This is a genomic window from Nocardioides sp. TF02-7 (genome assembly GCF_022437945.1).
GTDB lineage: Bacteria > Actinomycetota > Actinomycetes > Propionibacteriales > Nocardioidaceae > Nocardioides.
Genome location: NZ_CP092535.1, coordinates 1,547,707 through 2,455,847, shown reverse-complemented (window position 1 = coordinate 2,455,847; position 908,141 = coordinate 1,547,707). Strand labels below are relative to the sequence as shown.

Here is a 908,141-nt window from a genome sequence, read left to right as displayed (position 1 = left end):
GACCGCGGCGGTACGACGGTCAGCGTCAGCACTCCGCCGGTCGTCACCGAGCCGGCCGGGGACGGCGTGTACCAGACGTAGTTGCCGAGGCCGTAGGCCACGTAGCCGGGTCCGACCCGCCCGTCGCCCTGCAGCCCGTGGGTGTGGCTGCCGACGACGACGTCGGCGCCGGCCTCGACGAGCCTGGGGGCGAGGGACCGCTGCAGCGGGTCGGGGCACTGCTCGCCCTGGGTCCCCCAGTGCATGTAGACGACGACGATGTCTGCTCCTCGGTCCGCCGTGCGGACGGCGCGCAGCAGCCGCGCCGGGTCCGTGCCGTCGGCCGTCCCGGGACGGGTGCGGGTGGCGGCCCAGTGTCCGGTCGGGTCGGCGGTCGGGTCGCTGCCGGCGACGGTGGCGCCGATGACCGCCACCCTCGTGCCGTCGACGCGACGGTGAGCCGGCCGGAACGCACCCTCCGCGTCGCGGCCGATGCCGACGACCGAGAGCGGCGGCCGGCCGGCCTCGGCTGCGCGGATCGCCGCGAACGTCGAGCCGAGCGACGCGCGTCCGAAGTCGAGGACGTGGTTGTTGGCCATGGTCGCCACGTCGATGCCGCCCGCGGCAAGAGCCGCGAACGCCGCCGGCGGCGCCTGGAACGTGAACCGCTTGCCCGGCTCGGGGCGGCCGCCGGACCCCACGGCCGTCTCGAGGTTCACGATCGCGAGGTCGGCCGCGGCGAGCGTGCGCGTCGCGGGTGCCACGGCCGTCGCCGGGTCGCCCAACCTGTCCCGCAGCACCCCCTCGAAGTGGAGGTCGCCGGCGAACGCCAGCGTGATCGGTCGCGGCGGTGGCGCCGCCGGCTCGCCGGCGCCCGTCGAGCCCTCCCCCGTCGCCGTGGCCGACGAGGACGGGACCGAGGAGGACGGCTCCGACGACGGGGACGACGGTGACGGTCCGGTCGAGCAGGCGGCGAGTGCGGCCAGCGCGACCGCTCCGCCCGCCCGCCGCGCCCACCGCGCCGCCCGGGACCGGCGCGACGTCATGGGCAGGAGGGTAACGGGCAGGTACCCGCCGGCGAGGTCAGGCGAACGCCGGCATCACCTGGTCGTGGACCAGCTGGAGTTGGGCGTTGATGTCGGGCACGCCCTCGAGCTCGCGGCCCATCAGCGCCTTCACCAGCGCGGCATCGGTGATCGCGAGGATCATGTGGTTGACCCCGGTCGGCTCGATCTGCTCCTTGATCTTGGCCACGACCTCCTCCGGCGTCCCGGCGATCGAGAGCCGCTCGGCGATGTCGGGGGGTGGTGAGCTCGATCCCGCGGGCCATGTCGCCGGCGCCGATCGCGTCGATGATCGGCGCCATCTCCTCGGGGAGGACGCCGTTGCGCTTCAGCTGCTCGTGCGGCATCGAGGAGGCGTAGAGGCCGACCATGCTGCGGGCGGCGTCCTTGGCGATCGCGGAGTCCTCGGCGATCGAGAACACCACCCAGGAGCCCATGTCGAGGTCCTCGATGTTCTTGCCGGCCCGCTCGGCGCCGATCGCGCAGTGCTCCATCATGAACTCGTAGGCCTCGCGGGTGTAGCTCAGCGCGTGGTGGCAGCCGTCGGAGAACTCGGCGGAGGCCTCGAACGACTTCGGTCCCCGCATCGCGCCCATCTTCACCGGCAGGTGGTCCTGCACCGGCCGGGCGAACGTGAACAGGCCGTTGTACTTGAAGAACTCGCCGTCGTAGGTGATCACCCCGTCGTCGAGCAGGGTGCGGATGACGTGGACGGCCTCCTTGACCCGCGAGAGCGGCTTGGTCTTGGCCCAGTCGATGCCGTACTGCGCGAGCAGGCCGAAGTTGCCGCTGGAGACGGCGACCTCGGCGCGTCCCCCGGTCAGCTCGTCGAGGGTGGCCGCGGCCTGGGCGATCAGCGTCGGCTCGCGCAGGCAGATCCCGGAGATGCTGGGTCCGAGCCGGATCCGGCTGGTGGACGCGGCCGCCGCGGCGAACAGCAGCCACAGGTCCTTGTGCCAGGTCTCGTCGGCGGCGTAGACGGCGTGGAAGCCGAGCTCGTCGGCCTTCTGGATGGATGCCAGGGACTCGGTGAGCGGGTAGTCCGGGAGCATCGCGTAGCTGAATCTCATCCTCGACTCCTTGTGGGTGCGGCGGTTTCGGCGGGCCCCGGTGGACCCGGTCGACGAGGGATGGCGTCACCCGCCGGCGCGTTGCTGCGCTCGTAGGGACGCACGAGGAGCATGTAGGCCAGGCCGACGGCGGCGCCGATGGCGGCCGACAGGGCGACCAGCCAGTTGTCGTACCACGGCAGGTCCGGGGTGCGCGGCCACGCCATGTTGACCATTGCGAGCACGCCGTAGGCCAGCGCCGCGACGTTGACGAGCATCCCCCAGCGGCCGAGCGTGAACGCGCCGCTCGGCACCCAGCCCTTGAGCCGGGCGCGCAGCGCCGCTGCCGTCACCATGTGGAAGCCGAGGTAGATGCCGAGGGTGGCGAAGGAGATGATCGACGTGAGCGCCTTGGTGGAGAACACCGAGCCGAGCACGATCACCGCCGGCACGATCGCGGCGACGACCATGGCGTACGGCGGCACGTGGCGGTGCGGCAGGAACGTCCGGAACAGCCGCGAGCCGAAGATCATGTCGTCGCGCGCGTAGGAGTACATCAGCCGGCTGGCGGCGGCCATGAGGCTCAACGCGCAGGACAGGAACGAGAGCATCACGACGACGAGGACCACCTTGGTGCCGCCCTCGCCGAACGCGTTGTGCAGCACCGTGGTGACCGGGTCGGCGTCGGTGCCGTCGATGACCGCGGCGTAGTCGGCGACCGCGAGCAGCAGGGAGAGGCACACGAAGATCGCCGCCGCGCCGCCGACGTAGATCGTCATCCGCATCGCCTTGGGGATCTGCCGCGCCGGGTTCGGCACCTCCTCGGCGACGTCGCCGCAGGCCTCGAAGCCGTAGTACTGGTAGATGCCGATCAGCGCGGCGGCGAGGAACGCCGACAGGTAGCCGCCGCTGTGGCCGACCACGCCTTCAGTGTCGAAGAGCACCGACAGGTTGTGGTGCCGCTCGGTCAGCAGCAGCCACGCGCCGACCGCGATCGCACCCAGCAGCTCGGCGCTGAAGCCGATGATCGCGGCGGTCGCGAGCCACCGGGTGCCCATCAGGTTGATGGCCAGCGCCACGGCGAGCAGGATCAGCGCACAGGTGATCGTGGAGGCCTCGCCGGGGGTGAAGCCGACGAGCTGCGCCAGGAACGGCCCGGAGCCGTAGACGACGCCCGCGATCGTCGTCAGCAGCGCGACCAGGTAGACCCAGCCGGTCATCCAGGCCCACTTGCGCCCCCAGAGCCGGCGCGCCCACGGGTAGACGCCGCCCGCGACCGGGTACTGGGAGACGATCTCGCCGAAGACGAGCGCGACGAGGAGCTGGCCGACGCCGACGATCACGAGCCACCAGATCATCGCCGGGCCGCCCGTGATCAGCCCGACGGCGAACAGCGTGTAGATGCCGACGACCGGCGAGAGGTAGGTGAACCCGAGGGCGAAGTTGGCCCACAGGCTCATGTCGCGCTTGAACTCCGACTGGTAACCGAGCGACGCCAGGGCCGCCGCGTCGGCGTCGTGCTCGTGGTGCTGGTGCGACGCCGCGTCGTCCTCGAGGCGGTGGCTCATCGTGGGTCCTCCTGCTCGACCTCGGCGAGCAGCTCCGAGCCGGTCACGACCACGTCGGCGAAGTGGCGGTGCATCCAGTCGAGGTGCTCGTGGCGGCTGTTCATGATCCGGAGGCTGTCCCAGTTGGGGAACTCCTGCTGGAGCACCCAGCGCTCCATCAGGCGCGGGTCGACCTCGTAGACGTGCTCGAACGTCGCGACCGCGACGTCGCTGACCCGCTCCGGCCGCGGCGGGTCGTGCTGCTCGGCGTACCGGTAGCCGATCCGGCTCCCCCGTCTTCGCGGCGCCGTCCGCGCTTCCGACGTCCTCGGTGCCCTCGGGCTCCTGCGGGCTCATCCGCGGCCTCCCTTCTCGTGGGCCTGCTCGTAGGCCCGGTCGAGGTGGTACTTCCCCGGGTTCATGATGTTGTGGGGGTCGAGGGCGCGCTTGATGTCGAGCATCACGTCGAAGCCGCGCCCGAGCTCGTCGGGCACGAGGTCGACCTCGCCGTCGCGGCAGGACCCGTGGCAGGCGCTGATCGACCCGTGGTGGGCGAGGGCGACCGCGGCGATGTCGCGCTTGGCCCGGACCCACAGCTCCCACGCCCGGTCGTCGAGCTGCTGCTCCCAGATCCCGACGTCGATCTCGGTGAGGTAGTCGACCCCGGTGTCGGCGGAGGTGTAGGCGAACATCCCCCAGTCGTCGAACACGTCGGTCTTACGGCGCAGGTCGGCGACGATCTCGTGCCAGGCCCGGGTGACCGACGGGAGGTGGGTGTAGCTGATCGCCGCGTCCTCGCAGTGCCAGCTCATCGGCACGACCTGGCCGTCCTTGGTGCGGCCGTGCAGCGGGGTGGCGTAGCGGTCGTGCCGCGCCGCCCAGTCGCCCTCGGAGATCTCGTCGCCGAGGTAGCGGGCGCCGTGCTCCTTCGCGATCCGGAACAGCCGCTTGCCCGCCGGGCGGACCTCGTCCTCGTAGCCGTACATCACCGCGCAGACCAGCGCACGGACGTCGCCGGGCTGGGGGATGTAGGCCTCGTCGTCACGGCGCAGGTAGGCGACCTTCCACTCGTCGAAGAGCACGGCGCCGGCGAACGTCGCGACCCCCGCGCGGGCCAGGGCGCCGACGCAGCGGTAGGCGTCGTCGTAGTTGTCGAAGGCCCAGAACGGCGAGAGCTCGGCCTCCGGCTTGGGGTAGAGCTTGAGGGTCGCCTCGGTGGCGATGCCGAGCGTGCCCTGGTGGCCCATGAACAGGTGCTTGAGCTGGTAGCCGCTCGAGGACTTGCTGACCTTGTGGCCGATGCCGTCGCCGACGTGCATGACCTCGCCCGTGGGCAGCACGTGGTCGAAGCTGAGGACGAGATCGCGGGTGTGGCCGTAGCGCGACCCGATCAGCGACCACCCACTGGTGCCGATCCGGCCGCCGACCAACGAGCACGGGTACGACGCGGGGTCGTCGGGGGTAGAACAGCTCGTGCCGCGCCAGCTCCTCGTTGAGCTTGAGCATGTTGATGCCGGTGCCGACCGTGGCGGTGCGGTTGTCGAGGTCGATCTCCTTGACCTGGTTCATCCGCTTGACGTCGATCACGATCCCGCCGCGCAGCTGCACGGCGCCGTCGGTGAGGCCGGTGCCGCCGTCGCGCGGCACCACCGGCACCCGGAGGTCGTTGGCGATGCGGACCACGCCGGCGACCTGCTCGGTGCTGGTCGGCAGCACCGCCAGGTCGGGCATCCGCTCCGCCCAGCGGTGGACGGGGAACGGCGCCGGCACCCGGGCCCGGTTGAGGCGGTCGGCCTTCGAGGTGAGGATCTGGTCGTCGGCAAGGACCGTGCGCAGCGCCGTCACGACCTCGTCGATGCGCTCGAGCTGGATGGTCACGACGCACCGCCGTGGGTCGTGCCCCCGACCTCGATGCCGAGCGAGGCCGCCAGCAGCTCGTGGATGTCGACGACGTCGATCGACCGGCTCTCCCCCGCCGCCGACAGCGGCCGCTCCGACCACGGGCACGCGCTCACCAGCGTGTCGACCTCGAGGGCGGCCGCCTTCTCCAGCCGGTTGGCGGAGATCCGCTCGGTCAGCTCCGGCTTCTCGATCGGCAGCCCGCCGCCGCCTCCCGAGCAGTAGGACCACTGGGTCACCCGGTCGACGTCGTTGAAGGTCAGTCCCGGGATCGCCCGGAGGATCTCGCGCGGCTCCTTCCAGATGCCCTTGCGCTTGTTGAGCCGGCACGGGTCGTGGTAGGTGATCGTCCGCTCGACGGGCACCGACGGCGTCAGCCTCCCCTCGCGGATCAGCTCCGCGAACAGCTCGACGACGAGCACGACCTCGATGTCGTACTCCGCGCCGAAGTACCGCGGGTAGTCCTCGGTGAAGGAGATGTAGTCGTGCGGGTCGAGCACCAGCACCCGCTTGGTGCCGGTCGAGCGCCAGTTGTCGAGGTTGTGCCGGGCGAACCGCCGCGCCTGGTCGACGTACCCCATCTCGGCGGCCGGCCCGCCGCAGCACCACTGCTCGCCCATCAGCCCGAACTCGACGCCGGCCATCGTCAGCACCTGGGCGACCGCCCGCGGCACCGAGGTGCGGTAGAACGCCGCCTCGCAGTCGACGAACAGGACCGTCTCGCCGCCGATCGGCAGGTCGAGACCGGCGCTCCAGTCGCGCACGTGCTCCTGGCTGACCGGGGTCTCGCCCAGCACCGGCTCGTGGGTGAGCTCGTCGGTGCGCGCGTTCCAGGTGCGCCAGCCCTCCTGGTGGACGCCCTGCTCGACGGCGAGCGCCCGGACCGCCTTGACGACGTCGACGGTGCGGGTGCGGAACCGGTAGAAGTCGCCGGTGAACAGCGTGTTGGGGGCACCGCAGCTCGCAGGCGCCGCACTGGGTGCAGTTGACGTAGTCGGCCGCGACGTCGGCGACGGAGACCTCGCCCTTCTCCATCGCCACGACGTTGGCGTGGAAGGCGGTCGGCGTCCACGACTCGTTGCGGGTCACCTGCATCACCGGGCACACCTCGCGGCAGAACTTGTGCCCGGAGGAGAAGCAGTTGTACGCCGCGTTGCGCCACTGCGCCGCGAACTCCTGCTCCGGTGTCGTGGCCGCGGCGGCGCCGTCGGCCGGCGGGCCGCCGTTGGTCGGCGGCGACCCGTCGGCCAGGGGCAGCGGCTGCCCGACGATCGTGTCGACGTACTGCGCGAGCTCCTCGGGGTTGTCGCGCATCCCGGGCGTGAACGGCCCGGCCAAGGCGTCGGGGCTGTCGGGGCCGCCCGGGTGGCCGCTCCCGCTCTCGGTCTGGGTCATCCGCCTGCTCCCACCTGTGAGACAGATCACGTGCGCGGGCTAAACCTATGGGAGTGCATGTTTACTGGCAAGCCCCTTCGTGACCACCTCCGGCGGCAGCCGGACTGCACTACGATCGGCACCCCCGGCGCGCCCGCACCGGGCCCGGCGAGCGCGAGGAGGCGGCCGTGCGACTGCTCTCCGGCGACGCCCGCGACGCGCTGCTCACCCCGCTCGGCGGCGCAGGCCGGAGCGAGGAGGTCGCGCGCCGCCTGGGCAGCGCGATCGCGCTCGGGCTGATCGAGGACGGCGAGCAGCTGCCGTCGGAGTCGCAGCTGGCCGCGACCCTCAACGTCTCGACGGTGACCCCTGCGCGACGCCCTGGCCGACCTGCGGCAACGGGGCCTGGTGGAGACCCGCCGCGGCCGCGGCGGGGGCAGCTCGTGCGGATGTCGCAGGCGGCCCTGGCCGCCCTGTCGCAGGAGCGTCTCGGCGAGATCGGCGTCAGCGACCTGCGCGAGCTCGGCGACCTGCACGCGATGGCGGCGGGTACGGCGGCCCGGCTGGCGGCCGAGCGGGCCTCGGCCACCGAGCTGGCCCGGCTCCGCGAGCTGGCCGCGCGGATGGCGGAGGCGCGCGACGGCACCGCCCTCCACCGGCTGGAGGGGCGGTACTACATCGAGATGGCCGCGGCCGCGCAGTCCGCCCGCCTGACCAGGCTCGAGATCGAGATCCAGGGCGACCTGGCGCAGGTGATGTGGCGGCTGCGCCCCCGACCGGTCGGCGGCCGTGGTGGCGACCGCCCGGGCGGCCGTGGTCGAGGCGGTGGCCCGGCACGACGGCGACCGCGCCCGGGCGCTGACCGAGGCCCAGGTCGCCGACGACACCCGGCTCCTGATCGAGGACCACATCACGATGACCCGGTCGACCGCGAGCTGAGGAGTGCGCATGACGACGACGCAGGCACCCGACCCCGCCCTCGTCATCAGCGAGGCGATCGAGGGGATCTTCGCCACCGTGGCCGAGGTCCGGCGGGTCACGCTCGCGCGGCACGCGGCGGCGACCGCCGCCGGCCGCCGGTTCGCCGACGAGGACGTGCGCGCGCTCGCACCGGCGTTCCGCGACCTGCTCCAGAGGCCGGGGGAGGTCGCCGTCGGGCTCGGGATCATCCTGGAGCCCGGCACCCTGGCCGACCACCCGCTGCGGCTCGAGTGGTGGCAGTGGTCGCCGCAGCGCGACGTGCCGGTCCCGCTCGAGGTGGACCTGCACCCCGACAGCCTCGGGTTCTACGACTACGCGGCGGCGGAGTGGTTCGCCGTCCCCCGGCGCACCGGCAGCCGCCACGTCGCCGGCCCGTACGTCGACGTGCACGGCACCGACGGCTACATGCTCACGTTCACCGTGCCGATGGAGGTCGACGGCCGGTTCCTCGGCGTCGCCGGTGCCGACGTCCTGGTCACCCGGTTCGAGTCGGTCGTCCTCGGCCGGCTCGGCAGGCACGCCGTCCTCGCCAACGAGGAGGGGCCGGGTGGTCGTCTCGACCTCGAGCCGCTGGATCACCGGCTGCCTGCTGCCGGACGAGGGCCGACCGCCCGCCGTGCCGCTCCCCCGGTTGCCGTGGGCACTGGTCGAGGCGCCCGCCTGACGCGACGCCGCGCTCAGCCCTCGGTGTGCGGCAGCCGGCCCTCCATCGCGTCCTGCGGCTCACCGTCGACGGCGGTCTCGGGCGGTCCCTCGGTCTCGGCCTCCGCCTCGTCGGCGGCCGCCATGATCCGGGCGATCGCGGCGCGGTCGGCGGCCGATGGCTGGCCCCAGCCCGGCTCGTAGCCGTAGACGTCCTGCAGCAGCCGGCCGTCCGCGAGCGTGTCGAGCACCTCGACGGACTCCGGCCCGATCAGGCCGGGGTGCGGCACGCCGCAGGTCTCGGCGACCTTGAGCAGGTCGCGCCGCAGAGTGCGCACGTAGCTGGCGACCCGGTCACCCTTGCTCACCGGGTCGAGGCCGCGGGTGAGCCAGGGGGTTCTGGGTGGCGACGCCGGTCGGGCAGCCGCCGGTGTGGCACCGCTGGGCCTGGATGCAGCCCGCGGCGAGCATCGCCTCCCGTCCCACGTTGACCAGGTCGGCGCCCAACGCGAAAGCCACCACCGCGTTGTCGGGCAGGCCGAGCTTGCCGGCCCCGACGAACACCACGTCCTCGGCGAGCCCGCGCCGCGCGAACTCGGCGTACACCCGGGCGAAGCCGAGGCGGAACGGCAGCGAGACGGCGTCGGTGAAGATCAGCGGCGAGGCCCCCGTGCCGCCCTCGCCGCCGTCGATGTCGACGAAGTCCACGCCGCGGTCGCCCCCGCGCCATCAGGTCGGTGAGCTCGTGCCAGAAGCCGAGGTCGCCGACCGCCGACTTGATGCCGACGGGGAGACCGGTCTCGGCCGCCAGCAGCTCGACGAAGTCGAGGAGCGAGTCGACGTCGCCGAACTCCGCGTGCCGCGACGGGCTGAGACAGTCCTGCCCCATCGGGACGCCCCGGGTCTCGGCGATCTCGCGCGACACCTTCGCCGCCGGGAGCACGCCGCCGAGCCCGGGCTTCGCACCCTGGCTGAGCTTGATCTCGAGCGCCCGCACCGGTTCCCGCTCCACCAGCTCCTTCAGCCGCGGGAGGCTGAACCGGCCGCCCTCGTCGCGGCAGCCGAAGTAGGCGGTGCCGATCTGGAACACCAGCTCGCCGCCGGAGCGGTGGTACGGCGACACCGCGCCCTCGCCGGTGTTGTGCAGGCACCCGGCGGCGGCAGCGCCGCGGTTGAGCGCCTCGATCGCGGGGCCTGACAGCGAGCCGAAGCTCATGCCGGAGATGTTGACGACCGACGCCGGTCGGAACGCGTGCCGGCGCCCGCGCGAGCCGCCGAGCACCTTGGCCGCCGGCAGCCGGGCCTCCTGCCCCACGGCGCCGTGGGTCGGGCGCTCCTCGCCGAAGGTCCGGTGGTGCACGACGACGTGGCCGGAGGAGTGCTCGAGGTCGTTGTCGGTGCCGAAGCCGAAGTAGTTGTTCTGCAGCTTCGCCGACGCGTAGACCCACCGCCGCTGGTCGCGGCTGAACGGCCGCTCCTCGTCGTTGCCGGCGACGATGTACTGGCGCAGCTCCGGCCCCACCGCCTCCAGCAGGAAGCGGGCGTGGCCGAGCACGGGGAAGTTGCGCAGGATCGCGTGGTCGCGCTGCACCAGGTCGCGCACGGCGACCGCACCCACGGCGGCCAGCGGCCCCAGCACCCAACGCCTCTTCATGCCGGAGCCGGTACCCAGCCGGACCGGCCGCGAACCGGCCGCTGCTCTCCTCCGGGCCGGTTGACGCGGACCGGCAGGGGTACCGACCCCGCAACGTCCGCTCGACCGGAAGGAGCGCTGCCATGGGCGGTTCCGCCCTCGCCCTCATCCCGGTGCTGGTCATCGTCGTGATCGCGCTGTGGCTGCTGTTCAGCGGTGTCATCTTCGCCGGCGGCGGCCGGGCGGGTCGCACCGGGAAGGTGCGGCGGCCCGACCCCGCCCACGAGCTGCGCTACCAGGTGCCCGAGGGCCAGGACCCCGTCGTCGTGCTGACGGCCCTCCACCAGCGCGGCTACGACGCGGTCCTCGAGGAGCCCGAGGGGCGCCGGATCATCGACGTCACCTGCCCCGAGGACAAGGACCACGACCGCGAGCAGGTGCGCCACGTCATCGCGGCGGCCGGGACCACCCTCGAGGAGAAGGACCGGACGGCGCTGCCCCCAGCAGCAGGTGCGGTTCCTCGACGAGCAGGCCGCCTGACCACCCGCCCGGACGAGGCCACGCGCCTCGCACCCGGGCGCCCCGTCCCGATCGGAGACCCCCATGCACGCACCGGAGAACCGGACCCGACGCCTCGTGACGAGGCTCGGCTGGACCAGCGCCGCCCTCGGCGTGGCGCCGCTGCTCGCCCCCCCAGGCCGTCGCCCGGGCGGTGGGCGTCGACGACGACCCCCGGTCGACGCTCGTCGTCCGTGCGGTCGGCGCCCGCGAGCTGCTGCACGCCGTCACGCTGCTCGGCGGGCCCACCGGGGCGGTGTGGACCCGCGTCGGCGGCGACGCCCTCGACCTCGCCCTGCTCGCCTCGGCCGCCCGTTCCCGCAGCGGCACCCGCCGTACGCGTGTGCTGACCGCGCTCGGCGTCGTCGGTGGGATCACCGCGGTCGACCTGTACGCCGCGGCGCGCACGCGCCGCATGCAGCACGGTCGTGGCCGCCCCGGCCCGCTCGAGCTGCAGGCGTCGGTCACCGTCAACCGGAGCCCGGAGGACGTCTACGCGTTCTGGCGGTCGCTGGAGAACCTGCCGCGGTTCATGCTCCACCTGCAGACCGTCGAGGACCTGGGCGGCGGCCGCTCCCGGTGGCGCGCCAACGCACCCCTGCGCCGGCGCAGCGTCGGGTGGGAGGCCGAGATCACCAGCGAGGAGCCCGGCCGGCGCCTCGCCTGGAAGTCGCTCCCGGGCGCCGACGTCGACAACGCGGGCACCGTCCACTTCGGCCCGACACCCGACGGCCGGGGCACCGAGGTGAAGGTCGTGCTGCACTACGACGTCCCGGGCGGTCGGGTCGGCCGCGCCGTCGCCCGGCTGCTGGGCGAGAACCCGGTCCAGCAGGTGCGCGACGACCTGCGGCGGTTCAAGCAGGTGATGGAGACCGGTGATGTCGTGCGCACCGAGGCGCTGCCCGAGGGCACCGACGCCCGGCACCAGGTGCTCCAGCGACCCGGCCGGGCGCTGAAGGGAGGCGTGCGGTGAAGGCGGTCTGCTTCGAGGGGCCCACGAAGGTCGGCGTCCACGACGTGCCCGACCCGCAGATCCTCAACGACCGGGACGCGATCGTCCGGGTCACCAGCACGGCGATCTGCGGCTCCGACCTCCACCTCTACGACGGCTACGTGCCGATGGTCGAGCCCGGCGACATCTTCGGCCACGAGTTCATGGGCGAGGTCGTCGAGCTCGGCCCCGCCGTCACCAACCTGCGGGTCGGCGACCGGGTCGTCGTACCGTTCCCGATCGCCTGCGGCGGCTGCCGCTCGTGCGAGCGCGGTCTCTGGTCGCTGTGCGAGAACTCCAACCCCAACGCCGGCCTCGCCGAGAAGCTCATGGGCCACTCGCCGGCCGGGCTGTTCGGCTACTCCCACCTGCTGGGCGGCTACCCCGGCGGGCAGGCGGAGTACGTCCGCGTCCCGTTCGCCGACGTCGGGCCGATGCGGATCGACGACGACCTGACCGACGAGCAGGTGCTGTTCCTGACCGACGTGTTCCCGACCGGCTACATGGCCGCCGAGATGTGCGGGATCGAGCCCGGCGACGTCGTCGCGGTGTGGGGTGCCGGCCCGGTCGGGCAGTTCGCCGCCGCCAGCGCGCGGCTGCTCGGCGCGTCCGAGGTGATCGTCGTCGACCGGGTGCCGGAGCGGCTGGCGATGGCGGAGGAGAAGGCCGGCGCGACCACCGTCAACTTCGAGGAGACCAACGTCCTCCTCGAGCTGCGCGAGCTCACCGCCGGCCGCGGCCCCGACCACTGCATCGAGGCGGTCGGCATGGAGGCCCACGGCGACTTCACCGCCGTGCACGCCTACGACAAGGCCAAGCAGCTGATGAAGCTGCAGACCGAGCGGCCGCAGGCCATCCGCGAGGCGATCCTCGCCTGCGGCAACGGCGGCACGGTCTCGATGGTCGGCGTCTACGGCGGGATGGTCGACAAGTTCCCGCTCGGCTCGGTGATGAACCGGTCGCTGACCATCCGCACCGGCCAGACCCACGTGCACCGCTACCTGCGGCCGCTGCTGGAGCACATCCGCAACGGCGACATCGACCCGACGTACATCATCAGCCACCGGATGCCGCTGACCGAGGCGCCCGAGGCCTACGACATGTTCAAGCACAAGAACGACGAGTGCACGAAGGTGGTCCTCACCCCCTGACCGCCGACCTGCTCGTCCTGGTGCCCGGGCTGGGGGCTCGGACCGGAGGCCTGGGAGCCGACGGTCCGCCGGCTGACGTACGACGGCCGGGTGCGGGTCGCGGCCCTGCCCGGCTACGGCCGGCCCGCGGCCGGGCAGGACCTGCGGCCCCGGGCCCTCGCCGAGCGGGTGCTCGCGTGCTCCGGCGACGCGGCGCGGGTGGTGCTCGCCGGGCACTCGGCGAGCTGCCAGGTGGTCGCCCACGCGGCGGCGCTCGCGCCCGGGCGGGTGCGGGGCCTGGTCCTCGTCGGGCCGACCACCGACCCCCGGGCTGCGTCGTGGCCGCGGCTCGCCGGCCGCTGGCTGCGGACCGCAGCGCACGAGACCCCGCGGCAGGCGCCGGCGCTCGCGCGGCAGTACCACCGGACGACGCTGCGCACGATGGCGCGGGCGATGGACGCCGCCCGCCACGACCGGATCGACCGCACGCTCACCGGCGTCGACGGCCGGTTGCTCGTGGTCCGCGGCCGGCACGACCGGATCTGCCGCGCCGACTGGGGCGGTTCGCTGGTGGACCCGGCGGCGGGTGGCCGGCTGGTGACGCTGCCGGCCGGCGGCCACATGGTGCCGCACACGCACGGGGGGCTGGTCGCTCCGGTGGTCGACGCGCTCGTCGGTGAGGCCGGTGCGTGAGGCCGGTGCGTGCTGTCAGACGTGACCGGCCAGCTGCGACATCCGCGCCTCGAGCGCGGCGAGGTAGGCGTCGCGCTGCTTCGGCGTGACCGGGCTGCCGTCGGCGAGGTGGCTGCAGACCGGCAGCACGTCGACGGAGAGCTTGGCGCCGCCGGCGAGGGCGCGGAGCTCGTCGAGCCGGTCGCCGAACGGCGTGCCGCTGCCCGGTGAGTAGGAGCGCACCACCTCGTCGACCTCGTCGGGGTAGAGGTCGACCTTCGTCACGACGACCACCAGCCAGGTCGGGGTGCCGCGGCGCACCGCCATCGAGGCGATCCGGTGGGAGGTGACCGTCCAGTCCTCCAGCTCGCGGGCGAGCTGCTCCTCACGAGCGACCTCGACCGTGCCCGTCGTACCGGCCGGCCGGCGGCCCGTCGCGTACCCGTTGGCGACCACGTGGAGCACGCCGTCGACCGGGTCGTCGTGGAACACCTCGTCGAGGGCGCCGAGCCGGGTGGCGGCGTTCTCGCCCGGCACGACGCGGAACCGGAAGCCGCGCAACCGGCGGCTGCGCCGGGTGCGCCGCTCCATCACCGCCGAGCCGGCGTCGGGGACGCCGTCGCCCTGCGCCCGCCCGCTGAGGTGGTCGACGAGCTCGCTCTTGCCGACCCCGGTCATGCCGGTGACGGCGACCGTCGGGTAGCGGTGCTGGAAGACGCCGGTGAGCCGCTCGCGGCCGCGGCCGAACGCAGCGGGCACGGCGCGCAGGCCGGTACGCCGTGGTCGCAGGTCGGTCATGCACGCTCCCGTGGTCCGCGGTCGGCTTGCTGCGCCGAACGTGCCCGACCGCCGCCCGCCCCGCCGCCCGGCGGCGTCTGCGGCGGCTCGGCCGTGGGTACCGGCTGCGGCGAGGAGGACGTGACGCAGGTCACGGCGCCCGCCGTCGACCCCGTGCGGCGTCACGCAGCAGCATGACCACCACCCGTGACCCACGACCGTCGCCGGGCGGCCGCACCGACGTCGACAAGGCGTTCCTCGACAACGCGACCTACCGCTCCCTCGGCGAGCAGCGGCTCAGCCCGCAGGAGGAGCGGTTCGAGAAGGCACGCCGCACGAGCGGGCTGGTGCTCGCCCCGCTGGTCACCGTCACCGCGCTGCTGGTGCCGCTCGACCTCCCCGACGACCAGCACGCGCTGGCGGCGGTGCTGCTCGGCGTGGTCGTGCTCTGGGTGACCGAGCCGGTGCCGATCCCGATCGGCGGCTTCATCGGCGTCGGCGCGGTCGTGCTGCTCGGGGTGGTGAGCGCCGACGAGGCGCTGGCGCCGTTCGGGTCGTCGACCGTCTTCACGTTCATCGGCGCGTTCATCCTCGCCCAGGCGATGCTCAAGCACGGGCTGGCGAAGCGGTTCGCGATGTTCATCCTCGGCCTGCCCGGCGTCGGCCGCTCGACCTTCCGCGTCGTCATCGCGTTCGGCGCGATCACCTGCCTGCTGTCCGCATTCGTCTCCAACACCGCCACCGTGGCGATGCTGCTGCCGACCGCCATCGGCCTGCTGGCGGTGATCGCCAAGCTGATGCAGGCCCGGGGCGTCGTCGAGGAGGACTTCGACCCCCTGCGGCTGCGCGTCGGCGTCGCGCTGATGCTGATGCTGGCCTACGGCGCCAGCGTCGGCGGCCTGCTGACGCCGGTCGGGAGCCCGCCCAACCTGATCGGCCGGGAGCTGATCGAGGAGGCCACCGGCGAGACGATCACGTTCCTCGACTGGATGCTGATGGCGGCGCCGATCTGCGCCCTGATGTTCGTCACGCTCGCGGTCGTGCTGCTCGCCCTCAACCGGCCGGAGATCCGGTGGCTCGAGGGCGTCGAGAAGTGGGTCGCCGACGAGCGCCGCGAGCTCGGCTCCTTCTCGGTCGCCGAGCGCAACACGCTGCTCGCCTTCGTCGTGACGGTCACGCTGTGGATCACCCCCGGCGTCGTCGCGCTCGTCGCGGGCCCCGAGTCGTCGACGTACACCACCGTCAGCGGGCGGCTCGACGAGGGCGTGGTCGCCGTGCTCGGCGCCTCGCTCCTCTTCCTGCTCCCGACCGACTGGGGCAGCCGGGAGTTCACCCTCCGCTGGAGCGACGCGGCCCGGATCGACTGGGGGACCGTGGTGCTCTTCGGCACCGGCATCATCTTCGGCTCGCTGCTGGAGAGCACCGGGCTCGCCGAGACGATCGGCAACGGCTCCTACGACGCGCTCGGGCTCGCCAGCACGTTCGCGATCACGGTGTTCGCGGTCGTCCTGGCGATCGTGATCTCGGAGACGACGAGCAACACCGCGTCGGCGTCCGTCGTGGTGCCGATCATCATCCCGATCGCGGTGGCGGCGGGGGGTGGACCCGTTCGTGCCCGCGCTCGCCGCGACGTTCGCCGCGTCGTTCGGGTTCATGCTGCCGGTGTCGACGCCGCAGAACGCCGTCGTCTACGGCTCGGGCGTCGTGCCGATCACCAAGATGATCCGCTCGGGGATCTCCTTCGACGTGCTCGGCGCGATCCTGATCGTCCTGCTGCTGCCGCTGCTCGTGTCGGTCGTCGGCATCGGGTGACCGACTGGCGCCCGACCGCGTCGGGTACCGCCCCGCCATGACCGGTCACCACCCCCCGCAAGGCCGTCGTCACCGGCAGCGACTCCGGGATCGGCGCCGCGACCGCGCTCCTGCTCGCCACGGAGGGGTACGACGTCGGGCTGACCTGCCACGAGGACAGCGACGGGGTCCGGGCGACCGCCGCAGCCGTCGAGGAGCGCGGGCAGCGGGCCGTGGTCGAGGTGTTCGACGCGGCCCGGCCCGACGCGGGCGCCGCGGTGGACCGGCTCGCCGAGCAGCTGGGCGGGCTCGGCGTGCTCGTCAACGTCGCCGGCACCGGCCACGCCGACCGCGTGGTCGACCTGCCCTACGAACGGTGGCGGCACGTGCTCGCCACCGACCTCGACGGCCCGTTCCTCTGCGCGCAGCGCGCCGCGCGGATCATGGTCGCCGCCGGCCACCCCGGCCGGATCGTCAACGTCACCAGCGTCCACGAGCACCTCCCCCGGCTCGGCACCGCCGCCTACTGCGCGGCCAAGGCGGGCCTCGGGATGCTGACCAAGGTGCTGGCGCTCGAGCTGGCCGAGCACGGGATCACGGTCAACGCGGTCGCACCCGGCGAGATCGCGACGCCGATGACCGGGATCGCCGAGGAGGACGCGCACCGCGAGGAGCGGCCGGGCAACCCGGTCGGCCACGTGGGGCACGTCAACGAGGTGGCGTCGGTGATCGGCTTCCTGGTGTCGCCGCGCGCGTCGTACGTCACGGGCGCGTCGTACGTCGTCGACGGCGGGCTGTCGCTGATGGCCGCCCACGGCCACGACTCCGCTACGGGGGTGGCGGAGCCCGTCCTGACGTCGGGCTCGAGCACCGCGCCGGGGCCGTTCTCGACGGTCTCGCCGCGGTCGGTGACCGCGGCGGCGAGCACGACCTTGCCGACGGCGTCGTAGACCCGGGCGGGCAGCACGGTGCACCCGACCCGCGCGGCGAGGTGGAACGCCCGCGGCAGCGTGGTCGCCGAACGCGCGCCGCCGGCGGCCGTCGAGGAAGTCGAGGACGTCGCGGGCCACGGTGCCCACGTCGCTCGCCGGCTCCGGCGGGCTCAGCGGGTGGCCGACGTAGTTGGCCGCGCGCTGGTAGATCGGGGTGTCCACGCCGGCGGGTGCGGCGTAGCCGACCCGGATGCCCGGCCGGTCGCGGTTCTCCGCCTGGAGGACGCGGACCAGGGCGCGGACGCCCCACTTGCTGACGACGTACGGCGCGGCGTAGGGAGAGACGATGTGGCCGAGCAGGGATCCGAACAGGACCAGCGACCCCTCGCCGCGCGCCCGCAGCACCGGGAGCGTGGCCCGGGCGACGTACGCCGACCCGAGCAGGTTGGTGCGCACCACCCGTTCGAACACCTCCACCGGGACGTCCGTCAGCCGCCCGAACGCGAACACGCCGGCGGCGTTGACGACCGCGTCGAGGCGCCCGTGGCGGCCGACGACGTCGGCCACCGCGGCGGCGACCTGCTCGTGGTCGCCGACGTCGCACGGGTGCACCTCCGCCGAGGCGGCGCCCGCCTCGGTGCAGCGGGCCGCAGCCTCGTCGAGGCCGTGCCGGCCGCGGGCCAGGAGCTCCACGTGCGCGCCTCGCTCGGCCGCCCGCCGCGCGACCTCGAGCCCGATGCCGCTGGAGGCGCCGGTGACCAGGACCACGTCGTCGGAGGAGATCACGGGTCGGCGGTACCCACGGCCGACCCGCGCACACGAAGGCGGGCGCCCGGGCGACCACCGCGCGCCGCGGCCACCGCGGCGGCTCGTATGCCGCGTCTGCGCGCCGGGTACCGGCCCACCGCCATGACCCGCACCCGAGCCGACCGACACCCGACCGAGGAGCCCCGCATGCAGTCGCCGGAGCACACCCAGCGATGAGCGTCTACCGGCGCACCATCCACGCCAGCGTCGACCGCGTCTGGAGCGTCCTCGCCGACGGCTGGCTCTACCCGCTGTTCGTGGTCGGCGCGACCCGGATGCGCGACGTCGACGACGACTGGCCCGCCCCGGGCAGCGCCCTGCACCACTCGGTGGGCAGCTGGCCGCTCGTCATCAACGACAGCACCTCGGTCATCGACAGCGACCCGCCGACCATGCTCCGGCTCCGGGCCCGTGCCTGGCCGGCCGGCGAGGCGGAGGTGACCTTCCGGCTGCTGCCCCGGGGCGAGGACACCGAGGTCGTCATCGAGGAGGACGCCGCCTCGGGCCCGGCGGTCCTCCTGCCGAAGCCGGTGCGGGCACCGTTGCTCAACTGGCGCAACAGCGAGACGCTGCACCGGCTCTCCTACGTCGCGGAGGGTCGCACCGACTGATGCCCACCAGCCCGGACGTGGTCGTCGTCGGCGCGGGACCCAACGGCCTCGTGGCCGCCAACTGGCTCGCCGACCGGGGCTGGTCCGTGCTCGTGCTCGAGGCGCAGCCTGAGGTCGGCGGCGCGGTGCGCAGCGACCGCGAGCTCGACCCGGCCTTCGTCCACGACACCTTCAGCGCCTTCTACCCGCTCGGCGCGGCGTCGCCCGTGCTGCGCTCCCTCGAGCTGGAGCGCCACGGCCTGCGGTGGCGGCACGCGCCGGCCGTGCTGGGCCACCGCTGGGCGGACGGGTGGGCGCTGCTCCACCGCGACCGCGAGCGCACCGCCGCCGGCCTCGACGCCGCCCACCCGGGCGACGGCGAGGCGTGGCTCGACCTTGCGCGCTCGTGGGACGCGTACGGCGACCGGGTGACCGACGCCCTGTTGTCGCCGTTCCCGCCGCTGCGGGCCGGCGTCCGTGCCCCTGCCCGGGGTGGCCCGCACCGGCGGCCTCGACCTGGTGCGCACGCTGCTCGGCCCGGTGCTCGACCTGGGCCGTGAACGGTTCGGCGGCGAGGGCCCGCAGCTGCTGCTGGCGGGCAACGCCGCACACTCCGACATCCCGCTCGGCTCCCCCGGCTCCGGGCTGCTCGGCCTCATGCTGACCATGCTCGGCCAGACGGTCGGCTTCCCCGTGCCCGAGGGCGGCGCGGGACGGCTGAGCGAGGCCCTCGCCCGCCGCCTCAGCGAGCGCGGCGGCGAGATCCGCTGCGGCTGCGAGGTCGTCGGGATCGACGTGACCGACGGCCGGGCCACCGGGGTGCGGACCGCGGACGGCGAGCGGGTCGCCGTACGCCGTGCGGTCCTGGCCGACGTGGCGGCGCCGGCGCTGTTCGGGCGGCTGCTGGCCCCGGCGGACGTCCCCCGGCGGGTGCGCCGGCAGATGCGGGGGTTCAAGACCGACCCGGCCACCGTGAAGGTCGACTGGGCGCTCTCCGGGCCGGTGCCGTGGGCCGACCAGCCGGCCGCACCGCCCGGCACCGTCCACCTCGCCGACTCGGTGGCCGAGCTCAACCGCACGCAGGACCAGCTCAACGCCGGCGTCGTCCCGGACCGGCCGTTCGTGCTCATCGGGCAGATGTCGACCGCCGACCCGTCCCGCTCCCCGTCGGCACCGAGTCGATGTGGGCCTACACCCACGTGCCGCAGCCCGAGGCGCTGGTCGACGACGCCGGCGGCACCGTCGCGGGGCGGTGGGACCACGACGACCTCGAGCGGTACGCCGACCGGATGCAGGAGCGGATCGAGCGGCACGCCCCGGGCTTCGGGTCGCTCGTCACCGCCCGCCGGGTGCTCGGGCCGGTCGAGCTGGAGGCCCGCAACGCCAACCTCGTCGGCGGCGCCCTCAACGGCGGCACCGCCCAGCTCCAGCAGCAGCTGGTCTTCCGGCCGGTCCCGGCGCTGCGCGGCCGCCCGGAGACCGGCATCCGCGGCCTCTACCTCGCCTCCGCCTCCGCCCACCCCGGCGGCGGCGTGCACGGCGCCTGCGGCCGCAACGCCGCCCGCGCCGCCCTGTTCCACGCCCGCGTCCACGACACCGTCGCCACCGGGAAGTCCCTGCTGCGCCGCTGACCGTCGAATCGGGTGTCGTGGTGGGTTGAATCGGGTGTCGTGGTGGATTGAATCGGGCCCCGTGGTGGGTTGAATCGGCCCCCGTGGCGCGTTGAATCGGGCCTCGTGGTGGGTCGAATCGGCCCCCGTGGCTCGTCGAATCGGGCCTCGTGGTGTGTTGAATCGGCCCCCGTGGCGCGTCGAGTCGGCCCTGGTGGTCCCCGACCGGCTCAGGCCCGGGTCGCGACCTTCCGCCCGCGGGCGCGCCGCCACACACCGACGCCGATCGCGCCGACGATGAGCACCGCCGCGGCGCCCGCCACCACGGCGAGCAGCTCGTCCTCGTCCTCGCCGCCCGCCGGGCCGTCGGCACCCGGACCGGTGACCCCGTCGGTCCCGCCGTCGGCCTCGGCGTCGTCGACAGGCGACGTGCCGTCCCCGAGCGCCGCGCGGACCCGGTCGACGTAGGCGTCCGTTGCGGCGCAGGTGCCGCTGCAGCCCGTGGTGGTCAGCCCGTCCCGGGCACCCTGGGCGAAGACGACGTACGTGCCGCCCTCCTCGAGCAACGGGGTCGCGCAGTCGGGTGCGCCGCGGGTGGTGACGTCGGTGGACGCCGCCGCCGCGCCGTCGTAGACCTCGACCACCCGGAAGGAGTGCTGCACGACGTCGCCGTCCGCGACCGAGGCGAGCAGCTCGCCGGTGAACACGACGTCGGCCCACCTGGCCTGTTCCTCGATGCCGCTCGTCGTGCAGTCGCAGTCGGCGGTCGGGGTCGCGCCGGCGGTGCCCACGCCGAGGCACGACAGCAGGACGGCCAGGGCGCCGACGACGAGAGCGGCGACTGGGCGGAGGAGACGCATGTCCGTACGACGCGGCGACCCGCGCCGCTGGTTGCGTACGGCGTCGGCCCGCCCGGGATCGGCCTGCACTCCGTCACTCCTCCGCGGGTCGTCGTCCTGGTGTGCCCGGTGGTGGCGCACGTCACTCGGTCCTAGGGTGGACCCACCCGGCCGCACCACCCCCCGCGGCCGGCGAACCCATCGCCACCCACCCCGTGGCCGGAAGGAAGTGACACCACCATGTCCGACAGCACCAGTACCCCGCCCGTACCGTCGGTATCCACGACCGACCTGCTCGACCAGGGGCTCGAGCACGAGCAGGTCGTCGTCGCCAACGACCCCGCCAGCGGTCTCCGCGCGATCATCGCGATCCACTCCACCGCCCTCGGACCGGCACTCGGCGGCACCCGCTTCTACCCCTACGCCTCGACGGCCGACGCGCTCGCCGACGTGCTCGCGCTGTCCCGCGGGATGACCTACAAGGCGGCCGTCGCAGGCCTCGACCTCGGCGGCGGCAAGGCCGTCATCATCGGGGACCCGGCCGGCCTCAAGTCAGAGGCGCTGCTCCGCGCCTACGGCCGGTTCGTCGAGTCCCTCGGCGGCCGCTACATCACCGCGTGCGACGTCGGCACCTTCAGCGACGACATGGACCTCATCGCACGCGAGTCGCGCCACGTCACCGGCCGCACCGAGGCCCACGGCGGGGCCGGCGACAGCAGCGTGCTGACGGCGTACGGCGTGTTCCGGGGGATGCTGGCCGCCGCGGAGTTCGCGTGGGGGCGCCAACGCCTCCGCCGTGCTGGAGGGCCGCACCGTCGGTGTGGCCGGCGTGGGCAAGGTCGGCCGCCACCTCGTGGGCCACCTGGTCGAGGCCGGGGCCGACGTGGTCGTGACCGACGTCAACCCGGCGGCGGTCGCCCGGGTGGCCGACGAGCACCCGTCGGTGGGGGTCGTCGGGTCCACCGCCGACCTGGTCGCTGCCGAGCTCGACGTCTACGCCCCGTGCGCGCTCGGCGGTGCGCTCGACGACGCGGTCGTGCGGACGCTGGGCGCCCGCGTCGTCTGCGGCGCGGCCAACAACCAGCTGGCCCACCCGGGCGTGGAGAAGCTGGTCGAGGAGCGCGGGATCGTCTACGCGCCGGACTACGTCGTCAACGCGGGCGGCCTGATCCAGGTCGCCGACGAGTTCGAGGGCTTCAGCTTCGAGCGCGCCCGCCAGCGTGCGGCGGGCATCTACGACACCACCCGCGCGGTCCTCGAGCGGGCGCGGTCGGAGGGTGTCCCGACCGCTACCGCTGCCGACCGGATCGCCGAGCAGCGGATCCGTGAGGGTCGGGCGCCTGCGCGGCATCTGGCTCGGCTGACTCCGTCGGCCCGCCACGAGGTCGAATCGGGCCTCGTGGCGGGTCGAGTCGGGCCTCGTGGCGGGTCGAGTCGGGCCTCATGGCGGGTCGAGTCGGGCCTCATGGCGACGCGAACGCGCCACGACACCCGACTCACCGCGCCACGAGGCCGGATTCGACGCGCCACAACACCCGATTCAACACCGAGGCGCGCGGGAGAGTGTCAGTCGCGCGGGGGCTCGGCGTAGCCCGACCACTGGTCGAACTCGTCGACCGGGTCGGGCTCGGCGGAGGTCTCGCCGTGGAGCTCTCGCGCCAGCGCACTGAGGTCAGTCTCGTGCGTGCGGTACTTGAGGTCGCGCGCGACCTTCGTCTGCTTGGCTTTCGCTCGGCCGCGGCCCATAGGGTCCAGCCCCTCGCACACTTGGCCGGGGCTCGTGGCCCCGGACGGCTTATTCAAGGTCTCGTGAGGACAACGCTACCTGCTCGGTGGGTGTTCCCGCACACCGAGATGCGTTCGGCGATTCCGAGTGTCGAGTTGGTCACCTCGCGCGCGAGGCGCAGGCGTCACCAGCCGGGGTGCTGTCCCACCAGCCGCACGGTCCCCGCCTGCTCCGGGTCGGCGTCGACCTCGCCGGCCACCCAGGCGGTGATCCCGTGGTCGCGCAGCCGCCCGAGCGCGTCGTCGACGGCGTCGGGGGCGGTCAGCGCGACCATGCCGACACCGCAGTTGAGGGTGGCCTCCAGGTCGGCCTGCTCGACGGCGCCGACCTTCCGGACGACGTCGAAGACCGGCGGCGGCGCCCAGGTGGTGCGGTCGAGGGTCGCCCGCAGCTCCTTCGGCATCACCCGGGCCAGGTTGGCGGCGAGCCCGCCGCCGGTGACGTGGGCCATCGCGTGGGTGTCGGTCTCGCGGGCGAGCGCAAGACCGGCCTTCGCGTAGATGACGGTCGGCTCGAGCAGCTCCTCGCCGAGCGTCCTCCCGAGCTCGTCGACCTGCCGGTCGAGGGCCCAGCCGGCCTCGGTGAGCAGCACGTGCCGCGCGAGCGAGTAGCCGTTGGAGTGCAGGCCGCTCGACGCCATCGCGATCACCACGTCGCCGGTCTGCACCCGCGCGGCACCGAGCAGCTCGTCGGCCTCGACCACGCCGGTCGTGGCGCCGGCGACGTCGTACTCGTCCTCCCCCAGGAGCCCGGGGTGCTCGGCGGTCTCGCCGCCGACCAGCGCGCAGCCGGCCTCGACGCACGCCTCGGCGATGCCCTTGACGATCGCGGCGATCCGCTCCGGGACCACCTTGCCGGTGGCGATGTAGTCGGTCATGAACAGCGGCTCGGCACCGCACACGACCAGGTCGTCGACGACCATCCCGACCAGGTCGAACCCGATCGTGTCGTGCTTGTCCATCGCCTGCGCGATCGCGACCTTGGTGCCCACACCGTCGGTCGAGGTGGCCAGCAGGGGGCCGGCGGTACGCCGTCAGCGCGGTCGCGTCGAACAGCCCGGCGAAGCCTCCGAGCCCGCCCACCATCTCGGGTCGGCGCGCCTTCTCGACCCACTCCTTCATCAGGTCGACCGCACGGTCCGCGGCCTCGATGTCGACACCGGCGCGGGCGTAGGCGTTGGGGCGCACGGGGGCTCCTCAGGGGTTGTTGTAGACGGGCAGCGACTCGCCGTGGGTGTTCGGCACGAGCGTCGCCTCGAGCAGGTGCTTGCCGAGCCGGCTCTCGTCGGGGAGCGGGATGGGGTACTCACCCGTGAAGCACGCCGTGCACAGACTGCCGGCCGGCTGGCCGGTCGCGTCGATCATGCCGTCGAGGGAGATGTAGCCGAGGCTGTCGGCGCCCACGCTCGCGGCGATCTCGTCGACGTCGAGGCCGTTGGCGATCAGCTCGGCCCGCGTCGCGAAGTCGATGCCGTAGAAGCAGGGCCACTTGACGGGCGGGGACGAGATCCGGACGTGCACCTCGGTGGCGCCGGCCTCGCGAAGCATCCGGACCTGGGCGCGCTGGGTGTTGCCGCGCACGATCGAGTCGTCGACGACGACGACTCGCTTGCCGCGGATCATGTGCTCGAGCGCGTTGAGCTTGAGCCGGATGCCGAGCTGGCGCAGCGACTGGCTGGGCTGGATGAAGGTGCGGCCGACGTAGGCGTTCTTGACGAAGCCCTGGCCGAACGGGATGCCGCTCTCCTGGGCGTAGCCGGACGCGGCCGGCGTACCCGACTCGGGGACGGGGATCACCAGGTCGGCCTCGACCGGGAACTCCCGTGCCAGCCGCCGGCCCATCTCGACCCGCGCCTCGTGGACGCTGCGGCCGGCGATCGTGGCGTCCGGCCGGGCGAGGTAGACGTACTCGAAGACGCAGCCACGGCGGCGCGGCTCGGCGAACTTGTAGGAGCGCAGGCCACCCTCGTCGATGACGAGCAGCTCGCCGGGCTCGACCTCGCGGACGGCGCTGGCGCCGATGGTGGCGAGCGCGGAGTCCTCGCTCGCGACGACCCAGCCGCGCTCGAGCCGGCCGAGCACCAACGGGCGGACGCCCTCGGGGTCGCGGGCGGCGTAGAGCGTGTCCTCGTTCATGAAGACGAAGGAGAAGGCGCCGCTGACCTGCGGCAGCACCTCGAGCGCCCGGCTCTCGAGCGACTGGTCGGGGTGGTGGGCGAGCAGCGCCGTGACGATGCTCGTGTCGTTGGTGGCGGCCTCGAGGTCGCGGATCGGCAGCTCGAGCTCGCCCTCGTCGCTCGGCAGCCCGCGCACCAGCTCGGCGAGGTCGGCGGTGTTGATGAGGTTGCCGTTGTGGCCGAGGGCGATCGAGCCGGCGCCGGTGGGGCGGAACGTCGGCTGCGCGTTCTCCCAGGTGCTGGCCCCGGTCGTGGAGTAGCGGCAGTGGCCGACCGCGAGGTGGCCGCCGAAGGACTCCAGGGTGTTCTCGTCGAACACCTGCGAGACCAGCCCCATGTCCTTGTAGACCAGGATCTGCCGACCGTTGCTGACCGAGATGCCCGCGGACTCCTGCCCGCGGTGCTGGAGGGCGTAGAGCCCGAAGTAGGTCAGCTTCGCGACGTCCTCACCGGGCGCCCAGACGCCGAATACGCCGCACACGTGAGTGAGTCTAACGGCCGGGGTCGATGGCGAAGAATCCTCGGTCCGACGGCCGGAAGGCCCTACTCGACGGCGAGGAAATGCCCACTCGACCTCGCGGAAGTGCCGACTCGACCCCGAGAAAGGCCCTACTCGGCCGGCAGGTTGCCGAGGAGGAGCGCCTCGGCGACCAGCACCCGCTCGAACTCGGCGAGGTGGAGGCCCTCGTTGGGGCCGTGGGCGCGGGTGTCCGGGTCTTCGACGCCGGTGACGAGCACGCTGGCGTCGGGGAAGGTCTCGAGGAACTCGGCGATGAACGGGATCGAGCCGCCGACGCCCATGTCGACGGGGGTGGTGCCGTCCCAGGCGTCGGTGAACGCCGCGCGGGCGGCGTCGTACGCCGGCCCGCTGGTCTCCAGCGCGATCGGCTCGCCCGTGTCGACCAGGGTGGTCGAGAGCTGCGCGCCCCAGGGGACGTGCTTCTCGAGGTGCTCCTGGAGGCAGCGCACGGCGTTGGCGCTGGTGTCGCCGGGGGGCGATGCGCACGGTGACCCGGGCCCGCGCCGACGGCACCAGCGTGTTGGAGGCGCCGGCCACCTTGGGCGCGTCGAAGCCGGTGACGGTGATCGCGGGCCGGGTCCAGAGCCGCTCGACCGCGGAGCCCTGGCCGACCCAGCTCAGGCCCTCGACGGCACCGGACTCGGCACGGAGGCGCTCCTCCGGGTAGTCGACGTCGGCGGCCGGCCCGCTGACCAGACCGGCGACGGCGGGGGTGCCGTCGTCGTCCCACAGCGTGCTCAGCAGCCGGGTCATCGCCATGATCGCGTCGGGGGCCAGGCCGCCCCACATCCCGGAGTGGACGGCGTGGGTCAGCGTGCGCACCTCGACGTCGACGCGCACCAGGCCGCGCAGGCTGGTGGTGAGGGCGGGCACGCCGATGTCCCAGTTGCCGGAGTCGGCGATCACGATGACGTCGGCGCGCAGGTCGTCCTGGTACTTCTCGAGCAGCTGCGGAAGCGTCGCGCTGGCGACCTCCTCCTCGCCCTCGACGAACACCCGCACCGTGACCGGCAGGTCGTCGCCCCAGACCCGCAGGGCCGCGACGTGGGCCATGATCCCGGCCTTGTCGTCGGCGGCGCCGCGGCCGTAGAGCCGGCCGTCGCGTTCGGTGGGCTCCCACGGGGGCTGTCCCAGTCGGCCGGGTCGTTCTCGGGCTGCACGTCGTGGTGCGCGTAGAGCAGCACCGTCGGGGCGCCCTCGGGGCCGCGCTTCTCGCCCACCACTGCGGGCGGCGCGCCGTCGAAGGCGCGGACGATGCGCGCGTCGACGCCCTCGGCGCGGAACAGCGCGGCGGTGAGCTCGGCGCTGCGCTCCACCTCGCCGAGCCGTTCGGGGTCGGCGCTCACGGACTGGATCCGGACCAGGTCCTCCAGGTCGCTGCGGACGCCGGGCAGCAGTGCCTGGACCCGGGCGCGGACTTCGTCGGTCGAGAGTGTCATAGCCGCCAACCTAGCCGCCCCGTCACGACGCCTCCTACGGTGGGAGCGTGACCGATCTCGTGCTCGTCCTGAACGCGGGGTCGTCCTCGCTGAAGTTCCAGGTCGTCGACCCGGCGTCGGGCGACGTGCGGGTCGCCGACCACCTCGAGCGCGTCGACGAGTCCGGCGGGTTCGACGCGGCGCTCGCCGCGATGCAGGAGTCCGTCGAGAGCGCGGGCATCGGCCGCGACGACCTGGTCGCCGTCGGCCACCGCGTCGTCCACGGCGGCGACCGGCTCCGCGAGCCGACGGTGGTCGACGACGACGTGGTGGCGACGATCGAGCACCTGGTGCGCCTCGCCCCGCTCCACAACCCGCCCGCGCTGGCCGGCATCCGCGCCGCGCTCGCGACGTACGACGACCTGCCGCAGGTCGCCGTGTTCGACACCGGGTTCTTCGCCGACCTGCCGCCGGCCGCTGCCACCTACGCGATCGACCGCGAGGTGGCGGCTGAGGAAGGGATCCGCCGCTACGGTGCCCACGGCATCAGCCACGCCTACGTCGCCGGCGAGGTCGCCCGGGCGCTCGGCCGGGACGTCGAGGAGCTCGACCAGGTCGTGCTCCACCTCGGCAACGGGGCGTCGGCCGCGGCGATCAGCGGCGGCCGGGCGGTCGACACGTCGATGGGGCTGACGCCGCTCGAGGGGCTGGTGATGGGCACCCGCCCGGGCGACGTCGACGCGGGGGGTGCTCCTCCACCTGCTGCGCCACGGCGGGCTCGACGTCGACGGCCTCGAGGACCTCCTGCACCACCGCAGCGGCCTCGAGGGGCTGGCCGGCGGCCACGACGTCCGCGACCTGGTCCGCCGGCTCGGGGAGGGCGACCCCGACGCGGGCCTCGCGTGGGACGTCTACTGCCGGCGGATCCGGAAGTACGTCGGCGCCTACCTCGCCGTCCTCGGCGGCGCCGACGCCGTCGCCTTCACCGCCGGGGTCGGCGAGCACGTGCCGGCCGTGCGGCGCGACGCCCTCGCCGGCCTCGAGCCGCTCGGCGTGGTGCTGGACCCGGAGCGCAACGAGGCGTGCGCGGGGCCCCGGCGGACCGGTCGTGGTGTCCGCCGACCGGTCCGCCGTCACCGTGCTGGTGGTGCCGACCAACGAGGAGCTCGCCATCGCCCGCGACGTGGTGGCGCTGCTCGCGGAGCGGTGAGCGCTCAGAAGTCCGCGCTGGTGTCGGAGCCGACGTTGGCCGCGTTGGCCCGCGCCGCGTCGGTGGAGTCGTCGGTGGAGTCGGCGTTGGACCCCGGCCACGTCCACCCGGTGACGACCGGGTGGTCGTCGCCGTGCCTCCGGGTGTGGGCGCGGGCGGTGTAGCGGAGGTCGACCATCTCCTGGCGCAGCAGTGCCCCGCGCTGCCCCAACCCGGGCACCCGGTCGACGACGTCCATCACCAGGTGGAAGCGGTCGAGGTCGTTGAGCATCACCATGTCGAACGGCGTCGTGGTGGTGCCCTCCTCCTTGTAGCCCCGCACGTGGATGTTGCCGTGGTTGGTGCGCCGATAGGTCAGCCGGTGGATCAGCCAGGGGTAGCCGTGGTAGGCGAAGATCACCGGCTTGTCGGTAGTGAACAGCGCGTCGAACTCGCGGTGCCCCAGCCCGTGCGGGTGCTCGGTGTCGTCCTGCAGCCGCATCAGGTCGACGACGTTGACGAAGCGCACCTTCAGGTCCGGCAGCCGCTCGCGCAGGATCGACGTGGCGGCGAGCGCCTCCAGCGTGGGGGATGTCGCCGGCGCAGGCGATCACGACGTCGGGGTCGCCGCCGTCGTCGCTGCTCGCCCACTCCCAGATGCCGAGGCCCCGCGCGCAGTGGCGGTCGGCGGCGTCGACGTCGAGCCAGTCGAACGACGGCTGCTTCCCGGCCACGACCACGTTGATGTAGTGCTCGCTCGCCAGGCAGTGGTGCATCGTCGACAGCAGCGTGTTGGTGTCCGGCGGCAGGTAGACCCGCACGATCTCGGCCTTCTTGTTGACGACGTGGTCGATGAAACCCGGGTCCTGGTGGGAGAAGCCGTTGTGGTCCTGCCGCCACACGTGGGAGGAGAGCAGGTAGTTGAGGCTCGGCACCCGCGGCCGCCAGTCGAGCCCGCGGGTGACCTTGAGCCACTTGGCGTGCTGGTTGACCATCGAGTCGACGATGTGGATGAACGCCTCGTAGCAGCTGAACAGCGCGTGCCGGCCGGTGAGGTTGTAGCCCTCCGCCCAGCCCTGGCAGGTGTGCTCGGAGAGGATCTCGACGACCCGGCCGCTGGAGGCGAGGTTCTCGTCGACGTCGCGGATCTCGCCGGCGAACACCTTGTCGGTGACCTCGTAGACGGCGTCGAGCCGGTTGGACGCCGTCTCGTCCGGGCCGAAGATGCGGAAGTTGTCGGGGTTGTCGCGCACGACGTCGACCAGGAACTGCCCGAGCACGCGGGTCGCCTCGTGCGTCCCCTCCCCCGGGCCGTCGACCTGGACCGCGTGGTCGCGCCAGTCGCCCATCCGCAGCGGCCGCACCAGCCGGCCGCCGTTCGCGTGCGGGTTGGCGCTCATCCGCCGGTCGCCGACCGGCGCGAGGTCGCGGAGCGCGGCCACCGGCGAACCGTCGTCGTCGAACAGCTCGGCGGGCCGGTAGGACTCCAGCCACTGCTGGAGCTGGGCCCGGTGCTCGTCGTTGTCGCGGGTGCCGGCGAGCGGCACCTGGTGGGAGCGCCAGGTGCCCTCCACCTGCTTGCCGTCGACGGTCCGCGGGCCGGTCCAGCCCTTCGGGGTGACGAGCAGGATCATCGGCCACGGCCGCCACCCCCGGGACCCGCCGTTGCGTGCCGCGTCCTGGATCTCGCGGATCCGGTCGTGCGCGGTGTCCATCGCGGCGGCGAGCTGGCGGTGCACGTCGGCGGGGTCGTCGCCCTCGACGGTCAGCACCTCGTGGCCGTAGCCGCGGAGCAGGCTCAGCAGCTCCTCGCGCGGGATCCGGGCCGGCACGGTCGGGTTGGCGATCTTGTAGCCGTTGAGGTGCAGGATCGGCAGCACCGCCCCGTCCCGCGCCGGGTCGACGAACTTGTTGGAGTGCCACGACGCCGCCAGCGGGCCGGTCTCGAACTCCCCGTCGCCGACGACCGCGGCCACCAACAGGTCCGGGTTGTCGAACGCCGCCCCGTAGGCGTGGGAGAGGACGTAGCCCAGCTCGCCGCCCTCGTGGATCGACCCCGGCGTCTCGGGGGCGACGTGGCTCGGCACGCCGCCGGGGAAGGAGAACTGCCGGAACAGCCGCCGCATCCCGGCCCCGTCGTAGGACACGTCGGGATAGACCTCGGAGTAGGTGCCCTCCAGCCACGCGTTGGCCACCGCCGCCGGGCCGCCGTGCCCGGGACCGGCGAGGAAGATCGCGTCGACGTCGCGCTCGCGGACCAGCCGGTTGAGGTGCGTGTAGACGAGGTTGAGGCCCGGGGTGGTGCCCCAGTGCCCCAGCAGCCGTGGCTTGATGTCCTCGGGCTCGAGGTCCCGCTCGAGCAGCGGGTTGTCGAGCAGGTAGATCTGCCCGACCGACAGGTAGTTGGTGGCCCGGAACCACAGGTCCAGGCGGGCGACCTCGGCATCGTCCAGCGCGTTCATGCCTCCACGGTCCCCCGATCCGCGCCGGGATATCACCCCCTGTCGGCAAGGTCAGGGGTCCTCGGGCTCCTCAGGGTCCTCGGGCGGGGCGGGCAGCGCGATCGAGGCGGTGACCGCGAGCTCGTCCACGTCCACGGTGACCGTGCGGGTGCGGCCGTCGGTGGTCGTGGCGGTGATCCGCCACTCCCCCGAGGGCAGGGTCAGGTCGTGCTCGCCGTCGCTGTCGACGCCGTCGGCGTACGCCGCCGGGACCGCGGCGCCCTGCCCCGTGCCGGGCTCCAGGGTGAGCTCGGCCGGTACCGCGGTGCTGGTGCCCTGGAGGACGGTGGAGACCGTGACCTCGCCGGGAACCTCCTCCAGGTCCAGCGTGACCTCCTCCGGCTCGTCCTCGACCTCGACCTCGACGGTCGCGCTCGGCGGCCAGAACGGTGCCGCCGCACCGAGCCCGGTCGCGGTGGCGCGGACGTCGTAGTCGCCGGGAGCGAGGTAGACCACCAGGTCGTCGTTGCCGACCATGACCTCGTCGTCGGCCAGGGTCACCCCCGAGACCGTCACCGTGGCGGAGGGCGGTCCGGTGTGGCCGGTGAGCGGTTGCGCCGTGACCCGCAGCGTCACCTTCGTCTCGGCGACGCGGACCGCGGCGGCGAGCCGGTTGCCGTTGATGGCGCCACCGGTCGGGGTCGCGATGACGACGTCGCCGCTGCAGGTCTCGGCGGGGTGGTCCGCCGGATCGGCCGGGACGGACACGTCGCCGTGGTGCCCGGCGGGCAGCGTGACCTCGACGTCCCAGCAGCCGTAGGGCACCTGAACGAAGGACGTGGTGCCGGCCGCGACCGTCTGCGGGCCGAGAGCGCTCCCGTCCGGCTCGGCCGGGACCAGCCGAACCTGGGCGCCGTCGAGGCTGGTGCCGGCCGGTTGCGACGTCAGCGTCACCTGGACGTTGCGCAGGATGCGGGCGAGGTTGACCGACAACGAGGGCAGCGCGCCGACGGTGTGGTCGAGCGTGTAGCGCCCGCCGGTCGCGGCGACGTACCCCCGCTTGCTGAAGCGCACCTCGTAGACCCCGTCGGGGACCGTGCGGAAGTCGAAGGCCCCGTTGCCCCCCGTCGTCCGCCGCAGCTCGTCGCCGGTCGTGCCCGTCGCCACGGCATCCGAGCAGTCGCCGCCCTCCGCGGGACAGGCGTGGATCGTGACGGCGACCCCGGCGACGCCCGAGGGCGCGTCGGCCGACACCACGGTGCCGCTCACGGTGTTGACCGCCCGACTGACCGGCATGAGGTAGTCCTGCTCGGCGTCGCCGACCAGGATCGTCACCTGCGCGGTGGACCGGACCGTCCCGTTGCCGGTGACCTCGAGGGTGTAGGTGCCGGGGATGGCGTCCGCGAAGCGGTAGACACCTTCACGCTCCTCATCCTCCTCGGCCGTCGCCGCCGTCGTGGTCCCGCGCAGGAGCCGCACCGTCACGCCGCCGAGCGGCTCGGCGTACTGGTCCTCCACCGTGACCTCGTAGTCGACCGGGACGACGTGCAGCCGCGGGTCGGCGTCGACGACCCCGCCGAGGTCCGACTCCTCGATGACGACCACGGTCCCTGCCCGCGCCCCGGTCGGAGCACCCGCGGGCAGCCTGGCGCTCCACCCCTGCTGCTCGGCGCTCACCAGCCACACGCCGGCGTTGATGCCCTCCGCCTGCGCCGTCCCGGTGAGCTCGAACTCGCCGTTCGGCCCGGACGTCGTGGTGAAGCGCCGAGGGGAGAGGGCGGTGCAGTACGTCGGGGTGCCGGCCTCCTCGGACCAGCCCGTGCACTGGGTGATCGTGACCCTGGCGTTCGCCAGCAGCTGGACCGGTCCGGTCTCGGACGGCGCGGCGAGCACTCCCCCGACCGTGCCCCCGACGGTCGCCAGCCGCTGGAGCCGGGCGTCGCACACCGTCTCCACGCCCGGGGCGACCTCGATCGACTCCTGGTCGGGCTCGTCGGGCACGGAGCAGACCAGCGTCACCGCGTCGAAGTCGTAGCCGGCCGCCTGGACTCGGAGGGTGTAGTCCTCCGCGCCCGGGAGCAAGGAGGGGAAGGTGACGCTGTTGCCGTCGGTCGCCGAGCTGCGGGTCTCGACGACCTGCCCGCCCTTGCGGAGGGTGACGATGACGCCGTCGACGTCGGTCTGGGTGCTGCCGGCAGCGTCGACCGCGTTGACGGTCAGCGACCCGAGCTGGCGGAGGACCGGCCCCGGTGGGGAGCACGGGGCGTCCACGACGCAGGTGAATGCCACGGGTTCGCTGACGTAGCCGTCGGCGCTGGCCGTCATCGTGTAGCTGCCGGGCCGGATCATGCCGGCCGGGTAGCGGCTGTCGTTCCACAGCAGGTTGCCGTCGTCGTCGGCGGTGACCTTGATCGTGGTCGTGGTGGTCGTCGTCGAGGTGACGGCGACCTCGACGTCCCGGTACGGCGGCGGCGTCCCCTCCGCGCTGAGGGTCGAGGTGAGCTCCACCGCCGTCGGCGCCAGCGTGAGCGTCGCGACCGATCGCATCCGCTGGTCGTCGAGGACGAGGTCGTCGTAGCCCGGTGCGGTGACGTGGATCCGCCGTGCCCACGGTGACGCGAAGTCCGCGGGGGGTCGCCGAGCCGGGTGCGAACGACGCGTCGCAGGCGCCCTCGCCGAAGACCGGGCTGCCCGGTGCGTGGAACACCACGCACCCGTCGGTGCCGTCGCCCGCCTCGGTGGTCGCCGCGACGGTGACCTGCTCTGGCGACGTGCCGGCGAAGCCGCCGGGGGCGGTGACCTCGACCCGGGCCTCCCCGACCGCCTGGTTGCCGTCGGTGACGACCCTGGCGGTGAACTGGTCCGGGGTGGTCCCGAGGGTGACGTAGGCGACGACGACCTGGTTGTCGGCCACGACGATGTCGGTGGTGTCGTCGCGCAGACCGCTCGCCCGGGCGTGGATCCGGTAGCTGCCGGCCGTCAGCCCGACGAAGTGGACCTCGTCCCCGCGCACCTCGCCGGTGACCGGGTCACCGACCGAGCCGCCCTGCAGAGGTGCGATCGTGACGTCGGCGCCGTCGTAGGGCTGCGGCCTCCCCGTCGCGTCGAGCGCCTGGGGCAGGACGTGCACCTGCCCGAGCCGCACGAACTCGAGGTTCTGCACGGCCGTGGCGCCGGGCGCGATGTTGACCGGGATCCCCAGGATCGGTGCGAACGCCCGGTCCGTGGTGCGGGCCGTGACCGTGTAGGACCCTGCCTCCGGCACCTCGAGCTCGAAGGGGTCGAGGTCCTCGACCCACTCGCACACCGTCCCCGGGACGAGGACGCCGCGCGGCTCGCCCGGCCCGAGGCAGGCGTCGGCCGCGATCGCCTCCGCGCACCCCGCGGTCGGTTGGGGGTCGCCGACGGGGTAGCCCAGATGCAGGTTCGGTTGCCGGCCTCCGGGGAGCCGCTGGCCACGCGCAAGGTGCCGGCGATCACCGGCAGCTTGGTCAGCTCGGCCGGTGGTGCCACGACGGTGGCGCCGAGCGGCACCTGGACCCGGACGGAGGCGCTCTCGTAGCCGGGCGCGGACACCTGCACCGTGTAGAGGCCCGGCTCGAGACCCGGCTCGCCGGTCGCCGGGAGGATGTACTCCTCGTCCCCGGAGAACGGGACGGTGACGACGTCGCCGGCCTGGGTCTCGGTCGACGCCAGGCAGGGGTCGGCCTCGGTGCACTCCAGCGGGTCACCGCTGTACATGTCGACCGCGGTGCCCCGGATCGTCGACGTCGCGGGCAGCACGCCGTCGTCGAGCCGCTCGATCCGCGGGTGGACCTCGGAGAGCCGTCCGGCGCGCACCCGGACGGTCAGCACGTCGGTCTCGAACTCGAAGTACTCCGTGGTGAGCTGGTACACCCCGGGGGAACCCCGTCGAAGGTGAACGCGCCGGCGCGCCGGCCGCTCGCGCCGCTCCCGCCGGTCGAGGTGGTCTTGTAGGTGTTGGTGCCGTCGCTCAGCACCAGTCCCGCGCCGGCCACCCGGTCGCGCGTCCCCCGTCTCCCGCACCACCCCGGCGACCACGCCGGTGCTGGTGGAGAGCTCGGCGTCGAGCCGGGCGCGCGATTGGCGCGGCTTCAGGACCAGCCTGCTGGTCTGGGACTGGTAGCCGTCGGCGGTGAACGTGACGGTGTAGGTGCCCGGGGACGGGAGGTCGGGCAGGTGGTAGGCACCGGCGAGGCCGCGGGTGGTGATCGTCGTGACCGTGCGTTGCTCGCCCTCCTCGTCGGTCGCGGTGACCGTGACCCCGCCGATCCCGCCGAAGTCGCCGCGGGGCAGCGAGCCCTCGACCTTGCCCGAGAGCGTCGCCACCCCGGGGTGCAGCCGGACGTCGGCGACCGCCCGGCCGCCGGCGTCGAGCTCCACGAGGCGGGACTCGGTGCCCAGGCCGAAGCTGCTCACCTGCACCAGGTAGTTGCCCGGCGTGTGCAGCCCGGCGACCGACCAGCTGCCGACGGCGCCCCGGGAGGAGCTGCTGGTGGTCAGGGTGCTCGTGCCGTCGCTGATCGTGACCGTGGCGGCGCCGACCGGCCGGCCGTTCGCGCGCCGCACCATCCCGGACAGGCTGCCGTCCCCCGGCTCGAGCTCCACCTCGAGCGGCTCGCCGGAGTCGGCGCTGGCCGAGTCGACGACGTAGCTCTGCCGGGCGTAGCCCGGCTTGCTGAAGGTCACCAGGTAGTAGCCGGGCGCGGTCACGTCGGGGATCGACCACGTGCCGTCGGCGGTGGTGGTGACGGTCCGGGTGCGCGGCACCTCGTCGGGGACCCGCACGAGCAGCGCGGACTGCGGGGGTCTTCCCGTGGCTCGCGAGCACGACCTCGTCGACGTTCTCGGCGTCGGGGACCTCCTCGTCGACCAGCGAGGTCGGCTCGAGCGTCACCGTCACCCCGCCGGGGTCGTCGGCGGCCACCGTCCCGTTGAGCTGCAGCCCCTTGGGCGTCGCGGGCGAGCCGGCCTGCGTCACGGTCACCTTGCTCTGGTCGCCGCCCGCTCCCTCCCCGTCGTCGGGGCCACCGGCGCCGTCGGAGCCGTCGTCGCCGGAGCCGTCGTCGCCGTCGCGGTCGCCGGTCACCGTCGCGGTGACCGGGTCGTCGCCGCCGCCGATCCGGTCGGCCAGCGCGGGGAGGAACACGACCGCGGCGGTGATCCACACCGCCACGACGGCGAGGACCGCGACCGCGCGGAGCCCGGCGCCGCCGACGGCGGCCCGCTGCTGGGCGACGCCGCGGCGCCGTCCCACGACCTCGGGCGTGGTGGCGGTCAGCGTCCACGAGTGCTGCCGGCCCGCTCCCAGGAGGCGGGGCCGGGTCACGACGAGGCGGCCCTTGACCCGGGCCTCGCCGCCGGCCGGCACCACGACCTCGCGTCGGCGTACCCGCACCTCGAGCCCGTTGGTCGCCTCGCCCTCCAGCCGGACGGCGACCTCGGCGGGTCCCTCGTTGCGCAGGACCGCGTGCAGCCGCCGCCTGCGGAAGAGCGTGGTCCGCTCGGGCGCGACGTCGAGGCGGAGCTCGGCGCGGGGGTTGACGACCAGCGTCGTCTCCCCGACACCGGTCGGACCGGTGGCGGCCTGGGCGGTGCCGGGCAGGACCGCCTGCACGGTCACCGCGACGGGGTAGCGGGCGGGAAGGGTCCCGGCGGTGGGGGCCAGCGGCAACCCGACGGTCGCCGACGCCCCCGGGGCGAGCACACCGGTGCGGACCGGGCCGGGCAGCCACGCCTGGTCGACCCCCACCGCGAGCAGCACGAGCTCGCGGGCGTCGTCGGCGCGGTTGGTCACCGTCACCGGCACCGACGTGGTCGAGCCCGCCGCCACCCGGACGGTCCCGGGGAGGGCGACCCCGGGCGCGGGGTCGGGCGGGAGCGGGGGTCGCGTCGTCACGGCGACACCCGTACGTCGCGCCCGGCCTGCTCGCTCGCACTGACCGTGACGTTGGCCGAGCCGATCGGGGCGCTGCCCTGGGTCCTCCGGACCTGCACGACGTAGACCTCCGGTGCGTCGACGTCGTCAAAGGTGTAGGAGCCGCGGTCGTCGGTGCGGGTCGTCCGGTAGACGACCGACGGGTAGTCGGACGCCCGGAACAGCTCGACGAGGTAGTCCTCCGCCACGCCGGCACCGGACCCGCGCACGGAGACCGTGCCGCTCAGCGACGCGGCCTTGGCGAGGGTCGGGCTGTAGGGGACGTCGTCGCCCGCGGCGAGCTCGAGGATGGTCGACGTGGGCCGGACCCCGGCCCGGCCCACGCTGACGGTGTAGGTGCCCGGCGGCAGTCCGGCGACGACGTACTCGCCGCGGCGGCCGGCGGGGTCGGAGGCGGTCGTCACCGCGTACGTGCTGCCACCGGAGCTGAGCTCCACGGTGACCTCACCGACCGGCCGCACCACCCCGTCCCGGCCGGGCTGCTTCACCGTGCCCCGGAGCACGGCGGTGGCCGACTCCAGCACGGTCTGGATGCCGCCGGACGTCACCGCCGAGGAGGAGGTGGTGACGCTGCCGGTGGAGTCGAGGGACACCGAGACGGTCTGGCTCGCCAGGTCGGCCCGCGACAGCGTCACCGTGTAGGTACCGGGCAGGTTGAGGCCCGACACCCGCCACGACCCCACCTCGCCGCCGCTCTGGGTGGCGGTCTGCACGGTCTGCACGCCGTCGGTCACGGTCACGGTGACGCCTCCGGCCGGCCGGCCACCGGCGAGCAGCGCCGTCCCGTGCAGCGACCCGGAGGACGCGCCCAGGGACAACGACACACCGGTCAGCTCCTGGCCGTCGGCGAGGGTGACGCTGAGCGTCTGGGACGCCAGGCCCTCCTTGCTGGCGACGAGCGTGTACGTCGCGGGCGTGGGGCAGCCTGCGCAGGGTGAAGCTGCCGTCCTCGCTGACCGACATCGTCGTCGCCGACGACTCCCCGGCCGTGGCCGTGATCGTGACGCCGCCGACTGGTGCGCCGCCGGAGCTGACCTCGCCGGTGATGATGCCGTTGCCACGGACCAGGTTGATCTCGATGCCGTCGCGCTCCTCGCCGGCCCCCGACATCGACCCGCTGGGTCGCGGTCGTGTAGCCCTCCTTGGTCACGACCACCTCGTACACGCTCGGCGACGGCACGTTGCCGAAGGAGAAGCTGCCGTCGGCGGCGACCGGCATGGTCTGCAGGGTGGCCCCGTCCTCCGGGGCGGTGGGCGTCGCACCTCCCACGGTCGTCACCGTTGTCGCGGCCGGGGTGCGCAGGGCGACGACGGCGTCGCTGATGTCCTCGCCCTCGACGACACCGCTGACGGTCGCCGGCGTGCCGCCGAGGGCGACGTCGACGCCGGTCATCCGGTGGCTCGCCTCCAGGGCGACCGGCTCGGCGTTGTCGGGGACGAGCGCCTGCGGGTACCACAGGGGCTCGAAGCCGGCGCCCCGGAACGACAGGAGGTACTCCCCCGCGGGCAGGCCGTCGACCCGGTACCGCCCCCGGTCGGTGGTGGCCTTCGTCGCCAGCGGGGGAGGACACGTCACCGACGGCGAAGACGCTCACCGTCACACCGTCGAGGGGACGGCCGGTCGTCAGCAGGCGGACGGTCCCGGTGACCGCGGAGTTGCCCGCGCTGGCCGCGGAGCCGTCGTCCGCCGCGATCTCGAGGGCGAGGTTGCGGTCGGCCACCGACTGGCCGACGATCCGCGACAGCGCGATCGTGATCACCAGTGCGAAGACCGTCAGCGCGGCGAGGAGACCGACGAGCCCGATCGGGCCGCGGGAGACGACGGCCGACTGCACCATCGCCGCGGTCGCGGCCGGCTGGCTCTCGGGATCCGGCGGTGGCGGCGCGTCCCGACCGGAAGCCTGTTCCGGGGAGCGGTCCGTCCACCAGGTGCAGGCTCAGGCTCCGCAGCGCCGGCTGGCCCACGAACGGCCGCCGCCCGCGCACGCGCATGTCGACGACCGCACTCTCCCCGGGGGCGAGCTCGACCGTGGGCGGGTCGAACCGGTAGCGCAGCTTGCGCTCGGCGTCGTCGCCGGCGAGCCAACCGCGGGCCGGCGTGTTGCCGTTGTTGTCGATCAGCAGGCTGAAGCGACCGGTCCGGCCGACCGACTGGGTGGGCGGGTCGACGCGGACCTGCGTGCTCGGCGCCTCGGGCACGACGAGCACCAACTCCTCGACCGTGCTGCGCTCGGGAGGCGTGAGCTCCCGCACCTGCACCGCCATCCGCCGCTCGCCGGCGGCGAGGCCCTCGGGGAGGGTGATCGTCGCGGTGAGCGTCCGCGACTCGTCGGGGAACAACGAGATCCGCTCGTCGTCGAGCTCCACCCAGGTCGGGTCGGCACCGAGCAGCCGCACCTGGTAGCCGCCGATCACGCTCCCGACGTTGGTGATGGTGATCGCCACCGGCTGCGGCGCCCGGGGCGAGGCCTCGAGCCGCTCGGGGCTGACGGTGACCCGCACGTCAGTCCCCCTTCCTGAGCGCGAGGTCGCGCGAGGTGGGGGTGCCGGGGCCGACGCGCACCAGTGCCGTCCGCTGCCGGTGGCCGGGCAGCGTGGCGGTGACGCTGTACCAGCCGGGACTGAGGCCGGGGATCAGATAGCCGCCGCCCGGGAGCGCCCCGCCGCGGCCGCTCGAGGTGGTCCGGAACGTCTCGATGCCGTTGCTCGCCACGACCGTCGCGCCGACCAGCAACCTCCCGTCACCCCGGGTGATCCTGCCGGTGAGACCGCCGAGCCGGGTGGTCAGCACCGGGTCCAGGGGTCTCGGACGGGTCCTCGGCCGTGAGGCTGAACGGACGGGTCTCCGGTGCGAAGCCGGGGGCCGTGAAGGTCAGCGTGTAGTCGCCGGGCACCGGGAGGTCGTTCAGCGCGTAGCTGCCGACGCTGCCGGTGGTGAGGGTCGTCGAGGTCGGCGCGGTGCCCTCGGTGGTGACGGCGCCGCCGACCACGACCTCCACGTTGCCGAGCGGCTTGCCGCCGGGGCCGCGGACGACACCGGTCACGCTGCCGGAGCCGGCCTCGAGCCGCTGGTCGAAGCCGGTGCGGCTCTCGCCCGGACCGAGGTCGATGATCTCGACGTGCTCGCCGTAGCCCTCGGCGGAGAACGTGACGACGTAGGTGCCCGGGGTCGGGAGGTCCTGCAACGAGAAGGCGCCGACCGTGCCCGCGGTCGGGGTGACGACGGAGACCGGCTGGCCGCCGACGTCGGTCGTCACGGTGACCCCTCCGAGCGGGCCGTCCTCGCCGCGGACGGTGCCGCTGACCTCGCCGCCGCCGGCGCTGAGCACCACTGCCGGCTGGATGCGGTCCTCGCCGCCCGCGAGCCGCTGCACCACGGACGCGGCCCGGTAGCCGTCGGCGACGAAGCTGATCTCGTACGTGCCGGGGGCACGGAGGCCGGTGAGCTCGTAGCCGCCGTCGGCGTCGGTCACCGTCCGCGCGGCCGGCGTCGTCCCCTCCGACCCGTCGAGCAGGCGTGCGGTCACCTGGGTGGGGACCGGCTGGGTGTCGCCCTGCTCGACGACGCCGGAGATGCTCCCCTGCTGCCCGTCGATGGTGACGTCCACGGGCCCGACCGACGTCTGCGCCTCGGCCGTCACGGGTTCCGCGCCGCCGGCGCGCCGCGCGTCCGGGTACCAGACCTCGTCGTAGCCCTTGGCCGAGAACTTCAGGCGGTAGTCGGTCGGGAACAGGCCCGCCAGCGTGTAGGAGCCGTCGCTCTGGGTGGCACCGGAGCTGACGGGGACCAGCCGGCCGCCGCGTCCCTCGCGGTAGGCGATGACGAGGATCCGCCCGACCGGCGAGTCGTCGCTCGCGGCGTGGACGGTCCCCGCGATCTGACCCCCGACCCCGGGCGGGAGGAGGCCGGTCTTGGGCAGCGCCGACGCCGGCCCGGTGCCGCCGTCGGCGCCGTCCGCGCCGTCCCCGGCGTCGTCCGCGCCGTCGGTGCTGGCGCTCGCTAGGTTGAAGTACGACGGCGGTGCGGTCTTGGTGAGCGGGTCGCCGGCGAAGACGTTGACCAGGCCGAAGAGGAACACCGCCGCCCAGAGCGCGACGATCGCGGCGAGGACGAGGAACGTCAGCAGCCCCCCGGCTCACCAGCGGACGCTGGCGCAGCTGGAGGGAGGTCGACTCGACGAGCACCGGATCCGCCTCGACCCCGGGGACCGTCCCCTCGGGCACGGCGCCGTGGGCCTCCCGGGCGACCAGGTCGACACCGACGGTCCGGTCCACCTCGGAGCCGGTGAACATCCGCGGCCCCCCGCACCTTCGCCATCACCGACCGGGTCGTGCCGGGCGCGACCCGCACCAGCGTCGACGACAAGGTCACGGTCGTGCCGGCATCGTTGGCGACGCCGGCGAGCGAGACGTCGAGCGGGACGTTCCCCTCGTTGACGACCGCCAGCACGAACCGGCCGGTACGGCGCGCACGGGCCATCCGCGGCTCACGGACGACCCGCATGCCGGGGCGCGCCGACACGTCGAGGTCGACGTCGGCGTGGTGGACGGCGCCGGTGGTGTGGGAGCGCACCTCGACCGTGAGCGGGTGCCGTCCGGCAGGCTGGTCGCCGGGGACCGCGAACGCGAGCGCGAACTCGCCCTCGCTGTCGGGGAACAGCGGGAGCATCGCGGGCTCGGAGCGGACCTCCGACTGTCCGACCCCCGATCAGCCGGGCGGTCAGCCCGTCGATGATCGTCGTCGTGTTGACGACCCTCACCAGGACCCGTGACTCCGCGCCCGGGGCAGCAGCGATCTCGCGCTGCGGGGTGGAAACCTGCATGGGGTCACCTGGGGAGGACGACGCACGCTCGTGCACGGCCCGTCGGCGCACGGCTTGTTGGCTCTCGGATCGTAGGGACGGCCACGTGGCCGCGCAGCAAAATTGATGAAAAACCGACTCCCGCCGCGACCGGCGACCCATTTCCCCGAACCACCTCCGAGCCTCGTCGGCCGGGGCTAGATTGCCCGCGGAGCCGGGCGAGGATCCGGCCGACCGGCCGAGCAAGAGGCGACCCGATCGTGTTCATCAGCCACACCGACACGGCACTCGAGCGGTTGGTGCGTGTCCGGCTCGGGCTGAGCGAGGACATCGGCGACGTCTCCCTTCGCGGCGCCCGACAAGGAGTGGGCGGCCCGCCAGACCCGGATCACGGTCAACCTGTTCCTCTACGACGTCCAGCGCAGCACCGACCCCCTCCCGGTCGCCGGTCGTCCCGGTCGCCGACGACGCCACCCGCCGGATGCGGCGGCCGCAGCCGATGGTGCAGCTGAGCTACCTGGTCAGCACCTGGGCGGGCGGACCACGGGACGAGCACCAGCTGCTCGGCGACCTGGTGAGCGTGGTCGCGGGGGATCGACGTGCTTCCCCCCGAGCTGACGCCCTCCGAGCTCTCCTCCAGCGTGCGGCTCGCCCTCGGCGACGACCGCCACCCGACGCGCGAGCTCTGGCAGGCGCTCGGCGGCACCCTCCGGCCGGCGGTCCAGCTGCGGGCGACCGTGGCTGCCGACACCTTCGACTGGGAGACGCAGGCGCCGGCGGTCGAGCGGATCGCGCCCCTCGCGAGGCGGAAGGACCGCGATGGCTGACCGACGGTCCGGGGCCCGGCTGTCCGCACTCGCCGGGGCGGTCGCCGCCGTGGCGCCGCTGCTCGCGGGCTGCGGCCTGTTCGGCGGCGACGACGACGGCGGGACCTCGGTCTTCGACGCCGAGCCCGGGATGTGCTTCCTCGCCCCGGAGGAGGTCCAGGCGCAGGTCGACGAGATGGAGTCGGTGCCCTGCTCCGAGCCGCACGACCAGGAGGCGTACGCGGTGGTGCCGTTCACCGGCGGGGACGACGCCTTCCCCGGCGACGACGCGCTCTCGGCGTTCGCCGACGGCCACTGCGCGCAGGAGTTCCGCGACTACGTCGGTGTCGACTACCTCGACTCCGCGCTGTACTTCACCTACCTCCTGCCGTCGCCGCGCAGCTGGGAGCAGGACGACCGCGACGTGCTGTGCCTCGTGACCGCCGCGGGCGAGCCGATCGAGGGATCCGTGAAGGGCACTGCCCGATGACCGGGAAGTCGGTGGAGTGATGGGGCAGGTCGTGGTGCACGGCGCCCAGCTGAGCTGCAGCTTCGGGCTCGCACCGAGCAGCCTCACCGTGCTGCCCGTCAAGCGCTGCACCCTCGGCGGGATGCCGATCGGCACGATCACCGACACCGTGCCGATGGTCAACATCAAGCCATTCGGCATGTGCACGTCGCTCGCCAACCCCTCGGTGGCCAGCGCGACCGCCGCCGCGCTGGGGGTGCTGACACCGATGCCCTGCGTCCCGGCGACGTCGGTTCCTGGACGCCGGCAGCCCCGACCACCACCGTGAGCGGGCTCCCCGTCCTGGCGACCGGGTGCACCACGACCTGCGCCTGGGGCGGCGTGGTCCAGGTGGTGGCGCCCGGCCAGTTCAACGCCACCGCGACCTGATCTCCGGGCCGGTCGCGGGCTGTGCGCCGGAAGCGCTCCGGTCAGGCCGGGAAAATCCAGCAAATTTGTGGTTTCGCTCACCCCCCGTCCCGTGGCAGTGCACGATGCAGGGCAGCGAGCCATCCCCCGAGCCCCCTCTCACCGAGAGCGAGTTGCCATGCCTACTTACACCGCGCCGGGCGTCTACGTCGAAGAAGTCGTCTCTTCGCAGAAGGTGCTCTCGGCAGCACCCACCGCCGTCGCCGCGTTCGTGGGGTTCACCGAGCGAGCCCCTGCCGACGACCCCGACGACCCGCAGGGCCTCGCGCCCCGCCTGGTCACCAGCTGGAGCCAGTTCGAGTCGCTCTACGGCGGCTTCGCCCCCGGCTGCGTCCTGCCCCTCTCCGTCTACGGATACTTCGCCAACGGCGGGAGCGTGGCCTACATCTGCCGGGTCCCCAACACCGAGCCTGCCGGCCAGCCGGCGCGCGTCGAGCTTCCTGCCAGCGACCGCGCCCTCGGCCTCCCGGTCGCCGTCGAGAGCCTGGAGCCCGACGCCGACATCTCCGTGGAGATCAGCACCGACGACACCGGGGACGATGAGTCCGCTCCGACCACCTTCACCATGACCGTCCTCGAGGGCGGCGAGCCGGTCGAGTCCTTCCCCGGCCTCGACCTCTCCGGCGGGAAGGGCGGCGTCGCCGCCGCCGTCAACGGGACCTCGACCCGGGTGAAGGTCGACCTGCTCGTCCAGGACGACGTCGACCTGTCCGGGCAGCTCGAGCTGATCCGCCCCGGCGTGTACGAGCTCGCGAAGGCCGCGCCGGTGCCGGTTCCCGTGACGGGCCGCAAGTTCGCAGGCTCCGAGTCCGCCCGAGCCGGCATCAACGGCCTCGCGGTCGCCGACGACGTCACGATGGTGATCGTCCCGGACCTGGTCACGGCCGCCACCCGTGAGGACGGCGTGATCGACCTCGGGATGTGGAAGTCGGTCCAGACCGCGCTGATCTCCCACTGCGAGCAGCACGGCAACCGGATGGCCGTCCTCGACGCGCCTCCGGGCATGTCCCCCCAGCAGGTCAAGGAGTGGCGCAGCGAGGTCGCGATGTACGACTCCGCCTACGCCGCGCTCTACTACCCGTGGATCAAGGTCGACAACCCGATCGGCGTCAACGGCGACCGCGAGGTGCTGATCCCGCCGTCCGGCCACGTCGCCGGCGTCTGGGCGCGCACCGACGAGACCCGCGGGGTCTGGAAGGCCCCCGCCAACGACACCATGCGCGGCGTGCTCGACATCGAGCGCAACGTGACCCAGAACGAGCAGTCGTTGCTCAACCCGATCGGCATCAACTGCATCCGGCCGTTCGGCACCCGCGGCATCCGGATCTGGGGCGCCCGCACGCTGGCGTCCGACACCGACTGGCAGTACATCAACGTCCGCCGGCTGTTCAACATGGTCGAGGCGTCGATCCTCGAGGGCACCCAGTGGGCCGTGTTCGAGCCCAACGACATCACGCTCTGGGAGGGCGTCAAGCGCACCCTGGACGGCTTCCTGCGCGGTCTCTGGTCCGCCGGCGCACTGTTCGGAGCGAGTGCCGACGAGGCGTACTACGTCAAGTGCGACGCCGAGACCAACCCGCCGGAGTCGGTCGACGCCGGCCTGCTGGTCGTCGAGGTGGGCATCGCGCCGGTCAAGCCCGCCGAGTTCGTGGTGTTCCGCATCAGCCAGAAGAAGCAGTCCGCGGCCTGACGCCCGGCGACCAGCAACCAGCCCACGAGAGAACTAGTACGGAGCGGACATGCCGAACTCTTTGATCAACACCGACCCGATGGTCTCCCAAAACTTCTTCCTCGAGGTCGACGGCGGCGCCATCACGATCCTCAGCAGTGTCTCCGGCCTCGACCTCGAGGTCGACGTCGTCTCGACCGAGCAGGTCGGGCCCGGCGGCAAGGTCCAGGTCGTCAAGACCGTGGGGACGGCCACGAAGGCGCCCGACCTGCAGCTCGTCCGGATGGCGCCGCCGGACATGTCGCAGGACCAGGTCTGGAGCTGGTTCAACACGATCCGCGACAAGGGCATCAAGCTCGGTGACCGGAGCGACCAGCGCAAGAACGGCTCCATCGTGCTCTACGACTCGACCAACACCGAGATCTCGCGGTTCAACTTCACCAACGGTTGGCCGAGCAAGATCGCCACCGACCAGCTGTCCGTCGAGTCCAACGACGTCGTCAAGGGAGACGATCACGCTCGTCGTCGAGACGCTCGCCCGGGTCAAGTGAGCGGTTTGCGCACCGCTTACGAGTTCACGCTCCCGCGGGGGTACGTGGACGACGACGGGCGCGTGCACCGGACCGGCACGATGCGGTTGGCGACGGCTCGCGACGAGCTCGAGCCGCTCCGCGACCCCCGCATCTCCGGTCCGGACGACCCCCGGCTGACCGTGCTCGTGCTGAGTCGGGTGATCACCGGTCTGGGCGACCTCCCGATGGTGACGATGCACGAGGTCGAGGGGGCTCTTCGCCGTCGACCTCGCCTACCTGCAGGACTTCTACGGCGTCATCAACTTCGGCAACCAGGAGGAGTTCGACGCACTCGTGCAGGCGCAGGCCACGACCCGGCTCGTCGGTGACCAGCCACAGCCGGCCGAGCCGACCGCCGAGCACACCCCTGCCGAGGAGGAGCCGCCGGCGCCGGAGGGGCCGCCCCCCCCGCCGGCGGCCGGCGCCCGTCCCGGCCTGCGCCACGCCGTCGAGGAGCTTCCCCGAAAGAGCGGCTGACCGATGCTCCGCTACCCGACCGACGCCCTGTGGCAGGAGATCGCCTACCTCGCCTACCACCTGCACTGGCGGATGGACGACATCCTCGACCTCGAGCACATGGACCGGGTGCGGATGGTGCGTGCCGTGGCGGCGTTGAACGAGCGGGCGTGGGAGGCGGTGCGCGAGAGTGTCCAGTAGCAGCCTGGAGCTGCTCGGGGGTGACCTCCCGTCGGCCAATCGGTTCCTCTTCGAGCTCGACGGGGCCGAGATCGGCGTGTTCCGCGAGGTCTACGGCCTCGAGGTGACCGTCGCCGTCCACGAGTTCGCGGAGGGCGGTCAGAACTCCTTCTCCCACCGGGTGCCGGGTCGGATGACGTGGCCCCCACGTCGTGTTCCGGCGGGGCCTCACCGACAGCAACGCGCTGTTCGAGTGGCTCAACCGCAGCTCCGGCGAGGGCTTCGCGGCGGCCGACAACAAGCTGACCCGCTCGACCGGGGCGGTCACGGCCCTCGACACGACCGGCGCCCGGCTCCGGTCGTGGGAGCTCATCGACGTCTTCCCGGTGCGGTGGCGGGGGCCCGACTTCTCGGTCGCCCGTCCGGATCCGCTCGAGGAGGAGCTCGAGATCACCCACCACGGGTTCCGGGCCCGGGAGGCGCGGTGAGCGACGACCCGACCCGGCTCGGCCGCGAGGCGGCGAACCGGCTGCGCCTGCCCGGCCCCCCCGCCCGGCAGGCCCCTCCCCCGGCCGGTCGGCAGCCTGGCGCGCTCCGTCGAGCGGTTCGCCGGCTCGATCGGGCGGCCCGTCGACATCCGCCGCGCGCTCCGCGGGCCCGGGGAGACCGGCGGGGGCGACGTGGCCCCGCCACGCTGGTGGGTCCCGCCGACCCGGAGCCCGTCGACCGGACGGGAGGACGCGGGTCGTCCCGAGGGGGCACCGTCCCGCTCCGCCTGGCTCGCCGGGACGAGGAGCGTCGACGTCGACGACCTCCCCGGCGCGCGGTCTGCCGCGGGCGGCGCGTGCGGTCGAGGACGAGCAGAGCTACACACCCGGCGGCATGCTCTCCACCCTGACCTCGGTGGAGGCCAGGGTCCGCCGGCACGCCGAGGTCAGCGCCTCCGGTTCGCTCGTCACCGAGCGCGACCGGCAACGGCTGGTGGCGGCCCGGCCCCGACCGGCCGAGCCGGGGAGACCGGCGCCGGTCTCGTCGTCGTCCTCGTCGTCCCCGTCACCCTCGCTGTCCCCGTCGACCAGCTCGAGCCCGTCGCGGCCGGCGTCGCAGGGCAGTCCGAGGCCGCCCGTCACCCCTGCCACCGCGCCGTCGGTCCCCGCGCGGACGCCGGCCCCCGAGCAGCCCTCGTCCCCGGCACCTCCGGCCGGCCCCGCCGTCGGACCGGCGTCGAGCGCGAGCAGGGGGCCGACGGCGAGCACCGGCCGTGCGCCCGGCGCCCCCGGCGCCCCCGGCGCCCCCGGCGCCCCCGTCGCCCCGGTCACCTCCGGCAGCGCGGCTCCCACCGTCCGACGGTCCGTCGTGGGCGCTCGGTCGACCGGCGGGGCCGCCTCCTCCGCCGCACCGGCGACGCCCGCAGGGACGTCACCCGCCTCGCCGCTCGCCGTCGCGTCGGCGGCGACCGCACCGCCCGCACCGTGGCGGCTCCCGACCCCACCCACCCGGTTCGCCCGCGCGCTCCGCCGCAGCCCCTCCGTCCTGCCGGGGACGAGCGGCTCGGTCCCGCGCCGCGCGCTGGGGGAGCGCGACGGCGGTCCACGCGGCGACGGTCGGCCTCCTCGACCGGGCCCCGGCCCTCCCGGGGAACCGCCCCCCTGCTGCCCGACCCCCCGCAGCAGCCGGCCGGGAGCAAGCACGGTGTCGGTCGCCGCCGTGACCGAGGTGGCCTCAGCGGTCCCGGCGGCTGCAGCGACGCCGTCGCCGAGCGCCCCCCGCGGCCCCGGGCGCCACCACGGTCCCGAGCGTCGGGCCCACCGCCGCGGCGGAGGGCTCCGTCGTCCCGTCCGGCACCGCCGACACCCCACCCCGCACGGGACCCGTCGGTGCGGGTGCCCTCGCTGGGGGTGGTGCCCTCGCAGCGGCGGACGAGCCCGGGTCGCGCACCGCCCGTTCCCCCGCCGGCCCCGGGGCGACGACGACCGCCCCTCCGCAGAGGCAGACCGTGCGCCGGCGCGCCCGCGCCGAGCCACGCTCGAGCGGCGCCGCCGCTCGTACCACCACGACGCCGATCGCGATGCCCGACCAGATGGTGGTCCGGCGTCACTCCCGCCACGGCCGACGGCAGGCGTCCCTGGCGACCGGGTTCGGCCCCGCCGCACCCATCCGTCCGGCGACGCTCAGCCCGATGACCGGGGCAGCAGCCACCCGGGTCCCCTCGCCGTCGTCGCTCGCGGCGTCCGCAGCGGACCCCGCGGTCCCCGGTGACCCGGCCTCCTCGACCGCCTCGGCTGGAGCTCCGGTCCCCGGCACTCCGCAGCCGGGCAGGGCCCCTGGTCCGCTCGCCGAGGTCCGCCGGCGCGCCGCGGAGGGAACCGCGCCGTGGGCTGCTGCTCTCCCGCCGTCCGCCCCGACGGCGCCGGGACGCCCCGCCTCCGGGTCCGCGCGCACCGACGGCGACCCGGAGCCGTCCGCGACGGCGGGCCCCCAGGCCTCCGCCGTCGGCGTCGGTGGGCCCCCGCCGGCCACGGTCCGCCGGCGCCGCCGCGGCCGCCGGCGGCGGCCGGCGGGCCGACCGCGCGCTCCTCGCCGGCAAGCGGCTCCGGCGCCCGGTCCGGTCGCAGGCACGCTGCCGGCCGCGGGCCAGCCGACGGCCGCCGGCTTCGGGGGCGTCTGGGCGCCGCTGACCCCAGGGGGTTCGACGATTGCGCCGGGCTCGCCCGTTGCTCCGGCCGGACCGGTCGGCCCAGGCCTCTCGGTCGCTCCGGGCCTCGTCGCCGCCGACCCAGCCGGCTCACCGGCCGCCTCGGTGCTTCGTCAACTGCCGGTCGCCCCGCCCCGCTCCGGCCCGATCGGCGTCTCCCCGAGCCAGCCCGTCCCGGCAGGCCTCGGTCGTCCGGCCGCGCCGGCCGCCGCGCGGGAGGTCGACCGGCTCCGCAGCGGAGCCGGCCCCCTCGTCGACCGCACCGCCCACCTGTTCGCCGGCGGCCCTGGGACACCCCCGGGCCGCGCCTCCGATCCCGCCGCGGGAGGTCCCCCGATGTTCCACGAGACCCCGACCGGTGGCCTGGTCCCCGCCACCGGCGGAGTGCCCGAGCGCCGCTCCCCCCTGCCCGGCCAACCACCCACACCGCCGGCCGACCCGTGGGGGGCGGGAGGTGCCGGACCCCTGGACGACGGCGGGGCTGGACGAGGACCCCGCTGCACCGCCCGTCGAGCGGGAGTCCCACGGCGCCGTGCTCGACCGGCTGGTCGACGCCGTCGTCGAGCGGATCGAGCAGCGGGTGGTCGACGAGCTCGAGCGCCGCGGACGGCACGACTGGCGGGTGGTCTAGTGCCCGAGCTGGAGAAGGCCTACCTGGAGCTGGAGGGCGGCGAGCGGGTGCCGTGCCTCTACAACCCCGAGTCGCTCAGCGTCGGTCGGCGCAACAGCTGGGTCGCCAACCCGATGCCTGGCAAGGGCGTCTCCCGCCTGCAGTACGCCGGCGCGGCCGGCGGCTGGATGCGGATGCACCTCTGGTTCGACACCACGGCCGACGGCTCGCCCGTCACCAGGCACACCGGCAAGATCATGAAGCTGATGGACGTCGACCCCGACCTCCCGGGTGCCGACCCCGACCGCAACAACGCCCGTCCGCCGACCGTCGTGTTCCACTGGGGCGACCTGCACTCGTTCCGTGCGGTCGTCTCCGACCTGCGGCTGAGCTTCACCTACTTCTCCTCCGGCGGTGTCCCGTTGCGCGCGGAGATCGACCTCGAGCTGAGGCAGTACGAGAGCTCGACCGCGCTCGGTCCGCAGAACCCGACGTCGGGCACCCCCGCCCGAGCCGCGTGCACCGGGTCCAGCCCGGCGAGACGCTCGACCGGATCAGCGCGCGCTACTACGGCGACGCGACGCAGTGGCGCCGCCTGGCCGCCGCCAACGGGGTCGAGGACCCGCTCGCCCTGCGTCCCGGTTCGCTGCTGGACATCCCGCGGGAGGCGCTGTGAAGCGCGAGGACTTCCTGGTCTCGCTCGACATCGCCGTCAACGGCCAGCCGCTGACCCGCCAGCAGCTCGACCTGCTCTCCTCGATGCGCGTCGAGGTCGCCCTCAACCTGGTGGGCCGGCTCACCCTGCGCTTCGCCGATGACGGCTACCAGCTGTCCACGCCGGAGCTGTTCAAGATCGAGAACCAGGTCACGGTCAGCATCGACCGGGTGACGCTGTTCCACGGCGAGGTCGGCGCGGTGAGCCTCGACCACTCCCACGAACACGTCCCCGAGCTGGTCGTGACGGTGGACGAGCCCACGGCCAAGCTGGCCCGCACCGGCGGGACCCGGACCTTCGAGATGCAGACCACCACCGACGTGCTCACCAAGGTGGTGCACGAGAACGGTCTGCGGCTGCGGTGCAGCGCCTCCGGGTTCACCAGCACCCCGGACGTCTACCGTCTGCAGCTCGGCTCGAACCTCGCCTTCCTCGACGAGGTGGTCCGTGCCGCCAACGCCGTCTGGCGGTACGAGCACCCCAACGTGGTGCGGATCGACGACGTCGGCCCGGACGACGGGCAGCCCGTCCGAGTCGGGCCGGGTGGGGACGGGTCGGTCGTCGTCCCGCTGCTGACGTTCTCGATCCGCGCGACCCGCGGCCAGCCGAAGCACGTCCAAGTGCGGGGCTGGGACCCGCACCGTGGCACCCACCTCGAGGCGAGGAGCGACAAGCACCCGAGCCCCGAGTCCGAGTTCGTACGGCCGGCCAGGGCCACGCTCGCAGGCCCGGTGGTGACCAACGCCGGTGGCGCGGAGTCCCACGCGGAGGCGGAGCTGCTCGCGAAGGCGGTCGCCGTCTCGGCCCAGGCCGACGCCGTCACCGCGCGCGGCACCACGCCGGTCGAACCGCGGATCCGGCCCGGTGTGCTCGTCGAGGCCGAGGGGGTCGGGCCGTCGTCCGGGCGGTACCTGGTGACCCGGGTCGAGCACGTCTACGACCGCCGCGGCTTCCACACCGTCTTCCAGACCGGTAGTCACCGTCCCCGGGGCCTGGTCGACACGATGGCCGCGGGTGAGGGCCGCTCCGACGCGCGGGTCGACGGGGTGCTGGTCGGCGTCGTCACCGACCTCAACGACCCCGACGGCTACGGACGGGTGCGCGTCAAGCTGCCGGTGCTCGAGCACACCTCCGGCGAGATCCAGACCGCGTGGGCCCGGGTCGCCACGTTCGACGCCGGGCAGCAGCGCGGTGCCACCTTCCTGCCCGAGGTCGACGACGAGGTGCTGGTCGCGTTCGAGGGCGGCTCCGTCCGCCGCCCCGTCGTGATCGGCGCTCTCTTCAGCGGCAAGAGGCAACAGCCCGAGCTGGGGCGGCTGCTGTCTCCCAACAAGGCCAAGGTGAACGTCCGCCGGTTGACGTCGCGGACCGGCCACACGCTGGAGATGGTCGACGAGGACGGCAACGACCAGCTCCTGCTGCGGCACGGCAAGGGCGAGATGAAGGTCGCGCTCCACGGGCCGACGAAGAAGCTCACGGTGGAGTCGCACGGTGGCGACATCGAGCTCACGACCGGCCAGGCGTCGATCAGCCTCTTCAAGAACGGCGACATCAAGATCAAGGGCGTCCGGATCGAGGTCGACGCGATGATGCTGTCGGTGGCGGCCAAGGGGACCGCGACGGTCAAGGCGGAGGGACCGGTGTCGGTCGAGGGGGCCACCGCGACGGTGAAGGGCAACGGCTCGGTCGTCGTGCAGGCCGGCGGCATCGCGGCGGTCAAGGGCGCGTCGGTGGCGATCAACTGATGAGCAGCCTGCCCCGCCCCCAGCGCCCCCCGGCCGAGGACTACTCCTTCGTCGGGCGCGGCTTCCGGTGGCCGCTCCGCGTCGACCAGACCGGTGCCATCGAGATGGCCGAGGGTCCGGACTCGCTGGACCGGGCGATCGTCCTGGTGCTGATGACCGCACCGGGTGAGCGGCTGATGCGGCCGGAGTTCGGGTGCCGGATCTGGGAGCTGCTCTTCGAGCCGGTCACCGGCAACCTGCTGGGCCTGATCGCCCAGTACGTCCGCGACGCGCTGGCCAGGTGGGAACCCCGGGTCGAGGTGGACGACGTCGTGCCGACCCCGGACCCGGACAACGGATCGCTGGTGCGGATCGCCGTCACCTACCGGGTGCGCTCGACCAACGACCGTCGCAACCTGGTCTACCCGTTCTACGTCATCCCGCACGACGCCGAGTGAGCCGAGGACGCCCGATGCCGCTACCCGCCCCCAACCTCGACGACCGGACGTTCCAGGACATCGTCGACGAGGCCAAGCGCTTGATCCCGCTGTACTGCCCCGAGTGGACCAACCACAACGTCTCCGACCCCGGGGTGGCGCTCATCGAGCTCTTCGCCTGGATGAGCGAGATGGTGCTCTACCGGGTCAACCAGGTGCCCGACCGGCTCTACACCCACTTCCTCAACCTGGTGGGCATCGAGCCGTTCCCGCCCTCGGTCGCGCGCACCGACCTCACCTTCTGGCTCTCGACCGTGCTCGACGTGCCGATCACCGTCCCCGTCGGCACCGAGGTCTCCACCGCCGCGACGTCCGGCGCCGACACCGTGGTGTTCAGCACGACCGAGGAGCTGGTGATCGCACCGCCCCGACTCGACGCCGCGATGACCGTCAGCGACGGTGGGCGGAACGTCGTGGACGTGTGGGACGACGTCCGGTTCGACCCCGAAGGGGTCCGCTGCTTCGCGTCGCCGGAGCTGACGCCCGGCGACACCTTCTGCCTCGGCTTCCGCGACAGCCTCGCCGGCGTCGTGCTGCAGGTCGACGTCGACGCCGAGGCCGAGGGCATCGGCGTCGACCCGACCAGCCCGCCCATCGCGTGGGAGGTCTGGAACGGCGACGGCTGGATCCCCTGCCGGGTCTTCGAGGACTCCACGGGCGGCCTCAACCGCGCCGGCGCCCTCTCGCTGATGGTGCCGGTCGAGCACCAGCCGAGCGCCATCGGCAACCTGGCGGCGTACTGGCTTTCGGGCCCGCCTGCTCGCCCCGCGCGCCGGACAGCCCACCTACCGGGCCTCGCCCCGGGTTCGCGCCGTGACCGCCTCGGCCCTCGGCGGGACCGTCGGGGCCGAGCACGCCGAGCGGCTGCCCGGGGAGCAGCTCGGCCGCAGCGACGGGTCGCCCGGCCAGGCGTTCACCGTCGGCCACGCCCCCGTGCTGCCCCGGCAGGCGGGGGAGGTGGTGGAGGTCGACGACGGGCGGACGACGACCTGGACCGAGGTCGAGGACTTCTCGGGCTCCGGGCCCGAGGACCGGCACGTCGTGTGGGACAGCAGCACCGGCACCGTCCGGTTCGGTCCGCGGATCCGCTACCCCGACGGCTCGGTGCGGCAGCACGGGGCGATCCCGCGCGACGGTGCCTGGGTCAAGGTCACCGGCTACCGCACCGGCGGTGGCCGGGCGGCCAACGTCGGGCCCGAGACCCTGACCGTGCTGCGCACCTCGCTGCCGTACGTGACCGGGGTGGTCAACCTGTCCCCCGCTCGGGGCGGGGTCGACGCGGAGTCGGTGGAGGAGGCCAAGCAGCGCGCGCCGCTGACCCTGCGCACCGGTCGCCGCGCGGTCACCGCGGACGACTACGAGCGGCTCACCCTGGAGGCGTCCACCGAGGTCGCGCGCGCCCGCTGCCGGAGCGCCGACCGGGGCAACGGCGCGGTCCGCGTGCTCGTCGTACCGCGGGTCCGCGGGGAGGTCGTCGGCCACACGCTCGACGACTACGCGCTGACCCCGACGCTCTCCGACGCCATCACCCGCCACCTCGACGTGCACCGCATCGTCGGGACCGCCGTCGAGATCGGGACGCCGTACTACCAGGGGGTCTCCGTCGTGGCTCTCGTCCACGCCGAGCCCGGGCGCCCGCCGGCGCTGGTGCAGCAGCGCGCGGTCGAGGCGATCAGCCGGTTCGTGAACCCCCTCGTCGGTGGCCCGGACGGAACGGGGTGGCCCTTCGAGGCCGACCTCAACGGCGCCGCGGTGACCCAGCTGCTGGAGGCGGTGGAGGGCGTCGCCCGGGTCGAGGAGACGCTGCTCTTCGAGTACGACCTGCGCAGTGGACGCCGGCTCGGCACGGCCAAGGAGGTCGTGCGGCTCGACCGGCAGTCGCTGTTCCTGTCCGCCGCGCCCCAGGTGGTCGTGCGATGACCTCCCCGCAGCTCGTGGCCCGCGTCTCCGACGCGCGCGCCCGTCCGCGCCGGAGCCCCACCTGGATGGTCGACCAGCTCCCCGTGTCGATGAGCAGCGAGGACTTCTTCGTCCGGTTCGTCTCGATCTTCCAGGACGTCGGCACCACCCTCCTCGAGGACGCCGACCTGATCGAGCACCTGCCCGACCTGGGCGTGGCACCGCCCGAGACGGTGCGCTGGCTGGGCTCCTGGATCGGGCTCGGCTCGCTCGACCACTCGCTGCCCGAGACGCTGCAACGGCGGATCGTGGCCAGTGCGGCGCAGACCCTCGCCTGGCGGGGCACCGCCCACGGCCTGCGCACCTTCCTGCGACTGGTCACCGGGGGCGAGGTGCACCTGGAGGAGGGCGGCGGTGTCTGGCGGGACGGCGAGGCGCCCGCGGACACCGCCTGGGTGCGGGTCACGGTGGCGGACGCGGGCCTCCTGTCGGAGCCGGAGCTGGTGGAGGTCGTCCGCGACGAGGTGCCCGCCCACGTGCGCAGCGAGCTCTACCTGGGCGACCGGCTGCTCTGGACGTCCGACCGCAGCGACCGGACCGACCGGACCGACGGGGACGTGCGATGACCGAGGCGCTCCGACGGGGACCGGACCCCGATCCGTTGACCGACCCGCTGCCGGAGCCGGCGCCCGAGCCCCCGGGACCCCCGGGTGGACCCGACGCGGCGAGCACCGGGACCCTCCCCCCCACCACCGCCCCCGGCGAGCAGACGCACGGGCCGCGCACCGAGGCGGTCACCTGCCCCGAGTGCGGCACCCGGGCCGAGGCCACCCTCACCCGTCGCGAGGCCCGCGACTTCTGCGTGCGCTGCGACTACCCGCTGTTCTGGACGCCCTCGACGATCCAGCTCGGCGACCGCGACACCGCCGCCGAGACCCTCCGCCGGCTCCCCCGGCACCGCCGGCCGGGTCACCGTCGCATCGGTCCCCTGTCCCCACTGCAGCGAGGCCAACCCGCTCGCGGCGACGACCTGCGTGCGGTGCGGGCTGCCGATGGTGGTCGAGGCACCGCCCCCGCCGCAGGCCCCGGCTCCGCCGCCCCCGGCCCCCGAGCCGCCGCCCGCGGAGCGGTCTCTGCTGTGGCTGTGGCTGCTGCTCGGTGCGACCGCCGTCGTCGCCGGGCTGCTGGTCTGGTGGTGGGTCGCCCAGGGCTGAGCGCGCTCGTGCCCTACTCGTCCTCGTCGGGAGCCTCGATCTCGGCGACCACCGGCGCCGGGTCGGCGCCGAGGGCGACCGCCACGACCGCTGGCAGGTAGCGGTCGAAGAGCTCGACGTTGGCGGCGGAGAGGTCCTGCACGATCGCGCGGAGCAGCTCCTCGTCGTCGAGCAGCGACCGCGGCAGGGTGATCAGCTCGATGCCGGTGCGCAGCCGCACCTCGCCGCTGTCCGCGTCGAGCTCGAACGTCCCGGCCACCAGGCCGCGGTTGATCCGGTGCAGCAGCTCCGCCATCGCCGGGACCCGTTCCGGCGCCGCGTTGACCGGCGACAGCGAGTAGAAGACGAACCGGTCGTGGTCGTCGTCGGTGATCGCCAGCCCCGACCAGGCACTGTCGGTGCCCTCGATGGTGGCGGTGAACCCGCTGCCGTCCTCCATCGCGGTCACCGGCCAGCCGCCATCGGCGTACACCTGGGCGGCGGCCCGCTGGATCGGTCCGCCCCGCGGTGCGTCGGCCTGGGTCGCGTCCGCGGTCACCTGCCGACCCCGGCCAGGCGCCGCGCCGCCGCGTAGGCGTACTCCAGGTTGCCCTCGTAGAACGGCTCGCCCTTCGTCAACGCAGCGACCAGCTCGTGGATCTCCGGCAGCGACGCCTGGTCGACCCCGCTTCGCGAACGCCGGGTCGAACTGCTGACCGCGCTTCTGCTCAGGACCCTCTTCCAGCTCCTCACGCGCCTTCCTGCGTGCCTTGACGTCCGCACTCGTCCGGAACCCATCCGCTTGCGGAAACCTCTGACCAGCGGCTCCTGCACCTATGGCGGCGCCGGTCACCGCGGTCGCCGCGACCGACGCGGCGGACTGCCGGTTGGCACCGATCCTGATCCGCGACGTGCCCCACTCCTGGGACGGCCCGTCGCCGTGCTCGCGCACCACCATCTCGTGACGGACCTTGGCGTACGACTTCTCGGACTTGTCCTGGCCGCGCAGGAAGTGCTTCAGCACCGACCCCTTCCCGCGGTCCGACTCGCCCCTTGTAGCCCAGCTCGTTCTTCTTGTTGACCAGGTTCACCGCGTCGGTGTGCTGCGCCCGGAGGTCGTCGACCGTGTCGGTGACCTTCCCCCACACCTTCCCGGGCGCTTCCGCCACCTTCTCGCCGACCTTGCCGATCTTGCCGATCTTCTCCCGGACCTTCTGCCCGGTGCTCTTCGGGACCTTCTTCCACTCGGGCACCGGGTTCTTGTCGGGCTTCTTGCCGAGGGCCTCGGAGATGCTGGCGGCCTTCTCCTCCACCTTCTCCTTGACGGTCTTGGGGTCGCCCTCCGCGTCGAGCCGGTCGAGGACCCGCTCGCGCAGCTCGTGGTACCGCATGCCGTCGATCTCCTCCTCGTGCACGCCGTAGTCGAGGAGCATGGTGCGCGCGTACTTCATCTTGTGCTTCTTGGCGGCCACGAGCAGCACGTCGATCGAGGACCCGATGTCGTGCTTGAGGACGTCGCGCGACGCGCCTTCCTCGTGCAGGACCCCGAACGCCTTCTTCGCCGTCGCGGCTCGGCTCTCGTCGGCCAGGTCGTAGACCTTGTGGCCCAACGTGTGGGCGAGGTCGACGACCTTGGTCCCGACCTTGGCGGCCTCGAAGAAGCCGAGGCCGCCGGCGGTCACGATCGTCCCGATGTTGGCGGTGGCCATGGTGACGTTCTTGGCCAGGGCGAAGCAGGCCTTCTCCATCAGCTGGGCGTTGCGCGAGTTGATCCTGCTGATGGCGGCGACCAACGGCCCCTTCCTCTCCAGCAGGGCGTTGTCGCGCGAAAGACGACCGGCCGTCAGCCGGTCGGTCACCTGCACCATCTCGAGCGCGTTGTCGATCGCCCCGAGCACCGCGGTCACGATCCCGACGACGGGGAGCCCGTCCTGGGCCATCGTCGCGAAGTGGGCGTTGCCCGCGTTGCCGAACTGCTCGATCCCCTTGCGGGTGGCCTTCAGCCCGGTCCGGGTGACGGAGCTCCCGGAGGACAGCGCCCCGAGGGTGGTCCGGGCGGCCTCGACCTTCGCACCCGGGTCGGCCACGCCCTTCTTGATGTCCTTCAGCTGCTCGATGAGCGACAGCACGTTCGAGACGAAGCCGAGGACGCCACCCAGGCCGGTCGCCGTGCGCTCGGCGAGCTCGCCGCCGACGGTGCCGTCTCCCTCGCTGATGCCGGCGGTGCCGACGACCGCCTTCTGTGCCCCCTTCTCGGCCTTGCCGATCATCTTGAACGCCTTGCCGGCGTCCTTGAAGCCGCTCTTGGCGTCCGCGAGCCTCTCGCTGGGGCCGTGCTCGTCCTTGAGTGCCTTGTGGACGACCTCAGGCTGCTGGTCCGTCGGCCTGGCAGGGGGAGCCTTCCTGGCCGCCAACCACTGAGGAGGCTGCGCCTCCTGCACCGCCGGCCCCTGAGCCTCCTGGCGGCCGAGCCCCGCAGCCCGTGCCCGCCGTCGTTCGAGCTCACGTTGCTCCTGGACCTTCTTCGCGGCGTCCTTCGGCTTCGTCGTGACACCCAGGGTCGCCTCGTTCGCCGTCAACCAGGCGGCCACGTCGCTGTGCTCGCGTGCCCGGTCCTCGAGCGCCTCCTGCCGTGCCTCGCTGAGCGCCTGGTCGAAGTCGTCGTAGCGCAACGGCCGGAACGGGCGGACGTCCATCCACATCGGGTGCGCCCAGAGCTCCTCCACCTCCTGGTCCGCTGCCGGCTTGTCGTCCTTGAGGCGTTCGCGGATCGCCTTCTCCTGCCCGAGGACGTCCTCCAGCTTCTTGGAGAGCCGCTTGAGGTCGGCGGGCATGAAGTTCGGGTCGGCGTTCATCGGCACGCCGTCCGGCCCCACCGTCAGGTTCCCCTTGTACTCCTCCTTGATGGAGTCGCCGACGTGCCGGTTCAAGGCGTTGATCGTCGCCGCACCCGAGCGGGCGCTCTTGTCCTTCGCCTTGAGGTCGGCCTTCGCCTCCTTCAGCTGCCGCTCGCGCTCCTTCTTCGCCTGCCGCTCCGCGTCGGGCTTCCCCGGACCTTGTCCGTCAGCCTCCCGAACACGGTGCGCCGGACGAGGCCGTCGCCGCGCTGGCCGAGGCCGTTCGCAGTCCCCAGCAGCCCGGCCTGGGAGTCGGCCGCGGGCCGGATCCGACCACTGCCGCCACCGGCGACCGAGACCCGCGGCCCGCGGGCGAGCTGTGCCAGGTCGACCGCCACGGAGACCCCGGTGACGTGCTGACCGTCGTCGACGGTGACCGACGTCCGCTGTCGCTCCTCCTCGACCGGCTGGCGGAGCGGGGAACCGGTCCTCCGGCGCCGGCGCTCAGTCGCCACCCGGTTCTCCCCCTCCGTCACGCAGGAACGCCTCGTACGCGTCGCGCAGGAGAGCCGCGTAGGCCAGGTAGGACGCCGCCGCCTCGGGGTCGTCGGTGCCGGCGGCCCGCAGCTCCTCGACCCGCTTGGTGAAGCGGTCGAGCTCGCCGAGGACGTCGGGCACCGCCGGCGTCCACTCGCCGCCGTCGGCGTAGGGCAGCACCGACTCCGCGACCCAGCTGTCGTAGAGGGCGAGGTCGGAGTGGGCGTCGTCCAGGTCGTCGTCCACCGTCCCGCGCGGGAACGACGCCTCGCGCCAGGCTCGGACGGCTTCGTCGAAGGTGGTCATCGGTCAGTCGTCTCCGTACCAGAACGTGATGATGCGGCCGTTGGCGTCGAGGATCGCCCCGGGGCCGCCCGGGGTGCGGTACTTCGTGCCGACGCTGCCGTCGGCGAGCGTCACCTGCTTCGACTTGCCCGTCGGGTTCTTCGCGAACGCCCGCGCGTCCGCGGCGTACTGCTGCCGGCTGTTCCCGGCGCCGTGCTTCCCGTGGTGGTAGGCGAGGCTGTCGGCCACGCTCTTCATGTTCGGCGTTCGCCAGCCCTGCGTGTCGCCGGACGTGCCGATCTTCGGGTCCTTGGCCGGTGCGGCCTTGGCCGGCGCCGCCTGGACGGGTGCGGCCTGGACCGGGACCGCGTGAGCGGGTCCCGTGGAATCGGGGAAGAGGACGTTCACGGCGCCTCCGGGAGTCGACCACGCCTTCGGTCCTGCGGCGGCGGCCGAAGCGGGCGCGGCCGGGGCCGGGGCCGGAGCCGGAGCCGGAGCCGGTTCGTTGACCACCTCCGCCTCGACGGCCTCGGAGCCCTCGGCCTCCGCGACTTCCTCCTCCTCCGCCGCCGCTGCCCGGGCCCGCGCCGCCTTCCGACGCTGGTTCCGGCTCTTCTTCTTGCGCCGGACGCCGTCGGCGCCGGCGACGACGTGGCCGAGCTCGTGGGCCAGCACGTGCCGGCCGTCCTCGGTGGCGGGGTCGAACACACCCTCGCCGAAGAAGATGTCGGTGCCGAGCGTGAACGCGTCCGCCGAGATCGACCGGGAGATCCGCGCGGCACCGGCGTCGCGGTGCACCCGCACGTCGCCGAACGACCGCCCGAACGCCGACTCCATCGACGACCGCACGCCACCTGGCAGCGGCTGCCCGCCGCCACGCCGGCTCTCGATCTCGGCCTGGGTGCCGCCGTCGAGGACGCCGCCGGCGTCGCCGATGGCGCCGGACGGGCTGGTGCTGGCGCGCCTGATCCGGCCGTCACCGCCGTCCCCGCCGCCGGGTGGGGAGACCGGGACCCCCGGCCCCCGGGCGAGCCGCGCCAGCGCGGCGTCCGCCAGGGCGTCCGCGACGTGCTCGGCGCGGTCGTCGGCCGCCCCGACGCGCATCTCCTCGTCCCGCACCGCCCGGGTGGGCGCGGACCGTTCCTTCGCCTGGTGCTCAGCCGGCATCGAAGTCCTCCGTCTTCACCATCCGGCTCAGCTTGCGCATCTCGCCGGCGATCGCCCCGTGGATGTGGGCGGTCGAGACGGGGACCCCGTCCTCGACCGCCCGGAACGCCGCGCTGAGCACGACGTTGCGGATTTGTCCCCCGGTCAGCTCGAACCTGGACGCCAGCGTCGCGACGTCGACGTCGCCCACCGGCATCCGCCCGTCGTCGAGGTGCCGCTGCCAGATGGCGCGACGCTCCTCGACGCTGGGCTGCGTGAAGTGGACGACCTCGTGGATCCGGCGCAGGAACGCCTCGTCGATGTTGCCCGGCAGGTTGGTCGCGAGCACGACCACTCCGTCGTAGGCCTCGAGGCGCTGGAGCAGGTAGGAGACCTCGAGGTTCGCGTAGCGGTCGCGGGCGTCGCGGACCTCGGCCCGCTTCCCGAACACCGAGTCCGCCTCGTCGAAGAACAGCACCGCGTTGCCGGCCGAGGCCGCCGCGAAGAGCCGGTCCAGGTTCTGCTCGGTCTCGCCGATGTACTTGCTGACGACGGTCGACAGGTCGATCCGGTACAGGTCGAGCTCGAGGCTGTGCGCGACCACCTCGGCCGCCAGCGTCTTCCCGGTGCCGGACGGACCGGTGAAGAGCGCGACGACGCCCCGGCCGGAGGCCGTGGTGACCCCCCACTCGTCGTAGACCGTCGTGCCGTGGCGGTAGCGCCCGACCACTGACCGCAGCTGCGCGGTCTTGGCCTCGGTCAGCACCAGGTCGGACCAGCCCTTTCGCGGCCGGACCCGGTGGGCGAGCCGACCCAGCGGCCCCCCGAGCAGACGGCGCACCGCGGCGTCGACATCGCCGTCGACCGCCGGGAGGGTCGTCCGCACCAGCTCCAGCTGCGCGGCGTGGATCCGGTGGGTGTGCGGCACGTCCCCGAGCGCGGCGCGCCACTCGTCCTCGTCGACCGGGTCGTCCGCCGCGACCAGCTCGACCCGCTCGGTGGCGGGCAGCCCTGCAAGGGGAAGCTCGTCGCGGCTGGTCAGCACCCAGCGCAGGTGGGTCGCACGCTCGACCCACCGACGACCGTCGGGGGACAGGCCGCCGTCGCCGAGCTCGACCACGAGCGCGGCCCCGGTGATGGTCGCCTCCCGCACCAGCGCCGCCCAGCCAGCGTCGTCGGCCGGGGCGGTGCCGACCAGCAGCGAGGACGCCGGGCAGTGCCGGACGCCCAGGTCACGGCGGCGCACCTGGTCGGGACCACTCACCAGCACCAGCGGCGGCGCGGCGACCGCGTCGGGGTCGCCGGGGACGGCCCGGGTGCCGAGCGGCAGGTCGGGGTCCGGAGCCGGGTCACCGGCGAGCGCCCAGACAACGCCCGGCGCGAGCTGCACCTCGCTCGCCGCCCAGGTCGGGCCGCGTCGCACGTCCACGAGAGCCGCTCGGACCAGCGGTGAGGCCGGGCCGACCGCGGCGGCGCACCGGGACACGCCGCCCAGCAGTCGAGCGGCCGCGCCGAGGGTGACCGGCCCCGGTCGGCCGGAGCCGCTCAGCACGCCGACCTGTGCCGACAGCGCCGTGTCGACCTCGGCCGCCACGAGCAGCGCCAGCATCTCGGCGGCGGCACCGCCCGCCCGTGCGTTCGCGCACAGCGCGGCGAACGGTGACCGGTCGGTGAGCAGTCCCTCGCGGGCGGCGTCGAGCTGGTCGGCGGTGTCCTCCGGGTCGCCGCCCTCGAGCAGGGCGAGCGCGTGGGCGACGGCTGCGTCGGCGAAGCCGAGCACCCGGTCGGGCGCACCCTCACCGGCCGTCGCGGACTCCTCGTCCGACGGCTCGATCGGCATCCTCGGTGAGATGGAGGTGACCACGGTCCTGTTCCCTGGTTGGGGCCGCCTGCGGGTCATGCTCCCGTGACCGGGCGGTGCTCGCAGCAGAACCGTGAAATTCCCCGCCCGGTCACCGGCGTGCCCGGCACGGGGTACGCCGCTCAGGTCAGCGGCAGGTAGGGCGTGAGGTCGGTGCGCTCGCCGCTGGCGTGCACCCGCCCAGAGGCGACGGCCTCGGCCCAGGTCAGCCCGCCGGTGGCGAGGGCCAGCCAGGTGCCGGCGTCGGTCTCGACGACCGCCGGCGGCGTGCCCCGGGTGTGCCGGACCCCCTCGACCACCTGCACCGCGGCGTACGGCGGCACCCGCACCTCCACGGAGCGGCCGGGCGCCCGCTCCTCGAGGACGGCCAGGAAGTGCTTGGTCAACAGCTTGAGGTCGGAGCGGGAGCCGGCGCCCTCGGCGGCGAGCCGGTCGAGCGCGGCTGCGACGTCGGCGGGGTCGGCGGGTCGGAGTCGGGCGGGCACGACGGCGAGCCTACAAAGCGGCCCGGCGCGGCAACCCGTCACAATGTCCGCCATGCGACGCTCCCCTCCGGCCCCTGCTCGGGTCCGCGCTGCTCCTCCTCGCGCCGCTGCTGGCTGCGTGCGGCGAGGACGAGAACCCCGTCCGGGTCGGCGAGGTGGTGCCTGCCCGCCACGACGACCAGTTCGAGGGGGGACGGGCGGAAGGCGTCGGTCGTCGTGCCGGTCGGCGAGCTCGTGGTGCACAGCGGCGAGCCGCTCGACACCGCGGCCGCCGAGGACACGCGCGACCTGGTGGAGCTGGCGGCCCCCGAGGGCGCCACGCTGGTGCCGATCACCTGGCAGTACGACCAGCTCTCCAAGGGCCGGTTCGACGCCTACCTCGGCACCGGCGCGACGCCGGTGGTGACGCTGGTGACCGAGGGGTCGGAGCAGCGGCTGCCGACGCCCGACCAGGACGCCGACGCCGAGTCGTTCTACGTGGTGGTCGACGGGGACGCCGACGAGCGGCGGCTCGAGGTCGAGTTCGACGGGGTCACCCAGACCGTCGACCTGCGCACCGGCAAGCGGAAGGTCGGCGCCGCGGCGCCGCTCTACGACGTGCCGGCGGGAGGGCTGCGGCACCGGTCGTGCGACGACGACCAGGTGTTCGGCGCCGGGGTGCTCGCGCAGTTCACGTGCGACGTCGACGGCCCCGCGCTCCTGCCCTACGCCGGCGGCGTGTGGGCCCCGAAGGGCAAGTCGTGGCTGGTCGTCTCGGTGACCACGCGGCTGCGCGGCTACTCGGTGGCCACCGGCCCGGCCGGCGCCGCCAACTACGTCGCCGACTCGCTCAAGGGCTCCGTCTGGCTCGACGGCCGCGCCCCCGCCCAGGTGACCGGCGGCGGCGAGGCCGACCGGTGCCCGGGCGACGTCGGCACCTGCGGCTTCAGCAAGCACCTGGTGTTCCAGGTCGACGACGACGACCGCAGGCTCGGCAAGCTGCGGATCCGCCAGACCTACCGGCTGTCGCTGCTCGGGCGGTGGGGCGCCGGGGAGGACCCCGGCGACCGGATCACCCGGACCGCGGAGAAGGAGCTCGCGCTGGGCACCCGCAAGGCGCTCCGGCGGCGCTAGCGCCCCGCGAGCAGGTCGCGGACGGCGGCCAGCCCCGTCGCCACCTCCGCGAACGACGTGCTCAGCGGCGACAGCCCGACCCGCAGGCCGTCCGGCGGGCGGAAGTCGGGGATCACGCCGCGCTCCCAGAGGTCGGCGGTCACCTGCCGGAACGCCGGGTGGTCGAGCGTGACGTGGCTGCCGCGGACCGCGGGGTCGCGCGGCGACGCCAGCCGGACGTCGTACGCCGCCAGCAGCTCGTCGGCGACGTCGACCGCGAAGGTCGTGAGCGCCACCGACTTCTCCCGCACCGCCGCGACGCCGACCTCCTCGACGAGGGCGAGCATGTCGCGCACCGGCAGCATGCCGACGATCGGCGGCGTGCCGCTCACCAGCTGCCGCACGCCGGGTGCGGGGTGGTAGCGGTCGCCCATCGCGAACGGGTCGGCCGCGCCCATCCAGCCCTGGACCGGCTGGAGCAGCCGGCCGTGGTGGCGGGCGGCGAGGTAGGCGAACGCGGGCGCGCCGGGGCCGCCGTTGAGGTACTTGTAGGTGCACCCGACGGCGAGGTCGACGCCGTGCTCGTCGAGGCCGGGGTCCAGCACGCCGACGGAGTGGCAGAGGTCCCAGAGCACGAGGGCGCCGGCGTCGTGGGCGGCCCGGGTGATCGCGGGCAGGTCCGCGATGCGGCCGGAGCGGTAGGCGACGTGGCTGAGCAGCACCAGGGCGGTGCGCTCGGAGACGGCGCCGGCGACCTGCTCGGCGGTGACCCCGGCCTCCGGGTCGGGCCGGACCCAGCGGACGTCGAGCCCCGCTCCGCAGCGACGCCCTCCACCACGAACCGGTCGGTCGGGAAGTTGTCGGTGTCGACCACGACCTCGGTGCGGCCCTCGCCCTCCTGCGCCGCGACCGCGGCGCGGACCAGCTTGTAGAGCAGCACGGTCGTCGAGTCGGCCACGACCGTCTGGCCCGGCGCCGCCCCGAGGCAGACCCGGGCGATCGCGTCGCCGAGCTCGGTGGGCGCGTCCATCCACCCCTCGTCCCACGCGCGGATCAGCCGGTCCCCCCAGTCGTGGTCGACGAACCGGGCGAGCCGGTCGCGGGTGGCGCGCAGGGGCCGGCCGAGGGAGTTGCCGTCGAGGTAGGCCACGACCCCGTCGGTGGCGACGAACCGGTCCCGGTGGTGCGCCAGCGGGTCGGCGGCGTCGAGCTCGGCGGCGCGACGAGCGATCAACGCTGCTCCCGGATCTCGGTCCGCACCGCGATCAGCTCGGGGAAGAAGGTCAGGTCGAGGGCCCGCCTGAGGAACGCGACGCCGGAGGAGCCGCCGGTGCCGGGCTTGAAGCCGATCGTGCGCTGGACGGTGCGCAGGTGGCGGAACCGCCACAGCTGGAAGGCGTCCTCGACGTCGACCAGGTCCTCCGACGTCTCGTAGAGGTCCCAGTGGCGGGTGGTGTCCTCGTAGACCTCGCGGAAAAACGGTCACCAGCTCCGGCTGCTCCACCCAGGCCCTGCTGACGTCGCGCTCGAGGACCGCGGCCGGCACCGGGAGGCCGCGGCGGGCGACGAGGCGGAGGAAGGCGTCGTAGACCGTGGGGCGTTCGAGGGCGTCCCTCAGGAACTCGTGGGCGGCCGGGTTGCCCTCGAACACCTTGAGCATCTGCGGGTTCTTGTTGCCGAGGAGGAACTCGACGGCGCGGTACTGGACCGACTGGAACCCCGACGCCGGGCCGAGCACGTGCCGGAACTCGGCGTACTCGCTCGGCGTCAGCGTCGCCAGCACCGACCACTGCTCGGTGATCGTGCGCAGGATGTGCTTGACCCGGGCGATGCTCTTGCGGGCTCGCGGCAGGTCGTCGGCGTCGAGGTAGCGGCGCGCGCCGACCAGCTCGTGCACCATCAGCTTCAGCCACAGCTCGGTCGTCTGGTGCTGCACGACGAACAACAGCTCGTCGGGGTGCGGCGGGTCGCTCAGCGGGTGCTGGGCCGACAGCAGCGTGTCCAGGTGGAGGTAGCCCGCGTAGTCCAGCGCTCCGCTGAAGTCGGTGCGTACGCCGGGCTCGAGCGGTCGGTACCCCTCCTCGGTCGACATCCGGCCACCGTATCCCGCTGCGTCAGCCGATGCCGTCGACGATGCCCCGGATCGCCGCCCAGGCGGGGCTGGCCTTCTCCACGACACCGAAGTGCCCGCCGGGCACCTCGACCAGCTCGGCGGTGGCGCCGGCGGCGACCGCCTTCGCGACGTACCCGGCGGACTGCGAGAACGGCACGACCTCGTCGTCCCGGGCGTGGACGCACCAGACGGGTACGTCGAGCGGCAGCTGCTGTGCGGGGTCGTAACGGGCGTCGTCCGGTCCGGGCGGGTGGCCGAGGAACGCCTCGACCGCGCCGTCGCCCAGGCCGTCCTCCCAGGCCGCGACCAGGTCGAGGGCCCCGGCCTGCGAGACGACGTGGGTGACCTCCACGCGGGGATCGGGACGGCCGGCCGCCCAAGTCGCGAGGTGCCCGCCCGCGGGTGGCCGAGCGCGACGACCCGGTCCAGCGCCGCCGGCGGAAGAGTGCCCCCTGCGGCGAGCTCGGCGAGGAGGTCGATCCCCGCGTCGACGTCGTCGAACGTCTCCGGTGCTCCTCCCCCGTTGCCGACGCGGCGGTACTCCAGGTTCCACGTCGCCCAGCCGCGCGCGGTGAGGTCGCGGGCCAGGGGGCGGCCGAGCAGCAGGCCGTAGCGCGCCCGCCAGAAGCCGCCGTGCACCACCACGACCGTGCCGCGCGGCGGTCCCTCCGGCAGCCGCAGCTCGCCGTACTGGCTGGCGTCGGCGCCGTAGGCGTGCAGCTCGGCGTCGCGGACCGCCGGCCGCGCCGCGCTCACTCGCCGAGGGCCGCGGGCAGGGTCGCCGTCCACGCCGCGCGCAGGTCGGTGAGCGGGACCGAGAACTGCCCGTCGACCGCGAGCTCGTCGCCGCCGGTGGTGCCGAGCTCGGCCATCGGCACGTCGTGGCGGGCGCAGAGGGCGCGCAGCTCCTCGACCTCCTCGGCCGGCACGGTGACGAGCGCGCGGGCCGTGGACTCGGAGAACAGCGCGACGAACGGGTCGTCGGCCACCGGGCCGAGGTCGACGGTCGCGCCGACGCCGCCGACGACGGCGGCCTCGACCAGCGCCTGGGCGAGCCCGCCGTCGGAGAGGTCGTGAGCGCTCGTCGCGACGCCGGCCAGGTCGGCGAGCAGCCGGGCGAGGCCGCGCTCGGCGGCGAGGTCGACCTCCGGCGGCCGGCCGCCGAGGTGGCCGTGGACCACGTGCGCCCACTCCGAGCCCGACAGCTCGTCGCGGGTCGTCCCGAGCAGGACCACCCGGTCGCCGGCGCCCTGGAAGGACGACGGCGTGCGGCGGCGTACGTCGTCGATGACGCCGAGCACCGCGACCACCGGTGTCGGCAGGATCGCCGTCTCGCCGGTCTGGTTGTAGAGACTGACGTTGCCGCCGGTCACCGGGACGCCCAGCTCGAGGCAGGCGTCCTTGAGGCCACGGCAGGCCTCGGCGAACTGCCACATCACGGCGGGGTCCTCGGGCGAGCCGAAGTTGAGGCAGTCGCTGACGGCGAGCGGCTTCGCGCCACCGGTGGCGACGTTGCGGTAGGCCTCGGCCAGGGCCAGCTGGGCGCCGGCGTAGGGGTCGAGCTTGGCGAACCGGCCGTTGCAGTCGGTGGCGACGGAGACGCCGAGGTGGGTCTCCTCGTCGACGCGGACCATGCCGCTGTCGGCGGGCTGGGCGAGCACGGTGTTGCCGAGGACGTAGCGGTCGTACTGGTCGGTGATCCACGACTTGTCGCACAGGTTGGGGCTGGCCACCAGCCGGAGCAGCGTCTCCCGCAGCTCGTCCGCCGAGCCCGGCCGCGGCAGCGCCTCGGCGGCGTCGGCCTGGAGCGCGTCCTGCCAGTCGGGACGGGCGAACGGGCGCTCGTAGACGGGGCCGTCGTGGGCGACCGTGCGGGGCGGCACGTCGACCACCTTCTCGCCGTGCCACGTGATCTCGAGCCGGCCGGTGTCGGTGACCTCGCCGATGTCGACGGCCTCGACGTCCCACTTCGCGCAGATCGCGAGGAACTCCTCGACGTCACCGGGCTCGACGATCGCCATCATCCGCTCCTGGCTCTCGCTCATGAGGATCTCCTCGGGCGACAGCGTGGAGTCGCGCAGCGGCACCCGGTCGAGCTCGACCGTCATGCCGCCGTCGCCGGCGGAGGCGAGCTCGGAGGTGGCGCACGAGAGACCGGCGCCGCCGAGGTCCTGGATGCCGGCCACGACGCCGGCGCAGAACAGCTCGAGCGTGCACTCGATGAGCAGCTTCTCCATGAACGGGTCGCCGACCTGGACGCTCGGCCGCTTGGCCGGCCCGTCGGCGTCGAACGTCTCCGAGGCCAGCACGGAGACGCCGCCGATGCCGTCGCCGCCGGTGCGGGCGCCGTAGAGGATCACCCGGTTGCCCTGCCCGGACGCCTTCGCGAGGTGCAGGTCCTCGTGGCGGAGCACGCCGACGCAGAGCGCGTTGACGAGCGGGTTGCCGAGGTAGGTCTCGTCGAAGACCGCCTCCCCGCCGATGTTGGGCAGGCCGAGGCAGTTTCCGTAGCCACCGACACCGGCCACGATCCCCGGCAGCACGCGGTGGGTGTCGTCGGCGTCGAGCGGGCCGAACCGCAGCGGGTCCATGACCGCCACCGGCCGGGCACCCATCGCGAGGATGTCGCGGACGATGCCGCCGACGCCGGTCGCGGCGCCCTGGTAGGGCTCGACGTACGACGGGTGGTTGTGGCTCTCGATCTTGAACGTGACCGCGTAGCCCTGGCCGATGTCGATGACGCCGGCGTTCTCGCCGATGCCGGCGAGCATCTTGCCCACCGGCGTCTCCTGGGGGATTTCCCCGAACTGCTTCAGGTGGACCTTGCTCGACTTGTAGGAGCAGTGCTCGCTCCACATCACCGAGTACATCGCCAGCTCCGAGCTGGTCGGCCGGCGGCCGAGGATCTCGCGGATCCGCTGGTACTCGTCCTCCTTCAGCCCCAGCTCCGCCCACGGCTGCTCGCGGCCGGGGTCCGCGGCCGCGGCCGCGACGGTGTCGGGGCCGGGCCGCGGGACCACCTGCTCCGGGGTCGGCTGGTCGGTGCCGGCGAGGTCGGGACGGGCGTTCGTTGCGGTGTCGGCCACGGGCCCCAATCTATCGAGGCGGCGCCGGACCGGCCGCATCGCGGCGGCTACAGGTCGTCGTTGACCACGACCGTGTCGAGGGGCTGGTCCGGGACCAGCGACCGCTGCCCGACGGGGAGGTCTGCGTCACCGGGCGCCAACCGGGGGCCGCCGACGAGCCGGCCGCGGTCGTCGTACTGCAGCACCGTGGCGAGCTCGTCCGGCTCGGGGCCGGCGAGCTCGAACGCGACGAACCCGTCGACGGCGTCGGCGGCGTAGGTCCGCCCGGACTCGAAGACCAGGCGGACCTCGGCGACGTTGCGGGGGAACCGGTCGGCCCAGGAGAACGTCATCGGCCCCTCCGTCGAGGCGGTGTAGCCGTTCATCTCGACCACGCCCGGGCGCGCCGGCTCGATGGGATAGGTGGAGACGACGCCCCTGCCCGGCGGCCAGCAGCTGGCAGTCCGCCCACTGGCGGCCGTCGGCGGAGAGCAGCACCGCCCGGGCGCGCTCGCCCGCGCTGTCGGAGGTCAGCACCCGGCTGCCGGCCCCCCAGTGCTCCGGCGCCAGGGCGTCGCCGGCGAGCGCGGTGCAGCGCTCCAGGACGCCCGCCGCCGGCGGCGACGGGGTGTCGGCGGCCCCGGTCGTCGTGGAGGGCGTGAGCCACCCGGCCGCGGTGACGGCGGCGGCCGCGCTCGCGGCGACGGCGCCCACGGACGCCGCGACCAGGCTGCGCCGCCGGCCGCGCGGGCGGCCCGCCTGCTGGACGACCCGAGCGGTGACGCGTGCGGCGTGCGGGGCCTCGTCGGCGCGCTCGGCGAGCGTGCCGCGGAGGAGCCGGTCGAGCTGGTCCGGCTGGCCAGGCTGGTCAGGGTGGTGGCGGTGGTCGAGGTCGGTCATCGGTGCTCCTCGGTGGTGGCGGGCGCGGTCACGGCGACGAGGGGAGGTGGCGCGTACGACGACAGCGCGGGCAGCCCGCGGAGCTGCGCGAAGGCGCGCGAGGCGAGGCTGCGCACCGTCCCGACGGCGACCCCGAGCACCACGGCGATCTCGGCGTCCGGCAGGTCCTCGTAGTAGCGGAGCACGAGGACCGCACGCTGCCGGGCCGGCAGGCCGGCGAGCGCACGCCAGGCGGCGTCCCGCTCCACGACCCCGCCGGAGGCGTCGCCCGTCGACGTCTCCGGCACCGATCCGGGCGCGAGCGGCAGCTCCCCGGCGGCCCGCCGCCGGCGCCAGCCGATGTGCTGGGTGACGACGATCCGCCGCACGTAGGCGTGCGGGTTGTCGGCCGCCTGCACCCGGTCCCACCGCTGGTACGCCTTGGTCAGCGCCTCCTGCACCAGGTCCTCGGCCAGGTGGCCGTCCCCGGTCAGCAGGTAGGCCAGCCGCAGCAGCGCCGGCGTGCGCGCCTCGACGTACGCCACGAAGTCCTCGTCCACGTCACTTCCCTCCGGTCTCCTACCTCCTTGATGCGCCGGGAGGCGGGATCCGCTGCACCGGGGGACGGCGACGCGGACGCCGGTGTCTCAGACCTCGTCCTCGAGCTCCCCCACGAGCTCGTCGAACAGCGCGCCCGTGAGGTTGTCGACGACGACCGCGCCGTACTCGATCGCGGTCGCGGCGGGGTCGAGCTGGTAGCCGCCGTCGGCCTGGGACAGCACGAAGAAGATCTCGTCGACGCCGAGCTCGTCGGCGACCCCGGACTCCGAGAGGCACCCCGTGTCGCCGTCGTGGCCGTCCTCCTCGACGGTGACACAGTCGCCGTCGACGGTCAGCGACCCCGAGCTCCCGCCGTACTCGTCGGTCGCCTCGGCGGAGAACCGGCCGCCCTCGACGACCACCTTGACCCGGCCGTCGTCGAGGTCCTCGGTGGTGAGCTCGAGGTCCTCGGCCGCCACCTCGAGGTCGACCTCCTCGCCGAAGCCCTCGTCCTCCAGCACGTCCTCGAGCACCGGCACGTAGGGTCGCAGCGGGCGGCCGAGGTCCTCGGGGAAGTTGGCGAGCAGCTGGTCGAGGTCGCCGGAGTTCACCGCCTCGACGAGGTTGGCGACGACCTCCTCCGGGTCCTCGCCGACCACCGGCTCGACGTCGTCGGCGACGGCGTCGTAGTCGGGCTCCTCGAGCTCGACGCCGTCGAGGCCGGCCTCGCGCTCGGCGTCCTCGTAGACGTAGTGGGCGACGGTGCCGAGGATCGTGACGTACCAGCGACCGTCGAGCTCGACGGACGTGAGCACCGGCTCCTCACCGTCGAACAGGTCGGCGAGGTCGCCCGACTCCGTCTGGCGGCTGCCGTCCTCGGCGAGGGAGTCGAGCCGCTCGGGCAGCTTCTCCGGGTCCCAGGTCACCTCGTAGCGACCGTCCTCGACGGTGACCCGGGCGATGCCGTCACCGATCACCTCGGTGTCGAGCTGGAGGTCGCTCAGCTCGAGCGTGATCGCCTCGGTGACGCCGTCGCCCTCGAGCAGCCCCCCTCCTCCTCGGCCCGCTCGCGGGCGGTGTCGTAGAGGTCGTCGAGGCCGTCGACCTCCGCCGGGCTCAGCATGTCGAGGACCGCCACCGGGTCCTGCTCGGCGCTGGCGAGGACCAGCTGCTCGACCGCCTCCTCCGGCGAACCCGCGCCGCCGCGCGGCCACACGAACTGCCAGATCACCACGCCGGCCGCGATCAGCGCGACCACCACGCCGCCGACGGCGAGCACCTTGGCCGTCGAGCCCCGGGCGGCGGGCGGACCGGCCGGAGGACCGGGCGGGTACGGCGGCGGGCCGGCGGGCGGGTACGGCGGCGGGCCGGCGGACGGCATCGCCGGCGCGGCCGGCGGTGGGCCGGCCGGCGGTGGGCCGGCCGGCGTGCCGGGCAGCGGCCAGGCAGGAGCCGCACCCGCCGACGGGGGCGGGGGCGGCGGGGGCGGTGGGTCGAACGGACGACCACAGGACCGGCAGGCGACGTCTCCGGCTGACCGCGGCGTGCCGCAGCTGGTGCAGAACCCCATCTCGGCTCCAACTCCTCAGGCTCGACGGATCGCGGGGCCTCAGCACCCCCGAGCGCGACGGACGCGCAGCCTAGCCATTCCCCGTCCGCGTGTCCGCGAACCTCGCGAGACCGACGATCGTCCCGACCGCGGCGGCCACCGCCGCGACCACGCCGGCCAGCGCCACCCACGCACCGGGGCCCGCCGCGGCCGGAGCGGCGCTCGTCAGCCGCAGGACGAGCGCGAGCACCGCGACCGCGCCGACGAGGGCGCTCACCAGCCGGGCGGCGCCGACCGCACGCCCCTGGAAGCCGCCCAGCCCGATCAGCACGATGCCGGCGACGGCCGGGAGCAGCAGCACCACCGCGGCCGACTGCGGAACGACGGCGTCGACGGCGCCGCGGCGTACGAGCCGGACCGCCTCGACGAGCGTCGACCGCGACAGCGCGCCGTCGGCCGTCCACGGCAGGAACAGTGCGCCGAGCCAGCACGCTCCCGCCACGACCCAGGCGAGCAGCACGACGAGGCGGGGCACCGGCCGACCGTATCCCACCGCGGCCGGCGGACGCCTTCCGTCGCCCGGCGAACTACACCGCTGTAGTTATCGCCGAACCCTGTTACTGCTGTGATTCCTGTGGTTATCGTGACTCGGCTCCCGCTTCTTCCCCCACCGAGCCCGCCCTGGAGTTGTGATGCCTGCCCGGCCAGCCGAGACGCCGACCCGCCCCGCCGACCTCCGCGCCCTCGCCCGCCGCGGCCTGCTGACGGCGGTGGTCGCGACCGTGGTGGTCGCGCTGCTGGCGGCGTTCGACCCCGGCGGCTCCCCGCCCCGCTCCGCGACGACGTCCGGCAGGTCAAGGCGCGACCCAACCCGGTGACGCCGGGCGACTTCCGCGGCTACGGCTTCGACCAGTGCCTCGCACCGACCCAGAAGGCGATGGACACCTGGCTCTTCCACTCGCCGTTCCTCGCCGTCGGCATCTACATCTCCGGCAACTCCCGCTGGTGCCGCGACCAGCCCAACCTCACTCCCCGCCTGGGTGAGCACCCAGCTTCGCAGGGGCTGGCGGCTGCTGCCGATCACCCTCGGTCCGCAGGCCTCCTGCCACCCCGGCTTCCCCCGCTACGACGACGACCCGCGGATCAACAACCGGCCTGGCGCCGACGGGATCTACCGCCCCGCCCGCCGGCAGGCTGCGCACCGAGGCCGACAAGGCCGTCGCCGAGGCGAAGCGGCTCGGCATCGTGCCGCGGAGCACGCTCTGGTACGACCTCGAGGGCTTCGACCAGACCAAGAAGCGGTGCCGCGAGTCCGCGCTCGCGTTCCTCAGCGCCTGGACCGTGCGGCTGCACGAGCGCGGCTACCGGTCGGGCGTCTACTCCAGCGCCGGCTCCGGCATCAAGGTGCTCGACGACGCCCGGGTGCGGCGTACTCCTGGGGTCACCCTCCCCGACATGATCTGGATCGCCCGCTGGGACGGGAGGGCCAACACCTCGACGTCCTACATCCGCAACGACGGGTGGCGGCCCGGCGGCCGGGTCAAGCAGTACCAGGGCGGCCACGACGAGACCTGGGGCGGCGTCACCATCAACATCGACCGCAACTACCTCGACGTCGGCCGCGGCAGCCGCGCGCCCGCCGAGCCGCACTGCGGGGGGCGTGCCGGTCGACTTCACCAACTACCCGCCGCTGCGCCCCGGCCGGAACCCGTCGGCCCGGGCGGTCACGGCGCTGCAGTGCCTGCTGTCCGAGCGCGGCCACTACCGCGGCAAGCTGCACGGGAGGTACGACGACGCGACGATCACCGCGGTCCGCGCGTGGAAGACCCGACGCGGGCTGCCCACGACCGCCCGGTTCACGCGGGCGCACTGGGTCGCGTTCCACGCCGAGGGCTGGGCGCTCGCGGCCAAGCTGGGCTCGACCGGGGCACACGTGCGCCGGGCGCAGCGGGCGCTGAACGCGGCGGACCCGGAGCTGAAGCGCCGGGTCGACGGCGTCTTCTCCGCGACCACGGCCGCCGACGTGCGCGCCTACCAGAAGCGGACCGGCCTGCGGCAGACCGGCATCGTCAACAAGCCCACCTGGGCCAAGCTGCGGGCCGGCGTGCGCTGACCGGGCTCAGGCCGGCGGGCCGGCCAGCAGCGCCAGGCCGAACAGGCCCGCCACGACGCCGAGCCCGGTCGCCATGCCGAGCAGCGGGTGCCGCACGGCCAGGTGGACCGGGCGCTCGACGCCGGTCGCCGACGCGACGGCCCGCAGCCGCCAGCGGTCGCTGAGGCCGCGCCGGCGCTCGACCCACCAGTCGAACGGGAGGGTGGCGAGCGGCGGCACCGCCGCGAGCAGCCCGACCACCGTGCGGCGCCAGCCCCACGCCTGGTCGACGGAGACCAGCACCGTGACGACGACGTAGGCCAGGAACGCCGCGCCGTGCAACGGCCCGAACACCGTGACGCCGGCGTCGGTGGTCTTCGTCGCGTACTTGAGGAACATGCCGACCAGAAGACCGGTCCAGGTGATCGCCTCGACGACCGACACGGTGCGGAACAGTGTCCGCGGCCCGAGCGCTCCGCTCACGCGAGCACCCGCTCGGCGAGCGAGGTGAAGAACCCGAGGCCGTCGGTGCCCGCCCCGGTCAGCTCCTCGACCGCGTGCTCGGGGTGGGGCATCAGGCCGACGACGTTGCCGCGCTCGTTGGCGATCCCGGCGATGTCGTTGAGCGAGCCGTTGGGGTTGCCGTCGAGGTAGCGCACCACGACCTGCCCCCTCCCCCTCGATGCGCTCGAGGGTCGCGGCGTCGGCGACGAAGCCGCCCTCGCCGTTCTTGAGGGCGATGGTGATCTCGGCGCCCTCGTCGTAGGCGGCGGTCCACGCGGTGCGGTTGTTCTCCACCCGCAGCCGCTGGTCGCGGCACACGAACTTGCGGTGGTCGTTGCGGATCAGCGCGCCCGGCAGCAGGTGGGACTCGCAGAGGATCTGGAACCCGTTGCAGATGCCGAGCACCGGCATCCCGTTCCGGGCGGCCTCGACGACCTCGGTCATCACCGGGGCGAACCGGCTGATCGCGCCGCAGCGCAGGTAGTCGCCGTAGGAGAAGCCGCCCGGCAGCACCACGGCGTCGACCCCCTTGAGGTCGGCGTCGGCGTGCCAGAGCGCGACCGCGTCGTGGCCGCCGATCCGGACGGCGCGGCGGGCGTCGACGTCGTCGAGCGAGCCCGGGAAGGTGACGACCCCGACCTTCACCTGACCGGCTCCTCGACGGAGACGGTGAAGTTCTCGATCACCGGGTTGGACAGCAGCGTCTCGGCCATCTCGTGGACCCGGGCGAGCACCTCGTCGGTGACCTCGCCCTCGACGTCGAGCTCGAACCGCTTGCCCTGGCGGACGTCGGTCACGCCGGAGAAGCCGAGCCGCGGCAGCGCGCCGAGCACCGCCTTCCCCTGCGGGTCGAGGATCTCGGGCTTCGGCATGACGGCTACGACGACTCGAGGCACGGCAGGAGTCTAGTGAGCGTCGGCCCCGGGACCGGCATCGCCGGCGGTGTGAGATCAGGCGAACGGGTCGGGCAGCGCGCCGGGGGAGGCCGGCGAGCAGCTCGCGGGCCCGGGCGGCGCTCTTGTGCTCGACGAGCACCTCGTACTTCGTCGCTACGACCTGGGTCACCGAGGAGAAGTCGCGCTGCCCCCGGGTCATCGCGTAGCCGACCAGCGCCATGACCACACCGAAGCCGGCGCCGATCACCATCGTCGACAGGATCGTCACCAGCGCCCCCTCCTCGGCGAAGATCGACAGCACGAGGCCGACGAAGAGGCCGATCCAGAGCCCGGACATCACGCCGCCCGCGGCGACCCGGCCCGTCGTCAGCCGACCGGTGATCCGCTCCACCCGCTTGAGGTCGGTGCCCACGATCATGCACTGCTCGACCGGGAACTTCTGGTCGGCGAGGTGGTCGACGGTCCGCTGCGCCGCCGCGTAGTCGTCGTAGACCGCCAGCGACTGCGGGAACTCCAGCTTGAGCGGCGACGCGCCGCCCCCCGGACGGCGAGGACAGGCTCATGCCTCCAGTGTGCCTCAGAACCGTTCGCCGGTCAGCAGCTCGTACGCCTCGACGTACCGGCTGCGGGTGCGTTCGACGACCTCCGGCGGCAGCGGCGGCGGGGCCGCCCCGGACGAGCGGTCCCAGCCGGACTCCGGCGACAGCGCCCAGTTGCGCACGATCTGCTTGTCGTACGACGGCTGGGCGCGGCCCGGCTCCCACTCCGCGGCCGGCCAGTAGCGCGAGGAGTCGGGGGTGAGCACCTCGTCGGCGAGCACGATCACGCCGTCGCGCTCGCCGAACTCGAGCTTGGTGTCGGCGAGGATGATGCCGCGCTCGCGCGCGACCTCCTCGGCTCGGGCGTAGACGGCGAGGGTGAGCGCGCGGAGCGCCTCCGCCGTGTCGGGGCCGACGGCGCGGACGACCGCGTCGAAGTCGACGTTCTCGTCGTGGTCGCCGAGGTCGGCCTTGGTGGCGGGGGGTGAAGACCGGCTCCGGGAGCCGGCTGCCGTCGACCAGCCCCGGCGGCAGCGGGATGCCGCACACCTCGCCGGTGGCGGCGTAGTCGACCAGCCCGGACCCGGTGAGGTAGCCGCGCGCGACGCACTCGACCGGGTACATCGCGAGGCGGTCGCAGACCACCGCCCGGCCCCTGACCTGCTCGGGCACGTCGGTGCTCACGACGTGGTGGGGCACCAGGTCGGCGAGCTGGTCGAACCACCACAGCGACATCCGGGTGAGGATCTCCCCCTTGTCGGGGATCGTCGTCTCCAGCACGAAGTCGAAGATCGACAGCCGGTCGCTGGCCACCATCAGCAGCTTGCCGGCGTGCGGCCCCTCGGTCAGCTCGTAGAGGTCCCGCACCTTCCCCGAGTGGACGTGGCGGGCGCCCGGCAGCGCCGGGGCGGGCGGGATGTTGGCGAGCGGCACGCGCCCAGCCTATTGAGGCGCGGCGAGGCCGGGAACGGTGCGTCCGGAGGTCAGCCGTCCGTCGCGCACCCCAGGCCCTGCCGGTAACCACGGGGGAACCGGCCGGCCACCACTGCGTCGGCGACCTCTCGCACGAGGTCGGGATAGCCGCCCTCGGCTGCCATCTCCCGCAGGACCGGCCACTCCTCGACGGTGCCCAGGGCGGCCTGGGCCTCGTCGACGGCCGCGTCGTCGCCGTCGCGCATGGCGTCGACGAACTGCGCCACCCACGCGCACGCCACGGCGCCGGCGACATCGACGCCCAGCTGGTAGCGGGTGACCTCGACCGTGCTCACGGCGGAGGCGTCGAAGTCCTGCGGCACCGGGAGCGGATCGAGCATCTCGGCCACCACGCCGGCCCGCTCGTCGTCGGTGACGAAGCCCTCGGGGAGATGGGCGTCCAGCTCGGCCGGCGCGACCGGGGTGAGCCGGGCGAGGAGCTCGCGGAACTCCGACCGCCCCATGCCGGTGCCGCGGACCTCGACCCAGAAGTCGCCGACCGCCTCGACCAGGACGGTGTGGTCGTCGCGGGAGTAGGCGAACAGCAGGGCGTCGCGGCCCAGCACCTGCAGCCGCCTGCCCTGGGCCGGGCCCTCGGCGACCTGCCCCCGGGACCCGACGTAGTCGTCGTACAGGTCGGTCGGCCGCCACACCACGTTGACCTCCGAGCCCGCAGCGCAGCCCTCCTCGCCGGCCGAGCAGACCCGCACGTACTCCAGCTCGCCGCCGTGCTCGTCCACCTCGGCGTCCTCGAGCGTCCAGCCGTCGACGTCGAGCACCGCCAGCGCGCGGTCTTCCGGAGCCACCGCGACGTCGTCCGGCCCGTTCTCCTCGCCGCCGCGCTGCTGGTCGACCCAGACCGTGCCGGCGGCGACCGCCACGACGGCGGCGGCGACGAGCGCCGACGCCCACCGCCTGCGGGGGGAAAGCGGGTCGTCCGACCGGGGCGGGCGGGTCTCGAGCGGGGCGGTGGCCATGATCTCCTCCAGGAGCTCGGCGCGACCCTCGTGGATCGGGAGCCCGGCGACGCCCGCGTCGGTGATCTTCCGGTCGCTGCTCATCGCTGGTCCTCCTTCGACGTCGCGGTGGTGGTGACACCCCGGAGGTGTCCGCCCGGCCCGGGATCGTTGCCGAGCGCCTCCCGCAACCTCGCTCTCGCCCGCGACAGCCGCGGTCGTACGACGGCGCCGGGCAGGCCGAGCACCTCGCCGATCTCCCGCGGCTCGAGCCCCTCCCACAGGTGCAGCTGCAGCACCTCCTCGTCACGGGCGCTCAATCGCGCCATGGCGGCCGTGACGTCGGCGCGGTGGACCACCTCCTCGGACAGGTCCGCGACCGCCTGCGAGAGCTGGACCCGCAGCCGCTCACCCAGCGCGGCGCGCCGTCCCTCGCCCCGGCGGTGGTTGGCGAGCACCCGTCGGGCGACGCCGTAGAGCCAGGGCCTGGTCTCCGGGCCCCTCGGCACGTGCCGCAGCCGTCGCCAGGCGACGAGGAAGGTCTCGGCAGCGACGTCGGCGGCGTCCTCGGGCCGGTCGGTGCGGCGGAGGGCGAAGCCGAGGACGGCGTCGAAGTGCTCCGCGTAGAGGCGACGGAACGTCTCCTCGCCCGCTTCAGGCTGGCTCATGACTCCCCCATGTCCGCACCGGGCCCGATCGTTGCACGGGGGTCGCCGGATCCTCCGCTCGCGGCTGGTGGCACCCTGTTGCCATGCCGGAGTCAGTGGGTGAGGTCTACCACCGGATCGTGAGGGCCACGCGGCGCGCGGCCGAGGGACAATGCCCGGAGTGCGCGAACGTCGCAGCCGAGCGGATCGTGTGGGAGGACGAGAACTGGATCCTCTCCCGCGCCGCCGACGCCGACGAGCTCGCGGCCGCCCTGCTGCTCCAGACCCGCGAGCACAGCAAGGTGGGCCAGCTCGACGACGAGCTGGCGTCGCAGTTCGGGCGGATCGCCAACCGGCTGGTGCGGATCATCGAGAACCTGCCCGAGTCGGAGTACGTCGACGTCAGCCGCTACGGCGAGTACCGCGGCCACTTCCACGTGTGGTTCCACGCGCCGTTCGCCGACGGCACCGACCGCCCGGTCGACCTCCACCAGGTCGCCACCAAGCTCGCGAACTGGGGCGGCGACGCCCGCGCCTGAACGGGCCCGCCGGCACGGCCGGCGTACGGACTGACTAGAGGATCGCGCCCGGCGCGTACGCCGCCGCGGCGGGGTGACGCTCGACGACCTCGGCGACCCGGCGGCAGACCGCCTGGGTCTGCGCGACCGCGGCGCCGGTGAACGTGATCGGCTCGGCGACCAGGGAGCCGAGCTGCTCGGCGGTGAGGCCGAGCCGGTCGTCGGCGGCCAGCTTGGCGAGCACGTCGTTGTCGGCCTGGCCCTGCCGCATCGCGAGGGCGGTGCCGACGGCCGCCTCCTTGATCGCCTCGTGCGCGGTCTCGCGGCCGACGCCGTTGCGCACCGCGGCCATCAGCACCTTCGTGGTGGCGAGGAACGGGAGGTAGCGGTCGAGCTCGCGCTGGATCACCGCCGGGAAGGCGCCGAACTCGTCGAGCACGGTGAGGAAGGTCTGGAAGAGGCCGTCGACGGCGAAGAACGCGTCGGGCAGCGCCACCCGGCGCACCACCGAGCACGACACGTCGCCCTCGTTCCACTGGTCGCCGGCGAGCTCACCGACCATCGAGAGGTAGCCGCGGGTGACCACCGCGAGGCCGTTGACCCGCTCGCAGGAGCGGGTGTTCATCTTGTGGGGCATCGCGGACGACCCGACCTGGCCCTCCTTGAAGCCCTCGGTGACCAGCTCGTTGCCGGCCATCAGCCGGATCGTGGTTGCCAGGTTGGAGGGGGCGGCCACCAGCTGCACGAGCGCCGACAGCACGTCGAAGTCCAGCGACCGCGGGTAGACCTGGCCGACGCTGGTGAGCACCCGGTCGAAGCCGAGGTGGGCGGCGACGCGGCGCTCGAGCTCGGCGTACCGCTCCTCGTCGCCGAGCAGGTCGAGCATGTCCTGGCCGGTGCCGACCGGGCCCTTGATCCCGCGCAGCGGGTAGCGGACCAGCAGCTCCTCGACCCGCTCGAGGGCGACGAGCAGCTCGTCGGCGATCGTCGCGAACCGCTTGCCGAGCGTCGTCGCCTGCGCCGCCACGTTGTGCGAGCGGCCGGCCATCACCGTCGTCTCGTGCTCGGCGGCGAGCCGGGCGAGGCGGGCCAGGGCGGCCACGGCGCGGTCGCGGACGAGCTCGAGCGACTGGCGGACCTGGAGCTGCTCGACGTTCTCGGTGAGGTCGCGCGACGTCATCCCCTTGTGGATGTGCTCGTGGCCGGCGAGCGCGCTGAACTCCTCGATCCGCGCCTTCACGTCGTGACGGGTGACCCGCTCGCGCGCGGCGATCGACGCGAGGTCGACCTTCTCGACGACGTCCTCGTAGGCCTCGACCACGCCGTCGGGCACGGCGACGCCGAGGTCGCGCTGCGCCTTCAGCACCGCGATCCAGAGCCGCCGCTCGAGCACGATCTTGTGCTCCGGCGACCAGATCCGGGCCAGGTCGGCGGCGGCGTAGCGGGTGGCGAGGACGTTGGGGACGGTCACGGGGCACGATTCTCCCACGACCGCCACGAGGCCGGACTCGGGCGACCACGAGGGCAGACTCGACGCACCACGAGGGCCGACTCAACCCACCACGAGGGCCGATTCGACGCGCCACGGGGGCCGATTCGACGCGCCACGGGGGCCCATTCAACCCACCACGAGGGCCGATTCAACCCACCACGACACCCGACTCAACCGCGGACGGCGGCACCCTCGACGACGCCGAGGGGCTCGGCGGCGATGTCGGAGCGGCGCTGGAGGCCGGGGAAGGAGATCAGGTCGGCGGCGGCGTAGGCGCGGGCGCGGGCGTCGGCGACGTCGGTGCCGACGGCGCGGACGGCGAGCACCCGGCCGCCGGCGGTCACCAGCCGGCCGTCCTCCGTCAGGGCGGTGCCGGCGTGGATGACGTCGACGCCGGGCAGGGCGTCGGCGTCCGCGACGCCGGTGATGACGTCGCCCTTCGACGACGATGCCGGGTAGCCGGCCGAGGCGAGCACGACGCTGACGGCGGCGCCGGCGCCGAACCGCGGCGGCGACACGTCGGCCAGCCGGCCGCGGGCGGCGGCGTGCAGCAGCACGCCGAGCGGCGAGTCGAGCAGCGCCAGCACGGGCTGGACGTCGGGGTCGCCGAAACGACAGTTGTACTCGATCACCCGCGGGCCGTCCGCGGTGAGCGCGAGGCCGACGTAGAGGCAGCCGACGAACGGCGCACCCCGGCGCGCCATCTCGCGGAGCGTCGGCTCCACGACCGCCTCGACCACCCGCTCGGCGAGGTCCGGCTGCGCCCACCCGAGCGGCGTGTAGGACCCCATCCCGCCGGTGTTGGGGCCGCGGCCGCCGTCGTGGATCCGCTTGAAGTCCTGTGCGGGCTGCAGGGCGCGGGCGGTCGTGCCGTCGCAGACCGCGAACAGCGACACCTCCGGCCCGTCGAGGAACTCCTCGACGACCACCCGGCCGCACGCCGCGGCGTGCGCGAGCGCCTCGTCGCGGTCGCGGGTCACCACGACCCCCTTGCCCGCGGCCAGCGCGTCGTGCTTGACGACGTACGGCGAGCCGAGCTCGTCGAGCGCGGCCGCCACCTCCTCCGGCGTGGTGCACGTGCGCGCCCGGGCGGTCGGCACGCCGGCGGCGGCCATCACCTCCTTCGAGAACGCCTTCGAGCCCTCGAGCCGGGCCGCCGCCGCGGACGGGCCGAAGCAGGCGATGCCGGCGTCGGCGAGCGCGTCGGCCACGCCGGCGACCAGCGGCGCCTCGGGCCCGACGACGACCAGGTCGACGCCGGTGCGGCGGGCCAGGTCGGTCACCGCGGCGGCGGACATCGGGTCGACCTCGTGCAGGGTCGCGACCGCCGCCATCCCGGGGTTGCCGGGAGCGGCGTGCACGGCGGCGACCGCCGGGTCCCGCGCCAGGGCGAGCGCGAGCGCGTGCTCGCGCCCGCCGCTGCCGACCACCAGGACGCTCAGTTCGCTGGACACGAACGCCGATCCTACGGGCCGGCGCCCCGCGCGCCCGCGGTCGCCGGCTCCCCCGCGGCGGTCCGGTGCGTCCCTGGTGCGTCCCTGGTGCGTACGAGTCGGCGCCCGCGCCCCCGGCGAGGTTCGAGAACCGGACGGTCGGGCAGACTGACCCCCGTTCGAGTCGCGTTGAGAGTCCGGGGGTTAGACGCATGGGGGCACCTCGTCCTGGCGACCACGTCGGTCGCTACCGCATCGAGCGGGTCGTCGGGCAGGACGCCGTCGGGCTGGTCTGCGCCGCCACCGACCCCAGGTTGCAGCGCACGGTGACGCTGACCGTGGTCCACCCCGAGCTGGCCGGCCGGCCCGGGTTCGCCGACTCCCTGCGCGCGGCCGCCACCCGGCTCTCGACCCTGTCCTCGCCCTACGTCGCCTCGCTGCACGACCACGACGCGGACGCCACTCCTCCCTACCTGGTGAGCCAGCACGTCGACGGGGGCGACCTCGGCTCCTGGCTCGCGCAGCACGGCCCGCTGCCGCGGCGCGCGGCGCTGCTCCTGGCCGAGCAGGTGGCGGCCGGCCTGGCCGACGCCCACCGCCACGGCCTGGTCCACGGCGACCTGCGGCCGGAGAACGTGCTGGTGCGCGACGCCGGCACCGAGCGGTCCCACGCGTGGCTCACCGGCTTCCCGCTGCTCGACGGCGACCGCCCGACCGGTGCCGACGCCGACCTCCGCGGTGTCGGCCGCGTGCTGGTCGCCGCCCTCACCGGCTCCGACCCTGGCCCCGACCCGGCCCCCGCCCGCGCCGGGCACCTTCGGGTCCGGCATCGACGAGGTGCTCGGCGGCCTGCTCGGCCCCGACCCGGCCGCCCGCCCCGCGGACGCGGGCGCGCTGCGCGCCCGGCTCGCGGACCTCGCGGCCCGGGCCACGCCGCCGGTCGAGCCGACCCGCATCCGCCCCCGCCGTACCACCGCCGCCCGCTCCCGCGCCGCCGCCGGCCGCTCCGACGGCGGTCACCCCCCGCCGGGACCCCGCCTCCCCCGTTCCTCCCGCCTCCGCCCCCTCCGCCTGCCGCCCCGCCACGCCGGCGCGGGCTCGTCGTCGGCCTGGTCGCCGTCGCGGTCGCCCTGGTCGTCGTCGGCGGCGGGGTGGCCTGGACCCTGCTGTCCGGTGACGACGAGGGCGGCGGAGCCGACGGCGACAGCCCGGCGGCGGCCCCGGAGCGGGTCACCGGCGACGTCGACGGCGACGGGCGCGGCGACGTGGTGCTTGACGGCTTCGACCCCGAGGCCTGGACCGCGACCGGCGAGATCGTGACCCTCCCCTCCGGCGACGAGGGCGTCGGGGAGCCGGTCCGCGAGACCTACCCCGACCAGGTCCTCGTCGACAGCAACCCGGACCTCCACCTCGCCGACGTCGACGGCGACGGCGCCCTCGACCGGGTCTTCACCACCGCGTTCGCCGAGATCGACGACACGCTGGTCATCGACGTGGTGCCGGCCGAGGGCGAGCCCTGGCACCAGGAGATCCAGTACCAGGACACGCGCTGGGGCGCGGGCGACAACGTCACGGTGCTCTTCGGCGACCTGGACCAGGACGACCGCGCCGACCTGGTCGTCCACGACGGCTACATCACCGACGGCGTGATCCGGGTCTTCGTGGGGCTCGCCGAGGAGGGCGCGTTCGCCGAGCCCGAGGAGTGGTACGCCGGCGACCACGAGGCCGACATCGTCCAGCTCGACGTCGCCGACTTCGACGGCGACGGCCACCACGACCTGCTCGCGGCGATCGAGGGCGACGGCCCCGGTGACGGCCAGCAGCCGTGGACCATCTCCCTCCAGCTGATCACCTCCGACGGCACCGCGCTCGCCGACCAGGGCGACCTCCGGCCGCTCCCGGCCGACCGCTACCCCCCAGGGCGTCCGGCTCTACGGCGACCTCGACGGCGACGGCGACGACGACCCGCTGCTCGTCGGCCCCGACGGCTTCGCCACCGTGGACCTCGCCGACCCGTCGTCGGCCGACGTCGAGGTCATCTGGCCGGCCGGCGCCGACAACCGCGCCTGGCAGCGCCGCTACCAGAGCTACACGCAGGCCGCGACCGCCGACTGGGTGATGTCCGACGTCGACGGCGACGGCGACGACGACCTCGTCTTCCTGCGGTTCGGCGACTTCGAGGGGGTCGACGCCGACAGCCGTCCGGTGACGGTCCGGCTCGCGCAGGACGGCGAGCTCGCCCCGCCGGCCCCGTGGGGACGGTTCGAGTGCGGCGCCGACTGCAGCAAGGACTACAGCCCGGTCACCCCGGCGTACTAGCCCGACCCGACGAAGCAGAGGTCACGGATGCACGTCCCGCAGCCCGGGAGCACGCTCGGCCGCTACCGCATCGACCGCGTGATCGGTCAGGGCGGCATGGGTGTCGTCTACGCCGCGACCGACCTCCGGCTCGGACGGGAGGTGGCGCTGAAGGTGATCACGGGGCCGCTCGCCGCCACCGAGGAGTACCGCCGGCGCTTCCAGCACGAGGCGCTCGCCATGTCGCGGGTGCAGTCGCCCTGGATCGTGCAGATCCACGACCACGACGAGGTCGACGGGCTGCCCTACATCGTCACCCAGCTCGTCCCCGGCACCGACCTCGGGTCGCTGGTGGCGGCGGAGGGCCGGTTGCCCGTACGACGGGCGCTGCGGCTGTGCGCCCAGCTCGCCCGGGGCCTCGACGACGCCCACCGTGCGGGGGTGCTGCACCGCGACGTGAAGCCGGGCAACGTGCTCCTCGCCGGGACGGGCGACGACGAGCACGCCTACCTGTGCGACTTCGGCATCGCGCTCTCCGACGCCGCGAGCCACCGGACCCAGACCGGGATGGTCGCCGGCACGTGGGCCTACCTCGCCCCGGAGCGGACCCTCGGCGACCCCGCGGTGCCGGCGAGCGACCTCTACGCGGTGGGCTGCGTGCTGTGGACCTGCCTGACCGGGCGCGAGCCCTACACCGGCAGCCAGGTCGAGATGGCGATCGCCCACGCCAGCGCGCCGGTCCCGCAGCTGCCCGGCGACGACGAGCCGGTCACCGCGCTCAACCGGGTCCTCGCCCGGGCGCTGGCGAAGGACCCCGCCGACCGGCACCCCGACGGCGCCGCGCTGGCCGCCGACCTCGAGCGGCTCGCGGCCACGGCGCCCGACGCCGTGGTCGAGGGCCCCGTCGGCGGGGCGGCGAGCACGGCCGTCCGGTCCGCGCCGACGGCGCCTCCTCCCGCCGCCCACGGCGCCGCCGCCCGCCCCGGGCGGCGCCGCGCCGCTCCCCGCCACCGAGCCCCGGGAGGCCGACCCGCCCGCGGCGCGGCGTCGCCGCCGTTGGCCGCTGCTCGTCGGCGTCGTCGTGGCCGTCGCGCTCCTCGGGGGCGCGGCGACCTGGGCGGGGCTGGTCGCCCTCGACGGAGACGACGCTGACGATCCTGCCGGTGGGAGCGGCGGGGACGGCGGGGACGAGGTGCCGGCGCTGGTCACCGGCGACGTCGACGGCGACGGGCTGGGCGACCTCGCGGCGCAGGTCCGCACGTTCGACACGAACGGCCAGCTGTTCCAGGCGCTCTCGACCGGCACCGGTCTCGAGCCGGCGACCGCCGCGGGCAGCGAGACCGGTCGCGCCCTGCTCGGCGACGTCGACGGTGACGGCCGGACCGACCAGGTCTGGTTCGCGGCCGGCGACAACGCCGGCAGCTTCCTGGTCCGCGTGGTCACCGCCGGGCGCGAGCAGATCTGGGGAGCACACCCAGCAGCTCTCCGCCCTCCGGAAGTGGGACAACCTGGTGCCCTACCTCGCCGACGTCGACGGCGACGGGCGGCACGACCTCCTGGTCGGGAGCCGCACCCTCGAGGACACCGACGACGAACGCTTCACCATCACCGTCCACGTCGCGCGGTCGGTGGAGCGCGAGGGCGAGGACACGTTCGCCGAGGTCGAGCAGGTGCTCGACCTCGGGCGGAGCGAGCACCCCGTCACCGGCGTCGGCGACTTCGACGGCGACGGCGACGACGACCTGTTCCGGGCCACCAACACGCTGCGCGGCAACGGGGTCACCCAGGTGCGGGTCGAGGCGATCATCAACGACGACGGCACCTTCACGGCGCACGAGCCGACGGAGCTCGACGTGGACGTCTGGGGCGTCGGCTGGTTCGTCGCCGGCGACCCCGACGGCGACGGACAGGACGAGGTGGTCGTCACCAACGGGCGGCGCGGCTCGATCGGCGTCCTGGAGCAGGCCGACGGGGCCTTCGGCGAGCCGGCCGAGTGGTGGGCCGGCTCCGTCGGCGAGAAGGACTGGGAGCGGACCGTCTTCAGGGAGGGGGCGCCGTGGTTCCGCCAGGCCCTCTCCGACGTCGACGGCGACGGCGACGACGACCTCGTCGCGCTCGCGCGGGTGGCCGACGACAACGGCATCGCGGTCGGGGTGGCGACCTCCGACGGCAGCGGCTTCGCCGAGTACGAGGAGTGGGGCTCCCTCCCGTGCGCCACCGACCCCTGCCCCGCCTACGAGCTCGTCGCCAACGTCGAGCCGTCCATCCTGTGACCCCGGAGGAGACCTCCATGCGCGTGCCGCAACCCGGCGAGCAGCTCGGCCGCTACCGACTGGAGTCGGTGGTCGGGCAGGGCGGCATGGGCGTCGTCTACGCCGCCACCGACACCCGCCTCGACCGCACGGTCGCGGTCAAGGTGATCACCGGCCCCCCTCGCCACGGACCGGGAGTTCCTGGCGCGGTTCCACGACGAGGCCACCGTCCTCACCCGGCTGGACTCACCGCACGTCGTGCAGATCCTCGACCACGACGAGGTGGACGGCGTGCCGTTCATCGTCACCCAGTACGTCGACGGCACCGACCTCGCCGCCGTCCTGGCCCGCGGGCCGCTGGGGCTGCGCAGCGCGCTGGTCCTGTGCGCCCAGGTGGCGCGCGGGCTCGGCGACGCCCACCGGCGCGGCGTCGTGCACCGCGACGTCAAGCCCGCCAACGTGCTGGTCCGCGACCTCAACACGCCCGACGTGCACGCCTTCGTGTGCGACTTCGGCATCGCCCGGTCCGACGCCACCGACGGCCGCACCGCCACGGGGGTCGTCGCCGGCACCTGGGCCTACCTCGCGCCCGAGCGCACCGAGGGTGCGCCGGCGACCCCGGCGAGCGACCTCTACGCCCTCGGCTGCCTGCTGTGGGCCTGCCTCACCGGCCGGCCGCCGTACGAGGGCAGCGACGTGCAGGTCGCCCTGGCCCACGTGCAGGCGCCGGTGCCGCAGCTGCCCGGTCCCGGTCCGCTGGTGGCCGAGGTCAACGCCGTGCTCGCCCGGCTGCTGGCCAAGGACCCGGCCGACCGCCACCCCGACGCCGCAGCGGTGCGCGCCGAGCTGGAGCAGCTGGCCCAGCGCGCTCCCGAGGAGACCGTCGAGCGCGGACCGGTCGACGCCGCACCCGCGCCGGCCGGCACGACCGCGCCGCGCGCCGCCGCCACCCAGGCCCGGCGCCGGCGCCGGCTGCCCGCGGCGGTGGCCGCCGTGACCGGCGTGGTGCTGGTCGGCGGCGCGGTCGCCACCGCCGCCCTCGTCTCCCGCGACGACCCGGACCCCGCGCCGGACCCGGTCGAGGCGGAGGTGCCGGTCTCGGGCGACGTCGACGGCAACGGGTACGGCGACGTCGTCGTGCAGCAGGACCGGTTCGAGCACCTGAGCCCGCTGCCCACCTGGACGCTCCCGTCCAACGGGAGCTTCTTCGACGCAGCCGTCCGCGGCGACGGCGAGGACGGCTTCGCCCGCGCCGGCGACGTCGACGGCGACGGAGTGCCGGACGTCGTCTGGACCGACCACCGGTCCGGCGACCCGATGACGGTCGTCGTGGTGCCGGGCGACGGCGAGCGGTGGACCCAGCAGCTCGACCTCGACCGCACGCTCGACATCTCGAACGCGGCGACGCTCGTCGCCGACGTGACCGGCGACGGCCTCGACGACCTGCTGCTCGGCGGCCGCCCCGACGGCGGCGACACCTTCCACGTCGCGGTCTCCGACGGCGCCGGGTTCGCCGAGCCGGAGCGGTGGTACGCCTCCGACCTCGCCGACGGCTTCCAGTGGAGCGGCGACTTCGACGGCGACGGCACCGACGAGGTCGTGCACTGGGCCGACGACGGGGTGCACACCTCCGGCGTGGTGCGGGTCCTCGCCGCGGACGACGGCCGGCTGGTCGAGTGGGCGCACCGCGACCTCGACGGCACGTCGGTCAACCCGTTCATCGCCCCGTGGCTGGTCGGCGACCCCGACGGCGACGGCGCCGACGAGCTCGTCGTCGTCAACGCCACCACCCGGCGCACGTTCGTCTACGAGGTCGCCGGCGGCCCGATCGAGGACCCCCGGTCGTGGATCGTCAACCGGATGCCGCGGGCGGAGGCGCGCGAGCACCTCTACGGCGACGGCGTGCTGACCCGGGCTCTCTCCGACGTCGACGGCGACGGCGACGACGACCTCGTCGAGCTCCTCGACCCCGCGGACGAGGAGATCGAGGTGCAGGTGCGGCTCTCCGACGGGTCGTCGTTCACCGCGCCCGAGGCGTGGGGCGGGTTCCGCTGCGGCAGCGAGTGCGAGGACGCGTTCCGGGCGGTGGACTGACGGGTCAGCGCAGCGGGGTGCAGCACGACCGCCTGCTCGCGCTCCGGGCCGACCCCGACCACCGAGATCCGGGCGCCCGACATCTCCTCCAGCGCCTCGACGTAAGCCCTCGCGTTGGCAGGCAGGTCGGCCAGCGTCCGCGCCCCGCTGATGTCCTCGGTCCAGCCGGGGGAAGTACTCGTAGACCGGCACGGCGTGGTGGAAGTCGGTCTGGTTGGCCGGCATCTCGTCGTGCCGCCGGCCCTCGACGTCGTAGGCCACGCAGACCGGGATCTGCTCGAGGCCGGTGAGCACGTCGAGCTTGGTGAGCACGAAGTCGGTGACGCCGTTGACCCGCGCCGCGTAGCGCGCGATCACCGCGTCGTACCAGCCGCAGCGCCGCGGCCGGCCGGTCGTCGTACCGAACTCGGCGCCGGCGTCGCGCAGGAAGTCGCCGGCCTCGTCGTGGAGCTCGGTCGGGAAGGGTCCCTCGCCCACGCGCGTCGTGTAGGCCTTGACGATCCCGATCACCTGGTCGATCCGGGTCGGCGGGATGCCCGAGCCGGTGCAGGCGCCGCCGGCGGTCGCGCTGGAGGACGTCACGAACGGGTAGGTGCCGTGGTCGACGTCGAGCAGGGTCGCCTGGCCGGCCTCGAGCAGCACCACCTCGTCGCGGTCGAGCGCCTCGCCGAGCAGCAGCGTCGTGTCGCAGACGTACGGCGCCAACCGGTCGGCGTGCGCCAGCAGGCCCTCGACGGTTTGCTCCACCGAGGGTGCGCGGCGGTTGTAGATCTTGGTGAGGATCTGGCTCTTGAGCTCGAGCGCCCCCTCGACCTTCTGGGTGAGGATCTTCTCGTCGAAGAGGTCCTGGACGCGGATGCCGATCCGGTTCATCTTGTCGGCGTACGTCGGCCCGATGCCGCGGCCGGTGGTGCCGATCCGGCGCGAGCCGAGAAACCGCTCGTTGACCTTGTCGAGCGTGCGGTTGTAGTCGGCGATGACGTGGGCGTTGGAGCTCACCTTGAGCCGGCCGGTGTCGATGCCGCGGGCCTCCAGGCCGTCGACCTCGTGGAACAGCACGTCGAGGTCGACGACCACGCCGTTGCCGATGACCGGCGTGCAGCCGGGGGTGAGGATGCCGCTGGGCAGCAGGTGGAGGGCGTACTTCTCGTCGCCGATGACCACGGTGTGCCCGGCGTTGTTGCCGCCGTTGAACTTCACCACGTAGTCGACCCGGTCGCCGAGGTGGTCGGTCGCCTTGCCCTTGCCCTCGTCGCCCCACTGGGCGCCGACGATCACGATCGCGGGCATCGCTCGCTCCTCAAAGTCGAAAGACCCGGTGCAATCGCACCGGGCTCTTTGCGACCCAACGGTAGGGGGTGGGGTGACCGGGTCGCAAACCAGGCGCCGCGTGAGGTTTCCCCGGCCGACCGGGGAAACCTCAACTTGTCGGGCAAAAGCAATGCCGGACAAGTGGAGGTTTTGCCCGTCACGTCACCCCCCGGCTCCGACCCGGCCCGACCCGAGCCCGCCCGCGGCGCGCCCCGGCCGGCTACGACGCGCCGCGCAGCCGCGCCCCGACCTCCGCCGCGACCGCGCGGGCCAGGTCGGCGGGCGGCTCCCCGTCGACCTCGGGGACCACCGCGTGGACGATCCCGTCGGCGAGCAGGTCGAGGGCCCGCACCCGCTGCGCCGCCGCCACCTCCGGCGCCCGGTCGACGACTCCGTGGACGATGGCGCTGGCGCCCTCCGGCGGCAGCGGCGAGAGCCAGGCGTGCTGGGCGGCGAGCACGGTGCGGGCTGGCATCAGCGCGAGCGCCCCGCCGCCGCAGCCCTGGCCGAGGATGACCGAGAGCGTCGGCACCGTCATCGTCACCAGGGTGCCGATGCAGCGGGCGATCTCGCCGGCGATCGCACCCTCCTCGGCCTCGGGCGACAGCTCGGCGCCGGGGGTGTCGACCACCGTGACCAGCGGGAGCCGCAGCTCCTCGGCCAGCCGCATCGCCCGCCGCGCCTCCCGGAGGGCGCCCGGGCCCAGGGGCGTGGCGGGCGTCTGGCGGCTGCGGTCCTGCCCGACCAGCACGCAGGGCACGCCGTCGATCCGGGTGAGCGCGATCAGCACCGAGTCGTCCCGCTCGCCCTCGTCGGTGCCGCGCAGCCGCAGCGTGTCCGAGGCGCCGTGGCGGAGCAGGTCGCGGACACCCGCACGGCCGTCGGCGCGGGTGCGCTCGACCGACTCCCACGCCGGCACGCCCGCGGCGTCCGCGGCGAGCGGCGTACGACGACTGCCCTCCGCCGGCCCCGGCGGGTCGACCAGCACCCGCAGCGCCGCGTCGACCAGCGCCGGGAGCTCCTCGCTCGGCACGACGGCGTCGATCACCCCCTTGGCGGCGAGGTTCTCGGCCTCCTGGACCCCGGCCGGGAACGGCTGCCCGTGGAGCGCCTCGAACACCTTCGGTCCGAGGAAGCCCACCAGGGCGCCGGGCTCGGCGACCGTGACGTGGCCGAGCGAGCCCCACGACGCGAACACCCCACCGGTCGTGGGGGTGCCGCAGGTGGACGAGGTAGGGCAGGCCGGCCGCGCGGTGCTCCATGACGGCCCGGGAGATCTCCACCATCCGCACGAACGCCGGGGTGCCCTCCTGCATCCGGGTGCCGCCCGACGCGGTGCTCGCCAGGACCGGCAGCCCCTCCGCCGTCGCGCGGCGCACGGCGCCGGCGATCCGCTCCGCCGCGGCGACGCCGATCGAGCCGGCGAGGAAGCGGAACTCGTTGACCACGAACGCCACGGGCCGGCCCCCGCACCGTGCCCCGGCCGGTCAGCACCGACTCGTCGGTGCCCGCCTTCGCGGCCGCCGCCCGGAGCTCGGCCCGGTAGCCGTCCGGGTGGTGCTCGGTGCCGACCGGGCCGTCCCACGAGACGTAGGAACCCGGGTCGAGCACCAGGTCGATCAGCTCCCGGGCGGTCAGCCGCCGGCTCGTCCCCATGGCCCGGCATCCAACCACGCCCCGGGACCCGGCCCACGCGACCGGGGCCGCCCGGCCGGCGGCGGCAGGGGGCCCCGCCTAAGGTGGACGGGTGCCCACCACCGAGCCGCTCCTCGTGATCACCAACGCCGAGGCCGGCACCGCCGACGACCGGGCGCTCGACGCGGCGCTGGACGTGCTCCGCGCCCACACCTCGGTCGAGGTGTGCCAGACCTCCGCCCCCGGCGAGCTCGACGGCGCGCTGCACCGGGCGGGCACCCGGCGGATCGTGGTGGCGGGCGGCGACGGCAGCCTGCACGCGGTGGTCGCCGCGCTGCACCGGCGCCGCGAGCTGGCCGACCACGTGCTCGGCCTGCTGCCGCTCGGCACCGGCAACGACTTCGCCCGCACCGTGGAGATCCCGCTCGACCCGGCGGAGGCCGCCGAGGCGATGGTGAAGGGCACCATCGAGGAGATGGACCTCCTCGTCGACGAGGTCGGCGAGGTCGTCGTCAACAACGTGCACCTCGGCGCCGGCGCCGACGCGAGCAAGCACGGCGCCCGCTGGAAGGAGCGGCTCGGCCGGGTCGGCGTCGGCCGGGTCAACCTCGGCCGCCTCGGCTACCCCCATCGGCGCGGTCCGCACCGCCCTGAACCCACCAACCCTCCGGCTCCGCGTCGAGGTCGACGGCGAGGTGGTCGCCGACGTCGACGAGCCGGTGCTCATGGTCGCGCTCGGCAACGGCGCCTCGGTCGGCGGCGGCACCCGCCTCACCCCCGACGCCGACCCGAGCGACGGGCTCATCGACGTGCTGGTCGCCACGCCCGCCGGCCTGGCCGCCCGGGCGGCGTACGCCGTCCGGCTCCCGTTCGGCAGCCACGACCAGCGCGAGGACGTCCGCACCTACCGCGGCGCCACCGTCTCGGTGAGCGGCAGCGGCTTCTGGTGCAGCGCCGACGGCGAGGTCTACGGCCCCGAGCGGCACCGCACCTGGCACCTCGAGCGCGCGGCGTACCGGATGGTGCTGCCGCGGCGGGACGAGTCGGGCGACGACGCCCGGGCGCACTAGGGTTGCCCGACGTGGCACGACGAGGAGACAACGCAGCAGACCCGGTCGACTGGGTGACCCGCACCGCCGACCAGGCGCTCCGGCACGCCGCGTCGACCACCCCCGACGGCGAGCTGCCCGACCTCGTGACCTGCGCGTCGGGCATCAGCCCCTCCGGGCCGATCCACCTCGGCAACCTGCGGGAGTTCCTGACCGTCCACTTCGTCGCCGAGGAGATCCGGCGCCGCGGCATCGCCGTGCGGCACCTGCACAGCTGGGACGACTTCGACCGGTTCCGCAAGGTGCCCGCCGGCGTCGACGAGTCGTGGAACGAGCACATCGGCCGACCGCTCTCCGCCGTGCCGGACCCGACCGGCGAGTTCGAGAGCTGGGCCGAGCGGTTCAAGGAGCCGCTGCGCCGCGCGCTGGCCGAGATGGGCTGCGAGATGGTCGAGGTCGACCAGACCCGGATGTACCGCTCCGGCGCCTACCGCGAGCAGGTCCTGACCGCCATCCGCAAGCGCGAGGAGATCGAGGCGGTCATGGCGCGCTACCGCACCAAGAAGCCCTCGGGCGAGGAGGTGCCGGCCGACGAGGACGACGACGAGGGGTCCTCGCGCGGCAACCTCGCCCGCTTCCCCTACAAGCCCTACTGCCGCGGCTGCGGCCGCGACACCGTGACGCTGACGTCGTACGACGACGAGACGACCGACCTGGCCTACACCTGCGACGTCTGTGGCGACTCCTACGTCACGAACGTCGCCACCCAGGACGAGGGCAAGCTGGTGTGGAAGGTCGACTGGCCGATGCGGTGGGCCTACGAGCAGGTGCACTTCGAGCCCGGCGGCGTCGACCACGCCAGCCCCGGCTCGTCGTACACCGTCGGCAAGGACCTCGTCGGCCCGGTCTTCGGCTGGACCGCACCGTCGTTCGTCGGCTACTCGTTCGTCGGCGTCGCCGGCATGCCGAAGATGTCGTCGTCGCGGGGCGGCGTGCCGACCGCCGCCGAGGCGCTGCGGATCCTCGAGGCGCCGATCCTGCGCTGGCTCTACGTCCGCCGGCAGCCCAAGCAGGCGTTCAACGTCGACTTCGGGCAGGAGGTGCTGCGGCTCTACGACGAGTGGGACGCGCTCACCCGCAAGGCCGCCGACCCCGCGAAGCGGGACGCCGCGGTGCTCGCCTGGGAGCGGGCGTCCGCCACTGCCGCCGCCGGCCGCCTGCCCTCCCCCGAGGTGGTCGTGCCGTTCCGGATGCTGTCGTCGGTCGCCGATGTCACCGCCGGCTCCGCCGAGCTGATCTCCGCGACGATCGGGAAGGTCGGCCACGAGCACTCCACCGTCGCCGAGCTCGAGCCGCGGCTGTCGAAGGCGATGACCTGGGTGCGGGAGTACGTGCCCGCCGAGGACCGCACGAACGTGCGCGAGACCCCCGACGCCGAGCGGCTCTCCGCGCTCACGGAGCAGGAGCGCGGCTGGCTCGACACCCTCCTCGCCCGGTTGCCCGCGACGTTCGACGACGCCGCCGACCTCACCGCACTGATCTACGGCGTCCCCAAGCTCGGCCGCGGCCTCGGCCTCGACGACGCGCCGACCGACGAGGTCAAGGCCGACCAGAAGGCGTTCTTCCGGCTGCTCTACCAGCTCCTCGTCGCCGCCGACCGCGGCCCGCGGCTCCCCACCCTGTTCGCCGCGCTCGGCCCCGAGCGGGTGCGGGCGCTGCTCACGCCGGCGGGGTAAGTGCAGTAACTCAGTGTTACGGCGACTACCCGGGCGCTGGGACACGTCAGAGCACGGCGGGAGCAGCACGAACACCCGGGTAGTGCGCAGCGGCCGACGTCACGCGCCCCTGCGGCGGTCGCCGTACTGCTTCCTGATCGCCTCCGCCTCGCGGGCGAGCCGCTCGTCGAGGTCCGGCCCGAACCGGGCGACGGCGTCGGCGTGGTCCGCCCGCACCCGGCGGACTGCCTCAACCCGCCGGTGGCCCCAGTAGTCCTCCCAGTACAGCCGGGTGACGACCAGGCCCTCGTCGCGGACGAGGCGCTCGCGTTTCCGCTCCTCCCACGCGACGTCGTCCGCCGTGGTGCGGGCGAAGCCGCCGTCGGCCTCCGCGAGGTACTTGACCCGCCCGTCGACCTCGATGACGTGGTTGCCGACCCGGATGTCGCACCACCTGATGCCCTGCGCGGTCCTGACCGGGAACTGCGTCTCCGGCTCACCGATCGCCGCCTCTATCACCAGCTCACGGCCGAGCGACTCGTTGACGTTCTCGGCCCCCGGGTCGGCGAGGTCCACGCTCGCGTTGACCGCCCGCGCGCCGGGCCACTGCGCCATCGGCTCCGCGGCCGCCTCGAGCGCCTCCTTCGTCACTCCCATCCGCATCGCGGAGTCACACGCGGCCAGGCCGTCCCGGTTGCCGCGTTCACGAGCGATGTCCACGGCGGTCCGTGCTAGGTCTAGGACCCGCAGGCCGGCGACCTCGACCACCTGGTGCGACCCGAACCGCGCAAGGTGGTGCTTGACCCCGTTCTCCGGTCCAGGCGTTCGTCCAACCGGGTCGGGTGAGGTGCACATAGGGGTCACGCGGGTCGAGGATCGCCATGCCCAGCGCGTGGGCGGCCGAGTCGTGGCTCAGCACCCAGGCCCGGCGCGTCAGCGCGACGGCCGCACGAGCGAGGAGCAGCGGCCTCGCGACGTACCGATCGGCCGCGTCCCAGATCTCACGCGTCGTGTAGGCACCGCGCCGCAGGAGCACGAGCGCGCCTGACCGCAGCAGGCGGCGGATCTCGGTCGGCGGCATGCCGAGGTCGAGCAGCTGTGTCCGTCGGAGCACACCGTGGTGGCTGGCGAAGGCGGCGAGGATCCGGGGGTCCATGACGGGCACGATGCGCCCGACCTGCCGGCCACGCCAGCCCCGTCGGTCCCGCCTGTGGACGACGGCGGAGCGGCGCGCGGGCGGCGAGGCGTCGTACGCCGCACTCCCTCGGTGTTGCGGCCGCTCCCTCGGTGCTGTGACTGGTAACAGCGCCCGGGAAGTCAACCGAACACTGAGTTACACCACCTCCGCGCCGTTGCTTTCAGCCCAGCAGCTCCTCGGCAGCCGCGGGGCTCGAGTCGCGGAGGAACGTCGAGCAGCGCTCCCACTCGTCGGTCTCGCCGATCGCGCGGGCGGTGGTGGCGAGGCGGGCGAGGCAGCGCAGGAAGCCGCGGTTGGGCTCGTGCTCCCAGGGCACCGGGCCGTGCCCCTTCCAGCCGTTGCGGCGCAGCAGGTCGAGGGAGCGGTGGTAGCCGACCCGGGCGTAGGCGTAGGCCGTCACGTCGTCGGCGCCCTGCGCGACCGCCGCGTCGGCGAGGGTCGCCCACGCGAGCGGCGAGGCCGGGAACCGGCGTACGACGTCCTCGGGCTGCTCGCCCGCCGCGACCGCCGCGGTGGCGGGGTCCTCGGGCAGGAGGGGTCGGCGGCGGACCGGCCATCAGGTCCTGGCCGAGGCTCATCGGCCGACGCTCTTCCCGGCCGAGCGGAGGTTCTCGCAGGCCTCGACCACGCGGGCGGCCATGCCGGCCTCGGCGGCCTTGCCCCAGGCGCGCGGGTCGTAGGCCTTCTTGTTGCCGACCTCGCCGTCGACCTTGAGCACGCCGTCGTAGTTCTGGAACATGTGCGTCGCCACCGGCCGGGTGAACGCGTACTGGGTGTCGGTGTCGACGTTCATCTTCACCACGCCGTAGTCGACGGCGGCGGCGATCTCCTCCGCGGTCGACCCGGAGCCGCCGTGGAAGACCAGGTCGAACGGGCGGGCGTCGGCGGCCAGGCCGAGCTCCTTGACGACCGCCTCCTGTGCGGCCTTGAGGATCTCCGGACGGAGCTTGACGTTGCCCGGCTTGTAGACGCCGTGGACGTTGCCGAACGTCAACGCGGTGAGGTAGCGGCCCTTCTCGCCAGTGCCGAGCGCACGCACGGTCGCGAGCGCGTCGTCGGGGGTCGTGTAGAGCTTCTCGTCGATGGCGCCGACGATGCCGTCCTCCTCGCCGCCGACGACACCGACCTCGATCTCCAGCACCACCTTCGCCTCGGCGCACTTGGCGAGCAGCTCCTCGGCGATCTGCAGGTTCTCGTCGAGCGGCACGGCGGACCCGTCCCACATGTGCGACTGGAAGAGCGGCGCCTGGCCGCCCTTGACCCGCTCGACGGACAGCTCGAGCAGCGGCCGGACGAAGCCGTCGAGCTTGTCCTTCGGGCAGTGGTCGGTGTGGAGCGCGACGTTGACCGGATAGCTCTTGGCCACCTCGGCGGCGTAGGCCGCGAACGCCACGGAGCCGGTCACCATGTCCTTCACCGAGGGGCCGGAGAGGTACTCCGCGCCACCGGTGGAGATCTGGATGATGCCGTCGGAGCCGGCGTCGGCGAACCCCTTGAGGGCCGCGTTGAGGGTCTGGGAGGACGAGACGTTGATGGCGGGGTAGGCGAAGGATCCGGCCTTCGCGGCGTCCAGCATCTCGGCGTACTTCTCGGGGGTGGCGATGGGCATGGCTGCGCTGCTCCTGCTCACGGGTCGGGTACGACGAGCCCACCCTAGTCGGCCGTACGCCGCAACCGATCCGGCGTCGGCCGCGTATCCCATCCACACCGCCCTGGGCGCCGCGCCGCGCGCACCGACGTGACCCCGACGGGCTGACGCCGTTCTGGAAGGAGGGCGGTCCTCCCGAGCGGTCGTCGCCCAGGTCCTGCGCACCCGACCAGGAGGAACCTCGATGCTGCGTCTCAGTGCGGTCGTCACCCTCGTCGCGGCCGTCGTCACTGCCGTTCCCACCCTCGCGGGCGTGCCCGCCCATGCCGCCGCCGGCGTGGACATCACCCCCCGCCGCGGTCGGCAGCTGCCACGACCTCACCAAGCGCGAGGCCTGGGCCGTGTCGGAGCCGGACCCGGCGGTCCCGTGCAGCGAGCGGCACACGACGGTGACGACGGCGATCGTCCAGCTCACCCGGACCCCGGACTGGGACGACGTCCGCGCGCTGTCCCGACGCATGTGGGTCGAGTGCGTGCGCAGCGTCGACGCGCTGCTGCCGGGCTCCACCGCCGCCCGGGTCCGGTCGGCGTACACGATCTACTGGTTCATCCCGACCGAGGCGCAGCGCGCCGCCGGTGCGAGGTGGATCCGCTGCGACCTCGGTCTTCCCGACGGCAAGCGGCTGCGCCCGCTGCCGGCGTCCGGGCCCGAGCTCGGCCGGCTCCCGCTGCCCGACCGGATCGCCCGGTGCCGGCTCGGCAGGGCGGCGTACTACGAGGTCGTCCGGTGCGCGCACCGGCACGCGTTCCGTGCGACGCACCACGTGCGCCGGACGGGCAGCTTCCCCGGAGCACGGGTGATGCGGCGGTGGGCGGAGCGCGTGTGCCGGGCGCGGATCCCGAGGGCCGGGATCTACCTCGAGTACCCCACGACTAAGCAGAGCTGGAAGGCCGGGTTCCGGTTCGCGGTCTGCCTGAAGCAGACACGGCGCTGACGAGCCCGGGGCCGTCCGCTCAGCCCCGCCAGGCCTCGTCGCTCGACAGGTCGGCGTGCGTGCGCACCCAGGCGTGCATGGCGATCGCGGCCGCCGCGGAGGCGTTGATCGAGCGGGTGGAGCCGAACTGCGCGATCGAGAAGGTGCCGTCGCAGGCTGTGCGCGCGGCGGCGGAGAGGCCGGGGCCCTCCTGGCCGAAGAGGAAGCAGACCCGCCGCGGGACCTCCATCGTCTCCAGGTGCGCCGACCCGGGCAGGTTGTCGACGCCGAGGAGCGGCACCGGGCCGCCGTCGAGCCCCTGCAGGTGCTCGCGGAGGTCGGCGACCGTGGGGTGGTGCCGCACGTGCTGGTAGCGGTCGGTCACCATCGCGCCGCGGCGGTTCCACCGCCGGTTGCCGACGATGTGCACCTCCTTGGCGAGGAACGCGTTGGCCGAGCGCACGATGGTGCCGATGTTGAAGTCGTGCTGCCAGTTCTCGATCGCCACGTGGAAGTCGTGCCGCCGGCGGTCGAGGTCGGCGACGATCGCCTCGACCGTCCAGTAGCGGTAGCGGTCGACGACGTTGCGCCGGTCGCCCTCGGCGAGGAGGCGGGCGTCGTAGTGCTCGCCGTCGGGCCACGGGCCCTCCCACGGACCCACCCCCACCTCGGCCGGGCCGTGGGGCATCGGGTCGTACGGCGCCCTCGGCTCGGTCGGGTCCTCCACGCGGCTCAGGGTAATTCCCGATGTCGGCCGCGAGGGCGCCCGGTACGGTGAGGGGGTGCCGGCCGCGCTCGACCTCTCCTCATTCGCCTCCGTTCTCCACGGCCAGCTGACGCCGTTGTTCCTCGGCATCGACTGGCTCGACCCGGAGACGCTGATCAACGAGTTCGGCACCGAGTTCCTGTGGATCAGCCTCCTCATCGTGTTCGTCGAGTGCGGGTTGTTCTTCCCGTTCCTGCCCGGCGACGCGCTGCTCTTCGCGATCGGCATCTTCCTCGCGACCGGGCAGCTCGACGTGTTCCCCGGCAGCCGCGAGGTCGAGCTGCTGATCGGCATGGCGCTGCTCGTCGTCGCCGCGTTCGCCGGCAACGTCGCGGGCTACGAGATCGGCCGCAAGATCGGGCCGCCGCTCTATGCGCGCGACGGCCGGATCCTGAAGCGGAAGTACTTCGAGGAGACCGAGGCGTTCTTCGACAAGCACGGCAGCAAGGCGCTGGTGATCGGCCGGTTCGTGGCGTTCGTGCGCACCTACATCACCGTCGTCGCCGGCGTCACCCGGATGGACCGCCGTCGGTTCTACCTGTGGAGCCTGGTCGGCGCCCTGCTGTGGGTGCTGTCGATCACGGTGCTGGGCTACGTCCTCGGCGAGCGGGTGCCGTGGCTGAGGGACAACCTCGACTACGTGATCATCGCGATCTTCGGCTTCGGGGCGGTGCTGATGGTGGGCGAGGCGGTGCGCCGGCGGCGCACCAACGCGCCGGAGGCCGAGGACCTCGACCACGACGGCCGGCCCGACCGCGACATCACCGGGCTGCGGGTCCCGCCGCGCGAGACCACGCGCTGAGCGGTCGGCGTCAGCCGTCCGAGCCGGCGGACGGAGGCCCCGGCCGAGGGCTGCGGCGCAGCGAGCGCACCCGCAGCAGCACCCAGACGCAGACCGCGAGCACCACGGTCACGATGACGGTCCACTGCAGCACGCCGACGACGGGCTCGACCCGGTGCCACTGCTCGCCGAGCTGGTAGCCGGCCACGACGAACGTGGTGTTCCAGATCGCGCTCCCCGCCGCGGTGAGGCCGAGGAACTGGAGCATCGGCATCCGCTCCACCCCCCGCCGGCACCGAGATCAGGCTCCGGAAGATCGGCACCATCCGGCCGAAGAACACCGCCTTCCGGCCGTGCCGGGCGAACCACGCCTCGGTGCGCTCGAGGTCGCTGGTCTTGGTCAGCGGCAGCCGGTCCCACAGCCAGTACATCCGCTGCCGGCCCACCAGCATGCCGAGGTAGTAGAGGACGACCGCACCGGCGATCGAGCCGGCGGTGGTCCACAGCAGCGCCTCGGCGAGGGTGAAGTCGCCCTGGCTGGCGGTGAACCCGGCGAGGGGCAGCACGACCTCGCTGGGCATCGGCGGGAACAGGTTCTCGAGGGCGATCGCGGCTCCGGCGCCGGCCGGGCCGACCGCCTCCATCACGTCGACGACCCATCCGGCGAGGCCGTCGAGCTCGGCGGGATCCTCGGGTGCGGCGAGCAGGCGGGTCACGCCGATCAGGCTAGAGGGGTGCCGGTGGACCCCCGTACGCCGCCACAGCGGCGGGCGGGCCCGCACCTGCCCTCTGTCGGGTCCATCGACCATGATGAGCGCACCATGACCCGATGGACCCCGGCCGCCGTCGAGAAGGCGGCTCCCGACGCGTCCTCGCTCGCGGCCGCGCGCCGGCTCGCCACGCCGGGGCCCTGGTCGGGCACCGGGAGCACCGACAGTCTCGTGTGGGGCCGGTGCCAGGGGTCGGGGAAGACGCCCTACCAGGTGTCGGTCGACCTCACCGGTCCCGCCTACCGGTGCTCCTGCCCGAGCCGGAAGCACCCCTGCAAGCACGCCCTGGCGCTGCTCCTCCTGTGGGTGCGCTCCGACGGGCCCGACGGCGTGGTGAGCGACGTGGCGGAGCCGGCCGGCTTCGCCGGCGACTGGGCGGCGCAGCGGGCCGAGCGCGCCGCGGCCCGGGCGACCCAGGCGGCCGCGCGGGCGCCGGACCCCGAGGCGCGGGCGCGGCGGGTCGAGCAGCGGGTCGCCACGATGTCGGCGGGGATCGAGGACTTCGCGCAGTGGCTGGCCGACGTCGCCCGCACCGGCGCCGCGGCCGCGCGGCGCCAGCCGTGGGGGGTGGTGGGACGCGACCGCGGCCCGGTTGGTCGACGCCCAGCTGCCCGGCCTGGCCGAGCGGGTGCGCGCGATGTCGTCGGCGGTCCATGGGCGCGACGACTGGCTCGACCACCTCCTGGCCGAGCTCGGCCGCTGGTGGACCGCCGTCCAGGCCTGGCGGAGCTGGCCGGACCTCGACGACGCCACCCGCGGCGACCTCCGCGCCTACCTCGGCTGGGCCACCGCCTCCGACGACGTCCGCACGGGCGACGCGGAGGCGACGACGCCTGCGGCCTGGCAGGTGCTCGGCGCGCACCGCAGCGACGACGGCCGGCTCCTGGAGCAGCGCACCTGGCTGCGGTCGGCGGCGTCGGGCGAGGTCGTGCAGGTCCTCGACTTCGCCGCCGGCGGCGCGCCGCTCCCGGTGGCGCACCTGACCGGCTCGGTGCTGGAGGTCGCGGTCGCCCGCTACCCGGGGAGCGCACCGCAGCGGGCGTTGTTCGCCGAGCCGCCGGTGCCGGTCGCGCAGGGGGCGGCCCTGCCCGGCGGCGGCACGGTGGCGCACGCGCTCGACGACCTGGCCTCTGTCTGGAGCCACAACCCGTGGGCGGTGCGCGCGCCCGTCGTCGTCCGGGGCGCGGTGGTCGCACGCGCCGACGGCCCGCCGGTGCTCGTCGACGGCACGGGCGCCGCGCTCCCGCTGCTCCTCGACGAGCCGTGGGACCTGCTCGCCCGCACCGGCGGCCACGCCTCCGACGTCTTCGGCGAGCTCGAGGAGTCGGGGCTGCGGCCGCTCACCGTGACGGAGGTCGCGTGACCGGCCCGGCCGCGGCGTCCGGAGCCACGGCGCCGGACGAGGCAGCCACGCCCGCCGGGTGGTGGCACGAGGTGGCCGCCGCCGGCCTGCTCGGCACCGGCCGCCGCCGACCGCCCGCCCTCCTGGCCGCAGCCGGGGTGGCCGGACGCCCCGGCGCCGACGCCGCGACGGCGCTGCTCGACGCCGTCGCCGTCGGCGGCGCGCTCCCGCCGCGCCGGCCGTGCCGCCGGGTCCGCGACCGCCCCGCCACCGGCCCCGGCCGACGTGCTCCCACCCGCCCCGCCCGCCGCCGTCCAGCTGCTCGAGCTGCTGCTCCACCAGCCGCCGGTCCGGGCGGAGCTGGTGCCGGTGGCGCTCGGCGCCTGGCTGGCGGCGGCGCAGCGACGCGGCGTCCGGGTGCCGCACCCGGTGCTGCCGGCGTTGCTCGCGCTCGCCACCCGCCGCCGCGAGCTCCGGGAGCCGGTGGCCGCGGTCGTCGACGCCCGCGGCCGGTGGCTGGCCCGCCTCGATCCCGACTGGGCCTGGGCGGCCACGCCCGACGGGGCTGACGGGGCCGACGGGGCCGGTGACGCCGAGGCCCCCGTCGACGCCCCCGACCCGCTCGCCTGGGGTCGGTTGCCGACGCCGGCGCGGGTCGCGACCGTCGCCCGGCTGCGCGCGAGCGACCCCGACGTCGCCCGGGAGCTCGTCGAGTCCGCCTGGCGCGACGACCCGGCCGCCACCCGGCTGGCGCTCCTGGAGACCCTCGAGACCAGCCTCGGTCCCGCCGACGAGGAGCTCCTCGAGCGGGCGCTCGACGACCGCGCCCGCAGCGTGCGCGAGCGGGCGCAGCAGCTGCTCGACGGCCTGCCCGGCTCGGCCCGGGCCCAGCGGATGGCCGACCGGCTCCGACCGCTGCTCCGGACCACCGGCCGGGTCCGCCGGAGCCTGGAGGTCGAGCTGCCCGCCGACCCCGGTCCGGCCGGTGTCCGCGACGGGCTCGGCACGGCCCCGCGACACCGCTCGCGCCGCGGGTTCCACCTCGAGCGGATCGCCGCCGCAGCCCCGCTCGCGGTGTGGACCGAGGTCACCGGTCGCGACGCCGCCGGCACCTGGCCGATGGTCCGCGACGCCGACGCCCGGCGCGGGATCGCCGCCGCGGTGCGCGCCCAGCGCGACCTGGCCTGGGCCCGCGCGGTCGTCGCCGACGTCCCGGCGCTGCTCGACGTGCTCCCGGCCGACGAGCGCGAGCGGGTCGCCGTGTCGCTGCTACGCCCGGGGTCGACGTACGACCCGCTCGCCCTGGCCCGCGTGGTGCCGCCGCCCTGGGGCGCCGACCTCAGCCGGCTGCTCGTCGAGCGGCTGATGGACCGCAAGGGCACCCCCGACGCGCCCACCCTCGCCCTCGCCCGGGGCCTGCACCCCGACGTCCTCCCGCTGCTGCGCGCGTGGGAGGCGCGCAAGCACGGGTGGCACGACCTGCCCCGCGACCTCGTCCGCCACCTCGCCCTCGTCACCGCCATCCCGGAGGCCTTCCGATGAACAGCCCGACTAGCCCCACCGGCCCCACCGCCGGGGTCCTGCGCGCGCACGCCGAGGACGAGTACGCCGCGGAGCTGGCGGCGCTCGAGGCCGCCGACGACCGGCCGCGGCCGCCGCGATGGCGGCTCTCACCGTGGGCGGTGGCGACCTACCTCCTCGGCGGCACCCTCGACGACGGCACCGTCATCACCCCGAAGTACGTCGGCGCCCGCCGCCTCGTCGAGATCGCGGTCGCCTCGTTGGCCACCGACCGCGCCCTCCTCCTGCTCGGCGTCCCCGGCACCGCCAAGACCTGGATGAGCGAGCACCTCGCCGCCGCGATCAGCGGCGACTCGACGCTCCTCGTCCAGGGGCACCGCCGGCACGCCGGAGGAGTCGCTGCGCTACGGCTGGGACTACGCGCGGCTGCTCGCGGAGGGCCCCTTCCCGTGACGCGCTGGTCGCCAGCCCGGTGATGCGGGCGATGGAGAGCGGGTCGCTGGTGCGGGTGGAGGAGCTGACCCGGATCCCCCGCCGACGTGCAGGACGCCCTGATCTCGATCCTCTCCGAGAAGACGCTGCCCGTGCCGGAGCTCGACACGGAGGTGCAGGCGCAGCGCGGCTTCAACGTCATCGCCACCGCCAACAACCGCGACAAGGGCGTCAACGAGCTGTCGTCGGCGCTCAAGCGCCGCTTCAACACCGTCGTGCTGCCGCTGCCGGACTCCCTCGAGGAGGAGGTCGGGATCGTCCGCGACCGGGTGGCGGCGATCGGCCGCAGCCTCGAGCTGCCGCCCGACCTGGCCGCCACCCCGCAGATCGAGCGGGTCGTCACGATCTTCCGCGAGCTGCGCGGCGGGATGACGCTCAACCAGCGCACCACCGTGAAGTCGCCGACCGCCACCCTGTCCACGGCGGAGGCGATCTCGGTGATGACCAACGGCATCGCGCTGGCCGCCCACTTCGGCGACGGCCGGGTCACGGCGCACGACATCGCCGCCGGCGTGACCGGCGCCGTCGTGAAGGACCCGGTGCAGGACCGGATCGTGTGGCAGGAGTACCTCGAGACCGTCGTCAAGGACCGGCCGGAGTGGGCCGACCTCTACCGCGCGTGCCGGGAGCTGTCCTGACCGCCACCACGGACTCCGCGGCCGGTGAGCCGCGGGTCGAGGTGCTCGGGATCCGGCACCACGGCCCGGGCTCGGCCCGGTCGGTCGCGGCGGCGCTCGCCGAGCTCGAGCCGACGCTGGTGGTGATCGAGGGGCCGCCCGAGCTCGACGCGGTCGCAGGGCACGCGGCCGACCCCGGCCTGGTGCCGCCGGTGGCCGGCCTGGTCTACGCGACCGACGAGCCGCGCCGCGCCGCCTTCTACCCGATGGCGGCCTTCTCCCCGGAGTGGGTGGCGCTGCGGTGGGCCGCCGACCACGACGTACCCGTCCGGTTCGCCGACCTCCCCGCGGCGCACGCGCTGGCCGGTGGACCGGACGAGCGCGTCGACCGCGACGAGGGCGGCGACGAGGACGAGGGCGGTGCCGACGCCGACGCTCCGCCACGGCGACCCGCGCCCGCCGTCGACCCGATCGGCACCCTCGCCCGCGCGGCCGGCTACGACGACGCCGAGCGGTGGTGGGAGGACGCGGTCGAGCACCGCGCCGACTCCACGCTGGAGCGGTTCGCGCTCCTGCGCGAGGCGATGACCTCGGCCCGCGCCGCCGCCCCCGTCCGCGACGACGACCTGCGCCGCGAGGCCGCCATGCGGCGGGTGATCCGCGCCGCCCGGAAGGAGGGCCACCCGCGGGTCGCCGTGGTCTGCGGCGCCTACCACGCACCGGTGCTCGACCCGGCGACGTTCCCGAGCGCCGCCGCCGACAACCGGCTGCTGACCCGGCTGCCGCGGGTCAAGGTCACCGCCACCTGGGCGCCGTGGACGGCCGGCCGGCTCGCGCTGAGCAGCGGCTACGGCGCCGGCGTGACGTCGCCGGGGGTGGTACCAGCACCTGTTCGCGACCTGGGCGGACGGTCGGCCCGACGACGTCGTGCCGGGCTGGCTGAGCCGCGTCGCGCGGACACTGCGCGACGACGGGCTCGAGGCGGCGCCGGCCAGCGTGGTCGAGAGCGTGCTGCTCGCCGAGGCGCTGGCCGCGGTCCGGGGTCGCCCGTCGGTCGGGCTCCCCGAGCTGACCGACGCCGCGCAGGCGGTGCTGTGCGGCGGCTCCGCGGTGCCGCTGGCCCTCGTCGAGCGCCGGCTGGTCATCGGCGAGGACCTCGGCCGGGTGCCCGACGGGGTGCCGCTGGTGCCGCTGGCCGAGGACGTGGCGCGCCAGCAGCGACGGCTCCGGATGAAGCCGGCCGCGTCGCCGACGACCGTCGAGCTCGACCTCCGCAAGGACACCCACCTCGCCCGCTCGCTGCTGCTGCACCGGCTGGCGCTGCTCGACGTCCCGTGGGGCCGCGAGGTCGACGCGGGCCGCTCGACCGGCACCTTCAAGGAGGCGTGGGTGCTCGAGTGGGGAGCCGGAGCTGGCGGTGGCGCTGGTCGAGGCCGGTCTCCACGGCACGACCGTCGTCGACGCCGCCGAGGCCAAGGTCGCCGAGGCCGCCGCCCGGGCCACCGACCTCGGCACGCTCGGCTCGCTGATCGAGCAGGCGCTGGTGGCCGAGCTGCCGAGGGCGCTGGCCGCGGTGGTGTCCCGCGCTCGCGGCGGCGACCGCCCACCAGCACGACACCCGGTCGCTGCTCGAGGCGGTCGAGCCGCTGGCCCGCACCCAGCGCTACGGCGACGTCCGCCGCGCCGACGTCTCGCGGGTCAGGGAGGTGCTCGACACCGTCGTCGTGCGGGCGTCGGTGGAGCTGCGCTCCGCGTGCGCCGCCCTCGACGACGACGCGGCCACGGCGATGCGCCGGGCGGTCGACGCGGCCGACCGCGGGGTGATGCTGGTCGGGGCCGAGGTCGAGCGGTGGCGGGCGGCGCTGGCCGCGGTCGCCGCCGACGACCGGGTCCACGGCCTGGTCGCGGGCCGCGCCAACCGGATCCTGCTCGACGCCGACCGGCTGCCTCCCGACGAGGCCGCCCGCCGGCTCAGCCGCCAGCTCTCCGCCGGCACGCCCGCCGCCCACGGTGCGGCCTGGCTCGACGGGTTCCTCGACGGCGAGGCGGTGCTGCTGCTCCACGAGCCGACCCTGCTCGGCATCGTCGACGAGTGGCTCGGGCGCGTCGACGAGGCGACGTACGACGACCTCCTGCCGCTGCTGCGCCGCACGTTCTCCCGGTTCCAGCCCGCCGAGCGGCGTCAGCTGGCGACCCGGGTGCGCAACCTCAGCGCCCGGCTCGGGCCGGCCGCGCCCGCCGACGTCGACCTCGACCGCGCCCGCGGCGCCGCCCACCGGGTCGCCGCGCTGCTCCGCCTGGAGGTGACCCGGTGACCGATCCCACCGGCCCGGCCGAGCCCCGCGACCGGCTCACCCGCTGGCGGCTGGTCCTCGGTGGCGGCGAGGCCGATCCCGACGACGTGCCGCTGTCGGCGGAGGACCTGGTCCGCGACCGGGCGCTCGCCCAGCTCTACGACGAGGGGCGACCAGCGCAGCGGCCCGGCGCAGCCCGGTGCTGCGCCCGACCGGCGCCGCGCGGGCGGTCTCGGGCGGTCGGCGCCCGCGGTCAACCGATGGCTCGGCGACATCCGCACCTACTTCCCGTCGTCGGTCGTGCAGGTCATGCAGGCCGACGCGATGACCCGCCTCGGGCTCCACGAGCTGCTGCTCGAGCCGGAGACGATGGCGGCCGTGCAGCCCGACCTCGGGCTGGTCACGACCCTGGTCGGCCTCAACGACGTGATCCCCGAGCACAGCCGCGCCACCGCCCGGGCCGTGGTGCGCCAGGTGACCGACGAGCTCGAGCAGCGGCTGCGCGACCGCACCGTGCAGGCGGTCACCGGCGCGGTCGACCGGGCAGCCCGCACCCGGCGGCCCCGGCACCACGAGATCGACTGGCGGCGCACGATCGGCGCCAACCTGCGCCACTACCTCCCCCGAGCACCGCACGGTCGTGCCCGAGCGGCTGGTCGGGCACGCGCGCCGGTCGAAGCAGAGCCAGCGCCACATCATCCTGTGCATCGACCAGTCCGGCTCGATGGCGGAGTCGGTCGTCTACTCCAGCGTCTTCGGGGCGGTGCTGGCGTCGCTGCGCACCGTCTCGACCCGGCTGGTCGCGTTCGACACCGAGGTCGTCGACCTCACCGACCAGGTCGACGACCCCGTCGACGTCCTCTTCGGCGTCCAGCTCGGCGGCGGCACCGACATCAACCGCGCCCTCGCCTACTGCCAGGACCTCATCGAGCGGCCCGAGGAGACGGTGCTGGTGCTGATCAGCGACCTCTACGAGGGCGGCATCGCCGAGGAGATGCTCCGCCGGGCGCAGCAGGTCACGTCCAGCGGCGCGGTGATGGTGGCGCTGCTCGCGCTCAGCGACTCCGGCGCGCCGTCCTACGACACCGAGCACGCCGCGGCGCTGGCCGCGATCGGCGTACCGGCGTTCGCGTGCACGCCCGACCTGTTCCCGGACCTGATGGCCGCGGCCATCGACCGGCAGGACATCGCGCAGTGGGCGGCGACCAACGACATCGCGGTCGCCTCGCCCGTCGCAGACGAGGAGGAGTGACCCCGCGGGGTCGTCAGGCGGAGGCGGCCGCCCGGGCCGCGTCGAGGTCGGCCTTGGTCAGCACGGCGCGGACCTCGAGGCCCACGTCGGCGAGCGGGTTCTCCCCCGCCGGGCTGCGGTCGATCGCGCAGACGACCGTGTCGACGACCGCGCCGCCCTCGCGCAGCGCCCGGGTGGCGTCGCGCACCGCGCCGCCGGTGGTGATCACGTCCTCGACCAGCGTCACCCGCTTGCCCGCGAACGGGGGGCCCTCGGCGAGCTTGCAGGTGCCGTACTTCTTCGCCTCCTTGCGGACGAAGAGCGCGGGCAGGCCGACCAGCTGGCTGATCGTCGTGGCGATCGGGATGCCGCCCATCTCCAGGCCGCCGAGGAGGTCGGTGCCGGCCGGCAGCAGCTGCGCCATCTCCCGCGCGACCCGGGCCAGCAGCAGCGGGTCGGCCTCGAAGAGGTACTTGTCGAAGTACTCGTTGCTCACCTGCCCCGAGCGGAGCGTGAACTCGCCGGTGAGCCGGCAGGTCGCGTCGATGTCGGCCGCGAGCGCGGTGTCGGTCGTGGTCACGGCCTCAGGCTAGTGGGGGCGTCGCTAGGGTCGGAGACGTGCCTCCCAGCCGAGCCCGGCGCCTCGACGGCGTCGTCACGACAATCTTCACCGAGATGACGGCGCTCGCGGCCCGCACCGGCTCGGTCAACCTCGGCCAGGGCTTCCCCGACCGCGACGGCCCGCCCGAGGTCATCGCCCGCGCCGTCGCCGCGCTCGAGGGCGGCGCCAACCAGTACGCACCCGGCCCGGGGGTGCCCGCCCTCCGCGCGGCGGTCGCCCGGCACCAGGAGCGGCACTACGGGCTCGCGGTCGACCCCGACACCGAGGTGGTCGTCACCACCGGCTGCACCGAGGGCATCGCGGCGGCGGTCCTCGGCCTGGTCGACCCCGGCGACGAGGTCGTCGTGCTGGAGCCCTACTACGACTCCTACCCGGCGATGATCGCCTTCGCCGGCGGCGTACGCCGTGCGGTGCCGCTGCGGGCACCGGACTTCCGGCTCGACGCCGACGAGCTCCGCGCGGCGGTCGGGCCGCGGACCCGGATGATCCTCCTCAACACCCCGCACAACCCCACCGGGACCGTGCTCACCCGGGCGGAGCTGGAGGCGGTCGCCGCGATCGCCGTCGAGCACGACCTGGTGGTCGTCACCGACGAGGTCTACGAGCACCTGACGTTCGACGGCCACCGGCACCTGCCGATCGCGACCCTGCCGGGGATGGCGGAGCGCACGCTCACCCTGTCCAGCGCCGGCAAGTCCTACTCGTTCACCGGCTGGAAGGTCGGCTGGGCCACCGGACCCGCACCGCTCGTCCAGGCGCTGTTCGCCGCGAAGCAGTGGCTGACGTTCACCTCCGGCGCACCGCTGCAACCCGCCGTCGCCACGGCCCTCGACGACTTCCCCGACTTCCCCGCCGGGCTCGCACGCAGCCTCCAGGAGCGGCGCGACCGGCTCTGCGCCGGCCTCCGCGCGGCCGGGCTGGAGCCCCACGTCCCCGAGGCCACCTACTTCGCCGCCACCGACATCTCCCACCTCGGGTGGCGCAGCAGCCTCGACTTCTGCCGGGCGCTCCCCGAGCGGGCCGGGGTGGTCGCGATCCCGATGGAGGTCTTCTACGACGACCCCGACGCCCCGGGCGCCGGGCGACAGCTGGTGCGGTGGGCGTTCTGCAAGGAGGAGTCGGTCATCGACGAGGCGGTCGAGCGGCTGGGCAGGGCCGACCTCGGCGCCTGAGCCCCGGGCGGCCGGGCCCGGAGCCCGAGGCTCTCCTGGACCAAGCCCGCGGGCCGCGGGTCAGCGGCGGAACCAGGCGGCGACGTCGGAGCGCAGCAGCAGCCAGAACGTCATCGACGCCGCCGCCACGAGCACCACGACCAGCGGGCTCACCACGGCCGCCGCGAGGGCCACCACGCCGCTGGCGCCGGTGCAGATCACGAGCGCCATCCGCGCCCACGGCACCCGGCGGAAGGCCAGCACCGCGAGCACCACGGCGACCGTGCACCACAGCACGGTGAGCGCGGTGGTCGCGTAGACGCCGGCGGCGATCTCACCGTGGCTGAGGCCGCCCAGGTCGAGGCCGGGCTGCTGCCGCTCGAGCTCGGTGAACAGCTCGTCTCGGGCCACCGCCATCACCAGCGAGCTGAGCAGCATCAGCCCGCTGAGCAGCGCGCAGGTGACCCACACCGTCACGCAGGCGGCGATGAGGGCGCCCGGCCGGCGGGCCGGCGTCGCGGCCGACGTGCCGGTCGCCGGCGGCGGGGCGTACGGCGCGCCGTACGCGCCGCCGTACGGTCCGGGCTGCGCCGGGGGCTGCTCCGGCTCGCGGTCCTCAGGACGGGCGGGCTCGCCCGGGCCGGGCGGCCGCGCCTGCTGGGCGGTCGGCGGCGCGAAGGGGTCGGGCCGCTGCTGACGGTGCGGGGCCAGCGGGTCGGGCCGGGTCGCGCCGGCGGGCGACCGCCAGGGCCGGCCGGCGAACCAGTCGCGGGTGGGCTGCAGCCAGAGCATCACGACGCCGACCACGACCAGCGGCGCGAAGAACCCGGCGGTCGCGAACCCGCCGACCAGCACCAGCGGGGCCAGCAGCGTGAGCGCCAGCCGGGCGCTGGTGGAGCGGCGGAGCGCCTGGAACCCGAGGATGGCCGAGGCCGTCGCGGCGCCCGCGGCGACCATGCAGAGGATGCGGATCGTGGTCTTGAGCGACTCCAGGGTGAGGCCGGTTCCCGAGACCGGCGGCTCGGAGAGCACCCGCTGGAGCTCGTCCTGCACCTCGAGGGTGTGGAGGCCCGAGATCCGCTGCCAGGCGGTGATCACGAGGATCACCGAGCCACCGATGATCATCCACGCGGCGAACGTGGTCTGACCCGGTCGGGGCGCTGCCTGGCTCATGCCTCCATTCCACCAGACGCCTCTCAGACGCGGGCGACCACTCCGTGCGTCCCCTTGACCGCGCCGGCGCCCGGGCCGCCGCTCGCGGGGTGCGCGGCCATGCTCGCGCAGCGGCGGCAGTGGGCCTGGGCACCGACGAAGCCGCTGGTGTAGGCCGCGACGACCAGCTGGAGCCGGTCGCGCTTGTCCAGCTTGGTGAGCAGCCGGCGGACGTGGCTCTTGACGGTGGCGAGGCTGATCCAGAGCTCCTCGGCGATCTCGGCGTTGGACCGGCCCAGGGCGAGCAGGGTCAGCACCTCCGCCTCGCGGGGGCTGAGGGTCACCTCGCGGCGACCACGGGGGCCGGGGGCGTCGACGGCCCGGTCGTGGGGGCGGTCGTGGGTGCGGTCCTGGGTGCGACCGCCCGGGACCACCATGAGCTCCGGGTGACGCACGACCGGGGTGGGGTGTGCGTGGTGCGGTGCGACGGTCATTTGCGGATCCTCTTTCGAACACTCGGGGGGTGATGTAACGAGGATCCGGCTTCCGGGGCTCCTTTCTCATCGTGCAAATGCGCCACGCTTCCGCCGGAGGGTCCCATCGGTTCATCCCCCGAGGAGGTAGCGCTCGCCCGTCATCCGTGCATTTCGCATGCCGGCACCCGGATCGCTGGGTACGGTTCGCGCGTGGCTGAGATGCTGGTCGGCAGGTCCGCGCAGGTGCGCGAGCTGCGGTCGCACTTCGCCGCCGGGCCCGGGCCGGTGCTCGTCTACGGCGAGGCGGGCGTCGGCAAGACCGTGCTGATCCGCACCGCGCTCGCCGGTGGCGGGGTGCGCGAGGGCGGGGTGCCTCGCGACCCTGGCGTGGTCGCCGTACCTCCCGCTCCGCCGGGCGTTCGGCGCCGACCTCGCCGCGAGCACGTGGACCGGTGACGCGGAGTACGCCGCCGACGCGGTCGTCGCCGCGCTCGACGACGACCTGCTCTTCCTCGACGACGTGCAGTGGGCCGACCCGGCCAGCCTGCGGGTGGTCGACCTGCTCGCCGGCCGGGTGCCGCTGGTGCTGGCGCTGCGCCGCGGCGACCCCGCGTCCGGCGCGGTGCTGGAGCGGCTGGGCCCGCTGTGCACGACCCGGGTCGACGTCGACCCGCTGCCCCCCGGACGAGGCCGGCGAGCTGGTGCGCCGCCTGCACCCCCGGATGTCGGACCACGAGGTGAGCACCCTCGTCGCCCGCGCCGGCGGCAACCCGCTGCTCATCGAGGAGCTCGCCGACGCCGACGGCGACGCCGCGAGCCTCCAGCTCGCCGTGCTCGCCCGCTGTCGTGAGCTGCCCGAGGACCAGCTCGAGGGCCTCGCGATGCTGGTGACGGCGGGCCGGCCGCTCCCGACGGAGCACGTCCCGGGGCTGGCGGGCCTGGTCGAGTCGGGGCTCGTCGGTGCCGACGAGCGGGTGGCGTCGGTGCGGCACGCCCTGATCGGCGAGGTGCTCGGCCAGACGGTGTCGCAGGAGCGTCGTACGCGGTGCCACCAGCGGCTGGCCACGGTGCTGACCCACCCCGGCGAGGTGGCCCGGCACCTGCTGGCGGCGGGGCGGCCCGGGGAGGCGTACGCCTTCGCGATGCGCGCCGTCGAGGAGGCGCACACCCCCGGCGAGCGGGTGCCGCACCTGGAGACCGCCGCGCGCTGCGTCGACCCCGCCCAGGGGGCCGAGTTCCGCCTGCAGGCGGTCGAGGCGGCCAACGAGGTCGACGAGTGCGACATCGCCGCCAGCCTGCTCGAGGAGGTGCCCGACCGCCCCGACCTGCGGTTCCGGATCGCCCGCGCCCGCGGGATCATCGCCTACTTCCGCGGCGACTCCGAGGGCCACCGGGCCGCCGTCGAGGAGGAGCAGCGGCTGGCCCGGCCCGGCACCGAGGAGGAGGTGCTCGCACTCTCGGAGGCCAGCTTCGTCAAGCTCGTGCTCGACGGCGCCTACGAGGAGGCGACGCCGATGGCGGAGCGCGCCGCCGACCTCGCGCAGCGGATCGGGGCCGGCCGGGTCGCGGCGCTCAAGGCGGTCGCCGACACCTACTACCTCTCCGCCGACCCCCGCTGGGCCGAGGCCTACCCGGCCGCCCTCGAGCAGGCCCGCGCCGAGGACGACTTCGCCCGCGAGTGGCGGATCGCCAACAACTACATCTCCGCCACCGAGACGTTCGGTCCGCACGAGAGCTCACGCCGGCTGGCGCGGGAGATGGTGGAGCGGTGCCGCGAGCTCCGCGTGCTGGGGCTGCAGCGCAACTTCGAGTTCCGTGAGCTCAACCTCGCCGGCCACGCCGCGCAGTACGACGTCGTGCTCGCGAAGGCTCCTGCCCTGGCCAGCCTGTCGAGCGGCATGGCCGTGCAATTCGCCAACGACCTGCTCTTCACCCTCGCCTGCGCCCAGGCCGACGTCGGCGACGTCGAGCAGGGTCTGGAGACCGCGGAGCAGATCCTCGAGCGCGACAACGAGCGCGGGCGCAGCAACTACCACCTGCTGCGGTCGTGGGCGTTCCTCGACGACGGCCGTCCCGACCAGGTGCTGATCGAGGAGAAGGCGTTCCGCGAGGTCGACGTCGACCCGGCCCGGATCGCCCTCGCCACCCCGGTCTTCGCGTGGGCCGCCTACGAGACCGGTGCGCCGCACCCCGACATGGCACCCGACGCCCCCGACTACGGGATGCTCGCCGGCGCCTGCCTCGAGACCCGGGCGATCGCCTCGCTCCGGGCGGAGGAGCACGCGACGGCCGCCGCCGGGTTCGCGGAGGCCGCCGCGGCGTACGACGGCCTGCACCAGCGCGCGGCGACCCGCTGCCGCTGGGCCCACGGCGAGGCGCTGCGGCTGGCGGGCGACCCCGGCGCGCAGGCGGCGCTCGAGGCGGCCGAGGACCACGCGCGACAGCTGCGGATGGTGGCCGTGGTGCGCCGCTGCCAGCGGTCGCTGCGCGCCCTCGGCGTACGCCGCTCGGCCGGCGTCTCCCGGTCGGCCGGCTCGCCGCTGACCGCACGCGAGCGCGAGGTCGTCCTGCTCGCCGCGGACGGCCTCACCGACAAGGCGATCGCCGCGCGGCTCGGCGTCGCCCACCGCACCGTGCAGACCCAGGTCGCCAACGCCCGCCGCAAGCTCGGCGCCGAGAACCGGCGCCACCTGATCAGCCTGGTCACCGGGGCCGATTGATGGCCCTCCCCTACGTCGTCGTCGAGGCCGGCCCCGACGTCCTGGCCGACGCGCGCGCCGAGCTCCGCTCCCTCGGCTGGGAGGTCGTCGACCGCCTGGCCGAGGAGCGGGCCGGCGGGCTGGTGCTGGCGCTCGCGGTCCGCGACGCCGACGAGGCCGCGGTCGCCCTGTTCACCGCCATCGAAGGGGTCGGGCTCCTCGTCGACGCCCGCGCCGAGCGCCCCGTCATCGACCGGCTCTGCGACGACCTGCGCCGGCTCGGCCACCTCGAGCACCGCGTGGCCGCCCCCGGCCCCCTCCTCACCGACGACGAACGCGCCCTCCTCGACCTCCTCGCCTCCGGCAGCACCCTCGGCGCCGCCGCCACCCACCTCCACCTCTCCCGCCGCTCCGCCGACCGCCGCCTCGCCGCCGCCCGCACCAAGCTCGCCGCCGACACCACCGGCCAGGCCATCGCCGCCTACCGCCGCCGGCTGGACCGGCTGCCGCGGCCGGGGGCGGGGTGAGGGGTCGGGGGTCTGGGGACTGGGTGGTTTCGGGGGTCCGGCGACGTGAGGTTTTCCCCCGGTCGACCGGGGAAACCTCAACATGTCGGGCAAAGCAATGCCGGACAAGTGGAGGGATTGCCCGTCACGTCAGCCCCGAGGGCGACGACGAGGCGCGCCGACGCGGAGGAGCGGTGGGCGACGCACCGCCTGCGCGTCCCGCCGCTCCTGCGTCTTCACGCCACGATCATCGCCGAGCTCCGCTCGGGACGCCAGCTCCGGTCGGGACGCCACCTCCGCTCGGGACGCCAGCGACCCGGAGGCTGCGCTGATCGGGCTGGCGCGGCCGGTGGGCCGGTGCCAGCATGGGAGGGCACCACTCGGAGATGGAGCATCCCGATGAGCTCTTCCGTCGCCCTGCGCCGCACGCGCGACCTCGCGTTGCTGGGCGCCGTGCTGTGGGGAGCGGGCCTCGTGGCAGCAGGGCTCACCGTGCCGATCTACACCATGGAGACGCGTGAGTTCACGCCCGGTGGGCGGACGAGCACGTCCACGACGTCGAGCACGTTGGTCGAGGCGAACGGACCGGACGCCCTCATCCCGTTGGCGGTCCCCCTGGTGGGCGCCGTGGTCGTGGCGATCTCGCTGCTCGTCCTCCCCCGCCTGCTCGGACACGCGATCGCCTGGACGACGACCTTCCTGCTCGCCGCGCTCGCGGCGCTCGCGGCGCTGTCGATCGGGACCTACCTCGCCCCCGTCGTCGCGGCCCTGCTGGTCGCGTGCGTCGTCGACGCGGTCCGGACCTACGAGGAGGAGCGCAGTACGCCGGCCGCCGGGGCCGCCGGCAGGTGACGGCGCGCCCGCCCGCCGGCTCGAGGTCGTCTGACTCTCACAGCGGCACGATCCGCGGCCGCTCCCCCGGCTCCCCCGGCTCGCCCGGCTGCCCCGACTCCGCGCCCCTCGCCCAGGCGTCGGCGCAGGCCCGGCAGAGGTCATACCCGAACGCGTCCTCGACCACGGCGCGGAACACTGCGGGCTCACCGCAGCGGAACGCGTCGAACGGGCCGCCGCCGTGGTTGCACTGACAGCGCGGACCAGCCAGCACCAGCGGCGGCACAGGAGGCGGCACGGGAACCATCGGCGCTCCTCGGGTGCGGTCGGACAGACGCACCCACCGTGCGCCCACCGGCCGCGGAGCACCGGCCCCCCTCCACAGGCCACGGCTACGGCGACGCCGCCACCCGACCTGTGGACACCAGCCGGGCCGCTACTCCTCCACCCAGGGCGCCGTGTCGCCCATCTTCTCGTAGTACTTCGCGAGGTGGCTCTTCACGCGCTCGACGTCGCGCTCCGGGATGTCGATGCCGCCGCGCGCGCCCTGCATGATGCCGCCGGCCGCCCGCACGCCGCGGGGCACCGCCTTCAGCTTCCCGCCGACGACGTCGGCGACGAGCAGCTTGTACGCCGTGAAGTTGTCCTTGTTGTCGGCGTCGTACCAGACGTGGGCGTCGCGGTACTTCTGGTTGGGCTCGTCCTCGGCGTCGGCCCAGGCGCGGACCCGTTTCTCCGCGGCGGCGCCGTCCCACTCCCGGTCGGCGTCGGCGAGCGGCAGGTCCTGGAACGAGGTGACGGCCATGCGGGACCTCCTGTGCTCGTGGGCGGTGGGCTCGTCCCCGGCGCAGTACCCCGCGCGTCCACCGGAAGTCACGGGAGCGGGCTCCGACCGGTCGTCCACTATGCTTGACCCGAACGGCTCAGGACGTGGGCTGTCCGTGCACGGGGGCGACCCCAGCTCTCTCCCACGAGGACCCCCATTGCGTCCCCAGCAACAGGTTGCCGTCATGCTCGACGGCACCGCCGTCCCCGGCCTGCTCCTCAAGTGGCGTTCCGACCGGACGGAGGCCTTCGTCACCTACGAGGTCGACGGCCGCGTCGCGACGGCCTGGGTGCGGGCCGAGCAGATCGCCCCGGCCGACGGCGTCGGCACCGTCGACCCGGCCGGTACGCCGCTCCCGGACTGACCCCAGGCCGTCAACCGGACCGTCAGCCGGGCCGTCACCCGAGCCGCAGCTCGAGGCCGTCGCCGCCACGGTCGACGACCACCGTGCCGCCGTCGACGACGGTGCCGGCGAGGATCGCCTTCGCGAGCCGGTCGCCGATGGCGGTCTGCACCAGCCGCCGCAGCGGCCGGGCGCCGTACGCCGGGTCGTAGCCGGTCTCGGCCAGCCACCGCTTCGCGTCGTCGGTGACGTCGATCGTGATCCGCCGCACCGCGAGCCGCTTCTCCAGCGCCGCGAGCTGCAGGTCGACGATCCGCGACAGGTCGGCGAGCGTCAGGGCCTCGAAGGTCACGATCTCGTCGAGCCGGTTGAGGAACTCCGGCTTGAAGCTCTGCCGCACCAGCGCCAGCACCGACTCCCGCTGCTTCTCGGGCTCGAGCGTCGGGTCGACGAGGAAGTGGGAGCCGAGGTTGGAGGTGAGGACCAGGATCGTGTTGCGGAAGTCCACGGTCCGTCCCTGCCCGTCGGTGAGCCGCCCGTCGTCGAGCACCTGCAGCAGCACGTCGAAGATCTCCGGGTGCGCCTTCTCGACCTCGTCGAGGAGCACGACCGAGTACGGGCGGCGCCGCACGGCCTCGGTGAGCTGGCCGCCCTCCTCGTAGCCGACGTAGCCGGGAGGCGCCCCGACCAGCCGCGCGACCGAGTGCTTCTCGGCGTACTCGCTCATGTCGATCCGCACGATCGCGCGCTCGTCGTCGAACAGGAAGTCGGCCAGCGCCTTCGCCAGCTCGGTCTTGCCGACGCCGGTGGGGCCGAGGAACAGGAAGGAGCCGGTCGGGCGGTTGGGGTCGGAGATCCCGGCCCGGGCCCGGCGTACGGCGTCGCTCACGGCACGCACCGGCTCGGCCTGGCCGATCAGTCGGGCGCCGATGACCTGCTCCATCTCGAGCAGCTTGGCGGTCTCGCCCTGCAGCAGCCGGCCGGTCGGGATGCCGGTCCAGGCCTCGACCACCTCGGCCACCTGCTCGGCGCCGACCTGCTCGCCGACCAGCGGCTCCAGCTCGGTGGCGTCGGCGGCCTCCTCGGCCTCGACGCTCTTCAGCTGGGCCTCGAGCTCGGGGATCCGGCCGTAGAGGATCTCGCTCGCCTTGCCGAGCTCGCCCTCGCGCTGCAGCCGGTCGGCCTCGATGCGCAGCTGGTCGAGCTGGCGCCGCAGCTCGCCCTCGCCCTCGAGCGAGGACTTCTCCCGCTCCCAGCGGGCCTCGAGCGCGCGGAGCTCCTCCTCCTTGTCGGCGAGGTCGTGGCGCAGCGCGTCGAGCCGCTCCTGCGACGCCGGGTCGCTCTCCTTCGCGAGCGCGAACTCCTCCATCTTCAGCCGGTCGACCTGGCGGCGCATCTGGTCGATCTCCTCCGGCGACGACTCGATCTCCATCCGCAGCCGGGACGCGGCCTCGTCGACGAGGTCGATCGCCTTGTCCGGCAGCTGGCGGCCGGTGATGTAGCGGTCGGAGAGGGTGGCGGCCGCGACCAGCGCGGCGTCGGTGATCCGCACGCCGTGGTGGGCCTCGTACTTCTCCTGGATGCCGCGCAGGATCTGGATGGTGTCCTCGACCGACGGCTCGCCGACGTAGACCTGCTGGAACCGCCGCTCGAGCGCGGGGTCCTTCTCGATCCGCTCGCGGTACTCGTCGAGCGTGGTCGCGCCGATCATGTGCAGCTCGCCGCGCGCGAGCATCGGCTTGAGCATGTTGCCGGCGTCCATCGCGGAGTCGCCGCCGGCGCCCGCGCCGACGACGGTGTGCAGCTCGTCGATGAACGTGATCACGCGACCCTCGGCCTCACGGATCTCGTCGAGGACGGCCTTGAGCCGCTCCTCGAACTCGCCGCGGTACTTCGCCCCGGCCACCATCCCGGCCAGGTCGAGCGCGAGCAGCCGCTTGCCCTTCAGCGAGTCCGGCACGTCGCCGGCGACGATCCGCTGGGCGAGACCCTCGACGACGGCGGTCTTGCCGACGCCGGGCTCGCCGATGAGCACCGGGTTGTTCTTGGTGCGGCGGCTCAGCACCTGCACCACCCGCCGGATCTCCTGGTCCCGGCCGATGACCGGGTCGAGCTTCCCCTCCTCGGCGGAGGAGGTCAGGTCGACGGAGTACTTCGCGAGCGCCTCGTACGTCGCCTCCGCCTCCTGCGAGGTCACCCTGCGGTTGCCGCGGACGGCGGTCATCCCCTCGCGCAGCCCCTGCTCGGTGAGCCCGGCGTCGGCGAGCACCTGCCGGGCGCTGCTCTCCACGGTGGCGAGCGCGATCAGGAGGTGCTCGGACGCGACGTAGTCGTCCTTCATCGACGCGGCGAGGTCGAGCGCCTGGGCGAGCACCCGGGTCAGCGCCGGCGAGGCCGCCGGCTGCTTCACCGTGGCGCCGGAGGCGCTCGGCAGGGGCGTCGCGCTGCGCGGCGGCGGCCCGTACGACGGCGGCCGGGTCCGCGCCGGCGCGGGTGACCATCGTGGCGGCGGTGCCGCCCTCCTGGAGGAGCAGGGCGACCAGCAGGTGCACCGGCTCGACGGCGGAGTGGCCCGCGGTGGTCGCGGACAGCTGCGCGGCCTCGATCGCCTCGCGGCTGCGGGTGGTGAACTTCTCGGCACCGAACTGGCTCATGCTCAGGCTCCTCGGACGTGCGTGGGTCGATCGTGGACCGCGGGGGGCCGGCCTGACCAGCACCGGCACCGTCACGCGGTCATCCGGATCAACGCTCCCAAAGTTGAGTCTGTTCCACTCAAGTTCAGGAATTTTTCAGCCGGCGGGCGGGTCCTCCGGCGGGGCCGCGTGCTCGGGGAGGTCGGGACTGGCGGCCTCCTCCTCGTCGACGAGGGCGAGCTTGACGAACTGCTCGCCGAACGGCGTGAGGTGGATGCTGCGCCGCACCACCTTCGCGAACTTCACCGAGTGCAGCGCCGCGAGCACGTCGGGCTGCGCCTCGAGCACCTGGTACTCCTGGTGGTCGGGCAGCGGCTCCCGGGAGAGCCACACCAGGCCGAGCCGGAAGATGTTGTTGACGTACGCCGGCACCTGGTCGAGGTAGCGCACGCCCGCGCGGGGCCCGAGCATGTTGAGGCCGGGCGCGATGAGCTGGCTGCTGACCATGCCGATCGGCCCCCCGGTGCGCACGTCGACGCTCGGCTGCGGCCCGTCGCGGAGCAGCATCACGAGGATCCGTGCCTCGTCGGGCGCGAGCTCGTCGAGGATCCGGTCGTAGGCCGGGTGCCGGTCGTCGGTGCTCCAGACGTCGCGGGACCGCTCGAGCAGCTCGGCGCCGCGCTCGCGGAGCGTGACCGGTCGCGAGCTCGTCACGTGCCCGCCGACGACGTCGTGTCCGTCGGGCGCCGGGTGGCGCGACCGGCCACCGAGCGCCTCGCCGGCCTCGAGCAGGACGCTGCCCACCGGCCTGCCGTCGACGACCTGGCGGGCCGCCTCGCCGACCGCACCGACGACCGTGCCCACGTCGCGGGCCAGGTCGCGCGCCTCGTCGCGGTCGGTGACCGCCCGGCCGACGCGCAGCCAGCCGCGGGCGGTGGCCCGCAGCCCCCACTGGCCGGTGTGCCACGCGGCGGACGCGGCGACCCGGGCGAGCCCGGGCACCGAGTCGACCGCCGAGTCGACCGCGTGGTCGGGCAGCGCGGGCAGCGCCGGCAGCCGCTGCGGCGGGGCGGCGGGGTCGCGCGGTCCGCGCGCGGCGTCGTCGGTCATAGGGGCAGTCCGAACAGGTTCCAGGTGAACACGGCCAAGTGTAGGAACCCGCCGCCGGCACCCATGATCGCGCCGTGGGCGTAGAGCATCCACTCGTCCTCGCGGATCGCCGAGCGCATCATCTCCACGAAGTCGCGGGGCGGGAGGTCCTTGGTCCGCCGCGCGAGCAGGGTGCGGATCCGGTCGGACTGGCGGCGGCTGAACACGGGGTCGCGGAACGGCGAGATCGTGTGCCCGACGGCCTCCCGGGCCACGGAGTCGCGGATGCTGTCGAATCGCTCGGGTCCCAGCGCGACCCGGACCGCGCCGCGCAGCGGGACCCGCGGCCCGGTCGATGGCGGGCCGCAGCGCGGTCGCGAGCATCTGCCGGGTCCGGTCGCCGCGCGGCCCGTCCATGAGGAAGTCGCCGATCCGCTCGAGCGTGATCACGTCGTCGGCGATGATCCGAGCGTAGACCTCGGCGCACTCGTCCTGCCGCCGCAGGAACAGTCCCTGCACCTTGATGCCGAGGATCCGTCGAGGCTCCGGCGGCTCGAAGATCAGCCACATGCCGAGGGCGTTGGTGACCCAGCCGACGACGACGCCGAGGATCGGCAGCAGCCACCACTGGTGGAACGCGACGTCGACGTACGCCACCGGTACGCCGAGCAGGAAGCCGAACACGAACCCGAACCGCACCATCAGGTCCAGCTCCCGCTGGCCCACGTCGCGGAACACGCGGACGACCAGCTGCGGGTTCTTGCGGAAGTGGTCGATGACCATCATCTTCGGGTCGAGCAGCTGGTCGATGTGGACGCCGATCTCGTCGGTGATCCGGCCGACGACCGCCGGCAGCTGGGCGTCCACCCGCGCGACCACGGCCTCGCGCACGGGCCGCGGCAGGTCGCGCCACAGCCGGGGGTGCTCGCGCCGCATCACCTGGTCGACGAGCGCCGGCAGCTCGGGCCGGAAGACGGTCACGATGTGCTCGGCGATCTGGTCCGGGTCGAGCTGGCGGTAGAACTCCGCGGGCGTGCCGAGCTTGGCGATCACCTTGTCGACCGCGATGCTGCCCATCTTGGCCGCGCGGGCCGGGATGATGCCCTGCCACCCGAGCCGGCCGTCCGGCCAGCCCGGCACCTCCTGCAGCTGGCGCGGCAGCACGGTCGTGAGCTCCCGCAGGCCGGGGACCCGGAACCCGTGGAACCTGATCGGGCCGAACAGCATCCACAGGCCCGACCAGTTGATGAGCCAGCCGACGACGCCGGTGAACAGCGGGATGGTCGCGAACGTGATCCACTGGCGCGCGTCCCAGGCGGTGACGTCGAAGCCCTGCAGCCACTCCCAGTCCACGCGATCCCCTCGCTCCCGGGCCGTCGCCCCATGTCACCTCGCCGGGTACCGGCAGAGGCTAGCCCGAAGCGTCCGCCAGGTAGCTCCGGGCCAGCCCGACCGCCGTGGGCAGTGCCCGGCCGCCGGCCCGGCCGGCGAAGGACACCTGCACGACGAGGACCAGGTTGTCGGACCGGACGGCCAGGCGCCACGCGTCGCGGTGGTAGCCGTCGTCCGCGCCGCTCAGGGCGGCCTCGTCCCAGGGGCCGCCGAGGCCTCGGTCGGCTCCGGGCCGCCGGCCGGCCGCCATGACCGCCTCGGCCTCCGACTCCGCGTCGGCCCCGGAGATCCCGTTCGGCCCGACGGCGTACGCCGTCACCTCGACCAGCTCGCCGTACGGCCGGGGCTGCCACCGGCACCCGCGGAGCCGGTTCTCGCCGGGCGCCGTGCGGTCGAGGGGCTCGGCGGCCGGCAGCAGTGCCCGGACGTCCGCGGCGAGCACGCGGCACGGCGAGGGCAGAGCGGTCACGGGCCCGTCCGTCCCTTCCGGCGGGCCGGCCCGGCCGGTCGGCGTCGGCCCGTCCCACGCGGCCAGCGTCTCCTCCACGGCGGCGCGCAGACCGGACTGGACGTCGGTGCCGGCGATCGGCAGCCGTCCGTCGCCGGCCCGCAGCGGGTCGCTGTCGGCCAGGGCCGCGTGGACGACGACGTTCGCCCGTCGCACCAGCAGCCGGGCGGCGGTGGACGTCGTCCCGGGGAGGTCCTCGTGCTCGGTCGTGCCGACCGTGGCGGTGCTCCACTGCCAGGCCGCGTCGCCGATCGGCGGCCTCAGCTCCTCGTACGTCGCGGCGGCGAGGCCGTCGGCCACGGCCTGCTCGGCCGACCGGACGGCGGTGGTGCCATCGCCGGGCCGGTGCACGTCGACGCGCACGGTCAGCACCCGGGCGCCCTCGACCCACGTGCAGCCCAGCGGCGGCGGGAGGCCGGCGGCGCGTTCGAAGCCGAGCGTGCGCAGCGTCGTCGCGGTGATCCGGGCGCACGGGTCGACCAGCGGGTCCGGTCGCAGGTCGCCCTCGGCCCACGCCGGCTCCACGATCCCGGTCCGTGCCTCGGGGACCGGGAGGGCCTCGGCGTCGCCCGGCAGCCGGTAGGCGGTCGTCGGTGCGCCGCCCAGCGGCCCGCCGCTCGTGATCAGCAGGTCCCCCGACCCGGACGGCGTCCAGCACGAGTTCGTCGATCCAGCCCAGGGGTCCGGGGCTCGGGGTCACCGGCCGCCAGCCGCATCACCCAGTAGCCGAGGCCATCGCCGTCCTCCGAGCCGGCGACGGTGCGGCCGAGGTAGGCGCCGCGGGCGTCGGCGCCGAGGTAGTCGTCGCCGGTCGACACCCGGGCCCAGCGCTGCTCGCCGGTGCCGAGGTCCCAGCCCCGGAGGACCGAGCCGTACGTCGCGGCGAACCCGCCCGCGGGATCCTCGAAGGCACCGACGACGGTGTCGCCGACCGGGTCGGCGATCGCCGGGCTCGCCCCGATCGCCGGCAGCGGCCGCGCGAGGACCGGTCCGAGCCGCCCGGTCGCCGGGTCGACCGGCCGCACGGCGCGCACGCCCCCGAGCGCGACGTCGGCGACCAGCGGGTCCGTCGCGTAGACCCGGTGGACCGCGGCGCCACGACCCGGCCGGCGCCAGAGCCGCGCACCGGTGTCGGCGTCGAACCCGAGGAGCCCGGAGCGGTCGGCGACGACCGCGAGGCCGCCGGCGGCGGCCGAGGGACGGCAGTAGCCGGGGTTCCCGCGTTCACCGCGGGCGGTCAGGCGGCCGAGCGGCGCCCCCGTCCGTCAGCGACCAGCGCTCGAGACCACAGCGGCCGGCCACCGTCACGGTCCGCTCGGTGACCGCGATGCTCAGGCCGTTGCCGCCGGGATAGGTGTCGCCCGGGTCGCGGAGGTCGTCGGCCCAGACCTCCTCACCGGTCGCGGTGTCGACGACGGACACGGACGCGCAGCCGGCCCCCGTCTGCACGGCGACCAGGCCTGCCCGGTTGATCGCGGAGAGTGCACACACCTCGGCGACCGGCAGGGTCCACGCCAGGTTGCCGTCGTCGAGGTCGACCGCCCGGAGGGCGCCTCGGCTCCAGCCCGGGGTGGATCCAGAGCTCCTCGTTGGCCGCCCACGGAGTGCGGTCCGAGCTCCAGCCCTCGACGTCGGAGGTCCAGGCCACCTCGAGCACCCGCGCGTCGTCCCGGGGGTCGTCGCTGCTGCAGGACGACAGCGTCGCGGCGACCGCGCCCGCGACGACGGCGGCGGACGCACGGACGAGCAGGCGGGACGGCACGGCGCGAGACCTACCCGCTGCGGGCGCCGTGCCAAACCGGCGGGCCGGTGCTCAGCGTTGGCGGCGCCACACCACGATCGACTGCGCGGTGGTCGGCGGTCGCAGCGCGGGCAGCCGGCTGCCGCCGCCGGAGCGGGCGGCAGCGGCCTGGCGCAGCGCCTCCCGGGTGGCCTCCAGCTCGGCGAGCAGCTCCTCGTTGCGGGCCCGCAGCGCGTCCACCTGGTGCTCGAGCTCGAGGATCCGGCGCACACCCTCGATGCCGATCCCCGACGACGTGAGCTCGGCGATCACCCGCAGCAGCTCGATGTCGCGGTAGGAGTAGCGACGGCCGCCGCCGGCCGTCCGGCCCGGGGTGATCAGCCCCATCCGCTCGTAGGTGCGCAGCGTCTGCGGGTGCAGGCCGCTGAGCTCGGCGGCGACGCTGATCACGAACACGGCAGCGTCGGGCGCGGGCGGCTCGGCGAACGAAGGCTGGCGAGCAGGCACGGTGATCACCCCTCGGACTCGGAGAAGAGGTTAGCCCGCAGCGGCACGTGCGCGGTCGCGGCGGCGTAGGCCTCCAGCGCCTGCCGCGCCTCGTCGCCGAGGCTCCCCGGCACCTGCACCTCCACCGTGGCGAGCAGGTCGCCGCGGCTGCCGTCGGCCCGCGGTGCGCCCTTGCCCCGCACCCGGAACGTGCGACCGGTCGGCGTACCGGCCGGAACCCGCAGGGTGACCGGCGGGCCGCCGAGCGTGGGGATCTTGACCTCGGCACCGAGGGCGGCCTCGGCGATCGAGATCGGTACGTCGATCGTCAGGTGGTCGCCCTTGCGCCCGAAGACGCGGTGCGGGGCGACCTTAACCGTGACGTAGAGGTCGCCGGCCGGTCCGCCGCGCTCGCCGGGGGCGCCCTTGCCGCGCAGCCGGATCCGCTGCCCGTCCTTGACGCCGGCCGGGACCTTCGCCTGGATGGTGCGGCTCGATCGGCCACGGCCGCTGCCGTGGCAGGTGGGGCACGCCTCGTCGTAGACCAGCTGCCGGCCGCCGCAGGCGGGGCAGGTCTGGTTCATCGAGAACGCGCCGCCGACCGTCGACTCCACGAAGCCGGTGCCCTCGCAGGTCGGGCAGCGGTGCGGGCTGGTGCCCGGCTTCCCGCCGGTGCCGGAGCAGGTCGGGCAGGCGCTGTCGGAGGTGGTGCGCAGCGACACCGTGACGCCCTCGAGCGCCTCGACGAAGCCGACGGTGGCGGTCGTCTCGAGGTCGCTGCCGCGCGCGGGCCGCGGCGACCGCTGTCGGGCTCCCGCCCCGAACCCGAGGAAGTCGCCGAACAGGTCGCCGAACCCGCCGCCTCCGCCGGCCCGGTCGCGCAGCAGGTCCTCCAGGTTGATCCCGCCGCCGCCGAAGCCGCCGCCGGCCGGGAACCCGCCGGAGGCGAACAGCTCGCGGGCCTGGTCGTAGCGCTTGCGCTTCTCGGCGTCGCCGAGGACGTCGTAGGCCTCGGCGACCCGCTTGAACTTCTCGTGCTTGGCCGGGTCGTCGGGGTGGGAGTCGGGGTGGTTGGCGCGCGCGAGCTTGCGGTAGGCCTTCTTGACCTCCTCGGCCGTGGCTCCCTTGCCGACGCCGAGCTCGGCGTAGAAGTCCTTGTTCGCCCAGTCCGCGCGGATGCCGTTGCCGGCTTCACTCATCGCACACCTCCCCTGTCGTTGAATGGGTACTTCTCCAGGGTCGAATGGTGACTTCTGCACGCCCGAGTGGGGGGATTTCCGTCGATCGACTCGAGCAGAAACCCCCACTCGGCGCTGCAGAAGTGCCCACTCAACCCTCCGCCGACTGCTCCTCGGCCTGCTCTTCCGACCCGGCAGGCCCTGTGGGCTCCGTGGGCTCCGTGGGCTCGGCGGGCTCGGCGGGCTCGGCGGGATCGACGACGAGCACCTGCGCCGCGCGCACGACACGGTCGCCGATCTTGTAGCCGGCCTTCGCGACCACCTTGCAGGTGGTCACCTGCACGTCCGGGTCGGTGCCGATGTGCGAGAGCGCCTCGTGCACCGTCGGGTCGAAGGCGTCGCCGACCTCGCCGAACTTGGCCAGGCCGAGGTTGGCCACCACCCGCTCGAGCTGCTCGGCCACGGCCCGGAAGCCGCCCTCGAGCGGCTCGTGCTCGCGGGCCCGGTCGATGGTGTCGAGGACCTCGATGATCGGCACGAGCGCGGCGTACGTCGCGTTCTCGCGGACCAGCTCCCGGTCGCGCTCGACCCGTCGCTTGTAGTTGAGGTACTCGGCCTGGAGCCGCTGCAGGTCCAGCGTGCGCTCCTCCAGCTCGATCCGGGTGACGGTCAGCTCGTCGGCCTCCGGCGAGGCGCCGGCGGCCGCGTCGGCCGCCGGCTCCTCGGCCGGCTGCTGGTCGGGCGCCGCGTCCGCCGGCGTCGCCTCGGGCTGCCCCGTCTGCCCACCCTGCTCGGACTTGGTGTGGTCGTCGGTCACTTGGACCCGCCCTCACCCGGCTCCTCGTCGACGATCTCGGCCTCCACGACGTCCTCGTCGGCCTCGCCCGTCGCACCGGTGGTGCCGCCGGCGGCCGACGCGTCGGCCTCCGCGGCGGCGTACATCGCCGCGCCCATCTTCTGGCTGGACTCGCCGACCTTGCTGATCGCGGCGGAGAGCCGGTCCTTGTCGACCTCGGTCTCCTCGAGGACCTTCTTCAGCTCCTCGACGTCGGCGGTGACCTCGTCGCGGACCTCCTCGGGGATCTTCTCGCCGTTGTCGGTGAGGAACTTCTCGGTCGTGTAGACGAGCTGGTCGCCCTGGTTGCGCAGCTCGATGAGCTCGCGACGGCGGGCGTCCTCCTCGGCGTACTGCTCGGCCTCGCGCACCATCCGGTCGATGTCGTCCTTCGACAGCGCGCTGCCGCCGGAGATCGTCATCGACTGCTCGCGGCCGGACGCCTGGTCCTTCGCCGACACGTGGACGATGCCGTTGGCGTCGATGTCGAAGGTGACCTCGATCTTCGGCACGCCGCGGGGCGCCGGCGGGAGGCCGGTCAGCTCGAAGTTGCCGAGCGGCTGGTTCTCCGCCCACATCGGCCGCTCCCCCTGGGCGACCTTGATCTCCACCGACGGCTGGTTGTCGTCGGCGGTCGTGAAGATCTCGCTGCGCTTGGTCGGGATCGTGGTGTTGCGCTCGATGAGCGTGGTGAACACGCCGCCCTTGGTCTCGATGCCGAGGCTCAGCGGGGGTCACGTCGAGCAGCAGGACGTCCTTGACCTCGCCCGCGAGCACGCCGGCCTGCAGGGCCGCGCCCACCGCGACGACCTCGTCGGGGTTGACGCCCTTGTTGGGCTCCTTGCCGCCGAGCATCTCCTTGACCAGGTCGGTCACCGCGGGCATCCGGGTGGAGCCGCCGACGAGCACGACGTGGTGGATGTCGGAGAGGCTGACGCCGGCGTCCTTGAGGACGCTCTTGAACGGCGCCTTCGTGCGCTCGAGCAGGTCGGCGGTCATCTTCTGGAACTCCGACCGGGTGAGCCGCTCCTCGAAGTGGAGCGGGCCGTTCTCGCCGTGCGTGATGTAGGGCAGGTGGATCGTGGTCTCGCTCGACGACGACAGCTCGATCTTCGCCTTCTCGGCGGCCTCCTGGAGGCGCTGCGCGGCGATCTTGTCGGCGGCCAGGTCGACGCCGTTGGCGTCCTTGAACTTCTTGACCATCCACTCGACGACCCGGTTGTCCCAGTCGTCGCCGCCGAGCGCGTTGTCACCGCTGGTGGCCTTCACCTCGACGACGCCCTCGCCGATCTCCAGCAGCGACACGTCGAAGGTGCCGCCACCGAGGTCGTAGACGAGGATCGTCTGGTCCTCGCCCTTGTCGAGGCCGTAGGCCAGCGCCGCCGCGGTCGGCTCGTTGACGATCCGGTCGACCTTCAGGCCGGCGATCTCGCCGGCCTCCTTGGTGGCCTGCCGCTGCGCGTCGGAGAAGTACGCCGGCACGGTGATCACCGCGTTGGTGACGGTCTCGCCGAGGTAGGCCTCGGCGTCGCGCTTGAGCTTCTGCAGGACGAACGCGCTGATCTGCTGCGGCGTGAATTCCTTGTCGTCGATGCTGGTCTTCCAGTCGGTGCCCATGTGGCGCTTGACCGAGCGGATCGTGCGGTCGACGTTGGTCACCGCCTGCCGCTTCGCGACCTCGCCGACGAGCACCTCGCCGTTCTTGGCGAACGCGACCACGGAGGGCGTCGTGCGGGCGCCCTCGGCGTTGGCGATGACGGTGGGCTCGCCGCCCTCGAGGACGGAGACGACGCTGTTGGTCGTCCCCAGGTCGATGCCGACGGCACGTGCCATGGTGGTTCCTCCCCTTGCTCTCGGAGCCGAAGCAACTTAGTTGAGTCGATCTGGCTCAAGTTTGTCACACGGTCCAACGCGCCCGGCGCCCGGGGTTGTTCCCGTGTGGGACGTTGATCCCGTGCGCAGGTCGGACCGGGCTCCCCGGGCTCCCAGGGCTCGACGGGTCGCCGCCGCGACGGCCCTGGTCGTCGCGCTCGCGGCGGCCGCGGCCTGCACCGCCGACGACGGGCCCGCGACCGCTCCCTCCTCCCCGGGCAGCCCGACCGCCACCACCAGCCCGACCGGCACGGCCCGCCCGACCGACCCGACCAGCACCGGTGAGCCCCCGTCGTCCTCCCCCGCCCCACCCCGGCCGCCGCGGGTCTCGCCCGGGGACGCCCGGGTCCGCACCGCGGTCGAGGCCGTCACGACGCTGGCCGGCCGGATCGGCCCCCGGCACGGCACCTCGCGGGCCTACCTGCGAGCCGCCGCATGGGTCGAGGCGCGGCTCCGCGAGCACGGCTGGCAGGTGGCGCGGCAACGGTTCCCGGTGCCGGGCGGCGTCTCGTGGGGCGTGCCGGTCGACGCCGGCCGCTCGGTCAACCTGGTCGCGACGCGCGGCACGGCCCGGCCGGGACGGCCGTGGCTGGCGGTCGGCGCCCACCTCGACACGGTGCCCCAGGCCCCGGGCGCGGAGGACAACGCCTCCGGGATCGGGGTGCTCCTCGCCGTGGCCGAGGCGCTCGCGGAGCGCCGCACCCGGCTGCCGGTCGTCCTCGTCGCGTTCGGCGCCGAGGAGCCTCGCGGGCCGGGCGACGACGACCACCACTACGGCTCGCGGGCCTACGTCGACGCGCTGTCGCCCGCGCAGCGGCGGTCGCTGCGCGGGATGGTGTCGCTGGACCGGGTCGGCGTCGGGCCGGCCGTCGTGATCGGCAGCCCCGACGACGGCGACCCGCTCCGCGCCGAGCTGGTCCGTGCGGCGGAGCGCGCCGGGGCGCCGTACGTCGTCGAGGGCGGCCAGCGCTCCAGCGACCACTGGTCCTTCGTCCGTGCCGGGCTCCCCGGCGTCCGGCTGGGCAGCACGCCCTACGCCGGCTACCACTCCGCCGGCGACGTGCCCTCCGTCGTCAGCCGGGCGCAGCTGGAGCGGACCGCGCGGGTGGTGCTGGCCTGGCTGCGGTGACGCGGCCGGGCGTCAGCCGACGCGGATGCGGACCTGGTTGGACGCCTCGCCGCTGGTGTTGTCGACGACCCGGAACCGGTTGACGCCGGTCTGGGCCGACTGCACGTAGGTGCTGAAGGTCTCGCCGCTGACCGGGACGGTCGCGGCGAAGTCGGCCCACCGGCCGCCCTCGAACCGCTGCACCTGCAGCGTCGCTCCTCACCGCCGGGGTAGACCCCGGTGAGGTCGATCCGCTCGAAGCTGCCGACGGCGGTCTGGCCGGCCTGGAGCACGATCTCCGTCTTCGGCTTCTTGGTCGCCTTCTCCGACTTCTCGTCGTCGGCGTCGCCGTCCTCGTCGCCCCTCGTCGTCCGTGTCGTCGGTCTCGTCGCCGGGCGCCTCGGTGTTGAGGGTGACGACCGGGCCGGCGGCCGTGGTCTTGGCCGGCGGCGGCAGGTAGAGGCTCTCCCTCTCACCGGTGCCGTCGGCCGAGGCCTCGCCGTCGTCGCCGAGGCCGAGCATCCGGGTGGCGACGAGCGCGACGCCGGCCAGCACCAGCCCCACGGACAGCCCGACCGCGAGCAGCGCGACCAAGCCCGACACCACGGGGTTGTCGCGCTTCTCCTGCTGCTCGGTCACCGCGCCATTGTGGTCGACGCGGCCAAGCCGGGCCAAACCGTCCCGCGCGGGGGCTCAGAAGCCGCGGGTCCAGACCAGCTGCTCGTGCAGGCGCCGGGAGCGCCACCCGGCCTCGGTGCGGACGAAGGTGTGGTGGTAGAGGCCGCCCACCTCGACCAGCCGCTCGGCGTCGTCGCCGCCGGACCCGGCGACGACCATCGGGTTGTGGAAGTACGCCGTCACCCGCGCCTCGTCGCGGGTGTTGGCGAACGAGATCGCGACCTGGCCGAGCGTGTGCATCCGCTTGGCGGAGAACGCCGGCAGGTTCTCGGCCAGCCAGGCCTTGACCTCGGGGTAGCCGCCGCTGGTGCCGCCGGTCTCGGAGTAGTCGATCCGCGCGTCCGGCGTGAAGACGGTGTCGAGCCGGTCCCACTCCCCGGTGTCGACCGCGATCGTGTAGCGCACCAGGGCGTCGTTGATCTCCGCGCGGTCGCTCAGCTCTGCGATGTCCATGTCTCATCCATGTCGTCGGCCCGCCGGTTTCTTCCCGGCGGTCAGCCTCGGGGGTCGAGGACGACGACCGGGATCTCCCGGTCGGTCCAGGCCTGGTAGCTCTCGAAGTCGGCGTACAGCTCCACGAGCCGCGGCCACAGCGCGGCGCGCTCCGCCGGGTCCGCGACCCGCGCCCGGACCCGACGCGACCGCTCGCCGCGCAGCGCGACCGTCGTGTCGGGGTGCGCCTCGAGGTTGTGGAACCACTGCGGGTGGCGGGGGAGTCCGCCCTGGGACGCGACGACCGCCAGCCGGTCGCCGTCGCGGAGGTAGAGCAGCGGCGTGGTGAACCGCCTGCCGCTGCGCCGTCCGGACGTGGTCGAGGAGCAGGGTCGGCACCGGCTTGCGCCAGCCCGCTCCGATCCGCCACCGGCTGCCGATCCGGCCGTTGGTCAGCCGGAAGACCGGCACGTGGAGGCGGGCGCCGTACTTGATGACCCGCGCGGTGACCGGGGAGTCCAGGCCCGGCGGCCTCTCCTTCGTCGCTGCCATGCCGACACCCTGGCAGACCTTCCCGAAAACTGGAACACGTTCTAACGTGGCGGCATGCGCTTCTCCTTCGCCGAGGGCATGACCCACGCCGACTACTACGCGCCGCTGGCCCAGGCCTGCGAGGCGGCGGGCTACACCTCGATGACCGTCGCCGACAGCCTGATCTACCCGCAGGAGTCCGACGCGCGCTACCCCTACACCGACACCGGCGACCGCGAGTTCCTCCGGGGCAAGGAGTTCATCGAGACGATGGTGCTCTGCGCCCACCTGTTCGCGGTGACGACCACCCTGCGGCTGACTCCGTTCGTGCTCAAGCTCCCCGTGCGTCCCCCGGTCCTCGTCGCCAAGCAGGCGTCGTCCCTGGCGTTCCTGTCCGGCAACCGGCTCGGGCTCGGGGTCGGGCTGTCGCCCTGGCCGGAGGACTTCGCGGCCCTCGGGGTGCCGTGGGAGAAGCGCGGCAAGCGGATGGACGAGTGCATCGACATCCTGCGCGGGCTGACGCAGCCCGGCGAGGAGCCGGCGTTCTTCGGCTACTCCGGGGAGCTCTACGAGCTCGAGCCGCTGCAGCAGTGCCCGGCCCCGACCGAGAGGATCCCGATCCTCGTCGGCGGGCACTCCGACGCCGCGCTGCGGCGCGCGGTCCGCAAGGGCGACGGGTGGATGCACGCCGGCGGTGACGGCGAGGAGCTCGACCGGCTGCTGGCCCGGCTCGCCGAGATCCGGCGGGAGGAGGGGGACACCCGCGACGACTTCGAGGTGCACGTGATCTCCTACGACGCCTACACCCCCGACGGGGTGAAGCGGCTCGCGGACAAGGGCGTCACCGACTGCATCGTCGGCTTCCGGGTGCCCTACGTCGAGGGCCCCGACACCGAGCCGCTCGAGACGAAGGTCAAGCACCTCGAGCAGTACGCCGAGAACGTGATCGCGAAGGTCGCCGGATGAGCGAGGCCCTCGGTCTCACCAAGGTCCTGCAGGACGCGATCGCGGAGGCGGAGGAGCTGGTCGCGAACGCGCCGTTCATCCGCACCGAGGCCGACCGGCTCGAGGGCTACGACTACCTGGCCGGCCGGATCCGGATGGCGGTGCAGACCGCGTTCGACTACGACCTCGAGCACCCGCTGTTCATCAACCCCACCCACCAGTTCTCCCGCCAGGGCCTCGACAACCCGGACGCCGTCTACCTCCACGCCTACCTGAAGGAGGGCGTGGAGTACGTCGTCCGCGGCCGGCGCGGGACGTCGGCCGACCTGTCGTTCCAGGTCATGGGCGGCAGCTACTCCGCCGACGCGGCGGCCACCAGCATGCTGGCCTTCGACGACCGCGAGCTCGACCTCGCCGACGACGGCTCGTTCGAGCTCACCTACACCGCCGAGCCCGGCGCGAGGACGATGATCGTCCGCGAGGTCTTCAACGACTGGGACACCGAGGAGCGCGGGACGCTCTGGATCGAGCGCCCCGACACGCTGGGCCGGCCGCGCCGGCCGCCGAACCGGGAGCTGCTGGCGAAGAAGTACGACGTGGCCGCGCGGTCGCTGGTCGGGTCGATCCGGACCTGGTTCGCGTTCCCGCACTTCTTCCAGTACCAGGAGCCCGCCAACACGCTGACCGTCCCCGCCCGGACCCCGGGCGGGCTGTCGTCGCAGTTCTCCTCGATCGGCCACTACGACCTCGCCGAGGACGAGGCGCTCGTCGTCAGCGTGCCGCGCTGCGACGACTGCACCTACCAGGCGATCCAGGTCGGCTCGGACTGGTACGCCTCGACCGACTACGAGACGCACCAGACCTCGCTGACCAAGGCCCAGGCGGTCACCGACCCCGACGGCGTCCTGCGGTTCGTCGTCTCGGAGCGGCCGCCGGGTGGCGCGCCGATCGCCAACTGGCTCGAGACCACCGGCCACCGCACCGGTCCGATGATGCTGCGCTGGCAGCGGCTCGAACGCGACCTGACGGCGGCCGACGGCCCGACGGTGGAGAAGGTGAGGGCCGACGACGTCGCGTCGGCCCTCCCCCACTACGCGCCGCTGACGGCGGAGCAGTACGCCGCCCGGATCACCGCCCGGCAGCGGGCGGTGGCCCGGCGGATGATCAGCTAGGGATCCAGTCGAAGGTCGACGGGTTCGGGCCCTGGCGCCCTGCCTCGCCCTTGTCGAGGCCGGCGATCGCGGCGACCTCGTCGGCGCTCAGCTCGAAGTCGAAGACGTCGAAGTTCTCCACCAGCCGCTGCTTGCGCAGCGACCGCGGGAAGACGATGTCACCGCGGTCGACCGCCCAGCGCAGCAGCACCTGGGCCGGGGTCTTGCCGTGCCGCTGCGCGACCTCGGCGACGACCGGGTCGTCGAGCTCGCCGCCGCCCTGTCCGAGGGGCGACCAGACCTGCACCTCCGCCCCGTGCCGGCGGGTGGCCGCGCGGGCCGCCTCGTTGCCGAAGTAGGGGTGCACCTCGATCTGGTTCACGACGGGCGCGACTCCGGTCGCCTCGACGATCCGGTCGAGGTGGTCGGGCTGGAAGTTCGAGACGCCGACGGAGGTCGTGAGCCCCTCCTCGCGCAGCTCGAGGAGCGCCTCCCAGGTGGAGACGTAGTCGCCGTCGTAGCGCGTGGGCAGCGGCCAGTGGATGAGGAACAGGTCGACCCGGTCGAGGCCCAGCCGGTCGAGCGACGCGCGGAGCGAGTCCTTCGCGACCTGCTTCTCGTGCCGGTTGTTGTTGAGCTTGGTCGTCACGTAGACGTCGTCGCGCGCGAGGCCGGACTTCGCGAGCGCGGCGCCGACGCCCTCCTCGTTGCCGTACATCTGCGCGGTGTCGACGTGGCGGTAGCCGACCTCGAGCGCGTCGGACACCACGCGCTCGGTCTCCGGGGGGCGGCACCATCCAGACGCCGAGGCCGAACTGCGGAATGGACGTGTCGTCGTTGAGCTTGATGGCAGGAGTGGTCACGAGGGGATGCAATCACAGCCGGACCGGCCGTATTCCGTGCGTCACCCCTCGACCAGAAATGGAACACGTTCTAGTGTGACCGCGTGATCCCGCTCCTCCAGGACAAGGTGGTCGTGCTCTCCGGCGTGGGGCCCGGCCTGGGCCGCGCCCTCGGCGAGCAGGCGGCGGTGATGGGCGCCGACCTGGTGCTCGCGAGCCGCACCGAGCGCCGGCTCGAGAAGATGGCCGCGGTCGTGCGCGAGCACGGCCGGCGTGCCCTCGTCGTACCGACCGACATCACCGACGAGGCGGCCCGCGAGCGCCTCGTCGACGCCGCCCTCGACGAGTACGGCCGGGTGGACTGCCTGGTCAACAACGCGTTCGGGATCCCGCCGATGGACCCGATCACCACCGTCGGCCTCGACGCGCTGCGGGCGGCCAACGAGACCAACGTGTTCGCGCCGCTGCGGCTCTCGGCGCTGTTCGCCGACGCCCTCGCCGCCAGCGGCGGGTCGGTGGTCATGGTCAACTCCTGCGTGGTGCACAGCAGCCAGCCCGAGTACAGCGGCTACAAGCTGTCGAAGGGCGCGCTGGCGCACCTCGCGTCCTCGCTCGCCACCGAGCTCGGACCGCGCGGCATCCGCGTCAACAGCGTCGCGCCGTCGTACATCTACGAGGACGTCAACAAGGCCTACTTCGACTGGATCGCGTCGGAGACCGGCCGCACCCACGAGCAGGTCTACGCCGAGAAGGCGGCCCCGACCGACCTCAAGCGGCTCGCGACCCCCGACGAGGTCGCCCGCGCGACCCTGTTCCTCGCCAGCGACCTCGCCTCGGCGGTGACCGGGCAGCTGCTCAACGTCGACTGCGGCGAGTTCCATGGCGGCTGAGGCCGCGCCGCGGCAGCGCCCCGACGTCGGGTCGTACGACGACATCGCGGCCGCCGCGGTGCGCACCACCGGCCTCTCCGACTTCGGCGGCACCGACCACGAGGAGGGCCTGCGGCTCCTCGTCGACGACCTCGCCTCGCCGGAGGCCGGGCTGACGCCGGTCGGCAACTACTTCCACCGCGCCCAGGTGAAGAGCGCGCTCGTCGGCCGGCTGCTGACCGAGGCGCGGTTCGCGGAGTTCCCCGAGCACGCGCAGGTGCCGGTCGAGCGGCCGATCTTCGTCGTCGGCCTCCCGCGCACCGGCACCACCGCGCTGCACCGGCTGCTCTGCGCCGACCCCGCCCACCAGGGCCTCGAGCTCTGGCTCACCGAGTTCCCCCAGCCGCGGCCGCCGCGCTACACCTGGGCCGACGACCCGGTGTTCACGGCGATGCAGGACGCCTTCCGGCGCCACCACGTCGCCAACCCGGAGTTCCTCGGTATCCACTACATGGACGCCACCTCGCCGGAGGAGTGCTGGCGGCTGCTGCGCCAGACCGGCCGGTCGATCTCGTTCGAGTCGCTCGCCGACGTGCCGAGGTACTCCGCGTGGCTGGCCGAGCAGGACTGGACCGGCGCCTACGAGCGGCACCGCCGCAACCTCCAGCTGATCGGCCTGCACGACCACGACCGGCGCTGGGTGCTCAAGAACCCCTCGCACCTGGTCGCGCTCGACGCACTGATGAAGGTCTACCCCGACGCCCTGGTCGTGGTGACCCACCGCGACCCGGTCACCTCGTTCGCATCGGCGTGCTCCCTCTCGGCGGAGGCCACGGCGGGGACGTCGACCACCTTCGTCCGCGACGGCATCGGCCGCACCCAGCTCGACCTGCTGTCGCGCTCGTGGCACCGGTTCCACGACGCGCGGCCGGCGTACGACCCCGGCCAGTTCGTCGACGTCGACTACCGGGCGTTCGTCGCCGACCCGGTGGGCACGGTCGCGAAGGTCTACGACGCCTTCGGCATCCCGTGGAGCGACGCCGCCCGGGCCGCGGTGGAGCGGATCGACCGCGAGTCGCGGACCGGTCGGGCGCGGCCCGCGCACCGCTACGACCTCGCCGACTACGGCCTCGACGAGGCGCAGGTCAGGGAGGCGTTCGCCCGGTAGGTGGGTGGGGCTCAGCCGGCGAGGCAGAGGCAGAACGGGTGGCCGGCGGGGTCGAGGAACACGCGGAACGTCTCGCCCGGCTGGTGGGGGTGCCTGGTGGCGCCGAGCTCGAGCGTCTGCTGCTCGGCCCGGTCGAGGTTGTCGACGTCGACGTCGAGGTGCACCTGCTGGGGAACGTCCTGGCCGGGCCAAGCCGGTGCCCGGTAGTCCTCGACCTTCTGGAAGAAGAACGCCCGGTCGCCGCTCTCGACCGACGCCCAGCCGTTGTCGTCGTCGGCCGAGGCCGTCCAGCCGAGGAGGGCGGCGTAGAAGCGGGCGAGCGCTGCCGGGTCGGGACAGTCGATGACGAAGGAGGGATCACGTGCGATGGTCATGGCGCGACGCTACGACGCGCCACCGACACTCGGCTGCCGCTGCCGTCCACAGCGCCCAGGGACTGCCCTTCCGCTTCGCGGCCTCCCGGCACACCCTGCCGCCATGGACCTCGACGCGTCGCCCTCGGTCACCCCTCACCCTGCCGCCCGGCTGGCACACCCGCCGCGACCTCGGCCACGGCATCGTCCTCGCCGCCCGGCCCGCGGTGGGGCCGGCGTACGGACGGGCGGGGCCGGTGCACGCGCAGGTGCCCGGCCAGGTGGGTGTCAGCCCCGAGATCGTGCTGCGGACCACCCCGGTCGACACCGACCTCCTCGCCTGGCGCAGCCAGGCCCTCGACGACCTGCGCGTCCAGCTGCCCGGCTTCACCCTGCTCAGCGCCGGGTGGAGCGACGCCGGCGGCCGCCGCGCAACGCGGTGCCGCTTCAGCCACCGGCTCGGCACCGCGGTCGTCGTCACCGACCAGTGGGCCTGGCGGCTGGGCGGGGGCGGCGGGGTCGGCGTGACCCTCACCTGCTCCGCCGCCGAGGACGACCACCCGTCGTACGCCGCCACCTTCGCCCGCGTCGCCGCCGGCCTGGAGGTGGTGGAGCGGGCGGCGTGAGGTCGGGGCGGTCGGGGCGGCCCGGCGGCGGCTGTTCGGGTGCGGATGGTCGTGCACCGCAGCGGCTCCCGCGGTCCCCTTGCGGTTTGGGACCAAACCGCACCTCTCCCGGCCACGCTCCGACCCTTTGCCCACGATTGGTCACGAACCGCAGCCCATCACCCCGCCCAGCTGCGGTTTGGGACCAAACCGCACCACCCGCCCGCCGCGCTCCGACCCTTTACCCACGAATGGTCACGAACCGCAGCCCGACGCCCCGCCCAGCTGCGGTTTGGGACCAAACCGCACCACCCCGGCCGCGCTCCGACCCTTTACCCACGAATGGTCACGAACCGCAGCCCATCACCCCAGCCCAGCTGCGGTTTGGGACCAAACCGCACCACCCGCCCACCGCGCTCTGACCCTTTACCCACGAATGGTCACGAACCGCAGCCCGACGCCCTGCCCAGCTGCGGTTTGGGACCAAACCGCACTTCCGGCCCCCCGACCACCCTCACCGCCGCGCCGTGACCCGCACCCGAGCACCGCGCCGCGGGACGCTCGTGATGTTGCGGACCTTCGGCACGTCGGAGCCGACGGCGCGGACGTCGTAGCGGCGGAAGACCTCGCGGAGCACCTCGGTGCCCTCCATCAGCGAGAAGCCGGCGCCGATGCAGCGGCGGACGCCGCCGCCGAACGGGATCCACGTGTTGGGGGCGGGCTGCTCCCCGACACCGGGCAGGAAGCGCTCGGGGCGGAAGACCTCGGGGTCGGGGAAGTTGCTCTCGCTCTCGTGGCTGACCAGGATCGACGGTCCGACCGTGGCGCCGGCGGGGAGGTCGCGGCCGCCGATCGTCACCGGCTGCTGCAGCGTGCGCACCACCATCGGGATCACCGGGTGCAGCCGCATCGACTCCTTGAGGACCGCCTCGAGCCAGGCGTCGCCGGCGGCGTCCTCGGCGTCGGCGGCCTGCTGGGTGCGCGCAAGGAGGTCGGGGCTGCGGCCGACCTCGTGCAACGCCCACGACAGGGCACTCGCGGTCGTCTCGTGGCCGGCGAGCAGGAGCGTCACCAGCTGGTCGCGCAGCTCGGTGTCGTCGAGGCTGTCGCCGTCGTCGTCGCGCCCGGTGAGCAGGAGCCGGGACAGTACGTCGGCCCGCGACCCGAGGTCGGTGGCCCGGCGGCGGTCCCGGATCTCGGCGTACATCAGCCGGTCGAGCTCCATCTGGTTGTCGACCGTGCGCCGCCACGGGCCGAAGCGCTGCAGCTGCGGGTAGGCCCAGCCGAGCAGCACGACCGGCGGCACCTCGACCGTGGCGGTCACCCGGGGCCGCAGCTGCGCGAGCCGCTCCTCGTCACTGACGCCGAACACGACCCGCAGGATCACCTCGAGCGTGAGCGCGTTCATCCGCTCCAGCGCCCGGAACTCCTCGCCGTCGCGCCAGCCGCCGACCGCCGCGCCGGCCACCTCGGCGACCAGGCCCCGGTAGCCGCGCAGGGCCTGGCCGTTGAACGCCGGCATCAACAGCTTGCGGGCCCGGTGGTGCTCACGGGAGTCCTGGAGCAGCAGCGAGTGCTCGCCCATGATCGGGCCGAGGATCGCGTTGCCCTTGCCGGCGTGGAACACCTCCGGGTCGCCCGCGAAGATCTCGCGGGTGTCCTCGGGCCTCGTGAACAGCACTAGCGGCCGGCCGCCGGGGACCATCCGGATCGTGAACGCGTCGCCGTAGCGCCGGTGCAGGTAGGTGTGGAACCGGTGCCGGAACCGCAGCAGCACGGCCGTCTGCACCAGCGGCGGCCAGGTCGGTCCGGGCGGCAGGCCGTCGGTCGGCACCGGCCTCGAGCCGCCTCCGGTGGTCGAGCCGCTCATCCGCCGCAGCCGGGCGGCGGTGAGGTCGGCGGTGTCGGGGAGCTGGGGGGCCGGCGCCTCGGTCGTCACCCGGCAGAACCTACGCCGGGCTGCGGCTTCTCCGCCGGACGGTGCTCGTGGCCCGTCCGGCCGTGGGTACGCCGGTCCTCCTTCATCTCCGACTCGTAGAGGTGGCGGCGGCCGCCGACCAGCTCGTCGCGGGCCGCGCGCTCGAGCTCGCGGAAGGTGGCGTAGTAGTCGTCGTCGTACTCCTCGACGATCTGGAACGTCCACCGGCCGGCCAGCACGTTGCGCCCCACCAGGTCGCGCTCGATGCGGTCGGCCAGCTCGGTGTGGCCGGCCTCGCGCAGTTGGTCGACCGCCTTGCCGAGGGTGAGGTCGGCGGTGCCGGTGATGCGGTGGAAGGAGTAGAGGTGGCCCCGCGCGATCTCGGTCGCCTCGAGGGCCTCGGACAGGTTGCCGAGCGCCTCGACGGTGAGGTCGTCGACGCCGTCGGGCCGCTGGTGCTCGTGGTCGGTCACCTCGCCCATGCTGACAGACCGCCGAAGCCGGGGGCCGGAGCCCGCTGCGCCGCCCTCCCGGTCGTGGGACGTCATGCGGACAGGGCCACCGGTGGCCCCCTCCGTATGACCTCCTGGGCGAGCCTCAGCCGAGGAGGCCCTCCCGACGGGCGATCGCTGCCGCCTCGGTGCGGCCGCCGGCGCCGAGCTTGCCGAGGATGTTGGAGACGTGGACGCTCACCGTCTTGGTGCTGATGAACAGCTGCCGCCCGATCTCGCCGTTGCTGCGGCCGTCGGCCACGAGGGCGAGGATCTCCAGCTCGCGCGCGGTCAGCCGCTGGTGCGCGGGCTCGGCGGACCTCGTGGGCGTGCTGCCGATGGCGCGCAGCTCGTCGAGCAGCACGGTCGCCCCGAGCCGGTGGGCCGCCTCGCGGGCGAGGTCGCCGTGGTGGCGGGCCGCGGCGGTGTCGCCGAGGGTGCGGAGGATCGCGGAGTACGACGTCCGCACCCGCGTGAGCTCCGGGACGTGGCCGAGCGCGGCGAACCCGTCGACCGCCGCGTCCCACGCCTCGACCAGCTGCTCCCGCTCGGGCTGCTCGACACCGGCCAGCCAGCGCACCCGCAGGTGCTCGGCGCGGAGCCGGGCGGCCCACGCCCGGCCCTCGACCTGCCACTGGCCGGGCTCGTCGTAGCGGTCGAGGACGGCGGTGCCGTCGGCGAGCAGCTGATCGGCGCGCTCGACCAGGACGCCACGCCGGGCGGCGGGGGTGGCGGGGAGGCCGCGGCCGACCGCGGCGAGCACCTGGGCCGCCATCCGCACGCGGGCACCGAAGTGCGGGGTCCAGATGCGGGAGAGGACGGTGACGGCGTCGTCGTAGACCGCCAGCGCCGCCTCGGGGTCGGTGCGGCCGACGACCTCGATCTCGAACCCGGCGGACTGCACGGCGACGGCTCCCTCGTCGGGCCAGACCTTGCGCAGCTCGCGCAGCTGGTCGAGCACGTCGTGGCCGCGGGCGTCGAGGATCGCCAGCCGGTAGGGGCTCGATGACGGCGCGTGGGATCACGGGGGCCGCGTCGTCGACGACGGCGAGCAGCTGGAGCGCCTCGTCCCAGCGGCCGAGGGTGTAGAGCACCGACCCGAGCTGCCAGCGGGCGTCGAGGACGTAGGGGGCCCAGGTCCGGCCGCTCCGGCTGCCCTGCTCCATCAACGAGCGGAACCACCGCTCCGCGCCGTCCCACTCGGCGGCGTCCTGGTAGGAGCGGGCGAGCAGCCAGCGGCCGCGCAGCTCCGCACCCGTCGCACCGGTGGCCTCGGCGCGCCGGACCGCCTCCTCGAGCGCACCGCGCACGTCGGACTCGGACCCGCCGGTGCGCAACCCACCGAGCGTCGTGACGATCTCGGAGACCAGCCGGGGCAGGTCGAGACGCTCGGCGAGCTCCAGCGCCTCGGCGGCGACCGCCTGCGCCTCCGCGGTCCGCTTGCAGTCGGCCAGCACCCGGGCGTGGGTCGCCAGCACCCGGGCGCGCAGCCGGCTCTCGCCCGCGGGCACGAGGTCGACCGCCTCCTTCGAGACGGCGACGGGGTCGAGGTCGGTCTCGATGTAGCCGAGCAGGTCGGCGTAGAGCCCCAGCATCGTGGGCCGCCAGGTCGGCGGCGCGTCCGGCGGCAGCCGGTCGAGGTGCTCGGCGAGCAGCTGGACGCCGCGCTGCGCGTCGCCGCAGTCGGCGATCGCGTCCGCGGCCTTGACCACCAGCTTGCCGAGGTCGACCTCGAGCCGCGCCAGCCGGTCGGCGTCGGTCAGCAGCTCGAGCGCCCGCTCGTAGTGACGTGCGGCCTCGTCGGGGCCGCCGACCGACGCGGCCTCGTCGCCCGCCTCGATGCTCGCGACGGCGGCGCGGTCGAGGTCCATCGCCCTCCGGGCGTGACGAGCCAGCTCGGCGGCGGTGCCCCGGGCGCTGCGCGAGGTGAGCGCGTCGACGTACTGCTGGTGGAGGCGCACCCGCTCACCGGGGAGCAGGTCGTCGTAGACGGCTTCGCCGAGGAGCGCGTGCCGGAAGGAGTAGTGACGGCTGCCGGCGACGAGGACGTTCATCTCGACGGCCTGGCGGATGCCGGCGTCGAGGTCGGTGCCGGGCATGCCGGAGACCGCCGCGAGCTGCTCGTGGGTGACCTTGCGGCCGGCGACGCTCGCGATCCGCACCACCTGCCGCGCCTCGTCGGAGAGCCGGTCGAGCCGCACCAGCAGGAGGTCGGCGAGGTCGTCGGGCACCCAGCCGCCACCGGAGGCCACCAGCTCCTCGACGAAGAAGGCGTTGCCCTCGGCGCGGTCGACGATGCCGGCCAGGTCACGCTCGTCGAGCCTGTGCGGGGACAGCTCGCGGATCAGGGCACGGACGGCGTCCTCGGTCAGCGGCGACAGGGCCAGCCGGTCGACGCTGGGGATCCGGCTCCACTCCGCGACCTGCCGCCGGAGCGGGTGGCGGCGGTGGAGGTCGTCGGAGCGGTAGGACGCCACGATCGAGACCGGGCGCTCGAAGCTGCGGGTGAACAGGAAGCCGAGCAGGTCGCGGGTCGACTGGTCGGCCCAGTGGGCGTCCTCGACGACGAGCAGGAGCGGGGCCGTCTCGGCCGCGGCCTCGAGCAGCGTGTGGACCGCGGCGAACAGCTGGGAGCGGTCGGTGCTCGGCCCGTCGCCGCTCTCGGCGCCGGCGAGGACCCGGCGCCCCGGTCGGAGCCGGGCGAGCGCAGGGTGGGCGGCGGCGACCCGCTCGACCACGTCGGGGAGGTCGGCGTCGAACCGGTCGAGCACCTCGCTGAACGGCAGGTAGGGCAGCGCGCTCTCGCCGAAGTCGAGGCAGTGGCCCGCGAGCACCCGCCACCCCTCGGCACGGGCCAGGTCGCGCAGCTCGATGAGCAGCCGGGTCTTGCCGACCCCGGCGTCGCCGGAGAGCAGGACGGCACCCGGCCGCCCCTGCCACCGGCGGTCGTCGGCGCCGATCCCGACGAGCTCGGCGAGCTGGGCGAGCTCCTGGTCGCGCCCGACCATCGTCCGGCTGGTGTGCGTTGCCACGGGCACCATCATCGTGCCCGCCACCGACACTGCGCCTCCCGGTTTCGTCGGCTCCCCGGCGGTCAGCGGACGGTCCGGTCGGCCGCGGCGGCCCGGCGCGCCCACGAGGCGCGCGAGCGACCGGAGCGGCCGGAGGCCAGGCCCTGCGGATCTTGGAGCGCCGGTAGTCCAGCTCGGACCGGACGTACTGGCTGCTGTCGTACTGGTTGCTGTCGAACATCGTCGTCTCCTCGGTGGGTGCCCCTGCACCCGGACGCTTCCCTGGCTGGTACGACGACACTGGCGCCCTGAGGTAGGCGACCACATCGGGAAAGTGCCTTAGATCCACCCGACGGCGCCGCGGGTGGCTACCTCAGGCCGCCCCCTCACCGGCCATGAGGTGGGATGGACCAAGCGGCAGTCCAGCCAGCGTGAGGAGGTGTCGATGGAATTCGCGGAGGTCGTGCGCCGTCGCCGGATGGTGCGCAGCTACACCGACGAGCCGGTCGACCCGGCGGTGGTCGAACGCGCCCTGGAGCACGCCACCCGGGCGCCGAGCGCGGGGTTCTCCCAGGGCTGGGCGTTCGTCGTCCTCGACCGGCCCGAGGACGTCCGTCGGTTCTGGGCCGCCTCCACCGACGACGTCGACCGGCCCGACCGGTGGCTGGCCGGGATGATGCGCGCCCCGGTGGTGGTCGTGCCGTGCAGCGTCCGCGCGGCCTACCTCGACCGCTACGCCGAGGCGGACAAGGGGTGGACCGACAGGGACGAGCGGCGGTGGCCGATGCCGTACTGGCACCTCGACACCGCGATGGCGTCGCTGCTGGTCCTCCAGACCGTGACCGATGCCGGGCTCGGGGCCTGCTTCTTCGGCATCGTGCCCGACCGGGAGGTGCAGGTACGGCGGGCGCTCGGCCTCTCCGACGAGGGCGACCCCCACCCGATCGGGGCGATCACGATCGGCCACCCCGCTCCCCGCGGCTCGGGTGCGGCGGGCTCGGCGACCCGCCGGCGGCGTACGCCGTGGACCGAGGTCGCCCACCGCGGCCGGTTCGGGGCGGGCTGGTCCTGATGCCGCGCCCCAGCCCGGTCGTCACCCACCTCTCGCCCGACGAGCTCCACGGGCGGGAGCCGGTGCTGCCGCGGGTGGCGCGTCTGCTGCGGCCCTACCGCGGCAAGATCGCGCTGGTGCTGGTGGCCGTGGTGGCCGCCGCCGCGCTGACGGCGCTGGTGCCGTTCCTGACCCGCGCCGTGTTCGACGACGCCCTGTTCCCGGTCGACGGCGGCGCACCGGACCTCGGGCTGCTCGGCTGGCTGGTGGCGGGCATGTGCGCCATCCCCGTGCTGACCGCGCTGATCGGCATCGGCCAGAACTGGCTGACCTCGACGGTCGGGAACTCCGCGATGGCCGACCTGCGCGGCGACCTGTTCGAGCACCTGCAGAAGATGGAGCTGGCGTTCTTCACCGCCACCAAGACCGGCGCCATCCAGTCGCGGCTGGCCAACGACGTGGCCGGCGTGCGGACCGTGCTCACCGACACGGCGACCACGATCGTGCAGAACTCGGTCACCGTCGCCGCGGCGTTCGCGTCGATGGTCGTGCTGTCGTGGCAGCTGACCGTCCTCACCCTGGTGCTGATGCCGCTCTTCGTGTGGCTGCAGCTGCGCGTCGGCCGGCGCCGGCAGCGGCTGGCGCGCCGCACCCAGGAGTCGCTGTCGGAGATGACGGCGATCACCGAGGAGGCGCTCAGCGTCTCCGGCATCCTGCTGGCCAAGGTCTTCAACCGGTCGCCGCAGGAGGTCGAGCGCTACCGCGAGGCCAACCGCCGCCAGACCCGGCTGCAGGTCGAGCAGGCGATGACCGGCCGCACGTTCTTCGCCGTGGTGCAGACGTTCTTCGCGATCACGCCGGCGCTGATCTACCTCGTCGCCGGCCTGATCATCACCGGCGACCTGCCGGTGGGCGCGGGACGCGCTGACGGCCGGCACCGTCGTCGCGTTCACCACGTTGCAGGGGCGGCTGCAGATGCCGCTCATGCAGCTGATGCGGGTGTCGCTCGACGTGCAGACCTCGCTGGCCCTGTTCCGCCGGATCTTCGAGTACCTCGACCTCGAGCCGGCGATCACCGAGCGGCCGGACGCGGTCGCGCTCGACCCGGCGCGGCTGCGGGGGCGGGTCGAGCTCCGCGGGGTGTGGTTCCGCTACCCCGAGCCGCGCGCGCTGTCGGGTGCGGTCGACCGCGACCGGTTCGGCGACTCCGGCGTCCGGATCGAGGCGGACGGCGACCGGCCGACCGGTCCGGGGTGGGCGCTGCAGGACGTCTCGCTGGTCGTGGAGCCCGGGCAGCTGGCGGCGATCGTGGGTCCTTCGGGCTCCGGCAAGACCACGGCGACCTACCTGGTCCCGCGGTTCTACGACGTCACCGAGGGCGCGGTGCTCATCGACGGGCACGACGTGCGCGACCTGACCCTGTCGTCCCTCGCCGACGCGGTCGGCATGGTGACCCAGGAGCCCTACCTCTTCCACGGCACGATCCGCGACAACATCGCCTACGCCCGCCCGGGCGCGACCGCCGAGGAGATCGAGCGGGCCGCGCGGGACGCCAACATCCACGACCGGATCATGAGCTTCCCCGAGGGCTACGAGACGATCACCGGCGAGCGCGGCTACCGCCTCTCCGGCGGGGAGAAGCAGCGGCTGGCCATCGCCCGGGTGCTGCTGAAGGACCCCCGGATCCTGGTGCTCGACGAGGCCACCTCGGCGCTCGACACCGAGACCGAGCGGCTGGTGCAGGAGGCGCTCGAGCGCGCCACCCGCTCGCGGACGACGATCGCGATCGCCCACCGGCTGTCCACGATCCGCTCCGCCGACGTCATCTTCGGCCTGCAGGACGGTCGGGTCGTCGAGCGCGGCACCCACGACGAACTGCTCGCCGACCCGACGGGGCTCTACGCCCGGCTCTACGTCGAGCAGTTCTCCCGTCCCGGCGGCCGCGCCGACGACGGGCGCCGGGCGGACGTGCCGATCTGAGGGTCAGGCCCGCCGGCCGAAGGTGAGGTGCGTGACGCCGGTCGGCGACGACACCGTGGCGACGTCGTACTGCTCCTCCAGCGCCTCGAGCCCGTCCCAGAGCCGCACCCCGCGGCCGAGCACGATCGGCACCACCACCACGTGGAAGTGGTCGACCAGCCCGGCGGCGAGGAAGTCGCGGACCACGGTCGGTCCGCCGCCGAGGCGGACGTCCCGCCCGCCGGCGGCCTCCCGCGCCACCGCGAGCGCCTCCGCGGGCGGGGCGTCGAGGAAGTGGAAGGTGGTGCCGCCCTCCATCTCGATCGGGGGCCGCGGCCGGTGGGTGAGGACGTACGTCGGGGTGTGGAACGGCGGGTTCGGGCCCCACCAGCCTCGCCAGTCCGGGTCGTCCTGCCAGCCGGGTGGCCCGAACTTGCCGGCGCCCATCACCTCCGCACCGATGCCCGGCTCGTGCCGCTCGGCGAAGGCGTCGTCGACGCCCTCCGTCCCGCCCGGGCGCCCACTCATGGCACGACCGAAGCGGGTGGCGAACATCCACTCGTGGAGCCGCTCACCGGCGTGGCCGAACGGCTCCTCGGCCGAGAGCCCCTCCCCGGTGGCGAAGCCGTCGAGCGAGATCGAGAAGTTGTGGACGCGGACGCGGGACATTCACGGCCTCCTGCTGGGCGGTGGTGGCTGACAGGAAGTCCGACCGGCGCCGCGGCCGGTCCTCATCGCCGGCTCACGGCTCGATCAGCCCGGCCCGGATGGCGTACCGGGTCAGCTCGGTGCGGTCCCGCATCCCCAGCCGGGCGAGGATGTTGGCGCGGTGCCGCTCCACGGTCTTGATGCTGATGGAGAGGATCCGGGCGATCTCCTTCGACGAGCGGCCCTCGGCGATCAGCTTGAGCACCTCGTCCTCCCGCGGCGTCAGCACCGTCTCGGGCACCCGCTCGCCGCGGGCCAGGCGGTCGAGGTAGTCGCGCACGAGCGCCCCCATCGCCCCGGGGTAGACGAACGCCTCGCCCCGCATCGCCGCCCGGCAGGCCTCGACGAGGTCCTCGTCGACGACCGACTTGAGCACGTAGCCGCTCGCGCCGAGCTTGAGCGCCTCGAAGAAGTACTGCTCGTTGTCGTGCATCGACAGCATCAGGATCCGCGGCGGCTCCCGCCGGCGGGCGATCTCGCGGGCCGCCTGCAGCCCGGTCATGGTGGGCATCGCGATGTCGAGGACGACCAGGTCGACCTCGGTCTCACGCAGCGCGGCGACGGCCTCGGCGCCGTCGGCGGCCTCCGCCACCACCCGGAGGTCGGGCTGCTGCTCGAGGATCAGCCGGACGCCGCGACGCACCAGCGCGTGGTCGTCGGCCAGCAGGATCCGGATCACTGCTCGACCACCGGCACCCGCAGCCGCACGGTGGTGCCGCGTCCCGGCGCGGACTCGACCTCCACGACCGCGTCGACGAGCGCGGCGCGGTCCCTCATGCCGAGCAACCCGGTGCCGGTGCGGTCGCCGTCGTCGGCGAGCCCGCGGCCGTCGTCGGTGACCTCCAGCACGACGTCGGGACCGACGTGGAGCAGCGAGAGGTCGACCCGGGTCGCCGCGGCGTGCCGCACCACGTTCGTCAGCGCCTCCTGGGCCACCCGGTAGACCACGACCTCCGCCTCCCCGCGACAGCGGGGGCAACCCGGGTCCGAACGTCCGGCGCACTGGTCGGTCCGCCGTGCGCGGCCACGTCGGTGGCCAGGGCCGACAGCGCGGGCAGCAGGCCCAGGTCGTCGAGCACCCCGGGCCGCAGCTCGCGCGCCACCCGGCGTACGTCGTCCAGGCCGGCCCGCGCGGTCTCCCGGATCAGCTCCAGCTCCTCCTGCAGCTCGGCCGGAGCCCGGGCGGCCACCTGCTTGAGGCCGAGCAGCACCACGGTGAGGCTCTGGCCCACCTGGTCGTGCAGCTCCTGGGCGATCCGGTGCCGTTCGGCCTCCTGCGCGGCCAGCGCCCGGGCGCTGCTGCTCGCGCGCTCTGCCTCGAGCCGCTCGAGCATGGCGTGGTAGCTCTCGGCCAGCCGGGCGCCGGCGCCACTGCCGGTGGCCTCCACCCGGCGACCGGCGCCACCGAGCTGCGCGGTCGCCATCTCGCGGATCACCCGGTCGACCGGCCCCAGGGCCGAGCGCAGCAGCACCGCGTTGGCGGCGAGCACGACCGACAGCCCGACCACCAGCACGACGACCTCCGACACGACGACGTCGGTCGACACCCGCGCCGGCGACACGACCAGGACCAGCGTGCCGACGGTGAGGACCGCACCGTTGATGAGGCAGACCAGCCAGTAGAGCGAGGAGTTCGCGAGCCGCACGGCCCCAGCCTCGCCGACGCGCGGGCGGACGTCATCCCGGAGGCGGCGGCGACCCGCCGAGGAGAGCCGGAAAAATGGGTGGAGGACCCCATTCGGTGGGGCGCGCGGACCGGGTTGACTCGAAGCATGTCCCGCTCGCAGGCACCGCCCCGACTCCGCCTCCTCGTGGGGCGGCTGCTGGCGGGGCGGGACGATGACGCCGGCGGCACCGTGACCGTGCTGGACCCCGCGGTCACGGTGCCGCTGACCGTCCGCGAGACGACCGCCGACCAGAAGGACGTCCGGCTGCTGCTGGAGGTGGTCGTCCGCCCGGTGGGCGCATCCGCCGCGCACGACGTCGAGCCCCTCGTCTGCGGGGTCGTCCCCCTCGTCTCCCGGTGGGTGCGCCGCCACCGGCTCGCCGACCTCACGCCCGACCTCCACCACGTCTGGCACGACCCGGTCGCCGAGCTCCTGGAGTCGCTCGGCGCCGACCTTCTCTCCCTGCGGGTGGTCGCGATCGAGCACCTGATCCTGTCGCCGTCCGGGTATGCCCACCACCGGGACGCCGATGGACCCAGGTGATCTCTACCTGGTGCTGCTCGGCGGCTGCGCCGTGCTCCTCGCGGCCGTGGCCGCCGTACGTCTCTCCACCCGCGCCGGACTGCCGACGCTCCTGATCTACCTCGCGCTCGGTGTCGTGCTCGGCGAGGCCGGTCTCGGGCTCCAGTTCGAGGACGCCGACCTCGTCCAGCTGCTCGGCAACCTGGCGCTCGCGATCATCCTCGTCGAGGGCGGCTTCACGACCGACTGGAAGGTGGTCCGGCCGACCGCACCGCTGGCCGCCGTCCTGGCGACGCTCGGGGTCGCGATCTCCGTCGGCGTCACGACGGCGCTGGTGCTGCTGGCTCTGGACGTCGACCTGCGCACCGCGATCCTCCTCGGCGCCGTCGCATCGTCCACCGACGCCGCCGCCGTCTTCGCCGTGCTGCGCAAGATGCCGATCCGCGGCGGGCTGCGGGCGACCGTCGAGGCCGAGTCGGGGTTCAACGACCCGCCGGTGATCATCCTGGTCACGGTGGTCACCTCGTCGGCCTGGCACGACGCCAGCGGCCCGCTGATCGTCGCTCAGGTCGGCTACCAGCTCGTCGGGGGTCTCCTCGTCGGCCTGGCCGTGGCGACCGGCGGGCGCTGGCTGCTCGCCCACAGCGCGCTGCCGGCGTCCGGCCTCTACCCGATCGCCACCCTGGCGATCGCGTTCGCCGCGTTCGCCGGCGCCGGGCTGGTCGGTGCGAGTGCGTTGATGGCGATCTACGTCGCCGGCCTGGCCCTGGGCAACATGGACCTGCCCCACCGGGCCACGACCGGCAGCTTCGTCGAGGGGCTGGCCTGGATGGCCCAGATCGGCCTGTTCGTGATGCTCGGCCTCCTCGCCAGCCCGAACCGGCTCTGGGACGCCCTGCCCTACGCCCTGGTCGTCGGCTGCGCGCTGACCCTGGTGGCCCGGCCGCTGTCGGTGCTGATCTGCGCCACCCCGTTCCACGTGCCGTGGCGCGACCAGGCGTTCATCAGCTGGGCGGGGCTCCGCGGGGCGGTGCCGATCGTGCTCGCGACCATCCCGATGAGCGTCGGCCTGCCCGGCGCGACCCGGATCTTCGACGTGGTGTTCCTGCTGGTCGTGCTGTTCACCCTCCTGCAGGGGCCGACCCTGCCGTGGGTCGCCCGGCGGCTCGGCGCCACCGCCGAGGAGTCGCCACGGGAGCTGGCCATCGAGTCGGCCCCGCTCGAGGCGCTCTCCGCGACCCTGCTCCAGTTCACGGTCCCCGCCCGCTCCCGCCTGGCCGGGGTCGAGGTCTCCGAGCTCCGCCTCCCCCGCGGCTCGACGGTCGCCCTGCTCCTGCGCGACGGCGAGATCTGGGCCCCCACCCCCGGCACCGTGCTGCGCCGCGGCGACCACGTGCTCGTCGCCGCCGCCCGCGAGCACCGCCGCGAGATCGAGCGCAGGCTCCACGAGATCAGCGACCACGGCCGACTCGCCCGCTGGTACGCCGCCCTCACCCCCCACCGCGCCTCGTCACGATCCCGAGCACGCCGCCTCCTGAGCTTTCGGTGGGCGGTGGCCGTGGTGAGCCGGGAGGTGAGGTTTGGTCCCAAACCGCAGATCCGCGGCCCCGAAACATGAGGTTTGGTCCCAAACCGCACACCCGCCGCCCCGAACCATGAGGTTTGGTCCCAAACCGCAGATCCGCCGCCCCGAACCATGAGGTTTGGTCCCAAACCGCACACCCGCCACCCCGAACCATGAGGTTTGGTCCCAAACCGCACCTCACCGCCCCCTCGATACCGTGAGGATCGAGGTGATCGCGATGTCCGAGGACGAGGCGCGCAGCGACCCCGTGCGTGACCGTGACCGGCGCGGGGCCGAGAAGGCCGCGGCCCGGGCCCGGATGGCGCAGCAGAACACCTGGGTCGACCTGCAGGTGCAGCGGGCGATCGAGCGGGGCGACTTCGACGACCTCCCCGGTGCCGGCAAGCCGATCCGCGGCATCGGCGACCAGCACGACCCGGAGTGGTGGGTCAAGCAGCTCGTCGAGCGCGAGCGGATCACCGTCCTCCCCGCCGTCGCTCCAGCTGCGCAAGGACGACGCCGAGCTCGACGCCCGGCTCGACCGGCTTGCTGCCGAGGCCGAGGTGCGCCGCGAGGTCGAGGACTTCAACGCCCGGGTGATGCACACCCGGTACACCCCGTCCGACGGGCCGCCGCTGATCACGATGCCGCGCGACGTGGCGGAGACGGTGGCCGCCTGGCGCGAGCGGCGGGCGGCGCGGCGAGCTGCCGCCCCGCCCCGCGCCGTCGCCGCCACCGAGGCGGCGGTGGTGGCGCCGCCGCTCCTGAGGCCCCGAGTCTCAGCCGTCGGCCGCGAGCGTGCGCCAGTGGCTGACGACCCGGCCCCCGTCGTCCGCGAGATGAACGGCGAACGTCGGCCCGAGCTGCTCGGTGATCACCGGCAGCTCCTCTGCGTCGAGGGTGACGGTGGAGGCGGTCCCGCCGCCGATCAGCAGCGGCCGTCCGGCGAACGTCGTCGCGCCCGCTGTGTGCGCGTGACCCACGAGCACCGCAACGACGTCGCGGTGGCGGCGCAGCACCGCCTCCAGCCGCTCGGCGTCGCGGAGCCGGATCGGGTCCATCAGCGCGACGTGGATCGGCACCGGCGGGTGGTGGAGGCACACGACCGCCGGCTCCCCGGGTGCCCGCGCCGCGAGCTGCTCGTCCAGCCAGGTCAGCGACGCCGCCTCGAGCTCGCCGTGGTCGACCCGTTGCCCGGCCCGTGCCGGGACGAGCGAGTCGAGCATCAGGAACAGGTGGCCGCCCACCCGGTGCGCCGTGTCGGCCGGGCGGTCCGCCGGCAGGCCCCGCCAGGCGGCGTACGTCGACCGGACGTCGTGGTTGCCCGGGCACACGAGCACCGGGGCGGTGCCCAGCGACGAACCGAGCAGCCGCTCCGCTGCGGCGTACTCCTCCGGCAACCCGTGGTCCGCGACGTCGCCGGTCACCACGACGACGTCGACCTCGGGCCGCATCGCCGCCACGTGGTCGAGCACGCGCTGCGCCCGCCGCTCGGCCTCCGGGGAGCCGCCGAGGTGGAGGTCGGACACGTGGGCGATCACCAGCATGGTGGCCCCAGCCTACGGAGGAGACCGTCGCGGTGCCGGTAGGGCTCGGGGGCACCGGCGAGCCGCCATCCCGCCCACCGCGGCACCCGCCAGCGACGGCATCCCAGGCGGGTTCGTGCGCCGCCCCGCCCGCCGGGCACGTCGCGCCTCCGCACGAGCGAGGTCGCGCAGCTCGCGTGCCAGCCCCTCGAAGACCTCTGCCAGCTCGGCGGTCGTCAGGCCGGAGAGGTCGAAGTTGCGTTCCCCTCGCGGTTCGCGCCACTCCTCGGGCTGGTCGTGGTCGCGGAGCCAGCCGTGGTCGCGGAGCCAGTCGTCGGCCCAGTCGTCGTCCGAGTCGTCGTCCGAGTCGTCGGCCCAGTCGTCGTCCCAGTCGTTCGAGTCCTCCTCTCCGTCGTCGGGGTCGTCGGTCGCGGGCAACAGGTGTGTCATGCCGGGACGCTAGGACCGCCGGCCGACCCCGGCCTGCTCGTGCGGCACTGCCTGTGGACGACGGCCGGCTGGTGCGGCCCTGTGGACAGTTGCCGGGCCGTCGCGCACGTTCCCCTGGGACGTCATACGAGCCGTGGGCGATCGCCCTCGCGACGTATGACGTCCGCGCCCGGCCCGGTCCGCGCCCGGCCCGAGCCGCGTCCGCACCCGGCCCGCGCGGCGAGACCTGCGTCATACCGCCGGCCGTGACCCGCCGGTAACGTCGCCCGGCGTGAGCCACAAGAGCCCCAAGGACTTCTTCCGCCCCCTGGCCGTCGGTGCGCCGGCGCCGCTGCACGAGATCCCGGCCCGGCCGAGCCGGGCGATCCACTTCTTCGACCCGAGCAACGAGAAGATGGCGGCGAAGGTCCCGGGCATGGTCGGCACGGTCGACGTGCTGCTCGGCAACCTCGAGGACGCGGTCAAGGCCGACAACAAGGTCGCGGCCCGGGAGGGCCTGGTGCGGATCGCCCGCGAGACCGACTTCGGCCCGACCCAGCTGTGGACCCGGATCAACGCGCTCGACAGCCCGTGGGTGCTCGACGACCTGACGACGCTGGTGCCGGCGATCGGCGACAAGCTCGACGTGATCATGGTGCCGAAGGTCCAGGGGCCGGAGGACATCCACTACGTCGACCGCCTGCTCGCCCAGCTCGAGGCGAAGGCGGGTCTCGAGCGGCCGATCCTCGTCCACGCGATCCTCGAGACCGCGCGGGGCATGGCCAACGTCGAGGAGATCTGCGGCGCGAGCCCGCGGATGCAGGGGCTGAGCCTCGGTCCGGCCGACCTCGCCGCGGACCGGAAGATGAAGACCACCCCGCGTCGGCGGCGGCCACCCGGGCTACCTCGTGCGCCAGGACCCGCCGCGCGGCGACGACGGCACCGCGCAGGTGGAGGCGCAGCGCAGCGTCTTCCAGCAGGACCTCTGGCACTACACGATCGCGAAGATGGTCGACGCCTGCGCGACCCACGGGATCTACCCCTACTACGGGCCCTTCGGCGACATCGCCGACGTGGTGGCCTGCGAGGACCAGTTCCGCAACGCGTTCCTCCTCGGCTGCGTCGGCACCTGGACCCTCCACCCGAAGCAGGTGGCGATCGCCAACCGGGTCTTCTCCCCCAGCGTCGAGGACGTCACGCACGCCCGCCGGGTGGTCGCGGCGATGGGCGACGGCACCGGCGCGGTGATGATCGACGGCAAGATGGAGGACGACGCCTCCCTCAAGCAGTGCCTGGTGATGGTCGAGCTGGCCGAGCGGCTGGCCGCCGTCGACCCCGAGCTCGCGGAGCGCTACGCCGGCATCGGCTCGGACGCGGAGGCCTGAGCCGATGACCACCGAGCTCCGTCCGCGCCGCTCCGTCCTCTACATGCCGAGCTCCAACGGGCGGGCGCTGGAGAAGGCGAAGTCGATCCCGGCCGACGGCATCATCTTCGACCTCGAGGACGCCGTCGCGCCCGACGCCAAACCTGCCGCCCGGGAGGCCGCGGCCGCCGCGGTCGCGAGCGGTGAGTACGGCCGTCGCGAGCTGACCATCCGCGTCAACGGCACCGGCACCGAGTGGCACGAGGCGGACCTCGCGGCCGCTGCGCAGGCCGGCCCGCACGGGGTCGTCGTACCGAAGGTCGGCAGCGCCGACGAGGTACGCCGGCTGGCCGCAGCCCTCGAGCGCGCCGGCGCACCCGACCACACCCGGCTCTGGGCGATGATCGAGACCCCGGTGGCGATCCTCGACGCGCTCGCGATCGCGACCGCCGACGAGCGGCTCGCGGTGCTGGTGATGGGCACCAACGACCTCGTAAAGGAGCTGTACGCCGAGCACGTCCCGGGCCGCGCCCCGATCCTCCCCAGCCTCCACACGGCGCTGCTCGCGGCGCGGGCGGCCGGGATCGCGATCGTCGACGGCGTCTACAACGACGTGAAGGACCTCGACGGCTTCCTCGCCGAGTGCGAGCAGGGTCGCCAGATGGGCTTCGACGGCAAGACCCTCATCCACCCCGGCCAGGTCGACGGCGCCAACCAGGCGTTCGCGCCGAGCGAGCGCGCCGTCGACGAGGCCCGCGGCCTGATCGCCGCGTGGGAGGACGGCGCGGGCAGCGGCGTGGTCACCTACCGGGGCCGGATGGTCGAGAACCTCCACGTCGAGTCCGCCCGCCGCACCCTCGCCGTGCACGAGGCGATCCAGGCGCTGGACGGCTGAGCCCGGATCCGTCGCCGTCGCCCGTGGGTGCCCGCGGGGCGACGTGACGGGCAAAACCTCCACTTGTCCGGCAAAGCAATGCCCGACAAGTTGAGGTTTCCCCGGTCGGCCGGGGAAACCTCACGCCGCGTCCCCGCGAAAACCCCACCCCGCCAAACCCCACCCCCGCACCCACCCCGCCACCGGCGCCGCGGGAGGCCAACTACCGTCCTCCCATGACCGCCCTGCTCATCCGCCGCGCCCGGTTGGTGCCGGTGCGTCCCGGCGACGAGGCGCCTCCGCACCCGGTCGACGTGCTGGTCGAGGACGGCGTGGTCACGCGGGTCGCGGAGGACGTCGGGCGGCCGCCGGGGGCGGAGGTGGTGGACGCCGGCGGGCGCTGGGTGTCGCCCGGCCTGTGGGACGCCCACGTCCACCTCGGGCAGTGGACGCTGGCCAGCCACCGGCTCGACACGTCGGCGCTCCGCTCGCCCGAGGAGGCGGTGCACGCGGTGGCGCAGCGGGTGGCCGCCGAGCCGGGCCGACCGGTCGTCGGCTGGGGCCACCGCCCCGGCTCGTGGGAGCGGGAGGGCACGGCGACCGAGCTCGACGAGATCACGGGCGTCACCCCGGTGGTGCTGATCGCCGGCGACGGCCACCACGCGTGGCTCAACAGCGCGGCCCAGGCCGCGCTCGGCCTCGAGCTCCGCGACGACGTCGTGCGGGAGGCGGAGTGGTTCGCCGCCTACGAGCGGCTGGCGGCGCTGGTGCCCGACGACCTCGGGTCGCCGGCCGCCTACCGCGAGACGCTGCGCCGCGCCGCCGCGCTCGGGGTGGTGGGCATCGTCGACTTCGAGTTCGGCGGCGACGTCGAGGCGTGGCGCCGGCGCTGGCCGGCGGGCGCCGACCTGCTGCGGGTGCGCACGGCCGTCTACGCCGAGACGCTCGACGACGTGGTCGCCGAGGGATTGCGCACCGGCGACCTGCTGCTGCCCGGCGACGACCGGCTCACGATGGGCCCGCTCAAGATCATCAGCGACGGGTCGCTCAACACCCGCACCGCGTGGTGCCACGAGCCGTACGTCGAGGGCGACCACCCGCAGCCGGCCGGCGCGCCGAACGTCGACCCGGCCGGGCTCACCGAGCTGCTCGCCCGTGCCCACCGCGCGGGCCTCGAGGTCGCGACCCACGCGATCGGTGACGCGGCGGTCGACGCCGCGCTCGCGGCGTACGAGACGACCGGCGCACGCGGCTCGGTCGAGCACGTCCAGCTCGTCGCCCGCGAGGCGGTCGGACGGCTGGCCCGGCTCGGCCTGCGCGCCAGCGTGCAGCCGCACCACCTCGTCGACGACCGCGACCTCACCGAGCAGGTCTGGGGCGACCGCGCCCACCGCGCCTACGCCTTCCGCTGGCTGCTCGACGCCGGCGTCACCACCACCCTCGGGTCCGACGCCCCGGTGTCGCCGCTCGACCCGTGGCTGGCGATCGACGCCGCCGTCCGCCGCACCGGCGACGACCGGCCGGCCTGGCACCCCGAGCACGCGCTGACCCGGCAGGAGGCGCTCGCCTGCTCCGTCGACGGGCAGCCGACCGTGGGCCCCGGCTCCCGCGGCGACCTGGTCGTGCTCGACGACGACCCGCTCACCGCCACCCGTCCCCCGGTCGTGGTCACCGTCGTGGCGGGCCGGGTCGTCCACCGCGCCTGACCACCCCTCACTGGTGGACGTTAGGCGCAGACAGGAGTAGGTCTCTTGTCTGCACCCCGGGTCTGCCGGGTCACTGCCGGGCTGACCGAGTCGCCCTTCGTGGACGACCTGGCTGAGAGTTGCAGGGCCCGGTGGCCCGGGACGTGCAGATCGGCCATAGGGCTTTGCGCCAAGGCTTGCCGGCCTGGAGCGCCTCAGTGAGCGACCGACCGTCACGTCCCGGACCGGAGTGCTGAATCCGTGGGCTAACGGAAGGAGAGCACTCACATGCAGGCTACGCCCACTTTCGCCGGGATCGACTGGTCTTGGCAGCACCACGCGCTGTGCATCGTCGACGACACCGGGCAGCGCATCGAAGAGGCCACCGTGCCGCACTCGCGGCCGGGGCTGGCGAAAATCACCACCCTGTTGCGACGACACGGTGTCGCGCAGGTGGGGATCGAACGTGGCGACGGTCCGGTGGTCGAGCACCTGATCCGCGACGGGTTCGAGGTCGTGGTGATCTCAGCCCGGCAGGTGAAGTCGCTGCGGGCCCGCTACGGCACTGCGGGCAACAAGGACGACCGGTTCGATGCGTTCGTCCTCGCCGACGCGCTGCGCACCGACGCCGGCCGATGGGCGGTCGTTCGACCCGACTCTGCCGAGACGATCGCGTTGCGGATGCTGGTCCGTGCCCGCCAAGACCTGGTCGGGCACCGCATCGCGGTTCACAACCAGCTGCTGGCGGTGCTGCAGCACAACTTCCCCGGCGCGATCGGCCTGTTCAGCCAGCTCGACATCCCGATCAGCCTCGCCTTCCTGCGCCGATTTCCCTCTGAAGCGAAGGCCGCGTGGCTGACCGCCGGAGGTGGTGAACTGCGAATGGCGCACTGGCTCAAGGCCAACAGCTACTGCGGGCGCCACACCCCACGCCAGCTGGTCGACCACCTCGGCAAGGCCGCTGAAGGGCGCACCACCGGTGCTGCCGCCGAAGCGTCCGAGCTGATCGTCACGACCTTGGTCGAGGTCCTTATGGGCCTGCGCGCCAGTCAGGACGAGCTCGAGACCCGGATCCGCGAAGCGCTCCTCGCCCATCCCGACGGGCCGCTCTTCCAGTCCTTGCCCCGGGCCGGGGTCGTCCGCGCAGCAACCCTCCTGGCTGAGATCGGCGACTGCCGCGCACGATTCCCCGACGCCCAGTCCCTGGCCGCCGCCGCCGGCGTCGCACCCTCGACCCGCCAGTCCGGCAAGCACCGCAACGTCGCCTACCGCCGCGGCTGCAACAAGCAGCTACGAGCCGCGCTCATCGACTGGGCCCAGGACACCCCACGCGCCAACGCCTGGGCCCGCGACACCTACGACCGGGCCCGGGCTCGCGGCTGCCGCCACCCCCACGCAGCAAGGATCCTCGCCCAAGGCTGGACCAGGATCCTGTGGCGCTGCTGGCAAGAACGCGTGCCCTACGACACCGACCGCCACGGCCGCCTCAACGACCTCCTCCAGGAGGCCGCTTGACATAGGGCTCTCAGCCGCCGACCGGCCCGCCCAGGCCGTCCTCGTGCCCCAGCGCGATCGTCAGCGCGAGCACCGTCTCGGGGTCCTCCAGCCGGTCGCCGTAGAGGTCCCGCAGCTGCGTCATGCGGTAGCGCACGGTCTGTGGGTGCACGAACAGAGCCTCGGCCACCTCGTCGCGCCGCCCCTGGTGGAGCAGCCACGCGCGCAGCGTCTCGGTCAGCTTGGCGGCCGACGCCGGCCGCAGCCCCGCCAGCGGCTCGAGCGCCTGCGCCCGGAGGTCGGCGAGGGCGAGCGGGTCGGCGGTCAGCACCAGCGCGGGGAGGTGGGCCTCGGTGTCGGCGCCCAGCCCGAGCTGGCGCACCCGCAGCGCGCGGAGGTACGACGACCGGGCGTCCAGCCAGGGCCGGCCGGGCCCGACGACGCAGCCGAGCGGCTCGGCGACCCGGAGCAGCGCCGACCGCGCCCACCGGTGCACGTCGGGTGCGAACAGCAGCACCGCCTCGTCGAGGTCGGGCAGCTCCGCGGCCTGGAGGGTGCCGGCCGGGAGCGACTGGAGCACGGTGCCGGCGTGGGCGTCGGGGGCGATCACCGCGGTCAGCGTCTCCGGCGGCGTCCACTCCGCCCGCTCGGCGTGCCGCACGACCGCCGGTTCGGGCTCGCCCTCGAGCAGCGCCCTGACGATCCGTTCGAGGAGGCGGTGCCGCGCCCGGCCGGTGCTGGCCGACTCGTCGGCGTGCCCGGCGGCGCTGGCCGCGGAGAGCTGGTCGATGTAGGCGAACACCCGCTCGGCGAACTCCGCGAGCATCGGCGCGCCCGAGTCGTGGGCCACCGCGTGGCCCGACAGCTGGCGCCAGGCGACCCGGGCCCCGATCCGGTACGCCGCGAGCAGGGCGTCGATGGTCCGCCCGCTGCGGGCCTCGCCCCGGCCGAGCTGGTAGGCGCCGTCGATCGCGGGCCGGAGCAGCCGGTCGGGATCGGGGTCGCGCCGGTGGCTCACCAGCGAGAGGAAGGTGCGCAGCGCCAGCTGCACGGCGTTGCGGATGACCTCGCCCATCTGGTCGACGAAGGCGTTCTCATAGCTCGGCACCTCGGCGACGATCGTCTCGACGATGTCGTCGGCGACCTGCGGCAGCTGCATCCGGATCGCCGCCTCGACCTCCGCGGGCAGCGTGAACGGCCGCAACGCGGGGGGAAGAATCCATCACTACCCACCCCAACTTGTTCGCAAGCGTCAAAAAACCCGGCTCGATTCACCGTTCCCGGTCAGGACTTTAGTCGCCCCAACGAGCACTCTGGAAGAGTGACGACACCAGGCATCCCGACCACGCTGCTCCGCACCGGCAGCCGCCGTCCGCTGCGGACGGCGCTGCGCACGCGGCTCAAGGCCGTCGCCGACGCCGCCGTCACACCGCTGTCGGTCGACGACGTGCTCGACACCTTTCCACCCGCTCCGCGCCGGCACCGACCTGCGCGGCCGGATCGAGTCGATCCAGCCCGAGACCGCCGACGCCGCCACGATCGTGATCAAGCCCGGCCGCGACTGGCTGGGCCACACGCCCGGGCAGTACGTCCAGGTGGGCGTCGACGTCGACGGCGTCCGCCTGTGGCGGTGCTACTCCCTGACCCACGGCCCGCGGCCCGACGGCTGCATCAGCATCACCGTGAAGGCGATCCCCGACGGCACCGTCTCCAACCACCTGGTGCGCCGCGCGCGGCGCGGCCAGCTCGTCCACCTCCAGCAGGCCGCCGGCGAGTTCGTGCTGCCCAGCCCGCTCCCCGGTCGGTGCTGATGGTGACCGCCGGCTCCGGGATCACCCCGGTGATCGGCATGCTGCGGAACCTGTTCTCCAAGGCGCAGCCGCCGCGCACCGACATCACGCTGCTCCACGTCAACCAGCGCGAGCCCGACTCCATCTTCAAGCGCGAGCTGCGGGCGCTCGCCGCCGCCGGGCGGATCCGGCTGATCGAGCACTTCGACGACCGCGACGGGCTGCTCGACCCGGCCGCGCTCGACCGGCTGGTGCCCGACCTCGCCGGCCGGACGGCGTACGCCTGCGGGCCGAGCGGTCTCCTCGACGCCCTCGAGGAGCTGTACGCCGACCGCGGGCTGACCCTGCACACCGAGCGGTTCCGGCCGCCCGCGCTGGCCGGCGGCGAGGGCGAGGGCGGCACCGTCACCTTCGCCGACGGCACCGTCGTCGAGGCCGACGGCGCCACGCCGATCCTCGACGCCGCCGAGGACGCCGGCGTCCTGATGCCGAGCGGCTGCCGGATGGGCATCTGCATGGCGTGCGTGCTGCCGATGCGGGAGGGCGCGGTGCGCGACCTGCGCAACGGCGAGGTCACCGTCGCCGTGCCCGGGGAGACCGGACCGGGTGGCGTGAAGATCCAGACCTGCATCAGCTCGCCCGCCGGCGGCTGCCACCTCGACCACTAGACCCGGCGGTCGGCAGGTCGCAGCGCGACCGCCTCGAGACCCCGGACCTCACCCCCTCGACCGAGAGAGACCGATGACCTCCATCACCAACAAGCCGCAGAACCCGATCGCCCACCTCACCCCCGAGGACGTCGAGGCCATCGGCGCCGAGCTCGACGCGATCCGCCAGGAGGTGCTCGACACCCGCGGCGAGCGCGACGCGCGCTACATCCGCCGCGTCGTCGACGTGCAGCGCAAGCTGGAGCTCGGCTCGCGCGCCGTGCTGCTGTTCAGCGCCCTGCCGCCGGCCTGGCTGGTCGGCACCGCCGGGCTCTCGGTGGCCAAGATCCTCGAGAACATGGAGATCGGCCACAACGTCATGCACGGCCAGTGGGACTGGATGCGCGACCCCAAGATCCACTCGACCAGCTGGGAGTGGGACAACGCCTCGCCGTCGGAGGGCTGGAAGCACTCCCACAACCAGGTGCACCACACCTACACGAACATCATCGGCAAGGACAACGACCTCGGCTACGGCATCATGCGCGTCGACGAGGAGCAGAAGTGGCACCCCCGCTACCTCGTCCAGCCGCTGTGGAACTTCCTCAACGCCTGCATCTTCGAGTACGGCATCGCGGCCTACGACATGGACCTCGGCCACTACGCCCGCAAGGGCGGCGTCCGCAAGGCCTGGCGGACCAACGCGGAGTTCCGCCGCCGCGCCCAGGGGACGCTGCGCAAGATCCGCCGGCAGTTCACCAAGGACTACGTCGTGCACCCGCTGCTGTCGGCGCCGACCGGCTCGTTCGTCAGCACGCTGATGGCCAACGCGGTCGCCAACGTGGTGCGCAACCTGTGGTCGCACTCGGTGATCATGTGCGGCCACTTCCCCGAGGGCGTGGAGACCTTCGAGCTCGCCGCGATCCCCGAGAAGGAGACCCGCGGTGAGTGGTACCTCCGGCAGATGCTCGGCTCGGCCAACATCTCCGGCTCCAAGGCGATGCACATCATGACCGGCAACCTCAGCCACCAGATCGAGCACCACCTCTTCCCCGACCTGCCGAGCAACCGCTACGCCGAGATCGCGCCGAAGGTGCGCGCGATCTTCGCGAAGTACGACCTCAACTACCACACCGCGCCGCTGCCGCAGCAGGTCGGCAGCGCCTGGCACAAGGTGTTCCGCCTGTCGCTGCCCAACGGCTGGCTGGCGACGACCAACCGGCGCAACCTGACGAGCCAGCTGCAGCTGCTCTACAAGCTCGCCCGGTCCGACCGCCGTACCCGCCGGGTGCTCACCCGGCAGCTCGAGGCGGCGGCCCGGGAGCAGCAGGGGGAGTACGCCGCGGCGGCCTGAGCCGCGCGGGGGCGGGGCGGCCGCGCGGCGGGTCGGAGGGGGTGCCGGGCGGGGTGATCGCCCCGTCGGCCCCGGCAGCCGCAGATTCATCACGGTATGCAGCCGAACCTGCGCCTCCCACGGTGGGTACGCCGTGGGAAGTGCCAGCTCGGCGACATACCGTGATGAACCTGCGGCGCCCGTGACCTGAGCGACCCGCTCGCCCGACCGCGCCCCCTCCGCCCTCCGGACGACCCCGTTCGTCCCTGCGGACGAATTTGCGCACCCGCCGGGCATGGCCGGCGCCGGGCGGGGTCACGCTGGCGGCATGCCGAAACGACCCCTGACCCTGCTGACCGCCCTCCCGGCCGCCGTGCTGGTCCTCGCGACCGCCGCGTGCGACGGCTCCGACGCCGCCGGCCGTGACGACGGCGGCGACGCCGGGTCGTCCCTCGTCCCGGAGGACGCGTCGGTCGCGTGGACCGTCACGCTCGAGGAGGACTGGTCGCCGGTCCAGGCCGTCGCCGCCGGCGACGTCACCGTGGTGTCCACCTCGTGGGAGATCGACGAGGGCTCCGAGGTGACGGCCTACCGCCACGACGGCTCGGTGGCGTGGGTCTACGAACGCGTCTACGGCGGTGCGCTGCTCGCGCCGGTCGGCGACGACGCGGTCCTCGTGTGCGACGACGACGAGGCGGTCACGCTCGCCGCCGACGACGGCTCGGTGGTGGAGGAGGGCCCGGCCGACGACGAGCGGTGCCCGGGCGCCGACGACGAGGAGGGCATCCCGGTGCCGCGCGATGACGAGGCCTACACGGTCGCCGGCGAGGAGCTGGTCGTCGACGGCCCCGACGGCGGCTACACGATCGCGCTCGAGGACACCGGCCCCGAGATCTGGGGCGTCGAGGGCGGTGTGGTGACCTTCGACGACGCCACCGACCAGGTGCGGCTCTACCGCTGAGCCCGTTTCACCGGCCCGGGCCGAGGGCAGGACCCCCGACGTGCCCGAGCCGCCGCCCCGCCGTCCGGCCGCGCCAAGCCCCCGCACCGGGCCCTGCACCGACCACCCCGAGCCCCCGGACGCTGGCGTTCCTCACCGTCGGTCTCGCGCTCGTCCTCGCCGTGCTCCTGGTCGCCGCGCTTGCCTGGCGCGACGGGGGGGAGCGCCACGCCCGGCGTCGCCGGCGACGCCGTCGCTGGGCGGGCGGACGAGCGCTGGTCGACCGACCTGGACGTGGACGGGAACGCCGAGCTGGCCCACCGCGTCGGCGACGTGGTGGTGGTGTTCCACCAGGGCGAGTACGCCCCGGACGACTTCGCCGAGGACTCCTCGCTCGTCGGCTACGACGACCACACCGGCGAGGTGGTGTGGCGCAGCGTCTCCACGAGCGGGCCGATGGAGCCGCCGACGGTGACCGCCGCCGGCGATGCGTTGATCGTCCCGGGCACCGACCGGGTCCGCGCGCTCGACGCCCGGTCGGGCGAGGAGCGGTGGGCGGTCGACGGGTTCTGGGAGGTGCTCGGCGAGCACGACGGCGTCCTCGTCCTCGCTCCCGACCACGACGCCTTCTTCGACCCGCCGCCACCCGGCCGGACGCTGCTCGTCGAGGCCGGGTCGGGCGACGTGGTGGCCGACCTGCCGGGGACGCCGTTCGCCGTCGGCACCGCCGGCGTCTCCGTGCTCGACGGCGACACCGTGCGCCAGCTCGACCTCGACGGCGAGGAGCGCTGGGCGACGACGCTCGACCGCGCGGGACCGGACGCCGGCGTCGTCGACGGCGCCGCCGGCGACGGGCTGGTGCTGCTCTCCGTCCCCCAGCCCGAGCAACCAGACCGGCCAGACCGGCCCGACCGTTTGGTCGCCCTCGACGCCGACGGCGGCGCCGTCCTGTGGCAGGAGGAGGCGTACGACGCCGACGTGCTCGAGCGCGGCCCGGACGGCCGGGTCGCGGCGCTCCGGCTGCCGTCCGGCTCCTCCTCGTACGACGACGGGACGGCCGAGCTGGTGCTCTACGGGCGCTCCGGCGAGGTCGCGGCGACCGAGGTCCCGCTGGCCGCGGGGAGGTATGGCGTGACGCCGTTCCTCGCGGTCCCCGGCACCGGCGACTTCCTGGTGAGCGGACCCGCCGGCGTGGTGATCGACGCCGATCTCGACGTCGCGCGGCACGACGGGATCGTGGTCGGCGCCGTCGACGAGGGGGTCTACGTCCTCGACGGCACGACCCTCCGCCTGGCGGCGTGGGACTCCACCGAGGAGCGGGAGGTCGCCACGGGCGTCGAGGGCGACGTGCTGCCGGTGGACGGCGCGCTGCTGGTGGCCCACGACGACCGGCTCACGCTCCTCCGCTGACTGCGCCGGCGCCGCGCGCCGTACGCTGTGGCCATGGGCCACGTCACGTGCACGATCGAGGACGGCGTCGCGCACGTCCGGCTGGACCGGCCGGAGAAGCTCAACGCACTCACGCTCGACATCCTCGACGACCTGGTGGCGACGGCCCGCCGGCTGCGCCGTGACAAGACCCCTGCGGGCGGTGGTGCTCGCGGGCGAGGGCGACGCGTTCTGCGCGGGCCTCGACTTCGGCACCGTGCTCCGCGACCCGGCGGGGATCGCGAAGGCGTTCGCGCCGCGGCCGTGGCGCCGCGGCGGCACCAACACCTTCCAGGAGGCGCCCTGGGCGTTCCGCCGGATCCCGGTGCCGGTGATCGCGGCGGTGCACGGCCACTGCCTGGGCGGCGGGCTGCAGATCGCGCTGGCCGCCGACTTCCGCGTCGCCACCCCGGACTCCCGCTGGTCGGTGCTCGAGGGCAAGTGGGGCCTGATCCCCGACATGTCGGGCATCCGCAGCCTCTCCGAGCTGGTCGGCATCGACCAGGCCAAGCTGCTGACGATGACCGCCGAGGTCTTCGACGGCAGCCGGGCGCACGAGCTGGGTCTGGTCACCCGGCTCGACCACGACCCGGTGGCCGGTGCCGAGCGGCTCGCGCGGCAGCTGGCGACGCGGTCCCCGGACGCGCTGGCCGCGGCCAAGCGGCTCTTCGACGGCACCTGGACGGCGAGCCCGCGGCGTACCTTCGCCCGTGAGCGGGTCGAGCAGGCCTTCCTGCTCGCCGCGCGCAACACGAAGGCGGCCCGCGAGGCCGCGTTCGGCAAGTCCGAGCCGGTCTACGGTCCGCGCGGCCGCTGACCCTCACTCCTCGGACGCCGCGGCCTCCCGCCGCTCCGCCTCCCGCCGGCGGCGCCGGATCTCGCCACGGGCGACCACGAACGCCAGCACCACCGGCCACACGTACTTAAGGTACGACAGCACCTCCCGGACCCAGCCCGGCACCGACCAGTCCGGCCACGGCACCGACGGCAGGTCCGGCCAGGGCACGGCGGGAAGGTCCGGCCACGGGATCCGCGGCAGGTCGGGCCACGGCAGGTCGGGCAGGTCGATGGAGAACGCGAGCCGCGCCAGCAGCGCGGCGAGGAGGATCGGTACGGCGACCGCGGCGACCGCCGTGGCGGTGCTCAGCAGGGTGTAGCGGGTCGGGTGGGCGAGCATCCGCTGCTCGTGCCGCTCCGCGGCCGAGCCCGGCTCCGGGTCCAGGTCGGTGCCGCCGGCGCCGGTGCCGAGCTGCACCTCGAGCGTGTCACCGGGCGCGAAGAGCGTGGCCCGCCGCGGAGCGCCCAGGCCGCTGAACCGCACCAGCACCCCGCCGAGGTCGTCGCGGTCCGCCGCCCGCAGCCGGATCTTGTCCTCGAGCGCGGCCCGCTCGGCGACCAGCTCGTCGTCGACGTACCACCGCACGCGGTGCCGGGCGGAGCCCTCGGCCTCCACCCGGTGGGCGCGGCCTTCCACGGTGCGGTGCCAGCGCTGGGCGGTCACACAGCCACCGTAGGGAGCGGCCCGGGCCGCGCACATCGGCCACCGGTCGGCAGCCGGCCACGACTTTGGTCGGGTGCCGCGCCCGTCCCCCGGCAGCGCTGCCGGGTCAGGGGTACTGCAGCCCGACCGTCTGCTCGCTGAGCTCCCACAGCCGCCGGGCGGCGGCCCGGTCGCGGGCGAGCCGGCTGCGGCCGACGGTGCGGGGCCGGCCGGAGAGCTGCCGGAAGCCGCCGGGGCCGCAGTAGGAGTCGCCCGGGAGGTCAGCGGTGGCCGCCATCAGCGGCGGCCACGCCCCGGCGGCAGCCGACTGCGACACGGCCCGGATCGTCGCGTCGAGCACCGAGGCGACGCCGCCCGCCGAGCGGCCGTACTGGCCGTTCGCAGCGAGGTGGGTGCCCGCGAAGCCCGGGTGCGCCGCGACCGCGGTGATCGGCAGCCCGGCGGCGCGGCAGCGGCGGTCGAGCTCGCTGGTGAAGAGCAGGTTCGCCAGCTTGGACCGGCTGTAGACCGCCCACCGCGAGTAGCGGCCCGACGGGAGCCGCGGGTTCTCGAGCGGCGGCCGGCGGGCCGCGGTGTGCATCAGCGACGACACGGTCACGACGCGGGCGTCGCCGGCGGCGACGAGCTGCGGCAGCAGCAGGCCGGTCAGCAGGAACGGCCCGAAGTGGTTGGTCGCCATCTGCAGCTCGAGCCCGTCGGGGGTCCGGCGGAACGGCGTCCCCATGACGCCGGCGTTGTTGACGAGCACGTCGACCGGGCCGAGCCGGGCGGCCGTGGCCGCGGCGCGCCGCACCGAGCCGAGGTCGGCGAGGTCGAGGCGCAGCGTCTCGAGCTCGGCGTCCGGGACGTCCGTGCGGACCGCGGCCGCCGTCTGGTCGAGCTTCGCCTCCGTGCGGCCGGCGAGCACCACGCGGGCTCCCCGCCGGGCGAGCTCGAGCGCGGTGTGGTGGCCCAGGCCGCCGAGCGTGGGACCGGTGACGAGGACCGTGCGCCCCGACTGGTCGGGGATGTCGGAGACGTCCCAGGTGGTTGCGGGCGCCGTCACGGCGTGGTCCCGAGGTTGGCGACGACGCGGCGGCCGAGCTCCGCGTCGCCCTCGACCTTCACCGCGCCCTCCTCGGCGGGGCGCCGGCCGCCGGCGAGCACGACGAACGTCGCCCGGTCCATCGCCAGCCGCACGGTCGGCGTCGCCGGCTCCTCGGCGAGCCGCTGGGCGCGGCCGGTGTCGTCGACCTCGACGGCGACGACCGGGCTGCCGTCGACGGCGAGCACCGCGGTGGTGCCGGACGGCGGGGCGACCCGCTTGCCGACGACGTACCCGAAGCCCTCGGCGAGGTAGTCGGCGGTGTGCTGCGCCGCCGCGGTGTCCATGCCGCCGGGCCGGTCGACGGCGCGGCGCACGTCCTGCTCGTGCATCCAGACGTCGAGCGGGCGGTTGCGCAGCAGCGTCCGCTGGTTCCAGCCGATCAGCCCGAACATCCCGGGCGCGGGCGCGGCCGCGTCGTCGGGCGGGGCGGCCAGCAGGGCCGCGCGGCGCTCGGCCGACCGGGCGCGGATCTCGTCGACGATCTCTGCCGGGGCGCGGTCGCGGCGGGTGACGACGCCGATCTCGGTGAACTGCCCCATCGGACCGGTGACGTGGGGGACGTCGCCGATGTCGGCCGTCTCCTCGGGGCCGCCCGCGAGGAGGCTCTCGAGGTGCGCGACGTGCGAGGCGACCGCCTTGACGTCCCAGCCGGGCAGGTCGGTGGGCCGCGCCCAGTCGTCCGCGCCGAGCTGCTCGAGGAGGGCGAGGAGGTCGCCGACCGCCTGCCACCAGGTCTCGACGTAGCCGGCCAGGAGCTCGCGGTCGCTCATGCGCGCGATGGTAGCGAGCCGGCGCCTTGCTACGGCCGCTGCCGGGGCACCCGCACGTCGACGGTGACGAGCAGGCCGTCGTAGGCGTCCTCGATGGCCGAGCGCACGGCCGACGCACCGCGGTCGCTGGTGCCGCGGGGCAACCGGACGAGGAACAGCGACTCCACGTACGGCTCGCGCGCCACGTCCTGGGTGGTGACGTGGACGTAGACCCGGCGGTAGTCACGGGCCTGCCGGGCGCCGACCAGCGCGGCCTCGGCCACGTCGTCGGCGGCCGCCTCGGGCTCGAACACGCGCAGCTCGAGCCGGTCGTCGCCGTGGCGGACGTCGAGGTTGCCCTCCTCGCCGTGGTGCTCGTTGACGAGACCCTCGTAGGCGGCCTCGAACACCGCCGCGACGTCCTCCGGCGTGGCGGCGTCGGCCATCCGCACTCTGAGATTGACGTCGGCCGGGTCGAGGGTCACCGGTTCGACGTAGTCGAGGGTCACCTTCGCCACGCCGCTCAGGTCGCCGAGCGTCTGCTCGAGGTCCTCGGCCTCGGCGGAGCGGTCCGGCCCGGCGAGGCCGCAGCCGCCGAGGAGGAGGGCGGCGCAGGCGACGAGACCGGCGACGGCACGGGCGGTGGTGGTCATGCGTCGATCGTCCGCCGGGGGCGGCGCGGGCGCCTGAGCACGGGTACTCGACCTCCGGCCGTCAACGACCGAGGAACCGGGCGATGGCCGGCCGCCCGTCGGGGAACGCCAGGCGGGCGGCGTAGAGCGCCCGGTGGGCGGCGGGGCCGCGGTGCCCGAGCCAGAACGGCGGGCGCGGCGGCACCGTCGTGCGCCGGCGGACCCAGCCGTGGAAGAACATCAGCGTCCGCCCGCCCTCGACCAGGACGTCGGCGCCGCCGGGGCCGCACAGCCCGCGGGTCGACCGCCGGGTGAGCAGCGGGACCGGCCGGGCGGCGGACCAGTCGGTCAGCGTGGTCGAGGTCCGCACCATGGTGCGGTAGCTGCAGCGCGACCAGTCCTCCTCCGAGGTCAGGAGGTGGTAGGTGTCGCCGCGCCGCAGCACCACCGGGTTCTCGGTGACGCCGTCGTAGCGGAACAGCTCGGTGCTGACCGCACCCGGCGCCGGCGCCAGCCCGGACCGGCCGAGCGGGAGCAGCCGGATCGACGACGGGATCCCGTCGGTCTTGTAGAGCAGGTGCCGCCGCCCGCCGCGGTCGACGAACAGCGACGGGTCGATCACGCCGCGGCGCGGCAGGCCGCGGGTGCCGGGCACGGTGTCGGCCGCGCGCGGCGTACGGGCGCCGGCGTGGCACACCAGCGGCCGCCGGTCGACCGGGCGGAAGGCGGCGTACGCCGTGGGCGCGGTCGCCACCCCGATGCACCGGCGCCCCTCGCCGAGCCCGCGGACCGGCGCGGCGAAGTAGAGCACCCACCGGCGGCCGACCCGGGCGATGTCGGCCGCCCAGACCTCACCGGCGCGCGCCCAGCGGGGCAGCCGGCGCAGGGCCGGGCGGGTCCACCGCCAGCCGCGACCCGGCTCCCAGCGGGCGCGCCGCACGAGCGGGCCGGTCGCCACCAGCACCCGCCCCGACGCGGTCCGTGCGACGCTCGGGTCGCCGGTGCGGTCGGCGGCGAACACCGGCCGCGGGTACGGCGCGGCGCGGTCGACGGTCTCCGCCCGCACCGGGGCGACCAGCGCCACCACGGCGGCCAGCACCACCACGCACCCGAGCAGCCGCCACGTCCCCATGGGGCCGAACCCTAAGGGCAGGACGACGACGGCCGCCCCGGTGTCCCGGGACGGCCGTCGTCAGTGCGTCTGGCCGATCGGTCAGAAGGCCGATTCGTCGAGGTCCATCAGCGAGAGGTCGGTGGCCTCGGCGATCGCGCGCTCGGCGGAGATCCGCGGCAGGTTGGTCTGCGCGAAGAACTGGGCCGCCGCCACCTTGCCCTCGTAGAAGGCCTGGTCGGAGCCCGGGTCGCCCGCGAGCCGCTCCAGCGCCACCTCGGCGCCGCGGAGCAGCAGCCAGCCGCAGACCACGTCGCCCAGCGCCATCAGCAGGCGGGTGGTGTTGAGCCCCACCTTGTAGATGTTGCGCAGGTCGCCGCCGGAGCTGACGTCGGCCGACATCAGGTCGTTGATCATCAGGCTGACCAGCGCCTGGGCGTCGTCGAGGGCGGTCGCGAGCAGCGCCCGCTCGTTCTTCAGCCGCCCGTTGCCGGCCTCGGACTCCAGGAACGCCTTGATCTCGCCGGCCAGGTGGCCCAGCGCCCGGCCCTGGTCCTTGACGATCTTGCGGAAGAAGAAGTCCTGGCCCTGGATCGCGGTCGTGCCCTCGTAGAGGGTGTCGATCTTGGCGTCGCGGACGTACTGCTCGATCGGGTACTCCTGCAGGAAGCCCGAGCCGCCGAAGGTCTGCAGCGACTCGGTGCCGAGCAGCACCCACGACCGCTCCGAGCCGTAGCCCTTCACGATCGGCAGCAGCAGGTCGTTGACGGCCTCGGCCAGCTCGTCCTGCTCCCCCGCGGCGGCAGCCGCCATCACCTTGTCCTGCCAGGTGGCGGTGTAGAGCACCAGCGAGCGCATCGCCTCGGCGAACGCCTTCTGCGTCATCAGCGACCGGCGTACGTCGGGGTGGTGGGTGATCGTCACCCGCGGGGCGGTCTTGTCGGCCGCCTGGGTGAGGTCGGCGCCCTGCACCCGCTCCTTGGCGTACTCCAGCGCGTTGAGGTAGCCCGTCGACAGCGTGGCGATCGCCTTCGTGCCGACCATCATCCGGGCGTTCTCGATGACCTGGAACATCTGGGCGATGCCGTTGTGCACCTCGCCCAGCAGCCAGCCGCGGGCGGGCTCGCCGCCGCCGACCTGCGGGTCGCCGAAGGTGAGCTCGCAGGTGTTGGAGACCTTGATGCCCATCTTGTGCTCGACGTTGGTGACGTAGACGCCGTTGCGCTCACCCGTCAGCTCGCCGGTCTCGTGGTCGAAGTGGTGCTTGGGGACGATGAACAGGCTCAGCCCCTTGGTGCCCGGGCCGCCGACGCCCTCGACGCCCTCGGGCCGCGCGAGCACCAGGTGGATGATGTTGTCCTGCAGGTCGGACTCAGCGCTGGTGATGAAGCGCTTGACGCCCTGGATGTTCCACGAGCCGTCGTCGTTGGGGGGTGGCCTTCGTGCGGCCGGCGCCCACGTCGGAGCCGGCGTCGGGCTCGGTCAGCACCATCGTCGCGCCCCAGCCCCGCTCCACCATGATCTGCGCGATCCGCTTGTCGCGGTCGGTGCCGTTGCGGTGCACGACGCTGCCCATCGACGGGCCGGTCGCATACATCCAGATCGGCGCGTTGGCGCCCAGCACCATCTCCGCCAGCGCCCAGTTGAGCGACGCCGGGGCCGGCTGCCCGCCGATCTCCTCGGGGATCTGCAGCCGCCAGAACTCCGCCGCCATCCACGTGTCGTAGCTCTTCTTGAACGACTCCGGCAGCGGCGCGGTGTTGGTCGCCGGGTCGAACACCGGCGGGTTGCGGTCGCTGTCGACGAACGACGCGGCCAGGTCCTCCCGGGCGATCCGCGCGACCTCGGCGAGGATCTCCCGCGCGGTGTCGGCGTCGTACTCCTCGAACGGACCGGCACCGTAGACCTCCTTGCGACCGAGGAGCTCGAAGAGGTTGAACTCGATGTCGCGGAGGTTGCTCTTGTAGTGGCTCACTGTTCCACCGTTTCTTCGCAGATCGGATGCAGGACCGCGAGCAGGCCTGCGACCTACTCGCCAGTAACTTAATCATACGAGGGGTCACGACCACGGACAAGCACGGGGCCATCTGCAGTGATCCGATCGACATATCTGCGAGACTGGGCCCATGCGAGTCTCCGCCAAGTCCGACTACGCGCTCCGCGCACTGATCGAGATGGCGGGGCGCGCGGACGGCCGCCCCATCAGCGCCGAAGAGCTCGGCCGGCTCCAGGACATCCCCCACGGCTTCCTCCAAGCCATCCTCGCCGACCTCCGCCGCGCCGGCATCGTCATGTCCCAACGCGGCCAGTCAGGCGGCTGGCGGATGGGCCGACCCGCCACCGACGTCTCCGTCGCCGACGTCATCCGCGCCGTCGACGGCCCCCTCGTCTCCGTCTACGGCCTCCGCCCCGAAGCAGTCAGCTACAACGAGTCCGCCAGCGTGCTCCAGCACGTCTGGATCGCCGCCCGCCGCTCCCTGCGCGAGGTCTTCGAAGAAGTCTCGATCCAACAGCTCTCCGACGCCGCCCTCCCCGACGCCGTCACCGCACGCACCGCCGACGAGGACGCCTGGCAGCCGCATTGAATGGCGCTCGCTTCGCTCGCGCGTGTCGCGCAGCGCTGCAACGCCGCGTCTTCCCCTCCCTCCGCTCGGTCGCTCGTTCCTCGCTCCCTCGCTCCAGTCAGTCCAGACGCGGCGGCGCTGCGCGACCTTCGGGTCAATGGGGGTCCCGCGGGGCGAGGCGGCTTGGCGGCCGGACGCGGCGGCGCTGCGCGACCTTCGGGTGATCGGGGTCAGGCGACGGGGGTGAGGCGCCGCCTGAGGCCGCGGCGCCGGCGGTCGGTCTGGGCGACCTGCTGCTCGAGGCAGTCGTTGCGACGGGCGAGGCGCTCGATCTCGCGAAGCGCGTCGTGGAGGGCGCGGTCGAGGTCGGCGGCGCGGTCGGCCGGGTCGGCGACCGGCGGGTCGCCGAGGACGGCGGCGACGTCGCCGTGGACGTCGTACCCGCCCGCCTCGATCCGGTCGGCCCAGGTGCGGGCGATGGTGCGGACCACGGCCGCCCGCTCGGGAGGTACGGCGCGCGCCAGCGCCAACGGGCGGGCCGTGGCCGACTGGGGGACAGCGTCGAGGCGGAGCGACGCGGTGCCGAACCCGGCGACCCTGCCGACGCCCCGCCACGCCGACTGCCGGGCCCGGGCCGGCTGCCCGGGCTCGGTCTCGACGAGAACCACGTGCAGCCGCTCCGGCTTCCGCACCGCGGCACCCCACCGGTCCAGCACCTGGCACAGGTCGGTCTCCGGCTCACCCGGCGCGGTCCACGCGTGCGGGGAGGTCACCGTGACGACGACGTGGACCTCGAACCCGGCCAGCCCGTCGAGCAGCAGCGCGATCTCGGGCCGGGTGGCGCGGCACAGCAACGGCTGGCTCACCACCACCGTCTGTCGGCCCTTCCACGCCCGGCGGCACATCCGCGCCCACACACCCTCGACCTCCGACCGGGCGAAGCCCCCACGCCTCGTGCTCGCGCAGCACCTCGACCGCGGCGCGGAACGAGTCCTGCGGCGACTCGGCCGGCACGTCGACACCGAGCTCGGCGAGCGCGCGCCGGTGGTGCACCAACGCCGCCTCGACCACGTCCCCGACCCCCGGCATCCCGACGTGCACGAACGCCTTGCGCTTCCTGGCCATGCCGGCAGCGTGACCCGCGAGGGTGAGCGGGGGGTGAACGTCGGGCGACGTCGGCGCAGGTTCATCAAGGTATGTCGGTGAACCCGCGCCTCCCACGGCGTACCCACCATGGGAAGCGCTGGTTCGGCGACATCCCGTGATGAACCTGCGACCAGCCGACCACCACTAGAACGTGTTCCAGTTCCCGCCGTACGATCCCGCCATGATCACCTCGGACGCCATCACCTGGAACGCACCGGACGACCCGCACCCCGCCCGGGCCGCCTCGCAGCGGTCGTACTCCGCGGTCGCGAAGGGCGACCTGGAGGAGTGGCTGACCGTCTACGCCGACGACTGCGTGCTGGAGGACCCGGTCGGCCGCTCGATGTTCGACCCCGAGGGCACCGGCCACCGCGGCCACGCCGGCATCGCGGCGTTCTGGGAGAAGGCGATCGCGCCGGTCGCGCGGTTCGCGTTCGAGATCGACGACTCCTTCGCCAACCCGGAGAGCAACACCTGCGCCAACGTCGGCCGGATCCGCACCTGGTTCGCCGACGGCAGCCACACGGTCACCGAGCTGGTGATGGTCTACGTCGTCGGCGACGACGGCCGGGTGCGGTCGATGAAGGCGTTCTGGGAGCCGGAGCGGACGATGGCGAGCTTCACGAGCGCGTGAGCCGTCACGACCCGTGCTCGGCCAGCCAGCTGACGAGCGGGCGCAGCCGGCGCCAGTCGTCGCGGACCCGGTCGAGCAGCTCGGCGGTGTGGACGAACGGCTCGAACCCGTAGCGCTTCGAGCCCAGCACGGTCCGCATCCTCAGCAGCTCGATCCGCGGGTGGTCCTTCTCGAACCCGCGCGGCGTGGTCTTGAGCCGCTCGCCGCCGATCTCGAACCCGCCCGTGCGCAGGTCGCGGAGGATCCGCTCGAGCACCGCCCCCGTCCGGGCGTCGGCCATCGCCTGCCGGATCGCCGCCAGCTGCGGCCCGGACGCGTGGTACGTCCCGCCCCCGACCCGTACGCCGGGCGCGGCCACCTCGACGTACCACCCCGTCGCGGGCGCCACCCCGACGAACGCCCCCTGGTGCGTCTTGTACGGCGTCTTGTCGCGCGCGAAGCGCACGTCGCGGTAGGGGCGGAACACCTTCGCCTCGCCGAACTCCTGCGCCAGCGCGTCGGTCAGCGCGACGACCGGGGCCCGCACCTGCTCCAGGTACACCGACTTGTGGGCCTCCCAGAACGACCTCGTGTTGTCGACCTCGAGGTCGTCGTAGAAGTCGAGGGCCGCGACGGGGATGCCGGTGAACTCCACGGCGGCGAGGCTACGTGGGCTGTAGGGCGGTGGTGGAGGAGGGCTGGCGAGGGGTGCGGTTTGGGACCAAACCTCACGTCTCGCGGGCCGGAACTTGCGGTTTGGGACCAAACCTCACGCTTCACGGCCCGAACCTGCGGTTTGGGACCAAACCTCACGCCTCGCGGACCGGGAGCTGCGGTTTGGGACCAAACCGCACCACACCGCTCGTCGTCAGCCTCGCGCACGACGATTGGTCACGAACCGCACCGTCACGAAGCTCAGGCCTGCGGTTTGGGACCAAACCTCACGCCTCACGAGCCTGAACCTGCGGTTTGGGACCAAACCTCACGCCTCACGAGCCGACCACAGCCCGGCCCCGGCCGCCAGCCGGAGCCACCCACGAGGAGAAACGGAGCGGATGACGAGGCTCGAACTCGCGACATTCAGCTTGGGAAGCTGACGCTCTACCAACTGAGCTACATCCGCAGCGCCCGCACCAGGTGCGGGCGAGGATGGATGTTACCTGATGGGCGACAGCTGCGGTCGCTTCGGCTCCACCCCGTCGCCGGAGGAGCGGCCGGTGAGGCGCCGCTGCACCCACGGGGCGAGGTGGGTGCGGGCCCACTGCAGGTCGGCGTGGCGCTGGGCGCGGCGGTCGAGCAGGGGGACCTCGGGCACCGGCAGCGGGGCGAGCGGGTGCTGGACGCCGAGGGCGTCGAGCACCTCGATGGCGATCGCCTGGTGGCCGACGGGGTTGAGGTGGAGCCGGTCGTCGTCCATCACCTCGGCGACCTTCCAGCCGCGCATCCGCCACATGTCCACGACGGTGGCGCCGTGGCGGTCGGCGATCTCGCGGACCCACTCGTTGAAGATCGCGGTGCGGCCGCGGATCATCCGGATCACCGGGTTGAGGCCCGGGTCGGCGATGGTGAACACGACGACGTGAGCGCCGCCGGCGGCCAGCCGCCCGACGGCGTCGTCGTACGCCGCGGCGAGCGCGTCGAGGTCGACCTTGGGCCGGAGCACGTCGTTGCCGCCGCCGTGGATCGTGACCAGGTCGGGCTGGAGGGCGACGGCCGGCTCGACCTGCTCGGCGATGATCGCGGGGAGCTTGCGGCCGCGGATGGCGAGGTTGGCGTAGCCGAAGTCGGTGGTCGTGGCGGCGAGTACCTCGGCGACCCGGTCGGCCCAGCCGCGCCAGCCGTTGGGTCGCGCCGGGTCGGGGTCGCCGACGCCCTCGGTGAACGAGTCGCCGAGCGCGACGTAGCGGTGGAACGTCATGCCGACATTGTGGACCGCCGCTCCGACGCCCTGACCGGCCGCCTCCCCGCGCCGGTAGGGTGCGTGCGTGCTGCTGAGCGACCGCGACATCCTGGCCGAGATCGAGGGCGGCCGGGTGGCCATGGACCCGTGGGAGCCGGCGATGCTGCAGCCGTCGTCGATCGACGTGCGCCTCGACCGGTTCTTCCGGGTGTTCGAGAACCACAAGTACCCCCCACATCGACCCCGCCGCCGACCAGTCCGACCTCACCCGGATGGTCGAGCCGGACGGCGACGAGCCGTTCATCCTCCACCCGGGCGAGTTCGTGCTGGGGTCGACGTACGAGGTGGTCTCGCTGCCCGACGACATCGCGGCCCGGGTGGAGGGCAAGTCGTCGTTGGGACGGCTCGGCCTGCTCACCCACGCCACCGCCGGCTTCGTCGACCCGGGGTTCTCCGGCCACGTCACGCTCGAGCTCGCCAACGTCGCGACGCTGCCGATCAAGCTCTACCCGGGCATGAAGATCGGGCAGTTCTGCTTCTTCCGGCTCTCCTCGCCCTCCGACCACCCCTACGGGTCCGCGAAGTACGGCTCCCGCTACCAGGGCCAGCGCGGCCCGACGCCGTCGCGGTCCTACCTCGGCTTCCACCGCACGACGATCTGACGCGCGGCCACCACCTCGCCGGCACATCGGTTAGGCTGCCCTAAGTAGGGCCGGAGCGTCCGGCACCGCACCCAGGGAAGCGAGCCGATGACCGCCACCAACGAGTACGTCGCCAGCCTGCCGATGATCCTCGACGAGGTCGAGGTCCGCGGCGTCGAGCGGGTGTCGCCGTCGTTCGTCCGGGTCGAGCTCGGCGGTGACTGCCTCGCCGAGTGCGGTGTCGACGGTCACCTCTACGACCAGCGCCTCAAGATCGTGTTCCCCAACGCGGCGGGCGACCTGCCGTCGTTCGCCGACATGGACGACTCGTGGTGGTCGACGTGGCTGCAGATCCCCGAGGAGGAGCGCGGCTCGATCCGCACCTACACGATCCGCGACCTGGTCGGCTCCGGCACCGACACCCGGCTCGTCGTCGACATCGTCGTGCACGAGCCGACGCACGATGAGTCCGGCCCCGGCAACGACTGGGCGCTCCGCGCCCGGCCCGGGGACCGGGTGATCGTGCTGACGCCGCGCCGGGGCCACCAGTTCGGCGGCATCGAGTGGGCGCCGGGCGACGCGTCGCGGCTGCTGCTCGTGGGCGACGAGACCGCGGTGCCGGCGATCCGCGGCGTGCTGCGCGACCTCCCGGGCGACGCTCGCGGCGCCGCGTTCGTGGAGGTGCCCGTCGACGGCGACGTGCTCGACGACCTCGTCGCGCCTGCCGGGGTCCAGGTCACCTGGCTGCCCCGCAACGGCGCCCGCGGGGGTCGACCTGCACACCGCGGTGATGGCGCACCTCACCGGCACCCCGGCCGACCCGGTCGACGTCGCCGACGAGGAGATCGACCCCGACCTGTGGGAGACGCCGGTCTACTCCTCCTCCGGCGAGGAGGTCGTCGAGACCACCCGGGTGCCCGCCGACGGCACCCCGTTCCCCGGCCTCTACGCCTGGATCGCGGGCGAGTCGAAGGTCGTCACCGGCCTGCGCCGCCGGCTGGTCAAGGAGCTCGGCATCGACCGCGGCCAGGTCGCGTTCATGGGCTACTGGCGCGAGGGCGTCGCGATGCGCTCCTGACCCTCATCGCACCGGCAGTGTCACCACCGACCGGTGCCCCGGACCGGTGTGGAGCGTGATCGGGACGGTGTGGTCGAGCACGTCGCCGAGGTGCGGCAGCAGGTGCGGCACGTCGTAGCCCTGGATGCTCAGCCGGAGCCGGTGTCCCGGCCGGATCACCGCTCCGGTCGGGAAGATCTCGACGTCGACCGGCGCGACCTGCCCCGGCCGCAGCCGCTTCTTCGCCGCCTTCGTGTGCGGGTGGTAGGGCTGGACGAGCCGTCCGTCGAGGAAGCGCGAGCGCCCCTTGGCCAGCTTGCGGTGGGAGATCACCTGCCAGCCGCCGGTGATCCGGCTGACCTTCCCGTTGGGCGCGACGTCCTCCACGACCACCGACAACATGCCGTCGCCGCTCGGTGACGAGACGTGCAGCCGGGCGTTGATCGGCCCCTGGAACCGCACCGCCCTCTTCACCGGCGCGGTCTGGAAGGTGAGCCCGGACAGGTCGTTGAGGGCGTGGTCGTCGAGACACGGGCTGTCGGGCCAGACGGCGTTGAGGATGCCGGCGGTCCACTGGTTGGCCGAGCGGCTGCACAGCCCGGAGACCGGCAGCGGCAGCAGCGTGGAGCGGCCGGCCGCGGGCGACGTACGCCGCAGCGCGCCGGCCTTGCCGCCCATCCGGGCGGTGCCGCTCAGGGCGTAGGTGCGGGCGTCGAGGTCGCGGGCGAGCCAGCGGTTCTTGCGGACCCAGCGGCCGGAGCCCTGCTCGTAGTAGGTGAGCGGGGCGATCTCGCCGAGCCGGCCGTTGCGGCCCTTGATCCAGTGGTCGAACCAGCGCAGCTGCAGCTCGGCCAGCGAGCCGTAGCCGGCCCGACCGACCTCGGCGCCGGAGGAGCCCTGCAGGTGGTCCCAGGGTCCGAAGATCATCTTCACCGGCGCGCCATTGCGCTGGAGCCGCTCGAACACGAGCGGCGTGCCGCGCTGGAACAGGTCGAACTGCCCGCCGACGAGGAACGTCGGGACGCGCACGTCGTCGAGCACCTCGATCGGCGACCGCTCGCGGTAGAACGCGCTGTCGTAGGCGGCGTTGCCGCCGAGGACCGCGTCGAGCAGCAGCGGCCCCGTGAACGTGGTCGCCGTGGTGAGCCGGTCGAGCAGCCACCGCAGCCCGGCGTCGGGGGTGGTGGCGGCGTACGCCGGCGGCACCAGGCCGGTGACCGTCACCAGGCCCATCCAGAGCGGGATGAAGCCGACGTCGACCTGGCCGCCGGACGCGACGACGTCGCGGTAGACGTCGGCCGCCGGGACCTGCGGGAAGATCCCCTTCAGGCCCTTGGGGTGCCGGCCGGCGGCGAAGAGCTGGCTGATGCCCATGTAGGAGGCGCCGGTCATGCCGACCTTGCCGTTGCTCCACGGCTGGCGGTGCGCCCAGGTGACGATCGCGCCGGCGTCCTTGTTCTCCCGGGCGCTGAAGGCCTTCCAGACACCGCCGGACGCGCCGGTGCCGCGGGCGTCGACCGTGAGCTGGGCGTAGCCGCGCTTGACGAGGTAGTCGGGGTCGGCGCCGGCGAGCACCGACCCGGCGCCGCCACTGATCACCGACTTGTTGTAGGCGGTGATGGTGACGATGACCGGCAGCCGGCGGTCGACGGCCCGGCCGTTCGCGCCGGCCGGGAGCTCGAGGTCGGCACGCAGGACCACGCCGTCGTCCATCCGGATCGGGATGTCGGTGCGGGTGACGGTCGCGGCGTACCGGGCCGGCCGCGGCTTCCAGGCACTCGGGCGGCGGGCTGCCGTGCTCGCGGGTGCCGGCGCCCTCGTGGAGGTGGTGGCGGTGGTGGCGGTGGTGCCGACGGCTGCAGCGGCGCCGCCGGACGGGGCGACCAGGCCGGCGCCGAGCAGGGCGCCGACCGCGGACAGCGCCGCCGTGGCGACCAGCCGGCGGCGGGGACGGTGGTGGGGCATGGGGACTCCCTCGCTAGCTCGGAAGGGGCCAACGAGGGGAGTCGTGGCTGCGGTCACGCCGACCGCCGGGGTCGGGCGCGTCGCGCAGGTCACACGTCGAGGCCGGCGCGCCGCGCCCGGCGGCGGTCGCGCTGGCGCGATGCGACGCGGCGCTGGCTGGCCTGGCGCACCCGTTCGCCGATCTCGTGGCGAACGCGGATCTCGTTCATCGGGTCGATCATGAGGCCCTCCTCCTCTCGTCGCTCGTCACTCTTGCAGGGGCCACCGACACCGCTCGCGGCACGATGGAGGGGGTCGGTCAGGCGGGCACCAGGGTCACGTCGCCCGACACCGTGATCGCGCGGACCTCGAGGTGGTCGGCACCGGGCTCGGGCTGCCCGACGCCCTCGACCGAGGAGCTGAGCCGGCCGGTGACGGTCTTGACGTCGGTCCACACCGGCGTCCCCGGAGGGATGCCGATCCGAACGTCGCCCGAGGCGCCCTTGCTGGAGATCCGGCCGCGGCGGGCCGCACGGACCACGGTGTCGCCGGAGCCGGTGGTCATCGTGACGTCGGCATGCGCGTCGGCGACGTCGAGGTCGCCGGAGCCGGTCTTGACCGCGAGCGGCCCGTCGGCGCGGCCGATCTTGACGTCGCCGGAGCCGGTCGACACCGCCGCGGTGGCGGCGGCCCGGTCGACGACGACGTCGCCGGAGCCGCTGCGCACCCGGACCTCGGCGCGCGCCTCGGCGATCCGCACGTCGCCCGAGCCGGTGTCGACGACCGCGGTGTCGCCGAGGAGGTCGAGCAGCACGTCGCCGGACCCGCACTTCACCTTGGTCGCGCCGAGCAGCCCGCTGGCCGACACGTCGGCGCTGCCCGCCCTGGCGACCAGCCGGCTGCTGCCCGGCACGACCATCACCATGTCGAGCTTGTTGTCGCCGAAGAGTCCTCGCGTGCGACGGGGCGGGACGATGCTGACGACGTCGCCGTCGCGGCGTACGTCGACCTCCTCGGCGTCGCGGCCGGTGATGCGGACCGTCGTGGTCGAGGTGTCGGTGGCGGTCACGGTGATGCTGCCGCTGCCGTTCTCGACGTGGAGCTCGATCGCGGTCGGGGTCTCGAAGACGTGCTCGACGGGGGTCGTGGTGGTCATGCGGGTCTCCTGTCTGGGGCTGTCGGGCGGCTCGGCGGTCAGAGCCAGCCGGTCATGTGGCGCTTGCCGCGCTTGTCGCCGAAGGGGAAGTCGCCGCCGAACGGGATGCTGGAGAGGTCGACGTCGACGTGGATCGCCTGGTCGCTGGTCGCCCGGCGGACCAGGTTGACCAGCCAGGTGTTGAGCGACTGCCCGGCCTCGGCGGCGGCCTCCTCGGCCTTCGCCTTCACCGACTCCGGCATCCGCAGGGTGATCCGGGCCAGGCCCTCGTCCTCGGGAGCGGTGGGCGGCGCCGGCGGCGCGGGCGGCGCCGGGGGCGGGGGTGGCACCGGCGGGACCGGGCCGGCCGGGGCGTCGACGACGAAGTCGAGGTCGCGTCCGTTGAGCCGGACGTCGACGCCGCCGGCGGGCATCGCCGCGGTGATCTCCGCCGCCGCCTGGCTGATCGCCTCCATCAGGGCCAGCCGGGCGGAGGGGTCGAGGGCGTAGCCGAGCCGCTCGGCGGTCTGCCGTGCCTCCTCACCGGCGCTCTCCGCGGCGGCGAGCAGGTCGCGACGGAGGCTGTCGATGTACGGCGTGATGTCCATGCGCATCACTATGACGTCATGATGACGTCATGTCAAGGGGTGGTGATGTCAAACGAGGCGTCAGGTGACGCCACCGATCTGGTTGAGGCCGTAGATCGCGCCGTCGTCGCCGATCCAGAGCTCGACCGCCCAGCCGTCGCAGGAGGGCGCGTCGGCGGACGCGAGGGTGACCACGTCGTCGCCGGACTCCGCGAACGAGGGCGGGACGTCCCCGCCGGCCGGGCACCCGGCGCGGCCGGCCGTCGTACCGACCGGGCCGTCGTGGCGCAGGACCGAGGCGAACGGGTCGAGGCCGCAGTCGGGGAAGCCGAGGCCGGAGCACCCCACGAAGCCGCTCCTCGCGTACGGCGGCTCCAGCCAGGCCTCGTTGCCGAACGCCTGCTCCCCGTCGAACATCAGCCGCACCTGGTCGGCGAACGCCGGCGGCGGCCTGTCGCCGCGGGCCCAGCGCACGAAGGCGTCGGCGGTGGCGGCGCGCCTGGGGGTCGGCCGGGTCGTCGCACCCATCTCGACGGGCAGTCGGAGCCGTACGCCGGCGATCCGCCGGTCCTCCGACCACTCGACCTGCACCACGGGCGGTCGGGGGCAGGGCCGGTCGGTCGTGGGGTCGTCCATGAAGACGTACGTCGCGAGGTGGACCTTCAGGGCGAGCTCGTACGGGTCGGGGGTGACGCAGTCCCAGGTCATCCCGGGGCCGAGGTCGTGGGTCGCCTGCAGCCCGAGGGAGACGGGGATGTCGTCGGTCCCCGCGCGGTCGGTGACCATCTCCGCCAGCGCGGCGAGCGCGGAGTGGCACTCGCCGTCTGCGCAGAGCACCCAGCTGTCGGGGTCGGCTGCCTCCTCGGCCGTCAGCGTCACGTGCCGGCCGGTGCCCACGGCGATCGCGACCTCGTCGGAGAAGTCGGGCGTCGGACCGAGCCCGCGTGCGAACCGCACCAGCTCGAGAACCCGGGGCCAGCGCACCGTGCTGCGGGCGCACCGCACCGCAGGCGAGGGACCCGCGGTCACCTCGACCCGGACCCGGTCGCCAGCAGCCAGGGCGGTGCCGGGCCCGGGCTCCGCGCCGACGACGTACCCCCGCCGGCCGGTCGCAGTCGTGGGTCGCGACCACCTCGACCGCGTACCCCCGCGCGTCCAGCAGCTCGGTCGCCTCGGCCTCGGTGTAGCCGATCAGCGCCGGCATCTCGTCGTCGCCGTAGACGTGCTCCTGCTCCACCGGTTCGCGGTCGGGCTGCCGGTCGTCGACGGTGGCGGGCTGCGGCCGCTCCTCACCGTCGAGCTGCTGGGCGGCGACATACCCGCCGGCGACGACGAGCACCACCGCCGCGGCGGCCGCGAGCAGCGGCCACCGGCGCGGCCGCGGCTCCGGCAGCCCGGTCAGGGTCATCGGCGCCTCCTCGGCGACGTCGACCGTCGCGGCGGCGCGGGCGAGCAGGCCGCGGGCCTGCTCCTCGGTCGGGGTCCGGTCAGTGGGCATCGGGGGCCTCCACGAGGGGGAGCGAGCGCCTTGAGGGCGCGGGACGTGCGGGACTTGACCGTGCCGGGCGCCACCCCCGAGGGCGGCGGCCGTGTCGCGCTCGGACAGGTCGGCGTAGAACCGCAGCACCAGGACCTCCCGGTGCTCCGGCGACATCTGCGCGAGCGATCGGCGTACGGCGACCCCGCTGGCCCAGGCGCTGTCGTCGGTCGGGTCGGGCTCGGGAAGCTCATCGGTGGGGAGCTCCCCGTGCCAGCGGCGGGCGCGGAAGTCGGCGAGCGTCGTCACCAGCACCCGGTGCACGTAGGCATCGGGATGGTCGGCGCGGCTCACCCGCCGCCACGACCGGTAGCACCTCAGCAGCGCCGCCTGGACGACGTCCTCCGCGTCGGCCCGCGGGCATCCCAGCAGCACCGCGGTCCGCACCAGTCGGGTGCGGCGGTCGGCGACGTACGTGCTGAAGTCCATTGGGCTCCTGTCGGGGTCACCCTAGGGACCGGTGAGGGGTGCCGATCGGTTCCCCGGGAGGTGCTGCGGTTTGGGACCAAACCGCAGATCGACGGGCCGGAGTGCTGCGGATTGGTCACAAACCGCAGATCCAGAGGCTCCGGATATGCGGTTTGGTCCCAAACCGCAAGCCCTCACCCCAGCCGCTGCGCCACGTGCCGCGCGAGCAGCCCGAGCGGCAACGCGCCGGAGTCGAGCACCGCGTCGTGGAACGCCTTGATGTCGAACCGGGCCCCCTGGCGCAGCTCGGCGTCGGCGCGGATCCGCTGGATCTCGAGCCGGCCGACCATGTAGGAGAGCGCCTGCCCGGGGGGTGACGGCGTACCGGTCGATCTCGGCGGTGGCGTGGCCGAGCGTCTTCTCGCTGTTGGCGAGCAGGTAGTCGATCGCCTGCTGGCGGCTCCAGCCGAGGGCGTGCATGCCGGTGTCGACGACCAGCCGGCAGGCGCGCATCGAGTCGGCGGCGCGCATGCCCATCCGGTCCAGCGGCGAGCCGTAGAGGCCCATCTCGTCGGCGAGCCGCTCGGTGTAGAGGCCCCAGCCCTCGGAGTACGCCGTCACGAACGCGGTCTTGCGGAAGTCCGGGACGCCCTCGAGCTCCTGGGCGATCGCGATCTGCAGGTGGTGGCCGGGGATCCCCTCGTGGAACGACGTCGACTCGATCTCGTAGCGGCCCCAGCCCTCCGGCTCGGAGACGTTCATGAAGAACACCCCGCCGCGGCTGCCGTCGAGGGCCGGCCGGAAGTAGTAGGCGATCGCGCCGCTGGTCGTCGGCTCGACGTCGCAGTCGGACCTCGGCAGCCGCCCGAACCACTCCCCCATCGCCGCCCGCGCCTTCGCCATCGCCGCCTTCGACGCCGCCACGATCGCGTCGCCGTCGCCCGCCCCGAAGTGCAGTGCCGGGTCGTCGCGGAGCGCGGCGAGCACGGTCGGCACGTCGTCGGTGCCCACGACGGCGGGCCCGAGCGCGGCGTACTCCCGCTCCAGCGACGCCACCTGCTCCAGCCCGATCTCGTGGATCTCCTGCGGGCTGAGGTCGGTGGTCGTGTAGTAGCGGACCAGCGTCGCGTAGGCCTCCTCGCCGCCCGGCACGTGCCGCAGCCCCACCTGGTCGTCGGGTCGCGCGGCGGTCATCACCTCGTCGGCCAGGACGGCGCGGTACGTCGCCAGCGCGGGCCGCACGGCGTCGTCCACGACGTCGCGCATCGCGGCGAGCAGCGCGTCGCGGTCGACGTCGGACGGCGTGGGGGCGATCTGCAGGAGGCGGTCGTCGGCGACGGGCGAGGCGAGCCAGTCGTCGAGCTGCCGGATGGTGTCGGCGACGGCGAACGCGGCCGGCGTACGTCCCGCCGCCACGCCGGCCCGGTGCCGCTCGGCGAGGTCGGTGAAGTAGGTCGCGATGCCGCGCAGCTTGTCGGGCATCGCGTCCGCGACGTCGCGGGTCGGGAGCGAGAGCTTGGGGAAGTAGGTGCCGAGCGACGCCTGCGCGCCGAAGATCGGGTTCGCGGAGAACTCGGCCGTCCGCAGGGAGGTCACCTCGGCGGTCGACGTCGCGTCCCAGGCGAGCATCGCGCGGGAGAGCCGGTCCTGCTCCTCGAGCGGCTCCTCGGCGATCTCCTCGGCACGAGCGGCGAACCGGCGCGCCTCCGCGACGGCGGCGTCCTCGGCCTCCTCGCTGACGTCGGTGTAGGAGCCGGCGACGGCGTACTCCCCCGTCATGTGCGCCCACAGCGGGTTCTGGCGGTAGCGGAAGGCCTGGTACTCCTCGGCCAGGTCGGCGATCTGCTCGGCGGTCACCCGCCCCATCCTCACCGACCCGGCTCGTCTCCGCACTCCAGAACCGCCGACCCGGCGCATCTCCGCACCCACAACCCGCCGACCCGGCTCATCTCCGCACCCCAGAACCGTCGACCCGGCTCATCTCCGCACCCACAACCCGCCGACCCGGCTCATCTCCGCAGGTGCGTCGTGCGGAGATGCGCCGGGTGGACGCGATTCAGGTGCCGGGATGAGCCGGGTCGACGCTATCCAGGTGCCGAGATGAGCCGGGTCGACCCGATTCAGGTGCCGGAATGAGCCGGGTCGACGCGAATCAGGTGCCGAGATGAGCCGGGTCGACGCGAATCAGGTGCCGGGACGCGCCGGGTCGGCCGGTTGTCAGAGGTCGAAGAGCGAGCCGGACTCGTTGATGTCGACGTCGGTGCGCGGCTGGTTGGCGGCGCTCGGCGACCGGGGCTTCTCCTGAGACTTCTCCGGGGTCTCCGGCTCCGGGGTCTCCGGCTCCGGGGTCTCCGGCTCCGGGGTCTCCGGTTCCTCGGCCGACGGCTCCTCGTGCGACGCCGCCTCCGCCGGGTCCTCGTCCTCGGGCGGGGCCTCGGCGGTCTCGTCGATCACGTCGGGGTCGGGGGCGGTGACGGAGCCGGTCGCGGTCGGCACGTCCGTCGGCGCGGTCGACGGGGCCGCGGCGCGGGGCGCCGGCTCGGGGGCGGCGATGTCGAACAGCGAGCCGCCGGCGGGGATCTCCGTCGCGGGCGAGGATGCGGTCGGCTCCTCGGCCGCCGGCGCGGCGCTCGACTCCTCGGCTGGTGCGGTCACCGCGGCCGCCTCCTCGGCGCGGGCATCGGCCTCGACCGCCTCCGCCTCGGGGGTGGGGCCCGGTGCCGGGGCGGACGTCGCGCCCGCCGGCTCCGGGGCGGGGATGTCGAACAGCGACCCGCCCGAGGGGATCTCCTCGCTCGGCCGCGGAGCCGCGGCGGCGACACCGCCCTCGGCCTCCGCGTCGACGACCTGCTCCTCGACCGGCTTCGGCGCGGGCTCCGGAGCCGGCTGCTCCTTCGCCTGCTCGGCCTGCTTCGGCTCCGCCGCCGTCGGCTCCGGGGCGGCGATGTCGAACAGCGACCCGCCCGACGGCACCTCGGGGGCCGGGGCAGCAGCCGGCTCCGCCGGTGCGGCCTCGGCCGCGGGCGCGGCCGGAGTCTCCTTCTTCGCCGGAGCAGGCTGCGCCGGGGTGTCGAACAACGAGCCGCCCTCGTCGAAGAGCGAGCCCGACTCCTGCTTCGCCGACTCCTGCTTCGCCGACTCCTGCTTCGCCGGCTCGTCCTTCGCCGGCTCCTCCGCCGCCTCGGCCGGGGTGTCGAACAGCGACCCGCCACCCTCGTCGAACAGCGAACCACTAGACGACGGCGCGGACGACGGCGCGGCCGGCGCGGCAGCCGGAGCGTCCTCGGTCGCGGCGCCGGGATCGTCGAACAGGGAGGTGCCGCCGCTGGCCTTGGCGAGCGGGCCGGCGTCCTCGGTGGCGACGACGGTGTCCTCGGTGACGGTCACGTCGCCGGCGGAGGGCTCGGCCTTGGTCTCGACCGAGCGGGCAGCGGGAGCGGCCGTGCTCTGGCCGGGCTTGAGCTTGGTGGCGACCTCGCCCTTGACCGAGGCGAGCAGCATCTGGGCGACGTCGAGGACCTCGACCTCCTCGCGCGCGCTGCCGTTGGCCTGCGCCGCGGTGAGCCCGTCGGAGAGCATCACCCGGCAGAACGGGCAACCGACCGCGATCTGGTCGGCACCGGTGCCGACTGCCTCGTTGGTGCGGTTGAGGTTGATCCGCTCACCGATCGTCTCCTCCATCCACATCCGGGCGCCGCCGGCGCCGCAGCAGAAGGAGCGCTCGGAGTTCCGCTCCATCTCGGCGTACTCCGCTCCCGGCATGATCTGCAGCAGCTCACGCGGCGGGGAGTAGACCTGGTTGTGGCGGCCGAGGTAGCAGGGGTCGTGGTAGGTGATCCGGCGCTGGTGCGCGCCCTCGCCGCCGGCCACCGGGGTGAGCTTGCCGTCGCGCACGAGCCGGTTGAGGAGCTGCGTGTGGTGCACGACCTCGAGCTCGATGCCCATGCTCTTGTACTCGTTCTTGAGCGTGTTCATGCAGTGCGGACAGGTGGTGACGACCTGCTTGGCCTTGGCCTCGGTCAGCACCTCGACGTTCTGCTGGGCCAGGCCCTGGAACACGAACTCGTTGCCGGCCCGGCGGGCGGGGTCGCCGCTGCAGGTCTCGCCGTTGCCGAGCACGCCGAACGAGACGCCGGCCCGGTCGAGCAGCTCGGCGACGGCGCGGGTGGTCTTCTTCGCCCGGTCCTCGTAGGCGCCGGCGCAGCCGACCCAGAACAGCCAGTCGACCTCGTCGAGCGACTCGATCGTGTCGCCGACGACCTTGACCTCGAAGTCGAGGCCCTTGGCCCAGTCGAGCCGTGCGCTGGGCGACATGTTCCACGGGTTGCCCTTGTTCTCCAGGCCCTTGAAGAGCTGGTTGAGCTCGGCCGGGAAGTTCGCCTCCACCAGCACCTGGAACCGCCGCATGTCCATGATGTGGTCGACGTGCTCGATGTCGACCGGGCACTGCTGGACGCAGGCGCCGCAGCTCGTGCACGACCAGAGCACGTCGGAGTCGATGACGAAGTCGCCGCCGGGCGGGTTGTAGAACCACTCGTCGACCTCGTTGCCGGTGCCGTCGGCGTCGGCCTTGCCGATGAGCGCCGGCCGGCCCGGGTCCTCGCCCTGCACGCCGGCCGAGGCGTAGGCGTGGTCGCGCAGCGCGGTCACGAGCAGCTTGGGTGAGAGCGGCTTCTCGGTGTTCCACGCCGGGCACTGCGACTGGCAGCGTCCGCACTCGGTGCAGGTGGTGAAGTCGAGGATGCCCTTCCACGAGAAGTCCTCGATCGACCCGGCGCCGAGGGTCGCGTCCTCGTCGAGGTCGTCGATGTCGTCGAGCGTGACCGGCTTGCCGCCGGAGGTGAGCGGCTTCATCGCCCCGAGGGCGGTGCGCCCGGAGGCCTCGCGCTTGAACCAGATGTTGAACCACGCGGTGAACCGGTGCCACGCGATGCCCATGGTGAGGTTGCGGGCGACGACGATCAGCCAGACCATCGCGAGCACGATCTTGAACAGCGCGATCGCGTAGATGAGGTTCTCCAGCGCCCCGGTGCCGTCGGGGAAGATCGCGTCGCCGATCCACGACGACAGCGGGTAGTGGGCGCGGCCGGCGTGCTCGTCGAGCTTCCACTCGGCGGCGCGGACGAACAGGATGGCCGAGCCCTCGAACAGCGCGAGCAGCTCGACGAAGTAGGCCTGCCAGAAGTTCGAGCCGAAGAACCGCGACCGGCGTCCGAGGTTCCGCGGGTGGTTGCGCTGCCGGTAGACGATCAGCCAGATGATGCCGATCGTGCTGAGCGCACCGATGATCTCGCTGAACCACTCGTAGGGGTACCAGTGGCCGATGACCGGCCAGGCGAAGTCGGGCCGGAAGAGCTGGAAGTACGCCGCGGCGACGGCGGTGCTGAGGAAGAGGAACGCCGCGAAGACGAACCAGTGCATGACGCCGACCCAGGTCCACTGGAGCATCCGGGTGTGGCCGAACGTCTCCCTTCAGCATGGTGAGCGTACGGCGACCGGGCTGGTCGGAGCGGCCGGGCGCGGCCTGGCCCTGGCGGAGCACCCCGAGCATCGAGCGCACGGCCTGGGCGACCAGCACCACCGTGACGGCGGTCAGCGCCAGTGAGACCACGATCGCGAACGTCTGGAACATCGGGCTTCGGCTCCTCGTCGTCGGGTGCGCGCCGGGCGCGCACGGCGAGAGCCTATTGGCCGGGCAACCGCCGGCCGGGCTCAGGCCTGCCTTACCGGTCGTCCCGCCAACGGGCGTGCGGCGATCCTACCGGCAGGTAACTTGGCGCCGGGCGTGAGGATCGCCACCCGCGACGTCGCGCCGACGGCCCCCGGCAGCGACGAGGGCCGCCCCGGACGGGACGGCCCTCGTGCTGTGCGGATCTGGTGCAGCGAGCTGCTACCTCAGATGTTCTTCGGCTTCGGCACGCCTCGGATGTTGGCCTTGGCGATGCCGAGGTCGATCACCGCGGCCGAGCCGTCGAGCAGCGACAGCCGCAGGCCGACCACCTCGATGCCCCTCTTGGTGCGGGTGGTGACCCCTTCCTCGATCTTCACGACGCCGGGGATCTCCAGCCCACCGAGCGGGACGTCGTACGCCGTCCCGTTGACGGTGATCTTCAGGGCCGCGGACCCGCGGTTGTTGCGGACGATCTTGCCGGGCCGGCGGGCGACGTTGGCGCGAGCCTTGACGCCCTCGATCACGATCGTGCCGCCGAGGATGTTGATGTCGGCGAGCTCGGCCTCGGTCCAGCCGCGGGCGCGGCGACCGGCCTGGCGACCCCAGACCGACACCTTCGCGGCGCCGACCTCGAGCAGGCCCGGCACGTTGACGCCGACGAGGAGTCGCGCAGCGCCTTGCCGTCGGTGCCCTGGCAGGGCAGCGACTTGACCGGGGTGCGGCCCGCGCCCACCAGCGGCGGGAGGACCTGGGCCCGCAGGCCGGCGGCGAAGCCGCCCATCGCGGAGTTGACGATGCCGTCGGTGATCCGGGCGCGGGAGAGACCGACGCGGATCGTGGTGTTGGTCGCCAGGACCTTGATCTGGAGGACCTGGGCGCGGGCGAACGCCGACCGCTTCTTCTCGACCGTGACGGCCTCACCGGCGTTGATCTGCAGCACGCCCGGGAGGGTGATGGGCTGGTTGAGCGACGGCAGGGAGAGCTCGATCGGGTCGATGCCCGGGGCAGTGAGCTTCAGCGACAGGATCTTGGTGTCGGCCTTGGCGTGGTAGCCGGAGGGGTTCTTCCAGACCCGCACGCGGGACTGGAGCCCGCTGATGGAGAGCGAGAAGACACCCGCGTCGAGCAGCTTGATGTCGGCGATGTCGTGCTGGGCGTACGACGACACCGTGCGGTTCTTCTTCTTCGTCCACACGCGGGTGCGGACGCCGTTGATGCGGCCGAGGCCCGGCACGTCGACGCCGGCGACCCGGTTGGACCGGGTGACACCGGCGATCGTGGTGCACGCGATCTGCGCCTGACCCGTGGCGCCGCTGGTGAGGGGCAGGTCGCCGCCGTTGATGTAGGTGCCGTGGCCCACGGCCCGCAGGGCGTAGGGGGTGGCCACCTGCTTGGCCTTCTTCTTGGCCGCCTTCACCACGGCCACGTCGGCGGGCGCGGGCGCCGCCTGGGCCGGCGTACCGGCTTGGAACAACGTGCTGCAGGTGAGTGCCGCCACGGCACTCAGCAGCGCGATTCGTCGCATGGGGTCTCCTTCGGAGGAAGCATGTTCGCCGGCCGACGGCCGGCGCCGAGTGCCGGAATGCTATCGGCTGGTCTAGCCCTCCGGAGCCAGATCCGACAATCTGAGGCTTGACAAAAGGTAAAGAAATACTCCCGCGCGGTCTGTCGACGCCTCCGGGCATGATGGCGACGTGCTCCGGCGTACCCCTCTCCTCCTCTCCGCCGCCCTGCTGTCGGCCCTCCTCGGCGCGTGCGGCGCGGACGGCGCGGACGCCGATCGGGCCGGCGTCCGCAGCGACCCGCCGAGCGGCTCGGCCTCGCCGGCCGACAGCGCCGGCGTGCCCGAGGACCTGGCCGTCGCCGTGAGCGAGACGCGGGAGGACTCGGTCTACCCCGAGGTCGGCGACCCGCTCGTCGACGCGCTGCACTACGACCTCGCCCTGGCCTGGACCCCCGAGGCCGACCGGCTCGAGGCCGAGGAGCGGCTGACGTTCCGGGCGACCGCCGACGCCGAGGAGGTCCGGCTCGACCTCGCCGACGCCCTGGAGGTCGAGCGGATCACCGTCGACGGCGCGGAGGTCGACCACGACCACGCGGGCAAGGACCTCGTGGTCCACCACCCGGTGCGAGCCGACCGGCGCTACCGGCTCGAGCTCACCTACGGCGGCACGCCCGAGCCCTACCCGGCGCCCACGATGCGCTCGGACTTCGAGGAGGGCGTCGGCTGGAACGTGACGGCCGACCACGAGGTGTGGACGCTGCAGGAGCCCTACGGCGCGTTCACCTGGTACGCCGTCAACGACCAGCCCGCCGACAAGGCGCTCTACGACTTCACCCTCACCGTCCCCGCGCCGTGGACCGGCATCGCCAACGGCGAGCTGACCGACACGACCGAGGCCGGCGGGCTGCGCACGACGACGTGGCACCTCGCCGAGCCGGCGTCGTCCTACCTGGTCACCGTCGCGTTCGGCGACTACACGCCGACCCGGTCGCGGTCGGCGAGCGGCGTGCCCGTGACGATCTGGGGCCCGACCGACGAGCCCCACGCCCTCGGCGAGACCGGCTACGCGGCCGAGGCGATCGACTGGCTGGAGGAGTACCTCGGCCCCTACCCGTTCGACACGTTCCGGGATCCTCGTCTACGACGGCGAGAGCGGCATGGAGACCCAGACCATGGTCACCCTCGGCGACACCGAGTACACGACGTCGCGGCCGGTCGTGGTGCACGAGCTCGCGCACCACTGGTACGGCGACACCGTCAGCCCGGCGGACTGGAGCGACGTCTGGATGAACGAGGGCATGACGATGTACCTCCAGGGCATGTGGGAGGCCGAGGACGAGGGCATCACGGTCGCGGAGAAGATGGACCAGTGGGCCGCCACGGAGAGCAGCGAGCGCGCCTACGCCGGACCGCCGGCCCGCTACGACGAGGACAAGTTCGGCGCCGGCAACATCTACTACGGCCCGGCGCTGATGTGGCACGAGCTGCGGGGAGCGCATCGGCGACGAGGAGTTCCTCGCCATGCTGCGCGCCTGGCCGGCCGAGCAGGAGAACGGCACCGCCGACCGCAGCGAGTACCTCGCCTGGGTGGAGGAGTTCACCGGCGAGGAGCTCAGCGCGTTCTTCGACGCCTGGCTGCTCGGAGAGGGAGACGCCGGCGCGGGACTGACCCCGCGCCGGGCGCCCCCTCGCCGCTCAGAACAGCAGCGCCGTGCCGGGGTCGGCCACGATCCCGGCGACGTCGGCGAGGAACTGCGAGCCGGTGGCGCCGTCGATGTGCCGGTGGTCGAAGGACAGCCCGAGCGTCATCACCTGCCGCGGCACGACCTGGTCGTCGACGACCCACGGCTGCGGCCGGATGGCGCCCATGCACAGGATCGCGGACTCGCCGGGGTTGATGATCGGCGTGCCGCCGTCGATGCCGAACACGCCGACGTTGGTGATGGTGAACGTCCCGCCCGCCATCTCGGCCGGCTGGGTGCGGCCCTCGCGGGCGGTGGCGATCACCGCGTCGAGCTCGCGGGCGAGGTCGGGCAGCGTCATCGCCTGCGCGTCCTTGACGTTGGGCACGACGAGCCCGCGCGGCGTGGCGGCCGCGATGCCGAGGTTGACGTAGTGCTTGACCACGACCTCGCCGGCCTGCTCGTCCCACGTCGAGTTGATCATCGGCGTACGCCGGGCGGCGAGCAGCACCGCCTTGGCGACCACCAGCAGCGGCGACACCTTGAGCCCGCGGAACTCCCGGTGGTCGCGCAGCCGCGCCACCAGCTCGACGGTCGGGGGTGGCGTCGACGGTGACCCACTCGGTGACGTGCGGCGCCGAGTACGCCGACTCGACCATCGCCGCCGCCATCATCTTGCGCACGCCCTTGATCGGCTCGCGGGTCTCCCGCTCGCCCGCGCCCGGGACACCGTTCCGCACGGCCGGACCCATGCCCAGGCCCGCGGACGGCGCCGCGCCGCCCGCCGCCGCCTGCTCGACGTCGTCGCGGGTGATCGTCCCGCCGGGCCCGGTGGGGGTGACCTCGCGCAGGTCGATTCCGCGGTCCTTCGCGAGCTTGCGCACCGGCGGCTTCGCCAGCACCCGCACGTCGGCCGTCGCGGTCGCCCCACCCGCGGGTGCCGCGGCGACCGCCGCGGGCGCGGGCTCGGCCTCGGCCTCCACCATCGGCGACGCGGCGGCCGGGATGAACGAGGCCTGCGCCTGCGCCCGGGTCGCGGTCTCGGGCGTCGGGAACCGGCGGGGACGTCGCTTCAGCGACGCCTCCTTCGGCCCGTAGCCGACGAGGGTCGCGTTGCCCTCGGGCGGCACGTTGGTGTCGATCGGCGCGCCGCTCGGCGATGGGGCGGGCGCGGCCTCCGGCGCGGTGGCCGGGGCCTCGGCGCCGATCGCGATGATCGGGGTGCCGACCGGCACCGTCTCCCCCCTCGGGAACGAGGATCGCCGAGACCGGGCCGGCGTACGGCGACGGCAGCTCGACGATCGACTTCGCGGTCTCGATCTCGACGATCACGTCGTTGACCGCGACCTCGTCGCCGACCTCGACCTTCCACGACACGATCTCGGCCTCGGTGAGGCCCTCGCCGACGTCGGGCAGCTTGTACTCGGGCATCGCTCCTCCTCAGTAGCCCAGCGACCGGTCGACGGCGTCGAGCACGCGGTCGAGGTCGGGCAGGAACGACTCCTCGACCCGGGCGGGCGGGTACGGCGTGTCGAAGCCGCCCACACGCAGCACCGGCGCCTCGAGGGAGTAGAAGCACTCCTCGCTGACCCGTGCGGCGACCTCCGCACCCATGCCCAGGTTGGCGTGCGCCTCGTGCACGACCACGGCCCGGCCGGTGCGGCGTACGGACTCGTGGACGGGCGCCATGTCGAGCGGCGAGAGGGTGCGCAGGTCGATCACCTCGACCGAGCGCCCCTCCTCCGCCGCCACGGTCGCGGCGTCGAGGCAGGTGGCGACGGTCGGTCCGTAGCCGACGAGGGTGAGGTCGCCGCCGGGCCGCACGGTGCGCGAGGCGAAGAGCGGGTACGGCGTCGCCGCCTCGTCGACGTCGACCTTGGCCGCGTGGTACTGCCGCTTCGGCTCGAGGAACACGACCGGGTCGTCGCTTGCGATGGCCTGCTGGATCATCCAGTAGCCGTCGACGGGGTTGGAGCAAGTGACGACCTTCAGCCCCGGCGTGTGGGCGAACTGCGCCTCCGGGGACTCGCTGTGGTGCTCCACCGCGCCGATGCCGCCGCCGTAGGGGATGCGGATCACCATCGGCATCGGGACCCGGCCCTGGCTGCGGAAGTGCAGCTTGGCGACCTGGCAGACGATCTGGTCGTAGGCGGGGTAGACGAAGCCGTCGAACTGGATCTCCACCACCGGCCGGTAGCCGCGCATCGCCAGGCCGACGGCGGTGCCGACGATGCCGGACTCGGCGAGCGGGGTGTCGATCACCCGGTCCTCGCCGAAGTCCTTCTGCAGGCCGTCGGTGATCCGGAAGACGCCGCCGAGCTTGCCGACGTCCTCGCCCATCACCAGGACCTTGGGGTCGCTCTCCATCGCCCGCCGGAGCCCGGCGTTGAGCGCCTTCGCGAGGGTCATCGTGGTCATGCCTGCACCTCCTCGAACGAGGCGAGGTAGGCGGCGTAGCCGTCGCGCTGAGCCGCGAGCTCCTCGGTCTGCTCGGCATAGACCTGGTCGAACATCGCCAGCGGCTCCGGGTCCGGCAGCGCCTGGCACTCGCGCCGCAGCCGCAGCCCGAGTCCGTCGGCCTCGGCGGCGACGCCCTCGAAGAACTCGTCGCTGGCGAGGCCGTTGCGCCGCAGGTAGGCCTCGACCCGGGCGATCGGGTCCTTGAGCTTCCAGTGCTCGACGTCCTCGATGAGGCGGTAGCGGGTCGGGTCGTCGGTCGTGGTGTGGGCGCCCATCCGGTAGGTGTAGGCCTCCACGAAGGTCGGGCCCCTGTCCCTCCCGGGCGCGCTGGAGCGCGGCCCGCATCACCGAGTACGTCGCCAGGACGTCGTTGCCGTCGACGCGGACGCCGGGGAAGCCGAACCCGAGCGCCCGCTGGTAGAGCGGGATCCGGCTCTGCCGCTCGATCGGCTCGGAGATCGCCCACTGGTTGTTCTGGCAGAAGAACACGACCGGCGCGTTGTAGGACGCCGCGAACACGAACGCCTCGTTGACGTCGCCCTGCGAGGAGGCGCCGTCACCGAAGTGCGCGACGACGGCGGCGTCCCGCGCGGGGTCGCCGGTGCCGACGAGGCCGTCGCGCTGCACGCCCATCGCGTAGCCGGTGGCGTGGAGCGTCTGGGCGCCGATCACGATCGTGTAGAGACCGAAGTTGTGCTCGGAGGGGTCCCACGAGCCCTGGTCGACGCCGCGGAAGAGCGCGAGCAGCCGCACCGGGTCGACGCCGCGGCACCAGGCCACCCCGTGCTCCCGGTAGGTCGGGAACACGAAGTCCTGCGGCGCCAGCGCCCGCCCGGCGCCGATCTGCGCGGCCTCCCTGGCCGAGCAGCTGGGCCCACAGGCCGAGCTCGCCGTGCCGCTGGAGCGCGGTGGCCTCCACGTCGAGCCGGCGGACGAGCACCATGTCGCGGAAGAAGCCCGCGCAGCTGCTCGGGGTCGGGCTCGAAGTCGAACTCCGGGTGGTGCACCCGCTCGCCCTCGGGGTGAGCAGCTGCACCAGCTCGGGTCGGCCGTCGGCGTGCGCCGGGCCGAACACGTCGGCCAGGTCGGGTCCGAAGTCGGGGGACGGGGGGACGACGCCGGGGTCGCTCATGGGAAACCACTCCTTGCCACCGGGGACGCGGGATTGCCGCAGGTCCGGTTGTCGGGGTCGGCGTGGTCCGACGGCCGCAGGGGTGGCGCAGCGTGATCCGGACCACAACGGTCAGGGTGGGCCCCAAGGTATCGCCCCGGCGTCGTGGGGCCAATCCGCGGTCCCTACCGGGTGAGCACCACTCCCGTCTTCGTGGTGCCGCCGCCGGCGAGCCGGACGACGAGGGTCACCCGGTCGCGCGCCTGCTGGCGGAGGACCTTGCGGGCCTTCGGCGTGAGGGCGACCCGCACCGTGGCCGTGCGCCCACCGGCGACGGAGACCCGGCCGGTGCCGAGGACCTTGCGGCCGTCCCGGAGCTGGACCGTGCCCTGGCAGCGGATCCCTGCCGGGCGGCAGGTGACCCGCACCGCGGCCCGCTTGCGCGAGCGGTCGGCGTCGGCCCGGTTGCCCTTCAGCCGCAGCACCGGCCGGTGCACGCGGAGCCGGTACGTCGCCTGGCCCGCGGCCACCTCGTCGTCGCCGGCGTACGACGCCGTCAGCGTGCGCGCCCCGGCCGACCGGAACGGGCCGACCGCGAACGTCGCGCGGCCGCCGGCGAGCGACTCGGTGCCGAGCACGGTGCCGCCGGACCGGAGGATGACCTCGCCCGTCGGGTCCGCCCCGTCGGCCTGCACCGTCACCGTCACCGTGCCCTTCTGGCCGATCCGCAGCGCACCCGGCTTGGAGCGCACGGAGACGGTCGGCTCGACCGGCTCCGGCAGCGGCTCCTCGAGGTTGCGGATCTGGACGTTGCGGAAGAACACGTCGTCGCCGTCACCGTGGGTCTGCAGGCCCACGTGGGAGGGCAGGTTCATCCGGTTGGGGTCGGTGTCGGTGTAGTCGTTGATCAGCGTCCCATTGAGGTAGACGCGGATCCGGTCGCCCTCGACCACGATCTCGTAGCTGTTCCACTCCCCCCGCCGGCCGGAGCACCGCGTCGCGGGCCTCGGCGTCGGCGGCCTGGAAGTTGTAGATCGCGCCGGTGGTGCTGTCCGCGTCGTCGCTCGGGTCGATCTGGATCTCGTGCCCGTGGTCCACGGCGCTCCACGCGGAGCCCTGCGGGTCGGGGAAGCCCACGAAGACACCGGAGTTGTCGTCACCGGGCATCATCCAGTCGAGCTTGAGCGAGTAGTCGTGGTCGATCGGCTCGGTGTGCCAGAGCAGGCCGAACGCGCCCACCGACTTGATGGAGCAGTCGTCCTGGCGGGCGAACGAGCCGCCCTCGGCCATCTCCCAGTCCGCGAGGCTGGCCCGGGTGCCGTCGAACAGCATCTCGTAGCCCGGGTCCGGCGCTTCCGGATCGCAGGTCTCCGGCTGCTCGGGCGGCTCCGCGACGCTGAAGTCGTCGAACCGCGCGGTCTCGGTGCCGGCGCCGTTGTAGGCGGAGACGCCGATCAGCGGGGTCGAGAGGCCGTTGAGGCCGTAGCCCTGGCCGACCTCGGTCCAGGTCTCGCCGTCGTCGAGCGAGTACGCGCCACGCAGCTGACCCTCGTCGGCCCACATCCGCAGCCGGATGTCCTTCTGGGCGTCGGCCGGCAGCGCCGCCGAGTTGACGTAGGCGAGGTTGCCGCCGGTCACCTTCGCCAGCTCGACCTTCCACTCGCCCTGCGGCGTGCGCATCACGACCGCCTTGCCGTAGTGGGCGTTGTCGCCCCACACCACCAGGCCGCCCTGGAGGTAGTCGTCGGTGCCGTCGATCGAGACCGTGGTCTCGGCCATCCAGCGGCCGCCCGCGGGCGCCGGCTGCAGCACGACGTTCTTGGCGGTCGTGGTGGCGCCGCTCAGGTCGCCGGGCTGGGCGTCGATCTCGAGCTGGCCGTCCGCGAGGCGGTAGCCGCCGGCGTCCTCGTTGAGGACCGTCGTCCACCGGCACGGGTCGAGCCGCTCGCCGTCGAAGGTGTCGTTCGGGTCGACCTCGTCGTCGCACTCCACCGGCTCGGGGAGCCCGACGTCGAGGTAGTCGAGGTTGACGTTGCCGTGGTCCTCGGGGCCGTGCCGGAGGACGACCTCGTTCTCGCCGACCTGGAGCGGCACGGTGCCGGTCCAGGTGCCGTACTGGTTCCACTCCCCGGTGCTGGGCAGGGTGATCTGCCGCGCGGACCCGTTGACCTCGAGCGTGATGGTCTTGGGGCCGGGCGCCGGGTGCGGGCCGTTGGCGTAGCCGAGCTCGACCGGGTGCTCCCCCGCCCGCCGAGGCGTGGACGGTGAGCTCGGTGCTCGCGCCCTCGTTCTCGTAGCCGCCGACGTAGCCGGCGCCGGAGAACCCGGCGTGCTCGGTCTGCACGTTGGCGCCGCCGGCCAGCGTCCCGTCCTCCGCCTCGTAGCGGAGGCCGTCCTGGGGCACCAGCTTGAGGAAGTCGAGGTTGACGTTGCCGTCGTCGCCCTCGTCGTGGCGGATCTCGACGACGTTCTCCCCGGCCTCGAGCTCGACCGTGTGCCGGAACGTCGAGTAGTTCTGCCACGTGGTCGTCGACGGCAGCGTGATCTGCTCGCTCTCGCCGTTGACCTCGAGGGTGACGGTCTTCGGGCCCTGGAACGGGTGCGGGCCGTTGGTGTAGCGCAGGCTCAGGTCGAAGGTGCCGCCGGACTCGACGGTCACCCGGGTCCGCACGCCCGCGCCCGGGTCCTGGAACCCGCCGACGTAGGCGCTGCCGCTGTAGCCGGCGTGCTCGGTCTGCGGGTTGGCGCCGCCGAGCAGCTCCTGGTCCTCCAGCTCGTAGAGGCCGTCGGGGGCCGGCGGCGGGACGTAGCCGGGGTAGCTGTTGAGCGTGTACCACGCCTCGGTGCTCCACAGCGTCTCCCCGGCCTCGGAGGAGAACGGCCGCGGCGAGCGGAGGTGGACGACGCGGTCCGGGCGCAGGCCGTCGATCTGCAGGGTGACCGTCGTGCCGTCCTCGGAGGCCGTGGCCGAGGTGACGTCGAGCGTCTCCTCGCCGATCTTCGGGCCGCCGTACTGGACGGTCGGGCGGTAGCCCCACTGCTTGACGACGTACTTGTCGGCGAGGTCGGTGAGCGTCTCCTCCGAGAGCGGCTCGGTGTAGGTGACCTCGAAGCCGCCCTCGACGACCTCCATCGACTTCATCTCGAACGTCGTCGACCCGTTGGGCGTCAGCTTCTGCAGGCCGTGGCTGAGCTTGCCGGCCTGGCCCCAGTTGCCGCCGGCGCCGAGGCCGCCCGCGTAGATGGAGCCGTCGGGGCCGAGCAGGAGCCGGTTGACGCCGGCCTCGAGGCCCTGGGTCATCCGGAACACCGCGCCCTGGTACTCGCCGTCGACCTTCTCGAGGAAGGCGCGCTGGATGCCGCCGTAGGTGACGTCGCTGATCCACAGCTGCCCCTGGAACGGGCCGTCCGGGATCATCACCGGGGTGCTCGGCGAGTTGGCGATCTCGTTCTGCGGCAGCCACAGCACCGGCTTGGTGACCGGCTCGTCGTCGAACGGGCCGGCCGGGTTGGTGTAGTGGTTGAAGAACCGGCCCGGCTTGACGTGCACCAGCTTGGACGCCGGGAGCCAGCCGCCCTGGTTGTCGGTGATGAAGACGTCGCCCTCGGGGCCGAAGGTCAGCCCGTTGGGGGTGCGCAGGCCGCCCGCGACGTAGTCGACCTGACCGGTCTCGGGGTCGACGGTCACATGGGTGCCGCGGTCCTCGGCCGGCTGCGGGTTGGTCGTGTTGCCGCCGTAGTCGATGGCGACGGACAGGTTGAGCAGGAACTTGCCGTCGCGGTAGAGCAGGCCGAACGCGAACTCGTGGAAGTTCCCGCCGTAAGGCCAGGTGGCGACGGCCTCCTGCTGGTCGGGGCCGTCGCCCGTGTAGTCGAGGTAGTCGCCGTCGCCGTTGCCGTCGACGAGCCGGGTCAGCTGGTCCTTCTCGGAGATGTAGATCTCGGTCTCGTCGTTGCCGTCGGTGTCGACGGCGAGCACGCCCATCGGCTCCCGGAGGTCACCGGTGAGCCGGGTGACCGTCACGTCGTCGGGGCTCTCGGCCTCCTGGACGCCGGAGAGCCGGTAGAGCTCGCCGGTCGCGGTCTGGTCGACGGGGTCGCCGGTGCCGCCCCAGGTGAGGACTAGCAGGTCCTCGCCCTCCCAGGCGAGACCGGTCACCTGCGGCTCGAAGCCGGCGGGCCGCAGGTCGGTGAGGTCGTACGCCGGGTTGACGGCGTCGAGCTGGAGGCCGTCGCCGGGCGAGTCGAGCTCGCCCTCGCACTCCTTGTTGCCGGGCGCGACGACCCGGGTGACGTCGGCCTCGGTCGAGAGCACGCTGGTGGGGACCAGGCTGAACGCCGCGTCGCCCGGCTTCCTCCACTGCAGCGTGAGCTGCTGGCCGCCGCCCGCCTCGAAGTGCTCGACGAACAGCTCGTGGACGCCGGCGGTGAGGTCGACCGTGCCGTCCTTGGGGTCGGCGCCGTGCAGGCCGTCGTGGTCGATGACGACCTCGCCGTCGATCGAGAGCCGGGAGCCGTCGTCGCTGATCAGGCGGAACTCGTAGGTGCCGCCCTGCTCGATGCTGAGGTTGGCCAGCGCCTGGCTGATGAACTTGTCCTCGAAGCCGCCGAAGTCCGCCGCCGTGCTCCAGTCGATCGTCGGCTTCAGCACGTCGACGTTGGGCGTCTGACCGGCCTTGAGGACGCACAGCGCCTCGAGGTCGTAGGGCACCTGGAAGACGCGCTGGGTGACGCCCGGCTCGTCGCCCGGCGGCACCGCCGCCGTGGCCGGTGCCGCGCCGACCATCGCCAGGGCGGTGCCTCCCAGGGCGGCGGCGAGAACACCGACCATGCCGATCTTGTGGCGGGAACGACCTCGGGACATCGGGACTCCTTCCGACGGGTGACGCGTGTCACACCGGAGGCGATTGTGTCGCCAAGTCGCCGACTTTTGTCGAGTCCTCGTCAAAAGTGTTCACATGCTGGACTCGGTTCGTGCACCTGGACAACCGGGTCAGTGCATCTCGCCGAGGTCCTCGTGGGCCAGGTGGCTCTCCGGCTCGACCTGGAAGGTGGTGTGCCGGACGTCGAAGTGCGTGGCCACGCAGTCGCCGAGCGCGTCGAGGACGGCGCCGACCCCGCGCTCGGCGAGCACCGCGTCCTCGACGGTCACGTGCGCGGAGAGGCTGGTCAGGCCGCTGGTGATCGTCCACGCGTGCAGGTCGTGCACGCCCACGACGCCCGGGGCGTGCGAGAGGTGGTGGCGCACGTCGTCGAGGTCGAGCTCGGCGGGCGCGTGCTCGAGCAGCACCCGGCCGGCGTCGCGCACGAGCAGCAGCGCGCGGGGCACCACCATGGCGGCGATCACCAGCGAGGCGACCGCGTCCGCCCGCTCCCAGCCCCACACCCAGATCACCGCGCCCGCGGCCACGGCGAGCACCGACCCGAGCAGGTCGGCGAACACCTCGTTGAGCGCGCCGCGCAGGTTGAGCGAGGAGGTGTCGCCCCCGCGAGAGCAGCACGAGCGACACGGCGTTGGCCAGCAAGCCGACGACGGCGAACCCGACCATCGCGCGCCCGTCGACCGTCCCCGGCTCGGCGAGCCGGCGGACCCCGGCGACCGCGAGGTAGCCGCACACGCCGAGCAGCACGACCCCGTTCGCGAGCGCGGCGACGACCTCGACGCGGTGGTTGCCGAACGTCGACCGGGCGCCGCCCGGCCGGGACGCGACGTACGACGCGCTCAGCGCGAGCACCACCGCGCCCGCGTCGGTCGCCATGTGGCCGGCGTCGGCGAGCAGCGCGAGCGAGCCGGTCACCCACCACCCGACGACCTCGACGACCAGCACGGTGCCGGTGACGACCAGCACCCAGCGCAGCCGGCGCCGGTCGGCCGAGCGGGCCGCCCCGTGCCCGTGCCCGTGGCCGGCACCCACGCCGCTACCCCCGGCCGTGCGGCTCGTCCCAGGCGGCCGGGTCCGGGCCCTTCGGGACGATCCGGGTCGGGTTGATGTCGGCGTGCACGACGTAGTAGTGCGCCTTGATCTGGTCGAAGTCGATCGTCTCTCCGAACCCGGGCGTCTGGTAGAGGTCGCGGGCGTAGGCCCACAGGTTCGGCAGCTCGGTGAGCTTCTGCCGGTTGCACTTGAAGTGGCCGTGGTAGACGGCGTCGAAGCGGGCCAGCGTCGTGAACAGCCGGACGTCGGCCTCGGTGAGCCGGTCACCCATCAGGTAGCGCCGGTCGGCGAGCCGCTCCTCGAGCCAGTCCAGCGCCGCGAACAGCCGGTCGTAGGACCGGTCGTAGGCGCGCTGCGAGCCGGCGAACCCGCACCGGTAGACGCCGTTGTTGACCTCGGTGAAGACCCGCTCCATCACCTCCTCCATCTCCTCGCGGAGGTCGGCCGGCCACAGGTCGGGGGCGTCGGGGCGGTGGAACTCGCGCCACTCGTGGAAGAAGTCGTGGGTGATCCACGGGAAGTCATTGGTCACCAGCTTGCCGGTGGCGACCTCGACGACGGCGGGGACGGTGATCCCCCGCGGGTAGCCGGGGAACCGCCGGAAGTAGGCCTCCTGCAGCCGCTCCATCCCGAGCACGGGGTCCTTGCCGCCGGGATCGAGGTCGAACGTCCAGCTGCGCTCGTCGTGCGTGGGCCCGCACAGGCCGAGGGAGATGACGTCCTCGAGCCCGAGCAGGCCGCGCACGATGATCGCGCGGTTGGCCCAGGGGGCAGGCCTTGGCCGCGACCAGCCGGTAGCGGCCGGGCTCGACCGGCCACAGCTCGCCCGCGACCGGGCCGTGCTCGGGTCGGCGACCGTCCTTGGTGATCCGGTCGGGGACGTAGTTCATGTCCCGCTCGAAGGACTTGCCCTCGGTGACGTAGGTCCCCTGCTTGCCGCCCGTCTCGCCCATGGGCCCAGCCTACGGTCGGCCGGGACGGCCTAGCTCTCGAGGAAGGTGAACCCGTCGACCAGCCAGGTGTCGCCGGAGGCGACCAGCTCCCAGGTGGCGGTGCCACCCGCACCGGTCTCGGTGTTGGTGACGACGGCCGCCACGTCGGCGCGGCCCTCGCCGACGATCGGCTCCTCGAAGTCGTAGGTGACCTCGGTCATCGAGGGCAGGCCCGCCGCCTCCTCGCAGCCGGCCTGGTCGCCGAACTCGCGCGCGAAGAACTCGGGGGTCGACAGGCCCTCGAGGGCCAGGCAGTCGCTGGAGATGATCGAGCTGAAGAACGCCTGCGCGGTGATCGTCGGGTCCTCCGTCGGCGCGTCCACGTCGGGGGTGTCGTCCGGGGTGTCCTCCGGCGGGTCCTCGGGCGCGTCGGGCTCCGTCGGCGACGCGGTGACCGTCGCGGTCACGGTCCGCTTGGTCTTCGGGTCCTCGTCGGCCAGCCCGAACCAGTCGGTCACCAGGCCGGTGACCACCACCGCGCCCACGACGATCGCGAGCACGGCGAGCAGCACGCCGACGACCACCCCGGTGCGCTTCCCGCCACCACCGGTCGGCGGGGCGGGGAACCCGGGACCACCCGGACCACCCGCACCAGGCGGCGGGAAGCCGCCGCCCGAGCCCCCGCCGTACGGCGCGCCGCCCTGCTGCGGGTAGCCACCCTGCTGGGGGTAGCCGCCCTGCTGCGGGTAGCCCGGCTGCTGCGGATAGCCACCCTGCTGGGGGTAGCCCGGCTGCTGCGGGGGCTGCCCCGGCTGGGGCGGCACGCCGCCACCGGCGATCTGGGTCGGGGGCTGCTCCCCGGGCTGGCCGGGACGGGGGTACTGGTCGCTCACGGAGGTGAGCGTAGGTCCGGGCGGCCCGTCGCAAACCGGGATTGCGCGGAAACCCGCCCTAGGGATGAAAGTTCTCAGCCGGCCGGCTGCGCCGGCCGCCACGGGCGGGGACGACCAGCGAGACGACCAGGAGGACGGCGGCCGTCACCCCGCCTCCGACCGCGACCCAGCGCGCGGTGTCGTCGAGCGTGCCCGCCACGACCTCCACGACGAGCCGCACCAGGTCGCGCTGGTCGGCGCCCGCCCGGTCGACGACCAGGTCGGCGCCGACGTCGGTGAGCGGCAGCAGCAGCGCGGCGCCCAGCGCCGCGCCGGCCGCCGCGGCCGCTGCCGTGCGGAGCCGACCGCGCATCCCACGGGCGACGACCACGGCGAGGGCGACCAGGGCGGCCCAGCCGAGCGGCAGCCAGAACGCCAGGCCCTCCAGCGCCCGGTAGCCGCCCCGCGCCTCGACCAGCCTCGACTCCGGCAGCACGGGCACCCGCAGCTCCGGAGCACGCACCAGGCCCTCGGGAAGGCCGTTGTCGGCGGCATAGGTGCGGAGCACCTGCTCGACCAGCGGGCGCAGGTCCACGGTCACCCAGCCGCCGGTGTCGGCGGTGTCGGTGTCGGTGTCGATGTCCGTGTCGGTGTCAGGGCGCTCGTGCACGACGGCGAGGAACTGCTCGTGCACGTCGGCGTTCGCCTGCCGCCAGAACTCCGGGAAGGCGGGGCTCTCGACCACCGACGCGGTGGTCGAACGGACCATCGCCTCCAGGGAGCCGGCGAGCCCGGGCGGGACCGCCGACCGCAGCCGGCCGACCGCCGCCTCGGTGACCCGGTCGCCGAGCTCGCGGCGCAGCACCGGGTCGTCGGCCAGTGGCGCGACGGTGTCGACGTAGGCGTCGGTGTCCTCGACCCGCAGCGACAGCCAGGACGCCGTGACCGCCGCCGGCACCAGCAGCGTCGCCAGCACGACCGCCAACGCCGCCAGCGCCGAGCGGGTCACCGGGCGTCGTCCGGAGTCGACGTGGCGTGCCGGCCGGTCCGGGCCGTCAGAAGGCGTCCGTCGTCTTGTCGAGGTCGACCTTCCAGTCGCCGTCCTCCTTGACGAGGTGGACCTCGCCCTCGCTCTCCTCGGAGTCGCCGAAGGCCTCGGCGATCGACTCGTCGTCACCGGTGTACTCGACGGTCTGGGTGAACGACACGACCGCGGTCTCCTCCTTCTCGTCGACGTCGCCGAGCTCGTGGCTGACGTCGAAGTCCTCCTGCAGTTGCTCGAGCTCGTCACGGTCGAAGCCGGAGTCGGAGTCCTCCTCGAGCGCGTCGAAGTAGTCGCCGCAGTTGTCGACGTCGTACTCCTCGAAGTCCTCCTCCAGGCTCTTCTCCGAGGCGAGGTCGCACACCTCCTCGTAGTCGCCGTCGGCCGACGCGTCGAGGTAGTCCTGCGCGACGTCCTCCGGGCTGCCGCCTCCGAGGAACCCCGGCCACACGAACGCACCGATGAGGAGCAGCACGACCAGCAGCACCGCGGCGCCGCCGCCGAGGAGGGCGATCAGCTTCCCTTGCCGCCGCTGCCGCCGCTACCGCCGGGCTGGCCGGGGTGACCGGGATATCCGCCGCCGCCGAACGGCGGCTGACCAGGCTGACCGGGCTGACCGGGCTGGCCGTAGGGCGACTGGCCCTGCTGCCCGAACGGCGGCTGGCCGGGCTGGCCGGGCTGATGGGGCTGGCCCGGCTGGCCGGCGCCCGGGGCGCCGTACGGCGACTGCTGGGGCTGGGCGGGGTAGTCCGCCGCGCGGTTGGGGGCGACCTGCGTCGGCAGGTCGGCACCCGGGACACCCGGGGCGGAGGGCCCGGACGGCGCCGCGGGCGAGCCGCCCGGCGCCGGCTGGGTGTGCTCGGTCCACTGGTTGCCGTCCCACCAGCGCTGGCCGCCCTGGCCGTCGGGGTACCAGCCGGGAGGGGTCGTGGACATGGGCGCTCCGTTCCTCGGGGTTCTCGGGCCGCCGGGTCAGGCGGCAAGCGCCGGAATCATCGCACGCGACGGCGCCCGGCAAACACCGATCCGGGAGCGGGTCGTCAGGGACTGGGGCTCAGCAGGCTGCTGACGTAGTCGGAGGCCCAGCTCTCCCAGTCCTCGGGATCGGTGGGGAAGTCGGTCGGGAACGACGGCAGGTCGGTGAGGTCGGTCGGGAAGTCGGTGGGGAAGTCCGTCGGGATGTCGGTCGGGAGGTCGGTGGGAGGCACCACGCTCGTGGGGTCGAGCGGCGAGGACTCCGCGCTCGGCTGGGCGCCGTCGTCCTCGTCCGCGACGTCGTCGATCTTCCACCGGTCGTCCTCGACGACCATCTGCAGGACGACGGTGGACGTCGTGCCGACGACGCTGACGTCGACCGGCACCCGCGCCGTCTCCTCGTCCTCGTCGATCTCGGCCTCCTGGACCTCGTAGTCGAGGTCCGGCGGCATCTCCTCACCGAAGTCGCAGTCGCCCTCCTCCTCGAGCACCCGGTCGGTCACCAGCTCGAGAGCGGCGTCGCAGTCCTGCGCGTTGGTGGCCTCGAAGAACTGCTCGGCGACCTCCTCGGGCGTCTCGTCCGGCAGCGAGCTGTCGCTCCCGCTGCCGCCACCGCCGTCGTCACCGTCGTCGCGCGTGAGGGCCCAGGCGCCGACCGCGACCAGCGCGATGAGCACCACGGCACCAACGACGGCCAGGACGACGAGCAGCCCCTTGCGGTTGCCGCCGCCCGCCGGCGGCTGCCACGGCTGACCCGGCTGACCCGGCTGGCCGGGCTGCCACGGCGGCGGACCGCCGGGGGTGCCCGGCGCGCCGGCGCCCGGCCCACCGGGGGCGCCCGGTGCGCCGGGGTAGGGCGGCGGGGGCGGCACCGCGCCGTACGGCTGCTGCTGCCCGCCGCCGTACTGCCCCGGCCCCTGCTGGGCGAGCGGCGCGGTCGGGGGCCCGGGGTCGGCACCCGGCGCCCGGGTCGGCTCCTCGGGCGACCCGGCTCCCGTCTGCACGTGGTCGGTCCAGGACGAGCCGTCGAACCACCGGACGACGCCGTTCTGGTCGGGGTACCAGCCGGGCTGGTGGGGCGTGGTGCCGGACAACTTCATCCTCGGCGGGGCGGGCTTAGGGACACAAGGTAGTGGCTCAGAGGTCTCGGAGCAGCGCGACCAGCCGGTCGTTGGCCTCCGGCTCGCCGATGGTGACCCGCACGCCCTCGCCCGCGAACGGCCGCACGGTCAGGCCGGCCTCCTCGGCGGCGGCGACGAACGCCGGCGTCCGCTCGCCGGTGGCGAACCAGACGAAGTTGCCCTGCGGCTCCGGCACGCTCCAGCCCGCGTCGGCGATGCCGGCGACCACCCGGTCACGCTCGGCGACCAGCGCCTCGACGCGCTTCATCAGCTCGTCCTCCGCCGCCAGCGACGCCACGGCCGCGGCCTGCGCCACGGCGGACACGCCGAACGGCAACGAGACGGCGCGCAGGGCACCGGCGACCTCCGGCGCGGCGACGGCGTACCCGACCCGCAGCCCGGCGAGGCCGTACGCCTTCGACAACGTGCGGAACAGCACCACGTTGGGGTGCCGCCGCAGCAGGGCCGGCGCGTCGAGGGCGTCGTCCATCCGCACGAACTCGTGGTAGGCCTCGTCGAGGACCACCAGCACGTGCTCGGGCACCGAGGCGACGAGCTCCGCGACCTCGCTGTGCCGCAGCGCCGGCCCGGTCGGGTTGTTGGGGGTGCACAGCATCAGCACCCGCGTCCGCTCGGTGATCGCCGCCCGCATCGCGGGCAGGTCGTGCCGACCGTCCTCGGTCACCGGCACCGTCACCCCGGTGGCGCCGGCAGCGGTGACCGCGATCGGGTACGCCTCGAACGACCGCCAGGCGTGGACCACCTCGTCGCCGGGCCCGCAGTAGGCCGTCAGCAGGTGGTAGATCAGCGCCACCGACCCCGTCGCCGCCGCGATCTGCTCGACCGGGAACCCGAGCCGCTCGGCCAGCGCGTCGTAGAGGTCGGCACAGCCCATGTCGGGGTAGCGGTTCATCTGCGCCACCGCCCGCTCCGCCGCCTCGACCACCCCGGGCAACGGCGGGTACGGGTTCTCGTTCGACGACAGCTTGAAGACCGTCACACCCGGCCGCGGCGCCGGCGGCTTCCCCGGGACGTACGGCGGGATCTCACGCACATGGGGAAGCGGCTCGACCATGGGCTGCAGCCTAGGGGGTGGGGTCGCGGGGGGTGCGGGGGCTGCGGTTTGGGACCAAACCTCACGTTTCCGGGTCGGCGGCTTGCGGTTTGGGACCAAACCTCACGTTTCCGGGTCGGCGACCTGCGGTTTGGGACCAAACCTCACCCATCCGGGCCGCCCACCTGCGGTTTGGGACCAAACCTCACCCTCCCGAGCCGCCGACCTGCGGTTTGGGACCAAACCTCACCCTCCCGAGCCGCCGACCTGCGGTTTGGGACCAAACCTCACCCTCCCGCTCAGCCAACCCCCCACCGGCGGCAGCACCACCCGACCGCCGGTCACCGGTTCGAGGTCGCGGCCGAGCGTGATGTCGAGGGGATTGGTCAGGCACCGCACCGAGCCGCCGCCGAGGTGGAACTCCGCGACGTCGACCACGACGACCTCGAAGCCCCACCGCTCCAGCTGGGTCCGCACGTGCGACGGGCAACCGGGCATGACGACCGTGCGGCCGACGACGACGGAGTTGGCGCACAGGGTCGTGACCGCCTCGTCCTCGGTCACGACCAGCGGCTCGGGGACCAGGTCGAGCAGCGTCTGCGCCGACTCGGCGTCGAACGCGCCCGGGCAGACGATCGCCCGCCGCTCGTCGAGCGGGCAGAAGGCCAGGTCGAGGTGGTACATCCCGGGGTGGGTGATCCGCAGGCCCCCGCACCTGCGCGCCGAGGTCGGCTGCCAGGTGCTTGAGCGCGAGCTCCTCCGTGCGCGGCCCGTAGCCCACCACCAGCTCGCCCGCCCACGGGAAGGCGTCGCCGGCCTCGAAGTGGGCGCCGACGCCGTCACGGCCGACGTACGTCGCCGCGAACCCGTGCGTCTCGAACCACCGCCGGGCCCCCTGGGTCTCCGCCCGGCGCTCGGCGTACCGCATGTGCGACAGGACGACGGAGCGCCGGCCCGGGCCCTGCCACCCGGGCCGGCGCACCGCCAGTCCGAGGTTCATCGCGTAGACCATGTCGGGGCTGTCGGCGCGCGCCGGGATCACGTCGACCGCCGCCCCGGCGGCGCGGAGCGCATCGACCATCGCCCGCCACTGCGCGGTCGCGCGGCCGCGATCGGGCTGGACCGCCGGGTCCATGTAGGGGTTGATCGCGTACGCGATCCGGAACTGCGACGGCTCGACCACCGCGTAGTGACGTCCCCAGCTCAGCACGGACCCTCCCCTTCGACGTCCCGAGATTGTCTGACACTCTGACAATGCCGCACCCTAGCGTGGTCGAGCGGAGAGTGCGAGACAATGGCTGACATGACGTCTCGGCGACCGTTCGCGTCCCTGAGCGTGGAGCAGGCCTCCACCGTCGAGCGGGTGACCGCCGAACTGCGGCGCGCGGTGTTCGAGGGCGAGGTGGAGAGCGGTACGCCGCTGCGCGAGGTCGCGCTCGCCGAGTCGCTCGGGGTCTCACGGCCGACCGTCCGCGAGGCGTTGATGGCGCTGGTCGCGGAGGGCCTCGCGGTCCGCGAGCCCTACCGCGGGGTGAGTGTGGTGACGCCCCGGGCGGAGTCGGTGCGCGACGTCTGCGTCGCGCGATGGGTCCTCGAGGGGGCGGGCGTGCAGGCGTGGCGGACCGCGACCGACGACCGGCGCAAGCGGGTGCGCACCACTCTCGAGGCCTACACCGCAGCGGTGCGGTCCGGCCGCGCGTCGTACGAGGAGCTCAACGAGCGCCACCTCGCGTTCCACGTGTCCCTCGTGGAGCTCACCGGCAGCCCGCGGCTGGTGCACATGGCGGAGAGCCTCATGGACGAGCTCAAGCTGGCGCTCGCGCAGGTCGACCGGGTACGCCGCAACGCGCACGACCAGGCCGAGTCGCACGAGCGCCTCGTCCAGCTGCTCGAGGGTGACGACCTCGAGCCGGCGTACGAGTTCCTCCCGCCGCCACATCGACGACGCCGCCGACGAGATCGTCGAGGCGCTCGCGCTCACCTGACCTCGCCCGATCCTGGAAGACTGTCGCCATGGTCGCGTTCCTCGCCCGCTGGACGGTCACCAGCATCGCGCTCGCCGTCGCCGCCCAGCTGCTCGACGGCATCGGCTTCGACGGGCCGTCGTCGGGTCAGGCCGAGCTGGAGGAGAAGCTGCTGCCGCTCCTCGGCGTGGCGCTGATCTCGACGCTGGTCACGATGTTCGCCAAGCCGGTGCTGACCGTGCTGTCGATCCCGTTCATCCTCATCACGCTGGGCCTGTTCCTGCTGGTGCTCAACGCGCTGCTGCTGCTCTTCACCGAGTGGCTGGCCGACCTGTTCGACGTCGGCTTCCACGTCGACGGCTTCTGGGCGGCGTTCTGGGGCTCGATCATCATCAGCATCACGACCTGGGTGCTCGACGCCCTCCTGGGAGTCGATGACTGAATGACGCCCGACCTGCCCGCCCCGCGCACCGCCGGGCGCTACCGCATCGCGGTCGTCTGCCTCGGCAACATCTGCCGCTCGCCGATGGCCGACGTCGTGCTCCGCGACCGGATCGCCGCGGCTGGCCTCGCCGACGCCGTCGAGGTGGTGAGCGCCGGCACCGGCGACTGGCACGTCGGCCGGCCGATGGACCAGCGCGCGGCGGCGGTGCTCACCGAGGTGGGGGTACGACGCGTCGGCCCACCGGGCGCAGCAGATCCCCGCCTCCTGGCTGGACGACTGCGACGTCGTGCTCGCCATGGACGGCCAGAACCTCCGCGACATCGCCGAGCTCGGACCCGCCGAGACCGGCCGGCTGCTGATGTTCCGCGCATTCGACCCCGAGGAGCCGGACGCCGACGTGCCCGACCCCTACTACGGCGGCGACGAAGGCTTCCACGAGGTGCTCGCCATGGTCGAGCGCACCTGCGACGGCATCGTCGACGCGCTGCGGCGGCTGCGGCTCGGGTGAGAGGTGCCGCTGGCGACGGCGGTGCGGTTTGGTCCCAAACCGCAGATCCGGGGGCCTGAGGGCTGCGGTTTGGTCCCAAACCGCAAGTCGCGGTGACTCAGCGCTGCGGATTGGTCCCAAACCGCAAGTCGCGGCGGCTCAGCGCTGCGGTTTGGGACCAAACCGCACCACCACCGAGCGGCACAACTCGACTTGGACCAGATACTTGGATGTCCTACTATCTTTCCTAGGACGTCCTAGTACCTGCCGAAGGAGCCCGCGTGCCCGACCTCCACACCCCGCAGCACCCGGTCCGCCTGGTCACGGCCTCGAGCCTGTTCGACGGGCACGACGCGGCGATCAACATCATGCGGCGGATCTTCCAGAGCCAGGGCTGCGAGGTCATCCACCTCGGCCACAACCGGTCGGTGGCCGAGGTCGTCGAGGCGGCGCTCGAGGAGGACGTGCAGGGCGTGGCCGTGTCGTCCTACCAGGGCGGGCACGTCGAATTCTTCGAGTACCTCGTCGACCAGCTGCGGGCGCGCGGCGCCGGCCACGTCCGCGTGGTCGGGGGCGGCGGCGGCGTGATCGTCAAGGACGAGATCGACCGGCTCCGCGAGGCGGGGGGTCACGATCTTCTCCCCCGAGGACGGGCAGCGGCTGGGCCTGCCCGGGATGGTCAACACGGTCGTGCGCGACTGCGACGTCGACCTGTGGTCGGTGCGCGGCGTGGGCGCCGACGAGGTGCTCGCGGGCGAGCGGCCGGCGGTGGCACGCGCGATCACCGGCGCCGAGACCGGCCGGCTCGGCGACGACGCGATGACGCGGCTGCGCGAGGCGGCCGCACAGCGCCAGGTGCCGGTGCTCGGCATCACCGGCACGGGCGGGTCCGGCAAGTCCAGCCTGACCGACGAGCTCGTACGACGGCTCCGGATCGACCAGCAGGACAAGCTGCGGGTCGCGGTGCTCGCCGTCGACCCGACCCGCCGCCGCGGCGGGGGCGCGCTCCTCGGCGACCGGATCCGGATGAACAGCCTCGACCTGCACGGGCCGGGCCTCGACCGCGACCGGGTGTTCTTCCGGAGCCTGGCCACCCGCGGCGCCCACGAGCTGCCCGAGCACCTCACCGACGTGATCGACGTCTGCAAGGCGGCCGGGTTCGACCTGGTCGTCGTGGAGACGCCCGGCATCGGCCAGGGCGACGCGGCGGTCGTGCCGTTCGTCGACACCAGCCTCTACGTGATGACGCCCGAGTACGGCGCCGCCTCCCAGCTGGAGAAGATCGACATGCTCGACTTCGCCGACGCGGTGGCGATCAACAAGTTCGAGCGGCGCGGCGCCGAGGACGCGCTGCGCGACGTCGCCCGCCAGCTGGTGCGCAACCGGGAGGCGTTCGGCCAGCAGCCCGACGCCATGCCGGTGTTCGGCACGTCCGCCGCGACCTTCGACGACGACGGCGTCACCGCGCTCTACCAGTTCCTCCGCGGGCTGCTCGTCGACCACGGTCTCCCGGCAGGCAGCGGCACGCTGACCCCGGTGACCGGCAAGCGGTCGACCCGCATCCAGCAGGTCCTGCCGCCCGAGCGGAGCCGCTACCTCTCCGAGATCGCCGCCACCGTCCGCGACTACCACGCCCGCACCGACGAGCTGGTCGAGCAGGCCCGGCGCGCCCAGCGGCTCGCCGAGGTCGCCGACGAGCTGCCGGAGGCGGAGACCCTCGCCGTGGAGGCGCGCGACGCGCTCCCGGCCGACGTACGCGACCAGCTCGAGCGGTGGCCCGCGGTCGTCGAGTCCTACGCCGGCGAGGAGCAGGTCGTGAAGGTCCGCGACCGGGAGATCCGGACCCGGCTCACCAGGGGAGTCGCTCAGCGGCAACCGGATCCCGCGCGTCGCCCTCCCCCGCTACCGCGACCACGGCGAGCTGGTGCGGTTCTGGCGCGAGGAGAACCTGCCCGGCTCCTTCCCGTTCACCGCGGGCGTCTTCCCGTTCAAGCGCGACAACGAGGACCCGGCCCGGATGTTCGCCGGGGGAGGGTGACCCGTTCCGCACCAACCGCAGGTTCAAGCTCCTCTCGGAGGGCCAGCCGGCCACCCGGCTCTCCACGGCGTTCGACTCCGTCACGCTCTACGGCCGCGACCCCGCCGAGCGGCCCGACATCTACGGCAAGGTCGGCACCTCCGGGGTCAGCGTCGCCACTCTCGACGACATGAAGGCGCTCTACGACGGCTTCGACCTGTGCGCCCCGACCACGTCGGTGTCGATGACGATCAACGGCCCGGCGCCCACGGTGCTCGCGTTCTTCCTCAACACCGCGATCGACCAGCAGGTCGACCGGTTCCGCGACCGCGAGGGACGCGAACCGTCGGCCGAGGAGCGCGCCGAGCTCGCGGCGTACGCCGTCTCCACCGTCCGCGGCACCGTGCAGGCCGACATCCTCAAGGAGGACCAGGGGCAGAACACCTGCCTGTTCTCCACCGAGTTCAGCCTGCGCTGCATGGCCGACATCCAGGAGTGGTTCATCGAGCACGGGGTGCGGAACTTCTACTCCGTCTCGATCTCCGGCTACCACATCGCCGAGGCCGGCGCGAACCCGATCAGCCAGCTCGCGTTCACCCTCGCCAACGGGTTCACCTACGTCGAGTCCTACCTCGCCCGCGGGATGAAGATCGACGACTTCGCACCGAACCTGTCGTTCTTCTTCAGCAACGGCATGGACCCCGAGTACACCGTGATCGGCCGCGTCGCCCGCCGGATCTGGGCGGTCGCGATGAAGGAGCGGTACGGCGCCGGCGAGCGGTCGCAGAAGCTGAAGTACCACGTGCAGACATCGGGCCGGTCGCTGCACGCGCAGGAGATGGCGTTCAACGACATCCGCACCACGCTGCAGGCCCTCTGCGCGGTCTACGACAACGCCAACAGCCTCCACACCAACGCCTACGACGAAGCGGTCACCACCCCCACCGACGAGTCGGTGCGGCGGGCGCTGGCGATCCAGATGGTCATCAACCGCGAGTGGGGCCTCGCGATGAACGAGAACCCGCTGCAGGGCTCGTACGTCGTCGACGAGCTCACCGACCTCGTCGAGGAGGCGGTGCTGGCGGAGTTCGACCGGATCAGCGAGCGCGGCGGCGTGCTCGGCGCGATGGAGACCGGCTACCAGCGCGGCCGGATCCAGGACGAGTCGATGCTCTACGAGCACCGCAAGCACGACGGCACGCTGCCGATCGTCGGCGTCAACACCTTCCGCGTCCCCGAGAGCGACGACGCCGACGGCACGCCGCAGCACGTCGAACTCGCCCGCGCCACCGAGGAGGAGAAGCAGTCCCAGCTGCGCCGGGTCGGCGAGTTCCGGGCCGCCCACGCCGAGGAGGCGCAGGTCGCGCTCGCCCGGCTCAAGGAGGCGGCGACCAGCGGCGAGAACGTGTTCGCCGCCCTCATGGACGCCGCCCGCGTCTGCACCCTCGGCCAGGTCACCGAGGCTTTTTCGAGGTGGGCGGTCAGTACCGGCGGAACGTCTGAGGGGCCGGTGGGGTCTGCGGATTGGTCCCAAACCGCAGATCGGGGCCGGTCTTAACCGCGGATTGGTCCCAAACCGCAGACCCGGACCGGTCTTTACCGCGGTTTGGTCCCAAACCGCAGATCCGGACCGGTCTTTACCGCGGTTTGGTCCCAAACCGCAGATCCGGGCCGCTCTTTACCGCGGTTTGGTCCCAAACCGCAGATCCGGGCCGCTCTTCACTGCGGTTTGGTCCCAAACCGCAGACCAGTCCCCCGACCTCACCCAGCGTTCGGGTCCGAACCCCCGCTGACATCCCCCTGCGGGCTGGTGTTGTCGGTGCCGCCGAGGCGGCGGAGGAACTCGTGGCAGCGCTGGGCGCGCTGGGAGTCCTGCTCCATGACCTCCTTGAAGAAGGCGGCGATGTCGTCCTCGCCGGCGTTCTCGGCGTCGCGGACGTACTGGCCGTAGTCGTGGCCGGCCTTGAGGGCGTGGTACTGCACGGAGATCAGGTCGTAGGTGACGTCGTCGAATCCGGTCTCACCGGTGGCCATCGCGGGGCTCCTCTCGTCGAAGGTCGTCGTGGTCGGGAGCGGTACCCGACCGGCCGCGTCTAGACCCCCGACCGGCCCCACCAGTCCCCCGAACCGCATCCGTGGCGCGGCCGCGCCACCTCGGGGACGATGGGCGGCATGCGGGCGGGACGGGTCGGAGTGGTCGGGGCGGGTCTGGCCGGCTTGGCGTGTGCGTGGACGCTGCACTGCCGCGGGTACGAGGTGGTGGTGCTGGAGGCGCGCGAGCGGGTCGGCGGCCGGGCGTGGTCGACCACGCTGGCCAACGGGGCGGTGGTCGAGCGCGGCGGGGAATGGATCGACGCCGACCAGCACGCGATCCGCCGGCTCTGCGCCGAGCTGCGGCTGCCGCTCGCCCCGCACGGCGTGCGCTTCCACCGCCGCCGGGTGCGCGGCGCGGTGCCGACCCTGGCGGCGCTGGAGGAGACGCTGACCCGGGTCGCCGCGGCAGTGCCTCCCGGGGACTGCGGGCTGGCGGCCGCGTTCGAGGCCGCGCTCGGCGCCGACGGGGCGGCCGACCCCACCTACCTGCGGGTCGCGACGTCGACGGCGGGCGACCCGGCGGTGGCGAGCGCCCGGTTCCACGTCGCGCGCGCGGAGTCCGGGCGGGTCGAGGGGGCGGGCCGCGTCGTCGGCGGCAACCAGCGGATCGCCACGGCGCTGGCCGCCGCGCTCGGCGACCGGGTCCGCACCGGTACGCCGGTCGGCGAGGTCGAGGTCACCGCCGACGGCGCGGCGCTGACGACGACGCGGGGCGAGCGGATCCAGGTCGACCGCGCCGTGGTCGCCGTACCGCTCGCTCTCCTCGGCGAGCTGGCCTGGGGAGCCGGCGCTCCCCGCCCCGTGGCGCGCCGCGCTCCCGTCGCTAGCGACCGGCACCGCGGCGAAGCTGTCCGTCCCGACCACGCGTACGGCGGCACCGGACGGCGTGCAGCACCCGACCGCGACCTGGTGGGCGTGGAACTCGCTCGACCCCGCGGGCGACGGCGACAGCGCCGCGGTGTCGTGCTTCGCCGGCGGCCCGGACGCCCGGGCCGCCCTCCGGGTGGGCGACGGTGTCGACGAGTGGCTCCGGGCGCTGGCCGCGCTCCGGCCCGACCTCGACCTGCGGGCGGCGGACGCCGTGCTCACCGACTGGTCCCGCGACCCGTGGACCCGCGGCGGCTACTCCTACGTCGTCGCCGGGACGCCGCCCGAGGCGTGGGCGGCGCTGCAGGAGCCCGTCGGGCCGCTCGTCCTCGCGGGTGAGTACACGGCCGGGCCGGACTCGGGCACCATGGAGGGCGCCGTCATCAGCGGCGTGCGCGCGGCGCGCACCATCTCGGGCTGACCGGCCGAGCCCGAGGAGCCGACATGCGCTACCTGGTGACCCTGGCCCTGCTCGTCGTCGTCGCGCTGATGGCGCTGCCGAGCGCCGCTGCCGTCCTCGACTCCTCCGCGACGACGGAGAACCTGATCCTCCCGGTCTTCGTCGTCGTCACGCTGGTCGCCGGCGCCGGGGCCGGCGCCGTGCTGCTCCCGGGTGGGCGGTCGGTCGCCCGGCGGGTCGCGACGGGCGTGGCCCTCGGCGCGGCTGCCGTCGTGCTCGCGGTCGGCGTCTTCTTCATCCTGATCAGCGGCTTCGAGGGTGCCTGAGGTCCGCCCCGAGCCCGGGTCAGGCGTGGGTGTGCGTCCCCGGACCGGTCAGCCTCGCGCCGGCCGGGTCGTCGAGGCTCCAGCTGAGCTCGAAGGTGCGCTCGTAGCCGGTGTGCGCGATCCGCCACCCGTCGGCGGTGCGCACGTAGCGGTCGGCGTAGATCGCGGCGCCCTCGAGCGCGAACCGGAAGGCGTCGACGAGGACCTTGTCGTGGAGGTACCACCGGCCGGTCGCGGTGTCGCCGTCGACGTCGATCTCCGGGTGGTGGACCGTGTGCATGGTGATGACGCCCTCGCCCACGTTGGCGCGCATGTAATCGACGAGGGCGACCGGGTCGTCGAAGGCGAGCCCGGCGTAGTCGGCGGTCGCCCCCGGCGCGAAGCACCTGCCGAACTCGTCCCACTGCTTGGTGTCGAGGAGCCGCAGGTAGCGGTACTTGAGGCGGCAGATCGCGTCCACGTCGGCGCGGACGACGGGTCGGCGGGGCTCCGGCGGGCAGGGCATGGAGCGAATGTAACCGCAATCACCGGGCCGGACATCGAGGCGTAACCGCTCGTCAACCTCGCCGCGACGTCGACCGGCCACGCTGCTGCCCATGGACATGACGACCTCACCTGAGACCCAGTACGCCGGCCGTCGCACCCGCAACCAGGACGTCGACGAGACCTCGATCGACCGCCGCCTGGAGCGCCGCGTCGCCCTCCGCAGCCGCCACGCCCAAGGCCTCACCCGGCTCATGGAGGAGCGCCGCGACCTCCGCGGCGTGCACGCCCCTCGCCGACTTCGTCGACGACGCCGTGCGCTGGACCGCCTAGATGAGCAAGTCCAAGGGGTCGTGCAGGCGAGCGTCGCGCAGCGTGCGAACCCTTGGACTTTCTCATCTAGGCCGCGAGGGACCGGTCGGGCGCCCCACACGCTGCGGGCGTCCGACCGGCACACCTAGACTCGCGAGTCGTGATCTTCAAGCGCGTCGGCCAGGGGCGGCCCTACCCCGACCACGGCCTCACGGCGAAGCAGTGGGCCGCGGTGCCGCCGCGCCAGGTCCGGCTCGACCAGCTGGTCACGACCAAGGACACCCTCCAGCTCGCCGCCCTGCTCGACGAGGACTCCACCTTCTTCGGCGACCTGTTCGCCCACGTCGTGCTGTGGCGCGGCGACTACTACCTCGAGGACGGGCTGCACCGGGCGCTGCGGGCCGCCCTCCAGCAGCGCAACGTCCTGCACGCGCGCGTCATCCGGATGGAAGACTGACGGCGTGGACATCAAGGCGCACACCCGGTCGGCCGCGACGCTCGGCGTCCTCGCCGTGGTGTTCCTCGCCGGCGTGGCCTGGGCGTGGTCGGCGGTGACCGAGCCGTTCCCGGAGCCCGAGCCGGCGCCGGCGTGCTCCGAGACCGCTGTCGCCGCGGGCGAGCGCGTGCAGCCGGAGGACGTCCTCGTCAACGTCTACAACGCCAGCAGGACGTCCGGCCTCGCCCGGGACACGATGGACGCCCTGATCGGCAAGGGGTTCGGGGAGGGCGTGCGCGGCAACCTGACCGCCGACACCGGACGGGGCGGCGCGGTCGTCTGGACGAGCGACGCCGACGGCCCGGCCGCGGCGCTGGTGCGCTCCTACCTCGGGAAGAACGCCCGGATCGTGGAGCAGACCACGGCCGAGCCGGGCATCACGGTGGTCGTGGGCGACGACTTCCCGGGCGTGACCGACGGCCGCAAGCGGGTCAAGGCGGCCGAGGACACCTACGTGTGCACGCCGCCGGAGCCGGAGCCCTGAGCCAGCACGTCGGAGGCCCTGGTGATCCGCAGCATCATCGCCGCGGAGGGGGGTGACCAGGCCGTTGACGTACGTCGACAGTCGTGACGGCGAGGTGCCGATGTACTGCGCGAACTGCCGCTGGCTGCAGCCGCTGACCGCGACCAGCCGCCGGATCTCCTTCGCGACGTCGAGCCGCTCGGCCTCCTCCGACCGCCGCCGGTAGACCTTCGCGCACCACTCGATCGCCTGGGCCGGCGCCGGCAGGTCCGCTGCCACCGCCAGCGCGTGCAGCTGCGTCGCCGCCGGGCCCCACGGGTTCACGGCGATGTTGGCCAGCAGCCGCCGCCACTCCGGGACACCGTGCTTGTCGATGGCCTGCAGCAGGTCGTCGGGGTGCTGTGGGATCGGCGTCGCGTCGGCGGGATCGATCCCGGCGATCAGCAGCCAGAACGCGGCGTTGTAGCACTTCTCCGCCACGCGGAGCGCCTCTGCCTCCGAGCGACCGGCGCGGCGCAGCGCGTGCTCGATGTGGGAGGAGCGCGCGAGCTCGCGGATGGCGGCGGTGGCGATCGGCAGCTCGGTGCCGGTGTTGAGGAGCTCGTCGAGCCGGGCCTGCAGCCGGGCGACCCGTTGGCTGCCCTCACGGCGGACCAGCGCCGCGGTCGCCAGGTGGTCCTCCGGGTCCCCGAGCGCCACGACGCCCACGAGGTTGCTGAAGACGGCGGCCTCCAGGGCCGCCCCCGGGCCTGCGGGGCCGGGTCTGCAGCAGTGCCAGCAGCCGCTGCCACAGCGCGCGGTGGTCGCCGGCGACGAGCCGGTCGACCCGTTCGAAGAGGTCGAGGACGACCGCGTGCAGGGCGACGTGGTCCGGGTCGTCGTCGGCCCGCACCGCCGCGAGGGACGGCCGGAGCGCACTGGGGCCGCCTTCGAGCGCGGCGACGCGCGCGAGCACGGCGGCTCGTGTGGTCGTGTCGATCGGTCCGTTCCCCCCTTCGGCCGCCACGGAGGGTGGACCCCATGACCGCCTCGCAGCTCCCTGCGGCAGGTCGTGCCAGGAGCCGGTCGGAGCCTACTGGCTGGTAGACCGGGCGTCGACCGTCGTACCGGTCACACCGGCGCGTCGTCGCCCGGACCGAGCCACTGCGCGAGCCGCCCCCCGGCGCTGACCTGCCGCAACCGGCCCTCCGTCGCCTCCCGCAGCCGGCGCGGGGTGACCACCACCAGGTCGTCACCGTGCCGGAGCACCGTCCGCCGCTCCGGCACCAGCGCCTGGCCGTCGCGGACCACCATCGACACCGACGCGCCGGGTGGCAGCCGGAGCTCGCCCACCTCCACGCCATGCATCCTGGACCGGGGGCTGATCGTCACCTGGAGCAGGTCGGCGGCGACCCGGTCCAGCGGTGCCGCCTCGACCTCCAGGTCACGAGGCTCCGAACGCCGTGCGACCTGCAGCACCCGGGCCGCGAGCGGCAGCGTCGGGCCGGTCAGCAGCGTGTAGATCACCACCATCACGAAGACGATGTCGAACAGCTGGGTGGCGTCCTCGACGCCCTCGGCGAGCGGGATCGTGGTGAAGACGATCGGCACGGCACCTCGCAGGCCCGCCCAGGAGAGGAACGCCAGCTCGCGCCACGGCATCGGCTGGACCACCGAGCTGATCAGCACCGAGAGGGGGCGGGCGACCAGGGTGAGCACCAGGCCGGCGGCGACCGCGGTGACGAGGGTGCCGACCGAGAGCCGGCCCGGCGACAGCAGCAGCCCGAGCATCACGAACAGGCCGATCTGGGCCAGCCAGGCCAGGCCCTCGGCGAAGGAGCGGCTGGCCGCGCGGTGGGGCAGGTCGGAGTTGCCGAGCACCAGCGCGGCGACGTAGACCGCGGCGAAGCCGCTCGCGTGGACGGCCGGCCCGGCGCCGTACGCCAGCAGCGTCAGGCAGAGCACGGCGATCGGGTAGAGACCGGACGACGGCAGGGCGACGCGGCGCATCACCCAGGCGCCGCCGAAGCCGACGCCGAGGCCGATTGCCACGCCGATGACGAGCTCGTAGGCCACGATGCCGGCGACCACCCAGGACGGGTGCTCGGTGACGGCCCCGCTGGAGATCAGCGTGACCAGGACGACCGTGGGAGCGTCGTTGAGGCCGGACTCCGCCTCGAGGGCGCCGGTCAGCCGCTTGGGCAGCGGCACCACGCGGAGCACCGAGAACACGGCGGCCGCGTCGGTGGCCGACGTGACCGCGCCGAGCAGCACGGAGAGCTGCCACGGCAGGCCGAGCAGGAAGTGGCTCACCACCGCCACCAGCGTGACCGAGACCGCCATGCCGACCGTGGCGAGGGAGAACCCGAGCCGCATCGAGTGCCGCGCCTCGCGCCAGTTGGTCGTCAGGCCGCCCTCGGCGAGGATCACCGCCAGTGCCCCGAAGCCGATCGCGTGCGCCATCTCGGCGTCCTCGAACGGGATGCCGATCACCGACTCCCCGAGGACGACCCCCATCAGCAGGTAGACCAGCAGGCTCGGCAGGCCGGCGCGCGAGGAGATGCGCACCGCGAGCACCGCGAGCAGGGTGACGAGGGAACCCACCAGCAAGAAGTTGTCGAGCTGGTGGACGTCGAACATTTCACCTCGGCGGGGGTCGGGGCGCGGACCCGAAGTCTATCGGTACGACGGGGTGCGACCGCGGTCGCCGGAAACTGAAACGTGTTCTAGATTGGGGCCATGACCGAGCGCTCCGGCCTGGCGGTGCCCGCCACCGTCCCCGCGACCGAGATCCCCGCCGACGCCGAGTCCTTCGACGTGGTCGTCGTCGGGTTCGGCATCGCCGGCGGCTGCGCGGCGCTGGAGGCGGCGCGGTCGGGCGCGCGGGTGCTGCTCCTGGAGCGGGCCGCCGTGCACGGCGGCACGTCGAGCATGTCGGGTGGGCACTTCTACCTCGGCGGCGGCACCGCCGTGCAGCGCGCCACCGGGCACGACGACTCCGTCGACGACATGGTCCGCTACCTGATGGCGAGCACCAAGGAGCCCGACGAGCCGAAGATCCGCGCCTACTGCGAAGGGTCGGTCGAGCACTTCACGTGGCTGGAGGCGCTGGGGTTCGAGTTCGAGCGCTCCTACTACCCCGCCAAGGCCGTCATCCAGCCCGGCACCGAGGGCCTGATGTTCACCGGCAACGAGAAGGTCTGGCCGTTCCGCGAGGCGGTCCGGCCGGCGCCGCGCGGCCACAAGGTGCCGGTGCCGGGCGACACCGAGGGCACCAAGGTCCTGATGGACCTGCTGCGCGACCGGGTCGAGGAGGCCGGCGTCGAGGTGCGCTACGAGACCGGCGCGACCAACCTCGTGGTCACCGCGGCCGGCGCCGTTGCGGGCGTCGCGTGGCGGCGGTACGACGAGACCGGCGCGGTGCGCGCCGCGGCCGTGGTGGTCGCCGCCGGCGGGTTCGTGATGAACCCCGACATGGTGGCCGGGCACACCCCTGCCCTCGGCTCCAAGCTGTTCACCCTCGGCAGCAGCTACGACGACGGGCTCGGCATCCGGCTCGGCCAGTCGGTCGGCGCCGCGCTCGAGCACATGGACGAGCCGTTCATCACCGCGCCGTTCTACCCGCCCTCGTCGCGGTGCAAGGGGATCATCGTCAACAACCGCGGCCACCGCTTCGTCGCCGAGGACAGCTACCACGCGCGGACGTCGTACCACGTCCTCCGGCAACCGGACGCCGTCGCCTACCTGATCGTCGACAGCGAGCACCTCGGCGAGGACCACATGCCGCTGGTGCCGCTCAAGGACGGCTACGAGACCGTCGAGGAGATGGCCGCGGGCGTCGGCGTCCCGCTCGACGCCCTCCGGGCGACCATCGACCGCTACAACCAACACGCCGCCCGCGGCGAGGACCCCGACTTCCACAAGCACCCCGACTGGCTCGCCCCCCAGGTCGCCGCGCCCTGGGCCGTGCTCGACCTGTCCCTCGGGACCGCGCTCTACGCCGGCTTCACGCTCGGCGGGATGGCGACGACCGTCGACGGCGAGGTCCGCCGCGAGGACGGGTCCGTCATCCCCGGCCTCTACGCCGCCGGCGCCTGCGCCTCCAACATCGCCCAGGACGGTGCCGGCTACTGCTCCGGCACCCAGCTCGGCGAAGGCTCGTTCTTCGGACGCCGCGCCGGACGCCACGCCGCCCGGGTTGCTCGGGTTGCTCGGTCGGCCGCGGGGCGGGGGAAGGGGTGGCGGGGTAGGGGTTCGGGGCGGCGGTCGGTGGGTCGCAGGGCCGGAGGGGTGAGGATTGGTCCCAAACCGCAGATCGCGGCATCCATGAGGCGAGGTTTGGTCCCAAACCGCACACACCCAGGCCGATCAGGCGAGGATTGGTCCCAAACCGCAGACCCCGGGGTCGATCAGGCGAGGATTGGTCCCAAACCGCAGACCCCCGCGCCGATCAGACGAGGTTTGGTCCCAAACCGCACACCTCAGCCACACCCCCACCCCCTGTCACAATCGACCCCATGACCCGCCTCGCCGCCGCCCAGCGTGCGAACGTCCCGCCGTTCCACGTGATGGACCTGCTCGCCCTGTCGGCCGAGCGGCAGCGGACGCACGGCGACGTGGTCAACCTGCTGGCGGGGCAGCCGAGCTCGGGCGCGCCGGCGCCGGTCAACGCGGAGGCGGTGCGGCTGCTGGGCTCGGGTGATCCGCTCGGCTACACGCCGGCGACGGGGATCGTGGAGCTGCGGGCGGCGATCGCCGATCACCACCGGCGGCGCTACGGGGTCGACGTGGCCGCCGACGACGTCGTCGTCACGACCGGGTCGAGCGGGGGTTTCCTGCTGGCGTTCCTCGCGGCGTTCGAGGCGGGCGACCGGGTGGCGATCGCGCGGCCGGGCTACCCGTGCTACCGCAACGTGCTCGCCGCCCTGGGTTGCGAGGTCGTCGAGATCCCGACCGGGCCCGAGACGCGGTTCCAGCCGACGGTCGAGCAGCTGGCCGAGCTGCACGCCGCCGGTCCGGTCGCGGGCCTGGTGGTGGCGAGCCCGGCGAACCCGACCGGCACGATGCTGCTGCCCGACGAGCTGGCGGCGATCGCCCGCTGGTGCGAGGAGTCGGGCGTGCAGCTGGTGAGCGACGAGATCTATCACGGCATCGAGTACGCCGGCCTCGGCTCCGCCGCCGACCGGCTGTCGCGCTGCGCCTGGGAGACCAGCCGCGAGGCGGTCGTCTTCGGCTCGTTCTCGAAGTACTTCTCGATGACCGGCTGGCGCCTGGGCTGGATGCTCGCGCCGGCCCGGCTGCTGCGCGCGGTCGACGTGCTGGCGGGCAACTTCAGCATCTGCCCCCCGGTGCTCGCCCAGCGGGCCGCGCTCGCCGCGTTCGACGAGGCGTCGTACGCCGAGCTCGACGGCCACGTGCAGCGCTACGCCCACAACCGCGAGCTGCTGCTGTCCGGGCTGCGCCGGCTGGGCATCGAGCGGCTGGCGCCCGCCGACGGCGCCTTCTACGCCTACGCCGACGTCGGCCACCTCACCGACGACTCGATGGCGTTCGCCCGGGAACTGCTCGCCCGCACGGGGGTGGCGGTGGCGACCGGCATCGACTTCGACACCGCCGACGGCGGACGCTTCCTGCGGTTCAGCTTCGCCGGCGCCGCCGCCGAGATCGAGGAGGCGCTCGACCGGCTGTCCGGTGTCCTATGAGCCGCTGAGGGCGGCGTCGATCGCGTCGAACACCTCGTCGGCGCGGGCGTGGTCGCCGAGTCCGCGGGTGACGTAGCCGGCCGAGTAGCCGTGCTCGGACGACGTCCATCCGACGGCGCCGCCCGCGCCGCCCATGCCGATGCCGTCGCTGTCGAGCTGGAAGCCGAGCGTCCAGGTCACGTCGCGGTCGAGGACGAGGTCGTGCCCGGTGACCGCGGGGCCGACGTAGGCGGCGTGGAGGTCGGGCCCGAGCAGCCGGGCCACCGGCCCGTCGGGTGTCGTCGCGTCGGCCTGGAACCGGGCGATGCCTTCCGCGGTCGCGTGCAGGCTGATCGCCTCGAACGGCGTGCGCCGCCACCGGGCGCTGTTGAGCACCGTCGGGTCGAGCAGGCCGGGCGGGCGGCCGATCGCCGGCCCCCACCGCGGGTCATCGAGGAGGTCGCGCGGCCACACGGCGTCGGCGGCGACGACGTCGGCCACCCGGTGCTGCTGGGCCGGCGCGACGGCGAGGTGCAGGTCCCACCCGAACCGGGCGGCCAGGTCGTCGAACCGCTCCTCCAGCCGCTCCGCGGTCGCCGCCTCGACGACGGCGCCGCAGAGGTGCCCGTAGGTCAGGGCGTGCTCGGCGACGGCGGCACCGGGCGCGAACTCCGGCTCCGCGCCGGCCAGCATCGTCAGCAGCGCCGACCGGTCGTCGTACTCCACCCCCCTCAGCCTCCGGCGGGAAGCTGGGGAGCCCGGCCTGGTGCGCGAGCACCTGCCGCACCGTCGTCGGCTCCTTGCCGCGGCAGCCGTACGCCGGCCACAGGTCGGCGACGCGGTCGTCGAGGCCGAGCCGCCCCTCGGCGACGACCGAGAGCACGGCGAGAGCGGCCATCGGCTTGGCCACCGAGTAGCACAGGACGAGGGTGTCGGTGCGCCACGGGCGCACGCCGTCCACCGTGCCCACCGTCGCGTGCGCGACCACCCGACCGTCGCGGACGACGCACACCGCGCCGCCCGGCTCCCCGCCCGGCGCGCAGCTGGCGGCCGAGCACCTCCTCCAACCGATACTGGAGGTCGTCGTCGGTCATCCCGCCATCCAACCCGATCCGCGGACCGGCGGACAGGCTGGAGGCGGACAGGCCGAAGGCGGACAGGCCGAAGGCGGACAGGCCGTCAGCGGCGCCGGGCGGTGAAGGTCTCCTTCGCGAAGCACCGGTTGGGCCCGGAGTACCAGAACTCCCCCCTTGGTGACGCTGCCGCCGCTGACCCGCATCCGCAGCCCGGCGTCGTAGAGCCGGCCGTCGTCGATCCGGTCGACGATGCCGTTGCGGGGGATCGCGACCGTCGGGAAGTCGTAGTAGCTCCACGAGTACGTCGGCAGGTCGGGGTAGCCGCCGCACCGGGTGTAGAGACGGGCCGAGAACCCGACGACCCTGCCGTTGCGGATCCGGAACCTGATCGAGCCGTCCGTGCTCACGTAGACCCCGGCCCGCGGCCGCGCCGGCGCCGCGGCCGGGCGCACCCGGACGGTCCGCGAGGCCCGGGTGTGCGGCGCCTTCACCGTGAGCCGCACCCGCGCCGCGCGCCGGCCGCGGAGCCGGATGCTGACCCGCTCGGTCGTCGACGACTCGCCCCAGACCTTGCCGACCCGCGTGCGGCGCACCTGGACGCCCTTGCCGGCGCCGGTGACCACCACGCCCGCCGCGTCGGCCCGGCTGGTGTTGCGGACCACGACCTCGACCGTGGTCCACACCCCGGGCACGAGGCGGACCTTCGTCGAGCCGAGCAGCCGCACCGCGCCGAGCCGCAGCGCCGGGCGGAGGGGGACGTCGGTCAGGCGGTCGACGCGGGCGTCGTACTCCGGGGTCTGGCCCGGCCCAGCGACGACGGCGAAGGCGCAGTCCCAGTCCTGCCAGCCGGCGTCCTCCGACGCCTGGTCGAGGGTGATCGTCCGGCCCGCGCGGGCCCACCCGGGCGCCGGGTCGAGGGTCGGCGTGGTGAGCTGCACGTCTCCCTGGCAGGTGGAGCCGTCGGCGTGCCCGAACCCGACGGTGAGGTGGGCCGCGGTCGCCGCCGTCGGCGCCGCCGCGAGGACGAACCGCCCCGACACCCGCTCGGCGAGCAGGTCCTGACGCACCTCGGCGGAGGCGAGGGTGCGCGCCGGCGCGCCCGTCGGGAAGCCGGACGGCCGGTTCCGCAGCCGCCCCACCCGGGCGGCGACGATGTCGGAGGCGCCGGCCCGGTCCGCGGCCGGGGCGTGCGGCAGGCCTCCGACCGAGAGCGGGCGCGGATCGTCGGCGGCTGCCGGTGTCACCGCAGCGAGCGTGCCGACCAGGACGATGACCAGCGCCGCCGCACACCGACGTGCCTGCAAGGTGCCTCCTCGGGGTCGTGGGCGGCGTCCGCCGTCCCGCGCCGGGACGCTTCCCCGCCCGCGCCCGGATCATGCCAGCGGCGCGGTGTCACCGTGCGAGGTCGTGCACGAACTCGCCGAGCTGGGTGAGGTTGCGGCACTCCACCATCGGCACGATCGCCGAGTACGCCGGCGCCGCGGAGTCCCCCGGTCCCCCACTGGCGCTGGTGCTCGGGGTTGAGCCAGTGCGCGCGCCGCACCGAGCCGACCAGCCGTCGGAGCGCGTCCTCGTGCAGGTCGCTGTAGTTGCTGCGGGCGTCGCCGAGGACCAGCAGGGTGGTGCGGGGGCCGAGGGCGTCGGCGTGGAGCTCCTCGAACTTCTGGAACGCGCGGCCGTAGTTCGTGCGTCCCCACAGCGCGGCCTGGCTGGTGGCGGCGGCCAGGTCGGCGAGCACGTCGACCGGGTCGGCGCCGGGCCGGAAGTGGCCGGTCACCTCGTGGACGTGGTCGACGAACGTGAACGCCCGCATGCTCTGGAAGACCTCGCGCAGCGCGAAGACGAAGAGCAGGGTGAACTGGGCGAAGCTCGCGACCGACCCGCTCACGTCGCAGAGCACCACCAGGTCGGTGCGGTGCGGGCGCTTGGGGCGGTGGTGCGTGGTCAGCGGGACGCCGCCGGTCGCGACGGAGGCCCGGACCGTGCGGCGGAAGTCCAGCGGCCCGCGCCGACGCGCGTGGTGCTCCTTGGTGAGCCGGGTCGCCAGACGCCGCGCGAGCGGGTAGATCTCGCGGCGCATCTCCTCCAGGTCGCTGCGCCGGGCCGCGGTGAAGGCGAGCTTGTCGATGCTCGGCCGCACGGTGACGTCGGCGATGTGGTCCGGGCCCTTCTCCTCCGCGACCCGGCGCCGCGCGTCGCCCTGCACCTCGGCGGTGAAGGCGCCGACGCGGCGCGCGACCGCGCGGCGTACGTCGTCCTCGCGGGCCGCGTCGTCGGCCTCCGCGAGCAGCCCGCGCACGACCTGGTCGACCAGCTCCTCCGGCGCCACCCGCCGCAGCGCGGTGTAGGCCGACCACGACGACATCCCCGGGCCGCGGCCGGGCAGCGCGCCGAACCGGCCGACCGCCTCGACCGCCATCCGTCGCAGCCGCTGCTCGTCACCGTCGGCGAGGGTCTCCGCGAGCTGGTCGCGGAACCCGCGGAGCGCGCGGGCCTCCGGGGTGGAGCCGGTCGCGGCGTCCTCGCCGCCGGTCTCCTCCCGGTCGCGGCCCGCCACGCCGTCGCCGACGAGCGCGGGGGAAGTAGACGTCGAAGAGGGCGTCGAAGGTGGTGCGCTGGGCCTGCTTCTTCACCAGGGTGGCGGCCAGCACGTCGCGGACCTGCGCCCGGTCGCCCCAGCCGACGGCGCCGAGCGCGGCGACGGAGTCGAGGTCCTCGGCCAGCGACACCGACAGCCCCGCCCCCCGGAGCGCCTCGATGAAGGCGAGGTGCCGGTCGAGCAGGCCGGAGGCGTCGCGGGTCACGGCCGACCCAGCCGCAGCTCCCGGACGGCGCGCTGGTGGTCGGAGGCGTGCTTGAGGACGACGCCGAGGGTGTCGGCGATCGCCTTCTCGTCGAGGTCGCGGATCTCGAGCGCGATCAGGGTGCGCGCCCAGTCGACGGACTCGGCGATCGACGGCGCCTTCTTCAGCTCCAGGTCGCGCAACCGGCCGACGGCGGCGACGACCTGGCCGGCGATCCGGTCGTCGAGGTCGGGGACGTTGGCGTGCAGGATCTCCCGCTCCCGCTCGGCGTCGGGGTAGTCGAGGTGGAGGTAGAGGCAGCGCCGCTTCACCGCCTCCGAGAGCTCTCGGCTGGCGTTGGACGTCAGCACCACGAACGGCCGGCGGCTGGCCGCGACCGTCCCGAGCTCGGGGATCGTGACCTGGAAGTCCGACAGCACCTCGAGCAGCAGCCCCTCGACCTCGACGTCGGTCTTGTCGACCTCGTCGACCAGGAGCACGGTCGGCTCGGTGCGCCGGATCGCCGTCAGCAGCGGCCGGGTGAGGAGGAACTCCTCGGTGAACACGTCGTCGTGGGTGCGGCTCCAGTCGAGCTCGTCGGCGGTGGTGGCCTGGATGCGGAGCAGCTGCTTCTTGTAGTTCCACTCGTAGAGGGCGCGCGCCTCGTCGAGACCCTCGTAGCACTGGAGCCGCACCAGCTCGGCACCCGTCGCCCGCGACACCGCCTTCGCGAGCTCGGTCTTGCCCACGCCGGCCGGTCCCTCGAGCAGCAGCGGCTTCTCCAGGGCACCCGCGAGGAAGGCGGTGGTGGCGGTGGCGGCGTCGGCCAGGTAGCCCGCGGCGGCCAGCCGGTCGGCGGCCTGCGCGGGGGACTCGAACCAGGTCATGCGTCCCATCCTGCCGCCCCGCCCGGCGGTGCGTCTGCAGCGGACTGCGGCGGTCTGCGTCGTGACCCGCTGGCCTGCGGCTCGTTGGAGAGGCATCGAACGGTCGGAGCCGGCGCCGTGGGGAGCGCGGGGCGGACGACCCGGTTCGCACGGGGTTTCGCACGCGGTTCGCATGGGGTCTTGGAGGACGACGTGGTTGGTGGCGACGGCTGGCTCCGCCATGCCGCGACGTCGGTCCGTACGGCGCTCACGTCGGCGGCGCTGACGCTGCTGCTCGGCCTGGGCGCGATGAGCGTCCTGTCGTCCCCGCAGCCGCCCGCCGACCACCTCGGCCTCTCGGGCGACGAGCGCGCGCTCAGCCGGATGCTCGAGCGCCACCGCTGCTCGACGACCGGGTTCGGGGCGGACGTGATCCCGGAGAGCGCCCTGGTCCGCGACGAGCGGGGCCACACCCGGCTGGTGTCCTTCGACGATGGCTGGGCGGTCTTCCAGCGCGAGCAACCGGGCGTCCTGGTGGCGGTCTGCCTGGGCAGGCTGCAGCCGAGCAAGGGCGTCGGGCGCCGCTGACGGCCCCTGCTGACCGGTCGGTCAGCGCGTCTTGCGGCCCCGCGACCTCACCTTCTCGACCGCGGACCGGATCCGCGCCTGGTTCTCGGGCTTGCGGGCCTCGCCGTACACCTTCTTCGCGACCCCTGCGACGGCCGCTGCCTTCATCAGCTTCATGGGGCGAAGGTACCCAGGGGCGCGGAGGTCGATGCAGGGAGCCGGTCGGAATAGATACCCATGGGGGGTATGTTGGGCTGGCGACCCCGACCAGGAGGAAGAGCGATGGATCACGAGCACCATGCCGGTCACGCCGGTCATGCCGATCATGCCGGTCACACCGGTCACGCGGACGCCCACGGCGGCGCGGTCGGGGCCATGGCCCTGAGCGCGACGCTCCACTGCCTCACCGGGTGCGCCATCGGCGAGATCGCCGGCCTGATGATCGGCACCGCCCTCGGGCTCCCCACCGGGTGGACGATCGTGCTGGCGGTCGGCCTGGCGTTCGTGTTCGGCTACACCCTCTCGACGTTCCCCCTGGTGCGTGCCGGGCTCGGCGTCGGCGCCGCCCTCGGTGTCGTCGTCGCTGCCGACACCCTGTCGATCGCGACGATGGAGGTGGTGGACAACCTCGTCATGGCCCTCATCCCCGGCGCCATGGACGCGGGCCTGGTCAACACGGTCTTCTGGGTCTCGATGACCGTCGCCCTCGCGGCGGCCTTCGCGGCGGCGTACCCCGTCAACCGCTACCTGCTGCGCCGCGGCAAGGGTCACGCGTTGACCCACGAGTACCACGGCGCACCCGCGCCCACCGGGGCCCGGCGGTTCGTCCCCGACCTCGCCACCTCGACCCTCGTGGCCGCCCTCCTCGCCTTCCTGCTCGGCGGCTTCACCGTCTCACTCGCCGACGAGCTCGGCGACGACGACGGCGACCCGCACGCGGCGGTCGTTGCGGGATGACCAGCCGCGGCGGGAACGTGGCGTCCGTCCGATGCAGCGAGATCCCGCCCGGGGACACCTGGACGGGATCTCGCGTCACCCCGACTCGCTCGGGGGCTGATGGCGGTGGCGGAGGGATTTGAACCCTCGGTGGGCTTGCACCCACAAACGCTTTCGAGGCGTTCTCCTTAGGCCGCTCGGACACGCCACCGCCGGAGAGGCTACCGGAGCACCGGGAGTGGCTGGAAATCGGGCTCGGGGTGGGGCGGGGTGATGAGGTTTGGTCCCAAACCGCAGGTCGGGGCGGCTCCTGGACGCGGTTTGGTCCCAAACCGCAGCTCACCGAGCCTCAGCCGGACGGTTTGGTCCCAAACCGCAGCTCCGTGAGCCTCAGGCAGACGGTTTGGTCCCAAACCGCAGCACCGTGAGCCTCAGGCAGACGGTTTGGTCCCAAACCGCACGTCCCAGCCCTCCTCACGACTCCGTGGCGTCCCCGATCCGGTGCAGCCGCAGGAAGTTGGTGGAGCCGGGGATGCCGGGTGGGCTGCCGGCCACGATGACGACCAGGTCGTCCTCCGCGACCCGACCCAGCCGCAGCAGCTCCTCGTCGACCTGGCGCACCATGTCGTCGGTGGTCTGCACCGGGTCGGTGAGGAATGCCTCGACGCCCCAGGTCAGGGAGAGCTGGGCGCGCGCCTTGGGCACCGGCGTGAACGCCAGGACCGGGATGCCGCTGCGGAGCCGCGCGACGCGGCGGGCGGAGTCGCCGGACTGCGTGAACGCGACGACGTACCGCGCCCCCCGCCCGAACGGCGACCTCCTCGGCCGCCTTCGTGATGATCCCGGACCGGGTGTGGGGGTCCCACTCGATGGACCCGAACTGCCGGCCGACCGCGGTCCGCTCCAGCGCGTGCGCCTCGGTGGCGGCCACGATCCGCGCCATCGTCTCGACGGTGTGCACGGGGTGCTCCCCCACGCTGGTCTCGCCGGAGAGCATCACCGCGTCGGCGCCGTCGAGCACGGCGTTGGCCACGTCGCTGGCCTCGGCGCGGGTCGGCGCGGGGTTGGTGACCATCGACTCGAGCATCTGGGTCGCGACGATGACCGGCTTGGCCTGCCTCCGGGCCTTCTCCACGACCTTCTTCTGGAGGAATGGCACCTCCTCGAGCGGGCACTCCACGCCGAGGTCGCCGCGCGCGACCATGAACCCGTCGAACGCGTCGACGATCTCGTCGAGAGCCGCCACCGCCTGGGGCTTCTCGATCTTCGCGATGACGGGAACCCGGATGCCCTCCTCGTCCATGATCCGGCGCACGTCGGCCGCGTCGGCCGCGCTGCGGACGAAGCTCAGCGCGACGAAGTCGACACCCAGCCGCAGCGCGAACCGCAGGTCCTCGGCATCCTTCTCCGACAGCGCCGGCACCGAGACCGCCACCCCCGGCAGGTTGATGCCCTTGTTGTTGCTCACCGGGCCGCCGACGAGCACCTCGGTGGTGACGTCGGTGTCCTCCACACCCACGACGCGGAGCTTGACCTTGCCGTCGTCGATCAGGATCGGGTCACCGGGCGAGACGTCACCGGGAAGCCCCTTGTACGTCGTCCCGCAGACCTTTGCGTCGCCGACGACGTCGCGGGTGGTGATCGTCCACTCCTGCCCCCGCTCGAGCCGCACCGGCCCGCCGGCGAACCGCTCGAGCCGGATCTTCGGCCCCTGCAGGTCCGCGAGGACGGCGACGCCGTGCCCCGTCGCCTCCGACGCCGCACGGACCTGGCGGTAGGCCTCGGCGTGGTCGGTGTGGCTGCCGTGGCTCATGTTGAGCCGCGCGACGTCCATCCCGGCCGCGACCAGGGCCTCGAGCCGGCCGGGCGCGGCGGTCGCCGGCCCGAGGGTGCAGACGATCTTGCTGCGCCGGCCGCGCGGGGAGCGCACAGGTGGGTGCCGCGGGCGAGGTCGCCCCTGCCAGCGCCGTCACCGCGCCGCGCCCCGTCGTACGGCGCTCCGGTGGTGCGGTCCTGACCTCATGCGGTGCCTCTTCCTCTCGTCCGTCGTGCGCTCTCACCTCCTGAGGCTAGTTGGCTCCGGCGCCACGGTCGCGCACGGCGCCCCACCGCGGACGCCGACGAGGGTCAGCGCGCAGCGGAGAACCGCCAGGCGATGCGCGCGCGGTAGGTCTCGCCCGGCCGCAGCACCGCCGACGGCCACTCGGGGTGGTGCGGGGTGTCGGGGGCGAGCTGCGGCTCGAGCGCGATGCCGTCGCCCTGACGGAGCAACCGGCCGTCGCGGGAGACCGCCGTACCGTCCAGGAAGTTGCCCGTGTAGACCTGCAGGCACGGCTGGTCGCTCCACAGCTCCGCACGGGTCGACGTGCGCGGCGACGTCAACGCGGCGACGCGGCGCCAACCGTCGCCGTCGACGACCAGGTTGTGGTCGACGCCCTGCGCGTCGACCAGCTGGGGGTGCGGGGTGCGGACCACGTCACCGACGCGCACCGGCGTGCGGAGGTCGAACGGCGTACCGTCCACCGGCTCGTGCCCACCGAGCGGGATGCCGGTCTCGTCGACGGGGGTGTAGGTCGACGCGGGCACCTGGAGGAGGTGGTCGTCGGCGGTGCCGCCACCGTCGAGGTTGAGGTAGGCGTGGCTGGTCAGGTTGACCACCGTCGGCCGGGTCGTGACCGCGGTGAGCTCGATCTCCACCGCGTCGTCGGTCACCGCGAACGCCGCGTCGGCGGTCACCTCGCCGGGAAACCCCTGGTCGCCGTCCGGACTGACCAGCCGCAGCCGGGCCGAGCGTGCCGACCGGTCGACGACGTCCCACACCCGCCGGTCGAACCCGTCCGGCCCGCCGTGGAGGTGGTTGCCGCGATCGTGCACCCCGACCTCGACCGGCTCCCCGTCGATCTCGAACCGCCCGCCGGCGATCCGGTTCGCGTAGCGCCCGATCGTCCCGCCCAGGTAGGCCGTGGACGCGAGCAGCTCCTCAGGCCCCGGCAGCCCGACGGCCACGTCTCGTCGTACGCCGTCACCGCCGGTCACCACCAGCCGGTGCACGGTGGCCCCGAGGGTCAGCAGGTGCAGCTCGGGCCCGGGAGCGCCGCCCAGGACCAGGGTCTCGACCGGGTTCGACGTCACGCGGAGAACGGTAGCCAGCGGGATGGTGTCGGGGGAGAAGGCGGGGGCGACGTTTGCGGTTTGGGACCAAACCGCACCTGAGGGAGCTGCCGGGCTGCGGTTTGGGACCAAACCGCAGCGCGAGCAGCTCAGCGGCTGAGGTTTGGTCCCAAACCGCATGTCCCAGTGCTCGGTCCTGCGGTTTGGTCCCAAACCGCAGCACCGCTCACCCACCCCGCAGCCGCGCATCCACCGCCGACGGCCGCAGCACCTCGTCGAGCGCGGTGACCGCGCAGCCGACCAGGCCGGCCCGGTCGCCGTAGGTCGCCGGCAGGACCTGCAGCTCCCGGGTCGCGAGGGCGGTGGAGAGGGCGTAGACGCTCTCCCGTACGCCGGCGGCGTACACGTCGAAGGCCGCTGGCATGTCGCCGCCGAGGACGACGGCCTGCGGGTTGAGGAGGTTGATGGCGACGGCCATGACCTCGCCGAGCCGGCGACCGCTCTCACGGAGCAGCTGCTTGGCGCCGGCGTCGCCGTCGACCGCGACCGAGACGAGGTCGCGGATGTGCTCGACCGGTCGGCCCTGGTGCTGCAGCTCGGCGACGAGCGCCCAACCGCCGGCGACGGTCTCGAGGCAGCCGGTGGCGCCGCAGCGGCACGGCCGGTCGGCAGCGGCCGGGACCTTGGTGTGCCCGATGTCGCCCGCCCCGCCGCGTGAGCCCGAGACGATCCGGCCGTCGGCGATGATGCCGAGCCCGAGGCCCGTCGAGGCCTTCACGACCAGCAGGTCCGCGAACCGCAGCGCGTGCCCCTCGCTGCGCTCGGAGCGGGCGAGGGGCGTCGGCGTCGCCGGCGACGAACAACGGGGCGTCGGTGACGTCGGCGAGGTACGGCGCCAGCTCGACGCCGTCCCACCCCGCCATCACCGGCGTGTCGACGCTGACACCCCGCACCGGGTCGACGGTCCCCGGCAGGCTGATCCCGACACCGAGCACCGGCGGCAGCGAGTCGTCGAGCAGCGTGCGGAGCTGCTCGGCCACGCCGGGCATCACAGCGTCCGGCCCGGCGCCGACCTCGTGGTCGACGGCGGAGGAGGCCAGCTCCTCACCACCCAGGTCGAAGACCGCCACTTGGGAGCGGGAGCGACCGATCGCCGCCGCGAGCACCGTGCCGGCGTCGGTGTTGAACACCAGATTGCCCGCCGGTCGGCCCCCGGTCTGCGCCAGCGTCACCCCTGGGACCAGCAGCCCGGCGTCGACGAGGGTCGCGACCCGGCTGGCCACCGCCGTCCGCGAGAGACCGGTGATCCGCCGCAGCTCCGACCTGGTCGCCGCCCGGCCGGCGCGCACCAGCTCCAGCAGCTCGCCTGCGGTCGCACCGCTGCGCAGCGCCGCGGGGGACACCACCTCTGACATGGGGACAACCTAAGCCACGGCCACTTTGTCCTGAAAAAGGCCTAAGTATGGCTTACATCGGACCTCATTCGGCACTACGCTCGCCACTCGTGAGCACCGAACCCGACCTCGTCCTCCCCGCCTGCGACTTCGTGATCTTCGGCGGCACCGGCGACCTCGCCCGGCGCAAGCTGCTCCCCGGCCTCTACCAGCGCGAGCGTGAGGGGCAGCTTCCTGCCACGACGCGGATCATCGGTGCGTCCCGGCAGGGGCTCGACGACGCGGACTACCGGGCGATCGTCGCGGAGGCGGTCGAGCAGCACGTCGCCGCCGACGACCTCGACCCGGCCGTCGTACGCCGCCTCCTCGACCGCGTGCACCACCTCACGCTGGACGCCGACCGTCCCGAGGACTGGCACACGCTGCACGCCCTGCTCAAGGACCGCTCCGACCCGGAGCACGCGATCCGCGTGTACTACCTCGCGGTCGCGCCCCAGCTCTTCGACCCGATCTGCACCCGCCTCGACGAGCTCGGCGTCGTGACCCCCACCTGCCGGCTGGTGATGGAGAAGCCGCTCGGCCACGACCTCGAGTCCTCCCGTCGGATCAACGACGCCGTCGGGCGGGTCTTCGAGGAGCAGCAGATCTACCGGATCGACCACTACCTGGGGAAGGAGAGCGTCCAGAACCTCCTGGTCACCCGGTTCGCCAACACCTTCCTCGAGCCGCTGTGGAACTCCCGCTGGGTCGACCACGTGCAGATCACCGTCTCCGAGACCCTCGGTGTCGCGGACCGGGCCGGCTACTACGACCGCTCCGGCGCCCTCCGCGACATGGTGCAGAACCACCTGCTGCAGCTGCTGTGCCTCGTCGCGATGGAGCCTCCGACGTACGTCGGTCCCGACACGGTGCGCGACGAGAAGCTCAAGGTCCTCCAGGCGCTCAAGCCGATGCAGCGCGAGGACGTCGACCGCGACACGGTCCGCGGACGCTACGGGCGCGGGCACGTCGAGGGCGAGGCGGTGACGTCGTACGCCGACGACCTCGGCCGCGACAGCACCACCGAGACCTTCGTCGCGGTCCGCGCCGAGGTGCAGAACTGGCGCTGGGCCGGCGTGCCGTTCTACCTGCGGACCGGGAAGCGACTGGGTCGCCGCCACTCGACGATCGAGGTGGTCTTCAAGGAGCCGCCGCACGCCATGTTCCCCGGCAGCCAGGGCACTACGGTGCCGAACCGGCTGACGATCTGCCTGCAGCCCGACGAGGGCATGCAGCTGCACCTCACCGCCAAGGTCCCGGGACCGGGCGGGATCCGGCTGCGGCCGGTCTCGCTCGACCTCAGCTATGCGACCACCTTCCGGGAGCGCTGCCCGGAGCCCTACGAGCGGCTGCTGATGGACGTGATCCGCGGCAACCCCACGCTGTTCATGCGCCGCGACGAGGTCGAGGCGGCCTGGCAATGGGTGGAGCCGATCCTGCGACGGTGGTCGGATCGCGACGAGGTGCCCACGACGTACGCCGCCGGATCGACCGGCCCGGTCGAAGCCGCGATCCTGTTGGCCCGCGACGGGCGTGCGTGGCAGGAGTCGGTGGCGTGAGGCCGGAGGTCCCGCGCGGTGCGGTTTGGTCCCAAACCGCACCCTCGAGCGGCTCGGAGGCGCGGTTTGGTCCCAAACCGCAGGTCCCCCCGCTCTGCACCCGACCGTCGCGGCGGTCACCGAGCGGATCGTGGAGCGGAGCGCGCGCACCCGGGCGGCGTACCTGGAGCGGATCCGGTCCGCTGCCGAGCGGGTGCCGGCACGGACGCGCCTCGGCTGCGCCAACCTCGCCCACGGCTTCGCCGCCGCGGAGCCGGAGGAGAAGGCGGTGCTGCGCCGCGGCGGGAAGCCCAACCTCGCCATCGTCACCAGCTACAACGACATGCTCTCGGCGCACCAGCCGTACGTCGACTACCCGCCGGTCCTCAAGGACGCGATCATCCGCGCCGGTGGGATCGCCCAGGTCGCCGGCGGCGTACCGGCGATGTGCGACGGCATCACCCAGGGCCGCGACGGCATGCAGTTGTCGCTGTACAGCCGCGACGTGATTGCGATGGCGACCGCGATCGCGCTGTCGCACGACATGTTCGACGGCGCGCTGATGCTCGGCGTCTGCGACAAGATCGTGCCCGGGCTGCTGATCGGCGCGTTGTCCTTCGGGCACCTCCCGACGGTCTTCGTGCCGGCCGGTCCGATGACGTCGGGCCTGCCCAACAAGGAGAAGGCCAGGGTGCGGCAGCAGTACGCCGAGGGCCTGGTCGGCCGCGAGGAGCTGCTCGAGGCCGAGGCGGCGTCGTACCACTCCCGCGGGACCTGCACCTTCTACGGCACCGCCAACTCCAACCAGCTGCTGATGGAGGTGCTGGGGCTCCACCTGCCCGGCTCCTCGTTCGTCAACCCGGGGACTCCGCTGCGCGACGCGCTCACGCGGGCCGCCGCGGAGACCGCGGTCGGGATCACGGCGCAGAGCGGTGGACCGGTCCCGGTGGGCGAGCTGGTGGACGAGAAGGCCGTCGTCAACGCCTGTGTCGCCCTGCTCGCGAGCGGCGGCTCCACCAACCACACCCTGCACCTGGTCGCGATCGCCCGCGCCGCGTGGCGTCCTGCTCACCTGGCAGGACCTCTCCGACCTCTCGGCGGTCGTCCCGCTCCTCGCGCGGGTCTACCCCAACGGATCGGCGGACGTGAACCACTTCCACGCCGCCGGGGGCGTGGGCTACCTGGTGCGGACCCTGCTGGAGCACGGCCTCCTGCACGAGGACGTGCACACCGTCGTCGGACGCGGGCTCTCGCGCTACACCTGTGAGCCGCGGCTGCTGAGGGACGGGAAGGGTGCGGGACTGACCTGGGTCGACGGGCCGGAGACCAGCCTTGACCCCACCGTGCTCCGGCCGACCTCCGACCCGTTCGCCACCGACGGCGGGGTCAAGATGCTCACGGGCCCGCTCGGCACCGCGGTGGTCAAGACCTCGGCCGTCGCGCCCGAGCACCGCGTGGTGCGCGCACCGGCGATGGTGTTCGACGACCAGGCCGACTTCCTCGCGGCGTTCGGCCGTGGAGAGCTCGACGGACGGGATCTCGTCGCGGTGATCCGCTACCAGGGGCCGGCGGCGAACGGCATGCCCGAGCTGCACAAGCTGACCCCGGCGCTCGGCGTGCTGCAGGACCGCGGGCAACGGGTGGCGATCGTGACCGACGGACGGATGTCAGGGGCCTCGGGCAAGGTGCCCGCCGCCATCCATGTCACCCCCGAAGCGGCCGTCGGCGGGCCGCTCGCGCGGGTACGCGACGGCGACATTGTCACGGTCGACGCCTCGACCGGCCGGTTGGAGGTCGCGGCCGACCTGTCCGCGCGGGAGGCGACCGGCAGACCCGCGCTCGACAACGAGTGGGTGGGCACCGGGCGCGAGCTGTTCGCGGTGTTCCGCGCCGGTATCGGGCCGGCCGACGAGGGTGCCAGCGTCTTCGGACGCTGGGCGATGACGGAGGAGAGTGCAGTTGTCGACGCGTGAGTCCGTGCTGGACGTCGTACCGGTCATGCCGGTGGTGGTGATCGACGACGCCACCCGCGCCGTGCCCCTCGCCCGCGCCCTGGTCGCCGGCGGACTGCCCGCGATCGAGCTCACCCTGCGCACCCCCGCCGCGCTCGACGCGATCCGGGCGATCGCGGCCGAGGTGCCCGAGATCCTCGTCGGCGCCGGCACCGTGGTGCGCCCGGAGCAGGCGAAGCTGGCGCAGGAGGCGGGAGCCAGGTTCCTCGTCTCCCCCGGCGCGACCCCCGCACTGCTGGACGCCATGGCCGGGACCGGCCTGCCGTTCCTCCCCGGCACGTCGACGGTCTCGGAGGTGCTGGCGGTCCTCGAGGCCGGGTTCACCGAGATGAAGTTCTTCCCCGCCGAGGCCGCCGGCGGGGCGGCCTACCTGAAGGCGATCGCCTCGCCGGTGCCGGACGCCCGGTTCTGCCCCACCGGCGGGATCACCGCGGCGACGGCGGCGGCGTACCTCGCCCTCCCGAACGTCGGATGCGTCGGCGGCTCGTGGCTCGCTCCCGCCGATGTCGTCGAGGCCGCTGACTGGGGGCGGATCGAGGGGTTGGCGGGGGAGGCGGCGGGGCTGCGGGGGTGAGTGCGATGCGGTTTGGTCCCAATCCGCTGAGATCACCCGCCCCGACCAGCGGACCTTGACCATTCCACCACCCCCATCTGTCGCTTCCAGCGGTTCATGACCCGCGTCCGGCCGGTCTCGGAGTAGAGCGACTCCTCGACCAGGGAGTGCCAACGCGCGAGGCGCGCCGGTCGGTGCGGACGGTCCAGCAGCCGGTCCAGCTCGTGCATCACCACGGCGGCGTGGTTCAGCAGGTCGTCCAGGGTGAACCCGTTGCGCCGGTAGGCCGTCGTCGACCATGCGCGTTCCCGGCGCAGGTCGGTGCGATGCTGTCCCTTCCCGCGGTGGCCCGCTCCGTCGTACTCGTGGATCAGGTTGGTGCCGACCACGCGCAGGTCGCCTCGTCCCAGGAAGCGGCCTTCGTCGTCGTGGATCTCGTACTGGCTCTCGACCGACACGTCCATCACATCGTGGAAGACACGGAGCAGGGTCTCGCCGGCCGATTGAGCTTTCGGGTCCGCCAGCTTCCATGCCCGCCGTAGTCGGACGACACCCGGGCGGCCGGTGGCAAGGATCTCCTCCATCTTCTGGGGATCCAGGTGTCCTCGCTCCAGCGCGGCGTCGATCAGGATGGTCAGGTCGAGGACCCCGAGGTCCCGCGCGCACCGGAGGAGGATCTCCTCGGGCGCCTCGACAGGCAGGCCCGCCACGCTGCTCCCGTCGGAGTCGTGTGTGAGCCGGGAGCAGATCAGCCCTGGGCGGCGCGGTCGTCGGTCAGCCCTCGTGGCGGCGAAGTACGGCGTCTGCTCGGGCAGCGCCGGCAGCCGCCAGCCGAGCAGCTTCGCGCCGGTCACGTGGGTGAACACCGCATCGGGCGGCAGTACCAGCAGCATCGCGCGCAGCTCCCGGTGGAACTCCTGCGTCGAGTCCAGGTCGTCCCGGACGGTCAGGCCCACGCCGTGGCTGACGCGCCGGACGCCGGAGCCGCGTATCTCACCGCGAATGGGCAGATCGGAATCGAGGTCCATGCCGGCAGGTTGCACCGGCGAACCGGCAGCAAGGTCTGGGCGGCGGATCGGCTGTGGAGAACTGGGTGGTTCGGGCGGGTTGTGGACGCCAGCGGGCCCGGTGGGTGCGGTTTGGGACCAATCCGCAGGTTCAGCGGCCTGATCCCGGCGGTTTGGTCCCAAACCGCAAGCTCCGCCTCACCGCCGCCCCCCGAAGAACCCCTCCACCAACCCCGCCGCCTCGTCGGCCAGCACGCCGGACACCACTTCCGGCCGGTGGTTGAGCCGGCGGTCGCGCACCACGTCCCACAGGGAGCCGACCGCACCTGCCTTGGCGTCCCAGGCGCCGAACACCACCCGCTCGACGCGGGCGAGCACGGCGGCTCCGGCGCACATGGTGCACGGCTCGATCGTCACCACAAGCGTGCAACCGTCGAGCCGCCACTCCCCCGCGCTTCTGTGCGGCCGCCCGCAGCGCGACGACCTCGGCGTGACCCGTCGGGTCGGCGGCGGCCTCGCGCAGGTTGCGCCCGGCGCCGAGCAGCACCCCGTCGGTGTCGAGCACGACGGCACCGATCGGCACGTCACCGGTGGCGAGGGCGGCGCGGGCCTCCTCGAGGGCGGCGAGCATCGGCTCCCGCCAACGGTCCTGCGCGCTCACGCCGAGGTGAGGCCGATCGCGTCGTCGAACAGCCGGCCGAAGCCCAGTCGTTGCGCGACGTCGCTGAGCAGCTCGTCCGGGTGGAGCTCTTCGTCGTCGAGGAGCACCGCGAGGTCGATCGCTCGTACGCCGAGGTCGCGGAGCAGGCCGAGGTCGCCGGCGGCCTCCCGCTCGTCGCCGTACTCGGGCTGCGGCAGGTGGAGGAAGTCGACGGCCGATGCGGCGAGCTCGAAGTCGGTCGCGGCGGTGATGTCCGAGAGCAGCACGCGCGTCCGCGGCCCGGCGACACGCACGAGGACGAAGAAGTCCTCCGCCACGGCGACCATCCCGAGCGCCCCGTGGTCGCTGGGGAACCTGCGCAGTGCCGCAGCGAGGCCTTCGATGTCGGCGGCGTGGTCGTGGGCGAGCTCGGCCACCTGCCAGACGCCTCCCTCATGGAAGGCGGCGACGGCGTAGTCGACGTCATCGTCGGGAACCACGACGTCCTCCTCGCTCTGCGCCGAGCCGTGCACCCGGCCTCCGACGTCCAGAGTGGCACGCCGGTCCGGACAGGGCCAGGGGTTTGCCGGGCTACTCGCACCCCGAGGCGGCCAATAGGGTGCAGGCATGCGCACCCAGGTCGTCGACCACCCGCTCGTCGCCCACAAGCTGACCGTGCTCCGCAACCGCGACACCGACTCCCCGACGTTCCGCAGCCTGGCCGACGAGCTCGTCACCCTGCTCGCCTACGAGGCCACTCGCGACGTGCGGGTCGAGCAGTGCGACATCGTCACGCCGGTCTCGCCGACCACGGGCGTGCGCCTCGCCAGCCCGCGGCCGCTGGTGGTGCCGATCCTGCGTGCCGGTCTCGGGATGCTCGACGGGATGATGCGGCTGCTCCCGACGGCCGAGGTCGGCTTCCTCGGGATGGTCCGCAACGAGGAGACCCTGGAGGCGACGACGTACGCCGAGCGGCTCCCGGAGGACCTCTCCGGGCGCCAGTGCTACGTGCTGGACCCGATGCTCGCGACCGGCGGCACGCTGGCAGCTGCGGTCCGGTTCCTCACCGACCGGGGAGCCGACCACATCACCGCGATCTGCCTATTGGCCGCACCCGAGGGCTGCGACCGGCTCGAGCAGGACCTCGCCGGCCTCGACGTCCCCGTCACCGTGGTGACCGCCGCCATGGACGAACGGCTCAACGAGAAGGGCTACATCGTCCCCGGCCTCGGCGACGCCGGCGACCGGTTGTACGGCGTCGTCGGCGGCTGACGCAGGTCACCCGACGAGGGCGTGGCCTCGCGCCGGATGCGCTCCCCGAGCGGCCGCCCGGTTCCCCATCGGCGGCATCAGGTCCCGACACCGATAGTCGGCACCGAGGCGTCGCACGTCTGCGACAGCGGCCCTGCGGATGCCTTCGACCAACGCGACCTCCTCCCGCTCATCGGACGTCCGCAGTACGCCGGCAGCGACCCGGCTCTGGCGCAGCCCATGTGCCAGTTGCGGTTTGGGACCAAACCGCAACTGACGGTGCCGAATCCACGCGGTTTGGTCCCAAACCGCAATCCTCCCCGCCCCCAGTCTCACTCTTGATCGATCCAATTCCCCCCGCCACCGGCCTGTGTAGGTTGACGACCGCCGCACCCCCCGGATCCCCAGGAGGCTCCCTCGTGCTGATCGGTGTCCCGCGTGAGTCGAAGGCGGGCGAGTCGCTCGTGGCCGCGACGGCGAAGACGGCTGCCCAGCTGGTGGGGCTGGGGTACGAGGTCGTGGTCGAGAGCGGGGCGGGTGCGGGGGCCGACCAGGCCGACGAGGCGTACGCCGGCGCCGGCGCCCGGATCGGCGACGCCGCCGAGGTGTGGGCGGCCGACGTCGTGGTGAAGGTGAACGCCCCGACCGTGGAGGAGGTCGGGCGGCTCCGCCGTGGTGCCACGGTCGTCGCGATGATGGCTCCGGCGCGCAGCCCCGAGCTCGTCGAGCGCCTTGCGGGCCAAGGAGTGACGGCGCTGGCGATGGACGCGGTGCCGCGGATCTCCCGCGCCCAGTCGATGGACGTCCTCTCGTCGATGGCGAACGTCGCGGGCTACCGCGCGGTCGTCGAGGCGGCGCACGAGTTCGGCCGGATGTTCACCGGCCAGGTCACGGCCGCCGGCAAGATCGCGCCGGCCCGGGTGTTCGTCGTCGGCGCGGGCGTCGCCGGTCTGGCGGCGATCGGCGCCGCCAGCGCGATGGGCGCCGTGGTGCGGGCGTTCGACGTGCGGCCGGAGGTGGCCGAGCAGGTGGAGTCGATGGGCGCCCAGTTCGTTGAGGTCGACTACGAGGCGGAGGTCAGCGCCGACGGCTACGCCAAGGAGATGACCGCCGAGCAGCAGGCCGCCACGGCGGCGATGTACGACGAGGAGGCCCGCGCCGCCGACATCGTCATCACCACCGCCCTCATCCCGGGCCGGCCCGCGCCCGCGCTGATCACCGCCGAGACGGTCGCCGGCATGCGCAACGGCAGCGTGATCGTCGACATGGCGGCCGCCAACGGCGGCAACTGCGCCGGCACCGTCGCCGACGAGCGGGTCGTCACCGACAACGGCGTGACGATCCTCGGCTACACCGACCTCGCCGGCCGGCTCGCCGCCCAGACCTCCCAGCTCTACGGCACCAACGTCGTCAACCTGCTCAAGCTGCTCACCCCCGCCAAGGACGGGCAGCTCACCCTCGACCTCGACGACGTCGTGCAGCGTGGCATCACCGTCGTCAAGGACGGCGAGAGCATGTGGCCCCCGCCGCCGGTGCAGGTCTCGGCCACGCCGCAGCAGGCCCCCGCGGCGCCCGCGGAGCCGGCGGCACCGAAGCCACCGCCCGATCCCCGGCGGCGGCTCTTCGCCGCGGGCCTCGCGGCGGTCCTGTTCGCGCTCGCCGCGGCGTACTCGCCGGCGGAGTTCCTCAACCACTTCACGGTGTTCGCGCTCGCGGTGTTCGTCGGCTACTACGTGATCTCCAACGTCGCGCACGCCCTGCACACCCCGCTGATGGCCGAGACCAACGCGATCTCCGGGATCATCCTCGTCGGCGGCATCCTGCAGGTCGGCAGCGACGACCCGCTCGTCACGGCGCTGGCGGCGGTGGCGGTGCTGGTGGCCAGCATCAACATCTTCGGCGGCTTCCTCGTCACCCTGCGCATGCTGCAGATGTTCCAGAAGGGCTGAGCGACACCGATGAGCGACCTCCTCACCAGCGACCGCCTGCCCGGACTCATCCAGGCCGGCTACATCGTCGCCGCGATCTGCTTCATCGCCGCCCTCGCCGGCCTGTCCAAGCACGAGACCGCCAAGCGCGGCAACATCGCCGGCATGGTCGGCATGGGCATCGCCCTGCTGGCGACGTTCGCGCTCGCGGCCCGCAACGCCGAGCTCGGCGACGGCCGCGCGCTCGGCGTCACCCTGGCCATCATCCTGGTCGCGATGGCCGTCGGAGCCGTCATCGGCGCCTGGCGGGCCCGCACCGTCGAGATGACCGGCATGCCCGAGCTGATCGCGATGCTGCACAGCTTCGTGGGTCTCGCCGCCGTGCTGGTCGGGTTCAACTCCTACCTCGAGCACGGCCCCGGCCACGGCTCGCTCGGCACCATCCACGACGTCGAGGTCTACCTCGGCGTGTTCATCGGCGCGGTCACCTTCACCGGCTCGATCGTGGCCAACCTCAAGCTCAGCGCGAAGATGAAGTCGGCCCCGCTGACGCTGCCCGGGCGGCACCTGCTCAACCTCGCCGTCCTCCTCGTCTCGGCCGGCCTCGCGGTCTGGTTCGTCGCCGACGAGTCGCTGCTCGACGGCGGCGACCTCGGCACCGGGATCGTGCCGCTCGTCGCGATGACCGTCCTGGCGCTGTTCCTCGGCTTCCACCTGGTCGCCGCCATCGGCGGCGGCGACATGCCGGTGGTCGTCTCGATGCTCAACAGCTACTCCGGCTGGGCCGCGGCCGCCGCCGGGTTCATGCTCGGCAACGACCTGCTCATCGTCACCGGCGCCCTCGTCGGCTCCTCCGGTGCGATCCTCAGCTACATCATGTGCAAGGCGATGAACCGCTCGTTCGTCTCCGTCATCGCCGGCGGCTTCGGCCAGGAGGCCCCGGTCTCCGACGACACCGACTACGGCGAGCACCGCGAGATCACCGCCGCCGACGCCGCCGACCTCCTCGCCCACGCCGGCTCGGTCGTGATCACCCCCGGCTACGGCATGGCGGTCGCGCAGGCTCAGTACCCCGTCGCCGACCTCACCGCCAAGCTCCGCGCCCGCGGCGTCACCGTCCGGTTCGGGATCCACCCCGTCGCCGGCCGGCTCCCCGGCCACATGAACGTGCTGCTCGCCGAGGCGAAGGTCCCCTACGACATCGTGCTCGAGATGGACGAGATCAACGGCGACCTCCCCGAGACCGACGTCGTCCTCGTCATCGGCGCCAACGACACCGTCAACCCCGCCGCCGCCGAGGACCCGACCAGCCCGATCGCCGGCATGCCGGTCCTCGAGGTCTGGAACGCCCGCGAGGTGATCGTCTTCAAGCGGTCCATGGCCACCGGCTACGCGGGCGTGCAGAACCCGCTGTTCTTCCGCGACAACACCTCGATGCTTTTCGGTGACGCGAAGGCGAAGGTGGAGGAGATCATCCACGACCTGCCGGAGTGACCGGCGTACGTCGACCGGTCGCTCCTCGCGGCGGGCGCGAGGCAGTCCGACGAGGGGCGAACGGCGCGGGTCACCGGCCGACGGCGACCGCGGCGACCGTCTCGTAGCGCGGTGCCCGCCGCGGTCCCTCGCCCAGGTGGGAGGAGACCACCTCGACCTCGGTCACCGGCCAGGCGGGGCCGACGTACGTCTCGAGCAGGCGGACCCAGTTGCTGACCTCGGTCGGCCGGGTGCGGGCCAGGGTGACGTGCGGCCGGAACCGTTGGCCGTCGACCTCGATCCCGGTGCGGACCGCCGCGGACCGCGCCTTGCCGGCGATCCGGTCGAGCAGCGCGTCGGCGTCCTCGGACTCGGCGACGACGCCGGTGGCGAGCACCTTCGCGTGCGCCACGTTGGGGAAGGCGACCGGACCGGCGAGCCGCACCACCGGCACGGGGACGCCGGTGAGCGCCTCGGCGAGCCGCTCGACGTACTCCTCCAACCGCCATTCGTCCGCACGTGCCATGAACGCGAGGGTGGCGTGCAGGTGGTCGCGGGCGGTCCACCGGAAGTCGGCGGCGGCGCGGCGCGGGGCGAGGAACGCGTCGAGGTGGTCGACCGCCTCCGGGGGCGGGACGATCGCGGCGAACAGGCGCAACGTCATCAGACCTGGGTGCCGACGGCCTGGCCGACCAGGTGGGTGACCGTCATCGCGAGCAGGCCGCCGACGACGTTGCGCAGCACCGCGCGTCGAGCCGAGCCGTAGCCGAACCGGGCGCTCAGCCACCCGGTGAGCGCCAGGGCCGCCGTCACCGCGGCCACCGTCACCCACACCCGCAGGTCCGCCGGGACGAGCAGGATCGTCAGCAACGGGAGCAGGGCGCCGACGGTGAACGCCGCCATCGACGCGAACGCGGCGTTCCAGCCGCTGGTGAGGTCGTCGGGGTCGATCCCGAGCTCCGCCTCGGCGTGGGCGCCGAGCGCGTCGTGGGCGGTCAGCTGCCGGGCGACCTCGAGCGCCAGGTCCTCGTCGAGCCCCTTGTCGACGTAGAGGCCCGCCAGCTCGGCGAGCTCGTCGAGCGGCTCCTCGGCGAGCTCACGCCGCTCGGTCTCCAGCAGCGCCTCCTCGGGTCGCGCTGCGTGGAGACCGACACGTACTCGCCGGCACCCATGCTCATCGCCCCCGCCACCACGCCCGCCACCCCGGCGACGAGGATCGTGGTGCGGTCGGCGGTGGCGCCGGCGACACCGAGCACGATCCCCGCCGTGCTCACGATGCCGTCGTTGGCGCCGAGCACGCCGGCGCGCAGCCAGTTGAGGCGGTCGTTGAGCCCGCCGCCGTGCGGCTCACCCCCGTGCTCCCCGATCAGCGGCAGCACGACCTCGTCCGGCACGTCGAGCGGAGTGTCCTGCGGCTGCGCGGGCCGCTCGGGCCGAGCAGCCGGGTCGCCCTGCGGCCCCCTGCCCGGCAGTCGCGTTGGCCATGGGTCGATCATCGCTGATCGGTGAGGTTTGGTCCCAAACCGCAAGCCGAGGCGCCGGATCTCCACGGTTTGGTCCCAAACCGCAAGCCGACGCCCCCGACTCCTGCGGATTGGTCACAAACCGCAAGCCGACGCCCTCGAGCGGCGCGGTTTGGTCCCAAACCGCAGGTCCAGGGCCCGGGCGGATGCGGTTTGGTCCCAAACCGCACCCACCCGACCCCCGACCACCTACCGCGCCCTGACCACCGTCACCGCCGACTTCGACGGAGCGACGGTGCCGGAGCCGAGGTAGCGCACCACGATCCGGTGCTTGCCCTTGCCCTTGATCCGGACCTTGACGGCAGCCTTGGCGGCCTGGCCGACCTTGCCGGCCTTGAGGCGGAGGGTGCGGGCGGTCTTGCCGTCGACCAGCACCCGCACCTTGCCCGCGACCTTCACCCCGGTCGCGCTGACCAAGGCGGTGACCCGGACCTGCTTGCCCGGCCGCACCTGCGTCGAGCTCACCGTCACCCTCACCGACGACGCCGCCTTGCGCACCGGCGCGGTCGCGGCGGAGGTGGCCTCGCCGGGCTCGAGCCCGGCCTTGGTGGCGGTGACCCGGACGGAGAGCCGCTTGCCGAGGTCGGCCTTCACCGGGCGGTACGACGCCCCGGTCGCGCCGCCGATCGGCGTCCCGTTGCGCAGCCACTGGAAGGAGTGGTCGAGCCCCTTGGTGTTCCACGACCCGGGGGTCGCCTGGAGCGTCGCGCCGAGCACCGGCGTGCCGGACACCTGCGGCTGCACGACCGCGGCGACGGACTCCACGTCGCTGAGCGACACCGTGGTGCGCCGCACCGGCTCGGCGTTGCCGGCCACGTCGGTCGAGGCGAACTCCACGACGTGGTCGCCGTAGCCCTCCACGGTCACCGGGCCGTCACCGACCGTCGACCACGATCCGCCGTCGACGCGGTAGACCGTCGTCGCCACGCCGCTCAGGGCGTCGGTCGCGGCGAACGCGAGGGTCGCCCGGTCGGAGCCGTCGACCCCGCTGCCGCGGGTGACCCGCACCTCGGTGACGGGCGCCGTCCGGTCGATCCGCACCGGCAGGGTGCCCACCGACGAGCGGTTGCCCGCGGCGTCGGTCGCCCGGAACGACAGCTCGTGCTCGCCCTCGGCGTCGAACGTCACCGGTCCGACGTACTCGAGCCAGCCGGCGTCCTCGCCGTACTCGATCCGCGGCGCTCCGTCCCGGCTGTCCACGGCGGACAGCGCGACGCGCACCGGGGAGCGGTACCAGCCCTCGTCGCCAGCGGTGCCGTCGACCACGGTCGCCGAGACGTCGGGCGCCGAGGCGTCCGCACCGAAGGGCAGCACCCAGATGTCGGCGAGCGACGGGTCGCCGAACCCACCGGCGTCGGTCGGGAACTCGAACCTCACCCGCACGCGCCCGTCGTTGTCCGCCAGCGACGGGTGGTCGATCACCGTGTCGTACACCTTGATGCCCAGTCCGCCCTCGGTGCGCGGGACGAGGTGGGTCTTCACGAGCACGTCGTCGACGTAGACGTTGTACTTCTTGGTGATCGCCTTGTCGAACGTCTCCACACCCCGCAGCACGAACGGCTCGCCGGCCGGGACGTCGAGCTCGACGGAGTACCACGAGCCCGGGAACGCCGAGTGCGAGTACCGGCGCGTGTAACCGGCCTCGACGCTGGTCCCGCTGTTCGGCGACGCCTGCAGCGCGTGTGCCTGCTCGGAGGTGGCGTCACCGAAGTCGACGTGGTCGACGACGTTGGCGGCGGGCGGGAACGGCACCTCGAGGTCGAGCTCCGTCGTGCTGCTCGCGAGCGTGCTGCCGGAGCGGACGACGTCGAGGCGTACGGCGACCGGTCCGCCGATCCGGTCGACCGGAACGGCGACCGGGACCTCGGCAGTGGCCTCTCCGCCGGCCGGGACGACGACCTCCGCAGACGGGACCGCGGCCCACCCGCTCGGGAGCGCGGCCGTGACCGACACCCGCACGTCACGCGTGCCGTCGTTGGTGAGCGGCACCTCGATCGTGGCCCGCTCGGCCGGGTCCTCCCCGACGAGGTGGGCGTCCGGCTCGCCCACCTCGATGCCGGAGGTGACCTGCACCCAGCCGGTGGTGGTGTCGTCGAAGGTGTAGGTGTCGCCGCCGACGGTGAACGACACCGACAGGGCGGCGTCGTGGCTGCCGGGCTCGGCGTCCGCCGGCACCTGCGCGGCGACGGGGAGCTGCACGCTCTCCCCGGCCCCCAGCTCGGCCAGCTCCACGGTCACCGGCTCCCAGCCGTCGACGGTCACCTCTGCCGTCAGCTCGGTGACCGGCTGGTCGCCGTCGTTGACGAGGTCGAGGGTGCCTGCGACCTCGCTGTCGGGCAGCACCTCGCCCGCCACCGGGGGCAGGCTCACGGCGACGCCGACCGCCTCGGTGGCCGACCGGGAGAGCCGCGACTCGATCCGCTGCAGCCGGGCGTCGACGGACCCGCGGACCGGCCGGTCCACCGAGGAGCCGGCGAGCCACTCGCGCAGGTCACGGACCTCCGCCAGGGCGTCACCGACGAGCCCGGCGGCGGTCTCCCGCGTCGTCGTCGACCAGGGCCATCACCGCGGCGACCAGGTCGTCGCGGGTGGCACCGAGGCCGGCGGTCAGGTGGTCGGCGTCGTCGGTGGTCAGGTCGCCCGCGGCGCCCGCGCCCTCGACGTGGTCGACCGCCTCGTCGACCAGGCCGAGCACCTCGCCGAGGTCGCCGGTCTCGAGTGCGACGACGAAGTCGTAGGCACCGGAGCCCACGGTCACCGTGACGGTGCCGTCCTCCACCGTGACGTCGTGCACGCCCTCGGCGTCGGACGCGAAGCCGTCGCCCTCGAGGACCGCCCACTCGTTCGGGGCGGGCAGCACGACCTCGGCGGTCGTGTTGACCGGGACCTCGACGCTCAGCGTGAAGTCGTCGCCCTCGGCGTTCCAGTCGGTGCGCAGGTCGCCGTACACGGTGCGCAGCTCGCCCTTGGCGTGGGTGAGCCCGCCGCCGACCTTCGGCGCGATCCGGGCGACCTTGTAGCCCGGCTCCGCCGCGCTGATGCCGCCGACGTTCTCGTACATCCAGTCGCCCACCGCGCCGTACGCGTAGTGGTTGAAGGAGTTCATGCTGGCGTCGCCGAAGCTGCCGTCGGGGTTGATCGAGTTCCAGCGCTCCCACATCGTGGTGGCGCCCATGGCGACCTCGTAGCCCCACGAGGGGTAGTCCTCGTGCATCAGCAGCGTGAAGGCGAGGTCGTCACGGCCGATCGAGCTCAGTGCCGGCAGCAGCCAGGGCGTGCCGAGGAAGCCGGTCGTGAGGTGGTTGTTGCTCGCGGCCAGCTTGGCGACGAACTTCGCGGCCACCGCAGACCGGAGCTGGTCGTCGGTGACCAGGTCCATGCCGAGCGCCATCGCGTAGGCGGTCTGGCTGCCGCCGCTGACGGTGCCGTCGGGCGACACGAACGTCTCGGTGAACGCCGCGCGGACGTCCTCGGACAGCTGCGCGTACTCCGCCGCGTCGGCGTCCTTCCCGAGCGCGGCCGCCATCTCCGCCATCATCCGGGCGTCCTCGGCCAGGTAGGCGGTGCCCATCACCGCGGTCGGCGTCGGGTCGTCCAGGTGGAGCCAGTCCCCCCAGCCGCCGCGGCCCTCGTCGATCAGGTCCGCGCCGGTGTGGGTGATCAGGTAGTCCATGAACGCGGTCATCACCGGGTAGAACTCCCGGGCGATCGACGCGTCGCCGTAGGCGTCCCAGAGCGCGTACGGCACCGTGATGCCGGCGTCGGACCAGCCGGTGCCGCTGCCGCAGCAGCCGACGCCCGGCGGCTCCGGCGCGATGCCCGGCAGGTCGCCGTTCGGGGAACTGGGTGTCGCTCATGTCCTGCATCCACTTGCGCAGGAACGCACGGGTGTCGCGCAGGTAGCTGGCGGTGGGGGCGAAGACGTTGATGTCACCGCTCCACCCGAGCCGCTCGTCGCGGGCCGGGGTGTCGGTCGGGATCGACAGGAAGTTGCCGCGCTGGCCCCACGAGATGTTGCTGGCCAGCTGGTTGAGCATCGGGCTGGACGTCTCGATGGTGCCGGTCGCCGGCAGGTCGGAGCCCCAGACCACGCCGGTGAGGTCATCAGCGGCCGGCGGCTCGTCGACGCCGACGATCTCGACGTACCGGAACCCGTGCTGGGTGAACTTCGGCTCGTACGTCGCGGTGCCGTCGTCGGCGAAGGTGTAGTAGTCGGTCACCTTGGCCGCACGCATGTTGGCGGTGTAGAGCGTGCCGTCGGGGTTGAGCTCCTCGCCGTAGCGGATCCGGACGGTGTCGCCGGCCTCGCCCTGGAGCGCGACCCGGATGACGCCGACCATGTTCTGCCCGAGGTCGTAGATGTAGGTGTCCGGCGTCGGCTCGGTGCGCTCGACGGCGACGAGCTCCTCGGTCACGCGGACCGGCTCGTCGCCCTGCGGCACGAGCAGCTCGGTCGCGGACGGCGCGACCTCGACCGGCTGCCAGTCGGCGTCGTCGTAGCCGGGCTGGTCCCAGCCGGTCTGCTCGTAGCGGGCGTCGTACGTCTCACCGTCGATGTTGTCGGTGAACACGTAGGGACCCTGGTGGCTGGTCCAGGTGTCGTCGGTGTCGACCCACTGGCTGGTGCCGTCGGTGTAGTCGATCCGGAGCCGGGCGACCACGGAGAGCTGCTGGCCGTAGACGCGGGGACCCCACATGCCGACCTTGCCGGCCCACCAGCCGTCGCCGAGCTCGGCGCCGAAGGAGTTCTGGCCGGAGTCGACGAGGTCGGTGACGTCGTAGGTCTGGGACTGGATGCGGTCGGCGTAGTCGGTCCAACCCGGGGCGAGGAACTGGTCGCCGACCTTGTCGCCGTTGATGTTGAGCTCGTAGATGCCGCGGGCGGAGGCGTAGACGCGAGCGCGCTCGACGGTCTTGCCGCCCTCGGTCGCGAACTCGGTGCGCAGCAGCGGGCGGTGGGAGTCGGTGGAGCGGTAGAGCACGTCGGTGGGCCGGTCGAGGACGAGGCTGCCCGGGGTCCAGGTGCCGCCGTCGAACGGGTTGCTCTCCTGCAGGTCGGTGTCGAGCAGCGTCTCCCCGGACTCCGCCTCCACGGAGACGCTGTGGACGGTGAACTCCTCGAACGTCCCGTTGGCGTGGTCGGAACGGAAGCCGACGAAGCCCTTCGCGTGCTGGGTGAGGGTACGGCTGTCGATCTGGTCACCGTCGAGGCTGGTGGTGACCGTGTCACCGTCGACCTGCACGGTCATCGTGTGCTGGCCGGTCGTCAGCTCCTGGACGGAGATGAACGAGGAGATGTCGATGCTGCCGAGAAGCTGGTAGTTGCCGTTGACGCGCACGTGGGGGGCGGAACCGGGGGGTGCCGTCGGCGACGCTGACCTGCCACATGTACGCGTTGCCGGCGTTGGCCGCGCGGACGAACGCCGCGAAGGCATGCCGCTGGATCGAGAAGTCGAAGTCGGCGGTGTAGTCGGTCCAGCGGTTGACCTCGTTGCCCGAGGGGGCGGCGATCCAGTCCGCGTCGCCCCAGTCGGCGACGCTGAGCATCCCGGTCTCGAACCAGGCCGGCTCGCTCCAGGCCGACGCCTCATCGGCGCCGTCCCACACCCGGACCTGCCAGTGGTAGCGGGTCTGCGCCTCGAGCGCGGGCCCGCCGTACTGCACGTCGACCTGGCGGTCGGACTCCACCTTGCCGGAGTCCCACACGTCGGCGTCGCCGAGCGCGCCCTCGCTGGTGGCGACCCGCACCTGGTAGGCCGACTGGACGACGTCCCGCTCCGTCGCCGTCGACGCCCACCCGAAGGTCGGCGGGTCGCCCGGGATGCCGAGCGGATCGGTGCGGCCGTTGGTCGTCAGGCCCTCCACGGCGATCCCGCTCGCCGCAGCGGCAGCGCCGGGCGCCACCGCGACCTGCGCCGTGCCGAGGAGACCGAGGACGAGGGCGAGGAACGCGACGACGGAGGTGAGGGTGCGGGTGCTGCGGGCAGGCATGCGGGCTCCTAGGTTGAAACGATGCAACGGCAACCTAGGGGCCCGTGACCGTTGTCACAACCGGGTTGGCCGGATCCGGCCAGGGGGTGAGACGAGGCGGAGGGCTGCGGTTTGGGACCAAACCGCAGATCGAGAGGGCCGACGGACGCGGTTTGGTCCCAAACCGCACACCTCTGACAGCTTGCCGAGCGACACTCACTCGCGGCTCACGTTTGGTCACAAACCGCACACCTCTCGACAGCCCGCCGAGCGCGCCGCTCACCCCGGCCCACGATTGGTCACAAACCGCATCCGGCGACCCCCGAACCCTGCGGATTGGTCCCAAACCGCAGACCGAGAGGGCCGGCCGACACGGTTTGGTCCCAAACCGCACACCCGCCCGGTACCACCGACTCCCCGCTGGGTACTAGCCCCCAGCCACAGGAGAGGGAGGGCGGATGGAGCGGCGGACCGTCGGCATGGAGGAGGAGCTGCTCCTCGTCGACCCGGGGACGCGGGGAGGTGGCGCCGCGGTCGCACGAGGTGTTGCGGCGGCTGGCGCAGGACGACCGTGGGCGGCCGGAGGACGACGACCTCGACCAGGAGCTGTTCCGGCACCAGCTCGAGACCCGCACGCCGCCGGCGGACGGGCTCGACGAGCTGCGGGAGCACCTGGTCCGGGCGCGGCGGGCGGCGGTGGAGGCGGCGCAGGCGGCCGGCCTCGTGGTGGCCGCGTCGGGCACGGTGCCGCTGGACAGTGGCGAGCCGCGCGTGACCAACGAGGACCGGTACCTCGACATGATGGCGAGGTACGGCGAGGTCGCCCGGCCCACGGGCACCTGCGGCATGCACGTCCACGTCCACGTCACCTCCGACGAGGAGGGGGGTGGCGGTCATCGACCGGATCGCGCCCTGGCTGCCGGTGCTGCTGGCGGTCAGTGCCAACTCCCCGTTCTACCTCGGCCGCGACACCGCCTACGCGTCGTGGCGGTCGCAGGTCTGGGCGCGGTGGCCGAGTGCGGGGCCGACCGAGCGGTTCGGGTCGGTCGAGGGCTACCGCGAGGTCGGCCGCCGGTTGATCGCGACCGGGGCGGCCCGCGACGCCGGGATGCTCTACTTCGACGCCCGGCTCTCCGCCGACCACCCCACGGTCGAGGTGCGGGTCGCCGACGTCTGCACCTCGGTCGACGACGGCGTCCTCGTCGCCGCCCTCGTCCGCGCCCTCGTCGCCCACGCCGCCGAGCAGGGGTCCGGCCCCCAGGGGACGGCCGACGACCCGCCGTGGCGCTCGGAGCTGCTGCGGGCCGCGCACTGGCGGGCGGCCCGCCAGGGCCTCACCGGCGCCCTGGTCTCGCCGCTCACCGGCGAGCTGGCACCGGCCCGGGAGGTCCTCGACAGCCTCGTCACCGAGGTCCGCGACCAACTGGAGGCGTACCGCGACCTGGCGCTCGCCGAGGACGGCGTCCAGCGGGTGCTCGCCGGCGGCGGCGCCACCCGGCAGCGGGCGGCGTACGAGCGCAGCGGCGGTGAGCTGACGGCCGTCGTCGACGACCTCGTCGAGCGTACCGACCCCCGCTGACGCCGCTCCGGCACTCAGCCTCCGCCCGACCGCACACCCGCGCCGGGCGCGTGCGGCCCGGACGGTCAGCCCTGCCGTCGGTCGCCGGAGCGGCGGTCGAAGTCGGGCCACCGGTCGCCGCGCCGCGGGCCGTGGAACACGTCGCCCGACGGTCCGCCGAACACCCGGTCCGCGCCGGGCCCGCCGGCGAGGTGGTCGACCCCGCCGCCGCCGCGCAGCACGTCGCGGCCGCCGCCGCCTGCGAGGAGGTCCGCACCGGCACCGCCGACCAGCCGGTCCGCGCCCGGACCGCCGACGAGCAGGTCGCGCCCGCGGGTGCCGGTGATCCGGTCGGCGCGCCCGCCGCCGCGGACCACCGTGACCACCTTGGTGACGCGGCGGTCGCCGAGGGTCACGGTCACCCGCACGACGCTCGTGCCCTTGCCGCGGGGCCGGATCTCGACCCGCCGCTGGGCGCCCTTGCCGGTGACGACGACGTCGCGCGGTGCGACGACCCGCGGACGGGTGGAGGTCACGGTGACGTCGGCCCGCGCCGGGCGGTTCGCGTCGATCCCGAGCCGGTAGACGCCGGTGGTGCCGCGCAGCCGCAGCGGCGTGAGCGAGGCCGCGAGCCGGTCGTCGGGGCCGTCGGCGTTGCTGAACGTCCACCTGCCCGAGCCGATCCGGTAGGAGGTGACACCGTCGTCGGTGCCGAGCTCCTCGGCCTCCGCGCCGTCCGGGCCGGTGACGTCGTAGGCACGGTCGGCGCTGGCCGGCAGCTCGACCACCGCGGAGACGTTGACCGGGACCTCCGTGGTGAGGGTGACGCCACCGTCGGCGCGCCGCCACTGCGAGGAGACGGGACCGCGCTGGGTGACCTGGGTGCCGGAGGCACGGCGCAGCCCGGTGTCGGGGACGCCGATCCGCAGCTCGGCGGCGCCGGGAGCGGTGATCTCGATGCCGAGCACCGAGTCGAGGATGTCGACGATGCCCATCGCGCCCCAGCCGTGCGAGGCGCTGTTGGCCGAGCCGCTCAGCTCCCACGCCTCGGGGGTGAACGTGCCGCCCTGCGCCAGCCAGCCGGCCCAGCCGTAGTCGTCCTCGTTGGTGAGCAGCCGCAGCAGGCCCTCGCCGGCGCCCGAGGCGGCCAGCGCCTCGAGCAGGAAGTGCGCGGTCATCGGGCCCTGCCGCATGCCGAGCGAGGCGAGGTACTGCCCCAGCTCCGGCAGGTCCTCGGCCGGCGCGATGCCGAACGCCACGGCGTACGACGTCGCGTGCTGGCCCGCGTGCGGCGACTGGGTGCCGTCCTCGAGCAGGCCGTCGACGTAGGTGCCGTCGGGCCGCCGCAGGGTCTCGTTCATCCGGTCGGCCAGGGCGTCGGCGTCGTCGCGGTAGCCCTGCACCTCGGTGTCGGGCCGGCCCAGCGCCTCGGCGACGAGCGCCACCTTGCGGAGCACGTCGACGCCGAGCGCGTTGACGGTGGTGCGGGCGGCCGCGCTCATGTCGTAGCCGAACCGTCCGTGCTCGGGCCAGTCGACGATGCCGTAGAGGTAGGCGCCGCCGCCACCGGTGAGCCGGGTGACCAGCCCCTCCGTGGGGCCGTCGGACGCGATGTGACGGCGGATGTAGCCGGCGGTCGCGGCGAGCTCTTCGTGGACGTCGGCGAGCACCTCGCGGTCGCCCGTCTCGAGGTAGTAGCGCCAGATCCAGTCGGGCACCACCTCGGTGAAGTCGGGGATGTCGCGCTTGCCGTCGCCGTTGGGGTAGACCGCGTTGTAGCGGCCCTCGTCCTCAGGCGTCGAGCTCCACCAGCGCTCCTGGCTGAACATGAACTCCCGGATCGCCTGCCGGGTCGCCACCCGCTCCCGCTGGGTGGCCATCAGGCCGTAGGAGATGTTGACCGTGTCGTGGAGGAACTGGCCCTGCTCACGGGTCGGCGTGTCGACGAACGTCTCCTGCACCGAGTAGACCAGCGAGCGCTGCATCAGGTCCCAGACGGCGTCGAGCGTCGGGTCGGAGCTGTCGAACGTCGCCGCCCCGCCGTCGGGGTAGTCCACGTGCACCACGGTGGCCGTGACGTCCTCGACGGTGATCTCCTCGCCCGCGTCCGGGATCTCGAGGTAGCGGAAGGCCAGGTGGCCGAACGCCTGGTAGTCCTGGGCGCCGGCGGCCTGCGTGTAGGGCCAGGACATGTTGGTGCCCTGGGTCGAGGTGCCGGCGGTGGAGACCCGGCCGTCGTCGGCGAGCTCGAGGCTCGCGCGCATCGGGACCACCCGGCCGGCGACCCCGTCCTCGAAGTGGACGCCCGGCCGGCCGGGGATGACCTTGCCGAAGTCGGCGACGGGCGTGCCATCGTCGGCGACGAGGATCCGCTCGGGGTGGACGACCGTCTCCTGCATGTCGGTCTGCTGCGCCACGATGCGGGTGAACGGCGGCACGGGGTGCTCACCGAGCACGACGGCGTCGGCCCAGGCGGAGTCGTCGTAACCGACGGCCTTCCAGTCCCCGATCGCGCGCGCGACGTCGCCCTCGAGGTGCTCGACGTAGAGGCCCTCGCCGTTGCGGGTCCCGACCAGCCGGTAGGGCCCGCGGCGGACCTTCCACGAGCCGTCGCTCACGACGACGTGCTCGGTGCCGTCGGCGTACTGGAGCTCGAGCCGCAGCAGGAGGCCAGGCTCGGCGCCGACCCGGCCCTGGCCGCTGCTGAACCAGTGCAGCATCGCGCCCACGGCGAGCGTCTCGCCCGGCTCGACCAGGTCGGTGACGTCGGCGGTCTGGTAGTAGCCCTCGGTGGGGTGGCCGTAGTTGCTCATCCGGTCGGCGCGCTCGCCGTCGAGGTAGAGCTCGGCGGTGTGGCTGGCGGCGAGGTAGCTGCGGGCGCGGACGATCTCGCCCTCGGGGACGTCCACCTCGGTGCGGGCGAGGGTGTACTCGTCGGCCTCGCGGGTCGGCGCCCCGCTGTCCCAGCCGGCGAGGTCGCCGGAGAAGTCGTCCTCGAGGAGCACCGTGGCGCCGTCGAGGGAGGTGACGAGCACGTCGTCGACCTCGGCGACCTCGGCGCCGCGAGAGCCGGTCGCCTGCCGGAACCCGATCGTGCCGGCGGTGGAGCCGGTGGCGTCCGGGTCGGTCCAGGTGTCGACGACCTCGCCGTCGATGCTGGTGGTGAAGGTCTGGCCCTCGACCCGGATGCTGAGGTCGTACGTCGTGCCGGCGGTCACCTCGAACGGCACGGTCCGCCGGGCGTCGCGCGGGAAGCCGCCGTCGATCATCCGGTGGGTCTTCAGCGCGTCGTCGGCGTCGTGCAGCTGCCACATGTAGCCGGTGCGGTGGTCCCTGGCGCGGAACACGACGGCGGCGGCGTTCTCGACGACGGTGACCTTCGCGGAGAAGACGTAGTCCTCCCACCCGCTGCCGGTGCGGGCGATCGTGACCTGCTGGCCGGCGCTGCCGGTGACCCGCAGCCGCTCGTCGACCAGCGAGAGCGGTCCGGTGCTGTCCGGGTCGCCCGGTGGCCGGCGGATCCAGGCCGCGCCGCCCCAGTCCTCGTCGCCGAGCCCGGTCTCGAACGTCGCCGGCTCCGACCAGGGCGACTCCTGGCCGTCCTTGTCCCAGGTGCGGACGGTCCACCGGTAGGCGGTGCCCGGCTCGAGCGCGGCGCCGTCGTAGTCGACGTAGGCCTGCTGGTCCGAGTCGACCTTGCCGGAGTCCCAGACCTGCTCGCCGTCGGCGTCCTCGACCCGCAGCTGGTAGCCGGTCTGCACCTCGTTGCCGTCGGCGTCCTGCGGCAGCCACCCGAACCGCGGGGTCAGGTCGGTGTCGAGCGGGCGCACCTGGTCCTCGACGGTCAGGCCGGTCGGCGCGCCCGGCGCCGTCCCGCCCGGCGCCGCGGCGACCGGTGCCGGTGCGGCCGGCGCCGGTCCGGCGGGGAGGCCCACGGCGAGCACGGCGAGCGTCGCGGCGCCGACGACGGCGCGGCAGGACAACTTGGGCACGAGACCTCCCGAGAAGAGTGAAACGATTCAGGACTCACGCTAGACATCCGGTGAGGGCCGTCACAACCCCTGTGGCCGGATCCGGCCAGGGTTGGTGCGAGAGGGCATGTAACTCAGTGTTCGGGGCACTACCGCGGCGCTCTGACCGGTCACACCACGGCGGTAGTGCACCGAACGCCGAGGGAGCACGGATCACCCGGGGAGTGCACCGAACACTGAGTTACACCACCCGCCGCGGCAGCCCTGGCACCCCGAGCCACCGCCACCCGCGAACGCCTCAGATGACGCCCGTCCGCACCGCATGCACGACGGCCTCGATCGAGGAGTCGACGCCGATCTCGTCGGCGACCGTGCGGAGCCGGCGGCGCACGGTCCGCTCCGACAGGCCGACGCGGCGGGCGACGGCCTCGGTGGTGTGGCCCTCCGAGAGCAGGCGCAGGATCTCCACGTCGAGGTCGCTGGGCTGCCAGGCGGCCCCCCGGCGCGCGCGGTTCGCTGTCGGCTCGCCGGTCACCGTCAACCCGACTCCTCCACGATCACCACGTGCAGGTGGCGGGGCCCGTGGACGCCCTCGACCCGGTCGAGCTCGATGTCGCTCGTCGCGCTGGGGCCGCTGATCCAGGTGAGCGGACGGCGGGGGTCGAGCAGCGCGACCGCCTCCGGCACGTCGGCGACCACCTGGTCGGCGCGGACGACGCAGACGTGCCGGTCGGGGACGAGGGTGAGAGCGCGCCGGCCCTGGTCGGGCTCGTGGTCGAGCACGATGGTGCCGGTCTCGGCGATGCCGACCCGGCACGCGGTGACCACGGCGTCGAAGGAGTCGAGCTCGGCCGCCGCCAGCCCGTCGTCGGCGACCGGGTCGGGCAGCGCGGAGACGAGCGAGCCGGGCAGGCCCGGGGGCACGACGACCCGCCCGCCGGCCGGCAGCGCGGCCGCCACGGTCGCGGCGGCGTCGGCAGCGGAGCAGCGGACGACGACCGCGCGGTAGTCGGCCACCCGTTCGGCGAAGTGGGCCACCAGGTCGGCCGCCCGGGCGCCGGGCGGCGCGGGCACCGGCGCGGGGTCGGGGTCGACCCCGGCCAGCGCGGCGCGCACCCGGCCGAACACCTCGTCGCGGGCGCTCACCGGCCGGCTCCGTCGTCGTCGAGCCGGCCGCGGGTACGCCGCCACCGCGCGCGGAACGACTCCCGCGGCGGCACCGGGAGGTCACGGGCGCCGGTCCAGGCCGCTGCGGGCCCGGGCAGCTGCGGAGCCGTCGCCCGGCCGCCCGGGGAGCGTCGCCGGCCGAACCGGCCGAGCACGCGGCCGGCGAGGCCCGAGGCCTGCTCGGCCCGGCCCAGCCGACGGGCGTCGGAGAACGCCCAGGACGCGGCGCGCATGGCCACCGCCTCCGCCTTGGGCACCCGGTCGGCGCGGTGGCCGTCGACCACCTTCGCCCGCAGGTCGACGAGCACCTCGGGGATGTCGATCCGCACCGGGCACGCCTCGAAGCAGGCACCGCACAACGACGACGCGTAGGGCAGGGGTCGGTCTGCGGGTCGCCGGTGCCCTTCAGCAGCGGGTTGAGGATCGCGCCGATCGGGCCGGGGTAGACCGACCCGTAGGCGTGGCCGCCGGTGCGCTCGTAGACCGGGCACACGTTGAGGCAGGCCGAGCACCGGATGCAGCGCAGCGCCTGCCGGCCCACCTCGTCGGCCAGCGCGCGGGTGCGGCCGTTGTCGAGGAGCACGACGTGCACCTCCTGCGGCCCGTCGCCGGGCGTCACGCCGGTCCAGGTCGAGGTGTAGGGGTTCATCCGCTCCCCCGTCGACGACCGCGGCAGCAGCCGGAGCAGCGGGTCGAGCTCGGCCCAGGTCGGCACCACCTTCTCGATGCCGACGACGCTGACCAGCACGTCGGGCAGGGTCAGGCACATCCGGCCGTTGCCCTCCGACTCCACCACGACGAGGGTGCCGGTGTCGGCGACGGCGAAGTTGGCGCCGGAGACCGCCATCCGTGCTCGCAGGAACTTCTCCCGCAGGTGCTCGCGCGCGGCCGCGGCGAGCACGGCGGGCTCGTCGGCGAGGTCGGCGGGCGCCGGCTTGCCGGCCTCGCCCATCCGGCGCAGGAAGATCTCGCGGATCTCCGCACGGTTGCGGTGGATCGCCGGCACCAGGATGTGGCTCGGCAGGTCGCCGCCGAGCTGGACGATCAGCTCGGCGAGGTCGGTCTCCCACGCGGCCACCCCGGCCTCGGCCAGCGCCTCGTTGAGGCCGATCTCCTGGGTCACCATCGACTTCACCTTGACCACCTCGTCCACCTGGTGGCGACGGGCGACGTCGACGACGATCCGGTTCGCCTCGGCGGCGTCGCGCGCCCAGTGCACGGTCGCGCCGTTGGCGGTGAGGGCTTCCTCCAGCCGCACCAGCTGGTCGTCGAGGGAGCGCAGCGCTCGGTCCTTCACCGCCGCACCGGCGAGCCGCAGCTCCTCCCAGTTGTCGACCTCGCCCACGACCGCGGACCGCTTGCCGCGGATCGTCGACGTCGCGTGGGCGAGGTTGTGCCGCAGCTGCGTGTCGGCGAGCGCGTCCCGCGCGGCCGAGGGGAACGGCGGCATGCCGACGAACGTCCCGGTCACGGCTGCTCCTCGACGTTGGTGGCGGAGAGCTCCACGGACGCGTGCTCGCGGGCGTCGGCCTCGGTGGAGGCGAGCACCTCGGCGAGGTGCATCACCCGCACGCCCGATCGCTGCCGCGACAGAAGCCCGCCGACGTGCATCAGGCAGGAGTTGTCGCCCGCGACCAGCACCTCGGCGCCGGTGTCACGCACGTGCCGGGCCTTGTCGGAGCCCATGGCGACCGACGTGTCGGCGTTCTTCAGCGCGAAGGTGCCGCCGAAGCCGCAGCACTCCTCCGCGTGCGGCAGGTCGACCAGGCGCAGCCCGCGCACCGCCTCAAGCAGCCGGCGCGGCCGGTCGCCGACGCCGAGCATCCGCAGCGAGTGGCAGGTCGGGTGGTAGGTGACCCGGTGCGGGAAGTAGGCCCCGACGTCGGTCACGCCCAGCACGTCGACCAGGAACTCGGAGAGCTCGTAGGTGCGCGGCGACACCTCCGCGACCGCCCGCTCGAGGCCCGGGTCGCCCGACCGGCGCGCGACCAGCGCGTGCTGGTGGCGCGCCGAGCCGGCGCACGACCCCGACGGCGTGACCACGGCGTCGTAGCCGGCGAACGCGTCGACGTACGTCCGCACCACCGGCACCGCCTCGTCCAGGTAGCCGGTGTTGACCATCGGCTGCCCGCAGCAGGTCTGCGCCTCCGGGAAGTCGACGTCGACGCCGAGCCGGCGCAGCAGGCGGACGACGGCCGCCCCGGTGTCGGGGGAACATCGCGTCGTTGACGCAGGTGACCATCAGGGCGACTCGCACTGCCCGCTCCCTCTCCGCTCGTGGCCCGCTCGGGCCGTTCGTCGATCATGCCTCCCGTCGTCGGCTCAGCCCGGCACCACCTTCTCGACGTAGGGCACCAGGCGCACCGGGCCGGCCAGCCCGTAGGTCTGGCGGGCGGCGACGCCGTAGACCTCCGGCGTCACGACGCGCAGCCGGTTGAGCAGGGTGGAGGCGACCTCCACCTCGATCACGTTGCGTCCGCGGCGCAGGCGGCGACCGAGGTCGACGGTGCTGGTCAGCGGGTCGCAGGGCGGCAGCAGCTCGCCGTTGACCCGCACCCGGAACGTGTCGTTGACCTCGCCGAGCTCGAGCAGGGCGCCGTCGTCGTCACCCCAGTCGCGGCCCAGGTCGACGGTGGTGCGGTAGCGGCCGATGCCGGACACGTCCTCGAGGCCGGGCACCTTCGACCAGGCCTGCGGCTCGGTGAGCTGCACCCGGTGCTTGGTCTTGCGCGTGCGGAGGTCGGTCGGGTCCCCGGCGTCGCGCGGGCTCCAGTCCTCCACCTCCAGCGTCCAGCCGGTCGGCACGAGCGGCTCCCGGACCCGGTCGACCCGGACGCTCGAGGTCCGGCCGTCGGTCCACCGGACGGTGGTCCGTCCGGCGGTCGTGGTGCGCAGGGCCGGCCGGGCGCCGCGGCGGACGAACGTGAGCCCGTCGGCCGGCTCCACGGCGCGGGTGGACGCGCCCCCGCCCCGGGGCGGCGAGCACGACGATCGTCGACTGACCCGGCACCAGGTCGACGCGGACGCGCACCTGGTCGCCCGAGCGCTCGTACGCCGCGACGGGCGTCGCCTCACCGGTCCAGGCGTCCAGCAGCCACGGCACCGCCCGCCGGTCGGTCGCGGTCAGGAGGACGTCCTGGGTGACCCGGTTGAGCCGGCGGTTCTCGGCGTGGCGGGCGTTGGCCAGGTAGTAGAGGTCGACGTCGCCGACGACGCGGCGCACGTGCATCACCGTGGAGTCGGCGTGCTCGACGTCGCGGGTGACGCCGAGCTCGGCGAGCGCGGCGCCCACCCCGCTTCTCCACGGTCGTGCGGGTCGTCGGCAGCGCCGCGATCCGGGTCATCAGCTCGCGCACCTCCGCGACCGCCGCGTCGTCGGTGCGCCCGATCGGGGTCGCCTCGGTGGTCCAGTCCCGGCCGGCGTCGTGCACCAGCACGACCGGCAGCCCGGCCCGCCCGAGCTTCAGGACCTTCCGGGCCGCGTCGAGGTCGATGGTCATCTCCCGGCTCCGCAGCTTGTCCGGGCCGATCACCAGCACCTTGTACGCCGGTCCGTCCGGCACCAGCCGGCCGCGGCGGAACGTGACGTCGGGCCGGTTGAGCAGCGCGGCGGTGATGAACGAGTGCGACCACCCGAGCTTGGTGCCGTCGTTGGTCACCCAGAACGGGCCGACGCCGGCGCCGGCGCCGCTCTTCTGCCGGAGGAAGACGATGTCGTACTTCGGCGTGCCGGTCTGCAGCACCAGCTGGGTGCGGGCGAGGTACGCCGCGATCCCGGGCATGTGCTCCCACTGCGGGGTCCGCGGGCCCCAGGCCTCGCCGAAGCCGATCGCGCCGTTGTAGTACGGCGAGAACGCGGCGAAGCCGGGCCAGGTGACGCCCGGCGCCTCGGCGTACGGGAACCCGTGGATGATCGCCTGGTTCACGCCGGCCGCGAAGATGCTGTTGAGGGTGAACAGCGCCTGGTTCTGCGCGGTCGGGCTGGTGCCGTTGGCGCCCCAGGTGGTGTTGTAGGCGGCGCCGTTGTAGCAGATCGCCTCGCACGACAGGATCGTGTGCCCGGCGATGTCGCGGCCGCCGGCCATCAGCCGGTAGTCGTCGAGGTTCTTGAAGCCCAGCGACTCGGTCTCGGCAACGTCGAGGACGGCGGCGTGCTGCGTCGAGTCGGTCTCCAGGCCGTAGGCCTGGACGCGGAGGCCCATGCCGAGCGAACGCGCGAAGTCCTGGAGCGGGCGGAGGTGGTGGTCGAGGTAGAGGTCGGACAGCACCTGGTTGAAGTCGTCGCGGACCTGGTTGGTGCGCAGCGCGTCGGTGGCGGCCGGGTCTGCCGCCGAGCCGAGCGAGAACTGGTAGTCCTCCTCGACCTCGAGGACGAGCGGCAGCCACGGCCGCAGGTCGTAGCCCTGCCGCCGCTCGAACTCCACGAGCATCCGCGGCGTCCAGATCGTGGCCTCGGTCTCGATCTCGAGGGAGTCCTCGAAGAGGTAGCCGCCGGCCTTCTTCAGCAGGCGGCGCATCTCCCGGTCGAGGACCCGGTCCTGCCACAGGTCGACCACGGCGTCGGTGCCGGCGGCGCTGAAGTGGTCGACCACGTAGGACCGCGGCGAGGTGTGCGGCCCGGCCTCGGGCTCCTGGCCGGAGCCGCGCCGGTAGGTGGCGAGGAGCACCCAGGTGGCGTCGGCCGGCTCGGCCGGCGCGGTCCACGAGATCCGGTCGCCGTCGACACGGTCGCCCAGGTCGACGTACGACGCCGGGTCGAGGGTGGTCGTCGACGACGTGCGGGCCGTGACCCGGTGCGCCTGCACGGTCACGAGCTCGCGGCGGGTCACGCCGTCGGCGGCGTGGACGACCGGCTCCGGCAGGGTGCCGTCGTAGGTCTCCCCCGCCGCCACGTCGACCTGGCCGTGGACGAGCTCGGAGCAGGCCGCCTCGTCGTCCGGCGTGATGGTCGGCACGGCGGCCGGCCACGACGGCCCGACGGTGATGTCGATCCGGACGTCGCGCTTCGCGCCCCGCTCGAGCGCGGCCTTGACGCCGGCGACCCAGGACCGGGTGCCCCAGCCGTGCTTGGCGACGTCGATCTCGATGTCGCGCGCCCGGAGGCTGTGGGTGACGTCGGCGACCTCGAGGACGCCGAAGCCGGCGTCGGCCACCAGGTCGACCTCCCGGGCGACCTGTCGCGGGTCGACGAGGCCGTGCGGCCACCACCAGCGAAAGCCCGCGGCGGTCGCCGTGCCGGGCTTGCGGAAGGCCTTCTCGAGCGACTTCGGCACGCCTCCCGGACCCGGGCGACCCGGCCGTCCCGGTCCGCCCGGCCGGCCGGGCCGGCCGCCGGGCGCGGCAGCAGCGCCGGCGGCGCCGCTGACGGCCGCGACTCCGATCGTGGCGGCGGCCGCTCCAAACAGCGAGCGGCGGTTGATCCGGGTGGGACGGTCGGTCACGGACTGCTCCTTGGGATGGGGATGGATGGGTCGTGCGTCAGCTGGTGGGGAGCCGCGCCTCGGCGGCGGCCCAGTCGAGGTCGGTGCGCGGCTCGTGCCGCCGCACGTCGTGGGAGCGACGGACCAGGTCGCGCATCGCGGCGAGGTCGGGGAGGTCGGCGCCGAGGGTGCGGGCCTGGACGAGCACGTTGCCCAGGGCCGCGGCCTCGACCGGTCCGGCGAGGACGGGCAGCCCGCAGGCGTCCGCGGTGAGCTGGCACAGCAGCTCGTTCTGGGAGCCGCCGCCGACGACGTGGACGACCTCGACCTGCTTGCCGGCGATCTCGGCGGCCGTGCGGACCTGCCGGCGGTAGGCGACGGCGAGGCTGTCGAGGATGCACCGGGTGATCGCGACCGGCGAGTGCGGCACCGGCTCGCCGGCCTCGGCCGCCAGGGCGGCGACCCGCTCGGGCATCGGGTCCGCCGCCGAGCCCGGGACCAGCAGCCGGGGGTCGTTGATGTCGACGACGGTTCGCAGCGGCTCGAACGTCGCCGCGGCGGCGAGCAGCGTCCGCAGCTCGACGTCGCGGAACCGGCGGTCGCTCCACGACCGGAGCGACTCCGACAGCACCCACAGGCCCATCACGTTCTTGAGGAACCGGACGGTGCCGTCGACGCCGAGCTCGTTGGTGAAGTCCGCCAGCCGGGCGGCCTCGCTGAGCACCGGCTTGTCGAGCTCGAGCCCGACCAGCGACCAGGTGCCGGAGGAGATGTAGGCGAACGACGACGACTCGGCCGGCACGGCGACGACCGCCGAGGCGGTGTCGTGGGATCCGACGGCCACCACCGGCACCTCGCCGTCCGCCCCCGACCTCCTGGGCGACGTGCGGGGAGCAGCGGGCCGACCACGGCGCCCGGGTCCCGCAGGGGAGGGAGGATCCCCCACGGGAGGCCCAGGCGCCGAGCCAGGTCGACGGCCCACTCGCCGGTGCGGACGTCGTAGAGCTGGGTGGTGGAGGCGTTGGTGCGCTCCGCGCCGATGCTGCCGGTCAGCCAGTAGCCGAGCAGGTCCGGCAGCAGCAGGAGGTGCTCGGCCGCCTCCAGCGCCGCCGTGCCGCGGGCCGCGTGCAGCTGGTAGATCGTGTTGAACGGCAGCTGCTGGATGCCGGTCGTGCCGTAGAGCTCGGCCGCGCCGACCTCCTCGACCACGCGGGCGGCGACGCCGTCGGTGCGGGGGTCGCGGTGGCTGAACGGGTTGCCGAGCAGCTGGCCGTCCCGGTCGAGCAGCCCGTAGTCGATCGCCCAGGAGTCGATGCCGACCCCGTGCAGCGGTCCGGTGCGCACGACCTCGCGGACGCCGGCGAGCACCTCGCGGTGGATGCCGAGGACGTCCCAGAAGTACGACTGCCCGACCCGGACCGCGCCGTTGGGGAACCGGTGCCGCTCGTCGACCTCGACCCGGCCGGGGGTGACCCGGCCGGACATCACGCGACCGCTGGTCGCGCCGAGGTCGACGGCGGCGACGCGCAGGGAGGGACCGAGCACGCTCATCGCAGGAACGCGGCAGCCACCCCGGCGTCGACCGGCACGTGGAGACCGGTCGTGTGGGTGAGGTCGGGACCGCAGAGCACGAACACCGCGTTGGCGATGTGGTCGGGCAGCACCTCGCGCTTGAGGATCGTCCGCTGGGCGTAGAACTTGCCCAGGTCCTTCTCCTCCACGCCGTAGACCGCGGCGCGGCTGGCGCCCCAGCCGCCGGCGAAGATGCCGGAGCCCTGGACGACGCCGTCGGGGTTGATGCCGTTGACCTTGATCCCGTGCTCGCCGAGCTCGGCCGCGAGCAGCCGCACCTGGTGGGCCTGGTCGGCCTTCGCCGCGCCGTAGGCCACGTTGTTGGGGCCGGCGAAGATCGAGTTCTTCGAGGAGATGTAGACGATGTCGCCGCCCATCCCCTGCTCGATCATCGCCTTCGCGGCGGCCTGCGCGACCAGGAACGAGCCCTTGGCCATCACGTCGTGCTGGAGGTCCCAGTCGCGCTCGGTGGTCTCGAGCAGCGGCTTGGAGAGGGACAGGCCGGCGTTGTTGACGACGAGGTCGACGCCGCCGAACGCGAGCACCGCCGCGTCGACCATCGCGCGCACCGCGTCGGCGTCGGACACGTCGCCGGCCACGCCGACGGCCACGTCGGGCCCGCCGATCTCGGCGGCCGTCGCCGCCGCCTTCTCGCCGTCGAGGTCGGCGATCACGACGCAGGCGCCCTCGGCGGCGAGCCGCTGGGCGGTGGCCTTGCCGATGCCGCTCGCCGCGCCCGTGACCAGCGCGATCCGGGTCGCCAGCGGCTTCGGCTTCGGCATCCGCTGGAGCTTGGCCTCCTCGAGCGCCCAGTACTCGATGCGGAACTTCTCCGCCTCGTCGATGGGCTGGTACGTCGACAGGCCCTCGGCGCCGCGCATCACGTTGATCGCGTTGACGTAGAACTCACCCGCGACGCGCGCGGTCTGCTTGTCCTTGCCGAAGGAGAACATGCCGACGCCCGGCACCAGGACGATCAGCGGGTCCTTGCCGCGGATGGCCGGCGAGTCGGCGGTGGCGTGGCGGTCGTAGTAGGCCTGGTAGTCCTCGCGGTAGGCGACCGCGAGCTCCTTGAGCCGCTCGATCGACTCCTCCACGGTCGCGGTCGCGGGCAGGTCGAGGACGAGCGGCTTGACCTTGGTGCGGAGGAAGTGGTCGGGGCACGACGTGCCGAGCGCGGCCAGCCGCGGGTGCTCGGCGTGCGCGAGGAACTCGAGGACGGCCTCGGAGTCGTTGAAGTGGCCGACCATCGGCCGGTCCGCCGACGCGATGCCGCGGATCGTCGGCGCCAGCGCGGCTGCCCTGGCCCGCCGCTCGGCGTCCGGCAGCGCGGCGTACCCCTCGAGCGCCGCGCCGAACGGCTCCGCCTTGGGTGCTCGGCGATGTAGGCCGCCGCGGTGTCGATGATCCACAGCGAGCTCTTCTCGGCCTCCTCGCTGGTGTCGCCCCACGCGGTGATCCCGTGGCCGCCGAGGATGCAGCCGACCGCCTGCGGGTTGCGCTCCTTGATCGCCGCGATGTCGAGACCGAGCTGGAAGCCCGGCCGGCGCCACGGCACCCACACGACCTTGTCGCCGAAGATCTCCTTGGTCAGCGCCTCCCCGTCGGCCGCCGTCGCGATCGCGATGCCGGAGTCGGGGTGGAGGTGGTCGACGTGCGCGGCGTCGACGAGCCCGTGCATCGCGGTGTCGATCGACGGCGCGGCGCCGCCGCGGCCGTGCAGGCAGTAGTCGAACGCCGCGACCATCTCGTCCTCGCGCTCGACGCCGGGGTAGACGCCGACGAGGCTGCGGAGCCGGTCGAGGCGGAGCACGGCGAGACCGGACTCCTTGAGCGTGCCGAGGTCGCCACCGGACCCCTTCACCCAGAGCAGCTCGACGGGCTCACCGGTGACCGGGTCGGTCTCGGTGCCCTTGGCCGAGGTGTTGCCGCCCGCGTAGTTGGTGTTCTTGGGGTCGGCGCCGAGGCGGTTCGACCGCGCGATCAGCGCGGAGACTGCGGGGTTGGTCATGATGCCTTTCTCGGAAACGGGTCTCGAACGGGTCGGTGGGGTGGTGGCGGTCAGGTCCAGGACATCTGGGTGCCGCCGACGCGGGCGGACTCGATCTCGGCCTGGTAGCCGGACTCGGCGTAGGCCCGCATCGGGTCGGCCGGCAGGCCGCGCTCCTCGCGCCAGGCGGCGAGGTCGGCGCGCACGTCGGTGTAGAACGCGTCCATGAACACGGCGTGGCCGGCCAGGACGTCACCGGCCTCCTGCGCCTGGGCGAGGGCGTCGCGGTCGACGAGCAGCGCCCGGGCCGTCATCTCCTGCACGTTGAGGACCGACCGGATCTGCCCCGGGATCTTGTCCTCGATGTTGTGGCACTGGTCGAGCATGAACGCGACGTCGCTGTCGGGCCCGTAGCCGCCGCCGCGGATCACCTCGAAGATGATCCGGAACAGCTGGAACGGGTCCGCGGCGCCGACGATCAGGTCGTCGTCGGCGTAGAAGCGGCTGTTGAAGTCGAACGAGCCCAGCTTCCCGAGCCGCAGCAGCTGCACGGACGATGAACTCGATGTTGGTGCTCGGCGCGTGGTGGCCGGTGTCGAGGCACACCACGGCGTTGTCGCCGAGGGCGGCGACCTGCGTGTACGCCGTGCCCCAGTCGGGCACGTCGGTGTGGTAGAACGCCGGCTCGAAGAGCTTGTACTCCAGCACCAGCCGCTGCTCGTCGGTCAGCCGCTCGTGGATGATCGCCAGCGACTCCGCGAGCCGGTCCTGCCGGCCCCGAAGGTCGGCCTGGCCGGGGTAGTTCGACCCCTCGGCAAGCCAGATCTTCAGGTCGCGCGAGCCGGTCGCGTTCATGACGTCGATGCACTCGAAGTGGTGATCGATCGCCTTCTGGCGGATCTTGCGGTCCACGTGGGTGAGCGCGCCGAGCTTGTAGTCGTCGTCCTGGAACGTGTTGGAGTTGATCGTCCCCAGGCGGACGCCGTGCTCCTCCGCGTGGCGGGCGAGGGCCTCGTAGTCGTCGACCTTGTCCCACGGGATGTGGAGCGCCACCGCCGGGGCCAGGCCGGTGAGCCGGTGCACGGTGGCGGCGTCGGCGATCTTCTCCTCCACCGACCGGGGGTGCCCGGGGTGGAGAAGACCTTGAAGCGGGTGCCGGAGTTGCCGAACGCCCAGGACGGGAGCTCGATCGCCTGGTGGTCGAGCTGGGCCGCGATCGCGGCGAAGTCGGTCATGATCACTTGCCTTCGAGATGGGAGATCTGGTCGTCGAGGTTGAACACCTCGCGGAGGAGCACGAACCCCTGGTCAGGGGCCCGGGTGGAGGGCTGGTCGGAGGACGGCTCCGCGGTGCCCTCCGGCCAGGAGAAGAACGGCGCCATCTCGAACTGCCACCGGGCGTTGACCTCGGTGGCGTCCATGGCGGCCTGGGCTGCCGAGAGGTCGTCGGCCTCGACGTAGCCGACGAGCAGCCCGTCCTCCCGCAGGAACAGGGAGTAGTTCCGCCAGCCGCTCTCCGCGAGCGCTGCGAGCATCTCGGGCCACACGGCCCGGTGCCGCTCGACGTACTCATCCATCCGGTCGGGACGGACCTGGAGGGTGAAGGCGTAGCGGGGCATCCCTGCTCCTGCGGGTCTAGGAGGGTGACTTCGGGTCAGCGGGTGCTGATCAGAAGTCGAAGTCGTCGATGTTGTCGGCGTTGAAGACGAACGGGTCGCCGAGCAGGACGGTGTTGTCCGCGCCGACGGTGTACTCGCCGAGGCGGCCGGCCTCGAACGAGTCGCCCTCGCCCTCGATGTCGCCGTCGACGAGCGCCTTGGCGGTCCAGGCAGCCAGGTAGCCGAGGTCCTCGGGGTTCCACAGCGCGAACGCCTCGACGGTGCCGTCCTTGACGTACTCGCGCATCTGGTTCGGCGTGCCGAGGCCGGTCAGCATGACCTTGCCCTTGGCGTCCGACGTGGAGAGGTAGCGCGCCGCGGCCGCGATGCCGACGGTGGTCGGCGAGACGATGCCCTTGAGGTCCGGGTGGCTCTGCAGCAGAGCGGCGGTGGCGTCGAACGACTTCTGGTCGTCGTCGTCACCGTAGACCACGTCGACGAGCTCGATGTCGGGGTAGTTGGCCTCGAGCTCCTCCTCCATCAGCTCGATCCAGGCGTTCTGGTTGGTGGCGTTGGCGGCCGCCGACAGGATGGCGATCTCGCCCGAGCCGCCGATCTGGTCGGCGATCAGCTCGACCTGGACCCGCGCGATGCCCTCGGCGTCGGCCTGGTTGACGAAGATGTCGCGGCAGTCGGGGTTGGTGTCGGCGTCGTAGGTGACGACCTTGATGTCGGCGTCCTGCGCCTCGCCGATGGCGTCGCAGAGCGCGTCGGGGTCGTTGGCCGAGATGACCAGCGCGTCCCGGCCCTGCTGCGTGGCGGTGTTGATGTACTGCACCTGGCCGTCGGGCGAGGCCTCGGCCGGGCCGACCTCCTCGTAGGTGCCGTCGAACTCCTCGACGGCCGTCTCGCCACCGGCGTTGCTGGTGTCGAAGTAGGGGTTGCCGAGGTTCTTCGGGATGAAGGTGACGGTCATGCCGTCACCGCCGCCCGAGCCGCTCCCGCCGTCGTCGTCGCTGCCGCAAGCGGTCAGGGCCAGGCTGGAGACCAGCGCTGCGACCGCCAGGCCCGCGAAGCGTCGGTTCTGGATCTTCATGTGTTTCCCTTTCGGATTCCATCCGGCAGCGCTGCCGGATTCGTCAGCTCAGCGACCGCTTGCCGGCGCCGTCTGTGGAGCGCCCCGAGCCGCGCGCTCCCTTGCCCGCCTCGACCAGACGACGGCCGAGCGCGAGAAGACTGGTGGACATCACCGAGAGCACGAGCAGCACTCCGATGACGATGTTGATGATGTTGATGGTCTCACCGCTGAGGAGCATCGCCCGCTGGATGACGCCGATCAGCAGGACACCGGCGATGACGCCGTGCAGGGCGCCCTTGCCGCCGAAGATCGACACGCCACCCAGGAGCACGGCGGCGATCACCGACAGCTCCAGGCCCTGCGAGTTCTCGGCCCGCGCGACGCCGGTGACCAGCGTCGTGTAGATCCCGACGAACCCGGCGACCGCGCCGGACAGGACGAACAGGATCGCCTTCGTGCGGGCCACGTCGACGCCCGTGAAGTGGGCCGCCTCGTCGTTGAGCCCGATCTCGTAGATGCCGCGCCCGAACGACGAGAAGTGCAGCAGCAGGACGAACGCGATCGCCAGCAGGAGGAACGGGATCAGGATCATCGGGTACGGCTGGTCCTCGACGATCCGCTGCTTGGCGAGGTCGGTCCACGACTCGGGGAAGTCGGTGCGCGACTCGGTGCCGAGCAGGCCGGCCGCGATCCCGCGGAACAGGGCCAGGGTGCCGATCGTCACCGCGATCGACGGCAGCCCGACGTAGGCGACGAGGAACCCGTTGAAGGCTCCGCACACGACGCCGATCCCGATCGCGATCAGCGCCGCGACCGTCGCCGACAGGCCGGCGTCGGCGTGGAGCATGCCGAACGCGACGCTGGTGAGGCCGACCGTGCTCGCCACCGACAGGTCGATCTCGCCGGTGATGATGATCGCCGTCATCGGCAGCGCGAGCATGAGGATCGAGGCCGAGTCGCGGAACAGGTAGTAGAACGTCTGCGGGCCGTCGAAGTACTGGACCTCGGAGCGCGAGTAGACGATCGCCGCGATCAGCAGGGCGATCACCGCGAACTCGCGGCTGAAGACCACCCGCTGCCAGAACGGGCGGGAGTACGCCGGGTAGCTGCGGGTCGCCGCCGCGTCGGGGGCGCTGGGCGTCAGGGTGCTCATCGCGCGGCCTCCTGCGGGTCGTGGGCGCCACCGGGCACGACCGGGTCGAGGGTCGAGCCTCCGGGCGGGGATGACGGTGGTTCGGTGTCGCGGGCGGCGACGAGCGCCTTCTCCTGGCGCAGGACCAGCACCCGGTCGAGCACGATCGCGCCCACGATCAGCGCACCGACCACGGCCTGCTGCCAGAAGTCGGAGATGCCGAGGACGGGCAGCGCCCGGTTGATGGTGACCAGCAGGAACGCGCCGATGGCCGCGCCCCCACACGGTGCCGCTGCCGCCGAAGATGGCGACGCCGCCGATGACCGCGGCGCCGACCGCCTCGAACTCGACGCCGGTGCCGACGCTGGAGCTGACCGTGCCGAACCGGGCCGCGGACACGACGCCGGCGAGGCCGGCCAGCGCGCCGCTGAGGACGAACGCCGAGAGCACCCGGCGACGGATCCGCAGGCCGTAGAGCTCGGCGGCGTCCGGGTCGGAGCCGATCGCGTAGAGCTCGCGGCCGCCGCGGGCCGTGCTCAGGTAGTAGCCGACGAGCACGAGCACGACGAGCGCCACGATCGTCAGCACCGGGATGCCGAGGACCGACTCGGTGCCGAGGTCGCGGAACGACGACGGCATGTCGTCGGCGTTGATCCGGTCGCTGCCGGCCCAGGTGAGGAACGCGCCGCGGTAGATATACATCGTGCCGAGCGTGATCACCAGCGCGGGCACCCGGCCCCAGGCCACGAGGATGCCGTTGACGGCGCCGAGCGCGGCGCCCATCAGGATGCCGGCCAGCACGACCGCGATGATCGGCAGCTCGGTGTCGATGAACAGCCGGCCGGTCAGGTACGCCGTCAGGCCGAGCGTCGAGCCGACCGAGAGGTCGACGTTGCGGGTGATGATCACCGCGGTCTGGCCGACGGCGAGCAGGATCAGCATCGACGGGGTGAGCAGCAGGTCGCGCCACCCGGTCGAGGCGAACAGGAATGCGTCGCTCTTGATCGTGGTGACCGCGATCAGCGCCACCAGCACGATGGCGACGGCGAGCTCGCGGGAGCGCAGCAGGTCCTTGAGGAGCCGGTGGGCCGGCGTGGCGGCGCTCGGCCGGGTCAGGTCGCTCATGCCGTCACCTCCGCACCGGTGGCGTCGTTCCTCGAGTCGGTGGCGGCGTTGGTGGCGGCACGCATGACGTTCTCCGGGGTGGCGTCGGCGCGGTCGATGTCGGCGGTGATCCGGCCCTCGTGGACGACCAGCACCCGGTCGGCCATGCCCAGCACCTCGGGCAGCTCGGAGGAGATCATGAGGATCGCCAGGCCCTGACCGGCGAGGTCGGACAGGAGGCGGTGGACCTCGGCCTTGGTGCCGACGTCGATGCCGCGGGTGGGCTCGTCGATGATCAGCAGCCGCGGCTCGGTGGCGAGCCACTTGGCGATGACGACCTTCTGCTGGTTGCCGCCGCTCATCGTGGCGGCGTGCATGTCCAGGGCGCTGGTCTTGACCTCGAGCCGCCCGGCCCACGGGCCGGCGGCGCGGTTCTCCCGCCGGGTGGTCAGCAACCCCGCGGTGGTCAGGCCGCGCCGGATGACGGCGGCGACGTTGCGCGCGACGGACCCCTCGGTGACCAGCCCCTGGTTGCGCCGGTCCTCGGGGACGAACGCCATGCCGGCGCGGATCGCGGCCCGCGGGTTGCGCTGCGGGACCCGCCGGCCGAGCAGCTCGACCTCGCCCTCGTCGTACGCGTCGACCCCGAAGACCGCGCGGGCGATCTCGGAGCGGCCGGCGCCGACCAGGCCCGCGAGGCCGACGATCTCGCCGGCGCGGACCTGGAACGAGACGTCGTGGAAGACGCCGGCGGTGGTGAGGCCCCGCACGTCGAGGACGACCTCGCCGATCTCGGCGGGGGTCTTGGGGAACAGGTCGCTGACCTCGCGACCGACCATCTCGGCGACCAGCTGGTCGACCGTGGTCTCCGCGATCTCCTTGGTCGAGACGTAGCTGCCGTCGCGCATCACGGTGACGGTGTCGCAGAGGTCGAAGACCTCCTCGAACCGGTGGGAGATGAAAACCAGCGCCCGGCCCTCGTCGCGAAGGCTGCGGGCGACGGCGAACAGCCGCTCGACCTCGACGCCGCTGAGCGCGGCGGTCGGCTCGTCCATGATCAGCAGCGCCGCGTCGAGCGAGATCGCCTTGGCGATCTCGATGATCTGCTGGTCGGCGATCGACAGCCCGCGCGCGGGGCGGCGCGGGTCGAGCTGGACGCCGAGGCGCTCGAACAGCTGCGCCGACTCCTCGTGCATCCGGCGCTTGTCGATCCGGCGTCCGGCGCCGACCGGCTGGCGGCCCATGAAGATGTTCTCCGCGACCGACAGGTCGGGGAACAGCGTCGGCTCCTGGTAGATCACGGCGATGCCGGCGTTCTTCGACTCCGCCGTCGACCCGAAGTCGACGTCCTCGCCCTTGAACCGGAACACGCCCGCGTCGCGGCGGTGCACGCCGGCGACGATCTTGATGAGCGTGGACTTGCCGGCGCCGTTCTCGCCCACCAGCGCGTGGATCGACCCGGGGTGGACCACGAGGGTCCCCGAGCGCAGGGCCGCGACCGCGCCGAACGACTTCGCGACGTCGCGCAGCTCGAGTGTCGCCGCGGTTCCGGCGGTGCTCGCTGACATGCAACTCCTCGACATTGAAAGGTTTCAACGCACGCTAGGTGACTACGGTCACAGACGTCAAGAACTTCTGCAAGAATGACTGAAACGAATCAATCACATGTGCTCCCCCGCCGGCTGCGACCGGGGGTCCGGTCAGGAGGTCAGGTGAGCACTCGAAGCGACGGGCTGCGCCCGGACGGAGCGGCGCGCCACGTGTCGGTCAAGGACGTGGCGGCGGCCGCCGGCGTCTCCGTCGGCACGGTGTCCAACGTGCTCAACCGGCCCGAGAAGGTGCTCCCCGCCACCCTCCAGCACGTGCTCGGCGTCATCGACGAGCTCGGCTTCGTCCGCAACGACGCCGCCCGCCAGCTTCGGGCGGGTCGCAACCGGGCGGTCGGGATGATCGTGCTCGACGTCCGCAACCCGTTCTTCACCGACGTCGCCCAGGGCGTCGAGGAGAGCCTCGGCCGCGAGCGGCGCCCGCTCATCCTGGGCAACTCCGGTCAGGACTCCGCCCGGGAGTCGACGTACCTCGACCTCTTCGAGGAGCAGCGGGTCAGCGGCCTGCTGATCACGCCGGTCGGGCAGGTGCTGCCGCGGCTGCGCCGGATCCGCGACCGGGGCACCGCTGTGGTCGTCGTCGACCGCAAGGTCGGCTCGCGCGAGTTCTCCTCGGTGTCGGTCGACGACCGGCTGGGCGGCCGGCTCGCGGCCCAGCACCTCGTCGACGGCGGCCGGCGGCGGATCGCGTTCGTCGGCGGCCCCCGCGGCCTCAACCAGGTCAAGCACCGCCTCGCCGCCACCGAGGAGGTCGCCGCCGCCTCCACCGGGGTGCAGGTGCGGTTCGTCGAGACCGCCACGATGGACGCCGACGCCGGCCGCCGCGCCGTCGACGAGCTGCTCGCGCTCGGCAAGCGGGAGCGGCCCGACGCCATCTTCGCCGCCAACGACCTGGTCGCCCTCGGCGCCCTCCAGGGCCTCACCCTCGCCGGCGCCCGGGTGCCCGAGGACGTCGCCATCATCGGCTACGACGACATCGGCTTCGCCGCCAGCGCCGCCATCCCGCTCAGCTCCGTCCGGCAGCCCCGCGAGGAGCTCGGCGCCGCCGCCGCCCGCATCCTCCTCGACGTCATCGCCGACCCGGCGACCAAGATCCGCCACGACGTCCTCGAGCCCGAGCTCGTCGTCAGGCGGTCGACGGCGGGCTGAGGGGGCGGGCGGGCCCCGGGCGCGTGGTGTAACTCAGTGTTACGTCGCCCACCCGGGTGCTGTTGCCGGCCACAGCGCGGCGGGAGCGGTCGGAACACCGAGGGAGCGGCGTACGCGCCACCCGGTGTGACATGTCCCGCTCGGTGTGACCGTTGACACTCCTCAAGGGCCCGGCCTAGCGTGCGCACGTCTCGGATCGAAACGATTCAATCGCGGCGCCGCGGCGCCCGAGAGGTGGTCCCCCCATGCCCTCAGACCGGTTCGACCGGCTCCTCACCCGTGCCCTCGTGGCCGTCACCGGCGGCGCCCTGGTCGCCTCCGCCGCAGCGGTTCCCGCGACCGCCGCGCCGGCACCGCTGCCCGGCGCGCGCCTCGCGGCGGCCGCCCCCGCCGCCGACCAGCCGACCGCGCTGACCGTCAACGGCATCGACACCCCGGTCGACGTCGAGGGCGCGCCGCACTTCGGCTGGCACGTCGGAAGCGACCGGCAGACGGCGTACGAGGTCGTCGTCGCCACGAGCGCCGCCGGCGCCGCCGACGGCGCCGGCGACGTCTGGTCGAGCGGCAAGGTGGACTCCACCCGGCAGAACGCGATCCGCTACGACGGGCCGGCGCTGGCGCCGTCGGAGCGCTACCACTGGGCGGTTCGCACCTGGGACGGCGCCGGTACGTCGTCGGCGTGGTCGGAGCCCGCGAGCTTCGGGACGGGCCCCGGGGAGACCTGGTCCGACTCCACCCCCGTGTGGGCGCACGTCGAGCAGGACAACTGGACCGACTACGTCTTCGAGACCGACTTCACCGTGGTGCAGAACGCGGCGTCGGTGACCCTGCGGGCGACGTCGACGTCGAGCTTCTACCTCTGGCAGTTCCGCGCCGACACCAACACGCTCAAGGCGCACGTCGGCACCACCCTCCTCGAGGAGGTGCCGCTCGCCCCCGCGGGCGTCGAGCTCGGCACCGGCACCCGGCACCACCTCGAGGTCCGGGTCGAGGGCGACACGATCACCACCTGGGTGGACGACAAGCTGGTCGACGAGCGGACCGACACGACGTACCCGGCCGGCGGGTTCGGGTTCCGCACCGGCGGCAGCGAGCAGGCGACGTTCGACGACGTCACCGTCACCTCGCTCGACGGCCAGGTGCTCTACAGCAACGACTTCTCCTCCGCCGAGCTGCCCGAGCTCCCGTCGCTGACGGTCTCCGACGGCGCGCTGGTCGTCGGCCGCAGCAAGAACGACCTCGTCGCGGGCTCCTGGACCAGCTACACCGTCGACACGACGCTCCGCATCGACGAGGTGGCGGGCAGCATCCGGTTCCGCGGCGCCGACGCCAACAACGGCTACCTGTGGCAGTTCCGCGCCGACAACACCCTGAAGCTGCACAGCCAGGTCGACGGCAACTACAACAACGTCCTCAAGACGGTGACCCTCCCCGCAGGCACCCTGGCCGCCGGCGAGACCGTGCCGATCCGGCTCGAGGCCGTCGGGCCGCGGGTCCGCACGTGGATCGACGACGAGCTGGTCGACACGACGGACACCTCGGTCGGCGCGCCCTCCGGCCGGGTCCACCGCCGGGGCGGCATCGGCTTCCGCAGCGGCGGCTCGGAGTCGGCCACCTGGGGGCCGGTGACCGTCACCGACGCCAACCCCGGCAACGACGCGGTGCTGCTCGAGACCGACTTCCCCGCCGGCGACCGCAGCTTCACCTGCGGCACGCTCGGCGACGGCACCATCACCATCGGCCGCGGCCAGACCTGCCTGCAGCCCACGCTGTCGGCCGACTGGGCCTTCCTGCGCGGTGAGACCACGCTCGCCGACAAGGAGATCGCGTGGGCCACCGTCCACGCGACCGGCAGCAGCGCCAAGGCCGCCAAGCAGTACGTCTACAAGCTCTACCTCAACGGCGAGTTCGTCGGCCTCGGCCCCACGATCCCGATCGCGGGCGAGACCCGCTACGACGGGTTCGACGTGACGGAGCTGGTCGAGCCGGGCGGCGACGTCGCCCTCGCGGCCCTGGCCTACACCACCGCCGAGCAGAAGTTCCAGGCCCAGCTGACCGTCGAGTATGCCGACGGCACGCGCGACGTGTTCGGCACCGGTGACGGCTGGACCGGCCGCTCCGGAGCCGACGTGCTGCCCGACGCCGGCAGCATCGGCACCAGCTACTACCGCGCACCGAAGGAGAACCTCGACGCCCGCGCCTACCCGTGGGGATGGGACCGGCCCGGGTTCGACGACGCCGACTGGGCCGCCGCGGTCGAGAAGTCGCCGTTCGCGACGCTCGCGGCGACGCCGACCGACAAGGTCGAGGAGCAGCTGCACGCCCCCGTCTCGATCGTGGACAAGGGCGACGGCAACTACTTCGTCGACTTCGGCCGCAGCTGGATCGGCGGCGTCCGCTACACCGTCGCCGACGGCACCGCCGGCGACGAGGTGGACATCCGGTTCGGTGAGACCACGGCCGGCGAGAACACGGTCCGCTACAACCTGCACACCGGGAACTCCTACCGCGACGTCGTCACCCTGACCGACGGCGAGCAGACGCTCGAGACCTGGGGTGCGCGGGTGTTCCGGTACGTCGAGATCATCGGCGCCCCCGAGCCCGTGACCGAGGAGAACCTGCAGGCGCTCGCCCTCGTGTACCCGTTCGACGCCGACGCCTCCGCCTTCACCGCGTCCGACGACGACCTGGAGGCGGTCTACGAGCTGTCGAAGAACTCCATCGAGTCGCTGAACCTCAACTTCTACACCGACTCCTGGACCCGCGAGCGGATCAACTACGAGGCCGATGCCTACCTGCAGCAGATGTCGAGTATGTACCTCATGGACGACCTGTCCCTGGCGCGCTACTCGATGAACTACTTCCGCGGCAACCGGACCTGGCCGACCGAGTGGCCGATCTACGTCATCCTCGCGGTCCGCGACGCCTGGCAGCAGACCGGCGACACCACCGAGCTCGCCGACTACTACCCCAACCTGCAGCAGAAGCTGGAGCGCGGGTGGCTCGAGGAGTCGACCGGCCTCATCCGGAAGACGACCGGCTCCAACGGCTGCAACAGCCAGACCGACTGCGACATCGTCGACTGGCCCACGACGGAGCGGGACGGCTACGAGTTCCGCCAGTACAACACCGTCATCAACGCGATCTACTACCGCGCCTTCCGCGACATGGCGGCGATCGCGGACGAGATCGGTCGTGCCGACGACGCGGCCCGCTACACCGAGGCCGCCGACCGGCTGCGCGAGGCCGTGAACGAGCGGCTCTACGACGAGGCCACCGGTTCCTACGACGACGGGATGGACGCCGACGGCAACCGGACCGGGCACCGGTCGGTCCACGCGAGCGCCTTCGCCCTCGCGTTCGGGCTGCCGGAGGCCGACCAGGCGCCGCGGGTGGCGGCGTACATCGCGTCGCGTGGGATGGCCTGCAGCGTCTACTGCGCGGCGTTCCTGGTGAAGGCGCTGCACGACGGCGGCGAGAGCCAGGCGGCGCTCAACATGCTCACCGACGGCACCGGCGTGCGGAGCTGGCTCAACATGATCCGGCTCGGAGCCGGGTCGACGATGGAGGCCTGGGACCCCTCGCTGAAGTCCAACCTCACCTTCTCCCACCCGTGGGCGGCGTCGCCGGCGTTCAACGTGCCGGCCGGGGTGTTCGGCATCCAGCCGACCGAGCCCGGCTACGCGACCCTGCAGGTGCGGCCGCAGCCCGGCGACCTGGACTGGGCGACCATCCGCACGCCCACCGTCCGGGGCAGCGTCGGCGTGGCGTTCGAGACCGGCGACGGCATCACGATGACGGCCTCGGTGCCGGGCAACAGCGTGGCGACGGTCTCGGTGCCGACGACGGCCACCGGCGAGACGACGATCTACGTCGACGGCCGGGCCCGCCAGGTGGAGCCGGTCGACGGCTACGCCGTGGTCGAGGGCGTCGGCGCCGGTTGCCACGTGTTCGCGACCACCGCCGACGCGGAGGTCTCCGACCGGCTGCTCTCGGTGTGCGACGAGGACCCGGCCGACCCGGCGGTGACCGCGACGGTCACCGGCGCCGAGGTCGACGGCTGGTACGGCGCCGACGCGAGGCTGTCGCTCGCGGCGGTCGACGCTCCCCCGGCCGCCGAGCTGGAGTACCGGGTCGGCGACGGCGCGTGGACCGGGTGGACCGCGCCGGTGGCGCTGCCCGACGGCGAGCTGACCGTCTCCTACCGCCTGTGGGAGGACGACGTCGTGTGGGACGAGGGCAGCATCGAGGTCGCCGTCGACGCCACCGCCCCGGAGGTCACCGCCACCGTCGAGGGCCGCACGGTCACGCTCGCGGCCGACGACGCCGGGGCCGGTGTCGCCGAGGTCGAGTACCTCGTCGACGACGGCGAGTGGACGGCGTACGACGAGCCGGTGACGCTGGACGGCTTCGACCCGCGCGCGGTCTCCTACCGCGCGACCGACCGGGTGGGCAACGAGTCGCCCGTCGCGGTGGCGACGGTCGCCGCGGTGGACGGCCCCGCTGCGACCGAGCCGCCGTCGGTGACCGGCCGGCCGGTGGTCGGCGAGCGCCTGGCCGCCGACCCGGGCACCTGGGACACCGACGGGCTGAGCTTCGGCTACCAGTGGTTCCGCGACGGGATCGCCGTCGACGGCGCCCGGCACCCGGCGTACCGGGTCCGTGGCGGCGACGTCGGCGCCCGCCTCACCGTGGTGGTGACCGCCGCGGTCGCCGGCCGCCCCCGACGGCGCCGCGAGCAGCGCGCCGACGGCGGTGGTGCGCAAGCGGCCGACCACGACGACCGCCCGGCTGTCGCGGACCGCGCTGCGGAAGGGGCAGCAGGTCCGGCTGGTGATCCGGGTCGACGCCGGCCCGGTCCCGGCGAACGGCACCATCCGGGTGCGTCGCACCGGCCGGCCGGTGGTCGAACGGCGGCTCACCGACGGGCGCCGGGTGCTCACCTACCGGGTGCGCCACCGCGGACCCGGCAAGGTGCGCGTCGTCTACGTCGGCTCCGGCACCACCCAGCGCAGCACCTCCCGCGTGGTGCGCTACACCGTGCGCTGACCCTCGCTCCGCGCGTGGGCGACCCGGGTCCCGGCAGTGCCGGGCCCGGGTCGTCGGGTTTTTCGGGGGCGGTCGGCGCCGGTCGGCGGGCGGGCGGGGTAACTCAGTGTTCGGTGCACTACCCGGGTGCTGTGACTGGCCAGAGCGCGGCGGTAGTGCTCCGAAGACCGAGGGAGCGGCGCGGGACAGCGGGGTCCGGGTCGGGTCGGTGCGGATTGGTCCCAAACCGCAGCCCCAGCACCCCGAGACTCGCGGTTTGGTCCCCAAACCGCAACCCCCGCCAGCCCAGCCCCACCGATTGGTCACAAACCGCAGCTCCACCACCCCGAGACTCGCGGTTTGGTCCCAAACCGCAACCCCCCGCCAGCCCAGCCCCACCGATTGGTCACAAACGGAGCCTGACCCGGTTCTCCGGACACGGTTGGTTGGGTGATCATGCCGCCGGGGTGGCGGTGGTGTGAAGGGCTTCGAACTCGACGGGGCTGAGCATGCCGAGGGAGGTGTGCCGGCGGCGCGGGTTGTACCAGGCCTCGATCCACTCAAAGATCGCTCCGCCGAGCTCGTCGATGGTCTGCCAGGACTGCTGGTCGAGCAGCTCGCGCTGCATGGTCGACCAAAACGACTCGATCATCGCGTTGTCCACCGAGGAGGCGACCCGGCCCATGGATCCGAGCAGTCCGGCGTCGCGGAGCCGGTGCCCAAAGACCCACGATGTGTACTGACTGCCCCGGTCGGAGTGGACGATGGTGCCCTCCGGACGGCGGCGCCAGGTCGCCATCTGCAGGGCATCGACGACCAGGTCAGATCGCATGTGGTCAGCGATCGACCAGCCCACCACGACGCGGCTGAACACGTCCAGGACCGCGCAGCAGTAGACCTTCCCGCCCCGGGTCGGGTGCTCGGTGATGTCGGTGCACCACAAACGATCCGGCCCCTCGGCAACGAACTTTCGTTGCACGAGGTCCTCATGGACCGCCGCAGCCGGCCGGTGCCGCTTCTTCGGCCGGTGGCTGATCCCGGCCACTCCTAGCATCCGCATCAGCCGCGCGACCCGCTTGCGGCCGACCTTGAGACCCATCCCGAGCCGTAGCTCGGCGTGGACCCGTGGCGAGCCATAAGAGCGGCGTGAGTCGGCGTGGATCGCCACGATCGTGTTCGCCAGGTAGGCGTCGGCGAGGTCACGCTCTGACGGCGGCCGCTTGACCCATTCGTAATAGCCCGACCTGGACACCCCGAGAACCCGGCAGGTCACCGCGACGTCGAACCCGTCGCCGGCGAGCTCACAGACCAGCCGGTACTTCATTTTGGGAGCACGTTCTCCTTGGCGAACAACGCTGCGGCGCGCTTGGTGATCTCCAGCTCCATCTCCAAGCGCCGGTTCTCCCGACGCAGACGAACCAGTTCCTCACGCTCGTGGGTCGACAACCCTTCCTTGCGGCCGGCGTCGACATCGGCTTGGGCCATCCAACGACGCAAGCCGGACTCGCTGATCCCGAGATCCTTGGCGACCTGGGCAACCGACGCGCCCGGCTTGCGGGCCTGGTCGACCGCTCTGCGGCGGAACTCCGGTGGGTATGGTGCAGGCATCTACAGACTCCTCTCCTGCATCGCTACAGATCAGGTGTCCGGGCTACCGGGTCAGGCTCCAACCGCAGCCCCAGCACCCCGAAACCTGCGGTTTGGTCCCAAACCGCAAGCCCGGCCTCAGAGCCCCAGGTCGCGCCCGATGAGCTCCTTCATGATCTCGTTCGAGCCGGCCCAGATCTTGGTGACCCGGGCGTCGCGCCAGGCACGGGCGACGCGGTACTCGTTCATGAAGCCGTAGCCGCCGTGGAGCTGGACGCAGTGGTCGAGCACCTCCGACTGCACCTGCGAGGACCACCACTTGGCCTTGGCGGCGTCGATGGCGGTGAGCTCCTTCTGCGCGTGGGCGAGCACGCACTTGTCGACGTAGGCCTCGGCGACCTCGATCTTGGTGAAGAGCTCGGCGAGGAGGAACTTGTTGTGCTGGAAGGTGCCGATCGGGGCACCGAAGGCGTGGCGCTCCTTGGCGTACTCGAGCGTCTCGACCAGGATCTGCTTGGCGTGCGCGATGTTGGCGACCGCGCAGCCGAGCCGCTCCTGCGGGAGCTTCTGCATCATGTGGATGAAGCCCATGTCGCGCTCGCCGATGATCTCGGCGTCGGTCACCCGCACGTTCTCGAAGAACAGCTCGGCGGTGTCGGACTCCTCCTGGCCAACCTTGTCGAGCTTGCGGCCGCGGGAGAAGCCCTCCTTCGACGCCTCGATGCCGAAGAGGGTGATGCCCTTGGGGCCCTTCTCCGGGTCGGTGCGGACGGCGGCGACGACGAGGTCGCAGCTGTAGCCGTTGGTGATGAAGGTCTTGGAGCCGTTGATGACCCACTCGTCGCCGTCGCGGACGGCGGTGGTCTTGAGCGCGGCGAGGTCGGAGCCCCCGGACGGCTCGGTCATGCCGATGGCGAGCAGGATCTCGCCCGACGCGACGCCGGGCAGCCAGCGCTGCTTCTGCTCCTCGGTGCCGAGCTCGACGATGTACGGCGCGGTGATGTCGGCGTGGATGCCGTGGCAGGTGGGGTACGCCGCGCCCGCCTTGGCGAGCTCCTCCTGCAGGACCGCGTTGAAGCGGAAGTCGCCGGCCTCCGAGCCGCCGTACTGCTCAGGGATCTCCAAACCCAGCAGCCCCTGCTTGCCGGCCTCGAGCCAGAACTCGCGCGGCAGCGCCTTGTCGGCGATGTGCTGCTCGGTGTGGGGCAGGATGTGGCGGTCGACGAACTCCTTGACCGAGCCGCGGAACGCCTCGTGGTCCTCGTCGTAGATCTCGCGCTTCATGCCGCGGACTGTACTCGCTGGTAGCTCCAGGTCGTGCCCGGGCGGACACCGGCTGGCAGGTCCGGTGTCCGCCCGGGAGCTGGGGCGGCGCGATCAGCGCAGGCGGCGGATGATCACCCCCAGGTCGCCGCGGACCACCTTGCGGTGGGCGGCCACCTTGATGCCGCCCGCGGCCTTGCGCGCGCCGCGGAGCGCGGCCACGGCCTGCCGGTCACGGTCGCGCCGGGCGTGGTTGGCGGCCTGCCGCAGCTTGGCGAGCACCCGCACCTCCACCTTGCGCGGCACCGACCCGGCGTCGGCGAACCGCTGCACCAGCGTCCGCACCGCGGCGAGCGACGTCCGCACCCGGAAGACCCGCCGCACGGTGGTGGTGTTGCCGGCCTCGTCGGTCGCGGTCACGACCAGCACCGCCCGGCCGAGGTCGACCCGCCACAGCGGGACCCGCCCCGGGGTGACCTTGCGGCCGTCGATCCGCGCCACCACGGACGCGACCGGCGAGCCGGTCGGCGTCACCGTCCAGGCCAGCCGCGGCTGAGCCGCGTGGCTGTAGGCCCGGCCGGCCGCGATCCCCGGACCTCCAGCACCGGCCCGGTCGTGTCCGGCTCCTCGACGGTGACCTCGACGCTGCCGGCCTCCTCGACGTGACCGGCGTGGTCGGTCGACCGGAACGAGACCACGTGGTCGCCCGGCTCGTCGATCCGCACCGGCTGGTCGTACGTCGTCCAGTCGCCGTCGCCGACCTTGACCTCGGTCGACGCGACACCGGAGGTGGCGTCCTCGGCGGTGAGCGTCACCACCTTGGCCGTGCCGTCGTCGGTGACCTCCGCGGTCGTCGTCGGTCCGGCGCGGTCCAGCTTGACCGTGCTGGAGCGCACCTCCTCGACGTTGCCGTCGGCGTCGGTCGAGCGGTACTCGACCACGATCTCGCCGTCGGCCAGGTCGCCGAGCGCGACCGGCTCGCCGTCGTAAGCGGTCCACTCGCCGCCGTCGATCCGGTACTCCGTCGACGCGACGTCGGAGCCCTCGCCGGCGTCCGCGGCGAGCGTGAAGCTCGGCGCGGTGACGTACCAGCCGTTCTCACCGTCGGCCGCCGCCGGGTCGAGCGTCAGCTCGGTGACCGGCGCCTCGGTGTCCGGCTCCTCGACCGTCACCTCGACGCTGCCGGCCTCCTCGACGTGACCGGCGTTGTCGGTCGACCGGAACGAGACGACGTGGTCGCCCGGCTCGTCGATCCGCACCGGCTGGTCGTACGCCGTCCATTCGCCGTCGCCGACCTTGATCTCGGTCGACGCGACACCGGACGCGGCGTCTTCGGCCAGGAGCGTGACCACCTTCGCGACACCGTCGTCGGTGACCTCCGCCGTCGTCTCCGGAGCCGCGCGGTCCAGCTTCACCGTGGTCGACCCGGCGTCCTCGACGTTGCCGGCGACGTCGGTCGAGCGGTACTCGACCTCCCGCTCGCCGTCGGTGAGGTCGCCGAGCCCGACCGTGCCGTCGTACTCGGTCCACTCGCCGCCGTCGACGCGGTACTCGGTGGTGTCCACACCGGAGCCGTCGCCGTCGTCCGCGCTCAGCGTGAAGCTCGGCGCGGTGACGTACCAGCCGTTCTCACCGTCGGCGGCCGCCGGGTCGAGCGTCAGCTCGGTGGTCGGCGCCTCGGTGTCCTCCGGCTCCTCACCGTCGGTCTCGAGGTGGAAGTAGTCGAACTCGACGGTGACCGGCTCCTCCTGCTCCGGGCCGATCGCCATCAGGCCGAGCGCGGTGATCGGCTTGTCGAACGCGATGCCGTTGCCGACCGGCTCCCACTGGGCGCCGTCGTCGCTGACCTCGGCGGTGTACTGGCTGCCGGCCTTGGTGACCCGGACGTACCAGTAGCCGCTCTCGGTCGTGTCGGCGATGTCGACCTGGTCGCCGCCGGACACGCCGGACCCGTTGGACTCCGCGGCGAGCTCGGCCCGCAGGTCGAGCGCGGCGCCCGGGGTGTTGTAGGCGACGACGTCGGCCTTCACGTAGTTGTCGTCGTCGGCGTACATCAGCAGCCCGGCGAGCTGCCACCGGTGCACCAGCGGCGCCTTGAACCGCGTGGTCGCCACCCAGTCGCCCTCGGGGGCGGCCTGGAGCACGAAGTTCCGCGGGTTCACGGGGTTGTTGCCGTTGATGTCGCCCGGCTGGGTCTCGACCTTCAGGTGGCCGTCCGCGACCTCGACGGTCTCGGAGTCGTAGCGCACCGTGTGCGCCCACCGGCAGCCGTCGAGCTCGTCACCGTCGAACTCGTCGTCCGGGGTGAACTCCGGGGCGTCACGGTCCGGGGTCACCCGGAACCAGTCGACGCTGGCCGTCACCGGGGTGGTGCCGAGGTCGCCGGCCCCCCATCAGCCCGATCCGCGCGTCGGGCTTGAGCGCGGTCGACCCGTTGAGCTGGACCCACGAGCCGTCGGCGCCGCTGCTGGAGTACGCAGCGGTCAGCGTGCCACCGGTGTTGACGAGCCGCAGGTAGATCGTCGTCGGGAAGTCCGTCGGGACGGTCGGCGCGTGCGGGGTGGTGCGCGAGCCGTTGGTCTCGGACTGGAACTCGACGATCCGGCCGCCGTTCTGGTGCCGGACGAACGCCAGCTTGTTGTAGTTGTCGTCGTCCTGGTGCACGACCAGGCCGGCCCACTGCCAGTGCGAGCTGTGCGGCACCGTGAGCTTCGTGGTGGCCGTCCAGTCGCCCTCGGGCGTCGGCTGGCCGACGAAGCTCACCGGACCGGGGCTGGCCTCGTTGATGTCACCGCCGGTGATCGGCAGCTGCAGCTGGCCGCCCGTCGCGCGGACCGGGACACCCGTCGCCTGGCGGACGCTCCACTTGCCGTTGAGGCCGCCGGTGAACTCGTCGGAGAGCGGCCCCACGCAGGTCAGCGGCTCGTAGGTCTCCTCCGGGTCGACCGGCTCCACCTCCGAGTCGACGGAGAAGGCCGAGAACGACGCGGTGCCCGTCGCGGCCGAGTGGGCCGTGGTGGCGATGCCGACGTCCTGCACGTTCGCCGCTCCGCCGAGCGTGGCCGCGGTGCCCACCTGGTTCCAGGTCGAGCCGTTGCGCGAGTAGTACGCCGAGTACTGGTCGCCGCTGCGGACCACCTTGAGCCAGGTCGGGTACGCCGTGCTCCCACCCGCCGTGGAGGCGTCCAGCTGGCCGTTGCCGTCGGTGTCGCGGAGGAACTCCACGCCGTTCGCCGGGCGGATGCCGAGGAACAGGTAGCCGGGCGACTGACCGGGCTGGGTCATGTCGTTGCGGACCATGATCCCCGTCTTGGCGCTGTTGTTGGCGTGGGTCTGGCCGTCGACCCTGACCACGGCCTCCCAGCTGTCGTCGTCACCGCCGCCGGGCAGGTACAACGCGCTGTACTGGTCGACGCCCTGCCAGGTGTTGTTGCCGGCCCCGGTGATCTCGAAGGCGTCGGCGCCGGCCTTCTCGAAGGAGCCGCCGGCGTTGCTGAACTGGACCAGGTCGCCGAAGAGCTCGCCGACCTGCGCCACGACGACCCGCGAGGTGCGCTGGTTGCCCTCGTCGTCGGTGGCCTCGGCGGTGAGGTGGTAGAGGTTCTCCTCCTCCGGGGTGGTCCAGGTGACCTCGAACGGCGCGGTGTCGTCGACGCCGATCGACTCGCCGTCGACGAAGAACTCGACCTGGGTGACCTCGCCGCCCTCGTCGGAGGCGTCGGCCGTCACCGGCACGTCGGTGCCGGGGTCGAGCTGCTCGTCCTCGTCGGGGAGGTGATCGTCACCGACGGGCGCTCCGTGGGGGGAGGCGCCGCGGCCGAGGGCCTCGAGGAAGTTGAGCCGGACCGGGCCGTCGGCGAACACGACGTATAGGTCCCTCGTCTCGGCGCCCAGGGCGCTGGTGTCGACGACGACGTCGCGGAACCCGGCACCGGTGGCCGGGACCTCGGCGGTCGCCAGCAGCTCGCCGTCCGGCGCGTCCTGGCGGATCTCGAGCGTGCCCCCGGTGGTGGCCGACGCTCGCAGCGCGAGCCGGTTGACCCGGTAGAAGCTCACGGTGTCGAACTGGATCCAGGCACCGTCGTCACCGACGACGACCTGACCGCCACCGGCCGCGTCGCGGCCCGGCTGGACGACGGCGTCGTCGGACTTCGCGTCGAAGAACTCCGCCTGCCGCAGCTTGGGGTAGAGCACCGAGGTCGCGGAGCCGGTGAGCGCGTTCTCGCCGGACTCGTCGCCCGAGTCGGTGTAGCGGGCGTCGAGCGCGAAGAAGATGTTCTCGTCCGGTGCGTGCCCGCCGAGGCTGGTCACCACGCTGCCGGTCAGACCGGTGTAGGGCTCGGTCGGGTGCGAGTGGGCGTCGTGGCCGAGCGCGGGCTGGACGATGACGTCGTCACCCGAGATCGTCTCGTCCTCGGGGTCGGTCACCTCCACGTCCCACGAGATCTCGTCGCCGAACTCGAAGAACGCCCCGTCCGGCGGCAGGTTGAACCGGACCGACGGCTCGGTGTTGCCCACCGTGATCGAGACGGTCGTCGTGCCCTCCTTGCCGTCCGGGTCGGAGACGGTCAGCCGGGCGCGGTGCACGCCCTCGTTGGTGTAGGTGTGGCTGGCGGTCGCACCGGTGGCGTCGACCGTGCCGTCGTCCTCGAAGTCCCACTCGTAGGTGAGCTCGGCACCCTCCGGGTCGGTGGAGCCCGAGCCGTCGAACTCGACGGTCAGCGGCGCCTGGCCGGACGACGGGTCGGCCGCGAGCCGGGCGATCGGCGAGCGGGAGCCCTGGATGTAGTCGATCCGGTGCAGGCCCGAGTTGGGGTTGTCACGGCCGTAGCCGCCGCCCCAGTCGAGGACGTAGAGCGACCCGTCGGGACCGAACTTGGAGTCGATCGGCGCGAGGAACTGCTCCTGCGGCAGGAACGGGTTCACCTTCTCGACGGCGTCGCCCGGGTCGGCGGTGCCGGCGTCCTCCGCGAGCTGGATGTTGTACATCTTGTTGCGCGCCCAGTCGTAGAAGAACGGCTTGGCGTCGAAGGAGGCGGGGAACTTGGTGTCGGACTCCAGCTCCTCGTCGTAGTGGTAGAACGGGCCGCCCATCGGGGCGAGACCGCCGCCTTGCGCGATGACCTGCGGCACCGAGCTGCGCCGGTAGCCGTAGAACATGTCCGCGGGCCGCACGGGCGGCAGCTCGGTCAGGCCGGTGTTGTGGACGCTGTCGTTGACCGGGTTGGCGCAGTCGAAGTAGTCACCGACGACCGGCGGGTTCTGCGGCGTGGTGTGGCCGTAGTCGACGTCGCGGAACGGCTCGTTGTCGCCCATGCACAGCGGCCAGCCGTAGTTGCCCGGCGACTTGATCAGGTTCCACTCCGCGATGCCGGCCGGCCCGCGGGTGGCCGGGGCGTCGTTGTTGTTGTCCGGCGAGTAGTCGGCGAGGCTGATCCAGCCGGTCTCGGGGTCGACGGAGAACCGGAACGGGTTGCGGAAGCCCATCGCGTAGATCTCGGGCCGGGTCTTGTCCTCGGCGTCCTCGGCCTCGGGGAAGAGGTTGCCCTCGGGGATGGTGTAGCCCGAGCCGTCGGGGTTCGGGGTGATCCGGAGCAGCTTGCCGCGCAGGTCGTTGGTGTTGGCCGAGGTGGCGCGGGCGTCGTGGAAGGTGCCCTGGCGCTCCGAGATCGGGGCGTAGCCGCCGGAGGGCTCGGAGTGCGGGTTCACGTCGTCACCGACGCCGAGGTAGAGGTTGCCCTCGGGGTCCATGTCGAGGCCGCCGCCCGTGTGGCCGGGCTCGTCGGGGGAGCCGGCGGGCGGGCACCTCCAGCAGCACCTTCTCGGTGGCGCGGTCGATGGTGCCGGTCTGGTGGTCGTAGGTCAGGCGCGAGAGGACGTTGAAGAAGTTCTCGGGGTCGGTGTCGTCGTCGCTCGCCGGCGAGTAGTAGACGTAGAGGTGGCCGGACTCCTCGAAGTCGTTGGCCAGCGTGATGCCGAGCAGGCCGTCCTCGCCGCCGGAGTAGACCGGGATGGTGACGGCGGTGCTGGTGGTCTGGGTCTGCGGGTCGAAGACGCGGATCTGGCCGCGGACCAGCTCGGTGAAGAAGACCTTGCCGTCGGGCGCGACGTCCATGGCGTACGGCGCGGACGTGTTCTGGTCGAGCGGCACCCGCTCGTAGCTCTCCCACACGGTGCCGCCGCAGTCGCCGGGCTCGAGGCCGGCGACGTACTCCACGCCGCCCACGAGGTGCTCCATGAACTTCGGCTCGTCGTAGTGCGACGGGAAGTGGCCGAGCGCCGTGGCCCAGAACCGGCCGCCCTCGTAGGGCTTGCACCAGCTGATCGGGTGGTCGTAGCCCATGTTGCCGCCGGAGTACGTCGACTCGTCCATCGTGGCGAGGACGTGGGCGGTGCCGCGCACGTTGTTGGAGAAGTTGTACCACTCGTCGCTGCGCTGCCAGCGGGTCTCGGTGAAGTGGTCGGTCGAGGGGTGGTGGTGGTCCTCGACCCGGACGACGCCGGGCTGGCCCGGGTCGGTGCCGGTCGGCGCGTGGCCCGGCATCAGGGAGCCGACCATCTCGTCCCACCACGCGTAGTTGCCGCGCATGTCGGTGGCGTTGTGGACGGCGGCGATGCCGTGGCCGGCCGCCATCCAGCGCTCCATGGCGTCCTTCTCGTCGGCGGTCCAGGGGTCGCCGTTGGTCTGGAACGCGACGATCGCGTCGTACTCCGCGAGCCCCTCGTCGGTGAACACCCCTTCGGAGTCGTCGACGATGGTCGCGTCCATGCCCTCGGCCTCCAGGGCCGCCTCCAGCTTGGGCGCACCCTCGGCGATCGCGTCGTCGTGCCAGGGACCCGGCCGGGGCCTCGGTGAAGATCAGGACGTGCCCGTGGCCCTCGTGGGCCGAGGCCGGCGCGGGCAGCGCTGCCGCGAGGGCTCCGGCCACCGCGGCGGCGATCGAGGCGGAGAGGAACCGGAACCCGGCTCGGCGATGGACAGTCATGACGCTCCTAGGGTCGACAGGGCAGCGGGTGACGTGCGCCACACCGGAACCTAGGGAAGACTTATGTCGAACGTCAAGCAAAAGTTGCTGCGCAGGCGAACGAAAGCCGCCAGACGCACGTCGGAAGTCGTCGAATCGGCCCTCGTGGCGCGTCGAATCGGCCCTCGTGGCGCGTCGAATCCGGTCCCGTGGTGGCCCGCTCAGCCGCGGGCCGACCTCGACCGCTCCCTACTCGACCGGGTCGGGACCGCGGCGGGGCATGAGCAGCCCGGCGGCCACCAGGAGCAGCGCGGAGCAGGCGACGGCAAGGAAGACGGCCTGCAGCGCAGGGTCGAGCACCGAGACCGGCAGCTCGTCGAGGTCGACCGCCCCGGCGTGGCCGCCACCGTCGAGGCGGCTCGCGACGGCCGCGTTGGCGATCGCGCCGAACGCCGCCACGCCCACCGCGCTGCCGACCGACCGGCCGAACATGTTGGCGCCGGTGGCCACGCCGCGCTCCTGGAACCCGACCGCCGACTGCAGCGCGACGACGCTGGGGCTGACGACGTAGCCGAGCCCGAGGCCGAGCACCAGGCAGGCGACCGCGGGGAGCCAGACACCGCTGCCAGGACCGACCAGCACCAGGAGCCAGGCGCCGAGCGCGCCGAAACCGCCGCCGAGCAGCAGGCACGCGCGGAAGCCCCACCGCAGGTAGATCCGGCCGGAGCTGCTGGCCGCGATCGGCCAGCCGATGGCGAGGGCCGCGACGGCGAAGCCGGCGACGGTCGCGCCGGAGCCGAGGACCTGCTGGGCATACACCGGGACGTACGACGTCACGCCCATCATCACGACGCCGGCGACGAAGCTGCCCACGAGCGCCGCGTTGAGGACCCTCCGGCGGAACAGCCAGCCCGGCAGCACCGGGTCGGCTGCGCGGCTCTCGACCAGGACGAACAGTGCGACGAGCACCGCTGACCCGACGAGGAGGCCCACGCTGGCGAACGACCACCACGGCCACCGGATGCCGCCCTCGAGCAGCGCGAGCAGCAGCAGCGCCGAGGCGCCGGCGACCAGCACCGAGCCGGTCACGTCGATCGGCCGCCGTTCGCGCGGCTCCCGCTCCTCGTGGAACCGCACCAGCAGCACGGCGGCCGCGAGCAACCCCAGCGGCAGGTTGATCCAGAAGATCCACCGCCAGGAGAGGTGGTCGGAGAACAGGCCGCCGAGCGCCGGGCCGACGACGGCGGACATCGCCCACACGCTCGCGATGTAGCCCTGGGCGACCGCCCGCTCAGCGACGGAGTAGATGTCGCCCATGATCGTCATCCCGGACGGCTGGATCGCACCAGCACCGAGGCCCTGCAGCGCACGGAACGCGATCAACGCGCCCATGCTCCACGCGACCGCGCACAGCACCGATCCGAGCACGAACAGGCCGATGCCGAACAGCATCATCGGCTTGCGGCCGAACACGTCGGCGAGCTTGCCGTAGACGGGCGTGGTGATGGCCTGGGCCAGAAGGTACGCCGAGAACAGCCACGGGAACTGGGTGAACCCGCCGAGGTCGCGCACGATCGCCGGCACCGCGGTCGCCAGGATCGTCGAGTCGATGGCGATCAGCGCGATGCTCAGCATCACCGAGCCGAGGATCGGCCCCCGCTCGCTGCGCAGGCCGACCGAGGCGCGGGTCGGGGCGGAGGTCTCGGCGGGCACGTCAGGCGGCAACCTACCGCCGCGGCGCCGCATTCCCGCCCGGGCCCCGCCCTCCTGCTCCTCGCCGCCGCCGCTACCGGTCGTCGGCGCCCAGCACGAGCCGGGCCAGCTCGACCAGCTCGGGGGTGAGGTCCTGCTCGCCGAGCCGGGCGGTCACCGGGCCGCAGGCGAAGGTGTAGACGAACGCGTCGGGGTGCTGCCCGGCCGGGCGGAGCGCCTCGAGGTCGACCGCCTCGAACAGGCGCCGCGCCCGGGCGGCCACCTCGTCGTCGCCGTCGAGGTCGACGGTCCGCTCGCTGACCAGGCCGGCGTAGCCGCCGGACCGGCGGACGGTGAGCGGCCAGCCGGGGCCCGCGGCGCCCGCTCCTCCGACCGTGCGGGTGCGCCCGCCCCGCCCGGCGACGACCCCGACCTGCTGCCACGCCTCCGCCACGGCAGTGGCGTGCTGCCCCGCAGCCGCCACGCACGCCTCGGCGAACCCGGCGAAGTCGGTCTGCGGGCCGATGCCGGAGGTGAGGGCCGTGAACCAGATCCGCCCGGCTCCCTCCCAGGCGGTGCCGCCGATCGCCGTGGCAGCGAGGTGGAACGCCTTGTTGGGGATGCCCGAGTTGATGTGCACGCCGCCGTTGTCGTCGTCGGTGTCGACGTAGTCGTCCATGTGGCCCGGTTGCGGGTCGCGGCCGAGCACCGGGTCGTCGTACGCCGTGCCGGGCTCGGCCATCGACCGCAGCGCCCGCGCCTGCACGCCGGGGAGGAAGAGGCCCACACCGACCAGCCAGTCGGCCTCGGAGACGTCCTGGCCGAGGTGACGCTGCCGGACGCAGGCGCCGACGACGTCGGAGACCGACTCGTTGAGCGCCCCGGCCTGACCGGCGTAGGCGAGGTCGGCGGTGTGCTGGGTGAGTGCGTGGCCGAGCTCGTGGCCGAGGACGTCGATCGGCTTGGTGAACCGGTCGAACACCCGCCCGTCCCCGTCGCCGAACACCAGCTGGGTGCCGTTCCAGAAGGCGTTGTCGTAGTCGCGCTCGTAGTGCACGGTCGCGACCACCGTCGCCCCGCGGCCGTCGTACGACGACCGCCCGAGGTCGGCGAGGAGCGCCAGCGACTCGGTGAGCCCGAGCGCGGCCTCGTCGACCGCGGCGTCGCCGCTCTCCGGCCCGCCGGCCGGACGCACCAGGTCGCCGGGGAGCCGGGCGGTGCCGCCGGCCGTGTGCACCTGCCAGGCCGGCGCCGCGTCGCCGGGCACTGCGCTGGTGGGCAGCGACACCTGCGCCCGCCGCGGGTCGGCGAGCGACGCCCGCCGGGCGCGCAGCCGGGCGTCGACCTCCACCGTGCGGCCGGGGCCCCCGGCGCCGTGGCCGGCCGCCGCGAGCCGTTCGAGCAGGTAGGCCGGGACGAACGGGCAGTGCATGCGGTCCAGCCAACAGCGCGGCGGCGGTCGCTGTCGAGGGGATCGGGTCGACAGGAAGGAGCGGCCGCGCTCAGCCGCCGGCGAGCTCGGTGTCGGTGACGATCCGCGACTCCGCCGGCAGCCGCGGATCGAACTCCTCGTCGAAGCGGGAGTAGGTGAACGACGCGTCCGCCGACTCGTCGATCCGCAGCAGGTAGTGCGGCTCGGCCACCATCACGTAGTAGGTCTCCTCCTGGCTCCCCTGCTCCAGCCGGATCCGGACGGCGTCCTGCTGCTGTTCGGTGACGACGCCCTCGTTGGTCAGGGTGGCGCCGCCGCGGTTGTCGCGCTCGAGGAGCTCGTCGAGGTCGCACACCGACGCGAACTGGTCCTCCTGCTCGGTGAGCTCCAGCCAGCGGCCGCCCACCTTGTCGAGGAACGCCTGCGCCTCCGCCCGGTCGAGGCCGGGGAGGAACTCGGCGTCCGGCTTGACCAGCTCGCGGCCGCCGACCCGCAGCACCTGCGCCGAGCCGCCGTCCGCGTAGCCCATCGTCCCGCGGCACTCGCCGTCGGCGGTCATCGTCAGGTCGACCACGACGTCGCGACCGCTGTCGCCGTCCTCGCGGAACTGGCCGGTCACGCGGACACTGTCGAGGACCTTCATCTCCCGCTCCGAGGCCTTCAGGATGTCCGCGGGGTCCTGGGCGGTGAAGTCGCCGGCGGGGCTGGTGGGCGACGGACCCGGCGCGGGGTCCGGGTCGTCGCGGCCGAGCCAGGCCGCGGCCCCGCCCACGCCGACCGCGACGACCGCTGCCGCCGCGGCGGTCGCCGTCCAGAACACGCGGGACCGGCCGCCGCGCGCGGGCGGCGGCAGGGGGGTCGGCGGCGGGTCGGGGGCCGGCGGGTCCTGGGCCGGCGACTGCGGCGGGGCGGCCGGTGGTCGTGCGGCCGGTGGTCGTGCGGCCGGTGGTTGCGGGGAGGGCGGCTGCGGGGAGCGCGGCGGGCCGGTCGGCGTACTCCCCTGCGGGCGGTCGCCGCCGGTCGGCGGGCGCGGCACGGTGCCCTCGGCCACGGGACTCGCGACGACCGGCCGGATGACCGTGCCGGTGCGGGCCGCCGGCACCGCCGCCCCCGGCGTGCTCGGCAGCCGCAGCGCCGCCTGCAGGTCGTCGCGCATCGCCCCGGCGTCGCGGTAGCGGCCCTCCGGCTCCTTGGCCATCGCGATCCGCAGGATCCGGTTGGCGGCGCGGATCATCGGGGTGTCGCCGGCCAGCTGCGGCACCGGGTCGTTCATGTGGCCGGCGATGACCTGGTAGTCGGTGGTGCCGGAGTACGGCGGCACGCCGGTGAGGGCGACCCACAGCAGGCAGCCCAGCGAGTAGACGTCGGTGACGAACCCGGCCTCGGCGCCGCTGTGCAGCTCGGGCGCCATGTAGGTCGGCGTCCCCGGCACCGCCGCTCCGATCCGGGTCGCCTGCGCATCCATCCGGCGGGCGATGCCGAAGTCGGCGAGGTAGGCGCGCACCGCGCCGCCCCGCAACCGCACCAGCACGTTGCCCGGCTTGATGTCGCGGTGGACGAGCCCCGCGTCGTGGGCGTCGGCCAGCCCGGTCGCCACCTGCTGCATCACGTCGAGCGCATCGGCCAGCGGCGGCACCCCGGCGGTGCGGATCAGCCGGCCGAGGTCACCGTCGGCGATCAGCTGGCTGGCGATGTAGAGATAGCCGTCCTCCTCGCCGTGGGCGTAGACCGCGACGACGTGCGACGACTCCAGCGACGCCTGGGCGCGCGCCTCCCGGGTGAACCGCTCCCCGGAACTCCGGGTCGTGCGCGAGGTGCGGCGCCACGATCTTGAGCGCCACCTCCCGGCCGAGGTTCTCCTCCACCGCCCGGTAGACGACACCCATCCCACCCTGACCGAGCTGCTCCACCACCCGGAACCGCCCGATCCGGGCACCAGGGGCCGGGTAGCCGGAAGTCGGGACGGAGGGCACGACACGTTTCTACCCGAACGGGTGCGGGGGGTGGGGTGGGCAGGCGGGTGGGCGGGGGGTCTTTACCGAGGTTTGGTCCCAAACCGCATCAGGAACGGCCCGGGATCTGCGGTTTGGTCCCAAACCGCACCCCTCGAGGCCCGCCAGCTGCGGTTTGGTCCCAAACCGCAGCCATCCGACCGGCCCGCCTCACACCCCCGCCGCGACCCGGTCGTCGGCCCCATCAGCCCCGTCGACCCCACCAGCACCATCCCCGCCGAGCCGGCCGTCCGCGCCCGCCGGCACCTCGTCGCGGAAGCCGTGCCGCTCCCACCAGCGGGCGAGCGGCGCGGGGGCCCACCAGTTCCAGCGGCCGAGCAGCTTCATCGCCGCCGGCACCATGAGCGCCCGCACGATGGTGGCGTCGACGAGGAGGGCGACGAGCATGCCGATGCCGAGCATCTTCATGAACACGATGCCGCTCGTGGAGAACGCGCCGATCACCACGGCGAGCAGCACGGCGGCGCTCGTGATGATCCGGCCGGTCTTCTGCACGCCCGTCGCGACGGCGAGGTCGTTGTCGCCGGTGCGGTCCCACTGCTCGCGGACCCGGCTGAGGAGGAACACCTCGTAGTCCATCGACAGGCCGAAGAGGATGGCCAGCATCAGGATCGGGTTGGTCGCGTCGAGGAAGCCCTGCGGCGTGAAGCCGAGCAGGTCGGCGAGGTGGCCGTCGCTGAAGATCCAGGTGATGACGCCGAAGGACGCGGTGATCGAGAAGGCGTTCATCACAACCGCCTTCAGCGGCAGCACCAGCGAGCCGAACGCGACGAACAGCAGCACGAGCATCACGCCGACGACGATCAGCCCCATCCACGGCAGGTGCGCACCGACCGAGTCGAGCAGGTCGACGGTGTCGGCGGTCAGGCCGCCGACCATCGCCGTGCCACCCTCGGGGTCGATCTCGCGCAGGTCGCGCACCAGGTCCTGCGACGCCTCGCTCTGGCTGTTGCCGCGCCACGCCACCCGCACCAGCGTGGCGTCGCCCTGCTGGTCGACGACCTCGGCCGTCGGGTCGCCGGCGATGCCGCGCGCCTGCTGGAGGTAGGAGTCGACCGCGGCGGCGTCGGCACCCTCGAGGAGCACGCTGGCCGTCGACGTCTCGGGCCCGAACGCGGCGAGCTTCTCGGCGGCGACGTGGGCCGGCGCGTCGTCGGGGAGCACGCGGTGGTCGACGCTGCCCCAGCGCACGCCGAGGAACGGCGCGGCCACGGCGAGCAGTACGACGACCGTGAGCGCGAGCACGGCCACCGGGCGGCGCATCACGGCGCGGGCGAGCGCCGCCCACCGGCCGTGGGCGTCGCCGACCTCGACCGCACGACCGCGCCGCCACGGCAGCCGGCCGGCGTCGACCCGCCGTCCGAGCAGGACGAGGATCGCGGGGAGCACGGTGAGCGCGGCCAGCATGGCGATCACGACCGCCGCGATGCCGCCGTACGCCATGCTCCGCAGGAACATCTGGGGGAAGATCAGCAGGCTGGCCAGCGCCGCGGCGACGGTGAGGCCGGAGAACAGCACGGTGCGTCCGGCGGTGGTCATCGTCCGGCGGATCGCCAGCCGGGGTGCTGCGGGGTCGCCGTCCGGCAGCGCCGCGAGCTCCTCCCGGAACCGGCTGATGACGAACAGCGCGTAGTCGATCGCGAGCCCGATGCCGAGCAGCGAGATCACGTTCACCGCGAACACCGACACGTCGGTGAACCCCGTCAGCAGCCGCACCGTCGCGAGGCCGCCGACCATCGCGACCACGCCGACGACCGCCGGCATCGACGCCGCGACCAGGCTGCCGAAGATCAGGAGTGCCAGCAGCACGACCAGGGGGAGCGAGATGAGCTCGGCGCGCTCGAGATCCTCGGAGGTGATCTCGTTGACGTTCTCGTAGACGGCGTAGGTGCCGGCGACGTCGGTGTGCAGACCGTCGGCCTCGAGCAGCGGGTGGACCTCGTCGTAGGAGTCGAGGAAGTCGTCCTGCGTCTCGCCGTCGAGCGAGATCACCACCTGCGCGGTGTGGCCGTCGGGGCTGACCAGGCCGGCCTCCGGGGGGCGCCTCGAAGTAGGGGACCACCCGAGCGACGGCGTCCTGGGGGAGGTCCGCCACGACGTCGGCGACCGCGTCCCGGAACCGCGGGTCCGTGGCGACCAGGTCGTCACTGGAGTAGATCGCCACCACGTCCGGCGACTGGTTGCCGAAGACGTCGCGCTCGGCCGCGAGCTGCCGGGCGCCCTCGGCGTCGGGGTCGTCGAACCCCCCGCGGGAGAGCGAGTCGAAGACGCCGACGCCGTAGACGCCGGCGGCGATCACGACGAGGACGCCGACCGCGAGGACGGCTCGGGCTCGGCGGGCGACGAACGCGCCCCAGCGGTCGATCATGAGGGTTCCTCCTCCGCGGGCGCGGGATGAGAGACTTGGTGAACAGCCGTCCGTTCAGTAACGGTCGATCAGTTCAGTGAACGCCGTTAACCGTAAATGGTGTAAACTGCGGTGTCAACCATTAACGAGGAGTGCCGTGGCTCACGTCCACCAGCCGCCGTCGCGCCGCGAGCGTCAGCGCGAGGCGACGTACGACGAGATCGTCCGGGTCTCCGCGGAGCTCCTGGCCGAGGGCGCCGAGCTGTCCCTGCGCGCGGTGGCGACCCGGATGGGCATGACGCCGCCGGCGCTCTACCGGTACGTCGGCAGCTACCAGGAGCTGGTCGACCTGGTGGCGTTCGAGCTCGACAAGGCGGCGACCGCCGATTTCGCGGCCCGGGCGGAGAAGTACCCCGCGGACGACCCGGCGGCCCGGCTCACCGCGGCGGCGGTCGGCTTCCGGCAGTGGGCCGTCGCGCGGCCCCGCGAGTTCGCCACCGTGTTCGCCAACCCGGTCACCGAGGGAGGCACCGAGCGCCGCGAGCTGCTGACGCTGGCGACCTCCGGCCACTACTTCACCGACCTGCTCTACGCCATCCAGCAGAAGTACCGCTTCCCCTACCCCCGCCCTCGACGAGCTCGACCCCGCGGTCCGCGAGGCCGTGCTCGAGCCGCTGATCCCGGCGAAGGCCGAGCACATCGCCACCGAGGATCGCGGCCTGCTCTGGGTCTACATGCGCGCCTGGTCGGCGCTCTACGGCGTGGTCACCCTGGAGTCGACCGGCCACTGCGACCCGCGGCTGATCGCGACCGCCGCGCTCTTCCGCGCGACGGTCCTGGAGTGGCTGGGGCCGCTCAACCTCGACGGCGAGCGGGAGCGGCTGGTCCGGGTCCTCGACGAGGAGCTGGCGGCGGGCCCGGCGCCGACCGGCTAGCGGGCGGGGTCGACGTACGCCGGGATCGCGGCGCGCACCGCCGCGGCGTCGTCCAGCGCGGCCAGCAGCGCGAGGACGAGCACCCGGCCCTGCCCGGCGCGGAGCGTGCCGAGCGGCACCGCACCCGCGGCCACCAGGTCGGCACCGCCACCGCCACCGCCGTAGACGCCGGCGACCGCCCCCTGGTCGACGCGCGTGGTGAGGGCGACCACGACGCCGCGCCGGGTGAGGTCGGCGACCGCTGCGACGATGCCGGGCGACGCGTTGCCCGCCCCGGTCGCCTGCAGCACCACGCCGCGGGCGCCCGCCGCGGCGAACGCGCGGAGCGCGACGTCGTCGGCGCCGGGGTACGTCGCGGCGATGTCGACCCGGACCCGCTCGAGGCCGAGCGCGGCCCGGGGCAGGTGCTCGCGGTGTGCAGGAGTGCCCTCGACGAACAGCCGCCCGTCGACGACCCGCCCGAGCGCCCGCCCGTCGTGCTGCGCGAACGCCGCCGCAGCGACCGTGTGCACCTTCCGCGTGCCACGCGCGGCGTGCACCCGGCCGTCGAAGACGACGAGCACGCCGAGGCCCCGGGCGGCGGGGTCGGCGGCGACACGGACGGCGTCGGCGAGGTTGCGCGGACCGTCGGCGTCCGGGGCGTCGGCCGGCCGCTGCGCGCCGGTCACCACCACCGGCCGGTCGCCGGCGTGGACCAGGTCGAGGAGGTAGGCGGTCTCCTCCATCGTGTCGGTGCCGTGGGTCACCACCACGCCCGCGAACCGGTCGTCCGCGTCGAGCACCGCCCTGGCGACCGCGACCTGGTCGGCGGGCGTCAGCGCCGAGCTGTCCTTGACGAACAGGTCGTGGGCCTCCACGTCGAGGTCGGGGACGAGGCCCCGCACGAGCCGGTCGACGCTGTCGACCGGCGCCGCCACCCCGCCGGAAGTGCGGCTGGCGATCGTGCCGCCGGTGCCGAGCACCAGCACCGCGGGACGGGTGCGGCTCACCCGGCCAGGACCTCGCGCACCCAGACCGGCACCAGGTCGCCCGCCCGGCCCTGCCGGGACTCGTGGAAGAACGGGCTGCCCTCGCTCGGCACCAGGTTGAGCTCGAGCGTCCGCGCGCCGAACGCCCGCGCCTGCTGCACGAACCCGGCGGCCGGGTAGACCGCACCCGAGGTCCCGACGGAGACGAACAGGTCGCAGGCCACGAGGGACTCGATGATCGCGTCGAGGTGGTAGGGCACCTCGCCGAACCAGACGACGTCGGGGCGCAGCGTGCCGAGGCCGCAGCCGGGGCACGGGTCGGCGTCGACCAGGTCGTCGTCCCAGCGGTGCCGCCCGCCGCAGTAGGAGCAGAGCGCCGAGCGCAGCTCCCCGTGCATGTGGACGACCCGGGTCGAGCCGGCCCGCTCGTGGAGGTCGTCGATGTTCTGCGTCACGACCAGCAGGTCGTCGCCGATCGCCCGCTCCAGCTCCGCGAGCGCGACGTGGGCGGCGTTCGGCCCGACCGCCGCCAGCGACGCGCGGCGGGCGTCGTAGAACCGCTGCACGGTGTGCGGGTCGGCCGCGAACGCCTCGGGCGTCGCCACCTCCTCGACCCGGTGGCCCTCCCACAGGCCGTCGGCGTCCCGGAACGTCGGCACCCCGCTCTCGGCGGAGATGCCTGCCCCGGTCAGGACTACGATGCGCACGACCGCCACCGTACTCAGCCGCGGTCACCCGGACGGACGAAGGAGGCGGGCGCGCGTGCGACGCTGGTCACGGTCGGCGGCCACGGCGGTCGCTCTCATGGTGGCGGCGGCGCTGCCGGTCGTCGCGGCGCCGGGCGCCACCGAGGCGGGCACCGTGACGAGGCACGAGACCCGGACCAAGGTGCGGCCGCTGCCCGACCGGGTGCTCCGGTACGGCGAGAAGGTGCGGATCAGCGGCTGGGTCGAGGTCCGCGACGAGAACGACCCCCGACTGCGATCCGGGCGGCTGGTGCCTGAGCCCCGACACCGAGGACGGCCACGTCGCGGTGCGGCGCACCCCTGCGGGGAAGGGCGGGCAGAAGACGGTCGCGACGCTGCCGAACGAGAGCTCGTTCACGACGCGCATCCGGATGACCGGCAGCGCCCGCTACCAGGTGCTCTACACCGGCGGTTCCTTCGACGCCCACTGGTTCGAGCCCAGCCGGACCACGGTGCGGGTGCGGGTCTCGCGCAACCTCCGCGGGCAGATCGTGGAGCGCGACGGCGGGGCCCGTTACATCGGCCGGGTCACCCCCGGCTGGACCCGGAAGCCGGTCACCATCCAGCGCAAGACCTGCCGCACCTGCGCCTGGCGCACGTACGCGACGGTGCGCACCGACGGCAAGGGGCGGTACGCCGTCGCGGTCACCGCACCCGACAAGGGCAGCTGGTTCTGGCGCTCGGCGGTCCGGGCGACCCGGCCGCGGTTCGTCGCCGGCCACGGCAACGTGTGGCGGACCTTCCGGCCGCCGGCCGCGTAGGCGCTCAGCCGAAGACCGACCAGCAGAGGTCGTTGCGGCGCTGCTGGTCCTCCAGCACGAGCGCCCGGACCTCCGCGGGCAGCCGGTCGCGCTGCCAGGCGCACTCGGCCCGCCCGGCCTCCTCCGCGGCGACATCATCCGGACGCGCCGCCCGCACCGCCTTGATCGCGTACGCCGCCGCGCCCAGGTCGTGCTCCGCGACGTGCGGCACGCACGCGGCCTGCCCGGCGGCGTACGCAGCGAACCTGGCCGCTCCCCGCAGCGGCCGCGCCGCCCCCATCGCGTGCCCTCCGGCCGCGCGCGACTCCATCATCCGCACCTCGCCCCGCACCCAGGCGCGGACGGCCGCGATCGCGGCGCGGGGCCGGCCGTCCTCCGGCACCTGCGCCTCGAACAGGTGCAGCACGTGCTCCGCGCACTCCGCCGCCCACAGCGCGAGCAGCCGGTGGTCGTCGTCGGTGAGGGTCCCGCCGCGGCGGACGGTGATCATCCGCGCGTCGCGGACCTCGGGGAGGATCACCGGTCGGTCCCCGGGGTCGCCGACGCGGACGCCGCTGCGGCCGGCGTGCCGCCGTACCGCGTCGTGAGCTCCTCGCCGATGCGCGCCAGCACGCGACGTACCTCCGGCGGGTCCTGCACGTCGACCAGGCCGCCCCACCCGGCGAGGTTGCGGGCCAGGTCGAGCGGGGTCGGGGCTGCGACCCGCACGAGTGCCCGGCCGTCGGCGCGCTCCTCCTCGACGTGGCAGTGCCGGCCGAAGTGGTCGCGCAGCACCGGCACGAACCGCTGCTCGAGGACGACCGTCGCCCAGGTGCGTGAGCGCCGCTCCTCCATCTCCGCCACGACCTCGGCCCAGGCCTCGTCGAGCGGCACGTCCGCCGGTTCGAACACCTCGTCGGTGACGTCGATCGAGGAGATCCGGTCGACGCGGAACGTGCGCCGGCCCCGGTCGGTGCCGGCGACCAGGTAGGACGCGTCCCCCTTGTCGACGACGCCCCACGGCTCGACCAGCCGCTCGGAGCGGCTCCCGCGGGCGTCGGCGTAGGTCAGCCGCACGCGGCGGCGGCGGACCACGGCGTCCTGGAGCGCCTGGACCAGCGGCGGCCGGGGGCGGACCTGCTCGCCCCACCGCGCCGGGTCGCTCACGGTCGCCGCCGCAGCCGCCTCGGCGTCGGCGCGGAACGTCCGGGGCAGCGCCCGCGCGAGCTTGCGCAGCGCTGCCCTCGCCTCGTCGGAGGTCGCCGCCGCCGGCCCCAGCAGCAAGAACAGCGCCTGGGCCTCCGACGCCGACAGCCCGGTGAGGTCCGTCCGCGCGCCGCCCACGAGCTGCCACCCACCACCGCGACCGGGCTGGGGGGTAGACCGGGACCCCCGCGGCCGCCAGCGCCTCGAGGTCGCGGCGAGCGGTCGCGACCGACACGTCGAGCTCGTCGGCGAGCGCAGCAGCGGTCACCCGGCCCTTCGACTGCAGCACCAGGAGGGTCGCGACGAGACGGTCTGCCCGCATTCAACGAATCTTTCACGGAAAGTGCTCAGGAGGTGAGCACTTCAGCGAGGAGGGTGGCTCTCACACGGCTCACGAGGAGCCGACCGAGAAGGGGACCACCCATGCTGCGCGGACTGACCACCACCAACTTCTACGCCGACGACGTCGCCGAGGCCGGCCGCTGGTACACCCACGTGCTCGGGGTCGAGCCGTACTTCGTCCGCGAGGTCGGCGGCCGGCCGGCGTACATCGAGTTCCGCGTCGGCGACCTCCAGCACGAGCTCGGCTTCATCGACCGCCGGTTCGCGCCGCCGGGCGCCGGCGGCGACGGCACCATGACCTACTGGGCGGTCGACGACGTCCACGCCGCCCACCAGCGGCTCCTCGACCTCGGCGCCACCGAGCACCAGCCCCCCGCGCGAGTACGGCCCGGGCTTCGTCACCGCCTCGGTGGTCGACCCGTTCGGCAACGTCCTCGGCGTCATGTACAACCAGCACTACCTCGACGTCGTCGAGGGGCGGAAGGCCGTCTGAGGCGGGGTGGTCAGTAGTACCAGGGGAAACGCGGCACGCTCAGCGGGTGTTGATGGTCGGTGACGGAACTATGCGGCTGACCTGCGAAAAACGTGATTGGCGGGGTTGGTCGTCGACGGGCTCTGATGATTCTCCTGCCACGTTCTTGCCACCCATCGGGTCAGTCGTTGGCCCGCTCTCGCCAGTAGCCGGGCAGTCGCTTGTCGTGGGCAAGCGCGAGTACGACGAGCTCGGCGGGCTGGACGAGATAGACGAGCCGGTAGGGGAAGCCGACCAAGAGACGTCGGCACGAAGCTCGGCGAGAGCCTCTGGGTGATATCGAACGTCGAGGGTCACTACTGCTGCCGCGCGGCGCGGTCCGCCGCGAGCTGAGCCTTGACCTCGTCATGGGAGACGGTCTGCACCCGACCACTGGTGATGTCGTCGACACGAGACTTGATCTCAGCCGTCCACGCCTCGTGGACCTCGGCCGAATCGGCCGGATCATCAAGACTGGCGAGCAGCGCGTTGGCAACCTGCGCGCGCTGATCCACCGGGAGCGTCAACGCCAACTGCGTGATCTCGTCCATTCCGGCGGTCATGGGTGAAGTCTACGCCCGGCTGGCGTCAGTCCGGCAGGAACAAGAGGTGCAGCTCATCGTTCCTTCCCGGCGCGGGTGCTCAGTCGTCCTCGGCGTAGGCGAGGAACTCGCTGTGGCATGTCCGGCGTTCGTCCCAACGTCCGGAGTGCTGAGAGGGCCGTGGGCGGATCGTGGCGTGGGTCAGCACGACGTGGTTCTTGGCGCGAGAGATTGCGACGAAGAACTCTGAGTGGCTGCGCGGGGGTCGCCCCCAAGAGAACTCGTGCTCGACTCCGAGCACGACGACCTTCTCGAACTCGAGGCCCTTGGACTTGTGGGTCGTCAGGATCCGCATGGCGTCGTCGTCGGAGAGGCGTTCGAGGGCTCCGACGGTGGTCATCCACGCCCAGCTGGCGCCACCCGATGACGACGGTCGGCACGAGCACCCAGTGGGAGGCGAGCCGCCACCGAACGATCGGTTCGCGTCTCGCTTCGCGATCGTCGATCGCCATTCTTGCCACGCACCTGCCATGCAAGAGGCCCTAACAGGCCTCTGACCTAGGCAAACGCACCAGATCAGTAGTACCAGGGGTAGGGCGACCAGTCCGGCTCGCGCTTCTCGAGGAACTGGTCGCGGCCCTCCTGCGCCTCGTCGGTCATGTAGGCCAGGCGCGTGGTCTCGCCGGCGAAGAGCTGCTGGCCGACGAGGCCGTCGTCGAGCAGGTTGAAGGAGTACTTCAGCATCCGCTGCGCGGTCGGGCTCTTGCCGTTGACGAGCCGACCCCCACTCCAGCGCGGTGGCCTCGAGCTCGGCGTGCGGGACGGCGCGGTTGACGGTGCCCATCCGGACGCCGTCCTCGGCGGAGTACTCCTGGCCGAGGAAGAAGATCTCGCGGGCGATCTTCTGGCCGACCTGGCGGGCGAGGTACGCCGAGCCGAAGCCGCCGTCGAAGGACCCGACGTCGGCGTCGGTCTGCTTGAACCGCGCATGCTCGGCGCTCGCGAGCGTGAGGTCGCAGACGACGTGGAGGCTGTGGCCGCCGCCGGCCGCCCAGCCGGGCACCACGCAGATGACGACCTTCGGCATGAACCGGATCAACCGCTGGCACTCCAGGATGTGCAGCCGGGCCAGCTTCGCCTTGTCGATCACCGAGGGCTCCTCGGCGCCCGTGCGGCTGCCGTCGTACGCACCCTCGGACTCGTACTGGTAGCCGGCCTTGCCGCGGATCCGCTGGTCGCCGCCGGTGCAGAAGCTGCGCTTGCCGCTCTTGTGGCTCGGCCCGTTGCCGGTGAGCAGGACGCAGCCGACGTCGGCGCTGGTGCGGGCGTGCTCGAGCGTGCGGAGCAGCTCGTCGACGGTGTGCGGCCGGAACGCGTTGAGGACGTCGGGCCGGTCGAACGCGATCCGCACGGTGCCGTGCGCCTTCGCGCGGTGGTAGGTGAGGTCGGTCAGGTCCTCGAACCCCGGCACCTCGTCCCACGCCTCCGGGTCGAACGTCTCCGACACGCCCTCGATCGCGCTCATGGAGGGGAGGCTATCCGGCGGCGCGGTCGGGTCGCGGGGCGGGACCTGACGGGCAAAACCTCCACATGTCCGGCATTGCTTTGCCCGACAAGTTGAGGTTTCCCCGGTCGACCGGGGAAACCTCACGTCGCCGAACCTCACGCTTGACCTTGCCCCCAGGGTCAAGGTCTACCGTCGGTGCGTGCAGATCAAGGAGCTGGCCGAGCGGTCCGGCGTCACGGTCAAGGCGGTGCGCTACTACGAGTCCCGCGGCCTGCTCAGCCCGGGCCGGGCGGCCAACGGCTACCGGGAGGTACGACGCCGCGGACGTGCAGGTGGTGCGTGAGATCCGCGGGCTGCTGTCGGTCGGGCTCACCGCCGACGAGACGCTGCCGTTCGTCGAGTGCCTGCGGGCCGGCAACGACCGGGCCGACGTGTGCCCGGCGTCGCTGGCCGCCTACCGGCTGCGGATCGCCGAGATCGAGCGCCGGATCGGCGAGCTCTCCACCTTGCGCGACGAGCTCACCGACCTGCTGCACGACGCCGAGAGCTACCGACCCCAGGAGACCCCGTGACCAGCCAGCCCAGCCAGACCGCCACGACCAGCGTCCGCCGCACCACCGACGTGACCGACGCCGACTTCGAGCGCGAGGTGCTCGGCTCCGACCTCCCGGTGCTCGTCGACTTCTGGGCGCCCTGGTGCCCGCCCTGCCACCAGGTCGCGCCGGTGCTCGAGCAGGTCGCGGCCGAGCGGTCGGGGCGGCTGCGGGTCGTGAAGGTCAACAGCGACGAGCACCCCGTCACGACGGCTGCACACCGGGTGCTCGGCCTGCCGACGCTGATCCTGTTCGTCGGTGGCAGTCCGGTCCTCGAGCTCCGCGGGGCGCGCAGCAAGTCGGCCCTCGACCGCGAGCTCGACAAGGTGCTGGCCCCGCAGGGTGGGTAGCCGGGTCGGGGGCGGGCGGCGCCGCGTGAGGCCTGCGGGGCGCGACGTGACGGGCAAAACCTCCACATGTCAGGCATTGCTTTGCCCGACAAGTTGAGGTTTCCCCGGTCGGCCGGGGAAACCTCACGTCGCGGCCCCGCCCCGGCCGCCCCAGCCCGGCCGCCTCAGCCGTCCACCGGCTCCAGCAGGAACACCGGGATCTCTCGGTCGGTCTTCTCCTGGTACGACGCGTAGGGGCGGTACTGCGCGACCGCGCGCTCCCACCACTCCGCGCGCTCCTCGCCCTCCGCGACCCGGGCGCGGTAGAGCGCGGGCTCGGGTCCGTCCTGGAGCTGGACGACCGGGTCGGCGAGGAAGTTGTGGTACCACTCCGGGTGCTCGGGCGCGCCGCCCTTCGACGCTACGGCGGCGTACACGCCGTCCTTCTCGACCCGCATCACCGGGTTCTTCCGGAGCTTCCCGGACTTGGCGCCGCGGGAGGTGATCACGACGATCGGCCACTCCGCGCGGCCCTGGAGGACGTTGGCCTCCCTGGCCGCCGGACGCCTCGTAGGCGGCCACCTGGTCGCGGACCCACTGCTGCTTGTTCGGCTCGTACTCGCCGTCGAGGAGATCGGTCATACCGGGTCAATGCCCGCAGCGGTCGAGGGCATTCCTGGGGGGTCGCTGGGTGTACGTCGACCGGCGCGCGGGCGCTCCCTCGGTGGTGCAGCTGCTCCCTCGGCGCTGTTGCCGGTCACACCGCCCGGGAAGTGGACGTAACACTGAGTTACCCCACCTCACCGGCCGCCGCCGGCGGCAGCCCGTCGTACGACGCCGGCGCGGCGAGCGGGTCCTCGGGGAGGGCGAGCAGCTGCTCGCGGCACCACTGGCTGACGTCGCGCCGGCCCTCGAGCACGTCGGCGCGGAAACCGGCCCAGTCGACCCACTCGTGGTCGGCCACCTCGGTGGGGTCGGGCGCGACGGCGTCGGGGTCGGAGCATCGGGCGGTCCAGACCGGGCACATCTCGTTCTCGACGGTGCCGTCGTCCATCACCGCGCGGTAGCGGAACGCCGGCAGCACGAGGGTGAGCTGCTCCGGGACCACGCCGAGCTCCTGGGCCACCCGGCGGCTCACGGCCTCGCCCATCGGCTCGCCGGGCGCGGGGTGGCCGCAACAGCTGTTGGTCCACAGGCCCGGGAAGGTGCGCTTGTCGAGCGCGCGGCGGGTGAGCAGCAGCCGGCCGTGGTCGTCGAAGAGGTAGCAGGAGAACGCCAGGTGCAGGGGCGTGTCGCTGTGGTGCACCTCGGCCTTGTCGGCGGCGCCGATCGCGGCGCCGGACTCGTCGAGGAGCACCACCTGCTCGCGGCCGCCGGCCGCTGCGGCGGTCACGCGGGCCTCGCGAGCTGGTCGACGGCGGCGCCGAACACGGCCGGCAGCGCCGCCGCCGCCGGCACGATCCGGTTCCGCACCGGCCGCACCCGGCTGGCCGTCAGCAGCGCCCGGGTGAGCAGGACGTGGCGCCGGCCGAGCCGCCGGTAGGCCGCCTCGTACTCCTCCGGAGCGCCGCCGCGGACCGCCTCCACGGCCGCCTCGGCCTGGGCGAGGCCGAGGGCGATCCCCTCGCCGGTCAGGGCGTCGACGTAACCCGCGGCATCACCCACGAGAAGCACCCCTACCCGCGACCCGGCAGCGCGAGCGCTGTCGCAGCGGCCCCCGCCCCGAGCACCGACGACCGGGGACCGCGGTCGCCGATCCGGCGCCGCAGCTCGGGGAAGTCGGTGAGCAGCTCGCGCAGCGTCACCCGGTCGTGGCTGAGCACCGCCACGCCCACCTGCTCCTCCCCCACCGGCGTCACGTACGCCTCGGCCCGGCGCGACCAGTGCACCTCCACCCACGGGCCCCACGGCGGCACCTCCGCGTGCACCCGTTGGCCGTAGCGCCGCCGGCCGGTCACCGGGCGGTCGAGGCCGAGCATCCGGCGCACCGGCGAGTGCAGGCCGTCGGCGGCGACGAGGTAGCGGGTGGGCTCGCCGTCGACGAGCAGGTGGTCGCCGCGGTCGTCGATCCGCCGCACCGGCCGCACCTCGGGGACGACGCCGGCCGCGACCACCGCGTCGAGCAGCGCCGCGTGGAGCGTCGTCCGGCGTACGCCGAGCCCGGTGCCGGAGGTGAACCGCGCCTCGGCCCGCCGGTCGCCGCCGAGGTAGCGGATGCCGAGGATCGGGTGCCCCGCGGGGTGCACGCCCAGGTCGGCCAACGCCTGCACCGCGCCCGGCATCAGCCCCTCGCCGCAGGCCTTGTCGATGACCCCGGCCCGGCGCTCGCGGACGCCGACGTCGAGGCCGGCGCGGACGGCGTACAGGGCGGTCGCGAGGCCGGCCGGGCCGCCGCCCGCCACGATCAGGTCACGCACCGACGGCCTCCCCGGACGAGCCGCGGAGGGCGGTCAGCGCCTGCTCCTCGGTGCGGATCCGCACGACCAGCAGCGCCGCGTTCGCGACGGTGAAGACGAGCGCCGTCACCCAGCACGCGTGCACCAGCGGCAGCGCGACGCCCTCGACGACGACGGCGACGTAGTTGGGGTGGGACATCAGCCGGTAGGGCCCCGAGCGCACCGCCGGGGAGGCCCGGTACGACGATCACCCGGGTGTTCCACTGCCGGCCGAGCGTCGCGATGCACCACCACCGCAGCCCCTGCGCGGCGACGACGAGCACCAGCATCGACCACGCCAGGGCGGGCGCGACGTCGGGGCGGCGCAGGTAGGCCTCGACCAGCATCGCCACCAGGAACCCGGAGTGCAGCAGCACCATCACCCGGTAGTGGCCCTGGCCGGTCTCGCGGCCGCCGCGGGCAAAGCTCCACGCGGCGTTGCGCTTCGACACGACCAGCTCGGCCAGCCGCTCGAGCGCCACCAGCCCGACGACGACGGTGAAGGCGACCAGCCCGGTCATGGCTGCGGCTCCGTCGCCCGCAGGAGCACCAGCTCGGAGCAGAAGCCCGGGCCCATCGCGAGCAGCACGCCGTAGGTGCCGGGCACGGGCGGGCGCGTGCGGAGCGTGTCGTCGAGCACGTGCAGCACCGAGGCCGAGGAGAGGTTGCCGATCCGGCGCAGGGGAGTCGCGGGTGAGCGCGACGTCGTGCTCGTCGAGCCCGAGCGCCTCGCGCACGGCGTCGATCACCTTCGGCCCGCCCGGGTGGCACACCCACCAGCCGACGTCGGCCCGGGTGAGCCCGTGGTCGGCGAGGAACCCGTCGACGTCCTCGCCCAGGTAGCGGCCGACGATCGCCGGCACCTGGGCGTCGAGCACGATCCGCAGCCCCTGGTGGCTGACGTCGAAGCCCATCGTCCGCTCGGAGTCGGGGTAGAGCCGGCTCCGGCTGTCGAGCACCTCCACCGGGCCGCCGTGACCGCGGCCGCCCCGGGCCAGCACGGCGGCGGCGCCGTCGCCGAACAGCCCGCTCGCGACCAGGTTGGGCATCGAGGTGTCGTCGCGCTGCACGGTCAGCGAGCACAGCTCGACGGTGACCAGCGCGGCGACGTGCTCGGGGTGCCCGAGCAGGTGGTCGTGCAGCCGGGCGACACCCGCCGCGCCCGCCACGCAGCCGAGGCCGACGAGCGGGACCCGGCGTACGTCGGGCCGCAGGCCGAGCACGGCGGCGATCCGGGCGTCCAGGGTCGGGATGGCGACGCCGGTCACGGTCGCGCACGCGATCAGGTCGACGTCGCTGGGGGTCAGCTCGGCGCTCTTCAGCGCCGTCGCCAGCGCCTCCGCGCCCAGGGCGACCGCGTGCTCGAGGAACAGGTCGTTGGCCTGCCCGAAGTCCTCGAGCTCGCCGTACTGCTCGATCGGCAGCACGAGGTTGCGGTGTTCCACGCCGGCGTTGCCGTGCAGCCGGCGGAGCACCTTCTCGTCCAACCCGCCGCGGCTGATCACCCGCGCGAACGCGTCGGTGATCTCGGCCTGCTCGTGGCGGTGCTCCGGGAGCACGCCGCTGGTGGCGATGATCTCCATGCCGCCCCTCTCTCCTCGTCGGTGCCGTGGGTGCTCAGTCAGTTCTGCGTCAGCGCCCCGCGAGCCGGGTCGCCAGCCCGGCCGCCACGCGCGGGGTGATCCGGCCGTCGCCGAGACCGAGCTCGACGAGGGCGTCGAAGACGCGGCGGTCGGCCGCGGCCGCCGCGATGCCGGCACGGACGACGTGCGGGCGGTGGACGAGCTTGCTGGCCGCCCACGTGTGGTGCAGGTGCCGGCCGAGCAGCCGCCGGGTCGCGGCCCGGTGCCGCGCCCCGGCGTCGCCGGGGCGGTGGTCGCCGACCGCCGCGGCCGCGGCCCGACCGGCCAGGGCTCCGGTGGCGACGGCGTAGTAGATGCCCTCGCCGGTCATCGGGTTGACCAGGCCGGCCGCGTCGCCCGCGAAGAGCACCTGCCCGTCCGGCTGCTCCGTGGCGGAGCGCCAGCCGGAGAGCGGCAGGTGGTGGCCCCGCCACCGGCTGCCGCCGTCGACGGTGCCGGGCAGCAGCCGCTCGAGCCGCTCCAGCATCTCCGCGCGGGACGGCCCCGACGCCGCCCCGGCGAAGACGCCGTAGCCGACGTTGGCGTGGCCGTCGCCACGGTCGAAGGACCACGCGTAGGACGGTGGCCCGTCCTCGCCGAACCGGATCACCTGCCGCTCGCGGTAGGCCGCCGGTGTGGGCACGTAGCCGCGGATCGCCAGCGCCCCGCCGGGCGGTCGGTGGCGAACCGACCGCCGCGCGCACCGCCGAGTGGACGCCGTCGGCGGCGACCACCACCCGGGCCCGCAGCGCCCCGTCGAGCACGACCTCGTCGCCGTCCCGGTCGAGGTCGCGGACCCGGTGGCACGCGAACGCGGCCCCCGCCCGCCGCGCCCGGTCGAGCAGGCGGGCGTCGAAGACCTCCCGCGGCACCACCCAGACCGGTCGGGCGAGCCGGCCGTCGACCCGGCTCCGCCCGTGGGAGAGGACCAGGCGGCGCAACGGCGTCCAGCCCTCCACCACGTCGGCCGCCCCGAGCGGCCGCAGCACGTCGAGCACGTGCGGCGCGATGCCGTCGCCACAGGACTTGTCGCGCGGGAACTCCTCCCGGTCGACCACGAGCACCCGGGTCCCCGGCCGCTCGGTGAGGGCGCCCAGCGCTGCCCCGGCCCCCGCGGGCCGCCGCCGACCACGACCACGTCCCACACCTCGGCGGCCATCAGACGAGCACCACCAGGAAGACGTCGACGAGGGCGATGCCGACCGCGGCCCGGAACGGCGTCCGGCCGTGGCTGACCAGCGCGAGGCCCGCCAGGAGCGCCACCACGGCCAGCACCGCCACGACGACCGCCGTCGGCACCGCTCCGGCGCCGAGCACCATCGCGACGCTGGCGCAGACGAGGACCGCGACCGCGGTCCACGCCGAGGGCCGCTCGCCGAGCCGGTGCGGCAGCCCGCGGACGCCCGCGGCCTCGTCGTCGCGGAGGTCGGGCAGGGCGTTGACCAGGTGGGCACCGACCCCGAGCAGCGCCGCGGCGACGACCAGCCAGGGCCCGGGCAACGGCACGTCGGGACCGGCCAGGGTGACGAAGACCGGCAGCGCCCCGAACGCCGCGGCGTACGGCACGAACGACACGACGGTCGCCTTGAGGCCGAGGTTGTAGGCCCACGCCGCCGCCACGCAGCCCAGGTGCACCAGCCCCGCGACCAGTCCGCACGACACCGAGAGCACGACGGTGAGGAGCACCGCGGCGCCGCACGCACCGCGGCCGACGCCGAGCGGCACCTCACCGGTGGCGAACGGCTTGTCGGTGCGGCCGGCGGCCCGGTCGCGGGCCACGTCGACCAGGTCGTTGGACCACCCGACCGAGAGCTGACCGGTGAGCACGGCGGCGGCCACCAGGACCACGCTGGAGGCGGGCAGGCCGACCGAGACGCCGTACGCCGCGGCGATCGTCGTCACGGCGAGCGTCGGCCCGAGGTGCGCGGCGCGCAGCAGGGCGGGGAGCCGGCTCACGCGCCAGCGGTACCCAGCACCCCCCACCGTGAACCGCGCCAAGATGCCGGACGCCCCGGGGTCGGCGGGCCGCGGTCAGGACTGGCGGATGGAGACCGCGAGGCTGGAGAGGTGGCCGAGGCGGGCGATCTCGGAGTCGGCGAACTCCGGTCCGCCGTGCCGGCCGATGATCACGATCTCGTTGCCGTCGAGCCGCGCGGCGGCGTAGAGCGTCACCTCGTCGCCGTCGGGCTCCAGCCGCACCGGCCCCTCCAGCTCGACGAACGCGAGTTCGTCGGGCGCGGCGCTGGTGCCGTAGACGATGCCCTTCGCGCGGTGGACGCGGGCGCCCCAGTCGGCGCGGAACGTCGCGGGCAGCAGGTCGACCAGCCGGTCGAGCGCCGCCTCGGGCGCCGCGGTCAGCTCCTCGACGGCCTCCAGGTCGAGGACCAGGTTGCCGCCGGCGGCGTAGCGGCTGATCCACACCACCCGTACGCCGTCGAGCGCGCTGCAGGCGGAGACGATCGAGTCGGGCATGGTGCCCTCGGCCATCTCGAGGAGCACGTCGTCGAGCGCGGTCCCGTCGGCGCGCTTCTCGACGATCTCGATCGCCTCGATGTCGCCGCCCGCCATGCCGATCGCGGTCGCGACGCGGCCGAGGGAGCCGGGCACGTCGGGCAGCTCGATGCGCAGCAGGAACGGCATGCGGTGAATCTAACGTCCCGAGGCCCCCTGCACCGGTGACGACCGGCCGACGGTACGTCGTCGCGTCGACGGGAGCGGCGGGTTCCGGCCGGGACCGCGCCCGGTTGTCGGGCGGTGCGCCTAAGGTGCGGCCGTGCTCACCCTCCACCGCGGACCCGGCACCGCCGCCCTCGCCGACGCCCTCGGCGAGCTCCTGGCGGCGCCGCTGGCCGACCCCTTCGCCAAGGAGGTCGTGGTGGTGCCCGCCAAGGGAGTGGAGCGGTGGCTCGCGCAGCGCCTGTCCCACCGGCTCGGCACCGGCCCTCGCGGCGGCGACGGGGTCTGCGCCGGCGTGGAGTTCCTCCGCCCGCGGTCGCTGGTGGCGATGCTCACCGGCACCGAGCACTCCGACCCGTGGCGGCCCGACCGGCTCGCCTGGACGGTGCTCGCGGTGCTCGACGCGTCGCTCGCGGAGCCGTGGGCCGAGCCGGTCGCCCGTCACCTGGGCGAGCGGCTCAGCGGTGTCGAGCGCGACCTGCGCCGTGGCCGGCGCTACGGGCTGGCCCGCCGGCTGGCCGGCCTGTTCGCGTCGTACGCCGTGCAGCGGCCGGCGCTGCTCACCGCCTGGCGCGAGGGGCGCGACGAGGAGTCCGGGGTCCCCGACGACCTCGCCTGGCAGCCGGAGCTGTGGCGCCGGGTGGTCGCCGCCGTCGACGCGCCCCCGCCCGACGTCCGCCACCGGGAGACCTGCGCCGAGCTCCGCGACCGGCCCGACCGGTGGCCGCTGCCCGACCGGCTGAGCCTCTTCGGCCACACCCGGCTGCCCGCGACCGAGGTCGAGCTGCTCGCCGCGGTCGCCGCGAGCCGCGAGGTCCACCTGTTCCTCCCCCAGGTCTCCACCACCCTGTGGGAGGCGCTGCGACCCGTGGTGGCCGACGGCCAGGTCGACCGGGCCGCCGACCCCTCGGCCCGGCTCGCCCGGCACCCGCTGCTCGCCACGCTCGGCCGCGACGCCCGGGAGGTGCAGCGCCAGCTGGCCGGCGTCGAGGCGGTCGAACGGGTGGCCGAGGGCGACCCGCCCGGCGACCACCTGCTCGGCTGGCTGCAGGCCGACCTGCGCGCCAACGAGGTGCCGGCCGACCGCGGCCGGCGGCGGCTGCGCGCCGACGACCGCTCCGTGCAGGTGCACGCCTGCCACGGGGCGGTCCGGCAGGTCGAGGTGCTCCGCGACACGCTGCTCGGGCTGCTCCAGGACGACCCGACGATCGAGCCCCGTGACGTGCTCGTCATGTGCCCCGACGTCGAGGCCTTCGCGCCCCTGCTCCACGCCGCGTTCGGCGCCGTCCCCGACGACCACCCGGCCCGCCGGCTGCGGGTGGCGATGGCCGACCGCGGTCTCGCCAGCACCAACCCGCTGCTCGCGATCGCCGGCTCGTTGGTCGGGCTGGTCGAGGGCCGCGCCCGGGCGACCGACGTCCTCGACCTGCTCGGCGCGCCCCCGGTCCGACGCCGGTTCGGGCTGACCGACGACGACGTCGAGACGGTCACCCGGTGGGTCGTGACGTCGGGCGTGCGGTGGGGCCTCGACGCCGACCACCGGCGCCACCACGGGCTGCGCATCCCCGACAACACCTGGCGGTCCGGCCTCGACCGGGTCGTCGCCGGCGTCGCGATGCCCGAGGAGCAGGTCCTGCTCGGCGACACGCTCCCCCTCGACGACGTGGGCTCCTCCGACCTCGAGCTCGCCGGCCGGCTCGCGGAGGTGCTGGGCCGGGTCGACGCCGCGGTCGCGGCGCTCGCCGCGGCCGGCACGGCGACCGAGTGGAGCGACGCGCTCCGCGCCCACGTCGCGGCGCTGACCGCGACGCCGTACGACGACGCCTGGCAGGCGTCGCAGCTGGAGCACGAGCTGGCCCGGCTGGCCGCGGACTCCGGCTCGACGACCCTCACCGTCGCCGAGGTCCGCCGCCTCCTCGAGGACCTCACCGCTCCGCGCCCCACCCGCTCCAGCTTCCGCACCGGGGCGCTCACCGTGTCGACCCTCGTGCCGATGCGCTCGGTGCCCCACCGCGTGGTCTGCCTGCTCGGCATGGACGCCGACACGTTCCCACGGTCGATCACCGTCGACGGGGACGACGCGCTCGCCCGCGCCCCGCGCACCGGCGAGCGCGACCCCCGGGCGGAGGACCGCCAGCTGCTCCTCGACGCGGTGATGTCGGCCCGCGACGCCCTCGTCGTCACCTTCGCCGGGATGTCCGAGCACTCCGGTCAGGACCGGCCACCGGCGATCCCCGTCGGCGAACTGCTCGACGCGCTCGACGCGACCGCCGCCGAGCCGGTGCGCGACCGGGTCCTCGTCCGGCAGCCGCTGCAGCCCCACGACGAGCGGCTGCTCGCCGCCGCGGCGCCGGCGACGTTCGACCCGGTCGCGCTGGCCGCCGCCCGCTCCGCCCGCTCCCCCCGGCCGGCCACGCCGTTCCTCCCCGGGCCGGTCTCACCGCCGGGTCCCGACCTCACCCTCGACGACCTGCGCCGCTTCCTGGCCAACCCGGCGCGCGCGCTGCTCGACCACCTCGACGTGGCACTGCCCTACGACGTCGACCCGCCCACCAACGACATCCCGATCACGCTCGGCGGCCTGGAGAAGTGGGCGGTCGGCGAGCAGGTCGTCACCGCCGTCCTCGGCGGCGGCTCGCCGGACGCGGTCGTGGCCGCCGAGCGGCGCCGCGGCAGCCTGCCCCCGGGCGACCTGGGCGTGGCGGCGCTGCGCGAGATCTGCACGTCCGCGCAGCAGGTGGTCGAGCAGGCGCTCGCCCTGCGCACCGACGACCCGGTGACCACCGACGTCACGCTCGACCTCGGCGACGGGCGGCGGCTGACCGGCCGGGTCCCCGACCTGCACGGCGACACGCTGCTGCGGGTGACCTACTCCCGGCTCAGCGCCAAGCACGCCCTCGGCCTGTGGCTCGACCTGCTCGCCCTCCAGGCGGCCGAGCCCGGCCTCGAGGTGCGGGGCGCGGTCGTCGCCAAGGACCGCGTCGGCAGGATCCGCCCCGTCGACGCCGAGCTGGCACGCGCGACGCTCGCCGCCTGGGCGCGGGTGCGGCACGACGGGCTGCAGCGGCTGTGCCACCTGCCGCTCGAGACCGGCCGTGGCTGGGCGCTGGCCCGCGGCAACCGGTCGGTGGCGTGGAAGAACGCCATGAAGAAGTGGCAGTGGGACAAGTTCCGCCCCCGAGCGCGACGACCCGGCCTGGTGCCACTTCCTCGGCCGGCAGGCCGAGCTCGACCGGCTGCCGGACCTGGCGGCACTCGCCGAGACCGTCTGGCGCGACCTGGTGCCCTTCGAGCAGGGATGGTTCGTCCGATGACCGCGCTGCCGCCGTTCGACGTCGCCGCGCCGCTCCCGGGCGCGTCCGGGCCGGCGGCCTCGGGCCTGGAGCCCACGACGACGCTGCTCGAGGCCAGCGCCGGCACCGGCAAGACCTGGACCATCGCCGCGCTGGTCACGCGCTACGTCGCCGAGGGCCTGGCCACGATCGACCAGGTGCTCGCCGTCACCTTCACCAACGCGGCGACCAGCGAGCTGCGCGACCGGGTGCGGAGCCGGCTGGCCGAGGTCGCCCGGTGCCTCGACGGCGCTCTCGCCGGGCGCCCGCCCGCCGACCCCGACGAGCTGGTCGCCCACCTGCTGCACGGCACCGCTGCCGAGCTCGCCGAGCGCCGCGACCGCCTGCGCGCCGCGGTGGCGTCCTTCGACACCTCCACGATCGTCACCATCCACCAGTTCTGCCAGCTGGTGCTCAAGGGCCTCGGCATCGCCGGCGACACCGACCCCCGGGCGACGCTGGTCGAGGACCTCTCCGACCTGCGCAAGGAGGTCGTCGACGACCTCTGGCTGCGCGACCGGGCGACCGACGACCGGCTCGGCCACACCGATGCCGGGCTGATCGCGAAGGCGGTCTTCGACAACCCGGGTGCCCGCCTCGAGCCCGAGCACCCCGAGCCCGGCTCGGTCGACGAGGCGCGGGTGACGTTCGCGCGGGTGGTCGCCGAGGAGTTCGACCACCGCAAGCGGCGGCTCGGTGTGCTGTCCTTCGACGACCTGCTCGTCCAGCTCCGCGACGTGCTCGTCGACGCCGACGCCGTCGCCGGCCGGCGGATGCGCGGCCGGTGGCGGGTGGTGCTCATCGACGAGTTCCAGGACACCGACCCGGTCCAGTGGGAGGTCTTCGAGCGGGCGTTCCACGGCCATGCGGTGCTGGTGCTCATCGGCGACCCCAAGCAGGCGATCTACGCCTTCCGCGGCGGCGACGTGTTCACCTACCTCCGCGCGGCCGGGCTCGCCGACACCAAGCAGACGCTCGCCACCAACCAGCGCAGCGACCACGCGCTGGTCGCGTCGGTCCACAACCTGCTCAACCACGCTGAGCTGGGCGACCCCGCGATCGCCGTCCACCCCATCGAGGCCGCGCGGTCCGCCGACGACGACTGCGTGCGCGGCCTGCCCGGGGCGCCGTTCCAGCTGCGGGCGCTGCTGCGCGCCGACCTCGGCGCGGCGCCCGACGCCCTCGCCCGCGTCGACGCCGTCCGCAGCCGGATCGCCGCCGACGTGGCCGTCCAGGTACGCCGCCTCCTCGGCGCCGGCGCCCAGGTCCGCGACAAGGACACCGGGGCGTGGGGGCGACCTCACCGCCGGCCACATCGCGGTGCTGGCCCACACCCGGCGCGACCTCGAGCAGGTGCGGACCGCTCTGCGCGAGGCCGGCGTGCCGGCGGTGATCACCGGCGGGCAGAGCGTGTTCTCCACCGACGCCGGCGCCGACTGGCGGGCGCTGCTCGAGGCGATGGCCCAGCCGCACCGGTCGCGGCTGGCCCGGGCGGCGGGCATCACCGCGTTCTTCGGCCTCGACGGCTCCGACCTCGACGTCGGCGGCGACCCGCTCACCGACCGGCTCTCCGAGGAGCTGCGCGACCTGGCGCTGACGTTCGCCGGCCGCGGCATCGCGGCGGTGTTCGAGACACTGGTCTCGCGCGGGCTGTCCGAGCGGGTGCTCGGCACGGTCGGCGGCGAACGGCACCTCACCGACCTGCGCCACCTCTCCGAGCTGCTGCACGACGCGGCGACCCGGGAGCGGCTCGGGCTGTCGGGCCTGATCGCCTGGTTCCTCGACCGGCAGCGCGAGGCCACCGACGCCACCACCGAGCGCACCCGCCGGATCGACTCCGACGCCCACGCCGTGCAGCTGGTGACGATCCACGGCAGCAAGGGGCTGGAGTACCCCGTCGTGCTCGCGCCGTCGCTCGCCGACCGGTTCGTCGGCCGGCAGGCGCCGGCGGTGCTCGTCTACCACGACGACGACCGCGAACGGGTGCTGCACGTCGGCGATCCCGACGCGCGGCCGGCCGCGCTGGTGGCGCGCCACCACCAGGAGGACGCCGGCGAGTCCCTGCGGATGCTCTACGTCGCGATGACGAGGGCCCGGTCGCGGCTCGTCGTGTGGTGGGCCGCGGGCAACAACGTGCCGCACTCGGCGCTGCACCGGGTGCTGCTCGGCCGGGTCCCCGGCGCCGCCGGGGTGCCCGACCGGCTCGAGCCACCGTCCGACGAGGACACCGTGCGCTGGCTGCGTCGGTGGGCCGACCCCGACATCGGCGGGCCCGACCTGGCGCGCGCCGAGCCGGGCGAGCCGCCGCCGCTGCCCACCCGCCCCGACCCCGGCCCGCTGGCCGTGCGGACGTTCACCCGGCCCGTCGACCTGCTCTGGCGGCGCACGTCCTACTCCGCGCTGACCGCGGTGGCCGAGGACCCGCCCGCGGTGGGCAGCGAGCCGGAGGTCGTCGAGAAGGACGACGAGCCGGAGATCGCGGTGCCCGCCCCCGAGGCCGCGGCGGTGACGCCGGTGCCGTCGCCGCTGGCACCGTTCGCGAGCGGTGCCCGCTTCGGCTCGCTGGTCCACGCCGTGCTCGAGCACGCCGACCCCGCCGCCGACGACTGGTACGCCGAGCTGCTGCGCCACGTGACCGAGCAGCTGGTCGCGTGGCCGGTCGCGCTCGACCCCGAGGCGCTCGCCGACGCGCTGGTGACGGTGTGCGACTCGCCGCTCGGCCCGTTGGCCGGTGGGCGGACCCTGCGGCAGCTGCCGCTCGCCGACCGGCTCCGCGAGCTCGACTTCGAGCTGCCGATCGGCGGGGGCGACACCCCCGTGCCCGACCCGCGGGTGCTGGGCGACGTGGCGGGCCTGCTCCGGCAGCACCTGCCGCCCGGCGACCCGGTGCTGCCCTACGCCGCCGCGCTGGCCGACCCGGCACTCGGCGACCAGGTGCTCCGAGGGTTCCTGACCGGCTCGGTCGACGTGGTCTTCCGGGTGCGCGACGGCGACGACGAGCGCTACCTGATCTGCGACTACAAGACCAACTGGCTCGGCCCGGCCGACGAGCCGCTCACCGCGGCCGCCTACACGCCCGACCGGCTCGCCGCGGCGATGGGGCACTCGTCGTACCCGCTGCAGGCGCTGCTCTACGCCGTCGTGCTCCACCGGTTCCTGCGCTGGCGGGTGCCCGGCTACGACCCCGAGCGTCACCTCGGCGGGGTCGTCTACCTCTACCTGCGCGGGATGTGCGGGCCGGAGACGCCGGTCGTCGACGGCGTGCCGTGCGGCGTGTTCTCCTGGCGGCCGCCGGCGGCGCTGGTGGTCGAGCTGTCCGACCTGCTCGACGGCGCGCGGGTGGGAGGTGCGTCGTGACCGAGCTTTTCGAGGCGACCGACCCGGCCGACCACCGGCTGCTGCAGGGCCCCGACGGACCGCTGGCCCCGCTCAACCGGGCGGGCCTGCTGACCGCCGGCGACGTCCGGACCGCCGAGACCCTGTGCCGCCTCGGCGGGGAGCGGTCGGCCGAGGTGCGGACGGCCGTGTCGCTCCTGGTGCGCGCGGCGCGCAGCGGCTCGGTGTGCATCGACCTGCGCGAGGTCGGCGAGCTGCTGCCCGACCACCCGTGGCCCGAGCCCGCCGGGTGGCTCGCGGCGGTCGAGGCCAGCCCGCTCACCGGCGTCGCGCTCCGGGTCGAGCACGGACTGGTCTACCTCCACCGCTACTGGGCCGAGGAGGGCGCGGTGGTCACCGACCTCCACGAGCGGCTCGCCCGCCCGCAGCCGGAGGTCGACGAGGCCCGGCTGGCGGCCGCCCTCGACCGGCTGTTCCCGGCGGCGTCGTACGCCGAGCAGCGCGCGGCCGCCGAGGAGTGCGCCCGCCGCTGGACGTCGGTCGTCACCGGCGGGCCGGGCACCGGCAAGACCACGACCCTCGCCCGGCTGCTCGCCGTGCTCGCCGACCAGTCCGCGGCGCCGCTGCGGGTGGCGCTCGCCGCCCCGACCGGCAAGGCGGCCGCGCGGATGTCGCAGGCGCTCGCGGCCGCTGCCGAGCGCGACGACTTCCCCGCCGCCGACCGGGCCGCCGTGGCCGGCCTCACCGCCTCGACCCTGCACCGGCTGCTCGGCTTCCGGCCCGACAACCACAGCCGGTTCCGCCACCACCGGGGCAACCGGCTGCCCCACGACGTGGTGGTGGTCGACGAGACGTCGATGGTGTCGCTCAGCCTGATGGCGCGGCTGGTCGAGGCGATCCGCCCCGACGCCCGGCTGCTGCTGCTCGGCGACCCCGACCAGCTGGCCTCGGTCGAGGCCGGCGCCGTGCTCCACGACGTCGTCGGCGGGTTCCGCGGCCGGTCGCCGTCGCCGGTCAGCCACCTCGAGACCTCGCACCGGTTCGGTGCGGCGATCGGAGCGCTGGCCGCCGCCGTCCGCGACGGCCGCGACGACGAGGCGTGGGCGCTGCTCTCGACGGGTGCCGCGGGCGTCGAGCTGGTCGCGCCGGGCGACACGGCTCGCATCCGGGAGGTCGTCGTACCCGGTCCGCTCGAGCTGCGCCGCGCGGCCGTCGCGGGCGACCACGCGGCGGTGGTCGCCGCGCTCAACCGGCACCGCCTGCTCTGCGCGCACCGCGAGGGGACCCCACGGCGTCGGCGCCTGGAACACGCGGGTCGAGCAGTGGCTCCGCGCCGCCGAGGGCACCGACTGGCTGCCCGACCGCTACCCCGGCCAGCCGCTGATCCAGACCAGCAACGACTACGGCCTGCGGCTGTGGAACGGCGACACGGGCGCCGTGCTCGGCGGCGACGAGCGGCAGGCGCTGTTCGACGACGGCGCCGGCGGCCGGGTGCTGTCATTGGCCCGGCTCTCCGACGTGGAGGTCGCCCACGCGCTCACCGTCCACCGCAGCCAAGGCAGCGAGTTCCGCGAGGTCACCGTCGTCCTCCCCGACCCCGACTCCCGGCTGCTCAGCCGCGAGCTGCTCTACACCGCGGTCACCCGCGCGGTCGACGTCGTCCGGGTCGTCGGCACCGAGGAGTCGGTGCGCGAGGCGGTGCGCCGCCACGCCCGCCGCGCGTCCGGTCTCGCCGACCGCCTCGCCGCCCAGCAGCCGACGGTCACCTGAGGGACGGTTCGTCGACACCTGCGCCGCCTACGATGCGCAGCCATGGACGCCCGCACGGAGCACCCGGGCTCACCGGGCGAGGTGTTCCGGGTGTTCCTCCTGCTCGGGCTGACCAGCTTCGGCGGCCCGGTCGCGCACCTCGGCTACTTCCGTGACGCGTTCGTCGTGCGGCGCCAGTGGCTGACCGAGCAGGCGTACGGCGACCTGGTGGCGCTGTGCCAGTTCCTCCCCGGGCCGGCGTCGAGCCAGGTCGGGATGGCGATCGGCCTCCGTCGCGCGGGGTACGCCGGCCTCGCGGCGGCGTTCGTCGGGTTCACCCTGCCGTCGGCGCTGCTGATGCTGGGCTTCGCGCTCGGCGTCGAGGCGCTCGGTCCCGAGGCGGACGCGGGTTGGCTGCTCGGGCTGAAGGCCGCGGCCGTCGGTGTCGTCGCGCACGCGGTGCTCGGGATGGCGCGCTCGCTCGCCGCCGGCACCCGCCGGGCGGCGATCGCGGTCGGCGCGATGGCGGTGGTGCTGCTCAGCGCCAACGCCGTGAGCCAGGTGGCGGCGATCGCGCTCGGAACCCTGCTCGGCCTGGCGCTGCTCCGTGCCGAGGGCCCCGCCGACGCCCGGGACGACGGCGAGGTGCCCGTCGGCCGCCGTGGGGCGGTCTCGGCCTTCGCGCTGTTCGTCCTGCTGCTCGTCGGTCTGCCGCTGCTGGCGCGCCTGGTCGCCGACCCGGCCCTCGACCTCGTGGACTCCTTCTACCGGGCCGGGTCCCTCGTGTTCGGCGGCGGCCACGTCGTGCTGCCGCTGCTCGAGGCCGAGGCGGTCGGCCCCGGTGGGATCGACCAGGAGTCGTTCCTCGCCGGCTACGGGGCGGCGCAGGCGGTGCCCGGTCCGCTGTTCTCGTTCTCGGCCTACCTCGGCGCCGTGCTGCCCGGCACCGGCGCCGTCGCCGGCGCGGCGATCGCGCTGGGCGCGATCTTCCTGCCCTCGGTGCTGCTGGTCGTCGCCGGCCTGCCGTTCTGGGAGCGGCTTCGCGGCGCCCCGCGGGCGCGGAGCGCGATGGCGGGCGCCGGAGCGGCCGTCGTCGGGCTCCTCGCCGCCGCGCTCTACGACCCGGTGTTCCTCGCCGGTGTCACCTCGCCGGGGACGATGACCGTCGCGGCGATGTCGTTCGTCGCCCTCGCCGCGTGGCGGGCACCGGCCTGGACGGTGGTGCTCGCGGCGACCGGCGTCGGCATCGTGCTCCTCTGACGGCGCGCGGGGCGGTCGGGCCGGACGCGGGCCTTGCGTTCGACCGACTCCAGGACACCGCGCACGACCAGCCTGGTCTCGGTGTGGAACAGCTCCGCGCAGGTGATCAGGGTGATCATCGGCTCCACCGGCATCGTCGCGGCCGGCACCCGGGGGTAGGGGGACCGGCTGCATCGGCCACACGTCGTCCGCCGCCACCTCGACGGCGTCACCGTCGTCGACGGTGCGATAGCGGTACACGGCGCGCCGGGTCTCCACGACGACGGTGTCGCCGACACGCACGTCCGGCAGGTCGCCGAACGGGTCGCCGTGCGTGATCCGGTGCCCGGCCAGCACCACGTTGCCGACCTCGCCGGGCTCCGCACTGCGGCGGTACCAGCCGATGCCCCGGGTGAAGGCCTCCTCGTCGAACGCTGCGACGATCGGCATCTCGTACGACGCCCCGAGCCGCGGGACCCGGAGCAGCCCGACGACGCTGCCGGTCGGGCTGGATCCCCAGTCGTCCCCACGCACGTCGTGGGCCCACGCGGTCCGCACCTCGGCGCGCAGGGCGTCGTGGGTGCGCCGGGCGGTGACGTCGGTGCCGAACAGCTGCCACGCGACGTATCCGCCACCCGCCAGGCCGGTGCCGAGGAGCAGGACCGCCAGCGCCAGCGCGATCGGGCGGCGCCGGGCGCGACGGAAGGCACTCACCGGACCGGCCGTCCGTCCCGGCCGGTGTCGGTGACCAGCACCAGGTCGTCGTGCTCCTCGAGGAGCCGCAGTCCCTCGGCGTAGGACTGCTCCGCCGCCTCCAGGCTGTTCGTGGCGGCGCGAGGCTTCCCGTCGACGTCCACCGTCCCCAGCGCGTGCCCGATCAGCACCGTCTCGGCGTCCAGGTCGTTGACGGCATGGTCCTCCTCGGTCGCCCCGGTCGCCCCGGTCGCCCCGGTCACCTCGGTCGCCGCCACGGCGCCGTCGACGTCGCCCTCTGCGAGGAGCGGCTGCCCGCACCCCGCGACCACCAGCGCCGTCGCGCCGAGCGCGAGCGCCTGCCACCTCACGACGCCACCGTCCGTGCGGCGGTCCGCTCCACCAGCTGACGGGTCTCCGCGACGATCCGCGCGGCCGCCGTCGCGGTCCCGTACGGCGACGCGGTACGGCGCAGCCGGCGACTGAGCCCCGCGTCGGCGAGCAGCTCGCCGGCCAGCCGCCCGATCTCGGGGCCGGGCCGGACGAGGTGGGCGAACCCCGCCTCGATCGACTCCGGACGCTCGGTCGAGTTCCGCACCACGATCAGCGGCTTCTTCAGCACGGTGCACTCCTCCTGCACGCCGCCGGAGTCGGACACCAGCAGCACGGCCCGGTCCGCCAGGCCGAGGAACTCCTCGTGGTCGACCGGTCCGATCGTCACGAGCCGGTCGAGCAGCTCGGCGAGGCCGAACTCGGCGACCCTCGCGCGGGTGCGCGGGTGGACGGGCATCACGACCGGCACCGGCAGCTCCGCGAGCTCGGCGAGGATGCAGCGCAGCCGCGCGGCGTCGTCGGTGTTCTCCGGGCGGTGGATCGTGGCCAGGGCGAACGGGCCGCGGTCGCCCGGTCCCGGCCACCGGGCGCGTGCCTGCCGCACGGCGAGTGCCGTGGCCTCCACGATGGTGTTGCCGGTGAGCCGGATCCGCTCCGCTGCCACCCCCTCCCGCAGCAGGTTGTCGACGTTGCGCTGGGTCGCGGCGCAGTGGAGGTCCGCGAGCACTCCGACGACCAGCCGGTTCAGCTCCTCCGGCATCGTCCGGTCGTAGGAGCGCAGACCGGCCTCGACGTGCACGAGCGGGAACCCCCGTAGCTGGCGGCCTGCGCTGCCGCCGAGGTCGTGTTGGTGTCGCCCTGCACCACGACCGCCGCCGGCTCGAGGCAGGCGAACACGTCACCGAGCTGGGCGACCATCGACGCGATCTGCTCGGTCCGCGATCCGCCGCCGACGCCCTGCAGCGTGACGTCGGGCGGCTCCAGCCCTGCGCCGGCGAAGAACGCATCGGTCAGGTCCGGGTCCCAGTGCTGACCGGAGTGGACGACGACGGCGTCCTCCGCCAGCCGGCGGATCACCGGCGCCAGCTTGATGATCTCGGGCCGCGTGCCCACCACGACGGCGATCCGCGACGCCCGGATCGGTGCACCGTCCATCGCTCCTACCATCTCTCCCTCGTCCGTGCGGGCACCGGCTCCCGTTGCCCGCTGGCCTCCTGCCCCCGGTGCCGTCCTGGACGACGGCACCGGGGAGCAGGCATTGCTGCTTCCTCCGAAGAGGTACGGGGGGCGCGCAAGGTCACGCCGGCGTCACGTCGGACGCGCCCCTGAGGGATGACGCCGTGGCGGCCGGGCGGTGCGCGGGCCGGATCCAGGAGACGGCGGGGGAGCTCGACGAGGTCCCTCCAGTGCAACGGCCGGTCGGTACGCAGCTGCACGGTCAGGGACGGCTCGGGACGCCACTCGGGTGCCGGGCCTGCCCCGACCAGCCCACGCCAGCGCCGCCACACGACGACCGGCGGTTGCGGGCGTCGTACCGCCGGCAGACGGGCGGCGGACCCGCCACCCGCGGCGATCACCGGGGCGGGCAGGGTCTGGCCCTCGGCCAGCCGGGCCGTCTTCGCCCAACCGTGCTTGCCGGTGAGGATCCGGTAGAGGGCGCGCCAGGCGCAGGTGAAGGACAGGTAGTTCGACACGACGACGAAGTGGCCCATGAGCAGGGCATGGCCCCAGGTGTGGGAGGGCACCCGGCGCTTGCTGAGGACCGCGGTCAGGAGCGCTGGCCAGAAGCTGAGCAGGTACCACGCGAAGATCTGCAGCACCAGCAGCCAGCCGCCGCCACCGGTGAAGAACCCGCCGTCGGCGACGAGCAGGACGGTCTGGAGGATGACGAGGTGGCTGAGGACCGACCAGGGCAGGTCGAAGATCCAGGGCACGCAGAGGTACAGCACCATCTCGATCGCTGAGCGGGTGCTCATCTTGTTCGACCGCAGCACCTCGGGCACGCGCGCCGCCGCCATCATGTGGCCCTGGTACCAGCGGGTCCGCTGCCGGATCAGGGCACGCAGGTTGGCGACGCCCTGCTGGTCGACTGCTGCCCGCGGCGTGGAGGTCGTGTGCCAGCCACGCACCGACAGGCTGACGGACAGGTCGAGGTCCTCGGTCAACGAGGTCGACCACGGCTCTGGGCCGAGCTCGAGCAGCGCGGTCAGCCGGGTGAACTGCCCGTTGCCGCCGAGGCTGACGGTGTCGGTGGAGATGCGGCCGAACTGGCTCAGGGCCGACAGGGTCCAGAACTGGTGGTCCTGGAGCCGGAGCAGGAGGTTCGTGGACCGGTTCCGGATGCGTACGGCGAGCATCGCGCCGCCGACGCGCGCTCGGTCGAACAGCGGCAGCACCTCGTGCATCGCGCCGTCGGAGAGCCGCCCGTCGGCGTCCATGACCGCGATCACGACGCGTTCCGGGTCGATCCGGCGCGCCGCGATGTCACCGAGCACGTAAGCCAGGCCCGCGTTGAGTGCGGCGCCCTTGCCCTTCCTGGCCTCGGGCAGCCGTCGGCGGACGACGCGGACCTGGTCGCCGCCCGCAGCCAGCGCGCGTTGGGTGGTGGCGTCGTCGGACCCGTCGTCGATGACCACGATCTGCGTCCGCCAACCCCGCGGTGCGACGAGGGAGGAGACGGTCCGCCCGATCACCTCCTCCTCGTTGAGGCACGGGATCAGGAAGTAGACGACCCACGCGCCCGGCGCGACAGGCCTGGCGTCCCGCAGCCGCCGGAACGGCTTGCCGAACCCGATGTCGGCCTGGAAGCCGATCGGTGTGCGGTGCCGGCGCATCTGGTGGACCCCGAGACCGACGGCGAGGAAGAAGTACGCCGCCGTCATCGACATCACGAAGAGCGCGGCGATGTTCACCACGTCGAACCAGGCCGAGAGCGTGTCCTGGTCGCGCACGTCAGGTCGCTCCGCGGTCGACCATCGCCCAGCGCAGGAGCAGGAGCCCGCCGAGGACGAGGAGCGCGGCGCCCAGCGCGATCCCGAGGTCGCTGAACCCGGTCATCGGGATGGTGGTCAGCCCACCGCCGCAGCAGGTGATGCCGCCGTACCCGTTCACCGATCGGCCTTCCGGTGCCGTCCGCGGACGCCGCCGAGGACGACGAGGTAGACGATCGCGGCGATCATCGCCCCGATGATGGTGACGAAGGTGCCGGCCCACTGGTGCGACCACTCGTAGCCCGCGAGGTCGTAGATCGCCGTCACCATCCCGATGCCGGTGAGGCGCGCGAGGTTGACGACCCCGAACGTGGCCGCAGCGGCCAGGGCGGCGCACAGCACGCGTAGCCACCCGATGCGGGTGCCCAGCAGGACCACGATCGAGAACGCGAGGATGACGAGGAGGACCGGCGTCGAGGTGCACTCACCGGTGACCTCGAGACCGATCGACCGGAAGTCGCCGAGGTCGACGTAGAAGACCCCGTCGGCCGACGACAGCGGCGACGCCCGGTCGAACCAGTGCCGCAGGACGTGGTCGGCGAGCCGGGCCTCGACCTCGCGGACCTCCATCCGCAGCCGCCACAGCACCGCCGCGGCCAGACCGAGGCCGGCCGCGATGGCGAGCCGGACGGCCAGCACGGGCCAACGGGTCCAGGGCGCCGTGGCCGGCTCGACGCTGATCGCGCTCATCCCTGGTCCTCCGTCGTGGGCGCCGGGATCGAGCCCGCCTCACCATCGACGAGGATCGTCGGCAGGCCGGTGACGCCCTCGTCGTGGGCGCGGTCCGCACTGCGGCGTACGAATCCCTCGTAGGTGCCCTCGCCCACGCAGTCGGCGAAGCTCTCGGCAGCGGCGCCGTCGATGCCCGCTGCCGTGCCTGCCGCAACGAGCTCGTCGTCGGACGTGCCCGCGCTCGGGTCGGTGGTGTCGGCAAGTGACTTGAGGTACTCGCGGAGGAAGCCCGCGTCGTGGGCGCAGTAGGCGGCGTTGGCCGCGCGGGTGGCGTAGTCGTCGGGCGTGGAGCCGTCGAGGAGCCCCACGACGTGGTAGCGGACCCGGAAGTCGCCGCTGTCGGCCAGCTGCGCGAGCTGATCGCCCTGGTGGAGCTCGAGGGCGCGGCAGGCCGGGCACGCGGGGTCGAGGTAGAGGTCGATCGTGCGGTCACCGTCGCCGAAGACGACGCCGGCCTCGACCGTCACTCCGTCGGGGGCCGGGCCGGACCGCTGCCACCAGTACCACGCCAGCGTCCCGGCGGCGATGACCCCGACGAGGGTCACCAGGACGAGCACGGTGGTGAGGACCGGGGTCGGTCGCCGCGCCGTCATCGGACCTCCCGGACGACGGGGCGGACCGCAGGCCGGAACAGCGGGCGGAGCAGGAACCACAGGCCCGCTCCGACGGCGAGCAGCATGAGCAGGGTGCCGACCAGGCGATGGCCCACCCAGTAGCCGTCGTCGGGGCCGAGCAGGCCGACCGCGACCACGATCCCGGCGATCCGCAGGGTGTTGGCGGCGAGCAGGCCCACCACGACCAGCAGCGCTCGTCGTACGACGAGGGCGGGGGCCAGCTCGCGGGCGGCGACCAGCATCGTCGCGGCGACGAGCAGGGCGGCCGCGACGAACGGGACGACCGTGCACGCCGCGTGGACGTAGTAGGGACGGGCGTCGTGGGTGCCGGCCCACAGGATGAAGGTCGGCCCGGAGATCTCCACGTCCCCCACCGACGGCGAGGCCAGGCCGCCGAGTCCGGCACCGAGCAGCGCCTCGAGCGAGCGGAACGGGACGTGCGCCAGCACGACCACGGCGCCGGCGACCACGAGCGCGCCGACCGCACCGGACCGGGAGGTCGTACGCGGGCCGGTGGACAGCTCGACGGTCTGCGTCATCGGTCGACTCCCTTCGTGTCGTGGGGGCGGACGTGGCGGCGGGGTGCGCTCCGGTCGGCGGGAGATACCCGCCGACCGGAGCGATGGCGTCAGGACGCCGGGACGTGCCGGGTCAGGCGAGGACGGCGCGACGACGACGCAGCAGCAGGACCGCTGCGCCGGCGAAGGCGGCGAGGGCGAGAGCCGCACCCGCGACCTTTGCGTCGAACATCGGGATCGGGGTGGTGCAGGTGACCACGTCGGACGTCAAGCTGATGTCGGTCAGGCCGGGCGCGCTCCCCCACGATGTCGCCGCTGCCGGCGGACTGGCCGACAGGGAACCAGATGCCCATGCCGCCGCCGGGCTCCTGGAAGTAGGGAGAAGTTCGGCGAGCACGTGACTTCCCGGCCGCCGCCGACGGGCCACGAGCAGGTCCAGGCCCCGTTGTCGTAGGCCTGGGGGTAGACGCTGCTGGACATGTTCAGGTGCGACGGCAACGTGTAGGTGACGACGTCGCTCGGCTCGGGGTTGCAGCCCTCGGTCGAGCCGTTGATCCCGGCCCTCACGAGCTCGAACTGACCGACGTAACCCTCCACGGGCGACCCGGTCAGGATGCAGCCGCTGAGGTCTGCCCTGGCCGCCGGCGCCGTGCTGAAGCCGAGGCCGAGGGCCCCGACCAGCAAACCGGCGAGTATCGCCAGTCGAAGTGCGATTCTCCTCATGATGACTTCCTCTGGTTGTTGGATTCTCCGGCTCGGTGTCCAGCCCGGATCCGGTGGCTTCGGCGCCAACGCTCGGACATCGGTCGCGAGCGCCGGTCACGCTGCGGTCACGGGCGACAGCTGCTCGTGGCGGTGCGGGCGTGGGGGCGCCGGAGGAAGGAGCCGGTGACGGCTCAGGGCAGCTCGCCGTCGGCCAGCAGCGGGTCCTGCTGCAGGATCGCGGTCTGCAGGCGCCCGTAACCGGGCAGGTCGCCGTGCTCCCGGCGCGCTTGGGCCAGGGCGTCGAGCGCCTCGATCTGGCGACCGGTCCGGTACAACGCCGTGGCCAGCTGGGTCCGCAGGCGCGGACGCTCTGCGTGCCGGATGACCAACGAGCGCAGCTCCGCCACGAGCGGGTAGTCGACCCGGCGACGCAGCGCGATCCCGACCAGCTCCTCGTGGGCGACGAGCCGCTGCTCGACCAGGGCGTCGATGGTCGCCATCGCGGGCAGGACGCGCTCCAGCTCCGGGTAGGGCTCCCCGCGCCAGAGGTCCAGCGCAGCGGAGAGGTGGGCCTGGGCGAGCTCCAGGTCGCCCCCGGCGATCTGTCGCAGGCCGTCCGCCACGAGCGCGCGGAACCGGAACGCGTCCACCGTCTCCTCCGGCGTCCGCAGGGTGACGTGGCCGCCCACCTCCAAGCGATCGGCCCCCAGGACGGGGACCAGGCCCCGAGCCAGGGCCGCCGCCTTCGCGGGGCCGTCGGGCGTCGGGTCGGGTGAGAGCACGGCCGCCAGCGCCGACGTCGAGACCGGCTGGTTCAGGTTGGCGAGGAGCCAGCACACGACCTTCGCCGACCCGCCACTCGGCACCCGGACCTGTCCCGCAGGCGCGGTCACCCGCAGCGGACCGAGGACGTCGAAGCGCATAGCGGGACCCTAGGCCCGCGACGTCGTACCGGTCTCCCGCACGGGACCCGGGCAGCGATTTGCTGTCACGGCACGGTCACACGGACGCCCGAGGCTGGCCGCCGGTGCCGCGAAATCGACTCACGGCCCCGCCGGTTTGCGGCACGCTTGCGTTTCGTGGCGATGCTCCCGCGACACCTCCCCCACGTCACCGCTGCCCAAGAGGCCGACCGGTCCGTGGTGCACGTCGACGTCCTCGGACCGCTCGAGATCCGCACGGCCGACACCGTGCAGCGCCCCGGCGCCGCGCGGCAGCGCCGGATCCTGACCATCCTCGCGATGTCCGCGGCCGAGGGCCGGACCATCAGCTCCGACGAGCTGATCGATGCGACCTACGGCGCCGACCCGCCGCCGCGGGTGCGCCGGTCGCTCTCGACCGAGCTGTGGCGGTGCCGCCAGCTGCTCGGCGGTGACGCGATCCAGGGCGAGGCGGACGGCTACCACCTCGACACCACCCAGGTTGAGGTGGACGTCCTCCGGTTCATCCGCGAGCTCGAGCAGGGCCGGGCCCTGGTCGAGTGCGGCGAGTTCGCCGATGCCGCGGAGCTGCTCTCGCTCGCCCTGGACCGCTGGCGTGGCGCGCCGCTGCCGGACTGGCGCGACCACCCGGACGGGCTGGCGAGCGTCGCCCGGCTCGAGGAGCTGCGGATCGGTGGCAGCGAGGACCTCTGCGAGGCACTCGCCGGGACCGGACGCCACGCCGAGGCCGCGGCCACGCTACAGACGATCACCCGTGCCCACCCCGCACGCGAGCACGCCTGGGCGCTGCTCATCGAGTGCTACCTGGCGCTCGGCGATCGCCGTCGCGCCCGCACGGCCCTCGACTCGGCCCGCCGGACGCTCGCCGAGCACGGCGTCGACCTCGGCGTGGAGCTGCGCGCCGTACGCGACCTGCTGCGCGTCGCCTCCGGTCCGGCGCAGCCCGCGTCACGGGCGGCGGCCGTCGCCGATGCGCCGAGCCTCGCCGGCCGACGGGAACCACTCACCGCGCTCGTCCAGGTCCTCGGCGGAGCGCTGCGCGAGCGCCAGACGGCGGCGGTCGTCGTGACGGGCGAGGCCGGCATCGGCAAGAGCGCGCTGCTCGAGCACGCGGTGGCCGAGCTGGCCGGCAGCGCAGGCGGGGAGCAGCCGACGGTGGGCACCGTCAACTGTGACCGCCGGCTCACGCTGCCCCTACGGCGCGCTGACGGGGTTGTTCTCCCTGCTCGAGACGAGAGCCGGCACGCCCGCCGACGGACTGGCCACGCTGCACGCGGGCGGCTCCGACCCGGACACCCTCCGCGAGGTCCTCGTCGACCTGATCGAGAAGGCCGCCAAGGAGCTGGGCGGCCTGGTGCTGGTGGTCGAGGACGTCCACTGGGCGACCCCAGAGCTGATCGACCTGCTCATCTCGCTTCTCGCCCGCCGGGCGGCGGTCCCGCTCGCCATCGCCGTCTCGCACCGGCACCCGCACGGCGCCTCAGCCGTCCAGGACCGAGGCCTGGCCGAGCTCCGCCGGCGCGCCCTGCTCGTCGTACCCCTCACCGGGCTCGACGAGGAGCACACCCACGCGCTGCTGGGCTCCGACGCCGATCTCGAGCTGGTGCGTGACGCGCACGGGCTCACGGGCGGCAACCCGCTCTACCTGCGCCACCTCACCGTCGGCGCGGACGGTCAGCTGGTGCGCTCGGCCACCGTGCGCGAGGCGCTCGACGAGCACATCGACTCCCTTCCCGCGGACACCCTGACCGTGGTTGAGCTCGCCGCGACGATGGGCACCCGGTTCGACGCGCGAGCGCTCGCCGGCGCGGGCGCGCGCTCGTCGCTCGACCTGGACCCGGCGGCGATCGAGCACGCGCTGCGCGTGGCGCACGAGGCCGGGCTGGTCAGGGTGGTCGGCCAGGACCACGAGCTGTCCTTCGTGCACAAGCTGGTGCGCGACCGCCTGTACGAGCGGACTCCGGCCCGGGTCCGGACGACGGCCCATGCCCTCATCGCCCGGGCGCTCGACCGGATCCGCAGCACCGAGGAGGTCCCCGCCGACCTGATCGCGTTCCACGCCCGGCGGGGGTGGCCGGTCTGCCCGACCGCCGAGGTGGTCGCGCACGCGATCACGGCCGGCGAGACGGCCATCGCCCAGCTGGGCTTCGCGGACGCACAGCGCCACTTCCGCAGCGGTCTCGACGTGATCGCGATGGACGAGGAGTACGCCGACCACGAAGCCCTGGCCCGACTCCTGGCGGCGAGCGGGCAGGTCACGTTCGCCCTCGCGGACACTGCCGGTGCCCGCACTGCCTACCGCGCTCTCACCGACCACGGCGCCCGCCTCGGGTCCCCCGCGACACGGGTCCGCGGCGCGCTGGGCTACGTGCAGACCTACGCGAACGAGCGCGTGGGGGAGGCCGCCCTCGACACCCTCCACGAAGCGCTCGGGGAGCTCCTCGACTCGCCACCGCCGACGTCGGACGACGAGCGCGACCTCGTCGCGGAGGCGATCAGCGCCCTGCACGTGTACCGCCCCGAGACCGCGAGGGCCCTGCGTGGCCGGGCGACCGAGCGGGACCCCGCCGGCCGCGCGACGCTGCTGACCAGGCTCTGGGAGCAGGAGGCGGTCCCGCAGGCACTGGCGCTGTCCGAGGAGCTCACGGCCGATCCCGATGCCGAGCCGCTGGCGGTCGCCGTACGACGGTGGGCGAGCCAGGTGGCCAGCGGCGAACGCGCTCTGACCGACGAGCCGGCGGGCATCTGGGCGATGCCGGGCAGCGAGGCGGCTCGGTGGGACGCCCGGATCTGGCAGATCACCGTCGCGATGGGGGCCGGGCGCTTCTCCCACGCCCTGCGGCTGCTCGACGAGGCCGAGCACCACGTGGCGCGGGTCGGGAGCGCCCTTCAGACGGCCGGCCGCACGTCGCTGCTGCTCGGGCAGCGGATGTGGCTCGCCTTCATGCGTGAGGACGCCGCAGAGCTCGCCCGTCTCGCCGAGCTCAACCGGCCCTCGTTCTCCGTGCGGCGGCCGATCATGCGCACCGCAGGGGCGATCCGGCAGCTGGCGCTCGGGGCCCGCGACGACGCCTATCGGTACCTCGACGAGCTGCACGACGAGTTCATCATGGGCGTCGTGCCCGCCCGCGACCTGCACGCCTCGGTGGTCGGCTTCTCCAACGCCTGCCTGTGGCTGGGCCACGACCGGGGCGTCGAGCTGTCCCGCAAGCTGCTGGCAGGCTCCGAGGGCGAGCACGTCCTGTTCTACCTGACCCAGTACTGGGGGAGCGTGAACTACAACCTCGGCAAGCTCGCCGCCTATGCGCTCGACCTGGACGAGGCCGAGGACCGGCTCCGCCTGGGCGTCGAGGAGCACGCTCGGGTCGGGGCACGGGTGCTCGAGATGCAGGCCCGCCGGATCCGCGCCGGCGTGCTCCACCACCGCAACCGCGGCCGAGACCGGACGGAGGCCGAGCGCGAGATCGCGAAGGCGATCGCGTCGGCCGAGCAGCTCGGCCTCACCGCCGTCGCGACCCGGGGTGGCCGCCGGCGCGGCCCGCGGACGCCTGGATCTGAGCACTCCCGGCACTTCCGGTCCGCTCAGCTCCCGACGCCACCGCCGCTCACAGACCCGCAGGTCCTCATTGCGAGTCCTCCCGTGGAGGGAGCGACTCGACGTAGGAGTCGGAGAGCTCCATCAGGTCCAGGACGTAGTCGTAATCGCCGGCGTGGGCGTCGCTGGCGGTCGGCTCCAGGTCGGGGAGCGACCGTGCCGTGCCGTCGTCGAACCCGCTGTCCGGGACGAACCACACCTCGTCGTTGTAGAAGCTGCCCGTGGGCTGGGAGAACCGCACCCCGAACGCGTGCGTCGGCGTGTTGAGCAGGTCGCTGCCGAAGGCGACGAACCGCTCGGCGGCGAGGTCCACGCCGAGCAGGTTCGCCAGGGTCGGCATGACGTCGACCTGCCCGCCGACCTTGTCGACGACCTCGCTGGTCGTGCCCGGGACGTGGAGGACCAGCGGCACGTTGAACCGGTCGCCCCGCCGGTATCCCGGGTCGACGGTGCGGATGGCGTCGACGACCTCCTCGTCGTCCGGCACGCCGGAGTGGTCGCCGTACAACGCGATCATCGTGTCGTCGTGGACACCGGCGTCCTCCAGGCCCTCGACCAGCTCGCCCAGCGCCCGGTCGGCATCGTGCACGGCCTGGAGGTAGTCGCCGACGAACGTGCCCTCCAGGTCGGCGGGCAGCTCCAACAGCCGGTGCTTCTTCGGCACCCGGAACGGGTGGCGGCTGCCGGCCGTGGCGAGGTGGAAGTAGAACGGGACACCCCGCTGGTGCAGCTCCGCGGCCCGCTCGACGGCAGTGGCGTAGAGCGTGCGGTCGGAGCCTCGCCGCTGCTCGGACACGTCGTCCTCGAGGTCGCCACTCCGGTGCCAGGCGTCGAAGCCGAGTGCCGAGGACAGCTGCTTCCCGTCCGAGGACGACACCTCGTCGACGTCGAAGGCCTCCGACCGGTAGCCACGCTCGGCCAGCAGGCGCGGGAGAGAGGGCACCTGCCGGTCGCCGTACGCGGTCGACGTCGCGGTGTCGCCCACGGGGTAGAGCGAGGTGTTGGTCACCAGCTCCGCGTCGGAGTCGGCGCCCTGCCCGACCTGCTGGAAGACGTTCGGGAAGTAGTAGCCGGACCTTGCGAGCCGATCGACGACCGGTGTCAACGGCTGACCGTCGAGGCTCCTGCCGACGGGGAAGTCCTGGAAGGCACCCAGCTGGACCACGACCAGGTTCCTGTCCTTCATCGCTCCGAACCCCACGGCGTCCTCCGGTCCGGGCACGCGTCCGGTCCGCGACGTCTTCAGCGCGGTGACCTGGTCGTAGGCGGACCCGGGCTCGACCTGCTCAGCCGAGCTCCGGCGCTCGAGGAGGGCGTGGGCCTGGTAGGTGAGCGGCCCGAGCGTCTCGGCCAGGTGGGTCTCGCTGCGGACACCGGACTGCCCCGAGACGACGAGGGAGCTGACCACGACGCCCGCCGTCGCCAGCACGCTGAAGCCGACGGCACGGTCACCGGCGGAGCGTCGCCGCGCCGGCAGGCGACCTCGGCGCCTGCCCCACCACCACACCGCCGGGACGACGAGAGCGTCCGCGAAGTACAGGAAGAACCGCGGCTGGAGGACGGCGACCACGGCCCCGCTCCCGTCCGCCTGTCCCGCCGACCTCAACGCGGCGTACGTCGGGACCGCCTGGAAGTGAGCGACGTAGAGGGTCGCCGCGAACAGGAAGGCCGTCACCACGGCGTCGAGCGCCCAGAGTGCGTAACGGGTCGCGCGTCCGGGCGCGACCAGGCCGACCAGGCCGACGAGGACGGCCACGGAGGCGGCGTCGGCGACCACCATCATCGGCATCGGCGCACCGAAGACGAGCAGCCGGAACAGGAGCAGCTTCGCCCAGAGGAGCAGGAACACCACGAGCGCGGTGGGCCTGCGTCGTCGTACGGCGGCGGGGTCGGTGCCGTCCTCCCGTGGCGTCTCCGGGTCCGCGGGTGCACCGTCGGGCGCCGGTGCCTGCACGGATGTCGCGTCGCGCGCGGTGTCGGCCGACCGCGCGGGGACAGGCTCGTCGTCCCGCTCCGCGATCGCGAGGCCCCCCAGGCCTCGCGTCTCGAGCAGGTCGGGGTGTCGGCGCGCGGCCTCCTCGATCGCCCGCTGGCGGGCGGCGCGGATCTGGGCGGCCCGGGCGGCACGCGCCGCGCGGTACTGGTTGCTCCGGGGCTTCGCCACGACAGAGATCGTCGCGGGAGCGCCGGCCGCGGGCGTCACCACGCGGTCACGGCAGGTCACGGGCCGCCCGGGGCGGCGGGCGGGCCGGCGCTGGACCATGCGGTACGGCGGTGGGTGAGAAATCCTCCGCACGCAGTCGATCCCTGCCACCATGTCCTGCGACCCCAGGGTCCCTCATCGCCTGCTGGGGAGCTGCACCTGCTCCCGCCCCCCAAGGGAGACAGTGTGGACAGCACGACGATCGATCCCCCTCAGCGCCCGGCACCCGGCGCTGTGTCCGGCCTCGCCGGGCTGATCTTCTTCCTGGCCTGCGTGGAGGTCGCCAGCGGCGCCATCCAGGGCTACTACACGCCGTTGTTCAAGGACATCGGTGCCCACCTGTCCGTGCACGACGCGGACCTGAACTGGCTGGAGGCGGCCCAGCTCGCGTTCGCGGCGCTGGTCGTCCCGCCCCTCGCCCGGCTCGGCGACCTCGTCGGGCACCGCCGGGTCCTGCTCGCGTCGACCGCGGTGACGGCGGCTGCCTCCTGGGGGATCGCCTTCGCCCCTGGCTTCAGCACCATGCTCGTCGCGTGGGCGATCCAGGGCGCGTACGTGATCTGGCTGCCCCTCGAGGTCGCGCTGATCCACCGTCGTACTCAGGGGAACCCGGAGCAGGCGCGGCTCACCCGCCGCACCGCGGCGATCCTGGTGGCAGTCCTGGACGTCTCGATCATCGCCAGCGCGCTGGTCGCAGGCGCCCTCGTCGACCACCTGTCGATGACGACGATCCTCTGCATCCCCGCCGTCGTGGTCACCCTCGCCCTTCCGGTGATCGCGCTCGGTGTCCCGCACGTCCCCGGCGCGGCGTCCGGCGGCTTCGGCTGGGCCTCGTTCGGGATGCTCCTCGTGATGGTCGGCCTGGTGATGGGCGGGCTGATCTCGCTCCGGGTGGCCGGCCCCGGCTCCCTGCTCGGGTGGGTCCTGGTCGTCGCCGGACTCGTGGCCGCCGTACCGTGGTCGCGCCTCGAGCTCGCGTCAGCAGCTCCGCTCGTCGACCTCCGGGTGATCCGCCACCCGGGGCAGTGGCCGATCCAGGTCGCTGCGTTCCTGCTCGGCATCACGATCCTCGGCGCGCAGGTGCCGCTGTCGGTCTACGCCCGCACCGACCCGGACGTCGCCGGCTTCGGACTCGGGCTCACCGCCGCCGAGGGGTCGGGACGGATCGCCGGCTACGTCCTCTGCCTCGCGATCGGGGCGCTCCTGCTGCCGCTCGTGGCCAGGGCCGTCGGCCTCTGGATCGCGATGGCCGCGTCATTCGCCGCCTCGGCAGCCGGCTACGCCGCCTGGTTCGCCGTCCACGACTCCGCGCCGGTGACCCTGCTCTGGCTGGTCCTCACGGGCCTCGGCTCCGGCGGGCTGGTGGCGGCGATCCCGGCCGGCGCCGTGGCCGCCGCACCGCCGGCGAGCGTCGGCATAGCCGCGGGCGCCAGCAACGCGTCGAAGCTGATGGGGGGCGCGCTCGCCGCAGCGGTCTTCGCGATCTGCCTCACGCCCCACGGCTCGATCTCTATCCGCGCCGGGGAGGCCACGCTGGGCGGCTACCACGCCGTCTGGGGCATCTGCGCGGTGGCGGGGCTCGTGGGTGCGGTGCTGATGCTCGCGGCCCGGCGGTCGGCGGCCGCCGTGTCGGTGGGCCGGACGTGACGACCCCGAGCGGCCCGGGCGCGCACCCCGCCCGCCGCACCCAACCCGCCGACCGGATCGGACCTGTCTACGACCTCCGCCGCTCCTCCTCGCGGTCCCAGCCGGCCTCCTCGTCGGCGTCGTCGATCTCCGCCTCCAGTGCAGCGACGGCCTCCGGCCGGCCGTGGAAGCGCCGGTAGGAGTAGGCGAGCAGCACCAGCGCGAGGATGCCGGACGCCACCTGGGTGACGCCGGTCCAGATCCCGCCGGGCAGCCACCAGAAGTCGCTGACCGGCCACCAGGACGGCACGTCGGGCTTGACGATCCACAGCACGCCGCAGGCGACGAGCAGCAGCGCGAACGTCGTCGACGCCACGATCCGCGGCCAGGTCTCGACTCCCTCGGCGGCCGCCTTCAGGGCGCGGAGCCGGACCGGTTCGAGCCGGCGCTCGGCCCACTCGTACTGCTGCGACAGCACGGCCAGCCCCAGCGCGATCAGGATCAAGCCCGGGCCGGGGGAGCACCAGCGCCGCGATGCCGATCACCAGCAGTCCCCAGCCGACGACCTCGAGCACGATCCGTTTGGCCGCCGCGGTCATGGCGCCCATCCTCCCGCACTTCCCCAAGGACGCCGACACGACCTCCTGGGAAACCCGCGGGAGCCGCTCGGGCGTGCGAACGGATCCGAGCGACAGGCGGAAGTTGCATCCCTCCAGGCAAATCTCTAATCTTGACTAATCCACTCTGTTTAAACACGCGGCCATTCCCGGCTGCCAACGGAAAGAGACGACGTGCGGAAGCTCCTGGTGCTCGGGTTCGTCGGCCTGCTGGCCCAGCTCATCGACGGCTCGCTCGGCATGGCGTACGGCGTCACCTCCTCGACGCTGCTGCTGGCAGCGGGGGTCGCCCCCGCCGCCGCGTCGGCGGCCGTGCACTTCTCCGAGATCGGCACGTCGCTGGTCTCGGGGTTCTCCCACCACAAGCTCGGCAACGTCGACTGGCGCACGGTCTCGATCCTGGCGGTGCCCGGGTTCGTCGGGGCTTTCGCCGGAGCGACGTTCCTCGCCAGCCTCGACGGCGACGCGGCCAAGCCGTGGGTGGCCGCGATCCTGCTCGGCCTGGGCGGCTACGTGATCTGGCGGTTCCTCGTGCTCGGCGGCCGGCGCCCGACGTTCAAGAGCCGCCCCTCGGCGGCGTTCCTCGCCCCGATGGGCCTCGCCGGCGGCGCGCTCGACGCGATCGGCGGCGGCGGGTGGGGCCCCGTCGGCACGACCACCCTGCTCTCGTCGGGCCGGCTCGAGCCGCGCAAGGTGATCGGGTCGATCGACACCTCCGAGTTCGTCGTCGCGGTCGGCGGCTCGCTCGGCTTCCTGCTCGCCCTCGCCCACTCCGACATCCCGTGGGACTACGCCGTCGCGCTCCTCGCGGGCGGCGTGGTGGCCGCGCCGATCGCCGCCTGGCTGGTCCGCCGGCTCGCCGCGCGGGTCCTGGGTGTCGCCGCCGGCGGTCTCATCGTCGTCACCAACTCCAAGACGCTGGCCGAGGCCACCGGTGTGACCGGCGGGTCGGTGGGAGCGGTCGTCGGCGGTCTCGCCGTCCTGTGGGTCGCCGGCATCGTCTGGGCGGTGCGGCAGGAGCGTCGGGTCCGGCTCACCGAGGAGCTCGACCGGGAGCTCGAGCTCGCGGGCGCCTGACGGTCGGCGCGCCCGCCCGGCGCTAGTCTCCGGGCATGACCCGTCGCGTGCGCATCGTCCGCGCGCGGCGGCGGCACAACCCCTTCGGGGCGCGGATCCTCGGCGACGCCGACCAGAGCCCGCGGGCGCTGCGGGTGCGGGTCCAGCTGCTGCTCACCGGTGTCCTCCTGCTCACCAACCTGATCGGCGCGGTGACGGTGGTCGTGGTCTCCGCGTTCGTCGTCCCCTCCCCGGCCCCCGACCACCGCACCTGGGTCGGGCTGGCGATCGCGGTGCCGACGTACGTCGCGTTCGCCGTGGTCGTCGGCGTGCTCTGGGGTACGGCGACGACCCTGCGGGCGCTGCGCTGGGCGCAGGAGGGCGCGACACCCGACGCCGACGACCGCGCCCGGGCGCTGCGCGCGCCGATCCGGCTGACCGCCATGCAGCTCGCGCTGTGGGGCCTCGCGACCGTCGTGTTCACCGTGCTCTCGGTGGTGCTCCAGGCCGACCGGGCGATCGGCACCGGGCTCACCGTCGGGCTGGCGAGCGTCGTGGTGTGCGGCATCGCCTACCTCCTGACCGAGTTCGCCCTCCGGCCGATCGCGGCGCGGGCCCCTGGCCGGCGAGCCGATGACCGGCCGGCCGCGGGGGCGCAGGCGTCGGCGCGCGGATGGTGATCTTCTGGGGGGCTCGGCACCGCGGCGCCGGTGATCGGCGTCGTGCTCGCCGCGCTGCTCGTGCTGACCCCGGCGGGCGACGAGACGTCGCGGACCCAGCTGGCGTTCGTCACGATGGTGATCGGCGGCCTCGCGCTCTGGTTCGGCCTGCTGGTGACGGTGCTCAACGCTCGCGCGGTGGTGGCGCCGATCGTCGCTGTGCGCGACGCGATGCTCGCGGTGGAGCGCGGCGACCTCGACGTCGACGTCCAGGTGTGGGACGGCACCGAGCTCGGCCAGCTCCAGGCGGGCTTCAACCGGATGGTGCAGGGGCTGCGGGAGCGGGAGAACATCCGCGACCTGTTCGGCCGCCACGTGGGCCGGGAGGTCGCGCTCGCCGCCGCCGACCTCGGCGAGGTGGAGCTCGGCGGCGAGACCCGCACCGTCTCGGTGCTCTTCGTCGACCTCGTCGGGTCGACGCGGTACGCCACCGAGCACACACCCGCCGAGGTGGTCGCGGTGCTCAACCGCTTCTTCGCGGTCGTCGTCGACGAGGTGGACCGCCGCCGGGGCCTGGTCAACAAGTTCATCGGCGACGCCGTGCTGGCGGTCTTCGGCGCCCCGGTCGAGCACGACGACCACGCCGGCGCGGCGCTCGCGGCCGCCCGGGCCATGGCGGCCCGGCTCGCCGACGAGGTGCCCGAGATCGGCGCCGGCATCGGCGTCGCCACCGGCACCGTCGTCGCCGGGAACGTCGGCCACGAGCGGCGCTTCGAGTACACCGTCATCGGGGACGCGGTCAACACCGCCGCCCGGCTGACCGAGCTCGCGAAGGAGGTTCCCGGCCGGGTCCTCGCCTCGTGGGAGGCAGTCGCCACCGCGAACGCCGAGGAGGCGTCCTGCTGGCAACGGCACCGGTCGCTGGTCCTGCGCGGGCGGAGCCAGGAGACGGTGCTCGCCGTCCCCCGCACCGACGGGTAGTCGCTGCTGGGACGACCGGGGCTACTCGGCGCCGGCGCGCGCCGGGTCGGCCCGCCAGGCGGCGCCGAGCGCGAACATCCCCTCGACGCCGTAGTGCTCCATGGCCTCTGCCAGACGACGGCGCGCCGTGCGGGGTGAGATCCCGAGCGCCCGGGCCGCGGCCTCGACCGTCGCACCCGCCGCGAGCATCGCCAGCACGCTGTCCCACCCGCGCGGCTCGGCCCGCCACGGCCAGGCCTGTGCCCAGAGGTGGTCGTAGACCACCCGCGCGAGGCCCGCCACCGCCGGGCTGCTCACCGCCATCACGCTCGTGGGCCACGCCTCGCCCCAGGTGAGCGGCAGACCGACGGTCTCGTCGTCGTTGACCCAGAACCACGACGGCAGCTTGGGGTGCAGGCGGAAGTGGAAGCCGTACGCCGCCAGGGTCGCGATCCGTTCCTGCGCCTCCGGATGCGTCCCGTCCTCCACTGACAACAGGACCCGGGCCCGCCGCCCCTCGGCGGCGATCTCGCGGACCTTGGCCTCCTCGAACCGCGGGTTGGGCCGAAAGCTGCGACGGACGTCGGGCAGCGCGGCGTCGGCCCGCACCGGTGCACCCCGCTCGGCGTCCGCCTGCCACAGGTCCTCCGGCGCGTCGGGACCGTGGCGCATCACGATCCGCACCGGCACGGCGCCGCCGCCCACCGACCAGCTGCGCAGCACTCCGGCAGCGCCTGGAGCAGCGCCTGGGCATCGGCGAGCTCCTCGGTCAGCGCCCGGGCGCCGCGGTCGAGCACCGCGCCGACCCGCTCGGTGAGGCGGGCCTCGGGGAAGGGCGGGTAGTCCAGCTCCTCACCCACCCGGCCGATCAGCCGCTGCGCCACCAGGTCGTCGACGAGCGCCGACGTCTGCGGCACGGTCAGCTTGGCGTGCCGCGCCAGCTCGGTGACCGTGGGCGGGCGCGCCCGGAGCGCCACGTTGAGCAGGTCCAGTGGTGTCGACGGCATCGCCCAGCCTCTCGTGGCCCACGCTCCCCGACCGAGTATGCCCGTGGGCCCGGTCCCGCGTCACGGCCCGTGTCCCCCGACGGGACGCCCGCGGGACCGGGAGCTCACCGGAGGACGCGCAGAGTGCCCCGCCACGTGCGGTTCCTGGTCGCCCCGTCGATCCTCAACACCTTCGGGCCGGGGCGGGTCCGTGGCGGGACCCGGAACGTGGACCGCGCCCGGCCGTCGGCCCGGGCGTGGCCGCGTGCCACGACCTTGCCGGCCAGCCGGACGACGTACCGCTCTCGCGGCAGCAGGCCGGCCACCCGCAGCCGTACCCGCTGACGCGGCTCGGCCGCCGCGCGGTTGCGCACCACCCGCAACCGCGCCGGTGGGGTCGCGACGCGCCACCGCACGGTCCGGGTCGCGACCACGCCGTCGACGGCGCGGACCCGCACGGTGAGCGTGTGCGGGCCGGGGGTACGCAGCAGCCGCTCCCGGCCGTCGTCGAGGCAGCGCCGGAACCGGCCGCCGTCGAGGGAGCAGGTCACGACGACGCCGGAGCCGGAGAACGGCGGCGTCACCCAGCCCAGGCCGCGCGAGGAGGGCAGGTCGTAGACCTCCAGGGTCGCGGTCGCGTACCTCCCGCCCCGCTTCGGCTGGGCGACGGCGAGCCCGGGCCGCACCAGGGCGAACATCGTCCGCGCCGTGTGCGGGGCGCCGACGGGCTCCCCGTCCGGGTCGAAGGCCTGAACCGTGACCTCGTAGGAGCCGTCGGTGACGTCTCGCGGCCAGGGGAACGGCGCCCCTTGCCGGCACACCTCGTCGAGGTAGGTCCGGCCGTCGATGACGCCCGTGACCCGGCAGCGCACCGTCCCCTCGAAGGGAGCCAGCGTGCCGGAGTCCGGATCGACCTCGGGGTTCGCCACCTCCACCCAGAGCGGCGGCAACGTGCGGTGCTGGACGATCTCGGTGGTGCTGCCCCGCACCAGTGCCCGCGGCTCGTCGTCGGCGCTGGCGACCACCTCGACCGACACCGTCTCCGCGGCGGTCAGCAGCCCGCGGCCCCGTGGCTCCTGCTCGAGCTGGAAGGTGAACCCGTAGGCCCCGATCTGCTCGGCCTGGGCGAACCCGGCGACGCCGACCTCCCAGGTGCCGTCGCCCCGCTCCCGCGTCTCCAGCCGGAGGCCGACCGGCAGCGCCTCGTCGGCGTCGGTGGGCTCGGGCCAGAACAGGGCGGGTACGCCGGCCGGTGGCGGCTCCGCGTCCGGAGCCGGCTGCACCTCGGCGATCGGGTAGAACCCGGGTCCGTCGTCGCCGATCGGCACGACGACCCGTTCGCGGACGTCGCGCAGCAGCGGCCGGTTCTCGCCGGTGACCGGGACCGTGCGGAAGGTGGTGGTGCCACGGCTGTCACTGATGGCTATCGACGCCCAGGGCAGGGTGACGGTGTCGGCGGGCAGCGCGAGCACCGGCACCCGGCTCCATGCCGGGTTCTGCGGATCGGTGTCGGGGCCGGTGAAGGCGCCGGTGTCGCACCCGGCCCCTGCCGGACGGCACTCGACGACGAAGCTCTCGGTGCGGCGGGCGCCCGAGTCGACCGAGCGCGCCCAGGTGACGTCGACGCGGAACTCGTCCTCGGCGGCCTCCGACCCGACGCGCAGGTCGAGGAACATCCGCCCGTCGTGCTGGGTGCCGTGCTCCAGGTGCGCCCAGATCACCTGGGGCGGCGGGCTGGTGATGTGGAACGGCACGACCGCGCTCAGGGTGACCGGGTCGCCGACGTCGTCGGTGCCTGTGTAGGCGACGGTGGCGCGGTAGTCGCCCGGCGCCACGGGCGTCGTCGTGAGCTCCTGCCCGGCCCCGGCTGCGACCTCCTCCCACTCGCCGTCAGGGGACAGGTGCTCCACCGTCCACCGGTAGGTGGCGTCGAAGGTCCGCAGCTGGACGGAGGGGTTGGCCCGCAGCTCCACCTCGTGGTGCGGGACCATCCGGCCGATCGCCGCCGGCAGCATGCTCAGCTGCGGCTGCGCCGGTGGGTTCGGCACCCTGGTGACCCGCATCGTGCTCCCGTTCGGGCGGCGGAACGCCCAGAGGTCGTCGTACCGCGTCGTCATGCCCTCGAGGAACTCCACGTCGTCGTCGACCAGGGGCGCCTCGGTCAGGCCGAAGACGTGCGCCAGTTGCCCGTCGCGCACCACCCGGACGGCGGACATCGTCCCCGGCCGGCCGTCGGGCGCCACGTAGTCGACGCTCAGCTGTCGCCGCGGCACGCTCCAGCTGCCGTCGGGACGCCGGCTGCGCACGACCAGCCAGTTGTCGTGCAGGTGCACCTGCCGCGCGACGACCCGGCGACCGGCGTGGTCCACGCTCTCCGGCGGGGCCTGCAGGTCGAGGGTCGCGACCTCGGTGCCGCCGGGAGCCGTGCGGAACAGGCCGTCGACACCGGGCCGGTACGCCGGCCCGTCGGGCACCGGGTCGGGCCGGTAGCCGTCCGGCCCGACGGTCGACCACCGCACCAGGTCGGCCTGGAGCCGCGCCCGGGCGCCGGCCTGCCGCGAGAACGGCTCGAGGAGACGCTTCTCGTCCAACCACCAGTAGCCCCTCAACCCGTCCGGCAGCGACGGCTCCTCCCGCGACTCGAAGTCGAGGCCGGCGTACAGCGGCTGCCAGGCGGCCATCTCGAACGGGTCGTCCTCGGCGAGGGCACGGTCGACGACCCGGGTGATCCGGCGGATGTTGTCCTGGTCGTCGGCGAGCTCGATCGCTCCCATCACCAGGTCGACGATCGACGACAGGACGCCGAACGCCGCCAGCGCGACCGACGCTCCGCGGGTGACGCCGACGACGCCCCGGAACGACTTCGCGTGCTGCTGGGCCTCGAACAGCTGGGTGGCGAGGTTCGAGATGTCGTCGCTGTCGACGGCGATCTCGAGGCTGGCCTTGAGGGCCCGGATCTCCGACGCCACGCCCGACGGGCCCGAGAAGGACCCGACGATCTTCTGCGCGAGCGACGTCCCCGCCGTCGACGTGGAGAGACCGACCGTCACTCCACCGGCGACCCCGGTGGCGGCCAGCAGGAGGTAGAGGCGGGTCGCCTCGCTGCTCACGGCGGCCGCGGACTCGCCCAGCGTCGCCGCGTCGATGCCGCCGAAGAGCTCATCGGCCTCGCGGAACGCCCCCCAGGTCTCGAAGGTCCTCAGCGGCGGGGTGTCGGTCAGGTAGGAGTAGACCAGCCACCGCGGGTCCCGGCAGTAGTTGCTGAGGCGGTAGTCGTTGGGCACCGGTTCGATCCCGGATCCGGGCGGCGGAGGGGGCGGCACGTAGCCGCACTTGTCGACGCGCCAGGCGTGGTACTCCCGCAGCACCCGCCGCGCCGCCTCCACCCGCTCGTGGTGGTACGCCGTGCGCACGGACTCGTAGACCAGCTCCTCCAGCTCCGTCATCGGCTGTCCGTAGAGCTTCCGGTCGAGGATCTCGATGATCCGGTCGGCCATGTAGGCGCGGATGGTGGGCGCGGCGTACGCCCGGATCGCCTGTCGGTCCGTGATGCCGTGCAGCCCGGCGACCAGGTCGACCGCCTCCTCCTCCAGGGCGTAGAGCCCCTCGGCGCCGGGCACGCCGTGGAAGGTGGCGTTGCGGACCTCGACCGGGTTCGCCGGGTCGCCCATCACGCCCGTGCACACGCGGGTGGTGCCGGGTGTCTCGGCGAGCGCCAGGCAGTGCGGTGGGATCGCCGGCGAGCCACCAGGGTTGTCGATCACGATCTCACCGGAGCCGTCGACGAGGACGCTCGCCTGCTGGCCGCCGACCACCCAGGGGTCGTCGGGCGTGACGATCAGGACCTCCCCCTCGGGTGGGACCGGGTCGTCTGCTGCTGCCGGCGGTGGGGTGAGGAGTGGGACGACGACCACCAGGGCCGTCGTCGCGATCGTGACCCGACCGGACGCGCGCATGACCATTCCTCCGAGCGACGGCGCCGGCCCCGAACCGGCGCGACCTCCGGCAGTCTCGACGGGCGCTCGGTGCGGTGACCAGCGATCTCGTGGCCGGTCCGTGCCATTGGCACGGACCGGCCAGGTGCGGCTACAGCTGCCCGGCCGCGCCGGTCAGGCTCGGGTCGACGAGGACCTTGGCGTGCTTCCCGGGGTCGGCGAGGTCGGCGAAGGCGCCGGCCACCCCGTCGAGGCCGACGGTGCCGGTGACGAGCGGCGCGACGTCGACCTTGCCCTTCGCGATCCACTGGAGCGTCTGGTGGAACTCCGAGGGGTCGTAGGCGAAGGCGAACCGGAGCTCGATTTCCTTGTTGATGGCGATCGAGGGGCGGAAGGAGTCGGTGCCCATGCAGACGCCGACGACGACGATCCGTGACAGCAGCGGGGCGGCGGTGACGATCTGCTCGATCATGCCGGGCACCCCGACGCACTCGAAGACGACCGGTCCGCGGGGCGTCGCGCCGGCCTTCTCGGCGGCGCGGAGCACGTGCCACCACGGCAGGCCGGGCACCGCCCGCAGCTTGTCCATCGCGTCGACGCCGACCTCGGCGAGCGCGACGGCCTCGGTGAGGTAGCGGCTCGACTCCGCGAACGACGACCACGGCGAACCGGCGGCGGGGTCGACGACCACGTCGGCCCCGCACCGCTCGGCCAGGGCGCGCCGGCCCGCGGAGTAGTCGCTCGCGACGACGTGCCGCACCCCGCTCGCCTTGAGCATCGCGACCACCGCCAGTCCGATCGGCCCGCAGCCGATCACGACCGCCGTGTCCCGGGCGCCGACCCGCCCCTTCCGCACCGCGTGCCAGGCCACGGCCATCGGCTCGGTCAGGGCGGCTGCCTCGACCGGTACGTCGTCGGGCACCGGCATCGTCATCGACTCGGTGACCAGCACCTGCTCGGCGTACCCGCCCGGCGCCTTCTCGCTCAACCCGGTCAGGTGCACCTGCCCCCCGGCGCGCAGCACCGGCAGCGACACCACGCGGGTGCCGACCGGCCACCGGCGGCGGGTGCCCGGCCCGTAGCCCGCGACGGTGCCGACGAACTCGTGCCCCATCACCACCGTGTGCGAGGACCGCATGAAGTCGTCGTAGCCCAGCTCGGCCGCGCCGTCCGCCGTCTCGTCGCTGTGGGTCCGCGCATGCAGGTCGGAACCGCAGATCCCGCACCGCTCGACGTCGAGCAGCACCTGCCCCTCCCCGGGCACCGGGTCCGGCACCTGCTCGACCCTCAGCTGGCCCTGGTGGCAGGTGACCGCGCGCATGGGGGGAGGGTACGGGGCGACGGGTTCTTCACCGAGGTTTGGTCCCAAACCGCAGGCTGCTGGTCGCTTCCCTTGCGGTTTGCGACCAAACCGCAACTCGAAGGCGGTCCTCTGCCCGCCCACCTGACGATTGGTCACGAACCGCGGCCTGATCGCCCCTCGGCTTGCGGTTTGGGACCAAACCGCAACTCGAAGGCCGACCTCCGCCGAACCACCCGACGATTGGTCACAAACCGCAGCCCGATCGCCCCACACCTTGCGGTTTGGGACCAAACCGCAACTCGAACACCGGCCCCCGCCCGACCACCCGACGATTGGTCACAAACCGCAGCCCGATCGCCCCACACCTTGCGGTTTGGGACCAAACCGCAACTCGAACACCGGCCCCCCGCCCGACCACCCGACGATTGGTCACAAACCGCAGCCCGACGACCCCTCAGCTTGCGGTTTGGGACCAAACCGCACCAGAACGACCGCGACGGCCCGCACCCCCAGGGGCGCGGGCCGTCGCAGGCAGCGGCTGAGGAGTGCGGTCAGCGCTCGTCGAGGGCCTTCTCGACCCGGCGGTGGGCCTCCCAGATCTCCTCGGGGAGGCGGTCGAACTGGGCGAGGTGCTTCTCGCGGTGGCCGATCTCCTCCTGCCAGCGCTCGACGTCGATCGTGAGCACCGTGTCGAGGTCGGCGAGGGCCTGCTCGTCGAGGCCGTCGAGGAGCAGCTCCTCCTTCTTCGGCAGCACGCCGACGGGGGTGCGGACGCCCTCGACCTCGCCGGTCTTGTACTGCATCAGCCACACCAGCGGGCGGAGGTTCTCGCGGTAGCCGGGCCACAGGAAGCGGTTGTCGTCGCCGCGCTGGAACCAGTTGACGTGGGCGAACACCGGCTTCTCGGTGACGGCGCCGATGACCTTGAGCCAGTGGGCGGCGTAGTCGCCCTCGGGGTAGGACATGAACGGCCGCATCGACATCGGGTCGTAGCGGAGCACGCCCTCGAGGCCGTCGGCGGCGGCGGTCGCCTCCGCACCGAGGGTGAGGCCGTCGTAGACGCCCTCGGCGACGTCGTCGATCGCGCGGATCAGCGGCTCACGGTCGCGGGTGCGGCCGCCGAAGATGATGCCGTGGATCTCGACGCCGGCCGGGTCCTCGAAGGCCTCCGCGACGTTGGGGACGTTGGCGAGCTGGGTGGTGAACCGGCTGTTGGGGTGCGCCCACGGAGCGTCCGCGTCCTCCGCGGACCGGTCGGCGATCCGCTCGCCCTTCCAGTCGAGCCAGCCGTCGAAGTCGGCGTCGGCCTCGGTCGGCTTGGGACCGCGGCCCTCCCACCAGACCTCCTGGGTCTTCTCGTTGTAGGCGACGTTGGTGAAGATCGCGCCGGTGCCCGGCGCGATCGAGTCGATCGCCGTCGGGTTGGTCTTCTCGTTGGTGTCCTTCGCGACGCCGAAGACGCCGTACTCCGGGTTCATCCCGTAGAGCTTGCCGTCGTCGCCGACCCACAGCCACGCGATGTCGTCGCCGTAGAACTCGACGTGGTAGCGGTCGCCCAGGGCGTCGGGGGCGAGCGTCATCGCGAGGTTGGTCTTGCCGGAGGCGGAGGGGAAGCCGCCGCAGATGTTGTACTTCTCGCCGGTCTGCTTGTCGGTGATGCCGAGCAGCATGAACTGCTCGACGAGGAAGCCGTTCTTCCACCCGTCGTAGGAGCCCTGGCGGAGGCCGTGGGCGATCTTGCCGAGCAGCGCGTTGCCGCCGTACGACGACCCGAAGTGCAGGATCGTGCGCTCGTCGGCGACCGTGACGAAGTAGCGCTTGTCGTCCGGGGTGCCCTGGCCGAGGTTCTCGAGGTCGCCGGTCACGTGCACGGCGCGGACGAACGAGTCGCCCACGTCGTTGATGCACTTCGGGTCGACCCGGGCCATCCGGATCATCTGCAGCACGACGTTGCGGTTGTCGGTCAGCTCCACGCCCGCGGCGAACCGCTCCAGCGGCGAGCCCTTCGGCGACATCAGGTAGGGGATGACGTACATCGTCTTGCCCGCCGAGGCGCCGGTCATCAGGTCGATGAGCAGCGGCTTCATCTCCGAGGCCGGCTTCCAGTTGTTGTAGACGCCCGCGTCGGCCTCGTCGCTGGTCGCGACGATCGTGCGCTCCTCGGCGCGGGCGGTGTCCTTGTGATAGCTGCGCGAGTAGTACCGGCCCTCGCCCGCCGGCAGCAGCTCCCCGGCGTCGAGCGCCTCCTGGACCAGCCGCGCGTCGTCAGCGGCGGAGACGACCTCGATCCGCTCGGCGCCGGTGATCCCGGCCCAGTGCTCGACGTACTCCCGCACGTGCGGGTTGGTGAGTCCTGCGTCGTCGAGAACCCGCTCCACATCCACCATTGCCTGCCAGCCTTTCGGTCAAATATGGGTGCGGGCACGCTACCTCACGGTCGGCGGCCCCCGGCCCCACAGCATTTCTGCGAATTCCTGCCCATTCACGGACGCCGTCGTCCAGCACGGAAGGTCACCATGGCACCCCCTCGGGGGGCGCTCCACACCCAGGTGCCCGGATGTGGGCGATGCCACACGGGACCGCGAATTGGATCGTTCGAAGCGGTCCGACTTAGGTCCGCAGGAGGCGGAACTGCTGCCTTTTCCCGCGCACTTTCGGGGAATTCGCGACGAGCCCGTGCCGAGACGGCGACAAAGCGGCGTCGCCGGTGCCGAGCCCTCCCGGCCCGGCACCGGCGCTCTCCCCACTCCCCCCAGCAGTCCTCAGCAGCCCTCGAGAGCTCCGACTCAGTCGCCGAAGTAGGACATCACGTGCTTGACCCGGGTGTAGTCCTCGAGGCTGTACGCCGACAGGTCCTTGCCGTAGCCGGAGTGCTTGAAGCCGCCGTGCGGCATCTCCGACACGAACGGGATGTGGGTGTTGATCCACACCACGCCGAAGTCGAGCTTGCGGCTCATCCGCAGGGCACGCCCGTGGTCCTTGGTCCACACCGAGGAGGAGAGGCCGTACTGCACGCCGTTGGCCCAGCGCAGTGCCTCGGCCTCGTCGGTGAACCGCTGCACGGTGATCACCGGGCCGAAGATCTCGGTCTGGATCTGCTCGTCGTCCTGCTGCAGGCCGGACAGGACGGTCGGCTCGTAGAAGTAGCCGGCGTCGCCGCCGTCGACCGCCGCCGTGCTGCCGCCGGCCTCCACGTTGGCGTGGTCGGGGAGCCGGTCGACCATGCCCCTTGACCCGGGCCAGCTGGTCGGCGTTGTTGAGAGCGCCGTAGAGGATGTCCTCGTCGTCGGGCATGCCGGTGCGGGTGCCGCGGGCCTGCTCGGCGATGGCGGCGACGAAGTCGTCGTACACCCCGGGCCCCGCGAGCACGCGGGTGGCGGCGGTGCAGTCCTGGCCGGCGTTGAAGTAGCCGGCGGTCGCGATCGCCTCGGCGGCCTTGGCGACGTCGGCGTCGTCGAAGACGACGACCGGGGCCTTGCCCCCGAGCTCGAGGTGCACGCGCTTCAGGTCCGTGGCGGCGGACCCTGCCACCTCCATGCCGGCCCGCACCGACCCGGTGATCGACACCATCTGCGGCGTCGGGTGCGCCACCAGGGCGCGCCCGGTGTCGCGGTCGCCGCAGACGACGTTGAGGACGCCGGGCGGCAGGAACTCCTGGCAGATCTCCGCGAGCAGGGTCGAGGAGGCGGGCGTGGTGTCGCTCGGCTTCAGCACGACGGTGTTGCCGGCCGCCAGCGCAGGAGCGATCTTCCAGACCATCATCATCAGCGGGTAGTTCCACGGGGTGACCTGGCCGATGACACCGACCGGCTCGCGGCGGATCCAGCTGGTGTGGTCGGGGAGGTACTCCCCGGCCGACTTGCCCTCCAGCAGCCGGGCCGCGCCGGCGAAGAAGCGGAAGTGGTCGGAGCTGGGCGGCAGCTCCTCCTCCATGGTCAGCCCGAACGGCTTGCCGGTGTCGCGCACCTCGACCCGGCCGATCTCCTCGGCGCGCACGTCGATCGCGTCGGCGATCCGGAGCAGTGCGGTCGCCCGGTCCTTGGGCGTCGCCTCGGCCCACCCCTCGAAGGCGGCGTCGGCGGCGGCGTAGGCCCGGTCGACGTCCTCCTGCTCCGACATCGGGGCCTGCGCGTAGACCTCCCCGGTGGCGGGGTCGACGACGTCGTAGGTCCGGCCGCTGGCGGCCGGCACGAGCTCGCCGTTGATCACGTTGTGGAAAGTCTGGTCAGCCATGGCGTGACTTTAGCCACGATCCGACGAAATCAGGAGGGGCAAATCACACGAACCCACGAATCCGTGGCGAGATGGCGCTCGGACGACGGATTCACTTGCGTCAGGGCGTCGGATCGCCGACGATGGACAGCATGCACGACGACGCCCGGCTGCAGCAGTCCGCCAAGGACCACCTCTGGATGCACTTCACCCGCCACGGCCACTACGCCGACCACGACGTGCCGGTCATCGTGCGGGGCGAGGGCGCCTACCTCTACGACAGCCACGGGCGCCGCTACCTCGACGGTCTCGCCGGGCTGTTCGTCTCCCAGCTCGGCCACGGCCGCACCGACCTCGCCGAGGCCGCGGCGGCGCAGGCGTCGACGCTGGCGTTCATGCCGCTGTGGTCCTACGCCCACCCGGCCGCGATCGAGCTGGCGGAGAAGGTGGCGTCGTACGCCCCTGGCGACCTCGACCGCGTGTTCTTCACCAACAGCGGCAGCGAGGCCGTGGAGACGGCGTGGAAGCTGGCCAAGAACTACTTCAAGCTCGTCGGCAAGCCGCTCAAGCACAAGGTCATCAGCCGGGCCATCGCCTACCACGGCACCACCCAGGGCGCCCTGTCGATCACCAGCCTGCCCGGGCTCAAGCAGCAGTTCGAGCCGCTGGTGCCGTCGACCTTCCGGGTGCCCAACACCAACCTCTACCGGGCGCCCGAGCACCTGGCGGGGCCGGACGGCGTCGTGGCGCCCGAGGTGTTCGGGCGGTGGGCGGCCGACCAGGTGGAGGTCGCGATCCTCAACGAGGGTCCCGACACCGTCGCCGCCGTGTTCCTCGAGCCGGTGCAGAACGCCGGCGGCTGCTTCCCCGCCCCCGCCGGGCTACTTCGAGCGGGTGCGCGAGATCTGCGACGAGTACGACGTCCTGCTCGTCTCCGACGAGGTGATCTGCGCGTTCGGCCGGCTGGGCACGATGTTCGGCGCCGACCGCTACGGCTACCAGCCCGACATCATCACCTGCGCCAAGGGCATCACCTCCGGCTACGCCCCGCTCGGCGCGATGATCGCCTCCGCCCGGCTGTTCGAGCCGTTCGGCTCCGGCGACGGGATGTTCGCGCACGGCTACACGTTCGGCGGCCACCCGGTCTCGACGGCGGTCGGCCTGCGCAACCTCCAGGTCTTCGAGGAGGAGGGCGTGCTCGACAACGTGCAGTCCAACGCCCCCGGCTTCCGGGCCACCCTCGAGCGCCTCCGCGACCTGCCGATCGTCGGCGACGTCCGCGGCGAGGGCTACTTCTACGGGATCGAGCTGGTCAAGGACAAGGCGACCAAGGAGACCTTCACCGCGGAGGAGTCGGAGCGGATCCTCTACGGCTTCGTCTCCAAGGCGCTCTTCGACGAGGGCCTCTACTGCCGCGCCGACGACCGCGGCGACCCGGTCATCCAGCTCTCCCCGCCCCTGATCTGCACCCAGGAGCACTTCGACGAGATGGAGCAGATCCTGCGCAGCGTGCTCGACAAGGCCTACGCGCTGATCTGACGCGCGGGGCCGGCCGCGGGCGAGAGATGTAACTCAGTGTTCGGTGCACTACCTGGGGTGCTGTGGCCGGTCACAGCACCGAGGTGGCGTTACGAACACTGAGTTACACCACCTCAGCGGCCCGGAGCCCCGCTACTTCGTCAGCGCGGCGGCCCGCCGCCGGTTGTTGGCCTCGCCGACCACCACGACGACGAGGGCGACGACGAGCATCAGCGTGCCGACGACGTTGACCTGCATCGGTACGCCGACGCGCGCCTGGCCCCAGACGTACATGGGGAAGGTGGTCTCGCTGCCGGAGTTGAGGTTGGTGATGATGAAGTCGTCGAAGGAGAGGGCGAAGCTCAGCAGGGCGGCGCCGAAGATGCCGGGCAGCACGAGCGGGAAGGTCACCCGCCAGAACGTCTGGGCGGGCGTCGCGTAGAGGTCCTGCGCGGCCTGCTCGAGGGTGTCGTTCATGCCGGCGAGCCGGGCACGCACGGTCACCACGACGAACGACAGGCAGAACATCACGTGGGCGATGAAGATCGTCCAGAACCCCAGCTGTCCCGCGAACCCGGCCTGCACGAACAGCGCGAGCAGCGACGAGCCGAGGACGATCTCGGGCGCGGCCATCGGCAGGAAGATCAGCAGGTTCGACGACGACCGGCCCGGGAAGTCCCACCGGACCAGCGCGAACGCGGCGAGGGTCCCGATCGCAGTGGCGACGACCGTGGCGAGCAGGCCGATCCGCACGCTCAGCCACAGCGACTCGCACATGCCCTCGGTCTCGGGGCCGCACATGTTGATCCAGTTGTCGAGGGTGAACCCGTCGAACCGGTAGACGTTGCGGGTCGCCGGGTCGTTGAAGCTCATGAGCACGACGACCGCGATGGGCACGAACGTGTAGAGCAGCACCAGCATCCCGAGGATGAGCACCAGGTGCTCGCGCAGCCACCGCATCACAGCAGCTCCTCCGTCCCGGCGCGGCGCACGTAGACCAGCACCATCCCGACGATCACCACCATCAGCGTCATCGACAGCGCGCCGGCGACGTAGGGCTGGTTGGCGTCGGTGAACTGCGCCTCGATCACCGACCCGACCACGCGGGTGTTGGTGTTGCCGAGCAGCTGGGCGTTGATGTAGTCACCGGCGGCGGGGATGAACGTCAGCAGCGTCCCCGACACGACGCCCGGCAGCGAGAGCGGCCAGGTCACCTTGAAGAACCCGACCACCGGGTTGGAGTAGAGGTCGCTCGACGCCTCGATCAGCCGGTGGTCGATCTTGTCGAGGCTGGCGAACAGCGGCAGCACCATGAACGGCAGGAAGTTGTAGGCGAGCCCGGTGACGACGGCGACGTCGGTGGCGAGCAACCGTCCGTCGTCGTCGAGCAGCTGCAGGAACCGCAGCACGTCGACCACCCAGCCGTCGTCGGCGAGGATCAGCTGCCACGACAGCGTGCGGACCAGGAAGCTGGTGAAGAACGGGGCGATCACCAGCACCAGGACCAGGGTCTTCCACCGGCCGGTCTTGAACGCGATGGCGTAGGCGAGCACGTAGCCGAGCACCAGGCAGATCACCGTCGCGATGCCGCCGTAGGCGATCGACCGGACGAACGGCTGCCAGTAGTCCTGCCACGCGTCGACGTAGTTGCCGAACGCGTAGGCCATCCGCCAACCGTCCTCGTCGGACCCGCTCGGGTCGTAGAGGCTGGCAGCGATCAGCGAGTAGAACGGGATGACGAAGAACAGGGCGAGCCAGAGCACCGCCGGGGCCATCAGCAGGTACGCCGTGCGGCCGCGCCGCCGCCCGCTCGCGGCGACGTCGACGAGCGCGTCCGGCTCCCCCGGTGCGCCCGGGTCGCCGGGGTCGACGACGGGGACGGTGCCCGCGGTCGACGTCATCAGCCGTCCTCCTGCGCGCCCGCCCGCACGTCCTGGGAGTGGTCGAGGAGGAAGGCGTACTCCGGTCGCCACGACAGCTCGACCGGGTCGCCGTGCCGGAAGATCTTGTCGCGGCCGGTGTTCTGGGCGAACACCATCAGCTCCTGGCCCCACGGCATCCGCACCAGGTACTGGGTGCTGACCCCGACGAAGCTGACGTCGGACACCACGCCGCCGGGGATGGTGTTGCCGGGCGCGTCGAGCTTGCTGCCGGCGTCGCCGATGAGGACCTTCTCGGGCCGGATGCCGACCCAGCCCTGCTGGCCGTCGGTGTGCGCCCGGCCGACCGGCACCGAGACCCCGATCCCGTGCATGTCGACGGTGACCTCGTCGGCGGAGCGGCCGGTGACGCGGCCCTCGATCAGGTTCGACTGGCCGAGGAAGTTGGCGACGAAGGTGCTGCGCGGGTTCTCGTAGAGCTCGGCCGGCGACCCCATCTGCTCGATCAGGCCGCCGTTCATCACCGCGACCGTGTCGGCCATGGTCATGGCCTCCTCCTGGTCGTGGGTGACGTGGACGAAGGTGAGCCCGACGTCCATCTGGATGCGCTTGAGCTCGATCTGCATCGAGCGCCGCAGCTTGAGGTCGAGGGCGCCGAGCGGCTCGTCGAGGAGCAGCACCTCCGGCTCGTTGATGAGGGCGCGGGCGAGCGCGACCCGCTGCTGCTGGCCGCCGGAGAGCTGGGCGGGCTTCTTGCGGGCCTGGGCGTCGAGCTCGACCAGCGCGAGCATCTCGGCGACCTTCTTGTCCACCCCGTCGACCTTGCGCCGACGGAGGCCGAAGGCGACGTTCTCGAAGATGTCGAGGTGCGGGAACAGCGCGTAGTTCTGGAACACCGTGTTGACCGGTCGCCGGTAGGGCTTGGCGCCGGTGATGTCCTTGCCCGCCAGCTCGATCGTGCCGGAGGTAGGGGCGTCGAGCCCCGCCACCATCCGCAGCGTCGTGGTCTTGCCGCAGCCCGAGGGCCCCAGCAGCGCGAAGAACGACCCGCGCGGCACGTCGAGGTCGATCCCGCGCACGGCCGTGAACGACGCGAACCGCTTGGTCAGCGCCCGCAGCCGCAGGCCGTCGTACGCCGTGCCGTCGGCGGCCTCGACGCCGGCCTCAACCCGCAGTGACATCCGCCCACTCCCCCTCGTATCGCTGCTGCTGCTCGTCGCTGAGCGCCATGAAGTCCCAGGTGTTGGCGAGCATGTCGTCGTCCGGGAAGATCAGCGGGTTGTCGACGAGGCTCGGGTCGATCGCCTCCATCTCCTCACGCGCGCCCTGGACCGGACAGATGAAGTTGACCCACGCGGCGAGCTTCGCCGCGATGTCGGGCCGGTAGTAGAAGTCGATCCAGGCCTCCGCGTTGGCCTGGTGGGTCGCCTGGTTGGGCACCATCATGTTGTCGCTCCAGAGGGCGAGGCCCTCCTCCGGGGCGACGAACTTGAGGTCGGGGTTCTCGAACTGGGCCTGGATGACGTCGCCCGACCACGCCTCGCACGCGACGATGCTGCCCTGGGAGAGCTGCTGGAGGTAGTTGTTGCCGGCGAACTGCCGCAGCTGCCCGTCGGCGACCACCTGGCGCAGCCGGTCCATGGCGTTGGCCCAGTCGTCGTCGTCGAACTCCTCCGGGTCGGCGCCGACGACCTTGAGCATGAACCCCATGGTGTCGGCCATCTCGGAGAGGAGGGTGATCCGGCCCTTGAGGTCGGAGCGGGTGAGCAGCTCCTCGAAGCTGCCGACCTCGCCGACCTCGGCGGCGTTGTAGGCGATGCCGGTCAGGCCGCTCTGCCACGGCGCGTGGTAGTCGAGCTCGGGGTCCCAGTTGACCCCGCGCAGCGCCGGGATCAGGTTGGCGTGGAGGTTGGGCACGTTGGCGCGGTCGAGCGGCTGGATCCAGCCGAGGTTGATCATCCGCGCCGCCATCCAGTCGGTGAGGATGATCATGTCGCGGTCGATCGGCTCGCAGGCGCCGAGCTGGTTGCGGACCTTCGCGTAGAACTCCGCGTTGTCGTTGACGTCGACGTTGTAGGTGACCGAGATGCCGGTCTCGTCCTGGAACCGGGACATCGTGCTGTCCTCGGCCCGCCGGGGGTCGATGTAGCCGGTCCAGTTGGAGATGATCAGCTCGCGCTGGCTCTCCGAGACGTCGGGCGCGACGCACTCGGCGGCCTCCACGGCGACGCCGTCGATGGAGAAGAACGGCAGCTTCAACGCGGCCGCGCTGAGACCCGCGAACGCCACCGCCCCGCCACCTCGCAGCAGGCCGCGGCGCGAGAGCGTCGAGCGGCGGGCCGGCTGGTGCGGCTGGATCACGGGCGTCCCCTCTCACCTCCGTGGCACTCGGATCCTGCCACCGGACCCGGATCGCTGACAAGCGATCCGGTTGGACCGAAACACAAGCGCAACGGAATCCGCAGTCCGGCGCGTCGTTGAGCACGGAAGCAGGATCGTGGGAGCATCCGTGCATGCCGCCGCCGTCCGCCCGCCCGCCCCTCGACGAGGTCTCCAAGGCGATCATCGAGCAGCTGCAGGAGGACGGCCGGCGCTCCTACGCCGCGATCGGCAAGGTCGTGGGGGCTCTCCGAGGCCGCCGTCCGGCAGCGGGTGCAGCGGCTCGTCGACGCGGGTGTCATGCAGATCGTCGCGGTGACCGACCCGCTCGAGCTGGGGTTCGCTCGGGAGGCGATGGTCGGCATCCGGGTGACCGGGCCGGTCCTGGAGGTCGCCGAGGCGCTCGCCGCGCTGCAGGAGGTCACCTACCTGGTCGTCACCGCGGGCACCTTCGACATCCTCGCGGAGGTCGTCGCGGAGTCCGACGAGGAGCTGCTGTCGGTCGTCTCCGAGCGGATCCGAGGGGTCCCCGGCGTCGTCTCCACCGAGACGTTCGTCTACCTGAGCCTGCGCAAGCAGGTCTACTCGTGGGGCGTGCGCTGACCGGCTGACAGCAGGTCGCGGGCCCGGCGGAGCCGCCGGAAGTACGTCGCCCTGCTGGTGTACGTCGCCCGCATCACCCCCTCGTGGGTCGCGCCCGGCGCGACGTACCTCCGGGTGACGAGGTCGAGGAGCGCGGGCTCGTCGGCGAGCAGCCGCTCGACCGACTCCCTCACCCAGGAGCGCACCCGCTCGGCCGCACGGCGCGGCGCGACGTCGGGCGGGGCGACCGCGAGGGCGGCCAGGACCGTGTCGTCGTGGAACCCCTCGAGGGCCGCGAGCAGCGCCTCGCCCGGGCCGGGCCCCTCGTGCGGCGGGTGGCCGTGCTCGGTCCGGACCGCGTCGTGCAGCAGCCCGGCCAGCCCCCCGGGGCCGGCGTCGGCGACCCACACCGCGACCGGGACGCCGCGCGCGGTGCGCCGCAGCGACGCCACCTCCCGGTAGCCGTAGGCGGCCAGCACGGCCTGCTCCGACCCGCTCCCGTCGAGGTCGACGACCAGGTCCACCCGCGGGTTGGACACGCCGCACCGCTGCAGTGCCGCCGCGTTCCGCACCCGGACGACGTCCGGCTCGGGCTCGCCGGGCGCCAGCACCAGCTGGAACGGCGTCAGCACGGCCCGGTCGGCGAGGTCGTGCTCCCTGGCGTGGGCGACGACCGGCGCCACCAGCCGGCGGCACGCCGCGTCCAGGGTCGCGGCACGACCGAGGGGCAGCGCGGCCACAACGGCCACCGGCGCGCCGTGCGCCCGGCGCACGACGTGCACGAAGCCGGTCGGCAGCCACGGCTCGACCAGCTCCCAGACACCGGGCCGGAGGTCGGCCAGCCGCGCCCGGACCTCCGGGGGCGTCCTCCGGCCGGAACCGGTCGGCGTAGAGGTGCGGCGTGACCGGGGGTGCGAGCCCGGCGCGGAGGGCGGGGTGGCGCACGAGCCCGGCCAGCCAGGCCAGCGCGGCCTGCTCGCCGTCGACCGCGCGGTCGCGCAGGTGGCCGGCGATGCGGAGCGTCAGCACCTCCGCCCGGTCGGGGTCGGCGCGGCGCGCCTGCTCGGCGACCACCTCGGCGAGCCGGGAGTGGAGGACCAACCGTCCGGCGGCGGGCTCGACGAGCTCGCAGGCGCGGAGGCGGGCGAGCGCGCCGGGGTCGTGGTCGGGAAGGACGGCGGCCAGCAGCGCGGCGTCGACGCCGCCGGCCAGCGCCGTGACGTCGCGGAGGTCGGGGTGGAGCTCGTCGAGCGCGGGACCCGCGAGGTGGTCGAGCAGCGCCGGCTCGGTCTCGTGGGCGAGCACGGCCGCGAACCGCTCGCGGTCGTCGGACGCGGTCCAGGCGCCGGCGCCGAGCACCAGCGCGAGCGGGAGCCCGCCTGCCCAGTCGGCGATCGTGCGACGGGCGCCGGGGTCGGTGACGCCGTGGCGGTCCAGCACCGCGTCGGCCTCGTCGCGGCCGAGGGCCGACAGGCGGCACTGCTCGACCACCGGCCGGAGGTGGTCGGGCACCCAGCGGGCGGGCAGGCGGCGCGCGGCGAGGACCACCCGGCTGGCGTCGGGCAGGTCGCCGATCGAGGTCCCCAACGCGTGCACCGCCGCCCCCAGGGCGTCCACCTCGTCGACCAGGACGACCGCCGGCCCGCCGGGGAGGCCGGAGAGCTCCGCGGCGACGGCGTCGACCGAGGTCTGCCGGCCGTCGACCCGGACGACCGTCCATCCCGAGCCCTCCGCGCGACGCCCGGCCTCCCGGAGGGCGGCACTCTTGCCGGCGCCGGCCGGGCCGGTCACGGCGAGGACCCGAACCCGGCCCTCCGGGTCCAGCACCCGGCCGAGACCGCGGTCAAGGGCCGGCGGGCAGACGTACCGCTGCTCGTCGAGGCAGTGCGCGGCGTCGGAGATCGTCGGCCCGCGCGCCGTGCCGCGCGCACGGACGGCGTCGAGACGGACCGTTCCCATGGCGACCTCCGGCGAGAGCGTCGCCACGGTAGCCACCCGTGCGGCGTACGGTCCAGGAATCGGTGGGAGCCGCCGGCCCGCCGGTCTCACCCGGGTCTCAACATCGCCGCACCTCGCCCTGCGGGGGCGCTGCCGCTTCCTAGCGTCTCGCGCGTGAGAGCACCGCGTCCCACCTACGCCAACGTGATGGCGACCCTGGCCGTCGTCGTCGCCCTGACCGTCGGCACCGCCCACGCCGCCTCGCTGGCGCGGAACAGCGTGAAGGCCAAGCACATCGCGGGCGGGGCCGTCGGCCAGCGACACCTGGCGCCGCCGGTCGGGCAGCGGCTCGCCACCGGCGTGCGCAGCGGCGAGCTGGTGATGGCGTCGACCGCCCCCGCGTTCCGGGTCACCAACGCGGCGTGGCCGGCGCTCGCGTCGCCGCAGGTACGCCGGTCGTGGCGGCAGCCCGGTCGCAGCGTCGACCAGGTGCTGCTCACGATGCGGCTGGTCTACCCACGCGAGTGCAACCGCGGCAGCCAGTCGTCCCGCGGCGTCCGGGTGCTGGTGACCGACGAGGCGGGCCGGTCGCTGCTCCTCAACGCGTGGGTCCGCGGGACGACCGGGCAGGCGGTCTACCCGCACGCGGCCGCCGACGGGGTGCACTTCCCGCCGCCGGCGCTCAACGACGCGCTCCAGTTCCCGAGCTGGACGCTCGCCAGCAGGCGCGTCGTCGTCCCGCTGGAGCAGCCGCTCGTCAACGCCGGCGGCAGCACGCAGCGCCGCGAGGTCCGGGTGTTCTTCCGCGCGACCCCGTGCGACTCACGGCCGCCGGAGCACGGCACCTCGCCGCTGGCGGACCGGCAGCCGCAGGTGACCGACCTGCGCGTCGTCGTGACCAGGTTCCACCGATGAGGCGCGGCGGCCGGCACGCGGGCGCGGCGCTCGCCTCGGCGCTCGTCGTCACCGCGCTGCTCGGCCCGGTCCCGGGGGACGCCGCCGCCGTCTCCACGAAGCCGACCGTGAGCCCGGCCCGGCCGACGGCCGGGCAGCGGGTGGTCGTCACCGGCAAGGTGCCGACCACGGTCCGGCGGCCGGTGGTGGTGCAGCGCCGCGCGGGGTCGGGGTGGAAGGTCGTCGGCCGGGCACGCACGTCGCGGCTCGGCGTCTACCGGGTGCGCGGCCGGCTCCCGGCGACGACGACGGTCCGCACCGTCGCCCGGCGGGTGCGGGTCCGCGGCACGACCTACCGCGCGTGGGTGAGCCCGGGCCGCCGGGTGACCGTCCGGAGGCCGAGCCCGCCTCCTCCGCCGCCTCCCCCTCCGCCGGACCCCGACGGGATGCGGCTGGTGTCCCCGTGGTCACGACGGCAGCCCGGCCGACGCCTACAGCCAGTACCCCCCGGGTCTCGGGCGACGGCCGGTTCGTCGTGTTCGACTCCCCCGCCACCAACCTGGTGCCCGGCGACGCCAACGGCCGCAGCGACGTGTTCCTCCACGACCTGCACACCGGCGTGACCGAGCGCGTCAGCCAGACCCCGGCGGGCGTCGGGGGCGACGGCCACAGCACGCGGGCCGACATCTCCGACGACGGCCAGTGGGTGGTCTTCACCTCGTCGTCGACCAACCTCGGCTGGAACGGCGGCAACGCCCAGGACGTGCTGGTGTGGAACCGGCTCACGAAGCAGATCACCCCGGTCTCGTGGCCGCGCGGTGACGACGAGGACTTCGTGGGCGTGCAGTCACCGCCGCGGATCTCCGGCGACGGGTCGACCGTCGTCTGGGTCAGCGACGACGACTCCCTGCCCGGCGACAACGAGGACGGCGTACGCGACGCGTTCACCTGGGACCGGCAGAGCGGCGTGATCGAGCTGGTCTCCCGCGGCCCGGCGGACGCCGGCGGGACGCCGCGGCAGGCCGACTACCACACCGACGGCATCGCCGCGGTGTCCGCCGACGGCTCCGAGGTCGCGTTCGAGTCGCGAGCGTCCAACCTCGTCGACGGCGTGCCCGGTCGCCCCTGCTGCCTCCTCAGCTCCGACGTGTTCCTGTGGAGCCGGTTCGGCGACGAGACCACGGTGGAGCTCGTCGGCCGCACCCACGACGGCCGCCAGGACTCCGGCGCCTCCGACCCGGCGGTCTCACCGGGAGGAGACGAGGTCGTCTTCGTCGCCGGCGTCTCGCCGATCGAGGGCGTGGGCGGGTCGGGCGACGTGTTCCGCTGGGACGCGGACGCTCCGCCGGGCGAGGAGTACTCCTGGGTCTCCCGCCCGCCGCTCGGCAGCACCCACGGCAACGCCTCCCACCCCGAGATCACCGGCGGCGCGATCGTCTTCGTCTCCGACGACCCGCAGCTCTCGGCCACGACCGTCGACGACAACGACGCCACCGACGTCTTCCGTGTCGCCCACGGCGCGGTGGAGCTGGTGAGCACGGCCCGGGACGGGACGTCGGGCGACGACGACAGCGGGCGGGTCGACGTGTCGCTCGACGGCGACGTGGTCGCGTTCGCCTCCCGGGCGTCGGACCTGGTGGCGGGCGACGGCAACGCGACGCAGGACGTCTTCGTCCGCACCTACGAGTGACGGCTGCACCGGGCCGGTCAGCCGCCCGGCGCTCCCGCTGCGAGGTGGTCGTCGAGCCACGCCGGGAAGTCGTGGAGCGAGTCGAGCACCACGTGGGTGCCGGCCTCGACCAGCTGCTCGCGGCTGCAGCCGCCCGTGAGGACGGAGACGCTCAGCGCGTCGGCGGCGAGGGCGCCCTCGACGTCGTGGACGTGGTCGCCGACGTAGATGCTCGCGCCCTCGCGGCGCAGCACGTCGCCCTTGCCGACGCCCCACACCTTGCCCTCGAGGTGGTCGATGTCGAAGCCGACGTGGTCGACGTGGAGCTGCGCGTTGGGCGTGAACTTGCCGGTCACCACGACGACCCGGCCGCCGTGGCGGCGGACCCCGGCGATCGCCTCGTGCGCGCCGGCCATCGCGGCGACGGTCTCGATCGCGTGGTCGGGGTACAGCGCGCGGAACCGGTCGACCGCCGGCGCGATCGCGTCCTCGGCGAGGTGCGGCCGGAGGATCAGGTCGAGCGGCGGGCCGAGGGCGGAGGTCATCTCCTCGATCGGCAGCTCGACGCCCAGCTCGCTGCCCAGGGCGAGCAGCACCCGCCGGAAGCCGGGCACGGTGTCGATCAGCGTCATGTCGAGGTCGAACCCGACGACCAGCCGGGAGGCCGCGGGACCGGCGTCAGCTGTCATAGCCGAGCCCCAGGCGGTCGAGCGTGCGCAGCCACCGGCCGCGGCGGCCGGTGACGTCCTCGCGGGCGAGCGCCCGCCGGGTGAGCTGGATGCCCGCCCAGGCGAGCGGCTCCGGGGGGAACGGCACCGCCGGCCGGCGCACCATCTGCAGGCGGGTCCGGCCGGTCTTCTCCCCCGACAGCAGGTCGAGCATCACGTCGGCGGCGAACCGGGTGGCGCCCACGCCCAGGCCGGTGAAGCCGAGCGCGTACGCCGCCCGGCCGTCGTACGCCGACCCGAACGAGGCCGAGAACCGGGTGCTGGTGTCGATCACACCTGCCCAACGATGGCTGAACCGGATCCCTTCCAGCTGGGGGAACGTCGCGAGGAAGTGCTCCGCCAGCGTCGTGTAGGTGGCGTCGCGCTCCTCGAGGTCGGGGCCCACCGAGCGGCCGAAGTGGTAGATCGCGTCGTAGCCGCCCCAGAGGACGCGCCGGTCGGGGGTGACCCGGTAGTAGTGGAACTGGTTGCCGGCGTCGCTGACGCCGAGCGCCGGGTCCCAGTGCAGGTCGGCCAGCTGCTCGAGGGTGAGCGGCTCGGTCGCGAGCACGTAGTCGTAGACCGGGACGGTCGTCCAGCGCAGCCGCCGCAGCAGCGGGCGGAAGGCGTTGGTCGCGAGCGCCACCCGGCGGGCGCGGACCGTGCCGTGGGTGGTGAGCACCTCCACGCCCCCGTCGACGCTGCGCAGGCCGGTGACCCGGGTGCGCTCGGCGATCCGGACGCCCTGCCGCTCCGCGGCGTCGGCGAGCCCCCAGGCGAGGCGCGCCGGGTCGAGCACGGCGCACTCCTCGGGCGGCTCCCGCCGCCCGGCGAGGTAGGTCGGCGAGTCGACCACCGCGCGCACGGCGTCGCGGTCGAGGAAGCCCGGCCGGTCGGGCTCCAGCCACGCCACCTCGTGCGGCCGGGTCGCGACAGTCAGCGAGCCGCCGCGGAGGAACCCGCAGTCGATGCCATAACGGTCGACGGTCGCCTCGATCGCGTCGAGGTTCTCGATGCCGAGCCGGTGGAGCTCGTCGTACTCCTCCGGCCAGCGGGTGCGGCCGTTGACCTCGCCGTGGGTGAGCGACGCCTCGCAGAAGCCGCCGTTGCGGCCAGTGGCGTGCTCGGCGAGCCGGTCGCCCTCGAGCAGCAGCACGTCGGTGCCGGGCTCCCGCTCGACCGCTCGGAGCGCCGTCCACAACCCGCAGAAGCCGCCGCCGACGACGACCAGGTCGGCGGTCGCGCTGTCTGCCGGCCGCGGCCGCGGCTCCGGACGGTCGGGGGTGTCGAGCCACAGCGGCCTGAGGACGGAGCCGGCCAGCGAGGGGTGCACGAGGGCGATGCTAGGCGCCGGGGCCGACGGCGGTCAGGGGGTCAGGAGTGCAGACGGGCGCCCTTGGTGACCTTGTCGACCGGGTTGCGCTCCCCGGCGACACCGATCCCCACCAGGTCGAGGTCGGCGGTCCCGACGGCGCGCACCTGCGCCCGGTTGGCGACGTCGTTGCCGGTCTTGAACAGCTCGGCGGTGTAGATGCTGATCGGCATCCCGCGACCGAGCGCCCGGTCGCGCACGGCCGCGAGCGTCGCGGCGTCGGCCGTCAGCACTGCCACCGGGTGGCCGAACATCGGCAGGTAGCGCCGACCGTCGGCGTCCTCGTAGGGCTCCCCCGACCAGCTCCGGGTGGGCCGCCGCGAGACCGCTGACGAGGAACGACGTCACGTTGAGCTCCTGCCAGCCGAGCAGGTCGTCGCGCACGACGACGGCGATCTTGGGTCTCTCGAAGTCCATGCGCCTCACGATCGGCGGTGGGCGACCGGCGCGTCTTGTACGTTCCTGTCATGGCGGCTCCCGACCGGGTCGCGGCCTGGCGACCGCGGCTGCCGGGCGTGGCGGAGGTGCTGCACGCCGCGTGGCACGACCACGCCTACCCCGCCCACACCCACGACACGTGGACCGTGCTCATCGTCGACGACGGCCTGATCGGCTACGGGCTCGACCGCCACGAGCACGCCGCCGCCGGCCGGGCGGTCACCGTGCTGCCGCCGCACGTGCCGCACGACGGCCGGACGGTCACCGCCGACGGGTTCCGCAAGCGGGTCGTCTACCTCGACGAGGACGTGCTCGGCGAGCGGCTGGTCGGCCCCGCCGTCGACGGGCCGCTCGTCCCGGACCGGTCGCTGTGGCGCCAGGTGTCGCTGCTCGACGGGGCACTCGTCGCGGGCGACGACCTCGAGGCCGAGGCGCGCCTGGCGCTCGTGGTGGAGCGGCTGCGCTGGCACCTGCAGGGCCGCCCGGACGCCCGGCCGGCCGTCGTACGCCCCTCGGTCGCCGGGGAGCTGCGCGACATCCTCGACGCCGACCCCGTCGCCGCGCCGTCGCTGGCCGAGGCCGCGCGGCGCCTCGGCGTCGGCGAGACCCACCTGGTGCGGGCCTTCACCCGCACCTACGGCCTCCCGCCGCACCGCTACGTCGTCGGGCGGCGGCTCGACCTCGCCCGCCGCCTGCTCCTCGACGGCCACCCGCCGGCCGAGGTCGCCACCGTGACCGGCTTCTACGACCAGGCGCACCTGACCCGTCACTTCCGGCGGCTGCTGCGCACGACGCCGGGTCGGTACCAGCGCAGCGGCTCCTGACGAGCCGGGGGCTCACTCGGACCCGCGTCGCTCCACCACCAGGATGCGCGCCGCCCCGACGGGGTGCGCGACGTGCTCGTCGCCGGCCTCGGCGTGGAAGATCGTGCCGGGTTCGAGCGTGTGCGTCTCCACCCGGCCGTCCACCCGCACCGACATGTCGACGCGGCCGTCGAGCACGACGAACACCTCCGGCCCGTCGTTGACGTGCCAGTGGTAGGGCTGGTCGGTCCAGTGCACGCGCACCGTCGCGTCGTCGATCGCCTCCACGTCGACGGCCTGCCACGGCCGGTCTCCGGTGAACGTCCTCACGTCGATGATGCGCACGCCACCATGGTCGGAGCCGGGCGATCCCGCCGCCACGGCGGATCCCGCCACGAAGCGGCGACTTCCGGCCAACCGGCGCGGCTCAGGTCGGCCTCGCCCCCGGGCGCTCCGGCTCGGTGCGCCCGTCCTGGAGGGTCCGGTGCTTCTCGTCGGCGCTCGCCACGATCTCGGCGGCGATGTCGCGGAGCTTGATGTTGCTCGTCGACGACGCGCGCACGAGGAAGGCGAAGGCACGCTCCTCGGTGAGCTGGTAGCGCGCCATGACCAGACCGATCGCCGTGCCGATCAGGCTGCGCGTCCCGAGGGCGTCGTTGAGCTGCCCCTCCCGACGTACCCTGCCGAGCGCGAGGGCCGCATGGGCCGCGAACAGCTCCGCGATCAGCAACGCGTCACGGCCGAGCGAGTCGCGCGACGTGGAGTACAGGTTCAACCCGCCGATCGTCTCGTCCTCCAAGTACAGCCGGAGGCCCAGCTGCGCGCGGACGCCGGCCGCCGCCGCCTTGGGCACGTAGCGCGGCCAGCGGTCGTCACGGGGAAGGTGCTCGGCCAGCACCACCGGCTGGTCGCGCAGCGTAGCGAAGCACGGCCCCTCCTCCAGCTCGTACTGGATGCCGTCCAGCTCCCGGACGAGCGGACCGGTGGCCGCCTTCGTCTCGACCCGCCCCTTGGCGTGGACGATGCTGATGCCGACCTCGTCGAAGGTGGGGATGGACGTGCACGCGGCGTGGACGATCGCGTCGAGCGTCTCCTCGAGCGTGCGGGCGTCGTTGATGGTGCGGGCGGCCTCGACGAGGGCTTCGGTGAACGGCGGGTGGGTGTGGTCCATGGCGGGCCTGGTTCCTGCGAGCGGGTGGCAGCAGGAAGGGCCATCCGAAGTGTCAGGACGAAGAGTCGGACCCGCTTGGTCGTCACCCACCCTACGCCCTGCCGGATCGCATGTCGCCCACCGCGTCCGGAAGGGGGACCGGGCGCCCTCGGGCGGCGCCGGGATGCTGGAATGGGCCCGCGTGTCCACCACCCTCCGAGGAAGCAGATGCCTGACACCTCCCCCACGTCCGACAGCCGCGGGTCCCGGCGCCTGGCGCTGCTCCTGACGGTGATCGGCCTGGTGGCCGTGGCCGTGCTGGTCGCCGTGCTCGTCATCCCGGGTGACGACGACACGTCCGCCGACGGCGACCCGGATCGCGGCACCTCCTCGACATCGCCCTCCGCGTCGGCCTCTCCCACCGACGGCCCGACCGACGGCCCGACCGACAGCACCGACGGCACCGCGGGGACCAGCCCGTCGCCGTCGCTCTCGACGGCGCCGGAGGACCTGACGGACCTCAACGTGCGGCGGCAGCCGGACGACCCGATGGCCAAGGGCGACGTCGACGCCCCGGTGGTGATGGTCGTCTACTCCGACTTCCAGTGCCCCCACTGCGCGACGTTCGCCGAGGAGACGGTGCCCGTGCTGGAGCGGAGGTACGTCGAGTCCGGCGTGCTCCGCATCGAGTGGCGCGACTTCCCCTACCTCGGCCAGGGGTCCCTGACCGCTGCGCTGGCCGGCCGCGCTGCCGCCGCCCAGGGCCGGTTCTGGGAGTTCCACGACGCCGTCTACGCCGCGCAGCCGCGCGACGACGAGCTCAGCGGGCCCCGGCTCGAGCGGATCGCCCGCGACCTCGGGCTCGACATGGCCGAGTTCCGGACCGCAGCCGCGGCTCCCGAGACCCTGACCGCGGTCGAGACCGACGTCCGCGAGGGGCAGTCGATCGGCGTGCAGGGCACGCCGTCGTTCCTCGTCAACGGCATCCCGATGATCGGCGCCCAGCCCGCGCGCGAGTTCTCGCGGGTGATCGAGGAGGCTGCCGCCGCCGCGTCGTGACGGGCCGAGGCGTTCAGCCGGGCTTCAGCACCGGTCGGCGACAATGGCGTCGTCAACCGTCAGGAGGAACCGGTGCGGGTGCTCGTCGTCGACGATGAGCGGCGTCTCGCGCGCTCGCTGCGCATGGGCCTGGAGGCCGAGGGGTTCGCGGTCGACGTCGCGCACGACGGGACCGACGGCCTTTGGCTGGCGCGGGAGAACCCCTACGACGCCATCGTGCTCGACCTGATGCTGCCCGGGATCAACGGCTACAAGGTCTGCGAGACGCTCCGCGCCGAGGGCAACTGGACGCCGGTGCTGATGCTCACCGCCAAGGACGGCGAGTGGGACCAGGTGGAGGGGCTCGACACCGGTGCCGACGACTACCTGACCAAGCCGTTCTCCTTTCCCGTCCTCGTCGCCCGGTTGCGGGCGGTCGCGCGACGCGGCGCCCGGGAACGGCCGACGGTGCTGGAGGCCGGCGACCTGAGGGTCGATCCTGCCGCCCGGCGGGCCTGGCGAGGCGAGGAGGAGATCGCCCTCACCGCCCGCGAGTTCTCGCTGCTGGCCTTCCTCGCCCGCCACCGTGGCGACGTCGTCTCCAAGCGGCAGATCATCGACGCGGTGTGGGACGTCGACTTCGACGGCGACCCCAACATCGTCGAGGTCTACGTGCGCCACCTGCGCAACAAGCTCGACCGGCCGTTCGGCCGGGAGGCGATCCAGACCGTGCGCGGGGCCGGCTACCGGTTGGCGAGCAATGGCGGCTGAGCCGCGCGCGTGGAGCCGCGCCTCGGTGCGGTTGCGCACCACGGTCGCCGCCGTGCTCGTGGTGGCGGTCGTGCTGACGGTCGCGGCCGTCGCGCTCGTCGCACTGGTCCGCTCGTCGCTGCGCGACGGGCTCGAGACCACCGCGGAGGAGCGGGCCTCTGCCCTCGCCGACCAGGTCGAGGCAGCCGGTCCGGCCGGGGTCGCGCCTGGCGGCACCGGCGACGCGGACGAGGAGCCGGACGACGAGCCAGACGACGAGCCGGACGAGGACCTCGACGAGATCGTGTGGCAGGTGACCGACGCCTCGGGCGCGGTCGTCGCCTCCTCCCAGCCGCTCCGCCGCGCCCTTCCCACCGACGACACCGACGAGGTGGGCCTGGGCGACCAGGGCTACCTCGTGGTCACCGACGACGCCGAGCACGACGGCGGCGAGTACGTCGTCTCCGTCGCGGCGTCGACGGAGGACGTCGAGGAGTCGACGCAGGCGCTCGTCGGCCCGCTGGCGCTCGGGGTCCCCCTGGTGCTGCTCCTCGTGGGGGTGACGACGTGGCTGGTCGCCACCCGCGCGCTGGCGCCGGTGGAGCGGATCCGGCAGGAGGTCGACCGGATCACCGGCGACCGCCTCGACCGACGTGTCCCCGAGCCGCCGTCGCGCGACGAGGTGCACCGGCTGGCGCGGACGATGAACGCGATGCTGGGTCGGCTGGAGACCGCGAGCGAACGTCAGCGGCGGTTCGTCGCCGATGCCTCCCACGAGCTGCGATCGCCGCTCGCGAGCATCCGGCAGACCGCCGAGGTCGCGCAGACGCACCCGGACGCCCTCCCGGAGGGCGAGCTGGCCGAGGCCGTGCTGGAGGAGTCGGCGCGGATGCAGCGGCTGGTCGACCAGCTGCTGCTGCTCACCCGCACCGACGAGGGCGTCCTCGCCCGCGACCACGACGTCGACCTCGACGACCTCGCGCTCGACGCGGCCGCGCGGGCCCGGCGTACCGGCCTCGACGTGGACACCTCCGGCGTGACGGCCTGCCGGGTCCGCGGCGACGCGACCGCCCTGGCGCAGGTCGTCCGCAACCTGGTCGACAACGCCGCCCGCCATGCCGACCGACGTCTGGCGCTCGCGGTGCGGGAGACGGGCGGCCACGCCGAGCTGGTCGTCGAGGACGACGGACCCGGCGTCCCGGAGCCCGACCGGGACCGGGTCTTCGAGCGGTTCGTGCGCCTCGACGAGGCCCGGGCCCGCGACGCCGGCGGCACCGGGCTGGGCCTGGCCATCGTGCGCGAGATCGTGGCGGCGCACGGCGGCTCCGTGGCCGTGCTCGACAGCGGGCCGGGCGGGCTCGGCGGCGCCCGGTTCGTCGTCAGGCTGCCGCTGGCCGGTGCCGAGCCGCTCCGTTGAACGGCCGTTCGGGCGGGTCTCAGGAGAGGTTCAGCCTCCTCCCCGTGCGCACGACCCTCGACGACGGGCGACGTCCGCGGCCCGTCCGCGTCGATCAGCGGCGCGACGGGTCCGCCTCGGAGCCCCCGGTCGCGTGGTCCCGAACCTCGGCGGCTGCTCCGACGCGTGCAGCCAGCGTCCGCGCGGCGGCGACCAGCGGCTCGGGTCCGACGACGGTGAACGGCGCGTCCCAGCGGACGACCATGGCGAGGAGCCCGGTCCACGACCAGGACCCGATCACCAGGCGGCTGGAGGTCGGGGGTCAGCTCCTCGACCACGCCGTCACCGATCCACGGAGCGACGTCCCGGACGGGAAGGTCGATGACGACCTCGCCGGTGCACGGCCAGCCACCCGCCTCGCCAGTGACGTCGGCACCTCGCAGCCGAGCCGCGAGGAACGTGCCGGCGTCGGCGGCCGGCAGCGGACGCGGGTTGAACCGCGGACCTGTCGGCACCCGCGGAGCGATCCTGTCCAGCCGGAAGATGCGCCAGTCGTCGCGGTCGAGGTCCCACCCGACCAAGTACCACCGGCCGTTCCTGGCGACCACGGCGCTGGGCTCCACCCGCCGCGGCCGACCATCGCTGCCGTCGTGGTCGAACCGCAGGACGTGCCGGTGCCGGACTGCTCCGCTGACGGCCTCGAGCACGTCCGGGTCCACCCGGGGACCGGTGTCGGTGCCGGTGAAGGTGATGCCGTCGAGCCGGTGCCGCAGCCGCGACGGCATCACCTGCCGCACCGTCGCGAGCGCCCGCAGCGCCGCCTCCTCAACGTCCACACCGACCGCAGGTGCGCTCTGCAGCGCCACTGCGACCGCCACGGCCTGCGCCTCGTCGAACAGCAGCGGCGGGAGTTCCGCGCCGGCTCCGAGGCGGTAGCCGCCGTCCGGGCCCTTGACCGCGTCGATCCGGTAGCCGAGCCGACGGAGCCGCTCCACGTCGCGTCGGACCGTCCGCGGCGTGACCCCCCAGGCGCTCCGCGAGGACGCTGCCCGGCCAGTCCCTGCGAGCCTGCAGCAGCGACAAGAGCGCGAGCGTCCGTGACGTGCTTTCGACCATGGTGCCCATCTTCCTCGAGAAGAGGACCGGATCTGTCCTCTTCTGACGAGAGTCTCGGGTCGCGGCGGCAGAGGCCGCCCACCGACACAGGAAGAGGAAGCATGACCATCGCGACCACCACCCACCTGAACCTCCCCGGCACCGCCCGGCCGGCGCTCGAGCTCTACCGGAGCGTGTTCGGCGGCGACCTGACCACGGTCACCTACGGCGACGCCGGCATGCCGGCGGACGCCCCTGGTGCCGACCGGATCGTCTTCGGCCACCTCGAGAGCTCCGAGGGCTTCCGCGTGATGGCCTACGACGTCCCCGGCCAGGACGGCGGCGACCTGACCGCCGGGTCGACCCGTCGCGAGAACGGTCTGACGATCACCGACCGGCCGTTCTTCCTGTCCATCCGCGCGGAGAGCCTCGACGAGGCGACCCGCTACTGGGACGGCCTGGCCGACGGCGCCACCGTCATCGAGCCGCTCGCGGCATCGCCGTGGTCGCCGGGCTTCGGCATGCTCACCGACCGGTTCGGCGTCACCTGGGTCGTCGACGTCGCGGCCCCGCGGGCCTGACAGGGGGAACGGACCGGCCGGGCGCCGGCGGCATGGGGCGACCCAAGGCTGCCGCCGGCCGGTGCCGGACCACTCCGCTGAACGGCCGTTCAGGCAGCTTCAGGAGAGGTTCAGCCACCTCCCCGCAGGCTGGTGCCTGTCCGGTCCCGGACCAGGGACCGAAGCCGAAGAACGTCAGGAAGGCCTGCTCATGAACCTCTCCCCGCTCCGCCGCAAGCGCGTGATCATCCCCGCCGTGGCCACCGTCGCCGTGCTCGCCGTCGGCGGCACCGTCTGGACCTCCACCGCCGCCGACGACGTCGACGGCGAGGAGCGCGACCGGGTGGCCGCCGCAGCGACCGAGGCCGCCGGCGGCGGCACCGCGGTCGACGTCGAGACCAGCGACGACCAGGGCGAGGCCTACGAGGTCGAGGTGCGGCTCGAGGACGGCTCCGAGGTCGACGTGACCCTCGACGACGACCTCCAGGTGGTCACCCGGGAGACCGAGGACGTCGACGACACGGACGACGACGAGGACGGCGACCGCGACGACGACGACGACGCCGACGACCGCCGCCTGGGCGACACCGAGCGCGCGTCGGCCGAGGAGGCCGCCCTCGCCGCCGTCGGCGGCGGGACCGTCACCGACGTTGAGGCGAGCGACGACCGCGGCGTCGCCTACGACGTCGAGGTCCGCGCCGACGACGGCGCCGAGTGGGACGTCGACCTCGACGCCGACTTCGGCGTGGTGCGCAAGACCCTCGACGACTGAGGAGGTCGCGGGCCGAGCGCAACGTGAACCGCTGCATCGGGCCCGCCGGTAGTGATCGGCCCGTCGCGTTCAGCCGGTCGGGGCGCCGTCCGCACGATCCTCCCGAGGGTCACCCGGGCTCGACCACCAGGCACGGACGAGGGCCGCGATGACCGCGGCCAGCAGGAGCGGGACCCACAAGGCGCCGAACCGGACGACCTGCTCGGCCAGGTTCCAGTCCCGGGGCGGCACTGCCAACCACGCTGCCGCGACGACGACGAAGCCGACCAGCGCACCGGCGGCGGCCGCGGCGAGAGCGAACGCGACAGCGTTGGGGTCGCCCGTCCCGCGGCGGGCGACCACGGTGGCCGGGTACGTGACGAGAAGGCCGGGGATGCTCACCCAGAGCGCCACCAACCAGCCCGACCTGCTGATGCCCAGCGGTTCCGGGTCGGGGGTGGCGTCGGTGATCTCGCCGGCGTAGCCGACTTCGTGCGCGAGGCCGATGTCGAGCACGTTGACGCGGACGATGTCGTAGAAGTGCGCCGCCCAGGCGCCTGCCAGCAGGCCGACGACCGCGAGCGCCACCGCGGCGACCACCGTCGGGGGGCGGGTGCCGGCGCAACGTCGGGTTGCGCCTCCGGCGCGGTGCCTGCTTCGTTCCGCCCATGCCCGACCCCCTCGGCCCTGAACCGCGGCTGCCTTCGTCGCCAGCCTTTTCCTCACCCGACCGGCATGCGACCGGGCTGGACGGGCACTACCCGTGCACAGGGCCACCCTATGCCGCGAGCTCGGGCGCTGAGGGAGCGCCGGCGGCCTGGGCGGACCCTGGGGGAGGCGACATGTCGAAGTTGTCACTGCTCGTCGGGCTCGGCGCCGGCTACGTGCTGGGGGCCCGGTCCGGGCGACAGCGGTACGAGCAGATCGCGGGCAAGGCGCGCCAGGTGTGGAGCGACCCGCGGGTGCAGGAGAAGGCCGGCCAGGCCCAGCAGGTTGCGAAGGAGAAGGCCGGCCAGGCCCAGCAGGCGATCAAGGCGAGGGCGAGCTCGACCCCCACCGCCGGCGACAGCACGCACTGAGCAGGGGAGGACGAGAGCTCCGATGGCCCGCACGGAGGACTCCCGCCGGGCGCAGGTGGACCCCGACGCCGAGGTGAAGCCGGACTCGCCGACCGACCTGACGAAGCCGTCGTGGTGGTACGTCGCCCGCAAGACCGTCCGGGAGTTCTCCGACGACCAGTGCACCGACATCGCGGCGGCGCTGACCTACTACGCCGTCCTCGCCCTGTTCCCGGCGGCCATCGCGATCCTGTCGCTGGTCGGTCTGGTCGGACAGGGCCAGCAAACCGTCGACACCCTCGTGCAGATCCTGCGCGACGTCGGCGCCTCGAGCGCGGCCGACACCCTCGAGCCGACCTTGACCGAGCTGAGCAACAGCCAGAGCAGCGGGTTCGCGTTCGTCCTGGGCCTCGCCGCCGCGTTGTGGTCGGCGTCGGGGTACGTCGGCGCGTTCGCGCGGGGGCATGAACCGGATCTACGAGATCGACGAGGGCCGGCCGATCTGGAAGCTGCGGCCGGTGATGCTGCTCATCACGCTCGTGACCGTCGTCCTCACCGCCGTGGTGGCGATCGGCCTGGTGCTCACCGGGCCGGCCGCCCAGGCGGTCGGCGACGCCCTCGGGGTCGGCTCGTCGGTGGTGACGGTGTGGAACATTGCGAAGTGGCCGGTGCTGCTCGCCGTGGTGGTGCTCATCGTCGCGCTGCTCTACCACGCCACCCCGAACGTGAAGCAGCCGAAGTTCCGCTGGATCAGCGTCGGTGCGGTCGTCGCCATCCTCACCTGGGTCGTCGCCTCGGCCCTGTTCGGGTTCTACGTCGCGAACTTCTCCAGCTACAACCGGACCTACGGCTCCCTGGCCGGTGTGGTCGTGTTCCTGCTGTGGCTGTGGATCACCAACCTCGCCCTGCTGTTCGGCGCCGAGCTCGACGCCGAGCTCGAGCGCGGCCGCCAGCTGCAGGCCGGCCTGCCCGCCGAGGAGGTCATCCAGCTCCCGCCCCGCGACACCAGCAAGTCCGACAAGGCCGCCGCCAAGGAGCGCGAGGACGTCGAGCGGGGGCGCCGGCTCCGGCTCTCCCGCGGTGAGGACACCGAGACCGGCTCCCAGGACGACCACGCCGGCGCCGGTCGGCGCAAGGAGGATCGGTGACGGGGGCCGGAGCCGACGGGCCCGCATCAGGGCTCTGAGCGGCGCTCCTCGGCGTACAGCGTGGTCGCCGACGCAGCCCCACTGTCGATGAGCAGGTCGACGATCCGGCGGCGGGTCGGGTCCGCCAGCACGGCCCACGGGGCCGGAGTCACCGCCCGACCTGCTCCTCGATACGGAGCCGGCGACGACCTCCAGGAACGGGCGCTGGCCGCAGAGCGGTGCCGGAGGGCGGCTCGCCCGCCCCCCGGCGACGCCGTGGTCCTCAGGCGACGGGCCCGAGGAGGTCTCCGCCGTCTGCTACGAACTCCGCCCCGGTCGAGAAGCTCGCCTCGTCCGAGGCGAGGAAGAGAACCTGCCGGGTGATCTCCTCTGGTTCGGCCTTCCGGGGGATGGCGAGCTGTTCGACCATCCTGGAGATGTCGAGCCTGGTGACCGGGTTCGAGTCGTCGTCTGCGAGGAGCGAGCTCTCCGACCGGTCGGGCTCGGTCATGGGGGTCCGGACGGATCCCGGGTGGACGGAGTTCACGCGGATGCCGTCTCGGCTCAGCTCCAGGGCAGCCGTCCTGGTGAGGCCACGCAGACCCCACTTGCTCGCGACGTAGGCACCGATGCCGGCCACGCCCTTCAGACCGGTCACCGAGGACACGTTGACGATCGAGCCACCCTCCGCCCTGCGCATGGACGGCACCACGGCGCGGATGCCGAGGAACTGGCCAGTGAGGTTGACGTCGAGCACGCGTCGCCAGGTGTCCGGCGGCGTGTGCTCGATGACGCCCGGTGCGAGGACACCCGCGTTGTTGACCAGCACCGAGACGGGCCCGAAGGCTCGCTCGGCGTTCTCGACCGTGGCGGCCCACTGGTCCTCCTCCGTCACGTCGAGGTGCTGATAGAGGGCCCGCTCGCCGATCTCATCGGCCAGGCGCCGGCCTTCGTCCTCCAACACGTCGGCGACGACGAGCGAGGCTCCCTCGTCCGCGAAGCCGCGCACATGACTGGCCCCCATGCCGCGTGCCCCGCCCGTGACGATGACCGTGCGCCCTTCGAACCGGCGCATCGTCATCGGACGCTGCCTGCCTTCAGGGCAGAAGCGATCTCGACGACCCGCTCGGCCTGATGGCGGGCGGCGTCGCGGGTCTGGTCGCCGATCGGGTTGGAGCCCTGGGCGTCGATGTGGGAGGTGCCGTAGGGGTTGCCGTCGACGAACTTCACGGGGTCGGTGTAGCCGGGCGGGACGAGGATGCCGCCGAAGTGGTGAATCGAGTTGTAGAGCGCCAGGAGGGTCGTCTCCTGTCCTCCGTGGTTGGTGGCCGTGGTCACGAAGCCGCTGTAGACCTTGTCGGCCAGCCTGCCCTGGGCCCACATCCCGCCGAGGGTGTCGAAGAACTGCTTGAGCTGGGAGGAGATGTTGCCGAAGCGGGTGGGCGTCCCGAAGATGACGGCGTCGGCCCACTCCAGGTCGTCGGGAGTCGCCTCCGGGACGTGGGCGGTCTCCTCGACGTGCGCGGCCCAGGCCGGGTTGGAGGCGATGGCGGCCTCCGGAGCGAGCTCGCCGACCTTGCGCAGGCGGACGTCGGCGCCGGCCTTCTCGGCGGCGGTGCCGATCTCACGCGCGATCTCGGCCGAGAAGCCGGTCGCGGAGTAGTAGATGATCGAGAGGTTGATGGTCATTGCGCTTTGCTTTCTAGGAGAGAGGGTGGCTACTGCGGGAGGCCCGAGTAGTCGGCCTGGCCGGCGAGCTGGCCGCCGTCGACGACGAGGTCGCTGCCGGTGATGAACCGGGAGTGGTCGGAGGCGAGGAACAGCACCGCGTGGGCGATGTCCTCGGGTTCGCCGACGCGGCCCAGCGCCACGGCACTGGTGTCGAAGACGACCCCTTCGGTCATCGGGGTACGGGTCTGGCCCGGGTGCACCGCGTTGACGCGGATCCCGTGGGCGCCGAGCTCGAGGGCGGCGGACTTGGTGAGGCCGCGCACCGCCCACTTGGTGGCGACGTAGCCGGACATGCGCGGGACGCCGTTGAACGCGCCGACCGAACCGATGTTGACGATGGACCCGCCGCCGGCGCGTCTCATCGCCGGGGTGACGGCCTGGATCCCGTTGAGGACGCCGACGAGGTTGACGTCGATCGTCCGCTGCAGACGCGCTCCCTTCCAGTCCTCGAGCAGGGCCGGATCCGCGATGCCCGCGTTGTTGACCAGGACGTCGACGCTGCCGAAGCGTGCCTCGACCTCGCTGACGAGGTCGGCCCACTGGTCCTCGGACCGGACGTCGACCCTGACGGGCCAGGACGCTGTCGCCGAGCTGGTCGGCGATGGCCTGCGCGGCGTCGAGGTCGACGTCCACCGCCACGACCGCCGCACCTTCGGCGGCCAGGAGCCGGACCGTCGCCGCACCCATGCCCTTGCCGCCGCCGGTGACGATCGCCGTCCGTCCGACGAGCGATCCGTCACGACGCGCCGGTTCAGTCGAAGTCGGTGCCACGAGAGATCCCCTCCCACTCGATCCGGTCCTTCAGGGTCTGCTCCGCCGCCGCGTTGAGCCGGTCGAGCGCGTCGTTGCCGAAGGCCAGCCGCAGGGGCGGGTTCTCGGCCCGCAGCACCTCCAGCAACGCGGCCGCGATCTTCTTCGGGTCGCCCGGCTGCCGGCCGGTGACCTCCTCGACGTGCTTGCGGAGCTCGCCGACGGTCGCCTCGTAGTCAGGGAGGTGTGCGGACTCGCTGATCGCGGGGCCGGCGAAATGGTCCGCATCGCGCCGGGCTGCGCGATGACCACCTTGATCCCCAGGGGACCGACCTCCTGCGCGAGCGCGATCGAGAAGCCCTCCAAGGCGAACTTGCCGGCGGAGTACGCCGACATGCCCGGCACGGAGATCTGACCGCCCAGGCTGCTCACCTGGACGATCGCGCCGCTGCGGGCCGCGCGCATGTGCGGCAGCACCGCACGGGTGAGCGCAGCCGGCCCGAAGAAGTGAAGGTCCATCAAGCGCCGCAGCTCCGCGTCACCGGTCTCCTCGACCGCACCGATGTGGCCTCGGCCGGCGGCGTTGACCAGGACGTCGATCCGGCCGTGGCGGCGGGCCACGTCGGCGACGACCTCCTCGATGCGGTCGGTGTCGGTGACGTCGAGCCGGACGACCTCCACGGCGTCGCCGTGGGCGTCGGACAGGATCGCCGCCCCTGACGTGTCGCGATCGGCGGCGACGACCGTGGCGCCTTCGCTCAGGGCCGCGTGGGCGACCTCCCGCCCGAGGCCGGAGGCGGCCCCGGTCACGATCCAGGTTCCTTCCATGGGGAACTCCTTCTATCTAGATGATGTATCACCCCGACAACTGGATGATCCGTCACCCCTATTCCCGGATTCCACGGGAACTTCAACGAAGGTCGCGAACCGCCGCGTCACCAGCCAGACAGTGACGCATCACCATGCCGTTACGATCGAGAGCGTGGGCGAGCCCGAGCCGTTGAACGAACGCGAGCAGCGCGCGTGGTACGGGTTCCTGCGGATGCAGGAGGACCTCCGGCGCCACATGAACCGGCAGCTGCTCGACGACGCCGGCCTCTCGCTCGCCGACTTCTCCGTCCTCAGCGGCCTCTCCCCTGCAGCCGGGCGGATCACTGCGGCAGGTCGAGCTGAGGGACCTCCTGCGGTGGGAGAAGAGCCGACTCATCCACCAGGTGTCGAGGATGGCCTCGCGCGGACTGGTCGAGCGGCGCTCCCCCGCCGGAGACGCTCGCGGGAGCGAGGTCGCCCTCACCGAGAAGGGGTGGGCGGCCGTCCGCAAGGCCGCACCGCAGCACCTCGCCGACGTGCGGCGCACGTTCTTCGACGCATTGAGCGCCCGGCACGTCGACGCCCTCGCCGCGCTGTCGGCTGCGGTGCTCGAGAGCATCGAGGAGCAGGAGACCGGGCGGGACTCCTCCTAGGCACGGCGCCGCTACGCTCGCGGCATGGCCGTCAAGGCATCCACACGGGACCGGCTGCTCTTCGCCGGCGCCGAGCTGCTCCAGGCTGCCAAGGGCGGCGACGTCTCGACCCGCGCGATCACCGACGCGGCCGGGGTCCAGGCGCCCACGCTCTACCACCACTTCGGGAGCAAGCAGGGCCTCCTCGACGAGGTGGTGAGCCACGGCTTCCGCCGCTTCCTCGAGGAGAACGAGCCGGCCCTCACCGGCGACCCCGTCGCCGCCGTCGCCCGGGCCTGGGACACCCACGTCCGGTTCGGCGTCGAGCACCCCGCGTTCTACGCCCACCTGTACGCGCGCGTGGAACCCGGCTACAGGTGCGGCGTCGTCTCACAGGTCGAGCTCATGCTGCTCTCCGCCCTCGAGCGCGTCGCCGACCGGCTGAGCGCACCACCGGCCGAGGCGGCGAAGGCGATCCTGGCGGCCAGCAGCGGGGTGGTCATCACGATGATCGGCGAGCTCGACGGCGAGCCCGACTGGGGACTCTCGGACCGCGTCAGGGGACGCCGTACTCGGGTCCCTGATCCCGTCTGCGGCCGCCAGCGAAGGGTGACACCGTCCCGCCTCCTGTAGCATTGCTATACAGCAATCCAGGCGGAGAGACGGAAGCGCCTCAGACATGACGAACCAGTACGACCCGCAGCAGCTCCCGGCGCCGGTCCGGGACTACGCAGAGGGTCACCACCGCCACGACTTCGATCTCGCGATGACCGCGATCACCGACGACACCGTCGTCACCGACGACGGCAAGGTCTACACCGGCCGGTCCGCCATCCGGGCATGGCTCGAACGCGCGACAGCGGAGTGGACCTACACCCAGGAGTACGTCGCCCAGCAGCAGGTCAGCCCCACCGAGTGGGTCGTCACCAACCACCTCGAGGGCAACTTCCCCGGCGGGGTCGTCGACCTGCAGTTCCGGTTCGTGGTGGCCGACGACAAGCTCGCGTCCCTCCCGATCGCACCCTGATCCAGGCCGAGCCGGCCGTCGAGGTTCACCATGACGCCCGGCTGCGGCCTCCTCACCACCACAGCGTGGCGACGGACAGCACCGCCAGGACCGCCATCCCTCGCATCGCACGCCGCCACGGACCCGGGGCCAGCCGGGCGCGGAGGGCGGCACCGAACAGCGTCCACAGGCTCGCCGACATCCAGACCACGACGAGGAAGCACGCCGCGCCGACCAGGTCCCCCGCCGGCCCGCCGGGGCTGGCCGGCCCGAGCTTGCCGGTGACGAACGCCAGCACCGCCAGCCAGGTCTTGGGGTTGGCCACCTGGAACAGCGCCATCTGCCACCAGGTCATCAGGGTCGTCGGGGTCGTCGGGCCGGGACCCTGCGGTCCGGGGTCGTCGGTCGGCGGGCTGGCACGCCACAGCCGGACGGCGAGATAGGCCAGGTACGCCGACGCAGCGGCCCGCATCGCCGGCCCGCTGCCGGGCACCGCGTCCACGAGCCCGCCGACACCGGCCACACCGGCACCGATCAAGGCGACGAAGCCGCCGATCATCCCCCGCGAGCATCGGCACGGTCCGCAGGTAGCCCTGCGCGGCACCGGCCGCGGCGAAGAGCACGTTGTTCGGCCCCGGTGTCGCGGCCATCACGAAGGCGAGCATGGCGACCGAGCCGAGCCACCCCGTCACCCGGGCCGCCCGGACCCGCCGACGCCGGTCGCGCTCACGCGACGACGGTGCAGGTGGGTGCTGACCGGTCGCTGACAGAGCCCGCCGACCAGCGGCACGACGGTCGCGGTCGTCGCCCGCACCGGACAGGGTGGCACCCGTGGTCGGTCCTCGCCCGCCGTTCTGGCCGTCGGTGCTGACGTGCGGGTTCGTCGAGCTGTTCAGCTGGGCGGCGCTCTACTACGCGGTGCCGGTGCTGATGGACCTCGCCGCCCGCGACACCGGGTGGTCGCTGGCAGCGATGACGGCGGCGTACTCCGGGTCGCTGGTGCTCTCGGCCCTGCTGAGCCCCCGGATCGGCCGCCTGATCGACCGGCGCGGTCCACGCCTCCTGGTGGTGCTCGGCGCCCTGGCTGGTGCGACCGGACTGGCCGGTGTCGCGGCCGCGCCGCACCCGGTGGTCGCACTGTTGGCGATGGCGCTGGTCGGTCTGGGGCAGGCGACGACGCTCTACCCGCCGGTCTTCGCGGCGCTGACGATCTGGCACGGCCGACGGGCTGCCACGGCCCTCACCGTGGTGTCGCTGTTCGGCGGTGCCTCGTCGGCGGTCCTCGCACCGGTGCTCGCGCCGGTCGCGGAGGTGCTGGGCTGGCGGGAGGCGCTGCTCGGCGTGGCGGTCGGCTACGCCGTCCTCACCGCTCCGCTGGCGTGGTGGGGACTCGCGGTGCCGTGGACCGCGCACGCCCCGGCACCGCCCGGGCACGACGTCCGGCGCATCGTCCGTTCGAGGCGGTTCCGTGCCACGCAGCTGAGCATGGTGATCGCGGGTTCGTCGCTCTACGCGGTGACGCTGAACCTGGTGCCGCTCGCGCGGGAGCTCGGCCACTCCTATGCGACGGCCGCTCTGGCGTTCGGACTCGTCGGGGCCGGGCAGGTGGTCGGGCGGCTCGCCTACCTGCCACTGGCCGGGATCAGCGACGCGCGTCAGCGCACCACGGCACTGGTCGTGGCGGCCGCGCTGGTCGTCGCGGCGCTGGCGCTGGCGCCCGGCGTCGTCGGGCTCGTGGTCGCGGCGCTGCTGGCCGGCGCCGTCCGCGGCGCCCACACGCTCACCACCACGCTCGGCGTCGCGGACCGCTGGGGCCGTACGGCGTTCGGGGAGGTCAGCGGCGCGTTCCAGCGACCGGTCGGGCTGGGGATCGCGGTCGCACCCTTCGCCGGCGCGCTGCTGGCCTCTGCGACCGGCGGGTTCCGGGCCGCGGGCCTGGTGGCAGCCGCCCTGACCCTGCTCGCCGTGCTCTCCGCCCGCGCGTCGTAGCGACGGCGCCGTCGTACCGATCCCACCACCAGAGTCGAGGAGCGAGATGTCTGAACGACCCCAGGAGCAACGATTTCACCGCACCGACCGGCCGGACTGGCTCTACGGCACCGGCGCCGCCCCGGCCGAGAAGGCCGTCGTGTGGCTGACCGTCGCCGCCGCACTGCCGGTGGTCGTCCTCGCACAGCAGCGGTCGGACCCCGGGTGGCAGTGGTGGCACTGGCTGCTCGTCGTGGTCCTGGCCGCCGACGTGGTCGGCGGGTGGTCGCCAACAGCCTCGAGCCGGCGAAGCGGCTCTACCACCAGCGGGCAGCGAGCGGGGCCTCCGTCGTGGAGCGGGTCGTCCGCAACCACGTCGCGTTCTCGGCGCTGCACCTGCACCCGTTCCTGGTCGCCGCGCTGTTCCCTGGCGCGGGCTGGGCATGGGCAGCCGGCTGGTACGTCGCCGCCGTGCTCGGCGTGGGCCTGGTGGTCGTCCTGCCGCTGCACCTGAAGCGACCCGCGGCCATGGGGCTGGCGACGCTCGCGGTGCTGGTCGCGGCGGTGCCCGGCGGCCTCGGCCCCGAGGCGATCGGTTGGCTCGGACCGGTGCTGGTGCTGAAGCTCGTCGTCGCGCACGCCGTGCCGGAGCGGGCGCCTGCCGGTCGGCCGGACGCCGGCCGTTAGGTCGCGGTCAGGAGAGCAGCGGCAGGGCCGGGTCGTCGGTCGCCGTACGTCCGGTGGCGGCGCGGACCAGGTCGAGACCGGTCCACCCTGCGGGGCGCCCGGTGGCCTGCTGGTAGGCGTCGGCCAGGACCGCGGCGACCCGGTCGACCGCTGCCGGCAGCAGCGGCGAGGTGCGGTCGGGGCCGAGCAGCCGGTGGAGGTCGTCGCCGTGGGCGACCAGCTCGAGCAGGCGGGTCAGCAGGAAGTCGTCGCTGCGCAACGGGCCACGGCGGCCGAGCACGACCGGCGGCAGGCCGACCTCGAGCGCCTGCCAGGCCTGCGCCGCGAGTGCGTCGATGCCGGCCAGCTCCTCACCCTGCAGCGAGGTCGCGAGCACGGAGGTGTCCGTCGCGATCTGCTCTTGCGCCGGGACGTAGCCGGCCACGTAGCGGCCGACGTCGATGGGATGCTGGTCGGTCGCCGGCGTGACCTCGGCGACCATCCGGAGGCCGTAGCCGAGGTGGACGACCAGGTCGGCGACGGTCCAGCCGCCGAGGCCCGACGGCTCGGCGGCACGGTCGAGGACGCGCTCGGTCTCGAGCCAGGCGCGCAGCACGTCCCACTGCCTCCGCAGGAGCAGCGCGGTCTCGGTCATCGGCGTTCCTCACGGGTCGGCGGCAGGCCGGGCGGGGTGGTCACGGTCGACACCCTAGGCAGCCCGCTGACAGGCGGCTGACCGCGCGGACCGTCCGGCGGTGGCGTCGGTCGGGCTCGGCGGCTGGGGGCCGGCTGTCAGCCGGTCGTCAGCGCGGGCGACGACGCTGGCCGTGCTCGTGATGCCCGTCGGCACCGGGTGCGATCCGGCGGCGACGAGGCGGACGGGCGGCTACTCTTCGACCGGGTCCGCTGCGGCGGGTCCCCGCAGTGAGGCAGGTGTCGTCATGAGCCATCCCGCCGGCTCCCCCGAGGGTCGGTCCCGTCGCAGCGCCGAGCGCGCCCTGTGGCGGCTGGTCGAGGCCTACCACGCGCTCGTCTACTACGCCCCCGAGCGGCCGCAGGTCTACACCGCGCTCGGCCTCAAGGGCGGCTGGATGGGCTACTTCGCGACCCGGTCCGCCGCGCTCGGCGTGGTGCCCGCGGACGTGGTGACCGCATGCTTCCACGGCTTCGCTCCGCGGATGGTCGAGCGCGCCCTGCCGGATGCGTGGCGGTGGACGACGCCCGAGCAGGCCGCGGCCGCGCGGCTGACCGTCTTCGACCGTGCGGTACGGCGCCACCTCGGCGAGCGCGTCGACGCACCGGTGGTCGCCGAGCTGGCGTCACGGCTGGCCGGCGTCGTCGACGTACTGCCCTCCGCCGGAGCGCCGCTGTTCGCCGCCCACCGCAGCCTGCCGCGGCCCGTCGAGCCGCACCTCACGCTGTTCTGGGCGACGACCGCGCTGCGCGAGTTCCGCGGCGACGCCCACGTCGCCGCGCTCCGCACCGCGGGCCTCGGTCCGGCCGAGAGCAACCTGCTGATGGCCGCGCTCGGGCTGGTCCCCCACGACCAGCGCACCTACCGCGGGTGGACCGAGGACGAGTGGGCCGCGGCGGCCGCCACGCTGACCGCGCGGGGTTGGCTCGCCGACGACGGTTCGGTGACGGAGACCGGCCGGCGCGAGCGGGCCGCGATCGAGGACCGGACCGACGCGATGACGGCGCCGGCGTGGAGCCGGCTGGGCGACGACGAGCTCGCCGCGCTCACCGCCGACCTCGTCGCCGTCGCCGAGCCGATCGTCACCTCCGGTGGGGTGCCCTACCCCAACGGCATGGGCATGGCGCCGGCGGCCGAGGTGGCGGTGGCGGGGTGAGTGACGAGCCGCTGGTCCGCCTGCTCGGAGCGGTCACCGTCCGCCAGGACGGTGGACCGGACGTGGCGCCGGCGCGGCTGGACCGGGTGGTGCTCGCCCATCTCGTGCTCGCCGAGGGGCGGGCGGTGCCGGCAACCGCCCTCGTCGACGCGGTGTGGGGACCCGAGGCACCCGCCGGCGCGCGCAACGCGCTGCAGGTCAAGGTGTCCCGGCTCCGGCGACACCTCGGGCCGCACGGCGACGCGCTCCGGCACCACCAGGGCAGCTACCGCCTCGACCTCCCCGACGAGGAGGTCGACCTCCGCCTGTTCGCCGCGCTCGCCCGCACGGCGTCCGACGCACTCACCGCCGGCCGTGCGGAGGACGCGGCCGCGACCGCGGAGCGGGCGCTGGCGCTGTGGCAGGGGCCGCCGTTGGCCGAGCTCGACGAGCACCCCCGGCTCGTCGGCGCCCGCGCGCGGGCGGCCGAGCAGCGGGCGGCGCTCATGGAGCTCGCCGCGGAGGCCGGGCTCGCGTCGGGGACCGGCGCCACAGGTCCGATCGAGGTGCTCCGCGAGCTGCTGGCGGAGGACCCGCTGCGACCGCGGTCCCGGCTCCTCCTGATGCGGGCCCTGGACAGGGCGGGGCGCCGAGCGGAGGCGCTCGCCGTCTACGACGTCGGCCGCCGGGTGCTCGCCGAGCAGACGGGACTCGCTCCTCCGGTGGAGCTGCAGGAGGAGTTCGAGGAGCTCCTGGCAGCCGAACGCGGCGCCGCCCGACGCGAACGGGCCCACGTCCGCGTGCACACCGTGCCGGCCGGAGCGATGGACACCGCGCGCTGGCTCGCCAGGGACGGTGCGGTCGACGCCGCCGTCGAGCTGGCCCTGCGCGGGTCGTGGTGGTGGTGGCTGGGCGGACGCCGCTCCGAGGGCCGCGACCTGCTGGAGGAGCTCGTCGGCATCACCGCCGCCGACGGCGGCGACCGGCCGTCGGTGCTCGGCGCGATCGCGTGGCTCGCCGTGTTCGACTCGGTGACCGCCGGCGCGGAGCAGGCCATCGCGGCCGGCGAGTCAGCGCTGCGGGAGGCGAGGGACCTCGGCTGGGGCAGGCACGAGGCGGTGGCTGCCGTGCTGCTCGCCGAGCGGCTGCTCCAACGCGGGGAGCCGCGGCGCGGACAGCTGCTGCTGGAGACCGGACGGGCCACGTTCGCCCGGGCGCAGGACCGGTGGGGCCTGGCGCTCGTCGGCCTGACCGCGGCGAAGGCCGACCTCCAGCGGGGCGCCGTCGCGCCGGCCGCTGCCGGGGGACGAGCGGCCCAGCGGGCGTTCGAAGAGCTCGACGACGCGGCCGGGCAGATGATGGCGATGGACCTGCTCGGCTACTGCGCCGAGGTCGTCGGCGACCTGCCGGCCGCGGCGCGGACCCACCGGCGGGCGCTGGCGCTCGCCCGCGACGTGGGCGCACCGGAGTGGCAGGCGACGCAGCTGACCCGGCTCGGTTCGGTGCAGGCGCTCCTGGGCGCCGAGCAAAGCCTCACCACGCTCCGGGCGGCGGTGCAGCTGGCGCGCACGATTGGCTCGGCCGCCGGGACCGCCCTGGCCGAGAACGGGCTGGGCCTGGCCAGCGGCCTGGTCGGTGACCACGACAGGGCGGCCGAGATCCACGCCGGCACCCTCGCCTGGTACGAGCAGCAGGGCTCGCCCGCGGGCGTCAGCTACACCGCCGGACGGCTCGCCCTCGAGCTCGCCGCCACCGGGTCCGAGGATGCGTCACGCCTCGCGACCCGGTCGGTGGACCTCGCCGGCCGCACCGGCGACCCCCCGCGCGATCGCGCACGGCCTCGAGGCCTGGGCGCTCACCCACGACGAGGCGCCCGCCCGCGCCCGCGCCCTCGGCGGCGCCCGGGCGCTGCGACAGTGGACCAGCTCACCCCTGCCGGCGGTGATCGCCGCGTCGCTGGCAACGGCGCAGCGCCGGCTCGCCGCGGAGCTGGGTGACGAGCTCCTCCCCCGGCTCCGCGAGGGCGCGCGGGAGGCGCGGGCCCTGGCCGCGTTGGGCGGCTCGTCCTGACGCTCACCGAGGCCGGCGGTCAGCAGACCTCGACGAGGAGCGCGGCGCCGACAGCCGTGCGGCCCAGCCGGCTGACGAGCCGGAGCGCCCGCCCGTTCGCGGCCTCGACGACAGCGACCGGGGTGACCCCGGCGACCGATGCCTCCGCAAGGACGAGGTCCAGGAGGCGGGCGCCGACTCCGCGGCCCTGCCAGTCGTCGCGCACCAGCACGCCCAGCTCCCACGTCCTGCCGGCACGATCGGGCAGCGCGACGGCCACCGCCACCAGGGACGGCTCCCGGCGACCGTCGACAAACGCTCCCGCGGCGCAGCCCTCCCACACCGCCTCCCGCACCAGGCCCACCAGCACCGCCGCCGGGTCGGCGACGTGGCCGAAGAACCGGTCCCGTAGGCACCGCTCCGAGCAGCCGGCGACCAGGTCCGCGACAGCCCCATCGTCGCCCGGCCAGAGGTGCCTGACGGTGGGCGTCTGGCTCGGGCTGGTCGAGGTGGCCGGCGGTGCGACGCGGTCGACGGTCGTTCGCATGCAGCGAGCGTGCGCGACGCCGCTGACCCACCGCTGACGTCGGCCCTCCGGCACGCGCGGGAGAGGCCCGGAGTACGCCGCGACGGGCGCGTCGGACCGCGCTGGAGCGATGACGGCCGCGATTGCGAACCTCGCCTGCGGCACCCTCGCCGAATGAAGCCGGGGGCCGGCCCCGCCCCTAGGCTGGGCGCATGGGACGACCCCCGCGTTCCGCCGTCGACGTCACCCGTCGCGCCGTGCACCTCTTGGAGCTCCATCACGAGCGCACGTTGGACCGGTCCGACGTCGAAGCGGTGCTCGTGGCGCACGGAGAGGGTCCGGAGATCAGCCTCGGCCCTCGAGACGTGGCCGGTGTCGCCGAGGTGTGCGAAGAGCTGCGCGCGCTGTTCGCGTTGGACTCGGTGGACGACTGGGCCGCAGCGGTGAACCGGATGCTGGAGCGCTGGGCGGTGACCCCGCGCCTGGAGCACGAAGGCGTCGGCTGGCACCTGCACGCCGACCCCCGGATCGGGGATGGGCGCAGTGGTTCGCCTCCTCGACCGCGCTCGCGTTGGCGATCCGGATCGCCGAGACCAACCGCCGGGTCGGCGGGCTGTGTGCCGCGCAGGATTGCCGCCGGCCCTTCCTGGACCCCGGACGGGGCGCGCCTCGCCGGTTCTGCTCGACCCGGTGCTCGAATCGGGCTCGTGTCGCCGACCACCGGTCCCGACAAGGCGAGTGAGCAGCATCTTGTAACGTATATCCGTGGATATCCGTTACCGCGAGGTGCCACTCCCGTGGCTGGCCGGCGCGTCCCTCGCCCGGCTCGGTGACGAGATGGCGGCGCCGGCCCTGCTGCTGGGCGTCGCCGGCACCGGGGGCGGCCATGCCCAGGCCGCCGCTGCTGTCTCAGTCCTCACCCTGGGTTGCGCGCTCTCCGGTCCGGTCGTAGGGCTCGGGCTGGACCGCGCCCGCCGGCCGACGTACCTCATCGCTGCGGCCATGACGTGGGTGGCTTTGCTGCTGGTGGTCGTCGCCACCATTCCCGCTCCGACTTGGCTGCTGCTGGTGACCGCCTTCGCCGCTGGCTGCGGGACCCCGGCAGTGCTCGGCGGCTGGACTGCCCAGCTGCCGACACTCGTCCCCCCGGACCGCCTGGACAAGGCAGCGGCCGTCGATGCGGCCACCTACAACGTCGCCGGCATCATCGGGCCGCTCCTCGTGGCCGGCGTCGTCTCCGCCACCTCGGCGGGTGCGGCGTTGCCGGCAGCGGTCGCCGCCCTGGCCGCCGGGATCCCGGCCGCTCTCTGGGCAGCGCGGACGGCGCCGGTGCCGGGCGCTGGGGAGGCAGCGGGCAGAGCCGGCCTCGGAGCCGACACCCTGGCCGGCCTCCGCACGCTCCTGCTGCTGCCACGGCTGCGGACAGCCACCTTCTCGACGACCGCCGGCTACCTCGGGCTGGGCATGGCCTTCGTCGCCACACCCCTCGTCGCGGTGGAGGAAGGCGCCTCCGAGGACGCGGCCGGTGTCCTCCTGGCCTGCTTGTCCGTGGGCGCGCTGCTCGGCGTCGCCGCGATGACCCGCGTCCAACGCGCCGCCCGGTCAGCGCTGCGCACCGTGGTCGTCGGCACCGCGGCGACGGGAGTGCTCCTGCTGGCCGCGGCGACGACTCCCGGCTGGCCGGTCCTCTGCGCCCTGCTGGTCGCTGCCGGCGCCGCCGAAGGGATGGTCTTCACCGCCACCCTGCTCGTTCGCCATCGGGAGGCGCCCAGCGGCGCACGCAGCAACGTGCACACCACCGCTGCCAGCCTCAAGCTCGCCGCGTTCGCGGCCGGCGCCGCCTCCGGCGCGTTCCTCACCGGCGGCGCCAGCCTCCTGCTCGCGGCCGGAGTCGTCCACGTCGGAGCCGCGGCGGCGGTCGCGGCACCGACGTTCAGGCGCACGATGCGGGTCGAACGGCACTGAGCAGCCCGACCGACCTTCGCGTACTGCCCCCGTCGCGACAGGGCAGGGCGCCCAGATTCGCGCCCGCACAACGGAAAGAGCCCCGGACCGTTGGGCCCAGGGCTCTTCGGGAGGCTGTCGCTATCGCCCACCTGCTGCGCGCCTGTAGGGATTCGAACCCCAAACCTTCTGATCCGTAGCTAGGCCCGGGTAGGTCAGTAGCCGTCTCGGCGCGCCCTCAGACGACCCGTCAGTTGATGCAAAGTACCAGGTCAGCGGCCCCTCGGGTCCGATGTCGGAGTCAGTCGGCTCTATGCGGACCCGGTCGGCTCGACACCCCATTTCAAGAGTTTTTCAGCCGTTGATGGGCCGGACGAGAGGCCCGGGGATGGGAGGACCGAGCATCCGCCAGGGGGAAGCCAAATCCGCCCGCTCATAGCCGATGTGGGCGTGTGCGGCCCCGTCAGCCGGGATCCTCGCTGAGGCTCACATCGATCCTTGCACCCGCTCGGGCACTGTGCAACGACACCGACCCGCCGTGGGCTCGGACGATCGCTTCGACAAGGGCGAGCCCGAGGCCGGCGCCACCCTCCTCCCGGGTGCGTGCGGAGTCGCCGCGTGTGAAGCGTTCGAAAGCTGCACCGGCCAGTTCTGGTGGGAAGCCGGGACCGTCGTCGGAGACAGTGAATCCGTCTGCGCGGCCGGTCACGGTGACGGTGGTTCCGGCCGGGGTGTGCTTGCGCGCGTTGGTGAGCAGGTTGGTGACAACCTGGTGCAGCCGCTGCTCGTCGCCGGTGACCTCGATCGCCTGCTCGGGTAGCTCGAGTCGCCAGTGGTGCTGCGGTGCGACGACGCGTGCGTCCGCGACCGCCTCGAGGAGGAGGCGGGTGAGGTCGACCGTGTCTCGGCGCAGCGGTCTTCCGGCGTCGAGGCGGGCCAGCAGCAGCAGGTCCTCGACTAGGTGAGTCATCCGCGCCGACTCCTCCTCGACCTTGGCCAGGGCCGCGACCGAGGTCACTGGGTCGTCCGGCCTGCGTCGGGCCAGTTCGGTGTAGCCGGTGATCGTGGCGAGGGGGGTGCGTAGCTCGTGGGACGCGTCGGCGACGGATTGGCGCACCTGCTGCTCGCTGCGGTGCCGCGCATCCAGCGACGTCTCTACGTGGGCCAGGAGGGTGTTGAGCGCTGCGCCCACCCGGCCGACCTCGGTCTGCTCGTCGGTGAGGTGGTCGGGGACCCTCTCCGTGGGACCGACCTCGCCGCTGGAGAGCGGCGTCGCGGCAACCGCGCGCGCGGTCGCGGCCACCTCTCGAAGGGGACCGAGCTGGCGGCGTACGACGACGGTGGCGGCTCCGCCTGCGACCATGACCGCGAGCAGTCCGAGGAGGACCTCGGTCCACACCAGAGCGGCCACTGCGTCGTCCACGTCTGCGGTGGGCAGCCCGACCACCCGATCTTGACCGTCGTCGGTCCCGAGCACTCGGTAGCTCCCCAAGCCTTCCAGCTGGACGTCGTGCGGGCGCCCGTCGAGCGGGACGTCGGCGAGCTCGTCGAGAACGTTCTCGTCGAGGACCTTCACCGTGAACCTGTCCTCAGAGTCCACGGTCAGGTAGAAGCCCTCATAGACGCCGGAGGCAGAGATGTAGACGTTCAGCGTGCCGAGGTCTTGGGGCGGGCGCCGATCGGCGCCAAGCCCGATGTCATCGGGGGTACCGGCCGGCAAAGGGGCGCCGGGGAACTGGCCTGCGCGGTCGGCGGCCTCGACGAGGTCGCGGTCGAGTTGTTGGGTCAGAGAGTGCCGCATCATGAGGGTGGTCGCCAGGCCGAGTCCCAGTGCCACCACTGCCACGAGTGCGACCGCGGTGACCGTCAGCCGCGAGGTCAGGGAGCGGAACCGCCTCACGGCGCAGGCTTCAGCACGTAGCCGGCACCACGCATGGTGTGGATCATGGGCTCGCGGCCCGCGTCGATCTTCTTGCGCAGGTACGAGATGTAGAGCTCAACGACGTTGGCCTGGCCGCCGAAGTCGTAGTTCCAGACGCGGTCGAGTATCTGGGCCTTGCTGAGCACGCGGCGCGGGTTGCGCATGAGGAAGCGCAACAGCTCGAACTCGGTTGCCGTCAGGGTGACTTCCTCGTCTCCGCGGAAAACTCTCTCGGCTGTCCTCGTCGAGGGTCAGGTCGCCAACGACGAGAACGGAGGACCTGGCGGTCGGCCGCGCGCCTGCGCGCCGGACGAGCGCTCGCAGCCGTGCGACGACTTCCTCGAGCGAGAACGGCTTGGTGACGTAGTCGTCACCGCCCGCGGTCAATCCGGCCACTCGGTCCTCGACGGCGTCCCGGGCGGTCAGGAACAGCACCGGGATGTCGGGGTCAGTCGTGCGCAGCCGACGTAGCACCTCGAGTCCGTCGAAGTCGGGAAGCATCCAGTCGAGCACGATCACGTCGGGTCTGTGCTCCTTGGCGGCCGTCACAGCACGGACGCCTGTGTGGGCCATGATCGCGTCCCAGCCCTCGTAGCGCAGCGCCATCACGACCAGCTCGGCGATGTTGACCTCGTCATCGACGACGAGCACGCGCAAGGGCGTACCGTCAGGCCTCGTCAGTTCCACAGGCACATCCTCATCCCTCGGACTGTGCGTTCCCTGTGAAACCACTGTGGATCGACACACTCACGCGTCGCCGCCATCACCGAGCGCGGCAAGCTTCGCCGGGGTTGTGGGATCGCGCTCGGTGCTGGACGGTCATCGGTCCGGCTGCGACGAGCCGCCCACCTGGACAACGACAATGCTGGCCGTGCCCTTGACGGCCCGAGATTGCGCGCGGTCCTACGGTAGACGAGGTTGGCCATCCGGCGGCGCGTCCGCTCAGGGTCCACCCACGCCCGGCCAGTCTCTGAGGGTCCACACGAACACCGCCGACAGGGAGAGCAGATGCCCACGGCCAGCCAGAGCGTCGAGACCGTCCAGAAGTTTCTCGAGACCGCCTTCGGACAGGGCCGACCGCAGGACGCGGTGGACGCCTACGTCGGGGACCACTACATCCAGCACAGCCCGCAGGTCAGGGACGGCAAGGAGGGCTTCATCGAGATGGCCACCGAAATGGCTAAGTCGGCGGGCACCTTCTACCCGGAGACCAAGCTGGTCGTCGCCAACGAGCAGTACGTCGTGATGCTGACCCACTTCGTGATGACCGACGGATCGACTCCCGGTCGAGCCTTCGTCGACATCATGCGTCTGGATGACAACGGCAAGATCGTCGAGCACTGGGACGTCTCCGAGGGCATTCCGCCCGCCGAGGACTTCGCCCACGGCAACGGGATGTTCTGACCCGTCACGTGGCACCGTCGAGGGGGCGTCTCCGTGCTGCCGGCGACGCCCCTCCGGACGCCTGGTGAGCCCGGCCTACGCGACCGGTGCCCTGCCGAGGGTCACCGTCGCCGAGTGCGCGGAGCCGTCGGCGTCCTGCCACGAGACGGTCACCTCTTCGCCAGGCGAGTGGCTCGTGACGGCCCGGCGGAGCTCCGCCTGAGTGGAGACGCGCCGGGATCCCAGAGCCGTGAGGGTGTCGCCCGCAGAGAGACCGGCGCTCTCGGCCGCAGATCCGTCGACGACATCTACCAGCTGCAAGCCCGTTCCCATCGTGACGCCCAGGAAGGCGTCGTACCCGATGCTCACTCCGCCGGCGGCGTCACCGGAGAGCACCTGGTCGAGGACGCGCAGCACACGCACTATCGGGATCGCGTAGCCCGCGATGTCGGCTCCGCCACTCGAGGCGGCGACGGTCATGCCCACGACCTGCCCTGAGTCGTTCGTCAGGGCGCCACCGGAGTCCCCGGACACGACGTCGGCGTCGACCTCGATGAGCCGGCGCAGGCGCGACCGCTGCCCGGTCTGTTCGTCCGTGACGGTGATCGACGTGCGCTCGTCGGTGACCGTTCCGGAGGCCGAGGTGAGCGTGCCGCCGTCGCCGCCGGCGTCTCCGACGGCGGTGACGGTGTCGCCGGCCTCGACCGGCGAGTCGGCGAGCTCTACGGTCTGCAGTCCACTGGCTCCGCCCAACTGCAGGACCGCGACGTCCCCTCCGCGCGTCCGAGCCCACGATTTCAGCGCGGTAGGTCTCACCCGTGTCAGGGATGGTGACTTCGAGGTCGGTCGCGTGCTCGACGACATGGTGGTTCGTCACGACGATGCCCTCGCCGTCTACGACCATGCCGGTTCCAGCCGCCTCGCCCTGGCCGAAGTTCACTTCACTGGTGATCGTCACCAGACCTGCGGACTGGTCGGCGGTCGCGACGGACGTGTCGAGGGTCGAGGTCGTGGGCCGCCTGGGCGTGCCCCAGGGCCCGGGCGCCCAGGGGGCGCGCCCGGCCAGGGGTCCGCTACGAGCTCGACGTCTGTCGTCGACGGGCCGTCGGCGACGGCCGGCGTCACTGGGACGAGAGAGAGGGAGAGACCAAGAGCGGTGGCAGTCAGAATGGTGAGTGGTCGATTCATGCGCCCGATGCTGGCCGTCGACCTTGTGTGTCCCCTGTGCCGTGAATGAGTGCCTGGTATGCCTTCGATGCGGCGGAGGACAGTCATGGACGTCGAGCGTCCGAAGACGCGCTGGCGCGGTGAATCTCGGAATGCAATGCCTGCATGCTGGCGTCCAGGGCGGCTGCGGTGGCAGCGGCCCCTCTCAGTTCACGGAGCATCTGGTCCGGCACCTCGCCCTGGAACTTGTAGTAGATCTTGTGCTCCATGCTCGCCCAGAAGTCCATCGCCACGGTGCGGAACTGGATCTCCACCGGCACACGGATCTGACCCGTGGAAAGGAACACCGGGACTTCGACGATCGCGTGGAGACTCTGGTACCCGTTGGCTTTCGGCGCCGCGATGTAGTCCTTGACCCGGCGGATGGAGACGTCCTCCTGACGGGTGAGGAGGTCGAAGAGCCTGTAGACGTCCTCGACGAAGCTACAGGTGACACGGATCCCGGCAATGTCGGTGATGTGCTCTCGGAGCGCCTCGAGCGTCGGAGGTCCGTCCTGGGAGACCAGTCCGCGTCGCTGCACCTTGGCCACGATGCTCTCGGCGGTCTTGACCCGGCTCGAGACGTGCTCGATGGGGTTGTAGTCGTGCAGGTAGAGGAATTCGTCTCGCAGGATCGACAGTTTGGTCTCCAACGCGCGCAGACCGAACTCGTACTCCAGCACGAACCGCTGGAGCCTGCCCTGACTGGCCAGCCACCCCGCGCTCGGAGCCTCGACGGGCGAAGGTCTACCGGAGTGCTGCTCGGCTGTCACCACGCCGTCTCCATCAGGACGTCCCACCCTGCTGGGCGGAGTCGTCGACCGCGCGGCCGTCGAAGTAGGACGCGATCTGGTCTGCCTCCTCCTCGATCGTGTCGGCCGCGACGAGGTCGGATGCTCCCTCCTGGAGCACCTCCGTCCACTGGTCAAGGATCTCCTGCGCCGTACCGCTGTCGTACAGCTCCTGCTGGAGGCGTGCGACAGCGTCGTCGTACAGAGCGGCGAACTCGGGGGTCTCGCGGAAACGCTCCGAGAGGACGTTGCCGCCGCCCATCATGCCGGGGCCGTCGCCGCGTCCGTCGAACCCACCCTCGGGAGGCTCCATGCCCTCCGGAAGCTCCATGCCCTCGGGCGGCTCCATGCCCTCGGGAGGCTCGAAGCCCTCCGGCGGGTCGAAGCCCTCGGGGGAGCATCGTCCCCGTCCATGCCGGGGAAGCCGCCGCGGCCCATCCCCATGCCGCCGAACGCGAGGTTGTGGTCCCACGCCACGACAGTCATCCGTCCGGATTCCTCGTCCCAGCGCAGGTAGGAGTTGTTGCCGGGCCCGTCGATGTCGTCGAAGTTGCCCACCAGGTCCTCGAAGGCCAGATAGTTGGCGAAGGCCTCGACGTCGAGCCTCTGGTCCAACCCGTCGGCGAACTCCTCGTCCGAGGACTCCTCGAGCCATTGGAGGAACTCGGTGAGCGGTGCGTAGTCCTCGGCGCCGGCTTCGATGTCGAAGATGTCGGTGTATGCCTCGGCGTCCTCCCCTCGGTAGGACCAGTCGCCGCCTGCCTCGGACTTGTAGAGCGTCCCGTCGGTGCCGAAGGTCGCCTCGTCCCACTTGTTGTCGAGGTCCTGGACCACCAAACGGAGCTGCTCATCCTCGCCGTTGACCGAGAAGCGGGTGGCGACGGCCTCTTGGGACGCCAGTCCTGCTTCTGTCAGCAGGTCCAGTGCGACCGCCTCGTTGAGAGCCGTTTCGCTGTTGCTGGACCGCACGACGAACGACTCCCACCCCTCAAGGCTCTGCCCGTCGACGAACTGGTCCAGGTCGATGAGCCAAGGAAGGTCCGTGGCGGAGGCGTCCGCGTCGACCCCCCGGAGCGAGCTGTTGCCCTTCAACCGCATCCCGACGTCCCTGAACGTGGTGCCATCGATGGTGACGTCGGCTCGAATCCACTCCTTCTCCTCGCTCGACTCATACGTCTCGACCATCGCCCGGAACGCGTCGTCGTCGACGTTGATCGAGATGACGTGCACAACGTCGGCGTCCCAGACCGACTCGGCAGCAGCCGCTGACTCGACAGCCGCGCTGTCTTCGTCCTCGAAGGCAGCCTGGATCGACGTGCACCCGGCCAGTCCGGCCGACATCAACCCCAAGACGCTCATGGTCGCCACCCCACGCCTGAAGCGTCCGGGGCGGTGGTCACGGGAGATCATGGTGGGTCCTCTCGGTGATGGGCTCGTGCTGCAGATAGGGCTGGATCTCGGACCGGATGCGGTTCCATCGGTGGGCAGGGAGGTAGGGCATGAGCATCGACAGCCCGGTGCCGTACTTGGAGAAGCGCGTGGGGCGATGTCCGTGGCGCCACAGCACGCGGTCCACGCCCGTCGCCGCCCCGGCGGTCTTGGTCTCGACGACGGCGTGGGTGGGCAGACGGACCTGCTGGGACATCCAGGGGAGGGACCAGGTGAGATCGGTGTCGACCGTGAGCCGCGCGCCGCGGAGCGGCAGCCAGAGCGTCGTCCGGCGGTAGCCCGTGCGCAGGGTGGGGGACGAGGCCCGTCACGTCGACCTGGGCGAGCCGTGCGCATGCCAGCTCGTGGTGGACGAACCGGAGCTGCGCCTCGGAGAGCATGTCTAGCGGTCCGGAGAGCTGCCGCACGTCCACCGGCGTCCGGGTCTTGATCGTCTGCCCTCGTGCTCCGCGGAGCTTGACCTCGGTGAAGGCGAGACCGCTGTCGACGTAGGTGCGTGACCTGACCTTGAACCGACGCCGTCGTCGACGTGCAGCCATCCAGTAGCTGGTGAGCTCAGCCGTGTCCAGATAGGTGGAGGAGTACCGGTGCCGCCTCAGGCCGTCCACCTCGAGCACGCGGGCCTCCGGGTCCAGCTCAGCGACTCGTGCCACGAGGTTCGGTACGGCGCTCGCAGGGACGACGTACTTGCGGTCGGTGCGGGTCATCAGCGCCCCGGACGCCGCCAGGTCGTCGAGCGAGGCGGCCGGCAGGCCCGCGAGCGTTGCGTCCTCCTCGTTCAGCACCGCGCTCAAGGGGTGCCTCGCAGGACCGCGACGTCGGCGTCGTTCGAGCTTTGACCAGTGCGGGCGACGACGGGCTCTGGTCCTGTCGGCGTGGTGTCCGTCCACCGCACATCGACGAGCGTGGTGTCGTTCACGAGATCGACACGGGACACGACGACCTTGCGAACCGTGCCTCCGACGGCCGCCTCCAACGCCGCGACGAGTTCCCGCTGCCGGGTGTAGGCGCCATCCACCAGGACGGTCTGCTGATGGTCCCGCTTGAACAGCCTGGGGCTGTCCGCGACCGCGATGACCCCGACGATCAGCCCCATCAGCAGCACGGTCACAGGCAGCGAGACCGATCCGAGCCCGCCGAGCAGCCCCAGCGCCAGGGCTCCGAAGTAGTAGGCAACCTCGTGCTGTCCGAGCTCGAACGAGCGCAGACGGATGATCGACAGGACACCGAAGAGCCCGAGACCCAGACCGATGGTCGCGTCGCTCGAGATCAGCGCGGTCGTGACAGCCAGCACGCCGACGTTGACGCCGAGAAAGGCGACGAGTAGCTCCCGCCTCCGGTGTCGTGGGTAGTAGACGAGGAAGCCGAGAACGGCGATGGCTGCGGCATCGGCGATCGCGCTATACAGAACGTTCACGCGGGGACCTTTCGGTGTCTGGGTTGCGTCTTGCTGGTGAACGATGGCTACAGAGTCGGTGAAGACCCTCGGTTCCTCCTGTGAGCAACCTGTGTGTCACGTCCGTCGGGGTGGGGACCGGCCGAGGCTCCTCGCCGGAGCGGGTTGAGGTCGAGGCCGGAGCAACTGTTGGGCGACCTGTGGCAGTCCATCCATCAGTACGCCGCACCGGCCGATCGCACGGTGTGAAGTTCCGCCCTCAACTCGGCATGGGCGGCGCATCTCTTCGCTCGGCCGGCTTCACTCGGTGACGACGAGCTGCCGACGGGACCTCTCGCGATCTTGATCCGGTTAGGACGATCCAGACTCGTGCGAAATGGCCGGAGACACCGACGCCTACGCGTGTCCCCCGGATCTCGATCACGAAACGGAGTGCCACACACCTCTTGCATTCTCGGTCGGTATCCGTCCGACGTAATAGTGGAGTCCAGCAGAGTGGTGTACGACGGACCTGAGTGAGCGCGTGCCTCCAACGAAGGCGCGGCCACCGGGTGGATCCTTCGAGTGATCTCTCACAACCGACTCGAAGAAGGACACCAACGATGACCGCTGTGCCCAGTATTGACCTGCCCAGTTCCTGAACGAGCAGCTGCCCAGGCGAGCCCTGATCTGATGCGGGATCTGCTCACCACGTTCGTCAACGCGCTGTTGTCGGCGCAGGCCGACGCGGTGTGCGGCGCCGGCTACGGCGAACGGACCCCGGAGCGGGTCAACTCCCGCAACGGCTACCGCCACCGCGACCTCGACACCCGCGTCGGGACCCTCGATGTCGCCGTCCCGAAGCTCCGGCAGGGCTCGCTCTACCCTGACTGGCTGCTGGAGCGCCGCAAGCGTGCCGAGCGGGCGCTGACCTCGGTGGTGGCGACCTGCTACCTGCTGGGCGTCTCGACGCGGCGGATGGACAAGCTGGTCCAGACCCTCGGCATCAGTGGCCTGTCGAAGTCCCAGGTCTCGGTGATGGCCAAGGAACTGGACGAACATGTCGAGCAGTTCCGCACCCGCCGGCTCGAGGACGCCGGGCCGTTCACGTTCGTGGCCGCCGACGCCCGTTGAAGGTCCGCGAAGGCGGCCGCGTGGTGCCGGTCCATGTCCTCGTCGCGACCGGTGTCAACGCTGACGGACACCGCGAGATCCTCGGCGTCCAGGTCACCTCCGCCGAGGACGGTGCCGGGTGGTTGGCGTTCTTCCGCGACCTCACGGCCCGCGGCCTGTCCGGGGTCAAGCTCGTCACCTCCGATGCCCACGCCGGGCTGGTGTCCGCGATCGGCGCCACGTTGCCGGGTGCGGCGTGGCAGCGCTGCCGCACCCACTACGCAGCGAACCTGATGAGCCAGACCCCCGAAGTCGTCGTGGGGATGGGTCAAAGCGCTGCTGCACTCCATCTACGACCAGCCCGACGCCGAAGCGGTGCACGCCCAGTTCGACCGGGTCGTCGACGCCCTGGCCGAGAAGCTCCCAGCGGTGGCCGAGCACCTCGAGGAAGCCCGTGCCGACATCCTGGCATTCACCAGCTTCCCGAAGGAGATCTGGCGCCAGATCTGGTCCAACAACCCCAACGAGCGGCTCAACCGCGAGATCCGCCGCCGCACCGACGTGGTCGGCATCTTCCCCAACCGCGAATCCATCATCCGGCTCGTCGGCGCCGTCCTGGCCGAGCAGCACGACGAATGGGCCGAAGGCCGCCGCTACCTCGGACTCGACGTCCTCGCTCGCGCCCAAGCCGTCGACAACTCCACCGTCGTTGAGGAGGTGACCGCCGACCTTCAGGCCCTCACAGCCTGACCGACACGCCCAACCGAGGGATCAACCTCGTACACCACCCCAACGGACTTGACCGACGTAATCCCGCTCTGGGCTTGCGAGCCCGGCGTCCCCCTAGTGATCGAGGCCGGACGCGATCAGGTGTGACTCGCATCGCTACCGATTGAGACCGCCCGGGTGATCGCCGCCGGACCGCGTCTCCACATAGGTGACTGACCGGAATTCTCCGGGACTGACCCGAGGAGGAGAGCAGGGATGAATCGTGATGAGAACCAATCGGACCAGCCAGGACTCTGGGGCGAGTCCACCGAGAAGCAGCCCGCAAGTCGGCGCCGCCCTCGACGACGGCCGTCGGCCTCGTCGGAGGCGCCGAACACACCTGTCACCCAGGCCGCTCAGGCGCCGGTCGAGCTGGAGCAACTGTGGAGCGTGGACGACGTCGCAGCGTTCCTCGGCGTGCCGAAGAAGACCATCTACTCCTGGCGCACCGCCGGCAAGGGACCCAAAGGGTTCCGGGTCGGCAAGTACCTGCGCTGGCACCCACGTACCGTCCACGAGTGGTCTCTGCGCCAAGAGGACGACCAGTGATCAGGACATGCCCTCGGTGCGGCAAACAGTTCCCCCGTTGCCACCCAACCCACAGCTGGACGGCCTCGACGCTGGTGCAGCCCAACCTGCCGACGGCTTGCCTCGGAGGAACGACGAGCGGCCGAGCGGGGACAACAGCCGATCACCTACATCAAAGAAGCGACCGGCCTCGACGAGCGCGTACGGACAGTGCTCGGCTCCCCCAGCGCCTGCAGACGCATCCTTCGCGAGCTCGCCGACCGCGACGCCCGAGGCGGCCTCGACGACGCCAAGTGGAGCTCTGTCGCCGATGAGCTCGCCCGCCTCCGGCGCGCCGGCCAACCACCTCGTTGGCGGCGGTGAGCAATACGCCGGACAATTCACGACCGACAATGCACCAGGTGTGTTGCACTCGAAGTCCGGTCGCGCATCCCGGACCGGGAATGGTCCCATCGAGCCGCTGTCACGGATCGGCATTGAGCACCCAAAGCGATCTTTAGAGGATCTAGAGATGATGAAAGGGGCGCGCCGGTCCGGCCGTGGCCAACTCCGGCCAGCCCATGATCGACACGACGGTGCGAATGTCGAGATTCTGGAGCGGCAGAAGTTTCGCGGCAGCGTGCCGCGCGTCGTGTAGGCGAACGTGCCAGCGGCTGCGCCTTCAATGGAGGTTCCACAGTGTGGTCGCGCCCCGGATCGACTCGTTCTCCGTCTGCGGCCGGGAAGACGAGGTCGTAGGTGGCGTCCCGCCCTCCCCACGAGGACGAGACGCCAACGGAGCAGACGGCCGATACCCAGCAGCTGGGAGGGCGTCGCTGGGAGACGACCACCGCCACCGACGCTGGTACTACCTGCCGTAGCTATCTGCTGAGCCACGTCCGGGGACACCCCGGGTTCTCCGGCGATTCGGCACGCTCTCGAGTCAGCAACCTTCTCGGTAGCCCTCGATACGCACGACAGGGGATCCGGGTGGTCCGAAGCGGCCGTCTGGCGCGCTCCGCGCAGCCATCCGGCGGACGATCGCTTCGTCGGCGGTGCCCGCTCGGACCCTCACGAGCACGCCGCCAGCGCCTCGAGAGGCCGGCGCTGCGCGGAAACCACGCCGTGTCAGTCGCGCTTGCAGTCCTCGAAGCTGCTTGTCAGGTCCCAGGACATGTATGAACGTCTGCTGCACATCCGCCCCTGCAACCGGCACGCCAAGCACGGCGGAACGCGCCCGCCGCCATCTCACGACTGAGCTCCCGATGAGCATGTCGAGCCGATTCGCCGCCGCTCTCACGCGCTCTTCGATCGTTCTTGGTGCTCGGTGTTCACTGAGCGATTCGAGCGCTGAACTCTGGCGCTGCTGCTCGCGCACGATCCTGTCGGCCGCGGCCTTCACTTCCTTGGCGATGTCGCGGAGCGAACCATCGTGACGCGCGACCGACTCTCGGAAGCTCTCGAAGTCAATCGTGAACTGCGATCGCGCGGTCGGGCCGGATGGACCCTCGCAATCGATGGTCACAGTGTGCGCCATCGGTCCTGGTCGATTCACCAAGTCAGCCGAAGGACCCAACGTCCACGTGAACTCGCGACCGGGAGCCACCGACGGTAACCCGCGTTCGAGTCGCTCGTGCATGGCGCGCACGAACGGAGCCTCCCTCGAGTCGATGTCCGGAAAGGGAGGGGCGACCTTGATGACTACGTTGCGGGCGACAGTAGGTCCGGAGTTGCCGATGGCGAACTCCAGGTTCCACCCATTGGCCGATTGCACCCCTTACGTCTGCCCAGACGTAAGGCGCCGCGGCAGCTTCCGCAATCTCTCGCTGCAGGGCGGTCTGCCTCTTCATCTCCCGCACCTGGAACAAGACGAAGAGCGCTGAAGCAAGGGCGGCCGCCGCCGCGGCAGCGGCAATCGTGGTTCCCATTGTCGCAACGTAGCGTGCGTCATTACTGCGCCGGAGCACCTTCGCCCTTATGCCGGACCGCCCGGAGGCGAGCTCGGGATGATGCAGCGAGGCCGCTGTCGACACGGGCGGAACGCCTTTGCGTTGGCTCGCAATGGCTACATGCCGGTCCGTTCCTCCCACAACAGGGCGCCCATCTGACGAGCTGCCCTCCGGCGCAGTTCGTCGACGGCGTGTGTGTAGCGCTGGGCTGTGGCCATCTCGGTCCACCCCATGATGGACATGACGGTTCGGATGTCGACGTTCTGGAGCAGCAGCAGTGTAGCGGCAGTGTGCCGGGCGTCATGAAGACGGACGTCCCGCAGACCGGCCGCTCTGAGGAGTGCCTTCCACTCGGCGTGGTCGCGCGCCGGATCGATGAGGCCACCGTCGACTGCCGGGAAGACGAGGTCGTAGGTGGCGTCCCAGGCTTTGCCGGCGGCGAGGCGTCGGCGATTGACCTGGGCGCGGTGCGCGCGGAGCTCCTCAACCAAAGGGGCGGGCAGGACGATGGTGCGCTTGGACGCCTTGGTCTTCGGCTCGACCAGAACCAGGCCTCCGCCCCCGCGGCGGGGGCACTCGGCGCCGCGCTTCCGGTCGCACGAAGGTGAACCGTCGACAAGCGAGCACCCGTGCTTCCAGGTGTGGCGCTGGACCGAGCGGCGCACGCGGAGGACGCCGTCGTCGAGGTCGACATCGCTCCACAGGAGTCCGAGCGCCTCGCCCTGGCGCAGGCCGAGGGAGAGCGCGATAGACCAGCGGGCCGGATGAAGCGTGTCCTGCGCGGCGGCGATGACGCGCCGGCTCTCCTCGACCGAGAGCGGTTCGACCTCGACGTCCTCGGCACGCGGCGCCCGTGCCACCAGGGCCGGGTTGAGAGCGAGCCGTCGACGGCGGACCGCCTCGTTCAATGCGGAGCGCAGGACACGGTGGACGGCCCGGACGACATGTGTCGAGTGTCCGTCAGCCTGGAGGAGCCGGTAGTGGGCTTCGAGGTGCTCGGGGCGAAGCTCGCTGAGCCTCCAGTGGCCGAGGTGAGGGATGACGTGGCACTTCATCTGGCTGCGGTAGGTCGACAGCGTCTTCCAGCGAGCGGTCATGGGCAGCACGGTCTCGAGCCAGTGCTCGAGCCACTCGGCGAGGGTGAGGTCGTCGCGGGTCCACACGTAGGTGCCGGCGTCCCTGCTGCGCTCGAGCTCACGCACGGCTTCGCGCAGCTCGTTCTTGGTACGTCGCTGCAGGTGCTTGCGCTCTGTGGTGCCGTCGGGTCGCCGGCCCATCGTCACGCGGGCGTGCCAGTGACCGTCGGCACCGCGGTACAGCGTGGAGGTGGTTTGCTCGGCAGGCTTGCGGGGTCTACTCATCGCGGACCTCGCCGTCGGGATCGCGCATCTGGGCGATGAACCGCTCGAGCTCGCGGCGCTCGACGCGGACCGAGCGGCCCAGGTGGACGACGCGGAGCCGGTGGCTGGCGACGTGGCGCTCGACGCTTCGCCGCGCGCAACGCAACTGGCGGGCGGCCTCGTCGAGGGTGAGCAGCAGGGTGTCGGCTGCGGTCGCGGACAGGGTGCTGGGGTGGGTAGTGGTCTCCATGTGACACCTAGGTGCGGAGACCGTCGCCGGGCGATCACCGGTCCGGGGGGACGTGGGGGGACGCTGCCCGATCTCGGGGGGACGCAGCGGGGGGACGCGACACGCCGCGACCCGGGCCGACACGAGGACGCCGCAGAGTTTTTGGGCCGGTTTTGAGACGGTGAAGGCCCGCTCCCCTGTCGGGGAAGCGGGCCTCTGAACCTGTTTGCGCAGGTCATGCGGTGAATCCGATCTGCGCGCCTGTAGGGATTCGAACCCCAAACCTTCTGATCCGTAGTCAGATGCTCTATCCGTTGAGCTACAGGCGCCCGCCGCCCGTATCGGGCGACCGCACGAGGATAGCCGAGGCGTCGGCGCGATGCCGAATCGGCCCGTTGTGGGATCATGACGGAGGGGCACGGGAGAGCAGGAGGGTGGGGTGGCCGGCTACGAGCCCGGAGACCGCGAGCTGTTCGAGCGCGAGGCGATCGAGCTGTACGACGCGATCGTGCAGGAGGGCGGCGTCGCGCCGACGGACGAGCGGCTGGCCGACGGCAGCCAGGCGAAGACCGCGCTCGACCTGCTCGCCGAGCTCAACCTGGTGCAGCTCGACCGGCAGGACGGCGTGTGGCGGGCGCTCGAGCCGGCCAATGTGCAGTCGCGGGTGGTGACGCCGCTCAGCTCCGAGGGGGCGCGGCTGCTCGACGAGTCGGCGCGGTGGGCGCGGGCGTTCCAGTCGATCACGACCAGCTGGCGCCGGTCACCGGCCGCGCAGAGCTCAGGGCCGTTCACCTACCTGCACAACGAGGCGATCAACCCCTACCTCACCACGCTCGTCGCCGAGGCGGAGGAGGAGCTGCTCACCGCGCAGCCGCAGACCGGCCGCGACGCACAGTCGATCGCCACCGCTGCCCTGCGCGACACCGAGGCGCTCGAGCGCGGCATCCGGATGCGCACGCTCTACCAGCACAGCGCGCGCCGCAGCACGACCACGCAGAAGTACGTCGCCGCCGTCACCGCCCGCGGCGCGGAGGTGCGCACGCTCGACGAGTTCTTCAACCGGATGATCGTCGTCGACCGCCGGGCCGCGGTGATCCCGGCCGCCGACACGCTCGCCACGGCGGTCGTCGTACGGGAGCCCGCCGTCGTCGCCTACCTCATCGACGTCTTCGAGCGGGCGTGGGCGCGCGGCCGGCCGTTCGTCAACGCCGAGGAGACCACGGTCCGCGAGATCGCTGCCGAGCAGCGGGCGATGACGATCCGGATGCTCATCGCCGGTCACTCCGACGCGGTGAGCGCGAAGCGGCTCGGGGTCAGCCCCCCGCACCTACGCCGGCTACGTGGCCGACCTGAAGGCGGAGTACGACGCCGAGACCCGGTTCCAGCTCGGCTACACGATGGGCAAGCTCGGCATCTCGGGCAACGAGCTCGCCGAGGACGGTCGCGGCTCGGGAGAGCCGGCGAACGGGGGACGACTAGGGCCGACCGCCCGGGGCGCCTCCCCGGGCGGCCGGCCCTCAGCTGGTCTGCGGCGTCGAGCCGCTCAGCGCCCGGCGACGCGGCACGCGCCGCCGCAGCCCCAGCCGGTGTCCATCGCCTGCGCCGGCGCGGCGACCGCGCCGAGGCCGACCACGGCGGTCACCGCCGCCACGACCAGCGCGGCCCTACGTGCGATCTCCCCTCATGGAACCCTCCAGGTGTGCGGGGGTCGTGCCCGGCCCCCGGCCGACATGTCATGCCGCTACTACCCAAACACCCCGCGGCCGAAACGTCCATCCGCAGGCGGGAGAATTATCGGTCCCGACTCCGTCCGTACGCCGACCGGGCCGGGTACGACGACGCCCCCCGGCGAGCGGGCTCACCGGGGGCCGACGCGGAGGCGGCGGGATTTGAACCCGCGAGAGGGTTTGAGCCCTCAACCCGCTTAGCAGGCGGGCGCCATAGACCGGACTAGGCGACGCCTCCCCACCGACCGGAGCACCGGTCGGCGGAGACAGGCTACAAGGGCCCGCCTGCCCGAGCCGAATCGGCCCACGGGACCGCCCGCCGGCTCGCTGCCGACCCGGCCGCGCCCGGTCGGCTCCGCCGTCAGCGCGACGCGCGGCGCAGGTGGTCGCGGACGTCGCGCGCGAAGTCGTCCTTGTCGGCGGCGAGCAGCGCCACCGGCACGGTCGTCGAGCGGCCGTCGCGGAGACGGAGCACGACGGCCTGGACGCCCCCGGCTGCGCCGCCACCGCGGTCTCGACCTCGCTCCAGCGGGCCTCGGTCACCCCGGCGCCGCGCACCATCCGCACCCGGTAGCCCCCGGGGTCAGGCGCACGACCGCCACCCTGGTCCGCAGCCACCAGGCGAGGACGCCGAGGCCGACCACGCCGACGACGAGCAGCACCACCAGCACGTCGGGCGTGATCCCGACGGCCGCGACCACCAAGGTCGCGGTGAGGATCACGATCGCGAACGACACCAGGTAGAGCCCGACGAACCGGGCCACCACGACCGGAGCCATCCGGTAGTCGACGGGCGCTGTGCTGCTCACGGGTCGATTCAACACGCCCGGCCGGCCGGCCCCGGAGCCGACCCCACAGCCGGCCTCGGAGCCGACCGCGCCCGGGCGTGCCGACGTACCGCCGGTGCCGCGACGTCTCTACACTCGACGCCCCGGGGACGCTGTCCCCTCGGGAGAGGTGCCGGAGTGGCCTATCGGAACCGCCTTGAAAGCGGTCGTAGGGGAGACCTACCGCGGGTTCGAATCCCGCCCTCTCCGCCAGCCGGGCGCTCAGCCCAGCTCGACCAGCAGGTCGCCCTCCTGCACGACGTCGCCGGCGGAGACCTTCACCGCCCGCACCACGCCGTCGACCTCGGCGATCACCGGGATCTCCATCTTCATCGACTCCAGGAGGAGCACCGTGTCGCCGACGGCGACGCTGTCACCGACCGCGACGTCGACCGACAGGACGTTCGCGACCATCTCGGCGCGGATCTCAGCCGTAGCAGTGCCCATGGGACGCGACGCTAAGGGTTACCGCGCGGTACGGCGAAGTCACAGCAGCGGCGCGGTGCGCCGCGGCTCCGGTCGCACGGCCGCGGCCTGCTCGGCGACCCGGCTCCGCCGGCCGCGGTTGCCGGTCAGCGCGAGGTCGAGCCGGATGATCACGAACGCCAGCACCAGGCCCACCACGAGCGCGTAGAGCGGCGAGAGCACGACCTCGCGCAGCTCCACCGCCGGGTTGCCGAGCGACGTCGCCACCGGCGCCGTCGCCGCGACGCCGAACGCGCACACCCACCAGCCCTGCCGGCGCCGGGCGCGCATGTGGCAGCCGTAAGCCAGGGCCGGTACGCCGAGCACGGCGATGATCGGGCGCGGGAACGCGCCCAGCTCCTGACGGCTCCACTGCACCCGCGCGACCAGCGAGTCGACGAGCCCGGTCGAGCCGTAGCGGCGCAGCAGCTCGGCGTAGAGCAGGCTCGCCGCCAGCAGCACCGCGCCCACCGCGACGACGATCAGCCCGCGGCGACCCAGCCCGTGGAGGCCGGCGCCGAGCCGGAAGACCAGCACGACGGCGCCGAGCAGCGCCAGCCCGAGGCCGGCGTACTCGAAGCGGAGCACGTCGATCGTCGGCTCGTAGCCGACCGCGGCCATCGCGCCGACCGCGGCGATCACGAGCGCGACCAGGCACTCGCGGACAGCCGCGGGGAAGCCCTTGGCCGGCACCGTGGACATCACCCCGAGCACGCCGGCGACCGCCGCCGTCAGCACCGCCGCACCGGTCTCGAGCACCTGCTGGTCGGTCAGCACCGTGGCCAGCCCGAGGGCGAGGGCGAGCGTGCCGAACACAACCGGCCGCCCGCCCGTCCGCGCCGCCAGCGCCCACGCGTAAGTGCCGGTCACCGTCACCGCACCCGCCGGGCCGAGCCACGCCGGGCCGACGGGCAGCATCGCGCAGACCAGGCACGCGGTCGCGGCAGCGACCAGGACCAGCCACGTGACGACCGGCAGCGGGGACGCGGCGATCCGCGCGACGCGTCGCTCCACGCCCGCCACTCGCCGCTCGGCGCGGGTCGGGCTGCGGCGGGACACGGGCGGTCAGCCTACAGACGGCGGTTGGCGAGCGAGGGGTTGGTACGACGGGCCTCGGCGAGGACCGCACGGTCCAGCTCGGCGGCCACGACGACCGGCTGGTCGGGTGCTCCCCCGTCCGCGTCGGCCACCACGTCGCCGAGCGGGTCGACGACCATCGAGTGGCCGGTGTAGCGCGGCGCCGGCTGGCCGACCGCGGCGACGTAGACGGTGTTCTCCACCGCCCGCGCCGTGACCAGCGTCTGCCAGTGCCGCACCTTCCGCGGCCCCGCCACCCACGCGGCCGGCACCACGATCAGCTCCGCACCGGCGTCGACGAGACGGCGGGCGAGCTCGGGGAAGCGCAGGTCGTAGCAGGTCATCAGGCCGACCCGCCAGCCGCTCACCTCGACCACGCACGGCTCGACCGGACCGGGCGTGAGCCGGTCGGACTCGCGGTAGCCGAACGAGTCGTAGAGATGCACCTTGCGGTAGTCGGCCTCGGCGGCACCGCGGACGACGAGCGTGTTGAACGGCCGCTGCGGGTCGGCGCTCCGCTCGAACATCCCGGCGACGACCGTGCAGCCGCGGTCGCCCGCCACCCGCGCCACCTCGGTCGCGAACGGGCCGTCGACCGGTTCGGCGTACGCACTGACGTCGGAGCCGGCCTCGCCGAAGTCGCGCGCGAACGCCTCGGGGAACGCGACTAGGTCGGCGTCGCGCGGCGCCAGCCGGTCGAGGGCGGCGCGGTTGGCGTCCGGCTCGAGGCCGGAGGCGGCCTGGACGAGGGCCACGCGGAGACGGCCGGTGTCGGCGGTGGTGTCGGCGGTGGTGTCGGTCACCCCTCCAGCGTGCCAGCCCGGCCGGTGCCGGCGGGAGCCGCCGGGCCCTGCGGAGACTCGCGACGTGATCGAGCCCGGCCTCACCCCCTTCGCCGCCGTCGTGCTGGCCGGCGGCCGGGGCTCCCGGCTCGGCGGCTTCGACAAGGCAGGCATCGAGGTCCGCGGCCGCACCCTCCTCGAGCACGCGCTCGACGCCGTGGTCGACGCCGCCGAGGTCGTCGTCGTCGGCCCCGCAGGTGCCGACCGACCGCCCGGTGACGTTCGTCGTCGAGGACCCCCCGGTTCGGCGGGCCGGTCGCCGGCCTGCTGACCGGGCGCGCGGCGCTGCTGCGGTCGGTGCCCTGGCTCGCGGTGGTCGCCGTCGACATGCCGAACCTCTCGGCGGGCACGATCCGCAGGCTCAAGGACGCCGGCACCGGCCACGACGGCGCCGTGCTGGTCGATGACGACGGCCGGAGGCAGCTGGCGTTCGTCGTCGACACCGGTCGTCTCGACGCGGTGGCCCCGGGGCTCGAGGAGCGGCACGGCGCCTCCCTGCGCTCCCTCCTCGAACGGCTCGACCTCGTCGACGTCGCCGCCGTCGGCGGGGAGCACCGCGACGTCGACTCGTGGGCCGACCTGCGCGAGCTGGCAGAGGAATCGCCCGACGACGGGTGACCGGGAGGATCTGGGTCTTGTCAGAGAGGCCGGTGCGTGGTCACTCTGGGACGGTGAACCTCCACGACTGGATCGACGAGCTGTGCGACCTCCTCGACGTCGACTCCGAGGCCGACGAGGGCCTGCTGGGGGACCTCGCGCAGGTGGCGCACGACAACGTGCACCCGGTGGCCGGACCGGTCACCACGTTCCTGCTGGGGGTGGCCGCCGGGGCCCGCGACGCGGGACCCGACACCATCGAGCGGCTCGCCGCCCAGGTGCAGGAGGCTCGCGGAGGCCTGGGACCGCCCGCCCGGCGCCACGGCCGATGACGACGACGACCTCGAGATCGAGGAGATCGACGAGCTCGACCTCAGCGAGGAGGAAGAGGAGGACGCGGTCGTCTGAGACCCGTCCGCCGGTAGCCCCGGCACACCCCGACGACCGGCACCGGCACACTGGGCCCATGCGTGCCGTCACCGTCAGCGGTCCTGGTGGGCCCGAGGTCCTGTCCATCGCCGAGCTGCCCGACCCCGAGCCGGGTCCGGGCGAGGTCCTGGTCGACGTGGCGGCGACCGCCGTCAACCGGGCCGACCTGCTCCAGCGGCAGGGGTTCTACCCGCCGCCCCCGGGTGCCTCCGACGTCCTCGGGCTCGAGTGCAGCGGCACGGTGGCCGCGGTCGGCGAGGGCGTCACCACCTGGGAGGTCGGTACGCCGGTCTGCGCGCTGCTCGCGGGCGGCGGCTACGCCACCCGGGTCGTCGTACCGGAGGGCCAGCTGATGCCGCTGCCGGACGGCGTCGACCTGGTGACCGCGGCCGCGCTCCCCCGAGGTGGCCTGCACCGTGTGGTCCAACGTCTTCATGGTCGCCGGGCTGCGCCCGGGCGACGTGTTCCTCGTGCACGGCGGCGCCGGCGGGATCGGCACGATGGCCATCCAGCTGGCCGCCGCGACCGGCGCCCGGGTGTTCACGACCGCCGGCACCGCCGAGAAGCGGCAGCTCTGCGTCGACCTGGGGGCGGAGGTGGCGATCGACTACCGCGAGGACGACTTCGTCGAGGTCGTCCGCTCGCGCACCGACGGCCACGGCGCCGACGTGGTGCTCGACAACATGGGCGCGAAGTACCTCGCCCGCAACGTGGCCGCGCTGGCGGACGAGGGGCCGGCTGGTGATCATCGGCATGCAGGGCGGCGTGAAGGCCGAGCTCGACATCAGCAAGCTGCTGGCCAAGCGCGGCGCCGTCATCGCGACCGCGCTGCGCTCCCGCCCCGTGGACGGCAAGGCCGCGATCTGCCGCTCGGTCGTCGAGCACGTCTGGCCGCTCGTCGCCGAGGGCCGGGTGCGGCCGGTCGTGCACGAGCGGCTGCCCCTTGAGCGGGTCGCCGACGCCCACCGGCTGGTCGAGGAGAGCGGCCACACCGGGAAGGTGCTGCTCACCACCTGAGCGCGGCTGCGGCCCCCTGACTAGAGTCGGAACCATGACCCAGCCTCCCGAGCAGTCCGGCCCCCGAGGGCGAGCAGCGCATCATCGTCATCGGCCCCGACGGCCAGCCGGTCGCCGCGGTGCCGTCCCAGGTCGCGGCCGCGGGCGCGGCCGGCCAGGAGGGCGACGGCGACGAGGAGAGCGAGCGCGCGCTCACCGACCTGGTCGAGCAGCCCGCCAAGGTGATGCGGATCGGCAGCATGATCCGCCAGCTCCTCGAGGAGGTGAAGTCCGCGCCGCTCGACGAGGCGAGCCGTCAGCGGCTGCGCGAGATCCACCAGTCCTCGATCAAGGAGCTCGAGGCCGGCCTCGCACCCGAGCTGGTCGAGGAGCTCGAGCGGCTGTCGCTGCCGTTCGAGGAGAGCGCGCCGTCCGAGGCCGAGCTGCGGATCGCGCAGGCCCAGCTGGTGGGTTGGCTCGAGGGCCTGTTCCACGGCATCCAGACCGCGATCTACGCCCAGCAGATGGCGGCCCGTGCCCAGTTCGAGCAGATCCGGCGGGCGCTGCCGCAGGGGATGCAGCCCGGCGTACCCGGTCAGCAGCCGCCCCAGCAGCAGCCGGGGCAGGGCGAGGAAGGCCCGTCGAGCACCGGGGGGCATGTACCTCTGAGCACCCGCCCCCCGCCGGGCCGGCGGGACCGGCTAGACGCCCCGGCGTCCGACCCGGGCGAGCAGCGCCAGGCCGAGCACGCCGACGATCACCGCGGCGAGACCGGGCGCGGCGAGCCGGGTCAACGACGGCGCCTCATCCGCGCCCTCCGGCTCGCTCAGCTCCACGTCGGGTGCCGCGTCCGACGCCGGCTGCTCCCGCAGCGCCTCGGCGAGGACGTTGCGCAACCGCGACGTGAGACCGCCGCCGAGGCGGGTGGCGCCGCCGCAGGCGCCCACGGTCACCGGCCCGGTGGCCGGGTCGCCCTCGGCGAAGAAGAGGTACGTCGCGCCGCGGCGCAGCCGCCCCACCGCGTCCTGGCCGGCGTCGGTGGTGACCACCTCGACCGGGCGGCGCCGGTCGACGTCGCCGCGGAAGACGACGCCCACCCGCACGGAGTGGCGCCAGGTGGTGTCGCCGGCCCGGTCGTCACCCGGCGCGGACGAACCCGGTGCGTCCGGGGACGCACCCGGGGTGTCGCGGTCGCGGGACGTGACGGCCGCGACCTCGCCCGCGAACACGACGGTCGCCGCCTCGGCCCGGGCCCGGACCTCCTCGACGTCGACGGTGCGCGGGTCGTCGAGGTCGAGCGGTCGGCAGCTGTCGGCCGCCGCGACCGACGACCCGACCTCGGTCGCCGTGGCGCCCGGTGTCGACGTCACGCCGATCGTGGCCGTCGCGGCGAGCAGCAGCAGCGGCAGGAGGCCGAGCGGCCGGGACATCGAGGACATCGGGGACATCTCAACAGATCGCCCGGCCCGCTGCCAGCGGCCGCGGGTCACGCGACCGCCTCCGGGGCGGGGAACCACCGCGACAGCTCCACCGCGGCGCCGTCCTCGTCGACCGTGCCGGCGACGTCGTCGGCGGCGTCGATGACCTCCTGCACCGCCTGGCCCATCGCCACCCCGCGGCCGGCCCAGGCGAGCATCTCGACGTCGTTGCGGCCGTCGCCGATCGCGAGCACGTCGTCGGCGGTGAGCCCGAGCCGCTCGACGACGTACTGGAGGCCCGACGCCTTCGACACGCCCTTGGCCGCCAGGTCGAGCCAGGCGGTCCAGCCGACGACGTAGTCGGTGCCGTGGAGGCCGAGCTCCTCGGCCATCTGCACGAAGTCCTCCGCCGTCGCCTGCGGGTCGCGGATGATCACCCGGCTGACCGGCGCCGAGACCAGGTCCTCGAGCTCGGTGACGATCAGCTCGCCGCCCAGCTCACCCTCGGGGAACGGAGCCGAGACCCGGTAGCCGATCCCGCGCTCCTCGATCGCCACCAGGGCATCGGGGGTGCCGCTGCAGGACGGCGTGCACGGCGGGGGCCGCGTCGAATGTCTCCTCGTGCACGATCTCCAGCGGCGGGTAGCGCACCAGCACCGAGCCGTTGGAGGCGACGATCCACAGCCGGTCGCCGTGGCCGTGGAGGTCGAGCAGGTCGGCGATCGGGGTCATGCTGTGCGGCGCGCGGCCCGAGGCGAGGACCACGTGGGCGCCGGCGTCGAGGACCCGCTGGACGGCGTCGTAGACCGCCGGCGGCACCTCCTCGTGGGTGGCGCCGGCGCCGTCGACCCACTTGAGGAGGGTGCCGTCGATGTCGAGCGCGACCACCTGCGGCCGCCAGTCGGCGTCAGGCATCGACCGGCTTGATGAGGTCGAGGCCGCCGAGGTAGGGGCGCAGCGCCTCCGGCACGCGCACCGACCCGTCGGCCTGCTGGTGGGTCTCGAGGATCGCGACGATCGCCCGAGGCACCGCCGTCAGGGTGCCGTTGAGCGTGGCGATCGGCTTCGTCTGCCCGTCCTCGCGGACCCGGATGTCGAGGCGGCGGGACTGGAAGTCGGTGCAGTTGGACGTCGACGTCAGCTCGCGGTAGCGGCCCTGGGTCGGGATCCACGCCTCGCAGTCGAACTTCCGGATCGCCGACAGGCCGAGGTCGCCCGCTGCGGTGTCGATCACCCGGTAGGCCAGCTCGAGCTTGTCGAGGAACTCCCGCTCCCACGCCAGCAACCGCTGGTGCTCGGCGTACGACTCCTCGATCGTCGTGTAGACGAACATCTCGACCTTGTCGAACCAGTGCACCCGGATGATGCCGCGGGTGTCCTTGCCGTGGGAGCCCGCCTCCCTTGCGGAAGCACGGGCTGAAGGCGGCGTAGCGGCGCGGCAGCGTGGCGGCGTCGAGGATCTCGTCGGAGTGGTACGCCGCCATCGCGACCTCCGACGTGCCGACGAGGTAGAGGTCGTCGCCCTCGATCCGGTAGACGTCGTCGGCGGCCTGGCCGAGGAACCCGGTGCCGTCCATCGCCCGCGGCCGCACCAGCGACGGGGCGACGACCTGGGTGAAGCCGGCCGCCCGGGCCTGGTCGAACGCCATGTTGACCAGCGCGAACTCGAGCTGGGCGCCGATGCCGGTGAGGTAGTAGAAGCGGCTGCCGCTGACCTTCGCGCCCCGCTCGATGTCGATCGCCCCGAGCATCTGGCCCAGCTCGACGTGGTCGCGCGGCTCGAACCCCTCGGCGGCGAAGTCGCGGGGGGTGCCGACGTGCTCGAGCACGACGTAGTCGTCCTCGCCGCCGGCGGGTGCCTCGTCGGCCGCGAGGTTGGGGATCGCCTTGAGGATGTCGGTCCACTCCTCCTCGGCCGCCGCCCGCGCGGCCTCGGCCTCCTTCACCTCGGCCGCGAGGGCCTTGGTCCGTGCGAGCAGCTCCTGCTTCTCCTCGCCCTGCGCCTTCGGGATCTTCGCCCCGAGCGCCTTCTGCTCCGCGCGCCTGGCCTCGAACGTGCTGATCGCGGACCTTCGCGCCGCGTCCGCCGCCAGCGCCCGGTCGACCACGTCACCGGACAGCCCACGCTTGGCCTGCGCGGCGCGCACGCGGTCGGGCTCGTCACGGATGATGCGCGGGTCGATCATGCGTCCGAGGCTATCCGGATCGTCGAATCGTGCCTCGTGGCGGGTTGAATCGGGTGTCGTGGTGTGTTGAATCCGGGGTTGTGGTGTGTTGATTCCGGGGTCGTGGAGGGTCGAGTCGGGTGTGGTGGTGACAGGCGCGCGCCACGGGGCCCGATTCGAGACACCAGGGGGCCGACTCGACACACCACGAGGCCCGATTCAACACACCACGAGGCCCGATTCGACGTCAGAACAGGGGCGATGGGCTCGGGCGGGGGGAAGAGGGCGTCGAGCTCGGCGAGGTCGTCGGGGGTGGGGACCCAGGAGCCGGAGCGGGCGTTGGCGGTGACCTGCTCGGGGCTGGTGGCGCCGGCGATCACGCTGGCGACGGGTTCCTGCGCGAGCAGCCAGCCGATGGCGACGGTCACCTCGGAGACGCCGCGGTCGGCGGCGAAGGCGGAGTAGCGGCCGAGCTCGGGGGAGGTGGCCACGTCGAGCAGGTGCTGCCGGCTGCGGGAGAGGCGACTGCCGGGAGGCGCAGTGCCGTCGGCGTACTTGCCGGTGAGCAGGCCGTTGGCGAGCGGGAAGTACGGCAGCACGCCGAGGCCGAACTGCCGGCAGGCAGGCAGCACCTCGAGCTCGGCCCGCCGGTCGACGAGGTTGTAGTGGTTCTGGCTCGACACGAACCGCTCGACACCGAGCTCGCGGGCGACCAGCTCGGCCTCGGCGATCTGCCAGCCCGCCCGGTTGGAGTGGCCTACGTAGCGCACCTTGCCCGCGCGCACCAGGTCGTCGAGCGCCCGCAGCGTCTCCTCGATCGGCGTCAGCGGGTCGGGGGTGTGGAACTGGTAGAGGTCGATCCGGTCGGTGCCGAGCCGGCGCAGCGACGCCTCGACCGCGGCGACGACGTACCTCCGGCCGCCCCGGGCCCCGAAGTCCGGCCCGTTGACGCCCTTCATGTCCATGCCGAACTTGGTCGCGACCACGACCTCGTCGCGCCGGCGCCCGAGCGCCGCACCGAGCCGCTCCTCGGCGAGGCCCGGCCGGCCGCCGTAGGTGTCGGCGACGTCGAAGAACGTGATGCCCGCGTCGAGCGCCGCACCGACGACGCGGTCGGCGCCGTCCTGCGACTCCGTCGTCGTGTCCGGCCGGCCGAGGTTGTTGCACCCGAGGCCGACGGCGGAGACGACGAGTCCGGAGCGGCCGAGGCGGCGCAGGGGCGGAGGGCCGTCGGGGGGCGGTGGACGCGGTCACGGGTACGACGTTAGCGGGCCTTCGGGATAGCCTCCGGACGACCGTTCCCGTCCACCCACCGAGACCCCCGAGGAGCCTGCCGGTGCTCGACAGCCCCCGTCGCACCCTGCTGCTCTGGTCGGCGCTCTGCCTCGGCGTGTTCGCCCCTCGTCGGCGTCGGCGTCGGGCTCGAGTGGGGCGTGCTCGGCGACGTCGACGACAGCGGGCGCGACCTGCGCGGCTGGGCCGCCGACGAGGGCTGGCTCCGCCGGCCGCTGCGCTGGGTCGAGCTGCTCTTCGGGACCGTCGGCATCGCCGTCATGACCGGGCTGCTCGCAGGCGGGATGCTCACCCGCGGCCACCGCCGGGCCGCCGTCCTCATCGTCGCGGTGACCCTCGCCACCTGGGGCGCCACGCAGGGCGCGAAGCTCCTCGTCGACCGCGACCGGCCCGAGTGGGAGTACGAGGAGTTCCTCCACGGCACCGCGGCCTATCCCTCCGGCCACGCCTCCCAGGTGACGGCGCTGGCCGGGCTCTGCCTCGTGCTCGTCGTGATGCTCGTACGACGCGGCACCATCCGGCGCCTCGTCGGCACCGGCCTCGGGCTGGTCGTCGTGCTCGTGTGCCTCGACCGGCTGCTGCTCGGGCGGCACTTCTGGACCGACGTCACCGGCGGCGCGGCCCTCGGCGCCGGGCTGCTGCTGCTCGGTGTCGCGCTCTACAGCCCGCTGCCCCGCAGCGTCGCCCTCAAGGCGGCGCCGCTCCCGCAGGCGCTGCCGTCGAAGAACGACCTCGCAGTGGTGCTCAACCCGAGCAAGGTCGAGGACGTCTCCCAGTTCCAGGCGATCGTGACCCAGCTCGCCGAGGAGTCGGGCTGGAAGGCGCCACGGTGGCACTTCACCACCCGCGAGGACTCGGGCACCGGCCAGGCCGAGCAGGCGGCGGTCGAGGGCGCCGACCTGGTGATCGTCTGCGGCGGCGACGGCACCGTGCGCGAGGTGTGCGCCGAGCTCGCCGGCACCGGCATCCCGGTCGGCATCATCCCCGCCGGCACCGGCAACCTGCTCGCCCGCAACCTCGACATCCCGCTCTTCATCCGCGCCGCCATCGACATCGCGCTCAACGGCCAGGACCGGGCGATCGACATGGTCAAGGTCGCGGGCGACGGCATCGACGACACCCACTTCATGGTCATGGCCGGCATGGGCTTCGACGCGGCGATCATGGAGGGCGTCAACGAGGACATCAAGAAGCGGGTCGGCTGGCTGGCCTACGTCTGGTCGGCCCTGAAGTCGCTGATGTTCCCGCCCGCGCGGGTCGAGGTCTCCGTCGACGGCGGCGAGTGGACCAAGCACCGGGCGCGCACGGTGGTCGTCGGCAACGTCGGCTACCTCCAGGCCGGCATGCCGCTGCTCCCGGACGCCACCATCGACGACGGCCGGCTCGACGTCGTCCTGCTCTACCCGCGCCGGTTCCTCTCGTGGCTGCCGCTGGCGTTCCGGGTGCTGACGAAGCAGCCGCGCACCGACGAGACGATCACCCGGATGACCGGCCGCACCGTCTCGATCCGCGCGGCCGCGGCGACGCCGCGCCAGCTCGACGGCGACACGATCGGCCCCGGTCACGAGCTGCACATGGAGTGCATCCACGGCCGGCTGCTGGTGCGGGTGCCCCGCTAGGAGCCCCGTCAGCGTGCGGCGCGGGCGTGCTCGACCGCCTCGGTCTCCTCGGGCGACAGCTCCTGGTCGCTGCTCCAGCCGGTGACGCTCTTGGCGTAGGTGCGGGCCTCGCTGCGGCCGCGGATCGAGGTCAGCACCACCCCGTCGCCGCTGTCGTCGAGCAGCGCGAGCGACCACGACAGCCGGCCGCCCATCTCGTCGAACGCGTCGTAGCGGACCACGGCGAGGTGCCGCAGCGCCCCGGTGGCCTCCGCCCGCAGCGCGGCGACCTCGCGCCGCAGCCCGGGCAGGTCGGCCGGTATGTCGTCACCGACGCGCCGCGCCCGGCGGCCGCCGAGCGACACCGCCAGGGCAGCGGCCGCCAGCACCACGGCCACGCCGGCCAGCACGATCGCCATGGGCGCATGCTAGGCGGCGCGGGCCGTGGGCCGGCGCAGCCGCGCGGGCTACTCGACCGGCTCGGAGCCGGCGAGCGCGTCGGCCATCTCCTGGAAGACCTCGCCGTAGGCCCGGTAGGAGTAGGGCGCCGCGGCGTACCACGGGAAGACCTGCCCCGCCTCGACCGCGGGGTGGCTGGTCCAGGTGTCGATCGAGTCGAGCTTGTCGCGGACCAGGTCGTAGACCCGGGCGTCGAAGAACAGCACGTCGGCCTCGGAGTAGTCGGCGACCTGCTCCCAGCTGTAGGCGTGGAAGTGGATCGGGTCGCCGCTCTTGGGCTCGACGATGTCGAGGCCGGTCTCGCCGAGGGTGCCGAGCTCGGGGAAGAAGCCGGGGTTGGCGACGTAGAACGTGCCGGCGTCGACGTCGGCGCTCACGAAGGCGACCTGCAGCCCCGACTCCTCGGCGGTGGCGCCGAGCTGCTCGAGCGCGCTGCGGTAGGCCTCCTCGTCGGCGACGAGGTCGTCGCTGCCGGTGTCGGCACCGAGCTCGCCGGCGAGGTCGAGGAACGTCTGGATCGCCTCGTCGGTGGTGGTGTACTGGCCGCCGATGCCGAGGGTCTGGGTGAGGTTCTCGACCTGCTTCGCCGAGCGGGACGGCACGTACCACAGCGTCTCGTCGTCGAAGGTGTAGTCGACCAGCAGCTCGGGGGCGAGGACGCCGAGCTGCTGCACGTCGAGCTCGCCGTAGGTCCGTCCGACGACCTCGACCTGGGAGAGGTCGATGTCGCCGGCCTGGTAGTCGAGCTCGCCGTCGGTCTCGGTCAGCTCGCCGTAGACGACGTCGACCTGGTAGCCGTTGTCCCACAGCGCCGCAGCGATGCTGCTCTGCGCGGCCACCGTCGCGGGCACCTCGTCGAGCCGGACGGTTCCGCCGCGCTGGTCGGGGGAACTCGAACGGCCCGGCCGGGGCGCTCGCGCCCGTCGACGCCGGGTCGTCGGCCTCGGTGACCGGGTCGGTGTCGCCGCTGCACGCGGCCAGCGCGAGCGTCGCGGCGAGGGTGCCGGCGGCGAGCTGCGCCCGGCGGGTCCTGCGGGTCATCGGTTCTCCTTCTGGTGGTGGTGCCGCGGGATGACCAGCGGCGTGTGGGACTCGGGATCGGTGATCACCCGGCACGGCAGGCCGAACACCTCGGCGACGAGGTCGGCGGTCACGACGTCGGTGGGGTCGCCCTCGGCGACGACCGCGCCGTCCTTCATCGCGACCAGGTGGGTGGCGTAGCGGCAGGCGAGGTTGAGGTCGTGGAGCACCGCGACCAGCGTGTAGCCGCGCTCGGTGCGCAGCCCGGCGCACAGGTCGAGCACCTCGACCTGGTGGGCGATGTCGAGGTACGTCGTCGGCTCGTCGAGCAGCAGGATCTCGGTGCGCTGGGCGAGCGCCATCGCCAGCCACACCCGCTGCCGCTGACCCCCGGACAGCTCGTCGACCAGCCGGTCGGAGAGGCCCAGGGTGTCGGTGGCGACCATCGCCTCACGCACCGCCTCCTCGTCCTCGGCCGACCACTGGCGCAGCAGCCGCTGGTGGGGGTACCTGCCGCGCGAGACCAGGTCGGCCACCGTGATCCCGTCGGGCGCGACCTGGGCCTGCGGCAGCAGGCCGAGGCGCCGGGCCACCTCCTTGGACGGGTAGCGGTGGATGTCCTTGCCGTCGAGGTGCACCGTGCCGCCGCTGGGGGCGAGCAGCCGGGCCAGGCCCCGCAGCAGCGTGGACTTGCCGCAGCCGTTGGCGCCGACGACCACGGTGAACGAGCCCGCCGGAACCGCGAGGTCGAGGTCGGTGGTGATCTGCCGGGCGCCGTAGCCGAGGGTCACCCGGTCGGCGACGAGCGGGCTGCCGGACGGCGGGACCTCCGGCCCGGCCGGTTCGTCGGCACCGACGCCCGGCGCCCGGGTCGGGATGGTGCGAGGGATGGTCACAGGCGCCCCTTCCGCCATTCGAGGGTGAGCAGCCACGCCAGGTAGAGGCCGCCGACCAGCCCGGTCATCACGCCGACGGCGACCAAGCGGGGCTGGAACAGCTCGCGGGCGGCGTGGTCGGCGAGCACGAGGAGCAGGGCGCCGGTCAGCGCCGACGCGACCAGGTTGGGTCCGCCGGCGCGGGTGAGCCGGCGCGCCACCTGCGGGGCCGACAGCGCGATGAAGGCGACCGGCCCCGCGGCCGCGACGGCCACCGCCGAGAGCAGTACGCCGACCGCCACGGCGAGGAACCGGACCCGGCCGGTCGCGAGCCCGAGCCCCGCGGCGGAGTCGTCGGTGAGCTCGGCCATCCGCAGCGGCCGCGACAGCAGCAGCGCTGCCGCACCGCCCGCGACCACGGCCACGGCCAGCAGCCGCACGGCCGACCAGTCGGAGCCCTCGAGGCTGCCGACCAGCCACACCGAGGCCGCCTGGGCGTCGTAGACCGTCGAGCTGGTGATCATCAGCGCGTTGAGCGACAGCAGCATCGCCCCGACCCCGATGCCGACGAGCACCAGCCGCAACGGGTCGACCCCGCCCCGCATCGCCAGCAGGTAGACCAGCCCGGCCGTCAGCGCACCGGCCACGACGGCGCCGACGGCGGCGCCGCGCAGCCCGGTGTCGAGCGCCAGCAGGGCCACCAGCCCACCGCTGGCGGCGCCGGCCTCGAAGCCGATCACGTCGGGACTGCCGAGCGGGTTGCGGGTGATCGTCTGGAACAGCGCACCCGACATGGCGAGCGCGGCGCCGACCAGCACGCCGAGGAACACCCGCGGCAGCCGGTAGTCCTGGACGATCAGCTCCTCGATCGGCAGCCCTTCGCCGGTGAGCGTGAGCCACACCCGCGGCAGGCCGACCTGGACCTCGCCCAGCACCAACGACGCGGTGCCGGCGCCCACGACCGCCACCACGAGCCCGAGGCACACGACCAGCGGGCGCAGCGGCACGGCGACGGAGAGCCGGCCGACCCGCAGCACGCCGACGGGGTAGCGAGGAGTGGACAGCAGCGTGGTCACAGGTGCACCAGCCGTCGACGTCGGACGAGCGCGATGAACACGGGGGCACCGATGAACGCCGTCATCACGCCGGCCTCGATCTCGCGGTGGCCGGTCACCACCCGGCCGACGGTGTCGGCGGCCACCAGCAGGGTCGCCGCGAGGCCCATCGAGAGCGGGACCACCCACCGCTGGTCCGGCCCGGCGAGGAACCGCGCGACGTGCGGGACGGTGAGGCCGAGGAAGCCGATCGGGCCGGCGACGGCGGTCGCGGCGCCGCAGAGCAGGGTGATCGCGACCGCGGTGAGCACCCGGGTGCGCCCGAGCCGGGCGCCGAGCGCCCTTCCGGTGTCCTCGCCGAGGGCGATCGCGTTGAGGCTCGGGGCCACGCACAGGGCGAGGACGGCTCCGGCCACCAGGAACGGGAGCACGTCGACGAGCACCGAGATCTCCCGGCTCACCACCGAGCCGACGACCCAGAACCGCATGGTGTCGAAGCTGCGCTGGTCGCTCAGCGCGACGCCGTTGACGTACGCCGTCAGCACCGCGGTCAGCGCCGCGCCCGCGAGCGCCAGCCGCATCGGCGTGGCGGCGGCACGGCCGCCCGAGCCGAGGACGTAGACCACGACCGACGCCAGCGCCGCACCCACCAGGGCGAACCCGATCTGCGCCCGCGGCTCGGTGACGTCGAGGAACGCGATGCCGGTGACCACGGCGGCCGCCGCACCGGCGTTGACACCGAGCAGGCCGGGGTCGGCGAGCGGGTTGCGGGTCAGCGCCTGCATCAGGGCGCCAGCGGCACCCAGGGCCAGGCCCACCGTCAGCGCGACCAGCGTCCGGTCGAGACGCAGGCCGCGCACGATGTCGCGGGCGGCGTGGTCGTCGCCGGCCAGCCCCGCGAGGACCCGGCCGACCGACAGCGGCTCGCGGCCGACCATCAGGCTCACCAGCACCGCGACCAGCAGCACGCCGAGCACCACGAGCGCCGCCACCACTCGCGTCGAGCGCGCGCGCCGTGGCACGCGTCCGCGGCCGGGCGCCGTACGGACCTCGGCGGACGCTCCGACGTCGCTCGTCGTCGCGGTCACAAGGGAAGGCTAGCCTAACTTCGCCTCGCCGTCGCTGCCGGACCGTCGCCGCCGCCGTGGGCCCGATTACAGTGCCCGCATGGTGGCGAACCCTCCGTCCCCCGGCGCCGACAGCGAGGTCGGGCAGCTGCGCACCGTCGTGCTGCACCGCCCCGGCGACGAGCTGCGCCGGCTGACCCCGCGCAACAACGACCGGCTGCTCTTCGACGGCATCCCGTGGGTCTCCCGGGCCCAGGAGGAGCACGACGCGTTCGCGCAGGCGCTGCGCGACCGTGACGTCGAGGTGCTCTACCTGACCGAGCTGCTCGCCGAGACGCTCGGCGACGTCGAGGCGCGGCAGGTTGCCGTCGACACGACCCTCGCCAACCTCGACCTCGGCGACACGATGCGCCGCTACCTGCAGGGGTTCCTCGACGACGCCACTCCCGAGGAGCTGACCGGCCACCTCACCGCCGGCATCCGCAACGACGAGGTGCGCGGCGGGTTCGGGCTGGTGACCAAGCTGCTCGCGTTCGACGCGTTCCTCGTCGACCCGCTGCCCAACCTGCTCTTCACCCGCGACTCCTCGGTGTGGGTGCGCGACCGGGTCGCGATCACCTCCCTCGCCATGCCGGCCCGCAAGCGCGAGACGCAGCTCACCGAGCTGATCTACCGCCACCACCCGCGGTTCTCCGCGACCGAGCGGATCCTCGGCCACCACTTCGAGCACGTCGAGGGCGGCGACGTGCTGCTCCTCGCCCCCGGCGTGATCGCGGTCGGCGTCGGCGAGCGCACCACCCCCGCGGGCGCCGAGCGGTTCGCCCGGCAGGTCTTCGACACCGGCCTCGCCGAGACCGTGCTGGTCGTGCCGATCGCCCAGGAGCGGGCGACCATGCACCTCGACACGGTCTGCACGATGGTCGACGTCGACAAGGTCGTGATGTACCCCAACATCGCGCACACCCTGACGGCGTACGCCGTCACGCCGCAGCCCGGCAGCGACCCGGCGGCCCCTGACCTCGCCGTCGCGGAGCCCGAGCCGTTCCTCGTTGCGGCCGCGAAGGCGATGCAGCTCGACACGCTGCACCAGATCGACACCGGCCTCGACCCGGTCACCGCCGAGCGGGAGCAGTGGGACGACGGCAACAACACGCTCGCCCTCGCACCACGGCTGGCCGTGGCCTACGAGCGCAACGACGGCACCAACAGCCGGCTCGAGGACGCCGGCATCGAGGTGATCAGGATCGCCGGCTCCGAGCTGGGCTCCGGGCGCGGCGGCCCGCGGTGCATGAGCTGCCCCGTCGCCCGTGACCCTCTGGGCTGAACGGAGTTGTCGATAGGGGTCGCGGCAGCGCGCGGCCGCGCTCATGGGGGAGACCGGCGAAAAGGGTCAGGCATGGCAACGTTCTTCGAGCACTTCACCCCGCAGGAGGTGGCGCGGATCAGCGGCGCCGGCCGCCGCGTGAAGCTCCCGGAGGGCTGGTCCCCGATCTGGGAGGACACCCCCGCCGACAAGGCCTACATCATCCTCGACGGCACCGTCTCCGTCCGGCGCGACGGCGCCGAGGTCGCGCAGCTCGGCCCCGGCGACATCGTCGGCGAGGCCGCGATCGTCGGCCACAAGCTGCGCAACGCGACCGTGGTCGCGCTCACGCCCCTCGACACGATCCACCTGACCGACGCCACCGTGCGCCAGCTCGACGCCGAGATGCCCAGCTTCCACCAGGCGCTCGTCGAGGTCGCGCAGGCCCGGATGGGCGGCTGACCGGCGCTCAGGAACTCCAGCAGCCGCGGACGTCATACGTCCCGAGGGCGATCGCCCTCCGTCCGTATGACGTCCCCGCGCGGCCCGACGTAGAGCGCACCGGCAGAAGCGACCGGGGCGTCCGACCTCAGCCGACGTCAGCGGATGGTGACCTGCCGGTTGGCGAGGCCGGCGCGGGCCGAGCGCTCCTCGGTGGTGAGGTCGGCGTCGGCGGCGAGGGCCCGGTCGAGGCGACTGCGGATCTCGGCGGCGCCGTCCTCGACGCCCTCGACGCCGGTGCCGTCGGGGAGCTCCCAGACGGGGGCGAGCAGGCCGTGGGCGCGGAACATGCCGATCAGGCGGGCTCCCTCGACGACCCGGTCGTCACCGGCGACGTGCAGGCGGGCGAAGGCGTCGAGTAGGTCGTCCTCCGGCTCGGGCATCACCCAGCGGAGGAACTCCTTCTCGCCCATCCGGGTCCAGTACGCCGACGGCACCGAGGCGAGCTTGGCGGTCGGCGAGGCCGCTCCCTGCGCCTGCTCCAGCGCGGCGGCGACCTCGCCCGACTCGTCGTCGTCGACGTCGGAGACCCAGAAGTCGAAGCCCTCGTGGACGGTGACGTCGAGCGGCTCGTCGACGAGGAGGTCCTGCAGACGGGGGCCCGCGGCGGGAGGCTCGGTCAGGCCGACCATCGGCGTGCCCGGCTCGGCGTCGAGCGCGGCGAGCAGCACGGCGGCGAGGTCGCGGGACGGGTCGCCGAAGTTGTGCTGCACCTGCAGGCCCAGCCAGACCTCGCCGCTGTCGCGCACCATCGCGGGTGCGGCCATCGGGAGCAGGGGTGCAGAGCCGCACCTCGCGGTCCGCGTGCTCGCCCTGCAGCCGCAGCGGCGCGGTGGCGGCGGGCACCAGCTCGCGCAGCGCGACCAGGTCGCACTCGGCGGCGAGGCCGTCGAACGGGCGCTTGACGAACACCGTGCCGCCGCCCGGCGCCCCGTGGCAGGCCTTGTAGCGCTTGCCCGACCCGCACGGGCAGGGCTGCCGCGGCCCGACCTCCCCGGGGGTCGTCTCGTCACCGGCGGCCCGGGTCCTGGTGCGGTTCTTCTTGCCCATGGGGCCGAACCTATCCGGCCGGGCGCTCGCGTCGCTCGAGCAGGTCGAGGATGTGCGACGGGCGGTCGGTGATCACCGCGCGGACGCCGAGCCGGAGGCACAGCTCGAGGTCCGACTCGTGGTTGACCACCCACACGTGCAGCTGCCGGTCGCGGCGGGCCATGCTCTCCACGACCCGGTGGTGGTCGCGCAGCAGCGAGATCCCGGGTCCTAGCACCCAGTCGCGGCCGACGACCCGGCGCAGCATCGGCCAGTACGACGGCTTGTCGACGAGCTGCACCAGCTGCACCTCCGGCGCCAGCCGCTCCACCCGCTGCAGCGCGGTGAACGAGAAGCTCATCACCCGCACCGGCGCGCCGGCGTGGTGCCAGCCGAAGTCGCGGAGCATCTCCACCAACCGCTTCTCGACGAGGCCGCCGTACCGCGTCGGGTGCTTGGTCTCGATCGCCACCTCGATCCGGCGGCCGTAGTCGGCCACCGTCTCGAGCAGCTTGCGGAGCGTCAGCACGCCGTCGAGCGACTCGTCGCGGTCGGGCGCCTCGTCGTCGAGGTCGGCCCACGGGTTCTTCCAGGTGGCGAAGTCGAGCTCGTTGAGCTCGGCCAGGTCCATGGTCGACACCAGGCCCCTGCTCGCGGCCGTACGCCGCAGCGTGCGGTCGTGCACGCACACCAGGTGCCCGTCGGCGGTGAGCCGGATGTCGCACTCGAGCGCGTCGGCGCCGTTGTCGAGAGCGGCGACGTACGCCGCCAGGGTGTGCTCGGCGATCTCGTGACTGGCGCCGCGGTGGGCGACGACCTGCGGCCGCATGTGCCCCAGTCTGGCCCAGCGGCCGTTCCGCCGGGAGCGAACACGCTGTTGCGCAGGTCACCCCTGGTCCTAGGTTCGGTCCATGGGCGAGGTGATCAGGTTTCCCGAGAAGGCACGGCCCGCTCCCCGAGGTGGAGCCGTTGTGGCGTGAGGCCGCCGGCGAGACGTTGCGCGAGGAGCGGCACGCTCGCGGCCGGACGCTGTCCGACGTGGCCGAGCGGGCCGGCATCTCCGTCCAGTACCTCTCCGAGGTGGAGCGGGGCCGCAAGGAGCCCAGCTCGGAGGTGCTCTCGGCGGTCGCCGGGGCGCTCGGGCTACGGCTGGCCGAGCTGACCCTGCGGGTGTCGCGCCGCCTCGACGGTCCGGTCTGCCTCGCCGCCTGACCGCGCAGGCCCGCCCCGGGTCGGGGCACGGTCAGGGGGCGGCCAGGGTCGTTCCCGATGTCCCGGCGCGCCGCGGCGACGCACGATGGAGCCATGAGCAGCTACGAGCCCTACCACCCGTCCAGCGCCCCTCGGCGCCTCGTCCGTACCCGCGCCGACAAGATGGTCGGCGGTGTCTGCGGCGGCTTCGCCGCCTACCTCGGCATCGACTCCAACCTGTTGCGCATCCTCCTCGTCGCCGCCGTGGTCCTCGGCTTCGGCACCCCTGCGATCGCCTACCTCGTCGCGTGGGCGCTCATGCCCCAGGCGTGAGTCCGGCGCCGACCACAGCCTTGCGCGACAGGAGCACCTCGTCGGCGAGCCCGTAGGCCACTGCCGCGTCGGCGTCGAGGATCAGGTCGCGGTCGGTGTCGGCGCGCAACCGGTCGACCGACTGGCCGGTGTGCCGGGCGAGGACCTGCTCCATCTGGCTGCGCAGCCGGACGATCTCCTTCGCCTGCACGGCCAGGTCCGGCAGCGTCCCCTGCCCGCCGCCCGACGGCTGGTGCAGGATCACGCGCGACCGCGGCAGCACCGACCTCCGGCCCGGCTCGCCCGCGGCCAGCAGCACGGCGGCCGACGACGCGGCCTGGCCGATGCAGGTGGTCGCGATCGGCGAGCGCACGAACTGCATCGTGTCGTAGATGCCGAGCATCGCGGTGACCGAGCCGCCCGGTGAGTTCAGGTAGAGGTTGATCGGGCTGTCCGGCTGCTCCGCCTCCAGGAAGAGCAGCTGCGCGATCACCACGTTGGCGACGCCGTCGTCGATCTCGGTGCCGATGTAGACGATCCGGTCGCTCAGCAGCCGGGAGTAGATGTCGACCGCCCGCTCGCCGTGCAGGGTCTTCTCCACGACGCTGGGGATCGTGTACTGGCTCATGACGGCCGCCCGAACGCCACGGTGGGCCGGGTCGGCCCGACCGCACGCACCTCGGTCACGATCTCGTCGACGAAGCCGTAGTCCTTCGCCTCCTGGGCGGTGAACCAGCGGTCGCGGCGGGCGTCGCGCTCGATCTTGTCCACCGGCTGGCCGGTGTGCTCGGCGATCAGCCCGAGCACGACGTTCTTGGTGTGCTCGAGGTTCTCGGCCTGGATCTCGATGTCGATGGCGGTGCCGCCGATCCCCGCCGACCCCTGGTGCATCAGCACCCGGGCGTGCGGGAGCGCGTACCGCTTGCCGGGCGTGCCGGCCGAGAGCAGGAACTGCCCCATGCTGAGGGCGTTGCCCATCGCGAGGGTGCTGACGTCGTTGGGGATCATCCGCATCGTGTCGTAGATCGCCAGCCCCGCGGACACCGAGCCGCCGGGGCTGTTGATGTAGAGGCTGATGTCGCGGTGGGGGTCCTCGGCCGACAGGAGCAGCAGGGCGGCGCAGATCCGGTTGGCGATCGGGTCGTCGACCTCCTGGCCGAGCACGATGATGCGTTGCTGCAGGAGGCGCGACGTGAGCTGGTCGTCGATGGGTCCGAGCGGTCGCTCGGGTGCGTTGCTGGTCATGCCCTCCACGGTCGTCGGCGGTCGGGGCCGAGCCAAGCGGTTCTGCCGTGGGCGGATCAGCCTGCGGCGGATCAGTCGACCGGAGGCTCAGGGCGCCGGCTGCCCGTCGTACCGGTCGAGCGCCTCGCCCCAGCGCCGCAGGGCGTCGGCGAGCAACCGGCGGTCGGTGGCCGACAGCAGGCCGACCAGGCGGTGCTCGTTGGCGAGGTGGGCGGTGAAGGCGTCGTCGATGAGCCGGCGGCCGGCGGGGGGTCAGGGCGACGAGCCGGCCGCGGCCGTCGTGGGCGTCGGCCTCGCGCACCACCCAGCCCTGCCGCTCGCAGCGGTCGACCCGCTTCGAGACGGCCCCGGAGGTCACCATCGTCGAGGCGGCCAGCTCGGTGGGGCTCAACGCGTACGGCGACCCGCTCCGGCGCAGCGTCGCCAGGACGTCGAACTCGCCCTCGCCCAGCCCGAACTCGGCGTAGACCGCCACCAGCTCCTCGGTGAGCCGCGCCGCCAGCCGGTGCAGTCGGCCGATCACGCCCTGCGGGCTCGGGTCGAGGTCGGGTCGCTCCCGCTCCCACTGCTCCATGATCCGGCCGACGTGGTCCATGGACTGGAATATATCTGACGCGGAAGCTATTTTATCTTCCATGGAAGACAAGTTGGCCGGACGGACGTCGGTGCTCGCCGCGGCCGCCATCGCGCCGGTGGCCTGGGGCTCGACCTACTACGTGACCGCCACCTACCTGCCCGAGGACCGGCCGCTGTTCTCGGCGGCGGTCCGCGCGCTGCCGTTCGGGCTGCTCCTCCTGGCCTTCCGGCCCCGGCTGCCGCGAGGCAGCTGGTGGTGGCGCTCCCTCCTGCTCGGAACCATCAACATCGCCGCGTTCTTCCCGCTGATCTTCCTCGCGGCCTACCGCCTCCCCGGCGGCCTGGCCGCGACCCTCACCGCGACCTCGCCGGTCGTGGTCGCGTTCGTCGCGTGGGCGCTCGTCGCCGAGCGGCCGCGCGCCAACGCCCTCGTCGGTGCGGCGCTCGGCGCGGCCGGCGTGGCGCTGCTCGTGCTCCGGGCCGGCTTCGCGGTCGACGCGCTCGGCGTCGCCGCGTCGCTCAGCGCGGTCACCCTGTTCTCGGTCGGGAGCGTGCTGGTCAAGCGGTGGCAGCCGCCGGTCGACCTCGTCACGTTCACCGCCTGGCAGCTGGTGGCAGGCGGCCTGGTGCTCGCGCCGGTGGCGTTGCTCGTCGAGGGCGGGCCGCCCGAGATCGACGCCCCCGCCGTCGGCGGCTACCTGTTCATCGGGCTGGTCGGCACCGCGCTCGCCTACGCCGTCTGGTTCCGCGGCATGCGCCGCCTGCCCGCGGCGGCGGTCAGCCTGGTCGGGCTCCTCAACCCGGTCGCGGGCACGGTCGTGGGCGTGGTGCTCGCCGGCGAGGCTTTCGGCGCGGTGCAGGTGGCGGGCACGGCCCTCGTGCTCGGTGGGATCGTGATCGGCCAGCCGGCCGTAGGCTCCCGGCTGTGGCCGACCCGACGACCGACGCCCGCGACGAGCCCGACCGGCTCGTCGCCCGGCTCGTCGATCAGCTCGTCGATCAGCTCGTCGAACGGCTCCGCGGAGCCGGTTGCGTCTTCGCCGAGGACGAAGCCCGTCTCCTGCTGAGCGCGGCGAGCGGCGCCGAGCTCGCAGCGCTCGTCGACCGCCGGGTCGCGGGCGAGCCGCTGGAGCACCTCCTCGGCTGGGCCGAGCTGTGCGGCGTCCGGGTGGCGGTCGACCCCGGCGTGTTCGTGCCGCGGCAGCGGACGGCGTACCTCCTCGACCTGGCGACCGAGCGCCTGCGCCCCGGCGGCGTCGTCGTCGACCTGTGCTGCGGGTCGGGCGCGCTCGGGCTGGTGCTCGCGCGGCGGCGCCCCGGCACCGAGCTGCACGCGGCCGACGTGGACCCGGCGGCGGTCGCCTGCGCGCGCCGCAACCTCGCGCCGGTCGGCGGCCGCGTGCACCTCGGCGACCTCGACGCGCCGCTCCCCCGCCGGCTGCGCGGGCGGGTCGACGTCCTGGTCGCCAACGTGCCCCTACGTCCCGACCGACGCGGTCGCGCTGATGCCGCCGGAGTCGCGCGAGCACGAGCCGCGCGCCACGGTCGACGGCGGCGCCGACGGGCTCGACGTCGTACGCCGGCTCGCGGCCGCCGCTCCCGGCTGGCTGGCACCCGGCGGCGAGGTGCTCGTCGAGACGGGGACCGACCAGGCCTCCGCGGCGGTCGCGGCGTTCGAGGCCGCCGGCCTGGCCGGCGAGGCGCACCGCCGCGAGGAGGTCGGCGCGACGGTGGTGTCCGCGCGCCGGCCGGGCTGACCTTGCGGACCCGCCTTATCCGGATATACGTTGTCCGGGTTAGGAGGTGGAGCATGCGGATGAGCGAGGGCGTCGAGTGGGCGGCCCACGTCGTGCTGCTGCTCCACTGGCTGCAGGAGGACGACCCGGCGCCGGTCTCCGTCGCACGGCTGGCGGAGAGCTATGACCTGCCGGCGCCCTACCTCGGCAAGCAGGTCCAGGCGCTCTCCCGCGCCGGCATCACCGAGTCGGTGGCGGGCAAGCACGGCGGCATCCGGCTCGCCCGACCGGCCGACCAGATCACGCTGATGGACCTGGTGGCCGCGATCGAGGGGACCACCGAGGCGTTCGTCTGCACCGAGATCCGGCAGCAGGGCATGAACGCCGACCGGCCCGCTCGCGACTTCCGCAGGCCCTGCTCCATCGCGCACGCGATGCGGCAGGCCGAGCTCGCGTGGCGCCGCGAGCTGGCGGCGACCACCGTGGCCGACCTCTCCGCCGACGTCGCGCACTCGATCCGCCAGGACGCCCGGCGCCACTTCCAGCGGGCCTGACCCGTTCGCGGCACCCGCCGAGGACGGCTCTGCGCACCACCAAATCCGGACATTGAACATCCAGTTAACGAAGGGACCGCCCATGCACCGCACCCCCGTCCGCCAGGCCTCCCCGGAGTCCTACCGGCACCTCGTCGCGCTCGACCGCCGGCTGAGGGACTCCCTCGGCCCGGTGCTCCACGACCTCGTCAACCTGCGCGCCTCGCAGCTCAACGGCTGCGCCTACTGCGTCGACCTGCACTCCGCCCACCTCGAGCAGCAGGGACTCCCGGCCCGCACCGTCCACGGCGTCGCCGCATGGCAGGAGAGTCCGCTCTTCGACGAGGAGCAGCGCGTGGCGCTGGCGTTCACCGAGATCCTCACGGGCGGTGTCGGTGCCGTCCCCGACGATCTCTGGGAGACGGCCGGGCGACTGCTCGGCGACGAACGCCGCGCCGACCTGCTGCTGGCCGTCGGCACGATCAACACCTGGAACATCGCCGGCATCACGACCCAGCTCCGGCCGACCGCCTGAGCCCCGGGAGGAGACCCATGAACGACCTCGACCAGCTCCGCGCCGCCACCACCGCCCCGGTGCTCACCGCGGACGACGCCGACTTCCCGGTCCGCAGCCGGGCGTGGAACCTGGCTGTCCGCCAGTCACCGCTCGCCGTCGTGGAGCCCACCGGGCCCGACGACGTCGTCGCCCTCGTCCGGGCGGCACGCGACGCCGGCCTGACCCTCGCGCCGCAGGCCAGCGGTCACGGCGCCTCCGGCAACACCGCCGACACCGTGCTCGTGCGCACCCACCGGATGCGGAGCCTCGAGGTCGACCCGGGACGCCGGCGTGCCCGGGTGGGCGCCGGCGTGGCCTGGGGCGAGCTGCAGGCCGCGGTGGCGCCGTACGGCCTGACCGGGCTGGCGGGCAGCTCACCGGTCGTCACCGTCACCGGCTACACGCTCGGGGGCGGCCTGAGCTGGTTCGGCCGCAGGCACGGCTGGGCCGCCGACGCGGTGGTCGCCCTCGACGTCGTCGACGCCGAGGGCGTCGCCCGCCGGGTCACGCGCGACGACGACCCCGACCTGTACTGGGCGTTGCGGGGAGGTGGCGGCGACTTCGCGTTCGTGACCGGCCTCGAGCTGGAGCTGCACCCGGCGCCCGCACTCTACGGCGGCCGGATGACCTGGCCGGCGGCCGCTGCCGCCGACCTGCTCGGCACGTTCCGCGAGGTCGTCGCGACCGCGCCCGACGAGCTGACGCTGTGGTGGGAGCTGCTGCACTTCCCCGGCGCCGAGCCGATGGTCGCCGTCGACGCGACGTACCTCGGCGACAAGGCGGGAGGCGAGGCGCTGCTGGCACCGTTCGACCGGGTGGCCGGGCGGCTCGGCGACGGCCGCCGGCCCCTCGCGGTCGACGAGCTCGGGTCGGTCACGGCGGAGCCGACCGACCCCTCGCCGGGGGCGTCCCGCGCCGAGCTGCTGCGGGTCCTCGACGACGACACCGCCGCGGCGCTGCTGGCCGAGCCGCTCGCCCCGCTGCTCGCGCTGCAGGTGCGCCAGCTCGGCGGTGCCCTCGCCCGCCCGTCCGACTCCCCCGCACGGAGCGCTCGAGGAGCCGTTCGCGGTCTACCTGCTCGGCATCCCCACGACCCCCGCGGTGGCCACGGAGGTCCGTGCCCGCCAGGCAGCGGTCGTCGACGCCCTGGGGGCAGCGGTGAGCGGGCGGAAGCCGTTCACCTTCCTCACGCCGGGCGAGGGCGTGGAGGCGGCGTTCGGCCCGGCGGCGCTCGACCGGCTGCGTGCGGTCAAGCGGCGCCACGACCCCGAGGGCAGGTTCCGCAGCAACTACCCGGTCGGCTGAGGGCGCACCGGGTCGCGGGTCAGCGTGAGCTCCGCCCCCTCCCACCGCCGGCGCAGCCACCGGTCGTGCGAGGCGACGACGACGGTGCCGGGGCTGGCCGCCAGCGCCTTCCTCCAGCTCGCCGACCAGGCTCAGCGAGATGTGGTTGGTCGGCTCGTCGAGCAGCAGCAGGTCAGGACCGGTGGCGACGGCCGCCGCCAGCGCCAGCCGGCGTCGCTGCCCCACCGAGAGGAGGCCGACCGGCCGCTGGTGGTCGCGGGGGTGCAGCAGGCCGAGGCCGCGCAGCGGGTGCTGCTCGGCGACGACCTCCCCGACCAGGTCGCGGTAGGTCGCCAGCGCCGAGCGTCCGGGGCTGGGGAAGACCGGGTCCTGCTCCAGCTCCACGCAGTGGGCCGCGGCGACGTCGAGGCGGCCACCGGTCGGCCGCAGCCGTCCGGAGAGGACGCCGAGCAGCGTGGACTTGCCGACACCGTTCTCGCCGGTGACGAGCAGGTGCTCGCCGCCCGCCACGTCGAGCCGCGGCACCCGCAGCCGACCCGCGACCTCGAGGTCGCGGGCCACGACGACGCGACCGCCCGAGGCGGCGGCGGTCAGGGTCACCCGCAGCCGCAACCGCTCGGGCGGCTTGCGCACCTGGTCCTGCTCGGCCGCCTCCAGGCGACGCTGGGCGTCCTTCTTGCGGCGGGCGACAGCCCGGTCGACGTTGGCGCCCTTGAACGCGTGGATGAACTTGTCGTTGTCGCGCGGCCCGCGGCCGGGTGCGACCGCGCCGGTCCCGATCGCCGTCGCCGCGCGCAGCCGGTCGAGCTCCTCCTGCTGGGCGGCGTAGGCCTCCTCCCACCGGCGCCGGGCGTCGCGGCGCGCCTGCTCGTACGCCGTCCACCCGCCGCCGAACCGGCGGCCGCCGCGGCCGTCGGTGCCGAACGCCGTCGGGTCGAGGTCGAACAGGTCCGTGGCGACCTCGTCGAGGAACACCCGGTCGTGGCTGGCGAGCACCACCACGCCCGGGAGGTCGCGGAGGAACCCGACGAGGACGCCGATCGCCTCGTCGTCGAGGTGGTTGGTCGGCTCGTCGAGCAGGAGGCAGCGCGGTCGGCGGGTCATCAGGGTGGCCAACGCCAGCCGGGTGCGCTGCCCGCCGGAGAGGCTGCCGACCCGTCGCCCGTGGTCGAGCGCTCCGAGCCCCAGTCGCTCGGCCGCGGCGAGCGCCCGCCGGTCGGCGTCCCAGGCGTCGTGGTCGAGGGCGAAGTCGAGCGCGGCGGCGTACTCCTCCGCCACGGCGGGATCCGCCACCTGCCCGGCCAGCCGCTCGACCGCGGCCACGGCCTCGCGCAGCGGGCGGAGGGTCAGCGCCAGCACGTCACCGACCGTGTCGTCGTCGCGAAACGGGGGCTCCTGGCTGAGCAGCACGAGGTCGTCGGGCCGGGCGACCTCGCCGGTCACCTGGGCGCGGGGCGGCAGCGTGCCGGCCAGCGCCCGCAGCAGGGTCGACTTGCCGGCGCCGTTCTCGCCGACGAGGGCGATCCGGCGGCCCGGCTGGGCGACGAGGTCGATGCCCTGCAGGACCGGCCGGTCGGGGAAGCCGACACCGAGGTCGCGGGCGATGAGGGCAGCAGGGCCGGTGTGGGCGGGGTGGGCGGGGTGGCCGGTGGGGGCTGACATGCGGGTCCTTCGCGACGGTGGAGGACTCGCCGGGCGGTGCCGCGGACGCGAGTCGGAGTCAGCCGTGGATCCACATGATGGGGCGAGTCTACGGATCGTCGACGCCGCCACCAACCGGTTATCGCCGCGCGGAGGCGAACCGCTCCGGCGCGCTCCGCCGGTGTCGGTGCCGCCTCCTAGCGTCCCCGGCCATGGCACTCTCGAACACGGAAAGACAGCAGCTCCTCGCCGAGCCCCAGGTCGCCACCATCTCGGTCGCCGAGCCGGGCCGCGGCCCGCTGGCGGTGCCGATCTGTTACCACTACGAGCCCGGCGGCGAGCCATGGGTCCTTACCGGCGCCGGGTCGCGCAAGGCCGCCCGCATCGCCGAGGCCGGCCGGTTCACGCTCCTCGTCCACCGCCTCCAGCCGACCGTGCGCTACGTGTCCGTCGAAGGGCCGGTCAGCGCCACCCGACCGGCCACCGACGACGACCTGCGCACGATCGCCGCGCGGTACCTCTCCGGCGAGGCGTTGGAGCGGTACGTCGGGTTCGCGGCGTCCGACCTCGGCGCCCAGGTCGTCATCACGATGCGTCCCGAGCACTGGCTGTCCACCGACATGGGCGCGTGGTGAGCGGCGCCCGCACGGGGACAGACCGTCAGCCGTGGCTGCGCAGGTAGCGGCCGAAGTGGGGGGACGGTGAAGGCGATCCGGCCGCGCTCGCCGGAGTAGATGAGCCCCTTCTTCAGCAGGCTGTCGCGAGCGGGCGAGAGCGACTGCGGCTTCTTGCCGAGCACGGCGGCCACGTCGGCGGTCGCGACCGCGCCGACCGGGTCGTGGCCCAGGTCCGCCGCGGCGTCGGCCATCGCCCGCAGGTAGTCGCGCTCGGCCGGCGTGGCCCGCTCGAAGCGGGAGCCGAAGAACCCGACGGCGAGCTCGCGCTCCGCCTCCGGGGCGGCGACGGCGACGTCGGCGGCGGTGATCGGGGAGCGCGGCGCCAGGTCCCACACCGTCTTGCCGTAGGCCTGGATGAAGTACGGGTAGCCGCCGGTGGCGTCGTACATCGCGGCGAGGGCGGCGTCGTCGTAGGCGGCGTCCTCCTCGGCGGCGGGGGCGGCGAGCGCCCGGTCCGCCGCCTCCCGCGGCAGCCGGTCGATCCGCTGGTAGGAGAACAGCCGCTCCGAGTAGGACTTGCTCGCCGACAGCACCGCGGGCAGGTGGGGCAGCCCCGCGCCGACGACGATCACCGGCAGCCCCGTCTGGCTCAGCTCGTGGCAGGCGGCGCAGAGCGCGGAGACGTCGGCCGGGCCGACGTCCTGCATCTCGTCGACGAACACGGCGACCCCGAGCCCTTGTCGGCGGCGAGGCCGCCGACGTCGGTGAGCAGCTCGACCAGGTCGATCTCGACGTCGCCGGAGTCGGCGCGTCCGCGCACCGCCGGCGCGTCGATGCCGGGGCTCCACCGGTCCTTCAGCTTCGCGTCGGCTCCCGCCTCGCGCTGCGCGAACGACCGGATGACGCCGAGCACGTGGTCGGCCTCCTCCTGGCTCGGGTGCCCGAGCTCGCGGACGGCCTGGTGCAGCGCGCTCGCGAGCGGGCGGCGCAGCGACTGGTCGGGCCGCGCCTCGAGCTTGCCCGTGCCCCACCCCTTGCGCACCGCCGCCGAGCGGAGCGCGTTGAGCAGCACCGTCTTGCCGACGCCGCGCAGCCCGGTGAGCACCAGGCTGCGCTCCGGGCGGCCGCGGGCGACCCGCTCGAGCACGACGTCGAACGCCGCGAGCTGCTCGTCGCGGCCGGCCAGCTCGGGCGGCCGCTGGCCGGCGCCGGGCGCGTAGGGGTTCCGGATCGGGTCCACGCTCGGACAGTATCGGCCTCTCTAGCGCTTCCCCTAGACATGGCTAGCGTGTCGGAGATCCGGGGGTCGCACCGTTCCCCCGGCGGCGAACCGGGTACGGGACCGGCATGGACCCGCTGTTCTTCGCCTGGGTCGTGGCGCTGGCCGTCACGATCGGCGGCCTGTTCCCCGGAGCCATCCGGGTGCTCGCCTCCCGCGCCGGCGGCGCGGTGCCCGACCCGGCGCTGCGGCCGGCCGCCCGGTTCGCGATCGGCCTGGGCCTGGTGGGCCTCGTCTGCTGGATCGTGCTCAGCGTGCTGCTGGTCGCGCGGTGAGCCGGGTCGTCGGCCCCGTCGGCCGGTCGTCAGCCCGCGTCGGCGACCGTCCGCACGCGGTGACGCAGCGCGTCGACGAGGGTGTCGACCAGGTCGGGCACGTCGGCCGCCGCGAGCCGGAACGTCGCCGTGCACACGTTGCCGTGCCACAGGGACACGACCACCAGGTCGGCCTCGTCGTGCCAGGCCACCCGGAGCGCACGGTCGTCACCACGGGCGTCGAGGAAGACCGACCCCGTCCGCGGCAGCGGTCGTACGGCGGGCACGTCCTCATTCTCCGCCGTCGGCGGCTCCGGCGCCAGACCCGTCAGCCGAGCGGGAGCTCGTAGCGCTGGGCGGTGGTCTCGAGGTCGGCGTAGCGGTAGGGCACCGGGTCGCCGACGGGGCGGTAGCCCAGCGCCAGCCAGAACGGCTCGGCGACGTCGCGGTTGGTGGCGACCACCGCGAGCCGGAGCGTGCGGATCCCGGGCCAGCCCCGGACCACGGCGAGCAGCGCGTCGTGGGCCGCCCGGCCGATCCCCTCCCCTGGCGGTCGCCGCGGACCTGGAGCAGGCCGACGTACGCCGTGGCCTCGTCGGGGTGCCCGCGGAGCACGTCGACCAGCCCGAGCAGCGTCCCCGGCTCCCGGGCGTCGCGGACGCCGTAGACGGTCTTGCGGTCCGCGGGCAGGTCCGGCGGGCGCATCAGCAGCAGGCTCTGGGCGTCGGCCGGGCCCGGCGGCAGCCCGGTGACCCGCTCGACGTACGCCGGGTCGGACTCGATCACCTGCTGGACGGCGGCGACCTCGTGCTCCTCGACCGGTCGCAGCGTCACCGCCATGGTCGTCAGCGTAGGGCTGCGGGGGGTGGCGCCTCCTAGACTGGCCGCGTGCCCGAGCTGCCCGAGGTCGAGGCGCTGGCCCTGGACCTGCGGGGCCGGCTGGCCGGCCGCGCCATCACCAAGGTCCACGTGGCGGCGTTCAGCGCGCTCAAGACCTACGACCCGCCGCTGGCGGCGATCGAGGGCGCCCTCGTCGACGACGTCCGGCGCCACGGCAAGTTCCTCGACATCGAGGCCTCCGGCCTCCACCTGGTGCTGCACCTCGCCCGGGCCGGCTGGGTGCGCTGGAAGGACGAGGTGCCGGCCCTGCCACCCCGGCCGAGCTCGAAGTCCACCCTCGCCGTGCGGGTCGTGCTCGACGAGCAGGACGGCCTCACGCCCGGTCTCGACGTCACCGAGGCCGGCACCAAGAAGTCGCTCGCCCTCTACCTCGTCCGCTCCCCCGCCGACGTCGAGGGCATCGCCCGGCTGGGGCCCGACCCGCTCGACGACGGGTTCACCCAGGACTCCCTGGCCCAGATCCTGCAGGTCGAGGGCCGCAAGCAGATCAAGGGCGTGCTGCGCCACCAGGGCACCATCGCCGGCATCGGCAACGCCTACTCCGACGAGATCCTGCACGCCGCGCGGATGAGCCCCTTCAAGCCGGCCAACAGCCTCACCGACGACGAGCTCACCACGCTGTTCCGCGCGATCAAGGACACCGTCGGCGACGCCGTCGAACGCTCCCGCGGCCTGGCCGCCAGCGAGCTCAAGGCGGAGAAGAAGTCACACCTCGCCGTCCACGGCCGCACCGGCCAGCCGTGCCCGGTCTGCGGCGACACCGTCCGCGAGGTGTCGTTCGCCGACTCCAGCCTGCAGTACTGCCCGACCTGCCAGACCGGCGGCAAGCCGCTCGCCGACCGCCGGCTGAGCAAGCTCCTCAAGTGAGACGAGACCCCTGATGCACCACGTTCCCACCGTCACCGTCGACGGCGTCCCCCACCCGCTGCCCGAGGGCCTGACCGTGCTCGACGTGCGCGAGCCCGACGAGTGGCAGGCCGGCCACATCGACGGCGCCCTCCACATCCCGCTCGGCGAGCTGCCCGCCCGATCGGCGGAGGTGCCCGAGGGCCAGACCCTCGTCGTGTGCAAGGCCGGCGGGCGCTCCGCTCAGGCGGTCGCCTGGCTGGGCGGGCAGGGGCACGACGTGGTCAACCTGGCCGGCGGCATGCTCGACTGGCAGGCCGCCGGACGGCCGATGGTGAGCGAGACCGGCGCGCCGCCGTACGTCGGCTAGCCCGCCCGGGCGGCTCCGCCCGAGCGGTCAGGAGATCCCGCAGGTCGTGCTGAACCAGCTGCTCGCGTCGGCGACGGCGGCCCGCTCCTCGCGGCTCAGGCCGCTCTCGACGTCCTCCAGCTCCGCCATCGTCGGCTCGTCGGGGGAGGGCGCGGATGCGCTCCGCGAGCGTCCCGATGCCGCGCCAGGTCGCGGCGCTCATGTCCTGCGGCCGCTCGAGCCCGGGCACCTTCGCGGCCCACTGCTTCATCACCCCGGTCATCTCGACCGCGAGGGCGTCGAGGTCCTGGCCGCCGTCGATGGCGTCGACCCCGTCGACCATCTCGGCGTAGGCCACGCACATGCCGTGCAGCCCGGTCGGCAGGTCCGTGCGCAGGTCGCGCTCGGCCGGGCCCGGGTCGTCGTCGGACGAACCGTCGGTCGCCCCCTCGGTGGTCTCTGCGGTCGCTTCCCCGGAGGCTGCGTCACTGGGGTCGCCCGGGTCGGTGGCGTCGGAGGTGGGGTTGGAGCCGGTCTCGGTCCTGTCGGTGGGCGCCGGGCTCGACGTGGAGCCGGCGTCGCGCGCGGGGGGCTCGTCGTCGGACCTGCAGCCGGTCGCGAGCAGCGCGGCGAGCAGCAGGCCCGGGAGGAGCAGGGCGCGGCGGGTGGCGGACATCCCGGCCATGATGGCACGGGCCTGTCCGTCGTACCCCCGGGACGGCGACGGCCGGCCCCGACGTACGGGGCCGGCCGTGCGAGCCGGGTGCAGCGAGCGGAGCTCAGGTCACTCGATGCCTTCCTCGGTGCCCTCGTCGGCGCACGTCTCGGTCTCGTACTCGGTGAAGGCCTCGACCTTGTCCTTCTCGTCGTCGGACAGCTGGTCGGCCAGCGGGTCCTCGTCGGACTCGAAGTCGATGTCGTCGGCGTCGAGGTCGTTGATCGCCTCGAGCTGGATCTCGAAGCCCTCGCGCGCGTCGTCGGGGATGTCCTCCGGCGTGCCGACCTCCTCGATCTTCTCCGCCTGCTCCTTGATCGCGTCGACGAACGCCTCCTCGTCGGGGTTCTCGAAGTCGAGGTCACCCAGCGCCGAGTCGTCGTTGATCACCTCGCAGAACTCGGACTTCGAGGCGTCGGTCGGCGCGCCGCCGCACGCGCTCAGCGAGAGCGCGAGGAGGACGGCGGCGCCGGCCGCGGCGAAGGGACGCTTGATGCGGGTCATGCAGCTTCCTTTCATGTCACCCGGGGGCCCGGGTGCTCGGGGAGGGCTCGTGGGAGCCGGACCGGACGCTCCTACCCGCCCGGGCGGCGAACTATGCACGACCACCCTCCCCCGTCCGCGCATCAGCCGTCGGACCGCAGGAGTCCCTCGGGCGTCGGGACGGTGAACAGTGCGGGCAGGCGGTCGACGTAGGCCCGCCGCGGGAGCTCCTCGACGCCGAGGCTCGCCAGGTGCGGGGTCGACCACTGCACGTCGATCAGCCGCTGTGCCGCGTGCGCGTCGGAGAGCAGCTCGACCAGGCCGACGAGAGCGACCTTGGAGGCGTCGCGCACGCGGTGGAACATCGACTCGCCGGCGAACAGGCCGCCGATGGCGACGCCGTAGAGCCCCCCGGCGAGCCGGCCGTCCTGCCAGGCCTCGACCGAGTGCGCCCAGCCGAGCCGGTGGAGCTCGGCGTACGCCGCGCGGATGCCGTCGTCGATCCAGCCGCCGGGCCGGCGCGGGTCGGCGCAGCCGGCGACCACCTCGTCGAACGCGGTGTCGACGCGGATCTCGAAGTCGCGCACCGAGCGCCGCAGCGACCGCGAGACGTGCAGGCCGTCGAGGCGCAGGACGCCGCGGCGGGCCGGGCTCCACCAGCCGATGGTCGGCGGTGCAGCCCTCCCCGGGAGCCGGAACCGGGCCGGCTCGGGCATCGGGAACAGGCCGCGGCGGTAGGCGGCCAGGACGGTGCCCGGCGCGAGGTCGGCGCCCACGGCGACCAGGTCGTCGTCGCCGTCGAACGCGGCGACCTGCTCGCGGGAGGGCAGGTCCCACGGCGTCGGCGGCGGCTCGACCGGCCCAGGGTGGCTCATCGGGGAGACCCTACGATCAAGGTATGCGCAGCAACGTCAAGCGGGGCCTCGCCGTCGAGGCGGTCCGCCGGGCCGTTCCCCGGCTCACCGAGCTCGCGCCCGGGATGACCTCCTCCTTCGTGCGGGAGGCGCTCAACCGCGCGATCGCCGGCGTCGGTCCGCTGCCGCCGGCGGCGCGCGCCGCCGAGGCCCAGCTGCGGGAGCAGGACGGCGACGTCGACCGCGGCGTCCGGGAGCTGATCGAGAACCACGTGCGGTACGCCGGGCTCGGCGGGTTCGTCACCAACCTCGGCGGGCTGGTGACGGCGGCGGTCGTCGCGCCCGCCAACATCACCGGGCTGGCGCTGATCCAATGCCGGATGGTCGCAGGGATCGCCCACCTGCGCGGCTACGACCTCGACGACCCTCGCGTGCGCAACGCGATCCTCGTGACCGTGCTCGGCGAGGAGTCGGTGCGCCGGATGGTGAAGAAGCTCGAGCTGCCCGCGCCGCCGATGGCGCTGGCCACCGCACCCCAGCACGACCCCGGGCTCGACCGGACGATCACCAACGCGGTGGCGAGCGACCTCGTCAGCCGCGTGGTCGGGCGGCGGCTCGCCACCACGGTCGGCCGGCGGGTGCCGCTGGTCGGCGGCGTGGTCGGGGCAGGCTCCGACGGCTACAGCACCTGGAAGGTCGGGAGGTACGCCGACCGGGAGTTCCTGCCCCGGTCGGCCGCCCGCGAGACCGCCTGACTGCGGGGCCCAGCCGGGCCCAGCCGCGACCGTCAGTGCGTCATCCGGCGGTGCATCTCCCGCCGCGCCCGCTTGACCATGCCCTCCGGGTCGGGCCGGCGCGCCGCCTCCGCGGTCATGCTGCTGAGCGCGGCGACCGCGGCGCGCAGCACCTGCCCCTTGCGCACCCGATCGGGGTTGACCCACACCTCGTCCGGCTCCGGCCGCCGTGGCCGCAGCTCGTCGAGGTCGCCGATCACGTCGATCCCGCTCGCCACCACCCACTCCAGCGAGCGCTCGGTGACCTCCTCGACCCAGTCGTAGTCCTGCGGCCGGAGCCGCACGGGGGTCGGAACGGCCGTGGAACAGCGAGCCCTCGGCCACCATCCGCCGCAACAGCTCGTCGTACTCACCCTCGCGGGCGACCCGGCGGCCGAGCGCGTGGTTGAGGTGGCGCAGGACCTGGGTCTCGGCGACGCCGAGCGACTCGTTGGTCGCCTCGCTGTCGATCGGTGCCCAGGCCGGGTCGATGCCCAGCGCCTGGCACATCCGCGTCCACAACGTGTCCTCCCGGCCCTCGCCGCTCTCGCGCCGGGTCGGCGCCACGACGAGGTGGATCCGCTCCGGCGGCACGCCGACGCCCCACGCCGAGAGCACGTCGGGGATGTCGAAGGCCTGCATCATGAACGGCTTGCCCTGCTTGGAGCGCCGGATGAACTTGCGGAAGGTCCACGCGCGGCCCTGCTTGACGCTCTCCTGCCACGCGGCCGCGAGCTGGCGCGCGAGGTCGCGGGCGGAGTAGACGACGTGCACCTCGCTGCCGGCGAGGTCGGCCATCGCCCGCTGGATCGCCTTCGCGGACGCCGGCGCGAGGATCTCGTGGCTGATGACCACGTTGCCGTCGAGCCGGCGGGTGCGCTTCATCAGCGCGTCCCACGCGCCGTCGGCGTGCCCCGGCGGGCCGCCCCAGTCCTGCTCGGTGAGGTCGAGCGCGGCCCGGAACTGCGAGAGCTCCGGCCGCGCCAGCCGCGACGTCGACGGGAAGTGGACACCGTGGTCGGCGAGGGTGCGGGCGTTGAGGCCGAGCCGGGTCTGGATGTAGGTCGTCCCCGTCTTCGGCGCACCGATGTGGAGGCGGACGACCCTGGTCATGGGCGCGATTCTGTCAGCCCCGGGATCGGGTCACCCGAGCGCCCTGACCACCGCCGACGGGCTCGGCCGCCCCAGGTGCCCCGCCATCCACGTGCTCGCGCCGACCACCGCGGACAGGTCGACGCCGTGCTCGATCCCCAGGCCGGTCAGGAACCACACCAGGTCCTCCGTGGCGAGGTTGCCGGTCGCGCTCTTCGCGTACGGGCAGCCGCCCAGACCGCCGGCGGAGGCGTCGTACGTCGTCACGCCGGCCTGGAGCCCCGCGTGCACGTTGGTGAGCGCCTGTCCGTAGGTGTCGTGGAAGTGGAGGGCGAGCCGCTCCGGACCGACGCCCGCCTCGCCGAACGCGGCGACCAGCGCGCGGACGTGGCCGGCGGTCGCGACGCCGATGGTGTCGCCGAGGCTGAGCTGGCCGGCGCCGAGGTCGAGCAGCCGGCGGCCGACGGTGACGACCTGCTCGACGGGCACCGGCCCCTCCCACGGGTCGCCGAAGCACATCGAGACGTAGCCGCGGACCTCGACGCCGGCGTCGCGGGCGCGCGCCATCATCGGCCCGAACATCTCGAACTGCGTCTCCAGGCCGCGGTTGAGGTTCTTGCTCGCGAACGTCTCGGTGGCCGACGCGAAGACCGCCACGTGCCGCAGGCCGAGCTCGAGGGCACGGTCGAGGCCCCGCTCGTTGGGCACCAGGACCGGCAGCGCGCGGGCCCGGTCACCGAGCTCGGCGACCAGCCCGCTCATCAGGTCCGCGGCGTCGGCGAGCTGGGGCACCCATCGCGGGTGCACGAAGCTGGTCGCCTCCACGGCCGGCAGACCCGCCGCGACCAGCCGTCGTACGAACTCGGCCTTGACCTCGGTCGGCACCGACGACGCCTCGTTCTGCAGCCCGTCGCGCGGCCCGACCTCGTAGATCGTCACCCGCTCCGGCAGCCCCGGCTCCGGGACCACCATCGGCAACTCGCTCATCTCGCTCCTACCGGTCGAATCGGGTGTCGTGGTGGGTTGAATCGGGCCTCGTGGTTGGTCGAATCGTGTCTCGTGGTGGGTTGAGTCGTGCCTCGTGGTTGCTCGAATCCGGCGTCGTGGTGACACCCGTGCGCCACGACGCCGGAATCGGCGCGCCACGACACCTGATTCGACACACCACGAGGCCCGATTCGACACACCACGAGGCCCGATTCAACCCTGCTCGGGGGTGACGTGGAACAGGGTGGCGCCGAGGGCGACCTGCTGGCCGACGGTGGGGGTCGCGGAGGTGACGGTGCCGGCGAAGGGGGCCTTGAGGGCGAGCTCCATCTTCATCGCCTCGACCACGCCGAGGACGTCGCCCTCGGCGACCGCCTGGCCCTCGGTCACCCGGACGTCGAGGACGGTGCCGGGCATCGGGGCGACGACGGTGCCGTCGCCGGTGGCAACGGCGTGGTCGGCGGCCGGGTCGGGGCGCTCGAAGACGTGGCGCTGGCCGCGCCAGGCGAGCTCCACGCCGTGGATGGTCACCAGGGACGTCAGACGATTCGTGGGCGCCCGCCCACGGTCCGCATGACGTCCGGGCAGCGTGACCGAGCCGTCCTCGAACTCCACGACGACCGGCGCCGGCGGTCCCCCCATCCGGAACCCGTCGGCGGCGAACGGCCCGCCCCGCTCGGTGTTCGCGTCGAGCCACAGCCGGGCGGCCAGCTCGCGGGCCGGCGCGGGGTCCGGCTCCGGCACCTGGTTGCGGTCGAGCCACGCCGTGTCGATCTCACCGTCGCGGAACGCGTCGCTCGCCACCAGCTCCCGGAGGAACCCGGTGTTGGTGGTCAGCCCGAGGACCGCCGTGTCGTCGAGAGCGGCCACCAACGCCCGCCGTGCCGACTCGCGGTCACGGCCGCGGGCCACGACCTTCCCCAGCATCGGGTCGTACGCCGTGCTCACCACCTGTCCCGACTCGAGGGCGTGGTCGACCCGCGCGCCCGTGTCCGGCCACCGCACCGCGGTCGCGCGACCGGCCTGCGGGAGGAAGCCGTGGTAGGCGTCCTCGGCGTAGACCCGGGCCTCGATCGCGTGCCCGTGCGGCGCGACCTCCTCCTGGGTCAGCGGGAGCGGCTCCCCCGCCGCCACCGAGAGCTGGAGCGCCACCAGGTCGACGCCGGCGACCTCCTCGGTCACCGGGTGCTCGACCTGGAGCCGCGTGTTCATCTCGAGGAAGTAGAAGTCGCCGGTCGTCGCGTCGAGCAGCAGCTCGACGGTGCCGGCTCCGGTGTAGCCGACCGCCGACGCCAGGGCGACCGCCGCGGCGTGCATCCGGTGCCGCAGGTGCGGGTCGAGGTCGGGCGCCGGCGCCTCCTCCAGCACCTTCTGGTGCCGCCGCTGCGCCGAGCACTCCCGGGTGAGCAGGTGGAGGACGGTGCCGTGCGCGTCACCGACCACCTGCACCTCAACGTGCCGGCCGCGCTCGACGTACTTCTCCACGAGCAGCGTCCCGTCGCCGAACGCCGCGACCGCCTCGCGGCGCGCGGCGCCGACCGCGTCGGCGTACTCCTCCGGCCCGCGCACGACCCGCATCCCCTTGCCGCCGCCGCCCGCGGCCGCCTTGACCAGGACGGGGTAGGCGAACGACGCAGGGTCGCCGTCGAGGTCGTACGACGGCACCACCGGCACCCCCGCGGCGAGCGCGACCTCGCGGGCGGCGTCCTTGCGGCCCATCCGCTCGATCACCTCGGGCGTGGGGCCGACCCAGGTCAGCCCCGCCTCCGCGACGGCGCGGGCGAACCCTGCGTTCTCCGACAGGAAGCCGTAGCCGGGGTGCACCGCGTCGGCTCCCGCCGAGGTCGCGGCGGCGACGACCGCCTCCGCGTCGAGGTACGACGGCACCAGCACCGCCGCGTCCGCCTCCCGGACGTGCAGCGCGTCGGCGTCGACCTCGGTGTGCACGGCGACGGTGCGCACGCCGAGCGCTCGGCAGGTGCGGAAGACGCGGCGGGCGATCTCGCCGCGGTTGGCGACGAGCACGGTCTGGATCGTCATCGGCTCACATCCGGAAGATGCCGTAGGACGGCTCGGGAACGGGGGCACCGGCGGTGACGGCGAGCGCCATGCCGAGCACCCGGCGGGTGTCGGCGGGGTCGATCACGCCGTCGTCCCAGAGCCGGGCGGTGGCGTAGTAGGGCGAGCCCTGCCGCTCGTACTGGTCGCGGATCGGCGCCTTGAACTCGTCGTCGTCCTCGCGCCCGGCGACGGTGGCGAGCACGTTGGCGGCCTGCTCGCCGCCCATCACCGAGATCCGCGCGTTGGGCCACATCCACAGGAACCGCGGGTCGTAGGCCCGTCCGCACATGCCGTAGTTGCCGGCACCGTAGGAGCCGCCGATGACCACGGTCACCTTGGGCACGACCGAGCACGCCACGGCCGTCACCAGCTTGGCGCCGTCGCGGGCGATGCCCCGGTTCTCGTAGTCCTTGCCGACCATGAAGCCGCTGATGTTCTGCAGGAAGAGCAGCGGGATGCCCCGCTGGTTGCACAGCTCCACGAAGTGCGCGCCCTTCAGCGCCGACTCGCTGAACAGGATCCCGTTGTTGGCCACGATGCCGACCTGGTAGCCGTGGATCCGCGCGAACCCGCACACCAGCGTCTCGCCGTAGAGCTGCTTGAACTCCTGCAGCCGCGACCCGTCGACGATCCGGCGGATCACCTCGCGGACGTCGTACGGCGTCCGGACGCTCGCCGGCACCACGTCGTAGATGCTCTCGGGGGGCTCGTGGGGCTCCTCGACGGGGGCGGGAGGGGTGCGGTTTGGTCCCAAACCGCGGTCCGCGGCGCCGGATTCGTGCGGATTGGTCCCAAACCGCAACGTCCCGACGATCCCCCGCAGGATCTGCAGCGCATGGGCGTCGTCGTCGGCGAGGTGGTCGACGACGCCCGACCGGCGGGCGTGGACGTCGCCGCCGCCGAGCTCCTCGGGGGTGACGACCTCGCCGGTCGCTGCCTTCACCAGCGGCGGGCCGCCGAGGAAGATCGTGCCCTGGTTGCGCACGATCACGGTCTCGTCCGACATCGCCGGGACGTAGGCGCCGCCCGCGGTGCACGAGCCCATCACCGCGGCCAGCTGCGGGATGCCACGGGCCGACATGTTCGCCTGGTTGAAGAAGATCCGGCCGAAGTGCTCGCGGTCGGGGGAACACCTCGTCCTGCATCGGCAGGAAGGCGCCGCCGGAGTCGACGAGGTAGACGCACGGCAGCCGGTTCTCAGCGGCGATCGTCTGCGCCCGGAGGTGCTTCTTCACGGTCACCGGGTAGTAGGTGCCGCCCTTCACCGTGGCGTCGTTGGCCACGACCATGCACTCCCGGCCCTGGATCCGGCCGATGCCCGCGACGACGCCCGCCGACGGCACGGCGTAGTCCTCGCCGGGCCCGCCGTACATCCCGTACGCCGCGAGCGGCGCCACCTCCAGGAACGGGCTGCCGGGGTCGAGGAGCCGGTCGACCCGGTCGCGGACGAGGAGCTTGCCGCGGTCGGTGTGCCGCCGGCGGGCGGTCTCGCTGCCTCCCTGCCGCACCCGGGCGAGCCGCTCGTGCAGCTCGGCCGTGAGCTCGCGGAGCGTCGTCATGCCCCGAGGTTAACGATCGTTAACCACCAGGGTCAACGCTCGTCCGCCGGCGGAGCCGTCCGAGCCCTGCCGGACCCGGCCGATGAGGACGGCCGGTGGCTGGACCCGGCACCGGCGGGTACCGCCCTGGAGCACCCGCCCACGAGAGGAGCACCACGCCATGTCGGTCGTCCGGACCATCACCGATCTCGCCGGCACCGTCGTCGGACGGTCCGTCCACGCCGTCAAGCACCCGCGGGAGACGGCGACCCAGGCGGTGGACCTGGCGCGGGGCGTCGGAGGCTCCGTCCTCGGCGGTCGCCGGCACGGGGCCGGGCAGCACCCCGACCCCGCCGAACCCGAGGGCCGCAGCGACGCCGGCCCGGCCGACGTCGAGGCCGCGCCCGAGCGTCCGGCGACGTCGACGCCGGAGCCCTCGTCGACCGAGCCGAAGTCGCCCTCGCGCAACGCCGCGCACGGCGGGCCGGGCGACGACACGATCGACGACTGGCGGGAGGGAGGTCGAGGAGGGTCCCGACGTGACGACCCCGGCCGGCACGACCGGCGCCGGGTTCGGCTCCAACCCCCACACCGGCCGCACCGACCTCGAGCAGCCCGGCACCGAGCCGCTCATGGACCCCTCGCTGACCAAGGCGGTCAAGTCCGAGAGCGACACGCTGCGCAAGGCCGCCCAGACCCCCGACGAGCGCGACGAGGGCGACGACGACTCGACCAGCGGCTGACCCCCGCAGAGCCGGCCCCCGAGGCGCGGCCGACCGGCTACTTCTTCAGCCGGAACGTGATCGTGCCGTCGATGTCGTCCCAGTTGGAGGTCCCGCTGTACTCGGCCTCCCACGACTCCGCGCGGTAGGTCACCGACGAAGCGGTGCGCGACACCTCCTCGAACTCGATCGACACCACGTTGAGCCCCCGCCCGCTCTCGGTGCGGGTGCCGTTGCAGGTCGTGATCGTGTCGCTGTGGTCGAAGTACATGAACAGCCCGATCCGCAGCGAGCCGCGCGAGGTGTGGGTCCAGTGGCCGTGGATGTCGTCGGTGTAGGGGGTCGCCGGTGTACTTGAACCCGCCGCCGCCCTCCTCCACCGAGACCTCGGTCCAACAGTCGCGCTGGTCGGTCTGGCCGCCCGACCAGCTGTAGCGGCTGCCCCGGTCGGCGAAGCTCGTCCGGAGCCCGGGCTGGGTGACCGCCAGGTTGATGCCGACGGTGGCGGTGCGGTCCCACTCCGACTGCGAGGTCTGGCCGGCGTCGGTGAGGGTGAGGTCGCCGGTGATCCGACCCCTTGCCCTGCAGGCCGACGACCTTCGTCCGGTTCCGCGCCGCGCGACAGTCGTTGCGCGCCGGGCCGGCGTCGCGCGCCACGCAGGCGATCAGGTAGTAGTGGCCGGGCGCGGTGCCGTTGGGCACCTTGACCCTCGCCGAGCCGTCCCACGAGACGCCGCCGATCAGCGACTTCACCCGGGTGCTGCCCGCCAGCCTCCGGTCGCCCCGGCCCTTCCGGGCGTCCTTGGAGAGGTAGACCTCCACGGTCGTGGCGGCCGCGCGCCGGGTGCCGTCGTTGCGCACCTTGGTGCGCACCGTGACGGCCTTGCCGGGCATCGCGGTCGCCGGGGCGCTGGTGCGGACCACGGCGAGGTCCGGCCGCGCCGCCGCCGAGGCGGGCACGACGAGACCGATGCAGGCGGTCACGACGGCCGCGGCGACAGCCGTGATCCGGGCGGGTCGGTCGAGCATGGTCGTCCTCCGTTCTGCGGGCAGGCGCCCGCGTCACAGGTGCGACTCGCGAGCCGCCCCGCAGGATTCATCCCTCCGGAGGAATCTGCCGGTGTCGGACCGCCGCCCCGCAGGGGTGAGCGAGCACTAACCTGAGCGGGTGACCGCGACCCAGGAGCCGACCCGGCGCGAGCAGATCCTGGCCACCGCGGCCGACCTGTTCGCCGCCCGCGGCTTCCACGGCGTCTCCGTCGCGGAGCTCGGCGCGGCATGCGGGATCTCCGGGCCGGCGCTCTACAAGCACTTCCCGAGCAAGCAGGCCATGCTCGCCGAGATGCTGGTGTCGATCAGCGAGCGGCTGCTCGCCGTCGGCCGCGAGCGGGTCGCCGCCGCGCCGGAGCCCGCCGCCGCGGTCCGCGCCCTCGTCGACTGGCACGTCGACTTCGCGCTCGGCCACCGCTCGCTGATCGTGGTGCAGGACCGCGACTGGGAGTCCCCTGCCGGCCGACGCCCGCGACCAGGTACGCCGGCTCCAGCGGCAGTACGTCGACGTCTGGGCCGCCCAGCTCCAGGCCCACCGCCCGGGCCTGGACACCGCCTCCGCACGGGCTGCCGCCCACGCGGCCTTCGGCCTGCTCAACTCCACCCCCGCGCTGGCCACGCCCTCGGGGACGCGGGGGCTGCGCGAGCTGCTGGCGTCGATGGCCCTGGCGGCGCTGGGGGTGGAACCGGTCGGCTGACGCTGCCGAGATCCGGTCCGCGCGAGCTCCGGTACGTGTTTGGGATCACACGATCGGGTTACTGCCGTGTGCGGAGGAGGCAGCCGCCCACGTCCTTGGGAGGGGACGAAGGGCCGGCTGAAACGACTATGTCCACAACAACGGCGAAGATCGCCACTGCCGTGGCAGGCGGGTACCTGCTGGGCCGGACCAAGAAGCTGAGGCTGGCCATCACGATCGCGGGGCTGCTCGCGGGCCGCAAGCTCTCGGCCGACCCGAAGTCCATCGCCAACAAGATCGTCGGCGACAACCCCGAGCTGCAGAACCTGCGCGGCCAGCTCACCGAGGGGCTCACCAGTGCCGCCAAGGAGCTGGCGATGGCGACCGCGGCCTCGCGCATCGAGTCGATGACCGAGTCGCTCCAGGGCACCGGCAAGGACGGCGACGGCTCGGACGACGAGGAGGCGCCGGACCAGGAGGCGCCCGAGGACGAGGCACCGGACGACGAGGCACCGGACGACGAGGCACCCGAGGACGAGGCACCCGAGGACGAGCCGGAGGACGAGGACGCCGGCGCGGAGGACGAGGCTGCGGACGAGCCGGAGGACGAGCCGGAGGAGGAGCCCGAGCAGAAGCCCCGCAAGAGCGCTGCCAAGAAGAGCAGCCCCCGCAAGCGGGCGTCGAAGTCGAGCTCGTCGAGCAAGTCCGGGGGAAGTGAGCCATGGCCACCGCGAGCAAGTCGCAGGAGCGGCTCAAGGAGGCCTCCCAGGGCCTCGTCGGCGCGCTGAGCAACCGGGCGCTGGGGGCGGCCGAGGACAAGGTCGGCAACCTCACGTCGAAGATGGAGTCGATGGCCCAGGAGGGCGGCCTGTCGATGCCCAAGCTGGCCAAGCCGGTCGTCAAGAGCGCCGTCGGCAGCGGAGCCTCCGCGGTCAAGGACAAGGTCGGCGACGCGGCCAGCGGCCTCGGCGAGAAGGTCAAGGACGCGGTGACCGGGGGCTCCAAGAAGTCCGGGAGCAACATCAAGGTCACCACCATCCTGGAGACGATCGACGTCGGTGTGCCGATCGAGCTGGCCTACAACCAGTGGACCGAGTTCGGGTCGTTCCCGTCCTTCATGAAGAAGGTCGAGGTCGTCGACGCCGTCGAGGACCAGAAGCTGAAGTGGAAGGCCCAGATCTTCTGGTCCCACCGCGAGTGGGAGTCCACGATCCTCGACCAGCGGCCGGAGGAGCGGATCATCTGGCGCTCCAAGGGCAAGAAGGGGCTCGGTCGACGGCGCGGTGACCTTCCACGAGCTCGCGCCCGAGCTGACCCGGATCATCGTGGTGCTGGAGTACCACCCCCAGGGGCTCTTCGAGCGCACCGCCAACCTGTGGCGCGCCCAGGGCCGCCGGGTCCGCGCCGAGCTGCTCCACTTCCGGCGCCACGTGATGTCCCACGCCCTGCTCGATCCCGACTCCGTCAACGGCTGGCGCGGCGTGATCGAGGACGGCGAGGTCGTCCAGTCCGACGAGGAGCGGCGCGAGGAGGAGGAGCGCGACCAGGAGTCGGGCGACGACCGGTCGGCGGACGAGCCCACCGATGAGGAGGGCGACGAGCAGGACGACGAGCAGGGCGACGAGGACGACGAGCCCACCGATGAGGAGGGCGGCGAGCAGGGCGACGAGGACGAGGCGGACGACGGCCCGCAGGACGAGGCGGACGAGCCCGACGACGAGCCCCGCGACGAGACCGAGGAGACCGACGAGGCCGACGAGCCCGACGAGGCCGGCGACGAGCCGGAGCCCGACGAGTACGCCGACGACGACGAGACCGCCGAGGTCGACGAGGAGTACAGCGACGAGGAGGGAGAACCGATGACCGTCCAGACCACCAGCCAACGCCGCTCCGGCGGCGGCTACCTCGACCGGCCGGCGCCGAGCGGCCTCGCCGACGTCATCGAGATCATCCTCGACAAGGGCATCGTGATCGACGCCTACGTGCGGGTCTCGCTGGTCGGCATCGAGCTGTTGACCATCGACGCCCGGATCGTGATCGCGAGCGTCGACACCTACCTCCCGGTTCGCCGAGGCGACCAACCGGCTCGACCTCGGCAAGGCGGAGGGCAAGGACCTCGGGGACCTCCTCGACGACTTCCGTGAGGGCGGCGCACGCAAGAAGACCAAGGGTGCGCTCGGGGGCGTGAAGGGAGGCGCTCACCCCGAGCCGTGACGACAAGGACGACGACGACACCGACGACACCGACGACGGGGAGGCCGGCGAGGAGAGCAAGCGCCGCCGCTCGTCGTCCAGGAGCCGGTCGTGACGGTGACCCGCGACGGCACCGAGCCCCGCACGGAGGCGCTGCTCGTCTACGGCGTGGTCCGGGCCGGCTCGGAGCTGCCCGAGATCACCGGCGTGGGCGGCAGCGCCCTCCGCGCGGTCGCGCACGGCCCGGTCGCGGCCGTGGTCGGCGCGGTCGAGGAGGGCCGTTCGCTGGCCCACAAGGCCGACCTGACGGCGTACCACCAGGTCGTGGACGCGTTGGCCGGCCGGGGGCCGGTCGTGCCGGTGCGGTTCGGGTCGGCGCTGGCCGACGACGCCGGGGTCGTCGACGACCTGCTCGCGCCGCAGGAGGACCGGCTGGCCCAGCTGCTCGACGCCCTCGAGGGGCGCAGCCAGCTGGTGCTGCGGGCCCGGTACGTCGAGGAGGCGGTGCTCGCCGAGGTGGTCGCGGCCGACCCCCGGATCCGCGAGCTCAACGACCGCACCCGCGGCGTGCCGGAGCAGATGTCGTGGGCCGACCGCGTGCGGCTGGGCGAGCTGGTCGCCCACGCCGTCGACCAGCGACGGCAGCACGACGCGGACGACCTGCTCGACCGGGTGCTGCCGCACGTCGTCGAGCACCAGGTCCGCCGCGGCGCCGGCCTCGACCACGTCGTCGAGGCGGCACTGCTGGTCGACGACGACCAGGTGCCGGCGCTGGAGCAGGTGCTGGAGACCTACGCGGAGGCGGTGCACGAGCGGGTGCGGCTGAGCCTGATGGGGCCGCTCGCGCCGTACGACTTCGTCGGGGAGGCGTGATGGGACTGTTGACCGGGCTGCTCGGCCTGCCGCTCGCGCAGCTGCGCGGCACCGTCGCGATCGGCGAGCAGGTGCTGCGCCAGGCGGAGGAGACCTACTACGACCCCGCCATCATCAGGCGGCAGCTGGAGACCGTCGCCCACCTCCACGAGGAGGGCGCACTCAGCGACGCCGAGGCCGCCTGGTGGGAGGAGGAGCTCCTCCAGCGGCTGATCGAGGGAGCCGAACGTGAAGGGCCCTGAGGCGGTGAAGCTCGCCCGGCACCACGTGCAGGGACTGACCGGCAAGGAGGCCGAGGCGGTCGTCGGCCTGGAGAAGGGCGACGACGGGTGGACGGTGCTGGTCGACGTCCTCGAGCTGCACCGGGTGCCCGAGACGACCGACGTCCTGGCGACGTACGAGGTCAAGCTCGACGGCGACGGCGACCTCACCAGCTGCCGCCGGATGCACCGCTACACCCGCGGGAGCACCGAGGAGGACCGATGACGGAGCGCCGCACCGAGTCGGTGGTCGCCGACGACGCCACAACCGACACCGGGTCCGGCACCGGTTCCGGCGCCGGGGACCTGCCGGCGCGCCGGCCGGGCCCGTCGTCGGTCTCCCCGGCCTACGGCACGCCCCACGACCCGCGCCAGCCGCGCCCCCAGCAGCTGGCCGACGTGCTCGAGCGGGTGCTCGACAAGGGCATCGTCATCGCCGGCGACATCCAGGTGAACCTGCTCGACATCGAGCTGCTCACGATCAAGATCCGGCTGCTCGTCGCGTCGGTCGACAAGGCCGAGCAGATGGGGATCGACTGGTGGAAGCACGACCCGATGCTGTCGGGCAAGCAGGACCGGCTGGAGCAGGAGAACCGCGAGCTCCGCGAGCGGCTGGAGGCGCTGGAGGCGCGGCATGGGTGATCGGGCCCGCTATCTCTACGCCGTCTGCCGCGGCCTCGACCCCGCGGTCGTGACCGAGGTCCCCGCGCTGGCCGAGGCTCCGCTCGAGGTGGTCGAGGTGCTCGACCTGCAGGCCGTCGTGAGCACCGTCGACCTCGACGACTACGGCGAGGACGCGCTGCGCCGCAACCTCGAGCGGCTCGACTGGGTCGAGCACACCGCCCCGCGGCCACAACGCGGTGGTGCACGCCTGCGCCGAGGCCGCGCCCACCGCACCGATGCGGCTGGCGACGATCTGCCTCGACGACCCGAGCGTCCGGCGGCGGCTCGAGGAGCAGTACGACGCGCTGGCCGCGGCGCTCGACCGGGTCGAGGGCCGCGCCGAGTGGAGCGTGAAGGTCTACGCCCACCCGACGCCCCGCGGCGCAGAGGCCGCCGAGCCGGCGGTGAGCAGCGGCGCCGCCTACCTGCGCCGCAAGAAGGCCGCCGCGACCGAGAAGCGAGCGGCGGCGGAGCAGTCGGCCGCCACCGCCCAGGAGGTGGACCTCGCGCTGCGCGAGCTCTGCGTCGCCAGCCGCCGGCTGCGACCGCAGGACCCGCGGCTGTCGGGTGTCGAGGGCACGATGCTGCTCAACGGCGCCTACCTCGTGGACGCGCGCGCCCGCGACGCGTTCACGCAGCGGGTCGCCGAGCTCGCCGCGGCCCACCCGGAGGTGTCGGTCGCCTGTGCCGGCCCGTGGCCGCCGTACTCCTTCGCGACGCTGGAGCCGGTGTGAGCGTCCTGGCCGAGGAGCAGGGCTACGGCGACATCGCGCTGGTCGACCTCCTCGACCGGCTGCTCGGCACCGGCGTGGTCATCGCCGGCGACGTCGTGATCAGCCTGGCGGGGATCGACCTGGTGGAGGTGCGGCTGCACGCGTTCATCTCCTCGGTCCGGGAGGAGATGGCGCGATGACCGGACCCGCGACCTCGGCCTCCTCCGGCCCGGCCCCGGAGCCGAGGGGCCGGCACGCCCTCGCGCAGCGGATGGAGACCGACCCCGACTCCGTCGAGCGCGACCTGTTCAAGCTCGTCCTCACGATCATCGAGCTGGTGCGGCAGCTGATGGAGAAGCAGGCGCTCCGCCGTGTCGACGAGGGCGACCTGACCGACGACCAGGTCGAGGCGCTCGGTCTCGGGCTGATGAAGCTGGAGCAGGCGATGGAGGACCTGAAGTCGCGCTACGACCTCACCACCGCCGACCTCGACATCGACCTCGGCCCGCTCGGCACCCTGCTGTCGACGGACTGACCGGCTCTCCCTGACCGGCCCTGACCGGCACTGACCTGACCGGCACCGACCCGCACCGGGACGACCGGCTCAGGTGACCAGGTCGTCGGGGACCTCGCCCCCCGCCCTCCATCAGCTCGACGAGGCGCCGGGCCCGCAGGACGGCGTCGGCGGCGACCTCGACGTCGTCGGCGAGCCGGCCCACGCCGCCGGGGTCGTCGGCGGCGCCGGTCGCGCGGTCGTGGAGAGCGGCGAGCAGCGCCTCGCGGTCGAGCCCCCGCACCGCGAACAGCACGAGCGGGTCGGCGTCGACGAGCCAGCCCACCTGGACCAGGACGGCGAGGGCGTGCGCACACGGGTCGAGGTAGTGGTCGCAGGTGCAGGTGGCGACCAGCTCGCCCCCGAAGGGGAGCAGCTCGACGCCGACCTCCTCGGCGTGCTCGACGAGGTCGTGCGGCAGGTCGCCGGCCAGCAGCGCGGCGACCCGGCCGGACTCGGCGGCGACGACGTCGACCAGCGCCGACCGCTCCGGCTCGTCGAGCACCGGCACCGCCACCTCGACCGTCCACGCGTCGTCGTCCTCGCGGACCGCGGCGAGCAGCGAGCCGGCGGCGACGCTGATGCCGCCGACGTCGCCGCGCCGGGCGGCCCGGCGGCCGGCGCGGAGGTCGGCCTCGGCGTACGCCGCTTCCTCGACCGCCCGCTGCCACGCCTTGCCCCCACCAGGAGCGCAGGCCGCGGCGGGGCTGGTCGAACCGGGCGTGGGTGACCCGCTGCGTCGCCACGCTCACTCCTCGTCCCCGTCGCGCAGCAGCGCCTCGCGACGGGCCTCCGCGCGCAGGGTCACCAGGTCGCGGAGGTCCTCGTTGCTCAGCTCGGTCAGCGCCGCGTCGCCGCGGGCCAGGACCGCGTCGGCGAGCGCCCGCTTGCGCTCGAGCAGCGCAGCGACCCGCTCCTCGATCGTGCCGCGCACGACCATCCGGTGCACCTGCACCGGCTTGGTCTGCCCGATCCGGTAGGCACGGTCGGTCGCCTGCTCCTCGACCGCGGGGTTCCACCAGCGGTCGACGTGGACGACGTGGTCGGCGCGGGTCAGGTTGAGGCCCGTGCCGCCGGCCTTGAGGCTGAGCAGGAAGATCGGGACCTCGCCGTCCTGGAACCGGCGCACCATCGCCTCCCGCTCGGCCACCGGCGTGCCGCCGTGGAGGAGCTGGTGCCGCACGCCGGTCGCACTCAGGTGCTGCTCGAGGAGCCGCGCCATCGCGACGTACTGGGTGAAGACGAGCACCGCGCCGTCCTCGGCCAGCACCGTGGCGAGCAGCTCGTCGAGCAGGTCGAGCTTCTCCGAGCGGCCCGGCAGCCGCACCCCGCCGGCGGTGAGCGACTGCTTGAGGAACTGGGCCGGGTGGTTGCAGATCTGCTTGAGCCCGGTGAGCAGCGAGAGCACCATCCCGCGGCGCTGCGGGTCGTCGGCGGGGAGCCGCTCGATCCGGGCCATCGTGTCGCGGACGAACGCCTCGTAGAGCACGACCTGCTCGCGGGTCAGGCCGAGCAGGTGGTCGGTCTCGGTCTTGGGCGGGAGCTCCGGTGCGATGCCGGGGGTCGGACTTGCGGCGGCGCAGCAGGAACGGCCCGATCAGGTCGGCGAACTGGCGGGCCTTGGTCGGCTCCGCACCCGACTCGATCGGCGCCGCCCACACCCGTCGGAACGCCTGGCGGCTGCCGAGCAGCCCCGGCACCAGCCAGTCGAGGATCGACCAGAGCTCGGTGAGCTCGTTCTCCACCGGTGTGCCGGTGAGCGCGACGCGGGCGCGGCTCGGGATGCGGCGCAGCGCCCGCGCGGTGGCCGAGCGGGCGTTCTTGACGTGCTGCGCCTCGTCGGCGACGACCAGGTCCCAGCCGGCGTCGGCGAGCGCCGCGTGGTCGCGCCGCATCGTGCCGTACGTCGTCAGCACGAAGCCGCCGTCGAGGTCGCCGAGGTCGCGGGCCGAGCCGTGGTGGCGCCGCACCGGCAGGCCGGGCGCGAACCGCCGGATCTCGGCCTCCCAGTTGCCGAGCAGGCTGGCGGGGCAGACCACGAGCGTCGACCGGCCGTCGGAGAGGCCCTGCTCGAGGCGGTGGAGGTGGAGCGCGATCAGGGTGATCGTCTTGCCCAGCCCCATGTCGTCGGCCAGGCACGCACCGAGGCCGAGGCCGGTGAGGTCGGCGAGCCAGGTCAGCCCGTGGCGCTGGTAGTCGCGCAGCTCGGCCCGGAGCCCGGCCGGCGCCGGGAGCGGGTCGCGGGTGGGGGGCCGCGAGCAGCCGGTCGCGCACCTGCAGCAGGCTGGCGCCGACGACCACCTGCTCGGTGCTGCCCGGCTCGGTGGCGTCGGGCAGCTCGGTCACACCGGTGAGTGCGGCCGCGAGCGCCTGGGACCCGGTGGCCTTGCGGATCAGCCGCTTGCGCGCCCGGCGCGCGGTCGAGGGGTCGACGACGGTCCAGGAGCCGCGCAGCTGCAGGAGGGGGCTCGCGGCGGTCGCGAGCTGCTCCATCTCCTCCTCGGTCAGCGGGTCGCCGTGCAGCGCGACCTGCCAGGAGAAGGCGAACAGCCCCTCGGCCGAGAACGGGCTGTCCTGCACGGGGAGGTCGCCGTCCCAGGAGCCGTCGCGTCGCTCGAGCACCGCCCGGGTGGTGAGCTCACGGCCGAGCGAGCGCGGCCAGTGCACGTCGACCCGCGCGTCGCGCAGGGTGCCGACGTGGTCGAGGAGGCTCGCGATCTCGTCGCGGTCGAGGGTGAGCTGGTCGGGCACGGAGAGGCCGAGCAGCCGGTCGAGCACCGGCCACACCTCCGCGGCCGCGCGGAGCGCGATGCTCGCGTGGACCCGCGCGCGGGGCCCGAACCCGTGGCCGGCCGCGCCCGCCGCACCCGCCGCGCCGGCGGGGTCAACGGTGTCGGCGAAGAGCACCGCCGCGTCGCAGACGTGGAGCGGGTCGCGCTCGTCGTGCACCTGCACGACCACCCGCACCGACCCGGCGACCAGCTCCTCCTCGTCGGCCTCCACCCGCAACGAGACCCGCACCAGCTCGGGGAGCGCCTCGACCCCCGTCCGGCCCTCCCGCTCCGCGCGCTCGGCGACCCGGCGCCGCAGCCGCTCGGCGAAGCCGCCGGGCGCCGGCGCGGCGGCCCGCTCCGCAGCGGGGCGGGGCGGGGCGGTCGCTGCCGGGGCGGCCCGGGGCAGCGCGTCGACGACCGCGTCGAGCACCTGCTCGACGAGGGCCGTCGCGGCGGCCGGCTCCAGGTCGTCGTAGGCCCGTGCCTGCGCGAGCCGGGCGAGGCTGTCGCGGTCGCGCTCGTCGAGGCCCTCGACCTGCCACCGCGGCGCCCGGCCCTCCGGCGTCGCCGGTGCGAGCTTGCCGGCCGCGACGATCCGGCTCGCCAGCAGCGCGGCGCCGCCGAGGAGCGCGACGCTGGGATGGACGTCGTCGCGGCCGCGTGCCTTGCTCAGCACGGGCAGCGCCGCCCGGACCGGGAGCGCGATCGTGCGCCGGTCGTCGCTGAACTCGATCGTGCCGTCGCGCGGCGGGTCGGCGGGCCGGAAGGTCGCCGGACCGGTCACGGGCACGAAGCTCACCCGGGAGACGGTAACCGGCGACCCCGACACAGCCGTCCGGTCCGTCACTCCGGCGTCGACACCCACTGCACGAGCTGCCAGACCAGCCCGTTGCCGTCGCGGAACTGGCAGTAGCGCTCCCCCCAGGGCTCGGTCTCCGGCGGCGTGACGACGGTCGCGCCGGCCGCCGCGATCCGGTCGAACTCCGCGTCCAGGTCGTCGACGACGAACACGAGCAGGATCCCCCTGCCCGGCCGGGCCGGCGATCTCCGCGGGTCGGAACGTCGGCAGGCCGACCTGCAGGAAGATCACGTTGACGCCGGCGGTCGGGTGGGTGAGCGAGACGAAGCCCTCGGCGCTCATGGCGTCGGTGAAGCCGAGGTGGTCGCGCGCGAACCGGGCGGAGGCCTCGACGTCGGGCACGTTGAGGGAGATGGCGGTGGAGGTGATCTGCACGGGTTCCTTCCGTCGCAATACGTTGTACGACGTACACCGTACTACGTTATGCGATGATGCGCCAATGGAGATGCCATGCCCCGACCACTGATCGATCTCCTGTGGCGCGACCACCCCGCGGCCGCCGTCGCCGGCCGACGGGGGCCGCCGGCCCGCGTCTCGACTGGCACGGTGGTCGGCACCGCCGTCCGGCTCGCCGACGGCCACGGCCTGGCGGCCGTCACCGTCCGTCGGCTCGCGGCCGAGCTCGAGGTCTCGACGATGTCGGTCTACACCCACGTCAACAGCCGGGACGACCTGCTCGTGCTGATGGCCGACGCGGCGCACGCCCTGGCCGAGCTGCCGGCGTACGGGCGGCTCGGGTGGCGCTCGCGGGTGCGGCTCGTCGCCGAGGCCAACCTGGCGCTCCCTGCGCGCGCACCCGTGGCTGCTCGACGTGGCCGACGAGCGGACGGCGCTCGGCCCGGGCACGATCGCGAAGTACGACCACGAGCTCGCGGCGCTCGCACCGCTCGGCCTCGACGACGTGACCTGTGACGCGGCCCTGACGTTCGTGCTCGACTTCGTGCGCGCGAGCGCCCGGGCGCTGCTCCCGCGTCCGCACGCCGACGAGCTGGCGGAGCAGTGGCCCGTCTGGGGTGCCCGGCTCGCGACGTACGTCGGCGACGACTTCCCGCTCGCCCGGCGCGTCGGCGCGGCCGCGGGCGAGGCGATGGGGGCCGCGCACAGCCCGGCGCTCGCGTGGGAGTTCGGCCTCGCCCGCGTGCTCGACGGGCTCGCGGCCCTCGCGTGAGCGGCCGGGTCAGCCGGAGACGGCGAGGGTGACGGGCAGCACGGCACCGGCGCCGGCCCCGTGGAGCCCCGCGGCGGCGAGGGTGACCGACCAGCCGGTCACGACCAGGTCGTCGACGAGGAGCACCCGCCGCCCCTCCACGGCCGCCGGGTCGTCGAGCCGGAGCGCGCACCGGCGGCCGACGGCCGCCACCCGCTGGGCCGAGTTGGTGGCCCCGCGGTCGGGTCCGACGGACGGGTCGACGACCGCCCACCGGCCGACCACGGGGACGCGGAGGAAGCGCGAGAGTCCCTGGGCGAGGTCGGTCGTCAGCGTGGGCCGCCGCTCCGACTCGGCCACCACGATCGCGTCGACCTCCGGCCGCCAGTCCTGCAGCACCCGGACCATCGCCCGGGCCAGCCCCTCCGGGACCGGACCGTCGGCCACCCTTCCGTCGTCGTCGCCCGAGCCCGCGCGGAACAGCTCGCGGAGCGCCGGCCCGTGGCCGAGGTCGGTGAGCCGCGCGATCGCGCGGCCCTCCTCGGCCGGCGGCTTGATCCGGCCGCTCAGCTGCACGCCGATCGTCGGGAGGCCGGTCGGCCACAGCTTGCGCGGCTCGATCGCGACGCCGGGGCGGGCGAGCCGCTCGGCCGCCTCCCCCACCGCGGCCTCGGAGACCTCCGTGGAGAGCGCCAGGCCGCCGCACCGGTCGCACCGGCCGCACCGCCACCCGGGGTCGGCCGCCAGCTCCGGGTCGTCCAGCTGGCTGCGGAGGAACGCCATCCGGCAGCGGTCGGTCGCGAGGTAGTCGAGCATCGCCTGCTGCTCGCGCTCCCGGGCCTCGGCGACCCGCCGGTAGCGCGCGGCGTCGTAGGTCCACTCCCTGCCGGTCGCCTCCCAGCCGCCGCGGACGCGGCGTACGGCGCCGTCGACGTCGAGCACCTTGAGCATCGTCTCCAGCCGGTTGCGGCTGAGGTCGACCCGGGTCTCGAGGGCTGCCGTGCTCATCGGGGCGCCGGCCTCGGCGAGCGCGGCCAGCGTGGCCCGCACCTGCTCCTCCCGCGGGAACGCCAACGAGGCGAAGTAGGCCCAGATGTCGCGGTCCTCGGTGGCGGGCAGCAGCACGACCGACGCGCCCTCCGCCGGCAGGTCGCGGCCACGGCCGGCCCGCCCGACCTGCTGGTAGTAGGCGACCGGCGAGCTCGGGGCGCCGAGGTTGACCACGAACCCGAGCGACGCGTCGAAGCCCATCCCCAGGGCACTGGTGGCGACCAGCGCCTTGACCTGCCCCCTGGAGCAGCTGCTGCTCGAGCGCCAGCCGCTCGGTCGGCTCGGTCTGGCCGGAGTAGGCCTCGACCCGGTGGCCGCGGCTGCGCAGGTAGTCGGCCACCTCCTGCGTGGCCGCGACGGTCAGGCAGTAGACGATGCCGCTGCCCGGCTGCTCGGCGAGGTGGTCGGCCAGCCATGCGAGCCGCTGCTCGGCCGTGGTCAGCCGCACCACCCCGAGCCGCAGCGTCGCCCGGTCGAGCGACCCGCGGAGCACCAGCGTGTCGCGGCCCAGCTGCTCGGCCACGTCGTCGGTGACCCGCTGGTTGGCGGTCGCCGTGGTCGCCAGGACCGGGATCCCGGCGGGCAGCTCGTCGAGCAGCGTCCGGATCCGGCGGTAGTCGGGCCGGAAGTCGTGGCCCCAGTCGGAGATGCAGTGGGCCTCGTCGACGACGAGCAGGCCGCAGGTGGCGGCCAGCCGCGGCAGCACCTCGTCACGGAAGCCGGGGTTGTTGAGCCGCTCGGGGCTGACCAGCAGCACGTCGACCTCGCCGCGCTGGATCGCGGCGTTCGTCTCGTCCCACTCCTCCACGTTGGTGGAGTTGATCGTCACCGCCCGGATCCCGGCCCGCTCCGCCGCCCCGATCTGGTTGCGCATCAGCGCCAGCAGCGGACTGATGATCACCGTCGGGCCGCTCCCCTGCTCGCGCAGCAGCTGCGTGGCCACGAAGTAGACCGCCGACTTCCCCCACCCGGTGCGCTGCACTACCAACGCCCGACGACGGCCGACCACCAGCGCCTCGATCGCCGCCCACTGGTCGTCGTACAGCGTCGCGTCGTCGCGCCCCACCAGCGCACGCAGGTGCTCCTCGGCGCGGTCGCGGATGTCGCTCCGGGTCGCTGCGGTCATGCGACGTGTCTACCAGCGGGGTGTCGGTGGGGGGTGGGTCGGCGTCCACAGGTGGTGCGGCGGGGGTGGTGCTCGCGGAGGTGGCGCAGCACAGGAGGCGCAGGTTCATCAAGGTATGTCGCCGAGCTGGCACTTCCCACGGTGTGCCCGCCGTGGGGAGCGCAGGTTGGTCGACATACCTTGATGAACCTGCGGCCCCTGGGACCCCGCTCCACAACGGGCCGACCACCGCCGGCGGCGGGACACGGGACGACCCCGAGAAAGTGGAAGCCGCCGCAGGTGTCTCGGGTCACCTGCGGCGGCGAGCACCAGCCTACGACGGCGGCGCCGGGGCTGTCCTGGGAATCGGCGAAATCGCCGCGACGATCCCGGCCGCGCCAGCGCCGGCTGCCGGTCACCAGATGCGCACGCGGTCGGCGGGCTCGACCCAGGGGCCGTCGCCGGGGCCGGTGCCGAACACCTCGTGGAACTCGTCGAGGTTGCGCACGATGTTGGCGCGGAACTCGGCCGGCGAGTGCGGGTCCATGGTGAGGTACTGCAGCTGCTGCTCCCGGCGGCGCTTGGTGCGCCACACGTAGGCCCAGTTGAGGAACACCTTCCGGCGGTCGTCGACCGACGCCTCCCGACCGGCCTTGCCCTCGGCGATTACGAACGCGCGGTGGGCGATGGTGAGGCCGCCGAGGTCGCCGATGTTCTCGCCGACGGTGAGCGCGCCGTTGACCCGCTCGCCGGGGAGGTCGCGCGGCTCGAACGCGTCGTACTGCTCCACCAGGGTCTTCGACTTCACCTCGAACGCCGCCTTGTCGTCCGGCGTCCACCAGTCGTTGAGGTTGCCGCGGCCGTCGAACTGGGCGCCCTGGTCGTCGAAGCCGTGGCCGATCTCGTGGCCGATCACGGCGCCGATGCCGCCGTAGTTCTCCGCCGGGTGCGCGTCGGGGCTGAAGAACGGCTTCTGCAGGATGCCGGCGGGGAAGCAGATCTCGTTGGTGCCGGGGTTGTAGTAGGCGTTGACGGTCTGCGGCAGCATGAACCACTCGTCGCGGTCGACCGGCGAGCCGATCTTGGCCAGGTGGCGGTCGGTCTCGAACGCCGCCGACGCCTGGGCGTTGGCGACGAGGTCGTGCGGGGTGACCGGCAGCCGGGAGTAGTCGCGGAACCGGTCGGGATAGCCGATCTTGGGCCGGAACGTCTCGAGCTTCTCGTAGGCGCGCTGCTTGGTCTCCTCGGTCATCCAGTCCAGCTGGGAGATCGACTCGCGGTAGGCGGCGAGGAGGTTGCCGACCAGCTCGTCCATCATCGCCTTCGACGACGGCGGGAAGTGGCGGGCGACGTACTCCTTCCCGACCGCCTCACCCATCGCGCCCTCGACGAACGACACCGCCCGCTTCCACCGCGCCCGCAGCTCGGGGGTGCCGGAGAGGGTGCGGCCGTAGAAGTCGAAGTTGGTCTCGACGAACGGGTCGGGGAGGTAGGGCGCCGCCGAGCGGAGCACGCGGCTGAACATCCACTCCCGCCACACCTCGATCGGGGTGTCGGTGAGGACGCTCGACAGGTGCTCGAGGTACGACGGCTGGCGCACGCACAGCTCGGCGACGGTGGCGTGCGGGCCGGAGAGCTGGCCGCCCAGGTTGGTGACGTAGGCGTCCCAGTCGAACGCCGGGCACATCGCCTTGAGCTCGGTCTCGGTGCGCAGGTTGTAGGTCTTCTGCACGTCGCGGGTCTCGGCGCGCTCCCAGTGGCCGCGGGCCAGCTCGGTGTCGAGCGCGAGGATCCGCTGCGCCGCGCCCTCGGGGTCGGGGTGCTCGCCGAGGGTGAGCATCCGGGTGAGGTAGCCGACGTACTTCTCCCGCACGCCCGCGAACTTGTCCTCGCGGTAGTAGCTCTCGTCGGGGAGCCCGAGGCCGCCCTGCACGACGTGGAACAGGTAGCGGTCGGAGTCGCGGTCGTCGGTGTCGACGTAGGAGCCGAACAGGCCGTAGCCGCCGATCCGCTCGAACTCGCCGAGGAACGCCGCCAGGTCACGTACGTCGCGCAGCCCGCTCGCCGCCTCCAGCAGCGCCCGGACCGGGCCCAGGCCGAGGGTCTGGATGCGGTCGGTGTCCATGAAGGAGTTGAAGAGGTCACCGATCTTGCGGGCGTCCTCCGCCTGCTCGTCCGAGGGCTGGGCGGCGAGCTCGGTGATGATCTCGCGGACCTGCTCCTCCGCGACGTCGGCGAAGCTGGACGAAGGGGGCCCCACGCCGACCGGTCGGCAGGGATCTCGGTCTCCTCCAGCCACCGGCCGTTGACGTGGCCGAAGAGGTCGTCCTGCGGCCGGATGTCGGGGTCCATGCCCGGTCGGGCGTCGTCGAGGATGCTCACGACAGCGAGCCTAAGCGCACCCGGCAACAGCGGCGACGCGCACCCGGTTGGGTCCGGAGAACCGACGCGCCACACTGGACGGATGCGTACGACGCTCACCCTGCTCCTCTCGACCGCCCTCCTGCTGGTCGCGCCGACCGGCGCCGCCCCCGGGGCCGCGGCCGCCGCGCCGGCCACGGCCGCCGAGCGCGCCGAGGCGCCGGCCGAGCGCGCCGCGCAACGCGCGGGGCTCGCGGACCGCAGGCGCCAGGTGGTCCGGTTCACCAACCGGGCCCGCCGGGCCAACGGCTGCGCCCCGCTGCGGCAGGTCGCCACGCTCAACCTCGCAGCGCAGCGGCACACCAAGCGGATGGCGCGGGCGCGCCGCCTCGACCACCAGCTGCCCGGCGAGCCGGCGCTGGGCCGGCGGGTGACCCAGGCGGGGTACGACTGGACGCGACTCGGGGAGAACATCGCCTATGGCTATCCCACCGCCCGCAGCGTGGTCCGCGCCTGGCTGCGCAGCCCCGGCCACCGGCGCAACATCCTCGACTGCCGGTTCCGCCACATCGGCGTCGGCTTCGTGATGCGCGGCGGCACGCCGTGGTGGACCCAGGACTTCGGCCGCCGCTGACGGTTCACGGCCGGCTCGGGAGCGGGTCGGGATCAGCAGCCGTCGGGTGAGGCGGCGGCGAACCCGTCGTCGGTGAGCAGCGGCACCACGGTGTCGGCGTCGACCGCCGCAGCGGCCGCCACGTCGTCGGCGTAGCCCATCGCGGCGAGCTCGCGCCCGCCCGCACAGGCGGCGAGCAGGTCGGGGAGCCGGTCGGCGACCCGGCGGTACGACGCCGCCGCGTGCTCGGCCTCCGGGCTCGGCCGCGGCGCAGCACCCCGCCGCTCCAGCGCGTCGAGGACCGCGCCGGCGCCCCACAGGTCCTCCAGCGACGGCCGCAGCGACCCGTCGGGCCAGCGCTCCCCCGCCGGCACCACGGCGACTGCAGCGCCGCGCTGGAGCCGCGGCACGAGCCAGTCGGCGACTGCGGCACGGGTGCGCAGCGAGGCTCCGACGACGGTCGGTCCGGCCGGCGCGGCGAGGGCGGCGCAGATCGAGGAGCCGTTGGGCGAGGGCAGCACCAGCCGCGGCACGGGGTCGCTCGCCAGCATCCCGGCCGGGGGACAGGCTCGGCGGCGGGTCGGCGAGCCGGGCGGCCTCGAGCCGGCCGACGGCCAGCACCGCGTCCCGCTCGGCCGCGAACGCCGCGGCCCGCTCGTCCTTCCACGGGAACGGGTGCACCCGGGCGCCGCGCGCCACGGCGATGCCGAGCGTGGTGGTGAACGACAGCACGTCGACGACGACCACGAGGTCGGCGCCCTCGGCGACAGCGGCCCCGCCGGTCGGTCCCCACTCGAGCCGGACGGCGTACGACGCCTGCCCGTGGGCCGCCCGGACGTCAGTCACGGACCCGGACGACCAGCTTGCCGAGCGCGGCCCGGGCGTCCATGTCGGCCAGGGCCTGCCCGAACTCGTCGAGGTCGTAGACCCGGCCCACGGGCGGCCGCACGACACCGGACTCGATCATCGGGGTGAGGGCACGCCACTGCTCCTGCATGTAGCCGGGGCGCCCCATCGCGTAGGCGCCCCACCCGACGCCGCGGACGTCGACGTTGTTGAGCAGCAACCGGTTGACCTTGACCTCCGGGATGCCCTGCCCGGCGGCGAAGCCGACGACGAGCAGCCGCCCGAGCGGCGCCAGCGAGCGCAGCGAGTCGGTGAACAGGTCGCCGCCGACGACGTCGACCACGACGTCGACTCCCCGCCCGCCCGTGAGTGCGACGACCGCCTCGCGGAAGCCGTCGACGAGGACGGCGTCGTCCGCGCCGGCCTCGCGGGCGAACGCCGCCTTCTCCTCGGTGCTGACCACGGCGATCGTCCGGGCCCCGAGCCCCCCTCGCCACCTGCAGGGCGGCGGTGCCGACGCCGCCGGCCGCCCCGTGCACGAGCACCGTCTCGCCCTCGCGCACCTGGCCCCGCTCGGTCAGCGCGAAGAGCGCGGTGAGGTAGTTCATCGGCAGCGCGACCGCCTCGTCGAACCCGATCCCGTCGGGCAGCGCGAACGTCGCGTCGGCGGGCCCCGCGACCAGCTCGGCGGCGCCGCCGTACGGCAGCACCCCGACCACCCGCTGCCCCGGCTCGAAGCCCGGCCCCGACACCACGACCCCCGCGTAGTCGACGCCGAGCGTGAACGGCGGCTCCGGACGCAGCTGGTACTGCCCGCGGCTGAGCAGCAGGTCGGGGAACGACACGCCCACCCGGTGCACCCGCACCAGCACCTGGTCGGCGGAGGGTGCCGGCTCCGGCACCTCCCCGACGACGACGTCGGCCGGCCCGGTCGTGGTCACCACCCGCACTGCGCGCATGGCGGGGAGGGTAGCGGGGGCGGGGGGTCGGCGGGGCGGTGGTCGGGCGGGGTGGGTGGCGTGGGGCGGGTGGCGCGGGGTGGGTGGCGTGGGTGGGGGCCGGGGGCCCGGGGCGGCGGCCCTCGCGCCTATGCGTGCGGGCCCACTTGACGGGCAGAACCTCCACTTGTCGGGCATTGCTTTGCCCGACATGTTGAGGTTTCCCCGGTCGGCCGGGGAAACCTCACGTCGCCGACCCCCTCAGACCCACCAGCCCGCGCCCCACCCCCCTCACCCCGGCAGCACCCGCCTCAGGAACTCCCGGGTCCGCTCCTCGCGGGGCTCGACGAGCACCTGCGCCGGCGGGCCGTGCTCGACGATCCGGCCGCCGTCGAGGAAGCAGACGCGCGACGCGACCTCGCGGGCGAACCCCATCTCGTGGGTGGCGATCACCATCGTGGTGCCGGTCCCGGCGAGGCCGCGGACGATGTCGAGGACCTCGCCGACGAGCTCGGGGTCGAGGGCGGCGGTGATCTCGTCGAGGAGCAGCAGCTTGGGCTCGGTGCAGAGGGCGCGCACGAGGGCGACCCGCTGCTGCTGGCCGCCGGAGAGCCGGTCGGGGTGCTTGTGGACGTGGTCGCCGAGCCCGAACCGGTGCAGCAGGTCGGTCGCCCGCCGCTCGGCGTCCCGGGCCGACATGCCGTGCACCTTGCGCGGGGCGAGCGTGCAGTTGGCGAGCACCGACAGGTGCGGGAAGAGGTTGTAGGCCTGGAACACCATGCCGATGTCGCGGCGCACGTCGCGCGGGTCGACGCGGGGGTCGGTGATCTCCCGGCCCTCCATCTCGATGACGCCGTCGTCGACGTCCTCGAGCAGGTCGAGGCAGCGCAGCAACGTCGACTTGCCCGACCCCGACGAGCCGATCAGGCACACCACGTCGCCGGCGTGCACCGTCAGCGACACGTCGTCGAGGACCACCCGGTCGCCGTAGGTCTTGCGGAGGCCCCGGCCCTCCATCAGCGGCGCGGTCACAGCGCGCCCGCCCGCTCGCGGCGCGCCACCCGGCGCGCGAGCCAGTCGCACAGCCGGGCGAGCGGCACCGTCATCGCGACGAAGAAGCAGGCGACGACGACGTACGGCGTGTAGTCGAAGTTGTAGTTGGCGTAGTCGCGGGCGGTGAACAGCGCGTCGAAGATCGACACCGACGCCACCAGGGCCGTGTCCTTCTGCAGCGACACGAAGTCGTTGAGGAGCGGAGGTACGACGCGGCGCGTGGCCTGCGGGACCACGACGTGCCGCATCGTCTGGGCGCGGGTCAGGGCCAGGGCGTCCGCGCTCGCCAGCTGGGAGGGGTGCACCGACTCGATGCCGGCGCGGAACACCTCGGCGACGTAGGCGGAGTAGGACACGACGAGCGCGACGGTCGCCCAGGTGAACGGGTCGTTGGTCAGCCCCTGCAGCTCGAGTCCGGGGATGCCGAATACGAACAGGAACACCAGCAGCAGGGTCGGCACGCCGCGGACCACGTCGGTGTAGACGACGGCCAGCCCGCGCAGGGGCACCAGCCACGGCGAGCGGGCCTGGCGCACCAGGGCCAGGGCGAGGCCGAGCACGAGGATGATCGGCTCGGCGATGAGGAACATCTTCACGTTGACCCAGAAGCCGTCGACGATCGCCGGCAGCACGGCGCGGGCGTGGTCGGCGTCGAGGAACGACTCGCGCACCCGCGGCCACCCCGGCGACACCAGCACGGCGGTCGTCAGGCCGCCGAGCACGACGACGGTGGCGATCGACGCGACCAGCACCCGCTGTCGCTGCATGTCCTGCCGCACGCGGCGGCGTTCGAGCTCCCGCTTGCTGGGAGTCCAGCTCGTCACGGTGGGGGGACTACTGGAGCTCGGGCACGCTCACGACGTCCGAGAGCCACTCCTGCTCGAGGTCGTCGAGGGTGCCGTCGTCCTCGAGCGCGGCGAGCGCCCGGTTGACGCACGGGAGCAGCTCGCTGCCCTGCTCGAAGAGCATGCCGAACTCCTCGGTGTCGCCGCCCTCGACCTGGAACTGGCCGATCAGCCTGCTGCCGGGGGATCTCGGCCGCGCTGATGTAGAACGCGGTCGGCAGGTCGGCGAGGATCGCGTCGACCTGGCCGTTCTCCATCGCCTGCTTCGCGGCGTTGGTGTCCTCGAAGACCGCCGGGTCCTCGTCGGGCTGGATCACCTCGCGGATCGCGGTCAGCGACGTGGTGCCGGTCTGCGCCCCCCAGCTTGTGCTGCTTGAGGTCCTCGAGGCTGGTCGCGCCGGCGGCCGGGCTGTCCTCGAGCGTGATCACCGCCTGCGCGGCCTGGTAGTAGCCCTCGGAGAAGTCGACGACCTCGTCCCGCTCCTCGGTGATCGAGATCTGGTTGATGTCGAAGTCGAAGTCGGTGCCGCCGGGCTTGAACAGGTTGTTGAAGCCGACCGTCACCCACCGCACCTGGTCGCGCGCGAAGCCGAGCTCCTCGGCCACGGCGTAGGCGACCGCGGACTCGAAGCCCTTGCCGTTGCTGGGGTCGTTGTCGACGAACCAGGGCTCGTACGCCGGGGAGTCGGTGCCCACGGTCAGCACGCCGTCCTCGCGGAGCGGAGGTCCTCGACCGCGCACTCGTCGGACTCGGCGACCTCGCCGGTGCGGTCCTCCGCCTCGTCCTCGGGCGCGCAGGCCGCGAAGGCGACGGCCAGGGGAGACGGCCGAGAGGGAGGTGAGCAGGCGGCGGTGGCGGAGCAGGTGCATGGCGGGATCGTAAGCCGTGGCCCGCCGGCCCGCGGACGCCGTCCGGGTCAGCGGGCGAGCCAGGGCTCCACCAGCTCCTCCCAGAGGTCGGCGTGGGCGGAGCGGAAGAAGCCGTGGTGACCCATCCGGCGACCGTCGAGCTGGTGCGGCCCGAAGCGCTGCCGGACCTGCTCGGCACCGGTGTAGCGGTCGTGCAGGCGCTCGATGCTCGCGGCGCTCATCAGCTCGTCGTCGGTGAACGACAACGACATCAGCGGCGCCTTCACCTCGGCGTACAGCGCCGGCGCCTCGGGGTGGTCGACCTCGAGGTAGCCGTCGTGGAGGCACCAGCGGCCCCACTGCCGCACCACCCCGGCCGGCAGGTCGCCGATCACCCGCAGGCGGGACCCCGGGTAGTAGCCGGCCACCCGGGTCGCGACCGGCGCCAGCGCCAGCCAGATCAGCGGCGCCAGCCACCGAACCCGGGGCGCGTTGCGGCGCCAGTAGCCGTCGCCCGCGGCGACGGTGACGACCGACGCGAGCCGGGTGTGGTCCACGAACGGCAGCATCTGCCCGCCCAGGCTGTGGCCGACCCAGGTCACCGGCAGGTCGCCGGCCTCGTCGGCGACGGCGTCGAGGAGCACGCGGACGTCGGCGAACCAGCGATCGACGTCGGCGGTGGACGCCTTCATCGCCGCCCGGCTCTCCGTCCCGCGGTAGTCGAAGGTGACCACCCGCCAGCCGCGCCCGGCGAGGTGGCGGGCGAACGGGGCGTAGTACGTCGAGGGCGTGGCCATCGCCGGCACGACGAGCACCACGCCGCGCGGCGTCCCGGCCGGCTCGAGCGTGACGTAGGCGAGCGCCCGCCCGTCGTCCGCCACCGCGCTGCTATGACGAGTGTCATATTCCATGGCCGGAGTCTATGACGACTGTCATAGCCAGGGCAATAGGATGGGCTCCGTGGCCCGTGACACCCGTTCCCGGATGATCGCCGGCGCCGCGCGGCTGGTCGGCACCCGCGGCGCGGCGTCGATGAGCCTGCGCGAGCTGGCGCGGGCGGCCGGCGTGCCGATCGGCTCGACCTACCACCACTTCCCCGGCGGGAAGCAGCAGCTGGTCGAGGAGGCGGTGCGCTCCGTCGGCGCCCACGTGACCCGGCGGATCGAGGCGGGCCGCGACGACGGGCCGGCCGCGGCGCTCGAGGCGCTCGCCGACGAGTGGCGCGACGTGCTCGAGCGCACCGGGTTCGGCTCCGGGTGCCCGGTGCTCGCCGTCGCCACCGAGGACGACCCCGCGCTCGGCGCGCTCGCGACCCAGGTCTTCGAGGCCTGGCAGGAGTCGCTGACGGCGGTGCTCGTCGACGCCGGGGTCGACGAGCAGCGGGCGCCCCGGCTGGCGATGCTCGTCGTCGCCGCGATCGAGGGGGCGGTCGCGCTGTGCCGCGCCGAGCGGTCGCTGCGACCGCTGGAGGACTCCGTCGTCGAGCTGCGGGGGCTGCTCGACAGCGCGCTCGGCTGAAGCCGGTCCGTCAGTCGTTGGCGGCGCGGTGGCGCGCCACCAGCTCGGCGTACCAGTGGAACGACCGCTTCGGCGTGCGGCGCTGCGTCTCGTAGTCGACGTGGACGAGGCCGAACCGGGGGCGTAGCCCTCGGCCCACTCGAAGTTGTCCATCAACGACCACGTGTAGTAGCCGCGGACGTCGACGCCCGTCCGCACCGCGTCGGCGACCGCCCCGAGGTGGGCGGCGAGGTAGTCGATCCGCGCCTGGTCGTCGACGACGCCGTCCGGCCCCGGGCCGGTGTCGAACGCGCAGCCGGACTCGGTGACGTAGATCGGCGGGACCGCCGCACGGAACCGGGCGCGGAACATGATCAGCCACTCGCGCAGCGCGTCGGGCACGATCGGCCAGCCCAGGTCGGTCGTCGGGTAGCCGACCACCTCGAGCATCTCGAACGGCAGCTCGCTGTCGACCCGCCGCGGCGCCGATGCGGAACGGGTTGTAGTAGTTGACGCCGTAGAAGTCGAGCGGCTGGCGGATGGTCGCGAGGTCGCCGTCGCGGATGACGTCCTCGACGAGCGGCTCGAGGTCGCGGGGGTAGCGCCCGAGCAGCATCGGCTCGGCGTACATGCCGTTCCACAGGGCGTCGAAGATCTTGGTGGCGCCGACGTCGGCGTCGTCGTCGGAGGCCGGCCACATGGGCGCGTGGTTGTTGGCGCAGCCGACGCTGGTCGCCCCGGCCGCGCGCAGGGCGATCGCGGCGCGCCCGTGGGCCACGAGGAGATGGTGCGCGACGGGGAGGGCGTCGAACATCAGCGTCCGGCCCGGCGCGTGCAGGCCGGTGGCGTAGCCGAGCGTCGTGACGACGTTGGGCTCGTTGACCGGCACCCAGTGCTCCACCCGGTCGGCGAGCCGCTCGCCGACGACCGCGGCGTACTCCGCGAACCGCTCGACGGTCGCCCGGTTGAGCCACCCGCCGTCGTCCTCGAGCGCCTGCGGCAGGTCCCAGTGGAAGAGGGTGACCATCGGCTGCACGCCGGCAGCGAGCAGCTTGTCGACGAGCCGGTCGTAGAAGTCGAGGCCGGCCGGGTTGACCTTCCCGGCGCCGGTCGGCTGCACACGGGGCCAGGCGACGGAGAAGCGGTAGCCGGGCGCGCCCAGCCGCTCCATCAGCGCGACGTCCTCGTCGACCCGGTGGTAGTGGTCGCAGGCGACGGCGCCGCTCGAGCCGTCGGCGACCCGGCCGGGCTGGTCGCAGAACGTGTCCCAGACGCTCGGGCCGCGGCCGTCCTCGGCCACGGCTCCCTCGATCTGGTACGCCTGCAGTGCTCGTCCCGAACCGGAACCCTCCCGGCAGCCTGGGGAACTCCTCCGACGCCGCCACGGCACAATCCTGCCTGTGAGCGTGGAGATCCGCAGGAGTTCGGCCCGGTACGTCGAGCGGGAGCCGGGCCGGCTGACCCAGCACGCCTTCTCCTTCGGCCCCCACTACGACCCGCAGCGGTTGGCGTTCGGCCCGATGGTCTGCCACGACGACCACGTCCTCGGCGCCGGACGCGGGTTCGACGACCATCCGCACTCGGCGCTGGAGATCGTGACCTACGTCGTCTCCGGCACGCTGCTGCACACCGACTCGCTCGGCACCTCGACCGAGCTGGGGGCCGGCGAGTGCGCCCTGCTCTCGGCCGGCGCCGGCGTGCGGCACAGCGAGGTGGCCGGCGCCGGCGGGCCGGCCCGGTTCGTGCAGGTCTGGCTCACCCCGGACGACCCCGACGCCGCTCCTCACTACGCGCGCCCGGACGCCGCCGGCGCACCGGGACCGGCGCTGGTGCCGCTCCTCGGCGACGGCGCCGACATCGGCCTCGGGGTCGCCGGCGCGTCGTTCGCCGTGGCGCGGCTCGCGGCCGGCGACACGCTGCGCCTCCCGACCGCCCCGCGGCTGCACGCCTACGTCGCGACCGGCGCCCTGCTGCGGTCGTCGCTGGCCGAGCCGCTGCAGGCAGGCGACGCGTTCCTGTTCGTGGACGAGCCCGCCCACGAGGTCACCGCCGGCGTCGCGACCGAGCTGCTGGTCTGGACCTTCGGCGGCTGACCTGCCTCCGGCCCCGGGACGGGCCGGGCGGGGTTTATCGGAGCGGCCAGCGCTCAGCCCGGGCCGCCGATGGAGAAGTCGACCGTGGTGACCGGGTTCTCGAACTCGTCGATCCGGAGCGACACCTGCAGCGTCCACTCGCCGGGCGACGGGAACACGACCTCGGCGGAGTACGTGCCCGGCGCGATCGACTGGAGCGGCACGACGCCGAGGTCGACCTGGTCGGAGGAGAGGCTATCCTGCGGCGCCTCGTAGCCCTCGTACGACGCGCCGTTGGCGTCGCGCATCTCGAGGGTGACGGTGGCGGGGCCGCTGGTCGGCGGCGAGACGGTGGCGACCACCTCCGCCTCGCCGAGGGTGGTGGTGCGGCTCTGCGGGCGGGCCTGCTGGGCGGCCGCGGCGGAGGTGTCGGGCTCGGGGCTGCGGTCGACGAGTAGGCCGGTCAGGAGCAGCACGCCGACCAGCACGCCGGCCTCGGCCGCCGTCGCCCGGCTGACCAGGCGCGCGCCGGCGCGCCGGTCGCGGCGGCGTACGGTCGCCTGCATCTCGGGGAGCAGCCGGAACCGGTTCCACGCGGCGATGCCGGCGGCGACGCCCGCCGCGGCGATCTTGGCGAGGAGCAGCCGGCCGTAGCCGGTGCCGGTGAGGACGTCCCACGAGCCGGCGATCCGCCAGGCGAGGACGACGCCGGACACGACGAGCGCGGCGAGGACGCCGGCCGCGATGCCGGAGAACCGCGCCAGCACCTCGGCGCCGACCACACCGCGCGCGGCGAGGTCGGGGAGCACCAGTGCGAGGGCGGTGAGACCCCCGAGCCAGACGCTGCCGGCCAGGAGGTGCAGCACGTCGGTGGCGACGGCGAGCGCCTCCGGCGTCGCCGCGCGGGTGTGGCCGGACAGCGCGGGGGCGCAGCAGGCGATCCCGGCGGCGACGAGGGCCGCCACCCGGCGTGGTCGCTCCGGCGCACCGGAGCCGAGCGCCCCGACGGCGACGACCGTGCCGAGCACGACGGCGGCGGTCACGACGTACTCCGTCGTCGCCAGCGCCGACCAGGTGGCGCCGTCGCCGAGGGAGCCGAGGTCGCCGCCGAGCTGGTAGACGGCCACGAGCGGCAGGGCGACCAGCCAGCCGAGAACCGCGGCGACCGCACCGGCGCGGGCGGCGACGACGAGCCGGCGGCGGGCGCGGTCGGTCTCAGGGGCGACGGGCAGCAGCAGGAGGGTGAACGCGGTGAGTCCGACGGCGAGGAAGAGCCCGGCGTAGGCGATCCAGCGGACGATGCTGAGCTCGAGCGGGGCGCCGGACGGGCCCTCGGCCTGCGTCGGTGGCGCCGCGACGGTGGCGCTGGGCGCGCCGACGGCGAAGGTCAGCGACCCGCTGACGGGGTGGCCGTCCTCGGAGACCACCCGCCACACGACCACGAGGGTCCCGACCGCGACCTCCTCCTCGAGGCTGATCTCGAGGTCGGGACCGCTGACGCCGGACTCGGACTCGACCTCGGTGCCGGAGGCGTCGAAGACCTGCACGCCGTCGGGGACGCCGGCGATCGTCTCGTTGAAGGTCAGCCGGATCGACTCGGGCGCCTCGGCCAGCACCGCACCCTCGGCGGGGTCGGACTCGACGAGCGAGGCGTGGGCGTCGGCCGGGCCGGCGGAGCCGAGCAGGAGGGAGGACGGCGATCGCCGCGACGGCGAGCCAGGCGGCGGGGCGCCGCCCGTGGCGGCCGAGCACCAGCATCCGTCGAGCCCCTCGTCCTCGCCTGTCGCGGAGTTCACCATCGCGAACTCGGTGCGGCCCAATGAACCAGGGCACCGAACCGATGTCAAGCATGTGAACGGCTCGCTGGACGGGCCGTTGTGGCGCCCGCCACGGACAGCGTATCCTGTTCAGGATACCGAACCAGGGTCGCCTACGTGGACGGTCCTGCAGTCCCCGCCTGAGGAGAGAACCATGCCCAACATCACCGTCGAGCTGCTCCGCGGCCGCACCGTCGAGCAGCGGCGCGCCTTCGCGCAGGCCGTCACCGAGAGCGCCGTCGAGATCCTCGGCGCCCGCCGCCAGGACGTCCGGATGGTCTTCTCCGAGATCACCCCGGACATCGTCGCCAACGGCGGCGTGCTCGCCAGCGAGGACGACAGCCGCGCCGGCGTCGTCGCCTCCCCTCGCCGACGGCTCCTGACCCAGCCGCCGTACGCCCTCTCGTAGGGCGCCGCCCGCTCCCCGGGCCCGCCGCCCACCCGCCGATCCTCGGATCGACGTGGTGGGGGGCGGGTGGCCGGGGAGTCGGTGTTTTTCTGGCGGGTGGGTTGGGTTGCGCGCGTGGGACGTCATACGGCCCGTGGGCGATCGCCCTCGCGACGTATGACGTCCGCGCCCGGCCCCGACCTCACCGCACCCGGAACCGCCAGGTGACGACCCGCCGGTTGCCGACGGCGTCGACGGCGACGAGCCGGACCTTGTGGACGCCGCGGGTGAGGGTGCGGCGGGGGTCCAGGTCACCTTGCCGAGGCGGGCGTTGTAGCGGCGGGCGACCTTGCGGCCGTCGACCTTGAGCACGACCGAGGCGGGGCGCACCCGGGTGAGCCGGTCGACGACCTTCGCCCGGATGGTGGGGGTGCGGTCGCGCACGACGCCGCGGGGGTTGGCGCGCACCACGGGAGCGGTGCGGTCGACGGTCCACCGGCGGACGGCGACGGGGCCGGTCTGGCCGACGGCGTCGGTGGAGCGGACACGGAGCACGTGCCGGCCCTCGCGCACGCCGGTGAGCCGCACCGGGGAGGTGCAGGGCTTCCAGCTGGCACGGTCGAGACGGCACTCCACGGTGCTGTCCGCCTCGGTGCTGTCGAACCCGAACGTCGCGGCCCGGGACCGCACGGCACCGGCCGGGCCGCGGGTGAAGCTGGTCCGCGGGGCGGTGTGGTCGCCGACGAGGACCTCGACGGTCTCGGTCGCCACCGGCCCGCCCTCGGCGCGGCCGACGGTGAGGGTCGCGGTGTAGGCGCCGCGCTCGGTGTAGGTGTGGTCGGGGTCCGGACCCTCACCGGTCGTCCCGTCACCGAAGTCCCACGCATAGGTCAGGCCCGCGGTGTCCGGACCCAGGTCCACGCACCCGATCCGCTTCGCCGAGTTGTCCGGGTCGTGGATCACGATCGAGACCGCCTTCGCCCCCGCCCGCTGCGGCTGGGTCACCTCCACCAGACCGCTCGCACCCGAGGCGTCGGAGGTGAACGGCAACCAGATCTCGTTCTCCTCCGCGAACGGCCCGCTCTCGTCGAACCGGAAGTGCGCCCCCGCGTTCCCCACCGCACACGCCTGCTCGTGCACGTGCACCATGTGCTCGGCGCCCGGCTTCAGCCCGGTCACGTCCAACGACGCGTACGTCGCCCCCCGCGACCGCACCATCCGCGCCGTCCCGCTCAGCTCGGGGTAGGTCGACAGCCCGTCGGCGAACGCCACGAACTCACCACCCGTCGCCACCTCCGCCGAGAACTCCACCGACGCCGGCACGGCCTCGCCCGGCACGTCCACCGTCGCCTCGACCGACGGCAGCGCCGGCGCCGCACCGACGACGACCTCCACCGTGTCGGTGACGGTCGGTCCGCCGTGGCCGGCGTGAGGACCGCCGACGGTCACGGTCGCCGTGTAGGTGCCCGGCTCGGTGTAGGTGTGGTCGGGGTCCGGACCCTCACCGGTCGTCCCGTCACCGAAGTCCCACGCATAGGTCAGGCCCGCGGTGTCCGGACCCAGGTCCACGCAGCCGATCCGCTTCGCCGGGTTGTCCGGGTCGTGGATCACGATCGAGACCGCCTTCGCCCCCGCCCGCTGCGGCTGGGTCACCTCGACCAGACCGCTCGCACCCGCGGCGTCGGAGGTGAACGGCAACCAGATCTCGTTCTCCTCCGCGAACGGCTTGCTCTCGTCGAACCGGAAGTGCGCCCCGGCGTTCCCCACGGCACACGCCTGCTCGTGCACGTGCACCATGTGCTCGGCTCCCGGCTTCAGCCCGGTCACGTCCAACGACGCGTACGTCGCCCCCCGCGACCGCACCATCCGCGCCGTCCCCGTCAGCTCCGGGTACGTCGACAGCCCGTCGGCGAACGCCACGAACTCACCACCCGTCGCCACCTCCGCCGAGAACTCCACCGGCGCCGGCGCCACCGGCGAGAGCGGCGTCGCGGCCGCCTCGACCGTGGGCAGCGACGAGGCCCCCGCCACGTCGACGGCGACGATGTCGGTGCCGACCTCGCCCGCGTCGTCGGAGACGGTGAGCGTGGCGAGGTGGCTGCCCGGCTCGGCGTACGTGTAGGTCACGTCCTCGCCCTCGGCGGTGGCGCCGCCCGGCACGCCGAAGTCCCAGGAGTAGGTGAGCGAGCCAGCGTCCTCGTGTCCCGCGACGTCGCCGGAGAACGCGACGGTCAGCGGCGCGGAGCCGCTCGTCGGCTCGGCCGACGCGGTCACGGTGGGCTCCTGCCCGCTGCCGGGCTCCTCGACGTAGATCCAGCCGCGCATCACGGTGCTGTGGGTGGAGCAGATGTACTCGTACATCCCCGGCTCGGTGAAGGTCCGGCGGATCGGCTCACCGCCGGGCCGTCGGCCCTCCAGCACCGGCTCCTCCCACACGCTGCGGGAGTCCACCGAGGTGAGGTCGTGGTCGAGCAGGGCCCGGTCGAACTGCCACTCCACCGTGTCGCCGACCGCGATCGTGACGTCGGCGGTGCCGGTGTCGGCCGACACCCAGTAGTTCCCCGTCTCGTCGTCCACCGCGTCGACGACCCAGGTGCGGCCCTCGGCCGCGGGGGCGGCCTGGCGGTCGGCACCGTGCGACGCGTGCCCTGCGTGGTCCGCGTGCGCCGCGTGTCCAGCATGCCCGGCGTGGGCGTCCTGGGTCGCCGGCGGAGCGGCGACGGCGCCCGCGACCGGGGTGAGGGCGGTGGCGCCGACGAACGCGACGACGAGGCCGCGCAGGGCGAGGAAGGCTCGGTGCCGGGAGCGGGACGCTGCCGAGCGGAGGGACATCGAGGGGACCAGCCTTTCGGGAGGGATCGGGGGTACGGCGGCCGTGCCGCCACGCCGTCGGGACGCGCGGCCCCAACGGCCGCGGGCCCGGGCGACTGCTCGCCCGGGCCCGCGTCCTTGCACTGTCCGGCAGTGCTCGGTGGTGCTAGCGCTTGACCTTGATCACCACCGTCTTGCTCGCCTTCTTGACGTGCTTGCTGCCGGTGTAGACGACCTTGACCCGGATCTTCCCGGCCTTGGCCTTGGGCAGCTTGACCGTCACCTTGCCCGCCTTGAGCACGCGGACGGCCTTCTTGCCGTTGACGGTGATCCGCACCTTGCCGGCCACGCGCACCTGGTTGGGTGCGGTGAGCGCGACCTTGACGGTGGCCTTCTTGCCGCGCTTGATCGCCTTGGGTGCCTGCACCCGCAGCTTCGGCGCGACCTTCTGGACCGTCAGGGCGACCGTCGTCGACGACGCCTCGTGCGAGTCGTCACCGGCGTAGCTCACGGTCAGCTGGCGCTTGCCCGGCGCGAACGGCTTGGCGGGCAGCTTGACCCGCGCCGTGCCGTTCACCAGGTCCGCGGAGCCGAGCTCCTTGGCACCCAGCGAGACCGTGACCTCGCCACCAGCGGCGTCCGGCGAGACGGTCGCGACGACCGTTGCGCGCTTGCCGTAGGTGACCGCCTTCACCGACGCCGTGATCGTGGTCTCGACGGGCTCGGGAGCCGCCTCGACCGTGATCGTCACCGTCGCCGGCGCCGAGTCCGCGGACCCGTCGTTGGCGGTGTAGGTGAAGGTGTCGGTGCCGGAGAACCCGGCGTCCGGCGTGTAGGTGAACGAGCCGTCCTCGTCGAGCGTCACGTCGCCGTTGTCGGGCTGGGTGACGTTCGTCGCGGTGAGGTCGTCGCCGTCCGCGTCGGTGTCGTTGTCGAGCACACCGGGCGCCGGCACCTCGAGGGGGTTGCCCTCGGTGGTGTCGTAGGCGTCGTCCGCGGCCTCGGGGGCCACGTTCGGCGGAGGCGCGTTGAACAGCTCCTCGACCTGCTCGTCCGACAGCTCGTAGCCGTACAGCCGGAAGTCGTCGATGAGACCGTTGTAACGCTGGTCCGGCCAGCTGGTGCCGCCGAGCAGGTTCATCGTGGTCTCGCCGCCGACGCCGACGTCACCGATGCTGACGGTGAAGTCCTCCCGGGTGCCCACCAGCTCGCCGTTGAAGTACAGCTTGCCGGTCGAGCCGCTCATGGTGAACACGACATGGGTCCACTCGTTGAGCGGGATGTCGTTGCCCGGGCCGAGGATGAGTCGCTCCTGCGCAGAGCCCGGGGTCCCCGGGGCCTTGAACGTCGCAGCGAACCCGGTCGGACCGCTGGCGTTGGTGTTCGACTGCAGCAGGAAGAACGTGTCCGTGCTGCTGCCGATCTGCAGGTGCGCCACCCACTGGGGCAGCTGGTTCGGCCGGAGCCAGAGCGAGGTGGAGAACTCCTCGTCGAGGCCGGCTTCGATGTTGTCCGGCAGCCGCACGTGGTTCCCGGTGCCGGCGTCGCCGCCGGGGAACGAGAGCGCGGAGCCGTACTTGCCGTCCGGCGACCAACCCACGGCGCCCTGCAGCTGGGCCTCGCCGATCGACGAGTCCAGACCGGTGTTGTCGGCGGTGGTCCCCGCACCCTCGTCGAAGGTGTAGTGGACCGGAACGCCCTCACCGACCGGCGGCCGCTCGACCGTGTGGGTCAGCGTGCCGACCGAGTCACGCCAGCCGTCGGCCGCCGTGAACCGGACCTCGATGGCGTGGTCGCCCGAGGAGAGCGCGACCTCCGGGAACGTCACCGTCCCGTCGACCACCTCCACCGGGGTGCCCACACGGCTGCCCTTGATCCAGAGCTCGGCCGAGCCCTCGACCGGGGCGTCACCGTCCGCGTCGACCGTCGCCGAGACCGTCACCGGCTCGCCGAACGGCGACGGGGAGGCCGGGTCGACCGACACCGTCGTGGTGGTGCGCAGCGCCGAGCCCTCGTCGTACATCGCCGCCACGTCGTCACTCGTCAGGGCGGAGGTGTAGACACGCACGTCGTCCATCAGGCCGTCGTACGCCGGGTCCGGGTAGCCGTTGCGACCCAGCCAGTTGTTGGCGGTCGGACCGACATCGGTCATGTCGATCGTCAGGTCGTCCCGGCTCGCGATCTCGACACCGTTGAGGAACAGCGTGCCGGTCGCACCGTCACGGACGAACACCACGTGGTTCCACTGGCCCTCGGTCACGTCCTGCGTCGGCGTGGCGTAGACGCGCTCCTGCACGTTGCTGCCCTTGGCCTTGAAGGTCGCCGCGAGACCGGAGTTGCCCGGGTTGCGGGCCTGGGTCTGCATCTGGATCTGGAAGAAGCTCCCGTCGTCCCCGAGGCCGTCACCGATGTGGAACAGGTTGATCCAGTTCCCCTTGGTGTCGGGCCGCACCCAGAACGAGGTCGTGAAGGCGTCCTCGCCCTGCAGCAGGTTGTCCGGCAGGTCGACGGTGTTGGTGTTCTCGCCACCGACCAGGTCGAGCGCCGAGCCGAACACGCCGTTCTCCGACCAGCCCGTGTCACCCACCAGCGTGGCCGCGTCGACCGAGGTGTCGGTGCCGGTGTTGGCGGCCGTCGACCCCTCGCCCTCCTCGAACTCGTAGTGGACGGGGATGTCGGACGTCTCCGGGTCCTCGGCGATGACGACCAGGTCGTCGATCATGAGGCCGGCGCCTTCACCCGAGCCCTTCAGGCGGAGCACCTCCGACCGCTGGTCGGCCGTGAACGTGCCGACGTAGTAGTCGTAGGCGGTCTGCGAGGAGAACTCCGACGTCGCGGTGAGCGTCGCCGTCAGCGAGCCGACGGTCAGGTCCGCCACGGCGTCGCCGAGGCCGGCTGCCGAGCGGTTGTCGCGAGCCATCCGGAACGAGACCCGGTAGTCGCGGCCCGTGCTCAGACCCTTGATCGTCCGCTCGACGTCACCCGAGCTGCCCAGCGCGAGCTGGTAGCCGGTCAGCCCGAGACCGCCCTGCCCGGTGGACGCACCGCGCACGAGCTGCACCTGGCTGGTGACCTCCCACGGAGCCATCCGGCCGTTGCCGGGGGCCACGTCGATGACCATCGGCGGGTTCGCGCCCCGCCACTCCGTGGGGAGCTTGGGGTACTCGAACTGGTCGACGATCTTCGGCGTCCGCTGGTCCATCCGGACCTCGGGGTCGATGTCGACGATCTTCGCGACCGACGGCGTGCCGTCGGCGTCGAAGACGAACAGCATGTACGAGCCCGGGGGCGCGTAGGTGGAGTCGACCGGGGAGTCGATCGAGACCGTGTTGCCGTTCTGGCTGAACTCCAGGTCCTGGAAGTTCTGGTCGTTGTTGAACCCGTGGGTCACCGAGCCGTTGCGGACCAGGGTGACCCGCTCGATCGGACCGTCGGTCTGGATCTCGAAGGTGCCGTCGTAGCCGAGCTTCTTCGGCGCCTTGGTGATCTCGGGCCGGACAGCCGGCTCGTCACCGTCGAACAGGTAGGCGGGCGAGTAGTACTCGACGTCGCGGTAGTTCCGCGGGCCGGGCACGCCGCCGCCACCGATCATGACCCGACCGTCGGGCAGGAGCAGCGCGGCCGAGTGGTAGAGCCGGGCGTGCTCGTAGGGCACCTCGATGGTGGTCCAGGTGTCGGTGTCGGGGTTCCAGATCTCGGCGTTGGTGACGTAGCCACCGTTGCCGTTGTTGTCGCGGCTGCCGCCGGAGACCATCACGTCGCCGTTGGGCAGGACCGTCGCGGTCGGCCAGTGGCGCTGGTACTCCATCGGCGAGGTGGCCTCGATGATCGGGTCCTCGACGCCGCCGGGGCCGGTCAGGTCGACGGTGAAGCCGGCGCGGGCGCCGGCGGGGCCGCCGCCGTTGACCCAGTGGCCGCCACCGACCTGCAGGATCTTGCCGGGCCGGTACATCGCGGCCGTCGACGTGGCGCCGACCGGCCGGCCCAGCGGGCCCTGGTCGGCGATGTCCGTCGGGAGCCGGTCGAAGTGGGTGATCTCACCCTCGCCGTCGGTGTCCAGCTCGAACATCGCGGTGCCGCTGATGTTGAAGACGGTGCCCCTTGCCGGGGACCACGAAGGCCCGGGGGTACCACCAGCGGTTCTCGTCGGGCTGGCCGTTGCCGCCGTCGCCGTACGCGTCCTGGCTGGTCGCGCCGGTCAGCAGCTTCCAGCCGGAGCCCTCGTCGGGGTTGTAGACCTCCGGCGTGATGACGCCGGGGCCACCCGGGCCGCCCTTGGAGCTGCCGCCCTGCACGACGATGCGGCCGTCGGGCAGCGTGGTGCCGGTCGGGTACCACCGCGGGAAGTGCATCGGCGCCTCGTCGGTGATGCCCGTGTTGGTGGTGTAGTTGGTGACACCGATCGCCGCGTCGTTGGGCGCGTTGGCGCCGAGGCTGTCGTCACCGCCGACCGTCATGATCGACTTGCGGTGCGGGTTCTGCACCTGCATCGAGCAGAACAGGTCGGTGTACGTCGTGTTGGCGATGACGCCGTCGTAGAGGTTGTCGAGCGTCCGCTCCTCGCTCGGGTCCCAGACGTCGATCTCGGTCTGGCCGCCCTGCGAGATGCAGCCGTCACCGGAGAAGTCGAACGGGGTCGAGTCGTTGCAGCCGGTCGAGACGCTGCCGAAGGACTGCACCTTGCCGTCGGAGGTGAGCGCCATGTTGATCGGCATCAGCGGCCACGGCGTCACGCCGCTCCACTCGCCCTGCTCGTCCTTCGCCGGCGGCGTGCAGTCGGCGTCCACGAGGCCGGCCGAGTAGGCGAGGCCGTTGCGCATCTGGGTGCGCATGAACGGCTCCGCGTACGCCGAGCCCTCGTGACCGAGCGCGGTGTACCAGGATCGGCCCGAGTCGATCTGCTGGCACCACGTGATCGGGTGCGTCGTGCCCTGGCGGCCGAGGCTGCTGTAGGAGCTCTCGTCGGTCTCGAGCAGCGTGCGCACGTTGCCGGCCGGGTTGAACGTCCAGTCGTACCACTCGTCGTTGCGGGTGATGTCGGCCGGCAGGTTCGCGGTCAGCGGGTGCGACGGGTCGGTGTTGACCACGCGGCCCGAGCGCACGCCCGGGTTCTCCGGGTGGCCCTCCGACATCGCACCGACCAGCTCGAGGTAGAACGGGTTGACGTCGTGCTCGCTCTGGCCCACGGACCAACCGGTGTAGTGGAGGCCCATGAAGCCGCCACCGCCGCGGATGTAGTCCTCCAGCGCGGCGCGCTGGGCGTCGTTGAAGAGCACGCCGCCGGTCTGCGCGAAGACGAGGACGTCCTTGTCAGCGAGGTTCTCCTCGGTGAACGCCGCGGCGTCGTCGGTCTCCTCGATCTCCAGGACCTGCTCGTGCTCGGTGGCGAGCTCCTGGGCGAGGTCCCTGACGGCCTGGCGGGCCTGGACGTGGGAGGCGTGGAACTGGGTCTTGTAGAAGAGCAGGACTTTGAGGTTGCCGTCGGTGGGGTCCGCGGAGGCTGGGGGACACGGACCCGGCGAGGACCGGGAGCGCGACCGCCAGCGCCGCGGTCACCGCGACGAGGTGCGCCAGTGAGCGGCGACACCGCTCGACTGTGCGCAGACGGGGCCTGCGAAGCACGTTCATTCGGAGATTTCCTTTGACTCGGCTCGACTCGAGATACGCCTCGGGCAGGCGTACTCGGGGCTGACGTTATGAGGGCCGTCACACAGAGTCAAGAACCCTGTCCAAGATCGTGAACGAAATCCCCATCTAGTTCAGATACATGAACTCCGGCCCACCCCGCGGAGGATGCGGGGTGGGCCGGAGGAGGTAGTGCGCCACAGTGGCAGGGCTGGGCACACTGAGGGCCCCGCGTCGTGGCGGGCCCAGCATAGGAAGGAAAGCGGGTCTGCGAGGTCGTTTCGGCGAAGGTCAGCGGCGCACGCGCGCGCTACCGCCCGAAGCGAGGGCGTAGACCTCCTCCCGGGTCACCATCGACGTGTCGCCCGGCGTCGTCATCGCGAGCGCTCCGTGCGCGGCGCCGAGCTCCAGGCACTGCTGGAGCTCCTCGCCCGCCAGGAGGCCGTAGACGAGACCGGAGGCGAAGCCGTCGCCGCCGCCCACCCGGTCGTAGATCGCCAGGTGGTCACGCGGCGTCGACGACAGCACGCCGGTCTCCGGCGACCACGCGATCGCCTGCCAGTCGTTGTCGCTCGCCGTGTGCACGGTGCGCAGCGTCGTCCCGACGACCGACAGCCACGGCATCTTCTCCGCCACGGTGCCGACCATCGCCGCGAAGCTGTCGATCGGCAGCGTGCGGAGGTGCTCGTCGACGTGCTCGACGCTGAAGCCGAGCGCGGCGGTGAAGTCCTCCTCGTTGCCGATCATGACGTCGACGTGGCTCGCGAGCCGGGTGTTGACGTCGCGGGCGACCTCGGTGCCCCCGATGCCCGCCCACAGGCTCGGCCGGTAGTTGAGGTCGAAGGAGACGATCGTGCCGTGCTTCTGCGCGGCCGCCATCGCCTCCTCGGCCACCGCGGCCGACGACTCCGACAACCCGGCGAAGATGCCGCCGGTGTGGAGCCAGCGCACGCCGCGCCGGCCGAACAGGTCGTCCCAGTCGACGTCGCCGGGCTTCATCTGGCTGATCGCGGTGTTGGCCCGGTCGGACACACCGACCGCGCCGCGCACCCCGAACCCGCGCTCGGTGAAGTTGAGCCCGTTGCGCGTGGTGCGGCCGATGCCGTCGTACTTCTCCCACCGGATCAGCGAGGTGTCGACACCACCCTGCATGATCAGGTTCTCGACCAGGTGGCCGACCTCGTTGTCCGCCAGGGCGGTCACGACCCCGGCCCGCAGGCCGAACACCTTGCGCATGCCCCGGGCGACGTTGTACTCACCTCCGCCCTCCCAGGCCTCGAACCGGCGCGCCGTGCGCACCCGGGTGTCGCCCGGGTCCAGCCGCAGCATCACCTCGCCGAGCGCGACGATGTCGAACTCGCACTCCTCGGCGGGACGGACGTTGATCATGCAGATGCTCCTTCAAGGGTGGGGGAGGCCGGCTGGCAGGCGGCGACGGTCGCCGCGCAGCGCGGTGACCTCGTCCCACTGCCCGGCGGCGAGGAGGCCGGGTGCGACCATCCAGCTGCCGCCCACGGCCGAGACCGCCGGGTGCGCCAGGTACGACGGCGCGCTGTCGGCGGTGATGCCGCCGGTCGGCACGAACCGCACCTGGGGGAACGCGGCGGCGAGCGCCTTGATGGTCGGCAGCCCGCCGTTGGCCTCCGCGGGGAAGAACTTCACGGTGTCGAGACCCAGGTCGAGCGCGGCGATGATCTCGGTCGCCGAGCTCACCCCGGGGAAGACCGGCAGGTCGAGCTCCTGGGCACGGCGGACGACCGCCGTGCTCAGGCCGGGCGACACGATGAAGCGGGCACCCGCGTCGTGCGCCTGGTCGACCTGGTCGGCCGTGATGACGGTGCCGGCACCGACCAGCAGGTCGGAGCGCTCGGCCAGCCGCCGCAGGACGGCGGCGGCCTCCGGCGTGCGGAAGGTAGCCTCGGCGACCGGCAGGCCGCCGGCGACCAGGGCGGCGCCGAGGTCATCGGCGCGGCCCGGGTCGTCGAGCACCACCACGGGGACCACCTGGTGGCCCCCCAGCACACCGGCCATCAGCGCAGCTCGGCGATGACGGTCTTGAGCTCGGTGTAGTCGTCGAGACCGAACGAACCGAGCTCGCGGCCCCAGCCGGACTGCTTGTAGCCGCCACGGGGCAGGGTGACGTCGTCGGCGTGCCAGGTGTTGAGCCACACCGTGCCCGCGCGCAGCTTGGAGCCGACGCGGTGCGCCGTGCCGAGGTCGCGCGACCAGACACCGGCGGCGAGGCCGTAGACGGTGTTGTTGGCCGCGGCGACGACCTCGTCCTCGGTGTCGAACGGGATCGCGGTCACGACCGGACCGAAGATCTCGTCGGTCTGGACGGCCATGTCCTCGGTGACGTCCTTGATCAGCGTCGGCTGGAAGAAGTAGCCACGGTCGGCGGCCGGGTCGCCGCTGCCGGCGACGACGGTCGCACCGTCGGCGATGGCGCCCCGGACGTAGCCCATGACCTTCTCGTGCTGCTCCTGGGAGACCAGCGGACCCATGTCGGTGCTCGGGTCGAACGCGTCGCCGACCTTGATCGCGCGCGCCGCCGCGGCGACGCCCTCGATCACCTCGTCGAAGACCGCCCGCTGCACGTAGAGGCGCGAGCCGTTGACGCAGCACTGGCCCTCGTTGAAGTAGCCCGCCAGGGCGGCACCGGCCACCGCGGCGTCGAGGTCGGCGTCGGCGAAGATGATGTTCGGCGCCTTGCCGCCGAGCTCCAGCGACACCTTCTTCAGGTTCTTGGAGGCACCCGCGGCGATCTTCTTGCCGACCTCGGTGCTGCCGGTGAAGGCGACCTTGTCGACGCCCGGGTGGTCGACCAGCGCGGCACCGGCGTCACCGAAGCCGGGGACGACGTTGACGACACCGGCGGGGACGCCGGCCTCGAGGAGCAGCTCGCCGAGGCGCAGGGCGCTCAGCGGGGTCTGCTCGGCGGGCTTGAGCACCACGGTGTTGCCGGCGGTGATCGCCGGGATGACCTTGAAGCAGGCCATCGTGAGCGGGAAGTTCCACGGCACGATGCCGGCGACGACGCCGATCGGCTCGCGGCGGGTGTAGGCGTGGAACTCACGGCCCGGCACCGACATCGGGATGGTGGTGCCCTCGATCTTGGTCGCCCACCCGGCGAAGTAGCGGAACAGCTCGGCGGCGACGCCCACGTCGCCGAGGGCGGCCTCGAGGCGCTTGCCGTTGTCGAGCGACTCGAGCTGGGCGAACTCCTGCGCCCGCTCGTCGATCATGTCGCCGATGCGCCACAGCAGGTGCGAGCGCTCGCGGGGGCTCATCCGGGCCCACGGCGAGCCGGCCTCGAACGCGCGACGCGCGGCACGGACCGCGCGGTCGACGTCGGCGGCGGCGCCCTGGGCGACCTGGGTCAGCTCCTCCTCGGTCGCCGGGTTGATCGTCGCGAACGTGCGGCCGTCCTGGGCGTCGACCCACTCGCCGTCGATGAGCAGCTGCTTGGGCTTGGCCAGGAAGTCGCGCACGGCGGGAAGGAGCTCGGAGTGGTCACTGGTGACGGTGGTCATGTTGCCTTTCCTTGGCAGTCGGATCGTTGGGTGTGTCGATCGTTGACAGGGATGTTGGATCGGGTGGGATCGCTGCTTACTTGATGATCAGCACCTTCGAGCGGTCGAGGGTCAACGCGACGGCCGCGACGATGATCGCGCCGTACAGGATCTGCTCGTACGCCGACGGCACGCCGACGATCGGGAGGCCCACGCGGAGCAGGCTCACGACGAGCGCACCGGCGAGGCTGCGCCACACGCTGCCGTGGCCGCCGGTGATCGCGGTGCCGCCGACGACGATCGCCGCGACGGCGGGGAGCAGCAGGTTGTCGGCCATGGTCGGGCTGCCGCTGAAGTTGCGCGACACGAGCATGATCGCCGCGAGTCCGGCGCACGCGCCGGAGACGCAGAACGCGCCGATCTTGACCAGGTCGACCGGGGTGCCGGCCAGCCGGGCGGCCGACTCGGAGTAGCCCGTGGCGGTGATCCAGCTCTGCAGCGGGGTCAGCCGGAGCACCAGCGAGATGGCGGCGACCACGACCACCGCGACGACGACCGACACGGGGATGTAGCCGCCGACGTACATGTTGAGCCACGAGGTGGCGTCGCGGTCGACGATCCGGATCGGCCCGGCGTCGGAGACGACCAGGGCGATGGCGGAGAAGATGCTCATCCCGCCGAGCGTCACGATGAACGACGGTATCCGCAGGAAGACGTGCGCGATGCCCTGCACCGCGCCGATCGCGGCCGCCACGCCGATCACCGCGAAGGTGGTGAGGCCGCCCAGGTCGGGCAGCCACATGGCGAAGAATACCGTCGACAGCGACGCCAACGCAGCGATCGACAGGTCGATGCCGCCGCAGAGGACGACCAGCGTCGCCCCGGCCGCCAGCACGATCAGCGGTGACGCGGTGCGGGCGGCGGCGGTCAGGCTCCGCTGGGTGAAGAAGTCCGGGTCGGCGATGGTGAGCGCTCCGAGGAGCGCCACCAGCGCGATGACCGGCATCAAGGAGGTGAGCCGCTGCCCGAGGGTCGGGCCACCCTTGGCGGCGGCAGCGGCCGCCGCCGGCTCGGCGATGACGGGGGTGGACACGGCTAGACCATCTCCTTGACGAGGTCGAGGGGGGTCGGCTTCGCGCCCGACGGGCAGCCCACCTCGGTGGTCACCCGGCCGTCGCTCATCACGACGATCCGGTCGGACATGCCGATGGCCTCCTCGAGGCTGTCGGCGAGCAGCACGGTGGCGACGCCGCTGTTGGCGAGCTCGCGCATCAGGCGGTAGACCTCCGACCGGGCCCCGATGTCGAGGCCGCGGGTCGGGTGGTCGAGCAGCAGCAGGCGTACGTCGCCCGAGACCAGCCACCGGGCGAGGACGACCTTCTGCTGGTTGCCGCCGGAGAGCCGCTGGATGGCGGTGCCGCGGTGCGGCGTCCGGATGGAGAGCCGCTCGATCCAGCGGTCGACGAGCGTGGCCTGCTTCTTCGGCGAGACCAGCGGGCCCGTGCACCGCGCCTTCTGCTTGGTGAGCGTCATGTTCTCCGCCACCGACATCGGACCGACCATGCCCTCGGTCTTGCGCTCGGCCGGCACGTAGCCGATGCCGGCCGCACACGCGGCGCGGGTGCCGCTGAGCTCGAGCTTCTTGCCGTCGAGGGTGATCTCGCCGGCCGTCGTCGGCTCGGCGCCGAACAGCGCCCGGCAGAGGTCCTCGCGGCCCGAGCCGTGGACACCCACGACGCCCACGATCTCGCCGGCATGGACGTCGAGGTCGACGTCGCGGAACGTCTTGGCGGTCAGGCCGCGGACGCTGAGCATCGGCTTGGGCTCCGCGGGCCGCTCGGCCAGGTTCTCGTGGTAGTGGTCGTCGGACCCGGTGGAGCCGATCATCATCCGGTGCAGCTCGGCCGGCGCGGCGCCGGCCGTCTGCACCTCGCCGACCGACTGGCCGCTGCGCAGGACCGCGACCCGGTCGCAGACGTCGAGCACCTCGTCGAGCCGGTGCGACACGAAGACCACCGAGGCGAACTCGCGCAGCCGCCGGATCTGGGTGAAGAGGGTCTCGATCTCCTTCGACTCCAGCACCGAGGTGGGCTCGTCGAGGATGATCACCGGCGGGTGCTGGCTGCGCTGCTCGATGCGCAGCACCTTGGCGATCTCGACCATCTGCCGGTCGGCGAAGTTGAGCGTGTCGGTGCGCGCGAGCGGGTCGATGTGCGACCCGAGCTTGTCGAGCTGCTCCTGGGCCAGCTTGCGCATCCGGTCCCAGCGGTAGACGCCGCCCCGGACGCCCGGCCCCTCGCAGCCGAGCACGATGTTCTCGGCGGCGGTGAGGTTGGGCACCAGCGACTGCTCCTGGAAGACCATGCCGATGCCGTGGCTGGCCGCGTCGTCGACGCTGCGGAGCCGCACCTTCTCGCCGCGGACGTAGATGTCGCCGCGGTCGGGCTTCACCAGGCCGACCAGCGCCTTGAGGAGGGTGGACTTGCCGGCGCCGTTCTCGCCGGCCAGGCCGAGCACCTCGTGCTGCTTGACGACGAGGTCGACACCGTCGAGCGCCTTGACGCCCGGGTAGTGCTTGACGAGACCGCGGACCTCGAGCGCCGGCACGGGGGCCGGCGTCGTGGTCTCGGCCTGCGGCTGCTGGTCGATGCTCACTTGACCACCTGGTTCCTTCGACGCTGCGGGATGACCGCGGCGGCGACCGCGGCGACGACGATCAGGCCCTGCACGCCGCCCTGCCAGTAGGGGCTGACGCCGACCTGCACCAGGCCGTTGGTCAGCACCATGATGAGGAGGACGCCGACGGCCGAGTGGAGGATGCCGCCCCGGCCACCGGTCAGGAGGGTGCCGCCCACGACGGCCGCGGTGATGGCGGAGAAGTCGTAGCCGTCGCCGGCCTGGACGAGGCCGGCGCCGAGCTGGCTGGTGACCATCACGCCACCGAGGCCGTAGAAGGCGCCGGCCAGGGTGAAGACGACCACCTTGTAGGGCGCGACCTTCACGCCCGAGAGGGGACAGCACCTCCTCGGCACCGCCGATCGCGAACGCGTAGCGGCCGAGGCGGGTGTAGCGCTGGATCAGGTAGCCGACGAGCACGCAGCCCGCGGCGATCCAGGTCAGGTAGGAGAAGCCGAGGAACCGGTCGACGGCCCAGCTCTCCAGGGTTGCGTCGCTGATGTTGGGCTGGACCCCGTTGAACATCAGCGTCGCGAGGCCGAGCCCCACGGCGGACACACCGAGGGTCGTCATGAACGACGGCACCTTGAGCATCACCAGGGCCAGGCCGCTGAGGCAGCCGAGGCCGGCCGCGAGCAGGACCGCGATCGCCACCCCCAGCAGCCCCAGGTCGTTGCCGTTGCGGTTGTTCTCCACGAGCAGTGCGACGGCGAGGGCCGAGGCCCCCATCACGCCCGGTGCCGAGAGGTCGATCGACCCCATCATCAGCACGAACGTGATGCCGCACGTGACGACGCCCAGCACTGCGGCGGCGTCCATGATGTTCTGGACGTTGCTGAAGCTGCGGAACTCGGGGCTCAGGGCCGCGAACACGCAGAAGATGACGACCAGCGCGATCGGAGGACCGGCGTCCCGGAGCGACACCCCCGCCGAGGCTGGGGGCGCGCCGTCACGACGTCGACGTCCTCGGCGGGGGGATGTCAGGGTCATTACAGGGAACCCGCCACCCGGTTGAAGACGTTGCCGCACTCGAAGTCGGCCGGGTCGGTCTCCGGCGACTGGAACTCGGCGACGTTCTCCTCGGTGATGAGGAACTGCTCGGCGAAGAACGCGCGGTTCTCGTCGGCGATGTCGTCGACCGAGAGCTCGCCGGTGGCGACGCAGTAGCCGATGGCCAGACCCACGGCACCCCTGCCACGGACCGTCGCTGGAGACGGTGGCGGTCATGCTGCCGTTCTCGATCGCGGTGAGCGCGTCCGGGACGGCGTCGATGCCGACGACGGCCACGTCGCCCTCACGGCCGGCCTGCTGGAGCGCCTCGAGCGCGCCGAGCGCCATGTCGTCGTTGGCGGCCCAGATGCCCTTGACGTCGTCGCCGTGCTTGGTCAGCAGGGTCTTGGTGACCTCGAGCGCCTCGGCACGGGAGAAGTTGGCGGTCTGGTCGTCGAGCAGCTCGACGTCCGGGTTGGCGGCCAGCGACTCCTCGAGGCCGGCGAACCGGTCCTTCGCAGCCGCGGTGTCGAGGACACCCTGGAGGGCGATGATGCCGCCCTCGCCGCCGATGGCCTCGGCCAGCGCGTCACCGATCTGCTTGCCGGACTCCACACCGTTGTAGGTGATGTGGGACAGCCAGTAGTCGTACTCGGTCGGGTCCATGTCGGCCGGCTTGTTCCACTGCGTGACGACGTAGACGCCGGCCTCCTCGGCACCCTCGACGATCGGCGGGGTGTCGGAGTCGCCGTTGGGCAGGACGTTCATGACCAGGCACTCGGTGTCGCCCGCGAGGCGCTGCGCGATCTGGTCCTGCTGCTTGGTGGAGTCGCCGTCGTAGGTGAGCCGCTCCTGGGTGAGGCCGACGGACTCGGCGAACGCGTCGCCACCGTCGAGCCACGACGCCTCGTAGGGGTTGGACTCGTTCCGGACCTGGCCGAGGAGCTGGACCTCGGAGGGCTCGCAGTTGCCGGCGCTGGCGGAGCTGTCGTTGTCGGCGCTCGACTCCTCGCTGCAGCCCGCGAGGGCGATCGCCGCGACCGACAGGCTGAGCAGCGCGGCAGCGGGGCGTGACTTGAACTTCATCATCGTTCCTCTGTTTTCTGTGATGACGCCGGGAGATCCGGGTTGGTTAGTCCCGAGATGTCAATCGGGCCGCAGGTGCGGCGGAGGTGGTTCAGACGGAATGACCGGTGAGCGGTCGGGTCAGCGAGCCATCCACCCCCCGTCGACGACGAGGACGTGACCGTTGACGTAGTTGGCGGCCGGGGAGGCGAGGAACACGGCGGCACCGGCGATGTCGTCGGGGCGGCCCCAGCGGCCGGCCGGGATCCGCTCGAGGATCGAGCGCGAGCGCTCCGGGTCCTCGCGCAGGGCCGTGGTGTTGTCGGTGGCCATGTAGCCCGGCGCGATCGCGTTGACCTGCACGCCGTGCGGGCCCCACTCGTTGGCCAGCGCCTTGGTGATGCCCGCGACGCCGTGCTTGCTGGCGGCGTAGGACACGACCCGGAAGCCGCCCTGGAACGCGAGCAGGCTGGCGATGCTGACGATCTTGCCGTAGCCGCGCTCGACCATCGGCCGGCCGAACTCCTGGGTGAGGTAGAAGAGGCCCGACAGGTTGATGTCGAGCACCTTCTCCCACGACTCGCGGGGGACGTCGACCGTGTCGACCCGGTCGATGATCCCCGCGTTGTTGACGAGGATGTCGACCTGGTGGCTGGCGAGCACCTCGGACGCGACGCCCGCGATGGCGTCGTGGTCGGAGACGTCGAGGTCGACGACCTCCACCCCCCGGCCGAGGTCGCGGATCATCTTCTCGGTGTTCGTCTGGCTCCCCGGGAGGCCGAGGAGGACCAGGTCGGCGCCGGCCTGGGCCAGCCCGAGGGCCACCCCTGGCCGAGGCCGCGCCCGGCACCGGTGACGACCGCCGAGCAGCCGCTCAGGTCGAAGGGAGAGCGACTCTCGGCCGCGAGCAGCCCGGTCACAGGTCCTCCAGCGCGACGGCGGAGAGGTCGGTGTAGGCGTTGTTCTCACCGGTCATCGCCCAGATGAAGGCGTAGGACCCGGTGCCGGCGCCGGCGTGCACCGACCACGGCGGGGAGATGACGGCCTGCCGGTCGGAGACGACCAGGTGGCGGGTCGCGCCGGGCTGACCGAGGAAGTGGAAGACGCGGGCCTCCGGGTCGAGGTCGACGTACATGTAGACCTCGGTGCGCCGGTCGTGCAGGTGCGGCGGCATCGTGTTCCACACCGAGCCGTCGGAGATCACGGTCACGCCGAACTGCAGCGCGGCGGTCTGCAGGTCCGAGCCCCAGGCGTACTTGAACAGCCTGCGCTGGCTGGCGCCGGCGGCGGTGCCGATCTCCATCGGCTCGACCTCGTCGTGCTTCACGACGGTGGTCGGGTACGCCGCGTGGGCGATCGCGGACACGAAGTAGAAGGCGGCGTCGGCGCCGGCGAAGGTCACCTCGCTGCCGCGGCCGACGTAGAGGCCGTCGAGGTGGCTCAGCTCGAACTTCTCGCCGTCGACGAGCACGTGACCCGCGCCGCCGACGTTGATGATGCCCAGCTCACGGTTGGCGAGGTGCTGCTCGGTGCCGAGCACGTCGGTCCAGGCGGGCAGCTCGAGCTGGCCCTCGGCCGGGACGGCCCCGCCGACGACGAGGCGGTCGTCGTGGGTGTAGACGCCGCGCACCTCGCCCGCGTGGAACAGGTCCTCGACCAGGTAGTTGTCCCGCAGCTCGGCCGTGGTGGCCGTCTCCGCGCTGGACGGCGCTGTGGAATATCGGACCTGGATCACTGGTACTCCTCGTCTTTGTGAACTACGTTCGTCTATGTGAACTAGCGAGGACCGTACACGTGACCGCAGTCACGGTCAAGAGGATGAAACCTGTCCATATATGTGGACAACGCGTAGAGTGGCATCATCTAACACGGCGCACCGGGCGTCACTCGGAACGGGGTAATGCGATGCAACTACAGACGGAGAAGCCCGCCAACGGCACGGCGGGGACCGGTGAAGTCGGCCGCACGCGCCCTCGACCTCCTCGACGAGATCGCCGCCAACGGCCCCGGCACCCAGCTGCAGCTGTCGACGCGGCTCAACATCCCCAAGAGCAGCCTCCACGCGCTGCTGCGGACGATGACCGAGCGCGGCTGGCTGCAGACCGACCCCACCGGCAGCGTCTACCGGCTCGGCCTCCGTTCGCTCGTCGTCAGCTCCGCCTACCTCGCCGGCGACCCGGTCCTCTCCCCGCGCGCAGGCGGCGATGGACGAGATCTCCGCGGCCACCGAGGAGACGGTCAACCTCGGCCGGCTCGACGGGCTGAGCATCATCTACACCGGCAAGCGCGAGTCGGTGCACCCGCTCCGGATGCACCTCCCCGTCGGCCGGCGGCTCCCCGCCTACGCCACCGCGCTCGGGCGGGCGGTCCTGGCCGAGATGCCCGCCGAGTCCCGCTCCGCCCTCGTGCCCGACCAGATCGAGGCGCTCACCCCGCACACGGTGGTCGAGAAGGACAAGGTGCTCGGGATCATCGAGGACGCCGAGCGTCTCGGCTACGCCACCGAGAGCGACGAGTCGTGCGTGGGCGTGCGGTGCTTCGGCGTCGCGCTGCCCTTCTCCCGGCCCGCCGTCGACGGGCTCAGCGTCGCCGTGCCGATCAGCCGCCTCGACAACGGTCGTCAGGACCTCATCATCGAGACGCTGCTGAGCGTCAAGGCCCGGCTCACCCTGGAGCAGGCCAACAGCATGGCCCGCTGACCCGGCGGGTTCAGCGCAGGAACCGCACGGCACCCGGCCGCAGCTCGACCTCGAGCGGCTCGGCACCCCGTCCGGGCAGGTCGCCCAGCGGCTCGCCGTCCGCACCGGCCGGCACCGGCGCGCCGCTGCGCTCGTAGGTGCCCGTGAGCGCGACCCGGGTGCCCCGCAGCACCGTCACCTGCGGCAGCGCCACGTGCCCGCCGTCGTAGACCTTGGGCAGCCGGCGGATCAGCTCGGGCCGGGAGCCCGCCTCGACCACCACCACGTCGAGCTCGCCGTCGTCGACGGCAGCCCCGGGAGCGATGGCCATCCCGTTGCCGTAGTAGCGGGAGTTGGCGACCACGACGCACGCCGCCCGGTGCTCCGACTCGCGGATGCGTCCGTCGGGTGCGGTCACCCGCACCGCGAGGTCGACCGGGCGGTAGGAGGCGAGGGCACGGACGGCGGCCACCGGGTACTGCAGACGCGAGGGCAGCCACCGCGAGCGGTCGACGATCTGGGCGGCCCGGGCGTCGACACCGGCGTACGCCGACCCGGCGACGAGGACGGCCGGCCGGCCCGGCACCGCGACCGCGAGGAGGTCGACCGGCGTCGGCGTGCCGCCGAGCAGCAGGCCGGCCTGGGCGTCCGGCTCCTCCGGGACACCGAGCATCCGTGCGAAGTCGTTGCCGCGCCCGGCCGGGACGACGGCGAGCACCGCGCCCTCGTCGGCCGCGGCACCTGCCACCGACGACAGCATCCCGTCGCCGCCGACCGACACGACCACCCGTCCGTCGGCCGCCGCGGCCTTCACCAGGTCGCGGGCGTCGCCCGGCCCGGAGGTGTAGGCGACCTCGACGTCGGCACCGGCCTCCCGCAGCCGGCGGGCGAGCGGCACGGCCACCCGGGGTGCGGCGCCGCCGCCGGCGACGGGATTGACGAGGAGCGCGAACCGCCGGGCGGGAGCCGTCGGCCGGCTCACGGGACCAGCACCCCGGGGTTGAGGATGCCCGCCGGGTCGAGCGTGGCCTTGACCGCGCGGAGGACGTCGACGCCCAGCGGCCCGATGCCGGCGGGCAGCCAGTCACGGTGGTCGGTGCCGACCGCGTGGTGGTGGGTGATCGACGCGCCGCAGGCGACGATCGCGTCGTTGGCGGCCGCTTTGGCCCGGCGCCACCGCTCGAGCGGGTCGTCGCCGCCCGCCGCGACGACGGTGAAGTAGAGGGAGCAGCCGGTCGCGTAGACGTGGGAGACGTGGCAGAGCACCATCGTCCCCTCCCCCAGCGCGTCCACCAGCGCCTCGGTCACCGCGGCGCGGAGGCGCTCGCGGCCGGACCAGAAGGTCGCCGTCTCGAGGGTCTCGACGAGGACCCCGACGTCGAGCAGCGAGTCGCGGAGGTAGGGCGCGGCGTACCGGCCCTGCACCCACGCCTCTCCTGGTCCCGGTCCGAGCGGCGTGCCGCCCGCACCGCGCAGGACCTCGGCGACCGCGGCTTCCTGCCGGTCGACCGCGGCCGCCGTGCCCTCGTGGCCGACCACCATCAGGCAGCCACCCTCCACCACACCCTCTGCTGTGTCCTGGCCGCCGCCGATGGCGTCGGGCCGCGCCAGGTTGACGGCGGTCTCGGCCTCGTCGGAGAGCCGGAGCACCGTCGGCAGGAGGTCGGCCTGCGCCAGCAGGCGCATCGCGTCGGCGCCCGCGGCGAACGACGGCCAGCGCCACCCCTCGTAGCGGCGCACCTCGGGGAGCGGCCGCACCCGCACCGTCACCTCGGTGATCACCCCGAACGCGCCCTCCGAGCCGAGGAAGAGCTGGCGCAGGTCGGGGCCCGCGGCGTCGGCCGGGGCGGTGCCGAGCCGCACCTCTCCTCGCGGCGTCGCCACGCGGAGGCCGACGACCATCGCGTCGAACCGCCCGCGGCCGGCACTCGACTGGCCGCTCGAGCGGGTGGCGGCGAACCCGCCGATCGAGGCGAACTCGAACGACTGCGGCTGGTGGCCCAGCATCAGCCCGTGACCGGCGAGCAGCGCCTCGGCCTCGGGTCCTCGCAACCCGGGCTCGAGGGTGGCGGTCGCCGAGACCGGGTCGACCGCGAGCAGCCGTCGCATCCGGGCGAGGTCGAGCGAGAGCACACCGGCGAGCCCGGCGCGCCGCGCGACCAGGCCGCCCGTCACCGAGGTGCCGCCGCCGAACGGGACGACGGCGACCCGATGCCGCTCGGCCAGGCCGAGCACCGCCGCCACCTCCTCGTGCGAGCCGGGCCGGACGACCAGGTCCGGTGCGTCGCCGAGGTCGCCGGCACGCTGCCGGAGCAGGTCGGGGGTCGAGCGGCCGCGGGTGCGCTGCCGCCGCAGGGTGTCGTCGAGGCGGACGTGCTCGCTCCCGAGCAGCCCGCGCAGCTCGTCGACGACAGCGACGGGGAGCCGCGACGGAGGCACCGCCACGCCGTCCTCCGCCGGGCGCTCCGCGAGCGGGAACACCAGGCCGACCAGGTCGCGGACCGCGTCGGGCAGCGGGGCGGCGTGGGCCGGGTCGCCCCACCGGGTCGGCGGCATCTCGGGCTGGCGCTGGTCGGGAGGGAGCTCGGTCACGTGTTACAGTGTGACATATGTCGTCACTCCGTCACAACGACGCGGGCGAGCCCATCCCGGCCCCGCAGTCGTCGGCCCGGGACGCCTACCTCGACGCGGCGCGCGCCTGCATCCTCGACGTCGGCTGGCGGCGTACGACGCTCACGGAGGTGGCCCGCCGGGCCGGGGTGTCCCGGATGACGATCTACCGCACCTGGCCGGACATGCCCGCGCTGCTCGGCGACCTGATGACCCGGGAGTGGGGCGGACTGGTCGCGGCTGCCCAGCCGGACCCGCGGCCGGACGGTGCGCCCACCCCCGAGCGGATCGCCGACGGCGTGCTGCGCGCGGTGCGGGCGCTGCGCGACAACGAGCTGTTCGTGCGGATCGTGGAGCTCGACCCCGAGCTGATCCTCCCCTACCTGCTGGCGCGGCGCGGTCGCTCGCAGGAGCTGGTGCTCGGGATCCTCGAGGAGCTGGTCGCGACCGGCCAGCGGGCCGGCACCGTGCGCGCCGGCGAGCCGGTGACCGTCGCCCGCGCCCTCGTGCTCGCCGCCCACGGGTTCGTGCTGAGCGCGCACACGATGACCGACGACGACGTCACCGCCGCCGCCCTCGACGACGAGCTGCGGCTGCTGCTCGCGCGGATGCTGCGGCCGGAGCCGGCGCCGTGAGCGGCCGGCGGATCACGGCCGGCCTCGCGGGCGCGCCGGAGTCGGTGGACCTGGTCGTGGTCGGCCTCGGCGTGACCGGGGCGGGGGTGGCCCTCGACGCGGCCGCCCGTGGTCTCCGCGTGCTCGCCGTCGACGCCTGGGACCTGGCCTGGGGCACCTCCCGGTTCTCCTCCAAGCTGGTCCACGGCGGCCTGCGCTACCTCGCCAGCGGCCAGGTCGGGGTCGCCCACGAGAGCGCGGTGGAGCGCGGGGTCCTGATGGAGACCACCGCTCCGCACCTCACCCGGCCGGTGCCCACCGTCGTCCCGCTCGCCGCAGGGGTGAGCCGGTCGGTGGGCGCCCTCGCCCGCGGCGGGCTGCTCGCGGGCGACCTGCTCCGCCGCGCCGCCGGCACCAGCGCCGACACGCTGCCGGGTCCGCGCCGGCTCACCGCGGCCGAGACCCGGCGGCTCGTGCCCGGCCTCCGCGCCGAGGCGCTGCGCGGGTCGCTCCTCGGCTGGGACGGCCAGCTCGAGGACGACGCCCGGCTGGTCACCACCCTCGCCCGCACCGCCGCCGGTCTCGGCGCCGCCGTGCACACCCGGGCGCGGGTGCTGTCGGCGAGCGCCACGGAGGTGGCGCTGCGCGACGAGCTCACCGGTGCGACGACCACCGTGCGCACCCGCGCGGTCGTCAACGCCGCCGGCGTCTGGGCCGGCTCCGTGGCGGACGAGGTGCGGCTGCGGCCCTCGCGCGGCACCCACCTCGTGCTCCGCGGCGACGCCCTGCCCGGGCTCGACGTGGTCGTCTACGCGCCGGTCCCGGGCGGCGCCAACCGGTTCGTGCTGGTGCTGCCGCAGCCCGACGGCCGGGTCTACGTCGGGCTCACCGACGAGCCGGTCGACGGACCCGTTCCCGACGTGGCGACGCCCACGGAGGTCGAGATCGGCTTCCTCCTCGACGTGGTGGCCGCGTCGTTCTCCCGGCCGGTCCGGCGCTCCGACGTGGTCGGGGCGTACGCCGGGCTCCGGCCGCTCCTCGACGGCGGCGACCCCGGCGACCCGACCGCGGACCTGTCGCGCCGGCACGCGGTGCTCACCGGCCGGTCGGGCGTCGTGACCATCGTCGGCGGCAAGCTCACGACCTACCGCCGGATGGCCGAGGACGCGGTCGACGCGGCGGTGGCGGGCGCCGGCCTGGCCGCGGGGCCCTGCGTCACCCGGACCCTGCCGCTGGCCGGCGCCCTGCCCCGCCCCGAGCTCGCCGCCCGGATCTCCCGCGCCGCCACTCCCGGCCACGCCCGGCTGCTGCGCCGGTTCGGCGCCGACGCCGACCTGGTGCTCGACACCGCCGCGACCGCGACCGGCCTGCCTGAGCCCGACCTGGTCGCCCCCGTCGACCCGGCGGTCCCCGTCACGCTCGCCGAGCTGGTCTTCGGCGTCACCCACGAGGGCGCCGCCGACGCCGACGACCTGCTGGACCGTCGTACCCGCGTCGGTCTGGTGCCGGCCGACCGGGTCCTCGCCGAGCCCGCCGCCGAGCGCGCCCTCACCCTCACTGCCGCCCGGTCCTGAGCGCCGCGATGAGTTTCCGGGTCGACCCGGGTCCGACTGTCAGGCAGAGTGGCAACCAGGAGTCGGGAGCAGTGATCGGGAGCATGGCAGTGGTGGACCAGGTGACGACCGGGACGGGCGAGATGACGGTTCGGTCCGCGGAGGCGGGCGCCGAGCTCGCCGACTTCGAGGCGCTGACGGGGCGCTACCAGCGGGAGCTGATGGCGCACTGCTACCGGATGAGCGGCTCGGTGCACGAGGCCGAGGACCTCGTGCAGGAGACGTTCCTGCGAGCGTGGAAGGCGTCGGCGGGCTTCCAGGGCCGCTCCTCGGTGCGGACCTGGCTCTACCGGATCGCGACCAACGTGTGCCTCACCAACCTGGAGGGGCGGCCCCGCCGGCCGCTGCCCGCCGGGCTCGGCACCGCCGACTCCCAGGCGGGTGACGCCCTCGAGCAGGACCACGAGATCCCGTGGCTGGAGCCGGTGCCGGACGCGGCGGTCGAGGTGGCCGAGCGCGACACGATCCGCCTCGCCTTCGTCGCGGCGCTGCAGCACCTGCCGGCGCGGCAGCGGGCGGTGCTGATCCTGCGCGACGTGCTCCGGTGGTCCGCCGCCGAGACGGCCGCGGCGCTCGACACGACCACCGCCGCGGTCAACTCCGCGCTGCAGCGCGCGCACGCCCAGCTCGGCGACCGGGCGCTGACTCCCGACGACGTCGCGCCCGACCTCGACGCCGCGCAGCAGCGGCTGCTCGACGCCTACCTCGACGCGTTCTGGCGCAAGGACGTCGACCGGATCGTCCAGCTCCTGCAGTACGACGCGACCTGGGACATGCCGCCGTTCCTCAACCACTACCGCGGCGCGGAGAACATCGCCCGGCTCATCGACTCCAAGTGCCCGGGCGGCGTCCACGACATGCCGATGCTGCGGACCAGCGCCAACGGCCAGCCCGCCTTCGGGCTCTACATGCGGCAGCCCGAGGGCCACTTCGAGCCGTTCCACGTGCAGGTGCTCGACCTCGACGGCGCGAAGGTCCGGCACGTCACGGCGTTCTTCGGCGCGGAGCACTTCGCCCGGCTCGGCCTGCCCGACCGGCTGCCGGCCGACTACGAGCCGGCCGCGACGAGCTGATGTCCGCCCTGCCCGGGCCCGACCCGAGCGGGCCCGAACCGAAGCGACCCGTCGCGATCGTCGAGCCGGGGGTCGAGCTGCTGGAGCGCGCCCTCTCCTACACCCGGGGCACGCTGGCGACGGTCCGCACCGAGCACCTGTGCTCGCCCACCCCCTGCACCCGGTGGCGGCTCGCCGACCTGCTCGCCCACATGGAGGACGCGCTCGACGCCTTCTCCGAGGGGGCGACCGGGGCGATCGACCTGCGCAGCACCGCGCCGACGCCGGTCGAGGAGCGGATCGGCTCGCTCCAAGTGAAGGCCTGCGGCCTGCTCGGCGCCTGGGCGGCCGCGACCACACCACTCGTCGACGTGGGCGGACGCCCGATGCCGGTCGCCAGCGTCTCGCGGCTGGCCGCGGTCGAGATCGCCGTCCACGGCTGGGACGTCGGTACGACGACCGGTTGCGGCGACCCGCTGCCCGACCCGCTGGCCGAGGCGCTGATGCCGACGGCCCTCGCGCTGGCCCTCGAGCAGCCCGATCAGCCCGATCAGCACCGTGAGTTCGGCGACCCGGTGCGGGTGCCCGCCGACGCCGGCCCGGCCCGCCGACTGCTCGGCCTCCTCGGGCGCGTCGCCCGCTGAGGCCGCGCCGTCGCCGGCCCGACCTGACGCCGGCCTGGCGGGCTCAGCCGGTCGGCACCGCCACCGGCTCGGCGGCGCCCGGCTCCTCGGCCTCCGGCTCCTCGCGGAGCGGGTGGGCCAGCTCGTCGGCGGGCAGCCGGGCCCACCAGATGGCCAGGGCCGCCGCGACACCCGGGACGACCGCGGCGATCGTGAACGTCACCCGCAGGCCGAGCCACTCCGAGACGGGGCCGGCCAACGCCATCGACACCGGCATCAGGCTGATCGAGACGAAGAAGTCGAGGGACGCCACCCGGCCGAGCAGGTGGGGCGGGACCCGGCGCTGCAGCAGCGTGCCCCAGATGACCATCGGTGCGGAGAACAGCACGCCGATCACGAACGCCGACGCCGCGACCACCCACACCGCGTCGGCCACGCCGATGACGAGGAACGGCAGGCAGCCGACGCCCCACATCAGGTTCATCACCGTGAGGTAGCGGCGCGGCATCCGGAAGGAGGCCATGACGAGCGAGCCGACGGCGCCGCCGATGCCGAAGCAGGCGAGCACGATGGCGTGGTCGCCCGGGCCGCCGCCGAGCCGGTCCTTGACCAGGAACGGGATGAGCACCTCGAGCGGACCCATCATCACCAGGATCATGATCGACGCGAACAGCAGCGTCGCGAGCAGCCAGGGGGTGCGGACCATGTAGACGAACCCCTCGCGGATGTCGGCGAGCGCGGTCGAGACCGCGCTGCCGGCACCGGCCGGCGCGCCGTCCGCGGGCAGCTCGCGCCGCACCGGGGTCAGCGGCACCGTGGTGAGGGCGAGCAACCCGAGCAGGCTGAACGTCGCCGCGAGGCCGAGCGCCGCCGCGGGCGACACGGCACCGACGACGACGCCGGCGACGCCGGGCCCGACGGCCTGACCGATGGTCGGGCGGACCATCCCCTCGAACCCGTTGACGGCCATCAGGTCGCGCTCGGGCACCAGCGCGGGGAGCCAGGCGGAGTAGGCCGGGTAGTAGAACGCCATGCCCGCGCCCGTGGCGAAGGAGACGGCGGCCAGGTGCCACAGCTGGGTGACGTCGGTCCACGACAGCAGCGCCACGACGCCCATGCCGGTGAGCTCGACGGCGGCGACGACGAGGAGGATCAGCTTCTGCGGCACCCGGTCGGCCACGACGCCGCCCAGCAGGGCGGGCAGCAGCACGCCGACCGCGCCGGCGGTCGAGACGAACGACAGCTGACCGGGACCGCCGCCGATCCGGATGACCTCCCACACCAGGGCGACCACCCAGATGCCGCTGGCGAACGTGCTCAGCACGAGCGCCGACCCGAGCCGCCGGTAGGAGGCGTGCCGGAACGGGGTCAGGGCGCGCGGCAGCCGCCGCGGCCCCGGGTCGAGGGGTGGCGCGGCCGCTTCGGGCGGGTCGGGCGTCGTGGTCAGCTGCTCGGTCATCGGTGTCCTCCAGTCTGGAGGTCGGGACCGACAGTCGCGACCGGATTCGTCGCCGGCCGGGTCGTCGCGGCCGGCTCCGGCACCAGCACGACCTTGCCCAGGGCGCGGCGGCCCTCCAGGTCGGCGTGCGCCCGGGCGGCCTCGGCGAGCGGGTACGTCGACACCAGCGGCCGCCAGCGGCCCGCGGCGAGGCGGTCGAGGGATCGCCGCGCCAACCCCGGGATCCCGCCGGGAAGGGCAGCCATCCGCGGGCCGAGGAGCCAGCCGGCGGTGATGCCGCGGTCGACCAGGTCGTCGGTGTCGAGCCGGGTCGGCCCGCCCGAGGAGTAGCCGAACATCGCCAGCCGCCCGCCCGGGGCGAGCAGCTCCAGCGCAGCGCGGCCCACGACGCCGCCGACGCCGTCGTGGACCAGGGTGACGCCGTCGTACCGCTCCCGCACCGTCGCGGCCCAGTCACGCTCGCCGTAGTCGACGACCAGCTGCGCGCCGAGCTCGGCGAGCCGAGCGGTCCGCTCCGGCCCCCGGGCGGCGGCGACGACCTCGGCGCCCGCCTCGAGCGCCGCCTGGGCCAGCAGCCAGCCGAGCCCGCCGGCGGCGGAGGGGGACGAGGACGACGTCGCCGGCCGCGGGCGGCTCGAGCTCGAGGACGCCGACGGCGGTCCGGCCGGTGCCGACCGCGGCCACCGCGGCGGGCAGGTCGACGTGGTCGGGCACCGCGAACAGCAGGCTGACCTCGCAGACCGCCTGCTCGGCGTACCCGCCCGGGACCGGTCCCAGGTGGGCCACGACCCGGCGACCGAGCCACGACTCCTCGACGCCAGGACCCACGAGGTCGACCGTGCCCGCGACCTCGCGCCCCGGCACCGTCGGCAGCGGCGCGGGGCGGGAGCGGACCCGCCTCGCCGCGCCGCAGGGTGGTGTCGAGGAGGTGGACGCCGGCGGCCGCGACCGCGATGCGCACCTCGCCGGGACCGGGCCGCAGGTCCGGCAGCTCCTCGAGGACCAGGTTGTCGGCAGGGCCGTGCTCGTGCAGTCGGATCGCGTGCATGACGCAAGGAAACGAATTGAAGTTGAGTTGAAGTCAAGGGCCCGTGGTGGGCGTCACCACCAGGTGAGGGACCGGCCGTGCCCGTGGGTGTGCCCGACGGAGCGACCGTCGAGCCCGAGCACGAACCGCCCGCCCGGCGGCTCCGGGCCGGTCGCCGTCACGGTGGGGAGGACGTGGCGGCCCTCGTTGCTCACCCAGCGGCAGCGGCCGTCCGCGACCAGCCCCCCGCATCGTCCGGTCGAACCGCGCGCGGTCGGCCTCCTCGAGGTAGGCCACGACCGCCGAGTGGAAGACGACGACCACGCCGTCGCTGCCGACGGCGGCGCGGGCCTCCTCCAGCCGGGCCGGGAGCAGCTCGAACAGGTCGCCGCGGCGGACGTCGGGCGGATCGCTGCGCGCCACGTCGATCGCGCGGGCGAGCTGCTCGCGGCGGTCGTCGTGCTCCGGCCACACCAGCGTCAGCAGCCAGCGCCGGTCGTCCTCGGCCGTGACGTCGAGCGGGTTCAGGTCGATCCCGCCGCGCCACACGACGGTCGGCAGCTCCTCCGGCAGCGGCACCGGGCCGGTGACCGCGCACTCCAGCACCGGGCCGACGCCGTCCGGCGGGCCGGCGGCACGCACGCCCTCCGCGGTGTGCCAGCGGTAGCGCCACCGGTCGGGGTAGAGGCAGAGGCCGGCACTCGCGCCCACCTCGAGCAGCGCCACCGGGCGGCCGGCCGCCGCCAGCGCGAACACCGGCGTCAGGGTCGCCAGCCGCCCCGCCTCGTTGGTCTGCGTCGCCCGGGTGAGGATCGTCCCGCGCACCGCGCCGTCGTCGCCGAGCAGCACCGACCGGAGCGCCTCGTACGGCGCGGGGGCGGCGAGCCCGTGCCACCGGGCGGCCGCGAACACCAGGTTGGGCTGCTGCTTCGCGTCCGGCAGCGTCTCGAGCCAGGCCTGCACCTCCGGGTCGTCGACCACCCCCCTCGGCCCACGCACGGAAGCACGGCGAGTCGTCGGCGTAGGCCGCGAACTCGGCGTACTTCTCCGCCACCGGCCCGTGCACGCGCATGGGGCGAGTGTCGCAGGGCGGGTGTGGCCGGGGGTCGGGGGCGCGGTCGGGGCGCGGTCGGGGCGGGTCGCCGCAGATTCATCACGGTATGTCGACGAACCTGCCCTTCCCACGGCGTACCCGCCATGGGAGGCGCCGACTCGCCTGCATACCTTGATGAATCTGCGCCAGCCGGGACCGGTGCGACCCCGCCGCCCGCGGCCAAGCCGCCGACTCCCGCCCCCGCCCCCGTCAGCCCGCCGGGATCGACACGTACGTCGTGTCGAGGTACTCCTCGATGCCCTCGAAGCCGCCCTCGCGGCCGAAGCCGCTGGCCTTCACGCCGCCGAAGGGGGCGGCGGCGTTGGAGACCAGGCCGGAGTTGACGCCGACCATGCCGAAGGCGAGCGACTCGGCGAGCCGCACGGTGCGGGGAGAGGTCGCGGGTGAAGACGTAGGCGACGAGGCCGTACTCGGTGTCGTTGGCGCGGGCGACGGCCTCGTCCTCGCTGCTGAACGTGGTGATCGGCGCGACCGGGCCGAAGATCTCCTGCCGGTTGACCTCGGCGTCCGGAGGTACGTCGAGCAGCACGGTCGGCGAGAAGAAGTAGCCGGGGCCGTCGGGGGCGGAGCCGCCGGTGACGACGGTCGCCCCCGCGGAGACCGCCTGGTCGACCAGCTCGCCGACGCTCTCGACGGCGCCCTCGTCGATCAGCGGGCCGACGTCGACGCCCTCGTCCTGGCCGCGGCCGACGGTGAGGGCGGCCATCCGCTCGCCGAGGCGCCGGGCGAACTCGGCGGCGACCGGCTCCTCGACGAGGAACCGGTTGGCGGCGGTGCACGCCTCCCCATGTTGCGCATCTTCGCGACCATCGCCCCCTCGACCGCGGCGTCGAGGTCGGCGTCGGCGAAGACGAGGAACGGGGCGTTGCCGCCGAGCTCCATGCTGACCCGCTGCAGCTGGTCGGCCGACTGGCGCACGATCACCTTCCCGACCCCCGTCGAGCCGGTGAAGCTGACCTTGCGCAGCCGCGGGTCGGCCATCAGGGTCTCGCTCAGCGCCCCCGACTGCTTGGTGGTGACGACGTTGAGGACGCCGGGCGGCAGCCCCGCCTCGGTGAGGAGGTCGGCGAGCAGGAGCATGGTCAGCGGCGTCTGGGCGGCCGGCTTGACCACCATCGTGCACCCGGCGGCGACGGCGGGGGCGATCTTGCGGGTCCCCATCGCGAGCGGGAAGTTCCAGGGCGTGATGAACAGGCACGGCCCGACCGGCTTCTTCATCGTCAGCAGCCGCGACCCGCCGGCCGGGTTGTGCATCCAGCGGCCGTGCACGCGCACCGCCTCCTCGGAGAACCAGCGGAGGAACTCCGCGCCGTAGGCGACCTCCCCCTTGGCCTCGGCGACGGTCTTGCCCATCTCCAGGCTCATCAGCCGCGCCAGGTCGTCGGCGCGACCGGTCGTGAGCTCGAACGCCCGGCGCAGGATCTCGCCCCGCTCGCGGGGGGCGGTGGCCGCCCAGGCCGCCTGCGCGGCCACCGCGGCGTCGAGGGCGGCCCGGGCGTCGTCGAGGGTGCCGTCGGCGGCGTCGGTCAGCACGGACCCGTCGGCCGGGTCGACGACGTCGAAACGACCGCCGTCGGAGGCGGCACGCCACTCACCGCCGATGAGGAGCTGGCGGCGGTCGGGCGGGAGCAGGTCGAAGTCGCTGGTCATGGCACCACTGTGGCACCGGTCCCGACCGGCGTCGCCGTCCGGAGCGGGTCGAACCACACTTTTCCGACGAACGAAGTCGACCCGCTCCCCTTCCCCGCCGCCGGCCGCGCGCTAGAGTTGGGGGCGTCGTACTTCGGAGGGAGCATCTCGTGAAGACGACCGGGCCCCGTCGTTGACCCCATGCAGCGCGGGGCCCGCCTTATTTTCGGTGACGCCGGGCCGGGCGGCAGACCCCCCGAGCCGTCCGGTCCGGTCCCGGAGACCCGGGCAGCGGCGGAGACCCGCGGCCGGCGGGTCAGCGGGCGGCCCGCAGGAAGGCCTCGACCAGCGGCCCGGCGGTCCGGGGAGCCGGAGGCGCCGACCTCCACGAACGCCGCCACCGCGAGATCGCCCTGCGCGGCCACCATCCAGGCGTGGGTCTCGACGCCGCGCTCCCCCTCGAACTCCGCGGTGCCGGTCTTGGCGACCACCGGCGCACCCGGCACGTCGGCGAGGCCGCGGCCGCTGGCCTCGGTGACGACCTGCCGCAGCATCGCGCGCAGCTGCTCGGCCTCCTCGTCGGTCAGCGGCGTGTGGTCGTGGTCGGCGACGTCGACCTGCTCGACGAGCCGCGGCACGACCAGCCCACCCTGCTGCACCGAGGCGACCACCGCGGCCATCGCCATCGGTGACGCCAGCACGGTGCCCTGCCCGATCAGGTCGGCCGCGGCGCCGGTCTCGGTGCTCGGCGGCTCCACGCTCCCGAAGTACGCCGGGAAGCCGAGGTCGTGGTCGACGCCGAGGCCGAGGCTGGCCGCGGCGTCGGCCAGGTCGTCGCCGTCGACGCGGTCGCGCTCGGAGATGAAGGCGGTGTTGCACGACTGCGCGACGGCCGTGCGCAGCGGGATCCGTCCCAGCGCCGAGGACGGGTAGTCGGAGTAGTTGCCGAACTCCTTGCCGTCGACGACGAGGGTCGGCGGGCAGGTGACGGTGGAGTCGGGCGTCAGCCCGGCCCGCAGCAGCGCGAGCGTGCTGACGATCTTGAACGTCGAGCCGGGTGGGGGAATTGGCCGAACGTCGCGTGGTTGAGACCGCCGGTGCCCGGCCCGTTGGCCGCGGCGAGGACCGCGCCGTCGCTCGGCCGGAGGGCGACCAGCGCGCTGGCGGGACCGACGTCGGCGAGCACCCGCTCGGCCTCGGCCTGGAGCCGGGCGTCGAGGGTGAGGGCGAGCGGCTCGCCGTCGACCGGGTCGACGCGGAACAGCTCGCGCTGCTCCGGCTCGTCCTCGGCGACCGCCTCGACCAGCCGGCCGGGCGTGCCGCCCAGCTGCTCGTCGTACCGGGCCTGGAGACCGGAGACCCCGGCGACGTCGCCCACCTGGTAGCGGTCGGGCTGCTCCTCGACCATCTCCGCGGTCACCGGCCCGACCCGGCCCAGGAGCGGCGCCGCGAACTCCCTGGTCGGCGCCAGCGCCATCTCGTCGGCGTAGGCGAGCGCGCCCTCGATGCCGTCGATGCCCGCGAGCACCCCGCGCGGCACCTCGCCCTTGCGGAACGTGATCGCCTCGACGAAGGCCCGGTCGCCGGCCGCCCGCACGGCCCGGACGTACGGCGCCACGTCGACGCCGACCAGCCGCGCCAGCTCGTCGGCGGCCCGGGCGGCCCGGCCGGCCGGCACCCGCACCCGGTCGATCCCGATCCGCACGACGGGGCGCTCGGTGACCAGCACCTCGCCGTCCGCCCCGGTCACGTCGCCGCGGCGGGCGGGGAGCGTGGTCGCGTCGAGCACCTCGTCGTCCGCGAGGCTCGGCTCCACCACCGACCGCTGCCACACGACCTGCCAGTCGTCGTCGCGCCGCACCAGCTCGGCCGTCGCCTCGTAGGTCCAGGTGGCCCCGGGCGCGTCGCCCGCACCGACGGGCCACGACCACTGCAGCGGGGCGGTGTAGCGCCCGCCGTCCTCCTCGACGTCGCCGGCGACGACCGTCGGCTCGAGGCCGTCCATCCCGGCCACGACGTCGGTGTAGGCGTCCGCGACCGCCGCCGGGTCCTCGTCGAGGTAGGCCAGCTCGGCGAGCGGACCGGCGTCGGGCGCGGTGCCGGCGCCCGCCTCGAGCGCGGCCGCGAGCCGGTCGGCGAGCTCGGCCACCTCGGCCCCGCCGGCCCCGGCCCCGCCGGCGTCCGGCGAGCCGTCGTCGTCGCTGCACCCGGCCAGGACGACCGCGAGCGCCAGGACAGCCACCGAGATCCGCCGCATGCGTCGGTTCTACCAGCCGCCCCCGACCCACCTCGCGGCCTCCGGCCGGAGCCGCCCGCCGGGAGGCGGCCGCGCCCCTGGGAGGCTGGGCCTCGGAAGAAACCCGGTCCGGCGGGGCAACCGATCCGGGAGCCCGCCCGGTCAGGACGAGCATGACCGCCATCGCACCGGTTCGAGGAGGGCCCGTGGACGCCCGCGTCGACTTCGACGACTTCGTCGCCGCCCGCTCGCAGGCCCTGCTCCGCACGGCGTACCTCCTCACGCGTGACCACGGGCTCGCCGAGGACCTCCTGCAGACGGCCCTGAGCAAGGCCTGGTTCGCCTGGAGCCGGGTCGACGGGCAGCCGGAGGCCTACGTCCGCAAGATCCTCGTCAACACCTACGCGAGCTGGTGGCGGCGACGGTGGAACGGCGAACGGCCGACCGACGAGCTGCCCGAGCCCGCCGCCGCCGACAGCACCGACTCGGCGGGCCTGCGGCACGACCTGTCGGAGGCGGTCGGACGGCTGCCGCGCCGGCAGCGCGCGGTCGTGGTCCTCCGCTACTTCGAGGACCTGTCCGAGGCCGAGACCGCGGAGCTGCTGGGCTGCTCCCGCGGCACGGTCAAGAGCCAGCTGAGCAAGGCCCTGGCCAAGCTGCGGATCGACCCCGCGCTGGCCGAGGAGCAGACGGGAGAGCTGCGATGAGCACCATCGACGACCTGCGAGCCGCGCTCGCGGCCGACGCCGCGAGCGTCGACACCCACACCGACCCGGCGCGCGGCGCCGCGGTCCACCAGCGGGTCCGCGGCATCCGGCGCCGCCGCCGGGCCGGTGCCGTCGGGGCCGCGGCGCTGGCCGCCGTCGTCGCGTTCGGCGTCGTGCCGCAGCTGGCCGACGGACCGGGCGGGGAGCGCGACGAGCGGCCCCTCGTCGCCGGGCACCGGCTGCCGGGGGACGTCGAGGTGCTGGGCTTCGACTACCGCTTCGCCACCAGCGTCCAGAGCCGGCCGGGAGACGAGCGGCTCGCGCTCGAGGTCGACGCGGCCGACCGGCGCCGGGTCGCCGTGCTCGCCGCCGACGACCTCCCGGCGGGCGGGACCGCGTCGCTCCTCGACGTCGACGGCGAGCTGATCACCCGGGTGGTCGGCCCGAGCCGGGTCGAGCTCCCCGTCCCTGTCTGGACCGAGCCCGGCCGGCTCTCCGTGCGCGTCGACGGCGGCTCGGAGGACACCGTCGTCGGGGTCGCGCTCTACGAGCGCACCGACGAGCTGCCTGCCGGGCTCGCCTCGGACGGCGTGGTGTTCCGCGAGCGCGTCGGCGACGCCGACCTCGTGGGCGGCGCGTTCGTCGACCCGGCGACCGGTGCGGCGACGTTCACCGTCGACGGGCCGCTCTCCGAGATCACCTTCGCGCAGCACTGCGACAGCAACGGCCACCGCGTGTTCACGGCTCTCGAGCTCGACGGCGAGGTCGTGTCGAGCGGTCGCTGCGACGACCCGGCCGCCGGGCTCGCCGAGGACGCCTTCGGGGGCGACCTGTTCGGCTGGCCGGAGCGGGTCGGCGACGAGACCCACCAGGTGCGGATCTACACGACCGGCGGCGAAGTTTTTCCGACGAGGTGGTGCCGGTCGAGGACGTGGTCCTCGGGGTCGCCGCCTACCGGTCGCCCGCCGGCCCGGAGGTCCGTGGCACCCGGGTCGACCGCACCACCGAGGCCGCCGGCCGGCTGTGGGAGCTCGACCGGGTGGCCGGCCGGCAGCTGCGGGTCGACGACGACCTGCCGGTCCTGGTCGGGGTCGCCACCCGCAGGGGCGAGGGCCCCGCCTGGCTCGAGGTCGACCCGACCGACGGGCCGGTCGAACCCGGCGCCGGGCAGGAGGGCGGCGTGAGCCTCCACGGCGTGCTGTGGCCGGGCGACACCTACGACCTCGCGGTCGTCGACGGGCAGGGCCGGCCCGCCGACGGGCGGATCCTCGTCTACCGGCCGGTGCGGTGACCGGTCACGGGGCGAGCAGCGGGCTCACCAGCGGCGTGTAGCCGGAGGACTGGCCGGCCCGGTTGGGGTGATAGCTCTCGGCGACCGGGTTGGACAGGCCGTTGACCCACTCGACGTCGTCGCACACCGCGTGGCCGGCGAAGCGGCCGGTCGGGTCGGCGAACCGGAACCCTCGCGCCGCCGCGGCCGCCGCCAGCCGGGCGTTGAGAAGGTCGGCGGTCGCGTTGAGACGGCTCTGCTCGGCGGGCGAGAAGAAGGTGCCCGCGTTGCAGTCCTCGCCCATGAACAGCCGCGGGTAGCCGGTCACCACGACCACCGCGCCGGGCGCGCGGGACCGGATCGCGGCGTACAGCGTGGACAGCCGGCCCGGCAGCGTTCCGGTGATGAACGCCTGCGCCCGGTCGACCGCCCGGTTGCAGCTCGACATCCACCCCGGGAGCGCGCACTCGACGATCACGTCGGTGAAGCCGGCGTCGTTGCCGCCCACCGAGACCGTCACGTAGTCGGTCGCCGCCGTGAGCGCGGCGAGCTGACCGCTGGTGACGCTCGCGACGGTCGCGCCGGAGCAGGCCTGGAAGCTGAGCTCGTAGCCGCGCTGCGCCGCGACGAGCGAGGGGTAGGCGTGCGCCGAGCGCTTGCAGCCGCTGCCGTCGGCGAGGTAGCTGCGGGTGCCGACGCCGGAGGCGTAGGAGTCGCCGAGCGCGACGTACGACGCGTCCGCGGCGTGCGCGGAAGCCTGCGGCGCGAACGGCAGGAGGACGGCGAGGAGCAGGGTGGCGACGAGCGACCCGGCCCGGCGCGGCGCGGTCGGAGGGAGGGACATGCGGGCGACCTTTCCCGAGTGATCGGTCGTGACGCAGGTCACTCAAGCAGAGGCGGGCGCCTCGTGGCCAGGGTGCGCGCCGACCGCCGGTCGGTCCGGCGCGGCGAAGGCGCGCCGGGTCCCGGCGACGACGTCGGCGACGTGGGAGCGGAAGTTGGGGCAGTTGGCGATGTCGTGCGCCCGGCACTCGAGGGCGTGCTCGGTGAGGTGGCGGGAGCGCTCCATCTCGGCCATCCGCGCCTCGAGGTCGGTGAGGTGCTCGCGCAGGATGTCGCGCCGGCCGTCGGCCTCGGCGTCGAGCAGCGCCCGGATCTGGTCGAGGCTCATGCCCGCCGCCTTGCTCGACACGATGACCGCCACGCGGTAGACGTCCGGCTCGGAGTAGACCCGCCGGCCCGCCGGGTCGCGCTCGGGCGTGAGCAGCCCGACGTCCTCCCAGTGCCGGAGCACGTGGGTCGCCAGGCCGAACCGCTCGCCGAGCTCGCCGACGCTCCACCGCACCGCTGTGTGCGTGTTCATGTCGACATGAACTCACACCGCTTGACTTCAGGTCAACCTGAAGGCGCACACTCGAGGCATGGACACAGACGAGATCTACGACGCCGCCGTGGTCGGCGCCGGGTCGGCCGGGCTCCAGGCGGCACTGACGATCGGCCGGATGCGCCGGTCGGTGCTGGTGCTCGGCACCGACCGCTACCGCAACGACCGCGCCGGCCACATGCACAACTTCCTCGGGCACGACGGCGCCGCGCCCGCCGAGCTCCGCGACGCGGCCCGCCGCGACCTCGAGCGCTACGACACCGTCGAGCTGGCCGACCGGGAGGTCACCCGGGTCGAGGGCGAGGTCGGCGGGTTCACGCTCACCTTCGCCGACGGCACGCGCGCGCGGGCCGCCCGTGTGGTCCTCGCCACCGGGGGTGGTCGACACGCTGCCCGAGGTCCCCGGCCTGGAGCCGCTCTTCGGCGACGTGGTCGCCCACTGCCCGTTCTGCCACGGGTTCGAGTTCTCGGGGACGCCCGTCGCGATCCTCGGGGCCGGGCCGCACGCGGCGATGCTCGCCGGGATGGTCGGGCCGATCGCCTCGGCGGTCACCGTCCTCACCGGCGGCGAGGACCTCGACGACGACCTGACCAAGCAGCTCGACCGGCTCGACGTCGCCGTGCGCACCGAGCCGGTGCGGGCGGTGGGCCGCAGCTCGCTCGGCCTCGACCTCACCCTGGAGGGCGGCGACACCCTCGATCTCGGCGGGCTGTTCGTCGCGCCGACGTGGCAGCAGGCGACGCCGTTCGCCGAGCAGCTGGAGCTCGAGATGGCCGAGTCCGGCGCCGTCGCGGTCGACGGGATGGGCCGCACCAACCTGCCCGGCGTCTACGCCGCCGGCGACATGTCGCAGGGTCCCGGGCTCCAGATGCCGCTCTCCTCGGTGCTCACCGCCGCCGCGAGCGGGCTGGTCGCCGGCGCCACCGTCATCCACGACTCCGTCAGCGCCGGCTGACCCCCGCCCCGGCACGTCGGCGCCCGGTTGGGCGCGCCTGACAGGCTGACCGGGTGGCCACACCGCTCCGGCGCACCGTCCTGCTCCTCGGCGGCTGCGTCGTCCTCGGCACCGGCGTGGGCCTGCTGCTGGCTGCCGACCTCGGCTCCGACGGCTACTCCACCCTCGTCAACGGGGTCTCCATCGCGCTCGGCCTGGGTTCTGGATCGCCAACCTGGCGATCGGCGTCCTGTTCGTCGCGCTGGCCGCGGCCCGGAAGGTGCGCCCCGGCGTCGGCACCGTCGTGCAGGTCGGCCTCGTGGGCGTCACCGTGTCCGTCGTGCTGGCGGTGGTCGGCTCCCCCGACGCCTGGCCGGTGCGCATCGGCTGCCTGGTCGCCGCGTTCCCGGTGATCGCGCTCGGGATCGCCGCCTACCTCGGCAGCCGCACCGGCGCCGGCCCCGCCGAGGGCGCCGCGCTCGCCTGGGACCCGCCGGTGCCGTTCCGCTGGGGCTACGGCCTGGTCCAGGGCGGCGGTGCGCTGCTCGGCTGGGCGCTCGGCGGCACGATCGGCGTCGGCACGGTCGCCGTGATCGTGCTGCTGGGGCCGCTGGTCGACCGGTTCGCCCGGTGGCTGCACGTCGACGTGCACCAGGGCGCCGCGGCGGAGCAGCCCGACCCCGCCTGATCGACGCCCCCTGACCGCTCCGCTAGTACCAGCCGGTGCGCTCGGAGTGCGCCCACGCCTGCTCGGGCGTGCCGTACCGCGCGGCGATGTAGGCCAGCCCCCACCGGATCTGGGTCTCGGGGTTGGTGCGCCAGTCCGGCCCGACGACGGCCATCTTGCTCGCCGGCAGCGACTGCGGGATGCCGTAGGCGCCCGAGCTGGGGTTCTCGGCCAGGTGGTTCCAGCCCGACTCCCGGTGCCAGAGGGCGTCGAGGTAGCGCCACTGCGCCTCGGCGAACCCGAACTGCAGCATCAGCCGGTAGCCGAGGCCGCGGTTGGTCTCCGGGTCGATGTCGGCCGGCGGGGGCGATGGCGGGGGCGGTGTAGTCGCGGGCGATCCGCTCGGCGGCACGGCGCAGCTGCTCGAGGATGACCGCGTCCGGGACCTCGAACCGGGCGCCGCCACGCTCGGTGCGCTCGGCGCGCGGGGGACGCCGTCCGCTCCGGGCCGTCGGTCGACGGGCCGGCGGTCGACGGGCCGGCGGTGGTCGCGGCGGGGTCCGGCTCCGCGACCGGGTCGGCGGTCGGCGTACAGGCGGCCGCCGCGCCCAGGACCACCAGCGCCCCCAGGGCCGCGAGCCCGCGGCGCCGGCCGCCCGGCCGCGCGCCGGCCGGGCCGCTCGTCCGTGGCACCGGGGCCTGCTACTTCGCGGGCTTCTTGCGCTTCGGCGGCCCGTAGTCGCGCTGGAGCTCGATGAGCTTGCCGCTGATCCGGGTCTCCTTCAGCTTCTCCCACACGTGCTGGGGCAGCTTGGCGGGCAGCTCGACGATCGAGTAGTCGCCACGGATGGTGATCGCCCCGAAGTCGTTGCGGCCGAGGCCGCCCTCGTTGGCGATCGCGCCGACGATCTGCCGCGGCTCGACGCGGTGGCGCTTGCCGACCTGGATCTTGTACGACGCCATCGGCTGGTCGGACCCGCGGCGCCCGCGCCGCTCGCCCCGCTCGCCGTCGCGGCGGGGGCGGTCGTCGCGGTCGCGGCGCGGCGGGCGCACCGGCTCCGGCTCCTCCTCCAGCAGCAGCGGGGTGTCGCCGTGGAGCACCTGGGCCAGCGCCGCCGCCACGTCGAGCTCGGGCACGTCGTGCTCGCGGACGTAGTGGCTGACCACGTCACGGAAGAACCCGACCTGCGGCGACGAGAGCGCCTCGGTGATCCGGTCGTCGAAGCGCGCCAGCCGGGTCTCGTTGACGTCCTCGACGCTCGGCAGCTGCATCTGCGTCAGCGGCTGCCGGGTGGCCTTCTCGATGTGCTTGAGCAGGTACCGCTCGCGGGGCGTGACGAACGAGATCGCGTCGCCGCTGCGCCCGGCCCGGCCGGTGCGGCCGATCCGGTGGACGTAGGACTCGGTGTCGGTGGGGATGTCGTAGTTGACGACGTGGGTGATCCGCTCGACGTCGAGGCCGCGCGCGGCGACGTCGGTGGCGACGAGGATGTCGAGCTTGCCGTCCTTGAGCTGGTTGACCGTGCGCTCGCGCACCGCCTGCGGCACGTCGCCGTTGATGGCGGCGGCCGCGAACCCGCGGGCGCGCAGCTTCTCCGCGAGCGTCTCGGTCTCGTTCTTGGTGCGGACGAAGACGATCATCCCCTCGAAGTTCTCGACCTCGAGGATCCGGGTGAGCGCGTCGACCTTCTGCGGGTAGCTGACGATCAGGTAGCGCTGGGCGATGTTCTCGGCGGTGCGGGTCTTCCGCTCGATGGTGACCTCGACCGGGTCCTTGAGGTACTTCGCCGAGAGCGCGCGGATCTGCCGCGGCATCGTGGCGGAGAACAGCGCGACCTGCTTGTCCTCCGGGGTGTCGGCGAGGATCGTCTCCACGTCCTCCGCGAAGCCCATGTTGAGCATCTCGTCCGCCTCGTCGAGCACGAGGAACCGCAGCTCGGAGAGGTCGAGCGTGCCCTTGTCGAGGTGGTCCATGATCCGCCCCGGCGTGCCGACCACGACGTGGACGCCGCGCCGCAGCGCCGACAGCTGCACGCCGTAGCCCTGGCCGCCGTAGACCGGCAGCACGTGGACGCCGCGGGTGTGGGCGGCGTACTTCTCGAACGCCTCGCACACCTGCAGGGCCAGCTCGCGGGTCGGCGCCAGCACCAGCGCCTGCGGCGTCTTCTGCCCGGGGTCGAGGCGGTCGAGGATCGGCAGCGCGAACGCCGCCGTCTTGCCGGTGCCGGTCTGGGCGAGACCCATCACGTCGCGACCCGCCAGCAGGTGCGGGATCGTCTGCGCCTGGATCGCCGACGGCGACTCGTAGCCGACGTCGGCGAGGGACTTCAGCACCTTCGCGCCGAGGCCGAGCTCGGCGAAGCCGGGGGCGGACGGGGTGTCGTCGGAGGTCACGTCGTCAGCGGTGGAGGGGTCGGGTGCAGCGTCACTCACCCGTCAACGGTAGTCGGGTGCGCTGCCTGCGCCCATTTTCCCGGCGCTCGGGAGGCGGGTCGGAGGACGTCCGCAGCACGACGGCGAGCGGCCGCGGCAGCGTCCAGTTGGCGCGGCCGAGCACCGACACGAGCGCCGGCGCCAGCAGCCCGCGCACGACGACCGCGTCGAGCAGGATCCCGAGCGCCAGCGTGGTGGCGAGGATCTTCACGTCGATCGACGGCACCGTCGCCAGCGCGACGAAGGAGAGGAACAGGATCAGCGCGGCGGAGGTGACCAGCCGGCCCGTGTGCGCGATGCCGTCGACGACGGCGTCGTCGGTGCGGCCGTGGTCGTCGTACGCCTCGCGCATCCGGGACAGGATGAACACCTCGTAGTCCATGGAGAGCCCGAACAGGAAGGCGAACGCCGCGATCGGCACCCAGGTCGTCACCGCACCCGTGGCCTGCTGGTCGAACAGCAGGTCCGACCCATGGCCGTCCTGCCAGATCAGCACGGTGATGCCGTACGCCGCGGCGATCGACACCACGTTGAGCACCAGCGCCTTGACCGGCAGCCAGAGCGACCGCAGCGCGCGGGCGAGCAGCAGGAACGTGACCACGACGACCGCCAGCACGACCCACACCACGTCGTCGTAGACGGCGGCGACGAAAGTCGACGTCCTCCGCGGCCGTGCCGCCGACCTCGGCGCCCTCGGGCACCGCGTCGCGGACCCGGTCGAGCGCCGCGCGGCCCTCGTCGGAGGCGGGGTCGTCGGCGAGGTAGACCTGCACCAGCCGGTCGTCACCGGCCGCCCACGACTCACCGCCGGGCGCCACCGCGCCGGCGACGCCGTCGACACCGGCCAGCTCGTCGGCGACCGCCGGCGCGTCGGACCCGGCCGTCAGCACCTCGACCGGCCGGACGGCACCGACCGGCACCCCGTCGTCGACGGCCCCGGTCAGCGCCCGCGACTCCGGCGCCGAGGACGAGACTCCGGTCAGCTGCGGCGCGCCGAGGGCCAGCCCGAGCACCGGCAGCGCCAGCAGGACCAGCGCCGCGGAGGTGACGACGATCGTCGCCCACCGCCGGGCCACCACGAACCGCGCGAGCCGGGCCCAGACCCGCGAGCGCGCCATGCCGGCCCCGCGGCGCGGCCACTGCAGGCGCGACCCCCAGGCGCTGAGCAGGGCAGGGACGAGGGTGAGCACGGTCGCGACGCTGAACAGCGGGATCAGCAGGCCGCCGAACCCGATGCTGCGCAAGAACGGCAACGGCACGAGGACCAGCGCCGCGAGCGAGATCGCGACCGTCAGGCCGCTGAACAGCACGCTGCGGCCGGCGGTCGACATCGCGGTGCGCACCGCTGTGTCGTTGTCGGCACCCGCGGCCCGCTCCTCGCGCCACCGGGTGACGACGAGCAGGGGAGTAGTCGATGGCGACACCGAGCCCGATCAGCGCGACCAGGTACTGCACGACGAACACCACGTCGGTGACGCCGGTGAGGCCGAGGAGCGCGAGGAAGGTGCCGAGGATGGCGACGGCCGCGACGAGCAGCGGCACGCCCGCCAGGAGCGAGCCGAAGACCAGCGCGAGCACGACGAGTGCCCCGAGCCCGCCGAGCAGCACCTCGACCAGGACGCCGCGGTCCTCGGACGCCTCGCCGCCTTCGGAGAGCAGGGGCGAACCCGGTGAGCTGCACCTCGGGCCCGTCGGCGGACGCCCGCTCGACCAGCTTCTCGAGGGCCGGGAGCGCGGCGGCGTACGGCTCGGCGCCGGGGGTGACCGGCGGGTAGACGACGGCGACCGCTGACGTGCCGGCGGCGAGCACGTCGGTGTCGTCGGGCGTCACCACGCGGGTGCCGCGCACCTCCTGCTCGGCGCGCTCGGCCGTCTCGGTCACCGCCGCGACCGCGCCGTCGCCGCGCGCCACCAGCAGCAGCGGGTCCTCGGTGCCGCTGCCGAACTCCTCGAGGATCCGCTCGTTGGCCTCGTACGCCGGCTGGCCCGGCAGCGCGAAGTCGTAGCCGAGCCGGTCGACGGTGGTGGGCGCGGTGGCAGCACCGGCCACCGTGACGACCAACCAGAACCCGGCGACGAGCAACCGGTGCCCGAGCACCCAGTCGGTGAGCCGTTCCATCCCCGTAACCTACGGGGCGGCCCGCAAGGGCCTATTCGACCGTCACCGACTTCGCCAGGTTGCGCGGCTTGTCGATGTCGTGGCCCAGGTGCAGGGCCGCGTGGTAGGCCAGCAGCTGGAGCGGCACGGTGAGCAGGATCGGGTCGAGCTCCCGCTCGGAGCGCGGAACGACCACGCGGTCGCACTCGAGCCCGCGCATCGCGACGTCCTCGTGGGTGACGACGACCAGCGGGCCGCCGCGGGCGGCGATCTCGTGCAGCGCGCCGACGTTGCGCTCGACCAGCTCGTCGCCGGGGACGATCGCCACGGTCGGCACGTCGGGGCTGATGAGCGCCAGCGGGCCGTGCTTGAGCTCGGAGGTCTGGTAGGCCTCGGCGTGGCGGTAGCTGATCTCCTTGAACTTCTGAGCGCCCTCCCGGGCGACCGGGAAGCCGCGGACGCGGCCGACGAAGAACAGGCTCGGCGCGTCGGCCAGCTTGCGCGCGAGCGCCTCGAGGCGCTCCTCGCCGGCCAGCACCTCCTCGATCTGGCGCGGCAGGGCCTCCAGGCCGGCGATCAGCCGCCGCCCGTCGGCGATCGAGAGGTCCCGCACGCGGCCGAGCTGCAGCGCGAGCATCGCGAACCCGAGGAACATGTTCGTCAGCGCCTTCGTCGACGCCACCGCGACCTCCGGGCCCGCGTGCAGGTAGATGCCGCCGTCGACCTCCCGGGCGATCGCCGACCCCACGACGTTGACCAGCCCGATCACCCGACCGCCCTTGCGGCGGATCTCCTGCACGGCGAGCAGGGTGTCGACCGTCTCGCCGGACTGGCTGACGGCGACGTAGAGGGTGTCCGGCTCGATGATCGGGTTGCGGTAGCGGAACTCCGAGGCCGCCTCGGCGTCCGCCGGCACCCGCGCCAGCTCCTCGACCAGCATCGCGCCCATCTGGCCGACGTAGTAGGCCGACCCGCAGCCGAGGATCTTCACCCGCCGGATCGCCCGCAGCTCGCGGGCGTCGAGGTTGAGGCCGCCGAGGTGGCTGGTGCCGAAGCGCTCGTCGAGCCGTCCGCGGAGCACCCGCTCGGCAGCGGCCGGCTGCTCCGCGATCTCCTTGTGCATGTACGACGCGTGCTCGCCGGCGTCGTAGGCCTCCGGGTCGATGTCGACCGGGGCCGCCCGCCGGTCGGTCGCGGCGATCCCGCCGGCGCCGATCCGGTAGGTCGTGAACCCGGTCGGCGTCAGGGTGGCCATTTCGCCGTCGTCGAGGTGCGCGACCGTGGTGGTGTAGCGGACCAGCGCCGCGAGGTCGGAGGCGACGTGCATCTCCTTGTCGCCGACGCCGATGATCAGCGGGCTTCCGTTGCGCGCCACGACCAGCCGGTCGGGGAAGTCGACGTGCAGGACCGCGACGCCGTACGTGCCCTCGACCCTGCCCAGCGCCTCCGCCACCTTGGCCTCGAGGGTCTCGGCCTCCGAGGCGGCGACCAGGTGGGCGAGCACCTCGGTGTCGGTGTCGGAGGCGAGGTCGACGCCCGTGTCCGCGAGCTCGTCGCGCAGCGCCGCCGCGTTGTCGATGATCCCGTTGTGGACGACGGCGACCAGGCCCTTGGCGTCGGTGTGGGGGTGGGCGTTGACGTCGTTGGCCGGGCCGTGGGTCGCCCACCGGGTGTGGCCGATCCCGACCTTGCCGGCGAACCGCCGGGGCAGCCCGTCGGCGAGGTCGCGGACCCGGCCCGCGCGCTTGGCCACCCGGATGCCGGTCCCGGCGAGCACGGCGACCCCGGCGGAGTCGTAGCCGCGGTGCTCGAGCCGGCCGAGGCCCTCGAGGAGGAGCGGGGCAGCACGCTGGGTGCCGAGGTAGCCGACGATTCCGCACATGGGGGTTCCTTTCGGAGGGACGGGTGGGGGCCGGGTCAGCCGTAGACGATCCGGCGCAGCTGGCGCTCGGAGAGCTCGGGAGCGGCGACCAGGCGGCCGGACAGCTCCCTGCTCAGGACCCCGAAGATCTCGGCGTTCCTGGCGCCACGCGCCTTGAGCTCGGCGTGGCGCCGGCGTACGTAGGCCTCGACCGACTCGTGGTGGAAGGCCAGCACGTCCTCGACCACCCGTGCCGCCTCCGCCACGCCGAGGCCGGTGCTGGCCACCACGTGGTGGAGGAGTCGGGGGTCGACGGCCACCCGAAGATGATCCGGCCAGGGAGGGGCCTTTCGCAAGTTCCTGCCCGGAATCGGGCAGGAAATGATCACTGATGGCTCCACGGCGCCCCGCGCGGCCGGTCTGGCCGGCCGCCTCGTTGCTAGGATGGTGAACACCAGGTGAACAGGAGGTGTCACATGAGCGACGCGACGACGATGCCGGTCGCCTCGGCCGGCCGACTCGAGATGCGTTGGGTGACCGTGGTGGACGCTGCCGGCGCCACCCGCCTCGAAGCGCGGTGGGCGGAGAACGCCCGACCCGCGACGGTGGGCCGGCCCGCTGCCTGAGGCAGCCGGTTCAGGCCCGCCGGTGGGTCCTGCGGGTCTCCGCTCCGGGTTCCTCGCGCTCGCGCGCTCCGGCGCGCGCTGGGTCGCGGCGGGCGACGTGACGGGCAAAACCTCCACTTGTCCGGCATTGCTTTGCCCGACATGTTGAGGTTTCCCCGGTCGGCCGGGGAAACCTCACGTCGCCCTGCCCGGATCGACGCCCGCCGGAATAACCCGGACCCCGGCCCGCTTCTATTGGTTGAGAGTTCAACCAACCGTCCGACGAGGACGCCCGAACGAGGAGAAGCACATGACCGAGACCCCCACCACCGCCGCCCTCACCGACATCGCCGGCGAGTACACCCTCGACACCAGCCACAGCCGGCTCGGCTTCGTCGCCCGGCACGCCGTCGTGACCAAGGTCCGCGGCCACTTCGGCGACTGGAACGCGACCGCCAAGGTCGACACCGCAAACCCGAGCGCCTCGTCGGTCACCGTGACCATCAACCCGGCCAGCGTCGACACCGGCAGCGCCGACCGCGACGGCCACCTCAAGTCCGCCGACTTCTTCGACGTCGAGCAGTTCCCCACCTGGACGTTCACCTCCACCGACGTGCGCCGCGACGGCGACGTCTGGCTCGTCACCGGCGACTTCACCATCAAGGACGTCACGAAGCCCGTGACCATCGAGTTCGAGCAGACCGGCTCCGCCAAGGACCCGTTCGGCAACATCCGCGTCGGCTTCGAGGGCGAGGTCACCGTCAACCGCAAGGACTGGGGCCTCACCTGGAACGCCGCGCTCGAGACCGGCGGCGTCCTCGTCTCCGACAAGATCAAGCTCGAGTTCGACATCTCCGCAATCAAGAGCGCCTGACGACCGACGCCCCCGGGCACCGCTCGTCCCCGACGGCCCGCACCGCTGCGCGCGGTGCGGGCCGTCGTACGTCCTCGGGGATGAACTTCCGCGGCCTCTCCCGGGGCGGCGGCCGAAAAGCAGGGGACAGGTGCCCGGCGGGAGCCGCACACTCCCGTCATGACCACCACCTGCTCCCCCGCCCTGCCCGCGGGCCTGACCACCCGGCCGCTCACGAAGGCCGACTCACGTGCGGTCTACGAGCTGATGGCCGACTCCGAGCGGCACGACATCGGCTCGGTCGAGATCGAGGAGGAGGACCTGGTCGCGGAGTGGCAGCGCCCGTCGTACGACCTCGGCGGCAGCTCCGTCGGCGTCCTCGCCGGCGACCGCCTCGTCGCGTACGCCGAGCTCGCCGGCGCCGATCGCTACGACGCGTCCGTGCACCCCGAGTTCCGCGGCCGCGGCATCGGCACCTGGCTCGCCGCCTGGGTGCGCGACCTCGCCCGGTCCCGCGGCGGCAGCGTGGTCGGGATGCCGGTGCCCGAGGGCTCCGACGGCGACCGGCTGCTGACCGCGCTCGGCTACCACGTGCGGTGGACGAGCTGGGTGCTCCGGCTCCCCGAGGGGCGCACCATCGCCGAGCGTCCGCTGCCCGAGGGCTACGCAGTGCGCGAGGCCACCGAGGCCGACCGCGAGCAGGTCTGGCACGTCGTCGAGGACGCGTTCCTCGAGTGGTCGGTGCGGGAGAAGCAGAGCTTCGACGACTTCGCCGCCGAGGTCTGGCAGCGCCCCGGCTTCGAGCCGTGGAACCTGCTCGTCGTCACTGCCCCGGACGGATCGGTGGCAGGCTCGGTGTTCAGCACCTACAGCGTGCTCGAGGACAAGCCGGAGACCTACGTCTCCCCGGCTGGCGGTGCACCGCGATCACCGCCACCGCGGTCTCGCGCAGGCGCTCCTGGTGGCGGCGTTCGCCGCCGGGCGGGCGCACGGCGCGACCGCGTCCTGCCTGTCGACCGACTCCCGCACCGGCGCCCTCGCGCTCTACGAGAAGGTCGGCATGGTCGTCGACTCGACCTGGGTCAACCGCGCGATCGACCTCTGACCTCGCGTCGGCTCACGCGCCGGCGGGCGGGTCCTCCGGGGCCGGCTCGTCCGGGGGCGGGTCCGTCGGCGAGGATGCCGTAGAGCTGGCGGCGCGCCTCGACCAGGACCTCGACGGCGGCTCGCCGCTGCGTGTCGTCGCCGGAGGTCACGATCTGCCAGACAGCGCTCGTGACCTGCGGGATCTCCGCCTTGATGTCGGCGTGCTCGCCGGGGCCCTCCGACCCCGCCGTCGCGCGCTCGAACGGCCGCCACACGTCGGCGAGCTCCTCGGCGCTGTCGGCGCAGTAGGCCGCGCCCGCCTCGGTCAGGCGCAGCGCGCGGCGCCCGCGCTCGTCGTCGGTCTCGACGAGCCCCTCGTCCTCGAGCTGCTGGATCGTGGGGTAGACCGAGCCGGGGCTCGGCCGCCAGGCCCCGCCGCTGCGCTCGGTGATCTGCTGGATGACCTGGTAGCCGTTGGGCGACTCCTCGCGCTCTCCCGCCGCCCGGAGGACGTCGAGGATCGCCGACCGCACGTCGCCCCGTCGTACCCGCGGCCCCCGCTCGGGGCGGCCGGTGCCGAAGAGCCCCGCGAGCCACGGCGGCGGACCGCCCGGGCCGCCACCGCGCCGGTGGTGGTGACCGCCCTCCCAGGTGGCACCCCACGGCCCGGGCCGGTGCTGGTGCTGCTGGTGATGGTGCGGGCCGCAGTCGCCGGAGCCGGCGAGCCCGGCGAGGTTGGCCAGGCCGGCGAGCCAGGGCGGCCCGTCGAAGCGTCCGTGGTGCGTCATGTCCGTTCTCCCTTCCGCGACACTTCGAGACGTGTCGCGATATATCGCGACAGTAGCGCGACGAGGAGTCGCGGACAAGCGGGACCGACGTGACGGGCAAAACCTCCACTTGTCGGGCAAAGCAATGCCGGACATGTTGAGGTTTCCCCGGTCGACCGGGGAAACCTCACCCGGTCACAGCCGGCTCACCCCGACGGCCCGGCCCGGCCCGCCCGCCGCCGCCGAACCAGCCGACCGCCCTCAGCTCACCAGGAGAGCTCGATCTCGAGCTCGTTCTCCTCGCCGATCTCGACCTCCACCTTCAGCTCCACCTCGTCGGGGACGCTGACGGTGATCCGGCGGCCGCCCCGCTCGAACTCCACGGAGTTGTGCCGCGCCAGCGCGTCGGCCAGGGCCCGCAGCTTGGCCGCGGCGGCCTCACGGGACAGGCGCTGGGTCTCGTCGATCTCGAACAGGTCCACGGCGGTCTCCTCGGTCGGGTCGTCGGTCGCTCGCGCCGACCGCGGTCATCACCCAGGTCATCACCCAGGGCATCAACAGGGCATCACCCAGGGCAACACCACGGACGGCTCGCCGCCACCGTAGCCCTCACCGCCGCAGCCACGCCGCGTAGGCGTCGAAGGAGTAGGGCCGGCCGAGGAAGTCGGCGACCAGGTCGGCAGCGTCGGCGACGCCGCCGCGGGCGAGCACCCGGTCGCGGTAGCGGGTCGCCACCTCCGGGGCGAACAGGTCGTCGGGGTCGAACGCGCTGAACATGTCCTTCGCGATCACCAGCGACCACATGTAGGTGTAGTAGGCCGAGCTGTAGCCGCCGAGGTGGCCGAACGAGGCGAACATGTGGGTGCCGGGCAGGTAGGGCAGCGCGGCGTACCGCTCCTGCAGCTCGACCATCCGGTCGGTCAGCGACGCGATCTCCTCGCCGGCCGCCCGGCGCGCCCGGTCGGCGTGGAACCAGTAGGACATCGACGCGTAGAACATCTGGGTCCTCGCGTAGATCCCCTTGCCGAAGTCGTCGGAGCGCCGCATCGCCGCGACCAGCTCGACGGGGATCGGCTCGCCGTCCTCGTCGGTGGCGAAGCCGCGGAGCACGTCGGCGTCCCACGCCCACTCCTCGAGCATCTGGCTGGGCGCCTCGACGAAGTCCCACTCGGTGGCGACGCCGGCGAACCGGAACCACGCGCCGTGGCCGGCGAGCACGTGGTGGAGCAGGTGGCCGAACTCGTGGAAGAGGGTCACGACGTGGTCGTGCTCCATCAGGCCGCGGGAGAAGTTGCAGACCAGCACCCCCTCCGGCGGCTGCACCCCGGCGACGCCGTCGGTGAGGGTGAACTGCGCCGCGTGCTTGTACTTGCCGTCCCGGGGGTGCAGGTCGAGGAAGATCCGGCCGAGGGGCTCCTCACCGTCCGCCGTGAGGACGTCGTACGCCGTGACGTCCTCGTGCCACACCGGCACGTCGACCTGCTCGTAGCGGAGCCCGAACAGGCGGCCGGTGACGTCGAGCAGCCCCTGGCGGACCTTGCGGAAGTCGAAGTAGCGCCGCACCTGCTGGGCGTCGACGCTGAACTGCTCCTCGCGCACGAGCTCCTGGTAGTGGAAGGAGTCGTGGAGCGGGATCTCCGTCGCGTCGGGGACGTCCTGGCGGTAGCGCTCGAGCAGCGTGGCGAGGTCGGAGCGCATCGGGCCGTCGGCGGCGTCGACGATCTTGTCGATGAACGCGGGGATGGCGTCGCCGGAGCCGATCATCTTCACGTCGGCGTCGTACGACGGCCAGTCGGGGTAGCCGACCAGCGTGGCCAGCTCGTGGCGCAGGTCGAAGAGCTCCTCGAGCAGCGGCTCGGTCGTCGGCCAGCCCCGCTGAAGGAACGCGGTGACGATGTCGCGCCGCACCTCCCGGTCGCGGGCGAACATCCGCACCGGGATCGAGTCGGGGTAGTCGGTGGTGACGGTGACCAGGCCGTCGGGGTCGGCGGGGTGGGCGTCGAGCCAGTCCTGCGGCAGGCCGGCGAGCCGGGCGGGGTCGACCCGGACGGTGCGGACGTCGTCGCGCACGACCTTGCCGAACTCCTGGTCGAGCTCGGTGATCCGCTGCCGGACGGCCGTGATCCGGGCCCGGGTCTCCTCGTCGCGGTCGACGCCGGAGCGCCGGAAGTCCTTGCGCACCTTGGCCAGCAGCCGCGTCGCCTCCTCGTCCAGGCCGGCCGGGTCGAGCCCGTCGAAGACCTCGAACAGCCGGCGGTCGAGGCTCCACTCGGTGGAGAGCCGCTGCGCGTCCTGCTCGGCGGCGTCCGCCAGGTCGCGCACGGCCTGGTCGGGGTGGACGTTGCCGAGCAGGGAGCCGAGCGCGGCGACGTTGCCGAGGTGGCCGGTCGCCCGGTCCCAGGTGCGCAGGACGTGGAGGGCGTCGGCGGGCGGGTCGGTGCGCAACCGGTCGACGAGGGCGCGGGCGGCGTCGAGCTCCCCGGCGGCGCGGTCGCGCAGCCACCCCTCGTAGGCGTCGGCGGCGGGCAGGGAGAGCGGGGCGAGCGCGGGAACCGTCACGCCGTCACCCTAGTCGGGCGATCCGGTGGAGAACCGTTCCGGATCGTGGCGAGGCGTGAACCTCCCGTGGAGGTCGTGGGGGCCGCCCGTGGTGTCGGAATTGAGAGCGTTTTTCCCATCAGCTCGACACCAACCGAAACCACCAGGAGCACCACCGTGAAGTCGTCCAAGAAGATCCTCGTCCCGCTCGCCACCCTCGCCGCCGCCGGCGCGATCGCCGTCGGATCGGGTGCGACCTTCTCCTCCGAGACCGGCAACACCATCAGCGCCGTCACCGCCGGCTCGCTCGAGCACACGAACTCCAAGGACGGGCAGGCGATCTTCACGCTGAAGGACATGAAGCCCGGCGACACCGTGACCGGCAGCCTGACGCTGACCAACACCGGCAGCCTCCCGGCGGCGTTCGCGCTGGTCGAGAAGGAGTCGACCAACACCTTCACCGGCTCCAACCTGACGCTCACCATCACCGACACCGCCAGCGGCACCGACGTCTACGACGGCACCTTCGGCGGCCTGGTCGACGGGGCGCGGACCGAGCTCGGCGAGTGGGCCCCCGAGGAGGCGCACACCTACGAGTTCACCGTGCGGCTCGACGAGGCCACCACGAACGTCGACCAGCGCAAGACCGCCGGCGCCACCTACACCTGGACGTCGGTCCAGCTGGACGGCGAGGACTTCCCGAAGTGACCACGGCCTGACCGCACACGCTGACCAGCACCAGGGGAGGACGACCACGATGACCGGGAACCGCGCGACCGCCGGCCCAGCCGGCACCGCCCGCCGGCTCGGCGGTCACCTGGTCAACGTCGTGCTGGTGCTGTTCACGTTGCTGGGCCTGGCCTACCTTGCTCCGTCGGTGATGGGGTACGAGCGGTACGTCATCACCGGCGGCTCCATGTCGGGCACCTTCGAGCGGGGGTCGCTGGTCCTCGAGCGCAAGGTCCCCGTCGAGGACCTCGAGGTGGGTGACGTCATCACCTACCTGCCGCCGCAGGACAGCGGCGTACGCACGCTGGTGACGCACCGGATCACCAAGATCCGCGTCGACGAGGAGGGGCGGCGGGTCTTCCGCACCCAGGGCGACGCCAACCCCGACCCCGACCCGTGGCGGTTCTCGCTGACCGACACCGAGCAGCCGGTGGTCGAGGTCGCCGTCCCGTACGCCGGCTACGTGTTCATCGCGCTGGCCGACCGCGACACCCGGATCCTCCTGGTCGGCGGCCCGGCTGCCCTGATCGCGCTCGGCAGCCTGGTCCAGCTGGTCGGTGCGCTCCGGTCCCGCCTGCGGGAGCGCCGCAGGGACGAGACCGACGAGACCGTTCCTAGCCGTGGAGGTCCTGTGGAGCTCGCGTCGACCTCCCGTGGCACGCCGCTCCGTAGCGTCGACCACGACACGAAGACACCCGCCCTCACCCACTGAGACCGGCCGCACCCGGCTGAAGGAGCCCCCATGACCCGCCGTACCGCCGTCGTCCTCCTGGTCCTCGTGGCCACGGTGGCGGCGTTCGGCGCGACCGGGTTCTCCTCGGCGACCTTCTCCGCCACCAGCACCTCCGGCTCGACCGTCGCCGCCGCCGCGGACTGGACGCCCCCGACGGTCGCCGTCACGGCGCCGGCCGCGGCCGCCGGCACCGTCGAGGTCTCCGTCGCCGCTCACGACGCCGACTCGGCCGTCGCGACCGTCGAGGTGCAGCGCCGCACCGCCGCCGGCTGGGTCACGATCTGCACCGACACCGAGGCGCCGTACACCTGCTCGTGGGACACCACGCAGGTCGCCGACGGCGCCCGCGACCTGCGCGCACGGGCCACCGACACCGCCGGCAACACCGCGACCTCGGCGGTCGTGAGCACCACCGTCGTCAACGCGGCCGGCGTCGCGCTGGCGCGGCCCGGCGGCCCCGACGGCGTGCTGCGCGGCACGGTCCCGCTCACCGCGACCATCACCGCCGGCGCCGGCCTCGACTGGCGGGTGACGATCCAGCGGGCCGCGGCCGGCTCCGGCGCGTGGACCGACGTCTGCGCGGGCCTCGCCGCTCCCTACGAGTGCGCCTGGGCGACCACCGCCGCGACCACCGGCCGCCACGACCTGCGCGCGGTCGCCACCGCCGGCGGCGTCACCCTCACCTCCCCGGTCGTGAGGGACGTCCTCGTCGACAACGTCGCACCGACCGTGACGATGACCGACCCCGGCGCCCCGCTGACCGGTACGGTCACGCTCGCCGCGACCGCCGCCGACGCCCACTCCGGCGTCGCCTCGGTGGTCTTCCAGGTCGGCCCGTCGGCCACCGGCACCTTCCGGGACCTGTGCACCGCTCGCTCGCAGCCGTTCAACTGCCAGGCCGACACGACCGGGCTGCCCTACGGCTCCACCTTCTTCCGTGCGGTCGTCACCGACCGGGCCGGCAACACCACGACCTCCGCGCCCGTCGGCCCCCGGCTGGTCGACAACACCACCCGCTCGGTGACGCTGGCCGACCCGGGCATGTTCCTGGAGGGCACCGTCACGCTCACCGCGAGCCCGGCCGCCAGCGCCGGCATCACCTCGGTGTCCTTCCAGCAGCGCCGCACCGGCACCACGGCCTGGACCGTGATCTGCACGCCGACCGCGGCGCCGTGGACCTGCGACTGGGACACCCGCACGGTGGCCGACGGCCGGTACGACGTGCGCGCGGTGCTCGTCGACGCCAACGGCAACGAGGCGGTGTCCGAGGTCGCGACCTCGCGGCTCGTCGACAACGTCACGACGCCGTTCCGCGGTGTCGACGTCCAGACCACGAACGGCGGTCGGGCCGGCGAGGTCGACAGGGGCGACACGCTCGTCCACACCTTCAGCCGCCGCGTCGACCTCGGCACGATCACCCCGGGTTGGGACGGCACCCCGCTGCCGGTCCGGCTCGAGGTCCGCGACTCCGGTGCCTTCACCGACGACGTCGTCATCACCCGGCCCGGCCCCACCGTCAACCTCGGCCACGTCCGGGTCACCGCGGGGCTGATCGGCCTCTTCCACTCCCACGCGACGTTCGAGGCCACCCTCGTCGCGAGCACGGAGACGGTCGACGGCCTCCCCCGGACGGTGGTGACGGTCCGGGTCGGCAGCCTGGTCTCGGGCGGCACCCGCGACATGACCTTCAGCTCCGACATGACCTGGCACCCCGTCGCGGCCGTCCGCTCGCTCGGCAGCCAGGCCCTGGACACCTCGGCCGTCGCCGAGAGCGGCTCGAAGGACAGGGACTTCTGATGCGCACGCCGCACACCTGGGCGTCGCGTGTCGCAGCCGTCGTCACCGGGGGCCTCACGGTGCTGCTCGTCGTGTCGACGGCGCTCGCCTCGGGCACCCCGACGACCATCGCGACGGGTGTGCTCACCCTGCTGACCGGCCTGGCCACGGCCAAGCTCGTCCGCGACAACTGCTTCGAGTCCCGGCTCGCGGCGGTCGTCCTCGCCGCCGTGCAGCTCGGGGGCGCCCTGCTGGCGGTCACCGTCGGGCTCCCCGGCCAGGAGCCCCAGCGCACCGACCCGATGGCGCTGACCGCCCTCGTGCTCGGAGCGGCGGTGCTCGTGCTGGTCGGCCTCGACCACCGGACCCGCCGTCGCGGCTCCTCCGGCGCGGCGACCGGTCGTGGCTATGCTCTCTGAGGTGCCAGCGCGCCTGTTGATCGTCGAGGACGACGACGCCATCGCCGCACCTCTCGGACGAGCCCTCGACCGCGAGGGCTACGCCGTCACCCGGGTGGCCACCGGAGGCGACGCACTCACCGCGATGGGCGGCGCGGAGCCGGCCGACCTGGTGCTGCTCGACCTCGGCCTGCCCGACATGGACGGCCTCGACGTGTGTCGCCGGCTGCGCACCGACGGCTACGACGGCGGCATCATGATCCTCACCGCGCGCGGCGGCGAGCTCGACCGGGTGGTCGGCCTCGACGTCGGCGCCGACGACTACCTCGCCAAGCCGTTCAGCCTCTCCGAGCTGCTGGCCCGTGCCCGCGCGCTGCTGCGCCGCTCGGGCCGCGGCGGGGGCGACCAGCCGTCGCCCGCGGAAGGGCAGGCGGCCATGGCCGGGGCGTCCACGGCACCGGCCTCGGCCGACGCCGCCGCACCTGCCGGGCTCCGCGTCGACGCGGCCGCTCGCCGGGCGTGGGTGGGCCCGACGGAGCTGCTGCTGACCGCGAAGGAGTTCGACGTCCTGGTCCGGCTCGACGGCCACCGCGGCGCGGTGGTCACCCGCGAGACGCTGATGGCCGAGGTCTGGGACGAGAATTGGTTCGGCTCGACCAAGACCCTCGACACCACCGTCGGCCGGCTGCGGCAGAAGCTGCACGACCACGACGCCCCCGTCGTGCTCGCGACGGTCCGCGGCGTCGGGTTCCGGCTCGAGGACACCGCTCCCGATGCGTGAAGCGCTTCATCGCGATCCTCGTCGTCATGACGATCGCGGTGATCGTCCTCTACGGCGTCCCCCGGGCCTACTTCATCGCCGACCTGGTGGAGGACCAGGAGACCGAGGAGATCGAGGACGCCGCCACGATCCTCGTCGAGCGCGCCGAGTCGCGCGAGCGCGCCGGCGTGGCCGTGGACGAGGCGATGCTCGCCTCGGTCCTCGAGCCCCACGACGGCGCCCGGTACGTCACGCGCGACGGCCGGACGGTGACGGCCGGCCGGCTCGACACGGACCCCGAGTCCGCGATGATCGCCGTCCACCCGATGCAGGACGGGCGGCAGGTGATCGTGACCCGCAACCGCGACGTCGTCGGCGAACGGGTCGAGGAGGCGGTGCTCCCGCTGCTGTTCCTCGGCCTCGGCCTCGCCGCCGCGGCCGCGGTGGCGGCGTACGTCCTCGCCGGCCGTGCCACCCGCCCGTTCCGGCAGCTGGTGGACGCCGCGCGGGCGCTGGGGCGCGGCCGGTTCGACGTCGAGGTGCCGCGCAAGGGCGTGCCCGAGGCGCTGGCGATCGGCGACGCCCTCCGGGAGGCCGGCACGTACCTCGACGAGCTGGTGCGCCGCGAGCGCGAGTTCGCCGTCAACGCGTCCCACCAGCTGCGCACCCCGATCACCGCGCTGCGCCTCGAGCTCGAGGACCTCACCTACTGGGAGCAGACCCATCCCGACGTCGCCGACCAGATCCGCGGCTCGCTCGGCGAGCTCGACCGGCTCAGTGCGGTCATCGACGACCTGCTCGCCCTGGCCCGGCGCCGGCAGGAGGGCGAGCACCAGCAGGTCGACCTGGGTGCGTTCGTCGCCGACGCCGTGCACCGCTGGCGGTCGCGGGTCGAGGCCGGGGGCCGCACCTTGCAGCTGCGCGCCGACGACCAGGTGCCGGCCACGATCCCGACCGGCCCGGTCGCCCAGGTCCTCGATGTGCTGATCGAGAACGCACGGCTGCACGGCTCCGGGACGATCACGGTGACGACACGGGAGCACGGCGACCACGTCGAGGTGTGCGTCGCCGACCAGGGCACCCGGACGTTCGGCCGGGAGGTGTTCCGGCGCGGTTACAGCTCCCGGCGCGGCGACGGCCGCAGCAGCGGCGTCGGCCTCGCCGTGGCCTCGGAGCTGGCCGAGGCCGCCGGCGGCCACCTCACGATCGACGAGCAGGCGCCGACCACGACGTTCGTGCTCCTGCTGCCGGCGCACGTGGAGGAGGCCGTGCGCTCTTAGCGCTCCGGACGTCGCTAGGGGCCGCCGAGGCCTCAGCGGTGGGCGAGCCGGCTCGTGACCCGGCCGACCAGCCGGGTGCGCCCGGGCGCGACCCGGGCGGCCAGGTCGAGCAGCCGGGCGTCGGGGCCTACGACCGCGCGGGCGCGGTCGTGCTCGACGGCCTTGACGATGCGGCGGGCGACCAGCGACGGCGGTGGCATCAGCACCGAGAGCCGGGAGCTCCCCAACCGGGCGATCCGCTCGCCCTCCGCGCCGCGGGCGGCGGCGGTGATGCCGGTGCGGTGGGTGCCCGGGAAGACCACGCTCACGCCCACGGGAGTCGTCACCAGCTCGCCGCGCAACGCCTCGGAGAACGCCCGCACCGCGCCCCTTGGTCAGGGCGTACGACGCGTTGTGCGGCAGGCCGAGCAGCCCGGTCATGCTCGAGACGTTGACGATGTGGGCCTCGTCCTGGGCCTTCAGCACCGGCAGGAACGCGTGGCAGCCGTGCACCACGCCCCACACGTTGACGTCCACCAGCCACCGCACGTCCTCGAGCCGCTCCTTCTCGAACGCGCCGGCCGACGTGACGCCGGCGTTGTTGACGAGCACGTGCACGGCGTCGTGGGCGGCGAGCACCTCGTCGCGCAGCGCCAGCACCCGGTCGGCGTCGGCGACGTCGGCGACGTGCGTGGTGGCGCGGCGCCCGGCCGCGGCCACCAGGCCGGCGGTGCCGGCCAGCCCGTCGGCGCGGACGTCGACGAGCGCGACGTCGCAGCCCTTGGCGGCCAGCCGCTGCGCGGTCACCCGGCCGATGCCACTGCCGGCACCGGTCACGACCGCCACCCGTCCCTCGAGCCGTCGCATCCCGTCCTCCTCGCTCGAAAATTAGAACCTGTTATAGCGGTTCCGGCGGACGGGCGCGACGGCCGGTCACCCGGGGCGCTCGTCGACGACGAGCTCGCCGCGCCGGCGGGTGAGGTAGGCGCGCTCGGCGGTGTTGTCGGTCGCGGCGAGCGCCGCGTCGTACGCCTCGCGCGCCTCGGCGCTCCGGGCGAGGCGGCGCAGCAGCTCGGCCCGGGTGACGTGGAACGCGTGGTACGACGCCAGCGCGGGCGTCGCCGCCACCAACCGGTCGACCTCGGCGAGCGCGACCTCCGCACCGTCGAGCTCCGCGACCGCGACGGCCCGGTTGAGGCGGACGATCGGGGACGGATCGATCGTCAGCAGCCGGTCGTAGAGCGCGACGACCTGCGACCAGTCGGTGTCGGCCGCCGTCGGGGCGTCGGTGTGGACCGCGTTGATCGCGGCGAGCAGCTGGTAGCGCCCGGGACGGTTGCGGGCCAGGCACTCGCGAACGAGCGCGTGGCCCTCGGCGACCAGCCGGCGGTCCCAGCCGCCGCGGTCCTGCTCGGCCAGCGACACCAGCACGCCGTCGCGCACCCGTGCCTCGCGCCGGGCCTCGGTGAGGACCAGCAGCGCGAGCAGGCCGGTGACCTCGGGCTCGTCGGGCAGCAGCCGGTGGAGCACCCGGGCCAGCCGGATCGCCTCGCCGGTGAGCTCGGCGCGCACCGCGTCGCCGGGGCCGGTGGACAGGTAGCCCTCGTTGAAGACCAGGAACAGCACGGCCAGCACGGCGTCGAGCCGGTCGGGGAGGTCCTCGGCCGACGGCACCCGGTAGGGGATCCGTGCGCCCGCGATCTTCTTCTTCGCCCGGGTCATCCGCTGCGCCATCGTCGTCTCGGGGACGAGGAACGCCTGGGCGATCTCGGCCACGGTCAGCCCGCCCAGCAACCGCAGGGTGAGCGCGATCCGCGCCTCCGGCGCCAGCGCCGGGTGGCAGCAGGTGAAGATCAGCCGCAGCCGGTCGTCCTCGACCGGTCCGGTCGGCTCGTGGGGTGTGTCGTCGTGCAGCATGGCGGCCGCCCGGTGCTTGGCGTCCCGCTGGTTCTCCCGGCGCAGGCGGTCGATCGCGCGGTTGCCCGCGGTAGTCGTCAGCCAGCCGCCCGGGTTGGGCGGCACGCCGGACCCCGGCCACTTCTCGAGCGCCGCGACCAGGGCCTCCCCGGCGGCCTCCTCGGCGATGTCGATGTCGCCGAACCGACGCACGAGCGAGGCGATCAGCCGTCCGTACTCCTCACGGAAGACCCGTTCGACCTCGGCGGTCGTCGAGGAGGCCGCACCAGCGGTCGGCATCGCCCGCTCAGGCCTCGGGCTCGGCCTGGAACGGGCGGACCTCGACCCGACCCTGGCAGGCCTTCGAGCCGGCGGCGGCGTACTCCAGCGCCTTGTCGAGGTCGGGCACGTCGATGATCCAGAAGCCGCCGATGTGCTCCTTGGTCTCCAGGTAGGGGCCGTCGGTCACGACCGGCCGGTCACCGGCTCCGTCCACGACGGTGGCCGTCGTCGCCGACTCCAGACCTCCCCCGAACACCCACACACCGTCGGACTGGAGCCGCTCGTTGAAAGCGCCGACCGCGGCGAACATCTCCTGCATCGTCTCGGGCGGGACCGCGGCGTACTGCTCGTCGTTGCCGTGGACCGAAAGCAGGTACTGAGCCATGTCGTCCTCCTCGCTTCGCGGCGGTCCCGGCGACCGCCTCTTGCCCCCTCCACGAACGGGGTGCGCTCGACACGACACCCTCGCAGAAAATCCCTCCCCCGTGGTTCGTAGCATCGCCGGGTGAGGATGCGGGGGTTCCTGGCCGACACCCGGCCGCTCGGCAACCCGCACTTCCGGCGGCTGTGGACGGCCAACATCATCACGGTCGTCGGGGCGCAGCTCACCGTGGTCGCGGTGCCCGCCCAGATCTACGCCGAGACCGGCTCGTCGGCGTACGTCGGGCTCACCGGCGTGTTCGGCCTGGTGCCGCTCGTGGTCTTCGGGCTGTGGGGCGGGGCGCTCGCCGACGTGTTCGACCGGCGCACGCTCCTCGTGATCACCACCTCCGGCCTGATCGGCACGAGCGCCCTGTTCTGGCTGCAGGCCGCGCTCGGCGGCGCGAACGTGTGGCTGCTGCTGACGCTCTTCGCCGTCCAGCAGGCGTTCTTCGCCGTCAACCAGCCCACCCGCAGCGCGGTGCTGCCGCGGCTGCTGCCCGACCACCTGCTCCCGGCGGCGAACTCGCTCAACGCCACGGTGTTCCAGGCCGGTGCGATCGCCGGCCCGCTGGTCGGCGGGATCCTCATCCCGGTGCTCGGCTACTCCTGGCTCTACCTCGTCGACACCATCACCCTGTTCGCCACGTTGGGTGCGGTGGTGCGGCTGCCGGCGCTGCCCGTCGAGGGCGCCGCGCGCGGCACGCCGGGGCTGCGGTCGGTCATCGAGGGCGTCGCCTACCTGCGCGGCCACCCCGTGCTGATGATGTCGTTCGTCGTCGACATCATCGCGATGGTCTTCGGGATGCCGCGCGCCCTCTTCCCCGAGATCGCGCACGAGGGCTTCGGCGGGCCGTCGGAGGGCGGGTTGGAGTTCGCGCTGCTCTTCGCGGGCATCCCGGCGGGGGGCGGTGGTCGGCGGCGTGTTCTCCGGCTGGGTGTCGCGGATCGTGCACCAGGGCCGCGCCGTCGTGGTGAGCATCCTCGTGTGGGGCGTCGCGATGGTCGGCTTCGGTCTCGCGGTGGCCGGCGCGGCCGCGTGGCCAGCGCTCGCCGCCGGCTTCCTCGGCGCCGCGGTCGCGATGCTGGTCGTCGGGGGTGCGGCCGACATGGCCTCGGCCGCCTTCCGCAGCAGCATGCTGCAGAGCGCCGCCGCCGACGAGGTGCGCGGCCGGCTGCAGGGGATCTTCATCGTGGTCGTCGCCGGCGGCCCGCGCGTCGCCGACGTCGCCCACGGGGCCGCGGCGGCCACCGTGGGCACCGCCGCCGCGGCGGCGGGCGGGGGGGCGTGCTCGTCGTCGTGGGCACCGTCGTCGCGGCGCTCGCCGCGCCGGTGTTCTGGCGCTACCGGGTCGCGCGCTCGAGCAACCCCTTGACGTAGGCCGCCTGCCCCACGTGCTGGGTGCAGTCGTTGACCACGCTCACCAGCCGGACCCCCAGCGTCACCGGCGGGTCCCACCGGGTGTCGACCACGCGGTCGAGGTCGTCGGGCCCCACCGTCCGCACGAACGCGAGCGTCGCCTCGTGCGTGGCGCGGTGGTAGTCGCGCAGCAGCTCCGCCGGGGCACGCACGGCCGCCACCTGCTCGGCGGTGTGCCCGAACCCGATGTCGCCCGGCTCGAGCGGCAGCCCGAACCGGTCGGCGTACCCGCCGGAGTGCCACACCTGCTCGGTGCCCGCGACGTCGGCGACGTGGTCGTCCTGCACGCGGGTCAGGTGCCACACCAGCCAGGCGACCGGGTTGGCGCCGGGGGCTGGAGGTGCGGCCAGCGTGCCCTCGTCGAGCCCGTCGAGCACCGCTTCGACGTCGTCGAGCACCCGCCCGAAGGCGTCGGTCAGGAGATCTGCGGGAGTCATGCCGCGACAGTACGACGGCGGGGGGCCGGGTGGGCAGGGCGCAGGCCGGCAGAGGGGTGTAACTCAGTGTTCCGTCGACTACCCGGGTGCTCGGACCGGTCACAGCACCCGAGGTAGTGCACCGAACACTGAGTTACACCACTCGCGGCGCCCCTCAGACGACCGTCGGCTCCCCCCCGGCACCAGCCAGCGCAGCCTGTCCCGCACGTGCCCGGCCGCTGCGGCGACCGCGCGTTCGACGCCGGCCCGGCCGTCGACGAAGTGGCTCCACCCGTCGACGTGCACCGGCACCGCCGTCCGGGCGCCGGTCAGCGCGACCAGCTCGACGGCCCGGCGACCGGTCATCGTGTAGCGGAGCGGCCCGGTCACCGGGAACCGGACGCCTCCGGCGTGCACGACGACCACGTCGATCGGGTCGACCGGGTCCGCCGCGAGCGCGCGGGCGGTGCGGCGGACCGCCCGGCTGAGGACGGTGTCGCCGGTGATCCACAGCGACTCGGTGCCGGAGCGCACCTCGAAGCCGACCACCTCACCGACCACCGGCCGCGACAGCGGCGGGCCGTGCCGGGCCGGGGTCGCCGTGACGGTCACCGGCGGCCGTCCGGCCGCCTCGAGCGCGGTGGTCGCTCCGGGTCGGAGGCCACGGACGTCCGGCAGCCGCAGCCGCCGGGCGCCGCTGCGGGTGGTGACCACCGTCGGCACCCGGGCCAGCAGCTCCCGGCCGGTCCGGTCGAGGTTGTCGGCGTGGTGGTCGTGGGTGAGCAGCACCGCGTCGAGCGGCGGCAGCTCGTCCACGTCGAGGGCGGGACCGGCCAGCTTGTCCGAGGACGTGCCCCAGCCGAAGTCGTAGTGGCCGCCGGGCCGGTCGAACGTCGGGTCCGTGAGCAGCCGTCGGCCGGCGATCTCGACCAGGAGGGTCGGCCCGCCGACGTGGGTGAGGATCATGCGGCGTGGGCGAGCGCCCACTCGAGCACCTCGTCGGCGACCCGCTGCCAGCCGGCCTGGGCGGGGAGGAGGTGGCAGAAGCCGTCGTACTGCCGGACCTCGGTGACGGTGTCGGACTTGTAGTGCTTCGCGTTCGACCGCTGCACCGCGGGCGGCATGATGTGGTCGTCCGACGCCGACACGAAGAGCAGCGGGGCGCGCTTGTCGTTCTCGTAGTCGACCCAGGTGTCCTGGTGGCCCGGCTGGAAGTTGGCGAGCACGCTGCCCCAGAGGATGCCGCCGTTGGCCGGGACGTGGTAGCGCTCGTACGCCGCGCGCGCCTCGTCCTCGGGGAAGGTGTTGGTGAAGGCGTAGCGCCACTGCTCGTAGGTGAGGCCGACCGCCCGCTTGCGGTTGGCGGGGTTCTTGAGCACCGGGAACGTCGACCGCACCTGCGAGGCCGGCACGACCCGCACGCCCTCGGTCGGCGCGGAGCAGATCGCCGCGCCGGCGGCGCCGTAGCCGTGGTCGAGCAGGATCTGGGTGAACGCTCCGCCCGCGGAGTGGCCGATGATGACCGGCGGCCGGTCGAGCCCGCTGACGACCCCCTCGAGGGCGGCGATGATGTCCGGGACGGTGAGGTCGAGGATGGCCTGCGGGTCGGACCGCAGTCCCTCGACCTCGACCTCGAAGCCCGGGTAGCCGGGTGCGAGCACGCGGTAGCCGCGGTTCTCGTAGTGGGTGATCCAGTGTTCCCAGCTGCGGGGGAGTGACCCAGAAGCCGTGCACCAGGACGATCGTGTCGGGGGGCCATGACGTGTCCTCTCGCGTCGGGTGGGACCAAGTCTGGGAACGATCGGGTTCCCCGACACCTCGCTGACCGCCATACTTCGGACAGATCGGGACAGGAGGTGTCCGGTGCGCCGACATCGCGTCGCCGTCCTCGCCCTGCCCGGCACCTTCGTGCTCGACCTGGCCGTCGCCGCTCAGGTGTTCGGGCGCCGGCCGTCGGTGTTCACGAAGATCCGCGACGAGCCGGACCCGCCGTACGACGTGCGGGTCTGCGGTCCTGCGGGGGTGGAGACGTCGCTGGGGTTCTCGCTCGGCGAGCTCTGCCCGGTGTCGGACGTCGAGGAGGCCGACACGGTCGTCGTCCCGGGGCTGGAGGCGCCGTGGGAGCCGCAGGACCCCGGCGTGCTCGACGCCGTCCGCCGCGCCGCCGCGCGCGGGGCGCGGCTGGTGTCGCTGTGTGCCGGTGCGTTCGTGCTCGGCCAGGCGGGGGGTCGTGGACGGTCGTCGGGTCGCGACCCACTGGGCCCTCGCCGAGGAGTTCCGTGCGGCCTTCCCGCGGGCAGAGCTGGTCGAGCACGCGTTGTACGTCGACGACGGCCAGGTGCTCTCCTCGGGCGGGATGCTCGCGTCGACCGACCTGTGCCTCTACATCCTCACCGCCGACCACGGGCAGGCCTACGCCAACGACGTCTCGCGGGTGCTGATCAGCCCCCCGCACCGGGTCGGCGGGCAGGCCCTCTACGCGAAGCTGCTCGCGCGGCCGGCGGCGGGCTCGCTGGCGCCGGTCATGTCGTGGCTGCTGGAGAACCTCGCCGAGTCGCTGTCCCTGGAGCGGGTCGCGGCCCGGGCGCACATGAGCCCCCGCACGCTCGAGCGGCGGTTCCGCTCCGAGACCGGCGACAGCCTGCAGGCCTGGATCACCCCGCCGCCGGGTCGAGCGCGCGCGGGCGATGCTGGAGGACTCGGCGCTGACGGTCACCGAGATCGCCTACGCCACCGGCTTCGGCTCACCGGAGTCGATGCGGCGGCACTTCGTGGTGCACACCGGCGCGAGCCCGCGCGCCTACCGGTCGGCGTTCCGCGCGCCGGCGGCGGCGCCGGCGACGAGCTAGCGGCGGTCGGGCGACGCGCCCTCAGACGACGATCGACTCCGGCACGCTCCGGCCGGCGACCCGGTTCTCGGCGCTGACCATCCAGGCGAGCTGCTCGAGGCGCTCGATGACGGTGTGCAGCAGGTCGGCGGTCGTCGGGTCGGCGCGGTCGACGTCGTCGTGGATCCGGCGGGCGGTGCTGACCACGGCGTAGAGGGAGGCGGTGATCTTGTCGACGACCTCGGCGCTGTCGACCTCGCCGCGGGGGAACGGCGGCAGGCTGGTCTGGGCGGCGACCCGGGCCGCGCTGCCGTCGGGGACGACGTAGACCGCGCGCATCCGCTCGGCGACCTCGTCGCCGAACTCGCGGGCGGCGTCGACGACCTCGTCGAGCTGGAGGTGGAGGTCGCGGAAGTTGGGGCCGATGACGTTCCAGTGCGCCTGCTTGCCCTGGAGGGCCAGGTCGCTCAGGTCGACGAGCAGCTGCTGGAGGTGCTCGGCGACCTGCTGGTCGGCCTGGTACGCCGGGTGGGTGACGTGCTTCTCGCGGTGCAGGGTGGCCACGGTGATGTCTCCTTCGCTGGGCTCTGTCCTCGGGGACCGGTCCGGCCCCCGTCGCTGAACCCAGTCTCCCACCTTTTTCTTGAACGGTTCCAGACAAGCGAGCCTTGCCTAACTCGTGGCGCCAAGCCCGGTCGTCAGCGATGAAAACCGGTGTCGGTGCCTGTCCCTACCGTGGCAACGTCGGCAGGAGCGACGCTTGCGATCCGTGCGTACCGGAGGGTGGAGAAGGACGAGATGACCGAGATGATCCGCGCGAGCGGACTGGTGAAGCGCTACAAGGCGGTCGAGGCGCTGGGGGGTCTCGACCTCGCGGTGCCCGAGGGGAAGGTGCTCGCGCTGCTGGGCCCCAACGGCGCCGGCAAGACGACGGCCGTGCGGTGCCTGACGACGCTGCTGCGGCCCGACGAGGGCACGGCGACCGTCGCCGGCGTCGACGTGCTCGCCGACCCGGTGGGCGTCCGCGCCCGGATCGGCCTGTCGGGGCAGTACGCCGCGGTCGACGAGCACCTGACGGCCTACGAGAACCTGGTGATGATCGGGCGGCTCTACCACCTGGGGCGGGCGCGCGCCCAGGAGCGGGCGAAGGAGCTGCTGGAGCGGTTCGACCTCACCGAGTTCGCCGACCGGCCGACCAAGACCTACTCCGGCGGCCAGCGTCGCCGGCTCGACCTGGCCGGCGCGCTGGTCGCCGAGCCGCCCGTGATCGTGCTCGACGAGCCGACCACCGGTCTCGACGTGCGCAGCCGCCAGCAGATGTGGGACGTGATCCGCGAGCTGGTCGGCTCCGGCACCACGCTGCTGCTGACCACGCAGTACCTCGAGGAGGCCGACCGGCTGGCCGACGACATCGTCGTGATCGACCACGGCCGCGCCATCGCGCAGGGCACGGCCGACGAGCTGAAGGCCCGCACCGGGGGGCGAGCGGATCGAGGTCGTGCTCGCCGACGCCGAGGACCGCGACGCCGCGGCCCGGGTGCTGGCCGAGGTCGCCGTGGGCGAGGTGCGGGTCGGCGACAACGGCCGCGAGCTCACCGCCGCCGTGCAGGGCACGGGCACCGCCGACCTGCTGCGGGTGCTGCAGGGCTTCGAGCGCGAGACCGTCACCGTGCTCGACGTCGGGCTCCGCCGCCCCACCCTCGACGACGTCTTCCTCGCCCTCACCGGCCGCGCCGCCGAGGAGGACGGCGCCGGCACCACCGGTGCGAGCACCGACGAGACCGAGAAGGAGCTGGCCCGATGAGCGCCACGCAGGCCCTGTCCGACGGCTGGGTGGTCGCCCAGCGCAACCTGATCAAGATCAAGCGGGTGCCCGAGGTGCTCGTCTTCGTGCTGATCAGCCCGATCATGTTCGTGCTGCTCTTCGCGTTCGTCTTCGGCGGCGCGATCAGCACCGGCAGCGACGTCAGCTATCGCGAGTTCCTCATCGCCGGCATCTTCGCCCAGACGGTGGTGTTCGGAGCCACGTTCACCGGCGCCGGGCTGGCCGAGGACATGCAGAAGGGCATCATCGACCGGTTCCGGTCGCTGCCGATGTCACGGTCGGCCGTCCTCGTCGGCCGCACCACCTCCGACGTGGTCTACAACGTGCTGTCGCTGATCATCATGGCGCTCACCGGCCTGCTCGTCGGGTGGCGCATCCGGGAAGGTGTCCTCGACGCCATCCTCGGGTTCGCGCTGCTGCTCGTCTTCGCCTACGCGATCAGCTGGGTGATGGCCTTCGTCGGCCTGCTCGTCCCGAGCGTCGAGGTGATCAACAACGCCTCGTTCATCGTGATCATGCCGCTGACGTTCCTGTCCAACGCGTTCGTCCCGCTCAAGGACTTCGACGGCGTGCTGCACACGATCGTCGCGTGGAACCCGGTCTCGGCGCTCACCGAGGCATCTCGCCAGTTGTTCGGCAACGCCGACCCTCGCATGCTCGACGGCACCGACGCCTGGTCGATGCAGCACCCGGTCCTCTACACGCTCATCTGGGTGGTGCTGATCCTTGCGGTCTTCATGCCCCTGTCGGTCCGGCAGTACCGGCTGTCGTCCAGCAAGTGAGGCACGCGTCGGCGCCTGGCCCGGCGACGGGTCAGGCGCTGACGTCCTCGAGGCTCATCCCGTACAGGGCGACCGGCAGCGCCTCCACGCCGTAGACCGCCGACAGCTTCCGGAACCCCAGCTGGTCGTCGTCCGCGGCGACCGCGAGGTCGGGGAACCGCTCGGCGAGCATCCGCAGCGCGGTGCGCAGCTCCATCCGGGCCAGCTCCGCACCGACGCAACGGTGCATCCCCCAGCCGAAGGACAGGTGCCGCACCGGCTCCCGAGTGGGGTCGAACCGGTCGAGGTCGGGCCCGAGCCGCGGGTCGCGGTTGGCCGCCATCAGCGAGACGCCGACCGCGTCGCCGGCCTTGATCGTCACGCCGCCCACGGTGGCGTCGCGCTTCGCGAACCGCAGGAACGCGAGCTGCACGACGCACAGGTGGCGCAGCAGCTCCTCGACGACCCGCTCGACGGACTCCGGGTCCGAGCGCAGCATCCGCCCCGCCTCGGGCGTGGTGGCGATCAGGTAGGCACCGAGCGCCAGCATCGACGCCGAGGTCTCGTAGCCCCCGAGGAAGACGCCGTCGGCGATGCCGCCGAGGGTGACGTCGTCGAGGTCGTCGCCGTGCTCGACGAGCAGCGCCCCGATCAGGCCGTCGCCGGGGTTGCTGCGCTGCTCGCGCACCGCGTTGATGAGGAACTCCCGCGTGTGCGCGGCCGCGCCGAACGCACCGGCGCCACCCTCGCTGAGGTCGAACCGCGCCACGCCCAGCTCGAGGAACCGGGCGCGGTCCTCGACCGGCAGGCCGAGCAGGTCGCAGATCACGTCGAACGGCACCGCGAACGCGAACTCCTGCACCAGGTCGACGTCGGGCCCGGCGGCCGCCATCGCGTCGAGCCGGGCCTCCACGATCGCCTCGATGCCCGGCTGGAGCCGTTGGAGGCGGCGCATCGTGAACTCCGGCGTGAGGTACTTCCGCAGCTGGGTGTGCAGCGGCGGGTCGGTCATGCCCAGCCCGCCGATCTGCTCCTCCGGGGAGCGGCCGTCCTGGGAGACGAACTGCCCCAGGTCGTTGGACCACGTGTCGGGGTCGCCGGCCAGCACCTCGCGCGCCTCGTCGTACCCGCTGACCAGCCAGACCCCCTTGCCGAACATGTCCGCCAGCTTCGTCACCGGCTCGGTGTCGCGGACCTCCGCGAGCGCGGGCAGCGGGTCGAGACCGTCGCGCCGCAGGGGCAGCGTCACGGAGTCGGGGAGGAAGCGCAGCTTCCGCAGGTCGATGCCGTCGCGCATCGTCCGCTCGAGCAGCCACTTGCCGACCCGCTTCTTGATCGGCCTCAGGAGCACCATGCCCGGTATTCCACCAGACCTACCCATCGAAGGCGTGAGTATCCGCACCCATTTCACCCCGAACCGGCCCTGAGGCATCCCCTACGCTGGCCGCGTGGCCGCAGTGACCTGGGACCAGTACGACGCCGTCCTCTTCGACCTCGACGGGGTGGTGACGCCGACCGCCGAGGTGCACATGCGGGCGTGGTCGGCGATGTTCAACGACTACCTGTCGACCGCGCACCCCGACCAGCCGCCGTACACAGAGCAGGACTACTACGACCACGTCGACGGCAAGCCCCGCTACGACGGCGTGCGCACCTTCCTACTGTCCCGGGGGATCGACCTGCCGGAGGGCGACCCCTCCGACGGACCCGACGCCGAGACCGTGTGCGGCCTCGGCAACCGCAAGAACTCCTTCTTCGCCCAGGTGCTCAGCGACGAGGGCGTCGAGGCCCTACCCCGGCTCGGTGCGGCTGCTCGAGGCCCTCGAGCAGCGCGGGATCCCCATGGCGATCGTGTCGTCGTCGCGCAACGCCCCCGCCGTGCTCGAGGCGGCCGGCATGACCCGGTTCTTCGGCGAGGTGATGCACGGCGGCGTGGCCGCCGAGCGCAACCTGCAGGGCAAGCCGGCGCCGGACACGTTCCTCGCCGCCGCCTCCGACCTGGGCGCCGGCCCCGAGCGGTCGGTCGTGCTCGAGGACGCGATCAGCGGCGTGCAGGCCGGCGCCGCCGGGCGGTTCGGCCTGGTGGTCGGCGTCGACCGCGGCGCCGGGGTGGAGGCGCTCACCGAGGCCGGCGCCGACGTCGTGGTCGCCGACCTGGCGGAGCTGCTCCCGTGACCCCGGGGTACGACGGCCCGTCCCACGTCGCCCCGCCGGTCGCCGACCCGCTCGACCGGAGCCGGTTCCCCGTCGACGAGTGGCGGTTGGTCGAGAAGCGGTTCTCCGCCGACGACCACGGCGTCACCGAGGCGCTGTTCGCCGTCGGCAACGGCTACCTCGGGCTGCGCGGCAACTACTCCGAGAGCCGCGACGCCCACGTCGAGGGCACCTACATCAACGGCTTCCACGAGACCTGGCCGATCCTCCACGCCGAGGAGGCCTACGGCTTCGCGCGCGTCGGGCAGACGATCGTCAACGCACCGGACCCCAAGGTGATCCGGCTCTACGTCGACGACGAGCCGCTGCAGATCTCCGTCGCCGACATGCTCGACTACGAGCGGGCCCTCGACTTCCGGTCGGGCGTGCTGTCGCGCGAGCTGATCTGGCGCACGCCCGGCGGCAAGCGGGTGCGGGTGCGGTCGACGCGGATGGTGCCGCTCGCGCAGCGCCACCTGGCGGTGCTCACCTTCGAGGTCGAGCTCCTCGACCAGAAGGCGTCGATCGCGATCTCCTCCCAGATGCTCAACCGGCAGGACATCCGGCCCGAGTTCGGCGACCCCGGCGCCCCGGAGCACGCCGACCCGCGCAAGGCCGACCGGTTCGACCGCCGCGTGCTGCTCCCGGTGATCAGCTCCGCCGACGCCGAGACCGGCCGGCTGCGGCTGGGCTACCGCACCGCCGAGAGCGGGATGACCATCGGCGTGGTCGCCGACCACGACCTCGACACGGACTCGGCGTACTCCATGGGCGTCCAGGCCGAGGACGACATGGCGAAGGTGATCTACCGGATCGCCGGCGAGCCCGGCGTACCGGTCCGGTTGACCAAGCTGGTGTCGTTCCACACCGCCAGCTCGGTGCCGCCGCGGGAGCTGATCGACCGCTGCGAGCGCACCCTCGACCGCACCCACGAGCAGGGCCTGCAGCACCAGTACGACGAGCAGCGGCAGTGGCTCGACGACTTCTGGGCCCGCTGCGACGTGGAGATCCCCGGCCACCCCGACCTGCAGCAGGCCGTGCGGTGGAACCTCTTCTCGATCTGCCAGGCGTCGGCTCGCGCCGAGGACCAGGGCATCGCCGCGAAGGGGGTGACCGGGTCGGGCTACGGCGGCCACTACTTCTGGGACACCGAGATCTACGTGATGCCGTTCCTGACCTACACGATGCCGTGGGCCGCCCGCAACGCCCTGCGGTTCCGCTACCGGCTGCTCGACTCCGCGCGGTCGCGGGCCCGCGAGCTGGCGCAGCGCGGCGCCCTGTTCCCCTGGCGGACGATCAACGGCCACGAGGCGTCGGCGTACTACGCCGCCGGCACCGCGCAGTACCACATCGACGCCGACATCGCCTACGCCCTCAGCCAGTACGTCGGCGCCACCGGTGACGACGACTTCCTCTGCCGCGAGGCGATCGACATCTTCGTGGAGACCGCGCGGCTGTGGGCCGACCTCGGGTTCTGGCGCGACGAGAACCGGCGGACGTTCCACATCCACGGTGTCACCGGGCCCGACGAGTACACGACCGTCGTCAACGACAACCTGTACACCAACGTCCTCGCGCGTTTCAACCTGCGCCGGGCCGCCCAGGCCGTGTGGCAGCTGGAGCGCGAGGACCCCGAGGCCTACGAGGAGATGGCGCGCCGCACCGGCCTCGACCCCGACGAACCGCACGAGTGGGCCGAGTGCGCCAAGGGGATGCAGATCCCCTACGACGAGCACCTCGGCATCCACCCGCAGGACCTGCACTTCCTCGAGCGCGAGATGTGGGACCTCGAGCGGACGCCGCTGGAGAAGCGGCCCCTGCTGCTGCACTACCACCCGCTGGTGATCTACCGGTTCCAGGTGCTCAAGCAGGCCGACGTGGTGCTCGCGCTCTACCTGCAGGGCGAGGAGTTCACCCCCGAGCAGAAGCGCGCCAACTTCGAGTACTACGACCCGATCACCACCGGCGACTCGACGCTGTCGGCGGTCGTGCAGTCGATCATCGCCGCGGAGGTCGGGTACGCCGACCTGGCGCTGCGCTACTTCCACGCCGCCCTCTTCGTCGACCTCGACAACCGGCACGGCAACACCTCCGACGGCGTCCACGTCGCCTCCACCGGCGGCGTGTGGGGCGCGCTGGTCGCCGGCTTCGGCGGGTTCCGCGACCTCGGCGCCGCGAAGGGCGACGACCAGTGGTGCATCGACCCCCGGCTCCCCGCCAGCTGGGGAGTCCCTCACCTACCGGCTGACCCTGCGCGGCACCCGGGTGCGGGTGACGGTGCGCGCCACCGAGCTCGAGCTCGCCGTCGAGAGCGGCACCGGCCCCCCTCACCTTCAACGTCCGCGACGAGCACGTCACCGTCAAGCAGGGCGCGCCGGTCGTCGTACCCCCTCACCCACCAGGGCCCCCGCCTCGCCGGCGAACCGCCGCACCCCGCCGGCATCCAACGCGCCGACGGCACCGTGATCACCGCGATCGTGCCCTCCGGCGACGACCCGCCGGACGCGTTGTCGACCAGCTGAGGGGTTGGGCGGCGGGGGGCGGGGGGCGGCCGGCCGACGGCGGCAGCGGCCGCGCCGTGCGGCCCACCCCACGTGAGGTTTCCCCGGCCGACCGGGGAAACCTCAACATGTCGGGCAAAGCAATGCCGGACAAGTGGAGGTTTTGCCCGTCACGTCCCCCCCGCAGCCCACCCGGCGACGTACGCCGCCCGGCCGCGCGGACCGGCCGGATCGCGGTCCGGGAGACCAACGTCACCGACCCCATCCTGAGATGCGGCGCGGGTGGGCGGGCGCCCCGGCGTTGACTGGCGCCGTGGTGTCGAGCCGGCCTGCGGAGCTGCCCGCGCACGACCGCGTCAGCGGGGCGCGGCGGTGGGGCATGCTCGCGGTCGGCACGGCGGCGCAGGCGGCGTCGGCGACGATGGTGCACGGGCCGGCGTTCCTCATCCCCGTCCTCCACGACCGGCTGGGCCTGAGCCTCGCGGAGGCGGGGCTGGTCGCTGCCGCGCCGATGGCCGGCCTGATGTGCACCCTCGTCCTGTGGGGCGTCGTCGTCGACCGGCGGGGTGAGCGGTTCGCCCTGCTCGCCGGGCTGCTCGGCACGACCGCGGCCGGGGCGGGCGCGGCCGCGGCCGAAGGGGTGTGGTGGACGGCGGCGGCGCTGTTCGGCGCCGGGGCCGCCGCGGCGGCGACCAACTCGGCGTCCGGCCGGGTCGTCGTCGGGTGGTTCCCGCCGGAGCGGCGCGGGCTGGCGATGGGCATCCGGCAGTGCGCCCAGCCGCTCGGCGTCGGTGTCGCGGCGCTGACGATGGCGGTGCTCGCCGACCGGCACGGACCGCACGCGGCGCTCTGGCTCCCGGTCGCCGCGACGGCCGTCGCCGCGGTGCTCGTCGCCGTCGCCGTCATCGACCCGCCCCGGCCCGCCGCGGAGGAGGCGGTCGCCGCGCCCAACCCCTACCGCGGCGACGGCTACCTCGCCCGGATCCACGCGGCCTCCGTGCTGCTCGTCGTGCCCCAGTTCGTGGTGTGGACCTTCGGCCTCACCTGGCTCGTCGACGACCTCGGCTGGTCGGCGGGCCTCGCGGGCGCCGTCGTCGCCGGCAGCCAGCTCGGCGGCGCGCTCGGCCGGATCGGCGCCGGCCACCTCTCCGACCTGGTCGGCGGCCGGATGCGGCCGATGCGCTGGATCGCCTGGGCGGCGGTCGCCACGATGCTCGCCCTCGGCGCCGCAGCCGCGGTGCCGGGCGAGGCGGCCGCCGCAGCGGCGGTCGTGCTGCTCGTCGTCGCGTCGGCGGTCACCGTCGCCGACAACGGCCTCGCCTACACCGCCGTCGCCGAGCGGTCCGGCCCGTTCTGGTCGGGCCGGGCGCTCGGCGTGCAGAACTACGGCGCAGAACGTCGTCGCCGCCGCCGTCCCGCCGGTGGCGGGCGTCGTGATCACGCAGTGGGGGTACGGCGCCGCGTTCGCGCTCTCCGCCCTGCTCCCGCTCGCCGCGTCCCGGGTGGTCCCGGTCGCCCAGGAGCGCGGCGTCGGCTGAGCGTCCCGCCGGGTCGCCTCACCGGGACCGCAGCGCGTGCGCCCGCTCGGCGAGCAGGTGGACCACCGCCGTCGCGACCACCAGACCGGCCGCGAGCTCCGCCGCGTGGACGAGGCTCATCGTCGCCGTGGGTCGGGCATCGGGCTCGCCCGCGCCCAGCGAGGTGAACAGCCACCACGCCCCCCATCCGGTCAAGGTGCCGGAGCCGGTCCAGGCCAGGGCGAGCGGGAGCCGGAGGCCGCCCCCCGGGCGGAAGGCCAGGAGCAGCACGCCGGCCACCGCGGCCACGGCGAAGGGCACGAACGCCGCGCTGGCGAGGAGGCTGTCGCGGCTGCGCTCGTCGACGATCGCCTGGCTGAGCCCGACCGTCGCTCCGAGCGCCCACGCGGTCTGCAGGACCACGGGCACCGAGCCGACGAGGGCGGCGACGACGGCGCTGACGCGCAGCGCGGGCAGCGTGGGCGAGAGCCGGCGCTCGACCGACCCGTCCCGCAAGAGCGTCGCCCAGCGGCGGCGAGCGTGGACGACGAAGAGCGTGCCGAGCGCCACGGCCTGGATCCCGAACCCGGTGTAGACGACGGTGAACACCCACGGCTGGAGGAACGTCGGGGCGTCGGGGCTGGACGCACCCCCGGGGTCGAGCAGGTTCGCGGCGACCTGCAGCGGGAAGCCGACCAGGATCGGTCCCAGCAGCCCGCAGGCCAGCCAGGTCGGAGCGAGGAGCAGCCACGCCGGGACGCGGCGGCCCCACGGGCGGGTCAGCATGCAGGCGAGCACGACCACGGCCGAGTCCATCCCGACCGTGAGGGCGTTGACGAGGCGCATCGTGGTCGCGTGGTCGGTGTCGAGCAGCTCGCTGCCCGCGGGGGATGCCCACGGTGCTGCCGCTGATCCACGCCAGCTTGAGCACCAGGTAGGGGACGCAGGACACGACCGCGACGACGAAGGCCACCCGCTGCACGGAGCTGACCTGCTCCCGAGCGGTGACGTCCGGTCCGGCGACGAGGGTGGGTGTCTGGCTCATGCCGCCGACGATGCCGCGACGCAGGCCGGCGTACGTCGGCCGCAGGGCCCGCCGTGGTCATCCTCGAGGATGACGACGGCCGGGCGGCACGCTCAGCCTCCTGGGCGGACCAGGCCGCACTCGTAGGCGAGCACCACCAGCTGGACGCGGTCGCGCAGACCGAGCTTGGACAGCAGCCGGCCGACGTGGGTCTTGACGGTCGCCTCGGAGAGGTAGAGCCGCTGGGCGATCTCCGCGTTCGAGGCGCCGGTGGCGACCTCGAGGAGCACCTCGTGCTCACGCTCGGTGAGGCGCGACATCTCGGGAGGCAGGCGGGACGGCCCCGGCAGCGCCGGGACCACGTGGTCGAGCATCCGCCGGGTGGTGGTCGGCGCGATGACCGCGTCCCCGCGGTGGACGGTGCGGATCGCCGCGACCAGGTCCTCCGCCCGCGTGCTCTTGAGCAGGAACCCGCTGGCTCCGGCGCGCAGCGCGGCGAACGCGCTCTCGTCGAGGTCGAAGGTCGTCAGCACGACGACTCGGGGCGGGTCGGGGAGCGCGAGGATCCGCTCGGTGGCCTCGATGCCGTCCATCTCCGGCATCCGGACGTCCATCAGCACCACGTCGACCGGCGTCGTCCGGACCAGCGACAGCGCCTCACGACCCGTGCCCGCCTCCCCGGCGACCGTCAGGTCGTCCTGGGAGCCGATGATCATCGCGGTTCCCGACCTGACCAGCTCCTGGTCGTCGGCGACCAGCACACGGATGCTCACGGGGACTCCGATCCGAGGGGGTAGGGGATCCGGGCCTCGACGCGGAACCCGTCGTCGGCGGGACCGGCCGCCAGGCTGCCGCCCAGCAGCTCCAGCCGGGTGCGCATGCCGACCAGTCCCCGTCCCGACGGCTCCGCGCCGGGTCCGGTGGGTCGGGTGGGCCGGCCGTCGTCGCGGACGTCGATGCGCAGCGCGTCCTGCTCCCACCGGACGCCGAGCTCGGCCGTCGCCGCGGGGCCGGCGTGCTTGAGCACGTTGGTCAGCGACTCCTGCACCACCCGGTAGGCGGCCAGCTCCCCCGCACCGCCGAGCGACCGCGGCTCGCCGTGCACGCGACAGTGGACCGTGGCGCCCGCCGCCCTGACGCCGTCGACGAGCGCGGGGAGGTCGGCCAGTGTCGGCTGCGGCGGTGCGTGGGGCTCGGCGCCGTCCGGGTCCAGCGCGTCGAGCATCCCGCGCATCCCCCGCATCGCGTCCTGACCGGTGCGGGCGATCGTCTCCAGGACGACCGCCGTCACCGCGGGGTCGCGCCGCGCCATCATCCGTCCGCCCTCGGCCTGGCTCACCATCACCGAGAGCGAGTGGGACACGATGTCGTGCAGCTCCCGCGCGATCCGCTCCCGCTCCCCGCGCAGCACGTCCTCGGCGTGGCGGCGGCGGTCCTCCTCCTCGCGCGCCGCCCGCTCCTCGAGGGCGAGGACGTACTGCGTCCGGACCCGGCGGAACCGGCCCAGCGCCCAGGGTGCGAGCACCGCCGACACGGCCGAGGCGAGCACCAGCAGCGGCCAGCTCGCCGCCGCGCTGGCCGGCTGCTGGTCGCCGGTGAGCCCGATGCCCGCCTCGGAGGCCCAGAGCCGGCCGAGGGCGAGGACGGTGCCGACGACCGCGACGCCGAGCGCCCGTGTCGACGTCGTCGAGGGGCACCGGGCGGCGACGGTGTAGAGCGCGACGGGGAACACCACCATGGTGGGCAGCACGATCGGCGGCAACGGGCCGTCGTAGGCGCGAGCAGTGGCGCCGCCGAGGTCGGGGAGCAGGACGAGCAGCAGCGCCAGGGCGCTGACCACGCCGAACACCAGTCGCGGCGACTGCCGGCGCACCACGACGGCGAGGTGCCCGACGACGAGGGCGGCGACGACCGCGGCCTGGGCCGCCGCCGGCCATCCCCCGTCGAGCACCGCCTCCACGCCCACCGGCAGGAGCAACGCGGCGAGCACCGCCGCGAGCACGCCGTCGGCGAGCCAGGGTCGCCGGCGGGACCACTCATCCACCGTGGCCAGGCCCCGAGCGCCGTCCATCGCGCCATCGTAGGACGGAGCGGCCGGGCTCCCGCGTCGTCAGCAGCACCGGTGCCGACGGCGGTAGTCGATCGTCACCGCGGCGAGCAGCGGGGCCCACGCCACCATCGGCAGGTAGAGGAGCCCGACCACGGTGGTCCCGGTGGGGGTCAGGTCGTCGTGCGGCACGTGCCACCAGAACGCGAGCTGCGTCCAGAGCAGAGCCAGCACCACGACGCCGGCCCAGCCGGCACGCACCACCCACCGCGGCGGCACCCGGCGCGGCATCCCCTCCCGCCACGGCCGCACCAGGACGAGCGTGAGCAGCGCGGCACCCTCGGTGACCGCGCTCAGCCCGAGGAGCCACAGCGTGCCCACCAGGTCGAGGTCCAGCTCCTCCAGGCCGGCCTCGGTGTATCCCGCGGAGAAGCCGAGCGCGAGCGCCACCCGCCACAGGGCGGAGGGCAGCGGCGTCAGCGCGGCGACGTGGGCGGCCGTGCGCGCCCAGCGCGGGGCGGGCGGCGCGGGCCGGGCGACCGGGCCGGCGGCGGGGCGGGGACGCGAGGTCGTCACGGGGTTCATCGGGTCCTCCGGAGGTAGTAGGCACAGGTGAGCCACAGCAGCAGCGGCCCCCACAGGAGGGTCGGGAGGTAGGCGCCGACCATCAGCGCGTGCCAACCAGCGCCGTCGATCCCTCGACGGAGAGCAGGCCGACCACGGTGAAGGTCCACAGGAGGACCGAGGCCAGTGCGCCGAGGGCGGCGGGGACGACGACCGCGACGGTGGGGATCCGCCGACCACGCAGCACCGGGACCCACCGGGGCACGACCTCCCCCAGGGCCTGACCATCCCGAGGGCCAGCAGGGCGAGGCCCTCGGTGAGGACCGTGAGGAGGGACGACGTACGCCGTCCCCCAGCCGGGCATGCCGTCGGCCTCGAGGTGGGCGCGGTCGAAGCCGAGGGTCAGCCCGGCGCCGAGGAGCAGCCGCCACAAGCCGGCGGGCACGACGCACCATGCGACGGCGTGGGCGGCCACCACGTGCCGGCGAGCCGGCGCCGTCGCGGTGCGGCCTGGTTGCGCCGCGGGTGGCGCGGGAGCGGTGGTCATGCGGGCCTCCTGTTCCGGACGCCGGTCGACGTCCCACCCCTGCACCGTCGCGCGCGACGGACGAGCCCCACGTCGTCCTGAGGTCGCGACCGCGTCCTCCTCGGGGATGGCGGCCGGGCTCGGCGGGACGCGCACGGGAGACTGTCGTCGTGCGACCGCTGCTGCCCGTCCTGCTCCTGGTGCTCGCCCTGACCGGGTGTGCGTCGGACGACGAACCCCCGTCGCAGAGCGGACCGTCGGCGTCGGACGGCTCACCGAGCGCAGCCACGTCGTCGACGGCGCGGCCCTCGTCCGATCCTCCAGAGCCGACCCGCACGCCGCGCCCCCGCCGGGTCCGCGGCATCGACGTCTCCCACCACCAGGGGGAGATCGACTGGCGTGCGGTCGCCGGCGACGGGGTGCGGTTCGCCTACCTCAAGGCGACCGAGGGAACGACGTTCACCGATCCGCGGTACGCCGCCAACCGGGCGGAGGCGCTCGACGCGGGGCTCCGCGTCGGTGGCTACCACTACTACTCGCTGTGCACCGCCGGCGCCGACCAGGCGGCGCACTTCGCCGACGTCCTCGGCGACGTGGCGGGGCGCCGGCACCTGCCGCCCGTCGTCGACCTCGAGCTCGCGGGCAGCTGCTCGACCCCGCCGCCGCGGGAGGAGCTGCTGGAGGAGGTGCGGGCGTTCGTCGACGTGGTCGAGCGCCGCACCGGGCGCCGCGTGGTCGTCTACGCGTTCCCCCGACTTCGAGGCGACGTACGGGTTCTCCCGGGAGATCGACCGGCGGCAGTGGGTGCGGCGGCTCGGCGACCGGCCCCCCGCCCGCGAGTGGTGGATCTGGCAGCACAGCCAGACCGGCACCGTCGCCGGCATCGCCGGCCCGGTCGACCTCGACGTCATGCTCGTGGAATAGCAGGCGTCCGGGGCAGGTTCTGAAGACATGACCACGATCGACCTCACCGCCCAGGACTTCGAGAGCACCGTGCTCGACAACGAGATCGTGCTCGTGGACTTCTGGGCCTCGTGGTGCGGCCCGTGCCGGATGTTCGCACCGATCTACGAGGAGGCCTCGGAGGCCAACCCCGACCTGGTCTTCGCCTCGATCAACACCGAGGAGGAGCAGCAGCTCTCCGCGGCTGCGCAGGTCACCTCGATCCCGACCCTCATGGCGTTCAAGAAGGGTCAGCTCGTCTTCCGGCAGGCCGGCGCGCTGCCCGCGCCCGCCCTCGCCGAGCTGATCACCGCGGTCCGCGACCTCGACGTCGAGGCGGCGATGGCCGCCGCGGCGGAGGAGAAGCCGCAGGACGAGGAGTGACGCTCCAGCTGGGGCTCGACACGTTCGGCGACGTCACCGTCGACGCCGACGGCAGGCCGGTCCCCCACCCGCAGGTGGTGCGCGACGTCGTCGAGCAGGGGCGTGCTCGCCGACCAGGTCGGCGTCGACGCGTTCGGCATCGGTGAGCACCACCGCCGCGACTTCGCGATCAGCGCCCCCGAGCTGCCGCTCGCCGCGATCGCCGCCCGCACCGAGCGGATCGTCCTCGGCACCGCGGTCACCGTGCTCAGCAGCGACGACCCGGTCCGGGTCTACGAGAAGTTCGCGACCCTCGACGCGATCTCCGGCGGCCGGGCGGAGGTGACACTGGGCCGCGGGTCGTTCACCGAGTCGTTCCCCCTGTTCGGCTTCGACCTCGCCGACTACGAGCGGCTCTTCAGCGAGAAGCTCGACCTGTTCGCGCGGCTGCAGGGCGAGGGCCGGGTCAGCTGGCAGGGCACGGTCCGCGGACCGCTCACCGACGCCCGGGTCTTCCCCACGACCGCACGCGGGTCGATCCCCACCTGGGTCGGCGTCGGCGGGTCGCCGGAGTCGGTCGTGCGGGCCGCGTCGTACGGCTTCCCCCTGATGCTCGCGATCATCGGCGGCGACCCGGCCCGGTTCGCGCCGTTCACCGACCTCTACCGTCGCGCCCTCACCGAGGTCGGCGACGGCGACACCACTCCCGACCTGCCGATCGGGGTGCACTCCCCCGGCTTCGTCGCCGAGACCGACGACGAGGCGCGCGAGCTGCTCTTCCCCCATTACCAGGCCATGCGCGACCGGATCGGCCGCGAGCGCGGCTGGCCGCGCGGCACCCGGGCGCAGTACGACGCCGAGGTCGACCACGGGGCGTTGTTCGTCGGCTCGCCCGAGACCGTCGCGCAGAAGATCGCGACGACCGTGCGGACGCTCGGCATCCAGCGGTTCGACCTCAAGTACAGCAACGGCGCCCTCCCCACGAGCACCTGATGCGGGCGATCGAGCTCTACGGCACGAAGGTCGCGCCCCGGGTGCGCGAGCTGCTCGCCGACTGACACCCCGCCGCGGCGCCGGACGGGTGCCCGGTCCGGAACCCGCGCGCAGGCTGTCGGCGGCGGGGAGCAGGATGGTCGTCGTGCTCGGGATCCGCTCGTTCTGGTCGGAGCTGCCCACCGCGGGTCGCTGGCTGCTGTCGACCGTCGCCGTCCAGACCCTCGGCCGCGGGTTGACGCTGCCGTTCACGCTCATCTACCTGCACGAGGTGCGCGGGTTCGGGCTCGGGCTCGCGGGCGCCCTGATGAGCCTGATCGCGATCGCCGGCCTGGTGGTCACCGGTCCTGGCGGCTCGCTGACCGACCGCTACGGCGCCCGCAACGTGCTGCTCGTCGGGTGCGCGGCGATGTTCGTCGGCAACGTGCTCCTCGCGTTCGCCACCACCCCCGGTCTGGCTGCCTTCGCGCTGGTCCTGGTGGGGATCAACTTCGGCGTCTCCTGGCCGGCGTTCAACGCGCTGATCGCCGCCGTCGTCGAGGGCGAGCTCCGGCAGAAGTACTTCGGGGTCAACTTCGCGCTGGTCAACCTCGGCATCGGCGTCGGCGGCATCGTCGGCGGGCTCTACGTCGACGTCGCGGAGCCGGCCACGTTCACCACGATCTACCTCGCCGACGCGGTCTGCGCGCTGATCCCGGCCGCGCTGCTGCTCGGCCCGCTGCGCCACGTGCACGGCCGCGCGGCGCAGCCCGACGACCCGGCGGCGGGCGCGGGCGCGACGTACCGCTCGATCCTCCGCGAGCCCGCCGTCCGCTGGCTGACCGCGCTGACGTTCGTGGGTGTCTTCGTCGGCTACGGACAGCTCGAGGCCGGCTTCCCCGGCTTCGGCCGGCAGGTCGCGGAGGTGTCGACGACGACCATCGGCGTGGCGTTCGCGGTCAACACCGCGGTGATCGTGCTGCTGCAGTTCCTCGTGCTGGCCCGGATCAGCGGCCGGCGCCGCACCCGCGCGATGCTGGTGATGGCGGCGATCTGGGTGGTCTCCTGGCTGCTGCTCGGCGCCACCGGGCTGGCGCCCGGCAGTGCGCTCGCGGTGACCGGCGTGCTCGCGTTCACCGGGGTGTTCGCGCTCGGCGAGACGCTGCTCCAGCCCACCGTGCCGGCGATCAACAACGACCTCGCCTCCGACCACACCCGCGGCCGCTACAACGCGATCAACGCCGCGGCGTTCCAGGGCGGCGCGATCGCCGGCCCCGCCGTGGCCGGCGTGCTGCTCGACCACGACCTGGCCGCCGCCTACGTCGCGCTGATGGTCGCCGGCTGCCTGGCGATCGGCGTGATGGCGCTCGCGCTCGAGCGCCGGATCCCGGCGGCGGTCAACGGCGTGCGCCCGGACCAGCCGGCCCGCACCTGACGCCTCCGCGCGGACCCGCCGACGTCACCGGGCCGGGTCGTGGCCCCAATTCATCAGCGACTGGCGCCAGGCGGTGTCGGTGACGTCGCCGGAGGGCCGCTGGGCGAGGTGGCGGTGCACGTAGCCCACGACCTTGCGCATGTGGGCGACGTCGTCGTCGTCGAGGTCGCCCTTCCTCGTGCGCAGGATCGCGACGATCCGCCGGCCGGACTCGTGGCCGACCGACTCACCGCCGCCGCTCTTCTGGCCCACCGCCTGCGACTCGTCGGTGCCGAGCCAGTCCTCCAGCTCCGACGCCGTCATGTTGACAGCGTCCTGCCAGTCGTCCCAGACCTCGTCGAGGCCCCCGGCCGCCACGCCTCAGGAGCCCTTCTTCTTCAGCGCACCCGGCTTGTGCACGGCCCGGCCGCCGCTCTTCTCGCTCTCGACGAGGTACTGCGGCTCCTCCTCCGAGGCCTTCACCTTGCGTCCCACGGCCTCGGTCTCGCTCGTGATCTTCCCGACGACCTCTCCCTCGGCGGTCCCGCCGTGGCTCTTCCAGGAGACCTTGTCGCCCTTCGCGAAGCTCTTCTCGCCCATCTCGTCCTCCAGGTGTCGATCCGGAGGGCGGTACCCGGCGGTCGCTGCCCGATCCGGGCGCGCCTTGCCCCGTCCGACATGCTGGGGAGCAACGCGCCGAGAGGAGCCACGTGAGCACCACCGAGCAGCCCACCCCGGCCGATGCCGACGTGTCGGAGGTCCTCGGCGACCTGTTCGCCCGCCTCATGGCGGGCTCCGACGTCGTCAGCGCCGACGAGGAGCGCCTCGCGCAGCGGTTGCAGCGCCTCCAGCGGGAGCTGACCCGGTTCCGGCTGCGCTACAAGTTCGCGATCGACGAGGTCACCACCAAGATCTCGATCCTGCGGGAGGAGTTCGAGGAGACCCACGAGCACAGCCCGATCGAGCACGTCCGGTCGCGGCTGAAGTCGCAGGAGAGCCTGTTCGCCAAGATGGGCCGGATCGGCTGCCCCCCGAACCTCGACGCGATCGCCGAGCAGGTGCGCGACATCGCCGGGGTCCGGGTGGTCTGCCCGTTCGTCTCCGACGTCTACTGGATCAGCGACATGCTGACCCGGCAGAGCGACGTCACCGTGCTCGAGGTCGAGGACTACATCGCGACCCCGAAACCCAACGGTTACCGGAGCCTGCACCTGATCGTCGCGATCCCGGTGTTCCTCTCCGACCGCACCGAGCACGTGCCGGTCGAGCTGCAGATCCGCACGATCGCAATGGACTTCTGGGCCAGCGTCGAGCACACGATCTACTACAAGTACGAGGGGATCGTGCCCACCACGCTGCTCGACGAGCTGCACCACGCCGCCCACACGGCCGCGGAGCTCGACGTCACGATGGGCCGGCTCCGCAACGAGGTCCGCGACCTGGGCCACGGGTCGTGACGGTCCCCGGGGTCGTGAGGGTCGGGGGCTAGAGCCGCAGCCAGGCCAGCACCGCGCGCACGCGTCGGTGGTCGTCGGTGTCGGCGGGCAGGTCGAGCTTGGTGAAGATGCTGTTGATGTGCTTGGCGACGGCCTTCTCGGTGACCACGAGCGTCGCGGCGATCGCGGCGTTACCGCGTCCCTCGGCCATCAGCGCGAGCACCTCCTTCTCGCGGGCGGTGAGCCGGTCGACCGGCTCGTCGGCGCGCCGGGCGAGGACGGTCGCGATCACCTCGGGGTCGAGGACGGTGCCACCGGCGGCGACCCGGCGTACGGCGTCGACGAACTCGGCGACGTCGGACACCCGGTCCTTGAGCAGGTAGCCGACCGCGCCCTCGCCGCTCGCGAGCAGCTCGCGGGCGTAGAGCTGCTCGACGTACTGCGACAGCACCAGCACCGGGAACCCCGGTCGCCGGCCGCGGACGCCGATCGCCGCCCGCAGCCCCTCGTCGGTGAACGTCGGCGGCATCCGCACGTCGACCACGGCGGCCTCGACCGTGGGGTCCTCCAGCGCCCGCTCGAGCCCGGGCAGGTTGTCGACCGCGGCGGCGATCTCGAAGCCCTTGCTCGTCAGCAGCTGGGTCAGCCCGGCGCGGAGGAGGGCGTTGTCTTCGGCGAGGACGATGCGCACTGGGACCTCCCAGGAGACGACGGTCGGGCCGCCGGGCGGGCTCGACACCCGCATCCTGCCGTCGAACGCCGCCAGCCGCCCGGCGACACCGCGGAGCCCGGTGCCGGAACGCGGGTCGGCGCCGCCGCGGCCGTCGTCACCCACCTCGCCCGACAGCACGTCGTCGGCCCAGCGGATCCGCACCCACGCGCTGGTCGCGCCGGCGTGCTTGACGGCGTTGGCGAGGCACTCGGCGACCGTGAAGTAGACGGCCGACTCCAGCGGCGGCGGCAACCGGCTCGGCACGTCGACCCCGACGTCGACCGGCCGGGCCATGTCGAGGGCCAACGCCTCGACCGCGCCGGCCAGGCCGCGGTCGGCCAGCACCGGCGGGTGGATCCCGCGCACGACGTCGCGGAGCTCCGACAGCGCCGTCGTCGAGGACGACCGGGCGTCGTCGACCAGCCGGCGGGCGGCGGCAGGGTCGGAGTCGAACAGGTCGTCGGCCATGCCGAGGCTCAGCGACAGCGCCGCGAGCCGGGCCTGCGGACCGTCGTGGAGGTCGCGCTCGATCCGGCGCAGCTCGGCGGCGGAGTGGTCGACGAAATCGGCCCGCGACTCGGCGAGCGCGCGCACCCGCCGCTCGAGCTTCTCGGTGCGCCCGACGGTGAGCAGCGCCCGGTCGACGTTGGCCCGGGCCCGCATGACCGGGCCGGCGACGTACCACCACACCGGGGTCGTGACGACGCCGTGCAGCAGCAGCACGACGAGCAGCGACAGGACGAAGCCGGCCGTCATCGCCCACAGCATCCACAGCAGGTCGCGCCAGCTCATCGGGTCGGTGAGGAGGGTGCGCAGCTGCTGCCACCAGCCGCCGTGCAGAGGGCGGTACGGCGGCGGCACCGGCTCGCCGAGGATCCGCGCGGCGGTCCAGCGGTGGACCTCGGCCAGGGCCCGGCTGAGCGGAAGCGTCACGGCGAGCAGCGCGACGCCCACCCACACCGCCACGAGCACCGTGCTGACGACGACGAGCACGAACGACACGACGACGGGCGCGTGCAGCAGCACGTGCAGGAAGGCGAGGCCGGTCGCCTCGAAGCGACCGGCGCGCGGTCGGTCGGGAACGGCGGGCACGAGGCCATCCTCCCTGGTGCGGACCGTCCGGACAGTGGTGCAGGCACCACCGCGCGCCGGGACGACGTACCCCCTGACGTCGTCCGCCGGCGGCCCGAGGCTGGAGGCATCTCGCTTCAGCCCCTTCACGTCTCAGGAGCACCGATGTCCCACCGGTCACCGCTCACCGGGTTGCCCACGCGGGCCGCCCGGTGGAGCGCCACCCATCCCGGCCGCGCGATCGCGGCCTGGTTCGCCTTCGTCGTCGTCGCCGTCGGCCTCGCGGTCGCGGTGTCGACCGAGCAGCCGGACGACGCCGACTACCGGGTCGGCGAGTCCGGCCGCGCCGACGCCCTCGTCCACGACGCCGGGCTCGACCGGCCGCCCACCGAGAACGTCCTGATCACCGCCCGCAGCGGCGGTCTCGACGCCGCCGCTGCCGACGCCGCTGCCGCCGACCTCGCCGAGGCGATGTCCGGGATCGACGGGGTCGACGCCGTCGGCGACCCGGTCGAGAGCCCCCGACGGCTCCGCGGTGCTGGTGCCGGTCACGCTCGCCTCCGACGAGGTCGATGCGGCGCCGCTGCTGTCGGCCACCGCGTCGGTGCAGGACGACCACCCCGACCTCCGGGTCGAGCAGGCCGGCGACGTCACCATCGACGACGCGATCAACGAGCGGGTGGCCGACGACCTGCACCAGGCCGAGTTCACCAGCCTGCCGGTCACCCTGCTGCTGATGCTGCTCGCCTTCGGCGCCCTGATCGCCGCCGGGCTGCCGGTGCTGCTCGCCGCCACGAGCGTCGCAGCGACGATCGGGATCTCCGCGCCGATCTCGCACCTGCTGCCGGCCGAGCCCACCGTCAACAGCATGATCGTGCTGATCGGCATGGCCGTCGGCGTCGACTACTCGCTGTTCTACCTCAAGCGCGAGCGGCAGGAGCGGGAGGCCGGCCGGTCCACCCTCGACGCCGTCGAGATCGCCGCGCAGACGTCCGGCCACGCCATTCTCGTGTCCGGCGGCGCGGTGGTCGCCTCGCTCGCCGGGCTGTTCGTCCTCACCGACGTGACGTTCAACTCGCTGGCGGTCGGCTCGATCATCGTCGTCGCGGTCGCCGTGCTCGGCTCGATCACGGTGCTCCCCGCGCTGCTGGTCAAGCTGGGCCGGTGGGTCGACCGCCCGCGGGTGCCGCTGCTCTGGCGGCTCAACCGCCGGATCGGCCGCGGCGGCATCAGCTCGCGGCTGCTCGGTCCCGTGGTCCGGCACCCGGTGGCCGCCCTCGTCGCCGCGGCCGTGGTGGTCGGCGCCCTCGCCGTGCCGGCCCTGGGCCTCAAGACCCACACGGCGAACCTGGAGACGCTGCCGCAGGACCTCCCCGTGGTGGGCACGTTGCAGCGGGTCGCCGCGGCGTTCCCGACCGAGGGCAGCTCGGCGACGGTCGTCGTTCGATCCTCGGCCGACGACGGCGGCGCCGCGGCCCTCGAGGAGCTGGCCGCCCTCGCCGCACGCGACGGCGCGTTCGCCGCCGAGACCGCGCCGGTGACGACCTCCGAGGACGGGCGGACGTCCCGGATCGACCTGGGCCTCGTCCACGACGAGTCCGACGACCGGTCCGCCGAGGCGATCGAGCGGCTCCGGAACGAGATCGCGCCGCAGGTGCTCGACGACCCGCGGCGCGATGACGGGGCGGTCAGCGACTGGGCGGTCGGCGGCGACGTCGCCGAGGCGCTCGACTTCCGGGACAAGCAGGCCGACCGGATGCCGCTGCTGATCGGCTTCGTGCTGCTGCTGACGATGCTGATGATGGCCGGGGCGTTCCGCAGCGTCACCCTCGGCCTGGTGTCCACCGTGCTCAACCTCGCCTCGGTCGGCGTGGCGTTCGGCGTGCTCGGCCTGGTGTTCCAGCACGGGGTCGGCGAGTCGTGGCTGGGCTTCACCAGCCCCGGCTTCGTCATCGACTGGATCCCGGTCTTCGTGCTCGTCGTGCTCGTCGGCCTGTCGATGGACTACCACGTGTTCGTGCTGAGCCGGGTCCGCGAGCTGGTCGCCGGGGGCATGCCGACGCGGGCCGCGGTCCGGCGCGGTGTCGCCGACACCGCGGGCGTGGTGACCAGCGCCGCGGCCGTCATGGTGTCGGTGTTCTCGATCTTCGCGACGCTGTCGATGCTGGAGATGAAGATGATGGGCGTCGGGCTGGCCGCGGCGATCCTCATCGACGCCACCCTGATCCGGCTGGTCGTGCTCCCCGCGCTGCTGGTGCTGCTCGGCGACCGCGCCTGGTGGCCGGTGCGGCCGGGCGGACCGGGGCGTGGTGGGCGGTCCCGCGGGGACGGCCGGGACGGTCGTGCGGGCGCCGCCGGCGAACCGGTCGAGCCGCTCCCGGTGCCCGCCGGGCAGGGGGTAGGGCTCGGGGCAGGGCGCTGGGCGTCGGGCCGGGTCAGCCCGGCTCGACGCCCAGCTCGGCGGCGGCCTCCGAGATCTCCCGGGCCAGCGCGACGTCGCGGGCCGTGAGCCCGCCGACCTCGTGGGTCAGCATCCGCACCTCGACGGTCGGATAGGTGAGCGTCACGTCGGGGTGGTGGTTGGCGGTGTCGGCGAGGGCGCCGATCCGCACCACCAGGTCCACGCCGCGGGCGAAGCTGCCGGTGCGGAACGTGGTGCCGACCTCACCGGTGTCGAGCACCTGCCAGTCCTCGACCCCGTCGGCGGCACGGAACTGCTCGGGCGTGATCTGGTCCACCATGCCGCGAGCGTACGCCGCCCGCGTGCGCCGCGGCGTACGGTCAGGCCCTCCGGTCCTCCGGCCCGGCGGGCAGGAAGGTCGCGGCGATGTCGTCCCAGGTGCCGTCGAGCAGCCGCTCCATGTCGATGTGGGTGGCGCGGCGGACGTAGGGCTTGGCGAGCTCGGTGGCGACGACGCGGACGATGAACCGGCGCAGGTCGGCCTCGATGCCCGCCACCCGTTGCAGCACGCTGCCGCGGCGGGTCTCGGCGGCGAGGGTCAGCGCCACCTCGTCGTCGCCGGGGACGTCGATCTCCCAGCGGAGGGTGAGCGGCGGGTCGACGTGGACGGTGAGGGTCAGCGGCACGACGACGTCGGCGGTGAAGCGCTGCTTGTCCATCCGCAGGTCGAGGTCGAACACGACGTCGATCGGCAGCAGCACCCGGTAGGTGAGCAGGGCACCCGGCACCTCCTCGCCGGTCGTCGGCCGGTAATGGCCCACGATGCGCACCGTGAACGTCCGCCCCGGCCCGGCGCCGATCGGCCCGAGCTCGATCCGGTCGCCCAGCAGCCGGTCGACGGTGCGCAGCACCCGCTCCCGGTGGAGCACGCGGCGGACGAACTCGTTGCCGAACCGCTCGTAGGCCGCCACCGACGGGGCCGGTGCGGGCGTCGCGCTCCCCCGGCTGCTGCGCTGCCTCGGTCACCCGCCCCCCGCTCTGGTCAGGTCGGCGAGTGTAGCGGTGCGGGTGGGGGTGGTGGGGTTGGTGGGGCGGAGCCCGGGCGGGGCCGGGCGGGGTGAGTTTTCCCCGGTCGGCCGGGGGAAACCTCAACATGTCCGGCATTGCTTTGCCCGACAAGTGGAGGTTTTGCCCGTCACGTCGGGCCCGGCGTGAGGTTTCCCCGGTCGACCGGGGAAACCTCAACGTGTCGGGCAAAACCTCACCCGTCACACCTCCCCGAACACCCCGACCAGCACGTCGAGCGCCTCGGTGAGCAGGTGGTCGGGCATGGCGAGCGGGGGGAGGAGGCGGAGGACGTTGCCCCAGGTGCCGCAGGTGAGGACCACGAGGCCCTGGGCGGAGGCCGCCCGCACCACGCGCTGGGTGAGCTCGGGGTCGGGGTCGGTGGTGCCGGGGTGGACCAGCTCGACGGCGACCATCGCGCCGCGGCCGCGGACGTCGCCGATGCGGGGGTCCTGGGCCTGCAGGGCGGTGAGCCGGTCGAGCAGGGTCTTGCCCAGCTGCCGCGCCCGGTCGACGTACCCCTCGGTCTCGATCTCCTCGATCACCGCCAGCGCGGCGGCGCAGGCGAGGGGGTTGCCGCCGTAGGTGCCGCCGAGGCCGCCGACGTGGGGGGCGTCCATGATCTCGGCGCGGCCGGTGACCGCGGCGAGCGGGAGGCCGCCGGCGATGCCCTTGGCGGTGGCGATCAGGTCGGGTACGACGCCCTCGTGGTCGCAGGCGAACAGGTCGCCGGTGCGCGCGAACCCGGTCTGCACCTCGTCGGCGACGAACACGACCCCCTGGGCGCGGCACCACTCGGCGAGGGCGGGCAGGAAGCCCGGCGCCGGCACGACGAAGCCGCCCTCGCCCTGGATCGGCTCGATGACGACCGCGGCCAGGTTGGCGGCGCCGACCTGCTTGTCGATCACGTCGATCGCGCGGCGGGCGGCGGCCGGGCCGTCCACCCCGGCGTCGCGGAACGGGTACGACATCGGCGCGCGGTAGACCTCCGCGGCGAACGGGCCGAAGCCGTGCTTGTACGGCATGTTCTTGGCCGTCATCGCCATCGTCAGGTTCGTGCGGCCGTGGTAGGCGTGGTCGAACGCGACCACCGCCTGCCGGCCGGTGGCGGCGCGGGCGATCTTGACGGCGTTCTCGACCGCCTCGGCGCCGCTGTTGAACAGCGCGGTGCGCTTCTCGTGGCTGCCGGGCGTGATCCGGTTGAGCGCCTCCGCCACCCGCACGTAGCCGTCGTAGGGGGTCACCATGAAGCAGGTGTGGGTGAACGCCGCCACCTGCGCCGCCACCGCCTCGGCCACCCGCGGGTTGGCGTTGCCGACGGTGGTGACCGCGATGCCGGAGCCGAGGTCGATGAGGGAGTTGCCGTCGACGTCGACGACCACGCCGCCGCCGGCGGCGGTGACGTAGACCGGCAGGCCGGTGCCGACGCCGCGGCTGACGGCCGCGTCCTTGCGGGCGGCGAGCTCGCGCGAGCGCGGGCCGGGGATCTCGGTGACCAGACGGCGCTCCTGGGCGAGCGCGGGACCGCCGGTGACGGGCTCGGACATGGGCTGCTCCTCGCGGTGCCGGGTCGACACGGGGCCGACGGGGGTCGGCGGGTCGACGGTGGGGCCCACGCTAGGCCCCGGCCGGTCCGCCGTCGACCGTTGTCGACCGTCGTCGCGGCGCCGCCCGGCTCCGCTCAGGTCCCCGTCGCGGGGCGCACCCGCCCGGTGACCTCGCCGAGGTCGACGACCGAGCCGTCGGGTCCCGGTGCGGTGGCGCCGATCACCACCTCGTCGCCGTCCTCGAGGAAGCCCCGCCCCAGCTCGATCAGCGAGCCCCACTGGTCGGGCTCCGGGCCGCTCACGGTGCCGGACGCGTAGAGGTCGCCGGTGCGCAGCGAGGCGCCGTTGACCGTGAGGTGGGCGAGCATCTGCGCGGGGGTCCAGTACGTCGTGGCGAACGGCGGCCGCGACAACACCTCGCCGTTGAGCCGCACCTCCAGCCGCAGGTCGAGGCCCCAGGGCTCGTCGTCGGTGTCGTCGAGGTAGGGCAGCGGGCGCGGGTCGCGCGGCGGCGGGGGGACCCGCGCGTGCTGCAGCAGGCCGAGCGGCACCACCCAGGGCGACACCGAGGTGGCGAACGACTTGCCGAGGAACGGACCCAGCGGCACGTACTCCCAGGCCTGGATGTCGCGTGCCGACCAGTCGTTGACCAGGCAGACGCCGAAGACGTGGTCGGCGAAGTCGCGCCGCGGCACCGGCGTGCCGAGCCGCGATGGCACGCCGACGACGAACCCCACCTCGGCCTCGATGTCGAGCCGGGTCGCCGGCCCGAAGACGATGTCGCCCTCGGGGGTGCGCCGCTGGCCGGTCGGTCGCGCGACGTCGGTGCCGGACACGACCACGGTGCCCGACCGGCCGTGGTAGCCGATCGGGAGGTGCTTCCAGTTCGGGGTCAGCGGCTCCTGGTCGGGCCGGAACTTGCGGCCCAGGTTGGTGGCGTGGTGCTCGGAGGCGTAGAAGTCGACGTAGTCGGCCACCGTCCACGGCAGGTGCAGCGTCACGTCGGCGAGCGGCACCCGGTCGGCGTCGGCCACCCAGGCGGTCACCGCGGCCAGCACGTCGTGCCACACCGCCGGCCCGGCGGCCAGCAGCGGGTCGAGCGAGCCCGCGCCGAGGTACGCCGCGAGGTCGGGCCGGTCGCGCCGCGCGAGCGCCCCGAGGTCGAGCACGGCGTCGTCGACCCGCCAGCCCAGCCGCCGGTCGCCGTCGGGGCCGGCGAAGACGCCGTACCCCCGTCACCGGCGTCCGCCCGCCCAGGTCCAGGCGTAGGCGCCGTCGTCGCTCGCCGTGCCGGCCTCGCCGAGCTCGAGCGGGCGGAAGGTGTCGACCATGACCGCCAGCTCGTCGAACCGCTCGACGCCGAGGCTGGCCTCGATCGCGCTCGGCTGCGGGCCGTGCGGGTGGCCGCCCGGGTGCAGCGTGATCGAGCCGATGCCGATGCCCGAGCCCTTGCGGGCCTCGTAGTCGCCGGCGACGTAGAACATGACCTCGTCGCTGTCGACGTTGGAGTGGTAGTAGGGCACCGGCACCGCCAGCGGGTGGTAGTCGACCTTGCGCGGCACGAAGTTGCAGACCACGAAGTTGTGCCCCTCGAACACCTGGTGCACCGGCGGTGGCTGGTGCACCCGCCCGGTGATCGGCTCGAAGTCGCTGACGTTGAACGCGTAGGGGGTAGAGGCAGCCGTCCCAGCCGACCACGTCGAACGGGTGGTGCGGCAGCACGTGCACCGACCCGGCGAGCCCGCCGGGGCCGGCGCCGCGGTGCTTGACGTAGACCTCGACCCCGTCGCTGCCGCCCTCGGCCTGCTGCGGCCCGGTCGGCGGGCGGAGGTCGCGCTCGCAGTACGGCGCGTGCTCGAGCAGCTGCCCGTAGCGGGAGAGGTACCGCTTCGGCGGGGCGATGTGGCTGTTGGCCTCGATCGCGTAGAGCCGCAGCGGGCCGCCGCCCGGCCCCGTGGCGTCGAGGTCGGAGGGCACCCACCGGTGCGTCGTGGCGCGCGGGATGACGACGTAGTCGCCCGACGTGACCTCCAGGTGGCCGAAGACGGTCTCGACCGTCGCCGAGCCGGCCTCGACGAAGACGCACTCGTCGCCGACCGCGTTGCGGTAGAACGGCGAGGTCTCGCCGACGACCGCATAGCTGATCCGCACGTCGGCGTTGCCGAGCACGAGCCGGCGCCCGGTCACCGCGTCGAGCGCCTTCCACTCCTCGCCCGGGAACAGGTCGTGCAGCTTGAGGTGCCGCGGCGTCAGCGGCGCGTTGGGCCTCGTCGCCTGGTCGGGCAGGTCCCACGGCCGGGCGTCGACCATCGCCGACGGCACGTGCCGGTGGTAGAGCAGCGAGGAGTCGGAGGAGAAGCCCTCCTCCCCCATCAGCTCCTCGTAGTAGAGGTTGCCGGCGGCGTCACGGTGCTGCGTGTGCCGCTTGGGTGGTACGTCGCCCATCCGTTGGTAGTGCGCCATGAGTGCTCCTCGAGCTCGCCCCGCTCGTCCAGGCTAGAGGTTGCCGCGCTTGGCCTGCTCGCGCTCGATCGCCTCGAACAGGGCCTTGAAGTTGCCCTTGCCGAAGCCGAGCGAGCCGTGCCGCTCGATCAGCTCGAAGAACACCGTGGGCCGGTCGCCGATCGGCTTCGTGAAGATCTGCAGGAGGTAGCCGTCCTCGTCGCGGTCGACGAGGATCCGCCGCTTCTGCAGCTCCTCGATCGGCACCCGCACCTCGCCGATCCGGGCCCGCAGCTCGGGGTCCTCGTAGTAGGAGTCCGGCGTTGCGAGGAACTCCACGCCCGCGGCCCGCAGGTGGTCGACCGCGGCCAGGATGTCGTTGGTCGCCAGCGCGACGTGCTGGGCGCCGGGACCCTGGTAGAACTCGAGGTACTCGTCGATCTGGCTCTTCTTCTTCGCGATCGCCGGCTCGTTGAGGGGGGAACTTGACCCGGTGGTTGCCGCTCGCGACGACCTTGCTCATCAGCGCGCTGTAGTCGGTGGCGATGTCGTCGCCGATGAACTCCGCCATGTTGGTGAAGCCCATGACCCGGCGGTAGAAGTCGACCCACTCGTCCATCCGGCCGAGCTCGACGTTGCCGACGACGTGGTCGACGGCCTGGAACACCCGCCGGCCCCGCTCGTTGCGGTGCATCGGGTCCTCCCGGGCGACGTAGCCCGGCAGGTAGGGGCCGTCGTAGCGGCTGCGGTCGACCAGCGTGTGGCGGGTCTCGCCGTACGTCGCGATCGCGGCGGTGCGGATCGTGCCGTGCTCGTCGCTGACCTCGTGCGGCTCCTCGAGGACGGTGGCGCCCTGGGCGCGGGCGTGCTCGACGCAGCGGTCGACGTCGGGCACCTCGAGCGCGATGTCGACGATGCCGTCGCCGTGCCGGGCGTGGTGCCCGACGAGCGGGCTCTGCGGGCTCACCGCGCCCTTGACCACGAACCGGGTCGCCCCGCTGACCAGCACGAACGCCTGATGGTCGGTGTTGCCGGTCTCGGGGCCGGAGTAGGCCACCAGCTCCATGCCGTAGGCGGAGCGGAAGTAGTGGGCGGACTGGACGGCGTTGCCGACGACCCAGACGAGGGCGTCCCAGCCGGTGACGGGGAACGGGTCGCGGCTGGCGTCGTACTCCACCAGCCCGACCAGCTCGCGGAGCTGGTCGAGGTCGAGCCGGGCGAGCTTCTCGGTGTCGGTCAGGGAGGTGGCGAGCTCGGTCATGGGGCTAGTTGAGCGGCTGGCCGTGACCTGGACAACTGGTACAGCAGCTGGTGGTCCCAGCGGCCACTACCGTGCAGCTTCCTGCCTTGTGACTAGGCGCTGCGACCAGCATGCTGGTCGTCATGGAGCTCGACCGCCTCGACATCGCGCTGCTGACCGCGCTCCGGGAGAGCCCGCGGGCGGGCCCGCTCGAGCTGTCGCGCCGGACCCGGGTCGCGCGGGCCACGGTGCAGGCGCGGATCCAGCGGCTCGAGTCGGCCGGGGTGATCACCGGCTACGGGCCCGACATCGACCTCGAGGCCGCCGGCCAGTTGCTGTCGGCGTTCGTGACGCTCGAGATCGCCCAGGGGGCGCTCGACGAGGTGGCGGCCGAGCTCGCGGCGATCCCCAACATCCTGGAGGCCTACATGACGACCGGCGCCGCCGACGTCGTCTGCAAGGTGGCAGCGGCCTCCCACGCCGACCTCCAGGAGACGCTCCTCGAGCTCAACCGGTCGTCGTCGGTGGTGCGCTCGACCAGCGTCGTCGTGCTCGGCACGGTGGTGCCGCCGCGGGTGCTGCCGCTGCTCGAGCGCTCGGCCGAGCAGCGCGATGCCCGGGCGCCTGCCTACCGGGGGCGGTGACGGGGCTCGCCGGTCACCGCGGCGGACCTAGGCTCGGCCCATGCCGCCGTTCCGCCAGGTCGACGTCTTCAGTCCCGAGCCGCTGCGCGGCAACCCGGTCGCCGTGGTGCACGACGCCGACGGGATCGACGAGGAGCGGATGCAGGCGTTCGCGCGGTGGACGAACCTGTCGGAGACGACGTTCCTCCTCCGACCCACCACGACGGAGGCCGACTACCGGGTCCGGATCTTCACGCCGGGCGGCGAGCTGCCGTTCGCCGGCCACCCGACGCTCGGGACGGCGCACGCGTGGCTCGAGGCGGGCGGCACCCCGCGCGGCGCGCGGCTGGTCCAGGAGTGCGGGGTCGGGCTGGTCGAGCTGCGGCGCGACGAGCGGCTCGCGTTCGCGGCGCCGCCGCTGACCCGCTCGGAACCGGCCGACCCGTCGGTCGTGGCGACCGTGGCGCGGGCGCTGCGGATCGACGTCGTCGACGTCGTCGCTGCGCGCTGGCTCGTCAACGGCCCGCGCTTCGTCGGCGTGCTGCTCCGCGACGCCGCCCGGGTGCTGGCGCTCCGGCCCGACCTGACCGCGTTCCAAGGGCTCGAGGTCGGGGTGGTCGGCCCGCAGCCCGCCGGCACCGGGACCGCGATCGAGGTGCGGGTCTTCGGGCCCGACCTCGGGTTCGCCGAGGACCCGGTCACCGGCAGCTTCAACGCGGCCGTCGCCCAGTGGCTGACCGCCGACGGCACCCTGCCGCCGTCGTACGTCGCCTCCCAGGGCACCGCGCTCGGCCGCCGGGGTCGCGTCCACGTCGACACCGACGCCGACGGCACGACCTGGGTGGGCGGCGCGACCGTGACGACCGTCAGCGGTTCCGTGTCCCTGTGACCGGCGGGCCGGGCTCGGGGGCCGTCTGCTGGGTGACCTGCTCGCAGTGACGGACCCGGTCGTCGGCGTCGACCGTCGCCCGGTCGCGCCCGCCGGCGCAGGACACGACGTCGCGGCCCTCGCCGCCCGAGAGGACGTCGGCGCCCGGACCGCCCTCGACCCGGTCGGTGCCCGCCTCGCCGTGGAGCCGGTCGCGACCGCCCACGCCGACCAGCCGGTCGTCGCCGTCGCCGCCCCACAGCCGGTCGTTGCCCTTGCCGGTGCGCAGCCAGTCGTCGCCGCCCCCGCCGTGGCCGATGTCGTGGCCCTGCGCGCCGTTGAGGAAGTCGTCGCCCGCGCCGCCGTACATCGTGTCGTCGCCGGCGTCGGCGAGCACCCACAGCCGCAACTGCGCCGGCAGCGTCGACCCGTCGACCACGTCGTCACCGAGGCGCGGCCAGACCTGCAGGTACATGCCGTCGGCGAACCGCGCCGGCACCCGGCACTCCGCGGCCACGCCGACCGGCACCTCGAGCTCCGTGCACTGCTTCGGCAGCCGCCGCAGCACCCGGGTCCCGGTGTCCTCGAACCGGACCCTGCCCTCGACCACGCTCACCGTCAGGTGGGAGTCCTGCTGGCCCGCGACGTAGCGCCAGCCCTGCGGCGTCATCTCGACCAGCGCGGCGTCCTTGAGCGGCCGCACCGACGTCCCGTCGCCCAGCAGCGCCAGCGGCGGCTCGCCGGGGGCCGCGGGGCCGGCGGCCGCGGTCGTGACCACCGGGCCGGTGCCGGTGACCAGGCAGGCGGCGAGCGCGACGAGCGCGGCGAGGAGGGTCAAGGTCGGGCGGAGCACGAGGGGGGAAAGGTAGGGGCCGGGCACCGGCCCGTCCACGGGTCCGCCGCGGACCGGACGCAGGTCCGGCCGATCGGACGGACCGGGTATGGCCCCGTCCGGGCCAGGCGGCCCGGGACCGCCCGGGACTGCGGGACTGGACTGCTCGGGACGGGACGGCTCGGGGACGGGACTGGTCGAGAGAGGGGCACCGGTACGGTGCCCGCATGCAGGTGCTCCGTGGCGCAGGCGTGCACACCCCGTCCGCATCGGCGCACTGGGCCGACCACCTCACCGTCCCCGACCTCAGCGTCGGCACCTACTCCATCCCCCGCCGGCGGCTCCGACGCCCAGCAGCCGCACACCGAGGACGAGATCTACGTCTGCACCACCGGCCGGGCGACGCTCTGGACGCCCGACGGGTCCGCGCCGGTGGAGCCGGGCAGCGTGCTGTTCGTGCCCGCCGGCGAGGAGCACCGGTTCGTCGACGTCACCGAGGACCTCACCGTGATCGTGGTGTTCGGGCCGGCCGAGCACAGCCGGAAGCCTGGGCGGTAGGGCGGGGCGCGTCGGCAGGCGGCGGGTCGCGTGCGGGTCGCGGGTGCAGGGGCCGCAGCAGGCGCAGATTCATCACGGTATGTCGGCGAGCTCGCGCTTCCCACGGTGGGTACGCCGTGGGAAGCGCAGGTCCGGCGACATACCGTGATGAATCTGCGGCGGCCGGGGCCCGATTCACCCCGCGACGAGCAGCACCGCGATCGCGAGCATCGTCAACCCGATCACCACGTCGAGCACCTGCCAGGCCCGCACCGTGGAGAGCAGCCGGTGACCGGCGCGGGCGCCGAAGCCGAGCCCGGTGAACCACAGCACGCTGGCCGCGGTCGCGCCGCCGGCGAACCACCACCGTCCGTCGGTGCCGTGCTGGTTGGCGATCGAGCCGAGGAGGAGCACGGTGTCGAGGTAGACGTGCGGGTTGAGGAAGGTCAGGGCGAGCGCCGTGGCCACGGCCGCCCGACGGCTCCGCGCCCCGGCGCGCGCGGCCTCGAGCGAACCGGCCCGGCGCGCGCCCAGCAGCGAGCGGACGCCGTACGCCGCCAGGAACGCGGCCCCCAGCCAGCGCACCGTGTCCACCGCCCACGGCACCTCCTCGACCACCGTGCCGATCCCGGCGACGCCGGCGAGGATCAGCAGCAGGTCGGCGACGGCGCAGATCGCGACCACGGGCACGACGTACTGCCGGGCCAGGCCCTGCCGCAGCACGAACGCGTTCTGGGCGCCGATCGCGACGATCAGCGACAGCCCGGTCGCGAGGCCGGCGGCGGCAGGTCCGAGGGTGGTCACGCGGCGACGCTACGGCCGGCTCGTGCTTCAGGCCAGCGAAAGAATCTGCGGATCCCTTAGCGTTGCTTCATGACCCCGCAGCCGGCCCAGCTCGCCGCGCTCGCTGCCGTGACCGACCACGGCACGTTCGAGGCCGCGGCCCGCCACCTCCACGTCACCCCGAGCGCGGTCAGCCAGCGGATCCGCGCCCTCGAGTCCGCGGCCGGCCAGGTGCTGGTGCGGCGGACGACCCCCTGTCGGCCGACCGACGCCGGGCGCACGCTGCTCCGGCTGGCCCGGCAGACCCAGCTGCTCTACGACGAGGCCGCACGGTCGCTCGGCCCCGCGCCCGAGCAGGTGGTGACGCTGCCGGTCGCGGTCAACGCCGACTCGCTGGCCACCTGGTTCCGCGACGTCCTCGCCGACGCGGCCCGCTGGGACCGGACGGCGCTCCGGCTGCACGTGGAGGACCAGGCTTGGTCGGCGGACCTGCTGCGCGGTGGAGACGTGCTCGCCGCGGTCACCAGCGACCCGACGCCGGTGCAGGGCTGCGCGGTGGAGCCGCTGGGCGTGCTGCGCTACCTGCCGGCCGCGACGCCGGCCCTGGCCGAGCGCTGGCGCCGCGGCCGCTCGGTGGACTGGGCCCGGATGCCCGTCGTGGTGTTCAACGACAAGGACGAGCTGCAGTACGACGTGCTCCGCGACCGCGGCGTCGACCGGCCGCCGGTCGTGCACCAGGTGCCGACCTCCCACGACTTCCACGAGGCGGTGCGCCGCGGCCTCGGCTGGGCGGTGCTGCCCGAGCCGCAGCTTCTCCCCGACCTCGCCGCGGGCCGGCTGGTGCGGCTGCCCGGGCGGACCCATCTCGACGTCGCGCTGCACTGGCAGCGGTGGCGGATCGACTCCCCGGCCCTCGGCCGGCTCACCGACGCCGTCCACGGCGCCGCCCGGCAGCACCTCAGAAGCGCCGGAGGTCCGCGCAGCTGACGCAGGTGGTGGTCCAGGGCAGCGCCTCGGCCGCTCCGCGGCGATCGCGAGGTCGCAGCGGACGCATCGGCCGTAGCGACCTTCCGCCACCCGGCGGCGGGCGGTGCGGATGTCCTCGAGGATCCGGACCACCGACTCCCGGTGTGCCCGGGCGACCAGGTCGCGGTCGTCGGGGTCGAGCGCGGCGAGCTGCTCGACCCGCGCGGCCTCGTGGCGGGCCAGGTCGGCGTCGATCTCGCCGATCGGGAGGGAGGTGGTCGGTGCGGAGCCGTGCTCGTTGGTGCGTGCGGTCATGCCCAGTCCTTCGTCGGTCCCCGCGCGTGCCGGCGCCGGGGGAAGAGGGAAGGGGGGCGGTCCCCTGCGGGACGCCCCCTGGTGTCGGTCGGTCAGGGCCGGACCGGCGGCGCGCGGTCGACGCTGCGCCGCAGCACGTCGAGACCGCTGGCGCCGCGCGCCTCCTCGCCGAGCTCGATCGCGAGGAGGACGGCACCGCAGGGCACGTGCGACGGCATGGCGGAGGAGCGGGCCGCGCCTCGCTCCTGCGTCGTCGTCACCGTGCCGCTCTGCATGCCTCGGACCATAGGCGATCCGCCCGAGGAAGGCGACCCGCGGCCGGGGCCGAGCGGTGGCCGGTCAGTGCGAGGGCAGCTCGCCGCTCAGCCGGCCGTGCCGCGCAGCGCTCGACTCGTTGAGGCCGGTGATCCGGACCGTCTTGCCCTTGCGCTCGTACTTCGTGGTGATCGCGTCGAGGGCGGCGACGGTGGACGCGTCCCAGATGTGGGACTCGCTGAGGTCGATGACGACCCGGTCGGGGTCGTCGGCGTACTCGAACTGCGTGTAGAGGTCGTTGCTGGAGGCGAAGAACAGCTCACCGGTGACCCGGTAGACGGCGGTCGGGCCGGCCTCGTCCTCCACGAGCTCGCGGTGGGTGTCCGTGAGGTGCGCGACCCGGCGGGCGAAGAGGGTCATGGCGACGAGGACACCGACGACGACACCGATGGCCAGGTTGTGGGTGGTGACGGTGACGACGACCGTCGCCAGCATCACGGTCGTCTCCGACTTCGGCATCCGGCGCAGCGTCCCCGGGCGCACCGAGTGCCAGTCGAACGTGCCGACCGACACCATGATCATCACCGCCACCAGGGCGGCCATCGGGATCACCGCGACGACGTCGCCGAAACCGACGACGAGCACCAGGAGCAGGACGCCGGCGAGGAAGGTGGAGATCCGGGTGCGGGCACCCGAGACCTTCACGTTGATCATCGTCTGGCCGATCATCGCGCAGCCGCCCATGCCGCCGAAGAAGCCGGTGATCACGTTGGCCGCGCCCCTGGCCCATCGCCTCCCGGGTCTTGTCGGAGTGGGTGTCGGTGATGTCGTCGACGAGCTTGGCGGTGAGCAGCGACTCCAGCAGCCCGACCAGCGCCATCGCGACGGCGTAGGGCGCGATGATCTCGAGCGTCTCCAGAGTGAACGGGACGTCGGGGACGAACCACGAGGGCAGGCTGTCGGGCAGCTCGCCCTCGTCGCCGACCTCCGGTACGTCGACCGCGGCGACGAGCGTGAACGCCGTCAGCGCGACGATCGCGACCAGCGGCGCCGGGACCACCCGCGTGACGCGGGGCAGCGCGACGATGACGGCGATGCCGACCGCGATCATCGGGTAGACCGCCCACGGCACGTCGATCAGGTGGTCGACCTGGGCCTGGAAGATGAGGATCGCGAGCGCGTTGACGAAGCCCACCATCACCGAGCGGGGGATGAACCGCATCAGCCGCGCCACCCCTGCGACGGCCAGCGCGACCTGGATCAGCCCGCCGAGGAGGACGGTGGCGATGAGGTAGTCGTAGCCGTGGTCGCGGACCACCGGCGCGATCACCAGCGCGATCGCACCGGTCGCGGCGGAGATCATCGCGGGCCGGCCGCCGAGGAACGAGATCGCCACCGCCATCGTGAACGACGCGAACAGCCCGACCCGCGGGTCGACGCCGGCGATGATCGAGAAGGAGATCGCCTCGGGGATCAGCGCGAGCGCCACGACCAGGCCCGCGAGGACCTCGGTACGCAGCAGTCGCGGCGACCGCAGGGCGGCGCGCACGGTGGGCTCGGGGGCGTGCGTGGTGGTGCTCATCGGCGGCTCATCCAACCCCACCGGCCGGGAGCAGCCGCAATCGCGGGCGCGGTGAGACCGGCCACGGTCGGCGGCGCGGTGGCAGGATCGGTCCATGACCGACGCCGCCGACGACGCCGTCAGGAGGGCGGGGCCCGACGACGCCGAGGTCGTCGGGAGGCTGCTCTTCGACTTCAACACCGAGTTCGAGTCGCCGACGCCCTCCGCGGACGAGTTCTCCGCGCGGTTCCGTCGACTGCTCGACCTGCCCGACGTACTGGTGCTGCTGTCCGGCCCGGCCGACCCGACGGGGTTCGCCTACCTGACGCTCCGGCCGACGCCGTACGGCGACGGGCCGCTCGCCCAGCTCGAGGAGCTCTACGTCCGCCCCCACCTGCGGGACCGTGGCATCGGGACGGCGCTGCTCACCGCCGCTCTCACCGAGGTGCGGTCGCGCGGGGCGATCGAGATGCACATCAACGTCGACGAGGTCGACGTCGACACCCGCCGGTTCTACGAGCGGCACGGGTTCGTCAACATCGAGCCCGGCGAGGACTACCGGATGCTCTGCTACATCCAGGACCTGTGACCGGCCCGGGTCAGGTGAGGCAGCCGCCGGCCGCGCCGATCCGCACCATGCCGGTGAGGTCGCCGGCGCCGAACCGGTGGTTGAGCCCGCTGACCGACGGATACATGACCTGCTCCCGGCCGGAGGCGTGGGCGAGGCCGAGCCCGTGCAGCACCTCGTGGGTGATCACCTGTCCCCACGACGGAGATCCGCTGTCGAAGTGCCCCTGGCGCAGCGCGTGGCCGCGGTCGAGAACCACGGTCGAGCCGGTGATCCGGCGGAGCACCTCGGCGCCGGTCGTGGCCGTCGCCCGCGTCCGCGCCACGCCGACGACACCACCGCGCAGCGCCTCGTCCCGCGCCTCGTCCGACCACATCAGTCGCAGCGGCGCGTCCGCCGCGCCGGTCTCGGTGAACGTCAGCCCCGTCCGCTCGGCGATCGCGTCGACAGCGGTGCGCACGTCGTCGATCGCGCCGGCGTAGCCACCCGCGGGGTCGTAGGACCAGGCGATCGGCCGGCACGGGTTCCAGCGGGCGCCGCCCGCGAAGGTGTAGCCCCAGTCGCCGGGGAGGCCGAGCGGCGCCGGGGGTCCGCGGGGGCGTCGTCCGCCTGCCACGGGCCCGGCGCCTCCGGCTGCGGCGGCGCCTGCGGCACCGTCGTGGCGACGACGGCCACCCGCACCCGCACGCGCACGGCGCGCAGCCCGGACGACCGTGGCGCGCGGACCTCCAGCACGCGGGTTCCGGCCGTCGCACTGCCGGGCAGCACGACCCGGAAGTCACCCAGCCGGCGCGACATCGCCCGCCGGACCACCCGCCAGGAGCCGTCACGGCGCTCCGCGAACACCAACGGCCGCTTCCGCGCCCGCGCACCGGCGCGCACCTCCACCGTTCCGCGCACCACGACCGCCCGCCCGACCCGGACCCGTTCGGGCGCGGTGGCGACCAGCGCCGTACGGCGGTCGACGCGCACCACGTGGGTCTCGGTGACGTCGGTCGCCGGGGCGGCCGGGGCGCCGGCGGCCGGGGCACCGGTGCTCGCGTCGCCGGGCGGGACCGGTGTGCTCGAGACCGCGGGGACGGCCGCGAGGAGGGCGGCGGGGAGGGCGAGGGTGACGGCGAGCAGTCGGCCGGACGCGAGGGCGCGTCCGAGGCGGGCGGTGACGGCGGGCATGGTGACTCCGAGAACCGGGGGAGGGAGCTCGTGGAAAGTAAAGGAATGGGGCCCTGGTACCCGTCGGCGCCCCCGGTATGACCCGGACGCCGGCCGGCGCGGGCGCCAACCCGGCCGCGCCCCGGCGCGTGTGAGGGGCATGACCCGAGCCGCACACGCCGTCCGCCGCTCCTGGGCCGGTGTCGCCCTCCTGACGTCGGTCGCCCTGACCCTCGTCGGCTGCGGGGACCAGGGCGGCGCGGGCGAGGACCCGGTCGCGCGGCCGGCCACCGCCCGGGCACCGGTCACGCCGACCGGCCCCGCCACGACCGACGCCGCCACGACCGGTGCCGCCGACCCGGTCGTGATGCCCGACCTGACCGGGCTGCCGAGCGCCGTGGCCGGACGCCGGCTCGGCCGGCTCGAGGCCAGGGCCCGGATCGGCCTCTCCTCCGACTGGGGGGCGCCGGTCGCCGTCCGCTGCGGGACCCGGCCGGACACCGTCGTACGCCAGGACCCGCCGCCCGGGACGCCGCTGACCGGGCGGGTGGTCGTCGCCATCCGCACCGCCGCCATCGACCTCGACGAGTTCCGGGGCCCGTGCGCGCCGCCCGACGGCGACCTGGGCCCGGTCACCGGGGCGGACGCCGTCGTCGCCCGCCAGTTCTACCGGTTCGCCGCCGACCCGTCCCTCGGTGCGCCGTTCGCGCCGGAGGACACCTGGGTCGGGATCGAGGCCGGACCGACCTCGGTGCGGCTCGGGGCGGAGGAGCGCGGCCACCTGCCTGCCTGGGAGCTCGACGCCGCCTATGCCGAGTCGCTCGGCCCGTTCTCGGCACCCGACCTCCTGGCCCGCACCGGCGGCTACTTCGAGCTGCACCGCGGCGTGGTCGGCACCTGCCCGACCGGCGACGACCGGGCACCCGCCGAGCTCGCCGGCCTGCGGGCGATCACCCTGACCGCGCCGGCCGACACCGTCGCGGCGTGCATGGAGTGGTGGGGCGTGACCCTCTTCCTCGACGCCGCCGACCGGATCCGCGGCGTCGCGCTGCGGCAGGGGGCGCCGTAGGGGGCGGGCGGGTTGGCCTGGCGGGTGGGCCGGGCGAGGCCGGGCGGGCGCTCGGTGCCCGTCGGCCCCAGCAGGCGCAGATTCATCACGGTATGCAGCCGAACCCGCACCTCCCATGGTGGGTACGCCGTGGGAGGCGTCAGTTCACCGACATACCTTGATGAATCTGCGCCTGGCGGGACCCAGCGGCAGCCGCCTCGCCGCCACCCATCCGCCGCCCACCCCCTCAGGCAGCCGGCCGGTAGTGCTCGATCCGCGGCCGATCGGCCTCCCGGCGCTCCTCCTGCTGGTCGCGGACGCACTTGGCGAGGGTGAAGGTGGAGGTGACGAGGTAGAGCGCGCCGAGGCAGAGGAAGGAGCGGATCCAGCCGTCGACCGGGAGGAAGTAGATCCCGCCGACGACGAAGAGGAGAGCGGCGCCGAAGGAGATCGCGGCCTGGACGTAGAAGGCGTAGGTCGTCTTGTTCATGCGGTCCAGCCTCGGCGAGCGGCACCGGTCGGCGCATGAGCCGCCGTACTCATCCTCACCGCATGCCGAGCAGGAACCGGGTCGGCGCGGTGCGCCGCACGAGCAGGTCGTAGGCCGCCACCGTGAGCGCGAGCGAGCCGGCCACGATCACGGCGTACTTCAGCGGCCCGGGCAGCTCCCACCCCACCACGACGTAGGCGACCGCCACCACGACCGGCTGGTGGAGGACGTAGAGCGGGAGCACGGCCGGGGAGAGGTACGCCGCGACCCGGCCGGTGCGGCCGGGTCGCCGCCCCGCGGGGCGGTCGGGCCCGCCGGCTGCACCACGGGACCGGTCGAGCAGGCCGAGGATCGCGACGACGGCGCACCAGCCGCTGGCGCCGAAGCACGCGCGGCCCGCGATGGCCAGGGGCGTCAGGTCGGTGAACGGGTCGTCGGCGAGCACGAACGCCGGGCCGGACAGCGCGAACAGCGCCACCGCCAGCCACGCCGCGGTGGGGGCGACCCGCCGGACCGCGGCACGGATCCGACGGTCGCCGAGGACGAAGCCGTAGCAGAAGAACACCAGGTAGGCCCAGCGGTGCCAGGCGCCGAACTGCTCCTCCAGCCCGAGCACGGCGGAGACCAGTGCGGGCGGCACGGCCGCGAGCAGGACCAGGGCGGGTCGCGACTCCACGGCCGCGGCCACCCGGCCGGCCCCGTCCCGCCACCGCCGCGACAGCAGCGCCGCCGGCAGGGCGACCAGCAGCGCGAACGTCAGCAGCAGCACCAGGAACCAGAGGTGCCCGGTCTCGAAGTGCTCGCCGTCCAGGACGAACGGGAAGTCGGCGAGGTCGAGGCCGACCTCCCAGAACCGCGGGTAGAACCGCAGGTAGGACTCGTCGTAGCCGGGATCGGCCGCGCGGGCGCGCAGCCACTGGGGGAACGGCACCAGCACCACGAGGCCGAGGACGAGCGGCACCCCGAGCCGCCGCACACGCTCCGCGGCGAAGCCGCCCGGCCCGCGGCCCCGCAGCGACTGCCGGGCACCGAACCCGGCGATGAGGAACAGCAGCGGCATCGCCCAGACCACGACCGGGCCGGCGGCGACGGCAAGCGGGACGGTGCCGTCGTTCTTGACGTAGAAGTCGTCCTCGGTGTCGAAGACCAGCGCGGAGTGGAAGAACACCAGGCCGACGACGACCAGCGCGCGCAGCGCGTCCAGCTCCGCGCGGCGCCCCGGGGGCGCAGCGGTGCCGGGCCCGTCGGCGGGCGCCGTGGTCATGGCCGACAGCCTAGGGACGCGTGCGCTCCCGGGGTACGCCGTCGCGTGCGGTGGTCAGGCCGGGTGGCCGGCGTCGGCCTCCCGCAGCACGACCTCGTGCCGGGTGCGCTCGAGGAACCCGCGGATGGTGTCGCGGCTGCGGGTGAGGCAGGCGATCCGCTCCTCGATCGGGCCGAGCTCGGCGGCGAGCTGCTCGGCGACCTCCTTCGGGCAGGTCGGCTCGTCGCGGGCCGCGCGGTCCTCCGCGTCGAGCAGCACCTTGACCAGCCGGGTGGGGATGCCGGCCTGGACCAGCCCGGCGATCCGCCCGACCCGCTCGACGTGGTCGTCGGTGTAGGTGCGGTAGCCGTTGTCGGCACGGGCCGCGACCAGCAGCCCCTGCTGCTCGTAGTAGCGGATCAGGCGGGGCGCGACCCGGGTCCGCGCGGCCAGCTCACCGATCTTCACGCCGCCTCCCGACCAAGGCTTGACATTGACATTAATGTGAGAGTTTAGCGTCGCCGCATGGCGACCACCACCTCCTCCCACGACCCACGGCTCCGCACCGCTCTCCCCTGGCCCGCCCTCCTCGCCCTCGGCGCGGCCACCCTGGTCATGGTGACCGCGGAGATGCTCCCGACCGCGGTGCTCGGGCCGATGAGCGAGGGCCTCGGCGTCCCCGACACCCACACCGGGCAGCTGGTCGCGGTGTGGGCGCTGACCGTCGTGCTGGCCAGCCTGCCGCTCACCCGGGCCACCCGCCGGGTCGACCGCCGCTCCCTCGTGGCGGCCGGCCTGGTCGCGCTGGCCGGCTCGTCGCTGCTCACCGCGATCGCGCCGTCGTACGCCGTCGTCGTCGGTGCCCGCCTGCTCGGCGCGGCCGCCGTGGGCCTGCTGTGGGCGACCGCCAACGCGCACGTGGCCGACCTGGTGCCCGAGGAGCTGCTCGGCCGGGCGGTCGCGGTGGTGCTCGGCGGCGCGACCCTCGGCATGGTGCTCGGCACGCCGGTCGCCCGCCTGGTCGCCGACGTCTCGGGGTGGCGGGCGGCCTTCGCGGTGCTCGCGGCCGCCGCGCTGGTCGTCGCCGTGCTGGTCGTCGCACTCGTCCCACGCCGGCCGCGCGCGGGCGGGTCCGGGAGCACGACGACGAGCGGCCGCGGGCCGCTGCGGCCGGTGCTCGCCGTCACCGGGCTGGTCGGCCTGCTGCTGGTGGGCTACTACGGCGCCTACACGTTCCTCACCCGGCTCGGCGAGCCCGCCGCCGACCTGGTGCCGGGCGGCATGGGCGGCCTGCTGCTGCTCTTCGGGCTGGCATCGGCCACCGGTGTCGTGCTCGCTGGCCGGGTCACCGGACCCACCGGCCGTGCGCTCGTCGGAGCGGCGGCGGTGACCGCGGTCGCGCTGCTGGCCCTCACCGGGGCCGAGGACGCGGTGGCGGGGCTCGTCGCGATCCTCCTGCTGGGCATCGGCAGCGGCGCACTGCCGCCGCTCGCGCAGACGGAGATCCTGCGCCGGGCCGGCGTCGGCCACCGCGACCTCGCGTCGGCCCTGATCCCGGTCGTCTTCAACGGCGGCATCGCGGTCGGGGCGGCGGGCGCGTCGCTGGTCGTCGGCGAGGCCGGCGTCGACGCCCTGCCGGTGCCGGCCGCGGCCCTGGTGGCCGGCGCCGCGGCGGGGCTGGCGCTCGCGACCCGGACCCGCGCGACCCGCGCTGCGGCCGATCGGCGCGGGCGCCCGCGCCTATAGTGCGGACGACCCGGAGGAGCCGAGCTCGTCGAGGAGGTGCCGTGGCGCGTCGCCCGCCCGCCGCCCTGGCGGTCGCGCTGGCCGGGCTGCTCGGGGGTGCTGCTCGCCCTCGGCGCGTGCGATGCCGACGGCGAGGAGCGGTCGGAGCCCGGGTCGCCGACGACCAGCGACGACCCTTCGGCCGCCTTGGTGCCGACGGTCCCGGACGCGCCGCCGGACGACCCGTTCGTCGGCAACGGCAGCTTCACGATCCCGCTGGGTGATGGTCGCGACGGGCTCGTCCTCCTCCACGCCCCGCCGGCGATCGAGGAGCGGGGCCGGCTGCCCCTGGTGCTGGCCTTCCACGGCTTCCCCGGCGACGCGGCCGGCATGGCCGAGATGACCCGCCTCGACCGGCTCGCCGACAGCGAGGGCTTCCTCGTCGCCTACCCCGACTCCTTCGTCGACCCCGCCGACGTCGTCGCGCTGGTCGACCACCTCGTCGACCACTGGCGGGTCGACCCGCGGCGCGTCCACGCGACCGGCTTCTCCCGCGGAGCGGCGTTCGTCTACACCCTGGCCGCGGAGGTACCCGACCGGATCGCGTCGTTCGCCGCCGTCAGCGGCGTCAAGGAAGACCTCCTGGAGGCGCGGCGCCCCACGGCGCTGCTGACCGTGCAGGGCGGCCGCGACCGGTTGAGCCGGTTCTTCGACGTCACCAACCGCTCCTGGGCCGGCGACCAGCGGTGCGCCCGGCCGACGACCGAGCGGGCGCGGCTCGGCGGCCGCGAGGCGCGGCGTACGACGGCGGCGTGCCGCGGCGGCGGCGAGCACGTCGTCTGGTCGGTGCCGTCGATGAGCCACGTCTGGCCGCGCGGTGCCGACGCGCTGGTGTGGGAGTTCTTCGCCGCACACCCGCTCGCGCGCCGGTTCACCCCGTGAGCACGACGAGCTGCCGGGTCGCGCGGGTCATCGCGACGTAGCGGTCGACGGCCCCGGTGGTGCCGCTGCCGAGACGCTCGGGGTCGACGAGCACGACGAGGTCGAACTCGAGGCCCTTGACCTCCTCCGCGCCCAGCGACCGCACCCGCGCTGGCGGCTCGTACGACGAGGCGCCGACGACGCACGCGGTGCCCTCGGGGTGCTCGGCCAGCCAGCCGTCGACGACCGTCCCGAGCTCGGCGGTGCGGCCCCTGCCCGACGGGGATGCCGCTGCTGCGGACCGAGGTCGGCACGTTGGCGTCCGGCAGAGCCGCCCGGATGACCGGCTCCGCCTCCGCCATCACCTCCTCCGGCGTGCGGTAGTTGACGGTCAGCGTCATCAGGCGGACGTCGTCGAACCCCACGCGGCGCAGCCGCTCCTCCCAGCTCTCCGGGAAGCCGTGCCTGGCCTGCGCGCGGTCGCCGACGATCGTGAAGCTGCCGGACGGGCAGCGACGCAGGAGGACCTGCCACTCGGCGTCGGTCAGCTCCTGCGCCTCGTCGACGACGACGTGCGCGAACGGGCCGGCGAGCAGGTCCGGGTCGGCGGCCGGCACCGGGCCGGTGCCGGCGAGCGCTCCCTGCAGGTCCTCGACGCGGAGCATCGACATCACCTGCATCTCGGTGTCGTCGGTGGCCACCAGGTGGTCGACCACGCGGTCCATCTCCCTCGCGCTCGGCAGCGGCGGCAGCCTCCGCCCGCCGCCTCCGCGCGGCGGCCCCCCGGGTCGCCGACCCGCTGCCGGGCGGCGTCGAGCAGCGGCAGGTCGGCGAGGGTCCAGGTGTGCGGCGGGCGGCGCCGGAGCCGGGCGACGTCGTCGGGCCCGAGCCAGGGGGCGCAGCGGCGCAGGTAGGCCGGCACCTCCCACAGGTCGCCGACGAGCTCGGTCGGGTCGAGCGCCGGCCATGCCCGGTCGAAGGTGTCGACGAGGTCGGCGTTGTTCCGCAGGGCACGGCGCAGCAGGTCGGTCGGCACCTCGTCGTCGGGGCACGCGTCGACGAGGATGTCGAGCAGCGCCTCCCAGATCTCCTCGCGCGCCTGGTTGTGCGGCGTACCGGGATCGGGGGTGGCGAACGCCTCGGCCCAGTCGGCCGCCGTCAGCGGCAGGTCCGCCCACGGTGTCTCGACCAGCACGTCGCCGGTGGGCACCTCCTCGTAGAGCCCGACGGCCGGCTCGATCGCCTCGACCATCCGCGACGACGACTTCAGCCGGGCGACCTCCGGGTCGCGCTCGGGCACCGCCGCCGCCCCCTCGGGCACCAGGTCCCGCAGGGTGCAGGTCCGCACGCCCTCCTCACCGAGGCTGGGCAGGACGTCGGCGACGTAGGCCAGGTAGGGCTGGTGCGGCCCGACGAAGAGGATCCCCCGCGGCGCTGGTCGAGCCGCGGGTCCGCGTGGAGGAGGTACGCCGCGCGGTGCAGCGCCACGACCGTCTTGCCGGTGCCCGGGCCGCCGTCGACGACGGTGGCGCCGCGCGAGGGGGCGCGGACGATGGCGTCCTGGTCGGCCTGGATCGTGGCGAGGACGTCGCGCATCCGGGGCGACCGGCTGGCGCCGAGGCTGGCGATGAACGCCGACTGGTCGTCGAGGGCGGCGTGCCCCTCGAGGCCGTCGGGCGTGAACACCTCGTCCCAGTAGTCGGTGATCCGGCCCCGGGTCCAGCGGTAGCGGCGGCGGCTGACCAGCCCCCGCGGGTCGGCGTGGGTGGCGGCGAAGAACGGCTCGGCCGCGGGCGAGCGCCAGTCGACGAGCAGCCGCCCGCCGTCGGCGTCGGTGAGGCCGAGGCGGCCGACGTAGACCGGCTCGGGCTCGCCGTCGAGGACGACCCGGCCCAGGCAGAGCTCGAGGCTGAACCGGCGCAGCGCCCGCAGCCGGGCGGTGAGCCGGTGCACCTCCAGGTCGCGGTCCATCGCCTCCTGGCCGGTGCCCGCCGGGGCCCTGCGGGCCGCGTCGAGGCGCGCGGTCAGGTCCTCCAGCGTCTGCTGGAGGCTGTCGGCCATCCGGGTGAAGTGGCGCTCGTCCGCCGCCACGAGGGCCGGGTCGGCCTTGGCGGCGAGGTGCTCGGGGAGGTCGAAGACGGTGGTCGGCTGGGCGGTCGGCTGGGCGGTCGGGCGGGTGGGCACGGAGTGGGCTCCCAGGGGGTCGGCGGCGCGGGGGAGCGGGGATTCTGCCGCGCTCCAGGGGTCTTGCCGCAAGCCCCCTCCTGCGCTATACGTTGAGAGTGGAGGGGCCGGTCGGCTCCTCCGCGGACGCATCCGACAGCCAGCCCCGCGCCCCGAGCGCGCGCAGTGCGGCGTCGGCCTCCGCCAGCAGCTCCGCCGCCTCCTCGGCACGGCCCTGCCCGCGGAGCCAGCGTCCGAGGTCGCGCCGGGCCAGGGCCAGCGCCGGCCGGGCGTGCCACCGCTCGAGCTCGTCGATCGCGGTGCGCAGCTCGGCCTCGACGTCGACGTCCGCGTCACCGGAGCGGACGGCGAGGAGGGCCCGGAAGCGGGCGAGCTGACCCCGCAGCCCGCACCCGGGCCGGGTCTCCACGTGGTCGGTGACCAGGGTGAGCAGCCGGCGCACGAGCGCCAGGTCGTCGTGCGCGAACGCCACGTCGACGGCGGCCGGCCAGATCACCGGGAAGTCGTCGCCGAGGGCGACCGTCGTGTAGCAGCGGTCCGCCGCCTCCCACGCGGCCGCCAGCGCCGCCTCGGCGTCGCCGGCCCGGCTGGCGGAGACCGCGCGGAGGCACGCGTTCCAGGCGAGGACGAGCACGTCGTCGGACGCCGGCAGCAGCGGCCGCGCCGGCTCGGGGGCGGCGCCGCGGGCGCCGAGGACCAACGCCCTGATCGACGCGACCATGCTGGCGCCGGCGGGGTCGACGTCCTCGGCCTCGCTGAGGGCGAGCGCATCGTCCCACTCGCCGCTGACCCACTGCGCGATGAGGAGGTTGCAGGTCGCGTAGGTCACCCAGATCCGGTAGCCGGTGCGCCGCGCGACGTCCACCGCCTCCCGGCCGAACCGGACGGCGCGCGCCACGTCGTCCTGGTTCCACCCGGCGTTGAGGTTGACCAGGGCGCGGGCGAGGTTGAGCGGCTGGTGGGACTCCCGGGCGAGCGCCGCCGCCGCCTCGAGCAGGATCCGGCTCGGCCCGTGGACCCCGATCTGGAGGTAGTGCAGGGCCAGGCCGGTGTAGCTGTCGGCGATCGCCTCGGCGTCGCCGAGGAGCTCGGCGATCCGCGCGCCGCACTCGGCGACCTCGCCGAAGTCGAGGTGCAGGCGCATCCGCGCCGACGACAGCGCCCGCGCCAGCTCGAGCACCACCGCCGCTGCGTCCGGCTGGTCGCGCAGCGCGTCGTAGTGCGGTTGCAGCAGCCGCATCGCGCCCTCGTTGTCGCCCAGCCCCGCGCGCGCCGACCCGAGCACGACCGCCGCCCCCGCCGCCGCGACCGGGTCCCCCCTCCTGCTCGAACGCCGACGCCGCCTCTCCCGCGTGCTCCAGCGCCTCGTCGTACCGTCCGGCCTGCAGCAGCGCCCGGCCCAGCTCGACCCGGACCGACGACCGCGTCCGCGGGTCGCCGGCACGGTCGAGCGCCGTCCGCAGGTGCCCGGCGGCCTCGGTCGGCGAGCCGAGCGCCGCCGCGCGGTCGGCCGCCTCCCGGAGCCGCTCGACCGCCCGCGCGGTCAGCTCGGCGGCGTCCGGGGCGTCGGGGAGCGCGTCGACGGCGTCGAGGTAGTGCTGCGCGACCACCGCGGCGAGCCCGTCGCCGTCGTGCTCCTCCAGCTCACGGACCACCGCCAGGTGCGCGGCCCGGCGGTCGCGGCGGGCGAGGCTCCCGTACGCCACCTGCCGCATCGCCAGCTGGACGAACTGGAACCGGCCCCGCTCGGCGCTGAACGGGTCGCTCTCCTGGCGGAACAGCTGCACCCGCACCAGGCTGTCGAGGACCGAGTCGACGTCGTCGACGCCGCGGCAGAGCCGTGCCAGCGACTCCCGCGAGAACGACGAGCCGACGACGCTCGCCTGGTTGACCACCAGCCGCTCCGCCTCCGACAGGGTGTCCAGGCGGGCGGCGAGGAGCGCCTGGAGCGTGGCGGGCGCACCGACCGAGCCCAGGTCGAGCGAGCCGGGGTCGGCGAGGACGTACTGGCCGCCCCGCGGGATGACCAGGTCGCGATCGATCAGCGACCGCACCGTCTCCACCGCGAACAGCGGCACGCCCTCGGCCCGCTGCACGAGCGCGTCCCGCACCGGGTCGGGGAGGCCGGCGACCAGGCCGGAGATCAGCCGCCCCCATGTCGGCGGGCGCCAGCGTGTCGAGGTGGAGCACGGTGGCCCGCCGGTTGGTGGCGAGGTCGGGGGTGCCGTTCGAGCAGGCCCGGCCGGGTGAGCAGCATGACGAAGCAGGGGAACCAGCCGGCGGTCAGCAGGTGCTCGAGGTAGGCGATCAGTCCGTCGTCGGCGTGCTGGGCGTCGTCGACGACGAGGACGACCGGGTCGCCCGGCTCGCTGACCCGGGCGAAGAAGGTGGTCCACGCGGCGAACAGGTCCTCGCGTGGGAAGGTGCCGGCCACGCCGGTGCCGAGGAGGAAGCCGAGCCGCGGCTCCAGCCAGGCCCGCTCGTCGGGGTCGGTCACGAACCGGTCGAGGCCGTTGGCGAGCAGCAGCCCCAGGTCGTCGGTGTCGCCGTCGTACTCGTTCTGCAGGCGGCCGCGGATCGCCTCGGCCAGGGCGAAGAACGCGACCCCCTCGCCGTAGGCCAGGCAGCGACCGTTGTGCCACCGCACGGTCCGGGTGAGGCCGTCGACGTACTTGGACAGCTCCCACCCGAGCCGGGTCTTGCCGACGCCGGCGTCGCCGTCAACGACCAGCAGCGCCGGCCGTCCCGTCTCCTCCACGGCGTGGAACAGCTCCTTGACCAGGCGCAGCTCCCGGTCGCGGCCCGTGCAGGGCGCCTCGAGGCCGTCGGCCCGCTGGTTGCCGCCGACGTTGGCCACCACCGCCCGGACCGACCAGAGCGGCACCGGGTCGGCCTTGCCCTTGAGCGCGTGCGCCCCGGCGTCGGCGTAGGTGATGGCGGAGGTCGTCAGCAGCCGGGTCGTCTCGTCGACCCACACCTGTCCCGGCCGGGCCACCGACTGCACGCGGGCCGCCGTGTTGACGGCGTCGCCGGCCACCATGCCCTGGTCGAGTGCACCGAGGGTGACGGCGACCTCGCCGGTCACGATCCCGACGCGCATCGCGAGCTCCGGGAGCCCGATCTCCTCGCCCAGCGCCTCCACGGCACCGACGAGCTCGAGGCCCGCGCGCACGGCGCGCTCGGCGTCGTCCTCGTGGGCGGTCGGCACGCCCCACACGGCCATCACGGCGTCGCCGATGAACTTCTCCACCGTGCCGCCGTAGCGGTCGATCACCCGGCGGCACTCGTCGAAGTACCGGGAGAGCAGCTCGCGGACCTCCTCCTGGTCCCGCGACTCCGAGTAGGTGGTGAACGCCACGAGGTCGCCGAAGAGCACGCTGGTGGTGCGGCGTGCGGCCACCGGCACGGCGCCTGGCAGGTCGGTCCCGCCACTGCCGACGGTCCGGCCCGTGACCTGGCCGCTGGTCTGGCCGACCTGGGCCGCCCCGCAGCTGCCGCAGAACCGGGCGCCGGGCACCAGCTCGGCCGAGCAGGCGACGCAGGTCGGCGCGGTCAGCGCGGCGCCGCAGGTGTAGCAGAAGCGGGCACCGTCCGGCTGGCCGCCCGTCGCACAGCTGGCACAGGACCGCATGGTTGCTCCGTCCGTCGGCGCGCCCCGCGGTCCGGCCGCGGCGCCGGTCCCAGGCTAGGCGGGTCCCCCGGCCATCTCGGCACGGCCGAGGACGAATCGAGGACCGCGCGTTACCGCAAGTGCGAACCGTCGGCGGTGTCGCCGTCGAAGCGGCGTCCGGGCCCGCGCCGCCGTACTACGCTGCCCGGGACGTCGAGGAGGAGCCCATGGCCGATGCCCGTCGGTATGACGCGGAGCTCGCACGCGTGCCGCTGTTCGCCGGCCTCTCCGGCCGCCAGCGCAGCCGGCTCCTCGACAAGTGCAAGGTCGTCGAGCACCAGCCGGGCACGCCGGTCACCACCGAGGGCGCCGGCTCCCTCGCGATGCACCTCGTGCTGAGCGGGGCGGCGGAGGTCGACGTGCGCGGGCGGAAGGTCCGCGACCTCGGTCCCGGCGACTACTTCGGCGAGATCAGCATGATCGACGGCAAGCCGCGGTCGGCGACCGTGACCGCGCAGGACGGCCTCACGACGCTGGCCGTGCCGCACCTGGCGTTCACCGACCTGGTCGAGCACGACCCGTCGGCCGCGAAGGTGCTCCTCGTCGCGCTCTGCGCGCGGCTGCGGGAGGCGGAGGCGGCCGCGGACCGCTGACGCACCCGCGCCGGCGCCGGCCGTCGATGTGCCGGTCACGGATGTGCCAGCCGCGTGTCGCTCGGCTAGCCTCTTTCTCGTCAGTCGGAGACCGACTGCCGGACGAGGGAGCCGTACCCGGAGCGCGACAAGACGGCCGTGAGGGAGCACGTCATGGCCTGGTTCGTCCTCATCGTCTCCGGAGCCCTCGAGGCCGTCTGGGCGCTCGCGCTCGACCGCACGCAGGGCTTCACCCGCCTGGTGCCGACGGTGGTGTTCGCCGTCAGCGTCTCGGCCAGCATGGCCGGCCTCGCCTTCGCGATGCGGACGCTGCCGGTCGGGACGGCGTACGCCGTGTGGGTCGGCATCGGCGCCGCGCTCACGGTGGCGGTCAGCATGGTCACCGGCGAGGAGTCGGTCAGCCTCGTCAAGATCCTGCTGCTCGGCGGGCTGGTCGGCTGCGTCGTCGGGCTCAAGCTCGCCCACTGAGGTCGCCGGCGCGGTCGTCATGGTCAGAGTGAGCCATGGGTCACTCTCACCCTGACGACCCAGCTGCCGTCGACTGAGTATCCGTACCGATGCCGCCCGCGCCCCGGAGGCGCAGCCTGGAGGCATGAGCACGCCATCGACCCCCGGACCGTCGTCCTGCTCGCCGTCGCGACCGCCTGCTGCGCGCTGCCGCTGCTCGGCCTCGGTGCCTTCGCGTGGGCCGCCACCGCCCAGAGCACCAGCGACGACCCGCTCGTCGGCCTCGGCTACGTGATGGCGGTCGTCAGCGGCGCCCCGGGCGTCCTCGCCGTGCTGCTGGCGCTCGTCGGGGTCGCCGTACGCCGTCGCAACCCGGTCGCGGGGGTCGTCCTGGCCGCCGTCGGCCTGGGCGTCGCCGCGCTGCCGCTGCTCCTCGTCGTGACCTGGCTGGCGCCGCTGCCGATGTTCTGACCGGCTCGGGCGGGCCGACGGGCCCGCGCCGGGCGGCCGCTATCTTCCGCCCATGCAGGAGACCACCGCATCCACCCCCACGTCACCGAGGCCCGACCGCGAGACGCTCGTGCACCGCGCACACCGCCACCCGGTGGCGGCGGAGGTCTACCGGATCGGCTCGATCATGCTCGGCGCGGTCGTGTTCGCGGTGGGGCTGGAGGGCTTCCTCATCCCCCAACGAGTTCCTCGACGGCGGCATCGTCGGCGTCTCGATCATCGCCACCAACTTCGTCGACGTGCCGATGGGCGTGTTCATCGGGCTGCTCAACATCCCGTTCGTGCTGCTCGCGTGGGCGCTGATCGGTCACCGCAGCGCGGTCCGGTCGGGCGTCGGCATCGCCACCCTGTCGGCGGCGACCATCTACCTCCACCACATGCACGCGTTCACCGACGAGTCATGGCTGGCGTTGATCTGCGGCGGCGCGATGATCGCCGTCGGCATCGGCATCGCGCTGCGCCACGGCGGCGCGCTCGACGGCACCGAGGTGCTGGCGACCATCCTCGCCAGCCGGACGCCGTACACCGTCGGCCAGCTGATCCTCTACATCAACCTCGGCATCTTCACCGTCGCCGGCTTCGTCATCTCCTGGGAGTCCGCGCTGCTGTCGGCGGTGCTCTTCTACATCGTGGTCAAGGACCTCGTCGACCAGATCGCCCACGGCGAGGCCGGCGCCCGCCGCGCCCGGGTCACCACGGCGCGGCACGAGGACGTGGCCACGATGATCGCCGGCCGCACCGGGCGCCCGGTGCTCGTCGACGTCCACACCCGGTGGTACGCCGACGGGCCGGGCGAGGACGTGTGGGTCGTCAACTTCACGTGCTCGCGGATGGAGGAGGCGACCCTCGTCGAGGACATCGAGGCGGTCGACCCCGACGCGAACGTGACGTTCAGCGACATCACCACGCTGCACGGGCCGATGTTCGAGTCGCTCGCGACCGGCCACTGACCGGCCCGGTCAGCGCGTGAACCCGTCGGTGGGTGTCCAACTGAGGTGCGTCTCCCCTCGGTCGGTCCAGCGGACCTGCTCGTCGTCGATGGCGACCTTCGTCCAGCCCACGGCGCCGTCGACGTCCTCGACCTCCACCCGCCAGTCCGTGAGGTCGCCGTACGACACCGCCGCGACGGCGTCCTCCGGCGGCTCGCCGTCGTAGCACCAGAGCGCGAAGTCGGCGATCGCGGCGACCAGGTCGCCCCGGGCGACGAGCTCGATGCCCTGGCAGGGGTCGGGCTCCGTCGACCGGAACAGCTCCCGCGGCTCGGTCCACGAGCGCTCCCGCGGCGAGAAGTGCTGCTCCTTCAGCGCACCCCCGTCCTCCGAGTACCACAGGCGCACGCGGCGGCCGTCGGCCAGCGTCACCTCTTCTTCGAAGTACCGCCGCCAGCGGCGGGTCGGGTCGAACGCCTCGGTGGAGCGGCGGTGGCCGTAGGTCGAGGTGTCGGCGGCCGGGTCGTAGGCGACGGAGGGCACCGGCTCGTGCTCGGCTGCCTCGTCGCGCTCGGTGGCGTCGCTCCCGCACGCCGCCGCGGCGAGCGCAGCAGCCAGCGCGACGGCGGCGACCACCGTGTCCCTGGTTCGCATGGACGCACGGTAGTGGCACCCCTGCTCGTCCAGGACGGGATGATTGGACCGCGCCGAGCCGGGAAGGGTCGCGACGTACCGAGGAAGGAGGCAGGAGATTGGGGCTCGACGACGGCGGCTACACGACGCCGTACATCGACGTCGACGTGGACTCCATGCGGGACGCGGCCGAGGAGCTGACCCGCACGGCGAACAGGCTCGTCGGCGACATCGACACGCTCATGGAGAAGGCGGCCCTGCCGCTGGCGGTGTTCGCCCCGGACGCCGACGTCTACCGTGCGTACGCGTTCTGGTGGGGCCGCTGGTCGGCGCTCGTCGAGACCGCCGAACCCGCGATCCGGGGCGCGGCGAGCACGACCGCGAAGGCCGCTGACGGCTTCACCACCGTCGACACCGACGGGCGCATCGAGCTGACCCTGCCCGAGGGCGGCTGAGCGTGGACGACGAGACCGCGGAGATCGTCCTCGCCCGCATGAACCACGCGGACGGCGACGACCTGATCCGCGCCGCGAACGGCATGGACACCGCCTACGAGCGGTTCTGGAACGTGCGCGGCCGGATCGCCGGCGTCCGCACCGACCTCGTCGACCAGTGGGACAGCGACAGCGGCCGCACCATGCTCGACTACCTCGAGACCGTCGAGCAGGCGCTGGCGGAGGTGGGCGGTGCGCTCACGATCATGGCCGACAAGCTGCGCGCCCACGGCAAGGTGATCAACACCGCGCGCGACACCGTCCGCGACCTCGTCATCCAGGGCTACCAGGACCCGCTGTCCGTCACCGACTCCGACCTGGACGCCCCGTTGCAGGACTTCCTCGACTCCGAGCGGGCCCTCACCACCGACCTGTGGACCTACGGCGCCCTCGCCCCGGGCGGCATTCCCCTGCCGGAGCCGCCGCCCCGGCCGCCGGGGGATTGGAAGACCTTCATCTTCGGCGACGGCTACCCGGCCGGGTGGTACTGGCTCGGCGCGGACGGGAAGTACCCCGACCTCGACGACTACGACTTCGGCGACGACTACGACCCGGGGACCTACGACCCCGACAACCCGCTCTACGGGTACGACGAGTGGGGGCAACCTGGTGCCGGCGTACCAGGCAGCGATGCCGGTGCCGGTGGAGATCCAGGAGGCCGGCGTCGGGAGCGGGCTGCTCAAGCTCCTCGGCAAGGCGGTCAAGGGCGCGAAGGTCAGCCCCAGCGGCGCCCGCGTCATCGCGGAGAGCGCCGACGACCTCGCGGCGCTGGTCCGCGGCAGCTACGGGTGGCGCCCCGGCCACATCGACCGCCACATCCGCGAGTGGTACCGGCTCGGCAAGGACGCTCCGGTGCAGCCGTGGATGCGCGACGAGTTCCTCGAGATGGTCGTCCAGTCCGGCATCCGCCAGGGCAAGGTGTTCCAGTGGAGCCTCCGCGGCGAGGCCGGGATGCAGCCGACGTATTCCGTGCTGCGCTACCAGAACGGCCGGTGGCTGGTCTCGCAGTACTACGCCAACGGCTCCCGGGCCGGTGAGTTCGCCACGGCCTTCGAGCCGACCGCGCAGCAGCTGGCGCGGATGCTGCAGCAGGCCGCGATCCGGTGAGGCGCGGACCGACCCTGACGGCCGTGCTGTGGGATCCCGCCCGGGGCACGGCTGCGCTCCGCGCTGCCGCCGACGACGCGGCCGACCGCTCGGGTCTCCCGACGACGGTCGAGGGCGGCGCCGAGGAGGGGCTCGTGCAGCTGCACGTGTGGGTGGGCGGCCTCGGCCTCGGGCTGCCCGAGGACCGGCCCGAGGCGTGGGACGAGCTGGGGCTCGCGCTCGGCGCCACGGTCGCCGCCGTCGACCCGGCCCTCGCGCTCGCGGCCCCGGAGTGGGGCGCCGACTCCCCTCGCCGTCCCCGAGTACGACGAGCTGGCGCCGGGCCTGCGCTCGGGCCGCGCGCGGCGCCGCGACCTGGACCCCGCGCGCGCCGAGCGGTTCTCCCACCTCGCCGACCGAGGCGTCGTGGCGGCCGACGAGGACGGCTGGGTGTGGGCCGCGGCCGGCGCCGTGCCGCTGCGGACCGCGCCGCGCGCCGACGGCGACCGGCTGGCACCGGCGGTGTTCCACGCCTGGTGGGGCCGCCGCCCCGACCAGGCGGCGCCGGCGGGTCCGCGCCTGCGGCTCGCCGCGCGGCAGCCCGACCCGGGGCTGGCCACCGCGCTCGCCGCCGCGCTCCCGGCCGGCTGGTCGACCGACCCCACCGCGCCGGACACGGCCGCCGCCAGCGCTGCCGACTGGGTGACAGGAGCGGCCGTGCGGGAGGCGCTCGCCGACGTCGTCGTGCTCCTCGAGCCGCGGTGGGTGCTGCTGCGCGACCCGGACCTGCTGTGGCTGCCCGACGCCCCGGCGTCGGCCGACGCCGTCGACGGCCTGCGGATCACGCCCCTGGCGGGGCCCGGAGTCGTCGTGGAGGGCCCGTACCCTCGGCTCGAGCGACTGACCGACGCACCGCCCAGGAGGACCTGACCATGCGCGGACCCGTCGCGTCGGTGACCTGCCACGACGCCGACCGCCCCGACCTCGCCCCCCGGTTGCGGGCGGCCGTGTCCGACGCTGGGCTCGCCGGCTGGGTGACCGAGGCCGCCGGCACCGGCGGCACCGTCGCCGTCCTCGAGGTCCCCGTCGGCGAGCTCGGTCTCGGCCCGGTCGACCGCGGGGAGGGCTGGGCGGCGCTGTCGCGTCGGCTCGGAGACGTGCTCGACGCGGTGGTGCCGACGATCGCGCTCGGCGGCTTCAGCGCCGTGCTCGACCTCGACCAGCCGGCCTGGCGGGTCGACCGGCTGCAGTGGTGCAGCGGTCGCGTCGACGTCGCCCGGCTCGACCACGACCGGGTCGCCGCCTTCAACGCACTCGCCGGAGAGCGGCTCGTGGAGGTCCGCGACGGCGCGGTCCGGTGGGCTACGCCGCCGGGCGTGCCGCTCGGCGTCGACCTGCTCGACGTCGCGCCGCTCGGCCTCGCCGCCGCGGCGTACGAGGCCTGGACCGGCGAGGCCGCCGACCTCGACCCGCTCGTCAGCGACGTCGACGACGCGAACGACCCGGTGCTCTGGTTGTGGACCGACGAGGACCCCCGCCCGGCTGGCCGCCGCGGTGGGCGCCGCGCTGCCCGGCCACGAGGTCGAGACCGAGCAGGAGTACGGCGCGTTGTCGCCGGTCGTCGTCCGGCCGCCCGCGGGCCGGGTCGCCCAGGCCGACCTGCTGGCCGACCTGCGGACGGCCGTCGCCGCCGGTACGCCGGCCTGGGCGGGCCTGCTGCCCCGCGGCGGCTTCCTGCCCCCCGGCGTCGCGCCGGAGCTGCCGGAGTCGGGTGCCGTCGACCACCTGTGGCTGCGCCGCGACTGGGCCGGCGACCTGCTCGACGCCGTCACCGACGCGCTCGCCGGTGCCCCGGTCGAGGACGTCGCGGACGGCGTCCTGCTCGTCACCGGGCCCGATCCGCGCGGCCCCCGCGACGCCGACCTCGTCTGGACGCCGATGGTGCGCTATCAGCGGCTGGCCCTGGTGGCCTCGCTGCTCGGCGACCGGCTGCGCGGCGACACCGCGGGGCCGGAGATCGTCATCTGACCCGCCGACGTCGGCCAGACCCACCAGCAGATCCACCAAGCCGACCCACCAACACGAGAGAACGGGATGATGAGAGACAACGACGCGGCGATGGTCGCCGAGCTGGACCGCCTCGACGAGGCGGTCAAGGCGGCGCCGGCCGGGGACACCACGGCGCAGGTGGCCCTGTGGCGGCAGGTCAGCCGGATGGAGACCTGGTTCTTCATCGCGCGCGGGTCCACCGAGCAGCCGCGGCCCTACGGGGTCGCCTTCGCCCAGGGTCCGGTGGTCTGCCTCTACAGCAGTGCCGCGCGGGCGAACGAGGCGGCTCGCGGCTTCGGCCTCGTCGACGGCGAGGGTGACGCGGTGCCGGTGTTCGGCGTACCGATGCCGGCCGCGATCGACTACGTCGCGTCGTTCGCCCGGGCCGGCGTGTTCGGCGTGGCGCTGGACCACCCGATGATCGGGCACTACATCCCGCTGGCGAACCTCGACCTGCTCAAGAGCTGGGTCGGAGCTGCGTCGTGAGCGGCGCGGAGCCGGACGGCGACTTCGTCGAGGTGATCGCCCGTGAGGTCGCGGCCGACCCCGGCAACCTGGCGCTGCGCGAGGACTTCGTCACGCTGCTGCTGGAGGCCGACCCCGGCCGCGCCGCCACCGAGCTCGACGCGTTCGAGGCGCGGGGCGGCGACCCCGCGCGGGTCCGCCTGCTGCGGGCCCGCCTGATGGCGGCCCGGCTGCGCGCCTCAGGCCCGCCGCCCCCGGTCGAGACGTCCGGCCACCCGGTGCCGGCCCCGGCCGATGCCGATCGTGAGGACACCGGCACCGACGGGTCGACGGCGCTGTGGGACGCCGAGCGGCCGGCGGTGACGCTGGCCGACGTGGCAGGGCTCGCCGAGGTCAAGCAACACCTGGAGACGACGTTCCTGGCTCCCCTGCGCGCGCCCGAGATCGCGGCGGCGTTCGGGCAGAGGCCGGGAGGGTCGCTGCTGACGTACGGCCCTCCGGGCTGCGGCAAGACCTTCATCGCGAAGGCGATCGCCGGCGACCTCGGGGCCTCGTTCATCCACGTCACCCTCGCCGACCTGCTCAGCAAGTGGATCGGCGAGAGCGAGAAGGCGATCCAGAGCGTGTTCCGCGACGCGCGCGCGGCAGCGCCGTGCGTCATCTTCTTCGACGAGTTCGACGCCCTCGGCGGTCGGCGTACGTCCGGTGGCGGCGGGTCGCAGTCGATGCGGATGCTCGTCACTCAGCTCCTGGAGGAGCTCGACGGGGTGGCCAGCGCCAACGACGGCGTCTACTTCCTCGCGGCGACGAACCGGCCGTGGGACATCGACCCTGCCCTACGCCGACCGGGCCGGATCGACAAGACGGTCCTGGTGCTCCCACCCGACGCGGTCGCGCGGGCGGCGATCGTGCAGCGTGCGCTGGAGGGCAAGCCGACCGACGACCTCGACGTGGTGGCGGTCGCGGCGGCGACCGAGGGCTTCTCCGGTGCCGACCTCACGCACCTGACGACCACGGTGCTGCAGCAGGCCGTGGCCGAGTCGATGCGCAGCGGCGCGCTGGTGCCGGTGACGACCGGTGCGCTGCTCGCGGCAGCCGCGAGCATCGTCCCGTCGACGACGTCCTGGTTCGACCAGGTGGCGCCGGTGCTGGAGTACGGCGTCGACGACGGCACCTTCGACCAGCTCCGGGCCTACCGGGTCAAGCGAGGCATGCGATGAGCGGCGCGGGACACGCGACCGACGACGCGGACGCGGTCGAGCGGAACCTCGACCTCGCCTGGGAGCTGTTCGCCGCACAGCCCACCCATCCCCAGGTCGCCGTGCTCGCGTCGTCGGTGCTGGCCGCCCAACCGTCCCGGAGCAGCGCGACGCTGCTGCTCGGCAAGCACCACGAGCTGTCCGAGCGGGTCGACGAGGCGCGGCGTCTCTACCTGCAGGTGGCCGGACGCCGCGACGGCCAGTTCGTCAACGCCGCCCGCTCGCTGCGGCACCTGGCGTTCGCCGACAACGACCACGCCGAGGCGCTGCGGTGGGCGGAGACCGTGCTGGCCGAGGAGCAGGAGGACTGGGACGACTGGATGGAGCTGGGGTCGGCCGTGGCGCTCTCCGGTGAGCTCGACGAGGGCTGGCGCCTGCTCGACGAGGCGGTGGCCCTGTGCTCCCGGACGGCACCCGACGGGCTGCCCTCCGCCCTGGGCAAGCGTGCGGTCTACCTGCTGGGCAGCTTCGCCCCGCCCGACCGGTTCGTCCCGGCGGCCGAGGAGGCGATCCGGGCCGACGCGGCGAGCTCGTGGATCGCACTGATGCTGGGCTGGGCCTACCTGGTGCAGTACCGGTTCGCCGACGCCGAGCAGGTCGGGCTGCGGTTGCTGCGCGAGGACCCGACCGAGGGGCAGTTCCAGAACCTGGTGGGCACGGCCCGGACGATGCTGGGGATCGTCGAGAACGCCGAGGCCCAGGACATCACGATGGACGACGTCCGACGCTCAGGCGTGATCGAGACGGGGTGGCAGCAGCTGCGCGACCGGTTGCTCGGCACCGACCTCGCCTCCGCCCTCGCCGCACTGGACGACGTGATGCCGGACGAGCTGCGCGCGACGCTCCGACCGGCCGCCTCCGCTGAGGAGGGCGCCGAGGTGGGCGCGTTGGTCGCGGAGGACCTGGTCACCTGGCACGACGGCCAGCAACCCGGCTCCGGAGCCGCGTGGGGCCTGGCCGAGCCGTTCCGCCTGATGTCGGCGGCCGAGTCGACCGCCCTGGACGCCGAGATCGAGGCCGACCCGCCAGCGCACCCGGAGTGGCCGGAGAACGGCGTCTGGGAGAACGTCATGACCGACGATGCCGGCGCCTACCTGGTCGCGGTCGAGTTCGGGGCGCTGGTCAAGCGTCGTCGCGGGCACCCCGACGAGCCCGTCGCCCCGTCGATGGCCGACTGGGTGTGGGACCGGGTGGTCGCCTTCGGCGGCCGCGACCCGCGGCCGGCGCGGCCGAAGTCCGGGGCGGACGGGTAGGCGGCGCGTAGCCCCACGTTTGGCACGCTGGGCGCGTGCTCCCCTTCCCGATCGAGACCGACCGCCTGACGCTCCGCCCCTTCCGCGCCGACGACCTGGACGCCGTCCTCGGCTACTACAGCCTGCCCGAGGTCGCCCGCTACCTGCTCGACGAGCCGTGGACGCGGGCGGTCGCCGAGGAGCAGATCGCCAAGAGGGTGACCCGCACCGGGCTCGACGGCGAGCACCGCGCGCTGGCGCTGGTCGTCGAGCAGGGTGGCCGGGTCATCGGCGACGTCGCGCTCTGGCTCGTCGACGACACCGGGTCGCGCGCCGAGGTCGGCTGGTCGTTCCACCCCGACTCCGGTGGGCAGGGCTACGCCACCGAGGCGGTGCGGGCCCTGCTCGACCTGGCCTTCGACGGCTACGGCCTCCATCGCGTGCTTGCCAACCTCGATCCGCGCAACGAGGCCTCCGCCCGGCTGTGCGAGCGGGTCGGCATGACCAGGGAGGCGCACCTGCGCGAGGACTGGTTCAGCAAGGGCGAGTGGACCGACAACGCGATCTACGGGCTGCTGGCCGGGGAGTGGCGCGCGAGCTCCTGAGCACGCGAGCGTGGTCGACTGGTCCCATGCGCATCGAGCGGATCGTGCCCGACCTGACCGTGACCGACCTGGCGGCCGCGGTCCGCGAGCACACCGAGGTCCTGGGCCTGCGGGTGGTGATGCACCACGGCTGGATCGTCACCCTCGCCGACGACGCGGGTCACCAGCTGAGCCTGATGACGGAGGACGCCACCGCCCCCGTCAACCCCGACGTGTCCGTCTTCGTCGACGACGTGCACGCCGCCCACCAGGCCGCGGTCGCCCGCGGCGTCGAGATCGTGCACCCGCTGACCGTCGAGGAGTGGGGTGTCTGCCGGTTCTTCTACCGCGACTCGTCCGGACGCGTCGTCAACGTCGGGTCCCACTGCTGACGCCTCCGCTGCGTCAGGACCCTCCTCCGATCGCGGCGCGGACGATCTCGCTGATCCGCTGCTCCGTGGCGTCGTCGAGCGACTCGAAGTACCACGCCGCCGGCATCAGCAGTCCTTCCGAGCCGCCGGCAGGTCGGAAGGCGGCCTTCTCGGTGAGCCCGAGGTTCATCCTCTCGTCGTTGCGGAGCGACAGCAGCGCCGGAGCACCCGCCGACATCGCGTAGGCGGGCATGCCGTACCAGATCCGCGGCTTCAGCTCCGGTCCGGCGGCCACGATCACGTCGTGCACCCGCTGCATGACCGAGCGGCGGGGCTCGTCCATCGACGCGAGCTTGTCGACGACCTGCTGGAGGTTCTTCTCGTCCTTGGCAGTCATGAGGCCATGTCCTTCCGTCAGCCGGTGTGATGCACCGGCACGATGAGTAGCGCACCTGACGGTGCCGCACCCCATCCGGACGTGTCCCGCAGCAGCAGGCCTCTCCGCGATGATTCAGGCGGTCGTCCCACCTGGAAGCGCAGGTCGCGACGAACGGCGTCGCGACGGTGCTCACGCTAGCACCGTCGGGGTCGTCCTGCCCGGCGTACGGCGCGCGGCGCGGCGTACCTGCTCTACCGGAAGGTGTGGGCGGGCCTCGTGCGGGTCTGCCGGTCCGCGCGGTTCCTCCGTGATCCCGCGACCCTGCCCGCCGATGCGCAGGCGGTCATCGACGCGCGCTGCGGCCGCGGCTGACCGCGCCGTCGGTGTCGACGGGGGCCGTGGTCCTCGGCGCGCCGCCCGTGCCGAGCAACGCCTGCACGCGCTTGTCCCGTGCGAGCGCCTGGCGGGCCCGGTGGAGGCGGACCCGCGCTGCTCCGGGACGGACGCCGAGGGCGACGGCGAGCTCGGCATGGGTGAGGCGCTCCCACTCCACGAGCTGGAGCACCTCGCGGTCGTTGGCCGAGAGGTCGGCCATCGCCGCTCTCACGACCGCTGCCGCGTCCGACTCCTCGCCCACAGGCGCTGACGCGGCCGGCAGGCTCGCCGCTCCCTCGTGCGCGGCTCCCTCCTGCGCCCGGTGCCGGGCGTCGGTCGCGACCAGGGTGCGCGCGACCCCGAACAGCCATGCCCGCCGGAGCACCGGAGCGGGCAGGTCCGCCCGCCGCCGCCACGCCACTGCGTAGACCTCGGCGACCAGGTCCTCCACGTCTCCGCGGGAGCGCCGCCCCACGTAGGCGAAGAGGTCGCGGACCGTGCTGCGGTAGAGCTCCTCGAACTCGGCCGTGCTGATCTGGCGGCTCACGTCAGCGCTGCCCCTCGACCGCAGGAGCCGACTGCCGGGGCAGAGCCGGAACCAGCTCCTCCCAGCAGTCCTCCAGGAGCGTCCCCATCACGGCCAGGTCGCGACCGTCCGCCGCCGCCACCACCCGCGGCAGGTAGGCGAACTCCGTCTCGTGCGGGTGGAAGACGCGCGTGCGACCGCTGTCGGGATCGGTCCACGTCTCGCTGGGTCCGTAGGTCTGCTCGGCGTCGATGTCGGTGACGGCGGACCAGGACACGGAGAGCTGCAGCGCGGCGATCGCCTGCTCGCGGCCGGCGGTGTCTCCGGAAGCAGTCGCTTCGGCCCACTCGTTGCCCCAGGAGCAGATGGCGTCGCGGGCGGCCTGGGCGCGGATGCCGCCGCTGACCTCCCCGATAATGTCGCCGGACCGACGGGCGTCGGCGACGTCCCGGTCGTGGATCTCCAGCTCGATCTCGCGGGAGACCGCACGACTCCGTGCGTCGGGGAAGTCGATGTCGGCGGTCAGCTCGTCGTAGACCTCCACGTAGTCCGGAGCCATCGGGTCGATGTGCTCACCGGGTCCGCTGAGCTCCTCGACCTCCGGGTCGGTCACCGGCCGACCGGTGTGGGCGCTCCACATGTCCGCGGCCGCGACCCCACCGGCCCCGAGGACCAGCGCGGCGACGCCCGTACCGGCGACCAACCGGCCGCGGCGGCGCCGCCGCGGGGCCACGTCGTACACGACCGCCGCCACCCGGTTCCACACCCGGTCGACGGCAGGTTCGGCCGGCGCCTCGACGGCGGGAGCCGCGGCGCGCACCAGTCGGCCGACGTCGTCATCTGTGGTCTCGGGGTGCACGGGTCCTCCTCTGGACGGGATGAGTCTCACCCCTACCTGTCGAGGCGTTACACACCCGCTGCTGCGGCTACGGCACGAGGTTGGAGCGGAGGGCGCGTCCGAGCCGGTCCACTGCGGAGTCGTCGCTGGTCAGACCGAGATAGCCGCCGGCCTCCGCCAGGAAGAGGTCGGCGCCCTGGTCGACCTGGTCGAGGAGCCCGGGGAAGGCGGCTTGCTTGTGGCGGTAGAGCGTCACGCGCACTCCCTTGCGCGCCAGGGCGACGACGAGATCGGCGTTGTCCTTCCGGGCCGCCTCCACGGACAGCAGCAGCCGCTCGAGGTTCGGCATGTCGAGGAGGAGCGACCCGTCGGCGCCGTCGAGGTCGAGCCGGAGCCGCCGTACGCCGACCTCGGCGAGCGGGGTCAGGTCGGCGTTGCGGGTGGTCCGGGTCAGGTGCAGCTCGGTGAGGTCGGTGAGGCCCAGCAGCGGCTCCACGCCGAGCAGGCCGGGGTCGCCCTCAGCGCCGACCCGCAGGGTGCATGTCGTCCAGGATGCCGATGGCGAGGTCCACGAGGTCTGGGCCTAGTTCGATTTGCCGGTCTCGATTCGGGATTCGGTGCCCCCTGTGAAGAGGGTTCTGGCATGGCGGCAAGGGCATCGACGCGGTGTCGCCGTCCTACTGACAACTGCTGTCGCGACTACTGACATTAAGATGTCGGCGGCTCATATCAGTGCGCCATGTCGACGAACCGGCTGTAGTGACCCTGGAACGCGACGACGATGTCGCGGGTCGCGCCGTTGCGGTGCTTGGCGACGATCAGGTCGGCCTCGCCTGGACGGGTCGACTCCTTCTCGAAGACATCGTCGCGGTGGAGCAGGATCACCATGTCGGCGTCCTGTTCTATGGAGTTGTGCAGGGCAATCCCCTCCGCAACGAAGTTGTGGACCCCGAGCACGGTCGCGTCGTACACCGGCATCTCGCCGATCAGCTCCACAGACTTGACCGTGTCCCAATGGACGTCATTGGTGGCCATGAGCGCGAGGTCGTTGTCGCCGAGGATCGCAGCCACTCGGAACAGCCGCTGGCGACTAGGAGCCGCTTTCTCCAGGGTGCTCATCCGCCCCACTGACGTGGTGATCTCGCGGAGAGCGCGCTCGTCGGTCCTGACGGCATCACGGACCCTGTCCCAGACCTCGATGGGGACAGTGTCCGCGCCCGGCCGACTTGTCACGTCGCGGAGGAACTCGGCCAACGCGTCGGCCTTCGCCTCCCTGGCGCCCGAGACTCCTACGTCGTCCAAGAACCGCATCTGGTTCTCGGCACCGCTCACGTGAACCTGATACCCAGGTCGATAACCCGACTTCTGGTGCATCGTGATACTGGTGAAGACGTTGAACCGAAGGAGCAGCCGCGCGACGTCATCTGCGAGACGCCTGCTGGACGTGGCGTAGAAAAACGGTCCCCTTGCCGACCTTGCGGTCGAGGTGGACGCAACCGTCGGTCGCCCACAAACTCCGCAGGAACAGTGCGAGCTGCTCCTTGGGGAGACCGAACACCCAGTCAGGGACGAACTTCTCATGACTCCTCAGCCCGAACAGGCCCATTTCGTCTAGCCACGCGGCTATCGGGTTTCGCTTGCCATGAGTGAGTCGGTACGGCGCCGGGAGGCGGAGCGACGTGACCTTGGCTGCTGGATAGTCATCGCGCACCGCCGTGATCCCGAACAGCTGTCGCGCTGCCCAGGCCACGGTCTGCAGGTTGTGCTCGTCGGTGCTGGCGTAGCGGATGGGCTGCCGCTTCACGAATGACCCATCGCCGATCATGTGGCCCAGGAGAACGATCTCGTTGGGATCTCGCGGCGTGATTCGAAGCGGGGGCGGGACATGGCGGATAACACCGACGCGGCTTCCGGGCGTCAGTTCAGCGAGCGGGATCCAGCCGTCGTGAGTGAGGAACGGGTGGTTCGCGGTCGCCTTCACGCGGCGACCCGAGGCGAGGGCTACTTCATAGACCGGCTTCGTCCCGCTCGGGAAGGCGTGCGTCAGCGTGCGTGGCACCAGCTTGAGCCGGTCGTCGAGCGCCCAGACGGGGACGTCCTTGACACCGGTCTCCATCAGCTCGCCGAGCGTGATCTCGGCGTTGGTGTCGGCGCGCATCAGCCGGGTGTCGGCCGTCAGGCAGCCCGACTCGCGCAGGTCGCTCATCATCGGCCGCTTGTCGGCACGCTGCTCCGGGCCACGGTTGAGCTGCGACAGCGCGATGATCGGGACCTCGAGCTCCTTGGCGAGGAGCTTGATCTGGCGGGGAGAACTCCGAGACCTCGAGCTGGCGGGACTCGACCTTCTTGCCCGACGTCATCAGCTGCAGATAGTCGATGACGACGAGCTTGAGGTCGTGGCGCTGCTTGAGCCGCCGCGCCTTCGCCCGGATCTCCATCATCGTCATGTTGGGCGAGTCGTCGATGAACATCGGCGCCGACGAGACCTTGGAGACGTGGCGGGCCAGCCGGTCCCACTCCTCCTGCGACATCTTGCCGTTGCGGATGTGGTTGAGGGGGATCCGCGCCTCCGCCGACAGCAGACGCATCGTGATCTCCGAGCGCGTCATCTCCAGGCTGAAGAAGCAGCTGGTCAGGTTGTTGTGGATCGACGCGGCCCGGCACAGGTCGAGAGCCAGCGTCGATTTCCCCATCGCGGGCCTCGCCGCGACGACGATCATCTGGCCGGAGTGGAGGCCGTTGGTGAGCTCGTCGAGGTCGGCGAAGCCGGTGGGGACGCCGTAGATGCCGGCTTCGCGGTTCTCGATCGCCTCGATCTCGTCGAGGACGCTGTCCATGATGTCGCTGAGGGGCGAGTAGTCCTCGGCCTTGCGGCGGTCGGTGACCTGGTAGACCTCGGCCTGCGCCTGGTCGACGATGTGGTCGACCTCGCCCTCGCCGGCGTAGCCGATCTGGACGATCTTGGTGCCGGCGTCGACGAGGCGGCGCAGGATCGCCTTCTCCCCGGACGATCGCGGCGTAGTAGCCGGCGTTGGCGGCGATCGGGACGTTGGCGGCGAGGGTGTGGAGGTACGGCGCGCCGCCGATCTTCTGCAGCTCCCCGCGGCGCTGCAGCTCGCTGGCCACGGTCACCATGTCGGCCGGCTCGCCGCGGCCGTAGAGGTCGATGATCGCGTCGTGGATCGACTCGTGCGCCGGGCGGTAGTAGTCGGCGCCCCGGACCGCCTCGAGCACGTCGGCGATGGCGTCCTTGGAGATCATCATCGCGCCGAGCACGGACTGCTCGGCGGCGAGGTCCTGCGGCGGCGTGCGCCCGCCGGTGGGGGCCTCACCCGGGGCGTAGGGCGCCGGCCCGTCGCCCCACTCGTCCTCCGGCGGAGGGACCTCGGCGAGGCTCACGCGCGTCACTTCCCTTCCCCCGGAGGTCGGCCACCGACCGACCCGAGAACCACCAGAACCACACACCAGTTCGAGTCGTGGACCCGACCCGCGCGAGGTTAGCGGGGGGTGCCGACAGCACCCCCGGCGACCACGCCCGACGGCCGTCCGCGAGAGACTCGACCCGCGAAACTACGCACCGAGGGCCGTCGATGGAACCCCGTTGCTCACAGGCGGCTGGGGATAACCAGGCAAATGCGTGGACGACACGCGACAGCGGTGTGCACGGGTTGGGGAGGAGGCTGTGGACGTGAGGGCTAGTAGCGCGACCACAGGCCGTCTGACCTGCGGAAACGATGCTTCCACGGCTGTGGAGGGGAAATAGTCGGCGAGCGATCTCGTTCACGCAGCGGCCACCGGGGCGTTCCCGGTGCGTTAGCACGGGCGCCGCCGCAGGGGAACGGTTTCCACAAGATTTCGGGGGTTTTCCACCGGCTTCTGCGGTTCGGCCGGGGAGGCGCCGGTGAAGGTCCTCCGCCTCACCGCCGACGACCGGCGGATCGCCCGGCTGGCGGTGCCGGCGTTCCTCGCGCTGGTGGCCGAGCCGCTGTTCCTGCTCGGGGACGCCGCCGTCGTCGGCCATCTCGGCACACCCGAGCTCGCGGGGCTCGGGATCGCCGCCACGGTGCTCCAGACGCTGGTCGGCCTCTGCGTCTTCCTCGCCTACGGCACCACCGCCGGCGTGGCCCGTCAGCTGGGGGCCGGCCACCGCGACGCGGCCCTCGCCCAGGGGATCGACGGACTCTGGCTCGCCGTCGTCATCGGCGTCCCCGTCACCGTCGCCGGCATCGCGCTGACCGACCCGATGGTGGCGCTGCTGGGCCCGGGACCGGGCGTGACCGAGCACGCGACGACGTACCTGCGGATCTCGCTGCTCGGCGTGACCCCGCTCCTGCTCATGCTGGCCGCCACGGGCGTGCTCCGCGGCCTCCAGGACACCCGCACCCCGCTAGTTGTCGCCGTCGCCGGCAACGTCGTCAACCTGCTGCTCAACGTGGTGCTGGTCTTCGGCGTCGGTCCGCTTCCGCACCTCGGGATCGCCGGCTCCGCGCTCGGGTCGGTCATCGCCCAGGTCGGCTCCGCCGCGGCGCTCGTGGCCGTCGTCGTGCGCGCGGCCCGACGCGAGGGTGCGCCGCTGCGCCCGCACCTGCCCGGCATCCGCACCGCCGCGCGCGCCGGCGTCCCCCTCCTCGTGCGGACCCTGACGCTCCGCGCGTCGCTGCTGGTCACGACGTACGCCGTCGTCGTCACCGCCGGCAGCGGCGCCGAGGAAGCGGTGCCGATCGCCACCCACCAGCTGGCGATGACGATCTGGACCTTCCTCGCGTTCGTCCTCGACGCGATCGCGATCGCCGCGCAGGCGATCACCGGCAGCTACCTCGGCGCCGGCGACGTGGCCGGCACCCGGGCGGTGACCCGGCGGATGGTGCGGTGGGGGCGTGGCCGCGGGCGTCGTCACCGGCCTCCTGCTCGCGGCCGCCAGCCCGGTGCTGGGCATGCTGTTCACCCCGGACGACGACGTACGACGCGCGCTGGTGCCGGTGCTGCTCGTGGCCGCGCTCGCGCAGCCGGTCGCTGGCGTGGTGTTCGTGCTCGACGGCGTGCTGATCGGGGCCGGCGACGGCGGCTACCTGGCGTGGGCCGGGCTCGTCGTGCTCGCGGGCTACGCTCCGCTCGTGCTGGCAGCAGCGGTCGTCGCCGACGACTGGGTCGGCGGCGGGCTGCCGTGGCTGTGGGTGGTCTTCGGCCTGGTGTTCATGGGCGGCCGGATGCTGACCCTCACCCGGCGCGCCGCGGGCGACCGGTGGCTCGTGACCGGGGTGCCGGCGTGAGGCCGCTGGTCGCCGTCGCGCTCGGCCTCGTGGTCGTGGCGCTCTATGCCCGGTCCGGTTCCTTCGACCTGCTGGTCGACCCGCTCGGCTGGCTGCTCGTGCTGCTCGGCGTCCGCGTGCTCGCCGACCGCACCGGGCTGCGTCACCGGGCGTGGCTCGGCCTGCTCGGCTGGCTCGCCCTGCTGGTGTCCGCGGTGCTCGTCGTCCCCGACGCCCGCGCCTGGCTCGAGGACGCCGAACCGGCGCTCGGCTGGGTCGCCGACCTCCCCGCCCTCGCGTTCTGCGGCCTGCTCTGCCACGCGCTCGCCGGCCGGGCCAAGGCGGCCGGCCAGACCGGCGCGGCCGCCTGGGCGGAGTGGACCGCGGTCGGCTTCGCCTTCACCGCGCTCGCGCCCGCCCTGGTGATCGGCGGCGGCCTGCAGGGGGCTGCGCGAACCGGCCGAGGTGGTCACCGGCCTCGCCCAGCTCTCGCTGTTCGTGCTGTGCCTCGCCTGCTCGGGACGCGCCTGGGCCGGCGCCCCTCAGACGGACGCGTCGGCCGCGTAGGGCCCGGGTCGCCCGGCCGGTGCCGCCCGGCCGGTGCCGCCCGGCCGGTGTCGCCGTGGCCGGTCGGTTCCGGGGCGACGTGACGGGCAAAACCTCCACTTGTCCGGCCTTGCTTTGCCCGACAAGTTGAGGTTTCCCCGGTCGGCCGGGGAAACCTCACGTCGCGGCGCACCCCGGAATCTCGCCCCCCGCGGACGACCTCACCCGCCGAGAGCGGCGAGCGCGGTCTTGGCGAGCCCGATGCTCTGCTGCCGCGGGTCGCCCTCGTGCTCGGCGCCGTCCTCGTACTCCAGCTCGATGTCGAAGACGAACGCGTCGGTGCACACCCGCAGCACCGCCTCCAGCGGCGGGGAGTCATCGACGTCCCAGAACGCGCGGGTGGCGCCGGGGACCTCGACCGGCTCGACCTGCGAGGCGATCGCCAGCGGCTCGGGGCAGGTGAATCCGGCCGGGAAGTCGTCCGGGCCGCTCAGCGCGAAGTCGACCTCCACCAGGTCGTCGGCCTCCCACGAGCAGTTGTCGCTCTGCCACTCGACGTCCTGCTCGGAGTGGCCGCCGCCGCCGATGCTGCCGGGGCCCACGGTGACGCCGTACGCCGCCGCGATGTCGTCGGCGGTCAGCACGTCGCAGGCCGCGGGCAGGGCGCCGGCCGTCGTCCCGCCCCCGTCGGGGTCGTCGGTGCTCTCGGGCCCCGCAGTGCCGGACGGCTCGGGGGTGTCGGGGTCGCTGGGGCTGCTGGACTCCTCGGTCGCCTCGCTGGTCTCCGCCGCCTCCTCCCCGTCGTCGCCACCGTCGTCGTCGCTGCACGCGGCGAGCAGCGACGTGGCCAGCAGCGCGGCGGCGAGCACGGTCAACCGGGACAGCCCGGACGGTGGGGACGGGGGAACGCAGGGACCTCATGAGACCTCCCGGGAAGCGGACCGGACGCCGCCGATTGTGCCCCACGCGACGCGGAACCCCCGGGAACCGCGAGCGGCCGGCCCCCGGAGGGGACCGGCCGCTCGGCAGTGGACGTGCGTCAGGCGGGGGATCACGTTGAGCGCGACCGCCGCGGAGACCTCGTCGTGCAGCTTGACCGAGACCTGGTGGGCACCGAGGGTCTTGATCGGGTTGCCGAGGACGATGGTCCGCTTGTCGACGGTCTCGCCGGTGACCTCGCCGATCGCGTCGGCGACGTCGCCGACGGTGACGGCGCCGAAGAGGCGGCCGCCCTGGCCGGCCTTCACCTTGACGTCGACCGGGGCCTGCTCGAGCTTGGTCTTGATCTCGGCGGCGTGCGCCTCGTCGCGGACGGCACGAGCCTTGCGGGCCGTCTTGATCGCGTCGGCCTGGCTCTGGGCGCCCCGGGTCCACCGGATCGCCTCGCCGCGCGGCAGCAGGTAGTTGCGCGCGTAGCCGTCCTTGACCTCGACCACGTCGCCGGCGGCGCCGAGGCCCTCGACCTCCTGGGTCAGGATGATCTTCATGTCAGCGTCTCTCCTTCGGGGGTCTCAGCGGCCGCTGGACGTGTAGGGCAGCAGCGCCAGCTCGCGGGCGTTCTTGACCGCGATCGCGACGTCGCGCTGGTGCTGGACGCAGTTGCCGGTGACCCGCCGGGCGCGGATCTTGCCGCGGTCGGAGATGAACTTGCGGAGCAGCGCGGTGTCCTTGTAGTCGACACCGGTCGCCTTCTCCTTGCAGAACTGGCAAACCTTCTTCTTCGGCTTGCGGATGACTGCCTTCGCCATTGTGGTGCTCCTCCTCAGAGCCCGGCCATGCGTTCAGAGGGCCGGAATGGTGTTGGTTGATGTTGCAGTGGTCAGAACGGGGGCTCGTCGTTGCTGACGCCGGGGGCCGCCCACGGGTCGCTGGCGGGTGCACCGCCGCCGCCCTGGGGACCGCCGCCGCCCGCCGGGGCCGACGAGGCCCACGGGTCGTTGGCCGGAGCGCCGCCGCCCTGAGGTGCGCCGCCCCCGGAGGAGCCGTAGCCGCCGCCCCCGCCGGAGCGGCCGGCCCGGGCGACCTTCGCGGTGGCGTACCGCAGCGCGGGACCGACCTCGTCGACGTCGATCTCGAACGCCGTGCGCTTCTCACCCTCGCGGGTCTCGTACTGGCGCGACTTCAGCCGCCCCTGCACGATCACCCGCATGCCCTTCTGGAGGGACTCGGCGACGTTCTCGGCGTACTGCCGCCACACGGCGCAGGAGAGGAACAGCGCCTCCCCGTCCTTCCACTCGTTGGTGGTGCGGTCGAACGTGCGCGGCGTCGACGCGATCCGGAAGTTCGCCACGGCCGCACCCGAGGGGGTGAAGCGCAGCTCCGGGTCGTCGACGAGGTTGCCGACGACGGTGATGACGGTCTCGCCTGCCATGTCAGGTCTCCCTAGATGAGTGAGGGCGTTGGGGTACGTCGGCGCTCATCGTGTCGTGACCCACCGACATTCCGGTAGGTCCCGTCCACAGGCGCGCCGGCGCCGCGGCTCAGTGAGCGGCGGGGCGCAGCACCTTCGTGCGGAGCACGGCCTCGTTGAGGCCCAGCTGACGGTCGAACTCCTTGACCGTGGCCGGCTCGGCGGTCAGGTTGATGACCGCGTAGATGCCCTCGGCGTTCTTCTTGATCTCGTACGCGAGACGACGGCGACCCCACACGTCGACGGTCTCGACGCTGCCGCCGTCCTTGCGGATGACGTTGAGGTACTTGTCCAGCGACGGCTCGACGGTGCGCTCGTCGAGGCTCGGGTCGAGGATGACCATGACTTCGTATGCACGCAAAGCGGTCTCCACCTCCTCTGGGCTCAGCGGCCACGGTCTCTCCGTGGCAGGAGGGGCTCTGCATCGTCCGCCGCCCCGGTGGGTGGCGGACGGCACAGGCTACCAACGGCGTACGACCCCCGCCGAATCGTCGTCGGGACGCAGCCGCTGGGTGCCGACGACCCGGAGCAGGGCCAGACCGTCCTCGGCGGCGCTGCCGGCCGCGGCGGAGTAGACGATCACCTGCTGGTCGTCGTCGGGCACCTCGAGCACGTCGCAGTCGAGCAGGAGCGCGCCGACCTCCGGGTGCACCACGGTCTTGGTCTGCGACCGCCAGCCACCGGTGGCGCCCGACTCCCACAACCGCCGGAACTCCGGCGACCCCGACCGGAGGTCGGCGAGGAGCGCGGCCAGCCCGGCGTCGTCCGGGTAGCGCGCGGCCGCCGCGCGCAGGCACGCGACGGTGTTGGCGGCGGTGTCGACGCTCTCGGAGTCGGTCGCACCGACCGGACTGCGGGGCGGCTCGGCCGGGTCGGGCAGGAACCGCAGCCGCACCAGGTTGCGGCGCTCGGGACGCAGCGCCGACCAGTCGCCGTGCAGGGCGGAGGACATCGCGTTCCAGGCGAGCACGTCGCCCTTGGCGCTCAGCACGATCGCCGGCAGGTCGGCGAACCGGTCGATGAGCCGCAGCACGCTCGGCCGCACGTGCATCGGGATCGTCCCCGGCCCCGGCGGCGGGGTCCCGGCCAGGTGGAAGAGCTCGTCGCGCTCCGCGGGCGCCAGCCGGAGCGCCCGGGCCAGCGAGCCGAGCACCTGCGCCGACGGCACCGGCCCGCGCCCCTGCTCGAGCCGGACGACGTAGTCGACGCTGACGCCGGCGAGCAGCGCGACCTCCTCCCGTCGCAGCCCGGGCGTACGGCGGCGCGGACCGGCCGGCAGCCCGACGTCGGCGGGGCGCACCCGCTCGCGGGCCCGGCGCAGGACCCGCGCCAGCTCCGGCCGGTTGATGCTCACCGCTCCAGGATGCCCGGCTCCGCCATGCCGAGGGTAGGACCGCCGGTCCCACGATCCGCTCGTCCTGTCACGCGGGTCCCGGGGCGGGGACCGTGGCCTGCATGACCGACACGAACAGCACCACGAACACGACCAGCACGAGCAGCACCACGACCCCCACCGCCCTCGTCACCGGCGCCACCCGCGGCATCGGCCGCGAGACCGCCGCCCGCCTCGCCGCGCTCGGCTGGACGGTCTGGGTGGGCGCCCGGGACTCCGAGGCCGGGGAGAAGACGGCCGCCGAGATCGCCGCCGAGCACCCGTCCGCCGACGTCCGCAGCGTCCTCCTCGACGTGACCGACGACGGCTCGGTGGCCGCCGCTGCCGACACCGTCCGCGCCGCCGGCACCGGCCTCGACGCCCTCGTCAACAACGCCGGCGTGGCCGGTCGCCTCGTCGCACCCGAGGAGACGACCGCCGCCGACTTCGTGCAGGTCTACGGCACCAACGTGCTCGGGCCGGTGCGGGTCACCAACGCGTTCCTCCCGCTCCTGCGCGACTCCGCCGCACCCCGCCTGGTGATGGTCTCGAGCGGGGTGGGGTCCTTCGCCGTCACCACCGACCCCGACCGCGTCGAGTCCACCCTGGTCGGGCTCCCCTACCCGTCGTCCAAGGCGGCGCTCAACATGATCACCACGATGTACGCCAAGGCGCTCCCCGGCGTGCGAGTCTCCGCCGTCGACCCCGGCTACACGGCGACCGACCTCAACGGCCACTCCGGTCCGCAGTCCGTCGCGGAGGGCGCCGAGGCGATCGTGACCGCCTGCTCCGCCGAGACGGTGCCGGGCCCGTTCTTCGACCGCCACGGCGTGCTGCCCCTGGTGACCCGCCCCCTCCGGCCCCGGCCGACGGGCCGGGGGCCGGGGGGCCGGGGGCCGGGGGGCACCGCGCGGTCGTTCAAGCCCGCCCACCAGTCGAGACGACCCAAACTGTAGTCGTTTGGTCTACTTTAGGCTCGGAGGTTCCGGAATCTTCCAGCACCTCACCAGGAGCAGCGCATGACCTACCGCCCCGAGACCCTTGCGGTCCACGCCGGCCAGGAGGAGGCGGATCCGGCCACCAACGCCCGGGCCGTGCCGATCTACCAGACCACGTCGTACGTCTTCAACGACACCGAGCACGCCGCGAACCTGTTCTCGCTCGCCGAGCCGGGCAACATCTACACCCGGATCATGAACCCGACCCAGTCGGTGTTCGAGGAGCGGATGGCCCAGCTCGAGGGCGGCGTCGGCGCGCTCGCGACCGCGTCCGGCTCGTCGGCGGTGACCTACGCCGTCCTCAACCTCACCTACTCCGGCGACAACATCGTCGCGCTGTCCACGCTGTACGGCGGCACGTACGCGCTGTTCGCGCACACGCTGCCACAGTTCGGCATCGAGGTCCGCTTCGTCGACCCCGACAAGCCGGAGGAGCTGGCGAAGCACGTCGACGAGAAGACCAAGCTGGTCTTCGCCGAGACCGTCGGCAACCCGAAGATCAACGTGGTCGACGTCCGCGCCTGGGCCGACGCCGCCCACGCCCAGGGCCTGCCGCTGATCGTCGACAACACCGCGCCGACGCCGTACCTCGCGAAGGTCTTCGACCTCGGCGCCGACGTCGCCGTGCACGCGGCGACGAAGTACATCGGCGGCCACGGCACCTCGATCGGCGGCGTGATCGTCGACGCGGGCAGCTTCGACTGGGCGGCGCACGCCGACCGGTTCCCCGGCCTGACCAAGCCCGACAGCGCCTACCACGGCGTCGTGTGGACAGAGGCCGTCGGCAACCTGGCCTACGTCATCCGGGCCCGCACGGTGCTGCTGCGCAACACCGGCGCCGCGTCGACGCCGCTCAACAACTGGCTGTTCCTGCAGGGCCTGGAGACCCTCCACCTGCGGATGGAGCGGCACTCGGAGAACGCGCTCGCGGTGGCGAAGTTCCTGCAGGGCCACGACGCCGTGTCGTGGGTCAGCTACCCCGGCCTCGACGGCGACCCCTACAAGGAGGTCGCCGACCGCACCTTCACCGGTCGCGGCTACGGCGGGCTGGTCAGCTTCGGCGTCAAGTCCGGCCGCGACGGCGGCAAGCGGTTCATCGAGGCGCTGCAGCTGTTCAGCCACCTCGCCAACATCGGCGACGCCAAGTCGCTGGCGATCCACAACGCGACCACGACCCACAGCCAGCTCACCGCCGAGGAGCTCGAGGCCGCCGGCGTGCCGGAGGACATGGTCCGGCTGTCGATCGGCATCGAGCACGTGGAGGACCTGGTCGCCGACCTCGAGCAGGCACTGAACGCCAGCAAGTGACCGGAGCGCTCGGGTACGTCGAGACGCAGCGGGTCGTCCTCGCCACCGAGGACGACCCGCTGCTCTTGCGTGGGGGCGGCCGGCTCGGGCACGTGGAGGTCGCCTACGAGACGTACGGCGAGCTGACGCCCGCCCGCGACAACGCGGTGTTCGTCTGCCACGCCCTCACCGGCGACGCCCACGCCGCCGGGCTGCACCTCGGCGCGAAGCGGCGGGGCTGGTGGGACAACCTGATCGGCCCCGGCAAGCCGCTCGACACCGACCGGTTCTTCGTCGTCTGCGCCAACCTCCTGGGCGGGTGCTCCGGCACGACCGGCCCGCTGTCGACCGACCCGGCCACCGGGTCGCCGTACTTCCTCGACTTCCCGATGCTGCACATGACCGACCTGGTCGCCGTGCACCGCCGGCTGCTGGCGCACCTCGGCGTCGAGCGGCTGCACGCCGCCGTCGGCGGGTCGCTCGGCGGCATGCAGGTGCTGCAGTGGGTGATCGACGACCCCGGCCAGGTGGAGCGCGCGGTGCTCGTCGCGGCGACCTCGCGGCTCAGCCCGGAGGCGATCGCGTTCTCCTCCGTCGCCCGCGAGGCGATCCTCGGCGACCCCGACTTCCACGACGGGCGGTACGCCGAGCACGGCACGGTCCCCCGGCACGGGCTCAAGGTCGCCCGGATGATGGCCCACATCACCTACGTCTCCGACCGCGCGCTCGAAGCGAAGTTCGGCCACCGCCGGCGCCCGCCCGCCGACCGCTGGACGCTCGGTCCCGACTACGAGGTCGAGCACTACCTGCAGCACCAGGGCACGTCGTTCCTCGACCGGTTCGACGCGCTGTCCTACCTCTACCTGAGCCGGCTGCTCGACTACTTCGACCCGTTCTCCGAGCCGGCGACCGACGACCGGCTGCGCTCGGCCGTCACCCGGTTCCAGGTCACGTCCTTCGACAGCGACTGGCGCTTCGACACCCGCCAGTCGGTGGTGCTGGCCGACCGGCTGGCCGGGCTCGGGCTCGAGGTCGACCGCGCCGAGCTGGGCTCGCCGTACGGCCACGACTCCTTCCTGCTCGAGCCGCCCGGCTACCACGACCGGATCCGCGGGTTCCTCGCGAGCTGACCCTCCCGAGCCCCACCCCGGGCTGGACGGGTCGCCGTCGGCGGCGGTGCCTACAGTGACGGCCATGAGCACGATCGCCATCGGCGCCCACGTCGACCAGACCGACCCGATCGCGGAGGCGACGGCGCGCGACGCGCCGCTGGTGCAGTTCTTCCTCGGCAACCCGCAGAGCTACAAGGGCCCGGTCGTGGCCTACGAGGGCGGCGCCGAGCGGCTCCGCGCCGACGCTGAGGCGGCGGGTGTCGACCTCTACGTCCACGCGCCGTACCTGATCAACGTCGCGACCACCAACAACCGCCAGCGGATCCCCAGCCGCAAGCTGCTCCAGCAGCACATGGACGCCGCCGCCGAGCTCGGCGCCAAGGGGCTGATCGTGCACGGCGGGCACGTCACCGACGACGACGACCCGGCCAAGGGGTTCGACAACTGGCGCAAGGCGGTCGAGGCCACCGACATCAAGGTGCCGCTGCTCATCGAGAACACCGCGGGCGGCACCAACGCGATGACCCGCTACCTCGACCGGATCGCCGGCGTGTGGGAGGCGATCAGCAAGGCGGACGGGTTCGAGATGGTCGGGTTCTGCCTCGACACCTGCCACGCCCACGCCGGCGGCAACCCGCTCGAGACGGTGGTCGAGGAGGTCCGGGCGATCACCGGCCGGATCGACCTCGTGCACTGCAACGACAGCCGCGACGACTTCGACTCCGGCGCCGACCGCCACACCAACTTCGGGCACGGCCGGATCGACCCCGCCCTCCTCGCCGGGGTGGTGCGCGACGCCGGCGCGCCGGTGATCGTCGAGACCCCCGGGCCCGCCGACGCGCACGTCGCCGACTTCGCGTGGCTGCGCGAGCGGATCTGATCCGACCGGGGCGCGCGGTGCCGGCCCCGAGGACGGCTCCGGTGTCGCGCTACAGCGGCGACCAGCCCAGCTTGCGGGCCACCCGCTCGAGGGTGTCGACCAGCTGTTGGTAGCCGTCCTCGCCGAGGTCCTCGACCGCGCGCTCCCGGACCCGGCGCACGGCGACCTCCTGCACGTCCTCGACCCGCCGGACCCCCTCGTCGGTGAGCCGGTACTCCGGCCCCTGGTGCACCAGCAGCCCGTCGTCGACGAGCCGGCGCACCGGGTCGTCCAGGTCGTCGCCGGTGTCGTGCGGCAGCGCCGCCGGCAGCGAGTCGTCGGCCACCGCGCCCACCCGGAGCCGGTTGATCAGGTGCCACTCCTGGGCCGTCAGCCCCGCCTCGCCCGCCGCCTCGACGTACTGGTGGTCGAGGAGCTCGTCGACGGCCCTCACCCAGTAGCTGAGGGGTCGTGGTGCGGTCATCTCGCCTCCTAGCGCTGTTCCGCCTCGTCGGTACCCGCGCCCGGGCGGCGTACTCGACCGGGACGCGGCGGGCGGATGAACCTGCGCCGCCCGGTGCGGGATAGCCTCGGCCCCATGCCGACCCTGCGGGTGATCTCCGCCGACGAGCACCGCGACTACCTCGCGACGCTGCCGTCGGCGAGCTTCCTGCAGACGCCCGGGTGGGCACGGGTGAAGGGCGAGTGGCGCCCGGAGCACCTCGCCTGGGTCGACGACACCGGAGCCACGGTCGGCGCGGCGCTCGTGCTCCACCGCCGGCTGCCGCGGCTGCGCCGCTCCCCTCGCCTACCTGCCCGAGGGGCCGGTGATCGACTGGTCGTCGGAGTGCCTGCGCGACTGGCTCGACCCGATGGTGCGCCACCTGCGCAAGCAGGGGGCGTTCGCCATGCGGATCGGGCCGCCCGTGGTCACCCGCCGCTGGACCGCCGCGCAGGTCAAGGAGGGCGTCGCCGACCCCGGCGTACGCCGCCTCGGCCAGCTCCCGCCCACCGACCGGTCCCCGGCCGGCGCGAAGGTGGTGGCCCAGCTGCACGAGCTCGGCTGGCGCCCGCAGGTCGCCGAGGGGCGGGTTCGCCGCGGGGCAGCCGCAGTTCGTCTTCCAGGTGCCGCTGCGCACCCCGGTCGACCCGGCCGACCCGGCCGCCGGCTGGCGGCAGCGCACCGAGGACGAGGTCCTCAAGGGCATGAACCAGCTGTGGCGCCGCAATATCAAGCGCGCCGCCAAGGAGGGCGTCGAGGTCACCGCCGGCGACCGCACCGACCTCAAGGCCTTCCACGACCTCTACGTCCACACCGCCGAGCGCGACGGCTTCACGCCGCGGCCGCTGTCCTACTTCGAGACGATGCACGACGCGCTCACCGCCGACGCCCCCGAGCGGTTCACGCTGTGGCTGGCGCGGCACGAGACCGACCTGGTCGCCGCCACCATCGCGATCCGCGTCGGCGAGCACGCGTGGTACTCCTACGGCGCGTCCTCCACCGAGAAGCGGGAGGTCCGCGGCTCCAACGCCGTGCAGTGGGCGATGCTGCGCGACGCGATCGCCGCCGGCGCCGCGGTCTACGACCTGCGCGGCATCACCGACACCCTCGACGCCGACGACCCGCACGTCGGGCTGATCCAGTTCAAGGTCGGCACCGGCGGCGAGGCGGTGGAGTACGCCGGCGAGTGGGACCTGCCGGTCAACCGGCCGCTCTACAAGGCCTTCCAGCTCTACCTGAAGCGCAGGTAGCGCCGATGAGCCTGACCCTCACCGTCGACGGCCCCCGCTGGCGGGGCCACCTCGAGGCCGTCGCGGAGCAGCACCCCCGGCCTGGTGCCCGTCGCGAAGGGCAACGGCTACGGGTTCACCCTCGGCCGGCTGGCCCGCAAGGCGCAGTGGCTGCGCGACCGCGGCCACGACGTGACGACGCTCGCGGTCGGCACGTACGACGAGATCGCCGAGGTCGCCACCCGGTGGCAGGGCGACATCCTCGTGCTCACCCCGTGGCGTCCGTTCATCCCGGCGACCACCGCGCCGCTGCCCGACAGCGTGGCGAAGCGGGTCGTCCACACCGTCAGCCGGCTGGCCGACCTCGAGCAGCTGCTGACCCTCGCCCCGCACTCGCGGCTGGTGCTCGAGCGCACCACCAGCATGCAGCGCCACGGCATGTCCGGCCGCGAGCTGTGGGAGGCGGGCGAGGTGCTGCGCCGGCACCCCGCCGGCCGGCTCGAAGGCGTCGCGCTGCACCTCCCGCTCGCGCAGGGCAGCCACCTCGGCGAGGTGTCGCGGCTCCTCGTCGACTACGTCGCCGCCGCGGTGCCGAAGCGGGGCGCCGACACCGTCTGGATCAGCCACCTCACCGACGCCGAGCTGGCGACGCTGCGGGAGCAGTACGGCGACTTCTCGATCCGGCCCCGGATCGGCACCCAGCTGTGGCTCGGCGACCGCGGCGCGCTGCGGGTGACGGCGACCGTCCTCGACGTCCACCCCGTCGAGCGGGGCGACTCCTTCGGCTACCGCGGCCGCACCGCCCCGAAGTCCGGCCACCTGCTCGTCGTCAGCGGCGGCACCGCCCACGGCATCGGCCTCGAGGCGCCCACCGGCGACTCGTCGATGAAGGCGCGGGCCGCGACCCTCGCGCGCGGCGGCCTCGACGCCGTCGGCTTCGTGCGGTCGCCGTACTCCATCGACGGCAAGCAGCGGCTGTTCGCCGAGCCGCCCCACATGCAGGCCTCGATGCTGTTCCTCCCCCACGGCGCCCGGGTGCCCGCCGTCGGCGACCGGATCGACGTACGGGTGCGCTACACCGCGACCTCGTTCGACCGGGTCGTCATCGAGGGCTGAGCCGGCGCTCGTCCACAGGCGGCGACGGGAGCTGGCCCGCGTCCACGAGGGCGTCTACGTCGACCACACCGGTCCGCTGTCCTGGCTCCAACGGGCCTGGGCGGGCGTGCTCGCGTGCGAACCTGGCCGCGTTGGAGGCCTCTGTGCTGTGGAACGCATCGCCACCGAGGCAGCGCACGGAGCAAGCCGTCCTCGACCTCGCCGCGGTGGCTGTGCGCGACATCGATGCTGTCGCGCTCCTTGCTGACGCCGTCGGTTCGCGGCGTACGACGGCAGCGCGGCTCGCCGAGACGCTGAGCGGACGCGCCCGTATCGGCCGCCGGCAGCTCCTCGAAGCGGTGATCTCCGATCTGGCGTGTGGCACGTGCTCGGCTCTGGAGCACGGCTACCTCACGCGGGTCGAGCGACCGCACGGCCTGCCGGTTGCTCAGCGCCAGTTCCGGGAGTCGCTCAAGGGCCCGCTCTACCGGGACGCCTACTACGCCGAGATCGGCACCGTGGTCGAGCTGGACGGGCGGCTCTTCCACAGCCGGGCGACCGACCGCGATCGCGACCTCGAACGCGACCTCGACGTCTTCACCTCGGCACGGACGACGGCGCGCCTCGGCTGGGGCCAGGTGTTCGACCGGCCCTGTCTCACTGCCGCCAAGCTGGGTGAGGGGTTCAGGCGGAGGGGCTGGCGAGGGCAGGCCCGGCGTTGTCCGCGCTGCCCACCGGGACCGGGGCCGCCGTTGTGTGGTTGATCGCAGTCACCTGGTGACCAGGATCCACCGCAGAAGGCGCCTTGCCCGGCACCGCCCGTGCCGGGTCGCGGCCCGGGCGGAACATGTCGCGGACGACGAGCACGACCAGGTAGAGCTCGCAGGCGACGCGGACGGCGATGCCGACCCAGTAGAACCCGACCTCGCCGCCGCCGGCGGGGTTGAGGAAGCCGCCGAGGTACCACCACACCGTGCAGAAGTAGAAGACCTCGCCGGCCTGCCAGATCAGCTGGTCGCGCCAGCGCGGCCGGGCCAGCACCGCCAGCGGCAGCAGCCACAGCACGTACTGCGGCGAGTAGACCTTGTTGACGAGCAGGAAGCCGACGACGACGAGGAACCCGAGCTGCGCCAGCCGGGGGTGACGCCGGCCCGCCGGCCCGCGAGCAGGCCGAGGACGAGCACGCCGAGGCACCAGCCGCCGAAGACCACCCACGACCAGGTGTTGATCGTGGCGGCCGTGATGCCGAGGTCGCCGGCCTGGTCGACGACCAGCCACACCGAGCCGAGGTCGGCGCCCCGGTCGGCGTTGAACGTCCAGAACACCTTCCACTGGTCGGGGCCGGAGAGCACCGCGGGCAGGTTGGTGACCGCCCACGCCAGCGCCGCGGCGAGCGTGGCCGCGCCGAACGCGGCGTACCTCCGTTGCCGCAGGCAGATCACGAGGATCCCGCCGAGCAGGAACAGCGGGTAGAGCTTGGCGGCCGTGCCGAGGCCGATCAGCACGCCGGTGAGCACCGGCCGGTCGCGCGACCACGCCCACAGCGCGCCGGCGACGAGCGCGACCGCGAGCAGGTCCCAGTTGATGAGGCCGGTGAGGGCGAGCGCCGGCGAGAGGGCGAACGCCGCGGCGTCCCACGGCCGGCCGGGGTTGACCCGGGCCAGGAGCCACGTGGCGAGCAGCGCCAGCAGCGCGAACCCCACCGCGTTCACCAGGACGAAGATCGAGTGCTCCCGCTGCACGTCGCGGTCGGCGTGCAGCTCGTCGACCGGCTGCCGGTAGCGCTCCTCCAGGTCCGGGCTCCCGTTGAGCAGCTGGGTCAGCCACGAGGCGCCGTAGGCCCAGTAGGCGATGCCGACCGGATACTCCATCACCTCGTAGCGGTCACGGGTCTGCTCGTCGGCGGAGTACGGCCAGGCCCGCTCGGCCAGCCCGCGGCCGACGTACAGCGGCCGCAGGTCGGTGTAGCACATGTGGGAGTAGACCCACTCCTGGTCCGGCGCACCGCCGACCGAGCACGGCGCCTTCTGCAGCATCCCGAGGGAGAACACCACCGCGGTCAGCGCGAGCAGCACCCGGGTGGGCGTCCACCAGCGGTGCCGGGTGGCGTGCTCCCCGACCGGCCCGCCGACGACCTCGCTGACGGCCGCGACCACCCGGTCGTCCCGGGTCGGGTGGACGTGCGTCATCCGCGGGTACGACGTCCGGCGCGGCGCCCCGCGCGGTGCTGGCCGCCGCTGTCGTGGCGGCCGACCAGGTCGTTGCCGCCCTTGCCGCCACCGCCGCCAGGGCCGCCGCCGCCGGGGCCACCGCCGCCCGGCCCGCCGCCCCCCTCCGGGACCGCCGCCGGGCTGTTCCGGGTCCCCGTCGCCGGGCGGGGTCGTGGTGGGGGGCGTGGTCGTCGGCGGCTCGCTGGTCGGCGGCTCGCTCGTCGGCGGCTCGCTCGTGGGCGGCTCGCTCGTCGGGGGCTCCCCGGTCGGCTCGTTGTCATCGGTCTTGTCCGGCTTCGGCTTCTTCGTCGGCTTCGGTGGCGGCGTGTAGGGGCTCGTGGCCCTCCTCGGGCGCCTCGCCGTCGACGTAGACCGGCTCCGCGAGCGGCACCGGGTCCTTGCCGTCCATCGCGCGGTCCATCACCGCACGCCAGGTCTGGGCCGGGTAGGTGCCGCCGAAGAACTCCGGCAGCCAACCGTCGAGCGGGCCGTTGCCCTTGCCGCGCACCAGCATCACGGCCGTGGACAGCTGCGCGGTGAAGCCGGCGTACCAGGACGAGGAGACCGCGCCGTCGTCGCGCGTCGCCGTGCCGGTTTTGCCGGCGGCGGGCCAGGCGAAGCCGCTCATGGCCGACGCACCGGAGCCGGCCTCGACGACCTGCTGCATCGCGTAGGACACGTCGGCGGCGATGTCCTCGGGGATCGCGCGGTGGGTGTTGACCTTGTGGTTGTAGCGGACGTCGCCGTTGGTGTCGACGACCTTCTCGATGATGTACGGCTCGGCCGCGACGCCGCCGTTGGCGATGGTCGCGTAGCCGTTGGCCATGTTGATCGGGCTGACCGTCTGGGAGCCGAGGGCGACGCCGGTCACGGGCTCGAGGGCGGGGCTCCGCGTCGGGAAGCCCCACGGGTCGTTCGGCGTCTCCGCCGGCGGGATGCCCATGTCGACCGCGGTGTCGATGATCTTCTGCGGCCCGTCCTCCATCGAGACGGTGAGGTCGATGAACGCGGTGTTGACGGAGTCGGCGGTCGCCTGGATCAGGTTGACCCGGCCGTAGTCGGAGTCGCCCTGGTTCTCGACCGGCCGGGAGCTGCCCTCGAAGTAGTAGGGCGAGTTGCCCTCGAAGGTGTCCTTGAGGGAGTAGCCCTCCTTGATGCCGGCGGCGAGGGCGAACGGCTTGAACGTCGACCCGGCCTGGCCGCCGGCGACCGCCCAGTTGATCTGCGAGTCGAGGTAGTCCTGCCCGGCGAAGATGCCGCGGAGGGCGCCGGTGCCCGGCTCGACGGTGGCGACGCCGACGTGCAGCTGCTTGTAGCCGAAGCCGTCGGGCCGCGCCTGCTTCATGCCCTCCACGGCGGCGTCCATCGCCTCCGGGGTGAACGTCGTGGTCACCTCCAGGCCGCCGCCGTCGATCTCCTGCTCGCTGAACCCGAGCCGGAGCAGCTCCTTCTTCACCATGGTGAGGACGTGGCCCTTCTGGCCGCCGTAGGTGCTGTCCTCGTCCTGCTTCGGGAACTTCGGCAGCCGGCTCTTCGCCTTCTCGGCCTGCTCGGCGGAGATCGCGTCGACGTCGGCCATGCTGCCGAGCACGTACTCGTAGCGGCCGCGGAGGTCCTCCTTCGAGTCCTTGCCGTTGGCCGGGTCGAGGTAGTTGGGGTCGTTGAGCACCGCGGCCAGGACCGCGCTCTGCCGCAGGTTGAGCTTCTTCGCGTCGACGCCGAAGTAGGCCTGCGCCGCGGCCTGCACGCCGTACGCCCCGCGCCCGAAGTAGATGGTGTTGAGGTAGCCCTCGAGCACCTCCTCCTTCGTGAACTGGTTCTGCACCTTCAGCGAGAGGATCGCTTCCTTGGCCTTGCGCGACCAGGAGCGCTCCTGGCTGAGGTAGAGGATCTTGACGTACTGCTGGGTGATGGTGGAGGCGCCCTGCGTGACGTTGCCGCGAGCGTTGCTGAACGCCGCGCGGACGATGCCCTTGGGGTCGATCCCCTCGTTGGTCCAGAAGGTCTGGTCCTCCGCCGCCACGACGGCGTCCTTGAGCGTCTCGGGCATCTCGTCGAGCTCGACGGAGTCGCGTTCCTGGATGGCGAACTTGCCGAGGTCGGTCTTGCCGTCGGCGTAGTAGACGTGCGTGGTCTCGGTGAGGAAGTCCGCGTTGGGGTCCGGGATGTCGATCGACCGGTAGGCGACGAAGAACACGCCGCAGCCGATCAGCACCATCACCAACGCGCCGATCGTGCCCCACTTCGCGACCCGGCGCAGCCGCTGCTTCCAGGTGCGCGGCTCCTTCGGGGTCGCCCCCGAGCGGGCGCTCGTCGCCGCCGCCTTCCGCTTCCCGTTGGCCAACGTCCTCACTCACTCACAACCCCGGGGGTCGGGTCGACCCCGCCGTGCCGCCGTTCAGGGTACGCACCGGCGCACACGTCCACCGATTTCGCGCCGGCGATCCATCGGGAGTTCAGATTCGGCGGATATATCGTTACGATAGATCGCATGGCACGGCGTGGTGAAACCATCGAGCTGGCGGTCCTCGGGCTGCTGCACGAGGGACCCATGCACGGATACGAGCTGCGCAAGCGGCTCAACCTGATGCTCGGGTGGGGGCGGCTGCTCTCCTACGGCTCGCTCTACCCGGCGTTGAAGAAGATGCTCCGCAACAACCTCATCGAGGAGGTCACGTCGGCGCCGAGCACCGCCTCGCGCCGGCAGCGGATCACCTACCAGGTGACCGACAAGGGCACCGACGAGTTCCACCGCCTGATGTCGGAGGTGGGTCCTGCAGCGTGGGAGGACGACAACTTCGACATCCGCTTCCGGTTCTTCTCCTCCACCGACATGGAGATCCGGCTGCGCGTCCTGGAGGGCCGCCGCTCGCGACTGCAGGAGCGGCTCGACCGGGTCCAGCGGGAGCTCGCGATGACCCAGCGGGAGGTCGACCGGTACGCCGCCGAGCTCCAGCGGCACGGCGTCGAGTCCGTCGAGCGTGAGGTGCGGTGGCTCTCCGACCTCATCAACGCAGAGCGCGGCGGCGAGCGCACCACCACGGAGGAGCAGCCGCCCGCCCCGGCGACCTGACACCCCGATCACTTGGCACGACTGATTCAGCAATCCGCGCGAGACACCCCCTCGCAGCACCCGGCCGCTCAGGCCAACGACCAAGGAAGGACTCTCATGGGTTCGGTTCGAGTAGCGATCGCCGGCGTGGGCAACTGCGCCACGTCCCTGATCCAGGGCGTGCACTACTACCGGGACGCCGACCCTGCCGGCTCGGTCCCCGGCCTGATGCACGTGAAGTTCGGCGACTACCACGTCGGTGACGTCGAGTTCGTCGCCGCGTTCGACGTCGACGACAAGAAGGTCGGCAAGGACCTGTCCGAGGCGATCAACGCGTCGGAGAACAACACCATCAAGATCACCGACGTGCCGACCCTCGGTGTCGAGGTGCAGCGCGGCCCGACGCTCGACGGCCTCGGCAAGTACTACCGGGCCACCATCGAGGAGTCCGCGGCCGAGCCGGTCGACGTCGTCCAGGTCCTCAAGGACTCCGGCGCCGACGTCCTCGTGTCCTACCTGCCGGTGGGCTCGGAGGAGGCCGACAAGTTCTACGCCCAGGCCGCGATCGACGCCGGCGTCGCGTTCGTCAACGCGCTGCCCGTCTTCATCGCCTCCGACCCGGTGTGGGCGAAGAAGTTCGAGGACGCGGGCGTCCCGATCGTCGGCGACGACATCAAGTCGCAGGTCGGCGCCACCATCACCCACCGCGTGATGGCGAAGCTGTTCGAGGACCGCGGCGTCGTGCTCGACCGCACCTACCAGCTCAACGTCGGCGGCAACATGGACTTCAAGAACATGCTCGAGCGTGACCGCCTCGAGTCGAAGAAGGTCTCGAAGACCCAGGCCGTCACGTCGAACCTCACCGGCGAGCTCGCCGGCAAGGTCGAGGACCGCAACGTCCACATCGGCCCGTCCGACTACGTCGCGTGGCTCGACGACCGCAAGTGGGCCTACGTCCGGCTCGAGGGCCGCGCGTTCGGCGACGTACCGCTCAACCTCGAGTACAAGCTCGAGGTCTGGGACTCCCCCAACTCCGCCGGCATCATCATCGACGCCGTCCGCGCCGCCAAGATCGCCAAGGACCGCGGCGTCGGCGGCCCGATCCTCCCCGCGTCGGCGTACCTCATGAAGAGCCCGCCGGTGCAGATGGAGGACGGCCAGGGCCGCGCCGAGCTGGAGAAGTTCATCTCCGGCGAGTGACCGACCCGGCGCATCTCCGCAGCTGAAACACGCCGAGCCGTCCCGTTTCTCGGGACGGCTCGGCGTGTTTTCATGCCGGTTTGCGCCGGGTCGGCGTGTTTTCGTGCCGGTTCGCGCCGGGTCGGCGTGTTTTTCGTGCCGGTTTGCGCCGGGTCGGCGTGTTCTGCGTGCCGGTTTGCGCCGGGTCGGCGGGTTTTTCGGCGCGGGTTCGAGCCGGGTCAGCGCTCGGCGTCGGCCTTGAGGCGGACGAGGGTGGCGGTCATGCCCTCCTGCAGCGCGGCGGTGAACCGGTCCTGGCCGCCGAGGGCGAGGCCGACCAGGCCGCGGGAGAGGGCGGAGACCCCGTCGGGCGCCTCGCGGCGGTGGACGACCCGGGTGCGGCCGTCGCCGGCGTCCTCGAGCCGGAACGACCAGACCGTGCGGTTCTCGACGACCCGGAAGGCGAGGTCGGACGGCGGCGCGTACCGCACCACCTGCGCCGTGGTCGGCCAGTGCTTCCAGCCCTGGTGGTTGATGTTGACGAACCGGGTGCCGCGCCGCACCTCGCGGCCGAGCACGAAGGTCTTGACCACCTGGTCGCTCCACGACGCCATCCGCCGCAGGTCGGAGACCATCGCCCACACCCGGTCGCGGGGCGCGTCGATCGTCGTGGTGGCCAGCAGGTCCGTAGGGGTCGGCGTGGTCGCAGTCATGGCCGCACCCTAGGGGGCCCGGGCCGCGACCCGCTCGCGACCGGCGCCGCCGCCGTCAGCGGGCCGACCACCACTCCAGCAGCGCCCGCTTCGCGTCGTCCTCGGCCATCGGGCCGTTGTCGAGCCGCAGCTCGAGGAGGAACCGGTAGGCCTCGCCGACCTCGCGCCCGGGCCCGATGCCGAGGAGCTCCATGATCTGGTTGCCGTCGAGGTCGGGCCGGATCGAGGCCAGCTCCTCCTCCTCCGACAGCCGCTCGATCCGCGCCTCCAGGTCGTCGTAGGACCGACGGAGCCGGTCGGCCTTGCGCCTGTTGCGGGTCGTGCAGTCGGCGCGGGTCAGCACGTGGAGCCGGTCGAGCTGGTCGCCGGCGTCGCGCACGTAGCGGCGCACCGCGGAGTCGGTCCACTCGCCCGAGCCGTAGCCGTGGAACCGCAGGTGCAGCTCGACCAGGTGCGCGACCGCGTCGATGTCGTCGCCGGAGAACCGCAGCGCCTTCATCCGCTTCCGGGTGATCTTGGCGCCGACGACGTCGTGGTGGTGGAACGTGACGGTGCCGTCGTCGAGGAACCGCCGCGTCCGCGGCTTGCCGACGTCGTGCATGAGCGCCGCGAACCGCGCCACGAAGTCCGGCCCGTCGGTGCCGAGCCGGGGCTCGAGGTCGATCGCCTGCTCGAGCACGGTCAGCGTGTGCTCGTAGACGTCCTTGTGCCGGTGGTGCTCGTCACGCTCGAGCCGCAGCGCCGGCAGCTCCGGCAGCACGTGGTCGGCGAGGCCGGTGTCGACGAGCAGCGTCAGCCCCAGCCGGGGGTACGGCGCGCACACCAGCTTGACCAGCTCGTCGCGCACCCGCTCGGCGGAGACGATCGTGATCCGGTCGGCCATGTCGCGCATCGCCGCCACGACCGCGTCGTCGACGGTGAACCCGAGCCGGGCCGCGAACCGGGCGGCCCGCATCATCCGCAGCGGGTCGTCGGAGAACGACTCCTCCGGCGTGCCCGGCGTGCGGATCACCCGGTGGGCGAGGTCGACCACCCCGCCGTAGGGGTCCTCGAGCTCGCGCCCGGGGAGCCGCACCGCCATCGCGTTGATCGTGAAGTCGCGCCGCCGCAGGTCGCCGGCGAGGGTGTCGCCGTACTGCACCGACGGCTTGCGGGACTCCGGGTCGTAGGCCTCCGAGCGGTACGTCGTCACCTCGACGACCCAGTCGCCCTTGCGGCAGCCGATGGTGCCGAACTCACGACCCATGTCCCACCACGCGTCCCCCCCAGGCCCGCAGGATCCGCTCGGTCACCTCCGGTCGTGCGGAGGTGGCGAGGTCGAGGTCGTTGGAGGTCGTGCCGAGCATCGCGTCGCGCACCGGGCCACCGACCAGGGCGAGCTCGTGGCCGGCGTCGGCGAACAGCCCGCCCAGCTCGTCGATCACCGGCGCGATCCGGTCCAGCTCCGTCGCGACCGACCGCTGGACGTCGACCAGCCGGATCGGCTCGAGCGCCGGCGCATGGGGTTCGGACACGCCCGGGAGTCTACGGACCGGTCCGGGCCGCCCGTCCCACCCCCGCCGCCGCCCGCCGGTCTACCCTCGGGGCGTGGTCCTCCGCGCCCTGCTCCGCCGTGCCGCCGTGGGCGCAGTGGCAGCAGGGCTGCTCGCGCTGCCGGCACCGGCCGCCGGGTCCCCGGAGCCGGGCACCGACCCCGTCCGCGACCCCATCCGCGACGCCGCCGCTCCCCGCGTCGTACGACGCGCCGCTCGTGGTCACCATCGAGGAGCTGACCCCCGGCGAGCTGCCTCGCCGCGGGGCGATCGAGGTCTCCGGCGAGGTGGCCAACCGCGACGTGGAGACGTGGCGCGACGTCAACCTGCACGCGTTCGTCAACGACGACGCCTGCCTCGGCTGCCCGCCGCCGATCACGACGGCCGCCGAGCTGGAGGCCGCGGCCGCGACCGACCCGGAGGCCGTCGTCGGCAACCGGATCGTCCAGGTCAGCGACACCGTCCCGGAGCTGCGGCCGGGCGAGGTGGCGACCTTCTCCATCCGGATCCCGCGCCGCTACGTCGAGATCACCCAGGCCGGCGTGTACTGGTTCGGCGTCCACGCCCTCGGCTCGAGCGACACCACCCCCCGCGACTCCCTCGCCGACGGCCGGGCCCGCACCTTCCTCCCCTACCTCCCGCAGGGCCGCGACGGCGTGACCGGCTCGGTCGACACCGCGGTCGTGGTGCCGCTGCGCCACCGGATCGAGCACCACCCGTCCGGCGCGATCGCCCGGCGCAGCGACTGGCGCGCCGACCTCGGCCCCTACGGCCGGCTGGGCGGTCCGCTGTCGTTCGGCGCCGCGGCGCTCGACCGCCCGGTCACCTGGTTGGTCGACCCCGCCGTCCCCGACGCGGTACGGCGCCTCGGCGAGGGCAACCCGCCGCGCGACCTCGGCCCGCTCAGCGAGGACGCCCGCGAGCCGGAGGAGCCCGACGAGACCGGCGAGCCGGGATCGGAGACGCCGTCGACCGACGGACCCGACGGCGAGGGCAGCGGCGAGGCCCCGCCGCCCACCGACCCGACCGCGACACTCGCCCGGAGCTGGCTCGACCGCCTCGAGCGCGCCCTGCAGGGCGAGGAGGTGCTCGCCCTGCCCTACGGCGACGTCGACGTGTCGGCGACCGCCTCGTCCATGCCCGAGCTCTACGCGCTGGCCCGCGACCGGGCCGGCGACGTGCTCGCGGAGTGGGAGGTGGAGACCCGGCCGGCGATCGCCTCCCCCGGCGGCTACCTCGACCCGCGCTCGCTCGACGAGATCGATGAGCTCGACGACTCCAGCATGCTGCTGCTGACCGACCGGATGTTCGCGGCCGACACCGGGCAACGAGGCGACGACGAGGCCGAGCCGCAGACCGACGCCACCGGGATCGCCGCGGACGCGCCCGGCGCGGGGAGGTTCGGCGGGCACGAGGTCGCCGTGACGGCCTCCGCGGCCGCCACGGGCGGTCCCGGACCCGACCCCCGGCTCGACGCCGTCAGCCTGCGGCAGCGGGTGCTCGCCGAGGCGGCGCTGCGGCTGCTGCGCTCGCCCGACGCGCCCGAGCCGCTGGTCGTGGTCGTCGACCCGGACGTCACCGGCGAGGGCGCGACCCGGTTCTGGAGCGGCCTCGACCTCGACTGGGTCGACCTCGGCACCGCGTCCGACGCGGTGGCCGGCGCGAGCGCGGTGATCGACCCCGACGAGCTCAGCTACCCCGCGGAGGCCCGCGCCGGCGAGCTCGGCCCGTCCCTGTTCTACGAGCTCGGACGGCTGGTCGCGGCGGGCGAGACGCTGCAGAACGTGCTGATCGACAGCGAGGGCGTCGCCGGCGAGGTCCGCGACGAGGCGCTCACCTCCGCGTCGTACGCCTCGCGCACCGCGCCCGACGCCGCCGAGCGCGCCCTGGTGCGCTCCCGCGGCTGGATCGAGCGCCGGCTCGCCGAGGTGACGATCGACGGACCGCCGGGCGTCACCCTCTCCAGCGCCGACGGCACGTTCTCGGCCACCCTCGAGAACCTCCTCGACCGCACGGTGACGGTGCGGATCGAGGCCACCAGCCCCGGCGGCAGGGTGCGCGTGGACGCCGGGGAGCCGATCGTGCTGACCGCGGGGAGCCGCACCACCGTGCTCCTCGAGGCCCACACCTCCGACCCCGGCGTGCACAACGTGACCCTCGCCGTGACCGACGTCGACGGCACCCCGATCGGCGCGACCGACCAGCTGCCCGTGCGGTCCAACCAGGTCAGCGACGTGATCTGGGTGATCCTCGGCGTCGGCTTCGGCATCCTCGTCCTCGCGATCGTGCTCCGGCTCCTCCGCCGGTTCCGACAGCGCGGGGCGGCCACGTGACCGACCAGGGGACGCCGACGCCCGAGAGCGTGCCGGACCCGACCGCCGGCAGCGGCGCCCGCGACGCCGCCCCGGCCACCCCGCCGGACGGCGACGGCGAGCAGCGGCGGATCCTCGCCAACAGCGCGGTGATGGCCGCCGGCACCGTCGTGTCGCGGTTCAGCGGCTTCATCCGCTCCACCCTGCTGGCGGCGGCCCTCGGCGTCGGGCTCCACGCCGACCTGTTCACGATCGCCAACACGGTGCCCAACATGCTCTACATCCTGCTCGCGGGCGGGGTGTTCAACGCCGTGCTGGTGCCACAGCTGGTGCGGGCGATGCGCAACGACGCCGACGGCGGGGCGGCGTACGTCGACCGGGTCGTGACCCTCGCGGTGCTGTTCCTCGGCGCGGTGACGGTGGCGCTGGTGGTGGCGGCGCCGTGGGTGATGTCGCTGCTGCTCGACAGCCGGTACGCCGACCCGGAGCTCGCCGAGCAACGGCAGTCGGCGATCGACTTCGCCCGCTACTGCCTGCCCCAGGTCTTCTTCTACGGCATGTTCGCCCTGGCCGGGCAGATCCTCAACGCCCGCCACCGGTTCGGGCCGATGATGTGGGCGCCGATCGCCAACAACGTGATCTCGGTGGCCGTGCTGGCGGTCTACCTGCTGGTGTTCGGGCCGGCGACGGCCGCGGAGCAGCAGGGGCCGTTCACCGCCTCCCAGGAGGCGCTGCTCGGCCTCGGCTCCACGGCCGGCATCGCCGCGCAGCTGCTGATCCTCCTGCCCTACCTCCGGTCGGCCGGCGTGCGGATCCGGCCGCGCTTCGACTTCCGCGGCGCCGGCCTGGGGCACACCCTGCGGCTGGGGATCTGGACGGCGCTGTTCGTGATCGTCAACCAGGCGGCGTACGTCGTCGTCGTGCGGCTCGCGTCCGGCGGCACGGCGGCCGACCCCGACGGCACCGGCATCACGATCTACTCCAGCGCCTACCTGGTCGCGTTGGTGCCGCACTCGGTGATCACGGTGTCGCTGGCCACCGCGATCCTGCCCCGGCTCTCCTCGCACGCCGCGGCCGACGACCTGCCCGCCCTGGCCCGCACCCTGGTCAGCACGATCCGCACGGCGCTGGTCGTCGTGGTGCCGTTCGCCCTCCTGCTGCCGTTCATCGCCCTCCCGGTCGCGCAGGTGGTGTGGGGCCACGGCGCCACCGCCGACAGCTTCGACCTGTTCGGGCCCACGCTGGGGCTGTTCGGCTTCGGGCTGGTGTTCTTCACGCTCCACTACCTGTCGCTGCGCGGGTTCTACGCGCTGGAGCAGAACCGCACCGTGTTCTGGATCCAGTGCCTGATCGCCGGCTTCAACATCACGCTGGCGATCGCGCTGGTCGGCCGCGCCCAGGACGCCGGTGACACCGCGCCCATGCTGGTCCTCGCCTACACCGGCGCCTACGCGGTCGGCTCGCTCGTGTCGTTCTCGCTCCTCGCCCGCCGCCTGGGGGCATCGGCGCCGGGCCGCTGCTCGGCTTCGTGGCCCGGCTGCTCGTCGCCGGCGGGGCCGGGGCCGGGGCGGCCGTGCTGGTGCGGTGGCCGCTCGAGCGGCTCCTCGAGGAGGTCCCCGCTGCGGGCTCGTGGCCGTGGGCGGCCGTGGAGGCCGCCGTGATGACGGCCGCGGCGGTCGTCGTCCTGCTGCTGCTCGCGCGGGTCCTGCAGCTGCGGGAGGTGACCTCGGTGATCGACACGGTCTCCCGCCGGCTGCGACGTCGCCGGGCCGTGCCCGAACCGCGCCCTAGGATGGCGGAGACACCCGGGGACACGGAGAGGACTGGGGTGGCGACGTCGACGCGGCCAGGGGGACGTCCTGGCCGGACGCTACCGGTTGATCGACCTCCTGAGCGAGAGCGAGGGCGGTCGGTTCTGGCGAGCCCACGACAACGTCCTCGAGCGGTTCGTCGCCCTCCACGTGATCGCCGAGTCCGACCCGCGGGCCGAGGGACTGCTGGAGGCGGCGCGTGCGTCCGCGACGGTGCTCGACTCGCGGATCCTGCGGGTGCTCGACGCGGAGATGGCCGACGGCCGTTGCTTCGTGGTCAACGAGTGGGGCACCGGCACCTCCCTCGACATCCTGGTCACCCACGGCGGGCCGCTCTGCGCCGCGGCCGGCGGCCTGGCTGGTGGCGGAGGTCGCCGGTGCACTCGCCACCGCCCACGCCAAGGGGGTCGCCCACGGGCGGCTCAACCCCGAGAACGTCCTCGTCGACCGGTTCGGGGCGGTGCGGCTGATCGGCTTCAGCGTCGACGCCGCGCTGCACGGTCTGCCCGACGGCCGGCTCGAGCACGACCTGCAGGACCTCGGCGGCCTGCTCTACTGCGCGCTCACGGCGACCTGGCCCGGCCCGTCGGCCTCGGCCGTGCCGGGCGCGCCGCACGAGCACGCCGCGGTGCTGGCACCGCGACGGGTCCGGGCGGGGGTGCCGCGGCCGCTCGACCACCTGTGGAGCGCGCTCTGCCGCGACGACCGGTCCCACCGCCGACCCTGGCAGGCGCACCACGACCTCGACGTCTCCGACGCCGCCGCGGTGCGTGAGCGGCTGCTGGAGTTCCTCGGCGACCCGGCCGGCATGCCCGAGGCGCTCGCCGAGTCGATCCCCCGATCAACGACGTCCGGCCCGTCGTGCTCCCGTCGGTGCCCGAGATGACGGTCCACGACGGGCAGCCGCCGGAGCAGTCGGGGCCGGCCGACCAGTCGGAGCAGTCGGAGCCGGCCGAGCCGTCGCGGGCGCCGGAGGAGCCGGAAGCGCCGGAGGAGCCGGCCGCACCCGCCGAGGAGCGCCCGATCCCCACCGTCGCCGAGCTCCCCACCGAGGCGGGGATGCCGGTGTGGGACGACGAGGACGACGAGGTCTCCTGGCTGCGCAGGCGCAGCACGCCACCACCACCGCCGCCCCCGTTCGAGGACCCGCCGGAGCGGCCGCTGTTCGCCCCCGAGCCCGCGGACGGTGCGCCGGCGCGGCGCCCGCGGACCGACATACCGACGCCGCCGGCGCACAGCGGCGAGACGTCGATCGCGGCGGCCGGGTTCTGGCCCTGGGACACCGGTGCCGGGCCCTACGGGCCGCAGGACGCGACGACCGAGCACGACCCGGTGCCCGGCCGGAGCTGGCTGCGGCTCGCGATGGCGATCGCTGCCGCCCTTGCCCTGTTGGTCGCCGTGGTGGTCGCGTTCAACCTCGGCCGCGGCCGCACCCCCGCTCGGGCAGGAGCGGGACGAGCCCAGCCAGGGCGCCACGCTGGCGACGCCGCCGGCGCCCTCGCCGACGCCGGTGCCCGACCTGCTGGCGACGGCGTTCGACCCGCTCGGCACCGACGGCGGGGTGGAGAACGACGACGACGCACCGCTCGTCGTCGACGGCGACCCGGCGACGACCTGGTCGACGTCGCGGTACGACGACCAGCTCGGGCCGACGGCACCCGCCCTCAAGTCGGGGGTCGGCGTCGTCCTCGACCTCGGCGAGGTCCACGAGGTCGACCGGGTCGACCTCACGCTCGTCGGCGCGCCCACCACCGTGCAGCTGCACCATCTCCGACGAGGCACCGACCGAGGCGCCGACCGAGGACCCGGCAGCGGAGGAGACCGCGTCCGGCACCACGCTCGAGCTCGACCCGGCCCCCGGCGGCGACACCGCGACCGCCCGCTACGTCCTCGTGTGGTTCACTGCCCTGCCGGAGGTCCCCGGCGGTTACCGGGGTGGGCTGGCGGAGGTGGTGGTGCGTGGGCGCTGAGCCTCGCGACCCCCGGGGCGCCGACCGCGACGACGCGGCACTGCTCGCCGCCCACGTCGCCGGCGACCCCGACGCCTTCGGGGTGCTCTTCGAGCGTCACCGCGACCGGCTGTGGGCGGTCGCGCTGCGCACGACCGGCGACCCCGAGACCGCCGCCGACGGCCTCCAGGACGGGCTGGTGGCGGCGTTCCGCCGCGCCGGCAGCTTCCGGGGCGACTCCGCGGTGACGACCTGGCTGCACCGGGTCGTGGTCAACGCGTGCCTCGACCGGCTGCGCGCCCAGAAGGTCCGCCGCGCCGAACCGCTGCCCGACGACCTCGACGAGGCCGGCCGCGGGTCGACCGTGACCGCGACCGGCCCCTCCGACGCCGAGCGCGACCCCGCTGAGCACGGCGCCCGGGCCGAGCGCCGGCGGGAGGTCCTCGCCGCGCTCGCCCAGCTGCCGGCGGAGCAACGGGCAGCCCTGGTGCTCGTCGACATGGAGGGCTACCCGGTCGCCGAGGTCGCGGTGATGCTCGACTGCGCCGAGGGAACGGTGAAGAGCCGGTGCGCCCGGGGGCGGGCGAAGCTCGCCGCGCTGCTGGCGCCGCTGCTCGCCGCCGAGGACGCGGCCGCCGCGCCGCCGGCGGGACGGAACCCGAAGGGCGGTCCGGACGTCGGATCCGTGTCGCGCCGAGGGCCGCCCACCGGTCCCGCGCCCGATCCCGTCTGACCTTCCCTGCCCCGAGGACCCCCATGCCCGACGACGTCGACCGCCCGGTGGCGCCGCTGCCGCCCGAGGAGGAGGCCCGGCTGCGCCGGCTGCTGGCCGAGGTGCGCGAGACCGGTCCGGTGCCGCCCGACGTGGCCGCCCGGATGGACCGTGTCCTCGCCGGCCTCACCGCCGAGCGCGCCGTCTCGCCCGCGGCCCCCGCCGCCGACAACGTCCGCCCGCTCACGCGCACCCGCCGACACCGGGTGGTCGCCGTCCTCGGAGCGGCCGCGGCGGTGGCCGTCGTCGGGCTCGGCATCGGCACGTTCTTCGACGACGGGCGCTCGGCCGACACCAGCGCCGACCACGCCGGCTCCGCCGAGACCGGCGTCGAGCGCGGCGAGACCGCCGGGGGACTCCGAAGCCGCCGGGGACGGCGGGACCTCCGAGGAACAGCTCGAGCCGGCGCCCGAGGCCAGCTCCCAGCTCCTCACCGGGCCGGCCGAGGTCTTCACCCGCGAGATGGAGCGGCAGCCGCCCGACCTCCAGCCGGACGGGCTGGCGGCGCGCCTCGCGCGGCTCCAGGCCGTGGCGCTCCCGGAGTCGGAGGTCGCCGACTACGACCACACCACCGTCACGGCCCCGGCCGGCTTCCGGTGCGCGCCCGCCGACTGGGGACCGGGGGTGCTGGTGGCCGTCCGGTACGACGGCCGGCCGGCGCTCGTCGCGTTCCGCGAGCCGATGGGGCGCTCGCAGGTGGTCGAGGTGCTGCAGTGCGGCACCGGCGAGGTGCTCCGCTCGGTGACCATCGCCGCGACCAGGTGAGCGGGCCCCTCTCCAGGCCGGGGTCCACGGGGCGCGCCGGTCTGCCGCCGGGGAATGCCGCCACCTACGATCGGGTTTGGAAGATGTACACCCGTCCCTCCTGAAGAGGTCCGTCACCACCATGTCCGACACCCCGGCCAGCGAGCCGCGCAACGTCATCGTCATCGGGTCCGGCCCGTCCGGCTACACCGCGGCGATCTATGCCGCGCGCGCCCAGCTGAACCCCCTCGTCTTCGAGGGCTCCGTCACGGCCGGCGGGGCGCTGATGAACACCACCGAGGTCGAGAACTTCCCCGGCTTCCGCGACGGCATCCAGGGCCCTGAGCTGATGGACGAGATGCGGGCGCAGGCGGAGCGGTTCGGCGCCGAGCTGGTGCCCGACGACGTCGTGTCGGTCGACCTGACCGGTCCGGTCAAGGTGGTCCGCACCGCGACCGACACGTTCACCGCGCGTGCCGTCGTACTCGCGATGGGGTCCGGCTACCGCAAGCTCGGACTCCCCGACGAGGACCGGCTGTCCGGGCGCGGCGTGTCGTGGTGTGCCACCTGCGACGGCTTCTTCTTCCGCGAGCAGCACATCGCCGTCGTCGGCGGCGGCGACTCCGCGGTCGAGGAGGCGACCTTCCTCACCCGCTTCGGCAGCAAGGTGTCGCTGATCCACCGTCGCGACGAGCTGCGCGCCTCCAAGATCATGCAGGAGCGGGCGTTCGCCGACCCCAAGCTCGAGATCATCTGGAACGCCGAGGTCGCCTCGATCAACGGCGGCGAGAGCCTGGAGTCGCTCACCCTGCGCGACACGCTCAGCGGCGAGACCCGCGACCTCGCGGCCACCGGTCTGTTCATCGCCATCGGCCACGACCCCCGCTCCGAGCTGGTCAAGGGCCAGGTCGAGCTCGACGACGACGGCTACGTGCTGGTGCAGCCGGGCTCGACGGCCACCAACGTCCCCGGCGTCTTCGCGGCCGGCGACCTCGTCGACCACCGCTACCGCCAGGCGATCACCGCGGCCGGCACCGGGTGCGCCGCGGCCCTCGACGCCGAGAAGTACCTGGGCGAGCTCGCGCATGCCGAGGCGAGCGCCTCGGCGACCGCGGGCGCGGCCGTCTGACCGGGTCCCGACCGGGTCCCGACCTCGCTCGACCTCGCTCGACCCGTGCGGCCGGCCCGACCAGGGCGCGAGGAACAATCCACCACCGGGACGTGTTCAACCAGGACACGTCGCACACACCGACCACGAAGGGGAGAAGCCGTGGGCAACATCTCAGCAGTGACCGACGCCGAGTTCGAGGCACAGGTCCTGAAGTCCGACAAGCCGGTGCTGGTCGACTTCTGGGCCGAGTGGTGCGGACCGTGCCGCCAGGTGTCGCCGATCCTCGACGAGATCGCAGGCGCGCACGGCGACAAGGTGACGTTCTACAAGATGAACGTCGACGAGAACCCGGTCACCCCGGCCTCCTACCGCGTCACCGGCATCCCGACGATCAACGTCTACCAGGGCGGCGAGGTCGTGAAGTCCATCGTCGGCGCCCGCCCGAAGGCCGCGATCCTCAAGGAGCTCGACGAGTTCATCGCCTGACCTCCCCGCTGTGCTTCGGCGCCCGTCCCGCTGGGGCGGATGTCGGTGTTTTCGGGGGGGATTTCGGGGGCCCGGGGACGTGAGGTTTCCCCCGGCCGACCGGGGAAACCTCAACATGTCGGGCAAAGCAATGCCGGACAAGTGGTGGTTTTGCCCGTCACGTCGGCCCGCGGACCCGGACCCCCGGACCCGGACCCCCGCGCCGACCGCCGGCCTCCCGGCCCCACCCCAACCCCAGCAGCTCAGTTGAGGTCGCGGTGCGCGGGCGTTGGCCGGGACCGGGGGTTGACCGCGCCGATCAGGCGTTCGAGCGCCGCCTCCACCTCGTCCTTCCAGGTGACCAGCGAGCGCAGCTCCATCCGCATCCGCGGCGTGCGCAGGTGCGGGCGGTGGGTCTTGAACCCGACCCGGGCAAGGAACTCCGCGGGCAGCAGGCAGCCGGGCGCCGCGCGGCCGCGGTGGGCGAAGGCCTCGACCGCGCGCACGCCGTCGCGGTGCACGAGGTCGCGCGCCATGCCCTGCACCAGGAGCCGGCCGATGCCGCCGCCGGCCTGGTCGGGGACGACGTACGCCGTCGTCAGCAGCACCGCGTCGGGTGACGGCGGCGCGGTGGGGAAGGCGGCGGCGCCGGGCACGTAGGCCGGCGGGGCGTAGGTGAGGTAGCCCACCGGCTCGCCGTCGACGAGCGCCACCCGGCCGCACGACCCCCAGTCCCGCAGCACCTCCGAGACCCAGGACTCCTTCACCTCGCGCGCCTCCGCGTCGCCGAGGCGTTCGCGCCGCACCGGGTCGAGCTCCCAGAACAGGCAGGTCCGGCAGGGCACGCCGAGCCCGTCGAGGGCCTCGAGCCGGTCGAGCGTCAGCGGCACCGTGGTGCGCGGCATGTCTCGATGGTAGGCCGGGCGTCCGCGCACCGCACTCTGGAACCCGGAGGCGCCGGCCGGGTCGGTGCTGGGAGGATGAGGCGATGCGCAAGATCCGCCAGAGCCAGAAGCTCCGCAACGTCCGGTACGACGTCCGCGGCCCGATCCTCGTCGAGGCGCAGCGCCTCGAGGCCGAGGGGCACCGCATCCTGAAGCTCAACATCGGGAACCCCGCACCGTTCGGCTTCGAGGCACCCGAGGCGATCCTGGCCGACGTCACGCACCACCTGCCGGAGTCGCAGGGCTACAGCGACTCCCAGGGCATCTACTCCGCCCGCACCGCGGTCGCGCAGTACTACCAGTCCCGCGGGCTCCGCGACACCGACGTCGACGACGTGTTCATCGGCAACGGCGTGTCCGAGCTGATCTCGCTGGTCCTCCAGGCGTTCGTCGACGACGGCAACGAGATCCTCGTCCCGGCGCCGGACTACCCGCTGTGGACCGGCGCGGTCACGCTGAGCGGCGGGGTGCCCGTGCACTACCGGTGCGACGAGGGCAATGACTGGATGCCCGACCTCGAGGACATCGAGTCGAAGATCACCGAGAACACGCACGCCCTCGTCATCATCAACCCCAACAACCCCACGGGTGCCGTCTACAGCAAGGAGATGGTCGAGCAGCTCGTCGACATCGCTCGGCGTCACCGGCTGGTCGTCTTCGCCGACGAGATCTACGAGAAGATCATCTTCGACGACGCCGTCCACCACCACGCCGCGGCCGCCGCGGGCGGCGATGTCCTCTGCCTGACGTTCAGCGGGCTGTCGAAGGCCTACCGGGTCTGCGGCTACCGCGCCGGCTGGGTGATGATCTCCGGCCCGAAGGAGGTCGCCGAGGACTTCCTCGAGGGCCTCACCCTGCTGGCCAACATGCGGATGTGCGCCAACGTGCCCGCCCAGCACGCCATCCAGACCGCGCTCGGCGGCTACCAGTCGATCAACGAGCTGATCGTGCCCGGCGGCCGGTTCTACGAGCAGAGCATGCTCGCCGACCGGCTCCTCAACGAGATCCCGGGCGTGACCTCGGTGCGGCCGCGCGGGGCGCTCTACTGCTTCCCGCGCCTCGACCCGGAGGTCTATGCGATCGAGGACGACCAGCAGTTCGTGATCGAGCTGCTGCGGGCGAAGAAGATCCTCGTCACCCACGGCACCGGCTTCAACTGGCCCGAGCCGGACCACTTCCGGCTCGTCACCCTGCCCGACGTGGACGTGCTGGAGGAGGCCATCGGCCGGATCGCGGAGTTCCTCGCCACCCGCAGGTGACGCTGCCGTCGTGACCGGGGCGGGCGGCTGTCAGACTCGGCGCGTGCGCGACCTCACCTACCCGCCGGTCATCGTCAGTGCCAAGCTCGCCTTCCGGCTGCTCCGGCAGCGCTTCCAGATGTCCGGCACCGACAACGTGCCCCGCCACGGCGGGGCGCTGCTCGCGATCAACCACACCGGGTACGTCGACTTCATCTACGCCGGGCTCGGGGCCAACCCCTCGAAGCGGCTGGTCCGGTTCATGATCAAGCGCGAGATGATGGACCACCGGTGGCTCGGCCCGCTGCTGCGCAGCTTCCACCACATCCGGGTCGACCGGGCCGACGGCGGCGCCGCCCTCGAGCAGGCGCTCGGCTACCTGCGGGCAGGGGAGGTGGTCGGGATCTACCCCGAGGCCACCATCTCGCGCTCCTTCGAGATCAAGGGAGCTCAAGACCGGTGCCGTCCGGCTCGCCGCCGAGGCCGGCGTACCGCTGGTGCCGGTGATCGTGTGGGGCGCCCACCGGCTGATGACCAAGGACCACCCCAAGGACTTCTCCCGCTCGCCCAAGACGATCGCCATCCGGGTCGGCGAGCCGCTGCACCCCACCGGCGACGACCCGGCCGCCGAGACGGCCGAGCTGCGGGCGGTCATGCAGCGGATGCTCGACGAGGTGATCGCCGGCTACCCGGAGGAGGAGCGGCGGCCGGGCTCGTGGTGGACGCCCGCCCGGTACGGCGGCTCCGCGCCCACCCCGGAGGAGGCGGACCGGCTGGACGCCGAGGAGCAGGCCGCCCGTGCCGCTCGCCGGCGCGAGGGCGGGTCCACGTCGGCCTGACCCGGGCCCCGTGCCGACACGATGACAAAGCGCCATAGCGCTTTGTCGACAAAGCAACAGTCGACAAGGTGCTTTGTCGACAATCTCGACGGGTCGAGGGACCGGCTACGGCCGGCGGGGGTCGATCAGGTCGACGATCCGCTGGAGGTCGCCGATGTTGGCGAACTCCACGACGATCCGGCCCTTGCTCTTGCCGAGGTCGACCTTCACCCGGGTCTCGAGCCGGTCGGCCAGGCGCTCCGAGAGGTCCGCGAGCCCCGGGGCCACCGGCTTGGCGTGCGTCGCGCGCTTGCGCGGGCCGTCGCCGGTGTCGCCGACAGCGACGATCTCCTCGAGCCCGCGGACGCTGATCCCCTCCGACACCACGCGCTGGGCGAGCCGGTCCTGCACGTCGGCGTCCGCCACCGCGAGCAGCGCTCGTGCGTGGCCCGCGGAGAGGACGCCGGCCGCCACCCGCCGCTGCACGGCGGGGCTGAGCTTGAGCAGGCGGAGGGTGTTGCTGATCTGGGGCCGGGAGCGGCCGATCCGCTGGGCCAGCTCGTCGTGGGTGCAGCCGAAGTCCTCGAGCAGCTGGGCGTAGGCCGAGGCCTCCTCCAGCGGGTTGAGCTGCGAACGGTGCAGGTTCTCCAGCAGGGCGTCGCGGAGCATGTCGGCGTCGTCGGTCTGCCGGACGATGGCCGGGACGGTCTCGAGGCCGGCCTCCTGGGCCGCGCGCCAGCGACGCTCGCCCATGATCAGCTCGTAGGAGTCCGGGCCGTCGGGGCGCACCACGATCGGCTGCAGCAGGCCGATCTCGCGCACCGAGTGCACCAGCTCGGCCATCGCCTCCTCGTCGAAGACCTGGCGCGGCTGGACGTGGTTGGGCCGGATCGACGTGGGGTCGAGCTCGGCGAAGTAGGCGCCGTCGACCATCACCAGTCCCGGGACGGCCTCGCTCGTCCCACCGGTCCCCGGCGCCTCAGCGGTCGCGGCAGCCCCGTCCGACCCGGCCGAGCCCGGGCTGTCCGACGTGGGAGAAGCCGGGGCAGGCGCGGGAGGCGGCGGCGGGGCGGTCGGGATCAACGACCCGAGCCCGCGGCCCAAGCCGCGGCGGGGGTGCTGCTGCTCATCCAAGGCTCCCTCGGGTCGCGATCTCCCGGGCCGCCTCGAGGTAGCTGAGCGCGCCCGGCGATCCCGGATCGTAGGTCATCACGGTCTGCGCGTACGACGGCGCCTCCGACACCCGCACCGAGCGGGGGATCGCGGTCTTGAGCACCTGCGTGCCGAAGTGCTCGCGCACCTCCTGCGCCACGCCCGCCGCCAGCCGCGTCCGGGCGTCGTACATGGTGAGCAGGATGGTGGACACGGCGAGCTCGGGGTTGAGGTGGGCCCGGACCATGTCGACGGTGGAGAGGAGCTGCCCGAGGCCCTCCAGGGCGTAGTACTCGGCCTGGATCGGGATCAGCATCTCCGCGCCGGCGACGAGCGCGTTGAGCGTGAGCAGGCCGAGCGACGGCGGGCAGTCGATGAGCACGTAGTCGAACCGGTCCTCGCCGGCGTCCGCGGCGCTCCCGATCCGGGGGTGGGCGGTCAGGGCCTTCTTGAGCCGGCTCTCCCGCGCGACCACGCTGACCAGCTCGATCTCCGCCCCTGCGAGGTCGATCGTCGCCGGCACCACCTCGAGGCCCGCGCAGTCGGGGCAGGGCGCGAGGACGTCGGCGATCGGCGCACCCTCGACCAGCACCTCGTAGGTGCCGGGCGTTCCCTGACGGTGCTCGACGTTGAGGGCGGTCGACGCGTTCCCCTGGGGGTCGAGGTCGACCACCAGCACCCGCTGCCCGAGCTGGGTGAGCGCCGCGGCGATGTTGACCGTCGACGTCGTCTTGCCGACCCCGCCCTTCTGGTTGGCGACGACGAAGACCCGGGTCTCGCGCGGGCGGGGGACCCGCTGGCTCTGGATGCCCTGCCGCACCAGCACCGAGTGGTGCGCTGCCTTTGCCAGGGGAGTCTGGTGGTCGTCGAAGCCCGGATCGAGCTCGGCGAGGTCCGCAGCGGTCCGGACCGGGAATCCGGTTTCACGTGAAACGTCGGAGCCGTCGAGCCCTGTTTCACGTGAAACGGCGTCACCCGTCGCGTCCGCGGGTCGATCCTCGTGGTCTCCGGCCACCGCAGCCTCCTGTGGAAAAGAATGGAAAATCTGTGGACGTTACGCCTGGGAACCGGCCACTCGCACGGTGGATAACCACCCCGCGGCGACGGGGCGTCAGGCCCGAGCGGCGTTCATCGCCGCCGATCGCGAGATCGTGGTCGCCGGCGCGCGGCGGGGCTCCGACCCGCACCCCGGCCACCGGGTGCGCCGGTGCGCTTGCCGGCGGACGGCCACGATACCCGCGCCGGATCCGCCCACGTAACTCGCACGACGCGGGTGTGGACGACCTCCTCCGCCCCAGGCTGCCCAGGGGAGCCGGGGAGGGTCAGCGTCTCGACGACGGGCCGGGCGCACCCGAGCCGGCGGAGGACGTCTGCCGCACCGACCAGCTCCTCCTCGGCTGACGTGCCCTTCATCGCCAGCAACGAGCCCTCCGGAGCCACCAACGGCATGCACCACCCGACGAGCCGCTCCATCGGGGCCACGGCCCGGGCCGTGACCACGTCGAACGACCGCTGGCCGTGCAGGGCGTCGGCACGGGCGCGCCGCACCTCGACGTTGTCGAGGCCGAGCGCCGTCGCCGCCTCGGTCAGGAACGAGGTACGCCGGAGCAGCGGCTCCACCAACGTCACCCGGACATCCGGCCGCGCCAGCGCCAGCACCAGACCCGGCAGCCCGGCTCCCGACCCGACGTCCGCCACGGAGCAGCCGCGGGGGAGTGCGGTCGCCAGCAGCCCGCAGTTGACGAGGTGGCGGTCCCACAACCGGGGCACCTCGCGGGGCCCGATCAGCCCGCGCACCACGCCATCGGTCGCCAGCAGGTCGGCGTACTGCTCGACCAGGGCCATCCGGTCGGCGCCGAAGAGCGCCGCCGCGACCGGCGGGGCGGGGCCGGGGCCGGGGCCCGGGCCGTCCCCGGAAACCCCACCGTCACCCGCTGGTTCCACGTGAAACGTCGCCTGGAGACTCAGTCGGCAGGGGAGCACGACGACGTAGCGCCGAGGCTCCACGCCCTCCGACTCCGACCGGAGGCCGGCCTCGGCCACCGCGTCGTGGACGATCTTCCGCTCGAACGGCGACATCGGGTCGAGCGACAGCGCCTCACCCGACTCCTGCACCTTCGCCGCGGCCTCGGCACCGAGCTTGGTCAGCCGGGCCCGCTTGTCGGCCCGGAAGCCCGAGATGTCGAGCATCAGCCGCGACCGCTCGCCGGTCTCGCGGTAGACGGCCAGGCGGGTGAGCTCCTGGAGCGCCTCCAGCACCTGACCGTCGGGCCCCACCAGCTGGGTGAGGTCCGCGCCGACGATCGACACGGCGGCCCGGTCGGCCTCCACGTCGATGTCGAGGTCACCGTCGAGGTCGGCGATGTCGAGCAGCTCCTCGAGGTAGTCGGCGGCGACGTCGCCCTCGCGCTCGAGCCGCTCGACCAGCGCGCCGTCCGCCGGCGCGTCGCTAGGGCCAGTGGCGCCGGGCGTGCCGGTCACGTCGCTCTCCTCGACCTCGGTCACGTTCCCGTCGAGCTCGGTGCTCACCTGTTGCCTCCCTGCTTCTTGTTCTGTCCGTTGCCGGGCTTGCCGGACTTCCGCTGCGAGCGGGTCTGCCGCTTCGGCTGCTGCCGCTGCTGGGCCGGCCGGCGCTCCGGCTCGGGGATCTCGACGACCGGCGCCTCGTAGGCGGCGTACTTCTCGGGATGCTTCGCGGCCTTCGCCTTGTCCCGCTCCTGCTTGGCCTGGAACGCGGGCGTTCCCGGGGCCGGGTTGTTGCGGATCACGTAGAACTGCTGGCCCATCGTCCACAAGTTCGACGTCGTCCAGTACAGGGAGGACGCCGATCGGGAACGCCACGCCGCCGAGACCGAACGCCACCGGCAGGATGTAGAGCAGCATCTTCTGCTGCTGCGCGTAGGGGCCGGTCATCGCGTCGGCCGGCATGTTCTTGGCCATCAGCTGGCGCTGGGTCGTGAAGGTCGTCGCCGTCATCGCCAGCACCAGCACCAGCGACACGACCATGACCGTGCCGTTGGGGTCGTCGCCCCAGGTCCGCGCGCCCCAGAACGAGTCGGCGAGCGGGATCGCGCCGAACACCTCGGCGTTGCCGAACTGGTCGGCGAGCTCGGGGGTGAGGAAGCCGTGAGCCTTTCCGCTCCGCGCGGCCTGGTCGAGCAGCCGGAAGAGCGCGAAGAAGATCGGCATCTGCAGCAGGATCGGCAGGCACGACGCGAACGGGTTGGTGCCCGCCTCGCGGTAGAGCTTCATCGTCTCCTCGGCGAGACGCTGCCGGTCGTGCCCGTACTTCTTCTGCAGCTCCCGGACCTTCGGCTGCAGCAGCTGCATGTTGCGGCTGGACTTGATCTGCTTCACGAAGAGCGGGATCAGCGCCGCCCGGATCACCAGCGTCAGGCCGATGATCGACAGCGCCCAGGACGCGCCGCCCGCCGGGTCGAGGAACAGGCTGAACAGCTTGTGCCACGCGACGAGGACCGCCGAGATGACGTAGTACAGCGGCACCATGATGAAGTGGCCGATGTCGCCGATGATGCCCACGGGCTCATGCTCCTTGATCGGGTCGGGGGCCGGCGGCGGCAGCCGCACGACGGGGGAGGGTGGGGGCACGTGGTCGACCCCGCCGGCGGCCCACGGGTGGCAGCGGCCGATGCGCCGCGCCGCCAGCCAGCTGCCCCTTGATGCTGCCGTGCACCTGCACCGCCTCCAGGGCGTAGGCCGAGCACGAGGGGTAGTAGCGGCAGACGTCGCCGTAGAGCGGGCTGATCACCGCGCGGTAGCCGCGCAGCAGCGCGACCAGCAGCCACCTCACCGTTCCACCCGTCCGGAGCCGGACCGGAGGCTCCGCTGCAAGCAACGGTCGAGGTCGGAGGCGAGTTCCTCGTACGTCGCCGCCGCGGCCGGCGGCTGTGCACGGACGACGAGCAGCGACTCGCGCGGCAGCGTCGGGAGCCGGTCACGGACGGCGTGCCGCAGCCGCCGCTTGACCCGGTTGCGGACGACGGCACCGCCGACCGCCTTGCTCACCACGAAGCCGACCCGGGCGGGCCCGCCCGGACCAGTCGACCCGCCAGTCGACCCGCCGGGCTCCACGACGAGGTGCGTCACGAGCGTGCGCGCACCCGACCGCCGGCCCGCCCTCGTGGCGTGCCGGAACGAGGTCGACGTGGTGAGCCGGGAGTCGGCAGGCAGCACAGGAGCCCTCCGGGGGCCGATGCCCGAGGCCTGCGCCTCAGACCGACAGGCTCTTGCGGCCCTTCCGGCGGCGGGCCGCCAGGATCGCGCGACCGGCGCGGGTGCGCATCCGCAGTCGGAAGCCGTGCGTCTTGTGGCGACGACGGTTGTTCGGCTGGTACGTCCGCTTGCTCACGATCGACCTCTCAGATGAACGTCTCGGGAAGGGTCACCCGGGGCGGCCGGCAACGAGGGCCGGAGCGGCAGCGAAGCCGCCCGACCCGGTGAGGTGGCAGTTTCGGCTGGCACCGCGCATCCGTGGACAAGCTGGCCACGGACATGCGGCACCGGTCGACACCGGATGACCGAACCACGGTACGGGCCACCCCGGAGGGGGGTCAAACCGACGACCCTAGCCCTCCCGCGCGCGACGGCGGGCCGGACACGCGCGGGACCCCGGCCCGAGCCCCGACGCACCGGTTCCGGCGGACCCGTGAGAACCTGTGGACAACCGCTTGATCCACAGGCGGACCGGGACTACGTTCGGGCACTCCGGGGTTCCCCCGCCGGACCTGGGGCACCACCGCCTCGCGCACCATCCGCAGCTCGGGACGAGCTTCTCCGAAGCCGCTCCTGACCTGCGGGAACGCGATGTGGAGCGCACCTGGGAACGGGCCCGACACGGTGCCGTCGATACCGGTGACACGGTGTTCACAGCCTGTGGACAAAGTTGTGGAGGCTCCCGCCGGAAGGCGGAGCGAGGCGAGCGAGAGGTCAGGCGTGACGGGGAACGACGAGCAGCCCGACGGCAACGGCGCGGCGCAGGAGCAGGACCCCACGCTGGCGCCGCTGGAGCAGGCCTGGCGCGCGGTCCTCGGCGAGCTGCAGGCGCCGCACCGCGCCTGGCTCCAGACCAGTCGCCCGGTGACCCTCCACGGCACCACCGCCATCGTGGCGGTGCCCGACGAGTTCACCCGCAACCGGCTCGAGGGCCGGGTGCGCGGACACCTCGAGGACGCGCTGACCGAGCAGTTCGGCCACGACGTCCAGCTGGCGGTGACCGTGGACTCCTCCCTCGAGCACCAGCCGGTCGAGGCGCCGGACCACAACGGCCACAACGGCCCCGGCGGCCCCGCCGGGTCTGCCGGCAGCGACGCGCCGGGGTCGGATCGACAAGCCGACATGTCGACAAAGCGACAAGGCGACTCGCCGCCGTACGCCGCCCCGGCGACGGGGAGCGCCCCCGCACCGTCGCCGTTCCCCCCGGCACCCGACCCCGGTGCCCACCAGGCACCGCCGTCGGCCGAGGCCCGGCTCAACCCGAAGTACACCTTCGAGACGTTCGTCATCGGGTCCTCGAACCGGTTCCCGCACGCGGCCGCGGTCGCGGTCTCCGAGGCGCCCGGCAAGTCCTACAACCCGCTGCTGGTCTACGGCGACTCCGGTCTCGGCAAGACCCACCTGCTCCACGCCATCGGCCACTACGTGCGCAGCCTCTACTCCGGGGCGAAGGTGCGGTACGTGAGCTCGGAGGAGTTCACCAACGAGTTCATCAACTCGATCCGCGACGACCGGCAGGACCGGTTCAAGCGCAAGTACCGCGAGGTCGACGTCCTGCTCATCGACGACATCCAGTTCCTCCAGGGCAAGACGCAGACCCAGGAGGAGTTCTTCCACACGTTCAACTACCTGCACAACGCGCAGAAGCAGATCGTCCTCACCTCCGACCAGCCGCCGAAGAAGCTCGAGGCGCTCGAGGACCGGCTGCGCAACCGGTTCGAGTGGGGCCTGATCACCGACGTCCAGCCGCCCGACCTCGAAACGCGGATCGCGATCCTGCGCAAGAAGGCGGCGATGGACCGGCTCACCGCGCCGCCCGACGTGCTCGAGTTCATCGCCAGCAAGATCCAGACCAACATCCGCGAGCTCGAGGGCGCGCTGATCCGGGTCACCGCGTTCGCCAACCTCAACCGGCAGGACGTCGACCTGACCCTGGCCGAGATCGTGCTCAAGGACCTGATCCCCGAGGGTGGCGAGCCGGAGATCACCGCGTCGCTGATCATCGCCCAGACCGCGGCGTACTTCGGCCTCTCGATCGAGGAGCTCACCGGCCCCAGCCGCGGCCGGCACCTGGTGATGGCGCGACAGATCGCGATGTACCTGTGCCGCGAGCTCACCGGGTTGTCGCTGCCGAAGATCGGCGCCCAGTTCGGCAACCGCGACCACACGACCGTGATGTACGCCGAGCGGAAGATCAACCAGCTGCTCGGCGAGCGCCGCGCCGTCTTCAACCAGGTCAGTGAGCTGACCAACCGGGTGAAGATGCAGGCGCGCCAGGGCTGAGCGGGTGCGGCCGCCGAGCCACCGCCATCCTCGACGCCTGTGGACGAACGCGCCCGCGACGTACGAACTACACGGGGAGGATCTGTGGTTCGACGGGTCCGCGCCCTCCACCGCCGGGTCGCGCTCCACACCCCGCGGTGCGTCGTCCGGCCACGCTCCACAACCCCTGTGAGCGGCCGGATCCCGGGCTGACCTGCGACGACACGAGTTCTCCACAGATTCCACCGACGCTATGACCACTCCTGGAATTCACCCGTCCCGATCCGAGCCCAACGTCCTCCCGGGCCCCACCCTGTGGACGACCGCGCCCCGCAGGCCTCCCGCTGCGCCCGCTCCCGCACCCGTGGCAGGATGCGCACTACGACACTCGTGTAGTTCCCCGCGCGACGCACCGCTCTGTCCACCGCCAGCCGTGAAGGACGCAACGTGAAGTTCCGTGTCGAACGCGACGTCTTCGCCGACGCCGTCGCCTGGGCCGCCCGCAGCCTCCCCGTCCGCCCGAGCTCCCCGGTGCTCGCCGGCCTGCTCGTCGAGGCGGGAGACGAGGGACTGGTGCTCTCCACCTTCGACTACGAGACCTCGGCCCGGGCCACGCTGGCCGCGGAGGTCAGCGACGAGGGCACCGCGCTGGTGAGCGGGCGGCTGCTCGCCGACATCTGTCGCAGCCTTCCCGCCAAGCCCGTCGAGCTCACGCTCGACGGCGCCCGGGTGTCGCTCACCTGCGGCTCGGCCCGGTTCTCGCTGCAGACGATGCCGGTCGAGGACTACCCGACGATCCCGGAGATGCCCGCCGCCACCGGCACCGTCTCCAGCGAGGCCTTCGCCCACGCGGTCGGCCAGGCGGTCACCGCGGCAGGTCGCGACGACATGCTGCCCGTGCTCACCGGCGTCCGGGTCGAGATCGAGGGCGACACGATCGCCCTGCTGGCGACCGACCGGTTCCGGCTCGCCCAGCGCGAGCTCACCTGGAACCCGGGCCAGCCCGACGCCAGCCTCGCCGCGCTGGTGCCGGCCAAGGTGCTCGGTGACACCGCCAAGTCGCTCACCGTCGGGCAGGAGATCACGATCGCCCTGTCGGCCGGCTCCGGCGGCGACGGCCTGATCGGCTTCGAGGGCAGCGGACCCGGTGGCGTGCGGCGTACGACGACCCGGCTGCTCGACGGGGAGTTCCCCAAGGTGCGCAGCCTGTTCCCGACCGAGCGGCTGACCGTCGCGCGGATCGAGAAGGCCGCGCTCATCGAGTCCCTCAAGCGGGTCTCGCTCGTCGCCGAGCGCAACACCGCGGTCCAGCTGTCGTTCGCCGACGGCGTGCTCACCCTCGACGCCGGCACCGGCGACGAGGCGCAGGCCACCGAGTCGGTCGAGGCCGCGATCGAGGGCGAGGACCTGGTGACCGGCTTCAACCCGCAGTTCCTGCTCGACGGGCTCGGCGCGATCGACGAGACCCACGTCGAGCTGGCGTTCACCCAGGCCTCGAAGCCGGTGGTGATCACCGGCACCGGCGACGACGCGTCCGCGGAGAGCAACGGCTCGTTCCGCTACCTGCTGATGCCGCGCCGCCTCCTCGGCTGAGCCGGCCCGCGGCGGACGAGGGCCGGCAACGACGAACGGACGACCGTCGGCCGAGTGCGGGGCCCTACCGCCGTACCCACCGACGCACTAGCGTCGAACGCAAGCACCACCGGACAACACCGGACCAGGGAGATCGCATGCACCTCGGACTCGTCGGCCTCGGGAAGATGGGCGGCAACATGCGCACCCGGCTGCGCGACCGCGGCCACACGGTCGTCGGCTACGACCACCACCCCGAGCTCCGCGACGTCGACAGCCTCGCCGCGCTGGTGGAGGCGCTGCCGACCGATGCGCCCCGGGTGGTGTGGGTGATGGTGCCGGCCGGGGAGGCCACCCGGTCGACGATCGCCGAGCTCGCCGACCTCCTCGGCGAGGGCGACCTGGTCGTCGACGGTGGCAACTCCAAGTGGACCGACGACGCGGAGAACGCCGAGCTGCTCGGCGCCAGGGGCATCGGCTTCGTCGACTGCGGCGTCTCCGGCGGCATCTGGGGCCTCGAGAACGGCTACGCGCTGATGTGCGGCGGTGCGCCGGAGGACGTGGCGAAGGTGCAGCCGGCGTTCGACGCCCTCAAGCCCGACGAGGGCGGCTTCGTGCACGCCGGCCCGAAGCCCGGCGCCGGCCACTTCGCGAAGATGGTCCACAACGGCATCGAGTACGCGATGATGCAGGCGTACGCCGAGGGCTGGGAGCTGCTGGAGAAGGTCGACCTGGTCGAGAACGTCCCCGACGTCTTCGACTCCTGGCGCCACGGCACCGTGATCCGCTCCTGGCTGCTGGACCTCTTGACCGAGGCGCTGGAGAAGGACGAGCACCTCGACGAGCTCCGCGGTTACGCCGAGGACTCCGGCGAGGGCCGGTGGACGGTGCAGGCCGCGATCGACAACGCCGTCCCGATGCACGTCATCGCCTCCTCGCTGTTCGCGCGGTTCACCTCGCGGCAGGACGACAGCCCGGCGATGAAGGCGATCGCGGCGATGCGCAACCAGTTCGGCGGGCACGCGGTGCAGTCCGGGCCGCCGCCCGGCGGCGACGCCCCCACCGCCACCGAGTGACGTCGCCCCGACGTCCAGCGCCCCACCCGTCCGCGCCGACCGACCACCGCTGCTCACCGTGCACGTCTCGCACCTGACCCTCCACGACTTCCGGTCCTACGCCGACGTCGAGGTGCCGCTCGAGGCGGGCGTCACGGCGTTCGTCGGGCGCAACGGACAGGGCAAGACCAACCTGGTCGAGGCGGTCGACTACCTCTCGCGGCTGGCGTCGCACCGGGTCGCGACGGACGCCCCGCTCATCCGCGCCGGAGCCGACCAGGCCCTGGTCCGGGCCGCGGTCGTCCGTGACGGCCGCACGGCCGTGCTCGAGGTCGAGCTCAACCCCGGCCGCGCCAACCGGGCGCGGGTCAACCGCTCGCCGCTGCCGCGGGCCCGCGACCTGGTCGGGCTGGTGCGCACGGTGGTGTTCAGCCCCGAGGACCTCGCGCTGGTCAAGGGCGACCCCTCCGAGCGCCGCCGGTTCCTCGACGACCTCCTCGTGCTCCGCACGCCCCGGCTGGCCGGCGTCCGTGCCGACTACGACCGCGTGCTCAAGCAGCGCAACACCCTGCTGAAGACGGCCGGCCACGCCCGCCGCGGCTCCTCGAGCCAGGACGCCGCGCTCGCGACCCTCGACGTGTGGGACGACCACCTCGTCCGGGTCGGCTCCGAGCTGCTGCACCACCGCCTGCGCCTCGTCGAGGACCTCGCGCCCTACCTCGGCAAGGCCTACGAGGCGGTCGCCCGCGGCGCCAGCCGCGACGACGCCCGGATGGAGTACGCCGCGAGCACGCCGCTGGCGGCGGGTGACGGCGACGCCGACCAGCCGGCCCCGGCCGCCGGTGTGCCGGACACCGGTGTGCCGGACACCGGTGTGCTCGCCGAGGCGCTGCTCGCCGAGCTCGGGCGCCGTCGGGGCGACGAGCTCGACCGCGGTGTGACGCTGGTGGGGCCGCACCGCGACGACCTCCGGCTCACCCTCGGCGGGAGCACCGGCCAGCGGCTCCCGGTGAAGGGCTACGCCTCGCACGGCGAGTCGTGGTCGTTCGCGCTCGCGCTGCGGCTGGCGGCGTACGACCTGTTGCGCGCGGACGGCGACGACCCGATCCTGATCCTCGACGACGTCTTCGCCGAGCTCGACGCGGACCGCCGGGCGCAGCTGGCGGCCCTGGTCGCCGGCGCCGAGCAGGTGCTGGTCACCGCAGCGGTGGAGGCCGACGTCCCGGAGCAGCTGGCGGGCGTGACGTACGCCGTGGCGGGAGGGGAGGTGACCCGTGTCGGAGGAGCGACCAGCGACGGGTGAGCCCCGTGAGACCGGTCGACCCGGTGAGCCCGGTGAGCAGCCGGCCCGGCAGCCGGACCCCGAGCACCGCCCCGACGGGCTCGACCTGGCGCGGGCGATGGTGCGCGGTGCCGCCGCACCCGGCACGTCCCCGGTGGTCCCGCGCCGGCGCCGGCCCGCCGGCACGGCGCCCCGGACGCGCCGCGGCAGCGAGGGCGGGCTCAGCGGCGCACACCCCGACCAGCGCGACCCGCAACCGCTGGCCGGCGAGGTCGGCCGGCTGGTCGCCCAGCACGGCTGGGGGCTCGACCTGCAGGTCCGGGGGTGTTCGCCCGCTGGGCCGAGGTCGTCGGACCCGAGATCGGGGCGCACTCGACGCCGGAGACGCTCGTCGACGGCACGCTCGTCGTCCGCACCGACTCGACCGCCTGGGCCACCCAGCTCAAGCTGCTCGCGGCCGGCGTGGTGAAGCGGCTCAACGCGGAGCTGGGCGACGGCACCGTCACGGTGGTCGAGGTCCTCGGGCCGCACGCACCCAGCTGGAAGCACGGGCGCCGCGGCCTGCGCGACGGCCGCGGCCCCCGCGACACCTACGGCTGAACCGGCCACCCGCGCAGACGCGTCGGGGGGCGGGCGCCTGTATCCCCGCACGTCCGCCCCCCCTCCCGGGCCGTCCAGACCGCCGTTGCCGCGCGCTGAGAGCCGGTTTTCATCCACAGACCCCCCGGCCGAGGGCGCGCGTGCGTGTGCAGCGGGCCGCTGGCCGGTAAGATGGACGTCGGGCCGGGCGCACGCACTCCCACGTCGTGAGCGACGGCCCTCTGTCTGCCTGCCCGGCCCTCCGGCCGACGAACCGAAGAGGTGTGCGTGACCACCGAAGAGCAGCAGCCCGTACCCCCGGTCCCGGTCGTCAGCGGCGACTACGACGCCTCGGCGATCCAGGTGCTCGAAGGCCTCGAGGCGGTCCGCAAGCGGCCCGGGATGTACATCGGGTCGACCGGCGAGCGCGGTCTCCACCACCTGATCTGGGAGATCGTCGACAACGCCGTCGACGAGGCGCTGGCCGGCTACTGCGACCGGATCGAGGTGACCCTCCAGCCCGACGGCGGGGTCCGGGTCGAGGACAACGGCCGCGGCATCCCCACCGACACCGCGCCGGGCCAGGAGGTGCCGGCCGTCACCCTCGCGCTGACCGTGCTCCACGCCGGCGGCAAGTTCGGCGGCGGCGGCTACAAGGTGTCCGGCGGCCTCCACGGCGTCGGCGTCTCCGTCGTCAACGCGCTCTCCTCGCGGCTCACCGTCGAGGTCAAGAACCGCGGCCACCTGTGGCGGCAGTCGTTCTCGCTGGGCACCCCCGACGGGCCGCTCGAGCAGGTGCGTCCGCTCGAGGAGGACGAGCGCACCGGCACCACGGTCACCTGGTACGCCTCGCCCGACATCTTCGAGAGCACGGCGTACAACCTGGAGACGATCACCACCCGGATCCGGGAGATGGCCTTCCTCAACAAGGGCCTCGAGATCTGCGTCGTCGACCAGCGACCCGCCGCCGAGGACCTCGCCGAGGCCGTCCACGACGACACGATCAGCAACGAGGTCGACGCCACCGGCGCCGGCGCCATCGAGCGCGCCGAGGGCGGGCTGCAGCAGGTCTTCAAGTACGAGCGGGGCCTGGTCGACTACGTCGAGCACCTCAACCGCCGCAAGGACAAGGCCAACCCGTCGATCATCTCGTTCGAGGCCGAGACGCCCGACGACGTCGACAACCACATGAGCCTCGAGGTGGCGATGCAGTGGAACACCGGCTTCACGGAGTCGGTGCACACCTTCGCCAACACCATCAACACCCACGAGGGCGGCACCCACGAGGAGGGCTTCCGCGCGGCGCTGACCTCGCTCGTCAACGGCTGGGGCGAGCAGTGGGGCCTGATCAAGAAGCGGGAGGACCGGGTCAGCGGCGACGACATCCGCGAGGGCCTGACCGCGATCATCTCGATCAAGCTCGGCGAGCCGCAGTTCGAGGGCCAGACGAAGACCAAGCTCGGCAACACCGAGGCCAAGGGCTTCGTGCAGCGGGTCGTCAACGACCAGCTGGGCGCGTGGCTCGAGCAGAACCCCGCCGAGGGCAAGGACATCGTGCGGAAGGCGCAGGCCGCCGCGTCCGCCCGGATCGCAGCGCGCAAGGCGCGCGACCTGGCCCGCTCGCGCAAGGGGCTGCTCGGCGGCGGCGGCCTGCCCGGCAAGCTGTCGGACTGCCAGTCGACCAACCCCGCGGAGTGCGAGGTCTTCATCGTCGAGGGCGACTCCGCGGGCGGCTCGGCGCGCCAGGGCCGCGACCCTCGGGTGCAGGCGATCCTCCCGATCCGCGGCAAGATCCTCAACGTCGAGAAGGCCCGCATCGACAAGGTCCTGGCCAACCAGGAGGTGCAGGCGATCATCTCCGCCCTCGGCACCGGCATCCACGAGGAGTTCGACCTCGAGAAGCTGCGCTACCACAAGGTGGTGCTGATGGCCGACGCCGACGTCGACGGCCACCACATCAACACGCTGCTGCTGACCCTGCTGTTCCGGTTCATGCGGCCCCTGATCGAGCACGGCTACGTCTACATGGCGCAGCCGCCGCTCTACCGGATCCGCTGGAACAAGCCGCACGACCACGAGTTCGTCTACTCCGACGCCGAGCGCGACCTGCTGATCGAGGACGGCCTGGCGCAGGGCAAGAAGCTGCCCAAGGAGAACCCGGTCCAGCGCTACAAGGGTCTCGGCGAGATGAACGCCGAGGAGCTGTGGGAGACCACGATGAACCCCGAGCAGCGCCTGATGCTGCAGGTGACCCTCGACGACGCGGCGCAGGCCGACGAGGTGTTCTCGATCCTGATGGGGGAGGACGTCGAGCAGCGGCGCTCGTTCATCCAGCGCAACGCCAAGGACGTCCGGTTCCTCGACATCTGACGCACCCGCGCGTCGTACCGAACTATCCCGGAATCTAGTCCCTCGCCTAGAAACCGATAGACACGAGCAGAGAGAGCAATCGTGACCGAGACCCCCACCCACGGCGGCGGCCGGATCGAGCCGATCGAGCTGCAGACCTCGATGCAGCGGGCCTACATCGACTACGCGATGGCGGTGATCGTCGGCCGGGCGCTGCCCGACGTGCGCGACGGCCTCAAGCCGGTGCACCGCCGCGTGCTCTACGCGATGTACGACGGCGGCTACCGGCCCGACCGCGGCTTCTCGAAGTGCTCGCGCGTCGTCGGTGACGTCATGGGTCAGTACCACCCCCACGGCGACTCGGCGATCTACGACACCCTCGTCCGGCTCGCCCAGCCGTGGGTGATGCGCGCACCCCTCGTCCACGGCCAGGGCAACTTCGGCTCGCCGGGCAACGACGCCGCCGCGGCGATGCGGTACACCGAGTGCCGGATGGCGCCGCTGGCGCTGGAGATGGTCCGCGACATCGAGCAGGAGACCGTCGACTTCCAGCCCAACTACGACGGCCGCTCGCAGGAGCCGACCGTCCTGCCGAGCCGGTTCCCCAACCTGCTCGTCAACGGCTCGGCCGGCATCGCGGTCGGCATGGCCACCAGCATCCCGCCCCACAACCTGCGCGAGGTCGCCGAGGGCGCGCAGTGGGCGCTGGAGCACCCCGACGCCTCCCGCGAGGAGCTGCAGGACGCGCTGATCGAGCGGATCAAGGGCCCCGACTTCCCCAACGGCGCGCTGATCGTCGGCCGGGAGGGCATCGAGCAGGCCTACCGCACCGGCCGCGGCTCGATCACCCAGCGCGCCGTCATCGAGGTCGACGAGGACGCCCGCGGGCGGACCTGCCTCTCGATCACCGAGCTGCCCTACATGGTCAACCCCGACAACCTGGCGCTGAAGATCGCCGAGCTCGCCGACTCCGGCAAGGTGCAGGGCATCTCCGACGTCCGCGACGACTCCTCCGGCCGCACCGGCCAGCGGCTGGTCGTCGTGCTCAAGCGCGACGCGGTCGCCCGCGTCGTCCTCAACAACCTGCTCAAGCACACCGAGCTGCAGACCAACTTCTCCGCCAACATGCTGGCGCTCGTCGACGGCGTGCCGCGCACGCTGACCATCGACCAGTTCGTCAGCAACTGGGTCGCCCACCAGATCGACGTCATCCAGCGGCGCACCCGGTTCCGCCTCGCCGAGGCCGAGAAGCAGGCCCACATCTTCCGCGGGCTGGTCAAGGCGCTCGACATGCTCGACGAGGTGATCGCGCTGATCCGGCGCTCGCCCGAGGTCGAGGACGCGCGGCGCGGGCTGATCGAGCTGCTCGAGATCGACGAGATCCAGGCCAACGCGATCCTCGACATGCAGCTGCGCCGGCTCGCGGCGCTCGAGCGGCAGAAGATCATGGACCGGCTCGCCGAGCTCGAGGAGACGATCGCCGACCTGCAGGACATCCTCGAGAAGCCCGAGCGGCAGCGGCAGATCGTCTCGGAGGAGCTCGCCGAGGTCGTCGACAAGTACGGCGACGACCGGCGCACGCAGATCATCGCCGCCGACGGCGACCTGTCGATGGAGGACCTGATCCCCGACGAGGACCTCGTCGTTTCGATCACCCGCGGCGGCTACGCCAAGCGCACCCTCGCCACGCAGTACCGCACCCAGAAGCGGGGCGGCAAGGGCGTGCGCGGCGCGACGCTGCGCGGCGACGACGTCGTCGAGCACTTCATCGCCACGACCAACCACCACTGGCTGCTGTTCTTCACGACGGCCGGCCGGGTCTACCGCACCAAGGCCTACAACCTGCCCGAGGCGTCGCGCGACGCCAAGGGCGGTCACGTCGCGGGGCTGCTCAGCTTCCAGCCCGACGAGGCGATCGCCCAGGTGCTGGCGATCCGCGACTACGACCAGGCGCCGTACCTCGTGCTCGCGACGAAGAACGGCCTGGTCAAGAAGACCCGGCTCACCGACTACAACAGCCCGCGTCAGGCCGGCGTCATCGCGATCAACTTCCGCGAGGACGACGACGAGCTGGTCGGCGCCGAGCTGGCGTCGGCCGACGACGACATCCTGCTGCTGTCGCGGAAGGGCCAGGCGATCCGGTTCCGGGCCGACGACGCCCAGCTGCGGCCCATGGGCCGGGCCACCTCGGGCGTGACCGGGATGAAGTTCAAGTTCCCCGACGACGCCGTGCTGTCGATGTCGGTGATCCGCGCGACCCAGGTCGCGGCCGAGGAGGCCGCCGGGCTCGCCGAGCACGAGGCGGACTCTGCCGCGGTCGAGGCCACGGCCGAGCAGATCAGCGAGGTCAAGCCGCAGTACGTCTTTACGATGACCGACGCCGGGTTCGCCAAGCGCAGCCGGATCAACGAGTACCGGCTCCAGGGCCGCGGCGGCTCCGGCATCAAGGCGATGGCGTTCAACGAGGCCAAGGGCAGCCTGGTCGGCGGGTTCATCGTCGAGGACGGCGACGAGGTGCTCTCGATCACCCAGGGCGGCCAGGTCGTGCGCAGCCCCATCGACGACAACTTCACCCCGAGGGGCCGGTCGACGCAGGGTGTGAAGTTCGTGTCGCCCAAGAACGGCGACGCGGTCGCCGTCGTCGCCCGGTCGGTCGAGTCGAAGGTCGCGGAGGAGGCGACGGAATCGCTCGATGCGGCGCCGGGTGCAACAATCGAGGGAGCCGAGCCCGCCGAGCCCACGGACGCGGGCGACAGCGGGGCCGACCAGGAGCCCCGGGGAGAGTGAGGGTTGATGACGGACCGCGCTACGGAGCCGTCGACGGTGCCCGTGACGGGCACGCCGGTGAGCCGCGGCGAGACCGCCGTACGCCCGCCGCTCGCCGAGCGGTCACCGGCGCAGCCGCTGCCCGACCTCCCGCCCCCCGCCCTCCTCGGCGCCGAGCGTGTCGTTCCCGGCCACCGACGGACGCCCGCGGTCGCCGCGGCGCGCCCGCCTGCGGCTGACCCGCATCGACCCGTGGTCGGTGATGAAGACCGCGTTCCTGCTCTCGATCGCGTTCGCCATCGTCACGGTCGTGTCCGTGGCGATGGTGTGGCAGGTGCTCGGGGCCGCGGGCGTCTGGGACTCGATCAACAGCACCGTCCAGGAGGGCATCGGCGGTGAGGACATCCAGTCCTTCCAGGTGCAGGACTACGTCGGCACCAGCCGGGTGCTCGGCTTCACCATGCTGGTCGCGGCGATCGACGTCATCCTGATCACCGCGGTCGCGACCCTCACCGCGTTCCTCTACAACATGGCCGCCGCGCTGCTCGGCGGCGTCGAGGTCACCCTCGCCGAGGACCACGGCTGAGAGCACCCCTCGATTCGGTCGCCCGGCGGGCGATCGGGTAGTGTTCCCTCGGTTTGCGGGCCTATAGCTCAGACGGTTAGAGCGCTTCCCTGATAAGGAAGAGGTCACAGGTTCAAGTCCTGTTAGGCCCACCCACACGGGGGCTCCGCCTCCGTGGACCCCCCACCGGGGGCCCGCCCCCAGACCCCCGGGTCGAGGGGCACCACCCGTGACATCCGGACCCGGAGGTCCCACCGTGAAGAAGCTCGTGCTCCTCGCCGTCGCGGCCGCCGGCGCCGTGATCGCCTCCCGGAAGCTGCAGGAGAGCAAGGCCGAGCAGGCCCTCTGGGCCGAGGCCACCGACCGGCTCCCGAGGACCTGAAGCACCACCCCGGGGCGTTGGCGCAATTGGTAGCGCACCTGCTTTGCAAGCAGGGGGTTAGGGGTTCGAGTCCCCTACGCTCCACCCGGCCCTGAGGGCGCAGGTTCATCAAGGTATGCAGGCGAACCTGCGCCTCCCACGGTGGGCCCGCCACGGGAAGCGCGGATTCGTCGACATCCCTTGATGAACCTGACGGCTCGCCGGACGACCGCCCCGCCGACCGTTGCCCCGCCGCCGCCCCGCCGACCTGCCGCAGCGCCGGCCGGACCGCCGCCCCGTGGCAGACTCGCCCGCGTGAGACATGGGGCGAGCTGGTTGCTGGCGGCTGCCCTGCTGCTGACCGGCTGCAGCGACGCCGCCGACCCCGCGCCGGAGCCGACGCCGGAGGCGGCGCCCGTCGTGACGGCGTACGACCCGACGCTCGAGCCGGCCGCCGCTGTGCTGAGCCTCGTGCCGGCGGAGGCGACGTACCTCGAGGTCACCGACTTCGACCAGCTGCGGCTGACCCTCGGCTTCGGCGACGGCCCGTCGTCGGAGGAGGAGCGACAGCGGTTCTGGCGGGCGGTCGACGGCGCCGCCACCTTCTCGCGCGGGATGCTCCGCCCGGCCGAGGTGCGGCTGCGCGAGCTCGGGATCGGCCAGGACGACGTCGTCTGGGAGGCTCGCTGGTCCGGCGGCGCCGAGGGCTGGGTGATGGCACTCCACGAGCGGGTGCGCGCCGGAGCGGTGCGGCGGGCGGTCGCGCAGGGTGTCGGCGTCCTCGACGGGGCGCGGTACGACGCCCGCCGGCGGCTCGTCCTCTCCACGGCGCCGCCCGACGGCGCGGCCAGTTGGGCGGCCGAGCCGGCGGTCACCGGGCTGGTCGGGCAGCCGGCGAACGCGACGTACGTCGAGCGCGGCTGCCTGGCGTTCGACGACGTCTTCGGTGCCGGGATGGAGGACCGGCTGGCCGCTGCACCCCGCGCGGAGCTCGACGCGCTCGACCCGCTCGGCGCCTACGCGGTGTCGTTCGGGCCCGACCTGGTCACCGTGCGGCTCGGCGACGCCCGCAGCGACGCGTTCGCGCGGCTGCGGATCCACGAGCTGCTGCCGCAGACCGAGCCGGAGTTCGGGCGGGTGTTCTCGCGCGGTGTCTCCGACCCGTCGACCGGGCGGCTCGGCTACGACGTCGAGCGGCCGCGGGCGGCGGTGCGGCTGACCACCGGCCGCCGGCTGCCGTTCGCGCTCTGCAGCGACTGACCGGCGTCGTCAGCCGCCGGTGACGTCGTCGCCGGCCGCGGCGCCGGCGAGGGCGTCGAGCTGGGCCTTGTCGTGCGCACAGAAGACCGTCACCTCGCCGGTGTGGCCGGTGGCGAGCTCGCGGAGGCGCTCCTCGTTGGCGCGGCGCGCCTTGTTGTCGACCGCCACCATCGCCTGGAACGCCGCCAGGCCACGGTGGCAGCGCGGCGGGTCCCGCAGCTGGTCGCCGTCGAACACCGCGTCGCCCGCGTGCACCAGCCAGTGGCCGTCGTCGCGGCGGACGGCGACGCCGCAGTGGCCGCGGCTGTGCCCCGGCAGCGGCACCAGCAGCACGTCGTCATCGAGTGCCGTGACCGCGGGCAGCCCGAGCCACGAGTCGCCCGGCTCCGCGTGGAGCACCCACCGCGGACCGTGCGCCCACTGCGCGGCGACGTAGCGGCCCCGCTCGGTGAGCGCGGGCCGGGTGGCGGCGTCGTACTCCCGCTCGAAGACGTGGACCCGGGCCGAGGGGAAATCGCCGATGCCGCCGACGTGGTCGAGGTCGAGGTGGGTGAGCACGACGTCGGTGACGTCGCCGGCGGCGAACCCGAGCGCCGTCACCTGCGCGAGCGCGGTCTCGGCCGGGTCGAGCGCCGGGCGCACGACGGTCCGGAACGGGCGGCCGAGGCGGGCCGGGTGCGCCAGGTCGGTGGTGCCGAGGCCGGTGTCGACGAGCAGCAGGCCCTCGGGTCGCTCGACGAGCAGCACGTGGGCGACCATCTCCGGCGCCAGTGGCGGCCGGAACGTCCCGCAGTTGAGGTGGTGGACACGCATGCGCTGATCGTGGCAGAGATCGCCGGTGCTCAGTCGGCGTCGAGCGCGTGCAGGCGCCGCACCGTCGGCGACGTGGGCACCGTGCTGGGGTCGGGGCCGGTGCCGAACAGCCGGTCGGCGGTGCCGGCGGTGGTGACGGTGAACCAGTAGTGCTCGCTCTTGTAGTGGTGCAGGCGGTGGTTGCGCCACACCGCCCGGTACCACCGCGACCGCGGCCGGTAGTCGCTGTGGAGCAGGTAGTGGGTCCACTCGTAGCCGGACTTGATCGCGTAGACGGCGATGAGCAGCGTGAACATCGACGACCAGGTCGGCGTCACCAGCCAGGCCAGACCGGTCCACGCGGGCGCCAGCCACAGCTGGGCCTGCCACGGGATGAAGACGAGCGGGATGGCGCGCGGGTCGGCGTGGTGCGCCCGGTGCTTGCGGGCGAGCAGCGGGTCTATCGTCAGTCCGGCGACCCGCCGGGGGCGCCAGTGCAGGATGCAGACGTGGACCACCCACTCCACCACCGGCAGCGCGGCGACCAGGCCGACGGGGACCAGCAGCTCCCACCAGGAGCCGTCCTCGTGGCGGGAGGCGACCACGCGCCCGGTCACCGCGGCGAGGAGGCAGGTGGCGAGGAGGTACGGCGACGGGTGCCGCCAGAACTCGACGAGCACCCGGCCCAGCGACGCGCTGGTGCGGCGGGCGCCGGTGATCCGCGCCTCGTCGGCGGCCACCCGTCGCCGGGCGAGCTCCTCGACCTGCGGGTCGGACCTGGTCACCGGTCGTCCTCCTCGAGGGAGGCGAGCGCGCCGAGCAGCGCCTGCGCCGTGGGCGTGAGGAGCCGCTCGGCGGCGGCCCGCGCGGTGCCGGGGTCGCCGGCGGCGAGGGCGGCGGCCAGCAGCCGGTAGGGCTCGACCGCGCCGACCTCCTCGGTCAGCAGGGCGGCCAGGGCCGGCACGGCCGGCTCGTAGGCGGCACGGAGGCTGTTGAACATCAGCCGGTAGACGATCGAGTCCGCTCCGTCGACGACGACGTCCCAGTACTCCAGCGCCAGCCGTTGCCACTCCGCGGGGTCGTCGGTGGACGCGAGCCGGTCGAGGAGCGGCTCGAGGGTCGCCGCGACGACCGGGCCGCCGCGCTCGGCGGCCTGGGCGGCGATCGCGGGGCCGATCTGGGTCCGCGCCTCGACCACGCTCCGCGCGACGCCCGCGTCCAACCGGCCACCGCGCACCAGCAGGCGGGGCAGCAGGTCGAGCCCGGCGTACCGCTGGAAGTCGCGGACGGTGGCCCCGCCCCCGTGCCGCACCTCCACCAACCCGGAGTGCGCGATCCGCTGCAGCGCCTCCCCGCACCGCCGGCCGGGAGACGCCCAGCACCTCCGCCAGCCGTCGTTCGCTCGGCAGCTGCTCGCCGACGGCGAGCCCCCCGTCCACCACCTCGTCGAGCACCTGGTCGAACACCTGGTCCGACACCGTCCTGCGGGCAACCGGTCGTAGGGCCATGCCCCCGGCAGCGTAGGCGGCGGTGTGTAGGTGGTCAAGTGGTCTGACCACCAATGTTGATTCGGGCCTCGTGGTGTGTCGAATCGGGGGTGGTGGTGTGTCGAATCGGGTGTCGTGGTCGCTCGAATCCGGCCCCGTGGCGCACCGAGTCGGGCGTCGTGGTGCCCGCCACGACGCCCGACTCAACCCACCACCAGGCCGGATTCGACGCGCCACAACCCCCGAATCAACGCGCCACCACCCCCGAATCAACGCGCCACAACCCCTGATTCGACCGACCACGAGGCCCGATTCAACGCCGGTCCGGGCGCCGCCTAGGGTGGGCGGGTGATCGCGTGGTGGAGCCCCCGGCTGTGGGGCGCCCACCTGCTGGCGCTGGTCTGCGTGGGCATCGCGGTCGGGATGGGCGCGTGGCAGTACGACGCGTGGGAGGCGCGCCGGGCGGCCGAGCGGGTCGACCTGACCACCGCCGCGCCGGTGCCGCTCACCGACGTGCTCGGCCCCGACGACCCGTTCCCCGGCAACGACGTCGGTCGGCCGGTGACCGCCGAGGGGCGGTGGCTGCCCGAGGGCACGGTCCTGGTCTCCGGCCGCGAGCGCGACGGCCGCGAGGGCAGCTGGGTGGTCACCCCGATGACCGTCGGCGGGCCGGAGGAGCCGGCCGTGCCCGTCGTCCGGGGCTGGCTGCCGGGAGCCGACCCCGCCGACGCGCCGCCGCCGCCGACCGGCGCCGCCGACGTGGCCGGATGGCTGCAGCCGGGCGAGGGCACCGGCGCGGCCGACGACGACCCCACCGACGACGTGCTCCCGCAGCTGCGGATCGCCGACCTCGTGCAGCGCGTCGACCAGGACATGTACGGCGCCTACGTCGTCCTCGAGGAGCCCGAGGCCGGGCTCGGCGCCGCGACCCTCGACCAGCTGCCGCCCGCCGGCGCGTTCACGGCCTGGCGCAACTTCGCCTACGCGATCGAGTGGTGGCTGTTCGCCGCCTTCGCCGCGTTCATCTGGTGGCGCTATGTGCGCGACGCCACCTCCCGGCCGGCCGCGGACGAGGCCGCGGAGCCGGCGGAGCCAGGCCCCGTAGGCTCGGAGTCGTGAACGGGCTGTTCAAGACCTACCGGGTGCTCGCGTTCGTCGTCGGCGTGCTGCTGGTCGTCGGCGCCGTCGGGTCGGTGTTCAAGTACGCGCTCCCCGAGGGCGGCTCGCTGCAGGAGCTCGGCGACGCCCTGACCCCGATCTGGGTCATCCACGGGTGGATCTACATGATCTACGTCGTCGTCGCGTTCGTGCTGACCCAGCGCGCCGGCTGGCCGCTCACGCGGTTCCTGCTCATGCTCGTGGCCGGTCTGGTGCCGGTGCTCATCTTCTGGGTCGAGCGCACGGTCGCCGAGCGGCTCCGAGCCGAGCACCCGGAGCTCGCCGGCGTCTGACCGCTTTGGTCAGGAGCCGCTGCGCGGCTCCGTCTCCGGGGGGCAGCGGGTCGGTGAGCGGGTCGGCCTGCTCGGCCGCCGAGGCGTCCGCCCCGGCCCCGGGCGCCGGCTCCCCGACGGTGGCGTCGGTCGGCGGCGGACCCGTCTCGGCCGCTCCCGGCGCGGGCGCCGGGTCGTACGAAGACTGCCAGCCGTCGTCGCCACCGCCCTGCAGCTTCTTCGCGACGAACGCCGCGACCGCGCCGAGGACGCCGACGAGCAGCAGCGTCTTCACCTTCGAGCGCTTCTTCTTGGTCTTCTTGCCGGACAGCTCGGCGGTCTTCATGTCGGCGTAGGCCTTGGCCTCGCCGGCCTTCTCCGCCAGCGTCGTCGCGCCCGCGGCGACCACGGGCGCCGCCTTCGTCTTCACGGCCGTCGCGCCCGCGCTCACCTTCGGGGCGGCCTTGTCCTTCGCGTCGGCGATCGCCGGCCGCGCGGTCTCGTCGACGAACTCGCGGGCGTGATCGATCGCGGTGCCGACGTACTCCTCCGCCTGGTCGAGGAGCGTCTTCTTCTTGCGGAGTCCCATCGACGAACCCTTTCCTGTCGAGATCAGCGTCCGAAGCTCTGCCTACCGCACTACCCCATCCCACCACGGCCCACACGGTGACGGCCATCCCCCCGCAGCCGCCACCGTAGGATCGGTGCGAGCGCGCGGGCACCGGTGCCCGCGCCGGACGCGCACCGTGAGGCGGTGCGGAAAGGTAGACATGGCGGACCTCCAGGCCACCCTCAAGACGAACAAGGGCGACATCACGATCAACCTGTTCCCCGACCACGCACCGCTGACGGTGAAGAGCTTCGTCGGGCTGGCCACCGGCGACCCGGTCGAGGTCTCCAACGACGGTCCCTACAAGCCCGACCGGCGCGGCGGCGCGCTGCCGGACGGCCGGTTCTACGACGGCCTCACCTTCCACCGGATCATCCCCGGGTTCATGATCCAGGGCGGCTGCCCGCAGGGCACTCGGCACCGGTGGGCCGGGCTACGAGTTCAAGGACGAGACGCACCCCGAGCTGGTCTTCGACAAGCCCTACCTGCTCGCGATGGCGAACGCCGGCCCGGGCACCAACGGCTCCCAGTTCTTCATCACCGTCGGACAGACGCCGTGGCTGAACTTCAAGCACACGATCTTCGGCGAGGTCGCCGACCAGGCCGGGCGCGACGTCGTCGACGCGATCGCCGCCGTGCCGACCGGCCAGATGGACCGCCCGGTCGAGCCGGTCGTCATCGAGTCCGTCGAGATCACCGGCCAGTAACGCGTCACGTGACCCAGCCGCCCGTCGGGGCACCGACCTGCTTCCGCCACCCCGACCGTGAGACCTATGTCCGCTGCCAGCGGTGCGGGCGACCGATCTGCCCCGACTGCATGCGCGACGCGTCGGTGGGCTTCCAGTGCCCCGACTGCGTCGCCGAGGGCGCCCGCACGACCCGCCAGGGCCGGACGGCGTACGGCGGCCGCCGGCCGGGCAACGCCGCGCTCACGTCGATCGTCCTGATCGCGCTCAACGGCCTGGTCTGGCTGGCGGTGCTGGCGACGGGCTGGACCACCAGCGAGCTGATCCCGCGGCTCGCGCTGATGCCGACCGGCTCGTGCTGGTCGGAGGCGGAGCCGGGCTCCTACTACCCGAGCCTCGGCAGCGAGGGCCTCTGCGGCCAGGTGCCCGACGGGTTGTGGTTCGCGGGCGTCGCCGACGGCGCCTACTGGCAGCTGCTCACCAGCATGTTCACCCACGTGCAGATCTGGCACATCGGGTTCAACATGCTCGCGCTGTGGTTCCTCGGCCCGCAGCTGGAGATGGTGCTCGGCCGGGTCCGCTACCTCGCGCTCTACCTGGTCTCCGGGCTGGCCGGCTCGGTGAGCGTCTACTGGCTGTCGGCCGAGGACGGCCGCACCCTCGGCGCGTCCGGGGCCGTCTTCGGCCTGCTCGGCGCCCTCCTCGTCGTCGCCTACAAGGTCGGCGGCAACGATGCAGACGCTGCTGTCGTGGCTGGCGATGAACGCGGTGATCACGTTCCTGGTGCCCAACGTGTCGTGGCAGGGCCACCTCGGCGGCCTCGTGGGCGGCGCCATCGTCGGCGCCGTCCTGGTCTACGCCCCGAGGAACCGGCGGACGCTGGTGCAGGTGGCCGGGATCGGGGCCGTCGTCGTGGCGCTGGCCGCCGCGACGGTCGCGCGCACGCTCGTGCTGGTGTAGCTCGTCCACACGTTTTTCCCACAGATGTGGGTAACTACAAGCATGTAGTTATCCCGGGTTGTGGGGGAAAGGTGTGGAGGACGGCGGGGATCGGGGGCCTCGGCGGGGCCGGGGACGTGAGGTTTCCCCGGTCGGCCGGGGAAACCTCAACATGTCGGGCAAAGCAATGCCGGACAAGTGGAGGTTTTGCCCGTCACGTCACCCGACCGGCACCCGCGCCGTACGCCGACCGCCCGCCGTACCCCACCCCGAACGCGACGAGGCCCGCCCGGAACACCGGGCGGGCCTCGTGTGGCGCTGGCTGAGGCGCTGGTCGCAGCAGCGCCTGCTCGAGCGTGCGGCCGGCTACTCCCACTTCGTGGCGTAGGTGAACCCCACCGCCATCAGTGCGATGCCGACGATCAGGTTGCTGTTGCCGAGGTCGTTCATCACCGGCACGTCCTTGGGGTCGTCGCCGGTGAGGAGCACGTAGTAGGCGCAGATCCACAGCAGGCCGATGACGAAGCAGCCGAGCATCCCGACGATGACGCCGCGGCCGCGGCCGAGCGGGGTGGACTTGTGCGCGGCGACGGCGAGGCCGAGCAGGATCGCGGCGAAGCCGATCAGGTAGTTCCACTCCTGCAGGTCGCCGACGAAGTCGAGGCCGGTGACAGCGCCGGGCTCGAAGGTGTCCGGGTCGGGGTTGGGCTTGTCGTCGTCGCCGAAGCCCTCGACGGGGCGGACGCCGACGTAGTAGTAGGCGATCCAGGCGATGCCGCCGAGGAAGAGCACCAGCGACACGATGGAGCGGACGCTGAGGACCGGCCCGCTGCTGGGGTCGGCCATCGCCGACTTGTCCGACCGCTTCAGGCTCGGGCGGGAGAACTTCACGGGCACGGCTCCTCGGATGGTGCGCAGGCGTGGGTACGACGGTTGTCGGCGCCTACCCTAGACACTATGACGGGTGCGCACGCGGCTGGGCCGACGCCTGAGCGACCGCAACGGCCCCGGCGCTCCCTCGGCTGGCGGGTCGGGACGCCGCTGGTCGGCCTCGTCAGCGGCGCGCTGTTCATGATCTCCGCCGCCGACAGCGGGGGCACCGACCTCCGCCCGGGGCGCTACACCGACCTCGCCGGCCTCGTGGAGGCGGAGGCGGACGACTACGAGGAGCTGCGGGCCGACCTCTCCGACCTCGAGGCCGAGGTGGATGCGCTGACCGAGAACGTGCGGTCGCTGCCGGTCTCGCGGGCGCGGGGCCGGATCGAGGAGCTGCGCGACCCGGCCGGCCTCGAGCCGCGCAGCGGACCGGGCGTCTCGATCACCATGTCCGACTCCCCGATCACCGACCCCGACGAGGACGCGCTGGCCGACCTCGGCATCGAGATCAACCAGCTGGTCGTGCACCAGCAGGACCTCCAGGCCGTCGTCAACGCGCTGTGGCGCGGCGGCGCGACCGCGGTGACGATCGCCGGGCAGCGGGTGATCTCCACGACGGGCATCAAGTGCGAGGGCCCGACCGTCCAGCTGCAGGGCGTCCCCTACCAGCAGCCCTACGTGATCGAGGCCGTCGGCGACCCCGACCGGCTGGTCGGGGAGATCGACGCCGACCCGCTCGTGTCCGGCTACCGCACCGACGCCGCCAACCCCAACATCGACATCGGCTGGGGCCTGACCGTCGAGGACCACGTCGAGGCGCCGCCGTACGACGGCATCCTCGACTTCCGGTACGCCGAGCCGATCCGCTAGGCGCGCTCGGCACCCTCGTCGTCGTCCTGGCCCGGGGGCGGGTCGAACGGGTTCTGCGGGTCGGTGCCGCCCTCGACCTCGTCGCCGTCAGAGACGCCGTCGCCGTCGGTGTCGGGGTTGTTCGGGTCGGTGCCCACGCCCTGCTCGTCGGTGTCGGGCAGCCCGTCGCCGTCGGTGTCGGTCTCGGCCGGCGGCGTGGTCTCGGGCGGCTCCTCGTAGACGGACACGAAGATCGTCACGGTGTCGCCCTGGTCGAGCTCGGTGCCCTCGCCCGGGATCACGTCGGTGACCTCGTTCTTCGGCCGCGTGGACGTCGGGTCCTCGCGGACGTCGACCTCGAACCCGGCCTCCTCGATCGCCCGCTCGGCCTGGCCGCGGCGCAGGCCGATCACCTCGGGCACCACCTCGGGCCCGTCGGAGATGCAGAGCGTCACGGTGTCGTTGGCGCCCACGGAGACGCCGGGCTGCGGGGTCTGCTCGACGACCGTGCCCTGCTCCTCGTCGGTGTCGCACTCCTCCGGCGCGATGATGATGTTGCGGCGCTTGATGCCGGCCTGCACCAGCGTGTTGACGGCCACGCGCTGCAGGTCGCCGGTCACCTCGGGCATCGCGAAGTCGCACGGCCCGGAGCTCAGCACCAGGCTCACCTCGGAGCCCGGGTCGACGACCGAGTCGGCCGGGGGGTCCTGCTCGACGACGTGGTTGGCCTCCACGTCGTCGCTGCACACCCGCTCGCGGTGGTCGACCTGCAGGTCGGCGTCGCCGAGCGTGGCGGCCGCGGTGTCGCGGTCCATCCGCACCACCGACGGCACCTCCACCGGCGTCGGCTCGTCGGGGAAGAGGCGCGGCCAGACCAGGTACGCGGCGGCGAGCAGCGCGACGAGCAGCAGGGCCAGCAGCACCCAGAGCCACGGCTTGCTGCTGCGCCGCTCGTCGTCCTCCGGCGGCACCGGACGTCCGCGCACGGACGTCTCGGCGACCGCCGGCACCGGCGTGGTCGCCCGGGTCGGGGGTCGTCGACCGGCGTGGGCGCGGGTACGACGGCCTGGACCGGCCGGCCGGCGAGGTAGCGCTCGATGTCGGAGCGCATCTGCGCGGCGGACTGGTAGCGGTCCTCGACCCGCTTGGCCAGCGCCTTCATCACGATCGCGTCCACCTGCGGCGTGAGGTCGCTGTCGTGGTGCGACGGCGGCACGGCCGGCTCGCGGACGTGCTGGTAGGCGACGGCGACCGGGCTGTCGCCGACGAACGGCGGCCGACCGGTCAGCAGCTCGTAGAGCAGGCAGCCCGCGGAGTAGACGTCGGACCGGGAGTCGACGGCCTCGCCGCGCGCCTGCTCGGGGAGAGGTACTGCGCGGTCCCCACGACGGCAGCCGTCTGCGTCATCGACGAGGCGGCGTCGCTCATCGCGCGGGCGATGCCGAAGTCCATCACCTTGACGTCGCCGGTGGGCGTGAGCATCACGTTGCCGGGCTTGATGTCGCGGTGGATGATGCCGGCCCGGTGGCTGTAGTCGAGCGCCGACAGCACGCCGCTGGTGATCTCCAGCGCCCGCTCGGGCAGGATCTTGCGACCCTCGCGGAGGATGTCGCGCAGCGTGCGGCCGGCGACGTGCTCCATCACGATGTAGGGCTGGGAGACGCCGTCGGCGGTGAGCTCCTCGCCGGTGTCGTAGACCGCCACGATCGCGGGGTGGTTGAGCGAGGCCGACGACTGCGCCTCGCGGCGGAACCGCGCCTGGAAGGTCGCGTCGCTGGCGAGGTCGGTGCGCAGCCGCTTGACGGCGACGACCCGGCCCAGCCGGGTGTCGATGCCCTTGCGGACCTCCGCCATCCCGCCGCGGCCGAGCAGCTCGCCGAGCTGGTAGCGGCCGCCGACCGTCGCGCCGGTCGCCGGCGGCCGGCCCGGTGGCTCAGTGGGACCGGAGTTGCTCATCCGCCCTCACCCTCCGTCGTCTCGGTCTCGTCCGGCGTCGCCGGCTCTGAGGTCTCGGTCTCCGGGTCGTCCGGAGGCGGCGGCTCGGGCCCCCAGTACGACACGTCGACGGTGTCGCCGACGGTCAGCTCGCCGGTGGGCGAGACGTCGCTGACGGTGTCGGGGGCCTCGCCGCCGGGGTTGTCCACCTCGACCAGCCGCACGTTCAGGCCGGCCCGCTGCAGCTCGGCCTCGACGTCGAACCGGTCGCGGCCGACGTAGTCGCCGGCGTCGACCTGCACGGTCTCGGGCTCCTCGGTGGTCGGGTCGGGCTCCGGCTCCGGGGGTGGCTCCTCGGTCGTCGGGGTGGTCTCCGGCTCCGCGGCCCGCGACGTGCGGGGGTGATCGCGCCGCTCGTCGGTCGCCGGCTCCTCCTCGTCGCCACCGCCCAGCAGCAGGATCCCCGCCACCACCGCGGCCGCCACGAGCAGCAGCACCACGAGCACCGGCAGCAGCCAGCGCCGGCTGCCGCCCCTTCCGGTCGGGACCCGGCTCTGGGTCCGCCGGCGGCGGCTCGTACGGCGCGGGCCGGTCGAGCCGGTCCACCCGCGCCGTCGCCGGGTCGACCGGCGCCGGCACGGGCACGCCGCCGGCGGGCAGCACCATCGTCGCGTCCGAGGGGTCGTCCGGCGCGCCGGCGGCCGAGCCCGGCGACCGGAGCGCGGCCGCGAACGCGGCGCCGTCGGCGTACCGCTCCTCGGGGCTCTTGGCGAGCGCCCGGCGCACCACCGCCGCCAGGTCGGCCGGGACCTCCGGCGGCAGGTCGGGCACCGGCTGCTGCAGGTGGGCCAACGCCGTCGCCACCGCCGACTCCGCCTCGAACGGGCGGCGGCCGGCGAGGCACTCGAACGCGACCACGCCGAGGGAGTAGACGTCGGACGCCGGCGTCGCCGGGTTGCCGCGCGCCTGCTCGGGGGAGAGGTACTGCGGCGTCCCCATCACCGCGCCGGTGCGGGTGATCTGCGCCGCGTCACCGGCGCGGGCGATGCCGAAGTCGGTGACCTTGATGCGCCGGTCGGGGGTGACGATCAGGTTGGCCGGCTTGACGTCGCGGTGGACGATGCCCGCGGCGTGCGCGACAGCGAGCGCCTCGGCGGTCTGGGCGAGCAGGTCGCGGACGACGTCGGGGTCGAGCCGGCGGTCGCTCTCGCGGGCCTGGGCCAGCAGCGCCGACAGCGGCTGCCCCTCGACCAGCTCCATCACCAGGTACGGCGCCGCCGTCCCCGCCGGGTCGGAGGCGTAGTCGTAGACCCCGGCGATGCCGGGGTGCTGCAGCGCGGCGGCGTTGCGGGCCTCGGTCTCGAACCGGGCGCGGAACTGCGGGTCGTCGGCGTACTCGTGCTTGAGCACCTTCACCGCCACCGGCCGGTCGAGCCGGGTGTCGGTCGCGCGCCACACGACGCCCATGCCGCCGGTGGCGATCCGGCTGTCGAGGCGGTAGCGGTGGCTGGGGTCGGCGTAGGAGGCCTCAGTCATCGAGCACCGCCTCCATCACGGCCTTCGCGACCGGGCCGCCGAGGCGGCCGCCGGCGATGTCGTTGCACGACACCGCGCCCGACCGCTCGATCATCACCGCGACCGCGACCTCGGCGTCCTCCGCCGGCGCGAACGACGTGAACCACGCGTACGGCGGCAGCTTGTCGGGGTCCTCGCACGCCCGGTCGTCGCGCTGCGCGGTGCCGGTCTTGCCGGCCACGGTCACGCCCTGGATGGCGGCCGGCGACGCGGTGCCTTCCTCGACGGTCGCGACCATCAGGTCGGTCACCTGGTCGGCGGTCTCGGGGCTCACCGCGTCACGCAGCTCCTCCGGCTCGGTGGTCTCGAGGTTGTCGTAGTCGGCGGTCTGGATCTGCTCGACGAGGTAGGGCCGCATCAGCGTGCCGCGGTTGGCGATCGCCGCCGACACCATCGCCATCTGCAGCGGCGTCGACTGCACCTCGAACTGCCCGATGCCGGTCTGCGCGACGAACGCGTCGTCGATGTCGTCGCCGGGGTAGACCGACTCCGCCTGCGGCGAGAGGTCCTGCAGGTACTCGCTGTTGAAGCCGAACGCCTCCGCCTGCTCGCGCATCCGCTCGACGCCGAGCTCGACCGCCATCCGCGCGAACGCGGTGTTGCACGACAGCGACATCGCCGTCTCGAACGGGATCTGCTCGGCGTTGCACGACGAGCTGGTGCTGTTGCCGATCCCGTGGCTGGTGCCGGGCGGGGTGTAGGTCGCGCCGGCAGGCACCGACCCGTCCGCCTCGTGGAGGTCGTTCTCGATCGCGGCCGCGGCCGTGACGATCTTGAACGTCGAGCCGGGGAACAGCCGGGTCTGGATCGCGCGGTTGACCAGCGGCTGCGCCGGGTCGCGGTCGAGCTGCCGGTAGGTGCGGTCGGCGGCGGCGAAGTCGTGGTCGGCCAGCTGGTTGGGGTCGTACGTCGGCAGCGACACCATCGCGAGCACGCGCCCGGTCTTCGGCTCGACCGCGACCACCGACCCCGCGCCGTCCGGGCCGACCGCCTGCTGCAGGGCGTCGTACGCCGCCTGCTGCGCGGCGGGGTCGAGGGTCAGGAGCACGTTGCCGCCCTGGTTGGTCTCGTTCTGCACCAGGTCGACCAGCCGGGTGACGAACAGCCGCGGGTCCTCCCCGGACAGCACGGCGTTCTGCGAGCGCTCGATGCCGGTCTGGCGGTGCAGGGTGAGGAAGCCGGAGATGTGGGCGTACATCCGCGGCTTCGGGTAGGTGCGGAGGTACTCGTAGCGGTCGTCGACCTCGCGGCTGCGCGCCAGCGTGGTCTCGTCACGGCCCTGGCCGGTGAGGATCAGGCCGCGCTCGCGGCTGAACGCCTCCTCGATCACGCGGTTGTTGAGCGCGTGGTCGTTGAGCTCGTCGGCGTGCCAGAACTGCAGGTAGGTCACGTTGACCATCAGCGCCAGGAACAGCAGCATGCAGAAGATCGAGACGGTGCGGATCGGCCGGTTCATCGCGGCACCACCTTGACCACCTGGGTCTGCAGCTGGTCGGGGTCGGCCCCGTCGTCGTCGGGGGCGGGGACCGGGCGGCGCGCCTGGTCGGAGATCCGCAGCAGCAGCGCGACGATCACCCAGTTGGCGACCAGCGACGACCCGCCGTAGGAGAGGAACGGCGTGGTGAGGCCGGTCAGCGGGATCAGCCGGGTGACGCCGCCGATGACGACGAAGACCTGCAGCGCGAGCACGCCGGCGAGGCCGGTGGCGACCAGCTTGCCGAACCCGTCGCGGGAGATCAGGGCCGCACGCAGCGCGCGCTCCACGATCAGCCCGTAGAGCAGGAGGATCGCGAGCGCCCCGGTCAGCCCGAGCTCCTCGCCGATCGCGGCGAAGATGAAGTCGGACTCGGCGTAGGAGATCCGCCACGGGTTGCCCTCGCCGAGGCCGCGGCCGAGCAGGCCGCCCCACGCCATGCCGAAGCCCGACTCCACCAGCTGGCGGCCGCTGTCGTAGATGCCCTCGCCGCCGTAGTACTCGAACGGGTCGCGCCAGATGTTGACCCGGATCTCCACGTGGTCGGCCCCGATCCGGTCGCCGAACAACCAGACGCCGGCGGCGCCGCCGAAGAAGATCAGCCCGCCGACGACCAGCCAGCCCGGCCGCTCGGTGGCGACGTAGAGCATGATGAGGAACAGGCCGAAGAACAGCAGGCTGGACCCGAGGTCCTTCTGCAGCACCAGGATGCCGAGGCTGACCACCCACATCGCGAGGATCGGGCCGAGGTCGCGGCCGCGGGGGAAGTCGATGAACAGGAACCGGCGGCCCGCGAGGGCGAGCGCGTCGCGGTGGACGACGAGGTAGCCGGCGAAGGTGATGACGAGCAGCACCTTGGCGATCTCGCCGGGCTGGAACCCGATCGGGCCGAGCCGGATCCAGATCCGCGCACCGTTCACCTCGGTGCCGATCAGCGGCAGCATCGGCAGCACCAGCAGCACGATCGCGGCCAGCCCCGAGGTGTAGGTGAACCGGGCGAGGAGGCGGTGGTCGCGCAGCAGCACCAGGGTGGCCACGAACAGCACCACTCCGACCGTCATCCAGGTCAGCTGCTGGTCGGCGAGGCCGGACAGCCGGGCCCGGTCGAGCCGGTGAATCACCGCCAGGCCGAGGCCGTTGAGCGCGGCGACGACCGGCAGCAGCACCGGGTCGGCGTACGGCGCCACCAGCCGGACCACGACGTGGGCCACGACGACCAGCGCCGCCAGCCAGGCGCCGTAGCCGATCAGGTTGGCCGGGACCTGGCCGTCGATGCCGAGGCCGACGGAGGCGTAGGCGCCGATGCCCACGACGAGCGCGAGCACAAGGAGGAAGAGCTCCACGCCGCGGCGGCGGCGGTGGACGAAGCCCATGAGTGCGGAGTTGGCCGACATCGCCGTGCGGCCTACCCCTCGTCCACCGCGGGCACGACGTCCTCGGCCAGCTTGTGGAGGATGTCGACCGCGTCGTCGTAGCCGTCGGCGGCGATGCCGCCGTCGACGTCGACCTGCTTGGGCTCGGGCAGGTCCTCGACCGCGATGTCGCTGGTGCGGTGGAGCTCGGAGAGCCCCGGCACCCCCTCGACGCCGCGGAAGATCGCGACCTGCCCCTCGTGCTCGCCGACGTAGTACTGCTGCTGGGTCCACCAGTACGCCGACGCGCCCAGCACCCACAGCAGGCCGAGGACGATGGCCGCCGCCAGCAGCCGGCGGGCCCAGGTGAACCGCCGCGGCGGCCGGGGCATGTAGCGGTAGGTCTCGGGGTCGACCGGCGGGTCGGCGCGGATCACGTGGCCCACGCCCTCGGGGATCTCGGCGTCGATCGGCTCCAGCTCGCCGGTGTCGCCGGAGCGGTGGCCGCGGAACAGCGTGCGCGGCAGCCGCCGCTTCAGGTCGGCGGCCGCGCCGACGACCATCGGCTCGAGCTCGGCGTACGCCGGGTCGGCGGCGGCCTGCTCGTCGGCGAGGACGTCGGCGACGATGCAGGTGACGTTGTCGGAGCTGCCGGCCTCGAGGCTGGCCCGCACCATCTCGATCGCGGAGAACTCCGGCGACCCGCTGGCGAGGATGTCGGTGATCCGCGGCGCGTCGAGCACCCCGCTGGCGCCGTCGCTGCACAGGAAGAGCCGGTCGCCGGGCACCAGCTCGAGCGAGAACAGGTCGGGCTCCACCTCGTGCAGCCCGTCGAGCGCCTTGAGGATCAGGTTGCGGTGGGGGTGGACCCGCGCCTCCTCCTCGGTGATCCGGCCCTCGTCGATGAGGCTCTGCACCAGCGTGTGGTCGGTGGTGAGCTGGGAGAGCTCCCCGTCGCGGAGGAGGTAGCCGCGGGAGTCGCCGATGTGGGCGAAGCGCGACCTTACGGCCGTCGAAGAGCGCGACCGTGGCGGTGGTGCTGGTGCCGTTGAGGGGCGGGGTCCTCGTCGACCTGGGCGCCGATCGCGTCGTGCGCCTCGTGGAGCGCGTCGGTGACCCGGGTGATCAGGTCCCCGCCGTCGGGCGCCTCGTCGAGCCGGCGGAGCTCGGTGACCGCGGTGCCGGACGCGATGTCGCCGCGGGCGGCGCCGCCGACGCCGTCGCAGACCGCGAGCAGCCACGGGCCGGCGTACCCGGAGTCCTGGTTGTCCTTGCGCACGCGGCCGACGTCGGAGATCGCGTGGTAGCGCCAGCCGCAGCGGCGGGGCGGCGGTCGGGACCGGCCGGGTCGGCTCGTCCGGGGCCGGTGGTGCCGGTGGTGCCGTGGGCGGCGGGGGGTGGCCGGTCGGTGAGCGGCGCCGGCTCGGTCGGCCGGACCCCGTCCGGCTGCGTGCTGTCGTCCGTCACTTCTGCAGCTCCAGGATGGTCTTGCCGATGCGGACCTGCGCGCCGAGGCCGATGGTGGTCGGCTGGGTGATCCGCTGGCTGCCGAGGTAGGTGCCGTTGGTGGAGCCGAGGTCCTCGACGTACCACTGGTCGCCGGACGCGGCGATCCGGGCGTGGCGGGTGGAGACGTAGTCGTCGTCGAGCCGGATCGCGGCGTCGTTGCCGCGGCCGATGAGGATCGGGGCCAGCGCGAGGTCGGCGGTGATCCCGGTGTTGGGGCCCTGGATCACGGCGACGTGCGTGGGCGAGCCGCGCCGCCGCGACGGCTTCTGCTTGGGCTGCTTCGGCTGCTTGGGCTGCTTCGGGGGTGCGGCCCCGCCCGGCGCGGGCATCCGCGCGCCGAACATGTCGGAGCGGATCACCGAGATCGCCGACAGGACGAAGATCCACAGGATCGCCAGGTAGGCGACGCGCACCAGGAACAGGGTCAGCTCAGACACCGGACGCCTCCTCGAGCAGGCGGACGACGAGCGAGGTGTGGCCGATCTGCACCCGGGACCCGTCGCCCAGGACGGCGCGCCGGACCCGCCGGCCGTCGACGGTGATGCCGTTGGTGGAGCCCATGTCGTGGACCTCGATCTGCAGCGGGCGCTCGCCCGGGCGGTGGGACGCGCCGGGGTCGACGCTCACGGTGAACTGGGCGTGCCGGCGGCTGACGCCGGGGTCGTTGATCCGGAGGTCGGCCTCGCTGCCGCGGCCGACGACGAGCCCGGGCGGCTGGAGGGGGTGCTGGGTGCCGTTGACCTCGAGCACGGCGCGGGTGCGGTGGCCGGCGTCGAGGCGGGCCTGCCCGGACACCGTCGCCTCCGCGCGGCTCACCACCCGGAACCGGCCGGTGCCCAGGTCCTCGGCCGGCTCGAACTCGATCTTGATCGGCCCCGGGAACACGTAGGACTGGAGGTCGGCGTGCTCCTGGAGCTGCTCGGCGAGCTCGCCGGCGAGCGTGGTGTCGTAGGGCGCCAGCCGCTCGAGGTCGCTGGTGGAGAGCTCGACCCGGAACGCGTTGGGCACCAGTCGTCGCTCGCGGGAGAGGATCTGCGCCTCGTTGTCGATCTCGCGCTGCAGCGCCGCCGCGATCTCGACCGGCTGGACGGCGCTGCGGAACGTGCGCGCGAAGACCCCGGAGATCGCCTGCTCCAGCTTCTGCTCGAACCGCTGCAGTCCACCCACCCGGGCCCCTCCTCTCGTTCCGCTCGTCGCTGCTCTCGCCCGTCCGCCTGCGGCCTGCCGTCGTGACGCGGTCGCCGCCGGTGCCCGTCGCGGGGCCCGCTCGATCGTATCGGGGCGGGCCCGACCCGCCCCGCACCCCGCGCTCACGCGTCGAATCGGGCCTCGTGGCGCGTCGAATCGGGTGTGGTGGTGTGTTGAATCGGGCCTTGTGGTGTGTCGAATCGGGAGTCGTGGTGTGTCGAGTCCGGTCTCGTGGCTCGTCGAGTCGGGTGTTGTGGCGCCCGCGCTGCGCCACGAGGCCCGATCGGAACGCCATGAGGCCCGATTCGGGCAACCACCGGGCCCGATTCGACCAACCACGAGACACGATTCAACAGGTCGCGGGGCGTACGGCGGCCGCCGTACGCCCCGGTTTGGGCGGCGGGTGGCGCCTGGGATAGCCTGACCCGGCTACTTGCGCGAGTGGCGGAATAGGCAGACGCGCACGGTTCAGGTCCGTGTGCCCGAAAGGGCGTGGGGGTTCAACTCCCCCCTCGCGCACTTGGCAGCGGTGACCCGCTGACCAGCAGAAATGCCGGAGAGCCCCGGCCCGAGAGGGTCGGGGCTCTCTGCCGCTCCGGGCTCCGTGGACACGGCATGGACACACGCGCGAAGGAGGCGAGTCCTAGCTATGTCGAGTCCGAGCGCTGCAACGGCCCTTCGATGCCCAGAGCGCCAGCGATGGCCTCGAACGCCGACCAATATGGGCTGTCTTTCTGGACGTAGTACAAGCGCCGTCCATCAGGGAACGAGGTGAGCATGGAGAACTGCTGGAACAGCCGGAGCTCGTCCGCGACGCCGCTGGCGGACGCACCGTGCTCCTGCAGGCCCGCCTGGGCCTCAGACTGGAAGAACGCTTCGCCGCGCCGCTCGAGAACCCAGACCGCTAGGGGCAACGCGGAGTGGGCGGCCGAACAACTGTTTGGCCGCGCTCTTCTGCTCGTCGCTCCAGCGTGTTGCCACTACTTCCTAGTTTCTAGTTCCTAGACTCTAGCTACTCGACAGGAGACTCTAGTGAGTGATGCAGCCGTGGGGTATACAGAACGAGTGGCCCAAGACCAGATCGTGCGTATCGCCTTCCTTGACAGCCAGGGTCGCAGAGTCGTCCGCCGTGTCGTGCCGGACCGCATCTGGTTCGGCCGCACTGACTGGGTGCCCGAGCCACAGTGGCTCCTCGACGCTTACGACCTCGATCGGCACAGGGTCCGCACCTATCCAATGCGCTGCATAGAGGACTTCACCCCCAATACTGAGCAGGGTGTACCTCACGGACGTTCAGATTCAATCTCGGCTGGAGGAGTTCCGGTTCTCGGCTGAGAACACGGACGAGCCCTTCGACCCGGCACGACAGGTCGGACCCTGCTCGATCGATCTTCGTCTGTCCGGAACGTTTTGGACGCCACGTCGAGGTCGACTGGCGCCCTTCGGTCGGCGCCGGATTGTAGATCTTGAGCGTTCTAGGGTTATGGAGTTGGACCCTCAGCGCGGGTGGAAGGTCCACCGGGTCAAGTGGAACGACAAAATCACGATAAAGCCAGGGCAAATGATCCTGGGGCGGGTCGCCGAACGGTTTTTCGATGCCGTCCGATTGCGCGGGCGCTATTGAGGGCCGCAGCAGCTATGCGCGGATGGGGCTTTCCGTGCACACCGCTGGCGGGTTCATCAACCCGGGATGGAAGGGTCACATGCCCCTGACCCTTTACAACCACTCGCCAGTGACGCTCCGGTTGCCTGTGGGTACGCCGGTGTGCCAACTCTTAGTGATAGCTCTGGCTGAGGCACCAGGTTTGGACTACGCCCAACGCGAAGATCGGAAATACCTCAACGATCAAGGCGGCCCGTCGCTGTGGTGGCGAGACGCAATTATGAAACGGATCAGGGACAAGTTCGCCGAAGTACATCTCGACGCGCGCGCCTTCGACGAGCTGGATGAACTGATGGCTGACAACCCGGACGAGGGCGTTCTAGCTCGGCTAGAGGATTTCCTTGCGAAGCAGGGCGGCGCGTCATTCGGTAACGCCGATGACGTGTTGCGTCAGTTCGCAAAGAAGGAGAAACGCCATCGAATCGGGGTAGCTTCGGCGCTCAACGTCGGCCGGGGCGGCTGGACGGTCACTGGAGGGTGGCTCCTGGCATTGCTCCAAGGTGACAACGTCTCCGCTATCACTTGGGCGGCCGCGATACTCGCGAACATTGCGGGTGCCTTAGGTCTTCTTTGGGGCGCCTTCAACCGCGTCCCGTTCTATCTCACGCCCGAGGAGCTGAATAAGGCCCAGCAGCGGCGCGACCGACAACGCCCAACTGTGCCGCCAGTCGACCCGGCACCGGACGGGCACTGAACCGGTCAGCGTAGTCGGGTAGTGCCCAGTGACGGATCGGTGATCTGCTCACCCGAGTCACGCCAACCCCTCAGCCTTTGCTGACGCCGAGCCACTCCAGCCTCCCGGGGCCTTCCACACTGATCTGATGCCAACCGAGGACAGAAAAATCGACGTAGGCGTCCCCGACGGGTTCGGTGAAAAGCGCCACTAATCGCACTGCAGAATCTGAAGCGTAAAGGAAATGCCGGTACTGCAAGAGTTGACCTATCGCGTCCCTTACGGCGTTGGTCGCGTTGCCTCGATAGACAACCTTCGCCTCGACCAGCCACTCGTGGTCTTCCTTGACTAGGGTCAAATCCCGGGGATGCACATTAGTCGCGGGTGAGAATCCGAGCGAGGCGACGTGCTCCCCGTACTCCTTTACGAGCGTCTCGTGTCGCCGGCTCCTGACCAGCGCTTTGCCCGTCAGGTGAGTGATGTAGTCCGAGTCGCTCTTGGGAGCGAACTGCCGCAACGGGTCCGAGCCACCCGTCGTCTTCGGTGCACTCGAAGAGGAGACGCTGCCGGGGTCCTGCTGCAGCAAGTCACGCTTCGCCACGATTGCGTCTTGATAGAGGTCTACGAACCGATCTAGGTCGGTGAGTAGGTCTGCGTCGGGCGGAAGGTCGGCGAGGTCATACTGAATCGCTGCGATGTTGCCGGCTTCGTACGCTCGTTGGAGTGGGGCATTGACGCCGAATGTCACGTTCGGAAGTGTTCCGGCGGTCGCTGTCGTGCCTAGCGCTGCCCGCACCGCTGCGGCGTCTGAAGCGAGCCGACTCCGGGCCTCAACGTCGCCGTACTTCTTGCGGAGCCTGCCGACTCCTTGATTCAGGGTTAGCACGACCCGATCGAGCGGCGCAGCATAGATATAGACCAGGTAGATGCCTTCCTGTGGGCTGTCAGTTTCGTCCGGGTCGAAAACGCCGATCCACGGCGTGTGTGTGGCATTCCCTTTGCCGCCACTCCCTTCGACCGTCAACCCAGCAGGCAACACGGGGGGCGAACTGGCTCGGTGCGTCAGCGAGCAGATCGTGACCCGGCGAGTGGATGGAGTCGCGCGAGTAACCTGCCGCGATGTCCCGTAGATAATCGCCGAGAGGCATGAGTCAAACCATAAGGGAGCGCAGCGTCAGTGCTGCACACGCGCCGGGTCGTTCGCCGAGCGGGGCACGATCAGCCCGAGCCCCGCGCGGCGCTGGGCGCGCGTCTGCTCTCGCGCCGCCTGCCGGACTGCCAGCCGGGCGGGCATCGTCGGGCGCGCATCGTGCAGCGTGCGGACCACGGCGGGGCGGCCGATCGGCGACCAGATTGTGCCGGGACCGCTGTCCGGCTGGGCGGTGAGGTCGGCCAGGACCATGCCCACGGCAGTCAGCACGTCGTCATGCGTGCCCGGCGGGTTGCTCATCTTCACCGTGCCCGGTCCCGTCTCCACGAGCCGCACCGTCATCGCCTCGGCCCTCAACTCGTCGTCGTCGGGCAGCTCCACCGCTCGATCCCGCAGAGCCACGAACAGGGAGCGAGCCAGCCGATCAGCGCCCGCCGATGAGAACACGTATTCAATGGGCCGCACTCCGGCGCGGGCGAGGTTGCCGGTCAACTGCTCGGCCTGCATCCGGTCGAACCGCAGCCGCCGCACCCGGTACTCGCGGCATAGCCGCAGCGTTGCCGACTCCACCTCGGACAGATCGACCCGGCCGCCCGTGCCCTCGGCGGGCCGCCATGAGAGCACCCGGTCAATCACCACGACGCGGCCCGATGCCCGCCTCTCGGCGTGCCCCACCGCGAGCCCGGTCAGGTCCCGCCGGGTGCCCACGTCGAGCGCCGCGACGTACTCCACGCCCGGGACGGGCGGCAGAGTGAGCGACCCGCCCCGGATGCACGCGGCCACGTCCTCGGGGGTGGTCAGCGCGTCGTCGCCCTCGGCCCACTCGCAAAGGATGAGCCGCCGCCACTCGCTCGCGGTCAGGTCGGCTCGGGTCGCCTCCACGTCCTCGGCCGTCCACCACGGAGCCGGGCCGGGCCGGAGCGAGGTCCGCCAGTAGGGCGAGGCGGTCGCGTCCTGCCAGACCTTCGCGCCGAGCGAGGCGGGCGAGCCCGCCGTGCCGATCGCCACCAGCCGGGAGCCGGGCACCTTGGGAACGGCCGAGGTGATCGCGGCCCACAGCGCGCGATGGTTCGTCGTCGCGGGCCACATGCCCAGCTCGTCGCACACGGTGAGCCAGGGCCGGAGTCCGTAGGCCGATGCGCCGTCGCTCGCCTCAACGGCGAGGCTCGCGCCTGTCGCCCGCACCGTCACCGAACGAGCCGACACCTCCACCGCGCCGCCGAGCCCGGAGCGGCCCACGAGTCCGCCGATCGTGTCGAGCAGGATGCGCGCCTGCCCGGCATCCACGGCGTATGCGTGGGAGCGCGAACGGGCCGGCGCGCGGGTGAGCAGCAGCGCCAGGGCGACCCCGGCCGCGTCCGTCGTCTTGCTCATGCCCCGGCCCCGGAGCGCGTAGTGCCGCCGAGGGTCGTCGGCGAGCATCGCGGCGGCGTCCTCGCGCTGCCAGTCGGTCGCGGAGCTGCCCCAGGTGTCGCCCGTGTCGAGCACCAGCCCCGAGAGCAGCGCCAGCGGGTCGGGGCCGGTCACGATGCCGCCTCGCGCTCGCGGGTGTACGCGTCGAGGTGCTCGGCTAGAACCTCGCCGGGCAGGTCGGGCGGAGCCGGGAGCCCGGCGGCCTCGCGCTGGGCGAGTGCCTGCCGACCCCGCTCGGCCAGGGCGTCGAGGTCCACGGCGAGCACCGAGGCGGCGGCCCGCTCCCGTGCGAGGGCGGCCTCCGAGCGGGGGTCGAGCCCGAGCGTTGCCCGGTGCCGGGCGGCGGCGCTCTCAAGTCGGGTCAGCCACGAGAGCACCGCCTCGCGGGGCGTGCCCGTGTCGGGGTCGAGCGGCCCCACCTCGGCCACGTGGCGGCGCATGAGCGCTGCCTGTGCCTCGGCCGTCGCCCACGCGGCCACCGCCTCGGGGTACGCGCCGAGGTCGGGCCGGTCCTCGGTGAGCCCTGCTGCGAGCCGCTGGGCGAGGTCGCCGTAGACCCGGGGCGAACGAGCGCCGGACGTAGCGCGCGCGAGATTGCCGGGCGCGAACGGCGGCCGTGTGCCCTTCGCCGGGATGCCGGACGGAGGTCCGTGACCCGGGCCACCGGCCGGGATGCCTGAGCCCTTCGGCCAGCTCATGCGCTCAACTCCGAGAGGTCTAGGTGCGCCCAAGGCGCGGCGTTCGGGCGAGGGGGCGCGACGTTGCGCGCGCGAGCCGTGTAGAACAGCGCGCCCCAGCCGGTCAGCCCGGGCACCTTGCCCACCGTCTGAGCGAGCGCGGCGCGGAACCGCTGGGCAGCCGACTCGCGGCCGGTGGCGGTCAGGTGCTCGGCGAGGGCGCGCTCGAGTGCAGTCGGCCCGACCGCGCCCACCGAGGCCAAAGCGTCGTCGCACGGCGGGCACACGTGGCCGGTGACCCGCACCGGCCCACGCGGGCCGCCAAGGTTGGCGGCTGAGGTGGACAGGGGCCGCCACGCGACGGCCTGAGCTGCCTCGCGTCCGCCGAGCCGGGCGACCTGAGCGGCGGCCACGGTCACGGCCGCGACCCCGCACAGCAGGCAGCCGCCGGGGGCGGGCACGTCGGGCTCCCAGTAGTGGACCGTGGGCGGGTTGAGCGCCACGTCCGGTGAGCGCTCGGTCACCCGCTCGCGCAGCAGCGCCGCGTAGGCGGCGCGGACGCTGGCCCGGGCGTCCTCTGTGACGTGCGACCAGGGTTCGCGGGCGTGCTTGCCCGGCCGCGCGCGTGCCTCCCAGCGAGCTGCGGCTCCCGGGTGCGCGAGGTGGCGCAGCAGCGCCGGGAGGTCAGCCTCCGTCACGCTTTCGGGCTGCGGCATCCCGAGCAGCACGAGCGCGGAGAGAGCGGCCTCGGTGCGGTCGTCGGCGATGTTGCCGAGCCGCCCGCGCACGGCCGGGTGCGCGTCGAGCAGCGCGCGAGCGCTGTCCCGGAGCGCGCGGCAGTCGGCGCAGCGGGTCAGGGGGCGCGCTCGCGATGTGCCGCCCGGCCCTCCCGTCCGGACGCGCCGCGAACACCGGGACCGTGACCACGGGCTCGCCCCGGTCGGGCTCGGTCCGTACCCCGCAGCCGGGGCACGCGTGCTCGGTGAGCGGCGGCTCGGCGGTCGTCGTCTCAGTCATGGCGGGTTCCTCTCGATGGTCGGCGGGTGCTGAGGTCGTCATGAGCGGCGCACCTCCCGCTCAATCTCGCGGCGCGCGGCCTCGGCGGCCTCGCCACCGATCGAGAGCCGATAGCCCCGGATGATCTGCCGTTCCTCGGCCGTCAGTGCCTCGGTCGTGGTCGTCAACTTGGTGAACGCCCGCTCGCGCTGCTTGTCGGTCGGCACCCGGCGACGACGCCGGTTCGGTGGCTGGGGCTTGCGCAGCGGGTCGGGCTTCGGAGGCGGCGCGGGCGTCTCGTTCTCACGGACGCCAGAGCGCCCGATCGCCTGCATGTAGCGGTGGGCGGCCGAGGTCGGTTCGCGGCTCATCTTGGGTCCTCTCTGGGGGGCTGAATCGGGGCGGCTACGTGTCCGTTCACGTGTCCGTTTCGGGTCGGAGTCGCCTCGGCCCGCACGTCTGTGCAGGTCAGCGATTCGCGCAGCGCTCCGAGCGCACGGTCGGCAACCGTGTGCGGCGGTCATCACGGCGGGTCCGCGGGGGCGAACGCCCGGGGGTCGAAGTGCCGCCGGTCGTCGTCGGTGAAGATCGCCGGGCAGTCGGGCGCGTGCGTGGTGCCGACCTTGACCGGCAGGACGCGCCACTGACCGGGCCGCTCGGGCGTCGGCGAGTCCGGCGTGATGGTCGGGACGGCCGAGCACATGGGGCACCGGCCGGTCGTGTTGCTCACGACGCGCGCGAGGTAACGGCGACGCACGTCGAGTGGGGCCGAGGGCAGCAGCGCCGGGAGCGCGGTCAGTGGTCCGCCCTCGCCTCCGGCCCGCCAGACGGACCAGCCCGGCGGGGCCGGTGCGTCGGGCAGCCGGTCGAGCTGGGGCCAGTGGCCGGGCGGCGCGAGCACGCCCTCCCAGAGCCGCACGAGCGCGGCGCGCGTGTCAGCAACGTTCATCGGTCATCACCTCCGGGCCGCGCACGCGCGGCGGTTGTCTGGTCGGTCGTTCGGGGCTCGGATCGCGAAGCGCGCTGGGCACCTATCTGGCCCGCGCTGCCAGCCCATCCCGCCCCTAAAGGGGGCGGGAATGGCGGGATGGGCTGTCCGGGTGCGCCCCGGCGGTCGGCATCCCGACCCATCCCAAGCGCGACGGGATGGGCGAAACCCGCCGCTGACCAGGGCAGACGTGGCCGGGCCGGCGACCCATCCCGGCCCCTCCGGAGCTGACCGGGATAGCCCGAGACGGTCGCCCGTCCGGAATGCCCATCCCGAGCCCTCGGGATGGCCTCAGTCGTCATCGGCGACCACCTCCACCGACCGTCCGCGCTCGCTCTGGGCGCGCTCGATCACGGCCCGGGTCATGCCTGCGAACCGTGGTCCGTCGCCGTGCTCGGCCTTGGCCTCGCGCACGGCGGCCCATGCCTTGTTCAACCCGGCCGACTCCGGCACGCCCAACTCGGCGAGCAGCGCGCGGGCGTGCGCCAGCGTCTCGCCGAACGGCGAGCGCGCCTGGTCGAAGCGCAGCAACCCGCCCACCATGTGACGCCGGATCGTCAGCGGCCCGCCCACGGTGCCGGGGCGGCCCCGGCGCTTGCCCTCGGTCAGCGTGAACACTCCGGGCTCGCGCTCGTCGGGGGTGAGCAGCCAGGAGTAGCCCACGTCATCGCGCTTGTTGCTCGCGCCGCGCTCGCGCGTGCGGTCCCATCCGGTGTTGTCGGTGCGGATGACGGTCAGCCCGCGCCGCTTCACCTCCGCAGAGGTGTGGACGTAGAGCCGTCGCAACGTGTCGTTGCTGTTCTCGTCGCCCTCGGTCACGCGCTGGGTCGAGTCGAGCACCAGCACGTCACCAACTCGGGCGTCGTACGCGTCGAGCAGGGCCAGCAGGTCGCGCGCCCCGGCCTCGGTGTCGAGCCCGCGCAGCCGGGGCAGATGGAACACGAGCAGCCGCGACAGGTCGCCTACGTTCTCCGGTGTCACGCCGAGGTCGGTCAGCCGCTCCGACCAGTCATCGGCGCTGTTCTCCATGTCCACGTAGAACACGCGGCCCGCGAGGCTGAGCGCCCGACCCGCGAACGTCTCCGCGCCGCGCACGGCGGCCACGGCCAGCGCGAGCACCAGCAGCGACTTGCCAGCACCCGCCGGGGCCACGATCGACACGTGATCGCCCTCGGGCACCACATCGGCCCACAGCCAGCGACGCACCGGCCGGTCAGGGTCCACCAGCGCCGCGAGGTCGAGCACCGGGAAGCGCTCGCGCACGGTGTCGGCGTCGTCGAGCACCACGACGGCGGGCGGTTCGGGCTCGCGGTCCTCGGCCGGGTGGTCGGTGCCCCAGCGCCAGCCGCTGGCCGTGGTCCGCTCTGCCTCGCGTCGGTCGAGCCCCAGCATCACCCCGGCGTCGGCCACGGCCTGCCGCCACACCTCCGGCGCAAGCTCGCCCACGCGCTCGCGCTCGGGCACCCGGGCCAGCAGCCCGGCCGCCAGCCCGGCGGCCTTGTTGAGCCGGTCGTTTCGCTCGCCCACCTCCGCGCCGCCGAGCCAGGAGAGCACCCCGCCGAGCCGCATCCGGGCGGCCCCGGGCGAGAGGTCGCCAGCGCCGCCGGTCAGCAGCCGCAACACGGGCCGCTCGTCGGCCGGGCCGTCGAGCCGCCGCGCCACGACGGCGAGCAGCGACTCCGGAACGGGCAGCGGGTACGCCCACGCGACGCATGCCGCGCCGTCGTCGTCCGGGTCGGTCACTCCCCGGTAGATCGCTCCGGCGGGCGCGTGGCCCCCGGTGAACTCCACCCGTCCGGCGGTGATCGTGTAGCGGCTCCCCGACGGGTGCAGCGACCCGGGCAGCAGGACGTAGCCGCCGAGCCCGCGCCATTCCAGCCCATCGGCGAGGCGGCCGGTCGGCGGCACATCGGCGGCGGGCAGTGTTCCCCAGAGGTGGGCGCGCTCGTCGCACCGCTGGACCCGCAGCGTCTCGGCGGCCCATTCCTCGGCCTCCGGCCCGGCTTCAGCCAGCAGCTCCGCGAGGTCGCCCCCGTCGTGGTCGAGACACACCAGCGCCAGCTCAATGGCCAACCCGCGCCCGAGTTGGCCGGTCACCGCAGCGAATCCGGGGCACGAGCACTCCCAGCACGTCCCGGCGTAGTCCTCGGCCACACCGACCACGGCGGCGGGCGTCGTCAGCCACGCGTCGCGGTGATTGTCGCCCGCTCCGTGGTGAAGCGGTGCCTTGCTCCCGGGCCGGATCGCCAGCACCGGCCAGCCGTTGCCCGCCACCGAGGCGGCCGTCAGCAGCGGGTCGGGGTGCTCGCTCGGGTCGAGCCGGAAAGACACGGCCGAGCCCTCCAATCCGGAGAGCCCGGCCGTATTGCCAGCGGCTAACTGTGTCGTCTGTGGCCGATCGGTCATGAGTCGATCCCCGCCCGTCTCATCGTGTCGAGGTCGGCCTCCCGTGCGTCGTCCAGCGCGTCCCGGAGCGGTTCCTCGCTCTCGGCCACCTCGGCGACTGCCTCTCGGATCACCTCGACCTCGGGGTCGGGCGCGGTGGTCATGCCGACCCCGCCTCGCGGTCCCACCGAGCCTGAACCGCCCGGCACTCCGCGCAGCGCTCAAGGTGCAGCCGCCACCAGCGGCCCCCGGCCGAGTAGGCGGTCATGCAGGGGCCGCCCCAGTCGCCGAACGTCTGGCGGCGCTGGGCGGTCATGGTCTGAGTTACGGTCGTCATGTTGAGCCCCTTTCCGGCTCTCGCGGCCTCGCCCTCGCCCGGGCGGGGCCGCTTCGACTTTGGTCAGTGGGCGGCCAGGGCCGACAGGTACGCGTCTACGTCGGCGCGCCGCCAACGCAGGTTCTTCGCGGTGACCGGCATCCCGCGCAGACGGCCGGACCGGTGCAGCCGGTAGACGGTGTGAAGCGGCACGCGCAGGTACGCCGCCACATCGTTGGCGGTGAGTAGGTCGGGCCGTTCGGTCTCCGGTGCTGTCGCGGTCATGGGCGTGTCCTCGTCGCGCTCGGTTTCTCTCGGTTCGCCTCCAAGCCTTAAACGCTGGCAGGCAAAGAACAAGGGTGGTAGTTTGTACACGTGAAGAAGCTTGGGCAAAGGCGGTCAGGAGCGGCGTGCAGCGGGCTCTGTGACGGCCGCGAGAGGAAGGGGTGACCGTGGCAACGCGGAGCTACGAACGGTGGACCGTACGCGGCTACATGCGCCCGGTGATCGAGTGGAGTCCGGAGGGCCAGCCATTCCGGCGGGGCGACTCCGAGCCGGTCGTCCGTGTCAAGGACCCTCGCGGCTGGACGTGGGAGGTGACGACCGACGGCGACCGCATCACGTCGCTGACCGTGCTTGGAGAGGTCACTCAGGAGGCACTACGAGTGATCCCGTTGGGCTACCTGCGTGACGTGGCGACGGGCTACCTCCGTCAGTTGGACACCGCCAACGCCCAAGGCCTTGCACTGACTGATGCGCTCGGGATGGCAGATCACGAGCCGGAGGTCCGCGTGTCCGGTGAGGCTCCGAGCGCCGGTGAGTTTGCCGAGGCATGGCTCAACACCCCCGCGACCGAGGTCAGGGAGGGCAAGCGCAGGACGCGCCGTCAGGCACTCGCCGAGCGTTACGGCGTGACTCCGTTTGCCGTGGACAAGTGGACCCGCGCAGCGCGGGACGCCGGTCTCATCCCAGCGGCGACGACAGGGCGCGGCAACAAGACTTCCGGCGGCGAGGGCCGCCGGGCCAACAGAGAGAAGGAAGGCAAGTGAACGGATCGGTAGAGCAGTACCGGACTACCTCTGGCGCGTTGTGGCGGGTGAGGTGGGACCTGCCAGACGGATCGAGCGGTCAGCGCCGCCAGCGGTCCAAGCGGGGATTCCGGACCAAGCGCGAGGCATCGGCGTTCCTGCGCCACGTGCTCGCAGAACAGGACCGGGGCCGCGTGTCGGTCCGGTCGGGCCAGAGCCTCCGTGACGCGTGCGCCGCATGGCTGGACCTCAAGCGCGCGCAGGACAAGCGGGCCACGTCGCTGGACAACTGGACGACCGCACTTGAGACGCACGTCTACCCGTACCTCGGCGCGGTGCGGGTGTCGGACCTGCGGCCGGAGCACGTCGAGCGGCTGTATCTGGACCTGCGGCGGCACGGCAAGCGGGCGGGCAAGTGCCGGACGGCCGGTGTCACCTGCGCCGAGCACGGGTGCCGCCCCGAGAATCATTCCGGCCTCGCGCCCAAGTCGGTGCAGCACGTGCACGGCGCACTGCGGGCGGTGCTCGCGCGGGCTGTCGCGTCCGGTGCGCTCGCGGTCAACCCGGCCGACGACCCCCGGGCGCGTGAGGCACTGCCGAAGCGGACCAAGGACACGCGCCGCGTGTCGGAAGGCGACTACTGGACCGACGCGCAGGCGCGGGCGTTCCTTGCCTCCGTCGCTGAGGACCCGCTCCGGGTGCTCTGGTCGCTTGCCCTGGCGACGGGACTCCGGCGCGGTGAGCTGGCCGGATTGCTCTGGCGGGACGTGGACCTTGACGGGGGAACTCTCCGGGTCCGCCGCTCGACAACGGCCGTACGGGGTACGGCGGTCAGCACGACGGGCAAGACGGACGCGGCGGCGCGCACGGTGCCGCTCGGCCCGTCCACCGTTACGGCGCTCCGTGCTCACCGCCGCGACCAGCGGGCGGCGGCCCTGGCAGCCGAGCCCGGCACGTGGACCGACACTGGGCACGTGTTCACCGAGTCGGATGGCCAGCCCGTGCACCCCGACCGGCTGACGAAGCGGTTCAGTGCCGCGAGCGAGCGCGCCGGGCTGCCTCGCGTGGGGGCTTCACGGATGCCGCCACTTCGCCGCGACGCAGATGCTCCGGCGCGGGGTGCCTGTCTCCACCGTCGCCCGCGTGCTCGGCCATGAGGACCCGGCGATCACGTGGAGCACCTACAGCCACGCCGTACCGGATGACGACAGCCTCGCGGCGGCGGCGACCAAAGCGCGCTCTACGTCGTCGCCGAGTCGGCGGTCTGAGGTGGACACGACGTGGACACGAAACGAGAGCAACGGTCGGGGAGCCGATCGAAACCGACCGCAACGCCGGGGCGGCCGGATGTGCCGCCTGACCTGCGGAAACGGCAACTGAGAGCAAGTGAGCGACACGTAGCGGAACTAGCGCAGCCAAGGCCCGAGACGGTTCAGGTCCGTGTGCCCGAGAGGGCGTGGGGGTTCAACTCCCCCCTCGCGCACGTGGTGGCGGGAGACCGCTGACCGACAGAAGCACCACGGAGCCCCCGGCCCGAGAGGGTCGGGGCTCTGTGGCGTCCGGGGACGGCGCGACAACGTGCCCGGCGAGGGTCGACCCCCTGTCGACCGAGATCGAAGGGTCCGGGGGCTCGCCTCCCCGGAGTCCTCGACGTCGCCGCGACTCCGACGCACACCTGGGCGAGCTCAGCTGCCCCCGCTCACCGCCCGCCTCCGCTCGATCGTGCTGGCGAGGCCGGCCGCGGCGGCGCGGACGGCCGCGGCGTGCTGCTCGGGCCGGAACCTCGTCGTCGGGCCGGTGACGCTGATGGCGGCGGCGAGCTCGTGTCCGTCGAGCAGCACGGGCGCGGCGACGCAGGCGATGCCGAGGGCGGACTCTTCGCGCTCGAACGCGACCCCTTCCTCGACGGCGGCGCGCAGCTGGCGCTCCAGCAGGCCGGGGGCGACGATCGTGTGCGGCGTACGCCGCGGCAGCGGACCGGCCAGGACCTCGGCCCGGAGCCGGGGGTTGGAGTGGGCGAGCAGCGCCTTGCCGATCCCGGTGCAGTGGAGCGACATCCGACCCCCGGTGCGCGAGGGAGCCCGGGCCTGGCGGTGGCCGCCGATCTTGGCGACGTAGACCACGTGGTGACCCTCGCGGACGCCGAGGTGAACCGTCTCGTGGGTGCGCTCGTAGAGATCCTGGAGGAACGGCATCGCGAGCTCGAGCAGGCTGCGCTCGACCGACGCGCGCATGCCGAGCTCGAACAGCCCGCCGCTGAGCCGGTAGCCACCCTCGGTGCGGTCGAGCAGCCGGTGCCGCACCAGCTCGCCCGCCAGGCGGTGGGTCGTGGCCTTGTGCAGGCCGCTGCGCCGCACCAGCTCGGCGAGCGTGACCTCGTGGTCGTCGGGAGCGAACGCGTGGAGGATCCGCATCGCCTTGCCGAGCACCGTGTCCAGGCCCTGGTCGTCCGACATCGCACCTCCCGCTCCACCGTATCGCTGAGCGAGACGTCGCGCTGGTCGGTCCGCGGTCGGCCGACGCACGCTGCTCTCCCAGAGATCGAGGAGGCGAGTGATGGCGGAGTACGACGTCGCGTCGGCCGGGCAGGCGCCGCCGACCACGGGCGTGGCGCCCGCCGCGGTGGTCGCGGCCGGCGACCGTCTGCTGGCGGCGCACCTGACCGGCCGGCCCTGTGCGCCGGTGCGCGACCTGATCGGCGCCGACGACGTGGCCGCCGCCTATCTCGTGCAGCAGCGGTTCAACGAAGCCCGACTGGCGCGCGGTGCTCGCGTGGTGGGCCGGAAGATCGGCGCCACCTCCGCGGCCGTGCAGGCCCAGCTCGGCGTGGACCAGCCCGACTTCGGGGTGCTCTTCGACGACATGGGATACGCAGACGGCGCGACGATCCCGATCGGCCGGCTGATCCAGCCCCGGGCGGAGGCCGAGGTCGCGTTCCTGTTGTCCGAGGACCTCGCCGACGGCCCGCTCGACGACGCGCAGGTCCGCGGCGCCGTCGGGGAGGTCGTGGCGTCGCTGGAGATCGTCGACAGCCGGATCGCGGGCTGGGACATCAGCTTCGGCGACACCGTCGCCGACAACGCGTCCGCCGGTCTCTACGTGCTGGGCGACGAGCGCCTCACGCTCGCCGACGTGGAGCCGGTCGCGGTCGACATGACGATGACCATCGACGGCGAAGAGGCTTCCACCGGCAACGGCGCGGCGTGCCTCGGCGACCCGCTCCGCGCCGTCGCGTGGCTTGCCCACCAGGCGCGCCGGTTCGGCGAGCCACTTCGTGCCGGCCAGGTGGTGCTGTCCGGCGCCCTCGGGCCCATGCGCCCGGTCCACCCTGGCGCCGTCGTGAGCGCCACCATCTCCGGGCTCGGCACCGTGACCGCCCGGTTCACCGACGAGGAGGGACTCGGATGAGCAGGACGAAGGTCGCGATCATCGGGTCGGGCAACATCGGCACCGACCTGATGATCAAGGTGCTCCGCACCGCCCGCCACGTGGAGATGGGCGCGATGGTCGGGATCGACCCGGACTCCGACGGGCTCGCCCGCGCGGCCCGGCTGGGTGTTCCCTCGATCGCCGAGGGCGTCGACGGACTCGTCGCGATGGAGGGCTTCGAGGACATCGGGATCGTCTTCGATGCCACCTCCGCCGGGGCGCACCTGGCCAACAGCTCGCGGCTGGCACCGTTCGGCAAGCGGTTGATCGACCTGACGCCCGCCGCGATCGGGCCGTACGTCGTGCCCGCGGTCAATCTCGACGCGCACCTGGAGGCGCCGAACGTCAACATGGTGACCTGCGGCGGCCAGGCCACGATCCCCGTGGTCGCGGCGGTGGCGCGGGTGGTGCCGGTGGCGTACGCCGAGATCGTCGCCTCGATCTCGTCGCGCTCGGCCGGTCCAGGGACCCGGGCGAACATCGACGAGTTCACCGAGACGACGTCGCGGGCCATCGTGGAGGTCGGCGGCGCCAGACGTGGCAAGGCGGTGATCATCCTCAACCCCGCCGAGCCGCCGCTGATCATGCGGGACACCGTCTTCTGCCTGGTGACCGCGCCGGAGGAGGACGCTCACGAGCAGATCCGCGTCTCGGTGGAGAAGATGGTGGCCGACGTGGCCGCCTACGTGCCCGGGTACCGGCTCAAGCAGCGGGTCCAGGTCGCCGAGATCCCCGAGGACCAGCCGGTGGAGACCCTGCTGGTCGACGGCGATGCCCGACCCACGCACCAGGTCTCGGTCTTCCTCGAGGTCGAGGGCGCCGCACACTACCTCCCGGCGTACGCCGGCAACCTGGACATCATGACCTCGGCCGCCCTCCAGGTCGCCGAACGCATCGCCGCGTCCCGAGGCCAGGAGGCCACCGCATGAGCATCCCGGTCTTCGTCCAGGACGTCACGCTGCGCGACGGCATGCACGCGGTCCGGCACCGCATGGACCCCGCCGACGTGAAGCGCATCGTGGCCGCCCTCGACGCCGCGGGCGTCGACGCCATCGAGGTCGCCCACGGGGACGGGCTGGCCGGTGGCTCCGTGAACTACGGTCCCGGGTCGCACAGCGACTGGGCCTGGATCGAGGCCGCAGCCGAGGTCATCGAGAACGCCCGGCTGACCACGCTGCTGCTGCCCGGTGTGGGCACGATCCGCGAGCTCGAGACCGCCTACGACCTCGGCGTCCGGTCGGTCCGGGTCGCCACCCACTGCACCGAGGCCGACATCTCCGCCCAGCACATCGCGGCCGCTCGCGAGCTCGGCATGGACGTCTCCGGGTTCCTGATGCTCTCCCCACATGGCCGAGCCCGAGCAGCTCGCCCAGCAGGCCACGCTGATGGAGTCCTACGGCGCGCACTGCGTCTACGTCACCGACTCCGGCGGGCGACTCACGATGAACGACGTCGCCGCCAGGGTCCGCGCCTACCGCGACGTCCTCGACGACGCCACCGAGATCGGCATCCACGCCCACGAGAATCTCTCGCTCTCGGTCGCCAACTCCGTGGTTGCCGTCGAGAACGGCGTACGTCGGGTCGACGCGTCCCTGGCCGGCCACGGCGCCGGCGCGGGCAACTGTCCGATCGAGGCGTTCGTCGCGGTCGCGAACCTCTCCGGGTTCGAGCACCGGTGCGACCTCTTCGCCCTGCAGGACGCGGCCGACGACATCGTCCGACCGCTCCAGGACCGCCCGGTCCGGGTCGACCGCGAGACGCTCACCCTCGGCTACGGCGGCGTCTACTCGTCGTTCCTGCGGCACGCCGAGCGCGCCGCCGAGCAGTACGACGTCGACGTACGGGAGATCCTCATGGAGTGCGGTCGACGCGGACTGGTGGGCGGGCAGGAGGACATGATCGTCGACATCGCGCTCAGCATGACGGCGGCTTGATCCCGGCTCAGGGGGCCGGGCGCCGTTCCTCACGCGCTCCCGGGGGTGTGCCCCTGCGTCCAGCGGCCGGATCGCACTAGAGTCGACGGGCGATCAGCTTCTCAGGCAGGAGGGATCCTCGTGGACAACGACGTCACCACGGCACCTGCGCACAGACGCGGCGCCTTCAGCTCCCGCCGGGTCTTCATCCTGGCGGCCATCGGATCGGCCGTCGGGCTCGGCAACATCTGGCGGTTCCCCTACATCGCCTACGAGAACGGCGGCGGGGCGTTCATCCTGCCCCTACCTCGTGGCGCTTCTCACCGCAGGGATCCCGTTCCTCTTCCTCGACTACGCGCTCGGCCACCGCAATCGCGGATCGGCGCCGCTCTCCTTCGCGCGCCAGAGTCGCTGGACGGAGGGGCTCGGCTGGTGGCAGGTGGGCATCTGCTTCTTCATCGCGGTCTACTACGCCGCGGTGCTGGCATGGGCGGTGCGCTACACGCTGTTCTCCGTCGACAAGGCATGGGGCGACGACCCCGAGGGGTTCTTCACCGGCGAGTTCCTCCAGGTCGGTGAGGCCGGCGTCCAGCTCGACGCGGTCGCCGGCGTGATGGTCCCGCTCGCGCTGGTCTGGCTGGCGCTCATCGTCGTCATGGCGCTCGGCGTCCAGAAGGGCATCGGCGGCACGTCGGTCGTCTTCGTCCCGATCCTCGTGCTGGCCTTCGGGTTCCTCGTGGTGCGGGCGCTGTTCCTGCCGGGGGCCGCCGACGGCCTCGACGCGTTGTTCAGCCCGGACTGGGGGGCGCTCGCCGAGCCGGGCGTGTGGGCGGCGGCGTACGGGCAGATCTTCTTCTCGCTCTCGATCGGCTTCGGCATCATGATCACGTACTCCTCGTACGTGCACCGGCGCACCGACATGCCCGGCTCCGGTCTCGTCGTGGGCTTCTCCAACTCCGGCTTCGAGCTGCTCGCAGGCATCGGCGTCTTCGCCGCCCTCGGCTTCATGGCCCAAGCCGCGGGCACGCAGGTGGACGAGGTCGCCGGCAGCGGCGTGGGGCTGGCGTTCATCGCCTTCCCGACGATCATCAGCGAGGCACCGGCCGGCGCCCTGATCGGCGTGTTGTTCTTCGGCTCCCTGGTCCTGGCCGGGTTCACGTCCCTCGTCAGCGTGATCGAGGTCGTCATCTCCGCGGTGCGCGACAAGTTCGAGATGACCAGGCTGGCCGCCACGCTCGCGGTCTCGGTGCCGGCCGCGGCGATCAGCCTGCTGCTCTTCGGCATGACCTCCGGCCTGCACGTGCTCGACATCCTCGACTACTTCATGAACCAGTTCGGCATCCTGGTCGTCGCCGTGGTGAGCATGCTGGTGCTGGCCTGGGTGGTCCGGGCGCTGCCGTCACTGGCGAGCCACCTCAACGTCGACAGCTCGGTGCCGATCGGCACCTGGTGGAAGGTGCTCATCAGCATCGTGGCCCCGGCCGCACTGGCCTACGTGCTGATCCGCGAGCTGATCAATGCGATCGAGGAGCCGTACGGCGGCTTCCCGGGCTGGATGCTCGCCACGTTCGGCTGGGGCGCCGCGGTCGCGGTGATCGTCTTCGCCGTGCTCGCTCCCCTGGTGCCGTGGCGACGAGAGACCTCGCTGACCGTGGACGACTCCGAGACCGAGGAGGTGCGCTGATGAGTGGTGCGGCGATCGTGATGATGGTGGTGGCGATGCTGGTGATCTGGGGTGGGCTCGCCCTCGCCGTCGTCAACCTGGTGCGGCGGAGCCCCAAGATCCCGATGTCGGCCGAGGTCCACCGCGACCTATGACGGTGCGTTCCCCACGCACCTCCGCGGTCTAACTGCGCAAAATGCGCAACTAAGTTGCGCAGAACTCTTGACAGTGACCCCGATCACTCCCACGATGGATGGAGGCCCGAGCGACGGGCCCTGCTCTTGGGAGGCCCGGTGGACCTACAGCTACTTCTCGCGCTCGTCCTCGGCATCGGAACGATCATCTTCCTGGTGCTCCGCACGCGCATCGACGCGTTCGTGGCGCTGCTGCTCGCGGCTCTCGTGACCGGCTTCGTCGCCGGGTCGCCGGCGCTGGAGACGATCACCTCGATGACGACCGGCTTCGGCAACACGCTCGCGTCGATCGGCATCGTGATCGGGCTCGGCGTCGCCATCGGCAAGATCCTCGAGGTCTCCGGCGCCGCCGACGCCCTGGCCAAGACCTTCGTCCGGGTGCTCGGGCGGGGCCGTGAGCACTGGGCGATGGCCGGCACCGGTGCCGTGGTGTCGATCCCGGTGTTCTGCGACTCCGGCTACGTCATCATGAACCCGCTCGCGCGCTCCATCGCCCGGCGACTGCGGGGTCGCTACGTCACCATCGCGCTGGCGCTCGGCTGCGGAATGACGCTGACGCACCACCTGGTGCCGCCGACGCCCGGCCCGCTCGGCGTGGCCGGCATCCTGGGCGCGGACCTCGGCGGGCTCATCCTCGCCGGCCTCGTCTTCACGCTCCTGCTGCTGCCGGTCGTGGTCCTCTACGCCGCCTGGATCGGCCCCAAGCTGGAGGGTGACCTCGACGAGCGCGTCCGGGAGGATGTCTACGGCACGGTCGCGGTCGGCGGAGAACAGCGCGCCGGGAGTCCGGAGACGACCGCGGTCGACCGACCGGAGTCGGCCGGGGCCCCCGTCGACGAGGCTCCCGCTCACCAGCTGGGCGATCCCCCGGCGGGCGGGAAGCCGCACACCGTGTCCGTCGGTGTCGCGTCCCTCCCGTTGATCGTGCCGCTGCTCCTCATCGTGGCCAACACCGTGGGCGCGGCCATCGATCGCAACAACCAGGACGCGCTGGGCCCGGAGGACGAGTACACGCCGTCCACCTGGGCCGAGGTCCTGGCGTTCATCGGCCACCCGGTCGTCGCGCTCATCATCGGCGTCGTGCTCGCGGTCTACGTCCTCCTCCCACGCTGGACCCCCCCGCAAGCAGGTGCACAGCTGGATGGCCGACGCCGCTGCCTCGGCGGGGCTCATCATCCTGATCACCGGCGCCGGTGGTGCTCTCGGCCAGGTGCTCCGCGACTCGGGCGTCGGTGACGCGCTCGCCGAGGCGATCGCCGACGTCAGCATGCCGGGCGTGCTCGTCCCGTTCCTGGTCGCGTCGCTCGTCCGCGTGGCCCAGGGCTCCGGCACGGTAGCCATGATCACCGCGGCCTCCGTGAGCGCACCGCTGGTCGCGGGCCTCGGGCTGTCCCCCGCTTGCCGCCGCCCTGGCCTGCTGCGCCGGCTCGATGGTGTTCAGCTACTTCAACGACTCCTACTTCTGGGTCGTGACGCGCTTCACCGGCCTCGAGGGTGCGGCGGCCCTCCGTGGCTGGTCCGGCATCACGACCGCGGTCTGGCTCGGCTCGCTGCCGCTGGTCCTGATCGCCGGCGCCGTGCTCTGACATGGCCGCCGTTCTCGTCGTCGCCGACGACCTGACGGGGGCCAACGCCGCTGCTGCCGGCTTCGCCCGAGCGGGCTTCCGCGCCGTCACCGCCAGCGCCGGCGAGCACGCGGAGGTGGTGGCGGAGATGGTGTCGCGGTTCGACGTCGTCGTGGCCACCACCGACAGCCGGCACCTCGACCCGGGCGCGGCCCGCGAGCGCGTGGGCCGGGTGGTGAGGGCGGGCTGGCCCGCCCGGCTCGTCGCCAACCGCATCGACACCACCCTGCGCGGCAACGTCGGCGCCACGACCCGCGAGATCATCGAGCGCGTCGGAGAGCTGACCGGCTCGCGGACCGTGGTGCTCTGCGCGCCGGCGCACCCCGAGGCGGGCCGCCAGACGGTCGGTGGGATGCAGCTGCTCGACGGGCGCCGGCTCGAGGACACCGAGGTCGCTCGTGACGCGAGGACGCCGGTCCGTACGTCGCACGTGGCCGACCTGCTACGCGAGCAGGGGCCGCCTCGAGGTCGCGACGATCACGCTCGACGAGGTCACCGGGGAACCCGACGCTCTCGCTCGGCTCGTCCGACATCACCTCGACGAGGACGCGGAGGTGGTCGTCGTCGACGCCATGACCGCCGAGCACCTCGACCGCGTCGCCACGGCCGCGGTCGCGGCGACCGCCGGCACCGACACCGTGTGGACGACCAGCGACCCCGGACCGGCGTCGGTGGCGCTCGCGAAGGCGATGGGTCTGGCCGACGAGGTGCCTGGTGCGCCGCTGCTCGTCCTCTCGGGGTCGGCCACCGAGCTCACCCGGCTGCAACTGAGGCAGCTCGTCGCCGAGCGCCCCGCCCGTCCCTTCCGCACGGTCGACCAGCACGCCGTACCCGACGTGGACGCCACCGCCCGCCTGCTCGACGAGGCGCTCGACGATGCCGGAGCGGACGACATCGTCGTGCTGGCGACCGTCCTCGAGGAGTCGGACCTCTGGTCCCCGTCGCCGGAGGAGGCGACCCAGATCCCGGTCGCGCTCGCCCGCGCCGCTCGCCGCGCGTTGGAGTCGCACCCGGTGGACGGCGTCTTCACCACCGGCGGCGACGTCACCGCCGCCCTGCTCGCGGAGCTCGGTTCGCACGGGCTCGAGGTCGCCGACGAGGTGGTGCCGCTGGCCGTCGCCGGATCCCTGGTCGGGGGTCCGTGGGACGGGTTGCAGGTCGTCACCAAGGGCGGCCTCGTCGGGGACGCGCGTACGACGATCGCGTGCCTCGACCACCTGCGCAGCCAGGTCGAGGCCCACCGCCGACAAGTCACCGCGGTCGAGTCCCGCGAACACCACTGATACCTCTGAGGAGCGCACCATGACCCGACACGTACTCGCCCTGACCCTCGGCGACCCCGTGGGCATCGGCCCCGAGATCACCGCCAAGACCCTCGTCGAGCAGGCCGGGGCCGCCGGACACCACGGAGTCGCCGTCGGTGACCCCGCCGCTCTGCGCCGCGGCGCGCAGGCGATGGGCCTCGACGTCGAGGTCCGCGTCGTCGACAGCTTCGACGTCGAGCCGGCCGAGGGTGTCATCGACTGCTACGACACCGGCGTCCTCGGCGACGACCTGCCGGAGTGGGGAGTGGTCGACAAGCGCGCCGGCCTCGCCGCGGTGAAGTCCATCGAGGTCGCCACCCAGGCGGCCATGGACCGCGAGGTCGCCGGCATCGTCACCGGGCCGATCAACAAGGAGGCGATCTGGGCCGCGGGCTCCGAGCACCTCGGCCACACCGAGATGCTGGGCGCGCTCACCGGCGTCACCAAGCAGGACACGATGTTCGTGGTCCGCAACGACGCGGCGGACGGCCACCACCTGCGGATCTTCTTCACGACCCGGCACGTGTCGTTGCGTCAGGCCCTGGACCAGATCACCAAGGAGTCGGTCGGCGAGTCGATCCACAAGGCGCACACGGCGCTGCGGGTCTTCGGCGTGGAGAACCCGCGCCTGGCCGTTGCCGCCATCAACCCGCACGGCGGTGAGAACGGCGCCTTCGGCGACGACGAGATCGTCCACCTGACCCCGGCCGTCGAGGCAGCGCAGGCCGAGGGGCTCGACGTCGTCGGGCCGGTCCCCGCCGACTCGGTGTTCCACCAGGGCCTGGTCGGCCGCTACGACGGGGTCCTGTCCCACTTCCACGACCAGGGCCACATCCCGGCCAAGACCTTCGACTTCGACGGCACCATCTCGGTCACCGTCGGGCTGCCGATCCTGCGGACGTCGGTCGACCACGGCACCGCCTTCGACATCGCGGGGTCCGGCAAGGCCGGGCACGGCACCATGCTGTCGGCCTACCTGGCCGCGGTGGACTACGCGCCGTACGTCGATAACATCCGGGCGACGTACGGCTCCTGACCACCAGGGGCGGGGATGGAGTCCGGTGTCCGAAGGAGCGGGTCTGCGCCGCGCGACCAAGGCGCGCCACGATGCGATGGTCGCCCTCGTCCGTGGGGGTGAGGACAGCGTCGACGTGCTGTCGGAACGGCTCGGGGTGTCGGCCTCGACCGTACGGCGCGACCTCGCGATCCTGCAGCGCGACGGCCGGCTGGCCCGGACGTACGGCGGCGCGCTGGTGCGCGAGGTCTTCCACGAGCGCCCCTTCGACGAGAGCAAGCAGCTCAACCTGAAGGAGAAGTCGGCCATCGCCGCGGCGGCGGTCGACCTGGTGCCGGCCGGGGGGACCGTGTTCCTCGACGCGGGCACCACCTGCCTCGCGCTGGCGCGGCTGCTCGTGACGCGCGGGCCGCTGACCGTGGTGACGCGGGGTCTCGAGGCCGCCTTGGCCCTCTCGGCCGCCGACGACCTCGACGTGCTGATCGTCGGCGGTCGGCTCCAGCCGCGCAGCCATGGTGTGGTCGGACCGCTGTCGGCGCTCGTGCTGGAGCGCTACCACTTCGACGTGGCCTTCCTCGGCGCGGACGCCGTCGACCCCGTCCGCGGGTTGGGGGAGCCGACCGTCGACGAGACCTGGGTCAAGGAGCGAGCCTCCGCCGTCGCCGACCGGGTCGTGCTGCTGGCCGACGCGTCGAAGCTCGAGCAGCGTGCGCCCGCGTGGGTGCCGCTGGGGGGAGTCGTGGACGATGATCATGGACGCCGCAGCGCCCGACGAGGCGGTGGCGCAGCTGCGCGAGCGTGGGATCCACGTCCACCTCGCGTAGCAGGGCTCGCGGCCGCTCGACGCGATGAGCCGCTCGGGTCAGCTGTGCCTTGCAGCGTTCGGCCGAGACAGGCTCACGACCCCGCGACCGTCAGGAGGTCGTCGAGACCGACGCGGGTGAGGAACTCCCGCCTGACCCGATCGGCGAGGTCGGACACCTCCGCGGAGCCGTCGTCGGCCGGGTCGATGTGGACGCGGTAGGGCCGCGCGCCCCGCGGCAGGGCCACGATCCTGGCGATCTCGTCGGACACCATCGAGGCGTCGGCGTCGGGCGGCGCGAGGTCGGCGAGCTTGGTGGCGACCTGGCCCATCAGGCCGGCGTACCTGGTCTCGTAGGCGGCCTCGACGGTCGCGTCCTCGGGGCGCCCGGCGTGGGCGAAGTGGTTGGTGCCGCTGGTGAAGGAGCCCGGGACCACGATGGTGGTCTCCACGCCCCAGCGGGCCAGCTCACCCGCATAGCTGACGGCGAGGGAGTCCATGCCGGCCTTGGCGGCGAAGTACGGCGCCAGGTACGGCGGCGTGCCGCCCTTCACGCTCGAGCTCGAGACCCACACGACCAGACCGGTGCCGCGCTCGCGCATGCCGGGCAGGACGGCGCGGTTGACCCGCTGGGTGGAGAGCACGTTGATGTCGTAGAGCTCGGCGAGCTGCTCAGGGGTGAATGCCTCGGCGGGACCGACGACCATGTGTCCCGCGTTGTGGATCAGCACGTCGATCCGGCCGTGCTCAGCGAGGATGTGCTCCACGGCGGCGTCGACGGAGTCCTGGTGGTTGACGTCGAGCTCGATGGCTCGCAGGTCCACGCCGTGCTCGACGGCGTGGTCCTGGGCGGCTCGGACCTGCGGTGCGTTGCGCCCCTCGGTGTCCCGCATCCCGGCGTAGACGGTGCTGCCGCCACCGGCCAGGGCGCGGGCGGTGAGGGCGCCGAACCCGCTGGACGCGCCGGTGATCAAGACGATGTCGTTGCTCATTGTTCTGCCTTCCTCTGATCGTGTCTCGGTTGGAGAGAACGGGTGAGTGAGGTGACCGGCCGGGCGCTCAGGCGAGTCCACCGTTGACGAAGACGACCTGCCCGTTGACCCAGCGCGTCGGGCCGGCGAGCTGGGCGATGGTCTCGGCGACGTCCTCGGGGACACCGAGCCGCTCGAGCGGGACGAGCCCGGCGAACCGGTCGATCGTCGCCTCGTCCTTGCCGTCGAGGAACAGGGGCGTGGCGATCGGACCGGGCGCCACGGCGTTGACGGTGACGTCCCGCCCGCGAAGCTCGCGAGCGAGGATCAGCGTGATCCCCTCCACCGCGGCCTTGGTGGCGACGTACGGCCCGTAGCCGGGGTGCTGCGCGCGGGTCTGGCTGGTGGAGACGTTGATGATCGCACCGCCCTCACGCAGTCGGTTCGCGGCGAGCTGGGAGACCACGACCGTGCCGCGCACGTTGGTGCGGTGCATCCGGTCGAAGTCCGCGAGGTCCAGGTCGGCGATCGGCGAGAGGATCATGATCCCCGCCGCGTTGACGACGACGTCGATCCCGCCGAACGCTGCCTCGACCGCGTCGAACGCCGAGGCCATCGCGTCCTCGTCGGCGACGTCGCCCCCGACGGTGATCGCCTCGCCGCCCGCGGTGCGAACCTCCGCAGCCAGCTTCTCGGCACGCTCGGGGTTTCCGGCGTAGTGGACCGCCACCGCGAAGCCGTCGCGCGCCAGTCGCTCGACGACGGCGGTGCCGATGCCGCCGGAGCCTCCCGTCACCAGGGCGACGCGGGGGGAAACAGTCTCAGTCATGACTACTCCTCGAAGTCGGTGTTTGTGGACGTGATGTCCATATAAGCACGAAGTGGACGACGTGTCCATATCTTTGCCGGCACTTTTTCTCTCTCGCCCTCTGGACGACGCCCGGAGCGGGTCTGCGCTGCGCGACCAAGGCGCGCCACGATGCGACGGTCGCCCTCGTCCGTGGGGGTCAGGACCTCGGCGCCGACGCCGTCGACCCCGTCCGCGGGCTGGGGGAGCCGACCGTCGACGAGACCTGGGTCAAGGAGCGAGCGACCGCCGTCGCCGACCGGGTCGTGCTGCTGGCCGACGCGTCGAAGCTCGAGCAGCGTGCGCCCGCGTGGGTGCCGCTGGGGGAGTCGTGGACGATGATCATGAACGCCGCAGCCCCCGACGGGGCGGTGGCGCAGCTGCGCGAACGTGGGGTCCACGTGCACCTCGCGTGAGCCACAGGGCTCGCGGCAGCGGCGCTGGACAACAACGCCGAACGCGCGCACTGAAGCGACGATCGATCAGGCCGTGCGCTCGGAGTCGCGCTACGACGCGCGCCGTGGCCGTACTGCCTGCGGCTCGACCGCCCCGACCCAGGCGAACGCCCCCTGCGCGGTCGCATCACCAGCGAAGCTCAGGGCGACCGTCTCGGTGCCGTCGTCGGACCGGAAGGTGCTGGTGGCCGGGTCGACGGATGCGTTGCCGTCGCCGGGCGTCCGGGCGACCAGCAGCAGCGCGGCACCGATGGGTAGGTCGGTGGCGAGAGCTGTCGGCCGGGCAAGGACTCGATCGCGTACGACGTTGCCGAGCTCGTCGTCGACGGCGCCTCGTGCGGCAGCCGCGGCTGTGGCGAGGTAGTTCGCCCGAGCTCGGTGGGAGGCCCACTGGGAGAGAAGGAAGACATCGGCGCCCACGACGGCGCGGAACACCGAGAACCGCAGCAGGCCCTCCACGGCCGGCATGGCTGCCAGCGCGGAGTCGCAGGCCCGATCGGCGACCGCCTCGTCCTCAAGGGTCCACCAGCTCGCGATGACCGACTCGGTCCGCGGATCCGCGATGCCCAGATCCGGTTGCCGGTCCACGCGCCTCATCGCGGCCGGGCCGGTGTTCATGCCGTCATCCCTTCCGGTGGTCTCGGCCCGGGCCGATCGCAAGGGGGCCATGGCCAGGCCCCGACGTGCGAGCCCTCTGAGCAGGGCTGCACGCCCGTGCTCGTCGGCCTCGGTCGCCTCGAACCGGTCGTGCGACACCTGGTGTGGCGAGAGGTGCAGCGCGTCGGGCACACCGACCATCTGGAGCTCGGCGGTGATCAGGCGCAGCTGCTCCACGGCCCGGACGCCGCCGGCCATGCCGTAGCCCACGAAGCCGACGGCCTTGTCCTGCCACTCGTGGTACAGGTGGTCGAGCGCGTTCTTCAACACGGCGGGAATGGAGGCGTTGTACTCGGGCGAGACCAGGATGAAAGCGTCATGGTGGCGGACCTCCTGCGCCCACCGACGCGTGTGGTCGTGCTCGTAGTCCCCGAAGACTGCCGCGACCGGCTCGCACAGCAGTGGAAGGTCGACCTCGGCGAGATCGACCACCTCGAGGAGCAAGTCGGGGTGGGTGCCCTCCGCAACCCACTCCGCGATCGCCAGGGAGCGACGGGTGGGTCGGGTGCTGCCCGCAACGACCCCGACCGAGATCGGTCCGGACGGTGAAGGTGTGGGAGTGGGCGTGGCGGCAATCGACTGTTCCAACTGGTTCATGCACGTCACGGTAGGGCTTGAACAAATGTTGACGTCAAGGGAAGGCAGAGGCCGTCGACGACCTGGCCACGCTCGCCCACACCATGACAATCGGCGCGGTGGCCGCGCGGTCGTGCGGTTGCGCGACCGCCGCTCATCTCGCCAGGACCGTCGTGCCGGCCAGGCATGCGCACGCCAGGAGAGTGGCACCCATGAGCGCGCCGACCGGAGCGCTTGTGGTCGCGCGCGGCGCTCGCAACCGCGGAGCCAACGACAGCAAGGCTAGAAGCAGCCCGGACCCGACTACGGCGAAGGTCGGATCTGACAGCAGCCATGCGAGTGGAACGAAGTGGATCGACACCACCACTGCGACCCACCATGCCATCCAGCGATCGCCCCCTCGACGATGGAGCACCCAGCATCCGGCACCGGCAGCTGCCACCTCCACCGCTACCAGCGCCCCGAACCAGCCATAGCTCCCGTCGAGTGCGGAGGGCTCCTCCCACTGTCGCGCCACAAGGACTCCGGAACCAGGCAGCAAGCAGCAGTCCGAGACCCGAACCGAGTCCCAGGCGGACTCTCCAGTGCGCAGGAGGATCTTCCTGCGCCCACCCGAACCAGCCCATCGCCATGAGTCCCAACCATGCGGTCGAGAAGAGTCCGTCGCGTGCGAAGGCCGTGAGCACGAGCTGCGAACTACGCCGGGACTGCGCCTCGACCGCCGGCGAGCTGCGTCCCCAGCCCTCCGGAGTGCGCGAAGCCCGGAGAAGCAGTGGGAGCGCTCGGACCGGGCCGAGAGGGAGGTGAGGTTTCGCCCATGGGGTGTGTCGATGGAAGGGGATGGCGGACGGTCACGGCGGACTCTCCCTTTCGATAGGGGCGAACCAAACGGTACAAGAGGAGCCCGTGCGCCCGCTCAAGCTGGGGCAGAGTCTTGGACGATTGTACTAGTTGTACTAATGTCCAAGTTCATGGTGACGGGTACGAGTCAGGGAGACCGGGGCGCTGCGCCACGAGCGGGAGCGCGAGAGTGGACAGGCCTGGGTTTGTTGGCGTTGCCGACGGTGCTGTTGGGGTTGGACCTCACTGTGCTCTACCTGGTCTCGCCGGCGATGGCCGCTGACCTGGACCCCTCCGCGACGCAGACGTTGTGGGTCATGGACGCCTACGGGTTCCTGATCGCCGGGTTCCTGGTCACGATGGGGACGCTGGGGGACAGGATCGGCCGGCGTCGGCTGCTGGTGATCGGCATGGTGGGGTTCGCCGTGGCTTCGGTGCTCGCGGCCTTCGCGCCCTCCGCGGAGCTGTTGATCGTCGCGCGGGCGCTGCTCGGCGTCGCCGGCGCGACCCTGATGCCCTCCACGCTGTCCCTGATCTCGAACATGTTCGCCCGAGAGCAGCAACGAGCGTTGGCCATCGGGGTGTGGGCGACGATGTTCGCCCTCGGCATGGCCGCCGGGCCCGTGGTCGGTGGAGCGCTGGCCGACGCGTTCTGGTGGGGCGCGCCGTTCTTGCTGGCCGTGCCGATCGCCGTGCTCGTCCTGGCCGGTGCCCGGGTGCTGCTGCCCGAGTACGCCGACCCCGCGGCCGGCCGCTTGGACCTGGTCAGCGTCGCCCTGTCGCTGACCGCGATCCTGCCTGTGATCTACCTGTTGAAGCAGGCCGCCGATCACGGCCCCGGGGCCGGTGGCCTCCTCCTGCTGCTCGCGGCATCGGTGGCGGGGATCGCCTTCGTGCGCCGGCAGCGCATCCTGCGCTCACCACTGCTGGACGTCGGCCTGTTCGCCGATCGCGCGTTCGCAACGGCGCTGGGAGTCCTGCTGGTGGGTCTCGTCGGGGTGGGCGGAACCATGTACCTGGTCACCCAGTACCTGCAGCTGGTCGAGGGCAGGAGCCCGTTCGCAGCCGGAGTTTGGATGGGACCCCCGGCGCTGGCGATGTTCGCCGCCGCCATCGGTGCGCCGCTGGTCGCCCGACGGGTGCGCCCTGGCGTGGTCATGGGCCTCACCCTGGGTGTGTCGGTCATCGGCTACGGCATGCTGGCCACCGCCGGCGCCGGCGACACGCTGGTCGTCGTGGCCGGCTTCGGGTTGATCTACCTCGGTCTCGGCGCGATCGCCGCACTCGGCACCGACATCGTTGTCGGCGCCGCACCGGCCGCCAAGTCCGGATCGGCGGCCTCTCTGTCCGAGACGGTCCAAGAGCTCGGGCTCGCCGTCGGCGTCGCCCTGCTCGGCAGCCTCACCACAGCCTGGTACGGAGCACGGGTCGAGGCACCCGCCGGCTTGCCGCCCGAGGTCTCCGACCGGTTCACCGGAAGCCTGTCGGGAGCACTCGCGGTCGCCGACCGGGCTCCAGCCGGCGTCGTCCAGTCCGCCCGGGAGGCGTTCACCACCGGGATGAATGTCGCGTCCTTCTCGGCGGGCATCTGCATCGCATTGACCGCGATCGCGTGCCTGGTCTGGCTGCGCCACGTCCCACCGCTCGCGGAGGGCGATGGCGACACCGAGCACCCCTGACCGACGTGCCCCGGTTCGGCGCCGGGCCGGCGCCGGGCCCCACTGGTCTACCGTGGCGACCGAGGAGGACGAATGAACGAGGCTGCCACGGGCTCGATCGACGGGCGCCGGGCTCGTGGAGACCGGCGACGCGCCGAGATCATCGAGGCGACGCTCGCCGTGGTGCAACGCGACGGGGCGGCCGGGGTGACCCACCGCACCGTCGCCAAGCAGGCCGGGATCACCACCAGCCTGACCACCTACTACTTCGCGACCCTCGACGACCTGCTCGTGGCGGCGCTGTCCAGTGTCGCCGAGGCCTACACCACACGGGTCCGTGAGATCATCGACGGCTCCTCTGACAAGCTCCGCGGCCTCGCCGAGCTCATCGTCGACTCCGCCGGGCCAGGTCGCGATCGCGCGCTGGCCGAACGAGAGCTGTCCACCCTTGCTGCTCGCCGACCGGCACTGGCGCCGGTGGCCCGCCGGTGGCGGGAGGACGTCGCGGAGCTCGCCGGCACTCTGACGGACGACCCCACCGCGATCGCCACCCCTGGTCGCCACCTCCGACGGCCTGTGTACGGCGATCCTCATCGACAACGCGCCCGCCGACCTCGACTACGTCCACCACGTCCTGGCCCACGCACTCGCCGTCAGCGCCCCGCCCGTTGACCATTTCGGGTGAACGGCTGACGGTGGGTCATCGACGACCGGTGGTGCCGCCGCAGCAGGGACACGGCCATGGAGAGAGGCCGGGGCGCCAGGGGACGTCGATCACCCGACTGCGGGAGCTGGCAAGTGCGATCTCGCCGACACCATGGCAGGCCGGACAGGTTGTTCTCCGCGAGGTCGTACCCGAAGACCTCACGAGCGGGGCCCGCGACGCGTACCTCATGCCGGGGCGGCTGTGTCGACGTCCGACCGCGGTGCGTCGAGACCATCGTTGTGCGGACGGGTGCGCCGGTCGGCGCGGCTCATGAGGACGATCACGATCCCCGCGGTGACGGCGACGGCGCACGCCGCAACCAGCAGACCGGCCTGGTGCCCGTCCACGAAGGCGTCTCGCGCGAATGCGGCGACGTCCGGCCCCATGTGAAGAGCCGCGACCAGCGAGTCCTGAGCCTTCGCAGCGACCTGTTCCGGGAAGGCGCTCGTCGCGTACGCGTTGCGGTACGTGTCGTTCAGGACGCTGCCGAGCAGGGCGATCCCCAAGGCGCCGCCCAGCTCGCGCGCGAGGTCGTTGACGGCAGAGGCGACGCCCTGTTGCCGGAGAGGTAGGGCGTCGGTGATGGCCGCAGTTGCAGGAGTCATCGCCAGACCCATTCCGATCCCGGTAACCCACAGGGACGGTCCCAGGATCCAGTACGACGTGGCCAGGTCGACCCTCCACAGGAGGACGAGGCCCCCGACCAGGAGCGACAGACCCAACCCCGCCACTCTGGTGCGACCCAGCTTGGCGGCTAGACGCGGCGCGATCCGCGCGCCCGGCATGATGCCGAACGCCAACGGCAGCATGGCGAAGGCGGCCTCGAGAGGCGAGTAGCCGCGGACCAGCTGGAGGTACTGCAGGAACAGGAAGATGAAGCCGAAGAAGGCGAGGAACTGCACGAGGACGGAGAGCGCTCCAGCGGCGAACGCGGGACGCAGGAACAGTCGCGGGTCGAGCAGCGGCCGGCTCGTGAACGCTTCCCAGAGCACGAACATGACCAGGAGGGCCAAGCCGACGCCCAGGCACGCCATGGTCGCGGACGAAGCCCACCCCTCGGTCGGGGCCTCGATGAGTCCATACACGATCGCGCCGATCGCGCCGATCGACAGCACGGAGCCCACTGGGTCCAGGCCGACGTCGCCGTCGTGTCGTGATTCCGGCACCACCCGCAGAGTCCCGACGATGGTGGTTGCGGCCATCGCGATGTTGAGTCCGAAGACTGCCTGCCAGCCCCAGAACTCGAGCAGGATGCCGGCGCCGAGCAGCCCGAGCACGGCGCTGGCTCCAGCGAGGCCGGTCCAGATCGCGACCCCCTTCACGCGTTCCTCGGACGGGAAGGTGGCGGTGATGGTCGAGAGTGTCGCCGGCATCACCATCGCCGCTCCGGCTCCCAGCACACCGCGGAGCACGACGAGGACCTCGGGAGAGGTCGTCAGCATCGCGCAGCCAGCGGCGGCTCCGAAGACCGTCAAGCCGGCGAGCAGCATGCGCCGGCGGCCGATGCGGTCTCCGAAGGCACCGAAGGGCAACAAGAGCGCGGCGAACGTGAGCGCGTAGGCGTCGATGATCCACGACAGCTCGGTCTGAGTGGCCTGGAGGTCGCGCGCGATCGACGGAATGGCGACGTTGAGCGCCGATACGGCTGACACCACCGTCGCCAACCCGAGACAGACGACAACTAGCACGGCGCGATGACTTCTCATCACGAGTCCTCCTGACAAGTCCGTTGTAGGGAGCCCGGGGAATGTATGGGCGTTCGGTTGACTATCCGGCCCGTCGTCAGCAAAATTCAATGCTGATGAATAAATCCCGAGGTCGGCGTCCAGGGCTTTCGGACACGAGGTCCGAGATCCTGGTGGCAGCGAGGAGCGCGTTCGCCGAGTGCGGCTACCGAGGAGCCACCCTTCGCCGTATCGCCCGCGACGCCGGTGTCGACATCCGCCTGATCGCCCATCACTTCGGCAACAAGCGCGGCCTGTTCCGAGAGGCCATGACGCTTCCGATCAGTCCGAGCGATGCGCTGGACCGGGCGCTCAGCGGCCCTCGCGAGAGCTGGGCTGCCGGCATCCTGACCGCGGCGCTCGCTGCCTGGGACTCCCCGGACAGCGGGCGGCCGTTGAGACGCCTGCTCGCCGAGGCGGTGAGCGACGGTGACCAGGGCCGGGCACTGTCGGAGTTCCTCGAGCGTGAGCTCATCGATCCGCTCGCCCAGCGACTCGAAGGCCCTCAGCAGCGTCGCCGGGCGACAGCCGCGGTGACCGTGGTGGCCGGGATGATCTTGCAGCGGTATGCGCTAGGGACTGCGCCGATGAAGGACCTGAGCCGGGGGAGGTGATCGCGATCTTGGGGCCGGTGATCGACGCGGCGCTGCGTCCGCGCTCCGCGCGTAGCTCCCGCGAGAGCGGGCGTTGATGAATTTCCGCGGCCGGTGGAAACGCGCCGGCCGACCGGTTGCGCAGGAGCATTGCGGGGTCCGCTGCTGGTGCAGCCCGGCGCAGCGCATCCCGCCGGTGTGCGCCGATATCGGCAGCGAAGCCTGGATGCGCGTACCATGCGGTACATGGACCATGAACATCTGAATCGCCCGACCGTGTCGAACGTTCACGAGCGTCTGCTGCCGAGCGCGCTCGCGGAGTGCGCCCCGCTCCTCGACGGGCTCGCCACCGACGTGGACGTGCTATGGCCCACCCGCTACTGGCCAGCGATGCGCTTCAGGCCCGGGCTTCAGGTCGGCGCAGCAGGCGGTCACGGCCCGATTCGCTACACGGTCGAGTTGTTGGAGCCGGGCCGCCTCGTTCGCTTCCGGTTCACCGGGCCCGACGGCTTCGAGGGCGGTTACCACGAGTTCCGCCTCGAGCCGGTGGGTTCGGACTGCACCCGCCTGATCCATGTACTCGAGATGTCGCCACGACGATGGGCACGCGTCAGTTGGCCGTTGATGTACCGGCCCTTGCACGATGCTCTGATCGAGGACGCCCTCGACCAGGCGCAGGCCGCGACCGCGAGGACCGCAGTCACGCCGCCGCGCTGGTCGATGTACGTGCGACTCCTGCGCCTCCTAGCCCGGCTGGCCGCCACGTCGAGCCCGGCGATCGTAGGCGCGCGAGCAGGGCGCTAGAGGCGCGGGTCCGCGTGCGGCGCAGCAGCCCGCTGAGTCGCCGGGTAGAGCGTGCACGCGCCTCAGCGGCCCATGACGGACCGAGAGCCCCGCTGCACGTGACCGAGTTGCAGGACCAGCTGAGCGACTCGGCGAGGCTCGCGCGTCTGGTGCGCGTCGGGTTGTTCTGGCAACCGGGACTGCCGACGATCCCGTTGCTCGACCAGGTTTGGTTCGAGCGGGTTCTTTGACGTTCATCGGGCGAGCGGTCTGGAGCACCACCTCGACCGTCGCAGCAGTTTCGCGCGATCAGAACAGCCATGCCCGGCTGTTCCGATCGCACGTCGTTCGGCGAGTTCGCCGCAACTACGCTATTGACGCGAGCCAGTCCTCGAAAGAGGTCGGAGTGATGTGGACCTCGGGACCCGGGAGCAGCACGTCCCCGGCCATCTCCGGCCCGAAGACAGTCGACCACGTGGGCAAGAGCTTCACACTGCGCCCCAGCGCGGCGTTGCTCCGCCGGGCCATGTCGACTAGGTCGTGCGGGTCGGGGCCGGCTACGTCCGCATGTCGCCCCTGCGGATCGCCGGTGGCGACCTCGGCGAGGACGGCTGCCACGTCGGCGGGCGAGACTGGCTGGATCAGCAGGGGGCTATCGGTGCCACGCCGTCCTGCTCGGTCCATCCAGTCACCATCATCGCGAAGTCGTAGAACTGGGTGGCGGGGACGATCGTCCACGGCACCGGCCCGGCCTCGACGAGTTCCTCCTGCAGCCGCTTGCCGGCGTAGTGGGCGTTGCCATCGACGCGGTGAACGCCGGCGATGGACAACAAGACGTGGTGCCCCACGCCGGCTACCTGCTCGGCCGCCAGCAGGGCCTTGGTCATGGTGGCGAAGTGACGCTGCGCCTCCGCCCGCTCGGCGGTCAGGACGTTCGTCACGTCGATCACTGCGTCGACGCCAGCCAGGACGCCATCGACTCCCGCGCCTGTCAGCAGGTCCACGCCTGCTCCTCGGCTCAAAGCGACGACGTCGTGGCCGTCCTGCCGCAGCGCCAGCGAGACGCGGGCCCCGATGTTCCCGGTCGCTCCGGCAATCGCGATTCGCATATGTACTCCTGTGGGATGACAGAGGTCTTGGAGGGGGGATCAGTAGTTACAGCTGCCGTTCGGGGGCCAGCTTTCACGTGCCGTCGACAGGCGACGCGTGAGCTGACAAGGGGCCCGTCTATAGCATGCTGCTCTCGAGGACTCGCGGCGGCTGTCAGCCTGAACTAGTCAGGACTGGGTGATCCATTCGACGTCCCTGTCGATTCGCTGCCGACGGTACTCGTGACAACTCGGGACGAAGCAGAGCAGCTGACCGGTACTCAGCCCACCGATTGCCATGACCGGTCGGGCTTCGTGCAGCGCGCTGAACGGCTGGGATTCGAGCGTTCACGCGGGCCCATTCGAGGGTTCGCTCCGACATGAGGTTCACGCCCGTGAACGATGTGCGGCCGTCTCTGCGGCGTCCTTGATGCGTGCCAGCGTCTCATCCATCCCCTCGAGAAGGGACTGGGCGAAGGCGGCCTGTCCGCCCATGAAGGCTTCGGTCAGCTCCAGGGCGAGCGGCGAGATCCCATTGGGCGTGCGTCGGCGCTGGATCAAGCGGGTGCCATCGGTCTCGACCTCGACGTCGAACGACCAGACGGCCCAGTTCTCCTCGACGCGGAACGCCAGGGACCGCGGCGGCCGGCTTCGGATGATCACGCTGTGTGTGGTCCACTCGAGCTCGCCGTCACGGTTGCGATTGACGTAACGAGATCCCTCAGCGCCCACGTCGCCGGAGTGATGCTCGACCTGGTGGACCGTCGGGCTCCATTCGGTCAGGCGGCGGGGGTCTCTGACCAGGCGCCACACGGTCTCGACCGGCGCATCGATGTGAAGCGCGCGCTCGAGCGGGGTGCGATGCCGGTGGTGGGTGGGCCGGTTCCGTCGCTCGACATTTGTTTTCTCGGACCGTCCTCTCTGGGGCTTGGGCCCAGCGGTGGAGACATGCAGCTCGGCACCGCTGGGCCGCGCAACTGTGGCCCCATCGTACCAATTGGTACAGTAGGGCACTACCGCCCCCGATTGCACGAGGAGGACGTCGTGCCGACCGCTCAGCTGGCTGCAGGCGAGATCGACTATGTCGATACCGGAGGGGACGGACCGGTTGCGGTCCTGCTCCATGGCGTCAACATGGACGCGAGCGTCTGGAGAAAGGTCGTCGCCCGGTTGGGACCGGGGGTGCGCTGCGTGTGCCCCACGCTCCCGCTCGGTAGCCACCGGCGGCCGATGGACCGCCCGGAGCTGGTCACCCATCGTGGGGTCGCCGCGATGGTGGGCGAGTTGCTCGAGGCACTCGACCTGACCGACGTCACGTTGGTGCTCAACGACTGGGGAGGCGCGCAGTTCCTGCTGACCGACGGGCCGCGCGAGCGCATCGCAGGAGCCGCACTGGTGGCGTGCGAGGCGTTCGACAACTTCCCACCAGGGAAGCCGGGCAAAGCAGTCGCGGCCAGCGCCCGTGTCCCCGGGCTGCTGTGGGTCTCGATGCAGATGCAGCGCTTCGGCTGGTTCCGGTCGGCTCCGGGCGCCTGGGGCTGGATGTCGAAGACGCGGGTGCCCGATGACGTCATGGACGGCTGGTTCGGTCCTGCCCAGCGGGATCCGCTCGTCCGGCGGGACCTCAAGTCCTTCGCGCTCTCGACGCCGAGCCGGCAGGAGCTGCGTGATCTTGCCTCGCGCCTGCCCGGCTTCGACCGCCCGGTGCTGGTGGTGTGGGCCCCGGAGGACAGGTTGATGCCGCGTGAGCACGGTCGACGCCTTGCCGACGCCTTTCCCCGTGGACGGTTGGTCGAGGTCAAGAACAGCTACACGCTTGTGCCGGAGGACCAACCGGAGCGCCTCGCCGACGAGCTCAAGCGGTTCATGATCGATGAGGTGATGGCATGACGAACCAGGCAGGAGGTCGGGCTGGTCGGAGAGCACCGGTCGAGATCGAGTTCCCGGGCGTCCGCATCGGGGTCGGTGTGGAGAAGGTAGGGCACTTCGTCGACCGCGCAGCATACCGTCGCTACGCCCGCGCCTACGGCGATGCCGCCGCGCTCCTACCACCGGGCATCGCCACGACCGTCGACACCGCGTACGGCGCGGTGCGCTGCTACCGGTTCGACACCGGCGGCACAGGAGTCCCGGTGGTGCTACTGGCAGGTCGCAACGCCGCGTCGCCGATCTGGAGCAGCTTCCTGCCCGACCTGCTCGCCCTCGGGCGGCCGGTGATCGCCCTCGACTCGATCGGCGAGGCGGGGGGCGAGCAGCCAGGCAGTCCCGCTCGCGTCGGAGGGCGAGCAGGCCGCCTGGGTCGCCGAGGTGTTGCACCAGCTGGATCTCGGGCCGGTGCAGCTGGTCGGGCACAGCCTCGGGGGCTGGCTCGCCGCCCAGGTCGCCCTGCACCATGCGCAGGCCATCCGGGCTGTCACCGTCCTCGACCCCCCGGCCACCTTCGCCGATCTGCGGCCGCGCTTCGTCGTCGCCGGGCTGGTGGCGGTCCTGGCGCCGAGTCGGCGCGTGCGCCGGGGACTGCTGGGTTGGATCGCCGGGTCCACCGTCGCCGGGCCGCTGGGCGAGCTCGGACTGACGGCGCTCGAGACCTTCCGCGGCACACTCCCTCCGCCCCGGCGGCCGGACCCGTCACGGCTCACCGATCTGACGATGCCCGCGTCGGTGGTGGTCGCGGGGCGCAGCACGGTCCACACTCCGAAGAAGGTCGCGCGAGCCGCGCGCTCGGCCGGCTGGCGGGTCGAGGTGTGGTCCGGTGTCGGCCATGACCTGGCGGGAGCTCCGCCCGAGCAGCTCGCCGACACCGTGTCCGCGACACTGAGCGCTGCCGAGTCCGGCGGAGGGGCGTGATGAGCAACGATCATCCCACCCGGTTGGAGATCGAGGTGCCGGACGGTCCGATAGTGGCGAATGCGTACGGCGCCCCGGGGCCGGCCGCGGCGCCGCGACCGACCGTCGTGCTCTGTCCGGGCTTCAGCGGCGTGCAGGACACGAACGCGGTCGTGTGGGTCGCGCGGAGGATGGCCGAGGAGGGCCTCCAGGCGGTGACATTCGACTACCGCGGCTTCGGGCGGAGCGGCGGCGCACCCCGCCAGGTGCTGTCGATCCCGGCGCAGCTCGCCGACGTACGCTCCGTCCTTGCCCACGTCCGGACGATGCCGGGAGTGGACGCCTACCGCCTCGCGCTGTGGGGCACCTCGTTGGGCGGTGCGCACGCGCTGACCGTTGCGGCGGCGGACGACGCGCTGGCCGCGGTCGTGACCCAGGTCCCGTTCAACGGCGTCCCACGCAAGGTCGAAGGACGTTCGCCGCGGACCTCGCTCGCGCTCCTGTGGGCAGCGTTCCGCGACCGCTGGCGCGGACGTGTCGGGCGGGAGCCGATCTACGTGAAGGCCGTGGGGGAGCCCGGCGAGCTCGCGGTGATGACGGGTCCCGACGTCGTGCGCACGGTCAGGGCGCTCACGAGCGAGACCTGGGAGAACCGGGTCGCGCCTCGCGGCTTGCTCGACATGATGGGCTACCGGCCAGGGCGCGAGGTCGCCCGGATCCGTGCCGCGCTCCTGGTCTGCGTGGCGACGCAGGACCGCGAGACCCCGGCGGAGACCACCCGGGGCCTCGCGGTGCAGGCCCCGCGAGGCTCCACCGTCGAGTACGACGTCACGCACTTCGACATCTACCGTCCAGGCGTCCGCGAACGGGTGCTGCGCGACCAGGTCGGCTTCCTGCGTTCCGCGTTCGCACTGCGCTAGGTGCGAGGAGCGTCGCCATCGCCACCGCTCTCGTGCAGCACCTGCTCGGTGTCACCCGCTCAGGCCCGCCGGTCGCCGAGCTGTTGGCTGTCGACGCTCTGTTCGCGAGCCCCGTACCGGGACTACTCCGGTCGGGACGAGATCGCGCCGCTGCTCGACGTCATGCCGGGGGTGTTCGGCGATCTCGCCCTTCAGCGCGAGGTCCTTGCAGCCGACGAGACCGTGACAATCCTGCACGCGGCAGTGGGCGGCCACCCCTGCGACGTGCTGCTCGACGAGCGCTACGACATGCGTGGCGATGTCACGCACCTGATGCTGGCGATCAGGCCGCTTCCCGCCACCAAGGAGGCGATCCGCCGGATGGCAGTCCTCCTGGATCCGAGGGGCGATCCTCGGCCGGCCGGACCCGGATCGCCCGGGTGAGTCCTTGCGGCAGGAGGGACGGCCTCGCGATCACGGCCGATGTTCCGTTTGGTACACGCGTAGTGTACCGTCTGGAACATGTGCACGATGGATCGACCCGCCCGTACGACACCCGAGGTCTTGTGGTCACTGATGTCCGACCTCGAGCGCTGGGCCGAGCTGTTGCCGACAGTGGACGCGATCGAGCGGCTGGACGACGCGGACGCGTCCATCGGCGTCGGCAGCCGGTTCCGGGTGAAGCAGCCGGGACTGATGCCCGCGAGGTTCGAGGTCACCGAGTGGCACCCCGGCTCAGGGTTCACGTGGGAGGCCCCCGGCCCCGGGGTCCGCACCCGCGCGACCCACACCTTGACCCGGCAGGACGGACTGACGCTACTGCGGCTGGGGATCGAGTGGACCGGGCCACTGGCGGGGCTGATCCGGATCCTGTTGCGAGGCAAGACGCGACGGTTCCTCGCCCTCGAGGCCGACACCTTCGTGCGGCTCGCCGAGGCCGGGGCCGGCCGGTCATGAGAGCGCCGGCGGACACCCTCCCCGTTTCCTGGGAGGTGCGGGATGACCGGCTGCGGACCGTCGAGGGTGACACGCGGGTCGAGCGCGTCTTCACCGGTGGGCGCTGGCTGGAGGGGCCGGTCTACACGCCCGTTTGGCGGAGCCTGGTGTTCAGTGACATCCCCGAGGACCGGATCCTGCGGTGGGACGAGCTCACCGGCACCACAGCTGTCCATCGAGACATCGTGGGACACGCCAACGGTCGGACCATGGATCGGCAGGGCCGCATCGTCACCTGCGAGCAGGGCCGGCGCCGGGTCGTCCGCACCGAGCACGACGGCAGCACGACGGTGCTTGCTTCCGAGTGGCAGGGCCGGCGGCTCAACAGCCCCAACGACGTCGTCGAGTCCAGCGACGGGTCCATCTGGTTCACCGATCCCAGCTACGGCATCGACAGCGACTACGAGGGCCAGGTCACGGCGCCGGAGATCGACGGGTGCCACGTCTACCGGATCACCCCCGACGGCGCGGTGCACCGGGTGCTCGACGACTTCGAACGACCCAACGGCCTCGCCTTCTCCGCGGACGAGCGCCGCCTCTACGTCGTCGACACCCGCCGCAGGCACGTCCGACAGCTCGACGTCGACCTGGGCGCCCCGGTCGAGCGCCCACTGGTCGACAGGGGCGTGCTGGTGGAGTGCGACGCTGGTTCCTTCGACGGACTCAGGCTCGACGCGCACGGTCACCTGTGGATCGCCGCGCACGACGGGCTCCACGTCGTTGACCCCGACGGGGGCGTCCTCGGCAAGCTGCTGCTGCCGGAGGTCTGCTCCAACCTCACCTTCGGGGGGCTGCGCGGGAACCTGCTGTTCGTCACCGCGACCACGTCGGTCTACGCGCTCATGCTCAACGTCACGGGTGTGCGACGCCCCGGGGACCGGGCTCTCCAGCGGCACCACTGACCCGCGCCATCCACCACTCGACCGGACTCGAAGGAGCTCCCGTGCCTGTCACCCTTCACCGATCGGACGACGTCACCGTGCTGGACCTCGGTGACGACCAGAACCGCATGAGTCCGGACTGGCTGTACCTCGTCGGTGAGGCCCTCGACGAGGTGGTCGCCTCCGCGCCGGGCGCACTGGTCACCACTGCCAGTGGCAGGTTCTTCAGCAACGGGCTCGACCTGGAGTGGCTCGGCGGTCATCTCGACGAGTACGACGCCTACCTGGGCCGGGTGCAGCGACTCATGGCGCGTTTCCTCACGCTTCCCGTCCCCACCCTGGCAGCCCTCCCTGGGCACGCCTTCGGGATGGGCGCGGTCCTCGCACTCACCCACGACACCCGGACCATGCGGACCGACCGGGGCTACTTCTGCTTCCCCGAGATCGACCTCGGCCTGCAGTTCACCCCCTTTCATGATGGCGGTCATCCGAGCCACGCTGCCACCGGTGACCGCCTTGGAGGCCAGCACGACCGGCCGCCGCTACGGCGGCCCCGATGCCCTGGCGGCAGGGATCGTCCAGGACCTGGCCGAGCCCGGTGAGCTCCGGGAGCGGTCCTGCGCACGGCTACGGCCGCTGGCGACCAAGGACGCCTCCACGCTCGGCGCCATCAAGGAAGCGATCCACGGTGACCTGCTGGCGCTCGTGCCGACGACCGCGGGCACCCGCCCTTGACTTCAACAAAGGTGAAGGGAGCAGTGTCACTCACATGCCGACACCTGACGTCGCACGCGACACCCCTACCGTCGAGCTGCCCGACGACGGCTCCTTGGCCCCGGACCGCGCGACGGGCGTCGCCCTCAATGACGCGGTCATCGAGTTCACCCGGCGTGCGGAGACACTGCGAACGGCGCGCCATGAGCGCCGGTTCCGAGCCTGAGCTGCGGACGGCGGCAATGGGACAGCCGAACATCACCAGCCATGCGCCAGCCGCGACCCTGACGGTGGGTGAGGTGGCGGCGAGCAGCGGGGTGGCTCCATCGGCCGTGCGCTTCTACGAGCGCTACGGTGTCATCCACGCCGCGCGTGACCGCGGCAATCACCGGCGCTTCGACGAGCACGCCGCCTGTCGCATCGCGGTGGCCAAAGTGGCCCAGCAGGTCGGCCTCACCGTGCGGGAGATCGCGGAGCTCTTCGAGCTCCTGCCGCCCGCCCCAAGCCCTGTGGACTGGGAGATCGTGGGTGGCCGTCTCGTGGCCGAGGCAGAGCGGCGCGTCGCCGACCTCAGGCAGCGGCTGGGGGAGCTGGGCTCGGGAGACAAGCTCTGCGACCTGAGAGGGGAGGAACGATGAGCGTCCCCCCGCTCGGAGAACCGCCCGGCCCAGGAGCGATCGGCGAGGTGGTCGACGTCGCCGCCTCCGCCAGGACCAGGCCGGTGAGCACCACAGGCCGGGGCCGACCGGCCGAAGCCGACTCCGACGGCCCGGCGCTGTCCTCGGACCTCGCGCTCGCCGCCGGCCGAGCGGCCGCGGTCGCCCTGTCCGAGGACCTGCACAGCCACGACGTCACCACGCTCTGGACCGTGCCGGAGGAGCTGGCATGCACCGCAGTGGTGGTGTCCAAGGCGACGGGCGTCATCGCGGGGTTGCCGTTGCTGCAGCACGTCCTGGGCCAGGTCGACCGAAGCGTGGCCGTGGAGCTGCTGTGCCGTGACGGGGACCACGTCCGACCGGGACAGGTGGTGGCGCGACTGAGCGGGTCCGCGCGCTCGATCATCTCGGCCGAGCGCACGGCGGTGAACTTCCTGCAGCGGATGAGCGGGATCGCAACGCTGGCTGCCCGCTTCGTGGATGCGGTCCGTGAGTTCGATGTCGTGATCCGCGACACGCGGAAGACCGCACCCGGACTGAGGATGCTGGACAAGTACGCCGTCACCTGCGGCGGCGCCGTCAACCATCGCCGGTCGCTGGCGGCGATGGTGCTGATCAAGGAGAACCACATCGCAGCAGCGGGGGGAGTCGCCCGGGCCATCTCCGCAGCCCGGGCGGGGATGGAGCGCTCCGGCGAGCAGCTGGAGCTCGAGGTCGAGGTCACCCAACATGACGAAGCGATGGAAGCGATGAGCTGCTCCATCGACTGGTTGCTGCTGGACAACCTGACTCCGACCGAGGTGGCGACAGTGGTCAGGATGCGCGACAGCTTGCTGCCACCGGCGCGCCGACCGCGCCTGGAGGCGTCCGGGAACGTCTCCCTCGACACCGTCGTCGACACCGCCCGGACGGGCGTCGACGCGATAGCGATCGGGTCACTGACCCACTCAGCACCCGCTCTCGACCTCAGCCTCCTGCTTCGTACCCGGCGAACCTAACCCGCACCGCGATCATGTGCCCATCAGGCCCGCGAGCCCGGCCACGTAGCCAGCGGGCGTCAGGTCCTCGAAGACCAGCCGCTGCACCATGAAGCCGGGGATGAGTCCGATCAACGCGTGAGCCACCCGCACCGGAGAGGCATCGGCTGGGAGGTGTCCGGCCGCGATCGCCTGCTCGGCGTACGTGGCCCACACGGCGCGCCCGCGCTCACCCTCCCGCGCGTAGATCGCCCTGATCTCGGGGTTCCGAGCGGCCTCCGCCCATGCCTGCAGCGCTACCCGATGCACGTCGACCCCCCGCTCCTCACCCAGGGCGACGACTCGCTCGAGGGCGGCTGCCAGCACCTGGTGCGGAGGGGGGACATCGTCGGCGGAGCTGTCCGTCACCACCGACAGGCCCTCACCGACCACCAGCTCGGCGATCGCCCGGATGAGCTCGTCCTTGCTCCTGAAGTAGAGGTACACCGCACCGGCCGAGAGGCCGGACTCGGAGATCACGGCCGCCATCGTCGTCTTGTGGAAGCCATCACGCGCCACACAGCGCAGCATCGCGTCGACGATCTGCTCGCGCCGGGCGGCCCGGTGCTCCGCGCTGACCTTCGGCACGACCGCCAGCCTACAACAAAAACGAACGTCCGTTCTTGACAAGGTCGTGGATGTACCGCATGGTTCACTCAGAACCTGCATACGCACGAGGAGGAAGCTCCATGTCCAGCCTTGATCCCCGTCTCGACGTCTGGGGGATCGTCCGCGTCGCCCTCGGCGTGGTCGCCCTGCTGACGGTCCTGCTCACCGCGTTCGCCTGGCCGACGAGTGAGCTGGAACCTCGTTCTCTCCCCCTCGCGGTCGCGGCGCCCTCGGCGAAGGCCGCGTCGGCGGTCGAGAGCCAGCTCGAGGCTGCCCTGGGTGAGGCCGGTGTCGACGTCATCGAGGTCGACGATCGTGACGCTGCCGTGAGGGCGATCGAGGATCGCGAGGTGTACGGAGCATTCGTGGTCGGGCCCGGCGCGGAGGACGCCGAGCTCCTGATCGCCAGCGCTGCCAGCCCGATGGTCGCTCAGCGGCTCGACCAGGCCGCGCAGCGCGCAGCCGCGGCCTCCGAGTCGTCGGCCCCCTGGTCACCGACGTGGCTCCGGCCGCCGCCGGCGACCCTCGGGGCTCGATCTTCGCAGCGGGTGCGTTGCCGCTGGCCCTGGGTGGGCTCCTGGTCGGCGCGTTGTCGTCGACCTTGCTGGGCCGTGCCCGCGACCGGTTGACCACCGCCCTCCTCGCCGCCGCCGGGGCGGGGCTTGCGCTCACCGGCGTGCTCCAGGGCTGGATGGAGGCACTGAGTGGGAGCTACTGGGCTAACGCCTCGGTGGTCGCGTTGGGCGTCCTGGCCGGTGCGCTGCCCGTCATCGGACTGCACCGGCTGCTCGGTCGTCCGGGGATCGGGGTCGTCGCCCTGCTCGTCATGCTGGTCGGCAACCCGCTCTCCGGCGTCGCGTCCGCGCCCGAGCTGCTTCCCGTCGGCTGGCTCGGCCAGCTGCTCCCGCCCGGAGCCACCGGCACCGCGCTGCGTGGCACCGCCTTCTTCGACGGCGCAGGGGCGGGCGAGGCGTTGCTCGTGCTCTTGTGCTGGGCGGCGGTCGGGCTCGTCCTGGCACTGGTGCCACGCAAGGGATCCACCGTCTCCCGGGGCGGACGGCTGACCCGCGAGAACGGGAACCCTGTCGCGGAGCCGCTCTCGAGACCCGCGTAGGAGGGGGTGCCTCGATGCCGGGCTCAGCCCGAGACGTCGTCCAGGGCGCCCCACGTGCGCAGCGCTGCGTCGAGTCCGCTCCCGGCCGAGCCTGACCAGGCCACGTAGCCGTCCGGACGGACCAGCGTCGGCGCCGCCGGATCTGCCGGGCTGACCGTGGCCAGTCGATCGTCGCCGGCGTAGCGGCGGGCGAGGGCGGGCGGCGCCACGAGCACGAACCGGCCGCCGCGCAGCGCGGCGTACAACCGCTGCCCGTCCCGGCCCTGCTGGTCGGCTGCGCGGCGTCCGACGAGGGAGTGGGCTCCGGCGCCACCGGGGTAGGAGATGCCGATGCCGCTCAGTCGCATCCGCAGGCGATCGCCGACGGGAGGCAGCGCCAGAGCGGTCCGGGCCACGACGTTGCGGATCGCCCGTGCGACGGGCGCACGCAGCATGGCCGCTCGGATGAGACCGCCGCTGGTGCGCAGCACCATGGCGCCGACGGGGAGTCGCTCTGCCTCGTAGGTGTCGAGCAGCTCGGCGCCGGCCCGGCGCTGGATCACGGCGGCCAGCTTCCAGCCGAGGTTGGCGGCGTCCTGGAGGCCGGTGTTCATGCCCATGCCCCCCGCTGGGGAGTGGACGTGGGCAGCGTCGCCGGCGAGGAAGACGCGTCCGACCCGGTACCGGCGTACCTGACGTTCGTCGCTGTGGAACCGCGACATCCACCGCGGGTCGTGCATCCCGAAGTCCGTGCCGAGGACCCGCCGAGCGAGGTCGCTGATCTCGTCGAGGCTGACGGGAGCGTCGTCGGGCAGCTCGCGCCGTGGGTCGCGGGCGATGATGCGGTACCAGCCGTCTCCGTAGGGAACCACGAAGCAGAAACCGTGCTGGTTGCCCTCGACCGTCAGCAGCTCCGACGGTGGCTCGGCCAGCCGGACGTCGGCGAGCATCAGCGACCTGATCACCGACTCGCCAGGGAAGTCCAGGCCGAGCTGCTGTCGCACCGTCGAGTGGTGTCCGTCGGTGCCGACCAGGTAGGGCGAGGTCAGCGTCCGGGTCGAGCCGTCCGCGGCGACGTACGTCGTCCGGACGGGAGCGTCGGTGGCCTGGCCCTGCGCCACCTCGGTCACGCGGGCACCGCGCTCGACGTGCGCCCCGGCCGCGACGGCTCGATCCCAGAGCAGCCGTTCGACGTGGTACTGGGCGGTGACGAGCAGGAACGGGAAGCGGCTGGGCAGCGAGCTCAACCGCACCGAGACCGACCCGAACAGGCGGAGGCCGTCGACGGTGTTGCCGGTGGCCACCAGGTCGTCGGCGAGGCCACGGGCGTCGAGCTGCTCCAACGTGCGGGCATGCACCGCGAAGGCGCGCGTCAGGTTCGACTCCTCCTGCCGCTTCTCGAGCAGGTGGACCGAGACGCCCGCCTCGGCGAGGTCGCCTGCGAGCAAGAGGCCCGTCGGCCCGGCGCCCACGACGACGACGTCGGGGCTTCGGTGGTCATGGTCGTTCCTCATGGTGTCTCCCGACTGCGTATGAACCAAACGGTACATAGCCTAGCGGAAGGCGGCCCCGAGCCGCAGCAGGAGAACACGCTTCCCGCCCGCTCGATCTCGACGACGCGTGGGAACGCGGGGCAGGTCCGCGCCGGTACTACTCGCCGTCGAAGATCCAGTGGTTGAAGTTCCGGATGACCTCGTCAGCGGCGTCGCGGTCGCCCGTGAGGGCGAGGTCGAAGAGCGCGCCCCGGGCGATCGCCATCGACGTTCGCGCCAGCAGCGCCGCTCGCTCCGCTGGCTCGCCCAGTGCCTCGAAGAACAGGGCCAGGCGGCGTACGCCGTCGCTGATCAGCTCCCGGAGCTGGGCGGCCCACTCGTGGCCCACCATGGCATGCGCGGAGAGCTCGAACAGCAGCGGACCGAACACCGCCGCATCGTCCGCGAGGTGCTCCCAGGTGGCCCACGCCACCTCGCGTGGGTCGGCATCCTCGCCGGCGCGCAGGAATGTCCCCATGTCCTCGAGCTGCTGCCTCGCCATCGCGTCGATGACCGCGGTGAGCACGCCCTCCCGCGACCCGAAGTGGTAGATCAGCATCCGGTGGCTGGTCCCCACCCCCGCGGCAAGACTGCGCAAGCTCGTGTCCCCGACCCCGTGCTCGGCGAAGTAGGTCGTCACCTTCGCGAGGAGGGCCTCGCGTGGACTGTGGGCGTTCACGAGGGCGGATGGTACGGCGGTGGGACGGCTGCCTCGCCCGATGGGCCGTTCGACACTGAATCCATGTACCGTACGGTACGGCAACCTGGTGAGTATCCGACCTGTTCACCGCAGGCGGGCGGCTCGTCACCCGCACGTGAGCCGCCGACGTTCCACCGGTCCGTCGTCACGTCAGCTTGCGTCGCGCCAGCCGCGCGGCTGGTCGTGGCATGTGGCTCTCGTGCTCCGCCAGGAACTCGAGGAGGTGTGGGCGGAGCCGCTCCCCAGCGTGTGCGAGGAAGATCCCGACCGGCTTGTGGACCAGCGGGTCTGCGTCGGCACGCAGCGCGGCGGCGACCTCGAACCCGGCGAGGACGTCGGCGTCGGTGCCGTGCCTCACGAACCACAGCGGGGCCGTCATGGCCGTGCGGCGGCGTAGGGGGTCGGGTGACGCGGCAAGGTCGTGCAACAGGTCGTAGGGGCCTCCTGCCACGCACGACCCGATGACCCACGGCGCTGCCCGGTCGACCATGTCCCACGTGTCGATGGAGTCGTGATGGCGCAGGTAGGCGTCGCGGAGCGCGACGTCGCCCGGGCGAGCGCGAGCCTGGAAGTCGAGGATGCAGAACGCGGCCATCCGGGCGGCGTACGGCGGTTGCACCATGAGCTTGTCGACTTCGTCGAGGGGCAGGTCGCGGGCCCTCCTCGCGGTGTCGAAGAGGTCACGCATCCGACGAGGGCCGTCGGCAAGCAGCCCGAGCTCCTCCAAGGCCGTCATGACCCCCGCGGCGGTCCAGTCGTTCATGTCGGGGCAGACTCGGGCGCTCCTGTCTCCTCATCGGGTAGTCCACCGCTGTCGTGTTCGCCGACTACGACCGCTCCCCGGAGGTCGGGTTCCCGGTGGCACTCGAGCAGTGCTATCGGTCGCCCGCTGGGTCTCGTCGAGCGCGTCGGACATCGCGACGCACATGCGGTTCGCGCCACCGGCGGGGAGGCGCCCCGACCAGCTCGTCAGTGGTCCTTGAGTCGGTCGGCCGCCGACGTCGCCGATGGTCGGGTCGTACGGCGGTGGAGCGTGCGAGCGGTCACGCTGGCGAGCCCGGAGGCGACCAGCACGAGGAGCAGCAGCGACGCGGCCGGCCATAGGAGGAACGCGTCGAGCGTGGTGGCGCTGTTGTCCTGCAGCCGGGGCAGGACGAGGAAGAAGTACGCGCCGAGCAGGGGGAAGACCGTCGACGGGAGCAGGCGGAGCACGTAGCGCCAGGTCGGCCAGTGTCGGCGGCGAGCCGACCACCGGCCGGAGCGCAGCACCAGGCGGATCGCCAGGACGAGGACGAGCAGGGTGAGCAGTCCGAGCGCAGCGTCGATCAGGGTCGCGACAGGCCGGCCAGGATCGGGATCGCCCCCCTCGGTGACCTCGATGATCCCCGAGCTGATCTCGTAGGCGTGCTCCCGTGTCGGGGTGAAGCTGTTGAGCATTACCGCCACGGCGTAGCCGCTGTTCGGGACCAGGTCCGTCTGCGCGTTGAAGCGCGTCAGGGAGCCGGAGTGGGACACCCGCGCGGGTTCGACACCGGCGCTGCTGCGCATCCAGCCCAATCCGGCCTTGTCGGCCCCGGGCTGCGGCGTGTGCGACTCCTCGAGAAGCTCCCGCGGGAGGAGCCGTTGCCCCTGGCCGGTCCGGCCGTCGTCGGTCTGCATGGCGAGCCAGCGCGCCATGTCCTCCGCGGTACTGATCACGCCGCCGGCTCCCGCCGACATCTGGTCCATCTCGCCGGCGGGCAGGGCGAGGCCGTACGCCGTGACGTGGCCCGTGTCGAGCACCGGGTCGTCGCGGCTCGTCACCGAGTAGGTGTCGGTCATGCCGAGCGGGGCGAAGACCTCTCGCTCGAGGTAGGTCGCGAACGGCGTCTCGCTGACGACCTCGACGAGCCGGGCGGCGACGTGGTAGTTCGCGTTGCTGTAGGCGTAGGTCGTTCCGGGATCGGTGTCGAGCGACCAGTCGGCCAGGCGGTCGACGGCCTCGGCGAGGGAGTGGGCGGGCGGCACGATGAGCGGGCCGGGCAGGCCGGAGGTGTGGCTGAGCAGGTGCCGCACCGTGATCTCGCGCGCTCGCTCGTCATCGATCGCGAGGTCCGGCAGGTACGAGACGACGGGGTCGTCCAGACGCACCTCCCCGTCAGCGACGAGCTGCAGGACGGCGAACGCCGTGAACGACTTGCTGACGGAGCCGAGCGCGAACGGTGTGTGCGGGGTGACCGGGTCGCCGTCGCTCTCGCCGTGTCCCGCGGTGTGGACGACGCGTCCGTCCCTGACGACGGCGACCCCCGCTCCGACCAGGCCGTGACGGTCGAGGTAGTCCTCGACGAAGGCGTCGATGGCTGCCGTGTCGAGGGAGGGAGCGCGCTCGCTCGCGCCGGCCGGGCTGCCCGCGCCGGTGCCCAGGACGACGCCCAGCAGCGCCAGTGTGGACGCCAGCCGCAGGCCGAAGCGGTGGTGGAGGTTTCCAGATCGGTTCACGTGGTTCCTTCCTGCGTCGGCGGCTCGGCCGCCGCGCGGTCCAGGCGCCGTACGCCGCCGATGAGCCCCACGCCCACCAGCAGGTGGAAGCCCAGGAGCGCGGCACCGGCCGACGCGCTGGTCGCCAGCAAGGGGCCGGAGCAGGAGACGACCAGGACGGTCGTGGCCACAGCCGTCCAGACCTTCAGGTCGCGCCCCCTCGACGCCCACAGCAGTGCGTACGACGCCGCGGATGCGAGCGCGGTGGTAAGGAGGATCGCGGTGAGCGTGACCTCGCGTCTGCCCGCTCCGGACCTGACCTCGAGGTCGACGCCGAGGAGCTGCCAGAAGACCCACAGGAGGATCGCGAGGACCTCCAAGGCGAGGAACAGGTAGACGTACCGGGCGGTGACGCGTCGGCGGGTCCTGGTCCTCGGACGCGAGGACGTCTCGACGCGGTCGTGATGCGTGCTGGTCATGCGGTTCATGCGGGTCATGCGGGATCCATCCCCCTTCTTCGGTCGGTCGGTAGTGGCGGACGGGGCTCACACGGGCTCCTCGAGGTCGCGCAGCAGAGGGCCGAGCAGCAGGCCGGCCGGAGCGCGCGCGACGAGCCCGTTGCGGAGACGGGCGCAGAGGTGCGACGACGTGAACAGCGCGCGGGCGAGCATGCGTGACTGCCGCTGGGCTCGCTCGACACGCGACCGGCGCCATCGTTCGTAGAGGCGGAGCGCGTTGGGCACCTGGGCGGCGTCGCACCGGGAGAGCTCGTCCGCCAGCGCCGCCGCCGACTCCAGTGCCATCGAAGCACCCATTCCGGCGGTGGGCAGGAATGCGGTGGCCGCGTCCCCCAGCAGCGCCACCCGGTCGCCGATCCAGCGGTCGGAGCGCACGTCGGTCATCGGCCAGAGTGTGAGCTCGGCGGAGGGGGGCGGGCAGCAGGCGGTCGGGGGACAGTCCGGCTCGGCTGACGGCACGACGCAACCAGCCCCGGGCCTGGGGGGCCTCGCACGTCCGACGAGGGACCGCCGACGATGAGGCAGGCGCGTCCGCGGCAGGGGGTAAGCCCCGATGAACGTGCCGGCTCCCCAGAACTCCACGGTCTCGCCCAGGGCAGCGGGGTGGTCGGCAGAGTCGATCCACCATGTCGCGCAGCTCCATCCGGTGTCGTGGCGGGCTTGCGGCCCGAGGAGGCCGGTTCGCACCGCGGAGCCGACGCCGTCGGCGCCGACGAGCAGGTCGCCCTCGAGGGTGGTGCCGTCGTCGAGGAGGGCCACAGCTCCAGCGCGGTGTTCCTCCAGGGCGACGACCCGACCGTCTCGGCGCTCGACGTCGGCGCGTGCCGCGCCGAGCAGCTCGACGAGGTCGGCGCGGGGGACGATGCCCCAGTGTCCGTGACGCTCGATGGCAGGCGGCGGTCCCGCGGTGGTGAGGAGGGCTCCCGATCCTGACCGCGCCGTGTAGCGCCGGGTCGTGAGGCTGCGCTCGACGAGCTGGTCGTGAACGCCGACCGAGTGCAGCACCCGGGTCCCGTGCGGCCACAACGCGAGCGCGTAGCCCCTTCCCGCCGTCGTCACCGGGGTCGACGACGGTGACGCGGTGGCCGTGCGGACGGAGGAGCGCCGCCAGGGTCAGGCCGGCGATGCCGCCTCCGGCGATCACGACCCTCATGTCCGCACCTCGACACGGGTGCCGGCGAGCAACGCGTCCGGGGCGTCGCCCACAAGCGTCATCCACCAGGACGACACGGCGTCGTGCGCGGGCTGTCCTCCGAGCAGCGCTCCTGTCACCAGGCCGCGCATCGGGCCGCGCGCCGGGTCGTCGTTCGGCATCGATCCTCCCCTCTACACCTGTCGAGTGCGCTACTCTACACCCGTAGAGGAAAGAGGTGGAGATGGCAAGCGAGAGACGGGCCCTGATCGCGGACGCCGCGATCAGGACGCTGGCGAGGTCGGGCGGGCGTGGGCTGACGCACCGGGCTGTGGACAAGGAGGCGGGCCTGCCGCTCGGCTCGACCTCCTACTACCTCCGCACCCGGGCGGAGCTGCTGCGAGCCGCCGTCGACCGGCTCGCCGAGCTGGACGAGGCGGCCCTGGCGCCGGCTGCCGACGGCACGCTCGCCGCGGACCTCGCGCGCGTGGCCGAGCAGCTGCTCACGACGGACCGCGAACGACTCCTCGCCCGCTACGAGCTGGCGCTGGAGTCCGTACGCCGTCCCGAGCTCCGCGAGTTCCTGGCGGTCGGGACCCGACGGGTCCGAGCCGGTATCGAGCAGCGGTTGACCGAGGGCGGGGTCGCGGCCCCGCGCGAGGTGGCCGACGCACTACTGGCCCTGGTCGACGGGTTGCTCTTCGCCGAGCTCACCGCGGTGGAGGGGCAACAACGCGACCGTGCGCAGCTCGAGCGGCTCCTCTCGGGCCTCGCCGGGACGCACTGAGCTCGCGTGCCGGAGCGGACCGGCGTCAACCCTGGCGGTGGAACTGTTGCAGCAGGCTCCGGAACCCCGCGGGGTTCCATCGGCGTTCACCGCTCGTCGAGCAGCCGCCGGAGCGCCGCGGCGAAGTCCTCCGGGTCACCGTGCTGGCCGAACTCCCCGCCCAGGAAGCCGCCGTGGCCGCCGGGGAAGATCGCGAGCTCGGTGCCCAGTCGCTCAGCGACGCCCGCGGCGGCGCGGGCCATCATCTCTCCTTCGGACTCCACTCCTGCGGCGATCCGGATCCGCGTCGACGCGCGTGCGAGCGCGGCGAAGTCGGGTTCGTACTGAGCCGTGGTCAGGATGCTCTGCCCCAGCATCGGGTCGTCCCGCCTGCCGTCGTCGCGGGTCGGGAGCCCGAAGTCGGCCGGGTCGGGTGCCGGCAGGGCCGCGAAGTCGGCCGGTAGCGGACCGCGCCGGCCGATCAGCGTCAGGAACTTCGCCATCGCCGGACCCGTCCCGCGGCGCTGGTAGGTCTCGTGCACGTCGGCGAGGGCCGTGAGCTGCTGGTCCCGGTCGGGCAGCACGGCGGCGACCGGCGGCTCGTGCGCGACGAGTGTGTGCACCTGGTCGGGATGCGCGGCGACCAGGGCGAGCCCGGTCACCGCCCCGCCACTGCTGCCGAGGACGTCCACGGGGCCCATGCCGAGCGCGGTGATCAGGGCGTGCAGGTCCGCTGCGTGGTCGACCGGGGTCGACGGGCCCTCACCGGCGGGGCGCGTGCTCCTTCCGGTGCCGCGCGGGTCGTAGGTCACCACGACCCGGTCGCGGAAGTGAGCCGCGAGGCTGGCGAAGCCGGTGGCGTCCATCGGGAAGCCGGCCATCACGAGGGCGCGGTGCCGCCCGCGGCCGGCCGCATCATCGCGGACGTCGTAGGCGATCGTGCCGCCCGGCACGTCCAGCGTCCGGGTCTGTGGTTCGGTCATTCGTCCACTCCTCGCGTCCGGTGAGCCGTCGCCCTCAGGACTACCTGTCAGAGCCGCAGGAAGGGAACCATGAGGTGCGGGTTCGCCAACGTCGTCCCGGTTCGCCGGGCGCTCGCGAGCAGGTCGCGCCGGGTGGCGGCGGCCTGGTCGGGGCACTCCTCGTACGTGTAGGCCACCTTCGGGTTCGCGACCTGCACCGCATGAACGAACACGTCGCCGGTGACGACGGCCCGCCGCCCGGCCGAGACGATCGTGACCGACTGGTGCCCCGGCGTGTGTCCCGGCGTCGGGACCAGCTCGACGAGACCCTCGGCCGTCGCGTGCAGCACGGACGGACCGTCGACGACGTCGAGCAGGCCGTGGTCGAGGAGCGGCTGCACGGTGCGCTGCCAGCCTCGCTGGTCGTCCGCGGACCGGAGGCTCTCCACCTCGCGGCGCTGCACGACGTGCCGCGCGCCGGGGGAAGGAGAGGCTTCCGGACGGGTCCGACACCCAGCCGACGTGGTCGGAGTGGAGGTGGGTGAACACGACGGTGTCGACGGCTGACGGGTCGATGCCGGCCTGCTCCATGCTGGTCGGCAGGATCCCGGGCGTCGGTGCCCACGACGCGGCAAGGCTGTCCCGCCCGCCGACCCCCAGATCGACCATCGTCACCCCCCGGTCGGGACGAAGGACGGCGAAGCCGCGGAACGCCAGTCGCCACGTCCCGTCCGTCCCCGTTGCCTCGGGGTCGATGCTCCTCGCCGCGTCCCAGTCGCCTGAGCCTGCGCCGGGAAACGCCGCCTCGGCCGTCAGCGGGAACACACCCACCGCGTCGAGCAGGCCCACCAGCTCGACCGCACCCACGCGGAGGCGGGTGCTCGCGTCGTGGGTCACCGTCGGCATCCTGCCAGCCACGCGAGCCTGCACGAACCAGCCTGATCGAGGACGTCGCCACCGACGGCCCGTCGCGCATGCTCTGCTTGACTTCCACCGTCAGGTCCCGGCAGCTCAGCTGCCGCCGCTTCCAGGAGGGAACCATGGGGTCGGTCGTCGAGTCGGCGAAGCCGGGAGGTCAGTCGCGTCGCGACGAGCGCACGGTTCTCGTGATCCAGCCCGACGAGCACTGCCCTGCCGACCTCTTCGGCGACTGGTTCGAGGAGACGGGGCTGGGTCTGCGGGTGGTCCGCCCGTTCGCGGGCGACCCGGTGCCGACCGAGCTCGCCGAGGGCGCGCTGATGGTGCTCGGCGGCCCGATGAGCGCGAACGACGACGAGGAGCACCCCTGGCTCGCCGACGTCCGTGACCTGCTGAAGGTGGCGGTCGGGGCCGGAGCGCCGACGTTGGGGATCTGCCTGGGCGGGCAGCTGCTGGCCAGGGCGCTCGGCGGCCGGGTGACCAAGGGCGCGTTCGGCCCCGAGATCGGGGTGGTGGAGCTCGAGCTGCACGCGCACTCGGTCGACGACTCCCTCTTCAGCGGGCTCGCCGACGCCGCCCCGGCCGCGACCTACCACGGAGACGCCGTCGTCGAGCTGCCGTCCGGAGCCGTGCTGCTGGCCGGCTCGACGACCTACCCGCACCAGGCGTTCCGGGTCGGACCACGGGCGTGGGGCGTCCAGTTCCACCCCGAGGTCTCTGCCGACCGGTTCGATGCATGGGCGACCGCGGCGCCGGCGGGCACGCTCGAGGCCGAGCTGGTCGGCCCGGGCGCAGCGGAGGTACGGCGGCGCGAGGGCGAGGTCGTCGCCACCGGCCGGGCACTGGCCCGGCGTTTCGCAGCGCTGTTCCGCCCCTGACATACGCCGCCGAGCCGCAGCCACGCCAGGCGCACCCGACCACGCGCCGAACCAGAGGCCGACGTCTGTCCATTGCTTCGTATACGAAACCTGGTATACGGTGCGCGAAGCTGTGAACTAGGTCACGGTCCGGGCCGGGGCCATCACGTCGACCAAGGGAAGTGACATGACAGCTGCAGCAGAACGGTCCACCCACGAGTTCCGGAAGACCCTCGGACTCAAAGACGTCATCGCGCAGAGCCTGTCGGTCATCGCCCCGGCGATGTCGGGCGCGTTCCTGACGTACCTGGCCTCCACCCAAGCCGGCGGGGCCACCCCGTTGGCCTTCGTCCTCGGCGCGCTGGGCATGCTGTGCATCGGTGCCGTCGTCGCGCTCTTCGCCCGCAACCTCTCCTCGGCCGGCTCGATGTACACCTACCTGAGCCGCGGGGCCGGACGTCCCACCGGGTTCGTCGGCGGGTGGTCCTACGTCTGCGCCTACCTGCTCTTCGGGGCGGGCGTGCTCAGCGGCTTCGGCTTCTTCGCGGCACAGTTCGTCGAGCTGGTCTTCGGAGAGCTGGTCGGGTGGTACTGGTTCACCCTGCTCGGCCTGGTCGCCATCGCCGCACTGAACTTCTTCAACATCACCGTGTCGACGCGCAACCAGCTGGTGTTCCTGGTGCTGAGCATGACCGTCATGGTGGTGATCGCAGTGATCGTCATCGCCCAGGGCTCGCCCGAGGTCAGCGTCGTCGACGGGGAGACGCCGGTCGACTCCGCGGGCAGGAGCTTCGACGCTGCCGCCTTCTGGGCGCCGTCAGCGGGGGTCTCCTGGGTCGGCGTCTTCTTCGGGATGAGCTTCGCGATGCTGTCCTTCACCGGCTCCGAGTCGGGTGCGGCCCTCTCCGAGGAGACCCACGACTCCCGGCGCAACATCCCCCGCGCTGTGATCGGGTCGATCGCGATCGGCGGCCTGTTCTACCTGGTCATCAGCTATGCGACAGCCATCGGCTTCGGGGTGGAGCAGGCGGCGACCGACTGGCCCGCCTCGGCGACCGGGCTGGCCGCCGTCGCGCCCGACAAGACCACGGCCGCACTCGTGGTGGCGGCTGCCGCCGGCGCGAGCCTGTTCTGCGCACTCGGGCTGCACACGGCCTCGTCCCGTGTCCTGTTCGCGATGGGCCGCGAGCACGTGTTCCCGCGGTTCTTCGGACGCTTGCACCCGCGCTGGAACACTCCGTGGAACGCGATGGGCTTCGTGCACGCGATCTGGGTGCTGCTGATCGTGGGTTCGGTCGTGCTGGTGTCCCGGGACGCCCAGATCGCCCTGGCGGGCGGCATCGACAACAACGTGACCGGCGGCGTCTTCGCGTTCTCGCTGCTGCTGAACTTCGGGACGCCCGTGGTGATGTTCGTGTACCTGCTTCTGGGGGTCGCGGGCATCGCCCACGGCGTGCGGAACGCTCGCCGCAACTTCGTCGTCGCCGGCATCGCCGCTTCGGTGTTCGCCGCGGTCGCGATCTTCGGCGGTCTCTACTACTCGTTCGAGCCGGCCGCACCCGGAGCCGAGATCCTCCTGGCCGTCCGGCTGATCCCGTGGGTGGGCATCGGGATCGTCCTCACCGGCTGCGCCCTCGCTGCCTGGACGCGTCGCAAGCGCGCCGCGGCCTGGGCGGACATGGGACGGGTCTTCGACGAGGTCTGAGGAAGTCGCCGTCGCCCTGGGGCGTGGATCGGATCGTGCGACCCCGATCCACGCCCCTTCCGGCCGCAGGCCGGGCGGGCGGTCAGTCGCGGTCGCGCACGAGCGCCTGCACCTCGATCTCGACCATCATCCCGGGCACCGTAAGGCCGGCCTGCACGGCGGTGGCCACGGGACGTACGTCGGCGAACACCTCGCCGTGCGCGCGCACGTAGTGGGAGGCCTCGGTGATCTCGGCGAGGTAGCTGCGGGTGAGCACCACGTCGGCCAGGTGGGAGCCGCACTCCTCCAGCAGGTCGGAGATCCGGGCCAGGACGTAGCGGGTCTGCGCGTAGGTGTCGCCCGGGGCGTGCAGGCGTCCCGACGGCTCGACCGCGGTGGTGCCGGCGACGAAGACGTGGTCGCCGACCCTCCGTAGCCGGGCATAGCCGCCGAGCTCCTCGAACCTGCCTCCGCCGGCCAGGGTGATGTCAACCACGGTCAGTCCTCCTCGATGGGGTCGGCTGATGAGTTCGAATACGATGTGCAGTACACGACAGAGTTGGAGTGTCCCGGGTGACTGCGACGATGAAGCCGATCGGCCGGACTGTCACGAGCCTTGCCGACGTGGCGTACCAGCGAATCTCCGAGGCACTGCTCTCCGGCACGCTGGAGCCCGGCTCCCGGCTGGTGATGGACCAGCTGGCCGAGCAGCTCGACATCAGCCGCACGCCCGTCCGCGACCGCGCTGGCGCGGCTGGAGCGGGAGGGCATGATCGAGCCGACCGGCCGCCGCGGGTTCGTGGTGCGCATGCTCACCCCCGAGGACACCCTGCACCTCTACGAGGCGCGCGAGGCCGTCGAGGGCTTCGCAGCCCGGCGGGTCGCCGAGCTGGGGCCGGAGGCGATCGAGAAGGTGCGCAACACGATCCGCTCGACGGCCGGGATCGACATGTCGGACGCCCACGCGGTCTACGAGGCCAACATGACGATCCACCGGGCCGTGGTCGAGGCGTCGGGCAACCCGGCGCTGCTCGACATGTTCGACATGACCTGGCAGCGGGCCCGCGGGCTGGTCGCCTTCGCCGACTACCTGGCGCGGGACCGGTCCGGAGACACCATCGAGTGCGCCCACCTGCCGCTGGTCGAGGCCTTCGAGGCGGGCTCGGACGCGGCGTTCGCCGCGATGCGGGACCACATCCGCAAGGGTCGCGACACCCACCTGTCGTAGTCCCCGCACTCCCGGCTCCGTCCGTCGCACGCCCCGCCCGGGCAGATCTGCCGGGCCGGGCCATCCTTGCATCTCCGCGTGTTTCCGCATACCGTATACGAAACGCGAACATTGGCTACCCCTGGAGGCGTGCATGTGCGGGATATCCGGACGGGTCCGGTATGACGGGGGCCCCGTCGGGGCGGACATCGTGGAGCTGGCGGCCGCGATGCGGCACCGCGGCCCAGACTCGACCGGCTTCGCCGTGTACGGCGCCCCCGCGCGAGCGCGGCTACGTCGTCCGCGGCTACCTCGCCGACCGCGACGCGCTCGACGGCACGCTGCAGCAGGTGACCGACCTGGTCCGCGCCCAGGGCAGCGACCTCACCGGGGAGCCGAGCTGGGACGAGTCGGGCCAGCCGCACGTCCTGTTCCGGATGGAGGTCGACGAGCTGCCCGGCCTGAAGGGTTGGGTCGACGGTGTCGAGGCGCTCCCCGGGACGGAGATCCTCTCGGTCGGGCGGTCCTTGGAGATCATCAAGGACGTCGGCGACGCCCGCGAGGTGGACGCCAAGCACGGCGTCAGCCGGCTGCAGGGCACCCACGCGCTGTCGAACATGCGCCTGGCCACCGAGTCGCTGGTCTCGCCGATCGCCAGCCACCCGTTCTGGGCACGGCCGTTCCCCGACGTGTGCATCGTGCACAACGGGCAGCTGACCAACTACTTCACCTGGCGGCGGCACCTCGAGCGCGAGGGCTACCGCTTCATGAGCGAGAACGACTCCGAGCTGATCGCCGTGTGGAACTCGGTGCAGATGGAGGCGGGAGCCAGCCTGGGGGAGTCGCTCTCGGCGAGCCAGGAGCAGCTCGACGGGGTGTTCACCTACCTGCTCGGCACCCTCGACGGCATCGGCATGGCCAAGGACCGCTGGGCGATCAAGCCGCTGGCCGTCGTCGACGAGCCCGACGGCATCGCGATCGCGACCGAGGAGCAGGCGCTGCGCAGCCTCTACCGCGACGAGGTCTCGATCATCAACTACGACGGCCCGCTGATGACCGAGATCTGGCGCCGGGACGCGCAGCGCGAGGGGGCGGCGGCATGAGCGCCCTCCTCCAGGGCTCCTCCGCCGAGGCGCAGGTCGTCACCGTCGAGGCCGCGGACCGGCCGCTCCGCGAGGTCAACCGCGAGATCCGGGAGGCGGTCGCCGCCGGGCACCGGGTGGAGGTCGTCGAGCCGTTGTCGCGGCACAACCTCGCGGTCGGGCTGACCGGCGAGGGCCACGTGACCTTCCGCGGCAGCGTCGGATACTACTGCGGCGGCCTGAGCGCCGGCGGTGCCATCGAGGTCGACGGCAACTCCGGCTGGGGCACCGGCGAGGGCCTCTCCGCCGGTCACATCACCGTCAACGGCAACGCCGGGATGAGCGTCGGCGCGGCGATGCGCGGCGGCACCATCCACGTCCGCGGCAACGCCGGTCCGCGGTGCGGTGTCGCGCAGAAGGCCGGCGACATCGTCGTCGAGGGCGACATCGGCTACTCCACCGGGTTCATGAGCCACGGGGGACGGATCGTCTGCCTCGGCAACTCCCGGGGGTCGGTCGGCGACTCCCTGTGGGAGGGCGTCGTGTGGGTCGGCGGCGAGATCGAGCGGCTGGGGATCGACGCGGTGGTCGTCACACCCGAGGCCGAGGAGGTCGCCGAGGTCGACGAGCTGCTGGCCTCCGTCGGCGTGGACGGCTCCGGCCTGGACTGGAAGAAGGTCGTCGCCGGACAGAAGCTCTGGTACTTCGAGGCAAGGGATGCAAAGCAATGGCTGATGATCTGAACACCCCGGCGACGGCGGCCGGCCCCGGCGTGGCGCCGGAGGCGGACGCCCGCCTCGAGGACCTGGTCGCGTTCGGCGACGGCGCGGACCCGGCGCGACCGGCGGGTGTGCCGGGCTCCTACGCCCGGGGCGACTCCCCGCGGTGGAGCCCGGAAGCCATCGCCGACATCCAGGCCAAGGCCCAGATGGGCCGCTACCAGCTGCGTGGGTTCTCGACCTTCAACAAGCACCTCCCGTCCTTCGACGAGCTGGTCTTCCAGCCCGCCACGATGACCCGGCTGCCGCTGGAGGGCTATCGGGAGAAGTGCGACACCCAGACCGTGCTGGGCGACGGGCTGGGCAAGGTCGAGGAGCCGATCGTCCTCGACATGCCGATCTACATCGCCGCGATGAGCTTCGGCGCGCTCTCGGCCAACGCGAAGGCCGCCCTCGGCCGCGGTGCCCGCAAGGCCGGCACCATGACCTGCACGGGCGAGGGCGGGATGCTGGAGGAGGAGCGCGAGGAGAACAGGACACTGGTCTACCAGCTCTCGCCGGCCCGCTACATGATCGACCTCGACCACATCCGCAAGGCCGACGCGGTCGAGCTGGTGGTCGGCCAGGGCGCCAAGCCGGGCACCGGCGGGCTGCTGCTCGGCATGAAGATCTCCGAGCGGGTGGCCCGGATGCGGTCGCTGCCCGAGGGCGTCGACCAGCGCTCCACCTCGCGGCACCCGGACTTCCTGGGCGCCGACGACATGACGATCAAGATCGAGGAGCTGCGCGAGGCCACGGACCACCGGGTGCCGGTGTTCGTGAAGATGGGTGCCACCCGTCCGTACTACGACACCGCGGTGGCCGCCAAGACCGGTGCGGACGTGATCGTCCTCGACGGCATGGAGGGCGGCACCGGTGCCTCGCCCGAGCTCCTGCTCGACAACACCGGCGTGCCGACCATGGCGGCGATCCCGGCGGCCCGCCGGGCCCTGGACGACACCGGCATGACGGGCAAGGTCAAGCTCGTCGCGGCCGGCGGCATCCGGTCGGGGGCCGACGTCGCGAAGGCGCTCGCCCTCGGAGCGGACTGCGTCATGATCGGCTCGGCGGCGATGATCGCGCTGGGCTGCAACTCGCCGCGCTACGTCGAGGACTACCAGAAGCTGGGCACCGAGCCCGGCGCCTGCCACCACTGCCACACGGGGCTGTGCCCGGTGGGCGTGACCACCCAGGACCCGTTGCTCTCCGAGAGGGTCGACGTGGAGGCCGCCTCGGAGCGGGTCCACCGGTTCCTCACCGCGTTGACGATGGAGGCCTCGCTGCTGGCCAAGGCCTGCGGCAAGTCCAGCGTGCACAACCTCGAGCCGGAGGACCTGCGTGCCCTCACCCTCGAGGCCAGCGCCTTCACCGGCGTGCCGCTGATCGGGGCCGACAGGCCGTTCAGCTGGTGACTCCGTGGTCGGGGCCGGCCGCCACGAGGCCGGCCCCGATCCCGGTCACCACCGCCTCGACCCGGCTGCCCACCTCCAGCTTGCCGAGCACGTTCTCCACGTGCGTGGCAACGGTGCGCCGGGAGATCGTCAGCCGGGCCGCGATCTCGGGGTTGCTCAAGCCGCGAGCCAGCAGACCGAGCACCTGCACCTCCCGAGGGGTCAGGTGCCACCGCGCCCGGGCGACGGCCTGACCGGCCAGCGCACCGAGCTCCGGACGCAGGTGGAGCAGGAACCGACGGGCATGGGCGGGCACCAGGGGCCGGTCGAGGCTGACGTGCGCCGCGCCCAGCACCGCGCCGTCGGCGCTGACCAGGGCCATGCTGGTGCCGTCGGCGTAGCCGCTCGGGAGCAGCACGTCGCGAGCGGTGTCCCCGTGACGGAACCCGTCGACGTCGTCCCAGAACAGGCAGCGCTCCGGGAGCCTGGCCACGAGCCCGAAGGCGGGGTCGTCGCGGACGAAGTCCCCGAGCAGGAAGCGCAGCACCTCCGCGGGGTAGCCCCAGCTGTGGAGCGGGCGCAGCGTTGCCGGTCGCAGGGTCGGCGTACGCCACCGCCGCGGCCGCGCACGGCAGGACCGAGCGGAGCAGCCCCTCGAGCTGCTCCGCCCGGTGGACCAGGAGGTCCTGGTCAGGTGACGGCCACGCGGCCATGGTCCTCAGCATGGATCATCGCGCCACCTCCGGCCAGCGGCCGGCCCACGGCCGTGCTGCCTCGAGCGCCGCGGCCACCTGCAGCACCCGCCGGTCCTGGTGCAGGCCGCCGGCGACCTGGAGGCCGACCGGTCGCGCGTCTGCGGTGAAGCCCGCGGGGACCGAGATCGCAGGGGGTGGTCATCATGTTGAACGGGTAGGTCAACAGCCAGCCGAGCAGCTGTCGCTGGAGGGACTCGCCCTCGAGCCACTCGGGGGGCGAACCGGTCCAGCGGGAACGTCGCGCTCGCCAAGGTCGGGGAGATCAGGACGTCGTGGTCCCGCATGAACCGGGTGAACGTGTCCCACATCGCGCCGCGGAACGCGTCTGCCCGGCCGACGTCCACGCCGGAGAGCTGCTCGGCCTCCCGCATGATCGCGACGAGCCGGTCATCGACCTGCCCGGTCCACTCGTCCCAGTCGATCAGGTCGTGCTCGGAGGCGAACCCGGGGACCCAGACCCCGTGCCACATCGCCTGCTCCGGATCGCCCCAGTCAGGGGTTGCCTCCTCGACCACGGCGCCGAGGGCGGCCAGCGCGTCGACCGCCTCCCGGCAGACGCGGGCGACCTCGGGATCGACGTGGCCGAGGCCGAGGTCGGGCGACCAGGCCACCCGCAGCCCCGAGACGTCGACCTCGTCGAGGGCGGCGCGGTAGCCGGCGGCGTCGTGCGGGAGGGAGAGCGGGTCGCGGGCGTCCGGACCGGAGATGACGTCCATCATCAGCGCCGCGTCCCCCACGGTCCGGGTGATCGGGCCGTGGTAGGCCCACTCATAGTAGCGACCGGCCAGGATCGTCTGCGGGACGCGTCCGGTCGACGGCTTGAAGCCCACCACGCCGCACATCGCTGCCGGGATCCGCACCGATCCGGCGCCGTCACTGCCCTCGGCCAGCGGGCCGAGGCCCGCGGCGACGGCCGCGGCGGCGCCGCCGGACGAGCCGCCGGCCGTGTGGCCCGTCTTCCATGGGTTGTGCGTCGGGCCGAAGAGGTGGTTGTCGGTGCCGCCGTAGTACCCGCTCTCCGGGGTGTTGGTCTTGCCGAGGAACAGCCCGCCGGCGTCGCGGAGGCGCTCGACCACCACCGCGTCGTGGTCGGCGACGTTGTCCTTGAGCGGCACCATGCCGAAGGTGAGCGGGAGGTCCTTCACGGCGGTGAGGTCCTTGATGGTGAACGGGACGCCGTGCAGCGGGCCGAGCTCGCGACCGTCGTCGCGGTGACGGTCGAGCGCCGCGGCGTCGCGGCGTACCTGCTCGGCGTCGAAGGCGATCAGTGCGTTGAGCTGCGGGTTGATCCGTTCGACGCGGTCGATCATCGCGTCCGCGATCTCACCGGCGCTGAGGTCGCCGGTGCGGACCGCGTCCGCGAGCTCCTCCCGCGCTGGCGAAGCCGATCTGGTCCTGCTCCATGGTTCCTCCTCGGGTCGGGCGCTGCTTGGGTGGCTGCGAACCTAGGAGCGCCCGGGGGCCGGAACCATCGGTCGGATGACCGATGTTGGCGACGGCTCGGCTCCGCGCCGACGGAGCGCGTTCACTGGGGCCGGTCGGCCAGGCTCACGCTGCCGCGGTCCTTGATCCGGAACCGCTCGTCGGTGGCGTGCCGCTCCAGCGCGACGTCGGCGACGTAGCGGCCGATCGCGGGGCCGTGCTTGAAGAGGTGTCCCGAGTCGCCGGCGACCAGCGTCAGGTGCGGGTGGGCGGGGTGCCGGTCGATGACGAAGTGCGTGTCGGCCGTGTTGGCGATCTGGCCGACCGCCATCTGGGTGATCGGCCGGTCGGCCAGCTCCGGGAACCGGCTGCTGAGGTAGCGGCGGGTGCGCGCGATCGAGGTGGCGTCGACGATCCGGTCGTCGCGCTCGAGGTCGATGCTGAGCTGGCGCCAGACGAGCACGGCCTTGAAGCCGTGGCCGCCGGCCGCCGGGATGCCGTAGGCGTGGTTTCCGTGGTCGATCCAGCACGGGAGGTCGGTGTGGTCGTAGCCGGTCGTCCCGGCCGGCGGCGCCACCATGATCACGTTCTGGCGGACCACGTCGAGCATCCGCCGCAGGGTCCGGGGGAACAGGTCGGACATCCAGGCGCCGGCCGCCAGCACGACCACGTCGGCCGTCAGCCGCTTCCCGTCCAGGGTCGGGTGCTCGTCGCGGTCGGTCGTGACCCGGCCCCGCCGCACCGTGCCGCCCTCACGGCGGAGCTGTTCGATGGCTGCGAGGGTGGCGCGCTTGGCGTAGACGAAGCCGGCCTCGGGCTCCCACAGGCCGTAGGCGAGCCCACGCGCGTCCATCACCGGCAACCTGACCGGCAGCTCGTGGGCGGGTGCGACGAAGTGGGGGATGCCCAGCCGGGACAGGGTCGCGCGGCTAGCGTCCTCCCATGAGGTGTTGCCCTCGCGCGCCAGCATCACCGCGCCGCACTGGACGAAGAGCTCCTGTCCGGTCTGCTCCCCGAGCTCGAGCCAACCGAGCCGCCCCTCCCGGCTGAGCCGCGTGTAGAGCTCGTCGGTCCCGTGGCTGGACCGCAGGATGCGGTGCTCGCCGGCCGACGCCGCCGCTGCGTGGCCGGGCTCCCAGGCGTCCAGGAGGGTGACGTCCAGTCCGTCCCGGCGGAGGGCCAGTGCGGTGGTCGCGCCCGCCACACCCGCCCCGACGACGATCGCGGTCGTGCGGCGAGTCATCGGAGAGCCTGCTGAGGTGTGACCCTTGTCGTCATACCGAATACCGTATACGGTTTGCGTCACCATGTCAGCCCCGAGCCGGTCTGTGAGGTAGCGCATGAACGTCGAACTCCCCGAGGGTGTGCACACCGTCGAGCTCGCGGTGCCGGACGCGGCCGGGGTGCTGCGCGGCAAGCGGGTGCCGGCCAGTGCCTGGCCGACGGTGGCGCGCAAGGGCATCCACATGGCCAGCCTGATCTACACCTGGACCCCGCGCTGCGAGGTGCGGGACGACGACGAGTGGCTGGACCCCGGCAAGGGGTGGCCGGACATGCACGTCGTCCCGATGCCCGGCGAGCTGCGTCCGGTGCCGTGGCGGCCCGGAGCCGCCCAGGTGCTCTGCGAGACGTTCGAGGAGGACGGCAGCGAGATCCCGGTCTCTCCCCGCGCCGTGCTGAAGCGGGTCCTCGAGCGGGCGGCCAACCTGGGCTACGAGGTCAAGATCGGGTTCGAGATCGAGTTCTACCTCCTCGACAGGCAGACCCGTCAGCCGCGGCACGACGACATCCAGTGCTACGGGCTCGCGCGCGCCGCCGAGTACGAGGACGTGCTGGCGCCGATGCGCAACCAGCTGGTCGAGTTCGGCATCCCGATCGAGGCGTCGAACACCGAGTACGCGCCCGGCCAGGTCGAGGTCAACGTCCGTTACGACGAGGCGATGCGCACGGCCGACAACGCGGTGCTGTTCCGCAACGCGGTCAAGGAGATCGCCGCCCAGCACGGCTACATCGCCAGCTTCATGGCGAAGATCGACCACGAGCAGTCCGGCAGCGGCGTGCACCTGCACCACTCGTTGTGGAAGGACGGCAAGAACGCGTTCGCCGAGGACGGCCGCCTCTCCGACCTCGGCCGCTGGTACCTCGGCGGGCTCCAGAAGCACATGGCCGAGATGACCCTGTTCGGGTCGCCGACGCCGAACTCCTACAAGCGGCGCCAGCCCCTACTCCTTCTGTCCGCAGAACGCGACCTGGGGTCACGACAACCGCACCGTGGGCCTGCGGGTGATCGACGGCGAGGACTCCGCAGTGCGGATCGAGCAGCGCGACGGCTCCTCCGACTCCAACCCCTACCTGATCATGGCCGCACAGATCGCCGCCGGCCTGGCCGGGATCGAGCAGCAGCTCGAGCCGCCGCCGCCGACCGACGACGACGCGTACGCCGACACCGCGGCCGACGTGCTCCCCGAGACCGTGCCTGCCGCGATCGAGGCGCTCGCCAAGTCGACCCTGGCCCGGGAGGTGTTCGGCGACCTGCTGGTCGACGTGGTCAGCGGCATCGCCCGCAACGAGCACGCGTTCGTCACCCAGCGGGTCTCCGACATCGAGCGCGACCGCTACCTCGAGGTCTTCTGATGGAGCTCGCCGTCGTGGTCGGTCAGTGCACCGCCACCGTCAAGGACGCCGGGCTCGAGGGACGCAAGCTCGCGCTCGTACGGCGGGCCGACGCGGAGGGCGTCGTCACCGGGGAGGTGGAGGTCGCGCTCGACGTCACCGGTGCCGGCGCGGGGCAGCTCGTGCTGCTCGTCCGCGGCAGTGCCGCCCGCCAGCCGGCCGACACCCGGCAGCTCCCGGCCGACCTGGCCATCGTCGCGATCGTCGACGAGGTGACCACCTCGCCGGGATCCGTCAACGCACCGGCTCCCGGGCCGGCGCCCCGCAGTTCCAGCACCACGCAGCAGGCCCCGTCGACGGCGGCGGCCCGGACCCGTACGAGAGGAAAGTGACATGGCAGAGGTTCCCCAGGTGGCGATCGGCATGATCGAGACCCGAGGCGTCGTCCCCGCGATCGAGGCGGCCGACGCGATGGTGAAGGCCGCGAACGTGCAGCTGGTCAGCAAGGAGGCCGCCGGCGGTGGGCTCGTCGCGATCATCGTGCGGGGCGACGTCGGTGCGGTGAAGGCGGCCACCGACGCCGGTGCGGTCGCGGCCAACAAGGTCGGCGAGGTGCTCTCGGTGCACGTGATCCCGCGTCCCCACGAGGACATCGCCGCCATCGTCCCCGCCGCCCAGTGACCCCGCGGGGCCCGGCCCCGCGCGGACCCGCGTGACCACCCGCAGAGGACTTCCGCATGTCTGACCATGAGTTCCGAGCCGTGCTCGCGGCCCTGGACGCCGGCGCGCCGCCGGTCGCCGCACCGGTTCCGCCGCTGCGCTCGGTGGCGGTGCTGGGTGCCGGCGCGGTCGGGCGGCTGCTGGCCTGCGAGGCGCTGGCAGCCGGGCTCGAGGTGCGTCTGCACTCCGTCCTCGGTCGCGAGCTCACCGAGCTCGCCGAGGCCGGCACCATCACGGTGCGCGGAGCGCACCTGGTCGGCAGCTATCCCGTCTCGACCGAGCCGTCCGACCGACCGCACATCCGTCTCAGTCGCAGCCTCGACGAGGCGGTGGCCGGGGTCGACGCGATCGTGGTCGCCACGCCGGCCACTGCGCACGCCACCTACGCCGGCCTCCTGGCCGGCAACCTCGCCGACGGTCAGCTCCTGGTGCTGGTCCCGGGGCGCTTCCTGGGGTCGGTGGCGTTGAGCAGGGACCTGCAGGCCCACCTCTGCTCCGCACGCGTGACCGTCGCCGAGCTCGAGGCGGTGCCCTACCTGGCGACGGCCCGGGGGGCGGGCGTCGAGGTGCACGGGGTGGCGCGGCACCTCGGGGTGTCCGCGCTGCCGGTCACCGACGCCGACCAGGTCGCCGCCCGGCTCCGGCCGCTGGTGCCCGCGCTGCGCCCGGTGGACGGACCGCTCGACACCGCCTTCGGAACGGTGACCGGCGTGCTCGCGGTCGCACCGGTCCTGACCAACGTGGCGGTCGTCAACGGCGGCACCGGGACCGGCGTGCTGCTCAAGGAGCTGGTCCCCCAGGCCCTCGCCGACAGCCTGCTGCACCAGCTCGACGAGGAGCGGCGCGAGGTCGCCTTCCGGTACGGCGTGCGCGACCTGCCGTCCGCGGCCGGTTGGCTGCGCCGGGCGTACGGCGGCCAGCCGGCCGACGAGGTCGAGGACGACGGCGACCTCGCCGCGGCGCTGCGCGACCTCGAGGTCTTCGACGAGCTCCGGATCGGGACCGGTGGCGGCCCGCGGGTCATCGACGACGTCCCGCACAGCCTGGTACCGCTGGCCAGCGCGGGCCGCGAGGCGGGGGTGCCGACCCCTGCGACCGACACCATGGTCGCGCTCGCCTCCAGCTTCGCCGGCACCGACTTCGGCCGGGAGGGCCGTTCCCTGCAGACCCTGGGGCTCGCCGGCCACGACCCGGGCGAGCTCCGGCGGGTGATCGCCGCACCGCGTGCGGACCGCCCGCACACCGACGTGTGGCGGAGGTTGTGATGTACGAGGACCTGGAGAGCATCGCGGAGGCCCGTCGATGTGCCGAGCGGGCCCATGAGGCGTTCCTGCGCTTCCGCGAGTTCCCTCCCGAGCAGGTGGACCGGATCGTGCGGGCGATGGCCCAGGCCGCCGAGCGGGAGGCCGGCCGGCTGGCCGAGCTCGCCCGCGCCGAGACCGGCTACGGCGACGTCGAGGACAAGCGGCTGAAGAACCTCTACAACGCCCGGGTGGTGGGCGAGTGGCTCGCCAACGTCACCACCCTCGGGGTGCTCTGGCGCGACGACGCGACGAAGGTGGTCGCGATCGGTGAGCCGATGGGCGTGGTGGCGGGGCTGATCCCGGTCACGCACCCGACCGCGCTGGTCATCTTCAAGGTGCTGTCGGCGGTCAAGGCGGGCAACGCGATCGTGTGCGCGCCGCACCCCCGGGGAGCCCGCGCCTCCTTCGAGACCGCGGCGGTGATGGCCCGGGCGGCCGAGCAGGCCGGGGCTCCGCAGCACCTGGTCCAGTGCATGGCGAAGGCCAGCATCGAGGGCACCGGGGCGCTGATGAGGCACCACCGCACCTCGGTCGTGCTGGCCACCGGCGGCGCGGGGATGGTGCGGGCGGCGTACTCGTCGGGGAAGCCGACCCTGGCGGTCGGTCCGGGCAACGTTCCCTGCTACGTCGACCGCTCCAAGGCGGGCGACCTGGCCGACATCGCCGACGGGATCCTCACCTCCAAGGACTTCGACCACGGGACCGGCTGCGTCTGCGAACAGGCCATCGTCGCCGACCGCCCGATCGCCGGCCGGCTGCGCGAGGAGTTCCGCGCCCACGGCGGCTACTTCTGCACCAGCAAGGAGGCCGAGGCGCTGGGGCGGCTGCTGTTCACCCGCGACCTCGGGATCGTCCCCGAGCACGTCGGGCAACCGGCCGCGGTGCTGGCCGAGCGTGCCGGCTTCTCGGTGCCGCCGCGCACGCGGGTGCTGCTCGCGGAGCAGGACACCGTCGGGCGCAGCCACCCGCTCTCGGCCGAGAAGCTGAGCCCTGTCCTCGCGTTCTACGAGGTCGACGACGCCGACGCGGGCTACCGGGTGTGCCAGGAGATCCTGCGTTTCGGCGGCGAGGGCCACTCGACGGCGCTCCACGCCGACGACCCCGACGTGGTGGCGCGGTTCTCCACGCTGTCGGCGGGCCGGGTGTTCGTCAACGTCCCCTGCATGCACGCGGGCATCGGCTTCTCCGCCGACGTCGAGCCGAGCTTCATGCTCGGCACCGGCACGATGTCGGGCTCCATCACCTCCGACAACGTCACCGCCCTGCACCTGATCAACGTCAAGCGGATCGCCTACGAGTCCCGCCCCTGGCGCACGATGGCCGACCTGTTCGAGAGGACCTCTTGATGACCAGCACCCCGTTCCAGCTCCGCGCCTTCGTGCAGATCGACCGCCTGCAGCCGCAGTTCGCGGCGTACAACGGTGCCACCGTGCAGGGATCGATCCCGCTCTCGGGGGACACCATCCTCGTCGGCGAGCTGGGCCCGGGCAACGAGGTGTTCCGGATCGTCGACATCGCCCTCAAGGCCGCCCAGATCGAGGCGTCCACCCAGATGGTGGAGCGCGAGTTCGGCTTCTTCATCCTCCGCTCGCCGCACAACTCCGAGATCAACGCCGCCCGCGACGCCATCCTCAGCCACACCGGGCTGTCCCTCGCCGACCGGATCGCACCCACGGTGGAGAGCAGCCAGATCATCACCTCGGTCGAGCCCTACCAGGCACAGCTGCTGAACAAGTGGCGCAAGGGCTCGATGGTCGTGCCGGGCGAGACCCTCGGCATCGTCGAGTGCTCGCCCGCGGCGTACATCACCGCGGCTGCCAACGAGGCGGAGAAGCACGCCAGCATCAAGCTCGTCGAGGTCCGTGCGGTCGGGCGGTTCGGTCGGCTGTTCATCACGGGCACCGAGGAGGAGGTCCGCACCGCCGTCACCGCCGCGACCGACCTGTTGGCCGGTATGGAAGGTCGCTGATGCCGGTCATCTCCGAGTACGACGTCCGGTCGGCCGCCCGCAAGGGGCAGCGCCGGCTGGTGGTGCCGCCGGGCGCGGTGATCACGCCGCAGGCCCTGGAGGCCGCGGAGACCGTCGGCGTCGAGCTGCGGCACGACGACCCGCCCGCGGCGGTGCCCGGCATCGATCCCACGCGTGCGATCCAGAGGCTGCTGCTCAAGCGCTCCCCGCGCTGGAGCGCGCCGGAGCCGCGACGCGGGCTGACACCCACCCGGTTCCTGCGCGTCGCCTTCGTCGGGAGCGGCATGGTCGGCACGACGGCCGCGCACCTGACCGCGATGTCGGGGATGGCCGACGAGCTGACGATCATCGACGTGGTGCCCGGCCTGGCCGCGGCCACCGCCCTCGACATCGAGCACGCCTCCGGGATCACCGGCGCGGCGACCCGCGCCCGCGGGGGGACGTCCCTGGAGCTGGTGGCCGGGGCGGACGTGGTCGTGGTCACCGCCGGCCGCCCGCGCAGCCCGGGGATGACCCGCGCAGGACTGCTCGAGATCAACGGCCGCGTCGTGCGCGACGTCGCCGAGGCGATCGGGGCCCACGCGCCCGGCGCGGTGGTCATCGTGGTCACCAACCCGGTCGACGAGATGACCCACGAGATGTGGCGGGCCTCCGGGCTGCCCGACCACCAGGTGATCGGCATGGCCGGCACCCTCGACTCCAGCCGGTTCCGCAACGCGCTGGCCGAGGCAGCCGGGGTCGCGCCGGCCGACGTGTGGGCGGTCGCGCTCGGCAGTCACGGCGCCGAGATGGTGCCGGTCGTGTCGTCGGCGACGATCAAGGGGCCGCCCGGCCCGCGACGTGCTCCCGCAGCCCGAGCTCGCGCGGTGCGCGAAGCTCGCCGTCGACGGCGGCGCCGCGGTCGTGGCGCTGCGCAAGACCGGGTCGGCGTTCATCGCGCCCGCCCACGCGGTGGTCGAGGTCATGGACGCGCTGCGGGGCGCGACGTCCGAGCCGCTGCCGGTCTCCGCGATGCTGCACGGCGAGTACGGCATCGAGGGGGTGTTCCTCGGAGTCCGTGCCCGGCTCGCCCGCAACGGCGTCGCCGAGGTCGTCGAGGACGCCCTCGACGAAGCCGAGCTCCGCGGGCTGGCCGATGCGGCCGACTCGATCCGCGACCGCTTGGCCGGCTGAGCGAGCGAGCGGACCCGACCGAGGACGGTGCGATGACAGGCTGGGTCGGGTCGGTCCTGGGCATCTTGTCCGACGACGCGTTCACGCAGCTGCGCGGCGTCGCGGAGCTGGTCTGCAGGGAGACCAGCATCGAGGCGATGCAGGTCACGGTCGTCGACGACACCTCCGACGCCCACGTGGAGGTGGTGAACGTCGGCCACGAGGAGCACGTGGCGGACTACTACACCTCCGCGACGTTCACCCACCGGTGCTTCGGGTTCGCCACCCAGATGCGGCGGCCCGAGAAGCTCCTCACGTGGGACGACATCCCCGGCTTCCGGGACAGCCACACGGCACGTGCCGTCCTGGCGCCGTCCGGCTTCGCCAACGGCATGTCGGTGCCGGTGCAGGACGAGCGGGGACGGGTGGTCGGGATCTGCAACGTCAACACGGTGCTCGACCACGTGCCGCCCGGGACCAAGGAGGTCTTCGAACGCCTGAGGCCGACCCTTGGCGGCGTGGTCGCGATGGCGTGCCGCCAGCTGCGGGCCGGTCTCTCCTCCCGCGAGGCGCAGGTCCTCCGCCTGCTGGCCGACGGGGCGTCCAACCGCGAGATCGCCGAGGAGCTGGGCATCGCCCGCCGTACGGTGTCGACCCACGTCGAGCACATCTTCACCAAGCTCGGCGTGAGCACCCGCGCGGAAGCGGCCGTGGTCGCCGTCCGGTCGCGGTGCCTCCCGCGGGGCTGACGCAATACGTCATCTGACCGATGGTCGCCCCCGGTCGGCCGTCCTACCGTCGAAGTGCGCTCCGGCCCCGGAGCGGCTCCCGCAGACGGCGACCCGGCGACCGTCTCCTCCAGATTGAGAGCCACCATGTCCACTGGATACCTCTGGCACGCCCTGTACGGATGGAACGACACCGGCAGCGGGTCCCTCACCCCCGCCGACCCGGCCGCGGGCATGCAGCCCGTCGCCTTCCACTTCGCGCATTCGGACAACAAGCGCCGGATCAACGAGCTCGTCGAGGTCTCCGGCCTCGTCGACCAGCTCGTGAAGGTCCCCGCGCGCCCCGCCACCGCCGACGAGATCCTGCGGGTGCACACCAAGGAGCACCACGACCGGATCGTGAGCGAGAGCAAGCTGCCGAAGGGCGGCGACGCGGGTGACGGCATCTCGCCGTTCGGGCGCGGGGGGTACGAGATCGCGGCACTGGCCGCGGGCGGGGCGATCGCGATGGTCGACGCCGTCGTCGAGGGGCGGGTGGACAACGGGTTCGCGCTCGTGCATCCCTGCGGGCACCACGCGACCGCGGAGACGGGGATGGGCTTCTGCGTCTTCAACAACGTCGCGATCGCGGTCAAGCACGCCCGTGAGTCCCTGGGCGTGGACCGGGTCGCGGTCCTCGACTGGGACGTGCACCACGGCAACGGGACCCAGTCGATCTTCTGGGAGGACCCGAGCGTCCTCACCATCTCGATGCACCAGGACCGGTTCTTCCCGCAGGACGAGGGCTTCGTCACCGAGCGGGGCGGCGGGTCCGGAGCGAACACGAACCTGAACATCCCGCTGCCGCCGGGAACCGGCGACGCCGGTTACCTGGAGGCGATGGACGCGGTCGTCGTCCCCGCGCTCCGCGCCTTCGACCCGCAGCTGATCATCGTGGGTTGCGGCTTCGACCCGAGCATCCTGGACCCGCTGTCGCACACGATGGTGTCGGCGCCGGGCTTCGCGGCGATGACCGAGAAGGTCAAGGCCGTCGCCGAGCAGGTGTGCGGAGGCAAGCTCGTCATGGTGCAGGAGGGCGGCTACAGCATCCACTACCTGGCCATCTGTGGAGCGCTCACCATCGCCGCGCTCGCCGGCGTCGAGAGCATCGAGGACCCGTACTGGTTCCTCGTCGAGAACCTGTACGGACGAGCGCAGCTCGAGCCCGGCCAGAAGGAGGCCATCGCGGAAGCGGCCCGGGAGGTCGACCGCATCCCGCACCCGGAGGGACCTCGCTCCTGAGCCGGCGTCTCCTCCCGGATCCGGCTGGATAGGCTGGCCCGACCGAGGAGGGACGTGAGCAGCAGCAAGCAGCGCAAGGCCCGGCAGCAGGCCGAGCGGGAGCAGTGGGAGCGCGAGCAGGCGCGGCTGGCGGCGCGGCGCCGCCGGGGCCGGGTCCTCGGCGTCGTCGGGACGGTCGTCGCGGTGGTGGCGGTCGTCGCCGGCGGGGTCGCGCTGTCCGGCGGGGACGACGGCGACCCGGAGGCGGAGGAGCCGGTGGTCGAGAACACCGAGCTGCTGGAGTCCGAGGCAGCTGCGGACGCCCAGGCCTCCGCAGCGGCGGAGGCGATGGCCGCCGGCGAGGTGCTGGCCGAGGACTACACCGTGGAGCCGGGAACCCCGGTGGACAGCCGCACCAGGCCGCTGCGCGACGATCGGCCGGTGGCCTGCGACGGGAAGGTCCCGGCCGGGGCCCGGGCGAGCCGTCCCCGCTACCCCGGCGGCCCGGCCGAGGTGCTGCGTGACGGCGTCGACTACGTCGCGGTGATCGAGACCTCCTGCGGCACGATCACCATCGACCTGCTGGAGAAGGCCGCGCCGGTGGCGGTCAACTCGTTCGTCTTCCTCGCCCAGGAGGGCTTCTACGACGGCCTGGAGGTGTTCCGCGACTTCGGCGGGGTCACTGCCGTCGAGGCCGGCAGCGGCGACAACACCACCAGCTGGGACGTCGGCTACCGGCTCCCCGACGAGCTGGACCTGGCCGAGCGCGAGGGCTACCCGGTCGGCACGGTGACGACGGCCGGCGAGGGCCCCTACACCGCGGGCAGCTCGTTCTACATCGCCTACGGCACCTGGTTCGACGACGGCTTCCGGGACAACCGGATCCACACCACGTTCGGCCGCGTGCTGCGCGGCATGGACGTCATCGAGACCATGACCGCCATGGACCGCGTCGGGATGGGCGGCGAGGCGTTCGCCGAGCGGCTGTTCATGGAGTCGGTCACGATCGAGGAGCGCTGAGCACCTCGCTGCTGTCGGCGCTCCCCCTGCGACGCAGCACGTTGTAGGCGAACAGGGCGGCCATGACGGCGGTGCCGGCCCACATGGCCTGCTGCCACCCGTCGACGAACGACTCCTGCGCGGCCCGCACCACGGACGCGCTCTGCGGGCCGGCCGCATCGGCGGCTCCGATCGCGTTGGCGACGCCTTCGCGCGCGGTGGCGGCCACGTCGTCGGGGACGCCGTCGAGACGGGGGTCGATCGAGCTGCGGTAGCCGGCGGTGAGCAGCGCGCCGAGGAGGGCCACGCCGATGGCCGTCCCGAACTCGCGGGTGACGTCGTTGAGCGCCGACGCGACGCCCTGGCGCTCGCGCGGCAGCGAGCCGGTGATCGCCTCGGTCGCCGGGGTCATGGCCAGGCCCATGCCGAGCCCCATGATCAGCATCCCCGGGAGCACCGAGAGGTAGCCGCGGTCGACCGACACCACGGTGGCCATCAACGCCAACCCGGCGCCGAGGACGAGGACGCCCGCCGCCATGGTGGCGCGGCTCCCGGCGCGGCTCGCCACCCGGGGCGCCAGGCCGGACGCGGCCATCATCACCAGGGCCATCGGCAGCATCCCCAGCGTCGCGCGGAGCGCCGACCAGCCGAGGACGGCCTGCAGGAAGGGGAAGAGCACGACGAAGATCCCGGCCTGGACCCCGAAGACCGCGAGCAGCGACACCGAGCCCCCGGCGAGGCTGCGCTCGCGGAACAGGCGTACGTCGAGCAGCGGCGCCGGTTGCCGCAGCTCCCACGCGCCGAACCCGGCCGCCGCGACCAGGCCGCCGACGAGGCAGGCGAGGACGGCGGGTGTGGACCAGCCGTGCACGGGGCCCTCGTGGAGGGCGTAGATCAGGGCGAGCACGGCGACGACGGAGGTGGCTGCGCCGACGAGGTCGAACCGGTGGTCGGCGACCTCGCGGGAGTTGGGCACCGAGCGCACGACCAGGGCGGCGGCCACGACCACGAGCACGACGGGCAGGACGAAGAGCCAGCGCCAGGACCCGACGTCGACGAGGAGCGCCGAGAGGTACATCCCCAACAGGCCGCCACCGCCGCCGACGGCCGTCCACACGCCGATGCCCTTGGCGCGCTCGGACTCGGGGAAGCTCGAGGTGATCACGGCCAGCGTGACCGGCATGATCATGGCGGCGCCCACCCCCGCGAGGAAGCGCGACGCGAGCATCATCTCCGCGGAGGTGGCCAGTCCCGCGGCCACGTTGGCGGCCCCGAAGACGGCCAGCCCGAGCAGCAGCACCGGCTTGCGGCCCCGGCGGTCGCCGAGGGCACCGAGCGGCAGCAGCAGCGCGGCGAGGCTCAGCGTGTAGAGGTTGATGAACCACAGCACCGTGCTCTGCGACGCGCCGAACTCCAGCGCGAGCTCCGGCTGGGCGACGTTGAGCCCGGTGACCGAGGCGATGACGGCCATCAGCGCGACGCAGACCGCGACGAGGACCAGCCGGCGCCGGCGCGGGTCGTCGATGGTGGCCCGGTCGTCGCTGTGGCCGTGGTCGTGACCGTGGTCGTGGTCGGGCGCGGTCGAGGGTGGGTGCGTGCTCATGGCGGCTCCTTCGTGAGGGCAGGATGGGTCCGCGTCGGGGCAGCGGGCCCCGACGGCGCGTCGGGTGGTGGTGACGAGCGCCGCTGGCGGGCGCGGCGCGGTGGTGCGGGTCCGCGGGTCTCAGGTACGCCGGGTGGCGCGGACCACGACGTCGTGGATCGTCCGCTCGTGTCCACCGGGGCCGGGCACGGTCCGCTGCGTCTCCTCGGCGGTCACGACGGTCCACCGGGCCGGGTCCAGCCGGGCGGTGATGTCTGCGGCGGTGACCGACGCGGACGCCGGCGGCTCGGTGCCGCCGTGGGCCTGTCCGTGGCCCGCGTGCGCTCCGTGGCCGTGGCCGTGGCCGTGCTCGTGCCCGTGGTGGAGGTGCCCGACGACGAAGAGGGTGCCTCCCGGCGCGACCCACGACGCGAGCCGGTCGTAGAGCTCCAGCTGCGGGATCGCGGCGTGGGCGTAGTGGGTGGTGACCAGGTCGAACGTGGTCCCCCGGCTCCCAGGTGGCCAGGTCGGCCTCGACCCAGCGCACGGCGACGCCGGCAGCGGTGGCCCGGGCGGCGGCGCCGGCGAGCGCGTCGGCGGAGACGTCGGCAGCCGTCACCTGCCAGCCCCGCTCGGCCAGCCAGATCGCCTCGGCGCCGCCGCCGCAGCCGGCCTCGAGAGCGGTGCCGGGGGTGAGCTCGACGACCTCGCGCACCAGGTGCGGGTTCGCCGCGCTGGTGGCCATGGCCGGCGCGCGCTCACCGCGCCAGACCCGGCCCCAGTAGTCCCTGTCGAACGTGTGGCCGGACGTGTGGCCGGACGTGTGGCCGGACGTGTGGTCCATCGACTCGCTCCTCCTCCGCGCGGGTCCCGCCGCGCCTTGCGCCGGCCCGCGGTGTCGCCGGGGCCTACGTCGATGGTGGGGCGACCGCAGCCAGATTGCAAACTTTGTTGCCGAATGGAAAAAGAGGAGCGAAGCGGAGATCCGGTACGGTTCGCGGCGCCCAGCGCCCGAGGAGCAGATGAGCTCGTGACGACGACAGTGGAGGTTCGGTGGACGCCCTGATCGCAGCCGGAGCAGCCGAGGTCGCCCTCGGCGCGCTGATCGGCTTCCCGTACGCCGTGGCCGTGGACGACAGCCCCACCTCGCGCCGACTGCTGACGGCGCTCAGAGTGCGCCACCCACGGCGGCTTCGGCAGCTGCACCTGGACCTGATCATCATGGGCGTCCTGCTGATGGCCGCCGGGGTCGCCGTCCCCGACCTCCCGACCGCCGTCGCGCTGGCCGTCGGCATCGGCGGCTGGACCAACGCCCTGCTGTTCGTGCCGCTGATGGTCGACGAGCGGCAGCAGCACCGGGCGTGGTTCCGGGCGGTGACCGTCGCGTCCTTCCTCGCCGTCAGCGGCGGCTGGGTCGGCGTCGCCGCGGTCGCCGTGGCCGGAGTGTGAGCGGGTGGCCGTCGATCCGGCGCCGCCGGACCGTCGGGGGGCTCACCTAGCGGTGAGCCGACGCTGGGTGCCGCGGTAGTGCGAGGGCGAGACGCCGTACGCCGCCACGAACGCCTGGCGCAACGACTCGGCGGTGCCGAACCCGCAGCGCACGGAGATCGCCTGCACGGTCAGGTCGCTGCCGGCGAGCAGGTGCGCCGCCGCGTCGACCCGGGCCTGCCGGACGTGGCGGCCCGGGGTCACCCCGAGCTCCTCGACGAACAGCCGCGACAGGTGGCGCTCGCTGACCCCGGCGCGCGTGGCGAGCGCGGTGGCGGAGAGGTCGTCGGAGAGGTGCGCGGCGACGTGGTCGACGGTCTCCCGCACCACGGAGTGCCGTGCGGCGGCAGGGGCGGTGAACATGCTCATCTGCGCCTGGTTGCCCGGCCGTTGCAGGTAGGTGACCAGGTGCCGTGCGACGTCGCGCGCCACCTCCGGCCCCAGGTCGGCCTCGACGAACGCCAGCGTGAGGTCGAGGGCCGCGGTGACGCCGGCGGAGGTGCTGACGCCGTCGTCGACGACGAAGATCGGCTCGTGGTCGAAGACGACGTCGGGGAACCGGGCCTGGAGGTCGGCGGCGTGGTCCCAGTGCGTGGCGGCCCGGCGGCCCGACAGCAGCCCGGCCGCGGCGAGCACGCCGGCGCCGGTGCACACCGACGCCACCCTGCGCGACTCACGGGCGAGCCGGCGCACGTGCGCGAGCAGCCGCTCGTCGTCCATCGCGTCGACGTACCCGATGCCGCCGGACACGACGAGGGTGTCCAGCGGCCCGCGCACGCGTTCCAGCGCGACCTCGGCCGCGAGCACGAGGCCGGTGCCGGTGGTGATCGGTCCGCCCCCGGGGAGGCGAGCCGCGGACGGTAGGCGGCGCGGCCGTGCCGCCAGTTCGCCAGCTGGAGCGCGGTCACCACCGACGCGATGTCCAGCAGCTCGGCGGCGGGGTAGCCCACCACCAGCACTCGTCGCGGCTCTGTCATCGCACCACCGTAGGCAGTCGAGGCCGCCTGCGCGCCAGGTCTGACCGACAGGCACACCAAGGATCCGGACACCGCGCCGTGCCGGGCTGGCCGGTCGCGGACGCCCCGGCGCACGGTCGTCCCATGACGACGACACCCACCCCGACCGAAGAACGGTCCAGCCGAGCCACCCGGACCGTCGCGATCCCCCTCTACGACGGCTTCACCGCGCTCGACGTCGTCGGGCCCTACCAGGTGCTGGCGTTCACGCCGGGCACCGAGGTGGTGCTCGTCGCCGAGGCCGGCGGCCGGGTGGTGGACGACCGCGGCTCGCTGACCCTCGACGCCGTCCCCTGGAACGACGTCGACCGGCCCGACGTGGTCGTGGTCCCGGGCGGTCCCGGCACCGCCGCCGCCCTCCGCTCCGGGCTGCCGCACTGGGTCGCGACCGCCCACGAGCACACCGCCTGGACCACGTCGGTGTGCTCGGGGTCGCTGGTGCTCGGGGCGGCCGGCCTCCTGACCGGCCTGCCGGCCACCACCCACTACCGGCACCGGGAGAAGCTGGCGTGGCTCGGAGCGGTGCCCTCCGAGGACCGGGTGGTCGAGCAGCCGGCGGCGCGGATCATCACCAGCGCCGGGGTGAGCAGCGGGATCGACATGGCCCTCCGCCTGGTCGAGCTGCTCACCGACCGCCGGACGGCCCAGGCGGTGCAGCTGTGGACCGAGTACGACCCGCAGCCGCCGTACGACGCCGGGTCACCCGAGCGTGCGCCGGCCGAGGTCCACGAGCTCGCCGCCCGGTTCGACGACGAGGCGCTCGACCACTGGGGAGCGTTGACAGCGCCCTGATGCCATAGCAAAGTCAGCATGCCATGGTATCGAGTGGAAAGGTGTGCGGATGGCCGGGTTCGACCGCCGGCTGGTCGCGCCCCTGGTCCTCGGCACGGTCCTGAACCCGGTCAACTCCTCGATCATCGCCGTCTCGCTGGTGCCGATCGGCAGGGACCTCGGCGCGTCCCCGGCGCACACGGCGTGGCTGGTGTCCGGGCTCTACCTCGCCACGGCTGTCGGCCAGCCGGTGGTGGGCCGGCTCGTCGACGTCCTCGGACCGCGCCGGCTGCACCTCGCGGGCAGCGCACTGGTCGGGCTCGCCGGCCTGCTCGGGACGGTGGCCCAGGACATCGGCACCCTGGTCGCCGCGCGGGTCCTGCTGGGGATCGGCACCTGTGCCGCCTACCCGGCTGCGATGTACCTCATCCGCAGCGAGGGTCGCCGCACCGGCAGCTCCGATCCCGCCGGCGTCCTCACCCTCCTCTCGGTCGCGAACCAGACCTTCGCCGTCCTCGGCCCGCCGCTGGGTGGGCTCCTCATCGGCGTCGCGGGCTGGCGCAGCACGTTCGCGGTCAACGTCCCGCTCTCCGTGGCCTGCCTCTGGTTGGGCGCGCGGCGCCTGCCGCGCGACCGCCCCGCCGCCGACGGCCCGCGACCGCGGTTCGACCCGGTCGGCGCCGTGCTCTTCGGCACGCTGCTGGTGTGCGCGATGGTCGTGCTGCTCGAGCGGGACCCGGCCCTCTGGCCGCTGCTGGCCGTGTCGGCGGCGGCCGCGGGCGGCTTCGTGTGGGTCGAGCTGCGTGCGGCCGAGCCGTTCGTCGACCTCCGCCTCCTGCGGGGCAACCTGCCCTTGGTCGCGACGTACGCCCGGACCCTGCTGACCGCGACCGTCACCTACGTCTTCCTCTTCGGGTACACCCAGTGGCTGCAGGACGGCCGCGGCCTGGGGCCGGGCGCGGCGGGGCTGCTGATCATCCCGACCTTCGTCGTGGCGATCGTCGTCGCCGCGGCGACCGGACGCCGCGGGTGGGTACGGGGGAGGCTGGTCACGGGCGGCGCGGTCCAGGTCGCCGCCTGTGCCGCGCTGCTCGTCCTCGACGACGACCTGCCGGTGGTGGCGCTCGCGGGGCTCGCCGTGGTCGTCGGTGTCCCGCAGGGGCTGCTCAACCTCGCCAACCAGCACGCGCTCTACCACCAGGCGGACCCGGCCCGGCTGGGCTCGTCGGCGGGCCTGCAGCGGACGTCGATGTACGTCGGCGCGCTGGTCGCCGCGGCGGCCGTCGGGGCCGCGCTCGGCGGCGGCGCCACGACGTCGGGGATGCGGGTCCTCGGGGTGGCCGCGCTCGGGCTCGCGGTGGCGACGCTCGTCCTGTCCGTCGCGGACCGCAGCCTGGGTCGACTGGCCCGGCCGGGTGGCGACCGGCCCTACGAGCCGGGCGCCTCGAGGAGGTCGCTCATGCCGGCGCGGGCCCGGTCGGTGGCGATCTTCTCCGCTGCCGCGGGATCGCGGTCGCGGAGAGCGCGGACCAACCGTCGGTGGTTCTGGTAGCGGTCCATGCCGAACTCGTCGTTGGCGGCGAGCAGCTCCAGCAGCCGGGCCCGGCGCCCGGAGGGGGAGAACACGCGGGCCTGCTCGACCAGGCGCAGCAGGACCGGGTTGCCGACGCAGTCCTCGACCGCCTCGTTGAACCGCTGCATCGTGTCGAGCAGCTGGTGGACGTGACGGTCGTGCGGCGTTCCCTCGCTGCGGCGCTGGCGGATGAGGATCAGGAGGTCGTCGGCGTCGTCGAGGATCGCGTCGAGCCGGTCCAGCTGCTCCTCCGTGGCCCGCTCCGCGGCGAACCGCGCGATCATGCCGCGCAGCGAGATCTCCACCTCGGCGAGGTCGCGGATCGCGGTCTCGCTGATGAACGACACCTTCACGGTCCGCGGCCCGGTGCGCTCGAGCAGGCCGTCCTGCTGGAGTCGGCGGATCGCCTCGCGCACGGGCGTCGGGCTGACCGCGAACTCCTCGGCGAGCCCGCGCTCGGTGACCCGCTGGCCCGGCGTGAGCTTGCCGGTCGCGATGGCCGCGCGGACCGCGCGGTAGGTCTGGTCCGCCAGCGTCTCGGCGCTCAGGTCTTCGGAAGGGGTGGTGACCACGGGGTCACCTTACCGATCGAATGGCATGTGGCGCATTGCAACCCTTGACGCAGATGCTGTAGCAAACGTAGCGTGACCGGTGCCACTCGACATGGCGCATCCTTGAGGCACCGCACGGACCAGAGACGAGCCGATGACGACCACCACGCCGACCACCACGACGCCGCGGAGCGCCGGCACCGCTCGCATCACGCTGCTGGTCGCGCTGGCGGTGTTCGCGCAGGAGTCGACGTGGAACTTCTACGACGCGCAGGTCCCGCCGCTGCTGCGGGAGCACCTCGCCAGCGCGGCGCTGGTCGGCCTGCTGATGGGGATGGACAACCTCCTCGGCATCTTCGTGCAGCCGTGGATCGGCAACCGCTCCGACAGCACCCGCACCCGGTGGGGCCGGCGGCTGCCCTACCTCGTGGTCGGCATGCCGATGGCCGCCCTGCTGTTCGTCCTGATCCCGCATGCCGCGCGATCGCTGCTGCCCCTCGTCGCGGTGATGTTCGCCTACGCCCTCGTCGTCAACTCGCTCAACCCGGTCTCCACCTCGCTCCTCCCCGACTTCATCGGGCCCGAGCGCCGCAGCCGCGCCAACGCGGTCGTCAAGATCGCCACCAGCCTGACCATCATCGTGGCCGCGCTGGTGAGCGTGCTGGTGGTCGACGAGCACCCGCGCCTGGCGTTCGCCGTCCCCGCGGTGGTGATGCTGGTCGCGGTCGTCGTCCTGGCCGCCAAGGTCCGGGACAGCGAGTCGCCGGCCTACCGGGCCGCGCTCGAGGAGGACCGGACGGGCGGCTCCGCTCGTGCCGACCGGCCCCGGGCGCGGGACGCGGTGCTCGAGATCGTCCGCGACACCGACCGCAGCCGGCTGCTGCTCATGCTCGCGATCCTGCTCTTCGGCGGCGCCTGGGCCGCGTCACGCGCCCTCGTCACGCCGTACGGCCAGGAGGCGCTGGGCCTCTCCCGCGGTGACGCGGGCGGCCTCACCCTCCCCAGCGGCATCGCGTTCCTGCTCGCGGCCTACCCCGCCGCGCTGCTGGCCGAGCGGCTCGGCCGGCTGCGGGTGATGCTGGGCGGGATGGCCGTCTTCGGGGCCGCGATGGTCGCCGGCGCCCTGGTGCAGACGCCGACCGGCACGGTCGTGGCGTTCTCGGTCGCCGCCGCGGGCGCGGCCGGGTTCATGATCAACGCCGTCGTCGTGCTGTGGAACTTCGCGCCGTCCCCCCAACCTCCTCGGCACCTACGCCGGCCTCTACACCGTCGGGTGGGCGTGCGGCGGGTTCCTCGGGCCGGCGCTGGTCGGCGCGATGGTCGACGTCACCGGGTGGGGGCTGATGCTGGTCGACATCGCCGGCATCGCCGCCCTGGCCGCGCTCGTCGTCGCCCGCCTCGTCCGCTCCCAGCGCCGCGCAGCGACACCGACCCTGCGCTGAGCCCGCCCTCGCCCGACCCACCCCACGACCGACAGGAGAACCGCGCGCGTGTCCCGAGTCCTCATCACCACCGACTACCTCCGTCCCGGCGACGAGGTCGACCGCTACCTGCGCGGTGCCGGGCACGAGACCCGGCACCTGCCGATGACCGGCCGGCGCGACCTCGCCGAGCTGGTCGCGGCCCTCCAGGGGATCGAGGCCGCCCTCGTCGCCAACGAGCCGCTGACCGCCGAGGTGCTCGAGGCCGCCGCGTCGCTCCGGGTGGTCGTGCGGACCGGGGTCGGCTACGACTCCGTCGACGTCGACGCCGCCGCGCGGCTCGGCATCACCGTCAGCAACCTCCCCGGCATCAACGCCAACGCGGTGGCCGAGTACACCCTCGGCCTGCTCCTGGCGGCGGCCCGCCGCCTGGTCCAGAGCGCTGCCGGCGTCGCCGCGGGGCGGTGGCCCCGCGAGGACGGGCACGAGCTGCGCGGCGCGACCCTCGGCCTGATCGGGTACGGCGCGTCGGCGCGCTTGGTCGCGCCGCTCGCGCACGCCTTCGGCATGACCGTCCTCTGCACGACCGGCGTCCCCGAGGCCGAGCGGGCCGCCGCGCCCGCGGGCGCGGCCGTCCGCTTCGTCGGGCTCGACGAGCTCCTCGCCGCCTCCGACTACGTCTCGGTCCACACCGCGCTGTCCGAGCGGAGCCGCGGGCTGCTCGACGCGGCGGCGTTCCGGCGGATGAAGCCGACCGCCGTCCTCGTCAACACCGCCCGCGGTGCGATCGTCGACGAGCCGGCGCTCGCCCGGGCCGTCCGTGACGGCGTCATCGCGGGCGCCGCGCTCGACGTCGCCTGCGAGGAGCCGCTGCCCGCCGACAGCCCGCTGCGCGACGTCGACGGGATCGTCGTCTACTCCCACCTGGCCGGCCAGACCGCCGAGGCGCGGCGGGCCGCCGGGCTCGAGGGGGCCGCCGAGCTGGTGGCCTCGCTGGCCGGCACCCCCAGGTTCGCCGTCAACACCCCGATGGAGGTCCGCGCATGAACACCGACAGCTCCCACCACCGGATCGCCGTCATCCCCGGCGACGGGATCGGCACGGAGGTCGTGCCGCCCGCACTCCGGGCCCTCGAGGTGCTCGGCGAGCGGGGCGGCTTCTCCTTCGAGCTCGACCACTTCGACTGGTCCTGCCAGCGCTACCTCGAGACCGGCCGGATGATGCCCGAGGACGGCCTCGACCAGATCGCCGGGCACGACGCGATCCTGCTCGGCGCCGTCGGCTGGCCCGGCGTCCCCGACCACGTCTCCCTGTGGGGGCTGCTCATCCCGATCCGGCGCCAGTTCCGCCAGTACGTCAACCTGCGACCGATCAAGGTGATGCCCGGCCTGCCCGGCCCGCTCCGCGACAGCGACGGCGTCGACTTCGTCGTCGTCCGCGAGAACGTCGAGGGGGAGTACAGCGAGATCGGCGGTCGCCTCAACCGCGGCTTCCCCGACGAGATGGCCGTCCAGGAAGCGGTGTTCACCCGGCCCGGCGTCACCCGGATCGTGGACTACGCCTTCGAGCTCGCCCGCACCCGCCGCGGCCACCTCACCTCGGCGACCAAGTCCAACGGCATCGTGCACACGATGCCGTTCTGGGACGAGATCGTCCGCGAGCGCGCCGCGGCGCACCCCGGTGTCGAGTGGCGGCAGGAGCACATCGACGCGCTGGTCGCCAAGCTGGTGCTCCGCCCCGCCGACTTCGACGTGATCGTCGGCTCCAACCTCTTCGGCGACATCCTCAGCGACCTCGCCGCCGCCATCGCCGGCAGCATCGGGATCGCGCCCGCGGCCAACATCAACCCGGACAGGGAGCTCCCCTCGATGTTCGAGCCGGTGCACGGCTCGGCGCCCGACATCGCCGGGCAGGGCATCGCGAACCCCCTCGGCGCCCTCTGGTCGGCCTCGATGATGCTCGACCACCTCGGGCGGCCGGACGCCGCCGCCGCGCTCATGACCGGCATCGAGCGCACCCTCGCCGACGGCACGGTCCGCACCCCCGACCTCGGCGGCACCGCGTCCACGCAGGAGATGACCGACGCCGTGCTCGCGAACCTCCCCCTCGACCGACCCTCCACGACCGAGCCCGACGGGCAGCACGAGAGATGAGGACCATGGACAACGAACCGGCCGAGCGGGTCCGGATCCTGACGCCCAGCGGCATGCTCGGCGCGGGCTGGGACGAGGCCACCATCGAGCGCGGGCTCCAGCTCGGCATCGACGTCATCACCATCGACGGCGGGTCGACCGACTCCGGGCCCTACTACCTGGGCTCGGCCACCCCGAAGACGACGGCGAAGGCCGTGGAGCGCGACCTGCGCAGCGCGCTGCGGGCCGCGGCGACGGCAGAGGTGCCGCTGGTCATCGGCTCGTGCGGCACCAGCGGCACCGACGCCGGCGTCGACTGGGTCGCCGGCATGGTCGAGCGGATCATGGCGGAGGAGGGTCTCGCCCTCCGGGTCGCGCGGATCTACAGCGAGCAGAGCGCCGCCGACCTCAAGGAGGCGCTCGACGCCGGCCGGATCCACCCCCTGCCGCCGATGGGCGACCTCGCCGCCGAGACGCTCGAGAGCTGCACGCACATCGTCGGGCTGATGGGCCACGAGCCGATCGTCGAGGCGCTCCGGGGCGGTGCCCAGGTGGTGCTGGCCGGCCGGGCCACCGACACCACCGTCGCGGCGGCGTACCCCTGATGAAGGGGATGCCGGCCGGGCCGACCTGGCACGCAGCCAAGATCGTGGAGTGCGGCGGCCAGGCCACCAGCAACCCCCGCGCCGGCGGCGTCTACACGATCATCGACGCCGACGGGTTCACGATCGAGCCGCTCGACCCCGCCGCCGCGTGCACCCCGATCTCGGTCGCCGCCCACATGCTGTACGAGACCGCCGACCCGTTCGAGATGCGCGAGCCGGACGGCACCCTCGACGTCCGGGAGGCGACGTACGTCGCCCTGGACGACCGCACCGTGCGGGTGGAGGGTTCGCGGTTCCACGTCGCCGACCAGCACACGATCAAGCTCGAGGGCGCCCGGATCACCGGCTACGAGACCATGTCGTTCACGGCGATCCGCGACCCCCTGATCCTCGAGGACATCGACGCCTGGGCGGACCTGATGTGCACCGTCGTCCGGGAACGGGTCGCGCAGACGCTGGGGCTGACCGAGGACGAGTACGCGTTCGACCTGCGGCTCTACGGCCACAACGCCGTCCTGGGCGAGCTGGAGCCGGAGACCGGCCCGCCGCGCGAGGTCGGCGTGATGCTGCTGGTCAACGCCCCCGACCAGGCGACCGCCACCGCCGTGGCGAAGGTCGCCAACCCCCTCATGCTGCACCTGCCCACCCCGAGCATGGCCTACCTGCCCAGCCTCGCGTTCCCGAGCTCGCCGGCCGAGGTCGAGCGCGGGGCGGCGTACGAGTTCGTGCTCAACCACGTCGTGGACTCCCTCACCCCCCACGGCGATGTTCCGCACCGAGATGGAGGAGACCACCCGTGCTTGACACAGCCGACCACCCGACCGCCCCCACGCTGGCGGAGCTCGCCCTGGAGGTGCGCTCCAAGAACGCCGGACCGTTCTGGGTGACCATGGAGCTCTTCATGCGCGACGCCGACGGCTATCGGATCGTCGCCGACGAGGCGTTCCTCGACGAGCAGGTCGTGGCCGACCTCTACCGGGTGGACGCCGACACCGTCCGGATCTACCGGATCCCCTCGCTCAACGTCGTGAAGATCTCCTTCCCCCGGCCGGTGTCGCAGGGGTCGCTGCGCGACCGCGACATGCACGCCGGGCAGCACCACGTGCCGCTCGCCCTCCTCCGGGCCCCGCTGGCCGCCGCCGGCGTCGCCGGAGGGGAGGCGTGATGGCCGCGGACCTGCAGGCCGACGTCGTCGTGGTCGGCGCCGGGCTCGCCGGCCTGGTCGCGGCCGCCGAGGCCGCCGACGCCGGTCGCTCGGTCGTCGTCGTCGAGCAGGAGGGGGACCAGTCGCTGGGCGGGCAGGCGTTCTGGAGCCTCGGCGGCCTGTTCCTGGTCGACACCCCCGAGCAGCGCCGGATGGGGATCAAGGACTCCCACGAGCTGGCGTGGCAGGACTGGCTGGGCAGCGCCCAGTTCGACCGCGACGAGGACCGGTGGCCGCGGGCGTGGGCCGAGGCGTACGTCGACTTCGCCGCCGGCGAGAAGCGGGCCTGGCTCCGTGCGATGGGCCACCGGTTCTTCCCCCTCGTCGGCTGGGCCGAGCGCGGCGACGGCCGCGCCGAGGGGCACGGCAACTCCGTGCCGCGCTTCCACATCACCTGGGGCACCGGCCCGGGGGTGGTCGAGCCGTTCGAGCGGCGGGTGCGCGAGCACGCCGCCGCCGGCCGGGTCCGGTTCGCCTTCCGCCACCAGGTCGACGAGCTGCTGGTCGAGGGTGGCGCGGTCACCGGCGTCCGCGGCACCGTGCTGGAGCCCACCGCGGTCGAGCGCGGCCGGCCCTCGTCGCGGACCCCGGTCGACGAGTTCGAGATCCGGGGTCAGGCGGTGGTCGTCACCAGCGGCGGCATCGGCGGCAACCACGACCTGGTCAGGAAGGCCTGGCCGGAACGGCTCGGCACCCCGCCGCGGACGATGGTCTCGGGCGTCCCCGCCCACGTCGACGGACGCATGCTCACCATCAGCCAGGCGGCCGGCGCCCACGTCATCAACCCCGACCGGATGTGGCACTACGTCGAGGGCATCCGCAACTGGGACCCGATCTGGGACAACCACGGCATCCGGATCCTGCCCGGACCGTCGTCGCTCTGGCTCGACGCGACCGGCCGGCGGCTGCCGGCGCCGTGCTTCCCGGGCTTCGACACCCTCAGCACCCTCCGCCACCTGCGCGGCACCGGCTACGACTACTCGTGGTTCGTCCTGACCCAGAAGATCATCGAGAAGGAGTTCGCGCTCTCGGGCTCCGAGCAGAACCCCGACCTGACCGGCAAGGACGTCAAGCTCGTGCTCTCCCGGGTCCGCGGCGGCGCCCCCGGCCCGGTGGAGGCCTTCAAGCAGCGCGGCGAGGACTTCGTCGTCGCCGACACCCTCACCGACCTGGTCGCGGGGATGAACAAGATCGCGGACCCCGACGCGCCGCCGCTCGAGGAGGACGCGATCCGCGCCCTGGTCGTCGCGCGCGACCGGGAGATCGACAACACCTTCACCAAGGACGCGCAGATCACCGCGATCCGTGGCGTGCGCAACTACCGCGGCGACAAGCTCAGCCGCACCGCCACGCCGCACAAGTTCCTCGACCCTGCGGCCGGGCCCCTCATCGCGGTGCGGCTGCACGTCCTCTCGCGCAAGACGCTCGGCGGCCTGGAGACCGACCTCGAGGGCCGCTGCCTGCGCGCCGACGGGTCGCCGTTCCCGGGCATCTACGCCGCGGGGGAGGTCAACGGCTTCGGCGGCGGCGGGATGATGGGCTACAACGCCCTCGAGGGGACGTTCCTGGGCGGCTGCCTGTTCTCCGGTCGCACGGCGGGCCGCGCTGCCGCCCGCGCGGTGGGATGAGGGGAGCGGTCAGCCGGTCCTCACCGGACCGTACGCCGCCAGCACGCGCTCGGTCGTCGCGGCCAGGCACCGGAGGGTCTCCTCCAGTGCCGCGCGACGCCCGTGCTCCTCGCTCAGCGCGTGCACCGGCACGGGTGCGGCGACCGCCGGGTCGCGGTCGCCCACGACGACCGCGACCCGGCGGCCCCGGGCCTGTGCGCGACGGATGACGCCGCCGACCACCTTGCCGTCGAACGACGACGCGTCGAGCCGCCCCTCCCCGGTGAGGACGAGGTCGGCCCGGGCCAGCCGGTCGTCGAGGCCGAGCCGGTCCGCGACGTGGTCGAAGCCGCTCACGACCCGGGCGCCGGCCACCGCTAGCGCCCCGCCGACGCCGCCGGCGGCACCCGAGCCCGGCACCTCCTGCGGGTCGCGCCCGAACCGCCGCACCAGGTCGGCCCGGGTGGCCGCCAGCCGGTCAGCCAGACGGCCTACCTGGTCGGGGGTCGCGCCCTTCTGGGGACCGTAGACCCGCGCTGCGTCGAGGTAGCGGGTCTCGACGTCCGCGCAGACGGTGACGGTGGCCCCGCCGAGCAGCGGGTCCGGACCGGCGTGGGCCGCGAGCGCGGCGAGAGCGCCCCGGCCTCCGTCGCTGCACGCGCTGCCGCCGAGCCCAACGAGGATCTCGCGCGCGCCGGCCTCGAGGGCGGCGACCACCAGCTCGCCCGTGCCCCGGGAGGTCGCCCGCTCGGCGTCGTTGCCCTGCGCGCCGCCGGCGAGCAGCAGGCCGGAGGCCTCGGCGGACTCGATCACGGCGACGGTGCCGTCCAGGCGCCAGCGCGCCTCGACCGGCCGCTCCATCGGGCCGGTCACGACGGTGGTCCGGTTGGCCCCGCCGAAGGCCTCGAGCAGTCCTTCGCCGCCGTCGGACAACGGGAGGCCGGTGGCCCGCCAGCCGAGCCGGGACGCGACGGAGGCGACGACGCCGGCCACCTCGGCGGCGGTCGCCGTGCCGCGGAACTTGTCGGGCGCCATCAGCAGCGCCGGCCGGTCGGAGAACTCCATGTGGCAAATCTATCTGCAACTCTTGACACGGATGCAATAGCAACTAGCGTATGACCGGCATCACACACCTCGCGCGGGCTCGGCGCGCCGACGGATCGAGGACACCGATGGGATCCCTGAGAAGGACTGCAGTTCTGCCCCTGGCCGCCGCCGCGGCGCTGGCTCTCGGAGCGTGCGGGTCGTCGGGCGGCGCGTCGTCCTCCTCGACGCCGGCGCCGACCGCGGACGTCGGCGAGGCGTCGGCGGTGACGCCGGTCGACGACGCGACGCTCGAGGCGGCGTACGAGGAGGGCGAGGTGCTGATGTACACCAACGCCGAGGACCAGCAGATCGCCCCGGTGAAGGAGGCCTTCGAGGCCGCCCACGCGGAGATCACGCTGCGCAGCCTCGCGCTGAGCGACCAGCAGATGTTCCAGCGCTACGAGACCGAGGTCGCCACCGGAACGCCGACGGCCGACCTCGTGATGAGCAACGACGCGCTCGGCTGGCTGGAGTTCATCGAGGCCGGCAACATCGAGCCCTACGAGGACCCCAACGACCCGAACCTCCCCGACTACGCCAAGCTCGGTCCGGGCGTCTACGCGATCTCGGAGGACCCGGTGATCGCGCTGTTCAACAAGGCGCTCCTCCCGGAGGACCGCCAGCCGACGACGGTGGCGGAGCTCGCCGCGATGGCGGAGGAGCTCGACGGGAAGATCGGCACCACCGACATCAGCACCGCGGTCTCCTTCGGAGCCACCAGCGCCTACGTCGACAAGTACGGCGAGGAGGGCTGGGCGAACCTCGAGGAGATCGGGGGCGCACGCCAGCGTCGAGGCCGGCAACGGCCCGCTGGCGACCAAGCTGGTCCAGGGCCAGTACGCCGCGGCGTTCTTCGTCGGCGGAGCGGTCCGGGCCTTCATCGTCGACGACGTGGCGAAGGTCGCCAACTACCGCTACCTGGAGGACGGCACCCCGCTCCTGCCCCCGGGGCCTGGGCGTCACCGCCGATGCGCCGCACCCGAACGCCGCCAAGGTCTTCCTCAACTGGCTGCTCTCGGTCGAGGGGCAGGAGGCGGCGTGCGAGGGCGGCTTCACGCCCTACCGCGACGGCGTACGGTGCGACTTCGGGCTCCCGCAGGTCGAGGCCGCCGTCGGCGGTGAGGACAACCTCAACATCGGCACCTTCGACCCGGCGCTCGCGGACGACCAGGAGGCGATCCGGGACCGCTGGAACGAGGCCTTCGGTCGATGACCACGGTGGTCACCCGCGGGGCCGACGTGCTCGGCCCCGCACCGCGCCGGATGCGTCGACCGCGCCGGTCGCGGCGGGCCACGGACGCCGGCCACTACCTCGTCTGGGGGCTGGCCGTCCTCGTGCTCGTCGGCCCCGTTCTGGCCGTCGCCGCCGCCTCGCTCTGGTCGACGCCGCTCTACGAGTCGGGCGGCCACCTCACGCTGGCCAACCACCGCGACCTCCTGACCGACCCGGCGTGGTGGCAGGCCGTCGCCAACAGCCTCCTCTTCGCGACCATGGCGACGACCTCGTCGGTCCTCCTCGGCGTCACCGCCGCGGTCCTGCTGACCCGGACCAACCTGCCGTTCCGCCGGCTGCTCACCGGCGTCTTCGTGCTCCCCGTGCTGCTCCCCGGCCTGGTGCTGATCGTCGGCTGGATGGCCACCTGGGCGCCGGCCGGCTACGTCACCTCCTGGCTGGAGCTCAACACCGTCCTGTCCTTCCCGATCGACCTGTTCAGCCTCAACGGGATGGCGCTGGTCGCGACCAGCGTCGCAGCGCCCACCGTGTTCCTGCTCTGCCGCACGACGGTGCTGTCGATCGACTCCAGCCTCGAGGACGCCGCCCGCAGCTCGGGTGCCGGCCCGGTCCGCGCGCTGTTCTCCGTGACCGTGCCGCTGCTCCGCCCGGCGATCACCAACTCGACCCTCCTGGTGTTCGCCGTGATCTTCGAGGTGCTCGGCCTCCCGCTGATCCTGGGGTTCTCCAAGAACATCACCCTCGTCTCGACCTACCTCTACGACCACTGGGTCAACGGGACCGCCGACGAGCAGGGACTCGTCTCCGCCGGTGCGCTGTTCCTGCTCGCGTTCGTCGCCGCCCTGCTGGTCGTCCGCAACCGGGTGGTCGGCGACACCGGGCGCTACGCGACCGTCATGGGGAAGGCGAGCGCGAAGCGGCTGGTCGACCTCGGTCCGTGGCGCTGGCCGCTGGCCGCACTGGCGTCGTTCGTCCTCCTCGTCCTCGTGGTCGTGCCGCTGTTCGGGGTCGTGGTGTCGTCGGTGACGACGATCTTCTCGCCGCTCATCTCGCCCTGGTCGGTGCTCACCACCGACAACTTCACCGCCGTGCTCGACAACCCCGTGTGGGTGGACTCCGTGGTCAACAGCCTCCCTGATCGCGACCGTCGGCGGGCTGCTCGCGACCGTCGCCATCGCACTGATGTCGGTGGTGGCGCACCGCTCGGACTTCCGGCTGCGCGGGTCGCTCCAGCAGGCGATGCTCTGGCCGCGGATGATGCCGGGGCTGGTCTGCGGCATGGCGTTCTTCTGGGCGTTCGTGCTGCTCGACCCGACCGACACGCTCCGCGGCAGCCTGTGGGGCCTCGGCCTCGCCTTCGCCGTGCGCAACCTCGCGATCGGCTACAGCGCCTTCTACCCCGCGCTCGCCGCGATCGGCCGCGACCTCGACCTCGCCGCCCGCACGTCCGGTGCCGGCTGGTGGCGCTCGATGATCAGCATCTCCCTGCGGCTGAGCATCCCCGCGATGGCCACCTGCTTCGTCCTGCTCTTCGTCTCCATGCTCAACGACGCCGACCCCGCCGTCTTCCTCGTCACCGACGAGACCCCGGTGATGGGCCTGACCATGCTCCAGCTCGCGGCGACCAGCACCGGCGGTGCGGTCGCGGCGTTCGGGGTGATCCAGATGCTCCTCACGGTGGCGGTGCTCGCCATCGGCCGACTCTTCCTGGGAAAGCGGATCCATGCCTGACCTCACCCTCACCGGGCTCGCCAAGAGCTTCGGCGCCAACACGGTGCTCCACGACCTCGACCTCCACGTCGAGGACGGCGAGCTGTTCACCCTGCTGGGGCCCAGCGGCTGCGGGAAGTCGACGACCCTGTGGTCGATCGCCGGCCTGCACTCGCCCGACAGCGGCCGGATCGCGTTCGGCGACCGCGTGGTGTTCGACGGGGCGCGGGTCGACGTGCCCCCGGAGAAGCGCAACTGCGGCGTGGTCTTCCAGTCCTACGCCGTGTGGCCGCACCTGACCGTGCTCGACAACGTGGCCTACCCGCTCAAGCTCCGCAAGGTCCCGCGACGCGACCGCGCCCGGCGGGTCGAGGAGGTCCTCGAGCTGGTCGAGCTCGGCGGGCTCGAGGACCGCTACCCCCACGAGCTGAGCGGCGGCCAGCAGCAGCGGGTCGCGCTCGCCCGCGCCCTGGCGCACCCGCCGGACCTGCTGCTGCTCGACGAGCCGTTCTCCAACCTCGACGCCAAGCTGCGCGAGCGGGCCCGCGACTGGCTGCGCATCCTGCAGCAGCGGATCGGCGTCACCACGGTCTTCGTCACCCACGACCAGGACGAGGCGCTGTCGATGAGCGACCGGATCATGGTCATGGACGGCGGGCGGGTCCGGCAGGTCGGCAGCCCCGAGGAGATCTACCACGAGCCCGCCGACGAGTTCGTGGCCGACTTCATCGGCACCGTCAACGTCCTCGGCGCCCACGTCCCGGCCGGCGCCGACCGCTCCCAGGTGTGGGTCGAGGGCCTCGGCCAGCCGCTCGCGGTCTCGCCGGCGGCACCCGCCGAGGGCGACGTGCGGCTCGCCATCCGGCCCGAGCGGATCGTCGTCCACCCCTCCGGTGCACCAGCGGCGACGCCGAACGCGGTCACCGTCAAGGTGAGGTCGCAGGCGTTCCTCGGCGACCACTACCGCTACGTCGTCGCCCTCGGCGACCACGAGCTCGTCGTCCGCACCCTCAGCCGGATCGACCACGGCACCGAGCTCACCGTCGAGCTGCCGCCGGAGGCGATCCGCACCTACGCCGCGCAGGCGTAGCCGCCGCCCGCCCGTGCCGACGTACGGCACGGACCGATCGAGGGCACCCGCCCCAGCTCCTGAGAGGACCCCATGGCCACCACCTACAACCTCGCCACGCTGCTCGAGGACACCGCGCGGGACTTCCCCGAGCGGACCGCGGTCGTCCTGCCCGGCTCCGACGGGCAGGCGACGCGCCTCGACTACGACGCCCTCGCCAACCGGTGCGCCAACCTGCTGGCGGAGCTCGGGATCGGCGCGGGGGACCGGGTGGCGCTGAGCTGCCCCAACCTGCCGTTCTTCACCGCCGTCTACTTCGGCATCCTCAAGGCGGGCGCGGCGGTCGTGCCGCTCAACGTCCTGCTCAAGGGCTCCGAGATCGGCTACCACCTGCGCGACTCGGGTGCGACCGCCTACCTCTGCTTCGAGGGCACGCCCGACCTGCCGATGGGCACCTGGGGCCACGAGGGCTTCGCCGCCGCCCCGGACTGCGAGCACTTCTTCGTCATCACCGCCGACCCCACCGCTCCCTCGCCGGTCGAGGGCACGCGGACCCTGGCCCAGGCGACGGGCGGCCAGCCGGCCTCGTTCGACACCGTGGCGACCGACGAGGACGACACCGCCGTCGTCCTCTACACCTCGGGCACGACCGGGCAGCCCAAGGGCGCGGAGCTGCGGCATCGCAACATGCGCGACAACGCGCTGATCGGTCGCGAGCTGTTCGACGCCGACGCCGCCCGGCCCGACACGTTCCTGTGCGTGCTGCCGCTCTTCCACTCCCTTCGGCCAGACCGTGTGCCAGAACGGCGCGATCGCCCACGGCGGCACGATCGTGATGCTCCCCCGCTTCGAGCCGCGCGCGGCCCTCGAGCTGATGCTCGGCGAGGGCGTCACCTTCTTCGCCGGCGTGCCCACGATGTACTGGGGGCTGCTCGGGGTGATCGACGAGCTGCTGCCCGACCGGGAGGCCGACCTCGCGGCCCTTGCCGACGGGCTCCGGGTCGCGTCGTCGGGCGGCTCCGCGCTGCCCGTCGAGGTCCACCGGGAGTTCGAGAAACGTCTCGGCGTCACGATCCTGGAGGGCTACGGCCTCTCGGAGACCTCGCCGATCGCGGCGTTCTCCAAGCGCGGCGAGCCCGCGCGACCCGGCTCGATCGGGGTGCCGGTCCCCGGCGTCGAGATGAAGCTGGTCGACCCCGAGGGGCGGACGGTCGAGGGCGTCGGCGAGGTCGGCGAGATCGCGATCCGCGGCCACAACGTGATGAAGGGCTACCTCGGCCGCCCCGAGGCCACCGCGGAGGTCCTCGACGACGACGGCTGGTTCCGCACCGGCGACCTGGCCCGCACCGACGAGGACGGCTGGTTCTTCATCGTCGACCGGGCGAAGGACATGATCATCCGCGGCGGGTTCAACGTCTACCCGCGCGAGATCGAGGAGGTGCTGCTCACCCATCCCGACGTCTCGCTGTGCGCGGTCGTCGGCGTGCCGCACGAGCAGCACGGCCAGGAGGTCAAGGCGTACGTCGTGCCCGCGGCGGGGGCCTCGCCGGCCCCGGCGGACCTGGTCGCCTGGTCGCGGGAGCAGATGGCGGCGTACAAGTACCCCCCGGCTCGTCGAGGTCGTGGCGTCCCTCCCGATGACCGCCACCGGCAAGATCCTCAAGCGGGACCTGACCTGACACCGGCCGTTGGCGGCGGCGTCGTAGGGGTGACGGCAACGGTCGTTGCCGAACGGAGACGAGGCGCCATGGACGACTCGGTCGGCCGCACGCTGGACGCGATGGGCCCCCGGCTGAAGCAGCTGCGCCAGCTGCGCGACATCACGCTCAGCGACCTCGCGGAGCAGACCGGGATCTCGGTGAGCACGCTGTCGCGGCTGGAGGCCGGCCTGCGCCGTCCGACGCTGGAGCAGCTGCTGCCGCTGGCGCGCACCTACGGCGTCACCCTCGACGAGCTCGTCGACGCGCCGCCGACCGGCGACCCGCGGATCAACCTGCGGCCGATCGCGACCGGCGACGGGCGGACCATCATCCCGCTGACCCGGCGGGCCGGAGGGATCCAGGCCTACAAGTTCATCCTCCCGGCCGGCCGTGACGACGCCGAGCCGGAGCTGCGCACCCACGAGGGCTACGACTGGGCGTTCGTGCTCAACGGGCGGCTCCGCCTGGTCATCGGCGAGCACGACCTCGTCCTCGAGCCGGGGGAGGTGGCCGAGTTCGACACCCGGACGCCGCACTGGTTCGGCGCCACCAGCGCCGGCCCGGTCGAGTTCCTGAGCCTGGTCGGCAAGCAGGGCGAGCGCGCCCACGTGCGCGCCGCCCCGAAGGGGCGCTGAGCCCCGTCCGACCAGCGCGGTCAGGACGCCGGCGCGTGCTCCCCCGCGCGCCACGTGGTCGCGGGCGTGGGCGATCGCCTCGGGGGTGGTGGGGAAGAGGTGGCGTTCGTGGGCGAGCCGGTCGTGGACGCCGAGCTGCGCCAGGACCTGGTGGTGCTGGGGGGCGGACGCCGGAGAGCAGCACCGTGACGCCCCGGCGCTCCAGCCGGCCGATCGTGTCGGCGAGGACGTGGGCGCCGGTGGCGTCGACCGTCGTCACCCGCGACATCCGGAGCACCACGACCCGGACCCGGCTCACCTCGGCCAGCTCGAGCAGGAAGTCGTGCGCGGCGGCGAAGAACAGCGGCCCGTCGACGCGGTAGACCACGATCTGCCGGTCGAGGAGCTCCTGCTCCTCGTCGCGGTGGTCCTCCCGGTCGATCGGCACCGTCTCGAGCCGCGCCGTACGGGCGGTCTCGCGGAGGGCGAAGAACCCGGCCGCCACCAGACCGATCAGCACGGCGACGACGAGGTCGAGGGCGACGGTGGCGACCGCGGTGAGCAGGAGCGTGGCGGCGTCGCCGCGGGTCGAGCGGAGCAGCGCCGCCAGGCTCGACACCCGCACCATCTGCACCGCGGTCGCGATCAGCACGCCGGCCAGGGCCGCCAGCGGGATCTCGGCCACCCAGCGGGCGGCGACCAGCACCGCCACCAGCAGCAGGAGGGCGTGCGCGAGCGCGGCGAGCCGGGAGGTCGCACCGGACCGCACGTTGACGGCGGTGCGCGCGATGGCTGCGGTGGCGGGGGATCCCGCCGAACAGCGGGCTGGCGACGTTGGCCAGCGCCTGCCCCAGCAGCTCCCGGTCGGGGTCGTGCCGCTGGTCGACGGTCATCCCGTCGGCGACCGTCGCCGACAGCAGGCTCTCGAGCGCTCCCAGCGCGGTGACCGCGACGGCCGGGAGGAGCAGCGCGTCGAGGTCGGCCCACGGCACGTCGGGGAGCCGCGGGGCGGGCAGGCCGGACGGGATGTGGCCGATGGTCGCCAGTCCGCCGTCGAGCAGCGAGTTCGCACCCGTGGCGACCGCGACGAGGAGCAGGGTGGCCGGCAGGCCGGTCCGGAGGCGGGCGAGCAGGAGGATGGCGGCAGCCACGCCGAACGAGGTGGCCGCCGGGAGCCACTCCGGTGCGGCGAGCCACGCGCGGGCCGCGTCGCCGGCGAGGACCAGCACCTTCTCGGCCCGGACGTCGACGCCGAGCGCAGGAGGCAGCTGCTGGAGGGCGATGACGACGGCGATCCCCGCGGTGAAGCCCTCGACGACCGGCACCGGCACGTAGCGGATCACCCGCCCGGCGCCCGTCACGGCCAGCACCAGGAGCATGACGCCGGCGAGCAGGCCGACGACCAGGACGCCGTCGACCCCGTGGGTGGCGACGATCGGCACCAGGACCACCGTCATCGCACCGGTCGGGCCGCTCACCTGGACGTGGCTGCCGCCGAAGACCGCTGCCACGGCTCCGGCGACGATCGCCGTCACGATGCCCGCGGTCGCACCGACCCCGGAGCTGACGCCGAACCCGAGCGCCAGGGGGAGCGCGACCAGGGCCACCATCACGCCCGCGGTCAGGTCGCGACCGACCCGGGCGCGGGCCCAGTCGGCCCGCGAGGGCAAGAGGTCGTCGGCGCGGGCGAGCACGGCGGCCGCGCCGGCGCGCGGGAGGTGCGGCGCCATCAGCCCCGGTCGACCTTCAGCTCGTCCTCGAGGTCGCCGGTGAGCTCGGCCAGGCCGGCGAGGATCCGCCGGCCGGCCAGCAGCAGGTCGCGCACCTCCGGCACGCTGAGGGAGTAGACGACCGCGCCGGCCCGGCGGTGGGGAGACCACCAGCGACGTACGCCGCAGCACGGCCAGCTGCTGGGAGAGGTTGCTCGGCTCGATGGCGATCTGGTCGAGGAGCTCGTGCACGGCGTGGTCGCGCTCGGCGAGCAGCTCCAGGATCCGGATCCGGGCGGGATGCCCGAGGGTCCGGAAAACTCCGCCTTCGCCTGGTAGAGCGGGACTCCCACGTGCTGCCTCCTCAGCCGTCGCGGCGGGGCGCCACGTCGGTCAGGAGATGAAGATATCTTCAAGTGATCAAGTTGTGAAATCGTGGACGCCGCGCCGGGCCCGGGTCAGCGGGACGCGGCGGTGACCCGGTCGCGGTCGGCGGCGCTCCGGGCGGTGTCCCGCGACTCCTGCGCCGACTCGTCCGCCGGCTTCTTCCGCTTGCGGCCGGGCAGCTGGATGGAGCCCGACAGGAGGGCGAACCCGAGGCCGAGGAGGGCCAGGGGTGAAGATCGCCATGGCGATGAACCAGACGAGCAGGGTGGTGCTTGACATGATCGTGCTCCCTTCGTCGTACCGTCGCTGTCATTAACAGAACGCTCTGCGTATCGTATTTGTTCCAGGAGGTTCCCCGTGGCCGATCCGGCCCCGCCTCGCCCCGGCCGGCCCCGGAGCACGACCGCCGACGGCCTCATCCGCTCCGCCGCCCTGGCGCTCGTGCGCGAGGCGGGGCCGCGAGCGGTCACGATCGAGGCGGTGGCCGCCCGGGCCGGCATCGCCAAGACCACGATCTACCGGCGCTTCAGCAACCGCGACGAGCTCCTCGCCACGGTGCTGCACGAGGCGATCGGGACGCCGGAGATCCCGGCCGACGGCGACGCGCGCACCAAGACCCGGGCGGCCCTCGAGCAGGCCTGGCGCCAGCTCGAGCAGGTGCTCGGCCGCGGCGGGGTCGCCGCCGTGGTCCTCGACGACGACCCCACCTTCACCCGGCTGTTCCGCGACGCCCTCGCGCCCTACGACGCGGCCCTGGTCGGCCTCATCCGCGCCGACGTCGCCGCGGGGCTGCTGCGCCCGGGCCTCGACGCCGAGGCCGTGACGTCGCTCTTCGTCGGCGCCTACCTCGGCGAGCTGGTCCGGGCCGGCCAGGTCGCGCCGGACTGGCTGGAGCGCTGCCTCGACCTGCTCTGGCCGACGATGGTCGCCCGCCAGGACGGATGAGCGCCGCGCTCGTCGACCCCGTCCTCGCCGCATCGTCGCCGTCCGCGCTACCCGACCAGCTCGACGAGCGGCACCTGCGCGTCCCCCGCGCCGGGTCGTCCGCTCCCGACGAGCCGCCGGATCGCGTCCGTGGCGTCCCAGTCGTTGACGTGCATCCCGGCGACGACGCGGCCGCCGCGCAGCCACAGCGCCGTGAACCGCAGCGCGCCGGTGTCGCCCCGCACGACGACCTCGTCGTAGCCGTCCGGGCCCACGTGGCCGACGTACTCCATCCCGATGTCGAACTGGTCGGAGAAGAAGAACGGCAGCCGGTCGTAGGCGCGGTCGTCGCCGAGCATCGTCCGCGCCGCGTGCGCCCCCTGCTCGCGGGCGTTGTCCCAGTGCTCCACCCGGACCCGCCCGAGCAGCGGGTGGTCGTGGCGGGCGACGTCGCCCGCGGCGTAGACGTGCGGGTCGGCGGCGCGCAGCCGCGCGTCGACGAGCACGCCGCCGTCGGTCGGGAGTCCCGCGGCCGAGGCGAGACCGTCGTCGGGGGTCGCCCCGATGCCCACGACGACCGTGTCGGCCGGCACCCGGCTGCCGTCGGTGAGGACCGCACCTGACCGGTCGACCTCGACCAGCCCGCAGCCGAGGCGCAGATCGACCCCGTGGCCGCGGTGCACCTCGGCGAAGACCGCAGCCACCTCGGACCCCAGGACCCGCAGCAGCGGGAGCGGCGCCGGCTCCACCACGGTGACGCTGCCGCCTGCCTGGCGCACGGCGGCCGCGACCTCCAGGCCGATCCACCCGGCCCCCACGACGAGCACCCGGCCCGCCAGCCGTGGCCGCAGCCGGAGGGCGTCGTCGAGCGTGCGGAGGTAGTGGACCTCCGGGTGGTGGCCGTCGACGGCGGCCAGTCGGTGCGGGGACGAGCCGGTGGCCAGCAGCAGCCGGTCGTAGGCGACCCGGTCCTCGCCCAGGAGCACCTGGCCGCGGTCGAGGTCGAGCGCCGTGACCGGGCTGCCGAGCCGGAGGTCGACCTGCTGGTTGGCGTACCAACCGGCGTCCTGGACGAAGACCGAGGTGTCGGCGGCCGAGCCGAGCAGCAGGCCCTTGGACAGCGGAGGCCGCTCGTACGGCGGGTGCGGCTCGGCGCCGACCAGCGTGATGTCGCCGGTGTAGTCCTGCTCCCTCAGCTCCTCGACGGCGCGGGCCCCGGCGAGGCCCGCGCCGACGACCACGACGTTCACCGGGTGCTCCGGGCGAGCGCGAGGAACTCCGCCCGCGACCGGGGAGTCGTCGCGGAGCCGTCCGAAGAGCGTCGAGGTCAGGGTCCGCGCACCGGGGGCGCGCGCCCCGCGCAGGCCCATGCACGCGTGGTGGGCCTCGACCACGACACCGACGCCGTGGGGCAGCAGCCGCTCCCGCAGGTGCTCGGCGACGTCCTTGGTGAGCCGTTCCTGGGTCTGCGGGCGACGCGCGTGGAGCTCGACCATCCGCGCGAGCTTCGACAGCCCGGCGATCCGGCCGGCCGGGAGGTAGCCCACGTGCGCCACCCCGACGAACGGGAGCATGTGGTGCTCGCACAGCGACTGCACCGGGATGTCCTGCACCACGACCAGCTCGTCGTACCCCTCCTCGTTGGGGAAGGTGGTCAGGTCGAACGCCGGTGCGCTCGTCATCTCGAGCAGCGCCCGCGCCATCCGCGCCGGCGTCTCCGCGAGGTTCTCGTCGGTGAGGTCGAGGCCGAGCGCCGTGAGCAGGCGGGCGGCGGCGTCCACCGCGGCCAACGGGTCGACCGCCGGGGTGTCACGGGCGACCCGGGAGCGGTGCGGCGGGGCCGTGGTGATGGTCATGGTGCCTCCCGATCTCTAAAAATAACCTTCTTCGACGTTAGAACCGGGAACCTCTTGTGTCAAGGACGTTGTGTTTTAGACTGCGGCCATGGACCTCGGCTCCACCGCCGCCGGCATCGGCGCCCTGGCGGACGACACCCGCCGCCGGCTCTACGAGTACGTCGTGGCGCAAGCCGACCCGGTCGGCCGCGAGCAGGCGGCGGACGCGCTCGGCATCGCCCTGCACAAGGCGAGCTTCCACCTCGACCGGCTGGTGGGCGAGGGCCTGCTCGAGGCGGAGTACCGGCGGCTCAGCGGCCGCTCCGGCCCCGGCGCCGGCCGTCCGAGCAAGCTCTACCGGCGGGCGGACCGGCAGCTCACCGTGTCGCTGCCGCCCCGCCGCTACGACCTCGTCGGCGAGATCCTGGCGTCGGCGGTCGGGCGGGTCGGCGAGGGCGCGTCCCTGGAGGCCGCGCTGCGGGAGGCGGCGCGCGCCGAGGGGCTGGACCTCGGCCGCGGTGCCGGGTCCGGCGCCACCGGGGACGGGACGCTGGGCGCCCTGGCGGAGACCCTGCGGAGCCAGGGCTACGAGCCGCGGGTGACCGATGACGGCGTCGTCCTCGCCAACTGCCCGTTCGACGCGCTCGCCCGCAAGCACACCGCGCTCGTGTGCGGGCTCAACCGCGACTTCGTGCAGGGCGTCGCCGACGGGCTCCCCTGCTCCGCCGTCGAGGCTCGCCTGGACCCCGCGCCGGGCCGGTGCTGCGTCACCGCGCACCGGACGGGGTGACCCGCCCCCGGCCGCGGCGTCACGGGTGCGGCAGCTCCTCCGCGCCGGTGCGCAGCGTCAGCTCCACGTCGCCCAGCGCGATGTCGCCGTCGATCGTGAGCGGTCGCTCCTCCGCCTCCAGCCAGTAGGGCGTGCCGTACTGGGAGGGGAAGAACACCCACAGGCTCGGGTGCGACACCTCGTCGTGCGGGGTGAGCGCGAGCCCGCCGGTGGCCTCCCCCGCGGGCAGCCGGGGGATCGTGAACCGTCCGGACGCGCCGCGGGTGCGGATCCGGGCCGGGTGCTCCCCGGTGGGGTTGGTCGGGAGACCGACCGGATAGGTCACCTCGTAGCCGATGCCGGTGATCACTGGCCGGGTGGTGCCGGCGTAGACGAGGCGGCCGGTCACCGTGTGCCCCTCGGCGAGGGGCACGTCGTAGCGGCGCGACGCCCAGACCTTCACGTCCTCGTGACAGACCGGCGCCTGCTCGTGGGGGAACGCGTCGGCGCCGACCATGTAGTCGCCGGGCACCAGCCCCGGGAGGACGTAGCGGCCCTGCGCGTCGGCCCGGTCGGAGATCTCGTGGAAGCCGCCGTACGTCGGCGGGAGGTCGGGCGGGCACAGGTCGCCGGTGGTCGCCTCGACGACGGCGCCGGGTGCGGTGCGCCCGCGCAGGGTCAGCAGCGGCCGCTCCAGGCGGAGCCGCCCCACGTCGTGGGCGCGGAGGCCGCGGACCCGGAAGGTGCGGGTCGCGTAGCCGTCGCCGTCCTTGGCGACGACCGTGTAGCGGCCAGGGCGCAGCCCGACGTACGTCGCCACGCCGTTGTCGCGCCCGAGGTTGGTGGCGACCACCTCGCCCCGGCCGTCGCGCAGCTCGTTGTCGATGCGGCCGCCGTCGGTGACGAACCGGACCGTCGCGGTGGCGCCGCGCCGCACGGGCACCGTGGCGTCGACGCGCCGGTCGCCGGCGGCGACGCGCACCCGGACCGAGCGGGCGAGGTAGGGGCCGCCCCGGCGCAGGACGCCCACCCGGTAGGTGCCTGGCGTCAGGCCGGTGAAGCGGAAGGTGCCGCGGCGGGTCGTCGGCCGGCTCGCGACGAGGTCGCCGTCGGCGTCGCCGAGGAACACCTCGGTGCGGCGCGCCGGAGCGCCGGTGCGACGGTCGACCATGGTGCCGACGAGCGTCGTGCCCCGGTCGAGCACGCCGTCGACCACCGCGGGCCGGTCGGCCGTGACGGTGACCGGCTCCGAGCGCCACGGGACGGTACCGCGGCCACCGGCACGGAGGTAGTAGGTGCCAGGGGCGAGGCCCTCGATCGAGAACCGGCCGGCGCCGTCGGTCGCGCCGTGGAACGCGACCGTGTCGTCGAGCCGCATCACCTCGACCTGCTCGAACCGGGCGCCGGAGAGCGTGCCCTCGACCCGGGCGGGCGGCTGCAGTTCGACCGTGCCGAGCGCCAGGTCGGAGGACGAGGCGTCGAACAGCCGGGTGTGCTGCACCCAGCTGTCCCGCTCGCCGTCGGGGCCGACGTACCGGAGGAGGTGGTCGGCGGCCGACGGGTGGACGCAGGCCCAGGGCCGCTCGGTGTCGTGGTCGCAGACCTGGACGAGGAAGTCCTGCGACGCCTGGCGGACGCGGAACCGGCCGCGCGCGTCGGTGACGGTCCAGCGGTCGGTCGTCTCGTCGAGCATGCCGGCCTCGGGCACCTCGCGGGGCGGGAGGACGTTGACCATCGCGCCGGGGACGGGGGCACCGGTGGTGTCGACGACGACGCCGGTCACCCAGCCGCGCTGGTCGTCGGGGGCGGCCGTGGCGGTCGCGGAGAGAGAGGGGGGAGGGGCGGGCACCGCCGTCGCGACGACGGCGGTCAGTGCGGCCGCGCGGGCGCGCGGCAGGCGGAGGTTGCCGATGGGCATGAGGGTCCTTCTGCACGAGGTCGTCCCGGCTGCGGGAACGGCTGCCGGGTCCGAGACAGGGGTAGGACGTCGCGCCCGCCGATCGGGTTGCAGCGGATCCTCCGCGAGGACGAGCGCTGGCGGCGCTTGCCATGATCGGGGCATGTCGCACGCGCCGATGCCAGGGGCCGACGGCCTCGCCGAGCCGATGCGGTCGCGGTGGAGCCCGACCATCTTCGACGCCGAGCACCGGCTGCCGGACGCCGCCGTCGCGACGCTCCTCCACGCCGCGCAGTGGGCGCCCAGCCACGGCAACCTGCAGCCCTGGCGGTTCCTCGTCGCCGAGCGCGGCAGCGCCGTCCACCGGGTGCTCGTGCCGCACCTCACCCGCGGCAACGCCGGCTGGGTCCCGCGCGCGTCGGTGGTGTTCCTCGTCGCCGTGAAGACCGCGGCCGAGCCGGGGGAGGAGAAGCCGACCGACGCTGCGGTCAACCTCTACTCCGCCGGCCAGGCCGCCGCCCACCTCACCCTCCAGGCGCACGCGACCGGCCTGTGGGCGCGGCAGTTCCAGGGGTTCGACAAGGACGCGGTCGGGCGGGAGCTCGGTGTGCCGCCGCAGTGGCGGCTCGTGGCGGCCGTCGCGGTCGGCGTACGAGGGGACCCGGCGGAGGTGCCCGAACGGGAGCGAGAGCGGGAGCAGCGGGTCCGGCGCCGCAAGGACCTCGCCGAGATCGCGTACGGCGGCGCGTGGGGCGTGCCGTGGCGGGGCGACGACGCACGGGCCGGGGCGGTCGAGCACCTGCCAGACTCGGGAGCATGACCTCCCTCCACGACTTCACCGCGACCAGCATCGACGGCACGGAGACCGACCTCGCGGCGTACGACGGCAAGGTCGTCCTCGTCGTCAACACCGCGTCGCAGTGCGGCCTGACCCCGCAGTACGGCGGGCTGCAGCAGCTGCACGACACCTACGCCGACCGCGGCTTCGCCGTCCTCGGCTTCCCGTGCGACCAGTTCGGCCACCAGGAGCCCGGCGACGAGACCGAGATCGCCGCGTTCTGCGAGAGCAGCTACGGCGTCACGTTCCCGATGTTCGCCAAGGTCGAGGTCAACGGCGACGGCGCCCACCCGCTCTACCGCTGGCTCAAGGAGGAGCACGGCGGCATCCTCGGCGGCGCCATCAAGTGGAACTTCACCAAGTTCCTCGTCGGCCGCGACGGCCAGGTCATCGACCGCTACGCCCCCACCACCAAGCCCGAGAAGCTCACCGAGGACGTCGAGAAGGCGCTCGCCGGTTGAATCGGGCCTCGTGGTGTGTTGATTCGGGCCCCGTGGTGTGTTGAATCGGGCCCCGTGGTGTGTCGATTCGGGCCCCGTGGTGTGTTGATTCCGGCCCCGTGGTGTGTTGAATCGGGCCCCGTAGTGTGTCGAATCGGGCCTCATGGTGTGTTGATTCCGGCCCCGTGGCGACCGCCGGCCGCCACGACGCCGGACTCGACCGACCACGAGACCCGATTCGACCCGCCACGGGGCCCGATTCAACGAGCCACGAGGCCCGATTCGACGTCACACGGCGGAGGAGGCGAGCTCCTTGTCGCCCGAGCCGGGGGGCGGTGGGGATGGAGTCGCGCTCGAGCGACTCGCCCTCGACGTCGACGTTGGGCAGCAGGCGGTCGAGCCAGGCGGGGAGCCACCAGGCCTTCTCGCCGAGCAGGTAGAGGACCGCGGGGATCAGCACCATGCGGACGATGAACGCGTCGAACACGATCGAGATCGCGAGCGCGAAGCCCATCGACTTGATGATCGGGTCGTCCATCAGCATGAACGCCGCGAACACCGCGATCATGATGGTTGCCGCGGCCGTCACGACGCGGGCGCTGTTGCGGAACCCGTCGACGACCGCCTCCCGGGTGGAGAGGCCGTGCACGTGCGCCTCCCGCATCCGGGTCACCAGGAACACCTGGTAGTCCATCGCCAAGCCGAACACGATGCCGATCAGCATGATCGGGAGGAAGCTGACGATCGGCTGGCCCTCGAAGATGCCGAACGCGCCCTCCTGGAACACCGCGACGGTCGCGCCGAGGGTGGCCAGCACCGACAGGGAGGAAGCCGAGCGTCGCCGTCAGCGGCACCAGGATCGAGCGGAACACCAGCACCAGCAGCACGAACGCGAGCCCGATGACCACCGCCAGATAGACCGGCAGCGCGCCGTTGAGGCGGTCGGACACGTCGGTCGTGATCGCGGTGAGGCCGGTGACACCGAGGTCGGTGCCGGTCGACTCCTCGACGCCGCCCTCCCCGTCGCGCAGGTTCTCGAGCAGGTCGAGCGTGGCCTCGTCGGTCGGGCCCGACTCCGGCAGCAGCTGGATGATCGCCCCGGTCGCCGCCCCGGTCGGGGCACCGGTGTCGTCGACCGGCGCGTTGGTGGCGACGACCTGGGCGTTGGCCACGTCGTCCTGGCCGGCGGCCCAGCCGGCGACCTCGCCGAACGCCGCCTGCCGCTCGTCGTCGTCCTCGACGTCACGGCCGTCGACGACCACGAGCAGCGGACCCTCGCGGCCGGGCCCGAACGCCTCGGCCATCAGGTCGGAGGCGCGCCGCTGCGTGGTGTCGACCGACGCCGTGCTGTCGCTCGGGAAGGCCAGCTGCATCTGGGCCATCGGCACGGCCAGGGCACCGAGCACGATGACGACGAGTACGGCGAACGCGAGCGGTGCGCGGCCGAGCAGCCGGGCCCAGCGCACGCCGTTGTTGACGACCAGCCCGTGCTCGTCGCGGACCGGCCGGTAGCGCCGGACCCGGCCTCCGAACGCCTTCGACTTCAGCATGCCGAGCACCGCGGGCAGGAGGGTCAGCGCCACCAGCACCGCGAGCAGCACGGTGGCCGCGGCGGCCAGGCCCATCGCGGTGAGGAACGGGATCCCGACGACCGTGAGCGCGGCGAGCGCGATCAGCACGGTGAGGCCGGCGAACACGACGGCGGAACCGGAGGTGCCGACCGCGATGCCGGCGGCGTGGGCGCGGTCGTCGGTGTGGTGCAGCTCGCTGCGGTAGCGGGCCACGATGAACAGGGTGTAGTCGATGCCGACCGCGAGCCCCAGCATGCTGGCGAGGATCGGCGTGGTCGAGCCGATGCTGTCGGTGAGCGCGGTGGCGGCGGTGACCCCGGCCAGGCCGAGGCCGACGCCCACGACGGCGTTGACGATCGGCAGGCCGGCGGCGACCAGCGAGCCGAAGGTCAGCAGCAGCACGAGGAGCGCGACGCCGATGCCGATGAGCTCTGCGGTGGCGCCCGGCGGCTCCACCGAGGTCATGCCCGGACCGTTGGCCTCCGCGACGAGCCCGGTCTCCTCGGTGACGTCGCCGAGCAGGTCGGCGAGCGCCTCCTGGGAGGAGGGCTCGATGTCGGTGGGCTCCTCGACGTCCCACTCGAAGGTCAGTACGCCGACCCGGCCGTCCTCGGAGAGCGGCGACAGGGCGGCCGCGTTCTGCCGCGCGGCCTCGACGTCACCGCCCTGCTGGCGGGCCGCCCCCACGATCTGCTCCTCCTGGGCGGCCGCGGCGTCGACGGGGTTCTTGAGGAAGGAGGAGTCCGCGCTGGTCGCCGCGTCGCCGTCGACCTGCGGCAGGTCGGTGATCCCGGCGATCAGCTCGTCGACCGCCCCGCGGTACTCCCGCTCGTCGAGCGTCTGACCCTCGGGCGCGGCGACCACGACGTTGACGCTCGCGTCCTCGAACGGGTCCTCCGCGCCGGGGGAAGAGCTCCTGCTGGAGGTCGGAGGCCTCCTCGGACGGGATGCCCGGGATCGTGAACTGGTCCTGCATCGGCTTCGAGAACGCCGCGGCGAGCGCGCCGACCACGACGGCCAGCAGCAGCCAGCCGGCGATGAAGTAGTACCACCGCTTGTAGGCGGTCGTTCCGAGGCGGTAGAGCAAGCGGGCCATGGGGGTCTCCTGGGTCCGTCTGGGGCGGTGGTGGTGCCGGGGTTCCGGCGGGTCAGCTCTGGAGTACGACGCGGGCGTCGGCGACCGCGTCGTTGATGAGGGCGGCGAAGGGTCGGGACTGGTCGGGCTCGACGCGCTCGACGGCGGACTCGAAGATCACCATCAGCAGCCCGACGAGGAGCCGAGCGCGCTGCTCGCCGTAGTCGGCACCCTCGCGCTGCAGGATGAACGCGACCGCCTCCTGCACGACGCTCTCGAACCGGTCGTGCGCGATCGCGACCAGGCGCCGGTCGCCGCGGAACACGTCGCGGCGCAGCTGGACCAGGTCGATGTCGGTGCTCTTCTCGGCGAGTGCCTCGGCCGCGACCGCGACCAGGTCCTCGAAGAGGTGGCCGGTCGGCCCGCCGGCGACGAACTCGGCGATCCGCTCCTCGGAGATGTCGTGGACCGGGCCGAGGACCACGTCGGCCTTGGCGTCGAAGTAGTTGAACACGGTGCGTCGCGACACCTCGGCGGCCTCGGCGAGGTCGTCCATGGTCCAGCCGTCGAAGCCGCGGTCACGGGTGAGCTCGAGGGCGCACCACTGGAGCCGGCGGGCCGTCTCGGCCCGACGGGTCTCCCACTTGGACGCGGTCTCGGTCACGGCGACGATCTTTGCACTCCCACCCAAACAAGTGCAAAAGAGTGACGGCGATCACGCGGCCTCGGGAGCGGGGCAAAGGACCACGACGCCCGATTCGACACACCACGAGGGCCGATTCGACACGCCACGAGGGCCGATTCGACACGCCACGACACCCGATTCGACACACCACGACACCCGATTCGACACGCCACGACACCCGATTCGACACGCCACGAGGGCCGATTCGACACGGGCTCGGGGGCGGCAGGGGGGCGGGCCGAGAAAGGGCTCGCGGGCGCGGCGGGCGGCTGGCTACCCTGCTGCCGTGACCGACGTGACCCGCCTGGGCCTGCTCCCCGCCGCCTCCGGTCGTCTGACCGGAGCGGCCACCTGCTCCCCGCGCACGGCGCGGGGAGGGCGGCGTGCTCCCGACGCCTCCGTCCGTCCGACCCAGGAGCACACCCGTGTCCGTCACCACCACTTCCTCCCGCGGCGTCCTGCCCGTCGGGATCGTGCAGATCTCCCTCGCCGGCGTCCTCTGGGGCACCGGCGGCCTGACCCTCCAGGTCATCCGCGACCACGCGTCGCTGTCGTTCGTCACCGTCAGCTGCTACCGGATGCTCGTCGCAGCCGCCGTCCTCCCTCCTCGCCGTCGTCGCGCTGCGGCGCGGCGAGCGGCTGCTCGCCCTGCTCCGCGAGGCGCCGGGCACCGCCTGCCTCGTCGGTGCCGGCACGGCCGCCTACCAGGCGCTCTACTTCGGCTCGGTCGTCGAGGTCGGCGTCACCGTCGCGACCGTCGTGAGCCTCGGGCTGGCCCCGGTGCTGCTCACCGCGGCGGAGTCGCTGCGCGCCGGCCGCCACCCCGGCGTGCGTCGCGTCCTCGTCCTCATCGCCGCCCTGCTCGGCCTGGTGCTGGTCAGCGGCGCCGCAGGCGAGGGGGCGACCGGCCCGCGACCATGGCTCGGCGTGCTGCTCGCGGTCGCCTCGGGAGCGACGTACGCCGCCACCACCGCGCTCGGCCGCCCGCTCTCGCAGCGGTCGGACCCCCTGGCGCTGACCACCGTCGCGACCAGCGCGGGCGCGCTCGCCCTCGTGCCGGCGGCGTTCGTCGTCGGCGGCCCGGCCACGACCACCGACCCCGTGGCACTCAGCGCCCTCGCCTACCTCGGCGTGATGACGATGGCGCTCGCCTACGGCCTGCTCTACGCCGGGCTGCGGACGACGTCGAGCACCGCGGCGGTGATCGCCAGCCTGCTCGAGCCGGTGACCGCGGCCGTCGCGGCTGCGCTGCTCCTCGACGAGCGGATCGGCGCGGCCGGCGTCGTCGGCGTCGTGCTCGTGCTCGGCGCGGTCGCCGGCGCCGGGCGTGAGCCGGTCGCCGAGGCGGGTCCGGGTCTCGGAACGGTCACGGATCCCGGGGCTGCGCCCGGGCGGTGAAACCGGTTCGCGGGTCGCGCCGTCCCACCACCATGCACCGGACCTCCCGCCTCGCCCTGACCCTCGCCGCGCTCGCCGTCGCCGGCCCCGCCCTCGCCGCCTGCAGCGGCTCCGACGGACCCGACGGGCCGGGCGGCACCCTCGACGTCGACGCCCTCTCCTACTACGAGGACTACGAGTCCGAGTCCGGAGGGGGACAGCGGCGTCGTCTACGATGCCGCGGCGCCCGAGGCAGAGTCGAGCAGAGCGCAGGGCCCGACGGGCAGCGAGCCCTCGGTGCCCCCGGCGCCACCCGCCCCGGACGAGGACAACACGTTCCGGGACCACGGCGCCAGCGGGTTCGTCGACGCCGCGCGCGACCCGCGGTCGACGTTCGCGCTCGACGTCGACACCGGCTCGCTCGGCGTCGCCCGCACGCTGCTCCGCGACGGGCACCGGGTGCCCCCCGCCTCGGTGCGGGTCGAGGAGTGGGTCAACGGGTTCGAGTACGGCGACCCGTTCCCCGCCGACGGCGACCTCGGGCTCTCCGCCGAGACAGCGGACGCGCCGAGCCTCGACGACGGGACCCGGCTGGTGCGGGTCGGGGTCACCGCCCGCGAGGTGACGGCGGACGAGCGGCCGCGGACCAACGTCACGCTCGTCGTCGACCGCTCGGGGAGCATGGACATCCGGGAGCGGCTCGGCCTGGTGCAGGCGTCGCTCGCCGTGCTCGCCGACCGCCTCGACCCCGACGACACCGTCGCCGTGGTGTCGTTCGACGACCGTGGCGAGCTGCTGCTGCCGCCGACCGAGGTGCGCGACCAGGACGCGATCATCGGGGCGATCGAGGAGCTGCAGCCCCGGCGGCGGCACCAACCTGGAGGCGGGGCTGCGGCTCGGCTACCGGCAGGCCCGGAAGGCCTTCGACCCGGAGGCGGTCAACGCCGTGGTCCTCGCCTCCGACGGCGTCGCCAACATCGGCCGCACCGGCCCGGGGTCGATCACCGACACCATCGCCGAGGAGGGAGCCGACGGCATCCACCTGGTCACGGTGGGCTTCGGCATGGGCAACTACAACGACCACCTGATGGAGCAGCTCGCCGACCGCGGCGACGGGTTCTACGCCTATGTCGACACGTTCCCGGAGGCCTCCTCGCTGTTCGGCACCGAGCTGGTCACGACGCTGACCCCGGTGGCCGCGGACGCCCGGGCGCAGGTCCGGTTCGACCCCGCCCTCGTGACGTCGTACCGGCAGGTCGGCTACGACAACCGTGCCCTGGCCGACGACGACTTCACCGACGCGGACGTCGACGCCGGCGAGCTGGGCGCCGGTCACCGGGCGACCGCGCTCTACGAGGTGCGGCTGGCCAACGACGTGGAGCCGGGCACGGTGATCGGCGAGGCGGCGGTGCGGTGGACCCCGGTCGGCACCGGCGGGGGAGCGCGGCCGCCAGGAGGAGCGGGTGGTGGAGCTGGTCGCGGGAGCCCCGGACGCCGAGGGGTCGCCCGACCTGCGGCTGGCGGCCGCCGTCGCCGACCTCGCGCAGCTGCTGAGGCGCGCGGCGCCGTACGCCGACCGCCCGGTCACCCTGGCCGCCGTCCGCGACCGGGCCGACGCGCTCGCCGAGGACGGCGTGCCCGGGGCGGCGCAGCTGGTCGAGCTCGCGGAGCAGGCGATCGCCCTGGAGTGAACCCTGGGGTGACTCCGGAGTGGCACGGTGTGGCCCGGGTCTGGCATCGAGTGACTCCGACCACTTTACAAGCGTGCCCCTCTTGTCAAGCTTGCTTTACAAGTCCTACGGTCTTGTCAATCGACGACGCCCGCAGCCGCGGGCCGGACGAGAGGGTGCAGATGACGACCGATGCCTACGGCCACACCGTTCCCGAGGGCTCGACCGAGCGGTGGAAGGACCGGAAGCGCTACCTCTGGCTGCTCGGCCTGATGGTGCCCGGGTTCGGGGCGCTGACGCTGGTCGGCTACGCCTACACCGACTGGTGGGTGTTCCTGCTCGGCGGGCCGATCCTCATCAACCTGGTCATCCCGGTGCTCGACCTGATGCTCGGCCTCGACCCCTCGAACCCGCCCGACGACGTGATCGAGGACCTCGAGAACGACAAGTACTACCGCTGGGTCGTGTTCATGTACCTCCCGCTGCAGTACGCGATCCTGTTCTCGGTCTGCTACCTGCTCGCCTTCGGCAACCCGATCCTGTGGACCACCGACCTGCTCGGGGCCACCGGCTGGGTGGCCGACCACCTCGGCGCCGACCTGGTGCGGCCGATGGCGGAGGACGGCGCCTCCGACCTCGCCTGGTGGGAGAAGCTGATGGTCGCGTTCTCCACCGCCGGCGTGATGGGCATCGGCATCAACACCGCCCACGAGCTCGGCCACAAGAAGGAGTCGGTCGAGCGCTGGCTGTCCAAGATCGCGCTCGCGCCGACGTTCTACGGCCACTTCTACATCGAGCACAACCGCGGCCACCACGTGCGGGTGGCGACCCCGGAGGACCCGGCGTCCTCCCGGCTGGGCGAGTCGTTCTGGGCGTTCTGGCCGCGCACGGTCTCCGGGTCGCTCCGGTCCGCGTGGGAGCTGGAGGCCAAGCGCTACCGCCGTAAGGGCACCCACCCGTTCCACCTCGGCAACGACGTGCTCAACGCCTGGGCGATGTCGGCGGTGCTGTACGGCGGCATCGTCGCGGTGTTCGGCTGGCAGCTCGTGCCCTACCTGCTGGTGATCGTCGTCTGCGGGTTCTCCCTGCTCGAGATCATCAACTACCTCGAGCACTACGGGATGCTGCGGCAGAAGGTCGGCGAGCGGCAGCGCTACGAGCGGGTCCTCCCCATGCACTCGTGGAACTCCAACAACCTGGTCACCAACGTCTTCCTCTACCACCTGCAGCGGCACAGCGACCACCACGCCAACCCGACCCGCCGCTACCAGACGCTGCGCGACTTCAAGGAGTCGCCGGCGCTGCCGACCGGCTACGCCGGCATGCTCACCCTCGCGCTGGTGCCGCCGCTGTGGCGCCGGGTGATGGACCGCCGCGTCGTCGAGCACCTCGACGGCGACGTCCGGCTCGCCAACATCCACCCGCGGAAGGTGGAGCACTACCTGCGGAAGTTCCCGCCGCCGGCCGACTCCGACGTCCACAAGGACGACGTCTGGGCGCAGCGGTACGACGGCGAGGTGCTCGCCGCGCGGTGCCCCGGCTGCGGCTACGTCTACGAGGTCGCCGCGGGGGACGAGCACGAGGGGTTCCCGGCCGGCACGGCCTGGCGCGAGATCCCCGACGACTGGTGCTGCCCCGACTGCGGCGTCCGCGACAAGATCGACTTCGTCCCGTTCGACCCCGAGAAGGTGACCACCCGATGAAGATCCACGCCGACCTCGACAAGTGCGAGGGCCTCGGCATGTGCGAGGCGATGGCCAACGACTACTTCGAGGTCGACGAGGACGAGGAGCTCGTCACGGTGCTCGACGACTCCCCGCCCGAGTCCGACCGGGCCCACGTCTACGCCGCGGTGCAGGCCTGCCCGGTGCTGGCCCTCACCCTCGCCGACTGAGCACGACGACCCAGGCGCCGGCGGTTATCCTCGCCGGCGTGGCGAGAACCACCCCGGCCGGCTCCGAGCCGGCCACCTCCGGCCGGCTCCGCGACCGCCTGTGCGACGCGGCGGTCGCGGTCATCCTGGACGAGGGGTGGGCGCGGGTGACCATGGCCCGGCTCGCCGACGAGGTGGGGGTCAGCAGGCAGACCGTCTACAACGAGATCGGCACGAAGTCCGACCTCGCCGAGGCCGTGGTGCTGCGCGAGCTCGACCGGTTCCTCGCCGGCGTGGTCCGCTCCTTCGACGAGAACCCCACCGACCTGATCGGCGCGATCCGGGACTCCGCCCGCCGGGTGCTGGAGTACGCGCAGGACAACGCGCTGCTCCACGCGGTGGTCTCGGCCACCCACGGTGCCGACACCGAGCTGCTGCCGCTGCTCACCACGCACGCGGAGTCGCTGATGGTGGGCGCGAAGATGGTCGTCGCCGAGCGGGTGCAGGCCTACGACGTGCCGCTGGAGCCCGACCGGCTCGAGACCGGCATCGAGCTGGTGGTCCGGCTGGTGCTGAGCCACGTCATGCAGCCCTCGGCCGACCCCGCCACGACGGCGGCGGACATCGCCTGGGTGGCGGAGAAGGTCCTCGGCTGACCGTCGTACGGACGCCCGCGGGAGCGGCGGTGCCCGCCGCGGGGCGCGGACCCACCGACTACCCTCGGAGGGGGGAGGGAAGGTTCCATGGGGGGTTGCGCAGCGTCGCGCGCGACTGGCGCTGACGGGCGCGGTCGCGCTGCTCGTCGCGGCCTGCGGCGGGACCGGCGGCGACGACCCGGGCGGCTCCTCGTCGGGCACGTCGACCTCGGCGCCGCCCTCCACCGCCACCGACGGCTCCGTCCCGGTCTCCTACGAGCGGCCGACCGTCGAGCCGCCGGGCCGGCTCGACGCCCACCTCGTCCCCGACGACCTGCTGGTGGTCGGCGCCGACACCCTGCCGGACGACCTGGTCGAGCGGATCGGGGAGATCCGGGTCGGCGGCGAGCCCGGCGTCGACGAGATGTACCAGTTCTCCCTCGGCCAGGTGGCCGTCGAGAACCGGGTGCTCGACGTGGCCGCGGTCGACGCCGGCGAGTACCGCCGGTTCACCGAGGCGGTCAGCGCGCAGTTCCAGCAGCAGTGGGACCGCGTCGCCGGCGGCGAGATGGCCGTGACCGACACGCTGACCCGGCGGCTGCCGGTCGACAAGGACGGGTACGTCGCGCTCGCGGTCGGCGACCGGACCCACAACGTGCACGTGGCGTCGTACTACCCCCAGGTCGGCACGGTCGACGCCGTGGTCAACACCGCGTGGGCCGACGAGCTCGACATGGTCGACGGCAACGCGCTGGTGATCTCCACCGGCACCGCCTCTCCGCAGGCGGTGCGCAAGAAGCTCGACGCGCTGCTCGAGGAAGACCTCTCCGTCCACGGCCTCGACGCCGCGGCGGAGTACGGCCTCGACCCGCGGGCGGTGCAGAGCGTGCAGCTGGTCGGCACCTTCGCCGAGGCGGTCGGCGTCTTCCGCTACACCGTCCTCGGCGGCGGCCGGATCGCTCCCGACCCGGCCTGGGTGCGCAGCCACATCGTCACCGAGCACGTGCCGCTGCTCGGCGAGATGACCTGCAACAAGCACATGATGCCGCAGCTGCGCGCCGCGATGATCGAGATCCAGGACCGCGGGCTGGCCGACGAGATCGAGTACCACGTCGGCTGCTACTACCCCCGGTTCATCGCCGGCAGCACCACCCTGTCCAACCACTCCTTCGGCCTCGCCATCGACATCAACTCGCTGGAGAACCAGCGCGGCACCGTCGGGCAGATGCACCCCCACGTCGTCGAGATCATGAAGAAGTGGGGGTTCGCCTGGGGCGGCGACTGGAAGTGGACCGACCCCATGCACTTCGAGCTCGCGCGGATCGTCGAGCCGCGGACGGGCTGACCCGCGACCCGTGGCGGAGGACCGTCGACACTGACAGTGGATCTGTCATGATCAGCGCATGTCGTACGAGCTGGGGCAGGGCACCGGTCCGTTGCGCGGCACCAAGGTCGTCGAGATCGCCGGGATCGGCCCCGGACCGCACGCCTGCACGATCCTCGCCGACCTCGGCGCCGACGTGATCCGCATCGAGCGGCCCGGCGGGCAGCTGCTCACGGGCGGCCCGACCGACCTGCTCACCCGCGGCCGGCCGAGCGTCGCCCTCGACCTGAAGGACCCGGCAGCGACCGAGACCGTGCTCGACCTCGTCGAGCGCGCCGACGTCCTCGTCGAGGGCATGCGGCCCGGCGTCGCCGAGCGGCTCGGCATCGGGCCGGAGCCGTGCCACCTCCGCAACCCGCGGCTGGTCTACGGCCGGATGACCGGGTGGGGCCAGGACGGCCCGTGGGCGCACGCCGCCGGCCACGACATGAACTACGTGGCGATCACCGGCACCCTGTTCGGCCTCGGGCAGGTGAAGGAGAAGCCGCAGTTCCCCGGCAACCTGGTCGGCGACTTCGGCGGCGGGTCGACGTACCTCGTCATCGGCATCCTCGCCGCCCTCCTCGAGGCGCGCACGTCGGGCCAGGGCCAGGTCGTCGACGCCGCCATCGTCGACGGCACCGCCCACCTCAACGCGATGACGTCGGCGTTCCTCGCCGCCGGCACGTTCAAGGAGGAGCGGGCGGCCAACCTGCTCGACGGCGGCGCGCCGTACTACGACCTCTACGAGACCGCCGACGGCGAGCACATGTCGGTCGGGGCGCTCGAGCCCCAGTTCTACGACCGGTTCGTCGAGCTGCTCGGCATCGCCGACGTCGCCCCCGACCGCTACGACCCCGAGCGCGCCGACGAGCTGCGGGAGCTGATCGCCGCCCGGTTCAGGGAGCGCACGCGCGAGGAGTGGTCGGCCGTCTTCGACGGCACCGACGCCTGCGTCGCCCCGGTGCTGCGGATGAGTGAGGCCCCCGACCACCCGCACCTGAAGGCGCGCGAGGTGTTCGTGGAGGAGCACGGCATCGTCCAGCCGCAACCGGCGCCGCGGTTCTCCCGCACCCCCGCCACCCTCGGCCGCCCGCCGGCGCCGGCGGTGGGCGCCCACACCGTCGAGGCGCTCACGGCGTGGGGGATCACCAACATCGACGACCTGCTCGAACGCGGCGTCGCAGTCCAGGAAGGTTGACCCATGCCCGAGACGCTCCCTCCGGCCGCCCAGCCCCAGCACGTCGACGTCGTGGTCATCGGCGCCGGCCTCTCCGGCGTCGGCGCCGCCGCCCAGTTGCGCGCCCGACACCCCGAGCGGTCGGTCGCCGTGCTCGAGGCCCGCGAGTCGATGGGCGGCACCTGGGACCTGTTCCGCTACCCCGGCATCCGCTCCGACAGCGACATGTTCACCTTCGGCTACAAGTGGCGGCCCTGGAAGAGCGACGTCGCCCTCGCCGACGGACCGCTCATCCGCGACTACATCCACACCGTCGCCGAGGAGTACGGCGTCCACGAGCTCGTGCGCTACCGCCACCGCGTGCTGCGGGCCGCGTGGGACTCCGCCGAGGCCCGCTGGACCCTGACCGTCGCCGTCGGCGACCCGGCACAGGGCGAGACCGTCACCATGACCGCCGACTTCCTCTGGTCGTGCGCCGGCTACTACCGCTACGACCAGGGCTTCCAGCCGCAGTGGCCCGGCATGGCCGACTTCCGCGGCGACATCGTCCACCCCCAGCACTGGCCCGACGACCTCGACTACCGGGGCAAGCGGGTCGTCGTCGTCGGCAGCGGCGCGACCGCGGTGACGCTGGTGCCGGCCATGGCGCCCGACGCTGAGCACGTCACGATGCTGCAGCGCACGCCGACGTACGTGCTGTCCCGGCCGGGCCGCGACCCGGTCGCCCGCCTGCTCGGCCGGGTGCCGGACAAGCTGTCCTACCCGGTGGTGCGGTGGTGGAACATCCTGCAGGCGATCGCGTCGTTCCAGGTCTCGCGCCGGTGGCCCGGGTTCGCGAAGAACGTGGTCCGCAAGGGGGTGGCAAAGTCACTGCCGGAGGGCTTCGACGTCGACACCCACTTCAGCCCGCCGTACAACCCGTGGGAGCAGCGCCTCTGCTTCGTGCCCGACGGCGACCTGTTCCGCGCCATCCGCCGTGGCCAGGCCTCGATCGCCACCGGCGTGATCGAGACCTTCACCCCCACCGGGGTGCGGCTCGCCTCCGGCGAGGAGATCGACGCCGACGTCGTCGTCACCGCGACCGGCTTCCAGCTGCTGCTCCCCTTCGGCGGTGTGGAGATCGAGGTCGACGGGGCGCCGCTGGCGCTCGAGGACCAGATGGCCTACAAGGCGCTGATGATCAGCGGGATGCCGAACTTCGCCTTCACCATCGGCTACACCAACGCCTCCTGGACGCTGAAGGCCGACCTCGTCATCGACTACGTCTGCCGCCTCCTCGACCACATGGACCGGCACGGCTACCGGATCGCCGTCCCCGAGCTCGACCCCACCGTCGAACGGCGCCCGCTGATGGACCTCAGCTCCGGCTACATCCAGCGCTCCGCCCACCTGCTCCCCGCCCAGGGCGACCGCCCCCCGTGGCGGCTCGACCAGAACTACATCACCGACCGCCGCGTGATCCAGCGCTCGCCCATCGACGACGGGGTGATCCGGTTCAAGTAGGGGTTGGCAGGGCGCCGGGCGAGCGTCGCGGGCGGCCGGGTGACGTGAGGTTTCCCCGGCCGACCGGGGAAACCTCAACATGTCGGGCAAAGCAATGCCGGACAAGTGGAGGTTTTGCCCGTCACGTCGCCGATCGGACGCCGACACCGCCCCCCGCCCGCGTCCCCCCGCCCGCGTCCGCCCGTCCGCCCCGCCACCGACCACCCCGCCCCCTCCCGATTCGCCCGGCCGACCGCCGTACCCCTAGGCTGGAGGCACTGGTCCGGCCGGTCTTGCCCCGGGCCCTCGCGTGGCGGTCCGCCGCCGCGCCCCTCCTCACCGAGGCCCGCTTCCACTTCCCGCCGCCGGCGGGACAGCACGGCGAGACGCCCCTGGGGACCGCTGCTGACGGCCGTCCCGGAGAGAACGACCCCGTGACCACCACCTTCGCCGACCTCGGCGTGCCCGCTGCCCTGCTCACCGTCCTCGACGGCCACGGCATCACCACCCCCACGCCGATCCAGGCGGCCACCCTTCCCGACTCCCTCGTGGGCACCGACGTGCTCGGCCGCGGCCGCACCGGGTCCGGCAAGACCTACGCGTTCGCGCTGCCGGTCGTCGCCCGCCTGATCGCCTCCGGCGGCCGGGCCGCGCCGCGGACCCCGCGGGCGCTGGTCCTCGCCCCGACCCGCGAGCTCGCCTCGCAGATCGAGGCCACGCTCAAGCCGCTCGCCGACGCGGCCGGCCTGCGCACGCACACGGTCTTCGGCGGCGTGGGCCAGGGGCCGCAGGTCGCGGCGCTCAAGCGCGGCGTCGACGTGCTCATTGCCTGCCCGGGCCGGCTCGAGGACCTGATCCAGCAGGGGCACTGCAGCCTCGCGAAGGTCGAGGTCACCGTGCTCGACGAGGCCGACCACATGGCCGACCTCGGCTTCCTCCCGGCGGTGCGCCGGCTGCTCAACCAGACGCCGCGCGGCGGCCAGCGGATGCTGTTCTCCGCGACGCTCGACAACGCGATCGACGTGCTCGTCAAGCGCTACCTCACCGACCCGAAGGTCCACGAGGCCGACTCGGTGCAGGCCCCGGTCTCCGCGATGGACCACCACGTCCTCCACGTGACGCGCGACCTGCGGCTGCCGGTGCTGGTCGACCTGGCCAGCGCCCCGGGCCGGACGGTCGTCTTCACCCGCACGAAGCACGGGGCGAAGGCGCTCGCGCGCCAGCTCAACCGCAACGGCGTCCCGTCGGTCGACCTCCACGGCAACCTCAGCCAGGGCGCGCGGACCCGCAACCTGGAGGCGTTCCACAGCGGTACGGCGACCACGCTCGTCGCCACCGACATCGCGGCCCGCGGCATCCACGTCGACGACGTCGCCCTCGTGGTGCACGCCGACCCGCCGGCCGAGCACAAGGCCTACCTGCACCGCTCCGGTCGCACCGCGCGGGCCGGCGCCGCCGGCACGGTGGTGACGCTGATGACCGACGAGCAGGTGCGCGACGTCCGCGACCTCACCCGCGCCGCGGGCGTCCGGCCGACCACGACCAAGCTCGCCGGCGTCGACCACCCGGTGCTCGTCGAGCTGGCGCCGGGCGAGCGGACCCGTCCTGGCGGCCTGGTGCCCGCGACCGGCGAGCAGCCCGGCCGCGGCGGCAAGGGCGGCGCCGCCGGTGGCGGGGGAGGCAACGGCGGGCGCCGCCGGCGCCCGCGCAGCCGCACGCAGGGCCAGGGCGGCGGCGAGCAGGGCCGCCAGGCCGGCCGGGCATCCACCGGCAAGCCGCGCCGGCGCTCCGGCGGCGGCTCGCGGAGCACCGGATCCGGCGGCGGTCACAGCGCCGCGTCGTTCAGCTCCGGCCGCCGCTGACCACGTCTTCGAGCACGGTTTGGTCCCAAACCGCACGTCCGAGCACGGTTCGGCTGCGGTTTGGGACCAAACCGCACGTCCGAGCCCGGTTCCACTGCGGTTTGGGACCAAACCTCGGTAAAGAACCGGCCGCGCGTCAGCGCCGCGGCCGACGGGCGGCCCGGGCGACGGCCGCCTCGTAGGCGGTGACGAGGCCGCCGACCGAGAGCGGCTTGAGCCGCTCCATCACCTCGCGGAAGTGCTCGGACCGGGCGTCGTCGTAGAGCGGCGCCAGCTGGTCCTGGATGACCTCCCACAGCTCCTGGGCCATCTGCTCGCCGTGCTCCTGGTAGATCCGGGCCGCCGCGACCGCGACCTCGCGGGGGAAGCCGAGCTCGAGCAGCCGGATCCCGATCGCGAGCTGGTTGCCGGCGACCAGGTACGTCGACCCGCGCAGCCGCAGCACGCCCAGGGCCTGCAGCGTGGCGACGTCGTCCTCCGAGAGCGGCCGGCCCGCCCGTGCCTCGAGCTGCTCGCGGCTCATCTCCACCGGCAGGTCGGACTGCCACGGGGCCAGCATCGTGCGGGCCAGGGCGATGTCCTCCGGGCTCGCGTCGGCGGGGATGCCGGCGACGTACCGCTCGATCGCCGACAGCGTGAACCCGTGGCTCTGCAGCTCCTGGACGAGCTGGATCCGGGCGACGTGGGTGGCGGAGTAGTAGCCGGATCGGCCGCGGCGGATCGGCGGCGGGACCAGTCCGCGGCTGGTGTAGAAGCGGATGTTGCGGACGCTGAGACCGACCCGCGCGGCCAGCTCGTCCAACGTGAGCAGACCGGGAGCGCCCGCACCGCCCGCGCCGCCAGCCGCGCCGGGTGCGGCGGACGTGGCGGCACTCACACCGTCGTCCTCGCTCTTGACCATGACAGTAATAGTGTCACAATCGGGTGAGCCTCTTCCCCTTCACGCGCGCGCCCGGCCGCGTGTCCCACCGCCGACAGCTAGGACGGTCATGGCAGAAGCATTCGTGTACGACCACCTCCGCACCCCCGCGGGGGGCAAGGGCAAGGCCAACGGGTCCCTCCACGAGGTGAAGCCCGTCGACCTCGCCGTGGGCCTGCTCAACGAGCTCGAGGCCCGCAACCCCACGCTCGACACCGGCCTGGTCGACGACGTCGTCCTCGGCGTCGTGACGCCGATCGGCGACCAGGGCGGCGACATCGCCAAGACCGCCGCCCTCGCGGCCGGCTACCCCGAGACGGTGGCGGGCGTGCAGCTCAACCGGTTCTGCGCCTCCGGGCTCGAGGCGGTCAACCAGGCCGCCGGCCGGGTGCGTGGCGGGTTCGAGGACCTGATCGTCGCCGGCGGCGTGGAGTCGATGAGCCGGGTGCCGATGGGCGCCGACGGCGGCGCCTGGGCCTCCGACCCGGCCACCGCGCTCCAGACCGGCTTCGTGCCGCAGGGCATCGGCGCCGACCTGATCGCCACCATCGAGGGCTGGAACCGCGCGGACGTCGACGCGTTCGCCGCGGAGTCGCACCACCGCGCCGCCAAGGCGTGGGCCAACGGGTACTTCGACGGCTCGGTCGTGCCGGTCAAGGACATCAACGGCCTCACGGTCCTCGACCGGGACGAGACGATCCGCCCCGACACCTCCGTCGAGGGGCTGGCCGGCCTGCGGCCGAGCTTCGAGCAGATCGGCCGCGACGCCGGGTTCGACAGCGTGGCGCTGGAGAAGTACCACTGGCTGGAGAAGATCGACCACGTCCACCACGCCGGGAACTCCTCCGGCATCGTCGACGGCGCCGCGTTGACCCTTGTCGGCTCCGAGGAGGTCGGCCGGCGGCTGGGGCTCACCCCGCGCGCGGATCGTCGCCACCGCGGTCTCCGGCGCCGACCCGACGATCATGCTGACCGGCCCGGCGCCCGCCGCGCGCAAGGCGCTGGCGAAGGCCGGCCTCGAGGTCGGGGACATCGACCTGTTCGAGATCAACGAGGCGTTCGCCGCCGTCGCGCTGCGGTTCATGCGCGACCTGGGCATCGACCACGAGATCACCAACGTCAACGGCGGTGCGATCGCGATGGGCCACCCGCTCGGTGCGACCGGCGCGATGATCCTCGGCACGCTGATCGACGAGCTCGAGCGGCGCGACCTGCGTCGCGGCCTCGCCACGCTCTGCGTCGGCGGCGGCATGGGCATCGCGACGATCGTCGAGCGCGTCTGACCCCCCAGCCCGAGGTCGAGTGGGGGCTTTCTCGGCGTCGAGTAGGCACTTTCGCCGCCCGACGCCTCGAGGAATCCCCCACTCGACGCCGAGAAACCCCCCTACTCGACCCCTTGAGGAACCACATGAGCACCGAGACCCAGACCGCCGTGCGCTACGAGCGGGACGCCGACGGGATCGTCACCCTCACCCTCGACGACCCGACCGCCAGCGCCAACACGATGAACGACCTCTACATCTCCTCGATGAAGGACGCCGTCGACCGGCTCCACGACGAGCTCGACTCCGACGACCCGGTCACCGGCGTCGTGCTGGCGAGCGCGAAGAAGACCTTCTTCGCCGGAGGCAACCTGAAGAGCATGTCCGCGGCCACGAAGGACGACGCAGCCGACGTCTTCGCGATGGTGGAGGGCATCAAGGCCGCGCTGCGCCGGCTGGAGCTCTTCCCCAAGCCGGTCGTCGCCGCGATCAACGGCGCCGCGCTCGGCGGGGGCTACGAGATCTGCCTGGCCGCGAACCACCGGATCCTCGTCGACGACCCCCTCGGTGAAGGTCGGCCTGCCCGAGGCGACCCTCGGGCTGCTGCCCGGCGGCGGCGGCGTGACCCGCGCGGTCCGCAAGTGGGGCCTGCAGACCGCCCTCATGGACGTGCTGCTGCAGGGCACGCAGTTCAACCCGCAGCAGGCGCTGGAGAAGGGCGTGGTCGACGAGCTGGTCGCCACCCGCGAGGAGCTGGTGCCCGCCGCGAAGAAGTGGATCAAGGCCAACCCCGACGCCGGCCTCAACCCGTGGGACGCCCCGGGCTACAAGATGCCGGGCGGCTCACCGAAGTCGCCGGCGCTCGCGGGCTTCCTCCCGGCGTTCCCGGCGCTGCTGCGCCAGCAGACCAAGGGTGCCGTCTACCCGGCCACCCGCGCCATCCTCTCGGCGGCGGTCGAGGGCGCCCAGGTCGACTTCGACACCGCGTCGCGGATCGAGTCGCGCTACCTGACCAACCTGGTCGTCAACCAGGGCTCGAAGAACATGATCCAGGCGTTCTTCTTCGACCTGCAGGCGATCAAGTCCGGGTCGCTGCGGCCGAAGGGCGTCGAGCCCTGGAAGGCCACCAAGGTCGGTGTCCTCGGCGCGGGCATGATGGGCGCCGGCATCGCCTACGTGTGTGCCAAGGCCGGCATGGAGGTCGTCCTCAAGGACGTGGCTGTCGAGAACGCCGAGAAGGGCAAGGCCTACTCCGCGGGCATCCTCGACAAGGCGATCGCCAAGGGCCGCTCCACCGAGGAGAAGAAGTCCGAGCTGCTCGCCCGGATCACGCCCACGGCCGACCCGGCCGACCTCGCCGGGTGCGACCTGGTGATCGAGGCGGTCTTCGAGGACCCGGCGCTGAAGAGCAAGGTGTTCGCCGAGATCGCCCCGCACGTCGACCCCGACGCACTGCTCTGCTCCAACACCTCGACGCTGCCGATCACCGAGCTCGCCGAGGGCGTGGACCGACCCGACGACTTCATCGGCCTCCACTTCTTCAGCCCGGTCGACAAGATGCCGCTGGTCGAGATCATCACCGGCAAGAAGACCTCCGAGGTCGCCCTCGCCAAGGCCTACGACGTCGTCCAGCAGATCAAGAAGACCCCGATCGTGGTCAACGACAGCCGTGGGTTCTACACCTCGCGGGTCATCGGCTTCATGGTCAACGAGGGCATGGCGATGCTCGCCGAGGGCGTGGCGCCGTACTCCATCGAGCGGGCCACCACCCAGGCCGGCTACCCCGCCCCGGTGCTGCAGCTCTCCGACGAGCTCAACCTCGAGCTGATGGCCAAGATCGCCAAGGCGACCCGCGAGGCCGCCGAGCGCGAGGGAACGGCGTACGCCGAGCACCCGGGCACCGCGGTCGTCGAGCGGATGCTCGAAGCCGGCCGCGCCGGCCGCCTCCGCAAGGCAGGCTTCTACGACTACGACCAGGAGAGCGGCAAGCGGCTCTCGATCTGGACCGGCCTGGCGGAGCTGTTCCCGGTGGCCGCGGAGCAGCCGCCGCTGGAGGACGTCAAGGACCGGATGCTGTTCGCCGAGGCGCTCGAGACGGCGAAGTGCTTCGAGGAGGGCGTGATCACCTCGGCGGCGGCCGCCAACATCGGCTCGATCATGGGCATCGGCTTCCCGCCGATGACCGGCGGCGCCGCGCAGTTCATGACCGGCTACGAGGACCGGGAGACCGGCGAGATCGGCCTCGGTGCGTTCCTCCGGCGGGCCGACCAGCTCGCCGAGCGGTACGGCGACCGGTTCCGCGCGACGCCGTGGCTGCGGGACCTCGCCGCGTCGGGCGGCTCCTTCCCCGCCTGACGCCGGACCCGACCGGGACCCACCCGTCGAGAGGGCCCGCCGCGAACCACGCGGCGGGCCCTCTCGGCGTCGGGACGGTGGCGCCACCTCCGAGAACCGGGCTGTTCCCATCTCGCGGTGCTGGGCCTAGGGTCCGATGTGACGGGCGTCACTCGGACCGCCCGGGGAGGAAGTGCCCGATGCCGGCTTCTCGCAAGACCCTTGCCATGTCCGCCGCCTTCGTCGTCGCCCTGGTCCTGGCCCTCACCTCGGCGTCGCCGGTCGAGGCCGGCCGCGGCCACGGAGGGAACCACGGCCACCACGGTCATGGCCACCACCACGGACATCACGGCCATCACGGACATGGTCACCACCACGGTCACGGCCACACCGGGAAGTGCGGCCGCACCAACGGCTCCGTCCGCAAGCTCCTCGAGTGCGTGACCCTGCGTGGCGTCCTCGAGCACGAGTGGGCGTTCGCCCGGATCGCCCGCCGCCACGGCGGCAACCGGTCCGCCGGCACGCCCGGCTACGACGCCTCCGCCGACTACGTCGCCCACCGGCTGCGCAAGGCGGGCTACCGGGTGGAGCGCCAGTCGTTCGACGTGTTCAGCTTCGAGGACCTCGGCGGCTCGGTCCTCCAGCAGACGAGCCCCGGCGAGGTCACCTACACCGAGGGCACCGACTTCTCCGCCACGCCGCACTCGGAGCCGGGCGACGTCACCGCCGGCGTGACGGCGGTCGACCTGGCGCTCGGAGCCGGCAACACCTCGACCAGCGGCTGCGAGCCGGAGGACTTCGCGGGCTTCCCCGCCGGCGACATCGCGTTGATCCAGCGCGGCACCTGCACGTTCGAGATCAAGGCCGAGAACGCCGCCGCGGCGGGAGCCGTGGGCGTGCTGTTCTTCAACCAGGGCGACACCGCCGACCCGGCGCGGCAGGGGATCCCCGCGGTCACCCTGAGCAACGACTACACCGCCGACCTCCCCGCGCTGAGCACGACGTACGCGATCGGGGCGGAGCTCGCGGCGACCGCGGACCTGGAGCTGCGGCTGTTCGCCAACGTGACCCGCACGCCGACGGTGACCGAGAACGTGATCGCCGAGTCGCGACGCGGCGACCCGGACGATGTGATCATGGCGGGCGCCCACCTCGACTCCGTGCCCGAGGGCCCCGGCATCAACGACAACGGGTCGGGGTCGAGCGCCCTGATCGAGGTCGCCGAGCAGCTGGCGAAGACGAAGCTGCGCAACAAGGTGCGGTTCGCGTGGTGGGGCGCCGAGGAGGCCGGCCTGGTCGGGTCGAACTACTACGTCAACGACCTCGACGACGACGAGCTCGCCGCCATCGAGCTCTACCTCAACTTCGACATGATCGGCTCGCCCAACTACGGCCTGTTCATCTACGACGGCGACGGGTCCGGCTTCGGGCTGACCGGTCCGGAGGGCTCCGACGACATCGAGGCGCTGTTCGAGCGCTACTACGCCGAACGCGGCATCCCCTCGGAGCCGACGGCGTTCACCGGCCGGTCCGACTACCAGGCCTTCATCAACAACGGCATCCCGTCCGGCGGCCTGTTCACCGGCGCCGAAGGGGTCAAGACCGAGGAGCAGGCGGAGAAGTGGGGCGGCACGGCCGGCGTGGCCTACGACCCGTGCTACCACTCGGAGTGCGACGACCTCGACAACCTCAGCTACACGGCGCTGAAGATCAACGCCGACGCGGTGGCGTACGTCGTCTACCTCTACGCGTCGGGTCGCGAGCGCATCAACGCCGACTGAGGCTCGCCGACGGCGAGCGGGGTACCGGGGCGGTATGACCGCCGACCCCGGTGCCCCCCGCCGCCGCGCGACCCCTGCCCTCGAAGGCGTCCGGGCTGCTGTACGGCGTCGGGCTGGGCGGGTTCGTCGACGGGATCGTGCTGCACCAGATCCTGCAGTGGCACCACATGGTCAGCCACGTCGACGACTACCCGACGACGACGGTCGCCGGGCTGGAGGTCAACACCCTCGCCGACGGCTTCTTCCACCTCGTGACGTGGGTGTTCGTGCTGGCCGGGTCGATCACGGCCATCCACGCGTGGCGCTCGGGCCGGCTGGCCCCGAGCTGGTCGTTCCACTTCGGACTGGTGCTGGCCGGCTGGGGCGTGTTCAACGTGGTGGAGGGGCTGGTCGACCACCAGATCCTCGGCGTCCACCACGTGCGCGACGACCTCGGCGGCCCGCTGGCCTGGGACCTCGGCTTCCTCGCCTTCGGCGTGCTGCTGATCGTCGGCGGCTGGGCCCTGCACCGGCGCGGCGTCGCGGTGATGGAGCGCAAGCGCCGCTGAGCTCCGGGACGCGACGTGACGGGCAAAACCTCCACTTGTCCGGCATTGCTTTGCCCGACAAGTTGAGGTTTCCCCGGTCGGCCGGGGAAACCTCACGTGCCGCCGCCCGCCCCCCGCCCCAGCCCCAGCCCCCGGCTACCCTCACCGCGTGCCCACGATCCGCGAGCGCCTGCGCCAGGTCCGGTCCCGCCGTCGTGGGCAGGCGGCGACGCCGTTGGGCGAGGGGATGGCGGTGACGGCGGCCGAGGGTCCGCCGCCGCGGGTGACGCGGGTCCGGCCGGGCACGTGGGTGGTGCAGCAGGCCGGGAGGCGGGCGGCGGAGCTCGAGCCGCTCGGTGCGGGGGGCGTGGCTGCTCCAGCTGCCGGGCAGGCACCGGCGCACGGTCCGGCGGATCGGCCCGCCGCGGTTGCGGGCGCACCTGGTCGTCGACGAGCGCAAGCTGGAGCGCAACGCCCAGGGCGCCAGGCTCCAGCTGCTGCGTCACGTCGCGACCGAGCACGTGGCGTGGCTGCTCGACCGGCTCGACGTCAACGTGGTCCTCGACGTGGGGGCCAACCGGGGGCAGTACGCCCGTGAGCTGCGGTCCCTCGGCTACCGGGGCCGGATCGTCTCCTTCGAGCCGGTGCCGCGCACGGCCCGGGTCCTCGAGCGGTGGGCGGCCGACGACCCGGACTGGCAGGTGCACCGCTGCGCGCTCGGCGACGCCGACGAGACGCTCGCCATCCACGAGGGTGCGAGGCAGGGCCGGTTGAGCTCGCTGCTGCCGGCCACCGACTTCGGTCGCTCGTGGAGCGAGGGGATCGACGCCGACCGCACGGTCGAGGTGCCGGTCCGCCGTCTCGACGGCCTGTGGGACGAGGTCGTCGCGGGCGTCGCGGAGCCGCGGGTCTACCTCAAGCTCGACACCCAGGGCTACGACGTCCGCGCGTTCGCCGGCGCCGGTGACCGGGTCCGCGATGTCCTGGCGATGCAGTCGGAGGTGTCGATGCTCCCGCTCTACGAGGGCATGCCGCACCACACGGAGCAGCTGGCGACCTACGAGGCGGCCGGGTTCGAGCTCGCGGGCATGTACCCGGTCATCGTCGACCGCCCCACCCTGCGGGTCGTCGAATTCGACGCGCTCCTCGTCCGGTCCCCGGCAGCGGACGGCTGAACCGGCTGACGCGCCTCAGGCCGCGACCGCGGCCAGGGCGGCGGCCACCTCGTCGGCGTCGTCGGGGGTCACCAGGCCGCTCGTGACCCGGACGTACGCCGCGCTGCCGGGCGAGGCGAGGAACGCCGCGCCCTCCGCGACCCGGATCCCGGCGGCGGCCAGGTGGAGCAGGGCGGCGCGCTCGTCGGCGACGGGGAGCCACAGGTTGATCCCGTCGGGCACCGGCACGTCGACGCCCCGGTCGGCGAGGGCCCGGCACAGCGCGTGGTGCCGGAGGCGGTACTGCCGGGTGGCCTCGCCGACCTCCGCGAGCGACTGCGGTGTCGTCAGCAGGTCGAGCAGGATGGTCTGCAGCATCCGCGACGTCCACGCCGGCCCCAGCATCCGGCGCGCGACGAGCCGGTCGACGACCTCGGCCGGGCCGCCGAGGGCGGCGATCCGCAGGTCGGGGCCGTGGGACTTGGAGTAGGACCGGACGTGCACCACCCGCTCCGGCAGCCAGGCGCCGAGGCTCACGTCGGGGGAGGCGGAGATCCCCGAGGAGTGGTCGTCCTCCACCACCCACGGCGTCTCCTGGCCGCGGCGGCGCAGCGTGCGCACCAGCTGCTCCGCGCGGGCGACCGAGGTGGAGACGCCGGTCGGGTTGTGGGCGCGGGGCTGGAGCACCACCGCCACCGGCCGGGCGTCGAGCGCCCGCCGCAGCGAGTCCGGCCGGACGCCGTGGGCGTCGAGCTCGACCGGCACCACGTCGGCGCCGAGGGCCTCGACGAGGTCGAAGAAAGGCGGGAAACCGGGCGACTCGAGCACCACGCGGTCGCCGTACGACACGACCTGCTCCAGGGTCCGGGCCACGCCGTCGGTCGCGCCGTCGACCACGGTGATCGTCTCGGTGTCGTAGGGCCACGACGCCTGCAGCACCTCGCGCAGCTCGGGCAGCACCGGCTCCTCCTGGTAGGCGAGGGTCCCGGCCCGCTGCGACACCCGGTGGAGGGCCGGGCCGAGGTCGGGCAGCAGCCGGGGGTCGGGCGTGCCGCGGGACAGGTCGAGCCGCAGGCCGTCGGGCCCGGCGCCGACCAGTCCCTGCTGCCGTGGCGATAGCCAGGCCGCCGGCGCGTCCTGCACGAAGGTGCCGGCGCGGCCCCGCGACACCACGAGGCCGGTACGCCGCAGCGCCTGCCAGGCGGCCGAGACCGTCGCCGGCGACACCCCGAGCCCGGCCGCGACGTCCCGCACCGTCGGCAGCCGGTCGCCGGGCGCCAGCTCGCCGGCGCGGATCGCGCGGCTGAAGGCGCCGGCGATCCCGCTGGGCGAGCGGTCGGCGAGCCCCGCCAGGTCGGGGGAGAGGGTCACGGCGCTCCTGCGGTCGAGAGGGAGGTGCGAGAGCGAGTTTCGCCGGATTGCTTGACAGCCGCGACATCCCGGCGAAATGTTCAACCTCCAAGATAACTATTGCCTGCCGGGTCCGGCCAGGCACCGATCCCCCCCGCACCATCCCGACACCATCCCGACGGAGGTGGACGTTGACCATCGTGCGAGCCGCCATCAGCCAGACGACCTGGACCGGCGACAAGGAGTCGATGCTCGACAAGCACGAGCAGTTCGCGCGCGACGCGGCCGACCAGGGCGCCCAGGTGATCTGCTTCCAGGAGCTGTTCTACGGCCCCTACTTCGGCATCACCCAGGACCAGAAGTACTACCGCTACGCCGAGCCCGCCGACGGCCCGGTCGTGCAGCGCTTCGCCGCGCTCGCGAGGGAGCTCGGCATGGTGACGGTGCTCCCGATCTACGAGGAGGACCAGACCGGGGTCTACTACAACACCGCGGTCGTGGTCGACGCCGACGGCACGGTGCTGGGCAAGTACCGCAAGAACCACATCCCGAACCTCGACAAGTTCTGGGAGAAGTTCTACTTCCGTCCCGGCAACCTGGGCTACCCGGTGTTCGACACCGCGGTCGGCAAGGTCGGCGCCTACATCTGCTACGACCGGCACTTCCCCGAGGGCTGGCGCGAGCTCGGCCTGGCCGGCGCCCACCTCGTCTTCAACCCCAACGCCACCAAGCCCGGCCTCAGCAACCGGCTGTGGGAGGTCGAGGGTCCCTGTGCGGCCGTCGCCAACGGCTACTTCGTGCTCCAGCCCAACCGGGTCGGCCTGGAGGACAACGAGTACGGCGACCAGGCGGTCGACTTCTACGGCACCAGCCAGGTGATCGACCCCCGCGGCAACTTCGTCGGCGAGCGCGGCTCGACGGAGAAGGAGGAGCTGCTGGTCCGCGACCTCGACCTGGACATGGTCCAGCAGATGCGCGACGACTGGCAGTTCTACCGCGACCGCCGGCCCGACTCCTACACCGCGATCGCCCGCCCCTGAGAGGAGCCCGGATGCCCGACCTGATCATCGAGAACGGCACGGTCGTCAACGCGACCGGCACGGCGGCCGCGGACGTGGTCGTCGACGGCGAGACGATCGCGGCGGTGCTCGCGCCCGGCGTGGCCGAGACGGTGGGCCTGCGGGCCGACCGGGTGATCGACGCGACCGGCAAGTACGTGATCCCCGGCGGCATCGACGCCCACACCCACATGCAGCTGCCGTTCGGCGGCACCGAGGCGTCCGACACGTTCGAGACCGGCACCGTCGCGGCGGCCTGGGGCGGCACGACGTCGATCATCGACTTCGCCGTCCAGCGCTACGGCGAGCGGGTCGAGGACGGCCTCGCCGCGTGGCACGAGAAGGCCGACGGCAACTGCGCGATCGACTACGGCTTCCACCAGATCATCGGCGGCGTCGACGACGAGGCGCTCAAGGCGATGGAGCGGCTGGTCGACGAGGGCATCACCTCCTACAAGCTGTTCATGGCCTACCCGGGCGTCTTCTACAGCGACGACGCGCAGATCCTGCGGGCGATGCAGAAGGCCCGCGAGCTCGGGCTGCTGACGATGATGCACGCCGAGAACGGCCCGGCCATCGACGTGCTCGCCGCCCAGCTGGCGGAGTCGGGCCGCACCTCGCCGTACAACCACGGCGTCGCCCGCGCGTGGCAGATGGAGGAGGAGGCCACCCACCGGGCGATCATGCTCGCCGACCTCACCGGGGCGCCGCTCTACATCGTGCACATGAGCGCGAAGCAGGCGGTCGAGCAGGTGGCTTGGGCCCGTGACCGCGGGAAGAACGTCTTCGGCGAGACCTGCCCGCAGTACCTCTACCTCTCGCTGGAGAAGAACCTCGGCGCCCGCAGCGAGGAGTGGGGCGACTTCGAGGGCGCCAAGTGGGTCTGCTCGACCCCCTCCGCTCCGAGGAGGAGGGGCCACCTGGAGGCCATGTGGCAGGGCCTGCGGACCAACGACCTGCAGATGGTGTCGACCGACCACTGCCCGTTCTGCATGAAGGACCAGAAGGAGCTGGGCAGGGACGACTTCCGCGCGATCCCCAACGGGATCGGCTCGATCGAGCACCGGGTCGACCTGCTCTACCAGGGCGTCGTCGACGGGCGGATCTCGCTGCCGCGGTGGGTGGAGCTGGTCTCGACCACCCCGGCGCGGATGTTCGGGCTCCACGGCCGCAAGGGCGTGATCCAGCCGGGCGCCGACGCCGACATCGTCGTCTACGACCCGCAGGGCCACACGTCGATCGGCGTCGGCAAGACCCACCACATGAACATGGACCACTCGGCGTGGGAGGGGTTCGAGATCGACGGCCACGTCGACGTCACGATCTCCCGCGGCACCGTCCTCGTCGAGGACGGCGAGTTCCGGGGCCGGGCCGGTCACGGCCGGTTCCTCGAGCGCGACCTGTCGCAGTACCTGGTCTGAGGGGGGAGAGATGGACTTCGGTGTCGTCCTGCAGACGAACCCCGCCGGCCTGGCGGACGGTCGGCCTCGCCAAGCAGGCCGAGGAGCACGGGTTCGACTACGTGTGGACCTTCGACTCCCACCTGCTGTGGCAGGAGCCGTACGTCATCTACTCGGCGATCCTCGCCGAGACCAACCGGGTGGTCGTGGGCCCGATGGTGACCAACCCGGCCACCCGCGACTGGACCGTCACCGCGTCGGTCTTCGCGACGCTCAACGAGATGTACGGCAACCGCACCGTCTGCGGCATCGGCCGCGGCGACTCGGCGGTCCGGGTGCTCAACGGCCGCCCGACGACGCTGCGGGAGGTCCGCGAGGCGACCCACGTGATCCGCGAGCTCGCCAACTGTCGGCCGGTCGAGCACAACGGGTCCAAGCTGCAGTTCCCGTGGGCGCGTACGTCGTCGCTCGAGGTGTGGGTGGCGGCGTACGGGCCGCTGGCGCTCAAGACGGCCGGCGAGGTCGGCGACGGGTTCATCCTCCAGCTGGCCGACGTCGACGTGGCCCGGTGGATGATCGGCAAGGTGCGCGAGGCGGCCGCCGCCGCGGGGGCGCGACCCCCGACGCGCTGACGTTCTGCGTGGCCGCGCCGGCGTACGTCGGCGACGACACCCCGTCGTCGGTCGCGCACATGCGCGACCAGACCCGCTGGTTCGGCGGGATGGTGGGCAACCACATCGCCGACATCGTGTCCAAGCACGGCGAGGACGCCGAGTTCCCGCGCGTGCTGATCGACTACATCAAGGGCCGCACCGGCTACGACTACAACACCCACGGCCGGGCCGACAACGACCACGTCCAGTTCGTCCCGGACGAGGTCGTCGACCGGTTCTGCATCCTCGGCACGGCCGAGCAGCACGTGCGCAAGCTGATGGAGCTCAAGGCCATCGGTGTCGACCAGTTCGCGATCTACCTCCAGCACGACAACAAGGGAGGGAGACGCTGCGCGTCTACGGCGAGTCGGTCATGCCGCTGCTCCGCGAGCACGTGGTCGCCAAGGCGTAGCCCGTGCGGACGACGACCGGCTGGCTGCCGCGGCTGCGCGCCGTGCTCCTCGGCGTCCTCGGGCTGGTGGCCGTCGCCGGCGTGTGGGAGGCCTACAAGGCCCTCGGCCCCGACGACGGCGTCGTGGTCGGCGACGACCGGGTGCTCCCGCGCACCACCGACCTCGCGATGCCGCACGTCTGGGACATGCTCACCCGGATCACGGAGCCGGTCACCAGCCTGGCCGGCGCCGACCCGCTGTGGCGCGTGGTCCTCGACGCGACCGTGGTGTCGCTCGGGATCGCCGCGGTCGGCTGGCTGGTCGGCACGACGGTCGGGCTGGCGCTGGCGCTGCTCATGCAGCGGGTGCGGCTCGCGGAGTGGGGCCTGCTGCCGTGGATCGTGCTCAGCCAGACCGTGCCGCTGATCGCGTTCGCGCCGGTGGTGCGCAGCTGGGGCTCGCGGATCGAGATCGGCGGCTGGGAGTGGCCGCCGTGGCTCTCCGTCGCGGTGATCGCCAGCTACCTGGCGTTCTTCCCGGTCGCGATCGGCGCGCTGAAGGGGCTGCAGTCGCCCGAGCGGATCCACACCGAGCTGCTGCGCAGCTACGCCGCCGGCCACCGGCACACGTTGCTCAGCTGCGGGTGCCGGCCGCCGTGCCCTACCTGCTGCCGGCGCTGCGGCTGGGCGCGGCCAGCGCGGTGGTCGGGACGGTGGTGGCCGAGGTGTCCACCGGCTACCTCGACGGCGTCGGCCGGCTGCTGGTGTCCTACGCCGGCCAGGCGTCGGGAGACCCTGCCAAGGCGTGGGCCCCGATCTTCGGTGCGGTCGCCCTGGGGCTGGTCGCGGCCGGCGTGGTCGGCGCGTTGGGCGTGGTGCTGCGCAACTACCGACGAGGAGAGGCGGTCTGATGCAGGAGGCGGTCCGGGTCACCGGGGTCACCAAGACGTTCGCGACCCGCAAGGGGGAGGTGCGGGCGCTCGACGACGTCGACCTCACGGTCGCGGACGGCGAGTTCGTGTCGTTGATCGGCCCTTCGGGCTGCGGCAAGTCGACCCTGATGCGGCTGGTCGCCGACCTCGACGAGCCCACGTCGGGTTCGGTCGAGGTCTTCGGCAAGACGGCCTCGGCAGGCGCGCGCCGACCAGGACTACGGCATCGCCTTCCAGCAGGCCGGGCTGCTGCCCTGGCGCACGGTGGCCGCCAACATCGCCCCTGCCCCTGGAGATCCACGGGGTCGGACGGACGCAGCGCCGCGCCCGGGTGGCCGAGCTCGCGGCGCTCGTCGGCCTGGAGGACTTCGCCGACCGGCACCCCGACCAGCTGTCCGGCGGCATGCAGCAGCGGGTCGCGATCGCGCGTGCGCTCGCCGAACGACCGCGGTTGCTGCTGATGGACGAGCCGTTCGGTGCGCTCGACGAGATGACCCGCGAGCGGATGCAGACCGAGCTGGCGCGGATCCGGGTCGAGACCGGCGCTGCCGTCGTGTTCGTCACCCACTCGATCCCCGAGGCCGTCTTCCTCGCCGACCGGGTGGTGGTGATGTCCGCGCGCCCGGGCCGGATCACGGCGATGGTGACGACCGGGTTCGGCCGGGACGAGCGGCGCGACGAGGCGCTGCGGGAGTCGCCGGCGTTCTTCGACAAGGTGACCGAGGTGCGCGAGGCGCTCCACGGCAGTCCGGTCCGCTCGCCGGCGCTGGAGGGCCGCTGATGGCTCCGTCGACGGCGCGCGCTGCCCGGGTCGCCGCACCCGTCGTCGTCGGCGTCGCCGGGTTGGCGGTCTGGCAGCTGCTCGTCTCGGTCGTCGGCGTCTCGGAGTACCTGCTGCCCAGCCCCGCGGAGATCTGGACCGAGCTGCGCGAGAACTCGGCGGCCATCCGCGAGGCCACCTGGATCACCGGGGGCAACTCCCTCGCCGGGCTGGTGGTCGGGGCGGTGCTGGGAGTCGTGCTCGCGGCGGTCGCCGCCTGGGCACGGTGGGTCGACGGGATGCTCGCACCGGTGGTCGCCGGTGTCGCCGTCGTCCCCATCGTGGCCCTCGCGCCGGTGCTTAACTCGATGTTCGGCGCCGACAACCAGTACGGACGCCGCGCGATCGCCGCGCTGGCCGCCTTCGTCCCGGTCTTCCTCAACACCCTGCGGGGACTGCGGCAGACCACACCGCTGCACCGCGACCTGATGCGCAGCTATGCCGCCTCCGGGTGGCAGACCTTCCGCCGGCTGACGCTGCCCTCCGCCGCGCCGTACGTGCTGACCGGTGTCCGGGTCGCCAGCTCGCTCGCGGTGATCTCGGCGCTCGTGGCGGAGTACTTCGGAGGACCCCGGGGCGGTCTCGGTGCGTTCATCTCCACCTCGGCCGCGACCAGCGCCTACGCCCGCGCGTGGGCCTACGTCGTCGCGGCCATCGTCCTCGGCCTCGTCGCCTTCGTCGTCGCCGCGCTGCTGGAGCAGACGGTCCAGCGTCGACTGCCGGCAGGGGCGCTCCGGTGAACCGGCACACCACCCTCGAAAGGAACCAGATGAACAACCGAATCCGTCGCGTGCTCGCGACAGGAGCGGTCGCCGTGGCGGTCGCGCCGATGCTGGCGTCCTGCTCCGACGACGACGGTGGCGGCGCCTCCGGCAGCGACACCACCCAGGTCCGGCTCCAGCTGCAGTGGCTGCCGCAGGCACAGTTCGCCGGCTACTACGCGGCCGTCGAGCAGGGCTTCTTCGAGGAGGAGGGGCTCGAGGTCGAGATCATCCCCTCGGGCGGCGACATCGTCCCCCAGGACGCGCTCGCCGCCGGCGACGTCGACTTCGCCATCGCCTGGGTGCCGAAGGTGCTCGGCTCGATCGAGCAGGGCGCCGAGCTCACCAACGTCGCGCAGATCTTCCAGCGCTCCGGCACCCTGCAGGTCTCGTGGGCCGACTCCGACATCGAGTCCGTCGCCGACTTCGAGGGCCAGCGGATCGGGTCGTGGGGGTTCGGCAACGAGTGGGAGATCTTCGCCGCGATGGCCGCCGAGGGCCTCGACTCCACCTCGGTCGAGATCGTCACCCAGGACTTCAACATGAACGCCTTCCTCCAGGGCGACATCGACGCCGCGCAGGCGATGACCTACAACGAGTACGCCCAGCTGCTCGAGACCGTGGACCCGGACACCGGCGACCTCTACCAGCCCGAGGACTTCAACGTGATCTCCTACGAGGACACCGAGGGCGCCATGCTCCAGGACGCGATCTGGGCCGACACCGAGCGGCTGGAGGACGAGGACTACCAGGAGACGACGGTCGCGTTCCTCAAGGCGGTCATCAAGGGCTGGGCGTTCGTGCGCGACGACCCGCAGCAGGGCGCCGACATCACCCTCGCCGCCGGGTCGAGCTGGGGCCCGAGCCACGAGCTGTGGATGGCCAACGAGACCAACAAGCTGATCTGGCCGGCCGAGAACGGGATCGGCGTCATCGACGAGGCCGCGTGGAACCAGACGGTGGAGGGGGCGCTGGCCGCGGTGAACGAGCAGGGTCAGAGACTGATCACGGAGGAGCCGTCCGACTCGGCCTACACCAACGAGTACGTCGAGCAGGCCATCGAGGAGCTCGGGGACGAGGTCGACACCGTCGGCGCGGACTTCGAGCCGATCGAGGTCACCCTCAACGAGGGCGGCAACTAGACGAGGATCGTGGGACCTCCCGACCACGGACGAACGAAGGAGCAATCATGACCGACCCGGCCGGCGCCGGCGCCGACCTCGACGCGCGCACCCTCGAGCTCGACCGCGCGCACGTCTTCCACTCGTGGAGCGCCCAGGGGGCGCTGTCGCCGCTGGTCGTCGCCGGCGGCCAGGGGGCGAAGGTGTGGGACCACTCCGGTCGCACCTACCTCGACTTCTCCAGCCAGCTGGTCAACGTCAACATCGGCCACCAGCACCCCAAGGTCGTCGAGGCGATCCGGGAGCAGGCGGCGACGCTGGCGACCATCGGCCCGGCGACCGCCAACCTCACCCGGGGCGAGGCGGCCCGCCGGATCGCAGCGAAGGCCCCAGAGGGCCTGGACAAGGTGTTCTTCACCAACGGCGGCGCCGACGCGGTCGAGAACGCGATCCGGATGGCGCGGCTCCACACCGGGCGCGACAAGGTGGTGTCGACGTACCGCTCCTACCACGGCAACACGGGCGCGGCGATCACCGCGACCGGCGACTGGCGCCGGGTGCCCAACGAGTACGCCCGCGGCCACGTTCACGTGTTCGGCCCCTACCTCTACCGCTCGGAGTTCTGGGCGACCACCCCGGAGGAGGAGTGCGAGCGCGCCCTCCACCACCTCCGCCGGGTGATCGAGGCCGAGGGCCCCGCCAGCGTGGCCGCGATCCTGCTCGAGTCGATCCCCGGCACCGCGGGCGTCCTCGTCCCGCCGCCGGGCTACCTGCGCGGCGCCCGCGAGATCGCCGACGACCTCGGCATCGTGCTGATCCTCGACGAGGTGATGGCCGGGTTCGGCCGCACGGGCGACTGGTTCGCCCACACGGCGCACGACGTCGTGCCCGACCTGATCACGTTCGCGAAGGGCGTCAACTCCGGCTACGTGCCCGTGGGCGGCGTCATCATCAGCGACCCGATCGCGGCGACGTTCGACGAGCGCGTGTTCCCCGGCGGCCTCACCTACAGCGGGCACCCGCTCGCCGCGGCGTCGATCGTCGCCTCCATCGACGCCATGGAGAGCGAGGGCATCGTCGAGCACGCGGCACGGATCGGCGCCGACCTGCTCGGCCCGGGGCTCCAGCGGCTCGCCGCCAAGCACGACGTCGTCGGCGAGGTGCGCGGCACCGGCGTCTTCTGGGCGATCGAGCTCGTCGCCGACCCCGACACCCGCCAGCCGCTGCCCCCCGAGCTCGTGGGCAAGGCCAAGGCCGCGCTCGTCGAGCGCGGGCTGGTGCCCTCGTGGCCGACAACCGGATCCACGTCGTCCCGCCGTGCGTGGTCACCGAGGACGAGGTGACCGAGGCGCTGGCGACGTACGACGAGGTCCTCGGCCTCCTGTGACGACCCCCGACGAAGTGAGGAACCCATGACCGACGTACTCGACCACTGGATCGCCGGCCGGCCCGACGCCGGCAGCTCCGACCGCACCGGCCCCGTCTACGACCCCGCCCTCGGCGTGGTCGCCAAGGAGGTCCGCTACGGCTCCGCCGACGACGTCGCCCGCGCCGTCGCCGCCGCCCGCGAGGCCTTCGCCGACTGGGGCCGCTCGTCGACCGCCCGGCGCCAGCAGGTGCTGTTCGGCTTCCGCGAGCTGCTCAACGCCCGCAAGGACGAGCTCGCCGCCATCCTGACCGCCGAGCACGGCAAGGTGCTCTCCGACGCCGCCGGCGAGATCGCCCGCGGGCTCGAGGTCGTCGAGTTCGCCTGCGGGATGCCGCACCTGGCGAAGGGCGCGTTCTCCCCGAACGTGTCGACCGACGTCGACGTCTACTCCGTCAAGGAGCCGCTCGGCGTGGTCGGCGTCATCAGCCCGTTCAACTTCCCGGCCATGGTGCCGATGTGGTTCTTCCCGATCGCGATCGCGGCCGGCAACGCCGTCGTGCTCAAGCCGAGCGAGAAGGACCCGTCGGCGGCCAACTGGATGGCCGCGCTGCTCCAGGAGGCCGGGCTGCCCGACGGGGTGTTCAACGTGGTCCACGGCGACAAGGTCGCCGTCGACGCGCTGCTCACCCACCCCGACGTCGCCGCGGTATCGTTCGTCGGCTCGACGCCGATCGCGAAGCACGTCTACGAGACCGCCACCGCCCACGGCAAGCGGGTGCAGGCGCTCGGCGGCGCCAAGAACCACATGCTGGTCCTGCCCGACGCCGACCTCGACCTGGTCGCCGACTCCGCGGTCAACGCGGGGTTCGGCTCCGCCGGCGAGCGGTGCATGGCGATCTCCGTCGTGCTCGCGGTCGACCCGGTCGGCGACGAGCTGGTCGAGAAGATCCGCGACCGGATGGGCAAGCTCGTCACCGGCGACGGCCGCAAGGGCTGCGACATGGGCCCGCTGATCACCCGCGAGCACCGCGACAAGGTCGCCGGCTACATCGACCTCGCCACCGACGACGGCGCCACCGTCGTGGTCGACGGCCGGGAGGCGCAGTTCGACGGCGCCGCCGAGGGTTTCTGGCTCGGCCCCACGCTCGTCGACCGCGTCCCGACCGGCTCGAAGGTCTACACCGACGAGATCTTCGGCCCGGTGCTGTCGGTGGTGCGGGTGTCGTCCTACGCCGAGGGCGTCGAGATCATCAACGCCGGCCCCTACGGCAACGGCACCGCGATCTTCACCAACGACGGCGGCGCCGCGCGCCGCTTCCAGCGCGAGGTCGAAGTCGGCATGGTCGGCATCAACGTGCCGATCCCGGTGCCGGTCGCCTACCACTCCTTCGGCGGCTACAAGGCCTCGATCTTCGGCGACGCCAAGGCCTACGGCCCGCAGGGGGTCGACTTCTTCACCCGGGAGAAGGCGGTCACCAGCCGCTGGCTCGACCCCTCGCACGGGGGCCTCAACCTGGGCTTCCCCAGAACACCTGAGGCAGGGGACACCTCAGTAGGGGGCGGCGGTGGCCGGCCGACGGGCCGGCCACCGCCGGTGGGACCTCGTCGCTAGAGTCCCCTCGTGCCCGAACGCGTCCTCGTCACCGGTGCCTCCGCCGGGCTGGGGGCGGCGCTCGCCGACGCCTACGAGGCGCGCGGCGCGCAGGTGCTGCGCACCGACCGGGAGCCGGTGGACGGCGGGCTGCGGCTCGACGTGACCAGCGACGCCGACTGGGTCGCGGCCCGCGAGCACGTGGAGCGCACCTGGGGCGGGCTCGACGTGCTCGTCAACAACGCCGGCGTCGCTGGCGGCGGCCGGCTCGACGTCGCCGGCATCGACGAGTGGCGGTGGATCACCGACATCAACCTGTTCGGCGCGGTCCGCGGCACGGCGACGTTCGTCCCGCTGCTCAAGCGGCAGCGCAGCGGTCGCATCGTCAACGTCGCCTCGTTGGCGGGGCTCGTCCACCCGGCCGGGATGGCGTCCTACAACGCGGTCAAGGCAGCGGTGGTCGCGCTCACGGAGACGACCGGGCACGAGCTCGCCGCCCACGGCATCACCGCGCACGTGGTGTGCCCGTCGTACTTCCGGACCGGGCTGATGACCCGCGCCCGGGGCCGTGACACCGCGCTGACGACGGTGATGACCCAGCTCGTGGAGCAGGCCCCGCTCGGGGCCGAGGAGATCGCCGCCGCCGTGCTCGACGGCCTCGACCGCGGCGACGAGGTGATCCTGCCCGACCCGGCCGCGCGGGCGGCGTACGACCTCAAGGTCGGCGACCGCGCGGCCTACGACGCGTTGCTGCGCGACCAGGCCCGCAAGCTGGAGCAGCTGGGCACCCAGGAGGAGGCGGAGTGAGCGAGGCAGTGGACGAGAGCCGGCCGGTGCGCGCCGAGGACGCGTTCGACGTCGGGGCCGTCGAGCGGTGGCTCGACCGCGGGCCGGTGGCGGAGGTGCGGCAGTTCCCCCGGCGGCGCCTCCAACCTGACCTACCTCCTGCGGATGGAGACCGGGCCGGAGCTGATCCTGCGCCGACCGCCCGCGGGCACCAAGGCGAAGGGGGCTCACGACATGAGCCGTGAGTACCGGATCCAGGCCGCGCTGGCCCCGGTCTTCCCGCAGGTGCCGACGATGGTCGCGTACGCCGCCGAGGACGAGAGCCCGATCGGCAGCGAGCTCTACGTGATGGAGCGGGTGCCGGGGGTGATCCCGCGCAAGGAGCTGCCGTTCGAGGTCGCGCCGGACCGGGTGTCGGCGCTGTGCCGCGCGGCCGCGGACACCCTGGTGGACCTGCACTCCGTCGACGTGGCGGAGGTGCCCGACCTGCGGGCGCTCGGCCGGGGCGAGGGCTACGTCGCCCGCCAGGTCGCCGGCTGGACCAAGCGCTTCGCCGCCGCCCGCACCGACGACACCGGCGACTGGAGCGACGTCGTGGCCTGGCTCGACCAGCACCAGCCGGCCGACGTCGGGCAGTGCCTGATCCACAACGACTACCGCTTCGACAACATGGTCCTCGACCCCGCCGGCCTCCGCGACCCGGGCCGCGACGTCAGGATCGTGGCGCTCCTCGACTGGGAGCTGTCCACGGTCGGCGACCCGCTGATGGACCTCGGCGGCGCGATGGCCTACTGGGTGGAGGAGCAGGACGACGAGTTCTTCCTCATGTTCCGCCGGCAGCCGACGACGACGCCGGGGATGTGGAGCCGCGACGAGCTCGTCGACTACTACTGCCGCGCGGCGGGCATCGACCTCACCGCGCGGGAGTGGCGGTTCTACGAGGTGTTCGGCCTGTTCCGGCTCGCCGTGATCGCCCAGCAGATCTGGTACCGCTACTTCCACCGGCAGACGACCAACGAGGCGTACGCCGTGTTCGGTCCCGCGGTCGGCTACCTCGAGCGTCGCTGCCGGTCGCTGATCGCCGGCTGACGGCTGCTGAGGGGCTGCGACCGTGGGACTGCTGCTGCTCGTCCGGCACGGCCAGGCGTCGTTCGGTGCCGACGACTACGACGTCCTGTCGCCGACCGGCTGGGAGCAGGGCCGCGTGCTCGGCCGCCGGCTCGCCGCGGAGGGTGACCCGCCGGCCACCGTCCTGCACGGCGGCCTCCGTCGCCACCGCGAGACCTGGGCGGCGATCGCCGACGGGGCCGGCTGGGCCGCGACCGCCGGGGTCGACGCCGACTGGGACGAGTTCGACCACCTCGCCGTCATCGACCGCCACCCCGAGCTGCCCGGCGGCGACCTCGACCGCCGGGGGTTCCAGGCGCTGTTCGAGCGGGCCACCGCCCGCTGGGTCCGCGGCGACGACGACGGCTACCCCGAGTCCTACGACGCGTTCGTCGCACGCGCCCGCCGGGCGCTCGCGCGCGCCGCCGAGCGGCCCGGCCCGACGCTGGTGGTCACCTCCGGCGGCGTCGTCGCAGCGGTCGCCGCCGCCCTCGTCGCCCCCGCCCGGCGACCCGACGGTGCTCGGCCACGTCTGGGGCCGGTTCAACACGGTCGTCGCCAACACGTCGGTCACCAAGGTGATCGTGGGCGCCACCGGTGCCCGGCTGCTGACGTTCAACGAGCACCCGCACCTCCCGCGCGACCTGGTGACCTACCGCTAGCGGCCTGTGCGCCCGGAGCGGCTCGAAAGCGGTTCGGGTGGGTACCAGGAGCGCATGAGGACGATCCTGCTGATCCTGGTGGTGCTGCTCGTGGTGGCGGCGGTCTTCTACCTCCTGCGGCGCCGCCCGTAGCGCCTCAGATCAGCCGCTTGAGCACGGGCAGCGGCGCGTGCTTCATCACCGGCGCCAGCACCGACCACGGCAGCTGCGGCACGCACGCGTCGGCGACCTCCTTCTCCATGGCGGCGACCATCGCCCCGCACGCCCTTCTCGGTCGAGACCATCAGCGGGGTCGACTGCTCGACCTGCTCGTTCATCTCCGAGCGGATGTAGCCGGGGTAGAGCACGGTCACCTTCACCTTGCCGTGCAGCCGGGAGCCGTGGAGCTCGGTGCGCAGGCCCTCCGCGAGGTGGGCGACGGCGGCCTTCGTGGCGGCGTACGTCGTCATCGAGCTCGGCATGCCGCGCATCGCCGACATCGACGACACCATGACGAGGTGCCCGGCCTCCTGGGCGCGGAAGATCTCCATCGTGGCCTCGGTCTGGGCGAGCGCACCGACGAAGTTGGTCATCGCGGTCTCGAGGTTGGCGTCGAACCGGCCGGTGCCGAGCCGGGCACCCTTGCCCAGCCCGGCGTTGACGACGACCCGGTCGAGCCGGCCGAGCTCGTCGCGGAACGACCGGAACGTCTCGAACACCGCCGCGTGGTCGGTGACGTCGAGCGACCGCACCGCCACCCGCCCGCCGTGGGCGCTCTCGATCTCCGCCCGCAGCTCCTCCAGCCGCTCGGTCCGCCGGGCGCACAGCGCCAGGTCGTGCCCCTTCGCCGCCAGCTGGCGGGCCATCTCCGCCCCCAGCCCGCTCGACGCGCCGGTGACCAGGATCGTCTTCGCCATGCCGGTGAGTGTCGCAGACCGTCGAATCGGCCCTCGTGGTGTGTCGAATCGGGTGTCGTGGTGTGTCGAATCGGGTGTCGTGGCGTGTCGAATCCGGCCGCGTGGCGGCCTGTGCATATCGGGTATATAGTGGCCATACCGAGTATGCAGAGGACGAGGAGACGTCGATGTCGGTGAAGCACGCGCTGCTGGCGCTGCTGGAGCAGGAGCCGAAGTACGGCTACCAGCTCCGGGTCGAGTTCGAGCAGCGCACGGGCACCACCTGGCCGCTCAACGTGGGGCAGGTCTACACGACGCTGACCCGCCTCGAGCGCGACGGCCTGGTGGCCGGCGAGGGCCAGGACGACGGCGGCCACGTGATCTACCGGATCACCGACGCCGGCCGGGAGGAGGTGGCGACCTGGTTCACCACCCCGGTCGCGCGCACCCAGCCCCCCGCGGGACGAGCTGGCGATCAAGCTCGCGCTCGCCGTCACCGTGCCGGGCGTCGACGTCGGCACCGTCATCCAGCAGCAGCGGAGCGCGACGATGGCCGCCCTCCAGGACTACACCCGCCTCAAGCGGCAGGCGACGGGCACCGACCCCGACGACCTCGCCTGGAGCCTGGTGCTCGACTCCCTCGTCTTCGGCGCCGAGGCGGAGGTGCGCTGGCTCGACCACTGCGAGGCGCGGCTGCGCCGAGCGGCCTCCCGACCGCTCCGCGGCGGCGCCGGCGACGGCACCGGCCGCCGACCAGGAGCGGAGCGCCCGATGACCGACGGAATCCTCGACCACGCCGGCCGCCTCGACCGCGCCGAGCGCCGCTGGCTCGCCGACGCGCGCGACCGGCTCCGGCGTACGACGTCCGCGACGGCGCCGCTGGTGGGGACCGGCGTCCGCGCCGCCCACCCTGTCCCCGCCGAGGAGGTGGCCCGATGACCGCGGTCCTCGAGATGGTCGACGTCACCCGTGTCCACGGCACGGGCGCGACGGAGGTGCATGCCCTTCGCGGCGTCTCGTTCCAGGCCCACGCCGGCGAGCTGGTGGCCGTGATGGGGCCGTCGGGGTCCGGCAAGTCGACCTTGCTGACGATCGCCGGCGGCCTCGACACCCCCGACCACCGGCACCGTGCGGGTGGAGGGGCACGACCTCGGCGGGCTCGACCAGCAGGGCCGGGCGGCGCTGCGCCGGACGTCGCTCGGCTACGTGTTCCAGGGGTTCAACCTGATCCCCGCGCTGACGGCCGCCGAGAACGTCGCGCTCCCGCGCGAGCTCGACGGCGTGCCGGCGCGGCGCGCCCGGGGCGAGGCCCGGCGGGCGCTGGAGGAGGTCGGGATCGGCGACCTCGCCGACCGGTTCCCCGACGACATGTCCGGCGGCCAGCAGCAGCGGGTCGCGATCGCGCGGGCCGTCGTCGGCGAGCGCCGCCTGATCCTCGCCGACGAGCCGACGGGCGCCCTCGACACCGAGACGGGGAGGAGATCCTGCGGCTGCTGCGCGCCCGCTGCGACGCCGGGGCGGCCGGCGTGCTCGTGACCCACGAGGCGCGGCACGCGGCCTGGGCAGATCGGATCGTCTTCCTGCGCGACGGCCGGGTCGTCGACGAGACCGGCGCCGCGCCGGTCGACCTGCTCGCCGAGCCGACCGCTCGATGAGCGCCGCCACCGGCGGCTGGCGGGTCGCCCTCCGCCTCGCCCGCCGCGAGGCCTGGCGCCGCAAGGCCCAGAGCCTCCTGATGCTCGCGCTGATCTGCCTGCCCGTCGCAGCGGTCACGGCCGCCGCGGTCGTGTGGCGCACCTCCGACGTCTCCGCCGCCGAGAGCGTCGAGCGCCGGATGGGCGCGGCCGACGCCCTCGTCGAGGCCACCGACAGCGAGCGGGTGGTCCAGGCCTTCGACCCGCTGGACGTGTCGAGCTGGGTCGGCGAGGAACGTCGTGACCCACTGCCGCTCGCGCGGCTGCGCGCGGCCCTCGGCGAGGACCGGCCGGTCACCCCGATCGCCCGCGAGTGGCTGTTCTTCGAGACCGACCGCGGCGCCGCGGACGCCGAGGTGGTGGTCGCCGACCTCGCCGACCCGCTCACCGACGGCCTGTTCCGCCCCGTCGAGGGAAGTACCCACCCGGTCCCGGCGAGGTCGTCGTCAACCGCGCGCTCACCGAGCGCGGACCGGGACTCGGCGACTCCCTGACGGTGGTCCGGGAGGACGACGACGGGCAGCACCGGTTCGACCTGGAGATCGTCGGCATCGCCGAGAGCGCCGCCGCGCACGGCTACCCCGCCGCCGGCGTCTCGCCCGGCCCCGACGGCCGGATCGTCCCCCGACGCCGGGGACCCGAGCGACACCCGCTCCTGGCTCGTCGGCGGCGGACCGGTGACGTGGGACGACGTCCGGGCGCTCAACGCGCTCGGCGCGCTCGTCACCTCCCGCGCGGTGCTCACCGACCCGCCGCCCGACTCGGCGCTGCCGGCCGAGATCCGGGAGCTCGAGCAGCCGGCCGACGACGCCGCGCTGACGGTGCTCGCCCTGATCGGCACGATGGTGCTGCTCGAGGTGGTGCTCCTCGCCGGCCCGGCGTTCGCCGTCCGCGCCAAGGCACAAGCCCATGCCCTCGCCCTGGTCGCCGCGGCCGGAGGCACCCCCGTCAGGCCCGTCGTACGGTGCTGGCCTCGGGCGTCGTGGTCGGCGCCGTCGGCGGCGTCGTCGGTGTCGCGCTCGGCGTGCTCGTCGGGCGGCTCGCGCTGCCGCTGGCGCAACGGCTCGACGACACCGCGTTCGGGCCGTTCGAGGTGCCGTGGCCGCTGCTCGCGCTGGTGGCCGGCTTCGGACTGGTCTCCGCGGTGCTGGCGGCGATCGTGCCGGCGTACTCAGCCTCCCGGCAGGACGTGGTGGCCGTGCTCGGTGGCCGCCGGGGAGAGGGGCGGCCGTCGCACCGGTCGCCGGTGCTCGGCGCGGTCCTGCTGCTGGTCGGCATCGGCGCGGCGACCGCCGGCGCCCTGCAACGCGGGCCCGGGGCACCGCTGATCGCCGGCGCGGCGATCGTCGCCGTCGTCGGCATGATCCTCCTGGTGCCGGTCACGGTGACGGCCGTCGGGAGGATGGCCGACCGGCTCCCGCTCGCGCTGCGGTTCGCGGCGCGCGACGCCGCCCGGCACCGCACCCGCACCGTGCCCGCCGTCGCGGCCGTCGGCGCGACCGTCGCCGGCGTGGTGGCCCTCGGGATCGCGGTGTCGAGCCAGGAGGCCGGCGACGAGCGCGGCTACGCGGCCCAGCTGCCGGACGGGTGGGCCTCGGTGGCGGTCATGGAGACCGCCGCCGCCGAGGACGACGTCGCCGAGGTGCTGTCGGACCGGCTGCCCGGCGCCGAGCTGCACCCGGTCACCGGCCTCGCGTCGACCGACGACCGGTGGACCGACCTGCTCTTCCGCACCGACGGCGAGCAGCTCGCCTTCGCCTACTGGGGCTCGGTGGGCACCGCCCACGTCGTCGCCCCGGACGTGCCGCCGTACGTCGCCCTGGCGGCGGGCGACCAGGAACGCGCCGAGGAGATGCTCGCGGCCGGCGGCGTCGTGCTGCTCCGCGGCGCCGACGACGCGGCGCCGGCCGTCGAGGTCGACGAGGTGACCGTGGTCGCCGAGCGGTACGACGACGCCGGCCAGGTCGCCGGGCGCACCCGCGCCGACCGGCCCGCCGTCGTGGTCGCGGTCGAGGAGCCGATGCCGCCGATCGCTTCGCTGGTCGCACCGGCGCTGGTGGAGCAGCTCCGCGTGCCGACCACCACGACCGCGCTCGTCACGCCCGGCCCGGTCAGCGAGGACGCCGAGACCGACCTCACCGAGGCCTTCGCCGCCCTGCCGACCGCCGGCTACTTCTACGTCGAGCGCGGCTACGTGCCCGACCCCGCGGTGCGCATCGCCCAGTGGGTGCTCGCCGCCCTCGGTGCCGTGCTCATGCTCGGCGGCACCCTCACCGCCACCTTCCTCACCCCTCTCCGACGCCCGCCCCGACCTCGCGACGATGAGCGCGGTCGGCGCGCCGCCCCGGACGCGGCGCGCGGTCGCGGCGGCGTACGCCCTGGTGGTGGGGCTGGTCGGGGCGCTCCTCGGCGCGCCCGTCGGGTTCATCCCCGGGCTCGCCGTGAGCCGGCCGCTCACGCGGGAGGCGGAGACCGGGCTCACGACCGTCGACGTGCCGTGGCTGCTCGTCGGCGCGGTCGTCGTCGGCCTCCCGCTCCTCACCGCCGCGGCCGTCGGCGCCTGTGCGCGCGGGCGGCTGCCGCTGGCGGCCCGGGCGGAGTGACGGGGCTGGGCGTACGGCTGGGGACTCAGGGGGCCGCAGGAGGCGCAGATTCATCACGGTATGTCGGTGAACCTGCGCCTCCCACGGCGTACCCACCGTGGGAAGCGCCGACTCGCCGACATCCCTTGATGAACCTGCGGCGGGAGTGACCCGCCACGAGGCCCGATTCGACCAACCACGACACCCGATTCGACCCGCCACGAGGCCCGATTCGACCGACCACGAGGCCCGACTCGACCCACCACGACACCCGATTCAACCCAGTTACAGACAGGCTTGACTGTTTGTTTCTGACCGGCCATGCTGGCGCGGTGACCACCGCAGCGACCCGCGTCCCGCAGGAGGAGCGGACGCGGGCGATGCGGGCGCGGCTGATGGACGCGACGGTGGAGCTGCTGGTGGAGCGGGGGGTTCAGCGGTACGACGACCACGCTCGTGTCGCAGCGGGCGGGGGTGAGCCGGGGTGCGCAGCTGCACCACTTCCCGACGAAGAACGACCTGGTCGTCGCCGCCGTGGCCCACGTGACCGACAAGCGGGGCGCGGAGCTCGAGGCCGCCGCCGCCCGGCTCCCCGCGGGACGGCAGCGCACCCGCGCGGTCCTCGACATGCTGGGCGAGCACTTCGCCTCGCCCGTCTTCACCGCCGCCCTCGAGCTGTGGGTCGCGGCGCGCACCGACCCGACGCTGCTGGAGGTCGTCGCGCCGCTGGAGCAGCGGGTCGGCCGCGAGACCCACCGGGTGACCGTGCAGCTGCTCGGCGCCGACGAGTCGCGACCGGGCGTGCGCGAGCTGGTGCAGGCGACGCTCGACCTGGTGCGCGGCCTCGGTCTCGCCGCCACCCTCGGCGACGACACCGCCCGCCGACGCCGGATCCTCGACGAGTGGGCCCGCACCCTCGACGAGGCGCTGCGCGCCGACGACACGAAGACCACGACGACAGGGACGACCAGGACGGCCACCAAGACCACGACGGAGGGGAGCGGACCGGTGAGCGTGCTCGACGAGGTGCTCGACGACCTGCGGGCCGAGGGCGACCGGCTGCGCCGGACGGTCGCCGACCTGCCCGACCCAGCCGGCGCAGCAGACCCAGCCGACCCAGCAGACAAGGGCTGGCAGACGCCGACCCCGGCGCCGGGCTGGACCGTCGCCACCCAGGTGGCGCACCTGCTGTGGACCGACGAGGTCGCCGTCCTCGCCGCGGGCGCGCTGCTGTCCGAGGAGGGCAAGCAGGCTTGGGACGCGGTGGTGCTGCAGGCCATCGACGACCCGCACCGCTACGTCGACAAGGGCGCCCTCGCGCTCGCGGAGCTGCCGCCCGCCGAGCTGCTCCCGCGCTGGGACGCCGCGCGGTCCGCGCTCGCCGACGCCCTCCGCGGCTACCCCGACGGGCAGCGGATGCCGTGGTTCGGCCCGCCGATGGCGCCGGCGTCGATGGCGACCGCCCGGTTCATGGAGACCTGGGCCCACTCCCTCGACGTCCACGAGGCGCTCGGGGTCCGCACCGAGCCCGACGACCGGATCCGCCACGTCGCCCACCTCGGCGTCCGCACCCGCGACTTCGCGTTCGTCACCCGCGAGCTCGACCCGCCGGCGGAGGAGTTCCGCGTCGAGCTCACCGCCCCGAGCGGCGACACCTGGGCGTGGGGACCCGACGCCGCCGCGCAGCGGGTGACCGGGCCGGCGTACGACTTCTGCCGCCTGGTCACCCAGCGGGTCCACCGCGACGACACCGACCTGGTCGCCGTCGGGACCGACGCGGAGACCTGGCTGCGGATCGCGCAGGCCTTCGCCGGCCCGCCCGGCGCCGGCCGGGCTCCCCCGCGCCGCGACCGCGGAGCACGCCCGGTGACCGCCCCGATCCGGATCGCCAACTGCTCGGGGGTTCTACGGCGACCGCCTCACCGCCCTGCGCGAGCAGCTCGAGGGCGGCGAGGTCGACGTCGTGACCGGCGACTACCTCGCCGAGCTGACCATGCTCATCCTCGGCATGGACACTCTCCGCGACGCCGAGCTCGGCTATGCCCGCACGTTCCTGCGCCAGCTCGAGGACACCCTCGGCCTCGCGCTCGACAAGGGCGCGAGGATCGTCAGCAACGCCGGCGGGCTCAACCCCGCGGGCCTCGCCGGGAAGGTCCGCGAGCTCGCCGCGCGGCTCGGCCTCGACGCGAAGGTCGCCCACGTGGAGGGCGACGACCTCCGCGAGGCGGGGCTCTTCGAGGGAGCGCTGACCGCCAACGCCTACCTCGGCGGCTTCGGCATCGCCGCGGCCCTCACCAAGGGCGCCGACGTCGTGGTCACCGGGCGGGTCACCGACGCCTCCCTCGTGGTCGGCCCGGCGGTCGCCCACCACGGCTGGACACCCGCCGACCACGACCGGCTCGCCGGCGCGGTCGTCGCGGGCCACGTCATCGAGTGCGGCACCCAGGCCACCGGGGGCAACTTCTCCGGCTTCCGCTCCCTGTTCGCGGCCGGCATGGCGATGGACGAGCCGCTCGGCTTCCCGGTCGCCGAGGTCGCGGCCGACGGCAGCAGCGTGATCACCAAGCACGCCGGCACCGGCGGCGCGGTCACCGTCGACACGGTCACCGCACAGCTGCTCTACGAGATCCAGTCCACGCGCTACCTCAACCCCGACGTCACCACCCGGCTCGACACCGTCCGGCTGCGGCAGGACGGCCCCGACCGGGTCGCGATCAGCGGCGTCACCGGCGCCCCGCCGCCGGAGCGGCTCAAGGTCGCCGTCAACACCCTGGGCGGCTACCGCAACCAGATGGAGTTCGTTCTCACCGGCCTCGACCTCGACGCCAAGGCGGAGTGGGTGCGCAGCCAGCTCGAGGGCCGGTTCACCGCCGCAGAGGTGGTCTGGACCCGCACCCCCGTCCGCGCCGGCGACGCCGACACCGAGGAGGGCGCGTCGGTCCTGCTGCGCTGCATCGGCAAGGACCCGGCGCCCGACCCGCTCGGCAAGCCGTTCACCGGCCCCGCCGTCGAGCTCGCGCTGGCGTCGTACCCCGGCTTCACGATGACCACCCCGCCGCAGAAGCCGTCGCCGTTCGGCGTCTACCGGCCGGAGTACGTCGACCGGTCCCGGGTGGCGCACACCGTCGTCCACCACGACGGCACGCGGGAGACGATCGCCGACCCCACGGACTTCCTCGAGCAGTCCGCCCCCGACGACCTCGACCCCGACCTCGGCCGGCGCCCCAGCCCCTACCCGGCGCCCGCGGACACGATCACCCGGCGGATGCCGCTCGGCACGTTCGTCCACGCCCGCTCCGGCGACAAGGGCGGCGACGCCAACCTGGGCCTCTGGGTCGAGCACGACGGGTCGCCGAAGTACGACGCGCGGGTGCAGTGGCTCGCCAAGCTGATGAGCCCCCGCAAGGTCCGCGAGCTCGTCCCCGAGGCGGCCGACCTCGACGTCGACGTCTACGTGCTGCCCAACCTCGGCGCGGTCAACGTCGTCATCCACGGGCTGCTCGGCGACGGGGTCGCCGCGTCCACCCGCTTTCGACCCGCAGGCCAAGGGCCTCGGTGAGTGGGTGCGCAGCCGGATCGTCCACATCCAGGAAGACCTGGTCTGAGGAGACACATGCGCTGGAACGAGGAGCGGCAGGCGCTCAGGGACGCGGCCGCCGAGTTCACCCGCCGGGGAGGTCGTCCCGCACCTCCAGGACTGGGAGGACGCGGGTGAGCTTCCCCGCAGCCTGACCCAGGCCGCCGCCAAGCAGGGGCTGCTCGGCGTCGGCTATCCCGAGGCGGTCGGCGGCCAGGGCGGCGACCTGCTCGACGTGTGCGCCCTGCAGGAGGGGTTCATGGCGGCCGGCGCCTCCGGCGGCCTGATGGCATCACTCTTCACGCACGGGATCTCGCTGCCGCACCTGGTCGACAACGGGTCGCCGTACCTCGTCGACCGTTACGTCCGGCCCACCCTCGCCGGCGACATGATCGGGTCGCTCGGCATCACCGAGCCGGGCGGCGGCTCCGACGTCGCCGGCATCACCACCCGCGCCGTCCGCGACGGCGACCACTGGGTGATCAACGGGTCGAAGACGTTCATCACCTCCGCGGTCCGCGGCGACTTCGTCGTGACCGCCTGCCGCACCGGCGGCCCGGACGCCCGCGGCCACGACGCGCTGTCGCTGATCGTCGTCGACAAGGGGACGCCGGGGTTCACCGTGACCCGGTCGCTGCGGAAGATGGGGTGGCACTGCTCCGACACCGCGGAGCTCTCGTACGTCGACGTGCGGGTGCCCGCGGACAACCTGGTCGGCGAGGAGAACCAGGCGTTCGCCTACATCGCCCAGCAGTTCGTCGTGGAGCGGATCTTCCTCGCGCTGATGGGCTACGGGCACGCCCAACGCGCCCTCGAGCTCGCCGCGGCGTACTGCCGCGACCGCGAGACGTTCGGCAAGCCGCTGGTCAAGAACCAGGTGGTGCGCGCCAAGCTGGTCGAGATGCGCCGCCAGGTCGAGGTGGCGCGCACCTACACCCTCGACGTCGCCGCCCGGCACGCCGCCGGGGAGCAGGTGATCGCCGAGGCCTGCCTCGCCAAGCAGACGGCGGTCGAGGCGGCCGTCGCGGTCACCAACGAGGCGGTGCAGCTGTTCGGCGGCACCGGCTACATGCACGGCACCGAGGTCGAGCGCCACTACCGCGACGCCCGCCTGCTCCCGATCGGCGGCGGCGCGACCGAGGTGCTCACCGACCTCGCCGCCCGGCTGCTCGGGTACGCCTGATGGGCCTGGTGAAGCCGCTCAGCGGCGAGGTGTCATTACCGATGGCCGCACCACCGGAGAAGGTGTGGGCGCTGGTGAGCGACGTGACCCGGATCGGCGAGTTCTCGCCGGAGACGTTCGAGGCGGTGTGGACGCACGGCGCGACCGGCCCCGCCGTCGGCGCCCGGTTCAAGGGCCACGTCCGGCGCAACGGCGTCGGCCCCGTCTACTGGACGCCCCTGCACCGTCACCCGGTGCGAAGACCCGGGCGCCGACGGCGCCGGGGTCTTCGAGTTCGGCGTCGGTCTCGACGACCGGCCGATCAACACCTGGGGCTACCGGCTGGAGCCCGACGGCGACGGCGGCACCGTCGTCACCGAGTACTACCGCCTGACGCCCGCCTGGTACGTCCGCGGCTACTGGCTGCTGCTGGGCCGGCTGCGCGGACGCACCAACGAGCGCGGCATGCGCACGACCCTGGAGAGGATGAGGACGGTGGTCGAGTCGTGACCGGCACCATCGAGGAGACCCGCCGGCAGGCGATGCTCGAGAAGATCGAGGACCTGCACGCCGAGCAGCAGAAGGCGGTCGAGGCGGGCGGCAAGTACGTCCAGCGTCACAAGGACCGCGGCAAGCTCACCGCCCGGGAGCGGATCGAGCTGCTCGTCGACGAGGGCTCGGCCTTCCTCGAGCTGATGCCGCTGGCCGGCTGGGGCACCGACTTCGCCGTCGGCGCCAGCATCGTCACCGGCATCGGCGTGGTCGAGGGCGTCGAGTGCATGATCGTCGCCAACGACCCCACGGTGAAGGGCGGCGCCCTCAACCCGTGGTCGCTGAAGAAGTCGTTCCGCGCCGCCGAGATCGCCGAGCGCAACGGCCTGCCGTCGATCAACCTCACCGAGTCCGCCGGCGCCGACCTCCCCACCCAGAAGGAGATCTTCATCCCCGGCGGCCGCGGGTTCCGCGACCTCACCCGGTCGTCCGCCCGCAAGGTCCCGACGATCTCCGTCGTGTTCGGCAACGCCACCGCGGGCGGGGCCTACGTGCCGGGCATGAGCGACTACGTGATCATGGTCAAGGAGCAGGCGAAGGTGTTCCTCGCCGGCCCGCCCCTGGTCAAGATGGCCACTGGGGAGGAGTCCGACGACGAGACGCTCGGCGGCGCCGAGATGCACTCACGGGTCTCCGGCTCCTCCGACTTCCTCGCCCAGGACGAGCACGACGCCATCCGGCTCGCCCGCCGCGCCGTCGCGCGCCTCAACTGGCGCAAGCGCGGCGGCCAGGGGGTGGCGGCGACGTACGCCGAGCCGGACCTCGACCCCGAGGGCCTGCTCGACCTGATCCCCCGCCGACCTCAAGGAGCCGTTCGACCCGCGCGAGGCGATCCTGCGGATCGTCGACGGCACCGGGCCGGGCAACGAGCTGGCGTTCGACGAGTTCAAGCCGCTCTACGGCTCGGCGCTCTGCGTCGGGTGGGCCCAGCTGCACGGCCACCAGGTCGGCATCCTCGCCAACGCCCGCGGGGTGCTGATGAGCGAGGAGGCGCAGAAGGCGGCGCAGTTCATCCAGCTGGCCAACCAGAAGGACACGCCGCTGCTCTTCCTGCACAACACGACCGGCTACATGGTCGGCGCGGAGTACGAGCAGGGCGGCATCATCAAGCACGGCGCGATGATGATCAACGCGGTCTCCAACTCGAGGGTCCCGCACCTGACCGTGATCATGGGCGCCTCCTACGGCGCCGGCAACTACGGCATGAACGGCCGCGCCTACGACCCGCGCTTCCTGTTCACCTGGCCGTCGGCCAAGTCCGCGGTGATGGGTCCGCAGCAGCTCGCCGGCGTGCTCGAGATCGTCGCCCGGGAGTCGGCGGAGAAGAAGGGCGAGGTGTTCGACGCCGAGGAGTTCAGGGGCGTCCGGGAGATGGTCGAGTCGATGGTGGAGGCGCAGTCGCTGCCGTACTTCCTGTCCGGGATGGTCTACGACGACGGCGTCATCGACCCCCGCGACACCCGCACCGTCCTCGGCATCTGCCTCTCCGTCATCGACAACCAGCCCGTCGAAGGGGCTATGAACTTCGGGGTGTTCCGCCTGTGATCACACGTGTCCTCGTGGCCAACCGTGGCGAGATCGCCCGCCGCGTCCTCGCCACCTGTCGCCGGCTCGGCATCGAGACCGTCGCCGTCCACTCCGACGCCGACGCGGGGCTGCCGTTCGTGCGGGAGGCCGACGCCGCCGTCCGGCTCCCGGGAGCCACTCCCGCCGAGACCTACCTGCGCTCCGACCTGGTCGTCGACGCCGCCCTCCGGGCCGGCGCCGACGCGGTGCACCCCGGCTACGGCTTCCTCTCCGAGAACGCCGACTTCGCCCGCGCGGTCGCCGCCGCCGGCCTCACCTGGGTCGGCCCGACGCCGGAGTCGATGGAGCGGATGGGCTCCAAGATCGAGTCCAAGAAGCTGATGGAGGCCGCCGGTGTCCCGGTGCTGGGCAACCTCACCGCCGACACCGCCACCGCGGCGGACCTGCCGCTGCTCGTCAAGGCCAGCGCCGGCGGCGGCGGCCGCGGCATGCGGGTCGTCGCGCGCCTCGACGACCTCGCCGACGAGGTCGCGAGGGCCGCGGCCGAGGCCGAGTCGGCGTTCGGCGACGGCACCGTGTTCGTCGAGCCCTACGTCGAGCGCGGTCGCCACGTCGAGGTGCAGGTGGTCGGCGACGGACGGGGCGGCGTGCTGGTGCTCGGCGAGCGCGACTGCTCCCTCCAGCGGCGGCACCAGAAGGTGGTCGAGGAGTCGCCTGCGCCGCGCCTGCCGGAGGGCACCCGGCGGGCGCTGCACGAGGCCGCTCGCGCTGCCGCAGCGGCGATCGACTACCTCGGCGCCGGCACCGTCGAGTTCCTCTACGACCCCGCCACCGACCGTTTCTACTTCCTCGAGATGAACACCCGGCTCCAGGTCGAGCACCCGGTCACCGAGGCCGTGCTCGGCGTCGACCTCGTGGAGCTCCAGCTCGCCGTCGCCGAGGGTCGACCGCTGCCCGAGGGCCCCGATGGCGGCGCCGGACCCGACGGGCACGCCATCGAGGTCCGGCTCTACGCCGAGGACCCGGCGGCCGGCTACGCCCCCGCAGACCGGGCGCCTCGTGGCCCTGGAGATCCCCCACGACACGGCGTTCGCGCCCGGCAGCGGGATCCGGCTCGACTCCGGCTTCGCGACCGGCGACGACGTCGGCACGTTCTACGACGCCATGCTGGCGAAGGTGATCGCCTGGGCGCCGACCCGCGAGCAGGCGGCACGGGCGCTGGCGCGCACGCTCGAGACCGCCCGCATCCACGGCCTGACGACCAACCGCGACCAGCTGGTCGCCGCGCTCCGGCACCCGCAGTTCCTCGCCGGCGAGGTCACGACGTCGTTCTTCGACGACCATCCTGAGGTCAACGTCCCGGGGCCGCGCGACGACCTGCTCCCGTTCGCGGGCGCGGTCGCCCTGGCCGAGCACCGCCGCACGAACGCGAAGGTCCAGGCCCGGATCCCCGCCGGCTTCCGCAACGTCGTCGCCCAGCCGCAGTCGACGAGGTTCTCCGTCGCGGGGGAGGAGGTCGACGTCCGCTGGTACGGCGGCCGCGCCGGCTACACGCCGGCCGAGACCGACCCCGACCGCCCGGTCGCCGTGGTCGCCGCTTCCCCGACCGAGGTGGTGCTCGACGTCGCCGGCGTCACCCGGCGCTACCGCACGCAGGTCGTCGACGACGCCGTGCTGGTCGACGGCCCCGGCGGCGGCGCGACCCTGCGCGTCGTACCCCGCTTCGTCGACCCCGCCAGCCAGGTCGCCGAGGGATCCCTCCTCGCGCCGATGCCCGGCAGCGTCGTCGCCGTGCACGCCGCGGTCGGCGACGAGGTCGAGGAGGGCCGGCCCATCCTCGTGATGGAGGCCATGAAGATGCAGCACACGATCACGGCGCCCTACGGCGGCACCGTCACCGAGCTGTCCGCGGCCGCCGGGCAGCAGGTCGAGGCCGGCACCGTGCTCGCGGTCGTCGAACCACGCGCCGACACCGGCGACACCGAAGGAGACAACGCATGACCGCCACCATGTTCACCGAGCCCGAGGAGCGCGTCGCCCTCCGCGAGTCGGTCAAGCGGCTCGCGTCGAAGTACGGCCGCGCCTACGTCGAGCAGCAGGCCCGCGAGGGCGGCAAGGTCACCGAGCTGTGGCAGGAGTTCGGCCGCAACGGGTTCCTCGGCGTCAACATCCCCGAGGAGTTCGGCGGCGGCGGGGGCGGCATGTCCGACCTCGCGGCGGTCCTCGAGGAGGCGTCGGCGGCCGGCGCACCGCTGCTGATGATGGTGGTCAGCCCGGCGATCTGCGGCTCGATCATCACCCGCTGCGGCACCGAGGAGCAGAAGAAGCGGTGGCTGCCGACCATCGCCGACGGCTCGCTGCTGATGGCGTTCGGCATCACCGAGGCCGACGCCGGCTCCAACTCCCACCAGATCACCACCACCGCCACCCGCGACGGCGACCAGTGGGTACTGACGGGCCAGAAGACGTTCATCTCCGGCGTCGACGAGGCGCAGTCGGTGCTCATCGTCGCCCGCACCGAGGACGCCAAGACCGGCAAGCTCAAGCCGGCCCTGTTCGTCGTGCCCACCGACGCCGAGGGCTTCACCCGCCAGCTGATCCCGATGTCGTGGCAGGCGCCGGAGAAGCAGTTCACGCTGTTCCTCGACGACGTCCGCCTCCCCCACGACGCGCTCGTCGGCGACGAGGACGGCGGCCTGTGGCAGCTCTTCGCCGGCCTCAACCCCGAGCGGATCATGGGCGCCGCGCTCTCGTGCGGCATGGCGCGCTACGCGCTGGAGCGTGCGGTCGAGTACGCCAAGACCCGCTCGGTCTGGAAGGACCAGCCGATCGGCGCCCACCAGGGCATCGCGCACCCGCTCGCGAAGGTGAAGATCGAGCTCGAGCAGGCCCGCCTGCTGTGGCAGAAGGCCGCCGCGCTCTACGACGCCGGCGACGACTTCACCGCCGGCGAGTACGCCAACATGGCCAAGTACGCCGGCGGCGAGGTCGCCTGCAACGCCACCGACGCCGCCGTGCACACCCACGGCGGCAACGGCCTCACCGTGGAGTACGGCCTGGCCAACATGCTCGTGGCGGCGCGGCTCGGCCGGATCGCGCCGGTGAGCCGGGAGATGATCCTCAACTTCGTCGCGATGCACAGCCTGGGGCTGCCGAAGAGCTACTGATCGGCCGGCTGCTCTGGAAGGACGAAGGAGTGTGGGCGCCAGCCGCGGACGTCATACGCCCCCGAGGGCGATCGCCCACGATCCGTATGACGTCCCCGCGCGGCACCGGACCCCGGCGCAGGTAGGTTGACGCCCGTGGGGGTGGTGAGCTCGATCGACCGCACGCAGCGCCGGCACTCCGTGCTCGGCGTGCCGCTGGCGGTGGTCTACAAGTACTTCGACGACCAGGGGGAACTACCTGGCCGCGGTGCTGACGTTCTACGCCTTCCTCGCGATCTTCCCGCTGATGCTGCTCGCGACGTCGATCCTCGGCTTCGTGCTGCAGGGCTACCCCGACATCGAGGAGGCGGCGCTCGACTCCGCGCTCCGCCAGTTCCCGATCATCGGCTCGCGGATCGGCCGTCCCGACGGACTGGAGGGCTCGGTGACGGCGATCGTCGTCGGTGGCGCGGGCGCTCTCTACGGCGCGGTCGGGCTCGGGCTCGCGCTCCAGAACGTGCAGGCCGCCGCCTGGGCGGTGCCGCGCAACAGCCGCCCGCACCCGGTGCTGACGCGGGTCAACAGCCTGTTCATCCTGACCGTCGCCGGTATCGTCATCTTCGGCGTCTCCATCCTCTCGGCGGTGCTCACCGAGACCGAGCTGGTCGGCGACCTGTCCGGGTTCACCTGGTTCCACTGGGTGGTCCGCGTGGTGACCGTGCTGGTGCTCGGCTCGGTGCTGACGGTGCTGCTGCGGATGGCGGCCGCGAGGACGGTCAAGCACCACATCGCCCGGGTGGCGCCGGGCGGGTTCACCATCGCCGTGCTGTGGCAGCTGCTGCAGTGGCTCGGCACGATCTACGTCTCCCGGGTGCTCGCCGCCACCGGCGAGATGACCGAGATCTTCGGAGTCGTGCTCGGCCTGTTCGGGCTGCTCTACATCGGCTCGATCATGGGCGTGCTCGGCATCGAGGTCAACGTCGTGCTCGCGCGGCGGCTCTGGCCGCGAGCGCTCCTGACGCCGTTCACCGACCGGGTCGACCTCACCGACGCCGACCGCAAGGCCTACGCGATGTATGCCCAGATGCAGCGGCACAAGGGGTTCCAGACGGTGGCGGTGCGCTTCGACGGGCGCGACGGCGACACTCACGAGATCGTGCTCGACCCGCGCACCGAGGAGGTGATCCGGCAGCGGATCCCCGCGGCGGCGCCGGACACCCCGCCTCCGGCCCCGCCTTCTGCGCCACCTCCGGCCCCGCCGCAACCGGCCCCGCCGCCTCCGCCCCCGCGGCGCCCGGCGGAGCCCGAGGAGACGCAGCCGATCAACCTCCCGCCGCAGGTCTGACCCGACCGGCGTGCCGCCGCCGCGGCTGCGGCAGGATGCGGCCATGACCGACACCGCCGAGCAGCCGGCCGAGCTCGTCCACTACGAGGTGGCCGAGCGGGTCGCGACGATCACCCTCGACTCCCCGCACAACCGCAACGCCCTGTCCCGGCAGCTGCTCACCGAGCTGGTCGAGCGGTTGGAGCGGGCCGACGCCGACGACGACGTGCTCGTGGTGGTGCTGCGGTCGTCGGGCCGCGTGTTCTGCTCCGGCGCCGACCTGGCGGAGGCCTCGACGGTGCCGATGGAGGAGGCGGCAGGAGCGATCGTCGCCCTGCAGCGGCAGATCGCGACGCTGTCGAAGCCGGTCGTGGTCGTCGTCGCCGGCGCCGCCAGGGCAGGTGGCATCGGCATCGTGGCCGCGGCCGACGTCGCGGTCGTCGCCGACGACGCCACCTTCGCGCTCACCGAGGTCAAGCTCGGCCTCGCCGCGGCCGTCATCAGCCTCTCGGTCCTCCACCGGATGAACCCCCGGGCCGCCGGGTTGGCGGCCCTCGGCGGCGAGGTGTTCACCGGCGCCCAGGCCGCCGAGTGGGGGCTGGCCACACGCGCCGTGCCGGCCGACGGGCTCGACGCAGCCGTCGACGAGGTGGTGGCCAGCCTCGCCACCGGCGCCGCCCAGGGGCTGCGCGAGACCAAGCGCGTCCTCAACCGCGACCTCGTCGCCCGGATCGACGCCGGCGCCGAGGAGATGATCGCCCTCAGCGCCCGCCTGTTCGGGTCCGGAGGAGGCGCGGGAGGCGATGGCCGCGTTCCTCAGCCGCGGCAAGGGCTGACCGCGGCGCCAGGCGACCGGCCACCGCGACCAGCCGCCGTACGCCGGAACGCGTCCGCCGCCGGGGTCGCGCGCGGTAGAGTTGACGACTTGCCGCTCACCGGCGAGCGGCTGCAGGGACCGGTTTCCAGGGAACGTCGGGGGGCATCGTCGGTGACGGATGAGGTTGTCGAGCGCGAGATCGCTGCGGAGCAGGCGTTCGTGGACCGGGTCTACGCGCAGCTCGAGCGGGCCGGTCGGGCGGCGCAGCAGCTCGCCCGCGAGGGCCACTCCCGCGGCCGGCTCGGCCACGAGGGCGGGCTGGTCGAGCGCGACGCGATGGTCTTCCAGGCCGCCCGCCGGATCGCCCAGCTCGACGCCGCCCACGAGGGGCTGGTCTTCGGGCGGCTCGACCTGACCGACGACGTCGACCCCGAGCCGCGGTACGTCGGGCGGATCGGCCTGCGCGACGACGACCGCGACTCGCTGCTCATCGACTGGCGCGCCCCCCGCGGCCGCCGTCTTCTACCAGGCGACGGCGGCCGAGCCGCAGGGCGTCGTCCGGCGCCGGGTGCTGCGCAGCGCGGGTCGCGAGGTGGCCGGTGTCGAGGACGAGCTCCTCGACTCGGAGGGCCTCGCCGCCGCCGAGGCCGCCGGCCGCGAGCTCCCGATCGTCGGCGAGGGCGCCCTCATGGCCCAGCTCTCCCGCGCCCGCGACCGCTCGATGCACTCGATCGTCGCCACGATCCAGGCCGAGCAGGACCGCGCGATCCGCGCGCCCGCCAAGGGCGTGGTGTCGATCAGCGGCGGCCCCGGCACCGGCAAGACCGTCGTGGCGCTGCACCGCGCGGCGTACCTGCTCTACACCGACCGCCGCCGCTACGAGTCGGGCGGCGTCCTCGTCGTCGGCCCGTCCGGGGTGTTCATGCGCTACATCGAGCGGGTGCTGCCGTCGCTAGGCGAGACCGCCGTGGCGCTCCGCTCCCTCGGCGAGGTCGTCGACGGTCACCGTGCCAGCCGCCACGACGAGCCGGCGGTCGCCGAGGTCAAGGGGTCGGCGCGGATGGCGGAGGTGCTCCGCCGTACGGCGCGCCAGCAGGCGCCCGGCAGCCCGCGGGAGTTCCGTGTGTTCTGGCGCGACGACCGGATCGTGCTCGACCGCGGTGTGCTCGGCCGGATCCGGCGGTCGCTGATGTCGCAGGGCCGCCGCAACCGGCAGCTGCCCCGGGTCTCCGCCGCGCTGCTCGACGCGATGTGGCGGCAGGTGCGTGGCGACCGCGGTCGGGAGCAGGGCCGCGAGCGGTTCGACGACGAGATGCTCTCCCGCCAGGACTTCCTCGACTTCGCGCTGGCCTGGTGGCCGCCGCTCGACGCGGTGACGGTGCTGTCGTGGCTGCGCGACCCCGAGCTCCTCGCGCGCGTCGGCGACGGCGTGCTCGCCACCGAGGAGCAGCGGCTGCTGCTGAAGTCGTGGAACGACGGCAGCGACGGAGCGCCGGTCGACCTGTCGGTCGAGGACGTGCCGCTGCTCGACGAGCTGCGCTACGCGCTGGGCGACGTCCCGCAGCGCACCGAGGACGAGCGCGACGACCCGTTCGGCCTGATCGAGGGCGCGGTCGACATCCAGGAGCTGATGACCGCGGCCGACCGCGAGTTCGCGCCCGCCGGTCGCGCGTGGACACCGCCCTCCAACAGCATCGAGGACGACCCCTACGCGCACGTGCTGATCGACGAGGCCCAGGACCTGACGCCGATGCAGTGGCGGATGGTCGGCCGCCGCGGACGCACCGCCACCTGGACCATCGTCGGCGACCCGGCGCAGTCGTCGTGGCCGTGGCCCGAGGAGGCGGCCACCGCGCGGGCGGCGGCGCTGGAGGGCAAGCAGCTCCACGAGTTCCACCTGTCGACCAACTACCGCAACTCCGCCGAGATCTACGAGTACGCCGCGGCGTACGCCGAGCGGGTCGGCCTGCGCGCCGACCTCCCCCGACGCCGTGCGCCGCACCGGCGTGCCGCCGCGGGAGGTCACCGGCGTCACGGACCTGGAGGCCGCGACCCGGGCCGCGGTCGTCGAGACCGCCGGCGAGGTCGCAGGCACCGTCGGCGTCGTCGTGCCCGCTGCCCGGCGCTCGGAGGTCAACGCCTGGCTCGCCTCCTGGCCGGAGCTCGCCGACGACGCCCCCGGCGCCCGGGCTGCGGTCGACTCGTCGGTGTCGCCCTCGGGCGAGGACCGGGTGGTCGTGCTCACCGGCCTCGACACCAAGGGCCTGGAGTTCGACGGCATCGTCGTCGTGCGGCCCGAGGAGATCGAGGCCGAGTCGGCCACCGGCCGGGCGACGCTCTACGTCGTGCTCACCCGGGCCACGCAGCTGCTGACCACGATCGGCTGACCGGCGCCAGCGGACCGGCACCAGCCGACCGGCCGGCCGACCCCGGCGCCGTTGGAGCCGGCGCCGAGGTCAGCCCTCCCGGAGGAGCACCAGGACAGCGAGCACCCGACGGTCGAAGTGCTGGGACGGGTGGAGGTCGAGCTTGGCGAAGATCCGGGTGCAGGTGCGCTCGGCCGTGGTCAGCGCGAGGTGGAGCTGGTCGGCGATCGCGGCGTCGGACAGCCCGGCCGCGATCAGCCTCAGCACCTGCCGCTCGCGGCGCGTGAGCCGGTCGAGCCGCCGGTCGGCACCCGCCGGGCTCGTGACCGCCGCCGTCACCGCAGCACCGGCCGCGGGTGACGGGCGACGCGTGTGCGGAACCGCGAGGTCCGGGGCGCGGGGCCGGTGGGCCGGAACACGACGTACACGTCGTCGGCGGCCGCGTGCCGCAGGATCGCCAGCACCCCCGCCTCCGAGCGCCGCAGCCGGCCGTGGGCCGCGCGGTACTGGGCGTCGTCCATCGTGTCGAGCCGTGCCGCCGACATCCGCTCCCACCGGGCCTGCAGCGCCGTGAGCAGCGCCCCCCGGCCCGTCGAACCACGCCGACCACTCCTCGCGCCACGGCAGCGCCCCCGACTGGTCGGCCGCCGCGATCGCCTCGACCTCCCGCAGGATGCGGGTCCGCTGCCGCGTCTCGTGCCACGTCATTGCATCGGTCCTTCCGGAAGCCGGTGCGGGAAGCGCCGCACCGTCGGGCTACGGGAGGAGGAGAGCCGGGGGCGGCGACCTGATACACGGAATCCCCGTTGGGGTGCGCTGGGCCGGCACCAGGTGCCGGTGGAGCGCACCCCAACGCACCACCGCGGACAGCACGGCCCATCTCGACGTATCACCGCACCTTCCCCGCCGCTTCTCCACAGGTGCGGGAACGCTGGGTGCGCGAGATGCCACGCTCGGGATAGACCGTCGACATGGACTCGCGCGTCGACCACCGGCTCCTGGAGCACCTGCGGCACGTGCAGAGCGGGGTCCTCGCGCGGTGGCGGCTCAAGGATGCGGGCCTGAACGACAACGACATCGAGCGGATGATCCGCCGTCGCGACCTCACCCCGGCCCACCCCGGGGTGTACGTCGACCACACCGGCCCGCTCACTCCTCGCCAGCGCGAGTGGGTCGCCGTCCTCGCCTACTGGCCCGCGGCGCTCTGCCACGAGTCCGCCGTGCCGCGGCTGAGGCCGCTGACCATCCACGTCGGCGTCGACCTCCATCGGACACTGCAGCCGATCGCCGGAACGGAGCTGCACCGGATCGCGCACCTGCAGGAGCGGACCGACTGGCGCGCCGCGCCGCCGCGGACCAAGGTCGATCACGCCACCATCGACGTGATGGTCAAGCGGATCACTGGCGACGACGTCGCCGGCGCCTACGCCGCACTCGCCGAGGCGTGCTTCTCGGCGACCCGTCCCGACCGGGTGGAGCGAGCGCTCGCACGACGAGCCCGGGTTCCCCATCGCGGCCTCGTCGCCGGGATGTTGAGCGACCTCCGCACAGGTGCCTGCTCGGTGCTCGAGCGCGGTTCACGACAACCCGGCGTCGTGGGACGCCGATGCCAGGCGCGACCTCGCGGAGCTCGCGGCCAGCGACACCGCCACGGCTCGGCTCACCTACGGGCTCGTGTTCGGTGAGCCGTGCACCACGGCGCGTGCGCTAGGGGCGATCCTGCGCCGGAGGGGCTGGAGCGGCGACCTGCAGACCTGCGCCCGCTGCGCTGCTCCCGCCTAGCCTGCGCTGGGCTGGCACCAGGTGCCGGTGGAGCGCACCCCAACGCACCACCGCGGACAGCCCGACCCATCTCGACGTATCACCGCACCTTCCCCGCCGCTCCTCCATGCGGGACGATGCACCCGAGAGGCGCTCCAGCGGCGCGGGGACCGAGGGAAGGGTTCGGGTGTGGACACGACGTACCCGCTCGCCGTCCTCGTCCCCGCCGCACGTGAAGGAGACCAGGATGCGTGGAACGCGATCGTCGACCGGTTCCTGCCGCTGGTCGGCGCCATCGTGCGCGGGCACCGGCTGTCCGAGGCCGACGGCGACGACGTCAGCCAGACCGTCTGGCTCCGCCTCGTCGAGCACCTCGGGTCGCTGCGGGAGCCGGACGCCCTGCCCGGCTGGATCCGTACGACGACCCGCAACGAGTGCCTGCGGGTGCTGGCCGCCCGGGGCCGGACGCGACCGGTCGACCTGCTGGCCGGCACCGGGCTGGACGCGGTGGAGCCGGCGGTGGCCGACGAGCAGCTGCTGGCCGTCGAGCGCCGCCAGCTGCTCCGCGAGGCGCTCGCCGAGCTCCCCGAGGGCCGGCGCGAGCTGCTGCTCCTGCTGCTCGCCGATCCGCCGCTCGGCTACGAGGCGATCAGCGCGCGGCTCGGCATCCCGATCGGCAGCATCGGCCCGACCCGCGCACGGGCGCTCGAGCAGCTGCGACGCACCCGCGCGCTGCGGGGGCTGGGACCGGAACCAGTGGGGGTGACCGGCGATGAAGAGCTGGGATGAGCTGACCGACGACGAGCTGCTCGCCGCGCTCGGCGAAGCCGTCGCGGAGGACCGTGCGGTCGACGAGCGGCGGCGTGCTGCGGCGTACGGCGCCTTCGCGTGGCGCCGCGTCGACGACGAGCTCGCCGAGCTGCTGCACGACTCCGCCCTCGACGCCGGCGCCGCCGTGCGTTCGTCCGTGGCAGCGCCGCGGGCGCTGGCGTTCGGCAGCACGGGGCTGACGCTCGAGCTGGAGGTCGACGGCGAACAGGTGCTCGGCGAGGTGGTGGCCGCGGGCGGGGCGGACGCCGGTGCCGCGCCCACCACGGTGGTGCTCCAGCGGCCCGACGCCGACGCCGCGACGACCGAGGTCGACGCCGCCGGGTTCTTCCGGTTCGACGGGGTGACGCCCGGGCCGGCCCGGTTCGTCGTCGAGCGAGGCGGCCGGTCGCTCACCACCCCGTGGGTGACGATCTGAGCGGTCGGCTCAGCTGAGCGGGCCGACCACGGTGATCGACCCCGCCCGCGGGTCGCTGGCGGCGGTTCCCCCCGCGAGCACGTTCTGGTAGGCGGTGCGCGCCGACTCCCCCGGTGGCGCTCATCCGCGCCGCGACCAGGCCGGTCACCACCGGGGTCGAGAACGACGTGCCGCTCCACTGCGCGATGCCCTTGAACGAGCGCACCTCGCCGACGTTCGGCGGCTCGTAGCAGGTGTAGGTGCCCTCCGGGAACGCGTTGACGATGTCGCGGCCGCGGGCGTAGACGTCGACCCAGCGGCCGACGTTGGAGAAGTCGCTGACCGCGCTGTCGGGATCGACCGACCCCACCGAGACCACCCACGGGAACGCCGCCGGCCAGAACGGCTCGTCGGAGCCGTCGTTGCCGGCCGCCGCGATCACCAGCGTCTCCTCGCCGTCGTCGAGCCCGTACGCCGCCGCGAGCATCTCGAAGGACAGCAACGCAAAGTCGCGCCGGGTGTGCGTGCCCGCCGAGATGCTGATCAGCTGCGGGTGGTCGTCGTCGTCCAGCGCCTCGCTCAGCTGCCGGCAGATCTCCGACTCGTAGACCGCACCGCCGTGCGGCAGCGCGCCCTCCACCTCGACCCGCGTCGCGGGCGCCAAGCAGCGCACGACGCCCGCGACGAACGTGCCGTGCCCGGCGTAGGGGTGGATCGCCGCCGGGTCGACCGTCTCGACGTCGGACGGGTCGGCGACGACCCCCGACAGCCACGGCGTGGTCGGGCTGGTCACTGCCGGCTCCCCACAGCCCGGTGTCGACCACCGCCACCCGTACGCCCTTGCCCGCGCCCTCGTCGCGCGTGGGCGTCGGCAGCGGGCCGGTCGAGCGGGGCTCCTCCGGCTCGGTGGCGGGACAGAGCTTGCCGGTGGGCGTGACGTAGAGGACGTGGTCGGGAGTGGCGAAGCCCGGACCGAACGCGTCGTGGCGGTCGAGCTCGTCGAGCGTCGCGAGGACGTCGTCGCCGCCGTCCAGCCGGGACGGCAGGCGCACGAGCACCAGGCCCTTGGCCGGCTCCGCCACCCGCTCGACCTCGCCGTGGTAGTCCTCCCGCTTCTGCAGGAGCTCCTTGAGCCGTTCGTAGTCGGCTCCGTCGCGAACGAGCAGGTGCCCGGGGCGGTAGAGGAAGTCGACAGCCGCGTCGTCCTCGTCAGAGCGACCGTACGCCGTGGCGACAGCGACGCCCTCCTTGCCGAACGCCTTCCGGATGACGCCGACCTGCACCCGGAGCCGCTCGCGCTCGACCTCCTCCGTCCTGCCGTCCTCCGGCGACTTCACGTCCGGTCCCGGCGATGCGGGGCCACGGACGTCCCGCTCCGGCGTTCGTCCCGGCCGGGGCAGCCGGCGGGTCAGGCCGACAAGCAGCTCGCGGAGCCGGTCGAGAGGGGAGGACGGTCGCGACGGATCGGTCATGGGGTGCTCCTCCGGCGAAGCAGATCTGGAGCCGGCGGTCGGAACTCGCAGGCGGCGCTAACGTAGTCCCGCCCGAGACCCCGTAAAGGAGCAGGCGGAGGACCGGGTCGCCATGGAGGACTTGCTCGCGCTCGTCTTCGACGACCCCGCGACGGCGCAGCGGCGTGCGGAGCAGCTGCTCGCGTCGTCGCCCGCGCCGCTCGGGCGCTCCTACGCGCACCAGTGCCTCGGGATCGTCCATCGGGAAGCGGGCCGGCTCCCCGCCGCTATCGACCACCTGCGCTCCGCGCTCCGGGCCGCGCGGGCGACGGGCGACGCCGAACGTGTGCGGGACGTGCGTGCCACGTACGGAGCGACCCTCGTGGTCGCCGGCCGTACCCGGGCGGGCATCGCGCAGCTCGACCGCGCCCTCGACGGCGCGTCGGGCGAGGTGGGGTCACAGGTCCTGATGCGGAAGGCAGCGGTACTCGCACTGCTCGGGCGGCACGAGCAGGCAGCGCCTCTGATGCGGCAGGCGCTCGACGAGCTGTCCGGGGCGGGCAGCCCGGTGTGGCGGGCGCGCACGATGGTCTGGCTCGCTCACGTGGAGCAGCGGCTCGGCCACCTCGACGCCGCCGAGCGCGAGGTCCTCGCGGCGGAGCGGATCTTCGAGGAGGAGGGTGCGACGCTCGAGCGGTTGACCGCGCTCGAGAACCGGGCCGCGGTCGCGGTCGCTCGCGGTGACCTGGCCACCGGCCTGCGGCTCCACGGCCTCGCCCTGGCTGGCTACCGAGAAGCGGGTCAGGTGCCACGGTTCGAGGCCGTCGGCTACTACGCCAGCACCTACCTGGCTGCCGGGCTCGCCGACGAAGCCGTCGGGCTGCTCGACCGGTTCGCCGGGGAGATGGCACTGCCTCCGTTGGAGGAGGCCGAGTTCGAGCTCCCGCGTCGCCTCGGCGCGGCTGGCTGCGGGTGACGGATCCCGTGCCCTCGACGCCGCACGAAGTGCACGGACGAAGTTCCACCGGCAGGGACGCGCCTGGTTCGAGCGGCGAGCCGCGCTGGTGGCCGTGCAGGCGCGGCACTCGCTCGACGACCGGCACGGCCTCGCCCGTGAGGCGACCGCCGTCGCCCGCGGTCTCGAGGCGGAGCGGGCGCACGAGGCGCCGGTCGCGCTCACGCTCGCCGGTCGGCTCGCCCGTGGGAGCGAGCGCCTCGAGCTCTGGCGCACCGCGTCGTCGTACCGCCGCCACCCCAACGGCCTGGTCCGCGCCGGTGCCTGGCTGGCACGGGCGCTGGAGCGGGAGGAGTGCGCCGACCGGGGCGGGGTGCTGCGGGCCTGCGCCGCCGGCCTCGACGCGATCGACGAGCACCGGCGGCTGATGGGCAGCTCCGAGCTGCGGGCGCTGGCGACCACGCACGGGCGCGAGCTGACGGAGGTGGCGCTGCGGCATGCCGCCGCCGAGCCGCGGGCGCTGCTGCGGTGGAGCGAGCGGACCCGCGCGACGGCGCTGGCCCAGCCGCCGGCGACGTCGGACGCGTCGACGATCCCCGCCTCGCTGGCGGCGTTGCGCGACAACGGCCGGCGGCTCGCGGAGGCGCGGCAGTCGGGGGGATCCGACCGAGGAGCTCGAACGCGAGCGGCTGCGCCTGGAGCGGGCGGTGCGCGCCGAGCACCACGCCCTCGCCGCGAGCGGCGGAGGCGTCCAGCGGCCGGCGTCGGTCGAGGAGGTGGTCGCCGCGGTCGGTGACCGCTGTCTCGTCGAGCTGGTCGACGTCGACGGGGTGCTGCACGTGGTCGTCGTCCACGCCGGCCGGGTACGACGGCGGGTCGCCGGGCCGGCCGCGGCCGTCACCGACCTGCTCGGCCCGGCCGCGATGCTGCTGCGTCGCGCGGCCCGCGGCCGCCCGGCGGCGACCACCGAGCTCGGGACCAGGCTGGAGCAGGCGGTGCTCGGGGACGCCGCGCGGCTGCTGCCCGACGGATCGGTGGTCCTCGCCCCGACCGCGCGGCTGCACGGCGTCCCGTGGGCGCTGCTTCCGAGCCTGGCGGCCCGCCCGTTCTCCGTGGTGCCCTCCGCGGCGCAGTGGCTGCGAGCCCGCGCCGTCGAGCGTCCCGACCCGCGCCGCACGCTGCTGGTCTGCGGTCCGGCGCTCGAGTCCGGCGGGGCCGAGGTGCCGGTGCTCGCCGGGCGGCTGCCGGCCGCGACCCTGCTCGACGGGCCGGCCGCCGAGGTGGAGGCGGTGCTGGAGGCGATCGACGGCGCCGACCTCGCCCACCTCGCCGCCCACGGCCGGTTCCGCGCCGACAGCCCGCTGTTCTCGGCCTTGGAGCTGGCCGACGGGTCGCTGACCGTGCACGACCTGGAGCGGCTGCGCGCGGCGCCGTACCGCGTCGTGCTCTCGGCCTGCGAGTCCGGCGTCCTCGCGCCGGTCGGCGCCGACGAGCTGCTCGGCCTGGCGGCCGCGCTGTTCTCCCTCGGCACGGCGGGCCTGGTCTGCAGTGTCGCCGAGGTCAACGACGCCGCGACCGCGGAGCTGATGGTCGGCCTCCACGACGCACTGGCCGCCGGCGCCGACCCCGCCGCCGCGCTGCTGCGGGTGCGGCAGGCCGCCGGCGCCGACCCGGTGCTCGCCGGCACGGCCGCGGCGTTCGTCGCGCTCGGGGTGTGAGCCGTTCCGAGCGCCGGATCCGCCCGCCCCGCACGACCGCGCCCGCATAGGCTTCCGCCATGACCACGCCTGCCACCTCCGCCCGGGACGCCATCGCCGCGATCCAGGGGCACGAGGCGTGGGCGATCATCCGCCGCTCGACCCGGGCCGGTGACCGGGACACGGTCGGGATCCTCGGCGGTCGCCGCTGGGTCGCCGACCACATCACCGACATCCCGCTCGAGGAGGGGCCGCCGCCGGAGGGCCGGCAGTGCGACCGGCTGGTGGCGATCCCGTTCCGCCAGGTCGCCGACCGCGGGTTCGAGGCGCACGACGACGGCACCCCGCTGGTGGTGGTCGACGTGGAGACCGAGCTGGAGTTCTCCGTCGCCGAGGTGGTCGACGCGATCGACGACGACGGCGTCGAGTTCACCGACCGCGGCGGTTTCGACATCGACGACGACGACTACGCCAAGGTCGTCGAGACGATCATCCGCGACGAGATCGGCCAGGGCGAGGGCGCCAACCTCGTCGTCGGCCGGCACTACCGCGCGGTCGTCGCCGACTGGGGAGCCGACAAGGCGCTCGCGGTCTACCGCCGGCTGCTCGAGCGCGAGCGCGGCGCCTACTGGACCTTCGTCTTCTTCACCGGCGACCGCTACCTCATCGGCGCCAGCCCCGAGCGGCACGTCAGCGTCCACGGCGGCGACGTGAGGATGAACCCGATCTCCGGCACGTTCCGCGTCCGCGCCGACGCCGGCACCGACGCCCACATCAAGCCGCGGTTGATGGACTTCCTGCGCGACGAGAAGGAGATCTACGAGCTCTTCATGGTCGTCGACGAGGAGCTGAAGATGATGTGCGACATCTGCAACGAGGGCGGCCAGGTGCTCGGCCCGTTCCTCAAGCCGATGACGCACCTCATCCACACCGAGTACCTCCTCGCCGGCCGCAGCAGCCGCGACGTGCGCGAGGTCCTACGGGACACGATGTACGCCGCCACCGTCACCGGGTCGCCGGTGGAGAACGCCTGCCGGCTGATCAAGCAGTACGAGCCCGAGGGCCGCGGCTACTACGCCGCCGCGCTGGCGATCTTCGGCCGCGACGAGGAGGGCAGCGCCGTCGTCGACAGCCCGATCGTGATCCGCACCGCCGACGTCGACCTCGAGGGCCGGCTCAAGGTGACCGCCGGCGCGACGCTGGTGCGCGACTCGGACCCGGCGTACGAGGTGGCCGAGACCCACGCGAAGGCCGGCGGCATCCTGTCGGCGTTCGGGCTGGTGCCGCCGGCGCCCGTGCCCGACGTCGACCTCGGGGCCCTCGCCGCCGACGAGGACGTCCTGATCGCGCTCAACTCACGCAACCGGCGGCTCAGCGGCTTCTGGCTGACCGACCAGGCCGGCACGCCGCCCGACCCGCGGCTGGCCGGCAAGCGGGTGCTGATCCTCGACGGCGAGGACGACTTCGTCAACATGCTGCGCCACCTGCTCGCGGTGATGGGCATGCCGAGCGAGGTCGTGCGCCACGACGACATCGACCAGGCGGTCCTCGACGACCTCAGCAGCTGGGACCTCGTGATCGTCGGGCCCGGCCCCGGTGACCCGCGCGACGACAACCCGAAGATGGCCGCGCTGCGGCGCGCCGTCGCCACGCTGCTCGAGGAGGAGCGGCCGTTCCTCGCCGTCTGCCTCGGCCACCAGGCGCTCTGCCACCAGCTCGGCGTCCCGCTGGCCTACAAGGACATCGTCTTCCAGGGCACCCAGTCGGAGGTCGTCGTCAACGGCCGCCGCGAGCGGGTGGGGTTCTACAACACGTTCGTCGGCCGGGTGGGCGACGCGGCCGGTTCCCTGCCGGCAGGCGTGACCGTCGAGTGCGACCCCGAGTCGGGTGACGTCGACGCGCTCGCCGGGCCGCACTACCGGGGCGTGCAGTTCCACGCCGAGTCGATCCTCACCGAGCGGGGCTTCGACATCGTCCACGACCTGGTGTCGGCCGTGCTGCTGGATGGGCCGCCCGCCTGACGTCGTGGTGGTCGACCACCACGACAGCTACACCTACAACCTCGTCCACCTGGTCGCCGGCGTCACCGGCGTGCTCCCGGCCGTCGTGCAGCACGACGCCTGCGAGCCGCGGGAGGTGCTCCGGCACGAGTACGTCGTGCTGTCGCCCGGGCCCGGCCACCCCGCGGCGGAGCGCGACTTCGCGGTGGGCCGGGAGGTGCTGCGCGACGGCAGCCGGCCGGTGCTCGGGGTCTGCCTGGGGATGCAGGGGCTGGTGACGGCGTACGGCGGCGTGGTCGACCGGGAGGTGCCCGCGCACGGGGTGGTGGGCCGGGTCAGCCACGACGGCGCGGGCGTGTTCCGCGGCCTGCCGCAGCAGTTCCGGGCGGTGCGCTACCACTCGCTGGCGGCGGTCGAGGTGCCCGACGTGCTGGAGACGACGGCCGGCTGTCCGGGTGCCCGGGAGGACGGGCCGTGGGTGGTGATGGGCGTGCGGCACGTCGACCTGCCGCAGGAGGGCGTGCAGTTCCACCCCGAGTCGGTGCTCACCGAGCACGGCGCCGCGCTGGTCGCCAACTTCCTGTCGCCGGCCTTCCTGGACCGCTCGTGACCGGCCGGGGCGACGTCGCGGACGTGTTCGCCGACGTGGCGGCGGCGCACCGTCGCTGCGTCTGGCTCGACGGCGGCGGCGCCCGGGCGTGGTCGCGGCGGCGGTCGCTCGTCGGGTGGCTCGACGACGACGACGTCTCGCTGACCTACGACGCCGCCCGCCGCGAGGTCACCCGCCATGCCGGCGGCCGTCGCGAGGTGGTCGGTGACGACCCGTTCACCGCCCTCGACGCCGAGCTCGCCGCCGGCCGCCCCACCGACCAGTGGTTCGGCTACTTCGGCTACGCCGCCCGCCCCGACCTCCCCGCCCGCCCCGACCCCGACCTCCCCGACGCCGTCTGGATGCGCCCCAGCCACCTCCGCACCTACGACCATGGAGCCGAATCGGGCCTCGTGGTTGCTCGAGTCCGGCCTCGTGGTGACGACGAGCAACCACGAGACCCGACTCGGGCAACCACGACACCCGATTCGACGTCGGTGCCACAGGAGTACGCCGCGGCGTTCGCGGCCGTGCAGGAGCAGCTGCACGCGGGCAACTCCTACGAGGTCAACCTGACCCACCGCCAGCGGGTGCCGAGCGGGCTGCCGCCGGTGGCGGCGTACCTGCGGCTGCGGGCGCTCAACCCGGCCCCCTACGCCGGGTTCCTCCAGCACGACGTGCCCGGCGCGCGGGGGTGGCTGCTCAGCTCGTCACCCGAGCGGTACGCGCTGGTCACGGCCGACCGGACGCTGGAGGCGAGGCCGATCAAGGGCACCACGGCCCGGGGCGCGACGCCGGAGGCGGACGAGGCGGCGCGGGAGCGGCTGGCGACCGACCCGAAGTTCCGCGCCGAGAACCTGATGATCGTCGACCTGCTGCGCAACGACCTGGCCACGGTCTGCGAGCCGGGGTCGGTGGAGGTGCCGGCGCTGATGGAGGTGGAGTCCTACCCGTCGGTGCACCAGCTGGTCTCGACGGTCCGCGGCCGGCTGCGCGACGGCGTGACGACGGTCGGCGCGCTGCGGTCGCTCTTCCCGGCCGGGTCGATGACGGGCGCCCCCAAGCTGCGCACCATGGAGATCATCGACGCCGTCGAGGCGACGCCGCGGGGTGCGTACGCCGGCGCGTTCGGCTGGGTCTCCGGCGACGGCCGGGCCGACCTGGGAGTGGTGATCCGGTCGCTGCTGAGCGCCGGCGACGGCTACCTGCTCGGCACCGGCGGCGGGATCACCGTGCAGTCCGACCTCGCCGAGGAGCACGCCGAGACGCGGTGGAAGGCCGAGCGGCTGCTCGCCGCGCTCGCTGCGGGCTGAGCGTCACGGGTGGGGGCGGTGCCGACGCGTCGTCCTCGGCCCCGTCGGTCACGTCCACGCCGGACTCGAGCGCGTGCTCGGAGAGCACGGTGAGCACCGACCGGACGCCGGCGACCACGCGCTGCCGGTCGAAGGGGGCAGGGTCGACGACGTTGACGTTCTGGATCAGGTCCCCGTTCTGGACGAACCCCGTGACGTAGAGCTGTCGCTCCACGACGTCGACCACCACCCGCGCCGCGTCGGCGCCGGGGATCCGCGGCTCGCTGACGTCGGCGTCCGCGGGCTGGCCCATCGTCTCCCAGGCGTCCTCGAGGGTGCCGGGCCAGAGCAGGTAGCTCGACGTGACGACCGGCTCCCCGCTGTCGCCGTCGGGCCGGAACCGGCACTCCGGCGCCGTCGGGGTCCCCGGACTCCTCGGTGGTCGTCGCACCGAACAGCCGCTCGACGAGCCGCGGGTCGAGCGCGTCGCAGGGGTTCCAGAGCGCGGGCGTCTCGTCGGGCAGGTCCGGCTTCTCGCCGAGCTCCTCGCCGCCGCAGCCGGCCAGGAGCAGCCCCGGCAGCGCCACCGCGGCGAGCGCGCGCCGGACGCGCGCGAACGGGTCACGCATCGGGCTTCTCCGTTCCGGGCAGCTTGAGCACCAGCCGCGCGCCGCCGTCGACGTTGCCGGTGGCCTGCACCGTGCCGCCGTGACGCTCGGTCACCTGCCGCACGATCGCGAGGCCCAGCCCCGACCCCCGGCAGCGTGCGCGAGTCGTCGGACCGCCAGAACCTATCGAAGATTCGAGCCCGGTCCGGCTCCGGGATGCCCGGACCCTGGTCGTCGACGGTCAGCACGCCGTCACTGAGCCGGACGGTGACCCGGCCGTCCGGCGGGCTCCACTTCGCGGCGTTGTCGAGCAGGTTGGTGACGGCCCGCTCGAGCGACGGTGCCTCGCCGACCACCCACCAGGGGCGGGTGAACACCTCGAACGTCAGGCCGGGGGCGCGGCGGCGTACCCGCTGGACGGCGTGGTCGATCACCTCGCCCAGGTCGACCGGCTCCACCTGGTGCGGAACCGGCTCGTCCCGGGCCAGCTCGGTGAGGTCGCCGATCAGCGTGGTGAGCTCCTCGATCTGCGCCCGGATGTCCTCCATCAGCTCCGCCCGCGCCCCCGGCGGCAGCGTCGAGGCGTCGTCGCCGGACATCGTGAGCAGGTCGATGTTGGTGCGCAGCGAGGTGAGCGGCGTCCGCAGCTCGTGGCTGGCGTCGGCGACGAGCTGCCGCTGCCGGATGCGCGAGGCGTCGAGCGCGGTGAGCATGTGGTTGAACGCCGTCGCCAGCCGCGCCACCTCGTCGTCGCCCTCGACCGGCAGCGGGGTGAGGTCCTCGGTGCGGGCGATCCGCTCGACGGCCGTCGTCAGCTGCCGCACCGGGCGCAGCCCGTTGGTGGCGACCGCCCACCCGGCCAGCGCGGCGGTCAGCACGCCCATCCCGCCGAACGCGACGGTCACCCAGCCGAGCCGGGCCAGGATCCGGTCCTGGTCGGCCAGCGACTGCGCGATCACCAGGGCGGTGCCCGGCTCACGGGTCGGCACCGTCACCACCCGGTAGCGGTCGCCGGCGATCCGGATCGTGCGGATGCTCGAGGAGCTCTCGCCGAGCGCGACCTCGTGCTCGGGCTCGCCCAGCACGATGTCGGGCCCGTCGTCCAGCGTGCGGCCCGGCCGGTCGGCGTAGATGAACGCGATCCGTACGTCGGCCGCGCCGAGCGCCCAGGACGGGACGTCGGCCTCCCGGAGCACGTCGGCCTTGGCGGCGCCGCGCGCCCGCTCGAGCAGCGAGTCGTCGAGGCTGCGCTGCATCTGGACCCGGGTGGAGAAGTAGGCGCCCACAGCCAGGAACGCGACGGTCAGGGGCCACCGCGATCGTGGTCAGCAGGATCACCCGGCTCGCCAGCGAGCGCCGGTAGTGCCAGCGGCCGTCGGGACCTGCCGCGATCGCGGGGCGTGGCACTCCGCTGGGGAAGAGGCTCACGTTTCCTTCAGCACGTAGCCGACACCGCGCACGGTGTGGATCAGCCGGGGCTCGTCTCCGGCCTCGGTCTTCCGGCGCAGGTAGCCGACGTAGACCTCGAGCGAGTTGGCGGTCGTGGGGAAGTCGTAGCCCCAGACCTCCTCGAGGATGAACCCCCGCTCCAGCACCCGGCGCGGCCGGCGGAGGAACATCTCCAGCAGCGTGAACTCGGTGCGGGTCAGCTCGATCGACCGCTCCCCCGCGGGTCACCTCGCGGGTGGTGACGTTCATGGTGAGGTCGGAGAACGTCAGCACCTCCTCCTCGTCGCCCTCCGGGGGCGGTCCGGCCCGGCGCAGCAGCGCCCGCAGCCGGGCCAGCAGTTCCTGCAGCGCGAACGGCTTGGTGAGGTAGTCGTCGGCGCCGGCGTCGAGCCCCTCGACCCGGTCGCCGACCGCGTCGCGCGCGGTGAGCACCAGGATCGGCACGTCGTTGCCGGCGGCGCGCAGCGCCCGGGTCGCCTCGAGCCCGTCGAGCCGCGGCATCATCACGTCCATCACCACGACGTCGGGCCCGACCGCCCCGATGCCGGCCAGCGCCTCGGCGCCGTCGCCGGCGAGGTGCACCTCGTAGCCGTTGAACTCCAGCGACCGGCGCAGCGACTCGCGCACCGCCCGGTCGTCGTCGACGACGAGGACGCGCGGCGGCTGCTGCTGGCGGTGGGGCACGGACCCATGATGCCCGGCCCGACTGAGCACGGGCTGAGAGCCGCGCTCTGAGGTCGTCAGGGTGAGAGTGACCTATGGCTCACTCTCACCCCTGACGACTCAGAGGTAGCGGGACGCGACCCGGGCGGCGCGGGCGCCGTAGCCGCCGCCGAAGAGGCAGGCGTGGACCACGAGCGGGAACAGCTGGTGGATGCCCAGCCGGTCCTGCCAGCCCTCCGCGAGCGGGGCGACCTCCTCGTAGGCGGCCATCACCTGCGGCAGCTGCGGGAGCCCGAAGAGGGCGAGCATCGCCAGGTCGACCTCGCGGTGGCCGCCGTACGCCGCCGGGTCGATCACCACGACCCGGTCGTCGTTGGTCCACAGCACGTTGCCGTTCCACAGGTCGCCGTGCAGCCGCGCCGGCGGCTCCTCGGGCACCACCTCGCCCACCCGGGCCGCGGCGCGCTCGACCAGGGCGGCGTCGTCGGCGGAGACCAGGCCCTTGTCGCGGGCGACCTTGAGGTACGGCGCCACCCGGCGCTCGGCGTAGAACTCCGGCCAGCCGGGGAGCGGCTGGTTGGGGGAGCGGCAGCCGGCCGATGTAGCCGTCGGTGCGCGCGCCGGTGGCCCCGGCGTCGGCGCCGAAGCAGCCGGCACCGGCGAGGTGGGTGCGGGCGAGGGCGCGCCCGAACGCCGCCGCGGTGTCGGCCGCGGGCCGCCCGGTCTCGACCCACGCGAGGATCAGGCAGTCGCTGTCGACCGCCAGCACCTCCGGCGTGGCGACACCGTCCTCGGCCTCGGCGAGCCAGCGCAACCCGGCGGCCTCCCGCTCGAAGAAGCCCGGCGGGGCCTGGGGCAGCGTCTTCAGGAAGGCCGTGCGGCCGCTCGACAGCCGGAGCTTGACGGCGTTGGAGATGTCGCCCCCCGGCGACCGGGGCGGTGGAGACCACCGAGGTGCCGAGCAGCTGCTCGGCCCTCCCGGCGACCGCCGGCTGCCGTGCCACCCGCTCGTCACCCCCGGATCAGGGCTGGCCCTTGAGCGCGCGCGGGATCTCGCGACCCTGCTCGATGGCGCGCTCGGGCGCCTTGACCCGCTTGAACTTCCGGATCGCCACGAAGACGAGCAGCCCCGCGACGAGAAGGTAGAAGCCGAAGACGATGAGGAACGCCCAGTGGAGGTCGAGGCCGGAGCCGTTCCAGTGGATGAAGTAGGCGATCGCGACCGACAGCATGATCACCGCGAGCACGAGCAGGAACGCGGCCGCGGCGAGCAGCCCGGCGCCGATCCCGCCGGCGGTCACGCTGACCTTGAGCTCGGCCTTCGCGAGCTGGATCTCCTTGCGCAGGAGGGTGGAGATGTCGGCCTGGGCGTCCTTGATCAGACGCCCGATCGTGGGCTCCTCCTGCACGGGTTCGATCGCCATGCGACCGACCCTACAGAAGCCGGTAGCATCCGAGACAGGTGAGCCGGGAAGTCTGGTCGGCATCCGATCCGCTGACCCCTCACCGCCGACGGAGGCGCCCGCGTGAACTCTGCCCAGCCGCCCCAACCCGAGCCGACGGACGACCTCTGGAAGCAGGGGCCCGTCTGGACCGAGAGCGAGCGCCCGGTCGCCCGGTTCGTCGCCCGGCCGCTCCGAGAGTTCCTGCGGGTCGAGGCAGCGGGCTCGATCCTGCTGCTCCTCGCCGCGGCCGCCGCCCTGGTCTGGGCCAACTCGCCGTGGTCGGAGTCGTACGTCGACTTCTGGCACCTGCACGTCAGCCTGGAGATCGGCTCCTGGCACGTCGAGGAGTCGCTGCAGCACTGGGTCAACGACGCCCTGATGGTGATCTTCTTCTTCGTCGTCGGGCTCGAGATCAAGTACGAGCTGGTCCACGGCGACCTGCGCGACCCGCGCACCGCGGCGCTGCCGATCGTCGCGGCGGTCGGCGGGATGGTCGTGCCGGCGCTGATCTACGTCGCGATCGCCGGGGGCGGCGACACGGGGTCCGGGTGGGGGATCCCGATGGCCACCGACATCGCGTTCGCCGTCGGCGTGCTCGGCCTGCTGGGCCGGCGGCTGCCGTCGGCGGCGCGGCTGTTCCTGCTCACGCTGGCCATCGTCGACGACATCGGCGCGATCCTCGTGATCGCGCTGTTCTACACCGCCGACCTCGACCTGGGCTGGCTGGCGGCGGCCCTCGTGCTGCTCGGGCTGGTCGCCGCGCTGCGGCTGGTGCGGGTGTGGGCGCTGCCGGTCTACCTCGTCCTCGGTGTGGCCGCCTGGTACGCGCTGTTCGAGTCCGGGGTGCACGCCACCCTGGCCGGCGTGGCGCTCGGCCTCCTCACCCCCGCCACCCCGCTGCTCGAGGAGCGGGTCGCCCGTGAGTACGCGCAGGAGGCGCTGCGCGACCGCCACCTCGACCCCGACGAGCTGACCCGGCTGCGGTTCCTGCTCGGGGGAGTCGGTGTCGATGGTGGAGCGGCTGCAGAGCCGGCTGCACCCGGTGTCGGCGTACGCCGTCCTCCCGGTGTTCGCGCTCGCCAACGCCGGCGTCGACCTGGGCGGCGGCGTGCTGGGCGAGGCGGTGACCTCCGCGGTCGGTCTCGGCATCGCGGCCGGGCTCGTGGTCGGCAAGCCGCTCGGCATCACGCTCGCCTGCTTCCTCGCCGTGCGCCTCGGCATCGCCCGGCTGCCCGAGCGCACCTCGTGGCCGCAGGTCGCCGGGCTCGGCGCCGTGGCCGGCATCGGGTTCACGGTCTCGCTGTTCATCGCGCAGCTGTCGTTCCCCGACGCTCCCGACCTCACCGCCGACGCCAAGGTCGGCATCCTCCTGGCGTCGCTGGTCGCCGCGGCGGTCGGCGTCGTGGTGCTGCTGCTGACGTCGCCGCGGCAGGCGGGCGGCGCAGGTTCATCAAGGGATGTCGACGAGTCCGCACATCCCCTAGGTGGGTACGCCGTGGGAGGCGCAGGCTCACCGACAGTGACGAACCCGCGCCTCCCGGCGCCCCAGCCCCCGGCCGGACCAGCTAGCCCTCGTCCCCCCGACCCCTTCTGCAGCCCGGCGGAGATCAGGTCCATCACCGAGCTGTCGGCGAGGGTGGTGACGTCGCCGACCTCGCGGTTCTCGGCGACGTCGCGGAGCAGGCGGCGCATGATCTTGCCGGAGCGGGTCTTGGGCAGCTCGGGGACGATCATGACCTGCCGCGGCGTGGCGATCGGGCCGATCTCCTTGCGCACGTGCTGGCGCAGCTCCTGGACGATGTCGTCCCCGCCGTCACCGGCCTCCTCGCGGAGGATGACGAACGCGCAGACCGCCTGGCCGGTGTCCTCGTCGGTGGCGCCGACGACCGCCGCCTCGGCGACCTTGGGGTGGGAGACGAGCGCCGACTCGATCTCGGTGGTGGAGAGCCGGTGGCCGGAGACGTTCATGACGTCGTCGACCCGGCCGAGCACCCAGATGTCGCCGTCCTCGTCCTTCTTGGCGCCGTCGCCGGCGAAGTAGTAGCCCTTGCCGTCGTTGGCCTTGGCGAAGCGCGCCCAGTAGGTGTCCTTGAACCGCTGGTCGTCGCCCCAGATGGTGCGCAGCATGGCCGGCCACGGGCTGGTCACCACGAGGTAGCCGCCGGAGCCGTTGGGCACCGGGTTGCCCTCGTCGTCGACCACGTCGGCGCTGATGCCGGGTATCGCGGTCATCGCCGACCCGGGCTTGGCCGCGGTGACGCCGGGCAGCGGGCTGATCATGATCGCGCCGGTCTCGGTCTGCCACCAGGTGTCGACCACCGGCGTGCGGTCGCCGCCGATGACCTTGCGGTACCACACGTAGGCCTCGGGGTTGATCGGCTCGCCCACCGACCCGAGCACCCGCAGCGAGGACATGTCGAACCTGCCGGGGATCTCGGCGCCCTGCTTCATGAACGACCGGATCGCGGTCGGGGCGGTGTAGAAGATCGTCACCCCGTAGTCCTGGATGATCTTCCACCAGCGACCGCGCTCGGGGCTGTCGGGCGTGCCCTCGTAGAGCACCTGCGTCGCGCCGTTGGCCAGGGGCCCGTAGACGATGTAGCTGTGGCCGGTCACCCAGCCGATGTCGGCGGTGCACCAGTAGACGTCGGTGTCGGGCTTGAGGTCGAAGACGGCCCAGTGCGTGTACGCCGCGCCGGTGAGGTAGCCGCCGGTGGTGTGCAGGATGCCCTTCGGCTTCCCGGTGGTGCCGGAGGTGTACATGACGTAGGAGCGGGTGCTCGGCGTCGAACGCCTCGGGCACGTGGTCGGACGGGGCGGCGTCGACGACGTCGTGCCACCACACGTCGCGCCCGTCGGTCCAGCCACCGTCGCCGAGGTCCTGGCCGGTGCGGCGCACGACCAGCACCTTCTGCACCACCGAGGTCTTGGTCAGCGCCTCGTCGACCGCCGGCTTCAGCGCCGAGGCCTGTCCCCGCCGGTAGCCGCCGTCGGCGGTGACGACCACCTTGGCCTGGCAGTCCTCGATCCGCGAGGCCAGCGCGTCGGCGGAGAACCCGCCGAACACCACCGTGTGCGGGGCGCCGATCCGCGCGCACGCCAGCATCGCGACGATCGCCTCGGGGATCATCGGCAGGTAGATCGCGACCCGGTCGCCGGCCGAGACGCCCAGCTCGGTGAGCGCGTTGGCGGCCTTGGAGACCTCGTCCTTGAGGTGGGCGTAGGTGAGGTCGCGGGTGTCACCCTCCGGCTCGCCCACCCAGTGGATCGCGACCTTGTCGCCGCGCCCGGCCTCGACGTGCCGGTCGACGCAGTTGTACGCCGCGTTCAGCCGGCCACCGACGAACCACTTCGCGAACGGGGGGTTGCCCCAGTCGAGGACCTGGTCCCACTCCTGCGCCCACGCCAGCCGCCGGGCCTGCTCGGCCCAGAACGCCGCCGGGTCCTCGGCCGCCGCGGCGTAGGCGTCGGCGGTCACGTTGGCGCTCGCCGCCAGCTCCGCGGGCGGCTCGAACCGCCGCTCCTCGCGGGACAGGTTGGCGAGGGTCTCCTCGGTGTTGCTCACGGTCACTCCTGGTCTCTCAAGGGTTCGGTGGCTGTGCTCTGCACAGTAGGGCGCCGGAGGCGACGAGACCATGCCCACCAGGCCCGGACCGCGTCGGCCCCCGCACGACGACGCGCGCCGTCGTACTCCCCCGGTACGACGGCGCGCGCCTCGGCAGCGTCAGGCGAGCGGCTCGCCCTCCGCGTGCCTCGCCACCAGGTCGGTGCGACCCGGGTAGCGAACCTCCTCGACGAGGTGCTGCATCGTCTCCGACGGCTTGCGGGTGAACTGCGACACCACGATCGTGACGACGAAGTTCAGCAGCATGCCGATGAAGCCGAAGCCCACCGGTGCGATGTCGAGGATCGGGTCCTTCCCGAGGAAGAACCAGGCCGAGTCCGAGGGCAGCGTCCAGACGAAGTACGCCATCGTGACGACGATGCCGGCCGCCATGCCCGCCGCGGCGCCCGCGGCGGTGCACTTCTTCCAGAAGATGCCGAGCACCAGGATCGGGAAGAAGCTGGCCGCCCCGAGTCCGAAGGCGAGCGCCACCACCTGGCCCGCGAAGCCCGGCGGGTCGATGCCGAGCCAGCCGGCGACGACGACGGCCACACCCATCGAGATCCGGGCGACCAGGAGCTGCTGCTTCTCGCTCGCCGCCTTGTTGATCCGCTTGTGGTAGACGTCGTTGGCGACCGACGACGAGATCACCAGGAGCAGCCCGGACGCCGTCGACAGCGCCGCCGCGAGGCCACCGGCGGCCACCAGGCCGACGATCGGTGCGGGGAGGCCGCCGATCTCCGGCGAGGCGAGCACGAGGATGTCGTTGTTGATGAGCACCTCGTTGCTGCCGGCCGCGCCCTGGAAGTCGATCGCACCGTTGCCGTTGAGGTCGGTGGGGGCGCCGGTCGCGTCCAGGTTGGTGATCAGGCCCGCGCTGGCCCACGTGTCGAACCACGACTGGTCGGCGAGGTTGCCGTCGCTGGACGCGGACAGGATGTTGAACTTCGAGAACGCCGCGACCGTCGGGGCGGTCGTGTAGAGCAGCGCGATGAAGAACAGCGCCCACAGGGCCGAGTAGCGCGCGGCCCGCACGTTCTTGGCGGTGTAGAACCGCACGATCACGTGCGGGAGGCCCGCCGTGCCGAACATCAGGGTGGCGGTCAGCAGGAACATGTTCATCTGGCCGCTGCCGGTCAGCGCCGCGGTGTAGTCGCCGAACCCGAGGTCGGCCTGCAGGCCCTGCAGCTCGTCGAGGATCTGCCCCCAGCCCACCTGGGGCAGCGGGATGTCGGTGAGCTTGGTGGAGATGGCCACCGCCGGGATCAGGTAGGCGATGATCAGCACGGTGTACTGGCAGACCTGGGTCCAGGTGATGCCCTTCATGCCGCCGAGCACGGCGTAGAAGAAGACGATGGCCATGCCGATCAGCACGCCGACGGTCGTGTCGACCTCGAGGAACCGGCTGAACACCACGCCGACGCCGGCCATCTGGCCGACCACGTAGGTGAGGGACACGACGATCGCGCAGATCACCGCGATCAGCCGGGCGGTCTCGTTGTAGCGGTCACCGACGAAGTCCGGCACGGTGTACTTGCCGAACTTGCGCAGGTACGGCGCCAGCAGCATCGCCAGCAGCACGTAGCCGCCGGTCCAGCCCATCAGGTACGCCGAGCCGCTGTAGCCGTTGTAGGCCAGCGCGATCAGGCCGGCCATCGAGATGAACGACGCCGCACTCATCCAGTCGGCGGCGATCGCGGCGCCGTTCGCCGGAGCGGGGATGCCGCCGCCGGCGACGTAGAAGCCGGAGGTGTCGGAGACCCGGCTGGCGTAGGCGACGTAGATGTAGAGGGCGAAGGTGACGCCGACGAAGACGAGGGTCCAGATCTGGATGTCGCTCACGAGCCGCGCACCTCCTCCTCGTAGTCGTCGACGCCGTACTGCTTGTCGAGCCGGTCCATCGAGAACACGTAGACGGCGATCAGCGCCAGGAAGACGAGGATCGAGCCCTGGTTGGCGAACCAGAACCCGAGCGGGAACCCGGCGATCTCGATCTCGTTGAGCGCGTCGGCGAAGAAGATCCCGGCCCCGAAGGAGACCAGCGCCCAGATGGCGAGGAGGATCGTCATCAGCCGGAGGTTGCTGCGCCAGTAGGCCCGGCGCGTCTGTTCATCCATTCCCACTGCTCCGTTCGTAGGGGTGGCGGGCGGTGCCGGCGCGTGACCGGCAACACACCGAGGCAAGCAACGGGGCCGACCGCCGGTCAAGGCGAACGTGTGCTCCGCGTCACACTTGTCGGCGAACGGTGCGAACGGCTCGGTGAGTGGGCGGCCGGGGGCGGCAGCGGCCGCGCGACGGCACCGAGCCGACCGTTCGGCGCGTTGCCCCGACCGTTCGTCGCGCGAACCGGGCCGGTGCGGCCGGACGAGCGGTCGCCGGCGCGAGGTGTGGCTGGTGCGTGACCGGGGTCACGCCGGTTACGGTCGGGGCATGGCCTCCACCGCAGCCAACCGCGTCCGCCGGCCGGTCCACCCGGGTCGGAAGCGACTCGCGCTCGCCGTCGCCATGGTCGCGTTCGGGTCGTTCCTCCCGTGGGTGCAGACCGCCGTCGGCAACCTCTCCGGTGGCAACGGGCCGGGCCTGTGGACGTTCTACGGCGCGATGTTCGGGCTCGCGGGCGCGCTGCTGCCGATGCGGCGGCTCGGCGCCTTCCAGGCGACGGTCCTCAGCGTGGTGGCCGTCGTGCTGCCGGCCTGGCAGATGGTGCGGATGCTCCGCCTCGTCGGCACCGAGGGCTGGCTGCCCGGGCCCGGTGCGGTGCTCGTGCTCGGCGGCGGGGTGCTCGCGGGCGTCGCGGCCTGGCAGCTGTGGCACGCGCCGGCGGCCGACCCGGCAGCCTGACCCGCCACGCGGTGGGCGCACCGCGCGGCCACGAACGACCCGGTATCACCGGGGTCGTGAGGGCGTGAGGAGGAGTTGACCGGAGGGCTACGCCCGGGGTCGACCGGCTGAAACGGCGCCCGCCCAGGATCGGGACGGACCACCGACCGGACCGTGCCTGCGCAGGAGCCCCGATGACCCTCGTCCCGCCCGCGAGCGACCGCGCCGCCCGCCCCGCCGACGACACCGTCGCCGACACCCTCACCGACACCGTCGGCACTGAACCGGCCCCGCGCCGCCGCACCGGCCGCTGGATCGACGACTGGCGACCCGAGGACGAGGAGTTCTGGGCCACGACCGGCGCGCCGGTGGCCCGGCGCAACCTGGCGTGGTCGATCTTCGCCGAGCACCTCGGGTTCTCGGTGTGGCTGATCTGGAGCGTCAGCTCGGCGTTCCCTGCTGGCCCAGGGGTTCGCGTTCTCGCCGCAGCAGCTGTTCTTCCTCGTCGCGATCCCCAACCTGGTCGGCTCGCTGCTGCGGATCCCCTACACGCTCGCGGTCGGGCGGTTCGGCGGCCGCAACTGGACGATGGTGAGCGCCGCGCTGCTGCTCGTGCCGACGCTCTCCTTCGCGTTCTTCGTGACCCGGCCGGGCACGCCGTACTGGGTGTTCTGCGTCGTCGCCGCTACGGCGGGGTTCGGCGGCGGCAACTTCGCCAGCTCGATGGCCAACATCAACTTCTTCTACCCCGCGCGGCTGAAGGGCGCCGCGCTCGGGCTCAACGCGGCGGGCGGCAACATCGGCGTCGCGCTCATCCAGCTCTTCCTCCCGGTGGTCGTCGGCGGCGCCGGGATCTTCGGGATCGTGCAGGCGTCGGCGGGCGGCGTCCACCTCGAGCGGGCGGCCTGGCTGTACGCCGGGCTGGCGGTCGTCGCGACGGTGGCGGCGTACCTGTTCATGGACAACCTCGGGACCGCCCGCACCGACGCGCGCCGGCAGCTGCGGGTGCTCCGGCACCGGCAGACGTGGGTGATGTCGTTCCTCTACGTCGGCACCTTCGGGTCGTTCATCGGCTACTCCGCGGCGATGCCGCTGCTGATCAAGCTCAACTTCTGGGTCGCCGACCCGGCGCCGACAGGCACCGGCATCTACTTCGCCTACTACGCCTTCCTAGGGGCGCTCGTCGGGTCGCTCACCCGGCCGCTGGGCGGCTGGCTGGCCGACCGGTTCGGCGGCGCCCGGGTCACGCTCGCCGCGTTCGCCGTGATGGTGCTCGCCACGCTCGGAGTGCTGTGGACGCTGGTGCAGCTCACCCCCAACCCCGACCAGCTCGCCGCGGTCGCCGACGAGAACCGGTCGTGGTTCCCGGTGTTCCTCGGCTTCTTCCTCGTCGTGTTCGCCGCGACCGGGGTGGGCAACGGGTCGACGTACAAGATGATCCCGGCGATCTTCCGGGTCGAGGCCGACCGGGCGGCGGCCCCCGGCACGCCGGAGCACGACGCCGCGGTGCTGGCCGCGACCCGCGACGCGTCCTCGGCGATCGGGGTGATCGGTGCCGTCGGGGCGGTCGGCGGGTTCCTGATCCCGATCACGTTCAGCTCGCCGTGGGTCGGCGACCCGATGGCGGCGACCCGCACCGCTTTCGTGGTGTTCACCGCCTTCTACCTGTGCTGCGCCGCGGTCACCTACCTCTGCTACCTGCGCCGCCCCCGGCCCGGGGCCGCCCACCCCGGCTACGCCGGCGTCTGACTGTGAGGTCGTGAGGAGGAGTTGACGTGGAGGGCGCGGTGGGAGACGCGTCGGCGAAACGGGCGGTCGGTGGAATGCGGGACGTGACCGAGAGCCGGGGAGCGCGCACGACGCGCTCGCACTGCCCCTACTGCAGCCTGCAGTGCGGGATGACGCTCACGCCGCAGCGGCGGGGCGGGCTCGAGGTCGGCGCGTGGCCGGAGTTCCCGGTCAACGAGGGCGGCCTGTGCCGCAAGGGCTGGACCGCCGGCGAGCTGCGCGGCAGCCGCGAACGGCTCACCACGCCGCTGGTGCGGGACCGGGCCACCGGCGGCCTGTGCGCCGCCGGGTGGGACGAGGCCCTCGACCTGGTCGCCGGGCGGCTCCGGTCGCTGCAGGCCGAGCACGGAGCCGACGCGGTGGCGGTGTTCGGGGGCGGCGGCCTCACCAACGAGAAGGCCTACCAGCTAGGCAAGCTCGCCCGCGTCGCGCTCGGCACCAGCCAGGTCGACTACAACGGCCGCTGGTGCATGAGCTCGGCGGCCAGCGCCGCCAACCAGGCGTTCGGGATCGACCGCGGGCTGCCCTTCCCGATCGCCGACGTCGAGCGCGCCGACGTGGTGGTGCTGGTCGGCTCCAACCTCGCCGAGACGATGCCGCCCGCCGCCCGCCACCTCGACCGGCTCCGCGCCGGCGGCGGGCAGCTGGTCGTCGTCGACCCCCGCCGCACCCCGACCGCCGACCGGGCCGACCTCGTCCTCCAGCCGGTGCCCGGCACCGACCTCGCCCTCGCGCTCGGCGTCCTGCACCTCCTCGACGCCCGCGGCGCGGTGGACGAGGCGTACGTCGCCGCGCGCACCACCGGCTGGGACGACGTACGCCGCTCGGTCGCGACCTGGTGGCCGGAGCGGGTGGAGCGCACCACGGGCGTCGCGACCTCCGAGCTGCACGCCCTCGTCGACCTGCTCGCCGGTGCGGAGCGGGTCGTCGTCCTCACCGCCCGCGGCGCCGAGCAGCACGCCCACGGCACGGCGACGGTGCTCGGGTGGATCAACGTCGCGCTCGCGCTCGGGATGCCGGGGCGCCCGCACGCCGGCTACGGCTGCCTGACCGGCCAGGGCAACGGCCAGGGCGGCCGGGAGCACGGTCAGAAGGCCGACCAGCTGCCGGGCTACCGGTCGATCGAGGACCCGGCGGCGCGCGCCCACGTCGCCGGTGTTTGGGGCGTGCCCCCGGAGACCCTCCCGGGGAAGGGCCGGTCGGCGTACGAGCTGCTCGACGCCCTCGGCGAGGAGGGCGGCCCCCGGGCCCTGCTCGTCCACGGCTCCAACATCGTCGTCTCCGCGCCCAACGCCGGTCACGTCACCCGGCGGCTGGAGTCGCTCGACCTGCTCGTCGTCTGCGACATCGTGATGAGCGAGACCGCCGCCCTCGCCGACGTCGTCCTGCCGGTCACCCAGTGGGCCGAGGAGACCGGCACCATGACCAACCTCGAGGGCCGCGTCGTCCTGCGCCGGCGGGCGGTCGCCCCTCCCGACGGGGTGCGCAGCGACCTCGACGTCATCGCGGGGCTGGCAGAGCGGCTGGGGTCGCCCGTGCCGTTCGCCACCGACCCGGAGGAGGTGTTCGCCGAGCTCGGCCGCGCCCTCCGCCGGCGGCGCGGCGGACTACTCAGGGATCAGCTACGACCGGATCGCGGCCGAGGACGGCGTGTTCTGGCCGTGTCCGGCGACCGGCGCGGGGGAGGACCCCCACCCGGGCACCCCGCGGCTGTTCGCCGACCGGTTCGCGACGCCCGACGGCCGGGCGCGGTTCCTCGTCCAGGAGCACGTCGGGCCCGCCGAGCCGCCGGACGCGGCGTACCCGCTGCACCTGACGACGGGCCGGGTGCTCGCGCAGTACCAGTCCGGCGCCCAGACCCGCCGGATCCGCTCGCTGCCCGACGACGGGCCGTTCGTCGAGCTGCACCCGATGCTGGCCGACCGGATCGGGGCCCACGACGGCGACCCGGTCGTCGTCCGCACGCGCCGCGGCGAGCTGAAGGCGCCGGCGCGGGTGGTGCCCACGATCCGGCCCGACACCGTGTTCGTGCCGTTCCACTGGGTCGGGGCCAACCGGCTCACCAACGACGCGCTCGACCCGTCGAGCCGGATGCCGGAGTTCAAGGTGTGCGCGGCGGAGGTGGGCGTGTGACCAGGCGGATCGTCGTCGTCGGCTCGGGGATGGCGGCGACCCGCCTGGTGGAGGGGCTGGTCGCCCGGGGCGTGCACCACGACGCCCGGGTGACCGTGCTCGGCGACGAGCCGGTGGCGCCGTACAACCGGATCCTGCTCTCGGCCGTCCTCGAGGGCAGCCACCGGCCCGAGGCGCTGGCGATGCGGCCGGAGGAGTGGTGGGCCGGCCACGGCATCGACCTCCGGCTCGGTGCCCGGGTCCTCGAAGTCGACCGCGCCCGGCGCGACGTGATGCTGGTCGACGGCACCACGATCGACTACGACACCCTCGTGCTCGCCACCGGCAGCATCCCGACGCTGCCGCCGGTGCGCGGACTGGTGCGGATGGACGGCTCGCTGCACGACGCCGTGCACGCCTTCCGCTCGCTCGCCGACTGCGAGCGGCTCCTCGCGGCGCTGGCCGCGACCGGCGACGAGGACCGACCGGTCCGCCGCCGGGCGGTCGTGGTGGGCGGCGGCCTGCTCGGCCTCCAGGTCGCCCGGGCGCTCGGCGCCCGCGGGCTCGACACCGAGGTCGTCGAGGGCGGCGAGCACCTCCTGCACCAGCAGGTCGGCTCCGCCGCCGGCCGGATCCTCGCCCGCGACCTGCGCCGGCTCGGCGTCGAGGTCTACACCGGCGTCCGCGCCGTGCGGCTGAGGGACTCCGGACGAGGGGGTCGTGCTGCGGCTCGACAACGGCGTCGACCTCGACACCGATCTCGTCGTGCTCACCGCCGGCGGCCGGCCCTCGACCGCGCTGGCCCGGCGGGCGGGGCTGGCCGTACGGCGGGGGATCGTCGTCGACGACCGGCTCGCCAGCGTCACCGACCCCGACGTGCACGCGATCGGCGACTGCGCCGAGACCCGGTCGTCCCCGGCGGGGTCGTCGAAGGACTCGTCGGGAACGTCGGAGGGCGGCCGGACGAGCGGGTTCGTGCCGTCGGCGTGGGACCAGGCCGAGGTCCTGGCCGGCGTCCTCGCCGGGGAGCCGGTCACCTACGACGGCAGCCGGGTCGTCGCCCGGCTCCGCGCCACCGGCCTCGAGGTCGCCGTGCTCGGCGACGCCGGGCACGAGGTGGCCGCCGGCGGCGACGTCGTGGAGGTCGCCAACCCGGTCGCCGGCTCCCACCGCCGGCTGGTTGTCCGCGACGGCCGGATCGTCGCCGCGACGCTGGTCGGCGACCTGTCCCGGGTCGGCCTGATCACCCAGCACTTCGACCGCGGCACCGTCCTCGGGTCCCACGAGCCGGGGCGGCTGCTGGTGCCGGAACGGCCGGAGCCGGCCGGTGGCGCCGGCGGACCGGGTGGCGCGGGTGGCTCCGGCGGCTCCGGCGGCATGGCCGCCGCCCTGCCCGACGACGCCGAGGTGTGCGCCTGCGCCGGCGTCACCGCCGGCCGCGTGCGGGCGTGCTCCTCCCTCGAGGACGTCCGCGACACGACCCGCGCGACCACCGGCTGCGGTGGCTGCGCCCCCGTCGTCCGGCAGCTGCTCGACAGCGGCCGGACCCTGGCAACGAGAGGAACCTGATGGCACCGCACCTGAGGAAGCAGCTGGTCGTGGTCGGCCACGGCATGGTCGGTCACCGCTTCGTCCAGGCCGCGATCGAGCGCGGGCTCACCGAGACCTACGACATCGTCGTCGTGGGGAGGAGCCGCGCCCGGCGTACGACCGGGTCGCGCTCACCTCGTTCTTCGAGGTCGGGGCCGAGGCGCTCTCCCTCCTGCCCGAGGGACGGTACGACGACCCGCGGGTGCGGCTCGTGCTCGGCACGCCGGTGACCGAGCTCGACCCGGAGCGCCGGACGGTGCTCCTCGGCGACGGCGAGGAGCTGCGCTACGACGAGCTGGTGCTGGCCACCGGCGCCGCGCCGTTCGTGCCGCCGGTGCCGGGAACCGACCTCGACAACGTGTTCGTCTACCGCACGATCGAGGACCTGGAGGCGATCCGCGAGGCGGCGCGGACCGCCCGCTCGGGCGCGGTGGTCGGCGGTGGCCTGCTGGGCCTCGAGGCGGCCAACGCGCTGCACCAGCTCGGTGTCGAGACGCACGTGGTCGAGCTGGCGCCGCGGCTGATGGCGGTGCAGGTCGACGACGCCGGCGGCGCCACCCTCCGCCGCCACGTCGAGGCCCTCGGTCTCGGTGTCCACACCGGGGTGACGACAGAGCGCCTCGACGGCGGTGCCGGGGGCGCCGTCACGGGTCTCCGGTTCGCCGACGTCGACGAGCCGCTCGACGTCGACCTGGTCGTGCTCTCCGCCGGCATCCGGCCGCGGGACGGGCTCGCCCGCGCGGCCGGGCTCGACCTCGGTGAGCGCGGCGGTGTGCTGGTCGACGCGCAGTGCCGCACCTCCGCGCCGCACGTGTGGGCGGTCGGCGAGTGCGCCGCGCCCGCCGGCCGGGTCTACGGCCTGGTCGCTCCTGGCTACGCGATGGCCGAGGTCGTCGTCGACGCGCTGCTCGACGGCCCCGGGTCGTTCACCGGCGCCGACCTGTCCACCAAGCTCAAGCTGCTCGGCGTCGACGTCGCGTCGTTCGGCGACGCGTTCGCGACCACCGACGACGCCCTCGAGCTGGTCTACGCCGACGCGGTCGCCGGCGTCTACAAGAAGCTCGTGGTCCGGGGAGAACGCCGACGGCGGCCACGAGCTCCTCGGCGGGATCCTGGTCGGCGACGCGTCGGCGTACGGCGTGCTCCGGCCGCTGGTCGGGAGCGGGATCACGCTGCCCGACAACCCCGAGGAGCTGATCCTGCCCGCCGGCCGCGGCGGCGCCGCCGACCTCGGCCTGCCCGACGACGCGCAGGTCTGCTCCTGCAACGCCGTCACCAAGGCCCAGATCAGGGACGCGGTGGCCGACGGCTCCACCACCAACGACGGCGGGCCGTGCACCGACCCGGCCTGCGTCACCCGCTGCACCCGCGCGGGCGCCACCTGCGGGTCGTGCAAGCCGGTCGTCAAGAAGATCGTCGAGGAGCACTTCGCCGCGACCGGGCGCACCGTCGACCGGTCGCTCTGCGAGCACTTCGCGATGACCCGCCAGGAGCTGTTCGAGGTGGTGGCGGTCCACGGCTACACCCGGTTCGACGAGGTCGTCGCCGCCCACGGCCGCGGCCGGGGCTGCGACATCTGCAAACCGGCGGTCGCCTCGGTGCTCGCCAGCCTGCTCAACCACCACGTGCTCGACGCCCCCGAGCTGCAGGACACCAACGACGCCTACCTCGCCAACCTGCAGAAGAACGGCAGCTACTCGGTCGTGCCGCGGATCCCCGGCGGGGAGATCACGCCCGAGCGGCTGATCGTGATCGGCGAGGTGGCGAAGGAGTTCGGGCTCTACACCAAGATCACCGGCGGTCAGCGGATCGACCTGTTCGGGGCGCGGATGGAGGACCTGCCGCGGATCTGGAAGCGGCTCGTCGACGCGGGCATGGAGTCCGGGCACGCCTACGGGAAGTCGCTGCGCACGGTGAAGTCGTGCGTCGGGTCGACCTGGTGCCGCTACGGCGTGCAGGACTCCGTGGCGCTCGCGATCGAGCTCGAGCTGCGCTACCGCGGGCTCCGCTCGCCGCACAAGCTCAAGGGCGGCGTCTCCGGCTGCGCCCGCGAGTGCGCCGAGGCGCGGAGCAAGGACTTCGGCGTGATCGCGACCGAGAACGGCTGGAACCTCTACGTCTGCGGCAACGGCGGCGCCGTGCCGGCCCACGCGCAGCTGCTGGCCGGCGACCTGACCAAGGACGAGCTGGTGCGCTACCTCGACCGGTTCCTCGTCTACTACGTGCGCACCGCCGACCGGCTGCAGCGGACGTCGGCGTGGCTGGACGAGGTCGGCGGCCTCGACCGCGTCCGGGAGGTCGTCGTCGACGACTCCCTCGGCCTCGCCGCCGAGCTGGAGGCCGCGATGGCGCGGCACGTCGACTCCTACTTCGACGAGTGGAAGGCGACGCTGGAGGACCCCGACAAGCTCGCCCGGTTCGTGTCGTTCGTCAACGCACCGGACGTGCCCGACCCCAGCATCACCTTCCGCGACGAGCGCGGCCAGGCACGGGCGGCGCTCACCGACGGGCCGGTGGCCCTCGGAGCGGCGATCCCGGTCGGCGCGCCGGCGGGAGCCGCCGAGTGAGCGCCCGGGTGGGGCCCCTGCCCGCGCCGGCGGAGTGGGACACGGGAGCCGCGTGGGTCGAGGTGTGCACCCTCGACCGGATCCACCGCGAGAGCGGCGTGACCGCGCTGGTGCGGGGCGAGGCGGTCGCCGTGTTCCGCACCTGGGACGACCGGGTCCACGCACTGTCGAACTTCGACCCGTTCGGCCGGGCCTCCGTCCTCTCCCGCGGCATCGTCGGCACCCGCACCGTCGGCGAGGAGGAGGTGCCCTTCGTGGCGAGCCCGCTGCTCAAGCAGCCGTTCGACCTGCGCACCGGGGTCTGCCTCGACGACCGCTCGGTCGCGGTGCCGACGTACGACGTCCGCGTCGTCGACGGGACTGTCCTCGTCGGCGCCCGGCGGGGACAATCCAGCCGTGAGCGACGCACCCCTGTCCGGCTTCAGGATCGGGGTCACCGCCGTGCGGCGGGCCGACGAGCAGGTGGCGCTGCTCGAGCGCCGCGGCGCGGAGGTGGTGCACGCGCCGGCGCTGTCGGTCGACCCCAACCGGATCGACGAGGCCGCGCTGCGGGCCGCGACCGAGGAGGTGCTCGCGCGACCGGTCGACGTCTTCCTCGCGACCACCGGCATCGGGATGCACTCGTGGCTGACCGCCGCCGAGCGCTGGGGGCTCCACGACGCCCTCGTCGCCCACCTCGGCCGCGCCGAGATCCTCGCCCGCGGGCCGAAGAGCGTCGGCGCCCTTCGACGGCACGGGCTGCGGGAGCTGTGGTCGCCGGAGTCGGAGGAGTTCGAGGACGTCCTCTCCCATCTCCGCGGTCGCGACCTCACCGGCCTGCGGATCGTCGTCCAGGAGCACGGCCAGTCCCTCTCGATGGCCGCCCACGCGCTGCGCCGGCTCGGCGCCGACGTCACCACCGTCACCGTCTACCGGGTCGACCCCGCCACCGACCCGGAGCCGATGTTCGGCCTGATCGACGCCGTCGCCGCCCGCGAGGTGCACGCCGTGACCTTTCACCGCGGCGCCCGCCGTGGCCGCGCTGATGGAGGCCGCCGGCTCCACCGGCCGGCGCGACGACGTGGTCTCGGCGTTCCAGGCCGACGTGGTCGCCGCCTGCGTCGGCCCGGTCACCGCCGCCGCGTTCGAGATGTGGGGCGTCCCGTCGATCTACCCCGACCGCTCCCGGCTCGCGGCGATGGTCAAGCAGCTCGAGCTCGAGCTGCCCTCCCGCGCCGCCGGCACCACGGTCGAGGTCGCCGGCCACCTGTTGCTGCTGCACGGCGACGACGTCCTCCTCGACGGCGCCGAGGTCAAGCTCTCACCCGCGCCGTACGCCGTCCTCCAGGCGCTGCTCGTCAACCCCGGCAACGTCGTCTCCCGCCGCGACCTCCTCGCCGCCCTCCCCTCCGGCACCGCCGGCACCGAGCACGCCGTCGAGATGGCCGTCGCCCGCCTCCGCGCCGCCCTCGGCACCCGGTGCGTGCAGACGGTGGTGAAGCGCGGGTACCGGCTGGCGGTCGCGGGGTGAGGGGGGATGTGCTGGGCGATGGGCTCGGGGTGATGGGCGCGGGGTGATGGGCTCGGGGTCGGCGCGGGCGGGGCTCGGTCGCAGGCGGCGCAGATTCATCAAGGTATGTCGGTGAGTTGTCGCTTCCCACGGTGGGTACGCCGTGGGAGGCGCGGGTTCGTCGACATACCTTGATGAATCTGCGCCACCTGAGGCAGCGTTGCTCGCGCACCAGCCCGCCCGAGCCATCTGTGCTTCCCAGGAGTCGCCGTGCCGCAGGTCATGCCACCGTCCGCCGACCTGCCCGACGACGCATGGATCGGCAGCCGCGTCTCGATCGGGTGGCTGTCGGCCGGCACACCGCCCGGCGTCCAGGACCAGGTACACGCTGCGTGGCAGGAGCTGTTCCGCGAGCCTGCCTGGCGGGCGTGGATGATCGAGCACGAGGCGGTCATCTACGACGACGACGTCGAGATGTACCTGTGGGTGGAGGACCGGGCTGCGGTACGGGTGCGGTACGGCGCCAGCCTCGACCTCTACCTGCCAGCCCAGCAGCTGCTCGGTGGTCCGCACCGGGTGCGGGAGGTCGCACGCGATGCCATCCGGCGGATCTATGGCCGGCTGGCTGGGAAGGTCGGCCTCCCGGCCCCACCGGCCGTATGAGCAGCCCCTCGTGGCGCAGATTCATCAAGGTATGTCGGTGAGTTGTCGCTTCCCATGGTGGGTACGCCGTGGGAGGCGCGGGTTCGTCGACATACCTTGATGAACCTGCGCCACCTGAGGCTCGACCCCCCGGACCGCCCCGAACCACACCCCCGAACCACCCCCTCCCCACCCACCCGATGCCCTAGCCTCCGACCATGCCGAGCCCCGACCTGCCGCGGAGCGTGCGGATCGGCTACGGGTCGGGGTCGGTCGCGACGGGGGCGTTCGGCACGGTGCCGGGGCTGATGCTGCTGCCCTACCTGACCGACACGTTGGGGATCGCGGCGGCGTTGGCGGGCGTGATCGTGTTCGCGCCGAAGGCGTGGGACGTGCTGCTCAACCCGGTCGCGGGACGGATCAGCGACCGCACGGCCGACCCGCGCGGGCCTCGACGGCCGTGGCTGCTGCGCGCCGGGTTGCCGCTGGCCGCCTGCTTCGCGTTGATCTTCGCCGCACCGGACCTGCCGCAGGCGGGGGAGGCGGCGTGGGTGCTGGTGTTCTTCCTGCTCGCGGCGACGGCGTACGCGTTCTTCCAGGTGCCCTACGTCGCGATGCCGGCGGAGGTGACGCGGTCCTACGACGAGCGCACCCGGCTGATGACCTGGCGGGTCGCGATCCTGGCGTTGACGATCATGCTCGCCGGCGCCAGCGCCCCGGCGATCCGGGACGCGGTGGGCGGGCGCGACGGCTACCGGCTGATGGGGCTCGCGATGGCGGCCGTGATCGCGGTCGGCGTCGTCGGTGCGTACGTCGGCACCCGCCGCGCGCCGGTCGGCACGGTGCAGCCGGGGGCCGGGACGCTGCGCGACCAGCTCGCGATCGTCGCTGGAGCGCGGGACTTCCGGCTGCTGCTGACGACGTTCGTGGTGCAGGCGCTGGCGACCGGGTGCATGCTCGCGGGGGTCGACTACCTCGCCGGCGACGTGCTCGACCGCGACGGCGCGGCGACGATCCTGTTCGTGTGCTTCGTGGGACCGGCGCTGGTGCTCACGCCGCTGTGGTCGGCGCTCGGCGCCCGGATCGGCAAGCGCCGCGGCTACCTGCTCTCCTCCCTCGTGCTCGCAGCCGGGGCGGGACTGGCGGCGACCGCGCAGTCGGCGCCGCCGGCGGTGGTGTTCGCGGCCACCGGGCTGGTGGGGGGTGGGCTACGCGGGCTGCCAGGTGTTCCCGATGGCGATGCTGCCGGACGCCGCGGCCGTCGACGCGCGGCGTACGGGCAGCAACCGGGTCGGCGTCTACACCGGCGTGTGGACGGCCGGCGAGACGCTCGGCCTGGCGCTCGGGCCGGGCCTGTTCGCACTCGTGCTGGCGGTCGGCGGCTACCGTTCCAGCACGACCGACGACGTGGCGCAGCCCGAGTCGGCGCTCACCGCGATCACGCTCGGGTTCTCGCTGCTCCCGATGCTGCTGGTGCTCGGCAGCCTGTGGTGGCTGGCCCGCTACCGGCTCGAGGCCGCGGACGTCGACCTGCCGGAAGGAGTCCGATGACCAGCCCGACCAGCCCGCAGAGCCCGACCAGCCCGCTCGCCCGGCTCGCGGACCTGCGCGCCGACGACCTGCCCGTCCACACCGGCCGCACGCTGGCCTACGTGTTCGACTCCGGCCTGCCGGAGGTCGACCGGGTCGCGCGGGAGGCGGTTGCGGCGTTCGCGTCGACCAACGGTCTCGACCCGACGGCGTTCCCCAGCCTGCTGCAGATGGAGAACGAGCTGGTGGGGTTCGCGGCGCGGCTGCTCGAGGCGCCCGAGGATGCGGTCGGCACGGTCACCTCCGGCGGCACCGAGTCGGTGCTGCTGGCGGTGCAGGCCGCGCGCGACGGGGCGCCCGGCGTCCACCGGCCGTCGATGGTGCTGCCGGACACGGCGCACGCCGCGTTCCACAAGGCCGCGCACTACTTCGGCGTCGAGGCCCGGGTGGTCCCGACCGGCGCCGACCACCGCGCCGACCCGGCGGCCACCGCGGAGGCGGTCGACGACACCACGGTGCTGGTCGTGGCGAGCGCGCCGTCGTACGCCCACGGCGTCGTCGACCCGGTCCCGGCGCTCGCGGCGCTGGCGCGCGACCGCGGGATCCGGTGCCACGTCGACGCCTGCATCGGCGGCTGGGTGCTGCCGTACGCCGCCCGGCTGGGCCGGCCGGTGCAGCCGTGGACGTTCGCGGTCGAGGGCGTCACGTCGGTGTCGGTCGACCTGCACAAGTACGGCTACGCCCCCAAGGGCGCGTCGCTGCTGCTGCACCGCGACGCGTCGCTTCGCCGGCCGCAGCTGTTCGCGTGGGCGGACTGGCCCGGCTACACGATGCTGAACCCGACGATGCAGTCGACGCGGTCGGGCGGACCGGTCGCGGGCGCCTGGGCGGTGGTGCAGGCGCTCGGCGACGACGGCTACCTCGAGCTGACCCGCAAGGCGCTCGAGGCGACCGACGCCGTGGTCGCCGCGGTCGAGGAGGCACCGGCGCTGCGGCTGGTCGCCCCGCCCGACTCCACCCTGGTGGCCTTCACCACCGACGACACGTGCGACCCGTTCACGGTCGTCGACGAGATGCAGGAGCGCGGGTGGCACGTGCAGCCGCAGCTGTCGCACCGCGGGCGGAAGGCGAGCGTCCACCTGTCGGTGAGCGCGGCGACCGCCGACCACGTGCCCGAGCTGCGTGCGGCGCTCGCGGACTCGGTCGCGGCCGCCGTCGCCCGCGGACCGGTCGAGGTCGACCCGGGCGTCGCGGCACTGATCGCCGCACTCGACCCGGCCGGCCTCACCGACGCCGACTTCGACGGCCTGCTCGCGGCGGCCGGGCTGGCGAGCGGCGGCGGTGGCGGCTTCGCGCTGCCGGCGCGCCGGGCCGAGGTCAACGCGCTGCTCGACCTCGCCGCCCCCGCGCTGCGGGAGGCGGTGATGGTGGCGTTCCTCGACCGGCTGTCGCGGCCGGCGCGGTGATGTAACTCAGTGTTCGAGCTGCTACCGCCGTGTTGTGACGTGTCCCAGCGCCCGGGTAGCGGTCCGAACACTGAGTTACACCCCCTCAGGCTCCAGCACCTCCGGCGTGTGCAGCCGGACGAGGAACCGCCGCGCGTGCAGCGGCACGCGGCCCGGGGTGGCGAGCGAGACGAGCACCATCACGGCGAAGGCGAGCGGGACGCTCCAGGCGGCCGGGTGCTCGAGCAGGGCGCCGGGCCAGCCCTCGAGCCGCACCCCGACGAGGTGGAGCACCGCGGCGCTGCCGGCGCCGAGGCCGCCGACGGCGAGGCCGACGAGGGCGCCGGCGTCGGTCAGCCCGCGCCACCAGATGCCGAGCACCAGCAGCGGGCAGAACGTCGACGCCGCCACGGCGAACGCGAGCCCCACCGACTGCGCGACCCCCGACGTCCTCCACGGTGAGCGCGACGACGACCGGCACGACCACCGCCACGACCGCGGCCAGCCGGAACGCGGTCGCCACCGTGCCGCGCGGCCCGCGCTCGCCCACGAGCCGGCTGGTCACGTCCTGGGTGATGACGCCCGACACCGCGATCGCCAGCCCCGACGCCGTGGAGAGGAACGCCGCGAACGCACCCGCGGTCACCAGGGCCGTCAGCAGCTCGCCGCCGATGCCGTCGACCACCAGCCGCGGCAGCTCAAGCACGAGGACGTCGGCGTCGCCGCGCGCGACCAGCCGGTCGCCGTACACGCGGCCGAGGGCGGCGTACACCGGCGGCCAGAGGTAGAACAGCCCCAGCAGTGCGAGCACCGCCAGCGTCGTGCGTCGCGCGCCCCGGCCGTCGGGGTTGGTGTAGAACCGCACGACCACGTGTGGCAGCCCCATGGTGCCGAGGAACAGCGCGACGATGAGGGAGTACGTCGTGTAGAGGCCGATGCCGCCGCCGTCGGCGACCGGCACCGACCAGGCGGCGCCGCCGCCGTCGCCCGCCGGCCGGCCGTCGCCCCACCAGACGACGAGCAGCACCATCGCCGGCACCAGCAGCGCGGTGAGCTTGAGCCAGTACTGGAACGCCTGGACGAAGGTGATCGACCGCATCCCGCCGGACATCACGTTCACCAGCACCACCAGCCCGACGATCACCGGCCCCACCCACTCCGGCAGGCCGATCGCCGACCTGAGCGTGAGCCCGGCGCCGCGGAACTGCGGCACGAGGTAGAGCCACCCGACGCCCACCACGAGCAGCGACGACGCCGCGCGCACCACCCGCGACCCGAGCCGCGCCTCGGCGAAGTCGGGCAGCGTGTAGGCACCCGAGCGGCGCAGCGGAGCGGCGACCAGCACGAGCAGCACCAGGTAGCCGGCGGTCCAGCCGACCGGGTACCAGAGCATCTCGGCGCCGCCGACCAGCAGCAGCCCGGCGATGCCGAGGAACGACGCCGCGGAGAGGTACTCGCCCCCGATCGCGGAGGCGTTGAGGCGGGGGTGGACGGTCCGCGAGGCCACGAAGAAGTCGCTCGTCGTCCGCGAGAACCGCAGCCCCCACGTGCCGATCGCCACGGTCGCGACGGTGACGGCGAGCACCGCGAGCAGACCGGGTACGGCGTCTCCGCTCACGGCTCCGCGCCCTCGACGAGGTCGGCGAAGTCGCGTTCGTTGCGCTCGACCTGGCGCACGTAGCGCCAGCCGAGGAGCAGCAGGAACGGGTAGACCAGCCCGCCGAGCAGCACCCATGCCAGCGGCAGCCCGGCCATGTCGATGTCGGCGAGCTCGGGCCAGAGGTGGAACACCAGGGGCAGCGCGCCGATCGTGACCGCGACGACGACCAGGATGCCGACCGCGAGGACGAGCTGCTCGCGGAGCAGCGAGCGCAGGTAGACCCCGCCCAGCGGGGTCTGCTCGTGGACGTCGCCGAGCCGGCTGCGCGGGCGGGCCGACGACTGCCGGGGCGGGCCGGTGACCCGCACCCGCTGCGGCCGGTCCTCGCTCACGCCAGCCCCCGCGCGCGGCGTACGAGCACGTCGCGGAGCTCGCGGGTGTGCCGCCGGGCGACCGGGAGCTCGACGCCGCGTACGACGACCGTGCACCGTCCGCCGTCGGTGCGCACCTCGTCGACGTGGGCGAGCGCGACCAGCAGGGACCGGTGGATCCGCCAGAACCCGGCCGGGCGCCACTCCTCCTCCAGCGTCGAGAGCGGGATCCGCACCAGGTAGGACTCGCCGCCGTCGGTGTGGAGGCGGGCGTAGTCGCCCTGCGCCTCCACGTGCGTGATGTCGCCGCGGTCGACGAACCGGGTCACGCCGGCCCGCTCGACCGGGATCTGGGCGTCGTCGGGCGCCGGGCGGCGGTCGCTGCCGGACACGACCCGGCGCACCGCCTCGGCGAGCCGCTCGGCCCGCACCGGCTTGAGCACGTAGTCGACCGCGTGCAGGTCGAACGCGTCGACGGCGTGCTGTTCGTGGGCGGTCACGAACACCACCGGCGGCGGCTGCTTGAACCGGCCGAGCACCTCCGCGAGCTCCAGGCCGCTCAACCCGGGCATCTGCACGTCGAGGAACACCGCGTCGACGTCGGTCTCCCGCAGCGTGCGCAGGCCGTCGGTCGCGGAGCGGCAGGTGATGACCTCGCCGACCCGGTCGTCGGCGCGGAGCAGGAAGCCGAGCTCGTCGAGCGCCGGCTGCTCGTCGTCGACGACCAGCACCCGCAGCCCTCCGGTGTCCCCTGCCGTCACCCCGCACTCACCCCCGGTGCGAACTTGGGCACGCGGACGACCACCTTGGTCCCGGCCCCGCGCGCCGTCTCCACGACGAGACCGTAGTCGTCGCCGAACGTCGCCCGCAGCCGTGCGTCCACGTTGCCCAGCCCGATCGAGTCCAGGGAGGCGTCGCCGGCGAGCGCCCGGCGTACCTTCTCCGGGTCCTCGCCGGCACCGTCGTCCTCCACCTCGACCACGCACTCGTGGCCCCGGTCGTGGGCGAGGATCCGGAGGTGGCCGGCCTCGTCGACGCTGCTCGCGTGCTCCAGGCCGTGGCGGACGGCGTTCTCCACGAGCGGCTGGATGCTGAGGAACGGGATGACGACCGGCAGCACCTCCGGTGCGATGTTGAGCGTCACCTGCAGCCGGTCGCCGAACCGCGCCTGCTCGAGCAGCAGGTAGCGCTCGACCGACCGCAGCTCCTCGGCAAGCGTGGTGAAGTCGCCGTGCCGGCGGAAGGAGTAGCGGGTGAAGTCGGCGAACTCCAGCAGCAGCTCGCGCGCCCGGTCGGGGTCGGTGCGCACGAAGCTCGCGATCGCGCCGAGGGAGTTGTAGACGAAGTGCGGGCTGATCTGCGCCCGCAGCGCCCGCACCTCCGCCTCCATCGCGCGGTTGCGGCTGGCGTCGAGCTCGGCCAGCTCGAGCTGGCCCGACACCCACTGCGCCACCTCGTCGGTCGCCCGGATCAGGCCGGCGGTGGGGGGTGGGGGGCGAACGCCTGCACGGTGCCGATCACCCGGTCGTCGACGACCAGCGGGCTCACGACGCCGGTGCGGACGGGGCAGCCGGCCGCGGTGCACGGCAGCTGGCCCGGCTCCACGGTGCGGGTCCAGCCGCGTGGCGCGCCGGCGTCGGACCGGCCCGGGTCGACCAGCGCGACCGCCAGCTCGCCGGCCTGGTCGCGGTGGTGCCCGCCGGTGCCGTCCCAGGCCAGCGTGGTCGCGGTGTCGGTCAGCGCCAGCGCCGGCGTGCCGAGCAGCGTGCGGAGGTGCTTGATCGCCCGCTCCGCGCTCGCGGCGGTGAGACCCTCCCGGAGTGCGGGCGAGGCCAGCGAAGCCTGGTGGAGCGCGCGGAACGCGGCGCGGTCCGCCTCGGACCCCAGGTGGCCCCGCCGCCAGCTGCGCATGGCGTCATCGTGCCGGTCGGGTCAGCGGAAGTCGATGAGCAGCATCCCGGAGTCGTCGTCGGTCGGGGGGTCCACGACCGACGACGAGTCGGTCGCCTCGCGGACGACGGGCTGGGTCGGCTCGCCCTCGTCGCCCCCCCTCCGCCGCCGTGCCGGCGGCTGCGGCAGAGCTGCTGCCGGCGGTGTCGGCGGCCGGGGCGGCCGGGGCGGCCGGGCGGGGCTGCGGCTTGATGCCGACCACGGCGCGGAAGCACTGGGTCACGTAGGGCAGCTGCATGCCGTCCATGCCGCGGCCGAAGTCGTCGTAGAACGCGAGCACCTCGCGGAGCTTGGCCTCCCGCGCCTCCGCCGGCAGCACCGCGACGTTGGAGCGGGAGAGCACCAGGTCCTGGATGGACTCCCGGTTGACCGTCTGCCAGTGCTTGAAGGTCTCCTGCTCGACCGGCCCGAAGTACGGCGACGACTCCAGCGCCTCGCCGGGACCGGCGCCCTGGTCCTGGTTGCCGATGAGGCGGCCCAGCCGCTTGACCCACGGGATCCGCTCGTCGCGGGTGTTCCAGACCAGGCTGAGCGACCCGCCCCGCTTGAGCACCCGGGCGATCTCGGGGAGCGCCCGGTCGTGGTCGAACCAGTGGTAGCACTGGGCGGCGATCACGATGTCGAACGAGCTGTCGGGGGGCGGGGATCTCCTCGGCGGTGGTCTGCGAGATCCGGGTGACGGCGTAGTTGCGGGCGAGCACGTCGAGCATCGCCGCGTCGGGGTCAGTCGCGTGGACGTCGTGGCCGAGGGCGACCAGCTCGCGGGTCAGCTTGCCGGTGCCGGCACCCAGCTCGAGGACCGTCAGCGGCTCGTCGCCGGTCAGCCAGCGCACCGCGTCGACCGGGTAGCCCGGGCGGCCGCGCTCGTAGGAGTCGACCACGCCGCCGAAGGAGAGGGCCGGGCGCGGCTCGGGGGTCGCGGGGGAGTCGTTGGGTGCCATCGGGGCTCACGGTAGTCCCTCGGTAGCCTCTGGGCGGTGAGCGCGGACCCGTTGGCCTGGTTGGTGTCGCTCGAAGGGGTCCCGTCCGGCTTCGCCGGCGCCCGCGACGGCATCGACGTGGTGCTGCGCGACCGCAGCCTGCGGCGCACGACGCCGGAGACGACGGCGGAGTCGCTGCTCCGCGGCGCCCACGCGAGCGCCGTGCTCGAAGGGTCGGGGTCGACCCTGGACCAGGTCCGCGCGGGGGGCGGGCGACGAGGTCGCCGCGGACGCCGTACGGGTGTCGACGGAGCTGCTCGGCCTGGTGCCGGTGCTGCGCCGTGCGCCGCTGCAGGCACTCGCCCGGCTGCACGCGGTCGCCGCCGCCGGCTCGCTGCCGCCCGACCGGCTGGGCCGCCCCCCGCGACGCCGGCTCGGCCGACCTGCTGCGCACCGTCGCCGGCCTGGCCACCGCCACCACGGAGGCGCCGGCGCTCGCGGTCGCCGCCGTCGTGCACGCCGAGCTCGCCGTCAACGCGCCGTTCGCGTCGCACAACGGACTGGTCGCCCGCGCCGTCGAGCGGCTGCTCCTGGCCGCGAAGGGCGTCGACGAGAAGTCGCTCGTCGTCCCGGAAGCCGCCCACCTCGCGCTGCGGCCGCAGTACGAGTCCAACCTCCGCGGCTACGCCAGCGGCGGCCCCGCCGGCGTCCACTCCTGGCTGCTCTACGCCGCCGAGGCCTACGCGGCCGCCGCCGAGGCCAGCCCGCTGCGGGGTTGAGTAGGCACTTCCTCACCGTCGAGTAGGCACTTCTCGACCGTCGAGTGGGCACTTCTCGGCGGTGCGAAAGCCCCTTCTCGACAGTGCAAGAGTCCCTACTCGACCCGGACATGCAGGTGGCACCCGAGCCGACGTTCTCTCGGGTGCCACCGCGGACACGTGATCCCTGGCTACCAGGCGTGCATCATCAATTGCTGCCCCGGGCAATTCCCGATGGCATGCGCCCTGTTGGGAAGGGTGGATCGCCGCGTGGGTACCGGGTTCACGTGCTGATCTTGTGTTGTGGGGCCGAGGGGGAACACCTGCGCCGGGTGATCCGTCCGACCTCGTGCTTCCTTTGTACGCCGGTCGCGCGGCACCTTCAAGGGTTGTCTTTTACCTTGGGGACGGGTTCAGTGGGCGGGTTGGCGAGCACCGCCCGCCCGGACCTCAGGAGGCGACCCGGCGCCGGACCCCCAGGTAGACGGCGGCCCCGACGGCCACCACCCCGCCGACGGCGAGCGCCGCGAGCGTCGGCTTCGCAGGCGGCAGCGGCACCCGGCTGCGCAGCGCGACCGGCTTGCTGAACACCAGCACCGGCCACGCCTGGGCCGCCGCGTGCCGGCGCAGGTCGCGGTCGGGGTTGACGGCGTAGGGGTGGCCCACCGCCTCGAGCATCGGGACGTCGGTGGCGGAGTCGCTGTAGGCGTAGCAGGCCGACAGGTCGTAGCCCTGCTCCTCGGCGAGGGCGCGGATCGCGTTGGCCTTCTCCTCGGCGTACGCGTAGTAGTCGATCTCGCCGGTGTACTGGCCGTCGACGATCTCGAGGCGGGTGCCGACGACCCGGTCGGCGCCGAGCATCGCGCCGATCGGCTCGACCACGTCGGTGCCCGAGGAGGAGACGATGACGACGTCGCGCCCGGCGGCGTGGTGCTCCTCGATCAGCTGCACCGCCTCGTCGTAGACGATCGGGTCGACGATGTTGTGGAGGGTCTCGGCGACGATCTCCTTGACGGTCGCGACGTCCCACCCCGCGACCAGCTGCGACATGAACTGCCGCATCTTCTCCATCTGGTCGTGGTCCGCGCCGCCGACGAGGAAGACGAACTGGGCGTACGCCGACCGCAGCACCGCCGCGCGGGAGATCAGGCCCCCGGCCTGGAACGGCTTGGAGAACGCGAGCGCGCTCGACTTCGCGATGATCGTCTTGTCGAGGTCGAAGAACGCCGCCTCACGGCCCATGCCCGACATCGTAGGGGCGGCCGGGTACGACGTCCCCCGGGAACCACCGGGCGGTCCCGGAACCGTCCACAGCCCGCCCCGTGACGGGCGATCTCCACAGCGCCGCCCGGTCGGGGCTGCGGGCGCCGTCGAACCGGTCGACAGTGCGGTCATGGCCACCACGCACGACCCCGTGTCCCCTGCACCGCTGATCCTCACCGCCGACGAGGAGCTGCTCGCCCAGCTCCTGCCGCTCGCGGCGGCCGCCGACGTCGTCCCGGTGACGGCGCACGACCCGTTGGCGGCGCTCGCCACCTGGAGCCGCGCGCCCGCCGTGCTCGTCGGCGCCGACCTCGCCGAGGCAGTGGCCCGGATCGCCCCCGACCGCCGCCGCCACGTCTACGTCGTCGCCCACCGCACTGTGCCCGACGAGCTGTTCCGCACCGCCCTGCATATCGGCGCCGAGCAGGTGGTCGACCTGCAGCGGTCGGCGGCGTGGCTGGTCGAGCTGCTCGCCGACCTCACCGAGCGGCAGCCCGCGCGGGGCCGGGTGATCGGCGTGATCGGCGGGTCGGGCGGTGCCGGGGCGACGACCTTCGCCTGCGCGCTCGGCCAGTGGGCCGCCGCCCACGACGACACCGTGCTGCTCGACTGCGACCCGCAGGGGCCGGGCCTCGACCGGATGCTCGGGCTGGAACGCACCGACGGCTTCCGGTGGGACGCCCTCTGCCAGACGACGGGGCGGCTCAGCGCGCGGGCGCTGCGGGAGGCGCTGCCCCGACGCGGCCGGCTCGGCGTCCTGTCCTGGTACGCCGAGGCGCGGCCGCAGAGCCTCCAGGCGTTCGCCGTCCGGGAGGCGTTGTCGGCGGCCCGGCGCGGCCATCGCACCGTGGTCGTCGACCTGCCGCGCAGCCCCGACCGGCTCGTCGACGAGCTCGCGGCGCGCTGCGACCGGCTGGTGCTGCTCGTCCGCGGAGGCGTGCCGGGGGTGAGCTCGACGGCGCGGATGCGGGCGCAGCTTCGCCGACCACCCCGACATCGGGGTGGTCCTCCGGGGGCGAGGCGGTGCCGGCGGCCGCGGTGGAGCACGCGGTGAAGCTGCCCGTGCTGGCCCAGATGCGCGACCAGAAGGGCCTCGCCGAGGCGCTCGACCTCGGTCTCGGGCCGCTCCGCTCGCGACGGGGACCGCTGGCCCGGGCCGCGGCGGCGGTCCTCGCGTCGGCGGCCGAGGAGGTGGCCGCATGACGCTGCCGGCGGCCGGTCCCGACCTCCTCGACGAGGTCGCCGGGCTGGTCGAGGAGGTCCGCGGCCGGCTGGCCCGGTCGCCCGGCGAGCTGACGCCGCACCGGGTGGCCGAGGCGCTGCGCGCGGCGGGGGCGTCCGGTCGGCGACGCCACGGTGCTCGCCGTCTACGAGGCGCTGCGGCGCGACGTGGTCGGTGCCGGGCCACTAGACCCCCTGCTGCGCGAGCCGGGCGTCACCGACGTCCTCGTCAACGGCGCAGGGGAGGTCTACGTCGACCGCGGCGCCGGCCTCGAGCGGGCAGGGGTCCGGCTCGACGACGAGAACGCCGTCCGCAGGCTCGCGCAGCGGCTGGTCGCGAGCGGCGGCCGCCGGCTCGACGACGCGGCGCCGTACGCCGACGTCCGGCTGCCCGACGGCACCCGCTGCCACGCCGTGCTGGCGCCGCTCGCGCGGCCGGGCACGGCGATCTCGCTCCGGGTGCCCCGGCGGGGCGGCTTCACGCTCGAGCAGCTGCGCGACGCGGGGACGCTGACCGCAGAGTCGCTGGAGCTGGTGCGGCTCGTGGTGGGCGCGCGGCTGGCGTTCCTCGTCACCGGCGGCACCGGCACCGGCAAGACCACGCTGCTGTCGGCGATCCTCGGCGCCGTGGACCCGCGGGACCGGGTGGTCGTGGTGGAGGACGCGACCGAGCTGCGGCCCGACCACCCGCACGTCGTCGGCCTGGAGGCGCGACCGCCCAACCTCGAGGGCCACGGCGCCGTCGTGCTCCGCGACCTGGTGCGCCAGGCGCTGCGGATGCGCCCCGACCGGCTGGTCGTCGGCGAGGTGCGCGACGGGGCGGTGGTCGACCTGATGGCGGCCATGAACACCGGCCACGAGGGCGGGTGTGGGACGCTCCACGCCAACTCCGCCGCTGACCTGCCCGCGCGGGTCGAGGCGCTGGCGCTCGCCGCCGGCCTCGGCCGGGAGGCGGCACACAGCCAGCTGGCCGCGGCGCTCGACCTGGTGCTCCACATGGTCCGCGACCGTGACGGGACCCGCCGCCTGGGGGAGGTGGCGGTCCTCGAGCGCACCCCCGGCGGGCTGGTGCGGACCGCCACGGCGGTGACCGTCGACCGCGGCGGCGTGCTCGTGCCGGGGCCGGCTGCCGAGCGGCTGCTCGACCTGATCGAGGCGCGGAGACCGCGATGACGTGGGTGGCGGTCGCCCTCGCGGCCGCCGCGGTCGCGCTGGCGCTGTCCGGCGGCGGGGGGCTCCGGGTGCCCCGGCGCCGGCGGCGTACCCGCGCCGTCGGCGTCCTCGCCGGGCTCGCCGGGGCCGGGTGGTGGCTGGTCGACGAGCCGCGCCTGCTGGTCCTCGGGGCGATCGGCGTCGTCGTCGTCACCGCGGCCGTGCGGCTGGTCGAGCGGCACCGTGCCGACCGGGCGGCCGCCCGCGTCCGGAGCCGTGTGGTCGAGACCTGCGACGCCCTGCACGCCGAGCTCGCGGCCGGGCAGACGCCGGCGACGGCGCTGGAGCGGGCGGCGGCCGAGTGGCCGGCGCTGCAGCCGGCGAGCCGCACCGGCGCCGCCGGTGGGGACGTCCCCGCCGCCCTCCGGGAGCTGGCGGCGGAGCCGGGGGGCGGGCGACCTCCGGGTGGTCGCCGCGGCCTGGCAGGTGGCGCACCGCACGGGGCACGGGCTCGGCGACGCGGTCGCGCGCGTCGCGCAGGAGCTGCGCGAGGCCGACCACACGCGACGGGTGGTGGCCGGTGAGCTCGCCTCCGCCCGGGCCACTGCCCGCCTGGTCGCGGCGCTGCCCGTGGTGGCACTGCTGATGGGCACCGGCGCGGGGGCGGATCCGTGGTCGTTCCTGCTCGGCCACCCGGTCGGGCTCGCCTGCCTGGCGGGCGGACTCGCGTGCGGGCTCGCCGGGCTGGCGTGGATCGAGGCGCTCGCCCGCGACGTCGAGCGGGGCCGGTGATGGCGGCCGTCGCGGCGGTGCTGGCCGGCGTCGCGGCGTACCTCGCCTTCCCGCGACCGCTGTCGTTCGAGCCCGGCCGCGGTCCGGGTGGCGCGGGCGGCCTGGGAGATGTGGCCGGTGCCGCCGGCCGGCCCGACGACGGCCCGGTCCGGCGGTGGCGCTGGCTGTGGAGCTTGCTCGCCGGCCTCGGCGCGGTCGCGGTGCTCGGCGGCCCGCTCGGGGTCGCGGGCGGTGTCGCGGCCACTGCCGGCGTGTGGACGGCGGCCGGTCGGGTCGAGCCGCGGTCGGCGCGGCTGCGGCGGGAGGGAGGTACGCCGCGACCTGCCGCACGTCGTCACGCTCCTCGGAGCGGCCCCACGGTCCGGGGCCGCCCCCGGCGCCGCGATCGACGTCGTGTGCCGGGCGCTGCCGGGCGCGGCCGCGGACCGGTTGACCCCGGTGGCCGCCCGGCTGGCGCTCGGCGGCGACCCGGGTGCGATCTGGACCGGTCTCGCCGGCGACCCGACGCTCGGACCGCTGGGCCGGACGATGGCCCGCACCCACCGCTCCGGAGCGCCGGTGGTGGCTGCGGTGGAGCGCCTCTCCGAGGAGCTGGCGCGCCGCTCCCGCGCGGAGGTCGAGGACCGCGCCCGTGCCGTCGGCGTCCGGGCGGCGGTGCCGCTCGGCGTGTGCCTGCTCCCCCGCCTTCCTGCTGCTCGGGATCGTCCCGCTCGTCGCGGGGCTGGCGCGCTCGATCGCGTGGTGAGGGTCGGCCCGGCTTGCGGTTTGGGACCAATCCGTGGGGGTCGGGGTGCTGGGCGTGCGGTTTGGGACCAATCCGTGGGGGTCGGGGTGCTGGGCGTGCGGTTTGGGACCAATCCGTGGGGGTCGGGGTGGTGGGGGTGCGGTTTGGGACCAATCCGTGGGGGTCGGGGTGCTGGGCGTGCGGTTTGGGACCAATCCGTGGGGGTCGGGGTGGTGGGGGTGCGGTTTGGGACCAATCCGTGGGGGTCGGGGTGGTGGGGGTGCGGTTTGGGACCAATCCGTGGGGGTCGGGGTGGTGGGGGGTGCGGTTTGGGACCAATCCGTGGGTGTCGGGGTGCACGGCCTGCGGTTTGGGACCAATCCGCACCGACACCGCCCCCGGCCCGCCTGTCGTCCACAGCCCCCTCGCCCGCCGGCCGTCCTCCACAGGCGGGGGCAGGGCGTTGGGGCGATGTCCGGTCGGCGGCGGAGGCTCCTGGCGACGGCGGACCGCACCGGGCGGCCGCCCCGACCAGGAGGCGACATGACACGACACCTGATGTCCATCCGGCGACGCGACCAGCGCGGCATCACCACGGCGGAGTACGCCGTGGGCACGGCGGCGGGGGCGGGGCTCGCCGGGTTGCTCTACAAGCTGCTGACCGGCGGCTTCGGCGACCGGATGCTCAAGACGCTCTACGACCACGTCCTCGGTCTGCTCGGCATCGGATGACACGGCGACCCGCGGCCCGGCGGCGCCCCGGAGACCGGGGCGCCGTCACGGCCGAGCTGGCGATCTGCATCCCGGTGCTGATGGCGGTGACGACGGCGCTGGTGTGGCTCCTGTCGGTGGGGGCGGCGCAGGTCCGCACGGTCGACGCGGCGCGGGAGGCGGCGCGGGCGGTCGCGCGGGGGGGACGACCGGGCGGCGGCCGTGGCGCTCGGCGAGCGGGTCGCCCCGGAGGGGGTGACGGTCGACGTGGTCGTCGAGGGTGACCGGGTGGTGGCGCGGGCCGGGGGGCGGGTGCCGGCGCCCGGCGGCCTGTTCGGCTTCCTGCCGGGGGCGCCGGTGCGTGCGGAGGCGGTGGCGGTCAGCGAGGAGGGGAGTACGCCGTGACCAAGGGGCCGCCCCGTGCCGCGGCGACGCGGTCGACGGACGAGCGCGGTGCGGTGACCCTGCTGGCCGTCGCGTGCTCGTGCCTGCTGCTCCTCGTCGGCTGCGCGCTCGCGGTGGTCGGCGCGATGGTGGTCGGGCACCGGACGGCGCAGGCCGCGGCCGACCTGGCGGCGCTGGCGGGTGCCGCCGCGGCCCGCGACGGCGGCGACCCGTGCGGGTCGGCGGCCGCGATCGCGGCCGACAACGGGGCGACGCTCACCCGCTGCGCCGTCGACGGCACGGAGGTGACCGTCGACGTGGAGGTCACCGGGCCGCGGTGGCTCGGCCAGACCGGCGACCTGGCCGCCCGGGCCCGGGCCGGCCCGGCCGGCGTGACGCCGTGAGGCCGCAGCGGGGGCGGGTCGTCAGCGGCGCTCGTCGTCCCCGTCGGTGCGGTGGTCGCCCTCGGCCCGCTCGAGCCGGTCCGACAGCTCGCGCAGCCGCTTCTGCTCCTGGCGGTGTCGCCAGCCCTGCTTGGCGCCGACCTTCAGGCTCCACAGGCCGGCGACCACGAGCAGCGTCGAGACCGCCCCCCACAGCACCAGTGTGCCGGGCGCGAGGTGCCAGCTCATGATCTCGGTCGAGCCGTCGGCGTCGACGTCGGCGCCGAAGAAGCTCACGGCGAGACCCACGACGCCCAGCACCAGGAGCAGCACGCCGAGGACCACCATGGCGCGACCTTAGTCCGCCGGGGTCACCCCGTCACCGCGCCGCGGCGAGGAGCGCGTCGAGCAGCAGCACCGCGCCCTCCTTGTCGAGCGGGTCGTTGCCGTTGCCGCACTTCGGCGACTGCACGCACGACGGGCACCCGCTCACGCACTCGCAGGCGGCGATCGTCGCCCGGGTGGCGCCGAGCCACTCCCGCGCCGTCGCGTAGCCGCGCTCGGCGAAGCCGGCACCGCCCGGGTGGCCGTCGTGGACGAAGACGGTCAGCACGCCGGTGTCGGGGTGCCGGGCCGTCGAGACGCCCCCGATGTCCCACCGGTCGCAGGTGGCGAAGAGCGGCAGCAGGCCGATCGAGCAGTGCTCGGCGGCGTGGGCGGCGCCGGGCAGGTCGGCACGGGTCAGTCCGGCCGCCTCGACCACGTCGTCGGGCACGGTCCACCAGACCGCGCCGGTGCGCAGCGAGCGGACCGGCAGGTCGAGCGGGGTCTCGTCGATCACCTCGCCGGTGCGCGTGCGGCGGCGGAGGTACGCCGTCACCTGGTTGGACACGTCGACGGTGCCGAACGACAGCCGGCACCGGCCCCACATCTGGTGCTCGCGCTCCTCGACGACGACGATGTCGGCCACGTCGCGGGCGGTCGTCGTGTAGTCGACCTCCGCCCGCCGCAGCACGGCGACGTGGTCGTCGAGGTCGAGCTCCTCGACCAGCCACGTCTCCCCGCGGTGGACGTAGACCGCGCCCGCGTGCGCGGTCGTGTGCGCCCGGCCGCCGTCGACGGTGCCGACCACCCGGCCGGTCCCGGCCTCGACCAGCTGGACCTGCGCACCACCGGTCGAGCGGATGTCGGCGAGGTCGCACGCCCGGTTGCGGTCGGTCCAGAACCACCCGGTCGGACGCCGGCGGAGCATCCCGTCGGCCACGAGGCCGTCGAGCGCCGCGCGCGCACCCGGCCCGAACAGCGGCAGGTCCTTGCTCGTGATCGGCAGCTCCTGCGCGGCCGCGCACAGGTGCGGGCCGAGGACGTAGGGGTTGTCGGGGTCGAAGACGGTCCCCTCGACCGGCTGGCCGAGCAGCGCCTCGGGGTGGTGGACGAGGTAGGTGTCGAGCGGGTCGTCGCGGGCGACCAGCACGCCGAGCGCCCCCGCCGCCGGTGCGGCCCGCGCGACCGACCTGCTGCCAGAACGCGGCGCGGGTGCCGGGGTAGCCGGTCATCAGCACCGCGTCGAGGCCGCTGACGTCGATGCCGAGCTCGAGCGCGTTGGTCGCCGCCATGCCGAGCAGCCGCCCGCTGCGCAGGTCGTCCTCCAGCGCTCGTCGCTCCTCGGGGAGGTAGCCGCCGCGGTAGGAGTCGACCCGGGACGCGAGCGCCGGGTCGACCTCGGCCAGCAGGTCGGAGGCCCGCTGCGCGACCTGCTCGACCCCGCGCCGCGACCGCACGAACGCCAGGGTGCGGACGTCCTCGACGACCAGGTCGGCGAGGAGGTCGGCGGTCTCGGCCGCGGCCGGCCGGCGCACCGGCGCCCCCCTGCTCGCCCGTCAGCGTGGTGAGCGGCGGCTCCCACAGCGCGACCGCGACCTCGCCGCGCGGCGAGTGGTCGGCGGTGACCGCGAGCACGTCGGCACCGGTCAGCCGCCGCGCGGCCACCTCCGGGTCGGCGACGGTCGCCGACGCGAGCACGAACGTCGGGTGGGCGCCGTGGGCGGCGCACACGCGGCGCAGCCGGCGCAGCACGTGGGCGACGTGGGCGCCGAAGACGCCGCGGTAGTGGTGGCACTCGTCGACCACGACGTACTGCAGGGTCGCGAAGAACCGCGCCCACCGCGCGTGCCCCGGCAGCAGCGACCGGTGGAGCATGTCGGGGTTGGTGAGGACGTACTCCGCGTGGTCGCGCGTCCACTCCCGCAGCTCTTGCGGGCTGTCGCCGTCGTGGGTCGAGACCCGCACGTCGACGCCGAGCCCGTCGATCGCCGCGCGCTGGTCCTGGGCGAGCGCCTTGGTGGGCGCGACGTAGAGCGTGCTCGCCCCGCGCTGCCCCCGCCGGCCGCGCCCCTCCTTCGCGGCGGTCAGCGCGGGGAGGAGGTAGGCGAGCGACTTGCCCGACGCCGTGCCGGTCGCGAGCACCACGTGCTGCCCGGCGCGGGCGGCCTCGGCGGCGAGCACCTGGTGGCGCCACGGCCGGTCGACGCCGCGCCGCCGGTACGCCGCCACCACGTCCGGGTCGGCCCACGCCGGCCACTCCTCGGTGACGGCGGGCCGCGCCGGGAGCCGCTCGAGGTGGGTCAGCCGGTCCGCCCGGGAGGCGCCCGCGGTGAGCCGGGAGACCAGCGCGACGGGGTCGACGCTGGCCGGCCGGCCGGGGTGCGCGAGGTGGGCGGAGGCGGTCACCTCCCGATTGTCGCAACCACCCCCGACAGCCATCACCGTGCACTCGTTCGGTCGGTCATGGTTTGATATCACCGCTGGTGTGCCTGCCCTCGGGACGCCGTCCGGGAGGGGGCCCGCCGCGGAGATCACAGCGAGGACCCAGCGTGACGGGTCGGACTTGAGGGTGGGAGACGTGGACCTGACACTGTCGACGCGCGAGGTCGGTGGCCGCACCGTCGTCGTCGTGGGGGGCGAGATCGACGTCTACACCGCGCCCAAGCTCCGCGACACGATCACCGAGCTGGTGGCCGCGGGCAGCTACGACCTGATCATCGACATGGAGCAGGTCGAGTTCCTCGACTCCACGGGGCTCGGCGTCCTCGTGGGCGGGCTGAAGAAGGTCCGCGCCCACGACGGGACGCTGCAGCTGGTCTGCAGCCAGGACCGGCTGCTCAAGATCTTCCGGATCACCGGTCTGTCGAAGGTGTTCACGATCCACCCCTCCGCCGACGCCGCCCTCGCCTGAGGCCGGCTCGCCCCCTCCCGCCGCACCCGCTCGGGTGGCGGCGGTGCCGTGCTGCCCGGGCGCGGTGATTCCGCGCGACACGCGCGTGATCCGGGTCACAGACGGCGTGTGGTCCCCGCCACAGCGTGCGTAGACTCCGGCCCACGTTCCATGGCCTGGGTCCGTTGACCCGTCCCTGACTCCCCCCAGGAGGAAACGCATGCCCGGGATCCTTCCCGCTGCTGTGGAGGTCGAAGGCGGCAATCTCGTCCTCGTCGCCATCGTCGCGCTGATCGGCCTCGCGGCGCTCGCGATGGCTGCCCTGTTCCGGCAACAGGTGCTCGCCGCCGGCGAGGGCACGCCGAAGATGCAGGCGATCGCCCAGGCGGTCCAGGAGGGCGCCAACGCCTACCTGACCCGTCAGTTCCGGACGTTGGCGATCTTCGCCGCCGTCGCGTTCTTCGCGCTGCTCGTCCTCCCGGCCGACGACTGGACGGTCCGGATCTTCCGGTCGGTGTTCTTCCTGATCGGCGCCGGCTTCTCCGCCGCGATCGGCTACCTCGGCATGTCCCTGGCCGTGCGGGCCAACCTCCGGGTCGCGGCCGCCGCCGAGACCGAGGGCCGTGACCCGGCGATGAACATCGGGTTCCGCACCGGCGCGGTGGTCGGCATGTCGACCGTCGGGCTCGGCCTGCTGGGCGCCAGCCTGGTCGTGATCTTCTTCCAGGACGACGCCGCACACGTGCTCGAGGGCTTCGGCTTCGGTGCCGCGCTGCTTGCGATGTTCATGCGGGTCGGTGGCGGCATCTTCACCAAGGCGGCCGACGTCGGCGCCGACCTGGTCGGCAAGGTGGAGCAGAACATCCCCGAGGACGACCCGCGCAACGCCGCGACGATCGCCGACAACGTCGGCGACAACGTGGGCGACTGCGCAGGCATGGCGGCCGACCTGTTCGAGTCGTACGCCGTGACGCTGGTCGCCGCGCTGATCCTGGGCTCGCTCGCCTTGGGCGACAAGGGCTTGGTGTTCCCGCTGGTCGTCCCGGCGATCGGCGCGATCACCGCCGTGATCGGCACCTATCTGTGCCGCCCCCCGCCCGGGTGAGAGCGGGCTCACCACGATCAACCGGGCGTTCTACCTGTCCGCGGCGATCGCCGGGGTCGCGTCCGTGATCGCGGCGTTCGTCTACCTGCCCGGCGACTGGGCCGACCTCGGCACCGGCGCCGAGGCCGACGTCTCGCCCGCCGTGTTCGCCGCCGGGGCGGGTGCTGATCGGCATCGTGCTCGCAGCCGCGATCCTCGCGCTCACCGGCTACTTCACCGGCACCGAGCACCGGCCGGTCAAGGACGTCGGCCGCACCTCGCTCACCGGTCACGCGACGGTGATCCTGTCCGGCCTGTCGGTCGGCTTCGAGTCCGCGGTCTACACCGCCATCGTGATCGGCGCCGCCGTCTTCGGTGCCGCGCTGCTGGCCGGTGGCTCCGGCGGTCTGGCGCTGTTCGCCGTCGCCCTCGCCGGTTGTGGCCTGCTGACGACCGTCGGCGTCATCGTCGCGATGGACACGTTCGGGCCGGTCTCCGACAACGCCCAGGGCATCGCGGAGATGTCCGGCGAGGTCGGCGAGGAGGGCGCGCAGATCCTCACCGAGCTCGACGCGGTCGGCAACACCACCAAGGCCATCACCAAGGGCATCGCGATCGCCACCGCCGTCCTGGCAGCGAGCGCGCTGTTCGCGTCGTACACCCAGAGCGCGTTCGCCGAGGCGGGCCGGTTCGCCGCCGAGGTCGAGGAGAGCTTCGTGGTCTACGACGCCAAGCTCATCGTCGGCGCCCTCCTCGGCGCGAGCGTGGTGTTCCTGTTCTCCGGCCTGGCGATCAACGCGGTCGGCCGGGCGGCGGGCGCGGTGGTCTACGAGGTGCGCCGGCAGTTCCGCGAGATCCCCGGGATCATGGAGGGCACCGGGCGGCCGGAGTACGGCAAGGTCGTCGACATCGTCACCCGCGACTCGCTGCGGGAGCTGGCGACCCCCGGCATCCTCGCGATCCTCGCGCCGGTCGCCGTGGGCTTCGGCCTCGGTGTCGGCCCACTCGCCGGCTTCCTCGTGGGCGCGATCGCGACCGGCACGCTGATGGCGGTGTTCCTCGCCAACGCCGGCGGCGCCTGGGACAACGCCAAGAAGCTGGTCGAGGACGGGCACCACGGCGGCAAGGGCTCGGAGGCCCACGCCGCCACGGTGACCGGTGACACCGTCGGCGACCCGTTCAAGGACACCGCCGGCCCGGCGATCAACCCGCTGCTCAAGGTGATGAACCTGGTGTCGCTGCTGATCGTCGGCGCGGTGGTCAGCCTCTCCTACGGCGACGACGAGAACGACCTGCTGCGGATCGCGATCGCGGTGCTCGCCGCGGCCGGCATCGCTGCGGCCGTCTACGTCTCCAAGCAGCGTGAGTCGCAGCTGGACGACGAGGTCGGCGGCACGCCGGCGCAGAGCCCGCCGCCCGCACCGGTGGAGACGCCGTAGCAACAGCGGCCCGTACGACGGCCCGGACCGTGCTCGGCACGGCCCGGGCCGTCGTCGTTCCCTAGGGTGTGCCCATGCGGACGCTCGGGGCCCACGCCCTCCCTGCCCTCCTCTCCACCTTGTTGGTCGCCGGCCAGCTCACCGGCGGCCCCGCCGGCGCCGTCGCGCCGCCCGTGATGGCGGCCGCCTCCGTCGGCGGCGACGAGGCGCGGGACTGGTTCGTCAAGCGGGTCGAGACGATTGGCAGCTCGCGGCGCGACCGGCCGATCCGCGCGTGGTACCGCGGCGACCGCGAGGCCGACCACGTGCTGGTGGTGCTCGGCCAGATGCACGGGGACGAGAAGGCCGGCCGGCGCACGGCCCAGTGGGTGCGGGCGAACGTCCGGCCCCGGCGCGGCACCGGTGTCTGGGTGGTGCCGACGATGAACCCCGACGGCAACCGCCGCGGCACCCGCCAGAACGCCCGCGGCGTCGACCTCAATCGCAACTGGCCGACCAGCGGCTGGAGCCGCGGCCCGCGCGGCTCGCGCTACTGGGGCGGTCCGCGGCCGGCCAGCGAGCCGGAGACCCGCGCGATGATGCGGTTCCTGCGCCGGGTGCGGCCCGCCTACGTGGCCTCCATCCACCAGCCGCTGCACGCGGTCGGCAAGGGCGGCGGCGACCTGCCGTGGCAGCGGCGCCTCGCCCGTGAGCTCGCGCTGCCGCTGCGCCACCTCGGTGTCGGCAACCCGTCGGGCACGGTGTCGCCGACCCTCACCGGCTGGTACAACGCGCGCCACCGCGGCGTCGCCACGACGATCGAGTACGGCTACCACCCCTCCCGCCGCTACGTCACGGTCAAGGCGGGGCGCGGCATCTGCCGCGCGGCCCGCGTGCTGTGAGCCGCCTCCCCTAACGTCGTACCCGTGACTCCCGACCTCGCCGCGCCGCTGCGCTACGCCCTGCTGGAGGCCGACTTCGGCTACGACGCGGTCGCCGACCTGCTGGGCGCCGAGGCGCACGCAGCGCTCTCCCGCAACGAGACGACGCCCGCGGCGCGCCGGGTGGCGGCGGCGCCGGCCGACGCGGGTCCGCTCGCGACGCTGGTGCGCCTCTTCCTCCTCCAGCACGCCGTGCCGGCCGCCGACGCCGAGCGGGCACTGCCCGGCGGGCTGGTCGACCGGCTCGCCGCGGCCGGCGTGCTCGCGCAGTCGGTGGGCGAGGTGGCCGCCCGCATGGACTGCCGGCCGTACGCGACCGACGACGGCACCGACCTGTGGGTGGTCAGCGACCTGACGCCCGGCCTCGACGGCGCTCCGCACCGCGTGACCCCCGACTACGTGCTCGGCATCAGCCCGGCGTCGACCTCGCTCGCCCAGCTGACCCTCCGGCACGAGGTCGGCACCGCCCTCGACCTCGGCACCGGGTGCGGCGTCCAGGCGCTGCACCTGGCGGTCCACAGCGACCGGGTGGTCGCGACCGACGTCAACCCGCGGGCCCTGGCGGTGGCCCGGTTCAACGCCGCGCTCAACGAGGTGGACGCGCGCGTCGAGGTGCGTGACGGGTCGTTCTTCGAGCCGGTGGCCGGCGAGCGGTTCGACCTGATCGCGACCAACCCGCCGTTCGTCATCTCGCCGGCCACCGGCGAGCGCCTCGTCTACCGGGACTCGGGGCTCCCCGGCGACCGCGTCGTCGAGCACGTCGTGCGCACCGCGCCGGGCCACCTCACCGAGGGCGGGTGGTGCCAGGTGCTCGCCAACTGGGTGATCGCCGCCGACCGGCCGTGGGACGAGCGGCTCGCCGCGTGGCTGCCCGACGACTGCGACGCGCTCGTCGTGCAGCGCGAGGTGCTCGACCCCGCCGCCTACGTCGAGCTCTGGCTCAAGGACTCCGGCCACCACGGCGGCCCCGACTACGCCGCCCGCTACGACACCTGGCTCTCCTGGCTGGAGGAGCAGGGTGTCGGCGGCATCGGGTTCGGCTGGATCAACCTGCACCGGACGGGCGGGGGCGGCGGCGTGCGGGAGCTCCTGGACTGGCCCTACGACGTCGAGCAGCCGATCGCGCCGGCGGTCGCCGGGTGGCTGGACGCCCGCCGCGCCCCGGTCGGCCTCGACGCGCGGCCGGTCGTGCGGCCCGACGTCCGCCAGGAGACGCTCGGGCCGGTCGGCGCGGCGGACCCGGCGACGATCCTGCTCCGGCAGCAGCGCGGCCTGCGCCGGGCCCGCCAGGTCGACACGGTCGTCGCGGCCGTCGTCGGCGCCTGCGACGGCGAGCTCACCCTCGGCCGGATCCTCGCCGCCGTGGCGCAGCTGCTCGACCTCGACCCGGCGGCGGTCGTCCGCGACCACCTGCCGGTGGTCGCGGAGCTGGTGGCCGAGGGATACCTCGGTCTCGACGCGCCGGCTGGGGCACACTGACCCCCGTGAGCAGTGCCGGCTGGTATCCCGATCCCTCTGGTCGACCGCACACCTACCGCTACTGGGACGGCACGTCCTGGAGTGCCGCGACCTCGACCGACCCGACCGTCCCGCCGCCGGGGCTCGCCCCCGCCACCGCCGCCGCCGCCGGTCGCTCCGCCCGGCCAGCCGCCGACGTACCCCCAGCAGCCCTACCCGCAGCAGCCCTACCCCCAGCCGTACGGCGGGTTGCCGCCGTCCCCGCCACCCGGCCGGTCCGGGGTGGGCCGGACCGTCGGGCTGGTCGTGCTCGCCGTGCTGGTCGTCGTCGGGCTCGGGATCGGCGGCTACCTCGGGGTCAGCGCCCTCGTCGGCGACGACGGCGACGCCGACGCGGGCCGCGACGGGAGCAGCCGGACGACCGACGCGCCGACCGAGGACACCACGGGGACCGACCCGACCGAGGACGCCACCGACGACCCCACCGACGGCACCACCGCCCTCGAGGAGCCGACCGAGCCCAGCACCGAGCAGTGCACCGGCGGCGACCCGACCCCCACGACGACTCCGCCCGCCGGTGCGAGGAACGTCAGCGGCGGCGGGCTGACGATGCCGGTGCCGCGCGGGTACGAGCCCAACGTCGACTACGCCATGCCGTTCACGTGGGCCGACGACTTCACCCCGGTGCAGAAGGTGATCGAGATCGGGGACGAGCAGCAGTACGGCTGGGTCTCGATCTACGGCGTCGGCGGCCTCGCCCGCGGCAACGGGTTCGACGACCCGGCGCAGGCGGCGGAGGCGGTCATGCAGTGCATGGCGGCCAGCTCCGACCTCTACAGCAGCTTCACCGGGCGCACCGACGTCTCCGCCGGCCCGGTCACGGTCGACGGCCACGAGGCGCACCAGGTGACCGCGGAGCTGCGGGTCGACGACCCGCGGCTGGAGGCGACCGGCGACCTGGCCCAGGTGGTCGTCGTCGACACCGGCGACCCGGAGACCCTCGGGCTCTACATCACCGTGGTGCCCCTCGGCGACGACGCGCTCGCCCGGGAGCAGGCGCGGATGGTGGACCGGATCCGCGTCCGCTGAGCGGTCGGCCGGCGCCGGTGCGGCGTCCACCGGACCGGTCTTCCTGACGGGGTACTGGACACCACGCGCTACCGTGATCGGCCGTGAGCCCCCGTCCGGTGCTCCGAGCCGCAACCCCGCACCGTCCAGAAGTAGGTCCCCCGTGTCCCACAAGTTGGTGATCGTCGAGTCACCGGCCAAGGCCCGCACCATCGGCGGGTACCTCGGCGACGGCTACGTCGTCGAGTCCTCGATCGGTCACATCCGTGACCTGCCCAACAACGCGGCGGACACGCCGGCGAAGATCAAGGACAAGCCCTGGGGCCGGCTCGCGGTCGACGTGGAGCACGACTTCACGCCCTACTACGTCGTGCCGCGGGACAAGAAGTCGCACATCTCCAAGCTCAAGAGCCTGCTCAAGGACGCCGACGCGCTCTACCTCGCCACCGACGAGGACCGGGAGGGCGAGGCGATCGCCTGGCACCTCCTCGACGAGCTCAAGCCCAAGAACATCCCCGTGCACCGGATGGTGTTCCACGAGATCACCCGGCCGGCGATCCTCGCCGCCGTCGAGAACCCCCGCGCGATCAACGACGACCTGGTCGAGGCGCAGGAGGCCCGCCGGATCCTCGACCGGCTCTACGGCTACGAGGTCTCGCCGGTCCTGTGGCGCAAGGTGATGTCCGGTCTGTCGGCCGGCCGGGTGCAGTCGGTGGCCACCCGGCTGGTGGTCGACCGCGAGCGGGAGCGGATGCGGTTCCGCGTCGCGTCCTACTGGGACCTCGAGGGCACCTTCGACGCCGGCGAGAAGCACGACCAGCGGATGTTCCCGGCCAAGCTGTACTCCCTCGACGGCAAGCGGGTCGCCTCCGGTTCGAACTTCGGCCCCGACGGGCGGCTCAAGGCGGGCGCCGACGTCGTCCACCTCGACCGGGCGCGGGCCGAGTCGCTGGTCTCGGCGCTGCAGGACACGGCGTACGACGTCCGGTCGGTCGAGTCGAAGCCCTACAAGCGGTCGCCGTACGCGCCGTTCCGCACCACCACGCTGCAGCAGGAGGCCAGCCGCAAGCTCGGCATGAGCGCCTCGGTCGCGATGTCGGTGGCCCAGCGGCTCTACGAGAACGGCTTCATCACCTACATGCGCACCGACTCCACGACGCTGTCCGACAGCGCCGTGGCGGCCGCCCGGCAGCAGGTCCGGGAGCTCTACGGGGCGGAGTACCTGCCCGACCGGCCGCGGGTCTACGCGTCGAAGGTCAAGAACGCCCAGGAGGCGCACGAGGCGATCCGGCCCGCCGGCGACACCTTCCGCACGCCCGGCGAGACCGGGCTCACCGGCGACCAGTTCCGGCTCTACGAGCTGATCTGGATGCGCACCGTGGCGTCCCAGATGAGGGACGCCGTGGGGCAGACCGTCTCGGTGCGGCTCGGCGGCCAGGCCGCCACCGGCGAGGACGTCGTGTTCTCCGCGTCCGGCCGCGTGATCACCTTCCACGGCTTCCTCCGGCTCTACGTCGAGGGCACCGACGACTCCGCGGCCGCCAAGGACGACCAGGAGACCCGGCTGCCGGCGCTCACCGAGGGCGACGCCGTCTCGGCCGCGTCGCTGGCGGCCAACGGCCACGAGACCAAGCCGCCCGCGCGCTACACCGAGGCCACGCTGATCAAGGAGCTGGAGGACCGCGAGATCGGCCGGCCCTCGACGTACGCCTCGATCATCGGCACCATCCTCAACCGCGGCTACGTCTACAAGAAGGGCACCGCGCTGGTTCCGGCCTGGCTGGCGTTCTCGGTGGTCCGGCTGCTGGAGGAGCACTTCCCGCGGCAGGTGTCCTACGAGTTCACCGCCGTGATGGAGGACGTGCTCGACGAGATCGCCCACGGGCGGCGCGACCGGGTGACCGAGCTCAAGGAGTTCTACTACGGCTCCGAGCGGGTCGAGGGCCTGCACCAGCTCGTCACCGGGCTCGGCGAGATCGACGCGCGCGAGCTCTCGACGTTCCCGATCGGCGAGCCGGAGGACGGGATCCACCTGCGGGTGGGCAAGTTCGGCCCCTACCTCGAGGGCCCCGGCGACGACGGCGAGGCGTTCGCCAAGCGCGCCAACGTCCCCGACGACCTGCCGCCCGACGAGCTCACCGTCGCCAAGGCCAAGGAGCTGCTGGCCAACCCGGCGGGCGAGGAGATCCAGCTCGGCCGGCACCCGGAGACGGGGCTCGAGGTCGTCGCCAAGAACGGCCGGTTCGGCCCGTACGTCACCGAGCTGCTGCCCGACGACGCCCCCAAGAACGCCAAGCCGCGCACCGGCTCGCTACTGAAGTCGATGTCGCTGGACACTATGACCCTCGACGACGCGGTCAAGCTGCTCGCGCTGCCCCGCGTCGTCGGCGCCGACCCCGAGTCCGGCGAGGAGATCACCGCCCAGAACGGCCGCTACGGGCCCTACCTGAAGAAGGGCAGCGACTCCCGGTCGCTGGCGACCGAGGAGCAGATCTTCACGATCACCCTCGACGAGGCGCTCAAGATCTACGCCCAGCCCAAGCAGCGCGGCCGGGCCGCGGCCGCGCCCCCGCTGAAGGAGCTCGGCAACGACCCGGTGTCGGGTCAGCCGGTCGTCGTCAAGGCCGGCCGGTTCGGCGAGTACGTCACCGACGGCGAGTACAACGCCACCCTCCGCAAGGAGGACTCCGTCGAGTCGATCACGCTGGCGCGGGCGGCCGAGCTGCTCGCCGAGCGACGCGCGCGGGGCCCGGCCAAGAAGGGCGCCAAGAAGACGGCGAAGAAGGCCACCAAGAAGGCGCCGGCGAAGAAGGCCGCGAAGAAGACGACGGCCAAGAAGACGTCCAAGAAGGGCTAGCCGGCGGCGCTCTCCCCGGACGGGGTGGCCGCCGGGGGAGGGGGCAGCGGCGCCTACGATCACGGCCATGCCTCGGAAGCGCTGGTCCCGCTACACCCCGCCCAGCGACCCGCGCACCGAGGACGGCACCCGCGTGGCACGGAAGGGCCCGGCGCCCTCGTCGACCAAGCTGATCTGGGCCGGGCTCGGCGTCAGCACGCTCCTGGTCGGCGGCATCGTCGTCGGGGTCGTCACCAACGGCGACGACGAGCCGGACGACGACGTCGACACCTCGCTACTCGACCCGGTCGCCATCGCCGAGACCCTCGAGCGCGCCGAGGCCGAGATCACGGTGGGGGAGCCCGACGGCGTTCCGGCTCTCGGACTACTACCTCGAGGTCGAGTTCTACGACCGCAACGCGCAGGAGGTCCGGACCTTCCGCCAGGACACCTTCGGTGACGGGTTCTCCATCGACGTGCGGCCCAACGAGTACCCCGACTACCTCCCGCGGCCGATCGACCTCGACGACCTCGACCCGGCCGTCGTCGTCGACCTGACCGAGGACGCGATCGGGCGGGTCGCCGCCGCCCGCTCCTTCAGCCTCCGCGCCGAGGTCGAGCCGGGCGGCGGCGAGCTCCAGCTGGTGGTCGAGGCCAGGTCGGACGACTACGACGACACGGTCACGCTCACCGCGGACGGCGCCGGCCGGGTCCTCGAGGAGTCCGTCGGCTAGCCGGGTCCAGCGGCGGCACGTTGTGGTTGAGCCGGAACAGGTTGCCCGGGTCGTAGGCCCGCTTGACCGCGGCGAGCCGGAGCCGGGTCGCCCTCGGGTAGACCGCGGCCACGTCCTCGGCCTCCGCCGCGCCCTGGAACCCGACGTACGCACCGGTGCCGAGCGCCGAGACGTCGCGCCACGGGCCGAGCACGCGGTCGACGTCGGCGTCCGTGGCCGTCGGCGGCAGGGGCACCATCCCGACGACCATCGCCTCGGCGTCGCGGTGGGCGAACGCCGTGGCGTCGGCCGGCACCCGGGCGACCGCCCCGCCGAGGCTGCGCACCGCGACGGCGGCGGGCGCCGGACCGCGGTGGAACCGGTCGACGGCGGCGACGACCTGCTCGTCGAGGTCGCGGACCAGGGCGTTGCGGACGACCGGCCGGACGCCCGGTGGGTGCGCCGGCGCGTCCTCGAGGACGTCGGCATAGGGCCGCTCGGAGATCGACCAGTTCGCCACCGGCCCGAGGTCGAGCAGCGGGAAGACCGCGTCCTCGTCGGCGGTCGCGCCGGGGTCGGGCGCGTGGCACAGCAGCACGGTGGCGGTGACCGGGGCGCCCGGAGCCGGGGGTGGCAGCACCAGCGTGCTCGACAGGTCGTCGGGCGCCGCCCGCATGGCGTCGCGCCAGCGGGCCAGCAGGCCGGCGGTGTCGTCGGTGCAGTAGTCGACGGAGCCGAAGCGCACCGCCGGCACCGGCTGGGCGACGAAGTCGAGGTCGACCACCACGCCGAGGTTGCCGCCGCCGCCGCGCAGCGCCCAGAACAGCGCCGGGTTCTCGGTCTCCGAGGCGCGGACCAGCCGCCCGTCCGCGGTGACGACGCGGGCGCCGACCAGGTTGTCGATCGCCAGCCCCTGCTTGCGCACCAGCCAGCCGATGCCCCCCGCCGAGGGTGAGGCCGCCGACCCCGACGGACGCGGTGTCGCCCGAGGTCAGCCCCCAGCCGTACGGCGTGAGCGCGGCCGCCACCCGGCCCCACGTCGCACCGCCGCCGACCCGGACCAGGCGTCGCGACTCGTCGACGACGTCGACCGCGTCGAGACGGGACAGGTCGACGACCAGTCCGCCGGTGTTGGTGCCGTGGCCCAGGAGGCTGTGGCCGCCGGAGCGCACGGACACCGCGAGCCGGCCACGAACCGCCTGGTCGAGCGCGGCGGCCACCTCGTCCGGGTCGCGGGGGCGGGCGATCACCGCCGGGGCGCCCTCGGCGAACGCGACGCGCGCCGCGTCGGCGTACCCCTCGTCGCCGGGGCGCAGCGTCTCGGTCACGACATCGGTCGCACGCAGGTCCATCGGGTTCCTCCTCGCTCGGTCGGGCATGGCGGAGATCCTGCGCGTCCCGGGCCCTGCGGCGCGTCCCCCCAGGGGCGACTCCTGCGCGTGCCGCCCGGGGGTCGCTGCCGCCACCGCGGTACGCCGCCGGGAGTAGGTGGCGACTACTCCCGGCGGTGGACGCGGGCCGGGCCCGAGGGTGCCTACCATCGGGCCATGGGCCACCACTCCCGCGGGATCCAGACCGTCTTCGCCGCCGGCTGGCTGGTGTCGGCCGCGGTCGGCGTGGTGGCTGTCGTCCAGTGGAGCGCGCGGCTGCGGGAGGCCGAGCAGCGGGCCGAGCAGGCCGAGCGCAGCCGCGACGAGGCCGCGCGCCGCCTGGCGGTGGAGGAGCGGCTGCGGATCGCCCGGGAGCTCCACGACTCCCTCACCCACAGCATCTCGGTGATCAAGGTCCAGGCCGGGGTGGCCGCCCACCTGGCGCGCAAGAACGGCGAGCAGCCGTCGGAGGCCCTCCTCGCCATCCAGGCCGCCAGCACCGAGGCGGTGCGCGAGCTGCGCGCCACGCTCGACGTGCTCCGCCGCGACGACGACCACGGCAGCGGCCTCGACCGGCTGCCCGCCCTGGTCGAGTCGGTCCGCTCGTCCGGGCTGCCCACCACGGTCCGGGTGGTCGGGCCCCGGCGCCCGCTGCCGCCGGAGGTCGAGCAGGCGGCCTTCCGCGTCGTGCAGGAGGCGCTGACCAACACCGCCCGCCACGCCGGCCCGGCGACGGCGAGCGTCGAGATCACCTACGGCGACCGCGCCCTGACCGTCCGCGTCGAGGACGACGGCGCGGGCTCGGCACCGGGGCCGGTGCCCGGCTACGGCCTGGTCGGGATGCGCGAGCGCGTGACCGCGCTGGGCGGCCGGGTGACCGCCGAGCCGCTCCCGACCCGCGGGTTCCGCGTCCACGCGGAGCTCCCGCTCGACGAGGCCTCGTGATCCGGGTCGTGCTGGTCGACGACCAGCCGCTGATCCGGACGGGGATCCGCGCGCTGCTCGACGCCGAGGACGACATCGACGTCGTGGGGGAGGGCGCGACCGGCCGGGAGGCGGTCGACCTCGCGGTGGAGCTGGCGCCCGACATCGTGCTGATGGACGTGCAGATGCCGCAGATGGACGGCATCGAGGCGACCCGGCGGATCGCCGGCGACGAGCGGCTCGACGGCGTCCACGTCGTGATGCTCACCAACTACGGGCTCGACGAGTACGTCTTCAACGCGCTGCGCGCCGGCGCCTCCGGCTTCGTGGTGAAGGACACCGAGCCGGACGACCTGCTGCAGGCGCTGCGGGTGACCGTGCGCGGCGACGCGCTGCTGTCGCCCGCGATCACCCGGCGGCTGATCAGCGAGTTCGCCGCGCGTCCGGCCGACGTCCTCCCCGACGCCGACCTCGAGCTGCTCACCAACCGCGAGCGCGAGGTGGTCGCCCTCGTCGCGCACGGGCTCAGCAACGACGAGATCGCCGAGCGGATGGTGCTCAGCCCGATGACGGCCAAGACCCACGTCAGCCGGGCGATGACCAAGCTCGGCGCCCGCGACCGCGCCCAGCTGGTGGTGCTGGCCTACCAGTCCGGCCTGGTGGCCGCGCGCGGCGGCTGAGCCGGCGCCGCCCTGCGGCCGGTGCTGTGGGTGCGCTGCCCTACCTTTGGAGCCATGCAATGGCCCGGGCGCTGGACCGACACCCGGGGTCTTCGTGTGCTTCGAGGGCGGTGAGGGCTCGGGCAAGTCGACCCAGGCACGGCGGCTCCACGACGCCCTGGTGGCCGAGGGCCACGCCGTCCGGCTCACCCACGAGCCGGGCGACACCCCGGTCGGCAAGGAGCTGCGGCGGATCGTGCTGAGCCCCGAGACCGGTGACCTCGACGACCGCACCGAGGCGCTGCTCTACGCCGCCGACAAGGCCGAGCACGTCGCGACGGTGGTCGAGCCGGCGCTCGACCGGGGCGAGGTGGTCGTGACCGACCGCTACGTCGACTCCGCCCTCGCCTACCAGGGCGCGGGCCGCGCCCTCGACGCCGCCGAGCTCGAGGCGGTGGCCCGCTGGGCGACCGGCGACCTGCGCCCCCACCTGACGGTGCTCCTCGACCTCGAGCCGCAGGCCGGGCTGGGCCGGTTCGCCGAGCGCGACCGGATCGAGGGCGAGTCCCTGGAGTTCCACCAGCGGGTGCGCGAGGCGTTCCTCGCCCTGGCCGCCGCCGACCCGGCGCACTACCTCGTCCTCGACGCCCGTGGCGCGGTCGACGAGATCGCCGCGGCGGTCCGGGAGCGTGTCGCCCCCTGCTCGCGCAGGCCCGCCGGGGGCCGCGATGACCGCCACCGGTGCCGCGCCCGTGGGCTCCCCCGCGCCACCGTGTGGGACGGCCTGGTCGGGCAGCGGCCGACGATCGCCACCCTGCGGCAGGCGGTCGCCGGGCAGGGCATGAGCCACGCCTGGCTGTTCACCGGCCCGCCCGGGTCGGGCCGGTCCAACGCCGCGGTCGCGTTCGCCGCCGCGCTGCAGTGCGAGCACGGCGGGGCCGGACCGACCTGCCCCGACGGGTGCCGCGACTGCCACACCGTGCTCGCCGGAAGCCACGCCGACGTCACCGTGGTCCGCACGCAGAAGCTGTCGATCGGCGTCGACGAGGTGCGCGACCTGGTGCGCCGCGCCTCGCTGACCCCGATGGGCAAGCGCTGGCAGGTCCTCGTCGTCGAGGACGCCGACCGGCTCACCGAGCAGGCCTGCAACGCGCTGCTCAAGGCGATCGAGGAGCCCAACGACCGCACGGTGTGGATGCTCTGCGCACCGACGGTCGAGGACGTGCTGCCGACGATCCGGTCCCGGTGCCGGCTGGTCACCCTCGCGACGCCGACGTCGGCGGAGGTGGCACGGTTCCTCGAGACCCTCGGGGTCGAGCCACGACTGGCGTCGTACGCCGCCCGCGCCAGCCAGGGCCACATCGGGCGCGCCAAGGCGCTCGCGCTCGACGAGGCGGTGCGCCGGCGCCGCGACGACGTGGTCGTGATCCCCGCGCGGCTCACCTCCCTCGGCGCCTGCATGACCGCCGCGACCAAGCTGGTCGACGTCGCCAAGGCCGAGGCCGACGACATCATCACCGAGCTCGACGCCCGCGAGAAGGCCGACCTCGACGCCGCCTACGGCGTGGTCGAGCGCGGCCGGCGGCCGCGGGAGTACGGCCCCGCCCTCGCGGCGCTCGAGCGCGGGCAGAAGACCCGTGCCAAGCGGCGCCACCTCGACGTCGTCGACCGGGCGCTGACCGACCTGGTGTCGGTCTACCGCGACGCGGTCGCGCTCGGCACCGGTGCCGGCGGCGAGCTGATCAACGAGGAGATCCGCGCCGACGTCGAGCAGGTGGTGCGGACGTCGTCCCCAGGGCTGAACTTGCAGCGGATCGGTTGGATCTTCGACGCGCGCGAGCAGATGCTGGAGTTCAACGTGCCGCCCGCGCTGGCCCTGGAGTCGCTGATGGTCAGCCTCCGCGTGCCCGAGTGAGGGCGCGGAGAGCCGCAGAGCCCCTGAGACGTAGCCCCAACAGAAGCGGAGAGTCGTGAAGAAGCTGGTCGTGGCGGTCGCCGTCATCTGGGCGCTGGTGCTGGTCGCCGGCGCGGGCGTGGTGGCGGTGGTGGTGAGCGGCGACGACGAGTCGACCGGCGAGGCCGACCGGTCGCCGGAGTCGGAGTCGCCGGAGTCGTCGGGGCCGTCCGACCCCCCGTCCGTCGACGCCGACGTGCCGCCGGAGCTCGAGGAGTTCTACACCCAGCAGATCGACTGGGCCTCCTGCGGCGGCAACGAGTGCGGCACGCTCGAGGTGCCGATCGACTACGCCGACCCGGGCGTCGGGACGATCGAGGTCAGCCTGGAGCGGGCGCCCGCGACCGGCGACCGGATCGGCTCCCTGGTGGTCAACCCCGGCGGGCCCGGCGCCCCCGGCACCAGCACCGCCGAGCAGGCCGACTCCTACTTCGCGCCCGAGCTGCGCGAGCGCTACGACATCGTCGGGTTCGACCCCCGCGGCACCGGCGACTCGGCGCCCGTCGACTGCCTGAGCGACGAGGAGCTCGACGCCTACATCGCCGCCGACCCGACCCCCGACGACCGTCGGGAGGTGCGCGAGTTCGAGCGGACCCAGGCGGACTTCTGGGAGGGGCTGCGCCGCCGGCACCGGCGAGCTGCTGGGCCACGTCACCACGATCGAGGTCGCGCGCGACATGGACGTCCTCCGCGCGGTCCTGGGCGAGGAGCAGCTGCCCTACTTCGGGTTCTCCTACGGCACGCGGCTGGGCGCGACGTACGCCGAGCTGTTCCCCGACAAGGTCGGCCGGTTCGTCCTCGACGGCGCGGTCGACCCGAGCCTCCCGACGCTGGAGGGCTCGCTGAGCCAGGCGGAGGGCTTCGAGACCGCGCTGCGGGCCTACCTCGGTGACTGCGTCGAGGGCGACTGCTTCCTCGGCGACTCGGTGGAGGAGGGCCTGGGCACGATCAGCGACCTGCTGGCGCAGATCGACGAGGAGCCGCTGCCGACCAGCGACGGGCGCGACCTCACCGTCGGCAACGCCTTCTACGGCATCGTCACCCCGCTCTACGCCGAGGAGAACTGGCCGCTCCTCGACCAGGGCCTGCAGGAGGCGCTCGACGGAACCGGCGACACCTTGCTGTTCCTGTCCGACTTCTACGGCTCCCGCGAGGGCGGCCGCTACACCGACAACAGCCTCGAGGCGATCTCGGTGATCAACTGCCTCGATGACCCGTTTGCGGTCGCCACCGCCGCGGTGCCCGACTACTTCGACCGGTTCCGCGAGGCCTCGCCCACCTTCGGCGAGGTGTTCGCCTGGGGCCTCGCGAGCTGCGCGGGCATCCCGGTCGAGTCCAGTGAGCCGGAGATCGAGATCGACGGCGACGGCGCCGACCCGATCGTCGTCATCGGCACCACGCGGGACCCGGCCACGCCCTACGAGGAGGCCGTCGCGATGGCCGAGCAGCTCGCGTCCGGCGTGCTGGTCTCCCCGCGACGGCGACGGCCACACGGCGTACAACCGCGGCAACGCCTGCATCGACGACGCCGTCCACGCCTACCTGATCGACGGCACCGTGCCCGACGATGGCCTGGAGTGCTGACCCGGCCGGTTGCTGATCGATCAGGCGGGTTCGGCGATCGCCTGGATCCGCTTGGTGGCGAGCTCGATCATCAGCCGGGCGGCCGGTGACAGCGTGGCGTTGGCGCGGTGGACGATCGCGATCGTGTCGTACTGACGCGGCCGCAGCGACACCCAGCCGGCGCCCGGGGCCAGCCGGGGGAGGAGCTGCTCGGCGGCGCCCTTGTTGATCACCGAGTCCGCCAGCCCGAGCCCGACCAGCTCGACGGCGGTCTCCACGTCCTCGACCTCGATCCGGGTCTGCGGGTTGTGGCCGGTCTCGTGCACCATCCGGCGCAGCACGGTGCGTGCGGAGTCGGTGGCCCGCCAGGTGGTCTCGGCCATCACGAGTGACGCCCGGGCGAGGCGGTGGGCGGTGACCGGGCTGCTGAGCCGGTCGCGGTCGGCGGAGACGTAGACCAGCTCGTCCCGGGCGACCGGCGTCACCGCCATCCCCTCGCTGTCGACGCCCGCGACGGCGATCATCGCCGCCTCCAGGCGGCCGCGGCGCAGCTGGTCGAAGACGTCGTTGGAGTTCTGGCCGATCAGCTCCACCCGTACGCCGGGATAGCGGGCGAGCACGTCGGCCACCAGCCCTGCGCTGGCGTAGAGCCGGGCGGTGCCGAACATCCCGAACCGGATCGTGCCCGTCTCCAGCGAGCGGATGCCGGCCACGGCCCGCTCGGTCTCCTGCACCGTCGACAGCACCTTCTCGGCGTACGGCCGGAGGGTGTCGCCGGCGGTGGTGGGCACCACGCCGCGCCCGACCCGGCGGAACAGCTGGACGTCGAGCCGCCTCTCCAGCGCGCGGATCTGCTCCGACACCGACGGCTGGGAGTAGCCGAGCTCCTCGGCCGCCGCCGTCAGAGAGCCGTGCTCGTAGGTCGCGAGGAAGCAGGCCAGCTGGTGCAGGGAAAGCATAGGTCGATCCTATGTCTCGCTTCGGAAAGTGGCCCTACCCCTAGAGGTCGCGGTGTCGCACCATGGAACTGTCACCAGATCCAGACCCGGCGAGAGCCAGCAACAGGAGAGCGTCCCGTGTTCGTCCACCACTGCACCCAGTGCCACAAGCGTCAGCTGATCTTCCCCAGCCTGATCACTGCCGTCGCGCCGGGCGCCGACGACGTCCCGGTCGCCACCTTCACCTGCTGGTGCGGAGCGGAGCAGACCGCTCCCTACGGCCTCGCGCCCGCGGCCGCGGAGTCGGCCGGCCACACCCTGGCCGCCTGAGCCCGCACGATCCCCACACCGGCGGCGTCCCCCACAGGGGGCGCCGCCGGTTTCGTCTCCGGCCGAGCCCGTCGGTATGCTTCCCCGGGTTGCCCGGCGGACGCCGGAGCGACGCCGCCTTAGCTCAGTCGGTAGAGCGGCTCACTCGTAATGAGCAGGTCGTCGGTTCGATTCCGACAGGCGGCTCCGACGACGGTGGCTCTGACCAGCAGGAATGCTGATCAGAGCCACTGTGCTCTCTCGGCTCGACAGAACCGAGAGACATGTTTGCGACACGTTCCGTGCGCGGTCGGAGCTCCGACCCCCTGCTGCCAACTTGGTCGATCGACGGTCGAAACCGCCCTGGGCCGCCCGGCGCTCGGGGCCGCTCCTCTGGCGACGGTGCGGTGCGCTGCCTTTCGCCCAGAATGGCGGGACCGCTCCGCCGGTCTGCCGCTGCTCCCTTCGCGATTAGGCTGTGGCTACGTGTGAGGCACATGCTGGGGGCCTCCCCGGCTTTCCAAAGGCTCTCCGAATCGCGACGACGCCGTGGATCATGAAAGCTTCTGGAGTAGGTAACCGTCAACGACGTGGAGTGTGTGTTGCACGTCTGCAAGCATCGCGTTCAACGTCTCCAACGGTTCAGACGTGGCGAAGATGACCTGCCGATTAGGACCGCCTCCAGATGCCCGCTTGAGCAGTGCGGCGAACGAGAGGTCCTTGGCGCTCTGCTGCTTAGGTTCGTCGAAAACAACGAAGCCAGGGTGATTCGTCTTGAACTGTTCGCCCACTTCGAGCAGCCCCAGCAGATAGGACCAAATAACTCGCACCGAGTCCGAAGCCGATATGTCGGCCTGAAGGTCGAAGTCGTCGCGACGCGGAAGGTAATCGTCGTATCCGATTTGGACCATGTCGTTGCTGAAGGAGCCGAAGTCATAGGCCCGTAGCTGGTCGACAAACGAGCGGTGGAGAGCGCGCAGTTTTGCCCGGTCCTGGTCGGACAGTTCGTCCTTGGGGAGGTCCTTGAGCGCGGCCTTTACGGCAGCAGACGCGACGGCGAGGCCCTCCAACTGCACCTGCAGTTCATCGAACCGCTCAGCAACGCCTTCGAACCGCTGAAGCTGAGCGCGCAGCTCAACTCGCAACGCAGCATCCTCAGCAGTGATTCCACCGGTAGAACTCGTCAGGTCGTCACGAAGCGCCTGCACCTGGAGGTTGAGGGCGTCTCCACGTTGGCGGAGCGCGACCCAGCGCTCACGCTTGGCGATGGCGGCATGCTCGGCTTCGGTTCGCATGGCCTCGAAGAGCTCGATCTGTTTCTTGATGTAGTCGACGCTTTCCGATGCGGTCATCGTCGGCACGTCTCCGGGCAGGAGCGACTCGGGCAGATGCTGATGGCATACCGGACAGTCGGCTGCGAGTTGTTCGGTCACTGACGAGCCGAGCCCCTGCAATACGACGATGTCCTGGTGTTGTCGTAGGTCCTCGGTCAGGGAGTCGATGCGATGGCCGATGGACCGAACTTCGGTCTCATCCCGGAACAGTTCTTCGCGGAGCGCCAGGTCGAGCGCCCTCACCTGACGGGCTGCATCGAGGGTCTCGATGATGCGTGCCGAAACGCTCGCATCCCGCGCCTGGCTTGCCTCGGGGGCGTCGAGTCGTGCCAGTTCGGCGGACGCAGCAGCTACATACTCATCGAGGGGCTGCCAGGTTTCGTCACCAAGTGACACAGAGATCTCGGCTGGATGGTTCTCGTCCGGCCACGTCGTTTGCAGGCGTTCCGGCAGGCCGAGTGCCTTGAGCCCGCTGCCAGCCAGGGATTGCACGAACGCGGCGACCGACACGTGCCAGTTGTTCGCCAGCTCCGCCTCCCGTGCTCGGAGCCGCTGGCGGGTCAACTCGTACTGCCCGACTTCAAGGTCGAGGAGGAACTCGACGGCTCGTTTGCGGACTTCCGTGACGCCGCTGAATACGGGCATCTGAGCTTGGATTCCACCCCAGCCCCGTCGCTGTTCCACGAACAGCAAAGGGAAGACCTGTTCCATGTATAACTGGGAGGTGCGACCTTCCCGGGCGGGCAGTTCCGGCATCGCCCACCCGAGGAACCCGGCCAGCCACACGTGGAAGCCGCGCTCTCGTGACGCGCCGCCCTGACGCCCGACGTAGTAATCGTCGGCTGGCGTTTCCGGCGTGATGTCGTCGATGGCGGCATGCTGGACACGAACGAGATTCGGACCAAGGCTGTCATCGACGACCCATCTTGTCACCGTGGCGACCTCGCCGTTGAGGCCTTCGATTTCAACCACGACTCGCGAGGACACGACAGGCGTCTCAGCCTTAGTGGCGGGGTCGAATATAAGGCGGTCGCGCATCGCTGACGTGAGCGCGCTCGCGGGTTGGGTCGTAATCATTCGTTCCAACCCAAGCGCAAACAGGATGCTCTGCACGGCCGTCGACTTGCCGCGCGAATTCTCGGCGCGGACCACCATGAGGCCGTTGCTCAACGGGATGTCGGCGCCGAACATGCCTTGTCCAGTCTGTGCGCGGAGTCGCAGCCGACGCACCGTCAAGTTCATCGTGACCGCCATTCCAGAAGTCGCTCCACGTCTCGGTTCGACACTTTCCCGTTCACGGCGGCGAGAGCCGCCACTTCCAACTCGAGGACTCCCGCATCCCGCACCTCGGCAAGCGCGTCCCGGCCCGCGACTGTGAGCTCGAACGGCCCGCCGCCGTCCCGGGCGAGGAACCCCAGCCCACGGGCGAGGTCAAGCGCTCTGTCGAGGGCTGGCTCAAACCGAACCACAGGCATGTCGAGCAGGTCGGTGCCGCTCTTGAGATTGGTCAGCATCTCGACACGTTTTGGTGACTGGAGCGCCCAGCTGAGCACGTGCATGGCCTTCCATGACGCCTTCCCTGCTCGGCTTTTGTCGACGATGAGCATGCACACAGCCACACGGCGTTCGGGGCGGAAGTCTGGCGAGATGGGGTCGGCACGCGCGGTGAAGTTCATCGGTGCGTTAAGCCAGTCAAGCACGGCGGAGTCGTCGAGCTCGATGGGCTGCTCACTCACGGCGCCGCCTGGAACTCGAGGGGACAACGCATCAGCCACTCGCCCACTTGCCCTCGCGAGAGCCGCTGAGCGTCTCCGGGCTTCAAGCCCGCGACGCTCGTTTCCAGTTGCTTCGCGTAGTCAGCCACCACCTGCATGACTCGGTTGTGCGGCTGGGTGACGGCAAATCCGTTCTCGAACTCCAGCGCTTCTTGGCGCAGGCGTCGCTGCGCCTCGACGGATTCGCGGGTTTGCGGCATGCCCCGCAGGGCTTCCATCATTTCTTCCTTGGCGAGGAACCAGCGTGTGAGCGAGGCGCGCATGACGCCCACATCTGCGGCGGGGTGATGGTCCTTGAGGCGTTCCAACTTTTTCCAGCAACGTGGTCGCCAGCGCTGGTTCCTTCCCGCCGAAGCCGTCTACGGCCGCATCGCTCACAGTCGGCTCGGCGAGTAGGACTTGGGCGGCGGCGTCGAGGAGCGCCGCCTGGTATTGCCCTTGGTAGTCCTGTGGGGTCTTCGGCGCGATGGCGAACTTGTCGGAGATGAACGGGAGGCCCCACGAGCGGACCAGCTGCGCTCGTTTGTTGGCGTGCGCGATGACTTCGGTCGAGTGGTACTCGGGAACGATGAGGAAGTAGTGGTCAAGGACGGTCCCGTCGAGAAGGGCGACCAGTGCGTCCTTGTTCTTCTTCAACTTGCTGGTGTCGCGGGTGAGTTTCGCCTTTTGCTTGTCGGTGCGGGCGCGCAGCGTGAGGGAGTCCTTGTCTGCGTAGCACTGGTAACCGATGCCGTCGGTCGAGAACCCTTCGAGTCCCTTGTCTCCACCCATCGCAGCAGGGAAGTAACGCAGGTTCTCCGGCGGATACCGACGCTGCAGGAGACTCCAGACGAATGCCTCGAAATCGTCTCCAGAAGGCAGGGCTGGAATGCCTTGCAGGGGGTCGGGCAGCGTCATGGTTCTGGAGCGTAGTGGCGCAGCCGACGGCCTGTGGTCGAACCGACGCAGATGCCCCGGCTGGATCCTCTTTACCTGCCCCGTACCCCCTGCCGACGGACCGCGTCGTACCGCCGCCTGTTCCCCGGGGTCGATCTCCTTGGCAAGATGTACTAGACAAGCCCCCAGTGTTTACATCCACGTTTACATCCACGCTGGTGGTCATGGATGGCAACTGGATGATGTCAGAACTGAAGGCAGGCCTCGCCGAGTTCGAGCGAGAGCTTCGCGGGTCCGGACTGAGCGAGAACACGGTCCACACCTACGTCGATCGGGCCGAGCGATTCCTCCGATACCTGGCGGGCGAGTACCACCCAGGTCGGTGAACCACGACCGCGTCATTGCGCCGCTTGCGCGGCTTCGTGGCAGCCGACTCATCAACACCGTCGAGTGCCATTGCTGCGCGTAGCGTCGGTTCTCTGACCTCGTCGGGTCGACGGCGAGCACGGCAGGTCACCTCGGCATCGCCGCGGAGAACTACATGACCAGCCAACACGCCCCTCGCGACCTGCTGCCGTTCCAGCCTGCCAAGATGACGCCCGCGCAACCCGCCGCCGTCTCGTTCCTCGCCCGCTATTCCGGACCGACTCACCACCTGTACGCCTACCAGCTGCGCCGGTGGTTCGCCTGGTGCGAGACCAACGGGATCGACGCCTTGATCGGCGTGGAGCGTGCACACGTCGAGCTCTACATCCGCTCATTGACCGAAAGCGGCCTGATGGCCTCATCCGTGGTCACACTGATGCATGGGGTACGCGGATACTTCCGCTTCGCCCACATCGACGCACTCACGCCGACCGACCCAGCGGTCTACGCCCGACTACCCGAGGTGCATCGCGATGAATCGCGTACCCAAGGGCTCGACCGGCTCGAGCTCATCCGGTTCCTTCAGGTCGCTCAGACGATCTCCGTCCATCACGGTGCTCTCGCGCATCTTCTTGGTATCAACGCCCTGCGAGCCTCGGAGGCGGCGGCGGTCCGGATCGAGGACTACGCCGAGACGCTGCGCGGCCACCGCGTCCTGCGCAGGTCGGCAAGGGCAACAAGCCCGCCACCATGCCAATCACTGTCCCGGTTCTTCGAGTGCTCGAGGCATGCCGAGGCGAGCGGAGCGCCGGACCCCTCATCCTGCGTCCGCTCACCGGCAAGCCGGTTGATCGCCGTGACGTCTATCGGATGGTCCAGCGCATCGCCCGGGCCGCAGCGATTCCGCGACACATCAGCCCTCACTCGCTGCGCCACGCCGCGATCACCAACGCCCTCGACGCTGGCGTCCCGCTGCGGGACGCCCAGATCCTCGCTCGGCATGCCGACCCGCGAACCACCGAGCACTACGACCGTGCCCGAGGAAACCTCGACCGCCACGGCGTCCACTTCCTCACCGCGTACGTCGCAGACGTATAGCTTCCGCGGGACGCCGCCCAGATAGGGGTGGTCGTCGATCGGGGCAAGCGAGAGTGCGGACGCGGGACCAGTGGGCCCGCTAGGCTCCGGTCCATGGACCAGGGTGATGCCACGCCCCCCGAAGTGCTCGGCGTGACTGAGGCCACTGGGCCGGTTCTCGCCCTTCTCGACGAGAGTTACTCACCATTCGTTGCGGCGGCGGCAACGGTCATCGAGGAGACGGACGCAGATCGGCTGAACTCGGCAATCTCAAGAGTCCATGACGATGTCCAAGGACGCTTCTACCTGGACGGTCTGGAGAGTTTTTCTCGAATTTCGAGAGCGCGGATTTCACGCTACTTCAGATCCGTTTGAGGTGCGTATTGAGTTTATCGCGTTCCTCGCAAGAGCCCTAGAGTTCAAATCCTTGATCGTCTACAGCGATAAAACGTTGCGCAAGGACCTGTCTGAGAAGCGGCTTCTCATGATTGCCACTCACAGGCTGGCGCGCGACATTATTCGCACCTACCGAGGTCGTCCGAAAATTACCTTCCTTTTTCGAGTCGGCTCATGCAATGGATCGCTACACAGAGCGGGTAGTCCTTCAAGCGGCACAATCACTCAAGGGTCCGACCCCCGCGATCGATGTCAAGTTCGGCGTCAAGCGTCAGCCCGATCTTCTTGCGCTTCCGGACTACGTCCTGCATGTCTTCAACCAATGGCTCGCAACAAAATCGGGTGGAATCGGCGCAGTCGACCCGGCGGACAACAAGTCAAGATCGTTCAGAGCAATCCTCGGGTCGGTTTCGTCGGCGCGCAATCTCGATAGCTCTCGAGTTATCCGTCGGACGACGCTGCGATGACTCGACTGCGATACGCTTGGACCTGCGCCGGGAGTGGAGCCAGGTGGTGTGCGAGTTCGCACGCGTTAGGACTGAGTAGCAGGCGCAGGGCCCACTCCCGGTCGCACCAGGCAGTGCCGAGTGCCTGACCTTTCCGAAATCGCATACCTAAGCAGCCTCCATCCCGATGAGCTTCGGCGGTGGGGCGGTTTGGTGAAGACTGGCTCGGGCTTCACGCGAATCACGATCCCTCAAACACGACGCCGTCCACGCGAGGTTCTGAGGCCGACCGTCCACCTCGACCGCGTTCTCAAGCAACTGCGCGGCGGCCTGACACTTGCGTCCAGGTATGCGCCTCCGAAGGAGGTTCATGGCTTCATCAAGGGTCGCGACATCGCGACCAACGCCGCCGTCCACCTAGGTAAGGACGTCGTCCTTCGGGTTGACCTGAAGGACTTTTTGGAACAGTCGACCGACTGAAGCTGACGCAGGCTCTGGGCGACTTCGACTTCGACCTGGAAGCGGCTAGCGCGGTCGCAGATATCGCGCTCGTCGACGACTCCCTGGCACAGGGATTCAGCACGAGTCCTCTATTGTCGAATCTCGCATTCGCAGCCACTGACGTCGTGATCTCCGACTTCGCCAAGGTCGAGGGCGTTGCTTATACTCGCTATGTCGACGACTTGACTTTCTCTGGGGCGGTCGACCTAGTGAATGACGACTTTCTTGCCGAGCTCGACCAACGCCTTGGCGGATTGGGTTGGCGAGTCAACTCCAAGAAGACCCGTTTCATGAGAAGAGGCAAGCCCCAGTTCGTCACGGGCCTGTACGTTGGCGACAGCGCGAGCCCGCATATCCCCCGCCAAATGAAGAGACTTCTTCGCAGAGAGGTCTACTTCGCATCGAAATTCGGCGTCCGGAGCGCTAGGCGCATGTCCCCTACGCCCATAGAGCCTGATCGCCTGCACGGCTGGGTGCACTATGCCGCGCATGTCGACCCTGTCTTCGGTGCGCGCTTGCGAGCGATGTGGAATGAGATTCCGACGCGGCACCCCGAGCAGCCCTCGTCTCGCGAATGGGATCGGATCCTTGAGGAGATAAACTTCCCCACCGGCTGGTGACGACGTGCGCCCCGCTGCATCGATAACAGACTGACCCGACGCGCCACGAGCAGTAGCGCATCCACGTGACTGGTGCACGAATCGGTGCCATCTGACGTGGCCCATTCCGCCGCGTACTATTCGGTCAACGCGCTCGGGGCGAGCTACATCCGTGACCCTCGGATCAGACTCGCTACCTCCTGCAGCCGTCGTGCAGCAGCGTTCAACTTGCGGCTGCGTTCATCGTTGCCCACGATCGGAAACTCGGCTCCCGCCGGGTCCTGCATGTCGGCAATCTGTAGTACTGCGTCCTCCAGCAGAGAGATCCGATGCTCCAATGAGGTCGATTCCATGTATCCGACCGTATCCCCGTCGACGTCCATCAGGAGCCCCGGCTTAGGAAGCGAAATCCTGGCAACCAGCATGCTCGCGAAACAGGAGTGTCACTCCACCGCGTGTGGCACGTCCAGTCGGCCGGATACGCAGCGCCGTAGCCTTCGACCGACCGTGCTGGTCGATGGGAAGGTGTTCGGCTCAGGCGCCTGAGCGTCTCCTTGGTGCCTAGTAGAGCCGCGGCACCGAAGCGGTTACCTGCGGGACGAACGAGTCCTAGTTGAAGGTCAGTCCCCGCTCGAGGGCGCTCACGAGCTTGCGCCCGTCTTCCGGGCCAGCGATCTCAACGGTCACTACGTTCGGGAACTGATCTGCGACCGCCTTAGCGGACTTGCTGATGCCCGACCGAGTGATCAACATTGCCCGCCTGTTCGATCTCGGCGCGACGTTGGCGGTGATCGTCGAGCGACTCACGAGCTTGTGAACAGCGTCTGCGCCGGCTGGTTTGCTGTATCCCTTGATGTCGATCTCCAATTCACCGTTGAGAGGGTCAATCACGGTCACATCGAACTGCGGTGTTCGGGTGGTCGGAACAATGACCTTGACGTGTTGCTCGGGTATACGGTTCGCGTTGATGGCGTCGACGGCGTCCTTGACCATCTGAATAATCATCTCGTCGTATGCGGCAGCCTGCAGTGAAGGGCCCACCGCTTCTGGCGCAGACGTGGCGATCGAGGCCAACACCTCGGCGCGAGTCTGTGGCGGCAGTTGTTCGAGTACTTCTCCGACCTTCTCACCGACCTCTTGCCAGAACTCAGCTTCGGTATCCCCGATCTTTAGTCGAGTCGGGAGTACGCCAGCCAACCCGATCAGGAAGAAGATCGCTCCGATGCCGATCATCACGGCGGGGCCAACTTCTGCAGCGTCTAGGAAGGTGGCGACACTGCCGGCCCCCATTCCGGCGGCACCGAGTAGTCCGACGAGCCAACGCTGCTCTGACTTGAGCTTGATGGCCTGCTTGCGCCGTGCAGGCGCCTTCTGGTCGTCTTCGTCTGCCATGAGCCTTAGTCCCCGCCGTCATCTTGGATGTCGCTCGCGTAAGGACACTCTCGCAAGGAGCGCTGCTGAGCAACCGGTTGTGTCTTCAGCGGGCTGATCCGTGCGACCGTTTGGGTCAACAACCTGCCACGATGCGGTAGGGCCGGACATCAGCCGTTTCGACTACAGACGGGCGCATGCGATTTCTGCAGCCGCCGGACGACCCGAGTCAATCTGGTTGTCCCGACGTCGGGCCGGGCGCCGGGCGACCCTGCGTCATACCGCCGCAAGTGTCGACGCATGCCCCCAAAACCTAAGGGGTGTCCAAACACAGGCGTCCGACGATGCCAACCTCGCACCACGGGCTGGCGTCAGTGCAGTGACCGCGGCGTTCGCTTACCTCGATGAGCCGCATGGCCTGACTTCGGTCACGAGCGTCTCTACGTCGTTGTGGACCGATAGGGATCGATCCCGCATCGCCCGCAGGCCGGCACGATTCAGTGACATGTGTTGCGGCACGTTTCGCCGCGTTCTCTCGACCGCCATCGCTTTGGACGGCGTCGGACTGGACCCGAGTGACGCCTGAACGCGCCCTTTAGAGCTCCGCAGTTCTCGACCTCCACCACCAGGGGTGAGCAGGTGGTCGGTTTGATGCCGACAGGCGGCCCCAACCGTTCCACGACACACGTTCGAGCTTCCAACCGCGACCTCTCACCGCATGCGGAAGACCTGCACGATGTGCGGCGTATCGATCAGCGTGTGCGGCGCGAACGCGTGGTAGGCCCACACGTGGACCCACGCGTTGCCGGTGCGGAGGGTCAGGAAGCTCTTGATCATCCCCGGCCCCAGGTAGGTGAAGACGAGGAAGGCGATCGACAGCGCGGCCGAACGCGGTGAGCTGAGCACGGTCCAGGCGTCCCAGACGTGCAGGCCGGCATAGACGAGCCCACCGCACAGCACCGTCGCGGCCGCCGACCCCGTCACCCGGAGGAAGCGGGGGATGAGGATCGCGTAGACGAACACCATCGCCGGCAGCACCGCGCCCAGGAGGTAGAGCACGAAGGTCAGGGCCGCGCCGCGGACGAGCACGCCCGGCGGTAGGTCCAGGCTCTCGGGTTGCAGGACGACGATCTGGAACCAGGTCTCGAGGGCGAGGACGACCCCGACGACCAGTAGGTCGTTCCGGCGGCAGGTCGAGCGCAGCCCCAACGCCATCGTGGAGTAGCGGCGACCGAAGTAGGCGAGCGGGACGACGGCGTAGACGACGAGGTTGTAGAGCGCCCACGCCACGACCTCGGCGCGGTCGAGATGCGCGTGCGTGCCGAAGATCGTGCCGGCCAGGTGCAGCCCGAACGGATGCCAGCCGAGGGCTCGCGCGAGCAGGAAGCCGCCGAGCAGGCCGGCGGCGCCGTAGGCGAGCAGGCCCCACGTCTCGCGCACGGCACGGCGGTGCTCCGGTGCCCGGGCGGCGACGTCGAGGTCCGTACGACGCCGGGTGAGCCACCAGACGATGCTCATCAGCAGCAGCACCTGGAGCAGCGCCAGGTTGGTCTCCACCAGGACCGCGGCCGTGTCCGCCCCGCTGCGTGCCGGCCAGTCGAAGGGCAACGACCCGTCGGTGGTGATCACGAGGAGGTGGCCCAGCGCCCAACCGGTGGCTGCCACCCAGATGCTCCAGTGGCCGGGCACCCGCCGGCGCCGCTGTGTTTCTCGCGGTGGGCGGGGACGGAGGCGGTCGACGTCGGTGTCCATGGCTGCTCCGGTTTGCTGGTACAGGCGTACTGGAGAGCGGGACGTTAGCACGACTGTGCTAAATCCGCAGTCATTGTTCGATGAAGGGCGTCGTCTGACACGCGTGTGCTAGGAAGCAGGCGTGCCGAAGATCGTCGACCGGAACGAACGTCGCCGGGAGCTGGCCGAGGCGGTGTGGCGGGTGATCCGGCAGGACGGGGTCGAGCAGGCCTCGGTGCGCAACGTCGCCCGCGAAGCGGGCCTCTCGGCCGGCTCGTTGCGCCACATCTTCTCCACGCAGTCCGAGCTGCTGCAGTTCGCGATGCGCACCGTCATCGACCGGGTCGAGACGAGGGTGGCCGGGATCGCCGTCCCCGACGAGCCGCGGGCCGCGGCGCAGGTCGTGCTCGAGCAGCTGCTGCCCCTGGACGAGGAGCGCAGGGCGGAGAACGAGGTGTGGGTGGCGTTCTCGGCCCGCGCGATGGTCGACGACCACCTGCGCGCGGTGCGTGACGACGCCTACGACCGCCTTCGAGGGGCCGCGGAGCACTGGATCCGGCTGCTGACCGACCTCGGACCCGAGGAGCAGGACGTGGAGAGCGAGCGGCTCTTCTCGCTCATCGACGGGCTCGCCCTGCACGCAGCGCTCCGTCCGGACGCCGCCACCCCGGAACGCCTCAAGGCCGTCCTCGCCCACCATCTCGACCAGCTGACGCAGGGCGGCCGCCGGTAGGTCTCCCGGCGGCCGATCTTGGACAATCGCCGCTCCACCGCGGCCGCCCGCCGATTCTTGTGTAACGATTCACCAGAGCAGGTGCGGGAGGTCCCATGGTGACGACGGACGGCGACACGTCGGGCGACGGAGGGCTCGACCCCGAGCTGGTGGCGATGGTCGAGGAGGTGGCGCGCGGGCGGAGTGTCGCGGAGATCGCTGCCCAGCAGCGGCTCAGCCCGCGGACGGTACGCCGCCGGCTCGCGCACCTCCGGGACGCGTGGGGTTGCCGCAACAACATCGTGCTGGCCGTCGAGGCGGTCCGGCGCCACATCATCTGATGCCGGCCGCCCGGCGACGCGATCGGCGGGACGCGGCAGGCAGCCACGCCAGCGGGTGTGGAACGGTTCACCGCGCTGCCGGTGCCGGCCCGCACCTCGCCGGACCGTCCCGCACGAACCGCCGGTGGGCCGACGGAGGTGCCACCTACGATGGTCGCGCCATGGCCGACCTCGCTGGCGCGTCCAGCCCCTCCACGATCCGGGACGTCGCCGCCCACGCCGGTGTGTCGCCCGCGACGGTGTCGAACTACTTCCACCACCCCGAGCGGATGTCCGCCGCCACGCGCGAGCGCATCCGGTCGGCCGTCGAGACCCTCGACTTCGCGCCCAACGACGCCGCGCGCAGCCTGCGCCGAGGCCGCAACCCGGTCGTCGGCTACATCTCCTTCGAGCTGGCCAGTGCCCGCACGCCGGCCATCCTCAACGCGATCAGCGACTCCCTCGCCGCGGTGGACATGCAGCTGCTGTCGGCGGTCGACGGGGGCGACCCGGCGCGGGAGCGTGCCTACCTCGAGCTGTTCGAGCGCCAACGGATCGC

Annotated in this window: 822 protein-coding genes, 9 tRNA genes, 140 pseudogenes and 1 riboswitch (2 of these 972 only partly in view); of the genes and pseudogenes, 468 read left to right on the top strand and 503 right to left on the bottom strand. The window is 73.3% G+C overall.

The features are described 5' to 3' along the window. The 7 genes and pseudogenes from MF408_RS12620 to MF408_RS12590 all read right to left on the bottom strand — a co-directional run. Nucleotides 1–1,025: the 5' portion of a CapA family protein gene (locus tag MF408_RS12620; protein WP_240247991.1), read on the bottom strand. Its footprint begins 148 nt before the window's first position; 1,025 of the gene's 1,173 nt are visible here — the first part of the coding sequence; its start codon is at nucleotides 1,023–1,025; the stop codon falls past the left edge of the window. Continuing rightward, nucleotides 1,022–2,113, bottom strand: coding sequence for an LLM class flavin-dependent oxidoreductase (locus tag MF408_RS12615; RefSeq protein ID WP_240247990.1), 1,092 nt, complete (start codon nucleotides 2,111–2,113; stop codon nucleotides 1,022–1,024). The genes MF408_RS12620 and MF408_RS12615 overlap by 4 nt, the downstream gene beginning before the upstream one ends. Next, nucleotides 2,110–3,660, bottom strand: a complete 1,551-nt coding sequence (locus tag MF408_RS12610) for an amino acid permease (RefSeq protein WP_240247989.1) — start codon at nucleotides 3,658–3,660, stop codon at nucleotides 2,110–2,112. The genes MF408_RS12615 and MF408_RS12610 overlap by 4 nt, the downstream gene beginning before the upstream one ends. Beyond that, nucleotides 3,657–3,818 carry a hypothetical protein gene (locus MF408_RS12605; protein WP_240247988.1) on the bottom strand — a complete coding sequence of 54 codons (162 nt, stop codon included), beginning with the start codon at nucleotides 3,816–3,818 and terminating at the stop codon, nucleotides 3,657–3,659. Before MF408_RS12605 ends, MF408_RS12610 begins: the two co-directional genes overlap by 4 nt. A 174-nt stretch (nucleotides 3,819–3,992) precedes the next feature. After that, complete coding sequence (locus MF408_RS12600) at nucleotides 3,993–4,958, bottom strand: FAD-binding oxidoreductase (protein ID WP_240247987.1); 966 nt, start codon at nucleotides 4,956–4,958, stop codon at nucleotides 3,993–3,995. Nucleotides 4,959–5,097: 139 nt separating this feature from the next. Further along, nucleotides 5,098–5,370: pseudogene (locus MF408_RS12595) on the bottom strand (FAD-dependent oxidoreductase); the annotation flags it as partial. Between the two features lie 143 nt (nucleotides 5,371–5,513). Further along, the gene (locus MF408_RS12590; RefSeq protein WP_240247986.1) at nucleotides 5,514–6,335 is read right to left on the bottom strand and encodes a (Fe-S)-binding protein; all 822 of its coding nucleotides are present in this window, start codon (nucleotides 6,333–6,335) and stop codon (nucleotides 5,514–5,516) included. Between the two features lie 248 nt (nucleotides 6,336–6,583). Here MF408_RS12590 and MF408_RS12585 point away from each other — a divergent pair, with 248 nt between their 5' ends. The 3 genes from MF408_RS12585 to MF408_RS12575 all read left to right on the top strand — a co-directional run bounded on the left by MF408_RS12585 (nucleotide 6,584) and on the right by MF408_RS12575 (nucleotide 8,739). After that, nucleotides 6,584–6,976: a hypothetical protein gene (locus tag MF408_RS12585; RefSeq protein WP_240247985.1), complete on the top strand. Its 393-nt coding sequence runs from the start codon at nucleotides 6,584–6,586 to the stop codon at nucleotides 6,974–6,976. A 728-nt stretch (nucleotides 6,977–7,704) separates the two neighbouring features. After that, a complete protein-coding gene (locus MF408_RS12580) occupies nucleotides 7,705–7,851 on the top strand; it encodes a hypothetical protein (RefSeq protein ID WP_240247984.1) in 147 nt (48 codons plus the stop codon). 9 nt (nucleotides 7,852–7,860) lie between these two features. Continuing rightward, nucleotides 7,861–8,739: a cache domain-containing protein gene (locus MF408_RS12575; RefSeq protein ID WP_240247983.1), complete on the top strand. Its 879-nt coding sequence runs from the start codon at nucleotides 7,861–7,863 to the stop codon at nucleotides 8,737–8,739. Nucleotides 8,740–8,889: 150 nt separating this feature from the next. Here MF408_RS12575 and MF408_RS25400 read toward each other — a convergent pair whose 3' ends face one another. Both MF408_RS25400 and MF408_RS25395 read right to left on the bottom strand, forming a co-directional pair. Further along, complete coding sequence (locus tag MF408_RS25400) at nucleotides 8,890–9,243, bottom strand: glutamate synthase-related protein (protein WP_275693468.1); 354 nt, start codon at nucleotides 9,241–9,243, stop codon at nucleotides 8,890–8,892. Between the two features lie 127 nt (nucleotides 9,244–9,370). Then, nucleotides 9,371–9,751, bottom strand: a pseudogene (locus tag MF408_RS25395) (glutamate synthase-related protein); the annotation flags it as partial. A gap of 560 nt (nucleotides 9,752–10,311) precedes the next feature. Here MF408_RS25395 and MF408_RS12565 point away from each other — a divergent pair. The 4 genes from MF408_RS12565 to MF408_RS12550 all read left to right on the top strand — a co-directional run bounded on the left by MF408_RS12565 (nucleotide 10,312) and on the right by MF408_RS12550 (nucleotide 13,540). Next, on the top strand, nucleotides 10,312–11,076 hold the full coding sequence (locus MF408_RS12565) for a hypothetical protein (protein ID WP_240247982.1): 765 nt from the start codon (nucleotides 10,312–10,314) through the stop codon (nucleotides 11,074–11,076). A 65-nt stretch (nucleotides 11,077–11,141) separates the two neighbouring features. Further along, nucleotides 11,142–11,699, top strand: coding sequence for an SRPBCC family protein (locus MF408_RS12560; RefSeq protein WP_240251906.1), 558 nt, complete (start codon nucleotides 11,142–11,144; stop codon nucleotides 11,697–11,699). Next, a complete protein-coding gene (locus tag MF408_RS12555; protein ID WP_240247981.1) occupies nucleotides 11,696–12,868 on the top strand; it encodes a zinc-dependent alcohol dehydrogenase in 1,173 nt (390 codons plus the stop codon). The genes MF408_RS12560 and MF408_RS12555 overlap by 4 nt, the downstream gene beginning before the upstream one ends. A 90-nt stretch (nucleotides 12,869–12,958) precedes the next feature. Beyond that, a complete protein-coding gene (locus MF408_RS12550) occupies nucleotides 12,959–13,540 on the top strand; it encodes an alpha/beta fold hydrolase (RefSeq protein ID WP_345893734.1) in 582 nt (193 codons plus the stop codon). A gap of 15 nt (nucleotides 13,541–13,555) precedes the next feature. Here MF408_RS12550 and MF408_RS12545 read toward each other — a convergent pair whose 3' ends face one another. Continuing rightward, complete coding sequence (locus tag MF408_RS12545) at nucleotides 13,556–14,317, bottom strand: GTPase domain-containing protein (RefSeq protein ID WP_240247980.1); 762 nt, start codon at nucleotides 14,315–14,317, stop codon at nucleotides 13,556–13,558. Nucleotides 14,318–14,490: 173 nt separating this feature from the next. On the opposite strand from MF408_RS12545, the gene MF408_RS12540 reads away from it, so the two are divergent. From MF408_RS12540 to MF408_RS12515, 7 genes and pseudogenes are all read left to right on the top strand, one after another. Next, a complete protein-coding gene (locus MF408_RS12540) occupies nucleotides 14,491–16,149 on the top strand; it encodes a DASS family sodium-coupled anion symporter (protein ID WP_240247979.1) in 1,659 nt (552 codons plus the stop codon). 21 nt (nucleotides 16,150–16,170) lie between these two features. After that, a pseudogene (locus MF408_RS12535) lies at nucleotides 16,171–17,037 on the top strand (SDR family oxidoreductase); the annotation flags it as partial. Nucleotides 17,038–17,562: 525 nt separating this feature from the next. After that, nucleotides 17,563–18,003 carry a hypothetical protein gene (locus tag MF408_RS12530; RefSeq protein WP_240247978.1) on the top strand — a complete coding sequence of 147 codons (441 nt, stop codon included), beginning with the start codon at nucleotides 17,563–17,565 and terminating at the stop codon, nucleotides 18,001–18,003. Next, complete coding sequence (locus MF408_RS12525; protein WP_240247977.1) at nucleotides 18,000–18,437, top strand: SRPBCC family protein; 438 nt, start codon at nucleotides 18,000–18,002, stop codon at nucleotides 18,435–18,437. The genes MF408_RS12530 and MF408_RS12525 overlap by 4 nt, the downstream gene beginning before the upstream one ends. After that, the gene (locus MF408_RS25390) at nucleotides 18,437–18,976 is read left to right on the top strand and encodes an FAD-dependent oxidoreductase (protein ID WP_275693151.1); all 540 of its coding nucleotides are present in this window, start codon (nucleotides 18,437–18,439) and stop codon (nucleotides 18,974–18,976) included. The genes MF408_RS12525 and MF408_RS25390 overlap by 1 nt, the downstream gene beginning before the upstream one ends. A gap of 97 nt (nucleotides 18,977–19,073) precedes the next feature. Beyond that, nucleotides 19,074–19,364 (top strand): annotated as a pseudogene (locus MF408_RS25385) (FAD-dependent oxidoreductase); the annotation flags it as partial. A gap of 233 nt (nucleotides 19,365–19,597) precedes the next feature. After that, entirely contained in the window at nucleotides 19,598–20,047 is a 450-nt protein-coding gene (locus MF408_RS12515; RefSeq protein WP_240252175.1) for a hypothetical protein, read from the top strand. A gap of 209 nt (nucleotides 20,048–20,256) precedes the next feature. Here the strand turns inward: MF408_RS12515 and MF408_RS12510 are convergent, their stop codons facing one another. Next, nucleotides 20,257–20,955 carry a hypothetical protein gene (locus tag MF408_RS12510; protein ID WP_240247976.1) on the bottom strand — a complete coding sequence of 233 codons (699 nt, stop codon included), beginning with the start codon at nucleotides 20,953–20,955 and terminating at the stop codon, nucleotides 20,257–20,259. A 150-nt stretch (nucleotides 20,956–21,105) separates the two neighbouring features. On the opposite strand from MF408_RS12510, the pseudogene MF408_RS12505 reads away from it, so the two are divergent. Together MF408_RS12505 and MF408_RS12500 are read left to right on the top strand one after the other, a co-directional pair. Beyond that, nucleotides 21,106–21,477, top strand: a pseudogene (locus tag MF408_RS12505) (Glu/Leu/Phe/Val dehydrogenase dimerization domain-containing protein); the annotation flags it as partial. A gap of 184 nt (nucleotides 21,478–21,661) precedes the next feature. Beyond that, nucleotides 21,662–22,456, top strand: a complete 795-nt coding sequence (locus MF408_RS12500) for a Glu/Leu/Phe/Val dehydrogenase family protein (protein WP_345893945.1) — start codon at nucleotides 21,662–21,664, stop codon at nucleotides 22,454–22,456. Here MF408_RS12500 and MF408_RS12495 read toward each other — a convergent pair. From MF408_RS12495 to MF408_RS26900, 5 genes and pseudogenes are all read right to left on the bottom strand, one after another. Continuing rightward, nucleotides 22,432–22,611 carry a DUF3073 domain-containing protein gene (locus tag MF408_RS12495; protein WP_240247975.1) on the bottom strand — a complete coding sequence of 60 codons (180 nt, stop codon included), beginning with the start codon at nucleotides 22,609–22,611 and terminating at the stop codon, nucleotides 22,432–22,434. The two genes, MF408_RS12500 and MF408_RS12495, sit on opposite strands and share 25 nt — an antisense overlap. Before the next feature lie 164 nt (nucleotides 22,612–22,775). Next, nucleotides 22,776–23,838: pseudogene (purM, locus tag MF408_RS12490) on the bottom strand (phosphoribosylformylglycinamidine cyclo-ligase). A 9-nt stretch (nucleotides 23,839–23,847) separates the two neighbouring features. Further along, nucleotides 23,848–25,308, bottom strand: coding sequence for an amidophosphoribosyltransferase (purF, locus tag MF408_RS12485; RefSeq protein ID WP_240247974.1), 1,461 nt, complete (start codon nucleotides 25,306–25,308; stop codon nucleotides 23,848–23,850). A 128-nt stretch (nucleotides 25,309–25,436) separates the two neighbouring features. Further along, nucleotides 25,437–25,796 (bottom strand): hypothetical protein, encoded by a 360-nt coding sequence (locus MF408_RS26905; RefSeq protein ID WP_345893733.1) that lies wholly within the window; start codon nucleotides 25,794–25,796, stop codon nucleotides 25,437–25,439. Between the two features lie 64 nt (nucleotides 25,797–25,860). Then, nucleotides 25,861–26,481: pseudogene (locus MF408_RS26900) on the bottom strand (M20/M25/M40 family metallo-hydrolase); the annotation flags it as partial. 496 nt (nucleotides 26,482–26,977) lie between these two features. Here MF408_RS26900 and MF408_RS12475 point away from each other — a divergent pair. Further along, nucleotides 26,978–27,451: pseudogene (locus tag MF408_RS12475) on the top strand (acetate kinase); the annotation flags it as partial. A gap of 61 nt (nucleotides 27,452–27,512) precedes the next feature. Then, nucleotides 27,513–28,139 carry a hypothetical protein gene (locus MF408_RS12470; protein ID WP_240247973.1) on the top strand — a complete coding sequence of 209 codons (627 nt, stop codon included), beginning with the start codon at nucleotides 27,513–27,515 and terminating at the stop codon, nucleotides 28,137–28,139. On the opposite strand, the pseudogene MF408_RS25380 reads toward MF408_RS12470, so the two are convergent. The 3 genes and pseudogenes from MF408_RS25380 to MF408_RS12460 form a co-directional block, all read right to left on the bottom strand. After that, nucleotides 28,133–28,489 (bottom strand): annotated as a pseudogene (locus tag MF408_RS25380) (phosphoketolase); the annotation flags it as partial. The gene MF408_RS12470 and the pseudogene MF408_RS25380 overlap by 7 nt on opposite strands. 109 nt (nucleotides 28,490–28,598) lie before the next feature. Then, nucleotides 28,599–30,416, bottom strand: a pseudogene (locus MF408_RS12465) (phosphoketolase family protein); the annotation flags it as partial. 51 nt (nucleotides 30,417–30,467) lie between these two features. Continuing rightward, nucleotides 30,468–32,942: a carboxypeptidase-like regulatory domain-containing protein gene (locus MF408_RS12460; RefSeq protein WP_240247972.1), complete on the bottom strand. Its 2,475-nt coding sequence runs from the start codon at nucleotides 32,940–32,942 to the stop codon at nucleotides 30,468–30,470. A gap of 56 nt (nucleotides 32,943–32,998) precedes the next feature. On the opposite strand from MF408_RS12460, the gene MF408_RS12455 reads away from it, so the two are divergent. Continuing rightward, nucleotides 32,999–33,283 (top strand): hypothetical protein, encoded by a 285-nt coding sequence (locus MF408_RS12455; protein ID WP_240247971.1) that lies wholly within the window; start codon nucleotides 32,999–33,001, stop codon nucleotides 33,281–33,283. 91 nt (nucleotides 33,284–33,374) lie between these two features. Here MF408_RS12455 and MF408_RS12450 read toward each other — a convergent pair whose 3' ends face one another. Continuing rightward, nucleotides 33,375–35,204, bottom strand: a complete 1,830-nt coding sequence (locus MF408_RS12450) for a carboxypeptidase regulatory-like domain-containing protein (RefSeq protein WP_240247970.1) — start codon at nucleotides 35,202–35,204, stop codon at nucleotides 33,375–33,377. 28 nt (nucleotides 35,205–35,232) lie between these two features. Here MF408_RS12450 and MF408_RS12445 point away from each other — a divergent pair, with 28 nt between their 5' ends. After that, nucleotides 35,233–36,420: a hypothetical protein gene (locus MF408_RS12445; protein ID WP_240247969.1), complete on the top strand. Its 1,188-nt coding sequence runs from the start codon at nucleotides 35,233–35,235 to the stop codon at nucleotides 36,418–36,420. Here the strand turns inward: MF408_RS12445 and MF408_RS12440 are convergent. From MF408_RS12440 to MF408_RS12415, 6 genes are read right to left on the bottom strand one after another with little or no spacing between them, the layout of a single operon-like run. Continuing rightward, nucleotides 36,312–37,178 carry a carboxypeptidase-like regulatory domain-containing protein gene (locus tag MF408_RS12440; RefSeq protein ID WP_240247968.1) on the bottom strand — a complete coding sequence of 289 codons (867 nt, stop codon included), beginning with the start codon at nucleotides 37,176–37,178 and terminating at the stop codon, nucleotides 36,312–36,314. The two genes, MF408_RS12445 and MF408_RS12440, sit on opposite strands and share 109 nt — an antisense overlap. Nucleotides 37,179–37,183: 5 nt before the next feature. Continuing rightward, entirely contained in the window at nucleotides 37,184–37,930 is a 747-nt protein-coding gene (locus tag MF408_RS12435; RefSeq protein WP_240247967.1) for a carboxypeptidase-like regulatory domain-containing protein, read from the bottom strand. Further along, a complete protein-coding gene (locus MF408_RS12430; RefSeq protein WP_240247966.1) occupies nucleotides 37,927–38,856 on the bottom strand; it encodes a hypothetical protein in 930 nt (309 codons plus the stop codon). Before MF408_RS12430 ends, MF408_RS12435 begins: the two co-directional genes overlap by 4 nt. Nucleotide 38,857: 1 nt before the next feature. Next, entirely contained in the window at nucleotides 38,858–39,145 is a 288-nt protein-coding gene (locus tag MF408_RS12425) for a carboxypeptidase-like regulatory domain-containing protein (RefSeq protein ID WP_240247965.1), read from the bottom strand. After that, complete coding sequence (locus tag MF408_RS12420; protein ID WP_240247964.1) at nucleotides 39,096–40,433, bottom strand: carboxypeptidase-like regulatory domain-containing protein; 1,338 nt, start codon at nucleotides 40,431–40,433, stop codon at nucleotides 39,096–39,098. Before MF408_RS12420 ends, MF408_RS12425 begins: the two co-directional genes overlap by 50 nt. Nucleotides 40,434–40,474: 41 nt before the next feature. Then, the gene (locus MF408_RS12415) at nucleotides 40,475–41,023 is read right to left on the bottom strand and encodes a hypothetical protein (RefSeq protein WP_240247963.1); all 549 of its coding nucleotides are present in this window, start codon (nucleotides 41,021–41,023) and stop codon (nucleotides 40,475–40,477) included. A gap of 732 nt (nucleotides 41,024–41,755) precedes the next feature. On the opposite strand from MF408_RS12415, the gene MF408_RS12410 reads away from it, so the two are divergent. The 7 genes and pseudogenes from MF408_RS12410 (at nucleotide 41,756) to MF408_RS12380 (ending at nucleotide 46,264) form a co-directional block, all read left to right on the top strand. Further along, nucleotides 41,756–41,983, top strand: a complete 228-nt coding sequence (locus MF408_RS12410) for a hypothetical protein (protein ID WP_240247962.1) — start codon at nucleotides 41,756–41,758, stop codon at nucleotides 41,981–41,983. Next, nucleotides 41,976–42,452 (top strand): septum formation family protein, encoded by a 477-nt coding sequence (locus MF408_RS12405; RefSeq protein WP_240247961.1) that lies wholly within the window; start codon nucleotides 41,976–41,978, stop codon nucleotides 42,450–42,452. The genes MF408_RS12410 and MF408_RS12405 overlap by 8 nt, the downstream gene beginning before the upstream one ends. 19 nt (nucleotides 42,453–42,471) lie before the next feature. Next, nucleotides 42,472–42,860, top strand: a pseudogene (locus MF408_RS12400) (DUF4280 domain-containing protein). A 157-nt stretch (nucleotides 42,861–43,017) separates the two neighbouring features. Next, a complete protein-coding gene (locus tag MF408_RS12395; RefSeq protein WP_240247960.1) occupies nucleotides 43,018–44,589 on the top strand; it encodes a phage tail sheath subtilisin-like domain-containing protein in 1,572 nt (523 codons plus the stop codon). Nucleotides 44,590–44,638: 49 nt separating this feature from the next. Continuing rightward, a complete protein-coding gene (locus tag MF408_RS12390; RefSeq protein WP_240247959.1) occupies nucleotides 44,639–45,469 on the top strand; it encodes a phage tail protein in 831 nt (276 codons plus the stop codon). Nucleotides 45,470–45,620: 151 nt separating this feature from the next. Further along, a complete protein-coding gene (locus MF408_RS12385) occupies nucleotides 45,621–45,797 on the top strand; it encodes a DUF6760 family protein (protein ID WP_240247958.1) in 177 nt (58 codons plus the stop codon). Nucleotides 45,798–45,988: 191 nt separating this feature from the next. Beyond that, the gene (locus MF408_RS12380) at nucleotides 45,989–46,264 is read left to right on the top strand and encodes a phage tail protein (RefSeq protein ID WP_240247957.1); all 276 of its coding nucleotides are present in this window, start codon (nucleotides 45,989–45,991) and stop codon (nucleotides 46,262–46,264) included. Nucleotides 46,265–46,642: 378 nt separating this feature from the next. Here the strand turns inward: MF408_RS12380 and MF408_RS12375 are convergent, their stop codons facing one another. Next, nucleotides 46,643–47,116: a hypothetical protein gene (locus MF408_RS12375; RefSeq protein WP_240247956.1), complete on the bottom strand. Its 474-nt coding sequence runs from the start codon at nucleotides 47,114–47,116 to the stop codon at nucleotides 46,643–46,645. Between the two features lie 1,809 nt (nucleotides 47,117–48,925). Here MF408_RS12375 and MF408_RS12370 point away from each other — a divergent pair. From MF408_RS12370 to MF408_RS12335, 8 genes and pseudogenes are all read left to right on the top strand, one after another. Continuing rightward, nucleotides 48,926–49,102: a hypothetical protein gene (locus MF408_RS12370; RefSeq protein WP_240247955.1), complete on the top strand. Its 177-nt coding sequence runs from the start codon at nucleotides 48,926–48,928 to the stop codon at nucleotides 49,100–49,102. Continuing rightward, complete coding sequence (locus MF408_RS12365) at nucleotides 49,102–49,899, top strand: hypothetical protein (RefSeq protein WP_240247954.1); 798 nt, start codon at nucleotides 49,102–49,104, stop codon at nucleotides 49,897–49,899. The genes MF408_RS12370 and MF408_RS12365 overlap by 1 nt, the downstream gene beginning before the upstream one ends. Next, nucleotides 49,841–51,541, top strand: coding sequence for a phage baseplate assembly protein V (locus tag MF408_RS12360; RefSeq protein WP_240251898.1), 1,701 nt, complete (start codon nucleotides 49,841–49,843; stop codon nucleotides 51,539–51,541). The genes MF408_RS12365 and MF408_RS12360 overlap by 59 nt, the downstream gene beginning before the upstream one ends. Further along, nucleotides 51,541–51,978: a GPW/gp25 family protein gene (locus MF408_RS12355; RefSeq protein WP_240247953.1), complete on the top strand. Its 438-nt coding sequence runs from the start codon at nucleotides 51,541–51,543 to the stop codon at nucleotides 51,976–51,978. The genes MF408_RS12360 and MF408_RS12355 overlap by 1 nt, the downstream gene beginning before the upstream one ends. Nucleotides 51,979–51,992: 14 nt before the next feature. Continuing rightward, nucleotides 51,993–52,739: pseudogene (locus tag MF408_RS12350) on the top strand (putative baseplate assembly protein); the annotation flags it as partial. Between the two features lie 34 nt (nucleotides 52,740–52,773). Continuing rightward, nucleotides 52,774–53,937: a putative baseplate assembly protein gene (locus MF408_RS12345; RefSeq protein ID WP_240251896.1), complete on the top strand. Its 1,164-nt coding sequence runs from the start codon at nucleotides 52,774–52,776 to the stop codon at nucleotides 53,935–53,937. Further along, a complete protein-coding gene (locus tag MF408_RS12340; RefSeq protein WP_240251894.1) occupies nucleotides 53,934–54,542 on the top strand; it encodes a phage tail protein in 609 nt (202 codons plus the stop codon). The genes MF408_RS12345 and MF408_RS12340 overlap by 4 nt, the downstream gene beginning before the upstream one ends. A 408-nt stretch (nucleotides 54,543–54,950) precedes the next feature. After that, on the top strand, nucleotides 54,951–55,130 hold the full coding sequence (locus MF408_RS12335) for a hypothetical protein (RefSeq protein WP_240247952.1): 180 nt from the start codon (nucleotides 54,951–54,953) through the stop codon (nucleotides 55,128–55,130). A gap of 13 nt (nucleotides 55,131–55,143) precedes the next feature. Here MF408_RS12335 and MF408_RS12330 read toward each other — a convergent pair whose 3' ends face one another. The 8 genes from MF408_RS12330 to MF408_RS12295 form a co-directional block, all read right to left on the bottom strand. Continuing rightward, nucleotides 55,144–55,668: a YbjN domain-containing protein gene (locus MF408_RS12330; RefSeq protein ID WP_240247951.1), complete on the bottom strand. Its 525-nt coding sequence runs from the start codon at nucleotides 55,666–55,668 to the stop codon at nucleotides 55,144–55,146. Beyond that, the gene (locus MF408_RS12325; RefSeq protein ID WP_240247950.1) at nucleotides 55,665–55,862 is read right to left on the bottom strand and encodes a hypothetical protein; all 198 of its coding nucleotides are present in this window, start codon (nucleotides 55,860–55,862) and stop codon (nucleotides 55,665–55,667) included. The genes MF408_RS12330 and MF408_RS12325 overlap by 4 nt, the downstream gene beginning before the upstream one ends. Continuing rightward, nucleotides 55,859–58,039 carry a hypothetical protein gene (locus MF408_RS12320; protein ID WP_240247949.1) on the bottom strand — a complete coding sequence of 727 codons (2,181 nt, stop codon included), beginning with the start codon at nucleotides 58,037–58,039 and terminating at the stop codon, nucleotides 55,859–55,861. Before MF408_RS12320 ends, MF408_RS12325 begins: the two co-directional genes overlap by 4 nt. Before the next feature lie 68 nt (nucleotides 58,040–58,107). Beyond that, complete coding sequence (locus tag MF408_RS12315) at nucleotides 58,108–58,461, bottom strand: hypothetical protein (protein ID WP_240247948.1); 354 nt, start codon at nucleotides 58,459–58,461, stop codon at nucleotides 58,108–58,110. Further along, nucleotides 58,451–58,789: a hypothetical protein gene (locus MF408_RS12310; RefSeq protein WP_240247947.1), complete on the bottom strand. Its 339-nt coding sequence runs from the start codon at nucleotides 58,787–58,789 to the stop codon at nucleotides 58,451–58,453. Before MF408_RS12310 ends, MF408_RS12315 begins: the two co-directional genes overlap by 11 nt. A 3-nt stretch (nucleotides 58,790–58,792) precedes the next feature. Further along, a complete protein-coding gene (locus MF408_RS12305; RefSeq protein WP_240247946.1) occupies nucleotides 58,793–59,935 on the bottom strand; it encodes a DUF4157 domain-containing protein in 1,143 nt (380 codons plus the stop codon). After that, entirely contained in the window at nucleotides 59,925–61,754 is a 1,830-nt protein-coding gene (locus tag MF408_RS12300) for an ATP-binding protein (protein ID WP_240247945.1), read from the bottom strand. The genes MF408_RS12305 and MF408_RS12300 overlap by 11 nt, the downstream gene beginning before the upstream one ends. 143 nt (nucleotides 61,755–61,897) lie before the next feature. After that, nucleotides 61,898–62,260: a sterol carrier family protein gene (locus tag MF408_RS12295; RefSeq protein ID WP_240251892.1), complete on the bottom strand. Its 363-nt coding sequence runs from the start codon at nucleotides 62,258–62,260 to the stop codon at nucleotides 61,898–61,900. Nucleotides 62,261–62,476: 216 nt separating this feature from the next. Between MF408_RS12295 and MF408_RS12290 the strand changes: the two genes are divergently transcribed. Continuing rightward, nucleotides 62,477–63,373 (top strand): hypothetical protein, encoded by an 897-nt coding sequence (locus MF408_RS12290; RefSeq protein ID WP_240247944.1) that lies wholly within the window; start codon nucleotides 62,477–62,479, stop codon nucleotides 63,371–63,373. On the opposite strand, the gene MF408_RS12285 is transcribed toward MF408_RS12290, so the two are convergent. The 10 genes and pseudogenes from MF408_RS12285 to MF408_RS12240 all read right to left on the bottom strand — a co-directional run bounded on the left by MF408_RS12285 (nucleotide 63,370) and on the right by MF408_RS12240 (nucleotide 72,033). Next, the gene (locus tag MF408_RS12285) at nucleotides 63,370–64,386 is read right to left on the bottom strand and encodes an aminotransferase class V-fold PLP-dependent enzyme (protein WP_240251890.1); all 1,017 of its coding nucleotides are present in this window, start codon (nucleotides 64,384–64,386) and stop codon (nucleotides 63,370–63,372) included. The two genes, MF408_RS12290 and MF408_RS12285, sit on opposite strands and share 4 nt — an antisense overlap. Nucleotides 64,387–64,582: 196 nt before the next feature. Next, nucleotides 64,583–64,768 carry a tryptophan 2,3-dioxygenase family protein gene (locus tag MF408_RS12280; RefSeq protein WP_240251888.1) on the bottom strand — a complete coding sequence of 62 codons (186 nt, stop codon included), beginning with the start codon at nucleotides 64,766–64,768 and terminating at the stop codon, nucleotides 64,583–64,585. Between the two features lie 295 nt (nucleotides 64,769–65,063). Beyond that, nucleotides 65,064–65,444 (bottom strand): annotated as a pseudogene (locus MF408_RS12275) (tryptophan 2,3-dioxygenase family protein); the annotation flags it as partial. Nucleotides 65,445–65,466: 22 nt separating this feature from the next. Further along, nucleotides 65,467–65,817 (bottom strand): hypothetical protein, encoded by a 351-nt coding sequence (locus MF408_RS12270; protein ID WP_240247943.1) that lies wholly within the window; start codon nucleotides 65,815–65,817, stop codon nucleotides 65,467–65,469. A 400-nt stretch (nucleotides 65,818–66,217) separates the two neighbouring features. Beyond that, on the bottom strand, nucleotides 66,218–68,485 hold the full coding sequence (purL, locus tag MF408_RS12265; protein ID WP_240251886.1) for a phosphoribosylformylglycinamidine synthase subunit PurL: 2,268 nt from the start codon (nucleotides 68,483–68,485) through the stop codon (nucleotides 66,218–66,220). A gap of 113 nt (nucleotides 68,486–68,598) precedes the next feature. Further along, nucleotides 68,599–68,925, bottom strand: coding sequence for a hypothetical protein (locus tag MF408_RS12260; RefSeq protein WP_240247942.1), 327 nt, complete (start codon nucleotides 68,923–68,925; stop codon nucleotides 68,599–68,601). A gap of 501 nt (nucleotides 68,926–69,426) precedes the next feature. After that, nucleotides 69,427–69,969: a SigE family RNA polymerase sigma factor gene (locus MF408_RS12255; protein ID WP_240247941.1), complete on the bottom strand. Its 543-nt coding sequence runs from the start codon at nucleotides 69,967–69,969 to the stop codon at nucleotides 69,427–69,429. A gap of 87 nt (nucleotides 69,970–70,056) precedes the next feature. Next, the gene (locus tag MF408_RS12250) at nucleotides 70,057–70,926 is read right to left on the bottom strand and encodes a hypothetical protein (protein WP_240247940.1); all 870 of its coding nucleotides are present in this window, start codon (nucleotides 70,924–70,926) and stop codon (nucleotides 70,057–70,059) included. Nucleotides 70,927–70,949: 23 nt separating this feature from the next. Further along, the gene (locus MF408_RS12245) at nucleotides 70,950–71,330 is read right to left on the bottom strand and encodes a hypothetical protein (protein ID WP_240247939.1); all 381 of its coding nucleotides are present in this window, start codon (nucleotides 71,328–71,330) and stop codon (nucleotides 70,950–70,952) included. 259 nt (nucleotides 71,331–71,589) lie between these two features. Next, nucleotides 71,590–72,033 carry a hypothetical protein gene (locus MF408_RS12240; RefSeq protein WP_240247938.1) on the bottom strand — a complete coding sequence of 148 codons (444 nt, stop codon included), beginning with the start codon at nucleotides 72,031–72,033 and terminating at the stop codon, nucleotides 71,590–71,592. Nucleotides 72,034–72,190: 157 nt separating this feature from the next. Between MF408_RS12240 and MF408_RS12235 the strand changes: the two genes are divergently transcribed. Together MF408_RS12235 and MF408_RS12230 are read left to right on the top strand one after the other, a co-directional pair. Further along, nucleotides 72,191–72,376: a hypothetical protein gene (locus MF408_RS12235; protein ID WP_240247937.1), complete on the top strand. Its 186-nt coding sequence runs from the start codon at nucleotides 72,191–72,193 to the stop codon at nucleotides 72,374–72,376. 782 nt (nucleotides 72,377–73,158) lie between these two features. Then, nucleotides 73,159–73,611, top strand: a complete 453-nt coding sequence (locus tag MF408_RS12230) for a peptidoglycan-binding protein (RefSeq protein ID WP_240247936.1) — start codon at nucleotides 73,159–73,161, stop codon at nucleotides 73,609–73,611. A gap of 6 nt (nucleotides 73,612–73,617) precedes the next feature. Here the strand turns inward: MF408_RS12230 and MF408_RS12225 are convergent. The 7 genes and pseudogenes from MF408_RS12225 to MF408_RS12195 form a co-directional block, all read right to left on the bottom strand. Further along, nucleotides 73,618–74,037, bottom strand: a pseudogene (locus MF408_RS12225) (DUF3817 domain-containing protein); the annotation flags it as partial. A gap of 32 nt (nucleotides 74,038–74,069) precedes the next feature. Next, a pseudogene (gene purQ / locus MF408_RS12220) lies at nucleotides 74,070–74,739 on the bottom strand (phosphoribosylformylglycinamidine synthase subunit PurQ). Next, entirely contained in the window at nucleotides 74,736–74,990 is a 255-nt protein-coding gene (purS, locus tag MF408_RS12215) for a phosphoribosylformylglycinamidine synthase subunit PurS (protein WP_240247935.1), read from the bottom strand. Before purS ends, purQ begins: the two are co-directional and overlap by 4 nt. A gap of 82 nt (nucleotides 74,991–75,072) precedes the next feature. Then, nucleotides 75,073–75,507, bottom strand: a pseudogene (locus MF408_RS12210) (general stress protein); the annotation flags it as partial. Nucleotides 75,508–75,579: 72 nt separating this feature from the next. Continuing rightward, nucleotides 75,580–76,429 (bottom strand): annotated as a pseudogene (locus tag MF408_RS12205) (phosphoribosylaminoimidazolesuccinocarboxamide synthase); the annotation flags it as partial. Between the two features lie 83 nt (nucleotides 76,430–76,512). Then, entirely contained in the window at nucleotides 76,513–77,562 is a 1,050-nt protein-coding gene (locus tag MF408_RS12200; protein WP_240247934.1) for a hypothetical protein, read from the bottom strand. Continuing rightward, entirely contained in the window at nucleotides 77,559–78,125 is a 567-nt protein-coding gene (locus MF408_RS12195; RefSeq protein ID WP_240247933.1) for an RNA polymerase sigma factor, read from the bottom strand. The genes MF408_RS12200 and MF408_RS12195 overlap by 4 nt, the downstream gene beginning before the upstream one ends. 119 nt (nucleotides 78,126–78,244) lie before the next feature. Here MF408_RS12195 and MF408_RS12190 point away from each other — a divergent pair, with 119 nt between their 5' ends. Further along, a complete protein-coding gene (locus tag MF408_RS12190) occupies nucleotides 78,245–78,643 on the top strand; it encodes a hypothetical protein (RefSeq protein ID WP_240247932.1) in 399 nt (132 codons plus the stop codon). Nucleotides 78,644–78,677: 34 nt separating this feature from the next. Here MF408_RS12190 and purB read toward each other — a convergent pair whose 3' ends face one another. From purB to MF408_RS12175, 3 genes are all read right to left on the bottom strand, one after another. Continuing rightward, complete coding sequence (gene purB / locus MF408_RS12185) at nucleotides 78,678–80,093, bottom strand: adenylosuccinate lyase (protein WP_240247931.1); 1,416 nt, start codon at nucleotides 80,091–80,093, stop codon at nucleotides 78,678–78,680. 191 nt (nucleotides 80,094–80,284) lie between these two features. Continuing rightward, entirely contained in the window at nucleotides 80,285–81,556 is a 1,272-nt protein-coding gene (gene purD, locus MF408_RS12180) for a phosphoribosylamine--glycine ligase (protein WP_240251882.1), read from the bottom strand. Nucleotides 81,557–82,563: 1,007 nt separating this feature from the next. Continuing rightward, the gene (locus MF408_RS12175) at nucleotides 82,564–83,319 is read right to left on the bottom strand and encodes a hypothetical protein (RefSeq protein WP_240251560.1); all 756 of its coding nucleotides are present in this window, start codon (nucleotides 83,317–83,319) and stop codon (nucleotides 82,564–82,566) included. Between the two features lie 226 nt (nucleotides 83,320–83,545). On the opposite strand from MF408_RS12175, the gene MF408_RS12170 reads away from it, so the two are divergent. The 4 genes from MF408_RS12170 (at nucleotide 83,546) to MF408_RS12155 (ending at nucleotide 88,191) form a co-directional block, all read left to right on the top strand. Next, nucleotides 83,546–83,866 carry a hypothetical protein gene (locus MF408_RS12170; RefSeq protein ID WP_240251559.1) on the top strand — a complete coding sequence of 107 codons (321 nt, stop codon included), beginning with the start codon at nucleotides 83,546–83,548 and terminating at the stop codon, nucleotides 83,864–83,866. Between the two features lie 27 nt (nucleotides 83,867–83,893). Continuing rightward, nucleotides 83,894–84,997: a serine/threonine-protein kinase gene (locus MF408_RS12165; protein WP_240251558.1), complete on the top strand. Its 1,104-nt coding sequence runs from the start codon at nucleotides 83,894–83,896 to the stop codon at nucleotides 84,995–84,997. A gap of 359 nt (nucleotides 84,998–85,356) precedes the next feature. Beyond that, nucleotides 85,357–86,118: an FG-GAP-like repeat-containing protein gene (locus tag MF408_RS12160; protein WP_240251557.1), complete on the top strand. Its 762-nt coding sequence runs from the start codon at nucleotides 85,357–85,359 to the stop codon at nucleotides 86,116–86,118. A 180-nt stretch (nucleotides 86,119–86,298) separates the two neighbouring features. Continuing rightward, nucleotides 86,299–88,191, top strand: coding sequence for a serine/threonine-protein kinase (locus tag MF408_RS12155; RefSeq protein WP_275693467.1), 1,893 nt, complete (start codon nucleotides 86,299–86,301; stop codon nucleotides 88,189–88,191). A 17-nt stretch (nucleotides 88,192–88,208) separates the two neighbouring features. On the opposite strand, the pseudogene MF408_RS12150 reads toward MF408_RS12155, so the two are convergent. Further along, nucleotides 88,209–89,481: pseudogene (locus tag MF408_RS12150) on the bottom strand (adenylosuccinate synthase); the annotation flags it as partial. A gap of 241 nt (nucleotides 89,482–89,722) precedes the next feature. Beyond that, a pseudogene (locus MF408_RS12145) lies at nucleotides 89,723–90,950 on the bottom strand (carboxyl transferase domain-containing protein). 299 nt (nucleotides 90,951–91,249) lie between these two features. On the opposite strand from MF408_RS12145, the pseudogene MF408_RS12140 reads away from it, so the two are divergent. The 3 genes and pseudogenes from MF408_RS12140 to lysS all read left to right on the top strand — a co-directional run. Continuing rightward, nucleotides 91,250–91,564, top strand: a pseudogene (locus tag MF408_RS12140) (diacylglycerol kinase family protein); the annotation flags it as partial. Between the two features lie 268 nt (nucleotides 91,565–91,832). After that, nucleotides 91,833–92,207 (top strand): hypothetical protein, encoded by a 375-nt coding sequence (locus tag MF408_RS12135; RefSeq protein ID WP_240251880.1) that lies wholly within the window; start codon nucleotides 91,833–91,835, stop codon nucleotides 92,205–92,207. Between the two features lie 11 nt (nucleotides 92,208–92,218). Further along, a complete protein-coding gene (gene lysS / locus MF408_RS12130) occupies nucleotides 92,219–93,922 on the top strand; it encodes a lysine--tRNA ligase (protein WP_240251878.1) in 1,704 nt (567 codons plus the stop codon). Nucleotides 93,923–94,021: 99 nt separating this feature from the next. On the opposite strand, the gene MF408_RS12125 is transcribed toward lysS, so the two are convergent. The 4 genes and pseudogenes from MF408_RS12125 to fbaA all read right to left on the bottom strand — a co-directional run bounded on the left by MF408_RS12125 (nucleotide 94,022) and on the right by fbaA (nucleotide 96,708). Next, complete coding sequence (locus MF408_RS12125; RefSeq protein WP_240251555.1) at nucleotides 94,022–94,558, bottom strand: hypothetical protein; 537 nt, start codon at nucleotides 94,556–94,558, stop codon at nucleotides 94,022–94,024. A gap of 46 nt (nucleotides 94,559–94,604) precedes the next feature. Beyond that, complete coding sequence (locus MF408_RS12120) at nucleotides 94,605–95,057, bottom strand: type IV toxin-antitoxin system AbiEi family antitoxin domain-containing protein (RefSeq protein ID WP_240251876.1); 453 nt, start codon at nucleotides 95,055–95,057, stop codon at nucleotides 94,605–94,607. Nucleotides 95,058–95,259: 202 nt separating this feature from the next. Next, a pseudogene (locus MF408_RS12115) lies at nucleotides 95,260–95,677 on the bottom strand (DUF3151 domain-containing protein). Next, nucleotides 95,674–96,708: a class II fructose-bisphosphate aldolase gene (gene fbaA, locus MF408_RS12110; protein WP_240251554.1), complete on the bottom strand. Its 1,035-nt coding sequence runs from the start codon at nucleotides 96,706–96,708 to the stop codon at nucleotides 95,674–95,676. Before fbaA ends, MF408_RS12115 begins: the two are co-directional and overlap by 4 nt. A gap of 302 nt (nucleotides 96,709–97,010) precedes the next feature. On the opposite strand from fbaA, the gene MF408_RS12105 reads away from it, so the two are divergent. After that, complete coding sequence (locus MF408_RS12105) at nucleotides 97,011–97,682, top strand: septum formation family protein (RefSeq protein ID WP_240251553.1); 672 nt, start codon at nucleotides 97,011–97,013, stop codon at nucleotides 97,680–97,682. A gap of 19 nt (nucleotides 97,683–97,701) precedes the next feature. Here the strand turns inward: MF408_RS12105 and MF408_RS12100 are convergent, their stop codons facing one another. After that, complete coding sequence (locus MF408_RS12100) at nucleotides 97,702–98,349, bottom strand: TrmH family RNA methyltransferase (protein ID WP_240251874.1); 648 nt, start codon at nucleotides 98,347–98,349, stop codon at nucleotides 97,702–97,704. A gap of 94 nt (nucleotides 98,350–98,443) precedes the next feature. Here MF408_RS12100 and MF408_RS12095 point away from each other — a divergent pair, with 94 nt between their 5' ends. After that, nucleotides 98,444–99,229: a VTT domain-containing protein gene (locus MF408_RS12095; protein ID WP_240251552.1), complete on the top strand. Its 786-nt coding sequence runs from the start codon at nucleotides 98,444–98,446 to the stop codon at nucleotides 99,227–99,229. A 323-nt stretch (nucleotides 99,230–99,552) separates the two neighbouring features. Here the strand turns inward: MF408_RS12095 and MF408_RS12090 are convergent. Both MF408_RS12090 and MF408_RS12085 read right to left on the bottom strand, forming a co-directional pair. After that, a pseudogene (locus MF408_RS12090) lies at nucleotides 99,553–99,789 on the bottom strand (DedA family protein); the annotation flags it as partial. A 428-nt stretch (nucleotides 99,790–100,217) separates the two neighbouring features. After that, nucleotides 100,218–100,511: a hypothetical protein gene (locus MF408_RS12085; protein ID WP_240251551.1), complete on the bottom strand. Its 294-nt coding sequence runs from the start codon at nucleotides 100,509–100,511 to the stop codon at nucleotides 100,218–100,220. A 59-nt stretch (nucleotides 100,512–100,570) separates the two neighbouring features. Between MF408_RS12085 and MF408_RS12080 the strand changes: the two genes are divergently transcribed. From MF408_RS12080 to MF408_RS12060, 5 genes and pseudogenes are all read left to right on the top strand, one after another. Beyond that, nucleotides 100,571–101,341, top strand: a complete 771-nt coding sequence (locus MF408_RS12080; protein ID WP_240251550.1) for a hypothetical protein — start codon at nucleotides 100,571–100,573, stop codon at nucleotides 101,339–101,341. Nucleotides 101,342–101,605: 264 nt separating this feature from the next. After that, on the top strand, nucleotides 101,606–102,862 hold the full coding sequence (locus MF408_RS12075) for a DUF5691 domain-containing protein (protein ID WP_240251549.1): 1,257 nt from the start codon (nucleotides 101,606–101,608) through the stop codon (nucleotides 102,860–102,862). Further along, nucleotides 102,859–103,971 (top strand): annotated as a pseudogene (locus MF408_RS12070) (AAA family ATPase). The gene MF408_RS12075 and the pseudogene MF408_RS12070 overlap by 4 nt, the downstream one beginning before the upstream one ends. Then, entirely contained in the window at nucleotides 103,953–105,479 is a 1,527-nt protein-coding gene (locus MF408_RS12065) for a DUF5682 family protein (RefSeq protein ID WP_240251548.1), read from the top strand. The pseudogene MF408_RS12070 and the gene MF408_RS12065 overlap by 19 nt, the downstream one beginning before the upstream one ends. A gap of 66 nt (nucleotides 105,480–105,545) precedes the next feature. Further along, nucleotides 105,546–106,265: pseudogene (locus tag MF408_RS12060) on the top strand (DUF5682 family protein); the annotation flags it as partial. Nucleotides 106,266–106,525: 260 nt separating this feature from the next. Here the strand turns inward: MF408_RS12060 and MF408_RS12055 are convergent. Then, entirely contained in the window at nucleotides 106,526–106,837 is a 312-nt protein-coding gene (locus tag MF408_RS12055; RefSeq protein ID WP_240251547.1) for a hypothetical protein, read from the bottom strand. A gap of 47 nt (nucleotides 106,838–106,884) precedes the next feature. Between MF408_RS12055 and MF408_RS12050 the strand changes: the two genes are divergently transcribed. Then, nucleotides 106,885–107,496: a VWA domain-containing protein gene (locus MF408_RS12050; RefSeq protein WP_240251546.1), complete on the top strand. Its 612-nt coding sequence runs from the start codon at nucleotides 106,885–106,887 to the stop codon at nucleotides 107,494–107,496. A gap of 13 nt (nucleotides 107,497–107,509) precedes the next feature. Here MF408_RS12050 and pyrE read toward each other — a convergent pair whose 3' ends face one another. Further along, complete coding sequence (gene pyrE / locus MF408_RS12045; protein WP_240251545.1) at nucleotides 107,510–108,055, bottom strand: orotate phosphoribosyltransferase; 546 nt, start codon at nucleotides 108,053–108,055, stop codon at nucleotides 107,510–107,512. 38 nt (nucleotides 108,056–108,093) lie between these two features. Here pyrE and MF408_RS12040 point away from each other — a divergent pair, with 38 nt between their 5' ends. Further along, nucleotides 108,094–109,269, top strand: a complete 1,176-nt coding sequence (locus tag MF408_RS12040; RefSeq protein ID WP_275693415.1) for a pyridoxal phosphate-dependent aminotransferase — start codon at nucleotides 108,094–108,096, stop codon at nucleotides 109,267–109,269. A 60-nt stretch (nucleotides 109,270–109,329) separates the two neighbouring features. Here the strand turns inward: MF408_RS12040 and MF408_RS12035 are convergent, their stop codons facing one another. Together MF408_RS12035 and MF408_RS12030 are read right to left on the bottom strand one after the other, a co-directional pair. After that, entirely contained in the window at nucleotides 109,330–110,421 is a 1,092-nt protein-coding gene (locus MF408_RS12035; RefSeq protein WP_240251544.1) for a hypothetical protein, read from the bottom strand. 23 nt (nucleotides 110,422–110,444) lie between these two features. Further along, nucleotides 110,445–110,747: pseudogene (locus tag MF408_RS12030) on the bottom strand (helix-turn-helix transcriptional regulator); the annotation flags it as partial. A 348-nt stretch (nucleotides 110,748–111,095) separates the two neighbouring features. Here MF408_RS12030 and MF408_RS12025 point away from each other — a divergent pair. From MF408_RS12025 to MF408_RS12005, 5 genes are all read left to right on the top strand, one after another. Next, a complete protein-coding gene (locus MF408_RS12025) occupies nucleotides 111,096–111,332 on the top strand; it encodes an ATP-binding protein (RefSeq protein WP_345893944.1) in 237 nt (78 codons plus the stop codon). Beyond that, entirely contained in the window at nucleotides 111,223–111,726 is a 504-nt protein-coding gene (locus MF408_RS12020) for a hypothetical protein (protein WP_240251542.1), read from the top strand. The genes MF408_RS12025 and MF408_RS12020 overlap by 110 nt, the downstream gene beginning before the upstream one ends. Then, a complete protein-coding gene (locus MF408_RS12015; protein ID WP_240251541.1) occupies nucleotides 111,614–113,596 on the top strand; it encodes a LuxR C-terminal-related transcriptional regulator in 1,983 nt (660 codons plus the stop codon). Before MF408_RS12020 ends, MF408_RS12015 begins: the two co-directional genes overlap by 113 nt. Then, a complete protein-coding gene (locus MF408_RS12010; RefSeq protein WP_240251540.1) occupies nucleotides 113,596–114,102 on the top strand; it encodes a hypothetical protein in 507 nt (168 codons plus the stop codon). Before MF408_RS12015 ends, MF408_RS12010 begins: the two co-directional genes overlap by 1 nt. A gap of 378 nt (nucleotides 114,103–114,480) precedes the next feature. Further along, on the top strand, nucleotides 114,481–114,933 hold the full coding sequence (locus MF408_RS12005; protein WP_240251539.1) for a hypothetical protein: 453 nt from the start codon (nucleotides 114,481–114,483) through the stop codon (nucleotides 114,931–114,933). A 37-nt stretch (nucleotides 114,934–114,970) separates the two neighbouring features. On the opposite strand, the gene MF408_RS12000 is transcribed toward MF408_RS12005, so the two are convergent. Both MF408_RS12000 and MF408_RS11995 read right to left on the bottom strand, forming a co-directional pair. Continuing rightward, the gene (locus MF408_RS12000) at nucleotides 114,971–115,219 is read right to left on the bottom strand and encodes a hypothetical protein (RefSeq protein ID WP_240251538.1); all 249 of its coding nucleotides are present in this window, start codon (nucleotides 115,217–115,219) and stop codon (nucleotides 114,971–114,973) included. Nucleotides 115,220–115,348: 129 nt separating this feature from the next. After that, the gene (locus tag MF408_RS11995) at nucleotides 115,349–115,717 is read right to left on the bottom strand and encodes a hypothetical protein (protein WP_240251537.1); all 369 of its coding nucleotides are present in this window, start codon (nucleotides 115,715–115,717) and stop codon (nucleotides 115,349–115,351) included. A 205-nt stretch (nucleotides 115,718–115,922) separates the two neighbouring features. Here MF408_RS11995 and MF408_RS11990 point away from each other — a divergent pair, with 205 nt between their 5' ends. Further along, nucleotides 115,923–116,102: a hypothetical protein gene (locus tag MF408_RS11990; RefSeq protein ID WP_240251536.1), complete on the top strand. Its 180-nt coding sequence runs from the start codon at nucleotides 115,923–115,925 to the stop codon at nucleotides 116,100–116,102. Between the two features lie 34 nt (nucleotides 116,103–116,136). On the opposite strand, the pseudogene clpB reads toward MF408_RS11990, so the two are convergent. The 10 genes and pseudogenes from clpB to dnaK all read right to left on the bottom strand — a co-directional run bounded on the left by clpB (nucleotide 116,137) and on the right by dnaK (nucleotide 127,776). Then, a pseudogene (clpB, locus tag MF408_RS11985) lies at nucleotides 116,137–118,735 on the bottom strand (ATP-dependent chaperone ClpB). Nucleotides 118,736–118,870: 135 nt separating this feature from the next. Beyond that, a complete protein-coding gene (locus MF408_RS11975; protein ID WP_240251534.1) occupies nucleotides 118,871–121,156 on the bottom strand; it encodes an Abi-alpha family protein in 2,286 nt (761 codons plus the stop codon). Between the two features lie 58 nt (nucleotides 121,157–121,214). Then, nucleotides 121,215–122,228 carry a hypothetical protein gene (locus tag MF408_RS11970; protein ID WP_240251533.1) on the bottom strand — a complete coding sequence of 338 codons (1,014 nt, stop codon included), beginning with the start codon at nucleotides 122,226–122,228 and terminating at the stop codon, nucleotides 121,215–121,217. A 98-nt stretch (nucleotides 122,229–122,326) separates the two neighbouring features. Beyond that, nucleotides 122,327–122,944 carry a PQQ-like beta-propeller repeat protein gene (locus MF408_RS11965; RefSeq protein WP_240251868.1) on the bottom strand — a complete coding sequence of 206 codons (618 nt, stop codon included), beginning with the start codon at nucleotides 122,942–122,944 and terminating at the stop codon, nucleotides 122,327–122,329. Continuing rightward, nucleotides 122,928–123,125: a hypothetical protein gene (locus MF408_RS11960; RefSeq protein ID WP_240251532.1), complete on the bottom strand. Its 198-nt coding sequence runs from the start codon at nucleotides 123,123–123,125 to the stop codon at nucleotides 122,928–122,930. The genes MF408_RS11965 and MF408_RS11960 overlap by 17 nt, the downstream gene beginning before the upstream one ends. Beyond that, on the bottom strand, nucleotides 123,097–123,465 hold the full coding sequence (locus tag MF408_RS11955; RefSeq protein ID WP_240251531.1) for a hypothetical protein: 369 nt from the start codon (nucleotides 123,463–123,465) through the stop codon (nucleotides 123,097–123,099). Before MF408_RS11955 ends, MF408_RS11960 begins: the two co-directional genes overlap by 29 nt. A 51-nt stretch (nucleotides 123,466–123,516) precedes the next feature. Beyond that, nucleotides 123,517–123,951 (bottom strand): helix-turn-helix transcriptional regulator, encoded by a 435-nt coding sequence (locus MF408_RS11950; protein WP_240251530.1) that lies wholly within the window; start codon nucleotides 123,949–123,951, stop codon nucleotides 123,517–123,519. A gap of 5 nt (nucleotides 123,952–123,956) precedes the next feature. Then, nucleotides 123,957–125,129: a molecular chaperone DnaJ gene (gene dnaJ / locus MF408_RS11945; protein ID WP_240251529.1), complete on the bottom strand. Its 1,173-nt coding sequence runs from the start codon at nucleotides 125,127–125,129 to the stop codon at nucleotides 123,957–123,959. 130 nt (nucleotides 125,130–125,259) lie between these two features. Further along, nucleotides 125,260–125,925, bottom strand: a complete 666-nt coding sequence (gene grpE, locus MF408_RS11940) for a nucleotide exchange factor GrpE (RefSeq protein ID WP_240251528.1) — start codon at nucleotides 125,923–125,925, stop codon at nucleotides 125,260–125,262. Then, nucleotides 125,922–127,776, bottom strand: a pseudogene (gene dnaK / locus MF408_RS11935) (molecular chaperone DnaK). The gene grpE and the pseudogene dnaK overlap by 4 nt, the downstream one beginning before the upstream one ends. 121 nt (nucleotides 127,777–127,897) lie before the next feature. On the opposite strand from dnaK, the gene MF408_RS11930 reads away from it, so the two are divergent. After that, nucleotides 127,898–128,944: a M28 family metallopeptidase gene (locus MF408_RS11930; RefSeq protein WP_240251527.1), complete on the top strand. Its 1,047-nt coding sequence runs from the start codon at nucleotides 127,898–127,900 to the stop codon at nucleotides 128,942–128,944. 12 nt (nucleotides 128,945–128,956) lie between these two features. Here MF408_RS11930 and MF408_RS11925 read toward each other — a convergent pair whose 3' ends face one another. Genes MF408_RS11925 through MF408_RS26895 form a run of 4 tightly spaced genes read right to left on the bottom strand, consistent with a single transcriptional unit; the run spans nucleotide 128,957 to nucleotide 130,371 of the window. Beyond that, nucleotides 128,957–129,127, bottom strand: coding sequence for a hypothetical protein (locus tag MF408_RS11925; protein WP_240251526.1), 171 nt, complete (start codon nucleotides 129,125–129,127; stop codon nucleotides 128,957–128,959). 15 nt (nucleotides 129,128–129,142) lie between these two features. After that, nucleotides 129,143–129,562, bottom strand: a complete 420-nt coding sequence (locus MF408_RS11920; protein WP_240251525.1) for a hypothetical protein — start codon at nucleotides 129,560–129,562, stop codon at nucleotides 129,143–129,145. A gap of 54 nt (nucleotides 129,563–129,616) precedes the next feature. Continuing rightward, on the bottom strand, nucleotides 129,617–130,054 hold the full coding sequence (locus MF408_RS11915; protein ID WP_240251524.1) for a nuclear transport factor 2 family protein: 438 nt from the start codon (nucleotides 130,052–130,054) through the stop codon (nucleotides 129,617–129,619). Between the two features lie 41 nt (nucleotides 130,055–130,095). After that, nucleotides 130,096–130,371, bottom strand: a complete 276-nt coding sequence (locus MF408_RS26895; RefSeq protein ID WP_345893943.1) for a nitroreductase/quinone reductase family protein — start codon at nucleotides 130,369–130,371, stop codon at nucleotides 130,096–130,098. Between the two features lie 268 nt (nucleotides 130,372–130,639). Between MF408_RS26895 and MF408_RS11905 the strand changes: the two genes are divergently transcribed. Next, on the top strand, nucleotides 130,640–131,530 hold the full coding sequence (locus tag MF408_RS11905; RefSeq protein ID WP_240251522.1) for a TIGR03619 family F420-dependent LLM class oxidoreductase: 891 nt from the start codon (nucleotides 130,640–130,642) through the stop codon (nucleotides 131,528–131,530). Continuing rightward, the gene (locus tag MF408_RS11900) at nucleotides 131,527–132,681 is read left to right on the top strand and encodes a hypothetical protein (protein WP_240251521.1); all 1,155 of its coding nucleotides are present in this window, start codon (nucleotides 131,527–131,529) and stop codon (nucleotides 132,679–132,681) included. Before MF408_RS11905 ends, MF408_RS11900 begins: the two co-directional genes overlap by 4 nt. Here the strand turns inward: MF408_RS11900 and MF408_RS11895 are convergent. Beyond that, nucleotides 132,674–133,523: pseudogene (locus tag MF408_RS11895) on the bottom strand (aldo/keto reductase). The gene MF408_RS11900 and the pseudogene MF408_RS11895 overlap by 8 nt on opposite strands. A gap of 83 nt (nucleotides 133,524–133,606) precedes the next feature. Between MF408_RS11895 and MF408_RS11890 the strand changes: the two are divergent. Beyond that, nucleotides 133,607–134,392 carry an SDR family oxidoreductase gene (locus MF408_RS11890; protein WP_240251519.1) on the top strand — a complete coding sequence of 262 codons (786 nt, stop codon included), beginning with the start codon at nucleotides 133,607–133,609 and terminating at the stop codon, nucleotides 134,390–134,392. Then, nucleotides 134,382–135,539 carry a sulfotransferase gene (locus tag MF408_RS11885; RefSeq protein WP_240251518.1) on the top strand — a complete coding sequence of 386 codons (1,158 nt, stop codon included), beginning with the start codon at nucleotides 134,382–134,384 and terminating at the stop codon, nucleotides 135,537–135,539. The genes MF408_RS11890 and MF408_RS11885 overlap by 11 nt, the downstream gene beginning before the upstream one ends. 11 nt (nucleotides 135,540–135,550) lie before the next feature. Here MF408_RS11885 and MF408_RS11880 read toward each other — a convergent pair whose 3' ends face one another. Next, entirely contained in the window at nucleotides 135,551–135,913 is a 363-nt protein-coding gene (locus MF408_RS11880; protein ID WP_240251517.1) for a VOC family protein, read from the bottom strand. On the opposite strand from MF408_RS11880, the gene MF408_RS11875 reads away from it, so the two are divergent. Then, nucleotides 135,901–136,518, top strand: coding sequence for a hypothetical protein (locus MF408_RS11875; RefSeq protein WP_240251516.1), 618 nt, complete (start codon nucleotides 135,901–135,903; stop codon nucleotides 136,516–136,518). The two genes, MF408_RS11880 and MF408_RS11875, sit on opposite strands and share 13 nt — an antisense overlap. A gap of 493 nt (nucleotides 136,519–137,011) precedes the next feature. On the opposite strand, the gene MF408_RS11870 is transcribed toward MF408_RS11875, so the two are convergent. The 4 genes and pseudogenes from MF408_RS11870 to MF408_RS11855 all read right to left on the bottom strand — a co-directional run. Next, entirely contained in the window at nucleotides 137,012–138,436 is a 1,425-nt protein-coding gene (locus tag MF408_RS11870) for a cytochrome P450 (RefSeq protein ID WP_240251515.1), read from the bottom strand. Continuing rightward, nucleotides 138,433–138,888 carry a hypothetical protein gene (locus MF408_RS11865; protein ID WP_240251514.1) on the bottom strand — a complete coding sequence of 152 codons (456 nt, stop codon included), beginning with the start codon at nucleotides 138,886–138,888 and terminating at the stop codon, nucleotides 138,433–138,435. Before MF408_RS11865 ends, MF408_RS11870 begins: the two co-directional genes overlap by 4 nt. A gap of 124 nt (nucleotides 138,889–139,012) precedes the next feature. Beyond that, nucleotides 139,013–139,681, bottom strand: a complete 669-nt coding sequence (locus tag MF408_RS25375) for a response regulator transcription factor (protein ID WP_275693466.1) — start codon at nucleotides 139,679–139,681, stop codon at nucleotides 139,013–139,015. A gap of 1,711 nt (nucleotides 139,682–141,392) precedes the next feature. Beyond that, nucleotides 141,393–141,914 (bottom strand): annotated as a pseudogene (locus tag MF408_RS11855) (ATP-binding protein); the annotation flags it as partial. A gap of 448 nt (nucleotides 141,915–142,362) precedes the next feature. Here MF408_RS11855 and MF408_RS11850 point away from each other — a divergent pair. The 3 genes and pseudogenes from MF408_RS11850 (at nucleotide 142,363) to MF408_RS11840 (ending at nucleotide 144,948) form a co-directional block, all read left to right on the top strand. After that, nucleotides 142,363–142,989: a nitroreductase family protein gene (locus tag MF408_RS11850; RefSeq protein WP_240251513.1), complete on the top strand. Its 627-nt coding sequence runs from the start codon at nucleotides 142,363–142,365 to the stop codon at nucleotides 142,987–142,989. After that, a pseudogene (locus tag MF408_RS11845) lies at nucleotides 142,989–143,822 on the top strand (ABC transporter ATP-binding protein); the annotation flags it as partial. The gene MF408_RS11850 and the pseudogene MF408_RS11845, both read left to right, overlap by 1 nt. A 121-nt stretch (nucleotides 143,823–143,943) precedes the next feature. Further along, a complete protein-coding gene (locus tag MF408_RS11840; RefSeq protein WP_240251512.1) occupies nucleotides 143,944–144,948 on the top strand; it encodes an ATP-binding cassette domain-containing protein in 1,005 nt (334 codons plus the stop codon). Nucleotides 144,949–144,951: 3 nt separating this feature from the next. Here MF408_RS11840 and MF408_RS11835 read toward each other — a convergent pair whose 3' ends face one another. From MF408_RS11835 to MF408_RS11820, 4 genes are all read right to left on the bottom strand, one after another. Beyond that, nucleotides 144,952–145,596, bottom strand: coding sequence for a dihydrofolate reductase family protein (locus MF408_RS11835; protein ID WP_240251511.1), 645 nt, complete (start codon nucleotides 145,594–145,596; stop codon nucleotides 144,952–144,954). Nucleotides 145,597–145,669: 73 nt separating this feature from the next. Continuing rightward, nucleotides 145,670–146,314 carry a response regulator transcription factor gene (locus MF408_RS11830; protein ID WP_240251510.1) on the bottom strand — a complete coding sequence of 215 codons (645 nt, stop codon included), beginning with the start codon at nucleotides 146,312–146,314 and terminating at the stop codon, nucleotides 145,670–145,672. Next, entirely contained in the window at nucleotides 146,311–146,583 is a 273-nt protein-coding gene (locus MF408_RS11825; RefSeq protein ID WP_240251509.1) for an ATP-binding protein, read from the bottom strand. Before MF408_RS11825 ends, MF408_RS11830 begins: the two co-directional genes overlap by 4 nt. Continuing rightward, on the bottom strand, nucleotides 146,553–147,281 hold the full coding sequence (locus MF408_RS11820; protein WP_240251508.1) for a histidine kinase: 729 nt from the start codon (nucleotides 147,279–147,281) through the stop codon (nucleotides 146,553–146,555). Before MF408_RS11820 ends, MF408_RS11825 begins: the two co-directional genes overlap by 31 nt. A 126-nt stretch (nucleotides 147,282–147,407) precedes the next feature. On the opposite strand from MF408_RS11820, the gene MF408_RS11815 reads away from it, so the two are divergent. From MF408_RS11815 to MF408_RS11805, 3 genes are all read left to right on the top strand, one after another. Next, a complete protein-coding gene (locus MF408_RS11815; RefSeq protein WP_240251507.1) occupies nucleotides 147,408–147,845 on the top strand; it encodes a hypothetical protein in 438 nt (145 codons plus the stop codon). Beyond that, nucleotides 147,811–149,442, top strand: coding sequence for a potassium/proton antiporter (locus tag MF408_RS11810; RefSeq protein WP_240251506.1), 1,632 nt, complete (start codon nucleotides 147,811–147,813; stop codon nucleotides 149,440–149,442). Before MF408_RS11815 ends, MF408_RS11810 begins: the two co-directional genes overlap by 35 nt. Nucleotides 149,443–149,626: 184 nt before the next feature. After that, nucleotides 149,627–150,202, top strand: a complete 576-nt coding sequence (locus MF408_RS11805) for a DUF1992 domain-containing protein (protein ID WP_240251866.1) — start codon at nucleotides 149,627–149,629, stop codon at nucleotides 150,200–150,202. Here MF408_RS11805 and MF408_RS11800 read toward each other — a convergent pair. Together MF408_RS11800 and MF408_RS11795 are read right to left on the bottom strand one after the other, a co-directional pair. Beyond that, the gene (locus tag MF408_RS11800; RefSeq protein ID WP_240251505.1) at nucleotides 150,168–150,935 is read right to left on the bottom strand and encodes a metallophosphoesterase; all 768 of its coding nucleotides are present in this window, start codon (nucleotides 150,933–150,935) and stop codon (nucleotides 150,168–150,170) included. The genes MF408_RS11805 and MF408_RS11800 overlap by 35 nt on opposite strands. Nucleotides 150,936–150,947: 12 nt before the next feature. Next, nucleotides 150,948–151,364, bottom strand: a complete 417-nt coding sequence (locus MF408_RS11795) for a hypothetical protein (protein ID WP_240251504.1) — start codon at nucleotides 151,362–151,364, stop codon at nucleotides 150,948–150,950. Nucleotides 151,365–151,635: 271 nt separating this feature from the next. On the opposite strand from MF408_RS11795, the gene MF408_RS11790 reads away from it, so the two are divergent. The 4 genes from MF408_RS11790 (at nucleotide 151,636) to MF408_RS11775 (ending at nucleotide 156,781) form a co-directional block, all read left to right on the top strand. Further along, nucleotides 151,636–152,736 carry an aldolase/citrate lyase family protein gene (locus MF408_RS11790; protein ID WP_240251503.1) on the top strand — a complete coding sequence of 367 codons (1,101 nt, stop codon included), beginning with the start codon at nucleotides 151,636–151,638 and terminating at the stop codon, nucleotides 152,734–152,736. Further along, nucleotides 152,733–153,602, top strand: a complete 870-nt coding sequence (locus MF408_RS11785; RefSeq protein WP_240251502.1) for a CoA ester lyase — start codon at nucleotides 152,733–152,735, stop codon at nucleotides 153,600–153,602. Before MF408_RS11790 ends, MF408_RS11785 begins: the two co-directional genes overlap by 4 nt. Nucleotides 153,603–153,817: 215 nt before the next feature. Continuing rightward, complete coding sequence (locus MF408_RS11780) at nucleotides 153,818–155,287, top strand: amidohydrolase family protein (RefSeq protein ID WP_240251501.1); 1,470 nt, start codon at nucleotides 153,818–153,820, stop codon at nucleotides 155,285–155,287. 267 nt (nucleotides 155,288–155,554) lie between these two features. Beyond that, nucleotides 155,555–156,781 (top strand): IS110 family transposase, encoded by a 1,227-nt coding sequence (locus tag MF408_RS11775; RefSeq protein WP_240251500.1) that lies wholly within the window; start codon nucleotides 155,555–155,557, stop codon nucleotides 156,779–156,781. 10 nt (nucleotides 156,782–156,791) lie between these two features. On the opposite strand, the gene MF408_RS11770 is transcribed toward MF408_RS11775, so the two are convergent. Next, nucleotides 156,792–157,964, bottom strand: a complete 1,173-nt coding sequence (locus MF408_RS11770) for a PucR family transcriptional regulator (protein WP_240251499.1) — start codon at nucleotides 157,962–157,964, stop codon at nucleotides 156,792–156,794. A 337-nt stretch (nucleotides 157,965–158,301) separates the two neighbouring features. Here MF408_RS11770 and MF408_RS11765 point away from each other — a divergent pair, with 337 nt between their 5' ends. From MF408_RS11765 to MF408_RS11740, 6 genes are all read left to right on the top strand, one after another. Then, nucleotides 158,302–158,571 carry an FAD-binding oxidoreductase gene (locus tag MF408_RS11765; protein ID WP_240251498.1) on the top strand — a complete coding sequence of 90 codons (270 nt, stop codon included), beginning with the start codon at nucleotides 158,302–158,304 and terminating at the stop codon, nucleotides 158,569–158,571. Beyond that, complete coding sequence (locus tag MF408_RS11760; RefSeq protein ID WP_240251864.1) at nucleotides 158,571–159,218, top strand: iron-sulfur cluster-binding domain-containing protein; 648 nt, start codon at nucleotides 158,571–158,573, stop codon at nucleotides 159,216–159,218. The genes MF408_RS11765 and MF408_RS11760 overlap by 1 nt, the downstream gene beginning before the upstream one ends. Nucleotides 159,219–159,291: 73 nt before the next feature. Then, nucleotides 159,292–160,551, top strand: a complete 1,260-nt coding sequence (locus MF408_RS11755; RefSeq protein WP_240251497.1) for an acyl-CoA desaturase — start codon at nucleotides 159,292–159,294, stop codon at nucleotides 160,549–160,551. Nucleotides 160,552–160,858: 307 nt separating this feature from the next. Continuing rightward, nucleotides 160,859–161,491, top strand: coding sequence for a PQQ-like beta-propeller repeat protein (locus MF408_RS11750; RefSeq protein ID WP_240251496.1), 633 nt, complete (start codon nucleotides 160,859–160,861; stop codon nucleotides 161,489–161,491). 180 nt (nucleotides 161,492–161,671) lie between these two features. Then, nucleotides 161,672–162,880 (top strand): PQQ-binding-like beta-propeller repeat protein, encoded by a 1,209-nt coding sequence (locus tag MF408_RS11745; RefSeq protein ID WP_275693414.1) that lies wholly within the window; start codon nucleotides 161,672–161,674, stop codon nucleotides 162,878–162,880. 160 nt (nucleotides 162,881–163,040) lie between these two features. Continuing rightward, a complete protein-coding gene (locus MF408_RS11740) occupies nucleotides 163,041–163,715 on the top strand; it encodes a crotonase/enoyl-CoA hydratase family protein (RefSeq protein ID WP_240251494.1) in 675 nt (224 codons plus the stop codon). A gap of 3 nt (nucleotides 163,716–163,718) precedes the next feature. On the opposite strand, the gene MF408_RS11735 is transcribed toward MF408_RS11740, so the two are convergent. The 6 genes and pseudogenes from MF408_RS11735 to MF408_RS11710 form a co-directional block, all read right to left on the bottom strand. Then, nucleotides 163,719–164,399 carry a hypothetical protein gene (locus MF408_RS11735; protein WP_240251493.1) on the bottom strand — a complete coding sequence of 227 codons (681 nt, stop codon included), beginning with the start codon at nucleotides 164,397–164,399 and terminating at the stop codon, nucleotides 163,719–163,721. A gap of 106 nt (nucleotides 164,400–164,505) precedes the next feature. Then, entirely contained in the window at nucleotides 164,506–165,444 is a 939-nt protein-coding gene (locus MF408_RS11730) for an oxidoreductase (protein ID WP_240251492.1), read from the bottom strand. Beyond that, a complete protein-coding gene (locus MF408_RS11725) occupies nucleotides 165,441–166,256 on the bottom strand; it encodes a maleylpyruvate isomerase family mycothiol-dependent enzyme (protein WP_240251491.1) in 816 nt (271 codons plus the stop codon). The genes MF408_RS11730 and MF408_RS11725 overlap by 4 nt, the downstream gene beginning before the upstream one ends. Before the next feature lie 29 nt (nucleotides 166,257–166,285). Then, nucleotides 166,286–166,888 carry a hypothetical protein gene (locus MF408_RS11720; RefSeq protein ID WP_240251490.1) on the bottom strand — a complete coding sequence of 201 codons (603 nt, stop codon included), beginning with the start codon at nucleotides 166,886–166,888 and terminating at the stop codon, nucleotides 166,286–166,288. A gap of 61 nt (nucleotides 166,889–166,949) precedes the next feature. Then, nucleotides 166,950–167,999: a family 43 glycosylhydrolase gene (locus MF408_RS11715; protein WP_240251489.1), complete on the bottom strand. Its 1,050-nt coding sequence runs from the start codon at nucleotides 167,997–167,999 to the stop codon at nucleotides 166,950–166,952. An 81-nt stretch (nucleotides 168,000–168,080) separates the two neighbouring features. Beyond that, nucleotides 168,081–169,953 (bottom strand): annotated as a pseudogene (locus tag MF408_RS11710) (acyl-CoA dehydrogenase). Between the two features lie 151 nt (nucleotides 169,954–170,104). Between MF408_RS11710 and MF408_RS11705 the strand changes: the two are divergent. Then, on the top strand, nucleotides 170,105–170,563 hold the full coding sequence (locus tag MF408_RS11705; protein WP_240251488.1) for an Rrf2 family transcriptional regulator: 459 nt from the start codon (nucleotides 170,105–170,107) through the stop codon (nucleotides 170,561–170,563). A gap of 209 nt (nucleotides 170,564–170,772) precedes the next feature. Here the strand turns inward: MF408_RS11705 and MF408_RS11700 are convergent, their stop codons facing one another. Further along, complete coding sequence (locus MF408_RS11700; RefSeq protein WP_240251487.1) at nucleotides 170,773–171,408, bottom strand: hypothetical protein; 636 nt, start codon at nucleotides 171,406–171,408, stop codon at nucleotides 170,773–170,775. Between the two features lie 88 nt (nucleotides 171,409–171,496). On the opposite strand from MF408_RS11700, the gene MF408_RS11695 reads away from it, so the two are divergent. Together MF408_RS11695 and MF408_RS11690 are read left to right on the top strand one after the other, a co-directional pair. Further along, on the top strand, nucleotides 171,497–171,748 hold the full coding sequence (locus tag MF408_RS11695; RefSeq protein ID WP_240251486.1) for a hypothetical protein: 252 nt from the start codon (nucleotides 171,497–171,499) through the stop codon (nucleotides 171,746–171,748). Nucleotides 171,749–171,869: 121 nt separating this feature from the next. Then, a complete protein-coding gene (locus MF408_RS11690; RefSeq protein WP_240251485.1) occupies nucleotides 171,870–172,322 on the top strand; it encodes a nuclear transport factor 2 family protein in 453 nt (150 codons plus the stop codon). A gap of 4 nt (nucleotides 172,323–172,326) precedes the next feature. On the opposite strand, the gene MF408_RS11685 is transcribed toward MF408_RS11690, so the two are convergent. The 3 genes from MF408_RS11685 to MF408_RS11675 form a co-directional block, all read right to left on the bottom strand. Further along, nucleotides 172,327–172,956 (bottom strand): DUF2461 domain-containing protein, encoded by a 630-nt coding sequence (locus MF408_RS11685; protein ID WP_240251484.1) that lies wholly within the window; start codon nucleotides 172,954–172,956, stop codon nucleotides 172,327–172,329. Between the two features lie 395 nt (nucleotides 172,957–173,351). After that, a tRNA-Gly gene (locus MF408_RS11680) sits at nucleotides 173,352–173,424 on the bottom strand. Between the two features lie 33 nt (nucleotides 173,425–173,457). Next, nucleotides 173,458–174,219, bottom strand: a complete 762-nt coding sequence (locus MF408_RS11675; protein WP_240251483.1) for an SGNH/GDSL hydrolase family protein — start codon at nucleotides 174,217–174,219, stop codon at nucleotides 173,458–173,460. Between the two features lie 67 nt (nucleotides 174,220–174,286). Here MF408_RS11675 and dcd point away from each other — a divergent pair. From dcd to MF408_RS11660, 3 genes and pseudogenes are all read left to right on the top strand, one after another. Beyond that, nucleotides 174,287–174,863 (top strand): annotated as a pseudogene (dcd, locus tag MF408_RS11670) (dCTP deaminase). An 87-nt stretch (nucleotides 174,864–174,950) separates the two neighbouring features. Continuing rightward, nucleotides 174,951–175,544 (top strand): annotated as a pseudogene (locus MF408_RS11665) (siderophore-interacting protein); the annotation flags it as partial. A gap of 88 nt (nucleotides 175,545–175,632) precedes the next feature. Next, complete coding sequence (locus MF408_RS11660; RefSeq protein ID WP_240251862.1) at nucleotides 175,633–175,920, top strand: SIP domain-containing protein; 288 nt, start codon at nucleotides 175,633–175,635, stop codon at nucleotides 175,918–175,920. A 3-nt stretch (nucleotides 175,921–175,923) separates the two neighbouring features. Here MF408_RS11660 and MF408_RS11655 read toward each other — a convergent pair whose 3' ends face one another. The 8 genes and pseudogenes from MF408_RS11655 to MF408_RS11625 form a co-directional block, all read right to left on the bottom strand. Then, a complete protein-coding gene (locus MF408_RS11655) occupies nucleotides 175,924–177,864 on the bottom strand; it encodes a CocE/NonD family hydrolase (RefSeq protein ID WP_240251482.1) in 1,941 nt (646 codons plus the stop codon). 89 nt (nucleotides 177,865–177,953) lie between these two features. Continuing rightward, complete coding sequence (locus MF408_RS25370) at nucleotides 177,954–178,085, bottom strand: hypothetical protein (RefSeq protein ID WP_275693413.1); 132 nt, start codon at nucleotides 178,083–178,085, stop codon at nucleotides 177,954–177,956. A gap of 77 nt (nucleotides 178,086–178,162) precedes the next feature. Next, nucleotides 178,163–178,999, bottom strand: a complete 837-nt coding sequence (locus MF408_RS11650; RefSeq protein ID WP_240251481.1) for a DUF4097 family beta strand repeat-containing protein — start codon at nucleotides 178,997–178,999, stop codon at nucleotides 178,163–178,165. Between the two features lie 38 nt (nucleotides 179,000–179,037). Further along, complete coding sequence (locus tag MF408_RS11645; RefSeq protein ID WP_240251480.1) at nucleotides 179,038–179,592, bottom strand: toxin-antitoxin system HicB family antitoxin; 555 nt, start codon at nucleotides 179,590–179,592, stop codon at nucleotides 179,038–179,040. A gap of 54 nt (nucleotides 179,593–179,646) precedes the next feature. Further along, nucleotides 179,647–180,594, bottom strand: a complete 948-nt coding sequence (locus MF408_RS11640; protein ID WP_240252229.1) for a hypothetical protein — start codon at nucleotides 180,592–180,594, stop codon at nucleotides 179,647–179,649. Between the two features lie 781 nt (nucleotides 180,595–181,375). Further along, nucleotides 181,376–181,531 (bottom strand): annotated as a pseudogene (locus MF408_RS11635) (SigE family RNA polymerase sigma factor); the annotation flags it as partial. A gap of 21 nt (nucleotides 181,532–181,552) precedes the next feature. Beyond that, complete coding sequence (locus tag MF408_RS11630) at nucleotides 181,553–183,367, bottom strand: DUF885 domain-containing protein (protein WP_240251479.1); 1,815 nt, start codon at nucleotides 183,365–183,367, stop codon at nucleotides 181,553–181,555. A 360-nt stretch (nucleotides 183,368–183,727) separates the two neighbouring features. Continuing rightward, nucleotides 183,728–186,958, bottom strand: a complete 3,231-nt coding sequence (locus MF408_RS11625) for a heterodisulfide reductase-related iron-sulfur binding cluster (RefSeq protein ID WP_345893897.1) — start codon at nucleotides 186,956–186,958, stop codon at nucleotides 183,728–183,730. On the opposite strand from MF408_RS11625, the gene MF408_RS26890 reads away from it, so the two are divergent. Further along, complete coding sequence (locus MF408_RS26890; protein ID WP_345893896.1) at nucleotides 186,930–187,115, top strand: hypothetical protein; 186 nt, start codon at nucleotides 186,930–186,932, stop codon at nucleotides 187,113–187,115. The genes MF408_RS11625 and MF408_RS26890 overlap by 29 nt on opposite strands. A gap of 290 nt (nucleotides 187,116–187,405) precedes the next feature. Here the strand turns inward: MF408_RS26890 and MF408_RS11620 are convergent, their stop codons facing one another. Then, nucleotides 187,406–187,819 carry a choice-of-anchor P family protein gene (locus MF408_RS11620; RefSeq protein ID WP_275693465.1) on the bottom strand — a complete coding sequence of 138 codons (414 nt, stop codon included), beginning with the start codon at nucleotides 187,817–187,819 and terminating at the stop codon, nucleotides 187,406–187,408. Then, entirely contained in the window at nucleotides 187,702–188,706 is a 1,005-nt protein-coding gene (locus MF408_RS11615; RefSeq protein WP_240251477.1) for a choice-of-anchor P family protein, read from the bottom strand. Before MF408_RS11615 ends, MF408_RS11620 begins: the two co-directional genes overlap by 118 nt. A 169-nt stretch (nucleotides 188,707–188,875) precedes the next feature. On the opposite strand from MF408_RS11615, the gene MF408_RS11610 reads away from it, so the two are divergent. After that, entirely contained in the window at nucleotides 188,876–190,354 is a 1,479-nt protein-coding gene (locus tag MF408_RS11610) for a hypothetical protein (protein WP_240251476.1), read from the top strand. Nucleotides 190,355–190,380: 26 nt separating this feature from the next. On the opposite strand, the pseudogene MF408_RS11605 reads toward MF408_RS11610, so the two are convergent. The 16 genes and pseudogenes from MF408_RS11605 to MF408_RS11535 form a co-directional block, all read right to left on the bottom strand. Continuing rightward, nucleotides 190,381–191,783, bottom strand: a pseudogene (locus MF408_RS11605) (dihydrolipoamide acetyltransferase family protein). 24 nt (nucleotides 191,784–191,807) lie between these two features. Next, nucleotides 191,808–192,785 (bottom strand): alpha-ketoacid dehydrogenase subunit beta, encoded by a 978-nt coding sequence (locus tag MF408_RS11600; protein ID WP_240251475.1) that lies wholly within the window; start codon nucleotides 192,783–192,785, stop codon nucleotides 191,808–191,810. Next, complete coding sequence (locus MF408_RS26885; RefSeq protein ID WP_345893942.1) at nucleotides 192,782–193,123, bottom strand: thiamine pyrophosphate-dependent enzyme; 342 nt, start codon at nucleotides 193,121–193,123, stop codon at nucleotides 192,782–192,784. Before MF408_RS26885 ends, MF408_RS11600 begins: the two co-directional genes overlap by 4 nt. Nucleotides 193,124–193,202: 79 nt before the next feature. Further along, a pseudogene (locus tag MF408_RS26880) lies at nucleotides 193,203–193,634 on the bottom strand (thiamine pyrophosphate-dependent enzyme); the annotation flags it as partial. Nucleotides 193,635–194,123: 489 nt separating this feature from the next. Further along, the gene (locus MF408_RS11590) at nucleotides 194,124–194,891 is read right to left on the bottom strand and encodes an Ig-like domain repeat protein (protein ID WP_275693412.1); all 768 of its coding nucleotides are present in this window, start codon (nucleotides 194,889–194,891) and stop codon (nucleotides 194,124–194,126) included. Next, nucleotides 194,773–195,228 carry a family 16 glycoside hydrolase gene (locus MF408_RS11585; protein ID WP_275693411.1) on the bottom strand — a complete coding sequence of 152 codons (456 nt, stop codon included), beginning with the start codon at nucleotides 195,226–195,228 and terminating at the stop codon, nucleotides 194,773–194,775. The genes MF408_RS11590 and MF408_RS11585 overlap by 119 nt, the downstream gene beginning before the upstream one ends. 1,120 nt (nucleotides 195,229–196,348) lie before the next feature. Next, a pseudogene (locus tag MF408_RS11580) lies at nucleotides 196,349–198,724 on the bottom strand (PA14 domain-containing protein); the annotation flags it as partial. 207 nt (nucleotides 198,725–198,931) lie between these two features. Next, nucleotides 198,932–199,766, bottom strand: a pseudogene (locus MF408_RS11575) (cation diffusion facilitator family transporter). Nucleotides 199,767–199,857: 91 nt separating this feature from the next. Further along, nucleotides 199,858–200,827, bottom strand: a pseudogene (locus MF408_RS11570) (glutathione S-transferase C-terminal domain-containing protein). Between the two features lie 29 nt (nucleotides 200,828–200,856). Continuing rightward, complete coding sequence (locus MF408_RS11565; protein ID WP_240251474.1) at nucleotides 200,857–201,699, bottom strand: hypothetical protein; 843 nt, start codon at nucleotides 201,697–201,699, stop codon at nucleotides 200,857–200,859. Between the two features lie 58 nt (nucleotides 201,700–201,757). Beyond that, nucleotides 201,758–202,687, bottom strand: a complete 930-nt coding sequence (locus MF408_RS11560; protein WP_240251473.1) for a hypothetical protein — start codon at nucleotides 202,685–202,687, stop codon at nucleotides 201,758–201,760. Between the two features lie 46 nt (nucleotides 202,688–202,733). Further along, a complete protein-coding gene (locus tag MF408_RS11555; RefSeq protein ID WP_240251472.1) occupies nucleotides 202,734–203,207 on the bottom strand; it encodes a hypothetical protein in 474 nt (157 codons plus the stop codon). A 26-nt stretch (nucleotides 203,208–203,233) separates the two neighbouring features. After that, complete coding sequence (locus MF408_RS11550; RefSeq protein ID WP_240251471.1) at nucleotides 203,234–203,656, bottom strand: DUF2510 domain-containing protein; 423 nt, start codon at nucleotides 203,654–203,656, stop codon at nucleotides 203,234–203,236. 104 nt (nucleotides 203,657–203,760) lie between these two features. Further along, the gene (locus MF408_RS11545) at nucleotides 203,761–204,789 is read right to left on the bottom strand and encodes a DUF2510 domain-containing protein (protein WP_240251470.1); all 1,029 of its coding nucleotides are present in this window, start codon (nucleotides 204,787–204,789) and stop codon (nucleotides 203,761–203,763) included. A gap of 43 nt (nucleotides 204,790–204,832) precedes the next feature. Beyond that, a complete protein-coding gene (gene hisC / locus MF408_RS11540; protein ID WP_240251469.1) occupies nucleotides 204,833–205,891 on the bottom strand; it encodes a histidinol-phosphate transaminase in 1,059 nt (352 codons plus the stop codon). Nucleotides 205,892–206,116: 225 nt separating this feature from the next. Next, a complete protein-coding gene (locus MF408_RS11535; protein WP_240251468.1) occupies nucleotides 206,117–206,554 on the bottom strand; it encodes a hypothetical protein in 438 nt (145 codons plus the stop codon). 619 nt (nucleotides 206,555–207,173) lie between these two features. Between MF408_RS11535 and MF408_RS11530 the strand changes: the two genes are divergently transcribed. From MF408_RS11530 to MF408_RS11500, 7 genes and pseudogenes are all read left to right on the top strand, one after another. Then, entirely contained in the window at nucleotides 207,174–208,031 is an 858-nt protein-coding gene (locus MF408_RS11530) for a GntR family transcriptional regulator (RefSeq protein WP_240251467.1), read from the top strand. Beyond that, entirely contained in the window at nucleotides 207,920–208,276 is a 357-nt protein-coding gene (locus tag MF408_RS11525) for a phage holin family protein (RefSeq protein WP_240251858.1), read from the top strand. Before MF408_RS11530 ends, MF408_RS11525 begins: the two co-directional genes overlap by 112 nt. Beyond that, a pseudogene (locus MF408_RS26875) lies at nucleotides 208,277–208,447 on the top strand (low molecular weight phosphotyrosine protein phosphatase); the annotation flags it as partial. 85 nt (nucleotides 208,448–208,532) lie between these two features. Beyond that, nucleotides 208,533–208,787, top strand: coding sequence for a hypothetical protein (locus MF408_RS11515; protein WP_345893941.1), 255 nt, complete (start codon nucleotides 208,533–208,535; stop codon nucleotides 208,785–208,787). A 347-nt stretch (nucleotides 208,788–209,134) separates the two neighbouring features. Beyond that, nucleotides 209,135–209,293, top strand: a pseudogene (locus MF408_RS11510) (hypothetical protein); the annotation flags it as partial. 148 nt (nucleotides 209,294–209,441) lie between these two features. Then, nucleotides 209,442–210,146: pseudogene (locus MF408_RS11505) on the top strand (methylmalonyl-CoA mutase); the annotation flags it as partial. A 392-nt stretch (nucleotides 210,147–210,538) separates the two neighbouring features. Then, complete coding sequence (locus MF408_RS11500) at nucleotides 210,539–212,341, top strand: methylmalonyl-CoA mutase family protein (protein WP_240251854.1); 1,803 nt, start codon at nucleotides 210,539–210,541, stop codon at nucleotides 212,339–212,341. 203 nt (nucleotides 212,342–212,544) lie between these two features. On the opposite strand, the gene MF408_RS11495 is transcribed toward MF408_RS11500, so the two are convergent. After that, the gene (locus tag MF408_RS11495; RefSeq protein ID WP_240251466.1) at nucleotides 212,545–212,817 is read right to left on the bottom strand and encodes a hypothetical protein; all 273 of its coding nucleotides are present in this window, start codon (nucleotides 212,815–212,817) and stop codon (nucleotides 212,545–212,547) included. Between the two features lie 138 nt (nucleotides 212,818–212,955). Here MF408_RS11495 and MF408_RS11490 point away from each other — a divergent pair, with 138 nt between their 5' ends. Next, on the top strand, nucleotides 212,956–214,083 hold the full coding sequence (locus MF408_RS11490) for an FAD-dependent oxidoreductase (protein ID WP_240251465.1): 1,128 nt from the start codon (nucleotides 212,956–212,958) through the stop codon (nucleotides 214,081–214,083). Between the two features lie 105 nt (nucleotides 214,084–214,188). Next, complete coding sequence (locus MF408_RS11485; protein ID WP_240251464.1) at nucleotides 214,189–214,470, top strand: hypothetical protein; 282 nt, start codon at nucleotides 214,189–214,191, stop codon at nucleotides 214,468–214,470. A 19-nt stretch (nucleotides 214,471–214,489) separates the two neighbouring features. Here the strand turns inward: MF408_RS11485 and MF408_RS11480 are convergent, their stop codons facing one another. Beyond that, nucleotides 214,490–214,975: a nuclear transport factor 2 family protein gene (locus tag MF408_RS11480; RefSeq protein ID WP_240251463.1), complete on the bottom strand. Its 486-nt coding sequence runs from the start codon at nucleotides 214,973–214,975 to the stop codon at nucleotides 214,490–214,492. Nucleotides 214,976–215,081: 106 nt separating this feature from the next. Continuing rightward, the gene (locus MF408_RS11475) at nucleotides 215,082–215,240 is read right to left on the bottom strand and encodes a hypothetical protein (RefSeq protein WP_240251462.1); all 159 of its coding nucleotides are present in this window, start codon (nucleotides 215,238–215,240) and stop codon (nucleotides 215,082–215,084) included. Nucleotides 215,241–215,425: 185 nt separating this feature from the next. Here MF408_RS11475 and MF408_RS11470 point away from each other — a divergent pair, with 185 nt between their 5' ends. From MF408_RS11470 to MF408_RS11460, 3 genes are read left to right on the top strand one after another with little or no spacing between them, the layout of a single operon-like run. Beyond that, a complete protein-coding gene (locus MF408_RS11470; protein WP_240251461.1) occupies nucleotides 215,426–215,722 on the top strand; it encodes a type II toxin-antitoxin system VapB family antitoxin in 297 nt (98 codons plus the stop codon). Nucleotides 215,723–215,726: 4 nt separating this feature from the next. Next, complete coding sequence (locus tag MF408_RS11465; RefSeq protein ID WP_240251460.1) at nucleotides 215,727–216,245, top strand: LytR C-terminal domain-containing protein; 519 nt, start codon at nucleotides 215,727–215,729, stop codon at nucleotides 216,243–216,245. A 52-nt stretch (nucleotides 216,246–216,297) separates the two neighbouring features. Next, nucleotides 216,298–216,450: a hypothetical protein gene (locus MF408_RS11460; protein WP_240251459.1), complete on the top strand. Its 153-nt coding sequence runs from the start codon at nucleotides 216,298–216,300 to the stop codon at nucleotides 216,448–216,450. A 417-nt stretch (nucleotides 216,451–216,867) separates the two neighbouring features. Here MF408_RS11460 and MF408_RS11455 read toward each other — a convergent pair whose 3' ends face one another. Next, nucleotides 216,868–217,179, bottom strand: a complete 312-nt coding sequence (locus MF408_RS11455) for a hypothetical protein (protein ID WP_240251458.1) — start codon at nucleotides 217,177–217,179, stop codon at nucleotides 216,868–216,870. Between the two features lie 155 nt (nucleotides 217,180–217,334). Further along, nucleotides 217,335–218,843, bottom strand: a complete 1,509-nt coding sequence (locus tag MF408_RS11450) for a potassium/proton antiporter (RefSeq protein ID WP_240251457.1) — start codon at nucleotides 218,841–218,843, stop codon at nucleotides 217,335–217,337. Between the two features lie 99 nt (nucleotides 218,844–218,942). On the opposite strand from MF408_RS11450, the gene MF408_RS11445 reads away from it, so the two are divergent. Continuing rightward, complete coding sequence (locus MF408_RS11445) at nucleotides 218,943–220,724, top strand: FAD-binding protein (protein ID WP_240251456.1); 1,782 nt, start codon at nucleotides 218,943–218,945, stop codon at nucleotides 220,722–220,724. Next, nucleotides 220,721–221,905, top strand: coding sequence for an aminotransferase class I/II-fold pyridoxal phosphate-dependent enzyme (locus MF408_RS11440; protein WP_240251455.1), 1,185 nt, complete (start codon nucleotides 220,721–220,723; stop codon nucleotides 221,903–221,905). Before MF408_RS11445 ends, MF408_RS11440 begins: the two co-directional genes overlap by 4 nt. On the opposite strand, the gene MF408_RS11435 is transcribed toward MF408_RS11440, so the two are convergent. From MF408_RS11435 to MF408_RS11415, 5 genes are all read right to left on the bottom strand, one after another. Next, nucleotides 221,900–222,610 carry a serine hydrolase gene (locus MF408_RS11435; protein WP_240251454.1) on the bottom strand — a complete coding sequence of 237 codons (711 nt, stop codon included), beginning with the start codon at nucleotides 222,608–222,610 and terminating at the stop codon, nucleotides 221,900–221,902. The two genes, MF408_RS11440 and MF408_RS11435, sit on opposite strands and share 6 nt — an antisense overlap. A gap of 364 nt (nucleotides 222,611–222,974) precedes the next feature. After that, entirely contained in the window at nucleotides 222,975–224,264 is a 1,290-nt protein-coding gene (locus MF408_RS11430) for a hypothetical protein (RefSeq protein ID WP_240251453.1), read from the bottom strand. Continuing rightward, nucleotides 224,201–225,517: a VWA domain-containing protein gene (locus MF408_RS11425; protein ID WP_240251452.1), complete on the bottom strand. Its 1,317-nt coding sequence runs from the start codon at nucleotides 225,515–225,517 to the stop codon at nucleotides 224,201–224,203. The genes MF408_RS11430 and MF408_RS11425 overlap by 64 nt, the downstream gene beginning before the upstream one ends. Then, nucleotides 225,399–225,764 (bottom strand): hypothetical protein, encoded by a 366-nt coding sequence (locus MF408_RS11420; protein WP_240251451.1) that lies wholly within the window; start codon nucleotides 225,762–225,764, stop codon nucleotides 225,399–225,401. Before MF408_RS11420 ends, MF408_RS11425 begins: the two co-directional genes overlap by 119 nt. Further along, nucleotides 225,761–226,630 (bottom strand): MoxR family ATPase, encoded by an 870-nt coding sequence (locus tag MF408_RS11415; protein ID WP_240251450.1) that lies wholly within the window; start codon nucleotides 226,628–226,630, stop codon nucleotides 225,761–225,763. The genes MF408_RS11420 and MF408_RS11415 overlap by 4 nt, the downstream gene beginning before the upstream one ends. Before the next feature lie 180 nt (nucleotides 226,631–226,810). On the opposite strand from MF408_RS11415, the gene MF408_RS11410 reads away from it, so the two are divergent. Then, nucleotides 226,811–227,197: a hypothetical protein gene (locus MF408_RS11410; RefSeq protein WP_240251449.1), complete on the top strand. Its 387-nt coding sequence runs from the start codon at nucleotides 226,811–226,813 to the stop codon at nucleotides 227,195–227,197. Nucleotides 227,198–227,218: 21 nt separating this feature from the next. Here MF408_RS11410 and MF408_RS25365 read toward each other — a convergent pair whose 3' ends face one another. Then, nucleotides 227,219–227,353 (bottom strand): hypothetical protein, encoded by a 135-nt coding sequence (locus tag MF408_RS25365; RefSeq protein ID WP_275693410.1) that lies wholly within the window; start codon nucleotides 227,351–227,353, stop codon nucleotides 227,219–227,221. 105 nt (nucleotides 227,354–227,458) lie between these two features. On the opposite strand from MF408_RS25365, the gene MF408_RS11405 reads away from it, so the two are divergent. Further along, nucleotides 227,459–228,133 (top strand): DUF4396 domain-containing protein, encoded by a 675-nt coding sequence (locus MF408_RS11405; protein ID WP_240251448.1) that lies wholly within the window; start codon nucleotides 227,459–227,461, stop codon nucleotides 228,131–228,133. Nucleotides 228,134–228,233: 100 nt separating this feature from the next. Here the strand turns inward: MF408_RS11405 and MF408_RS11400 are convergent. The 4 genes and pseudogenes from MF408_RS11400 to MF408_RS11385 all read right to left on the bottom strand — a co-directional run bounded on the left by MF408_RS11400 (nucleotide 228,234) and on the right by MF408_RS11385 (nucleotide 232,001). Then, nucleotides 228,234–228,323 (bottom strand) — tRNA-Ser (locus MF408_RS11400). A gap of 263 nt (nucleotides 228,324–228,586) precedes the next feature. Then, nucleotides 228,587–230,042, bottom strand: a pseudogene (gene pyk, locus MF408_RS11395) (pyruvate kinase). 197 nt (nucleotides 230,043–230,239) lie between these two features. Beyond that, nucleotides 230,240–231,244 (bottom strand): aldose epimerase family protein, encoded by a 1,005-nt coding sequence (locus tag MF408_RS11390; RefSeq protein WP_240251447.1) that lies wholly within the window; start codon nucleotides 231,242–231,244, stop codon nucleotides 230,240–230,242. A 205-nt stretch (nucleotides 231,245–231,449) separates the two neighbouring features. Next, complete coding sequence (locus MF408_RS11385) at nucleotides 231,450–232,001, bottom strand: ROK family protein (protein ID WP_240251446.1); 552 nt, start codon at nucleotides 231,999–232,001, stop codon at nucleotides 231,450–231,452. On the opposite strand from MF408_RS11385, the gene MF408_RS11380 reads away from it, so the two are divergent. The 4 genes and pseudogenes from MF408_RS11380 to eda (MF408_RS11365) all read left to right on the top strand — a co-directional run bounded on the left by MF408_RS11380 (nucleotide 231,967) and on the right by eda (MF408_RS11365) (nucleotide 236,780). Then, complete coding sequence (locus MF408_RS11380) at nucleotides 231,967–232,635, top strand: hypothetical protein (protein WP_240251445.1); 669 nt, start codon at nucleotides 231,967–231,969, stop codon at nucleotides 232,633–232,635. The two genes, MF408_RS11385 and MF408_RS11380, sit on opposite strands and share 35 nt — an antisense overlap. A gap of 92 nt (nucleotides 232,636–232,727) precedes the next feature. Next, nucleotides 232,728–234,215 carry a glucose-6-phosphate dehydrogenase gene (zwf, locus tag MF408_RS11375; RefSeq protein ID WP_240251444.1) on the top strand — a complete coding sequence of 496 codons (1,488 nt, stop codon included), beginning with the start codon at nucleotides 232,728–232,730 and terminating at the stop codon, nucleotides 234,213–234,215. 94 nt (nucleotides 234,216–234,309) lie between these two features. Beyond that, nucleotides 234,310–236,167: pseudogene (gene edd, locus MF408_RS26870) on the top strand (phosphogluconate dehydratase). Next, complete coding sequence (eda, locus tag MF408_RS11365; RefSeq protein ID WP_240251443.1) at nucleotides 236,154–236,780, top strand: bifunctional 4-hydroxy-2-oxoglutarate aldolase/2-dehydro-3-deoxy-phosphogluconate aldolase; 627 nt, start codon at nucleotides 236,154–236,156, stop codon at nucleotides 236,778–236,780. The pseudogene edd and the gene eda (MF408_RS11365) overlap by 14 nt, the downstream one beginning before the upstream one ends. Before the next feature lie 32 nt (nucleotides 236,781–236,812). Here the strand turns inward: eda (MF408_RS11365) and MF408_RS11360 are convergent, their stop codons facing one another. The 3 genes and pseudogenes from MF408_RS11360 to MF408_RS11350 form a co-directional block, all read right to left on the bottom strand. Then, nucleotides 236,813–237,787 carry a hypothetical protein gene (locus tag MF408_RS11360; protein WP_240251442.1) on the bottom strand — a complete coding sequence of 325 codons (975 nt, stop codon included), beginning with the start codon at nucleotides 237,785–237,787 and terminating at the stop codon, nucleotides 236,813–236,815. A 177-nt stretch (nucleotides 237,788–237,964) separates the two neighbouring features. Further along, a pseudogene (locus tag MF408_RS11355) lies at nucleotides 237,965–238,397 on the bottom strand (nucleoside deaminase). A gap of 26 nt (nucleotides 238,398–238,423) precedes the next feature. After that, nucleotides 238,424–238,906: a tRNA adenosine deaminase-associated protein gene (locus MF408_RS11350; protein ID WP_240251441.1), complete on the bottom strand. Its 483-nt coding sequence runs from the start codon at nucleotides 238,904–238,906 to the stop codon at nucleotides 238,424–238,426. Between the two features lie 127 nt (nucleotides 238,907–239,033). Here MF408_RS11350 and upp point away from each other — a divergent pair, with 127 nt between their 5' ends. From upp to pntB, 3 genes are all read left to right on the top strand, one after another. Further along, nucleotides 239,034–239,678 carry a uracil phosphoribosyltransferase gene (gene upp, locus MF408_RS11345; protein ID WP_240251440.1) on the top strand — a complete coding sequence of 215 codons (645 nt, stop codon included), beginning with the start codon at nucleotides 239,034–239,036 and terminating at the stop codon, nucleotides 239,676–239,678. Nucleotides 239,679–240,076: 398 nt separating this feature from the next. Then, nucleotides 240,077–241,606, top strand: coding sequence for a Re/Si-specific NAD(P)(+) transhydrogenase subunit alpha (locus MF408_RS11340; protein WP_240251439.1), 1,530 nt, complete (start codon nucleotides 240,077–240,079; stop codon nucleotides 241,604–241,606). Between the two features lie 9 nt (nucleotides 241,607–241,615). Then, nucleotides 241,616–243,079, top strand: a complete 1,464-nt coding sequence (pntB, locus tag MF408_RS11335; RefSeq protein WP_240251438.1) for a Re/Si-specific NAD(P)(+) transhydrogenase subunit beta — start codon at nucleotides 241,616–241,618, stop codon at nucleotides 243,077–243,079. Nucleotides 243,080–243,149: 70 nt separating this feature from the next. On the opposite strand, the gene thpR is transcribed toward pntB, so the two are convergent. From thpR to MF408_RS11305, 6 genes and pseudogenes are all read right to left on the bottom strand, one after another. Continuing rightward, nucleotides 243,150–243,722 carry an RNA 2',3'-cyclic phosphodiesterase gene (gene thpR / locus MF408_RS11330; protein WP_240251437.1) on the bottom strand — a complete coding sequence of 191 codons (573 nt, stop codon included), beginning with the start codon at nucleotides 243,720–243,722 and terminating at the stop codon, nucleotides 243,150–243,152. Continuing rightward, nucleotides 243,722–244,554 (bottom strand): annotated as a pseudogene (locus MF408_RS11325) (VIT family protein). Before MF408_RS11325 ends, thpR begins: the two are co-directional and overlap by 1 nt. 216 nt (nucleotides 244,555–244,770) lie before the next feature. Continuing rightward, complete coding sequence (locus MF408_RS11320) at nucleotides 244,771–247,044, bottom strand: NEW3 domain-containing protein (RefSeq protein ID WP_240251436.1); 2,274 nt, start codon at nucleotides 247,042–247,044, stop codon at nucleotides 244,771–244,773. A gap of 49 nt (nucleotides 247,045–247,093) precedes the next feature. Next, complete coding sequence (locus tag MF408_RS25350; protein ID WP_275693464.1) at nucleotides 247,094–248,398, bottom strand: alpha-L-rhamnosidase C-terminal domain-containing protein; 1,305 nt, start codon at nucleotides 248,396–248,398, stop codon at nucleotides 247,094–247,096. A 34-nt stretch (nucleotides 248,399–248,432) separates the two neighbouring features. After that, nucleotides 248,433–249,830, bottom strand: a pseudogene (locus tag MF408_RS11310) (family 78 glycoside hydrolase catalytic domain); the annotation flags it as partial. After that, nucleotides 249,808–250,572, bottom strand: a complete 765-nt coding sequence (locus MF408_RS11305) for a hypothetical protein (RefSeq protein ID WP_240251435.1) — start codon at nucleotides 250,570–250,572, stop codon at nucleotides 249,808–249,810. The gene MF408_RS11305 and the pseudogene MF408_RS11310, both read right to left, overlap by 23 nt. Nucleotides 250,573–251,073: 501 nt before the next feature. Between MF408_RS11305 and MF408_RS11300 the strand changes: the two are divergent. Together MF408_RS11300 and MF408_RS11295 are read left to right on the top strand one after the other, a co-directional pair. Next, nucleotides 251,074–251,376, top strand: a pseudogene (locus tag MF408_RS11300) (glutamate-cysteine ligase family protein); the annotation flags it as partial. A 61-nt stretch (nucleotides 251,377–251,437) separates the two neighbouring features. Then, on the top strand, nucleotides 251,438–252,130 hold the full coding sequence (locus tag MF408_RS11295; RefSeq protein ID WP_240251434.1) for a glutamate-cysteine ligase family protein: 693 nt from the start codon (nucleotides 251,438–251,440) through the stop codon (nucleotides 252,128–252,130). A gap of 65 nt (nucleotides 252,131–252,195) precedes the next feature. Here MF408_RS11295 and MF408_RS11290 read toward each other — a convergent pair whose 3' ends face one another. The 17 genes and pseudogenes from MF408_RS11290 to MF408_RS11210 form a co-directional block, all read right to left on the bottom strand. After that, nucleotides 252,196–256,101 (bottom strand): family 78 glycoside hydrolase catalytic domain, encoded by a 3,906-nt coding sequence (locus MF408_RS11290; RefSeq protein ID WP_240251433.1) that lies wholly within the window; start codon nucleotides 256,099–256,101, stop codon nucleotides 252,196–252,198. Nucleotides 256,102–256,378: 277 nt separating this feature from the next. Continuing rightward, the gene (locus tag MF408_RS11285; protein ID WP_240251850.1) at nucleotides 256,379–256,549 is read right to left on the bottom strand and encodes a helix-turn-helix domain-containing protein; all 171 of its coding nucleotides are present in this window, start codon (nucleotides 256,547–256,549) and stop codon (nucleotides 256,379–256,381) included. A gap of 68 nt (nucleotides 256,550–256,617) precedes the next feature. Next, on the bottom strand, nucleotides 256,618–257,226 hold the full coding sequence (locus MF408_RS11280) for an LUD domain-containing protein (protein ID WP_240251432.1): 609 nt from the start codon (nucleotides 257,224–257,226) through the stop codon (nucleotides 256,618–256,620). Continuing rightward, a pseudogene (locus MF408_RS11275) lies at nucleotides 257,223–258,697 on the bottom strand (lactate utilization protein B). The gene MF408_RS11280 and the pseudogene MF408_RS11275 overlap by 4 nt, the downstream one beginning before the upstream one ends. Nucleotides 258,698–258,714: 17 nt before the next feature. Then, a pseudogene (locus tag MF408_RS11270) lies at nucleotides 258,715–259,489 on the bottom strand ((Fe-S)-binding protein). Nucleotides 259,490–259,569: 80 nt separating this feature from the next. After that, nucleotides 259,570–260,193 carry a hypothetical protein gene (locus tag MF408_RS11265; protein WP_240251431.1) on the bottom strand — a complete coding sequence of 208 codons (624 nt, stop codon included), beginning with the start codon at nucleotides 260,191–260,193 and terminating at the stop codon, nucleotides 259,570–259,572. A 125-nt stretch (nucleotides 260,194–260,318) separates the two neighbouring features. After that, nucleotides 260,319–262,688, bottom strand: coding sequence for a glycosyl hydrolase (locus MF408_RS11260; RefSeq protein WP_240251430.1), 2,370 nt, complete (start codon nucleotides 262,686–262,688; stop codon nucleotides 260,319–260,321). Nucleotides 262,689–262,725: 37 nt separating this feature from the next. Further along, entirely contained in the window at nucleotides 262,726–263,391 is a 666-nt protein-coding gene (locus MF408_RS11255) for an FGGY-family carbohydrate kinase (RefSeq protein WP_240251429.1), read from the bottom strand. Continuing rightward, nucleotides 263,310–264,218, bottom strand: a complete 909-nt coding sequence (locus MF408_RS11250; protein WP_240251428.1) for an FGGY family carbohydrate kinase — start codon at nucleotides 264,216–264,218, stop codon at nucleotides 263,310–263,312. Before MF408_RS11250 ends, MF408_RS11255 begins: the two co-directional genes overlap by 82 nt. Beyond that, nucleotides 264,215–265,651, bottom strand: a complete 1,437-nt coding sequence (gene rhaD, locus MF408_RS11245) for a bifunctional rhamnulose-1-phosphate aldolase/short-chain dehydrogenase (RefSeq protein ID WP_240251427.1) — start codon at nucleotides 265,649–265,651, stop codon at nucleotides 264,215–264,217. The genes MF408_RS11250 and rhaD overlap by 4 nt, the downstream gene beginning before the upstream one ends. Nucleotides 265,652–265,692: 41 nt before the next feature. Beyond that, a pseudogene (locus MF408_RS11240) lies at nucleotides 265,693–266,250 on the bottom strand (class II aldolase/adducin family protein); the annotation flags it as partial. Between the two features lie 50 nt (nucleotides 266,251–266,300). Continuing rightward, complete coding sequence (locus MF408_RS11235) at nucleotides 266,301–266,543, bottom strand: hypothetical protein (protein ID WP_240251426.1); 243 nt, start codon at nucleotides 266,541–266,543, stop codon at nucleotides 266,301–266,303. Then, nucleotides 266,482–267,342: a TIM barrel protein gene (locus MF408_RS11230; protein WP_240251425.1), complete on the bottom strand. Its 861-nt coding sequence runs from the start codon at nucleotides 267,340–267,342 to the stop codon at nucleotides 266,482–266,484. Before MF408_RS11230 ends, MF408_RS11235 begins: the two co-directional genes overlap by 62 nt. Nucleotides 267,343–267,466: 124 nt before the next feature. Further along, entirely contained in the window at nucleotides 267,467–267,847 is a 381-nt protein-coding gene (locus MF408_RS11225) for an L-rhamnose mutarotase (RefSeq protein WP_240251424.1), read from the bottom strand. A gap of 49 nt (nucleotides 267,848–267,896) precedes the next feature. Continuing rightward, complete coding sequence (gene rhaS / locus MF408_RS11220; RefSeq protein ID WP_240251423.1) at nucleotides 267,897–268,922, bottom strand: rhamnose ABC transporter substrate-binding protein; 1,026 nt, start codon at nucleotides 268,920–268,922, stop codon at nucleotides 267,897–267,899. A 43-nt stretch (nucleotides 268,923–268,965) separates the two neighbouring features. Continuing rightward, nucleotides 268,966–271,161 (bottom strand): ABC transporter permease, encoded by a 2,196-nt coding sequence (locus tag MF408_RS11215; RefSeq protein ID WP_240251422.1) that lies wholly within the window; start codon nucleotides 271,159–271,161, stop codon nucleotides 268,966–268,968. Further along, the gene (locus MF408_RS11210) at nucleotides 271,158–272,708 is read right to left on the bottom strand and encodes a sugar ABC transporter ATP-binding protein (RefSeq protein WP_240251421.1); all 1,551 of its coding nucleotides are present in this window, start codon (nucleotides 272,706–272,708) and stop codon (nucleotides 271,158–271,160) included. The genes MF408_RS11215 and MF408_RS11210 overlap by 4 nt, the downstream gene beginning before the upstream one ends. A 144-nt stretch (nucleotides 272,709–272,852) precedes the next feature. On the opposite strand from MF408_RS11210, the gene MF408_RS11205 reads away from it, so the two are divergent. Continuing rightward, nucleotides 272,853–273,896 (top strand): LacI family DNA-binding transcriptional regulator, encoded by a 1,044-nt coding sequence (locus MF408_RS11205; RefSeq protein ID WP_240251420.1) that lies wholly within the window; start codon nucleotides 272,853–272,855, stop codon nucleotides 273,894–273,896. A gap of 245 nt (nucleotides 273,897–274,141) precedes the next feature. After that, on the top strand, nucleotides 274,142–279,406 hold the full coding sequence (locus MF408_RS11200) for a family 78 glycoside hydrolase catalytic domain (protein WP_240251419.1): 5,265 nt from the start codon (nucleotides 274,142–274,144) through the stop codon (nucleotides 279,404–279,406). On the opposite strand, the gene MF408_RS11195 is transcribed toward MF408_RS11200, so the two are convergent. From MF408_RS11195 to MF408_RS11145, 12 genes and pseudogenes are all read right to left on the bottom strand, one after another. After that, complete coding sequence (locus MF408_RS11195) at nucleotides 279,379–280,248, bottom strand: IS3 family transposase (protein WP_240249397.1); 870 nt, start codon at nucleotides 280,246–280,248, stop codon at nucleotides 279,379–279,381. The genes MF408_RS11200 and MF408_RS11195 overlap by 28 nt on opposite strands. Continuing rightward, entirely contained in the window at nucleotides 280,245–280,532 is a 288-nt protein-coding gene (locus MF408_RS11190) for a transposase (protein ID WP_240249997.1), read from the bottom strand. The genes MF408_RS11195 and MF408_RS11190 overlap by 4 nt, the downstream gene beginning before the upstream one ends. A 117-nt stretch (nucleotides 280,533–280,649) precedes the next feature. Next, on the bottom strand, nucleotides 280,650–281,795 hold the full coding sequence (locus MF408_RS11185) for an acyl-CoA dehydrogenase family protein (protein ID WP_240251418.1): 1,146 nt from the start codon (nucleotides 281,793–281,795) through the stop codon (nucleotides 280,650–280,652). A 93-nt stretch (nucleotides 281,796–281,888) separates the two neighbouring features. Next, the gene (locus MF408_RS11180; protein ID WP_240251417.1) at nucleotides 281,889–282,308 is read right to left on the bottom strand and encodes a hypothetical protein; all 420 of its coding nucleotides are present in this window, start codon (nucleotides 282,306–282,308) and stop codon (nucleotides 281,889–281,891) included. Further along, entirely contained in the window at nucleotides 282,305–284,137 is a 1,833-nt protein-coding gene (locus tag MF408_RS11175; protein WP_240251416.1) for a DUF1349 domain-containing protein, read from the bottom strand. The genes MF408_RS11180 and MF408_RS11175 overlap by 4 nt, the downstream gene beginning before the upstream one ends. After that, nucleotides 284,094–287,525 carry a PKD domain-containing protein gene (locus MF408_RS25345; protein WP_275693408.1) on the bottom strand — a complete coding sequence of 1,144 codons (3,432 nt, stop codon included), beginning with the start codon at nucleotides 287,523–287,525 and terminating at the stop codon, nucleotides 284,094–284,096. The genes MF408_RS11175 and MF408_RS25345 overlap by 44 nt, the downstream gene beginning before the upstream one ends. Then, a complete protein-coding gene (locus MF408_RS25340) occupies nucleotides 287,488–287,889 on the bottom strand; it encodes a PQQ-dependent sugar dehydrogenase (protein ID WP_275693463.1) in 402 nt (133 codons plus the stop codon). The genes MF408_RS25345 and MF408_RS25340 overlap by 38 nt, the downstream gene beginning before the upstream one ends. Nucleotides 287,890–287,991: 102 nt before the next feature. After that, nucleotides 287,992–288,594 (bottom strand): annotated as a pseudogene (locus tag MF408_RS25335) (ThuA domain-containing protein); the annotation flags it as partial. A 394-nt stretch (nucleotides 288,595–288,988) separates the two neighbouring features. Further along, nucleotides 288,989–290,452 (bottom strand): MDR family MFS transporter, encoded by a 1,464-nt coding sequence (locus MF408_RS11160; protein WP_240251415.1) that lies wholly within the window; start codon nucleotides 290,450–290,452, stop codon nucleotides 288,989–288,991. Between the two features lie 73 nt (nucleotides 290,453–290,525). Further along, nucleotides 290,526–291,863 (bottom strand): M4 family metallopeptidase, encoded by a 1,338-nt coding sequence (locus MF408_RS11155; RefSeq protein WP_240251414.1) that lies wholly within the window; start codon nucleotides 291,861–291,863, stop codon nucleotides 290,526–290,528. Nucleotides 291,864–291,933: 70 nt separating this feature from the next. Next, complete coding sequence (locus tag MF408_RS11150; RefSeq protein WP_240251413.1) at nucleotides 291,934–293,745, bottom strand: serine/threonine-protein kinase; 1,812 nt, start codon at nucleotides 293,743–293,745, stop codon at nucleotides 291,934–291,936. 280 nt (nucleotides 293,746–294,025) lie between these two features. Beyond that, the gene (locus tag MF408_RS11145; protein WP_240251412.1) at nucleotides 294,026–295,870 is read right to left on the bottom strand and encodes an MMPL family transporter; all 1,845 of its coding nucleotides are present in this window, start codon (nucleotides 295,868–295,870) and stop codon (nucleotides 294,026–294,028) included. A gap of 7 nt (nucleotides 295,871–295,877) precedes the next feature. Between MF408_RS11145 and MF408_RS11140 the strand changes: the two genes are divergently transcribed. Then, nucleotides 295,878–296,273, top strand: a complete 396-nt coding sequence (locus MF408_RS11140; RefSeq protein ID WP_240251411.1) for a hypothetical protein — start codon at nucleotides 295,878–295,880, stop codon at nucleotides 296,271–296,273. Between the two features lie 611 nt (nucleotides 296,274–296,884). After that, nucleotides 296,885–297,157, top strand: a complete 273-nt coding sequence (locus tag MF408_RS11135; RefSeq protein ID WP_240251410.1) for a hypothetical protein — start codon at nucleotides 296,885–296,887, stop codon at nucleotides 297,155–297,157. On the opposite strand, the gene MF408_RS11130 is transcribed toward MF408_RS11135, so the two are convergent. Both MF408_RS11130 and MF408_RS11125 read right to left on the bottom strand, forming a co-directional pair. Further along, nucleotides 297,154–298,146 carry an asparaginase gene (locus MF408_RS11130; RefSeq protein ID WP_240251409.1) on the bottom strand — a complete coding sequence of 331 codons (993 nt, stop codon included), beginning with the start codon at nucleotides 298,144–298,146 and terminating at the stop codon, nucleotides 297,154–297,156. The genes MF408_RS11135 and MF408_RS11130 overlap by 4 nt on opposite strands. Beyond that, nucleotides 298,143–298,832, bottom strand: a complete 690-nt coding sequence (locus MF408_RS11125) for an NAD-dependent deacylase (protein ID WP_240251408.1) — start codon at nucleotides 298,830–298,832, stop codon at nucleotides 298,143–298,145. The genes MF408_RS11130 and MF408_RS11125 overlap by 4 nt, the downstream gene beginning before the upstream one ends. 326 nt (nucleotides 298,833–299,158) lie before the next feature. On the opposite strand from MF408_RS11125, the gene MF408_RS11120 reads away from it, so the two are divergent. After that, complete coding sequence (locus MF408_RS11120; protein ID WP_240251407.1) at nucleotides 299,159–299,632, top strand: hypothetical protein; 474 nt, start codon at nucleotides 299,159–299,161, stop codon at nucleotides 299,630–299,632. A gap of 4 nt (nucleotides 299,633–299,636) precedes the next feature. Here MF408_RS11120 and MF408_RS11115 read toward each other — a convergent pair whose 3' ends face one another. The 3 genes and pseudogenes from MF408_RS11115 to MF408_RS11105 all read right to left on the bottom strand — a co-directional run. Beyond that, nucleotides 299,637–300,152: a putative immunity protein gene (locus tag MF408_RS11115; RefSeq protein WP_240251846.1), complete on the bottom strand. Its 516-nt coding sequence runs from the start codon at nucleotides 300,150–300,152 to the stop codon at nucleotides 299,637–299,639. Beyond that, nucleotides 300,149–300,955 (bottom strand): WYL domain-containing protein, encoded by an 807-nt coding sequence (locus MF408_RS11110; protein WP_240251406.1) that lies wholly within the window; start codon nucleotides 300,953–300,955, stop codon nucleotides 300,149–300,151. The genes MF408_RS11115 and MF408_RS11110 overlap by 4 nt, the downstream gene beginning before the upstream one ends. Before the next feature lie 91 nt (nucleotides 300,956–301,046). Next, nucleotides 301,047–301,139, bottom strand: a pseudogene (locus tag MF408_RS11105) (WYL domain-containing protein); the annotation flags it as partial. 101 nt (nucleotides 301,140–301,240) lie between these two features. Here MF408_RS11105 and MF408_RS11100 point away from each other — a divergent pair. Beyond that, nucleotides 301,241–301,669 carry a VOC family protein gene (locus MF408_RS11100; RefSeq protein ID WP_240251405.1) on the top strand — a complete coding sequence of 143 codons (429 nt, stop codon included), beginning with the start codon at nucleotides 301,241–301,243 and terminating at the stop codon, nucleotides 301,667–301,669. 318 nt (nucleotides 301,670–301,987) lie between these two features. Here MF408_RS11100 and MF408_RS11095 read toward each other — a convergent pair whose 3' ends face one another. From MF408_RS11095 to MF408_RS11085, 3 genes and pseudogenes are all read right to left on the bottom strand, one after another. Next, nucleotides 301,988–302,233, bottom strand: a complete 246-nt coding sequence (locus tag MF408_RS11095) for an addiction module protein (protein WP_240251404.1) — start codon at nucleotides 302,231–302,233, stop codon at nucleotides 301,988–301,990. A gap of 79 nt (nucleotides 302,234–302,312) precedes the next feature. Continuing rightward, nucleotides 302,313–302,612, bottom strand: coding sequence for a 3'-5' exonuclease (locus tag MF408_RS11090; protein WP_275693407.1), 300 nt, complete (start codon nucleotides 302,610–302,612; stop codon nucleotides 302,313–302,315). 176 nt (nucleotides 302,613–302,788) lie between these two features. Beyond that, nucleotides 302,789–303,737, bottom strand: a pseudogene (locus MF408_RS11085) (1,4-dihydroxy-2-naphthoyl-CoA synthase). A 181-nt stretch (nucleotides 303,738–303,918) separates the two neighbouring features. Between MF408_RS11085 and MF408_RS11080 the strand changes: the two are divergent. From MF408_RS11080 to MF408_RS11070, 3 genes are read left to right on the top strand one after another with little or no spacing between them, the layout of a single operon-like run. After that, on the top strand, nucleotides 303,919–304,062 hold the full coding sequence (locus MF408_RS11080; protein WP_240251403.1) for a MerR family DNA-binding transcriptional regulator: 144 nt from the start codon (nucleotides 303,919–303,921) through the stop codon (nucleotides 304,060–304,062). After that, nucleotides 304,055–304,291, top strand: coding sequence for a MerR family DNA-binding protein (locus MF408_RS11075; protein WP_240251402.1), 237 nt, complete (start codon nucleotides 304,055–304,057; stop codon nucleotides 304,289–304,291). The genes MF408_RS11080 and MF408_RS11075 overlap by 8 nt, the downstream gene beginning before the upstream one ends. Then, nucleotides 304,288–304,662: a thioredoxin domain-containing protein gene (locus MF408_RS11070; protein WP_240251401.1), complete on the top strand. Its 375-nt coding sequence runs from the start codon at nucleotides 304,288–304,290 to the stop codon at nucleotides 304,660–304,662. Before MF408_RS11075 ends, MF408_RS11070 begins: the two co-directional genes overlap by 4 nt. Nucleotides 304,663–304,826: 164 nt before the next feature. Here MF408_RS11070 and MF408_RS11065 read toward each other — a convergent pair whose 3' ends face one another. From MF408_RS11065 to MF408_RS11020, 9 genes and pseudogenes are all read right to left on the bottom strand, one after another. Beyond that, a complete protein-coding gene (locus MF408_RS11065) occupies nucleotides 304,827–305,150 on the bottom strand; it encodes a nitroreductase family deazaflavin-dependent oxidoreductase (protein ID WP_240251400.1) in 324 nt (107 codons plus the stop codon). Between the two features lie 281 nt (nucleotides 305,151–305,431). After that, nucleotides 305,432–306,034 (bottom strand): isopentenyl-diphosphate Delta-isomerase, encoded by a 603-nt coding sequence (gene idi / locus MF408_RS11060; protein WP_240251399.1) that lies wholly within the window; start codon nucleotides 306,032–306,034, stop codon nucleotides 305,432–305,434. Further along, on the bottom strand, nucleotides 306,031–306,306 hold the full coding sequence (locus tag MF408_RS11055; protein WP_240251398.1) for a hypothetical protein: 276 nt from the start codon (nucleotides 306,304–306,306) through the stop codon (nucleotides 306,031–306,033). Before MF408_RS11055 ends, idi begins: the two co-directional genes overlap by 4 nt. Nucleotides 306,307–306,317: 11 nt before the next feature. Then, a complete protein-coding gene (locus MF408_RS11050) occupies nucleotides 306,318–307,058 on the bottom strand; it encodes an FAD-dependent monooxygenase (protein ID WP_240251397.1) in 741 nt (246 codons plus the stop codon). Continuing rightward, nucleotides 307,051–307,236 (bottom strand): isoprenylcysteine carboxylmethyltransferase family protein, encoded by a 186-nt coding sequence (locus tag MF408_RS25330; RefSeq protein WP_275693462.1) that lies wholly within the window; start codon nucleotides 307,234–307,236, stop codon nucleotides 307,051–307,053. Before MF408_RS25330 ends, MF408_RS11050 begins: the two co-directional genes overlap by 8 nt. 589 nt (nucleotides 307,237–307,825) lie before the next feature. After that, nucleotides 307,826–308,659: pseudogene (locus MF408_RS11040) on the bottom strand (type III polyketide synthase); the annotation flags it as partial. A gap of 49 nt (nucleotides 308,660–308,708) precedes the next feature. Then, nucleotides 308,709–309,341: a hypothetical protein gene (locus MF408_RS11035; protein ID WP_240252228.1), complete on the bottom strand. Its 633-nt coding sequence runs from the start codon at nucleotides 309,339–309,341 to the stop codon at nucleotides 308,709–308,711. 515 nt (nucleotides 309,342–309,856) lie between these two features. Further along, nucleotides 309,857–310,654, bottom strand: coding sequence for a UbiA family prenyltransferase (locus MF408_RS11025; RefSeq protein ID WP_240251396.1), 798 nt, complete (start codon nucleotides 310,652–310,654; stop codon nucleotides 309,857–309,859). A 75-nt stretch (nucleotides 310,655–310,729) separates the two neighbouring features. Next, a complete protein-coding gene (locus MF408_RS11020) occupies nucleotides 310,730–311,338 on the bottom strand; it encodes an amino acid-binding protein (protein ID WP_240251395.1) in 609 nt (202 codons plus the stop codon). Nucleotides 311,339–311,471: 133 nt separating this feature from the next. Here MF408_RS11020 and recC point away from each other — a divergent pair. The 6 genes and pseudogenes from recC to MF408_RS25315 form a co-directional block, all read left to right on the top strand. Further along, nucleotides 311,472–315,593 (top strand): annotated as a pseudogene (gene recC, locus MF408_RS11015) (exodeoxyribonuclease V subunit gamma); the annotation flags it as partial. Beyond that, the gene (locus MF408_RS11010; protein WP_345893940.1) at nucleotides 315,571–318,063 is read left to right on the top strand and encodes a 3'-5' exonuclease; all 2,493 of its coding nucleotides are present in this window, start codon (nucleotides 315,571–315,573) and stop codon (nucleotides 318,061–318,063) included. The pseudogene recC and the gene MF408_RS11010, both read left to right, overlap by 23 nt. Then, nucleotides 317,973–319,094 (top strand): annotated as a pseudogene (locus MF408_RS11005) (AAA family ATPase); the annotation flags it as partial. The gene MF408_RS11010 and the pseudogene MF408_RS11005, both read left to right, overlap by 91 nt. Further along, complete coding sequence (locus tag MF408_RS26865) at nucleotides 319,087–319,812, top strand: ATP-binding domain-containing protein (protein WP_345893939.1); 726 nt, start codon at nucleotides 319,087–319,089, stop codon at nucleotides 319,810–319,812. The pseudogene MF408_RS11005 and the gene MF408_RS26865, both read left to right, overlap by 8 nt. A gap of 42 nt (nucleotides 319,813–319,854) precedes the next feature. Further along, nucleotides 319,855–321,051 carry a chromate efflux transporter gene (chrA, locus tag MF408_RS10995; RefSeq protein WP_240251394.1) on the top strand — a complete coding sequence of 399 codons (1,197 nt, stop codon included), beginning with the start codon at nucleotides 319,855–319,857 and terminating at the stop codon, nucleotides 321,049–321,051. 33 nt (nucleotides 321,052–321,084) lie between these two features. Further along, nucleotides 321,085–321,210 carry a hypothetical protein gene (locus MF408_RS25315; RefSeq protein WP_275693406.1) on the top strand — a complete coding sequence of 42 codons (126 nt, stop codon included), beginning with the start codon at nucleotides 321,085–321,087 and terminating at the stop codon, nucleotides 321,208–321,210. 530 nt (nucleotides 321,211–321,740) lie between these two features. Here MF408_RS25315 and MF408_RS10990 read toward each other — a convergent pair. The 9 genes and pseudogenes from MF408_RS10990 to MF408_RS10950 form a co-directional block, all read right to left on the bottom strand. Next, nucleotides 321,741–322,094, bottom strand: coding sequence for a hypothetical protein (locus MF408_RS10990; protein ID WP_240251393.1), 354 nt, complete (start codon nucleotides 322,092–322,094; stop codon nucleotides 321,741–321,743). Then, nucleotides 322,091–323,211: pseudogene (wecB, locus tag MF408_RS10985) on the bottom strand (UDP-N-acetylglucosamine 2-epimerase (non-hydrolyzing)). Before wecB ends, MF408_RS10990 begins: the two are co-directional and overlap by 4 nt. Nucleotides 323,212–323,216: 5 nt before the next feature. After that, complete coding sequence (locus MF408_RS10980; RefSeq protein ID WP_240251392.1) at nucleotides 323,217–325,007, bottom strand: glycosyltransferase; 1,791 nt, start codon at nucleotides 325,005–325,007, stop codon at nucleotides 323,217–323,219. A gap of 1 nt (nucleotide 325,008) precedes the next feature. Then, nucleotides 325,009–325,167, bottom strand: coding sequence for a hypothetical protein (locus MF408_RS10975; RefSeq protein ID WP_240251391.1), 159 nt, complete (start codon nucleotides 325,165–325,167; stop codon nucleotides 325,009–325,011). Then, nucleotides 325,164–325,736, bottom strand: a complete 573-nt coding sequence (locus MF408_RS10970; RefSeq protein WP_240251390.1) for an exosortase/archaeosortase family protein — start codon at nucleotides 325,734–325,736, stop codon at nucleotides 325,164–325,166. Before MF408_RS10970 ends, MF408_RS10975 begins: the two co-directional genes overlap by 4 nt. Then, complete coding sequence (locus MF408_RS10965) at nucleotides 325,733–326,371, bottom strand: thioredoxin domain-containing protein (RefSeq protein WP_240251389.1); 639 nt, start codon at nucleotides 326,369–326,371, stop codon at nucleotides 325,733–325,735. Before MF408_RS10965 ends, MF408_RS10970 begins: the two co-directional genes overlap by 4 nt. Next, nucleotides 326,368–326,931, bottom strand: coding sequence for a hypothetical protein (locus tag MF408_RS10960; protein WP_240251388.1), 564 nt, complete (start codon nucleotides 326,929–326,931; stop codon nucleotides 326,368–326,370). The genes MF408_RS10965 and MF408_RS10960 overlap by 4 nt, the downstream gene beginning before the upstream one ends. Before the next feature lie 261 nt (nucleotides 326,932–327,192). Further along, entirely contained in the window at nucleotides 327,193–327,633 is a 441-nt protein-coding gene (locus tag MF408_RS10955) for a hypothetical protein (protein WP_240251387.1), read from the bottom strand. A gap of 173 nt (nucleotides 327,634–327,806) precedes the next feature. After that, nucleotides 327,807–328,538: an AfsR/SARP family transcriptional regulator gene (locus tag MF408_RS10950; RefSeq protein ID WP_240251386.1), complete on the bottom strand. Its 732-nt coding sequence runs from the start codon at nucleotides 328,536–328,538 to the stop codon at nucleotides 327,807–327,809. A 162-nt stretch (nucleotides 328,539–328,700) separates the two neighbouring features. Here MF408_RS10950 and MF408_RS10945 point away from each other — a divergent pair, with 162 nt between their 5' ends. After that, nucleotides 328,701–330,167, top strand: a complete 1,467-nt coding sequence (locus tag MF408_RS10945; protein WP_240251837.1) for an AfsR/SARP family transcriptional regulator — start codon at nucleotides 328,701–328,703, stop codon at nucleotides 330,165–330,167. Nucleotides 330,168–332,179: 2,012 nt separating this feature from the next. Here the strand turns inward: MF408_RS10945 and MF408_RS10940 are convergent. Continuing rightward, nucleotides 332,180–334,315 carry an LTA synthase family protein gene (locus MF408_RS10940; protein WP_240251385.1) on the bottom strand — a complete coding sequence of 712 codons (2,136 nt, stop codon included), beginning with the start codon at nucleotides 334,313–334,315 and terminating at the stop codon, nucleotides 332,180–332,182. Nucleotides 334,316–334,540: 225 nt separating this feature from the next. Here MF408_RS10940 and MF408_RS10935 point away from each other — a divergent pair, with 225 nt between their 5' ends. Beyond that, on the top strand, nucleotides 334,541–336,001 hold the full coding sequence (locus tag MF408_RS10935) for an MFS transporter (protein ID WP_240251384.1): 1,461 nt from the start codon (nucleotides 334,541–334,543) through the stop codon (nucleotides 335,999–336,001). A gap of 67 nt (nucleotides 336,002–336,068) precedes the next feature. Here the strand turns inward: MF408_RS10935 and MF408_RS10930 are convergent, their stop codons facing one another. After that, nucleotides 336,069–336,485: a PGPGW domain-containing protein gene (locus tag MF408_RS10930; protein ID WP_240251383.1), complete on the bottom strand. Its 417-nt coding sequence runs from the start codon at nucleotides 336,483–336,485 to the stop codon at nucleotides 336,069–336,071. Nucleotides 336,486–336,771: 286 nt separating this feature from the next. Here MF408_RS10930 and MF408_RS10925 point away from each other — a divergent pair, with 286 nt between their 5' ends. The 3 genes from MF408_RS10925 to MF408_RS10915 are packed head-to-tail and all read left to right on the top strand — an operon-like array spanning nucleotide 336,772 to nucleotide 339,293. Continuing rightward, complete coding sequence (locus MF408_RS10925; protein ID WP_240251382.1) at nucleotides 336,772–337,674, top strand: sulfite exporter TauE/SafE family protein; 903 nt, start codon at nucleotides 336,772–336,774, stop codon at nucleotides 337,672–337,674. Nucleotides 337,675–337,709: 35 nt separating this feature from the next. Next, nucleotides 337,710–338,333, top strand: a complete 624-nt coding sequence (locus tag MF408_RS10920; RefSeq protein WP_240251381.1) for a hypothetical protein — start codon at nucleotides 337,710–337,712, stop codon at nucleotides 338,331–338,333. Between the two features lie 30 nt (nucleotides 338,334–338,363). Further along, nucleotides 338,364–339,293 (top strand): adenylate/guanylate cyclase domain-containing protein, encoded by a 930-nt coding sequence (locus MF408_RS10915; RefSeq protein ID WP_240251380.1) that lies wholly within the window; start codon nucleotides 338,364–338,366, stop codon nucleotides 339,291–339,293. A gap of 21 nt (nucleotides 339,294–339,314) precedes the next feature. Here the strand turns inward: MF408_RS10915 and MF408_RS10910 are convergent, their stop codons facing one another. From MF408_RS10910 to MF408_RS25310, 7 genes and pseudogenes are all read right to left on the bottom strand, one after another. Then, the gene (locus tag MF408_RS10910; protein ID WP_240251379.1) at nucleotides 339,315–339,962 is read right to left on the bottom strand and encodes a helix-turn-helix domain-containing protein; all 648 of its coding nucleotides are present in this window, start codon (nucleotides 339,960–339,962) and stop codon (nucleotides 339,315–339,317) included. Further along, complete coding sequence (locus tag MF408_RS10905; RefSeq protein WP_240251378.1) at nucleotides 339,944–340,279, bottom strand: helix-turn-helix domain-containing protein; 336 nt, start codon at nucleotides 340,277–340,279, stop codon at nucleotides 339,944–339,946. Before MF408_RS10905 ends, MF408_RS10910 begins: the two co-directional genes overlap by 19 nt. A 104-nt stretch (nucleotides 340,280–340,383) precedes the next feature. Next, entirely contained in the window at nucleotides 340,384–344,214 is a 3,831-nt protein-coding gene (locus MF408_RS10900) for a hypothetical protein (RefSeq protein ID WP_240251377.1), read from the bottom strand. 130 nt (nucleotides 344,215–344,344) lie between these two features. After that, nucleotides 344,345–345,514 (bottom strand): zinc-binding dehydrogenase, encoded by a 1,170-nt coding sequence (locus MF408_RS10895; protein WP_240251376.1) that lies wholly within the window; start codon nucleotides 345,512–345,514, stop codon nucleotides 344,345–344,347. Nucleotides 345,515–346,047: 533 nt separating this feature from the next. Continuing rightward, nucleotides 346,048–347,883 (bottom strand): phosphoenolpyruvate carboxykinase (GTP), encoded by a 1,836-nt coding sequence (locus tag MF408_RS10890; RefSeq protein WP_240251375.1) that lies wholly within the window; start codon nucleotides 347,881–347,883, stop codon nucleotides 346,048–346,050. Between the two features lie 399 nt (nucleotides 347,884–348,282). Then, nucleotides 348,283–348,720: an aldehyde dehydrogenase family protein gene (locus tag MF408_RS10885; protein ID WP_240251374.1), complete on the bottom strand. Its 438-nt coding sequence runs from the start codon at nucleotides 348,718–348,720 to the stop codon at nucleotides 348,283–348,285. 58 nt (nucleotides 348,721–348,778) lie between these two features. Next, nucleotides 348,779–349,729, bottom strand: a pseudogene (locus MF408_RS25310) (aldehyde dehydrogenase family protein); the annotation flags it as partial. Nucleotides 349,730–349,851: 122 nt separating this feature from the next. Here MF408_RS25310 and MF408_RS26860 point away from each other — a divergent pair. Then, nucleotides 349,852–351,247: pseudogene (locus MF408_RS26860) on the top strand (aspartate aminotransferase family protein). Between the two features lie 132 nt (nucleotides 351,248–351,379). On the opposite strand, the gene MF408_RS10855 reads toward MF408_RS26860, so the two are convergent. The 4 genes from MF408_RS10855 to MF408_RS10840 are packed head-to-tail and all read right to left on the bottom strand — an operon-like array spanning nucleotide 351,380 to nucleotide 355,467. Next, nucleotides 351,380–352,186, bottom strand: a complete 807-nt coding sequence (locus MF408_RS10855) for an ABC transporter permease (RefSeq protein ID WP_240251369.1) — start codon at nucleotides 352,184–352,186, stop codon at nucleotides 351,380–351,382. Beyond that, nucleotides 352,186–353,127, bottom strand: a complete 942-nt coding sequence (locus MF408_RS10850; RefSeq protein ID WP_240251368.1) for an ABC transporter permease — start codon at nucleotides 353,125–353,127, stop codon at nucleotides 352,186–352,188. The genes MF408_RS10855 and MF408_RS10850 overlap by 1 nt, the downstream gene beginning before the upstream one ends. Next, a complete protein-coding gene (locus MF408_RS10845; protein ID WP_240251367.1) occupies nucleotides 353,127–354,287 on the bottom strand; it encodes an ABC transporter ATP-binding protein in 1,161 nt (386 codons plus the stop codon). Before MF408_RS10845 ends, MF408_RS10850 begins: the two co-directional genes overlap by 1 nt. After that, nucleotides 354,271–355,467: a spermidine/putrescine ABC transporter substrate-binding protein gene (locus MF408_RS10840; protein WP_240251366.1), complete on the bottom strand. Its 1,197-nt coding sequence runs from the start codon at nucleotides 355,465–355,467 to the stop codon at nucleotides 354,271–354,273. The genes MF408_RS10845 and MF408_RS10840 overlap by 17 nt, the downstream gene beginning before the upstream one ends. 152 nt (nucleotides 355,468–355,619) lie before the next feature. Here MF408_RS10840 and MF408_RS10835 point away from each other — a divergent pair. Together MF408_RS10835 and MF408_RS10830 are read left to right on the top strand one after the other, a co-directional pair. Next, nucleotides 355,620–355,691 (top strand): annotated as a pseudogene (locus tag MF408_RS10835) (hypothetical protein); the annotation flags it as partial. Nucleotides 355,692–355,785: 94 nt separating this feature from the next. Next, nucleotides 355,786–356,088, top strand: coding sequence for an Lrp/AsnC ligand binding domain-containing protein (locus MF408_RS10830; protein ID WP_240251365.1), 303 nt, complete (start codon nucleotides 355,786–355,788; stop codon nucleotides 356,086–356,088). Here the strand turns inward: MF408_RS10830 and MF408_RS10825 are convergent. Continuing rightward, entirely contained in the window at nucleotides 356,067–356,840 is a 774-nt protein-coding gene (locus MF408_RS10825; protein WP_240251364.1) for a hypothetical protein, read from the bottom strand. The two genes, MF408_RS10830 and MF408_RS10825, sit on opposite strands and share 22 nt — an antisense overlap. 163 nt (nucleotides 356,841–357,003) lie before the next feature. Here MF408_RS10825 and MF408_RS10820 point away from each other — a divergent pair, with 163 nt between their 5' ends. Genes MF408_RS10820 through MF408_RS10810 form a run of 3 tightly spaced genes read left to right on the top strand, consistent with a single transcriptional unit; the run spans nucleotide 357,004 to nucleotide 360,589 of the window. Then, nucleotides 357,004–358,920, top strand: a complete 1,917-nt coding sequence (locus MF408_RS10820; RefSeq protein ID WP_240251363.1) for a hypothetical protein — start codon at nucleotides 357,004–357,006, stop codon at nucleotides 358,918–358,920. Next, nucleotides 358,917–359,522, top strand: coding sequence for a hypothetical protein (locus MF408_RS10815; protein WP_240251362.1), 606 nt, complete (start codon nucleotides 358,917–358,919; stop codon nucleotides 359,520–359,522). The genes MF408_RS10820 and MF408_RS10815 overlap by 4 nt, the downstream gene beginning before the upstream one ends. Beyond that, nucleotides 359,435–360,589, top strand: coding sequence for a hypothetical protein (locus MF408_RS10810; protein ID WP_240251361.1), 1,155 nt, complete (start codon nucleotides 359,435–359,437; stop codon nucleotides 360,587–360,589). The genes MF408_RS10815 and MF408_RS10810 overlap by 88 nt, the downstream gene beginning before the upstream one ends. 17 nt (nucleotides 360,590–360,606) lie before the next feature. Here the strand turns inward: MF408_RS10810 and MF408_RS10805 are convergent, their stop codons facing one another. The 4 genes and pseudogenes from MF408_RS10805 to MF408_RS25300 all read right to left on the bottom strand — a co-directional run. Further along, nucleotides 360,607–361,257 carry an HAD family hydrolase gene (locus MF408_RS10805; protein ID WP_240251360.1) on the bottom strand — a complete coding sequence of 217 codons (651 nt, stop codon included), beginning with the start codon at nucleotides 361,255–361,257 and terminating at the stop codon, nucleotides 360,607–360,609. Further along, nucleotides 361,247–362,608, bottom strand: coding sequence for an FAD-dependent oxidoreductase (locus MF408_RS10800; RefSeq protein WP_240251359.1), 1,362 nt, complete (start codon nucleotides 362,606–362,608; stop codon nucleotides 361,247–361,249). The genes MF408_RS10805 and MF408_RS10800 overlap by 11 nt, the downstream gene beginning before the upstream one ends. 41 nt (nucleotides 362,609–362,649) lie before the next feature. After that, complete coding sequence (locus MF408_RS25305) at nucleotides 362,650–362,901, bottom strand: DUF2000 family protein (RefSeq protein ID WP_275693405.1); 252 nt, start codon at nucleotides 362,899–362,901, stop codon at nucleotides 362,650–362,652. A 97-nt stretch (nucleotides 362,902–362,998) separates the two neighbouring features. Continuing rightward, nucleotides 362,999–363,064 (bottom strand): annotated as a pseudogene (locus MF408_RS25300) (hypothetical protein); the annotation flags it as partial. Nucleotides 363,065–363,114: 50 nt separating this feature from the next. Between MF408_RS25300 and MF408_RS10790 the strand changes: the two are divergent. Then, nucleotides 363,115–363,909 (top strand): AraC family transcriptional regulator, encoded by a 795-nt coding sequence (locus tag MF408_RS10790; RefSeq protein ID WP_240251358.1) that lies wholly within the window; start codon nucleotides 363,115–363,117, stop codon nucleotides 363,907–363,909. A gap of 12 nt (nucleotides 363,910–363,921) precedes the next feature. Here the strand turns inward: MF408_RS10790 and MF408_RS10785 are convergent, their stop codons facing one another. Further along, nucleotides 363,922–364,233 carry a cupin domain-containing protein gene (locus MF408_RS10785; RefSeq protein WP_240251357.1) on the bottom strand — a complete coding sequence of 104 codons (312 nt, stop codon included), beginning with the start codon at nucleotides 364,231–364,233 and terminating at the stop codon, nucleotides 363,922–363,924. A gap of 82 nt (nucleotides 364,234–364,315) precedes the next feature. Then, nucleotides 364,316–365,059, bottom strand: coding sequence for a GAF and ANTAR domain-containing protein (locus MF408_RS10780; protein WP_240251356.1), 744 nt, complete (start codon nucleotides 365,057–365,059; stop codon nucleotides 364,316–364,318). A 207-nt stretch (nucleotides 365,060–365,266) separates the two neighbouring features. On the opposite strand from MF408_RS10780, the gene MF408_RS10775 reads away from it, so the two are divergent. From MF408_RS10775 to MF408_RS10765, 3 genes are all read left to right on the top strand, one after another. After that, the gene (locus MF408_RS10775) at nucleotides 365,267–366,097 is read left to right on the top strand and encodes a thioredoxin domain-containing protein (protein ID WP_240251355.1); all 831 of its coding nucleotides are present in this window, start codon (nucleotides 365,267–365,269) and stop codon (nucleotides 366,095–366,097) included. Nucleotides 366,098–366,169: 72 nt separating this feature from the next. Continuing rightward, entirely contained in the window at nucleotides 366,170–366,847 is a 678-nt protein-coding gene (locus MF408_RS10770; protein WP_240251354.1) for a response regulator transcription factor, read from the top strand. After that, entirely contained in the window at nucleotides 366,837–368,243 is a 1,407-nt protein-coding gene (locus tag MF408_RS10765) for a HAMP domain-containing sensor histidine kinase (RefSeq protein ID WP_240251353.1), read from the top strand. The genes MF408_RS10770 and MF408_RS10765 overlap by 11 nt, the downstream gene beginning before the upstream one ends. Nucleotides 368,244–368,337: 94 nt before the next feature. On the opposite strand, the gene MF408_RS10760 is transcribed toward MF408_RS10765, so the two are convergent. Further along, nucleotides 368,338–368,523 carry a hypothetical protein gene (locus MF408_RS10760; protein ID WP_240251352.1) on the bottom strand — a complete coding sequence of 62 codons (186 nt, stop codon included), beginning with the start codon at nucleotides 368,521–368,523 and terminating at the stop codon, nucleotides 368,338–368,340. A gap of 238 nt (nucleotides 368,524–368,761) precedes the next feature. Continuing rightward, nucleotides 368,762–369,217, bottom strand: a pseudogene (locus tag MF408_RS10755) (WYL domain-containing protein); the annotation flags it as partial. A gap of 222 nt (nucleotides 369,218–369,439) precedes the next feature. On the opposite strand from MF408_RS10755, the gene MF408_RS10750 reads away from it, so the two are divergent. Beyond that, on the top strand, nucleotides 369,440–369,898 hold the full coding sequence (locus MF408_RS10750) for a VOC family protein (RefSeq protein WP_240251351.1): 459 nt from the start codon (nucleotides 369,440–369,442) through the stop codon (nucleotides 369,896–369,898). 190 nt (nucleotides 369,899–370,088) lie between these two features. Then, nucleotides 370,089–370,649 (top strand): PepSY domain-containing protein, encoded by a 561-nt coding sequence (locus MF408_RS10745; protein WP_240251350.1) that lies wholly within the window; start codon nucleotides 370,089–370,091, stop codon nucleotides 370,647–370,649. Nucleotides 370,650–370,718: 69 nt separating this feature from the next. On the opposite strand, the gene MF408_RS10740 is transcribed toward MF408_RS10745, so the two are convergent. Next, on the bottom strand, nucleotides 370,719–371,216 hold the full coding sequence (locus tag MF408_RS10740; RefSeq protein ID WP_240251349.1) for a hypothetical protein: 498 nt from the start codon (nucleotides 371,214–371,216) through the stop codon (nucleotides 370,719–370,721). A gap of 254 nt (nucleotides 371,217–371,470) precedes the next feature. Here MF408_RS10740 and MF408_RS10735 point away from each other — a divergent pair, with 254 nt between their 5' ends. The 3 genes and pseudogenes from MF408_RS10735 to MF408_RS10725 all read left to right on the top strand — a co-directional run bounded on the left by MF408_RS10735 (nucleotide 371,471) and on the right by MF408_RS10725 (nucleotide 372,834). Beyond that, a complete protein-coding gene (locus MF408_RS10735) occupies nucleotides 371,471–371,707 on the top strand; it encodes a hypothetical protein (RefSeq protein ID WP_240251348.1) in 237 nt (78 codons plus the stop codon). Nucleotides 371,708–371,729: 22 nt separating this feature from the next. Then, nucleotides 371,730–372,089 (top strand): annotated as a pseudogene (locus MF408_RS10730) (YhjD/YihY/BrkB family envelope integrity protein); the annotation flags it as partial. A 61-nt stretch (nucleotides 372,090–372,150) separates the two neighbouring features. After that, the gene (locus tag MF408_RS10725; RefSeq protein ID WP_240251347.1) at nucleotides 372,151–372,834 is read left to right on the top strand and encodes a YihY/virulence factor BrkB family protein; all 684 of its coding nucleotides are present in this window, start codon (nucleotides 372,151–372,153) and stop codon (nucleotides 372,832–372,834) included. A gap of 26 nt (nucleotides 372,835–372,860) precedes the next feature. On the opposite strand, the gene MF408_RS25295 is transcribed toward MF408_RS10725, so the two are convergent. The 5 genes from MF408_RS25295 to MF408_RS10705 form a co-directional block, all read right to left on the bottom strand. Beyond that, complete coding sequence (locus tag MF408_RS25295; protein WP_275693404.1) at nucleotides 372,861–372,986, bottom strand: hypothetical protein; 126 nt, start codon at nucleotides 372,984–372,986, stop codon at nucleotides 372,861–372,863. A gap of 110 nt (nucleotides 372,987–373,096) precedes the next feature. Next, on the bottom strand, nucleotides 373,097–373,894 hold the full coding sequence (locus tag MF408_RS10720; RefSeq protein ID WP_240251346.1) for an SDR family NAD(P)-dependent oxidoreductase: 798 nt from the start codon (nucleotides 373,892–373,894) through the stop codon (nucleotides 373,097–373,099). Then, nucleotides 373,891–374,502, bottom strand: coding sequence for an NAD(P)H:quinone oxidoreductase (gene wrbA, locus MF408_RS10715; protein WP_240251345.1), 612 nt, complete (start codon nucleotides 374,500–374,502; stop codon nucleotides 373,891–373,893). The genes MF408_RS10720 and wrbA overlap by 4 nt, the downstream gene beginning before the upstream one ends. Nucleotides 374,503–374,531: 29 nt before the next feature. Further along, on the bottom strand, nucleotides 374,532–375,227 hold the full coding sequence (locus tag MF408_RS10710; protein ID WP_240251344.1) for an SDR family oxidoreductase: 696 nt from the start codon (nucleotides 375,225–375,227) through the stop codon (nucleotides 374,532–374,534). A gap of 118 nt (nucleotides 375,228–375,345) precedes the next feature. Beyond that, nucleotides 375,346–376,122 (bottom strand): SDR family NAD(P)-dependent oxidoreductase, encoded by a 777-nt coding sequence (locus tag MF408_RS10705; RefSeq protein ID WP_240251343.1) that lies wholly within the window; start codon nucleotides 376,120–376,122, stop codon nucleotides 375,346–375,348. Nucleotides 376,123–376,430: 308 nt separating this feature from the next. Here MF408_RS10705 and MF408_RS10700 point away from each other — a divergent pair, with 308 nt between their 5' ends. The 3 genes from MF408_RS10700 to MF408_RS10690 are packed head-to-tail and all read left to right on the top strand — an operon-like array spanning nucleotide 376,431 to nucleotide 377,763. Then, nucleotides 376,431–376,757: a MarR family winged helix-turn-helix transcriptional regulator gene (locus MF408_RS10700; RefSeq protein WP_345893938.1), complete on the top strand. Its 327-nt coding sequence runs from the start codon at nucleotides 376,431–376,433 to the stop codon at nucleotides 376,755–376,757. A gap of 24 nt (nucleotides 376,758–376,781) precedes the next feature. Continuing rightward, nucleotides 376,782–377,369, top strand: coding sequence for a TetR/AcrR family transcriptional regulator (locus MF408_RS10695; protein WP_240251341.1), 588 nt, complete (start codon nucleotides 376,782–376,784; stop codon nucleotides 377,367–377,369). A 46-nt stretch (nucleotides 377,370–377,415) separates the two neighbouring features. Then, the gene (locus MF408_RS10690) at nucleotides 377,416–377,763 is read left to right on the top strand and encodes a nuclear transport factor 2 family protein (protein ID WP_240251340.1); all 348 of its coding nucleotides are present in this window, start codon (nucleotides 377,416–377,418) and stop codon (nucleotides 377,761–377,763) included. Between the two features lie 52 nt (nucleotides 377,764–377,815). On the opposite strand, the gene MF408_RS10685 is transcribed toward MF408_RS10690, so the two are convergent. After that, nucleotides 377,816–378,301 (bottom strand): LysE family transporter, encoded by a 486-nt coding sequence (locus tag MF408_RS10685; RefSeq protein ID WP_240251339.1) that lies wholly within the window; start codon nucleotides 378,299–378,301, stop codon nucleotides 377,816–377,818. A 263-nt stretch (nucleotides 378,302–378,564) separates the two neighbouring features. On the opposite strand from MF408_RS10685, the gene MF408_RS10680 reads away from it, so the two are divergent. Then, complete coding sequence (locus MF408_RS10680) at nucleotides 378,565–379,731, top strand: MFS transporter (RefSeq protein ID WP_240251338.1); 1,167 nt, start codon at nucleotides 378,565–378,567, stop codon at nucleotides 379,729–379,731. 204 nt (nucleotides 379,732–379,935) lie between these two features. After that, nucleotides 379,936–380,397, top strand: coding sequence for a hypothetical protein (locus MF408_RS10675; protein ID WP_240251337.1), 462 nt, complete (start codon nucleotides 379,936–379,938; stop codon nucleotides 380,395–380,397). A 7-nt stretch (nucleotides 380,398–380,404) separates the two neighbouring features. Here MF408_RS10675 and MF408_RS10670 read toward each other — a convergent pair whose 3' ends face one another. Next, entirely contained in the window at nucleotides 380,405–381,031 is a 627-nt protein-coding gene (locus MF408_RS10670) for a maleylpyruvate isomerase N-terminal domain-containing protein (protein WP_240251336.1), read from the bottom strand. 286 nt (nucleotides 381,032–381,317) lie between these two features. Here MF408_RS10670 and MF408_RS10665 point away from each other — a divergent pair, with 286 nt between their 5' ends. Further along, nucleotides 381,318–382,226: a hypothetical protein gene (locus MF408_RS10665; RefSeq protein WP_240251335.1), complete on the top strand. Its 909-nt coding sequence runs from the start codon at nucleotides 381,318–381,320 to the stop codon at nucleotides 382,224–382,226. Continuing rightward, the gene (locus MF408_RS25290; protein WP_275693403.1) at nucleotides 382,223–384,202 is read left to right on the top strand and encodes a BTAD domain-containing putative transcriptional regulator; all 1,980 of its coding nucleotides are present in this window, start codon (nucleotides 382,223–382,225) and stop codon (nucleotides 384,200–384,202) included. Before MF408_RS10665 ends, MF408_RS25290 begins: the two co-directional genes overlap by 4 nt. 92 nt (nucleotides 384,203–384,294) lie before the next feature. Here MF408_RS25290 and MF408_RS10650 read toward each other — a convergent pair whose 3' ends face one another. Continuing rightward, nucleotides 384,295–384,801, bottom strand: coding sequence for a GNAT family N-acetyltransferase (locus MF408_RS10650; RefSeq protein ID WP_240251334.1), 507 nt, complete (start codon nucleotides 384,799–384,801; stop codon nucleotides 384,295–384,297). A gap of 744 nt (nucleotides 384,802–385,545) precedes the next feature. On the opposite strand from MF408_RS10650, the gene MF408_RS10645 reads away from it, so the two are divergent. Further along, on the top strand, nucleotides 385,546–386,745 hold the full coding sequence (locus MF408_RS10645) for an MFS transporter (RefSeq protein ID WP_240251333.1): 1,200 nt from the start codon (nucleotides 385,546–385,548) through the stop codon (nucleotides 386,743–386,745). 442 nt (nucleotides 386,746–387,187) lie between these two features. Here MF408_RS10645 and MF408_RS10640 read toward each other — a convergent pair whose 3' ends face one another. Beyond that, complete coding sequence (locus MF408_RS10640; RefSeq protein ID WP_240251332.1) at nucleotides 387,188–388,624, bottom strand: HAMP domain-containing sensor histidine kinase; 1,437 nt, start codon at nucleotides 388,622–388,624, stop codon at nucleotides 387,188–387,190. Further along, nucleotides 388,621–389,332, bottom strand: a pseudogene (locus MF408_RS10635) (response regulator transcription factor). The gene MF408_RS10640 and the pseudogene MF408_RS10635 overlap by 4 nt, the downstream one beginning before the upstream one ends. Before the next feature lie 321 nt (nucleotides 389,333–389,653). On the opposite strand from MF408_RS10635, the gene MF408_RS10630 reads away from it, so the two are divergent. Continuing rightward, on the top strand, nucleotides 389,654–390,049 hold the full coding sequence (locus MF408_RS10630) for a nuclear transport factor 2 family protein (RefSeq protein WP_240251331.1): 396 nt from the start codon (nucleotides 389,654–389,656) through the stop codon (nucleotides 390,047–390,049). 75 nt (nucleotides 390,050–390,124) lie between these two features. Here the strand turns inward: MF408_RS10630 and MF408_RS10625 are convergent, their stop codons facing one another. The 6 genes from MF408_RS10625 to MF408_RS10600 all read right to left on the bottom strand — a co-directional run bounded on the left by MF408_RS10625 (nucleotide 390,125) and on the right by MF408_RS10600 (nucleotide 394,891). Continuing rightward, nucleotides 390,125–390,844: a trypsin-like peptidase domain-containing protein gene (locus tag MF408_RS10625; protein ID WP_240251330.1), complete on the bottom strand. Its 720-nt coding sequence runs from the start codon at nucleotides 390,842–390,844 to the stop codon at nucleotides 390,125–390,127. A gap of 455 nt (nucleotides 390,845–391,299) precedes the next feature. Then, the gene (locus MF408_RS10620) at nucleotides 391,300–391,917 is read right to left on the bottom strand and encodes a GTP pyrophosphokinase family protein (RefSeq protein WP_240251329.1); all 618 of its coding nucleotides are present in this window, start codon (nucleotides 391,915–391,917) and stop codon (nucleotides 391,300–391,302) included. A gap of 103 nt (nucleotides 391,918–392,020) precedes the next feature. Further along, the gene (locus MF408_RS10615) at nucleotides 392,021–392,290 is read right to left on the bottom strand and encodes a hypothetical protein (protein ID WP_240251328.1); all 270 of its coding nucleotides are present in this window, start codon (nucleotides 392,288–392,290) and stop codon (nucleotides 392,021–392,023) included. Then, a complete protein-coding gene (locus MF408_RS10610; RefSeq protein WP_240251327.1) occupies nucleotides 392,287–393,435 on the bottom strand; it encodes a CotH kinase family protein in 1,149 nt (382 codons plus the stop codon). The genes MF408_RS10615 and MF408_RS10610 overlap by 4 nt, the downstream gene beginning before the upstream one ends. Further along, nucleotides 393,422–393,763, bottom strand: coding sequence for a VTC domain-containing protein (locus MF408_RS10605; RefSeq protein WP_345893937.1), 342 nt, complete (start codon nucleotides 393,761–393,763; stop codon nucleotides 393,422–393,424). Before MF408_RS10605 ends, MF408_RS10610 begins: the two co-directional genes overlap by 14 nt. Before the next feature lie 501 nt (nucleotides 393,764–394,264). Then, nucleotides 394,265–394,891 carry a DUF4956 domain-containing protein gene (locus MF408_RS10600; protein ID WP_240251325.1) on the bottom strand — a complete coding sequence of 209 codons (627 nt, stop codon included), beginning with the start codon at nucleotides 394,889–394,891 and terminating at the stop codon, nucleotides 394,265–394,267. A 581-nt stretch (nucleotides 394,892–395,472) separates the two neighbouring features. On the opposite strand from MF408_RS10600, the pseudogene MF408_RS10595 reads away from it, so the two are divergent. Further along, nucleotides 395,473–396,712 (top strand): annotated as a pseudogene (locus MF408_RS10595) (IS256 family transposase). Nucleotides 396,713–397,120: 408 nt separating this feature from the next. Next, nucleotides 397,121–397,279, top strand: a complete 159-nt coding sequence (locus MF408_RS10590) for a helix-turn-helix domain-containing protein (RefSeq protein ID WP_240251324.1) — start codon at nucleotides 397,121–397,123, stop codon at nucleotides 397,277–397,279. 2,023 nt (nucleotides 397,280–399,302) lie between these two features. Here MF408_RS10590 and MF408_RS10585 read toward each other — a convergent pair. The 6 genes from MF408_RS10585 to MF408_RS10560 form a co-directional block, all read right to left on the bottom strand. Then, nucleotides 399,303–400,349 (bottom strand): site-specific integrase, encoded by a 1,047-nt coding sequence (locus MF408_RS10585; protein WP_240251323.1) that lies wholly within the window; start codon nucleotides 400,347–400,349, stop codon nucleotides 399,303–399,305. 190 nt (nucleotides 400,350–400,539) lie between these two features. Then, nucleotides 400,540–400,776: a helix-turn-helix domain-containing protein gene (locus tag MF408_RS10580; RefSeq protein ID WP_240251322.1), complete on the bottom strand. Its 237-nt coding sequence runs from the start codon at nucleotides 400,774–400,776 to the stop codon at nucleotides 400,540–400,542. A gap of 235 nt (nucleotides 400,777–401,011) precedes the next feature. Further along, nucleotides 401,012–401,084: transfer RNA gene (locus MF408_RS10575), tRNA-Arg, on the bottom strand. 449 nt (nucleotides 401,085–401,533) lie between these two features. Beyond that, nucleotides 401,534–402,037 carry a hypothetical protein gene (locus MF408_RS10570; protein WP_240251321.1) on the bottom strand — a complete coding sequence of 168 codons (504 nt, stop codon included), beginning with the start codon at nucleotides 402,035–402,037 and terminating at the stop codon, nucleotides 401,534–401,536. A 592-nt stretch (nucleotides 402,038–402,629) separates the two neighbouring features. Next, a tRNA-Ser gene (locus MF408_RS10565) sits at nucleotides 402,630–402,720 on the bottom strand. Between the two features lie 301 nt (nucleotides 402,721–403,021). Further along, nucleotides 403,022–403,291: a hypothetical protein gene (locus MF408_RS10560; protein WP_240251320.1), complete on the bottom strand. Its 270-nt coding sequence runs from the start codon at nucleotides 403,289–403,291 to the stop codon at nucleotides 403,022–403,024. 142 nt (nucleotides 403,292–403,433) lie between these two features. Here MF408_RS10560 and MF408_RS10555 point away from each other — a divergent pair. Continuing rightward, nucleotides 403,434–403,522: transfer RNA gene (locus MF408_RS10555), tRNA-Ser, on the top strand. A 9-nt stretch (nucleotides 403,523–403,531) separates the two neighbouring features. On the opposite strand, the gene MF408_RS10550 is transcribed toward MF408_RS10555, so the two are convergent. The 3 genes from MF408_RS10550 to MF408_RS10540 are packed head-to-tail and all read right to left on the bottom strand — an operon-like array spanning nucleotide 403,532 to nucleotide 405,654. Further along, nucleotides 403,532–403,756, bottom strand: coding sequence for a biotin/lipoyl-binding carrier protein (locus tag MF408_RS10550; RefSeq protein WP_275693402.1), 225 nt, complete (start codon nucleotides 403,754–403,756; stop codon nucleotides 403,532–403,534). A 39-nt stretch (nucleotides 403,757–403,795) separates the two neighbouring features. Next, nucleotides 403,796–404,833 (bottom strand): hypothetical protein, encoded by a 1,038-nt coding sequence (locus MF408_RS10545; RefSeq protein ID WP_240251318.1) that lies wholly within the window; start codon nucleotides 404,831–404,833, stop codon nucleotides 403,796–403,798. Nucleotides 404,834–404,844: 11 nt separating this feature from the next. Next, nucleotides 404,845–405,654 (bottom strand): carbon-nitrogen hydrolase family protein, encoded by an 810-nt coding sequence (locus MF408_RS10540; RefSeq protein WP_240251317.1) that lies wholly within the window; start codon nucleotides 405,652–405,654, stop codon nucleotides 404,845–404,847. A 64-nt stretch (nucleotides 405,655–405,718) separates the two neighbouring features. On the opposite strand from MF408_RS10540, the gene MF408_RS25285 reads away from it, so the two are divergent. The 5 genes and pseudogenes from MF408_RS25285 to MF408_RS10520 form a co-directional block, all read left to right on the top strand. Then, nucleotides 405,719–405,964 (top strand): NTP transferase domain-containing protein, encoded by a 246-nt coding sequence (locus MF408_RS25285; protein WP_275693401.1) that lies wholly within the window; start codon nucleotides 405,719–405,721, stop codon nucleotides 405,962–405,964. A gap of 26 nt (nucleotides 405,965–405,990) precedes the next feature. Further along, a complete protein-coding gene (locus MF408_RS25280; protein WP_275693400.1) occupies nucleotides 405,991–406,311 on the top strand; it encodes an NTP transferase domain-containing protein in 321 nt (106 codons plus the stop codon). Nucleotides 406,312–406,364: 53 nt separating this feature from the next. Next, nucleotides 406,365–406,622: a DUF6457 domain-containing protein gene (locus MF408_RS10530; protein WP_240251316.1), complete on the top strand. Its 258-nt coding sequence runs from the start codon at nucleotides 406,365–406,367 to the stop codon at nucleotides 406,620–406,622. Nucleotides 406,623–406,756: 134 nt separating this feature from the next. Beyond that, nucleotides 406,757–407,736, top strand: a pseudogene (locus tag MF408_RS10525) (NAD(P)H-quinone oxidoreductase). A 119-nt stretch (nucleotides 407,737–407,855) separates the two neighbouring features. Further along, nucleotides 407,856–408,284: pseudogene (locus tag MF408_RS10520) on the top strand (bacterial proteasome activator family protein); the annotation flags it as partial. Nucleotides 408,285–408,416: 132 nt separating this feature from the next. Here MF408_RS10520 and MF408_RS10515 read toward each other — a convergent pair. The 4 genes and pseudogenes from MF408_RS10515 to MF408_RS10500 form a co-directional block, all read right to left on the bottom strand. Then, nucleotides 408,417–409,154 (bottom strand): hypothetical protein, encoded by a 738-nt coding sequence (locus MF408_RS10515; protein ID WP_240252227.1) that lies wholly within the window; start codon nucleotides 409,152–409,154, stop codon nucleotides 408,417–408,419. 47 nt (nucleotides 409,155–409,201) lie between these two features. Next, a pseudogene (locus MF408_RS10510) lies at nucleotides 409,202–410,021 on the bottom strand (HAD family hydrolase). Nucleotides 410,022–410,040: 19 nt separating this feature from the next. Then, nucleotides 410,041–411,319, bottom strand: a pseudogene (gene serS / locus MF408_RS10505) (serine--tRNA ligase). Next, entirely contained in the window at nucleotides 411,316–412,515 is a 1,200-nt protein-coding gene (locus MF408_RS10500) for an aldo/keto reductase (protein ID WP_240251835.1), read from the bottom strand. Before MF408_RS10500 ends, serS begins: the two are co-directional and overlap by 4 nt. A 216-nt stretch (nucleotides 412,516–412,731) precedes the next feature. Between MF408_RS10500 and MF408_RS10495 the strand changes: the two genes are divergently transcribed. After that, a complete protein-coding gene (locus MF408_RS10495; RefSeq protein WP_240251315.1) occupies nucleotides 412,732–414,210 on the top strand; it encodes a YegS/Rv2252/BmrU family lipid kinase in 1,479 nt (492 codons plus the stop codon). A gap of 8 nt (nucleotides 414,211–414,218) precedes the next feature. Here the strand turns inward: MF408_RS10495 and MF408_RS10490 are convergent, their stop codons facing one another. The 5 genes from MF408_RS10490 to MF408_RS10470 form a co-directional block, all read right to left on the bottom strand. Continuing rightward, nucleotides 414,219–414,608, bottom strand: a complete 390-nt coding sequence (locus tag MF408_RS10490) for a DUF4446 family protein (protein WP_240251314.1) — start codon at nucleotides 414,606–414,608, stop codon at nucleotides 414,219–414,221. A 48-nt stretch (nucleotides 414,609–414,656) separates the two neighbouring features. After that, nucleotides 414,657–415,499, bottom strand: coding sequence for an ABC transporter substrate-binding protein (locus tag MF408_RS10485; RefSeq protein WP_240251313.1), 843 nt, complete (start codon nucleotides 415,497–415,499; stop codon nucleotides 414,657–414,659). A 186-nt stretch (nucleotides 415,500–415,685) separates the two neighbouring features. Continuing rightward, nucleotides 415,686–416,459, bottom strand: a complete 774-nt coding sequence (locus MF408_RS10480; protein ID WP_240251833.1) for an ABC transporter ATP-binding protein — start codon at nucleotides 416,457–416,459, stop codon at nucleotides 415,686–415,688. 101 nt (nucleotides 416,460–416,560) lie between these two features. Further along, nucleotides 416,561–417,619 carry an iron chelate uptake ABC transporter family permease subunit gene (locus tag MF408_RS10475; RefSeq protein WP_240251312.1) on the bottom strand — a complete coding sequence of 353 codons (1,059 nt, stop codon included), beginning with the start codon at nucleotides 417,617–417,619 and terminating at the stop codon, nucleotides 416,561–416,563. Continuing rightward, complete coding sequence (locus MF408_RS10470; protein WP_240251311.1) at nucleotides 417,616–418,590, bottom strand: iron chelate uptake ABC transporter family permease subunit; 975 nt, start codon at nucleotides 418,588–418,590, stop codon at nucleotides 417,616–417,618. Before MF408_RS10470 ends, MF408_RS10475 begins: the two co-directional genes overlap by 4 nt. 175 nt (nucleotides 418,591–418,765) lie before the next feature. Here MF408_RS10470 and MF408_RS10465 point away from each other — a divergent pair, with 175 nt between their 5' ends. Next, nucleotides 418,766–419,989 (top strand): arginine deiminase, encoded by a 1,224-nt coding sequence (locus MF408_RS10465; RefSeq protein WP_240251310.1) that lies wholly within the window; start codon nucleotides 418,766–418,768, stop codon nucleotides 419,987–419,989. A gap of 72 nt (nucleotides 419,990–420,061) precedes the next feature. Continuing rightward, a complete protein-coding gene (locus MF408_RS10460) occupies nucleotides 420,062–420,430 on the top strand; it encodes a cyclic nucleotide-binding domain-containing protein (RefSeq protein ID WP_240251309.1) in 369 nt (122 codons plus the stop codon). Between the two features lie 137 nt (nucleotides 420,431–420,567). On the opposite strand, the gene MF408_RS10455 is transcribed toward MF408_RS10460, so the two are convergent. From MF408_RS10455 to MF408_RS10450, 3 genes and pseudogenes are all read right to left on the bottom strand, one after another. Beyond that, the gene (locus tag MF408_RS10455; RefSeq protein ID WP_275693399.1) at nucleotides 420,568–421,236 is read right to left on the bottom strand and encodes a DUF5926 family protein; all 669 of its coding nucleotides are present in this window, start codon (nucleotides 421,234–421,236) and stop codon (nucleotides 420,568–420,570) included. Nucleotides 421,237–421,306: 70 nt separating this feature from the next. Continuing rightward, a pseudogene (locus MF408_RS25275) lies at nucleotides 421,307–421,519 on the bottom strand (DUF5926 family protein); the annotation flags it as partial. A gap of 10 nt (nucleotides 421,520–421,529) precedes the next feature. Further along, nucleotides 421,530–422,327 (bottom strand): glycerophosphodiester phosphodiesterase family protein, encoded by a 798-nt coding sequence (locus MF408_RS10450; protein ID WP_240251308.1) that lies wholly within the window; start codon nucleotides 422,325–422,327, stop codon nucleotides 421,530–421,532. 131 nt (nucleotides 422,328–422,458) lie between these two features. Here MF408_RS10450 and MF408_RS10445 point away from each other — a divergent pair, with 131 nt between their 5' ends. Both MF408_RS10445 and MF408_RS10440 read left to right on the top strand, forming a co-directional pair. Then, nucleotides 422,459–422,710 (top strand): helix-turn-helix transcriptional regulator, encoded by a 252-nt coding sequence (locus MF408_RS10445; protein ID WP_345893894.1) that lies wholly within the window; start codon nucleotides 422,459–422,461, stop codon nucleotides 422,708–422,710. 93 nt (nucleotides 422,711–422,803) lie between these two features. Beyond that, complete coding sequence (locus MF408_RS10440; RefSeq protein WP_240251306.1) at nucleotides 422,804–423,022, top strand: PspC domain-containing protein; 219 nt, start codon at nucleotides 422,804–422,806, stop codon at nucleotides 423,020–423,022. On the opposite strand, the gene MF408_RS10435 is transcribed toward MF408_RS10440, so the two are convergent. The 3 genes and pseudogenes from MF408_RS10435 to MF408_RS10425 all read right to left on the bottom strand — a co-directional run. Next, nucleotides 423,006–423,629, bottom strand: a complete 624-nt coding sequence (locus MF408_RS10435) for an ATP-dependent Clp protease proteolytic subunit (protein ID WP_240251831.1) — start codon at nucleotides 423,627–423,629, stop codon at nucleotides 423,006–423,008. The two genes, MF408_RS10440 and MF408_RS10435, sit on opposite strands and share 17 nt — an antisense overlap. Continuing rightward, a complete protein-coding gene (locus MF408_RS10430; RefSeq protein WP_240251829.1) occupies nucleotides 423,626–424,246 on the bottom strand; it encodes an ATP-dependent Clp protease proteolytic subunit in 621 nt (206 codons plus the stop codon). The genes MF408_RS10435 and MF408_RS10430 overlap by 4 nt, the downstream gene beginning before the upstream one ends. 331 nt (nucleotides 424,247–424,577) lie before the next feature. Continuing rightward, nucleotides 424,578–424,820: pseudogene (locus MF408_RS10425) on the bottom strand (MarR family transcriptional regulator); the annotation flags it as partial. On the opposite strand from MF408_RS10425, the gene MF408_RS10420 reads away from it, so the two are divergent. The 5 genes and pseudogenes from MF408_RS10420 (at nucleotide 424,819) to MF408_RS10400 (ending at nucleotide 427,626) form a co-directional block, all read left to right on the top strand. Further along, nucleotides 424,819–425,889 (top strand): EamA family transporter, encoded by a 1,071-nt coding sequence (locus MF408_RS10420; RefSeq protein WP_240251305.1) that lies wholly within the window; start codon nucleotides 424,819–424,821, stop codon nucleotides 425,887–425,889. The pseudogene MF408_RS10425 and the gene MF408_RS10420 overlap by 2 nt on opposite strands. 101 nt (nucleotides 425,890–425,990) lie before the next feature. Continuing rightward, nucleotides 425,991–426,269 (top strand): annotated as a pseudogene (locus tag MF408_RS10415) (methyltransferase); the annotation flags it as partial. 58 nt (nucleotides 426,270–426,327) lie between these two features. After that, entirely contained in the window at nucleotides 426,328–426,579 is a 252-nt protein-coding gene (locus MF408_RS10410) for a hypothetical protein (protein WP_240252226.1), read from the top strand. 53 nt (nucleotides 426,580–426,632) lie between these two features. Continuing rightward, a complete protein-coding gene (locus MF408_RS10405) occupies nucleotides 426,633–427,112 on the top strand; it encodes an Rrf2 family transcriptional regulator (protein ID WP_240251827.1) in 480 nt (159 codons plus the stop codon). 82 nt (nucleotides 427,113–427,194) lie between these two features. Further along, nucleotides 427,195–427,626: a carboxymuconolactone decarboxylase family protein gene (locus MF408_RS10400; RefSeq protein ID WP_275693398.1), complete on the top strand. Its 432-nt coding sequence runs from the start codon at nucleotides 427,195–427,197 to the stop codon at nucleotides 427,624–427,626. Between the two features lie 395 nt (nucleotides 427,627–428,021). Here the strand turns inward: MF408_RS10400 and MF408_RS10395 are convergent, their stop codons facing one another. Then, nucleotides 428,022–428,243 carry a hypothetical protein gene (locus MF408_RS10395; RefSeq protein WP_240251304.1) on the bottom strand — a complete coding sequence of 74 codons (222 nt, stop codon included), beginning with the start codon at nucleotides 428,241–428,243 and terminating at the stop codon, nucleotides 428,022–428,024. 277 nt (nucleotides 428,244–428,520) lie between these two features. Continuing rightward, complete coding sequence (locus MF408_RS10390) at nucleotides 428,521–430,614, bottom strand: ATP-binding cassette domain-containing protein (protein WP_275693397.1); 2,094 nt, start codon at nucleotides 430,612–430,614, stop codon at nucleotides 428,521–428,523. Between the two features lie 74 nt (nucleotides 430,615–430,688). Between MF408_RS10390 and MF408_RS26855 the strand changes: the two genes are divergently transcribed. Continuing rightward, nucleotides 430,689–431,228 carry a pyridoxamine 5'-phosphate oxidase family protein gene (locus MF408_RS26855; RefSeq protein ID WP_345893893.1) on the top strand — a complete coding sequence of 180 codons (540 nt, stop codon included), beginning with the start codon at nucleotides 430,689–430,691 and terminating at the stop codon, nucleotides 431,226–431,228. A 25-nt stretch (nucleotides 431,229–431,253) separates the two neighbouring features. On the opposite strand, the pseudogene MF408_RS26850 reads toward MF408_RS26855, so the two are convergent. After that, a pseudogene (locus tag MF408_RS26850) lies at nucleotides 431,254–432,450 on the bottom strand (ATP-binding protein). Between the two features lie 107 nt (nucleotides 432,451–432,557). Between MF408_RS26850 and MF408_RS10370 the strand changes: the two are divergent. Beyond that, nucleotides 432,558–432,764 carry a hypothetical protein gene (locus MF408_RS10370; protein ID WP_240251301.1) on the top strand — a complete coding sequence of 69 codons (207 nt, stop codon included), beginning with the start codon at nucleotides 432,558–432,560 and terminating at the stop codon, nucleotides 432,762–432,764. Between the two features lie 29 nt (nucleotides 432,765–432,793). On the opposite strand, the gene MF408_RS10365 is transcribed toward MF408_RS10370, so the two are convergent. Together MF408_RS10365 and MF408_RS10360 are read right to left on the bottom strand one after the other, a co-directional pair. Continuing rightward, entirely contained in the window at nucleotides 432,794–433,030 is a 237-nt protein-coding gene (locus MF408_RS10365; protein ID WP_240251300.1) for a hypothetical protein, read from the bottom strand. Between the two features lie 41 nt (nucleotides 433,031–433,071). Continuing rightward, entirely contained in the window at nucleotides 433,072–433,248 is a 177-nt protein-coding gene (locus tag MF408_RS10360; protein ID WP_240251299.1) for a hypothetical protein, read from the bottom strand. 95 nt (nucleotides 433,249–433,343) lie between these two features. On the opposite strand from MF408_RS10360, the gene MF408_RS10355 reads away from it, so the two are divergent. Genes MF408_RS10355 through MF408_RS10345 form a run of 3 tightly spaced genes read left to right on the top strand, consistent with a single transcriptional unit; the run spans nucleotide 433,344 to nucleotide 434,859 of the window. Continuing rightward, nucleotides 433,344–433,622, top strand: coding sequence for a hypothetical protein (locus MF408_RS10355; RefSeq protein WP_240251298.1), 279 nt, complete (start codon nucleotides 433,344–433,346; stop codon nucleotides 433,620–433,622). A 9-nt stretch (nucleotides 433,623–433,631) separates the two neighbouring features. Continuing rightward, nucleotides 433,632–434,510 (top strand): DNA-formamidopyrimidine glycosylase family protein, encoded by an 879-nt coding sequence (locus tag MF408_RS10350; RefSeq protein WP_240251297.1) that lies wholly within the window; start codon nucleotides 433,632–433,634, stop codon nucleotides 434,508–434,510. 13 nt (nucleotides 434,511–434,523) lie between these two features. Continuing rightward, nucleotides 434,524–434,859, top strand: coding sequence for a rhodanese-like domain-containing protein (locus tag MF408_RS10345; RefSeq protein WP_240251296.1), 336 nt, complete (start codon nucleotides 434,524–434,526; stop codon nucleotides 434,857–434,859). On the opposite strand, the gene MF408_RS10340 is transcribed toward MF408_RS10345, so the two are convergent. The 3 genes from MF408_RS10340 to aat form a co-directional block, all read right to left on the bottom strand. Further along, the gene (locus MF408_RS10340; protein ID WP_240251295.1) at nucleotides 434,774–435,514 is read right to left on the bottom strand and encodes a hypothetical protein; all 741 of its coding nucleotides are present in this window, start codon (nucleotides 435,512–435,514) and stop codon (nucleotides 434,774–434,776) included. The genes MF408_RS10345 and MF408_RS10340 overlap by 86 nt on opposite strands. Before the next feature lie 108 nt (nucleotides 435,515–435,622). Then, the gene (locus MF408_RS10335; protein ID WP_240251294.1) at nucleotides 435,623–436,057 is read right to left on the bottom strand and encodes a hypothetical protein; all 435 of its coding nucleotides are present in this window, start codon (nucleotides 436,055–436,057) and stop codon (nucleotides 435,623–435,625) included. 122 nt (nucleotides 436,058–436,179) lie between these two features. Further along, a complete protein-coding gene (aat, locus tag MF408_RS10330) occupies nucleotides 436,180–436,911 on the bottom strand; it encodes a leucyl/phenylalanyl-tRNA--protein transferase (RefSeq protein ID WP_240251293.1) in 732 nt (243 codons plus the stop codon). A gap of 23 nt (nucleotides 436,912–436,934) precedes the next feature. On the opposite strand from aat, the gene MF408_RS10325 reads away from it, so the two are divergent. After that, nucleotides 436,935–437,645: an EcsC family protein gene (locus MF408_RS10325; protein WP_240251292.1), complete on the top strand. Its 711-nt coding sequence runs from the start codon at nucleotides 436,935–436,937 to the stop codon at nucleotides 437,643–437,645. Nucleotides 437,646–437,677: 32 nt separating this feature from the next. Here MF408_RS10325 and MF408_RS10320 read toward each other — a convergent pair whose 3' ends face one another. The 4 genes and pseudogenes from MF408_RS10320 to MF408_RS10305 form a co-directional block, all read right to left on the bottom strand. Next, nucleotides 437,678–437,968, bottom strand: coding sequence for a hypothetical protein (locus MF408_RS10320; RefSeq protein ID WP_240251291.1), 291 nt, complete (start codon nucleotides 437,966–437,968; stop codon nucleotides 437,678–437,680). A gap of 838 nt (nucleotides 437,969–438,806) precedes the next feature. Then, nucleotides 438,807–439,742 carry a hydroxymethylglutaryl-CoA lyase gene (locus MF408_RS10315; RefSeq protein WP_240251290.1) on the bottom strand — a complete coding sequence of 312 codons (936 nt, stop codon included), beginning with the start codon at nucleotides 439,740–439,742 and terminating at the stop codon, nucleotides 438,807–438,809. A 213-nt stretch (nucleotides 439,743–439,955) separates the two neighbouring features. Next, nucleotides 439,956–441,782: a biotin carboxylase N-terminal domain-containing protein gene (locus MF408_RS10310; RefSeq protein ID WP_240251289.1), complete on the bottom strand. Its 1,827-nt coding sequence runs from the start codon at nucleotides 441,780–441,782 to the stop codon at nucleotides 439,956–439,958. A gap of 4 nt (nucleotides 441,783–441,786) precedes the next feature. Then, a pseudogene (locus tag MF408_RS10305) lies at nucleotides 441,787–443,405 on the bottom strand (carboxyl transferase domain-containing protein); the annotation flags it as partial. Nucleotides 443,406–443,880: 475 nt separating this feature from the next. Here MF408_RS10305 and MF408_RS10300 point away from each other — a divergent pair. Beyond that, nucleotides 443,881–444,084 (top strand): hypothetical protein, encoded by a 204-nt coding sequence (locus MF408_RS10300; RefSeq protein WP_240251288.1) that lies wholly within the window; start codon nucleotides 443,881–443,883, stop codon nucleotides 444,082–444,084. A gap of 37 nt (nucleotides 444,085–444,121) precedes the next feature. On the opposite strand, the gene MF408_RS10295 is transcribed toward MF408_RS10300, so the two are convergent. Then, complete coding sequence (locus MF408_RS10295) at nucleotides 444,122–444,259, bottom strand: hypothetical protein (RefSeq protein WP_240251287.1); 138 nt, start codon at nucleotides 444,257–444,259, stop codon at nucleotides 444,122–444,124. A gap of 4 nt (nucleotides 444,260–444,263) precedes the next feature. On the opposite strand from MF408_RS10295, the gene MF408_RS10290 reads away from it, so the two are divergent. The 11 genes and pseudogenes from MF408_RS10290 to MF408_RS10240 all read left to right on the top strand — a co-directional run bounded on the left by MF408_RS10290 (nucleotide 444,264) and on the right by MF408_RS10240 (nucleotide 451,027). Then, a complete protein-coding gene (locus MF408_RS10290; RefSeq protein WP_240251286.1) occupies nucleotides 444,264–444,401 on the top strand; it encodes a hypothetical protein in 138 nt (45 codons plus the stop codon). Nucleotides 444,402–445,231: 830 nt separating this feature from the next. Further along, nucleotides 445,232–446,578: a helix-turn-helix domain-containing protein gene (locus MF408_RS10285; protein ID WP_240251285.1), complete on the top strand. Its 1,347-nt coding sequence runs from the start codon at nucleotides 445,232–445,234 to the stop codon at nucleotides 446,576–446,578. Beyond that, complete coding sequence (locus tag MF408_RS10280) at nucleotides 446,512–447,378, top strand: SRPBCC family protein (protein ID WP_240251284.1); 867 nt, start codon at nucleotides 446,512–446,514, stop codon at nucleotides 447,376–447,378. The genes MF408_RS10285 and MF408_RS10280 overlap by 67 nt, the downstream gene beginning before the upstream one ends. Nucleotides 447,379–447,730: 352 nt before the next feature. Beyond that, nucleotides 447,731–447,934: a gas vesicle protein GvpJ gene (gene gvpJ / locus MF408_RS26845; RefSeq protein WP_345893936.1), complete on the top strand. Its 204-nt coding sequence runs from the start codon at nucleotides 447,731–447,733 to the stop codon at nucleotides 447,932–447,934. A 160-nt stretch (nucleotides 447,935–448,094) separates the two neighbouring features. Continuing rightward, nucleotides 448,095–448,856 carry a GvpL/GvpF family gas vesicle protein gene (locus MF408_RS10270; RefSeq protein ID WP_240251282.1) on the top strand — a complete coding sequence of 254 codons (762 nt, stop codon included), beginning with the start codon at nucleotides 448,095–448,097 and terminating at the stop codon, nucleotides 448,854–448,856. After that, nucleotides 448,856–449,098, top strand: a complete 243-nt coding sequence (locus MF408_RS10265) for a gas vesicle protein GvpG (RefSeq protein WP_240251281.1) — start codon at nucleotides 448,856–448,858, stop codon at nucleotides 449,096–449,098. Before MF408_RS10270 ends, MF408_RS10265 begins: the two co-directional genes overlap by 1 nt. Continuing rightward, complete coding sequence (locus tag MF408_RS10260; protein ID WP_240251280.1) at nucleotides 449,085–449,342, top strand: gas vesicle protein; 258 nt, start codon at nucleotides 449,085–449,087, stop codon at nucleotides 449,340–449,342. The genes MF408_RS10265 and MF408_RS10260 overlap by 14 nt, the downstream gene beginning before the upstream one ends. Next, nucleotides 449,339–449,758, top strand: a complete 420-nt coding sequence (locus tag MF408_RS10255; RefSeq protein ID WP_240251279.1) for a gas vesicle protein — start codon at nucleotides 449,339–449,341, stop codon at nucleotides 449,756–449,758. Before MF408_RS10260 ends, MF408_RS10255 begins: the two co-directional genes overlap by 4 nt. A 215-nt stretch (nucleotides 449,759–449,973) precedes the next feature. After that, nucleotides 449,974–450,513, top strand: a pseudogene (locus MF408_RS10250) (GvpL/GvpF family gas vesicle protein); the annotation flags it as partial. Then, nucleotides 450,510–450,692, top strand: a complete 183-nt coding sequence (locus tag MF408_RS10245) for a gas vesicle protein (protein WP_240251277.1) — start codon at nucleotides 450,510–450,512, stop codon at nucleotides 450,690–450,692. The pseudogene MF408_RS10250 and the gene MF408_RS10245, both read left to right, overlap by 4 nt. Then, nucleotides 450,689–451,027, top strand: a complete 339-nt coding sequence (locus tag MF408_RS10240) for a gas vesicle protein K (RefSeq protein ID WP_240251276.1) — start codon at nucleotides 450,689–450,691, stop codon at nucleotides 451,025–451,027. Before MF408_RS10245 ends, MF408_RS10240 begins: the two co-directional genes overlap by 4 nt. On the opposite strand, the gene MF408_RS10235 is transcribed toward MF408_RS10240, so the two are convergent. The 4 genes and pseudogenes from MF408_RS10235 to MF408_RS10220 form a co-directional block, all read right to left on the bottom strand. Then, complete coding sequence (locus tag MF408_RS10235) at nucleotides 450,966–451,562, bottom strand: SWIM zinc finger family protein (RefSeq protein ID WP_240251275.1); 597 nt, start codon at nucleotides 451,560–451,562, stop codon at nucleotides 450,966–450,968. The two genes, MF408_RS10240 and MF408_RS10235, sit on opposite strands and share 62 nt — an antisense overlap. 231 nt (nucleotides 451,563–451,793) lie before the next feature. Continuing rightward, the gene (locus MF408_RS10230; RefSeq protein WP_240251274.1) at nucleotides 451,794–452,534 is read right to left on the bottom strand and encodes a C-terminal helicase domain-containing protein; all 741 of its coding nucleotides are present in this window, start codon (nucleotides 452,532–452,534) and stop codon (nucleotides 451,794–451,796) included. 133 nt (nucleotides 452,535–452,667) lie between these two features. Continuing rightward, nucleotides 452,668–453,225 (bottom strand): annotated as a pseudogene (locus MF408_RS10225) (SNF2-related protein); the annotation flags it as partial. A 235-nt stretch (nucleotides 453,226–453,460) separates the two neighbouring features. Next, a pseudogene (locus MF408_RS10220) lies at nucleotides 453,461–454,960 on the bottom strand (SNF2 helicase-associated domain-containing protein); the annotation flags it as partial. Between the two features lie 168 nt (nucleotides 454,961–455,128). Between MF408_RS10220 and MF408_RS10215 the strand changes: the two are divergent. Continuing rightward, nucleotides 455,129–455,590, top strand: a complete 462-nt coding sequence (locus tag MF408_RS10215; protein ID WP_240251273.1) for a TetR family transcriptional regulator — start codon at nucleotides 455,129–455,131, stop codon at nucleotides 455,588–455,590. Further along, entirely contained in the window at nucleotides 455,490–455,846 is a 357-nt protein-coding gene (locus MF408_RS10210) for a TetR/AcrR family transcriptional regulator C-terminal domain-containing protein (protein WP_240251272.1), read from the top strand. Before MF408_RS10215 ends, MF408_RS10210 begins: the two co-directional genes overlap by 101 nt. A 9-nt stretch (nucleotides 455,847–455,855) precedes the next feature. Here the strand turns inward: MF408_RS10210 and MF408_RS26840 are convergent, their stop codons facing one another. From MF408_RS26840 to MF408_RS10200, 3 genes and pseudogenes are all read right to left on the bottom strand, one after another. Further along, nucleotides 455,856–457,076, bottom strand: coding sequence for a hypothetical protein (locus MF408_RS26840; RefSeq protein WP_345893892.1), 1,221 nt, complete (start codon nucleotides 457,074–457,076; stop codon nucleotides 455,856–455,858). A gap of 388 nt (nucleotides 457,077–457,464) precedes the next feature. Continuing rightward, a pseudogene (locus MF408_RS26835) lies at nucleotides 457,465–458,001 on the bottom strand (DEAD/DEAH box helicase); the annotation flags it as partial. Nucleotides 458,002–458,395: 394 nt separating this feature from the next. Then, nucleotides 458,396–460,240 carry a M13-type metalloendopeptidase gene (locus MF408_RS10200; protein WP_275693395.1) on the bottom strand — a complete coding sequence of 615 codons (1,845 nt, stop codon included), beginning with the start codon at nucleotides 460,238–460,240 and terminating at the stop codon, nucleotides 458,396–458,398. 204 nt (nucleotides 460,241–460,444) lie between these two features. On the opposite strand from MF408_RS10200, the gene MF408_RS10195 reads away from it, so the two are divergent. Continuing rightward, complete coding sequence (locus MF408_RS10195; protein ID WP_240251271.1) at nucleotides 460,445–460,975, top strand: CAP domain-containing protein; 531 nt, start codon at nucleotides 460,445–460,447, stop codon at nucleotides 460,973–460,975. A 32-nt stretch (nucleotides 460,976–461,007) separates the two neighbouring features. Here MF408_RS10195 and MF408_RS10190 read toward each other — a convergent pair whose 3' ends face one another. The 9 genes and pseudogenes from MF408_RS10190 to MF408_RS10160 all read right to left on the bottom strand — a co-directional run bounded on the left by MF408_RS10190 (nucleotide 461,008) and on the right by MF408_RS10160 (nucleotide 466,396). Continuing rightward, complete coding sequence (locus MF408_RS10190) at nucleotides 461,008–461,505, bottom strand: 2-phosphosulfolactate phosphatase (protein WP_240251270.1); 498 nt, start codon at nucleotides 461,503–461,505, stop codon at nucleotides 461,008–461,010. Nucleotides 461,506–461,792: 287 nt separating this feature from the next. Further along, complete coding sequence (locus MF408_RS10185) at nucleotides 461,793–462,263, bottom strand: zinc-binding dehydrogenase (RefSeq protein WP_240251269.1); 471 nt, start codon at nucleotides 462,261–462,263, stop codon at nucleotides 461,793–461,795. A 310-nt stretch (nucleotides 462,264–462,573) separates the two neighbouring features. Continuing rightward, nucleotides 462,574–462,759, bottom strand: a pseudogene (locus MF408_RS10180) (NADPH:quinone oxidoreductase family protein); the annotation flags it as partial. A gap of 270 nt (nucleotides 462,760–463,029) precedes the next feature. Beyond that, nucleotides 463,030–463,755: an amino acid ABC transporter ATP-binding protein gene (locus tag MF408_RS10175; RefSeq protein ID WP_240251268.1), complete on the bottom strand. Its 726-nt coding sequence runs from the start codon at nucleotides 463,753–463,755 to the stop codon at nucleotides 463,030–463,032. 11 nt (nucleotides 463,756–463,766) lie between these two features. Next, nucleotides 463,767–464,615, bottom strand: coding sequence for an amino acid ABC transporter permease (locus MF408_RS10170; RefSeq protein WP_240251267.1), 849 nt, complete (start codon nucleotides 464,613–464,615; stop codon nucleotides 463,767–463,769). Between the two features lie 10 nt (nucleotides 464,616–464,625). Then, the gene (locus MF408_RS25265) at nucleotides 464,626–464,760 is read right to left on the bottom strand and encodes a hypothetical protein (protein ID WP_275693394.1); all 135 of its coding nucleotides are present in this window, start codon (nucleotides 464,758–464,760) and stop codon (nucleotides 464,626–464,628) included. 112 nt (nucleotides 464,761–464,872) lie between these two features. Next, nucleotides 464,873–464,953, bottom strand: a pseudogene (locus MF408_RS25260) (hypothetical protein); the annotation flags it as partial. Between the two features lie 106 nt (nucleotides 464,954–465,059). After that, nucleotides 465,060–465,506 (bottom strand): annotated as a pseudogene (locus tag MF408_RS25255) (transporter substrate-binding domain-containing protein); the annotation flags it as partial. A 47-nt stretch (nucleotides 465,507–465,553) separates the two neighbouring features. Beyond that, the gene (locus MF408_RS10160; protein ID WP_240251266.1) at nucleotides 465,554–466,396 is read right to left on the bottom strand and encodes an alpha/beta fold hydrolase; all 843 of its coding nucleotides are present in this window, start codon (nucleotides 466,394–466,396) and stop codon (nucleotides 465,554–465,556) included. Nucleotides 466,397–466,445: 49 nt separating this feature from the next. Between MF408_RS10160 and MF408_RS10155 the strand changes: the two genes are divergently transcribed. Beyond that, nucleotides 466,446–467,003 (top strand): TetR/AcrR family transcriptional regulator, encoded by a 558-nt coding sequence (locus tag MF408_RS10155; RefSeq protein ID WP_240251265.1) that lies wholly within the window; start codon nucleotides 466,446–466,448, stop codon nucleotides 467,001–467,003. A 10-nt stretch (nucleotides 467,004–467,013) separates the two neighbouring features. Here MF408_RS10155 and MF408_RS25250 read toward each other — a convergent pair. Both MF408_RS25250 and MF408_RS25245 read right to left on the bottom strand, forming a co-directional pair. Then, nucleotides 467,014–467,432, bottom strand: a pseudogene (locus tag MF408_RS25250) (family 1 glycosylhydrolase). 91 nt (nucleotides 467,433–467,523) lie between these two features. Next, nucleotides 467,524–468,282 (bottom strand): annotated as a pseudogene (locus MF408_RS25245) (family 1 glycosylhydrolase); the annotation flags it as partial. A 100-nt stretch (nucleotides 468,283–468,382) separates the two neighbouring features. On the opposite strand from MF408_RS25245, the gene MF408_RS10145 reads away from it, so the two are divergent. Continuing rightward, a complete protein-coding gene (locus tag MF408_RS10145; RefSeq protein WP_240251264.1) occupies nucleotides 468,383–469,075 on the top strand; it encodes a pirin family protein in 693 nt (230 codons plus the stop codon). Between the two features lie 53 nt (nucleotides 469,076–469,128). Here the strand turns inward: MF408_RS10145 and MF408_RS10140 are convergent, their stop codons facing one another. Continuing rightward, nucleotides 469,129–470,739 carry a copper resistance protein CopC gene (locus MF408_RS10140; RefSeq protein WP_240251824.1) on the bottom strand — a complete coding sequence of 537 codons (1,611 nt, stop codon included), beginning with the start codon at nucleotides 470,737–470,739 and terminating at the stop codon, nucleotides 469,129–469,131. 286 nt (nucleotides 470,740–471,025) lie between these two features. On the opposite strand from MF408_RS10140, the gene MF408_RS10135 reads away from it, so the two are divergent. Then, a complete protein-coding gene (locus tag MF408_RS10135) occupies nucleotides 471,026–471,280 on the top strand; it encodes a tautomerase family protein (RefSeq protein WP_240251263.1) in 255 nt (84 codons plus the stop codon). Nucleotides 471,281–471,461: 181 nt separating this feature from the next. On the opposite strand, the gene MF408_RS10130 is transcribed toward MF408_RS10135, so the two are convergent. Beyond that, on the bottom strand, nucleotides 471,462–471,755 hold the full coding sequence (locus MF408_RS10130) for a hypothetical protein (protein ID WP_240251262.1): 294 nt from the start codon (nucleotides 471,753–471,755) through the stop codon (nucleotides 471,462–471,464). Between the two features lie 81 nt (nucleotides 471,756–471,836). Between MF408_RS10130 and MF408_RS10125 the strand changes: the two genes are divergently transcribed. Next, the gene (locus MF408_RS10125) at nucleotides 471,837–472,073 is read left to right on the top strand and encodes a hypothetical protein (RefSeq protein WP_240251261.1); all 237 of its coding nucleotides are present in this window, start codon (nucleotides 471,837–471,839) and stop codon (nucleotides 472,071–472,073) included. On the opposite strand, the pseudogene MF408_RS10120 reads toward MF408_RS10125, so the two are convergent. Beyond that, nucleotides 472,013–473,584: pseudogene (locus MF408_RS10120) on the bottom strand (PKD domain-containing protein); the annotation flags it as partial. The gene MF408_RS10125 and the pseudogene MF408_RS10120 overlap by 61 nt on opposite strands. A 13-nt stretch (nucleotides 473,585–473,597) precedes the next feature. Here MF408_RS10120 and MF408_RS10115 point away from each other — a divergent pair. Then, nucleotides 473,598–473,816: a hypothetical protein gene (locus tag MF408_RS10115; RefSeq protein WP_240251260.1), complete on the top strand. Its 219-nt coding sequence runs from the start codon at nucleotides 473,598–473,600 to the stop codon at nucleotides 473,814–473,816. Nucleotides 473,817–474,236: 420 nt separating this feature from the next. On the opposite strand, the gene MF408_RS10110 is transcribed toward MF408_RS10115, so the two are convergent. From MF408_RS10110 to kduI, 11 genes and pseudogenes are all read right to left on the bottom strand, one after another. Continuing rightward, nucleotides 474,237–478,139: a LamG-like jellyroll fold domain-containing protein gene (locus MF408_RS10110; protein WP_240251259.1), complete on the bottom strand. Its 3,903-nt coding sequence runs from the start codon at nucleotides 478,137–478,139 to the stop codon at nucleotides 474,237–474,239. Beyond that, nucleotides 478,108–479,535, bottom strand: a complete 1,428-nt coding sequence (locus tag MF408_RS10105; RefSeq protein WP_240251822.1) for a ThuA domain-containing protein — start codon at nucleotides 479,533–479,535, stop codon at nucleotides 478,108–478,110. The genes MF408_RS10110 and MF408_RS10105 overlap by 32 nt, the downstream gene beginning before the upstream one ends. 451 nt (nucleotides 479,536–479,986) lie before the next feature. Further along, nucleotides 479,987–481,084 carry a sugar kinase gene (locus MF408_RS10100; RefSeq protein WP_240251258.1) on the bottom strand — a complete coding sequence of 366 codons (1,098 nt, stop codon included), beginning with the start codon at nucleotides 481,082–481,084 and terminating at the stop codon, nucleotides 479,987–479,989. Nucleotides 481,085–481,096: 12 nt separating this feature from the next. Then, on the bottom strand, nucleotides 481,097–481,726 hold the full coding sequence (eda, locus tag MF408_RS10095) for a bifunctional 4-hydroxy-2-oxoglutarate aldolase/2-dehydro-3-deoxy-phosphogluconate aldolase (RefSeq protein WP_240251257.1): 630 nt from the start codon (nucleotides 481,724–481,726) through the stop codon (nucleotides 481,097–481,099). Continuing rightward, a complete protein-coding gene (locus tag MF408_RS10090) occupies nucleotides 481,726–483,228 on the bottom strand; it encodes an aldehyde dehydrogenase family protein (protein WP_240251256.1) in 1,503 nt (500 codons plus the stop codon). The genes eda (MF408_RS10095) and MF408_RS10090 overlap by 1 nt, the downstream gene beginning before the upstream one ends. A gap of 76 nt (nucleotides 483,229–483,304) precedes the next feature. Next, entirely contained in the window at nucleotides 483,305–484,300 is a 996-nt protein-coding gene (locus tag MF408_RS10085; protein WP_240251255.1) for an ABC transporter permease, read from the bottom strand. Nucleotides 484,301–484,302: 2 nt separating this feature from the next. Next, nucleotides 484,303–485,748 (bottom strand): annotated as a pseudogene (locus MF408_RS10080) (sugar ABC transporter ATP-binding protein); the annotation flags it as partial. Nucleotides 485,749–485,858: 110 nt separating this feature from the next. After that, nucleotides 485,859–486,188 (bottom strand): hypothetical protein, encoded by a 330-nt coding sequence (locus MF408_RS25240; RefSeq protein ID WP_275693459.1) that lies wholly within the window; start codon nucleotides 486,186–486,188, stop codon nucleotides 485,859–485,861. Between the two features lie 94 nt (nucleotides 486,189–486,282). Next, nucleotides 486,283–487,959 (bottom strand): annotated as a pseudogene (locus tag MF408_RS10075) (substrate-binding domain-containing protein); the annotation flags it as partial. Nucleotides 487,960–488,079: 120 nt separating this feature from the next. After that, nucleotides 488,080–488,763 (bottom strand): SDR family oxidoreductase, encoded by a 684-nt coding sequence (locus MF408_RS10070; protein WP_275693393.1) that lies wholly within the window; start codon nucleotides 488,761–488,763, stop codon nucleotides 488,080–488,082. A gap of 91 nt (nucleotides 488,764–488,854) precedes the next feature. Next, nucleotides 488,855–489,673, bottom strand: coding sequence for a 5-dehydro-4-deoxy-D-glucuronate isomerase (kduI, locus tag MF408_RS10065; RefSeq protein WP_240251254.1), 819 nt, complete (start codon nucleotides 489,671–489,673; stop codon nucleotides 488,855–488,857). 165 nt (nucleotides 489,674–489,838) lie between these two features. Between kduI and MF408_RS10060 the strand changes: the two are divergent. Further along, a pseudogene (locus MF408_RS10060) lies at nucleotides 489,839–489,988 on the top strand (hypothetical protein); the annotation flags it as partial. 154 nt (nucleotides 489,989–490,142) lie between these two features. Next, complete coding sequence (locus MF408_RS10055) at nucleotides 490,143–490,637, top strand: IclR family transcriptional regulator C-terminal domain-containing protein (RefSeq protein WP_240251253.1); 495 nt, start codon at nucleotides 490,143–490,145, stop codon at nucleotides 490,635–490,637. A 10-nt stretch (nucleotides 490,638–490,647) separates the two neighbouring features. Here the strand turns inward: MF408_RS10055 and MF408_RS10050 are convergent, their stop codons facing one another. Both MF408_RS10050 and MF408_RS10045 read right to left on the bottom strand, forming a co-directional pair. Beyond that, nucleotides 490,648–491,598 (bottom strand): diacylglycerol kinase family protein, encoded by a 951-nt coding sequence (locus tag MF408_RS10050; protein ID WP_240251252.1) that lies wholly within the window; start codon nucleotides 491,596–491,598, stop codon nucleotides 490,648–490,650. After that, complete coding sequence (locus MF408_RS10045; RefSeq protein ID WP_240251251.1) at nucleotides 491,595–493,208, bottom strand: FAD-binding oxidoreductase; 1,614 nt, start codon at nucleotides 493,206–493,208, stop codon at nucleotides 491,595–491,597. Before MF408_RS10045 ends, MF408_RS10050 begins: the two co-directional genes overlap by 4 nt. Nucleotides 493,209–493,225: 17 nt before the next feature. On the opposite strand from MF408_RS10045, the gene MF408_RS10040 reads away from it, so the two are divergent. From MF408_RS10040 to MF408_RS10025, 4 genes are all read left to right on the top strand, one after another. Then, nucleotides 493,226–493,861 carry a TetR/AcrR family transcriptional regulator gene (locus tag MF408_RS10040; RefSeq protein WP_240251250.1) on the top strand — a complete coding sequence of 212 codons (636 nt, stop codon included), beginning with the start codon at nucleotides 493,226–493,228 and terminating at the stop codon, nucleotides 493,859–493,861. Next, nucleotides 493,858–495,414 (top strand): glycerol-3-phosphate dehydrogenase/oxidase, encoded by a 1,557-nt coding sequence (locus MF408_RS10035; RefSeq protein ID WP_240251249.1) that lies wholly within the window; start codon nucleotides 493,858–493,860, stop codon nucleotides 495,412–495,414. Before MF408_RS10040 ends, MF408_RS10035 begins: the two co-directional genes overlap by 4 nt. An 83-nt stretch (nucleotides 495,415–495,497) precedes the next feature. Further along, nucleotides 495,498–496,526 carry a sigma-70 family RNA polymerase sigma factor gene (locus MF408_RS10030; RefSeq protein WP_275693392.1) on the top strand — a complete coding sequence of 343 codons (1,029 nt, stop codon included), beginning with the start codon at nucleotides 495,498–495,500 and terminating at the stop codon, nucleotides 496,524–496,526. Continuing rightward, nucleotides 496,526–497,149, top strand: a complete 624-nt coding sequence (locus MF408_RS10025; RefSeq protein WP_240251248.1) for a TIGR03086 family metal-binding protein — start codon at nucleotides 496,526–496,528, stop codon at nucleotides 497,147–497,149. Before MF408_RS10030 ends, MF408_RS10025 begins: the two co-directional genes overlap by 1 nt. 43 nt (nucleotides 497,150–497,192) lie before the next feature. Here the strand turns inward: MF408_RS10025 and MF408_RS10020 are convergent, their stop codons facing one another. The 7 genes and pseudogenes from MF408_RS10020 to MF408_RS09990 form a co-directional block, all read right to left on the bottom strand. Continuing rightward, a complete protein-coding gene (locus MF408_RS10020) occupies nucleotides 497,193–498,587 on the bottom strand; it encodes an MFS transporter (RefSeq protein WP_240251247.1) in 1,395 nt (464 codons plus the stop codon). Next, nucleotides 498,584–499,159, bottom strand: a complete 576-nt coding sequence (locus tag MF408_RS10015) for a zinc-binding dehydrogenase (RefSeq protein ID WP_240251816.1) — start codon at nucleotides 499,157–499,159, stop codon at nucleotides 498,584–498,586. The genes MF408_RS10020 and MF408_RS10015 overlap by 4 nt, the downstream gene beginning before the upstream one ends. Continuing rightward, nucleotides 499,041–499,451, bottom strand: coding sequence for a hypothetical protein (locus MF408_RS10010; RefSeq protein ID WP_240251814.1), 411 nt, complete (start codon nucleotides 499,449–499,451; stop codon nucleotides 499,041–499,043). Before MF408_RS10010 ends, MF408_RS10015 begins: the two co-directional genes overlap by 119 nt. Nucleotides 499,452–499,668: 217 nt before the next feature. Continuing rightward, complete coding sequence (locus tag MF408_RS10005) at nucleotides 499,669–500,613, bottom strand: DUF2332 domain-containing protein (RefSeq protein ID WP_240251246.1); 945 nt, start codon at nucleotides 500,611–500,613, stop codon at nucleotides 499,669–499,671. Between the two features lie 304 nt (nucleotides 500,614–500,917). Next, nucleotides 500,918–502,378: pseudogene (locus MF408_RS10000) on the bottom strand (NAD-dependent succinate-semialdehyde dehydrogenase). After that, entirely contained in the window at nucleotides 502,375–503,364 is a 990-nt protein-coding gene (locus tag MF408_RS09995) for a penicillin-binding transpeptidase domain-containing protein (RefSeq protein WP_240251812.1), read from the bottom strand. Before MF408_RS09995 ends, MF408_RS10000 begins: the two are co-directional and overlap by 4 nt. Then, a complete protein-coding gene (locus MF408_RS09990) occupies nucleotides 503,361–504,614 on the bottom strand; it encodes an NTF2-like N-terminal transpeptidase domain-containing protein (protein WP_240251245.1) in 1,254 nt (417 codons plus the stop codon). Before MF408_RS09990 ends, MF408_RS09995 begins: the two co-directional genes overlap by 4 nt. Nucleotides 504,615–504,766: 152 nt before the next feature. Here MF408_RS09990 and MF408_RS09985 point away from each other — a divergent pair, with 152 nt between their 5' ends. Both MF408_RS09985 and MF408_RS09980 read left to right on the top strand, forming a co-directional pair. Then, on the top strand, nucleotides 504,767–505,300 hold the full coding sequence (locus MF408_RS09985) for a SigE family RNA polymerase sigma factor (RefSeq protein ID WP_240251244.1): 534 nt from the start codon (nucleotides 504,767–504,769) through the stop codon (nucleotides 505,298–505,300). Beyond that, nucleotides 505,297–506,484, top strand: coding sequence for a hypothetical protein (locus MF408_RS09980; RefSeq protein WP_240251243.1), 1,188 nt, complete (start codon nucleotides 505,297–505,299; stop codon nucleotides 506,482–506,484). The genes MF408_RS09985 and MF408_RS09980 overlap by 4 nt, the downstream gene beginning before the upstream one ends. Nucleotides 506,485–506,595: 111 nt before the next feature. Here MF408_RS09980 and MF408_RS09975 read toward each other — a convergent pair whose 3' ends face one another. Beyond that, entirely contained in the window at nucleotides 506,596–507,414 is an 819-nt protein-coding gene (locus tag MF408_RS09975) for an SGNH/GDSL hydrolase family protein (protein ID WP_240251242.1), read from the bottom strand. Nucleotides 507,415–507,456: 42 nt separating this feature from the next. Continuing rightward, nucleotides 507,457–507,933 carry a MerR family transcriptional regulator gene (locus MF408_RS09970; RefSeq protein ID WP_240251241.1) on the bottom strand — a complete coding sequence of 159 codons (477 nt, stop codon included), beginning with the start codon at nucleotides 507,931–507,933 and terminating at the stop codon, nucleotides 507,457–507,459. A gap of 398 nt (nucleotides 507,934–508,331) precedes the next feature. Between MF408_RS09970 and MF408_RS09965 the strand changes: the two genes are divergently transcribed. Further along, the gene (locus MF408_RS09965) at nucleotides 508,332–508,910 is read left to right on the top strand and encodes an NAD(P)/FAD-dependent oxidoreductase (protein ID WP_240251240.1); all 579 of its coding nucleotides are present in this window, start codon (nucleotides 508,332–508,334) and stop codon (nucleotides 508,908–508,910) included. Between the two features lie 259 nt (nucleotides 508,911–509,169). After that, nucleotides 509,170–509,577: a hypothetical protein gene (locus MF408_RS09960; RefSeq protein WP_240251239.1), complete on the top strand. Its 408-nt coding sequence runs from the start codon at nucleotides 509,170–509,172 to the stop codon at nucleotides 509,575–509,577. Between the two features lie 22 nt (nucleotides 509,578–509,599). Here the strand turns inward: MF408_RS09960 and MF408_RS09955 are convergent, their stop codons facing one another. From MF408_RS09955 to MF408_RS09930, 6 genes are all read right to left on the bottom strand, one after another. Then, nucleotides 509,600–509,968 (bottom strand): transglycosylase SLT domain-containing protein, encoded by a 369-nt coding sequence (locus tag MF408_RS09955; RefSeq protein WP_240251238.1) that lies wholly within the window; start codon nucleotides 509,966–509,968, stop codon nucleotides 509,600–509,602. A gap of 290 nt (nucleotides 509,969–510,258) precedes the next feature. After that, nucleotides 510,259–511,989, bottom strand: a complete 1,731-nt coding sequence (locus MF408_RS09950; RefSeq protein ID WP_240251237.1) for a DEAD/DEAH box helicase — start codon at nucleotides 511,987–511,989, stop codon at nucleotides 510,259–510,261. After that, entirely contained in the window at nucleotides 511,982–512,614 is a 633-nt protein-coding gene (locus MF408_RS09945) for an MMPL family transporter (protein WP_240251236.1), read from the bottom strand. The genes MF408_RS09950 and MF408_RS09945 overlap by 8 nt, the downstream gene beginning before the upstream one ends. 666 nt (nucleotides 512,615–513,280) lie before the next feature. Beyond that, complete coding sequence (locus MF408_RS09940) at nucleotides 513,281–514,108, bottom strand: hypothetical protein (protein WP_240251235.1); 828 nt, start codon at nucleotides 514,106–514,108, stop codon at nucleotides 513,281–513,283. A 31-nt stretch (nucleotides 514,109–514,139) separates the two neighbouring features. Further along, nucleotides 514,140–515,969 carry a glutamine--fructose-6-phosphate transaminase (isomerizing) gene (gene glmS / locus MF408_RS09935; protein ID WP_240251234.1) on the bottom strand — a complete coding sequence of 610 codons (1,830 nt, stop codon included), beginning with the start codon at nucleotides 515,967–515,969 and terminating at the stop codon, nucleotides 514,140–514,142. A gap of 35 nt (nucleotides 515,970–516,004) precedes the next feature. After that, the gene (locus tag MF408_RS09930) at nucleotides 516,005–516,268 is read right to left on the bottom strand and encodes a hypothetical protein (RefSeq protein WP_240251233.1); all 264 of its coding nucleotides are present in this window, start codon (nucleotides 516,266–516,268) and stop codon (nucleotides 516,005–516,007) included. A 156-nt stretch (nucleotides 516,269–516,424) separates the two neighbouring features. On the opposite strand from MF408_RS09930, the gene MF408_RS09925 reads away from it, so the two are divergent. From MF408_RS09925 to MF408_RS09910, 4 genes and pseudogenes are all read left to right on the top strand, one after another. Continuing rightward, nucleotides 516,425–516,574: a hypothetical protein gene (locus MF408_RS09925; protein WP_240251232.1), complete on the top strand. Its 150-nt coding sequence runs from the start codon at nucleotides 516,425–516,427 to the stop codon at nucleotides 516,572–516,574. 289 nt (nucleotides 516,575–516,863) lie between these two features. Continuing rightward, complete coding sequence (locus MF408_RS09920; protein ID WP_240251231.1) at nucleotides 516,864–517,427, top strand: YceI family protein; 564 nt, start codon at nucleotides 516,864–516,866, stop codon at nucleotides 517,425–517,427. A 159-nt stretch (nucleotides 517,428–517,586) separates the two neighbouring features. Then, nucleotides 517,587–517,871, top strand: a pseudogene (locus MF408_RS09915) (GNAT family N-acetyltransferase); the annotation flags it as partial. A gap of 451 nt (nucleotides 517,872–518,322) precedes the next feature. Further along, the gene (locus MF408_RS09910) at nucleotides 518,323–518,511 is read left to right on the top strand and encodes a GNAT family N-acetyltransferase (protein WP_240251810.1); all 189 of its coding nucleotides are present in this window, start codon (nucleotides 518,323–518,325) and stop codon (nucleotides 518,509–518,511) included. Here the strand turns inward: MF408_RS09910 and MF408_RS09905 are convergent. From MF408_RS09905 to MF408_RS09895, 3 genes are all read right to left on the bottom strand, one after another. Beyond that, nucleotides 518,489–519,280, bottom strand: coding sequence for a PadR family transcriptional regulator (locus MF408_RS09905; RefSeq protein WP_240251230.1), 792 nt, complete (start codon nucleotides 519,278–519,280; stop codon nucleotides 518,489–518,491). The two genes, MF408_RS09910 and MF408_RS09905, sit on opposite strands and share 23 nt — an antisense overlap. A 245-nt stretch (nucleotides 519,281–519,525) precedes the next feature. Next, the gene (locus tag MF408_RS09900; protein WP_240251229.1) at nucleotides 519,526–519,741 is read right to left on the bottom strand and encodes an amphi-Trp domain-containing protein; all 216 of its coding nucleotides are present in this window, start codon (nucleotides 519,739–519,741) and stop codon (nucleotides 519,526–519,528) included. A gap of 127 nt (nucleotides 519,742–519,868) precedes the next feature. After that, a complete protein-coding gene (locus tag MF408_RS09895; protein WP_240251228.1) occupies nucleotides 519,869–521,818 on the bottom strand; it encodes a M3 family metallopeptidase in 1,950 nt (649 codons plus the stop codon). A 156-nt stretch (nucleotides 521,819–521,974) separates the two neighbouring features. Here MF408_RS09895 and MF408_RS09890 point away from each other — a divergent pair, with 156 nt between their 5' ends. Genes MF408_RS09890 through MF408_RS09860 form a run of 6 tightly spaced genes read left to right on the top strand, consistent with a single transcriptional unit; the run spans nucleotide 521,975 to nucleotide 527,473 of the window. After that, a complete protein-coding gene (locus MF408_RS09890; RefSeq protein WP_240251227.1) occupies nucleotides 521,975–522,505 on the top strand; it encodes a CalY family protein in 531 nt (176 codons plus the stop codon). 49 nt (nucleotides 522,506–522,554) lie between these two features. Then, nucleotides 522,555–523,238: a signal peptidase I gene (locus MF408_RS09885; RefSeq protein WP_240251226.1), complete on the top strand. Its 684-nt coding sequence runs from the start codon at nucleotides 522,555–522,557 to the stop codon at nucleotides 523,236–523,238. A 30-nt stretch (nucleotides 523,239–523,268) separates the two neighbouring features. After that, complete coding sequence (locus tag MF408_RS25235; protein WP_275693391.1) at nucleotides 523,269–525,056, top strand: Ig-like domain-containing protein; 1,788 nt, start codon at nucleotides 523,269–523,271, stop codon at nucleotides 525,054–525,056. Next, nucleotides 525,056–525,454 carry a hypothetical protein gene (locus MF408_RS09870; protein WP_240251225.1) on the top strand — a complete coding sequence of 133 codons (399 nt, stop codon included), beginning with the start codon at nucleotides 525,056–525,058 and terminating at the stop codon, nucleotides 525,452–525,454. The genes MF408_RS25235 and MF408_RS09870 overlap by 1 nt, the downstream gene beginning before the upstream one ends. After that, a complete protein-coding gene (locus MF408_RS09865) occupies nucleotides 525,444–526,214 on the top strand; it encodes a response regulator transcription factor (protein ID WP_240251224.1) in 771 nt (256 codons plus the stop codon). The genes MF408_RS09870 and MF408_RS09865 overlap by 11 nt, the downstream gene beginning before the upstream one ends. Further along, nucleotides 526,211–527,473 carry a HAMP domain-containing sensor histidine kinase gene (locus MF408_RS09860; RefSeq protein WP_240251223.1) on the top strand — a complete coding sequence of 421 codons (1,263 nt, stop codon included), beginning with the start codon at nucleotides 526,211–526,213 and terminating at the stop codon, nucleotides 527,471–527,473. The genes MF408_RS09865 and MF408_RS09860 overlap by 4 nt, the downstream gene beginning before the upstream one ends. Nucleotides 527,474–527,505: 32 nt before the next feature. On the opposite strand, the gene MF408_RS09855 is transcribed toward MF408_RS09860, so the two are convergent. From MF408_RS09855 to MF408_RS09845, 3 genes are all read right to left on the bottom strand, one after another. Then, a complete protein-coding gene (locus MF408_RS09855) occupies nucleotides 527,506–527,835 on the bottom strand; it encodes a hypothetical protein (RefSeq protein WP_240251222.1) in 330 nt (109 codons plus the stop codon). Between the two features lie 550 nt (nucleotides 527,836–528,385). Next, a complete protein-coding gene (locus MF408_RS09850; protein ID WP_240251221.1) occupies nucleotides 528,386–529,648 on the bottom strand; it encodes a sigma-70 family RNA polymerase sigma factor in 1,263 nt (420 codons plus the stop codon). 7 nt (nucleotides 529,649–529,655) lie between these two features. Next, complete coding sequence (locus MF408_RS09845) at nucleotides 529,656–530,015, bottom strand: YciI family protein (RefSeq protein WP_240251220.1); 360 nt, start codon at nucleotides 530,013–530,015, stop codon at nucleotides 529,656–529,658. 126 nt (nucleotides 530,016–530,141) lie between these two features. On the opposite strand from MF408_RS09845, the gene MF408_RS09840 reads away from it, so the two are divergent. Next, complete coding sequence (locus tag MF408_RS09840; protein ID WP_240251806.1) at nucleotides 530,142–531,431, top strand: MFS transporter; 1,290 nt, start codon at nucleotides 530,142–530,144, stop codon at nucleotides 531,429–531,431. Here the strand turns inward: MF408_RS09840 and MF408_RS09835 are convergent. From MF408_RS09835 to MF408_RS09820, 4 genes are all read right to left on the bottom strand, one after another. Beyond that, nucleotides 531,395–531,907: a DUF664 domain-containing protein gene (locus MF408_RS09835; RefSeq protein ID WP_240251219.1), complete on the bottom strand. Its 513-nt coding sequence runs from the start codon at nucleotides 531,905–531,907 to the stop codon at nucleotides 531,395–531,397. The genes MF408_RS09840 and MF408_RS09835 overlap by 37 nt on opposite strands. A gap of 99 nt (nucleotides 531,908–532,006) precedes the next feature. Next, nucleotides 532,007–532,852 carry an MBL fold metallo-hydrolase gene (locus MF408_RS09830; RefSeq protein WP_240251218.1) on the bottom strand — a complete coding sequence of 282 codons (846 nt, stop codon included), beginning with the start codon at nucleotides 532,850–532,852 and terminating at the stop codon, nucleotides 532,007–532,009. Then, complete coding sequence (locus tag MF408_RS09825; protein ID WP_275693389.1) at nucleotides 532,849–533,718, bottom strand: alpha/beta fold hydrolase; 870 nt, start codon at nucleotides 533,716–533,718, stop codon at nucleotides 532,849–532,851. Before MF408_RS09825 ends, MF408_RS09830 begins: the two co-directional genes overlap by 4 nt. Before the next feature lie 99 nt (nucleotides 533,719–533,817). After that, a complete protein-coding gene (locus tag MF408_RS09820) occupies nucleotides 533,818–533,976 on the bottom strand; it encodes a hypothetical protein (RefSeq protein ID WP_240251216.1) in 159 nt (52 codons plus the stop codon). A 140-nt stretch (nucleotides 533,977–534,116) separates the two neighbouring features. Between MF408_RS09820 and MF408_RS09815 the strand changes: the two genes are divergently transcribed. Continuing rightward, the gene (locus MF408_RS09815; protein ID WP_240251215.1) at nucleotides 534,117–534,812 is read left to right on the top strand and encodes an AraC family transcriptional regulator; all 696 of its coding nucleotides are present in this window, start codon (nucleotides 534,117–534,119) and stop codon (nucleotides 534,810–534,812) included. Here the strand turns inward: MF408_RS09815 and MF408_RS09810 are convergent. Further along, nucleotides 534,757–535,278 (bottom strand): DNA starvation/stationary phase protection protein, encoded by a 522-nt coding sequence (locus tag MF408_RS09810; RefSeq protein WP_240251214.1) that lies wholly within the window; start codon nucleotides 535,276–535,278, stop codon nucleotides 534,757–534,759. The genes MF408_RS09815 and MF408_RS09810 overlap by 56 nt on opposite strands. 234 nt (nucleotides 535,279–535,512) lie before the next feature. Here MF408_RS09810 and MF408_RS26830 point away from each other — a divergent pair, with 234 nt between their 5' ends. Next, nucleotides 535,513–537,321, top strand: a complete 1,809-nt coding sequence (locus MF408_RS26830) for an ATP-binding cassette domain-containing protein (protein WP_345893891.1) — start codon at nucleotides 535,513–535,515, stop codon at nucleotides 537,319–537,321. 31 nt (nucleotides 537,322–537,352) lie between these two features. Here MF408_RS26830 and MF408_RS09795 read toward each other — a convergent pair whose 3' ends face one another. Beyond that, the gene (locus MF408_RS09795) at nucleotides 537,353–538,654 is read right to left on the bottom strand and encodes a cytochrome P450 (RefSeq protein WP_240251212.1); all 1,302 of its coding nucleotides are present in this window, start codon (nucleotides 538,652–538,654) and stop codon (nucleotides 537,353–537,355) included. A 94-nt stretch (nucleotides 538,655–538,748) separates the two neighbouring features. Here MF408_RS09795 and MF408_RS09790 point away from each other — a divergent pair. From MF408_RS09790 to MF408_RS09780, 3 genes and pseudogenes are all read left to right on the top strand, one after another. Beyond that, nucleotides 538,749–539,475: pseudogene (locus MF408_RS09790) on the top strand (beta-phosphoglucomutase family hydrolase). Then, the gene (locus MF408_RS09785; RefSeq protein ID WP_240251211.1) at nucleotides 539,472–542,015 is read left to right on the top strand and encodes a glycoside hydrolase family 65 protein; all 2,544 of its coding nucleotides are present in this window, start codon (nucleotides 539,472–539,474) and stop codon (nucleotides 542,013–542,015) included. The pseudogene MF408_RS09790 and the gene MF408_RS09785 overlap by 4 nt, the downstream one beginning before the upstream one ends. Before the next feature lie 250 nt (nucleotides 542,016–542,265). Next, a complete protein-coding gene (locus tag MF408_RS09780; protein WP_240251210.1) occupies nucleotides 542,266–543,699 on the top strand; it encodes an MFS transporter in 1,434 nt (477 codons plus the stop codon). Between the two features lie 949 nt (nucleotides 543,700–544,648). On the opposite strand, the gene MF408_RS09775 is transcribed toward MF408_RS09780, so the two are convergent. The 4 genes from MF408_RS09775 to MF408_RS09760 form a co-directional block, all read right to left on the bottom strand. Continuing rightward, nucleotides 544,649–545,308, bottom strand: a complete 660-nt coding sequence (locus MF408_RS09775; RefSeq protein ID WP_240251209.1) for a response regulator transcription factor — start codon at nucleotides 545,306–545,308, stop codon at nucleotides 544,649–544,651. Further along, nucleotides 545,305–546,606, bottom strand: a complete 1,302-nt coding sequence (locus tag MF408_RS09770; protein WP_240251208.1) for a histidine kinase — start codon at nucleotides 546,604–546,606, stop codon at nucleotides 545,305–545,307. The genes MF408_RS09775 and MF408_RS09770 overlap by 4 nt, the downstream gene beginning before the upstream one ends. A gap of 39 nt (nucleotides 546,607–546,645) precedes the next feature. Beyond that, nucleotides 546,646–547,167 carry a hypothetical protein gene (locus MF408_RS09765; RefSeq protein ID WP_240251207.1) on the bottom strand — a complete coding sequence of 174 codons (522 nt, stop codon included), beginning with the start codon at nucleotides 547,165–547,167 and terminating at the stop codon, nucleotides 546,646–546,648. Between the two features lie 82 nt (nucleotides 547,168–547,249). Beyond that, the gene (locus tag MF408_RS09760; protein ID WP_240251206.1) at nucleotides 547,250–547,693 is read right to left on the bottom strand and encodes a hypothetical protein; all 444 of its coding nucleotides are present in this window, start codon (nucleotides 547,691–547,693) and stop codon (nucleotides 547,250–547,252) included. A gap of 149 nt (nucleotides 547,694–547,842) precedes the next feature. Between MF408_RS09760 and MF408_RS09755 the strand changes: the two genes are divergently transcribed. The 5 genes from MF408_RS09755 (at nucleotide 547,843) to MF408_RS09735 (ending at nucleotide 551,384) form a co-directional block, all read left to right on the top strand. After that, nucleotides 547,843–548,619, top strand: coding sequence for a GH25 family lysozyme (locus MF408_RS09755; protein WP_240251205.1), 777 nt, complete (start codon nucleotides 547,843–547,845; stop codon nucleotides 548,617–548,619). 4 nt (nucleotides 548,620–548,623) lie between these two features. Next, nucleotides 548,624–548,998 (top strand): thioredoxin, encoded by a 375-nt coding sequence (trxA, locus tag MF408_RS09750; RefSeq protein WP_240251204.1) that lies wholly within the window; start codon nucleotides 548,624–548,626, stop codon nucleotides 548,996–548,998. After that, a complete protein-coding gene (locus MF408_RS09745) occupies nucleotides 548,995–549,144 on the top strand; it encodes a hypothetical protein (RefSeq protein ID WP_240251203.1) in 150 nt (49 codons plus the stop codon). Before trxA (MF408_RS09750) ends, MF408_RS09745 begins: the two co-directional genes overlap by 4 nt. Next, entirely contained in the window at nucleotides 549,101–549,970 is an 870-nt protein-coding gene (locus MF408_RS09740) for an LLM class flavin-dependent oxidoreductase (RefSeq protein ID WP_240251202.1), read from the top strand. Before MF408_RS09745 ends, MF408_RS09740 begins: the two co-directional genes overlap by 44 nt. 145 nt (nucleotides 549,971–550,115) lie before the next feature. Further along, nucleotides 550,116–551,384: an MFS transporter gene (locus tag MF408_RS09735; protein ID WP_240251201.1), complete on the top strand. Its 1,269-nt coding sequence runs from the start codon at nucleotides 550,116–550,118 to the stop codon at nucleotides 551,382–551,384. Nucleotides 551,385–551,408: 24 nt separating this feature from the next. Here the strand turns inward: MF408_RS09735 and MF408_RS09730 are convergent, their stop codons facing one another. After that, complete coding sequence (locus MF408_RS09730) at nucleotides 551,409–551,741, bottom strand: DUF3140 domain-containing protein (RefSeq protein WP_240251200.1); 333 nt, start codon at nucleotides 551,739–551,741, stop codon at nucleotides 551,409–551,411. Nucleotides 551,742–551,744: 3 nt separating this feature from the next. Further along, nucleotides 551,745–551,963, bottom strand: coding sequence for a DUF2945 domain-containing protein (locus MF408_RS09725; RefSeq protein ID WP_240251199.1), 219 nt, complete (start codon nucleotides 551,961–551,963; stop codon nucleotides 551,745–551,747). Nucleotides 551,964–552,073: 110 nt separating this feature from the next. Between MF408_RS09725 and MF408_RS09720 the strand changes: the two genes are divergently transcribed. After that, nucleotides 552,074–552,820: a GTP pyrophosphokinase family protein gene (locus MF408_RS09720; protein ID WP_240251198.1), complete on the top strand. Its 747-nt coding sequence runs from the start codon at nucleotides 552,074–552,076 to the stop codon at nucleotides 552,818–552,820. Between the two features lie 28 nt (nucleotides 552,821–552,848). On the opposite strand, the gene MF408_RS09715 is transcribed toward MF408_RS09720, so the two are convergent. From MF408_RS09715 to MF408_RS09705, 3 genes and pseudogenes are all read right to left on the bottom strand, one after another. Next, entirely contained in the window at nucleotides 552,849–553,490 is a 642-nt protein-coding gene (locus MF408_RS09715; RefSeq protein WP_240251804.1) for a response regulator transcription factor, read from the bottom strand. A 54-nt stretch (nucleotides 553,491–553,544) separates the two neighbouring features. Continuing rightward, a pseudogene (locus tag MF408_RS26825) lies at nucleotides 553,545–554,465 on the bottom strand (sensor domain-containing protein); the annotation flags it as partial. 294 nt (nucleotides 554,466–554,759) lie between these two features. Beyond that, nucleotides 554,760–555,134, bottom strand: a complete 375-nt coding sequence (locus MF408_RS09705; RefSeq protein WP_240251197.1) for a hypothetical protein — start codon at nucleotides 555,132–555,134, stop codon at nucleotides 554,760–554,762. Here MF408_RS09705 and MF408_RS09700 point away from each other — a divergent pair. Beyond that, nucleotides 555,118–557,091: an MMPL family transporter gene (locus tag MF408_RS09700; protein ID WP_240251196.1), complete on the top strand. Its 1,974-nt coding sequence runs from the start codon at nucleotides 555,118–555,120 to the stop codon at nucleotides 557,089–557,091. The genes MF408_RS09705 and MF408_RS09700 overlap by 17 nt on opposite strands. On the opposite strand, the gene MF408_RS09695 is transcribed toward MF408_RS09700, so the two are convergent. From MF408_RS09695 to MF408_RS09670, 6 genes are all read right to left on the bottom strand, one after another. Continuing rightward, entirely contained in the window at nucleotides 557,018–557,323 is a 306-nt protein-coding gene (locus tag MF408_RS09695; RefSeq protein ID WP_240251195.1) for a 4a-hydroxytetrahydrobiopterin dehydratase, read from the bottom strand. The two genes, MF408_RS09700 and MF408_RS09695, sit on opposite strands and share 74 nt — an antisense overlap. 40 nt (nucleotides 557,324–557,363) lie before the next feature. Then, nucleotides 557,364–557,954: a hypothetical protein gene (locus tag MF408_RS09690; RefSeq protein WP_240251194.1), complete on the bottom strand. Its 591-nt coding sequence runs from the start codon at nucleotides 557,952–557,954 to the stop codon at nucleotides 557,364–557,366. Nucleotides 557,955–558,251: 297 nt separating this feature from the next. Next, complete coding sequence (gene gabT, locus MF408_RS09685) at nucleotides 558,252–559,595, bottom strand: 4-aminobutyrate--2-oxoglutarate transaminase (protein ID WP_240251193.1); 1,344 nt, start codon at nucleotides 559,593–559,595, stop codon at nucleotides 558,252–558,254. A 134-nt stretch (nucleotides 559,596–559,729) separates the two neighbouring features. After that, nucleotides 559,730–560,764 (bottom strand): fumarylacetoacetate hydrolase family protein, encoded by a 1,035-nt coding sequence (locus tag MF408_RS09680; protein WP_240251192.1) that lies wholly within the window; start codon nucleotides 560,762–560,764, stop codon nucleotides 559,730–559,732. A 66-nt stretch (nucleotides 560,765–560,830) separates the two neighbouring features. Then, the gene (locus MF408_RS09675; protein WP_240251191.1) at nucleotides 560,831–561,220 is read right to left on the bottom strand and encodes a homogentisate 1,2-dioxygenase domain-containing protein; all 390 of its coding nucleotides are present in this window, start codon (nucleotides 561,218–561,220) and stop codon (nucleotides 560,831–560,833) included. Nucleotides 561,221–562,091: 871 nt separating this feature from the next. Further along, on the bottom strand, nucleotides 562,092–562,427 hold the full coding sequence (locus MF408_RS09670; RefSeq protein WP_345893935.1) for a hypothetical protein: 336 nt from the start codon (nucleotides 562,425–562,427) through the stop codon (nucleotides 562,092–562,094). A 418-nt stretch (nucleotides 562,428–562,845) separates the two neighbouring features. Between MF408_RS09670 and MF408_RS09665 the strand changes: the two genes are divergently transcribed. The 3 genes from MF408_RS09665 to MF408_RS09655 all read left to right on the top strand — a co-directional run bounded on the left by MF408_RS09665 (nucleotide 562,846) and on the right by MF408_RS09655 (nucleotide 564,789). Next, the gene (locus MF408_RS09665; protein ID WP_240251190.1) at nucleotides 562,846–563,310 is read left to right on the top strand and encodes a hypothetical protein; all 465 of its coding nucleotides are present in this window, start codon (nucleotides 562,846–562,848) and stop codon (nucleotides 563,308–563,310) included. A 98-nt stretch (nucleotides 563,311–563,408) separates the two neighbouring features. Beyond that, nucleotides 563,409–563,921, top strand: a complete 513-nt coding sequence (locus MF408_RS09660) for an Lrp/AsnC family transcriptional regulator (RefSeq protein ID WP_240251189.1) — start codon at nucleotides 563,409–563,411, stop codon at nucleotides 563,919–563,921. Between the two features lie 40 nt (nucleotides 563,922–563,961). Beyond that, nucleotides 563,962–564,789, top strand: a complete 828-nt coding sequence (locus MF408_RS09655; protein WP_240251188.1) for a PhzF family phenazine biosynthesis protein — start codon at nucleotides 563,962–563,964, stop codon at nucleotides 564,787–564,789. Here MF408_RS09655 and MF408_RS09650 read toward each other — a convergent pair. Continuing rightward, nucleotides 564,767–565,621 (bottom strand): calcium-binding protein, encoded by an 855-nt coding sequence (locus MF408_RS09650; RefSeq protein WP_240251187.1) that lies wholly within the window; start codon nucleotides 565,619–565,621, stop codon nucleotides 564,767–564,769. The genes MF408_RS09655 and MF408_RS09650 overlap by 23 nt on opposite strands. A 219-nt stretch (nucleotides 565,622–565,840) precedes the next feature. Between MF408_RS09650 and MF408_RS09645 the strand changes: the two genes are divergently transcribed. Beyond that, nucleotides 565,841–566,158, top strand: coding sequence for a cupin domain-containing protein (locus MF408_RS09645; protein ID WP_240251186.1), 318 nt, complete (start codon nucleotides 565,841–565,843; stop codon nucleotides 566,156–566,158). 174 nt (nucleotides 566,159–566,332) lie between these two features. On the opposite strand, the gene MF408_RS09640 is transcribed toward MF408_RS09645, so the two are convergent. Further along, on the bottom strand, nucleotides 566,333–566,941 hold the full coding sequence (locus MF408_RS09640) for a LysE/ArgO family amino acid transporter (protein WP_240251185.1): 609 nt from the start codon (nucleotides 566,939–566,941) through the stop codon (nucleotides 566,333–566,335). Between the two features lie 69 nt (nucleotides 566,942–567,010). On the opposite strand from MF408_RS09640, the gene MF408_RS09635 reads away from it, so the two are divergent. Beyond that, nucleotides 567,011–567,907 carry a LysR family transcriptional regulator ArgP gene (locus MF408_RS09635; protein ID WP_240251184.1) on the top strand — a complete coding sequence of 299 codons (897 nt, stop codon included), beginning with the start codon at nucleotides 567,011–567,013 and terminating at the stop codon, nucleotides 567,905–567,907. A 386-nt stretch (nucleotides 567,908–568,293) separates the two neighbouring features. On the opposite strand, the gene MF408_RS09630 is transcribed toward MF408_RS09635, so the two are convergent. The 4 genes and pseudogenes from MF408_RS09630 to MF408_RS09620 form a co-directional block, all read right to left on the bottom strand. Then, nucleotides 568,294–568,476: a hypothetical protein gene (locus tag MF408_RS09630; RefSeq protein ID WP_240251183.1), complete on the bottom strand. Its 183-nt coding sequence runs from the start codon at nucleotides 568,474–568,476 to the stop codon at nucleotides 568,294–568,296. A 64-nt stretch (nucleotides 568,477–568,540) separates the two neighbouring features. Further along, nucleotides 568,541–568,822: a sodium-independent anion transporter gene (locus MF408_RS09625; RefSeq protein ID WP_240251800.1), complete on the bottom strand. Its 282-nt coding sequence runs from the start codon at nucleotides 568,820–568,822 to the stop codon at nucleotides 568,541–568,543. A 177-nt stretch (nucleotides 568,823–568,999) separates the two neighbouring features. Continuing rightward, nucleotides 569,000–569,185, bottom strand: a pseudogene (locus MF408_RS25230) (SulP family inorganic anion transporter); the annotation flags it as partial. A gap of 118 nt (nucleotides 569,186–569,303) precedes the next feature. Next, nucleotides 569,304–570,038: pseudogene (locus tag MF408_RS09620) on the bottom strand (SulP family inorganic anion transporter); the annotation flags it as partial. 94 nt (nucleotides 570,039–570,132) lie between these two features. Here MF408_RS09620 and MF408_RS09615 point away from each other — a divergent pair. After that, nucleotides 570,133–570,606, top strand: coding sequence for a GNAT family N-acetyltransferase (locus MF408_RS09615; protein ID WP_240251182.1), 474 nt, complete (start codon nucleotides 570,133–570,135; stop codon nucleotides 570,604–570,606). Between the two features lie 10 nt (nucleotides 570,607–570,616). On the opposite strand, the gene MF408_RS09610 is transcribed toward MF408_RS09615, so the two are convergent. Next, the gene (locus MF408_RS09610; RefSeq protein ID WP_240251181.1) at nucleotides 570,617–571,045 is read right to left on the bottom strand and encodes a matrixin family metalloprotease; all 429 of its coding nucleotides are present in this window, start codon (nucleotides 571,043–571,045) and stop codon (nucleotides 570,617–570,619) included. After that, the gene (locus MF408_RS09605) at nucleotides 571,003–571,758 is read right to left on the bottom strand and encodes a hypothetical protein (protein ID WP_240251180.1); all 756 of its coding nucleotides are present in this window, start codon (nucleotides 571,756–571,758) and stop codon (nucleotides 571,003–571,005) included. Before MF408_RS09605 ends, MF408_RS09610 begins: the two co-directional genes overlap by 43 nt. A gap of 139 nt (nucleotides 571,759–571,897) precedes the next feature. Here MF408_RS09605 and MF408_RS09600 point away from each other — a divergent pair, with 139 nt between their 5' ends. After that, on the top strand, nucleotides 571,898–572,806 hold the full coding sequence (locus MF408_RS09600; RefSeq protein WP_240251179.1) for a PASTA domain-containing protein: 909 nt from the start codon (nucleotides 571,898–571,900) through the stop codon (nucleotides 572,804–572,806). A gap of 226 nt (nucleotides 572,807–573,032) precedes the next feature. On the opposite strand, the gene MF408_RS09595 is transcribed toward MF408_RS09600, so the two are convergent. The 3 genes from MF408_RS09595 to MF408_RS09585 are packed head-to-tail and all read right to left on the bottom strand — an operon-like array spanning nucleotide 573,033 to nucleotide 574,986. After that, nucleotides 573,033–573,275, bottom strand: a complete 243-nt coding sequence (locus tag MF408_RS09595; protein ID WP_240251178.1) for a YiaA/YiaB family inner membrane protein — start codon at nucleotides 573,273–573,275, stop codon at nucleotides 573,033–573,035. A 55-nt stretch (nucleotides 573,276–573,330) separates the two neighbouring features. After that, nucleotides 573,331–574,539 carry an acyltransferase family protein gene (locus tag MF408_RS09590; RefSeq protein WP_240251177.1) on the bottom strand — a complete coding sequence of 403 codons (1,209 nt, stop codon included), beginning with the start codon at nucleotides 574,537–574,539 and terminating at the stop codon, nucleotides 573,331–573,333. Between the two features lie 54 nt (nucleotides 574,540–574,593). After that, nucleotides 574,594–574,986 (bottom strand): MerR family transcriptional regulator, encoded by a 393-nt coding sequence (locus MF408_RS09585; RefSeq protein ID WP_240251176.1) that lies wholly within the window; start codon nucleotides 574,984–574,986, stop codon nucleotides 574,594–574,596. Between the two features lie 57 nt (nucleotides 574,987–575,043). Between MF408_RS09585 and MF408_RS09580 the strand changes: the two genes are divergently transcribed. Further along, a complete protein-coding gene (locus tag MF408_RS09580) occupies nucleotides 575,044–576,264 on the top strand; it encodes an MFS transporter (RefSeq protein ID WP_240251175.1) in 1,221 nt (406 codons plus the stop codon). Nucleotides 576,265–576,300: 36 nt separating this feature from the next. Then, nucleotides 576,301–577,185: a PHB depolymerase family esterase gene (locus MF408_RS09575; protein ID WP_240251174.1), complete on the top strand. Its 885-nt coding sequence runs from the start codon at nucleotides 576,301–576,303 to the stop codon at nucleotides 577,183–577,185. Here MF408_RS09575 and MF408_RS09570 read toward each other — a convergent pair. The 5 genes from MF408_RS09570 to MF408_RS09550 form a co-directional block, all read right to left on the bottom strand. Continuing rightward, complete coding sequence (locus MF408_RS09570; protein ID WP_240251173.1) at nucleotides 577,175–577,330, bottom strand: ATP-binding domain-containing protein; 156 nt, start codon at nucleotides 577,328–577,330, stop codon at nucleotides 577,175–577,177. The genes MF408_RS09575 and MF408_RS09570 overlap by 11 nt on opposite strands. A gap of 504 nt (nucleotides 577,331–577,834) precedes the next feature. Further along, a complete protein-coding gene (locus MF408_RS09565; protein ID WP_240251172.1) occupies nucleotides 577,835–578,512 on the bottom strand; it encodes a hypothetical protein in 678 nt (225 codons plus the stop codon). Then, nucleotides 578,431–579,348 carry a hypothetical protein gene (locus MF408_RS09560; protein ID WP_240251171.1) on the bottom strand — a complete coding sequence of 306 codons (918 nt, stop codon included), beginning with the start codon at nucleotides 579,346–579,348 and terminating at the stop codon, nucleotides 578,431–578,433. Before MF408_RS09560 ends, MF408_RS09565 begins: the two co-directional genes overlap by 82 nt. 85 nt (nucleotides 579,349–579,433) lie before the next feature. Then, on the bottom strand, nucleotides 579,434–580,588 hold the full coding sequence (locus MF408_RS09555; protein WP_240251170.1) for a hypothetical protein: 1,155 nt from the start codon (nucleotides 580,586–580,588) through the stop codon (nucleotides 579,434–579,436). A 903-nt stretch (nucleotides 580,589–581,491) separates the two neighbouring features. After that, a complete protein-coding gene (locus tag MF408_RS09550; RefSeq protein WP_240251169.1) occupies nucleotides 581,492–582,979 on the bottom strand; it encodes an adenylate/guanylate cyclase domain-containing protein in 1,488 nt (495 codons plus the stop codon). Between the two features lie 206 nt (nucleotides 582,980–583,185). Here MF408_RS09550 and MF408_RS09545 point away from each other — a divergent pair, with 206 nt between their 5' ends. From MF408_RS09545 to MF408_RS09535, 3 genes are all read left to right on the top strand, one after another. Beyond that, complete coding sequence (locus tag MF408_RS09545; protein ID WP_240251168.1) at nucleotides 583,186–583,611, top strand: cyclic nucleotide-binding domain-containing protein; 426 nt, start codon at nucleotides 583,186–583,188, stop codon at nucleotides 583,609–583,611. Nucleotides 583,612–583,689: 78 nt separating this feature from the next. Beyond that, nucleotides 583,690–583,752: riboswitch (guanidine-III (ykkC-III) riboswitch) on the top strand. Further along, nucleotides 583,750–584,079, top strand: coding sequence for a multidrug efflux SMR transporter (locus MF408_RS09540; protein WP_240251167.1), 330 nt, complete (start codon nucleotides 583,750–583,752; stop codon nucleotides 584,077–584,079). (Overlaps the previous riboswitch by 3 nt.) A 273-nt stretch (nucleotides 584,080–584,352) precedes the next feature. After that, the gene (locus MF408_RS09535) at nucleotides 584,353–584,529 is read left to right on the top strand and encodes a hypothetical protein (RefSeq protein WP_240252225.1); all 177 of its coding nucleotides are present in this window, start codon (nucleotides 584,353–584,355) and stop codon (nucleotides 584,527–584,529) included. An 82-nt stretch (nucleotides 584,530–584,611) separates the two neighbouring features. Here MF408_RS09535 and MF408_RS09530 read toward each other — a convergent pair whose 3' ends face one another. Continuing rightward, a complete protein-coding gene (locus MF408_RS09530; protein ID WP_240252224.1) occupies nucleotides 584,612–584,827 on the bottom strand; it encodes a hypothetical protein in 216 nt (71 codons plus the stop codon). On the opposite strand from MF408_RS09530, the gene MF408_RS09525 reads away from it, so the two are divergent. Then, entirely contained in the window at nucleotides 584,769–585,518 is a 750-nt protein-coding gene (locus tag MF408_RS09525; RefSeq protein WP_240251798.1) for a YitT family protein, read from the top strand. The genes MF408_RS09530 and MF408_RS09525 overlap by 59 nt on opposite strands. Nucleotides 585,519–585,527: 9 nt before the next feature. On the opposite strand, the gene MF408_RS09520 is transcribed toward MF408_RS09525, so the two are convergent. Next, nucleotides 585,528–586,151, bottom strand: coding sequence for a hypothetical protein (locus MF408_RS09520; protein WP_240251166.1), 624 nt, complete (start codon nucleotides 586,149–586,151; stop codon nucleotides 585,528–585,530). 98 nt (nucleotides 586,152–586,249) lie between these two features. Between MF408_RS09520 and MF408_RS09515 the strand changes: the two genes are divergently transcribed. The 9 genes from MF408_RS09515 to MF408_RS09475 all read left to right on the top strand — a co-directional run bounded on the left by MF408_RS09515 (nucleotide 586,250) and on the right by MF408_RS09475 (nucleotide 593,691). Next, on the top strand, nucleotides 586,250–586,585 hold the full coding sequence (locus tag MF408_RS09515; RefSeq protein ID WP_240251165.1) for a hypothetical protein: 336 nt from the start codon (nucleotides 586,250–586,252) through the stop codon (nucleotides 586,583–586,585). 2 nt (nucleotides 586,586–586,587) lie between these two features. Then, nucleotides 586,588–587,661, top strand: coding sequence for a hypothetical protein (locus MF408_RS09510; protein WP_240251164.1), 1,074 nt, complete (start codon nucleotides 586,588–586,590; stop codon nucleotides 587,659–587,661). A gap of 475 nt (nucleotides 587,662–588,136) precedes the next feature. After that, on the top strand, nucleotides 588,137–588,640 hold the full coding sequence (locus MF408_RS09505; protein WP_240251163.1) for a hypothetical protein: 504 nt from the start codon (nucleotides 588,137–588,139) through the stop codon (nucleotides 588,638–588,640). A gap of 624 nt (nucleotides 588,641–589,264) precedes the next feature. Beyond that, nucleotides 589,265–589,738, top strand: coding sequence for a hypothetical protein (locus MF408_RS09500; RefSeq protein WP_240251162.1), 474 nt, complete (start codon nucleotides 589,265–589,267; stop codon nucleotides 589,736–589,738). 69 nt (nucleotides 589,739–589,807) lie between these two features. After that, nucleotides 589,808–590,245 (top strand): hypothetical protein, encoded by a 438-nt coding sequence (locus MF408_RS09495; RefSeq protein WP_240251161.1) that lies wholly within the window; start codon nucleotides 589,808–589,810, stop codon nucleotides 590,243–590,245. Beyond that, nucleotides 590,242–591,444: an ATP-binding protein gene (locus MF408_RS09490; RefSeq protein ID WP_240251160.1), complete on the top strand. Its 1,203-nt coding sequence runs from the start codon at nucleotides 590,242–590,244 to the stop codon at nucleotides 591,442–591,444. The genes MF408_RS09495 and MF408_RS09490 overlap by 4 nt, the downstream gene beginning before the upstream one ends. Further along, a complete protein-coding gene (locus MF408_RS09485; protein WP_240251159.1) occupies nucleotides 591,441–592,736 on the top strand; it encodes a hypothetical protein in 1,296 nt (431 codons plus the stop codon). The genes MF408_RS09490 and MF408_RS09485 overlap by 4 nt, the downstream gene beginning before the upstream one ends. A 35-nt stretch (nucleotides 592,737–592,771) precedes the next feature. Then, nucleotides 592,772–593,320, top strand: coding sequence for a GNAT family N-acetyltransferase (locus MF408_RS09480; protein ID WP_240251158.1), 549 nt, complete (start codon nucleotides 592,772–592,774; stop codon nucleotides 593,318–593,320). A gap of 26 nt (nucleotides 593,321–593,346) precedes the next feature. Then, nucleotides 593,347–593,691, top strand: coding sequence for a VOC family protein (locus MF408_RS09475; protein WP_240251157.1), 345 nt, complete (start codon nucleotides 593,347–593,349; stop codon nucleotides 593,689–593,691). Nucleotides 593,692–593,704: 13 nt separating this feature from the next. Here MF408_RS09475 and MF408_RS09470 read toward each other — a convergent pair whose 3' ends face one another. From MF408_RS09470 to dnaB, 8 genes and pseudogenes are all read right to left on the bottom strand, one after another. Continuing rightward, nucleotides 593,705–594,067 carry a DUF1801 domain-containing protein gene (locus MF408_RS09470; protein WP_240251156.1) on the bottom strand — a complete coding sequence of 121 codons (363 nt, stop codon included), beginning with the start codon at nucleotides 594,065–594,067 and terminating at the stop codon, nucleotides 593,705–593,707. Between the two features lie 325 nt (nucleotides 594,068–594,392). After that, nucleotides 594,393–594,971: a sigma-70 family RNA polymerase sigma factor gene (locus tag MF408_RS09465; protein ID WP_240251155.1), complete on the bottom strand. Its 579-nt coding sequence runs from the start codon at nucleotides 594,969–594,971 to the stop codon at nucleotides 594,393–594,395. 1 nt (nucleotide 594,972) lies between these two features. Beyond that, entirely contained in the window at nucleotides 594,973–595,809 is an 837-nt protein-coding gene (locus MF408_RS09460; RefSeq protein WP_240251154.1) for a hypothetical protein, read from the bottom strand. 67 nt (nucleotides 595,810–595,876) lie between these two features. Next, complete coding sequence (locus MF408_RS09455; protein ID WP_240251153.1) at nucleotides 595,877–596,284, bottom strand: hypothetical protein; 408 nt, start codon at nucleotides 596,282–596,284, stop codon at nucleotides 595,877–595,879. Between the two features lie 233 nt (nucleotides 596,285–596,517). Then, nucleotides 596,518–596,697, bottom strand: a pseudogene (locus tag MF408_RS09450) (DnaB-like helicase C-terminal domain-containing protein); the annotation flags it as partial. Nucleotides 596,698–596,701: 4 nt separating this feature from the next. Then, nucleotides 596,702–597,198, bottom strand: a pseudogene (locus MF408_RS09445) (intein-containing replicative DNA helicase); the annotation flags it as partial. 10 nt (nucleotides 597,199–597,208) lie between these two features. Continuing rightward, the gene (locus tag MF408_RS09440; RefSeq protein ID WP_240251796.1) at nucleotides 597,209–597,946 is read right to left on the bottom strand and encodes a hypothetical protein; all 738 of its coding nucleotides are present in this window, start codon (nucleotides 597,944–597,946) and stop codon (nucleotides 597,209–597,211) included. Between the two features lie 24 nt (nucleotides 597,947–597,970). Continuing rightward, a pseudogene (gene dnaB / locus MF408_RS09435) lies at nucleotides 597,971–599,187 on the bottom strand (replicative DNA helicase); the annotation flags it as partial. A gap of 502 nt (nucleotides 599,188–599,689) precedes the next feature. Here dnaB and MF408_RS09430 point away from each other — a divergent pair. Continuing rightward, nucleotides 599,690–601,687, top strand: a complete 1,998-nt coding sequence (locus MF408_RS09430; protein WP_345893890.1) for an MATE family efflux transporter — start codon at nucleotides 599,690–599,692, stop codon at nucleotides 601,685–601,687. A 117-nt stretch (nucleotides 601,688–601,804) separates the two neighbouring features. On the opposite strand, the gene MF408_RS09420 is transcribed toward MF408_RS09430, so the two are convergent. The 6 genes from MF408_RS09420 to MF408_RS09395 form a co-directional block, all read right to left on the bottom strand. After that, on the bottom strand, nucleotides 601,805–602,458 hold the full coding sequence (locus MF408_RS09420) for a hypothetical protein (protein WP_240251151.1): 654 nt from the start codon (nucleotides 602,456–602,458) through the stop codon (nucleotides 601,805–601,807). 42 nt (nucleotides 602,459–602,500) lie between these two features. After that, on the bottom strand, nucleotides 602,501–603,070 hold the full coding sequence (gene rplI / locus MF408_RS09415; RefSeq protein ID WP_345893889.1) for a 50S ribosomal protein L9: 570 nt from the start codon (nucleotides 603,068–603,070) through the stop codon (nucleotides 602,501–602,503). Nucleotides 603,071–603,094: 24 nt separating this feature from the next. Then, entirely contained in the window at nucleotides 603,095–603,331 is a 237-nt protein-coding gene (rpsR, locus tag MF408_RS09410) for a 30S ribosomal protein S18 (protein ID WP_240251150.1), read from the bottom strand. Nucleotides 603,332–603,402: 71 nt separating this feature from the next. Further along, a complete protein-coding gene (locus tag MF408_RS09405; protein ID WP_240251149.1) occupies nucleotides 603,403–603,954 on the bottom strand; it encodes a single-stranded DNA-binding protein in 552 nt (183 codons plus the stop codon). A gap of 109 nt (nucleotides 603,955–604,063) precedes the next feature. Then, nucleotides 604,064–604,354, bottom strand: a complete 291-nt coding sequence (gene rpsF, locus MF408_RS09400) for a 30S ribosomal protein S6 (RefSeq protein WP_240251794.1) — start codon at nucleotides 604,352–604,354, stop codon at nucleotides 604,064–604,066. Nucleotides 604,355–604,453: 99 nt separating this feature from the next. Further along, complete coding sequence (locus tag MF408_RS09395; RefSeq protein WP_240251148.1) at nucleotides 604,454–605,347, bottom strand: helix-turn-helix transcriptional regulator; 894 nt, start codon at nucleotides 605,345–605,347, stop codon at nucleotides 604,454–604,456. A 101-nt stretch (nucleotides 605,348–605,448) separates the two neighbouring features. Between MF408_RS09395 and MF408_RS09390 the strand changes: the two genes are divergently transcribed. From MF408_RS09390 to MF408_RS09375, 4 genes are all read left to right on the top strand, one after another. Further along, nucleotides 605,449–606,321 (top strand): SDR family NAD(P)-dependent oxidoreductase, encoded by an 873-nt coding sequence (locus MF408_RS09390; RefSeq protein ID WP_240251147.1) that lies wholly within the window; start codon nucleotides 605,449–605,451, stop codon nucleotides 606,319–606,321. Nucleotides 606,322–606,384: 63 nt separating this feature from the next. Beyond that, on the top strand, nucleotides 606,385–607,671 hold the full coding sequence (locus tag MF408_RS09385) for an O-acetylhomoserine aminocarboxypropyltransferase/cysteine synthase family protein (RefSeq protein ID WP_240251146.1): 1,287 nt from the start codon (nucleotides 606,385–606,387) through the stop codon (nucleotides 607,669–607,671). Continuing rightward, entirely contained in the window at nucleotides 607,668–608,780 is a 1,113-nt protein-coding gene (locus tag MF408_RS09380; protein ID WP_240251145.1) for a homoserine O-acetyltransferase, read from the top strand. Before MF408_RS09385 ends, MF408_RS09380 begins: the two co-directional genes overlap by 4 nt. Before the next feature lie 64 nt (nucleotides 608,781–608,844). After that, the gene (locus MF408_RS09375; protein WP_240251144.1) at nucleotides 608,845–609,642 is read left to right on the top strand and encodes a deoxyribonuclease IV; all 798 of its coding nucleotides are present in this window, start codon (nucleotides 608,845–608,847) and stop codon (nucleotides 609,640–609,642) included. 49 nt (nucleotides 609,643–609,691) lie between these two features. On the opposite strand, the gene MF408_RS09370 is transcribed toward MF408_RS09375, so the two are convergent. After that, nucleotides 609,692–610,105 (bottom strand): hypothetical protein, encoded by a 414-nt coding sequence (locus tag MF408_RS09370; protein WP_240251143.1) that lies wholly within the window; start codon nucleotides 610,103–610,105, stop codon nucleotides 609,692–609,694. 114 nt (nucleotides 610,106–610,219) lie between these two features. On the opposite strand from MF408_RS09370, the pseudogene MF408_RS09365 reads away from it, so the two are divergent. Then, nucleotides 610,220–611,373 (top strand): annotated as a pseudogene (locus MF408_RS09365) (peptidoglycan bridge formation glycyltransferase FemA/FemB family protein). A gap of 84 nt (nucleotides 611,374–611,457) precedes the next feature. Further along, on the top strand, nucleotides 611,458–612,468 hold the full coding sequence (locus tag MF408_RS09360; RefSeq protein WP_240251142.1) for an alanine racemase: 1,011 nt from the start codon (nucleotides 611,458–611,460) through the stop codon (nucleotides 612,466–612,468). A 663-nt stretch (nucleotides 612,469–613,131) separates the two neighbouring features. On the opposite strand, the gene MF408_RS09355 is transcribed toward MF408_RS09360, so the two are convergent. The 3 genes from MF408_RS09355 to MF408_RS09345 form a co-directional block, all read right to left on the bottom strand. After that, nucleotides 613,132–613,512, bottom strand: a complete 381-nt coding sequence (locus MF408_RS09355; RefSeq protein ID WP_240251141.1) for a hypothetical protein — start codon at nucleotides 613,510–613,512, stop codon at nucleotides 613,132–613,134. Next, entirely contained in the window at nucleotides 613,455–614,636 is a 1,182-nt protein-coding gene (locus MF408_RS09350; protein ID WP_240251140.1) for a glycosyltransferase 87 family protein, read from the bottom strand. Before MF408_RS09350 ends, MF408_RS09355 begins: the two co-directional genes overlap by 58 nt. A gap of 298 nt (nucleotides 614,637–614,934) precedes the next feature. Further along, nucleotides 614,935–617,010 (bottom strand): transglycosylase domain-containing protein, encoded by a 2,076-nt coding sequence (locus MF408_RS09345; RefSeq protein ID WP_240251139.1) that lies wholly within the window; start codon nucleotides 617,008–617,010, stop codon nucleotides 614,935–614,937. A 138-nt stretch (nucleotides 617,011–617,148) separates the two neighbouring features. On the opposite strand from MF408_RS09345, the gene MF408_RS09340 reads away from it, so the two are divergent. Together MF408_RS09340 and MF408_RS09335 are read left to right on the top strand one after the other, a co-directional pair. Next, nucleotides 617,149–617,730 carry a PadR family transcriptional regulator gene (locus MF408_RS09340; RefSeq protein ID WP_240251138.1) on the top strand — a complete coding sequence of 194 codons (582 nt, stop codon included), beginning with the start codon at nucleotides 617,149–617,151 and terminating at the stop codon, nucleotides 617,728–617,730. A 96-nt stretch (nucleotides 617,731–617,826) separates the two neighbouring features. After that, nucleotides 617,827–618,909, top strand: a complete 1,083-nt coding sequence (locus tag MF408_RS09335) for an inositol-3-phosphate synthase (protein WP_240251137.1) — start codon at nucleotides 617,827–617,829, stop codon at nucleotides 618,907–618,909. 218 nt (nucleotides 618,910–619,127) lie between these two features. Here the strand turns inward: MF408_RS09335 and MF408_RS09330 are convergent, their stop codons facing one another. Together MF408_RS09330 and MF408_RS09325 are read right to left on the bottom strand one after the other, a co-directional pair. Then, on the bottom strand, nucleotides 619,128–619,601 hold the full coding sequence (locus tag MF408_RS09330; RefSeq protein ID WP_240251136.1) for an SRPBCC family protein: 474 nt from the start codon (nucleotides 619,599–619,601) through the stop codon (nucleotides 619,128–619,130). A gap of 55 nt (nucleotides 619,602–619,656) precedes the next feature. Beyond that, nucleotides 619,657–621,082: pseudogene (locus tag MF408_RS09325) on the bottom strand (CCA tRNA nucleotidyltransferase). Between the two features lie 131 nt (nucleotides 621,083–621,213). On the opposite strand from MF408_RS09325, the gene MF408_RS09320 reads away from it, so the two are divergent. From MF408_RS09320 to trxA (MF408_RS09290), 7 genes are all read left to right on the top strand, one after another. Next, entirely contained in the window at nucleotides 621,214–623,466 is a 2,253-nt protein-coding gene (locus MF408_RS09320) for a DUF6049 family protein (RefSeq protein WP_275693388.1), read from the top strand. Beyond that, nucleotides 623,463–625,106: a murein biosynthesis integral membrane protein MurJ gene (murJ, locus tag MF408_RS09315; protein WP_240251134.1), complete on the top strand. Its 1,644-nt coding sequence runs from the start codon at nucleotides 623,463–623,465 to the stop codon at nucleotides 625,104–625,106. The genes MF408_RS09320 and murJ overlap by 4 nt, the downstream gene beginning before the upstream one ends. A 511-nt stretch (nucleotides 625,107–625,617) precedes the next feature. Continuing rightward, nucleotides 625,618–626,142, top strand: coding sequence for a hypothetical protein (locus MF408_RS09310; RefSeq protein ID WP_240251133.1), 525 nt, complete (start codon nucleotides 625,618–625,620; stop codon nucleotides 626,140–626,142). Then, nucleotides 626,139–627,938 (top strand): RNA polymerase sigma factor SigM, encoded by a 1,800-nt coding sequence (gene sigM, locus MF408_RS09305; RefSeq protein WP_240251792.1) that lies wholly within the window; start codon nucleotides 626,139–626,141, stop codon nucleotides 627,936–627,938. Before MF408_RS09310 ends, sigM begins: the two co-directional genes overlap by 4 nt. A 501-nt stretch (nucleotides 627,939–628,439) precedes the next feature. After that, nucleotides 628,440–628,742 carry a hypothetical protein gene (locus tag MF408_RS09300; RefSeq protein WP_240251132.1) on the top strand — a complete coding sequence of 101 codons (303 nt, stop codon included), beginning with the start codon at nucleotides 628,440–628,442 and terminating at the stop codon, nucleotides 628,740–628,742. Between the two features lie 121 nt (nucleotides 628,743–628,863). Further along, nucleotides 628,864–629,850, top strand: a complete 987-nt coding sequence (gene trxB, locus MF408_RS09295; protein WP_240251131.1) for a thioredoxin-disulfide reductase — start codon at nucleotides 628,864–628,866, stop codon at nucleotides 629,848–629,850. A gap of 141 nt (nucleotides 629,851–629,991) precedes the next feature. Then, nucleotides 629,992–630,318 (top strand): thioredoxin, encoded by a 327-nt coding sequence (gene trxA, locus MF408_RS09290; RefSeq protein WP_240251130.1) that lies wholly within the window; start codon nucleotides 629,992–629,994, stop codon nucleotides 630,316–630,318. Nucleotides 630,319–630,560: 242 nt separating this feature from the next. On the opposite strand, the gene MF408_RS09285 is transcribed toward trxA (MF408_RS09290), so the two are convergent. After that, complete coding sequence (locus tag MF408_RS09285; RefSeq protein WP_240251129.1) at nucleotides 630,561–631,202, bottom strand: GNAT family N-acetyltransferase; 642 nt, start codon at nucleotides 631,200–631,202, stop codon at nucleotides 630,561–630,563. An 83-nt stretch (nucleotides 631,203–631,285) separates the two neighbouring features. Here MF408_RS09285 and MF408_RS09280 point away from each other — a divergent pair, with 83 nt between their 5' ends. Together MF408_RS09280 and MF408_RS09275 are read left to right on the top strand one after the other, a co-directional pair. Next, nucleotides 631,286–632,500 (top strand): pyridoxal phosphate-dependent aminotransferase, encoded by a 1,215-nt coding sequence (locus MF408_RS09280; RefSeq protein ID WP_240251128.1) that lies wholly within the window; start codon nucleotides 631,286–631,288, stop codon nucleotides 632,498–632,500. A gap of 43 nt (nucleotides 632,501–632,543) precedes the next feature. Next, nucleotides 632,544–633,356, top strand: a complete 813-nt coding sequence (locus tag MF408_RS09275; RefSeq protein WP_240251127.1) for a lysophospholipid acyltransferase family protein — start codon at nucleotides 632,544–632,546, stop codon at nucleotides 633,354–633,356. A 67-nt stretch (nucleotides 633,357–633,423) separates the two neighbouring features. Here MF408_RS09275 and MF408_RS09270 read toward each other — a convergent pair whose 3' ends face one another. The 8 genes and pseudogenes from MF408_RS09270 to rpmH all read right to left on the bottom strand — a co-directional run bounded on the left by MF408_RS09270 (nucleotide 633,424) and on the right by rpmH (nucleotide 638,818). Next, entirely contained in the window at nucleotides 633,424–634,230 is an 807-nt protein-coding gene (locus tag MF408_RS09270; RefSeq protein ID WP_345893934.1) for a ParB/RepB/Spo0J family partition protein, read from the bottom strand. 193 nt (nucleotides 634,231–634,423) lie between these two features. Next, nucleotides 634,424–635,272: a ParA family protein gene (locus MF408_RS09265; RefSeq protein WP_345893933.1), complete on the bottom strand. Its 849-nt coding sequence runs from the start codon at nucleotides 635,270–635,272 to the stop codon at nucleotides 634,424–634,426. 305 nt (nucleotides 635,273–635,577) lie between these two features. Continuing rightward, the gene (rsmG, locus tag MF408_RS09260) at nucleotides 635,578–636,393 is read right to left on the bottom strand and encodes a 16S rRNA (guanine(527)-N(7))-methyltransferase RsmG (protein WP_345893932.1); all 816 of its coding nucleotides are present in this window, start codon (nucleotides 636,391–636,393) and stop codon (nucleotides 635,578–635,580) included. A 24-nt stretch (nucleotides 636,394–636,417) separates the two neighbouring features. Beyond that, nucleotides 636,418–636,876, bottom strand: a pseudogene (locus MF408_RS09255) (R3H domain-containing nucleic acid-binding protein); the annotation flags it as partial. A gap of 450 nt (nucleotides 636,877–637,326) precedes the next feature. Further along, nucleotides 637,327–637,956, bottom strand: a pseudogene (yidC, locus tag MF408_RS09250) (membrane protein insertase YidC); the annotation flags it as partial. Nucleotides 637,957–637,993: 37 nt separating this feature from the next. Further along, nucleotides 637,994–638,260: a membrane protein insertion efficiency factor YidD gene (gene yidD, locus MF408_RS25225; RefSeq protein ID WP_275693387.1), complete on the bottom strand. Its 267-nt coding sequence runs from the start codon at nucleotides 638,258–638,260 to the stop codon at nucleotides 637,994–637,996. Continuing rightward, entirely contained in the window at nucleotides 638,257–638,643 is a 387-nt protein-coding gene (gene rnpA / locus MF408_RS09240; protein ID WP_240251124.1) for a ribonuclease P protein component, read from the bottom strand. The genes yidD and rnpA overlap by 4 nt, the downstream gene beginning before the upstream one ends. A gap of 37 nt (nucleotides 638,644–638,680) precedes the next feature. Beyond that, nucleotides 638,681–638,818 carry a 50S ribosomal protein L34 gene (rpmH, locus tag MF408_RS09235; protein ID WP_240251123.1) on the bottom strand — a complete coding sequence of 46 codons (138 nt, stop codon included), beginning with the start codon at nucleotides 638,816–638,818 and terminating at the stop codon, nucleotides 638,681–638,683. 644 nt (nucleotides 638,819–639,462) lie between these two features. Here rpmH and dnaA point away from each other — a divergent pair. The 12 genes from dnaA (at nucleotide 639,463) to MF408_RS09175 (ending at nucleotide 652,733) form a co-directional block, all read left to right on the top strand. Further along, nucleotides 639,463–640,965, top strand: coding sequence for a chromosomal replication initiator protein DnaA (gene dnaA, locus MF408_RS09230; protein ID WP_240251788.1), 1,503 nt, complete (start codon nucleotides 639,463–639,465; stop codon nucleotides 640,963–640,965). 426 nt (nucleotides 640,966–641,391) lie between these two features. Then, entirely contained in the window at nucleotides 641,392–642,537 is a 1,146-nt protein-coding gene (gene dnaN, locus MF408_RS09225; RefSeq protein ID WP_240251122.1) for a DNA polymerase III subunit beta, read from the top strand. Nucleotides 642,538–642,674: 137 nt separating this feature from the next. Beyond that, a complete protein-coding gene (gene gnd, locus MF408_RS09220; RefSeq protein ID WP_240251121.1) occupies nucleotides 642,675–643,592 on the top strand; it encodes a phosphogluconate dehydrogenase (NAD(+)-dependent, decarboxylating) in 918 nt (305 codons plus the stop codon). Between the two features lie 58 nt (nucleotides 643,593–643,650). Continuing rightward, the gene (recF, locus tag MF408_RS09215) at nucleotides 643,651–644,874 is read left to right on the top strand and encodes a DNA replication/repair protein RecF (protein ID WP_240251120.1); all 1,224 of its coding nucleotides are present in this window, start codon (nucleotides 643,651–643,653) and stop codon (nucleotides 644,872–644,874) included. 303 nt (nucleotides 644,875–645,177) lie between these two features. Continuing rightward, nucleotides 645,178–645,453, top strand: coding sequence for a DciA family protein (locus MF408_RS09210; protein ID WP_240251119.1), 276 nt, complete (start codon nucleotides 645,178–645,180; stop codon nucleotides 645,451–645,453). Between the two features lie 267 nt (nucleotides 645,454–645,720). Continuing rightward, nucleotides 645,721–647,802 carry a DNA topoisomerase (ATP-hydrolyzing) subunit B gene (gene gyrB, locus MF408_RS09205; protein ID WP_345893887.1) on the top strand — a complete coding sequence of 694 codons (2,082 nt, stop codon included), beginning with the start codon at nucleotides 645,721–645,723 and terminating at the stop codon, nucleotides 647,800–647,802. 81 nt (nucleotides 647,803–647,883) lie between these two features. Beyond that, nucleotides 647,884–650,568 carry a DNA gyrase subunit A gene (gene gyrA, locus MF408_RS09200; RefSeq protein WP_275693386.1) on the top strand — a complete coding sequence of 895 codons (2,685 nt, stop codon included), beginning with the start codon at nucleotides 647,884–647,886 and terminating at the stop codon, nucleotides 650,566–650,568. A 157-nt stretch (nucleotides 650,569–650,725) separates the two neighbouring features. Further along, nucleotides 650,726–651,133 (top strand): DUF3566 domain-containing protein, encoded by a 408-nt coding sequence (locus MF408_RS09195; RefSeq protein ID WP_240251117.1) that lies wholly within the window; start codon nucleotides 650,726–650,728, stop codon nucleotides 651,131–651,133. Nucleotides 651,134–651,190: 57 nt separating this feature from the next. Beyond that, nucleotides 651,191–651,264 (top strand) — tRNA-Ile (locus tag MF408_RS09190). A 104-nt stretch (nucleotides 651,265–651,368) separates the two neighbouring features. After that, a complete protein-coding gene (locus tag MF408_RS09185; RefSeq protein ID WP_240251116.1) occupies nucleotides 651,369–651,494 on the top strand; it encodes a DLW-39 family protein in 126 nt (41 codons plus the stop codon). A gap of 11 nt (nucleotides 651,495–651,505) precedes the next feature. Continuing rightward, nucleotides 651,506–651,578: transfer RNA gene (locus MF408_RS09180), tRNA-Ala, on the top strand. Between the two features lie 210 nt (nucleotides 651,579–651,788). Continuing rightward, nucleotides 651,789–652,733 (top strand): hypothetical protein, encoded by a 945-nt coding sequence (locus MF408_RS09175; protein WP_240251115.1) that lies wholly within the window; start codon nucleotides 651,789–651,791, stop codon nucleotides 652,731–652,733. Nucleotides 652,734–652,742: 9 nt separating this feature from the next. On the opposite strand, the gene MF408_RS09170 is transcribed toward MF408_RS09175, so the two are convergent. The 3 genes from MF408_RS09170 to MF408_RS09160 are packed head-to-tail and all read right to left on the bottom strand — an operon-like array spanning nucleotide 652,743 to nucleotide 654,837. Next, complete coding sequence (locus tag MF408_RS09170) at nucleotides 652,743–653,546, bottom strand: MBL fold metallo-hydrolase (protein ID WP_240251114.1); 804 nt, start codon at nucleotides 653,544–653,546, stop codon at nucleotides 652,743–652,745. Nucleotides 653,547–653,575: 29 nt separating this feature from the next. Further along, nucleotides 653,576–654,310: a sterol desaturase family protein gene (locus MF408_RS09165; RefSeq protein WP_240251784.1), complete on the bottom strand. Its 735-nt coding sequence runs from the start codon at nucleotides 654,308–654,310 to the stop codon at nucleotides 653,576–653,578. Further along, on the bottom strand, nucleotides 654,307–654,837 hold the full coding sequence (locus tag MF408_RS09160) for an FCD domain-containing protein (protein WP_240251782.1): 531 nt from the start codon (nucleotides 654,835–654,837) through the stop codon (nucleotides 654,307–654,309). Before MF408_RS09160 ends, MF408_RS09165 begins: the two co-directional genes overlap by 4 nt. A gap of 523 nt (nucleotides 654,838–655,360) precedes the next feature. Between MF408_RS09160 and MF408_RS09150 the strand changes: the two genes are divergently transcribed. Together MF408_RS09150 and MF408_RS09145 are read left to right on the top strand one after the other, a co-directional pair. Next, nucleotides 655,361–656,131 (top strand): SURF1 family protein, encoded by a 771-nt coding sequence (locus MF408_RS09150; RefSeq protein WP_240251113.1) that lies wholly within the window; start codon nucleotides 655,361–655,363, stop codon nucleotides 656,129–656,131. Further along, nucleotides 656,128–656,463: a DUF3817 domain-containing protein gene (locus tag MF408_RS09145; protein WP_240251112.1), complete on the top strand. Its 336-nt coding sequence runs from the start codon at nucleotides 656,128–656,130 to the stop codon at nucleotides 656,461–656,463. Before MF408_RS09150 ends, MF408_RS09145 begins: the two co-directional genes overlap by 4 nt. On the opposite strand, the gene MF408_RS09140 is transcribed toward MF408_RS09145, so the two are convergent. Beyond that, a complete protein-coding gene (locus tag MF408_RS09140) occupies nucleotides 656,393–657,031 on the bottom strand; it encodes a hypothetical protein (RefSeq protein WP_240251111.1) in 639 nt (212 codons plus the stop codon). The genes MF408_RS09145 and MF408_RS09140 overlap by 71 nt on opposite strands. 181 nt (nucleotides 657,032–657,212) lie before the next feature. Here MF408_RS09140 and MF408_RS09135 point away from each other — a divergent pair. Next, nucleotides 657,213–657,759, top strand: a pseudogene (locus MF408_RS09135) (peptidylprolyl isomerase). Nucleotides 657,760–657,823: 64 nt separating this feature from the next. Here MF408_RS09135 and MF408_RS09130 read toward each other — a convergent pair. Further along, entirely contained in the window at nucleotides 657,824–658,051 is a 228-nt protein-coding gene (locus tag MF408_RS09130) for a hypothetical protein (RefSeq protein ID WP_240252223.1), read from the bottom strand. Between the two features lie 28 nt (nucleotides 658,052–658,079). Here MF408_RS09130 and MF408_RS26820 point away from each other — a divergent pair. Both MF408_RS26820 and MF408_RS25215 read left to right on the top strand, forming a co-directional pair. After that, nucleotides 658,080–658,391: pseudogene (locus tag MF408_RS26820) on the top strand (rhomboid family intramembrane serine protease); the annotation flags it as partial. Between the two features lie 79 nt (nucleotides 658,392–658,470). Further along, nucleotides 658,471–658,698 carry a rhomboid family intramembrane serine protease gene (locus MF408_RS25215; protein WP_275693385.1) on the top strand — a complete coding sequence of 76 codons (228 nt, stop codon included), beginning with the start codon at nucleotides 658,471–658,473 and terminating at the stop codon, nucleotides 658,696–658,698. 345 nt (nucleotides 658,699–659,043) lie between these two features. Here MF408_RS25215 and MF408_RS09120 read toward each other — a convergent pair whose 3' ends face one another. Continuing rightward, nucleotides 659,044–659,568 carry a cell division protein CrgA gene (locus tag MF408_RS09120; RefSeq protein WP_240251110.1) on the bottom strand — a complete coding sequence of 175 codons (525 nt, stop codon included), beginning with the start codon at nucleotides 659,566–659,568 and terminating at the stop codon, nucleotides 659,044–659,046. A 66-nt stretch (nucleotides 659,569–659,634) separates the two neighbouring features. Here MF408_RS09120 and MF408_RS09115 point away from each other — a divergent pair, with 66 nt between their 5' ends. Next, entirely contained in the window at nucleotides 659,635–660,423 is a 789-nt protein-coding gene (locus tag MF408_RS09115; RefSeq protein WP_240251109.1) for a DUF881 domain-containing protein, read from the top strand. Here the strand turns inward: MF408_RS09115 and MF408_RS09110 are convergent. From MF408_RS09110 to MF408_RS09070, 9 genes are all read right to left on the bottom strand, one after another. Beyond that, nucleotides 660,420–661,388 (bottom strand): PASTA domain-containing protein, encoded by a 969-nt coding sequence (locus tag MF408_RS09110; protein WP_240251108.1) that lies wholly within the window; start codon nucleotides 661,386–661,388, stop codon nucleotides 660,420–660,422. The two genes, MF408_RS09115 and MF408_RS09110, sit on opposite strands and share 4 nt — an antisense overlap. Nucleotides 661,389–661,686: 298 nt before the next feature. Further along, on the bottom strand, nucleotides 661,687–662,358 hold the full coding sequence (locus MF408_RS09105; protein ID WP_345893886.1) for a protein kinase: 672 nt from the start codon (nucleotides 662,356–662,358) through the stop codon (nucleotides 661,687–661,689). Between the two features lie 6 nt (nucleotides 662,359–662,364). Continuing rightward, a complete protein-coding gene (locus MF408_RS09100) occupies nucleotides 662,365–663,873 on the bottom strand; it encodes a serine/threonine-protein kinase (protein ID WP_240251107.1) in 1,509 nt (502 codons plus the stop codon). Next, nucleotides 663,866–665,368 (bottom strand): penicillin-binding protein 2, encoded by a 1,503-nt coding sequence (locus MF408_RS09095; RefSeq protein ID WP_240251106.1) that lies wholly within the window; start codon nucleotides 665,366–665,368, stop codon nucleotides 663,866–663,868. The genes MF408_RS09100 and MF408_RS09095 overlap by 8 nt, the downstream gene beginning before the upstream one ends. After that, nucleotides 665,365–666,780, bottom strand: a complete 1,416-nt coding sequence (locus MF408_RS09090; protein WP_240251105.1) for an FtsW/RodA/SpoVE family cell cycle protein — start codon at nucleotides 666,778–666,780, stop codon at nucleotides 665,365–665,367. The genes MF408_RS09095 and MF408_RS09090 overlap by 4 nt, the downstream gene beginning before the upstream one ends. 11 nt (nucleotides 666,781–666,791) lie before the next feature. Then, nucleotides 666,792–667,655 (bottom strand): hypothetical protein, encoded by an 864-nt coding sequence (locus tag MF408_RS09085; RefSeq protein ID WP_240251104.1) that lies wholly within the window; start codon nucleotides 667,653–667,655, stop codon nucleotides 666,792–666,794. Between the two features lie 86 nt (nucleotides 667,656–667,741). Continuing rightward, entirely contained in the window at nucleotides 667,742–668,017 is a 276-nt protein-coding gene (locus MF408_RS09080; RefSeq protein WP_240251103.1) for a hypothetical protein, read from the bottom strand. A 184-nt stretch (nucleotides 668,018–668,201) separates the two neighbouring features. Beyond that, nucleotides 668,202–668,684, bottom strand: a complete 483-nt coding sequence (locus tag MF408_RS09075; RefSeq protein WP_240251102.1) for an FHA domain-containing protein — start codon at nucleotides 668,682–668,684, stop codon at nucleotides 668,202–668,204. Next, nucleotides 668,677–669,414 carry a DUF3662 and FHA domain-containing protein gene (locus tag MF408_RS09070; RefSeq protein WP_240251101.1) on the bottom strand — a complete coding sequence of 246 codons (738 nt, stop codon included), beginning with the start codon at nucleotides 669,412–669,414 and terminating at the stop codon, nucleotides 668,677–668,679. The genes MF408_RS09075 and MF408_RS09070 overlap by 8 nt, the downstream gene beginning before the upstream one ends. A 456-nt stretch (nucleotides 669,415–669,870) precedes the next feature. On the opposite strand from MF408_RS09070, the gene MF408_RS09065 reads away from it, so the two are divergent. Continuing rightward, nucleotides 669,871–669,954: transfer RNA gene (locus MF408_RS09065), tRNA-Leu, on the top strand. Nucleotides 669,955–670,082: 128 nt separating this feature from the next. On the opposite strand, the gene MF408_RS09060 is transcribed toward MF408_RS09065, so the two are convergent. Next, nucleotides 670,083–670,349, bottom strand: a complete 267-nt coding sequence (locus MF408_RS09060) for a hypothetical protein (protein ID WP_240251100.1) — start codon at nucleotides 670,347–670,349, stop codon at nucleotides 670,083–670,085. Between the two features lie 681 nt (nucleotides 670,350–671,030). Between MF408_RS09060 and MF408_RS09055 the strand changes: the two genes are divergently transcribed. After that, a complete protein-coding gene (locus MF408_RS09055) occupies nucleotides 671,031–671,792 on the top strand; it encodes a hypothetical protein (RefSeq protein ID WP_240251099.1) in 762 nt (253 codons plus the stop codon). A 70-nt stretch (nucleotides 671,793–671,862) separates the two neighbouring features. On the opposite strand, the gene MF408_RS09050 is transcribed toward MF408_RS09055, so the two are convergent. The 9 genes from MF408_RS09050 to MF408_RS09010 form a co-directional block, all read right to left on the bottom strand. Next, the gene (locus MF408_RS09050; RefSeq protein WP_240251098.1) at nucleotides 671,863–672,795 is read right to left on the bottom strand and encodes a DUF3578 domain-containing protein; all 933 of its coding nucleotides are present in this window, start codon (nucleotides 672,793–672,795) and stop codon (nucleotides 671,863–671,865) included. Between the two features lie 150 nt (nucleotides 672,796–672,945). Then, nucleotides 672,946–674,343 (bottom strand): hypothetical protein, encoded by a 1,398-nt coding sequence (locus MF408_RS09045; RefSeq protein ID WP_240251097.1) that lies wholly within the window; start codon nucleotides 674,341–674,343, stop codon nucleotides 672,946–672,948. A 101-nt stretch (nucleotides 674,344–674,444) separates the two neighbouring features. Then, nucleotides 674,445–675,032, bottom strand: a complete 588-nt coding sequence (locus tag MF408_RS09040; protein WP_240251096.1) for a hypothetical protein — start codon at nucleotides 675,030–675,032, stop codon at nucleotides 674,445–674,447. Continuing rightward, on the bottom strand, nucleotides 675,029–675,739 hold the full coding sequence (locus tag MF408_RS09035; protein ID WP_240251095.1) for a hypothetical protein: 711 nt from the start codon (nucleotides 675,737–675,739) through the stop codon (nucleotides 675,029–675,031). The genes MF408_RS09040 and MF408_RS09035 overlap by 4 nt, the downstream gene beginning before the upstream one ends. A gap of 327 nt (nucleotides 675,740–676,066) precedes the next feature. After that, nucleotides 676,067–676,342: a hypothetical protein gene (locus tag MF408_RS09030; protein WP_240251094.1), complete on the bottom strand. Its 276-nt coding sequence runs from the start codon at nucleotides 676,340–676,342 to the stop codon at nucleotides 676,067–676,069. Between the two features lie 188 nt (nucleotides 676,343–676,530). Continuing rightward, the gene (locus MF408_RS09025; RefSeq protein ID WP_240251093.1) at nucleotides 676,531–676,956 is read right to left on the bottom strand and encodes a hypothetical protein; all 426 of its coding nucleotides are present in this window, start codon (nucleotides 676,954–676,956) and stop codon (nucleotides 676,531–676,533) included. Nucleotides 676,957–677,286: 330 nt separating this feature from the next. Further along, on the bottom strand, nucleotides 677,287–679,401 hold the full coding sequence (locus MF408_RS09020; RefSeq protein ID WP_240251092.1) for an AAA family ATPase: 2,115 nt from the start codon (nucleotides 679,399–679,401) through the stop codon (nucleotides 677,287–677,289). Beyond that, nucleotides 679,398–679,544: a hypothetical protein gene (locus tag MF408_RS09015; RefSeq protein ID WP_240251091.1), complete on the bottom strand. Its 147-nt coding sequence runs from the start codon at nucleotides 679,542–679,544 to the stop codon at nucleotides 679,398–679,400. Before MF408_RS09015 ends, MF408_RS09020 begins: the two co-directional genes overlap by 4 nt. A 236-nt stretch (nucleotides 679,545–679,780) precedes the next feature. Beyond that, nucleotides 679,781–679,981, bottom strand: a complete 201-nt coding sequence (locus MF408_RS09010; protein ID WP_240251090.1) for a helix-turn-helix domain-containing protein — start codon at nucleotides 679,979–679,981, stop codon at nucleotides 679,781–679,783. 218 nt (nucleotides 679,982–680,199) lie between these two features. Here MF408_RS09010 and MF408_RS09005 point away from each other — a divergent pair, with 218 nt between their 5' ends. Together MF408_RS09005 and MF408_RS09000 are read left to right on the top strand one after the other, a co-directional pair. Next, nucleotides 680,200–680,745: a hypothetical protein gene (locus MF408_RS09005; protein WP_240251089.1), complete on the top strand. Its 546-nt coding sequence runs from the start codon at nucleotides 680,200–680,202 to the stop codon at nucleotides 680,743–680,745. A 173-nt stretch (nucleotides 680,746–680,918) separates the two neighbouring features. Beyond that, entirely contained in the window at nucleotides 680,919–681,881 is a 963-nt protein-coding gene (locus tag MF408_RS09000) for a tyrosine-type recombinase/integrase (protein ID WP_240251088.1), read from the top strand. A gap of 528 nt (nucleotides 681,882–682,409) precedes the next feature. On the opposite strand, the gene MF408_RS08995 is transcribed toward MF408_RS09000, so the two are convergent. Further along, nucleotides 682,410–683,180 carry an IclR family transcriptional regulator gene (locus MF408_RS08995; protein ID WP_240251087.1) on the bottom strand — a complete coding sequence of 257 codons (771 nt, stop codon included), beginning with the start codon at nucleotides 683,178–683,180 and terminating at the stop codon, nucleotides 682,410–682,412. A 100-nt stretch (nucleotides 683,181–683,280) separates the two neighbouring features. On the opposite strand from MF408_RS08995, the gene MF408_RS08990 reads away from it, so the two are divergent. The 10 genes and pseudogenes from MF408_RS08990 to MF408_RS08945 all read left to right on the top strand — a co-directional run. Further along, entirely contained in the window at nucleotides 683,281–684,132 is an 852-nt protein-coding gene (locus tag MF408_RS08990; RefSeq protein ID WP_240251085.1) for a fumarylacetoacetate hydrolase family protein, read from the top strand. Then, nucleotides 684,129–685,082, top strand: coding sequence for an acetaldehyde dehydrogenase (acetylating) (locus MF408_RS08985; RefSeq protein WP_240251083.1), 954 nt, complete (start codon nucleotides 684,129–684,131; stop codon nucleotides 685,080–685,082). Before MF408_RS08990 ends, MF408_RS08985 begins: the two co-directional genes overlap by 4 nt. Next, a pseudogene (gene dmpG / locus MF408_RS26815) lies at nucleotides 685,079–686,087 on the top strand (4-hydroxy-2-oxovalerate aldolase). Before MF408_RS08985 ends, dmpG begins: the two are co-directional and overlap by 4 nt. Before the next feature lie 289 nt (nucleotides 686,088–686,376). After that, nucleotides 686,377–687,750 (top strand): sodium-dependent transporter, encoded by a 1,374-nt coding sequence (locus tag MF408_RS08970; protein WP_240251079.1) that lies wholly within the window; start codon nucleotides 686,377–686,379, stop codon nucleotides 687,748–687,750. Continuing rightward, complete coding sequence (locus MF408_RS08965; RefSeq protein WP_240251078.1) at nucleotides 687,750–687,884, top strand: methionine/alanine import family NSS transporter small subunit; 135 nt, start codon at nucleotides 687,750–687,752, stop codon at nucleotides 687,882–687,884. The genes MF408_RS08970 and MF408_RS08965 overlap by 1 nt, the downstream gene beginning before the upstream one ends. Before the next feature lie 138 nt (nucleotides 687,885–688,022). Then, on the top strand, nucleotides 688,023–689,159 hold the full coding sequence (locus tag MF408_RS08960; protein WP_275693383.1) for an SLC13 family permease: 1,137 nt from the start codon (nucleotides 688,023–688,025) through the stop codon (nucleotides 689,157–689,159). A 170-nt stretch (nucleotides 689,160–689,329) separates the two neighbouring features. Then, nucleotides 689,330–689,509 (top strand): annotated as a pseudogene (locus MF408_RS25210) (hypothetical protein); the annotation flags it as partial. A gap of 437 nt (nucleotides 689,510–689,946) precedes the next feature. After that, entirely contained in the window at nucleotides 689,947–690,831 is an 885-nt protein-coding gene (locus tag MF408_RS08955; protein WP_240251076.1) for a nucleotide-binding domain containing protein, read from the top strand. A 19-nt stretch (nucleotides 690,832–690,850) separates the two neighbouring features. After that, nucleotides 690,851–691,888 (top strand): 4-hydroxythreonine-4-phosphate dehydrogenase PdxA, encoded by a 1,038-nt coding sequence (pdxA, locus tag MF408_RS08950; protein ID WP_240251075.1) that lies wholly within the window; start codon nucleotides 690,851–690,853, stop codon nucleotides 691,886–691,888. A 76-nt stretch (nucleotides 691,889–691,964) separates the two neighbouring features. After that, a pseudogene (locus MF408_RS08945) lies at nucleotides 691,965–692,573 on the top strand (DeoR/GlpR family DNA-binding transcription regulator); the annotation flags it as partial. 191 nt (nucleotides 692,574–692,764) lie between these two features. Here MF408_RS08945 and MF408_RS08940 read toward each other — a convergent pair. Together MF408_RS08940 and MF408_RS08935 are read right to left on the bottom strand one after the other, a co-directional pair. Then, nucleotides 692,765–693,661 (bottom strand): SDR family oxidoreductase, encoded by an 897-nt coding sequence (locus tag MF408_RS08940; protein WP_240251073.1) that lies wholly within the window; start codon nucleotides 693,659–693,661, stop codon nucleotides 692,765–692,767. Between the two features lie 67 nt (nucleotides 693,662–693,728). Then, entirely contained in the window at nucleotides 693,729–694,469 is a 741-nt protein-coding gene (locus MF408_RS08935) for an SDR family oxidoreductase (protein ID WP_240251072.1), read from the bottom strand. A 284-nt stretch (nucleotides 694,470–694,753) separates the two neighbouring features. Here MF408_RS08935 and MF408_RS08930 point away from each other — a divergent pair, with 284 nt between their 5' ends. After that, nucleotides 694,754–694,903, top strand: a complete 150-nt coding sequence (locus MF408_RS08930; RefSeq protein ID WP_240251071.1) for a hypothetical protein — start codon at nucleotides 694,754–694,756, stop codon at nucleotides 694,901–694,903. Between the two features lie 90 nt (nucleotides 694,904–694,993). Here MF408_RS08930 and MF408_RS08925 read toward each other — a convergent pair whose 3' ends face one another. Then, on the bottom strand, nucleotides 694,994–696,196 hold the full coding sequence (locus tag MF408_RS08925) for an NAD(P)H-dependent oxidoreductase (protein ID WP_240251070.1): 1,203 nt from the start codon (nucleotides 696,194–696,196) through the stop codon (nucleotides 694,994–694,996). A gap of 938 nt (nucleotides 696,197–697,134) precedes the next feature. Between MF408_RS08925 and MF408_RS08920 the strand changes: the two genes are divergently transcribed. Together MF408_RS08920 and MF408_RS08915 are read left to right on the top strand one after the other, a co-directional pair. Further along, nucleotides 697,135–698,694: an MFS transporter gene (locus tag MF408_RS08920; RefSeq protein ID WP_345893885.1), complete on the top strand. Its 1,560-nt coding sequence runs from the start codon at nucleotides 697,135–697,137 to the stop codon at nucleotides 698,692–698,694. Between the two features lie 72 nt (nucleotides 698,695–698,766). Next, nucleotides 698,767–699,345, top strand: coding sequence for a TetR family transcriptional regulator (locus tag MF408_RS08915; protein ID WP_240251068.1), 579 nt, complete (start codon nucleotides 698,767–698,769; stop codon nucleotides 699,343–699,345). Between the two features lie 219 nt (nucleotides 699,346–699,564). Here MF408_RS08915 and MF408_RS08910 read toward each other — a convergent pair whose 3' ends face one another. Continuing rightward, entirely contained in the window at nucleotides 699,565–701,043 is a 1,479-nt protein-coding gene (locus MF408_RS08910) for an MFS transporter (protein WP_275693382.1), read from the bottom strand. Between the two features lie 194 nt (nucleotides 701,044–701,237). On the opposite strand from MF408_RS08910, the gene MF408_RS08905 reads away from it, so the two are divergent. The 3 genes from MF408_RS08905 to MF408_RS25205 all read left to right on the top strand — a co-directional run bounded on the left by MF408_RS08905 (nucleotide 701,238) and on the right by MF408_RS25205 (nucleotide 702,730). Further along, nucleotides 701,238–701,717 (top strand): TetR/AcrR family transcriptional regulator, encoded by a 480-nt coding sequence (locus MF408_RS08905; RefSeq protein WP_240251067.1) that lies wholly within the window; start codon nucleotides 701,238–701,240, stop codon nucleotides 701,715–701,717. 225 nt (nucleotides 701,718–701,942) lie between these two features. After that, nucleotides 701,943–702,500, top strand: coding sequence for an SRPBCC family protein (locus MF408_RS08900; RefSeq protein WP_240251066.1), 558 nt, complete (start codon nucleotides 701,943–701,945; stop codon nucleotides 702,498–702,500). Between the two features lie 98 nt (nucleotides 702,501–702,598). Continuing rightward, complete coding sequence (locus tag MF408_RS25205) at nucleotides 702,599–702,730, top strand: hypothetical protein (protein WP_275693381.1); 132 nt, start codon at nucleotides 702,599–702,601, stop codon at nucleotides 702,728–702,730. A gap of 390 nt (nucleotides 702,731–703,120) precedes the next feature. On the opposite strand, the gene MF408_RS08895 is transcribed toward MF408_RS25205, so the two are convergent. Next, on the bottom strand, nucleotides 703,121–703,588 hold the full coding sequence (locus tag MF408_RS08895) for an NAD(P)H-binding protein (RefSeq protein ID WP_240251065.1): 468 nt from the start codon (nucleotides 703,586–703,588) through the stop codon (nucleotides 703,121–703,123). A 366-nt stretch (nucleotides 703,589–703,954) separates the two neighbouring features. Beyond that, nucleotides 703,955–704,692: an SRPBCC family protein gene (locus MF408_RS25200; protein ID WP_275693380.1), complete on the bottom strand. Its 738-nt coding sequence runs from the start codon at nucleotides 704,690–704,692 to the stop codon at nucleotides 703,955–703,957. On the opposite strand from MF408_RS25200, the gene MF408_RS08885 reads away from it, so the two are divergent. From MF408_RS08885 to nadC, 10 genes and pseudogenes are all read left to right on the top strand, one after another. After that, nucleotides 704,594–705,457, top strand: coding sequence for an alpha/beta hydrolase (locus MF408_RS08885; RefSeq protein WP_240251063.1), 864 nt, complete (start codon nucleotides 704,594–704,596; stop codon nucleotides 705,455–705,457). The two genes, MF408_RS25200 and MF408_RS08885, sit on opposite strands and share 99 nt — an antisense overlap. A 405-nt stretch (nucleotides 705,458–705,862) precedes the next feature. Then, nucleotides 705,863–706,414, top strand: a pseudogene (locus tag MF408_RS08880) (alpha/beta hydrolase); the annotation flags it as partial. Further along, complete coding sequence (locus MF408_RS08875) at nucleotides 706,414–707,313, top strand: alpha/beta fold hydrolase (RefSeq protein ID WP_275693379.1); 900 nt, start codon at nucleotides 706,414–706,416, stop codon at nucleotides 707,311–707,313. The pseudogene MF408_RS08880 and the gene MF408_RS08875, both read left to right, overlap by 1 nt. A 162-nt stretch (nucleotides 707,314–707,475) precedes the next feature. After that, nucleotides 707,476–707,736: a hypothetical protein gene (locus MF408_RS08870; protein WP_240251060.1), complete on the top strand. Its 261-nt coding sequence runs from the start codon at nucleotides 707,476–707,478 to the stop codon at nucleotides 707,734–707,736. A 78-nt stretch (nucleotides 707,737–707,814) separates the two neighbouring features. Next, the gene (locus MF408_RS08865) at nucleotides 707,815–708,249 is read left to right on the top strand and encodes an SRPBCC family protein (protein ID WP_345893884.1); all 435 of its coding nucleotides are present in this window, start codon (nucleotides 707,815–707,817) and stop codon (nucleotides 708,247–708,249) included. Further along, the gene (locus MF408_RS08860) at nucleotides 708,246–709,190 is read left to right on the top strand and encodes an SMP-30/gluconolactonase/LRE family protein (protein ID WP_240251058.1); all 945 of its coding nucleotides are present in this window, start codon (nucleotides 708,246–708,248) and stop codon (nucleotides 709,188–709,190) included. The genes MF408_RS08865 and MF408_RS08860 overlap by 4 nt, the downstream gene beginning before the upstream one ends. A 41-nt stretch (nucleotides 709,191–709,231) precedes the next feature. Further along, nucleotides 709,232–709,771, top strand: a complete 540-nt coding sequence (locus MF408_RS08855) for an enoyl-CoA hydratase-related protein (RefSeq protein WP_240251057.1) — start codon at nucleotides 709,232–709,234, stop codon at nucleotides 709,769–709,771. Continuing rightward, the gene (locus MF408_RS08850; RefSeq protein WP_240252222.1) at nucleotides 709,677–709,904 is read left to right on the top strand and encodes a hypothetical protein; all 228 of its coding nucleotides are present in this window, start codon (nucleotides 709,677–709,679) and stop codon (nucleotides 709,902–709,904) included. The genes MF408_RS08855 and MF408_RS08850 overlap by 95 nt, the downstream gene beginning before the upstream one ends. A 182-nt stretch (nucleotides 709,905–710,086) precedes the next feature. Further along, entirely contained in the window at nucleotides 710,087–710,521 is a 435-nt protein-coding gene (locus MF408_RS08845; protein WP_240251056.1) for a MerR family transcriptional regulator, read from the top strand. Nucleotides 710,522–710,568: 47 nt separating this feature from the next. Continuing rightward, a complete protein-coding gene (gene nadC / locus MF408_RS08840) occupies nucleotides 710,569–711,537 on the top strand; it encodes a carboxylating nicotinate-nucleotide diphosphorylase (RefSeq protein WP_240251055.1) in 969 nt (322 codons plus the stop codon). Nucleotides 711,538–711,549: 12 nt separating this feature from the next. Here the strand turns inward: nadC and MF408_RS08835 are convergent, their stop codons facing one another. Then, a complete protein-coding gene (locus tag MF408_RS08835; protein WP_240251054.1) occupies nucleotides 711,550–712,143 on the bottom strand; it encodes a TetR/AcrR family transcriptional regulator in 594 nt (197 codons plus the stop codon). Between the two features lie 101 nt (nucleotides 712,144–712,244). Between MF408_RS08835 and MF408_RS08830 the strand changes: the two genes are divergently transcribed. Then, nucleotides 712,245–712,793: a hypothetical protein gene (locus tag MF408_RS08830; protein ID WP_240251053.1), complete on the top strand. Its 549-nt coding sequence runs from the start codon at nucleotides 712,245–712,247 to the stop codon at nucleotides 712,791–712,793. Then, nucleotides 712,790–713,278 carry a hypothetical protein gene (locus tag MF408_RS08825; RefSeq protein WP_240251052.1) on the top strand — a complete coding sequence of 163 codons (489 nt, stop codon included), beginning with the start codon at nucleotides 712,790–712,792 and terminating at the stop codon, nucleotides 713,276–713,278. The genes MF408_RS08830 and MF408_RS08825 overlap by 4 nt, the downstream gene beginning before the upstream one ends. Before the next feature lie 23 nt (nucleotides 713,279–713,301). Here MF408_RS08825 and MF408_RS08820 read toward each other — a convergent pair whose 3' ends face one another. From MF408_RS08820 to MF408_RS08785, 7 genes are all read right to left on the bottom strand, one after another. Continuing rightward, nucleotides 713,302–714,771 (bottom strand): FAD-dependent monooxygenase, encoded by a 1,470-nt coding sequence (locus tag MF408_RS08820; protein WP_240251050.1) that lies wholly within the window; start codon nucleotides 714,769–714,771, stop codon nucleotides 713,302–713,304. Between the two features lie 136 nt (nucleotides 714,772–714,907). Next, complete coding sequence (locus MF408_RS08815; RefSeq protein WP_240251049.1) at nucleotides 714,908–715,468, bottom strand: TetR/AcrR family transcriptional regulator; 561 nt, start codon at nucleotides 715,466–715,468, stop codon at nucleotides 714,908–714,910. A 166-nt stretch (nucleotides 715,469–715,634) separates the two neighbouring features. Continuing rightward, entirely contained in the window at nucleotides 715,635–716,252 is a 618-nt protein-coding gene (locus tag MF408_RS08810) for a DNA alkylation repair protein (protein WP_240251048.1), read from the bottom strand. Nucleotides 716,253–716,458: 206 nt separating this feature from the next. Further along, nucleotides 716,459–717,967: a serine hydrolase domain-containing protein gene (locus MF408_RS08805; protein WP_240251047.1), complete on the bottom strand. Its 1,509-nt coding sequence runs from the start codon at nucleotides 717,965–717,967 to the stop codon at nucleotides 716,459–716,461. Further along, on the bottom strand, nucleotides 717,964–718,443 hold the full coding sequence (locus tag MF408_RS08800) for a DUF6069 family protein (protein ID WP_240251046.1): 480 nt from the start codon (nucleotides 718,441–718,443) through the stop codon (nucleotides 717,964–717,966). The genes MF408_RS08805 and MF408_RS08800 overlap by 4 nt, the downstream gene beginning before the upstream one ends. A gap of 48 nt (nucleotides 718,444–718,491) precedes the next feature. Further along, on the bottom strand, nucleotides 718,492–719,469 hold the full coding sequence (locus MF408_RS08795) for an NAD(P)/FAD-dependent oxidoreductase (protein ID WP_345893931.1): 978 nt from the start codon (nucleotides 719,467–719,469) through the stop codon (nucleotides 718,492–718,494). Between the two features lie 144 nt (nucleotides 719,470–719,613). Continuing rightward, nucleotides 719,614–719,778, bottom strand: a complete 165-nt coding sequence (locus MF408_RS08785; RefSeq protein WP_240251045.1) for a hypothetical protein — start codon at nucleotides 719,776–719,778, stop codon at nucleotides 719,614–719,616. 62 nt (nucleotides 719,779–719,840) lie between these two features. On the opposite strand from MF408_RS08785, the gene MF408_RS08780 reads away from it, so the two are divergent. Next, complete coding sequence (locus MF408_RS08780) at nucleotides 719,841–720,383, top strand: TetR family transcriptional regulator (protein ID WP_240251044.1); 543 nt, start codon at nucleotides 719,841–719,843, stop codon at nucleotides 720,381–720,383. A gap of 86 nt (nucleotides 720,384–720,469) precedes the next feature. Here the strand turns inward: MF408_RS08780 and MF408_RS08775 are convergent, their stop codons facing one another. Both MF408_RS08775 and MF408_RS08770 read right to left on the bottom strand, forming a co-directional pair. Next, nucleotides 720,470–721,345: an alpha/beta fold hydrolase gene (locus MF408_RS08775; RefSeq protein ID WP_240251043.1), complete on the bottom strand. Its 876-nt coding sequence runs from the start codon at nucleotides 721,343–721,345 to the stop codon at nucleotides 720,470–720,472. A 47-nt stretch (nucleotides 721,346–721,392) separates the two neighbouring features. Then, nucleotides 721,393–721,773, bottom strand: a complete 381-nt coding sequence (locus MF408_RS08770) for an MBL fold metallo-hydrolase (protein ID WP_240251042.1) — start codon at nucleotides 721,771–721,773, stop codon at nucleotides 721,393–721,395. A gap of 591 nt (nucleotides 721,774–722,364) precedes the next feature. On the opposite strand from MF408_RS08770, the gene MF408_RS08765 reads away from it, so the two are divergent. Both MF408_RS08765 and MF408_RS08760 read left to right on the top strand, forming a co-directional pair. After that, nucleotides 722,365–723,120: a type 1 glutamine amidotransferase gene (locus MF408_RS08765; RefSeq protein ID WP_240251041.1), complete on the top strand. Its 756-nt coding sequence runs from the start codon at nucleotides 722,365–722,367 to the stop codon at nucleotides 723,118–723,120. Between the two features lie 166 nt (nucleotides 723,121–723,286). Continuing rightward, nucleotides 723,287–724,804, top strand: a complete 1,518-nt coding sequence (locus MF408_RS08760; protein ID WP_240251040.1) for an APC family permease — start codon at nucleotides 723,287–723,289, stop codon at nucleotides 724,802–724,804. Between the two features lie 82 nt (nucleotides 724,805–724,886). Here MF408_RS08760 and MF408_RS08755 read toward each other — a convergent pair whose 3' ends face one another. Next, the gene (locus MF408_RS08755; RefSeq protein ID WP_240251039.1) at nucleotides 724,887–725,279 is read right to left on the bottom strand and encodes a Rid family hydrolase; all 393 of its coding nucleotides are present in this window, start codon (nucleotides 725,277–725,279) and stop codon (nucleotides 724,887–724,889) included. A 273-nt stretch (nucleotides 725,280–725,552) separates the two neighbouring features. On the opposite strand from MF408_RS08755, the gene MF408_RS08750 reads away from it, so the two are divergent. From MF408_RS08750 to MF408_RS08735, 4 genes are all read left to right on the top strand, one after another. Beyond that, a complete protein-coding gene (locus MF408_RS08750) occupies nucleotides 725,553–726,011 on the top strand; it encodes a GntR family transcriptional regulator (protein ID WP_240251038.1) in 459 nt (152 codons plus the stop codon). A 161-nt stretch (nucleotides 726,012–726,172) separates the two neighbouring features. Then, entirely contained in the window at nucleotides 726,173–727,093 is a 921-nt protein-coding gene (locus MF408_RS08745; protein WP_240251037.1) for a hypothetical protein, read from the top strand. Next, nucleotides 727,090–727,815, top strand: a complete 726-nt coding sequence (locus MF408_RS08740; RefSeq protein WP_240251036.1) for a hypothetical protein — start codon at nucleotides 727,090–727,092, stop codon at nucleotides 727,813–727,815. The genes MF408_RS08745 and MF408_RS08740 overlap by 4 nt, the downstream gene beginning before the upstream one ends. Next, nucleotides 727,800–729,242, top strand: coding sequence for an FMN-binding glutamate synthase family protein (locus MF408_RS08735; RefSeq protein WP_240251035.1), 1,443 nt, complete (start codon nucleotides 727,800–727,802; stop codon nucleotides 729,240–729,242). The genes MF408_RS08740 and MF408_RS08735 overlap by 16 nt, the downstream gene beginning before the upstream one ends. Here MF408_RS08735 and MF408_RS08730 read toward each other — a convergent pair. From MF408_RS08730 to MF408_RS08720, 3 genes are all read right to left on the bottom strand, one after another. Then, nucleotides 729,232–729,768 carry a LuxR C-terminal-related transcriptional regulator gene (locus tag MF408_RS08730; protein ID WP_240251034.1) on the bottom strand — a complete coding sequence of 179 codons (537 nt, stop codon included), beginning with the start codon at nucleotides 729,766–729,768 and terminating at the stop codon, nucleotides 729,232–729,234. The two genes, MF408_RS08735 and MF408_RS08730, sit on opposite strands and share 11 nt — an antisense overlap. A gap of 171 nt (nucleotides 729,769–729,939) precedes the next feature. Continuing rightward, nucleotides 729,940–731,298: an amidase family protein gene (locus MF408_RS08725; protein ID WP_275693455.1), complete on the bottom strand. Its 1,359-nt coding sequence runs from the start codon at nucleotides 731,296–731,298 to the stop codon at nucleotides 729,940–729,942. A gap of 203 nt (nucleotides 731,299–731,501) precedes the next feature. Then, nucleotides 731,502–732,641 carry an FAD-dependent oxidoreductase gene (locus MF408_RS08720; RefSeq protein WP_240251032.1) on the bottom strand — a complete coding sequence of 380 codons (1,140 nt, stop codon included), beginning with the start codon at nucleotides 732,639–732,641 and terminating at the stop codon, nucleotides 731,502–731,504. 97 nt (nucleotides 732,642–732,738) lie between these two features. Between MF408_RS08720 and MF408_RS08715 the strand changes: the two genes are divergently transcribed. The 8 genes from MF408_RS08715 to MF408_RS08680 all read left to right on the top strand — a co-directional run bounded on the left by MF408_RS08715 (nucleotide 732,739) and on the right by MF408_RS08680 (nucleotide 742,164). Next, nucleotides 732,739–734,403 carry a EutN/CcmL family microcompartment protein gene (locus tag MF408_RS08715; protein ID WP_240251031.1) on the top strand — a complete coding sequence of 555 codons (1,665 nt, stop codon included), beginning with the start codon at nucleotides 732,739–732,741 and terminating at the stop codon, nucleotides 734,401–734,403. Between the two features lies 1 nt (nucleotide 734,404). Further along, nucleotides 734,405–734,692, top strand: a complete 288-nt coding sequence (locus MF408_RS08710; RefSeq protein WP_240251030.1) for a BMC domain-containing protein — start codon at nucleotides 734,405–734,407, stop codon at nucleotides 734,690–734,692. Between the two features lie 56 nt (nucleotides 734,693–734,748). After that, nucleotides 734,749–735,996 (top strand): NAD/NADP octopine/nopaline dehydrogenase family protein, encoded by a 1,248-nt coding sequence (locus tag MF408_RS08705; RefSeq protein WP_240251029.1) that lies wholly within the window; start codon nucleotides 734,749–734,751, stop codon nucleotides 735,994–735,996. Then, nucleotides 735,996–737,381 (top strand): aldehyde dehydrogenase family protein, encoded by a 1,386-nt coding sequence (locus MF408_RS08700; RefSeq protein WP_240251028.1) that lies wholly within the window; start codon nucleotides 735,996–735,998, stop codon nucleotides 737,379–737,381. The genes MF408_RS08705 and MF408_RS08700 overlap by 1 nt, the downstream gene beginning before the upstream one ends. Further along, on the top strand, nucleotides 737,381–738,004 hold the full coding sequence (locus MF408_RS08695; protein WP_240251027.1) for a BMC domain-containing protein: 624 nt from the start codon (nucleotides 737,381–737,383) through the stop codon (nucleotides 738,002–738,004). Before MF408_RS08700 ends, MF408_RS08695 begins: the two co-directional genes overlap by 1 nt. Beyond that, a complete protein-coding gene (locus tag MF408_RS08690) occupies nucleotides 738,004–739,905 on the top strand; it encodes a LuxR C-terminal-related transcriptional regulator (protein ID WP_240251026.1) in 1,902 nt (633 codons plus the stop codon). The genes MF408_RS08695 and MF408_RS08690 overlap by 1 nt, the downstream gene beginning before the upstream one ends. A gap of 126 nt (nucleotides 739,906–740,031) precedes the next feature. Next, nucleotides 740,032–741,165 carry a class II histone deacetylase gene (locus MF408_RS08685; protein WP_240251025.1) on the top strand — a complete coding sequence of 378 codons (1,134 nt, stop codon included), beginning with the start codon at nucleotides 740,032–740,034 and terminating at the stop codon, nucleotides 741,163–741,165. Between the two features lie 54 nt (nucleotides 741,166–741,219). After that, entirely contained in the window at nucleotides 741,220–742,164 is a 945-nt protein-coding gene (locus tag MF408_RS08680; protein WP_240251024.1) for a peptidylprolyl isomerase, read from the top strand. Here the strand turns inward: MF408_RS08680 and MF408_RS08675 are convergent. Continuing rightward, nucleotides 742,145–743,746, bottom strand: coding sequence for an MFS transporter (locus MF408_RS08675; protein ID WP_240251023.1), 1,602 nt, complete (start codon nucleotides 743,744–743,746; stop codon nucleotides 742,145–742,147). The genes MF408_RS08680 and MF408_RS08675 overlap by 20 nt on opposite strands. Before the next feature lie 547 nt (nucleotides 743,747–744,293). Next, a pseudogene (locus MF408_RS08670) lies at nucleotides 744,294–744,470 on the bottom strand (methyltransferase domain-containing protein); the annotation flags it as partial. 308 nt (nucleotides 744,471–744,778) lie between these two features. On the opposite strand from MF408_RS08670, the gene MF408_RS08665 reads away from it, so the two are divergent. After that, nucleotides 744,779–745,174 (top strand): hypothetical protein, encoded by a 396-nt coding sequence (locus MF408_RS08665; RefSeq protein WP_240251022.1) that lies wholly within the window; start codon nucleotides 744,779–744,781, stop codon nucleotides 745,172–745,174. Between the two features lie 42 nt (nucleotides 745,175–745,216). On the opposite strand, the gene MF408_RS08660 is transcribed toward MF408_RS08665, so the two are convergent. Continuing rightward, on the bottom strand, nucleotides 745,217–746,245 hold the full coding sequence (locus MF408_RS08660; RefSeq protein WP_275693378.1) for a helix-turn-helix domain-containing protein: 1,029 nt from the start codon (nucleotides 746,243–746,245) through the stop codon (nucleotides 745,217–745,219). Between the two features lie 68 nt (nucleotides 746,246–746,313). On the opposite strand from MF408_RS08660, the gene MF408_RS08655 reads away from it, so the two are divergent. Further along, nucleotides 746,314–747,021, top strand: coding sequence for a DJ-1/PfpI family protein (locus MF408_RS08655; RefSeq protein WP_240251020.1), 708 nt, complete (start codon nucleotides 746,314–746,316; stop codon nucleotides 747,019–747,021). A gap of 49 nt (nucleotides 747,022–747,070) precedes the next feature. Beyond that, nucleotides 747,071–748,261: pseudogene (locus MF408_RS08650) on the top strand (MFS transporter); the annotation flags it as partial. Nucleotides 748,262–748,428: 167 nt separating this feature from the next. Here MF408_RS08650 and MF408_RS08645 read toward each other — a convergent pair. After that, complete coding sequence (locus MF408_RS08645) at nucleotides 748,429–749,145, bottom strand: GntR family transcriptional regulator (protein ID WP_240251019.1); 717 nt, start codon at nucleotides 749,143–749,145, stop codon at nucleotides 748,429–748,431. Nucleotides 749,146–749,278: 133 nt separating this feature from the next. On the opposite strand from MF408_RS08645, the pseudogene MF408_RS08640 reads away from it, so the two are divergent. From MF408_RS08640 to MF408_RS08615, 7 genes and pseudogenes are all read left to right on the top strand, one after another. After that, nucleotides 749,279–750,280 (top strand): annotated as a pseudogene (locus MF408_RS08640) (MFS transporter); the annotation flags it as partial. Between the two features lie 430 nt (nucleotides 750,281–750,710). After that, entirely contained in the window at nucleotides 750,711–751,592 is an 882-nt protein-coding gene (locus MF408_RS08635) for an NAD(P)-dependent oxidoreductase (RefSeq protein WP_240251776.1), read from the top strand. After that, nucleotides 751,589–752,698 carry a tartrate dehydrogenase gene (locus MF408_RS08630; protein WP_240251018.1) on the top strand — a complete coding sequence of 370 codons (1,110 nt, stop codon included), beginning with the start codon at nucleotides 751,589–751,591 and terminating at the stop codon, nucleotides 752,696–752,698. The genes MF408_RS08635 and MF408_RS08630 overlap by 4 nt, the downstream gene beginning before the upstream one ends. A gap of 5 nt (nucleotides 752,699–752,703) precedes the next feature. Continuing rightward, on the top strand, nucleotides 752,704–753,282 hold the full coding sequence (locus MF408_RS25195) for an acyclic terpene utilization AtuA family protein (RefSeq protein ID WP_275693377.1): 579 nt from the start codon (nucleotides 752,704–752,706) through the stop codon (nucleotides 753,280–753,282). Beyond that, on the top strand, nucleotides 753,282–754,169 hold the full coding sequence (locus tag MF408_RS25190; protein WP_275693376.1) for an acyclic terpene utilization AtuA family protein: 888 nt from the start codon (nucleotides 753,282–753,284) through the stop codon (nucleotides 754,167–754,169). Before MF408_RS25195 ends, MF408_RS25190 begins: the two co-directional genes overlap by 1 nt. Then, complete coding sequence (locus tag MF408_RS08620) at nucleotides 754,136–754,447, top strand: DUF4387 family protein (RefSeq protein WP_240251017.1); 312 nt, start codon at nucleotides 754,136–754,138, stop codon at nucleotides 754,445–754,447. The genes MF408_RS25190 and MF408_RS08620 overlap by 34 nt, the downstream gene beginning before the upstream one ends. Continuing rightward, the gene (locus tag MF408_RS08615) at nucleotides 754,447–756,114 is read left to right on the top strand and encodes an FAD-binding dehydrogenase (RefSeq protein ID WP_240251016.1); all 1,668 of its coding nucleotides are present in this window, start codon (nucleotides 754,447–754,449) and stop codon (nucleotides 756,112–756,114) included. Before MF408_RS08620 ends, MF408_RS08615 begins: the two co-directional genes overlap by 1 nt. A gap of 9 nt (nucleotides 756,115–756,123) precedes the next feature. Here the strand turns inward: MF408_RS08615 and MF408_RS08610 are convergent, their stop codons facing one another. After that, the gene (locus tag MF408_RS08610) at nucleotides 756,124–757,158 is read right to left on the bottom strand and encodes a glycerate kinase (protein ID WP_240251015.1); all 1,035 of its coding nucleotides are present in this window, start codon (nucleotides 757,156–757,158) and stop codon (nucleotides 756,124–756,126) included. A 107-nt stretch (nucleotides 757,159–757,265) separates the two neighbouring features. On the opposite strand from MF408_RS08610, the gene MF408_RS08605 reads away from it, so the two are divergent. The 6 genes and pseudogenes from MF408_RS08605 (at nucleotide 757,266) to MF408_RS08580 (ending at nucleotide 763,527) form a co-directional block, all read left to right on the top strand. After that, a complete protein-coding gene (locus MF408_RS08605) occupies nucleotides 757,266–759,551 on the top strand; it encodes an extracellular solute-binding protein (RefSeq protein ID WP_240251014.1) in 2,286 nt (761 codons plus the stop codon). Between the two features lie 44 nt (nucleotides 759,552–759,595). Continuing rightward, the gene (locus MF408_RS08600) at nucleotides 759,596–760,144 is read left to right on the top strand and encodes an ABC transporter permease subunit (RefSeq protein WP_240251013.1); all 549 of its coding nucleotides are present in this window, start codon (nucleotides 759,596–759,598) and stop codon (nucleotides 760,142–760,144) included. Continuing rightward, the gene (locus tag MF408_RS08595; protein WP_240251012.1) at nucleotides 760,137–761,213 is read left to right on the top strand and encodes an ABC transporter ATP-binding protein; all 1,077 of its coding nucleotides are present in this window, start codon (nucleotides 760,137–760,139) and stop codon (nucleotides 761,211–761,213) included. Before MF408_RS08600 ends, MF408_RS08595 begins: the two co-directional genes overlap by 8 nt. 72 nt (nucleotides 761,214–761,285) lie before the next feature. Continuing rightward, nucleotides 761,286–761,915: pseudogene (locus tag MF408_RS08590) on the top strand (AMP-binding protein); the annotation flags it as partial. 112 nt (nucleotides 761,916–762,027) lie between these two features. After that, nucleotides 762,028–762,738 (top strand): annotated as a pseudogene (locus MF408_RS08585) (AMP-binding protein); the annotation flags it as partial. 201 nt (nucleotides 762,739–762,939) lie between these two features. Beyond that, a complete protein-coding gene (locus MF408_RS08580) occupies nucleotides 762,940–763,527 on the top strand; it encodes an XRE family transcriptional regulator (RefSeq protein WP_240251774.1) in 588 nt (195 codons plus the stop codon). A 220-nt stretch (nucleotides 763,528–763,747) separates the two neighbouring features. Here MF408_RS08580 and MF408_RS25185 read toward each other — a convergent pair. Further along, a pseudogene (locus MF408_RS25185) lies at nucleotides 763,748–764,275 on the bottom strand (STAS domain-containing protein); the annotation flags it as partial. A 103-nt stretch (nucleotides 764,276–764,378) separates the two neighbouring features. Further along, nucleotides 764,379–765,467 (bottom strand): annotated as a pseudogene (locus MF408_RS25180) (SulP family inorganic anion transporter); the annotation flags it as partial. 492 nt (nucleotides 765,468–765,959) lie between these two features. On the opposite strand from MF408_RS25180, the gene MF408_RS08570 reads away from it, so the two are divergent. Beyond that, nucleotides 765,960–766,547 (top strand): TetR/AcrR family transcriptional regulator, encoded by a 588-nt coding sequence (locus MF408_RS08570; RefSeq protein ID WP_240251011.1) that lies wholly within the window; start codon nucleotides 765,960–765,962, stop codon nucleotides 766,545–766,547. Nucleotides 766,548–766,594: 47 nt separating this feature from the next. Here MF408_RS08570 and folE read toward each other — a convergent pair whose 3' ends face one another. Next, on the bottom strand, nucleotides 766,595–768,382 hold the full coding sequence (gene folE, locus MF408_RS08565) for a GTP cyclohydrolase I FolE (protein ID WP_345893883.1): 1,788 nt from the start codon (nucleotides 768,380–768,382) through the stop codon (nucleotides 766,595–766,597). A gap of 88 nt (nucleotides 768,383–768,470) precedes the next feature. On the opposite strand from folE, the gene MF408_RS08555 reads away from it, so the two are divergent. Further along, nucleotides 768,471–769,151 (top strand): helix-turn-helix domain-containing protein, encoded by a 681-nt coding sequence (locus MF408_RS08555; protein ID WP_240251010.1) that lies wholly within the window; start codon nucleotides 768,471–768,473, stop codon nucleotides 769,149–769,151. Between the two features lie 19 nt (nucleotides 769,152–769,170). Here the strand turns inward: MF408_RS08555 and MF408_RS08550 are convergent, their stop codons facing one another. Next, complete coding sequence (locus tag MF408_RS08550) at nucleotides 769,171–771,048, bottom strand: carboxypeptidase-like regulatory domain-containing protein (protein WP_240251009.1); 1,878 nt, start codon at nucleotides 771,046–771,048, stop codon at nucleotides 769,171–769,173. Between the two features lie 142 nt (nucleotides 771,049–771,190). On the opposite strand from MF408_RS08550, the gene MF408_RS08545 reads away from it, so the two are divergent. After that, entirely contained in the window at nucleotides 771,191–771,847 is a 657-nt protein-coding gene (locus tag MF408_RS08545) for a nitroreductase family protein (protein WP_240251008.1), read from the top strand. Then, a complete protein-coding gene (locus MF408_RS08540) occupies nucleotides 771,844–772,326 on the top strand; it encodes a glutathione peroxidase (RefSeq protein WP_240251007.1) in 483 nt (160 codons plus the stop codon). Before MF408_RS08545 ends, MF408_RS08540 begins: the two co-directional genes overlap by 4 nt. Nucleotides 772,327–772,565: 239 nt before the next feature. Here the strand turns inward: MF408_RS08540 and MF408_RS08535 are convergent, their stop codons facing one another. Continuing rightward, the gene (locus MF408_RS08535; RefSeq protein ID WP_240251006.1) at nucleotides 772,566–774,740 is read right to left on the bottom strand and encodes an MMPL family transporter; all 2,175 of its coding nucleotides are present in this window, start codon (nucleotides 774,738–774,740) and stop codon (nucleotides 772,566–772,568) included. Between the two features lie 284 nt (nucleotides 774,741–775,024). Beyond that, entirely contained in the window at nucleotides 775,025–775,615 is a 591-nt protein-coding gene (locus MF408_RS08530; RefSeq protein WP_240251005.1) for a TetR/AcrR family transcriptional regulator, read from the bottom strand. A gap of 642 nt (nucleotides 775,616–776,257) precedes the next feature. On the opposite strand from MF408_RS08530, the gene MF408_RS08525 reads away from it, so the two are divergent. From MF408_RS08525 to MF408_RS08475, 10 genes are all read left to right on the top strand, one after another. Beyond that, nucleotides 776,258–777,034, top strand: coding sequence for a DMT family transporter (locus MF408_RS08525; protein ID WP_345893930.1), 777 nt, complete (start codon nucleotides 776,258–776,260; stop codon nucleotides 777,032–777,034). Nucleotides 777,035–777,310: 276 nt separating this feature from the next. Then, nucleotides 777,311–778,567 carry a von Willebrand factor type A domain-containing protein gene (locus tag MF408_RS08520; protein ID WP_240251004.1) on the top strand — a complete coding sequence of 419 codons (1,257 nt, stop codon included), beginning with the start codon at nucleotides 777,311–777,313 and terminating at the stop codon, nucleotides 778,565–778,567. Continuing rightward, nucleotides 778,480–778,704, top strand: coding sequence for a hypothetical protein (locus MF408_RS08515; protein ID WP_240251003.1), 225 nt, complete (start codon nucleotides 778,480–778,482; stop codon nucleotides 778,702–778,704). Before MF408_RS08520 ends, MF408_RS08515 begins: the two co-directional genes overlap by 88 nt. Before the next feature lie 161 nt (nucleotides 778,705–778,865). Further along, nucleotides 778,866–780,386 carry a fatty acid desaturase gene (locus tag MF408_RS26810; protein WP_345893882.1) on the top strand — a complete coding sequence of 507 codons (1,521 nt, stop codon included), beginning with the start codon at nucleotides 778,866–778,868 and terminating at the stop codon, nucleotides 780,384–780,386. Continuing rightward, nucleotides 780,383–780,577 carry a ferredoxin gene (locus tag MF408_RS08500; protein ID WP_240251002.1) on the top strand — a complete coding sequence of 65 codons (195 nt, stop codon included), beginning with the start codon at nucleotides 780,383–780,385 and terminating at the stop codon, nucleotides 780,575–780,577. Before MF408_RS26810 ends, MF408_RS08500 begins: the two co-directional genes overlap by 4 nt. Before the next feature lie 38 nt (nucleotides 780,578–780,615). Further along, on the top strand, nucleotides 780,616–781,212 hold the full coding sequence (locus MF408_RS08495) for a TetR family transcriptional regulator (RefSeq protein WP_240251001.1): 597 nt from the start codon (nucleotides 780,616–780,618) through the stop codon (nucleotides 781,210–781,212). A 319-nt stretch (nucleotides 781,213–781,531) separates the two neighbouring features. After that, nucleotides 781,532–782,536: a M15 family metallopeptidase gene (locus tag MF408_RS08490; protein WP_240251000.1), complete on the top strand. Its 1,005-nt coding sequence runs from the start codon at nucleotides 781,532–781,534 to the stop codon at nucleotides 782,534–782,536. A 58-nt stretch (nucleotides 782,537–782,594) separates the two neighbouring features. Then, a complete protein-coding gene (locus MF408_RS08485; protein WP_240250999.1) occupies nucleotides 782,595–783,755 on the top strand; it encodes a CaiB/BaiF CoA-transferase family protein in 1,161 nt (386 codons plus the stop codon). 3 nt (nucleotides 783,756–783,758) lie between these two features. After that, the gene (locus MF408_RS08480; RefSeq protein ID WP_240250998.1) at nucleotides 783,759–785,237 is read left to right on the top strand and encodes an NAD(P)/FAD-dependent oxidoreductase; all 1,479 of its coding nucleotides are present in this window, start codon (nucleotides 783,759–783,761) and stop codon (nucleotides 785,235–785,237) included. Between the two features lie 413 nt (nucleotides 785,238–785,650). Then, on the top strand, nucleotides 785,651–787,078 hold the full coding sequence (locus MF408_RS08475; RefSeq protein ID WP_240250997.1) for a DEAD/DEAH box helicase: 1,428 nt from the start codon (nucleotides 785,651–785,653) through the stop codon (nucleotides 787,076–787,078). A 136-nt stretch (nucleotides 787,079–787,214) separates the two neighbouring features. Here MF408_RS08475 and MF408_RS08470 read toward each other — a convergent pair whose 3' ends face one another. After that, nucleotides 787,215–787,979: a MerR family transcriptional regulator gene (locus MF408_RS08470; RefSeq protein ID WP_240250996.1), complete on the bottom strand. Its 765-nt coding sequence runs from the start codon at nucleotides 787,977–787,979 to the stop codon at nucleotides 787,215–787,217. Nucleotides 787,980–788,067: 88 nt separating this feature from the next. Here MF408_RS08470 and MF408_RS08465 point away from each other — a divergent pair. The 6 genes and pseudogenes from MF408_RS08465 to MF408_RS08445 all read left to right on the top strand — a co-directional run bounded on the left by MF408_RS08465 (nucleotide 788,068) and on the right by MF408_RS08445 (nucleotide 795,076). Beyond that, nucleotides 788,068–789,280, top strand: a pseudogene (locus tag MF408_RS08465) (acetyl-CoA C-acetyltransferase). Nucleotides 789,281–789,405: 125 nt separating this feature from the next. Further along, nucleotides 789,406–789,759 (top strand): annotated as a pseudogene (locus MF408_RS26805) (enoyl-CoA hydratase/isomerase family protein); the annotation flags it as partial. A gap of 67 nt (nucleotides 789,760–789,826) precedes the next feature. After that, nucleotides 789,827–791,614: a 3-hydroxyacyl-CoA dehydrogenase NAD-binding domain-containing protein gene (locus tag MF408_RS08460; RefSeq protein WP_345893880.1), complete on the top strand. Its 1,788-nt coding sequence runs from the start codon at nucleotides 789,827–789,829 to the stop codon at nucleotides 791,612–791,614. A gap of 206 nt (nucleotides 791,615–791,820) precedes the next feature. Next, nucleotides 791,821–793,374 carry a M28 family metallopeptidase gene (locus MF408_RS08455; RefSeq protein WP_275693375.1) on the top strand — a complete coding sequence of 518 codons (1,554 nt, stop codon included), beginning with the start codon at nucleotides 791,821–791,823 and terminating at the stop codon, nucleotides 793,372–793,374. A gap of 50 nt (nucleotides 793,375–793,424) precedes the next feature. Beyond that, nucleotides 793,425–793,922 carry a DUF2243 domain-containing protein gene (locus MF408_RS08450; protein WP_240250995.1) on the top strand — a complete coding sequence of 166 codons (498 nt, stop codon included), beginning with the start codon at nucleotides 793,425–793,427 and terminating at the stop codon, nucleotides 793,920–793,922. Nucleotides 793,923–794,257: 335 nt separating this feature from the next. Then, the gene (locus tag MF408_RS08445; RefSeq protein ID WP_240250994.1) at nucleotides 794,258–795,076 is read left to right on the top strand and encodes an FkbM family methyltransferase; all 819 of its coding nucleotides are present in this window, start codon (nucleotides 794,258–794,260) and stop codon (nucleotides 795,074–795,076) included. A gap of 15 nt (nucleotides 795,077–795,091) precedes the next feature. Here the strand turns inward: MF408_RS08445 and MF408_RS08440 are convergent, their stop codons facing one another. Beyond that, nucleotides 795,092–796,426, bottom strand: a complete 1,335-nt coding sequence (locus tag MF408_RS08440) for an aminotransferase class I/II-fold pyridoxal phosphate-dependent enzyme (protein WP_240250993.1) — start codon at nucleotides 796,424–796,426, stop codon at nucleotides 795,092–795,094. 170 nt (nucleotides 796,427–796,596) lie between these two features. Here MF408_RS08440 and MF408_RS08435 point away from each other — a divergent pair, with 170 nt between their 5' ends. From MF408_RS08435 to MF408_RS08370, 16 genes and pseudogenes are all read left to right on the top strand, one after another. Then, a complete protein-coding gene (locus MF408_RS08435) occupies nucleotides 796,597–797,445 on the top strand; it encodes a nitrilase-related carbon-nitrogen hydrolase (protein WP_345893879.1) in 849 nt (282 codons plus the stop codon). An 11-nt stretch (nucleotides 797,446–797,456) separates the two neighbouring features. Further along, on the top strand, nucleotides 797,457–798,884 hold the full coding sequence (hydA, locus tag MF408_RS08430; protein ID WP_240250992.1) for a dihydropyrimidinase: 1,428 nt from the start codon (nucleotides 797,457–797,459) through the stop codon (nucleotides 798,882–798,884). A gap of 20 nt (nucleotides 798,885–798,904) precedes the next feature. Further along, nucleotides 798,905–799,495, top strand: a complete 591-nt coding sequence (locus MF408_RS08425) for a TIGR03842 family LLM class F420-dependent oxidoreductase (RefSeq protein WP_240250991.1) — start codon at nucleotides 798,905–798,907, stop codon at nucleotides 799,493–799,495. Continuing rightward, entirely contained in the window at nucleotides 799,432–800,334 is a 903-nt protein-coding gene (locus MF408_RS08420; RefSeq protein ID WP_240250990.1) for an LLM class flavin-dependent oxidoreductase, read from the top strand. The genes MF408_RS08425 and MF408_RS08420 overlap by 64 nt, the downstream gene beginning before the upstream one ends. Beyond that, nucleotides 800,265–800,483: pseudogene (locus tag MF408_RS26800) on the top strand (ABC transporter permease); the annotation flags it as partial. The gene MF408_RS08420 and the pseudogene MF408_RS26800, both read left to right, overlap by 70 nt. A 334-nt stretch (nucleotides 800,484–800,817) precedes the next feature. Then, nucleotides 800,818–801,300 (top strand): ATP-binding cassette domain-containing protein, encoded by a 483-nt coding sequence (locus tag MF408_RS25175; protein ID WP_275693374.1) that lies wholly within the window; start codon nucleotides 800,818–800,820, stop codon nucleotides 801,298–801,300. Next, nucleotides 801,198–801,620 carry an ATP-binding cassette domain-containing protein gene (locus MF408_RS25170; protein ID WP_275693454.1) on the top strand — a complete coding sequence of 141 codons (423 nt, stop codon included), beginning with the start codon at nucleotides 801,198–801,200 and terminating at the stop codon, nucleotides 801,618–801,620. Before MF408_RS25175 ends, MF408_RS25170 begins: the two co-directional genes overlap by 103 nt. After that, nucleotides 801,620–802,399 (top strand): ABC transporter permease subunit, encoded by a 780-nt coding sequence (locus MF408_RS08405; protein ID WP_240250988.1) that lies wholly within the window; start codon nucleotides 801,620–801,622, stop codon nucleotides 802,397–802,399. Before MF408_RS25170 ends, MF408_RS08405 begins: the two co-directional genes overlap by 1 nt. A 29-nt stretch (nucleotides 802,400–802,428) precedes the next feature. Then, entirely contained in the window at nucleotides 802,429–803,562 is a 1,134-nt protein-coding gene (locus MF408_RS08400) for an ABC transporter substrate-binding protein (RefSeq protein WP_240250987.1), read from the top strand. A gap of 47 nt (nucleotides 803,563–803,609) precedes the next feature. Next, entirely contained in the window at nucleotides 803,610–804,884 is a 1,275-nt protein-coding gene (locus MF408_RS08395; RefSeq protein ID WP_240250986.1) for an aspartate aminotransferase family protein, read from the top strand. Nucleotides 804,885–804,953: 69 nt separating this feature from the next. Next, on the top strand, nucleotides 804,954–806,522 hold the full coding sequence (locus MF408_RS08390) for a CoA-acylating methylmalonate-semialdehyde dehydrogenase (protein ID WP_240250985.1): 1,569 nt from the start codon (nucleotides 804,954–804,956) through the stop codon (nucleotides 806,520–806,522). 9 nt (nucleotides 806,523–806,531) lie between these two features. Continuing rightward, nucleotides 806,532–807,308, top strand: coding sequence for an SDR family NAD(P)-dependent oxidoreductase (locus MF408_RS08385; RefSeq protein ID WP_240250984.1), 777 nt, complete (start codon nucleotides 806,532–806,534; stop codon nucleotides 807,306–807,308). Next, nucleotides 807,305–807,532 carry a hypothetical protein gene (locus MF408_RS08380; protein WP_240250983.1) on the top strand — a complete coding sequence of 76 codons (228 nt, stop codon included), beginning with the start codon at nucleotides 807,305–807,307 and terminating at the stop codon, nucleotides 807,530–807,532. The genes MF408_RS08385 and MF408_RS08380 overlap by 4 nt, the downstream gene beginning before the upstream one ends. Next, complete coding sequence (locus MF408_RS08375; protein ID WP_240250982.1) at nucleotides 807,453–808,376, top strand: phosphotransferase family protein; 924 nt, start codon at nucleotides 807,453–807,455, stop codon at nucleotides 808,374–808,376. The genes MF408_RS08380 and MF408_RS08375 overlap by 80 nt, the downstream gene beginning before the upstream one ends. A gap of 22 nt (nucleotides 808,377–808,398) precedes the next feature. Next, nucleotides 808,399–808,878 (top strand): annotated as a pseudogene (locus MF408_RS26795) (phosphoglycerate mutase family protein); the annotation flags it as partial. A gap of 34 nt (nucleotides 808,879–808,912) precedes the next feature. Next, nucleotides 808,913–809,056, top strand: coding sequence for a hypothetical protein (locus MF408_RS08370; protein WP_240250981.1), 144 nt, complete (start codon nucleotides 808,913–808,915; stop codon nucleotides 809,054–809,056). A 107-nt stretch (nucleotides 809,057–809,163) separates the two neighbouring features. Here the strand turns inward: MF408_RS08370 and MF408_RS08365 are convergent, their stop codons facing one another. Continuing rightward, a complete protein-coding gene (locus MF408_RS08365) occupies nucleotides 809,164–809,952 on the bottom strand; it encodes an SDR family oxidoreductase (protein WP_240250980.1) in 789 nt (262 codons plus the stop codon). 167 nt (nucleotides 809,953–810,119) lie between these two features. Here MF408_RS08365 and MF408_RS08360 point away from each other — a divergent pair. The 15 genes and pseudogenes from MF408_RS08360 to MF408_RS26790 all read left to right on the top strand — a co-directional run. Beyond that, nucleotides 810,120–810,290: pseudogene (locus MF408_RS08360) on the top strand (helix-turn-helix transcriptional regulator); the annotation flags it as partial. Nucleotides 810,291–810,429: 139 nt separating this feature from the next. Next, nucleotides 810,430–810,870: a hypothetical protein gene (locus MF408_RS08355; RefSeq protein ID WP_240251764.1), complete on the top strand. Its 441-nt coding sequence runs from the start codon at nucleotides 810,430–810,432 to the stop codon at nucleotides 810,868–810,870. Continuing rightward, a pseudogene (locus tag MF408_RS08350) lies at nucleotides 810,867–811,586 on the top strand (ABC transporter ATP-binding protein). The gene MF408_RS08355 and the pseudogene MF408_RS08350 overlap by 4 nt, the downstream one beginning before the upstream one ends. After that, on the top strand, nucleotides 811,583–812,119 hold the full coding sequence (locus MF408_RS08345; protein ID WP_240250979.1) for a hypothetical protein: 537 nt from the start codon (nucleotides 811,583–811,585) through the stop codon (nucleotides 812,117–812,119). The pseudogene MF408_RS08350 and the gene MF408_RS08345 overlap by 4 nt, the downstream one beginning before the upstream one ends. A 2-nt stretch (nucleotides 812,120–812,121) precedes the next feature. After that, on the top strand, nucleotides 812,122–814,377 hold the full coding sequence (locus MF408_RS08340) for an FtsX-like permease family protein (RefSeq protein ID WP_240250978.1): 2,256 nt from the start codon (nucleotides 812,122–812,124) through the stop codon (nucleotides 814,375–814,377). Between the two features lie 457 nt (nucleotides 814,378–814,834). After that, nucleotides 814,835–815,980: pseudogene (locus tag MF408_RS08335) on the top strand (TIGR03084 family metal-binding protein); the annotation flags it as partial. A 154-nt stretch (nucleotides 815,981–816,134) separates the two neighbouring features. Next, nucleotides 816,135–817,766, top strand: coding sequence for an acyclic terpene utilization AtuA family protein (locus tag MF408_RS08330; RefSeq protein WP_240251762.1), 1,632 nt, complete (start codon nucleotides 816,135–816,137; stop codon nucleotides 817,764–817,766). 169 nt (nucleotides 817,767–817,935) lie between these two features. Then, a complete protein-coding gene (locus MF408_RS08325) occupies nucleotides 817,936–818,967 on the top strand; it encodes an acyl-CoA dehydrogenase family protein (RefSeq protein WP_240251760.1) in 1,032 nt (343 codons plus the stop codon). Nucleotides 818,968–819,488: 521 nt separating this feature from the next. Further along, a pseudogene (locus MF408_RS08320) lies at nucleotides 819,489–821,043 on the top strand (acyl-CoA carboxylase subunit beta). After that, nucleotides 821,040–821,924 (top strand): annotated as a pseudogene (locus tag MF408_RS08315) (biotin carboxylase N-terminal domain-containing protein); the annotation flags it as partial. The pseudogenes MF408_RS08320 and MF408_RS08315, both read left to right, overlap by 4 nt. A 67-nt stretch (nucleotides 821,925–821,991) precedes the next feature. Continuing rightward, entirely contained in the window at nucleotides 821,992–823,026 is a 1,035-nt protein-coding gene (locus MF408_RS08310) for a biotin/lipoyl-containing protein (RefSeq protein WP_240250977.1), read from the top strand. Continuing rightward, complete coding sequence (locus MF408_RS08305) at nucleotides 823,023–824,192, top strand: acyl-CoA dehydrogenase family protein (protein WP_240250976.1); 1,170 nt, start codon at nucleotides 823,023–823,025, stop codon at nucleotides 824,190–824,192. The genes MF408_RS08310 and MF408_RS08305 overlap by 4 nt, the downstream gene beginning before the upstream one ends. Before the next feature lie 247 nt (nucleotides 824,193–824,439). Next, on the top strand, nucleotides 824,440–825,516 hold the full coding sequence (locus MF408_RS08300; protein WP_240250975.1) for a YihY/virulence factor BrkB family protein: 1,077 nt from the start codon (nucleotides 824,440–824,442) through the stop codon (nucleotides 825,514–825,516). A gap of 43 nt (nucleotides 825,517–825,559) precedes the next feature. Next, nucleotides 825,560–826,159: pseudogene (locus tag MF408_RS08295) on the top strand (enoyl-CoA hydratase-related protein); the annotation flags it as partial. An 841-nt stretch (nucleotides 826,160–827,000) separates the two neighbouring features. Beyond that, nucleotides 827,001–828,086, top strand: a pseudogene (locus tag MF408_RS26790) (AAA family ATPase); the annotation flags it as partial. Between the two features lie 682 nt (nucleotides 828,087–828,768). Here MF408_RS26790 and MF408_RS08285 read toward each other — a convergent pair. Both MF408_RS08285 and MF408_RS08280 read right to left on the bottom strand, forming a co-directional pair. Further along, the gene (locus tag MF408_RS08285; protein WP_240251758.1) at nucleotides 828,769–828,945 is read right to left on the bottom strand and encodes a LuxR C-terminal-related transcriptional regulator; all 177 of its coding nucleotides are present in this window, start codon (nucleotides 828,943–828,945) and stop codon (nucleotides 828,769–828,771) included. A 68-nt stretch (nucleotides 828,946–829,013) separates the two neighbouring features. Then, entirely contained in the window at nucleotides 829,014–829,223 is a 210-nt protein-coding gene (locus MF408_RS08280) for a hypothetical protein (RefSeq protein ID WP_240250974.1), read from the bottom strand. Nucleotides 829,224–829,649: 426 nt separating this feature from the next. Here MF408_RS08280 and MF408_RS08275 point away from each other — a divergent pair, with 426 nt between their 5' ends. The 3 genes from MF408_RS08275 (at nucleotide 829,650) to MF408_RS08265 (ending at nucleotide 831,685) form a co-directional block, all read left to right on the top strand. Beyond that, the gene (locus MF408_RS08275) at nucleotides 829,650–830,363 is read left to right on the top strand and encodes a hypothetical protein (protein ID WP_240250973.1); all 714 of its coding nucleotides are present in this window, start codon (nucleotides 829,650–829,652) and stop codon (nucleotides 830,361–830,363) included. A gap of 265 nt (nucleotides 830,364–830,628) precedes the next feature. Continuing rightward, nucleotides 830,629–831,228, top strand: coding sequence for a sigma-70 family RNA polymerase sigma factor (locus MF408_RS08270; RefSeq protein WP_240250972.1), 600 nt, complete (start codon nucleotides 830,629–830,631; stop codon nucleotides 831,226–831,228). Further along, nucleotides 831,212–831,685: a hypothetical protein gene (locus tag MF408_RS08265; protein ID WP_240250971.1), complete on the top strand. Its 474-nt coding sequence runs from the start codon at nucleotides 831,212–831,214 to the stop codon at nucleotides 831,683–831,685. The genes MF408_RS08270 and MF408_RS08265 overlap by 17 nt, the downstream gene beginning before the upstream one ends. Here MF408_RS08265 and MF408_RS08260 read toward each other — a convergent pair. Beyond that, nucleotides 831,660–832,457 carry a S8 family serine peptidase gene (locus tag MF408_RS08260; RefSeq protein WP_240250970.1) on the bottom strand — a complete coding sequence of 266 codons (798 nt, stop codon included), beginning with the start codon at nucleotides 832,455–832,457 and terminating at the stop codon, nucleotides 831,660–831,662. The genes MF408_RS08265 and MF408_RS08260 overlap by 26 nt on opposite strands. On the opposite strand from MF408_RS08260, the gene MF408_RS08255 reads away from it, so the two are divergent. The 7 genes from MF408_RS08255 to MF408_RS08225 all read left to right on the top strand — a co-directional run bounded on the left by MF408_RS08255 (nucleotide 832,441) and on the right by MF408_RS08225 (nucleotide 839,669). Then, complete coding sequence (locus MF408_RS08255) at nucleotides 832,441–833,202, top strand: hypothetical protein (protein WP_240250969.1); 762 nt, start codon at nucleotides 832,441–832,443, stop codon at nucleotides 833,200–833,202. The two genes, MF408_RS08260 and MF408_RS08255, sit on opposite strands and share 17 nt — an antisense overlap. Nucleotides 833,203–833,248: 46 nt before the next feature. After that, nucleotides 833,249–834,091, top strand: a complete 843-nt coding sequence (locus tag MF408_RS08250; RefSeq protein WP_240250968.1) for a hypothetical protein — start codon at nucleotides 833,249–833,251, stop codon at nucleotides 834,089–834,091. Nucleotides 834,092–834,179: 88 nt separating this feature from the next. Further along, nucleotides 834,180–834,866, top strand: coding sequence for a hypothetical protein (locus MF408_RS08245; protein ID WP_240250967.1), 687 nt, complete (start codon nucleotides 834,180–834,182; stop codon nucleotides 834,864–834,866). Continuing rightward, on the top strand, nucleotides 834,847–835,788 hold the full coding sequence (locus MF408_RS08240; RefSeq protein WP_240250966.1) for a CHAT domain-containing protein: 942 nt from the start codon (nucleotides 834,847–834,849) through the stop codon (nucleotides 835,786–835,788). Before MF408_RS08245 ends, MF408_RS08240 begins: the two co-directional genes overlap by 20 nt. 59 nt (nucleotides 835,789–835,847) lie before the next feature. After that, nucleotides 835,848–837,788 carry an anthranilate synthase family protein gene (locus MF408_RS08235; RefSeq protein ID WP_240250965.1) on the top strand — a complete coding sequence of 647 codons (1,941 nt, stop codon included), beginning with the start codon at nucleotides 835,848–835,850 and terminating at the stop codon, nucleotides 837,786–837,788. Continuing rightward, nucleotides 837,772–838,377 (top strand): aminodeoxychorismate/anthranilate synthase component II, encoded by a 606-nt coding sequence (locus MF408_RS08230; RefSeq protein WP_240250964.1) that lies wholly within the window; start codon nucleotides 837,772–837,774, stop codon nucleotides 838,375–838,377. The genes MF408_RS08235 and MF408_RS08230 overlap by 17 nt, the downstream gene beginning before the upstream one ends. After that, nucleotides 838,374–839,669: an anthranilate synthase component I family protein gene (locus MF408_RS08225; RefSeq protein ID WP_240250963.1), complete on the top strand. Its 1,296-nt coding sequence runs from the start codon at nucleotides 838,374–838,376 to the stop codon at nucleotides 839,667–839,669. Before MF408_RS08230 ends, MF408_RS08225 begins: the two co-directional genes overlap by 4 nt. Before the next feature lie 600 nt (nucleotides 839,670–840,269). Here MF408_RS08225 and MF408_RS25165 read toward each other — a convergent pair. From MF408_RS25165 to MF408_RS08205, 6 genes and pseudogenes are all read right to left on the bottom strand, one after another. Continuing rightward, the gene (locus MF408_RS25165; RefSeq protein ID WP_275693453.1) at nucleotides 840,270–840,371 is read right to left on the bottom strand and encodes a hypothetical protein; all 102 of its coding nucleotides are present in this window, start codon (nucleotides 840,369–840,371) and stop codon (nucleotides 840,270–840,272) included. 112 nt (nucleotides 840,372–840,483) lie between these two features. Further along, a pseudogene (locus MF408_RS25160) lies at nucleotides 840,484–841,140 on the bottom strand (HAMP domain-containing sensor histidine kinase); the annotation flags it as partial. Between the two features lie 540 nt (nucleotides 841,141–841,680). Then, nucleotides 841,681–842,389, bottom strand: a pseudogene (locus MF408_RS08215) (response regulator transcription factor). A 99-nt stretch (nucleotides 842,390–842,488) separates the two neighbouring features. Then, a complete protein-coding gene (locus MF408_RS08210) occupies nucleotides 842,489–843,025 on the bottom strand; it encodes a fructosamine kinase family protein (RefSeq protein ID WP_240250962.1) in 537 nt (178 codons plus the stop codon). A 28-nt stretch (nucleotides 843,026–843,053) separates the two neighbouring features. Continuing rightward, nucleotides 843,054–843,383 (bottom strand): annotated as a pseudogene (locus MF408_RS25155) (hypothetical protein); the annotation flags it as partial. 7 nt (nucleotides 843,384–843,390) lie between these two features. Continuing rightward, complete coding sequence (locus MF408_RS08205; RefSeq protein WP_240251754.1) at nucleotides 843,391–843,792, bottom strand: phage holin family protein; 402 nt, start codon at nucleotides 843,790–843,792, stop codon at nucleotides 843,391–843,393. A 102-nt stretch (nucleotides 843,793–843,894) separates the two neighbouring features. On the opposite strand from MF408_RS08205, the gene nhaA reads away from it, so the two are divergent. Continuing rightward, nucleotides 843,895–845,382 carry a Na+/H+ antiporter NhaA gene (nhaA, locus tag MF408_RS08200; RefSeq protein ID WP_240251752.1) on the top strand — a complete coding sequence of 496 codons (1,488 nt, stop codon included), beginning with the start codon at nucleotides 843,895–843,897 and terminating at the stop codon, nucleotides 845,380–845,382. Between the two features lie 27 nt (nucleotides 845,383–845,409). Here nhaA and acs read toward each other — a convergent pair. The 3 genes and pseudogenes from acs to MF408_RS08185 form a co-directional block, all read right to left on the bottom strand. Next, nucleotides 845,410–847,348: pseudogene (gene acs, locus MF408_RS08195) on the bottom strand (acetate--CoA ligase); the annotation flags it as partial. 189 nt (nucleotides 847,349–847,537) lie between these two features. Next, nucleotides 847,538–849,259 carry a sodium:solute symporter family protein gene (locus MF408_RS08190; RefSeq protein WP_240250961.1) on the bottom strand — a complete coding sequence of 574 codons (1,722 nt, stop codon included), beginning with the start codon at nucleotides 849,257–849,259 and terminating at the stop codon, nucleotides 847,538–847,540. Beyond that, nucleotides 849,256–849,534, bottom strand: coding sequence for a DUF4212 domain-containing protein (locus tag MF408_RS08185; protein WP_240250960.1), 279 nt, complete (start codon nucleotides 849,532–849,534; stop codon nucleotides 849,256–849,258). Before MF408_RS08185 ends, MF408_RS08190 begins: the two co-directional genes overlap by 4 nt. Before the next feature lie 313 nt (nucleotides 849,535–849,847). On the opposite strand from MF408_RS08185, the gene MF408_RS08180 reads away from it, so the two are divergent. The 15 genes and pseudogenes from MF408_RS08180 (at nucleotide 849,848) to MF408_RS08115 (ending at nucleotide 863,421) form a co-directional block, all read left to right on the top strand. Further along, the gene (locus MF408_RS08180) at nucleotides 849,848–850,258 is read left to right on the top strand and encodes a hypothetical protein (RefSeq protein ID WP_240250959.1); all 411 of its coding nucleotides are present in this window, start codon (nucleotides 849,848–849,850) and stop codon (nucleotides 850,256–850,258) included. Nucleotides 850,259–850,693: 435 nt separating this feature from the next. After that, a complete protein-coding gene (locus MF408_RS08175; RefSeq protein WP_345893929.1) occupies nucleotides 850,694–851,986 on the top strand; it encodes an MFS transporter in 1,293 nt (430 codons plus the stop codon). 74 nt (nucleotides 851,987–852,060) lie between these two features. After that, a pseudogene (locus MF408_RS08170) lies at nucleotides 852,061–853,488 on the top strand (molybdopterin-dependent oxidoreductase); the annotation flags it as partial. Between the two features lie 187 nt (nucleotides 853,489–853,675). After that, nucleotides 853,676–854,158, top strand: a complete 483-nt coding sequence (locus tag MF408_RS26785; protein ID WP_345893878.1) for a molybdopterin oxidoreductase family protein — start codon at nucleotides 853,676–853,678, stop codon at nucleotides 854,156–854,158. A 29-nt stretch (nucleotides 854,159–854,187) separates the two neighbouring features. Beyond that, nucleotides 854,188–854,793: pseudogene (locus MF408_RS08165) on the top strand (FAD-dependent oxidoreductase); the annotation flags it as partial. A gap of 64 nt (nucleotides 854,794–854,857) precedes the next feature. Continuing rightward, nucleotides 854,858–855,706 carry an FAD-dependent oxidoreductase gene (locus MF408_RS25150; protein WP_275693373.1) on the top strand — a complete coding sequence of 283 codons (849 nt, stop codon included), beginning with the start codon at nucleotides 854,858–854,860 and terminating at the stop codon, nucleotides 855,704–855,706. Then, a pseudogene (locus MF408_RS26780) lies at nucleotides 855,639–856,514 on the top strand (FAD-dependent oxidoreductase); the annotation flags it as partial. The gene MF408_RS25150 and the pseudogene MF408_RS26780, both read left to right, overlap by 68 nt. 352 nt (nucleotides 856,515–856,866) lie before the next feature. Next, on the top strand, nucleotides 856,867–858,294 hold the full coding sequence (locus MF408_RS08150; RefSeq protein ID WP_240250958.1) for a (2Fe-2S)-binding protein: 1,428 nt from the start codon (nucleotides 856,867–856,869) through the stop codon (nucleotides 858,292–858,294). Then, nucleotides 858,291–858,653, top strand: a pseudogene (gene nirD, locus MF408_RS08145) (nitrite reductase small subunit NirD); the annotation flags it as partial. The gene MF408_RS08150 and the pseudogene nirD, both read left to right, overlap by 4 nt. A gap of 37 nt (nucleotides 858,654–858,690) precedes the next feature. After that, a pseudogene (locus tag MF408_RS08140) lies at nucleotides 858,691–859,230 on the top strand (uroporphyrinogen-III synthase); the annotation flags it as partial. A gap of 88 nt (nucleotides 859,231–859,318) precedes the next feature. Beyond that, a complete protein-coding gene (locus tag MF408_RS08135; RefSeq protein WP_240251748.1) occupies nucleotides 859,319–859,804 on the top strand; it encodes a winged helix-turn-helix domain-containing protein in 486 nt (161 codons plus the stop codon). Nucleotides 859,805–860,053: 249 nt separating this feature from the next. Continuing rightward, nucleotides 860,054–860,446, top strand: a complete 393-nt coding sequence (locus MF408_RS08130) for a hypothetical protein (RefSeq protein ID WP_240250957.1) — start codon at nucleotides 860,054–860,056, stop codon at nucleotides 860,444–860,446. 197 nt (nucleotides 860,447–860,643) lie between these two features. Further along, nucleotides 860,644–861,567: pseudogene (locus tag MF408_RS08125) on the top strand (MFS transporter); the annotation flags it as partial. A 91-nt stretch (nucleotides 861,568–861,658) separates the two neighbouring features. Beyond that, nucleotides 861,659–861,976, top strand: a complete 318-nt coding sequence (locus MF408_RS08120; RefSeq protein WP_345893928.1) for an MFS transporter — start codon at nucleotides 861,659–861,661, stop codon at nucleotides 861,974–861,976. Then, nucleotides 861,973–863,421, top strand: coding sequence for an aspartate aminotransferase family protein (locus tag MF408_RS08115; protein WP_240251744.1), 1,449 nt, complete (start codon nucleotides 861,973–861,975; stop codon nucleotides 863,419–863,421). The genes MF408_RS08120 and MF408_RS08115 overlap by 4 nt, the downstream gene beginning before the upstream one ends. 75 nt (nucleotides 863,422–863,496) lie before the next feature. On the opposite strand, the gene MF408_RS25145 is transcribed toward MF408_RS08115, so the two are convergent. The 8 genes and pseudogenes from MF408_RS25145 to MF408_RS08080 form a co-directional block, all read right to left on the bottom strand. Continuing rightward, complete coding sequence (locus tag MF408_RS25145) at nucleotides 863,497–863,811, bottom strand: hypothetical protein (protein ID WP_275693452.1); 315 nt, start codon at nucleotides 863,809–863,811, stop codon at nucleotides 863,497–863,499. 106 nt (nucleotides 863,812–863,917) lie between these two features. After that, nucleotides 863,918–864,907 (bottom strand): annotated as a pseudogene (locus MF408_RS08110) (cation acetate symporter); the annotation flags it as partial. Nucleotides 864,908–865,014: 107 nt separating this feature from the next. Further along, entirely contained in the window at nucleotides 865,015–865,392 is a 378-nt protein-coding gene (locus MF408_RS08105; protein WP_240250956.1) for a hypothetical protein, read from the bottom strand. Then, on the bottom strand, nucleotides 865,389–866,132 hold the full coding sequence (locus tag MF408_RS08100) for a LytTR family DNA-binding domain-containing protein (RefSeq protein ID WP_240250955.1): 744 nt from the start codon (nucleotides 866,130–866,132) through the stop codon (nucleotides 865,389–865,391). The genes MF408_RS08105 and MF408_RS08100 overlap by 4 nt, the downstream gene beginning before the upstream one ends. After that, nucleotides 866,129–866,824 (bottom strand): histidine kinase, encoded by a 696-nt coding sequence (locus tag MF408_RS08095; protein WP_240250954.1) that lies wholly within the window; start codon nucleotides 866,822–866,824, stop codon nucleotides 866,129–866,131. The genes MF408_RS08100 and MF408_RS08095 overlap by 4 nt, the downstream gene beginning before the upstream one ends. A 17-nt stretch (nucleotides 866,825–866,841) precedes the next feature. Further along, complete coding sequence (locus MF408_RS08090) at nucleotides 866,842–867,282, bottom strand: hypothetical protein (RefSeq protein ID WP_240250953.1); 441 nt, start codon at nucleotides 867,280–867,282, stop codon at nucleotides 866,842–866,844. Between the two features lie 4 nt (nucleotides 867,283–867,286). Further along, nucleotides 867,287–867,937 carry a class I SAM-dependent methyltransferase gene (locus MF408_RS08085; RefSeq protein WP_240250952.1) on the bottom strand — a complete coding sequence of 217 codons (651 nt, stop codon included), beginning with the start codon at nucleotides 867,935–867,937 and terminating at the stop codon, nucleotides 867,287–867,289. A 76-nt stretch (nucleotides 867,938–868,013) separates the two neighbouring features. Then, nucleotides 868,014–868,262: pseudogene (locus tag MF408_RS08080) on the bottom strand (class I SAM-dependent methyltransferase); the annotation flags it as partial. 320 nt (nucleotides 868,263–868,582) lie between these two features. Between MF408_RS08080 and MF408_RS08075 the strand changes: the two are divergent. Beyond that, nucleotides 868,583–869,020, top strand: coding sequence for a hypothetical protein (locus MF408_RS08075; protein WP_240250951.1), 438 nt, complete (start codon nucleotides 868,583–868,585; stop codon nucleotides 869,018–869,020). 429 nt (nucleotides 869,021–869,449) lie between these two features. Here the strand turns inward: MF408_RS08075 and MF408_RS08070 are convergent, their stop codons facing one another. Then, nucleotides 869,450–870,241 (bottom strand): HAD-IB family hydrolase, encoded by a 792-nt coding sequence (locus tag MF408_RS08070; protein WP_240250950.1) that lies wholly within the window; start codon nucleotides 870,239–870,241, stop codon nucleotides 869,450–869,452. Nucleotides 870,242–870,392: 151 nt separating this feature from the next. Between MF408_RS08070 and ssd the strand changes: the two genes are divergently transcribed. The 9 genes from ssd (at nucleotide 870,393) to MF408_RS08025 (ending at nucleotide 875,650) form a co-directional block, all read left to right on the top strand. Beyond that, on the top strand, nucleotides 870,393–871,316 hold the full coding sequence (ssd, locus tag MF408_RS08065; RefSeq protein ID WP_240250949.1) for a septum site-determining protein Ssd: 924 nt from the start codon (nucleotides 870,393–870,395) through the stop codon (nucleotides 871,314–871,316). Then, a complete protein-coding gene (locus MF408_RS08060) occupies nucleotides 871,313–871,465 on the top strand; it encodes a hypothetical protein (protein ID WP_240250948.1) in 153 nt (50 codons plus the stop codon). Before ssd ends, MF408_RS08060 begins: the two co-directional genes overlap by 4 nt. A 153-nt stretch (nucleotides 871,466–871,618) precedes the next feature. Then, the gene (locus MF408_RS08055; RefSeq protein WP_345893877.1) at nucleotides 871,619–872,656 is read left to right on the top strand and encodes a TadA family conjugal transfer-associated ATPase; all 1,038 of its coding nucleotides are present in this window, start codon (nucleotides 871,619–871,621) and stop codon (nucleotides 872,654–872,656) included. Further along, on the top strand, nucleotides 872,653–873,219 hold the full coding sequence (locus tag MF408_RS08050; protein WP_240250947.1) for a hypothetical protein: 567 nt from the start codon (nucleotides 872,653–872,655) through the stop codon (nucleotides 873,217–873,219). The genes MF408_RS08055 and MF408_RS08050 overlap by 4 nt, the downstream gene beginning before the upstream one ends. Continuing rightward, nucleotides 873,209–873,427 (top strand): hypothetical protein, encoded by a 219-nt coding sequence (locus MF408_RS08045; protein WP_240250946.1) that lies wholly within the window; start codon nucleotides 873,209–873,211, stop codon nucleotides 873,425–873,427. The genes MF408_RS08050 and MF408_RS08045 overlap by 11 nt, the downstream gene beginning before the upstream one ends. A gap of 1,267 nt (nucleotides 873,428–874,694) precedes the next feature. After that, entirely contained in the window at nucleotides 874,695–874,883 is a 189-nt protein-coding gene (locus MF408_RS08040; protein WP_240250945.1) for a DUF4244 domain-containing protein, read from the top strand. Then, nucleotides 874,880–875,146 carry a TadE family type IV pilus minor pilin gene (locus MF408_RS08035; protein ID WP_345893876.1) on the top strand — a complete coding sequence of 89 codons (267 nt, stop codon included), beginning with the start codon at nucleotides 874,880–874,882 and terminating at the stop codon, nucleotides 875,144–875,146. Before MF408_RS08040 ends, MF408_RS08035 begins: the two co-directional genes overlap by 4 nt. Beyond that, on the top strand, nucleotides 875,085–875,267 hold the full coding sequence (locus MF408_RS08030; RefSeq protein WP_240252220.1) for a hypothetical protein: 183 nt from the start codon (nucleotides 875,085–875,087) through the stop codon (nucleotides 875,265–875,267). The genes MF408_RS08035 and MF408_RS08030 overlap by 62 nt, the downstream gene beginning before the upstream one ends. Next, nucleotides 875,264–875,650 carry an Rv3654c family TadE-like protein gene (locus MF408_RS08025; protein ID WP_240250944.1) on the top strand — a complete coding sequence of 129 codons (387 nt, stop codon included), beginning with the start codon at nucleotides 875,264–875,266 and terminating at the stop codon, nucleotides 875,648–875,650. Before MF408_RS08030 ends, MF408_RS08025 begins: the two co-directional genes overlap by 4 nt. Nucleotides 875,651–875,671: 21 nt before the next feature. On the opposite strand, the gene MF408_RS08020 is transcribed toward MF408_RS08025, so the two are convergent. The 4 genes and pseudogenes from MF408_RS08020 to MF408_RS26765 all read right to left on the bottom strand — a co-directional run. Further along, nucleotides 875,672–875,977, bottom strand: coding sequence for a hypothetical protein (locus MF408_RS08020; RefSeq protein ID WP_240250943.1), 306 nt, complete (start codon nucleotides 875,975–875,977; stop codon nucleotides 875,672–875,674). A 31-nt stretch (nucleotides 875,978–876,008) separates the two neighbouring features. Next, on the bottom strand, nucleotides 876,009–877,103 hold the full coding sequence (locus MF408_RS26775) for a Zn-binding domain-containing protein (protein WP_345893875.1): 1,095 nt from the start codon (nucleotides 877,101–877,103) through the stop codon (nucleotides 876,009–876,011). A 76-nt stretch (nucleotides 877,104–877,179) separates the two neighbouring features. Next, nucleotides 877,180–877,410, bottom strand: a pseudogene (locus MF408_RS26770) (helicase-related protein); the annotation flags it as partial. Nucleotides 877,411–877,681: 271 nt separating this feature from the next. After that, nucleotides 877,682–878,392, bottom strand: a pseudogene (locus MF408_RS26765) (DEAD/DEAH box helicase); the annotation flags it as partial. Between the two features lie 139 nt (nucleotides 878,393–878,531). Here MF408_RS26765 and MF408_RS08010 point away from each other — a divergent pair. From MF408_RS08010 to MF408_RS07970, 9 genes are all read left to right on the top strand, one after another. Then, nucleotides 878,532–878,864: an STAS domain-containing protein gene (locus MF408_RS08010; protein ID WP_240250942.1), complete on the top strand. Its 333-nt coding sequence runs from the start codon at nucleotides 878,532–878,534 to the stop codon at nucleotides 878,862–878,864. A 199-nt stretch (nucleotides 878,865–879,063) separates the two neighbouring features. Then, complete coding sequence (locus MF408_RS08005; protein ID WP_240250941.1) at nucleotides 879,064–879,948, top strand: sodium/proton-translocating pyrophosphatase; 885 nt, start codon at nucleotides 879,064–879,066, stop codon at nucleotides 879,946–879,948. A 161-nt stretch (nucleotides 879,949–880,109) separates the two neighbouring features. Next, entirely contained in the window at nucleotides 880,110–881,366 is a 1,257-nt protein-coding gene (locus MF408_RS08000) for a sodium/proton-translocating pyrophosphatase (protein ID WP_240250940.1), read from the top strand. Nucleotides 881,367–881,440: 74 nt separating this feature from the next. After that, nucleotides 881,441–882,247: a M14 family zinc carboxypeptidase gene (locus MF408_RS07995; RefSeq protein ID WP_240250939.1), complete on the top strand. Its 807-nt coding sequence runs from the start codon at nucleotides 881,441–881,443 to the stop codon at nucleotides 882,245–882,247. Nucleotides 882,248–882,271: 24 nt separating this feature from the next. Further along, the gene (locus tag MF408_RS07990; RefSeq protein ID WP_240250938.1) at nucleotides 882,272–883,765 is read left to right on the top strand and encodes a class I SAM-dependent methyltransferase; all 1,494 of its coding nucleotides are present in this window, start codon (nucleotides 882,272–882,274) and stop codon (nucleotides 883,763–883,765) included. A gap of 261 nt (nucleotides 883,766–884,026) precedes the next feature. Further along, nucleotides 884,027–884,833, top strand: a complete 807-nt coding sequence (locus MF408_RS07985) for a hypothetical protein (protein WP_240250937.1) — start codon at nucleotides 884,027–884,029, stop codon at nucleotides 884,831–884,833. 142 nt (nucleotides 884,834–884,975) lie between these two features. Next, nucleotides 884,976–887,669, top strand: a complete 2,694-nt coding sequence (gene topA / locus MF408_RS07980) for a type I DNA topoisomerase (RefSeq protein WP_240250936.1) — start codon at nucleotides 884,976–884,978, stop codon at nucleotides 887,667–887,669. A 67-nt stretch (nucleotides 887,670–887,736) separates the two neighbouring features. Beyond that, a complete protein-coding gene (locus MF408_RS07975; RefSeq protein WP_240250935.1) occupies nucleotides 887,737–888,108 on the top strand; it encodes a hypothetical protein in 372 nt (123 codons plus the stop codon). Between the two features lie 16 nt (nucleotides 888,109–888,124). Continuing rightward, nucleotides 888,125–888,382 carry a hypothetical protein gene (locus MF408_RS07970; RefSeq protein ID WP_240250934.1) on the top strand — a complete coding sequence of 86 codons (258 nt, stop codon included), beginning with the start codon at nucleotides 888,125–888,127 and terminating at the stop codon, nucleotides 888,380–888,382. On the opposite strand, the gene MF408_RS07965 is transcribed toward MF408_RS07970, so the two are convergent. Next, on the bottom strand, nucleotides 888,336–889,286 hold the full coding sequence (locus tag MF408_RS07965; RefSeq protein WP_240250933.1) for a BBE domain-containing protein: 951 nt from the start codon (nucleotides 889,284–889,286) through the stop codon (nucleotides 888,336–888,338). The genes MF408_RS07970 and MF408_RS07965 overlap by 47 nt on opposite strands. 622 nt (nucleotides 889,287–889,908) lie before the next feature. Here MF408_RS07965 and MF408_RS07960 point away from each other — a divergent pair. The 5 genes and pseudogenes from MF408_RS07960 (at nucleotide 889,909) to MF408_RS07935 (ending at nucleotide 894,852) form a co-directional block, all read left to right on the top strand. Next, nucleotides 889,909–890,676 (top strand): sensor histidine kinase, encoded by a 768-nt coding sequence (locus tag MF408_RS07960; RefSeq protein WP_240250932.1) that lies wholly within the window; start codon nucleotides 889,909–889,911, stop codon nucleotides 890,674–890,676. Further along, nucleotides 890,673–891,335: a response regulator transcription factor gene (locus MF408_RS07955; RefSeq protein ID WP_240250931.1), complete on the top strand. Its 663-nt coding sequence runs from the start codon at nucleotides 890,673–890,675 to the stop codon at nucleotides 891,333–891,335. Before MF408_RS07960 ends, MF408_RS07955 begins: the two co-directional genes overlap by 4 nt. Nucleotides 891,336–891,429: 94 nt before the next feature. After that, on the top strand, nucleotides 891,430–893,229 hold the full coding sequence (locus MF408_RS26760) for a DNA polymerase III subunit delta' (RefSeq protein WP_345893874.1): 1,800 nt from the start codon (nucleotides 891,430–891,432) through the stop codon (nucleotides 893,227–893,229). Between the two features lie 677 nt (nucleotides 893,230–893,906). Continuing rightward, nucleotides 893,907–894,689: pseudogene (locus MF408_RS07940) on the top strand (alpha/beta fold hydrolase); the annotation flags it as partial. Continuing rightward, on the top strand, nucleotides 894,607–894,852 hold the full coding sequence (locus MF408_RS07935) for an alpha/beta hydrolase (RefSeq protein ID WP_240251738.1): 246 nt from the start codon (nucleotides 894,607–894,609) through the stop codon (nucleotides 894,850–894,852). The pseudogene MF408_RS07940 and the gene MF408_RS07935, both read left to right, overlap by 83 nt. Nucleotides 894,853–894,872: 20 nt before the next feature. Here MF408_RS07935 and MF408_RS07930 read toward each other — a convergent pair whose 3' ends face one another. Beyond that, entirely contained in the window at nucleotides 894,873–895,790 is a 918-nt protein-coding gene (locus MF408_RS07930; protein ID WP_240250930.1) for a LysR family transcriptional regulator, read from the bottom strand. 117 nt (nucleotides 895,791–895,907) lie between these two features. On the opposite strand from MF408_RS07930, the gene MF408_RS07925 reads away from it, so the two are divergent. After that, entirely contained in the window at nucleotides 895,908–896,099 is a 192-nt protein-coding gene (locus MF408_RS07925) for a hypothetical protein (protein WP_240250929.1), read from the top strand. 113 nt (nucleotides 896,100–896,212) lie between these two features. Continuing rightward, nucleotides 896,213–896,285: transfer RNA gene (locus tag MF408_RS07920), tRNA-Thr, on the top strand. A gap of 347 nt (nucleotides 896,286–896,632) precedes the next feature. Here MF408_RS07920 and MF408_RS07915 read toward each other — a convergent pair. From MF408_RS07915 to MF408_RS07905, 3 genes are all read right to left on the bottom strand, one after another. Beyond that, a complete protein-coding gene (locus MF408_RS07915) occupies nucleotides 896,633–898,603 on the bottom strand; it encodes a hypothetical protein (RefSeq protein ID WP_240250928.1) in 1,971 nt (656 codons plus the stop codon). Between the two features lie 47 nt (nucleotides 898,604–898,650). Next, complete coding sequence (locus MF408_RS07910) at nucleotides 898,651–899,148, bottom strand: hypothetical protein (protein WP_240250927.1); 498 nt, start codon at nucleotides 899,146–899,148, stop codon at nucleotides 898,651–898,653. Nucleotides 899,149–899,268: 120 nt separating this feature from the next. Beyond that, on the bottom strand, nucleotides 899,269–900,084 hold the full coding sequence (locus MF408_RS07905; protein WP_240250926.1) for a hypothetical protein: 816 nt from the start codon (nucleotides 900,082–900,084) through the stop codon (nucleotides 899,269–899,271). A 520-nt stretch (nucleotides 900,085–900,604) separates the two neighbouring features. Between MF408_RS07905 and MF408_RS07900 the strand changes: the two genes are divergently transcribed. From MF408_RS07900 to MF408_RS07885, 4 genes are all read left to right on the top strand, one after another. Beyond that, nucleotides 900,605–901,552, top strand: a complete 948-nt coding sequence (locus MF408_RS07900) for a site-specific integrase (RefSeq protein ID WP_240250925.1) — start codon at nucleotides 900,605–900,607, stop codon at nucleotides 901,550–901,552. Nucleotides 901,553–901,620: 68 nt separating this feature from the next. Next, nucleotides 901,621–901,881 carry a hypothetical protein gene (locus MF408_RS07895; protein WP_240250924.1) on the top strand — a complete coding sequence of 87 codons (261 nt, stop codon included), beginning with the start codon at nucleotides 901,621–901,623 and terminating at the stop codon, nucleotides 901,879–901,881. Nucleotides 901,882–902,489: 608 nt separating this feature from the next. Next, nucleotides 902,490–902,828: a hypothetical protein gene (locus tag MF408_RS07890; protein ID WP_240250923.1), complete on the top strand. Its 339-nt coding sequence runs from the start codon at nucleotides 902,490–902,492 to the stop codon at nucleotides 902,826–902,828. Then, nucleotides 902,825–903,469 (top strand): reverse transcriptase domain-containing protein, encoded by a 645-nt coding sequence (locus MF408_RS07885; protein WP_345893927.1) that lies wholly within the window; start codon nucleotides 902,825–902,827, stop codon nucleotides 903,467–903,469. The genes MF408_RS07890 and MF408_RS07885 overlap by 4 nt, the downstream gene beginning before the upstream one ends. A gap of 588 nt (nucleotides 903,470–904,057) precedes the next feature. On the opposite strand, the gene MF408_RS07880 is transcribed toward MF408_RS07885, so the two are convergent. Both MF408_RS07880 and MF408_RS07875 read right to left on the bottom strand, forming a co-directional pair. Continuing rightward, complete coding sequence (locus MF408_RS07880; protein WP_240250921.1) at nucleotides 904,058–904,840, bottom strand: TfuA domain-containing protein; 783 nt, start codon at nucleotides 904,838–904,840, stop codon at nucleotides 904,058–904,060. A gap of 690 nt (nucleotides 904,841–905,530) precedes the next feature. Then, nucleotides 905,531–906,484, bottom strand: a complete 954-nt coding sequence (locus tag MF408_RS07875) for a hypothetical protein (protein ID WP_240250920.1) — start codon at nucleotides 906,482–906,484, stop codon at nucleotides 905,531–905,533. A 208-nt stretch (nucleotides 906,485–906,692) separates the two neighbouring features. Here MF408_RS07875 and MF408_RS07870 point away from each other — a divergent pair, with 208 nt between their 5' ends. The 3 genes from MF408_RS07870 to MF408_RS07860 all read left to right on the top strand — a co-directional run. After that, on the top strand, nucleotides 906,693–907,283 hold the full coding sequence (locus tag MF408_RS07870) for a TetR family transcriptional regulator C-terminal domain-containing protein (RefSeq protein WP_240250919.1): 591 nt from the start codon (nucleotides 906,693–906,695) through the stop codon (nucleotides 907,281–907,283). 95 nt (nucleotides 907,284–907,378) lie between these two features. Then, nucleotides 907,379–907,603, top strand: a complete 225-nt coding sequence (locus MF408_RS07865; RefSeq protein ID WP_240250918.1) for a helix-turn-helix domain-containing protein — start codon at nucleotides 907,379–907,381, stop codon at nucleotides 907,601–907,603. A gap of 161 nt (nucleotides 907,604–907,764) precedes the next feature. Continuing rightward, nucleotides 907,765–908,141, top strand: partial view of a LacI family DNA-binding transcriptional regulator gene (locus MF408_RS07860; protein WP_240250917.1) — the beginning only. 673 nt of this gene lie beyond the right edge of the window; 377 of the gene's 1,050 nt are visible here — the first part of the coding sequence; the start codon lies at nucleotides 907,765–907,767; its stop codon lies off the right edge, out of view.

Coding starts and splice junctions, on each gene's coding strand:
- MF408_RS08845 (WP_240251056.1), top strand. CDS start 710,087: ATGAGCGCCGGTTCCGAGCCTGAGCTGCGGACGGCGGCAATGGGACAG.
- MF408_RS25190 (WP_275693376.1), top strand. CDS start 753,282: ATGAAGGGGATGCCGGCCGGGCCGACCTGGCACGCAGCCAAGATCGTG.
- MF408_RS11155 (WP_240251414.1), bottom strand. CDS start 291,863: ATGCACTGCCCGTTCGTCCCGGCCTACCTGCTCGAACGGCTCGCGGCG.
- MF408_RS11530 (WP_240251467.1), top strand. CDS start 207,174: ATGACGTCTCGGCGACCGTTCGCGTCCCTGAGCGTGGAGCAGGCCTCC.
- MF408_RS11250 (WP_240251428.1), bottom strand. CDS start 264,218: ATGAGCGTGCTCGGTCCCTCCCTGCGCGTCGCCGCCGTCGACCTCGGC.
- MF408_RS08800 (WP_240251046.1), bottom strand. CDS start 718,443: ATGACCCGCATGAACCGCATGACCAGCACGCATCACGACCGCGTCGAG.
- MF408_RS08250 (WP_240250968.1), top strand. CDS start 833,249: ATGGAGGACTTGCTCGCGCTCGTCTTCGACGACCCCGCGACGGCGCAG.
- MF408_RS08375 (WP_240250982.1), top strand. CDS start 807,453: ATGGAGACCGGGCCGGAGCTGATCCTGCGCCGACCGCCCGCGGGCACC.
- MF408_RS10745 (WP_240251350.1), top strand. CDS start 370,089: ATGAACCTCTCCCCGCTCCGCCGCAAGCGCGTGATCATCCCCGCCGTG.
- MF408_RS11445 (WP_240251456.1), top strand. CDS start 218,943: ATGACCGAGCGCTCCGGCCTGGCGGTGCCCGCCACCGTCCCCGCGACC.
- MF408_RS08760 (WP_240251040.1), top strand. CDS start 723,287: ATGACAGCTGCAGCAGAACGGTCCACCCACGAGTTCCGGAAGACCCTC.
- MF408_RS09845 (WP_240251220.1), bottom strand. CDS start 530,015: ATGGCTCAGTACCTGCTTTCGGTCCACGGCAACGACGAGCAGTACGCC.
- MF408_RS11840 (WP_240251512.1), top strand. CDS start 143,944: ATGCCGCTCATGCAGCTGATGCGGGTGTCGCTCGACGTGCAGACCTCG.
- MF408_RS25200 (WP_275693380.1), bottom strand. CDS start 704,692: ATGGAGCAGGACCGCAACCGGTCCGTCCCCTCCGGTATCGACATAGTC.
- MF408_RS10515 (WP_240252227.1), bottom strand. CDS start 409,154: ATGTCCTCGATGTCCCGGCCGCTCGGCCTCCTGCCGCTGCTGCTGCTC.
- MF408_RS10665 (WP_240251335.1), top strand. CDS start 381,318: ATGAGCCATCCCGCCGGCTCCCCCGAGGGTCGGTCCCGTCGCAGCGCC.
- MF408_RS10420 (WP_240251305.1), top strand. CDS start 424,819: ATGATCCGGCCGACGTGGTCCATGGACTGGAATATATCTGACGCGGAA.
- MF408_RS11585 (WP_275693411.1), bottom strand. CDS start 195,228: ATGGCCGAGGGCGGCTCGTTCGCCCGCCAGGACGACTGCTCCATCAAG.
- MF408_RS10265 (WP_240251281.1), top strand. CDS start 448,856: ATGGGACTGTTGACCGGGCTGCTCGGCCTGCCGCTCGCGCAGCTGCGC.
- MF408_RS09055 (WP_240251099.1), top strand. CDS start 671,031: ATGCCGTCCGATTGCGCGGGCGCTATTGAGGGCCGCAGCAGCTATGCG.
- MF408_RS09825 (WP_275693389.1), bottom strand. CDS start 533,718: ATGGCGGTCAGCGAGGTGTCGGGGAACCCGATCGTTCCCAGACTTGGT.
- MF408_RS08615 (WP_240251016.1), top strand. CDS start 754,447: ATGGCCGCGGACCTGCAGGCCGACGTCGTCGTGGTCGGCGCCGGGCTC.
- MF408_RS09405 (WP_240251149.1), bottom strand. CDS start 603,954: ATGGCAGGCGAGACCGTCATCACCGTCGTCGGCAACCTCGTCGACGAC.
- MF408_RS08050 (WP_240250947.1), top strand. CDS start 872,653: ATGACGTGGGTGGCGGTCGCCCTCGCGGCCGCCGCGGTCGCGCTGGCG.
- MF408_RS09660 (WP_240251189.1), top strand. CDS start 563,409: ATGCTGGTCGTCATGGAGCTCGACCGCCTCGACATCGCGCTGCTGACC.
- MF408_RS12565 (WP_240247982.1), top strand. CDS start 10,312: ATGGGCGGTTCCGCCCTCGCCCTCATCCCGGTGCTGGTCATCGTCGTG.
- MF408_RS08785 (WP_240251045.1), bottom strand. CDS start 719,778: ATGCCGAACGACGACCCGGCGCGCGGCCCGATGCGCGGCCTGGTGACA.
- MF408_RS08870 (WP_240251060.1), top strand. CDS start 707,476: ATGCCGGGGGTGTTCGGCGATCTCGCCCTTCAGCGCGAGGTCCTTGCA.
- dnaJ (WP_240251529.1), bottom strand. CDS start 125,129: ATGAGTGAAGCCGGCAACGGCATCCGCGCGGACTGGGCGAACAAGGAC.
- MF408_RS08690 (WP_240251026.1), top strand. CDS start 738,004: ATGCCGGTCATCTCCGAGTACGACGTCCGGTCGGCCGCCCGCAAGGGG.
- MF408_RS10955 (WP_240251387.1), bottom strand. CDS start 327,633: ATGAGGAGAATCGCACTTCGACTGGCGATACTCGCCGGTTTGCTGGTC.
- MF408_RS12305 (WP_240247946.1), bottom strand. CDS start 59,935: ATGCCGGCTGAGCACCAGGCGAAGGAACGGTCCGCGCCCACCCGGGCG.
- MF408_RS08470 (WP_240250996.1), bottom strand. CDS start 787,979: ATGGTCAAGAGCGAGGACGACGGTGTGAGTGCCGCCACGTCCGCCGCA.
- MF408_RS10430 (WP_240251829.1), bottom strand. CDS start 424,246: ATGACCAGCAACGCACCCGAGCGACCGCTCGGACCCATCGACGACCAG.
- MF408_RS10315 (WP_240251290.1), bottom strand. CDS start 439,742: ATGAGCGAGTTGCCGATGGTGGTCCCGGAGCCGGGGCTGCCGGAGCGG.
- MF408_RS08550 (WP_240251009.1), bottom strand. CDS start 771,048: ATGCCCATCGGCAACCTCCGCCTGCCGCGCGCCCGCGCGGCCGCACTG.
- MF408_RS09350 (WP_240251140.1), bottom strand. CDS start 614,636: ATGACGCACGTCCACCCGACCCGGGACGACCGGGTGGTCGCGGCCGTC.
- MF408_RS09605 (WP_240251180.1), bottom strand. CDS start 571,758: ATGCCCGCCGTCACCGCCCGCCTCGGACGCGCCCTCGCGTCCGGCCGA.
- MF408_RS10400 (WP_275693398.1), top strand. CDS start 427,195: ATGCACCGCACCCCCGTCCGCCAGGCCTCCCCGGAGTCCTACCGGCAC.
- MF408_RS10885 (WP_240251374.1), bottom strand. CDS start 348,720: ATGGTCGACCGGCTCCCCGACCACGCCAACGTGGAGGCCGGCGGCAGC.
- MF408_RS07915 (WP_240250928.1), bottom strand. CDS start 898,603: ATGTTCGGCGCCGACATCCCGTTGAGCAACGGCCTCATGGTGGTCCGC.
- MF408_RS08305 (WP_240250976.1), top strand. CDS start 823,023: ATGACCGCCACCATGTTCACCGAGCCCGAGGAGCGCGTCGCCCTCCGC.
- MF408_RS08830 (WP_240251053.1), top strand. CDS start 712,245: ATGTCCAGCCTTGATCCCCGTCTCGACGTCTGGGGGATCGTCCGCGTC.
- MF408_RS12515 (WP_240252175.1), top strand. CDS start 19,598: ATGTGGGCCTACACCCACGTGCCGCAGCCCGAGGCGCTGGTCGACGAC.
- MF408_RS08090 (WP_240250953.1), bottom strand. CDS start 867,282: ATGCGCAGCTGGCGGCGGGGCCACCTGGGGTCCGAGGCGGACCGCGCC.
- MF408_RS09850 (WP_240251221.1), bottom strand. CDS start 529,648: ATGCCGACCGCTGGTGCGGCCTCCTCGACGACCGCCGAGGTCGAACGG.
- MF408_RS11675 (WP_240251483.1), bottom strand. CDS start 174,219: ATGACGTTCCACCGCTACGTCGCGCTCGGCGACTCGTTCACCGAGGGC.
- MF408_RS25365 (WP_275693410.1), bottom strand. CDS start 227,353: ATGAAGCTGATGAAGGCAGCGGCCGTCGCAGGGGTCGCGAAGAAGGTG.
- MF408_RS09655 (WP_240251188.1), top strand. CDS start 563,962: ATGCCGCCGTTCCGCCAGGTCGACGTCTTCAGTCCCGAGCCGCTGCGC.
- MF408_RS09990 (WP_240251245.1), bottom strand. CDS start 504,614: ATGCGGCGGATCTCGGTGGCTGTCCTGGCGCTCGCGGTCGTCCTGGCC.
- MF408_RS12385 (WP_240247958.1), top strand. CDS start 45,621: ATGCTCCGCTACCCGACCGACGCCCTGTGGCAGGAGATCGCCTACCTC.
- MF408_RS08900 (WP_240251066.1), top strand. CDS start 701,943: ATGGACCATGAACATCTGAATCGCCCGACCGTGTCGAACGTTCACGAG.
- MF408_RS08545 (WP_240251008.1), top strand. CDS start 771,191: ATGTCGCACGCGCCGATGCCAGGGGCCGACGGCCTCGCCGAGCCGATG.
- MF408_RS10460 (WP_240251309.1), top strand. CDS start 420,062: ATGGCAACGTTCTTCGAGCACTTCACCCCGCAGGAGGTGGCGCGGATC.
- glmS (WP_240251234.1), bottom strand. CDS start 515,969: ATGTGCGGAATCGTCGGCTACCTCGGCACCCAGCGTGCTGCCCCGCTC.
- rhaS (WP_240251423.1), bottom strand. CDS start 268,922: ATGAAGATCCAGAACCGACGCTTCGCGGGCCTGGCGGTCGCAGCGCTG.
- ssd (WP_240250949.1), top strand. CDS start 870,393: ATGGCCACCACGCACGACCCCGTGTCCCCTGCACCGCTGATCCTCACC.
- MF408_RS09530 (WP_240252224.1), bottom strand. CDS start 584,827: ATGAACACGCCCATCGGCACGTCGACGAAGTTGGTGGCGATGATCGAG.
- MF408_RS11645 (WP_240251480.1), bottom strand. CDS start 179,592: ATGCGCATGGACATCACGCCGTACATCGACAGCCTCCGTCGCGACCTG.
- MF408_RS10435 (WP_240251831.1), bottom strand. CDS start 423,629: ATGAGCCAGTACACGATCCCCAGCGTCGTGGAGAAGACCCTGCACGGC.
- MF408_RS09780 (WP_240251210.1), top strand. CDS start 542,266: ATGCGGCGCGGGTGGGCGGGCGCCCCGGCGTTGACTGGCGCCGTGGTG.
- MF408_RS12390 (WP_240247959.1), top strand. CDS start 44,639: ATGCCGAACTCTTTGATCAACACCGACCCGATGGTCTCCCAAAACTTC.
- MF408_RS12035 (WP_240251544.1), bottom strand. CDS start 110,421: ATGAGCCAGGCAGCGCCCCGACCGGGTCAGACCACGTTCGCCGCGTGG.
- MF408_RS25215 (WP_275693385.1), top strand. CDS start 658,471: ATGCAGACGCTGCTGTCGTGGCTGGCGATGAACGCGGTGATCACGTTC.
- MF408_RS10090 (WP_240251256.1), bottom strand. CDS start 483,228: ATGACCACCGTCACCAGTGACCACTCCGAGCTCCTTCCCGCCGTGCGC.
- MF408_RS25235 (WP_275693391.1), top strand. CDS start 523,269: ATGACCCGCCGTACCGCCGTCGTCCTCCTGGTCCTCGTGGCCACGGTG.
- MF408_RS09390 (WP_240251147.1), top strand. CDS start 605,449: ATGACCGACACGAACAGCACCACGAACACGACCAGCACGAGCAGCACC.
- MF408_RS09595 (WP_240251178.1), bottom strand. CDS start 573,275: ATGAACAAGACGACCTACGCCTTCTACGTCCAGGCCGCGATCTCCTTC.
- MF408_RS10465 (WP_240251310.1), top strand. CDS start 418,766: ATGGTGGCGAACCCTCCGTCCCCCGGCGCCGACAGCGAGGTCGGGCAG.
- MF408_RS11775 (WP_240251500.1), top strand. CDS start 155,555: ATGCAGGCTACGCCCACTTTCGCCGGGATCGACTGGTCTTGGCAGCAC.
- MF408_RS08875 (WP_275693379.1), top strand. CDS start 706,414: ATGAGCAACGATCATCCCACCCGGTTGGAGATCGAGGTGCCGGACGGT.
- MF408_RS09840 (WP_240251806.1), top strand. CDS start 530,142: ATGCGGGGGTTCCTGGCCGACACCCGGCCGCTCGGCAACCCGCACTTC.
- MF408_RS09970 (WP_240251241.1), bottom strand. CDS start 507,933: ATGAACACGCACACAGCGGTGCGGTGGAGCGTCGGCGAGCTCGGCGAG.
- MF408_RS08135 (WP_240251748.1), top strand. CDS start 859,319: ATGGAGGCCGCCGGCTCCACCGGCCGGCGCGACGACGTGGTCTCGGCG.
- MF408_RS09025 (WP_240251093.1), bottom strand. CDS start 676,956: ATGAACGTTGCTGACACGCGCGCCGCGCTCGTGCGGCTCTGGGAGGGC.
- MF408_RS11615 (WP_240251477.1), bottom strand. CDS start 188,706: ATGCGACGAATCGCGCTGCTGAGTGCCGTGGCGGCACTCACCTGCAGC.
- MF408_RS10650 (WP_240251334.1), bottom strand. CDS start 384,801: ATGCGAACGACCGTCGACCGCGTCGCACCGCCGGCCACCTCGACCAGC.
- MF408_RS12165 (WP_240251558.1), top strand. CDS start 83,894: ATGCACGTCCCGCAGCCCGGGAGCACGCTCGGCCGCTACCGCATCGAC.
- pdxA (WP_240251075.1), top strand. CDS start 690,851: ATGACCCGACACGTACTCGCCCTGACCCTCGGCGACCCCGTGGGCATC.
- MF408_RS11905 (WP_240251522.1), top strand. CDS start 130,640: ATGCGCTTCTCCTTCGCCGAGGGCATGACCCACGCCGACTACTACGCG.
- MF408_RS09385 (WP_240251146.1), top strand. CDS start 606,385: ATGACCTACCGCCCCGAGACCCTTGCGGTCCACGCCGGCCAGGAGGAG.
- MF408_RS09865 (WP_240251224.1), top strand. CDS start 525,444: ATGCTCTCTGAGGTGCCAGCGCGCCTGTTGATCGTCGAGGACGACGAC.
- MF408_RS25330 (WP_275693462.1), bottom strand. CDS start 307,236: ATGTCCCACCCCAACTACGTCGCCGTCGTCGTCGAGGGCGTCGCGCTG.
- MF408_RS09495 (WP_240251161.1), top strand. CDS start 589,808: ATGAGAGACAACGACGCGGCGATGGTCGCCGAGCTGGACCGCCTCGAC.
- MF408_RS10455 (WP_275693399.1), bottom strand. CDS start 421,236: ATGGCCGCACCCGCGATGGTGCGCGACAGCGGCGAGGTCTGGCTGGGC.
- MF408_RS07995 (WP_240250939.1), top strand. CDS start 881,441: ATGCGGACGCTCGGGGCCCACGCCCTCCCTGCCCTCCTCTCCACCTTG.
- MF408_RS07900 (WP_240250925.1), top strand. CDS start 900,605: ATGACCAGCCAACACGCCCCTCGCGACCTGCTGCCGTTCCAGCCTGCC.
- MF408_RS25370 (WP_275693413.1), bottom strand. CDS start 178,085: ATGATCGACCCGATGAACGAGATCCGCGTTCGCCACGAGATCGGCGAA.
- MF408_RS09335 (WP_240251137.1), top strand. CDS start 617,827: ATGGGTTCGGTTCGAGTAGCGATCGCCGGCGTGGGCAACTGCGCCACG.
- MF408_RS10890 (WP_240251375.1), bottom strand. CDS start 347,883: ATGGTGGATGTGGAGCGGGTTCTCGACGACGCAGGACTCACCAACCCG.
- MF408_RS12395 (WP_240247960.1), top strand. CDS start 43,018: ATGCCTACTTACACCGCGCCGGGCGTCTACGTCGAAGAAGTCGTCTCT.
- MF408_RS10410 (WP_240252226.1), top strand. CDS start 426,328: ATGCCGCCGGAGTCGCGCGAGCACGAGCCGCGCGCCACGGTCGACGGC.
- MF408_RS10610 (WP_240251327.1), bottom strand. CDS start 393,435: ATGATCTCCCGTGACCACCGCCCCGGACGCTTCAGGCGTGGGGTGGCG.
- MF408_RS10100 (WP_240251258.1), bottom strand. CDS start 481,084: ATGATCAACGTCCGTCCCGCCGAGGAGTGCGAGTTCGACATCGTCGCG.
- MF408_RS08745 (WP_240251037.1), top strand. CDS start 726,173: ATGACGGGGGCCCCGTCGGGGCGGACATCGTGGAGCTGGCGGCCGCGA.
- MF408_RS08705 (WP_240251029.1), top strand. CDS start 734,749: ATGTCTGACCATGAGTTCCGAGCCGTGCTCGCGGCCCTGGACGCCGGC.
- MF408_RS11215 (WP_240251422.1), bottom strand. CDS start 271,161: ATGAGCGACCTGACCCGGCCGAGCGCCGCCACGCCGGCCCACCGGCTC.
- MF408_RS11720 (WP_240251490.1), bottom strand. CDS start 166,888: ATGACCACCACCGCCCGTGCCGTCGCCGGTCTCGTCGCCTGCGCCGCC.
- MF408_RS11650 (WP_240251481.1), bottom strand. CDS start 178,999: ATGACCACCACGACCCCCGTCGAGCACGTCTTCGAGACCCCGACCGCG.
- MF408_RS10255 (WP_240251279.1), top strand. CDS start 449,339: ATGACGGAGCGCCGCACCGAGTCGGTGGTCGCCGACGACGCCACAACC.
- MF408_RS10845 (WP_240251367.1), bottom strand. CDS start 354,287: ATGTCACTGCGGGTTGAGGCCGGCGTCGAGGCCGCCGACGGCACGGCG.
- MF408_RS08070 (WP_240250950.1), bottom strand. CDS start 870,241: ATGGGCCGTGAGGCGGCGTTCTTCGACCTCGACAAGACGATCATCGCG.
- MF408_RS08600 (WP_240251013.1), top strand. CDS start 759,596: ATGTCGGTGGTGGCGCACCGCTCGGACTTCCGGCTGCGCGGGTCGCTC.
- MF408_RS09440 (WP_240251796.1), bottom strand. CDS start 597,946: ATGCGCGCCGACACCAACGCCGAGATCACGCTCGGCGAGCTGATGGAG.
- MF408_RS08605 (WP_240251014.1), top strand. CDS start 757,266: ATGGGATCCCTGAGAAGGACTGCAGTTCTGCCCCTGGCCGCCGCCGCG.
- MF408_RS11095 (WP_240251404.1), bottom strand. CDS start 302,233: ATGACCGCCGGAATGGACGAGATCACGCAGTTGGCGTTGACGCTCCCG.
- MF408_RS26890 (WP_345893896.1), top strand. CDS start 186,930: ATGACGCCGACCCAGGTCCACTGGAGCATCCGGGTGTGGCCGAACGTC.
- MF408_RS08280 (WP_240250974.1), bottom strand. CDS start 829,223: ATGTCGGCGGCACGGCTCGACACGATGGACGACGCCCAGTACCGCGCG.
- MF408_RS26810 (WP_345893882.1), top strand. CDS start 778,866: ATGACGACCGATGCCTACGGCCACACCGTTCCCGAGGGCTCGACCGAG.
- MF408_RS08780 (WP_240251044.1), top strand. CDS start 719,841: ATGGCAAGCGAGAGACGGGCCCTGATCGCGGACGCCGCGATCAGGACG.
- MF408_RS10340 (WP_240251295.1), bottom strand. CDS start 435,514: ATGTCCGCCACCCGCCGCGCCCTGCTCCTCCCGGGCCTGCTGCTCGCC.
- hydA (WP_240250992.1), top strand. CDS start 797,457: ATGCCCGACCTGATCATCGAGAACGGCACGGTCGTCAACGCGACCGGC.
- MF408_RS09370 (WP_240251143.1), bottom strand. CDS start 610,105: ATGACCGCACCACGACCCCTCAGCTACTGGGTGAGGGCCGTCGACGAG.
- MF408_RS08765 (WP_240251041.1), top strand. CDS start 722,365: ATGGGGTCGGTCGTCGAGTCGGCGAAGCCGGGAGGTCAGTCGCGTCGC.
- MF408_RS10895 (WP_240251376.1), bottom strand. CDS start 345,514: ATGCGCGCGGTCACCTGCCACCAGGGCCAGCTGAGGGTCGAGCAGGTG.
- MF408_RS11810 (WP_240251506.1), top strand. CDS start 147,811: ATGCCCACCACCGGGACGCCGATGGACCCAGGTGATCTCTACCTGGTG.
- MF408_RS08230 (WP_240250964.1), top strand. CDS start 837,772: ATGGGCCGCCCGCCTGACGTCGTGGTGGTCGACCACCACGACAGCTAC.
- MF408_RS09905 (WP_240251230.1), bottom strand. CDS start 519,280: ATGACGCACCACGGACGCTTCGACGGGCCGCCCTGGCTCGCCGGCCTG.
- MF408_RS08555 (WP_240251010.1), top strand. CDS start 768,471: ATGGACCTCGGCTCCACCGCCGCCGGCATCGGCGCCCTGGCGGACGAC.
- MF408_RS09885 (WP_240251226.1), top strand. CDS start 522,555: ATGACCGGGAACCGCGCGACCGCCGGCCCAGCCGGCACCGCCCGCCGG.
- MF408_RS11600 (WP_240251475.1), bottom strand. CDS start 192,785: ATGACCACGATGACCCTCGCGAAGGCGCTCAACGCCGGGCTCCGGCGG.
- MF408_RS09020 (WP_240251092.1), bottom strand. CDS start 679,401: ATGACCGATCGGCCACAGACGACACAGTTAGCCGCTGGCAATACGGCC.
- MF408_RS08630 (WP_240251018.1), top strand. CDS start 751,589: ATGAACACCGACAGCTCCCACCACCGGATCGCCGTCATCCCCGGCGAC.
- MF408_RS11885 (WP_240251518.1), top strand. CDS start 134,382: ATGGCGGCTGAGGCCGCGCCGCGGCAGCGCCCCGACGTCGGGTCGTAC.
- MF408_RS25345 (WP_275693408.1), bottom strand. CDS start 287,525: ATGGACCCCGAGGGCAACCTCTACCTCGGCGTCGGTGACGACGTGAAC.
- MF408_RS10695 (WP_240251341.1), top strand. CDS start 376,782: ATGGCCGTCAAGGCATCCACACGGGACCGGCTGCTCTTCGCCGGCGCC.
- MF408_RS08310 (WP_240250977.1), top strand. CDS start 821,992: ATGGCGGCGCCGGACCCGACGGGCACGCCATCGAGGTCCGGCTCTACG.
- MF408_RS11100 (WP_240251405.1), top strand. CDS start 301,241: ATGCTGCGCGGACTGACCACCACCAACTTCTACGCCGACGACGTCGCC.
- MF408_RS12195 (WP_240247933.1), bottom strand. CDS start 78,125: ATGAGCCAGCCTGAAGCGGGCGAGGAGACGTTCCGTCGCCTCTACGCG.
- MF408_RS12460 (WP_240247972.1), bottom strand. CDS start 32,942: ATGCGATCGGTCGCGACGCTCACGCTGGCGCCGACGGCGGTGGAGCTC.
- MF408_RS09980 (WP_240251243.1), top strand. CDS start 505,297: ATGAGCACCATCGACGACCTGCGAGCCGCGCTCGCGGCCGACGCCGCG.
- MF408_RS12415 (WP_240247963.1), bottom strand. CDS start 41,023: ATGCTCCCGCTGTTCCCCGACAGCGAGGGCGAGTTCGCGCTCGCGTTC.
- MF408_RS11655 (WP_240251482.1), bottom strand. CDS start 177,864: ATGCCCCACCACCGTCCCCGCCGCCGGCTGGTCGCCACGGCGGCGCTG.
- MF408_RS11225 (WP_240251424.1), bottom strand. CDS start 267,847: ATGCCCCGCTACGCCTTCACCCTCCAGGTCCGTCCCGACCGGATGGAT.
- MF408_RS09470 (WP_240251156.1), bottom strand. CDS start 594,067: ATGACTGCCAAGGACGAGAAGAACCTCCAGCAGGTCGTCGACAAGCTC.
- MF408_RS10790 (WP_240251358.1), top strand. CDS start 363,115: ATGGCGGCTCCCGACCGGGTCGCGGCCTGGCGACCGCGGCTGCCGGGC.
- MF408_RS08480 (WP_240250998.1), top strand. CDS start 783,759: ATGCCCGAGACGCTCCCTCCGGCCGCCCAGCCCCAGCACGTCGACGTC.
- MF408_RS08810 (WP_240251048.1), bottom strand. CDS start 716,252: ATGAACGACTGGACCGCCGCGGGGGTCATGACGGCCTTGGAGGAGCTC.
- MF408_RS11235 (WP_240251426.1), bottom strand. CDS start 266,543: ATGACGGCCCGGGCGCTGCTCGTCGACCGCGACGCCCTCGCCCAGGCG.
- MF408_RS10440 (WP_240251306.1), top strand. CDS start 422,804: ATGAGCAGCTACGAGCCCTACCACCCGTCCAGCGCCCCTCGGCGCCTC.
- MF408_RS10310 (WP_240251289.1), bottom strand. CDS start 441,782: ATGACGATCCAGACCGTGCTCGTCGCCAACCGCGGCGAGATCGCCCGC.
- MF408_RS08275 (WP_240250973.1), top strand. CDS start 829,650: ATGGACTCGCGCGTCGACCACCGGCTCCTGGAGCACCTGCGGCACGTG.
- MF408_RS08925 (WP_240251070.1), bottom strand. CDS start 696,196: ATGAACCAGTTGGAACAGTCGATTGCCGCCACGCCCACTCCCACACCT.
- MF408_RS08180 (WP_240250959.1), top strand. CDS start 849,848: ATGGCCTCCACCGCAGCCAACCGCGTCCGCCGGCCGGTCCACCCGGGT.
- MF408_RS11990 (WP_240251536.1), top strand. CDS start 115,923: ATGCTCGACGGCACCGCCGTCCCCGGCCTGCTCCTCAAGTGGCGTTCC.
- MF408_RS09270 (WP_345893934.1), bottom strand. CDS start 634,230: ATGGTCGACGGCGCCTACTTCGCCGAGCTCGACCCCACGTCGATCCGG.
- MF408_RS11010 (WP_345893940.1), top strand. CDS start 315,571: ATGCGGTGCTGGTGCTCATCGGCGACCCCAAGCAGGCGATCTACGCCT.
- MF408_RS11915 (WP_240251524.1), bottom strand. CDS start 130,054: ATGGACATCGCAGAGCTGAGCGACCGCGCGGAGATCAACGACGCCCTG.
- MF408_RS08540 (WP_240251007.1), top strand. CDS start 771,844: ATGACCTCCCTCCACGACTTCACCGCGACCAGCATCGACGGCACGGAG.
- rplI (WP_345893889.1), bottom strand. CDS start 603,070: ATGAAGATCATCCTGACCCAGGAGGTCGAGGGCCTCGGCGCCGCCGGC.
- MF408_RS09765 (WP_240251207.1), bottom strand. CDS start 547,167: ATGAACCCCGTGACGACCTCGCGTCCCCGCCCCGCCGCCGGCCCGGTC.
- MF408_RS10830 (WP_240251365.1), top strand. CDS start 355,786: ATGCAGATCGTCGCGGTGACCGACCCGCTCGAGCTGGGGTTCGCTCGG.
- MF408_RS10335 (WP_240251294.1), bottom strand. CDS start 436,057: ATGACCCGCATCAAGCGTCCCTTCGCCGCGGCCGGCGCCGCCGTCCTC.
- MF408_RS12495 (WP_240247975.1), bottom strand. CDS start 22,611: ATGGGCCGCGGCCGAGCGAAAGCCAAGCAGACGAAGGTCGCGCGCGAC.
- MF408_RS11090 (WP_275693407.1), bottom strand. CDS start 302,612: ATGACCACCGTCGGAGCCCTCGAACGCCTCTCCGACGACGACGCCATG.
- MF408_RS10195 (WP_240251271.1), top strand. CDS start 460,445: ATGCGTACGACGCTCACCCTGCTCCTCTCGACCGCCCTCCTGCTGGTC.
- MF408_RS12005 (WP_240251539.1), top strand. CDS start 114,481: ATGAGCTCTTCCGTCGCCCTGCGCCGCACGCGCGACCTCGCGTTGCTG.
- MF408_RS11190 (WP_240249997.1), bottom strand. CDS start 280,532: ATGCCTGCACCATACCCACCGGAGTTCCGCCGCAGAGCGGTCGACCAG.
- MF408_RS12355 (WP_240247953.1), top strand. CDS start 51,541: ATGAGCAGCCTGCCCCGCCCCCAGCGCCCCCCGGCCGAGGACTACTCC.
- MF408_RS09870 (WP_240251225.1), top strand. CDS start 525,056: ATGCGCACGCCGCACACCTGGGCGTCGCGTGTCGCAGCCGTCGTCACC.
- MF408_RS08580 (WP_240251774.1), top strand. CDS start 762,940: ATGGACGACTCGGTCGGCCGCACGCTGGACGCGATGGGCCCCCGGCTG.
- MF408_RS11450 (WP_240251457.1), bottom strand. CDS start 218,843: ATGTTCGACGTCCACCAGCTCGACAACTTCTTGCTGGTGGGTTCCCTC.
- MF408_RS08040 (WP_240250945.1), top strand. CDS start 874,695: ATGACACGACACCTGATGTCCATCCGGCGACGCGACCAGCGCGGCATC.
- MF408_RS09615 (WP_240251182.1), top strand. CDS start 570,133: ATGACCGACGCCGCCGACGACGCCGTCAGGAGGGCGGGGCCCGACGAC.
- MF408_RS25375 (WP_275693466.1), bottom strand. CDS start 139,681: ATGGCGGCCCAGGTGCTCGCCGCGGTCGGCCGCGGCCTCCCCGCCACC.
- MF408_RS11485 (WP_240251464.1), top strand. CDS start 214,189: ATGCGCTACCTGGTGACCCTGGCCCTGCTCGTCGTCGTCGCGCTGATG.
- MF408_RS08020 (WP_240250943.1), bottom strand. CDS start 875,977: ATGGTGGTCCTCGGCGTGCTGCTCCTGGTGCTGGGCGTCGTGGGTCTC.
- MF408_RS11535 (WP_240251468.1), bottom strand. CDS start 206,554: ATGTACCACCTCGACCTGGCCTTCTGCCCGCTCGACGAGCGGCGGGCG.
- MF408_RS08675 (WP_240251023.1), bottom strand. CDS start 743,746: ATGAGCACGCACCCACCCTCGACCGCGCCCGACCACGACCACGGTCAC.
- MF408_RS10855 (WP_240251369.1), bottom strand. CDS start 352,186: ATGCGGTGGCTGCGCGAGCACCTGGTGCTCATCCTCGGGATGCTGGTG.
- MF408_RS09635 (WP_240251184.1), top strand. CDS start 567,011: ATGACCCCGCAGCCGGCCCAGCTCGCCGCGCTCGCTGCCGTGACCGAC.
- MF408_RS08120 (WP_345893928.1), top strand. CDS start 861,659: ATGGCGATGCTGCCGGACGCCGCGGCCGTCGACGCGCGGCGTACGGGC.
- MF408_RS08935 (WP_240251072.1), bottom strand. CDS start 694,469: ATGACTGAGACTGTTTCCCCCCGCGTCGCCCTGGTGACGGGAGGCTCC.
- MF408_RS11760 (WP_240251864.1), top strand. CDS start 158,571: ATGGTGACCGCCGGCTCCGGGATCACCCCGGTGATCGGCATGCTGCGG.
- MF408_RS12610 (WP_240247989.1), bottom strand. CDS start 3,660: ATGAGCCACCGCCTCGAGGACGACGCGGCGTCGCACCAGCACCACGAG.
- MF408_RS10920 (WP_240251381.1), top strand. CDS start 337,710: ATGACCCGTCGCGTGCGCATCGTCCGCGCGCGGCGGCGGCACAACCCC.
- MF408_RS08700 (WP_240251028.1), top strand. CDS start 735,996: ATGTACGAGGACCTGGAGAGCATCGCGGAGGCCCGTCGATGTGCCGAG.
- MF408_RS11405 (WP_240251448.1), top strand. CDS start 227,459: ATGGATCACGAGCACCATGCCGGTCACGCCGGTCATGCCGATCATGCC.
- MF408_RS12540 (WP_240247979.1), top strand. CDS start 14,491: ATGACCACCACCCGTGACCCACGACCGTCGCCGGGCGGCCGCACCGAC.
- MF408_RS10805 (WP_240251360.1), bottom strand. CDS start 361,257: ATGACAGCTGACGCCGGTCCCGCGGCCTCCCGGCTGGTCGTCGGGTTC.
- MF408_RS08185 (WP_240250960.1), bottom strand. CDS start 849,534: ATGGATGAACAGACGCGCCGGGCCTACTGGCGCAGCAACCTCCGGCTG.
- MF408_RS09095 (WP_240251106.1), bottom strand. CDS start 665,368: ATGAACCGGCCGATCCGCACCGTCTCGATCTTCTGCATGCTGCTGTTC.
- MF408_RS10030 (WP_275693392.1), top strand. CDS start 495,498: ATGGCAGTGGTGGACCAGGTGACGACCGGGACGGGCGAGATGACGGTT.
- MF408_RS10190 (WP_240251270.1), bottom strand. CDS start 461,505: ATGCTGGCGAGCGACCCCGTGCCGCGGCTGGTGCTGCCCTCGCCCAAC.
- MF408_RS09010 (WP_240251090.1), bottom strand. CDS start 679,981: ATGACCGCGACAGCACCGGAGACCGAACGGCCCGACCTACTCACCGCC.
- MF408_RS12125 (WP_240251555.1), bottom strand. CDS start 94,558: ATGGGAGTGACGAAGGAGGCGCTCGAGGCGGCCGCGGAGCCGATGGCG.
- MF408_RS10325 (WP_240251292.1), top strand. CDS start 436,935: ATGCGCAGCAACGTCAAGCGGGGCCTCGCCGTCGAGGCGGTCCGCCGG.
- MF408_RS10965 (WP_240251389.1), bottom strand. CDS start 326,371: ATGACGGCGCGGCGACCGACCCCGGTCCTCACCACCGTGCTCGTCCTG.
- MF408_RS08595 (WP_240251012.1), top strand. CDS start 760,137: ATGCCTGACCTCACCCTCACCGGGCTCGCCAAGAGCTTCGGCGCCAAC.
- MF408_RS10690 (WP_240251340.1), top strand. CDS start 377,416: ATGACGAACCAGTACGACCCGCAGCAGCTCCCGGCGCCGGTCCGGGAC.
- MF408_RS11380 (WP_240251445.1), top strand. CDS start 231,967: ATGATGCCGAGCCCGAGGCCCGTCGAGGCCTTCACGACCAGCAGGTCC.
- trxA (WP_240251204.1), top strand. CDS start 548,624: ATGACCACGATCGACCTCACCGCCCAGGACTTCGAGAGCACCGTGCTC.
- MF408_RS11835 (WP_240251511.1), bottom strand. CDS start 145,596: ATGTCCCGCGTCCGCGTCCACAACTTCTCGATCTCGCTCGACGGCTTC.
- MF408_RS11415 (WP_240251450.1), bottom strand. CDS start 226,630: ATGACCTGGTTCGAGTCCCCCGCGCAGGCCGCCGACCGGCTGGCCGCC.
- MF408_RS08710 (WP_240251030.1), top strand. CDS start 734,405: ATGGCAGAGGTTCCCCAGGTGGCGATCGGCATGATCGAGACCCGAGGC.
- MF408_RS08610 (WP_240251015.1), bottom strand. CDS start 757,158: ATGGAGTTCTCCGACCGGCCGGCGCTGCTGATGGCGCCCGACAAGTTC.
- MF408_RS08860 (WP_240251058.1), top strand. CDS start 708,246: ATGAGAGCGCCGGCGGACACCCTCCCCGTTTCCTGGGAGGTGCGGGAT.
- MF408_RS08735 (WP_240251035.1), top strand. CDS start 727,800: ATGGCTGATGATCTGAACACCCCGGCGACGGCGGCCGGCCCCGGCGTG.
- MF408_RS10900 (WP_240251377.1), bottom strand. CDS start 344,214: ATGCGCGCGTCCGGTCGGGTCACGATCGCGACGACGGCCCTGGTGGTC.
- MF408_RS08400 (WP_240250987.1), top strand. CDS start 802,429: ATGAACAACCGAATCCGTCGCGTGCTCGCGACAGGAGCGGTCGCCGTG.
- hisC (WP_240251469.1), bottom strand. CDS start 205,891: ATGGTCGAGCCGCTTCCCCATGTGCGTGAGATCCCGCCGTACGTCCCG.
- MF408_RS11755 (WP_240251497.1), top strand. CDS start 159,292: ATGACCTCCATCACCAACAAGCCGCAGAACCCGATCGCCCACCTCACC.
- MF408_RS09770 (WP_240251208.1), bottom strand. CDS start 546,606: ATGGACGGCGCTCGGGGCCTGGCCACGGTGGATGAGTGGTCCCGCCGG.
- MF408_RS09550 (WP_240251169.1), bottom strand. CDS start 582,979: ATGCGGTCCTGTGCCAGCTGTGCGACGGGCGGCCAGCCGGACGGTGCC.
- MF408_RS12575 (WP_240247983.1), top strand. CDS start 7,861: ATGACGACGACGCAGGCACCCGACCCCGCCCTCGTCATCAGCGAGGCG.
- fbaA (WP_240251554.1), bottom strand. CDS start 96,708: ATGCCCATCGCCACCCCCGAGAAGTACGCCGAGATGCTGGACGCCGCG.
- MF408_RS09040 (WP_240251096.1), bottom strand. CDS start 675,032: ATGAGCTGGCCGAAGGGCTCAGGCATCCCGGCCGGTGGCCCGGGTCAC.
- MF408_RS09100 (WP_240251107.1), bottom strand. CDS start 663,873: ATGACTGAGGCCTCCTACGCCGACCCCAGCCACCGCTACCGCCTCGAC.
- MF408_RS08500 (WP_240251002.1), top strand. CDS start 780,383: ATGAAGATCCACGCCGACCTCGACAAGTGCGAGGGCCTCGGCATGTGC.
- MF408_RS09300 (WP_240251132.1), top strand. CDS start 628,440: ATGGAGCGGCAGCCGCCCGACCTCCAGCCGGACGGGCTGGCGGCGCGC.
- aat (WP_240251293.1), bottom strand. CDS start 436,911: ATGAGCCACCCTGGGCCGGTCGAGCCGCCGCCGACGCCGTGGGACCTG.
- MF408_RS08995 (WP_240251087.1), bottom strand. CDS start 683,180: ATGTCGGACGACCAGGGCCTGGACACGGTGCTCGGCAAGGCGATGCGG.
- MF408_RS09940 (WP_240251235.1), bottom strand. CDS start 514,108: ATGGAACGGCTCACCGACTGGGTGCTCGGGCACCGGTTGCTCGTCGCC.
- MF408_RS12245 (WP_240247939.1), bottom strand. CDS start 71,330: ATGCCGTCCGCCGGCCCGCCGCCGTACCCGCCCGCCGGCCCGCCGCCG.
- MF408_RS09925 (WP_240251232.1), top strand. CDS start 516,425: ATGAGCGACGCGACGACGATGCCGGTCGCCTCGGCCGGCCGACTCGAG.
- MF408_RS08455 (WP_275693375.1), top strand. CDS start 791,821: ATGTCCGCCGCCTTCGTCGTCGCCCTGGTCCTGGCCCTCACCTCGGCG.
- MF408_RS10405 (WP_240251827.1), top strand. CDS start 426,633: ATGCGGATGAGCGAGGGCGTCGAGTGGGCGGCCCACGTCGTGCTGCTG.
- MF408_RS25195 (WP_275693377.1), top strand. CDS start 752,704: ATGGACAACGAACCGGCCGAGCGGGTCCGGATCCTGACGCCCAGCGGC.
- MF408_RS10160 (WP_240251266.1), bottom strand. CDS start 466,396: ATGGAATATGACACTCGTCATAGCAGCGCGGTGGCGGACGACGGGCGG.
- MF408_RS08750 (WP_240251038.1), top strand. CDS start 725,553: ATGATCGAGCCGACCGGCCGCCGCGGGTTCGTGGTGCGCATGCTCACC.
- MF408_RS10765 (WP_240251353.1), top strand. CDS start 366,837: ATGGCGGCTGAGCCGCGCGCGTGGAGCCGCGCCTCGGTGCGGTTGCGC.
- MF408_RS10580 (WP_240251322.1), bottom strand. CDS start 400,776: ATGGAGACCACTACCCACCCCAGCACCCTGTCCGCGACCGCAGCCGAC.
- MF408_RS26830 (WP_345893891.1), top strand. CDS start 535,513: ATGACCGAGATGATCCGCGCGAGCGGACTGGTGAAGCGCTACAAGGCG.
- rpsR (WP_240251150.1), bottom strand. CDS start 603,331: ATGGCGAAGGCAGTCATCCGCAAGCCGAAGAAGAAGGTTTGCCAGTTC.
- pntB (WP_240251438.1), top strand. CDS start 241,616: ATGAGCGACCTCCTCACCAGCGACCGCCTGCCCGGACTCATCCAGGCC.
- MF408_RS09985 (WP_240251244.1), top strand. CDS start 504,767: ATGACCGCCATCGCACCGGTTCGAGGAGGGCCCGTGGACGCCCGCGTC.
- MF408_RS11490 (WP_240251465.1), top strand. CDS start 212,956: ATGCGGGCGGGACGGGTCGGAGTGGTCGGGGCGGGTCTGGCCGGCTTG.
- MF408_RS09535 (WP_240252225.1), top strand. CDS start 584,353: ATGGCGGTCGTCAGCGGCGCCCCGGGCGTCCTCGCCGTGCTGCTGGCG.
- MF408_RS12100 (WP_240251874.1), bottom strand. CDS start 98,349: ATGCCCCACGGCCCGGCCGAGGTGGGGGTGGGTCCGTGGGAGGGCCCG.
- MF408_RS11805 (WP_240251866.1), top strand. CDS start 149,627: ATGTCCGAGGACGAGGCGCGCAGCGACCCCGTGCGTGACCGTGACCGG.
- MF408_RS09725 (WP_240251199.1), bottom strand. CDS start 551,963: ATGGGCGAGAAGAGCTTCGCGAAGGGCGACAAGGTCTCCTGGAAGAGC.
- MF408_RS09285 (WP_240251129.1), bottom strand. CDS start 631,202: ATGCCGCGCACCACGGTGCCGCTGACGCTCGACCGGCTCGAGGCCCTC.
- MF408_RS11850 (WP_240251513.1), top strand. CDS start 142,363: ATGGAATTCGCGGAGGTCGTGCGCCGTCGCCGGATGGTGCGCAGCTAC.
- MF408_RS09045 (WP_240251097.1), bottom strand. CDS start 674,343: ATGCTCGCCGACGACCCTCGGCGGCACTACGCGCTCCGGGGCCGGGGC.
- MF408_RS08685 (WP_240251025.1), top strand. CDS start 740,032: ATGTCCACTGGATACCTCTGGCACGCCCTGTACGGATGGAACGACACC.
- MF408_RS10345 (WP_240251296.1), top strand. CDS start 434,524: ATGCACCACGTTCCCACCGTCACCGTCGACGGCGTCCCCCACCCGCTG.
- MF408_RS12525 (WP_240247977.1), top strand. CDS start 18,000: ATGAGCGTCTACCGGCGCACCATCCACGCCAGCGTCGACCGCGTCTGG.
- MF408_RS09830 (WP_240251218.1), bottom strand. CDS start 532,852: ATGATCCTCACCCACGTCGGCGGGCCGACCCTCCTGGTCGAGATCGCC.
- MF408_RS11750 (WP_240251496.1), top strand. CDS start 160,859: ATGCCGAAACGACCCCTGACCCTGCTGACCGCCCTCCCGGCCGCCGTG.
- MF408_RS10685 (WP_240251339.1), bottom strand. CDS start 378,301: ATGATCGGCGGCTTCGTCGCCTTGATCGGTGCCGGTGTGGCCGGTGTC.
- MF408_RS09485 (WP_240251159.1), top strand. CDS start 591,441: ATGAGCGGCGCGGGACACGCGACCGACGACGCGGACGCGGTCGAGCGG.
- MF408_RS09475 (WP_240251157.1), top strand. CDS start 593,347: ATGCGCATCGAGCGGATCGTGCCCGACCTGACCGTGACCGACCTGGCG.
- MF408_RS09115 (WP_240251109.1), top strand. CDS start 659,635: ATGACGGGTGCGCACGCGGCTGGGCCGACGCCTGAGCGACCGCAACGG.
- MF408_RS08715 (WP_240251031.1), top strand. CDS start 732,739: ATGAACGTCGAACTCCCCGAGGGTGTGCACACCGTCGAGCTCGCGGTG.
- MF408_RS25265 (WP_275693394.1), bottom strand. CDS start 464,760: ATGCTCTTCGAGCAGGGCAGCGAGCTGCTCCCGTGCGTCAACCGGGCG.
- wrbA (WP_240251345.1), bottom strand. CDS start 374,502: ATGACCATCAACCTCTCGATCATCTACTACTCCGCGACCGGCTTCTCG.
- trxB (WP_240251131.1), top strand. CDS start 628,864: ATGTCCGACACCCCGGCCAGCGAGCCGCGCAACGTCATCGTCATCGGG.
- MF408_RS10905 (WP_240251378.1), bottom strand. CDS start 340,279: ATGCCGTCGACACCACTGGACCTGCTCAACGTGGCGCTCCGGGCGCGC.
- MF408_RS12105 (WP_240251553.1), top strand. CDS start 97,011: ATGCCGCCGCCGGCGTGGACATCACCCCCCGCCGCGGTCGGCAGCTGC.
- MF408_RS07865 (WP_240250918.1), top strand. CDS start 907,379: ATGGTGACGACGGACGGCGACACGTCGGGCGACGGAGGGCTCGACCCC.
- MF408_RS12025 (WP_345893944.1), top strand. CDS start 111,096: ATGCTGGTCGGCAGGTCCGCGCAGGTGCGCGAGCTGCGGTCGCACTTC.
- MF408_RS10370 (WP_240251301.1), top strand. CDS start 432,558: ATGGACCCGCTGTTCTTCGCCTGGGTCGTGGCGCTGGCCGTCACGATC.
- MF408_RS10735 (WP_240251348.1), top strand. CDS start 371,471: ATGTCGAAGTTGTCACTGCTCGTCGGGCTCGGCGCCGGCTACGTGCTG.
- MF408_RS10630 (WP_240251331.1), top strand. CDS start 389,654: ATGCCCACGGCCAGCCAGAGCGTCGAGACCGTCCAGAAGTTTCTCGAG.
- MF408_RS09090 (WP_240251105.1), bottom strand. CDS start 666,780: ATGTCGGCCAACTCCGCACTCATGGGCTTCGTCCACCGCCGCCGCCGC.
- MF408_RS11550 (WP_240251471.1), bottom strand. CDS start 203,656: ATGTCCACGACCCCTCCCGGCTGGTACCCCGACGGCCAGGGCGGCCAG.
- MF408_RS09580 (WP_240251175.1), top strand. CDS start 575,044: ATGGCGACCACCACCTCCTCCCACGACCCACGGCTCCGCACCGCTCTC.
- gabT (WP_240251193.1), bottom strand. CDS start 559,595: ATGTCCGAGCCCGTCACCGGCGGTCCCGCGCTCGCCCAGGAGCGCCGT.
- MF408_RS10025 (WP_240251248.1), top strand. CDS start 496,526: ATGTCCGCCCTGCCCGGGCCCGACCCGAGCGGGCCCGAACCGAAGCGA.
- sigM (WP_240251792.1), top strand. CDS start 626,139: ATGACGGTCCACGACGGGCAGCCGCCGGAGCAGTCGGGGCCGGCCGAC.
- MF408_RS09590 (WP_240251177.1), bottom strand. CDS start 574,539: ATGACCACGGCGCCCGCCGACGGGCCCGGCACCGCTGCGCCCCCGGGG.
- MF408_RS10040 (WP_240251250.1), top strand. CDS start 493,226: ATGTCGTCACTCCGTCACAACGACGCGGGCGAGCCCATCCCGGCCCCG.
- MF408_RS08115 (WP_240251744.1), top strand. CDS start 861,973: ATGACCAGCCCGACCAGCCCGCAGAGCCCGACCAGCCCGCTCGCCCGG.
- MF408_RS11815 (WP_240251507.1), top strand. CDS start 147,408: ATGTCCCGCTCGCAGGCACCGCCCCGACTCCGCCTCCTCGTGGGGCGG.
- MF408_RS12560 (WP_240251906.1), top strand. CDS start 11,142: ATGCAGCACGGTCGTGGCCGCCCCGGCCCGCTCGAGCTGCAGGCGTCG.
- MF408_RS10280 (WP_240251284.1), top strand. CDS start 446,512: ATGGCCACCGCGAGCAAGTCGCAGGAGCGGCTCAAGGAGGCCTCCCAG.
- MF408_RS25390 (WP_275693151.1), top strand. CDS start 18,437: ATGCCCACCAGCCCGGACGTGGTCGTCGTCGGCGCGGGACCCAACGGC.
- MF408_RS09340 (WP_240251138.1), top strand. CDS start 617,149: ATGGCACGGCGTGGTGAAACCATCGAGCTGGCGGTCCTCGGGCTGCTG.
- thpR (WP_240251437.1), bottom strand. CDS start 243,722: ATGACGTTGCGCCTGTTCGCCGCGATCGTCCCGCCCCCGGAGGCGGTC.
- MF408_RS09170 (WP_240251114.1), bottom strand. CDS start 653,546: ATGCGTGTCCACCACCTCAACTGCGGGACGTTCCGGCCGCCACTGGCG.
- MF408_RS09555 (WP_240251170.1), bottom strand. CDS start 580,588: ATGCGGCTGCTGCAACCGCACTACGACGCGCTGCGCGACCAGCCGGAC.
- MF408_RS08205 (WP_240251754.1), bottom strand. CDS start 843,792: ATGGCGATCGAACCCGTGCAGGAGGAGCCCACGATCGGGCGTCTGATC.
- MF408_RS08695 (WP_240251027.1), top strand. CDS start 737,381: ATGACCAGCACCCCGTTCCAGCTCCGCGCCTTCGTGCAGATCGACCGC.
- MF408_RS11795 (WP_240251504.1), bottom strand. CDS start 151,364: ATGACACACCTGTTGCCCGCGACCGACGACCCCGACGACGGAGAGGAG.
- MF408_RS25175 (WP_275693374.1), top strand. CDS start 800,818: ATGCAGGAGGCGGTCCGGGTCACCGGGGTCACCAAGACGTTCGCGACC.
- MF408_RS07895 (WP_240250924.1), top strand. CDS start 901,621: ATGGACCAGGGTGATGCCACGCCCCCCGAAGTGCTCGGCGTGACTGAG.
- MF408_RS12340 (WP_240251894.1), top strand. CDS start 53,934: ATGACCTCCCCGCAGCTCGTGGCCCGCGTCTCCGACGCGCGCGCCCGT.
- MF408_RS26840 (WP_345893892.1), bottom strand. CDS start 457,076: ATGGGCTTCGACGCGTCGCTCGGGTTCGTGGTCAACCTCGGCGCCCCG.
- MF408_RS12360 (WP_240251898.1), top strand. CDS start 49,841: ATGCGCGTCGAGGTCGCCCTCAACCTGGTGGGCCGGCTCACCCTGCGC.
- MF408_RS10135 (WP_240251263.1), top strand. CDS start 471,026: ATGCCCAACATCACCGTCGAGCTGCTCCGCGGCCGCACCGTCGAGCAG.
- MF408_RS11880 (WP_240251517.1), bottom strand. CDS start 135,913: ATGACCATCGCACGTGATCCCTCCTTCGTCATCGACTGTCCCGACCCG.
- MF408_RS08390 (WP_240250985.1), top strand. CDS start 804,954: ATGACCGACGTACTCGACCACTGGATCGCCGGCCGGCCCGACGCCGGC.
- MF408_RS10670 (WP_240251336.1), bottom strand. CDS start 381,031: ATGACCGAGACCGCGCTGCTCCTGCGGAGGCAGTGGGACGTGCTGCGC.
- MF408_RS07905 (WP_240250926.1), bottom strand. CDS start 900,084: ATGACGCTGCCCGACCCCCTGCAAGGCATTCCAGCCCTGCCTTCTGGA.
- MF408_RS10850 (WP_240251368.1), bottom strand. CDS start 353,127: ATGACGTCGACCGCGGGCACCGTCCCCGTCGTCGACCCCGGCGACCCG.
- MF408_RS08775 (WP_240251043.1), bottom strand. CDS start 721,345: ATGACCGAACCACAGACCCGGACGCTGGACGTGCCGGGCGGCACGATC.
- MF408_RS12200 (WP_240247934.1), bottom strand. CDS start 77,562: ATGAGCAGCGACCGGAAGATCACCGACGCGGGCGTCGCCGGGCTCCCG.
- MF408_RS08265 (WP_240250971.1), top strand. CDS start 831,212: ATGAAGAGCTGGGATGAGCTGACCGACGACGAGCTGCTCGCCGCGCTC.
- MF408_RS10215 (WP_240251273.1), top strand. CDS start 455,129: ATGCCCCGACCACTGATCGATCTCCTGTGGCGCGACCACCCCGCGGCC.
- MF408_RS09600 (WP_240251179.1), top strand. CDS start 571,898: ATGACCCGAGCCGCACACGCCGTCCGCCGCTCCTGGGCCGGTGTCGCC.
- MF408_RS08985 (WP_240251083.1), top strand. CDS start 684,129: ATGAGCAGGACGAAGGTCGCGATCATCGGGTCGGGCAACATCGGCACC.
- MF408_RS11020 (WP_240251395.1), bottom strand. CDS start 311,338: ATGCCGTTCCTGCTGCGCATCGAGCTGCCCGACGTGCCCGGCTCCCTC.
- MF408_RS11995 (WP_240251537.1), bottom strand. CDS start 115,717: ATGGCCGTCACCTCGTTCCAGGACCTGCCGCTCGCCGACGCCGACCGG.
- MF408_RS12300 (WP_240247945.1), bottom strand. CDS start 61,754: ATGCCGATCGAGCCGTCGGACGAGGAGTCCGCGACGGCCGGTGAGGGT.
- MF408_RS10110 (WP_240251259.1), bottom strand. CDS start 478,139: ATGTTCGAGCTGGACACCGACGGCGAGGGTGAGATCACCCACTTCGAC.
- MF408_RS26855 (WP_345893893.1), top strand. CDS start 430,689: ATGATGGGGCGAGTCTACGGATCGTCGACGCCGCCACCAACCGGTTAT.
- MF408_RS10725 (WP_240251347.1), top strand. CDS start 372,151: ATGAACCGGATCTACGAGATCGACGAGGGCCGGCCGATCTGGAAGCTG.
- MF408_RS11780 (WP_240251501.1), top strand. CDS start 153,818: ATGACCGCCCTGCTCATCCGCCGCGCCCGGTTGGTGCCGGTGCGTCCC.
- MF408_RS10020 (WP_240251247.1), bottom strand. CDS start 498,587: ATGACCGAGCAGCTGACCACGACGCCCGACCCGCCCGAAGCGGCCGCG.
- MF408_RS08820 (WP_240251050.1), bottom strand. CDS start 714,771: ATGAGGAACGACCATGACCACCGAAGCCCCGACGTCGTCGTCGTGGGC.
- MF408_RS09330 (WP_240251136.1), bottom strand. CDS start 619,601: ATGACTGCGACCACGCCGACCCCTACGGACCTGCTGGCCACCACGACG.
- eda (WP_240251257.1), bottom strand. CDS start 481,726: ATGGCCGGTGTGCTGGGGGGCCACCAGGTGGTCCCCGTGGTGGTGCTC.
- MF408_RS09795 (WP_240251212.1), bottom strand. CDS start 538,654: ATGGTGCTCCTGAGGCCGATCAAGAAGCGGGTCGGCAAGTGGCTGCTC.
- MF408_RS25340 (WP_275693463.1), bottom strand. CDS start 287,889: ATGGACGTCGCGCCCGACGGCAAGGTCTTCTTCACCGAGCTGGTCCGC.
- MF408_RS11625 (WP_345893897.1), bottom strand. CDS start 186,958: ATGCTCCAGTGGACCTGGGTCGGCGTCATGCACTGGTTCGTCTTCGCG.
- MF408_RS10720 (WP_240251346.1), bottom strand. CDS start 373,894: ATGACGATGCGCCGGTTCGAAGGGCGCACGGTCATCGTCACGGGCGGG.
- MF408_RS09280 (WP_240251128.1), top strand. CDS start 631,286: ATGCGCAAGATCCGCCAGAGCCAGAAGCTCCGCAACGTCCGGTACGAC.
- MF408_RS07880 (WP_240250921.1), bottom strand. CDS start 904,840: ATGGCAGACGAAGACGACCAGAAGGCGCCTGCACGGCGCAAGCAGGCC.
- MF408_RS10775 (WP_240251355.1), top strand. CDS start 365,267: ATGCCTGACACCTCCCCCACGTCCGACAGCCGCGGGTCCCGGCGCCTG.
- MF408_RS12545 (WP_240247980.1), bottom strand. CDS start 14,317: ATGACCGACCTGCGACCACGGCGTACCGGCCTGCGCGCCGTGCCCGCT.
- MF408_RS09545 (WP_240251168.1), top strand. CDS start 583,186: ATGGCCGATGCCCGTCGGTATGACGCGGAGCTCGCACGCGTGCCGCTG.
- upp (WP_240251440.1), top strand. CDS start 239,034: ATGCGCACCCAGGTCGTCGACCACCCGCTCGTCGCCCACAAGCTGACC.
- MF408_RS08990 (WP_240251085.1), top strand. CDS start 683,281: ATGGCGGAGTACGACGTCGCGTCGGCCGGGCAGGCGCCGCCGACCACG.
- MF408_RS11480 (WP_240251463.1), bottom strand. CDS start 214,975: ATGCCCTGCCCGCCGGAGCCCCGCCGACCCGTCGTCCGCGCCGACGTG.
- MF408_RS11900 (WP_240251521.1), top strand. CDS start 131,527: ATGAGCGAGGCCCTCGGTCTCACCAAGGTCCTGCAGGACGCGATCGCG.
- MF408_RS08005 (WP_240250941.1), top strand. CDS start 879,064: ATGCCCGGGATCCTTCCCGCTGCTGTGGAGGTCGAAGGCGGCAATCTC.
- MF408_RS08395 (WP_240250986.1), top strand. CDS start 803,610: ATGACCGACCCGGCCGGCGCCGGCGCCGACCTCGACGCGCGCACCCTC.
- MF408_RS12600 (WP_240247987.1), bottom strand. CDS start 4,958: ATGCACGTCGGCGACGGCATCGGCCACAAGGTCAGCAAGTCCTCGAGC.
- MF408_RS10815 (WP_240251362.1), top strand. CDS start 358,917: ATGAGGCGCGGCGGCCGGCACGCGGGCGCGGCGCTCGCCTCGGCGCTC.
- MF408_RS10175 (WP_240251268.1), bottom strand. CDS start 463,755: ATGGAGGGCCGGGGCCTCCGCAAGACCTACGGCGACCGGGTGGTCCTC.
- MF408_RS10945 (WP_240251837.1), top strand. CDS start 328,701: ATGCTCCCGCGACACCTCCCCCACGTCACCGCTGCCCAAGAGGCCGAC.
- MF408_RS09695 (WP_240251195.1), bottom strand. CDS start 557,323: ATGGTGGACCAGATCACGCCCGAGCAGTTCCGTGCCGCCGACGGGGTC.
- MF408_RS08635 (WP_240251776.1), top strand. CDS start 750,711: ATGACCGGCCGGCGCGACCTCGCCGAGCTGGTCGCGGCCCTCCAGGGG.
- MF408_RS12310 (WP_240247947.1), bottom strand. CDS start 58,789: ATGACCACCTTCGACGAAGCCGTCCGAGCCTGGCGCGAGGCGTCGTTC.
- MF408_RS08235 (WP_240250965.1), top strand. CDS start 835,848: ATGACCACGCCTGCCACCTCCGCCCGGGACGCCATCGCCGCGATCCAG.
- MF408_RS09105 (WP_345893886.1), bottom strand. CDS start 662,358: ATGAGCAACTCCGGTCCCACTGAGCCACCGGGCCGGCCGCCGGCGACC.
- MF408_RS10705 (WP_240251343.1), bottom strand. CDS start 376,122: ATGGAAGGAACCTGGATCGTGACCGGGGCCGCCTCCGGCCTCGGGCGG.
- gnd (WP_240251121.1), top strand. CDS start 642,675: ATGCACCTCGGACTCGTCGGCCTCGGGAAGATGGGCGGCAACATGCGC.
- MF408_RS10450 (WP_240251308.1), bottom strand. CDS start 422,327: ATGCGGCCGCAGGTCGTCGCCCACCGCGGCGCCAGTCACGAGATCGCC.
- MF408_RS12615 (WP_240247990.1), bottom strand. CDS start 2,113: ATGAGATTCAGCTACGCGATGCTCCCGGACTACCCGCTCACCGAGTCC.
- MF408_RS10960 (WP_240251388.1), bottom strand. CDS start 326,931: ATGACGCAGACCGTCGAGCTGTCCACCGGCCCGCGTACGACCTCCCGG.
- MF408_RS10780 (WP_240251356.1), bottom strand. CDS start 365,059: ATGGACCACACCCACCCGCCGTTCACCGAAGCCCTCGTCGAGGCCGCC.
- MF408_RS08965 (WP_240251078.1), top strand. CDS start 687,750: ATGAGTGGTGCGGCGATCGTGATGATGGTGGTGGCGATGCTGGTGATC.
- folE (WP_345893883.1), bottom strand. CDS start 768,382: ATGACCATCACCACGGCCCCGCCGCACCGCTCCCGGGTCGCCCGTGAC.
- MF408_RS08895 (WP_240251065.1), bottom strand. CDS start 703,588: ATGCGAATCGCGATTGCCGGAGCGACCGGGAACATCGGGGCCCGCGTC.
- MF408_RS12120 (WP_240251876.1), bottom strand. CDS start 95,057: ATGGACCCCCGGATCCTCGCCGCCTTCGCCAGCCACCACGGTGTGCTC.
- MF408_RS11800 (WP_240251505.1), bottom strand. CDS start 150,935: ATGCTGGTGATCGCCCACGTGTCCGACCTCCACCTCGGCGGCTCCCCG.
- MF408_RS09920 (WP_240251231.1), top strand. CDS start 516,864: ATGACCGAGACCCCCACCACCGCCGCCCTCACCGACATCGCCGGCGAG.
- MF408_RS12605 (WP_240247988.1), bottom strand. CDS start 3,818: ATGGAGCGCTGGGTGCTCCAGCAGGAGTTCCCCAACTGGGACAGCCTC.
- MF408_RS08720 (WP_240251032.1), bottom strand. CDS start 732,641: ATGACTCGCCGCACGACCGCGATCGTCGTCGGGGCGGGTGTGGCGGGC.
- MF408_RS09760 (WP_240251206.1), bottom strand. CDS start 547,693: ATGACCACCGCTCCCGCGCCACCCGCGGCGCAACCAGGCCGCACCGCG.
- MF408_RS12405 (WP_240247961.1), top strand. CDS start 41,976: ATGGCTGACCGACGGTCCGGGGCCCGGCTGTCCGCACTCGCCGGGGCG.
- MF408_RS08655 (WP_240251020.1), top strand. CDS start 746,314: ATGACGACGACACCCACCCCGACCGAAGAACGGTCCAGCCGAGCCACC.
- chrA (WP_240251394.1), top strand. CDS start 319,855: ATGGACGCCCGCACGGAGCACCCGGGCTCACCGGGCGAGGTGTTCCGG.
- MF408_RS11185 (WP_240251418.1), bottom strand. CDS start 281,795: ATGAAGCGCGAGATCTACGACGAGGACCACGAGGCGTTCCGCGGCTCG.
- MF408_RS11725 (WP_240251491.1), bottom strand. CDS start 166,256: ATGAGCGACCGCGAGCTCCTGGCCGGCTACGTCGAGACCTGGTGGCAG.
- MF408_RS08035 (WP_345893876.1), top strand. CDS start 874,880: ATGACACGGCGACCCGCGGCCCGGCGGCGCCCCGGAGACCGGGGCGCC.
- MF408_RS11440 (WP_240251455.1), top strand. CDS start 220,721: ATGACCCGCCTCGCCGCCGCCCAGCGTGCGAACGTCCCGCCGTTCCAC.
- MF408_RS11195 (WP_240249397.1), bottom strand. CDS start 280,248: ATGAAGTACCGGCTGGTCTGTGAGCTCGCCGGCGACGGGTTCGACGTC.
- MF408_RS11715 (WP_240251489.1), bottom strand. CDS start 167,999: ATGGGGACGTGGCGGCTGCTCGGGTGCGTGGTGGTGCTGGCCGCCGTG.
- MF408_RS08405 (WP_240250988.1), top strand. CDS start 801,620: ATGGCTCCGTCGACGGCGCGCGCTGCCCGGGTCGCCGCACCCGTCGTC.
- MF408_RS07930 (WP_240250930.1), bottom strand. CDS start 895,790: ATGCTTTCCCTGCACCAGCTGGCCTGCTTCCTCGCGACCTACGAGCAC.
- MF408_RS09520 (WP_240251166.1), bottom strand. CDS start 586,151: ATGCGAACCAGGGACACGGTGGTCGCCGCCGTCGCGCTGGCTGCTGCG.
- MF408_RS11305 (WP_240251435.1), bottom strand. CDS start 250,572: ATGCCTGCCCGCAGCACCCGCACCCTCACCTCCGTCGTCGCGTTCCTC.
- MF408_RS11200 (WP_240251419.1), top strand. CDS start 274,142: ATGCCCTCAGACCGGTTCGACCGGCTCCTCACCCGTGCCCTCGTGGCC.
- MF408_RS09030 (WP_240251094.1), bottom strand. CDS start 676,342: ATGCAGGCGATCGGGCGCTCTGGCGTCCGTGAGAACGAGACGCCCGCG.
- MF408_RS09835 (WP_240251219.1), bottom strand. CDS start 531,907: ATGACTCCCGCAGATCTCCTGACCGACGCCTTCGGGCGGGTGCTCGAC.
- MF408_RS10615 (WP_240251328.1), bottom strand. CDS start 392,290: ATGATGGGCGGCGGCAACGTCCTCTCGGAGCGTTTCCGCGAGACCCCC.
- MF408_RS08940 (WP_240251073.1), bottom strand. CDS start 693,661: ATGAGCAACGACATCGTCTTGATCACCGGCGCGTCCAGCGGGTTCGGC.
- MF408_RS12010 (WP_240251540.1), top strand. CDS start 113,596: ATGGCCCTCCCCTACGTCGTCGTCGAGGCCGGCCCCGACGTCCTGGCC.
- MF408_RS08865 (WP_345893884.1), top strand. CDS start 707,815: ATGTGCACGATGGATCGACCCGCCCGTACGACACCCGAGGTCTTGTGG.
- MF408_RS11785 (WP_240251502.1), top strand. CDS start 152,733: ATGACCACCGAGCTCCGTCCGCGCCGCTCCGTCCTCTACATGCCGAGC.
- MF408_RS12235 (WP_240247937.1), top strand. CDS start 72,191: ATGCCTGCCCGGCCAGCCGAGACGCCGACCCGCCCCGCCGACCTCCGC.
- MF408_RS10055 (WP_240251253.1), top strand. CDS start 490,143: ATGGACGAGATCTCCGCGGCCACCGAGGAGACGGTCAACCTCGGCCGG.
- MF408_RS09630 (WP_240251183.1), bottom strand. CDS start 568,476: ATGCAGAGCGGCACGGTGACGACGACGCAGGAGCGAGGCGCGGCCCGC.
- MF408_RS08365 (WP_240250980.1), bottom strand. CDS start 809,952: ATGGCGAAGACGATCCTGGTCACCGGCGCGTCGAGCGGGCTGGGGGCG.
- MF408_RS11690 (WP_240251485.1), top strand. CDS start 171,870: ATGATCACCTCGGACGCCATCACCTGGAACGCACCGGACGACCCGCAC.
- MF408_RS09375 (WP_240251144.1), top strand. CDS start 608,845: ATGAGCACGATCGCCATCGGCGCCCACGTCGACCAGACCGACCCGATC.
- MF408_RS10950 (WP_240251386.1), bottom strand. CDS start 328,538: ATGCGCTTCGACGTCCTCGGTCCGCTGCGGGTGACCGCGCCTGCGGGA.
- MF408_RS07960 (WP_240250932.1), top strand. CDS start 889,909: ATGGGCCACCACTCCCGCGGGATCCAGACCGTCTTCGCCGCCGGCTGG.
- MF408_RS10970 (WP_240251390.1), bottom strand. CDS start 325,736: ATGAGCGCGATCAGCGTCGAGCCGGCCACGGCGCCCTGGACCCGTTGG.
- MF408_RS25305 (WP_275693405.1), bottom strand. CDS start 362,901: ATGTTCGGCCACCCGGTGGCAGTGCTGACGGCCGACGCCGCGACGCTC.
- MF408_RS11360 (WP_240251442.1), bottom strand. CDS start 237,787: ATGGACCTCGATTCCGATCTGCCCATTCGCGGTGAGATACGCGGCTCC.
- MF408_RS10390 (WP_275693397.1), bottom strand. CDS start 430,614: ATGTCAGCCCCCACCGGCCACCCCGCCCACCCCGCCCACACCGGCCCT.
- MF408_RS10750 (WP_240251351.1), top strand. CDS start 369,440: ATGACCATCGCGACCACCACCCACCTGAACCTCCCCGGCACCGCCCGG.
- MF408_RS10240 (WP_240251276.1), top strand. CDS start 450,689: ATGACCGGACCCGCGACCTCGGCCTCCTCCGGCCCGGCCCCGGAGCCG.
- MF408_RS11705 (WP_240251488.1), top strand. CDS start 170,105: ATGCGAGTCTCCGCCAAGTCCGACTACGCGCTCCGCGCACTGATCGAG.
- MF408_RS12000 (WP_240251538.1), bottom strand. CDS start 115,219: ATGGTTCCCGTGCCGCCTCCTGTGCCGCCGCTGGTGCTGGCTGGTCCG.
- MF408_RS09015 (WP_240251091.1), bottom strand. CDS start 679,544: ATGACCACCGCGCCCGACCCCGAGGTCGAGGTGATCCGAGAGGCAGTC.
- MF408_RS08920 (WP_345893885.1), top strand. CDS start 697,135: ATGTCCAAGTTCATGGTGACGGGTACGAGTCAGGGAGACCGGGGCGCT.
- MF408_RS11660 (WP_240251862.1), top strand. CDS start 175,633: ATGGCGCACCTCACCGGCACCCCGGCCGACCCGGTCGACGTCGCCGAC.
- MF408_RS08740 (WP_240251036.1), top strand. CDS start 727,090: ATGAGCGCCCTCCTCCAGGGCTCCTCCGCCGAGGCGCAGGTCGTCACC.
- MF408_RS11210 (WP_240251421.1), bottom strand. CDS start 272,708: ATGTCAGCGAGCACCGCCGGAACCGCGGCGACACTCGAGCTGCGCGAC.
- MF408_RS07975 (WP_240250935.1), top strand. CDS start 887,737: ATGCCTCGGAAGCGCTGGTCCCGCTACACCCCGCCCAGCGACCCGCGC.
- MF408_RS08915 (WP_240251068.1), top strand. CDS start 698,767: ATGAACGAGGCTGCCACGGGCTCGATCGACGGGCGCCGGGCTCGTGGA.
- MF408_RS08345 (WP_240250979.1), top strand. CDS start 811,583: ATGAGCGCCGCCACCGGCGGCTGGCGGGTCGCCCTCCGCCTCGCCCGC.
- MF408_RS08485 (WP_240250999.1), top strand. CDS start 782,595: ATGTCGTACGAGCTGGGGCAGGGCACCGGTCCGTTGCGCGGCACCAAG.
- MF408_RS09140 (WP_240251111.1), bottom strand. CDS start 657,031: ATGGGACTCCGCAAGAAGAAGACGCTCCTCGACCAGGCGGAGGAGTAC.
- MF408_RS10550 (WP_275693402.1), bottom strand. CDS start 403,756: ATGGGCACTGCTACGGCTGAGATCCGCGCCGAGATGGTCGCGAACGTC.
- MF408_RS10490 (WP_240251314.1), bottom strand. CDS start 414,608: ATGGCGATCGTGCTGGCCGGCGTGGCCGTGGTGCTGGCGGCCGCTGCC.
- MF408_RS09975 (WP_240251242.1), bottom strand. CDS start 507,414: ATGTCCCTCCCTCCGACCGCGCCGCGCCGGGCCGGGTCGCTCGTCGCC.
- MF408_RS11495 (WP_240251466.1), bottom strand. CDS start 212,817: ATGGCCACCGGTGAGACCGGATTCGACGACGTCACCTACGACCTGATC.